At 34.8% G+C, this 922746-nt stretch carries 776 protein-coding genes, 9 tRNA genes, 3 other RNA genes, 1 pseudogene and 2 riboswitches (2 of these 791 cut by a window edge); of the genes and pseudogenes, 370 read left to right on the forward strand and 419 right to left on the reverse strand.

Annotated features, from left to right (window positions below; all coding sequences use genetic code 11):
• Window positions 1–636, forward strand: the 3' portion of a protein-coding gene (locus ACFOWA_RS04575; protein ID WP_378982236.1) for a CoA transferase subunit B. The gene continues 27 nt to the left of window position 1, outside the view; the window shows 636 of its 663 coding nt (coding positions 28–663); its start codon lies off the left edge, out of view; its stop codon occupies window positions 634–636.
• On the opposite strand, the gene ACFOWA_RS04580 is transcribed toward ACFOWA_RS04575, so the two are convergent.
• From ACFOWA_RS04580 to ACFOWA_RS04590, 3 genes are read right to left on the reverse strand one after another with little or no spacing between them, the layout of a single operon-like run.
• A complete protein-coding gene (locus tag ACFOWA_RS04580) occupies window positions 637–1038 on the reverse strand; it encodes a hypothetical protein (RefSeq protein ID WP_378982238.1) in 402 nt (133 codons plus the stop codon).
• A gap of 6 nt (window positions 1039–1044) precedes the next feature.
• Window positions 1045–1689 carry a uridine kinase family protein gene (locus ACFOWA_RS04585; RefSeq protein WP_378984116.1) on the reverse strand — a complete coding sequence of 215 codons (645 nt, stop codon included), beginning with the start codon at window positions 1687–1689 and terminating at the stop codon, window positions 1045–1047.
• Window positions 1682–3220, reverse strand: a complete 1539-nt coding sequence (locus tag ACFOWA_RS04590) for a LysM peptidoglycan-binding domain-containing protein (RefSeq protein ID WP_378982240.1) — start codon at window positions 3218–3220, stop codon at window positions 1682–1684. The genes ACFOWA_RS04585 and ACFOWA_RS04590 overlap by 8 nt, the downstream gene beginning before the upstream one ends.
• A 281-nt stretch (window positions 3221–3501) precedes the next feature.
• Here ACFOWA_RS04590 and ACFOWA_RS04595 point away from each other — a divergent pair, with 281 nt between their 5' ends.
• The 3 genes from ACFOWA_RS04595 (at window position 3502) to ACFOWA_RS04605 (ending at window position 8378) form a co-directional block, all read left to right on the forward strand.
• Window positions 3502–3981 (forward strand): Dps family protein, encoded by a 480-nt coding sequence (locus ACFOWA_RS04595; protein WP_378982242.1) that lies wholly within the window; start codon window positions 3502–3504, stop codon window positions 3979–3981.
• A gap of 98 nt (window positions 3982–4079) precedes the next feature.
• Window positions 4080–5915 (forward strand): UbiD family decarboxylase, encoded by a 1836-nt coding sequence (locus ACFOWA_RS04600; RefSeq protein ID WP_378982244.1) that lies wholly within the window; start codon window positions 4080–4082, stop codon window positions 5913–5915.
• Between the two features lie 249 nt (window positions 5916–6164).
• Window positions 6165–8378 carry a hypothetical protein gene (locus ACFOWA_RS04605; protein WP_378982246.1) on the forward strand — a complete coding sequence of 738 codons (2214 nt, stop codon included), beginning with the start codon at window positions 6165–6167 and terminating at the stop codon, window positions 8376–8378.
• A 48-nt stretch (window positions 8379–8426) separates the two neighbouring features.
• Here the strand turns inward: ACFOWA_RS04605 and ACFOWA_RS04610 are convergent, their stop codons facing one another.
• Window positions 8427–9944, reverse strand: a complete 1518-nt coding sequence (locus ACFOWA_RS04610) for an OmpP1/FadL family transporter (protein ID WP_378982248.1) — start codon at window positions 9942–9944, stop codon at window positions 8427–8429.
• Between the two features lie 27 nt (window positions 9945–9971).
• Window positions 9972–10961: a hypothetical protein gene (locus ACFOWA_RS04615; protein WP_378982250.1), complete on the reverse strand. Its 990-nt coding sequence runs from the start codon at window positions 10959–10961 to the stop codon at window positions 9972–9974.
• A gap of 180 nt (window positions 10962–11141) precedes the next feature.
• Here ACFOWA_RS04615 and proS point away from each other — a divergent pair, with 180 nt between their 5' ends.
• The 5 genes from proS (at window position 11142) to ACFOWA_RS04640 (ending at window position 16477) form a co-directional block, all read left to right on the forward strand.
• Window positions 11142–12614, forward strand: a complete 1473-nt coding sequence (gene proS, locus ACFOWA_RS04620) for a proline--tRNA ligase (protein ID WP_378982252.1) — start codon at window positions 11142–11144, stop codon at window positions 12612–12614.
• A gap of 96 nt (window positions 12615–12710) precedes the next feature.
• On the forward strand, window positions 12711–13850 hold the full coding sequence (locus ACFOWA_RS04625) for a cystathionine gamma-synthase (protein WP_378982254.1): 1140 nt from the start codon (window positions 12711–12713) through the stop codon (window positions 13848–13850).
• A gap of 76 nt (window positions 13851–13926) precedes the next feature.
• The gene (locus ACFOWA_RS04630; RefSeq protein ID WP_378982256.1) at window positions 13927–14763 is read left to right on the forward strand and encodes a TIGR02757 family protein; all 837 of its coding nucleotides are present in this window, start codon (window positions 13927–13929) and stop codon (window positions 14761–14763) included.
• Between the two features lie 114 nt (window positions 14764–14877).
• The gene (locus ACFOWA_RS04635; RefSeq protein ID WP_378982258.1) at window positions 14878–15492 is read left to right on the forward strand and encodes a Crp/Fnr family transcriptional regulator; all 615 of its coding nucleotides are present in this window, start codon (window positions 14878–14880) and stop codon (window positions 15490–15492) included.
• 337 nt (window positions 15493–15829) lie between these two features.
• The gene (locus tag ACFOWA_RS04640) at window positions 15830–16477 is read left to right on the forward strand and encodes a response regulator (protein ID WP_378982260.1); all 648 of its coding nucleotides are present in this window, start codon (window positions 15830–15832) and stop codon (window positions 16475–16477) included.
• Between the two features lie 58 nt (window positions 16478–16535).
• Here ACFOWA_RS04640 and ACFOWA_RS04645 read toward each other — a convergent pair whose 3' ends face one another.
• Complete coding sequence (locus ACFOWA_RS04645) at window positions 16536–16730, reverse strand: hypothetical protein (RefSeq protein WP_378982262.1); 195 nt, start codon at window positions 16728–16730, stop codon at window positions 16536–16538.
• A 48-nt stretch (window positions 16731–16778) separates the two neighbouring features.
• Window positions 16779–17345: a YciE/YciF ferroxidase family protein gene (locus tag ACFOWA_RS04650; protein WP_378982264.1), complete on the reverse strand. Its 567-nt coding sequence runs from the start codon at window positions 17343–17345 to the stop codon at window positions 16779–16781.
• 284 nt (window positions 17346–17629) lie between these two features.
• Here ACFOWA_RS04650 and dinB point away from each other — a divergent pair, with 284 nt between their 5' ends.
• The 3 genes from dinB (at window position 17630) to ACFOWA_RS04665 (ending at window position 22585) form a co-directional block, all read left to right on the forward strand.
• A complete protein-coding gene (gene dinB, locus ACFOWA_RS04655; RefSeq protein ID WP_378982266.1) occupies window positions 17630–18913 on the forward strand; it encodes a DNA polymerase IV in 1284 nt (427 codons plus the stop codon).
• A gap of 4 nt (window positions 18914–18917) precedes the next feature.
• Entirely contained in the window at window positions 18918–21929 is a 3012-nt protein-coding gene (dnaE, locus tag ACFOWA_RS04660) for a DNA polymerase III subunit alpha (protein WP_378982268.1), read from the forward strand.
• A 146-nt stretch (window positions 21930–22075) separates the two neighbouring features.
• A complete protein-coding gene (locus ACFOWA_RS04665) occupies window positions 22076–22585 on the forward strand; it encodes a YdeI/OmpD-associated family protein (RefSeq protein ID WP_378982270.1) in 510 nt (169 codons plus the stop codon).
• 4 nt (window positions 22586–22589) lie between these two features.
• Here ACFOWA_RS04665 and ACFOWA_RS04670 read toward each other — a convergent pair whose 3' ends face one another.
• The 8 genes from ACFOWA_RS04670 to ACFOWA_RS04705 form a co-directional block, all read right to left on the reverse strand.
• The gene (locus tag ACFOWA_RS04670; RefSeq protein ID WP_378982272.1) at window positions 22590–23315 is read right to left on the reverse strand and encodes a polyprenol monophosphomannose synthase; all 726 of its coding nucleotides are present in this window, start codon (window positions 23313–23315) and stop codon (window positions 22590–22592) included.
• A gap of 110 nt (window positions 23316–23425) precedes the next feature.
• The gene (locus tag ACFOWA_RS04675; protein WP_378982274.1) at window positions 23426–24907 is read right to left on the reverse strand and encodes a peptide MFS transporter; all 1482 of its coding nucleotides are present in this window, start codon (window positions 24905–24907) and stop codon (window positions 23426–23428) included.
• Window positions 24908–24972: 65 nt separating this feature from the next.
• Entirely contained in the window at window positions 24973–26556 is a 1584-nt protein-coding gene (locus ACFOWA_RS04680) for a peptide MFS transporter (RefSeq protein ID WP_378982276.1), read from the reverse strand.
• Window positions 26557–26716: 160 nt separating this feature from the next.
• The gene (locus ACFOWA_RS04685; RefSeq protein WP_378982278.1) at window positions 26717–27610 is read right to left on the reverse strand and encodes a hypothetical protein; all 894 of its coding nucleotides are present in this window, start codon (window positions 27608–27610) and stop codon (window positions 26717–26719) included.
• 10 nt (window positions 27611–27620) lie between these two features.
• Window positions 27621–28796: an acetyl-CoA C-acyltransferase gene (locus tag ACFOWA_RS04690; RefSeq protein WP_378982280.1), complete on the reverse strand. Its 1176-nt coding sequence runs from the start codon at window positions 28794–28796 to the stop codon at window positions 27621–27623.
• A gap of 114 nt (window positions 28797–28910) precedes the next feature.
• Window positions 28911–29078: an Arc family DNA binding domain-containing protein gene (locus ACFOWA_RS04695; protein WP_378982282.1), complete on the reverse strand. Its 168-nt coding sequence runs from the start codon at window positions 29076–29078 to the stop codon at window positions 28911–28913.
• Window positions 29079–29081: 3 nt separating this feature from the next.
• Window positions 29082–29603 (reverse strand): hypothetical protein, encoded by a 522-nt coding sequence (locus ACFOWA_RS04700; protein WP_378982284.1) that lies wholly within the window; start codon window positions 29601–29603, stop codon window positions 29082–29084.
• On the reverse strand, window positions 29604–30464 hold the full coding sequence (locus ACFOWA_RS04705) for an SPFH domain-containing protein (RefSeq protein ID WP_378982286.1): 861 nt from the start codon (window positions 30462–30464) through the stop codon (window positions 29604–29606). It abuts the gene before it with no gap.
• A gap of 117 nt (window positions 30465–30581) precedes the next feature.
• On the opposite strand from ACFOWA_RS04705, the gene ACFOWA_RS04710 reads away from it, so the two are divergent.
• The 4 genes from ACFOWA_RS04710 to ACFOWA_RS04725 all read left to right on the forward strand — a co-directional run bounded on the left by ACFOWA_RS04710 (window position 30582) and on the right by ACFOWA_RS04725 (window position 33114).
• Window positions 30582–32660 carry an HD family phosphohydrolase gene (locus ACFOWA_RS04710; protein WP_378982288.1) on the forward strand — a complete coding sequence of 693 codons (2079 nt, stop codon included), beginning with the start codon at window positions 30582–30584 and terminating at the stop codon, window positions 32658–32660.
• A 78-nt stretch (window positions 32661–32738) separates the two neighbouring features.
• A tRNA-Ser gene (locus ACFOWA_RS04715) sits at window positions 32739–32825 on the forward strand.
• 88 nt (window positions 32826–32913) lie between these two features.
• A tRNA-Pro gene (locus ACFOWA_RS04720) sits at window positions 32914–32987 on the forward strand.
• 53 nt (window positions 32988–33040) lie between these two features.
• Window positions 33041–33114, forward strand: a tRNA-Pro gene (locus tag ACFOWA_RS04725).
• A gap of 587 nt (window positions 33115–33701) precedes the next feature.
• On the opposite strand, the gene ACFOWA_RS04730 is transcribed toward ACFOWA_RS04725, so the two are convergent.
• Window positions 33702–33839, reverse strand: coding sequence for a hypothetical protein (locus tag ACFOWA_RS04730; RefSeq protein ID WP_378982290.1), 138 nt, complete (start codon window positions 33837–33839; stop codon window positions 33702–33704).
• Between the two features lie 532 nt (window positions 33840–34371).
• Between ACFOWA_RS04730 and ACFOWA_RS04735 the strand changes: the two genes are divergently transcribed.
• From ACFOWA_RS04735 to ACFOWA_RS04770, 8 genes are all read left to right on the forward strand, one after another.
• Window positions 34372–35052 carry a TolC family protein gene (locus tag ACFOWA_RS04735; RefSeq protein WP_378982292.1) on the forward strand — a complete coding sequence of 227 codons (681 nt, stop codon included), beginning with the start codon at window positions 34372–34374 and terminating at the stop codon, window positions 35050–35052.
• Between the two features lie 20 nt (window positions 35053–35072).
• A complete protein-coding gene (locus tag ACFOWA_RS04740; protein WP_378982294.1) occupies window positions 35073–37211 on the forward strand; it encodes an exopolysaccharide transport family protein in 2139 nt (712 codons plus the stop codon).
• Window positions 37212–37351: 140 nt separating this feature from the next.
• On the forward strand, window positions 37352–38524 hold the full coding sequence (locus ACFOWA_RS04745) for an O-antigen ligase family protein (protein ID WP_378982296.1): 1173 nt from the start codon (window positions 37352–37354) through the stop codon (window positions 38522–38524).
• A gap of 105 nt (window positions 38525–38629) precedes the next feature.
• Window positions 38630–39253 (forward strand): acyltransferase, encoded by a 624-nt coding sequence (locus ACFOWA_RS04750; RefSeq protein ID WP_378982298.1) that lies wholly within the window; start codon window positions 38630–38632, stop codon window positions 39251–39253.
• 9 nt (window positions 39254–39262) lie between these two features.
• The gene (locus ACFOWA_RS04755; RefSeq protein ID WP_378982300.1) at window positions 39263–40048 is read left to right on the forward strand and encodes a glycosyltransferase family 2 protein; all 786 of its coding nucleotides are present in this window, start codon (window positions 39263–39265) and stop codon (window positions 40046–40048) included.
• Between the two features lie 10 nt (window positions 40049–40058).
• Window positions 40059–41258 (forward strand): glycosyltransferase, encoded by a 1200-nt coding sequence (locus tag ACFOWA_RS04760; protein WP_378982302.1) that lies wholly within the window; start codon window positions 40059–40061, stop codon window positions 41256–41258.
• 1 nt (window position 41259) lies between these two features.
• Window positions 41260–42450: a glycosyltransferase gene (locus ACFOWA_RS04765; protein WP_378982304.1), complete on the forward strand. Its 1191-nt coding sequence runs from the start codon at window positions 41260–41262 to the stop codon at window positions 42448–42450.
• Window positions 42451–42458: 8 nt separating this feature from the next.
• Window positions 42459–43574 carry a glycosyltransferase family 4 protein gene (locus tag ACFOWA_RS04770; protein WP_378982306.1) on the forward strand — a complete coding sequence of 372 codons (1116 nt, stop codon included), beginning with the start codon at window positions 42459–42461 and terminating at the stop codon, window positions 43572–43574.
• Between the two features lie 3 nt (window positions 43575–43577).
• On the opposite strand, the gene ACFOWA_RS04775 is transcribed toward ACFOWA_RS04770, so the two are convergent.
• On the reverse strand, window positions 43578–44399 hold the full coding sequence (locus tag ACFOWA_RS04775; RefSeq protein ID WP_378982308.1) for a glycosyltransferase: 822 nt from the start codon (window positions 44397–44399) through the stop codon (window positions 43578–43580).
• A gap of 137 nt (window positions 44400–44536) precedes the next feature.
• Here ACFOWA_RS04775 and ACFOWA_RS04780 point away from each other — a divergent pair, with 137 nt between their 5' ends.
• From ACFOWA_RS04780 to ACFOWA_RS04800, 5 genes are all read left to right on the forward strand, one after another.
• Complete coding sequence (locus tag ACFOWA_RS04780) at window positions 44537–45112, forward strand: gluconate 2-dehydrogenase subunit 3 family protein (protein ID WP_378982310.1); 576 nt, start codon at window positions 44537–44539, stop codon at window positions 45110–45112.
• A gap of 2 nt (window positions 45113–45114) precedes the next feature.
• The gene (locus ACFOWA_RS04785; RefSeq protein ID WP_378984118.1) at window positions 45115–46800 is read left to right on the forward strand and encodes a GMC oxidoreductase; all 1686 of its coding nucleotides are present in this window, start codon (window positions 45115–45117) and stop codon (window positions 46798–46800) included.
• A gap of 66 nt (window positions 46801–46866) precedes the next feature.
• Window positions 46867–48198 (forward strand): lipopolysaccharide biosynthesis protein, encoded by a 1332-nt coding sequence (locus ACFOWA_RS04790; RefSeq protein WP_378982312.1) that lies wholly within the window; start codon window positions 46867–46869, stop codon window positions 48196–48198.
• A complete protein-coding gene (locus ACFOWA_RS04795) occupies window positions 48188–49072 on the forward strand; it encodes a glycosyltransferase family 8 protein (protein WP_378982314.1) in 885 nt (294 codons plus the stop codon). Before ACFOWA_RS04790 ends, ACFOWA_RS04795 begins: the two co-directional genes overlap by 11 nt.
• A 31-nt stretch (window positions 49073–49103) precedes the next feature.
• Window positions 49104–49988 (forward strand): glycosyltransferase family 8 protein, encoded by an 885-nt coding sequence (locus ACFOWA_RS04800; protein WP_378982316.1) that lies wholly within the window; start codon window positions 49104–49106, stop codon window positions 49986–49988.
• Window positions 49989–50004: 16 nt separating this feature from the next.
• Here the strand turns inward: ACFOWA_RS04800 and ACFOWA_RS04805 are convergent, their stop codons facing one another.
• From ACFOWA_RS04805 to ACFOWA_RS04815, 3 genes are all read right to left on the reverse strand, one after another.
• Window positions 50005–50958 carry a glycosyltransferase gene (locus ACFOWA_RS04805; RefSeq protein WP_378982317.1) on the reverse strand — a complete coding sequence of 318 codons (954 nt, stop codon included), beginning with the start codon at window positions 50956–50958 and terminating at the stop codon, window positions 50005–50007.
• On the reverse strand, window positions 50943–52442 hold the full coding sequence (locus ACFOWA_RS04810) for an ArnT family glycosyltransferase (protein WP_378982319.1): 1500 nt from the start codon (window positions 52440–52442) through the stop codon (window positions 50943–50945). Before ACFOWA_RS04810 ends, ACFOWA_RS04805 begins: the two co-directional genes overlap by 16 nt.
• A 417-nt stretch (window positions 52443–52859) precedes the next feature.
• A complete protein-coding gene (locus ACFOWA_RS04815) occupies window positions 52860–54167 on the reverse strand; it encodes a hypothetical protein (protein WP_378982321.1) in 1308 nt (435 codons plus the stop codon).
• 695 nt (window positions 54168–54862) lie between these two features.
• Between ACFOWA_RS04815 and ACFOWA_RS04820 the strand changes: the two genes are divergently transcribed.
• The gene (locus ACFOWA_RS04820) at window positions 54863–55831 is read left to right on the forward strand and encodes a hypothetical protein (RefSeq protein WP_378982323.1); all 969 of its coding nucleotides are present in this window, start codon (window positions 54863–54865) and stop codon (window positions 55829–55831) included.
• Here ACFOWA_RS04820 and ACFOWA_RS04825 read toward each other — a convergent pair.
• The 4 genes from ACFOWA_RS04825 to ACFOWA_RS04840 are packed head-to-tail and all read right to left on the reverse strand — an operon-like array spanning window position 55828 to window position 59449.
• Complete coding sequence (locus ACFOWA_RS04825) at window positions 55828–56256, reverse strand: hypothetical protein (RefSeq protein ID WP_378982325.1); 429 nt, start codon at window positions 56254–56256, stop codon at window positions 55828–55830. The two genes, ACFOWA_RS04820 and ACFOWA_RS04825, sit on opposite strands and share 4 nt — an antisense overlap.
• A gap of 2 nt (window positions 56257–56258) precedes the next feature.
• Entirely contained in the window at window positions 56259–57695 is a 1437-nt protein-coding gene (locus ACFOWA_RS04830; RefSeq protein WP_378982327.1) for a GMC oxidoreductase, read from the reverse strand.
• Window positions 57696–57701: 6 nt separating this feature from the next.
• Window positions 57702–58757, reverse strand: coding sequence for a UbiA prenyltransferase family protein (locus ACFOWA_RS04835; RefSeq protein WP_378982329.1), 1056 nt, complete (start codon window positions 58755–58757; stop codon window positions 57702–57704).
• 5 nt (window positions 58758–58762) lie between these two features.
• Window positions 58763–59449 carry an HAD family hydrolase gene (locus ACFOWA_RS04840; RefSeq protein ID WP_378982331.1) on the reverse strand — a complete coding sequence of 229 codons (687 nt, stop codon included), beginning with the start codon at window positions 59447–59449 and terminating at the stop codon, window positions 58763–58765.
• Between the two features lie 127 nt (window positions 59450–59576).
• Between ACFOWA_RS04840 and ACFOWA_RS04845 the strand changes: the two genes are divergently transcribed.
• Both ACFOWA_RS04845 and ACFOWA_RS04850 read left to right on the forward strand, forming a co-directional pair.
• Window positions 59577–61145: a hypothetical protein gene (locus ACFOWA_RS04845; protein WP_378982333.1), complete on the forward strand. Its 1569-nt coding sequence runs from the start codon at window positions 59577–59579 to the stop codon at window positions 61143–61145.
• 16 nt (window positions 61146–61161) lie between these two features.
• Complete coding sequence (locus ACFOWA_RS04850) at window positions 61162–62007, forward strand: beta-1,6-N-acetylglucosaminyltransferase (RefSeq protein ID WP_378982335.1); 846 nt, start codon at window positions 61162–61164, stop codon at window positions 62005–62007.
• 3 nt (window positions 62008–62010) lie between these two features.
• Here ACFOWA_RS04850 and ACFOWA_RS04855 read toward each other — a convergent pair whose 3' ends face one another.
• Genes ACFOWA_RS04855 through ACFOWA_RS04870 form a run of 4 tightly spaced genes read right to left on the reverse strand, consistent with a single transcriptional unit; the run spans window position 62011 to window position 65134 of the window.
• Window positions 62011–62823: a methyltransferase, TIGR04325 family gene (locus ACFOWA_RS04855; RefSeq protein ID WP_378982337.1), complete on the reverse strand. Its 813-nt coding sequence runs from the start codon at window positions 62821–62823 to the stop codon at window positions 62011–62013.
• Window positions 62824–62830: 7 nt separating this feature from the next.
• Window positions 62831–63928, reverse strand: a complete 1098-nt coding sequence (locus ACFOWA_RS04860) for a DegT/DnrJ/EryC1/StrS family aminotransferase (protein ID WP_378982339.1) — start codon at window positions 63926–63928, stop codon at window positions 62831–62833.
• The gene (locus ACFOWA_RS04865) at window positions 63903–64277 is read right to left on the reverse strand and encodes a sugar 3,4-ketoisomerase (RefSeq protein WP_378982341.1); all 375 of its coding nucleotides are present in this window, start codon (window positions 64275–64277) and stop codon (window positions 63903–63905) included. Before ACFOWA_RS04865 ends, ACFOWA_RS04860 begins: the two co-directional genes overlap by 26 nt.
• Entirely contained in the window at window positions 64265–65134 is an 870-nt protein-coding gene (locus tag ACFOWA_RS04870; protein WP_378982343.1) for a beta-1,6-N-acetylglucosaminyltransferase, read from the reverse strand. Before ACFOWA_RS04870 ends, ACFOWA_RS04865 begins: the two co-directional genes overlap by 13 nt.
• 283 nt (window positions 65135–65417) lie before the next feature.
• Between ACFOWA_RS04870 and ACFOWA_RS04875 the strand changes: the two genes are divergently transcribed.
• Window positions 65418–66329 (forward strand): glycosyltransferase family 2 protein, encoded by a 912-nt coding sequence (locus tag ACFOWA_RS04875; protein ID WP_378982345.1) that lies wholly within the window; start codon window positions 65418–65420, stop codon window positions 66327–66329.
• A gap of 9 nt (window positions 66330–66338) precedes the next feature.
• Window positions 66339–67508 (forward strand): glycosyltransferase family 2 protein, encoded by a 1170-nt coding sequence (locus ACFOWA_RS04880; RefSeq protein ID WP_378982347.1) that lies wholly within the window; start codon window positions 66339–66341, stop codon window positions 67506–67508.
• A gap of 8 nt (window positions 67509–67516) precedes the next feature.
• On the opposite strand, the gene ACFOWA_RS04885 is transcribed toward ACFOWA_RS04880, so the two are convergent.
• The 6 genes from ACFOWA_RS04885 to ACFOWA_RS04910 all read right to left on the reverse strand — a co-directional run bounded on the left by ACFOWA_RS04885 (window position 67517) and on the right by ACFOWA_RS04910 (window position 82277).
• On the reverse strand, window positions 67517–68302 hold the full coding sequence (locus ACFOWA_RS04885) for an FkbM family methyltransferase (protein ID WP_378982349.1): 786 nt from the start codon (window positions 68300–68302) through the stop codon (window positions 67517–67519).
• A 67-nt stretch (window positions 68303–68369) separates the two neighbouring features.
• Window positions 68370–69203 (reverse strand): cupin-like domain-containing protein, encoded by an 834-nt coding sequence (locus ACFOWA_RS04890; RefSeq protein ID WP_378982351.1) that lies wholly within the window; start codon window positions 69201–69203, stop codon window positions 68370–68372.
• A 119-nt stretch (window positions 69204–69322) separates the two neighbouring features.
• Window positions 69323–70006, reverse strand: a complete 684-nt coding sequence (locus ACFOWA_RS04895) for a 4'-phosphopantetheinyl transferase family protein (protein ID WP_378982353.1) — start codon at window positions 70004–70006, stop codon at window positions 69323–69325.
• Window positions 70007–70016: 10 nt separating this feature from the next.
• On the reverse strand, window positions 70017–74039 hold the full coding sequence (locus ACFOWA_RS04900; protein WP_378982355.1) for an amino acid adenylation domain-containing protein: 4023 nt from the start codon (window positions 74037–74039) through the stop codon (window positions 70017–70019).
• Window positions 74039–80662 carry an amino acid adenylation domain-containing protein gene (locus tag ACFOWA_RS04905; RefSeq protein WP_378982357.1) on the reverse strand — a complete coding sequence of 2208 codons (6624 nt, stop codon included), beginning with the start codon at window positions 80660–80662 and terminating at the stop codon, window positions 74039–74041. Before ACFOWA_RS04905 ends, ACFOWA_RS04900 begins: the two co-directional genes overlap by 1 nt.
• Window positions 80663–81428: 766 nt before the next feature.
• Complete coding sequence (locus ACFOWA_RS04910) at window positions 81429–82277, reverse strand: MBL fold metallo-hydrolase (RefSeq protein WP_378982359.1); 849 nt, start codon at window positions 82275–82277, stop codon at window positions 81429–81431.
• Between the two features lie 280 nt (window positions 82278–82557).
• On the opposite strand from ACFOWA_RS04910, the gene ACFOWA_RS04915 reads away from it, so the two are divergent.
• From ACFOWA_RS04915 to ACFOWA_RS04940, 6 genes are all read left to right on the forward strand, one after another.
• Complete coding sequence (locus ACFOWA_RS04915) at window positions 82558–84387, forward strand: glycoside hydrolase family 2 protein (RefSeq protein ID WP_378982361.1); 1830 nt, start codon at window positions 82558–82560, stop codon at window positions 84385–84387.
• A gap of 241 nt (window positions 84388–84628) precedes the next feature.
• Complete coding sequence (locus tag ACFOWA_RS04920) at window positions 84629–84862, forward strand: hypothetical protein (protein ID WP_378982363.1); 234 nt, start codon at window positions 84629–84631, stop codon at window positions 84860–84862.
• A 187-nt stretch (window positions 84863–85049) separates the two neighbouring features.
• A tRNA-Arg gene (locus ACFOWA_RS04925) sits at window positions 85050–85123 on the forward strand.
• 340 nt (window positions 85124–85463) lie between these two features.
• Window positions 85464–87929, forward strand: coding sequence for a TonB-dependent receptor (locus ACFOWA_RS04930; protein ID WP_378982365.1), 2466 nt, complete (start codon window positions 85464–85466; stop codon window positions 87927–87929).
• A gap of 240 nt (window positions 87930–88169) precedes the next feature.
• Entirely contained in the window at window positions 88170–88607 is a 438-nt protein-coding gene (locus ACFOWA_RS04935) for a PaaI family thioesterase (protein WP_378982367.1), read from the forward strand.
• A gap of 163 nt (window positions 88608–88770) precedes the next feature.
• Window positions 88771–88941 (forward strand): hypothetical protein, encoded by a 171-nt coding sequence (locus ACFOWA_RS04940; RefSeq protein WP_378982369.1) that lies wholly within the window; start codon window positions 88771–88773, stop codon window positions 88939–88941.
• Between the two features lie 83 nt (window positions 88942–89024).
• Here the strand turns inward: ACFOWA_RS04940 and ACFOWA_RS04945 are convergent, their stop codons facing one another.
• From ACFOWA_RS04945 to trpS, 10 genes are all read right to left on the reverse strand, one after another.
• A complete protein-coding gene (locus ACFOWA_RS04945; RefSeq protein ID WP_378982371.1) occupies window positions 89025–90296 on the reverse strand; it encodes a nucleoside recognition domain-containing protein in 1272 nt (423 codons plus the stop codon).
• Between the two features lie 118 nt (window positions 90297–90414).
• Window positions 90415–93273, reverse strand: a complete 2859-nt coding sequence (locus ACFOWA_RS04950) for a S9 family peptidase (protein ID WP_378982373.1) — start codon at window positions 93271–93273, stop codon at window positions 90415–90417.
• A gap of 184 nt (window positions 93274–93457) precedes the next feature.
• Window positions 93458–95266, reverse strand: coding sequence for a membrane protein insertase YidC (gene yidC / locus ACFOWA_RS04955; RefSeq protein WP_378982375.1), 1809 nt, complete (start codon window positions 95264–95266; stop codon window positions 93458–93460).
• A gap of 9 nt (window positions 95267–95275) precedes the next feature.
• Window positions 95276–96901 carry a CTP synthase gene (locus ACFOWA_RS04960; RefSeq protein WP_378982377.1) on the reverse strand — a complete coding sequence of 542 codons (1626 nt, stop codon included), beginning with the start codon at window positions 96899–96901 and terminating at the stop codon, window positions 95276–95278.
• 337 nt (window positions 96902–97238) lie between these two features.
• The gene (locus ACFOWA_RS04965) at window positions 97239–97646 is read right to left on the reverse strand and encodes a glycosyl-4,4'-diaponeurosporenoate acyltransferase CrtO family protein (RefSeq protein ID WP_378984120.1); all 408 of its coding nucleotides are present in this window, start codon (window positions 97644–97646) and stop codon (window positions 97239–97241) included.
• Between the two features lie 94 nt (window positions 97647–97740).
• A complete protein-coding gene (locus tag ACFOWA_RS04970) occupies window positions 97741–98283 on the reverse strand; it encodes a hypothetical protein (RefSeq protein WP_378982379.1) in 543 nt (180 codons plus the stop codon).
• 160 nt (window positions 98284–98443) lie between these two features.
• Window positions 98444–99196, reverse strand: a complete 753-nt coding sequence (gene kdsB, locus ACFOWA_RS04975) for a 3-deoxy-manno-octulosonate cytidylyltransferase (protein ID WP_378984122.1) — start codon at window positions 99194–99196, stop codon at window positions 98444–98446.
• A gap of 31 nt (window positions 99197–99227) precedes the next feature.
• Window positions 99228–99422 (reverse strand): DUF5808 domain-containing protein, encoded by a 195-nt coding sequence (locus ACFOWA_RS04980; RefSeq protein WP_378982381.1) that lies wholly within the window; start codon window positions 99420–99422, stop codon window positions 99228–99230.
• A 6-nt stretch (window positions 99423–99428) separates the two neighbouring features.
• A complete protein-coding gene (locus ACFOWA_RS04985) occupies window positions 99429–100043 on the reverse strand; it encodes a deoxynucleoside kinase (RefSeq protein WP_123206351.1) in 615 nt (204 codons plus the stop codon).
• A 57-nt stretch (window positions 100044–100100) separates the two neighbouring features.
• Window positions 100101–101099 carry a tryptophan--tRNA ligase gene (gene trpS, locus ACFOWA_RS04990; RefSeq protein ID WP_378982383.1) on the reverse strand — a complete coding sequence of 333 codons (999 nt, stop codon included), beginning with the start codon at window positions 101097–101099 and terminating at the stop codon, window positions 100101–100103.
• Between the two features lie 148 nt (window positions 101100–101247).
• On the opposite strand from trpS, the gene ACFOWA_RS04995 reads away from it, so the two are divergent.
• From ACFOWA_RS04995 to ACFOWA_RS05020, 6 genes are all read left to right on the forward strand, one after another.
• Window positions 101248–101976, forward strand: a complete 729-nt coding sequence (locus ACFOWA_RS04995; protein WP_378982385.1) for a lysophospholipid acyltransferase family protein — start codon at window positions 101248–101250, stop codon at window positions 101974–101976.
• Complete coding sequence (gene gatC, locus ACFOWA_RS05000; protein WP_378982387.1) at window positions 101973–102263, forward strand: Asp-tRNA(Asn)/Glu-tRNA(Gln) amidotransferase subunit GatC; 291 nt, start codon at window positions 101973–101975, stop codon at window positions 102261–102263. The genes ACFOWA_RS04995 and gatC overlap by 4 nt, the downstream gene beginning before the upstream one ends.
• A 102-nt stretch (window positions 102264–102365) precedes the next feature.
• A complete protein-coding gene (locus ACFOWA_RS05005) occupies window positions 102366–103124 on the forward strand; it encodes an ABC transporter ATP-binding protein (RefSeq protein WP_378982389.1) in 759 nt (252 codons plus the stop codon).
• Between the two features lie 55 nt (window positions 103125–103179).
• Complete coding sequence (locus tag ACFOWA_RS05010; RefSeq protein ID WP_378982391.1) at window positions 103180–103728, forward strand: cob(I)yrinic acid a,c-diamide adenosyltransferase; 549 nt, start codon at window positions 103180–103182, stop codon at window positions 103726–103728.
• 85 nt (window positions 103729–103813) lie between these two features.
• Complete coding sequence (locus tag ACFOWA_RS05015) at window positions 103814–104035, forward strand: DUF2795 domain-containing protein (RefSeq protein ID WP_010603503.1); 222 nt, start codon at window positions 103814–103816, stop codon at window positions 104033–104035.
• A 193-nt stretch (window positions 104036–104228) separates the two neighbouring features.
• A complete protein-coding gene (locus ACFOWA_RS05020) occupies window positions 104229–104387 on the forward strand; it encodes a lmo0937 family membrane protein (RefSeq protein ID WP_010603502.1) in 159 nt (52 codons plus the stop codon).
• An 89-nt stretch (window positions 104388–104476) separates the two neighbouring features.
• On the opposite strand, the gene ACFOWA_RS05025 is transcribed toward ACFOWA_RS05020, so the two are convergent.
• Together ACFOWA_RS05025 and queA are read right to left on the reverse strand one after the other, a co-directional pair.
• Complete coding sequence (locus ACFOWA_RS05025; protein ID WP_378982394.1) at window positions 104477–105142, reverse strand: 2-C-methyl-D-erythritol 4-phosphate cytidylyltransferase; 666 nt, start codon at window positions 105140–105142, stop codon at window positions 104477–104479.
• 69 nt (window positions 105143–105211) lie between these two features.
• The gene (queA, locus tag ACFOWA_RS05030) at window positions 105212–106261 is read right to left on the reverse strand and encodes a tRNA preQ1(34) S-adenosylmethionine ribosyltransferase-isomerase QueA (RefSeq protein WP_378982396.1); all 1050 of its coding nucleotides are present in this window, start codon (window positions 106259–106261) and stop codon (window positions 105212–105214) included.
• A gap of 210 nt (window positions 106262–106471) precedes the next feature.
• On the opposite strand from queA, the gene ACFOWA_RS05035 reads away from it, so the two are divergent.
• Complete coding sequence (locus ACFOWA_RS05035) at window positions 106472–107716, forward strand: ABC transporter permease (protein ID WP_378982398.1); 1245 nt, start codon at window positions 106472–106474, stop codon at window positions 107714–107716.
• A gap of 76 nt (window positions 107717–107792) precedes the next feature.
• Here ACFOWA_RS05035 and ACFOWA_RS05040 read toward each other — a convergent pair whose 3' ends face one another.
• Window positions 107793–108989 (reverse strand): pyridoxal phosphate-dependent aminotransferase, encoded by a 1197-nt coding sequence (locus tag ACFOWA_RS05040; RefSeq protein ID WP_378982400.1) that lies wholly within the window; start codon window positions 108987–108989, stop codon window positions 107793–107795.
• Between the two features lie 112 nt (window positions 108990–109101).
• Here ACFOWA_RS05040 and ACFOWA_RS05045 point away from each other — a divergent pair, with 112 nt between their 5' ends.
• The 4 genes from ACFOWA_RS05045 to bioA are packed head-to-tail and all read left to right on the forward strand — an operon-like array spanning window position 109102 to window position 112627.
• Window positions 109102–110088, forward strand: coding sequence for a cation diffusion facilitator family transporter (locus tag ACFOWA_RS05045; RefSeq protein ID WP_378982402.1), 987 nt, complete (start codon window positions 109102–109104; stop codon window positions 110086–110088).
• Window positions 110075–110530 carry an NUDIX domain-containing protein gene (locus ACFOWA_RS05050; protein ID WP_378982404.1) on the forward strand — a complete coding sequence of 152 codons (456 nt, stop codon included), beginning with the start codon at window positions 110075–110077 and terminating at the stop codon, window positions 110528–110530. The genes ACFOWA_RS05045 and ACFOWA_RS05050 overlap by 14 nt, the downstream gene beginning before the upstream one ends.
• Entirely contained in the window at window positions 110520–111365 is an 846-nt protein-coding gene (locus ACFOWA_RS05055) for a CPBP family intramembrane glutamic endopeptidase (RefSeq protein ID WP_378982406.1), read from the forward strand. Before ACFOWA_RS05050 ends, ACFOWA_RS05055 begins: the two co-directional genes overlap by 11 nt.
• Window positions 111362–112627: an adenosylmethionine--8-amino-7-oxononanoate transaminase gene (gene bioA / locus ACFOWA_RS05060; RefSeq protein WP_378982408.1), complete on the forward strand. Its 1266-nt coding sequence runs from the start codon at window positions 111362–111364 to the stop codon at window positions 112625–112627. The genes ACFOWA_RS05055 and bioA overlap by 4 nt, the downstream gene beginning before the upstream one ends.
• Window positions 112628–112757: 130 nt before the next feature.
• Here the strand turns inward: bioA and ACFOWA_RS05065 are convergent, their stop codons facing one another.
• From ACFOWA_RS05065 to ACFOWA_RS05080, 4 genes are all read right to left on the reverse strand, one after another.
• Entirely contained in the window at window positions 112758–113174 is a 417-nt protein-coding gene (locus tag ACFOWA_RS05065) for a VOC family protein (RefSeq protein WP_378982410.1), read from the reverse strand.
• 270 nt (window positions 113175–113444) lie between these two features.
• Complete coding sequence (locus tag ACFOWA_RS05070; RefSeq protein ID WP_378982412.1) at window positions 113445–114818, reverse strand: exonuclease domain-containing protein; 1374 nt, start codon at window positions 114816–114818, stop codon at window positions 113445–113447.
• A gap of 224 nt (window positions 114819–115042) precedes the next feature.
• Window positions 115043–115672, reverse strand: coding sequence for a hypothetical protein (locus ACFOWA_RS05075; RefSeq protein ID WP_378982414.1), 630 nt, complete (start codon window positions 115670–115672; stop codon window positions 115043–115045).
• 10 nt (window positions 115673–115682) lie between these two features.
• Window positions 115683–116045, reverse strand: a complete 363-nt coding sequence (locus ACFOWA_RS05080; protein WP_378982416.1) for a response regulator — start codon at window positions 116043–116045, stop codon at window positions 115683–115685.
• Window positions 116046–116169: 124 nt separating this feature from the next.
• Between ACFOWA_RS05080 and ACFOWA_RS05085 the strand changes: the two genes are divergently transcribed.
• Window positions 116170–117387, forward strand: a complete 1218-nt coding sequence (locus ACFOWA_RS05085; protein ID WP_378982418.1) for a sterol desaturase family protein — start codon at window positions 116170–116172, stop codon at window positions 117385–117387.
• Window positions 117377–118069: a lysoplasmalogenase gene (locus ACFOWA_RS05090; protein WP_378982420.1), complete on the forward strand. Its 693-nt coding sequence runs from the start codon at window positions 117377–117379 to the stop codon at window positions 118067–118069. Before ACFOWA_RS05085 ends, ACFOWA_RS05090 begins: the two co-directional genes overlap by 11 nt.
• Before the next feature lie 293 nt (window positions 118070–118362).
• Here the strand turns inward: ACFOWA_RS05090 and pbpC are convergent, their stop codons facing one another.
• Window positions 118363–120741 (reverse strand): penicillin-binding protein 1C, encoded by a 2379-nt coding sequence (gene pbpC, locus ACFOWA_RS05095; protein WP_378982422.1) that lies wholly within the window; start codon window positions 120739–120741, stop codon window positions 118363–118365.
• 117 nt (window positions 120742–120858) lie between these two features.
• The gene (locus ACFOWA_RS05100) at window positions 120859–126453 is read right to left on the reverse strand and encodes an alpha-2-macroglobulin family protein (protein WP_378982424.1); all 5595 of its coding nucleotides are present in this window, start codon (window positions 126451–126453) and stop codon (window positions 120859–120861) included.
• Between the two features lie 227 nt (window positions 126454–126680).
• Here ACFOWA_RS05100 and ACFOWA_RS05105 point away from each other — a divergent pair, with 227 nt between their 5' ends.
• On the forward strand, window positions 126681–127103 hold the full coding sequence (locus ACFOWA_RS05105; RefSeq protein WP_378982426.1) for a nuclear transport factor 2 family protein: 423 nt from the start codon (window positions 126681–126683) through the stop codon (window positions 127101–127103).
• Window positions 127104–127251: 148 nt separating this feature from the next.
• Here ACFOWA_RS05105 and ACFOWA_RS05110 read toward each other — a convergent pair whose 3' ends face one another.
• Together ACFOWA_RS05110 and topA are read right to left on the reverse strand one after the other, a co-directional pair.
• Window positions 127252–127656, reverse strand: a complete 405-nt coding sequence (locus tag ACFOWA_RS05110; RefSeq protein WP_123206322.1) for a hypothetical protein — start codon at window positions 127654–127656, stop codon at window positions 127252–127254.
• A 142-nt stretch (window positions 127657–127798) separates the two neighbouring features.
• Window positions 127799–130363 carry a type I DNA topoisomerase gene (topA, locus tag ACFOWA_RS05115; protein WP_378982428.1) on the reverse strand — a complete coding sequence of 855 codons (2565 nt, stop codon included), beginning with the start codon at window positions 130361–130363 and terminating at the stop codon, window positions 127799–127801.
• A gap of 1296 nt (window positions 130364–131659) precedes the next feature.
• On the opposite strand from topA, the gene ACFOWA_RS05120 reads away from it, so the two are divergent.
• On the forward strand, window positions 131660–132175 hold the full coding sequence (locus ACFOWA_RS05120) for a glutathione peroxidase (protein ID WP_378982430.1): 516 nt from the start codon (window positions 131660–131662) through the stop codon (window positions 132173–132175).
• A gap of 291 nt (window positions 132176–132466) precedes the next feature.
• Here ACFOWA_RS05120 and aqpZ read toward each other — a convergent pair whose 3' ends face one another.
• Window positions 132467–133174, reverse strand: a complete 708-nt coding sequence (gene aqpZ / locus ACFOWA_RS05125; RefSeq protein WP_378982432.1) for an aquaporin Z — start codon at window positions 133172–133174, stop codon at window positions 132467–132469.
• Between the two features lie 263 nt (window positions 133175–133437).
• Window positions 133438–134529: a tRNA 2-thiouridine(34) synthase MnmA gene (mnmA, locus tag ACFOWA_RS05130; protein ID WP_378982434.1), complete on the reverse strand. Its 1092-nt coding sequence runs from the start codon at window positions 134527–134529 to the stop codon at window positions 133438–133440.
• A 364-nt stretch (window positions 134530–134893) separates the two neighbouring features.
• Here mnmA and ACFOWA_RS05135 point away from each other — a divergent pair, with 364 nt between their 5' ends.
• A complete protein-coding gene (locus ACFOWA_RS05135; protein ID WP_378984124.1) occupies window positions 134894–137176 on the forward strand; it encodes a GH92 family glycosyl hydrolase in 2283 nt (760 codons plus the stop codon).
• A gap of 175 nt (window positions 137177–137351) precedes the next feature.
• Window positions 137352–138776 (forward strand): glycoside hydrolase family 125 protein, encoded by a 1425-nt coding sequence (locus ACFOWA_RS05140; RefSeq protein WP_378982436.1) that lies wholly within the window; start codon window positions 137352–137354, stop codon window positions 138774–138776.
• A gap of 105 nt (window positions 138777–138881) precedes the next feature.
• Here the strand turns inward: ACFOWA_RS05140 and ACFOWA_RS05145 are convergent, their stop codons facing one another.
• Both ACFOWA_RS05145 and ACFOWA_RS05150 read right to left on the reverse strand, forming a co-directional pair.
• Window positions 138882–139595: an SDR family oxidoreductase gene (locus ACFOWA_RS05145; protein ID WP_378982438.1), complete on the reverse strand. Its 714-nt coding sequence runs from the start codon at window positions 139593–139595 to the stop codon at window positions 138882–138884.
• 69 nt (window positions 139596–139664) lie between these two features.
• Window positions 139665–140234 (reverse strand): Crp/Fnr family transcriptional regulator, encoded by a 570-nt coding sequence (locus tag ACFOWA_RS05150; protein ID WP_378982440.1) that lies wholly within the window; start codon window positions 140232–140234, stop codon window positions 139665–139667.
• 177 nt (window positions 140235–140411) lie between these two features.
• Between ACFOWA_RS05150 and ACFOWA_RS05155 the strand changes: the two genes are divergently transcribed.
• The 3 genes from ACFOWA_RS05155 to ACFOWA_RS05165 all read left to right on the forward strand — a co-directional run bounded on the left by ACFOWA_RS05155 (window position 140412) and on the right by ACFOWA_RS05165 (window position 144201).
• Complete coding sequence (locus tag ACFOWA_RS05155; RefSeq protein WP_378982442.1) at window positions 140412–142565, forward strand: GH92 family glycosyl hydrolase; 2154 nt, start codon at window positions 140412–140414, stop codon at window positions 142563–142565.
• Window positions 142566–142711: 146 nt separating this feature from the next.
• Complete coding sequence (locus ACFOWA_RS05160) at window positions 142712–143308, forward strand: Crp/Fnr family transcriptional regulator (RefSeq protein ID WP_378982443.1); 597 nt, start codon at window positions 142712–142714, stop codon at window positions 143306–143308.
• Window positions 143309–143394: 86 nt separating this feature from the next.
• Window positions 143395–144201 (forward strand): sterol desaturase family protein, encoded by an 807-nt coding sequence (locus tag ACFOWA_RS05165; RefSeq protein WP_378982445.1) that lies wholly within the window; start codon window positions 143395–143397, stop codon window positions 144199–144201.
• A gap of 25 nt (window positions 144202–144226) precedes the next feature.
• Here ACFOWA_RS05165 and ACFOWA_RS05170 read toward each other — a convergent pair whose 3' ends face one another.
• From ACFOWA_RS05170 to ACFOWA_RS05180, 3 genes are all read right to left on the reverse strand, one after another.
• A complete protein-coding gene (locus ACFOWA_RS05170; RefSeq protein WP_378982447.1) occupies window positions 144227–145342 on the reverse strand; it encodes an FAD-binding domain-containing protein in 1116 nt (371 codons plus the stop codon).
• Window positions 145343–145347: 5 nt separating this feature from the next.
• Window positions 145348–145629, reverse strand: coding sequence for a TIGR03643 family protein (locus ACFOWA_RS05175; protein ID WP_378982449.1), 282 nt, complete (start codon window positions 145627–145629; stop codon window positions 145348–145350).
• Window positions 145630–146653: 1024 nt separating this feature from the next.
• Complete coding sequence (locus ACFOWA_RS05180; protein ID WP_378982451.1) at window positions 146654–147469, reverse strand: helix-turn-helix domain-containing protein; 816 nt, start codon at window positions 147467–147469, stop codon at window positions 146654–146656.
• A 118-nt stretch (window positions 147470–147587) separates the two neighbouring features.
• Between ACFOWA_RS05180 and ACFOWA_RS05185 the strand changes: the two genes are divergently transcribed.
• The 6 genes from ACFOWA_RS05185 to ACFOWA_RS05210 all read left to right on the forward strand — a co-directional run bounded on the left by ACFOWA_RS05185 (window position 147588) and on the right by ACFOWA_RS05210 (window position 151618).
• Window positions 147588–148148, forward strand: a complete 561-nt coding sequence (locus ACFOWA_RS05185) for a DapH/DapD/GlmU-related protein (protein ID WP_378982453.1) — start codon at window positions 147588–147590, stop codon at window positions 148146–148148.
• Between the two features lie 2 nt (window positions 148149–148150).
• Window positions 148151–149236 (forward strand): alpha/beta hydrolase, encoded by a 1086-nt coding sequence (locus ACFOWA_RS05190; protein ID WP_378982455.1) that lies wholly within the window; start codon window positions 148151–148153, stop codon window positions 149234–149236.
• A 6-nt stretch (window positions 149237–149242) separates the two neighbouring features.
• Window positions 149243–149728, forward strand: a complete 486-nt coding sequence (locus ACFOWA_RS05195) for a cupin domain-containing protein (protein ID WP_378982457.1) — start codon at window positions 149243–149245, stop codon at window positions 149726–149728.
• Window positions 149729–149730: 2 nt separating this feature from the next.
• The gene (locus tag ACFOWA_RS05200) at window positions 149731–150213 is read left to right on the forward strand and encodes a cyclophilin-like fold protein (RefSeq protein ID WP_378982459.1); all 483 of its coding nucleotides are present in this window, start codon (window positions 149731–149733) and stop codon (window positions 150211–150213) included.
• A 175-nt stretch (window positions 150214–150388) separates the two neighbouring features.
• Window positions 150389–151189, forward strand: coding sequence for a carboxymuconolactone decarboxylase family protein (locus ACFOWA_RS05205; RefSeq protein ID WP_378982461.1), 801 nt, complete (start codon window positions 150389–150391; stop codon window positions 151187–151189).
• 21 nt (window positions 151190–151210) lie between these two features.
• A complete protein-coding gene (locus ACFOWA_RS05210; RefSeq protein WP_378982463.1) occupies window positions 151211–151618 on the forward strand; it encodes a cupin domain-containing protein in 408 nt (135 codons plus the stop codon).
• Window positions 151619–152059: 441 nt separating this feature from the next.
• Here the strand turns inward: ACFOWA_RS05210 and ACFOWA_RS05215 are convergent.
• Window positions 152060–152132 (reverse strand) — tRNA-Lys (locus tag ACFOWA_RS05215).
• A 355-nt stretch (window positions 152133–152487) separates the two neighbouring features.
• Between ACFOWA_RS05215 and ACFOWA_RS05220 the strand changes: the two genes are divergently transcribed.
• On the forward strand, window positions 152488–153774 hold the full coding sequence (locus tag ACFOWA_RS05220; RefSeq protein ID WP_378982465.1) for a sugar MFS transporter: 1287 nt from the start codon (window positions 152488–152490) through the stop codon (window positions 153772–153774).
• Between the two features lie 93 nt (window positions 153775–153867).
• Complete coding sequence (locus ACFOWA_RS05225; RefSeq protein ID WP_378982467.1) at window positions 153868–154362, forward strand: D-glycero-alpha-D-manno-heptose-1,7-bisphosphate 7-phosphatase; 495 nt, start codon at window positions 153868–153870, stop codon at window positions 154360–154362.
• 82 nt (window positions 154363–154444) lie between these two features.
• Here the strand turns inward: ACFOWA_RS05225 and fsa are convergent, their stop codons facing one another.
• Together fsa and ffs are read right to left on the reverse strand one after the other, a co-directional pair.
• Entirely contained in the window at window positions 154445–155104 is a 660-nt protein-coding gene (fsa, locus tag ACFOWA_RS05230; protein WP_378982469.1) for a fructose-6-phosphate aldolase, read from the reverse strand.
• 89 nt (window positions 155105–155193) lie between these two features.
• Window positions 155194–155293: signal recognition particle sRNA small type (gene ffs, locus ACFOWA_RS05235), an RNA gene on the reverse strand.
• A 421-nt stretch (window positions 155294–155714) separates the two neighbouring features.
• Here ffs and gltB point away from each other — a divergent pair.
• The 4 genes from gltB (at window position 155715) to ACFOWA_RS05255 (ending at window position 164565) form a co-directional block, all read left to right on the forward strand.
• Window positions 155715–160214 carry a glutamate synthase large subunit gene (gene gltB, locus ACFOWA_RS05240; RefSeq protein ID WP_378982471.1) on the forward strand — a complete coding sequence of 1500 codons (4500 nt, stop codon included), beginning with the start codon at window positions 155715–155717 and terminating at the stop codon, window positions 160212–160214.
• Window positions 160215–160217: 3 nt separating this feature from the next.
• Window positions 160218–161684, forward strand: a complete 1467-nt coding sequence (locus ACFOWA_RS05245) for a glutamate synthase subunit beta (RefSeq protein WP_378982473.1) — start codon at window positions 160218–160220, stop codon at window positions 161682–161684.
• A gap of 151 nt (window positions 161685–161835) precedes the next feature.
• Complete coding sequence (locus tag ACFOWA_RS05250; RefSeq protein WP_378982475.1) at window positions 161836–162942, forward strand: metallophosphoesterase; 1107 nt, start codon at window positions 161836–161838, stop codon at window positions 162940–162942.
• A gap of 150 nt (window positions 162943–163092) precedes the next feature.
• Window positions 163093–164565: a glycoside hydrolase family 130 protein gene (locus tag ACFOWA_RS05255; protein WP_378982477.1), complete on the forward strand. Its 1473-nt coding sequence runs from the start codon at window positions 163093–163095 to the stop codon at window positions 164563–164565.
• A 72-nt stretch (window positions 164566–164637) separates the two neighbouring features.
• Here ACFOWA_RS05255 and ACFOWA_RS05260 read toward each other — a convergent pair whose 3' ends face one another.
• Window positions 164638–166908: a glycosyltransferase gene (locus ACFOWA_RS05260; RefSeq protein WP_378982479.1), complete on the reverse strand. Its 2271-nt coding sequence runs from the start codon at window positions 166906–166908 to the stop codon at window positions 164638–164640.
• Between the two features lie 136 nt (window positions 166909–167044).
• Between ACFOWA_RS05260 and ku the strand changes: the two genes are divergently transcribed.
• Complete coding sequence (gene ku / locus ACFOWA_RS05265) at window positions 167045–167815, forward strand: non-homologous end joining protein Ku (protein WP_378982481.1); 771 nt, start codon at window positions 167045–167047, stop codon at window positions 167813–167815.
• A 66-nt stretch (window positions 167816–167881) separates the two neighbouring features.
• Here the strand turns inward: ku and ACFOWA_RS05270 are convergent, their stop codons facing one another.
• Entirely contained in the window at window positions 167882–168997 is a 1116-nt protein-coding gene (locus ACFOWA_RS05270) for an alpha/beta hydrolase (protein WP_378982483.1), read from the reverse strand.
• Window positions 168998–169191: 194 nt separating this feature from the next.
• Here ACFOWA_RS05270 and ACFOWA_RS05275 point away from each other — a divergent pair, with 194 nt between their 5' ends.
• Genes ACFOWA_RS05275 through ACFOWA_RS05285 form a run of 3 tightly spaced genes read left to right on the forward strand, consistent with a single transcriptional unit; the run spans window position 169192 to window position 170542 of the window.
• Window positions 169192–169563 carry a SpoIIAA family protein gene (locus ACFOWA_RS05275; RefSeq protein WP_378982485.1) on the forward strand — a complete coding sequence of 124 codons (372 nt, stop codon included), beginning with the start codon at window positions 169192–169194 and terminating at the stop codon, window positions 169561–169563.
• A 5-nt stretch (window positions 169564–169568) separates the two neighbouring features.
• Entirely contained in the window at window positions 169569–169721 is a 153-nt protein-coding gene (locus ACFOWA_RS05280) for a hypothetical protein (protein ID WP_378982487.1), read from the forward strand.
• A gap of 14 nt (window positions 169722–169735) precedes the next feature.
• Window positions 169736–170542, forward strand: a complete 807-nt coding sequence (locus ACFOWA_RS05285; RefSeq protein ID WP_378982489.1) for a mechanosensitive ion channel family protein — start codon at window positions 169736–169738, stop codon at window positions 170540–170542.
• 3 nt (window positions 170543–170545) lie between these two features.
• Here ACFOWA_RS05285 and ACFOWA_RS05290 read toward each other — a convergent pair whose 3' ends face one another.
• Window positions 170546–170920: a response regulator transcription factor gene (locus tag ACFOWA_RS05290; RefSeq protein ID WP_378982491.1), complete on the reverse strand. Its 375-nt coding sequence runs from the start codon at window positions 170918–170920 to the stop codon at window positions 170546–170548.
• A 136-nt stretch (window positions 170921–171056) separates the two neighbouring features.
• Here ACFOWA_RS05290 and ACFOWA_RS05295 point away from each other — a divergent pair, with 136 nt between their 5' ends.
• The 4 genes from ACFOWA_RS05295 to ACFOWA_RS05310 all read left to right on the forward strand — a co-directional run bounded on the left by ACFOWA_RS05295 (window position 171057) and on the right by ACFOWA_RS05310 (window position 174713).
• A complete protein-coding gene (locus ACFOWA_RS05295) occupies window positions 171057–173267 on the forward strand; it encodes an ATP-binding protein (protein ID WP_378982493.1) in 2211 nt (736 codons plus the stop codon).
• 1 nt (window position 173268) lies between these two features.
• The gene (locus ACFOWA_RS05300) at window positions 173269–173688 is read left to right on the forward strand and encodes a response regulator (protein WP_378982495.1); all 420 of its coding nucleotides are present in this window, start codon (window positions 173269–173271) and stop codon (window positions 173686–173688) included.
• Window positions 173689–173766: 78 nt separating this feature from the next.
• Window positions 173767–174351 (forward strand): biliverdin-producing heme oxygenase, encoded by a 585-nt coding sequence (locus ACFOWA_RS05305; protein WP_378982497.1) that lies wholly within the window; start codon window positions 173767–173769, stop codon window positions 174349–174351.
• A 182-nt stretch (window positions 174352–174533) separates the two neighbouring features.
• Window positions 174534–174713, forward strand: a complete 180-nt coding sequence (locus ACFOWA_RS05310; protein WP_010602585.1) for a hypothetical protein — start codon at window positions 174534–174536, stop codon at window positions 174711–174713.
• A gap of 139 nt (window positions 174714–174852) precedes the next feature.
• On the opposite strand, the gene ACFOWA_RS05315 is transcribed toward ACFOWA_RS05310, so the two are convergent.
• Window positions 174853–176028, reverse strand: a complete 1176-nt coding sequence (locus ACFOWA_RS05315; RefSeq protein ID WP_378982499.1) for a multidrug effflux MFS transporter — start codon at window positions 176026–176028, stop codon at window positions 174853–174855.
• Between the two features lie 152 nt (window positions 176029–176180).
• Here ACFOWA_RS05315 and ACFOWA_RS05320 point away from each other — a divergent pair, with 152 nt between their 5' ends.
• Window positions 176181–176951 carry a queuosine precursor transporter gene (locus ACFOWA_RS05320; protein WP_378982501.1) on the forward strand — a complete coding sequence of 257 codons (771 nt, stop codon included), beginning with the start codon at window positions 176181–176183 and terminating at the stop codon, window positions 176949–176951.
• 88 nt (window positions 176952–177039) lie between these two features.
• Here the strand turns inward: ACFOWA_RS05320 and ACFOWA_RS05325 are convergent, their stop codons facing one another.
• The 3 genes from ACFOWA_RS05325 to ACFOWA_RS05335 form a co-directional block, all read right to left on the reverse strand.
• On the reverse strand, window positions 177040–178284 hold the full coding sequence (locus ACFOWA_RS05325) for a homoserine dehydrogenase (protein WP_378982503.1): 1245 nt from the start codon (window positions 178282–178284) through the stop codon (window positions 177040–177042).
• A 222-nt stretch (window positions 178285–178506) separates the two neighbouring features.
• Window positions 178507–179604, reverse strand: a complete 1098-nt coding sequence (locus ACFOWA_RS05330) for a homoserine O-acetyltransferase family protein (protein WP_378982505.1) — start codon at window positions 179602–179604, stop codon at window positions 178507–178509.
• Between the two features lie 79 nt (window positions 179605–179683).
• Complete coding sequence (locus ACFOWA_RS05335) at window positions 179684–180982, reverse strand: O-acetylhomoserine aminocarboxypropyltransferase/cysteine synthase family protein (protein WP_378982506.1); 1299 nt, start codon at window positions 180980–180982, stop codon at window positions 179684–179686.
• A gap of 267 nt (window positions 180983–181249) precedes the next feature.
• Window positions 181250–181360: riboswitch (SAM riboswitch) on the reverse strand.
• A 210-nt stretch (window positions 181361–181570) separates the two neighbouring features.
• On the opposite strand from ACFOWA_RS05335, the gene ACFOWA_RS05340 reads away from it, so the two are divergent.
• Entirely contained in the window at window positions 181571–182575 is a 1005-nt protein-coding gene (locus ACFOWA_RS05340) for a hypothetical protein (protein ID WP_378982508.1), read from the forward strand.
• Window positions 182576–183324: 749 nt separating this feature from the next.
• Here the strand turns inward: ACFOWA_RS05340 and ACFOWA_RS05345 are convergent.
• The 8 genes from ACFOWA_RS05345 to ACFOWA_RS05380 form a co-directional block, all read right to left on the reverse strand.
• Window positions 183325–185508 carry a S9 family peptidase gene (locus ACFOWA_RS05345; protein WP_378982509.1) on the reverse strand — a complete coding sequence of 728 codons (2184 nt, stop codon included), beginning with the start codon at window positions 185506–185508 and terminating at the stop codon, window positions 183325–183327.
• A gap of 80 nt (window positions 185509–185588) precedes the next feature.
• Window positions 185589–186245, reverse strand: a complete 657-nt coding sequence (locus ACFOWA_RS05350) for a DUF4412 domain-containing protein (RefSeq protein WP_378982511.1) — start codon at window positions 186243–186245, stop codon at window positions 185589–185591.
• A gap of 22 nt (window positions 186246–186267) precedes the next feature.
• Window positions 186268–187044 (reverse strand): enoyl-CoA hydratase/isomerase family protein, encoded by a 777-nt coding sequence (locus ACFOWA_RS05355; protein WP_378982513.1) that lies wholly within the window; start codon window positions 187042–187044, stop codon window positions 186268–186270.
• 1 nt (window position 187045) lies between these two features.
• Entirely contained in the window at window positions 187046–188476 is a 1431-nt protein-coding gene (locus tag ACFOWA_RS05360) for a ComEC/Rec2 family competence protein (RefSeq protein ID WP_378984126.1), read from the reverse strand.
• Between the two features lie 3 nt (window positions 188477–188479).
• The gene (locus ACFOWA_RS05365; protein WP_378982515.1) at window positions 188480–189133 is read right to left on the reverse strand and encodes a ComEC/Rec2 family competence protein; all 654 of its coding nucleotides are present in this window, start codon (window positions 189131–189133) and stop codon (window positions 188480–188482) included.
• Window positions 189134–189136: 3 nt separating this feature from the next.
• Window positions 189137–191167, reverse strand: coding sequence for a helix-hairpin-helix domain-containing protein (locus tag ACFOWA_RS05370; RefSeq protein ID WP_378982517.1), 2031 nt, complete (start codon window positions 191165–191167; stop codon window positions 189137–189139).
• Complete coding sequence (gene traF / locus ACFOWA_RS05375) at window positions 191157–191957, reverse strand: conjugal transfer protein TraF (protein ID WP_378982519.1); 801 nt, start codon at window positions 191955–191957, stop codon at window positions 191157–191159. Before traF ends, ACFOWA_RS05370 begins: the two co-directional genes overlap by 11 nt.
• 212 nt (window positions 191958–192169) lie before the next feature.
• Window positions 192170–192505, reverse strand: a complete 336-nt coding sequence (locus ACFOWA_RS05380; protein ID WP_378982520.1) for a MerR family transcriptional regulator — start codon at window positions 192503–192505, stop codon at window positions 192170–192172.
• 114 nt (window positions 192506–192619) lie between these two features.
• Between ACFOWA_RS05380 and alaS the strand changes: the two genes are divergently transcribed.
• Window positions 192620–195235 carry an alanine--tRNA ligase gene (alaS, locus tag ACFOWA_RS05385; protein ID WP_378982522.1) on the forward strand — a complete coding sequence of 872 codons (2616 nt, stop codon included), beginning with the start codon at window positions 192620–192622 and terminating at the stop codon, window positions 195233–195235.
• An 89-nt stretch (window positions 195236–195324) separates the two neighbouring features.
• Here alaS and ACFOWA_RS05390 read toward each other — a convergent pair whose 3' ends face one another.
• Both ACFOWA_RS05390 and ACFOWA_RS05395 read right to left on the reverse strand, forming a co-directional pair.
• Window positions 195325–195828 carry a hypothetical protein gene (locus ACFOWA_RS05390; protein ID WP_378982524.1) on the reverse strand — a complete coding sequence of 168 codons (504 nt, stop codon included), beginning with the start codon at window positions 195826–195828 and terminating at the stop codon, window positions 195325–195327.
• 121 nt (window positions 195829–195949) lie between these two features.
• Complete coding sequence (locus tag ACFOWA_RS05395) at window positions 195950–196462, reverse strand: hypothetical protein (RefSeq protein ID WP_378982526.1); 513 nt, start codon at window positions 196460–196462, stop codon at window positions 195950–195952.
• 221 nt (window positions 196463–196683) lie between these two features.
• Here ACFOWA_RS05395 and gatB point away from each other — a divergent pair, with 221 nt between their 5' ends.
• The 3 genes from gatB (at window position 196684) to ACFOWA_RS05410 (ending at window position 200052) form a co-directional block, all read left to right on the forward strand.
• Window positions 196684–198147, forward strand: coding sequence for an Asp-tRNA(Asn)/Glu-tRNA(Gln) amidotransferase subunit GatB (gatB, locus tag ACFOWA_RS05400; protein WP_378982528.1), 1464 nt, complete (start codon window positions 196684–196686; stop codon window positions 198145–198147).
• On the forward strand, window positions 198147–199259 hold the full coding sequence (locus ACFOWA_RS05405) for a redoxin domain-containing protein (protein ID WP_378982530.1): 1113 nt from the start codon (window positions 198147–198149) through the stop codon (window positions 199257–199259). The genes gatB and ACFOWA_RS05405 overlap by 1 nt, the downstream gene beginning before the upstream one ends.
• A 103-nt stretch (window positions 199260–199362) precedes the next feature.
• Complete coding sequence (locus ACFOWA_RS05410; RefSeq protein ID WP_123206110.1) at window positions 199363–200052, forward strand: response regulator transcription factor; 690 nt, start codon at window positions 199363–199365, stop codon at window positions 200050–200052.
• Between the two features lie 119 nt (window positions 200053–200171).
• Here ACFOWA_RS05410 and ACFOWA_RS05415 read toward each other — a convergent pair whose 3' ends face one another.
• On the reverse strand, window positions 200172–200888 hold the full coding sequence (locus ACFOWA_RS05415) for a hypothetical protein (protein WP_378982532.1): 717 nt from the start codon (window positions 200886–200888) through the stop codon (window positions 200172–200174).
• A gap of 136 nt (window positions 200889–201024) precedes the next feature.
• On the opposite strand from ACFOWA_RS05415, the gene ACFOWA_RS05420 reads away from it, so the two are divergent.
• Entirely contained in the window at window positions 201025–203220 is a 2196-nt protein-coding gene (locus ACFOWA_RS05420; RefSeq protein WP_378982534.1) for a B12-binding domain-containing radical SAM protein, read from the forward strand.
• Window positions 203221–203357: 137 nt separating this feature from the next.
• On the opposite strand, the gene ACFOWA_RS05425 is transcribed toward ACFOWA_RS05420, so the two are convergent.
• Window positions 203358–206585 carry an amidohydrolase family protein gene (locus tag ACFOWA_RS05425; protein ID WP_378982536.1) on the reverse strand — a complete coding sequence of 1076 codons (3228 nt, stop codon included), beginning with the start codon at window positions 206583–206585 and terminating at the stop codon, window positions 203358–203360.
• Window positions 206586–206657: 72 nt separating this feature from the next.
• On the opposite strand from ACFOWA_RS05425, the gene ACFOWA_RS05430 reads away from it, so the two are divergent.
• The 10 genes from ACFOWA_RS05430 (at window position 206658) to ACFOWA_RS05475 (ending at window position 217165) form a co-directional block, all read left to right on the forward strand.
• On the forward strand, window positions 206658–208550 hold the full coding sequence (locus ACFOWA_RS05430; protein WP_378982538.1) for a RecQ family ATP-dependent DNA helicase: 1893 nt from the start codon (window positions 206658–206660) through the stop codon (window positions 208548–208550).
• 87 nt (window positions 208551–208637) lie between these two features.
• Window positions 208638–209945 carry an MFS transporter gene (locus ACFOWA_RS05435; protein ID WP_378982540.1) on the forward strand — a complete coding sequence of 436 codons (1308 nt, stop codon included), beginning with the start codon at window positions 208638–208640 and terminating at the stop codon, window positions 209943–209945.
• Window positions 209946–209966: 21 nt separating this feature from the next.
• The gene (locus ACFOWA_RS05440) at window positions 209967–210704 is read left to right on the forward strand and encodes a (Fe-S)-binding protein (protein WP_378982542.1); all 738 of its coding nucleotides are present in this window, start codon (window positions 209967–209969) and stop codon (window positions 210702–210704) included.
• Window positions 210705–210925: 221 nt separating this feature from the next.
• The gene (locus ACFOWA_RS05445) at window positions 210926–211825 is read left to right on the forward strand and encodes a hypothetical protein (protein WP_378982544.1); all 900 of its coding nucleotides are present in this window, start codon (window positions 210926–210928) and stop codon (window positions 211823–211825) included.
• Window positions 211826–211971: 146 nt separating this feature from the next.
• The gene (locus ACFOWA_RS05450; RefSeq protein WP_378982546.1) at window positions 211972–213066 is read left to right on the forward strand and encodes an acyltransferase family protein; all 1095 of its coding nucleotides are present in this window, start codon (window positions 211972–211974) and stop codon (window positions 213064–213066) included.
• 172 nt (window positions 213067–213238) lie between these two features.
• Entirely contained in the window at window positions 213239–215164 is a 1926-nt protein-coding gene (thrS, locus tag ACFOWA_RS05455; protein WP_378982548.1) for a threonine--tRNA ligase, read from the forward strand.
• 15 nt (window positions 215165–215179) lie between these two features.
• Window positions 215180–215749: a translation initiation factor IF-3 gene (gene infC, locus ACFOWA_RS05460; protein WP_123206119.1), complete on the forward strand. Its 570-nt coding sequence runs from the start codon at window positions 215180–215182 to the stop codon at window positions 215747–215749.
• A 29-nt stretch (window positions 215750–215778) separates the two neighbouring features.
• Window positions 215779–215979 carry a 50S ribosomal protein L35 gene (rpmI, locus tag ACFOWA_RS05465; protein ID WP_123206120.1) on the forward strand — a complete coding sequence of 67 codons (201 nt, stop codon included), beginning with the start codon at window positions 215779–215781 and terminating at the stop codon, window positions 215977–215979.
• 77 nt (window positions 215980–216056) lie between these two features.
• Complete coding sequence (gene rplT / locus ACFOWA_RS05470; protein ID WP_123206121.1) at window positions 216057–216401, forward strand: 50S ribosomal protein L20; 345 nt, start codon at window positions 216057–216059, stop codon at window positions 216399–216401.
• Between the two features lie 185 nt (window positions 216402–216586).
• Complete coding sequence (locus ACFOWA_RS05475; RefSeq protein ID WP_378982550.1) at window positions 216587–217165, forward strand: GrpB family protein; 579 nt, start codon at window positions 216587–216589, stop codon at window positions 217163–217165.
• Window positions 217166–217264: 99 nt separating this feature from the next.
• Here ACFOWA_RS05475 and ACFOWA_RS05480 read toward each other — a convergent pair whose 3' ends face one another.
• Window positions 217265–218518, reverse strand: coding sequence for a serine hydrolase (locus tag ACFOWA_RS05480; RefSeq protein ID WP_378982552.1), 1254 nt, complete (start codon window positions 218516–218518; stop codon window positions 217265–217267).
• An 84-nt stretch (window positions 218519–218602) separates the two neighbouring features.
• A riboswitch (cobalamin riboswitch) is annotated at window positions 218603–218793 on the forward strand.
• A 97-nt stretch (window positions 218794–218890) separates the two neighbouring features.
• Between ACFOWA_RS05480 and ACFOWA_RS05485 the strand changes: the two genes are divergently transcribed.
• The 7 genes from ACFOWA_RS05485 to ACFOWA_RS05515 all read left to right on the forward strand — a co-directional run bounded on the left by ACFOWA_RS05485 (window position 218891) and on the right by ACFOWA_RS05515 (window position 224934).
• The gene (locus tag ACFOWA_RS05485; RefSeq protein ID WP_378982554.1) at window positions 218891–220753 is read left to right on the forward strand and encodes a TonB-dependent receptor plug domain-containing protein; all 1863 of its coding nucleotides are present in this window, start codon (window positions 218891–218893) and stop codon (window positions 220751–220753) included.
• A gap of 37 nt (window positions 220754–220790) precedes the next feature.
• Window positions 220791–221381 carry a DUF6580 family putative transport protein gene (locus tag ACFOWA_RS05490; RefSeq protein ID WP_378982556.1) on the forward strand — a complete coding sequence of 197 codons (591 nt, stop codon included), beginning with the start codon at window positions 220791–220793 and terminating at the stop codon, window positions 221379–221381.
• A 148-nt stretch (window positions 221382–221529) separates the two neighbouring features.
• On the forward strand, window positions 221530–222462 hold the full coding sequence (locus ACFOWA_RS05495) for an ABC transporter substrate-binding protein (RefSeq protein WP_378982557.1): 933 nt from the start codon (window positions 221530–221532) through the stop codon (window positions 222460–222462).
• Window positions 222462–223151 (forward strand): SIR2 family NAD-dependent protein deacylase, encoded by a 690-nt coding sequence (locus tag ACFOWA_RS05500; protein ID WP_378982559.1) that lies wholly within the window; start codon window positions 222462–222464, stop codon window positions 223149–223151. Before ACFOWA_RS05495 ends, ACFOWA_RS05500 begins: the two co-directional genes overlap by 1 nt.
• A complete protein-coding gene (locus ACFOWA_RS05505) occupies window positions 223141–223860 on the forward strand; it encodes a Dph6-related ATP pyrophosphatase (protein WP_378982560.1) in 720 nt (239 codons plus the stop codon). The genes ACFOWA_RS05500 and ACFOWA_RS05505 overlap by 11 nt, the downstream gene beginning before the upstream one ends.
• Window positions 223861–223991: 131 nt before the next feature.
• Window positions 223992–224492: a YMGG-like glycine zipper-containing protein gene (locus tag ACFOWA_RS05510; RefSeq protein WP_378982562.1), complete on the forward strand. Its 501-nt coding sequence runs from the start codon at window positions 223992–223994 to the stop codon at window positions 224490–224492.
• Window positions 224493–224586: 94 nt separating this feature from the next.
• Window positions 224587–224934 carry a Dabb family protein gene (locus tag ACFOWA_RS05515; protein ID WP_378982564.1) on the forward strand — a complete coding sequence of 116 codons (348 nt, stop codon included), beginning with the start codon at window positions 224587–224589 and terminating at the stop codon, window positions 224932–224934.
• Between the two features lie 299 nt (window positions 224935–225233).
• On the opposite strand, the gene ACFOWA_RS05520 is transcribed toward ACFOWA_RS05515, so the two are convergent.
• Both ACFOWA_RS05520 and ACFOWA_RS05525 read right to left on the reverse strand, forming a co-directional pair.
• A complete protein-coding gene (locus ACFOWA_RS05520; protein ID WP_378982566.1) occupies window positions 225234–225485 on the reverse strand; it encodes a hypothetical protein in 252 nt (83 codons plus the stop codon).
• 23 nt (window positions 225486–225508) lie between these two features.
• Window positions 225509–226219, reverse strand: a complete 711-nt coding sequence (locus ACFOWA_RS05525; protein WP_378982568.1) for a DUF3291 domain-containing protein — start codon at window positions 226217–226219, stop codon at window positions 225509–225511.
• Window positions 226220–226440: 221 nt separating this feature from the next.
• Here ACFOWA_RS05525 and ACFOWA_RS05530 point away from each other — a divergent pair, with 221 nt between their 5' ends.
• The 8 genes from ACFOWA_RS05530 to ACFOWA_RS05565 all read left to right on the forward strand — a co-directional run bounded on the left by ACFOWA_RS05530 (window position 226441) and on the right by ACFOWA_RS05565 (window position 232704).
• Complete coding sequence (locus tag ACFOWA_RS05530) at window positions 226441–226920, forward strand: GAF domain-containing protein (protein WP_378982570.1); 480 nt, start codon at window positions 226441–226443, stop codon at window positions 226918–226920.
• A 13-nt stretch (window positions 226921–226933) separates the two neighbouring features.
• The gene (locus ACFOWA_RS05535) at window positions 226934–227539 is read left to right on the forward strand and encodes a DNA-3-methyladenine glycosylase (RefSeq protein ID WP_378982572.1); all 606 of its coding nucleotides are present in this window, start codon (window positions 226934–226936) and stop codon (window positions 227537–227539) included.
• 53 nt (window positions 227540–227592) lie between these two features.
• Window positions 227593–228081, forward strand: coding sequence for a pyridoxamine 5'-phosphate oxidase family protein (locus ACFOWA_RS05540; protein WP_378982574.1), 489 nt, complete (start codon window positions 227593–227595; stop codon window positions 228079–228081).
• Window positions 228082–228146: 65 nt separating this feature from the next.
• Window positions 228147–229436 (forward strand): kynureninase, encoded by a 1290-nt coding sequence (gene kynU, locus ACFOWA_RS05545; RefSeq protein ID WP_378982576.1) that lies wholly within the window; start codon window positions 228147–228149, stop codon window positions 229434–229436.
• A 13-nt stretch (window positions 229437–229449) separates the two neighbouring features.
• Window positions 229450–230310, forward strand: a complete 861-nt coding sequence (locus ACFOWA_RS05550; protein WP_378982578.1) for a bestrophin family protein — start codon at window positions 229450–229452, stop codon at window positions 230308–230310.
• The gene (locus ACFOWA_RS05555; protein WP_378982580.1) at window positions 230310–231212 is read left to right on the forward strand and encodes a histone deacetylase family protein; all 903 of its coding nucleotides are present in this window, start codon (window positions 230310–230312) and stop codon (window positions 231210–231212) included. Before ACFOWA_RS05550 ends, ACFOWA_RS05555 begins: the two co-directional genes overlap by 1 nt.
• A 35-nt stretch (window positions 231213–231247) precedes the next feature.
• Entirely contained in the window at window positions 231248–231931 is a 684-nt protein-coding gene (locus ACFOWA_RS05560) for a pseudouridine synthase (protein WP_378982582.1), read from the forward strand.
• A 38-nt stretch (window positions 231932–231969) separates the two neighbouring features.
• Entirely contained in the window at window positions 231970–232704 is a 735-nt protein-coding gene (locus ACFOWA_RS05565) for a hypothetical protein (protein ID WP_378982584.1), read from the forward strand.
• Window positions 232705–232721: 17 nt separating this feature from the next.
• Here ACFOWA_RS05565 and ACFOWA_RS05570 read toward each other — a convergent pair whose 3' ends face one another.
• The 3 genes from ACFOWA_RS05570 to ACFOWA_RS05580 form a co-directional block, all read right to left on the reverse strand.
• Window positions 232722–234095 (reverse strand): MATE family efflux transporter, encoded by a 1374-nt coding sequence (locus ACFOWA_RS05570; RefSeq protein ID WP_378982586.1) that lies wholly within the window; start codon window positions 234093–234095, stop codon window positions 232722–232724.
• A gap of 62 nt (window positions 234096–234157) precedes the next feature.
• Window positions 234158–234787 (reverse strand): AlbA family DNA-binding domain-containing protein, encoded by a 630-nt coding sequence (locus tag ACFOWA_RS05575; protein WP_378982588.1) that lies wholly within the window; start codon window positions 234785–234787, stop codon window positions 234158–234160.
• An 8-nt stretch (window positions 234788–234795) separates the two neighbouring features.
• Window positions 234796–235281, reverse strand: coding sequence for a PaaI family thioesterase (locus tag ACFOWA_RS05580; protein ID WP_378982590.1), 486 nt, complete (start codon window positions 235279–235281; stop codon window positions 234796–234798).
• 314 nt (window positions 235282–235595) lie between these two features.
• On the opposite strand from ACFOWA_RS05580, the gene ACFOWA_RS05585 reads away from it, so the two are divergent.
• The 3 genes from ACFOWA_RS05585 to hemF all read left to right on the forward strand — a co-directional run bounded on the left by ACFOWA_RS05585 (window position 235596) and on the right by hemF (window position 238165).
• Window positions 235596–235820 (forward strand): coproporphyrinogen III oxidase, encoded by a 225-nt coding sequence (locus tag ACFOWA_RS05585; protein ID WP_378982592.1) that lies wholly within the window; start codon window positions 235596–235598, stop codon window positions 235818–235820.
• 102 nt (window positions 235821–235922) lie between these two features.
• Window positions 235923–237155: an MFS transporter gene (locus ACFOWA_RS05590; RefSeq protein WP_378982594.1), complete on the forward strand. Its 1233-nt coding sequence runs from the start codon at window positions 235923–235925 to the stop codon at window positions 237153–237155.
• Window positions 237156–237271: 116 nt separating this feature from the next.
• Window positions 237272–238165 (forward strand): oxygen-dependent coproporphyrinogen oxidase, encoded by an 894-nt coding sequence (gene hemF / locus ACFOWA_RS05595; RefSeq protein WP_378982596.1) that lies wholly within the window; start codon window positions 237272–237274, stop codon window positions 238163–238165.
• Here hemF and ACFOWA_RS05600 read toward each other — a convergent pair.
• The 4 genes from ACFOWA_RS05600 to gyrA all read right to left on the reverse strand — a co-directional run bounded on the left by ACFOWA_RS05600 (window position 238162) and on the right by gyrA (window position 243942).
• A complete protein-coding gene (locus ACFOWA_RS05600) occupies window positions 238162–238860 on the reverse strand; it encodes an endonuclease V (protein WP_378982598.1) in 699 nt (232 codons plus the stop codon). The two genes, hemF and ACFOWA_RS05600, sit on opposite strands and share 4 nt — an antisense overlap.
• A gap of 136 nt (window positions 238861–238996) precedes the next feature.
• Window positions 238997–240067, reverse strand: a complete 1071-nt coding sequence (locus ACFOWA_RS05605) for a tetratricopeptide repeat protein (protein ID WP_378982600.1) — start codon at window positions 240065–240067, stop codon at window positions 238997–238999.
• A 161-nt stretch (window positions 240068–240228) separates the two neighbouring features.
• Complete coding sequence (locus ACFOWA_RS05610) at window positions 240229–241317, reverse strand: tetratricopeptide repeat protein (RefSeq protein ID WP_378982602.1); 1089 nt, start codon at window positions 241315–241317, stop codon at window positions 240229–240231.
• Window positions 241318–241347: 30 nt separating this feature from the next.
• Window positions 241348–243942: a DNA gyrase subunit A gene (gyrA, locus tag ACFOWA_RS05615; protein ID WP_378982604.1), complete on the reverse strand. Its 2595-nt coding sequence runs from the start codon at window positions 243940–243942 to the stop codon at window positions 241348–241350.
• 280 nt (window positions 243943–244222) lie between these two features.
• Here gyrA and ACFOWA_RS05620 point away from each other — a divergent pair, with 280 nt between their 5' ends.
• Complete coding sequence (locus ACFOWA_RS05620; RefSeq protein WP_378982606.1) at window positions 244223–245434, forward strand: TCR/Tet family MFS transporter; 1212 nt, start codon at window positions 244223–244225, stop codon at window positions 245432–245434.
• Between the two features lie 54 nt (window positions 245435–245488).
• Here the strand turns inward: ACFOWA_RS05620 and ACFOWA_RS05625 are convergent, their stop codons facing one another.
• The gene (locus tag ACFOWA_RS05625; protein ID WP_378982608.1) at window positions 245489–246841 is read right to left on the reverse strand and encodes a PhoH family protein; all 1353 of its coding nucleotides are present in this window, start codon (window positions 246839–246841) and stop codon (window positions 245489–245491) included.
• 500 nt (window positions 246842–247341) lie between these two features.
• On the reverse strand, window positions 247342–247476 hold the full coding sequence (locus ACFOWA_RS05630) for a hypothetical protein (RefSeq protein WP_378982610.1): 135 nt from the start codon (window positions 247474–247476) through the stop codon (window positions 247342–247344).
• 431 nt (window positions 247477–247907) lie between these two features.
• Between ACFOWA_RS05630 and ACFOWA_RS05635 the strand changes: the two genes are divergently transcribed.
• On the forward strand, window positions 247908–250067 hold the full coding sequence (locus ACFOWA_RS05635; RefSeq protein WP_378982612.1) for an FUSC family protein: 2160 nt from the start codon (window positions 247908–247910) through the stop codon (window positions 250065–250067).
• Between the two features lie 107 nt (window positions 250068–250174).
• The gene (locus ACFOWA_RS05640) at window positions 250175–250585 is read left to right on the forward strand and encodes an organic hydroperoxide resistance protein (RefSeq protein ID WP_378982614.1); all 411 of its coding nucleotides are present in this window, start codon (window positions 250175–250177) and stop codon (window positions 250583–250585) included.
• Between the two features lie 93 nt (window positions 250586–250678).
• Here ACFOWA_RS05640 and bioB read toward each other — a convergent pair whose 3' ends face one another.
• From bioB to ACFOWA_RS05660, 4 genes are all read right to left on the reverse strand, one after another.
• The gene (gene bioB / locus ACFOWA_RS05645; protein ID WP_378982616.1) at window positions 250679–251683 is read right to left on the reverse strand and encodes a biotin synthase BioB; all 1005 of its coding nucleotides are present in this window, start codon (window positions 251681–251683) and stop codon (window positions 250679–250681) included.
• Between the two features lie 131 nt (window positions 251684–251814).
• Entirely contained in the window at window positions 251815–253164 is a 1350-nt protein-coding gene (gene mgtE, locus ACFOWA_RS05650; RefSeq protein ID WP_378982618.1) for a magnesium transporter, read from the reverse strand.
• Window positions 253165–253249: 85 nt separating this feature from the next.
• Entirely contained in the window at window positions 253250–254371 is a 1122-nt protein-coding gene (gene corA / locus ACFOWA_RS05655; RefSeq protein WP_378982620.1) for a magnesium/cobalt transporter CorA, read from the reverse strand.
• Between the two features lie 3 nt (window positions 254372–254374).
• Complete coding sequence (locus ACFOWA_RS05660; RefSeq protein WP_378982621.1) at window positions 254375–254986, reverse strand: WbqC family protein; 612 nt, start codon at window positions 254984–254986, stop codon at window positions 254375–254377.
• 39 nt (window positions 254987–255025) lie between these two features.
• Here ACFOWA_RS05660 and ACFOWA_RS05665 point away from each other — a divergent pair, with 39 nt between their 5' ends.
• Window positions 255026–255910 (forward strand): lysophospholipid acyltransferase family protein, encoded by an 885-nt coding sequence (locus tag ACFOWA_RS05665; protein WP_378982624.1) that lies wholly within the window; start codon window positions 255026–255028, stop codon window positions 255908–255910.
• Window positions 255907–256917 carry a glycosyltransferase family 2 protein gene (locus tag ACFOWA_RS05670; protein WP_378982626.1) on the forward strand — a complete coding sequence of 337 codons (1011 nt, stop codon included), beginning with the start codon at window positions 255907–255909 and terminating at the stop codon, window positions 256915–256917. The genes ACFOWA_RS05665 and ACFOWA_RS05670 overlap by 4 nt, the downstream gene beginning before the upstream one ends.
• Here the strand turns inward: ACFOWA_RS05670 and ACFOWA_RS05675 are convergent.
• On the reverse strand, window positions 256914–257639 hold the full coding sequence (locus ACFOWA_RS05675) for a TlpA family protein disulfide reductase (protein WP_378982629.1): 726 nt from the start codon (window positions 257637–257639) through the stop codon (window positions 256914–256916). The genes ACFOWA_RS05670 and ACFOWA_RS05675 overlap by 4 nt on opposite strands.
• Before the next feature lie 77 nt (window positions 257640–257716).
• Window positions 257717–258142, reverse strand: coding sequence for a type II 3-dehydroquinate dehydratase (gene aroQ, locus ACFOWA_RS05680; RefSeq protein ID WP_378982632.1), 426 nt, complete (start codon window positions 258140–258142; stop codon window positions 257717–257719).
• A 131-nt stretch (window positions 258143–258273) separates the two neighbouring features.
• Here aroQ and xerD point away from each other — a divergent pair, with 131 nt between their 5' ends.
• Window positions 258274–259173 carry a site-specific tyrosine recombinase XerD gene (gene xerD / locus ACFOWA_RS05685; RefSeq protein ID WP_378982635.1) on the forward strand — a complete coding sequence of 300 codons (900 nt, stop codon included), beginning with the start codon at window positions 258274–258276 and terminating at the stop codon, window positions 259171–259173.
• Here xerD and prmC read toward each other — a convergent pair.
• A complete protein-coding gene (gene prmC, locus ACFOWA_RS05690; RefSeq protein ID WP_378982637.1) occupies window positions 259170–260015 on the reverse strand; it encodes a peptide chain release factor N(5)-glutamine methyltransferase in 846 nt (281 codons plus the stop codon). The two genes, xerD and prmC, sit on opposite strands and share 4 nt — an antisense overlap.
• Window positions 260016–260076: 61 nt before the next feature.
• Here prmC and ribD point away from each other — a divergent pair, with 61 nt between their 5' ends.
• From ribD to ACFOWA_RS05710, 4 genes are read left to right on the forward strand one after another with little or no spacing between them, the layout of a single operon-like run.
• Complete coding sequence (ribD, locus tag ACFOWA_RS05695) at window positions 260077–261129, forward strand: bifunctional diaminohydroxyphosphoribosylaminopyrimidine deaminase/5-amino-6-(5-phosphoribosylamino)uracil reductase RibD (RefSeq protein WP_378982640.1); 1053 nt, start codon at window positions 260077–260079, stop codon at window positions 261127–261129.
• Window positions 261126–261992, forward strand: coding sequence for an EamA family transporter (locus tag ACFOWA_RS05700; RefSeq protein WP_378982643.1), 867 nt, complete (start codon window positions 261126–261128; stop codon window positions 261990–261992). The genes ribD and ACFOWA_RS05700 overlap by 4 nt, the downstream gene beginning before the upstream one ends.
• Window positions 261982–262596, forward strand: coding sequence for an IMPACT family protein (locus ACFOWA_RS05705; protein WP_378982645.1), 615 nt, complete (start codon window positions 261982–261984; stop codon window positions 262594–262596). The genes ACFOWA_RS05700 and ACFOWA_RS05705 overlap by 11 nt, the downstream gene beginning before the upstream one ends.
• An 11-nt stretch (window positions 262597–262607) precedes the next feature.
• Window positions 262608–263468 (forward strand): nucleoside phosphorylase, encoded by an 861-nt coding sequence (locus ACFOWA_RS05710; protein ID WP_378982647.1) that lies wholly within the window; start codon window positions 262608–262610, stop codon window positions 263466–263468.
• Here ACFOWA_RS05710 and ACFOWA_RS05715 read toward each other — a convergent pair.
• Window positions 263465–263860, reverse strand: a complete 396-nt coding sequence (locus ACFOWA_RS05715) for a DUF1398 domain-containing protein (RefSeq protein WP_378982650.1) — start codon at window positions 263858–263860, stop codon at window positions 263465–263467. The genes ACFOWA_RS05710 and ACFOWA_RS05715 overlap by 4 nt on opposite strands.
• Before the next feature lie 2 nt (window positions 263861–263862).
• Complete coding sequence (locus ACFOWA_RS05720) at window positions 263863–264903, reverse strand: aldose epimerase family protein (protein ID WP_378982653.1); 1041 nt, start codon at window positions 264901–264903, stop codon at window positions 263863–263865.
• Window positions 264904–264967: 64 nt separating this feature from the next.
• Here ACFOWA_RS05720 and ACFOWA_RS05725 point away from each other — a divergent pair, with 64 nt between their 5' ends.
• From ACFOWA_RS05725 to ACFOWA_RS05735, 3 genes are all read left to right on the forward strand, one after another.
• Complete coding sequence (locus tag ACFOWA_RS05725) at window positions 264968–266119, forward strand: galactokinase (RefSeq protein ID WP_378982656.1); 1152 nt, start codon at window positions 264968–264970, stop codon at window positions 266117–266119.
• A 93-nt stretch (window positions 266120–266212) separates the two neighbouring features.
• Window positions 266213–266743, forward strand: coding sequence for an RNA methyltransferase (locus ACFOWA_RS05730; protein WP_378982658.1), 531 nt, complete (start codon window positions 266213–266215; stop codon window positions 266741–266743).
• Window positions 266744–266984: 241 nt separating this feature from the next.
• On the forward strand, window positions 266985–268268 hold the full coding sequence (locus tag ACFOWA_RS05735) for an OmpA family protein (RefSeq protein WP_378982661.1): 1284 nt from the start codon (window positions 266985–266987) through the stop codon (window positions 268266–268268).
• 156 nt (window positions 268269–268424) lie between these two features.
• On the opposite strand, the gene ACFOWA_RS05740 is transcribed toward ACFOWA_RS05735, so the two are convergent.
• Complete coding sequence (locus tag ACFOWA_RS05740) at window positions 268425–269723, reverse strand: DEAD/DEAH box helicase (RefSeq protein WP_378982663.1); 1299 nt, start codon at window positions 269721–269723, stop codon at window positions 268425–268427.
• Window positions 269724–270098: 375 nt separating this feature from the next.
• Here ACFOWA_RS05740 and ACFOWA_RS05745 point away from each other — a divergent pair, with 375 nt between their 5' ends.
• Window positions 270099–271121, forward strand: coding sequence for a S66 peptidase family protein (locus ACFOWA_RS05745; protein ID WP_378982666.1), 1023 nt, complete (start codon window positions 270099–270101; stop codon window positions 271119–271121).
• Between the two features lie 37 nt (window positions 271122–271158).
• Here ACFOWA_RS05745 and ACFOWA_RS05750 read toward each other — a convergent pair whose 3' ends face one another.
• Together ACFOWA_RS05750 and ACFOWA_RS05755 are read right to left on the reverse strand one after the other, a co-directional pair.
• Window positions 271159–272475: a nicotinamide mononucleotide adenylyltransferase gene (locus ACFOWA_RS05750; protein WP_378982668.1), complete on the reverse strand. Its 1317-nt coding sequence runs from the start codon at window positions 272473–272475 to the stop codon at window positions 271159–271161.
• A gap of 170 nt (window positions 272476–272645) precedes the next feature.
• Complete coding sequence (locus tag ACFOWA_RS05755) at window positions 272646–273080, reverse strand: Hsp20/alpha crystallin family protein (RefSeq protein WP_378982671.1); 435 nt, start codon at window positions 273078–273080, stop codon at window positions 272646–272648.
• Window positions 273081–273148: 68 nt separating this feature from the next.
• Here ACFOWA_RS05755 and ACFOWA_RS05760 point away from each other — a divergent pair, with 68 nt between their 5' ends.
• Window positions 273149–273637, forward strand: a complete 489-nt coding sequence (locus ACFOWA_RS05760) for an acyl-CoA thioesterase (protein WP_378982674.1) — start codon at window positions 273149–273151, stop codon at window positions 273635–273637.
• A gap of 80 nt (window positions 273638–273717) precedes the next feature.
• Here the strand turns inward: ACFOWA_RS05760 and ACFOWA_RS05765 are convergent, their stop codons facing one another.
• Complete coding sequence (locus tag ACFOWA_RS05765) at window positions 273718–275133, reverse strand: FAD-binding oxidoreductase (RefSeq protein ID WP_378982677.1); 1416 nt, start codon at window positions 275131–275133, stop codon at window positions 273718–273720.
• A gap of 5 nt (window positions 275134–275138) precedes the next feature.
• Window positions 275139–275504, reverse strand: coding sequence for a dihydroneopterin aldolase (locus ACFOWA_RS05770; RefSeq protein ID WP_378982680.1), 366 nt, complete (start codon window positions 275502–275504; stop codon window positions 275139–275141).
• A 113-nt stretch (window positions 275505–275617) separates the two neighbouring features.
• Between ACFOWA_RS05770 and ACFOWA_RS05775 the strand changes: the two genes are divergently transcribed.
• From ACFOWA_RS05775 to ACFOWA_RS05785, 3 genes are read left to right on the forward strand one after another with little or no spacing between them, the layout of a single operon-like run.
• Window positions 275618–276808, forward strand: coding sequence for an acyl-CoA dehydrogenase family protein (locus tag ACFOWA_RS05775; RefSeq protein WP_378982683.1), 1191 nt, complete (start codon window positions 275618–275620; stop codon window positions 276806–276808).
• Window positions 276809–276852: 44 nt separating this feature from the next.
• Window positions 276853–277233, forward strand: a complete 381-nt coding sequence (locus ACFOWA_RS05780) for an SRPBCC domain-containing protein (protein ID WP_378982686.1) — start codon at window positions 276853–276855, stop codon at window positions 277231–277233.
• A gap of 48 nt (window positions 277234–277281) precedes the next feature.
• On the forward strand, window positions 277282–277494 hold the full coding sequence (locus ACFOWA_RS05785) for a hypothetical protein (RefSeq protein WP_378982689.1): 213 nt from the start codon (window positions 277282–277284) through the stop codon (window positions 277492–277494).
• A gap of 84 nt (window positions 277495–277578) precedes the next feature.
• Here the strand turns inward: ACFOWA_RS05785 and lysA are convergent, their stop codons facing one another.
• Both lysA and ACFOWA_RS05795 read right to left on the reverse strand, forming a co-directional pair.
• Window positions 277579–278745: a diaminopimelate decarboxylase gene (gene lysA, locus ACFOWA_RS05790; RefSeq protein ID WP_378982692.1), complete on the reverse strand. Its 1167-nt coding sequence runs from the start codon at window positions 278743–278745 to the stop codon at window positions 277579–277581.
• A gap of 318 nt (window positions 278746–279063) precedes the next feature.
• Window positions 279064–280377 carry an aspartate kinase gene (locus ACFOWA_RS05795; protein WP_378982695.1) on the reverse strand — a complete coding sequence of 438 codons (1314 nt, stop codon included), beginning with the start codon at window positions 280375–280377 and terminating at the stop codon, window positions 279064–279066.
• 310 nt (window positions 280378–280687) lie between these two features.
• On the opposite strand from ACFOWA_RS05795, the gene ACFOWA_RS05800 reads away from it, so the two are divergent.
• The 10 genes from ACFOWA_RS05800 (at window position 280688) to ACFOWA_RS05845 (ending at window position 289799) form a co-directional block, all read left to right on the forward strand.
• A complete protein-coding gene (locus ACFOWA_RS05800) occupies window positions 280688–282424 on the forward strand; it encodes a phospho-sugar mutase (protein ID WP_378982698.1) in 1737 nt (578 codons plus the stop codon).
• A gap of 285 nt (window positions 282425–282709) precedes the next feature.
• Entirely contained in the window at window positions 282710–283024 is a 315-nt protein-coding gene (locus ACFOWA_RS05805) for a hypothetical protein (protein ID WP_378982700.1), read from the forward strand.
• Window positions 283025–283164: 140 nt separating this feature from the next.
• Window positions 283165–283935, forward strand: a complete 771-nt coding sequence (locus ACFOWA_RS05810; RefSeq protein ID WP_378982703.1) for an MbnP family protein — start codon at window positions 283165–283167, stop codon at window positions 283933–283935.
• Window positions 283936–284973 carry a cytochrome-c peroxidase gene (locus tag ACFOWA_RS05815; RefSeq protein WP_378982706.1) on the forward strand — a complete coding sequence of 346 codons (1038 nt, stop codon included), beginning with the start codon at window positions 283936–283938 and terminating at the stop codon, window positions 284971–284973.
• Window positions 284963–285913 (forward strand): hypothetical protein, encoded by a 951-nt coding sequence (locus ACFOWA_RS05820; RefSeq protein WP_378982709.1) that lies wholly within the window; start codon window positions 284963–284965, stop codon window positions 285911–285913. The genes ACFOWA_RS05815 and ACFOWA_RS05820 overlap by 11 nt, the downstream gene beginning before the upstream one ends.
• 2 nt (window positions 285914–285915) lie before the next feature.
• Entirely contained in the window at window positions 285916–286365 is a 450-nt protein-coding gene (locus ACFOWA_RS05825) for a hypothetical protein (protein ID WP_378982711.1), read from the forward strand.
• A 229-nt stretch (window positions 286366–286594) separates the two neighbouring features.
• Window positions 286595–287245, forward strand: coding sequence for an SCO family protein (locus ACFOWA_RS05830; RefSeq protein WP_378982714.1), 651 nt, complete (start codon window positions 286595–286597; stop codon window positions 287243–287245).
• Between the two features lie 73 nt (window positions 287246–287318).
• Window positions 287319–287741: a c-type cytochrome gene (locus ACFOWA_RS05835; protein WP_378982716.1), complete on the forward strand. Its 423-nt coding sequence runs from the start codon at window positions 287319–287321 to the stop codon at window positions 287739–287741.
• A gap of 47 nt (window positions 287742–287788) precedes the next feature.
• Window positions 287789–288171: RNase P RNA component class A (gene rnpB, locus ACFOWA_RS05840), an RNA gene on the forward strand.
• A 224-nt stretch (window positions 288172–288395) separates the two neighbouring features.
• Window positions 288396–289799, forward strand: a complete 1404-nt coding sequence (locus ACFOWA_RS05845; protein ID WP_378982719.1) for a sigma-54-dependent transcriptional regulator — start codon at window positions 288396–288398, stop codon at window positions 289797–289799.
• A gap of 170 nt (window positions 289800–289969) precedes the next feature.
• Here ACFOWA_RS05845 and ACFOWA_RS05850 read toward each other — a convergent pair whose 3' ends face one another.
• The 3 genes from ACFOWA_RS05850 to ACFOWA_RS05860 all read right to left on the reverse strand — a co-directional run bounded on the left by ACFOWA_RS05850 (window position 289970) and on the right by ACFOWA_RS05860 (window position 293864).
• The gene (locus ACFOWA_RS05850; RefSeq protein ID WP_378982722.1) at window positions 289970–291760 is read right to left on the reverse strand and encodes a chloride channel protein; all 1791 of its coding nucleotides are present in this window, start codon (window positions 291758–291760) and stop codon (window positions 289970–289972) included.
• Window positions 291761–291837: 77 nt separating this feature from the next.
• A complete protein-coding gene (locus ACFOWA_RS05855; RefSeq protein ID WP_378982724.1) occupies window positions 291838–292560 on the reverse strand; it encodes an RluA family pseudouridine synthase in 723 nt (240 codons plus the stop codon).
• A 113-nt stretch (window positions 292561–292673) separates the two neighbouring features.
• Entirely contained in the window at window positions 292674–293864 is a 1191-nt protein-coding gene (locus ACFOWA_RS05860; RefSeq protein ID WP_378982726.1) for a BaiN/RdsA family NAD(P)/FAD-dependent oxidoreductase, read from the reverse strand.
• Between the two features lie 54 nt (window positions 293865–293918).
• Here ACFOWA_RS05860 and ACFOWA_RS05865 point away from each other — a divergent pair, with 54 nt between their 5' ends.
• Complete coding sequence (locus ACFOWA_RS05865) at window positions 293919–295058, forward strand: 5-(carboxyamino)imidazole ribonucleotide synthase (protein ID WP_378982729.1); 1140 nt, start codon at window positions 293919–293921, stop codon at window positions 295056–295058.
• Window positions 295059–295107: 49 nt separating this feature from the next.
• A complete protein-coding gene (purE, locus tag ACFOWA_RS05870) occupies window positions 295108–295623 on the forward strand; it encodes a 5-(carboxyamino)imidazole ribonucleotide mutase (RefSeq protein ID WP_378982732.1) in 516 nt (171 codons plus the stop codon).
• A gap of 64 nt (window positions 295624–295687) precedes the next feature.
• On the opposite strand, the gene ACFOWA_RS05875 is transcribed toward purE, so the two are convergent.
• Window positions 295688–296251 carry a YqgE/AlgH family protein gene (locus ACFOWA_RS05875; protein ID WP_378982735.1) on the reverse strand — a complete coding sequence of 188 codons (564 nt, stop codon included), beginning with the start codon at window positions 296249–296251 and terminating at the stop codon, window positions 295688–295690.
• 45 nt (window positions 296252–296296) lie between these two features.
• On the opposite strand from ACFOWA_RS05875, the gene pdxH reads away from it, so the two are divergent.
• The 4 genes from pdxH to ACFOWA_RS05895 all read left to right on the forward strand — a co-directional run bounded on the left by pdxH (window position 296297) and on the right by ACFOWA_RS05895 (window position 301046).
• Window positions 296297–296947 (forward strand): pyridoxamine 5'-phosphate oxidase, encoded by a 651-nt coding sequence (pdxH, locus tag ACFOWA_RS05880; RefSeq protein ID WP_378982737.1) that lies wholly within the window; start codon window positions 296297–296299, stop codon window positions 296945–296947.
• A 393-nt stretch (window positions 296948–297340) separates the two neighbouring features.
• A complete protein-coding gene (locus ACFOWA_RS05885) occupies window positions 297341–298237 on the forward strand; it encodes a 3-hydroxyacyl-CoA dehydrogenase family protein (protein WP_378982739.1) in 897 nt (298 codons plus the stop codon).
• Window positions 298238–298268: 31 nt separating this feature from the next.
• Window positions 298269–299291, forward strand: a complete 1023-nt coding sequence (gene ruvB / locus ACFOWA_RS05890; RefSeq protein ID WP_123206201.1) for a Holliday junction branch migration DNA helicase RuvB — start codon at window positions 298269–298271, stop codon at window positions 299289–299291.
• Window positions 299292–299537: 246 nt separating this feature from the next.
• Window positions 299538–301046 carry a carbon-nitrogen hydrolase family protein gene (locus ACFOWA_RS05895; RefSeq protein ID WP_188414127.1) on the forward strand — a complete coding sequence of 503 codons (1509 nt, stop codon included), beginning with the start codon at window positions 299538–299540 and terminating at the stop codon, window positions 301044–301046.
• A gap of 63 nt (window positions 301047–301109) precedes the next feature.
• Here the strand turns inward: ACFOWA_RS05895 and ACFOWA_RS05900 are convergent, their stop codons facing one another.
• A complete protein-coding gene (locus ACFOWA_RS05900; protein ID WP_378982742.1) occupies window positions 301110–301316 on the reverse strand; it encodes a hypothetical protein in 207 nt (68 codons plus the stop codon).
• A 144-nt stretch (window positions 301317–301460) separates the two neighbouring features.
• Between ACFOWA_RS05900 and queG the strand changes: the two genes are divergently transcribed.
• Complete coding sequence (queG, locus tag ACFOWA_RS05905; protein ID WP_378982745.1) at window positions 301461–302390, forward strand: tRNA epoxyqueuosine(34) reductase QueG; 930 nt, start codon at window positions 301461–301463, stop codon at window positions 302388–302390.
• A gap of 83 nt (window positions 302391–302473) precedes the next feature.
• On the opposite strand, the gene ACFOWA_RS05910 is transcribed toward queG, so the two are convergent.
• Both ACFOWA_RS05910 and ACFOWA_RS05915 read right to left on the reverse strand, forming a co-directional pair.
• Complete coding sequence (locus ACFOWA_RS05910; protein ID WP_378982748.1) at window positions 302474–304333, reverse strand: M1 family metallopeptidase; 1860 nt, start codon at window positions 304331–304333, stop codon at window positions 302474–302476.
• A 32-nt stretch (window positions 304334–304365) separates the two neighbouring features.
• A complete protein-coding gene (locus ACFOWA_RS05915) occupies window positions 304366–305313 on the reverse strand; it encodes an exonuclease domain-containing protein (protein ID WP_378982751.1) in 948 nt (315 codons plus the stop codon).
• Between the two features lie 174 nt (window positions 305314–305487).
• Between ACFOWA_RS05915 and ACFOWA_RS05920 the strand changes: the two genes are divergently transcribed.
• Both ACFOWA_RS05920 and ACFOWA_RS05925 read left to right on the forward strand, forming a co-directional pair.
• A complete protein-coding gene (locus ACFOWA_RS05920; RefSeq protein ID WP_378982753.1) occupies window positions 305488–307461 on the forward strand; it encodes a DUF3857 domain-containing protein in 1974 nt (657 codons plus the stop codon).
• The gene (locus tag ACFOWA_RS05925) at window positions 307461–309368 is read left to right on the forward strand and encodes a DUF3857 domain-containing protein (protein ID WP_378982756.1); all 1908 of its coding nucleotides are present in this window, start codon (window positions 307461–307463) and stop codon (window positions 309366–309368) included. The genes ACFOWA_RS05920 and ACFOWA_RS05925 overlap by 1 nt, the downstream gene beginning before the upstream one ends.
• Before the next feature lie 146 nt (window positions 309369–309514).
• Here ACFOWA_RS05925 and ACFOWA_RS05930 read toward each other — a convergent pair whose 3' ends face one another.
• A complete protein-coding gene (locus ACFOWA_RS05930; RefSeq protein ID WP_378982758.1) occupies window positions 309515–310963 on the reverse strand; it encodes an SDR family oxidoreductase in 1449 nt (482 codons plus the stop codon).
• A 212-nt stretch (window positions 310964–311175) separates the two neighbouring features.
• Here ACFOWA_RS05930 and ACFOWA_RS05935 point away from each other — a divergent pair, with 212 nt between their 5' ends.
• Window positions 311176–311967, forward strand: a complete 792-nt coding sequence (locus tag ACFOWA_RS05935; RefSeq protein ID WP_378982762.1) for a murein L,D-transpeptidase catalytic domain family protein — start codon at window positions 311176–311178, stop codon at window positions 311965–311967.
• A 213-nt stretch (window positions 311968–312180) separates the two neighbouring features.
• Here ACFOWA_RS05935 and ACFOWA_RS05940 read toward each other — a convergent pair whose 3' ends face one another.
• The gene (locus ACFOWA_RS05940) at window positions 312181–312621 is read right to left on the reverse strand and encodes a hypothetical protein (RefSeq protein WP_378982764.1); all 441 of its coding nucleotides are present in this window, start codon (window positions 312619–312621) and stop codon (window positions 312181–312183) included.
• A gap of 194 nt (window positions 312622–312815) precedes the next feature.
• Between ACFOWA_RS05940 and ACFOWA_RS05945 the strand changes: the two genes are divergently transcribed.
• Window positions 312816–314669, forward strand: a complete 1854-nt coding sequence (locus tag ACFOWA_RS05945) for a DNA topoisomerase 3 (RefSeq protein ID WP_378982767.1) — start codon at window positions 312816–312818, stop codon at window positions 314667–314669.
• Here ACFOWA_RS05945 and ACFOWA_RS05950 read toward each other — a convergent pair.
• From ACFOWA_RS05950 to ACFOWA_RS05970, 5 genes are all read right to left on the reverse strand, one after another.
• Window positions 314666–315040 carry a response regulator gene (locus ACFOWA_RS05950; protein WP_378982769.1) on the reverse strand — a complete coding sequence of 125 codons (375 nt, stop codon included), beginning with the start codon at window positions 315038–315040 and terminating at the stop codon, window positions 314666–314668. The genes ACFOWA_RS05945 and ACFOWA_RS05950 overlap by 4 nt on opposite strands.
• A 186-nt stretch (window positions 315041–315226) precedes the next feature.
• Window positions 315227–317140, reverse strand: coding sequence for an AAA domain-containing protein (locus ACFOWA_RS05955; protein WP_378982772.1), 1914 nt, complete (start codon window positions 317138–317140; stop codon window positions 315227–315229).
• Window positions 317141–317180: 40 nt separating this feature from the next.
• Complete coding sequence (locus tag ACFOWA_RS05960; protein ID WP_378982775.1) at window positions 317181–317564, reverse strand: DUF3037 domain-containing protein; 384 nt, start codon at window positions 317562–317564, stop codon at window positions 317181–317183.
• Complete coding sequence (locus ACFOWA_RS05965) at window positions 317542–318333, reverse strand: HipA family kinase (RefSeq protein ID WP_378982777.1); 792 nt, start codon at window positions 318331–318333, stop codon at window positions 317542–317544. The genes ACFOWA_RS05960 and ACFOWA_RS05965 overlap by 23 nt, the downstream gene beginning before the upstream one ends.
• Before the next feature lie 76 nt (window positions 318334–318409).
• Window positions 318410–318607 carry a hypothetical protein gene (locus ACFOWA_RS05970; protein ID WP_378982779.1) on the reverse strand — a complete coding sequence of 66 codons (198 nt, stop codon included), beginning with the start codon at window positions 318605–318607 and terminating at the stop codon, window positions 318410–318412.
• A gap of 129 nt (window positions 318608–318736) precedes the next feature.
• Here ACFOWA_RS05970 and ACFOWA_RS05975 point away from each other — a divergent pair, with 129 nt between their 5' ends.
• Window positions 318737–319114 carry a hypothetical protein gene (locus ACFOWA_RS05975; protein ID WP_378982781.1) on the forward strand — a complete coding sequence of 126 codons (378 nt, stop codon included), beginning with the start codon at window positions 318737–318739 and terminating at the stop codon, window positions 319112–319114.
• A gap of 154 nt (window positions 319115–319268) precedes the next feature.
• Here ACFOWA_RS05975 and idi read toward each other — a convergent pair whose 3' ends face one another.
• From idi to ACFOWA_RS05990, 3 genes are all read right to left on the reverse strand, one after another.
• Window positions 319269–319787 carry an isopentenyl-diphosphate Delta-isomerase gene (idi, locus tag ACFOWA_RS05980; protein ID WP_378982784.1) on the reverse strand — a complete coding sequence of 173 codons (519 nt, stop codon included), beginning with the start codon at window positions 319785–319787 and terminating at the stop codon, window positions 319269–319271.
• A 71-nt stretch (window positions 319788–319858) separates the two neighbouring features.
• Entirely contained in the window at window positions 319859–320695 is an 837-nt protein-coding gene (locus tag ACFOWA_RS05985; RefSeq protein ID WP_378982787.1) for a phytoene/squalene synthase family protein, read from the reverse strand.
• On the reverse strand, window positions 320692–321585 hold the full coding sequence (locus ACFOWA_RS05990; RefSeq protein ID WP_378982790.1) for a MerR family transcriptional regulator: 894 nt from the start codon (window positions 321583–321585) through the stop codon (window positions 320692–320694). Before ACFOWA_RS05990 ends, ACFOWA_RS05985 begins: the two co-directional genes overlap by 4 nt.
• A gap of 297 nt (window positions 321586–321882) precedes the next feature.
• On the opposite strand from ACFOWA_RS05990, the gene ACFOWA_RS05995 reads away from it, so the two are divergent.
• From ACFOWA_RS05995 to ACFOWA_RS06005, 3 genes are all read left to right on the forward strand, one after another.
• The gene (locus ACFOWA_RS05995) at window positions 321883–322623 is read left to right on the forward strand and encodes a LytR/AlgR family response regulator transcription factor (protein ID WP_378982792.1); all 741 of its coding nucleotides are present in this window, start codon (window positions 321883–321885) and stop codon (window positions 322621–322623) included.
• Between the two features lie 69 nt (window positions 322624–322692).
• Window positions 322693–323727 (forward strand): sensor histidine kinase, encoded by a 1035-nt coding sequence (locus tag ACFOWA_RS06000; RefSeq protein WP_378982795.1) that lies wholly within the window; start codon window positions 322693–322695, stop codon window positions 323725–323727.
• 147 nt (window positions 323728–323874) lie between these two features.
• Complete coding sequence (locus tag ACFOWA_RS06005) at window positions 323875–324618, forward strand: LytR/AlgR family response regulator transcription factor (protein ID WP_378982797.1); 744 nt, start codon at window positions 323875–323877, stop codon at window positions 324616–324618.
• 46 nt (window positions 324619–324664) lie between these two features.
• Here ACFOWA_RS06005 and ACFOWA_RS06010 read toward each other — a convergent pair whose 3' ends face one another.
• On the reverse strand, window positions 324665–327364 hold the full coding sequence (locus tag ACFOWA_RS06010) for a PQQ-dependent sugar dehydrogenase (RefSeq protein ID WP_378982799.1): 2700 nt from the start codon (window positions 327362–327364) through the stop codon (window positions 324665–324667).
• Window positions 327365–327539: 175 nt separating this feature from the next.
• Between ACFOWA_RS06010 and ACFOWA_RS06015 the strand changes: the two genes are divergently transcribed.
• From ACFOWA_RS06015 to ACFOWA_RS06040, 6 genes are all read left to right on the forward strand, one after another.
• Window positions 327540–327890 carry a hypothetical protein gene (locus tag ACFOWA_RS06015; protein WP_378982801.1) on the forward strand — a complete coding sequence of 117 codons (351 nt, stop codon included), beginning with the start codon at window positions 327540–327542 and terminating at the stop codon, window positions 327888–327890.
• A 354-nt stretch (window positions 327891–328244) separates the two neighbouring features.
• On the forward strand, window positions 328245–329363 hold the full coding sequence (locus tag ACFOWA_RS06020) for a Gfo/Idh/MocA family protein (protein ID WP_378982803.1): 1119 nt from the start codon (window positions 328245–328247) through the stop codon (window positions 329361–329363).
• Between the two features lie 75 nt (window positions 329364–329438).
• Window positions 329439–330098: a phosphatase PAP2 family protein gene (locus ACFOWA_RS06025; protein ID WP_378982805.1), complete on the forward strand. Its 660-nt coding sequence runs from the start codon at window positions 329439–329441 to the stop codon at window positions 330096–330098.
• 301 nt (window positions 330099–330399) lie between these two features.
• Window positions 330400–330945: an RNA polymerase sigma factor gene (locus tag ACFOWA_RS06030; RefSeq protein ID WP_378982807.1), complete on the forward strand. Its 546-nt coding sequence runs from the start codon at window positions 330400–330402 to the stop codon at window positions 330943–330945.
• 170 nt (window positions 330946–331115) lie between these two features.
• Window positions 331116–331793 (forward strand): HAD family hydrolase, encoded by a 678-nt coding sequence (locus tag ACFOWA_RS06035; protein WP_378982809.1) that lies wholly within the window; start codon window positions 331116–331118, stop codon window positions 331791–331793.
• Between the two features lie 66 nt (window positions 331794–331859).
• Window positions 331860–332663, forward strand: coding sequence for a S1/P1 nuclease (locus tag ACFOWA_RS06040; RefSeq protein WP_378982810.1), 804 nt, complete (start codon window positions 331860–331862; stop codon window positions 332661–332663).
• Between the two features lie 196 nt (window positions 332664–332859).
• Here the strand turns inward: ACFOWA_RS06040 and ACFOWA_RS06045 are convergent, their stop codons facing one another.
• The 4 genes from ACFOWA_RS06045 to ACFOWA_RS06060 form a co-directional block, all read right to left on the reverse strand.
• A complete protein-coding gene (locus ACFOWA_RS06045; RefSeq protein WP_378982812.1) occupies window positions 332860–333054 on the reverse strand; it encodes a hypothetical protein in 195 nt (64 codons plus the stop codon).
• A 395-nt stretch (window positions 333055–333449) separates the two neighbouring features.
• The gene (locus tag ACFOWA_RS06050; RefSeq protein ID WP_378982815.1) at window positions 333450–334532 is read right to left on the reverse strand and encodes a PAS domain-containing sensor histidine kinase; all 1083 of its coding nucleotides are present in this window, start codon (window positions 334530–334532) and stop codon (window positions 333450–333452) included.
• A gap of 95 nt (window positions 334533–334627) precedes the next feature.
• A complete protein-coding gene (locus tag ACFOWA_RS06055; protein ID WP_378982818.1) occupies window positions 334628–335089 on the reverse strand; it encodes a VOC family protein in 462 nt (153 codons plus the stop codon).
• Window positions 335090–335143: 54 nt separating this feature from the next.
• Entirely contained in the window at window positions 335144–336022 is an 879-nt protein-coding gene (locus ACFOWA_RS06060; protein ID WP_378982820.1) for a polyphosphate kinase 2 family protein, read from the reverse strand.
• Window positions 336023–336150: 128 nt separating this feature from the next.
• On the opposite strand from ACFOWA_RS06060, the gene ACFOWA_RS06065 reads away from it, so the two are divergent.
• Together ACFOWA_RS06065 and ACFOWA_RS06070 are read left to right on the forward strand one after the other, a co-directional pair.
• On the forward strand, window positions 336151–338592 hold the full coding sequence (locus ACFOWA_RS06065; protein ID WP_378982823.1) for a transglycosylase domain-containing protein: 2442 nt from the start codon (window positions 336151–336153) through the stop codon (window positions 338590–338592).
• A 115-nt stretch (window positions 338593–338707) separates the two neighbouring features.
• Window positions 338708–341857, forward strand: a complete 3150-nt coding sequence (locus tag ACFOWA_RS06070) for a peptidase MA family metallohydrolase (protein ID WP_378982825.1) — start codon at window positions 338708–338710, stop codon at window positions 341855–341857.
• 187 nt (window positions 341858–342044) lie between these two features.
• Here ACFOWA_RS06070 and ACFOWA_RS06075 read toward each other — a convergent pair whose 3' ends face one another.
• Window positions 342045–342395 (reverse strand): GIY-YIG nuclease family protein, encoded by a 351-nt coding sequence (locus tag ACFOWA_RS06075; protein WP_123206429.1) that lies wholly within the window; start codon window positions 342393–342395, stop codon window positions 342045–342047.
• Between the two features lie 133 nt (window positions 342396–342528).
• Here ACFOWA_RS06075 and ACFOWA_RS06080 point away from each other — a divergent pair, with 133 nt between their 5' ends.
• The 4 genes from ACFOWA_RS06080 to bioD all read left to right on the forward strand — a co-directional run bounded on the left by ACFOWA_RS06080 (window position 342529) and on the right by bioD (window position 345623).
• Window positions 342529–343305, forward strand: coding sequence for an XRE family transcriptional regulator (locus ACFOWA_RS06080; RefSeq protein ID WP_378982829.1), 777 nt, complete (start codon window positions 342529–342531; stop codon window positions 343303–343305).
• Window positions 343306–343375: 70 nt separating this feature from the next.
• Complete coding sequence (locus ACFOWA_RS06085) at window positions 343376–343825, forward strand: hypothetical protein (protein WP_378982831.1); 450 nt, start codon at window positions 343376–343378, stop codon at window positions 343823–343825.
• Window positions 343826–343891: 66 nt separating this feature from the next.
• Window positions 343892–345022 (forward strand): aminotransferase class I/II-fold pyridoxal phosphate-dependent enzyme, encoded by a 1131-nt coding sequence (locus ACFOWA_RS06090; RefSeq protein WP_378982833.1) that lies wholly within the window; start codon window positions 343892–343894, stop codon window positions 345020–345022.
• Complete coding sequence (bioD, locus tag ACFOWA_RS06095; protein WP_378982836.1) at window positions 345015–345623, forward strand: dethiobiotin synthase; 609 nt, start codon at window positions 345015–345017, stop codon at window positions 345621–345623. The genes ACFOWA_RS06090 and bioD overlap by 8 nt, the downstream gene beginning before the upstream one ends.
• Here the strand turns inward: bioD and ACFOWA_RS06100 are convergent.
• The 7 genes from ACFOWA_RS06100 to ACFOWA_RS06130 all read right to left on the reverse strand — a co-directional run bounded on the left by ACFOWA_RS06100 (window position 345612) and on the right by ACFOWA_RS06130 (window position 356851).
• Window positions 345612–346307 carry a GDSL-type esterase/lipase family protein gene (locus ACFOWA_RS06100; protein ID WP_378982839.1) on the reverse strand — a complete coding sequence of 232 codons (696 nt, stop codon included), beginning with the start codon at window positions 346305–346307 and terminating at the stop codon, window positions 345612–345614. The two genes, bioD and ACFOWA_RS06100, sit on opposite strands and share 12 nt — an antisense overlap.
• Before the next feature lie 23 nt (window positions 346308–346330).
• Window positions 346331–347230, reverse strand: coding sequence for a glycerophosphodiester phosphodiesterase family protein (locus ACFOWA_RS06105; RefSeq protein ID WP_378982841.1), 900 nt, complete (start codon window positions 347228–347230; stop codon window positions 346331–346333).
• Window positions 347231–347248: 18 nt separating this feature from the next.
• The gene (locus tag ACFOWA_RS06110) at window positions 347249–348658 is read right to left on the reverse strand and encodes a calcineurin-like phosphoesterase C-terminal domain-containing protein (protein ID WP_378982844.1); all 1410 of its coding nucleotides are present in this window, start codon (window positions 348656–348658) and stop codon (window positions 347249–347251) included.
• Window positions 348659–348755: 97 nt separating this feature from the next.
• Complete coding sequence (locus tag ACFOWA_RS06115) at window positions 348756–350264, reverse strand: DUF5689 domain-containing protein (protein ID WP_378982845.1); 1509 nt, start codon at window positions 350262–350264, stop codon at window positions 348756–348758.
• A 16-nt stretch (window positions 350265–350280) separates the two neighbouring features.
• A complete protein-coding gene (locus ACFOWA_RS06120; RefSeq protein ID WP_378982848.1) occupies window positions 350281–351849 on the reverse strand; it encodes a SusD/RagB family nutrient-binding outer membrane lipoprotein in 1569 nt (522 codons plus the stop codon).
• 11 nt (window positions 351850–351860) lie between these two features.
• Entirely contained in the window at window positions 351861–355172 is a 3312-nt protein-coding gene (locus ACFOWA_RS06125) for a SusC/RagA family TonB-linked outer membrane protein (protein ID WP_378982850.1), read from the reverse strand.
• A gap of 455 nt (window positions 355173–355627) precedes the next feature.
• Window positions 355628–356851, reverse strand: a complete 1224-nt coding sequence (locus tag ACFOWA_RS06130; protein ID WP_378982852.1) for a sterol desaturase family protein — start codon at window positions 356849–356851, stop codon at window positions 355628–355630.
• Window positions 356852–357009: 158 nt separating this feature from the next.
• Here ACFOWA_RS06130 and ACFOWA_RS06135 point away from each other — a divergent pair, with 158 nt between their 5' ends.
• From ACFOWA_RS06135 to pgl, 4 genes are all read left to right on the forward strand, one after another.
• Window positions 357010–357768 (forward strand): ROK family protein, encoded by a 759-nt coding sequence (locus ACFOWA_RS06135; RefSeq protein ID WP_378982855.1) that lies wholly within the window; start codon window positions 357010–357012, stop codon window positions 357766–357768.
• A gap of 96 nt (window positions 357769–357864) precedes the next feature.
• The gene (gndA, locus tag ACFOWA_RS06140) at window positions 357865–359277 is read left to right on the forward strand and encodes an NADP-dependent phosphogluconate dehydrogenase (protein WP_378982858.1); all 1413 of its coding nucleotides are present in this window, start codon (window positions 357865–357867) and stop codon (window positions 359275–359277) included.
• 27 nt (window positions 359278–359304) lie between these two features.
• Window positions 359305–360819, forward strand: coding sequence for a glucose-6-phosphate dehydrogenase (zwf, locus tag ACFOWA_RS06145; RefSeq protein ID WP_378982860.1), 1515 nt, complete (start codon window positions 359305–359307; stop codon window positions 360817–360819).
• A gap of 122 nt (window positions 360820–360941) precedes the next feature.
• Entirely contained in the window at window positions 360942–361667 is a 726-nt protein-coding gene (gene pgl / locus ACFOWA_RS06150; protein ID WP_378982863.1) for a 6-phosphogluconolactonase, read from the forward strand.
• Between the two features lie 61 nt (window positions 361668–361728).
• Here pgl and ACFOWA_RS06155 read toward each other — a convergent pair whose 3' ends face one another.
• From ACFOWA_RS06155 to ACFOWA_RS06165, 3 genes are all read right to left on the reverse strand, one after another.
• Window positions 361729–362610, reverse strand: a complete 882-nt coding sequence (locus ACFOWA_RS06155) for a Ppx/GppA phosphatase family protein (protein ID WP_378982865.1) — start codon at window positions 362608–362610, stop codon at window positions 361729–361731.
• Between the two features lies 1 nt (window position 362611).
• The gene (gene ppk1, locus ACFOWA_RS06160; RefSeq protein WP_378982867.1) at window positions 362612–364669 is read right to left on the reverse strand and encodes a polyphosphate kinase 1; all 2058 of its coding nucleotides are present in this window, start codon (window positions 364667–364669) and stop codon (window positions 362612–362614) included.
• Window positions 364670–364766: 97 nt separating this feature from the next.
• The gene (locus ACFOWA_RS06165) at window positions 364767–365393 is read right to left on the reverse strand and encodes a hypothetical protein (protein ID WP_378982870.1); all 627 of its coding nucleotides are present in this window, start codon (window positions 365391–365393) and stop codon (window positions 364767–364769) included.
• A gap of 75 nt (window positions 365394–365468) precedes the next feature.
• On the opposite strand from ACFOWA_RS06165, the gene ACFOWA_RS06170 reads away from it, so the two are divergent.
• The 3 genes from ACFOWA_RS06170 to ACFOWA_RS06180 all read left to right on the forward strand — a co-directional run bounded on the left by ACFOWA_RS06170 (window position 365469) and on the right by ACFOWA_RS06180 (window position 368433).
• Complete coding sequence (locus tag ACFOWA_RS06170) at window positions 365469–365960, forward strand: YajQ family cyclic di-GMP-binding protein (RefSeq protein WP_378982873.1); 492 nt, start codon at window positions 365469–365471, stop codon at window positions 365958–365960.
• 105 nt (window positions 365961–366065) lie between these two features.
• Window positions 366066–366659 carry a DUF4142 domain-containing protein gene (locus ACFOWA_RS06175; protein ID WP_378982875.1) on the forward strand — a complete coding sequence of 198 codons (594 nt, stop codon included), beginning with the start codon at window positions 366066–366068 and terminating at the stop codon, window positions 366657–366659.
• A 160-nt stretch (window positions 366660–366819) separates the two neighbouring features.
• Window positions 366820–368433 (forward strand): S8 family peptidase, encoded by a 1614-nt coding sequence (locus ACFOWA_RS06180; protein WP_378982878.1) that lies wholly within the window; start codon window positions 366820–366822, stop codon window positions 368431–368433.
• Between the two features lie 84 nt (window positions 368434–368517).
• On the opposite strand, the gene ACFOWA_RS06185 is transcribed toward ACFOWA_RS06180, so the two are convergent.
• From ACFOWA_RS06185 to ACFOWA_RS06195, 3 genes are read right to left on the reverse strand one after another with little or no spacing between them, the layout of a single operon-like run.
• Window positions 368518–370644, reverse strand: a complete 2127-nt coding sequence (locus ACFOWA_RS06185; RefSeq protein WP_378982881.1) for a xanthine dehydrogenase family protein molybdopterin-binding subunit — start codon at window positions 370642–370644, stop codon at window positions 368518–368520.
• Window positions 370645–370646: 2 nt separating this feature from the next.
• The gene (locus ACFOWA_RS06190; protein ID WP_378982883.1) at window positions 370647–371630 is read right to left on the reverse strand and encodes an FAD binding domain-containing protein; all 984 of its coding nucleotides are present in this window, start codon (window positions 371628–371630) and stop codon (window positions 370647–370649) included.
• Window positions 371627–372250: a (2Fe-2S)-binding protein gene (locus tag ACFOWA_RS06195; RefSeq protein ID WP_378982885.1), complete on the reverse strand. Its 624-nt coding sequence runs from the start codon at window positions 372248–372250 to the stop codon at window positions 371627–371629. The genes ACFOWA_RS06190 and ACFOWA_RS06195 overlap by 4 nt, the downstream gene beginning before the upstream one ends.
• 158 nt (window positions 372251–372408) lie before the next feature.
• Between ACFOWA_RS06195 and ACFOWA_RS06200 the strand changes: the two genes are divergently transcribed.
• Complete coding sequence (locus ACFOWA_RS06200) at window positions 372409–373059, forward strand: YceH family protein (protein WP_378982887.1); 651 nt, start codon at window positions 372409–372411, stop codon at window positions 373057–373059.
• On the opposite strand, the gene fabF is transcribed toward ACFOWA_RS06200, so the two are convergent.
• The 4 genes from fabF to ACFOWA_RS06220 are packed head-to-tail and all read right to left on the reverse strand — an operon-like array spanning window position 373060 to window position 375964.
• Window positions 373060–374310, reverse strand: a complete 1251-nt coding sequence (gene fabF, locus ACFOWA_RS06205) for a beta-ketoacyl-ACP synthase II (protein ID WP_378982890.1) — start codon at window positions 374308–374310, stop codon at window positions 373060–373062.
• Window positions 374311–374314: 4 nt separating this feature from the next.
• Window positions 374315–374539: a DUF2798 domain-containing protein gene (locus tag ACFOWA_RS06210; RefSeq protein WP_378982893.1), complete on the reverse strand. Its 225-nt coding sequence runs from the start codon at window positions 374537–374539 to the stop codon at window positions 374315–374317.
• Between the two features lie 37 nt (window positions 374540–374576).
• Complete coding sequence (locus ACFOWA_RS06215) at window positions 374577–375326, reverse strand: SDR family oxidoreductase (RefSeq protein ID WP_378982896.1); 750 nt, start codon at window positions 375324–375326, stop codon at window positions 374577–374579.
• A gap of 50 nt (window positions 375327–375376) precedes the next feature.
• On the reverse strand, window positions 375377–375964 hold the full coding sequence (locus ACFOWA_RS06220) for a TetR/AcrR family transcriptional regulator (protein WP_378982898.1): 588 nt from the start codon (window positions 375962–375964) through the stop codon (window positions 375377–375379).
• A gap of 313 nt (window positions 375965–376277) precedes the next feature.
• Here ACFOWA_RS06220 and ACFOWA_RS06225 point away from each other — a divergent pair, with 313 nt between their 5' ends.
• Window positions 376278–377189 carry a helix-turn-helix domain-containing protein gene (locus ACFOWA_RS06225; protein ID WP_378982901.1) on the forward strand — a complete coding sequence of 304 codons (912 nt, stop codon included), beginning with the start codon at window positions 376278–376280 and terminating at the stop codon, window positions 377187–377189.
• A gap of 38 nt (window positions 377190–377227) precedes the next feature.
• Here the strand turns inward: ACFOWA_RS06225 and ACFOWA_RS06230 are convergent, their stop codons facing one another.
• Together ACFOWA_RS06230 and mutS are read right to left on the reverse strand one after the other, a co-directional pair.
• Complete coding sequence (locus ACFOWA_RS06230) at window positions 377228–377725, reverse strand: C40 family peptidase (RefSeq protein ID WP_378982904.1); 498 nt, start codon at window positions 377723–377725, stop codon at window positions 377228–377230.
• 75 nt (window positions 377726–377800) lie between these two features.
• Complete coding sequence (gene mutS / locus ACFOWA_RS06235; RefSeq protein ID WP_378982906.1) at window positions 377801–380380, reverse strand: DNA mismatch repair protein MutS; 2580 nt, start codon at window positions 380378–380380, stop codon at window positions 377801–377803.
• A gap of 402 nt (window positions 380381–380782) precedes the next feature.
• Here mutS and ACFOWA_RS06240 point away from each other — a divergent pair, with 402 nt between their 5' ends.
• Complete coding sequence (locus tag ACFOWA_RS06240; RefSeq protein ID WP_378982909.1) at window positions 380783–381097, forward strand: HPF/RaiA family ribosome-associated protein; 315 nt, start codon at window positions 380783–380785, stop codon at window positions 381095–381097.
• A 39-nt stretch (window positions 381098–381136) separates the two neighbouring features.
• On the opposite strand, the gene ACFOWA_RS06245 is transcribed toward ACFOWA_RS06240, so the two are convergent.
• From ACFOWA_RS06245 to ACFOWA_RS06265, 5 genes are all read right to left on the reverse strand, one after another.
• Entirely contained in the window at window positions 381137–381913 is a 777-nt protein-coding gene (locus ACFOWA_RS06245; RefSeq protein WP_378982911.1) for a Fic family protein, read from the reverse strand.
• A gap of 56 nt (window positions 381914–381969) precedes the next feature.
• On the reverse strand, window positions 381970–382695 hold the full coding sequence (locus tag ACFOWA_RS06250) for a menaquinone biosynthetic enzyme MqnA/MqnD family protein (protein WP_378982914.1): 726 nt from the start codon (window positions 382693–382695) through the stop codon (window positions 381970–381972).
• 97 nt (window positions 382696–382792) lie between these two features.
• Window positions 382793–383416, reverse strand: coding sequence for a histidine phosphatase family protein (locus tag ACFOWA_RS06255; protein WP_378982917.1), 624 nt, complete (start codon window positions 383414–383416; stop codon window positions 382793–382795).
• Between the two features lie 81 nt (window positions 383417–383497).
• Window positions 383498–384691 carry an aminofutalosine synthase MqnE gene (gene mqnE / locus ACFOWA_RS06260; RefSeq protein ID WP_378982920.1) on the reverse strand — a complete coding sequence of 398 codons (1194 nt, stop codon included), beginning with the start codon at window positions 384689–384691 and terminating at the stop codon, window positions 383498–383500.
• A gap of 251 nt (window positions 384692–384942) precedes the next feature.
• Window positions 384943–385437: a hypothetical protein gene (locus tag ACFOWA_RS06265; protein WP_378982922.1), complete on the reverse strand. Its 495-nt coding sequence runs from the start codon at window positions 385435–385437 to the stop codon at window positions 384943–384945.
• A gap of 121 nt (window positions 385438–385558) precedes the next feature.
• On the opposite strand from ACFOWA_RS06265, the gene ACFOWA_RS06270 reads away from it, so the two are divergent.
• On the forward strand, window positions 385559–386674 hold the full coding sequence (locus ACFOWA_RS06270) for a trans-sulfuration enzyme family protein (protein WP_378982924.1): 1116 nt from the start codon (window positions 385559–385561) through the stop codon (window positions 386672–386674).
• Between the two features lie 1107 nt (window positions 386675–387781).
• Here ACFOWA_RS06270 and ACFOWA_RS06275 read toward each other — a convergent pair.
• Both ACFOWA_RS06275 and ACFOWA_RS06280 read right to left on the reverse strand, forming a co-directional pair.
• On the reverse strand, window positions 387782–388492 hold the full coding sequence (locus tag ACFOWA_RS06275; protein ID WP_378982927.1) for a DUF3307 domain-containing protein: 711 nt from the start codon (window positions 388490–388492) through the stop codon (window positions 387782–387784).
• Window positions 388492–389103 (reverse strand): SatD family protein, encoded by a 612-nt coding sequence (locus tag ACFOWA_RS06280; RefSeq protein ID WP_378982930.1) that lies wholly within the window; start codon window positions 389101–389103, stop codon window positions 388492–388494. The genes ACFOWA_RS06275 and ACFOWA_RS06280 overlap by 1 nt, the downstream gene beginning before the upstream one ends.
• Before the next feature lie 153 nt (window positions 389104–389256).
• Between ACFOWA_RS06280 and ACFOWA_RS06285 the strand changes: the two genes are divergently transcribed.
• The 4 genes from ACFOWA_RS06285 (at window position 389257) to pdeM (ending at window position 395549) form a co-directional block, all read left to right on the forward strand.
• Window positions 389257–390312, forward strand: a complete 1056-nt coding sequence (locus ACFOWA_RS06285) for a ligase-associated DNA damage response exonuclease (protein WP_378982932.1) — start codon at window positions 389257–389259, stop codon at window positions 390310–390312.
• Window positions 390309–391907: an ATP-dependent DNA ligase gene (locus ACFOWA_RS06290; RefSeq protein WP_378982935.1), complete on the forward strand. Its 1599-nt coding sequence runs from the start codon at window positions 390309–390311 to the stop codon at window positions 391905–391907. The genes ACFOWA_RS06285 and ACFOWA_RS06290 overlap by 4 nt, the downstream gene beginning before the upstream one ends.
• A 322-nt stretch (window positions 391908–392229) precedes the next feature.
• Complete coding sequence (locus tag ACFOWA_RS06295; protein ID WP_378982937.1) at window positions 392230–394707, forward strand: ligase-associated DNA damage response DEXH box helicase; 2478 nt, start codon at window positions 392230–392232, stop codon at window positions 394705–394707.
• 203 nt (window positions 394708–394910) lie between these two features.
• On the forward strand, window positions 394911–395549 hold the full coding sequence (gene pdeM, locus ACFOWA_RS06300) for a ligase-associated DNA damage response endonuclease PdeM (protein WP_378982940.1): 639 nt from the start codon (window positions 394911–394913) through the stop codon (window positions 395547–395549).
• On the opposite strand, the gene trxA is transcribed toward pdeM, so the two are convergent.
• The 5 genes from trxA to ACFOWA_RS06325 form a co-directional block, all read right to left on the reverse strand.
• Window positions 395546–395842: a thioredoxin gene (gene trxA / locus ACFOWA_RS06305; RefSeq protein WP_378984128.1), complete on the reverse strand. Its 297-nt coding sequence runs from the start codon at window positions 395840–395842 to the stop codon at window positions 395546–395548. The two genes, pdeM and trxA, sit on opposite strands and share 4 nt — an antisense overlap.
• A 132-nt stretch (window positions 395843–395974) precedes the next feature.
• Window positions 395975–396589, reverse strand: coding sequence for a hypothetical protein (locus ACFOWA_RS06310; RefSeq protein WP_378982941.1), 615 nt, complete (start codon window positions 396587–396589; stop codon window positions 395975–395977).
• A gap of 46 nt (window positions 396590–396635) precedes the next feature.
• On the reverse strand, window positions 396636–397979 hold the full coding sequence (locus ACFOWA_RS06315; RefSeq protein WP_378982943.1) for a dihydrolipoamide acetyltransferase family protein: 1344 nt from the start codon (window positions 397977–397979) through the stop codon (window positions 396636–396638).
• Window positions 397980–398026: 47 nt separating this feature from the next.
• Complete coding sequence (locus tag ACFOWA_RS06320; RefSeq protein WP_378982944.1) at window positions 398027–399280, reverse strand: competence/damage-inducible protein A; 1254 nt, start codon at window positions 399278–399280, stop codon at window positions 398027–398029.
• 3 nt (window positions 399281–399283) lie between these two features.
• Entirely contained in the window at window positions 399284–401941 is a 2658-nt protein-coding gene (locus ACFOWA_RS06325) for a putative LPS assembly protein LptD (protein WP_378982946.1), read from the reverse strand.
• Between the two features lie 74 nt (window positions 401942–402015).
• Here ACFOWA_RS06325 and ACFOWA_RS06330 point away from each other — a divergent pair, with 74 nt between their 5' ends.
• The 3 genes from ACFOWA_RS06330 to ACFOWA_RS06340 all read left to right on the forward strand — a co-directional run bounded on the left by ACFOWA_RS06330 (window position 402016) and on the right by ACFOWA_RS06340 (window position 404806).
• A complete protein-coding gene (locus ACFOWA_RS06330; protein ID WP_378984130.1) occupies window positions 402016–402879 on the forward strand; it encodes an N-acetylmuramoyl-L-alanine amidase family protein in 864 nt (287 codons plus the stop codon).
• A gap of 9 nt (window positions 402880–402888) precedes the next feature.
• Window positions 402889–403671 (forward strand): N-acetylmuramoyl-L-alanine amidase family protein, encoded by a 783-nt coding sequence (locus ACFOWA_RS06335; protein WP_378982948.1) that lies wholly within the window; start codon window positions 402889–402891, stop codon window positions 403669–403671.
• A gap of 181 nt (window positions 403672–403852) precedes the next feature.
• Window positions 403853–404806 (forward strand): MlaD family protein, encoded by a 954-nt coding sequence (locus ACFOWA_RS06340; protein ID WP_378982950.1) that lies wholly within the window; start codon window positions 403853–403855, stop codon window positions 404804–404806.
• 177 nt (window positions 404807–404983) lie between these two features.
• On the opposite strand, the gene ACFOWA_RS06345 is transcribed toward ACFOWA_RS06340, so the two are convergent.
• The 4 genes from ACFOWA_RS06345 to ACFOWA_RS06360 all read right to left on the reverse strand — a co-directional run bounded on the left by ACFOWA_RS06345 (window position 404984) and on the right by ACFOWA_RS06360 (window position 408520).
• The gene (locus ACFOWA_RS06345; protein WP_378982952.1) at window positions 404984–405889 is read right to left on the reverse strand and encodes a ribonuclease Z; all 906 of its coding nucleotides are present in this window, start codon (window positions 405887–405889) and stop codon (window positions 404984–404986) included.
• Window positions 405890–405959: 70 nt separating this feature from the next.
• Window positions 405960–406340 (reverse strand): STAS domain-containing protein, encoded by a 381-nt coding sequence (locus ACFOWA_RS06350; RefSeq protein WP_378982954.1) that lies wholly within the window; start codon window positions 406338–406340, stop codon window positions 405960–405962.
• Between the two features lie 35 nt (window positions 406341–406375).
• Window positions 406376–407320, reverse strand: coding sequence for a phosphoribosylaminoimidazolesuccinocarboxamide synthase (locus ACFOWA_RS06355; protein WP_378982956.1), 945 nt, complete (start codon window positions 407318–407320; stop codon window positions 406376–406378).
• Window positions 407321–407560: 240 nt separating this feature from the next.
• Window positions 407561–408520: a PhoH family protein gene (locus tag ACFOWA_RS06360; RefSeq protein ID WP_378982958.1), complete on the reverse strand. Its 960-nt coding sequence runs from the start codon at window positions 408518–408520 to the stop codon at window positions 407561–407563.
• 104 nt (window positions 408521–408624) lie between these two features.
• On the opposite strand from ACFOWA_RS06360, the gene ACFOWA_RS06365 reads away from it, so the two are divergent.
• Both ACFOWA_RS06365 and ACFOWA_RS06370 read left to right on the forward strand, forming a co-directional pair.
• A complete protein-coding gene (locus tag ACFOWA_RS06365; RefSeq protein WP_378982960.1) occupies window positions 408625–409404 on the forward strand; it encodes an SAM hydrolase/SAM-dependent halogenase family protein in 780 nt (259 codons plus the stop codon).
• Between the two features lie 216 nt (window positions 409405–409620).
• On the forward strand, window positions 409621–410103 hold the full coding sequence (locus tag ACFOWA_RS06370) for a hypothetical protein (RefSeq protein ID WP_378982962.1): 483 nt from the start codon (window positions 409621–409623) through the stop codon (window positions 410101–410103).
• 196 nt (window positions 410104–410299) lie between these two features.
• Here the strand turns inward: ACFOWA_RS06370 and ACFOWA_RS06375 are convergent, their stop codons facing one another.
• The 5 genes from ACFOWA_RS06375 to ACFOWA_RS06395 all read right to left on the reverse strand — a co-directional run bounded on the left by ACFOWA_RS06375 (window position 410300) and on the right by ACFOWA_RS06395 (window position 416949).
• Window positions 410300–411250 (reverse strand): D-2-hydroxyacid dehydrogenase, encoded by a 951-nt coding sequence (locus ACFOWA_RS06375; protein ID WP_378982965.1) that lies wholly within the window; start codon window positions 411248–411250, stop codon window positions 410300–410302.
• An 85-nt stretch (window positions 411251–411335) separates the two neighbouring features.
• The gene (gene serC / locus ACFOWA_RS06380; protein ID WP_378982968.1) at window positions 411336–412409 is read right to left on the reverse strand and encodes a 3-phosphoserine/phosphohydroxythreonine transaminase; all 1074 of its coding nucleotides are present in this window, start codon (window positions 412407–412409) and stop codon (window positions 411336–411338) included.
• A gap of 509 nt (window positions 412410–412918) precedes the next feature.
• Window positions 412919–415339 (reverse strand): TonB-dependent receptor, encoded by a 2421-nt coding sequence (locus ACFOWA_RS06385; RefSeq protein ID WP_378982970.1) that lies wholly within the window; start codon window positions 415337–415339, stop codon window positions 412919–412921.
• Window positions 415340–415418: 79 nt separating this feature from the next.
• Entirely contained in the window at window positions 415419–416090 is a 672-nt protein-coding gene (gene rpe / locus ACFOWA_RS06390) for a ribulose-phosphate 3-epimerase (RefSeq protein ID WP_378982973.1), read from the reverse strand.
• Between the two features lie 274 nt (window positions 416091–416364).
• Window positions 416365–416949: a hypothetical protein gene (locus ACFOWA_RS06395; RefSeq protein WP_378982976.1), complete on the reverse strand. Its 585-nt coding sequence runs from the start codon at window positions 416947–416949 to the stop codon at window positions 416365–416367.
• A 72-nt stretch (window positions 416950–417021) separates the two neighbouring features.
• On the opposite strand from ACFOWA_RS06395, the gene ACFOWA_RS06400 reads away from it, so the two are divergent.
• On the forward strand, window positions 417022–417642 hold the full coding sequence (locus tag ACFOWA_RS06400) for a toxin-antitoxin system YwqK family antitoxin (RefSeq protein WP_378982979.1): 621 nt from the start codon (window positions 417022–417024) through the stop codon (window positions 417640–417642).
• Window positions 417643–417724: 82 nt separating this feature from the next.
• On the opposite strand, the gene pnp is transcribed toward ACFOWA_RS06400, so the two are convergent.
• From pnp to rpsO, 3 genes are read right to left on the reverse strand one after another with little or no spacing between them, the layout of a single operon-like run.
• Window positions 417725–419860, reverse strand: a complete 2136-nt coding sequence (gene pnp, locus ACFOWA_RS06405) for a polyribonucleotide nucleotidyltransferase (protein ID WP_378982981.1) — start codon at window positions 419858–419860, stop codon at window positions 417725–417727.
• 4 nt (window positions 419861–419864) lie between these two features.
• A complete protein-coding gene (locus ACFOWA_RS06410) occupies window positions 419865–419999 on the reverse strand; it encodes a hypothetical protein (RefSeq protein ID WP_378982984.1) in 135 nt (44 codons plus the stop codon).
• Window positions 420000–420034: 35 nt separating this feature from the next.
• Complete coding sequence (gene rpsO / locus ACFOWA_RS06415) at window positions 420035–420319, reverse strand: 30S ribosomal protein S15 (protein ID WP_025146265.1); 285 nt, start codon at window positions 420317–420319, stop codon at window positions 420035–420037.
• Window positions 420320–420873: 554 nt separating this feature from the next.
• On the opposite strand from rpsO, the gene ACFOWA_RS06420 reads away from it, so the two are divergent.
• The 4 genes from ACFOWA_RS06420 (at window position 420874) to ACFOWA_RS06435 (ending at window position 425917) form a co-directional block, all read left to right on the forward strand.
• The gene (locus tag ACFOWA_RS06420) at window positions 420874–421293 is read left to right on the forward strand and encodes an acyl-CoA thioesterase (RefSeq protein WP_378982986.1); all 420 of its coding nucleotides are present in this window, start codon (window positions 420874–420876) and stop codon (window positions 421291–421293) included.
• 169 nt (window positions 421294–421462) lie between these two features.
• Entirely contained in the window at window positions 421463–422887 is a 1425-nt protein-coding gene (locus ACFOWA_RS06425) for an MATE family efflux transporter (RefSeq protein WP_378982989.1), read from the forward strand.
• A 275-nt stretch (window positions 422888–423162) separates the two neighbouring features.
• On the forward strand, window positions 423163–424950 hold the full coding sequence (lepA, locus tag ACFOWA_RS06430) for a translation elongation factor 4 (protein WP_123206071.1): 1788 nt from the start codon (window positions 423163–423165) through the stop codon (window positions 424948–424950).
• Window positions 424951–425035: 85 nt separating this feature from the next.
• Entirely contained in the window at window positions 425036–425917 is an 882-nt protein-coding gene (locus ACFOWA_RS06435) for a bifunctional 5,10-methylenetetrahydrofolate dehydrogenase/5,10-methenyltetrahydrofolate cyclohydrolase (RefSeq protein ID WP_378982993.1), read from the forward strand.
• Window positions 425918–426367: 450 nt separating this feature from the next.
• Here the strand turns inward: ACFOWA_RS06435 and ACFOWA_RS06440 are convergent, their stop codons facing one another.
• Window positions 426368–426703 (reverse strand): Rieske (2Fe-2S) protein, encoded by a 336-nt coding sequence (locus ACFOWA_RS06440; protein WP_378982996.1) that lies wholly within the window; start codon window positions 426701–426703, stop codon window positions 426368–426370.
• Window positions 426704–426809: 106 nt separating this feature from the next.
• Here ACFOWA_RS06440 and ACFOWA_RS06445 point away from each other — a divergent pair, with 106 nt between their 5' ends.
• Genes ACFOWA_RS06445 through ACFOWA_RS06455 form a run of 3 tightly spaced genes read left to right on the forward strand, consistent with a single transcriptional unit; the run spans window position 426810 to window position 429772 of the window.
• The gene (locus ACFOWA_RS06445) at window positions 426810–427433 is read left to right on the forward strand and encodes a 7-carboxy-7-deazaguanine synthase QueE (RefSeq protein WP_378982998.1); all 624 of its coding nucleotides are present in this window, start codon (window positions 426810–426812) and stop codon (window positions 427431–427433) included.
• A gap of 33 nt (window positions 427434–427466) precedes the next feature.
• Window positions 427467–429353: an OmpA family protein gene (locus ACFOWA_RS06450; protein ID WP_378983001.1), complete on the forward strand. Its 1887-nt coding sequence runs from the start codon at window positions 427467–427469 to the stop codon at window positions 429351–429353.
• A gap of 35 nt (window positions 429354–429388) precedes the next feature.
• Window positions 429389–429772 carry a DUF6526 family protein gene (locus ACFOWA_RS06455; protein WP_378984132.1) on the forward strand — a complete coding sequence of 128 codons (384 nt, stop codon included), beginning with the start codon at window positions 429389–429391 and terminating at the stop codon, window positions 429770–429772.
• Window positions 429773–429782: 10 nt separating this feature from the next.
• Here ACFOWA_RS06455 and ACFOWA_RS06460 read toward each other — a convergent pair whose 3' ends face one another.
• The 3 genes from ACFOWA_RS06460 to recQ all read right to left on the reverse strand — a co-directional run bounded on the left by ACFOWA_RS06460 (window position 429783) and on the right by recQ (window position 433588).
• On the reverse strand, window positions 429783–430499 hold the full coding sequence (locus tag ACFOWA_RS06460; protein WP_378983004.1) for a YqjF family protein: 717 nt from the start codon (window positions 430497–430499) through the stop codon (window positions 429783–429785).
• Between the two features lie 2 nt (window positions 430500–430501).
• Window positions 430502–431314, reverse strand: a complete 813-nt coding sequence (kdsA, locus tag ACFOWA_RS06465; protein WP_378983007.1) for a 3-deoxy-8-phosphooctulonate synthase — start codon at window positions 431312–431314, stop codon at window positions 430502–430504.
• An 81-nt stretch (window positions 431315–431395) separates the two neighbouring features.
• On the reverse strand, window positions 431396–433588 hold the full coding sequence (gene recQ / locus ACFOWA_RS06470; RefSeq protein ID WP_378984134.1) for a DNA helicase RecQ: 2193 nt from the start codon (window positions 433586–433588) through the stop codon (window positions 431396–431398).
• 91 nt (window positions 433589–433679) lie between these two features.
• Here recQ and ACFOWA_RS06475 point away from each other — a divergent pair, with 91 nt between their 5' ends.
• Window positions 433680–434648: a KpsF/GutQ family sugar-phosphate isomerase gene (locus ACFOWA_RS06475; RefSeq protein WP_378983009.1), complete on the forward strand. Its 969-nt coding sequence runs from the start codon at window positions 433680–433682 to the stop codon at window positions 434646–434648.
• A 14-nt stretch (window positions 434649–434662) separates the two neighbouring features.
• The gene (locus tag ACFOWA_RS06480; protein WP_378983012.1) at window positions 434663–435754 is read left to right on the forward strand and encodes a mannose-1-phosphate guanylyltransferase; all 1092 of its coding nucleotides are present in this window, start codon (window positions 434663–434665) and stop codon (window positions 435752–435754) included.
• A 97-nt stretch (window positions 435755–435851) separates the two neighbouring features.
• Here the strand turns inward: ACFOWA_RS06480 and rlmB are convergent, their stop codons facing one another.
• Window positions 435852–436619 carry a 23S rRNA (guanosine(2251)-2'-O)-methyltransferase RlmB gene (gene rlmB, locus ACFOWA_RS06485; protein ID WP_378983014.1) on the reverse strand — a complete coding sequence of 256 codons (768 nt, stop codon included), beginning with the start codon at window positions 436617–436619 and terminating at the stop codon, window positions 435852–435854.
• A gap of 257 nt (window positions 436620–436876) precedes the next feature.
• Here rlmB and dnaB point away from each other — a divergent pair, with 257 nt between their 5' ends.
• Window positions 436877–438460 carry a replicative DNA helicase gene (gene dnaB, locus ACFOWA_RS06490; RefSeq protein ID WP_378983017.1) on the forward strand — a complete coding sequence of 528 codons (1584 nt, stop codon included), beginning with the start codon at window positions 436877–436879 and terminating at the stop codon, window positions 438458–438460.
• Between the two features lie 89 nt (window positions 438461–438549).
• On the opposite strand, the gene chrA is transcribed toward dnaB, so the two are convergent.
• Entirely contained in the window at window positions 438550–439767 is a 1218-nt protein-coding gene (gene chrA / locus ACFOWA_RS06495; protein ID WP_378983019.1) for a chromate efflux transporter, read from the reverse strand.
• Window positions 439768–439833: 66 nt separating this feature from the next.
• A complete protein-coding gene (locus tag ACFOWA_RS06500; RefSeq protein ID WP_378983021.1) occupies window positions 439834–440169 on the reverse strand; it encodes a tetratricopeptide repeat protein in 336 nt (111 codons plus the stop codon).
• Window positions 440170–440311: 142 nt separating this feature from the next.
• Here ACFOWA_RS06500 and ACFOWA_RS06505 point away from each other — a divergent pair, with 142 nt between their 5' ends.
• From ACFOWA_RS06505 to ACFOWA_RS06525, 5 genes are all read left to right on the forward strand, one after another.
• Window positions 440312–441049 carry an electron transfer flavoprotein subunit beta/FixA family protein gene (locus ACFOWA_RS06505; protein ID WP_378983023.1) on the forward strand — a complete coding sequence of 246 codons (738 nt, stop codon included), beginning with the start codon at window positions 440312–440314 and terminating at the stop codon, window positions 441047–441049.
• Between the two features lie 69 nt (window positions 441050–441118).
• The gene (locus ACFOWA_RS06510) at window positions 441119–442090 is read left to right on the forward strand and encodes an electron transfer flavoprotein subunit alpha/FixB family protein (protein ID WP_378983026.1); all 972 of its coding nucleotides are present in this window, start codon (window positions 441119–441121) and stop codon (window positions 442088–442090) included.
• Between the two features lie 70 nt (window positions 442091–442160).
• Window positions 442161–442778: a bifunctional nuclease family protein gene (locus ACFOWA_RS06515; protein ID WP_378983028.1), complete on the forward strand. Its 618-nt coding sequence runs from the start codon at window positions 442161–442163 to the stop codon at window positions 442776–442778.
• 230 nt (window positions 442779–443008) lie between these two features.
• Window positions 443009–444388: a nucleoside permease gene (locus ACFOWA_RS06520; RefSeq protein ID WP_378983031.1), complete on the forward strand. Its 1380-nt coding sequence runs from the start codon at window positions 443009–443011 to the stop codon at window positions 444386–444388.
• Window positions 444389–444402: 14 nt separating this feature from the next.
• On the forward strand, window positions 444403–445533 hold the full coding sequence (locus ACFOWA_RS06525; protein ID WP_378983034.1) for a DUF3667 domain-containing protein: 1131 nt from the start codon (window positions 444403–444405) through the stop codon (window positions 445531–445533).
• Window positions 445534–445607: 74 nt separating this feature from the next.
• Here ACFOWA_RS06525 and ACFOWA_RS06530 read toward each other — a convergent pair whose 3' ends face one another.
• The 8 genes from ACFOWA_RS06530 to ACFOWA_RS06565 all read right to left on the reverse strand — a co-directional run bounded on the left by ACFOWA_RS06530 (window position 445608) and on the right by ACFOWA_RS06565 (window position 452277).
• A complete protein-coding gene (locus ACFOWA_RS06530) occupies window positions 445608–446897 on the reverse strand; it encodes a citrate synthase (RefSeq protein WP_378983037.1) in 1290 nt (429 codons plus the stop codon).
• A gap of 132 nt (window positions 446898–447029) precedes the next feature.
• Entirely contained in the window at window positions 447030–447560 is a 531-nt protein-coding gene (locus ACFOWA_RS06535) for a DUF3347 domain-containing protein (protein WP_378983040.1), read from the reverse strand.
• Between the two features lie 96 nt (window positions 447561–447656).
• Window positions 447657–448199, reverse strand: a complete 543-nt coding sequence (locus ACFOWA_RS06540) for a hypothetical protein (RefSeq protein WP_378983043.1) — start codon at window positions 448197–448199, stop codon at window positions 447657–447659.
• Window positions 448200–448354: 155 nt separating this feature from the next.
• A complete protein-coding gene (locus tag ACFOWA_RS06545; RefSeq protein WP_378983046.1) occupies window positions 448355–448864 on the reverse strand; it encodes a hypothetical protein in 510 nt (169 codons plus the stop codon).
• Between the two features lie 95 nt (window positions 448865–448959).
• Window positions 448960–449904 carry a tRNA (adenosine(37)-N6)-dimethylallyltransferase MiaA gene (gene miaA, locus ACFOWA_RS06550; protein WP_378983049.1) on the reverse strand — a complete coding sequence of 315 codons (945 nt, stop codon included), beginning with the start codon at window positions 449902–449904 and terminating at the stop codon, window positions 448960–448962.
• Window positions 449905–449920: 16 nt separating this feature from the next.
• Window positions 449921–450715 carry a hypothetical protein gene (locus ACFOWA_RS06555; RefSeq protein WP_378983052.1) on the reverse strand — a complete coding sequence of 265 codons (795 nt, stop codon included), beginning with the start codon at window positions 450713–450715 and terminating at the stop codon, window positions 449921–449923.
• A gap of 63 nt (window positions 450716–450778) precedes the next feature.
• Entirely contained in the window at window positions 450779–451138 is a 360-nt protein-coding gene (locus tag ACFOWA_RS06560; protein WP_378983055.1) for a hypothetical protein, read from the reverse strand.
• Window positions 451139–451188: 50 nt separating this feature from the next.
• Entirely contained in the window at window positions 451189–452277 is a 1089-nt protein-coding gene (locus ACFOWA_RS06565) for an MBL fold metallo-hydrolase (RefSeq protein WP_378983057.1), read from the reverse strand.
• 208 nt (window positions 452278–452485) lie between these two features.
• Between ACFOWA_RS06565 and ACFOWA_RS06570 the strand changes: the two genes are divergently transcribed.
• The 6 genes from ACFOWA_RS06570 to ACFOWA_RS06595 all read left to right on the forward strand — a co-directional run bounded on the left by ACFOWA_RS06570 (window position 452486) and on the right by ACFOWA_RS06595 (window position 458318).
• The gene (locus ACFOWA_RS06570) at window positions 452486–453505 is read left to right on the forward strand and encodes a LacI family DNA-binding transcriptional regulator (protein ID WP_378983059.1); all 1020 of its coding nucleotides are present in this window, start codon (window positions 452486–452488) and stop codon (window positions 453503–453505) included.
• A 176-nt stretch (window positions 453506–453681) separates the two neighbouring features.
• Entirely contained in the window at window positions 453682–454827 is a 1146-nt protein-coding gene (locus ACFOWA_RS06575) for a methionine aminotransferase (protein WP_378983062.1), read from the forward strand.
• A 20-nt stretch (window positions 454828–454847) separates the two neighbouring features.
• Window positions 454848–455651 carry a nitrilase family protein gene (locus ACFOWA_RS06580; protein ID WP_378983065.1) on the forward strand — a complete coding sequence of 268 codons (804 nt, stop codon included), beginning with the start codon at window positions 454848–454850 and terminating at the stop codon, window positions 455649–455651.
• A 63-nt stretch (window positions 455652–455714) separates the two neighbouring features.
• Window positions 455715–456749 (forward strand): N(4)-(beta-N-acetylglucosaminyl)-L-asparaginase, encoded by a 1035-nt coding sequence (locus ACFOWA_RS06585; RefSeq protein WP_378983066.1) that lies wholly within the window; start codon window positions 455715–455717, stop codon window positions 456747–456749.
• A 164-nt stretch (window positions 456750–456913) separates the two neighbouring features.
• Complete coding sequence (locus tag ACFOWA_RS06590) at window positions 456914–457687, forward strand: copper homeostasis protein CutC (protein WP_378983069.1); 774 nt, start codon at window positions 456914–456916, stop codon at window positions 457685–457687.
• Between the two features lie 106 nt (window positions 457688–457793).
• A complete protein-coding gene (locus ACFOWA_RS06595) occupies window positions 457794–458318 on the forward strand; it encodes a hypothetical protein (RefSeq protein WP_378983071.1) in 525 nt (174 codons plus the stop codon).
• 136 nt (window positions 458319–458454) lie between these two features.
• On the opposite strand, the gene ACFOWA_RS06600 is transcribed toward ACFOWA_RS06595, so the two are convergent.
• The 3 genes from ACFOWA_RS06600 to ACFOWA_RS06610 all read right to left on the reverse strand — a co-directional run bounded on the left by ACFOWA_RS06600 (window position 458455) and on the right by ACFOWA_RS06610 (window position 460556).
• Entirely contained in the window at window positions 458455–458853 is a 399-nt protein-coding gene (locus tag ACFOWA_RS06600) for a DUF983 domain-containing protein (RefSeq protein WP_378983074.1), read from the reverse strand.
• A gap of 114 nt (window positions 458854–458967) precedes the next feature.
• Window positions 458968–459549: a Crp/Fnr family transcriptional regulator gene (locus ACFOWA_RS06605; RefSeq protein ID WP_378983077.1), complete on the reverse strand. Its 582-nt coding sequence runs from the start codon at window positions 459547–459549 to the stop codon at window positions 458968–458970.
• A gap of 20 nt (window positions 459550–459569) precedes the next feature.
• Window positions 459570–460556, reverse strand: a complete 987-nt coding sequence (locus ACFOWA_RS06610) for a D-alanine--D-alanine ligase (protein ID WP_378983080.1) — start codon at window positions 460554–460556, stop codon at window positions 459570–459572.
• Between the two features lie 215 nt (window positions 460557–460771).
• Between ACFOWA_RS06610 and ACFOWA_RS06615 the strand changes: the two genes are divergently transcribed.
• The 5 genes from ACFOWA_RS06615 to ACFOWA_RS06635 all read left to right on the forward strand — a co-directional run bounded on the left by ACFOWA_RS06615 (window position 460772) and on the right by ACFOWA_RS06635 (window position 464201).
• Window positions 460772–461542 (forward strand): PASTA domain-containing protein, encoded by a 771-nt coding sequence (locus ACFOWA_RS06615; protein WP_378983083.1) that lies wholly within the window; start codon window positions 460772–460774, stop codon window positions 461540–461542.
• A gap of 17 nt (window positions 461543–461559) precedes the next feature.
• Window positions 461560–462615 carry an endolytic transglycosylase MltG gene (mltG, locus tag ACFOWA_RS06620; RefSeq protein ID WP_378983086.1) on the forward strand — a complete coding sequence of 352 codons (1056 nt, stop codon included), beginning with the start codon at window positions 461560–461562 and terminating at the stop codon, window positions 462613–462615.
• Window positions 462615–463022, forward strand: a complete 408-nt coding sequence (locus ACFOWA_RS06625) for an acyl-CoA thioesterase (protein WP_378983089.1) — start codon at window positions 462615–462617, stop codon at window positions 463020–463022. Before mltG ends, ACFOWA_RS06625 begins: the two co-directional genes overlap by 1 nt.
• 8 nt (window positions 463023–463030) lie before the next feature.
• Window positions 463031–464020: a YihY/virulence factor BrkB family protein gene (locus ACFOWA_RS06630; RefSeq protein WP_378983092.1), complete on the forward strand. Its 990-nt coding sequence runs from the start codon at window positions 463031–463033 to the stop codon at window positions 464018–464020.
• 94 nt (window positions 464021–464114) lie between these two features.
• Window positions 464115–464201, forward strand: a tRNA-Ser gene (locus ACFOWA_RS06635).
• Between the two features lie 314 nt (window positions 464202–464515).
• Here the strand turns inward: ACFOWA_RS06635 and ACFOWA_RS06640 are convergent.
• From ACFOWA_RS06640 to ACFOWA_RS06650, 3 genes are all read right to left on the reverse strand, one after another.
• Entirely contained in the window at window positions 464516–466405 is a 1890-nt protein-coding gene (locus ACFOWA_RS06640) for an SIR2 family protein (RefSeq protein WP_378983095.1), read from the reverse strand.
• 15 nt (window positions 466406–466420) lie between these two features.
• Complete coding sequence (locus ACFOWA_RS06645) at window positions 466421–468181, reverse strand: DUF262 domain-containing protein (RefSeq protein ID WP_378983097.1); 1761 nt, start codon at window positions 468179–468181, stop codon at window positions 466421–466423.
• 124 nt (window positions 468182–468305) lie between these two features.
• Window positions 468306–471422 (reverse strand): Eco57I restriction-modification methylase domain-containing protein, encoded by a 3117-nt coding sequence (locus ACFOWA_RS06650; RefSeq protein ID WP_378983100.1) that lies wholly within the window; start codon window positions 471420–471422, stop codon window positions 468306–468308.
• Between the two features lie 494 nt (window positions 471423–471916).
• Here ACFOWA_RS06650 and ACFOWA_RS06655 point away from each other — a divergent pair, with 494 nt between their 5' ends.
• Complete coding sequence (locus ACFOWA_RS06655; protein ID WP_378958959.1) at window positions 471917–473152, forward strand: ImmA/IrrE family metallo-endopeptidase; 1236 nt, start codon at window positions 471917–471919, stop codon at window positions 473150–473152.
• 6 nt (window positions 473153–473158) lie between these two features.
• Window positions 473159–473755, forward strand: a complete 597-nt coding sequence (locus tag ACFOWA_RS06660; protein WP_378983102.1) for a P63C domain-containing protein — start codon at window positions 473159–473161, stop codon at window positions 473753–473755.
• A gap of 239 nt (window positions 473756–473994) precedes the next feature.
• Here ACFOWA_RS06660 and ACFOWA_RS06665 read toward each other — a convergent pair whose 3' ends face one another.
• A complete protein-coding gene (locus ACFOWA_RS06665) occupies window positions 473995–474210 on the reverse strand; it encodes a hypothetical protein (protein ID WP_378983105.1) in 216 nt (71 codons plus the stop codon).
• A gap of 56 nt (window positions 474211–474266) precedes the next feature.
• A complete protein-coding gene (locus ACFOWA_RS06670) occupies window positions 474267–474485 on the reverse strand; it encodes a hypothetical protein (RefSeq protein WP_378983108.1) in 219 nt (72 codons plus the stop codon).
• A gap of 104 nt (window positions 474486–474589) precedes the next feature.
• On the opposite strand from ACFOWA_RS06670, the gene ACFOWA_RS06675 reads away from it, so the two are divergent.
• The gene (locus tag ACFOWA_RS06675) at window positions 474590–474832 is read left to right on the forward strand and encodes a helix-turn-helix domain-containing protein (RefSeq protein ID WP_378983111.1); all 243 of its coding nucleotides are present in this window, start codon (window positions 474590–474592) and stop codon (window positions 474830–474832) included.
• A 635-nt stretch (window positions 474833–475467) separates the two neighbouring features.
• On the opposite strand, the gene ACFOWA_RS06680 is transcribed toward ACFOWA_RS06675, so the two are convergent.
• The 5 genes from ACFOWA_RS06680 to ACFOWA_RS06700 all read right to left on the reverse strand — a co-directional run bounded on the left by ACFOWA_RS06680 (window position 475468) and on the right by ACFOWA_RS06700 (window position 480497).
• A complete protein-coding gene (locus ACFOWA_RS06680; protein WP_378983114.1) occupies window positions 475468–476769 on the reverse strand; it encodes a DUF3987 domain-containing protein in 1302 nt (433 codons plus the stop codon).
• Window positions 476766–477053, reverse strand: coding sequence for a helix-turn-helix domain-containing protein (locus ACFOWA_RS06685; protein WP_378959312.1), 288 nt, complete (start codon window positions 477051–477053; stop codon window positions 476766–476768). The genes ACFOWA_RS06680 and ACFOWA_RS06685 overlap by 4 nt, the downstream gene beginning before the upstream one ends.
• 93 nt (window positions 477054–477146) lie before the next feature.
• Window positions 477147–478016 carry a hypothetical protein gene (locus tag ACFOWA_RS06690; protein ID WP_378983116.1) on the reverse strand — a complete coding sequence of 290 codons (870 nt, stop codon included), beginning with the start codon at window positions 478014–478016 and terminating at the stop codon, window positions 477147–477149.
• An 8-nt stretch (window positions 478017–478024) separates the two neighbouring features.
• On the reverse strand, window positions 478025–479332 hold the full coding sequence (locus ACFOWA_RS06695) for a site-specific integrase (protein ID WP_378983118.1): 1308 nt from the start codon (window positions 479330–479332) through the stop codon (window positions 478025–478027).
• Window positions 479333–479672: 340 nt separating this feature from the next.
• Complete coding sequence (locus ACFOWA_RS06700; RefSeq protein WP_378983121.1) at window positions 479673–480497, reverse strand: SDR family oxidoreductase; 825 nt, start codon at window positions 480495–480497, stop codon at window positions 479673–479675.
• Window positions 480498–480874: 377 nt separating this feature from the next.
• Between ACFOWA_RS06700 and ACFOWA_RS06705 the strand changes: the two genes are divergently transcribed.
• Window positions 480875–481402, forward strand: coding sequence for a hypothetical protein (locus tag ACFOWA_RS06705; RefSeq protein ID WP_378983123.1), 528 nt, complete (start codon window positions 480875–480877; stop codon window positions 481400–481402).
• 174 nt (window positions 481403–481576) lie between these two features.
• Complete coding sequence (locus ACFOWA_RS06710; RefSeq protein ID WP_378983124.1) at window positions 481577–482020, forward strand: SRPBCC domain-containing protein; 444 nt, start codon at window positions 481577–481579, stop codon at window positions 482018–482020.
• 208 nt (window positions 482021–482228) lie between these two features.
• On the opposite strand, the gene ACFOWA_RS06715 is transcribed toward ACFOWA_RS06710, so the two are convergent.
• From ACFOWA_RS06715 to ACFOWA_RS06730, 4 genes are all read right to left on the reverse strand, one after another.
• A complete protein-coding gene (locus ACFOWA_RS06715; RefSeq protein ID WP_378983126.1) occupies window positions 482229–483002 on the reverse strand; it encodes an SDR family NAD(P)-dependent oxidoreductase in 774 nt (257 codons plus the stop codon).
• Between the two features lie 259 nt (window positions 483003–483261).
• Complete coding sequence (locus ACFOWA_RS06720) at window positions 483262–483558, reverse strand: hypothetical protein (RefSeq protein ID WP_378983128.1); 297 nt, start codon at window positions 483556–483558, stop codon at window positions 483262–483264.
• A gap of 94 nt (window positions 483559–483652) precedes the next feature.
• Window positions 483653–484234, reverse strand: coding sequence for a peroxiredoxin family protein (locus ACFOWA_RS06725; RefSeq protein ID WP_378983130.1), 582 nt, complete (start codon window positions 484232–484234; stop codon window positions 483653–483655).
• Between the two features lie 167 nt (window positions 484235–484401).
• Window positions 484402–487059, reverse strand: coding sequence for an alpha-L-rhamnosidase (locus ACFOWA_RS06730; RefSeq protein ID WP_378983132.1), 2658 nt, complete (start codon window positions 487057–487059; stop codon window positions 484402–484404).
• A gap of 206 nt (window positions 487060–487265) precedes the next feature.
• Here ACFOWA_RS06730 and ACFOWA_RS06735 point away from each other — a divergent pair, with 206 nt between their 5' ends.
• Window positions 487266–487598: a hypothetical protein gene (locus ACFOWA_RS06735; protein WP_378983133.1), complete on the forward strand. Its 333-nt coding sequence runs from the start codon at window positions 487266–487268 to the stop codon at window positions 487596–487598.
• A gap of 61 nt (window positions 487599–487659) precedes the next feature.
• On the opposite strand, the gene ACFOWA_RS06740 is transcribed toward ACFOWA_RS06735, so the two are convergent.
• Together ACFOWA_RS06740 and ACFOWA_RS06745 are read right to left on the reverse strand one after the other, a co-directional pair.
• Complete coding sequence (locus tag ACFOWA_RS06740; protein WP_123205977.1) at window positions 487660–488052, reverse strand: response regulator transcription factor; 393 nt, start codon at window positions 488050–488052, stop codon at window positions 487660–487662.
• Window positions 488053–488093: 41 nt separating this feature from the next.
• Window positions 488094–488858, reverse strand: a complete 765-nt coding sequence (locus tag ACFOWA_RS06745) for a DeoR/GlpR family DNA-binding transcription regulator (protein ID WP_378983136.1) — start codon at window positions 488856–488858, stop codon at window positions 488094–488096.
• 153 nt (window positions 488859–489011) lie between these two features.
• Here ACFOWA_RS06745 and ACFOWA_RS06750 point away from each other — a divergent pair, with 153 nt between their 5' ends.
• From ACFOWA_RS06750 to ACFOWA_RS06760, 3 genes are read left to right on the forward strand one after another with little or no spacing between them, the layout of a single operon-like run.
• Window positions 489012–490604: a glycerol-3-phosphate dehydrogenase/oxidase gene (locus ACFOWA_RS06750; protein WP_378983138.1), complete on the forward strand. Its 1593-nt coding sequence runs from the start codon at window positions 489012–489014 to the stop codon at window positions 490602–490604.
• A 19-nt stretch (window positions 490605–490623) separates the two neighbouring features.
• A complete protein-coding gene (gene glpK, locus ACFOWA_RS06755) occupies window positions 490624–492114 on the forward strand; it encodes a glycerol kinase GlpK (protein ID WP_378983141.1) in 1491 nt (496 codons plus the stop codon).
• A gap of 32 nt (window positions 492115–492146) precedes the next feature.
• Window positions 492147–492884 (forward strand): MIP/aquaporin family protein, encoded by a 738-nt coding sequence (locus tag ACFOWA_RS06760; protein WP_378983144.1) that lies wholly within the window; start codon window positions 492147–492149, stop codon window positions 492882–492884.
• A 195-nt stretch (window positions 492885–493079) separates the two neighbouring features.
• Here the strand turns inward: ACFOWA_RS06760 and ligD are convergent, their stop codons facing one another.
• Window positions 493080–495785 carry a DNA ligase D gene (gene ligD, locus ACFOWA_RS06765; protein WP_378983147.1) on the reverse strand — a complete coding sequence of 902 codons (2706 nt, stop codon included), beginning with the start codon at window positions 495783–495785 and terminating at the stop codon, window positions 493080–493082.
• A 304-nt stretch (window positions 495786–496089) separates the two neighbouring features.
• Here ligD and ACFOWA_RS06770 point away from each other — a divergent pair, with 304 nt between their 5' ends.
• Window positions 496090–496293, forward strand: coding sequence for a hypothetical protein (locus ACFOWA_RS06770; RefSeq protein ID WP_378983150.1), 204 nt, complete (start codon window positions 496090–496092; stop codon window positions 496291–496293).
• Between the two features lie 7 nt (window positions 496294–496300).
• On the opposite strand, the gene ACFOWA_RS06775 is transcribed toward ACFOWA_RS06770, so the two are convergent.
• From ACFOWA_RS06775 to ACFOWA_RS06785, 3 genes are all read right to left on the reverse strand, one after another.
• Complete coding sequence (locus ACFOWA_RS06775; protein ID WP_378983153.1) at window positions 496301–496666, reverse strand: hypothetical protein; 366 nt, start codon at window positions 496664–496666, stop codon at window positions 496301–496303.
• Window positions 496667–496771: 105 nt separating this feature from the next.
• Window positions 496772–498322: a SulP family inorganic anion transporter gene (locus tag ACFOWA_RS06780; protein WP_378983155.1), complete on the reverse strand. Its 1551-nt coding sequence runs from the start codon at window positions 498320–498322 to the stop codon at window positions 496772–496774.
• Window positions 498323–498559: 237 nt separating this feature from the next.
• The gene (locus ACFOWA_RS06785) at window positions 498560–499564 is read right to left on the reverse strand and encodes an LLM class flavin-dependent oxidoreductase (RefSeq protein WP_378983158.1); all 1005 of its coding nucleotides are present in this window, start codon (window positions 499562–499564) and stop codon (window positions 498560–498562) included.
• 147 nt (window positions 499565–499711) lie between these two features.
• Between ACFOWA_RS06785 and ACFOWA_RS06790 the strand changes: the two genes are divergently transcribed.
• A complete protein-coding gene (locus tag ACFOWA_RS06790; RefSeq protein WP_378983161.1) occupies window positions 499712–500431 on the forward strand; it encodes a DUF481 domain-containing protein in 720 nt (239 codons plus the stop codon).
• 10 nt (window positions 500432–500441) lie between these two features.
• On the opposite strand, the gene ACFOWA_RS06795 is transcribed toward ACFOWA_RS06790, so the two are convergent.
• Window positions 500442–501086: a competence protein CoiA family protein gene (locus ACFOWA_RS06795; protein WP_378983164.1), complete on the reverse strand. Its 645-nt coding sequence runs from the start codon at window positions 501084–501086 to the stop codon at window positions 500442–500444.
• A 34-nt stretch (window positions 501087–501120) separates the two neighbouring features.
• Window positions 501121–501435 (reverse strand): hypothetical protein, encoded by a 315-nt coding sequence (locus ACFOWA_RS06800; protein WP_378983166.1) that lies wholly within the window; start codon window positions 501433–501435, stop codon window positions 501121–501123.
• Between the two features lie 378 nt (window positions 501436–501813).
• On the opposite strand from ACFOWA_RS06800, the gene ACFOWA_RS06805 reads away from it, so the two are divergent.
• From ACFOWA_RS06805 to ACFOWA_RS06820, 4 genes are all read left to right on the forward strand, one after another.
• Window positions 501814–502014 (forward strand): hypothetical protein, encoded by a 201-nt coding sequence (locus ACFOWA_RS06805; protein ID WP_378983168.1) that lies wholly within the window; start codon window positions 501814–501816, stop codon window positions 502012–502014.
• Between the two features lie 130 nt (window positions 502015–502144).
• Window positions 502145–502732 (forward strand): cupin domain-containing protein, encoded by a 588-nt coding sequence (locus tag ACFOWA_RS06810; RefSeq protein WP_378983171.1) that lies wholly within the window; start codon window positions 502145–502147, stop codon window positions 502730–502732.
• Window positions 502733–502815: 83 nt separating this feature from the next.
• Window positions 502816–504648, forward strand: coding sequence for an ABC transporter ATP-binding protein (locus ACFOWA_RS06815; protein ID WP_378983174.1), 1833 nt, complete (start codon window positions 502816–502818; stop codon window positions 504646–504648).
• Window positions 504649–504903: 255 nt separating this feature from the next.
• A complete protein-coding gene (locus ACFOWA_RS06820) occupies window positions 504904–505431 on the forward strand; it encodes a hypothetical protein (protein ID WP_378983176.1) in 528 nt (175 codons plus the stop codon).
• 62 nt (window positions 505432–505493) lie between these two features.
• On the opposite strand, the gene ACFOWA_RS06825 is transcribed toward ACFOWA_RS06820, so the two are convergent.
• The 3 genes from ACFOWA_RS06825 to ACFOWA_RS06835 all read right to left on the reverse strand — a co-directional run bounded on the left by ACFOWA_RS06825 (window position 505494) and on the right by ACFOWA_RS06835 (window position 507243).
• The gene (locus tag ACFOWA_RS06825; RefSeq protein ID WP_378983179.1) at window positions 505494–505724 is read right to left on the reverse strand and encodes a hypothetical protein; all 231 of its coding nucleotides are present in this window, start codon (window positions 505722–505724) and stop codon (window positions 505494–505496) included.
• A 154-nt stretch (window positions 505725–505878) separates the two neighbouring features.
• Window positions 505879–506865 (reverse strand): 2-hydroxyacid dehydrogenase, encoded by a 987-nt coding sequence (locus tag ACFOWA_RS06830; protein WP_378983182.1) that lies wholly within the window; start codon window positions 506863–506865, stop codon window positions 505879–505881.
• 111 nt (window positions 506866–506976) lie between these two features.
• Window positions 506977–507243, reverse strand: coding sequence for a hypothetical protein (locus ACFOWA_RS06835; protein ID WP_378983184.1), 267 nt, complete (start codon window positions 507241–507243; stop codon window positions 506977–506979).
• Between the two features lie 451 nt (window positions 507244–507694).
• Here ACFOWA_RS06835 and ACFOWA_RS06840 point away from each other — a divergent pair, with 451 nt between their 5' ends.
• The 7 genes from ACFOWA_RS06840 to ACFOWA_RS06870 all read left to right on the forward strand — a co-directional run bounded on the left by ACFOWA_RS06840 (window position 507695) and on the right by ACFOWA_RS06870 (window position 514400).
• Window positions 507695–508792 (forward strand): AI-2E family transporter, encoded by a 1098-nt coding sequence (locus tag ACFOWA_RS06840; RefSeq protein WP_378983187.1) that lies wholly within the window; start codon window positions 507695–507697, stop codon window positions 508790–508792.
• Between the two features lie 157 nt (window positions 508793–508949).
• On the forward strand, window positions 508950–509864 hold the full coding sequence (locus ACFOWA_RS06845) for an endonuclease/exonuclease/phosphatase family protein (protein WP_378983190.1): 915 nt from the start codon (window positions 508950–508952) through the stop codon (window positions 509862–509864).
• A gap of 111 nt (window positions 509865–509975) precedes the next feature.
• Window positions 509976–512630, forward strand: a complete 2655-nt coding sequence (locus ACFOWA_RS06850; RefSeq protein WP_378983192.1) for a family 78 glycoside hydrolase catalytic domain — start codon at window positions 509976–509978, stop codon at window positions 512628–512630.
• A gap of 80 nt (window positions 512631–512710) precedes the next feature.
• The gene (locus tag ACFOWA_RS06855; RefSeq protein ID WP_378983194.1) at window positions 512711–512929 is read left to right on the forward strand and encodes a DUF6965 family protein; all 219 of its coding nucleotides are present in this window, start codon (window positions 512711–512713) and stop codon (window positions 512927–512929) included.
• A gap of 82 nt (window positions 512930–513011) precedes the next feature.
• Window positions 513012–513260, forward strand: coding sequence for a hypothetical protein (locus ACFOWA_RS06860; RefSeq protein WP_378983196.1), 249 nt, complete (start codon window positions 513012–513014; stop codon window positions 513258–513260).
• A 148-nt stretch (window positions 513261–513408) separates the two neighbouring features.
• The gene (locus ACFOWA_RS06865) at window positions 513409–513939 is read left to right on the forward strand and encodes a DinB family protein (protein ID WP_378983198.1); all 531 of its coding nucleotides are present in this window, start codon (window positions 513409–513411) and stop codon (window positions 513937–513939) included.
• Between the two features lie 266 nt (window positions 513940–514205).
• Window positions 514206–514400 (forward strand): hypothetical protein, encoded by a 195-nt coding sequence (locus ACFOWA_RS06870; RefSeq protein WP_378983201.1) that lies wholly within the window; start codon window positions 514206–514208, stop codon window positions 514398–514400.
• A 16-nt stretch (window positions 514401–514416) separates the two neighbouring features.
• On the opposite strand, the gene ACFOWA_RS06875 is transcribed toward ACFOWA_RS06870, so the two are convergent.
• From ACFOWA_RS06875 to ACFOWA_RS06890, 4 genes are all read right to left on the reverse strand, one after another.
• Window positions 514417–514677 (reverse strand): hypothetical protein, encoded by a 261-nt coding sequence (locus ACFOWA_RS06875; protein ID WP_378983203.1) that lies wholly within the window; start codon window positions 514675–514677, stop codon window positions 514417–514419.
• Window positions 514678–514838: 161 nt separating this feature from the next.
• A complete protein-coding gene (locus tag ACFOWA_RS06880; protein WP_378983205.1) occupies window positions 514839–516326 on the reverse strand; it encodes a TolC family protein in 1488 nt (495 codons plus the stop codon).
• A gap of 16 nt (window positions 516327–516342) precedes the next feature.
• Window positions 516343–517701 carry an HlyD family secretion protein gene (locus ACFOWA_RS06885; RefSeq protein WP_378983207.1) on the reverse strand — a complete coding sequence of 453 codons (1359 nt, stop codon included), beginning with the start codon at window positions 517699–517701 and terminating at the stop codon, window positions 516343–516345.
• Complete coding sequence (locus ACFOWA_RS06890; RefSeq protein WP_378983210.1) at window positions 517694–518698, reverse strand: ABC transporter transmembrane domain-containing protein; 1005 nt, start codon at window positions 518696–518698, stop codon at window positions 517694–517696. Before ACFOWA_RS06890 ends, ACFOWA_RS06885 begins: the two co-directional genes overlap by 8 nt.
• Before the next feature lie 178 nt (window positions 518699–518876).
• Between ACFOWA_RS06890 and ACFOWA_RS06895 the strand changes: the two genes are divergently transcribed.
• Both ACFOWA_RS06895 and ACFOWA_RS06900 read left to right on the forward strand, forming a co-directional pair.
• Window positions 518877–519017, forward strand: a complete 141-nt coding sequence (locus ACFOWA_RS06895) for a DUF2256 domain-containing protein (RefSeq protein WP_378983214.1) — start codon at window positions 518877–518879, stop codon at window positions 519015–519017.
• 112 nt (window positions 519018–519129) lie between these two features.
• Window positions 519130–519399 (forward strand): hypothetical protein, encoded by a 270-nt coding sequence (locus ACFOWA_RS06900; RefSeq protein WP_378983216.1) that lies wholly within the window; start codon window positions 519130–519132, stop codon window positions 519397–519399.
• 4 nt (window positions 519400–519403) lie between these two features.
• Here the strand turns inward: ACFOWA_RS06900 and ACFOWA_RS06905 are convergent, their stop codons facing one another.
• A complete protein-coding gene (locus ACFOWA_RS06905) occupies window positions 519404–520489 on the reverse strand; it encodes a sensor histidine kinase (RefSeq protein WP_378983219.1) in 1086 nt (361 codons plus the stop codon).
• 266 nt (window positions 520490–520755) lie between these two features.
• Between ACFOWA_RS06905 and ACFOWA_RS06910 the strand changes: the two genes are divergently transcribed.
• A complete protein-coding gene (locus ACFOWA_RS06910; RefSeq protein WP_378983223.1) occupies window positions 520756–520971 on the forward strand; it encodes a cold-shock protein in 216 nt (71 codons plus the stop codon).
• Here ACFOWA_RS06910 and ACFOWA_RS06915 read toward each other — a convergent pair.
• The 13 genes from ACFOWA_RS06915 to ACFOWA_RS06975 form a co-directional block, all read right to left on the reverse strand.
• Entirely contained in the window at window positions 520968–521312 is a 345-nt protein-coding gene (locus ACFOWA_RS06915; protein WP_378983225.1) for a hypothetical protein, read from the reverse strand. The genes ACFOWA_RS06910 and ACFOWA_RS06915 overlap by 4 nt on opposite strands.
• A gap of 65 nt (window positions 521313–521377) precedes the next feature.
• Entirely contained in the window at window positions 521378–524143 is a 2766-nt protein-coding gene (locus ACFOWA_RS06920; RefSeq protein WP_378983227.1) for a DUF5695 domain-containing protein, read from the reverse strand.
• Between the two features lie 189 nt (window positions 524144–524332).
• The gene (locus tag ACFOWA_RS06925) at window positions 524333–525658 is read right to left on the reverse strand and encodes a paraquat-inducible protein A (protein ID WP_378983228.1); all 1326 of its coding nucleotides are present in this window, start codon (window positions 525656–525658) and stop codon (window positions 524333–524335) included.
• Window positions 525659–525705: 47 nt separating this feature from the next.
• A complete protein-coding gene (locus ACFOWA_RS06930; protein WP_378983231.1) occupies window positions 525706–527031 on the reverse strand; it encodes a paraquat-inducible protein A in 1326 nt (441 codons plus the stop codon).
• 274 nt (window positions 527032–527305) lie between these two features.
• Entirely contained in the window at window positions 527306–529471 is a 2166-nt protein-coding gene (locus tag ACFOWA_RS06935; protein WP_378983234.1) for an outer membrane beta-barrel protein, read from the reverse strand.
• 100 nt (window positions 529472–529571) lie between these two features.
• Entirely contained in the window at window positions 529572–530705 is a 1134-nt protein-coding gene (locus ACFOWA_RS06940) for a helix-turn-helix domain-containing protein (RefSeq protein WP_378983237.1), read from the reverse strand.
• A gap of 229 nt (window positions 530706–530934) precedes the next feature.
• Window positions 530935–533211, reverse strand: a complete 2277-nt coding sequence (katG, locus tag ACFOWA_RS06945) for a catalase/peroxidase HPI (RefSeq protein WP_378983240.1) — start codon at window positions 533209–533211, stop codon at window positions 530935–530937.
• A 207-nt stretch (window positions 533212–533418) separates the two neighbouring features.
• Window positions 533419–535455, reverse strand: coding sequence for a glycoside hydrolase family 65 protein (locus ACFOWA_RS06950; RefSeq protein ID WP_378983243.1), 2037 nt, complete (start codon window positions 535453–535455; stop codon window positions 533419–533421).
• A 138-nt stretch (window positions 535456–535593) separates the two neighbouring features.
• Window positions 535594–537102: a RagB/SusD family nutrient uptake outer membrane protein gene (locus tag ACFOWA_RS06955; protein WP_378983245.1), complete on the reverse strand. Its 1509-nt coding sequence runs from the start codon at window positions 537100–537102 to the stop codon at window positions 535594–535596.
• Between the two features lie 18 nt (window positions 537103–537120).
• Window positions 537121–540144: a SusC/RagA family TonB-linked outer membrane protein gene (locus tag ACFOWA_RS06960; RefSeq protein WP_378983248.1), complete on the reverse strand. Its 3024-nt coding sequence runs from the start codon at window positions 540142–540144 to the stop codon at window positions 537121–537123.
• 107 nt (window positions 540145–540251) lie between these two features.
• The gene (locus ACFOWA_RS06965) at window positions 540252–541172 is read right to left on the reverse strand and encodes a carbohydrate kinase family protein (RefSeq protein ID WP_378983250.1); all 921 of its coding nucleotides are present in this window, start codon (window positions 541170–541172) and stop codon (window positions 540252–540254) included.
• A gap of 6 nt (window positions 541173–541178) precedes the next feature.
• On the reverse strand, window positions 541179–542360 hold the full coding sequence (locus ACFOWA_RS06970; protein WP_378983253.1) for a glycoside hydrolase 100 family protein: 1182 nt from the start codon (window positions 542358–542360) through the stop codon (window positions 541179–541181).
• A complete protein-coding gene (locus ACFOWA_RS06975; RefSeq protein WP_378983256.1) occupies window positions 542360–543709 on the reverse strand; it encodes an MFS transporter in 1350 nt (449 codons plus the stop codon). The genes ACFOWA_RS06970 and ACFOWA_RS06975 overlap by 1 nt, the downstream gene beginning before the upstream one ends.
• A gap of 405 nt (window positions 543710–544114) precedes the next feature.
• Here ACFOWA_RS06975 and ACFOWA_RS06980 point away from each other — a divergent pair, with 405 nt between their 5' ends.
• The 4 genes from ACFOWA_RS06980 to ACFOWA_RS06995 all read left to right on the forward strand — a co-directional run bounded on the left by ACFOWA_RS06980 (window position 544115) and on the right by ACFOWA_RS06995 (window position 547287).
• Window positions 544115–545110 (forward strand): LacI family DNA-binding transcriptional regulator, encoded by a 996-nt coding sequence (locus ACFOWA_RS06980; RefSeq protein ID WP_378983259.1) that lies wholly within the window; start codon window positions 544115–544117, stop codon window positions 545108–545110.
• Between the two features lie 181 nt (window positions 545111–545291).
• Entirely contained in the window at window positions 545292–545939 is a 648-nt protein-coding gene (gene folE, locus ACFOWA_RS06985; RefSeq protein WP_378983262.1) for a GTP cyclohydrolase I FolE, read from the forward strand.
• Window positions 545939–546658, forward strand: a complete 720-nt coding sequence (locus ACFOWA_RS06990) for an SDR family NAD(P)-dependent oxidoreductase (protein WP_378983264.1) — start codon at window positions 545939–545941, stop codon at window positions 546656–546658. The genes folE and ACFOWA_RS06990 overlap by 1 nt, the downstream gene beginning before the upstream one ends.
• Before the next feature lie 11 nt (window positions 546659–546669).
• Window positions 546670–547287 (forward strand): MarR family winged helix-turn-helix transcriptional regulator, encoded by a 618-nt coding sequence (locus tag ACFOWA_RS06995; protein WP_378983267.1) that lies wholly within the window; start codon window positions 546670–546672, stop codon window positions 547285–547287.
• A 30-nt stretch (window positions 547288–547317) separates the two neighbouring features.
• Here the strand turns inward: ACFOWA_RS06995 and ACFOWA_RS07000 are convergent, their stop codons facing one another.
• From ACFOWA_RS07000 to ACFOWA_RS07015, 4 genes are all read right to left on the reverse strand, one after another.
• Entirely contained in the window at window positions 547318–547689 is a 372-nt protein-coding gene (locus ACFOWA_RS07000; RefSeq protein ID WP_378983270.1) for a hypothetical protein, read from the reverse strand.
• A 166-nt stretch (window positions 547690–547855) separates the two neighbouring features.
• The gene (locus ACFOWA_RS07005; RefSeq protein ID WP_378983273.1) at window positions 547856–548695 is read right to left on the reverse strand and encodes an endonuclease/exonuclease/phosphatase family protein; all 840 of its coding nucleotides are present in this window, start codon (window positions 548693–548695) and stop codon (window positions 547856–547858) included.
• Between the two features lie 119 nt (window positions 548696–548814).
• A complete protein-coding gene (locus ACFOWA_RS07010) occupies window positions 548815–550590 on the reverse strand; it encodes a RagB/SusD family nutrient uptake outer membrane protein (protein WP_378983276.1) in 1776 nt (591 codons plus the stop codon).
• A 27-nt stretch (window positions 550591–550617) separates the two neighbouring features.
• Window positions 550618–553926, reverse strand: coding sequence for a SusC/RagA family TonB-linked outer membrane protein (locus ACFOWA_RS07015; protein ID WP_378983278.1), 3309 nt, complete (start codon window positions 553924–553926; stop codon window positions 550618–550620).
• A gap of 360 nt (window positions 553927–554286) precedes the next feature.
• On the opposite strand from ACFOWA_RS07015, the gene ACFOWA_RS07020 reads away from it, so the two are divergent.
• Window positions 554287–555357, forward strand: a complete 1071-nt coding sequence (locus tag ACFOWA_RS07020; RefSeq protein WP_378983281.1) for an aminotransferase class V-fold PLP-dependent enzyme — start codon at window positions 554287–554289, stop codon at window positions 555355–555357.
• Here the strand turns inward: ACFOWA_RS07020 and ACFOWA_RS07025 are convergent, their stop codons facing one another.
• From ACFOWA_RS07025 to ACFOWA_RS07045, 5 genes are read right to left on the reverse strand one after another with little or no spacing between them, the layout of a single operon-like run.
• Window positions 555358–556326: an L-histidine N(alpha)-methyltransferase gene (locus ACFOWA_RS07025; RefSeq protein WP_378983284.1), complete on the reverse strand. Its 969-nt coding sequence runs from the start codon at window positions 556324–556326 to the stop codon at window positions 555358–555360.
• A gap of 9 nt (window positions 556327–556335) precedes the next feature.
• Window positions 556336–557484 (reverse strand): ergothioneine biosynthesis protein EgtB, encoded by a 1149-nt coding sequence (egtB, locus tag ACFOWA_RS07030; protein ID WP_378983287.1) that lies wholly within the window; start codon window positions 557482–557484, stop codon window positions 556336–556338.
• Window positions 557484–559052, reverse strand: coding sequence for an ABC transporter permease/substrate-binding protein (locus ACFOWA_RS07035; RefSeq protein WP_378983290.1), 1569 nt, complete (start codon window positions 559050–559052; stop codon window positions 557484–557486). The genes egtB and ACFOWA_RS07035 overlap by 1 nt, the downstream gene beginning before the upstream one ends.
• Window positions 559045–560001 (reverse strand): ABC transporter ATP-binding protein, encoded by a 957-nt coding sequence (locus ACFOWA_RS07040; RefSeq protein WP_378983292.1) that lies wholly within the window; start codon window positions 559999–560001, stop codon window positions 559045–559047. Before ACFOWA_RS07040 ends, ACFOWA_RS07035 begins: the two co-directional genes overlap by 8 nt.
• 1 nt (window position 560002) lies before the next feature.
• Window positions 560003–561388, reverse strand: coding sequence for a mercuric reductase (locus tag ACFOWA_RS07045; RefSeq protein WP_378983295.1), 1386 nt, complete (start codon window positions 561386–561388; stop codon window positions 560003–560005).
• Between the two features lie 191 nt (window positions 561389–561579).
• Here ACFOWA_RS07045 and ACFOWA_RS07050 point away from each other — a divergent pair, with 191 nt between their 5' ends.
• Window positions 561580–562062 (forward strand): ankyrin repeat domain-containing protein, encoded by a 483-nt coding sequence (locus ACFOWA_RS07050; RefSeq protein ID WP_378983297.1) that lies wholly within the window; start codon window positions 561580–561582, stop codon window positions 562060–562062.
• On the opposite strand, the gene ACFOWA_RS07055 is transcribed toward ACFOWA_RS07050, so the two are convergent.
• The 3 genes from ACFOWA_RS07055 to ACFOWA_RS07065 form a co-directional block, all read right to left on the reverse strand.
• Window positions 562059–562664 (reverse strand): hypothetical protein, encoded by a 606-nt coding sequence (locus ACFOWA_RS07055; RefSeq protein WP_378983299.1) that lies wholly within the window; start codon window positions 562662–562664, stop codon window positions 562059–562061. The two genes, ACFOWA_RS07050 and ACFOWA_RS07055, sit on opposite strands and share 4 nt — an antisense overlap.
• A 93-nt stretch (window positions 562665–562757) precedes the next feature.
• Window positions 562758–564950, reverse strand: coding sequence for a catalase (locus ACFOWA_RS07060; RefSeq protein WP_378983302.1), 2193 nt, complete (start codon window positions 564948–564950; stop codon window positions 562758–562760).
• A gap of 7 nt (window positions 564951–564957) precedes the next feature.
• Complete coding sequence (locus ACFOWA_RS07065) at window positions 564958–565512, reverse strand: YciE/YciF ferroxidase family protein (RefSeq protein WP_378983304.1); 555 nt, start codon at window positions 565510–565512, stop codon at window positions 564958–564960.
• 289 nt (window positions 565513–565801) lie between these two features.
• Here ACFOWA_RS07065 and ACFOWA_RS07070 point away from each other — a divergent pair, with 289 nt between their 5' ends.
• Together ACFOWA_RS07070 and ACFOWA_RS07075 are read left to right on the forward strand one after the other, a co-directional pair.
• Window positions 565802–567331, forward strand: a complete 1530-nt coding sequence (locus tag ACFOWA_RS07070; RefSeq protein WP_378983307.1) for a PAS domain-containing sensor histidine kinase — start codon at window positions 565802–565804, stop codon at window positions 567329–567331.
• Window position 567332: 1 nt separating this feature from the next.
• Window positions 567333–567695: a response regulator gene (locus ACFOWA_RS07075; protein ID WP_378983310.1), complete on the forward strand. Its 363-nt coding sequence runs from the start codon at window positions 567333–567335 to the stop codon at window positions 567693–567695.
• A gap of 204 nt (window positions 567696–567899) precedes the next feature.
• Here the strand turns inward: ACFOWA_RS07075 and ACFOWA_RS07080 are convergent, their stop codons facing one another.
• The gene (locus tag ACFOWA_RS07080; protein WP_378983313.1) at window positions 567900–568361 is read right to left on the reverse strand and encodes a PA2169 family four-helix-bundle protein; all 462 of its coding nucleotides are present in this window, start codon (window positions 568359–568361) and stop codon (window positions 567900–567902) included.
• Window positions 568362–568630: 269 nt separating this feature from the next.
• Here ACFOWA_RS07080 and ACFOWA_RS07085 point away from each other — a divergent pair, with 269 nt between their 5' ends.
• Window positions 568631–569896, forward strand: a complete 1266-nt coding sequence (locus ACFOWA_RS07085; RefSeq protein ID WP_378983314.1) for a sensor histidine kinase — start codon at window positions 568631–568633, stop codon at window positions 569894–569896.
• Between the two features lie 4 nt (window positions 569897–569900).
• On the opposite strand, the gene ACFOWA_RS07090 is transcribed toward ACFOWA_RS07085, so the two are convergent.
• From ACFOWA_RS07090 to ACFOWA_RS07140, 11 genes are all read right to left on the reverse strand, one after another.
• Window positions 569901–571073, reverse strand: coding sequence for a CehA/McbA family metallohydrolase (locus tag ACFOWA_RS07090; protein ID WP_378983317.1), 1173 nt, complete (start codon window positions 571071–571073; stop codon window positions 569901–569903).
• 117 nt (window positions 571074–571190) lie between these two features.
• Complete coding sequence (locus tag ACFOWA_RS07095) at window positions 571191–572594, reverse strand: alkaline phosphatase (protein ID WP_378983319.1); 1404 nt, start codon at window positions 572592–572594, stop codon at window positions 571191–571193.
• Between the two features lie 9 nt (window positions 572595–572603).
• The gene (locus ACFOWA_RS07100; RefSeq protein ID WP_378983322.1) at window positions 572604–573668 is read right to left on the reverse strand and encodes a phosphatidylinositol-specific phospholipase C1-like protein; all 1065 of its coding nucleotides are present in this window, start codon (window positions 573666–573668) and stop codon (window positions 572604–572606) included.
• 23 nt (window positions 573669–573691) lie between these two features.
• Window positions 573692–575281 (reverse strand): RagB/SusD family nutrient uptake outer membrane protein, encoded by a 1590-nt coding sequence (locus ACFOWA_RS07105; RefSeq protein WP_378983324.1) that lies wholly within the window; start codon window positions 575279–575281, stop codon window positions 573692–573694.
• A gap of 11 nt (window positions 575282–575292) precedes the next feature.
• Window positions 575293–578280 (reverse strand): SusC/RagA family TonB-linked outer membrane protein, encoded by a 2988-nt coding sequence (locus tag ACFOWA_RS07110; protein ID WP_378983326.1) that lies wholly within the window; start codon window positions 578278–578280, stop codon window positions 575293–575295.
• Between the two features lie 256 nt (window positions 578281–578536).
• A complete protein-coding gene (locus ACFOWA_RS07115) occupies window positions 578537–580972 on the reverse strand; it encodes an alkaline phosphatase family protein (protein WP_378983328.1) in 2436 nt (811 codons plus the stop codon).
• A 254-nt stretch (window positions 580973–581226) separates the two neighbouring features.
• Window positions 581227–582468: an alkaline phosphatase family protein gene (locus tag ACFOWA_RS07120; RefSeq protein ID WP_378983331.1), complete on the reverse strand. Its 1242-nt coding sequence runs from the start codon at window positions 582466–582468 to the stop codon at window positions 581227–581229.
• Window positions 582469–582598: 130 nt separating this feature from the next.
• Window positions 582599–584056 (reverse strand): SusD/RagB family nutrient-binding outer membrane lipoprotein, encoded by a 1458-nt coding sequence (locus ACFOWA_RS07125; protein ID WP_378983333.1) that lies wholly within the window; start codon window positions 584054–584056, stop codon window positions 582599–582601.
• A gap of 16 nt (window positions 584057–584072) precedes the next feature.
• A complete protein-coding gene (locus tag ACFOWA_RS07130; protein WP_378983335.1) occupies window positions 584073–587495 on the reverse strand; it encodes a SusC/RagA family TonB-linked outer membrane protein in 3423 nt (1140 codons plus the stop codon).
• Between the two features lie 130 nt (window positions 587496–587625).
• Window positions 587626–588621, reverse strand: a complete 996-nt coding sequence (locus tag ACFOWA_RS07135; protein ID WP_378983338.1) for a FecR family protein — start codon at window positions 588619–588621, stop codon at window positions 587626–587628.
• Window positions 588622–588722: 101 nt separating this feature from the next.
• Window positions 588723–589292 (reverse strand): RNA polymerase sigma factor, encoded by a 570-nt coding sequence (locus tag ACFOWA_RS07140; RefSeq protein ID WP_378983341.1) that lies wholly within the window; start codon window positions 589290–589292, stop codon window positions 588723–588725.
• A 248-nt stretch (window positions 589293–589540) separates the two neighbouring features.
• On the opposite strand from ACFOWA_RS07140, the gene ACFOWA_RS07145 reads away from it, so the two are divergent.
• Together ACFOWA_RS07145 and ACFOWA_RS07150 are read left to right on the forward strand one after the other, a co-directional pair.
• On the forward strand, window positions 589541–589951 hold the full coding sequence (locus ACFOWA_RS07145) for a DUF2141 domain-containing protein (RefSeq protein ID WP_378983343.1): 411 nt from the start codon (window positions 589541–589543) through the stop codon (window positions 589949–589951).
• 34 nt (window positions 589952–589985) lie between these two features.
• Window positions 589986–590897 carry an oxidoreductase gene (locus ACFOWA_RS07150; RefSeq protein ID WP_378983346.1) on the forward strand — a complete coding sequence of 304 codons (912 nt, stop codon included), beginning with the start codon at window positions 589986–589988 and terminating at the stop codon, window positions 590895–590897.
• Between the two features lie 135 nt (window positions 590898–591032).
• Here ACFOWA_RS07150 and ACFOWA_RS07155 read toward each other — a convergent pair whose 3' ends face one another.
• Complete coding sequence (locus ACFOWA_RS07155; protein ID WP_378983349.1) at window positions 591033–591680, reverse strand: hypothetical protein; 648 nt, start codon at window positions 591678–591680, stop codon at window positions 591033–591035.
• A gap of 332 nt (window positions 591681–592012) precedes the next feature.
• Between ACFOWA_RS07155 and ACFOWA_RS07160 the strand changes: the two genes are divergently transcribed.
• From ACFOWA_RS07160 to ACFOWA_RS07205, 10 genes are all read left to right on the forward strand, one after another.
• Window positions 592013–593212: a PQQ-dependent sugar dehydrogenase gene (locus ACFOWA_RS07160; RefSeq protein ID WP_378983352.1), complete on the forward strand. Its 1200-nt coding sequence runs from the start codon at window positions 592013–592015 to the stop codon at window positions 593210–593212.
• Between the two features lies 1 nt (window position 593213).
• The gene (locus ACFOWA_RS07165) at window positions 593214–593648 is read left to right on the forward strand and encodes a hypothetical protein (protein WP_378983355.1); all 435 of its coding nucleotides are present in this window, start codon (window positions 593214–593216) and stop codon (window positions 593646–593648) included.
• Window positions 593645–594181, forward strand: coding sequence for a hypothetical protein (locus tag ACFOWA_RS07170; RefSeq protein ID WP_378983357.1), 537 nt, complete (start codon window positions 593645–593647; stop codon window positions 594179–594181). Before ACFOWA_RS07165 ends, ACFOWA_RS07170 begins: the two co-directional genes overlap by 4 nt.
• A 158-nt stretch (window positions 594182–594339) precedes the next feature.
• Complete coding sequence (locus ACFOWA_RS07175; RefSeq protein WP_378983360.1) at window positions 594340–595029, forward strand: DUF2490 domain-containing protein; 690 nt, start codon at window positions 594340–594342, stop codon at window positions 595027–595029.
• A 761-nt stretch (window positions 595030–595790) separates the two neighbouring features.
• A complete protein-coding gene (locus ACFOWA_RS07180; RefSeq protein WP_378983362.1) occupies window positions 595791–596801 on the forward strand; it encodes an aldo/keto reductase in 1011 nt (336 codons plus the stop codon).
• A gap of 225 nt (window positions 596802–597026) precedes the next feature.
• Complete coding sequence (locus tag ACFOWA_RS07185; protein WP_378983364.1) at window positions 597027–597773, forward strand: helix-turn-helix domain-containing protein; 747 nt, start codon at window positions 597027–597029, stop codon at window positions 597771–597773.
• A gap of 103 nt (window positions 597774–597876) precedes the next feature.
• The gene (locus ACFOWA_RS07190) at window positions 597877–598791 is read left to right on the forward strand and encodes an AraC family transcriptional regulator (protein WP_378983367.1); all 915 of its coding nucleotides are present in this window, start codon (window positions 597877–597879) and stop codon (window positions 598789–598791) included.
• Between the two features lie 115 nt (window positions 598792–598906).
• Complete coding sequence (locus ACFOWA_RS07195; protein WP_378983370.1) at window positions 598907–599638, forward strand: SDR family oxidoreductase; 732 nt, start codon at window positions 598907–598909, stop codon at window positions 599636–599638.
• A 23-nt stretch (window positions 599639–599661) separates the two neighbouring features.
• Window positions 599662–600387, forward strand: coding sequence for an N-acyl homoserine lactonase family protein (locus tag ACFOWA_RS07200; RefSeq protein ID WP_378983372.1), 726 nt, complete (start codon window positions 599662–599664; stop codon window positions 600385–600387).
• Between the two features lie 110 nt (window positions 600388–600497).
• A complete protein-coding gene (locus tag ACFOWA_RS07205; RefSeq protein WP_378983375.1) occupies window positions 600498–600824 on the forward strand; it encodes a DUF6616 family protein in 327 nt (108 codons plus the stop codon).
• Between the two features lie 88 nt (window positions 600825–600912).
• Here ACFOWA_RS07205 and ACFOWA_RS07210 read toward each other — a convergent pair whose 3' ends face one another.
• From ACFOWA_RS07210 to ACFOWA_RS07225, 4 genes are read right to left on the reverse strand one after another with little or no spacing between them, the layout of a single operon-like run.
• Window positions 600913–601347, reverse strand: a complete 435-nt coding sequence (locus ACFOWA_RS07210) for a DUF5131 family protein (protein ID WP_378983378.1) — start codon at window positions 601345–601347, stop codon at window positions 600913–600915.
• Entirely contained in the window at window positions 601329–602039 is a 711-nt protein-coding gene (locus tag ACFOWA_RS07215; RefSeq protein WP_378983380.1) for a YWFCY domain-containing protein, read from the reverse strand. The genes ACFOWA_RS07210 and ACFOWA_RS07215 overlap by 19 nt, the downstream gene beginning before the upstream one ends.
• 12 nt (window positions 602040–602051) lie before the next feature.
• Window positions 602052–602990, reverse strand: a complete 939-nt coding sequence (locus tag ACFOWA_RS07220) for a DUF5712 family protein (RefSeq protein ID WP_378983382.1) — start codon at window positions 602988–602990, stop codon at window positions 602052–602054.
• Window positions 602991–602992: 2 nt separating this feature from the next.
• Entirely contained in the window at window positions 602993–603532 is a 540-nt protein-coding gene (locus ACFOWA_RS07225) for a BfmA/BtgA family mobilization protein (RefSeq protein ID WP_378983384.1), read from the reverse strand.
• A 494-nt stretch (window positions 603533–604026) separates the two neighbouring features.
• Between ACFOWA_RS07225 and ACFOWA_RS07230 the strand changes: the two genes are divergently transcribed.
• From ACFOWA_RS07230 to ACFOWA_RS07240, 3 genes are read left to right on the forward strand one after another with little or no spacing between them, the layout of a single operon-like run.
• The gene (locus tag ACFOWA_RS07230; RefSeq protein ID WP_378983386.1) at window positions 604027–604398 is read left to right on the forward strand and encodes a hypothetical protein; all 372 of its coding nucleotides are present in this window, start codon (window positions 604027–604029) and stop codon (window positions 604396–604398) included.
• A gap of 44 nt (window positions 604399–604442) precedes the next feature.
• Window positions 604443–604979 carry a Shedu anti-phage system protein SduA domain-containing protein gene (locus tag ACFOWA_RS07235; protein ID WP_378983388.1) on the forward strand — a complete coding sequence of 179 codons (537 nt, stop codon included), beginning with the start codon at window positions 604443–604445 and terminating at the stop codon, window positions 604977–604979.
• Window positions 604976–605146, forward strand: coding sequence for a hypothetical protein (locus ACFOWA_RS07240; protein WP_378983391.1), 171 nt, complete (start codon window positions 604976–604978; stop codon window positions 605144–605146). Before ACFOWA_RS07235 ends, ACFOWA_RS07240 begins: the two co-directional genes overlap by 4 nt.
• 3 nt (window positions 605147–605149) lie before the next feature.
• Here ACFOWA_RS07240 and ACFOWA_RS07245 read toward each other — a convergent pair whose 3' ends face one another.
• A complete protein-coding gene (locus ACFOWA_RS07245; RefSeq protein ID WP_378983394.1) occupies window positions 605150–605764 on the reverse strand; it encodes a hypothetical protein in 615 nt (204 codons plus the stop codon).
• A 122-nt stretch (window positions 605765–605886) separates the two neighbouring features.
• On the opposite strand from ACFOWA_RS07245, the gene ACFOWA_RS07250 reads away from it, so the two are divergent.
• Window positions 605887–606048 carry a hypothetical protein gene (locus ACFOWA_RS07250; protein ID WP_378983398.1) on the forward strand — a complete coding sequence of 54 codons (162 nt, stop codon included), beginning with the start codon at window positions 605887–605889 and terminating at the stop codon, window positions 606046–606048.
• Window positions 606045–606824: pseudogene (locus ACFOWA_RS07255) on the forward strand (recombinase family protein); the annotation flags it as partial. The gene ACFOWA_RS07250 and the pseudogene ACFOWA_RS07255, both read left to right, overlap by 4 nt.
• Before the next feature lie 742 nt (window positions 606825–607566).
• Here ACFOWA_RS07255 and ACFOWA_RS07260 read toward each other — a convergent pair.
• A tRNA-His gene (locus tag ACFOWA_RS07260) sits at window positions 607567–607640 on the reverse strand.
• A 176-nt stretch (window positions 607641–607816) separates the two neighbouring features.
• Here ACFOWA_RS07260 and rnhA point away from each other — a divergent pair.
• Complete coding sequence (rnhA, locus tag ACFOWA_RS07265) at window positions 607817–608290, forward strand: ribonuclease HI (protein WP_378983400.1); 474 nt, start codon at window positions 607817–607819, stop codon at window positions 608288–608290.
• Between the two features lies 1 nt (window position 608291).
• Here rnhA and fbp read toward each other — a convergent pair whose 3' ends face one another.
• The 4 genes from fbp to gloA2 all read right to left on the reverse strand — a co-directional run bounded on the left by fbp (window position 608292) and on the right by gloA2 (window position 611336).
• Window positions 608292–609371, reverse strand: coding sequence for a class 1 fructose-bisphosphatase (fbp, locus tag ACFOWA_RS07270; protein ID WP_378983403.1), 1080 nt, complete (start codon window positions 609369–609371; stop codon window positions 608292–608294).
• A gap of 19 nt (window positions 609372–609390) precedes the next feature.
• Window positions 609391–609882, reverse strand: a complete 492-nt coding sequence (locus ACFOWA_RS07275) for a metallophosphoesterase family protein (protein ID WP_378983404.1) — start codon at window positions 609880–609882, stop codon at window positions 609391–609393.
• Between the two features lie 72 nt (window positions 609883–609954).
• On the reverse strand, window positions 609955–610605 hold the full coding sequence (locus ACFOWA_RS07280; RefSeq protein WP_378983406.1) for a tRNA1(Val) (adenine(37)-N6)-methyltransferase: 651 nt from the start codon (window positions 610603–610605) through the stop codon (window positions 609955–609957).
• A gap of 347 nt (window positions 610606–610952) precedes the next feature.
• Window positions 610953–611336 carry an SMU1112c/YaeR family gloxylase I-like metalloprotein gene (gene gloA2 / locus ACFOWA_RS07285; protein ID WP_378983408.1) on the reverse strand — a complete coding sequence of 128 codons (384 nt, stop codon included), beginning with the start codon at window positions 611334–611336 and terminating at the stop codon, window positions 610953–610955.
• 217 nt (window positions 611337–611553) lie between these two features.
• Here gloA2 and purL point away from each other — a divergent pair, with 217 nt between their 5' ends.
• On the forward strand, window positions 611554–615231 hold the full coding sequence (gene purL / locus ACFOWA_RS07290) for a phosphoribosylformylglycinamidine synthase (protein WP_378983411.1): 3678 nt from the start codon (window positions 611554–611556) through the stop codon (window positions 615229–615231).
• Between the two features lie 125 nt (window positions 615232–615356).
• Here purL and ACFOWA_RS07295 read toward each other — a convergent pair whose 3' ends face one another.
• On the reverse strand, window positions 615357–616196 hold the full coding sequence (locus ACFOWA_RS07295; protein WP_378983413.1) for an energy transducer TonB: 840 nt from the start codon (window positions 616194–616196) through the stop codon (window positions 615357–615359).
• A 203-nt stretch (window positions 616197–616399) separates the two neighbouring features.
• On the opposite strand from ACFOWA_RS07295, the gene ACFOWA_RS07300 reads away from it, so the two are divergent.
• Both ACFOWA_RS07300 and ACFOWA_RS07305 read left to right on the forward strand, forming a co-directional pair.
• Window positions 616400–618574 carry a glutamine synthetase III family protein gene (locus ACFOWA_RS07300; RefSeq protein ID WP_123205685.1) on the forward strand — a complete coding sequence of 725 codons (2175 nt, stop codon included), beginning with the start codon at window positions 616400–616402 and terminating at the stop codon, window positions 618572–618574.
• 541 nt (window positions 618575–619115) lie between these two features.
• Entirely contained in the window at window positions 619116–620297 is a 1182-nt protein-coding gene (locus ACFOWA_RS07305; RefSeq protein WP_378983415.1) for an AIR synthase related protein, read from the forward strand.
• 183 nt (window positions 620298–620480) lie between these two features.
• Here ACFOWA_RS07305 and ACFOWA_RS07310 read toward each other — a convergent pair whose 3' ends face one another.
• Entirely contained in the window at window positions 620481–623864 is a 3384-nt protein-coding gene (locus ACFOWA_RS07310; RefSeq protein ID WP_378983417.1) for a TonB-dependent receptor, read from the reverse strand.
• A gap of 589 nt (window positions 623865–624453) precedes the next feature.
• Here ACFOWA_RS07310 and lpdA point away from each other — a divergent pair.
• The 9 genes from lpdA to asnS all read left to right on the forward strand — a co-directional run bounded on the left by lpdA (window position 624454) and on the right by asnS (window position 634303).
• Window positions 624454–625842 carry a dihydrolipoyl dehydrogenase gene (lpdA, locus tag ACFOWA_RS07315; RefSeq protein ID WP_378983419.1) on the forward strand — a complete coding sequence of 463 codons (1389 nt, stop codon included), beginning with the start codon at window positions 624454–624456 and terminating at the stop codon, window positions 625840–625842.
• Between the two features lie 201 nt (window positions 625843–626043).
• A complete protein-coding gene (locus ACFOWA_RS07320; protein ID WP_378983421.1) occupies window positions 626044–626889 on the forward strand; it encodes an MBL fold metallo-hydrolase in 846 nt (281 codons plus the stop codon).
• A complete protein-coding gene (locus ACFOWA_RS07325) occupies window positions 626886–627452 on the forward strand; it encodes a GNAT family N-acetyltransferase (RefSeq protein WP_378983423.1) in 567 nt (188 codons plus the stop codon). The genes ACFOWA_RS07320 and ACFOWA_RS07325 overlap by 4 nt, the downstream gene beginning before the upstream one ends.
• A gap of 78 nt (window positions 627453–627530) precedes the next feature.
• Window positions 627531–627890, forward strand: a complete 360-nt coding sequence (locus tag ACFOWA_RS07330; protein WP_378983426.1) for a hypothetical protein — start codon at window positions 627531–627533, stop codon at window positions 627888–627890.
• A gap of 231 nt (window positions 627891–628121) precedes the next feature.
• Window positions 628122–628649 (forward strand): ferritin, encoded by a 528-nt coding sequence (locus ACFOWA_RS07335; RefSeq protein WP_123205692.1) that lies wholly within the window; start codon window positions 628122–628124, stop codon window positions 628647–628649.
• A 572-nt stretch (window positions 628650–629221) separates the two neighbouring features.
• On the forward strand, window positions 629222–630670 hold the full coding sequence (locus ACFOWA_RS07340; RefSeq protein ID WP_378983429.1) for a circularly permuted type 2 ATP-grasp protein: 1449 nt from the start codon (window positions 629222–629224) through the stop codon (window positions 630668–630670).
• A 9-nt stretch (window positions 630671–630679) separates the two neighbouring features.
• Entirely contained in the window at window positions 630680–631615 is a 936-nt protein-coding gene (locus ACFOWA_RS07345; RefSeq protein ID WP_378983432.1) for an alpha-E domain-containing protein, read from the forward strand.
• A gap of 44 nt (window positions 631616–631659) precedes the next feature.
• Complete coding sequence (locus tag ACFOWA_RS07350) at window positions 631660–632643, forward strand: transglutaminase family protein (RefSeq protein WP_378983434.1); 984 nt, start codon at window positions 631660–631662, stop codon at window positions 632641–632643.
• A 211-nt stretch (window positions 632644–632854) separates the two neighbouring features.
• Complete coding sequence (asnS, locus tag ACFOWA_RS07355; protein ID WP_378983437.1) at window positions 632855–634303, forward strand: asparagine--tRNA ligase; 1449 nt, start codon at window positions 632855–632857, stop codon at window positions 634301–634303.
• A gap of 68 nt (window positions 634304–634371) precedes the next feature.
• Here the strand turns inward: asnS and ACFOWA_RS07360 are convergent, their stop codons facing one another.
• The 5 genes from ACFOWA_RS07360 to rhaT form a co-directional block, all read right to left on the reverse strand.
• Entirely contained in the window at window positions 634372–635517 is a 1146-nt protein-coding gene (locus ACFOWA_RS07360) for an alpha-hydroxy acid oxidase (protein WP_378983439.1), read from the reverse strand.
• A gap of 12 nt (window positions 635518–635529) precedes the next feature.
• Window positions 635530–636915, reverse strand: coding sequence for an FGGY-family carbohydrate kinase (locus ACFOWA_RS07365; RefSeq protein WP_378983441.1), 1386 nt, complete (start codon window positions 636913–636915; stop codon window positions 635530–635532).
• Window positions 636916–636929: 14 nt separating this feature from the next.
• Entirely contained in the window at window positions 636930–638213 is a 1284-nt protein-coding gene (locus tag ACFOWA_RS07370) for a sugar isomerase (RefSeq protein WP_378983443.1), read from the reverse strand.
• A gap of 140 nt (window positions 638214–638353) precedes the next feature.
• Window positions 638354–640474 (reverse strand): bifunctional aldolase/short-chain dehydrogenase, encoded by a 2121-nt coding sequence (locus ACFOWA_RS07375; protein ID WP_378983445.1) that lies wholly within the window; start codon window positions 640472–640474, stop codon window positions 638354–638356.
• A 28-nt stretch (window positions 640475–640502) separates the two neighbouring features.
• Complete coding sequence (gene rhaT, locus ACFOWA_RS07380) at window positions 640503–641594, reverse strand: L-rhamnose/proton symporter RhaT (protein WP_378983448.1); 1092 nt, start codon at window positions 641592–641594, stop codon at window positions 640503–640505.
• 118 nt (window positions 641595–641712) lie between these two features.
• Here rhaT and ACFOWA_RS07385 point away from each other — a divergent pair, with 118 nt between their 5' ends.
• The 5 genes from ACFOWA_RS07385 (at window position 641713) to ACFOWA_RS07405 (ending at window position 648925) form a co-directional block, all read left to right on the forward strand.
• Window positions 641713–642744 carry a GntR family transcriptional regulator gene (locus ACFOWA_RS07385; protein ID WP_378983451.1) on the forward strand — a complete coding sequence of 344 codons (1032 nt, stop codon included), beginning with the start codon at window positions 641713–641715 and terminating at the stop codon, window positions 642742–642744.
• 252 nt (window positions 642745–642996) lie between these two features.
• Window positions 642997–644697: a ribulokinase gene (locus tag ACFOWA_RS07390; protein WP_378983454.1), complete on the forward strand. Its 1701-nt coding sequence runs from the start codon at window positions 642997–642999 to the stop codon at window positions 644695–644697.
• Window positions 644694–645392, forward strand: coding sequence for an L-ribulose-5-phosphate 4-epimerase (locus ACFOWA_RS07395; protein ID WP_378983456.1), 699 nt, complete (start codon window positions 644694–644696; stop codon window positions 645390–645392). The genes ACFOWA_RS07390 and ACFOWA_RS07395 overlap by 4 nt, the downstream gene beginning before the upstream one ends.
• 320 nt (window positions 645393–645712) lie before the next feature.
• The gene (gene araA, locus ACFOWA_RS07400; RefSeq protein ID WP_378983458.1) at window positions 645713–647203 is read left to right on the forward strand and encodes an L-arabinose isomerase; all 1491 of its coding nucleotides are present in this window, start codon (window positions 645713–645715) and stop codon (window positions 647201–647203) included.
• Between the two features lie 21 nt (window positions 647204–647224).
• Window positions 647225–648925, forward strand: a complete 1701-nt coding sequence (locus ACFOWA_RS07405; protein WP_378983460.1) for a sodium:solute symporter family transporter — start codon at window positions 647225–647227, stop codon at window positions 648923–648925.
• A 378-nt stretch (window positions 648926–649303) separates the two neighbouring features.
• Here the strand turns inward: ACFOWA_RS07405 and ACFOWA_RS07410 are convergent, their stop codons facing one another.
• From ACFOWA_RS07410 to ACFOWA_RS07475, 14 genes are all read right to left on the reverse strand, one after another.
• Window positions 649304–650323 (reverse strand): zinc-binding alcohol dehydrogenase family protein, encoded by a 1020-nt coding sequence (locus ACFOWA_RS07410; RefSeq protein WP_378983463.1) that lies wholly within the window; start codon window positions 650321–650323, stop codon window positions 649304–649306.
• A 116-nt stretch (window positions 650324–650439) separates the two neighbouring features.
• Entirely contained in the window at window positions 650440–651228 is a 789-nt protein-coding gene (locus ACFOWA_RS07415; protein ID WP_378983465.1) for an SDR family oxidoreductase, read from the reverse strand.
• A 142-nt stretch (window positions 651229–651370) separates the two neighbouring features.
• Window positions 651371–653671 (reverse strand): DUF5703 domain-containing protein, encoded by a 2301-nt coding sequence (locus ACFOWA_RS07420; RefSeq protein WP_378983468.1) that lies wholly within the window; start codon window positions 653669–653671, stop codon window positions 651371–651373.
• A gap of 243 nt (window positions 653672–653914) precedes the next feature.
• The gene (locus ACFOWA_RS07425; protein WP_378983471.1) at window positions 653915–657319 is read right to left on the reverse strand and encodes a glycosyl hydrolase; all 3405 of its coding nucleotides are present in this window, start codon (window positions 657317–657319) and stop codon (window positions 653915–653917) included.
• Window positions 657320–657321: 2 nt separating this feature from the next.
• A complete protein-coding gene (gene fucP / locus ACFOWA_RS07430; protein ID WP_378983473.1) occupies window positions 657322–658614 on the reverse strand; it encodes an L-fucose:H+ symporter permease in 1293 nt (430 codons plus the stop codon).
• Window positions 658615–658675: 61 nt separating this feature from the next.
• Complete coding sequence (locus ACFOWA_RS07435) at window positions 658676–659119, reverse strand: MaoC/PaaZ C-terminal domain-containing protein (protein WP_378983476.1); 444 nt, start codon at window positions 659117–659119, stop codon at window positions 658676–658678.
• Window positions 659120–659485: 366 nt separating this feature from the next.
• Entirely contained in the window at window positions 659486–660553 is a 1068-nt protein-coding gene (locus ACFOWA_RS07440) for a Gfo/Idh/MocA family protein (RefSeq protein WP_378983479.1), read from the reverse strand.
• Complete coding sequence (locus tag ACFOWA_RS07445) at window positions 660554–661789, reverse strand: extracellular solute-binding protein (RefSeq protein WP_378983480.1); 1236 nt, start codon at window positions 661787–661789, stop codon at window positions 660554–660556.
• Window positions 661782–662945 carry a CaiB/BaiF CoA transferase family protein gene (locus tag ACFOWA_RS07450; RefSeq protein ID WP_378983481.1) on the reverse strand — a complete coding sequence of 388 codons (1164 nt, stop codon included), beginning with the start codon at window positions 662943–662945 and terminating at the stop codon, window positions 661782–661784. Before ACFOWA_RS07450 ends, ACFOWA_RS07445 begins: the two co-directional genes overlap by 8 nt.
• 130 nt (window positions 662946–663075) lie before the next feature.
• On the reverse strand, window positions 663076–664227 hold the full coding sequence (locus ACFOWA_RS07455; RefSeq protein ID WP_378983483.1) for a CaiB/BaiF CoA transferase family protein: 1152 nt from the start codon (window positions 664225–664227) through the stop codon (window positions 663076–663078).
• Window positions 664224–665384, reverse strand: a complete 1161-nt coding sequence (locus ACFOWA_RS07460; RefSeq protein ID WP_378983486.1) for an ABC transporter substrate-binding protein — start codon at window positions 665382–665384, stop codon at window positions 664224–664226. The genes ACFOWA_RS07455 and ACFOWA_RS07460 overlap by 4 nt, the downstream gene beginning before the upstream one ends.
• Window positions 665385–665501: 117 nt before the next feature.
• Window positions 665502–667982, reverse strand: a complete 2481-nt coding sequence (gene galB / locus ACFOWA_RS07465; protein WP_378983489.1) for a beta-galactosidase GalB — start codon at window positions 667980–667982, stop codon at window positions 665502–665504.
• Between the two features lie 3 nt (window positions 667983–667985).
• The gene (locus tag ACFOWA_RS07470) at window positions 667986–669089 is read right to left on the reverse strand and encodes a glycosylase (RefSeq protein ID WP_378983492.1); all 1104 of its coding nucleotides are present in this window, start codon (window positions 669087–669089) and stop codon (window positions 667986–667988) included.
• A 1-nt stretch (window position 669090) separates the two neighbouring features.
• Window positions 669091–671844, reverse strand: coding sequence for a family 78 glycoside hydrolase catalytic domain (locus ACFOWA_RS07475; RefSeq protein WP_378983494.1), 2754 nt, complete (start codon window positions 671842–671844; stop codon window positions 669091–669093).
• A 273-nt stretch (window positions 671845–672117) separates the two neighbouring features.
• Here ACFOWA_RS07475 and ACFOWA_RS07480 point away from each other — a divergent pair, with 273 nt between their 5' ends.
• Window positions 672118–672891 (forward strand): IclR family transcriptional regulator, encoded by a 774-nt coding sequence (locus ACFOWA_RS07480; RefSeq protein WP_378983497.1) that lies wholly within the window; start codon window positions 672118–672120, stop codon window positions 672889–672891.
• Window positions 672892–672922: 31 nt separating this feature from the next.
• Here ACFOWA_RS07480 and ACFOWA_RS07485 read toward each other — a convergent pair whose 3' ends face one another.
• The 7 genes from ACFOWA_RS07485 to ACFOWA_RS07515 form a co-directional block, all read right to left on the reverse strand.
• Window positions 672923–673225, reverse strand: coding sequence for an alpha-L-rhamnosidase C-terminal domain-containing protein (locus tag ACFOWA_RS07485; RefSeq protein ID WP_378983499.1), 303 nt, complete (start codon window positions 673223–673225; stop codon window positions 672923–672925).
• Window positions 673226–673268: 43 nt separating this feature from the next.
• A complete protein-coding gene (locus tag ACFOWA_RS07490) occupies window positions 673269–674840 on the reverse strand; it encodes a sodium:solute symporter (RefSeq protein WP_378983502.1) in 1572 nt (523 codons plus the stop codon).
• A gap of 95 nt (window positions 674841–674935) precedes the next feature.
• Window positions 674936–678556, reverse strand: a complete 3621-nt coding sequence (locus tag ACFOWA_RS07495) for a malectin domain-containing carbohydrate-binding protein (protein ID WP_378983505.1) — start codon at window positions 678554–678556, stop codon at window positions 674936–674938.
• On the reverse strand, window positions 678553–681381 hold the full coding sequence (locus tag ACFOWA_RS07500) for a glycoside hydrolase family 95 protein (protein WP_378983508.1): 2829 nt from the start codon (window positions 681379–681381) through the stop codon (window positions 678553–678555). Before ACFOWA_RS07500 ends, ACFOWA_RS07495 begins: the two co-directional genes overlap by 4 nt.
• Window positions 681382–681390: 9 nt before the next feature.
• Window positions 681391–682971, reverse strand: a complete 1581-nt coding sequence (locus ACFOWA_RS07505; protein ID WP_378983511.1) for a glycoside hydrolase family 28 protein — start codon at window positions 682969–682971, stop codon at window positions 681391–681393.
• Window positions 682972–683035: 64 nt separating this feature from the next.
• Window positions 683036–684583 carry an MGH1-like glycoside hydrolase domain-containing protein gene (locus ACFOWA_RS07510; protein WP_378983514.1) on the reverse strand — a complete coding sequence of 516 codons (1548 nt, stop codon included), beginning with the start codon at window positions 684581–684583 and terminating at the stop codon, window positions 683036–683038.
• Window positions 684583–687336 carry an alpha-d-galacturonidase gene (locus ACFOWA_RS07515; protein ID WP_378983517.1) on the reverse strand — a complete coding sequence of 918 codons (2754 nt, stop codon included), beginning with the start codon at window positions 687334–687336 and terminating at the stop codon, window positions 684583–684585. Before ACFOWA_RS07515 ends, ACFOWA_RS07510 begins: the two co-directional genes overlap by 1 nt.
• Window positions 687337–687641: 305 nt before the next feature.
• On the opposite strand from ACFOWA_RS07515, the gene ACFOWA_RS07520 reads away from it, so the two are divergent.
• The 4 genes from ACFOWA_RS07520 to ACFOWA_RS07535 are packed head-to-tail and all read left to right on the forward strand — an operon-like array spanning window position 687642 to window position 690468.
• Window positions 687642–688406 carry an SDR family NAD(P)-dependent oxidoreductase gene (locus ACFOWA_RS07520; protein WP_378983519.1) on the forward strand — a complete coding sequence of 255 codons (765 nt, stop codon included), beginning with the start codon at window positions 687642–687644 and terminating at the stop codon, window positions 688404–688406.
• A 24-nt stretch (window positions 688407–688430) separates the two neighbouring features.
• Window positions 688431–689288 carry a fumarylacetoacetate hydrolase family protein gene (locus ACFOWA_RS07525; protein ID WP_378983521.1) on the forward strand — a complete coding sequence of 286 codons (858 nt, stop codon included), beginning with the start codon at window positions 688431–688433 and terminating at the stop codon, window positions 689286–689288.
• Window positions 689288–689617 carry an L-rhamnose mutarotase gene (locus ACFOWA_RS07530; protein WP_378983522.1) on the forward strand — a complete coding sequence of 110 codons (330 nt, stop codon included), beginning with the start codon at window positions 689288–689290 and terminating at the stop codon, window positions 689615–689617. Before ACFOWA_RS07525 ends, ACFOWA_RS07530 begins: the two co-directional genes overlap by 1 nt.
• A gap of 11 nt (window positions 689618–689628) precedes the next feature.
• On the forward strand, window positions 689629–690468 hold the full coding sequence (locus ACFOWA_RS07535; RefSeq protein ID WP_378983524.1) for an amidohydrolase family protein: 840 nt from the start codon (window positions 689629–689631) through the stop codon (window positions 690466–690468).
• Here ACFOWA_RS07535 and ACFOWA_RS07540 read toward each other — a convergent pair.
• Window positions 690460–691611, reverse strand: coding sequence for an aldose epimerase family protein (locus ACFOWA_RS07540; protein ID WP_378983527.1), 1152 nt, complete (start codon window positions 691609–691611; stop codon window positions 690460–690462). The two genes, ACFOWA_RS07535 and ACFOWA_RS07540, sit on opposite strands and share 9 nt — an antisense overlap.
• Window positions 691612–691743: 132 nt before the next feature.
• Here ACFOWA_RS07540 and ACFOWA_RS07545 point away from each other — a divergent pair, with 132 nt between their 5' ends.
• On the forward strand, window positions 691744–692415 hold the full coding sequence (locus ACFOWA_RS07545) for an HAD family hydrolase (RefSeq protein ID WP_378983530.1): 672 nt from the start codon (window positions 691744–691746) through the stop codon (window positions 692413–692415).
• A 1-nt stretch (window position 692416) separates the two neighbouring features.
• Window positions 692417–693115 (forward strand): NUDIX hydrolase, encoded by a 699-nt coding sequence (locus ACFOWA_RS07550; RefSeq protein WP_378983533.1) that lies wholly within the window; start codon window positions 692417–692419, stop codon window positions 693113–693115.
• Here ACFOWA_RS07550 and ACFOWA_RS07555 read toward each other — a convergent pair.
• Complete coding sequence (locus tag ACFOWA_RS07555) at window positions 693112–693888, reverse strand: helix-turn-helix domain-containing protein (RefSeq protein ID WP_378983536.1); 777 nt, start codon at window positions 693886–693888, stop codon at window positions 693112–693114. The genes ACFOWA_RS07550 and ACFOWA_RS07555 overlap by 4 nt on opposite strands.
• Window positions 693889–694203: 315 nt before the next feature.
• Between ACFOWA_RS07555 and ACFOWA_RS07560 the strand changes: the two genes are divergently transcribed.
• The gene (locus tag ACFOWA_RS07560; protein WP_378983538.1) at window positions 694204–694569 is read left to right on the forward strand and encodes a hypothetical protein; all 366 of its coding nucleotides are present in this window, start codon (window positions 694204–694206) and stop codon (window positions 694567–694569) included.
• A gap of 73 nt (window positions 694570–694642) precedes the next feature.
• A complete protein-coding gene (locus ACFOWA_RS07565; protein ID WP_378983541.1) occupies window positions 694643–695914 on the forward strand; it encodes an Hsp70 family protein in 1272 nt (423 codons plus the stop codon).
• Here ACFOWA_RS07565 and ACFOWA_RS07570 read toward each other — a convergent pair whose 3' ends face one another.
• Window positions 695915–697552 (reverse strand): carboxylesterase/lipase family protein, encoded by a 1638-nt coding sequence (locus ACFOWA_RS07570; RefSeq protein ID WP_378983544.1) that lies wholly within the window; start codon window positions 697550–697552, stop codon window positions 695915–695917.
• A gap of 555 nt (window positions 697553–698107) precedes the next feature.
• Complete coding sequence (gene treF / locus ACFOWA_RS07575; protein WP_378983547.1) at window positions 698108–699655, reverse strand: alpha,alpha-trehalase TreF; 1548 nt, start codon at window positions 699653–699655, stop codon at window positions 698108–698110.
• 75 nt (window positions 699656–699730) lie between these two features.
• Here treF and ACFOWA_RS07580 point away from each other — a divergent pair, with 75 nt between their 5' ends.
• The gene (locus tag ACFOWA_RS07580; protein ID WP_378983549.1) at window positions 699731–700192 is read left to right on the forward strand and encodes a hypothetical protein; all 462 of its coding nucleotides are present in this window, start codon (window positions 699731–699733) and stop codon (window positions 700190–700192) included.
• Here ACFOWA_RS07580 and ACFOWA_RS07585 read toward each other — a convergent pair whose 3' ends face one another.
• A complete protein-coding gene (locus ACFOWA_RS07585) occupies window positions 700193–701377 on the reverse strand; it encodes a GAF domain-containing sensor histidine kinase (protein WP_378983552.1) in 1185 nt (394 codons plus the stop codon).
• Between the two features lie 171 nt (window positions 701378–701548).
• On the opposite strand from ACFOWA_RS07585, the gene ACFOWA_RS07590 reads away from it, so the two are divergent.
• From ACFOWA_RS07590 to ACFOWA_RS07600, 3 genes are all read left to right on the forward strand, one after another.
• Entirely contained in the window at window positions 701549–701731 is a 183-nt protein-coding gene (locus ACFOWA_RS07590; RefSeq protein WP_378983555.1) for a hypothetical protein, read from the forward strand.
• 513 nt (window positions 701732–702244) lie between these two features.
• Entirely contained in the window at window positions 702245–702880 is a 636-nt protein-coding gene (locus ACFOWA_RS07595; RefSeq protein ID WP_378983558.1) for an HAD family hydrolase, read from the forward strand.
• A 1-nt stretch (window position 702881) separates the two neighbouring features.
• Window positions 702882–703211 carry an Mpo1-like protein gene (locus tag ACFOWA_RS07600; protein WP_378983561.1) on the forward strand — a complete coding sequence of 110 codons (330 nt, stop codon included), beginning with the start codon at window positions 702882–702884 and terminating at the stop codon, window positions 703209–703211.
• Window positions 703212–703487: 276 nt separating this feature from the next.
• Here the strand turns inward: ACFOWA_RS07600 and ACFOWA_RS07605 are convergent, their stop codons facing one another.
• Window positions 703488–704672: a proline dehydrogenase family protein gene (locus tag ACFOWA_RS07605; protein WP_378983563.1), complete on the reverse strand. Its 1185-nt coding sequence runs from the start codon at window positions 704670–704672 to the stop codon at window positions 703488–703490.
• A 95-nt stretch (window positions 704673–704767) separates the two neighbouring features.
• On the opposite strand from ACFOWA_RS07605, the gene ACFOWA_RS07610 reads away from it, so the two are divergent.
• From ACFOWA_RS07610 to ACFOWA_RS07645, 8 genes are all read left to right on the forward strand, one after another.
• Window positions 704768–704974, forward strand: a complete 207-nt coding sequence (locus ACFOWA_RS07610) for an RNA-binding S4 domain-containing protein (protein WP_123205727.1) — start codon at window positions 704768–704770, stop codon at window positions 704972–704974.
• Window positions 704974–706032 carry a 3-dehydroquinate synthase gene (aroB, locus tag ACFOWA_RS07615; RefSeq protein WP_378983566.1) on the forward strand — a complete coding sequence of 353 codons (1059 nt, stop codon included), beginning with the start codon at window positions 704974–704976 and terminating at the stop codon, window positions 706030–706032. The genes ACFOWA_RS07610 and aroB overlap by 1 nt, the downstream gene beginning before the upstream one ends.
• Window position 706033: 1 nt before the next feature.
• Window positions 706034–706999: a sterol desaturase family protein gene (locus tag ACFOWA_RS07620; protein WP_378983569.1), complete on the forward strand. Its 966-nt coding sequence runs from the start codon at window positions 706034–706036 to the stop codon at window positions 706997–706999.
• 472 nt (window positions 707000–707471) lie between these two features.
• A complete protein-coding gene (locus ACFOWA_RS07625; RefSeq protein WP_378983571.1) occupies window positions 707472–708305 on the forward strand; it encodes a prephenate dehydratase in 834 nt (277 codons plus the stop codon).
• A 115-nt stretch (window positions 708306–708420) separates the two neighbouring features.
• Window positions 708421–709560 carry a chorismate mutase gene (locus ACFOWA_RS07630; RefSeq protein ID WP_378983573.1) on the forward strand — a complete coding sequence of 380 codons (1140 nt, stop codon included), beginning with the start codon at window positions 708421–708423 and terminating at the stop codon, window positions 709558–709560.
• Window positions 709561–709720: 160 nt separating this feature from the next.
• On the forward strand, window positions 709721–710989 hold the full coding sequence (aroA, locus tag ACFOWA_RS07635; RefSeq protein WP_378983576.1) for a 3-phosphoshikimate 1-carboxyvinyltransferase: 1269 nt from the start codon (window positions 709721–709723) through the stop codon (window positions 710987–710989).
• A gap of 116 nt (window positions 710990–711105) precedes the next feature.
• Window positions 711106–712203 carry a chorismate synthase gene (gene aroC / locus ACFOWA_RS07640; protein ID WP_378983578.1) on the forward strand — a complete coding sequence of 366 codons (1098 nt, stop codon included), beginning with the start codon at window positions 711106–711108 and terminating at the stop codon, window positions 712201–712203.
• A gap of 189 nt (window positions 712204–712392) precedes the next feature.
• Complete coding sequence (locus tag ACFOWA_RS07645; RefSeq protein ID WP_378983580.1) at window positions 712393–713133, forward strand: LytR/AlgR family response regulator transcription factor; 741 nt, start codon at window positions 712393–712395, stop codon at window positions 713131–713133.
• Window positions 713134–713137: 4 nt separating this feature from the next.
• Here ACFOWA_RS07645 and ACFOWA_RS07650 read toward each other — a convergent pair whose 3' ends face one another.
• Both ACFOWA_RS07650 and ACFOWA_RS07655 read right to left on the reverse strand, forming a co-directional pair.
• Window positions 713138–715159: a tetratricopeptide repeat-containing sensor histidine kinase gene (locus ACFOWA_RS07650; protein WP_378983583.1), complete on the reverse strand. Its 2022-nt coding sequence runs from the start codon at window positions 715157–715159 to the stop codon at window positions 713138–713140.
• A 563-nt stretch (window positions 715160–715722) separates the two neighbouring features.
• Window positions 715723–718143, reverse strand: coding sequence for an alpha-ketoacid dehydrogenase subunit alpha/beta (locus ACFOWA_RS07655; RefSeq protein ID WP_378983585.1), 2421 nt, complete (start codon window positions 718141–718143; stop codon window positions 715723–715725).
• Between the two features lie 172 nt (window positions 718144–718315).
• Here ACFOWA_RS07655 and ACFOWA_RS07660 point away from each other — a divergent pair, with 172 nt between their 5' ends.
• Both ACFOWA_RS07660 and ACFOWA_RS07665 read left to right on the forward strand, forming a co-directional pair.
• Complete coding sequence (locus ACFOWA_RS07660) at window positions 718316–718714, forward strand: DUF1573 domain-containing protein (RefSeq protein WP_123205742.1); 399 nt, start codon at window positions 718316–718318, stop codon at window positions 718712–718714.
• A gap of 61 nt (window positions 718715–718775) precedes the next feature.
• A complete protein-coding gene (locus tag ACFOWA_RS07665) occupies window positions 718776–719975 on the forward strand; it encodes a pyridoxal phosphate-dependent aminotransferase (RefSeq protein WP_378983588.1) in 1200 nt (399 codons plus the stop codon).
• Window positions 719976–720152: 177 nt separating this feature from the next.
• Here ACFOWA_RS07665 and ACFOWA_RS07670 read toward each other — a convergent pair whose 3' ends face one another.
• The 7 genes from ACFOWA_RS07670 to ACFOWA_RS07700 form a co-directional block, all read right to left on the reverse strand.
• Window positions 720153–721232: a phosphotransferase enzyme family protein gene (locus ACFOWA_RS07670; protein WP_378983590.1), complete on the reverse strand. Its 1080-nt coding sequence runs from the start codon at window positions 721230–721232 to the stop codon at window positions 720153–720155.
• A 62-nt stretch (window positions 721233–721294) separates the two neighbouring features.
• On the reverse strand, window positions 721295–722647 hold the full coding sequence (locus tag ACFOWA_RS07675) for a Gfo/Idh/MocA family protein (protein ID WP_378983593.1): 1353 nt from the start codon (window positions 722645–722647) through the stop codon (window positions 721295–721297).
• Window positions 722648–722699: 52 nt separating this feature from the next.
• Window positions 722700–723248 carry a discoidin domain-containing protein gene (locus ACFOWA_RS07680; protein WP_378983596.1) on the reverse strand — a complete coding sequence of 183 codons (549 nt, stop codon included), beginning with the start codon at window positions 723246–723248 and terminating at the stop codon, window positions 722700–722702.
• Between the two features lie 7 nt (window positions 723249–723255).
• Complete coding sequence (locus tag ACFOWA_RS07685) at window positions 723256–724575, reverse strand: DUF3472 domain-containing protein (RefSeq protein ID WP_378983599.1); 1320 nt, start codon at window positions 724573–724575, stop codon at window positions 723256–723258.
• 10 nt (window positions 724576–724585) lie between these two features.
• Window positions 724586–726076 (reverse strand): RagB/SusD family nutrient uptake outer membrane protein, encoded by a 1491-nt coding sequence (locus ACFOWA_RS07690; protein WP_378983601.1) that lies wholly within the window; start codon window positions 726074–726076, stop codon window positions 724586–724588.
• Window positions 726077–726095: 19 nt separating this feature from the next.
• A complete protein-coding gene (locus tag ACFOWA_RS07695; RefSeq protein ID WP_378983604.1) occupies window positions 726096–727991 on the reverse strand; it encodes a SusC/RagA family TonB-linked outer membrane protein in 1896 nt (631 codons plus the stop codon).
• A gap of 35 nt (window positions 727992–728026) precedes the next feature.
• Window positions 728027–728764, reverse strand: a complete 738-nt coding sequence (locus ACFOWA_RS07700; RefSeq protein WP_378983606.1) for a TonB-dependent receptor plug domain-containing protein — start codon at window positions 728762–728764, stop codon at window positions 728027–728029.
• Between the two features lie 527 nt (window positions 728765–729291).
• Here ACFOWA_RS07700 and ACFOWA_RS07705 point away from each other — a divergent pair.
• On the forward strand, window positions 729292–730287 hold the full coding sequence (locus ACFOWA_RS07705) for a hypothetical protein (protein WP_378983609.1): 996 nt from the start codon (window positions 729292–729294) through the stop codon (window positions 730285–730287).
• Between the two features lie 97 nt (window positions 730288–730384).
• Window positions 730385–732079: a GH39 family glycosyl hydrolase gene (locus ACFOWA_RS07710; protein ID WP_378983612.1), complete on the forward strand. Its 1695-nt coding sequence runs from the start codon at window positions 730385–730387 to the stop codon at window positions 732077–732079.
• A gap of 27 nt (window positions 732080–732106) precedes the next feature.
• Here ACFOWA_RS07710 and ACFOWA_RS07715 read toward each other — a convergent pair whose 3' ends face one another.
• From ACFOWA_RS07715 to ACFOWA_RS07730, 4 genes are all read right to left on the reverse strand, one after another.
• Complete coding sequence (locus ACFOWA_RS07715) at window positions 732107–733294, reverse strand: DUF1624 domain-containing protein (protein WP_378983615.1); 1188 nt, start codon at window positions 733292–733294, stop codon at window positions 732107–732109.
• An 85-nt stretch (window positions 733295–733379) separates the two neighbouring features.
• Window positions 733380–734465, reverse strand: a complete 1086-nt coding sequence (locus ACFOWA_RS07720) for a sensor histidine kinase (RefSeq protein WP_378983617.1) — start codon at window positions 734463–734465, stop codon at window positions 733380–733382.
• 230 nt (window positions 734466–734695) lie between these two features.
• Window positions 734696–735091 (reverse strand): response regulator, encoded by a 396-nt coding sequence (locus ACFOWA_RS07725; RefSeq protein ID WP_378983619.1) that lies wholly within the window; start codon window positions 735089–735091, stop codon window positions 734696–734698.
• Window positions 735092–735095: 4 nt separating this feature from the next.
• Window positions 735096–738557: a PAS domain S-box protein gene (locus ACFOWA_RS07730; RefSeq protein WP_378983621.1), complete on the reverse strand. Its 3462-nt coding sequence runs from the start codon at window positions 738555–738557 to the stop codon at window positions 735096–735098.
• Between the two features lie 226 nt (window positions 738558–738783).
• Here ACFOWA_RS07730 and ACFOWA_RS07735 point away from each other — a divergent pair, with 226 nt between their 5' ends.
• Entirely contained in the window at window positions 738784–739974 is a 1191-nt protein-coding gene (locus tag ACFOWA_RS07735; RefSeq protein ID WP_378983623.1) for a GAF domain-containing sensor histidine kinase, read from the forward strand.
• Window positions 739975–740030: 56 nt separating this feature from the next.
• On the opposite strand, the gene ACFOWA_RS07740 is transcribed toward ACFOWA_RS07735, so the two are convergent.
• Window positions 740031–740417: a response regulator gene (locus tag ACFOWA_RS07740; protein ID WP_378983625.1), complete on the reverse strand. Its 387-nt coding sequence runs from the start codon at window positions 740415–740417 to the stop codon at window positions 740031–740033.
• Between the two features lie 573 nt (window positions 740418–740990).
• Between ACFOWA_RS07740 and ACFOWA_RS07745 the strand changes: the two genes are divergently transcribed.
• The gene (locus ACFOWA_RS07745; RefSeq protein WP_378983627.1) at window positions 740991–742085 is read left to right on the forward strand and encodes a sensor histidine kinase; all 1095 of its coding nucleotides are present in this window, start codon (window positions 740991–740993) and stop codon (window positions 742083–742085) included.
• A gap of 94 nt (window positions 742086–742179) precedes the next feature.
• On the opposite strand, the gene ACFOWA_RS07750 is transcribed toward ACFOWA_RS07745, so the two are convergent.
• The gene (locus ACFOWA_RS07750) at window positions 742180–743124 is read right to left on the reverse strand and encodes a manganese catalase family protein (protein ID WP_378983630.1); all 945 of its coding nucleotides are present in this window, start codon (window positions 743122–743124) and stop codon (window positions 742180–742182) included.
• 267 nt (window positions 743125–743391) lie between these two features.
• Here ACFOWA_RS07750 and ACFOWA_RS07755 point away from each other — a divergent pair, with 267 nt between their 5' ends.
• A complete protein-coding gene (locus ACFOWA_RS07755) occupies window positions 743392–743541 on the forward strand; it encodes a hypothetical protein (protein ID WP_378983633.1) in 150 nt (49 codons plus the stop codon).
• Window positions 743542–743718: 177 nt separating this feature from the next.
• A complete protein-coding gene (locus tag ACFOWA_RS07760) occupies window positions 743719–743940 on the forward strand; it encodes a hypothetical protein (RefSeq protein ID WP_378983636.1) in 222 nt (73 codons plus the stop codon).
• Window positions 743941–743994: 54 nt separating this feature from the next.
• On the opposite strand, the gene ACFOWA_RS07765 is transcribed toward ACFOWA_RS07760, so the two are convergent.
• Both ACFOWA_RS07765 and ACFOWA_RS07770 read right to left on the reverse strand, forming a co-directional pair.
• Window positions 743995–744438 carry a hypothetical protein gene (locus tag ACFOWA_RS07765; protein ID WP_378983639.1) on the reverse strand — a complete coding sequence of 148 codons (444 nt, stop codon included), beginning with the start codon at window positions 744436–744438 and terminating at the stop codon, window positions 743995–743997.
• A 41-nt stretch (window positions 744439–744479) separates the two neighbouring features.
• Complete coding sequence (locus tag ACFOWA_RS07770) at window positions 744480–744659, reverse strand: hypothetical protein (protein WP_378983642.1); 180 nt, start codon at window positions 744657–744659, stop codon at window positions 744480–744482.
• A gap of 476 nt (window positions 744660–745135) precedes the next feature.
• Here ACFOWA_RS07770 and ACFOWA_RS07775 point away from each other — a divergent pair, with 476 nt between their 5' ends.
• Window positions 745136–745330, forward strand: coding sequence for a hypothetical protein (locus ACFOWA_RS07775; RefSeq protein WP_378983644.1), 195 nt, complete (start codon window positions 745136–745138; stop codon window positions 745328–745330).
• A 206-nt stretch (window positions 745331–745536) separates the two neighbouring features.
• Entirely contained in the window at window positions 745537–745950 is a 414-nt protein-coding gene (locus ACFOWA_RS07780) for a hypothetical protein (protein WP_378983647.1), read from the forward strand.
• Window positions 745951–746261: 311 nt separating this feature from the next.
• On the opposite strand, the gene ACFOWA_RS07785 is transcribed toward ACFOWA_RS07780, so the two are convergent.
• The 11 genes from ACFOWA_RS07785 to ACFOWA_RS07835 all read right to left on the reverse strand — a co-directional run bounded on the left by ACFOWA_RS07785 (window position 746262) and on the right by ACFOWA_RS07835 (window position 763485).
• Window positions 746262–747221, reverse strand: coding sequence for a Na/Pi cotransporter family protein (locus ACFOWA_RS07785; RefSeq protein ID WP_378983650.1), 960 nt, complete (start codon window positions 747219–747221; stop codon window positions 746262–746264).
• A gap of 177 nt (window positions 747222–747398) precedes the next feature.
• Window positions 747399–748307 (reverse strand): metallophosphoesterase family protein, encoded by a 909-nt coding sequence (locus ACFOWA_RS07790; protein ID WP_378983653.1) that lies wholly within the window; start codon window positions 748305–748307, stop codon window positions 747399–747401.
• A 249-nt stretch (window positions 748308–748556) separates the two neighbouring features.
• On the reverse strand, window positions 748557–749414 hold the full coding sequence (locus ACFOWA_RS07795; protein WP_378983656.1) for an ROK family protein: 858 nt from the start codon (window positions 749412–749414) through the stop codon (window positions 748557–748559).
• Between the two features lie 7 nt (window positions 749415–749421).
• Window positions 749422–750600, reverse strand: a complete 1179-nt coding sequence (locus ACFOWA_RS07800) for a glycoside hydrolase family 76 protein (RefSeq protein WP_378983658.1) — start codon at window positions 750598–750600, stop codon at window positions 749422–749424.
• A gap of 32 nt (window positions 750601–750632) precedes the next feature.
• On the reverse strand, window positions 750633–752987 hold the full coding sequence (locus ACFOWA_RS07805; RefSeq protein ID WP_378983660.1) for a GH92 family glycosyl hydrolase: 2355 nt from the start codon (window positions 752985–752987) through the stop codon (window positions 750633–750635).
• Between the two features lie 24 nt (window positions 752988–753011).
• Complete coding sequence (locus tag ACFOWA_RS07810) at window positions 753012–754217, reverse strand: glycoside hydrolase family 76 protein (RefSeq protein WP_378983662.1); 1206 nt, start codon at window positions 754215–754217, stop codon at window positions 753012–753014.
• Between the two features lie 49 nt (window positions 754218–754266).
• Window positions 754267–755394, reverse strand: a complete 1128-nt coding sequence (locus ACFOWA_RS07815) for a SusE domain-containing protein (RefSeq protein ID WP_378983663.1) — start codon at window positions 755392–755394, stop codon at window positions 754267–754269.
• A gap of 13 nt (window positions 755395–755407) precedes the next feature.
• A complete protein-coding gene (locus tag ACFOWA_RS07820) occupies window positions 755408–757030 on the reverse strand; it encodes a RagB/SusD family nutrient uptake outer membrane protein (protein ID WP_378983665.1) in 1623 nt (540 codons plus the stop codon).
• 23 nt (window positions 757031–757053) lie between these two features.
• Window positions 757054–760206: a SusC/RagA family TonB-linked outer membrane protein gene (locus ACFOWA_RS07825; protein ID WP_378983666.1), complete on the reverse strand. Its 3153-nt coding sequence runs from the start codon at window positions 760204–760206 to the stop codon at window positions 757054–757056.
• Window positions 760207–760282: 76 nt separating this feature from the next.
• The gene (locus ACFOWA_RS07830; protein WP_378983669.1) at window positions 760283–761704 is read right to left on the reverse strand and encodes a sugar porter family MFS transporter; all 1422 of its coding nucleotides are present in this window, start codon (window positions 761702–761704) and stop codon (window positions 760283–760285) included.
• 5 nt (window positions 761705–761709) lie between these two features.
• The gene (locus tag ACFOWA_RS07835; RefSeq protein WP_378983671.1) at window positions 761710–763485 is read right to left on the reverse strand and encodes a class I mannose-6-phosphate isomerase; all 1776 of its coding nucleotides are present in this window, start codon (window positions 763483–763485) and stop codon (window positions 761710–761712) included.
• Between the two features lie 427 nt (window positions 763486–763912).
• On the opposite strand from ACFOWA_RS07835, the gene ACFOWA_RS07840 reads away from it, so the two are divergent.
• On the forward strand, window positions 763913–764647 hold the full coding sequence (locus ACFOWA_RS07840) for a GntR family transcriptional regulator (RefSeq protein ID WP_378983674.1): 735 nt from the start codon (window positions 763913–763915) through the stop codon (window positions 764645–764647).
• Window positions 764648–764764: 117 nt separating this feature from the next.
• Here ACFOWA_RS07840 and ACFOWA_RS07845 read toward each other — a convergent pair whose 3' ends face one another.
• Complete coding sequence (locus ACFOWA_RS07845) at window positions 764765–765508, reverse strand: SDR family oxidoreductase (protein WP_378983677.1); 744 nt, start codon at window positions 765506–765508, stop codon at window positions 764765–764767.
• Window positions 765509–765611: 103 nt separating this feature from the next.
• Here ACFOWA_RS07845 and ACFOWA_RS07850 point away from each other — a divergent pair, with 103 nt between their 5' ends.
• A complete protein-coding gene (locus tag ACFOWA_RS07850; RefSeq protein ID WP_378983679.1) occupies window positions 765612–765962 on the forward strand; it encodes a winged helix-turn-helix transcriptional regulator in 351 nt (116 codons plus the stop codon).
• 125 nt (window positions 765963–766087) lie between these two features.
• On the opposite strand, the gene ACFOWA_RS07855 is transcribed toward ACFOWA_RS07850, so the two are convergent.
• From ACFOWA_RS07855 to ACFOWA_RS07885, 7 genes are all read right to left on the reverse strand, one after another.
• Window positions 766088–766930: a metallophosphoesterase family protein gene (locus ACFOWA_RS07855; RefSeq protein ID WP_378983682.1), complete on the reverse strand. Its 843-nt coding sequence runs from the start codon at window positions 766928–766930 to the stop codon at window positions 766088–766090.
• Between the two features lie 92 nt (window positions 766931–767022).
• On the reverse strand, window positions 767023–767430 hold the full coding sequence (locus ACFOWA_RS07860; protein ID WP_378983684.1) for a hypothetical protein: 408 nt from the start codon (window positions 767428–767430) through the stop codon (window positions 767023–767025).
• Between the two features lie 223 nt (window positions 767431–767653).
• Window positions 767654–768271 carry a KUP/HAK/KT family potassium transporter gene (locus tag ACFOWA_RS07865; protein WP_378983686.1) on the reverse strand — a complete coding sequence of 206 codons (618 nt, stop codon included), beginning with the start codon at window positions 768269–768271 and terminating at the stop codon, window positions 767654–767656.
• Window positions 768272–768298: 27 nt separating this feature from the next.
• Window positions 768299–769603 carry a KUP/HAK/KT family potassium transporter gene (locus ACFOWA_RS07870; protein WP_378983688.1) on the reverse strand — a complete coding sequence of 435 codons (1305 nt, stop codon included), beginning with the start codon at window positions 769601–769603 and terminating at the stop codon, window positions 768299–768301.
• Between the two features lie 450 nt (window positions 769604–770053).
• Window positions 770054–770950 carry an NmrA family NAD(P)-binding protein gene (locus ACFOWA_RS07875; RefSeq protein ID WP_378983691.1) on the reverse strand — a complete coding sequence of 299 codons (897 nt, stop codon included), beginning with the start codon at window positions 770948–770950 and terminating at the stop codon, window positions 770054–770056.
• A gap of 41 nt (window positions 770951–770991) precedes the next feature.
• Window positions 770992–771930, reverse strand: a complete 939-nt coding sequence (locus ACFOWA_RS07880; protein ID WP_378983693.1) for an alpha/beta fold hydrolase — start codon at window positions 771928–771930, stop codon at window positions 770992–770994.
• Between the two features lie 74 nt (window positions 771931–772004).
• A complete protein-coding gene (locus tag ACFOWA_RS07885) occupies window positions 772005–772568 on the reverse strand; it encodes a Crp/Fnr family transcriptional regulator (RefSeq protein ID WP_378983695.1) in 564 nt (187 codons plus the stop codon).
• A 299-nt stretch (window positions 772569–772867) separates the two neighbouring features.
• On the opposite strand from ACFOWA_RS07885, the gene ACFOWA_RS07890 reads away from it, so the two are divergent.
• On the forward strand, window positions 772868–773362 hold the full coding sequence (locus tag ACFOWA_RS07890; protein ID WP_378983697.1) for a protease: 495 nt from the start codon (window positions 772868–772870) through the stop codon (window positions 773360–773362).
• A 174-nt stretch (window positions 773363–773536) separates the two neighbouring features.
• On the opposite strand, the gene ssrA is transcribed toward ACFOWA_RS07890, so the two are convergent.
• The 4 genes from ssrA to ACFOWA_RS07910 form a co-directional block, all read right to left on the reverse strand.
• Window positions 773537–773902, reverse strand: a transfer-messenger RNA (tmRNA) gene (gene ssrA / locus ACFOWA_RS07895).
• Window positions 773903–773985: 83 nt separating this feature from the next.
• Entirely contained in the window at window positions 773986–774939 is a 954-nt protein-coding gene (locus ACFOWA_RS07900) for a hypothetical protein (protein ID WP_378983699.1), read from the reverse strand.
• A 23-nt stretch (window positions 774940–774962) separates the two neighbouring features.
• Window positions 774963–775736 (reverse strand): NIPSNAP family protein, encoded by a 774-nt coding sequence (locus ACFOWA_RS07905; protein WP_378983701.1) that lies wholly within the window; start codon window positions 775734–775736, stop codon window positions 774963–774965.
• 21 nt (window positions 775737–775757) lie between these two features.
• Window positions 775758–776387: a DUF4159 domain-containing protein gene (locus ACFOWA_RS07910; protein ID WP_123205814.1), complete on the reverse strand. Its 630-nt coding sequence runs from the start codon at window positions 776385–776387 to the stop codon at window positions 775758–775760.
• Window positions 776388–776568: 181 nt separating this feature from the next.
• Here ACFOWA_RS07910 and ACFOWA_RS07915 point away from each other — a divergent pair, with 181 nt between their 5' ends.
• The 8 genes from ACFOWA_RS07915 to ACFOWA_RS07950 all read left to right on the forward strand — a co-directional run bounded on the left by ACFOWA_RS07915 (window position 776569) and on the right by ACFOWA_RS07950 (window position 788447).
• Window positions 776569–777537 (forward strand): AAA family ATPase, encoded by a 969-nt coding sequence (locus ACFOWA_RS07915; RefSeq protein WP_378983705.1) that lies wholly within the window; start codon window positions 776569–776571, stop codon window positions 777535–777537.
• A complete protein-coding gene (locus ACFOWA_RS07920; protein WP_378983707.1) occupies window positions 777537–778424 on the forward strand; it encodes a DUF58 domain-containing protein in 888 nt (295 codons plus the stop codon). Before ACFOWA_RS07915 ends, ACFOWA_RS07920 begins: the two co-directional genes overlap by 1 nt.
• Window positions 778425–778426: 2 nt before the next feature.
• Window positions 778427–779794, forward strand: a complete 1368-nt coding sequence (locus ACFOWA_RS07925) for a BatA domain-containing protein (protein ID WP_378983708.1) — start codon at window positions 778427–778429, stop codon at window positions 779792–779794.
• Window positions 779781–781913, forward strand: coding sequence for a hypothetical protein (locus ACFOWA_RS07930; RefSeq protein ID WP_378983710.1), 2133 nt, complete (start codon window positions 779781–779783; stop codon window positions 781911–781913). Before ACFOWA_RS07925 ends, ACFOWA_RS07930 begins: the two co-directional genes overlap by 14 nt.
• A gap of 2 nt (window positions 781914–781915) precedes the next feature.
• A complete protein-coding gene (locus tag ACFOWA_RS07935; RefSeq protein WP_378983713.1) occupies window positions 781916–783703 on the forward strand; it encodes a hypothetical protein in 1788 nt (595 codons plus the stop codon).
• 88 nt (window positions 783704–783791) lie between these two features.
• Window positions 783792–785426, forward strand: coding sequence for a TldD/PmbA family protein (locus tag ACFOWA_RS07940; protein ID WP_378983716.1), 1635 nt, complete (start codon window positions 783792–783794; stop codon window positions 785424–785426).
• Between the two features lie 2 nt (window positions 785427–785428).
• The gene (locus tag ACFOWA_RS07945; protein ID WP_378983718.1) at window positions 785429–786745 is read left to right on the forward strand and encodes a TldD/PmbA family protein; all 1317 of its coding nucleotides are present in this window, start codon (window positions 785429–785431) and stop codon (window positions 786743–786745) included.
• Between the two features lie 61 nt (window positions 786746–786806).
• Window positions 786807–788447: a TldD/PmbA family protein gene (locus ACFOWA_RS07950; RefSeq protein ID WP_378983721.1), complete on the forward strand. Its 1641-nt coding sequence runs from the start codon at window positions 786807–786809 to the stop codon at window positions 788445–788447.
• A 37-nt stretch (window positions 788448–788484) separates the two neighbouring features.
• Here ACFOWA_RS07950 and ACFOWA_RS07955 read toward each other — a convergent pair whose 3' ends face one another.
• From ACFOWA_RS07955 to ACFOWA_RS07975, 5 genes are all read right to left on the reverse strand, one after another.
• Window positions 788485–789372, reverse strand: coding sequence for an SMP-30/gluconolactonase/LRE family protein (locus ACFOWA_RS07955; RefSeq protein WP_378983723.1), 888 nt, complete (start codon window positions 789370–789372; stop codon window positions 788485–788487).
• 255 nt (window positions 789373–789627) lie between these two features.
• Entirely contained in the window at window positions 789628–790134 is a 507-nt protein-coding gene (locus ACFOWA_RS07960) for an FKBP-type peptidyl-prolyl cis-trans isomerase (protein ID WP_378983726.1), read from the reverse strand.
• A gap of 385 nt (window positions 790135–790519) precedes the next feature.
• Window positions 790520–790858, reverse strand: coding sequence for a TfoX/Sxy family protein (locus ACFOWA_RS07965; RefSeq protein WP_378983728.1), 339 nt, complete (start codon window positions 790856–790858; stop codon window positions 790520–790522).
• Between the two features lie 130 nt (window positions 790859–790988).
• A complete protein-coding gene (locus ACFOWA_RS07970) occupies window positions 790989–792074 on the reverse strand; it encodes a ligand-binding sensor domain-containing protein (protein WP_378983730.1) in 1086 nt (361 codons plus the stop codon).
• Between the two features lie 246 nt (window positions 792075–792320).
• Entirely contained in the window at window positions 792321–794333 is a 2013-nt protein-coding gene (locus ACFOWA_RS07975) for a thioredoxin domain-containing protein (protein ID WP_378983732.1), read from the reverse strand.
• 118 nt (window positions 794334–794451) lie between these two features.
• Between ACFOWA_RS07975 and ACFOWA_RS07980 the strand changes: the two genes are divergently transcribed.
• Entirely contained in the window at window positions 794452–795549 is a 1098-nt protein-coding gene (locus ACFOWA_RS07980) for a mandelate racemase/muconate lactonizing enzyme family protein (protein ID WP_378983735.1), read from the forward strand.
• Window positions 795550–795661: 112 nt separating this feature from the next.
• On the opposite strand, the gene ACFOWA_RS07985 is transcribed toward ACFOWA_RS07980, so the two are convergent.
• Window positions 795662–796513 carry a glycoside hydrolase family 25 protein gene (locus ACFOWA_RS07985; RefSeq protein ID WP_378983737.1) on the reverse strand — a complete coding sequence of 284 codons (852 nt, stop codon included), beginning with the start codon at window positions 796511–796513 and terminating at the stop codon, window positions 795662–795664.
• Window positions 796514–796643: 130 nt separating this feature from the next.
• On the opposite strand from ACFOWA_RS07985, the gene ACFOWA_RS07990 reads away from it, so the two are divergent.
• On the forward strand, window positions 796644–797870 hold the full coding sequence (locus tag ACFOWA_RS07990) for an MFS transporter (RefSeq protein WP_378983739.1): 1227 nt from the start codon (window positions 796644–796646) through the stop codon (window positions 797868–797870).
• 8 nt (window positions 797871–797878) lie between these two features.
• Here the strand turns inward: ACFOWA_RS07990 and ACFOWA_RS07995 are convergent, their stop codons facing one another.
• Together ACFOWA_RS07995 and ACFOWA_RS08000 are read right to left on the reverse strand one after the other, a co-directional pair.
• The gene (locus ACFOWA_RS07995; RefSeq protein ID WP_378983741.1) at window positions 797879–798859 is read right to left on the reverse strand and encodes a glycoside hydrolase family 43 protein; all 981 of its coding nucleotides are present in this window, start codon (window positions 798857–798859) and stop codon (window positions 797879–797881) included.
• Between the two features lie 335 nt (window positions 798860–799194).
• On the reverse strand, window positions 799195–800565 hold the full coding sequence (locus ACFOWA_RS08000) for a dipeptidase (RefSeq protein ID WP_378983743.1): 1371 nt from the start codon (window positions 800563–800565) through the stop codon (window positions 799195–799197).
• Window positions 800566–800822: 257 nt separating this feature from the next.
• Between ACFOWA_RS08000 and ACFOWA_RS08005 the strand changes: the two genes are divergently transcribed.
• The 9 genes from ACFOWA_RS08005 (at window position 800823) to ACFOWA_RS08045 (ending at window position 812961) form a co-directional block, all read left to right on the forward strand.
• Window positions 800823–801794 carry a GDSL-type esterase/lipase family protein gene (locus ACFOWA_RS08005; RefSeq protein WP_378983745.1) on the forward strand — a complete coding sequence of 324 codons (972 nt, stop codon included), beginning with the start codon at window positions 800823–800825 and terminating at the stop codon, window positions 801792–801794.
• Window positions 801795–801940: 146 nt separating this feature from the next.
• Entirely contained in the window at window positions 801941–804238 is a 2298-nt protein-coding gene (locus ACFOWA_RS08010) for an ATP-dependent helicase (RefSeq protein WP_378983747.1), read from the forward strand.
• Window positions 804239–804491: 253 nt separating this feature from the next.
• Window positions 804492–808031: a chromosome segregation protein SMC gene (gene smc / locus ACFOWA_RS08015; protein WP_378983750.1), complete on the forward strand. Its 3540-nt coding sequence runs from the start codon at window positions 804492–804494 to the stop codon at window positions 808029–808031.
• A 173-nt stretch (window positions 808032–808204) separates the two neighbouring features.
• Window positions 808205–808417 carry a DUF2281 domain-containing protein gene (locus tag ACFOWA_RS08020; RefSeq protein WP_378983753.1) on the forward strand — a complete coding sequence of 71 codons (213 nt, stop codon included), beginning with the start codon at window positions 808205–808207 and terminating at the stop codon, window positions 808415–808417.
• Window positions 808417–808824 (forward strand): type II toxin-antitoxin system VapC family toxin, encoded by a 408-nt coding sequence (locus ACFOWA_RS08025; RefSeq protein WP_378983756.1) that lies wholly within the window; start codon window positions 808417–808419, stop codon window positions 808822–808824. Before ACFOWA_RS08020 ends, ACFOWA_RS08025 begins: the two co-directional genes overlap by 1 nt.
• A gap of 16 nt (window positions 808825–808840) precedes the next feature.
• Entirely contained in the window at window positions 808841–809791 is a 951-nt protein-coding gene (locus ACFOWA_RS08030; protein ID WP_378983758.1) for a M28 family peptidase, read from the forward strand.
• A 183-nt stretch (window positions 809792–809974) separates the two neighbouring features.
• The gene (locus tag ACFOWA_RS08035; RefSeq protein WP_378983760.1) at window positions 809975–810346 is read left to right on the forward strand and encodes a BlaI/MecI/CopY family transcriptional regulator; all 372 of its coding nucleotides are present in this window, start codon (window positions 809975–809977) and stop codon (window positions 810344–810346) included.
• Entirely contained in the window at window positions 810343–811641 is a 1299-nt protein-coding gene (locus ACFOWA_RS08040) for a M56 family metallopeptidase (RefSeq protein WP_378983762.1), read from the forward strand. The genes ACFOWA_RS08035 and ACFOWA_RS08040 overlap by 4 nt, the downstream gene beginning before the upstream one ends.
• A gap of 537 nt (window positions 811642–812178) precedes the next feature.
• Window positions 812179–812961, forward strand: coding sequence for a hypothetical protein (locus tag ACFOWA_RS08045; protein ID WP_378983765.1), 783 nt, complete (start codon window positions 812179–812181; stop codon window positions 812959–812961).
• An 89-nt stretch (window positions 812962–813050) separates the two neighbouring features.
• On the opposite strand, the gene ACFOWA_RS08050 is transcribed toward ACFOWA_RS08045, so the two are convergent.
• The 5 genes from ACFOWA_RS08050 to ACFOWA_RS08070 form a co-directional block, all read right to left on the reverse strand.
• Window positions 813051–813134 (reverse strand) — tRNA-Leu (locus tag ACFOWA_RS08050).
• Window positions 813135–813179: 45 nt separating this feature from the next.
• The gene (locus ACFOWA_RS08055; RefSeq protein WP_378983767.1) at window positions 813180–813944 is read right to left on the reverse strand and encodes an MBL fold metallo-hydrolase; all 765 of its coding nucleotides are present in this window, start codon (window positions 813942–813944) and stop codon (window positions 813180–813182) included.
• A gap of 49 nt (window positions 813945–813993) precedes the next feature.
• Complete coding sequence (locus ACFOWA_RS08060) at window positions 813994–814266, reverse strand: hypothetical protein (protein WP_378983770.1); 273 nt, start codon at window positions 814264–814266, stop codon at window positions 813994–813996.
• Window positions 814267–814453: 187 nt separating this feature from the next.
• Window positions 814454–815104 carry a LolA family protein gene (locus ACFOWA_RS08065; RefSeq protein ID WP_123204113.1) on the reverse strand — a complete coding sequence of 217 codons (651 nt, stop codon included), beginning with the start codon at window positions 815102–815104 and terminating at the stop codon, window positions 814454–814456.
• A gap of 52 nt (window positions 815105–815156) precedes the next feature.
• Window positions 815157–817760 (reverse strand): FtsK/SpoIIIE family DNA translocase, encoded by a 2604-nt coding sequence (locus tag ACFOWA_RS08070; protein ID WP_378983773.1) that lies wholly within the window; start codon window positions 817758–817760, stop codon window positions 815157–815159.
• A gap of 370 nt (window positions 817761–818130) precedes the next feature.
• Here ACFOWA_RS08070 and ACFOWA_RS08075 point away from each other — a divergent pair, with 370 nt between their 5' ends.
• A complete protein-coding gene (locus ACFOWA_RS08075; RefSeq protein ID WP_378983776.1) occupies window positions 818131–818784 on the forward strand; it encodes an ankyrin repeat domain-containing protein in 654 nt (217 codons plus the stop codon).
• Between the two features lie 58 nt (window positions 818785–818842).
• Here ACFOWA_RS08075 and ACFOWA_RS08080 read toward each other — a convergent pair whose 3' ends face one another.
• From ACFOWA_RS08080 to pyrF, 6 genes are all read right to left on the reverse strand, one after another.
• A complete protein-coding gene (locus tag ACFOWA_RS08080; RefSeq protein ID WP_378983778.1) occupies window positions 818843–819061 on the reverse strand; it encodes a PspC family transcriptional regulator in 219 nt (72 codons plus the stop codon).
• A gap of 102 nt (window positions 819062–819163) precedes the next feature.
• Entirely contained in the window at window positions 819164–819379 is a 216-nt protein-coding gene (locus ACFOWA_RS08085) for a hypothetical protein (RefSeq protein ID WP_378983780.1), read from the reverse strand.
• Between the two features lie 49 nt (window positions 819380–819428).
• Window positions 819429–820712 (reverse strand): DUF2851 family protein, encoded by a 1284-nt coding sequence (locus ACFOWA_RS08090; RefSeq protein ID WP_378983782.1) that lies wholly within the window; start codon window positions 820710–820712, stop codon window positions 819429–819431.
• Between the two features lie 64 nt (window positions 820713–820776).
• The gene (locus ACFOWA_RS08095; protein ID WP_378983785.1) at window positions 820777–821691 is read right to left on the reverse strand and encodes a DMT family transporter; all 915 of its coding nucleotides are present in this window, start codon (window positions 821689–821691) and stop codon (window positions 820777–820779) included.
• 211 nt (window positions 821692–821902) lie between these two features.
• Window positions 821903–822274 (reverse strand): GxxExxY protein, encoded by a 372-nt coding sequence (locus tag ACFOWA_RS08100; RefSeq protein ID WP_378983787.1) that lies wholly within the window; start codon window positions 822272–822274, stop codon window positions 821903–821905.
• Between the two features lie 29 nt (window positions 822275–822303).
• A complete protein-coding gene (gene pyrF, locus ACFOWA_RS08105; protein WP_378983790.1) occupies window positions 822304–823155 on the reverse strand; it encodes an orotidine-5'-phosphate decarboxylase in 852 nt (283 codons plus the stop codon).
• A 413-nt stretch (window positions 823156–823568) separates the two neighbouring features.
• Here pyrF and rho point away from each other — a divergent pair, with 413 nt between their 5' ends.
• Both rho and pssA read left to right on the forward strand, forming a co-directional pair.
• Window positions 823569–825287 carry a transcription termination factor Rho gene (gene rho / locus ACFOWA_RS08110; protein WP_378983792.1) on the forward strand — a complete coding sequence of 573 codons (1719 nt, stop codon included), beginning with the start codon at window positions 823569–823571 and terminating at the stop codon, window positions 825285–825287.
• A 123-nt stretch (window positions 825288–825410) separates the two neighbouring features.
• Entirely contained in the window at window positions 825411–826106 is a 696-nt protein-coding gene (pssA, locus tag ACFOWA_RS08115) for a CDP-diacylglycerol--serine O-phosphatidyltransferase (protein ID WP_378983795.1), read from the forward strand.
• Here the strand turns inward: pssA and ACFOWA_RS08120 are convergent.
• Together ACFOWA_RS08120 and folK are read right to left on the reverse strand one after the other, a co-directional pair.
• Window positions 826103–826486, reverse strand: coding sequence for an Hpt domain-containing protein (locus ACFOWA_RS08120; protein ID WP_378983797.1), 384 nt, complete (start codon window positions 826484–826486; stop codon window positions 826103–826105). The two genes, pssA and ACFOWA_RS08120, sit on opposite strands and share 4 nt — an antisense overlap.
• Before the next feature lie 17 nt (window positions 826487–826503).
• Window positions 826504–826998, reverse strand: a complete 495-nt coding sequence (gene folK, locus ACFOWA_RS08125; RefSeq protein WP_378983800.1) for a 2-amino-4-hydroxy-6-hydroxymethyldihydropteridine diphosphokinase — start codon at window positions 826996–826998, stop codon at window positions 826504–826506.
• Window positions 826999–827049: 51 nt separating this feature from the next.
• Between folK and sppA the strand changes: the two genes are divergently transcribed.
• The 9 genes from sppA (at window position 827050) to murA (ending at window position 836666) form a co-directional block, all read left to right on the forward strand.
• The gene (sppA, locus tag ACFOWA_RS08130) at window positions 827050–828816 is read left to right on the forward strand and encodes a signal peptide peptidase SppA (RefSeq protein WP_378983802.1); all 1767 of its coding nucleotides are present in this window, start codon (window positions 827050–827052) and stop codon (window positions 828814–828816) included.
• A 110-nt stretch (window positions 828817–828926) separates the two neighbouring features.
• Window positions 828927–830609, forward strand: a complete 1683-nt coding sequence (locus tag ACFOWA_RS08135; RefSeq protein ID WP_378983805.1) for a helix-hairpin-helix domain-containing protein — start codon at window positions 828927–828929, stop codon at window positions 830607–830609.
• Between the two features lie 39 nt (window positions 830610–830648).
• Window positions 830649–831626, forward strand: coding sequence for a D-glycero-beta-D-manno-heptose-7-phosphate kinase (gene rfaE1 / locus ACFOWA_RS08140; RefSeq protein ID WP_378983808.1), 978 nt, complete (start codon window positions 830649–830651; stop codon window positions 831624–831626).
• On the forward strand, window positions 831623–832177 hold the full coding sequence (locus ACFOWA_RS08145) for a D-sedoheptulose 7-phosphate isomerase (RefSeq protein ID WP_378983810.1): 555 nt from the start codon (window positions 831623–831625) through the stop codon (window positions 832175–832177). The genes rfaE1 and ACFOWA_RS08145 overlap by 4 nt, the downstream gene beginning before the upstream one ends.
• A gap of 10 nt (window positions 832178–832187) precedes the next feature.
• Entirely contained in the window at window positions 832188–832679 is a 492-nt protein-coding gene (gene rfaE2, locus ACFOWA_RS08150; protein WP_378983812.1) for a D-glycero-beta-D-manno-heptose 1-phosphate adenylyltransferase, read from the forward strand.
• On the forward strand, window positions 832676–833656 hold the full coding sequence (locus ACFOWA_RS08155) for a glycosyltransferase family 9 protein (protein ID WP_378983814.1): 981 nt from the start codon (window positions 832676–832678) through the stop codon (window positions 833654–833656). Before rfaE2 ends, ACFOWA_RS08155 begins: the two co-directional genes overlap by 4 nt.
• A 5-nt stretch (window positions 833657–833661) precedes the next feature.
• On the forward strand, window positions 833662–834156 hold the full coding sequence (locus tag ACFOWA_RS08160) for a SixA phosphatase family protein (protein ID WP_378983816.1): 495 nt from the start codon (window positions 833662–833664) through the stop codon (window positions 834154–834156).
• Window positions 834157–834502: 346 nt separating this feature from the next.
• Window positions 834503–835189, forward strand: coding sequence for a DUF4290 domain-containing protein (locus tag ACFOWA_RS08165; protein ID WP_378983819.1), 687 nt, complete (start codon window positions 834503–834505; stop codon window positions 835187–835189).
• 151 nt (window positions 835190–835340) lie between these two features.
• Complete coding sequence (gene murA / locus ACFOWA_RS08170) at window positions 835341–836666, forward strand: UDP-N-acetylglucosamine 1-carboxyvinyltransferase (RefSeq protein WP_378983821.1); 1326 nt, start codon at window positions 835341–835343, stop codon at window positions 836664–836666.
• Window positions 836667–836813: 147 nt separating this feature from the next.
• Here murA and ACFOWA_RS08175 read toward each other — a convergent pair whose 3' ends face one another.
• Window positions 836814–838574, reverse strand: coding sequence for an ABC transporter ATP-binding protein (locus ACFOWA_RS08175; protein ID WP_378983824.1), 1761 nt, complete (start codon window positions 838572–838574; stop codon window positions 836814–836816).
• Window positions 838558–840294, reverse strand: coding sequence for an ABC transporter ATP-binding protein (locus tag ACFOWA_RS08180; RefSeq protein WP_378983826.1), 1737 nt, complete (start codon window positions 840292–840294; stop codon window positions 838558–838560). Before ACFOWA_RS08180 ends, ACFOWA_RS08175 begins: the two co-directional genes overlap by 17 nt.
• Window positions 840295–840923: 629 nt before the next feature.
• On the opposite strand from ACFOWA_RS08180, the gene ACFOWA_RS08185 reads away from it, so the two are divergent.
• Window positions 840924–841769, forward strand: a complete 846-nt coding sequence (locus ACFOWA_RS08185; protein WP_378983829.1) for a CvfB family protein — start codon at window positions 840924–840926, stop codon at window positions 841767–841769.
• Window positions 841770–842032: 263 nt separating this feature from the next.
• Here the strand turns inward: ACFOWA_RS08185 and ACFOWA_RS08190 are convergent, their stop codons facing one another.
• Together ACFOWA_RS08190 and ACFOWA_RS08195 are read right to left on the reverse strand one after the other, a co-directional pair.
• Entirely contained in the window at window positions 842033–843466 is a 1434-nt protein-coding gene (locus tag ACFOWA_RS08190; protein WP_378983832.1) for an ATP-dependent DNA helicase, read from the reverse strand.
• A gap of 566 nt (window positions 843467–844032) precedes the next feature.
• Window positions 844033–845172: a putative sensor domain DACNV-containing protein gene (locus ACFOWA_RS08195; protein WP_378983834.1), complete on the reverse strand. Its 1140-nt coding sequence runs from the start codon at window positions 845170–845172 to the stop codon at window positions 844033–844035.
• A 234-nt stretch (window positions 845173–845406) separates the two neighbouring features.
• Between ACFOWA_RS08195 and ACFOWA_RS08200 the strand changes: the two genes are divergently transcribed.
• Window positions 845407–846213 carry a DUF3822 family protein gene (locus ACFOWA_RS08200; protein WP_378983836.1) on the forward strand — a complete coding sequence of 269 codons (807 nt, stop codon included), beginning with the start codon at window positions 845407–845409 and terminating at the stop codon, window positions 846211–846213.
• Window positions 846204–846740 carry a 16S rRNA (guanine(966)-N(2))-methyltransferase RsmD gene (gene rsmD / locus ACFOWA_RS08205; RefSeq protein ID WP_378983839.1) on the forward strand — a complete coding sequence of 179 codons (537 nt, stop codon included), beginning with the start codon at window positions 846204–846206 and terminating at the stop codon, window positions 846738–846740. The genes ACFOWA_RS08200 and rsmD overlap by 10 nt, the downstream gene beginning before the upstream one ends.
• Window positions 846741–846931: 191 nt before the next feature.
• Here rsmD and ACFOWA_RS08210 read toward each other — a convergent pair whose 3' ends face one another.
• The 7 genes from ACFOWA_RS08210 to ACFOWA_RS08240 form a co-directional block, all read right to left on the reverse strand.
• Window positions 846932–848293, reverse strand: coding sequence for a pyridoxal-phosphate dependent enzyme (locus ACFOWA_RS08210; RefSeq protein WP_378983841.1), 1362 nt, complete (start codon window positions 848291–848293; stop codon window positions 846932–846934).
• Window positions 848294–848473: 180 nt separating this feature from the next.
• Window positions 848474–849568, reverse strand: coding sequence for a DNA-processing protein DprA (dprA, locus tag ACFOWA_RS08215; RefSeq protein WP_378983843.1), 1095 nt, complete (start codon window positions 849566–849568; stop codon window positions 848474–848476).
• 56 nt (window positions 849569–849624) lie between these two features.
• On the reverse strand, window positions 849625–849891 hold the full coding sequence (locus ACFOWA_RS08220; protein ID WP_378983845.1) for a hypothetical protein: 267 nt from the start codon (window positions 849889–849891) through the stop codon (window positions 849625–849627).
• A gap of 140 nt (window positions 849892–850031) precedes the next feature.
• A complete protein-coding gene (locus ACFOWA_RS08225; protein ID WP_378983847.1) occupies window positions 850032–851528 on the reverse strand; it encodes a S41 family peptidase in 1497 nt (498 codons plus the stop codon).
• A gap of 2 nt (window positions 851529–851530) precedes the next feature.
• Window positions 851531–852139, reverse strand: coding sequence for an HAD hydrolase-like protein (locus ACFOWA_RS08230; protein WP_378983850.1), 609 nt, complete (start codon window positions 852137–852139; stop codon window positions 851531–851533).
• A gap of 2 nt (window positions 852140–852141) precedes the next feature.
• A complete protein-coding gene (locus ACFOWA_RS08235) occupies window positions 852142–852618 on the reverse strand; it encodes a hypothetical protein (RefSeq protein WP_378983852.1) in 477 nt (158 codons plus the stop codon).
• Between the two features lie 97 nt (window positions 852619–852715).
• Complete coding sequence (locus tag ACFOWA_RS08240; RefSeq protein ID WP_378983853.1) at window positions 852716–853366, reverse strand: ABC transporter ATP-binding protein; 651 nt, start codon at window positions 853364–853366, stop codon at window positions 852716–852718.
• Between the two features lie 295 nt (window positions 853367–853661).
• Between ACFOWA_RS08240 and ACFOWA_RS08245 the strand changes: the two genes are divergently transcribed.
• The 5 genes from ACFOWA_RS08245 (at window position 853662) to sucC (ending at window position 857977) form a co-directional block, all read left to right on the forward strand.
• A complete protein-coding gene (locus ACFOWA_RS08245; RefSeq protein WP_378983855.1) occupies window positions 853662–854297 on the forward strand; it encodes a hypothetical protein in 636 nt (211 codons plus the stop codon).
• Between the two features lies 1 nt (window position 854298).
• On the forward strand, window positions 854299–854595 hold the full coding sequence (locus ACFOWA_RS08250) for a winged helix-turn-helix domain-containing protein (RefSeq protein WP_378983857.1): 297 nt from the start codon (window positions 854299–854301) through the stop codon (window positions 854593–854595).
• Window positions 854596–854649: 54 nt separating this feature from the next.
• On the forward strand, window positions 854650–856221 hold the full coding sequence (locus tag ACFOWA_RS08255) for a DUF4153 domain-containing protein (RefSeq protein ID WP_378983859.1): 1572 nt from the start codon (window positions 854650–854652) through the stop codon (window positions 856219–856221).
• 36 nt (window positions 856222–856257) lie between these two features.
• A complete protein-coding gene (locus ACFOWA_RS08260) occupies window positions 856258–856566 on the forward strand; it encodes a hypothetical protein (RefSeq protein WP_378983861.1) in 309 nt (102 codons plus the stop codon).
• A 217-nt stretch (window positions 856567–856783) separates the two neighbouring features.
• Window positions 856784–857977: an ADP-forming succinate--CoA ligase subunit beta gene (sucC, locus tag ACFOWA_RS08265; RefSeq protein ID WP_378983863.1), complete on the forward strand. Its 1194-nt coding sequence runs from the start codon at window positions 856784–856786 to the stop codon at window positions 857975–857977.
• Between the two features lie 342 nt (window positions 857978–858319).
• On the opposite strand, the gene ACFOWA_RS08270 is transcribed toward sucC, so the two are convergent.
• From ACFOWA_RS08270 to ACFOWA_RS08280, 3 genes are read right to left on the reverse strand one after another with little or no spacing between them, the layout of a single operon-like run.
• Window positions 858320–858526: a helix-turn-helix domain-containing protein gene (locus ACFOWA_RS08270; RefSeq protein WP_123204349.1), complete on the reverse strand. Its 207-nt coding sequence runs from the start codon at window positions 858524–858526 to the stop codon at window positions 858320–858322.
• A gap of 20 nt (window positions 858527–858546) precedes the next feature.
• A complete protein-coding gene (locus ACFOWA_RS08275) occupies window positions 858547–859188 on the reverse strand; it encodes a hypothetical protein (RefSeq protein ID WP_378983865.1) in 642 nt (213 codons plus the stop codon).
• Window positions 859189–859191: 3 nt separating this feature from the next.
• Window positions 859192–859698 (reverse strand): hypothetical protein, encoded by a 507-nt coding sequence (locus ACFOWA_RS08280; RefSeq protein WP_378983867.1) that lies wholly within the window; start codon window positions 859696–859698, stop codon window positions 859192–859194.
• A gap of 368 nt (window positions 859699–860066) precedes the next feature.
• Here ACFOWA_RS08280 and ACFOWA_RS08285 point away from each other — a divergent pair, with 368 nt between their 5' ends.
• Window positions 860067–860927, forward strand: a complete 861-nt coding sequence (locus ACFOWA_RS08285; protein ID WP_010601359.1) for a sigma-70 family RNA polymerase sigma factor — start codon at window positions 860067–860069, stop codon at window positions 860925–860927.
• Between the two features lie 398 nt (window positions 860928–861325).
• Window positions 861326–861985, forward strand: a complete 660-nt coding sequence (locus tag ACFOWA_RS08290) for an ATP-binding cassette domain-containing protein (protein WP_378983869.1) — start codon at window positions 861326–861328, stop codon at window positions 861983–861985.
• A gap of 99 nt (window positions 861986–862084) precedes the next feature.
• On the opposite strand, the gene ACFOWA_RS08295 is transcribed toward ACFOWA_RS08290, so the two are convergent.
• The 17 genes from ACFOWA_RS08295 to ACFOWA_RS08375 all read right to left on the reverse strand — a co-directional run bounded on the left by ACFOWA_RS08295 (window position 862085) and on the right by ACFOWA_RS08375 (window position 883887).
• Complete coding sequence (locus ACFOWA_RS08295; RefSeq protein WP_378983872.1) at window positions 862085–862948, reverse strand: AMP nucleosidase; 864 nt, start codon at window positions 862946–862948, stop codon at window positions 862085–862087.
• 80 nt (window positions 862949–863028) lie between these two features.
• On the reverse strand, window positions 863029–864267 hold the full coding sequence (gene clpX / locus ACFOWA_RS08300) for an ATP-dependent Clp protease ATP-binding subunit ClpX (RefSeq protein ID WP_449302164.1): 1239 nt from the start codon (window positions 864265–864267) through the stop codon (window positions 863029–863031).
• The gene (gene clpP / locus ACFOWA_RS08305) at window positions 864251–864958 is read right to left on the reverse strand and encodes an ATP-dependent Clp endopeptidase proteolytic subunit ClpP (protein WP_378983877.1); all 708 of its coding nucleotides are present in this window, start codon (window positions 864956–864958) and stop codon (window positions 864251–864253) included. Before clpP ends, clpX begins: the two co-directional genes overlap by 17 nt.
• 349 nt (window positions 864959–865307) lie before the next feature.
• Window positions 865308–866657 carry a trigger factor gene (gene tig, locus ACFOWA_RS08310; protein WP_378983880.1) on the reverse strand — a complete coding sequence of 450 codons (1350 nt, stop codon included), beginning with the start codon at window positions 866655–866657 and terminating at the stop codon, window positions 865308–865310.
• Window positions 866658–866790: 133 nt separating this feature from the next.
• Window positions 866791–866872 (reverse strand) — tRNA-Leu (locus tag ACFOWA_RS08315).
• A 199-nt stretch (window positions 866873–867071) separates the two neighbouring features.
• The gene (locus ACFOWA_RS08320) at window positions 867072–867374 is read right to left on the reverse strand and encodes a hypothetical protein (RefSeq protein WP_378983883.1); all 303 of its coding nucleotides are present in this window, start codon (window positions 867372–867374) and stop codon (window positions 867072–867074) included.
• A gap of 55 nt (window positions 867375–867429) precedes the next feature.
• Window positions 867430–868227 (reverse strand): helical backbone metal receptor, encoded by a 798-nt coding sequence (locus tag ACFOWA_RS08325; protein WP_378983886.1) that lies wholly within the window; start codon window positions 868225–868227, stop codon window positions 867430–867432.
• An 84-nt stretch (window positions 868228–868311) separates the two neighbouring features.
• Window positions 868312–868992, reverse strand: coding sequence for an ABC transporter ATP-binding protein (locus tag ACFOWA_RS08330; protein ID WP_378983889.1), 681 nt, complete (start codon window positions 868990–868992; stop codon window positions 868312–868314).
• Window positions 868993–869075: 83 nt separating this feature from the next.
• A complete protein-coding gene (locus ACFOWA_RS08335; protein ID WP_378983892.1) occupies window positions 869076–871496 on the reverse strand; it encodes an ABC transporter permease in 2421 nt (806 codons plus the stop codon).
• A 77-nt stretch (window positions 871497–871573) separates the two neighbouring features.
• Window positions 871574–873973: an ABC transporter permease gene (locus ACFOWA_RS08340; RefSeq protein ID WP_378983895.1), complete on the reverse strand. Its 2400-nt coding sequence runs from the start codon at window positions 873971–873973 to the stop codon at window positions 871574–871576.
• 77 nt (window positions 873974–874050) lie between these two features.
• A complete protein-coding gene (locus ACFOWA_RS08345; protein ID WP_378983897.1) occupies window positions 874051–876429 on the reverse strand; it encodes an ABC transporter permease in 2379 nt (792 codons plus the stop codon).
• 79 nt (window positions 876430–876508) lie between these two features.
• Window positions 876509–877039, reverse strand: a complete 531-nt coding sequence (locus ACFOWA_RS08350) for an ABC transporter permease (RefSeq protein WP_378983900.1) — start codon at window positions 877037–877039, stop codon at window positions 876509–876511.
• Window positions 877033–878880, reverse strand: coding sequence for an ABC transporter permease (locus tag ACFOWA_RS08355; protein ID WP_378983903.1), 1848 nt, complete (start codon window positions 878878–878880; stop codon window positions 877033–877035). The genes ACFOWA_RS08350 and ACFOWA_RS08355 overlap by 7 nt, the downstream gene beginning before the upstream one ends.
• Window positions 878881–878956: 76 nt before the next feature.
• Entirely contained in the window at window positions 878957–881326 is a 2370-nt protein-coding gene (locus ACFOWA_RS08360) for an ABC transporter permease (RefSeq protein WP_378983906.1), read from the reverse strand.
• 211 nt (window positions 881327–881537) lie between these two features.
• Window positions 881538–882236 (reverse strand): ABC transporter ATP-binding protein, encoded by a 699-nt coding sequence (locus tag ACFOWA_RS08365; protein WP_378983909.1) that lies wholly within the window; start codon window positions 882234–882236, stop codon window positions 881538–881540.
• Between the two features lie 8 nt (window positions 882237–882244).
• On the reverse strand, window positions 882245–882637 hold the full coding sequence (locus ACFOWA_RS08370) for a hypothetical protein (protein ID WP_378983912.1): 393 nt from the start codon (window positions 882635–882637) through the stop codon (window positions 882245–882247).
• 5 nt (window positions 882638–882642) lie between these two features.
• The gene (locus tag ACFOWA_RS08375; protein ID WP_378983914.1) at window positions 882643–883887 is read right to left on the reverse strand and encodes an efflux RND transporter periplasmic adaptor subunit; all 1245 of its coding nucleotides are present in this window, start codon (window positions 883885–883887) and stop codon (window positions 882643–882645) included.
• A 322-nt stretch (window positions 883888–884209) separates the two neighbouring features.
• On the opposite strand from ACFOWA_RS08375, the gene ACFOWA_RS08380 reads away from it, so the two are divergent.
• The 3 genes from ACFOWA_RS08380 (at window position 884210) to ACFOWA_RS08390 (ending at window position 889335) form a co-directional block, all read left to right on the forward strand.
• Window positions 884210–885580: a sigma-54-dependent transcriptional regulator gene (locus ACFOWA_RS08380; RefSeq protein ID WP_378983916.1), complete on the forward strand. Its 1371-nt coding sequence runs from the start codon at window positions 884210–884212 to the stop codon at window positions 885578–885580.
• A gap of 66 nt (window positions 885581–885646) precedes the next feature.
• Window positions 885647–887005, forward strand: coding sequence for a sensor histidine kinase (locus tag ACFOWA_RS08385; RefSeq protein WP_378983918.1), 1359 nt, complete (start codon window positions 885647–885649; stop codon window positions 887003–887005).
• Window positions 887006–887154: 149 nt separating this feature from the next.
• Window positions 887155–889335, forward strand: a complete 2181-nt coding sequence (locus ACFOWA_RS08390; protein ID WP_378983920.1) for a bifunctional alpha,alpha-trehalose-phosphate synthase (UDP-forming)/trehalose-phosphatase — start codon at window positions 887155–887157, stop codon at window positions 889333–889335.
• Between the two features lie 203 nt (window positions 889336–889538).
• On the opposite strand, the gene ACFOWA_RS08395 is transcribed toward ACFOWA_RS08390, so the two are convergent.
• The 13 genes from ACFOWA_RS08395 to ACFOWA_RS08455 all read right to left on the reverse strand — a co-directional run bounded on the left by ACFOWA_RS08395 (window position 889539) and on the right by ACFOWA_RS08455 (window position 906730).
• Window positions 889539–891323, reverse strand: coding sequence for a glycoside hydrolase family 15 protein (locus tag ACFOWA_RS08395; RefSeq protein ID WP_378983922.1), 1785 nt, complete (start codon window positions 891321–891323; stop codon window positions 889539–889541).
• A gap of 552 nt (window positions 891324–891875) precedes the next feature.
• Window positions 891876–893144, reverse strand: coding sequence for a glucose-1-phosphate adenylyltransferase (locus ACFOWA_RS08400; protein ID WP_378983925.1), 1269 nt, complete (start codon window positions 893142–893144; stop codon window positions 891876–891878).
• An 8-nt stretch (window positions 893145–893152) separates the two neighbouring features.
• Window positions 893153–894565 carry a glycogen synthase gene (locus ACFOWA_RS08405; RefSeq protein WP_378983928.1) on the reverse strand — a complete coding sequence of 471 codons (1413 nt, stop codon included), beginning with the start codon at window positions 894563–894565 and terminating at the stop codon, window positions 893153–893155.
• A gap of 917 nt (window positions 894566–895482) precedes the next feature.
• On the reverse strand, window positions 895483–896274 hold the full coding sequence (gene cobA, locus ACFOWA_RS08410; protein ID WP_378983931.1) for a uroporphyrinogen-III C-methyltransferase: 792 nt from the start codon (window positions 896272–896274) through the stop codon (window positions 895483–895485).
• 140 nt (window positions 896275–896414) lie between these two features.
• The gene (locus ACFOWA_RS08415; protein ID WP_378983933.1) at window positions 896415–896879 is read right to left on the reverse strand and encodes a hypothetical protein; all 465 of its coding nucleotides are present in this window, start codon (window positions 896877–896879) and stop codon (window positions 896415–896417) included.
• 80 nt (window positions 896880–896959) lie between these two features.
• Complete coding sequence (locus ACFOWA_RS08420) at window positions 896960–897970, reverse strand: bestrophin family protein (RefSeq protein WP_378983936.1); 1011 nt, start codon at window positions 897968–897970, stop codon at window positions 896960–896962.
• A gap of 260 nt (window positions 897971–898230) precedes the next feature.
• On the reverse strand, window positions 898231–899481 hold the full coding sequence (locus ACFOWA_RS08425) for a sulfate adenylyltransferase subunit 1 (protein WP_378983938.1): 1251 nt from the start codon (window positions 899479–899481) through the stop codon (window positions 898231–898233).
• Window positions 899482–899634: 153 nt separating this feature from the next.
• Window positions 899635–900540: a sulfate adenylyltransferase subunit CysD gene (gene cysD, locus ACFOWA_RS08430; RefSeq protein ID WP_378983941.1), complete on the reverse strand. Its 906-nt coding sequence runs from the start codon at window positions 900538–900540 to the stop codon at window positions 899635–899637.
• A 320-nt stretch (window positions 900541–900860) separates the two neighbouring features.
• Window positions 900861–901595: a phosphoadenylyl-sulfate reductase gene (locus ACFOWA_RS08435; protein ID WP_378983943.1), complete on the reverse strand. Its 735-nt coding sequence runs from the start codon at window positions 901593–901595 to the stop codon at window positions 900861–900863.
• Window positions 901596–903107, reverse strand: coding sequence for a TSUP family transporter (locus ACFOWA_RS08440; protein WP_378983946.1), 1512 nt, complete (start codon window positions 903105–903107; stop codon window positions 901596–901598). It lies immediately after the preceding gene.
• Window positions 903091–903861, reverse strand: a complete 771-nt coding sequence (gene cobA / locus ACFOWA_RS08445) for a uroporphyrinogen-III C-methyltransferase (RefSeq protein ID WP_378983948.1) — start codon at window positions 903859–903861, stop codon at window positions 903091–903093. The genes ACFOWA_RS08440 and cobA (ACFOWA_RS08445) overlap by 17 nt, the downstream gene beginning before the upstream one ends.
• Window positions 903862–903972: 111 nt before the next feature.
• Window positions 903973–906051, reverse strand: a complete 2079-nt coding sequence (locus tag ACFOWA_RS08450) for a HEPN domain-containing protein (RefSeq protein ID WP_378983950.1) — start codon at window positions 906049–906051, stop codon at window positions 903973–903975.
• Window positions 906052–906283: 232 nt separating this feature from the next.
• Window positions 906284–906730, reverse strand: a complete 447-nt coding sequence (locus ACFOWA_RS08455; protein WP_378983952.1) for an RrF2 family transcriptional regulator — start codon at window positions 906728–906730, stop codon at window positions 906284–906286.
• 386 nt (window positions 906731–907116) lie between these two features.
• Here ACFOWA_RS08455 and ACFOWA_RS08460 point away from each other — a divergent pair, with 386 nt between their 5' ends.
• The 3 genes from ACFOWA_RS08460 (at window position 907117) to mgrA (ending at window position 911051) form a co-directional block, all read left to right on the forward strand.
• Entirely contained in the window at window positions 907117–908613 is a 1497-nt protein-coding gene (locus tag ACFOWA_RS08460) for an ATP-binding protein (protein WP_378983955.1), read from the forward strand.
• 102 nt (window positions 908614–908715) lie between these two features.
• Window positions 908716–909942 carry a metallophosphoesterase gene (locus ACFOWA_RS08465; RefSeq protein ID WP_378983957.1) on the forward strand — a complete coding sequence of 409 codons (1227 nt, stop codon included), beginning with the start codon at window positions 908716–908718 and terminating at the stop codon, window positions 909940–909942.
• 110 nt (window positions 909943–910052) lie between these two features.
• Entirely contained in the window at window positions 910053–911051 is a 999-nt protein-coding gene (gene mgrA / locus ACFOWA_RS08470; RefSeq protein WP_378983959.1) for an L-glyceraldehyde 3-phosphate reductase, read from the forward strand.
• Window positions 911052–911130: 79 nt separating this feature from the next.
• On the opposite strand, the gene ACFOWA_RS08475 is transcribed toward mgrA, so the two are convergent.
• A complete protein-coding gene (locus tag ACFOWA_RS08475) occupies window positions 911131–914577 on the reverse strand; it encodes a PAS domain S-box protein (RefSeq protein WP_378983961.1) in 3447 nt (1148 codons plus the stop codon).
• Between the two features lie 724 nt (window positions 914578–915301).
• Here ACFOWA_RS08475 and ACFOWA_RS08480 point away from each other — a divergent pair.
• From ACFOWA_RS08480 to ACFOWA_RS08490, 3 genes are all read left to right on the forward strand, one after another.
• Window positions 915302–915706: a response regulator transcription factor gene (locus ACFOWA_RS08480; RefSeq protein WP_378983963.1), complete on the forward strand. Its 405-nt coding sequence runs from the start codon at window positions 915302–915304 to the stop codon at window positions 915704–915706.
• Between the two features lie 3 nt (window positions 915707–915709).
• On the forward strand, window positions 915710–916909 hold the full coding sequence (locus ACFOWA_RS08485; RefSeq protein WP_378983966.1) for a sugar transferase: 1200 nt from the start codon (window positions 915710–915712) through the stop codon (window positions 916907–916909).
• Window positions 916910–917126: 217 nt separating this feature from the next.
• Complete coding sequence (locus tag ACFOWA_RS08490) at window positions 917127–917846, forward strand: 3-keto-disaccharide hydrolase (RefSeq protein ID WP_378983969.1); 720 nt, start codon at window positions 917127–917129, stop codon at window positions 917844–917846.
• A gap of 90 nt (window positions 917847–917936) precedes the next feature.
• Here ACFOWA_RS08490 and ACFOWA_RS08495 read toward each other — a convergent pair whose 3' ends face one another.
• The 5 genes from ACFOWA_RS08495 to ACFOWA_RS08515 all read right to left on the reverse strand — a co-directional run.
• On the reverse strand, window positions 917937–918140 hold the full coding sequence (locus tag ACFOWA_RS08495; RefSeq protein WP_378983971.1) for a Sec-independent protein translocase subunit TatA/TatB: 204 nt from the start codon (window positions 918138–918140) through the stop codon (window positions 917937–917939).
• A gap of 99 nt (window positions 918141–918239) precedes the next feature.
• Window positions 918240–919283 (reverse strand): NAD(P)-dependent alcohol dehydrogenase, encoded by a 1044-nt coding sequence (locus ACFOWA_RS08500; RefSeq protein ID WP_378983973.1) that lies wholly within the window; start codon window positions 919281–919283, stop codon window positions 918240–918242.
• Between the two features lie 132 nt (window positions 919284–919415).
• Window positions 919416–921383, reverse strand: a complete 1968-nt coding sequence (locus ACFOWA_RS08505; protein ID WP_378983976.1) for a glycoside hydrolase family 127 protein — start codon at window positions 921381–921383, stop codon at window positions 919416–919418.
• A gap of 24 nt (window positions 921384–921407) precedes the next feature.
• The gene (gene rhaM, locus ACFOWA_RS08510) at window positions 921408–921722 is read right to left on the reverse strand and encodes an L-rhamnose mutarotase (RefSeq protein ID WP_378983978.1); all 315 of its coding nucleotides are present in this window, start codon (window positions 921720–921722) and stop codon (window positions 921408–921410) included.
• Window positions 921723–921725: 3 nt separating this feature from the next.
• Window positions 921726–922746 carry the 3' portion of a glycoside hydrolase family 35 protein gene (locus tag ACFOWA_RS08515; protein ID WP_378983981.1) on the reverse strand. The gene runs 818 nt beyond the window's last position, so the window shows 1021 of its 1839 coding nt (coding positions 819–1839); its start codon lies beyond the right edge, outside the window — the gene reads right to left on this strand; it ends in the stop codon at window positions 921726–921728.

The following is a 922746-nucleotide window of genomic DNA, read 5'->3' on the forward strand; positions in this document are numbered from 1 at the left end:
CAACGTATTGCTAAAGAAATAAAAGATGGTTACTATGTTAATCTGGGTATTGGAATACCGACATTGGTTGCCAATTATATTCCAAAAGGAATAAATATCGTATTACAATCTGAAAATGGATTGTTAGGTATGGGGCCTTTCCCGTTTGAGGGTGAAGAAGATGCTGATTTAATTAATGCCGGAAAACAAACCATTACCACTTTGCCAGGTTCATCCATATTCGATTCGGCAATGAGTTTTGGGATGATAAGAGCACAGAAAGTTGATTTAACAATTTTAGGTGCTATGGAAGTTTCAGAAAACGGAGATATTGCTAACTGGAAAATTCCAGGAAAAATGGTTAAAGGGATGGGCGGAGCGATGGATTTAGTTGCCTCGGCAAAGAATATAATTGTTGCTATGCAACATGTAAATAAGGCTGGAGAAAGTAAATTATTGCCAAATTGTACTTTGCCATTAACAGGTGTAAAATGCATCAGAAAAGTCGTAACCGAACTTGCTGTATTGGATATTTTACCCGGAGGTGGTTTTAAACTTTTAGAACGTGCGCCAGGTGTTAGTGTTGATTTTATTAAGCAATCTACTCTAGGAAGATTGATTGTTGAAGGTGAAATTCCTGAAATGCAATTAAACTAATTACAAATTAAAGGCTACAAAGATTCCAAAATTTATTAAAAATGGGATTACAATAACAACTATGCTGGCAAGTATATCGAATCTTGCATTATGAAGTTTTTCGCCACGTAATATGAGATAAAAATCTCTCGAATTTGTCTTTTTAGAGATGCTGTTTACAATAAATACTAAGGTGATAAACAATAACGGGACAAATGAAAACAAATCTCGTTCCGCATTTATAATTCTTATTATTGCAATTGTGGCTATGGCTAGAGAGATAACAAGGTGAATACGAAGCGTTTTTTTATTGTTTAGCAATGCTTTGTACAATCTAAAAGGAGGCTTTCTTTTGAAAGGATCGAGCAAGTAACACCAATAAGCAATGGCAATAAAGCTTATTACCATTGAATATGTATCCATTTGCATTTAGTTTATATCAACCAAAATACTGTTCCTTAAGTTGTTAGAAATGTCTTCTGTTATCGCAATAATTTCATCGGGCTCGTTGGTATTGTTGGTTACAATTTTATGGCAAATATCTTTGTAAGGTAACAAATACTCTTTGTAAGCTGGTAAAACGTGATTATGCCATTTATAAAGCACATCTTCTTCTGGGTATCCACGCTCTAATCCATCTCTTTTTACCCTGCGATCAAGCGCAACCTGTTCATCTGCATCTACGAAAATCATATGATCTAATAATGCAGCAATTTCTTTAAAATGGAGGATAAACAAGCCTTCAACTATAATTATGGGTGCTGATTTAATCTCTAAAATTTTAACAACAGCGAGTGGATTGTTAAAATTATATTCTTTTTTATACACTACTTCACCATCAAGCAATTGTTTTATGTCTTTTAAAAACTGCTGACTATCAATTGTAGAAGGTAAATCGAAATTAAAAAGTTTGTTTTCTTCCTGGGTCATGTCACCTGCCGGGATATAATAATCATCCTGAGAAACGAGCGTAACTTCATCTTGCTTAAAGTGATGAAGAAAACAGTTTAAGAAAAAAGTTTTGCCAGAGCCACTTCCTCCGGCAATCCCAATTATAAATGGTTTTTTATTCAAGTTCATGCACACCGTACGTTAAATTGCAAAAAAATCTTTTGTCTAATGCGCCAAGCGAGTCTGCTACGGCTTTAGTCATTACAATTATAACATCTTTTGTGGATTCGTTCTCAGTAAATTTACCAACAACCTTTGCCAATGCTGTACGATTAGTCATAGGGTTGGTTAATTTAATTATGGTACCAATAGGGGCGGTGCGGTGTAAAACCAACATTTTCGATGCATCTAAATCTGCATCACTAATAGAAACAGCTGTTCCTTTCTCTTCAATCTGGTTCAAACCATATTTGCTTGGTGCGCCTCGAAGTTTTGGGTCTTTAAATGCCGTACTATCAGGATTTACTTCCTGATCTTGCTTAGATAAATCGTTAACCGATTTTGGTTCCGGTGGTTTTGGAATAATTAATTTCTGACCAACTGTTATCGAATTATCATTTAGTTTATTTGCAGTTCTAATCTGATAAGCTGTTAAATTAAACTTCTTAGCAATATTAAAAATAGTTTCGCCGGTTCCTACTGTATAAAGAAAGCTTTCACTTGAAGCAGTATCTTTTACAATAACTTCTACCGTTTTCTCTTTAACTACAGGGATTTCTGTTGTAATCCCGGTAGGTATTTTCAAAACCTGACCATTGCTAAGTGTGTTATCACTTAAATTATTTAAGCGCCTGATTTGATATGCTGTAATGCCATATTGTTGGGCAATTTTAAAGATACTTTCGCCGTTTTTTACCGTATGTGTACCTGTAGCATCTTTAACTTCTGTTGCAATTTGAACAGTTTCTATTGTAGTTACAACCTTATCACCTTCAATATTTTTAGTTGCAGGAATTTTTAATTTCTGACCAATTCGTAAATTATTTCCAGATAAATTATTTAGTTTTTTAATGTCTTCAACTGTTGTTCCATACTTTTCAGCAATTTTGCCTAAAAACTCTTTTGGCTGTACAGTGTGTTCAATTTCAGTTTGATTTGTTACTACTGCAGGTTGTTGAGTTGTAGCAACTTGTTCAACAGATTTTATTGGCTCCGTTTTAGCAATAGGAACTGCCGTTGTTTGAGCTTGCGTAACTTCTCCACTTTTTACAGGAATTTTTAATACTTGACCAATACTTAAATTAATACTCTTAAGATTGTTGAGGGTTTTTAATTCATTAACTGTGGTGCCATACTTTTCAGCAAGCATATTTAGATTATCTTTTGGTTTAACGGTATGCTCAGTAACATTTGTAAGTGTATTAGCTGGCTGTTGAGTATTGCTCGCCGAAGCTGAAAAAGGTACATTGGTTGGAACTTTTACAATAACACCAATTTGTAGGTATTTATTCTCGTTAAAAGTCATTATATCTTTTGGAGCAACATTATATCTTCTACCAATAGAGTAATAAGTGTCTTTCGCAGCTGTTTGATGAACAATTAATTTTTTGCCGTTGTTATTTTCTACTCCAATAGAGTCGATTAATGCGTTTGCCTTAGCAGTAGCTACATTTAGCGCTAATAATACTATAGCAGATAAGCCTATCTTATACATTTATTTTCTTTAAATTTTTTAATCAGGGGAAGCAATTATACGAATAATATTATAAAACAAATATGTTTATGGCACTGGTTAAATGTCCATTTTACATTGATTATTAAGTAATAAAATTCATATATTATTAATTTTCAAATACTTATAATTTTGATATTATTGTAATTATGTCTATTAAACGATAGGATAAATAAGGTATTGTTTAAATAGATATTTATGCGAAACTTTTCTTTTGTTTAGTTGTTACGTTGGCATATAATCAATTCAAAAAATAAATTAAAATGGACGCTAAAGAAATCAGCTTAAACGAGAAAGAGGTTAAACCTGTTGTAGATCTTTTAAACGACTACCTGGCCAATTACCATATACATTATCAAAAATTAAGAGGTTGTCATTGGAATATTAAAGGGCAGAACTTTTTTACCTTACACGTAAAGTTTGAAGAGCTTTATACCAATGCTCAATTAACCATTGATGAAATTGCAGAACGTGTTTTAACTTTAGGCAAACCACCTCATAGCCGTTTTGCAGATTACATAAAAGAATCTAAAATTAAAGAAATTGATACCATTGGTATGAAAGATCTTGATATGGTTGATGCGATTTTAGATGATATGACAAACTTAATAGAACTTGAAAGAGAACTATTAGAAGCTACTGATAAAGCAGGAGATGACGGTTCGAATGATATGGTGAACCGTTTCATGCAGTTTAAAGAAAAAAATACTTGGATGCTCCGTTCATTCGCTGGTAAGAAATAATAATCTTTTTATTGTAAAAAGCCGTATATATATAGCGTAATTGCTGTATATGTACGGCTTTTTTGGTTTACAGAAATACTAAATATCTATCTTTGAATATGGCATATACCAGTTTAGCAGAGTGCGTTAAAGATTTAGAAAAACACGGACATTTAATAAGAATAAAGGATGAAGTAGATCCATATTTGGAAATGGCCGCCATTCATTTGCGCATTTATGAACAAAACGGACCAGCAATTCTTTTTGAGAAAGTAAAGGGAAGTTCGTTTCCGGCCTTGTCAAATTTGTTCGGCACATTAGAGCGGTCTAAATTCATTTTTAGAGATACGCTACCGAAAGTGCAGCAATTGGTTTCTTTAAGAAACGACCCGATGAAGGCGTTGAAAAATCCTTTTACGTATGCTGGTTCTGCTATGTCTGCTTTATCGGCTTTGCCTTTAAAAACCCCTTCAGCTAAAAATAAATTTTTAAAAACTTCAATTAGCAAGCTGCCACAAATCGTAAATTGGCCAATGGATGGTGGTCCGTTTGTAACCATGCCACAGGTTTATACAGAAGATGTAGAAAAACCTGGAATTTTGAATGCGAATTTAGGTATGTACAGAATTCAGCTTGGCGGAAATGACTATATTCAGGATAAAGAAATCGGCTTACATTATCAAATTCATCGCGGTATTGGGGTTCATCAATCAAAAGCTAATGCTTTAGGCAAGCCTTTAAAAGTAAGTGTTTTTGTTGGCGGCCCACCGTCGCATCCATTAGCTGCTGTTATGCCTTTGCCAGAAGGTTTATCAGAAATGACTTTTGCAGGGGCGCTTGGCGATAGAAGATTTAGATACTTTTATGATGATGAAGGCTTTTGTATTTCTGCTGATGCTGATTTCGTGATTACCGGATTGGTTTATCCAAACGAAAATAAATCTGAAGGTCCTTTTGGCGATCATCTTGGATATTATAGTTTAGCGCATCCTTTTCCATTGATGAAAGTCCATAATGTTTACCACAAGAAAGATGCAATTTGGTCGTTTACAGTGGTAGGGCGCCCACCGCAGGAGGATACAAGTTTTGGTGCTTTAATTCATGAAATAACAGGTTCAGCAATTCCACAAGAAATTCATGGACTAAAAGAAGTTCATGCGGTTGATGCTGCAGGTGTTCATCCACTGCTTTTTGCCATAGGCAGCGAACGTTATACACCTTATTTAAAGCAACGTAAACCTCAAGAAATTTTAACCATTGCTAATCATATCTTGGGCAAAAATCAACTCAGTTTAGCTAAATATTTATTTATTGCAGCCCGTGAGGATGATGAAGGTTTAAGCACTCATCATATTTCTGAATTCTTACAACATATATTAGAGCGAATAGATTTTAAAACAGATTTACATTTCTACACAAACACAACTATTGATACGCTAGATTACAGTGGTGATGGATTGAATAGCGGTTCTAAAGTGGTTTTTGCCTCCGCAGGCGATAAAAAGAGAACGCTTTGGGATACAATACCAAATGATATCCAATTTTCCGATTCTTTTATAGATGCTCACATTGCAATTCCGGGCGTATTTACTTTAAAGGCTCATCCATATCAAAATGCGGAAAAAACAGCTGCAGAAATTGCATTACTAAATATTTCATTAAGAGATGTTGATTTATCGGGATTACCTTTGATTGTATTGTGTGATGACTCAAACTTTACTGCAAAAAGCATTAACAATATGGTTTGGGTTACGTTTACTCGAAGCAATCCTGCAGCAGATATTTATGGAATTAATGATTTTACCATCAACAAACATTGGGGCTGCAAGGGTTCGTTAATAATAGATGCCAGGAAAAAACCTCATCATGCACCTGAGCTTATAAAAAGTGTTGAAGTAGAAGCTAAAATAAATGAAATGGCTAAAGTAGGAGGTGCGTTGTCAGGAATTATTTAGTTTGAATATTGAAAAATTATGTAGATTTTTAGGTACATCACTCCGGGTATGCCTCAAAAAAAAATATTAGTTTTCAGTTTCTTTTGCTGCTTATTTTCTTATCTTAATTTGAATGCCCAAATAATTAAGTTGGATAGCTTGGCTAAAAATCTCTCTAACTATTCAATTTCAAATAAGTCATCTACGTTTTTCATCCATTTCGATAAAAATATTTATACCAATAATGATAAGGTTTGGTTTACAGGTTACTTGTTAAAAACGGCTACAGATTTATCAAAATATAATAGTTTATACCTTTCTTTAGTTAACAATCAAGATAGTTCTGTGGTTGTTCATGAAAAATTCTTGATAGAGAATGGCTATGTCTTTGGAAGTATGACTTTACCAGATTCTATTCAAAGTGGAAATTACAGGTTTATCGCAAATACAAATATTAAATTTAATGGACTGCCAGATGTGGAATTTGTTCAGCCCATCACAATTAAATCTACTACAATTAATCCCTTAGTGGCGAGCATTTCTACGTTTAAATCTAATGATAATGGAGATGGTACCGTATTAGTAAAGGCCATATCGAGCGATAATCGTTTTGTTGCAAATGCGGATGTAAATTATACAGTTGGTAAAGCGGGTAAAATAATTAAATCAGGTAAGGCCAAAACGAGTATTATTGGTGAATTGATGATTGTTTATCCTACAGATAAAATTAATTCAGATAATAATCAGATATCAATTGTTGTAAAAAAAAATAATCATATCAGCTATGCTAAATTAGATTTACTGGTAAACAGAAATCAATTTGTTGTTAACTTTTTTCCTGAAAGCGGCAATCTTATATTAGATGTTGAAAACAAAGTAGGATTTGAGATTAAAGATTTGTACGGAACTGTTATAAGTGCCAAAGCTGTTCTATACGCTAATGAAAAAGTGTTGGATACAATTAGTACAAATTCTTCAGGACTGGGAACTTTCATGCTTAAACCGAAATCAAATTTTAGGTATTCTGTTAAATTACTGAACCATGGTAAGACATCAGGTGATTTTGAATTACCAATATCCATGAAAAGAGGAGCTGCAATAAGATTAAACTCCGCTTTGAGTAACAGTGAACTTCGAACATTAATTTATAGTAATTTTAGTGGTATTGCTCATGTTGTAGTACACAATTATGAAGAAATTTTTTTATCTAGCGATTTAAAATTAAATTCTAAAAAAGCCTTAAAAGTACGATTGAAATTAGATTCTCTACCGATAGGGTTAAACACGATCACACTTTTAGATAGTGCATATAGACCCATCGCTGAAAGGATATTTTTTGCCCATCTTGATCAGATTAATCACCTACAGATTAAAAGTAATAAAGCAGTTTATAACACAAGAGACAGTGTTAAATTGGATCTAAAGATTTTAAACAATGATAATAAATTGGCAAAAGGAATGGTCTCTGTTGCTGTGGTACAGAACAATAGAATGGCGTTATTAAATAAAACAAATATCGTTGATTACGCTCTTTTGGAAAGTGCAATGGAATCGCTTCCTAAAAATTTATCAGGGATTAAATACAATGACTTAGATTATCTTGAAAATATTCTTTTGATAAAGGGTTGGCGGAAATACAAATGGCCAGAAGATGAAATAATCAAACCGAATGTAACTAAACTGTTTTCTGATTACGAATACACAGGCTTTATTACCAAAAATAAAAAAGCTTTAACTAAGCCTGTTTTAATAAATACTATTGCTGCAAGTAATGTTAATTCATTTAATACGGATAATGATGGACGATTTTTATTGCCATATAAGGCACTTTTAACTAATGGAACATCTAAAATCTGGCTAAATATCGGAGTAAAAAATAGCGCACTATACGAAGTTAAATTGATTGACCCATCTGAAGTCATTAAATTATATCAGAGCAAATTGAATTATACTGAAAATAAAACTACAGTGAGTTCTTTAACCCCCAACTTTGAAAATATAACATCTTTATCGGGAATAAAACTAAATGAAGTAACAATAAAAAAGAAAGCTGATGATATAAGCTTTGCTTCAAATAGATATGGAAGAAATGCATGCGGTGATTATGTTTGCGAATATGGAATACTTAATTGTAACAACCATTATTATGGTAAACCTCCTGTAAAAGGAAAAACTTATCCTTCAACTGGTGGAAGCATTGTTTATCAAGGTTGTTTAGAACAGCCTGTTAATCCAAATTTTTTGGTTTTAAAAGGCATTTCTTTGCCTAAAGAATTCTACGTGTCGGATATTACCAATATGAATGAGCCAATAAATTTTTCGACGATATATTGGAATTACCAATTATTTATGGATGGAAAAAATGATACAAAATTAAATTTTACAACAGGTGATTTAACCGGGCCGTTTAAAATAATTATTCAAGGTGTAAGTGAAAATGGTGTCGTTTTTGGAGAGCAGACAATTGAGATTAAAAAGCCATAAAAAAAGTCCCGATTTTAATCGGGACTTTTTTTGTTAAATACATGCTATTTAAAACTTAACACCGAACGTCAAGAAAACGTTATCAGATGTGTTTTTTAAATTAGCTGTTGGACCAGCGCCTGTAAAACTAAAATCAGGATAATCTGATGAAATTGTGTAAGGTGAATTTGTTGATTCCCATTTCGTATGTCTGTAAGTTACATCAAGATAATAATTATCAAATCTGTAACCTAAACCACCGCTGTATGCCTGAGTAGTAAAATCCAAGTTTTTGTATGGAGAACCTGAATAAGAATATCCACCTCTAATCATAAATTGATCAATCAGTTTAAATTCTACACCTGCTCTATAGTTAACATTAGCTTTATATAAAGATGCAATATCTCGATTTGTATTCGTTTCTTCCGCTGCAAAGTTTGAACTAAAGCGAATGCTACTGTAGTCAACATATTCGGCATCTGCAGTAATTAAACCACTATTGCCAAAAATATAAGCTACTCCACCACTAACTTTATATGGTGTTCTTAAACTGTATTCCGAATTATAGTTAGATAATGGATTAGTATATTCAGGAATACTGGCTCCATCTGCTCTTTTATACTTAGTGTTTAAATTTTCAGAAAAATCATCTGTTAAGCTATACCAAGTTGGTGTAACAAAGCTTAAACCCAATCTCAACTCATTAACAGGCTTGTATATTAACCCTAATTTTGCGTTAATACCATTTCCTCTGGTTTGTTGAATAGAATTATAACCAAAGCTATATGTTCCATTTAAGAATTCAGGATCTTGACCAGCATAAGTTAAATTATTGCCACTTTCAGAAAATGCCAAATCAGAAGTGTAATCGAGGTTAGTTAATCCTAAAGATAAACCTAAGTACAACTTGTTGCCATAATTACCAGCCATACCGATGTTTACTTCAGATTGTGAACCGGAACGACGGATTATATTTTGTTGATTATTATTTAAAGCAGTGGTAGGAAAATATCCAGCAGGGTCATATTCAATTAAAAAGTTATTATAAGCCATTTGTTCCAAAGAACCCGAGCCCAAACTTCCAGTAGGGGTATTTCCTGCTAAATCTGCAAAATAATCGGCCATTGAACTTTTAGCATTCTTACCTGAGTAAGTGATATTCGAATTGAAATTATTGGTTTTATTGTATCCAATACCAAAATTTAAACTTACCCATCCACTATTTAAATCAGAACCCTTTGCCTTATTAACTGGCGAATAAAATACAACACCTAGCTGATTAATCCCTGCTTTGCTACGTTTATCAGATACATTGTTGCCAAGATATTCTGAACCAACTTTAAAGTTGTTAAACTCTGGTGTAAAACTGAAATCAGACTTTGTAAAAAAACCTAACCCTGCAGGATTAGCAGATAGTGAACTGATATCTCCTCCGAGTGCAGTCTGTGCACCGCCTAAACCTTTAAAGCGTGCTGTAGTTCCTGGTTCAGATTGTGAAAATCTTAACACATCACTGGTGTATTGTGCATATAAAGAATTGCTGGCAAAAACTATTCCCGCCACAATGAATATTGATCTTAGTTTCATGTTATAAAATGTGTGTTTGTGCTAAAATTATCTACCGCCGCCTCTTGTTGGTCTACCGCCGCCACCGCCACCGCCGCCGCTTGAACTTCCGCCGCCGCTACTACCTGAAGACTGAGCTGGAGGACTATAACTACCTCTATCTGGTCTTGAAGCTGGTTGTGACTGTTGTATTTGCGGTTGTGGTCTGTAACTGTCATCGCGTGATGGTCTTGAACTTACACGTCCTTGACCATTATTAATCGAACCGTTGCTACCATTTGAATATCTTTCTGGCCTGCCAGTATTGTTAGTAGAAACCGATGGTCTGCCATAATTTCCACTAACAGGAGAAATACCTGAACCACCATTTCCATAAGAACCACGGTTATCACCATCCCTATTAGGACGTGGTCTGTTATTACGATTTGCATAACCATTACCAAAGCCTCCACCATAGTAGCCGCCGCCCCAACCAAATCCACCTCCGTAGAAGCCACCGCCCCAACCAAATCTATCGTAGTATGAGTAAGGTCCCCAACCGCCAAAACCATAAGGACTATAACCATAATTAAATGGACTATTCCAAATGTTTCCAAAGCCGCCACCAAAACCGAAGCCACCGCCCCAGCCAAAGCCACCACCCCAGCCACCTAAGCCGAAACCGTTATTCCAACCCAAACCATAACCTAAAAAATTTGTATTGCCGTAGCTGTTTCCATAATAATAATTATCATAATATGGGTCGTAATAGCCCCTAAAGGTAGAACCGTTATAAAAACGATTTATTCTTGATGAATAATCCATGTCGTAATATGGGTTACTGGTTCCATAATACTCATCATATTCTTGGTCATTTTGACTGTATTGCTGCTGTTGCTGTTGAGGGACAGGTGCAACATATTCTACCTCCCTGGCTTTTGCCACAGTATTATAAACATCATCGGTGGCATTGGTAGAAGCCATTTTTGATGTAGAGCATGATGCAACCAACCCAGCGGCTGCTATCATAACAATGGGTAAAAATTTAATTGGTTTCATTGTGTTTATATTTAGTTGTGTGTGTAGATTGTATAAAAGCAATTATAGCCGAAAACTTCAGCCAATTATCATTTAAAATTTAATGCTTTGGTTTCGTAATCGTTTTGTAGGCATAAATTTATAAATTTGTGGCTTAATTTCACATTATTTAACATACAATTTACGTTCCAAATACATAACATGAGCAAAGAAATTACAAGCAGGGAAGCAGATTATTCACAGTGGTATAACGATATCGTAATAAAAGCTGATTTGGCAGAACATTCGGCCGTACGCGGATGTATGGTTATTAAGCCAAATGGCTATGCTATATGGGAAAAAATGCAGGCGGTTTTAGATAAAATGTTCAAAGATACTGGCCATCAAAACGCATATTTTCCATTGTTCATTCCTAAGTCATTTTTTTCAAAGGAAGCATCTCACGTTGAAGGCTTTGCAACAGAATGTGCAGTTGTAACACACTATCGTTTAAAAAATGATGGCAACGGAAATATTGTAGTTGATGAAACCGCTAAATTAGAAGAAGAATTAATCGTTCGCCCAACATCTGAAACCATAATTTGGAACACCTATAAAGGTTGGATACAATCTTACCGCGACTTGCCAATTCTTATCAATCAATGGGCGAATGTTGTGCGTTGGGAAATGCGTACCAGGTTATTTTTACGTACTGCAGAATTTTTATGGCAAGAAGGGCATACGGCACATGCAACAGCTCAGGAAGCTATTGAAGAAACCGAACGCATGTTACACATTTACGCAGATTTTGCCGAAAATTGGCTAGCGGTACCTGTAATTCGTGGAAGAAAATCCCCAAATGAACGTTTCGCTGGAGCGCTTGATACGTATTGCATAGAAGCATTAATGCAAGATGGTAAAGCCCTGCAAGCAGGAACTTCACACTTTTTAGGTCAGAATTTTGCAAAAGCCTTTGATGTAAAATTTACGGGTAGAGATGGAAAATTAGACCACGTTTGGGCATCATCATGGGGTGTATCTACACGTTTGATGGGTGCATTAATTATGGCACATAGTGACGATTCTGGTTTAATTATACCGCCAAAATTAGCACCGATACAAGTTGTAATTGTTCCAATTTATAAAGGGGATGAAGATTTAGCAAAAATTACTGCTTATGTAAATGAACTAACCATGCGTTTAAAAGGTTTAGGCGTATCTGTTAAATATGATGATAGAGATACCCAACGTCCTGGTTTTAAATTTGCTGATTACGAGCTAAAGGGAGTTCCAATTCGCGTTGCAATAGGAGGTAGAGATTTAGAAAATAAAACAGTTGAAGTAGCCCGCAGAGATACTAAAATTAAACAGACTGTACCGCAAGAAGGATTGGATATTTACATTGTTAAGTTGCTTGAAGACATACAAACCGCTATGTTTAATAAGGCTTTAGCTTACCGTGATGAACATATTACGGAGGCAAATAGCTATGATGAATTTAAGACTTTGTTAGATGATAAAGCTGGTTTCATTTCTGCCCACTGGGATGGAACTCCAGAAACCGAACAAAAAATTAAGGAAGAAACAAAAGCAACAATTCGCTGTATTCCTTTAGACAACAAATTGGAAGATGGTGTTTGTATTTATTCTGGCAAACCATCAACGCAACGCGTATTATTTGCCAGAGCATATTAAATTAATTTACGATTTGAGATTTACAATTTTAGATTTAATAAACAAATTTTGGAATTAATTCTTAATAATTGAAACTCACATCCTGATACTAATAACATGAAATTCGCAACAAAAGCTATACACGCAGGTCAAGAACCTGATCCAACAACTGGTGCTGTAATGACACCTATTTATCAAACCTCAACATACTGGCAAAAATCGCCTGGCGATAATAAAGGTTATGAATATTCGAGAGGCACAAATCCTACGCGTAAAGCATTAGAAGATTGTTTAGCCGCTTTAGAAAACGCAAAATATGGTTTAGCCTTTTCGAGTGGTATGGGCGCTACAGATGCAGTTTTAAAATTATTGCAACCTGGCGATGAAGTAATTACAGGCAATGATTTGTACGGTGGTTCTTATCGTATCTTCACCAAGATTTATTCAAAATATGGAATTAAATTTCATTTTTTGGATTTATCGAAGCCCGAAAATATGTTACCATACATCAATGATAAAACCAAGTTGGTATGGATTGAAACGCCAACGAATCCAACAATGCAAATTATTGATATTGAAGGTGTTGCAAAGATAACAAAAGAGAAAAATTTAATATTAACAGTTGATAATACTTTTGCATCACCATATTTACAAAACCCGATTGATTTAGGTGCTGATATCGTTATGCATTCGGTTACAAAATATATTGGTGGGCACTCTGATGTAGTTATGGGCGCTTTGGTAACTAGCGACGAACAATTGTACAAAGATTTATGGTTTATCTATAATGCTTGTGGTGCTACACCTGGTCCGCAGGATGCGTTTTTGGTTTTAAGAGGAATTAAAACTTTGCATTTGCGCATGAAAGCACATTGCGAAAACGGTGAAAAAATTGCTCATTATTTAAAAAATCACCCAAAAGTTGATAAAATTTACTGGCCTGGTTTTGAAGATCATCCTAATCATGACGTAGCAAAAAAACAAATGCGTGGTTTTGGCGGCATGATTTCGATAACGCTTAAAGGTGCTGATTTACAAGAAACTTTTAGAATCTCATCTAATTTTAAGGTTTTTACTTTGGCAGAATCTTTAGGGGGTGTAGAATCTTTAATTAATCACCCAGCAACTATGACTCATGGTTCGATACCAAAAGAAGAACGCGAAAAAGTGGGTGTTACCGATAATTTATTACGTTTAAGCATTGGTGTAGAGGATATTGATGACTTATTAGCAGATTTAGAAAACGCATTAAAATAAATTTCTCCCAATATTGAGGCTGTTTTACCAATCAAATTTTTGTTTTGGTGACACAGCCTCATTGTTTACCCTGCAGATGGATTTCTTAGATCTCAAAAATTTTCTTGATGTAAAAGTCGAAGCATATAACCGACCAAAATTTATAGAAAATGATCCCATTTGCATACCTCATCTGTTTGATAAAAAACAAGATATAGAAATTGCAGGATTTTTTGCCGCAGTTTTAGCTTGGGGACAAAGGAAAACGATCATTAATAAGTGTACAGAACTCCTTAATAGAATGGATAATGCTCCTTTTGATTTCGTTCTGAATCATCAGGATAATGATTTGAAAAGCCTGTTAAATTTTAAACACCGGACTTTTAACGATACCGATTTATTATACTTTATCTCATTTTTTAAGCATCATTACACGTTTCACACAAGTTTGGAAATGGCTTTTATTCCAAATGCTGATGTATTGGTATCAGAAACGAGTTTAGCAGAAGAAGATTCTAGAAACATTGATTTTTCTCAAACCGAAAAAAGCATTGATGTAGAACAAGCTTTGAATCATTTTAGGTCGTACTTCTTTTCAATAGATGATTTTCCGCATAGAACTAAAAAACATATCTCATCTCCAAAACAAAAATCTACTTGTAAACGGTTAAATATGTTTTTACGGTGGATGGTTCGCAAAGATAGCAAAGGGGTAGATTTTGGGATATGGAATATTATTAAACCTTCTGATTTAATTTGCCCTTGCGATGTACATGTTGATAGAGTTGGTAGATTACTCGGTTTAATAACCAGAAAGCAAACGGATTGGCAAACTGCAGTAGAATTGACGCAAAATCTTAAAGCATTTGATGCTTTAGACCCTACTAAATATGATTTTGCCCTTTTCGGTTTGGGTGTGGAAAAGGAATTGTGATTAAATCTTTTAAAAAAAAATCCTTAAAACTGCTGGTTTTATAATCATATTCACTAACTTACATCGTAATATTTCTGATAAGAAGCAATATTATACCATCCCTACTCTAAATATATGCTTGCAGTTGATTTATCTGATGAAGACAGATGGAAAAAATATAATAATTTTTCGCCGTTAATCTCCGTATTTAGGCAATTTCATCCGCTTACGGAAGAGATAGAAGAACGTATAAATCAACATACCTTTCCGGTAACCTTTAAAAAAAATAAATTTGTTGTTTCTCCGGTTGATAGGAATAAATTTCTTTATTTAATTGTTAAAGGCGTTGTAAGGGGATATATAAAGGATGGTAAAACCGAAATTACGACCTGGATTGCTAAAGAAAACGAAATTGTAGGAACGATTCGCAACTTATGGCTCGAAGGAGATTCTGAAGAATATTTACAAGCTTTAGAAGACGTAGAGTTGATTGCCATTCCACACGTTTTATCAGATTATTTGTACGAAAATTATGCTGAAGCAAACATTGTTGGTCGGAAAATGATGGAACTTTACTACCGTTCGGCAGAAGAAAGAGCTTATCTATGCCGTATTTCATCGGCAGAAAAAAGATATAAACGGTTTTTAGTTTCCTTTCCCGAATTAATTAATCGCGTTTCGTTAAAGCATATTGCTTCTTTTTTGGCCATCAGGTTAGAAACACTTAGCCGCATCAGAGCTAAAATTTAATATTTTAACCTTCATTTAGTCGTCAATATTAAAAATATTCTGCTCAAATTTTTTTTGGCTTGTTGCTTATACAATCTATCTTTTCTTGTTACCAGGGTTTTTGTCATTAAAATAGGTCGACGAAATTTTAATAAAATGCTTTTGATGACAAATGTCAAAACAATTACAAATATTTGCCTATGAATTAAATGTAAATACGGATTTCTGTTAAATCAAGATTAATAAAATATGTACTTTTACAAATACAAAATAAATAAAGTAAAAAGTCTAATTAGCAAATTTAAGTCTACCTACGGATTAATAAATTGATAATTACCAACTAACAATATTTTGAACAATGAAAACTAAAAATACTGTAAGTACTTTTTCAGTACTTATTGCTGATGATCACGAGATTATCCGCCGTGGCTTAAGTAATCTTATTTCTGATTACTGGACAGGGGTGCAGATTTGGCAATCTGCTACAATGGAACAAACTTTAGTTGAAGTTGCAAAATCGCCAGGACTTATTATTATAGATGTAAACTTACCTGGAGGTAATAATTTAAAGGTAATAGATCAGATAAAAATTATACAACCTAACGCTAAAATTTTAGTCTTTTCATCACTTAATGAAAATATCTATGCCGTACCTTATTTAAAGGCGGGTGCATCAGGTTATTTAACAAAAAATGCTGATGAGTCTGAAATTGTTACAGCCATCACAACCATTTTAGCAGGCAGTAGATACTCCAGCCGAAATGTTAAAGAAAACATGTTTAATAGTATTTTGGGAAATGACGGTGATAACCCTTTTACAAAACTATCTGGTCGTGAGCTGGAAGTTGCAGAGTTACTAACTAAAGGAGTAGGGGTATTGGAAATTTCTAATCAACTAAACCTACAAATGGGTACAGTGAGCACTTATAAATTGAGGCTTTTTCAAAAACTGAAGATTAAAAGTATTATAGAACTTGCCGAAAAAATGAGTATTTACGAAAAGTAATTCGTTCTATCTTATAAAAAAAAAAGTTTGCTAATAAAGCAAACTTTTTTTTTGAGGTTTATTTTTTTGTTTTCTTGGCAGTTCCAGTACCATTTTCATCTCCAGATTCGTTAGGTGTTGAACCACTTTCGCCAAATTTTTCGGAAGCACCTTTGCCATTTTGGTCAAACGATGCTTTTCCTTTAGAACTACCAGCAGTTTTGCCTGCTTTTGAATTCTCCTCTTTAGGTTCTTTTTGATTGTCTTTTTTCATAAATTTAAATTTTATAATTGGAGCATTTCAAAAAATTAATTATTGTACTTATTCAGCAACTGCTTCTTTGTTAACAAAACTTTCTGCTGCTTCTGTTAGTGCAACGTCAGTTTCTTTTTCGTTATCTAAAGTTAATTGTAATAATTCTTGAACTTCTGTGTGACCCATATTTTCTGCAAAGGTTCTTAATGTTCCATAAGTTGCAATTTCATAATGCTCAACTTTTTGTGCGGCAAGAATTAGGCCTGCATCTCTAACCATTGTGCCTTTATCGGTATCTTCAATAATTCCAGTTGCTTCTTCTAACAAACCTGCCATTGCATCACATTTTTTTGCTGCAGCTTTCTCACCTAGTAATTCAAAAACTTGCTCTAGTCTTTCAATATGTTGTTGTGTTTCTGCTGTATGTTTTTCAAATGCTGCTGCAAGTCCTTCGCTTGTGGCTGCTTTTTTCATTTTTGGCAATGCTTTAACCAAATGCTTTTCTGCCCAATAGATATCTTTAAGTTCATCAACAAAAAATTTGTGAAATTCAGAATTTTCCATTTTACCGGTTTTTCCTGTTGGTTTTGAAGATTTTGATGTTGCCGTTGTTGTTGTTTTTACTGTTTTCATGATGTTAATATTTAGTTTAATAGAATATGATTTCAACATCATCTATGCATTAAAGTTTTCAATATCGCCGAGGTTGAATACCTGATTTATGGTTTAAATACTGTTAGAGATGTAAGCTTAATACCTATGCCATCTTTAATATTTCCTGCATGAAAAATAGTTTTGTATAGCCTTTACAGATTATAAAAAAACTAAATATGTTAGTAAAATGTTAATAATGTAAATATGTATCGGTATACAATACTAAAAATATTAGTCTATTTTTGTTTTATAATTAGTTTGACATGGATAAGGACAGGCATATAATTCACATGGATCAGGATGCATTTTTTGTATCAGTCGAAGTAAAGAAAAATTCGAAGCTTATTGGTAAGCCCGTAATAATAGGTGGAAGCTCTGATAGAGGTGTTGTGGCATCTTGTAGTTACGAAGCCCGAAAATTTGGTATTCACTCTGCAATGCCTGCCCGTACTGCAAAAATGCTTTGCCCCGATGCTATTTTTTTAAAAGGCAATATGGATGAATATTCAAAAGCATCACAAGAAATTACCGAAATTATAGCCCAACGTGTTCCACTATTTGAGAAGGCCAGTATTGATGAGCATTATATCGATATGACTGGTATGGATCGTTTTTTTGGATGTATGAAGTTTGCTTCCGAATTACGCCAAACTGTTATTAAAGAAATGGGTTTGCCAATTTCTTTCGGCTTATCGGCAAACAAAACTGTAGCAAAAGTTTGTACAAATGAGTGTAAACCAAACGGCGAACTGGAAATTCCCTTCCCCGAAGTTCGTTCTTTTTTAAATCCACTGCCTGTAAATAAAATTCCTGGAATAGGTAATGCTACGTATCGAAAACTGAGTGAAATGGGCGTTCGAAAAATTGAAACGCTGGCCGAAATCCCACAAGAGTTAATGTTTAAAATTCTGGGCGACCATGGCTTAAACCTTTGGCAAAAGGCAAATGGAATAGATATTTCCCCTGTTATTCCTTATCGCGAGAGAAAATCAATTGGTACCCAAACTACATTTGAAAGTGATAGCATGGATATTAATAAAATGAAGGCCATACTTACTGGCATGGTTACCAACTTAACTTTCGATTTGCGCAGCCAGCAAAAACTAACTGCCTGTATAACAGTAACGATACGATATTCGAATTTTGAAACCGTAACCCAACAAGCACGAATCCCTTATACTGCTTTAGATTCTTTTTTAATCGGAAAAGCCCATGATTTGTTTAAAAAATTATACAGCAAACGCATGCTTTTAAGATTGATAGGCGTGAAATTATCTCATTTGGTTAGTGGTTTTGAGCAAATTGGATTGTACCATACATCAGAAGAAGATTATGATTTATACCAGGCAATGGATAAAGTACGGCAGCATTATGGTGTAGAATCGGTAGTAAAAGCTTGTATTGTTGCACCACCTGTCAAAGATGAAAGGAACAAAATAATAAAATACAATCCACGTAAAAAATCCGAAGAGGAAAGAAAAAAATCTCGCATTAGAACCTTTATTAATTCAGGTACATCATCTGTAAATAAACCTACTGATAGTTAGCAATATGTTTCTCAATGTAAATTCTTCATACAGTTTAAAATATGGCACAATGGATATTCCAACCCTTATTGCTAAGGCTAGGGCATTGGAAATCCACCAGATGGTTTTAACCGATATAAATAATTCTACAGGTGCGGTAGAATTTATTAGAGAATGTTTTAAACAAGGAATTGCAGTAGAACCTGATGAAGTACAAAAAGGAAATACTCCATATCACATCAAACCGGTTGCAGGTATAGAATTTAGAAAAGACAATCAACTTTTGTATTTTGGGATTGCAAAAAGCAAAGAAGGTATGCGAACTTTAAATGAATTTTTAAGTTACCATAACATTCAAAATATACCTTTGCCTGATGATGCACCAGATTTTGAAGATGTATTTATCGTTTATCCTTTTACTAAGATTTTTAACAGAGCTTTAAAATCAAATGAATTTGTTGGCCTTCGAAGCAGTCAGTTAAATTACCTCTACAAACACCCATTACTTTATCAAAAAGAAAAATTGGTAGTTTGGCATCCGGTAACGGTTAGCGATAAAATTAGTTATCGTTTACACAAATACTTAAGAGCCATTGAATTGAATACGCTATTAACAATGGTGCCGGAAGACGCAAAGTGTGCAGAAGATGAATTTTTAATTGCAGAAGATGAATTAAAAAAAAGGTTTGAAGCATTTCCTTTTATTATTGAAAACACACAGCGATTAATTGATGCATGCGATTTAAGTGCTTATTTTGAATTCAAAACACAATCAAAAAATAAAATCTGCTACTGTAAAGAAGGCGTAGAACATGATAAAGCATTGCTTAGAAGAATTGCTTATAAGGGATTGGAATATCGTTATGGTAAAAACAATGCAGTTGCTATTGAACGGATTGAAAAGGAATTGCGCATTATTGAATTAAAAAAATACTGTGGTTATTTTCTCATCACTTTCGATATTATTCGCTTTGCAATGGGAAAATGCAAGTTTTATCATGTTGGTAGAGGCTCTGGAGCGAATAGTATAGTAGCTTATTGCCTTCGCATTACTGATGTAGATCCAATTGAGCTTGACTTATACTTTGAACGATTTTTGCACGAAAAACGAACCAGTCCTCCGGATTTTGATATCGATTTTGCCTGGGATGAACGAAAAACCATTCAAGAATACATAATTAAAAAATACCCCACGTGGCATGTTGCCTTTTTGGGTACAATTAGCACTTTTAAAGATAGAGCAATTATACGCGAAATTGGAAAAGTGCTTGGTTTGCCAAAAGAGGAGATAGATGGTTTTACTGACCCAACCAGAGCACGTGAAAATCAACAAAATGCTACGTACAGAAAATTAGTTGCAGTGCATCGCCACATGAATAACATGCCTAACCAACGCTCTATTCATGCGGGCGGAATTCTTATTTCTGAAGAACCAATTACCTACTATTCAGCTTTAGATTTGCCTCCAGTTGGGTTTGTAACTGTACAATGGGATATGTACGAAGCTGAAGCTATTGGCTACGAAAAATTCGATATATTAAGTCAGCGTGGTATTGGACACATTCTCGAAGCGGTACATATTATAAAAAAAAACCGACATGTTGATATTGACATTCATGACTTTAAAACCTTTAAAAACGATCCTAAACTGAATGGAATTTTACGCGAAGGCCAGCCTATTGGTTGTTTTTATATAGAATCGCCAGCAATGCGGCAATTGTTAAAGAAGTTGAAATGTGAAGATTATCTAACCTTAGTTGCCGCAAGTTCAATTATTCGACCAGGCGTTGCAAGTTCTGGTATGATGAAATCGTACATTGAGCGGTACCACGCACCAGATAAGGTTGTTTACCTCTGCAAAGAAATGGAAGAGCGGCTGAAAGATACTTATGGGGTAATGGTTTACCAGGAAGATGTGATTAAGGTTTGCCATTATTTTGCTGGTTTGGATTTATCAGATGCTGATGTATTGCGAAAGGCCATGAGCGGAAAGTATCGTTCTAAACTTGCTTTTGAAGAATTGGTAAGTAAGTTTTTTATCTCGGCCCGCAAACAAGGTCATGGGGAAGAATTAATTACAGAAGTTTGGCGGCAAATTTCATCGTTTGCAGGTTACAGTTTTTCCAAAGCACATTCTGCATCATTTGCTGTAGAAAGTTACCAAAGTTTATATCTCAAAACCTATTACCCGAAAGAGTTTATGGTTGCTGTATTAAATAATTACGGCGGTTTTTACAGTCGCTGGGTTTATGTACATGAGTTGAAAAAAACAGGTGCAAATGTTCACCTACCATGTGTAAATAATAGTGATGAAGCTGTAAATATTCATGGTAACGATGCTTATTTAGGTTTTATTGGTATTCAGGGTTTAGAAAATAAATTTATAGAATTGATACCTAAAGAAAGGCGCTTAAATGGTTTATATACAGATTTGGAGCAATTTGTGAAGCGAACACAAATCACTTTAGAACAGGCGATTTTGTTGATTAGATTGGGTGCTTTGCGTTTTACAGGAAAAGATAAAAAGACTTTACTTTGGGATATTTATTCTTATTTAGGACATAAAAATAAGAAGTTTAATGATGCAGAATTATTTAAAACGGTGCATAAAACTTTCAATTTGCCTAATTTAGAAAATTCTGAAATTGAAGATGCATACGCTGAATTGGAATTGTTAGATTTTCCATTAAACTTCAGCATGTTCAATTTCTTAAAAACGAATTATCGAGGTAATGTTATGGCCGCCGATTTGCATAAACATATTGGTAAAACCGTAAAAATGGTTGGCAATTATGTTTGCGAAAAAACTGTCCATACGGTTAAAAATACGAAAATGTGGTTTGGAACTTTTTTAGATATTAACGGCGATTTTTTCGATACAACACACTTTCCAAATACAACGCCAATGTATCCTTTTAAAGGCAAAGGATGTTATTTAATTTTGGGTAAAGTTGTACAAGATTTTGATTTTCCAAGTATTGAAGTTTTAAAATTTGCCAAGCTTGATATACACATGAATCCGGTTGCCGTTGATTAATTATGAGTCGAATTGCATTGCTAATTACCTCATAATTTAACCGTTTTATGAGACGAATAAATCGTATATTCGGCTCATGCTATACAATTGGGAGTTGCAAGATTGGCCTAATTTTAGGTTCAGTTTAAAAAATATCTGGTGAAACCATGATTCACTTTAAAGCCGAAATAGAACGTTTCGAATCTATGGGAGAAAAAACCGGATGGAGTTATGTTTTTCTTCCAAATGCTTTGGCTACTAAGATAAAAGCCGGTTGTAAAAAAAGTTTTCGTGTTAAAGGTAAAATTGATGCTTTAGAAATTAGTGGTTTGGCAACTGTTCCTATGGGAGAGGGTGATTTTATTATCGCACTAAAAAATGAGTTACGTAAAAAACTTAAAAAAGAAGAAGGCCATTCCGTAGAACTTTTTTTAGAAGAAGATAAGGATTTTAAAATAGAAATGCCCGAAGATTTGGAAATCTGCTTATCAGAAGAAGTGCATTTGATGGATAATTTTTTGAATCAACCAAAATCACATCAAAACTATTATATCAATTGGATTAATCAGGCTAAAACAGAAGTTACAAGAACAAAGCGCCTGGTTATGACGGTTACTGCTTTGGATAAGCAACAAGACTTTGGCACAATGATTAGAGAAAGTAAAACTAAGAAATAGCTTACTATTTATAATTTCTAAACCAGCTATTTACCTTCATTTGTATCACGCCAAGAAAAGCTTCTCTAAATATTTTAGTGCTCATTTTTGATGTTCCTTCGGTTCTATCAGTAAATATGATTGGCACCTCAACTACTTTGAAACCATATTTAATTGCAGTAAATTTCATTTCAATTTGAAAGGCGTAACCAACAAATTTAATTTTATTTAAAGGAATGGTTTGTAGTACTATTTTGCGATAACATTTAAAACCAGCTGTTGCATCCTGAATATTTATTCTGGTAATAAAGCGAACATACATAGAAGCAAAGTACGACATTAAAACCCTTCCCATAGGCCAATTAACCACATTTACGCCCTTAACATATCTAGAACCCACAGCTACATCGGCACCATTTAAACAAGCTTCTCTTAAATGAATTAAATCGTTAGGATTGTGTGAAAAATCGGCATCCATTTCATAAATGTATTCGTAGGCACGTTCTAGCGCCCACTTAAAACCAAAAATGTATGCAGTTCCCAATCCTTGTTTACCTGAACGTTCCTGAATAAATAAGTGCCCTGTATATTCTTCTTGTAAAGATTTTACAATATCTGCAGTACCATCGGGAGAGCCATCATCAACAATTAAAATATGAAATGGCTGGGTTAAAGAAAAAACTTTTCGAATTATTTTTTCAATATTTTCCTTTTCATTGTATGTTGGTATAATGACTAAACTATCGGACACGCTGCTTGGTTTAAATTTGTTTGCCTTAAGAAGGCACGAAAGTAAATATTAATTGTTAAAATCCCGAATCAATAGTTTTCAATCGGGGTTAAACTCTGTTAAAGTGATAATTATCTTACCTCTGCCATTAACTTTTTAATCAATGGCGAAATAACAATTAATGCCAACCCTGCCACTAACGAATAAATAGCCAACTGTTGGTAACCCTCTGTGTAAGACATCAGTTTAGTCATTAATGATGCGTTTTCAATACTCGACATTTCTGCGCCAAGTTTGCCAGCTGCCAATTGTCCAAATGCGCTCGATAGAAACCAAAGTCCCATCATCATTCCAAACATTTTCTTTGGAGAAAGTTTAGTGATGATAGACATGCCAATTGGTCCTAAACATAATTCGCCAAGTGTTAGTAATAGATATGCCAAGGTGAAAACATTTAAAGAGCTAATGCCTTGTACATTAGCAAAAAACCTTGTTGCGTAAAAAACATAAAAGCTTAATGCAAGCAGAAGAAAGCCAATTCCGAATTTTACAACTGTATTGGGTTCTATCTTACGTTTGTACATCAATAACCAAAGTATGCCAACAATAGGGCTAAATACAATCACAAATAATGAGTTTACACTATTGTTTACAACATTTGGGTCGATAGATAAAAACAATAGATTATGGTCTAAGTTATCTTTAGCAAACAGAGAAAGCGAACCACCACTTTGCTCGGAAATTGCCATGAAAATAAAATAACAAAAGATGAATACAAATGCAGCCCCAAGTTTGTATTGGGCGTTTCTATCTTTAATCATAACTATTTCATATAAGAAATAAATTAAAGCAACCACACCAATTGTGTACATAAAATAATCGGTAAAGGCTGTGTTTTTAACCATTACGAAAATTAAAGGAATGCATAAAAGCGAACCTGCATAAACCAGAATCTCATATATGGTTCTTTTAGATTCATCGAGATGAAGCAAAGGCGAATTTCCAATCGGCCCTAAATGTTTCTTTGTAAAAATAAATGTGCTTAAGCCAAAGGCCATTACCAGAGCGGCTGATAAAAAGCATAAATGCCAAGAATAATATTTGCCTAAGTAAATACACATGGCACCACCTAAAAGGCCACCCACATTAATTCCGGCATAAAATAGTCCGTAGCCAGCATCTCTGCGGTTATCTTTTTCGTGATATAATTCTCCTACCATTGATGAAATATTTGGTTTAAAAAAACCAGTTCCAATTATGGATAAGGTAATTCCAGCATAAAATAATCCTTGAGGATTAAAAGCAAGAATAAGATTTCCAATTATCATTAAAGAGCCGCCCCAAAATAATGATTTTCTAAAACCTAAAATTTTATCTGCGAAAATTCCGCCTATAAATGTAAAAGCATACACAAATGCTTGAATTGCGCCATATTGTAGATTAGATTTCTGATCGGATAGATGTAATTGATCTACCATAAAAAATGCGAGAACACCACGCATCCCATAAAAACAAAACCGCTCCCACATTTCAACTAATGATAAGTGCCATAGTTGCTTAGGATACTTACCATCAAAATTTTGAATTTCTGCTATAGATTGTATTTCACTCATGAAAATTTGTTAAAAGCAAAAGCCCAAAATAAATCGGGCTTTTGGGTTATTATCGTTAATGAATTTTAATGTACACCGTTCATCCATTTCCGTAAAATCGGGTTAATGGCAAACATAATTAAACCAGCAACTATTGGTATAAATGTAAAAATTAAAAAGAAAGTAGAAATTGAATATTCTGAACTGATTTTATCAATAAGACTACCAGATTTGCCCGCAAGCCAGTTTCCAATAGCTGTACAAGTAAACCAAAAACCAAACATTAAACCAACTAATTTAGCCGGAGCCAGTTTACTTACGTAAGATAAACCTACCGGAGAAACGCAAAGTTCGCCAACGGTATGAAAAAAGTAAGCAAAAATCAGCCAAAACATACTTACTTGGGCGGTTGTTGCACCTCGGGCAATATCCATACCACCGTAAGCTAAACCAGCGAAACCAATTCCAACAAATACTAGTCCCATTCCGAATTTTACCGGTCCACTAGGATTGAATTTTGTTTCCCATAATTTAGAAAAGAAAGGAGCGAGGGTTACGATAAAGAAAGAGTTTAATATTCCAAACCAAGATGCCGGAACTTCTGTATTTAATGAAGAAAATTCTTTTTGTACTTTCCAGATGGCTAATCCCCAGATAATTATAAAACTTAATGCCGTGAAGAAAATTGTTGCCGGATATTTTTTTGCAATCTTAAATGCTAGGCTTAAAAGAACTAATGTTACAGCTACAAGAGGAAAAATAGTTAATGCAGCATCTACCCATTTAAAAGTTGTACCTGCAGTTCCTGTTAAGTTTCTGAGTGTATAATCTTTTGCGAAAATTGTCATAGAACCACCAGCTTGCTCGAAAACCATCCAGAAGAAAATGGTGAAAATTGATAGTATAGCAACAACCCATAGCCTTTGGCTTACCACTTTTTTAGGTAAAACTTCTTCGGTGGGGTCGATTACTTTTTCTGTTTTATTTACTGCTGCCCCTAAAACTCCAAATATTTTTTGTCCAAAATAGAATTGCAGCATGCCAAAAAACATAAAAATTCCTGCTAAACCGAAGCCATAATGCCATCCAACTTTTTCGCCAACATATCCACACATCAACATTCCTAAAAATGCACCGCTATTAATACCCATGTAAAAAATGGTATAAGCCGCGTCTTTTTTATCGCTTGTAGGTGGGTAAAGTTTACCTACAATCGATGAAATATTTGGTTTAAATAATCCGTTACCGGCAATTAAAAAGAATAAACCTAAGTAAAACAAATTCGTACTAACGCCTTCCAAAGCCATGGTTGCATGTCCTAAAGTCATTGTTAACGCCCCTAAAATTACAGCTTTACGGTATCCGGTTATTCTATCGGCAATTAAACCACCAATTATTGGTGTAAAATAGGCCAAACCAGTGTACCAAGCATATAATTGTAAAGCCTCAGGTCTGGTCCAGTTCCATCCATCTTTACTTGCCTCGCTAACTAAAAATAAAACCAAAAGCGATCTCATTCCATAGTAACTAAATCTCTCCCACATTTCAGTAAAAAACAGCACGAATAAACCTACCGGGTGGTTTATCAATTTTTGCGTTTCTACACCGTTACTTTCCAGGTGTGCGTCAAGGGCTTGATCTTCGTTTAGGGCAACAGTATTTAATGCCATATTTAAAATTTAGTGAATAATTAGATTCAGTTATCAAAATTTACAATCGAAATCTATAGTTGATAACTAATAAAGTTGGGCGCAATATAGTCAGCAGGGCGCATTCTTACAAATTTTAAAATTTCATGCAATTGAATCAATACTTTAACAAAGTTCAGTTTTAAAATTTCCTAATTGGTTTAACATTTTTTGCTGGGTCTGAATATAAGGCATCGCTTTCCTTTGCACCATTATTTAATACTACATTTTCTTGCAGTTTTAATCTTCCACCAATAATTTTGAATGCATCCATACTTCCATCCGAACCATAGAATTGAAATTTGCCAACCATGTCAGGCTCAAAAGGGGCGAGGTGATCGAATACAATCATCCCAGCATTTTTGTCGGTATTTAAGACCATCGCATTCTGCTTTTGATATTCAAAAATTACTCTGTTTTTAGCTTTTAAGTCCTTTCCATCAAAAACAGGCATACCGAAATTAACTTGGTCTTTATCAAACGATAAAATCTCTATCACTTTTTTTGTAGTTTCCATCGTGTTGCCTTTCCAACCGAGCAAGACATAATAAGGCAAACGGCCCGAAGTTGTTACAGGAATAATTTCGTAATATCGTGCGCCAAGCCATTTTTCATTGTTTAAAATTTGATTTGGATCTACAATATTTTCCGTTTGGTCTATCAAGGGGTATAATTTCAATGCACCTTTTGTATTCATCTGAATGGTTCCATAATAGCGATAAGTACCATTCTCTAACTGAACATACCAGGATAAAATCTTAAAAACATGGTCTGATGATTTAATTACTGAAACGGTTTTTAAAGAATCGAAATTATAAGCAAAAGAGTTGGGTTGCTTTAAAGCTTCAACAAGTTTTTTTACAAACTTTCCGTTTTCGGCAAGCTTTATTGAATCACTTTGTGCTGAATAAATTTTTTGCGCTATTTTGTTTAAACTATCCTGAAAAACATCAAGTTTATTTATGTTTTGCTGGGCATATGAGGTAAAATTCCAACAAACGATAAACATTAATAAATAAAATTTGATGTTTTTCATCGAATAGATTTTAAAGTTTTTCTATAACCAACGCACTTGCGCCACCACCTCCGTTGCAGATACCTGCAACACCGATTTTACCACCATTTTGTTCTAAAACAGATAATAAGGTAACTACAATTCTAGCTCCTGATGCACCAAGCGGATGACCTAACGAAACTGCTCCACCATTTACATTTACTTTATTATCGCTTAAATTTAAGAGTTGATTGTTAGCAATTGATACAACTGAAAAGGCCTCATTAATTTCAAAGAAATCTACATCACTAATATTCACATTTGCTTTTTGTAAAGCTAATGGAATTGCCTTTGAAGGGGCTGTGGTGAACCACTCTGGTGCTTGCTGAGCATCGGCATAACCTAAAATTTTAGCTAAAGGTTTAATGCCCAATTCAGCTGCTTTTTCAGCACTCATTAAAACCAATGCTGCAGCACCATCATTTAATGTTGAAGCATTTGCAGCGGTAATTGTACCATCTTTTTTAAATACAGGCTTTAAGCTTGGAATTTTTTCAAATTTCACAGCAGTAGGTTCGTCATCCGTATCAACTAATGTTACATCACCTTTACGATCTTTAACCTCAATAGCAATTATTTCAGATGCAAATTTGCCAGATGTTTGAGCCGATTGAGCTCTTTTGTAAGATTCTACGGCAAAATTATCTTGCGCTTCTCGACTAATGTTGCAATCTGTGGCGCAAAGTTCTGCTGCAGAGCCCATGTGATAATCATTGTAAACATCCCAAAGACCATCTTTTACCAATCCATCGGTAATTTGGCCATTACCTAATCTGTAACCATTTCTTGCTTTATCCAAGTAGTACGGCACATTGCTCATGCTTTCCATTCCACCGGCAACAATTATATCATTATCGCCATTTGCAATACTTTGTGCAGCAAGCATAATGGCTTTTGTGCCAGAAGCACAAACCTTATTAATAGTTGTAGCAGGCAAATCGGGTAAACCCGCAAATTTAGCAGCTTGCGTTGCCGGTGCTTGTCCTATATTAGCTGAAAGCACATTACCCATATAAACTTCTTGAATTTGGTTGGGATTTAAACCTGCTTTTTCTACTGCAGCCTTAATAGCGAATCCACCTAGTTGCGTAGCAGAAAACTGTGCCAATGAACCGCCAAAACTACCAATAGCCGTTCTTACAGCCGAAACAATTACAACTTCTCTCATGTAAAATAATTTTATGAATTTTTGGTTAGGCTGCTAAGATATGCATTTTTTAATACGAGATAAATGTATAAACGCATATAACATCAAACAAAATGTTTTAACGAATTATTAAACTCAATCTTGTTTAGGCTTATTTTTTTTTCGTGATTTAATGGCCTGATTTAATAGAAACTCAATTTGACCATTAATGCTTCTAAAATCATCGGCAGCCCAAATCTCAATCTCTTTTAAGAGCGCCGGACTCATTCTCAACACAAAAGCTTTTTTATCTTTTTCAATCATCCCTTACTGTATTGCTTTAATATGATTTGCTGTTTTTAAATTGAATAAAAATAATTCCAATTCTTCCAATTTATTCGAACTGAAGAGCAGGCGTTTGCCATTTTTAAATTCAATTTGCAAACCTTTATTCTTATCGTTTAAAATGTAAGCTTTATCATCAAATTTAAACCAGAGCCTATAGCGAACACCCCAGCCACCGTAATCGCCCAATGCATCGTATTTATTCATGTAAACACTTTCTATTTCATCCCATCTAAACAATTTAATTTTTCTTTGAAATGGAAAATAACGGAAGGATATGCCCTCAACACTCAGTTTAGTTGTTAGTATATTTTTGTGAATAAGATATAGTATTATAAAAGGAATAAGTACAGCCCATATTGGAGCAAAGAAAGAATTTTGCAAATCTTCAAAGCTCATTCCACCTCTATCGAATAATACAATGCATAAAACAATTACTGCATTTACTGCTAATATAACATAGAGCCACCACAAATTCAGGTATTGTTTCTCTTCAAACTCCATTTATCCATTGTATAATGTGCCAGTATTTACCACAGGTTGTACATGTCTGTCGCCACATAATACAACCAATAAATTACTTACCATGGCAGCTTTGCGTTCTTCATCAAGCTCTACAATTCCTTTTTGCGATAATTTTTCTAAAGCCATTTCTACCATTCCAACCGCACCTTCAACTATTAATTTACGGGCGGCTATAACTGCGGTGGCTTGTTGGCGTTGCAGCATTGCGCTTGCAATCTCTGGCGCATAAGCCAAATGTGAAATTCTGGCCTCTAACACTTCAATTCCCGCTCTTGATAGGCGATCATTAAGTTCTTTTTCCAATAATTCACTTACATGTTCGGCACCATCTTTTAAGGTAATGCTTGTTTCTTCGCCTTCTGCATGGTCGTACGGAAAAATATTTGCCAAATGCCTAACAGCCGCTTCACTTTGAATATTTACGTATTGAAGATAGTTTTCTACTGAAAACATTGCTTTTGCCGTTTCATTAACTTTCCAAACCACAACGGCCGCAATTTCTATCGGGTTACCAAGCTTATCATTCACCTTTAATTGTTGTCCGTTTAGATTATTGGCTCTTAATGATACTTTCTTTTTAGTTGTTAACGGATTTACCCAAAAAAATCCATCGGTTTTTACTGTACCCACGTATTTGCCAAATAGAGTTAATACTTTCGATTCATTTGGGTTATTGATAATTAATCCGGGCAAAACCAGAAAGAAATCAAAGGCTAAAATGCTGCTTCCCCAAATAAAACTTTTAGTTACGAAGCAAAATACTGAAATACCCAAAAGCACTAAAAATAATGCGAAAGTTAAATACCCAGATGGAGGGCTAATGATTTTTTCTTGATACATAGTGATATTAATTTGATATCATAAAATAAAATATAAAATGTTGAATTAGCAAAGAAAATGAGTAAAATGTATATTGCATAAAAATGTTAATTTTGACGGCATCATATTTTTATCGTTTTGGCTAAGATCAAGAAAAATTCACATAAAATCCTTTACCGTAAATATTCATCAAACATAAAGTATGTGATGATGATTTTTACAGTTTTCATCATTACACTATTTTTACCCAAGCAGCCACGCTTTCGGTATGAATTTGAAAAAAATAAGGTATGGATGAACAAAGATTTGATTTCGCCATTTCCATTTGCAATTTTAAAAACGAATCCACAGGTAAGTACCGATAAAAAAGACGCGTTACGCGATGTTCTGCCTGTTTATCAATACGATAAAGAAATAACAAGTGATGCTTTAGAAGGCTTTTTAAACGAATTTGATATTAAATGGCGAACAGGTCAGTTAGATGAAAAGGATAAATTAATAAATAGAAACCTATCGTATAAGCTTTTGCAAGAAATTTATCAGAAAGGTATTATCGGTTTAAATGTTAAACACCAAACAGGAGGTAAAAACTACGATTTTGCTTTAGTTGATAATAATATTTCCAAACAAAAAAATACGCTAGATATATTCACCGTTGAAACTGCGCTTCAATATTTCAAATTAAATTTTAAAGCACCGAATCAGGTTATGCAAGATTTGGTTAATAATCTTGCTGAAGATCATCTTACGCCAAATATTGTATTTAATGAAAGGTTAACGGAAGTTATTCGCAACAGTACGGTAAGCAATGTATCTACCACAAAAGGTATGGTGCAAAAAGGAGAATTAATTGTTGCTAAAAACGATGTAATTGATGATGAAATATTTCAAAAATTAGAATCTTACAAAGCCACTTACGAGGCACAAACCAAAACAATTGGTAGCAGAACTTTGGTATATCTTGGTCAGGTTGTACTTGTTTCGTTTGTTATTAGTATTTTAATGTCGTTCCTTTTCTTATTCAGAAGAGATATATTTTCTGATAACCGACAGCTTTCTTTAATCTTAATAGTAACTACAGGTATGTTACTTGCCTTAACATGGACATTAAAAATGAACATTGGCAGTTTATATTACATTCCTTTTTGTGTTGTTCCCATCATTATCCGGATTCTTTTTGATACTCGTTTAGCACTTTACCTGCATATGTTGGTTATTTTAATAGCAGGATTTTTCGTTGCAAATAGTTTTGAGTTTGTGTTTTATCAGGTAACTGCTGGGATGGTTGCCATCTTCAGTATTAAAAATTTTGTAAAAAGAGAGCGGTTTTTAGTTTCAGCATTATTTATTTTATCTGCATATTTTGTTTCTTTTGTTGGCATTGCCATGCTCCGTGAAGGCACTTTTAGAGAAATACAGTGGATAAATTTTGTTCCATTTATTTTTAGCGTTTTACTTTCATTATTAGCATATCCTTTAATATATATTTTTGAACGAGTTTTTGGTATTACTTCAGATGTTGCATTAATAGAGCTAACCAACACGAACAATAAATTACTTCGCGAACTTGCATTTAAGGCCCCAGGTACATTTCAACATTCGCTTCAAGTTGCAAATCTTGCAGAAGCAGCAATTTTTAAAATAGGAGGGAACTCTGTTTTGGTTAGAGCTGGTGCACTTTACCATGACATTGGTAAGGTTGATAATCCTCAATATTTCATTGAGAATCAAAATACTGCTGTTAGTCCCCACGATAAATTGCCTTATGAGCAAAGCGCTCAAATTATTATACAGCATGTACATAAAGGCATCGAAATTTTAAGAAAAAATCAGATGCCCGAAGCCATTATCGATTTTATTAGGACACACCATGGAAATACCAGGGTTGATTATTTCTACCAGTCGTTTTTAAAAAATTCGCCCGAAAAATTTGTCGATGAAAATATTTTTCGCTATCCCGGACCAATACCTTTTAGCAAAGAAACTGGGGTATTAATGTTAGCCGATTCTGTCGAAGCTGCATCAAGAAGTTTAAAAAATCCCGATGCGCAAAACATAAATGACCTGGTTGAACGGATAATTAACTACAAATTGGAGCAAAATCAATTAGATAATTGCGATTTAACATTAAAAGATATTGAGACTATCAAATTGATATTCAAGACGATGCTAATGAGTATCTATCATGTACGTATAGATTATCAACAAGTTTCATAATTTTTTTTTGTGGAATAGGTTGTTTTACTATATTTGCAGACCTCAAAACAAGGTTGGTAGAACAAATTTTGAGATAACGGAGAGGTGCCTGAGTGGCCGAAAGGAACAGTTTGCTAAACTGTCGTACTGGTAACGGTACCGCGGGTTCGAATCCCGCCCTCTCCGCAAAATAAATTGGCAAATTTAAATGGAATTATCATTTTAAAACCGTTACTTTGCCAACCCTTGCGAAAAGGGAAATAGATACTAAGTTCGGGGTGTAGCGTAGCCCGGTATCGCGCCTGCTTTGGGAGCAGGAGGTCGTAGGTTCGAATCCTGCCACCCCGACAAAAATTTGCGGATGCAAGTGTAATAATTAAATAAAAGATCGATGCCATTTTCGGGGTGTAGCGTAGCCCGGTATCGCGCCTGCTTTGGGAGCAGGAGGTCGTAGGTTCGAATCCTGCCACCCCGACAAACACAGATACAGTTTGTATAAAGAACCCTCTAAATGTTACATTTAGAGGGTTTTGTTTTTCAATATGGCATAGCGTTGGTCAATATCAAGCAATTTGTCTCCAGTTCGACTACCAAATTTTCGTTGTATTTCTGAAGTCTCTACAAAGCTGAAATTTTCTTGTAATTAATGTAAACTAAATCCAACCAGATTTATGGCATTTTTTTGCTATTCCTAATAGTCGCTATTGAAATCTCTTTTAGTGTGTCTAAGAAAACTGTGGCCAGCAGTATTAAGGACAATGATGCAGGAATCAAAGATGAAGACCAAAAGGAACTCTTCGACCAGGGGTGCTCGTGCTAGAATATTTATCCAGTACAAGTATCTCGTTTTTATTTGTAATTTATTTTACGCTTCATTTAATGTTCCTGGTTCAAATCATTAATTAAAAATACCTCATCAAGGTATTAAATGATTTAGAATAATAACAAAGCACGGGGACGTGGGGAGAGTTTTGTTTCTTAACTGATGGCGATAGTGCAAATCAAAGACAGCATCAAACAAATTTCCTGAATTAATTCTACATCAATGCCAGAAACATTGGTTTATTCATCAAATGTGATGTATTGATCTTTACGCTTATTGAGTGCAAATCTTAAATTTCTTAGCACTCTTTGTGCTTGTGCCAAGCTTTTTACTGTTATGATGCTAACATCTTGCGGATAAATACATACTCTTTTCATGTGTTGTTTGGTTAAACCGCAACAAGTTGGGAGGTGCCATAGCTTTACAATTTGGATTTACCGAGTTTAGCCCTTAACAGCGGATCATCTGCGCTTCATCTAGCCTTCATCTACGCTTCATCTACTGATAGAGATTAAGGGAAAGCAAATTGAAAAACTATCCTACCCGAGCAGTGATTCAATGATTGATATTTAATAAATCTAATATCTGAAAAAATAGCTTTTTTGATAAGAGACAAAAAGAGAGATATGTTAAGCTTTAAGGGCTAGCGATAATTTTAATCAATTGACACTTTTTCTATGCCTGTTATCTATTTTAACATTCATCTAACTAATTAAATAACAAATTAATATTGCAATACATAAATTTTATAAAATTTGGTAAAGGTTATAACACAGGAAAAAGACTTTAATATTTTTTTTTCTTACACTTATTTAAAAGGAACAAGTTTAATTGTATCTTTATCCGTTTTTGTAGCATCCTATATTTAAAATCAAAAATAAAACCAATAATTAATCAACCCTACTATTAATGAAAACTTTACTAAAAATTACGCTCGCATGCTTAATCTTTTTAAGCGTTAATGCTTATTCGCAAGAAACAATTATTCCTGAAATAAAATATGCTGATTTAGAAAAGTATATTGAATTGGCAAAGCAAAATTTTCCACGTGCAAAATCTTATCAGCTTCGTTCTGATGGTGTTAAAATTGGAATCACGACAGCAAGCTTATCTTACTTAGATATTTTTAATGCTTCTTATTTTTACAGACCTGGAGACAGAGCGGTATTAGATCCTGTTAACCCGTACAATGTTAATGGTGTTCAATTTGGTGTTGGTATCAATTTAGGTAATTTGCTTACAAAGCCTTTCTTGGTTAAAAAAGCTAAAATAGATTATGAAATTGCAAAACTTGAACAAAAAGATTTTGAGCTATTATTAGTTAACGATGTTAAAGTTAGATACTACGATTATATTCAACAGTTAAGCTTATTAAAAATTAGTTCTCAAATGGCGCAAGATAATAAAGGTGTGGCCGAAAGTTTAAGACTAAGATTTGAAAAAGGAGAAATTACATTAGACGCCTATAATCAATCTCGCATAAATCAATTTGCTTCTTTCCAACAGAAAATTCAAGCAGAATCTTTGTATTTAAAATCAAGAGATTTGTTGGAACAGATTATTGGTATGAAGTTAAGCGAAGTTAAATAAGAGAAATTAAAATTCTTTAAATGGATATAAAATCACTTTTAAAACTGATTAATAAATATAAATGGGTGCTAATTCTAGTACCCATTATTGCTGTAATAATCACGTACTTTTTGGTTCAAAATTTACCTAAACAGTATAGTTCAGAAGTCCAAATTTCTACAGGACTTTTAGATCCTTCAAAAAAAGTTATTTCGAACGAGACTACTGATTTTTTTCAAGTAAGTCAGCAGTTTAATCAAATTATGGAGAAATTCAAGATGAAAAAAATCATGAATATACTTGCCTATAATTTGATGATTCATGATTTAGAGAATCCAAAAAAGTCATTTAGAAAATATAGTGAAAAGCTAGATTCATTAAATGTTCAAAATAGAGCTGAATTAATTCAGATTTTTAAAGAAAAGCTAGCAACTAAATCAATATTGACGCTATCTGATAATAACGGTAAATACAAACTTTACAATTTAGTTGGCTCGATGGGATATGGTGAAGAAACATTAAGAAAGCAGATTGAAGTTAATCATGCAGATAATAGTGATCTGATATCCATTGAGTATGTTTCTGAAAACCCTGAACTTTCTGCTTATGTTGTAAATACCCTTGCAACCGATTTTATTAATAATTATAGTAGTGAAATAAGTGTTAACCAGAATAATTCAATCGTTCTTCTAGATTCTTTGCTTAAACAAAAGGAAGCTGTAATGAACGAGAAAAATAATTCTCTTTCTGCTTTCAAAAAAAATAAAGGTTTTTTAAATCTTGATGAACAATCTGGGTCTGTTTACGGGCAGATTACGCAATATGAAACTCAACGTGCTGAAGCATTAAGAGTTATACAATCTAATCAGGGAGCGCTTTCTGTAATAAGAAGTAAACTAAACGGGAATGATTCATTTACCGCAGGAAGTACTCAGGTTGATAATAGAGAGCTAATTCGTTTAAAAGAACAATTAAAAATTGCATCTGACAGGTATGTTGATAATGGATTTAAGGCTTCAGACCAATTAAAAATTGATTCTATAAATAGGATTATAATTAGGAAAAGTAATCAAAATGCTGATGAAAATGTGGTTGATCCACGTGCTTCCAAGCAAGCGTTGATTGCCCAGAAAACAAATTTAGAGATTTCATTAGAGGAACAAAAAAGAAGCCTTACCATAATTAATCAGCAATTGGGTATTTTAAGGGCTAAGTATAGTAGCATGGTTCCATATGATGCAGATATTCAGAACTATCAAAGAGAAGCTGATTTGGCAATAAAGGAATATACAACTGCTTTAGATCAGGTAAATCAAAATAGGGCCGGACAAAGTTTAGGATTGAGGCTACAAATTGAACAGCCAGGACTCCCAGGTAACCCAGAACCATCGAAAAAGATATTTTATTTATTAGGCGCTGGCGCAGGAAGTTTTATAGCAAGCTTTGGATTTGTAATGTTGATATTCTTTCTTGATAATAAAATTGTTAGTGCTCAACAATTAGCAAATGCAACCAAATCGAAAACATTAGGAGTATTAAATAAAATTGATAGTAACGAAAGAAATATCAGAGATATTTGGAATGATAAAGATGGTAATCAAAATTTTGAACTTTATCGTGATATGCTTAGGTCGCTACGATTTGAAATCAATAACCAAATGGATGCCGATGGTAGTAAAATTTTAGGTGTTACAAGTTTGGTAGCTGGCGAGGGAAAAACGTTTTTATGTTATAGTTTGGCTTACGCGTTTGCGATGACAGGTAAAAAGGTTTTATTAATTGCCGATGAACTTCCCGTGGTTAAATCTGATAGTAAGGCACTTGCCACGAGCCAAAATTTCCAAACTTTTCTAATCAAAAAGGAAATCCACACCGAAGATTTGATTACGATAATGAATAAGAGTAAAGCTCGAGAATCGCTTTTAGAAATTCAAAGTATTAAAAGTCTGCAAGCAGGTTTCGATGTATTAAAAGACGAGTTCGATACCATAATTGTAGATGTTAATGCATTACATGATATTAATATTGCTAAAGAGTGGCTTCTTTTTACAGAGAAAAATTTAGCAGTATTTGAGGCAGGAAATACTATTAAAGATTCGAATAAAGAGTTTGTAGATTATATTAAAAAACTACCTGGATTTTTAGGTTGGGTTTTAAATAAAACTCAAATACAGAGTTAATTAACAAAATATAACTGTCTTTCGTATTTATGGTTGCAAAAGTTGTTGTTTACATATTATTAATATATTGCTTTGTTTACTGGCTTATTTCAAGAGAATTAGGGATAATGTTTCCTATTGGTATTCTCATCGAGGTAATAATGTTAATAGCGTTTATATGTGCAATTTTTTCAGTTCCTAAAGAAAATTGGAAGAACTTAAATAATGACTTGTTTTATCTTTTTCTGTTTTGGTTTTTTTTAAGTGTACTTGAAGTCGCTAATCCTGCCGGTGCAAGCACAATTGGATGGTTAAAGGAAATAAGGTCTGCTGCAGAATATCCCTTACTAATAGTTACACTATATGCTCTAGTTTTTAAAACTAATAAAGATTTAGATTATTTTTTACTTATAGTAATTGCATTATCAACAGTTGCAGCTTTAGATGGTATTAAGCAATTACATTTTGGTTTATCAAAGGGCGATAGAATATTTTTAGATAATGGAGGTGCGGTAACGCATGTATTGTGGGGACGATTAAGAGTATTCTCTTTTTACTCTGAAGCAGCACAATTTGGTGCATCGCAAGCTCATATTGGTCTGCTTGCATTAATATTGGCCTTAGGTCCGGTTAAGAAAAAGGTAAGAATTATATTGTTAGTATGTTCGGCTTTAATGTTATATGGGATGTTAATATCTGGAACAAGAGGAGCAATGTTTGCGCTAGTTCCTGGTGCTTTCGTAGCGATTTTACTTAGTAAAAAATTCAAAGTATTATTTTTAGGTGGTGCTTTAGCTATATTATTTTTATGTTTCTTAAAGTTTACCAATATTGGTAATGGAAATTATAATATATATCGGTTTAGAAGTTCTCTAAATCCCGATGATCCATCATTAAATGTAAGGTTAGCATCGCAAAGAGTATTAAAAGAATATATGAGCGGCCTTCCATTTGGTGGTGGTTTAGGTGTTGTTGGTTCAAATGGAATGGCTTACAATGCAGATAAATTTTTATCAAAGGTACAGCCCGATAGCTATTGGGTAAAGGTTTGGGCAATGTATGGTATAGTTGGCTTCACCATATGGATTTGTATGATGGTTTACATTCTTGGGCGATGTTGTGGTATTGTATGGGATATAGAAGACGAGGGTTTGAAGATAAAAGCTATTGCATTAACATCAGGCTTTGCAGGTATTCTTTTTTGTAGTTATGGTAATGAGGTAATAAATACTATGCCCACAACAATTATCGTATATGCATCTATTGTTTTTGTGTACATGATGCCCAAACTAGATAAAGAAATAAAAGAAAAAAACTTAATTAAAATAGCCTAACATGCCTTGGGAAATATTTAGTGTACCTGCTATAATTTTCTTTATAATTGGTTTTTTTAGAGGAAGAAGGAAATCGGATTCAGAAGATTTTAACGAATAAAAATAATGACCTCAATCATCTCTAAAATAAAATCAAATCCTAAGTTAAAAAGCTTAGCATTAACTATGCTAATGCCTGCTAATGATAATAAACCACGTTTGTGGGTTAGATGGTTTTTAAATCCTTTTAAACATAAACGAGGTAAAGGAGCCATTGTACGTTACAATACTAGGCTTGATGTTTTTCCATTTAATGATTTTAGACTAGGCATTAATTCGGTAATTGAAGATTTCGCAACTATAAATAATGGTGTTGGAGATGTTATCATAGGCGACAAAACAATTGTTGGGATGGGCAATGTCATTATTGGTCCAGTCACCATTGGCAATCATGTTATGTTGGCGCAAAATATTGTTATATCTGGACTTAACCATGGTTATGAAGATGTTAACATACCACCCTCGTTGCAAAAAGTTTCTTGCAAACCGATTGTTATTGCTGATGATGTTTGGATTGGTGCAAATAGCGTAATTACTGCCGGTGTAGTACTTGGTAAACATTGCATAATTGGGGCCGGAAGCGTGGTTACAAAAAATATACCCGAATTTTCTGTTGCAGTTGGCAATCCAGCAAAAGTTATTAAGCAATACAATAAACAAACTTCCTCATGGGAGAAAATATCCCTTTAATTAAAGCAAATGGAAACTACAACGAAAGTTGAATATTTTGATGATATAACTTTAATGATTACTCATTACAATCGTAGTAAATCTTTAGAGCGTTTGCTTTTTGAATTAAAGAAGGCTAATTGTGCCTTTAAAGAAATTATTATATCTGATGATAGCAGTTCGGTAGAACATATAAACTATATTGATAGCATAAGCAACCAATACGATTTTAAATTGATTTCCACCTCTATTAATAAGGGTTTGGGAAATAATTTAAACAAAGGGTTAGATGCTGTAAAAACACCCTTTACTTTATACATTCAAGAGGATTTTATACCGTTAGAAGGCTTTGCACAAAATTTAAAGAATGGCCATTCTCTGTTAATTGAACGACATGATTTTGATGTAGTTCGCTTTTATGCCTACGAGAAATACCCTTACCTAAAACCTTATAAATACGGGTTTTCTGAAATGCTTTTTAAATGGTGGTACCCCGGATTAAATAAATTTGCATTATATAGCGACCATCCTCATTTAAAAAGAAGTACTTATTTTCAAAAGTTTGGGCGATACATCGAAGGTACATCTGGCGATAAAACTGAATTTGGAATGATGATGTCTTTTATTAAAAATGGGGGTAAAGCATTTTTTTTCGATGAACATAAATCTGTGCTAGAGCAGGTAAATTCATCATCAGAGCCGAGTACAATGCATAGAAATATGTGGCGAAATAGTGATAATTTCTTTGTTAGGCATTTAAGAACAGCTTATAGATATGTTAATTGTTATTCTGGATTGTATTTAAGAAAATTTTAATTAACAAAAATTGGAAGGAATAGATTTTGTAATTGTTGGGCAACAACCCTGGGATACTGAAATTGGAAGCAATTGTAAAAACATTGCAATAGAAATCAGTAAAACAAATAGAGTTTTATACATCAATTCTCCTTTAGATAGAATCACACTCTATCGCGATAAAAACAATCCTAAAACCAAATTGCGATTAGACATTATCGAAGGAAAAGCTAATGGCTTAATTCAGGTTCAAAATAACTTATGGAATTTGTACCCCGATTGTATGGTAGAATCTATAAATTGGATTCCAAGCACAGCAATTTTTAATTTGATTAACTACTTTAACAATAAAAAGCTATCTAAATCTATATTAAAAGCTACAAAGAAATTAGGTTTTAATAATTTTATTCTATTTAATGATAATGAGATTTTTAAAGGTTATTTCTTAAATAATTTTTTGAAGCCAAAAGCAAGTGTTTATTATTCAAGAGATTATATGATTGCTGTAGATTATTGGAAAAAACATGGTGAGCAATTAGAGCCTAAATTAATCGCCAAAAATACCTTGTGTGTTGCTAATTCTACTTTCCTCGCAGATTACTGCCGCAAATACAATTCAAATTCTTATTACATAGGGCAAGGTTGTGATTTAGATATCTTTTTCAGGAAAGATAGCCAGCTAGAAATTTTAGGCCTGACAAATATTAAAAAACCTATAATTGGGTATGTTGGTGCGCTTCAAAGCATCCGTTTGGATATAAATATAATTGCTCACATTGCTTTAACAAAACCAGAATGGACAATTGTTTTAGTAGGTCATGAAGATGATATTTTTAAAGGAAGTGACCTTCATAAATATAAGAATATAATATTTACTGGTAACAAGCCAATTAATTTGCTTCCTGATTTTATAAATGCATTTGATGTTTGTATAAACCCTCAGCTTATAAATATGGTAACCATTGGTAATTATCCTCGAAAAATTGATGAGTATTTAGCAGTTGGAAAACCTGTAGTTGCAACGGCAACTAAAGCAATGGAAACTTTTTCTGATTTTGTTTATTTAGCTGAAAACAAAGAGCAATACATTTCACTAATTGAGCAAGCACTTAGTGAAGATAAAGAAGAATTTCAAATAAACAGACGAAATTTTGCTCTAAAGCACACATGGGAAAATAGTGTAAAGGATTTATATACAGCTATTGAACATACATTATCAGATAAAAATTAATATGGAAGTTTTAATTACGATTTTTATCATTTTTCAGGTATTGGTTGGCTTTAATTTATTGCTTCCAGTATTTTTATATATTTTTCACTTTTTTAAAAGTAAAAGTAAAATTTCAACAGTTTTAACAAGCGAGTATGATTATGGAATAATTGTTACTGCTTATCAACAAACTACCTTATTACCCGATGTTGTTCAATCAATTTTAAATTTAAATTACCAAAATTTTGTGGTTTATGTGGTTGCTGATGATTGCGATATTACCAATCTTAACTTTAATAGCGATAAGGTTATACTGCTTCGTCCGGAGGAGAAACTAGCTAGTAACACTAAATCTCATTTTTATGCTGTTAATAGATTTATTAGACCTCATAAGCTTTTAACCATAATAGATAGCGACAATTTAGTTGAACCAGAATATTTAAATGAGCTAAACAAATTTTTTGATTTAGAATATTTGGCTATACAAGGTGTACGTAAAGCTAAAAATTTAAACACAGCTTATGCTTGTCTTGATGAGGCTGGAGATATTTATTATCGCTTTATTGATAGAAAACTTTTGTTTGATAACGGTTCATCTGCATCATTAGCAGGTTCTGGAATGGCTTTTACAACTTCTTTTTACAGAGAGTGTTTAGAAAAATTATCAATCGAAGGTGCCGGTTTTGATAAGGTTTTACAAATGGAGATTTTGAATCGCGGTAAACGAATAGCTTTTGCCGAGAAGGCAATTGTTTATGACGAGAAAACTTCTAAATCTCAGCAATTGGTTAATCAAAGAGCTAGGTGGATAAATACATGGTTTAAATATGCAGGTAAAGGTGTGAAATTAGTTTTTAAGGGATTGTTCCAATTTAATAGAAATCAATTTTTGTGTGGACTTATATTTTCAAGACCGCCTTTGTTTATTATTGCTGGTTTATCTATGTTATCCATCCTGATTGATGTATTTTTTTTAAGAAGTATGTTAATTTTCTGGCTTATTGCTATTTCGAGTTTCTTTGCGATTTTCTTTATCGCCTTAAACTTTTTTAAAGCACCGAAAGCTGTTTACAGCGCTCTTGTAAAAGTTCCTGTTTTTATGTTTTTGCAAGTTCTCTCATTATTCAAAGCAAGGAAAGCGAATGAAATATCAACTGCCACGATTCATTACAATGAAGGAATTGTAGATGAATTGGGAAGTAAAAAAAATTAACATCAATTATGACGACTGCAAAAAAAACAATCTTACATGCTATTAGGCAGGGCCAGGTTGGTGGTGGTGAAACACATGTATTGGATTTGGTGAATAGCTTAGATAAAGCAAAATACGAATCTGTAATTTTATCGTTTACGGAAGGACCAATGGTTGAAAAGTTGAAACAAGATGGCTTTAAGACTTATGTTGTAAGCACTGAAAAACCATTTAATTTTCGCGTTTGGAAACAAGTGAGACAGATTATTTCGGCCGAAAATATTGACTTAATTCATGCGCATGGCACAAGAGCCAATTCTAACACTTTTTACAGTGCAAAATTGCTTAAAATTCCATTAGTTTACACGGTTCATGGTTGGTCTTTCCATCCAGACCAAAGTAAAATGGTAAAATTTATAAGGAGCATGAGCGAACGCTTTCTGGTTTCTGTAGCTAATAAAACGATTTGTGTTTCAAAGAGTAATCTTATCGAAGGAAAAACCAAATTCCCTATGACAAATGCAACCGTAATTGCGAATGGAATAAATCGTTTTAAATTTAATCCAGATAAAGAATTTAAAAATATTCGATTGGAATTTGGTATAGATGAGAGTTTTATTTTAGTTGGATACATTGCCCGAATTACTAATCAGAAATCTCCTTTAACGTTTCTTAGAGCGATAGCGATGCTTCCAGAGAAGGAAAATATTCGTTTTTTAATTGTTGGTGATGGTGATTTAAAGACTCAAATGCTTTCTTTGTCGAAAGATTTAAATCTCGACAAATACATCACTTTTGTAGATTTTAGAAATGATATCCCGGATATCTTAAATGCAATAGATGTGTTTTGTTTACCATCATTGTGGGAGGGATTGCCCATTGCTTTGCTAGAAGCCATGTCTATGCGGAAAGCAATTATTGCCTCAAAAATCGATGGAATTACCGACCTGATTGATGATGGCTTGAATGGTTTACTTGTTAAAGCTGCTGATATAGATAGTTTATCAAAAACGCTGCAAAGGTTAATTCTTGATAGAAAGTTAATCGCTGATTTGGGCCTTGAGGCTGAAAAAACCGTTCAAGAAAAATTTAATATTTCTACAATGACTAAAAATATCGAAGCCGTTTATCAGGAATTTATTTAAATATTAACTTTGTTTAACATGCTTAAAGTTGAAATATTTTATAAATCTATCGTAGGTAGATTTATAAATTCCACCATCAACAATTATTCTTCTATCGCCTGTCCATACTATACTTTCGCTTTTGGTTACCCAATGTAATTTACCAAATCCGGCTTTACGTAATTTCATGGCCAACCACCCGTCTTCGTTGGTTCCTGGAGGATGAACAAATCCATCAACGCTTAAGCATTGTTCTCTACGACATGCTGAGTTAAAGCCGTAAACATTTAATGCCTCTTCTTTAAAAAGCCTGTTTATATGTCTGTTAAAATCAGATAAATATTCATAAAAAAAATATAAAATCCGCGGTGTTTCTTCTGGAATAAAAGAGAACCTGCCATACGTTAATGCAATTTTATTACTGTTATTTAGCGGGTCTATCATATTATCTATCCACGATTCTGGATATATCGTATCCGCATCCGCATTGATAATGTATTTTCCTTTTGCAACAGTAAGGCCTGCATTTCGAGCATTTGTGATGCCTTGCTTCAATTCATTAACACAAATAACTCCACAAGCATTTATTAAATCTTCAGTTTTGTCTTTAGAATTATTATTTACAACTATAACCTCTATCGAGTATTTCGATTTCGTATTTGATAATGAGAATAGTGTTTTTAGAATGTTTTCTTCCTCGTTGTACGCAGGTATAACAATCGAAATATCAGGTTTATCACTATAAAGTTTTTTAAATTTTTCGTTTATTGACTTTATTTCAGACTTTAAAAAACTCGAACTCTTGTTGTACTTTTGAACACTAACCGGGATGAAAACAGGTCTCATTAAAATATAGATTGGGGATAATTGATAAATATAAATCAAAAACTTCAATTGTTGAATAAAAAAAAATAATACCGCTAAAAAACCAAAAATTGTTCGATTAATATTTATCTTTACTTTTTGTAATTATCCCCCTCATTTTGAATAGACGAACATCCATAAGAAGTATTCTAGCTTTAAGTGCTCTAGGTATCTCTTCTTTTTCTGCCTACAAATGGTTCGATCTACATCAAAAGATTAGTTTAAGCCAGTTAACTGATTTTAAACTGCTTATTACTGAACTAGCTGAAACCATTATTCCAGAAACCGATACACCAGGGGCAAAAAGTGCTGGTGTTCATAATTACATAATAAATGTTTTGCATAATTGCACTTCTAAAGTAGAGCAAAACAAATTTTTAAATGGTTTAGAAAGCGTTACAAGCTTTACACAAAATAAATTTAATAAACCGTTTGAGCGTTGCAATTCTGTTCAACGTACTGAAATATTGAAACATTTTGAAGAAAATGATACCTATCGTTATCAAATTTTAAATAAAATAAATAATAAACTAGTTGGTCGTCCTTTCTTTACACTGCTAAAGCAACTAACAATCGAAGGATATTGTAGCTCCGAACTTGGTGCTTCTCAAGGTTTATCGTATGATTATATTCCTGGAAGCTATATTGCGTGCATGCCATTAAAATCAAATCAAAAATCGTGGGCAACGAAATAATTATGGATAATACAGCTAAAACAGAAAATATTTATGATGCCATTGTTATTGGTTCAGGTATTAGTGGTGGTTGGGCGGCAATGGAGTTATGTAAAAACGGTTTGAAAACATTATTGCTAGAGCGTGGAAGAGATGTAAAACATATTATTGATTATCCTACGGCAAACTTAAAACCTTGGGAATTTAAAAATGGTTTACACAACACACTTCAGGATGTAGAAAATGATCCAATTCATAGTAATGTGTATAGCCCTGCAGATAAACATTTTTTTGTAAGTGATAAAATCCATCCGTATATACAAGAAAAGCCTTTTAATTGGTTGAGAGGATATCAGGTAGGCGGAAAATCATTAACATGGGGAAGGCAATGTTATCGTTTTAGCGATTTAGATTTTGAAGCAAATAAGAAAGATGGTGTTGGTGTAGATTGGCCTATAAGGTATAAAGATTTGGAAAAGTGGTATGACTATGTAGAACAATTTATTGGTGTAAGTGGGCAAACCGAGAATTTACCTCAACTACCTGATGGACAATTTCTACCACCTATGGAACTGAACTGTGTAGAAAGTCATTTAAAAACATCAATAAAAAATAAAGAAAACAGAGTACTAACAATAGCAAGGGTTGCAAATTTATCTCGTGGGTGGGATAACAGAGGACCGTGTCAAAATCGAAATCTCTGCAATAGAGGATGCCCATTTGGAGGATATTTTAGTAGCAATAGTTCAACCATTCCAGCCGCCGAAAAAACAGGCAATTTAACACTTCGTCCGTATTCCATAGTTGCAGAAATTTTATACAATGAAGAAACGCAGAAAGCTTCGGGTGTTAAAGTAATAGATGCGAATACGAATGAAATTATAATCTATAAGTCTAAAATTATTTTTATTAATGCCTCCACAATTGCTACAACATCTATATTACTAAATTCTAAATCAAAAAGATTTCCATCAGGATTTGGTAACGATAGCGGACAGCTCGGACATAATTTAATGGATCATCACTCATCTGCTGGTGCATATGGTGTATTTGAAGGTTTTCAAGATAAATATTATAAGGGTAGAAGACCATGTGGTTTTCTAATACCAAGGTATCGTAATGTAAAAGACAATGAAGGATTAGACTTTAAACGGGGATATAATATTCAGGGTGATGGCGAACGAAAGGAGTGGGAAGACAGACAAGGTGAATCAGGTTTTGGAGTTGATTTTAAGTCTAAAGTAACATCACCTGGTCCATGGACAATCTGGATGGCTGGTTGGGGCGAATGTTTACCTTATTTTGAAAATCAAATTTCTTTAGATGATACAAGAAAAGATAAATGGGGTTTGCCTTTAGTTAAAATAAATTTTTCATTTAATGAGAATGAAAAGAATATGATGAAAGATATTCAGGAAACCTGTGCTACTATGCTTAAAGACGCCGGTTTTTCTGATGTGAGTATGTTCAATTACAATAAACCTGGAGGTTCTACCATTCATGAAATGGGAACAGCTCGCATGGGAACCGATCCTGCTACATCTGTTCTTAATGCTAACAATCAAATTCATGCAGCTAAAAATGTATTTGTAACTGATGGAAGTTGCATGACTTCCTCAGCATGTCAAAATCCATCATTAACATATATGGCACTTACAGCTAGAGCGGTTGATTTTGCAGTTAAAGAATTAAATAGTGGTAATTTATAATAACAATGCGATAACGCTAAATAGAAGATGAATATTATAAAAAAGGCGTTTGCAATTTTTAAAAACATGCATTTCCAATCACTGCTTGCTAATGGGATGATGGCAGTTTTTGGAATGATTACCTTATCCATTTTATATAGAAACCTAACTGTAGTTGATATTGGTATTTATATATTCTTTTTAGCTATTGTTGGCTTGATAGATAATTTACGAGCAGGGTTTTTAACCATAACAATTGTTAAATTTTTCTCAGGTACAACCGAAGAAAGAGGAAATGAAGTAGCAGGCTCTGCTTGGCTACTAGCATTGGTAATTTCGGTTATATTTTTGATAATTAATATACCAACGTATTTTATATCCAGGTACGTTACAGACCAAGGATTAGCATTATTTTTAAAATATTTTTCTATTATATCGCTTATTACGTTACCATGTTTTATGGCCGATTGTATAGTTCAAGCAAGCAAGAGATTTGATAGATTGTTATGGTTAAGAATATTCAATCAAGGTTCTTACACATTAATAATATTTTCGCTTGCATTTTTAGGAAAACTGAATTTAATGACAGTTATGTACACTTTTATAGGTTCAAACCTGTTGGCAAGTTGTGTAGTTTTAGTATTACGGTGGACTATGATTTCATCAGTATTTAAAGCAAAACTTGATACCGCTTGGGAACTATTCCATTTTGGTAAATACAGTATGGGAACCAATATAAGCTCAAATTTATTTGGGGTAACAAACACATTTGTAATTAATTTTTTAATAGGCCCAGCTGCATTAGCCATGTACAATTTGGGTGGTAAATTATTGCAAATAGTTGAAATCCCTTTATTAAGCTTTGTTACCAGCGGTATGCCATTACTATCTGCACATTACAATAAGGGCGAAAAAGTTGAAATGGTTTATACGCTAAAAAAACTTATAGGGATGTTAACCATTGTATTAATACCTGTGGTAATTGTAGCTCTAATTTTTGCAGAACCAATTATTCATTTGCTTGGTGGCAAAGGATATATTGCTAATGAAGCACCAAACCTTTTCAGAATATTTATGGTTGTAGCATTATTATATCCTGCAGATAGATTTTTTGCTATAGGTGTAGATATTATTCATCAACCAAAAATAAACTTCTACAAAATAATTATAATGTCTTTAGTAAATCTTGCAGCAGTTTTTGCATTTGTAAGTATTTATCACTCGGTTTATTCAATCGCTTTTGCATCAATAACCCCTATACTTGTTGCAATTTATATGACCTATAAACCATTAAATAAATATTCAAAATTCAGCTTTTTAAGTATTTATCAAGTTGGGTTTAAAGAAATTATTATTCTAATTAAACAGCTAAATAATACCTTTTTTAAAAGTTCACAAAAATTAATCAATGAAAAATAATAATATTTCTGTTGTGTTGGCTTGCGATAACAACTATGTTGTTTTATTGGCAGCGTTGTTAAAATCAATAGAGATGAATCACGTTGATAATTCAATTGTAGATATATATATCGTTGATGATAAGATTTCTAAGGCAAATAAGTCTAAGTTAGAACAATCTTTAAGTTTAGATAAGATGAACTTAATTTGGTTAAAAATGACTGATATTATTCCTAAAGATATTAATCTTCCTATTGTAAATAATGCATATCCTATAAACACCTACATAAGGTTGCTTATACCTTACATTGTACCTAAAGATGTTGAGAAAGCAATTTTTATGGATGTTGATATGATAATGTTAGATGATATTACAAACCTATGGGCTATTGATATAGGAAAATTTGTAATTGGGGCGGCAAGTGACACAATTGGCCCTATAACTAAAACAATTGGAAACGGAATTGAAAATTATAAAGAGTTGGGATTAAATCCTGATGAAAAATACTTTAATGCTGGTTTGCAAATTATTGATATTAAGAAATGGCTTGAACAAGATATTACCAGAAAAACAATTAATGCTATAAACGAAAATAAAAAATATGCTTCTCTAGGCGATCAGTACGGCTTAAATATTGCATTAATTGGCAACTGGTTTGAGATTGATAGATTATGGAATTGCTTTTCTGTAAATGAAGATCCCAAGCCAAAACTCATTCATTATTTTCATAGAAAGCCTATTTATAAAACTTATGCTTATAATTATCGCGATGAGTTTTATAATTATCTAAATCAAACGAAGTGGGTAAATTTTAAACCAATTGGTGCCTCAAGCAGATATTTAAAAAAGGTAAATAACATTATTCAAAAATTGAAGTTTAAATTTTTGAAATAATAATCAGATAATTTTATATAACTCTTATAGCGTGAAAGTAAATAATAATATATCGATAATATGTGCTAGTGATAACCACTACGCAATATTAATTGTTGCATTGCTTAAATCAATTGATTTAAATCACAAGACTAATGAACATATTGATTTTCATATCATTGATGATGGAATTGCAAAGTCATTTAGAAAAAAATTAGAATCAATTGTAGATCCCTCAAGGATAACCATTAAATGGTTTAAAAGCAAAGAAATCGTTCCATCGCATATCACGATTCCTGTTGATAGCTCGGCCTTTCCATTAACAGCGTATATGAGGGTTTTTTCTCCTTATGTAGTTGATGAAGACGTAGAAAAATTAATTTATTTAGATGTTGATACAATAGTTCAGGATGATATTTCAAAATTATGGAATCTATCCTTAGGAGAATACACAGTTGCTGCAGCGCAGGATGTTGGTAAAACTGTTGACTGTAAATGGGGTGGAATTGCAAATTATGCAGAATTAGGGCTTACAGCTGATACAAAATATTTTAACTCGGGTGTTTTAGTCGTTAATCCAAAAAAATGGAAGGCAGAAGGGATTTCTGAAAAAGTAATTGATGCATTAAGAATTCATAAAAAATATGTTCAGCTGGCAGACCAATATGGCTTAAATGTTGTTTTAGCTAATAAATGGTTACAGCTAGACCCAAAATGGAACTGGTTTGCCTTTAATGAAAATGATAATCCTTCACTAGTGCATTTTCTTGATATTAAACCAATATTTAAAACCTATAATTCGAAAGAAGTTTACAAAGATGAGTTTTATAGATATTTATCTCTAACTCCGTGGAAAAACTTCAAACCAATTAGTGGAAATCAAAGGCATATCAGAAAGATTTTTAATAAGATAAAAAAGGCTTTCATAAAATTATAGAAGAAGAATTCTTCTTCTATAATTTTAAACTATCAGACGGTAAAATTTCATTATCTGATAGTTTATTAAAAATTTCCTTCTTGCTTTGGCTCTTTTGCGATATCATATTTAATAATAAAATTCCCATTACAAAGAAGCCGATACAGATTAAAGCCGTTGTAAATAAACTTACAGTCATGGTGCTAGCCCAGCCTAAAATAGCCTCATCTGTAAAAAATTTCTTATATAATACTATGCCGATAAAGCCAAGGAAAGAAACGATTATCAGCATAAAAATTCTTAAAAAAACCATTAATAATTCTTCTGCATATTCTACAAAAGATTTAAATGCATGATGAACCAAGCTGGTCAAGTTCATTTTAGATTTTCCATCTATTCTTTTTAACCTGTTATAAACAATACTGGTTGATGAAACTTTTTGTTTAGAAAGATGAGCTGCAAAATGTATAAATCCGGTATAGCATGAGGTTTGTAAAACCTTCTTTTTTATCATGCAAAAATTCCCAAAATTTAGGATTTTGCCGGTTATAATTTTAAATATAAATCTATAAATGTAATATGAAGCTTGAAATGAAAAACTTTCTTTTCTTCTGCCTCTGGCCACATTTACAATATCGAAATCTTTAAATTTTACCAAATCAGCAATAGCTTCTGGGTCATCTTCACCATCAGAATCCATAATTATAAATTTATTAGATTCTAAACTGTTTGAATATAATAAGCCCTGATAAATGGCTGCTTGATGACCTACATTAAATTTTAATTCTAATATTGTAAGTGTTGCATTTATTGCCGAGAAATTAAATTGCTTTAACAAGGAAAGCGTATGGTCTGAGGAACAGTCATCTACAACAACCACCTCAAAGTTGTAAGGAAGCTTTTCTATTACGCTTTCAACATTCTGCAGAAATGAAATTACGGTAGTATTTTCATTAAAGCAAGGGGTAATGATTGTTACTTTTTCTTCCATGTACTTTTATTATTCTTATAAACTAAATACCCATCGATATTTAATACTATCGTGTAATCTGATTTTTTGATGTTATTAAAATCTTTAACAATTTCATATTTAGAATTCGGGGTGGAATCGATTATGTATTCTATATTTCCATCGTTTAACAATTTTGCAAATTCATTATATCCAACTACTTCGAGTTTGCTGGTAGAATATTCGAGTATATCTCGTTGCGGAACAAGGCAATTTTTAAAATAAATATTATTTAAAAATTGTCTGGATGGTGCGTAAGTATCCGTTCCTAAATTTGAATAAATGTATTTGGCACTATTATTTTTCAAATTTGAGTCTATGAATTTAACAATCTTGGCAGTAGTATTTTTTTGTGATATTAATTTTGGGTCTTCTTTAAAATTTGCGATTGATTGAAAAGTATTAAAACCAAATATTAAGATTATGAACAAGCCGAAAATCGGTATTAATGCGTATTTATGGATTAAAAATTTTAGCCCTGATGCATTAATAGCAAAGCTATGATTTAGTGCTACAATTAAAGCTAGATTCATAAAAACTACATAATATTGAGTTGTTGCACCCATTTTTAGTGCAGTTACCGTGGCAAATATTAGCGTTCCTAATCCGCTTACAGCTATAAGCTTACTAATATTTAGTCCTTTAAAAAGTAAGTTTTTACTGATTAAAAGATATAAAAAGTAAAAAATTAAAGGCCAGCCTGTTAAGATAAATATGTTTCTGGTGAGTATATATTTTATAAAGTTTGAAACATCAATTCCATTTTTTACACCTCCAATAATGTTCTCAAAAAACGACGGATATACTAAAAAGGTGCTATAAAAGAGGATTCCGTAAAATAAAGTGGTGGAGATAATCAATTTTATCATTGTTGACCAGTCTTTAATAAGGAAGGCAAAGCCCACAAAAATTATGATAAACTGAATTCCACTTTGCTTTGAAAATACCGCTATAGCTGTTAGTACAACAATAAGCAGAATACTAATAATCTTTTTTGTTCCAGATTTATAATATACAACCATTGCGTAAATGGAAGAAATGCCTGCTAAATCATGCAAAGAATCTGGTCTTACAGCAAAATTATGTGCAAAATTTAAAGCGAATGAAGTAACAAGAAGCACTAATGCTTTATTGCCAGATATCTTAAAATAATCTTTGCCAATCCTATAAATAAGGTATGAACTTGCTAAGTTAAATAGCAGGTTCCAAAATCGACCAATGTGATATAAAGAATAAATATCATCCTCTGTAAAACCTAAAATTTTTGCGGTAAAGGCATTTATAAGATAATATAATGGTGTATATTGTGTAATCGAGAATGGAGCATTTAGTGGTGATGTGTATAAATTGCCATTATATAGAAGGTGTTGAATGCTGTATATTACATTCTGTTCCATACCTGCTATATCTGCTACGTTCAAGAAAATTACCATTATTCTCAGGGTAATAAGTATTAAGAGTAACATTATCAAGAAGTATGGCAAGAAGAGCCTCCACTTATATAAGATTGTCATTATTGTTGGGATGATTTGATCAATCAAGTCTTACTACTTGATATTTTCTGTTATAGGATTGAATCGGGCTGTTATGTGCGTTTAAAAGTTGAGATTGGTATATATAATTTAATAAATCAATTTATTTCACCATTAATTTAAAACAAATTAGTTTGTACAGACTTTTATAGTCTAAATAGATAAAATTCATCTGAAGAGTGTTGTCTTATTGGGATTTATCTAGCTAAGATATAAAACATTTCACTTGGTTTTGAATTTTATTGAAAATCACTTTGATATCCTTAAAATTTACCTACCCCGTTACTTAATTCATAAAAAAGGTTCGTAAGTTTTTATTTTACGAACCTTCAAAATTTTTAGCAAACTCTATTAAATTCCTGATGAACCAATTCCCGCAAATAGCGAAATAAACTTATTAATGTCTGCCACTGCACTTGATTGCTGAGCGAAATACTTATTGTTAGATATGTTTGTTTTAGCAGCGTTGCCATTGTAATTTATCATATCAGTAATAGTACCTTGAGCTTTATATAATTCAAATCCTAAATTATTATAGTAATCTAACGTTCCACCAAAATTATATAAATCTAAAATTTGACCCTCCCAATCTTTTGATGTGTTCATTTTACCTACAGTATTGTTATAAACTTTAGCATTAACAAAAGTTGTTTTTCCAGCAATGATATTTCTATCAAACTGTTGAATCTCAAAACCTCCGTATTTCCTGGTATTATAGCAAATATTATTATATATCTCAACAGTAGCTGGAGAACTTCCTCTTGAGTATATCCACATTCTTATTGCATTACCTTGATAGTTTGTTAATTTATTATCATGAAAAATGCCGTTACCCTGCATGTAGAAAACGCCGTTGTGGTTATTTGTAGATTGATTGATGTTATTTACGATATTGTGATGGATGTTATAATCTTGTACGTTTGTAAACGCACAAACGCTTCCAGCATTTGTATTTTGGAATATATTATTAGCAATTTCAACATCTTTAAAAAGCCCAGTATCTTCATTCTCGTTTAAATTGCCTCCAAAAGAAATTTGACCAGCATTATCGAAAAGACAATTTAAAATTTTAAACTTTTCAACTCTAGTATTTGAACTCCCATTGTATGCCAAGTTACTACCATTTGTTTTTTCTCCTGCAATACAATAATCATTTACATTTTTGAAACTCATATTCTTCAACGTAACACCGTTCATAAGTCCGTTCAGTTTTATTGCTCTTAAAGCAATATTTTCAAATGCAAAGCCATAAGATATAGTACTTGTGGCATCTCCAGAAATTGTTACATAACTAACATTATCAGTTTCCATCCCTTCGGATATATTTACCTGTCCGTTATTAACAATTTTTACTGGGCTTGAAGATGAAGCTATGATATTTTTAATATAGAGGCCTTTGTATGTGCCTCCTTTTACTTTTATAAGTTTAATTGAAGATAAATCTAAAGATTTGCCATCTATTGTTAAGTATCCAGAACCAGAACCAACCTCGTACGATGGAATGATAGCTACTGGTGTTGTTGGAGTAGCTGGGCTAGTTATGGGAAGCACTACAGATGTTTCAGATTTAAGTTCCTCTGGGGTAGTATTTTTTTTGCAAGCAGCAAATAAAATAACGAATAGAGCGATGAAAAGAGGCATTGTAGGAGTGATTCTCATTAAAATTTGTTAAAGATAAATTAATAATTGTTTGTTGCTTCTAAAACGGGGGATAATTTGATTATTGTGTATTAATTTGCTCGTTAAATTTTTTTAAAGATTGAAAGTTTAATCATAAGGGTTGTTAAAACATATTCAAGCAAGTTTATCATTAAAATTAAGTATGAAATAAAATTGTAACTCGTCGATGTTTATGACATTAAAATTACAATTTAAATATACGCAATTTTAATTCATAATGCGCTGATAATGTGTTGTTTAATTATTATTGTTTGGTTTGTGTTTAATCTTGTATTAAAAAAAATACAAAACATTTTATTTTTGTTCTGTTTTGTATTATGCTTTTTTCTTATCGCAATATAGGATAATTTTTAAAAAATCATCATGCTAAGAAAATTAAGTTTTTATTATGTTCTTGCTAAATAATTCTTCGTTATTTTCATTAAATATTGCATGCTATTAATATTATTAAGGAGTGTTCCTGTACACCAATTTGATGATTTTAATAATTCCAAATCGCTACAAAAATGATTTCGTTTGCTATAAATTATCTTATTCGTTTATATCTGCCTTTATCATTTCTTGAATTCTTCTTAACAAAAGATGCGTTAATTTTAATAGTTATATATTTGCACTTCAAAAATTAAGGTTTTTATCCTAAAATAAAAACCTTAATTCATTGCCAAAAATCATCTATGTTCAAAAATTTTGTGCTATTATCTTATGGAAGTACTGTTGAGTATAGGAGAGCAATCTTTTGTATTTACAGTTTTCTTAGTTGGAAGCCAGATCTAAAAAACACAAGGTTTATCATTTATACTGATAATCCTGAAGCATTCAAAACTTATTTTTCATCATTAAATATAGAATATGTATTGCTAACTGCAGATTTGGAAAGGCAATTTTTAAAAGGCACAACATTTCATCATTTAAAAAAAGTTGGTGTAATTGATTCGACTTTTAAAAAATATCCTAATGAGCATTTGTTTTTTGTTGATACAGACACTTTTTTTATCGGAAATCCATCACGTATATTAAACTCTTTTATTTCAGGAAAAAGCTTTTTACATAAACGGGAATATCGACTGGGCGACGCAATATCGGAATTTGCCGTATTCAATCAAGCACATTTTCCACTATCCTTCATGAAATTTATTTCGGGAAGAGTGTTGAAAATAAATAATGAAACCGTAAAATTTAATGAAAACGACTACAGCTGGAATACAGGGGTGTTGGCTTTAAATAGTGATTTTTCATCATTTATGGCAGATGTTACCGATTTGACCTTTGAATTCTATCAAAATTCGAAATGGTTTGTTAGCGAGCAACTTGCATTTTCCTTAGTTCTTCAAAAAGTTACAGAAATAAAACCAGCTGATGGTGTAGTTTTTCACTATTGGGGGCAAAGGCAAAAACAATTCATGGATAATTATTTAAAAGAATTGGTTAGTAGTAATTCGCTCAATAATCAATTTTTAGGCATTACGATATCGGATTTAAAACAGCTAGAGAAAATGCTATCAAACGATATTATTCTTGAACAAATTAATATTGCAATACGTAAAAAGGATTACCCTTATTTATTAAAACAAAGTTTAAAGATAATTTTAAAAAACCCTCTCAATACCAATATTTATAAACAAATTTATAAAGAATTGAATTAACCAATTTTCTCATTTTCAGGTAGTAGTATATAAGAAAAAGGATTGGCTATAGGGCTTTTATAAGGATCGAAAATTCCTAAATATTTAACCGTTTTTTCTACATTCATTTGGTTTAGAAAGAAATCGGTTGATAAAAGATAATATCGCAAAAGGTCGTTAACGTTATTAGAATTATTAGAATTACTTCTTCCATAATATAAAACTTTCCATTTTACATTAGCCATTATGTTATTGGCTCCGCTTGTAAAATAATCGTTTATGTAGTTATTAAGTCCTTCTTTATCCAATTTAAGATAGGATAACTCCTTTTCGATTAACCTGGCTGCATATTTTTTAATGCTGGGCGAAACAAAGTATAGTGAGGGTGGAATTGCAACCATACCAACCAATACACCCGATAATAATAAAAAGCTTCTTCTTTCCATAATTAAAACATTTTATCAGCTGCAAATAAAGATAGGGCAGAGAGCGTTAAGCTGGGGTTAGCTGCGCTATAAGTAGTGAAAGCCCCTGCTCCTAAAACAAATACATTTCTATATTTATGATGGACTAAATATTTATCAACCACACCAGTATTTGCATTTTCCGACATTCTCGTTCCTCCAATAATATGACCTTCATTTGGAAATGGATCCAGGTATTTTAAGCGTTCAACCGGCAAGCAGGATAAAATTTTAGGTAGTTCTATTTTGGCGTTTTTGAAGGCTTTCTCCGCATAATCAGAACGGCCATCGTAATGCACTTCTGGTTTCAATTTATTTGAAGATGTTGTAATATAGTTTTTATCATCTGGCAAATCTTCAAAAACCAATCTAAAGCTTGCAATGTTAAGCCACTTATTTTCTTCAAACCTAATAAATGGAGCATTATTTACTTCAATTAAGCAGGCTGCATAATCTTTTCGGTGTTGGCCATCGTAAAGCATGTATCCGTTTGCGTTTACCCACGTGCTACCACCTGCATTACTTAAATTATCTAAATATATAAGTACTTGAATACCTAATTGTTCACCGAAACCTTTACCTGTAAATTGATTCTTATCCCCAGAGTTTAGTAAAATATTAGTATTAAAAAATGGATTTGCCCCAAGCGCTATAACTTCTCCATCAGCTGTATATTCTTTATCATCTTTAACGTAGCAAACTTTTTTAGCAACATCGTTTATTATTTCTAGTTTATAAACCTGGGCTCCATAAATTATTTGCACTTGCGGGTTTTGGTAAACGGACATACCAGAGTTTTCGATGCTAAATTTGGCATCAACAGGGCAGGTGCCACACGTGCTCGATGCCATACATGCATTTCTGTTTGCGGTTGCCCGGCTAGCTCTAGCCGTAGGTTGGCTTATGTATTGATTGCCATACTTTTTATTTAAAATTTCATCTACTTTGCTAAATCTATGTGGTGGTAATGGATACTTTCCTTTTTTTGGAAATGGTGTATCATCTGGTCCGGAAATTTGCATAATTTCTTCAGCTTCCTCATAGTAAGGCTCGATGTCATCATAAGAAATTGGCCAATCTTGTGCAACTCCAAAAAGCGATTTCATTTTAAAGTCAGAAGGCATAAAACGCGGTGTGCAACCCCACCAGCAATTTGAACTGCCACCATATCCGGTTGTAAAATGCCAATCTTTTTTCGGATTAAAATTTTCCACAAGCGAATCCCATTTTTGTTCGTATTTAATATCAGTCAAACTTTCTCCTCTTCTAAGTTTCAGTTTATCTGCATGGCTGTAAAAATAGCCTCGCTCCAAAACCAAAACTTTTTTATCTCCTTTATTTTTGGCTAAATATTTTTGTAAAAAGAATGACGAAGCAAAACCAGTCCCCACAACAATTAAATCGTATTTATCGTTTTTCATCTATTTTTAAGAATCGTAATTGTAATTATTTGCATTATTTAAAAACCAGTGCAACCAAGGGATGTCAACAAACATTAATATACAAAGTAGAGCTGTAAAAAGAGCCAAATAAAGCATAAACCATTTTCTAGTATATAATTTTTCCGAACCTTGTACTGGTGAATCGTCTAATAAGCCTATTTTAAGATACCAGGAGAATAACAGTGCGAAAAATGGGAAGCTAACTAAAAGCTCAATTCTATCTTTAATTAAGAATATTCCCATAAAAAAGGCACAGGTTATTGCGTAAAAGAACATCGAAACTAATAAGCTATTTTCATTGTAAATTTTAAATGATTTGCGGTATAAGCCAGCTAGTTTTGGGTTATCAATTAACCGATATTCGGCAAATCTTTTTGTAGCCATTAAAAATGCACCACCCATCCAATAAGCAATTATGATACTAACTGGTGGAAAGGTGTTAATCCAATTTAAATCCCATTTACTACTAGGAATTCCTAAAGCAGGACTGAATATAAACCATCCGGCAGCAAAGCGAATTGGATTATTTACCGATTCACTTAAAACATCAAGAAAAACACGGTCTTTACTTCGGAAAGGTTTTACATTATAAATAATACCCATAATTAATAAAAACGTAGCAACCGACAAAAACTTAATCGATACAAAGGATGAAAGTGCGATACCTATAAATGCCAAAACTGCATATTCTGTATATACAATTCTTGGGTTTATCATGGTTACAACTGACGATCTTTTTCGCTTTAATGGGTGAAATTTATCAAAACCTGCATCTAAATATTCGTTTATAACATAATTTGCCGATGCGATTAAACACATACTAATTGCGCCTAAAACAATTTTTATAATTAAGGCTGAATTTAAGGGAGTATGAAATATTGATAATGCAAAAAGCATCCCAGGTACCATAAATAGGTTTTTTACCCAATTATCTGGGCGTGCGATGGAAACATATTCTTTTAAGCTAGCCCGTTTGAGCTCGGTTTCTTTTGGTTCTTCTGCCGATGTTGGGTCTTGAGGGAATGTAATTTTATCAATCATAATATTTATTGCTTAATAACATTAAGCACTTGTTTTGAGAGGTTTTCAAATAGGGGATTTTTTTCATTTACTTCATCAACCATTAAAAAAGAAATTCCTGCTGCTTTTGCGCATTCGCCATCCAGTTCCAACCGGTCGCCTATAAATAGGCATTGATTTTTATCAGTTACGCCAAATTCATTACATATAAATTCTAACCCATCAGGATTAGGTTTGAATGCATTGATTTGAGCATCTGTTGAACTAACGTATAGATCGGCTTTTAGTTCCATAGCTTTCATCTTTTCTATCGAATCGTAATCAGAATAAATCGCAATACGAATTTTTTTTTCGGCTAGTGATTTAAATAAAAGATGAATACCTGGGTAGGTACAAGACTTTAAAAATTGATTGGGATAATTGAATATCCATTTAGCTACAACTTCTCTAATTTTATCAATAGGTTGATTTATTTTTTGCTTGCACCATATATACTGTTGTTCATTAAGATTTGGACCTTTAAATCCTTTATTTTTCTCTCTTTCTTTACGGAAATGGTATAGAATAAATAATTCGTTAATCTTCCAGGGATGAAAAACAAAGTATTTCATTAAGGAGAATAGCATTTTTTTTCTGAGAAGGCTTTGATTATATAAGGTACCATCAACATCAAAAACTACTACCTCTAAATTATTCAGAGATATATTATGCACAGGGGGTGATTTATTTATGTAAAATTATTAAAAATTCCGATATTGCATAAAATCCAGACTGTCTATTTGCATGCCATTTCCTTTAAAAAACACTCTAAAAGATAAATTCAGCTTTTATTTATTTTTATTGATTATAGTTTTAGGCGTATTTTTAAGGTTATACCATTACTTCATTAATAGGTCGTTGTGGTTGGATGAGGGATATTTAACATCTAGTTTGCTAAATTTTAACTTTCAGCAGCTTGTAACAAAACCATTAGATTATCAACAGAAGGCACCCATTGGATTTTTGCTAATTGTAAAATTATTTTTAAATATTGTTGGTAACAATCTGTATGGTTTAAGAATAGTACCGCTTCTATCAGGATTATTATCAATCTTAATATTTATTCCTGTTACAAAGTATTTTTTAAAAAGCACGGGCATTTTAGTTGCAATGGCGATTTTATGTGTTTCGCCAGCTTTCGTTTATCATTCAGTAGAGATTAAGCAATATTCTACCGAATTGCTTTGCTCGATTTTATCATTTTACCTGTTTATTAAATATAGAACACTAAACGGTGTTAAAGAAATAATTATTTGGAGTTTAGGCGGAGCTGTTATACTTTGGTTTTCATTTTCTGCAATTTTTATATTAGGTGGTATTGGTTTTGGTTTATCAGTTTATTATGTAATAAATAAACAATGGAATATCCTGTTTAGAAGTTTTATACCTTTTATTACCTGGATGGTAAGCTTTATTTTACTGTTCGTTTTTTTTATTAGTAAAACTCCAGATGCAGAATGGGTAGTTAGTTGGTTCAGATTTTATGGAGATTTTATGCCATTACCACCTAAATCTGTTTCAGATTTAAGTTGGTTTTTTACAAGCTTTTACAGGATGTTGGATTATCCTATGGGTTTGCTTTGGAATTTTGTTGAAGCGGGAACACAGACACATTCTTACACTCCATTGATTAAAATGCCATTTTTACCATTCATTTTATTGGCCGCAGGAATTTATTTTTGTTTTAAAAATTCGCTCCAAAATTTTAATGTATTTGTGTTTCCATTGCTATTGGTATTGCTTGCTTCCGGATTAGAACTTTATCCGCTAACAGAAAGGTTTTGGCTGTTTTTAACACCAATCTTTATAATATTAATAGGTATCGGTTTGGACGGTTTAATTAAGGCTAAGCCATTAAAAATAATTATGGTTAGCCTATTATTAATCTCACCAATTATTCAATCTTTTCAGTCGATAACAAGCAGTGCAACATTTTACAAACATAAAAAATCATATCAAAAAGAATTATTCGATATGATTAATAAAGAATATAGAGATGGAGATGCTGTTTATGTTTATTGGAATGAATTGCCTGGCTTTAAAGTTTACTCAAATTTAAAAAAGTATAAATTTAAAGTTACTGAAGGTCAGGATTTTAGATGGAATTCTACAAATCTTGCTGATTATAACACGAAATTGAGCTCAGATTTTAAAAAAATTAAGAATAATAAAAGAGTTTGGGTTATCTTTAACAACAAATTTCTATCAAATGTTGGTGATCCTATTAGCATGCCAAAATGGTATTACGAAAATAAGAATCTTCCAGCAGCAAACTTGAAAACAGAATTATCAAAAATAGGAAAGTTTATCAAGACATCAAACACGGCTGATGTTAGTGTTTATCTCTATCAAATTACAAATCAACCCTAAAAATTAATCCCTAATAATGCGTGTTGCTCATATTATAATGGTTCATAAAAATCCGACGCAGTTGTTGCGTTTGGTAAATCGTTTAAAACACCCAGGATTTGATATTTATATACATCTAGATGAAAAGGTTGATGCTTTAGAATATAAGTTTTTGGAGCATTTTCCGCAAATATATTTCATCAAAAAAAGAGTAAATTGTAACTGGGCTGGCTGGAGTTTTACCAGGGCAATAGTTCAATCGCTTAAAGAAGTTATCGCTACTAAACAGCAATATGAGTTTATCAATTTAATTAGTGGTCAGGATTATCCGATACATTCAGCAGATGAAACCTACAATTTCTTTATTGATAAAATCGGTCAAAACTTTATGCATATAGATAGAAAAGATTCTGTTTGGTATAGGGAAGGACGCGATAGATTTCAGAAATTCCACTTTACAGATTCAGGTTTAAAAGGTAAATATCTTTTACAAACCGTAGTTAATTCTATGGCTCAAAAAAGGAAGTTACCGGATGATATGGAGTTTTATGGTGGTAGCAACTCTTCTTGGTGGACAATCACCTACGATACTGCAACTTATGTAGTAAGTAAGCTATATAGGAATGCGAAATATCATGATTTTTTCAAATACACGTGGGGTTCGGATGAATTCGTTATAGCAACTGTAATTATGAATTCTGAATACAGCAAACATACCAATCACGATAACCTACGTTATATAGATTGGTCTGAAGGTAAGCCCAATCCGAAGTTTTTAGGCATTGCAGATTTATCCAAAATCGTTAATTCTAAAATGATTTTTGCCAGAAAATTTGATATCGATTTAGATTCGGCGATATTAGATGAATTAGATAAATATTAATATCTATTTCAATTTCCAAAAAGAACCCTGATATCGAAATGGCTTAAAGTTTATGTAATACTTTTGAGATTCGGAAATAAAATCAAACTCCAAGTCATAATTTTTTTTGATTTGATTTTCTAATTTATTTTTCCCGAAAAAAATGCAAGGGTATGACGCCTCTATACCATAAAAAACAGGAGGGACCTTTTGAATTGTTATTCTATCCTCCTCAGTGTCATTATATCCAACCAAATCGAGCATTAGGTAAGGTATATTGAATGTTTGCAGGTGATTTAAAAGATTATAAGGTTCTTTAATGTACTGTAAAGTGCTAGAAATCAATAGAATATCAGGATTTTTACCATCAGCAATACACTCTTCAATTGAGTAGTAAAATTTTACATTAGCATTTTCAAAGGATTTTTTACCAACCTCTACATAGTTTGCTTGCTCTATTATACACCAATTTAATTCTACTAAATGTGATAAATATTTAATGCACTGGTAATAAGATGTCCCTAATGATCCTCCAAAATCAACTAAGGTTAATTTATTTCCATTTCTACCAGCAACAAACAACAATATGCTTAATAAAGTATGATTTATTTGTACTTCGTCATAGATAATACCATCTCTTTCATAAACTGCTTTACCATCTCTCACTTTGCCAGTTGTTTCTACAATTCTATTTAATATATGACTTTCATCGTAACCGGTGCACTGCGCTTTTGCTTCATCAAAAGATTTGAAATTACCTTTCCACCCGTATTTGAAACTAAACCAACGTAAAGTGTTTAATACAGGTGGAGCAAGTTCTTTTACTAAATAGTGCATTAATGATTTAATTAAATTGATTTAAAACTTCAACAACTCTGTATATATCATCTGCCTTGTGGGCAAATGAGCATGGCAAACTTAATGTGGTAGCATGTATTTCTTCTGATATTGGATAAATCATATCATTAAACTGATAAAGTGCTTTTTGCTTGTGTGGAGCAACTGGATAATGAATTTCTGTATCAATATTATTCTTTGATAGATAAGCTTTTAGCCTATCTCTTTCATTGTGTCTGATATTGTAAATGTGGTAAACATTATCAAAATCATTATCACTTATCGGTTTAATGAAATTATCATTCAAATTGCTTTGGTAGATAGAGGCTAAAGTTTTTTTATGATTATTAATGTCGTTTAGATAAGGTAATTTAACACGTAAAAAAGATGCTTGTAATTCATCCAAACGAGAGTTGTAACCAATAATGCCATTATGGTATTTTTTTTCCGATCCATAATTTCGCAATTGTCTAAGCTTAACATAATCCTCTTCAGTTTTACAAACTATCGCTCCGGCATCGCCTAATGCACCAAGATTTTTTGTAGGGTAGAAACTAAAACAACCATATTCACCAAAAGTACCGGCTAGTTTTCCTTTATATTTTGCACCATGAGCCTGCGCACAATCTTCAACGATTTTTAAATTATTTTGATTAGCGGTATCAATTATGGGTTCCATATCACAGCATTGACCATATAAATGAACTACCATAATAGCAACGGTTTTCGGCGTAATGGCTTCCTCAATTTTTTTAGGATCTATATTGTATGTTTCTAAATTTGGTTCGACAAATACAGGCACTAAATCACATTGCAAAATGGCTAAAATACTTGCTATGTAAGTATTCGAAGGCACAATAACTTCATCACCTTTGTTAAAATTGCAGCACTTTAACGAAAGAATTAGGGCATCTAAACCGTTCGCAACACCAATCACATAATTTTCATCATGATAATTGGCAAATTCCTTTTCAAATTGGGCAACTTCATTACCAAGTATGTACCATCCACTATTTAAAAAGTCGTTAAATTTTAATTTAAATGCTTCTTCAAATGGTTTATTTAGAGCCTTTAAATTCTCATAAGGTATTCTCGTATGGCTCATAAATATAATCTTTGGGGTCAAACGCTGTTGAAGCAAGAACTAATAAAATTGCATCTTCCGTAAAGCTATGCATCACATGCCAATCGTTCGGCTCTAAAATAAGGCACTTTTCAGGTGTATCTAAATCAAATATTTCAGTTTTATGGCCGTCGTTATTGGTTATTTTACAAGAACCTTTAATGCAAATAGCTGCCTGGTAAGTATTATGATGTCTGTGTCCACCACGGTCAGAATCATCAACTGCATAGATGTAAAAGAGACGCTTAATTTCGAAATCGACAACTCTATCTAATACTGTTAAAATTCCTCGACTGTCTTTATATGTTGTAAGGTTTATTATATGACCCATGTGAATACGCTTAATAAGGTTAAAAGTTGACTATCAATTAAATCCAATAATTTTTTGCTTTTAGTTTCATTTACTTTTCTGGCGAAAAGCATGTTTGAATTTTTTAAAGCATCAAAATCATTTTCATCTAGCACCTTCGGATTTGCACCACCTAAAGACCAGTCTATGTATCTGTAATTATCGTTTTTGATTTTATCTTTAAATGGAGAATTTAATAACATGGTTTGAAATACAAACTCATCACTTCCCCAACATAGTGAAAAGAAATTAATTAGCTTTTTATCGCTTTCAACTTTATCAACTACATACATTGCAGCTGTGGGACTTAGCATCCAAAACATTGATTTACCATAAGGATGAAGGTTATAAGGCAATTTCCTTTTCGGCATAACGTAGTTAATTAAATTTTCTAAAGAAGTTTTACCTTTAAAATTGTAATTGGTTAAAAAGTACTTCTCCATTCTTATCAAACCCTCTTTCCAATCGTTTTTGATGTCTTTATAGCTTAAAAACTCTTTATCACTTTTTTCGAAGAACTCAGCCAAAAAAGCTGCAGGTTTTAAAGGATAATCTTGGCCACTTAAAAAATTTATGTATTTGTAATCAACACCTCTGTTAACAATCTCTTTTATGCATTCAAATGTTGCTTTTACAGTGTTAAATCCTGCCCATTTAACATCAATTCTATTATTTATAAAATAAACATTTGGTATTTTTTTTAAAAAAAGGTGAGGATTGATGTCGAATTTTTTGTCAACATGAATATAAAAATCGAAATTTTCATGCATCATGTTATTAATCATTCTCTCTGTTTGGTGGGGATCGGTGTATGTTAAAATAAGGTGGGCTATGCGCATTTTTTTAATTAGGATGATGTAATTATTTAATATTATTTAGCGATTCTTACTAATCAGAATAGCTTGTGTAAACATTAGATTTTTTAATTACCAAAGGGACAATGTCCAAATTTAGGAATATATATTAAAATAGGGTCCTGATTGTTGGATTATATTGTTGTTTCCTGTATAATTTTAGATACTTTATCTTAGATGTTTGATTAATCAAAATATAACAAACTACTACAGATTTAGTTTTATTTATATTAATTAGTTCTGGTTATTTCGTTATTTTTACCCAATAATGAAATCAGTATCAATCATCACCGTTAATTTCAATCAGCACCAGGTTAATCTAGATTTTTTAAATTCATTGAAACAAAACCCATCCACTTATGATGTAGAAGTTGTTTTTGTGGATAATGGGAGTAGAGAAGAGTTTGAGCAGGAGTATAAATCCGTATATCCTGAATTGATCTATGTGCGCTCAAACATCAACCTGGGTTTTGCCGGTGGCAATAACTTGGGGATAAAAAAAGCAACCGGCAATTACTTATTACTTTTAAATAATGATACAGAAATAACTTCTACCACAATTGATGTATTGGTTAACGAAATGGAAAGTAATGCTGAAATTGGTTTACTATCTCCATTGATTTTGTATTACGACCAACCCGATATCATTCAATATGCGGGTTTTACCGAAATGAATTATCTAACAGGTAGAAATAGTGGTGTTGGCAGCATGCAGCAGAACAAAGGTCAGTTTGATAATGATAGCAGAATTACTGGATATTGCCACGGTGCCGCAATGATGTGCAGAAGAACTGATTTGGATCATGTTGGGCTAATGGCTGATGAATTTTTTCTGTATTATGAGGAATTAGATTGGTGCGAAAGATTTAGGAGAGCAGGTAAGAAAATATGGTTTACAGGTGAAACGAAAATTTACCACAAGGAATCGATGAGCGTAGGGAAGGAGAGTGCAATAAAAACTTACTTCATGACGCGTAATCGGATGCTGTTTATAAGGAAAAACACAGGCCTCCTTAACACGATATTATTTAGCTTATACTACATTTTTGTAGCTTGTAGCAAACAAATTATAACGTACCTTTTAAAAAATAGATTGGATTTAGTTAAATGGACATTTAAGGGTGTCTTTTGGAATCTAACACACTCTAAAAACAGTAAAAATTTAGGTTTTAAAATTTAAACATCCCAAATGATTATAGCTTTCTGGATTTCCCTATTCCTTATAATTTACACTTTTGTAGGTTATGGTTTTTTATTGTATCTGTTGGTTAAATTAAAAAGACTTTTTACAAAACCCTTTTCTTTTAATGTTAATGCAGAATTACCGACTGTTACCATTCTGGTTGCTGCATGGAATGAGCAAGATATTATTGATGAAAAAGTTTTAAATACACTCGATTTAGACTATCCAAAAAATAAAATGCAGGTTATTTTTATCACTGACGGCTCTACGGATGAAACCGCAGAAAGGATAAATAAATATAGCGAAATTGAGCTTTTGCATGAAGATATTAGAACGGGTAAAATGGCCGCTATTAAAAGAGCTATGCCTTTTGTTAAAAACGAAATTTTAATATTTACCGATGCAAATACTTTTTTAAATAAAGCGGCGATAAATGAGCTTGTAAAGCACTATCAAAATCCTAAAGTAGGTGCGGTTGCCGGCGAAAAGAGAATAATGGTAGAAGAACTTGCTGATGCTAGTTCTGCAGGTGAAGGTTTTTATTGGAAATATGAATCGAAGTTAAAAAAGTGGGATTACGAATTGTATTCAAATGTAGGTGCAGCTGGGGAACTTTTTAGTATTAGAACAGCCCTTTATCAGCCGGTAGAATCGGATACGATTATTGATGACCACATGATTGCCATGCGTATTGCTGAGAAAGGATATATAATTGCTTATGAACCAAATTCTTATGCATCAGAAACATCATCAGCAAATGTGAAAGAAGAATTAAAAAGAAAAATAAGAATGGCGGCCGGAGGGATTCAATCCATTTTAAGATTAAAGAAAGCCGCTAATCCGTTTCATTATCCAGTGCTTACATTTCAGTATATATCTCACCGGGTTTTAAGGTGGACAATTACACCGTTTTTATTAATCTTCTTGGTTGTTCTTAACGTAATGATTGTGCTTAAAACCGACCTAATTTTGTACCAGGCTATTTTATTTGCTCAAGTTTTATTTTATTTGCTAAGCGCATTGGGTTGGTTTTTCGAACAAAAAAACATCAAAATAAAGGCATTTTTTATTCCCTACTATTTTTGCATTATGAATTATGCTGTGTTAGCAGGAATGATTCGATATTATAAAAAGAACCAGAGTGCAGCTTGGGAGCGTTCTTTGCGAAAAACTTAGAAAGGAAATTATTCCTTAGATTTTAATAAATCATAAATATCTTTACGCACAAAAGTTCTTTTCATCATATAGGTAGAATGCACCATAACATAGCCTGCTTTCATAAGTTGATTTGATGATTTTCTTATTCTAAGCTTATGTGCTAAATCTTTTTTATGGTACACTTCATCAAACTCAATACAAATAATTTTGATATCGAGTTTATCTTTTACAATGCTATCAATGACTGTGTATTCAGCGCCTTCAATCTCGATTTTAACCAAATCTATTGATATGTGACCAAACTCCTGCATAAAGTTCTTTAACTTATCTACAGGTGCTTCTATATAATCGTCAGAATCTTGAAAGAGATAAACAGAATGAGATATATAATTATCTAATTGAGGTGCGTAAAATTTTAAGGTTGTTTTTTCATTCCACACACCTTTGTTTACATAGGTTATTTCATCGATCTGTTTGCTATTTAAACGATAAACGAAATTTTTATCGTCAAACACCCCAAATGTTTCGCCCTTAGCTAATGTGTCTTTTAATTTTTTGAAATAGTTTATACCTTCAGGCATTGGGTCAAAAATAAAGACATTCGAATCAAATAAAACTTTTAGTTCTGTATCAAATGATATATCTTCTCCAGCACCTATGCAATAGCAGATAGAATTTTTATCTAAATAATTATTTGGAATGGTATAACCGTGATGCTCAGAACCAACATGAATCAAGTTCTGAAGTGGCTTAACATGCGAGTACGGGTGAAATTTGATTATTTTCTTTAAAGTTTCTTTAAGAGCAGCCATGATTTTGGTTTGTTTAATTGAATTAAAATTTAAGCGAAGTCAAGATTGAATATCAAAGAATTTAGAATTATCTTAAGTTGTTTCCAATTTTACAACCAAGCCAGGCATAACTACCCATCGTTAGCGCTTTAACTAGTCCTTCACGTCTTTTAAAATCCCATACATCTTTTAAAAATGGCTTATAATTTTTTTCATTGAGCTGGTCGAAAGCTACAGAAATAGTTGTAGTAAGCGAATATGCCGAATGCCATGTGCCGAAAGGTATAAACAATGTTTCACCCGGGCCAACTGTAAAGTTTACAGGTGTGGCATTTTTGTACTTAGGGAATTTTTCGTAATCAGGTTCAAAAATGTTTACTTCCGAACGCCATGGATCATCCGCTTTCGGATACAGTAAATCTTCCTGTCCACGTGGGAAAACTGTAAACTGCTTTTCACCATATAATTGTGTAATCCACGCATTTAAGTGGTAATAATCTAAATGTAAGTATGGAAATTTACCACCAGGCCCGCCAATAAAAAGTTCTGTTGCACTACCCCAATAGCCTTTCTTGAACCATTGACTCTCCAACCAATTTGGTAAAGCATAATTTAAATTTAATGGCTGAATGAGTGGTAAAAGTTCAGGTAAGTCAGTAGTAATATTATATTTTAATGGATATGGTGCCGGATTTTCTACCGTGCTGTTTTCTACCAAATCAAAAACCTCACTCATGGTATAAGTTTTACCTTCTTTTGTTAAAACCCTTTCGCCATAGTTACTTTTAAACCACTCTGGCGTAAGTAATCCTTTAGCTTTCCAAACGCTGGAAGCATCTTTAAAAACAACAGGAATACCTGGTTCATAGAAATTTTTTATAAATTCCTGATGTGTAATGTTATCAACTCTTTGAATTTCCATGGGATGAAATGAAATTTGGAATACAATTATAATTATAATTTTTTAGGTTAATCGAGGCGCTTAATGAGATATTTAGACGGCTTAAATATTTTTTTTAGGAAATTTAGGGATTGAATTTATTATGTTAAATGCCAATATTTATACATGCTTTGATGCTTTGATGATGCTATACTTAAAAAGTATCCATCATTCAATTTAAAACTTTTTAGTTCGTAAAAAACTCCAAATCGCTCTGCATTCTTTACGGTACAATCAATAGCCGGAAGATTATCTGTTAAGCCTTCTCCGGTTGCTTTTAATAATGCTTCCTTTCTTGTCCAAAAAAGGTAAAAGCTATATAAATCAGTTATCATTTTAATTTCCTTTCCGTTAAAGCACTGATATATAAGATTTTGGTAATCTAAATTTGTATTAATGTATTCAATATCTACACCTATAGCATTTGTACTTAATCCTATCACTACATAATCTCCACTGTGACTAATATTAAAATGTATATTATTTATATATGGCTTTTTATATTTATTAAATTCAAAATGTATATCTGTCGGCTTTTTGTCCATCATTTTTGCCAATAGCATTTTGCTGTAAAATTTCCCAACAATATATCTTTTTTTATCATCCTCTTGGGCAAATCTATTTGCTTTATTTAGTTCATCAGAGGTTAAAATAAGCTTGCAACTATCTTTAATTGTTTGATAAATATCAACTGAAATTTTAAAAACATTAATGTAATTATCATCTATGATGATACTTTTATCATAGACTTGCCAATGCAGAACATGATTTATTAGGTTATTCAATTTATATTTATCAGTAATTGATATTATTTAAAACTGCATTTAATTTGTCTGACAAAATTTTAACATGATTAGGTTTAAAAAATTGAAGGTGCTCAAGCGGAACATCGACCAAAGTTAACTTCCCATTGATGTATGGTTCCCAACCATTTGTATTTGCATTGGGGATATAACTTAATAAAATATCATTAGATTTAAATAGATGCACATCTGCATCGTATTTCTTAATTTTATATTTTCTAAAAGCTTTTGCATGTACAGCTTGAATATTACCTAAAACATATTTTGGATTTGATAAATTTTTTTTGGTTGGCTTTATCTTTTTATAAATATTGTACATGGTACCCAAGCTATAACTCACTTTATGGTTAAGGAATTTTTTTGGATGCTTAAATAGATATACAAATCCAAAGCCTATAAATTTAAATGTCCAATTTATAATTTCTTTGTGGTCGTTTTTGCTGGCTAGTTGAGCATAGCTTTCACCATCAAAATAGGTGTCTAAAAGGCCTAAAAATGAAACTTTTTTACCCATTTTTGCCATTTGGTAAGACATTTCTAACGCAATTGTTCCGCCAGATGAGTACCCCATAACTAAATATGGTCCGTTAGGATTGTTAGTTATAATTTCATTAACATAATCTGAAGCAATTTTTTCGATAGTATTATATGGTTCAATTTCAGGATTCAAACCCTTTGGTTGCAGGCCGTATATTGGTCGGTCGGGATCTATTTCTTTTGCTAACGGTTTAAAAACAATTATATTCATTCCCTGCCCATGAATGATGTACAGAGGTGCTTTTTTGCCTGATGATTTAATAGGAATTAGAGAATCCCAATTAATATCAACTTTTGATTTATTTAGTTGAAGGGCGAACTTTTCTACAGTAGAATTATCAAATAAAATTGAAAGTGGCAATCGCAAATTTGTTTGCTTTTCTATTTCCACCATCACCTTAATGGCAATCATAGAGTGGCCACCAAGTTCGAAAAAATCGTCTTTTATACTAATTTTTTCAAGATTTAGGTTTTTTGCCCAAATATTCGCAACAAGTGTTTGCATTTCATTGTGTGGCGCAACAAATCCTTCTATGTCTAGCTGATTTCCTATATTAAACTCCGGTAATGCTTTTCTATTAACTTTACCATTTGACGTTAAAGGAAGTTTATCTAGTTCGATAAAGATTTTAGGAACCATATATTCAGGCAGTTGCTTTCTTAGAAACTGAACTATTTCATCTTTATCAAAATTGCTGTTCAGCACTAAATATGCAACTAACTCCTTTTCTCTTTGCTCAACTTCTACAGCAAAAACCGCGGATTGCTTTACATTCTCGTGCTTTTGTAAGGCATTCTGGATTTCACCTAATTCAATCCTATTGCCTCTAATTTTAATCTGGTCGTCAATTCTTCCTAAGTATTCTATATCACCGCTGGCTAGCCATTTAACCAAGTCGCCGGTTTTGTAAATCTTTTCTTTATTCCTGTTATTCGGTTTTTTTATAAACACGCTATTGGTGAGTTCCTCATTGTTAAGATATCCTTTTGCCAAACCTAAACCACCAATATAAAGTTCACCAGGAACACCGATTGGACAATTTTTTAAATTTTTATTTAATACATATATAGAAGCATTTGAAAATGGCTTACCAATTGGAATAATTACAGGATAATCATAATCTTTATCAACCAAATGAATCAATTTACCTATCGTAGTTTCTGTTGGACCATAATGGTTCACAATTTGACAAGATGCGTTTGACGCTTTTATTAGCTTGATGTACTCTGCAGGCAACGCTTCGCCACCAAACATTAAAATCTTATGGGGTGCTAATAATCGCTTTTGAGACATTAAAAACTTCCATTGAGAGGGAACAATTTTCAAAAAATCAATTGGATTATCATTAAAATACTGATGAATATAATCGGCATTGTTGAACCGGTCTTTTGCGAAAATATGAAGTTGAGCACCTAATGTTAGCGCACTAAATAGGGTAGTATTGCCCAAATCGGTAGAAATTGCAGAACCAAGTGCAAAACTTCTACAACTTTCTAAACCAGGGATTTTATTTCTTAAACCAAACAGGTAATCAGTTAATGCAATGTGCTGGATCATAACGCCTTTCGGGTTTCCTGTTGAACCAGATGTGTAGATGATATAAGCTAAAGAATTGGGATCGGAAACTAGTGATGGTTTTGATGAGTTTGCCTTCCAGGCAGGAAATGTCTGCTCATCTATAGCAATTACTTCTAGAGCTGATAATTCATGGAGTTTTTTAGCAGTTACGCCATCGCTAATAATGAGTTTAGATTTTATTTCATCAGCAATAATTTTAATTCGGCAAATAGGATATTCCGGATCTATTGGAACATATGCACAACCTGCTTTCAAAATTCCGATTATTCCTATAACTGTTTCCAAAGATGGGTGAATGCAAATTGGAATTAGTGCATTATCTGGTAAACCTTTATTAATTATATGATGAGCAAGTTGATTAGCTTTTGTGTTTAATTCCTTATAGGATAGTGATTTGCCTTCGCATACAACAGCAATGTTGTTAGATTTGGTTGTTGCTGCATTTTCAAATAAATCTAGAATGGTAAGGTTTTGAGGGACATTTAGGCTGGCTGGTGTTATGTTTGGAAAAGGATTTACATTAGATACCGTATCAGCTATTAGCGTATCAGGATTATCGGAAACAACTGTAAGTAATGAAACGAAATCATTCATCATTCTATTGATCGTTTCAGATGTAAACAGCTGTGTATTGTAAGCCCATTCAAAAATCATCGAATCTTTTGAGCCATTAACATTTAATGAAATTTCGAAGGTTTGTGATACTCTTGGATTTGATATTATTTGATGCGTTAAGCCTGAAAAATTAACAGCATCATCCATTCCTCTATCAACATTAAAAACTACAGGAACTAAGGGTATGTTGGCTTTGTTCCTTTTAATATTTAATTTTTTTAATAGTTCGCTAAAAGTTAACCGCTGATGATCATAAGCATCTAATATTTCATTTTTTCTTTTTAATAGATAATTTATAAATGAAACATTTGGGTCTATTTTACTTCGTAATGGTAATAAATTTACACAATGGCCTATTAAGTTTAAATTTTCAGATGCCAATTGCCCGGCTGCCGGTAAACCCAAAACAATATCTTCCTGTCCGGTTTGATTATACAAAAAAACTTCAAAGACAGCAATTAAAGTAGATACAACACTACTTTTTGATTTTACTGAAAAGTTTTTAACTGAATCATAAAGTTGAGCATCTACTACATAATCATTTCGTTTACCTTGGTAAGTTCTGGTTGTTGGACGGCTAAAATCCAAAGGCATATCCAATACAGGAACATCATCTTTAAATAGATTAAGCCAAAATTCTTGCGTTTGAATATATTCTTTTGTTTTACTGAAAGCTACTTGCTCAAGTGCATATTTACTTATTTGATCTGGAACTTTAAGTGTAGATTTAATTCCGCTTAAGCAAGCATTGTAGCAATTGCTTAAATCTTCCAGAATAATTCCTAGCGACCAACCATCTCCGATAATATGATGAATGATGATGGTAAAGTAATGCGTTTGATTATCTAGCTTATGAACAAAGAATTTAAACAACGGACCATCGTAAAGTTGAAATGGAATACTAATCTCTTTTTGTACAAAAGCTTTTAGTTCTTCTTTTATCAGAGAGGAATTAATATGTGAGAAATCATTAAAGACAACTTCATCATCTACCTGATTGTAAACAATTAAGTTCTCGCCATCTTTAGAAATGGTTGACCTCAAAGCTTCATGACGAGCAGTAACCATATGTACAGCCTCTTGAAAAGCCGCGAAGTTAAATCGACCGCTTAAATTTAAAGAAACAGATTCGTTATAAGCTAAACTTGCAGCATCGCCGCCAATGATACACGATAACCAAATCTCCTTTTGAGATTCATTTAAGATAATAACTTTTTCAATTTCCTTTCCCTCTTCAAAAGGGTTAAAATCTACTACGATTAAGTTAGCCTCTGCCATATTCATTAGCTAAGTTTAACCTGAAGGTATTTTCCTTCTTGATTTGAATCCTGAACGAACCAGGCAGGGTTTCCATCTCTATCTTTACCAAGTTTAGCCCCTCTAACCGGCGGATTGTTTTTATCAACAACCACTTCATCAATCTTAAAATTGTTATTTATCTTATTTGCCGATGGGAAAAATCCTGCTTCAATCATTTCATCCATACTTTCTATAAAGCAGCTAATTATGCTGTCGATACTTTGGTAAGTTAATGTTTCTGTAATGAAACAAGGAAAACCATCTAACACATGAATTCCTTTCTCACGCATCAAAACAAACATTAATTCGCTATACGGAATTTCTTCATGGTATTTTATTTTCCATAGCGAACCATAATTCGCAACATAAATTGGTAATTGTCTTTTATCAAATTCTGCATTAACTGTTTTTGCTAAGTAAGCACCTTTATCGTTTAAATCTTGTTGCAAAGAAGGACCTTTTTCTTTCATGTAATTTAAAGATGCCTTTGCAGATGCAAGCGCTAATGGATGCCTTACAAATGTTCCTGCGAAATAGGTTACACCAATTTCTGGATATGAACCATCACCATATTCCCAGTTACCGCCATCTAATGCATCCATCATATTGCTATTGCCCGCAATTGCACCAATTGGTACACCGCCTCCGATCACTTTACCATACGATGCTAAGTCGGCCTTTATGCCAAACAATGCTTGAGCACCACCTGGATGCATTCTGAAGCCAGTAATTACCTCATCAAAAATTAATGGAATACCAGCATCAGTTGTAATTTGTCTTACCTTTTTTAAAAATTCTATTGGCACAAATTCTGGCCTTCTGCTTTGTACTGGCTCTACCAGTACACCTGCAATTTCGCTGGCTCGCTCTTTAATAATTGCCAAAGATTCATCGGTTCCGTAATCTAAAACCAGAATGTTTTGAACAGCCTCGGGCATAATACCTGCAGCTGCCGGAAAAGACTTTAATTTTTTCGTTCCTCTAACCAATACTTCGTCATTGATGCCATGATATGAACCTGTAAAAGAAACAATTAACGAACGGGCTGTTACTGTTCTGGCAATACGAATACAGCCTAAAACCGCTTCAGAACCTGTGCTACAGAGTGCAGCTCTATCAAATCCGGTAAATTCGCAGATTAATTTACTAACTTCAGCTGCCAATTCGTGCTGGGGACCAACTTCATAGCCTTTTTCAATTTGCTCATGCATCGCATTTTTAATCACCTCAGGCTGATAACCCAACATGCTCGAACCAAATCCATTTAAAGCATCGATATATTCATTTCCATCAATATCCCATAATTTATTTCCGCTCGATTTATTTACTACAATAGGGTAAATAAGCTCTTTAGTTGCTGGTCTGAAACCAGATACAACCCTTGGATCGGCCATGTACGACCTGCTATTTTTTGTGTATTCTTTGCTTTTTGCGGTCTTCTTATTGTATCGCTCTGTTAAATTTGAGATAAAATTTAATTGTTTTTCATTTAAATCATTCGATTGACGTTCAATTCTCGGCGTGGCTCCAAAGGGTTTTTGAATTTCTGCCTTTTCCTCAGCCGATAAATCAGCATCTACAGCTTTTGCTAAGCTATGACTATTATTGTTGTTTAAGATGGTTTGTTGAACAGGTATATTAGTTACAGGCGTTTGTCCTTGCATTAAAAGTACTTGCTTGGAAAGTATTTCGAGTTGCTGAGCGATCAAACTTAAGGCACTATCATTACCTACAAAATTAATGTTGTTCTGTTGAAGATAGTTAAATGAAGGTGTACTGTTAGCAGCAACTTGATGATTATTTTGATTAGAAACAGGTAATAGAGCGTCCTGTGGAGTATTCTCATTTACATATTGAACTAATGATTCTACCGATGGATATTCTTCATTTAATTTTCTGAAGGTAATTGGTAAGTTAAATTCACGCTTCAAAGAAATTGCAACTTGGGTTAATAGTAAAGAGTCTAAACCCAATTCTAAGAAATTTCTTCCCGAATCAAGTTCACTAATTTCAATACCTGAAGCATCTTCTAATATTCGTTTTACTTTAGTTGTCAGGTTGGTAATTCTCATCTCATTCGTATTTAGAGGGATAATTTCAGGCGATTCATCTTTTAGAATAGTTTGTTCTTTTGAAAAGGTTTTAGCAGCTAACGGTTCTACCCAATATCTTGTTTTATCAAATTGATACGTTGGAATATCAATGATTTTTCTTGATTGTTCAGCATAAAAGCTTTGCCAATCTGGAGTTATGCCATTAAGCCACAATTGGCCTAAAGCATGCAGGAGGGAAGCATATTCGTTTTCTTTATTGCTTAAGCTAGATAGTACAATAATTTTGGCAGATTTAGCAGCAGCGATTTGTTTAGTTAAAGCACTAGTTACCGTTCCTGGACCAATTTCTATAAAAATAGCATTTTCACCATCAAGTATAGTTTCTATTGCTTTCGAAAACTGGACTGTTTGCCTTAAATGATTTGTCCAATAATCAATACTTAATGCTTCGTTTTCAGTTAACATATGACCTGTTACCGTTGATATAACTTCTTTATCTGGAATGGATAAGTTTACTTGAGATACAACTTCTCTGAAATCGCTCAATATTGGGTCCATCATTGATGAATGAAAAGCATGGCTGGTAAGCAAAGGCTTATTAGCAATTTCTGCTCTATCTAATATCTGGCTCAATTCAGCAATTTGCTCAAAAGAACCTGCCACAACACATACTTTTTGGCTATTTATGGCAGCAATAGATAGTTCGCCAAATAACAAACCTTTAACTACATCACTATTTTCTCTAACCGAAAGCATGGCACCTGCTGGCAATTTACTTATTAGGAGTCCGCGGTTTGCAATCAATTTTAAACCATCCTCTAAAGAAAATATTCCTGCCAAATGTGCGGCAACGTATTCACCAACGCTATGTCCGCATAATTTGGATGGATTAATTCCCCAACTTATCCAAAGTTTTGCTAAAGCATATTCGGTAACGAAAAGTGCGGGCTGCGTATATTTTGTATCCTTTAAATTTGAATTCGAAAGTTCATTTATTTCTTCAGGATAAATTACAGTTCGAATGTCTCTATCAATATAGCGTTTCAGAATTCCGGCACATTCATCAATTGCAGCTTTGTAAACAGGTTCTTCTATGTAAATTGATAAACCCATATTTAAATACTGTGCACCTTGGCCTGGAAAAGTAAATACAATTTCCTCCGGTATTTCGCTTAAGGTATTACTATTATATATATTATTCTGTGTTAATAATTCTTTTGATTGGTTTACTGAATCTGAAACTATAAAACTGCGGTAATTGAAATCTGTTCTGGTTTTTTGTAGCGTGTATGAAACATCAGCAAGGATTTGGTCTGGTTTATCAATTAGCCAAGTATTTAATTTTTTCGCATAGTTTTCTCTGCTAGTTAAAGAATTTGCAGACCAAGTAACTAACTTAGCTGGCTTGGTTTTAGAAGCTTCCTGTTCAATATTTTTATATTCCTCAACAATTACATGAACATTGGTACCACCAACGCCAAAAGAACTCACACCTGCAATCCGATTTTTATTTTGCCAATCAGTAAGTTGTGTATTTACATAAAAAGGACTGCTAGAAAAATCAATGTTATGGTTTGGCGTTTTATATCCAAGTGATGCAGGGATTTTTTTGTGCGTAAGCGCTAAAGATGTTTTAATCAATCCTGCAACGCCTGCAGCATGGGTTAGGTGACCAAAATTGCTTTTAACAGAACCTATAGCACAATATTGCTTTTCCATTTGCAAGCCAAAAGCATCAACTAAACCTTCAAATTCAATAGGGTCGCCAATTGGCGTAGCAGTTCCATGAGCTTCCACGTAACTAATTTCAGATGCACTAATACCTGCATCTGCAATCGCAGCACTTATTGCTCCAGATTGACCTTCACTACTCGGCGCTGTAAAACTACTTTTAGCAAAACCGTCATTGTTTACACCAACACCTTTAATTACGGCGTAGATTTTATCACCATCTTTTATGGCCGAATCTAACTTCTTTAATAATACAGCACCAACACCATCACTAAAAACTGTCCCAGTAGAATTGTTATCAAAAGGTGTGCAATGTCCATCTGCACTTAACATGCTGCCTTCCTGATAAATATGGCCGCTATTTATTGGCGCAGTAATGCTAGAACCGCCTGCAATAGCAATTTCGCACTGATTGGCTCTTAAACTATTAACCGCTGTTGCAATGGCTAATAATGAAGTTGAACAAGCAGAGTTTACACTAACTGCCGGGCCTTTCAAGTCTAAATGATAGGCCGTTCGAGATGCTAAATAATCTTTATCATTTACGGATAAAACCTGGGTTTTACCTTGGTTTTCAATTAAATCAGGATGGCTTAAAACATTATTCTCATAATATGTATTGTTACCGTTTCCAGCGAAAACGCCAATGACCGAATCTTTCTTTGTTGGTAAATAGCCTGTTGTTTCCAATACTTCATTCGCTACTTCAAGGAATACCCTTTGCTGAGGATCCATCAACTCTGCTAGCTTTGGGTTTATTCCGAAAAAGGACGCGTCGAATTTATCAGCGTCGGTAATTATACCTCTGGCTTTAACGTAAGAAGAATCACTTCGTAAATAATCCGGTATGCTTTTATCTAGTTCTGCTTCAGAAAAGAAAGTTGTTGATTCTCTACCTTCTGCTAATAAATTCCAAAATTCTTCGATCGTATTTGCACCAGGAAATTTAGCAGCCATGCCTATAATTGCGATGTCTCTTGAACTACCTGATATGCTATTTTCTTGCTTTAATTTACTTTCGTTTGGGTTTTTGTCTAAAAATTTAGCTATTTCTGTAACCGTCGGGAATTGATAAAGTTTGGTTACAGGTAAAATATAATTAAACTTTGATTTTAACTCGGCAACTGTTTTTTGAGCCAGCAAAGAGTTTCCGCCGAGTTCGAAAAAGTTATCATTTACACCAATTTTGTCATAACCAAAAAGCTGCTTAAAAACCTCTTCAAGTTGTATCTCCTTTTGCGAAGACGGTTTTTTAAATATTACGCTTGAATCTGGTCTTTGGTTAGTCGGTATCGGAAGCAGTTTTCTATCAACTTTTCCACTTGTAGTTTTAGGAAATTCTGATAGCCATACATATGCCGATGGAATCATGTAATCGGGTAATTGCTGTGCAAGCCATTCTTTTAATTTATTTCCTTGATAATTTGTTTGCTTACCTATTAAATACGCCACTAAAACCTGTCTTCCAGGTAAATCTTCTCTTAAAAGAACTGCAACCTGACTGATGTCTTTTTGTTGTGCTATGGCTACTTCGATTTCTCCAAGTTCTACCCGATAACCTCGTATTTTAATTTGCGAATCTCTTCTGCCCAAAAATTCGATGTTTCCATCAGCAAGTTTTAGAGCTAAATCCCCAGTTCTGTAAATTCGGTTATTAGTGGAGGGTTGTGTAACGAATTTTTCATTTGTTAATTCTGGTAAATTTAAATAACCCTCGGCAAGGCAAATACCTTCAATGCATAATTCTCCGGTCTCACCTTCAGGCAATTCCTTTAAATTTTCATCAAGAATTAAAATGTTTGTATTGTAAATAGGTTTGCCAATATTGGGTAGAGCAGGCCATTCGTTAGGATTTCCTGATAATCTTAATTCAGTAACAACGTGAGCTTCTGTTGGTCCGTATTGATTGTATAAAATCGAACCTGGAAGATTTACAAAGAAATTCACCACCTGTGGAGTAACTTTAAGCTGTTCACCAGCTGTCATAACTTCTTTTAATGATTGTGGATACAGGCTATTTACTAATGCGCTTTCTGTGATGGATTGTAGCGCAACAAAAGGTAAAAATATTCGGTTAATTTCTTGCTCAGAAATCAGGTTAAGCAACATAAATGCATCCAATCTCACGTCTTCAGAAATTAAGATTAAATTTCCACCTGAAATTAATGTTGCAAAAATTTCCTGAAATGAAACGTCAAAACTTAAAGGAGAAAACTGTAAAGTTTTAGTTTTTGCTTCTGCTAATGATTTTTCCTTTTGCCATAAGAGTAAATTAACCAAGGCATTTTGCCCCATGCAAACACCTTTGGGGTTGCCTGTTGTGCCTGATGTATGTAGGATGTAAACCAGCCTGTTTTTATCTGCAGCGATTGGCAAATTATCATCTGGTAGGTTTATGCTCTTTTCTAAACAATCTTCTATAAAAAGAATATTTGTATTTAGTTTTGAGTACTTTGATTTATGCTTTTTGGAGATGAGGAAAAATTCTGCTTCTGAATTAGCCAAAACAAAGCCTGCTCTATCTTTAGGATAGCTGATATCAACAGGAACATAAGCACTACCTGATTTGATTATGGCTAGCAAGCATATTATTACATCGATAGAGCGTTCTGTAGAGATTGCAATTCTCGAATCGGGTTTAATATTGTTTGAAATTAGAAAATGAGCAATCTGGTTCGATTTCCTATTCAAATCATTATAGGATAGATTTATATCTTCAAAACTTAATGCAATTTCATCCTGATGAATTTTTACAGCATCGTAAATCAGCTCATTTAATGTAAGTAAATTATTGTTAGAAGATTTGATTAGAGATGAAAACATAATTCTAAATTATACTTAAAAAAATTAAATAACTGGGTTCAGATTACAAACTTTTCCCCAAAAATTTAAATTTTAATAATAATAATGTATCAGATACAACCATAAATAAGGCTGATTCCTGAAAACTTCGGGTAAGTTGCATTAAAAAAACAGGAATAATTAAACGTGTTTTTGAAGCAAAAGAGCGGTAAAGATGATTAAAAAAACCTTTGGGAAGTTTTAATCTGATTGTTTGGTATTCAGTCATGATTGAGAGTTATCGACTTAAATTCACATTGCGAAGTGGTTTTATAAAAACTACTTCAAATTTTAATAGGGTGATTGCACAATTATTATTTTAAATAATTCTGCATTTCAAATATAGCAAAATCGTATATATTTTTAGTACAAAATATTAAACGATTTTATAATAGTGTTTCTCTAATTTCGTTCTAATATTGTTTGCGCTAATTGTTTATTTATTTCATGTAACTTTTATAAATATTTAAGTCGCCAAATTTTTATTATCTAAAACAATAAAATTTTAATAAGATATTATCTGGCTTTAAAAAAATAGAAAGGGGCTTAAATCCATAAGCCCCCAATAAACCAAACAAACTATTTATGAAGTTTTTATACAACCATCATCAAATTAATTTGTTTTAAAAAAGAGATTAAAGTGAATTAATCTCTTTTTGCGTTAATTTAAATCGTCCCGTTGATTTATATCTAACTAAACAAACATCTAGAAAGATTAGAATTTAAACAATACCAAAAATTCGGTATTTTATAGGTAGTTAGAAAAAAGATTTAATTGATCTGGCTGATGAAGCGAAGGGTTAAAGCTGTAATTGTAACTTTCATTTAATTTATTATCAACATAATACAAAAATCCCTCTTCGTTTCTTGATGCAACACTTATGAATGTGTTTCCGGCTGATGCTTTAAATAAATTCTCTACCAAAGTTGGGTCGTTATTATCTTTCGATAAATGACTGAGCAGAAGATGGCTCATGTATTCTGGCTTATGGTTTTGAAATAATGCTAAAGCCTGGTGATTGGATAAATGGCCTCTGCCACTGGTAATTCTACGCTTTAAATGGTACGGATAATTGCCGCTTTCAAGCATTTGAGCATCATAATTGGCTTCTAAAAACGCGGCGTTGCAAGTTTTAAATTGAGAAATTAATCTGTCACAAACTGCTCCAATATCTGTAAAAACACCAACACGTACATCACTGCATTCAATAGTAAAGCTAAAGGGATCTGCAGCATCATGTAGTTTAGAAAATGCTGAAACCTTTAAATTTCCAATACAAATGGTATCTAAATGGTTAAAAGTAAAAACATTATTCTCGTTTAATATCAATCGGCTGTTGCGCAATGTATTATCCGTAATGTAAACCGGAAGATCATATTTCTTGGATAAAACCGAAAGTCCTTTTATATGATCGCCATGTTCGTGAGAAATAAAAATAGCTTTGATGTTCGACATCGACAAACCAAGTCTTGCCATCCTCTTTTCAACTTCTTTGCAAGAAATGCCAACATCAACAAGTACGGCTTCATTTTTATTGCCAACGTAATAGCAATTGCCGTTACTTCCAGAATTTATTGATGTAAAATATAATGCCATTTGAACATGCAAGGTAAACTTATTTAAGCTCGAAGGCAAAAATAGATTTTAACAATTCATTTAATTATTTAGTAAAGATGTGAGCGTATAAAACTCGTTACCATCGGTTACCAATGCTTCTGGTGAGAAATTTATGTGAATAAAATCAATATATTTGGTACTCGCTTTAATAAACTGTTGCAATATTTAGGATTGTTTATGGTTCGTGCTAACCAATATTTGTTTAATCCCTTGAACTGAAACATATAAAATTTTCAAGTTCTAAAAAGAAATTTATACAATGTTAAAATTAAAAGTAAGCCTTTCTTTAGTTTGTTTCTCTATCTTTTCTTCCATTTGTTTTGCTCAGGTTAGCTCCATACAAAATATTCAAGCCCGTAAAATTCAAAGCCTTAATGGCAAATGGAATTATATTATAGATCCTTACGAAAATGGCTATTACGATTACAGGCACCAACCTTACGACCAATCAAAAACCGGCACTGGTGGTTTCTTTGATGATAAAGAACAAAAAGATAAATCAGAATTGATTGAGTATAATTTTGACGGCTCTCCACAAATGAACGTTCCTGGCGATTGGAATTCTCAATCGGAAAAGTTAGAGCTTTACGAAGGAACCATATGGCTGCGTAGAAAATTTGATGCGCAACCACAAAAAGGAAAACGATATTTTATTTATTTCGGTGCGGTAAATTATGAAGCACATGTTTACCTGAATGGAAAAAAAATTGGTACTCATAAGGGTGGATTTACACCTTTTCAATTTGAAGTTACTGGGAAGTTAAAAGCAGGCAGCAATTCACTAGTTGTAAAAGCCGATAACACAAGAAAGCCAGATGAAATCCCGACCGTAAATACCGATTGGTGGAATTATGGTGGCATTACCCGCGATGTTTATTTAGCTGAATTGCCTGAACATTTTATTAGTGATTATAAATTACAGCTCGAAAAAGGCAGTAACAATTCGCTTAGCTTTTCATTAAAGTTAGCTGATGCTTTTGCAGGTCAGGAAGTTTCGCTAACCATACCCGAACTCAACTTAAAGAAGGATTATAAAACGGATAGCGAAGGTAAAATTAGTGAAGCTTTTATATGGAACAATTTATCGCTTTGGTCGCCAGAAAGTCCTAAACTTTATACTGTAAACATTAAATCTGCTAATGAAAATATTAATGATAAAATTGGCTTTAGAACTATAGAAGTAAAGGGCGATAGTATTTTGCTAAATGGAAAATCAGTTTTCTTTAGAGGAATTTCCATGCATGATGAAAATCCACTTCTTCAAGGTAGATTACGTTCGGAAGGCGACATGAGGATGATGTTGCAGTGGGCAAAGGATTTAAATTGCAACTACGTTCGTTTGGCTCACTACCCACATAATGAAGAAATGATGCGTTTGGCCGATGAAATGGGCTTGCTCGTTTGGGCTGAAGTTCCTGTTTACTGGACTATTAGCTGGGAAAATCCAGTTACTTACGCAAATGCTAAACAACAGTTGACCGATTTAATATCACGTGATAAAAACCGTGCTAGCGTTGTGGTTTGGTCTATAGGAAATGAAACGCCCTTAAGTGCACCTCGATTAAGCTTTATGAGTAACCTTGCCGAAACAGCTCGTTCTTTAGATGATACAAGGTTAGTTGCTGCGGCTTTAGAAGTTCATCGTGAAGGCAATACAATGATTTTGAACGACCCGTTAGGAGAAAAAATAGACTTGGTGAGTTTTAATGAATACGCTGGCTGGTATTTTGGTGGATCGCCAAGTGAAATTTTAAAATATGATTTCAACATTAAATACTATAAGCCCGTAGTAATTACTGAGTTTGGTGGCGATGCTTTAGGAGGTTTTCATGCGGATGAAAATACGCGTTGGAGTGAAGAATATCAGGAAGCTCTATACAAAAATCAATTAACCATGCTTAGCAAAATCCCAGCATTGAGAGGAATTATTCCATGGATTTTAACTGATTTCCGCTCACCAAGAAGGCAACATCCTGTTTATCAAAATTTCTGGAATCGAAAAGGTTTAATGAGTGAAACTGGCAAAAAGAAAAAAGCTTATTTTGTGCTTAAAAACTTTTATGATCAAATGCAGGAAAAATACAAATAAGAAATCTACATGCCGATTAATATTAATTTGTAGCTTTATTAAGAAGCAAATAATATCGATCATTTAATCGATTACAAATTAAATTGCTGATGAATATGATATTAGTTGAAAAAAAAAGCACTAATCGTCTATTTCACTCGTTGATCAACAAAAGTTAATCAGCTATTTTGTTATGAAATAATTTGTCCTACTACCGATATTTTAGTCCACTTTTGTAATCTTCAATATTGATTAATTGATTATGGAACAGAATACAAACCCCGGAAAGAAAATTTTAACACCTTCAGTAATTCATGATGATTTGCCAGAGGTTAAAAAACCAGAACATCTAAGGAAGGTTCCTACAAATAGTAATAATGAGTTGCCTGAAAACCCGGAGCGCAATTATCACCATGAAGAATTTCGTTCAATTAGTGGTACTCATGATGAAATTAAGCAAGCTGATGATGATGTTTGGAACGGAGAAGACGCTTAAGCAGAATTTATTTTAAAGGAATAGATAAAATTATATAAGAGAGTTTAAGTTACTACGGAGGTAATAAGTTAATATTTAAACACTTATAAAATCAATGAGATTCGGTTATATTAAATTGGGAAAATATTTATAATTTATTTCTGCTTATTGGTTAGAACTTCTATATTTGCACACGTTAAAAAAATGAGCCTCGGTAGCTCAGCTGGATAGAGCGTCGGTTTTCTAAACCGAGGGTCAGGGGTTCGAGTCCCTTCCGGGGTACAATTGCACATTTTAACGTGCATCTTCACATTAACACCGCCTGCATAATCTGCAAGCGGTTTTTTTTTGATAGAAATTTTCTATTAATTCAAATTAAAAGAACATTTAGGCAACATTTATTTCAATCCCAGATCAAATCTTTTTTATTAAAACGTTTGTCATTGTGTGGTACGAAGCAATCTGTAGGTACTATCTCCTTATTGGTTTAAATAACTTATTTAAAGAATTCGGTTAATGCTTTTTTGGTAATTAAAAAGGTACTATAAATATTAACCAAAAATAATTATTTGATTTATTTAAAATTAAATTTAGATTTGTCTAAAAATAAATTTAGATAAATATGAATCATTTGCGGTTTTCAATTTTTACAATTCTATTTGCTATCATTTCTAGTATCGCATTCGCACAATCAGGTGTGTTGAAAGGGAAAGTTACTTCAAGTATGGTTCCGAAGGAAAATGTAAGTGTTAGGCTTTTAAAATTAAATAAATCTGTAAAAAGTGATTTTGAAGGTCTTTATTTATTTGAAAACCTACCTTTTGGTACTTATGAAATTGTATTTTCTGCGGTAGGATATCAATCAAAAAAACAAAAAATAGTTATAGAAGGTGCTGAACAGATTTTGAATATAGATTTAGAGCAATCAGCTTCGAACTTGAACGAAGTTGTAATTACAGGTGTAAACCGAGCTACTGAATTGAGGAAAAGTCCGGTACCAATTGCTGTAATTTCTAAAAAGACTATGGACCAGAATGCGAATACGAATTTGATTGACGCTATTGTTAAAGGCATTCCTGGAGTATCCGCTGTAACAACCGGACCAAATGTTTCAAAACCATTTATCCGTGGTTTGGGCTACAATCGTGTTTTAACTTTATATGATGGTTTACGACAGGAGGGGCAACAATGGGGCGATGAGCATGGAATTGAAGTTGATGAGTACGGAGTAACCAGGGCGGAAGTTGTTAAAGGTCCGGCTAGTTTAACTTATGGATCAGATGCGTTAGCAGGCGTTATCAATATGATACCTTACCATCCAAACTTTGAAAATGGTAGATTAAAAGGAGATTTTACCATGAATTACCAAAGTAATAATGGCATGGCAGGTTCATCAATAGGTTTAGCATACATTAAAAACGATTGGAAATATATCTTCAGAGCTTCAGGTAAGACGGCTCATAATTATCGAAATAGCGTTGACGGATATGTTTATGGTACCGGTTTTAGAGAATATAATTTATCTGCAAGTGCAAGGATTGATAAAAAGTGGGGTTTTTCAAAAACATCGATTACTTATTACAACAATCTAATGGAAATACCTGATGGTAGTAGAGATTCATTAAGCAGGAGGTTTACCAGGCAAGTTTTAGACTTTGGTGATGATATTAAAAATAGGCCAATTGTACCAGAAACTGATTTGACCAGATATTCTATTAATCCGCTTCATCAACATATACAGCATTATCGGTTTTACAATACAAGCCAAATAAAGTTTAGTAATAGTGATTTAAACTTGTTAATCGGAGCACAGCAAAGTGTTCGAAGAGAATACAATCATCCAACAATGCCTGCGCAAGCTGGGTTATATGTGGTTTTAAATACGTTGAACTACGATTTGAAATACAATTTACCCGAGTTTTTGGGTGTTGAAAGTGCGATTGGTATAAATGGAATGTTTCAGGGAAATAGGAGTAAGGCTGCTACAGATTTTCCAATCCCTGATTATGATTTGTTTGATGTTGGTGCGTTTTATTTTGCAAAAAAATCTTTAGGCAAAGTTGATATATCGGGTGGTATCCGTTTAGATAGAAGGAATATTAAATGGAATGATTTTTATGTAGGTACGAATCCACAAACTGGTTTTGGGCAACAAGCTAATTCAACTAATCCAACTGCCGATTTACAATTTCCATCCTTTAATAAAAGTTATTACGGCTTATCTGGCAGTTTAGGTTTTACATACAACATTTCAGATAAATTACTTTTAAAGGCCAATTTAGCAAGAGGTTACAGAGCACCAAATATTACAGAAATAGGTTCTAATGGTTTAGATCCGGGTGCGCACATTGTTTATTTGGGGAACAGAACTTTCAAACCGGAATTTAATCTACAACAAGATATTGGATTAATTGCTTACTTAAAAGATGCTGATATTAGCTTCGAAGTTTTTAATAATAACATTCAAAACTATATATATCAATCTCGCTTAACCGATGCCGATGGAAATCCAGTAGTTATCGTTCCAGGAAATTTAACCTATCAATATCAGCAATCTAAAGCCAGATTATATGGTGCAGAATTTAGCCTGAATCTTCATCCTAGCCATTTAAAATGGTTGAGTTTTAATAATAGTTTATCTTATGTTGTGGGTTTAAATAAAAATGAAGAGCTATTAAATCAATTTGGTGAGGTGGCGAAATATTTACCCTTCATTCCTCCGTTACAACTTCGCTCAGAGTTAAAATTTACTTCGCAAGCATCAAAAGGTAGCTTTGATAAACCATATTTAAAGGTAGATGCTGCTTTTTCTGCAGAACAAAATCGTTTTTATGGCTTAGATAATACGGAGAGTTTTACGGCTGGTTATGCGCTATTCAATATGGGTTTGGGTTCTGGTATTAAATCCAAATCAGGTAAAACAGTATGTGATATTTTTATCCAATGTAATAATATTTTTGATAAAGCTTACCAATCAAACCTTAACAGATTAAAATATTTTGAATACTATTCAGCTTCTCCAAACGGACGGTCGGGTATTTACAATATGGGTAGAAACTTTAGTTTTAAAGTGATTGTGCCGATTTAATCAATGCCTTGGATTGTTATTGTAAAATTAAGTTTCTTGCATCTATTTTGAACCTGGGTTTTATTAGCAATTTATTTAGACCATTAAGACATTAGGCTAAGTGGGATATATGCTGCGCAAATGTATTTAAGGTTCATCTTCACATTAAATGGCATGTTAAGGTTATTAAATGCGAAGCTTAGAAATATTTTTTACGATGTAAAATAAATCCACATTTTATAAATTTTTATATCTTTAAATATGGATTCTGTAAGCGAGCAACGATTAAATATTTTAAGGCAATCTATTGGTAAGGTGATTGATTCTTCGCCTTCAAATTTTATGAATTGGCTGGCTCCAATATTGGTTCAAGCGGAAAACGGCAAATTAATTTGCCAATATAGCATCCGGAAGGAAATGACAAATCCTTATCAAATACTGCATGGTGGAGTAACTGCTGCCATTATTGACGACCTTATTGGTGCAACAATATTTACAATGGGTTTAGAAAGCCGTTTTACTACGGTAAGCAATTATATAGATTATTTTGCGCCTGCAAACGAAGGGGATGAAGTAGTTGCCGAGACAACCGTAATTAAAAAGGGAAGGACGATAATAAATTTGCAATGTGAAGTATATTTACCTTCAAAAAATCGTTTAATAGCAAAGGGTTATTCAAATATGTTAAGTATAGGTTAAGGCTTGGTGTTTAATGGTATAAAAATTTGATAATTCCTTTAACTTAACAAAACATTCTGTTTTCTAAGTTGTTATACCTTTACCAAAAATAATATGAGCCATGTTAACAGATTACTCACCCCTGCAATTTATTGTTCGAGGCAAAATCTTTAAAGGATTTTGTATGCGTATCAACGACGATTTTCATGAAACTTATGCCGTAGTTTTGGATGGTTATCATTCCTTTTGTATTTGGATGGATAATAAATCTGAAAAATGGTGTGCATCTAAAAATGTCGCGATTGAACCAGATGCTATTGATGAAATTATCAATAGAATCTCCTTGCCCGCTTAAATGCGCTCCCATTAAATTTAATGCTCATAACAAAAAATCCTTTATTGATATATCCGTAAAGGATTTTTTATTTTAAACGATTTTTACCCAAAAAATAAGTAACATACACCAATTGCTGTACACACGCCAACCAAATCTGCTAATAGCATAGCGCCAATAGCATATCTCGTATTTTTTATTTGAACTGAACCAAAATAAACAGCTACTACATAAAAAGTGGTATCAGATGCACCCTGGAAAACCCCAGATAACCTACTTGCAAAAGAATCTGCTCCGTAAGTTTCCATTGTACTAACCATCATCCCTCTTGCCGCACCACCGCTTAACGGCCTTATTAAGGCTGTTGGCAGTCCTTCAACAAATCTTGTATCTGTTCCTAAATAAACGAAAACACTTTTTATTCCGTTAATAACAACATCAAATGTGCCGCTGGTGCGTAGTAAACTTATGGCTACTAACATCCCTACCAGATACGGAATGATGTTTATTGCAGTTTTGAAACCATCTTTGGCACCATCAATAAAGGCATCAAAAACATCAATTTTTTTATAAAGCGCTCCAAGTATGATGATAAAAAAGATGAATAAAATTAAGCCATTGCTCAATAAACCAGAAAAGGATTGAATACCTGCGGCATTTAAAGATCTAATGTAAAGCACCAGACTGGCTATGATAAGTGATAAACCTAATATCCAGCCAATTACAACGGGTTGAAATAAATTAATTTGTTGTTTAAATGATACGATTAACATCGCTGCCATAGTACCTACAAAGGTTACAATAAGGCAAGGAATAAAGACATCTGTCGGGTTTGATGCATTTTGTGAAGCACGTATTGCAATTACACTTACCGGAATTAAACTTAAACCTGCAGCGTGAAGGCATAAAAACATGATTTGCGCATTCGAAGCTGTATCTTTTGCAGGGTTAAGTTCTTGCAAGCTTTCCATCGCTTTTAAACCAAAAGGAGTTGCAGCATTATCAAGTCCTAATAAATTTGCTGAGAAATTCATTATCATGTGACCCATCGATGGGTGACCTTTTGGAATATCTGGAAATAATTTTGAAAAAAACGGGCCAACAATTCTAGATAGTAAACGAATTCCACCAGCTTTTTCAGCGATGCTCATTAAGCCCATAAACAAAGCCAAAATTCCAATTAATTTTAAGCAAAGTTCTACTGAAACCCAGCAAGTTTGAATAATACCATCTAATTTTAAAGGGTTGGCAGCATCATCGGCTTTCCCAATTACCATCCAGTTAAATATGTCGGTTTGCCCGAAAAAGAAACATTTAATGCTTGCTACAACAATTGCTACTATTATAAATGCCGACCAGATTCTACTTAATGCCATTCAGGTTGTTTAGTTTAGAATTGTAAAATAGCTTTTTTTTCCGGAGACCGAAAAGTAGGAGGTCAGAATTTAGAAAGTCTATGCACTATAAACCTCCGAAATTCTGACCCCTGACTATCTAGGGTTTATCATCTGTTAATTCAAAACCCCAGGTTTTTCCTTTTTCAGTTGCTGGTACTCCAGTTGTCATCCAAGCCGGGGCTTTAGCACCTTTTAAGTAATGGTCAAAAAACTGTTGTTCGCGAATTTGAATGTCTTTACGATTTTGGCGTTGAACTAAATTATGTGCTTCACCATTGTAATTCAGCATCCAAACAGGCTTGCCTAAACGGCGTAAACCTGTAAACATTTCAATTCCTTGGTACCAAGGCACAGCTCCATCGGCATCGTTAGCCATTACCACAACTGGTGTATTTACTTTTGGAAACATAAAAAGGGGTGAGTTTTCTATGTACAATTCTGGTTTTTCCCACAAGGTAGCGCCAATACGGCTTTGTGTTTTTTCGTATTGAAATTGTCTGTTCATACCACTTTCCCAACGAATACCACCATAGGCGGATGTCATATTAACAACCGGTGCACCAGCCCAAGCTGCTGCATACATGTTATTTTGAGTAATTAAATAAGCAACTTGGTAACCGCCCCAACTTTGGCCTTGAATACCAATTTTGCTTCCATCAACCCAACTGTTTTTCTTCAAATTTTCTACACCCGAATTAATAAATTCTACAGCAGATTGACCTGGATAACCTTTTGTGTACGTGATGTCTGGTGCGAAAACCAAATAGCCATTGCTTACAAAAAATGAAATATTTAACCGTGATGGTGTAGGTGCAGGTGCCTGATAGGTGTATAATCCATCTGATAATTTTTCATAGAAATAAACAATCATTGGGTATTTTTTCGATGGATCAAAATTTTCAGGTTTGTATAAAATTCCTTCTGATGAATAACCTTTTGGAGTTGTCCATTTTACCAATTCTGCAGTTCCCCAGTTATAACTTGCTTGCTGAGGATTTGTGCTCGTTAATTTTGTTTCGGTTTTAAAATCGGTAGTTACATAAACATCATTCGAGGCTACATAATTTCCCTTATCAAAAATGTAAACATCAGCATCTTTAGCTTTCAAAAGATTAGAATATTTCACTTTGCCCATTATAACCAATTCAGGATTTTTAACCGTTCCAACATTTTTACGATAAAAACCATTTTCTTTGGTTACCGTGTTGAAACCATCTAACCAAACCAATTCATTTGCTTTCACAAATTTTGTATCGGCACCACGTTCAAAACGGTTATCTTGTTGGGTTCTTTCATATCTTAAAGTGATTTTGTTATCGCGACCAAAGTTATTTGTAATGTTTTTGGCTGCCGATTTACCATCTGGCGAAAACGACCAAATATCGTATCTGTCGTAAATTAAAACTGCTTTATCATCTTCGGTCCAAGTGGCAATTCCGTATGATTTTGGTGTATCAGGAACATCGTTTTCTTCATCGGCAAATTTAACATTCATGCCTTCGTTTAGCTGTGTAATTTTACCCGAAGCAACATTGTAGGTGAACCAATTGGAAGTGTTTTCATCAAAATAAATTACGTAATTTCCAGCAGGAGAAGCCATGGCATTGCCATTTAACTTTTCGATTATTTTTTTGCGTTGACCAGTTTTAGTATCAACCAAGAAATAATCCTTTAGCGTTGTACCACTCCATTGCGATTCTATTCTACGACCAAAATCTGTTGAAGCTAATACAAAGTTCGCATTTCCGTCGCTCACCATGTTGGCATCAGGCAAGTTTAAATCCGTTAAAGGAACAACTTTAGGGTCGCTGCTAAAAACATCAATAGCTGCTAAATAACTTCTTTTGCTTTCTCTATCGGCATTTTTAAGTTGCATTGGTTGCAAATAATCATCTTTATAATTCCAAACATCAACCTTGGCAACTTCAAAATCTACAATTGTAGTATCTTTTGGTTTCTTAATTGGTGCAATGCCAAAAAATAATTTTTTGCCGTCTTTACTAAATGAAACCCTGCCTTCACCGCTAACCGACCACTTTGCTGGCAAGCCCGGCATGTCATAATCTACAATGGTTTGGGCTGTATCTAACGTTAAAGAGTTGTAGTAAACATTAAAGTTTTTAATTTCTTTTTTCTCGGGATCTTGTTCACCAACAAATGCCAAATGTTCACTATCTTCATCAAAAGTAAAACCTTTAAAACTTCCCTTTCCTTTAACTAATGTTTTTACTGTTCCTTTTTCAGTATTTAAAAGAAAAACACCTTGGGCAGCTGCTTTATCTTTTTTCGAACCACTACTTGCAAAAACCAGTTGTTTTCCATCTTTGCTAAAAGCGTAATCTGTAACGTATTTATAAATTTTATCTTCTCCGGTTAGCAAATTTTTAACTATCAAATCAGTGCCTTCATCTTTTTTTGGTCCGCCAGCTGGTTCATCATCGGCGAAGTCAACATCATCATCTTTTTTAGGCGACGGAGCTGTTGCTTTTTTAGCCGTATCCAATTTATCTAGCTGATATGCTAAATAAACAAAACCAGTTTCTGGCATTTTAAATGATTTTACCCTTGCAACTTTAGTTACTGTGTTGCTGGTTAAATTAGCAATACCTAAAGTATCTTTTGGCATAGCATCTGGCTTGGTTTTTTTAATCTTTGCCTGACGTAAATCTTTATAATATGGTTTAATTAAGAATGCGGCATATTTTGAATCGTTACTAAACTGACCGATAGATGCTCTTGGGATGGTTAGTTTAGCGTTTGTTTTTAAATTGCTAATGTATAATGTTGCATCTCCTTCTTGCTGCACAACACTGTATAAAGCCGTTTGGCCATTATTTGATAGTTGCTTGGTACCTACCGATTCCCAGGAATCATAAACCTTATGATCCAATGGTTTTTTTTGTGCGTAGGTAAAGCTGACAACGAAAAGCAGAATGATGGTTAATCTTTTTTGCATTTTAAGAATTGATTAATTTGTTTGTTGAGATTCAGTTTATAAAAATTGTAATTTTTTAGCTGATTAGAAAGGATGTATGCCAAATATTACAAAATATCGGATTTTAAATAAGTAATAAATAAAAAACCCGAATGCAATTTAAGCATTCGGGTTTTTTAATAATCAATAATTCTTTTTTAGAATGTTATTTTTTTCCTTTTGCAGGTAATTGCTGCTGTTGTTGACGCATGTAATCATCTAAACGTTGTTGAAATTTAGATTTCTTCTTTTTCTCATCAGCTGGTCTGGCTTTATTTTGCTGAATTAAAGCATGAATTTTATCATCATCAACCATTTTACGGATTAAAAACTGCTGACCGAAAGTCATTAAGTTGGCTAAGAAATAATAATAGTTTAATCCTGATGGATAGCTATTTAATACACCCAAGAAAATTACCGGCATAATGTAACCAATGTATTTCATTTGCCCTGTAGCACCTGAAACCTGATTGTTAAAATACGTCATGATAAGTGTAGAGATGGTCATCAATACACACATTAAACTTAAGTGGTCGCCAATAAATGGAATTTTAACGCCAAAACGGATAAATTCATCATAAGTAGATAAGTCTTTCATCCAAAGGAAACTTTCTTGTCTAAGCTCGAATAAATTCGGGAAGAAGAAGAAAAATGCCATAACCAATGGAAGTTGTAGAACCATAGGTAAACAACCGCCGAGTGGATTTACCCCGGCCTTCTTGTATAATTTTAAATATTCTTGTTGAACTAACGTAGGGTTATCTTCACCAACTTTAGCTTTAATTTCATCCATTTCAGGCTTTAAAACCCTCATTTTAGCCATCGATAGATATGACTTATAAGTTAATGGTGAAAGTGCAAGTTTTAATAAAATTGTAAGTGCGAAAATAATTAAACCATAGTTCCAGCCGAAACCATTTAAAAAGTTGAATACCGGTAATACTATAAAACGGTTAACGTATTTTAATGGCCAGTAACCCATATCTACTTGTTGCTCCAAATCGTAACCCTGAGCTTTTAAAGCTGAGAATTTGTTTGTGCCAAAATAGAATTCCATTTGGTAGGCTTGGTTAGTTAAATGTGTATAGGGCAATTGCATATTTGCACCATAAAATTTAATCTGACCAGGTGTGGTTGGTATTTTAACTTCTAAACTTCCTTTTTCAAATGCTTGCTTAGAAATTAAGGTTGCCGAGAAAAAGTGTTGTTTAAAGGAAACCCACTGAATTTTACCTTTAGTTAATTCTTCTTTCTCATCTTTAGAAACACTTAGATGATCGACATCACCATCGGCGTATTTATAATATGGAGCAGAGTAACGGTGTTCACTTTCAATTGATTTTTCTTGTTGAAGCAAAGTTGCCTCCCAATTTAAACCGATGGTGTTGCCAGATATAACTTGTTGTAAACCAACCAAATTAACGTTAAATGCAACTTTATTACTTAAAGCCTTTAAATCGTAAGTAAATTCTACATAAGCATTAGCGCCATAATTTGCACGCATGGCTACTGTACTTCCTGCTTTAGTTGGCGTAAAGTATAAATCATTTGTATTGATAACTTTTCCAGCAGCGTTTAAATTTAAGCCGAATTTATTTGCTCCACCATCAAAAAGAATTAATGGTTTGCCATCAAAAGTTTTCTGACCTTTAATTTGTACCGATAATATTTTACCGCCTTTATTGGTTAGCGTAATTAGCAGGTTTTCATTTTCTAAAACAGTTTTAGCTTCTGTGCCTGCAATAGCTGTTCCGAATGGACCTTTTAATGCAAGTGAATCAACTACAGGACTTGTAGGCGTTGCTTTAATTACAGTATCTTTTGGCGCTACAACAACACCTGCTTTTTTTAGAGAATCTATTTTTTCAGTTTCTTTGGCTTTTTTTAGTTCTGCTTCACTTGGTCTGAAGAAGTAGAATGATCCGCCCAAGATGATCATAATCAGGAATAATCCTGTAAAGGTATTTCTATCCATTATTAAATTTTATGCTGCCGTTAATTTGTTTTTTTTAGCATACTCCATTGCAGCGGCCACAAATTTAACAAAAAGTGGGTGAGGATTTGCTACTGTTGATTTTAATTCGGGGTGGAACTGTCCGCCTACGAAAAAAGGGTGGTTTTTTAATTCAATAATTTCTACTAGGCCAGATTCCGGATTCATACCCGAGGCAATCATTCCAGCATCTTCATATTGCTTTAAATAGTCGTTATTAAATTCGTAACGATGGCGGTGACGCTCGTTAATGTGCTGTTTGCCATAAATTGCAAATGCTTTTGTGCCTTTTTTGATATCGCATGGATACGAGCCCAAACGCATAGTACCACCTTTATTTGTTATCTTTTTTTGCTCTTCCATCATGTTAATAACAGGATTTTTAGCATTTTCTTCAATTTCAACGGTATGGGCATCTTTTAAACCCAATACATTACGCCCGTATTCAATAACGGCACATTGCATGCCTAAGCAAATACCGAAGAAAGGAATATTATTTTCGCGAACGAATTTAATGGCATCAATTTTACCTTCGATACCTCGGCTACCAAAACCTGGCGCAACTAAAACACCTTGCAAATGCCCAAGCTTTTCTTTCACATTATCTGGAAAAATTCCTTCAGAGTGGATGTACTCAACTCTAACCTTGCATTCGTTTTTCGAACCTGCATGCACGAAGGATTCAATGATAGATTTATAGGCATCAGGTAACTCTACATATTTACCAATCAAGCCAATTTTAACATCGGCAGTTGGGTTTTTTAACCTGCCAAGAAAGTCTTTCCAACTTTCCATATCAGGTTCGTTTTTAGTCGGAAGTTTTAATTTAGCTAAAACTGTTTTATCTAATTGTTCTTTTAACATCAGCAAAGGCACATCGTAAATTGTAGATGCATCCATAGATTCGATTACTGCATTAACGTTAACGTTACAAAAAAGTGCAATTTTTTTTCTGATGTCTTGAGAAATATGATGTTCGGTACGGCAAACCAGAATATCCGGCTGAATTCCATATTCTAACAATGCTTTAACAGAGTGCTGAGTAGGTTTAGTTTTTAATTCACCAGCCGCTGCTAAATACGGAACAAGCGTTAAGTGAATTACAATAGCATTGCTACTGCCTTGTTCCCATTTAAACTGACGAACAGCTTCGATAAAAGGTAAAGATTCGATATCGCCGACAGTACCACCAAGTTCAGTAATTACGATGTCGTAATCTCCACTTTCACCTAAAATGCGCATATTACGCTTAATTTCATCGGTAATGTGTGGTACAACCTGCACTGTTTTGCCCAAATATTCGCCTTTACGCTCTTTATTAATAACGTTTTGATAAATGCGACCTGTAGTAATGTTGTTTGCCTGAGAAGTTGGTACGTTAAGAAAACGTTCGTAATGGCCTAAATCTAAATCTGTTTCAGCGCCATCTTCGGTAACAAAGCATTCGCCATGTTCATAAGGATTTAAAGTTCCTGGGTCGATATTAATGTACGGATCGAATTTTTGAATGGTTACACGATAACCTCGTGCCTGTAAAAGTTTAGCTAAAGAAGCGGAAATGATGCCCTTACCCAAAGAGGAAGTAACACCGCCCGTAACAAAAATATACTTAGTCATGTTTCTGAATTTATGCAACAAAGGCAAATAAATGTTGCTTTTTGTACGGGGTACAAAGGTAGTAAAAATACCCGTTTGCACAGAAATAAAACTAGGTAATTTTAAATATGATAATGTTGTGTGATTGAGGAAATTAGTTGAAAATCTATCCTAAGTTATTTCTTTTGTAAAGCAACTGCAGTAAATTTTATTAATGTTTATCCCGATTTTCGCTAAATCTTTTTGCTGAGTGTTTTTGCTGAAATGGAAGTTAGGAGCGCCAAAAAGGATATCGCTTCAACCGGATTTAATTAACTCAATTCATTGCAATTTACTGCGGCTGCATTGTGCCAAATCACTAGCTTATAAATAATTTCTTTAATTTATCTATTCGTCTTTTATTTTCTTGCTGCAGCAACGATGGATATAAATTCATTAAAGTGTTAACAAACATCAACAATAATGCTAATAAAAAATAACCATGAAGAACTTTAAAAATTGCAAATATGGTTAAGCATATAAAAGCAATTAAATGATTTATTTCAGCAAAAGTCATTTCCTTTCTTAGATTCTCCAACTCGTTGAGTTCCATTTTTCTTTTCATTTTTAAGTTGGGATTAAAAAATTTGAAGAAAGTATTTTTTACAATCCATTTAATTAAATAGACTCCAATTAGTTTGTTCAGTCTGGTGCTTTTGATAAAATTAAGATTGATTAGATGTTTGTTGTAAAAGGTTGTTTTATTTAAAAAAGCGTTTATAATCATCCCAACAATCCAAGAAAGAAATGTTAGGGAGATGCTTAATGTTAGATATCGTATCACTTAAAATAAAGCTTGATGTCAATTATGGCCAATAATTTTAACAACATTTATAATAAATTTTCACCTTTTGTTCTTTCTCACTCCAAGCGATATAAAGATTGTCTTCTTTACCTAGGCGGTATTTAAAACCATTTAAACCCGATTTCTTTAATTCTTCATAGAGTGCCTTATCTGGGGCGTTATTATCAGCCTTATCATCAGGCATTACAGCGGGCTCTAAGAAATTATCGTCGCTAAAGAAATTGCTGGTTATGGTTTTAAGAAAAATAATCTGGTCTTTTTCTTTTGATAAATCAATATTTGGGTCTGTATTTCCTACTAAATCTGTTCCTTTTAATTCTGTATTGTATATCTCTTTACCCTCGGCATTTGTAATGGTAAAATGGAGCATCATGTCTTCAGGCTTTCTGCCAATAAGTTCTATTTTAAACGTGTCTACAGTTTTAAAACTCGAAAAGGATTTGGTTATGCTAGAATTAACATTTTTAAACTCGATGGAATCGCCCTCTGTTTTGCTATTATTTGTACAGGCAGAAATCATCAAAATAGAAATGAGAAGCAGAAAGCATAATTTTTTCATGATAAACTAGAATATTCCCCAAAATAGTAAAATTTTGACGAACAAATTTGTCCTAATTATAATTATTGACTAGAAATTTTGAGTAATTGATTAAAACGGAACTGTTTAACATATTTTATAAATACCATAACGAGCATAACAATTATAGAAATTTTCTCTATTACTCTAATTTTAAGGCTTTTAACAGCTTGTTTAGTTTTTTGAGGTCTTCTGGTGTATCTATTGCAACGGTTTCTAAATCGGTAACTTTAGTTTGAATGTAAAATCCATTTTCTATCCAACGCAATTGCTCAAGGCTTTCGGCTATTTCTAATGATGATGGAGGAAGTTTAGTAATGGCTTTAAGTGATTCTGTTCTGTAACCGTAAATGCCTATGTGTTTGTAAAATTTATGCTTTTCTGCCCAAACGCCGGGCTCGCCATTTCTTATAAAGGGAATAGGGCTGCGACTAAAATACATTGCTCTGCCATTTACATCAATCACCACTTTCGGACTATTAGGATTATAAATGCTTTCTTGGCTTTCAATAGGTTTAATTAGCGTAGCCAATTGTACTTTTGCTTCTGTAAAACAGCTTACTAATAAATCAATTTGGGCAGGTTCTATAAATGGTTCATCTCCTTGAATGTTAATTACAACTTCAAAATCAGGCAAATTTTCAATAACCTCAGCGCATCTATCTGTTCCACTTTGATGTTGTGATGCCGTAAAAATATACTCGCCACCAAATTTTTTAACCTCATCAGCAATGCGTTCATCATCTGTAGCAATGACCACTTTAGATAAACTTTGCGATTTACAAGCCTGTTCATACACACGCTGAATCATGCTTTTTCCAGCAATATCAACCAACGGTTTGCCAGGAAATCGGGTAGAAGCAAAACGGGCTGGAATGATTCCAATAACCTTTATATTTTTTGATGTAGCGTTATCAAGACTCATACTATTGAAATATTTTATAACCTATAAATGCAATGATTAACCCAAAAATTAGATAAGAAATTGGATGCGCAAAATTTAGCGTCCATCCTAATGCCTCAATATGTTTTGGAACAATAAATCTTGAATCTTGTCTATTGAAATAAAAAATACCCCATTTCCAATTTTCAGGATTATCGTGTCGAAAATCTTTTTTCATTTTGCCTTAAAATAAGCCATTAATTTCTGCTTCGATGGATTGAATTACCGTACCTAAATCTTCAGGATTGTTAGTGAAATCAAGCTTGTCTTTATCTAAAATTAATAATTTCCCTAAGTTATAGCCCTTAATCCACGATTCGTATTTTTCATTTAGTTTAGATAAATAATCTATACGAATACCTGCCTCATATTCTCTTCCACGGCGCTGAATGTTATTCACTAAAGTTGGCACTGATGCCCGCAGGTAAACCAACAAATCAGGCGGTTTGATAAATGATGTAATGTTATCAAAAATAGCACGATAATTATCATGGTCGCGAGTGGTCATTAACGCCATATCATGCAAATTATCAGCAAAAATGTATGCATCTTCGTAAATGGTTCTATCCTGAATTACATTTCTTTTATTAGTTTCAATTTCTGTAATTTGTTGAAATCTACTGTTCAGAAAATAAATTTGAAGGTTAAAACTCCAACGTTTCATATCGCTATAAAAATCTTCCAGGTAAGGGTTGTTATCAACAGCTTCGTATAAAGCTTCCCATCCATAATTTTTTGCCAATAAACCAGTTAGAGTGGTTTTGCCAGCGCCTATATTGCCTACAATTGCTATATGCATTTTTTCTTATTTTAGATTAAGGCTAGCTTCTTGCTCTAAACCTTAAAGTTGCTAATATTAAAAACTTTTAAATCCGATTAAACTGCGTACTTCTCGCAAGGTTTTTTGTGCGCTTTCACGTGCTTTTAAAGCCCCGTGTTTAGCAACTTGCCTCAAGTAAGAATCATCTTTAGCAATATCTTGAATTCGTTCTCGCATTGGTGCGGTTGCAATAATCATATCTTCTGCAAGTTGTTTCTTAAAATCACCATACCGTATTTGCATTTTGCTATACAAATCTTCAAAATGTTCGTGTGTATCTTCGCTTGAAACCACTTTCATTAAATCAAATAGATTTTGTATTGGTTCTGGTTTAGCTTGATTTTCTTCAGTCGGACCGCCATCACTTACAGCTCTCATTACTTTTTTACGAATGGTTTCCGGATCATCGGATAAATAAACTGCATTAGCTTCACCTTCCGATTTTCCCATCTTTCCTTTGCCATCTAAGCCAGGAACTTTTACAAGCTTTTCTGTAAAGCTAAATGCATAAGGCTCAGGAAAAAATTCGGTATTGTATAATCTATTAAATCGGTTACCAAAAGTACGAGCCATTTCTAAATGTTGCTCTTGATCTTTACCAACAGGTACTTTTGTAGCCTTGTGTATCAATATATCTGCAGCCATTAAAACAGGATAAGTAAGTAAGCCTGCATTAACATTATCGGGGTTAGCACGCACTTTATCTTTAAATGATGTACTACGTTCAAGCTCGCCCATGTAAGCATTCATGTTCAAGTACAAATATAGTTCAGCTATTTCCGGAACATCACTTTGTATGTAAATGGTACTATTTTCAGGGTCGATTCCGCTGGCAAGGTATTCAACTAAAACATGTTTAATATTTCCATGTAAATCGGCAGGAGTGGGGTGTGTGGTTAAAGAGTGCAAATCTGCAATAAAAAAATAGCAGTTGTAATCGTTTTGCATTTGCACAAAATTTTTTACTGCACCATAATAATTACCTAAATGTAATTTGCCTGTAGAGCGAATGCCGCTCACCACTGTTTCTTTCATAATGGCACGAAATTAAAAATAAAATACTTGTAAAGCGTATCAAAGGTTCATATTTATCAGATGGATATGTAATTTAAAGAAAACAGCTAATGCACTAAAATACACAGAAACTAAAAATTATCCATCTATTTTATACATTTGAAAATCTATGATTAAGTTTTTTAGGCAAATACATCGGGTATGGTTTCTCTTTTGGATATTCTTTACCTTTTTTCTTTTCTATCCGATATATTTAATTACCTCGCGTAATCCAAAATATTATGGTATTTTAAATTTCTGCAGAGCAACAAATAGTTTTATTTGTAGTGCATTAGCTGGTGTATTTTACAATTTTAAATTTGAAGAAAAACTAAATCCAAATCAAACCTATATCTATTGCGCCAACCATAGTTCTAACCTTGACATTATGATTTTATGCATTCTGGCGAGGGGAAGATATCATTTTATGGGAAAAGATGAGTTATTAAATAGCCCCGTACTGGGTATTTTCTTTAAAACGATTGATATTTCAGTTAACCGAGATAGCAAAATTTCAGCATTTAGGGCTTTTAAAAAGGCTGGCGAAAACTTAGAAAAGGGTATGAGCTTAATTATTTTTCCTGAGGGTAAGATTGATGATCATTATCCACCCAAGCTGGGGGAGTTTAAAAACGGACCATTTCGTTTAGCCATCGATAAAAACATCCAACTAATACCCGTTAGCATTACCAACGTGTGGAAAATTAATTGGGATGATGGTGCGAAATATGGAAGTAAGCCGGGAATTTGCGATATTTACGTCCACAAACCCATTAACACTGCAGGATTAACTGATGCTGATGCAGAAAATCTGAAGAACAAAGTTTTTAATTTAATTGATAGTAAACTTATAATATGAACTTAGACGCTAAAACAATCCATAAAATTGCCGATTTGGCACGAATTCATATTGACGAGAAAGAGGTTGAAACACTCATTCCTGAAATGAATAAAATCTTATCGTTTATGGAAAAACTAAACGAATTGGATACTGAGCATGTTAAACCATTGGTTTACATGAATGAATCTACAAATGTTTGGCGTGAAGATTTAGTTAATCAAGAAATATCAACTTTAGACGGATTAAAAAATGCAGCCAAGCATAATGAACAATTTTTTATGGTTCCTAAAATAATCGAAAAATAGTTTACATTGCTTTAATCACATGATTAAGCTTCACAGGTTTATCATAAATTTTAATGTTTATGTAACATCTACACCTTTAAGCTTGTCTAAAAAATAAAAACTATGTCGCAACCGCTTATTACAATTAAGGAAATTGGTCGTAAATATGTTATCGGTACAGAAGTAATCCATGCATTAAAATCAGTAAGTTTAGATATAAACAAAGGCGAGTTTGTTGCGTTAATGGGTCCATCAGGTTCAGGAAAATCTACCTTAATGAATATTTTAGGTTGCCTGGATACACCATCAAGCGGCACCTATGTTTTAAATGGGACCGATGTAAGCCATATGACGGATGATGCGCTTGCAGAAGTTCGTAATCAGGAAATCGGCTTTGTGTTTCAAACATTTAATCTTTTGCCACGCTCAACATCTTTAGATAATGTGGCTTTACCTTTAATTTACGCCGGAAATAGTAAAAAGGATAGAGATGCTAGAGCAAAGAAAGCACTTGAAAACGTCGGTTTAGGTAATCGTATGGACCATAAACCTAATGAATTATCAGGTGGACAACGCCAACGTGTTGCGGTTGCCAGAGCATTAATTAACGATCCTTCGATTATTCTGGCAGATGAGCCAACAGGTAATTTGGATACCAAAACATCAGTAGAAATTATGGGATTGTTAGAAGAAATTCATAGTAAAGGCAACACCATAATTCTGGTTACTCATGAGGAAGATATCGCTTTGCATGCTCACCGTATTGTTAGGATGAGGGATGGTTTAATAGAAAGCGACCATGCAAACATCAATATTAAATCCGTTTCTCCACGTTTAGCTGCTTTAAATGAAAGCGGTAGCGATTGGGAAAAAATGGATTAATCTTTTCGTAAAATCCAAACCCACAATAAATCCTTAATTTGAGGATTGACATACTATGAAAATCTATACCAAAACAGGTGATAAAGGACAAACTTCATTAATAGGAGGAACCCGTGTGGCCAAAAGTCATGTGAGGATAGAAACCTATGGAACCGTTGACGAATTAAATTCGTATATCGGTTTGATTATGTGCCAGGAAATTAACCCACAATATCAAAACTTATTAAAAGAAATTCAAGATAGGTTGTTTACAATTGGCTCGTCTCTAGCCGCCGATCCGGAAAAATCTAGTATGAAAATTCCTGATTTGCATGATGAAGATATAATCTTATTGGAAAAGGAGATGGATGAAATGAACGAAGCATTGCCTGCCTTAAAGCATTTTGTTTTACCTGGTGGCAATACTGTAGTTTCTTATTGTCATGTTGCCCGTTGTGTATGCAGGAGAGCAGAAAGATTAAGTGTGGAACTGGCTGCGAGTAGTTTTGTTGAAGATAAAGTAACCATTTACCTAAACCGATTGAGTGATTATTTATTTGTTTTAGCAAGAAAACTTAACTTAGATTTTGGAACCGAAGAAAACATTTGGATTCCGCGAATTTAATAGTGGAAAAATAAGTTTGTTTTGCTCAAAAATTTTAATATACTTTGCGCATTATTAAGAATAAGAATTTAATTGAATTGAAGATATGTATTGGACACTAGAATTAGCTTCCCACCTGGAAGACGCACCATGGCCTGCAACAAAAGATGAATTAATTGATTACGGTATTCGTTCTGGCGCACCTGTAGAAGTTATTGAAAATTTACAAGCATTAGAAGATGACGGCGAGCCTTACGAAACTATTGAAGAAATTTGGCCTGATTATCCTACTAAAGAAGATTTTTTCTTCAACGAGGATGAATATTAATTAAAGCCTAGAAGCTCTTGATAAAATCAGGAGCTTTTTTTTTACAGCTTGAATTATAATGTGAATTAGACTATATGTACAAGTAATTATTTGATATACAATTGATTGTAAATTAATTTTACATTTTTTAAACAAAACAAGAATTACGTGTGTTAATAGTGCAACATTTTAACTCACTAAAAAAATTATCACAATGGGAAATTTATTGTATTTAGTCGCAGTAGTATTAGTTATACTATGGGTGATTGGTTTTTTATTCCACGGCTTCGGTGATGTAGGTAACATCATTCACGTTTTATTAGTAATTGCAGTTATTGCAATTTTGCTAAAAGTTATTGGTAGAGCAACGTAAGATATAAGGATCAATTATTGATCTTCTTAATATTATTGCCTTAAACAAAACGAAATAAAAATGGAGTCTCTTAATTGAGGCTCCATTTTTTATTTTTTCATTAATAATTCTGCGAGTTCAAGATCTATAGGGTGTGTAATTTTGATATTGTTTCTTTCACCTTCTATTATATTTATTTCATAACCAGCCAATTCAACCACACTTGCGTCATCGGTAAAATGAGGTGAGAAATCTTGTTTGTAAGCCTCTTTTAATATATCCAAAGTAAAAGCTTGTGGAGTTTGTACTAAATAAATTTCATTCCTATTTAATGCGCTAGTTTTATCATCCCTCAACTTTCTAACACTATCTGTAGATTGTACGGCAGCAATAACGTTACCTTTTTCTAAGGCATATTTAAAGCAATTATCAATAAGTTTTGTAGAAATTATCGGTCTAACAGCATCGTGAACAGCAACAACCCCATCATCATCAAGATGGTTTATAGCATTTTTTACAGACTGGAAACGTTCTGAACCGCCATCTATCACCGTATGCGGTATTCGAAAATTAAACTCTTCACATAGCCTTAACCAATAGGGTTGCTGGTTTTTGTTTAACACTAGAAGTATTAAAGGTTGGTATTCACTTTGAGCAAATGCTTTTAAAGTGTGCATTAAAACCGGGAGGTTTTTAAGCAATAGAAATTGTTTTGGAGTTTCGGTTTGCATCCGATTGCCCGAACCGCCTGCTACAATTACAGCATAGTATTTCATAATTCAGTATCTAAAAATAAATATCAAGTATCGAGAAAATTCTTGATACTTGATATTAGCTACTTGAATCTATATTATTAGCATGGCATCACCATAGCTATAGAATTTATATTTTTCTTTAACTGCTACTTCGTAAGCATTCATTACATTTTCGTAACCACCAAAAGCACTTACCATCATTAATAAAGTAGATTCTGGTGTGTGAAAATTGGTAATCATTGAATTTGCAATGTTGAATTCGTAAGGAGGAAATATAAACTTACTCGTCCAATCATTAGCCGCCTTAAGTGTTCTGTTAGCAGAAACTGCAGATTCGATAGAACGCATAGAAGTTGTACCTACTGCACAAATTCTTCTTTTTTCTTCTAAGGCTCTGTTTACAATATTCGCATCTTTTTGTTCGATGATGAATTGCTCAGAATCCATTTTGTGTTTGGTTAAATCTTCAACCTCAACAGTTCTAAAAGTACCCAAACCTACATGCAGTGTAACTTCAGCAAATTCTACACCTTTAAGTTCAAGGCGTTTCATTAACTCACGACTAAAATGTAAGCCAGCTGTTGGTGCAGCTACAGCGCCTTCATGTTTAGCAAATATTGTTTGGTAACGTTCTTTATCTTCGGCAGTAGCTTTACGTTTGATGTATTTAGGAAGTGGTGTTTCGCCTAAAATTTCGACATTACGTCTAAATTCTTCATCTGTTCCTTCAAATAGAAAACGAATTGTACGCCCACGAGATGTTGTGTTATCAACAACTTCAGCAACAAGTAAATCATCGTCGCCAAAATATAATTTATTTCCAACACGGATTTTACGGGCAGGATCTACTAAAACATCCCACAAACGTAATTCTTTATTCAATTCACGAAGCAAAAAAACCTCGATTGTTGCACCTGTTTTTTCTTTATTTCCGTATAAGCGAGCAGGAAAAACTTTAGTGTTGTTTAATATCATTACGTCTTTGTCATCGAAATAACCTAAAACGTCTTTAAAAATTTTATGTTCAATTTTGCCGCTGTCTTTATGCAAAACCATTAAACGTGCTTCATCGCGTTGTTCAGCAGGATTGTTGGCAATTAATGACTCTGGTAAATTAAATTTGAATTGTGATAATTTCATTCTTGATGAATTTTTTGAGGTGCAAAAATACGAATTAAATTTTTCTTTTTGTTATTTTAACCAACGCATTTATACGAAAATATGTTTTAATTAATTATTTAGCAGTAAAAAAGGCTATTTATAAAGAATTAATTATTTGTTGATGTAAAATTATTTAGTTTTGAATATGAGCTGTAACCTTTTCTACATCTTGGTGTCTAAATCACAATTATGATAATTTTCAGGCTAATCGGCGAGAGTTTTCGTTTTGCATTTGATGCATTGCGCCAAAACAAATTACGTACAATGTTATCTCTATTAGCGATAACCATTGGTATTTTTGTAATCATTTTTGTTTTTTCAGGCGTTGATACTTTTCGAGGTAAACTGCAAGCAAGCGTAGATAAATTAGGTTCAAACACCATTTATATTCAAAAATGGCCGTGGAGTTTCGGTGATAATTATCCATGGTGGAAATATGCAAACCGTCCGGAACCATCCATACGAGATTTTGAAATGTTAAAAGAACGGATGGGAAATGCAGATGGTATAACCTTCGAAATTTCTACCGGTAATAGAACAATTAAATACAGAAGCGGTTCTGTAGAAGGAATTTCTGTTTCGGCAGCATCACAGGATTTTAATAAAACCTGGAATTTTGAATTGCAATCTGGTAGGTATTTTACTGAAAATGAAAGTAGTAATGGTACGCCAGTATGCTTAATCGGAGCAGAAATAGCTGAAGGTTTATTTGGCTCGGATGAACCGGTTGGAAAACAAGTTCAGATTTTAGGAAGAAGGGTTACCGTTATCGGTGTGTTTGTAAAAGAGGGAGAAGATATGCTTGGAACATCATTAGATAAAAGCGTTAACATTCCTATTAATTTCGCTAAAGGAATTTTAGATATTCAAAATGAACGTTATAATCCACAAATAACGGTTCGCGGTTCTGAAAATGTAAGTTTAGAAGAAGTAGAAAGTGAGCTTAAAGGTGTAATGCGATCTATACATCGCTTAAGACCAAACCAAGAAGATGATTTTGCCTTGAATAAAACTACAATTTTATCTAACCAACTGAATAAAATGTTCGATGTTGTAAATATTGCAGGTTGGGTTATAGGTGGTTTTTCTATCCTCGTTGGTGGTTTTAGTATTGCAAATATCATGTTTGTATCCGTAAAAGAGCGTACAAATATAATCGGCATACAAAAATCATTAGGCGCCAAACGATATTTTATATTACTTCAATTTATTTTCGAAGCCATTTCACTGTGTATTTTAGGTGGTTTGCTTGGTTTGTTGCTCGTCTTTTTACTAGCGATGGCTATTGGTGCCATAACAGATTTTCACATTATTTTGGGAGTTGATAATATTGTGTTGGGTATTGGTATTTCAGTTGTTATCGGAACAATATCAGGCTTTTGGCCGGCATATTCAGCCTCGAGGCTAGATCCGGTTGAGGCGATTAGAAGTTAGTAGAATATTTAAGTTCAAAACAAAAAATCCTTCGTTAAACTCACTAACGAAGGATTTTTTTTCATATTAAAATCTATTAACTTAATTTGCCTAATGCATCTTTTATTCTTTTTAACGCTTCAATTAAACTTTCATCTGATGCTGCGTAAGATAAACGGATGTAATTGTTATTGCCAAAAGAATCGCCACCAACGGTTGCTACATGACCAACATTTAAAAGGTATAGTGCTAAATCAGATGAATCTTTAATCACATTTCCATCAGCATCTTGCTTTCCAAAAAACGAACTAATTTCAGGGAAGAAATAAAAAGCACCATCAGGAAGATTAGTTTTTACACCCGGAATCTCATTTAATAGATTAAATACAAGTTCTCTGCGGCGTAAAAAAGCTTCTTTCATTTCTAATACGCTTTCTAATCCTTGCTCATAAGCAACTATTCCTGCCCTTTGCGCAATAGAACACGTCCCTGAGGTTGTTTGGCCTTGTAATTTATCATTAGCTGCGGCAATTTCTTTGTTAGCGGCAATGTAACCTAATCTCCAACCTGTCATAGCAAATGCTTTCGAAAAGCCATTTACCACGATTACCCTGTCTTTAATGCTTTCAAATTGAGCTATAGACTCATGTTTATCCACGAAATTAATATGTTCGTAAATCTCATCAGATAGGATATAAATATTTGGGTATTTCTCAAAAACCTTTACCAATGCAGCCAATTCATCCTTACTATAAACCGAACCTGTTGGGTTACATGGCGATGAAAACATAAACAATTTCGATTTCGGCGTTATTGCAGCCTCTAATTGTTCTGGTGTAATTTTAAAATTGCTTTCGATGTCTGTATCAATAAAAACAGATTTACCTTCTGCTAAAACTACCATTTCCGAGTATGAAACCCAATATGGTGTTGGAATAATTACTTCATCATCAGGATCGATAAGGGTTAATATTACATTTGATAATGATTGTTTCGCACCGGTAGAAACTACAATTTGAGAAATGTCATAGTCGAGATTATTCTCTGTTTTAAGTTTATTAACAATGGCTTGGCGTAAATCTGGATATCCTGGAACAGGAGAGTAGCGTGTAAAATTATCATCTAATGCTTTTTTTGCAGCAGTTTTTACATGTTCTGGAGTGTTAAAATCAGGCTCACCTACGCTTAAACTTATAATATTTATACCCTTTGATGCTAATTCACGACCAAGTTTGGTCATTTTAAGGGTTGCAGATTCTGATAGATTGTTGATTCTTTTAGATAAGGTGCTCATGGTTAATTACTTTGAGCGCAAATATATAAACCAAATATTATTCTGCACTAAAAAAGGCAGAGTTTTTATCATTTATTTTATTCTATAACCGTATTTTTGAAAAAAAATCCTTGTGACGGTAAAAAAGCGAGCAATTGTAATTTCTTTAGTAGTTAGTGTTGTATTAATGCTTGCCAAATTTGTAGCATATTTTATAACCGGCTCAAACGCAATTTTAACTGATGCAGCAGAAAGTATTGTTAACGTAATTGCAGGAAGCTTTGCCTTCTATAGCATTTATCTAAGTACACAACCAAGAGACGAAAATCATCCTTACGGGCATGGGAAAGTAGAATTCTTTTCTGCTTTTGTAGAGGGTATTCTTATTCTGATAGCAGGTGTTATCATAATTTTTAAATCGTCTTATAATTTAATTTATCCTCATGCGGTTGGTCAATTGTTAGAAGGTACTTTAATTATTGGTATAACCGGACTAATCAATATGATTGTTGGTCTGTACCTGATTAATGTGGGTAGGGCCGAGCATTCTGTAACGCTTCAGGCAGATGGAAAACATCTTTTAACTGATACTTATACCAGTGCAGCAATAGTTATTGGTTTGATATTAATACAGCTAACAAATATTATTTGGTTTGATAGTTTATTATCGGTCTTGGTGGGGTTTTATATTGTATATTCTGGCTATAAATTAACAAGAGGTTCTGTTGGTGGTTTAATGGATGAAAGCGATTTCACCTTGGTTGAAGAAGTTGTGGATGTTTTACAAAAGAACCGCCATAAACCATGGATTGATGTTCATAACTTGCGTACACAGCAATATGGTCCAGAATTCCATATCGATTGCCACGTAACTTTGCCTTATTATTTTGATTTAACTAAAGTACACAAAGAGATTTCTCAAATTGATGAGTTGATAAATAAGAACGGATTTAGAAAGGCTGAACTATTTATTCATGCCGACCCTTGTTTACCAGAATGTTGTAATTATTGCCACATGAGCGATTGCCCGGTAAGGGCAGAGGCATTTAAAAAAGAAATAATGTGGACACCAGAAATCGTAATTAAAAACAAAAAACATTTCGAAAATGAGTTACTTTAATGTTAGGATTTATGGTTTGCTAATCAATCAGCATAATGAAGTTTTGGTAAGCGACGAACAAGAATATGGCTTTCGTTTTAGTAAATTTCCTGGAGGTGGGTTAGAATTTGGAGAAGGTTTAATTGATGGTTTAAAACGTGAATTTGTTGAAGAATGCAATGCTGAAGTTGATGTGATTTCTCACTTTTACACAACAGATTTCTTCGAAAAATCATCATTTAACGATAGCCAAGTTATCAGTGTCTATTACTTAGTTAAAGAAAAATCTCCACTCAAACTCGCTTTTAAAACAAAAATTTTTGATTTTGATGGTGAAGGTGAAATTTTACAATCTTTTAGATGGGTAAAAATAAATGATTTATCAATCGACAGCATAACCTTTAAAACAGATAAAACTGTAGTTACTCTTTTAAAAGAAAAATTTGCGGTTAATGGAAAATAAATTTCTTTATTACCTTAAACCTATTCTTCGGGTTCTCATTTTTCTTTTCTTTATTTTTCTTTGGTCAGTTCCGTTTAGCGTACTATTTCAATTTGAAATTTTCAAATTTTCTGATGATTTATTTAGTCAGCTTTTTTTTGAGTTTGCAGCAATATTGATTGTTGTTGGTGCTTTGCTTATGATTTTCCAAATTTATCCAGCTAGAAATTTCGAAACTATATTTATTAAAAGAAACGCATTAATTCCATTTTTTAGAGGAAGTTCTATTGGTTTTTTGCTAATTGGTATTTGTGCAACAATTATGTATTTTCTTAATTCTGTAGAATTTACTTCAACAAAAATACTTCCATTAAATATTGCAGGCTATTTACTGTTTTTTATTTTGGTGGGTGTTTTTGAGGAATTTACGTTCAGAAGTTTTCCATTAGTTGTTTTCGCCGAAAGATATCTTGTTCCGGTTACGGTTTTATGTAATGGTATTTTATTTGGTTTAATTCATTATACCAATCCTGGTTTTTCTGCTTTGGCAATGGCCAATATTACTTTATGTGGTATTTTATTTTCAATTATAACTTTGCAAAAAGGAAATATTTGGTGGGCAGTAGGAATTCATTTTGCTTGGAATTTTACACAAGGCAATTTATTAGGTTTTAAAGTTAGTGGTTTAGCTCAATCGGGTTTAATTGCAGCTAAGCCAGTTGGCAATCCAATACTTTCAGGCGGAATATTTGGTATCGAAGGCTCAGCAGTTTGCACCATAATTTTAATTATTTATATTTTTTGGCTCTTATTTAATCAAAGAATAATACCAGTAAAAGAAATAGAAGCTTTATGAGTTTAGTAGAAAGAGATAAAAAATTAATCTGGCACCCTTATACGCAAATGAAAAATGCTTTGCCGCATATACCAATTGTTAGAGGTGAAGGTGTTTATGTTTTTGATGAAGATGGAAATAAATATATCGATGCTGTTTCATCTTGGTGGGTAAATATTCATGGTCACGCTCACCCACATATTGCACAAAAGGTTTCAGAACAATTAAGTGTTTTAGAACACGTTATTTTTGCTGGTTTTACGCATGAGCCCGCTGTTTTACTGGCGGAGAGACTGTTGCCATTATTGCCAGGGAAACAAGAAAAGGTATTTTATACCGATAATGGCTCTACAGCTGTTGAAGTAGCTTTGAAAATGTGTTTGCAATTTTGGGATAATAAGCAAAAGCCTAAAACCAAAATCTTAGCTTTCAAAAACGCCTATCATGGCGATACATTTGGTGCCATGTCAGTTAGCGGTCGTAGTATTTTTACCGATGCTTTTAATAGTTTATTATTTGATGTGGAGTTTATTGATTTACCCAATGCAGGTAATATTGAAGGTATCAAAAAGCAAATATCAGATCTGACATTGGAAGCCGCATGTTTTATATTTGAACCATTAATACTTGGCTCTGCAGGGATGCTGATGTACGAGGCTAAGTATCTTGATGAGCTAATTTCTACCTGCAAATCATCGCATATTTTAACCATTGCAGATGAAGTGATGACAGGGTTTGGTAGAACAGGAACTTATTTTGCTTGCGAAAAATTAAAAAACAAACCAGATATCTTTTGCTTAAGTAAGGGCTTAACCGGTGGAACAATGCCTTTAGGTGTAACCACTTGTACCAATGAAATTTTCGAAGCTTTTTTAAGTGATGATAAGCTAAAAACGCTTTACCACGGTCATTCGTTTACGGCAAATCCAATTGCATGTGTCGCATCTTTGGCCAGTTTAGATATCCTTTTAAAAGATGAAACGCTGCAAAATATAAGGCGAATTGAAGCGAAGCATACCGTGTTTTTAGAAGAGATTAAATCGCATCATAAAGTAAAAGCAATTCGGCAAACCGGAACAATTATAGCCATAGAATGGGAAACCGGAAATGAAACATCTTACTTGAGCAATCTTCGAAACCTACTTTATAATTACTTTTTAAACAAAGGAATTATTTTACGACCGCTTGGAAACATCATTTACATACTTCCACCTTATGTTATCAGTAATGAAGATTTAGATTACGTTTATGTCGCAATAAAAAGCGCATTGGATGAAATCTAAGATGTTTACTACTCTAAATTAATTTAAAGTATTTATAACCAGATACGGGAAGTAATTTTCTTTACGACCTGTATCTGTCAGCATAAATTCGATGTAAGGAAACTCAAGACTAGGTTTAAATCTGAATGGATTAGCCTAAAGGCATTTTGCTTAAATCCATATATAAAATGCTCCATCTTTGCCCATCTAAATCAATAAAACCACAACCATACATCCAACCGTCCTTATAACCAGGTTCACCATAAATTGAACCTCCAGCTTCTACAACTTTCTTTGCTAAATCGTCAACATCTTCTGCGCTTTCGGCATCTATAGAAAATAAAACTTCAGCACCTGATGATTTATCAGAAACTGTTGTGCCTGCGAATGACTCGTACACTGTTTTCTTGAAAAGCATGATGATTAATCCATTTTCGCCAACGATGAAAGATGCAGAATCTTCATTCGCACCATATTGTGTGTTAGCAGTGAAGCCGATTTTAGTAAAAAATTCTTTTGATTTATTTACATCTGCTACCGGTAGATTTATCCAAAGTGTTTTTGTCATGATATTTATTTTATAAACGTAAATATAGCCATCAAATTAAAATAAACAGGTTATTAATTTACTTAGGATATTATTAAGGCTAAGTTTTTTGAACTGACGTTAAAATATGACATGTATATCCAACTTCTTCAAGTTCCTTTTTAATAGCTAATGATTTTATTAGCACAAAATCTATTTTTTTACCCTGAATGATATTTTTTAAAATACGAAGCTTTTTAGATTCTTCAAACGAAACTGCAACTATTCGAAAGTCTTCAATGCATAAAATTGCTACAATTTATATAATTTTTGAGGATGTTGTTCGGCGTGACTTAGGATTAAATTTAAGATGTAGCTATTTGATTGATAAGTTGAGAGGTTTTCTTTCACGGGTTCAAATCCTTCGTCTAAATAAATTTTATCGGTAAAGTAACCCATTCCATAAAATTTTCCTTTTTCTACCAATAGGCAACTTAGTTCTTCGTCTTTTCTGCCTTCATCAACCAATGCAAAACTAGGTTGCATATTTTGTATATCTTCAAGTGCGGCGTTTAAACGTTTGTTGTAAATGGCGACAGTTTCAATGCCACTGCAGGTACCAAAACATTGTCCATTTTCGTGTGCCGTACATTTGGTAGCCGCCTTTTGTAAATAACATAATTTTGCGCAGAGTTGATATGTATTAATTAAATGGTTTAAAAAATTATAACCTTCAAGCAAGTTATTAAAGCTTTGTAGAGGCTTGCTATTTGTTTTATGTTTATCAATCGCCAAGCGTAAATAACCATTCTGACCTTCAAAAACGCATAAATCGTATTTGTGTTCGTAGCGCTTCATAGCACGGTTGTTTTCTGGCCACAGTCGTTTTATTTCATTGGCTTCTAAAATTAATGCCATCAATTCCGTTCCACAAACTACGTAATCTATATTATAGATGTTTTTTAAAAAGTCTTGACGCTGTCTATTTGGCTTATTCCCGGTAAAATGACTTATAACCCGTTTTTTTAAATCCTTAGCTTTTCCAACATAAATAATTTTGCCCTTATTATCTTTGAAATAATAAACCCCCGGTTGATTTGGCAATCTTGTAACTGCTGTTTTATCCAAATGAGGCGGCAAAACTTGTTCTTTTGATGTTTTTTTTAGCATTTCAAAAATTACTCCATCTACATCATGTAGCTGTAGCAAATTAAAAAGTAAGCTTGTTGCATCCGCATCACCTGCCGCCCGGTGCCTACTTTGAAGAGGAATTTGTAACGAGCTACATAATTTTCCTAAACTGTAAGAAACCTTACCCGGGAAAATCTTTCTGCTCATTCTAACAGTACATAGTTTTTTACATTGTAAATTGTAACCAGCAGCTGCCAAATGATGTTTTAAAAAAGAATAATCGAAGTTAACGTTGTGTGCTACAAATACTTTATCATTTAATAATTGATAAATTTGCAAAGCAACATCTGCAAAAGTTGGTGCAGATTTTACCATTTCGTTATCAATTCCCGTTAAAGCGGTTATATAAATTGGGATATGAATTTGTGGATTAATTAATGTAGAATATCGCTCCACAACTTCGTTACCATCATGAATATTTATGGCGACTTCGGTTATGCCGTTTGCCGAAGCATGGCCACCGGTGGTTTCTATATCTACAACTGCGTACAACATTCAATTAATTTGAATACAAATCTATGCTAAAATAATTAGTAATAAAAATGTTCTTAGCAAATTATTTATTGTGTAGATTTATTTTTTGTAAGCTCTTACCGGTTGATATAAAGCTTTTTTAATTAAAGTATTTTTTGGAGTTTTTGATTTATAAATCTAAAGCGCTATAAAACAAAAAAGGCGACTACGTATTAACGCAATCGCCTTTTATTATAGATATAATGCTAAAGCTTACTTAATAATTTACTCAAATTTGGTTTAATCCCAATTGAAATTGGAACAGTGTTAAACACTCTGTTTTGAATTTTCGTGAAACCATACATATAACTTGCTTCAACAAATAAATTTGCACCGCCAATATTATACTCAATACCGCCACCACCTTCTACAATACCCATTCCATTGTTTTTATTATCCATCGTAACTTGAAGCGTTTGTGCATTAACTCCAGCTTGTGGAGTTAAAACGAAACCGCCGCCACCACCAGCAAAACCATAAAAAGCCCATTTATTAACAATTTTACGATATCCTAAAGCAACATTTAACAGGTAAGTTGTAGCACGACCTTTTTGCAGTGTGTATGTATATCCAGCATCAGGCGTTATTTGATTAAATTCAAATGCATGTAAACTCACTTTTGGATATAGGAATAAACCACCATCGCCTAAGCCTAAATTAACTCCTAAGGATGTTGAAAATTTTGGTTTTAGGTAATCTGCAGTTTCACCCATCGGGAATGCAAAACCTATTCCACTCATTGAATAAAGCTTATCAGGACGACCAGTTTGAGCTTTTGTTTGTATTGCTAATCCAATTATTAGCATAGCAATCGGTGTAAGTAATTTTAGTTTCATTTTTTTATCTTTAATTTAAGGTTAATCTGTTTACTTTTTGCAACATTAATGCAATGTTAAAAGGCTTCTCTAAATAATCATCAGGATGATATTTTTGAGCATTTATATACGTTTCATCGTATCTGGCAGATGCCATAATTACTGGAATTTGCTCAGTATCGGGATTGGAACGCAGTTGTTTAAAAACGGCTCTGCCATCCATTCCGTTTAACATGATATCTAAAATTATTAAATCGGGGTTAAATTCTTTAATGGTTTTAAAAATGAATCTAGGCGATAATAATGGGTAAACGGTGTAATGTTCGCCTTCTAAAGCGAGCTGAAAAACCTCTAAAATATCTGGGTCATCATCAACAATAAGTACTCTTTTCAAATTTATCTTCGCTTATTTGATTATATAATACTGCTAATACAAAATCAGACAGATAATGTTTCAGCTTAACAGTTTTTTTTCTAAATTGTAAACTGATATTTCTAACCAAATACTTCTTTTTAAAATGAAGGTAGATTACATTGCGTTATCTGTACCCGTATTTTTTATTCTTATCGGGATAGAACTTGCCTACAACTTTTATAAAAAACTTGGATATTATCGGCTAAATGATAGCATCGCAAATCTAAGTCAAGGGATAGGGCAGCAGCTCACCGGAATTTTTATGAAAACGGCTTTGTTTTTCGGTTACAAATATATCTTCGAACATTGGCGACTTTTCGAGATGCCGAAATCCATTTGGGTTTGGATTATCTTATTTATCAGTGTAGATTTTTTTTATTATTGGTTTCACCGAATGAGCCATCAGGTTAATGCGCTTTGGGCGGCACACATTGTTCACCACCAATCAGAAGAATACAATTTAACTGTTGCCCTGCGCCAAAGTTGGTTTCAAGGATGGTTTAGCTGGGTTTTTTATCTGCCTTTGGCATTAATTGGTTTCGACCCGATTATGTTTTTAACTTTGAGTTCATTTAATACATTATATCAATTTTGGATTCATACCCGAGCAATTAAATCGATGGGTTTGTTAGAATATATTTTAAATACGCCATCACATCATCGGGTTCATCATGGTTCAAATCCAAAATATATCGATAAAAATCATGCTGGTACTTTAATCATTTGGGACAGATTTTTCGGTACTTTTCAAAAGGAAGAAGAAGAAGTTTATTACGGCATCACGAAACCTTTAGCCAGCTGGAATCCGGTTTGGGCAAACCTTCATTATTGGGATGATTTGGTAAAAACCGCCAGGCAATCACCTAAATTTAGTGATAAATTAAAAGTGTTTTTAAAACCACCGGGTTGGTTTCCCGAACATTTGGGAGGCTTTCAACAGGCGCCAGAAATAAATTCTGCTGTTTATGAAAAGTATAATCCTAGCTATCAAAACAAATTAACTGGTTACGTTTTGGTTCAGTTTGCTATCGCTTTGGGTGCGGGTTCGCTCATTTTATTTTCTTATACCAAAATGGAAACCATGACTTTACTGTCAGGATCATCATTTATCATGCTTACTTTAATAAGCTGTGGCGCACTATTAGAGCAAAAAAAATGGCTGGTAAAATTTGAATACGGAAGATTAATACTAGGCCTTTTATTGATTTTGATTCTAAAATTTCCAATTGGTTATCAAGTAATATTTGCAGGCATACAGTTAATATCCGTAATTTGGTTCTTCAGTTTGCAAAAAGCAAATTCCGTTACCAATGAAAACTAAACAATTTGCCTCAATTTTTGCGCTTGTCTATATCATTCAATTATTTGCAGAAATATCAGATAATATTCCACTTCGTAACTTTTCAAAACCTTTTATTGTTATTACCTTGTTAATTTGGCTTTACAGCAGCACAAATCTTAAAGGAAGGTTTCACAAGCGCATATTTACAGGTTTAATTTTTGCTTTAATCGGCGATGTTTTTTTGATGCTGCAATCTGGTAAACCTAGCTTTTTTATATACGGTTTAATTGCATTTCTGCTTTGTCATATTTTTTACATCAGGGCATTTATTCTCGACCATAAATCTAATCCCGATTATAAAAATCCTTTCATTTTGTGGGCTATTGCGGCTTTTGCTATCTTCTGTTCTGGTCTGTTTTTTTACTTGCAGCCAAATTTAGGAGCCATGCAATTTCCCGTTTTAATGTATGCCATCATCATTTCATTTATGGCAATAATGGCGGTAAATCGTTTCGGAAAAGTAAATATATTTAGCTTCAAATTGATACTGTTTGGGTCTTTATTCTTTCTCTTTTCTGATAGTATTTTGGCGGTTAATAAGTTCGCACAACCAATTCCTCAGGCAGCCGTATTAATTATGGCTACTTACATGCTCGCTCAATATCTTATCGTTTATGGCTCTGTTGTTAGAGAACTTGTGGTAAAACGAACTGAGGTGTAACGACAATTTTAAATTATTATTTTTTGGAAATCAATGTTCTGTGTTAATCGTTTAGGGCAGTCCTGCTAACGTTGCAATCTTTTTGTTTTTGAATGGTAGTAAGAAATGAGTGGGAGGTAGAACAAAAAGGATTTTCACTTATATCAGGTTTATAAAACTTAAGATATTGCAAGTAAATTCAAGCCACGAAGGATAATTTCATTGTATTAATCTCTTTTATCCGTTGACTAAAGTCAACGGCAATAAAATGCAAACTTGCCTAGCAATTACTTTGATACACTTAATCTTTTACCTTAAATCCCCTTCTTCTCTTTATCCAATACGGTAAAAGTTTGCACCAATCTTTCTCCATTTTCATCAACGAGCGTTAAAGTATGCTTTCCTGGCGGCGGACTAATTGCCAATTGATGATAATTTGTAGTCGTTGCAACGTATTCATTATCAATGTGCCAATAAATTTTTGAGCTTTGATTTCTGTGTGCCGCGTTTAAAACAATTTTGCCTCGTGTGCCATCTAGTTCTAAAGGAATGTAAACCGTCGCTGCATTTTTTGGATAAATCAATTCCATAACACTGTTGCCACCAGAAACATTGCAGCCACTCATAAATGGGGGTAAGCTTTTATAATCACTATTTTTAATTTTATAATAATATTCCATCGCCGGTGGCAAGATGAACCAACTTTTATGTTGCATATTGTTTACGCTTTCGCATTGGTCGGTAACGCGGTACGCACCTGTTCTATCTAAATGAATGGTTTTATGAAACGGGCAAATCACTGTTTTTTCGCCCGCTGTAGGCACTAGTTCATCACTTACATCAGGGCACGATTCGCCTGCTTTGTAGCCACTTTGCCTACAAACTTTAACTTTCTTTAGCTTAGTTTTAGGTGTTTCAAACCACTTGCCATTGGGTAGCAATCTAAAAATATCAAATAGAACTGGGGCTGCTGCCTCTATGCCTACTAAACCAGGTCTGCCTTCTCCATCGGCATTGCCAATCCAAACACAAACCACATAATTTGGCGTTAAACCAATCGCCCAAGCGTCTCTGAATCCAAAACTAGTCCCGGTTTTCCATGCCACTCTTTGCGATGACGAGAACTGTTCCCACAGACCTTCATCACCAGGACGCATTACCTCTTCCATAGCATTAAAAGTTGCCCAAATAGCGCCATGGTCTAAAAACGAATTGCGTTGATAATCTTTGTCATCTGTCTTATTTGTTTTATAATAAGTTGCTTGGTTGTAATCTGCAGGGTTATATAAACCTTTGTAGGTATTAAAATGGTTTAAAGTACGCACCATACCCATGTACGTGTTAGCCAAATCCCACATCGTAACTTCACTTCCACCTAAAATTAACGATAAACCATAATGGTCGGCTGGTTGGTTTAAGGTGCCAATACCTAGTTTCTTCAACTTATCGTAAAATCGCTCGTATTTATATTGTTGCAACATTTTAACGGCAGGGATATTTAACGAGCGACTTAAAGCTTTATCAGCAGCAATTGCGCCATCATAGCCCAAGTCATAATTTTGTGGCGAATACCCTGCAATTTGTGTCGGTACATCAGGTATCAATGTATGTGGTAAAATAAAACCATCGTTAAGCATACTGGCGTAAAGCAAGGGTTTCAACGTACTTCCGGGACTTCGAGGTGCCTTTATCATATCAACATGGCTTTGCAAATCTGCATTTTCTGGTTGATAAATATTCCCTACATAACTAACTACATCTCCGGTTTTGGCATTTAAAACCAAAGCCGATATGTTATTAATATCGTTAGCTCGATAGCGGTTATTGTACCGTTTTAAAATTGAATTTATTTTGAGTTGAATATCTTCGTTCAATGTCGAAGTTATTCTCGTCGATTTGATTGCTAAACTAGCTCTTTCTTGCTTAAAGCGATTTAATAAATGTGGTGCATTTTGAGGTAAGGGTAGCGGTTTGCCCGGAACCGGTTCTAATTTAGCAAGGTTGGCCGTGCTTTGGTCGATGTATTTTAGCTTTGCTAGTTTGTCTAATAAATCGTTTCGTTTTCTAATTAATCTCGTTGAATTTTTTCCGGGATGAACCAGCGATGGGCTGTTTGGTAGAACGGCTAAAGTTGCCATTTCTCCCCACGAAAGTGTTTTTGCATCTCTGCCATAATAGCGCCAACTTGCTGCTTCTAAACCTACAACATTACTTCCGAAAGGTGCGTTTGCTGCGTACAGACCAATAATTTTTTCTTTCGAATATTTTAGTTCTAACCTGAAAGCGAGAATGATTTCGTATAATTTTTGCCAAACTGTTCTATCTTTCTTTCTGGATAAACGAATCACTTGCATGGTTAAGGTGCTGCCGCCACTCACCACACTTTTAGCTTTAAAGTTTTGACGCATCGCCCTGCTCATGGCTAAAAAATCTACCCCAAAATGGCTGTAAAATCGCTTATCTTCAAAAGCAATAATGCAATCTTTAAATTTTACCGGAACAGAATCGGCGATAGGAAAGCGCCATTGTCCATCGCTAGCAATTGCTGCACTTAACAAATTCCCGTTACTTGCTTCGATTACAAATGAAGTTGGCGATTTGAAAAGTTTAGCAGGAAGTAAAGATAAAAACACCAAAAGCAATAAGATACAGATGATATCGGTAAAAATAATTGCCTTTGGTGTTTTACTCATTTATTTTATAAAAATTATAATCGTAGCCTCCAACTACAATATATATGTGTTGTTTTCTTTATAATTTGAATGAAACTAACTATTTTTTCCATTCTCAATCTTAACCTCCGCCTCAACCTACTTCACCACCTGCACCCATTTTCCATCCTGCGTAGCAGAGATATCATTATTATACATCGCCTCGCACTGAACCGCCGATAAATAATATTTCCCTAAATATGAGGCATTTAGCAACACTTTATAAACTAAGCTTTCATTTTCACGAATATTAAAATAGGTGAAAACCCTGTCATCACGAATATCCTGATAAGTAAAAGGCGATGATGCCAAAATACTTTGATTATCATTTACTCTCGTATTGATAATTTCCCATCCCGAAGGGAAAATTTGGGTTAGTGCCATCTGTTCGTAATAGCCCATTCTACCAGGGTTTTTAACTGTAACCTCAGCATAAAAATCAGTGCCTTGTTTTATTGTTGTTGGGTCTAAAGCTTTTCCATTTAAACGTTTGTAAACCACGTTCATATCCAAAACATCAGGTCGGTTTGGTAAGAAATTATTCTGACCAGCAACAGGTTGACCTTCCAAAACCAAACGAACAAACAACACATTATTGCCTTTATTGGTTATTGATGCTGTGTTTCCTTTAAAGCTGACAGCCGTACTGTTTATGTACTGACCAGAATTTACAGGTGCAGATTTCCCATCTAACACATATTGATACTGCAACTTATTTGACGATTGATTGGTGCCACAGAACTTCGCAATAGCCAATAAACTGTAAGCCGTAGTTTGGGTACTATACCAAGTATTTTCACCCAATTTCGCAGCCAAAGGCTGCAATGAACTTGCTGCCTTAGCTTTTTGTCCCAGCAGCGTTAACGTTTCTAAAATCATAGCTTCATCACGAACATCAGAACCATAAGTTCCGCCGAGTTGTTTGTAAGGTTGTATTGAAGTGTCCAATCCGCGAATCATGTTTTGCGCCACATCGTTTTGACCGGCTAACTTATATGCAGCGGCCAAACGCCATTTTGCAGAAACCGACAAATACTCAAAAGCTTTCAATCTGTTCATCGCGGCCATTTCTGGTTTTTTAGCCAGGGCAAGCATGTATAAACGATAAGCTTGGGATAAATCGCCACCATAAAAGTTATTACTATTTGGTGCCCAATTTGCAGCTTTGGTTTTTTGGAAACGCAATAATTCATCTAGTAATCCAACTGGTAAGGTATAACCTGCGTTTTGTGCTTCCACTAAAAAATGACCGCCATAGTTACTTCCCCATTCATCAGCATTTGCATCGCCTGGCCAATAGGCCAATCCACCATCTGTGGTTTGGAAACCTTTCATCCGCGTAATTCCTGCTTTAATATTTTTCTCCGTCATGGCTTTTTGTTGCTCACTTAGCGGACTTAATCTATCCAAATACAATTGAGGAAAAATGCCTGAGGTAGTTTGCTCAATACATCCATGTGGGTATTGAATCAGGTAGCTCAAACGTTTTTTAAGGTTAATCGATGGGATAGATGAAACCTCTAACGTTCCTGAATTTGTGCCATTCATCCCGATAGGAGCATAATTTACCGCCCATTTTTGTCCGGGTTGAACCGTTGCAGAAACCACATTTGTAATGTAAGGATTTGGATTTCGAATGTCCATTTCCACATCATAATCTGTTCTTTCTCGACCACTTTCGGCAATTACTTTCACTTTGGCAATACCAACCGTATTTGGCGCTTTCACCTCGAAATACGCCATCTGCTCGCCGGTTTGTTTATAGTAAAGTTGTTGTTTATTTGTGCCCTGAACAATCAAATTATTGGCCTGAAGTTGTACAGAAACATTCTTTAAATTTTTCTCTGTAGCAAAAACTGTAACTGGCAAAGTAAAGGTTTCACCCGGACCAATTACTCGAGGTAATGTTGCCAAAACCATCAAAGGTTTTTTCACCTGAACGGATTTTTCTGCAAATCCATAAGCAGCATCCTGACCAGCAACAACCATTGCCCGAACAGCACCAATGTATTGTGGCAATTTAAATTTGTGGGTTTTACTTTCGCCCTTACCAATGGTATATGGCCCCATAAATTTTACCACCGCTTTAAATCGGTTTGCTTTAGCTGGATTAAGATTTTTGTTGATGCTACCATCACCACCGATGCTTAAAATGCGTTCTAAATTTCCGCCCCAAGCGCCTAAAACGTAATCAAATAAATCCCAGGTTTTAACACCCAGTCCCTCTCGGGCATAAAATGCACCATGTGGGTCTGGCGTTTTAAAACGGGTTAAATCCAACAATCCCTCATCAACCAAAGCAATGGTATAAGTCATTGCCTTGCCGTTTTGCTCGCCCACGGTAATGGTATTTTCGGTTTCAGGTTTAATTTTATCCAACATTTTTATGGTTGGTTTTAAAATTGTTTGTGGGTCCTCAACAGAAATTGGAATTGCACCATACATTCTGATTGGTAAATCGTTAACCGTTTGTGCGTGAGGTTGTAACAGCGTGATGTTCGCGAAAACATTTGGCGCCATTTCTTTCTCGGCTTTAAATTTATATTGCGTTTGTCCGGCTTCGGTATCAATCCAGAAGGTTTTTAAAACGCGACTGCCATTTTCAATCGAAACCAAAGCTCTACCATTTTTAGCCGTAGGGATGGTTAAAGTAATGTCTTCACCAACGGTAAATTTCTCTTTGTTGGCGGTAAAAGATAACATTGATGCCTCTGTTGGATTTGCGCCTTGCTCACGCTGTGCCCATCCTGGCCAATCTACATAAACCGATTTTCCGGTAACATGCCCACCATTTAAATCACGAACTAGAATTAAATAACGTCCCCATTCTGGTTCATTAACACGTAAATTCCAACTTCCTTTACCGTTTGATAAACTTACCTGATGCGTTTCTACTAGTTTATTGTACTGGTTTTGAGTGAAGTTTGCATAAGTATATTGGTTATCCTGTTCCCACCACCAACGCCATTGCGTTTTGTATAATTCTACCTGAACGGTTTTACTGCCTGATAGCAATTTTCCATCGGTATTTACATTTACAATCTCAATTTTGTGGTCTTTTCCGGTAACCAGCATGCCACTTAATTTATCGCCTTTTTCTGGGCGAACACCTAAATAACTATTGTAAACATGGTACGGAATGCTAAAGTTATCAATACTAAAATTACCACCTGGCTCAAAAACTTTGGTGGTAAAATTCGCTCTTAAAACTCCTGGAGCCGTATTATTTTCATTAAGGTTTGTATTTACTAGTGCGCTACCTGAAGCATTTAATGTGCCCTCGAAGATTGTTTTAACTTGCGATTCGAAGTTAACCGTTGGGTTATCAAAACTATAACCTTCTAAGCCTTTAAACTTTGTTTCAGTGGTGTTGAGGTTGACATCAACTTTAGCTTTTAAATTTTGAGCAGGTGAACCAAAAAGCCATTTTGCCGATAGGGTAGCGGCCGAAGTTCCGACAGTTAAGTAAGGCTTGTTCCCAACATTAAAATCAATTTTTAATCTATTGGGCATTACCGTTTCAATCTTCAAAGTTTTGGTGAAAGTGGCTCCACCAGCTTTTACTTTGGCCATCCAGTTTCCGGTAGGAGCGGTACTTTCTGTAGCGGTTTTAAAAGTATAGAAACCGTTTAATGGTTTGCCATTGATTAAGCGTTTGTATAATTGTCCTTTCGGATTATAGAACTCCATTGTAACCGGATAATTTGCTGGAAGTTTCTTTAATTTATCTTCTAAAACGAAAGAAACAAATAAGCTATCTCCTGGTCGCCATACGCCACGTTCGCCATAAATAAATCCTTTTAACCCACTTTGAACTACATCTCCACCAACATCAAAACGACTTAAAGGCAGCGAACTTCCATCATCTAACTTTAGGTAACCACGTTCAGAACCATTTTTGGCAATCAATAAAAATGGCTGGCGTTTTAAATCAAATCTGGCAAAACCGTCGCCATCTGTTTTGGTAGTGAAAATAGTTTGGCGCTGAAAATCTAACAATTCTAAATTAACTCCGCTTAAAGGTTTTGCAGTTAACAAATCGGTTGCTACAATGAGCATACTGTTATCATTGCCGCGTTTGGCTACCAAGCCAATATTCGATGCAATTAGGTTTCTGCTTGCCCAACGCTGGTTGGTGTAAAACGATGGTGTGCAAGGATTGTCTTTATCATCCCAACGGTAATTATTTGGATAATAATTGTTGTAACGTTGCCAGAAATCGTCATCTTCATCAATTTTTTCGCCATAACTTTCATCTTCACCGTAATAGCTGCTTTCCTCATTATCTTCGCCAGGCTTTTCATCATTTGCTTTACAGTTATAGGCGTTGTATTCTTGTCTGAAAGCGATGGTAACCCGATACATCGCACCAGGTTCGGTGCGAATCATTTTATCTAAATCAAGTGTAAAACGATTCTTTTTATGCAGATTTAACGATTTGTCTTCATCTAATCGGACAGTTTTTTGCAATATAGGCTTTGCCACACGGCGCAACTCATTTCCATCTTTGTAGCTATTGGTTTGAAAAAACTGCGGAATGTTATTTTCGTAAATTTTGATAACCGTAACATCAACAGCTTTTAGGTTGATGGCCTCAAACGGCAATACAAGTTTACCCGAATTTGGCAGAATTGTTCCGGCACCGGCTATGGTTACGGATGGTAATTTATCTTCAAAAACCAAATTGGCCGTTTTGCCGCCTGATAAAGTTTTTCCATTAATGTTTTCTACACCATTATTTACGTTTAAAGTGTAATCGCCTTTTAACTCCTCAGCGGCATAAACTTTTACCTGACTGGCATCTATCGTAAACCTTAAGTCGCTCAAGCTACCTAAAGTAAGTAAGCCGGTTAAATCCTGACCAACACCAATAGGCTCAGAAAACTGTACTAAAGCATAATCTTCTTCACCTTGAATGGCTTTCATATCTAAAATTTCGAACTTATTTAAGGCTGGAATTCTAATTTCTTCTTCGCCTTTTTGTTCAGCATCTATCGCATCTCCATCCCAATTTATTTTTAAAGTTTGGTCAGCTGATTTTTTCTTGATGCTATCGATTGTAAATTTTGAAGTGTTTTTAGCAGGGTTATGTTGCCATTTCACATTTAGTTTTTGGTCGAAATCTAACTCTATAATTTTTTCAATTTTAGCAGTTTCTTCCGCATCAGAGGTTGCAACTTCTCCAGTTAACTTCATATAATCGAGTGAAGTATTGTTCTGCGAAACCAAGCCATTTTGCGATAACATTACACCTGGTGTAATTACTTTAAACTCAAAATCGAAGTCCTCCAAACCTTTTTCTGTTGCAGAAACCTCTGATAATTTAAAAGTGGCCTCGTATTCTTTTCCTGGTTTTAATGTTTCATCCGGACGAAATTCTACAGTTTGTGGGTCAATCCAATAGGTTTTACCAGAAATAGATGGTGAAAAGTCAAATAGTTCACACGAATCTGCCTTGCCTAAATCTTGCATTCCGGTTGCGGCATTAGCCAAATGAACGCGAATAAAACTCTTTTTGGAGATGGTTCCGGAAGTATACGCCTCGATGTATTTTGCATAGGCTTGGTTATCCTCATTCGATTTCTTTTTATGTCGGAAATAAATGAAAAGAATAGCCGCAATTGAAACGACAAGCAAGCCAATAAAAATAAATTTCTTTTTGGATGATGAGTGATAAGTAGATGGTTGTTCCATTTATTGAGATTCTAATTAGATGTCATTTATAATTTATCTGTTGTGAATTTCTACCAGCGGATTTAGAGCTTGAATGATTTCCATCACATTAAATTAAGTCAATATTAAATTGATGAAAATTAACTAAAATTCTTATCAAAATAATTTATGTTGAAAAATAACGGTTTTGGTTTGTTCCTTTAATTCGATTTAGATAAGTTTACGCTATTAACCCAAATCTGCCCGATATGATTAAGAAACTTTTAATTTTTGTAAGCCTTTTAACCATCGCTAATTTCACTTTCGCACAAAAACCAGCGGTAGAAAATGCGGTAAACCAACTTGTCAAATTGATGGTTTCTCCCGATAGTTTAGCCTTAGATAAATTGATTTTAAACGACTTAAGTTATGGTCATTCGAGTGGGAAGGTACAATCCAAGCAAGAATTTATGCATTCGCTGTTGTCTTCAGAATCTGATTTTGTAGATATAAACCTAAGCGACCAAACGGTAGTTGTTCAAAACAAAACAGCTTTGGTTCGCCACATTTTAAATGCAAAAACCAATGATAAAAATGTACCTGGAAATGTGAAGTTGTATATTTTACTTATTTGGAGCAAAGAAAAGGGAGGATGGAAGTTGCTTGGCAGACAAGCGGTTAAGGCGATTTAGATTGGTTCATTTGTATCATTAGTTCATTAGTCATTTGTATATTATGCCTAATCTTGTCTCTAATGTATTAAGCAGAGATGATGAGTTTAGTTCTTAACTTTTTGAGCTTGAAAAAATCATCCTAATGAACAAATGACTAATTAACATTTTATTTTATCATAACGCCTGGTCTGTTAACTAGCGGAATTTTAATTAGATTGGTATCAATAATACTTTCTGGTAGGAAGATGAATTTCTTATCGTAAATCGTGGTACCGATATAATAACTTAGCCAGTATTCGTTTGTTAAACCAAAAACTTCAGGGTCAATTGCCTCAACACCTTTAAAATCCTGAGCATTCATATCACCAATGAAATGCCTTAACACAGAGGTTTTAACTTGCTTGCCATCTTTTTCACCATAACCTTTCGAGCTGATTAAAACATTTGTTATCGGCTCGTTTTTAAGGTTCACGAGATAAACAGTCCAGTTTTTTACTTCTGGTGTTTCGCTCATGAGTACAACGGCCATCGCGATATCTTCAACTGTATTTTCTGGTAAATCCGCTTTCAAGTTTTAAATAATTGAATTAGTGAATAATAGATTGAGAAAATTAGCTCTGGATGAAGCTTTGATATCTAAATTACTAGATGATCAATGACATCTTGGTAATCCTAAAATCCTTAAATCCTGGTCAGAATCGCTTTATCCTGGACTATTTTTTCTTCGCCGCTACTGCTTTCTTCGCCACAGCCTTCTTTTTCGCTGGTGCTTTTTTCTTTGTTTCGAATGCCTTTGGAACCTGCTCTACAATCATTTTTTTAATCACTTCCAAATCCACATCGGCTAATTCTTCAGGTGTATATTTTTGTTTGGTTTTTTCGTTATACCTCAATTTTAGCATCAATTTACCGAAACGAATGAACGGTCCCCAGCGACCATTTTCGATAGAGATTTTCTCTTCATCCCAGGTTTTAATAAATCTATTGGCCTCTTTTTCAACTTTTTTACCAATTAAAGTATCAATATCTTCCTGAGATAAATTATCGAAATCGTAGCCTTTAGCCGGAATATTGATAAATAAATCATTCCATTTAATAAACGGACCGAATCTACCTTTACCTTTCGTAACACCTAAGCCTTGATAATGAGCAATAGGAGCGTCATCATCCATTTTTTGTTTAATAATTTCTACTGCTCTTTCATAAGTAACCGCTAAAGGCTCTTCATTTTTAGGCAGAGAAATAAAACTTTCGCCCCACTTTACATAAGGACCAAAGCGACCAACGCCAACCATCACTTCCTTGCCTTCATAATCTGGTAAAGAAAAAGGAAGTTTAAACAACTCGAGAGCATCTTCCAGTTGAATGGTAGCAACAGATTGATTACGCATTAAACTGGCATAACGAGGTTTCTCTTCCTCATCAAGCTCGCCAATTTGTACCAGCGGACCGAATTTACCAACTTTGGTGTAAACGTTTTTTCCCGTTGCCGGGTCTAAACCCAGCAAACGTTCTCCTGTAGCACGTTCGGCAGTTTCTAAAGTCGTTTCTACTTCTGCATGAAATGGGTTATAAAATGAGTGCAACATTTTGGTCCACTCTTGCAAACCTTGCGCAATCTCATCAAATTCTTTCTCCACCTTAGCGGTGAAATTAAAATCAACAATTCCTTTAAAATGCTCAACTAAAAAATCATTCACCACTTCACCAATATCTGTAGGGAAAAGTTTTTGCTTTTCGGCGCCAGAAATTTCCGTTTTTATATCTTTTTTAACTGTTCCGTTAGCTAAAACAATGGCAGTAAATTTACGTGGTTTACCGTCTCTATCTTCTTTAACCACATATCCACGATTTTGAACCGTAGAGATGGTTGGAGCATAAGTAGAAGGGCGGCCAATGCCCAATTCTTCTAACTTTTTAACTAAACTGGCCTCTGTATATCTTGCCGGCGGACGAGAATAACGTTCCGTTGCCTGCATTTCATTTAAAAATAATTCTTGTCCTTTTGCTAAGGGCGGTAGGATAGAACCGCCTTCTTTTTCTTCGCCTTCTTCTTCATCTGTTGATTCTAAATAAACTTTCAAAAAACCATCAAATTTCAAAACTTCGCCCTCCGCAACTAAATGTTCTTTACGGGCTGACGCAGTGATTTGAGCAGTTGTTTTTTCAAATAAAGCCTCGCTCATTTGCGATGCAATAGAACGTTTCCAGATTAAGTCGTACAGTCGTTTTTCCGAAATATCGCCATCAACTGTATGCCTGTCGAAATAAGTAGGGCGAATGGCTTCGTGAGCTTCCTGCGCACCAGCAGATTTAGTTCTGTAAACCCTTTGATGATGGTATTTATCGCCATAAGCTGATTTAATTTCTGCAGCTGCAGCGTTTAAAGCGGTTTCCGATAAATTTACCGAATCCGTTCTCATATAGGTAATCTTTCCAGCTTCATATAACCTTTGAGCAACCTGCATGGTTCTCGCAACCGGGAAACCCAATTTGCGTGAAGCTTCTTGCTGTAAAGTTGAAGTTGTAAATGGTGCAGCCGGATTACGTTTTGCTGGTTTAGTTTCTAAACTTGTAATATCAAACTTTGCATTTGCACAATCCTGAAGAAATTTTTCTGCATCAATTTCGCTATCGAAACGTTGCGGTAATTCTGCTTTTACAATTTCTCTTCCTTTTCCGGTAGAAAATTGTGCCGTTATTTTATAAGCAGCTGCAGCATTAAATTGCTGTACTTCTCTTTCTCTATCAACAATTAAACGAACCGCAACAGATTGTACTCGACCTGCAGAAAGCGATGGTTTTACTTTTTTCCATAAAACTGGAGAGAGCTCAAAACCCACTAATCTATCTAAAACACGGCGAGCTTGTTGTGCATTAACTAAATTATAATCTATATCTCTCGGACTATCAATCGCTTTTAGAATTGCTGGTTTTGTAATTTCATGGAAAACAATACGTTTTGTTTTTTCTGCTTTAAGTCCTAAAGTTTCGAATAAATGCCAAGAAATGGCTTCTCCTTCGCGGTCTTCATCGGAGGCTAGCCATACCATTTCGGCTTCCTTCGCTAGTTTTTTCAATTCGGCAACCATGCTTTTTTTATCAGCTGGCACCTCATAGGTTTGGGCGAAATTGTTCTTAATATCGATGGCCATATCGCCTTTTGCCAAATCCCGAATGTGGCCATAGCTAGATTTCACAAGGAAATCTTTTCCTAAATAGCCCTCTATGGTTTTTGCTTTTGCGGGTGACTCGACGATTAATAAGTTTTTAGCCATGAAATACGATTTTGTGCAAATAAAGCTATAATTAAAGTATAAATCCAAACATGATTAAAATTTAATACATATTTTTTATTTCAATTTTGAATAATCGAGGTAGTTTTTTGAATAGTAGGATATATTTTCGCCCTCGCTTTTAGATGTATTGTTATAGATTAAAGATTGAAATAAATAATTAAACGGAAAGCATTTGAAGTTTTCTTTTGTATGTCAGTCCCGCTTTTCGTTACAATCTTTTTCTAACTTCTTTCGGTAAATGTAAAAATGTTTTATTTCATCGCTTGGATTGATGCACAAGGCTTGGGCTGCTAAATTAAAATCGCTTGATATATTTAAATCAGTTTGATTTTTTTTGGAAATGAAAGGTCAGTATCTTTTGGCGGTCTTCAGTCCCGCTTTGCATTACAAGCCCAATGAAAAATTGGGGCTTTTCATTTTAATCGGGTTTATGAACAATGGTTTGTGCATTTCGCAACCCCATAAAATGAAACACTACATGGCAAAATAGCCCTGGTTGAAGCGAACACGAAGCAACATCCATTTCGGCTGTTAGCGATTAAAGCGTAAAACGGGAACCAATTTAGTTTCTTGCACAAGCCCTGCGCTGCTAAATTATAGAACGCCTGGAATATTTTAAACCATTTGACAATGAATTGGAAATGAAAAGGCACTACCTTTTGACGGTCTTTAGTCCCGCTTTGCATTACGAGTCCGATGAAGAATTTGGGCTTTTCATTGCAATCGAGTTTAATAGCATGATGGCAAATTAACCAGTCCGTTGGTTGAAACTAACGACAATCAAATGAATGGTGGAAATATCTAGGTGTTGTTGTTTCTATAGAAAGAATGTATATAAAAGTAATATCTCCATATATCTTAGATGTGAGCATAGCAATTTGACTTCAGAAATAATTCTACTTTGCTATTCATTGTCGTTGGCTTTAGCCAACGCATGAATAAAAGAAACTTATAATAAAACCTGCGGTTTGAAATACTAAACTCAATTTTTAAACCCGATTGTACGGATGCCATTTTTCATGGCAGGAGGGAAAGCGGGGCTACTGAAAGCGAAAAGCTACTAACTTTCATTTCCAAATTTTTTTTAAAAAATATCAAATATCAATTCTCTATTAAGCGGCCCTCTGCAAGTTATTTTTAATGAATCTTCGATAAACTCAGACTTACAAATAGAAAAAAACAAGTCTTATTTCTATCTCTCATTTTATATTTTACATCAACCTTACGTTTGCGAAAACTATTTGTGCCTATATTCGTATATAAAAATAAAAAGCAATGATAAACACTATCCTTATTCTATTAAACTTTTTGGTTCCAAACCCACCAAAAAACGTTTACGATTTTAGCTTTAAAACCATCGATGGCAAAGAAGTAAAGCTATCTAAATTTAAAGGCAAAAAAATTATGATTGTTAATACCGCTTCTAAATGTGGCTTTACGCCACAATATGAAGATTTAGAGAAACTTCAAAAGCAATACGGTAAAAAAGTGGTTTTAATCGGATTCCCAGCAGGTAATTTTGGTGGACAAGAGTTTTCTACCAATGCAGAAATTAAAGAATTTTGCACAGGAAAATATAACGTTTCTTTCTTAATGGCAGAAAAAACAAGTGTTAAAGGCGATGATATTAGTCCGCTTTTTAAATACTTAACTACGCAGCCAGGTACAGAAGAACAAGGCGATATTAAATGGAACTTTGAAAAATTCTTAATTAACGAAAAAGGAGAGTTGGTACACCGTTTCCGTTCTAAAACAAAGCCTATGGATGAGGCAATTGTAAAAAACCTTTAAATAGATGGAAGATGGGGAAGGTGGAATGGAAAATGTGAGATGTAAAATGGAATGACTTTGTACATCTAAAATTAGAATTGAAGATAAAATATATGATGGGAAATGGAAAATGGAAAATGTGAGATGGAAAATGGAATGACTTTGTACATCTAAAATTGGAATTGAAGGTAAAATGGGAAATTAAATTTCCCATTTTACCTTTTTTTATAGTTCAACAGCTTAACGTATTAAGGCTTTAAGGAATTGCCAAGCTCCATCTTCCATCTTACATCATCCCTTTTCCATCCTAAACTAGCTTTTCTCTAATACACTTCTCCAAACTGCAGCGCTTAAAGTTGCGCCAACTATTGGTGCTGCTATAAACATCCAAACTTGTTTTAATGCTTCGCCACCTGCTAATATTGCAGGGCCAATACTACGTGCTGGATTAACGGAAACACCTGTAATTTTAATACCTACAATATGAATTAAAACGAGTGAAAGCCCGATGGCTAAACCTGCAAAACCGCCATTGATGTTTTTGGTAGATGTAGAGCCGAAAATTACCAATAAGAATATAAAAGTAAAAATAGCTTCGGCAATAAATGCCGCTGTACCGTTGTATTCGCCTAAATAGCCTTTTCCCCATCCGTTAGAACCTAATGCCCATTCTTTCATTTCGAAAATAGCTTGGTTACTTACAATTAAATAAAGTAATCCGGCACCTGCAATTGCACCTAAAGTTTGTGCTATAATATAATAGGCTGCTTCTGCTGCTTTCATTCTGCCAGCTACAACCATACCTACAGAAATTGCTGGATTAATGTGGCAACCTGAAATGTGCCCGATTGCATAAGCCATTGCAACAACCGATAAGCCGAAGGCAAAGGATATCCCGAGCAAACCTACGCCTGTTGTGCCATCGGCACCCGCAATTACTGCACTACCGCAACCCATTAAAACCAATACCAATGTGCCAAGGAACTCGGCTGTGAATTTTGCGAACTTTGTTGTTTCCATATAATTAATTGTTAAATTTTTTAAACTCAAAAATTATAGGGACGATGATTGTTCAAAGTAAAGCAAAAATAATTACATGGTATAGCTTGTTGGAATATTGGTTACAATAAAGATTTATTTTGCAAATTTTAACGGGAAGGTTTATTGTATAAAATACAGTGCAAATCGTTTTAGGCAAATGTGTTTTATTATAGCATTTACAATTCGATCAAATCGGAAGGAGATAAAAGATTGAAAGTAATAAGGAAATGAAAATTGAGATTTTAAACTAAAAATCCTCCACCAAGTAAATCATTGCCTTCATAAAAAACAGCTGATTGCCCTGGTGCAATCGCAGAAACGTTATGATCAAATACCACCCGCATTCTATCTTTTTCCTGAACAATGGTACTCAACATACCGGCATCTTTATAACGAATTTTGGTAATAACATCATTCATTGGTTCTTCAATACTAGCGTATTTAACCAAATTAATATTACGAACCATTGCTTCACGGCGTTCCAATTCATCGGCTTTGCCTAAAACAACGGTATTGCTTTCTGGTAAAATTTGCGTAACAAACATTGGTTCGCCAAAGGCAATGCCCAAACCTTTACGCTGCCCGATGGTGTAAAATGGGTAACCTTTGTGTTGGCCAACAATCATTCCATTACTTAATATGAAGTTTCCTCCAGCAACACGGTCTTCTAAATCTTCAACTTTATGTTTTAAAAATGCCCGGTAATCGTTATCCGGCACAAAGCAAATTTCATAACTTTCAGATTTTTTAGCAAGCTCTTCTTGACCCATATCCAAAGCCATTTGTCTGATTTCGGACTTCGCAAAACTACCTAGAGGAAATTTTGTACGGGAAAGGTTTTCTTGCGAAACGCCCCAAAGTACGTAGGATTGGTCTTTATTCTCATCTTTACCTTTTGAAATAACGTAACGACCGCTGTCTTGCTGGCGAATATTAGCATAATGACCCGTTGCAATAAATTCGCAATCTAGTTTATTGGCACGTTTTAATAATGCTTCCCACTTAATGTGTGTGTTACATAAAACACAAGGATTTGGTGTTCTGCCAGCCAGGTATTCATCAACAAAGTTATCTATAACATAGTCGCCGAATTCGTCACGAATATCTAATATGTAATGTGGAAAGCCATAATTTACGGCAAGAGTACGGGCATCATTAATGCTATCTAAGGAGCAACATCCTGTTTCTTTGCTACTTCCGCCTGCTGATGCATAATCCCAGGTCTTCATGGTTAAACCGATAACCTCATATCCTTGTTCGTGCAACATCACTGCCGCTACAGAACTATCAACCCCGCCACTCATGGCTACCAGAATTCTACCGTGTTTACTCATTTTTAAACTATTGGCTGCAAAAATAAGGTTTATTTACATTAAATTTTTTTAAGCAGGTCAATTGCTTGTAAAAAGCAGTTCAGTAACTTTATTAAATGCAGGTTGTTGAGTAGAATAAGCGGTAATTAGAAATTGAAAAAATCTTATTTGAGATAGATTTAACAGATATTAAAAGTTTCTTAACTATAAAATACCTTTAGAAATGCAAGCATGACTATGTAGATTTTGCTTTATTTTCAAAGGGAATTGCCAATGTATTTTTTATGTTGGTTAAACGATTTAGTTAAAGTTAGTATGCAGATTTACATTTTAATTAATACCTTAGAATTTTTAAAAAATACCAAACTCAATTTCATATAAAATGATGAAAAATGTCATCCTGTCTTGTTTTTTGTTATCTGCATTTGCGGCATCAGCACAGCAGAATTTGGTTCAGTATGTTAAACCAATTATTGGCACATCCAAAATGGGGCATACCTATCCTGGAGCAACAGTTCCATTTGGTGCGGTACAACTAAGCCCTGAAACCGATACGCTATCATACGAAGTAAATGGAAAATATAATGGCGACGTTTACAAATATTGCGCAGGTTATAAATATGAAGATAAAACCATTACAGGATTTAGCCATACACATTTTAGTGGTACTGGTCATTCTGATTTGGGTGATTTTCTAATCATGCCAACCCAAGGTAACTTGCAATTAAATCCTGGAACTGCTTCCAATCCTAAATCTGGTTATCGCTCTGCTTTTTCTCATGATAATGAAGTTGCTGAAGCAGGTTATTACAAAGTTAAACTTGATGACGATAATATAACGGCAGAAATGACTGCGACCACCAGGGTTGGGATGCATCAGTACACTTTTCCAAAGTCCGATCAATCGCATATCATTTTAGATTTGATGGCAGGTATTTATAATTATGAAGAAAAAACCGTTTGGACTTATGTGCGTGTAGTAAATGATACATTAGTTACCGGTTATCGCCAAACTAACGGATGGGCAAGAACCAGAACGGTTTATTTTGCAATGAGTTTTTCAAAGCCATTTAAAAGTTATGGTCGTAAAAGTTATGATGCCAAACAAGCTTACCGAGGTTTTTGGGGTAAATTTAATCAGGATAAAAACTTCCCCGAAATTGCTGGTAAGAAACTCAAAATGTATTTCGATTTTGATACTAAAGAAGGCGAGCAAGTTAAAATAAAATTTGCCCTATCACCAGTTAGTCAAGAAAATGCTTTGCAGAACATGCGGACGGAAATTACAGGTTGGGACTTTGATAAGGTTAAAAAACTGGCTCAGTCTGCATGGAATAAAGAATTAAATAAAATTCAGGTAACAACTTCTACAAATAATAAGACTAATTTTTACACTGCGCTTTATCACGCTTTTATCAACCCAACTACTTATACCGATGTTAATGGAGAATACAAAGGTTTAGACCAAGGCATACATAAAGCCGATGGATTTACCAATTACACTACATTTTCACTATGGGATACTTACCGGGCATTACACCCTTTCTTCAACATTATGCAACCAGGGAGAAGTAATGATATGGTAAAATCGATGATGGCACATTACGACCAGAGCAGTTTACAAATGCTTCCAATATGGTCGCACTATGCAAACGATAACTGGTGCATGAGCGGTTACCATAGCGTTTCGGTTATTGCTGATGCGATTATTAAAGGAACTTATAATGGTGATGCAAATAAGGCTTTGGATGCTTGCATTACAACATCAAAGCATCGTGATTATGAAGGCATTGGCTATTATATGGATTTAGGCTACATTCCAGCCGAAAAAAGCGGCGTTTCAGTTTCGAACAATCTAGAATATTCTTATGATGATTGGGCAATTGCTCAGCTCGCAAAGAAACTAAATCGTACTGATGTTTATAATGAATTTATAAAACGATCTAATAACTGGAGAAATAATTGGGATAAAGCATCAGGATTTATGCGACCAAAAATGGCTGATGGAACTTTTAAGAAAGCATTCGACCCAAAAGATACAGAAGGCCAGGGTTTTATAGAAGGTAATAGCTGGAATTATAGTTTCTTCGTTCCTCACGACCCGGCTGCATTGATTGAGGTGATGGGTGGAAAAGCAAAATTTACTGCTCGCTTGGATACGCTTTTTACCATGCATTTACCTGATGAGTTTTTTGCCCACACAGAAGATATCACAAGGGAAGGTATTATTGGCGGCTACGTTCATGGTAATGAACCGGCACATCATATTGCCTATTTCTATAACTGGACAGATCAACCATGGAAAACTCAGGCACAAGTACGCCACATTTTAAATATGCAATATAAACCTACAGCCGATGGATTGGGTGGAAATGATGACTGTGGACAAATGAGCGCCTGGTATATGTTCTCATCATTAGGCTTTTATCCGGTTTCACCAGGTTCTGACGTTTACTCACTCGGCAGTCCGTTGGTAAATAACGCAGTTTTAAATTTAGAGAACGGAAAAACGTTCACCGTTGAAGCGATTAAGCAAAGCGATAAAAATGTTTATGTAGAAAAGGTATTGCTAAATGGAAAAGAAATCAGCAATCATCAAATAAAACATGCTGATATTACCAACGGTGGAAAATTAACTTTTTACATGTCTGCAAAACCGAAAAAATAAAATTTAAATTAACAATTTGCATTTGATAATGGATTTTAAGCTTCAATTTTAATTACCGAATCTTTAAATTCATTACCACATGTATTTACTAAAACTAACCAAATTCACATGATCTATATAATATCAAGTTGCGGATATTACTTCTTAGATTATAATAACATTATCAAAATTAATTATGAAAAGGAGAACATTTATTCAAAATACAAGTATGCTGGGTGCGGGTGTTGTAGCTTCAAAATTTTCTTTCGCTGCAGATTTAGTTCCTGAATTTCCTGTAGTCAGAGTTGCCGAAAGTAAAAGACATTTTAAAAGCAAAGCAGTAGATAATGCGATTAAAACATTTCAAAATAATGTTAAAAACCCTGAATTAAACTGGCTTTTTGAAAACTGTTTCCCAAACACTTTAGATACAACTGTTTACCACACCGACAAAAATGGTCGCCCAGATACGTATGTTATTACAGGTGATATTGATGCCATGTGGCTTCGTGATAGTTCTGCGCAGGTTTGGCCTTATTTACAGTTTGTAAATGAAGATGAGCCTTTAAAAAAACTGATTGCTGGTGTTATTATTCATCAAACGCAATGTGTAATAAAAGATCCGTTTGCAAATGCTTTTTATGGAGATGCGAATAAAGTAGGAGAGTGGAAAACGGATAAAACAGCAATGCAACCTGGTGTGCATGAGCGTAAATGGGAAATTGATTCTCTGTGCTATCCGATTAGATTAGCTTACCATTACTGGAAAAAAACCGGTGATAAAATGCCTTTCGATGCAGATTGGAAAAAGGGTATTGAAAGTACGCTAAATACCTTTAAAGATCAGCAAAGAAAAACATCAAAAGGTGCTTACCATTTTCAAAGAGAAACCACACAACCTACAGATAGTTTGCCTATGGCGGGTTATGGTTTTCCGGTAAATCCTGTTGGGTTAATTTGCTCGGCATTTCGCCCAAGTGATGATGCTACTATATTTCCATTTTTAATTCCATCAAATTTTTTCGCTGTAACCAGTTTAAGGCAAGCGGCAGAAATGGTAAAGGCTTTGCAGCCTGATGCAGCTTTACAAAGTAATTTGTTAAACCTTGCTGATGAAGTTAACGCAGCAATTCAAAAGCATGCCATCGTAAATCATCCGAAATATGGTAAAATTTATGCTTTTGAAGTTGATGGTTTCGGAAGCTCGTATTTAATGGACGATTCAAATGTACCAAGTTTGCTGGCATTACCGTATTTGGGCGCAGTAAAGCTATCAGATCCAATATATCAAAACACCCGCAAATTTGCGCTTTCGTTAGATAATCCGTATTTCTTTAAAGGTAGTGCAGCTGAGGGAATTGGCGGACCGCATGCTGGTCAGGATATGATTTGGCCAATGAGTATTACCATGAGGGCTTTAACTTCTACCGATGATAAAGAGATAAAAAGTTGTATAGAAACTTTGCAAAAAACACATGCTGGTAAAGGCTTTATGCATGAATCATTTAATAAAAACGACCCGGCAAAATTTACCAGGGCTTGGTTTGCATGGTCGAACACTTTATTTGGGGAGTTGCTGTGGCGAACCTATCACGAAAAACCCGCTTTATTAAAAGCTTAATTGTTAGGCTCGCTTCGATAATTCGGAACGGGTCTTTTTCAAATAACAAAGCTGTATCACAATCTAAAAAATTTAGAAATTATCATACAGCTTTGTTTTACCTTTTTACCAAGGCGATTCGCCATTATCGCTGAAGAATTTTCCGGTAGGACCGTTTTCATCCAATACAGCGTATTGCACAATAAGTTCTGCAGCATCCTCAACCGATTTTGGACCTTGATTGTTATTGAAATCAGTTTTGGTATAACCTGGATTTACACTGTTGATTTTGAAGTTGGTATCTTTAAATTCATATGCAAGCATCACAGTAAAAGCGTTCAGTGCTGTTTTTGATGCACAATAAGCTATTGGTTTAACTTGGTAGTGTTCCCATTCTGGGTTGGTATGGTTTCCTAATGAGCCTAAATCACTTGATACATTCACAATTATTGGAGCTAATGATTTTTTAAGCGTAGGAATTAATACCTGCGTAAGTTGAATTAAACCAAAGAAATTTGTATCAAACACCTTTCTAATATTTTCTGGTGAAGTTTCAGATGCATTTTGTGGGAAATCTCCCGGAATGCCTGCATTATTAATCAATACATCTAGTTCAGTGATTTTATTAGCTGCCATCATTATAGCATTTTCATCAGTAACATCTAAATCTATCGCTTCTACATCTGTAAAACCAAGCTTGTTTAACTCCTCAATTGCGTCGACAGCTTTTGCCGCATCGCGACAGCCAATGTACACATGGTAATTTTTAGCTAATAATTGTTTTGCCGTTTCAAAACCAATGCCTTTATTACCACCGGTTATTAATACTTTCTTTTTCATGTCGTTTTTTTTATACAACAAAAATGAGCCTATAAAAGCATAAAAGATTTGCCAATTGGCAAAAACAAATTAGCTAATGTTTTTTCTTATTCTGCTTAATGAGGATTGTGTAATGCCTAGATAGGAGGCTAGCATAGAAAGAGGAACCTGATTGGCCACATTTGGGAATAGTTCTAAAAATTTTGTATATCTAGTTGTAGCATCTTGATTTAGTAAAGTATTGCTTGCCTGCACTTTTTTCATCAACGCATCCGTTAAAATTCTGGTAAAAATATCACTCCAGTTTTTTACTATGTTTGATAATTCAGTAAACGCAGATTTGCTAAATACCAACAATGTACAATCAGTTACCGCTTCTACATATTCTGATGATGGGGTATCATTAAAAAAACTTGATGAATCTACAACAAACCTATTTTCTAATACAAAACACCTGGTATATTCTTCCCCTTTATTGCCATAATAGCAAACTCTGATTATTCCCTCGGTTATAAAACCAACTTGTTTTGCTAGCTTATTGGCTTCAGAAAAGTAAGTCCCTTTTTTTAAGTGGATTACTTCTGCTTTAGATTTAATTAAGTCTATCTGTTGTGGTGTGATAGAACCGAATTTCAAAATGTAATCAATCATTTCTTCCATTGTTAAATATAGCTTAGAATGTTGGTAAATTATTTGTCATTTGGCAAAAAACAAAACTCATAATTAAATTTTAAATCGCTATCATAAAAACGATTTAGCGTAACGTTAATGCTACTTTTTACGCTCAGTGCTTGAAATTTATATATTTGATATACCAACCAAAATATATCAATAAATATGAAAACAGAAGCTAGAAATCTATTAAGTTTTGTGTTAATTTTTCTGTTAACATCTACTGTTGCTAAAGCTCAATCAACAGATAAATATGTTAAGTACGTAAACACATTTATTGGTACGGCTCCACTTACAGACCCAAAAATTTTAGGTTATGAGTTGCCCAAAGGTTGGCGGTCGTGGGCTGGTTTAACTTTTCCGGGTACTTCAATGCCTAACGCAATGGTTCAGCTTAGTCCGATGACTGAATATGGTTCTGGAGCCGGTTATGAATATGAAGATTCTGTAATTTATGGCTTTACGCACACCAATAAAGGCCATTGGAATTTATGCAATATTCCAATTTTACCACTGTCAAATCCCGGTGCTACATTCGGTTCAAAATTCTCTCATAAAAATGAAAGCTCTGCGCCAGGATTTTATCAGGTTTACCTTGATGATTACCAAGTAAATGTGAGTTTAACGTCAACATCAAGAGCAGGTTATCATCGTTACGAATTTAAAGATAATACAAACAGGCAGATACTTTTCGATATGGGAAAAGCCAATAGTCGGGTATCAACATGGAATATTAAACAGGATGGGAGCAATGCAATAGAAGGTTTTCAAGGTGGCGAAAATGTCTATTTCTATGCGATAATAAATACTAAAATAACCAAGCTTGATAAAACTGAAGAAGGTAAACGCACAGGTTATGCCATTGTTCATCTTGCTGATGGAAATACTGCACCTGTAGAACTTAAAATAGGTTTATCATTTGTAAGTACTGCAAATGCTAAAGAAAATTTATTGAAAGAGATTGGTGATAAAACATTTAAAGAAATTCGTGCTGAAGCAACAACAAAATGGGAATCAATATTATCATCTATTCAGGTTAAGGGCGGTACAGAAAAGCAAAAAGTTATGCTTTATTCTTGCTTATATCGTTCGTTTTTATGGCCTGCATTGCGAAGTGATGTAAATGGAGAATATACAGATGCAAATCGAAAAGTCGTCAAATCCGATTTCAGGTATTACACAGAACCATCATTGTGGGATACGTATCGCAATAAAGACGTGCTGTTAGGATTAGTATCTCCCGATGTAACGCTCGATGTGATAAAATCGATGAAAGATGTTGGTGATAAAAAGGGATTTATTCCTACATTTTTTCATGGCGACCATGGTTCATCCTCCATTGCAGGAGCTTATTTAAGAGGCATAGATAATTTCGATATTAAAGGGACTTATCAAATTTTATTAAAAAATGCCAATACTCCCGGAGGTGCAAGGCCACATATTGAAGAATATATTTCAAAAGGTTTTATTTCCGATCCGGATGTTAAAAACCCTAATGTAGAAACCAAAGCCAATGCAGGCGTTTCGAAAACCTTAGAATATGCTTATGATGATTATTCTGTTGCTCAAATTGCTAAGAAATTAGGCGATACTGCAAATTATAGAATATTGATGGCCAGATCAAAAAATTATAAAAACATGTTTGATCCATCAACAAGGTTTATGCGGGGCAAACTAGCCGATGGAAGCTGGATTACGCCGTTCAATCCTCAATTCCCATATTATGAATATATGTATAGGGAAGCAAATGCTTGGCAGGTTTCATTTTTTGCGCCGCATGATATGCAAGGTTTGATAGCATTGTATGGAGGTGAAAAGGGTTTTGAATCTAAACTTGATTCACTTTTTACCGTACCATGGAACCCAACTTACATTGCTAGGAATGTTGAAACCATGATTGGACAATATTGTCACGGAAATCAGCCCGATCATGAAGCACCTTTTGCGTATCATTTTATTGGCAAGCCCGAAAAATCGCAAAAGATTTTGGATAATATTTTAAATAATTTATACGGAATTGGTGATGATGGATTGGCGCTTTCTGGTATGGACGATGCCGGAGAAATGTCTTCCTGGTATGTTTTTAGTGCTTTAGGCTTATACCCATTTTCGGCAACTGATGCGGAATATATCGTAAGCGTACCACTATTCGACGAGGTGAAATGGAGAACAAGCAACGGTAAGTTAATTACCATATCTAAACCAAATAAAGGTAGGGATTTGACTAATATTAAAGTAAATGGAAAAGATTTGAAAGGATATTTTGTGTCACACGATTTGTTTAAAAATGGAGGGAAAGTTGAGGTTGTTACAAAATAAAAGATTTTAGTGTTTGGTGGGTGAAATTTTGAAAATATTATGTACATCTATTTTTAGATTCTGCATTTAACAGTTTCAATTTATTTATAAACGCTTCAAGCTAATTTCTATCTTAGTGCCATTCGAGAAGATTAGGCTTTAATGTAATGGAAACTTCAATAGATATTTTACAAAAACTATTATTCGAGCTTGCTGGAGTTTTACCAGCCGATACAATGCCATTATTTGCCATTACAAATGGTGTAACAATTGAACCTGGTGAAATTTATATCGGATTAGGAGTAACCAAAAGAAAAATTGCCTTCATAGAAAAAGGTATCATGCGAGCCTACACCATTAAACAAAATGGAGATGAAGCAACGCTTTTTATGCGCTGGGAAGGACAATTTTTGGCTTCGCATGACACAATAATTCATCGTCAGCCTTCAAGATTCATCTATCAAGCATTAGAACCCGTAACACTTCTACAAATAGATTACGATGACTTGGAAAATGTTTTGAAAATTCATCCAGAATTTGAACCGTTGCGTAATTTTTTTCTGATGAGAATGTTATCCGAAACTTTAAAGATGATGGAATCTTTTGTTACGCTATCTCCAGAAGAACGATATCGTGATTTATTAAACGAGAGTTTTGACTTGGTAAATCGAGTGCCTGATAAATACATTGCCTCTATGCTGGGTATCACACCGGTATCATTAAGCCGAATTCGTAAAAGAATGCACACTAAAGCACGAGTTTAAATATTTTTACGTGCTGCTACGAAATTATCTTTTGTTAAGTAGTTTAACAGCTTTAACACCATAATTTTACAACGTTAAATAACATTATGGAAAAGATAATAGAAGAAACCGTTCGAATTTTTAGCATGTCTGCCATCAGATATTTTATCTTGGCTGGTATTCCATTCGCTCTATTTTATTTGCTGATGCCAGATAAGCTAAGCAAATTTAAAATTCAAAAAAAGCTAGCTTCTAAAAATGATTTCATTCGTGAAGTATGGCATTCGATGCAAAGCACACTCGTTTTCGCAGTTGTGGGCGTTGCTGTATTGTTTACGCTCCTTAAACAATTTACTTTAATTTATGATAACGTAAACGATTTTCCGGTGTGGTATATTGCTGCTTCTTTACTAGTTGCCCTAATATTGCAGGATACTTATTTTTATTGGATGCATAGATTACTGCACCACAAAATGCTATTTAAACATGCCCATTTACTCCACCATAAAAGTACAAATCCATCACCTTGGACAGCCTACAGCTTTCATATCATCGAAGCGATAGTAGAAGGACTTGTTTTAGTTCCTATTGTGTTTATATTACCTATACATGAAATTACCATTTTATTATTTACAGTTGCTGGTTTCATCATTAATGTTTATGGGCATTTAGGTTATGAAATTATGCCAAAATGGTTCCGAAATTCCTGGTTGTTTGAGGTTTTTAACACATCTGTTCACCATAACTTGCATCATAGCAAGTTTAAAGGGAATTATGGTTTATACTTTCGAATTTGGGATAGGCTTATGAATACAGAACACCCTGATTACTTGGCTGAATATGATAAACTACAAGCGCAACGGTTTGGAGAACCTTTACATAAAAAATTAAATTCAACAAAGCAGGTTGCTTAATACTTCAGCGTTTGCCAGATTAAATCTATAAGTAAGATTTACAGCGTTTCCAATATTTAAAAAATGATGAATAAGCTCCCGTAACTTCAGGAAACATCCATTCATAATCATCTTTTATCCCTGGATAGTGTTTAAATGCTGGATGATCTTTTGAAATAATGGTATTATCGATGGTCAACTCACATCCATTATAAGTTGTTGTTAAATCAGAAATTTCACCTACAAAAACTTGAATACCTGAAATGTTTTCAGATAAATCTAATACAAATTGTATCACGTTTTCACTAACAGGATATTTTGCAAAATGGGATGGTTCCAAAAGCAAAATTCGGTTTACATCATCATCTTTCCTCCATAATGGATCCAAATTATAACTATTGTAAATTATTGTGGGTTTGCTGGTATCAATGCTAGGTTTTTCTGTTTCAGGAAGGATGGTTTCTAATTTTAAATTAATCTTCTCTAATAATACATCAGGAATTTCCATATTGGCAACATCCTCGTATGATTTATCTAGAAAAGTATTTTGTTGGTTGCTTCCGGTATATTTATTAATATTCTCCTGGTTACAATAATATTTCTTATCAGCAAAAGCACCAGCTACCCATTGCCAGCTTGCATTATTGCTTGCCATATCTCCGTCCAATAAATTATAATATAACCATTTAGACGGTTCCAGCCAGTATGCTTTGCCTACGTTACAAACAATCGCTGCCACATACATTCGCAAGTGATTATGCATATAGCCCGATTCGTAAAGCTTGCTGATATGCGAATCAATAGCTGTTATATTCGTTTCGGCTTCAAAAACCGCTTTAATCATTTTATTATGATGCACATCAGGCTGCGGCTGTCTTAGGTCATCCCAAATAGCATCGCCCTTTTCCTGCCAAATACGCTGATAATATTCTCGCCAGGCTAATTCCTGTAAAAATTTTTCTGTTTGATAGGGCTCCAAACCCTTATCTAAAGCTTCTTGTTTAACTTGCTTTAAGCTAATTACACCTCTAGAAATGTATGGAGATAAATAGCTCACAGCACCATTTATAAAGTTGCGTGTCTTGGCATATTCTACCGGATTTATTTCGGCTACTTTTTGTAATATCAGCTTATAATCTGTTTCAAATTTAGGCTCAGACATAAATGCTACCTTTTGGTTATTTTATTATTGCTTATCGCTCTTTGTCGGTCGCATTTGAAACGTGTACTAGTTATATCTCTCAAAGCCGCATGTTTTGTCGTTCTATTGGTCATTCTTTTGCGCCACATTTTAAAACTGCTTGCTTTCATTTCTTTACGCATTAATTCTATAACCTCTTGATGGTTTAAGCCAAATTGTAATTTTATAGCATCAAAAGTGGTACGGTCTTCCCAAGTCATCTCAATTATTCTATCAATTTCAATTGAAGTAAATGTATTTTCTTGCATATTAACTTATTATGTTTCGTTTGTGTATTGCGAACCATATATACGCAATTATGATTAATTAGGTTGCGTTTTATTTAAATAATTATTAAAAGTTCACTTAACTTTTGATATCAACAAATGCTTAGATTTAAAGTTTTTCTCTTAACACATATTGATTTTTAAACCAGCTTACCTAACCTCAAATATTTAGTATTAGAAGGATTTTTTGAAAGTTGAAGTTCAGTATTTCATTGCGATTGTAGCCCTGCTTTCCGCTGTAGCGCCAATGAAAAATCGGCGGCTGCCGCTTCAATCAGGCTTGGTTAAAAATGGGTAGCTTTATTAAAAGCTTAGCCAAAAAAACAGAAATAACTCTAATATGTTATAAACAAAAAAGGCTTTACATTTCTGTAAGGCTTTCGTGAACCTCACCGACATTTTCTCGAACCACTTTGTGTCATATTTAAAATGTATAATTAATTTGGCTGATGAATTAGATGACAAAGAATGAAAGTTCTCTTGTAGAATTTCTGGTAATTTCACTACTAGAGTATATTATTAAAGGGTACAAACCAATTTGGTTGCCCCCCGTTCCACCAATTTTGTGACTTTAGTGCTAGTGTTGTATTAAAATATTTTTGACGAGATGGAGACAGCGCACCTTGGTTTATCTACATTGCAAAAAAAAGTTTAGGTTTAACTAAATATGGTTTTTTGCAGACAAGTGAACAAGTGGGGGTTTCGTCAAAAAGTCTATTTTAAATAGCTAATTGCATTTTTTACAAAACTTGTAAAAATTTACAAAACAAGATCTTGAGTTTATCTAAAAAATTTATCAATTTTTCAGATATTATAAAACTTAAAAAAAGCAGGTGTTCTGATAACGTTAAGGTTTTCTTACTTAACGAAAGTTACTTTAAGCTGGTTGGTGTAACGCCAACCAGTGGTTAGCGACTTGATTTTTCATTATGGTGAATTTTGGTGAACAATACGATAATTTATTTTGTAATCGTTTTTTTAAGAAATCCTATAAATTACTAATTATTCAAATTCGCTCCCGGTATTCCTTTGGCGTTACGCTAAGCAATTTTTTAACATATCGGGTAAAGAACGAACGGCTCGAAAAATCCATTTCATCGGCTATTTCGGAGATATTAAGGTTCTTATTTTGCAATAGTATGATGATCCGCTGTTTTGCATTACGCTGTATCCATTCAGATGCGGTTATTGCGGTATTTACCTTGCAGATGTAATTAAGGTATTTGGGTGTAATATTCAGCTTTTTACTGTAAAACCTAACCTCTCGCTGTTTCATGCAATTTTCCTGTACCAATTGTATAAATTGTTCATACAAGGTTCCACTTTGCAAACTTCGTTTTCTTCTGTCGAGCTCGTCTTCGAAAATGTGCCACATTTCTAACAAGAAAATTTGCATTTGTAGTTTAAGTGCTTCATCATAAAACCGATGGTTTGTTTCCTGCGACATATCGTACAGCAACTTGAAATTTTTCAGGATTTTCTCCTTGTCTTTTTTATCCGGATGCAAAATCGGATATTCCTTGGAATGTATAATGCTGTCGATGCTCGCCGTGGCACTCGGCAAACTTGCTGTAAGCAAATCGCTGTCGACAAACAAAATCGTCGCCTTAAAACTTTTTGAAAAAGACAGGTCCGAAACATTAATGCCAGCCAACCAAAAGATAAACTCGCCTTTTTTACTTTGATATTGCTTGCCATTAAAGACAAATTTCAGGCTCCCACTTCGACAATAGACATGAGTATGAAACCTGATATTAAAATTATCTGGGAATTCACTTCCCGATATCGCCTTGCAGAGCATAACTTTTTGATTTGCTGCCATATTAGGTAAAAATATAAGAATAAATTAATTATAAGTAATATTTGACATTACTTGCGAAATAAATGTAACATAACACCTGATGATTGGTTTTATCTTTGTTCTTATAAAAATTACTGCAATGAATACAGAAGATATTTTTGAGAGGTTACGCAATGGAGAAATTATTTTACCAAACGATCCGGATGCTTATCAAATGATGGAAGTTTCTTTTGCAACAAAAAAGCTTTTGTTCCAAATGAATAATGCAACTGAACCGGAAGAAATCAGAAGCTTTTTAGGCCAAATCATAGGTTCAGAAATTGACGGGACTGTTAATGTATTTACGCCTTTGCACATCAATTACGGAAAGCATACAAAAATTGGTAAAAATGTCTTCATCAATTTCGATTGTGTGTTTTTGGATCTGGGCGGAATTACCATTGAGGACAATGTATTTATTGCTCCGAAAGTAAGTTTATTATCCGAAGGACATCCAACTTCCATCGAAGACCGACATTCTTTAATTCCAAAGGCTATCCACATCAAAAAAAATGCTTGGATTGGTGCTAATGCAACAATTCTTCCAGGTGTAACCATAGGAGAAAATGCAGTTGTGGCAGCGGGAGCGGTCGTTTCTAAAGACGTTGCTCCAAATACTATTGTTGGAGGGGTTCCGGCAAAATTTATTAGAAACATTTAGATATGAAAAAATCAATTCTTATTGCGCTAACTGCAGTCCTTTTTTATCGTACTGTAAGTGCACAATCAACATCAAATTCAGTACAGATGAAAGAAATATCGGAGAAAAAATATTCCACATTTAAGGTAAGTGACCGAGTAACCCTATATAAGGTCACGTTCAAGAACCAATATCAAATGGAAGTTGCGGGGCATCTTTTTATCCCCAATAACCTAGATAAAAAATCAAAAAATCCTGCAATTATTGTCGGTCACCCGATGGGGGCGGTAAAGGAACAAAGTGCCGATGTATATGCCTCAAACATGGCAGACAGAGGGTTTATCACTTTGGCAATCGACCTTTCTTTTTGGGGCGAAAGTGAGGGCGAACCCCGCAATGCAGTTTTGCCGGATATGTATGCAGAAGATTTTAGTGCGGCCGTCGACTTTTTAGGCACAAGACCATTTGTAGACAGGAATAATATAGGGATTATAGGCGTTTGCGGAAGTGGAAGTTTTGTGATAAGTGCGGCCAAGATTGATCCAAGGATGAAAGCAATAGCAACACTAAGTATGTACGATATGGGTTCTACCAGTCGCAATGCCTTGAACCATTCGCAGAGTCTTGAACAGCGTAAAAAAAATCAGGCAGAAGCCGCTGAGCAGCGATATCTTGAATTTTCTGGTGGTGAAACCAAATATACAGGTGGAACTACCCACAAAATAGATGAGAACACTGATCCGACACAGCGTGAATTCTATGAATTTTATCGTACACCTAGGGGAGAATATACCCCTAAAGGTGGTTCATCAAAAACGACCACACATTCAACCCTCAGCAGTAATACGAAGTTCAACAACTTTTACCCGTTCATTGATATGGCAACCATTTCCCCCCGTCCGATGTTGTTCATTACTGGAGATAAGGCTCACTCCAGGGAATTTAGTGAAGATGCCTACAAAAGTGCGGGTCAGCCAAAAGAACTGGTCATCGTTCCAAATGCGGGCCATGTAGACCTATATGATAAAACTGACCTAATCCCATTTGATAAGCTGGAAAATTTCTTTACCAAATACCTGAAACAAAAAGGTAATTATAATCTACATTAAAAACTTATGAAAATATTATCTATAACTTCAATTGCTACTTTACTGATCTTAAGTATCAGCTGTAGTGCCCAGACTACTGACAAGACAGATCAGAACAAACTAAATTTTATCTTTTCAAAAGGTAAGTTAGGCCCAGCTGAAAATTTTACAGGTAAGGCCTGGAACATCGGTTTGGTAGAAAATGACACGGTCTATAATACCGTCGTGGGAAACGTCTATTTTGAGCCCGGTGCGAGAAGCAACTGGCACACACATCCCTCGGGACAGATCCTCATCATCACCGATGGTGAAGGTTACCACCAGATAAAAGGGCATCCAAGACAAACCCTCAAAAAAGGCGACATAGTGAAGTGCCCGCCAAATGTAGAACATTGGCATGGTGCAAGCCCCCAGACCGGAATGCTACAAATGTACATCTTGCCAAAGACAGAAAATGGCATGGTAACCTGGTTGCAGAAAGTAACCGTTGAAGAATACAGTAATCATAAATAAATATGAAATATCTTTTAACAACCATTATGATGCTCGTTTCTTTATCTTTAAGCATGTCGAGCTGTGGCAAGGACAATAATCTTGAGCCAATGTCGGAAATTGAGAATAATACTAATGGAACTACGAATGCAACAGGAAGTAAGATGAAGATAATTGTAGGAGCCGCTGTTTTTACAGCAACACTTAACGACAACCAATCTGCTAATGCATTCAAGGCAATGTTGCCCCTTAGTATCAAAATGGAGGATCTCAACGCGAACGAGAAATTTTATAATTTCACTGGCACCTTGCCAACCAATGCTTCTGTGGGAGGCAATATTCAAGTTGGAGATATAATGTTGTATGGCAACAACTGTTTAGTAATTTTTTACAAAGGCTTCAATACTTCATTTAGTTACACCAGGCTTGGTAAGATTGATAATGTAACCGGGCTTGTTGCTGCGTTGGGTTCTGGAGATGTGAATGTCAGGTTTGAACTACAGTAAGCATTATCAGATATGTTGAAGAAAACAGTTAACCAAACAATTGAAAACAGAAAAATAATGATAAAAACTTCTTTAATTACAATGTTAACTTTAGTTACATTCATAAGCACAGCTTCTTCACAGGAAACCAAAAATCCGGCCCAATTGAAAGTAGGAAATTTTTCCTAACAGCAAGTTGGAAAGCAAAGTTAATAACCAAAAACTAAAAGAGATAACAATCTTGACACGTATGGAGCAGAGTGAAGAAAAATTTAAACCGTTGTTTGGCGAAGGGATAAATGGCATAGAAACAACTGATCCTGATTTTCAGGAAATAATGAACAGTTTCATTTTTGGAGAGGTTTATAAACATGGCAAACTAGATAACAGGATGCGTGAACTCACAACAATAGTTGTGCTTACAGTAAATCAAAACTTGCTTCAACTCAAATCTCAGGTTGCTGCGGCACTAAGTATTGGAGTAACGCCCATCGAAATAAAAGAAGCGGTTTACCAATGCGCACCATATATCGGTTTTCCAAAAACATTGAATGCTATCCATGAAATAAATGAGGTATTTAAAGCAAATAAAATTGTGCTACCACTTCAAAGTCAAAAGACGGTAACAGAAGAAACCCGTTTAAATAAGGGAATTGCAGTGCAAACAGTAATATTTGGTGATGTAATACCAAAGATGAGAACAAATGCGCCTGAAAACCAAAAGCGTATACAAGATTATTTATCTGCATTTTGCTTTGGGGATTTCTACACCCGTGGTGGGCTTGATATAAAAACGAGAGAATTGTTAACACTCAGCATGGTATCCAGTCTTGGTGGCGCCGATAGTCAGGTGAAAGCACATGTACAGGCCAATAAGAATGTTGGAAATGATAAAGCAACATTAATTGGCGTAATCACCCAGTGTCTACCATACATGGGATTTCCAAGAACACTTAATGCGCTGGCTTATGTAAATGAAATTTTTATCGAAAATTAATATATAATAGAATTTATTGTAATGGCAAAACACGAAGAAGTACAAAATGGGGTTATTTTCCCAATAGGTGAAAAAAATGATGCATACGCTCAATACTTTATTGGACAGAGTTATTATAATGCTTTAGTCGCAGACCCTAACATAAGCGTGGGCGTAGGTAATGTTTCCTTTGAACCAGGCTGCAGAAATAACTGGCATCGGCATAATGGTGGATTTCAGATTTTGATGGTAACCGGCGGTGAGGGATGGTACCAGGAATTTGGAAAGTCTGCGCAAGCCCTGAAAGTTGGAGATGTGATCTTAATTAATGATGGTGTTAAACACTGGCATGGTGCAGCAAAAGATAGCTGGTTTGAGCACATTGTAATCACGGCGGGGACGCCAGAGTGGTTGGAACCTGTAGATGATGTTCATTACAACCAGATTTAAATTCCTTGTGCCTGTCATTATTTCATCGTTATCTACAGCCCAGCGTTACGTTGCTAGTATATCGAAACCATCTGCATTTACAGTTTGAAATGGAATAAGCCGACCAGTTTCGATGAATACATTTAAATAATTACATTAATTATATTTTTGCATTATTCTAAAGGATCTAAAGCAATATTTGAAATTCTAGTCAAGTCGTCAAGCAAGTTTCTTAAAATGTACACAGTATCAAGAGCTAATTTGAGAACAAGACTAACCCTGTCCACTGAGGTTTTTATGTTTTTAGAGATTTTTCTTATTTTTCTTATATAAAGGGATCAAGCGTAATCTTGGGCTTCTCCACGCTTCAAACATTCTGATAGTATTTAATCAGTATCCCTAGAATCAAAAAATCGGAAAATTTATCTCTAGTAGAGATATACTTTCCGATCATTTTTTATGTGATCCCGCTGGGATTCGAACCCAGGACCACTACATTAAAAGTGTAATGCTCTACCAGCTGAGCTACGGAATCAACTTTTAAGGTAAACGTTGTTGTTTTCTTTAAAGTGGTGCAAATATAGGGTTCTAATGCCTTTGCTGCAAATAAATATTAATTATTTGTGTTATTTTATTGATTTATAGTGTGATAATCGTTCTTTCAAAATTTTCACATTATGGAAATATATACAATCGTGATTTATTTCAATCAAGTTTATTTAACATCATAAATGAGCCTAATAAGTAGATAATATAAAATATACTATAAAATTTAAATAAATTGAGGACAAATATTTGTCTTTTTCAAAATTACGCAAACGTTTGATGTGTAAATTCATAAATATTTTTATTAGTTTGGTATTATCAATTAAAAACCACTCAAATTTTTTATGTCCATTCCCGTAAATCAAGCTATATCTAGAGGACCAAAGCCTTTAATTATTATTTGTGTGCTATTTTTTATCTTCGGATTTGTAACATGGGCAAATGGAACACTAATTCCATTCTTTAAATTGTCTTTTGGTTTATCAGATATTCAAGCATTTTTGGTCACATTTGCTTCATACATGGCATATTTTTTCTTGGCTTTACCATCTTCATGGATATTAAAACAGATTGGCTTTAAAAATGGAATTATATCAGGTTTAATCTTATTAGGTATTGGTTCTTTAGTATTTATCCCTGCGGCGCAAACTAGAACTTTCGGTTTATTTTTAACTGGTATTTTTGTACAAGGTGCAGCCTTAGCTTTACTTCAAACTGCTTCAAATCCATATTTAACCATCATTGGGCCAATTGAAAGCGCAGCTAAACGCATTAGTATTGCAGGTATTTGCAATAAATTTGCTGGTATTATTGTTCCATTTATTATGGGAACACTTTTTCTAAAAAACGCTTCAGTTATAGAAAAGAAAATAGAATTAGCAACCGGAATCGCCAAAGAACAATTATTAAATGATGTTTTAAGTCGTGTTAATATGCCATACATTGTACTTGCAATTGTCTTTTGCCTTTTTGCTTTGGTAATTAAATTTACGGATTTGCCTGAGGTAAATGTTGAAGAAGATGTTATAGATGATACCAAAGGTGAAGTAATTAAACATCAAAGCATATTTCAGTTTCCACATTTGTTTTTAGGTGCTCTATGCATTTTTGTTTATGTAGCTGCAGAAGTAATGGCAGGCGATATAATTGGCGTTTACGGTAAGGCTCTAGGTATTAACGCAGATATTAGTAAATACTTTACATCGTTAACTTTAGGCAGTATGTTGGTTGGTTATATCATTGGCATTATTGCAATACCAAAATACATTTCCCAGCAATTTGCCTTAAGAATTTGTGCTATATTAGGATTGATTTTTACTATAGTAGCTTATTTAACAACTGGATATACTTCAGTTATCTTTATTGCTTTGCTTGGTTTGGCCAATTCTTTAATGTGGCCTGCAATTTTTCCATTAGGGATTAGTCATTTAGGTAAATTTACAAAAACAGGTTCGGCAATTATGATTATGGGTATTTCTGGTGGTGCGCTTTGGCCGTTGCTTTATGCTTTCATAAAAGATCATTTGCACCTTGATTTTCAACTGGCTTATTTTGTTACCGTAATGCCATGCTATCTTTTTATCTTATATTTTGCCATAAAAGGACATAAGGTAGGCTTACACTTAAAGTAGTAGAACCTTTTACTATCCCGTAAATTTTTCTTTATTTTGATGCCATCTTGAGCAACACAACATTGCTCCTATATAACTCTGAATTTTAAACTTATGAATAAAGCTATTTTCTTGGATCGTGATGGCGTGTTAAACCACGAAATGAATGATTACATCTGTCGCGTTGAAGACTTCAAAATTCTTGACTACCAAATTCCTGTATTAAAAAAGTTTTATGATGAAGGGTACTTGCTTATTGTAATTACCAATCAAGGTGGCATTGCATTAAAAAGATATACCGAACAAGAATTGGCAATTATGCATCAAATGTTAAGAAATGCTTTTGTTGCAAAAGGTGCCGATATTGCAGGTTTTTATTATTGTCCTCACCATCCAACTGTTGGTGGAGAATGTAAATGTCGTAAACCTAAATCGGGTATGTTATTAGATGCAATTGATATGTATGAAATCGATCCGGCCTTATCTATAATGATTGGTGACAAACCCAGAGATGTTGAAGCTGCAAATGGGGCAGGGGTGAAAGGTGTGTTAATTGAGCCTGATGAACAAATCAACTACGAGAAAATTAAAGAAGCACTAGGAATGTAGGATGGAAGATGTGAAAGGCAGATGGTAGATGAAAAGATTTGAGCAATTTACCCATTTTCCATCTCCCATCTGCTATAAAACTCTATTTTCCTGCTGCTTTTGCGTGGTCAGCTAAGAAAGTTGCTAAACCACTATCAGTTAAAGGATGTTTCAATAAACCAGCAATTGCTGCAAGTGGAGCTGTAATTACATCAGCACCTAATTTAGCGCAATTGACAATATGTAATGGTCCGCGGATAGAAGCGGCTAAAATTTGAGTTTCGTAACCGTAATTATCAAAAATAGTTCTGATATCTTCAATCAATACCAAACCATCACTAGAAATATCATCTAAACGGCCTAAAAATGGAGAAACATAAGTTGCTCCAGCTTTTGCAGCCAATAAAGCTTGTCCGGCAGAGAAAATAAGTGTACAGTTCGTTTTGATTCCTTTTGATGAAAAATATTTTATAGCTTTTACACCATCTTTTATCATCGGAACTTTTACAACAATTTTAGGGTTTAATGCAGCTAATGCTTCACCTTCTTTAATGATTTCATCGTAAGTTGTAGAAATAACCTCAGCACTAACATTATCATCAACGATATCGCAAATTGCTTTGTAGTGGTTAATAACATTTTGTTCGCCGGTTATACCTTCTTTAGCCATAAGGCTTGGGTTGGTGGTTACGCCATCTAAAATGCCTAAATCTTGTGCTTCCTTGATTTGCTCAAGGTTTGCTGTGTCAATAAAAAATTTCATGTTTATAAATTCTTAAATGAGTAATCGAGTTTTATAGTTTAAACCCTGAAGAATTTAATTCCCCCTCCAGGGGATTAAAGAAAATAAAAAAAGGGCAAGCACCTTCTATCGCACCGCTACAACCTTCTACCCTTGCTTCGTTCCCGCCCTGGGGGAGTTCAAAGGGAGCTGGTCGTAAAAGACTTGCCCGGCACAAAGGTAGGAAAAGATGTTGCTTTGCAAAATGCATTTAATTAATTTTTTAAGTATTAAAGCTATATGGTTGATTAGTAATTTAATAAATTGTGTATTTATTATTAATACTGCGTCCAGAATCTTTTTTTATTTAAATAAGTAAGGTATAAAATTTGTATATGAATGATGTATTTATAAGTAAGAAAAGTAATAAATCGTTTTATTACTTAAATCAATGTGAAAATAAATATTTTTACACATCTTATCCATTACAAAATTTGTAATTATTTAAGCAGTATTTTATGATTATTTCATTCTATATTTTATTTTTTGCTTAAAAACTAAAATTCTTTCAAAAATTATAGCAAGTCTGTAATCTAAACTTCGTTTTTTGTATCTTAGTGTTTCCTATACACTAACAACTAACGAGCAAAGAATGGAACCAAACAGTGGATTGTACGATGCGCAATTTGAACACGATGCCTGCGGCATTGGGTTTGTTGCGCATGTGAAAGGGCGAAAATCGCATCAAATCATCTCTGATGCACTAACTATTTTAGAAAATTTAGATCATAGAGGCGCTTGTGGAGCTGAACCAAACACAGGAGATGGCGCTGGAATTATGATTCAAATTCCCCACGAATTTTTTTATGATGAATGTTTAAAAGCAGGCTTTAGTTTGCCTGCAACCAATAATTATGGCGTTGGTATGCTTTTCTTACCTAAAGATATTAGATCTAGAGAAGAATGCCGAGAACTTATTTATCGTGCTGCAGAAAAACTTGGTTTAGAGATTTTAGGTTTTAGAAAGGTTGACACCGATACAACAGATGTTGGTAATATGGCACTTTCTGTTGAACCGGAAATTGAACAGGTATTCATCGCCCGGCCTTATGCAGTGGCGCCAGGAGCCGATTTTGAACGAAAGCTCTACATTTTTAAAAATTACCTAATTAAGCTTATTGTTAATACAGTACATGGAGGGAAAGATTTTTATATCGTTTCGCTATCTGCCCAAACTATAATATATAAAGGTCAGTTAACATCGCTACAGGTTCGTACCTATTTTAAAGATTTAAGTGATAAACGAATGGTATCAGCTTTAGGCTTGGTGCATTCGCGTTTTGCTACAAATACCTTTCCATCATGGCGATTGGCTCAGCCTTTCCGTTTCATTGCGCACAATGGGGAAATTAATACTTTACAAGGTAATTTAAACTGGTTTAGAGCCGGTGTTAAATCGTTTGCATCAGCATATTTTACACCAGGGGAGTTGGATATGTTGCTTCCTGTAATAGATGAAACCAACTCTGATTCAGGCTGTCTAGATAACGTTATTGAATTATTACTGCATGCTGGTAGAACTTTACCTCATGTTTTAATGATGCTTGTTCCTGAAGCTTGGGATGGTAACGAAGACATGGATCCGGTTAAAAAGGCATTTTACGAATTCCATGCAACCTTAATGGAACCTTGGGATGGACCAGCAGCAATTGCTTTTACAGATGGAAAATTAATTGGTGCTACTTTAGATAGGAATGGTCTTCGTCCTTCGCGTTATGCAATTACATCTGATGACAGGGTTATTATGGCGTCAGAAGCAGGAGCCTTGGCAATTGATCAAAGTACTATTATAGAAAAAGGTCGTTTAACGCCTGGTAAAATGTTCGTTGTGGATATGGAGCAGGGTAGAATTATCAGCGATGAAGAAATTAAACAGCAGGTTTGTGGCAAAAGTCCTTATGCAGATTGGATAAATCAATATCAAATCAGATTAGAGGAATTGCCTGAACCTCGGGTAATGTTTACCGGACTTTCTGCAGAATCTATTTTTAAATATCAACAAGTATTCGGTTATAGCAGAGAAGACATTGATTTATTGCTAAAACCTATGGCTATTGAAGCTAAAGAGCCAATTGGTTCTATGGGTACAGATACGCCTTTGGCAATTTTATCAAAACGTCCTCAGCATTTATCGAATTATTTTAAGCAATTATTTGCTCAGGTTACCAATCCACCGATTGATCCAATCCGTGAGAAAGTGGTGATGAGTTTAGCAAGTTTTATGGGTAGCAACGGGAATCTTTTAGAAGAAAATCCTTTACAATCTCATTGTGTTGCTATCAAACATCCAATTTTAACCAATCAAGAATTAGAGAAATTAAGAAGTATTGATACAGGTGTTTTTCAGGCAAAAACATTACAAACCTATTTTAGAGCCGACGGAAAACCTGGTGCAATGGCAAAAGCTTTAGATCGTCTTTGCCGTTATGCAGTTGATGCTGTTGAAGATGGATTTCAGGTTATTGTATTAACAGATAGAGCAATTGATTCTGAACATGCCGCAATGCCTTCATTGTTAGCGGTTTCTGCAGTTCATCATCATTTAATTCGCAAAGGTTACCGTGGTGCGGTTGGTATAGTTGTGGAAGCTGGAGATGTTTGGGAAGTACACCACTTCGCTACTTTATTAGGCTTTGGAGTAACTGCAATAAATCCTTATCTGGCTTTAGAAACTATAAATGGTTTTGAGGAAGAATCTGGTTTATCGGCAGAGCAGTTAACTAAAAATTACATCTATGCGGTAAATAGCGGTTTGTTAAAAATCTTCTCTAAGATGGGGATTTCTACCTTACAATCTTATCAGGGCGCACAAATTTTTGAAATTTTAGGATTAAATAAACAAGTTGTAAATACATATTTTACGGGAGCGGTTTCCCGTATTGGTGGATTAGGATTGGATGAAATCGCTTATGAAACTTTGATCAAACATCGTCGTAGTTTCGGACCAATTACTCAAATAGAAAATCTTCTGCCAGCCGGTGGAACATATAAATTCCGTCGCCGTGGCGAAGCACATTTGTTTAATCCACAAACCATCCACTTGCTACAAAATGCTACACGTAAGAACGATTACAGCATTTTCAAGCAATATTCGAAACTGGTAAATGAGCAAACACAGCAGGCTTATACCATCCGTGGATTATTTGAATTTAATTATATCCGTCCTTCGGTACCATTAAGTGAAGTAGAATCTACAGAAGCAATCTTGAAAAGATTTGCAACAGGAGCAATGTCTTTCGGGTCAATCTCTCACGAAGCACACTCAACTTTAGCCATTGCCATGAATCGTATTGGTGGTAAAAGTAATACTGGTGAAGGTGGTGAGGATGAAATGAGATACACCAAATTGGCAAATGGCGATAGCATGCGGTCTGCAATTAAACAAGTTGCTTCGGCTCGTTTTGGTGTAACAAGTTATTATTTAACAAATGCCGATGAGTTGCAGATAAAAATGGCTCAGGGTGCAAAACCGGGCGAAGGGGGACAACTTCCAGGACATAAAGTTGATGACTGGATTGCAAAAGTTCGTCATTCCACTCCAGGTGTTGGTTTAATTTCTCCTCCACCGCATCACGATATTTATTCCATTGAAGATTTAGCACAGCTGATTTTCGATTTGAAAAATGCCAACCGTGCTGCTAGGATTAATGTAAAATTGGTTTCAAAAGCAGGTGTAGGAACCATCGCGGCAGGTGTAGCAAAAGCACATGCAGATGTAATTTTAGTTTCAGGCTTTGATGGTGGAACAGGTGCATCACCTCTAACATCTATCCAACACGCAGGTTTACCATGGGAATTAGGGTTGGCTGAGGCGCATCAAACTTTAGTTAAAAATAAACTTCGTAACCGTATCGTTTTACAAACAGATGGTCAGTTAAAAACAGGTAGAGACATTGCAATTGCAGCTTTACTTGGTGCTGAAGAATTTGGTGTTGCAACTGCAGCACTAGTAACAGCAGGCTGCATTATGATGCGCAAATGCCATTTAAATACTTGTCCGGTTGGTGTTGCCACACAAGACCCAGAATTAAGAAAACTATTTACTGGTGATGCAGATCATGTTGTAAATCTTTTCCATTTCTTAGCAGAAGAATTGCGTGAAATTATGGCTGAATTAGGTTTCAGAACCATACATGAAATGGTTGGGCAAGCTGATATTTTGAAAGTAAAAGATATATCTGATGAGGATTGGAAATTAAAACACGTTGATTTATCTGCAATTCTGTTTAAAGCTGAAGATAATGGTTTGCCATATTTTAATACAGAAAGTCAGGATCATGGTTTAGAACATGTTTTGGATCATAAACTTATAGAAGCTGCACAGCCTGCAATTTTAAATAACGAACCAGTATTTGCAAGCTTCGATGTTAAAAATACCGATAGAGCTTTGGGTACAATGTTATCTAATGAAATTTCTAAGGTGCATTTGGGAGCAGGTTTGCCGCCAGATACCATAAACTTTAAATTTGTCGGCTCTGCCGGACAAAGTTTTGGTGCATTTAACACTCGCGGTGTTACGTTATCTTTAGAGGGAGAAGCAAATGATTATGTAGGTAAAGGTTTATCAGGTGCCCGCTTGGCAATTTATCCTTTTGCTAACGCGACGTTTGTACCTGAGCAAAATATAATTATTGGCAATGTGGCACTTTATGGTGCAACTTCCGGAGAACTTTATGCTCGTGGAAAAGCAGGTGAGCGTTTTGCTGTTCGAAATTCTGGCGCAACCGCAGTGGTTGAAGGAGTAGGCGACCATGGCTGCGAATATATGACAGGTGGAGAGGTGTTAATTTTAGGAGATACGGGAAGTAATTTTGCAGCAGGTATGAGCGGAGGTATTGCTTGGATTTATGATGCAAACAGAACTTTTGCTAGAAAATGCAATAAAGAAATGGTTGATTTAGATCCGCTTCAAGTCGAAGATGAGGAAAGAATTTTAGCTTTACTTAAAACGCATATCCGATTGACGGATAGTAAAGTAGCTGAATTTATCTTAAGTGATTGGAAAACTCAATCCAATCATTTTGTTAAAGTATTCCCTAAAGAATACAAAGCGGTTTTAAGCAGAAAAGCATCACAAGTTAACACACACTAGGCCATGGGAAAAGTAACAGGATTTCAAGAATACGATAGAGTTGCGCCTACCAGAGAAGCGGCCGCAACACGAGTAAAGCATTATGGAGAATTTTTAAACGAACTTCCTCCGCAAGAATTAAACAGGCAAGCGGCAAGATGTATGGATTGCGGTGTGCCTTTTTGTCAATCTGGTTGCCCATTGGGTAATGTGATACCAGAATTTAATGAAGCAGTTTACCAGGCTAAATGGGAAATGGCTGCTAACATTTTACTTAGCACTAATAATTTTCCAGAATTTACTGGTAGAATTTGTCCGGCACCATGCGAATCTTCTTGTGTTTTAGGTATAAACCGACCACCGGTTTCCATAGAGGAAATTGAAAAGCACATTATAGAAATTGCTTTTGATAAAGGTTATATTAAAGCCAAAGCGCCACTAATTAGAACAGGTAAAAAAGTAGCGGTAATTGGTTCAGGTCCGGCAGGCTTAGCTGCTGCTGCTCAGCTAAATAAAGTAGGTCATGAGGTAACTGTTTTCGAACGTGATGATTCTCCAGGCGGTTTATTAAGGTATGGTATTCCAGATTTTAAACTGCAAAAAAATGTAATCGATCGTCGCATTGATTTAATGAAAGAAGAAGGAATTATCTTTAAATGCAACGCCAACGTTGGTGAAAATGTAGAGATAAGCACATTATTAAGGGATTTTAATGCAATCGTTTTAGCTGGCGGATCTACTATTCCAAGAGATTTACCAATCCCTGGTCGCGAGGCGAAAGGTGTGCATTACGCAATGGATTTTCTGAAACAGCAAAATAAAAGGGTTGCTGAAAGACAATTTGATGTTGAAGATATTTTTGCTACAGATAAAAATGTGATTGTGATTGGCGGTGGAGATACAGGTTCAGATTGTATCGGAACTTCAAATCGTCATGGTGCAAAATCAATAACTCAATTTGAGATTATGCCGATGCCGCCACAAAAGCGCAATGAACACATGCCTTGGCCAAATTATCCGATGTTGTTAAAACATACTTCATCGCATGAAGAAGGCGCACAAAGAGCATGGTCTGTAAACACTAAAAACTTCATTGCAGATGAATCTGGAAATCTAAAAGCACTTAAGGTTGTAGATGTAGAATGGGAAATTGATGCGAATGGCCGACCAGTTAGTTTTAAAGAAGTTGCAGGAACGGAGCGAGATTTGCCATGTGAATTGGTATTGTTAGCAATGGGTTTTTTACATCCCCAAAAAGAAGGATTAATAGAGAAATTAGGCGTAGAGTTGGATAATAGAGGAAATGTAAAAGCATCTGAGCATAATTATCAAACCAATATTGCTAAAATTTTTGCAGCTGGTGATGTTCGTCGCGGTCAATCTCTCGTAGTTTGGGCAATTTCTGAAGGAAGGGAAGCTGCACGAAAAGTTGATGAATATTTAATGGGAACAACTAAATTGGCATCAAGAGATGCTGTTGCTTATGCATAATTAAATATCACTAAATAATTCAAAAAAGGTCGCATCTTAAAAAAGTTGCGACCTTTTTTATTTAAACTTGTTGTATCATTTCTTAAAGCCTGTATAGAAATAAACCAACAGTATAAAAATTTGTTAAGGTAGAACTGATTTAGTTTAAACGATGCAAAAATTCTTACAGAAGTTATTAGGCAATTGGGTTATTAAAATGTCAAATCGGTTTGGCTCCAGACCCGATAGCAAACGCATTCACGAATCGCTGACAAAACTTTATGAAAACATTATTTCTAATCCGGGTAAAAGAGGCGAAATTTTTGAAATCAAATCAACCGATAAGTTTATTGTATTTTCTGATCAACATAAAGGTGCAAGAGATTTTGCTGATGACTTTGCTTTGGCCGAAAAGAACTATTTGGCCGCTCTCGAACATTACAACAATGAAGAATTTAACTACATTAATTTAGGTGATAGTGAAGAACTTTGGGAAAATCTATTAGAATCTGTTATCAAGAACAACAAGAAAACTTTCGAAGCTGAGCAATTATTTATTAGCAGAGGTGCATTTACGAAGATTTTTGGTAATCATGATTTGTATTGGGATAATGACCCGCTCTCCCAATTTAATTTGAAAAGAATTTACGGTAAGGTAATTCGTATATACGAGGGCGCTATTCTTCGTTTTATTAGCGAAGGCAAGTCTTTTGATGTATTTCTTACGCATGGCCACCAAGGCGATTTACAAAGTGATGGAAATTGGTTTAGCAAATGGTTTGTAAGTACAATTTGGGCACCGATGCAATCCTATTTAAAAATAAATCCAAATACGCCCGCTTATAGTAACCAGCTTAAAACTGTGCATAATGCATTGATGTACAGTTGGGTATCGGAGCAAAAGGATATGGCTTTAATCACGGGCCATACTCATCAGCCTGTATTTGCTTCGCTAACACATTTAGAGAGGCTGTATATCCGCCATAACAAGGCTCAAAAAGAAAATGATGAATCTGCTTTAAACAAAATAAATATAGAATTAAGCAAATTAGGTGCAAAAGGCGAACAGATGCCTCCTTTTAAGAATTATAAATCGGCATATTTTAACAGTGGTTGTTGCTGTTTTAGCGATGGCGATATCACTGGAATTGAAATAGAAAGTGGATTAATTAGATTAATAAAATGGTCGTATCAAAAAAAAGCAATTCCCGAACGATTTATTCTTGAAGAAATGAAGCTGGCTGAACTAATTGCACAGCAACCTTATGATATAATTTAAAGTTAAATTCACCTTTGTTTGAAAATAAAAATTGCATTTTCATTGCGGCTTAAATCGATAATATTGAGATGATAAACAATTAAATTTTATTAATATTACCGCTGAATATTGTTAACATTAATCAGTTAAAAATCATAACCTATTTAAATAATGAGATTATATATTGAACGTAAACCTGTAAAGGTTTACCCTGATACTAAGCGTGTTATAGCTCGTTTCTTTTTTAATGGAGATGAAAGAGCATTAGAGGTAATTAAGAAAGTGCTGCAATTTTCTGATGATAGAGTTTTTGCTTTAATCTCACCCATTTTACAGGAATATTCTAAACGACATAGAAATATTACAAAGATTTTAAACAGGCACTGCAAAAAATTAAAAAAACAGTTTGCCGCTTTAGGTACTGATTTTGAAGAATTAGATCCCTACATGCGGTTGCTGATTGGAGCTTATTTTACGCATGAGTACTCCATTGAATCTGCCGCATTCTTCAATCCAAGCATTATTGAAGATCCGGATCAAAAGGATTTGGTTGAGGGCGAAAAGCGTGTGATTATAAGTTTTAGAGCAGTTGGAGAAGGTCATATTTCTTCCATCGTATTTAGAAGAGCCTTAATTGATTCTAAGAATAATATCCAGGTTTTACCCGTTGGGAATTATGTTGATGAAGCAGAAGTGGTTAAAAATGCTATTTATGTTAAGAAAATGTTCTTAAAAAAGGCAGCTTACGCTCAAATAGACGCCTCTGTTTTAGATGAAATGGAAGATAAACTTGACGACAAATTTGAGTACACAAATTTGAGTAACATTATTAAAGATTCTAAAACACTACATAAAGACAATCCACAAAGGCAAGTAGAGTACGATAAAGTTCTTTGGTTATCAGATACTTATCACACCATAACTTTCTCTAAAGATACAGATATTTCAGACCGAGTAATTTTTCCCATTTCAGAATTTGAACGAAAAGGTATTGAAGATGCCCGCTTCGTTAAATTTAAAAAAGATGATGGTAAAATTGTTTATTATGCAACTTATACCGCATTTGATGGTTCTTTAATCATACCAAAGTTGGTACAAACCGAAGATTTTTATGAATTTAAAGTTATTCCACTTTATGGCGATGGCGCTCAGAATAAAAACTTAGCATTATTCCCTCGTAAAATTAATGGTAAATATGTTATGATGAGCCGCATAGACGGCTGGAACAATTACCTCATGTTTTCTGATAAAATTAACGTTTGGGAAAATCCTATTCTATTAAAACAACCTCGTTTTGATTGGGATTTGGTACAAATAGGAAATTGTGGCTCTCCAATTGAAACCGATAAAGGTTGGTTGGTAATGACACACGGCGTTGGACCAATGCGTAGATATTGCATTGGAGTAAGTTTGTTGGATTTGGAAGACCCTAGTAAAGAAATTGGACATTTAAAAGAACCGCTAATTATCCCGAATAATGATGAGCGTGAAGGTTATGTACCAAACGTAGTTTATTCTTGCGGCTCAATTATTAGCAATGGAGAACTTATCATTCCATATGGCTTATCTGATTATAGCTCATCATTTGCTACAGTAAATTTAGAATTGTTATTAAATCGCTTATTAGCAAACAACGAAGCATAGTTCATGAAAAAGGGTTGATTCGATAAAGATTCAACCCTTTTTAAAGCGTTTAAAGTTTAAGTAAATACTATGTTAAACTACTTTATCTGTTTCAACCAAAGGAGAAGATAAAGTTTCATATTCCATTTCTGCTGTTTTTAATACAGTTAAGTGCGATATAAAATATGCTAATGTACTTTCTGCACCTTGATTTCGGTTTACACTATTAAACTGCAAACCATCAGCACAACCATGTGTTTCAAAATCATATAATGGTATGTGCAAACTATTTTTTCCTAAAAACCATTCATAACTTATCTGCATTAAATTAAGATATTTATCATCTCTGGTTATTTCAAAGGTTTTGGAATATAACAACACCATTGCCATAGTTTCTAACGCCTGTTGATCATATATTGGGTTTTTATCATGTTTTTTCATCCAGCCTTCGTTTCCAACGGGATTTAAATAACCATTTTCGAAAGAGAAACTATTTAAAAATTCAACACTTTCTATTGCGATATTATACGATTCTTTATTACCCGTCACCTCATAATGGCTTAAGAGCGCTAACGGTAAAATCGCATTATCGTAAGTTAATATATCTTCAAACCAATGCCAATTACCATCTTTATTGTTTTGATAAGAATTAACAAGAGATTTTGATAATTGATTGATTTCTTTTACTAAAAGTTCATCCCCAGGATGTGCTTGTAAATAATAAGAAATTCCAATAATGGTATCTGCAATTGCTCTTAAATAGGTTAAGTTTTTAAAATGTTTAACCGAATTAGAGAACAGTTCCCTGCCAAATTCACGATAGGAGTTGTTAGGTGCGATGGCTATTAAATAACCCAGAGACCATATCGTACGACCGAAGGAATCCTCCGAACCAACCTCATCTAAATAATTTCTATTAAAACTTAAAAAATTCCTAAAATTACCATCGTCAGTTTGCATGTATTGAATAAAACTTAAATAGACCGGCATTAATTTTAATGCCTTTTGATTTTTGTTTTGGTCGTAGGCCAACAATGAAAGTATTAATGCTCTAGCATTATCATCAATACAATAACCTTCTTTTAGGTTTGGGATACCAAATTTTGCATGCTGTATAATACCGGTATCATCAGTTAATAACTCGATATGACTTAAATTTAACGCAGGCATGCTATCTAAATCAATGATAGGAGGTATCTTTCTTTGAGGTTTATCGCTATCCACTAAGGCTTCATTAAGTACTTTTAAATAAACATTGCCAATAGCAGGCCATCTCAATTTTAGCCCATAGTTATATGCATTTTGTCTTAATTTGTTGTATTTCTCATCATCACCCAATAGCTCATTTACAATATTTGCTAATTGATCATAATTTTTAAAATCAAAAAGTTTACCACGTCCATCGGCAAGCAATTCTTGTGCATGCCAGTAAGGTGTAGATACTACGGCCGCACCTGCTCCAATTGCGTATGATAATGTACCACTTGTAATTTGAGCCTCATTTAAATATGGAGTAATGTATAAATGGCATGCAGTTAAATACTGATGTAATTCTTCTTCTGAAACGAATTTATTAGCAAAAACAACATTGTTTTCGACACCTAATTCTTTTGCTAAGGCCTTTAAACTATCGCGATACTCTTCTCCATTATGCTTTACAACACCAGGATGAGTGTTTCCTAATATTACATATAATACTTCTGGATGATTTTCTACCACAGAAGGTAAAGCTTTAATAACAGTTTCTAAACCTTTATTCCTACTTATTAAACCAAAAGTAAATAACACTTTTCTGCCTTTAAACAGATCACTTTGTGCTACGTTATTATTTGTTATTGGCTCCAAATCTGGTACACCGTGCTCAATTAATTTAACTTTTGATGTAGGAATTTGGTAAATGCTATTTAAAAATAACACAGCTTTTTTGCTCATTACAACAATTCTAGAAGATTTTAAAGCTATCTCCTTAATAATGGTTTGTTGCATAAAATTCGGGTCTTTCAAAACCGTATGCAATATGGTTACAAAAGGTTTTTTCAATCGATTTAATAACGAAAGTAAAAACACTCCACTATTACCACCAAAAATTCCAAATTCATGTTCTATAATACAGGTATCGATATCGCTGTTGTTTATAAAATTAGCCGCTTCTACATAATCCTGTTGGCTTTGCTGACGAATCACAAACTTAACTTCATCTGGATAATTGTGCTCATTTAAATCATCAGATTCGTTCATGGCAACAACGAAACTATTTTTAGAATCGTAGGAAGCATTCATTCCTAAAGCATTAACTAAGTTGAAATTAAATGTTGCCAAACCGCATTCGCGTGGAGGATAGGTGGAAATATAGGCGATTTTCATAGGACTTATAGGGATTAGATATTTAAATAACATTTAATAGCCTAAATAGTTTGATATGGCGTTTGTTAAAGCATTATTATAGTCAAAACAATATTATTTAATGCCTTGTTTATAAGGAAGTTTTAAAAAAATACATATGAGATCGATTTGGAAAGGATCAATTGGCTTTGGTTTAGTAAATATTCCTGTAAAATTATTTTCTGGAGTTCAGAATAGTAATCTGGATTTAGACATGCTCGATGAGCGAGACCATGCCAAAATCAAATTTTTAAGAGTGAATGAAAATAGCCACAAAGAAGTTCCTTTTGATAAAATCGTAAAAGGTTTTTTTCTAAAAGATAAATATGTAATTCTAGATAAGCACGATTTTGAGGAGGCATCTCCAGAGAAAACTAAAATTATCGAACTAGAAAATTTTGTTGATATCAAAGATATTAACCCTGTATATTATGAAACATCATATTATACCGAACCAGAAAAACAAGGAAAAAAAGCATATGCTTTATTATTAAAAGCCTTAGAGAAATCGGCTAAGGCTGGTGTGGCAAGATTTGTACTGAGAAACACAGAAAATCTTTGTGTAATTCATCCTATGGAAGGCGTTATTGTGGTAACAAAAATTCGCTTTCAACAAGAGATTAGAAGTCTATCGGAAATTACAAAGGTAGATGATGTAACCATCTCGAAAAAAGAAATGGATGTTGGCTTAGCACTTATAAAACAGTACAGTTCAAAATTTGATTTAAGCGCTTTTAAGGATGAATACAGTAATGAACTCTTGAAAATTATTAAAGCAAAATCTAAAGGTAAGCGTGCTACTGTTAAGAAAATGAAACCTCAAAAAGCAACAAGCGATGATTTATACGATCAATTAATGCAAAGCTTAGGGTCAAAGAAAGGAGCCTAGTATTTTTATTCAAAATAAAAAGGGGAAGTGTATCACACTTCCCCTTTTTGCATTAAAAATATTTCTTTATTTGAATGCTGCTTTTAATTGGTCGGCGGCATAAGCTTGTGCGGCCTTAGCTTCGGGAACTAAAATTGCCATACCAAAAAACTCATGGGTTACGCCTTCATAATTTCTGCTATTAACTTTCACACCTGCATCAGATAGTTTATTAGCTAGCATAACACCATCATCATGCAAAGGATCTATTTCTGCGGTTATAATTGTTGTAGCTGGCAAACCTTTTAAATTGGAATTAACCAATGATATTTTCGGGTTCTGTGCTTCAATCATTGTAGTTAAATATTGTGCAGTAAACCATTTCATCATCGCCTTATTTAATGGTTTAGCATCTGCATACATTTTGTACGATTCGGTATCCATATTAGCTTGTGCAATTGGATAAACCAAAACTTGATGAACAGGTATCATAATATGTTTATCTCTAGCCATAATAGAAACATTTGCAGCTAAATTGCCACCAGCGCTTTCTCCAACAACGGCTATTTTTGCAGGGTCTGCTTTTAAACTAACAGCATTTTTAACAGCCCATTCATAAGCTGCAAATGCATCGTTGTGCGCAGTTGGAAATTTATTTTCGGGAGATAATCTATATGCAACGGATATTACAACTGCACCAACTTGCTCTGCTAAACCTTGAGCAGAAGCATTGTAAACATCTAAATTTGCAATCACGAATCCACCTCCGTGATAATAAACAATTAATGGAAAAGGACCTTTTCCCGATTTTGGTGTATAAATTCTTAAGTGTATTTTTCCTCCTTCAACATCAATATCTTTACCAGTTGTATCAACGGCAGGGGCTGGAATTGTAATATTATTAGCATTCACTAAATCCATTACTGCATTTGTTGGTGTATGATTTTTACGAGCATCAACAGCACTTAGCGTTTCTAATGGTTTATCACCATAACTAATCAATTTTTCGATAATAGTTTGCATTTCTGGCTTTATGGTTTTACCCCAATCTGGTGCAGGTCCTGCAGGCTTTAATACGGTAGCTGTTGAATCTACTGACGTGGAATCGCCAATTGTAGAGGATTTTGTTCCACTATTGCAGGCAGAAATGCTTATCGCTATAGCACATAATGCAGTAGAGATTTTTAGTAATTTGTTTTTCATGATGTCTGTTTTTTACTATAAAGTACAGACTTACAACACCCTTGTGCTCAATGTGTTTTTGTCTATTTACAACTTCATAGAATTGATAATGATTGTTTTACTGAATAAGTATAGCGCAATTGGTAATTGATAAAGATTTATTATCTCGAAACATCTTCTGCGTTTATAATGTTCTAAAATTAAAATCACTTAGTATGCTAACAGAAATAACTGGCTTGCCTGATAACATTTTTGGCGTTAGAGCCACCGGAATAGTAGATGCAAATGATATTAAAAATGTCTTATTACCCGGTTTACAACGTACAGCTGATAGGTTTGGCGAAATTAGATATTTACTTGTTTTGGATACAGAAGTAAAGAACTTTACCGCTGGTGCATGGATTCAGGACGCAAAGGCTGGTTTAGAAAACTTTACAAAATGGGAAAAAATTGCTGTAGTTAGTAATGAAAAAAGTGTAGAATGGTTTACAGATATTTTTACATTTGCAACGACAGGTAGTTCTAAGGGTTTTAAGCCAGAGCAGCTAGAAGATGCAAAGGCTTGGTTAAGCAATAATTTAAACTAAACAATATGAAAAATTCTAAAACATCGGCAGAAAGTACAAAAGCTACAGCACCTAAAAGCGCTAAAGCTAAAGGTACTAACGAAAAATCAACTTCAGCAAATGATGCTAAGCAGGTAAAAGTAAAAAAGGATGAATCAGTTAAACATAATAAACCCTAATATATTTAAAATTCATGAAGCTTAATGCTGACCTAATCGACCAATTATATTTTAAAATGTATAATTGGATTATTGCCAAAACACCATCTATCATAGCTGGTATTTTAATTTTGTTTATTGGCTTATGGTTAATTAGGTTGTTAAGCCGTTGGTTTAAAAACGGGATGCATCGAAAAGATGTAAATCCATCGCTTCGTCCATTTTTAACCAGTTTAATTCTTATCGCTTTAAGAACATTACTGATTGTTACCGTAATGCAAATCCTAGGCATACAATTAACCTTTTTAACGGTACTAATTGGTGGTATTGGTGTTGCAGCAGGATTGGCTTTATCTGGAACGTTACAGAATTTTGCTAGTGGTGTACTTATTTTATTGCTAAAACCTTTTGTAGTAGGCGATAATATTATTGCACAAGGACAAGAAGGCATTGTAAGTTCAATACAAATATTTTATACAATAGTTACAACATTTGATAATCGAACGGTTGTTATCCCGAATGGAAAATTATCTAATGAAATTATTATTAACGTAAGTAGGCAGGGTAGTCGTAGGCTTGATATTGAGATTAAGTTTAGTTACGGAATAGATTATGATAAAGTGGCTGAGGTTTTTAATAAAACGGTTGACGATTTTAAAGCTAGCTTAAAATCGCCTGAAAGGCAAATTGGCGTATCGGTGTTAGATGATAGCGGATTTAAAGTTTTGTTAAATGTATGGGTTAGAGCCAAAGGTTTCATGGATACGAAACTTAACTTCCAAAAGGAATTAATGAAAAATTTAAAAGAGAGTGGAATTAAGCTTCCAGGAATGCCTGAATAATTATTATGCAGATTTTCTTAGAAGTGCATAAATTTTATCCATCAATTCATCAATATTAAATGGTTTTGCCATAAAATCATCAGCGGCAACATCATCAAGCTTATAGTTTGAAGAGTTATATCTAGCCGAAATCATCAATACCGGAATATGTTGGGTAAGTGGGTTTAATTTTAATTCTTTTAGTAAAACACGGCCATCAATATCAGGAAGCATAATATCCATTATAATAACTGCCGGTTCAAATTCCTTAACACGTTCTATAAAACCAGCACCTTTATTTAATCCGGCCACGTTAAAGGCTTCGCTTTCTAAAATGAGGGTTATAACATCTAAAATTGCATGGTTATCTTCAATAACCAAAATGTTCTTTTTCGCCAAAGGGATAGTATTAAATTTTAAACAAATATATAATAAAAAATAAATCTGAAAACGGAATATAGTTAATTAGAATTTTTCTAAAAAGCTTTTAGGTTAATATTCGAAAAATCTGATAGTTTTGTAATAAGATTTCCATATGAATAAATTTTCTGTTGATTTAACCAACTGCGATAAAGAGCCTATACATATTCCCGGTAAAATACAATCTCACGGATTTTTAATTGCTGTAGATAAAAACAATCTTAATATTACATATGTCAGCGAAAACGTTTCTTCGTTTTTAAATGTAGTTGTTAATCAATTACTTGATAAACCATTATCTTCACTAAACCAATATATACAGCAACAAAACATAGAATTTAAAATAGAGGATTTGTTAAGGTTAGGTATCATTAAAGAAAATTTTGATGCCATTACTCCTTATCCACTGCAGATAAATTCAAAGCCCTTTTACTTAATCATATCGTCATCTAATCAAAATTGGCTGCTCGAGTTCGAACCTGTAACCTTACAATTTGATATTCAAAGCTCAATCGGTCGCTCTGCATCATCAATGCTTCAAGGCAAAAGTGTTTTAGATTTACTAAAAGGTGCAGCAATTGAAGTAAAAAAACTTATCGGCTACGATAGGATAATGATTTATAAGTTTTTGGATGATGGACATGGCGAAGTTGTAGCAGAAGAAAAGGAAGATGAATTGGAATCTTTTTTCGGTTTGCATTATCCGGCTTCTGACATTCCAAAACAAGCCCGAGAACTTTATAAGCTAAATTTAACCAGGTTAATTGCAGATGTTAATACAGATGATTCGCCAATCGCGACCTATTTAGAAAATACTCCGCTAGATTTGACGAATGGCTGCTTAAGAGCAGTATCGCCAATTCACATTCAATATCTAAAAAATATGGGTGTTCATTCGAGCTTTAGTATTTCTTTAATTGTTGGAAATGAATTGTGGGGACTTATTGCTTGCCATAATTATAGCCCGAAATTTATTGACTTTAAAGCCCGTGAAGGTTCTAAATTAATTGGACAAATTTTATCTTCAGCATTAGAATATCGCCAGGCAGAAGAAGATTCGATAGTTGTAGAACAGTTTATAGATACCGCGGCAATAATTAGCGGACATTTAAATCGAGATAAATATCTTGTAGATGCCTTAACCAACCATGAACGTACAATTTTAGATATTACCAAAGCTACAGGTGTTGCCATAATATTCGAAAACAATTTAAAAACAATTGGTATTGTACCAAATGAGGAGGATATTTGGGCACTTACATCATGGTTAAAAACAAATAGCGATGAATCGATATATTACACGCATCGACTTTCCGAGATATTTCACCCCGCAAAAAAATATAAAGAAATAGCTGCAGGCATATTATCTTGCACCATCAGTAGAGACCTCAATGAATTTATTATCTGGTTTAAACCTGAGCAGCTTGCTACGGTAAATTGGGCCGGTAATCCTGAGAAACCTGTAACAATTGAGGATGGTTTAATGAGTCTTTCTCCACGAAAATCTTTCGAAACTTGGTCGGAAGTTGTAAAAAATACTTCCGAAAGATGGTTTTCTGAAGAAATTACATCAGTACTTCGCATTCGGGAAATTGTTATAGCTGAGATTAATAAAAAAGCAAATGAGATTCGACTATTAAATGAGAAATTGCAAGCTGCCTACGAAGAGCTTGATACCTTTAGTTATACGATTTCGCATGATTTAAGAACACCATTAACTTCCATTAAAACCTACGCTGAGTTATTGCTTAAAAATAAAAGCGTTGATGGCAACGGTGTAAAGATGATAGAAAGAATTGTTTTAGGTGCTGATAAAATGAATTTACTTATCAGAGAAATATTGCATTTGGCCAGGGTGGGTCGCTCTGAAATAGTCTTTGAATCTATTGATATGCCCGAAATTATCAAAGAAATTACCACGGAGGTTTGGTCGGCTTTTAAAGCAGACAATGCCGAACTGATTTTAGGGCAATTGTATGACTTAAAGAGTGATAGAACTATGATTGCGCAAGTATTTACTAATTTAATCGGCAATGCAGTAAAATATTCATCGATGGTGGATAATCCGAGGATTGAAATTACTTCGCATATTGAAGATGATGAAATAATTTATGCTGTAAGTGATAATGGTATAGGAATTGATAACCGTTATTATGATAGGGTATTTGAGCTTTTTAAGCGCATGGATAATGTTAAAAACATTGATGGAACGGGAGTAGGGCTTGCAATTGTTAAAAGAATTGTAGAAAGGCACGACGGAAGAGTTTGGTTTGAAAGCAAATTAAATTCTGGTTCAAAATTTTATATCGCTCTTAAAAACAGATAAAATGAAAACACCGGATATATTTTATGTTGAAGATGATACAGATTATGCATTTTTTATGCAAACTGCGGTAAGCGAGGTTAAAGAATCTTTAAATTTAACCATTGTTGAAGACGGCACAGAAGCATTACGCAGGTTGCAAAGTTTCGAAGAAAGTAAAATTAAACCTAAACTAATTTTGCTGGATTTAAACTTACCAGGCTTATCAGGTATCGATTTGCTTAAAATCATCAGAGATATCCCATTCTTAAGGTCAATACCAGTAATATTATTTTCTACCTCAGATAATCCTGATGACATTAAAGCATCAATGGAGTTTGGAGCAAATGCATATTTAACAAAACCAGATGGATATGATAACTTAGTAAAGTGTGTCCATTCTGTACACGATTTTTGGTTTAACCAGCATTTAAGATTAAACTAAATCTATTATAATAAAAAAGATTCGGGCCAGCTCCCGGATTTTTTTATTTTACACCTTTTTACATTTTAAATTTAATTAATGATTGCTAATATTTTAAGAACAGAAACTGCTCAAAACCACAAAGAACTTGAATCGTTAATGTTTGTTAATGAAATTATGAACAATAGTTTAAGCATTAATGACTACAAAAAATTACTTACTATAAATTATCTCATTCATCAGGCGCTAGAGAATAAATTAATAAGTATGTTAGATGAAAACATAGCTTCTAAATTAGATTTAAACGTTCCGATTAAATTAAATGCCCTAATACGAGATATTGATTTTTGGAATATTGATAAGGAAACTTTGCCAAAGCCAAATTTTGATTTTTATGTGCCAGAGAAAGATAATACTGAAGTTTTAGGTGCACTTTATGTATTAGAAGGGGCTACATTGGGTGGAAACGTAATAAAAAAGTATATTTTGGCAAATCCTAACTTTAAAAATTTTGATGGTGGTTTAAATTATTATGGCGTTTATGGTAATGAACTTGGTTCTAAATGGAAAAATTTTGTTCAAATATTAAATGAAGAGGTTAAGGAAATTGATTTTGATAAGTGTGTTAGGAGCGCAAATGAAACCTTTGGCAATTTGATTAAATTATCAAAACAGCTTAATTAATGGAAAGTAAATTCAATCATAAATACTAAAAAATACTTCTATAATACCTTAAAGGCATGTTGATGCGACAAAAATGTGCAAAACTTCTTTCAAATTAATAATTGCTTTATCTTGTTAATTCACAGTAAATATGTATTATTGAAAAAAATAAATTTTTTAAACCTTAAAAACATCAATTAGCGATGGAAAAATTCTCAAAAGTTAAAGCTGCTGTTGCTGCGATTGAAGCAGATGTAGAAAAATTTTATAATGCTGGCAATGCAGCTGCTGGTACTCGTGTGCGTAAAGCAATGCAAGATCTTAAAGTTTTAGCACAAGAAATCCGTGCAGAAGTAACTGACAAGAAAAACTCTGGAAAATAATATTTCGCGAGTATGAACGAAAAGGTCCTGATATAATCGGGACCTTTTTGCGTTTAATTGGTTTTGAATTTATTTCTGTCTGTGAGGTGACAGATCAAAAAGAAGAATTTAAACTGTCTAATGGCTCAAATCGCTTTGATTATTTCTTGCTAATTAATAAACAAAATAAAGCGATAAATGCAGCAGCAGTCATTACCAACGGCATTGGCACTACCGAATGCTCGTTAAACAAACTAACCATTACAGATGCTAGAGCGCCTAATCCCATCTGTAAAGCACCCATTAAAGCTGATGCACTTCCTGCATTTTTATTAAATGGAGCCAAAGCCAGTGCTGCAGCATTTGGATTAATAAAACCTAAACAGCATAAAAATAAAGCAATAAAGCCAATTGTTGAGTATAGGTTAAGCCAATCATTCAAGGCGAAAACCAGGAAAATTAAACTAAAAGCACATTGTGCCAATAATGCCCATTTAACAATTTGCTTACTAGTAAACCATTTCAATATTAGGCTATTTAGTTGACTTGAGCCAATAAAGGCGACCGATAAAAGTGCAAAAATCCATCCGTAACCTGTTTTACTAACTTCATAAATTTTCATAAAAACAGTTGGCGAAGAAGAAACATAAGCAAACAATCCTGAGAAAGTTATCGAACTGATTAATGCGTAAGTTGAGAATTGAGATTCTTTTAAAACTGAGAGAAAGCTTTTCAATATTGGCTTTGGTTTTAAAGAATAATTGGGATCGGGTTTATAACTTTCTGGCAGTTTAAATATAGATGCAAGCAACATCAAAATTGCCATAAAACCTAAAAATACAAACACATACTTCCATCCCAGGGCGGAAATTAAATAGCCACCTGCAGTTGGAGCCAACATAGGTGAAACTGCAATAACTAACATTAATGATGCAAAAACTTTCGGACTTTCTTCTACAGAGAATAAATCTCTAACCATTGCTACTGAAGCTACGGCAGTTGCGCAACTACCAATAGCTTGCACAAAACGCAAAACAATTAATTGGTTTACATTAGCTACGGCTAAACATAACAATGATGCAACAATGTAAAGCACTAAACCAAAATATAACGGCTTTTTACGCCCATATTTATCTAAAAGCGGTCCGTAAAGTAATTGCCCTGCCGAAATACCAATAAAGAAACTAGATAGTGAAAGTGCAACCGTTGATTCTGTACTCTTAAGATCTTTAGCAATATCTAGAAAACCAGGCAAATACATGTCAATGGAAAATGGTCCAAGAGCAGCCAAAGAGCCTAAAATAAGTATAAGGTAAAAGTGCTGTTTCTTAGCCATAGGTATTTCTGATTTTTTGAAGCCGCAAAGATTGGTAGATTTATTTTCTAAAACTATTTTAAAGGTCGAGAGATTGTAAAAAGGATGCTATTTTATAATTTTAAAATAAAAACAGGTAAAACTAGTTTGTTTTATATTTAGATTTATGCTCTATGACTTTTAAGACTAAAGAAAGCCGTTTACTACTCATCCTTGGTAGCTTTTTTGTGGCAAATGCAATATTATCAGAATTTATTGGTGTTAAATTATTTAGTGTTGAAGAAACACTAGGCTTTAAAAAATTTGATATTAATTTGTTTGGTGTTCCAAACTTATCGTTTGTGATGTCGGCTGGTGTATTAACCTGGCCTATTATTTTCATCATGACGGATATCATCAATGAATATTTTGGTGTTAAACAAGTTCGGTTTTTATCCATAATGACTTCTATTTTAATTGCTTTCGCTTTTTTAGTTGTTTGGGGTTCTATGCATTTAAGTGCAGCAGATTTTTGGGTACATCAAAAAATAAACGGCGAAGATTTGAATATGAATAATGCTTTTGCCGGTATTTTTGGCCAGGGAATGTGGATAATTGCAGGGTCTATTATTGCATTTATTGTAGGTCAGCTAGCAGATGTTATCATCTTCCATCGCATAAAAAAATTCACCGGAGAAAAATCTTTGTGGTTAAGAGCAACAGGTTCAACTTTAGTATCTCAATTGATTGATAGTTTTGTAGTAATTTTTATCGCATTTTATTTAAATCCTCAATACCATTACAGCTGGCAAATGGTTGCCGCAATTGGTTTGGTAAACTATATTTATAAATTTTTTGTCGCCGTTTTAATGACCCCAATTTTATACGTAGTGCATGCAATTATTGATGGTTATTTAGGTAAAGATTTAGCAAGAAAGTTAATTGAAATGGCAGGAAGGGGATAAGTTGATTTAAGATATAAAACAAAAGGTCGGAATCGCTCCGACCTTTATGCTTAACAACAAAACAAATAAAAAAATTAATCTTATAAAATTAGTTTGCAGCTAATTCTTCTGCATATACGTTTTCTGCAACTTGTTCTTGCTTGTAAATTTGTCGGCCGGTGTAAGCCACAAATACATTAGCATCTAAAAGTAAGTCGCGGTTTTTAATTAAGTTTTCCAATTTAACCGTTCCAATGACATATTTATACTCGCTAGCGGAATAGCGCTCGCTAATGTTATCAAACTCCAATAAACTAATTAAATCATCATCTGTAAAACGTAGATACACTTCGAGCAATATATCTTCGGTATGTTTTACGCCATTTTCTGAATGGTACTTTTTGTATTCATAACGATAATCATATCTTAAGGCTGCAATATCAGATAACACTGCTGCTCCAGTCGGATGACCGCCTGCACCTTTACCAAAAAAGAATTGTTTATCGGCAAATGCCGCTTGAACGGTAACTGCATTATACTCATTTTCAACATTATACAAGAAATCATCTTTTGCCACCAATTTGGGTAAAACATAAGTAACGATATCTTTTTTATTTACCTTTCGGGCAGTTGGAACCAATTTTATTTTAAAATTTTTCTCTCGAGCATATTTAATATCATGGTGAGAAAGGTTTTGAATACCAATATTTAGAATCGCATCGGGATTTACAAATAAACCATAAGCGTGGGCTGTAGCTATTGCCAATTTATATTTTGGGTCATAACCACCTACATCTAAAATAGGGTCTGTTTCTGCGAAACCTAAATCTTGCGCTTCTTTTAAAGCAGCATCATAACTCTGATTTTCGTTAAATACCTTAGATAAAATATAATTTGAAGAGCCATTGAAAATACCACTTAAGGCGTGAAACAATTCATTGTCGTAATATTCTTCTAAATTTCTGATGATTGGAATACTACCACACACTGCACCTTCGTATAATAAAGATGTGCCATGTTTTTGCTGTAAATCTACCAACTCTTTTAAATGCGTAGCAATCATTTTTTTATTGGCTGATACTACATTTTTACCATTTTTTAATGCCGTGGTTACAATTTGATAAGCGGCATCTGCATCATTAATCAATTCTACAATCGTGTTGATTTCAGCGTTATTTAAAATTTCATTTTTATCTGTTGTAAATAAATCTTTATCCAGACTACGCTTCTTCTTAGGATTCTTAATGGCTATTTTAATAATCTCGAGGTTTAGGTTTTGACTTTGGATAATATCCAATAATCCCTGGCCAACAACCCCGAAACCAAACAATCCTATTTTTAAATTTTTACTCATGTTTTATAGTATTGTATTTAGCAGCAAGTATCAAGACCAATTTGTTGAACTCACGCCGCTAAATTTTATTTTAATTTTTTTAAATAAGAACCTTGTATTGGCACTTTTTTACCAAAGAAACACAGATTAACGCTGAATAAATTTTTATACTGAACTTAAAGATTTAATCTTAACTCCTTGTTCTTTAATCTTTATTCCTTATTCTTTGTTTCTTTATCTTTCTCAGGCCGTATGCTGCAACTTAAATATCTTTTTATCTCTACTCTCTTTAATAAAAGTTCCGATGATGTTTGTTAAAGCATTTGTTTCAATCAAAAAACCATCATGACCATATTCAGAATGAATGGCCGCAAACTCAGCGTTCGGAATATGAGCTGCAAGGTATTTCTGTTCCGACACCGGAAACAAAAAATCATTTTCAATTCCAATAACCAAAGTGTTTGCTTTAATAAGTTTCAAAGCCTCGGCAATGCTTTTTCTTCCTCTGCCAACATTATGACTATCCATTGCTTTAGTTAAATAATAGTAACTATAAGCATTAAAGCGATTTATCAATTTTTCGCCTTGATAATTTTGATAAGATGAAGCCCTGAAATTATCTGTTTTATCGTTCACACTTTCTACCTGGGTGCTGCCATAAGCATTGTAGGTTCTATAACTCAGAAGTGCAATACTTCTTGCTGTTTTTAAACCTTTGCTTCCTCCGTCTGGTTGATTGGCAAAGAAAGTTCTATCTGTGGTAATGGCTAAACGCTGACTTTCGTTAAAGGCAATACCCCATGGAGAGTGAACCGCGTTGGTAGCAACCAATATCAAATTCTCAATTTTATTTGCTTCAATTATACTCCATTCTACTGCTTGCTGACCGCCCAAAGAACCACCAATTAATAATTTAATTTTATCAATACCCAAATGATTGGCCAGAAGCTGGTGCGCAGATACAAAATCGCGAATTGTAAATTGTGGAAACGATAAGTAGTATGGCAAACCAGTTACAAGATTTATACTTAGCGGACTTGTGGTGCCATAATTAGAACCTAAAACATTAGCACAAACAATAAAATGCTCGCTGGGATTAAACAATGCATTTTGACCAAACAAACCTTCCCACCATTCAAATACGTCAGCATTAGCGGTTAAAGCATGACAAACCCATATTACATTGTCTTTATTGGCATTTAATTTTCCATACGTTTGATAAGCAATTTGTAGGTTTCGCATTTTTTTTCCGTTCTCTAATTTAAATTGCTTAGGATAATAATATAAATGTTCTAAATTGTTTAATTGGGATGAATTGCTATTGATTTTGCTCTTCTGCATTGTCTAACTTGCTATATGTTCTTAATTTCTTTTCAGGTTTTTTGGTGAATAAGCTTCTAAATTTCTGAGTTCTTCAAGTTTAGATGGAGGCAAAAGCTTGCTCAAAATCTGCTTTTATATCATCAATATGCTCAATACCAACAGAAACCCTTAATGCATTTGGTTTTACTCCAGCTGCTAATTGCTCTACATCACTAAGTTGTTGGTGCGTTGTTGCAGATGGTTGTATGATTAATGTTTTTGCATCTCCAACATTTGCTAGATGAGAAACCAGTTTTAAACTATCTATTACTTGTGTTGCATTTTCTTTAGTTCCGTTTAATTCGAATGATAAAACCCCACCAAAGCCGTTGCTTAAATACTTTTTAGCTAGGTTGTTATATTTACTGCTTGCTAAACCAGGGTAATGTACTTCTTTAACAAGTGGATGATTCTCCAACCAGGTTGCTAATTCTAAAGCGTTATCTACATGCCGCTGAACTCGAAGTGATAAAGTTTCTAAACCTTGAAGTAAAAGAAATGAATTAAAAGGCGAAAGGGCAGGACCTAAATCTCTTAAACCTTCTACACGTGCCCGAATAATGAATTGAATATTACCAAACGGTCCATTAAAACCAAATACGTCATTAAAAACCAAACCGTGGTAACCTTCTGATGGTTCGGTAAATTGAGGGAATTTTCCATTGCCCCAATTGTAATTTCCACCATCTACAATTACACCACCAATACTAGTTCCATGTCCGCCAATCCATTTAGTTGCAGATTCTACAACGATATTAGCGCCATGTTCTAAAGGTTTAAATAAATATCCACCGGCACCAAATGTATTATCAACAATAAATGGAATATCATGCTTTTTTGCAATAGCAGCAATTTTCTCAAAATCCGGAACGCTGAACGCTGGGTTTCCAATCGTTTCTAAATAAATAGCTTTTGTTTTTTCTGTGATTTTTTGCTCAAATTCTTCCGGAACATCTGGATTTGCAAAATCAACATGAATACCCAAACGTTTAAAAGCAACTTTAAATTGATTGTATGTACCGCCATAAATATGTGTCGAGGAAATGATGCTATCTCCAGCTTCTAATATATTATGTAGCGCAATAAATTGTGCAGCCTGACCAGATGCAACGGCCAAAGCTGCTACTCCGCCTTCTAATGCAGCAATTCGTTTTTCAAAAACATCAGTCGTTGGATTCATTAAACGCGTATAGATGTTTCCGAATTCTTTTAATGCAAAAAGATTTGCGCCATGCTCGGCATTTTTAAAGACGTAAGATGTGGTTTGATAGATTGGAACAGCTCTTGAACCAGTTATTGGATCTATTTCCTGACCAGCGTGAAGTTGTAATGTTTCAAATTTATATGATGTTGACATTTTTTTTAATGATTTAATAAGTATTTAATTAATTGAATTAATCTCGATAGATTATAAAATTTTATAATCATGGAACCTGGCGTATCCCGATTTATCAGGACCTTCCAATTTGAAAAGAAACAAAAAAGGAAGATTTTAAATTAGCATATGCAACAGCACATACATACACTAGACTGCATACCATAACAAATTGAAGGCGTACTTTTTCGATTTGAGGTGCCTGTTGTTTCGCTTTGCGATTGTAGATTTAATTTTTTCATCAGTTTTAATTTATAGTACCAAATAACACCATGTTATTTAGTCAGGAATTGGCACCTTCTCTTTCTGAGGGTTGCCAGTGGGTCATAGAGCCAGTCTCTCGTCACTTCTTTATAAATCAATCCGATTAAGATTGACTTTTATTTAGTTATCTACCAAATAATATTTCAAATGTGATAATTTAAATTGAAACAACAAAATAAAATTTTGAATATTTATTAAATATCTGTAAATCAGGTTAGTATTTTTATATCACAAAACATAAGCTAATTGCTAACATAAATTTAACGTCAAAATTTTATGTTTGTATATCTTAATTAATAAACGGTCATGAAAAAAATCAAATGTATTTCACTCTTAGTAATAATTGTATTATCAGGTTCAGCATCCAAAGCTCAATTTAGTGGGTTAAAGGATAAATTGCTTAAAGTTGGAACCGCCCAAGGTGCTAAGGCTTTGGGTGTTGATAAATTTCTTAAGCAACCTGCAGCCATTACCACCTCCTTCGAAGATGTTGATAGAACAGGAGAAAAGATGCCTGATTTCAATGCAAATGCAAAATTTCAGCCGCTATATTTATTACCAAAAAACCCTGATGGTGGTTTTGTATTATGCGAAGGTTTTTACGAAATGACCAATAAAAGTTATTGTTTAAAAGCCGGAACATTTGCTCCTTCAAAAGGAGATGGATATATGTTTGCGCCGGTTTTAGGTGCTAAAGAAGAGGTAGTGGTTTCCGTTTTAAAAAGTGCAGAAAAACACCCTGATGTAGAACAGCACGATATACAAGCATTATTATGGGCAATCATTGCCCGAACAAAGTTTTCTGACTTTAATGGAACCATTAAATTAACAGCAGTTAAGCTTTTAACACCAAAACAGTTAACCCAATTGGAGGGTGGTGCGTTGGGTGTTTTACCATTTGATGTTATGGAAAAAGCAAAAGACCAGCTTCCATCGGGTATAAAGGCGGTTTTTGAGGCTGAGAATAACATTCGCCAGCTTGTAGCTTCAGGCAATTATACTTATGCCGATATGGAAAAGTACGCCATTATTGCCGGAATGGCCACTCCAAGAGCCGATGTACCAAGCGGAATATGGACCAAACATCCTGATGGTTATTATGTACGTTATTTCCCATCAGGTTATGCAATTACTAAAGTTCAGGTTTATGTACCAAAAGAGTTGGTAGCCGATGGCACTAAGTTAATTTACGATGCAGCGGGTGATATTGCTTGTCCGGCAAATACAGGTTCACAACGTTTGGCTCAAACAAATGAGCCGCTAAATGCAAATTATTCTGCTAAGTTGGTAACGGTTTGTAATCCAAAATAGATTTTGAAACTGGTTTAAATATATCAAGCGGTTTGTAATTAGCAGCGCAAGGCTTGTGCAAGAAACTAAATTTGTTCCCGTTTTACGCTTTACTGCGCTAACAGCCGAAATGGCTGTTGCTTCGTGTTCGCTTCAACCGGGGCTATTTTGCAAATGTAGTGTTCCATTTTAAGGGTTTGCGAAATGCGCAAACCGTTGTTGCTAAACCCGATTGCAATGAAAAGCCCCAATTTTTCATTGGGCTTGTAATGTAAAGCGGGACTGAAATATCAAAAGGATTACTGAACGTAAGTTTCCCAAAATTATGCTATTAAAATTGCCACAGAAACACAGAATTCACGGAAATTGAGTTTTCAAAATTACTTTATTATTCCCCAAATGTTAGGGAATGATTATGGGCATAATACGTTTTATAAACTTCCCCAAAAGCACCTCAACTTTGTTAAATAAACCCGATTGCAATGAAAAGCCTCAATTTTCATTGGGCTTGTAATGCAAAGCGGGACTGAAATATCAAAAGGATTACTGAACATTCATTTCCAAAAAATCATGGTGATAAAATTGCCACAGAAACACAGAATTCACGGAAACTGAGTTTTCAAAATTACTTTATTATTCCCCAAAAGCACCTCAACTTTGTTACATAAACCCGATTGCAATGAAAAGCCTTAGTTTTTCATTGGGCTTGTAATGTAAAGCGGGGCTATCGAAACCGATAGCCCCGCTGAAATTGCTTTACAAAGTCTATTTTATTTTGCTCCAGGTGGGCAATTATCTTTTAAAAATTTGGTGTATGTAAGCGATAAATGCTCACTTGTTCCTTCGCCTTCGGATATACCGTGTGTACGATTTGGATAAATCATTAGCTGAAAAACCTTCTTGTTTTTGATTAACTCGTTAATCAGCATTTCGGCGTTTTGGTAATGCACATTGTCATCACCAGTACCATGAATATACAGTAAATTGCCTTTTAGGTTTTTGGCATAAGTAATTGGCGAACCTTTTACGTAAGCCTCTTTGCTTGGAAATGGAGTGCCCATGTAACGCTCTTGATAAATGTTATCGTAGGTTAATTGGTTACCAACTGCTGCAATGGCAATGCCTGTTTTATAGATTTCTGGATATTGAAACATCAAATTTAAGGTTGATGAACCGCCGCCGCTCCAACCCCAAACGGCTACACGATCTTTATCCATAAATGCATTTGTAGCTAACAATTTTTTAGCAGCCATGGCTTGATCGCGGATGTTAATTACACCAATGTTTTTGTAAATACTTTTACGCCAGGTTGCGCCTTTTGGAACAGGAGCACCTCGATTATCCATCGAAATATAGATGTAACCATCTTTAGCCATATCGCCAGCGTATAAAAAGTTACGGCCAGCACCGTAAGTATCTGAGGCGGCTGGTGAAGCCGGTTCGCCATAAACATAAAATACAACGGGATACTTTTTATCAGGATTAAAGTTATCTGGTTTTTTCATCCAGCCATCCATTTCAACGCCATCGTCGGTAGTTACTTTAAAAAATTCTACCTTATTTTTTGGTGCTTCTTGTTTAGATAATTGTGTGGTTAAGCTGCCATCCATAGTAAAAGGATTGCCGGTGGTGAAATTCATCCACTCAGTAATTGGTCTGATTACAGCGCTATTGAATGTATGACGTGCAAACGTTGCGTTTGGAGAAATGTCGTAATTGTGTGTACCTGGTAGGATAGATGGCGTAACCTGTTCTAGTTTGCCTTTTCCATCTAATTTGGTTTTAAATAAATATTTTTGTGTTGCGTTGGTTGGTGATGCAATGAAATAAACATAGTTATTTTTCTCATCAATTAGTTTTACATCAATTACATCGTAATTTCCTTTGGTAACCAAGGTAGTTTTTTTACCATCGCGACTGATTCTGTACAAATGATTCCAGCCATCTTTATCAGAAAGAATGGTAAATTCTTTATTATCGGCTAACCATTTCCATTCATCTTGAGCATCAATCCAGGCTTTTGCACTTTCGGTATAAATTGATTTAGCAGTACCAGTTGCAGCATCGCAAAGGAAAACTTTACTTTCATTTTGCTCGCGACTAAGTTGTTGTAAAATAATTTCATTGGTGTTTGGTACCCATTGCATGCGGGGAATATAATGTTGGATGTTATCACCCGGAATATTTAACCAGTTTGTTTTTGCCGATGCAACATCAACTACACCAACTTTACAAGCTGATGGATTTTCACCAACTTTAGGATACTCTACCGGAATGGTATAAGGATAAATAGAATCGGTGTTATTTATCATTAAAAAATTTTTGATTTTGGTAGCATCAATTTGCCAGTAGGCAATGGTTTTGCTATCCGGGCTCCACCTGAAACCATCACGACAATCGAATTCTTCTTCGTAAACCCAATCAAATGTGCCGTTAATCATTCTATCGGTTCCATCCGTTGTTAAAGCTTTTGAGCCCGTTCCATCAACGTTTTCTACATATAAATTGTGTTTGCTAACGTAAGCTACTTTAGTGCCATCGGGAGATATTTTGGCAAACATTAAAGATGATGCCGGTTTATCTTTACCAATTTGAGTAATTTTATTGGCTATTAAATCGACCAGCCAGTAATCTCCACGGGTATCGTAACGCCAAACTTTTTTACTGTTGGTGTAGATTAGTGCTTTCTTTCCATCATCCGAAAGCTGAAAACTTCTAACTGCTATAGCATTATCTTTTCCGGTAGGAGTTAATAATGCTTTAGAAATAACTGTTTTTTTATCACTTTTTGGAAGGGTGACAGAAATAATTTCGCCGCCAGCAATTTGGTAATAAGAATTCCCATCTTTTGCCCAGTTTATACTTTGAGCTTGTACATCAGATATTGCAAATATGGCTATGCAAATGAGTGATAATGTAAATAGTAAGTTTTTTATCATAAAAAAATAAGGCATAAAAAAGCTTTTTAACTTTTGGGCTAATTTAAATAAAAAGCCGGCAGTTAAAAAGCCTTATATTAATTGAAAGTGGTTAATTATTCACCACCACCTTGTTGTTGCATTGCTTTTAATTCAGCATATGTAATTTCATCGTAACCAGCAGGTGCTTTAGTTACAGAAAGTTCACCAACTTTACCTTCAGTTAAAGATTTTAATGTAATTGTTGCTTGTGGAGTATCAACTAAAACAATTGTTCCTTTAATATCTTTGAAATCAGCAGTTGCAATATTTGCTGGAACTTCAACATCTAAAGTAGCCCATAATTCTCCTGTTCCACCTTTATCATCTTTAAATGTGTATTTTTCTGCATTGTAACCTGATACTGTTTTTTTCTCTCCAGTTGCTTTAAAATCAGAATATTTTGGTTTTGCAGCGTTAGATTCTTCCATATCTGCTTTAGTCATTTTTGCTGCATATTGTTTTTGAGCTACAGGAATATCAACCAAAACCATCCCGGTTTGAGATTTGTTATCCATTAAAACACCAATTGCAGCAGGACCAAATTCCATTTCTAATTTAGAAATATCTCCATTGAATTTTACCTTTTGTTCTTCTGGAGCACCAGGAGCTTCAATTTTATATTTGATACCATACACAATAGTACCTTCAGACATTTTCTTTTGAGCATGTGCAATAATTGCCGTGCTTACTAAAATTAAAGCGACAACGCTTGTTTTGATTGATTTTAACATGTTTTTATTTCAATTTAGTTTTTTACCAATTAATTTTTTCTTTGTTTAAGAATGATGCTATTCCTTTTTTAAAATCGTCACTTTCTCTAACACGGGCATTAATTTGAACCGCCGTTTCCAATATTTTTTCTAATAAAGGATTTGTAGTTTGACTAATCAACTGCTTTGTAATCATCAGTGAATTACCAGAACTTCCTGTACACAAACTTAATGCAAATTCTTTAACAGTTTGATTAATTTCTGATGAATTCGTTACAAAATTTATTAAATTATATTTTAATGCTTGCGCCGCAGGGAATGTATTGCCAGTCAATAAAATTTCTTTAGCAACAGTTTCGTTAACTTTTTGCCTTAAAAAGCATGAAACAATGGCTGGTACAAAACCAATTTTTACTTCCGTGTAGCCAAAATTGCTTTCGGGTGTTGCAAAAACAATATCGCAAATGGTTGCTAAACCACAGCCACCTGCAATTGCATGACCCTCAACCTGGGCTATTACTATTTTTGGCGAATAATAAATGGTAGTGAAAAGTCTTTTTAGATTGTTAGAATCAGCTACGTTTTCTTCGAAAGTGTTGTGCTGAAGTTGCTGGAGATATGCTAAATCAGCACCGGCACTAAAGGTACCACCATTAGCTTTTAAGACTATTATTTTAACTAAATTATCTTCTTCGGCTTGGATAAATGTGCTTGTTAGTTCAGCTATTACAGTGGGATTTAATGCATTTCGCTTTTCAGGGCGATTAATGGTAATGGTAGCAATTCTATCGGCTACGTTATATAAAACCAGAGGTTCCATGTTATTGGGTTAGGTGCACCAAATATGCAGGATTTTTCTTTAAAACATGTTGCTCAGCTCTATTATTTTCTGCAAAAGTTTTGAATATTTTGATTTTGTAATCTTTATTCGTTGCATCAATAAGCACATTTTTATACATGAGACTCTTTGGAAAATTTGACAATTTAAATTTAGTGTTGCCTGTTAACCAAAGACTTGTAAAATTTCCATCAACTTGCAAGGTTTTATAATTTAAAGATTCGCCTGCAATAAAGATGTTGTATTTGTCAAAAATAATTTGATTCTCTCTTCTAATGAAATGCTGTGAAATGGTATCTTTTAATAAGTCAATAAAATCGATTTTACTAATTTGAGATTGCTCTAATGCAGGTTTAATAAAGTATTGGTAATTTTTATCATCAACAGATAAATCGGTAACTAAAGTAGTTGCTCTGCCATTAATAAAAGCCGCAGCGTAATTTTTTCTTAATGAGAAAAAGATAATTTTCTTTTGATGAATGGCCGTCCAATCGCTATAGAAAATTAATGAAGAATACAATAAATAGATTAGGGATGATGCTAAAAGCATTTTTGCATTATATTTTGTAAGCGAATAAATTAACAATCCCAAAGCTAGACTCAATAAAGCGAACTCATACAAGTTTATCCAAAGAGATGAAAAGGTGGAATATGGCAAATCGGCAATCCACTTTAAAACAGAATTTGTAACCACAATTATCCATTCAAAAATGGGTGATAGTTTGTCTAGAAATGGAATCAAGACAGCGATTCCTAAAATCATAATGGCAATTAACGGAAGAAAAATAAACAAGTTCCCTATCAAAAAATATACGGGAAACTGATGGAAATAATAAATGCAAAGTGGAAAAGTAACAATTTGAGCAGAAAATGAAAGCGCAATTAATTCCCAGACTTTATTTAACCATTTGTTTTTAGCATAAACCCATTTATAAATTTTAGGTTGAATGTGTATTAGGCCAAAAACCGAAATATAGGATAACTGAAAACCTACATCCCAGATTAAAAATGGATTGTAAACGAGTTGGCAAAATGCAGCAAAAGCTAAAGTGTTGTATCCATTTTTGTTTTTAGCAAATGTTTTGGCAAAGATGAAAATTGTAATCATAATCGCTGCCCGAACTACAGATGGAGATAAACCTGTGATTAATGCGTAAATCCAGATTAAACTGCAAATCAATACAAATTTGAATATTCTGAGCAACCGCTTTTTATTCAGGAATGCTAAGCAAAAGTCGAGAATGAAGAAAATTATCGCTACGTGGCTGCCAGAAACAGATAGCGCATGGATGGTTCCCGTTTTAGAATATGCAGCTAAAGTTTCCTTGCTTAAATCTGCCCTGTAGCCTAAAATCAGTGTTGATGCAACCGCAAAAGCTTCATCATTCTTTATTAGTTTTCTATACTTTGCAATTTGCTATTCCCTTAAATTTAAAGCAAACCTGATAATCGGATTGCCAATGTTTCGGTTCGTTTTTAGTAAATGACTTTGATTGATGAAAGTTTGTTGGTAAACATTTTGACTGGCAAGCCAACTTTTAAAGTCAAATTCAGCAGGATTGTAAGGCGGCTCTACTTCTAAATATTTGGCAGATACGAAAAGTTCATCTCCATATTTTAAAGCAACAGGATTTAGACTATCTATTTTTAAAGCCAGTAATAACTGTCCGCTAAGTTTAATTTGCTTTGAATTTTCATAACCCGAAACAACCCTCGCTTTAAACCTTAAAATATCGTTTGTTTGCTCCGGCTCATTATTTACCCAAATCTTTAAATAGGTAAAATTTTCCTTGGCGAAATAATCAGCTTTTAGTTTTTCATTATTCAGTAAGCAAAGCAACCCTGCAAAAGCGAAAAAGAACAGGAAGATTAAAACACCCGTGAAACCTTTAAACCTGTAAGCATTTAGCTTTTTATAAAAAATATTGATGAAAAATATTGTGATGAAAATTATTGCACAAACACCAGCTAAAATCCAAATCATTTTTTCGGTTGGAAAGAAATAAAATATCCCAATACCAATTATGAATGGGAAAAGAATCCTAGCAAAAATGTATTCAGCTTTAAACATTTCTTAAAATTGATACCTTAATTGAATTTTTATTTCAGACTTCTTATTTCCTTGGATTTCATCAAGATATGAACCAACAGTTTCTACATCTTTGTACACAAACATGGCGTATCTAAACCATACATTTAATTTCTTTGCCAGGTTATATTTTAAATTCAAATATGTTCTAAAACCTTTGCCACTATACATGCCGAAGGCAAAACTGTATAAAACATCATCTTCATAAGCATAAATTCTACTGTTGTAACTTGGCGTATTGAAGTAAGCAATTCTTACATTTCCAGTAATTTTTGAAAACATTGGTGAGTAATCTACATCCTGGTAAATCAAATAGCCAAATTCTCGATTAGCATCACCTTTTTTATATTGAGAAACTTCTGCACGGTTTTGAAAACTCCATTTCTTGTTCAATTGCCAACTTACTTCAACACGGTAAGTTTCTCTCTTAACATCATCTAAAAAATTAATCGGAACTTCTAAATCTGTATTTTGCTGCTTATTTTCGGTTTTAAATCTGCCTAAAATTTTAAAAGTTTTACTTGGTGTATATACCGCCTGACTTAAAATTTCGTAACCTTTTGATGGCGCATCTACGCGAAATTTTAACCATGGAAACTTAAAATAATCGCCATAAACTGAAAATGCCCAGCGCTTGTTTGGTATTATATTTAAGCCAGCGTACAATCCGTTTTCATTTACCGCTTCGCTTGCCTCAGCTAAACCTTGATTGAAAAAGTTATGGTAATTTTTATCGTAACTTCTATAAGTTACTGCTGCAGAAACGGCAGGCGATAAACTTATCAAAGCACCGTTCACATACGCTAAACCACTATTTAAGCTTTTGCCAATTTCACAAAAGAAATAAATATTTTGATAAGTGTAATTGTAATATGCGCCCATATTTGTTAACGAATTACCTGTAAAACTAAACCTATCGTAAGTAGCCGTTTGTGTGATAAAATTGTTGCTGTAATTTGTGTGGTATGCAATTGCCCCAATTCCTAGTTCGTTTTTGGTGTATTGTAATGCAGCGCCATAAATCTGCTGACTTAAAGAATTTTTATTATCAATCTCTGTTGGTGTTTTATGATAGCCACTTTGATTTATGGTTGCCTGAACCAAATTTCCATCTGAATCTACATCCTGACTGGCATCCAAATTTCTAAAGGACACAAAAGGAGTGAGGTCGATATTTTTGTATAGATTAACTGTTGCCGATGCACCTCTCAAAAAGGAATATTCATTGGCAGAAGTGTAAGGTCGCAATCCCAAATCTTTCTTGGCTACGCTGGTTACATCTGGTCCTTTACCAAACGCAAAACCCGACCACATGGTAATGCCTTGTCCGAATTGCAACGTATAGTCGCCTACTACTAATTTTTTTACTTTACCTAGCTTGGCTAAAGCAATATTTCCCGAATAAAAATCGAATGGTTTACCAATAAATTTTTCTCCGGCATCTTTATCTATAGTTACCGCTGCCGATAAAATGTTGCCATAATGAAAACGATAGCGTGTTTGAAACCTTTCTGGCGAACCTAAGTATCGGTTTCCGGGCAAATCGGTAAAACCTTTTTGCTTTTGTAAAGTTTGAGCAAATCGCATCAGCAAATCATTCTCACCAAAATTAAAGACGTTTTTTAAAGTTAGTTTTTCATATTCGGTGGCTGCATTTATAGTAACAAATGGCAATAAGCTTTGAACTGTTTTTACATCAAAACCATCAATGGTTTGTAGTTCCAAAACATCAACAAAACTGCCGTTCTCCTTAACGTAAGTAAAAAAATTACTGATTTGTAATGAAGATAAGAATACTAAGTTCTTCAATTCCTCTGGCGATGCTTTATTTAGGTTTATCGGGTGTTTACGATATCGGGTTAACACATCTATCAACTCTGTTATGTCGTAATCTTCAGGAAGATTTTCTGCAACACTTTCTAATATATCCCTTACATCTACTTCCTGCTCGGCAATTTGTGCATTTGCAACAAAACTTATCATTACAAAAACTAAGGTTATTAACTTAAAACGCATACCCAACAGCAATTTGAGGTGCATAACCCAAGTTGGCATCATACGTTGTAGCCATATCTAACAAAAGCTTTTTGTAGTTTAAACCAAAGCCGGCATATTGCTTAAAAGGTTTTGCACTTAAACCACCTCTTAAACTCAATAAATTAAAAATTTTATAATCTATACCCAAACTAACGTCTATAGATTGGTTTAAGATTTTATTTATAGATGTAGCAATCAAAACTTTATCAGATGCTAAATAGCTTGCGCCAACATTGAAAGATGTATGTATTTCAATAGAAATTTCATTGGTGCTAAACTTTTGCTTTGATGGATTGCTTACAAATGCGCCAAAACTAAAGTGACTATCTAATTGATACAAAGCACCAACATCTACTGAAAACCCTGTGGAAGTGCCGTAATTGTTAATTTTTAGCTGATGGTAATTTCCATTTAGCGCAAGCGATAATTTTTCACCAAACTTTTTAGCATAAGCAAAACCGATTTTACTTTCATTGTACTCTGAAAAACCATAGCGCTGAAAACTGGCACCAACAAAGTTGTTTTTGAACGGTAAAACTGCAACTAAAGCTTGTGTACTTACTTCGTTGCTAAAAAGATGTTTGATGTAGTTTATTGAAGCAGTAGGTTTCTCAATCGAGGTAATTCCAGATGGATTTGCCTGCAAAGCCCAAATATCGTTAACAGCTGCGCCATTGTTGCCCATAGCCGTAAGCCTCGGGCCCAAATTGTTTTGAGCTAATAAATAAAATGGAGTTAGGGAGATTAACAATACATACCATATCTTCATAAAAGGGCGTTAAACCAGTTAAAAAAATAGGGGTGATTGTTGTTTGGTTATCCTAATGTAGATAAATTTTAATCTAAAACAAAAAGATTGTATGATTAATTATTATGTTGAAATTCATTCAACATCTCCATTGCAGTTTAAGACCTTGAAATAATTCAGGGTGACAACCGCTTAATTTTCAGGAAATCAAAATAGGATTTTAAACAGATTAACTACAGCTCCTGCGATAAATTCACTAAAAAGCCTTTGAGCTTTTCTAACGAATCAATAATTTTTTGATTTTCTTTAACACCCGATTTATTATTTTTCAAATGCTCTTTCGCACCTTTTAAAGTAAAGCCTTTCTCATCAACCAAATTGAAAATTATCTTTAAATTTTCTATGTCTTCTGGAGTAAATAATCGGTTACCTTTCTTATTTTTTTTAGGTTGTAAAATGTCAAATTCCTTTTCGTAAAATCGAATTTGAGATGCGTTAACATTAAACATTTCAGTCACTTCGCCCATGGTATAATACATTTTATTGATGTCTCTTTCTTTATACGGCATTATTTGTGCTTGATTATGAGTGCTTTATATCGTTTAATTAATTATTCAAATGTAGCTCGATTTTTCCTTATTAACGCAATAAAATTTTAATTTTGTTTCTCCAATAATTTAATAATGACAGCACAAGAGATAAGACAAGCATTCCTAGATTTTTTTAAAGAAAAACAACATCATATTGTTTCATCTGCGCCAATCGTGGTAAAAAACGACCCAACTTTAATGTTTACCAACGCCGGTATGAATCAATTTAAAGAATTGTTTTTAGGAGAAGCACCAATTAAATATCCTCGTGTTGCCGATACTCAGCGTTGTTTACGGGTGTCTGGAAAACATAACGATTTAGAAGAGGTAGGAATAGACACCTATCACCATACTATGTTCGAAATGCTTGGAAACTGGAGTTTTGGTGATTACTTTAAAAAAGATGCTATAGATTGGAGTTGGGAATTGTTAACTGAAGTGTACAAAATTCCGAAAGATAAATTATACGTTACTTATTTTGAAGGTGATGAAAAGGAAGGTTTAGAGAAAGACCAGGAAGCATACGACTTTTGGAAACAATATGTTGATGAAAGCCATATTTTACCAGGAAATAAAAAGGATAATTTTTGGGAAATGGGCGACACTGGACCATGCGGACCTTGTTCTGAAATTCATGTAGATTGCCGCACCGATGAAGAAAAGGCATTGGTTGATGGTGTTACTTTGGTAAATGCCGATCATCCGCAGGTTATCGAAATTTGGAACAACGTATTTATGCAATTTAACCGTTTAAAGGATGGTTCGTTACAAAGCTTACCCGCTAAGCATGTGGATACAGGCATGGGTTTCGAACGTTTAGTACGAGTTTTACAAGAAAAAACTTCTAATTATGATACCGATGTTTTCCAACCGATGATTCAGTTTATTGCTGAAAAATCTGGGATTAAATATGGTGCTGACGAAAAAACAGATGTAGCTATGCGTGTTATGGCCGACCATATACGTGCCATTTCTTTTGTAATTGCCGATGGACAATTGCCTTCAAATAATAAAGCAGGCTATGTTATTCGAAGAATCTTGCGCCGTGCTGTTCGTTATGCTTACACTTTCTTAAATTTCAAAGAGCCGTTTTTAAATCAGCTAGTTCCGTTATTGGCCGAACAATTTAAAGGTGTATTTGATGAATTGATTTCGCAACAGGATTTTGTTCAGAAAGTAGTTTTAGAAGAAGAGGTTTCTTTTCTAAGAACTTTATCAACAGGAATTCAACGTTTTGAAAAATATCAAGCTTCAAATAATGTAGTTGAGGGAAATTTTGCTTTTGAACTATCCGATACCTTTGGTTTCCCTATTGATTTGACAGAACTAATGGCTCGTGAAAAGGGTTGGAGTGTAGATATTTCAGGATATGAGCAAGCACTCCAAAAACAAAAAGATGATAGCCGTGCTGCAACCGCAATTGATACTGGCGACTGGATTATTGTAAACACCGACGAACAAAGCGAATTTGTTGGTTATGATGATTTTGAAATAGAAACTGAAATTTTAAAATACCGCAAGGTTAAAGCTAAAGGAAAGGAACAATATCAAATTGTTTTACGCCAAACGCCATTTTATGCAGAAAGTGGTGGTCAGGTAGGTGATACCGGTCGTTTAGAAGACCATAGTAGACAATTCTGGGTTGACATTACGGATACAAAAAAGGAAAATGGATTAACAGTTCATTTTGCAGATATTTTACCTGATAGCTTGGAAGGAAAATTTTGGGCGGTTGTTGATGAAGATAAGCGAGTGCTAACAGAAGATAATCATTCTGCAACACACCTTTTGCACGCAGCATTAAAGCAGGTTTTAGGCAAACATGTAAATCAAAAAGGTTCATTGGTTAATGCCGATTATTTGCGTTTTGATTTTTCTCATTTTGCTAAGGTAACTGGCGAAGAACTGGCTCAAATCGAAGTCATTGTAAATCAGAAAATACGCCAAAACATTAAGCTAAAAGAACAAAGAAACGTACCATATCAAGATGCTATTGAAAGTGGTGTAACCGCTTTATTCGGAGAAAAGTATGGCGATTTTGTTCGCATGATAACTTTTGATGATCATTTTTCGAAAGAACTTTGCGGGGGAACGCATGTAAAGGCTACGGGTCAAATTGGTTCTTTCAAAATTATTTCTGAAAGTGCTGTTGCAGCTGGTGTTCGTAGAATTGAAGCGATAACGGCTGATAAAGCGGAGCAATATTTCTTAGATCAACGCAAAGAACTTGGTCATTTAAAAGCATTGCTTAATGGTTCTAAAGATTTGTCAGCATCAGTTCAAGCACTTTTGGATGAAAATGCAAAACTGAAAAAAGAGATTGAAAAATCTACTTTAGAGCGTGTTGATATTTTAAAGCATGAAATTGTACATCACGTTCGTGGCATAAATGGTGTAAATCTCATTGCTAAACATATTGATTTACAAAGCGCTGATGCAATTAAAAACTTAGCGTTTTCACTAAAAGATATGGTTGATAATTTGTTTTTGGTTTTTACTACGGAAATAGATTCAAAGCCGGGCATTACAGTAATGCTATCTGATGATTTGGTTAAAAAGGGAATGAATGCTTCGAATATCGTTCGGGAGTTAGGTAAAGAAATTCAAGGTGGTGGTGGCGGACAACCATTCTACGCAACTGCAGGTGGTAAAAATCCAGAGGGTTTAAAAACAGTATTAACAAAGGCTGAGCACTTTATAGCTTTATAAGTTAATATTAAATTATTCGGTAGTTATAATTGATAAATCTTTGATAAGAAATCAAAAAAAAAAGAGGCTTTTAAAGCCTCTTTTTCTATTTAATGTCTTCCATGCTTTTCTCTATGTCCTCTTGAGAATAAACTTGAATTTACTCTTCTATCATGATGTCTGTAATCAACACGTTGTGGTTTGTAATAATTTCTCGGCGAATTATATCTAACCGGACCGCGACCACCATATGATGAGCGAATAACATTTACATGATTCGAATATCTGGTTCGATGCGTGTTATAGCTTCGGTAAGGACTATTTCCGTAAACTACAACTTTTCTTCCATGATTTAAATTATAACCACGATATCGAGCTGGTAAATACCTTGACCTTGTCCATCGGTTTCCATTTAAATAAACGAATTGCCTTGTCGGCACCGAATAGTAGGATTGAACTTCTGGAAGATAATAATAATTAACGTTTTGATACCCAGCCGGAACCCATCTCGGTTGGGCACCAATGTTAACGTTTACATTTACTTGAGCATTAGTTTGATTAGATGTTAAAGCCACGATACCTACAATCGCGGAGATGATTAATAACTTTTTCATAATCGTTTTTATTTTGTGTGTACAAATATAAATTCAAACGCTATGCCAAAATTTGTATTGTAACAGAGATATAAAAAAAAGGATTCTCTTTAGAAAATCCCTTGATTAATTTTAACATTTTTTAATGTTTGCCTTTACCATTTCCATGGCCTTTACCATTGTTGCCTTTACCGTTGTTGGCTTTACCGTATATTTTTTTTGCTTGTCCGGGAGGCATACCATGAGGATGACCTTTAACAACATAATATTTACTATCTCGGCTATCTCTTATAACCAATTGACCTTTGTTACCTTTGTACTTTGCATATTTAACTTTATCGTTCTTAAAATTTAAATATGGTTTCGGGGAATTAATTACGACCTTATATCCATTGTATAAGTTATAATTACCATATCTACTAGGTAAATTATTAGCAAAAACCCAATCATTACCATTTAAATAAATAAATTGTTTCTGCGGTACATAATAATAACTTTCAACTTCGGGTAAGTAGTAATAATCAACGTGGTCGTAGCCGGTTGGTCCCCAAAGTGGTTGTTGACCAATGTTTACATTCACATTTAATTGAGCCTTAGCCGGCATACTGAGAAATGAAACCATCATTACTGCAGCCATTAAAAATAATCTTTTCATAATCGATTTAATTTGTGTGTTCATTATTTAATTCAAACCCTGTGCCAATTATAATCTTTACTACTACCGATTGAATCTGTTTGATGGAATTGATAAATAATTATCTTTAAAATCATCCCTTTATTCTAGCAAATAAACTTTAGTTAAATAACTATATTTGCCTATTAAATTTAAGATAGATAGACCTTAAACTGTGTTCTTCTGTTGTTAATAATAAATAAATGCCTTTACAAGAAACAAGCCCACAAAGCACTTACGAACTCGTTTCAGGACTGGAAATACATGTTCAGTTAAATACCAATACCAAAATATTTTCTTCCGATAGTGCATCGTTTGGAGCATTACCAAATCAAAATATATCTACAGTTTCTCTTGCGTTGCCAGGTGCTTTACCGAAATTGAACAAAGAGGTTGTAGCAAAAGCGATTCGAATTGGGTTGGCTTTAAACTGCACCATAAATCAAATTAATCACTTCGATAGAAAAAATTATTTTTACGCAGATTTGCCAAAAGGATACCAAATTACGCAAGATAATCAACCAATTTGCATTAATGGATTTTTAGAAGTTGAGCTTTCTGATGGTTCTACGAAGAAAATTGGAATCAATCGAATTCATTTAGAAGAAGATGCCGGCAAAAGCATTCACGACCAAGATGATAGTTTTTCTTTAGTTGATTTAAACCGTGCTGGGGTTCCCTTAATAGAAATTGTTACTGAACCTGATATTCGGAGTGCAGAAGAGGCATCGGCTTTGCTAAGCGAAATAAGAAAACTTGTGCGCCACTTAAATGTGAGTGATGGTAACATGGAAGAAGGTAGTTTGCGTTGCGATGCAAACATCTCCATCAGAGAAAACGGGACGACAGAATTCGGAACGCGTTGCGAAGTGAAAAATTTAAATTCGATGCGTAATGTACGTAGAGCGATGGATTTTGAATTCGGCAGACAAGTAGAAGTAGTTAGTAATGGTGGCACAATTATTCAAAGTACATTAAATTTTGATGCTGATAAGGGTACCACATCTCCAATGCGAACCAAAGAAGAAGCGAATGATTACCGCTATTTTTCTGACCCAGATTTGCAACCTATACACATATCTAATGAATGGTTAGCTGAAATCAAATCGGCTATGCCAGCTTTACCAAACGAAATTTCGAAACAAATGATTGAAGATTTTAGTATTAGCAAATCAGATGCAGCATTATTTGCCGAGGATTTGGACTTGCTGAACTACTTTAATCAGGCTTTACCAATCGTAAACAACCAGAAAACATTAATAAATTGGTTAATCGGACCAATCAGAGCAGTTCTAAGTGAAAAAGGTATAGCCATTAACAGCTACAAAGTTTTACCAAAGCAACTGGCTGTAACCATTAATTTAGTTGATGATAAAAAAATAACACAGCAAATAGCAATACAACAACTCCTACCTGCTGTTGAAGAACAAGAAGGTAGTAATGTAGCGGTTTTGGCGCAATCTATGAATTTACTTATTTCTGAAAATAGTGATGAGCTTGGTGGCTTTATTGATGAGGTTTTAAATAAATTCCCACAGCAAGTTGAGGCATATAAAAAAGGCAAAAAAGGCGTTTTAGGCTTATTTGTTGGCGAGGTAATGAAGTTAGCAAAAGGCAAAGCCGATGCTAAAAAATTAAATGAATTAATATTAGAAAAATTAAAATAATGAGATTGAAAAACTTTAGTCTTATCGTGTTAATCGCGATAGCATTTACAGCATGTAAACAAAAAGATGACTTTACTATTGATGGTACATTCAAAAATCCGGGTGCCGAAAAGAAAGTATTTTTATACGGAATGCAAAGCAGCGAAATGATCGCGATTGATTCTACCAACTTATCAGAAAAAGGTGAATTTAAATTTATCCGTAAGACACCATCTGTCGATTTTTTCCGTGTTTCTATTGGTAATCATGAGTTTATGCTTATTGCAAAAAATGGTGATGAAATTAAATTGGAGGCCGATTTAGCCGACAAAACAATGGCTTATAAAATTTCAGGTGCTAACGAAGTAGAAAAGTTATCGGAATTAAATGCGATCAGAAATAATTTCGCGAAACAAGTAGAGAAATTGCAGGCAGATTTCGAGACAAAAGTTGCTTCTCAACCTCAAAACCGAGCAGCAATTTTGGAGCAAATGAAACCTCAGTACGAATCTTATATCAATCAATTAAATGATCAGATTATAAAATTCGCGAAAGATAACAAAGGTACGCTAGCAAGTTTTTACGCAATGAATACCTTAAGTTCGCAAGAATTTGAAGCTGAGTTGGTGAAATTTGCTGATGAAGTTAAAGAAGAAATTAAAGGAAATGCAACTGTAGATACCTTTGTGAAGCAAATGGCTTTGCTCAAAACGGTACAGGTAGGTCAGGTTGCTCCAGCATTTACAGTAAATACAGCAGATGGAAAACCGGTTAGCTTATCAAATTATAAAGGAAAATATGTTCTGGTAGATTTTTGGGCATCATGGTGTCAGCCTTGTCGCCAGGAAAACCCAAATGTGGTTAAAGTTTACAATAAATATAAAGCCAAAAACTTCGATATTTTAGGTATTTCGTTAGATACAGACAAAGCTGCCTGGTTAGGTGCTGTAAAAGCTGATGGGTTGATGTGGACACAGGTTTCAGAATTGAAAGATTTTAACGGAGAAACAGTTAAGAAATATCAGGTTCAGGCAATTCCAACTTCCTACCTTATTGACCCAGCTGGTAAAATCGCAGCAAAAAACCTTCGTGGGGATGAATTAGAAGCATTTTTAGCAAAAACGTTACGATAAAAGAAACTCAATGTTAAACTAATTTAAGTTATTAACAATTTCTTAACTTAGTGTTAACTGAAAATTACATCAGAGACACTACTTTCGTAACAAATATTTAACTATGAACAACGCAGGTCAGAAAATATTAATTGTTGATGATGAACCAGATATTCTGGAATTGATAGAATATAACCTTAAAAAGGAAGGCTATCAAGTTTTCACTGCATCAAACGGTCAGGAGGGAATTACGGTTGCCAAAAAGGTTCATCCCGATTTAATAATTCTGGATATTATGATGCCAAAAATGGACGGGATAGAGGCTTGCCGCTTAATGAGGGCAATTCCTGAATTCAAAAATACATTTATGGTTTTCTTAACTGCCAGGAGCGAGGAGTATTCTGAAATTGCTGGTTTTAACGTTGGTGCTGATGATTATATCGCAAAACCTATCAAACCTAGAGCTTTAATCAGCCGAATAAATGCTATATTAAGAAGAAACACCAGCTCTGAGGAAGTATCTGAAAACAAACTTGAAATTGGCGATTTAGTCATCGACCGTGAAGCATATTTGGTTTTTCAAGGTGGCAACAAAGTCGTTTTGGCTAAAAAAGAATTCGAATTGTTATATCTTTTGGCTTCTAAACCTGGCAAAGTTTACACTCGCGAATCAATCCTTAAAAATATCTGGGAGGATTCAGTTGTTGTAACAAACCGTACAATTGATGTTCACATTCGTAAATTACGTGAGAAATTAGGCGAAACTTATGTTTCCACTGTAAAAGGTGTTGGTTATAAATTTGAGCTTTCATAGATAAATTAAACACCGAGTAGTAAAATTTCCTTTATAAAAGAATTAACACAGATTTTTCATAGAATTAATCTGTGTTTTTTTTTGCTTATGCTTATGATAGTTTACATGGAAGACGCTAATTATAAATACACATTTGGCATAATTTCCCACGCCCAAGGCTTTTTAAACGTTTTGAACGTTCTCAATTGAGAGAAATATAATACTTCACTACTTCTCTGATTGGAAATATCTCTTTTGTGCAAATTGCCTACAGTTGTAAATAATTCTCTAGTTTTAAAATCGTAAACCCTTTCAGTCATATCGCCGGTGTTTTGATTAAAATATAGATTTATTGCGCTTGTTAAAAACCAATCTTTATTTTCAAATTTAAAAGTATATCCAAGTTCCCAACGCCATTCTGCACCGCCTTGAAATCTTAAATACAATTGCTGGTCTTTAATTGAAATGCGTTGTAATGGGTCGCCAAGCTTACCGCCCTCTTCAGAACGTAAAATGAAATCATTATTTTGAGCCGATAAATGATAATCTCCTGTTGAGTTATCTTTAAAATAAATGGCTAAAATTCGTGGCTTTTGTGTCTCCTTTATAATATCTGTGTTATTATCGCCGTAAGTTCGGGTTTCATCAGTAATTTTATTCGATTCGAAAACCATCGCCAAATCGTCGATGTTATCACCATTCAAATCGCCATTTGCCGTTTCAATAACCGTCCAATTGTTAGGAGTAAGTTGTGCTTGCGATGAACCTTGCGCTTTAACCTTAGGGAATATGAATGATTTTTGCGCAAAAGATGACTCTACAAAAATTGTCAATAAAAAGAATAAGAAAAACTTCATTCAGTAAATGGCGTTGATGTAGCTATACAACGCGATTTCTGCAAATTTAGTTTAGCAAGATAATATCATAATTCAAAATTCATTTCCAATCCATAAGTCTTAAAAATGCCGTACTTTTGCATTTTAAATATACCTTTTGAAAACAGATATTTTTATCATTATACCGCCTTTTACCCAACTGAATACAGCATATCCAGCGTCAGCATATATAAAAGGCTTTTTAAATACCAAAAACATAAGTTCTTTCCAGGCTGATTTAGGTATTGAAGTAATTTTAAAGATGTTTTCTAAGCAAGGTTTGGAAAATTTATTTTCTGTTGACAACCAAAAACCAAATAGCGATAATTCAAAACGGATTTTAGCGCTTAGCGATGAATATTTAAAAACGATTGATGCTGTAATTGCTTTTCTTCAAGGTAAAAACCCAACATTGGCGCTACAAATTTGTGGTGATGATTTTCTGCCTCAAGCCTCAAGATTTGCACAACTCGAAGAACTGGATTGGGCTTTCGGAGCAATGGGAACTCAAGATAAAGCCAAGCATTTGGCAACACTTTACCTAGAAGATATTTCTGATTTCATTGTAGATTGTGTTGATGAAAACTTTGGTTTTAGTCGATACGCCGAACGTTTGGGGAGAAGTGCAAACTCATTTGATGAACTTTATAATGCTTTACAACAGGAAACAAGTTATATAGATAGCATCCTGATTTCGGTTTTAAAAGATTACATAGAAACTGTTCAACCTAAATTATTTTTAATCTCTGTTCCCTTCCCTGGAAATTTATACAGCGCTTTCCGCTGTGCACAGTGGGTTAAAACACATTTTCCTGAGATAAAGATTTCAATGGGAGGTGGTTTTCCTAATACAGAACTCCGTTCACTTTCTGATAAAAGAGTTTTTGAATTTTTCGATTTTATTACACTAGATGATGGTGAATTGCCTATCGAATTACTCCTTCAAAATATTAGTTGTGTTGTGCCTGTGGAAATGCAAGTGTATAAACGTACGTTCTTGCTCGAAAATGATGAAGTAGTTTACAAAAACGATTCTTTTAGAAAAGATTACAAACAGGCTGATGTAGGTACGCCCGATTATTCGGGTTTAATTTTGGATAAGTACATTTCGGTAATTGAAATTGTTAACCCAATGCACCGCATGTGGAGCGATGGTAGATGGAATAAACTTACCATGGCGCATGGCTGTTACTGGGGAAAATGTACTTTTTGCGATATTTCTTTGGATTATATCAAGGTTTTCGAACCCGTTCAGGCGAAACAAATTGTAGATAGGATCGAAGAATTATCTGCGAAAACCGGTCAAAATGGATTTCATTTTGTGGATGAGGCTGCTCCACCAGCTTTGATGCGTGAAGTGGCTTTGGAAATTCTTCGCAGAAAACTCGCAGTAACCTGGTGGACCAACATTCGATTTGAAAAAAGTTTTACAGCCGATTTATGTTTGTTGCTAAAAGCATCAGGCTGTATTGCGGTTTCTGGCGGGTTAGAAGTAGCATCTGATAGGCTACTAAAACTGATTGAAAAAGGTGTTACTGTTGAGCAAGTGGCTAGAGTTACTCGCAATTTTACCGAGGCTGGTATAATGGTGCATGCTTATTTAATGTACGGTTATCCAACTCAAACCATTCAAGAAACGGTGGATAGTTTAGAAATGGTTCGACAATTATTTGAAGTAGGTGTTTTGCAATCAGGTTTCTGGCATCAATTTGCCATGACAGCTCATAGTCCGGTAGGGATGTACCCAGAAAAATTCGGCGTAGTAAAGGAAACTGAAAGCATTGGTAGTTTTGCCAATAACGACATTAATTATATTGATAAAACCGGCATCGACCATAATAAGTTTAGCTTTGGATTAAAGAAATCGCTATTCAATTTTATGCATGGAATTTGTTTTGATTATGAACTGCAAGACTGGTTTGATTTTAAAATCCCAAAAACAAGAATTCCACATGATTTTATTGAAAAGGCTTTAAAAGAGGATAATCACTTTCAAACTAAACCAACAGCAAAAGTGGTTTGGATAGGAGGAAAACCATTAACTGAATACTTTACAAAATCAAAAAAAGGCAACACCTGGGAAATAGCATCTTTAACTTTTCATGATAAAAGAGAAAGTTTTACCATTCAAACGAATAAAATTGAAGGCGAATGGCTTTCTCTAATGTTACAGAAAGTGCATGTTTCAAATGAAAGTGTTTATACATTTTCCGATGTTAAGGCAGATTTTGAAACCCAAATGGAAAATTTCGAATTATTCTGGTTTTCTAAACCAATAAATACGTTGAGGGAATTTGGGTTGTTGGTTCTGTAATTATCTCCACTCAAAGTCATGCTTATTTCATTTCAGCATCTTAGTGTTTAGAAATAAATTAACCAAATAAGAAACATAAGATTCACATAAGCTCTAAGCCGAATATTTTCTTACATTCCTTATGGTATATGCATTAGTTAATCGCAATGCGGTACCGTATAGGTCCACGTTTCTGATTCTCCGTTTGGTACAACAAAACCATTACCTTTTGCATTTTCAAACCACAATTTGCCACGAAGTTTTTCTCTGGTTCCAACTTCATTCATGGTTGCGCTATCATACAATCGACCATTAATCATTACGTATTTTATCTTTTCAGAGTTTCGAATATCATCCAAAGGATTGGCGTCCATAATAACCAGATCAGCTAATTTTCCGACTTCCAACGATCCAATTTCCTTATCCATACCTAAATAATGTGCTCCATTAAGGGTTGCATTTCTAATCGCCTGTAATGGAGAAAAACCACCCTGAACAAACATCCATAATTCCCAGTGTGCACCTAATCCTTGGATTTGACCGTGAGCACCAAGATTGACTTTCGTTCCGCCATCTGCGATTTTCTTCGCTGCTTTTGCAATATCAATATGGTTGTAATCACTATATTCTGATGTAGTTCTGCGTCTTGCTCTTGCATCAATAATCGAACGTGGTGTGTAAGTCATTAACTTTTCGTTTTCCCAAACATTCGTTCTATCATACCAATAATTTTCTCCCCACTGCCCGCCGTAAGCCACGATTAGGGTAGGTGTGTAGCCAACTTCTGTGTTGTTCCAAAGCGTGGTCACATCTTTGTAAACGGGTAAAACCGGAATGCTGTGTTCTATTCCTGTATGTCCATCGGCAATCATATTCATGTTATGAAAAAACGTAGAGCCACCTTCTGGCACAACCTCCATTTTTAACTGGCGGGCAGCCTCTAAAATTTGCTGACGTTGCTCTCTGCGGGGTTGATTATAAGATTTTACCGAAAAAGCACCAACAGCTTGCAATCGTTTAAGATTTGCCAAGGCATCATCTAAACTGTTAATTACTACTTTAAAATCGCCATCGGCACCGTATAAAATAGAACCCGTAGAATAAACCCTCGGACCAATCATCCTACCAGCTTTCAATATTTCACTTTGGCTAAAAACCATTTCCGTATTGCTCGATGGGTCGTGTGCTGTAGTTACACCAAAAGCCAAATTTGCCATGTAACTCCAATCCGTTTGCGGTGTAATTCCATCAGGACTTGTGCGTAAGTGAGCATGCACATCAATAATACCTGGCATAATGGTTTTGCCATTTACATCTATCACTTTAGCGTTTGCTGGGATGGTTACTGCATCAGTTTTACCTATAGCTGTAATTTTATTTCCATCCGTTACAATAGTTCCGTTTTCGATAACTTCATCTCCTTTCATGGAGATAATTCTGGCACCTTTTAGTACAACAATTCCTTTAGGCAAATCAGACTTTATAACCAAATTTATATCATTTGAAGTTGCCTGAGTTTTAGGAGTACTACCATCAAAATTAAATGCGCTATTTACATTTATGCTATAATATTTTGGGCCTAATGTCCAATGTAAGTTTTTACTGTCGGCACTCCACTGCATGTAGGTTCCGCCATCGGTAGTAACTTTTGCAACTGGGATAGCTTTATTTCCTGCTGAGACATCTTGAGCAACGCCAACACTTATCATTGGTGTGATGTAAACATTAAAAAGCTCGTTAAACGCAAGCCATTTATTATCCGGACTGATTACAAACTGATTTGCATATTGCGATGTAAAGTGTGTTCTTTCATTAGCGCCATTTAAATCGATACTTTTTAAGGCCTTTTTACCATCCGCATAGCTTTGAAAATAAATTCTTGTATCGGTGTTATTAAACTGAGGACGAATACCATTTTCCGAAATCAAGGTTTTTACACCACCATTTGCGGGCATAGTGAATATTCCAGTTCCACGGCCATAACTATAACCTAAAACATCATTACCGCTTCCCTTTCTAAAAACAATTTTATCTCCTTTGGTAGAATATTGTGGCGAATAATAAAAGCCTTTTTCATCGCTTAGTGTTATTGTTTTCCCTGATTTTAAATCTGTTCTTTTTATCGCTCCGCGAAGCTCATCACTCCAAGTCGTATAAATAACAAACTTTCCATCCGGGCTAAAACTTGGTTCAAATTCAAAATCCAAACTGTTCGTTAATCGCTCTGGCGTACCATTTGGTAATTCTTGTTTGTAAAGATATCCTGCCGCATTAAAAACTAATGTCTTTTCATCTGGCGAGGTTTTTAATTGCCTCAACATTTTAGCAGAAAACTCATTTTTAAACACTTGTTGCTCAAAATGTAAAGCCTGTTGAACGGTTTGAACACTATTCGCTTGAAAGGGAATGGTTGTATTAATTAAAGTAGCAATTTCGGTTTTTCTGATTTTTCCTTTCGCATAATAAACTAAACTTTTGCTATCGCGCATCCAGGCGAAGTTTGGATAAACACCAAAAATTGCCCAGGTTTCTTGTTGGTCGTGAGATAAATCTTCATTAATTGGCCATTCTTCGCCAGTTTTAATATTTTGTACAAAAAGAGTAGATTTTAAACGTACCCTTTTTACAAATGCAATCAAATTTCCATCAGGCGATACCTGCGGTCTGCATGCGCCACCTTGCTCATCAATCAAATTTGTTAATTTTCCAGTGGTTAAATCCAGTTGGCGGATGGCGTAAATGGTTCCATTTGGGTCTTTACTGTATTCAAAATTCGGTGCCGGAGTAACATCTTCGCTGAAATAAACATATCTTCCATCTGGCGAAACATTTGGTTCTCCAGCATCCTGCTGGTCGTTTTTGCGTTTAGTTAACTGAACGCCATCGCCACCATTAATGTTGTACATCCACATTTCGCCGGCACCTAAAGAACGGCCAGCAGTAAAATGTTTACGGGCAATAAGATATTCGCTATTCGGCATCCATGTAGCATTGTTAAGCAATCTGAAAGATTCTTTAGTAACTTGCTTTTTATTGCTTCCATCGCGACTCATTATCCAAATATTATCACCGCCATTTTTATCGCTGGTGTAAGAAATGTATTTTCCATTCGGGCTGAACCTCGGTTGGACATCAAAAGCTATGCCTCCACTAATTAATTTTGCCTGACCACCAGAAATTGGCATGGTATAAATGTCGCCAAGTAAGTCGAACACAATTTCCTGCCCATCCGGACTAACATCCAAGTTCATCCAAGTTCCTTCATCGGTATTTAAGGTGAAATTTTTAGTTGTACCCATGTATTTTTCTATATCCCACTTTTTTTCTTGGGCGTTGGTAGTGAAAAAGAATAAGCATAAGGCAGATAGGACGTAGAGATGTTTCATCTAAATTTTGATTAATTGTGGTGCAATTTAGTAATATCAACAGCTTTTTTATAGTTTTGATACGCCTGATTTATGACCGCAGTAGAGATTTTACAAAAATATTGGGGATACCCAGCTTTCCGACCGCTACAAGAAGATATCATCAACTCTGTTTTAGAGGGAAATGATAGTTTGGCACTTTTACCAACTGGCGGAGGTAAATCTGTTTGTTTTCAGGTACCTGCGCTTGTAAAGGATGGAATTTGCATTGTGGTTTCTCCTTTAATAGCCTTGATGAAAGACCAGATAGAAAATCTAAAATCAAGAGGAATTGAGGCTATTGCTATTTATGCCGGAATGGGTAAACGCGAAATCGATATTTTATTGGACAATTGCATTTATGGTAAAATAAAATTTCTGTATCTATCGCCAGAAAGGCTTTTATCTGATTTGGTTCGGGTTAGGATATCTTACATGAATGTTAATTTGATTGCAGTAGATGAGGCGCATTGCATCTCTCAATGGGGTTACGATTTCCGCCCTCCTTATCAACAGATTGCAAAATTACGGGAAATTCATCCGGATGTTCCCGTCTTAGCCTTAACTGCTACGGCAACTAATTTTGTTCGAAAAGATATTGTTGATAAACTGGAGATGAAAAATCCTCAGATTTTTGTGAAAAGTTTTGCTAGAGATAATTTAAGTTATGTTGTTTTTAATAAAGAAGATAAGTACAAAAAACTTACAGAAATTTGTAAAAATGTAAAAGGTACAGGATTGGTGTATGTTCGCAACCGTCGAGAAACTGCAGAGGTCGCTAACTTTTTAAATCGAAACCAAATTAAAGCCGATTTTTACCATGCTGGTTTAGAACGAGATGTTCGTTTCCAAAAACAAGAAGATTGGAAGTTGAACAAAACCCGCATTATGGTTGCTACAAATGCCTTTGGGATGGGGATTGATAAAGCCGACGTAAGAACTGTGGTACATTTAGATTTACCTGAAAGTTTAGAGGCTTATTATCAAGAGGCAGGCAGGGCCGGAAGAGATGAAAAGCGAAGTTATGCGGTGCTGCTGGCCAACAATTCTGATATTTTTAGTCTGGAATCCCGCTACATAGATAGTTTTCCAAATCCTGATGAAATCAGAAAAGTATATCATTACTTAGGCAACTATTTTCAATTGGCCTTTGGTGCAGGAGAAGGATTAACCTTTAATTTTGATATAGCTGACTTTTGCAAACGATTTAATATTAGTGTTTTAAAAACAATATCGGCTTTAAAATTTTTAGAGCATGATGGTTACATCACATTATCAGAAAGTGTTTTCCTGCCATCTAGAATGATATTTATAGCCAGTCATGAAGATATTTACCGGTTTCAGATTGAAAATAAGGCTTATGATGGGATTATTAAAACTATTTTACGGTCTCACGGTGGAGCTTTTGATGGATTCGTTAAAATTAATGAGGCCGATTTGGCTAAGAAAACAGGTTTATCGTACAAAGAAATTATCGCTTTGCTCAACAAATTGCAGTCTACAGAATTGCTTACCTACATCCAGCAAACCGACCAGCCGCAATTGCAATACATAAGGCCAAGGGTTGATATGGAACATTTTGATTTAGATGTAAAGTACCTAGAACTACGCAAAGAAATTTTATTAAAACAAGTTAATGCAGTAATTGCTTATGCATCTACAAATATTTGCAGAAGTATTCAATTGTTAAATTATTTTGATGAACACAATGCCTCAAAATGTGGTGTTTGTGATGTTTGCTTAGCCGAGAAACGAGCCGAAAATAAAACCCAAACAAACGATGAGATTGACTTCGAAATCATTTCTTTACTTCAACAGCAACCTTTAAGTTTGGATGATTTGGTAAGCAGTATTAAAAACGGTACTGAACATGAACGCATTGATGCCATTAGAGAATTATTAGATGCCAGCAAAATTAAAACTGATGGGAAGAAGTATTACATTTGATTTTAGATTTACGAATTACGATTTTAGATTATAATACAAAATATTAAAACTAAAGATATTTTAAGCCTCCGTATTCAACGTTAATCCATGATAGAAAAAAACAATAAGAAAACCATCCGCTCTTGGGCTTTCTTCGATTGGGCAAACTCGGCCTACAATTTGGTAATTACATCAACTATTTTCCCGGCTTATTACACCATTATTACCACTACAAAAGAACATGGCGATAAGGTTGAGTTTTTCGGAAGAACCTTTGTAAACACTTCGTTATCTAATTATGCCTTGTCTTTTGCTTATTTAATCATGGCTTTTGCATTGCCAATTTTATCATCAATTGCAGATAGAAGAGGCAATAAAAAATCATTCATGAAATTTTTTACCTACATGGGTGGTTTGGCATGTATGGCACTTTATTTCTTTAAGTTGGATACACTAGAAATGAGCATCATCTTTTTTGCATTGGCAGCAATGGGTTATATCGGGGGTGTGTTATTTAGTAATTCTTATCTACCAGAAATCGCTACTGAAGAACATCAAGATAGGGTAAGTGCACAAGGTTTTTCTTATGGCTATATCGGCTCGGTGGTATTGCAGTTAGTATGTTTCTTATTTGTATTAAAGCCAGAATGGTTCGGTATTGTTGATGCTTCATTCCCACCTAGATTATCATTTCTTTTAGTTGGTGTGTGGTGGATAGCTTTTTCGCAAATACCATTTTCAGTATTGCCTAATGGGAAACCTCAAATCGGCAAAGTAACAACCAATATTATAAAAGACGGATTTAGCGAATTGGCTAAAGTTTGGGAACAGTTAAAGCAAATTAAAAAACTAAAAGGATTTTTGCTGTCCTTCTTTTTCTATTCTATGGGTGTACAAACGATTATGTTGGCAGCGGCCGGCTTTGCAGAGAAAACATTAAAACTTGGTACAGCAAAGCTCATTGCTGTGATTTTAATCATCCAGTTGGTAGCAATTCCAGGTGCATTGTTGATGTCTTTCTTAGCGAAAAAATGGGGTAACGTTAATGTTCTAATGATGGTTGTAGTCATCTGGATTGGTTGCTGCGTTTACGGTTATAATATCACAAACGAATATCAATTTTATGCTTTGGCAGCAATTGTAGGTTTAATCATGGGTGGAATTCAATCTTTATCGCGTTCTACATACTCAAAATATTTACCGCAAAACACACCTGATTCTACTTCATTTTTCAGTTTTTATGATGTTACCGAAAAACTAGCTATTGTAATCGGGCTTTTCAGTTTTGCATACATTGAAGATTTAACAGGAAATATTCGTTTCTCTATTATCGCATTGGCATCATTTTTTATTGTTGGTTTAGTGTTTTTAGCACTATTGAAAAAAACAGAACGCAAAGAATTAGTAAAATTGTAAGTTTGTGCTCTGAAAAAAATTATGAAAGTAGAATTGTTTGTTCCCTGTTTTGTTGACCAGTTATATCCCGAAACCGCATTTAATACGTTAAGATTATTAGAAAAGTCAGGCTGTAAAGTAACCTACAATTCAAAACAAACCTGTTGCGGTCAGCCGGCTTACAACGCTGGTTATTGGGATGAAGCTAAAGAGGTTGGGACGAAATTCTTAAACGATTTTACAGAAAACACATACGTTGTTGCGCCATCAGCATCTTGTGTCGGGATGGTTAAAGGTGGTTTTAATGATTTGTTTACCAATACTATTGTTCATAATAAGTGCAGGAGTTTGCAATCAAATATCTGGGAGCTATCTGATTTTCTAATTAATGTAGCCAAGAAAGATTATTTCGGAGCTGAATTGGAAGGAAAAGCTGTTTACCACGATTCTTGCAGTGCTTTACGCGAATGCAAAATCAAAGATGAACCTCGTCAACTTCTATCAAAAGTACACGGTTTAGAAATGCTTGAAATGGAGGGTACCGATATGTGTTGTGGTTTCGGTGGAACATTCGCGGTAAAATTTGATGCCATTTCATCGGCCATGGCCGAACAAAAAGTTAATCATGCTTTGGCTCAAAAAGCTGATTATATCATATCGACAGATTTATCATGTCTGTTGCATCTTCAAGGTTATATCGATAAAAATAACTTGCCTATTAAAACAATGCACATAGCTGACGTTTTATGTAATGGTTGGTTGGAAAGTACAGAATATTAAAAATCAAACTCATTATGAATGTAAAAGAAGCATTACAATTGCTTTTTTTTATTACTTAAATCATTATTAATAGCTGTTTCTCATCAGGTTTAACATTTTTTAACAGGTTAAGCAATTTATGTGCGATACATTTGTTAAACCTTTATCCTAATTAAACATCTAAAATTAAATTCTGATGGTTTTAGACCATTAAGAAATAGCAAAAACTTAACAACAACATAATGAAAAAAATAATTTTCGCTTTATTAGGAGTAATGTCCATTGCATCAATGGCTAATGCGCAGAAAAAAACTTCCGGAGCAATTCAGTTTGAAACCACTATCGATCCTGCGGCTATGATGGCTGCAAGTGGAGTTAAAATTCCGGAGCAAATGGCTGCAAGAATGCCGTCAAGCAGCAAATCTAATTTCGAATTATTATTTAATGCAACTAACGCAAGTTACATGCCGGTTGAAGAAACAGAAGATAGCAACGGCGGAGGTGGCGGTGGCGGCATGGGTCGTATGATGAGAGGATTTGGTGGCGCTGGCGGTAATAGAGAATATTACTACACATTTGCAGATAAAAAATTAGTAGAAGTATTCGATTTAAGCGATACAACGTATGTAATGCAAAGTGGTTTAAAACTTAATGCAACCGCAGGCTTGGGCTTTGGTGGCGGAATGGGAAGAAATCAAAATGATACTACAAAGGCTAAAGCTGTTGCTCCGCCAGTAATAGAAGTGGTTAAAACAGATGCTACAAAGCAAATTTGTGGTCTTACTTGCAATGAAGCTATTGTAAAATCTACTAAAACGATGAAAATTTTAGATATGGATAGAAATGTTACTGAAGAAACTCATATTTGGTATACAAAAGAATTAGGTTTTGATTTTTCTCCAAATCCAAATATGTGGACTGAAGGTACCGTATTAGCTATCGAAGGTCGCGGTACAAGTACAATTGCTAAAAGTATCGAATATAGAAACGTTAGCACTAAAGATGTAACCGTACCAAAAAAAGCTACTCCAATTACTGAAGCTGAATATAAAATCAAAATGGAAAATATGATGAAACGCTTTAGAGGAAACGGCAATGGCAGACCAGGTGGTGCTGTTGTAGTGCGTGGTTTTGGCGGATAATTTTTTTTCAAAATAGTTATTAGGCCTGCTCATTAATTTGAGCAGGCTTTTTTTGGTTACTAAATCTTACTATGCAACATAAAAGTGATGATTTTTGTTGCCTTGCATAAAATGGTTATCATTGAAAATAATTTAATTTCTGCAGAGTGATTGAACAATCTACAAGCCACACACTTTTAAACACAAAAAAACACTTTGAAATTCTTGATGGTTTGAGAGGTGTGGCTGCAATAGCGGTGGTTATATATCATTTCATGGAAATTGCGATTCTAGATTATTCAAAAAATTTTATCGCTCACGGTTATCTCGCTGTAGATTTCTTTTTCTGCCTTTCTGGTTTTGTAATTGCTTATGCCTATGATTCAAGAGCTAAAGACATTGGCTTAAAACAATTCTTTAAGCTTCGGCTTATTCGTTTGCATCCATTAGTTATAATTGGTTCTATATTGGGTTTGCTAACTTTCCTATTCGATCCTTTCAGTAACTTGTACGCTGTTTATGGTTTTGGTAAAACTGCGCTGATATTTTTATCTTCAGTTTTTCTTATTCCATATCCTGTTGTAGAGGAGCGATTTTTTAACTTTTTTAATTTAAATGCGCCTAGCTGGTCGTTATTTTGGGAATATATTGCCAACATACTTTATATAGTTGTACTATATAAAATTGGGAAAAAGTATTTATGGATTTTGGTTTCAATCGCAGCTGCAATAATTATTTATGTTGCAATAAACTCGACTAATTTATCCGGTGGATGGGGTGGAGCTTCCTTTTGGGATGGTGGTGCACGGGTTTTTTACTCCTTTTTAGCAGGAATGTTGGTTTATCGTTCCAATTGGATTATCAAAAATAAATTGGGATTTTTAGGCATATCAATCTTATTGCTTATTGCATTTTTAATTCCTTATTCTAATGAGTCTAACTGGATAACTGAGCCAATAATAGTCTTAATTTATTTTCCATTATTGGTTGCGCTAGGTGCTGGTGCTAGTTTATCACCTTCGATTAAAAAATTATGCCAATTATCGGGAGAAATCTCATACCCATTGTATATGACGCATTATCCGTTCGTGTGGATTTTTCTCACCTATGTTATGACGATAAAGCCAGATATGAACATCTTAGTATGGATTATCCCTATTTCTGTTGTAGTACTTATCGCTATTGCATATTTAGTAATGGTAATGTTGGATATTCCGATACGGAAATACTTAAAAGAAAAGTGGCTTAAAACAAATCCATAACCTTCCAGGCCAATCTGCAGTAATCTATATCAGAGCTAAACTTGCATTTTAAGCTTAAAAACAGCATCTTTGCACAAAATAAAATCACTTTGTATGTGATTTAGAATTAACAAATTTTATAAACTACTCTAAAGTCCTTTTTAAGGCATTAGGAGTAAAATCATAGTTGTAGATGATTAATATTACTTTACCTGACGGCTCGGTTCGTCAGTATGAAAAGGGCACTTCTGCCCATCAAATTGCATTGTCAATTTCCGAAGGTTTAGCAAGAAACGTTTTAGCTGCCGAAGTTAATGGTCAGGTTTGGGATTCAACACGTCCGATAGAATCTGATTCGACGGTTAAATTGTTAACCTGGAATGATGCTGAAGGGAAATCAACTTTTTGGCATTCATCAGCCCATTTAATGGCCGAGGCTTTAGAAGCACTTTATCCGGGTACTAAATTTGGTATTGGTCCGGCGATTGAAACTGGTTTTTATTACGATGTTGATTTTGGCGATAGAGAATTTTCTTCGGATGATTTTAAAGCTATTGAAACCAAAATGGTTGAATTGGCCAAGCAAAAACAAACTTTTACACGTGAAAGTGTAAGCAAAGCTGATGCGATAAAATATTTTACAGAAAAAGGCGATGAGTACAAACTTGATTTAATAGATGGTTTGGAAGATGGAAAAATTACTTTCTACACGCAGGGAGCATTTACCGATTTATGCCGCGGACCACATATTCCGAATACAGGTTTTGTAAAAGCAGTAAAACTGATGAATGTTGCCGGCGCTTATTGGCGTGGCGATGAAACTAAAAAACAGTTGACTCGTATTTACGGCGTAACTTTTCCAAAAGCTAGTGAGTTGACAGAATATCTGTTAATGATAGAGGAAGCTAAAAAACGCGATCATAGAAAGTTAGGAAAAGAATTGGAACTGTTTATGTTCTCAGAAAAAGTTGGTGCAGGTTTACCAATGTGGTTGCCTAAAGGAACCGCTTTAAGAGAACGTTTGGTTAATTTTTTAACCAAAGCACAATCTAAATCAGGTTACGAACAGGTGGTAACACCTCACATTGGAAATAAAAATTTATATGTTACTTCAGGGCATTGGGATAAATATGGTAAAGATTCATTTCAGCCAATAAAAACCCCGCAAGAAGGAGAGGAGTTCTTTTTGAAACCGATGAACTGCCCGCACCACTGCGAAATGTATAAGTTTAAACCGCGCTCATATAAAGATCTTCCAGTACGTTTTGCAGAATTTGGTACCGTTTATCGTTACGAACAAAGTGGCGAATTGCATGGTTTAACTCGTGTACGTGGCTTTACGCAAGATGATGCACATTTGTTTTGCATGCCTGAGCAAGTTAAAGATGAGTTTAAAAAAGTTATAGACTTAGTGCTTTACGTATTTAAATCTTTAGGTTTTGATAATTATACTGCTCAAATTTCTCTAAGAGATCCGGATAATAAATCGAAATACATTGGTTCTGATGAAAACTGGAAATTGGCCGAAAGTGCAATCGTTGAAGCTGCAGCCGAAAAGGGTTTAAATACCGTTATAGAATATGGCGAAGCAGCTTTCTATGGACCTAAATTGGATTTTATGGTTAAAGATGCTTTAGGTAGAAAATGGCAGTTGGGTACCATTCAGGTTGATTATAACTTACCTGAACGCTTCGAATTGGAATATACCGGAAGTGATAATTTAAAACATCGCCCTGTAATGATTCACCGAGCTCCATTTGGTTCTTTGGAAAGATTTGTGGCAGTTTTAATCGAACATTGTGCAGGTAATTTCCCTTTATGGTTAAGTCCCGAACAATTTACAATTCTTCCTATTTCAGAAAAATATGAAGAATATGCAAAAAAAGTTTTAGATGAACTAAATAATTCCGATATTCGCGGGCTGATTGACTTTCGTGATGAGAAGATCGGACGAAAAATCCGTGATGCGGAAGTTAAAAAAATCCCTTACATGCTCATTATCGGTGATAAAGAGATGGCCGAAGGAAAAGTTTCGGTTCGTAAGCATGGTGAGGGAGATTTAGGTGAAATGACGTTGGAAGAATTCAACAATTTATTAATAAAAGAAATAACAGTTTAATTAAATAGTACACATTTGGCATTAGGAAGACCAGGATTTAACAGGGGACCACGTCCACCTTTTAAGAAAAAAGAAGCAGAGCATAACATTAATCAGTACATTAAATCGCCCGAGGTGCGTTTGGCTGGCGATAATGTTGAACCAGGGATTTATCCTTTGGCAAAAGCTTTGGCACTTGCTGATGAACTGGAATTAGATTTGGTAGAAATTTCTCCAAATGCTGTTCCTCCGGTTTGTAGAATTATTGATTATAGCAAGTTTGTTTACGAGCAGAAGAAAAAGCAGAAAGAGATTAAATCAAATGCTAAACAAACTGTAATAAAGGAGATTCGTTTTGGTCCTAATACCAACGACCACGATTTCCAATTTAAATTAAAACATGCAGTAAGCTTTTTAGAGAGCGGTGAGAAGGTTAGAGCTTATGTGCATTTTAAAGGTAGAGCAATTGTATACAAAGAGCAAGGTGAAATTTTGTTATTAAAATTCGCTCAAGCTTTGGAAGATGTAGGAAAAGTAGAGTTGCTACCTAAATTAGAAGGTAAACGCATGTTTCTTACAGTTGCGCCTAAAGTTGCAAAAAAATAAAAATAGGTTTATAAATTAAAAAACAGGTTATGCCAAAAATGAAAACCAATTCCAGTGCTAAAAAGCGTTTTTCGCTTACTGGAACAGGTAAAATCAAAAGAAACAACGCATACAAAAGTCACATCTTAACAAAGATGAGTACTAAACGTAAACGTGCGCTTGGAAACACTAGCATTGTAAGTGATGCAGATTCAGGTAACGTTAAACGTATGCTTTGCATCGGAAAGTAATTTATTAATTTCACCAGGTATCAGGCTTTAAGTTTCCGAATTAAACGGAACGCCGCTTGCCAAAAAACAACAACAACATGCCACGTTCGGTAAACGCAGTAGCTTCGAGAAGAAGAAGAAAGAAAATCCTTAATATGGCCAAAGGCTATTGGGGAGCTAGAAGTAAAGTTTATACTGTTGCTAAAAACACAGTAGAAAAAGGTTTGCAATATGCATACCGTGACCGTAAGGTTAAGAAAAGAGAATTCCGCGGATTATGGATCCAACGTATTAATGCAGGTGCTCGTCAGCATGGTATTTCTTACTCTCAATTAATCGGTAAATTAGCTTCAAAAGAAATCGGTTTAAACCGTAAAGTTTTAGCAGATTTAGCAATGAATCATCCTGAAGCTTTCAAAGCTGTAATTGATGCAGTAAAATAGAAATTTTCGCAAAAGCGATTAAACATATTTAAAAAAGTCCTGAAATTTTCAGGACTTTTTTATTTTCAGCAATTATTCATTTCTATGTCTATTTTGAAATTCGCTTTACTGTCATTACAGAGAAAGCATATAATTAATATTTGCTCTTTTTACATATCATACCTAGAGTTTAATTTTGTTACAACATGAAGGAAAAGACATTACTGGACTTAACCAAAGAGGAAATAGGTCAACTATTTCCGATTGAAATTAGGCCATATTGCACAAACTGGCCTACGTTATTTGAAGAGGAAAAAACCCTAATTATTAATAATATTGAATCAAATCTGTTTTCGCGAATAGAGCATTTTGGAAGCACATCTATACCCGGACTTTCAGCTAAAAATACGATAGATATTTTAATGGAAGTGGATTTTGACGATGTAAAGAATCAAAAACTTATCGATCAGATGATGGCTTTGGGTTACGAGTTTTATTGGCAACATGAGGGTGATTATCCACACATGGTATTTATTAAAGGCTATAATATCATAAATCCTAAAGAACAAACTTATCATATACATGCCGGACCTAAAAATCATTCCTTATGGGATAGGCTTCTTTTTAGAGATTATCTTATTAAGAATCCACAAACTGCAAAAGAATATGAGCAACTGAAGCTCCAATTATCCCAAAGTTTGAAAAATGATAGAATTGCATATCGCATTGCAAAAACGGAGTTTGTTAAAGAGGTAACAGATAACGCTAAACAGGAATTGCTTTAATTTTTATGCAATAGAAAGCCTAATAATTTTTAGAAGAAATATTATAGTTTTAGGGATATCGATTTCTTTATTAATTGCTTTATAAATATTAATCTTAAATTATTTTTTCAGATAATCCATTTTAAACTTGTTTAAATCTGGCTTGTGTTTCTTGGTTCTTTGCATTTCATATTCATAAATTGTTCTGCCCAAATTTTTCATAAAAGGATAACAAACCGTTTCGTATTCATATTTATTATCATTAAAAATCCCATCTTCATTACTTTGTATTACTGCAGTTAAAAAGTATTCAACTCCATTTTCGAAATCAACGAAATAAGAATTATCGATGATGAAACCATAACTGTCGCCATACTTATTAAAAATTCTGATACTCTTGTCAGGCTCTACATTTTTTTCTCTACCATAGTAAAGCATTTTTGCATAAGTTGGCCAGAAATCTTTTGGATCATATTTAGGATAATCACTTTCTGTTGGCAGCTTACTCATGTAAGTGTAAATCAATTTGTAATCTTCGGGAGTTAAATTGTATCGTTCACTAATTGGAAAAGCTTCATGGAAAATCAATTTTTTCATTAATTTTTGTTGGTCGTTAATGGCAAATGCATTTTTATTCTCCAAACTAAAGGGCTTGGCAACCAATTTATCTGCGCTATCTAAATATCCTTTGCCCATAACGGTGTTGGTTAGTACCAGGTTATATTCTTTTGGATCATATTGTGCGGGTTGCTGATATACCAATTTGTCACCATTGTAAAATTTAATTGGGTTTGTATGTTTTGCACTTTCACCTGCATCGCCAATCGCTAAACGATTTAAAATTCTGCTGTCGTTTAATCCATTCTTTTTCAATTTTGAATTTATTTCAGCACGACCAATAAATTCGTATAGTCTGTTAAATGCATCATTATCACTTGTAAGCAAAATCTTTTTGATGTAATGCTCGATTGATGGCAATCCATTTTTTGATGTAGAATCTTTAAAAACTTTTGTTTGACCTGTAAAAGAACTATCGGTAATCATTAAACTTTTTGAACTCAATCTAAAGTTTTTCAATCGGTTAACTTTCTCTAAAGCAAAAATTACCGCTGCAAGTTTAACCGTGCTAGCAGGGTAGAAATAGTTCTTCGGATTTAAATTATAACGATAGCTTTTAAAATGTGGTTTGTTTGCAGCATCCCGATTTACCTGCGTATATAAAATTTGTATTTCATTTTTCTGAGGATGATTCAACACAGTGTTAAACAATTCAGGCTTAGCTTCCATTAATTTTTTAAGAAAAACGGTATCAGGTTTTTGTGCCATTGCTGTTAAACTCATTGCAAAACAGATTGATGTAATAACTAATTTCATAACGAAGATTTGATTCTTAAAGTTAGCTTTTTGTATTACAAAAGCCATTTTTAAACAGCCATTTTACATCTTACTTTATTTTACTACTTTTGCAGCGCTTTTGGTTTCCGGCTTTACATCCGGAATTAAAAGGGAATGCAGTGTAATTCTGCAACTGTCCCGCAGCTGTAAGCTCCATAACGGTATTTCAATCTAAAGCCACTGTTTTTAATTAAACGGGAAGGCCGAAATCACTGGGAGTAAGTCAGAAGACCTGCCTTAGCGTATAATTTCATAGCTTTCGGGGATTGAAGCTAGGATTGAGGTACTTAACGATTTTCGTATTTTCATTTCCTTTCTAATCTGTTGGCTGTGGGCAAAACTCACAATCAAATGAACAAAAAAAGAATTTTAATTGCTGCAAGCCTGGGGTTTGTACAATTAACACTTAGCTATTCGGCTAAGGCGCAAGACAGTTTAAGGCTTAAAGATGTTGTAATTACAGCAACAAAAAACGACCAAAAACAATCTCAAACAGGTAAAGTTGTTACCATTATTGGCAGCGAAATTTTAGAAAGAAGTCACGGTAAATCTTTGCCTGATTTAATTAGCGAACAAGCAGGAATAATTGTTGCCGGTTCGAGTAGTAATCCTGGTTTAAATAAATCTGTATTTTTTCGTGGGGCAGGAAGCGCTTATGCTGTTGTTTTAATTGATGGCATTGTTCAAAACGATCCATCAGGAAATGGTGGGGCTTTTGATTTGCGTTTATTATCAATCGACCAAATAGACCGAATTGAGATTTTAAGAGGTGGGCAATCTACCATTTATGGTTCGGATGCCGTTGCTGGTGTAATTAACATCATTACAAAAAAGGGCGGACCAAAAGGTAATACTATTTACGGTGTTGCAAGTGCGGGGAGTTATGAAAGTTATAAAGGAACTATCGGCTTGAATGGTGGCGTTGAAGGTTTTAATTATAACATCAATTACACTCAAAATAAAACTGATGGTATTTCAGAAGCTGCTAATCCTGTTGGAAACAATGCAGAATTTGATAAAGATGGATTTAGAACCGGTGCTTTAAACGCAAATTTTGGGGTTAAGTTAGATGAGCATTTTTCTATTAATCCTTTTGTTCGATATTATTATGGTAATTACAGTTTTGATGGTGGTGCTTTTACCGATGCAGGAAATTATTCGATTTTGAAAAATGTAGCTGCAGGTACAAACGCAAAGTATGAATTTGAAACCGGTAAAATTACTTTGAATTACAGTTATGAAAGTACATCGAACGATGCGCATAGCTCGTTTCCTAGTTTTACTGAGGGTAAAGTGAACATCATCGATTTATTTTATAACCAAAAGTTAGGCAGCAAGTTGGATTTATTAGCCGGTATTGATAACCGAGTAATGAAACTCTCTGCCGCAGGTTCAACCCCGAAATCCAATATTTTTGCAGCTTATAGCTCTTTGTTTTTACACGATTTAAGTATTTTTAATTTAGAGGTTGGTGGTCGTTATAATAAGCATGAACAATATGGAGAAAATTATACCTATTCAATTACGCCAACAATAAACATCCTAAAAGAAATAAAATTGTTTGGTACCGTTTCCACTGCATTTAAAGTTCCAACTTTGAATATGCTTTTTGGACAATTCGGAGCAAATTTAGCTTTGAAACCAGAAAAATCTCAGAACTATGAAGCAGGAGTGAACTTCAGTTTTGTTGAAGATAGATTTTCATTACGTGTAGCTGGGTTCAAAAGAGATTTGAAAGATGCAATCATTTACGCTTTTCCGGCAGGTTATGTAAACCAGGTTAGTCAGAAGACCAAAGGATTTGAAGTTGAGCCTGCTGTAAAATTGGGTAAATTTAACATCAATGGATATTATGCTTATGTAGAGGGTAATGAATTTAACTTCGTTGATAATGCCATTGCAGATTATCTTTTCCGCAGACCAAAGCATACTTTTGGCGTAAATGCTGGTTTGCAAGCAACAGATAATTTATTTGTAAGTGCAAATTACCGTTATTTCGGTAATAGAACAGATGGTAATTTTGTAACCTATACTGTTGATACTTTACCTGCGTATAAATTATTGAGTGCCTATGTAGAATATGCTTTAGCCAAAAAACGTTTTAAAATATTTTTTGATGCTAAAAACGTGTTAAACGAAAAATACAATGAAATTATTGGCTACAACAGTTTAGGTTTCAACTTTAATACAGGTGTAACTTTTAATATCCGATAAGAAAATACTAAATTTGTAAATAAATAACCAAAATAAAATGTCTCATTTAAAATTCAACCCACGTACGTTAATATTGTTATTAATGATATTGGTTTTAACGGGTTTCCGCTTGCTGGTAACATTTAATTCTGATGAGTTACAATTTGCTAATTTTTCTTCTATCGGAGCTGTTGCTTTATTTGGTGGTGCTTATTTTAAAGATAACTTAAAAGCATTTTCATTTCCGTTGTTAAGCTTGTTTTTAAGTGATTTTGTGCTTTCTACAACCATTTTCAGTAAGTATAGCAGTGGTTTTTTGTACGAAGGTTGGTATTGGGTTTATGGTGCTTTTGCCCTAATGGTTTTAGTTGGACGATTAATGCTTAAAAACGTAAACGTTGTTAACCTATTGGCTTCAACGCTAACAATTGTTTTAATCCACTGGATAGTTACCGATTTCCCTATATGGTACGGCAATCCGGCATACGCTCAAAATTTAGCAGGCTTTTGGTTGGTGTTAGAAAAAGCAATTCCATTCGAAATTAGATTTTTAGAAGGAACAATTGTTTATGGAGCAATACTTTTCGGCGCTTTCGAAATTCTTAAAGCGAAATATCCGGTGCTTAAATTACAAACACAAAAAATTTAAGGTTAATATAAAACATATAAATCCTCTTTTGACTCAGATTCAAAAGGGGATTTTTTTTAAATTTATAATTTGCTGCTAATATAATTCATCAGCACTTTCTGAAATTGACGCTGGTTTTAAATCAGAATAATACACTAAAATCCATATTATGAGAATAGTTTCCTTTTTACCAGCTGCAACCAAGATGATTTATGATATGGGTTTGCAAGAATATCTTTACGGAGTAACTTTCGAATGCCCGAAAGAAGCAGCTGATATGCCGAAAGTGGTAAGGTGTATTTTGGAAGGAAAAAATTATTCGAGTATTGAAATTGATAAAATTTTTTCAGCTTCAAAAGCGCAAGGAAAGAGTTTATACTGGGTTGATGATGAATTATTGGAGAGCATATCACCAGACATTGTTTTTACACAAGATATTTGTGAGGTTTGTAACATAGATACGGTTTGTACAGAAACAGCCGTAATGAAACTGACAAAGCAACCAAAATTGGTTCCCTTATCTCCAAATAATTTACAAGATGTTTTTGAATGCGCCATAACAATAGCCAGGGCAATTGGAAAAGAAGAAGTAGCCTTAAATTATTTGGCTTCACTTCAAAAGCAAACAGATGATATTTTAGATAAGCTTCGGGCGAACAAAGCACCATTAAAACGCGTGATGTTAATGGAATGGATTGAACCGATTTACAATTGCGGACATTGGATACCTTTTCAAATTGCAGCTGCCGGAGGCGTAGATATGCTTTCAAACCCCGCTGGTGATTCAATTGTTACGCAATGGGATAAGGTGTTAAAGTACAATCCACAGGTCTTAGTAATTGCTCCATGTGGCTTTGATATAACCAGAAGTATGGAGGAAATGAGCTTGCTAACAAGCAAAAGCGGTTGGAACGATTTAGAAGCCGTTAAGAAAAATCAAGTTTATCTAGCTGATTTTGATATGTTTACACAGCCAAGCATTGGTACATTGGTTGATGGAATAACATCTTTATCTTGTATGTTTCATCCTGAAATCTTTGAAGCTGACGAAAGAATTAGTGCTAAGTTTTTAAATTATTCTAAAATTGAGGTTTTTAAGTGATGATGAAGTTGGTAGTTTTGACTGGTGCAGGCATAAGCGCAGAGAGTGGTTTAAAAACTTTTAGAGATTCTGACGGATTGTGGGAAGGCTACAATGTTTATGACGTTGCAACACCCGAAGCATGGGAAAGAAATCCAGAATTGGTGCAAGAATTTTACAATGAGCGGCGTAGGCAGGTTTTGGCTGCAAAACCAAATCGCGGCCATGAAATACTTGCTGAATTGGAAGCATACTTTGATGTTGAAATTATTACCCAAAACATAGATGATTTGCATGAAAGAGCAGGGTCTACCAAGGTTACGCACCTACATGGTGTTATTACAAGATCACAATCAGATATCAGAGTAGATGTAACCTATCCAATTGAGGGTACAGAAATAAAAATGGGTGAATTATGCGAATATGGTTCGCAATTAAGACCGCATGTAGTTTGGTTTGGCGAAGCAGTACCAATGATTGAAGTTGCTGCAAGAATTTGTAGCTCAGCCGATATTTTTGTGCTTATTGGTACTTCTTTGGCTGTTTATCCAGCCGCCGGACTTATCGATTTTATACCGGTTTCAACCCCAAAATATATTATCGATCCAGTTACACCAAATGTTAAACGTTACCAAAATATTATCTCAATAGAAAAACAGGCCGTATCTGGCGTGGCAGAACTAAAAGACATTTTATTGAATGGAAGATAAAAAACTTTGTATTTTCAATTGGAGTGGCGGTAAAGATAGTACGCTTGCACTTCATTATATGATGCAAGATAGCTCAATAGAAATTAAATACTTAGTTACAACTGTTACAGAAAAGTTTAATAGGGTTTCTATGCATGGCGTTCGAGAGGCGCTCCTCATAACACAGGCAGCAAGTATCGGCATACCTTTGTATCAAATCAGGCTTCCTGAAATGCCTGATATGGAAACCTATGACGACGTTATGAAGCAGCATTTGATACATTTCAAGCAAGAAGGCATAACACACTCTGTTTTCGGTGATATATTTTTGGAAGATTTGAGAACCTATAGAGAACAACAACTAAATGAGGTTGGTTTAAAAGCAATATTTCCGCTGTGGGGACAGGATACGACTAAACTTATCACAGAATTCTTAAAGTTGAACTATAAAACCATCATTGTTTGTGCCCAACAGAATCTTCAATCAATATGTGGAGAAATTATTAATCCTAAATTAATCAGCGAGTTACCTTCGGATATTGACCCCTGTGGGGAAAATGGAGAGTTTCATACATTTGCCTACGAAGGACCAATTTTTGCCAAAAAGATAGATTTTGAACTCGGAGAGAAGGTATTTAGAACCTATAACAATCCATTAGCAAATAATTCTGAAGATACAGAAAAGATGGGTGAAGAGCAGTTAGGATTCTGGTTTGCAGACTTAATCTAAATTTTTTTATACGCTAAAACATTTTGGCATCATTTTTTCTTATGTGTTGGTAATTAACTAAATTATACATCACAAATGAAACATCTTAGTTAGTTAGGTAATTAAGATAGAGTAATCAAAAATTAAACATTATGAAAAAGATATTAGTTGTATTAGCATTAAGCTCGGTTATGTTTGCTTGTAACAATAAAGCAAAAGAAGAAGCAGCACTTAAACAAAAAGAAGCTGAAAAGCAATTGGCTGTTAAAGCTGTTAAAGATAGCTTACGTTTAGATAGCTTTAAAAAAGTAGAAGTTGCTAAAAAAGAACAAGCTGAAGAAGCTCAGCGTCAAGCTGAATTAGCAGCAGCACGTAAAGCTGGAGCAAGATCATCGAGATCTTACGCTGCAAGTTCTGGGGGTAGCAGTTCAAGTTCTTATGGAGGTACACAACCAACAGCTAAAAAAACTGGTTGGAGTGATGCAGCTAAGGGTACAGTAATTGGTGGTGCAGCTGGTGCAGTTGGTGGTGCTTTAATCGACAAGAAAAAAGGTAGAGGAGCAGTTATCGGTGGATTAGTTGGTGCTGGTGGTGGTTATTTAATCGGTAGAGGCGAAGACAGAAAATCTGGTCGCGTGCAACCAAAAAATTAATACCTTACATATTTATTAAAAAAGCGTCCCGATATAAAATCGGGACGCTTTTTTTGTGTCTCATAAATTCCTTTTATATTAGTTAAAAAAAATCATGACCGAAAGCAGTATAATAGAACCAGGCCAAGTACAACATTTTGTAATGTTCTGGTTAAAGCCCCAATTAACCAAAGCTGAGATAGCAGACTTTACAGGTTTCTTTGAAGCACTGAAACCAATAAAATTTATTAAGACACTTAATTATGGTTTAGCTGCAGCAACACCAATTCGCCCGGTAACTGATAACTCTTTTACCTATGCGCTCACAATTACCTTTGCTAACATAGAAGATCATAATGCTTATCAAGAAGATAAAACGCACTTAGATGCTGTAGAAAAATATTCCAAAAACTGGTATAGAGTTGTTGTTCATGATATTGTTGTATCCAGTACGAAAGGTTAAAAATTACCACTTTTCGTTTCTTTAAATAAAACCCTTTAGCAAAAAAAGCTAAAGGGTTTTATTTTTGTTGAAAAGGTTTATATACTTAAACCCCCCATTTATTTGGCGTTTAAAACCCACAAAATTATATACTGTTTTTATTAATATTAATTTGTTATTCAGTTAGTTATAAATCAATACATAATATTTTAGATTAGGTGAGTTACTCATAATACATATTTAAAGAGGTAAAAATCAAAATAAAATTTTGTTTTGAATATTAAGCAACTATATATCAATTCTTTAAGATGTTTATTTATTTAAAATTGATGTCTTTTATATGCGGTATTGAAATCGATTCTCATTGCTTTAAATCGTTCAATTACCGTTGATATAAATTCTTCGTCCAAGATTTCGAACACATCATTAACGCCTCCTCCACTCAAATCAAGTTCTGCTAATTTATAGCTTTGTTCAAACGTGCCTTGTTCAAATTTTACAATGTATTTTTGATTCAACGAAAAGATAGATATTTTACATTCAGGATGTGGTAGTTCGGCAATAACTCTCATATTATAAAAATTGTGTGGTTTAATTAATCGATTGACTGACCGTTTAAGCTTCCTCGGCTTTCTATAATTTCAAAGCGAGAAAACAGCTCTTCTGAATACCATTTGCGCTCTCTGGTAAGCTTAATAACATCAGAGTGGTCAAATGATTTGTAGGCATAGTTTTTCATGCTCTCCGTATTTTCCCAAACAGAGAAAGTAGCCTGGTCGAGATAAGGATTTTCTCCAACACCAGCCGATAAGATATAACCCGGAGCTTCACGCATTGATTTTGCGGCTCTTTTTATATTACTTCTAAAATCTTTTACTTTACCAAAGTGGATTGCCGCCCGGGTTATTACAGCAACTTTACCTGTGTGAATCAGATTTGATTTTTCAAATATAAAAGGTTGTTTACCAGACCATAAACCATGTGATGATAAAGGCTTAAGTAATATAGTTAACTCTTCTAATCCAAATATCCGAAACCATTTAATTGTGAAAGATGTGTTATAAAATTCATCACAATCAGCTTTGTCGTTCCAGGTTGTTAAAATAGACCAATGTTTAAAATCTGGTGGTAAATCAACCTGAGCATCTTTACCGCTACCCATTAATTTCCAAAATTTACATTGCTTATTTAGCATCAATGGGATTCTTAGAATTGCCATTCCAATAAAGCCAAATATAATGTTACGTGTACGGAATTTTGTTATGGTTAAAGCTACAATCATGTTCGATGTGGATAATGGTTTCAAAACTAATGATTTTACTGATACCTTATTTTAAAAATTGTGTCATTAATGAAACGGAATCTTCATAATGAAAGACTCATAAGCCATCTTAAATTTAAATTTAGATTTTACTTTCAGTCCAATAATTCATATCAAATCGATACAGCCATAAATTTTCACCACATTTTCGTCATTATCATCTCGTGCATCCTTAAATCAATTTAATCATACTAACTTTGTTAACTATGGCAGAAGACTTATCAATTAACAGAAGTATTAGTAAAGCAGAGCAATATCAATCCTTAATACCCCAAATTGAGGGTTTATTACTTGGTGAAACTGATTTCGTGGCAAATATGGCGAATGTAGCCGCTGCACTTAAAGAACAATTCAATTGGCTTTGGGTTGGTTTTTATCTGGTTAAAAATGATGAATTAGTGCTTGGTCCATTTCAAGGTCCGGTTGCATGCACGAGAATAAAAAAGGGAAAAGGTGTTTGCGGTTCATCTTGGGAAAAAATGGAAACTTTAATCGTACCTAATGTGGATGAGTTTCCTGGGCATATCGCTTGTGCATCTGCATCGAAATCTGAAATTGTTTTGCCCTTAGTTGTCGATCAAAAAGTAATAGGTGTTTTAGATATTGATAGTGAATTTTTAAATCACTTTGATTCAACAGATAAAACTTATTTAGAGGAAGTTATATCTATATTGCTAAATAAATAATAGATATATAATTTTGAAATTAGATGCCGCATATTACCCTAACGATAACGTTGTTTGGCTAGCTAAAGATCTTTTAGGTAAAGTGCTTTATACAAATGTAAATAATAGTATTACAGCAGGCATTATCGTAGAAACTGAAGCATATTTTGGAATAGAAGATAAAGCATCACATGCTTATGGCGGGAGAAGAACCAATCGTACCGAAACCATGTACTGCATGGGTGGTATAGCTTATGTTTATCTTTGTTACGGTATGCACAATCTTTTTAATGTTGTAAGTTCTGTAGATGGAGATCCTCATGCAATTTTAATCAGAGCCATTGAACCTTTAGTTGGGATAGATATTATTGAGGAACGTAGAAAAATGGTTTCTACTAAAGCGTCAATTTCTTCGGGACCAGGTTCTGCAGCAAAAGCTTTAGGTATCGACCGGTCTTTTAATGCAAAAATTCTAACTGGTGATGAAATTTGGATAGAAGATCAAAACATAAAATACACAGAACAAGATATAGTAGCAACACCTCGAGTAGGTATAGCTTATGCGCAAGAGCATGCATTATTGCCTCTGCGTTTTTTTGTAAAAGGAAATAAATACGTTAGTAAACCAAATAAGATTTAATGCAATAAAACATTTTGCCTACCAACCTGTTTTTTGTGTAAATACATAACATCATGAAAAACGAAAAAAACATATCAATTTTAAAAGAAATGGCAGAAAGTGTGCGGACGTGTATGTTCACCACTTTTACATCGAAAGACGAATTTGGTAGTCGCCCGATGGGTACAGCAAAAATAGAAGATGACGGAACTATCTGGTTTTTTACAAACGAATATTCTCCAAAGTCAAAGGAAATATCTAAAGATGATAATGTGTTGCTAGCATACAGCGATCCATCAAAAAACACTTATTTAACGGTTAAGGGTAAAGCAGAGTTGGTTGATGATAAAGTTAGAAAAGAAGCTTACTTTTCTCCGTTTGTTAAAGCATGGTTTCCTGATGGAGTTGAAGATCCTAGCTTAATATTAATAAAAGTTACACCAGATGAAGCAGAATATTGGGATTCATCATCATCAAAAATCGTTGTTCTTTTTAGCATTCTAAAAGCTGTAGTTACTGGTGATACGCCAGACATGGGGAAACACGATACCATGAAATTCTAAAATATTAAATTTCTTTTAAAAGCAGGATTGGAAACAATACCTGCTTTTTTTGTAATATTGGACCAATGAAGTTTGAAAACAATTTAGCTTTCGCCGAGGCCTTAGATCAAGCCGATGATATAAAAGATTTAAGGCAACAATTTATATTTCCAAAACATAACCATAAAGAGTTTATTTATTTATGTGGCAATTCTTTAGGGCTGCAACCTAAAGCTGCTAAAGAGGTTTTAAATCGTCAATTAGATAATTGGGCAAACCACGCTGTAGAAGGTTGGTTTGATGGAGATGAACCCTGGATGTATTATCATAAAGAACTAAAAAAGTTGATGGCGCCTATTGTTGGTGCATTGCCTTCTGAGGTTTGCCCGATGAATACTCTAACCGTCAATCTCCATTTGTTAATGGTTAGTTTTTATCAACCAAAAGGAGAACGCTTTAAAATTATTATGGAAGGTGGGGCTTTTCCTTCAGACCAATATGCAATAGAAAGCCAGGTAAGGTTTCATGGATTTGACCCTAAAGAAGCGATTATAGAGGTTTTTCCTCGTGATGGTGAAGACATACTTAGAACAGAAGACATTGTTGCTAAAATCGAAGAAAACAGAAATGAGATAGCGTTAGTCTTATTTGGTGGTATTAATTATTATACCGGTCAGTGGTATGATATGGAAACTATAACAAAAGCTGGACATTCCATAGGTGCCATTGTAGGTTGGGATTTAGCGCATGCTGCAGGCAATGTTCCCGTTAAACTACATGATTGGGATGTTGATTTTGCTTGTTGGTGTTCTTACAAATACCAAAACTCTGGTCCGGGTGGCATAAGTGGCATATTTGTTCATGAAAAACATTTTGGCAATACAGATTTAAATCGCTTTGCTGGTTGGTGGGGATATCAGGAAAATAAGCGCTTTAAAATGGAAAAAGGTTTTGTTCCGGAAGCTGGCGCAGATGGTTGGCAGATAAGCTGTACCCAGGTTATGCCAATGGCTTTATATCATGCATCACTACAGATTTTTGAAAAAGCTGGATTTATTGAAGCACTCAGAGTGAAAAGTATTACTTTAACAAAATATTTAGAATTTGTTATAAATCAAGTAAATATAGAGTTAGGTTATCAGCAATATAGAATTATTACGCCTGAGGATTTTAATAGTAGAGGTGCACAATTATCTATAATAGCTAAGGAGCAAGGTAAGCCGATTTTCGATGGTTTAGTTGCAAATCATATACTTGGCGATTGGCGTGAACCAAATGTAATTCGATTAAGTCCGGTTCCGCTTTATAATTCATTTGAGGATGTATTTTTAACAGGGCAGGCACTGATGAAAATAACCAAATCCATTTTAAAATAAGATATTAGACTTAATGATAAATTATAACCCGAAAGATTGGTTCACCTTTATATTTCACGTTCATAAAGGCGATACCATACGAAAGCTCTGGCCATTAATGCTTAGCGTTTCCATCTTTTCAGCCTTTGTCGCTTTTTTAGAATTGAATATATTCAAATTATCCAAGAGCGATTATGTGAGTAATATCGGCATGATGCATAGTTTGCTTGGTTTCGTAATATCGATGTTGCTGGTGTTTAGAACCAATACTTCATACGATAGATGGTGGGACGGAAGAAAGCTTTTAGGCTCGTTAACTAACGTAAGCCGAAATTTTGCAATGAAAGTTAAAGCATTGAAGCTAAATGAGGAGGATATTCGATTTTTTGAATATGGCATTCCTAAATATGGTTTTGCATTAAAAGAACATTTAAGAGAAAAGCTTTACTTCGGTAAAAACAGTTTTTTAATAGAGGTTGAGGCTAGCAAACACATACCAAACCAAATTGCTAGTAGCATGATTTCGAAGTTATATGATTTAACTTCTAAAGGCTTTATCTCTCAAGAGCAATTAATTGTTTTAACCAATGATGTAAATCAGTTCACAGATATTTGCGGAGGATGCGAACGTATAAAAAATACGCCAATTCCATTTTCCTATAGTGCTTTTATAAAGAAATTTATTTTTATTTATGTACTAACCATTCCAATTGGATGGGTATTTAGTTTAGGCTATTATTTGGTTTTAATTGTTCCTTTTATCCTCTATGTATTAGCTAGTTTGGAGCTTATAGCTGAAGAAATAGAAAACCCATTTGGTGAGGATGCAAATGACTTACCTGTTGACCAAATTTGCAATAATATTGAAAAACATGTTGAGGAAATTTTAGGCTAATGATTAAGATTGCATGGAATCCATTATATGCTCACCCATTGCCTGAAGGTCATCGTTTTCCTATGTTAAAATACGAACTGATACCTGGGCAACTATTACATGAAGGTACCATATCGCAAGAGAATTTATTTAGTCCGGAAGTTGTTGAGGAAGATATAATTCTAGCTACTCATTCAAATGATTACTGGCAAAGTGTGAGAGATTTAAAATTATCGCCTAAAGACCAAAGAAGAATAGGGTTTCCATTAAATGCTGAGCTTGTTGAGCGGGAAAGGAGAATAACTCAAGGTACAATTGATGGGGCGAGATTTGCATTAGATAACGGGGTTGCTTTTAATGTAGCTGGCGGCACCCATCACTCGGGTAGCAATTGGGGTGAAGGTTTCTGCATATTAAATGACCAGGCAATAGCTGCTAATTGCTTGTTAAATAATAAATTATCATCTAGCATCTTAATTATTGATTTAGATGTTCATCAAGGAAATGGTACTGCTGAAATCTTCAAAAATGAGAGTCGAGTTTTTACATTTTCAATGCATGGAGATAAAAATTTTCCTTTTAGAAAAGAAGTATCCGATTTAGATGTTCCTTTAAATGATGGTATTGGTGATGAAGAATATTTATACTTGCTAGAACAGAATTTACAAATCGCTTTTAGAAAATCACAACCCGACTTTGTATTTTATTTGGCTGGTGTTGATGTACTTTCCACTGATAAGCTGGGTAAGTTATCATTAACTAAAGCTGGATGTAAAGAACGGGATAGAATTGTGTTTCAACATTGTAAAACAAAAAATTTACCGTTACAGGTAAGCATGGGCGGAGGTTATTCAACAGATATTAAGGATATTGTTGATGCGCATTGCAATACTTATAGACTGGCATTTGATTTATTTGAGTAAAACCGAAGGCTAAAATTTTGTTTATCTTCGCCAATATGTTGGAGATTATTTACGAGGATGAACATCTAATTGCTATAAACAAGCCTCATGGTTTATTGGTACATCAATCTTCAATAGCTAGAGACGCTATAGAATTTGCCTTACAAATGCTGCGTGACCAGGTTGGTAAAAAAGTAAGTCCAGTTCATAGGTTAGATAGAAAGACTAGCGGTATCCTATTGTTTGCTTTCGATAAGGAATCTGAAATATCTATGCAACAGCAGTTTATGAATGCAGAAACCGATAAAAAGTATTTAGCTATTTTGCGAGGTTTTACACCAGAATCAATGGATATTGATTATCCATTAGCAAAAGAAAATGGAACACTACAAGATGCTTTCACATCATTTAGAACATTACAAACCGCCGAAATTGATTTACCGTTTGGTAAACACAGCACTTCAAGATATTCTCTGGTAGAGGCAGCACCGAAAACTGGAAGAATGCATCAATTAAGAAAACATTTCAGCCATATACTTCATCCTATTATTGGCGATAGAACTCATGGATGTAACAAGCAAAATAAGTTTTTTTTAGAACAGTGGAATATGAGCACGATGTTATTACATGCTTCTGAATTAAGTTTCACACATCCAAAAACTTCTGTAAGAATAAACTTAAAGGCAGACTTGCACGACGAATTTAAAAGGGTTATGGAAATTATGAAATTTACCCTTTAGCACAATTTTTACCTCATAAATCTGTTTATAAATCATCCATGAAAAAATACTTACGATTAATCCTTCCCGCTTTAGTGCTTTTTGCCAGCAGTTGTTCTTCAGTTTACATGCCAAATGTACCTAATACGCCAATGCTAAGTAAGCAAGGTGAATTTAGTGGAGGCGGACATATCTCACTAAAAGGAAATACAAGTATTAATGGTGCTTATGCAGTATCTAATCACGTTGGTGTGCTATTTAGTGGTTCTAAAATGAGTAATGATAGAAAGGGAAAAGATTTTGATCACAAACTGATTGAAATTGGGGGAGGCTATTTTGATACTTTCGGACCAGACAACAATCGTATTATCGAGATTTATGCTGGTGTAGGAAAGGGTTGGAGTGATATCACTTATAGAGATTATAAAAATGATATTTTAATTAGCAACGAAGTACAAGAGGTAGATTACAGAAAGGCATTTTTACAAGTAAATTATAGCTCAAAAAGAAAAAATAATTTTCGAATTTTTGGTACCGATTTTCCGATAAACTATGGAACTGCCTTAAGAATTAGTCATTTAACAATGGATAGATTTTTCATCAATGGCATTGTACAACCAAAAGAAGATAATATATTTTTCGAGCCAATCTTTTTTACGCGTATGGGCTTGAGTAAAAATATACAACTTCAATATACTACAAGTAGCAATATTGGATTAAAAAGCAGAAAATACATGTCTGCCGGCAACTCTATATTTACTATTGGCGTAGTTGTTAATGTTGGCGGAAAATAAAGTATCTGGTCTTAAATTTATTTATTTGCTGCAGCTTTTAAATTTAAAGACTTTGTTTTGTTTTGAAACCTCAAAAACAGTAGGATAGAGGCTGTTAACAAACCAAATGTTAAGCCATACCAGATTCCATTAACACCCAAGCCAAATTTAAAGCCCAGCAAGTAGCCAACAGGAATACCAACTACCCAATAAGCTAAAAAAGTGATGAAGGTAGGAATGTTTACATCACCCAAACCCCTTAAAACACCTAATCCTACAACTTGTGTTCCATCAAATAATTGAAAAAAACCTGCTATAATTAGGAGTTGTGAAGCGATTTGAATAACTTTTAAATCTTCCGTGTAAATAAACGGCATTATATTATGTGCAACAACGAATAGTATTGCTGTGCAACTCATAAACAACAAAATCACATGGTAGCTGGCAATAGCCGATTTACGTAAATCATTAAAATTATTTCTTCCCAAATTGTTGCCTGTTTTAATTGTTGCTGCAGATGCTACACCGCTTGCAATCATATAAGTCATCGCTGCCAAACTAATTGCAATTTGGTGTGCGGCTTGTTCAGTTTCTCCGATTGTACCAATAAGAATGGCTGCACCACTAAAAGCACTAATCTCAAAAGAATATTGTAAAGCTACTGGTGCTCCAATCTTGATAATTTTGACTGACCTAACTTTATCAATAAATGTAGCTTTGAAAGAGATTAAATATTTTTTGAAATGCTTCGATTTGAGCACATAAATTGCCATCACGGTTGCCATTAAAACCCTATCGATAAGTGTACTCCAACCAACACCACTTACACCCATTGATTGAATCCCAAACATCCCTTTTACAAAAATAATTCCTAAAACGATATTGATGGCATTACCCCATATTGAAATATACATGGCTTGTTTTGTAAAGCCCAATCCCTCGGCAAACTGCTTGAAGGTTTGAAATATTAATAATGGAATAATTGAAACTGAAAGCAAACCTAGATAAGGTTTAGCGTATTTTACTACAGCCGGAGTTTGATTAATATTATCAATGACCAACAAAACACCGAAGTGAACTATTGCATAAAGGAATATTCCGTCAATAATATTTATAATTAAACTACTGGATAAAAGCTTGCCACATTCTTCATAGTTTTTACGACCATTTTCTTGTGCAATTAAAGGTGTTAAGCCATACGAAATACCTAAACCTATAACCAATATAAGTATAAAAATACTATTGACTAAAGAAACTGCAGCAAGTTGAGTAGTATCAGTATAATGGCCTACGATTACACTATCAGCCATTTGCACCAAAGTGTGTCCAATTTGTGAACCAACAATTGGTAAGGCTAGATGAAGATTTTCTTTGTAATATGGTTTATATTTTGCGTAAATGGTAGCCAGCATAGGAATGTAAAGGTCGGATTTTTAATGCTAACATTTAAATACCATTTTATCAGATTAGAAATCTATCTTACTGCAGTAAAATATTCCTCCTTTTCTGTTGTGTTGGTTCTTATTACGTTAGTCAAAATTAAATTGACAAGTATTTTTTGTGCCTTTCTGTAAGAACAACGTAATAGTTTAGATAACTCTTTGAGCGTTACCTTTTCATGTTCATCTAAATATTGTAATAGCTTTTTCTCATTTTCAGAATAGGAGATAAGTACACCAGAATTTTTATGGTCTTGTTTCAAAACCTCTAATATTATTCTGCTTGCCAGCACACTTTTATCATCAATTCTGATATATGCCCACCATTTTTTATTATCATCTAATGCGTAATGAGGTTTAGTGTCACTTTCAGGAATATTAACAACTAAAACCAGTTTATCATCAACATATATTTCTTCGAAAAAAGGTTCTATGGCTGGCTTGCAGTATTGGTGTGCTGAAGTTAAAATCATGTATTTTTCTTCTTCTTCTGATTTTACACCTTTGATTGTACCGTCATCAGCTACACCAACTAAAAGTTTACCACCTTTATTATTAGCAAAGGCAACAAGGCTTTTTGCAATTTTTTCGGTGTTGGTAATGGTTTTCTTAAAATCGAGCCTAACGCCTTCACCTTGCAATATCAAACTTTTTATACTGGGCATAAAACATATTAATAAGCAACCGTTGGCGTTTCGCCCTGGTGCAGGTTACGTATATAAACTTCATTCATAACGGTTGCACAAAGCTCGCCGCTTTTATTCGTAATTTCCATGGGGTAGGCTTTTACAAACTTACCAACTGTTTTTAATGCTCTTTCAGCTTCTGAAATCATTGCATCAGTAACTGTTATGGTAAAATATAAATGCTCGCGACCCGGTTTTAAATACTGTATAGATGCACTTTTTAACCAAACCCTAACTTTAAAACCTCTCCGCTGCATCAACTGGTCGAACATTAATGCGTAAAACGGATCTGTGGCAGCGTATATAGTTCCACCGAAGATAGATCCATTGTAGTTTTTATTTAAAAAGCTTTTACTAATTTTTACTGTTGCACTTTTAAATTCATCCTCAAACTTTTGTACCCAAATACGCTGAAAAAATAATGGTGGATATAAGCGCATGACCCATTTTAAGGTATTTTGAGAAATAATCATATATCACTAATATCAGAAAGATTTACCACCTTTTAAAGTTTTAGATAATATGATTTAGTAATATTTAAGTAATTAACTTAGTAGTAAGTTATACATCAATTTAACATATAATAGTGATTTACAATTCTCAATTTATTCAATATTAACCTTCAAACCTTTAGAGCCTGTACCTAAGTTGTGTTAATAGATAAATTTTAAAATTTATAATTAACTGTTAATCTGATGATTGATTATATATTTTATCATTTTTTATCAAATAATTAAAACCAAATCTTACTAGGGTTGTTGCTTACTGTAAATAACAATTAAAAACTATGAAAAAAGTAATCTTAAGTCTTGCGTTCGCTGGCTCTCTGATGATAGCCACTTCAGCATGCAATTCGTCTAAAAATATGGCTGGTTCTACAGACAGTACAATGACGGATTCTACCACAACTACAACAACGCCGATGGATACAGCTAAAACAACTACAACGCCACCGGATACTACAAAAACAACAATGCCACCTGATACTACAAAAAAAATGCCTCCAATGTAGGTAACTGAAAGCCACTCTTAACCAAGAGTGGCTTTTATTTTTATAATCTATTTTATTTATTTGTGCTTATTTGTACTTTCAGGCAATTAAACCAAATATTAAATGGATGCCCAAACCAAAGCAAACAATCGTAATGTCGTATTCTTAGTTATAGTAGCCGCCTTAGGCTACTTTGTAGATATTTACGATCTCGTTTTATTCTCAGTAGTTCGCGTACAAAGTTTAACCGAAATCGGTGTACCTGCAGATAGAATGCAGGCTGACGGATTTACCATCATCAATTCTCAAATGTTTGGCCTTTTACTAGGCGGATTGCTTTGGGGTGTTTTGGGAGATAAACTTGGTCGAATTAAGGTTCTCTTCGGATCAATTCTTTTATATTCTTTAGCCAATATTGCAAATGGTTTTGTTACCTCTGTAAATAGCTATGCTATAATTCGATTTATAGCTGGCATTGGTTTAGCAGGTGAACTTGGCGCCGGAATTACACTCGTAGCCGAAACAATGGATAAGGAAAAACGTGGCTACGGTACCATGATTGTTGGTGCCATTGGTTTATTAGGTGCCGCAGTAGCTGCAACAGTAGCATCAAAATACACTTGGCAAACTTCTTATTTTGTAGGTGGTGGAATGGGTTTAGCTCTCTTATTATTGAGAGTTGGCACTTTCGAATCGGGCATGTTTAAAAATGCAGCTAACCAATCAAATGTTGCAAAAGGGAATATTTTTATGCTTTTTAACAATAGAAAGCGTTTTCTAAAATATTTGTATTGTATTTTAATTGGCATTCCGCTGTGGTTTGTTGTTGGTATTTTAGTAACCTTGGCTCCAGAATTTGGAAAAGCATTAGGTGCAACCGAACCCCTAAAAGCAGGAACAGGTATAATGTTTACTTATTTCGGCATTGCAATCGGTGATGTAGTTACAGGCCTCTTATCACAAATTTTAAAATCAAGGCGAAAAACTGTTTTTCTTTTCCACTTACTTTCGGTTGTTAGTGTTATCGTTTATTTAACCAGTTTTGGATTAAATAGTTCCTCGTTCATTTGGATTTGCCTTTTTATGGGTTTCTCTGTTGGTTATTGGGCAACATTTGTAACTATCGCATCAGAACAGTTTGGAACAAATATTCGGGCAACAGTAACTACAACTGCTCCAAATTTTGTAAGAGGTGCACTTATTCCAATTACTTTTCTTTTCGAATATTTATCAAAAAAATATAGTTTAATAACAGCGGGATACCTTGTAATGGCGACATTAACCATCCTCGCTATTTTTGGACTAAGTCAGCTAAAAGAAAGTTTTAATAAAGATTTAGATTATTTGGAAGAATAAATTTTGTTGTATTCAAGTGAAGTAAATCCTTAATGTCAATAAAATGTACTATAAAAACTTAAATAAAATAAGCTATGTTATAAGCTTTAAATTTGTGCTGAATTAAGGATTTGACCATGTTTAAGGAAGAAGTAGCAGAGCGATATAAGCAAATACAAGATGAAATTTGCAGAGGATTAGAAATTGCAGACGGCAAAGGAAGATTTGAAGAAGAGGTTTGGGAAAGAAGTGGTGGGGGAGGCGGACGAACCAGAATTATGCAAAACGGTGCAATAATAGAAAAAGGCGGTGTAAACTTTTCTGCTGTTCATGGAAAATTGCCTGAAGCTATAAAAAAAGCCTTTAAGGTTACCGAAGATGATTTTTTTGCAACTGGTGTTTCTATTGTAATTCATCCAAATCATCCATTGGTTCCGATAATTCACATGAATATTCGATATTTTGAACTGAATGATGAAACAAGATGGTTTGGTGGAGGAATTGATTTAACACCACATTATGTTTTTGAAAATGACGCTCGTTTTTTTCATCATAAATTAAAGCAAGCTTGTGATGATTTCAATCCAGAATTTTATCCAAAGTTTAAAAACCAAGCTGATGAATATTTTTTTATTAAGCACCGTGAAGAAACCCGTGGTATTGGTGGTATTTTTTACGATAGGCTAAAGCCAGATAACACCAATTTATCCTGGGAAGAAATTTTAGATTTTTCAATCAATATCGGCGAAACGTTTTTACCAATTTACACTGAACTGATTGATAGAAACCGGGATAAGGATTTTACTGAAATACAAAAAGAATGGCAATATCAACGTCGTAGCCGATATGTAGAGTTTAATTTGGTTTACGATTCTGGAACAAAATTCGGTTTGGAAACTAACGGAAGAATTGAATCTATTTTGATGAGTTTACCGCCACAGGCAAATTGGGGTTATAATGTTCAGCCAGAAGTAAACTCAGAAGAATTTATAACACAACAATGGCTTAAAAAGGGCGTCAACTGGATTTAAAATAGAGTTAAAGGCTGGTTTATGGTATGAAATCCCGCCTTTAATTTTCCAATCCTAAAATCATTTACAATTTCATGAGCTAATCTTGTTGGTTCAGGAATTCGATAGTTTCCTATACATTTTTTTATTATATCAAGTGATTGCTGTTGTGTAATTAACTGGCCAGCTGAAATGTAAACTGGTAAGCAATTATCCTTTGTTCTTAATGAAAAACCAAGAATTTCCCCATGACTATTAATTTCTAGACTGCTGTACTTTGAATTTTCAGGAATATGATTATTGCCATATAAATTACTCTTAGCGCAACCAATTGTAGCTTGATTTGCTAAAACGCCAAAGTGTGATGCCACACCCATACGCCTTGGATGTAAAATTCCGTTTCCATCCAAAACCACAATACTTGGTTTATTATGTATTAAATCCCAAACCTTTAATAACGCAGGAACCTCTCTAAATCCTAAAAATCCTGGCTCATGTGGAAATGAAGTTTCAAAAGTTTCTAATGCGTAATTTATAAGTTTAAGTTCTGGATAGCTTAAAATAACAATTCCCGCAAACATGGTTGTACTGTTTTTGTCGAATGAGATATCAGCGCCAGCAATTGTGGTAATATTTTTTACTGGTACAAGGCTTAAATATTTAGCAAGATTGTTTTGTAATTGAATAGCATCATCAAAGGAATAGTTATCATACATATGGAAATAAACCAATGATATAATTAAAAGGTTTCATACAGAAGTACATAAAAATAATGATTTCTAAATTTGTCTTATAATTAATATTATGTTAAGTTGTATTTTATAAAACCCCTATCTTATACTAATTGTTCTCTTAAAGTTCTTGTAATTTGCGATTCAATTCTTGCACTTTATCTTGCGCATTTTTTCTCGTGTATATTTCGACAAGCAATTGTACGGTATGCTTATCATTTGGATTAATTTCGTTGGCACGAAGTAATGCAAACTGTGCTCTGTTGATTAATGAGCTGTAAAGAACTTGCTTATCAGCATCAGATTTTTTTAACGCATCGTTCGCGGTGTTAACATAAGCTAATCCTAATTGATACAAGGCATCAAAATAATTTTGGTCGGTTGCCAGGGCTTTGTTATAAGCTAAAATAGCTGTTGAATTGTTTCCACCAACTTGTTGCAGATAACCGTATACAAAGAATAAAAGTTTGTTTCCTTTTTCAACTTTTAAATTAGTTTCAATTAAACTTTGAGCTTTAGTAAAGTTTTCAGTATCCAACAATAAATTTATATAATCATTTGTTAAATAATGGTTGTACGGATTTAAGTTTAAACCATCTTCCAAAGCTTTTATAGCATTTTCGTTATCATACTTTGAAATATAAAGTTGCGCCATTTTCTGGAATACGGCCGGGTTTTTAATGCTGTCTTCTTTGGCTCTTTTGAAGTATTTTAAAGATTCATCGTATAATTGAACATTTTGAGCACAAATTGCAGTATTTAGCGCTAAGGTAGAATCGCCAGGAAAATTATCGCTTACTTCCCTTAAGTCTTCTAAAGCTTCTTTAAAATCATTGTTGAAGTAAGAAAGGTTGCCTCGCTCCTGCTTTTTAATTAAAATATTATGCTCTGATGCTTTTATTAAACCCGATGGATCTTCGTATTTATCTAAACTATTGGCCTTCTTAATGGCTACGACAGCTGTATCAAAATATTTGAAGGATGCTGTTGCATCTGTTTCTATCAGTGCAGCATAAGATGTCAAATATGATTTTATTGCCCAGGTTTCTGTCCAGTTTTTTGTCTTACTATCTTTATCTGCAGATTCTATTGCCTTTAATCCCTCGGTTATTATACTCAATTGCTTTTTAGGTTCATCTTTACCGGCAAAAGACGCCTGTAATTTTCCAACCGCATTTCTTGCTATCAGCATCTGACTTTTTTGCGAAAATCCTTTAGATGTTAATAATACAAGAGATATAATTAGAATTCGGGAACAGTATTGCATAATATATTAAATAGTACGATGGTAAAAATAAACATAAAAAAAAGAGCCCCGAAATTTCAGAGCTCTTTTTTTGATTGGAAAATCGATTATTGCTTAGGTAAAGCATCTAAACGTTTCTTTATTTCATCGTAATTTTTGGTATCATTTCTAAATGCATAAATGGTTTTAAGCGTTTCTAAAGCACCTGCATTTTTTGGGTCAGCATCTAAAGCTTTTTTGTAATATGGCACAGATTTATCTAGTAAGCCATTCATTTTTGCAGTTATCTCGTTAAACTCTTTAACCTTTTTAGCATCGATTTTATTACGGTCTGCCTGCATCTTCAATGCCTGACTAAAATAAATATTACCTAATAACACTTGGTATGCTGGATTATTTGGTTCTTTAGCTGCCAATGTGTTAAGCATTTGTTCTGATTTTGCAGCATCTCCTTTATCAATGTAGATTTGAGTTTCTGTTTTGATGAAGTTTGCATCTTCTGGATACTTAGCAGCAGCTTCTTTAATTAAAGCCAAAGCCGCAGTAGTATCTTTTTGCTTACTAAGTACGATGCCAATAATCTCACCATACAAATCTTTAGATTGTGGCGAGTTAAGCGAAATTACTTTTTTAAATTGAGTAATTGTGTTTGGATAATCATCTAAGTTTCTAGCTGCAATACCTGCATTTAGATACATTGCTGTATCTGCCGGGTTTATAACCGTAGCTTGAACAAACTTACCGTAAGCTGTTTTGTAATCTTTTTTATTGTAAGCTAAAACACCAGCATTTCTTACTGCATTTGCAATATTGTTTTCAGCTAATGTGATGTTTTCTTTCTCAGTACCTTTTGTATCGATGGTTTTTGCCTGAGCAACAGCATCCATAGCAATTTTTAAATTTGCATCTGCATTTTGCGCATTTACAGTATCAATTAGTGCTGCAGATGATGCAAATAAGGCACGATACGACCATGCTTCAGGCATGATTTTAGATTTTTCATCGGCAATTGCTTTATCAGTATGTGCTAAACCTGCTGAAATGGTTTCCAATTTTTTAGCAACCGGTACAGTAGCACTTTGACCAGTAATCTGGAATATTCCCCAGGCTTTTTTAGCCTCGGTAACTTCACCTTTTTGAGCAAATACAGTACTAACCACACCTGCTAAAACTATACTTAAAACTACTCTTTTCATAAAATTATTATTCTATTCTTAACTATTAAATTAATTTTCGTCTTCCTCGTTATTATCTTCTGATTCAGCTTCTTCATCGGTATCTTCAACTTCCGGGGTCGTATCTGCTTCTACTTCTTCGCCATCTTTCACCAATACATCTTCTAAATCTATTGTTTCTTCCTCATCCTCTTCATGGTCTATTTTTGTAACCGAAGCAATTTCATCATCACCTTTTAAAGATATCAAACGAACGCCTTGTGTTGCCCTGCCCATAACCCTCAAAGCTGATACCGGAATACGGATAACAATACCAGAACGGTTAATAATCATTAAATCTTCACTATCCGTAACGTCTTTAATGGAAACTAATTGTCCTGTTTTTTCCGTAACATTTATGGTTTTAACACCTTTACCTCCACGGTTTGTAACGCGATAATCTTCAATATCGGTACGTTTACCATATCCTTTTTCTGATACTACTAACACCGTAACCTCAGGATTGTTTATGGCAATCATTCCAACTACCTCATCTTTATCGTGAGCAAGCCTAACGCCACGTACACCAGTTGCGGTTCTACCCATTGGGCGTACTGTGCTTTCGTTAAAGCGAATTGCTCTTCCAGAGCGTAAAGCCATCACAATTTCACTAGAGCCATTGGTTAAACAAGCTTCCAAAAGTACATCACCTTCGTTAATGTTTATTGCATTTATTCCGTTAACACGAGGACGAGAATATGCTTCTAAAGAAGTTTTCTTGATGGTACCTTTTTTGGTACACATAATGATGAAATTATTCTCCAGATATTCTTGGTCTTTAAGGTTTTTAACTTTTATGTATGCTTTAATTTTTTCTTCTTTCGGTATGTTGATGATATTTTGTATCGCCCTGCCCTTACTCGTTCTGGAGCCTTCCGGAATTTCGTAAACCCTTAACCAGAAACATCTTCCGGCTTCGGTAAAGAATAACATGTAATTGTGGTTGGTGGCAATTAGCATGTGCTCGATAAAATCTTCATTTCTTGAGTTACTACCTTTTGAACCTTTACCACCTCTACCCTGCGCTCTAAATTCGGTTGCTGGTGTACGTTTTACATAACCTTCGTGAGAAATGGTGATTACAACTTCTTCATCATCGATGAAATCTTCCATACTCATATCTTCAGCCGAGTGAACGATTGTTGTTCTACGTTCATCTCCAAACCGTTGACGGATATCTGCTAATTCATCTTTTATGATTTGCATACGCAAACCTTCATCAGCCAAAATAGATTTCAAATGCTCAATAGTTTTCATTAATTCAGCATATTCATCTTTAATTTTATCTCTTTCTAGTCCTGTTAAACGACGTAAAGTCATATCAAGGATGGCACGAGCTTGAATATCGCTCAAACCAAACTTCTCCATTAAGCCAACACGTGCTTCTTCTGGTGTTTCAGAAGCACGAATTAATTTAATAACCTCATCTAAATGGTCTAAAGCAATTAAATAACCTTCTAAAATATGTGCTCTTTTTTCTGCTTCTGCTAATTCATACTTGGTACGGCGAACAATTACATCATGACGGTGATCCACAAAATGCACAATTAAATCTTTTAGATTTAGCATCTGCGGGCGACCTTTTACCAATGCAATATTATTTACACTGAACGATGTTTGTAGGGCCGTATATTTATATAAATTATTTAAAACGATTGACGCATTTGCATCACGCTTAATTTCGTAAACAATGCGAATACCATCTTTATTAGATTCATCACGAATATTCGAAATTCCTTCTAGTTTTTTCTCGTTAACCAGTTCAGCAGTACGCTCAACCATATTCGCTTTATTTACCTGATATGGAATTTCGGTAACGATAATTACTTCGCGATCTTTAACATTTTCAATTTCGGCTTTAGCTCGCATAACAATACGACCGCGACCTGTTTCAAATGCTTCTTTAACACCATTGTAGCCGTAAATAATACCGCCAGTTGGGAAATCAGGAGCTTTTACAAACTTCATTAATTCTTCAATAGTTATATCCCTGTTATCAATATAACTTACAACCCCATCAATAATTTCAGTTAAATTGTGTGGAGCCATATTGGTAGCCATACCAACCGCAATACCCGATGAACCATTAACTAAGAGGTTAGGTATTTTTGCAGGTAAAACCGTAGGCTCCTGTAAAGTATCATCAAAGTTTAACTGAAAATCTACCGTATCTTTATTAATATCGGCAAGCATTTCTTCTGCAATTTTAGCGAAACGTGCTTCCGTATAACGCATTGCAGCTGGCGAATCACCATCGATGTGTCCAAAGTTTCCTTGTCCATCTACCATTGGGTAACGTAAACTCCAATCTTGAGCCATACGCACCATGGTGAAATATACCGATGCATCACCATGTGGGTGATATTTACCCAAAACCTCACCCACAATACGGGCAGATTTTTTATGTGGCTTATTACTTGTTACACCTAAATCGAGCATACCATATAAAACACGGCGGTGTACCGGTTTTAATCCATCGCGTACATCGGGCAAAGCCCTAGATACAATTACCGACATTGAATAGTCAATGTAGGCCGATTTCATTTGCTCTTCAATATTTATTTGAATGATTTTGTCGTTTTGCTGATTTTCTAAATCTTCTGCCATAAATTATTATTCTCGTTGTTAAAAACGATATTTAAAAAAGGTATTATTATAACCTTGCAAATTTAGCAAAATTATGCCGAATTAAGGCATTGTGGAAAAGTTTTGACTAATCAGGTAGGTTTTGAGATGCTTGCTATTTTATACGTTCTTAAAGTGATGTTTAAATCATTTTAACCAATTTGTAGTTTTGATTATTAACAAATACTTATTATTAGCAATTTAAATAAAATCTTGATTTAATATTGTTTCTAATACTTTTGTGAATCAAACCAATTTAGCAATGGCCGAACGAAAAAAATCAGCAATGATATTTATCATGATAACGCTCCTGATAGATTTTACAGGTTTTGGAATTATAATACCTGTTTTACCCAAGCTAATACAAGAATTTACAGGCGGTAGCGTAAGTGTTGCTGCAGATTATGGAGGCTATTTAATGGTAGCTTTTGCATTGGCACAATTTATTTTCTCACCAATTATGGGTGGTTTAAGTGACCAATATGGGCGAAGACCGATTTTATTGTTTTCTTTATTTGGCTTAGGTGTAGATTATATTTTCTTATCACTTGCACCATCTATATTTTGGCTGTTTATAGGAAGGATAATTGCTGGCGTTACTGGTGCCAGTTTTACAACCGCCATGGCTTACATAGCAGATATATCTGAGCCCGAAAAAAAGGCGCAGAATTTTGGTTTGGTTGGAGCAGCTTTTGGTGTTGGTTTTATTTTAGGTCCGGTAATAGGTGGTATATTTAGCACTTTTGGTTTGCGTGTTCCTTTTATGATATCAGCTGGTTTAGCATTAATTAACTGGCTATATGGGTATTTTATTTTACCCGAATCTTTGGCAATTGCCAACCGTAGAAAATTTTCATGGAAACGAGCAAATCCGATTGGTTCTTTTATTAATGCTTCGAAATACCCGGCAATTTTAGGTTTGTTGGCAACACTCCTATTATTATATATAGCAAGCCATTCAGTACAATCAAACTGGTCTTACTATGTAATCGAAAAATTTAAGTGGGATTCGACCATGATTGGATATTCTTTAGGTGTAGTTGGTTTGATGGTTGCAATTGTACAGGGCGGCTTAATAAGGGTAATAATTCCAAAAATTGGCAACAGGAAAGCCATTTACTTTGGCTTAATACTTTATGTTATAGGCTTCGTATGCTTCGCATTTGCAGCAAACGGGTTAATGATGATGTTATTCATTATTCCTTATTGCCTTGCAGGAATCGGCGGACCGGCAATGCAAAGTATAATTTCCAATCAAGTACCCGAAAATGCCCAAGGAGAAATACAAGGAATTACCACAAGTTTGCAAAGTTTGGCCGCTATAATTGGTCCTTTTCTGGCAAGCCATATATTTGTTTATTTTATTCAGGATGGAACACCTTTATATTTTCCGGGTGCGCCATTTATTCTTAGTGCATTTTTAACGTTGATTGGATTGTTTATTGCGATTAGAGCGTTAAGAAAATACCATTAAAAGTGTTAGTTAGTCATTGATTTAGAAAGAATACAATTATAAAAGGTTAAAAAACTAAAGCAACTCATTTGCCAAATTAGCCAGCTCACTCCTTTCGCCTTTATGCAAAGTGATGTGTGCATAAAGCGGATGATTTTTGGCATTTTCTATCAGGTAAGATAAACCATTACTTTCTGAATCGAGGTATGGCGTATCAATTTGGTAAATATCTCCTGTGAAGACAATTTTCGTATGCTTACCTGCTCTCGAAATTATTGTTTTAACCTCATGCGGCGTTAAATTTTGGGCTTCATCGATTATAAAGAAAATCTTTGTTAGTGTTCTTCCCCTAATAAATGCCAGCGGAGCTATCGCTATTTTCTCCGTTGCAACCAGTTCATCAATTTTGGCAACCATCTTTTCATCTCCATTAAATTGCTCTTTAATAAAACGTAGGTTATCCCATATTGGCGACATGAAAGGGTCGGTTTTAGATTTTGCATCACCAGGTAAAAAACCAATATCTTTATTACTCAAAGAAACTATTGGTCGGGTAATATAAATTTGCCTGAAATCTTTTCTTTGTTCAAGCGCACTAGCTAAAGCTAAAAGCGTTTTCCCGGTTCCTGCATTGCCTTGTATGCTAACCAATTTAATCTCATCATTCAACAACGCATGAATTGCAAAAGCTTGTTCGGGGTTTTTTGGTTTAATTTTAAAAATCGCTTCAGAGGAAACTTCAGTAAGCGTTTTTTTAGCATGGTTGTAAAAAGCATTAACAGCTTTCCTTTTATTTTTAAGAATATAAAAATGATTTGCTTTTTTTGACGGTAAATCTGCCTCATCAATTTCAATTAAATGATTAAGCTTCAGTTTATTAATTAGTGCTTCTGAAAATCTACTAACTTCTGTTTTGCCAGCATATAATTCATCAACATTCTTTATTTTTCCAGTTTCGTAATCCTCAGCATTTAAATTAAGGGCTTTTGCCTTTAAGCGCAGGCATATATCTTTTGAAACTAAAATAACTTTTTTATCTGGATTTTCTTCTTTTAGGCTTAAAGCCGCATTTAGAATTTTATGGTCGGTTTTGCCTTTGCCGAAAATATCTTCAGCATTGGTTTTCAAAGGCTTTTCGTTTAATACAACTTTAAATTTGCCTAGGTTTGGCGATTGTAAATCTACCCAATCGCTTATTAATTGTTGTTTTGATGCTATATCAATTAGTCTGATAAAACTTCTTGCTTCAAAATTTCTGGTATCGTTGCCACTTTTGAAGTTATCCAACTCTTCTAAAACCTGAATGGGAATGGCTACATCATGCTCATGGAAGTTATTTATGGCATCATGGTCGTACAAAATCACAGAAGTATCTAGTACAAATATTTTTTTCGATAAGTTGACGCTTGATTTACCTTTTTTAGCCATTTTGTAAATTTAGGATATCTTTGGTAAATCACCAGCTAAAAAATTTTCCCGCTAAATTCACAGATTTATGAAAAAATTCAGCTTAGATTTTTTTTGCGTAATCTGCGGGATGTTATGTACTGAATTCTCTACCAATAAATTTATTCTATAGCCAGTATCAAAACTAATCTCTATAAATTACTAGTTAGAAGACTTCTGATTGAACCTCTAAACCTTCCTTCTAAGTAGATGCAGTTAAAAAACGTGATATGCTTACTATAAAAGACCTGGGTCAAGTGCTTTTAATTAACGCAAAAAACACATCCTCTTACGAGATAAGAAATTTGATTTTCATCCATATAGTTATTGAATAATTAATTGGGGATGAAAAGAATGGTGATAATCTATAAAACAAAAGCGGGGTTCTTCTTCTTTCGATTCAGTTCCCCGCTTTAACCTTAATAACAACCATAGCTGTTAAAAAAGCATCTAATACATCTGTAATTTGAATTTCTTCGTTTTTACTTGGTTTTACAACTTTTATAAATCGTTAAGAAATTATTTTCAATAGCAACATTCCGTAAAACAATGCTATTTTCAATAATGCCTGCTAAGCCTTTTGATTTTCTGATAATTCCATCTTTCGACTTCTTCATTCATATTCTATCGGTTTAACCCGCTAAAAACAATCTATGCTTATTAAGATAATTCGAAAAACTTTCCCTTTCGGTTCTATTTCTCTTTTGAATTTTCTTATCAGACTTTCAAAATACTCCGTATTTGATATAATCTAATATAGCATGTATATGTGCATTTGTCAATATAAAAGTTGTAGATTCTATAAACAAAGTTATTAACCTGAAAATCAGTGTTATTAACAAATTAAAGAACTAAAAATTCATTTTTAATTGTATTTAATTGGTATTGATGGATGTTATTAACATTTACATGTAATTAACTTATTAACAATAACTTAATAATCAATTAGGAAGTTGACGTTTGATTCAAGCATAAAAACTAAAATATAATGAAAAAGTTAAAGTAAATCCTACAACAAAAGCTTCTGTAATATGTTATTTTTGCAATTATGCAGATAAGGCAACCCATAAGAAATGTACAAGACTTTTTGCTTAGCACGTACTTTGCCGATGGATTGCGTATAACTGTTGGAGTTTTATTGCCATCATTAATTTTAGCACAGTTTGGTATGCTAAAATATGGGATGACATTATCACTTGGGGCCTTATGTGTAAGTGTTGTTGATACACCCGGACCAATGGTGCACCGACGAAATGCAATGTTGGTTACAACAGGCTTAATTTTCGTTTTCTCAATCCTTACTGGATTAACAAATAAGAGCCATTATTTTATTGGCTTTTTACTAGCCATATCAAGCTTTGTATTCTCCATGTTTTACATTTATGGGGTTAGGGCAGCCGCAATAGGTACCGCTACCCTATTAATAATGGTGTTAAGTATCGACGATGTGCGGCCTTGGCAGGAAGTCATCATCCACTCCTTAATGGTTTTAGCAGGTAGCTTGTGGTACACCGCATTAAGTTATTTCGTATATCGGCTTCGCCCCTTTCGTTTAGTGCAACAAGCTTTAAGTGAATCTATTTTTGAAGTAGCAGAATTTTTAAGAGAAAAGGCTAAATTCTATCATCGTAATAATAATTATGATAAAACATATGCAGATTTGCTGCAGCTACAAGTTTCTGTGCATGAAAAGCAAGATGCAGTAAGAGAATTATTGTTCAAAACACGCGAAATCATAAGAGATTCTACGCCAGAAGGAAGGTTTTTAATGCTGGTTTTTGTAGATATGGTTGATTTATTTGAACAAGTAATGTCAACCTATTACAACTATAAACAACTTCATGAGCAATTTGATGCTGCAGGGATTTTGCCAGATTATGAAATGGCGATAAAACGAATTTCTTATGCGTTAGACGATATCGCGTTCGCCTTAAAAAGTGGCGGAACTCCAGTTGTTACTAAAAGATTATTGATAGAAATTGAAAGGTTAAAAATAAAGATAAACGATTTTGAGAAGAACAATGATAAACAGCAATTTAGCACTTCTGGTATTATAGCGTTAAAAAATATTGAAGTTAATATCGAAAATATATTAGGTAGAGTTAAAACGATAAATAGTTATTTTAAGCTTAGAAACAGCAAGGATATCCGTAAAGCTGAAGTAGATACGGAGAAATTTATCACTCGTCAAAAATTCGATTTCAATCTCTTCACCGAAAATTTAACCTACAGTTCATCAACTTTCAGACATTCGTTAAGGGTTACTGTAGTTATGGTTCTAGGATTTGTGATTTCCCAAATCTTAAATTTTTCTCACAGTTATTGGATATTATTAACTATTCTGGTTATATCAAAGCCAGGTTTTAGTTTAACCAAGCAACGTAATTATCAAAGATTAATTGGTACAACCGTTGGTGCTTTTGTTGGGATGGGTGTTCTAACATACATTCATGATAGAAACACATTGTTTGCCATTTTACTTATTTGTATGATTGGTTGTTATAGTTTTCAAAGGAAAAACTATGTAGTTAGCGTGTTGTTTATGACTCCATATATTCTCATCCTTTTCGATTTTCTTGGTATGGGTTCGCTAGCTTTAGCAAGAGAAAGAATTTATGACACTTTTATTGGTTCTGGAATTGCACTTCTGGCCAGTTATTCTTTATTTCCAACTTGGGAACACGAAAAATTAAAAGAAGCTATGGTTAGCATTTTAAAAGCCAACAAAGCTTATTTTGAGCAGGTTGTAAAGTTGTATTTCGATAAAAGCTATAATCGTACTGACTATAAATTGGCTAGGAAAGAAGTATATGTAAGTACTGCAAACCTGGCTTCTTTATTTCAAAGAATGTTTTCAGAACCAAAAAGTAAGCAGCTATTTATTAAAGAAGTTCATCAATTTACTGCCCTATGCCATTTAAGCTCATCGTATATGGCAACATTGTCTCTTTATAACAACGAGCATGATTTCCATTTCGAAAATTTTGATGCTTTAAAACCAATCGCAAATAACACAATTTATTTGTTAGATACGTGTATTGATAATTTAGAGAAAGGGCAAAATACAGTTGAAAATGTTCCTCTCATTAGGCTAAATGATAATACATTAAATATTAAATCAGGAGAAGACTTGGTTCCTGAACAGTTTGACTTGATTCAGAAGGTTGCTTATGATTTGTACAAACTTTCAGTTAAAATAAAGATTTAGTTTATTGTTGATAATCAATGTTCTACAACAATTTAATCTGCTATAAAACTGTAAATTAAAACAAAGACCTTTGCTGGTTGTTTAAATAGCTTACAATATATAAAATTATGGAAAAGCTATATACGGCTGAAGTTACAGCCACAGGTGGAAGAGACGGACATATTAAATCGAGTGATGGTCAGTTAAATTTCGAATTAAGAAAACCTAAAGAAATGGGTGGCCAAGGTGGAGCAACAAACCCAGAACAGTTGTTCGCTGCTGCATGGGGACCATGTTATTTAGGTGCTTTAGGTTCAATTGCTGAAAGAGCTGGTGTAGATGTTAGCGAAGCAAATGTGAATGTGTTAGTTTCTTTTAATCAAGATGGAAACGCATTTGTACTTTCTGCCGATTTAGATGTACACATTCCAGGTATATCTCAAGAAGAAGCCCAAGAATTAGCCGAAAAAGCACATAAAGCTTGTCCTTACTCAAAAGCTACAAAAGGAAATATCGAGGTTAGAATAACAGCAATTTAGTTTTAAAATTGTTATAAATCAGGTAGGCTGTATTATCAACTCCAAAAACGTAAACGATTGGATTAATAATACAGCCTTTATTTTACTGCAAATTTATATAGATTCCTCTTGCATTAATTTAGTATTCTCTGGTCGCCCGTTTTTAAAGGCATCTCTGGTTTTTAAACCCAACAATTCAAACATTGCCATATCATCTACGAACGCTGGGTTTGGTGTTGTTAACAATTTATCACCTGCAAAAATAGAACTGGCTCCAGCCATAAAACAAAAAGCTTGTTCTAGTGTAGTCATTTCATTTCTTCCTGCTGATAATCGCACAACAGAGTTAGGCATTACAATACGAGCTGTAGCAATCATCCTAACCATATCCCATATTGGTACTCTTGGCTGATTCTCTAATGGCGTTCCTTTAACAGGCACTAAAGCATTTACTGGTACAGATTCAGGATGTTTTTCCATATTAGATAGCGTTTGTAACATTGAAACTCTATCTTCTACCGTTTCACCTAAGCCAATTATTCCACCGCTGCAGACTGTTAATTTTGCTTTCCTAACATTTTTGATGGTATTTAAACGATCATCATAGGTACGTGTAGAAATTATTCTTTTGTAGTCATCTTCAGAGGTATCGATATTATGATTGTAGGCATATAAACCTGCATCTGCTAGGCGCTGTGCTTGATTTTCAGTAAGCATACCTAATGTACAGCAAACTTCCATATCCATATCATTTACGGCTTTTACCATCTCAATAACACGGTCGAAATCGCGATTATCACGTACTTCTCTCCATGCGGCACCCATACAAAGGCGAGATGCTCCACCCTCTTTTGCTTTAACTGCGGCACTGACTACTTGGCTAACCTGCATTAAAGGCTGTACTTCTAATTCTGTGTGGTAACGAGCTGCCTGCGGACAATAAGAACAATCTTCGGCGCAACCACCTGTTTTAATAGAGATTAATGAACTTACTTGTACTTCGTTATAATCTTTATTTGCTCTATGGATACTAGCGGCTTCATAAACCAAATCTAAAAATGGTCTGTTATAAATTTCTGATATTTCTTCTTTGCTCCAATCGTGTCGGGTAGTTTGCATTGTGGGATCAGTATTTTTTGAATTTTAAGATTAACATGATAATATTTTAATTTTACTGGTAATTGATTTAAGTTTCCGGAGATGATAATTAGTGTTAATTTGAAAACTTGAATAAATTAAATACCTGGTAATTATAATAATAGTTTACTGGCTAAGCCTAAAATGAGCATAAAGCCGAAAACATCGGTAAAAGTAGTAATAATTATAGATGATGCAATGGCAGGATCGATACCAACCCGCTTCAAGATTAACGGAATTCCGGCACCGGTTATACCTGCAATTACCAAGTTACCCGTCATTGCCAAGAAGATAACCAATCCAAGCATTGGGTTTCCATCAAAAAAATATGCAAAAAGAAATACGATTAATCCATTCGATGCACCATTGATTAAACCAACTGTAAATTCTTTTAAAACCGCTCTGTAAGATTGTTTATCCGATAAATCGTAAAGTGAAATACGACGAACAGTTACCGCTAAAGCCTGGGTTGCAGCATTCCCTCCCATCCCTGCAATTATTGTCATGTATGCGGCAAGTGACGGAATCAGCTTTATAGTTGGATCAAAATAACGAACAACTGACGAAGCTAAAAATGCGGTTCCTAAATTGATAACTAGCCAAGGCAAACGAGATTTTACAGCTTCAACCCAGTTACCACTCAATTCTTCATCTTCAGATACACCCGATATTTTTAAAATATCTTCTGTACTCTCTGCTTCCATTACATCAATAACATCATCGAAAGTTACACGTCCTAATAATTTTTGATGTTCATCGATAACTGGAATACTGGTTAAATTATACTGAGAAATCAAATTAGCAACTTCTTCCTGGTCGGTATCTGGATGAACATAAACCGCATCTGTTTTAACCAATTCGGTTAATTGTGCGTTATGTTTTGCTTTAATAATATCTTTTAATGATACGATTCCTTTAAAAATATCATTTTCATCAACAACGTAAATGGTATAAAACTCTTCCATTTCTTCGCTTTGGCGGATGATTTCATCAATTGCATCTTTCTTAGTGAGGTTAATGTTCACACAGATTAAATCTGTATTCATCAATCCACCGGCGGTTTTCTCGTCGTAAGTTAAAAGATTTCGAATGTTAGATGCATCTTCTTCATTCAGGTCTTCTAAAATTTCTTTCTGCTCATGATCTTCGAGTTGCGAAATAATGTCGGTTGCATCATCATAATCCAGTTCTTCAACAATTTCGGTACGCTTATCAGGGTGCATCTGAAATAGCAAATCCTCAGGGTGAGATTCCTCATCCATTTCAGAAATAATTTCTGAAGCTATTTCGGCAGGCAATAAATTAATAATGTACTGCTGTTCAGATTTAGCTAAACGTTCAAAAAGAATTGCAATTTCTGAAGCATGATAGTCCTCCAAAACCGTTTTTAAGGTTTCATCGCCAGCCAAAATTGCATTTTTAACCTTAAGTACGTCGCTTTTATCTATTTCGAATGATTGCATATTCTTTATGTTCCTAAAATAGGAATTCTAAAAGGATTATGCATTTAAAATTCTATTTAGTATCAATGTTTGTAGATTTTACTTTTTATTTGAACCAACCTCGTCTCCAGAAGTATATCACCTGAATAATGGCAATGACCAACATTACCAACCAAGTGTATAAATAACCATGTTCAGCATATAATTCGGGCATGTTGTCTTTTAAAATTTTTCCGGTTACCGGATCTTCACGACTAAAATTCATTCCATAAATACCGGCAATAAAAGTCAGCGGAATAAATATTGATGAAATTATAGTTAATACTTTCATAATTTCATTCATCCGGTTGCTGATGATAGAAAGATTCATATCAATATTTGCCGATGCAATTTCCTTTAATGATTCAATAAAATCGATTATTTGAATGCAATGGTCGTAAGCATCTTTAATGTATGTTTTGGTTAAATCAGTAATTAAACTGCTATCAGTTCTTAAAATGTCATTCAATTTATCACGCTCTGGCCAGGTAACTTTTCGAATGGTAATTAGTGAGCGCTTAATTCCTTGTGTATCAAACATAATGCGTTTATCAGGATTATCAAACAACCTATCTTCTATAGCATCTAATTCTTCGCCCCAATGGTTTAAGAGCGTAAAATAATTATCTACAATAACATCCATTATGGCATACATCAAATAACTGGCGCCTCCAATTCGTATGTTCCCCTTCCCTACTTCAAGTCGCTTTCTAACTGGATTAAAGCAATCTTCATAATTTTCTTGAAAAGTGATTAAACATTTTGAAGTAAGTATAAATGAAACCTGATCATTACACAATTGATTTTCATCACTAAGGTAAAGATGCCTGCTTACTGCAAACACGTAGTTATCAGTATCATATTCATCTAGTTTCGGGCGTTGGTATGAACTTGTAATATCTTCAAGAACAAGCCTGCTGATGTTTAATTTTTCGTATAAAGTTTCAAAAATATTTGGATCAGCTAAACCTTTAATGTCAAACCAATAGTAAAAATCTGTATTTTCTGTAAGCTTATCAATGTTATCGATATTTTCTAACTCTTCTTTTTTATACGATTTTACATTATAGGTGTGTATTGTAATTTTTGGCTTTAAAGCATTCTCATCAATGGTGTATAAACCCGGACTTGTGCCAGGCTCGGGCACTTTATAATGCTTATGTCGGTTTTTAGGTTTGTTCTTTGCCATATTTTAAAGGTACAATCGGGCCTGCGGACCTTGATTAAACAACAAATCAACAATGCTTAAATTTGGCATAAATTGATGTCTATCCTCAAAAACCTGATAATAGGGCTTATTGTTTATGTATTCATCATTTTTCTTCGGACTCATCATTTCCCGATAATTTAAACCGGGTTCTAAATCATCAATGTATTCTGTTGTAAACTTATAATCGATACCGAGTTTAAGTTTTTTTGTTAGCCACTCTAAAATTTCAAAATTATAATCAAATAAGAAATCGAATTTTTTATTGTAGAAAACAGATAAATCATCTTCATAAAATTCAAAGTATGCAGAACTTCTGTAACAGCTTTCTAAACTTAACCAATGCAGGCGCTGCCAGTTAAAATCGTAACTAATTTTAACATCTTTTAAAGGCGTTCGCATTTTCGAACCACGTACCACAGGAACTGTTATATCTAATTTTCCATTAGGTGAAAATATAGTTGCCCTATTGCGATAGGTTTGTTTGGGAAAATTCTCAAATTTCTCTAATAAAAAATCGGGACTAAGTTCTTGTATTTTAGAGAAATAGCTAACTGGCGGCAGATAAAATAATGGAAGTATAGCGGTATTTTGCATTTGAAGATATATGTTTGTAATTCAAACGTTTTAAAATTAATGATAAAAAGAGGTTTTGCGCATGTTGGCGTATTTTTTTTATACCTAATATCTTTGCTTCCTCTTTGGGTATTATTCTTTTTTGCAAGATTACTATATTATCTGCTTTATTACGTAATTGGTTATAGAAAAAAAGTTGTAAGATCAAATCTAACCAATTCGTTTCCTGAGAAATCTGTAGCAGAAATTTTAGAAATTGAAAAAAACTATTTTAAATTTTTAGCGCAACTGATTTTTGAGATTATAGAATTATCTACCATCTCTAAAGCTGAAACCGTAAAAAGAGTACATTTTACTGGTTTAGAACAAATTGAAAAGCATTTTGAAAAAGGTGAAAGTGTTTTAGCGTGTACAGGGCATTATGGAAATTGGGAATTGGGCACATTAGCTTTAGGTTTAAACCTAACAGGAAAAACAATTGTAATATTTAAACCCATAAATAATAAAATTTTTGAAGCCTGGTTTAATAAATTTCGTACAAAATATGGAAATATCTTTGTGGCAATGAAACAAACTTTAAGATCAATTGCTACTTATAAAAACGAGCCGAGTTTGTTATGTTTTGCTAGCGACCAATCGCCAGTTGTTTCAGAATATAAACATTTTGTAAACTTTTTAAATCAACCAACTGCTGCTTTGCTAGGAGTTGAAAAAATTGCCAAAGCCACCAACCGGCCAATCTATTATTTTAAGGTAACGCCAGTAAAAATGGGTTATTACAAAGTAGAGGTTTTGCCAATGTGCTCAAATCCTTCACTTACTGCTGATGGAGAAATTACCAGTTTACATTTTGAGTATTTAGAAAAGATAATTAAAGATAAACCCGAATTTTGGCTTTGGAGCCACAAACGTTGGAAATTTAAACCTGAACTAATTAATACATGAGTCCATCAGTAGCGGTTGTAATTTTAAACTGGAACGGAAAATCATTTCTTAAACAATTCTTACCTGGCGTAATACTTTCAGAATACGATAATCTGCAAGTTATTGTTGGCGATAATGGTTCCACCGATGACTCCATTGATTTTGTTGAAGCAAATTTTCCTTCTGTTAAAATTATAAAGAATGATGTAAACTATGGCTTTGCAGGTGGTTACAACAAAATTTTAGAACGAGTTGAAGCTGAATATTTTATTCTTTTAAATTCGGATGTTGAGGTTACACCAAACTGGATAAAGCCAGTTATAGATTTAATGCAAAGCGATGATAAAATTGCTGCTGCACAACCAAAAATAAAATGGCAGTTAAACAAAAATCAATTTGAGTATGCAGGTGCTGCTGGTGGTTTTTTAGATATTTATGCCTACCCTTTTTGCCGCGGACGATTGTTTAATGTTTACGAAATTGATAAAAATCAATACAACGAAACTGCAGAAATATTTTGGGCAAGTGGTGCGGCATTCTTTATCAAAAGTAAATACTGGAAAGAAACAGGTGGTTTAGATGCCGACCTTTTTGCACACATGGAAGAAATTGATTTGTGCTGGAGATTAAAAAACTTAGATTATAAAATTGTTTATTGCCCTGATGCTGAAGTTTACCATGTCGGTGGCGGTACTTTACAAACAGAAAACCCCTTTAAAACTTATTTAAACTTTAGAAATAACCTTATCATCATGCAAAAAAATCTTCCAGCTGGCGATGCATTTTTTCGCATTACTTTAAGGATGTTTATTGATTTTATAGCTTGGTGGCATTTTTTATTATCTGGAAAGCCAAAATTTACAATTGCTGTTAGCAAAGGCCACTTGCATTTTATAAAAGATTTGGCCAAAACAGCTGCTAAAAGAAAGCAAAACCAGAAACCATATTCAGAACATAAAGGAGTTTATAAAAACAGCGTAGTTTGGGCATTTTTCATTAAAAAAATCAAATATTTTTCTAACCTCTAATTTGGGTTTAAAGATTCATCAATAGATTTTTTAATCCATGCTATTGTATTTGGTGCTAAGCCCAAAGTACTAAATTTTATTGTTCCGGTTTTATCTACAACAACATGGGTTGGGTAAGATTTTACACCAAATCTTTCTGCTATATATCTACCACTATTTACAATGTTATAATTATAGGGCGTTTGTTTTAAAAAATCTTGCAACTCGTATTTGTCATCCAAAGCAATTGCTAAAAAAATAATATCTGAATTGCTTTTATAATTATCTACAAGGTTGTTTAATTCAGGAATTTCTGCTTTACAAGGCGGACAATTGATAAACCAGAAATTTAATACAATCACTTTTCCAGCCGCGTTTTTTAAATCGTATCTGTTGCCATTCATATCAGATGTTTTAAAACCATTGAATTTAGATCCTTCTACAAATGAATCACTAGCTCTTGGTTTCGGCATTTTATCCATTAAAATTTGATGCTCTTTATCCGTCAGCTCATAAATAAGCCATTCTGGCTCGCCATTTTCAGCAGTTGTATTTCTACTTTTTATAGAATACTTTCCCGTTCGCAAAAGTTTTTTCCAAATCTCGGTGGTGTAAACCATGCCATCTTCACCCCTAACGATCGATTTGTCGTTAAACATTGATGTCTTTGTACCAGCATTTTTTTGAGCGTTACAAAGCAAAGCGAAGAAAATTAGAAAAATAGATAATGTAGATTTTATCATTTTGAGGAGCTGTTAGAATTCATTTTTAATATCTGGCGACAATGAACTTCAGTTGTCTTAAAACAGGAATATCATAATTATTTAGCATTAATTAATAAACTTTCTAAGGCTAATCGATATCCAGTCATTCCAAAACCAGTTAAAACACCTTTGCAGTTTTTACCCGTTAAAGAAACATGGCGGTATTCTTCCCTGGCATAAATGTTCGATATGTGAACCTCAATTACCGGAGTTTTGATAGCCGAAATTGCATCCGCCAAAGCTACCGAAGTGTGGGTATAACCTCCGGCATTTAAAATAATACCATCGAAGCTAAAGCCAACTTCATGAAGTTTATTAATCAACTCACCTTCTACATTGCTTTGAAAATAGTCTATTTCTACAATAGTGTAGATGTCTTTCAGATCTTTGATGTAATCTTCAATGCTTGTGTTTCCATAAATAGATGGCTCACGCACGCCTAAAAGATTTAAATTTGGTCCATTTATAATTTGTATTTTCATTTTATGTTAAGGTAAATTTTATTTCAATATAATAATGTTTTTCTTTCTTTAAATCGCTTTCAATTTTCTTGTACGATTCGACGTTAAATTTGTAACGTTGCAATGTTATTAAAAAAAACTTAAATAGAAACATGCTGTGGCAATCATATACCAAAGGTTTTAAAGCTTATTTAAAATTAGAGCGTTCACTTTCCGGTAATTCTGTTGATGCCTATTTAAGCGATGTTGATAAGCTAAGCCAGTATTTTAAGTCAATTAACGCAACGCCAAACCCAAATGATATCACCATAAATGACATCAAATCTTTTATCAGTTGGCTTCACAACCTTGGGATGTTGGCTACCACACAAGCTAGAGTAATTTCTGGTTTAAAAGCCTTCTTTTCATTTTTGATGATTGAAGAAGTTATTGAAAACAATCCAACGGCTTTAATCGAAGCGCCGAAGTTGGTAAGAAAATTACCAGATACTTTAAATATTTATGAGATTAATGCTTTAATTGATGCGATTGATGCCTCAAAACCAGAGGGAATGCGTAATAAGGCTATTATAGAGGTACTTTATGGTTGCGGCTTGAGGGTTAGTGAATTAACAGAATTAAAAATTTCTAACCTTTCTCCACAAATAGAATTTATAAAAGTAATTGGCAAAGGAAATAATGAGAGATTGATACCAATTGGCGGCACCGCTTTAAAACTCGTAGACATTTACATTACTCAAGTTAGGGTTCATGTTAAAATTAAGAAAGGCAATGAAGATTTTATTTTCCTGAATCGGTCAGGAACGAAGCTTTCCAGAATTTCGATTTTTAATCTCATAAAAACTTTAGCCGCCTCAACTGGACTTAAGAAAACAATTAGTCCGCATACTTTACGCCACTCTTTTGCAACGCATTTGATAGAAGGTGGTGCAGATTTACGAGCTGTACAAGAAATGCTTGGACACTCGAGCATTACTACCACCGAAATTTACACGCATATTGATAGGGATTATTTACGCGAAGTGATTACACAATTTCACCCAAGGGCTTAAGGATTAGTTCTGGCCAAAACCATGCGATCTTTTCCCTGCATATCTTTTTTTAATTCGATGTTTTTAAACCGTTTATCCATCAATATTTGAAGCGTTTCTGCCCATAAATACTCATTAATTTCAAAGAACAAATAACCGTTAGGATTTAGGTTTTTTAAGGCAAAATCAGAAATGGCATCATAAAATATTAATGGATTTTCATCGCTCACAAAAAGGGCTAAATGTGGTTCATGAGCCAATACATTTTCATGCATATCAGCCTTTTCCACTTCGCGGATGTAAGGTGGATTGCTTACGATAACATCATATTTAATATCGCTGCTGTAATTAAGAATATCAGCCTCGATAAAATTTACCTCAACTTTATTTAATGATGCATTTTCTTTTGCAATACTAAGTGCATTTGCAGATACATCTATTGCTGAAACATCCAGTTGAGGCAAGTTTTTCTTCAATGTGATAGGAATACAGCCAGAACCTGTACCAATATCCAAAAGGGATTTATTTTTATCCTTAAGTTCAGTTATCATCCAATCTACCAGCTCTTCGGTTTCTGGTCTTGGAATAAGAACATCAGCAGTTATTTTAAATGGCAATTTGTAAAAAATCGTTTCTCCTAAAATTTGCTGTATTGGCATTCCTGTACTAAGTTCTTTTAAAACTTTGTTGAGCTTATCCAAGTCTTTGGTGTCCAATTCCTTATCTGTTGGCAGGAGCAATTCGCTTTGATTAATGCCTAAAATGCTGATTACAGATAGATTAAATATTGCTTTAGCTTCATCAGCATCGTAAAAACGACTTAAACTTTGTATATATTCTTTTTGTAACGCCTTAATATTCATCGATTGCAAAAGTAATAAACCGAACCGCTATCCTTGTCATAATTTAACTACTTTTGTGTTAATGAGCGATGAATTTTACGTTAAACGTTGTTTAGAATTAGCCGGTATAGCTATTGGGAATGTAAATCCTAATCCGATGGTTGGTTGTGTAATTGTTGTAGATGACAAAATAATTGGCGAAGGATATCATAAAAAATTTGGTGAGGCACATGCAGAACCTAATGCAGTAAAGGCTGTGATTGATAAATATGGGAATGATGCTGAAAGTTTATTAAAACAAGCAACGGCCTATGTAAATTTAGAACCCTGCGCTCATTTCGGCAAAACTCCACCTTGTGCAGATTTATTTATAAAACATCAAATAAGAAAGGTAGTTATTGGCAATCGGGATCCGTTTTCTGGAGTTGATGGAAAAGGTATTGAGAAGTTAAAAAATGCTGGAATTGAAGTAATTAGTGGTGTTTTAGATGATGAGTGCAGGTATTTTAACCGCCGTTTTTTTACCAGAATAGAAAAGCAGCGACCTTTTATAATTTTAAAATGGGCAGAAACTGCAAATGGTTATTTTGCTACATTGGATGGTCACCAAAAATGGATTAGTGGAGGCTTAGCCAAACGTTTAGCCCACCAATGGCGCACAGAAGAAGATGCAATTTTAATTGGGAAGCACACCGCCATTATGGATAATCCAAAACTTACCAGCAGAGAATGGCCAGGTAAAAATCCAGTTCGATTGATTATTGATAAAAGTTTACAAATTCCATCAAGCAACCATATATTTAATAAGGAAGCCAAAACGATTATTTTTAATGAGATCAAAACTGATGTTGTTGAAAACGTTCACTACATCCAAATGGAAGATATGCACTTCTATCTTGCCCAAAAAATTGCTTTTCAACTTTATCTAATGGATATTCAATCAGTAATTATAGAAGGTGGAGCAAACATTTTGAACCAATTTTTACAAGCCAAGCTTTGGGATGAAGCCCGAATTTTTACCTCCCCAAATAGTTGGAATGAAGGTGTACCATCTCCCATAATAAATGGCAATGTGATAGACCGAATTAATATTGGTGAGGATAAACTAACCATCTATAATAACATAACTAAATGATTTACATAATTTTAAGCATTTTCTGTAGTGTTACAGTAGCAATACTTTTAAAGCTTGCTAGGAGATATCAAATTAGCATTATACAAGCTGTTGCTGTAAATTATTTAACAGCACTTATTTTATGCTATTTATTTTTTAAGCCTGATTTAAAACTTATCAATTCATCCGCCCCGTGGACAATTTATATTGCTTTAGCCATTTTATTACCCACCATATTTTTATTCCTTGCTGCATCGGTAAAAAATTTAGGAATTGTAAAAACTGATATCGCACAAAGGCTATCACTATTTATACCCATTTTAGCCGCTTATTTTATATTTAAAGAAGATTTTAATCAGCTAAAATTTGCAGGTTTAGGTATCGGTTTCATTGCCATTATTTTAACCTTTATAAGAAAATCACAAGCACAATCAATACCAACCAAATGGATTTATCCCATATTGGTTTTTATTGGTTTTGGCGTTATTGATGTGCTTTTTAAACAAATTGCTTTATATAAAGAACTTCCTTACACTTCATCACTTTTTGTTGTATTTTGTCTGTCGTTCTTTGTCGCGTTAATCATTGTTAGCGTCATGGTTTATAAAAGAGAAACAAAAATTCAATTTGTAAATTTGGGTTGTGGGCTAATATTGGGTTTATTTAATTTTGGAAACATCCTATTTTACCTGAAAGCTCATAAAGCTTTATCATCAAACCCATCAACTGTTTTTGCCGCAATGAATTTAGGTGTTATTGTTTTAGGAACATTGGTAGGCCTTATTGCTTTTAAAGAAACACTAAGCAAAGTAAATTATATAGGTATTCTACTTGCCATATGTGCAGTAATTTTAATTACGTTATCTCAATTAAATGCTATTTGATGATGCATACAGAACAATTGCTGGCAATGCAGAGGGTATTTTTCGAGATAAGGGAAGTAAGTTTATAGCTTATGCATATCCTATCCGGAATGAAGACGAAGTAAAGCCGTTAATAGCCATTTTAAAAGCAGAACATGGAAAAGCAAGGCATTTCTGCTATGCATACAGACTTACACCAGATAGATCTATTTTCAGAATAAATGATGATGGAGAACCATCTGGTACAGCTGGTCGGCCAATTTTAAATTGTTTACTATCAGAAGATTTAACCAATGTTTTAATAGTTGTTGTCCGATATTTCGGAGGAACTTTGCTAGGTGTTCCAGGTTTAATTAATGCATATAAATGTGCTAGTATTGAGGCCATTAAATCTACTTCAATAATAACTAAAACTGTAAACGATGTTTACGAAGTTATTTTTGAATTCCTTCAGATGAATGATGTTATGAAGCTGATAAAAGAAGAGAATTTAGCAGCATTATCACAAAATTTTGATGTTGAATGCTTTATTAAATTTGAGGTGAGAAAGGCACAACTTAACCATGTTTTAAGTAGGTTTGAAAAAATTGAAGGTTTAAAGCTAAAATATCTTTATACCATTTAACCATCCCGTTTATGAAAATAGCAGAAAGTGATTTAATTATCAATCCAGATGGAAGCATTTATCATCTTAATTTATTGCCAGGCGATGTGGCAGATACCATAATTACGGTTGGCGACCCTGACCGTGTTATCGAAGTAAGTAAACATTTTGATAGTATAGAATTAAAAAAAGGTAAGCGGGAATTTATTACGCATACAGGTTTTGTAGGCAACAAAAGGGTTACGGTACTATCCACAGGCATTGGTACCGATAATATAGATATTGTTTTTAATGAATTGGATGCTTTGGTTAATATCGATTTTGAATCGAGGACGATAAAAGAGCAGTTAACATCTTTAAATATTATTCGCATTGGCACGTCTGGAGCAGTTCAAGAAGATATTCCGATGGGAACAATTTTAGCATCTTCTTATGGATTAGGACTGGATGCTTTGATGAATTATTATGTTCAGGATTTATCTGGTGATGAACGTAATTTATTAGACGCTGTAAAGACGCATTTTGGGCATGTGCAACACATTAACCCGTACTTAACTGCAGCTAATGATGAACTTCTTGACACAATTGGAAAAGATTTAATGCACGGAATAACTGTTACAGCACCAGGATTTTACGCACCACAAGGTAGAAAAGTTCGTGCTAAAAATGCAGTTGCAGATTTTGTAAACTTGCTTAACGGTTTCAAAAATAATCAAAACAGAATTACAAATTTAGAGATGGAAACTGCAGGCATTTACGCATTAGCCAAAGTGTTAGGCCATAAGGCACTGTCTATAAATGCCATTTTAGCCAGCAGAGTCAAATTTGAATTCAGCAATGAGCCAAATAAAATTGTTGACCAAGCAATTAAATTGGTTTTAGAGAGAATTTAAACTGTTGGAATTTTTTCTTGCACCAATTCTTTTTGTTCGTTGTTTAAATAAGTACAAGTCATATCTTTTAAATCGATAACCCACTTCTCTACACCAGCATCAGCTGCTTGCTTGCAAAAGGTAAAGTAATCTGTTTCGCCCTTTTGATGAACTTCCAAAGCATGTTTTAATTTATCTTCTGATGATTCATCATTAATAACCAAAGCCGGATATTCAGCTGGACTAGCCTGAACGGTTTGGTCATCATCACCATAGTAAATAGATAATCCATTTGCCACATAAACATCATTCCGCACAACTCCTAATGCTTTAATATCCTTTATAAATCGAGGAAAATCAGCTCCGGTATTTATTTTAGATTCTGCTTTTTTAATCTCTTCTATTTGAAACATAATTATTTATTTAAGGAAACTTTAAAAATTGTAGTTTGTGAGTATAGTTCATCTGGTCGCAAAATTGTTGATGGAAATTCAGGAATATTTATCGCGTTTGGATGATGCTGTGTTTCAATGCAAAAAGCTTCAAAAGCACCATAATCTCTCCCACCCTTGCCATTTTTAACTTTTAAATATTTCGAAGTGTATAAATGCGCTGCAGGTTCTGTTGTGTAAACGCTTAATACTAAACCGCTTTCATTTTCGATTGTTTTGCTCGCTAATGATAAATCTCCGTAAATTTTATCTAAAACAAAAGTTTGGTCATAGCCTTCTTCCGGGTTCCAATCTTGCGAAATTTCTTTCAATTCTGTAAAATCCAACGGACTGTCTTTCACACTTAATAATTTTCCTGTAACGCAATAGTTTTCATCCTGCTCTAAATATCTTAAAGCAAAAATTTGTTGCTCGTGTTTACCAACATTACCACCCTTTGGTGCTAAATTAAAGTAACTGTGATGGGTTAAATTAATAGCAGTTGCTTTATCCGTTTCACCTTCATAGCTTAAAATAAGTTCATCATTCTCAGTTAATTCAAAGGTTAAATCAATAATTAAATTTCCCGGAAAACCTTCTTCGCCATCAACACTTTCATATTCGAGAGTTACAAAACTATCTCCCTCTTCCACAATATCCCAAACCTTCTTATCAAAACCGATAATACCGCCGTGTAAACAATCTGTACCAGTATTTTTTACCAACTGATAATTTATTCCATCAATGCTAAATGCCCCATTCTTAATCCGGTTTGCATATCTGCCAATCACAGCACCAATGTGCGGGTTGTTTTCTAGATATTCCTCATCCAAGTATTGCTCAACATCATCAAAGCCTAAAACAATATCTTGTAAATCTCCATTGATATTTTTAACTATAAATTTATTGATGATAGCACCATAAGTAAATATCTCTACAAATGTGCCTTTAGTATTAGTTAAATGGATAGCGATAACTTCTTCGCCGTTAATAATTTTTCCTGTAGGTATTTGCTGAACGCTCATAAATTGTAACTTAGGACCTTTGTTTCCAAAACAAACATAACATTATTTAAATATTTTCTACCAGATGAAGATTAAACTTGAAGAAAAATTTGCCGAGCAATACCATAAAAATGCTGATGCAGTGTACTTTACCCCAGGTCGTGTTAATTTAATTGGCGAGCATATCGATTACAATGGCGGCTTAGTTATGCCATGCGCAATTACATTAGGTACCTGGGTAGCAATAGCAACAAATGCAGATAATAAGTTTAGGTTTAAAAGTTTAAATTTCGAAGTACAAACTGAGGTAGAAAGTAACCAAAAGCATACAAAAAATAGCAGTTTATGGGCTAATTATCCTATTGGTGTTATTAATGAGTTTATTAATGATGGCAAGGAAATACCAGGAATTGATTTTCTTTACTTCGGCAATATTCCGATTGGCTCAGGACTTTCTTCTTCAGCATCTATAGAAATTGCAACTGCTTTTGCACTAAACAATTACCTTAATTTAGGTTACGATAATTTAGAACTGGTAAAAATTGCCAAGCGAGTAGAAAACGATTTTATTGGATTAAATTCCGGTATAATGGATCAATTTGCTGTTGCTTTTGGAGAAAAGGATAAAGCTATTGTTTTGGATTGCGAATCTTTAAAATATAAAATGGTTGATGTTAATTTAGGAAATTATGTGCTTGCAATAATCAATACGAAAAAACCAAGAGAACTTGCAGATTCTAAATATAACGAACGTGTTCAGGAATGTGAAACGGCTTTAAATTTATTAAATGAAGAAATTAAATTAAATAACCTGTGCGAATTAACTGCTGAGAAGTTTGCATTGCACAACCATTTAATAAAAGATGAAACTATTCTTAATCGTGCTACACATGTTGTTAAAGAAAATGGTCGTGTACATTTAGCTGCGAAGGCTTTAAATGCTGGTGAGTTAGATGAATTCGGGCGATTAATGTATGCTTCGCATCAATCATTAAGAGAATTGTACGAAGTTAGTGGTAAAGAGCTAGATGCTGTTGTTGATTTTTGTACCGAATACGAGCATGTTATAGGGGCTAGAATGACTGGTGCTGGTTTTGGTGGATGTGCCATTGCGCTATTAGAAAAAGGCTTTGAAGAAGATTTTGCAAAGCACTTAACAGATTATTATGTTGATAAAGTTGGCTACCCTGCAGAAATTTACATCAGCGAAATTGGTAACGGACCAGTTAAACTTTAAATTCAATATAAATATTTTTAAAAAACGGAATGTGGAAGTTTTCTAAATGTTCCGTGTTTTTGTTTTTAGTTAAATAGCACTTTCGTTAATCAAATGAGAAAATTAACATTGGATGATTTAAATCGTCCGGATATTGCAGCATTTAAAGCACAGGAAAAATTACAGGTTGTAGCAGTTTTAGATAATGTTAGAAGCATGCATAATGTAGGTTCGATCTTTAGAACTGCTGATGGATTTGCTTTAGAGAAGGTTGTTTTATGTGGCATTACTGCTCAACCACCCCATCGCGAAATTGAGAAGACTGCTTTAGGTGCAACACAATCGGTAGATTGGATTCATTATCAAAATACTACAGACGCCATCGATAATTTAAAAGCTTTAGGATATGAAATAGTTGCTATAGAACAGGCTGAAAATAGCACCATGCTAAACACTTTTACACCAGATGCTTCAAAAAAGTATGCTTTAATATTCGGCAACGAGGTTGATGGTGTTAGTGATGAAGTTATGGCAAAAATCGATGAATGCATTGAAATACCACAATTTGGAACTAAACATTCTTTTAATATCGTAATCTCCGCCGGAATAGTTTTCTGGGATTTCTTTGCAAAGTTAAAACTCTAATTTGCTTTTTAAATTAACAATAATTTAACGGAGATAGTGTTATTTGTACACTAAACTATACACAAATTTCCTTCTTTATATCCGTTTCGTAACATTTTTGAAATATTAATTTTCATTACTAAACTTCTGATTTAATGGCAATTGCAGCGTAAAGCTATATTTTGGCAAGATATTTTCTTATGGGAGGCAAAACAGATCTGAAATAAAGCTGTTATGCATATAATTACAAATTAATAAGAAAATGAATTCGAAATTTACAAAATCAACGATGTTGGTTGCCTTATTAGGCTTATCTTCACAATTGTTTGCACAGGAAACTCCAACTACTTCTGGTAGATTTGGCAAACAACCATTAAGAACTTGGAGCATTGGTGCTCAAGGTGGTATCTTCAGCCAAAACACTATTTTAGGTGGTGGAAGCGTAAAAGCTGATGAATTTAAAAGTATTGGTTACGGTGCTTTCATTAAAAAACAAATTTTACCAGCATTAGGCTTACAAGCTGATTTCTTACGTGGTGAAATCAAAACTTTAAACAGTAACAGTACAATTTTACAAACTAACAGCATCAACTGGGCTGGGTCGTTAACAGCGGTTTTAAACATCGCTAATTTCAGCTTAAACACTGAAAACGCAGTTTTAATCCCATACATTAAAGCAGGTGCTGGTTATATGTCTTCTGATTCTCAAGTTGGAAATGTTCAAGCTTTCCAAGATAGAGAAGGTTGGTATATTCCTACAGGAGTTGGATTTAAATTTGGTGTATCTAAAGGAATCAACATTGATTTAGGTTACGATATCAACTTTATCAAATCTTCTCCAACAGTTAAAAGTGCTTATCTAGAGAACAGATATTCTTATTCTCACGTAGGTTTAGAGTTTGCATTGGGTAACAAAGAAAACTCTCAATTACAAAACTATAGCGCTGTTGCAGATTTACGCAAACAAAGTGCTGAAGAAAGTGCTGAATTAAGAAGAGCATTATCAACTGCTGAGCAAAATGCCGCTAGAGATAGAGAACAATATGCTAAAGATTTAGCTGATGATGATAATGACGGTGTTGCAAATAAATTTGATAAATGCCCAGGAACTCCATCTGGAACAGTCGTAGATGGTGCTGGTTGTCCTTTAGCTGCTCCAACAACTAAAGTTATTAAAGAAACTACTGTAATTACAGAAGCAGACCGTAAAGTGGTTAAAGATGCGATTTCTAACTTAGAATTCGATTTAGGTAAATCAACTTTACGTGCTAAATCTTATGCTACTTTAAACAGAGTTGCTGGTTTATTAGTAGAGAAAAACTTTAGCTTAAAATTAGCTGGTCACACAGACAACACTGGTGGTAGAGAATTAAACTTAAGTTTATCGAAAGATAGAGCAGAAGCTGTAAAAGCTTATTTAGTTTCTCAAGGTGCAAATGCATCAAGAATTGAAGCTACAGGTTACGGACCTGACCAACCAATTGCTACAAATAAAACTGCAGCTGGTCGTCAAGAAAACCGTCGTGTAGAATTTACATTATACTAGTCAATAGTTAATTGAAATAGAAAAGCCCCGATGAAAATCGGGGCTTTTTTGGTTTAGATATTTTTACAATAAATATGTCATGCTGAGCTTGTCGCAGCTACAAGCATGAAATCATAAGACAAACTAAGACTGCCGAATTACAAGAGATTTCATGGATTAAGATAAGCCCTTCTTATTCTTATATGTCATCTTAGCCTTTGTACCAGCGCTGTAATTATAGTTTTTTAAGTTGCTTGCTTTTTTTTCATGAAAGGCTGCACCCCGCTCCGATGTGTCCTCCTCTTCCTCAGTTTTCTTTTTCTTTGGTTTAGATGCTGCATCAATAATTTTCAAATCATCGGGCAAATCCATCACATCCATTCGCTGCCCAATTGCCTGTTCAATTTTTTTCACTTCAATTAATTCAATATCGGTAGAAAACGTAATGGCTACAACTTCTTCATCACCTTGTTTAACAATACGCTGAATTAAAGTTTCTTTTTGCTCTGGCAATTCTAAATGAATAATGTATGGAATTCCTTGAATGTCTAAATCTTCTAAATTCTCGTTGGCTACAATTAAAACTCTCGATTTGGGATTCGCTTTAAATTCTTCGATATCGTCATAGCCTTTATCATCAAAAAACAAAGAGCGGTAAATGGTAAACTCATCTTCATTTGTGTGATTAAAGTTTTTATACACCGTTTGAGCCGTTAATCGTGTATTTACGAAAACCACAACCTTATCAAAAAACTCCACATCGTTCATTAATAAGGTTAGCAAGTTAAGTTTAGTTCTAAAATTTGGAACTTGGTAAAGCATCTGCTGATAAACTTCTGCTTGCTTTTCACCGATTTCATCAACCTCAATTGTTGTTGTAGAATCTTTCATAAATGGCGAAATCATTAGGTTTAATTTCTCATGAATCAACTCTGTAAATACTATATGCTGCGCTTTATATGCACTATTAGCCAATTCAACGACAGGAAGTTGCAAACCTTTTTTAACAATTAATTCGGCATTATCTACAATAAATAATTGAATTTTGTTAGTGTTGAGCGCCAATTTTAAATATAAAGCACGAGCCCTATCTGGCACAGCCACAATAATATCGCAACCATCGGTAATCTCATTCATTTGCGTATCAACTGCACCTCTACTATCAATTCCTAAAATCCTGAAGGTGTTGTTACGGTTTAACAGTTTGAATTGTTCCAAAACATGGTCAACATGCTCTGCATCAGGCACTAATATTAAAGCTCTTGGCGCCTCTTCAAAAGCATATTTTAACTTCATTAATGTGGCTAAAACATAAGTTGTTGTTTTCCCCGAACCCTCTGGACCTACCGCTATAACATCCTGACCACCCAAAATACGCGACATTGTTTTGATTTGGATTTCTTTTGGTGTTAAAAATCCTGCTTCAGTCATTGCTGCAACAAGTGGTTTGCTTAGTTTTAATTTATCTAAAGACACTGCTTAAATTTTAATGTATGAAAATGCAAATATCCTCAAAATAATTAGCTTTTAAGATATCCAATTTAAAGGTTTGAAAATGAATGCCATTAAACTTAACTGATTTGGGATATAGGGCTTGTTAAAGACAATGATGACATATTTAAAAAATAAATAACCAGATAGTACTATGTTTTCGACTAATAAAAAATTTTTTGAAAAATCTTAAAACATTTTATTTGCTTGATGGTTACTTATATAATTCACATTATACTAATCTTTTACAGATTAATTTGTTTGGTTTAAAAAAGGGATTTATGGATATAAATCCCTTTTCTTTTGAGCCACATTTTTTAATCATATATTCGCTCAAGTCAATATTACATTTAAGTTTAGATGAACAGAAAATATTTCCTTTCTTCATTTATTGCAGCAGCAACACTTTTACCAGCTTTTAAAAGTTTAGCATATTCATTTGAGGATGAGCAATCTTCATTTAAAATTCCACCATATTTAAAACCAGGCGATACAATTGGTATTACTAGTCCTGCAGGGTACATTACATTAGAGCAGGTACAACCATCGATTTTACAGATGCAGAATTGGGAGTTCAGTATTAAGATTGGTTCAACAATTGGCAAACGAGATTTTACTTACGGCGGTACAGATGATGAAAGATTAGTAGATTTTCAGCAAATGCTCGATGATCCTAATATTAAAGCAATAATGTGTGCTCGTGGCGGCTATGGCTTCGTAAGAATTATTGATCGACTTGACTTTACCGCTTTCAAACGTAATCCAAAATGGATAATTGGTTTTAGTGATATTACCGTTTTGCATTGTCACCTTGCAAAGAATTTTGGCATTGCATCCATCCATTCTAAAATGTGTAATAGCTTTCCTGATGATTGGAGCAAAGCTGAACCCATTCAAATTGAAACTATTTTATCAATAAAAAAGGCCTTAATGGGCGAACAAATGGTTTATTCCACTCCCATTAATAGCAACAACCGAATAGGAAATACCGCTGGAATACTAGTTGGAGGCAATTTGAGCATTATTGAAACTTTAGCAGGAAGTGAATCTAATTTAGATACCAGAAATAAAATTCTGTTTATAGAAGATACTGGCGAATACTTATACAGCATCGATCGGATGATGTGGAATTTAAAACGAACCGGGAAATTAAAAAATTTAAAAGGCTTAATTGTTGGTGGGTTTAAAGTTAAGCCCGATGATGCCGGTGAAGAGTTTGGGAAAAATATTTATGAAATTATTTTAGAAAAAGTTTCAGCTTACAACTACCCTGTTGCATTCGATTTTCCTGTGGGCCATCAAAGAAATAATTTTGCTTTAAAATGCGGCGCCAAACATAATTTCGATGTAGGTTTAAATGGTGTTACTTTAAGGACAATTTAAGACTATTATAGCTTTAGGTCATTATGCGATAAAAAATTTAAACCGTTTTTACTTCACTATCTGCATAATCTTCAATATCAGTTATATAACCATTTATTAATAGGAAATCAAAAAGTGGTTTCGCCTCAGGAGTTACTGGCATATTTGAAGTATTAATCACCTCATTGGTTTTCTTATCTAAAAACGGATATGCAAACAATCGAACATTGGTATTAAACATATCGTTCACATAACTCAACAATTGCCCTGAATAATTTTCGCCTTTAAAGTTGGAAGAATTGAATACAAACTTTAAATTATTAATGTTAGTTGCCAAGCCAACGCTTTTCGGTTTACAACGGGCTAAATATTTCGCCAAACGATTGTGACGTGTAAAGTTAGATACGATTACGATATTTCCCGTGTCGCACATTTCTTGTGCTCTTTTAGCTACCGTCTCTAAATCAATATCATCAGGAGTTTCTTGCTCGCCGGTTAAAACATTGGTTAATAAAACCTCAATCATCACAGCTAAATTCCCATCCTCTACTTTATTGGTACGCTTAAACTGGTCAGTTGCTTTATTAAAAAGGCTAAAGTTAGGCAATGATTTCTGACCGTATTTGGTTCTCAAAATCATAATGTCTTTTTTATACAACAAATCTTTAGCCTGGCGAGGATGTGCATCAGAATCGAAAATTGCAGCTGCCGAGAAATCTTTCATAATCATGTACAGATTAAGCAAGATGTTATCTACTTCAGGAAAAGCCGGACCTTTAACCGAAATTAAATCAATCTCTACAGAACCAATGGTTAAGTTATCGGCTAAAGATTCTACCATTAACTTTGGGTCTTGATAATGATAAAAAGCTGCATAAAGCAGATTTACACCGATAATTCCTAATACACGTTGCTGCATATTAACATCAGTATCAAGCAAACGGACATGAAAAAATATTTCATTCGGGAAACCCGCTGGTTCACTTTGAAACCGAAGTCCAACCCAACCGTGTGGTTCGTTGGTACGTTTATAATTTAAGGTAGTAACTGTATCTGCAAATGCAAAAAATGTTCGCTTTTCGTATTTTTCACCAGATAAACGTTCGTTTAGCAAACCAAATTCGTGGTCGAGCATTTGTAAAAGCCTATTCTGACTAACATATCTTCCGTTGGTTTCTGCTCCGTAAATGGCATCACTAAAAGTCATATCGTAGGCCGACATGGTTTTAGCAACGGTTCCAGATGCTGCACCAGCATTAAAAAAGTTTCTAGAAACTTCTTGCCCCGCTCCAATCTCAGCAAAAGTGCCGTAAATGCGTGGGTCGAGATTAATTTTTAATGCTTTGCGTTTAGTATCTAGAATTTCTCTTTCCATGGCGCAAAAATAACAAAAATCATTAGTTCATTACTATCATTAGCTTATTGTTTAATCGCCCATACTTATGAACCATCTTAAAACAAAATAAGGTCAACGTTATCCAACATTGACCTTATAAAACCTAAACTTAAAACTATTATGAAATCCCGCTCTCGAGAAAATCTTTATTACGATACTACAATTTCTTTATGTTGTAATTTCGAATCATCTTTTTTACTAATGTTGATGTGTAAAATACCATCTTTATATTCAGCAGTAATTTTATCGGCATCAGCTGTATCTGGTAAGTTGAACGACCTGGCAAATGAGCTGTAGTCAAATTCTTTACGTGTAAAATCTTTAGCTTTCTGGTTTTCGTCTTTCTTAACTTCTGCCCATACAGAAAGCATATCTTTTTTTAAGTTGATTTGAAAATCTTCTTTCTTTAAACCTGGAGCAGCTAATTCTATAACATAAGCGTCTTCATTTTCGTAAATATTTACATTTGGCGATTTATCTACCATTTTATTTTTACTTACTGCGTCGCTAAACAATGAATCGAAAACGTTGTTGTAGTAAGGAGCTGTGTTACGGGTTCTGTTGTTAAAATTTACAAGTGTCATATCTCTAATTTTTTATTATTTTAATTGATATTAACTACTATTCAACTTATATACCAAACCAAATATTTATGATTTTTAAGACATTATGGCAAAATATCTCTAAACCTAAAGACAAATTGTCCGAAATAAGAGATTTTTCGGATAAATTCAACTATAAAACCAATATCCATTTGCGCTTTATTGATTTCGATTTAATGGGACACGTAAATAACTCTGTTTACTTTACTTACTTAGAAATTGCCAGAACGAAGTATTGGGAAGAAATAATAAAATGGGATTGGAAGAAGACGGGTATTGTAATTGCTCATGCTGAACTAGATTATATTCAACCTATCGTGATGAATGATAAAATCGCGATTCACGTTAAAACTTCCAGAATTGGAAATACCAGTTTTGATTTGGATTATCAAATTGTAAAAATAAAAGGAACTGAAGAAGTGATTTGTAGCAAAGGAAAAACGGTTTGTATTGCAGTTGATTACAACACAAGCAGACCTACCACTATTCCAGAGGCAGAAAAACAAAGAATGTTAGGTTTTGAGCAGTTAACCTCCTAGCCACCTAAAGGGGAAACTAAAGGCGAACTTTAAAGCAAATATTCAATACCTAGCATTGGCAAAAAAAGGGAACGTCCTCTTTAGCATGTTGGGGTATTCGGCATTATTTTACCAGGGTTTAAAATTCCTTTTGGGTCGAAAACTTTTTTGATGCCACGCATTAAATCTAAATGAATTTCAGAATATTTAATAGGCATAAACTCCTTTTGAACCAAACCGATACCATGTTCGCCAGATAAAGTCCCACCCAATGCAGTTGTTAGTTCGAAAATTTCAGCAATACCAAATTTGAGTTTATTCTCCCAATCTTCATCGCTCATACCCGCTTTAATAATGTTTACGTGTAAGTTTCCATCACCTGCATGACCATAACAAACACTTTCGAAACCGTATTTTGAACCGATTTCTTTAATGCCATTTATTAATTTTGGTAAAGCAGCCCGTGGAACCACTGTGTCTTCTTCTTTGTAAACCGAATTGGCTTTTACAGATTCGGCCATTGTTCTACGCATTCTCCAAAGTTCTTCCTTTTGAGATGCAGTATCTGCAAACAAAACTTCGGTGCAATTATGCTGCTCTAGAACGAGATTAGTTTTCTCACAATTTTTAAGAATATCGTCTAAATCATCACCATCAAATTCAATCATTAATAATGCGGCTACGTCATCCTTTAAATCGAATTTTATATCATCAAAATTAATTACCCATTCTACTCCTTTTCGTTCCATAAATTCCAAAGCAGATGGCGTTACACCTGCCCTAAAAATTGCAGAAACTGCTGCGCAAGCATCTTCATTGGTACTAAAAGAACCCATCATTAAAACCGACTGACTTGGTTTAGGCAAAAGCTTAGTTACAATTTTAGTAACTACTGCTAAAGTTCCCTCTGAACCAATCATCAACTGTGTTAAATTATAACCTGATGCATATTTCAATGTATTTGCACCTGTCCAAATGATATCACCGTTAGGTAAAACAACTTCAAGATTTAAGATGTATTCTCGTATGGTTCCGTATTTCACAACTCTTGGCCCACCAGAACCATGTGCAACATTACCACCAATAAAGCAAGAACCTTTGCTGCTTGGGTCGACCGGATAAAGCAATCCTTTTTCTCCAACCGCATTGATAAATTCTTCAGTAATTACACCAGGTTCAACAGTTGCTTGCAGGTTTTCTGTATCAATATCGAGTATCGATTTAAATTTTTCCATCGATAAAGAAACCCCACCGTAGATTGGTAAAGCTGCCCCGCTTAATCCCGTTCCGCCTCCACGAGGCGTTACTGGCACATGGTGGGCACTACATATTTTCAGCAAAGCAGAAACATCCTCTGTCGAAGTTGGTTTTACTACAACTTCGGGTTGGTAACGCAAATCTTCTGTTTCATCATGACTGTAATTATCCAAACTTTCAGCGTCGGTAAAAACCTTTTCATCGCCAATGGCCGATTTAATCTCTGTTAAAATTGCTGCATTTATTTTGGTAAAATTCATTTCTATTAGGCTGATGTGTAAGATAATTGAACAAACGAATAACCGATTTGTCCTGGCATTGGTGGATTTAACTTTTTTATACTGACGTTGACAGTTTCTATAAATGGATATAGCTCAATAATTTTAGCAATGATATTATTCAAAACCGTTTCCAAAAGCTTTTGAGTTTTTTTCATCTCTTCTATAATAATCTTATTCAAATCTTCGTAATTTACCGTTTGAGCAAGTTCATCATCAAAACCGAGAGGTGAAAATTCAGTTGTTAAATCGATAATAAAATGATTTCCAATAAGTTGCTCTTCAGGATAATAACCATGCATGGCAATGCATTTTACATCTTTTAAAGCTACTGTTTGTTTAAATTGACCCATGTAAAATTTGTGTGGTGTAAAATTATATTTTTATTCATGAATATCATGCCCCTTGCCGTAAATTGTTACCTTTGAAATTGAACGGATTTCTTAACTAGATAATACGAAATTACATGAGCAAATCAGTAAAAAAAGACCTGTACGAGGCACCAGACTATTATTTATTGGATGAATTGCTAACAGATGAACATAAACTTATACGTTCTACAGCTCGCGAATGGGTAAAAAAAGAAGTTAGTCCAATAATTGAAGATTACGCTCAAAAGGCAGAATTTCCTAAACATTTAATTAAAGGATTGGCAGAAATTGGTGCTTTCGGACCAACAATTCCGGCCGAATATGGTGGCGCAGGTTTGGATTATACTGCTTATGGTATTTTAATGCAGGAAATTGAACGTGGCGATTCGGGCATTCGTTCTACCGCATCGGTTCAGGGTTCTTTAGTCATGTATCCGATTTACGCTTACGGAAGTGAAGAACAGCGTAACAAATATTTACCAAAATTAGCAAATGGCGAGATGATGGGCTGTTTCGGATTGACTGAACCAGACCATGGTTCTAACCCAGGCGGAATGGTTACCAATATAAAAGATGCTGGCTCGCATTATATTTTAAACGGTGCTAAAATGTGGATTAGCAATGCTCCTTTTGCAGATATAGCAGTTGTTTGGGCTAAAGATGAAGCTGGTAAAATAAGAGGAATGGTGGTTGAACGTGGAATGAGAGGTTTTTCTACCCCAGAAACACATAATAAATGGAGCTTAAGAGCATCGGCGACCGGAGAGCTTGTTTTTGATAATGTTGAGATTCCGAAAGAAAATGTTTTCCCGAATGTTAGTGGATTGAAAGGTCCGCTAGGTTGTTTAAACCAGGCACGTTATGGAATTGCTTGGGGTGCACTCGGTGCTGCAATGGATTGTTATGATACGGCATTGCGTTATTCGAAAGAGCGAATTCAGTTCGGTAAACCAATTGGTGGCTTTCAATTGCAACAAAAAAAGCTAGCAGAAATGGTTACAGAAATCACCAAAGGTCAATTATTGGCATGGCGTTTAGGTGTGCTGAAAAGTGAGAACCGAGCAACAGCAGAACAAATTTCGATGGCAAAAAGAAACAGCGTCGAAATTGCACTGGATATTGCCAGAAACGCCCGCCAAATGCTTGGTGGAATGGGGATAACAGGAGAATATTCCATTATGCGACACATGATGAATTTAGAATCTGTGGTAACGTACGAAGGAACTCACGATATCCACTTGTTAATTACAGGAATGGATGTGACTGGACTAAATGCATTTAAATAAGAGCAGGATTTTTAAGATAATAGGATTTTCAAGATAAATAGTTGATGAGAGACTACAAAAAATACACATACATACCATCTACACCCGAAGAGGTTTATTTAGCGCTTACTAAAGACATCAGTATTAAGCTGTGGACAGGTGCCGAAGTGGAATTCGAAGAAAAACCTGATACCGAATTTTCTTTTTGGGATGGCGATATTGTTGGAAAAAACATAGAATTTGAAACCAATAAAAAAATTGTTCAGCAGTGGTATTTTGGTGAAGATGGAGAACCATCTATAGTAACCATTAAACTTCACGCTGATAAAACTGGAACTTCGTTAGAGTTTAAGCAAACCAATATTCCGGAGGAAGATTATAAAGAATTTACCGAAGGAATTGAAGAATATTTTATTGGCGGATTGGTAGATTTTTTTGATGAATAAAACATTAGGTTATTATCGCTGTTTAGATTTTAAAAAATAACTAGAATCATGAATAAAACGGTAGGACTAATATTAATTCTTGTGGGAATTGCAATGCTGGTTTGGACTGGCTTTTCTTATACCAAAAAAGAAAAAATTGTAGATGCTGGTCCGATACAGATTTCGGCAGACAGAGAAAAATCAGTTAACTGGCCACCTTACGTTGGCGGGATTATCTTAGTAGCTGGTGTTTTTGTATTTGTAGCATCGAAGAGGAAATAATTAAAACGTCGTTGCAAAGCACGAAACAATCTATTCTTCTATTAAGATCGATTCGTGCTTCGCAATGATTACTTATTGTTATTATTAAATCTCATTACTATAAACCGACCTTATTGCATCTCGCAAATTATATTTGGATGCCATTACTTCTCCATAAGCACCTGCGCTACGAATAGCAAAAATATCTCCCCTAAATGATTCTGGTTGCTCAACTTCCTTACCGAAACAATCTGTACTTTCACAAATTGGACCTACAATATCATATTTGATTTCGGTTTTTAGACGCACGATTTTAGATTGAGTTAAATTTTCTATTTTATGGTAAGCCTGATATAAAGCCGGGCGCATTAATTCTGTCATTCCTGCATCTAATACTACAAAGTTCTTTTTCTTACCATTTTTAATATACAATGCTCTGGTAATTAGCGATGCAGATTGACCAACCAAAGCCCTTCCCAACTCGAAGTGAACTTCTTGATTGGGTTTAACATCTAAAAATTCATTGAAAATTTGGAAATAAGCGGCGAAGTCAGGGATTTGATTATCGGGATTATAGTAATCGATACCTAAACCACCACCAACATTTAAAACTTCTAATTTAAAACCTTTATCTTCAAACCATTTGGCAAATTCATTAACTCGAACACACAGGTTTTTATACACATCGAGGTTTGTAATTTGCGAACCGATATGAAAATGAATCCCAATGAATTTAAGATTAGGAGATGCTTTTAAAGTTTCGGCGCATTCTGGCAAATCCCAAGAATTAATACCGAATTTATTTTCATCTAAACCTGTTGTAATGTTGTGGTGCGTGTGTGCATCTACATTTGGGTTAATGCGAATGGCTACCTGAGCAATTTTACCTTTTGCTACAGCAAGTTCATTTAAAACTTCCAGTTCCTGAATCGATTCTACATTAAAGCAGAAAATATCCAAATCTAAAGCCTCATTTATTTCTTTGTCAGATTTACCAACACCAGCAAAAACGATTTTTTTATGGTCGAAACCCACTTCAACTGCTCTTCTCACCTCTCCAGCACTAACACAATCGGCACCAAAACCAATGCCTTTTATTTGTTCAAGCAAAACCGAATTAAAATTGGCTTTTAACGCATAATGAATGTGGAACTTAAACGGAGCAGCAGCATCAGCACATGTACGCAAAGTTTTCTGCAACAATTCGGTATCGTAATAATAAAATGGTGTTTCTATATTGTTAAACTTTGATATATCTTTATCGGCGAACATGTTCAAATTCCTTATAATATTTTTAATTTTATTTTTTGGGCTAATTTATTGGGGCAATTACCTCGATTTAAAGCACGGAAGAATTACCCAAAAACAATATAACGGCAAAATCCGCTTTTCTATCGTATTACTCCTGATTCTATTGTTCCTTATATTTATCAAAAAATGAAGATTGCTGCAGCCATATTTATCGTTCTAATTATTTGTTTGGGCTTATTTAATTCCTACAAAAAATATAAAAGCGAACTGTTACCATCAAAATTTTTGGCTTTTCACTTCTTTATTGGTTTGCTGGTAATTATGGGTGCTTTTTATCTTCTATTCGAATAATCTGTTGTGTAAACTCCTCAAAGCTTCCGTTTTGTATTCGCTTAAAATCAATAGAGAAACGTTGTAGTTGCTTCCTCCGTAAGAAATCATGCGAATTGGAATGTGTTTCAAACCTTCTAAAACCCGGCTTGCAAAACCATGTTTTTCTGATCCAAAATCGCCAACTACGCAAACAATGCTGTGGTTGGTATCTACTTCTACAGTCCCAAAATTTTCTAATTCTTCGATAATTTTTGGAAGATTCCCCGTTTCATCGATTGTTAAAGAAACAGCAACTTCCGAAGTAGTAATCATATCGATAGGCGTTTTGTAGCGCTCAAAAACTTCGAAAACACGACGTAAAAAACCATAAGCCAATAACATTCTGCTCGATTGAATGCGAATAGCCGTAATGCCATCTTTCGCAGCAATTGATTTTATTTTACCTTTTTCGCTATCATGTGTAATTAAAGTTCCGGCAGCGCTCGGCTCCATCGTATTTAGTAATCGAACCGGAATTTTATATTTCTGTGCCGGAAAAACCGATTGCGGATGCAAAATTTTTGCACCGAAATATGCTAATTCTGCAGCCTCATCAAAAGATAATTGTGCGATTGGTTTCGTTCCTTTCACAATTCGAGGGTCGTTATTGTGCATGCCATCAATGTCCGTCCAGATTTGAACTTCTTCAGCCATAATCGCAGCGCCCAATAAAGATGCAGTGTAATCACTACCTCCGCGACGTAAATTATCAACTTCACCAAAACTATTTCTGCAAATAAATCCTTGTGTAATGAATAATTTATTGCCTTTATTCGCCTCTAAAAGAGGTGTTAAATGTTTGGTTGTAAATGGAATATCAGGCTCGTTATCCTCATCTGTTTTCATAAAATCTAAAGCCGGTAGTAATACAGATTCAACCCCGATAGATTTTAAATAAATGTGATATAATGTAGTTGATAATAATTCGCCTTGTGCTAAAACCACTTTTTCTTCAATAGGTGTAAAGATATAGTTGGTTAAAACTGCTAAAAAACTAAAATGATAATCAATAACTTCATTCCCCATCTCCTGAAAATCAGCATCAGGTAAAAGTTCGATCACAAAATCCTTATATTTTTGATATAAATTTTCAACGCACTCGCTGCCCTTTTTCTTATCGCCAGCTAAAAAATAATTTGAAATTTCTACCAAACTATTTGTAGTACCAGAAACGGCTGATAATACTACAATCTGTTCTTCATTTGGATTAATGATATCCAACAACTTCGTCATGCGCTCGGGACTACCTACTGAAGTACCCCCAAATTTTAATATTTTCATTTAGTGTTTATTGAAATTTAATGGTTAAACAAATCATGATGCTATCCCATACTAAATTTGTTCTACCCAATTTAAAAACGACCGCAACTTTACATTAACTATATATGATAGTGAAAAAGTTAGGTTGGTACCATCTTTAATACCGGATTTTCTTTATTATTGTATCGGGGCGTGAAAATAAGCAAAACAAGCTTAAAAGCAACACCCTCAACAAAATAAAATTTGGGAAAGTTAATTTATTTTGATTACAACCAAACTTCCACCTAGTAATGTTTGTTCAACACCAGATATTAAATTAAAATAAAGCTCAATGCAAGCAATTGATCAATCAACACAAGCTACCATTAACCAATGGTTAAGCGGCAATTACGACGAAAAAACTAAGGCAGAAATTCAAGCCCTTGTCGACCAAAATGCAACCACCGAACTTACCGATTCATTTTATAAAAGTTTAGAATTTGGAACCGGCGGTTTGCGTGGAATTATGGGTGCAGGTTCAAACCGCATCAATAAATACACTATTGGAACGGCTACACAAGGTTTAGCAAATTACTTAAATAACAAATACCCTGGAGAGAAGATCAGCGTAGCCATAGCTCATGATAGCAGAAACAATTCTGATTATTTTGCAAAAATCACGGCTGATGTTTTTTCTGCCAATGGAATACATGTTTATTTCTTCGAGGCGTTAAGACCAACGCCAGAATTATCATTTGCTGTTCGTCACTTCGGTTGTAAAAGTGGTGTAATGTTAACAGCATCGCACAATCCGAAAGAATATAACGGTTACAAGGCATACGGTGCAGATGGCGGTCAATTTACTTCGCCAGATGATAAATTGGTGATTGATGAAGTGAATAAAATTCAAAGCATTGATGAAGTAAATTTTAACCGAGTTGATGAAAATGTGGAGTTGATTGGTGAGGCTGTTGATAAACTGTATTTAGATGGAATTACAGCACTTTCAATTTCACCTGATGCCATTAAAAGACAGCACGATTTGAAAATTGTGTTCTCTCCTATCCACGGAACTGGTATTACTTTAGTGCCAAAAGCGCTTGAGCAATTTGGCTTTACTAACGTAACTTTAGTTGAAGAACAAAGCACACCCGACGGAAATTTCCCAACGGTGGTTTACCCTAATCCAGAGGAAAAAGATGCGCTGACTTTAGCTATGAATAAAGCAAAAGAAATTGATGCGGATTTGGTTCTAGCAACTGACCCTGATGCAGACCGCGTGGGTATTGCAGTTAAAGATAACGATGGCGAGTGGGTTTTACTTAACGGCAACCAAACCGGAAGTTTATTAATCAACTATATAGTGTCGGCTTGGGAAGAAAAAGGTAAACTGACTGGTAAAGAGTATGTGGTTTCTACGATTGTGACTACAAGCTTAATTAAAGCAATTTGCGATGCTAAAAATGTTGAATATTTTAACACTTTAACGGGTTTTAAATGGATTGGACAAGTTATTACCAATTTACAAGGCGAGAAAACTTTTATTGCAGGTGGTGAAGAGAGTTATGGTTACTTAATTGGCGATTTAGTTCGCGATAAGGATGCTGTGGTTTCTGCTGCTTTCATTTCTGAAATGACGGCTTATTATAAAGATAAAGGTGCGAGTTTGTACAATGCCATGTTAGATATGTATGTAGAATACGGTTTGTACAAAGAAGATTTAGTTTCATTAACTAAGAAAGGTAAATCTGGTGCTGAAGAAATTAAAGCCATGATGGAGAAATTTAGAAACAATCCGCCAGTATCTTTAGGTGGTTCTAAAGTTTCGATACTGAAGGATTACGAATTGAGCCAGGAAACTGATTTAGCAAGTGGAAAAGTAACTAAATTGGATTATCCGGCATCTGATGTTTTGCAATTTATTACTGAAGATGGAAGTATAGTTTCTGCCCGTCCGAGTGGTACAGAGCCAAAAATTAAATTCTATTGCAGTGTTAATGCTCCATTAGCAGATAGAGCAGACTTTGCTAAAGTTAATGGAGAACTTGGTAATAAAATTAAAGCGGTAATGACCGATTTGCAAGCCTAAGTTTTCAAATTGCATACTTACTGATAGCACAGATGAAAAATTTCATCTGTGCTTTTTTATAGTAAATTAAAAATAAAGGCAATTAAATTATAAACGGATAGCATTTATATAACAGATATTAATTCCATTCGACAAATACCATTGCCATTTATTTCAATCGAACGCTAACATATTTATACATATTGTTTGCCAACCTCAATTTCGTTTGTACATTTGCAGCGAGATAGAATGTTAAAAAGAGCCTTTATATTTTTCCTTGTAATCTGTACAATATCAAATTGCTACATGCAATTGATCGTTTTTTCGGGTTATCAAATGAATAAAGAATACATTACCTCTGTTTTTTGTATTAACAAGGCACACCCGGAATTGCATTGCGATGGACAATGTTTCTTAGCTAAAAAGCTGAAAGATTTAGATGGCAAAAATAAACGGGCTCAAGACAATTTAAAGAGAATTACTGAGGCCGAACCCGAATTTAAGGTTGTAGCCATCAATCATAATATCCCTTACTTTATTTTAAAATCGGAAAGTGGTTATCTACAACAACCAATTAAAAACCTTTCGATTTCTATTTTTCATCCACCGAAAGCGGTTTAAGTAAATTTCCATCTTATTGTTCGTCACCTTGAATTTATTTTTAGGGTTTTGATGGCCATTTGGCTCATATCAATCATGCTCAAATAAATTCAGCATGACGACCATATTCCTTTAATTTTCACTTATCCAATTTTCAAGAAATGAAAATATCACAATACTTATTGGCATTGCTATGCCCTATTATCCTTTTGTCATCATGTAAAAAAAGTAATGATGAAGTCGCAACAGATACAAAATCTAGTTTCACTTTAGAATTCGAGCATCAGGTAAACGGTACTCCGTTGATTTTAAATACAACAACTTACAAAAATGCCAGAGGCGAAGATTTTAAAATAAATGTGTTTAAATATTACATAAGCAATGTTAAGCTCAGCAAAGCTGATGGAACAACTTATTTAGTGCCGGAAAGCTACTTTTTAATCGATGAATCAAAATCAGCATCGAAATTAATTACGGTAAACGATGTACCAACTGGCGATTACACAAAAATTGAATATACAATTGGTGTGGATTATGCCCGAAATTTTGCTGGTGCACAAACAGGGGCTTTAGACCCAATAAATGGCATGTTCTGGACCTGGAACAGCGGTTATATTTTTGTAAAATTAGAAGGAACTTCCCCACAATCTCCCGCGGCAAATAATCTTTTAACTTTCCATATTGGTGGCGTTGTCGACCCAAATAACACCATCAGAACCTATTCTACTGAAATTAATGCAGCTAATCCATTGAGAATCAGAATAGATTCTAAACCGGATATGCACTTTGTTGTAAATGCAGCATCGTTATTTACAGGTACAACAGATGTGAGTTTTGCAACATTGAATTTCACGATGGGTGGAGCGAATTCAGTAGTCGTGGCTAATAATTATGCGAAAGGTTTATACCGTTTAGACCATATTCACAATTAAATGTTGAGGAAATTAACTGTTTTCGCAGTGCTTTTTATAAGCATTGCGTTAATGTATGCCTGTAGCAAAAATGAAGATGAAATTGTACCAGAAGAAAAAGCAATAACTTTCTCAGTTCCATCAAACTTCCCTGCTCCGGTTTACAATTTCGAACACAATAAACTTAGTAATGCAGGGTTTTCCTTGGGCAAAAAGCTTTTTTATGATGCCCGGTTATCAGCTGATAAAAGTGTATCGTGCGGCAGTTGTCATCAGCAGTTTGCAGCCTTTGCAAATCTCGACCATAAGGTTAGTCACGGTGTAAATAATTGCCAGGGAAAGAGAAATGCTCCATCCCTTTTCAATTTGGCTTGGCAAAAGGCTTTCTTTTGGGATGGTGGTGTAAAAAACATCGAAACATCGCCACTTAATGCAATTACCGATGCTTGCGAAATGGGAACTGACATTGTAACCATTATCACCACGCTGAAAAATACTGAACCTTATCCTGAAATGTTTAAAAAAGCTTTTGGCTCTACAGAAATCAATTCGCAACTCATTTTAAAATCAATTACACAATTTATGGGCGTGTTGGTTTCTGGCAATTCAAAATATGATAAAGTAATGCGTAAAGAAGATGGGATTTTATTCACTTCAGATGAACAAGCTGGCTATACACTGTTTAAGCAAAAGTGCAGTTCTTGCCATGCTGAACCTTTATTTACCGATTTTTCATACCGCAGTAATGGTTTGGATTTGATAAGTACCGATGAAGGACGTTCGCATATCACAGGCGTTCAAACAGATTTTGGAAAATTTCGTGTACCAAGCTTAAGAAACATTGAATATACTAGTCCATACATGCATGATGGGCGTTTTTACAGTTTAGATGAAGTTTTGGAACACTACAATTCTGGCGTAAAAGCAGCTGAGAATTTAGATGCTGAATTAAAAAGCGGCATCCAATTAAACAGCTTAGAAAAATCACAAATCAAAGCATTTTTAAAAACTTTAACAGACAATGAATTTATCAAAAATACATTATATAGTGAATCGTAAATTATTGGTTTTAGCCTTGCTTTTAGTAAGTAGCAATGTTTTTGCCTGCGATATTTGCGGTTGTTTTATGGGGATTACGCCATACTACAACCGTAACAGCATCAGCTTATTATATCGTTACCGCTCATTTAATGGTTACAATGGCCAATCACATTCCTTATTTCCAAACGGAGGTAATTTTTTCATTCCAGCCAGAAGTCAGGATTCGCCAATAACCGGTCACAATGGGAATCCTGATGATTACGAACTGTATCGATCGTTAGAAGTCAGGGGTAAATATTTCATTAATAGTAAATTGGAAATTAATGCCATTTTGCCTTATGTTTCAAACAGCGAACGCTACAATGGCTACACCTCAACAGTTGGTGGCATCGGTGATGTGAACTTGTACGCAGGTTATCATCTGGTACAAAAATTCGAAGATAATTTTAAGCAACAGCTCATAGCAGGCGCAGGAATTAAACTTCCAACAGGTAAAAATGATTTCAAAAATACGGCTGGCATTCGCTATTCATCTTTACAACAGGCAGGAACAGGAAGTACGGATGGCTTTGTTTACCTAAACTATTTAGTTGGATTGGGCAAATTTGGTGCAAGTTTAAATACATCTTACAAAGTAAATGGAACCAATAATCGAGATGAAGGAATTGCCAACAGCACAACCAGTTTTTTAAATATTTTTTATACGCAGTTAGTTGGTAAATATGTTCAAGTGATGCCATCTGCACAGTTTTTTTATGAATATTCTGGCGGAGAAAAATATAATTGGGTAAATACTGGAGAACATGTTATGAATAACCTGATGGGTGGTGTTGGTGCAGATATTTTTTATAAAAACGTAGCACTAAATATGGGCATTCAAAAAAACATTTGGGAAGCCGAGACTGACCACCCAATGAGTGCTGGTAAAGTTTATGTTGGTATTACTTATAATTTTTAAATATGAAACAAAGAATAATAATGGCAATTGGCGTAATAACATGTTTATTTAATGCCTGCAAAACCGAACCCGATGCACAAGCGGTTAGAAAAGAAGTACTTAACATACATGATAAATTGATGATGGATGGCGAAAAAGTAATTAAAAATAAAATGAAGTTAGATTCGGTTCTAAAATCTGATAAAATTCATTCATCGTCTGATTCTGTGAAAGTTGCAGACTTAATCGTGCGACTAAACAAGGCAGATGAAAATATGATGGATTGGATGCATTTCTTCAAAGATGATTTTAAAGGCAGAACCAAGCAAGAAGAGTTGGATTATTATAAGTCAGAAATGATAAAAATCAGAGCAGTAGAAGATGAATATATCAAAGTCACGAAAGTATCTGATTCGGTTCTGAAAATTTATAAAGTTTCATTCGGCAAAAGTATGGAACATAATAAGCACTAGTCACCTCAATTTATCAAAACTGGTGGATTGATAAACTAAAGAACAACTCAATGTGTCCTTCTCTTCAAGGAGAGGGATTGCATTTATTATAATAAAAAGATGCGGCTGATATGGTGAGATTTTTCAGCCGCTGATTTTAAAGTTAAACACTAATTAGCAGTGTAATAAAACAACAATTAATTCCCTCCTCCCAAACAGAGGTTGTATATTTACATTTTAATAAAATACCATGAATAAAATAATTTTTTCGATAGCAGCTTTTATGCTCACAATAAGCATATTATCTTCTTGCAAACAAGATAAAAAACTTCCCTTTTATGGCGAGCGACATGCAGAAACTAGCACAGATGCTGATGGTGTAGAAAAGGTTGATACTGTTTATCAAACCATTCCGAGTTGGTCTTTTTTAAATCAGGATAGTGTTATAACAACTAATAAAGTAACGGATGGGAAAGTTTATGTAGCTGATTTTTTCTTCACTTCTTGTACAACCATCTGCCCTACTATGCACCGTAATTTAATGACAGTTTATAACGATTTTAAAACCAATCCTGATGTGATGTTTGTTTCACATACTATTGATTTTAAATATGATAAACCATCGGTTTTGAAAAAATATGCCCAGAAATTAGGTGTTGATGGTGCTAAATGGCAATTCCTTTATGGAAGTAAAGACAGTGTTTACACCTTAGCAGAGAAAAACTATTTAGTTGCCGTAGGCGAAGATAGTACCGCTAAAGATGGCTACATTCACCAAGGATATTTGGTTTTAATAGATAAAGACCGAAGAATCCGTGGTGCTTATGATGGAACAAAAACTGACCAGGTAGAGCAATTAAAAAAAGATATTCCGGTTTTGTTAGCGGAATATAAAAAATAGAATTATAATTTTTGTCGTCATTTCGACCGAAGTTTTATTCCGCTCGAAATAACGACTTAATTTAACAAAACACATGCGCAAATACTTCATCAATTCTATTTTCCTGTTTTCAATTATTGCTGTAATTTTTTCTTGCCAAAACCAGCAAACAATTGATTTACAAAATTATATGTCGAATGGCAAAAGTGTTTATGTAGCAAAATGCCAAAATTGTCATGGCGAAAATGGCGAAGGCTTGGGCCAGCTAGCGCCACCTTTAACCGACACTCTATTTTTAAAAACCAATAAAAATAAATTGGCTTGTATTATTAAAAATGGTGCAAATGAGACATTTGTAATTAATGGCAAAGAATATAAAGAGAAAATGCCCGCATTCCCCGAATTGGCTGATATCGATGTAGCACAAGTCATGGTTTATGTAACCAACTCTTTTGGGAATAAACAAGGTTTTATCGATTACAAACAGGTTTCTAAGCAATTACAAAATTGTAAATAATTAAATTTCTTGTGGTAGTTTGGCTAAAATAATTCATCTTTGCGCAAAATGCAGGTTGTTCTATCGCTGTTTCGAATAAAATCGAAAGAGAGGAAAGTCCGGGCAACATAGGGCATCTCGCTTTCTAACGGAAAGGGATTTAGGAATGAAAACCTGAATTACGGATTAGTGCAACAGAAAATATACCACCCAAACATTTATGTTGGGAAAGGGTGAAAACGTGCGGTAAGAGCGCCCGAGCATTGCAGGCGACTGCAGTGGTTTGTAAACCCCGAGAGTTGAAAGACCAAATAGGCTAACGCATGTAGGGCTGCCCGTCCGATGTTAGTGGGTAGGTCGTTAGAGATAAACGGTAACGTTTATAGTGGATTAATGATAGAAATTTTGAGCAATCAGAAAACAGAACCCGGCTTACAGACCTGCATTTTTTACATCTAAAACATTCTTTATATATAAACCTGATGGGAATGACAGCCCTGGTTTTACTATAGGGCTACAATAAAAAGCAAGACTGAATTATCCGATGAAAAACTTTGTATTGTTTTCCAAAAGAAATAATTTTTCATACTTCCCTCTAAAAAGTATTGTATAAAAAACTATACATTAATTTAAAAATAATATATTCGCAATTCAAATAAATAAAACCAGTCACAAATGGCCAAATTATTAATTATTGATGATGAGCGGGCGATAAGAAGTACTTTACGCGAAATCTTAGAATACGAAAATTACGACGTTGAAGATATCGATAACGGTATCGACGGACTCGAAATGATTAAGAAAACCAATTTCGACCTTGTACTTTGCGATATTAAGATGAATAAAATGGATGGTATGGAAGTGCTTGAACAGGCACAACTTATCAAACCAGATTTACCTTTCATCATGATTTCGGGCCATGGCACGGTTGAAACCGCAATTGAGGCCAGTAAAAAAGGGGCTTTTGATTTTATTTCTAAACCACCAGATTTAAACCGTTTATTAATTACCGTTCGTAATGGTTTAGACCGTGGAAATTTAGTTACAGAAACCAAAGTTTTAAAACGTAAGGTTAGTAAAACCCGCGAAATTTTAGGCGAATCAGAAAGCATTTCAAAAATAAAAGAAACTATTGAGCGGGTTGCTCCTACTGAAGCACGTGTATTAATAACTGGTGCAAATGGTAGTGGTAAAGAGTTAGTTGCACGTTGGTTACACGAAAAATCTAATCGAGCTGATAGTCCGCTTATTGAAGTAAACTGTGCAGCAATTCCATCAGAATTAATTGAAAGTGAATTGTTTGGGCACGAGAAAGGCTCATTTACTTCCGCGGTTAAACAACGTATTGGTAAGTTCGAATTGGCAAACGGAGGTACTTTATTTTTGGATGAGATTGGAGATATGAGCCTTTCGGCACAAGCAAAGGTTTTACGTGCTTTGCAAGAGCATAAAATTTCTCGCGTTGGTGGCGAAAAAGAAATTGAAGTTAATGTTCGCGTTTTAGCAGCAACCAATAAAGATTTATTAAAAGAAATTGAAGATGGTAATTTCCGTATGGATTTGTACCACCGATTAAACGTTATTAACATTCACGTTCCGCATTTAACAGAGCGTACTGATGATATTCCTGTTATTGCACAAAACTTTTTAGAGCGTATTTGCGATGATTACGGAATGCCAGTTAAGCGAATTAATGAAGGCGGAATGGCTGCGCTACAAGCACTCCCATGGACCGGAAACGTACGTGAGTTGCATAATATGATTGAGCGTTTAATTATTTTAAGCGATAAAGTTATTACTGAAAACGATGTACGGGCTTTCGCTAACCCAGGTGGCGGTACAAATATTGGCGCAGCAACTAGTGCTCAGATAGCTAGCGCTAGCTCGGCTTTATCTTCATCCTTTGATAGTTTTAATAATTTTCAGGATTATAAAGACCATGCTGAAAAGGAATTTATTAAGTTTAAGCTAGAGAAAAACAACTGGAATGTTTCTAAAACAGCTGATGAAATTGACATCCAGAGAAGTCACTTATACAGTAAAATTGAGAAGTTTGGATTGAAGAGGGACGCCGTTTAGCCTTCCTACCAGCAAGTTGAAGAGTCAATTCTCGAAAAAGAGTTGAGGATATTAAAATCTCCTCAACTTTTTTTTGGTGATAATCTATATAACTAAGAACTATTGAAATATTCGCTTGAGCCGAAAGGCCGGTTAAAGGTTAGCGTTTTTTTTTGGGGAATATGAAATGTTTATCCCATATAATCATTTTGCCTCATAAGCAAGGCTCTATATTTATTAAAAATTGCAGTTTTAGAAACGAAACCTTTATATCTATTGGACTCATCAACAACAGGTAAAAGCCATACATTATCCTGCTCCATTTTTTGTAAAACCACTTTTAAATCATCGTATTCTAATATTGTGTTTGGTGCAGACTGAACTAAATTTGTAGCCGTCAGGTTTTCCTTATCAGGATTATTAACCATCTCACTAAAAATATCTTCTATATAAATGATGCCTTTAAAATCATCTAGGTCATCAGTAACCGCACAAATATTTTTGTGAGATTGAACAATTTCATTCATTTTTACAGAAATTAAATCATCCATAAGTAGCTGAGGATAAGTTTTTTCTATCAAATATTTTAATTTCATTTGATTTAAAACCGTTGTATCCTTATCCTCGTGAGATAATAATTCGCCTTTATCAGCCAAAACCTTAGTGTAAATAGAATGTTTTTGAGCGCTACGATTAATCGCATAAGATATTGCCGTTGTAATCATCAAGGGAACCATTAAGATGTAGCCACCGGTAATTTCGGCAATTAAAAAGATACCCGTAAGCGGGGCATGCATTATCGAACCTAATGCAGCAGCCATACCTGCAACAATGAAATTAGAAACGTTCAAATGCGCAATACCTAAAGTATTCAAAGTGTAAGCGAAAATGAAACCAATCAATCCACCCATAATTAAGCTTGGTGCAAATGTACCGCCATTACCACCGGCACCTAAAGTAATTAAGGTAGCCAGCGATTTCATAAAAATAGTAACCACCGTAAACAAAATAACCAGGGCTGGAATGGTGTTGTAATCTTCGAAAATACTATTGTTGATTACAGCTAGATAATCGCCTCTCAATAAGTTTTTCATGGTGATGTAACCCTCTCCATAAAGTGTTGGGAACAAAAAAACCAATAAACCAAGCATTAAACCGCCAACAATAACTTTAGTGTATGGATGTTTTATTTTATAAAATAAACCTTTAACTGCATAGTTAGCTTTGGTAAAATAGATAGAAAACAAACCGATTAAGCCTGCCAAAAGCACATAGTAAAATAATGCATTTACCTGCCAACCTTCTGTTACTAAAAAGAATAATTGCTGTGTATAAAACAGTCTTGCAACTACAGCGGCAGTTGCCGCAGATAATAATAGGGGAATAAAGGCCGGAATGGTAAACTCTGGCAGCAAGATTTCGATAGCGAAAACAATACCGGCAACCGGACTATTGAATGCTCCCGCTATACCTGCAGCGGCTCCACAAGCAACAAGCATTGTAATTTCTCGATAGGATAAACCTAAAAAACGACCGAGATTTGAACCAATTGCTGAACCACTTGTAACGATAGGCGCCTCCAAACCCGTAGACCCCCCAAAACCAACTGTAACGGCAGCAGTAATTATTTGTGAATAAATATTGTGTGCCTCAACCTTACTTGAGTTTTTAGAAATAGCATACAACAACGGCGTTAAGCCTGTTTCGAATTTACTTTTCCTGATGAAATACTTAATGTATAAAACTGTAAGGAAAATACCAATCATCGGAAAAATAAAATACAGGTAGTATTTATATTTCCAATGCCAGTCTGATTGAAGAAACTCTTCTATGTGGTGAGTTAAACTTTTTAACGCAGCAGCTGCCAATCCAGCTAAAATACCTACAATAATTGCCAATATAACTAAGAAATTACGATTTGATATTTTTGATTTTCTATATTGGTTAATCTTATCAAGGTAATTTACAAAGCGGAGATACATGCTATCGGGTTTTAATTGAGAGCGAATGTTCCAAATGTAGCTAAATGTGAGCGTTGAGCCAATATTTAAAGCATTTATTAAGCATCAAATTTATCTAAAAGCTTAATTAGTGTAGCGTAATCTTTAGGGTAAGGTGCATCAATTACAATGTCTTTATCATCCATTCCTTTAAAAACCAAATGCCTCGCATGCAATGCAAAACGTTTCATAATTGGCTGTTCTTCTTCACCTTTAGTTAATTTATATCCACGTTTAATTGATGATAAAAATACTGATTTACCTTTATACATCTCATCGCCTACAATCGCGGCTCTTTGCGTAGCCAGGTGAATACGAATTTGGTGCATTCTTCCGGTAATTGGTTTACACTCTACCAAAGTATAGTGCTTGTAATATTTTAACGAATCGAAAATGGTTTCTGCTCTTTTACCTTCTGCTCTATCGATGGTTACATTCTTATTTCCATCATTTAAAATTGGTAAATCGACCACTAATTTATCAAAGATTACGTGACCATCAACCACTGCGTGATAAGTTTTATCAACCTTTCTCCGCTCAAACTGCATAGAGGCATGACGATAGCCTTCCGGATTTTTAGCAATAATTAAAGCGCCAGAAGTTTCCTTATCCAAACGGTGACAGACCTGTGCATCATCGCTATATTGTTTGGCCAAACGTAATACATTGGTTTCGCCTGAACCACCTCTTTCATCAAGCGAAGCCAGAAATGGAGGTTTATTGATGACAATAAAATCGTTGTCTTCGAAAAGAATAAGATCTTTAAAATTAGGGTATTTCAAATTGAAGTATTATTGATAAGTCGCAAAAATACGGATTTTATTTTAGTGCTAATAGATTTCAGAATGGTTGATTTGAATTAATGGCGCATTCAAATAAGTAGGAAAGTTAATACCTATAAATTTTGTGCAATTACATAACCACTGGACCACGCCCACTGAAAGTTATAACCGCCCAACCAGCCAGTTACGTCTAAACATTCTCCGCCAAAAAATAAGTTAGGAATTTTTTTACACTCTAAAGTTTTAGAAGAAATTTCATTGGTGTCGATTCCGCCACGCATAACTTCGGCCTTATCATATCCTTTATCGCCAGCTGGCTTTACTTTAAATTGATGTATGGTTTGAGTTATTGTTTCAATTTCAATTTTAGTTAATGATGCAACAGGCTTATTTAAAGGCAAAAATTTTCCTAATGCATCAGTAAACTTTTTGGTATAAAAACGGTTTAACAAAGTTGATAATAATGTTTTTCCATTCAATTTGCGTTCCTCATCCAACAATTGGGCAATATTATAATGTGGCAATAAATTGATGTTTACCACCTCGCCCCTTCTCCAGAAAGACGAAATTTGCAATATTGCAGGACCACTTAAGCCCCAATGGGTAAATAAAATGTTTTCTTCAAAAGAAATATCATCATTGCTTACTTCACAGAAAACCGAATTTCCTGATAATTGAGCAAACCATTCTTCATCTTTCCCAGTAATGGTAAGAGGCACTAAAGCTGGCGCTGTTTCGATAATTTTTAAATTATTTTTGCGAGCAAAACGCAAGGCAAAATCTGTAGCACCCATTTTTGGAATTGGTAACCCTCCCGTTGCAATAACTAATTTATCTGCAGTGATGGCTATACTTTTGCCATTCTTCTCATAACTAACTTTAAAACCATCCGCCAAAATTTCAATGTCTTTAACATCTGCATTGCATCTAATCTCCTGACCTAGACCTGCACAAATTGAAGTGAAAACTTCAACTACATCTTTTGCATTTTTTTCATCAGGAAACAGTTGTCCTAAAGTTTTTTCTTTTCCGCTGATGCCATATGTTTCAAAAAAATTAATCGTATCATCAATAGTAAATTGGGTAAAAGAAGATTTAATGAAATGTGGATTTGATGAGATAAATTGTTCTGCAGATGCAAATTGGTTGGTGTAATTACATCGTCCACCTCCTGAAATTAAAATCTTTGCACCGGGTTTTTCATTCCTTTCCAGCAAGATTACTTTCTTTCCTAAATAGCCTGCCTGCACCGCACACATCAATCCGCAAGCACCTGCACCAATAATTATTGCATCAGCATTCATCAATAAAATTTATTATGGTTACTTTTGTGCAAAAGTAGCATTATTTTCAAGCGCATGGCAAAACAGATTAGCGAATTAAAATTAGGTATTTTAGGTGGTGGTCAATTAGGCAGAATGCTCATTCAACAAGCAATTAATTATAATGTTAATTCTTTAGTTTTAGACCCCGACCCTGATGCACCTTGCAAGCATATTGCAAACTATTTCGAAAATGGTTCAATTACCGATTTTGATACCGTTTACAATTTTGGCAAAAGAGCAGATATTATCACCATAGAAATTGAAAAAGTAAATATTGAAGCGTTAGAACAACTTGAAAAGGAAGGCAAACAAGTATTTCCACAATCAAGAGTAATACGATTAATTCAGGATAAAGGCGTTCAAAAACAGTTTTTTAAAGAAAATGATATTCCAACTGCTCCATTTCAAATCGTAAACACGAAAGAAGATATGGAGAATAGCCATATTCCTTTTCCATACATTTTAAAATTAAGGAAAGATGGCTATGATGGTAAAGGTGTTATGAAAATTAACAATGCTAACGATTTGGATAAAGCATTTGATGCGCCTTGTATTATCGAAAAGTTAGTAGATTTTGAAAAGGAAGTAGCCGTAATTGTTGCAAGAAACTCAAACGGTGATATGAAAACCTTTCCAATGGTGGAAATGGAATTTAATCCGGAGGCAAACCTGGTTGAATTTTTAATTTCGCCATCTACATACGCAGAAAGTTTGCAACAGAAAGCGGAAAACATCGCTAAAAATATTGCTTCAGGAATGAACATCACAGGCATTTTAGCCGTAGAAATGTTTGTATGTAGAGATGGTGAGATTTTGGTGAATGAAGTTGCACCTCGTCCGCATAACAGCGGTCACCACACCATAGAAGGTAATTATGTATCACAATTTGAGCAGCATTTACGTTCAATCTACAATTTACCCTTAGGTGATACAAGTAGCATAACAAACGCAATTATGATAAACTTGCTTGGAGAAAAAGGCTCTGAAGGCGTTGCTCAGTATGAAAATTTAGAGAAAATTTTAGCTATAGATGGCGTATTCGTTCATTTATATGGTAAAAAATATACAAAACCGTTTCGTAAAATGGGCCACGTAACTGTAGTAGATATTGATAGAGAAAAAGCTATTGAAAAGGCCAGGTACGTACAGAAAACATTGAAGGTAATTGCTTAAAGAGCAAGGAATAAAGAACAACGATTTTAAAACTATAAGAGAAAAATATATGAGTGTTGAAAATTCTAATTCCTTTAAACAAACAACTGCCTTAGTGGGCATAATTATGGGTAGCAAATCAGATTTACCTGTAATGCAAGATGCTGCCGATGTTTTGGAAGAATTTGGAATAGATTATGAAATTACTGTCGTTTCTGCCCACAGAACACCAGAGAGAATGTTTAACTATGCAAAAGAGGCTTTTAAAAGAGGCTTAAAAGTTATTATTGCTGGTGCCGGTGGTGCTGCTCATTTGCCAGGAATGGTTGCATCAATCACAACATTACCGGTTATTGGCGTTCCTGTAAAATCTTCAAACTCTATTGATGGTTGGGATAGTATTTTATCCATATTGCAAATGCCAAATGGAATTCCAGTTGCAACTGTAGCACTAAATGCCGCTAAAAATGCAGGTTTACTAGCTGTACAGATTTTAGCAACTTCAGATGATTCTATAACCGTTAAAATGCAGGCCTATAAAGATGATTTGAGGAAAAAAGTTGAAGAGAGTGCGGAAAATTTATAATGATAAAAGAGAGGTCCAAAGTCAGTCTCAATATCGTCTGACTTCGGACCTCCGACTTAACAGCTTAATTCAAACTCGGGTCTGCAGGGAAATTGCTTACGTGGGCATATTTCGGTCCTAAATTTACAATTACATCCCTCCATAATTGTTCATCATCGCCGCCAAAAATAATATCAGGATGAGAAACATCACTCACCATCCAGGCATTTTCTTCAATTTCCTTTTCTAACTGACCTTCGTCCCAGCCAGAATATCCTATAAAAAATTTAACTTCATCCTCTTCAATCGCATTAGAATTAATAAGGATTTTCAAAGTTTCGAAATTTCCACCCCAATAAATACCATTTCCAATTTCCTCTCCACTTTGCATTTTATCAAAACATCTGTGGATAAAGTGAATGGTATCTACACCAACAGGACCACCAAAATAAATTTGATTATCAGCTTCCCATAAGTCTTTTACTACATCTTTCAAAAGCAAATTGCCAAATTGGTTAAGTATATAACCTACCGAAGCTTCATCGCTGTGTTCCGTTAGCAAAATCACCGACCTTTTAAAATTTGGGTCAGCCATAAAGGGTTCAGAAATAAGTAATCGGCCGGTTTTTGGTTTTATATTATTAAGCATTACGATTATCGTTTGAAGCACCACAAAAGATGCCTATTTTTGTTTATGCAAGTTACAAATGAATTTCTACAAAACCTGCGCCAAGATTATAAAAGCGCAACGTTAGATGAAGCTGACGTAGATAACAACCCAATACATCAATTTAAAAAATGGTTTGATAATGCTGTTGAAGCTCAAGTTTATGAACCAAATGCAATGACTTTGGCCACAGCCGATAAAGCAGGAAAGCCTGATGCTCGAATCGTATTATTAAAAGGTGTAGATGAAGAAGGATTTAGATTTTTTACCAATTATTTAAGTGCCAAAGGCAAAGAGCTCAAAAGAAATCCTTATGCAGCATTGGTTTTCTTTTGGTCTGATTTAGAAAGACAAGTTAGGATTGAAGGAACAGTAGAAAAGTTAGACAAAGAAACTTCTGAAGAATACTTTATCACTCGACCAGTTGCCAGTCAGATTGGAGCAGTAGCTTCGCCACAAAGCCAAATCATCCCAAACAGGAAATTTTTAGAAGAAAAGTTTGAAGATTTAAAGTTAAAAAGTAATAATAAAACCATCGCGAAACCTGCACATTGGGGTGGCTATATTGTTAAACCTACCCGAATAGAATTTTGGCAAGGTAGAAGAAGCAGACTTCATGATAGAATAAATTTTGAATTGGTTAAGGGCATTTGGGTTAAAACAAGACTGGCACCATAACAATATCGTATAAAAACAAAATAGAGATTCGCCATCCGGCCAAATCTCTATTTTTAACTAATCATTAACTAACCTAAAATCTCCTAGGAAGTACCTATATAAACCAATAAAAATGCGCCTAAATGTAACGGCTATTTCTATTTTCAATGCGCAAATAAATTGTTATTGTTACTTGATGATTCAAATATCCAAAGAAGAAATCGAATTCTAAATCATGTATCGGTGAATAATAGCAATGTATCGATTAACAAAAATTAATGTAATTTTTATATGATGATTAACATTTATTAACTATAAATAGTTGTAAATCAAATATTTATATCATATCAAATTAGTCTTTCTAATTGTAGTTTTTACATTTACTTTTAAATTTTCAAATTCAAATTAAATCAAATGATAAATAATATTGCAGTTATAGGTTCTGGCACAATGGGCAATGGTATTGCACACACATTTGCTCAATTTGGTTACTCGGTAAATTTGATTGACATCAACCAAAATGCCTTAGACAAAGCCTTACAAACCATAACCAAAAATCTTGATAGGCAGATTGCTAAAGGAACACTTTCAGAAGACCAAAAATCTGCGACTTTGGCAAATATTCAAACGCATACAGTTATTGAATCTGGTGTAAAAAATGCCGATTTGGTTGTTGAAGCAGCTACAGAAAATGTTGATTTAAAACTTAAAATATTTAAAGATTTAGACGCCTTCGCTCCTGCCGAAGCAATTTTAGCCTCAAATACTTCATCAATTTCTATTACCCAAATTGCTGCCGTAACCAATCGTGGCGATAAAGTAATTGGTATGCATTTTATGAATCCTGTTCCGGTTATGAAGTTAGTTGAAGTGATTCGTGGTTACCAAACCAGCGAAGAAACTACTAAAACCATTATGACGCTTGCAGAAAGTTTACAAAAAACACCTGTTGAAGTAAATGATTATCCTGGTTTTGTAGCTAATAGGATTTTAATGCCGATGATTAATGAAGCAATTTATACACTTTATGAAGGTGTTGCAGGTGTTTATGAAATTGATACCGTAATGAAGCTTGGTATGGCACACCCAATGGGTCCACTTCAATTGGCCGATTTTATTGGTTTAGATGTTTGTTTGGCTATTTTGAAAGTGCTGCACGATGGATTTGGTAATCCTAAATATGCACCTTGCCCACTTTTGGTAAATATGGTTGCCGCAGGAAAAAAAGGAGCTAAAACTGGAGAAGGTTTTTACACTTACACAGCTGGTTCGAAAGATTTGATAGTTGCCAACAAATTTAAAAAATCCTAATTTTTTTAGCATTAAATTTTATATTTGCTGTATGAACGAAAATCTTGACCCTGAAGCGAGCAACCTAACCCCTACTGATAGAGATATTGAAAGGGTTTTGCGACCACAAGCTTTTGAAGATTTTACCGGACAAGAAAAAGTAATGGAAAACCTCCGGATTTTTGTTCAGGCAGCAAAACTTCGAGGTGAAGCATTAGATCACGTTTTGCTTCATGGTCCGCCAGGATTAGGAAAAACAACCTTATCGTATATAATCGCTAACGAAATGGGAGCCGGAATAAAAGTTACTTCTGGTCCGGTTTTAGATAAACCTGGCGATTTAGCAGGTTTACTAACAGGTTTAGATACCGGAGATATTCTTTTCATTGATGAAATTCACCGCTTATCTCCATTGGTAGAAGAATATTTATACTCGGCAATGGAAGATTTCAAAATCGACATTATGCTAGAAACCGGACCAAATGCTCGTTCTGTACAAATATCTTTAAATCCTTTTACGCTTGTTGGTGCCACCACCCGTTCGGGTTTACTTACTGCACCATTACGTGCTCGTTTTGGTATAAATGCCAGGTTGGCTTATTACGATGCGAAACTGTTGACCACGATTGTTCTGCGTTCATCAGATATTTTAAAAACACCAATTAATGATGAAGGTGCTTATGAAATTGCCAGGAGAAGCCGTGGAACACCTCGTATTGCCAATGCACTGCTTCGTAGAACCAGAGATTTTGCGCAAATAAAAGGAAATGGAAATATCGATACCGAAATAGCCCGTTACGCTTTAAACGCACTTAACGTTGATGAACATGGTTTAGATGAAATGGATAATAAGATTTTAGTGACCATTATTGATAAGTTTAAAGGCGGACCAGTTGGTTTAAAAACCATCGCAACTGCTGTTGGAGAAGATGAAGGCACAATTGAAGAAGTTTATGAACCGTTCTTAATTCAGGAAGGTTACATTATGCGAACCTCTCGCGGAAGAGAAGTAACCGAAGCTGCTTACAAACACTTAAAGAAAATTTACCCGGGGCAAACCGGAAAGCTGTTTTAAGGTAGGATTTGAACTTTTTTTTTGCAGAAACTTTGTTCTTAAACGGGATGGTAGCGATATCCTTTTTTGATATTCCTTCGACAAACTGAGGATGCCAATGTCAAAAAAGATATAGCGAACAGCCCGGCTGTATTAACAAAAGAATTTGTTGCTTTCATTTCCAAAAACCTCTCATCAAATTTTAGACTTTATTTTTACAAACATTAGATGCATTTATCCGTTGGGTAAGTGTAAAACCAACAAATTATGAATATTGAATTACGTAAGTTAACGCTCGAAGATTACGCCGATTTAAAAGATTCTATGACCCAGGCTTACGATAGTATGGGTGGGTCTATTTGGCCAAAATCAAGCATCGCTAAACTTTTAAATATTTTTCCGGAAGGTCAGCTTTGCATCGCAGTAGATGAAAAGGTTGTAGCCTGTTCTTTGGCTATAATTGTGCAATACGACGAGTATGGCGACAGGCATACTTACAAATTAATTACTGGCGATTACTCCTTTACCACACACGACTCAAATGGAGATACCTTATATGGGATTGAAATTTTTGTTCACCCTGATTTTCGTGGTTTACGTTTAGGCAGAAGATTGTACGAAGCCCGCAAGGAGCTTTGTGAGAGTTTAAATTTAAAAAGTATTATTGCAGGTGGCAGAATTCCGGGTTACCACACGTACTCAGAAACTTTAACACCAAGACAATACATTGATAAAGTTAAGGCTAAGGAAATTTACGATCCTACGTTGACTTTCCAGATTTCTAATGATTTTCACGTTAGAAAAGTGTTAAAAAATTATCTCCCAGGTGATAAAGAATCAAAAGAATACGCAACCCTGATAGAATGGAATAATATTTACTATCAAGGTATTGATGCTTCTGCCCGCTCGGCCATGACCATTAGGTTAGGTTTAGTACAATGGGAAATGCGTTTGTTTCCGGATATGGATGCATTTTATGAGCAAGTAGAATTTTTTGTTGACGCTTTAAGTGGATATAAATCAGATTTCATTCTATTTCCCGAGTTGTTTAATACACCATTGCTTCAGCCATACAATCATTTGCCCGAGATTGAGGCGATGCGTAAACTCGCTGAAAAAACTAAGGAAATTGTAGATAGAATGCATGAATATGCATTGAGCTACAATGTGAATATCATTACTGGTAGCATGCCTTTACTAGAAGGAAACAAACTTTACAATGTTACTTATTTATGCCATAGAACGGGTAAAATTGATGAGTATCGTAAAATCCACATCACACCTAATGAGCAGAAATATTATGGAATGATTGGTGGAGATAAGGTTAAAGTTTTTGATACCGATTGTGGTAAAGTTGGTATTTTAATTTGCTATGATGTTGAATTCCCTGAGCTGAGCAGAATTTATGCAGACCAAGGTATGCAGATTCTTTTTGTTCCGTTTTTAACAGATACACAAAATGGATATACAAGAGTAAGACACTGCGCACAAGCAAGAGCCATTGAAAATGAATGCTATGTTGCGATTGCAGGTTGTGTGGGCAATTTGCCGAAAGTAAATAATATGGATATTCAGTTTGCACAATCAGCAGTATTTACACCTTCTGATTTTGCTTTTCCAACCAATGCAGTAAAAGCCGAGGCTACACCGAATACAGAGATGGTTTTGGTGGTAGATGTTGATTTACATTTACTAGATGAATTGCATCATTACGGTACCGTAAAGATATTGAAAGATAGAAGAACAGATTTATATCAAACTAAACTGTTAAAGTAAAATCTATAGACAAAAAAAATGCCGGTCACATCACTAACCGGCATTTTAAATTTACTAAAGCTATTATTTTCTAATTACAAACCACACGATTAAGCCAATAATTACTGCTACTGGCAAAATCCATTTTAATACAGAACCTGCTCCATTTTCATCCTTCTCTGTAACTGCAGGTTTCGCAGGACCAGGATTCTCTTTATGACTTTCGTAGTCTTTTTCTATCGGTTTTGGAGCTTCTCCACTTTCCGTATGTTTAGGATCTATGTTTTCCATTATCTAAAATTTTATCGCGTTAAATAAACTTTGTTATTCTACCAAGTGTGAGAATTTAAAGTTTGGGTTAATTAATTTAGTTTCAAGATAACAACAAGCAATAAAGCAAAAGGTTTTAAATCTAAGCCCTATCTTTGTACATTGATGTATAACAAATCTGCAAAATATAGTCAGTTGATTAAAGATGAAGCCATTAGATTGGGCTTTATGGGATGTGGTATTGCAAAGGCAGAATTTTTAGAAACCGAAGCGCCGAGATTAGAGCAATGGTTAAATATGAACCATCATGGCGAAATGAAGTACATGGAAAACTACTTCGATAAAAGGTTAGATCCACGTTTACTTGTAGATGGTGCTAAATCGGTTATTTCACTTTCTTTAAATTATTATACTGAGGATAAACAGTCTGACTCTGAAGCCCCAAAAATCTCCAAATATGCATACGGACAAGATTATCATTCTGTAATAAAAGAGAAACTTAAGGCGCTTTTAATATTTATCGAAGAAAATATAGGAGAAGTTGGTGGAAGAGCTTTTGTTGATTCTGCTCCTGTTTTAGACAGAGCCTGGGCGCAACGCTCGGGAATTGGCTGGATCGGAAAAAATTCTAATCTGATAAGCAAGCAAAATGGTTCATTTTTTTTCTTAGCCGAATTGATTGTCGATTTAGAGTTAGATTATGATAGTCCTTTTCATACAGATCATTGCGGCACATGCACACGATGTTTAGATGCCTGCCCAACTGACGCCATCATTTCACCGCAAGTTGTTGATGGTTCCAAATGTATTTCTTATTTAACCATCGAACTTAAAAACGAAATACCGGTTGAGTTCAAAGATAAAATGGACAATTGGATGTTCGGATGCGATATTTGTCAGGATGTTTGTCCGTGGAATAGATTTTCGAAAGCACATAATGAATCTGCTTTTAAACCAGAAAACGGATTGTTAGAACTCAGCGCAAAAGACCTTACTGAAATAACAGACGAAGTGTTTAAGAAGGTGTTTAAAGGCTCGGCTGTAAAACGAACAAAGTTTGCAGGTTTAAAAAGAAATATTGATTTTTTGAAATAATAGAAATAAGCGGACGATATTTCGAGTTACGAAGTAAGCTTTTCTTATTAAAAGTGCTTCGTAACTCGTAGTTGCTATTAAAATTAATTCACTACAAAACTATTATCAGATTTAACTTTATCAGGAGTATGAGGATTTCCCATCACAACCTTATTTAATTTTTTAGTTGTTTTAATTTCAATGGTTGTTTGATTGTTTCCTTTTTCCCAAACGCCAATTGTGCTATGGTTTTTTTCTGCAGAGCCATCCTCATAACTTAAAAGCAAATCGATAGGTAAGGCTTTATTACCTTTATTTTCAATTACTATGTCGTAACCCGAAGTAGTTTTTGTTGCAGATTTAATAGCCATATCAAGCACTCCCCCGTCAAAAAACCAGGGTTTCCAAAACCAGTTCAAGTCTTTGCCGCTACCTTCATTCATACTATAAAAGAAATCGTAAGGCATTGGGTGTTTGCCGTTCCAGTTTTTAATGTAGTTGTGCAAAGCTTTGGTAAATAATTCATCTCCCAAATAATCTTTAACAAAAAGATAAGCTAAACCAGGCTTAGGATAGGAATTTGTAAATGATCCTGAACCCTTCAAATCAGGTGTTAAAGTCATTATTGGCGAATCATCTTTTCCACCAGAACTTGAGGCCGTGGGCTGAATTCCATATTCATCAACTATGGTCGAATCAATCATTGGCGAAATCAACCACTCACCTATCGTTGCCCAACCTTCATCCATCCAACCATATTTTGTTTCATTAATACCCATGTAAAATGGAAACATGGTATGAAATATTTCGTGATCGGTTAGTGTGATGGCATCTTCTCGATTGTCAACCGGATTATCATTCACCATCATTGGATATTCCATCTGGTCTAATCCATCAAAAACCGTTTCATGGTTATAAGGATATGGCCATTTTGGAAATTTAAAACTCATTGCCTCAACGGTTTTACGAGCAAAGTTAATTACTTCGTAGTAATCTGTGTGTTTCGGATTGAAAACTGCATCCACTCGCGTCCGTCTTTTGGTTAATGAATCAACCATAAAACTTGAAGATTTCCACAAATAATGGTCGCTTAATGCAAATACGAAATCGGTTACGTTTTTAGCTTCAAATTTAAAAGTATTGAATGCTTTAGATTGAGTTACCTTTTTAGCGGCTAAATCATTTTCTGTAATAACATCTACAACACCATCGTTCTTTTCGGCCAGGGTAATTTTAGAAACAATATCTTTCTGAAAAACATCAGATGAATTTTTTAAATCGCCTGTAGCCCAAACGGCATAACCACCCGGCACAGTAATATCGGCATTGAAATTATCAAAGTCGTTATAAAATTCTTCAGCACCAGTGTAAGGATATTTATTCCAGCCATCTACATCATCATATACTGCAATTCTTGGGAAAAAGTAGGCAACAAAATGAGAACCATCATCTACCTGACCGGTACGCATGTGCGAACCCTTATTTAAAGTGTAGTTATAAGTTATATTAAATTTGATGGTTTTGCCGGGCAACAGTGCAGGAACCTTCACCGTCATGTTTGTTCCATCAACATTATAATCGCTTATAGCTTTGCCATTCGCATTTAAGTTTTCGATTGTAACACCTTCGCCTAAATCTGCTTCGGCGATTTTTGATTTTCTTGGTGTGCCCTTTTTATATAAATTCGGATAAAGTTTAAACCAAATTTCCTTTAATGTATCAGGACTATTATTGGTGTAAACTACATCAACAGTTCCTTTCAATAATCGGCTACCTGGATTAAAATCAACCTTCAACTTATAATCAGAACGGTTTTGCCAATAATTTTTGCCGGGTTTACCATCTAAACTTCTCGTAGCTTTTTGATAAGTTTTTTCAAAAACCGGCTCTTCAGGTAGTCTTACCTGAGCGTTTAAATAAAATGCTGATAACAGTAAAAAACTTAAAAATTGTATTGATTTCATTAATGGTAACGTGGGATAAATTTAAATGCAAATTATTTTCCAAACTTCATTTTTAACTGCTCCAACATATCTGTATTGATTGGTTCTGCTGGTTTTTCTACTGGCTTTGGTTTGTTGTATTGCGGTTTATTTGCCGGAGGAGGATTTTGTGTTTTTGGTGCTTTATTTTCATTCTTCTTAGCATTAAATTTCGCCCATTCTTCATCCAGTTTTTTCTTTGTGTACAGCGGGAAATCACCTTGCTTCATCCATGCATAGTAACTAGGTTCTACACTAAAAACTTGTTCTGTGGTTTTGCCTTTATGCTTTCCAAAATTAAAACAAACTTTATCGTTATCGTTGTAAACCAACCTTCCGGCAAAATCTACCGGTTTATTAATATTGGTAAAAACATGCAATGCATCAACATCATTAACAACCGGGATACTTTTTACGCCTTGTTTGCTTTCAAACTCGGTTTCTTTATACATATCCAGCTGACCAAGCAATACTTTATACGTTGCAATAACATCGGCCTCGGCAGCATGTGCATTTACCAAATCATCATTGCAATAAAATTTGTAAGCAGCTTTTAAAGTACGCTGTTCCATTTGGTGAAATATATTCTGAACATCAACAAACTTTCTTCCAGTCATATCAAAATTAACATCGGCACGTAGAAACTCTTCAAGCAGCATCGGGATATCAAATTTGTTAGAATTGTAACCAGCTAAATCGCTTTCTCCCAAAAACTCAGCAATTTCAGCCGCAAGCTCTTTAAAGGTCGGCTCGTTAACAATATCTTCATCATAAATGCCATGAATTAATGAAGTTTGCAATGGAATAGACATTTCTGGATTAACACGCCAAGTTTTTATTGTTTCAGTGCCGTCGGGCATTGCTTTTAATATGGCTATTTCTACAATTCTATCGGCACCAACATTAATTCCTGTTGCCTCTAAATCGAAAAAAGCTAAAGGGCGTTTTAAATTTAATTTCATTCTTTATGGATGTAATTGTTGATATCAGATATCTTTAAATATTTCTATAATCAAAAGTGCTAAAAAGGTTTGGTTACTTCTATAAAACAAACTCACAATTTTGAAATATAATTACCAATTTATTTTCGAATACAGTGCCGTAAATTTAAATTGCGTTAAATTAACCATCTATAAATGAAGAAAATCTTCTCGCTCTTGCTACTCTTATTTACCGTACTAATCGCCAATGCTCAAAATTTTCCTTTTGGTGCAATTACGTTTGATGACCAAAACTATGATAGAAATAAATTAGACAGTAATGCAAATGCCATTGTACTAAAAGAATTTGGTACAACCAGCATTCAAATAAGCGATAAAACAAATGGAACAGAGTTAATTTTTGAATATCATGTTAAAATTAAAATTTATAATAAAGAAGGTTACAATCAGGCCAATATTATAATTCCAACTTATAAAAATGGCACAAGAGAAGAATATATAAATTCCATTAAAGCTTCTACATTCAATTTTGAAGATGGGCATTTTGTAGAATCCATCATGGATAAGAAATCGATATTTACCGAAAATCGAGGTAGATATACGGCTTTAACAAAATTTACTTTACCAAATATAAAAGATGGTTCGATTATAGAATATAGCTATCGATTAGAGTCGCCACTATTATTTAACTACAAAACTTGGGCGTTTCAGAGCGACATTCCTAAAGTTTATAGTGAATATTTAGCTTTTATTCCAGCCATTTATAATTACAATGTATCCCTACGTGGATTTATAAAACTTAGCGATACAAAAAGTGAACTTTCGAGAGAATGTATGCGCATAAATGGTGTACCGATTGACTGTTCGAAAATTTGGTATGTAATGAAGAATATACCAGCATTTGTGGAGGAAGATTACATGACTGCTGCAAGCAATTACAAATCGGCAATTTACTTCGAACTATCTGATTGGGAAATGCCTGATGGACGAAAACAAAGCTATACCAAATCCTGGAGAGATGTTGATTATGAACTAACATCTGATAAGTCTATCGGCGGACAAATGAAGCGAAAAGACATTTTTAAGGATATTATTCCAACAGTTATTAAAGATTCGAAAGATAATTTAGATAAAGCTAAAGCAATTTTTAATTACATTAAAAAACAAGTTAAATGGAATAACGGATACGGAATAAGTAGTGATGATAACATTAAAAAATCTTTAGACATGCACTCTGGTACGGTAGCCGATATCAATTTAAGTTTAATTGCAGCACTTACAGCCGCAAACTTGGATGCGGAGGCCGTTATAATATCGACCCGAGAGAACGGAAATGTAAATAAGTTGTATCCCGTTATTAGCGATTTTAATTATTTAATTGCAAAAGTAAACATTGATGGGAAAAGCTATCTTTTAGATGCTACAGAACCCTTACTTCCTTTTGGATTGTTGCCGCTTAGGTGTATAAATGATCAGGGCAGAGTTTTAAATCTTAAAAAACCATCCTACTGGTTAGATTTAACTGCTTTTCAAAAAGCATCTACAAGTTATATTGTTGATGCAACAATGGACTTGGATGGTAAAGTTAAGGGCACCATAACTACGCATAGTTTTGGTTATGATGCTTTTAACAAACGAAAAGATATTAAAAAATACAATTCGATTGATGAATATGTAGAAAAATTAGATGAACGCTTACCAAAGCTCCAAATTTTAAAGCATGAGATAAAAAATATTGATAGTGTAGAAAATATATTAACCGAAATATATGAAGTTGAGTTCTCTAAAATGGCCGATGCGAGCAAAGATGAGTTTTATTTCAATACCTTTTTTATTAATCCTGTTGTAAAAAATCCTTTTAATTTAAACGAAAGAACCTATCCGGTTGATTTAGGCTCGGCTTCCGAAGAAAGAATTAGTGTTCGAATTGCTTTACCCGGAAAATATGATTTAGTAGAAAAATCTCAAGACTTGGCTATTGGTTTGCCTAATACAGGTGGAAAATACTTGGTAAAAACATCTATTGAAGATAATGTGCTAACATTCAATCAAATTCTTCAATTTAATAAAGCCATATACCAACCAGAGGAATATCCGTATTTGAAAGAATTTTACAGTAAAATAATTCAAAACCAAAAGATTGATGTTTTATTAAAGAAGATGAAATAATGCTGAAATTAATCTGTTTTATTTTCCTAATTATCAATTCATTATTTGTTTTTTCTCAAGACAATTACGATGTAGATTTGATATCATCAAATCTAAAAAACCGTGCGAACGCCATTGTTCGAAACGAAGAAACCATTGTAGATATGCGTTCGACAGATAACGTTATGCGGTTGGTTAAAAAAGCTATAACGGTAATAAACAAAAATGGAGAAGACGAGGCCAGGATAGTGTTGTTTTATGATAAAAACACATCAATACAAAGTATAAAAGGCGAAGTTTATAATGCTGCAGGTAAGCTAACTAAGAAATTTACACAAAATAATTTTAGCGATGAAAGTGCTGCAGATGGCTTTTCATTATTTGTAGATAGTAGAGTAAAGCATTTTCTACCCAACGAAAATATTTATCCATTTACCATTGTTTACAGCTACGAAATTAGATACAAACAAAACCTGCTCATCCCTGATTGGGTACCAAAAGCTGCTGATGATGTTGCGGTTGAAAAAAGCAGCTACACTTTTATTTGCAAACCTGCTGATGAACTTAGAATTAAAGCGCAAAACTATGTTGGCAAGCCTGAAGAGGTAATTAACGACAAACAAAAATCGCTTATTTGGAAGGTTAACAATTTGTTTGCTGTCAAATCTGAGCCTTATAGCCCCAATGCCGAGAACTACCAAACCAGCGTTAAAATTGCACCAATACAATTTGATTATTACAACCATAGAGGAAGTTATAAAGATTGGAACCAATTGGGTAAATGGGTTTATGCTGATTTGTTGAAAGGACGTTCTACGCTTTTACCATCCACAGTAGCAACAATAAAAGAATTAGTTAAAAATGAAACTACCGATAAAGGAAAAGCACGAAAAATTTACGAGTTTATGCAAAATAAAACCCGGTACATTAGTGTGCAAATTGGTATTGGGGGTTTCCAACCTGTAGCTGCTGCTGATGTTGATAGACTTGGTTATGGCGATTGCAAAGCATTGGTTAATTACATGCAAAGCCTTTTAAATGTGGTTGGTATAGAATCTTACTATTGCGTTGTTGAGGCAGGTATCGAAAAAGTTAGCCTCGACCCTACTTTTGCCAGCATGGTTCAAGGCAATCATGTTATTTTATGTATGCCACTAAAAGGTGATACCACATGGCTTGAATGTACTAGTCAGAAAATACCATTTGGCTTTTTAGGCGATTTTACAGATGATAGAACCGTGCTAGCTTGTACACCTGAAGGCGGTAAGCTATTAAAAACTCCAAAATTGCAAGCAGAGAATAATCGTCAAATCAGGCATGCAGATTTAACGGTATTTTCAAATGGCGATGTAAAAGGAACTATAAAAACAGTTTATTTTGGTTCGCAATATAACAATATGGAAAATGTTGTAGGGAAACCTTTTGTAGAACAGCAAAAACTATTAAGTGGTATTTACGATATTGATAACATAACTTTTAATGCTATAAATTATAGTCAGAAAAAAGATGCAGTGCCAGAAACTAATGAAAATGTAGTTCTCTTTTTAAGGAATTATGGAGCTGTAAACAACAATAAAATGCTGTTACAACTTAATGCATTTAATGTAAAAAGTAGTGTTTCGGAATCAAGAAATAGAATTAGGCCTGTTTACATTAATAGAGGTTATACTGATGAAGACACTATAGTTTATACTTTACCAGCGGAAGTATTAACAGATAAGCTTGGTGAAAACGATAAAGAATTTAAAAATCAATTTGGAGAATATATATCTAAATCAACTTTAAACGGAAATAAATTAACTTACTATAGAAAACTAATAGTAAATGACGGTACATTCCCGGCTGAGGAATATGCTGCTTTTTCTAAATTTATAAATGATGTAAACTCTGCAGACCAGTACAAAGTGATACTTAGCTTAAAAAAATAATTCCTAGGGTTATCCCAATAATCATAATTAAATACATCAATATTTCTGTTGATGCAAAACGTTTGTACTTAGTCCAAAACGAATAATCTTTATCCTGATTAGGCATATTATAAAAATGAACTGCAAAAGTAACCTTTTAAACCGACTTATTTTTGAGGCTTGTAGGTTGTAATTTGCTTTGCCATACCTCTAAAAAGAACAATATGGAAAGGCCACATTGCATACCAATACATCCTTCCCCATAATCCTTTTGGCCTAAATGTGGCTATTTGCGATAAAAATGCTTTGCCATGCGATTCAACAAGTTTTAATTCCAACCAAGCTTCTCCCGGAACTTTCATTTCTGCAAACAAAAGCAACCGTTTATTTTTTTTATCGGCTAAAAGTACCCTCCAAAAATCCAATACATCTCCAGCCTGAATATCCACATTGCTTGTTCTGCCCCTTCTGGTTCCAACCCCACCAAACATTTTATCCAACAAACCTCTAAACTGCCAAAGCCAATCCATATAATACCAGCCTCTGATGCCGCCAATACTCCAAATGTTTTCAAAAACCTCTTCGGCTTTACGTTCAAAAGGCATTTTTACCTTGTATTCTAAAGTACCATTTTGAGGTACTTTTATCTGATCCATAAAGTTTGTATCTAAATAGCCACGATTTAAAGCATCTTTCCAACTTGATACAATAGAATTTTGGTCGATTTTTTCAAAAGCCAAATGCAATGATTCTGCATATGTTAAACACTCGCGTGGAACTACATCATGAATTCTATCATCTTTACAAACCACCTCGTTTTTCATGCTATCAACCAGACTTCTTGCTAACGAATAAGGAACAGGCGTAATCATATTAAGCCATAAAGAAGATAGCCTTGGCGTTAACACCGGAACTGTGAAAATCCACCGCTTTAAACCGCGTTCTTTAGCATAACCCATCATCATTTCGCGGTAGGTTAAAACATCAGGACCGCCAATATCAAATGTTTGATTGTAAGCCTTTTCATTTTGCAAAACGCCTTGTAAGTACGCTAGTACATCACGAATCCCAATAGGTTGACATTTGGTTTTAACCCATTTTGGTGTTACCATTACAGGTATTTTTTCAGTCAAATCTCTTATAATTTCGAAAGATGCACTACCTGAACCAATTATTATAGCTGCCCTTAAAATAGTGCAGGGAATTTTTGAAGCTTTTAACTGATCCTCCACTGCCAAACGAGAGCCTAAATGTTTTGATAGATGCTCATCATTTGCGATACCTGTTAAATAAATAATTTGTTTACAATTGGTGTTTTTTAGTGCCGTTGAGAAGTTTTCAGCAGATTTTTTTTCCATATCATCAAATTCAGACCCATGTGATGACATTGAATGGACGAGGTAATAGGCAGCGTCTATATCCGAAGGGATTTCTTTTAGGCTTTCTGCATTTAATAAATCTCCAGTAATAATCGTAACCTGCTCACTTAAATCAGATTGATTAATAAATCTCCTTTTATCGCGAACCATGCAAACAACTTCATGGTTTTCTTCTAAAAGTAATGGCAACAATCGCGTGCCGATGTAACCATTTGCTCCAGTTAATAATACCTTCATTTTAACAATATTGATAGTAACAGAAATGTGTAGTGCTTTGTTGTAAATTAAGCGTAAATGATTTATTATCAATACTTCGGGAAGCTATAATTAATGGATTAATGTCATAATACTGTAAATGCAGGTTAAAAAATCAAGCATGTAACTGCTACGTTACAATAATAACCTGTTTTAAGCGTATTGATTTTTAATATTCATACAAACATCCCTGAATGACGAGAAATATTATGGGCTTTGTTATGACCTTTTTATTAGGGATTAGCATTATTGGAACGGGCTTTAAAGCGGTGGAGCATCCACAAAACAATCCAACATCTTTTATCAAAAATAAAATTGCTACGGATAGTTTGTACAATCAGTATATATCAGAAATTTATCACAGCATTCATTTAGATTCAGTTGGATTAACTTTTAGCGTTTTTGAGAAAGCGTTAACAGGATATTACAATATTAAATCGCAAGGCTTGTTAAACACAAAATCTATTTTAACCATTGCCGATTTTGATCAGGAAAGCAGCAAAAAACGGCTTTACATTATCGATTTAAATAGAAAGGAGTTGGTTTTAAATACATGGGTTGCACATGGGCAAAACAGTGGCGGCGATAAACCCGATTATTTTTCTAATGCTGTTAATTCGAATACGAGCAGTTTAGGATTCTATTTAACTGGCGAAGTTTATTTCGGTAAACATGGTCGCTCTTTAAAATTGGATGGAATGGATTTTGGATTTAACAATAATGCCCGGGAACGTGCTATTGTAGTACATGGAGCAGATTATGTATGCCAAAACAGTATAAACCAATTGGGTAGATTAGGTCGAAGTCAGGGTTGCCCGGCAGTTGCAACTAAATTAGCCAACACCGTTATTAATTCAATTGCAGATAAAACTATTTTATTTATTAGTAGCACTGCTCAGCCATACACCTCTCAGTATTTAAACGAAACCCTAGCAGCTGGTATTGCGCTAAATCAAAATCAGGTTTTTGCCTCAAATTTCAATTAGCTAATTTGAATAAGGTGTTTTGTTTTTATTGATTTGAAAATGAGCGGTTTGGTAATTCTTTTGAAATTGAAGCCCTGCTGTACCTCCAAGCCCGATGAAGAATCGGGGCTTTCCGTCCCATCAGGTTTAGAAATTAAATTAGATGCTTTTGGGATTTTTAATGCAAAATTAAATGAAAAAATAGAATCTTTGAATTAATTTATCAAAAGCAACTTAGTTTTTCAATTTCTTCTGTCCTATATTTTTAGGGAACAACCATAATGTAAAATTTACGAATCGCCCAACACTATCCCAAAGCCAACGATTGCTATCAAGATGTTTTTCGCCACAATCGATTAACTCTGCTCGTTCAATTCCCTTTTGAACAAGCTTTTTTATCCATAGTATATCAATATGCTTTTTGATTAATAAGCCAAGGTAATCGCTAAAAATGTGAGCCCAAATTTCTACAACGAAAGATTTGCTTTCAATATTTAATCCTTTACCAAAAACTATCTGATAGTCAGATTTTATGGCGTCAACAAGTAAAAATGTTCTTCGCTTTACATCTTCATTCAAATAATCCCAAAGATTTTTGTCGCTGTGTAAACGCACTATACCTTCGTTAAGACTAACTTTAATTTCGAAGTTTTCTAAATCGTAAATCTTATCCATTTGCTAATTAACTCTTGTTAGACAGATAAGTTGTCAAATTGTTATTCTTTCCTAGCAAATTTTCGAAGTTTAACGGCAAAGTTAAAAAGACTTTAATATTGTTTCTATGCCACTAATACCGATTGTGAGTAATTTTTTAGGTGCTGCACAAATAATTTTAATCATCTTTGAGGTTTAAAAAGCTGAACCTATTAATGAAAATTGTAATTGCAGAAAAGCCATCTGTTGGTAGAGAACTTGCCAAAGTTTTTGGGGCAACCACCAGAAAAGACGGATACATCGAAGGAAAAGGATATTCTTTTACCTGGGCATTCGGGCATTTGCTGCAGCTTGCACCTCCACAAGATTATGGTTTTATTGGATGGCGAAAACAACATTTACCCATGTTGCCTGCCAAATTTAAACTAGCTGTTAGAAAGATAAAAACCAAAGATGGTTTTGTTGAAGACCCTGCAGTTAGAAAACAGCTTGATACTATTAAAAGACTTTTTGATGAAGCTTCCGAAATCATCGTAGCTACCGATGCCGGGCGAGAAGGTGAGTTAATTTTCAGGTATATTTATTACTATTTAAAATGTAAGAAGCCTTTTAAGCGCCTTTGGATATCATCACAAACAGATGAAGCCATTAAAGATGGTTTTAGAAATTTAAAACCAGGAACCGATTACGACACATTATTCAATTCTGCCCATTGCCGTTCAGAATCTGATTGGTTAGTGGGTATGAATGCTACACAAGCGCTCAGTATATCAGCAGGAAATAGAACTGTGCTCTCTCTTGGTCGAGTGCAAACGCCTACCCTAGCCATGATATGTGCCCGTTTTTTGGAGATAAAGAATTTTTTACCACAAACGTATTTTCAAATTAGCATACAACTTACCAAAGATGAACAAACTTTTAAAGCTGTTTCAGTAAGTAATTATAAAGATAAAAGCGAAGTTGAAAGCATTTTCAAATTGGTAGAAGATGTTGCTTCTGGTTTTCCAACGGGAGGAAATATTACTGCTGTAGAGGCCAAGCCAAGAAAAGAACCACCACCACTTTTGCATGATTTGAGCTCGTTGCAACAGGAAGCGAATAAGAAAAAAGGCTTTACCGCCGACCAAACCCTTAATCTGCTTCAAAATTTGTATGAAAGTAAATTGGTTTCCTATCCGCGTACTGGTAGCCGCTATATTGGCGATGATGTATTCGCCGGTGTACCTTCATTAATTGATAAATTTACAAACCACTCTGAATTTGGGAAGCAAGCTAAATTTTTGCAAACTACCACATTAAACAAACGAAGTGTTAATGCTAAAAAAGTAACCGATCACCACGCTATTTTACCAACTGGAGAAGAAGCTTACGGACTAAGTGCTGATAAACAGGCGATTTATGATATGGTTGTAGGTAGAATGCTTGAAGCCTTTCATCAGGAATGTATAAAAGAAATCACTAAAATTACCATCAATTCTGCAACAACTTTTATGGCCAATGGAACTGTTATTAGGTCTGCCGGATGGCGCTCTGTATTTAATGAAACGGAGGATGATAAAAAGGATGAAGACAATGTTTCTTTACCCAAAGTTACAGTTGGAGAACAACTAGCTATCGTAGAAAAAACGCTTCTAGAGAAACAAACTAAGCCAAAACCAATGTTTAATGAAGCTTCCTTACTTAAGGCTTTAGAAACTTCTGGTAAAGAAATTGAAGATGAGGAGCTGCGTTATGCCATGAAAGACAGTGGTTTAGGTACACCTGCAACCAGGGCATCGATAATTGAAACGCTAATTACAAGAGAATATATTACGCGTGAGAAAAGGAATCTTTTGCCAACTAATAAAGGTTTAGCGGTTTATGAAGTAGTTAAAGATAAGCAAATTGCCCAAGCAGAATTAACCGGGCAATGGGAAAAACGTTTAGAAGAAATACGTTCTGGTGCTTCTGTAAAAGATTTTAAGGCAGAAATAATCGAATATACAAAAACAATTACGAGCGAATTATTAATTGCCGGTACCGGAATACTAGGGAAATTGGAAAATAGAAAACCCGAAAAAGTAAGCTAAAGAATAGTTTCAATAACCTCTTTAGTGCAAGTGTTCATGTGTTCATTTTTTTGGATAAATCCAACAGCACCAGCAGCAAGGTATTCTGGCTCCAATGTCTCTTTATCATTGCCACTAAACATTACAATTTTCAAATCTGGGTATTTAGCTTTAAGGTTTACAACCGTTTGAGGATTACTGTCGCCATTTGGCATGTTAATATCCAATAAGAGTAAATCAAATTTTTCTTCCAGCAGTAAGCTGTAAGTTTCTTCTAAATTGGTAGTTTGTTTAATAATTGGATTAACCAAATATTTTATAAAGAAGCCTCGCATAACCAGCCGCATCATTTCATTATCATCGGCAATTAAAATTTTAAGATTTTCTTTCATTTAGGGATTTGATTGATGATTTTATTTATTGATGCTTACACATTAATTTTCATCAATCACACATTTGATTTATGATTGCAAAAAAATCACAATTATAATTATCAATTAAGATGTACTGATGGGATGATGTATCAAAAATAATAAATAAATTCTTTTAAGAGTAAAATATTGGCTTTTGTTTGCCCTTTAAACATCCATAAACTCCCAAGCACTGTGGTAAGAATTCAATTCTTCGGCATATTTCATAAAATTGTTGTAAAAAACCGACCTCGATAAAGTACTTCCATCGCCAATAACAATCAGTTTCTTTTTTGCTCTTGTCATTGCCACATTCATTCTTCGTACATCCTGCAAAAAACCAATAACACCTTCTGTATTGCTTCTCGTTAAACTAATATATACTACATCTCGCTCCTGCCCTTGAAAACTATCAATTGTATTTACAGAAATATAATTGGCGTGATCAATTAAGTGAGGATTAGATTGCACTAATTCTTTTAATAAATGAACCTGCTGTTTGTAAGGAGATATTACTGCAATGCTTGGAAATTTTATTTGAGGTATTTGCTGGTGAATCTCATCAGTAAGACTAGCTAAATGTTTTAATAAAAAAACGCCTTCTTCAGGATTGGTTGTACTTGTTCCATCTGCCTTTTCATCAAAGCCGCAGCCAGAGGTATCAATAAACATTAATGGCTTATCATTTTTGAAAAGTATGCGGTTGGCAACAGCAGAATTTGCCATTAATTTATCATCATAAAACACCTTCGACGAGTAACCCATTATCTGAGTATTCATGCGATATTGTTCATTTAGTAAAACTACCGAATCGGGATGTAAATAAACCAATTTTTCTAACAGGGTTTCATTTAAACCCGATTTTGCCGCTTCATTTGATTTTATGGTTGGCGACAATTGAAGATGATCGCCAGCAAAAATTACTTTCTCTGCTTTCAAAATCGGTATCCAGCAGGCAGGCTCTAGCGCTTGTCCGGCTTCATCTATAACAACGGTATTATATTTTAGATTTTTAACCGTGTAATGATTAGAACCTACCAGAGTTGCGGCTATAATTTGAGCGCTATTAAATAGATTATCGATGATGTATTGCTCTGAATTTTCTATTTCGCGACCAATTTTATGTGCCTCATCAAATAATGCTTTTCTTTGGTCGCGTTCTGCTTTACCAAAACTTCGCTTGTATTTATGAGCCATGTTTTTGTAGTCGTTCGCCTGCTTTTTTAATGCCTTAATCGATTTCATTTCTGGATGCTCGGCCATCTTAAAATCAAGCGTTGCATGCATTAATCTTTCTGAAACTCGAGCAGGATTACCAACACGAATTACATTTAAACCTTCTTCTGATAATTTTTCAGTTAGTAAATCAACTGCAGTGTTGCTTGGTGCAACAACCAATATTTTTTGATTTTCTTGCGTTGAAAGTTCTTTTATCGCCTGAACCAGTGTGGTGGTTTTCCCTGTACCGGGCGGACCATGAATAATTGCCAATTGATTGGCAGACAGAATTTTATTTACAGCATTTTGCTGAGAATCATTTAACCTGTTCGAAGTATATTGATGAACATTTTTGTTGATTTCTGGATGCTCATTTGTAGTTAGTATTTTTATTAATTTATTTTTTGAATCATCTGCAGATAGTGCTATAGCTTGTTTTAAAGCATTATGCATTTCATCGTAACTATTGTTATCAAAGAGCAAATCGACTCCCAATTTTCCATCTTTCGCCCAATCTGGTAATTCATCTAAACGCAAACTAATTTTCATTTTATTGCGGTTTAAATGTGTAATTACTCCATCTATCCTATCGTTTTTAGCATCGTGATTGGAAAATAAAACCACAGAAGAACCAAAACGAAATTGTTGAGATAAATCTTGATGGGTTGTTCGTTCTACTTCGATGTTCAGGTAATCTCCCCTGCCCATTTCAGTATTTCGGATAGCAATAGGATACCAGGTTAAACCTAAAGTTCGTCTATCAGCGGCCGATGTATTTTCTGTTAACTTTAGATAAGCCTGATGATCGGCTTTACGTTCAATATTAAGTAAATCTTGAAGTTTATTAAAGTAATCTTTTATCAATGAATGGAATATTAAAATCGAGGTATTGAATAGAATTAATTTACAGCACTAATTTTTGATGTAAATTTAAAAGTGTCTCTTCGGCATTTAAACAGAAACCAGGATGAACTTTTGAGCATTGTACAACTGTACTTCTGGTAGCGGTAAGCCAACGGAAGCGAGAGGCCATATCATATTGCCCAATGGAACCTGAACCTGCAGAACCTGCGCTAATTCTTTCGAAGGCTGATAAATTATCTAGAATTTCATCTAAATCTAAATCGGAGGCGAAAGCCATTATTCGATTTTGATCTAAAGAAAATACACTTTTTAAAAACTTTTGTTTTGCGCAGAATAGAATGATGCCCACATTAATAAATTCTTCGCGTTCTACCCTTGGCATAACCCGAATCACTGCATACTCAAATAAGAATCTCTCTTGCATGCTGTGCTTCTTTTAAAAATATATCAGAGTTTGCCAATCTTATTTCTAAAAATTTGGCGTAAGCCTGGCGGTGTTCATCTTTTGTTTCGAAAACATTTTCACCTTCTAACCACGCATCTGGTATCAACGAAACGATGGCTTGAAAATGTTCTGGTTTTAATATTCTACGAAAATCTTCATTTACTTTATCTAGTTCAGCTGCTTCGGGTAACAAAACATGATCTTTAACCAATGCAAATGGACGCTTGGCTTGCTCTTCCCAATTTTGCCATGAGTGGTGGAAATATAATGCAGCGCCATGGTCAATAAGCCATAATTCTTTATGCCACAACAACATATTTGTATTACGACAAGTACGATCCATATTAGTAAGTAAACAATCTAACCAAACAATTTGCGATGCAAGTTTAGAATCTACTTTTGTTACGGTTGGGTCGAATGTAATAGCACCAGAGAGATAGTGCAATGCTAGATTTAAGCCAACACTAGCCTTTAATAAATCCTGAATTTCTTCATCTGGTTCGGTGCGGCCAAAGGCTTCATCTAAATTAGCAAATACCAATTCTGGAACCCTCAAACCTAAAATCCTTGCAATTTCACCACCAATTAGTTCGGCAATTAAAGCTCTAGAACCCTGTCCGGCACCGCGGAATTTTAGAACATATAAAAAATCATCATCGGCCTCAGCTATTGCAGGCATTGAGCCACCTTCTCGAAGTGGTGTAACATACCGCGTAACATTAACTGTTCTTAGTTGAATATCAATCATATTTATCTTTGCAAATTTAGCAGAATTATGCTAGATATTATGATACTTAATTATTAGCAACTACATTATAGATTTGCTATACATTATAATAGCTATTAAGAAAATCCATACCTAAAGAGGTAATTGAAGATGACCATTGTACTGCTTCGCGATTGATGGTGATGTAGCCGAGCGATTCAAGCTCTTCGTATTTATCGTCCATTCCGCCTAGTATGGCTGAACTAACTTGTTGATCAATAACCTCTAATAGAGATCTTATTTCTTCTCTTTCCATGGTATTTCTTTAGCAGTAAACATTTACGCATATGAAATGTTTCAAAACCGTATTCTGACAAGTGAGGTTTAAGCAGTAAAACCTTTAAATGATTTTGCGGTTGTAATAATATTCTTAAATCATTGAACTATGTCATCACCTATTTACTATTTATTTATTTTGGCTTTACCTGTTGCCTGCATTGCGTGGACAGTAACAAAAGAAGAAATTTTTAAAGAAGCGAGAGAATATTGTTTAAACAAATCGAAAATTTGCAAGCAATTATTTAAAAGAAAGTTTTATTATGTTTTTACTTGCGAATATTGCTTTAGCCACTACGTTACCATTTTATTATTGATTGTAACCAAGTTTACATTGCTGTATGCCGACTGGCGTGGTTACATTATTGCTGGCTTCTCTATAGTTTGGATAGCTAATATTTACATGAGCTTATATAGTTTGATAAGAATAGATTTAAAAAAGGAAAGATTGAGAGCAGAAATTGAAGAATTGAATTTGAAAAAATAAAGCGTTTTGAAGATGCCTAAAACTCCTAAGAATCAAAAAAAAGTAAAGATTTTTAAAAAAATTTTTCAATTACCATAAGTAAGTATATATTTGCCCTTGAGAGCGTTAATTTAGATGCGGGTATACGACGAAAGTTGTATGCCCGTTTTTTGTTTTACGACAATAATCTGGCTTCTACTACCTTTTCAAGGCATATTTTTAACCAGGGTGTAAATATTTCTGGCTCTTTTACAATCTGAATTTTCAAATCTTTCAAGCTTATATATTTATAATTCTCAACCTCTTCTTTATTTATTTTAGGAATTTCATCAGAGTTTCCAAAAAAAACATGGTCTAATTCATGTTCAATCAATCCATCTGCAAATGTTGCTTTATAAGTAAAACTAAAGGCATAAGTTAAACTGCATTTCATACCCATTTCTTCATCTAGCCGCCTGTTGGCCGCATCAAAATTATGTTCACCAAAGCGAGGGTGGCTGCAGCAAGTGTTAGTCCACAAACCACCAGAATGGTATTTACTATAAGCTCTTTGTTGCAATAGCAATTCGTTATTGGAATTGAATATAAAAACAGAAAAGGCTCTGTGAAGTAAGCCTTTTTTATGGGCTTCCAGTTTTTCCATCTGCCCTATTGGTAAGTCATTATTATCTACAAGTATTACTTGCTCGGTCATATTACGTTTTGCTACTGAATTTCTCAATAAGACAGAGATATAAAAATCGTATTTAAGAGCTTCTTCTTTTATTATATTGCATTAAGCTTATAACGAATCATTGAATCAAACATCAACCCAATTTTTCTTCTATTGGAGATTCTTATCCGCTCATTCATAATACGTTCTGCAGTTAATCCTTTAATTTTCTTAAATAGCTTTTTATAATAAATGTAAGATAAATATACACCACTTCTTGATGATGCAGGCAACATCTTAATACCAACCAAAGCTTCATCAAACTCTTGTTCTATCTCAGCCTCAATGGCTTGCTTTTGCTTATCGCAAAACTCTGCCAGGTTTACATTAGGAAAATAGCTACGATTTAAAGATTGATGATCAGCTTTTAAATCCCTTAAAAAATTTATTTTTTGAAAAGCCGAACCTAGTTTCATTGCAAATGGTTTTAAACGTTGGTATTCAGCTTCGTCACCATTCGTAAAAACCTTTAAGCACATTAAACCAACAACTTCAGCCGAACCTAAAATGTAGGTATCGTAAAGCTCTGGTGTATATTCTTGCTCATCTAAATCCATTTCCATGCTATTTAAAAACAGATGAATTAAATCATGACTTATCTGATATTCATTTACAATTTTTTGAAAAGAATTAAGTACAGGATTTAAACTGATGCCCAAGTCTATTGCTTCAAATGTATCGGTACGAAACTTATTTAAAAGATATTTTTTATCAAATTCATGGAAGCTATCTACAATTTCATCAGCAAGCCTTACAAAACCATAAATAGAATAAATTGGCATGCGAAGGCTTTTATTCAAAAAATAAATTCCAAAAGAAAAACTTGTGCTATACATTTTTGTGGTAACCTTACTGCAATCTGCCGATAGTTTATCAAATATTTCTTTCATTTTGAGGTGTCTTTAATATTATTTTCAAACTCTTCTAGAGAGTTAAATTTTCTAATGTTTGAGGAAGAGGTAATTTGATTGATGGTTTGGCCATTGCCTGCTAAATGTATGTTAATCTTTTTGCAAATCATCTGCAAGTTATCAATATAAATTTGAGCGGTTTTTAAAGGTCTTAGCTTTACCATAAAAAATAAAACATTGTGAATGTTCACATCTTCAATTACTCTTTTTACAGAACCTAAAGGTACTTTGGCTCCTAAATAGATTACTTTATGCCCGCTTGCTTTTAAAATATACTGCGCAAAAAGTAAACCTACATCGTGTTCTTCATCTTCAGGCAAAAAAAGCAGCCAGGTTTTATTTGGTACTTTCTGATTTAACTCTAAGCCATCTATAGCTGAGTATATTTTCCTTCTGATGATATTGGATAAAAAATGCTCTTGTGCCGGACAGATATCATCTTTGCGCCACATTAAACCTAATCTAACCAAGATTGGATAAATTATATTTTTGTACGTTTCCAAAATACCAAATTTACCAATGCACGAAGAAAGCAATGCTTCAAACGATGTTTCATCATAACATAAACCAAACTTAATAAGCTGGGTTACGTAATAATCAAATTTAGTTTGAGGGGAAACTGTTTGTAATTCTTTGTCTAGGAGTAGTTCAACATCTTGCTCGGAAAGACTACAAATTTTCGAAATCTTTAACCCTGATTGATTAAGACTAACAATATTTAACAACTTAACCAGTTGTGTATCATCATACAAACGGGTATTTCCATCAGTCCTCATTGGCTTTAAAGCGCTGTATCGCTGCTCCCAAATTCTTATGGTGTGAGATTGAATACCTGATAGCTGTTCGAGGTCTGAAATGGAGTAATTCATTTTGTTTAAATATATTAATAAAAATTTAAACAAGAAGATATTTAAATAGTTTTTTTAAGTTTATAAACTCAGCCAGTATCTTATAATAGAAATGAATGTTTAAAACACTAAAATGTACAAGCTTAATTACAGGTTTTAGCACTTTTAGTTGTAAATAAATAAACATAAAAATCTAAATTTTTCACACGAACGCGTAACAAACCTACATCAACATGGTCAAAACCTGTACGTAAACGTTATTTTTTTTAGTTTGAATTTGTTGACCTAATTTTGCAGTCGTTTTAGCCGCTACCAAATATGAAATTGAAGTGTATAGTAATTGATGATGAAATCCATGCGATTAACGGTATAAAATCATATATAACTTCACTAAGCAGTTTGCAATTGGTAGAAATTTACACCGACCCATTGCAGGCACTAACAGAAATCGGTTCGGGCGCAAACGTTGATATTATTTTTATGGATGTTGATATGCCAATGATATCTGGTATTGAACTTTCTAAAGCACTTCGGCACAAAACCGATAAATTAATATTTACAACATCGCATAGTAAATATGCCTATGAGGCTTTCGAAATATATGCCAATGCTTTTTTATTAAAGCCTTACACATTAGCACGCTTTGTAGAAACCATTAATCGTTTATATCCACAGGTAAAAAATATTTCTAATAATACCATAAAAATAGAAGAAGATTATTTTTTTATCAGAAATAAAAACGATAATAATAATCTTATCAAAGTACGTAATGAGAACATTATCGCTATAGAGAGTTTACAAAATTATGTACGTATTTACACAGTTGATGAAATTATTGTTTCATACATCGGTTTATCAGAGATTAAAGAAATTTTAAAGGAAAATTCAAATTTTGCCCAAGCACACCGTTCTTTTATTATATCTAAAAATCATATAGAAAAAGTTGAAGGTAATGCTTTAAAAATGACGAATAATTTGATTGTGAACCTTGGCAATAACTATCGAGATGAGGTACAAAGCTTTATAAAAGAAAAAACAATTAAAACTGGTCGCTCTTAAAATATTACAACTTCTACGCTCTAAATGAAATCTTTTACAAATAGTAATGCTCTCCATAAAAATAAAATTTTGCAGTGGTTTATCGCTAATAAATACCATTTTATAGGTTGGGCCGCTTTTCTATTTTATGAAATTGTTATTGTAGGTTTTTATACAGGAAAGTTTGGGGCTTTAGGCACCTACATTTTCCATTATTTTATAAACATTTCTATTTTTTATATCCACTCGGTTTACGTGTTAAGGTATGGATTTAAAAATCCGAGACAAATAATTTGGAGGATACCATTATTTCTAATCCTGGAAGTTAGTGCTTACCTGCTTATCATCTACGCTGCTTATGTTTATGTAAATCAATATACGCACATCATTACCAGTAATCAGCCTGTTATTAACTTACAATTTTTTTTAGGTGGATTATTTAGATCGGTATATTTTATAATATTTGGTACAGGATATTATTTTTTAGTAACCTTTATTAAAGAACGAAAAAAAACAGAAAGTTTAGAAAAACAACGTTTAAACAATATTATTCAACTTGCTAAATCAGAAAATGCATATTTAAGGGCGCAAATTCAGCCGCATTTACTTTTTAATACTTTAGATTTTATTTATCAAAACGCTAGAGATAATTCGCCAGTTGCTGCAGAAACTATAATTGCACTTTCTGGCATGATGCGTTACGCGGTTGACAGTAAACATAAAGAAGAATTTATTGAATTGGGCGATGAAATTGACCAGGTAGAAAATTTAATAAACCTGCATCAATTAATGGCAAACCATACTTTGCAGCTTAGATTTTGGTATGATGATGAAATAAGACAAGAACGAATTATACCTATGGTTTTAATAACCCTGGTAGAAAACATTTTTAAACATGGCGATTTGACAAAACCCGCAGAAATTACATTGTTGATTAATGAAATTAATATTGTTTTTGAAACAAAAAATGCAATAAGGAAATTAAACTCCTCAATAAAAAGAAATGGTACCGGGATAGATAATATTCATAAAAGATTGAAATATACTTATGGTAGCAAGGCAACCTTAAAATACTATTTTGATGATAATGAGCACTTTAATATTAAAATTACGATTGAAAAGTAGATTTTTAAGCAAGATATTAACTAAATTAGATCCAATTCACCACTTCGTACGTAAATTTTAGAAAGTTTTAACTTTAAGAAAAACTTCATTTCCGTTTTAATAACTTAATTACTAATAAATTTAAATACATCACTAACCCTATAATACATGCCAATTAATTGTATAGCAATAGATGACGATCTGAATTCATTGGAGAATTTAAAGTTTTACTTAAAAGGCCTTCCTGATCTGCAATTGGTTAAGAGTTTTACGAACCCAGTTAAAGCACTAAACGAAATTACTGATATAGAAAGTGTTGATATTATTTTTATGGATATCGAAATGCCGGCGCTGTCTGGTATTGAATTGGCAGCAATGGTTAGGCAAAAAACAAAGCATTTAATATTTACCACCGCACATACAAAATATGCTATTGATGCATTTGGCGTTAATGCCGATGCCTATTTGCTGAAACCATATTCTATGGTTCATTTTACAGAAACCATTAGCAAGCTTTACCCGAATGACAGCCTAAACGCACATGAAATTGAGGACGAATTCTTCTTGATTCCTATTAAAGATACGCCAGATGATTTTGTGAAAATAGAATTTATTGATTTGGTAGCGTTCGAGGAAATAAATGATATCGTTTACTTCAGAACAATTAAAAAGAATTACGTAAGTTTTAAACTAAATTTTGTTAAAGTTTTAAGCATGCTTAAAAGACATCCGGCTTTTATTCAAGTAAATTCATCAGCCATTATTTCAAAATTACATATCAAAAGTTTTCTTGGCAACCAAATTGTGTTAACAGGTGGCTTATCTATTCCTTTAACTAATAAATATAACGAGGCATTTATTTTATACTTAAAGGAAAATCTTTTCCAAGATAATTTAATTAACGATAATTAATACAATAAAGGCTTTAGTGAACATTCACCAAAGCCTTTAAATCTTGCTATTTAGCTTCAACTGTTATATCACTTACAACCAGTTTGTTTTTAGATTCTCCGTTTGCCTTAAAAACAATAAAAACGTCGTGAAACTTCTTATCTATTACAAATTCTTTTATTGCAATAGATTTGGTTCCATTTGAATTGCCTAACAATTTGCCATCTATTTTATCCAACCTTAATTCTACCATGTAGTCGTTGTTTGAGTATGGGATTAGATTCATCGATTTAACATCTGTTAAATCAATAGATGCTAGCTTTAACCAACTTGAACTTTTAGTTAATTCAAACGCATTATTTGATTTACGGATAAATCCTGAAAATTCTTTTATATCTATTGAGCTAATGGTATTCCCTATCAAATTATAGGTATTTGTAGTGGTTAAAGGCTTCAAACCTTTTGCTCCCAAATCAGTATAACTGGCTTTTAAAGTAAATACTGGTTTATCCTTATTGATATTTTGTGGTGGTGTTATCGTACCCGTGGTTGGTAAAGACGCAGCGGCGGTTCCTTTTGCAGATAGACTTAAAACCCATTCTACGATTTGCTTCACTTCCGATTCTTTCATGGATGGATGTGCCGGCATTGGAACCTCTCCCCAAACACCACTGCTACCCTTAATTATTTTAGATGCTAAGTAATCAATTGCTTTTGAGTCTTGTTGATATTTACTAGAAATCTTATCAAATGCTGGTCCGATGGAAGCTGATGAAACTTTATGGCAGGTACTACAATCTGATTTTGCCATTAATGATTTCCCTACCATAGTTTGTGCTGCTTGCTGATGCCCGAGTTGAGCTCCAGCCAAATCACTTCCTTCTGTGTAGGCACTAGAAATATAAATCCGTTCTTTATTTACAACCGCTCCCTTATCTGTTACCAAAACCTTATAAGTAATTTCCTTGCCAGGGAAATAAAATGATTTGTTGCCATTTAGAACAACATCTACTTTCGGATGCTCATTGCCTGCAAAAACGGATATAACCTGGCTTTTTGATGATGCCTTTTCGCTATCTATAACCTGAACGCTAATAGGAAACTCTCCTATTTTTGTAAAAGTGTGCTGTATTTCTGGCACTGTAGTTGTTTTCTTTAAACCACCACCTAAATTCCAAATGTAAGTTAGTTTTCCTCCGTCGGCATCAGTTGCTTTAACTTTGGCAATCATTTTATATGGAAGTAATCCGCTGGGCTTATCTATTTGTAAATTTGAAACTACTGGTGGTCTGTTGCCTTTTAAATAATCGATTCTTACAATTCCGGCATCAGGATTTTTGGAGAACCAACCTTTTCCATATTCTAAAATGTAAATTTTACCATCCGAACCAAGTTCCATATCAATTGGAGCAGCTAGTGGAATATTTGCCATGAACGGCTCCATACTTAAATAATCTCCATTCGCGGCCATGGTAACAGCTTTTACCCAACCTCGAACCCACTCATAAATAATTAACTTACCATTGTAGTATGCTGGATAAGGTGATGCATTTGCTGAAGTGTATAAAACAGGACCAGCCATCGCGGTTCTTCCACCCGAGCCAACCTGAGGAAATTCTTTCGAATCGCCATAAGGGTACCAAATAAAAGCAGGTTGTGCAGCCGGAACGATTCCTAAACCGGTATTATTAGGCGAATTGTTGACAGCACCAGCAGCATCAAAAGCTGGTCCGTTGGTTCCATTTGTAAAATCATAAGCTTTGTATGGGTAGTTATTGCCTATAAAATACGGCCATCCAAAATTACCTGCTGCTCTGGCTTGGTTTACCTCATCATAACCTCTCGGTCCTCGCAGTTCATCATCATTTGATGCATCTGGTCCAACCTCACCCCAATACAAAAACCCGGTTTTCTTATCAACTGATATTCGGTATGGATTTCTATTACCCATAACGTATATTTCAGGCTTGGTTTTATCAGTTCCTTTTGGAAACAAATTGCTATTTGGAATGGTATAAGTTCCGTCTTCCTGTACTTTAATACGAAGCACTTTGCCCCTTAAATCATTAGTATTACCAGCTGATCTTCTCGAGTCGTACTGTTCTAAACCAGCACGATTATCTAACGGAGCATATCCTTTATTTACAAATTGTTGTTTCGGTACATCAAATGGTGTAGAATTATCACCGGTTGAAATGTATAAAAGTCTATCCGGACCAAAAGCAAGCGAACCACCAGTATGGCAGCATATTTCGCGTTGTGAGTAAAATTCTAGAATAATTTTTTCGGATGACATGCTTAGCATATCATTTACCATTTTAAATCTCGACAATCGATTTACAGATTTTCCAGTTGGGCTATAAAATAGATACACGTATTGATTGGAAGCATATTGAGGGTCGATTGTTAAACCCAATAAACCTTCTTCTGCGTTAACATCGGCAAGGCTGGTTTTAGAGTAAACATCTAGCTTAGCAACCTGAACCAGTTTTTTGGTTTGGTTTTTATAAAGCATCAACTCTCCTCTCCTTTGCGCAACCAAAATATCAAGATTTGGCAATACAGACATTTCGGTAGGCTCTGTAAATTCTCCCTGAACTAAATTTACTTTCACAAACCGATCTTGGTCTGGTGTATCTATTTTTAAAATCTTATCGCTATTTAAACTTAATTTATTCGGGTAAATTAAATTCTTATTAAATAATATTGAAGATAAAAATAATGTGAATGCAATGCCTGAAAGCAATATTGTAAAAACAGTTTTCATTGGTTTTGGTTAGGGCTATTTAATTTATAAATATAACCGATTGTTTTATAAAGCATAAACAACAACCAATTATTTAAGGTAATATTATTGTTGATGTTAAACACTCATTTTTTAACAGGAGATTAACAGTATTTCAATTGCTGCTTGCTTATATTTGACACTAAATCATTCCATAATGAAAAAAATATTCTTAATTATCTGCCTTGCCAGCATGAGCTATCTTGCTAAAAGTCAAACTTTAGTTTTGGCTAAAGATGTATCTCAATATGTTGGTAAAAATGTTACCGTGTGCGATTCTGTATATAGCACTAAAGCTCTGGAAAAATTAACCTTAATAAACTTGGGCGGAACTTATCCAAAAGAACTTCTAACAGTTGTTGTAAATAAAGCTGATGTAATTAAATTTTCCTCTGAGCCTGCAAGTATGTTTTTAGGCAATAAGTTGTGCGTTACAGGTACCGTAACAGAATACAAAGGTAAATTTCAAATTGTGGTTACAGAGCCGAAACAAATAGTTTTAAAATAACTTTGTTGCAATTTCATTAGAATCATTTTAACCCTTCCTTCTAGAGGAAGGGCGAAATGATGAGCGTGATAGATGTAAGGGTCTTGCTATTTTATTAGTTATTGGGTAATGTATTATTAATTTGTTTGCTTAAGCAGCCGACAAGGAGGTAGCCTTGCCGACTGTTTGAGCGTTGATTTCCTATAATCTGATTCGAAGATTGCAAATGAATTGAAAAACTCCTAATTGCTTATACATAAGGTTTAAAATCCGTGATGGAAAGGTTTATTTCCGTGATAAAGGATTATCCCATTAGATAATTTAATTTATTATATATCTTGGCAGTCTTTAACCAAACCAACACGCCGCCACATTATGAGCAATTCTTATCAAGTTAATTTGAAATTAATTTTTACAGTAATACTATTTCTTTTAATAGTTTCAGGCTTTTCAAAGCATAATGCACAAACAAAACTAAATGTGGCAGTGGCTGGTTTAAGTCACGATCATGTTTTTTCTATAATGAACAGTTATGAAAAGAACGAAGTAAATATCATTGGCATTGCAGAGAGTAATCCTGAATTAATTGAGCGATTTAAAAAGAGATATCAACTTGTAGATAGTTTATTTTTCCCAGATATTGTTTCGCTACTCAAAAAGCGCAAGCCAGATGCAGTTTTAGCATACAATCCGATAAGCGAACACCTTTCAATTGTTGAAGCAGCTGCACCGCTTGGAATTTCTGTAATGGTAGAAAAACCTTTAGCTGTAACAGTTAAACAAGCCGAAAGAATGGCACAACTAGCCCGTAAATATAAAATTCATCTATTAACAAATTATGAAACAACTTGGTATCGTAGCAATCAAGAGGCGTATTTAAATATAAAAAATCAGAATCTTATTGGTGATGTACGAAAAATGATTGTACACGACGGGCACGAAGGACCAAAGGAAATTGGTGTTAGTAAAGAATTCTTGGAATGGTTAACCGATCCGGAAAAAAATGGTGCAGGTGCTTTAGCAGATTTTGGTTGTTATGGCGCTAATTTAATGACTTGGATTATGGATGGTAAAGCACCAATTTCTGTTTCTGCAATTACCCATCAAATAAAACCTAATGTTTATCCTAAGGTAGATGACGACGCAACAATTTTACTTGAATATCCTGACGCAACCGGAATAATCGAAGCTTCCTGGAACTGGCCTTTCAGTATTAAAGACATGGAAGTATTTGGTAAAACTGGTTATATTCAGGCAATTAACGACCAGAATTTGCGCCTTAAAGAAAATGGAAAATCAGATTATAAAACTTATAAAGCTAAAACACTCGCTGCTCCGTACGCTAATAGCTTAAGTTATTTAGCTGCTGTTTTAAGAAATGAAATACAACCAGTAAACGACTTATCTTCATTAGAGAACAATTTAATAGTGGTTAAAATTTTGGAAGCGGCAAAAATTTCTTCTAAAACAGGCAAAAAAGTCTTAATAAAGTAATGTTTTATAAGGTAGATTTATTGCTTTAAGCAGGTTTTTTATAGTTTTGGTATTTCTTATTCATTGCATACCAGAATGACCAAAAATTACCGATTATTATCCATAATCCTATTTATACTTTTAGCCAGTTTTATAACACTTAGTATTTTTATTGCAAAGCATCCTATTCTTGCATTAGATGTTGATGTTTCATTATTTGTACAAAAATTTCATTCAGAATGGTTGGATAAGCTTATGTTGGGGGTAAGTTTTTTTGGAGAGTTAACATGGTCATTGATATCAGTTGTAATGGTTGCTACCATTTTCTATCTGAACAAATTCAAACGCGAAGCCTACTTTATTACATTAATACTGCTTTCTGGGTTAATAATATTGGGCATAAAAAACCTAATTAACCGCCCAAGGCCAACAGCCTTTTATGTCCGACTGGTAGAAGTGAATAGATTTCAAAGTTACCCAAGCGGTCATGTTTTATCTTATGTATTGTTTTTTGGTTTTTTAATTATTCTAATGAGAAATTTGAAAACTGTATCTCCGGTTTGGAGAAGGGTAATAACCTGCACATCTTTTTTTCTCTTGATAATGATTGCCCCATCAAGAATTTATCTTGGTGCACATTGGTTTACAGATACCGTTGGAGGATTTTTATTAGGAATTATTTGCCTTTTCCCGCTGTGCTATTTTTATTTTAAGAAAAGTGTTGTTTCGGATTTGCCTGCAGCAGAACCAAAATAGTTTGTTTAGTTTATCACTTTATTAAGCAAAACATACCATCGTATTTATTTTAGAACAACGATTGTTTATTAGCCTAAAAATAGTGTACACGTATAAATTACCAGTCGGGTTCAACTACTGATTCTACCAGGTATTTATACCCCTTTTATATCCTACCAAATTAATAGAATTTTTTAAAATAATTGCTTTGGTTCCAGTGGGGGCTATTTTCAGACTCCAAGTAGTTTTTGTCTATGCCAATTTTTGGCCGATGATGGTACATGTTTTGATGAAAATCATTTAACATCCTAATCCTAAAACTATGACAACATTTGAATTTAATCACCTGGTAAATGCACACTCAGTATCGTTGAAATCTCATGCATTAAAATTTACAAATGATATAGAAGATGCGAATGATTTAGTACAAGATACGCTAGTTAAAGCAATTAGATTTTATGAAAACTTTCAAGAAGGCACTAATATTAAAGGTTGGCTTTTTGTTATAATGAGAAATACTTTCATAAATAACTACCGCAAACTTGCAAAAACAAGAACTTTAATAACGCAAACCGACGAGATTTCATCAGTTAATTTGGTTCACAGCTCGACCAGAAATCATGCTGAAGGTAAATTTGTAATTGGAGATATTAGTAAAGCCTTAGCCAGTTTACCAGAAGCTTATCACACACCATTCATCCGCTATTTTGAAGGCTATAAGTACCATGAAATTGCAGATATGCTACAAATTCCATTAGGTACAGTAAAAACAAGAATTTTCGTTGCTAGAGAAATGCTTAAAAAATATCTTAAAACCTACGCTAAAGATACTCATGGAGAACAAATCTTAGGTTTAAAAAAACAATAAGATAAATATCTTTTTAATTAATTTTTTTGGGGTTTGAACAATGTGTTAATACAATAATACATTGTTTAGACCCTTTTTTTTATTCTGTACGTTTATTAACTAGAGTAACATTAGATTTTAAATTTAATTAATAAGAAGAGTTTAATAGATTTGGACAATTATAGAGCATTATGAAATTTTCTCCAAAAGCCCTAATTTTTGATTTAAACGGAACCGTGATAGACGACATGGAATTCCATAATAAGGCATGGCAATCAATACTTAAAGAATTGGGTGCTGATTTAAGTTATGCTGAAGTTAAAAAACAGATGTATGGCAAAAATGACGAATTGCTTAACAGAGTTTTTGGTGAAGGTTACTTCACTCAACAGAGATTAGATGAAATCTCCATCGAAAAGGAAAAAATATATCAAGTAGCTTTCCTCCCTTATTTAAAACTTATTAATGGGCTGGACAAAATATTGGAAACAGCCAATGAAGCAAATATTCCCATGGCTATTGGCTCTGCAGCTATTCCATTCAATATTAATTATGTTTTAGATGGATTGCACATTCAAGAATACTTTAATGCCATTGTTAGCGCCGATGAAGTTAAAATAAGTAAACCTAACCCAGAAACATTTATTAAATGTGCTGAAAAGATGGGCGTTAACCCGAAAGATTGCCTGGTATTTGAAGATGCTCCAAAAGGCGTAGAAGCAGCCAAAAATGCAGATATGCCATGTATAGTTTTAAATACCACGCATAATGAAAATGATTTTAAGAATTACGACAATGTGCTAAAAGTTGTTAAAGATTACAACGACCCTATTTTCGAACTGCTATTAAAAAATTTCGATTTATCTTAGTAACGGTCTAACTACATCTGTTAAATCCCATTCATAGCATTACTTTTGATTAAATATTTGATACTAATGAACTATCGTTATCCCTTTGCGGCTTTACTTGTATCAATTTCTCTCTTTTTAATTTCTTGGGGATATACTGGACACAAAACAATTGGCTCGTTAACCGAAAATTACCTTACTCCTACTGCTAAAACTGCCGTAAAAGATTTATTAGGTGATAGCAGTATTGCTGATGCCTGCACTTGGGCAGATGATGCCCGGAAATATCCAGAACTTAAAGAAACTGCCAACTGGCATTTTCTAAATTTACCATTAGGCTTAAGTTTTCGTGAATTTAAGAATACAGTTGATACTTTAAAACAAGCTAATGTTTATAGCGCCTTAATTAACGCAGAAGAAACACTTAAGCAAAAGGACGCAACGAGGAAGCAAAAAATTGAGGCTTTAAAATTTGTATTACATTTTGTTGGCGATATACATCAACCCATGCACGTAAGCAGAGCTGAAGATAAAGGTGGAAACACAATTCAATTGAACTATGAAGGTAAAGGAACTAATCTACATAGTGTTATCGATACTAGATTATTGGAACATGGAGGTTTAAAGTATGACAGCCTAGCCGTAAAATTCAATCAAATACCAAAACGCAAGATTAGAAAATGGCAACGCGACCCACCAATTAAATGGGCTTGGGAGAGTTATCAAATAAGTTCAGAATTATACGCTGAGGTTGATGAGATGAAAACCAGAAATATTGGTGAAGAATATTATAAAAAGCATATCCCGATGATTGAGCGAAGAATACAACAATCATCAATTCGCCTAGCTGGTGTATTAAACGAAATATTTAAAGGCGTTGAATCGAAATAGAAGTTATTAACAGTTTTCAACAGGTGTTTATAATTATTTTAGGTTAAAAACCTTTCAATGCATAACTTGTTATCATTAAATAAAATCATCCTAAAATAAGTCCTGTGAGTGGGATATCCGCGAAGGGCAGGCACACCATAAAAGCAAAATATTAAACCAAAAAGTTAAAGCTTGCTATATGCAGGCTTTTCTTTTTTTACGCCATCTGCGACTTAGCGATAAAAAGTGTACCCTCATTTTTTAGCTTATAAAAATATTGCTTTTGCCCTTTTGCACATACGATTTGTATTTTTACCACAATGGCTGTTTTTCCATTCCGGTGTACAATGATATCACCCTCACGAATGTTATCTAAATCATTTACCGATGAATACTGATTCACTACTTTCATTACAATTGAGATGCTGATAATTATTTAACTGATTATAGGTTGGTTAAAAAATTGCAGGTTACTACATAACCTGCAATCCTCTAAATTAATCATTGCTTCCAATCCTGATAAGCGTTGTATGATTAGTACCAAATTAGGTATAATGTTAATTTATTAGCCGGTATGAATAAAGTGAATGAAGGCAGGTTTATACTATTAATAAATAAACCTGTAATAATGAACAAGATAAGATACCTTAGATATTTTCCAGGCAAGCTACAAGACTTTATTAAAGCTCGTAAAGGCAATTTTGTAATTTAAATTATACGAAAATGGCAGGTAGTTGCATTGAAAATGTGTAGAATACACCAGATTCTCTATTATCTTACAGTAAGAAAATGAATGAATAAATAGTGTTATTTGGGTATTTCGATAAAGAATGTACTTCCTTCATGCTCCTCACTTTGGAACCAAATTTTACCTTTATGCAATTCTACAATCGTTTTAATGATAGACATGCCCAAGCCCCATGAATCTTCACCGTGTAAACCCTCTCTCATGGCAATGCTAAAACGTTCAAACAAATAAGGTTGCAAATGCTTCGGGATACCGATGCCGTTATCGCTAACACAAATAAGAACCGACTTGCCCCTATCCTGTACTTCTATTTTTATTGTTCCATTTACAGGGGTAAATTTTATAGAGTTTGATATTAAATTATTTATTACCTGCATAAATTTCATGCTATCAACCATAGCATAGAGTTTTTCTTCGGTACTAACAAATTCAAATCGTCTGTATAAATTTAGCTCTGCATATTGATAAAAGCCTATAACATCTTTAATCTCACTAATTAAATCTGCTCTTTCTTTTCTAATATCAACTTCTGCAGAAGTTAAAAACTCGTGATTAATCAAATTTCTAATAAGCAATACGTTTCGTTCGCACATGTCTTTAATAAATGTGAGCGATTTCAAAACACGATCCTGCCCTTCAAAAAGGCTATTTTTCAGTAAATCAGATACTGCAAGGCTAATCATAGCCATTGGCTCTTTTAAATCGTGAGAAACAATTTCTAGCGTGGTATTTTTTTGCGCATTTATTTTTTCAATGTGAAAATTGTTTGTTTTAGCTACGCTAACGTCTTCTACAATGCCGCTTAATTGGATTAAATTATTTTCTGATAAAATTGGGTAAACACTAATTCTGATGTATTTGATAAAATTATCCTTGCAGGAAATTCTAAACTCGTATTTACGCCCAACCTTTTGCTCTGTACATTCATTGAAACAATCTATTGCTAAGCCTTTATCTTCAGCATGCACACAATCGAAAATTATCTGGGGATTATTTTTTGCCGATTCTAAAGAAATTTCGAAAATTGATTGGAATGCGGGACTTAAATAAGAAAATTTGTTTTCATTAATGTTATAAACGAAATATACGTCTCTGGATTGGTCGCCAATTTGATAAAAAATATCAGAGTTCAAGTCTTGCATAGGAATGATTAATTATCTACAAAATTAAAAATAACATCTAATTTTTTTAATTAAAATTTAGTGAGGTTATTATTAAGTATTAATACTAGATTACATTATTTAGCATCATTGACCTCAAGCCAATGTCCATCGGTATCTTTAAAATAAACCTGTTTAACACCATCAACCCTTAAAGTTACAGCACCTTCTTTACCAGGCCAATCTTCAAACTTAATATTTTTCGCTTTTAAAGTATTGACAAATGCATCTACAGATGGCACACTAAAACATAAATGCTCATTTTTATCATGCACTTCCGAAGTTTTTGCACCTTGAATCAAATGAAGTTGCCCTGCATTTCCTAAGCTAAACCAGGTATGTTTTCCATCATGAAATGGTTCAGGTATTTGAGGTAAATTAAAAACACTTTTGTAAAAGTCGGTAGCAACATTTAAATCGGTAACATAAACCGCAATGTGGTTTAAAACTGACGGACTTTCCTTATCGGTTTGTGCCATACATTTTTGAATAGGATTAAAAGCAATTAAGCTTACAATTAATAATGTAATTATTTTCATATAGATAATGATTTATCGGTGAAATTGAGAAAAGATTCTGGATCAAGTATTTTGCTACTCACCTAACAAAGCAGTTTTGGTTTCTATTAGTTTTCCCTGTTCATCCTCGCCCAAAACAGGAAATTTAAGATTTAAGCTTTTTAATTTATCCTCAATAATTTCGCTAATGGCCAAACGGGCAAACCATTTTTTATCAGCAGGTATAATATGCCATGGCGAATCTTTTGTAGCTGTTTCATTGATTGCGTCTTCGTAAGCCTTCATATATTCATCCCATAAAGCTCTTTCCTTAATATCACCAGATGAAAATTTCCAGTTTTTGGTTGGGTCATCTATTCTTTCTAAAAAACGCAGTTTCTGTTCATCTTTACTCACATTTAAAAAGAATTTTAATATCACGGTTCCGTTTGCAGTTAAATGTTCTTCAAAATTACGGATACTTTGATAGCGCTGCTTCCAAAAGTCTTTGCTAATTTTCTCAACCTTGTCATACCCAGGCAGACTTTCACTTAGGATATATTCTGGATGAACTTTGCAAACCAAAACATTTTCATAGTGAGAACGATTGTGGATTCCTATCCGCCCACGCTCTGGCAATGCTTTATAATGTCGCCATAAAAAGTCGTGTTCATACTCTTCAGATGTTGGTGTTTTAAAGCTAAAAACCTGGCAGCCCTGTGGATTTAAACCGCTCATAACATGCTCAATTGCACTATCTTTCCCTGCAGCATCCATTGCTTGAAAAATGATTAATAGAGAGTGTGTATTCGAAGCATAAAGCTTTTCTTGTAAATGATTAACTTCTATTTTAGAATGCACCAAAGCATCCTTTGCTTTCTCTTTATTGTAGCCACCTGTATAATCAGTCTTTGTATTTTTTATTGAAAATTTTTTATCTCCCTGTATTATCAGGCCTTTAAATTCGTTTTTCATATTTATAATTCTGTAATCAATTATTTAAATATAGACTAAAAAATAAGTAAATTAAATACGTTAATTTGCATTTGGAGTTTTTTATATTTAGTTCCAAAGCATTTACCCGATACATCATCTTAACCAATATGTTTAAAGAGATAAAAAACAAGTACTTACGTTATTCTGCTATAGGCATTTTCTTAATAATCATTTTCTTCTCTGCGCTTCAACTTAACTTTTTATGGCTGTTTGGTTATTCTCCAAGCTATCGGGATATAAAAATCCCTACGCTAAGGGTCGGTTCTGAGCTATATACATCAGATGGTAAATTAATTGGCAGATATTTTAAAGAAAACAGAACACCTGTAAATTATAATGAAATTGCTCCAGGTGTTATAAAGGCCTTGGTAGCAACAGAAGATGTACGATTTTATAAACATTGGGGTATTGATGTTCAGGCAGTTGGTCGTGCGGTGGTGGGCTTTGGTAAAGATGGTGGTGCAAGTACAATTACACAACAATTAGCTAAAAACTTATATAGAACCCGTTACAATAAATCGCAAGGTTTACTGGTAAAAATTCCACTAGTAAGAACCATAATTGTAAAGCTTAAAGAATGGATGACCGCCGTTAAATTAGAATCTAATTATTCTAAAAACGATATCATAACCATGTACTTAAACACGGTTTCATTTGGAAATAATGCTTACGGGATAAAAACGGCAAGCAGGATTTATTTTGATAAGGAGGCAAAGGATTTATCTACAACAGATGGCGCCATGCTGGTTGGTATGCTTAAAGGCACAACGCTTTACAACCCAACAAAAAACCCTGAAAAAGCTTTGGTGCGTAGAAACATAGTACTAAGCCAAATGAATAAATACAAATATTTAAGTAATGATAGCCTTGTAGCTTTATCTAAAGAACCAATAAAACTTAAGGAAGGAAAATTGGAAGATGGCAGCGATGGAGATTCTTACTTAAGGGCAGCCGTTGCAAAATATCTAGAAAAATGGTGTAAAGATAACGGGTACGATTTGTACGAAGATGGTTTAAAAATTTACACAACCATTGATTCAAAGCTCCAAAAATATGCTGAAGAAGCTGTACAAGAGCAGATGAAAACCATACAACGTAGATTTTATGGCGTTTGGGGAAATGAAGACCCATGGTACGATTCGGAGAAAAATAAGGTTGATTATCCTGATAGGGCAATGAAAAACCTACCCATTTATAGCCTGCTTCAAAAGAAATTTGCAAATAACCCTGATTCGGTTACTGCCTACTTTAATAAAAAGAAAAAGATGCAAATCTTTACTTATAAGGGCGATAGAGATACTTTATTCTCAACCTTAGATTCTATCCGTTATTATGGAAAAATCATGAATACAGGCATGATGACCATGGAGCCAGCAAGCGGAAAAATTAAAGTTTGGGTTGGTGGTATCGACCATAAGTTTTTTAAATACGATCATGTTAATCAGGCAAAAAGACAAGCTGGTTCTACTTTTAAACCTTTTGCATACTTAACGGCATTGGAGCAAGGGATGAATCCATGCGATAAATTTACTGATAAGCCAGTAAAAATTGCCTACCAAAATAAAGGTAAAACAGAATACTGGGAACCTAAAAATGCAGATTATAGCGTTACGTACAGAGAAATGAGTTTACGTTGGGCAATGGCAAAATCTGTTAATACCATAACTGCCCAAGTAACTGAAAAAGTTGGATGGGATAATGTTGTAAAATGGGCTCACGAATGCGGTATCGACAGTCATTTAGAGTCTGTGCCATCAGTCAGCCTAGGTTCTAACGATGTTTCTGTGTTTGAAATGGTTAAAGCATATAGTACATTCTTAAATAAAGGCGTTAAAACAGACCCAATTCTGGTAGAGAAAATTGCTGATCAGGATGATAATGTTATTGAAGATTTTAAACCAAAAACAAAGCGGGTTTTAACCGAAGAAATTGCCTGGTTAATGTTATACATGTTCCGTGGTGGTATGGAAGAACCTGGAGGTACATCTCAGGCTTTATGGGAATGGGATTTATGGGAAAAGAATAATCAAATTGGTGGTAAAACCGGCACTTCCTCTGATTATGTTGACGCCTGGTACATGGGCATTACAAAAGATTTAGTTACAGGAGTTTGGGTAGGTTGCGATGAAAGAACTGCTCATTTTAAAAATGGTGAACAAGGTGAAGGTTCTAGAACTGCATTGCCAATTTTTGCTAAATTTATGGAAAAGGTTTATCACGACCCTAATTCTGGCTATACTTATGGCCAATTTCCAAAAGCTACGGTAGAAATTACAAGAACAATAAACTGTCCAAGCCCGAGAATTGTTGAGGATACAACTTCTACAGATACTGTTTTGGTAGATTCGACAGATATTGTAGATCCACTAGCTCCTGAAACTACAACACCTACGCCAACTACAGAAACCGAAGTAAAAAAAGAAGAGAAAAAACCTGAACCTGTGCCTGTTCAGCCTGCAACTGTAATTCCATTATCTAAAAAAGAAGAACGAGAATTAAAGAGAAAACAAAGGCAAGAAGAGCGAGAAAAAAAGAAAGTCGATAATTAAAAATCTCCAATTATTCTTGGCAAAAGTGTTAAAATAAAAATAGTAATCTAAACAATTGCTATTTTTATTATTCAAATCTACATCAATAAAATTCTGCATATTTTAAATTTAACGTATGAAAATAAGCTCTACTATTTTTAAGCAGTTCTTATCAGTTTTACTTTTAGCTCTACTATCATTATCGGCTCAGGCACAATACTTTGGGCAAAATAAGGTTCGGTATAAAAATCTCGATTTTAAGGTTTTACAGACACCACACTTTGAAATTTATTACTACTTAAAAAATGAGAATTTATTAAAGAAATTTACTCAAGATGCTGAAACCTGGTATAAAATGCATCAGGAAGTTTTTAGGGATACTTTTTTAAAGAAAAACCCAATCATTCTTTACAACAATCATCCAGATTTTCAACAAACGACAGCGCTTAATGGCGAAATAGGTGTAGGAACTGGTGGTGTTACCGAAGCATTAAAAAATAGGGTAATTATGCCTGTGATGGAATTAAATAGTCAAACCCGTCACGTTTTAGGACATGAATTGGTGCATGCATTTCAATACCATTTGTTACTCGAAAAAGATTCTATTAGTTTGGAAAACGTAGGACAAACGCCCTTATGGATGGTTGAAGGTATGGCCGAATATTTATCTATCGGTAAACGCGATGCTTTTACATCTATGTGGATGCGGGATGCCATGTTAAATCGAGATATTCCATCATTAAAAGATTTAACGAACTCCAATAAGTATTTCCCCTACCGTTACGGACAAGCATTTTGGACTTACATTGGTTCGCAATACGGAGATACTACGATTGTACCATTATTTAAAAATACCGCCAAATATGGTTACGAAAACGCAATAAGATACACCTTTGGATATGATGATAAAACGCTATCTGGATTGTGGAAAAATGCAATCGATGCACATTATAAACCAATGCTAAAAGCCGATAGTGCTCAAGTTAAAATCACTGGAACTAAAATTATTGATAATAAGAACGCAGGTAACATGAACGTTGCTCCTGCCCTTAGTCCCGATGGAAAGTATCTTGCATTCCTATCTGAAAAGGATTTATTTGGCATCGATTTATTTCTTGCTGATGCCAAGACAGGAAGAATTATTAGAAAGCTGACCAGCCAAATATCAAACGGACATATTGATGATTTTAATTTTATAGAATCTGCTGGGGCTTGGTCGCCAGATAGTAAACAGTTTGCTTTTAGTATATTTTCTCAAGGCAAAAATCAAATGATGATTATCGATGTTGCAAATGGTTCTACCATTGTGCAAACAGCAATGGGAGATGTTTCTCAATTTGGAAATTTAACATGGTCGCCAAATGGTAAAGACATTGCCTTTTCAGGGATGGTTGAAGGCCAAAGCGATATTTTCTCTTATAATTTAGATACCAAACAAGTAACTCAAATCACAAACGATGTTTATTCTGATTATGCACCGAGTTACGCTCCTGATGGCAATAAATTGGTTTTTTCATCAGATAGGGCAGCAATAGAAAATAAAAACATAACTGCAGTACACCCGATAAACCTGGCAATTTTTGATATCACAACGAAAACAGTAAGTAATCTTGGTGTTTTTCCTGGTGGAAATAACTTGAATGCACAATTCTCACCAGATAGCAAGAACGTTTACTTTTTATCTAATAGAGATGGTTTTAGAAATTTGTACAAATACAATTTTGCAGATAATACTGTTGATCAGCTAACTGATTATTTCACAGGCATAAGTGGAATTACCGAATTCTCTCCAGCCATTTCGGTTTCGCAAACCAATGATATTGTTTATAGTTACTATCGTTACCAGCGCTACACTTTATACAATGCCAATCTTAGTAGCTTTAAGCCAAAAAGAATCAACAATCAGGAAGAAAATTTTGATGCCGCTATTCTTCCTCCTATGGAAAATATTGGTGTAAACATTATAAATTCTAACCTGAACAATTTTGACCGTTTTGAAAAAATTGTAGCCGATTCGATGAAAACGGTTCCATATAAGCCAAAATTTAGGTTAGATTATTTAGCAAATAGTGGCGTTGGCGTATCTACAAGCAGATTTGGAACAGGTGTACAAGGCGGTATTATTGGTATGTTTAGCGATATTTTAGGAACCAATCAAATCATCGCAAATTTATCAGTTAATGGAGAAATTTACGATTTCGGCGGATTGGTCGGTTACATCAATCAAAAAAGTAGAATAAACTGGGGTGTAGCGGTTTCCCATATTCCCTATGTATCAGGTTTTAGTTCGTATGGATTTGAAAAGGTTCCAAGTGGTAATACAACTGTCGACGCGATAAATTACCGTACAGATATCATCAGGACCTTTGAAGATCAGGTTCAGCTTTTTGCCTCCTACCCTTTTAGCAAAATTCATCGTTTTGAACTTGGCGGTGCTTTTTCAAATTACAGTTATCGCATTGATAGATACAGCAATTACTACAGTACAGATGGATTTTATTTAGGATCTGATAGAAGTAAGGTTTCTGCTGAACAAGCATCCTTAGATTACGGTGTACCATTCAATCCTTTTACATTATTCCAAGTTAATGCTGGTTTTATAGGCGATAATTCTATTTTTGGCTTAACAGCTCCACTTGACGGTTTCAGATACAGAGTGAGTGGAGAACTTTATTTTGGAACGTATAGATTTTCTGGGGTTACAGCCGATTTACGCAAATACTGGAGGATAAAACCAATAACTCTTGCTGCGAGGTCGTACAACGTGTTAAGAATTGGTAAAGATGCGGACAGGTTGTATCCTATGTATCTTGGTTACCCCTACTTAATTAGAGGTTACGAGGCAAATTCGATTTACAAAAATAATTCTGCAACGCTCGCAAATAATTACGACATCAATCAGTTAAGTGGAAGTAAACTGGTTGTATTTAATTTCGAGGCCCGCTTACCATTTACAGGACCAAAAAAACTCAGTGCAATTCCATCTAAATTTTTAGTCACCGATTTAAACTTATTTTTTGATGCTGGTGTTGCTTGGACGAACGACAGTAAAGTTGTATTTAAGAAAGAAGCAGCTTTTACAACAATACCAATTGTTGATAATAATGGGCAAGTTGTTGGTGAGAACCAAGTATCAACTGAAAGAATTCCTGTTATGAGTGTTGGTATTTCACTACGTGTAAACGTATTCAACTATTTCGTTTTGGAGCCATACTACGCTATACCTTTTCAACGTAAAGATGTGAAAACCGGCGTATTCGGTTTAACCTTTGCTCCAGGATGGTAACCCCCAGAAATCATTAAATTTTGGTCTGTGAAAATATAATCCATGGTTAGTGCTTACAGTAAGCTTCCATGGCATGTGTCTTCACAGACCATTTCTTATTTCAGAATAAAAACGAATATTTTATTTCGGTCTGTGAGGACACAGACCGAGGGCTAAAATAATGACTGATGAATAATCTTAATTCAACCTAAGACAAACTCGTAAATGACAATTTTACTTGATTTGTTATATTTCTATGTAGTAATATATTTTCAAAATCTAAACCAACTGTTAAGTCTATCCAATCAGGGTTGCAAGATCTTACCAAACGTTCTTTTTGCATGCGGGTAAATCTGCTAACCAATTTAAATCTGGCTAGTGCTTGCGCCTCTGTTTTAAATTCTTCGAAATAAACCAAGCGTGTTAATTGTTGTCCGTTATCAAAAAACAAGTTTGGCATCTGCTTGTAAAAATCTAATGTTTTAATCAAATCAGAACTCATGCCAACATGCATGCTTGTGCGATTTCTGTCGGTAACGATGTAAACAAACTTTTTCATAATAACGTGTTTATAAATTAAAACTAAACTAATTAGCATACTCTCTTGCAAATCAAAATAATATTACTAACTTTATGAGCATAAAATTACTAACTATTTTAGTAATTCCAAATTTATTTTAAAATTTATTTTTATGTCAAATATTTCAAATAATTTAAAGTACCTAAGGAAGAAAAAAGGCCATACACAGCAAGCATTCGCCGATTTGATGGAAATTAAAAGATCGTTGATTGGAGCTTATGAAGAAGATAGAGCTGAGCCGAAATATGATTTGCTAAAAAAAATAGCCGAATATTTTGATTTAACCATCGATGAATTCATCAATGAGAAAATATCTGACAGCTGGAAACCTAAGCCAAAAAGTTCTGGTTCTAACCTAAGAGTACTTAGCATTTCGGTTGATGCAAACGACAGAGAAAATATTGAGTTGGTTCCTGTTAAAGCAAGTGCGGGTTATTTAAATGGTTTTTCAGACCCTCAATACATTAGCGATTTGCCTAAATTTCAATTACCAATTCCGGCTTTGCGCCAAGGAACCTTTCGTGCTTTTGAAATTATGGGCGATAGTATGTTACCCGTTCAACCTGGAAGTGTAATTATAGGTGAATATTTAGATAATTGGAGTGAAGTTAAAACTGGCGAAACCTACATTATAATTAGTAAAAACGAAGGTGTTGTATATAAAAGAGCAGGCAATCGTTTTAAAGAAAATAAAGATTTAAAATTGATTTCGGATAATAAAGTATATGATGCTTATACAATTGCAGCCGATGATATTTTAGAAATCTGGAAAGCAAAAGCTTATATATCAACCTCATTGCCCGAACCAGCACCAGATCCAACTATGGAAACTTTGACCCAAATGATGGCGCAAATGCAAAAATCTATTTCTCAATTGAATAAGAATTAACATTTTTTAACAATGATAGATTAAACCCATAAGCCGTTTTGCCCTCTATTAGTTTAAACACATACAAAAAATGAAAAAACTAATTTTAACGATGGCAATTGCAGTAATGGGTTTTACTGCCGCATTTGCACAAGACTCTACAAAAAGAGCACGAAGACCAATGGCTAACCTAACTGCAGAACAAAGAGCAGAAAAGGCAACCGGGATGATGGATAAAAAGTTAAGCTTAACTGCAGACCAAAAACAAAAAGTTTATGCAATTGAGTTAAACAGAGCAAAAAAAATGGATGCTTTTCGCACTGAAGACCGAGCTGCAATGAAAGGAAAGATGAAGGATAGAAAAGCAGAAATGGAAAAAAGTAAAGCAGACCTTGATAATATATTAACTGCAGAACAGAAAACAAAGTTAGATGCTTTTAGAGCAGAAGCTAAAGAAAAAGGTGGACAAATGAGAAAAGGCATGGGAAGAGGGAAAAGAGATAAAGCCCCTGTAGTTTCTAATCCACCAGCACAAGGTTAAATTTAAATTATTTGAAATATTACAAAGCGTTTCGGTTAATCGGAACGCTTTCTTTATTTTTGAGCAATGGATAAAGTAGAACAATTTATTGCAGGAAAGTTAGAAGTAAGAAGGAATGATCTTTCCCTAAGAAAATTAAATACAATCTTCCCTCCTGTTGATTTTTGTTCTAACGATTATTTAGGTTTCGCTCGTTCTGAAGAGCTTAAAGCATTAATTGAAGAAGAGATTAAGCAAGTTTATAATTATAAAAATGGTTCTGGTGGCTCAAGATTATTAAGTGGAAATACGGAATACATTGAAAATACAGAACAATTTATTGCAGATTATCATCAGGCAGAAAGTGGCTTGATTTTTAATTCGGGTTACGATGCAAACGTGGGTCTATTATCCTCCATTCCACAACGTGGTGATACCATAATCACCGATGAATTAATACATGCCAGTATAATTGATGGTTGCAGACTTAGTTATGCAAATCGATATAAATTTAACCACAACAACCTTACAGATTTAGAAAGTAAGCTGAATATAGCTACAGGTAATGTATTTTTAGTTGTAGAAAGTGTATATTCTATGGATGGTGATTTTGCACCATTAGCAGAAATTGTATCGCTTTGCGAAAAATACAACGCTGCTCTGATTGTAGATGAGGCGCATGCAAGCGGAATTTTCGGAAATAAGGGCGATGGTTTGGTTAACCAATTGGGTTTGCAAAACAAGGTTTTTGCAAGAATCGTAACTTTTGGTAAAGCTTTAGGCACACATGGTGCTATTATTTTAGGAAGCCATAACCTACGGAATTACCTGGTTAATTTTGCCCGTTCGTTTATTTACACAACGGCGGCGCCTTTACACAACATTGCATCTATAAAATGTGCTTATAAATTGTTGGCTAAATCCAATGCATCAATTCTATTAAATAAAATTAAACTATTTAGAAGTTTAACTAACGAACTCGAAATAGAGGTTTTGGATAGTGAAAGTCCGATTCAAGGTGTATTATTTTCATCAAATGCAGAAACAAAATATGCTGCATCATTACTGCAATCTAAAGGCTTTGATGTTAGGGCAATCTTAAGTCCGACAGTTGCTATTGGTAAGGAACGCTTAAGAATTTGCCTTCATAGTTATAACACCGATGAAGAAATTACATCGTTAATTACAAATTTAAAGGAAATACAAAAAAATGGCTAAATATTTTGTTACCGGTATTGGTACAGGAATTGGTAAAACTTTGGTGAGTGCCGTACTTACAGAAAAACTTAAGGCAGATTATTGGAAGCCAATTCAATCTGGAGATTTAGAAAATAGCGATAGTTTAACAGTAAAAGATTTAATAAGCAATGAAATTACATACATCCACAAGGAAAGATACCGACTTACGCAGCCACTATCACCACATTTATCAGCAAAGTTAGATGGCATAGAAATCGAATTAAACCACATTAAAATACCTGAAACAAACAATAATTTAATTATTGAAGGTGCTGGTGGTTTAATGGTGCCTTTAACTGAAAAGCAACTTTTGATAGATTTGATAAAAGATTTTAATGTTGAAGTAATTTTGGTTTCTCAAAACTATCTAGGAAGCATAAACCACACCATACTATCAATAAATATGCTTCAGCAATATCAAGTTAAAATTAAAGGAATAATTTTTAATGGTGATGAAAACCTGGAAACACAACGATATATTTTGCAATATTCAAAAGTAAAATACCTCGGGAATATTCCTCAGATGCAAATTATAAATAAGGAGAGTGTTAAACGAGCTGGCGAAATGTTATTGCTTTAAGTAGTTATTTGCCTGAAGGTAATCGGCCCAAACTTTATAACCTTCTGCAAGTAAGTGCAAGCCATCTTTAGTAAGTTCGGCTTTTAAACGTTTGTTATCGTCAACAAAAACCGGATATAAATCTACAACAGTTACCTTTTTCGATTCGAATTTTCTGATTTCATCATTTAACCAAAGGATGTGATTATCCTTACCATAATGATTTTTGAACTTTTCAAAGCTGCTGTTAACAGGCAAAAGCGTAGTAAAATATATCTTCGTTTTCTTCGAGCCTTGATTTATCCTGTTAATCATTAATTTATAATTACGCAGAATTATGCTATCGGGGATATTTCTTGAGATATCATTTATACCAATTAAAATAAAAACTTTAGCCGGTTTCCTATCAATAACCTCCTGTAAACGTTCTAAAACACCAAACGTTATATCACCAGAAATACCTCTGTTCTTAGCTTGAGGTAAATTCAAAAGTTTAGCCCAATCGGTTCCGGCAGTAATGCTGTTGCCTAAAAATATGAAATCTTTCTTCGATTTTGGGTCGGCCTTAAATTTTGCAACTTGCTCTACATATTTGCCTGGGCGGTAAGTACTATCCCATTTAACAATTTGAGCATTTGCATCAATCATGTTAAATGCAAATGTTGCCAGTATAATAAAGGTAACTTTGGTTAGGAAAGATTTCATATCGAAGATTTTAATAAAGGTAATTATTTAGATTTTACCAATATATCTGGATAGTCAGAAATAATGCCATCAACACCTAATCCTCTTAGCATATTCATATCTTCTAACTTATTTGCTGTCCACGGAATAACCTTTACACCATCTGCATGTGCTTTACTAATTAAATCAGCATTAACCATTTGCCAAACCGGACTTAAAATAAAGGGTTTAAAACCTAAATCTGCAATGTTTTCTTCGTAAGTTTTTTTATTCGCAACTAAAAATGAAGTTTTAACATTTGGATATTTTTCATGAATAATTTGAATGGTTCTTTTATCAAAAGATTGAATAACGACATAAGGCGTAATTTTTTTTGATTGGATAACATCCATCAATAACTTCACGAAAACGGCAGGTTCAGGATTTGTAACACCATCGCCTTGCGCATCACATTTGGTTTCTATATTGTAAAAAAATTGCTTTGTATTATTGTTTTTGATGTCTTTTTGAACAGCATCAATTAGATCTGCAAGCAATGGGATATGCGTTTTAATTTTCTGTTGATGTGGGAAACCAGCCAAAGGTTTGGTACCTAAATCAAAAGCCATCAAATCTTTATAATCCATTTGAAAAATTGGATACTTTTTCGCGTCGGTAGCAGGGATTTCTTTTCCATCGGGAGTAAGCATAAACCCAGGACTTAAATAATCATCATGAGTTACCACAACTTTACCGTCTTTGGTAATGTGTGTATCCATTTCGAGAGTAGTAATTCCATCAATTTTCATGGCGTTTTGCATAGCTAAGATGGTGTTTTCTGGCCATAAGCCTCTACCTCCACGATGAGCTTCTGCACTAAAAGCCGGGAATTTCGCAACTTGTGCATTTGCCTGAAAAGTAACGGCACTCATAAAAATTAAAATCAACGATTTAGAAATTTTCATCTGTTTTATCTTTTTAAATTAAGCTGTATAACTGGCCTCAAACTTCTCTCCAAATCTATCTGTAGCAACAACTCTTACATTTTTTATAGCAGGTTCAAAATGCGCTATAAATAAATGGTCGGTTTTACTTGGTTCGGGGAATGTTCTGCCAGCCGGCAATGTATCACCTTTATATAAACTTACTGATAAGGGATCGTAACCTTTTTGCTGCTCTAAAATTCCCATAGCTTTCCCATCCAGAAAATATTCTACCTTCCACATTGGGTCCCAGTTCCAAACATTTGCGATAAGCCTTTTTTGGTTGGTCAATTCATCAACATAAATGTGAACTTGTTCTTTTTTGGATAATCCAGTTGGCTGATAAAACCACTTCAACTCTGTTCCATTTACTTCATAAACGCCATATCCGCGTGGAGTGCCGTCTTCGCAAATTAGGCCTGTCCACCAGGCACCGCAAACTGCGCCATGGTTGTGTTCAAAAATATTATCTGTAATTACATTTCGGTTGTAATGCGTATGTCCAGACATGATGTGAACATTCGTAAATCCATTTAAAACAGCATAAAAATCTGTATTGTTCTTTACAGCATTATGTACCGGAATGTGAAGATTAATAATCAGAAGAGCATCTTTGGCTACAAATTTTAAATCTTTTGCTAACCAATCCAATTGCGTTTGAGAAATAAATCCATCGTAGTTCCTTTCTGTGCCTAAATATCTAACATCATCTAAAACTACATAATGTGCTTTACCGCGATTGAATGAATAATATGTTGGTCCATAATGTTCTTGAAAGGTTTTATCTGATGTTTCATCACCTCCCATTCTATAATCCATATCGTGATTACCCAAAGCCTGGAAAAACGGAATAGCCATTTTTGCAACTGCTGCGTTATAATCTGCAAATAGTTCATGGTTATCCCAAACAATATCACCAACCGTAATTCCATGAACAGGAATTTTTGGATCCATTGATTTTATAATTTTAATGGTATCAGGAACTGAGGTTTCCATCATTTGGGCCACGTCTTTTTTATTTTTTACTTGAGGATCTGCCCAGATGATAAAGTTGTGGCGGTTATCATTTTGCTTCAAGGCCATTAGCTCGAAATTCAAATTGGTTCTGCCAAGTGCACTTTCGTAGTATTTTGCTATGTGACTTTCTGTTTTAAACTCGAAACCCGAAGGTGTGCTAATCCACACGAATTTGGCGAGCGGATTTATATCAATGATATAATTTCCTGATTTATCGGTTTTAACAACATTATAACCATCAGAAACTACAACATTAACAACTCCTTTTCCTTTATTGGTGATTTTACCAGAAACTTTATTATCCAATAAATTTGTAAAGGAAAAGGATTTAAGGCTTACGAAAAGTGTTGTTCCTAATAAAGTTGATTTCTGAATAAATGATCTTCTATTCATTTTTAGTGTTTGAAGGATGAAGTGGATTATTAAAATACTAAGCTTGTCGATTGAACCTTTAGATAAATCGACAAGCTTAAGACTGTATTTCTGATAATTAATTAACTACGGTAGTAAAACCAGGTACGGTTTCTATAACAGATAAAGGAGAAGTTGATGTAAGCGTAATAAATTGAGCTGCTCTACCGGTACTCCATAAACCTGTTTTAGCATCGTAAACACCTCCAAGATGAGTGAAATTACCTGTTGTTGTTGGAAATGCAAATTTGCTCGTGTTTGTACCTGCCCCATAAAATGCTACCGTTTTTCTGCTTTGTATGGTACTATATTTATCTGTATTGGTAATTCTATAACCCGCTTCTGGCGGACCGGCAGAATAAACAGCACCATTACCACCATACATAATTACATCTAATGGAATGGTATTTCCATCAACTCTAATACCATCAAAAACAGCTATACCGGCAACGTTACCACTATTGGCTAATAAGTTTGTTGTAGCAGTTCCAAAATCTACACTATTTACAGTAGAATATTGTGTGCTACTTAACCAAACAGCAGAGCTAATATCGGTTGAATTAGCACCCCAGATGTTTTTATTACCGCCAACATAACAAAATTGCCCTTTTCTAACGGTACCAGAAGTGATGTTAATTTTATAAGTTCTAACACCACCTAAAGCCCAACCAGTTGCTGGTGCAGCTAAAATACCTGCGTTATTACAAGTTACAATTGAATAAGGCGTTGTAGCAAAATTAATATCCCTTGTTGCCTTAAATTGAATGTATTCATAATTGTTGTCAGCTCCCGTTGGATCGGTCAGATAGCCTGTAATTACTAAAGCAGAAGGTTTAATAACTGCTAGTGGAAAAATATCATCAAAAGTACGTGGCCAAACCTGCGGACCTGTTGATGTAGTGAAAACAATTCCTGTAAAGTCTGCAAATTGGGTTAAATCTTGATTGGCAAATGCAGCACTTGCTTCTGTATGAACAACAGCAGAGCCAAAACCATCATTTATAGTTTTATTGCCAACAACTTTTTCACCTGTCGCCGGAACTGGATCTACGTTACCTTTGCTAATTGTAATCAATGTGCTTTCGTAATATTGCGGTCTGCTGGTTAATGATGCAGTATTTACGGCTCTAATTATTATGTTTCTTCCAGAGGCTTTCTTCTCTATATTAGTCGGAGAAACGCCTGTTATTTGCAGAATCCCGCTGATTCTTGTTAGCGTAGAACCTGTTACTTTTACATGCACAGAATCACCAGGAATGTATTTTGAAGCTTCGGAACCGATATTAATTGCAATGCCTCGTAACGAATCAATTCCGCTACCAGCAATACGACTATTCTGAATAACCAGTAAACCTGCAGGTGTATTGCTACCTGTATAATTGGAAATTACTACACCTTTTATAAAATCTGCTCCGCCTAAATTTTCGGTGTTTAGTGATAAGTCAGCATTTTTAAAAAGCTTACGCAAATCGAAATTGGAAATGTAAGGGCTTACTGATACTTTAACATAATCAGATTCGCGTTTACATCCTAACCAAATGCTGCAGAATAAAATCAGCGCACTGGTATAAATAAGTATCTTTTTCATATTATTTTTGATATGATTAAGGTTTTTGCCACCAAACTAATGTGTTAATATCATCTGCTCCTTGTGAGGCAACAGCGTTTCTATAACTAGTTGGGTTGGTTGATTGTGTAACTAAAGGATAATTTAAACGAGCTGGCATTCTGCCACCATTTGCCAAACCTGTACCTTTTGGTAAAAATGGATGGCCCGTTCTGCGATATTCAATCCACTGCTGTAAATCGACTAAAAACATGGCGTAATATTTTTGCAAATGGATTAATTGCATTTTACTTCCCGCATTGGTTGTAGTATTTTCTAAAGGAAGACTATTATTCCAATTGATATCTGCAGCAACAACATAACTTGTTAAAGCAGGATCTGCTGAGGATGTAAATCTTGTTGGTAACCAATAATTAATTGCATCGGCAATACCTTTTAAATAATAACTTTCGCCAGTACCTGTAATCCAGCCTTTAGCTGCTGCTTCTGCTAAAATAAAATCAACCTCAGCACAATTCATTATTATGCCTGTATTTGGGTCGGTTTGTAAAGTAACACCAGCGTTTTGTGCATCAGAATAGAAATAAGATTGTTTGATTATAGATGTTCCTGCATCATAACCACTTGGAACACCAATTAAACCAGCCGGACCGGGTGCAATTCCAAATCTACTTACGCCATTAACACCGAAAGTTGTATTTACACGAGGATCGGCCCAATTTGCAAGATTACCAATAAAGAAATTTGTTATTGCAGGTGTTCTAAAATCAACTGCTCTAACGTTTATCATAAATGGCGAAGAATACACAGCTGTACTGCTATTTGTACCGTTCCACAATATTTTAGCAGTGTGAGTATTATTTTCCATTATAGGATAAGTTGCTTTATTGGTATCAGCTATTTCCTTAATTTTTGCAATAACCTGGGCACTAACATCGGCTTTGCCAGATACACGTAACAACAATCTTAAATATAATGAATTACAAAATCTACGCCATTTGCTAATATCACCTTGATAAACCGGGTCGCTGCTTACAATGATAGATTTTCCTTCGGCTAGCAACTTATTTGCTTCTTCAAGCTTTGCAAACAAATCCAGGTAAATATCCTTTTGCTTATCAAATGCCGGTTCGTAAACTCCATCTTTTCCTTGATTGGCCTGCGAATAAGGTACATCACCATAAACATCGGTAAGCAATTGAAATACCCAAGCCTGGGCAACTAAAGATATGCCTTTGTAAGAAGCATTTAACGATTCTGGTTTATTTGCAATTGTATAAATATCACGAAAATTAGTTAATTCCGGATACCAGGCATTCCAGGTATAATCTGCTAAATTTCGTCTTAAATCATATCTAAAAACTTTTCCTTCCGCATCGCTAATGTCAACAGTAACCTGCATCAATTCGTTATTGAAATTTCGGTTTCGAACTAAGTTTGCACTTAAAACATTTACCAAAGCCGGTGCTAAAAGCTGACTTGCGTTAACAGATGATTTACCTATCGGGTCGGTATTTACTTCGTTAAAATCTTTTTTGCAGGAGAATGCCGAAACGCTCACAACTGCTAATAATATATAGTTGGTTATTTTCTTTATCGTTTTCATATTTTGCTCTTTTATAACCCCACAACTAAACGTACACCATAAGTTCTGGTAGATGGTAACTGTCCGGTTTCAAAACCCTGCACAATATCAGTTCCTGATAAGGTACCAAACTCTGGGTCGAATGCTGGCCAAGGCGACCAGATAAATAAATTACGACCGTAAGCACCGATGGTTACTTTTGTAAAACCAATTCGCTTTAAAAAATTTTGTCCGAATGCAAAGGTTACGTTAGCTTCTCTAAACTTTAAATAATCTGTACGAAAAACGCTTCCTTCGGCTTGGTCTGAACCATAAAGCGAGGTGTAAAAGCTTTCTAGGTTTGTTGCTACCACATCGTTTGGTCGGTAAGTTCCGTTAGTGTTTTGCACAACACCATCGCCTACTACACCATTGTATCGGCCTGGTAGTGTTAAATCAAGCTTACCTAAGGATGCCATTCTAGAAAACGTTAGTGAGTGTGCTACAGCGCCAAGTTGAGCATCAAACAATCCATTTATGCTAATTTGTCCGTAAGTTAAAGTCGTACCAAAACTAAATCTAAATTTAGGCATGGTATTACCTAAGTAAACCAAACTTGTAGAGGTTTTAGCATTACCTGTTACAGCATCATAAACAATCTGGCCATCTGGCGAACGCAAATATCCGTTACCATATAAATCGCCCATACTGCCGCCAACATTTGCAACAATTTGTCCACCACCCAAAGCACCTGTTCTTAATACTACAGAACTATCGGCAAGTTCAACAATTTTGTTTCGGTTAGCAGAAAATGTACCTGTTAGTTCCCATCTAAATTTTCCAGCTTGTATGGGTGTTCCATTTACTGCTAGTTCTATACCTTTGTTTTCTACTTTACCAACGTTAAATACAGCAACGTTGTAACCTGTTGCTCTATCAACAATACGACTCAAAATTTGATTTTTCGTATTACCCAAATAAGCAGCGAAATCAAAATTCAAGCGGTTTTTAAACAATCGCAATTCCGTACCAACTTCTATAGTTGTAGTTTTTAGTGGTTTTAAATTAGGATTTGGTAATACTGTTGGATTAGACATTGCACTATCGGGGTAAATGCCATTCGAAGCCAAGTTATAATTATAAGCCGTTCGATAAGGTGTTGTACCACCGCTACCAACTTGCGAAACCGAAGCCCTTAATTTTAAGAAACTGATTTGAGATGGCAATTTCCAAAAATCTGAAAGAATAAAGGAAGCACTTGCCGATGGATAGAAAAAGCCAACATTATCGGTTCTAAAAGGTGTAGCCAATGTACTGCTCCAATCCTGGCGACCAGTTAAATCTAGGTATAAATAATTTTTATAACTGAATGAGATTGCAGCGTAGAAACTGTTAATTCTGTAGCGAGCGGTATCTGGTACAGAAACCAAGGGACTTGCATTGTTGGTTAAGCTATAAACGGCAGGCACAACCAATCCATCAGCACGTAGTTCTGATTTACTGTATTGATTGCGCATTTGGCTACCACCAACATTTGCTATCATTCTAAAAGATTCAGTTATTTTTTTATCGTAGCGCAATAAGAAATCAGCATTTACTTCGTAAGAATTTATATCCTGAATACGATAAGAACCTTGCGCAAATTTATTGCCGGCAGCATCCCATGGACGTTCCGTTTCACGTATATCGTGATTGTAATCTATCGAACCACGAACCAATAAGCTAAGCTCATCAGTAAATTTATAATTGGCTTGTAAACTACTTAGAACCCCGTTTCTACGTTGTTTATTAATATATTGTTCCGAAATAGCATACGGACTTTCAGGGTTCGTTGTAGTGATGTTTACAAACTGCCTGTTTACTAATCCTGGTGCCCAATAATCTCTATACCAATCGGTATTTACATTGGGTTGTGCAAACATGAACCAATACATTAAGGATTGATTCCCGTAACCTGTAGCAGGTAAATTATCGCTAAACCTATTATTATAAGCGGCTTTAAAAGCTATATTCAGTTTTTTGGTAACATCTGCATTAGCAGAGTATGATACAGAAGTTCGTTCTAATCCAGTGTTTGGAACAATCCAATCGTTATTGCCATGGCTAGCAGAAAAGCGCATTGCAACCTTTTTGTAAGCACCATCTAAACTTATAGAGTTTGAAGATTCAAAACCAGTTTTGAAAAATGCATCAACAGGATTTTCATAGGCCATCCATGGTGTTCTGGTTAAACCTCTTGTTTTGGTAGCAGGGTCATATTGGTAAAACATACCCCCATTACTAAATGGTGCGCCCCAACTTGCACTGGTTCCGTTTGTACTTGGTCCATCCTCCGTTGTTCCGTAAGAGAAATATGAAACACCAAACTGACCTTGACCGAATTGATTTTGCACAGCTGGTCCTCTGCTTACTTCTTCCCAGGTACTATTTGAGGTGAATGTAATATTTAGTTTTTTGCTGGTTTTACTTCCTGATTTGGTAGTGATAATTACTGCACCATTTGCACCACGCTGGCCATAAAGTGCTGATGCACCCGGACCTTTAAGTACAGTAACGCTTTCGATATCATCAGGACTTAAATCATTTAAAGCTGAACCAAAATCTGTTGGCATTATATCTCCTGAAGTACCATAAACCCCACCAGAAGCACCAGCTGTACGACGGGCAGAGCTACTTGCAACTACTCCATCAATTACTATCAAAGCTTCATTATCACCAGTTAGGTTATTCTCACCACGTAGAATAATTTTATTTGATGCAGCCGGACCGCTATTACGAACTAAATTTAAACCGGCTACTTTGCCAGATAGTGCATCAGTCCAGTTGCTTGATACTGCATTTGTAAAAGCACTGCTATCTACTTTAGTAGTGGCATAACCTAAAGATTTTTCTTCTCGTTTAATGCCTAAAGCAGTTACCACAACATCATTTAGCTGACTAGATGAAGATTTTAAACGGATGGTAATGTTGCTTTCATTGTTGTTAAAAACTCTGCTAACCGCCGTAAATCCCAGCATATTAAAAACTATCGTTGTTCCGGCTGGAACCGTGATAGAATAATTACCATCATTATTGGTAACGCCAATTACTTTCTTACTTGCATCGGTAATGGTTGTTCCTATCAAAGGCTGGTTGTCATCTTCATCTAAAACCGTTCCTTTAATAGTAATGTTTTTAACGGTTTGCTGAGCATTTGCCAGGTTATAATTAAACGGCAGTGCAAGAAGTAGCAATAAAATTAATTTGAGCCAATTTGCGCAAGGATTAAAATTTTGATGCTTGTTACCAGGTTTTTCAGGTATGTTTTCATTTACTGGCCACATGCACTTAAACCTGGATTTCTGTAGGGTAGAAATTTTGTTCATAGTTGTTTTATATCCGGTTAGTATTATAGGAAATTATTAATTTATTTATCTACCCGGATTACCGGCAAAATAAGTCTGCCCACGTTAAATCTATATTAACTAATCGTTAAAATTATGAAAGGAAAGTCTCGTAACTTACGATTTGTTAGTTTTATATTTTTAAATGTTTCGATAAATAAAATTAGCAAAACAAATCGAAACAAAAAATAATTAGCTATTGAGTTACTCCTAATTTGTAAGATTGATAGATTTGCTTGTAGATAGTTATAGAAATTTTTATAAATTAAGGCTTATTATTACCGAAATGAATGATTTTCTATAAATATTTATGTAAACCTTGCGAGACTATATTGCAGTAATAATATTGTTACTACATCTTAAGGAAGCTGAATTGGAGTAGATATGCTGTTATGTAACAATAATGCATTCACATCAAACCGAAACATAAAGAAACATCAATTATGAATATTGTGGCTACTTAACACGTATTTTGAGTATAAATTACGTAGAGAAAACGCTCTTTCTAACACTATTAACACCACCACAGGAATTATTAAAAATTCTAAAATATTTAATTTGTAAAAAACATAACCAAAAACTAAAATTAATCTAAAGCATTCTAGGTAGTAAATCCATTTACGTTGCTCTAATAAAGCACCAATATTTATTAAAGTGATTAATAAGAATGTAGCTATAGCAATGCTATCTAAATTAGAAAGCGCACTAAAAAACATAGTTGTAAACGTTAATAACACAACGACCACAACAAACTGAAAATTCAAATAACCTTTAAATTTGATTTTGCTTGCAGATTGTTTTTGTTGCATATATTTCTTTTCAAGTTCAGGCCGAATATCTTGGTTCATCAATGCAGGGCTACCGAATAAGGCATCCCATTTTTCTTTAACAGTATTTGCTCTTTTATATGCCTCAGCTATTTCAAGATAATAATGAAAATGCTGCCATAAAAAACTATAACTTTTAATTGGATGCGTTAAACCATATTTCGGAGCTTCTTCTTCAATTTGAAAGGTACCAAAAATTTTATCCCAGAAAACAAACACATCTCCATAGTTTTTATCCAGATACTTCTCATCTGAAGCATGATGAACACCATGAAGCGATGGAGTAATAAAAACATGCTCGAGCCAGCCTACTTTACCAATTAATTGTGTGTGGGTAAAGAAAGAATACATTCCATGAACAAGTAGAATAGTTATAATCATACTTGGGTGAAAGCCTATAAGTGGTAAAGCACACCAAAAAACATTTCTAAATATGGCCTGTATTGTTGTAATTCTGGCGGCGGCAGAGAGATTAAATTCTTCACTTTGATGATGTACGATGTGAGCAGCCCAAAGAAAATTAATTTCATGGCCTAACCTATGGTACCAATACCAAACAAAATCTGTGGTAAGCAATAATAGTAGCCAAACATACCACTCGTTAGAAATATTAAACAACGCATAATTTTGATAAACCCAATTATAAACCTGATAAAAACTTGCTGCTATAAACAAATTGAGCAATCTTTCAGCTATGCCTACACTAAAATTAGCAATAGAACTTTCATACTTAAATACGTTAATTTTATGTTTATGTTGCGCAACAACATATTCTATAAATACAAAAAGGAAAAATGCAGGAATAGCGAATGCTAGGTAATTGATATTTATCATTATGCATTAAATAGGTAAAACATAGCAAACATATAAAATATTCTACTTAATCTACAGATTTTATATATTAAATTATTACACATTTATTACTTCCATATTCTTTTTCTATTTGTTGTTTTGATTTATTTGTAGAACTTCGATCCTTTAAAAACATAACTATGGCAATTAAGCAACAAGCTGATAATACCAATATTCTATCAATAGATATTGGTGGTACGAGTATTAAAACGGTATTACTAGATGAAGATGGCAACATGTTATCAGAATATATTAAGTTAAAAACTCCTGAAGGTGCCACGCCAAAAGATATTGTTTCAGGCATTATTGAATTAATTAAGCCTTTTCCGCTTACTTATGATAAAGTTTCAATTGGCTTTCCTGGCTATGTTAAAAACGGAATAGTAAAAACCGCACCAAACCTTGCCAAAAATAAATGGGAAGATATTGATTTAGGTCAACGCATTGCAGATGCTTTAGATAAATCTGTACGCCTGGTAAACGATGCCGACCAACAAGGTTTGGGAGTTGTTGCGGGTAAAGGCTTTGAAATCGTATTTACTGTTGGCACTGGTTTCGGTACAGCACTTTTATTCGATGGCGTTTTGCTACCACATTTAGAATTAGCACACTTCCCGATTAGTAAGGAAGAAGATTACGATGATTATATTGGCAATAAAACCTATGAAAAAATTGGCTCTGAACGCTGGAACAAGCGATTAAAAAAAGTTATCGAAATATATAAAACAGTATTTAACTACGATACCTTATATATAGGTGGTGGAAATTCTAAACAAATTGATTTTAAGTTAGATAGCAACATTAAAGTTGTATCAAACAGAGATGGAATTAAAGGTGGTGCCAAACTTTGGAAATTACCTGATGGCAACAACATAACTACATTAAAACCTAAAAAATAGACATAAACAAAGGTGTTTTATTACAATGATTTAACACCCTGCAGTGATAAATTAATTTCTAAACCCTAATTTTGGGTATATATTAAAAAACATAAAATGGCAAATAACAATTCGAATCAATATAGATTGGGGATGATTGGTTTAGGTACAATGGGTCGTAACCTTTTATTAAACATGGCCGATAAAGGGTTTTCGGTCACGGGTTACGATAAAGATCATAAAATGATTGCAAAACTTGAAGAAGAAGGCAAGAGCCATAACCTCGAAGGATTTGACAACATTAATGATTTTGTAAATAGCATATCAACTCCTCGAACTTTAGTAATGTTGGTTCCTGCTGGACCAATTGTAGATAGCGTTATTGCCGAATTAAAGCCGCTTTTAAGCAAAGGGGACATAATTATTGATAGTGGAAACTCACACTTTACAGATACTAACCGCAGGGTTGATGAACTTGAAAAAGAAGGTTTACATTTCTTCGGTATGGGAATTTCTGGTGGAGAAGAAGGCGCACGTTTTGGCCCCAGTATGATGCCGGGTGGCGATAAACAAGCTTATAATGTAGTTAAAGATATTTTTGATGCCATTGCAGCTAAAGTTAATAACGATCCTTGTGTAACTTATATTGGTCCGGGTGCTTCAGGTCACTTTGTAAAAATGGTACATAACGGTATAGAATATGCCATTATGGAACTAATTGCTGAAGTTTATGGTATTCTTAAAAATGGACTTGATTACAGCAATGCAGATATTTATGGCATATTTAAGAAATGGAACGAAGGCAGACTTCAATCTTTTCTCTTAGAGATTACAACTGAAATCTTTGCATTTAAAGATGGTGATACAGATGTTGAATTACTAGATAAAATTAAAGATGAGGCCCGTTCAAAAGGTACAGGTAAATGGACCTCAGAGGTTTCTATGGAATTGCAACTGCCTATTCCAACAATTAATGAAGCAGTTTCAAACCGTGATTTGTCTAAATTCAAACAACTTCGTGTTTCTTTAGAAGATGCATTTGGCAAAAAAGACATTAAAATTAATGTAACTATTGATGATTTGGAAGATGCATTCTATTTTTCAATGATTAGTGCTTATGCTCAAGGAATGCACCTGTTAGTTCAAGCTTCTAAAGAATATCAATACGATTTAAAATTACAGGAAATTGCAAAAATTTGGCGTGGTGGATGTATTATCAGAGCTAAATTTTTAGAAGATATTTATCAAGCTTACGAAAAAAACAATAATCTCGAACATCTTTTTGGTGATACGGATATCCAAAAAATCATTACAGGTACATTAAAAGGCACAAGAAATACAGTTTCTGCATGTGTAAATGCTGGCTTAGGCATTCCTGCATTTGCTTCTACCCTTACCTATTTCGACACGATCACAACTGGTCGCATGCCGTCAAATTTAATTCAGGCACAAAGAGATTTCTTTGGAGCTCACACTTTTGAGCGTATTGATGAGGAAGGTGTTTTCCATGCCGATTGGAACAAATTATAATTAAAACTCGATTTTAAAACCACATAAATGAAATCAAATACCGCATTAAACCCAACAATATTTGTAATATTTGGTGGTACAGGCGATTTAAATAAACGCAAACTTGCCCCTGCGTTGTACAACTTATTTATTGAAGGTTACATGCCAGATAAGTTTGCTGTTATTGGTACCGGCAGAACAGAATTTACGGATGATAGTTATAAAAAGGCTCTAGAAGATGCAGTAAATGAGTTTTCGCGTTCGGGTAAAGTTAAAAAAGATAAGTGGGAGGAATTTGGAAATACCATTCATTATTGCCCTACAGATTTTGCTCAGCCGAAAACTTTCGAACATTTAAAGTCGGCTGTTGATAAATATCAAAAAGAATATGGTCCTAATACTCAGGTTATTTATTACTTGGCTGTTGCGCCTAATTTCTTCCCGATTATTGCAGAGTGTTTGCAAAAGTATAAGCTTACACAAAACGAAGATAATAGCCGGATTGTAATTGAAAAACCTTTCGGGCATGATTTAGAATCGGCTAAAGAATTAAATAAACTTTTAAGCACTATTTTTACTGAAAAACAGATTTACCGTATCGACCATTATTTAGGTAAAGAAACGGTACAAAATATGATGGCATTCCGCTTTGCAAATGCTTTATTTGAGCCGTTGTGGAATAGATCATATATCGATCATGTTCAAATTTCGGTAACTGAGCAATTGGGAGTTCAAGATCGTGGTGGATATTACGAAGGTGCTGGAGCTTTAAGAGATATGATTCAAAATCATTTATTGCAACTCCTTTGCCTTATTGGTATGGAAGCGCCAATAACTTTTGATGCAGACGAAATTAGAAATAGAAAAGTAGAAGTTTTAAAGGCAATGCGACCTTTTTCTTCAGATGATATTCGCTTTGGAACCGTTCGTGGTCAATATAGTAAAGGTTGGGTAGAAGGTAAAGAAGTGCCTGGTTATCGCCAGGAAAAAGGCGTTGATGCGCATTCTAACACTGAAACTTTTGCTGCGGTTAAATTCCATATTGATAATTGGAGGTGGCAAGGCATACCATTCTACCTAAGAACTGGGAAACGTTTAAATCAAACGTCTTCCTTAATTACTATACAGTTTAGAGATGTTCCTCATCAGATTTTTTCTTCTGATGTAACCGAAAATTGGGTGCAAAACAGGTTGGTTATTAGCATTCAACCAGAAATGAGCATTCGTTTACAAGTTCAGGCTAAAAGACCAGGCTTAGATATGGTGCTAAATCCGGTGGATATGGTATTCGATTATAAAGGTACTTATGAAGGCGATACACCTGAAGCTTATGAAACATTATTGCTAGATTGTATGATGGGCGACCAAACATTATTTATGAGAGGTGACCAGGTAGAAACTGCATGGGAATTGGTAATGCCAATTTTAAATACCTGGGAAAGTAAAAAATCAATCAATTTTCCTAATTACCAAGCCGATAGTTGGGGACCTGAAGAGGCTGAAGCGCTTATTGCCAGAGATGGATTCCATTGGTTTAATTTGCCAATGAAAAATAAAGAATAATAAGCTGTCTTAAGTAATGAAATTGAGAAATCTTTAGAACTAAAACATTTAAAGATTTCTCCTTTCATATCTAGTCGGACATTCTACACATAATAATATTATTAAGCGTCAATAAAGAAAACATGAACTTACTCATTTACAAAACATTAGAAGAATTAAACCAGGATTTGGCTGACTATGTTATTAAAATTGCAGAAATGGCAATTGAAGATAATGATCGCTTTAATTTCGTATTAACTGGAGGCAATTCACCTAAAGAATTGTATAGAATACTTTCTACAGAATGTAAAGATAGAATCGATTGGGAAAAGGTATATTTTTTCTTTGGAGATGAGCGAAATGTTCCGGCAAATGATGATAATTACAACGGCTTAATGGCTAAGAAAAATTTCTTCGATAACTTAAATACTCCAGCCGATCACATCTTTTATGTTGATACAACGCTTGCACCAGAAAAAGCAGCAATTGAATATAAAAAAGCAATAGACAAGCATTTTGGTGATGGCGACATTGTATTTGATTTGATTTTATTAGGTATGGGTGATGATGCTCACACTGCCTCAATTTTCCCTCACACAGATTTGGTAAAGGATGAAGAGGTTGGCATTGCATCAGTTTTTGTTGAAAAGTTAAATACTTATCGAATTAGTTTTACTGCACCATTAATTAATAAAGCCGAAAATGTAGCTTTCTTGGCTTTTGGAGAGAACAAGGCTGAAGCATTAAGTCATGTTATTGGAGATGAGCAAAAAGATTTCAATACATATCCAGCTCAGTTAATAGAATCTATTGACGGCAAATTAACTTGGTTTGTGGATGAAGCTGCAACCAAATTGCTTAAAGATTAACGAAAACTATCTTCTTTTTTCTGAATTAAAGTCAAGCATTTAGCGTAATACAAGAAAATTCTTAATCCAATTTTTCTTCCATCAATAATTTTATTATTCCATCAGCCATACCAACTTTAGGCACATAAATTTGCTTAATTCCAGTCCATTTCATTAAGGTTAAATAAATCTCGCAGGCAGGAATAATAACGTCTGCCCTATCCGAATTTAAACCCAAAACATGGATACGTTCTTTTAAAGAATAGCTTGTTAATCGATTATACAAAGAATTTAATTTCTGTAAAGACATTGGTGCGCCATCCTTCTCCTCAGCCATACGGAAAAGTTTATTAATATTTCCTCCTGTACCTATCCCAGCCAAGTTTTTATAAGCCTTTGTGTTATCCTTAACCCAGGTTTTCATTTCTTCCCAAGTTTCTTCTTTATCCTGATTATCAAGCATCCTAATGGTACCGATATTGAAAGATTTTGAAGCTTCAGGTACACCTTTTACAAATACAGAAAGTTCAGTACTACCTCCACCAACATCTATATATAAATAAGTTTTATTCTGATCTAAATCTTGCTCGATATGATTTGCATAAATAATATTAGCTTCTCTTTGCCCTTCAATTATTTCCAAAGTTAAGTTAGTTTCGTCTTTTATAAGCTTTACAATTTCAGCTCCGTTACTGGCTTCACGCATGGCAGATGTAGCACAAGCCAAATATTCTGTTACGTGATAAACATCCATCAAGTTTTTAAATGCAGTCATTGTCTTCACCAAATCGGCAGCTTTTTTAGGGCTAATCTTTTGATCTAAAAATGCATCATCTCCTAATCGTAATGGCACTCTAATTAGCGTATTTTTTTTCGATTTGTAGATTCCATCTTGTTTACTAATATCTGCAATGAGTAACCTAACTGCATTCGAGCCGATATCTATAGCTGCGTATCTTAACATATTATTGATGCTTGGTTTTCAAATAGTTATAAATATCTACTTGTGCCCTTGTTTTCTTACTAAGTCTGTTTTTATGGTATTTATTGTTGTTCAATGCATTAATCTGTCTGGATTTGGTATTATCCTGCAGTTGCAAATCAATCATATCCTGTATTTCTTGCTTCACATCCGGATCCAAAACTGGAAAACCTACTTCAACACGATGTTCAAAATTCCTGCTCATTAAATCTGCCGATGATAAATACATATCATTTTTTCCATTGTTACTAAAAATGTAAACCCGGGCATGCTCTAAAAATTTATCGATGATACTTATAGCGGTTATATTCTCGCTAAAGCCTTTAACACCAGGTACTAAGCAGCAAATTCCCCGAATAATTAGTTGGATTTTTACACCCGCATTACTGGCCTCATACAGTTTAGTAATGATTCCTTCATCCGCCAGACTATTTACCTTTAATAAAATATAAGCCAATTTTCCCGCTTTTGCATTTCTTATTTCACGATTAATGAAATTTGTGAGTTTTGAGCGGCTCTCCAAAGGCGATACAATTAAATGCTTAAATCCTTTGGTAACAGTTCTTTTAGATAACGCATCAAAAAGTTTAACCAAATCGTTGGTAATTTCTTTTTTTGATGTGAAAATACTGTGGTCGCAATATAAGCCTGCGGTTTTCTCATTAAAATTACCTGTTGCTAAATTGGCATAATAAACGGGTTTTTCTTTTTCAATTCGTTTTACTAAGCAAATTTTCGAATGCACCTTATAATCCGTTAAACCATAATTAACTTTTACACCTTCCTCCATCAATCTGCTGGTCCAAAAAATGTTGGCTTGCTCATCAAACCTGGCTTTTAGCTCCAATAAAACAGAAACATTTTTACCATTTTTAGCTGCATTAATTAAAGCGTTAATTACTTTGGAATTTTCTGCTAAGCGGTATAAAGTAATTTGAATATCGCTAACTTTTGGGTCGATAGCTGCTTCTCTCAAAAACAAAATAATATAATCGTACGATTGATAAGGTAAATTTACCAGATAATCTCTATGCGCAATTTTTGCAAAAACACTTTCTGTGCGATGTAAGCCATGTACTTTTAAAGGCACATTTGGTGCATATTCCAGTTCCTTTTTACCCACGTTAGGGAAAGCAATAAAATCTCCAAATTTGTGGTAACGATTACCTGGTATTAAACTTTCTGCTTCGAGTTTTAATTTATTAACCAGAACAGTTAGCATATTTAATGGCATTGCAGAATCGTAAAGCAAGCGCATTGGTTTTCCTTTTTTCCGTTTCTCTAAGCTGCTTTTTAAGTCCTCAATAAATTTATCGTTAATGTTTTTATCAATATCCAATTCGGCATCACGAGTAAGCTGAATAGAGTACGCTTCTAAATTATCATAAGTAAAAACATAAAAAATATCATCAAGGCAATACCTGATAATATCTTCTGCAAGGATGATAAATTTTAAATCGTTCGTTTCTGGAAGAACAAGAAAGCGAGGTAGATTTGGCGGTATTTCGATTAATGCATACTTTTCTCTAATCTTGGTGTCTTTTTTAGATAACTTAACAAAGAAGTATAAAAATCTGTCTTTCAACTCTGGAAATGGCTTATCCATATCCAGCATAATCGGCACTACATTCGATAAAATTTTATCTCTAAAATGATTTTTTACAAACTCTCCCCTGCTAACATTTAGTTGCGTATCGTTTAAAATAAAAATTCTGTTTTGAGCAAGTTCATTTATAAGCGTAGCTTGAAAAAGCTGATCGAATTTCCTTTCCTGCCGTACTACAATATTTTTTATTTCGTTAAGAATTTTTTTTGGATTGAAGCCTAAAAGTGCCTTTGCTTTTTCATTTAGATTGGTTAACCTAGTCATTGTAGCTACCCTAACCCGATAAAATTCTTCGAGGTTAGACGAAAATATTGATAAAAACTTTATGCGTTCAATCAAGGGAACAGATTCATCTGCAGCTTCTTGTAGTACACGTTCATTAAAATATAACCAGCTTATTTCTCGATTAAAAAAAGGTATCTTCTTATTGCTCATTTAAAAAAGTAAAAATCCCTGCAAAACAGGGATGTTCAAAACTGCAAATTAATTTGTTAATTGGATGTTAATTCGCGACTATATTAATGTTAACAAATTATTTGATAGGCGGGGTTTTGGTTGCTTTTTTAGCTTTAGCAACAGTTTCTGACGCTGTGCTTTTTACAACTTTCGCTGCTTTTGTCGCCGCCGCCTTTACCGGAGCTGTTTTACTTTTTACAGCAGTTGGTACAGCAGCTACCGCCTTTTTAACAGTTGCTTTTTTCGGTGCTGCAGCTACAATAGCTGTTTTTACTGCGTTAGTTGCTTTGTTAACTTCGGCAACTGGTTTGGCAATAGCCTTTTCAGCTTTTTCTTCTGTTGCTATTGCCCCAACTTTTACACTCTGAATAACAGGTTTTGCCTTAGCTACAGCTTTTTTAACTACCCTTTCTGCTTTTGCAGTGGCTTTAGTTATGGGTTTTTTAACTTCTTTTTTTAGTTTATTCGTTTTAACCAACTCATCAATTTTTTGCCCAACATCTGATTTAATCAACGTGAATTTTTTGGTTAATTTTTTTGCCACCCGCTTACTTGCCTTTCCAACCTCAGTACTAATCTCAGAAACATCATGACCCAAACTTTTAATTACTTCGAGAAATTTATCGGTTATAGAATCTTCTAATTGTTTTTTAACCTCTTTTTTAGTTGCTTTTTTTAAAGATTTCGCCTTAGTGGTTTTCATATTATTTTTCGTTTTTTTGTACAGTTGAAGAATTTCAAATAAATCTACTTAAATTTTTACTTTAAAGCTAAAAACATGCCTTCTTTTGATATAGTAAGTAAAGTTGATGCGCAAACATTAGACAATGCCATCAATAATGCCAAAAAAGAAATATTAAATCGTTTCGATTTTAATGGTTCTAAAAGCACAATCGATTTAGATAAAAAAACCAATGTAGTAACCATTGTAACTGAAGATGATATGCGTTTAAAAGCTATCGAAGGTTCTATTATATCTAGAATGATGAAGCAAAATTTAGACCCAAAAAGTTTAGATTTTGGCGATGAAAACCAAGCGTCTGGAAATATGATCCGTAAAGAAATCACCATTAAAGAAGGTTTGGATAAAGATGCTGCAAAAAAAGTTGTGGCCAAAATTAAAGCCAGTGGTTTAAAAGTACAAGCTTCCATTATGGATGATCAAGTTAGGGTTACAGCAAAAAAAATTGATGACTTACAAGCCGTGATTAGTTTTTGCAGAGGAGAAGATTTTGGCCAGCCATTACAATACATTAACATGCGCAATTAAAACCTGTATAAGCTTACAATTACTACTTAATGCTGCTTGTAAAATTTTTAAAAAACCTTTTGCCTCAACAGGTGTTTTCTGATGGTATAAATAATCGAGAATAAGATGAAAAAGATTTTTTTGGGTTTAGCCCTTTCAGCAATAGTAATGTTTCAAGCATGTCAAAGTGCCGATAAGAAATCATCAACCATGAAAGATAGTGTGGCAGGTGATACATCAATGGTAAATGGTAATCATGTTGTTGGTGCAGAAAGTACAGAAACATCTTTGGATGATGATGGAAATAATTTCTTAAAAAAAGCCGCAGTTGGTGGAATTATGGAAGTTGAAGCTGCAAAAATCGCTCTTAAGAATGCCAGCAATGCTGATGTTAAAGCCTTTGCTCAACAAATGTTGACCGACCACACTAAGGCGAATACAGAACTTAAAGAATTAGCAATAGCTAAGAAAGTTATAACACCAGATGCTTTACCAGCTGAAGATCAAATTCATTTAGATGAAATGAAAAAAATGACTGGAAGTAATTTTGATAAACATTATGTAGATATGATGATTACCGACCACGAAAAAACTGTTAAACTTTTTGAACTTGGTAAACAAAATAAAGATAGCGATTTAAAAAAATGGGCTTCTAGTACATTAACTGTAATTGAAGGTCATACCGTTAAAGCCAAAGAATTAGCTTCAACTGTAAAATAATAATACAATAAAATGTTAAAAGGCAGATTTCATTTCATAATGATTTCTGCCTTTTTTTGTTTTTGATAGTCGCCAAGTGTTTTGTTATTTTGATTTCAGTTTTTTCGATAAAGGAAATTAAATTTATAATTTGCCGTTTATAAAATAAATTACATCATAAATGAATACAAATAGAATTTTTAAAAACCTGCGGAACATTGCAGTAATAAGTACAATACCTTTCTTTGCCAATGCACAAAAAGCAAACTGGCAAAATCTAGATTTAAAAACAGATTCTATTTTTGGAATCGGTACCGAAAAGGCATATAAAGAACTTTTAAAAGGTAAAAAATCCACCAAAGTAATTGTTGCCGTAAATGATGGTGGTGTGGATGCTCAACATGAAGATTTAAAAAGAATTATGTGGGTAAATGCTAAAGAAGTTGCTGGCAATGGTAAAGATGATGACAAGAATGGGTACGCTGACGACATCAACGGATGGAATTTTATTGGTGGCCCAAAGGGTTCGGTTGACCATGAAACCTTAGAGTTGACCAGATTGGTGCGTAGAGATATGGTTAGGTTTGCAAACACTACCGACGCAAATGTTGCTGAGAAAGATAAAAAAGATTCTGAAGCATTTAAAGTCCAGCGCTCTGATTTAGAGAAGCAATTGGGGGAAGCAAATGCTAACCTTGCTGGCTTAACTGGTTTTAAAAATGCCTTAGATGATGTAATTAAAAAGATTGGTAAACCAAACCCATCGCTTGAAGATATTACTGCTTTTAAACCAGTAACTAATGCTGATGCTCGTATTCAAGAGGTATTAAGTGATGAATTAAAAAAGGGAAGTTTTAAGGATTTTTATGAAAACCAAATTGTAGAGGGTGTAAAATATTATTCAGAACAGGCAAACTACAACTTAAACTTAGATTACAACCCAAGAGATGTTGTAGGCGATGACCCAAACAATTCTAAAGAAAAATTCTACGGAAATAATGATGTTGCAGGTCCCGACGCTATGCATGGTTCTCACGTTGCGGGAATTATCGCTGCCGACAGAACAAACAAACTAGGTATAATGGGTGTAGCTGATAACGTGGTAATTATGGGTGTTCGTTGTACACCAAATGGTGATGAGCGTGATAAGGATGTTGCAAATGCTGTACGTTACGCAGTTGATAATGGTGCGAAAGTAATTAATATGAGTTTTGGTAAAGCTTACAGCTGGGATAAAGCCATTGTTAATGAAGCGATGAAATATGCCGTATCAAAAGATGTATTGATTGTTCAGGCAGCTGGAAATGAGAACAAAGATATTGATACCGAAAATAATTATCCAAACCACAAAGATTTGGATGATAAAACGATAGCATCCTGGATTACGGTTGGTGCATCAGGTCCAAAAGATGATGAAACCTTAAAAGCAAGTTTCTCCAATTTTGGAAAAACTCAGGTTGATGTTTTTGCACCTGGTGTTCAAATCTATTCAACAGTTCCTGGTTCTAAATACAAAAATTTAGATGGTACAAGTATGGCTTCGCCGGTGGTGGCAGGTTTAGCAGGTTTGATTCGTTCATACTATCCAAAATTAACGGCAGCACAGGTTAAAGAAATTATCGTAAAATCTGTAGTAAAAGTAAATCACAACGTTTCTTACAAAAAGGGAGATGCTGATGATGCACCAAAAGTATCTGTACCATTTTCTGAGTTATCTATTAGTGGTGGAATTGTTAATGCTTACAATGCATTAAAATTAGCTGCAACTTATGAAGGCAAATCGGCAGCAAAATAACTACCTAAAAATTTTAAACTAAATAAAAAATGTTCCTTAGTGTATATCACATAAGGAACATTTTTGTTTATAGCCAAATCTGATTTAAGAGGCTAAAATTTTATCTGGAGTAATCGGTAAAGTTCTAATTCGTTTACCTGTTGCATTAAAAACAGCATTTGCAACTGCTGCAGAAAATCCAATCAATGCAATTTCACCCATTCCTTTTGCCCCCATTGGATTAATGTGTGGGTCAGGTTTATTTATAAAATGAACTTCAATTTCAGGAATATCGGCATTAACCGGAACATGGTAATCTGCAAAATTATTGTTTATGTATCTGCCGTAACGATGGTCAATAATAGATTCTTCTGTTAAAGCCATTCCTACTCCACCAACTGCACCTCCAACCATCTGGCTTCTGGCGGTTTTCGGACTTACAATAGTACCAGAATCTCCAACAGAAACAATTTTATCAACTTTAACAACGCCAGTTAAACTATGCACTTTTACCTTAACAAAGTGTATAGAAAAGGAATACATAGAAAATTCTTCTCGTTCTTTTCCTGCCTGACTTTGTTTTGTTACTTCAATTGATGGAAGATTGTTTTTCTTCAACACATCTACAAAATTTGAGGTAGCATCCATATTTGCATTTGCTGCCAATTCTGCAATAGTAGATTTTAATGATACACACACATCATTAACGGCTGAACCAACTGTAGATAATGTAGCAGAACCACCTTGGCTTGGTGCCGGAGGAAGTGAAGAATCGCCAAGTTCAAATTTAATTCTATCGGTTGGTATACCCAATAACTTACTGGCTATTAATGTCATACCTGTTCCTGTTCCTGGTCCGATATCGCTTGTTGCACTTTGCAAAACCAAACTTCCATCAGCTTTTAAAATACCTTTTACACTGGCTCTACCCCTGTTTGCATTAAAAACACCAATACTTACACCATATCCCATTTTCCATTGGCCATCAACCAAACTTCCTGGTTTGTTTTTTCTCTCGCTCCAACCAATTTTTTGAGCGCCAACTCGATAAGCTTCCTTAATGTTTTTATCGGAAAAAGGCTTATTTCTTTGCTGATCCTTTTCCGGGTCATTTTTGGTTCTGAATTCTAGAGGATCCATATCCAAAGCATGTGCAATTTCATCTATCGCACTTTCCAAAGCAAACGCTCCGGTAGCTTCTCCTGGTCCGCGCATCCAAATAGGAACACCTAAATCCACGGGTACTACGGTATATTGGGTGTTCACATTATCACATTGATACATGAACTTAGCCATATTTACTACGCCTTCTGTAAAGTTTTCGTACACCGAAGTTTCGCCAAAAGCTCTATGCGTTATGCCTGTTAAAGTACCATCTTTTTTGGCTCCTAAACCAATTGTTTGTACTGCAGCAGGTCGATTGCCAACCATAGTAAACATTTGCATTCTGGTAATAACAACTTTCACCGGCTTCGATATGTGTTTTGATGCCATAACTGTAGCAATTTCTAAAGGCCACGTTCTTAATGCCATACCAAAACCACCACCAACAAATTCAGAATTAACCTGAATATTTTCTATCGGAATTTTAAATACATTGGCTATAGTACCCTGGGTTGCCTTAACACCTTGCGTTTTTGCATAAACGGTAACCTGGTTGTTCGTACGCCAATCGGCAATAATACCATGCAACTCCATGGGATTGTGTGTTTCTATCGGTAAATGATATTGTTCTTCAATAGAAACCTCAGCGGTTTTGTATGCATTTTCTACACCACGTTTATAATCTGGCTGACCTTGTAATTTTTTTGAACTCGCATCACTTACTGCTTTTTCAAAGTCTGTATTAAATGCTTCTTTAGCGTAAGTTGCTTTTACTAAAGAAGCTGCATAGGTTGCTCTTTCGAAAGTGTTTGCAACTACAATTGCTATAGGTTGACCATTAAAAAATATTTTATCTGTGTAAAAAATCTTTAAAGCTGGTCCGCCTTCTTGCTCGTAGGCAGGTGCAGAAGGTTTATTTAAGTGCGATAGCACAGAAATTACTCCCGGAGCTTTTTCTGCTGCTTTTGTATCTAATGATGTGATTTTACCTTTGGTAATTGTACTCGTTACTAAAACGCCATATGTTAAGCCAGGCAATTCATATTCTGCAAAATACTTTGCTTTTCCGGTAACCTTGTAAATGCCATCTACGCGGTCATTTTCATCTTTTAAAATTTGATTTTTCATGATTACGCTTTAGATTTTGCAACAGTTAATGCTTCGATAATTGAGTTTGGAGCCATTTGAAGTTTAAAATCATTTTCTCCGTAGCCTTTCGCACCTTCCATTGCTAATTTAGCTGCCTGTTCAAAGTTTTCGTTTGTAGCTTCTTTACCTGTTAAAAAATTTTCAGATGCGGTTAGTCTCCATGGCTTATGTGCCACACCACCCATTGCCAAACGCACATCAGTTATTTTATTGTTTGTAATCTCTAATCCAGCTGCTACAGAAATCAATGCAAAAGCATAAGATGCTCTATCTCTAACTTTTACGTAGTGAGATTTTTTTGAAATATTGTTAACTGGGATTTCCAGACGGATAATCATTTCATCTGGCTTTAGGTTATTATCTAACTGTGGAGTATCACCTGCCAAACGATGAAAATCTTTAAATGAAATTTTTCTTTCCCCTTTAGAATTGGCTAGAACAACCGTGGTATCTAATGCAATTAAGGCAATGCACATGTCGCTAGGATGAACAGCGATACATTTCTCTGAAGTTCCTAAAATTGCATGCATACGGTTAAAACCACCAATAGCGCCACAACCCGAACCAGGAACACGTTTATTGCATGGCATTTCTGTATCGTAAAAATAACCGCAACGGGTGCGTTGCATCATATTTCCGCCAATGGTTGCAACATTTCTGAGTTGAGCAGATGCCCCGGCATTTAAGGCCATTGCCAATAAAGGAAGTTTCTCTTTTATCAATGCATTTTCTGCCACAGCAGTATTTGAGGCTAATGCGCCGATGATTATATTGTTGCCAATTTGTTCTATTTGTTTAAGTGGAACATGATTAATATCAATTAATTTATCCGGAGCGGTTACTCCCCGTTTCATCAAGTCAATCAGATTGGTTCCACCCGCAATAAATTTTGAGTTTTTATCTTTTAGAAGTAGAGCAATGGCTGATTTTGCTGTTGTAGTACGAAGATATTGGAAATTTATCATGCTTTCATTCCTCCTTTCGATACTTCAACAATTGCATCTACAATGTTAGGATAAGCACCACACCTGCAGATATTTCCACTCATGTATTCACTAATTTCAGCTCTGGAACCTGTATGCCCTTCGTTAACACAAGCAACTGCAGACATAATTTGACCAGGTGTACAGTATCCACATTGAAAACCATCATGTTTGATAAAGGCAGCTTGCATTGGATGTAATTCTTCGCCATTTGCTAAACCTTCGATAGTAGTTACTTTCTTACCTTCATTCATAACTGCCAAACTTAGGCAAGAATTAACCCGCTCTCCATCAATATGCACCGTACAAGCACCACATTGTCCGTGGTCACAACCTTTTTTAGTTCCGGTTAAATGAAGTTCTTCACGCAAATAATCCAATAGCGTTACCCTCGGCTCAACTGAAGTTTTGTATGCCTTATTATTTACGGTAAGATTTAAAGGAATTTTTTCGAAAAGCTCAGCGAAACGTTCATCAGCCTGACTTTCTGCTGCTTTAACCGCAACAGATGGTGTTAAGGCGATGGCTGTGATAAGCGAACTTTTCTTTAAAAAGTCCCTCCGACTGTCGCCCTGATTTTGTTTCTTATCAGAAGATTGCATAATTATGTTTTAGGGTTTTCTTGATTTTAAAGTTCGTTAATCTAAACCTTAAAATACCGTGATTTAGAAATTTAGAATAATTCTAATGAAGCTTAGTATCTTACCAAGTAAAACAAAAATAATTTCGCAGTTGTCCACTCAATTTTTATTTTTATCAAATGGAAGATATTAAACCTTTACCTAATTTATCAACTGAAGAACAACGCGTTTTAGGTTCGCTAATAGAAAAAAGCAGAACCACACCCGATTATTACCCAATGACATTAAATGGATTAACGGCTGCCTGTAATCAAAAAAGCTCGAGAAATCCTGTTGTAAATTATGATGATGAAACAGTTAATTTGACATTAAACTCTTTAAAAGTTAAAGGCTTAATCTCTACTGCTACAGGTGGTTCGAGCAGGGTAATCAAATACAAACATAATCTGGGTATCATATATCCATTAGTGCCCTCAGAACTTTCTATTTTGTGTTTATTACTTTTACGTGGAGCCCTTACACCAGGCGAAATCAATAGCAATTCAGGAAGATTATTTGAATTTGAGAGCATTGAAGAAATTTTACAACAGTTGCAAAAGCTTTCAGAAACAGAGCCGCCTTTTGTGATGCAATTGCCTAAAAAAGCTGGACAAAAGGAGGCTAGATTTGTTCATTTGTTGGGTGAGCAAAGTGATGTTCAGGAATCAGAACCGCAAGTGGCGCAAACAACAATTTTCCAACCCAATGAAGAGTTGGAAAATCGAATATCTAAACTTGAACAGGAACTTGAAGAATTAAAAGAGCTAGTCAATCTTTTGATGGATAAATAATTAATCCTCGTACTTCTTAAAAATTGTACTGGCAACATGTCCGCCAAAACCAAATGTATTATTTAGAACATAGTTGACTTCCTTTTTAATCGATTGACCAAGCACAATATTTAATCCCTGAGGGATTTTATCATCAAGCGTTTCAGTGTTTATAGTAGGAGGAATTATACCATCTCTTATTGCTAGTATACTGATTAAACTTTCTACTGCTCCTGCAGCACCCAACAAATGGCCAGTCATCGATTTTGATGCACCAATTATAACTGGCAAACCATCAAATACATTTTTGATAGCGTTTAATTCACTTAAATCGCCTAAACCAGTTGAGGTGGCGTGGGCGTTTATATAATCGATTTTATCTGCAGAAATATTGGCATCACTCAAAGCTTTTCTCATGCCTAAAGTTGCACCAATTCCATCAGGAGGTGTACCTGTTAAATGATAAGCATCAGCAGCCATTCCACCGCCAACAATCTCAGCATAAATGTGGGCGCCACGTTGAAGCGCATACTCTAATTCCTCTAAAATTAAAGCGCCTGCACCCTCACCCATTACAAAACCATCACGGGTTTTATCAAAAGGTCTTGAAGCAGTTTCAGGACTATCATTTCGTTTTGATAAAGCTTGAGCGGCACTAAAACCTCCAACAGATGCTTCGGTAATCGCAGCTTCAGAACCACCTGCAATCATAACATTTGCTTTCCCTAAACGAATTGTATCGAATGCATTTATAATAGCCGTGTTTGAAGAAGCACAAGCAGAAACTGTACAATAATTTGGTCCACGAAGTTTGTGACGTATGGAAATTGCACCTGCGGCAATGTCAACAATCATCTTCGGAATAAAAAATGGACTAAACCTCGGTGTTCCGTCTCCTTGATGAAATTCTGCCAATTGCTGCTCAAAGGTGGTAATTCCACCATTTCCCGTAGCCCAAATTACGCCAACCTCAGCCAATTCTTCATCACTCATTGCAGTAAAATCCAATCCAGCATCAGTAATGGCTTGGTCGCTCGATGCGATTGCATATTGCGTAAACGTATCAAATTTTCTAGCTTCTTTTTTATCAAGGAAAGATTCGGGATTAAAATCTTTTACCTCTGCCGCAAAATGTGTTTTAAACTTACTGGTATCGAATTTGGTAATTGGGCCAACACCGCTTTTACCATCCAAAATATTTTTCCAAAAGCTTTCTACAGTGTTCCCAAGAGGCGTTATTGCGCCTAATCCAGTTACAACTACTCGTTTCATTTTATTAGTTTTTATTTTCTCTTTCGAACAGATAATCAACGAAAGCCTGAACTTTCGGAGCAATAATTAATATAGCAGGAATGGCCACTACATAAGAAATTCCCCACGATTTAAGCCACACTTTAAGAAAGTTCTCGCTAAAACCCAGGTTTACGCTAATCGCCGCAAAGGTTACAATTCCTGTCGTAAAAATTGCCATTATAAAGGCAAAAGTTAATTTCTTTTTCATTCCTGCCAATGTTGATTGATTATTTTTCCGATTCTATTCAAGCTTTCCTATTCGCATTCATGACATTCAAGGCATCTACAGGCGATTGACGGAACAACTCGTAAATTTTGGCGGTATCGCCAACCCTGATTTCGAATTCATCTTTTGCCAAGGCAGCAATAAACTCATCGGCAACAACAGCCGGCTTGATACCATTATGACCACCAATTTCTTTTGAAAATTCAGTATCAACCAAAGGCGGCATCAACTCAAAAACCTTAACCGATGTATCTTTAAGACTTAATCTTAACGAAGTTGTGTAAGAATGCAAGGCTGCTTTACTGGCTGCATAAGTTGGCAAAGTAATACCCGGAACATAAGCCACAACCGAGGAGACATTTACAATTGCCGATTCTGCTTGCTCTTTTAAAATAGGTAATAATTTTTGATTGATTCTGATGATGGATAAATAGTTGGTTAACATTTCATCTTCAGCATTGGCAAAAGCATCCTGATTATTATCGGCCAAATCGAAAAGAATTGCCCTGCCTGCGTTATTAATAACTATGTTTAATTTAGGGAAATTCTTTTCGATTCGCTCGATAAGATTAGATACTTCATTTGCCTTGCTTACGTCAAAAGGAATTGCGGTAACATTTTTTATTCCTGCTAAAGCGCTATCCAACCTGGCTACATTTCTGCCGGTAACGATTACATGATTGTCTAAAGCCGTCAACTGTTTAACGATTTCTAAACCAATTCCAGCTGTTCCGCCGATAATTAATACTGTGTTTTTTGAAATTTTCATATCTGTAATTTTTATATTATACCAATCGGTATATTTTAATTTAAAATTTTTTAGCCGAGGCTGTTGATATATTTTTTTAATGAATCCATTATTAAGTTCCAATTTTCGATTTTATTGGTCAAGCGTGAAATCATGATCCCGCCCTCAATCATTGCAATAACTGTTAAAGCGATTTGCTCGGGATTGCTATCAACCTTGATTTCTTCATTTGAAATTCCATCGTCTACCAGTTTTATAATACTTTTCTTCCAGGATAAAACGGCTTTTAATACTTTTTCTCTGAGTGCCGGATGAGTATCATCAGCATCGATAGCGGTATTTAAAATCGGGCAACCACCTTGAGAGATGCCTCCAACTAAAAAGCTTTGATAGATATTTATGTAAGCCAGAAGTTTTTCTTTCGTCGTATCCTTTTTGCTAATCTCAGCTTCAATTTTCGAAACGTTACTGTTAAAATTATAGTCAAAGGCTGCAAGCGCAACTTCATCTTTATTAGCGAAGTTCCCGTAAATACTTCCTTTCGTTAACCCTGTTGCAGCAGTAATATCATTTAAAGAAGTACCCGCATATCCTTTCATATTAAATATAGGTGCGGTTTTTTCAACAATGAAATTTCTTGTTTTTTCAGCTTTGGTCATAGTTATTTTTAACTGGCAATGCGAATATATACCGATTGGTATATTAAATGCAAATTTATTTATCAGTAGAATGTATTTTTATCTTTATGAAATTTATTCATTGGTAGTTTCTTCATCATACAAAAGCGGCATTTACCCTAACCTACAACTAAGATGAGCGCTACGAAGTAAATTAATTTTATGGTCTTAATAAGCGAAAAAGATGATTAAATAAACTTATCATATCGATAAGATGAGTATCGTAAAAAAAGATTTCTCCACTACGGAAGAAATGACGATTTCTATATTGGTTTGAATTTTGTAACTTTGAAAAATGAATACTACTGAAAGTTTGGAAGATTTTTACAAAAACAAACTAAAACCACTACCAGAAAATTTAAAGAATGATGTTGGGCATTTTAACGTTTTCAATCTTCAAGATTGCCTGAAGGATGATAACAAACCATTGACATATAACCGTAGGGATTTTTATAAAATATCACTTATTCGCGGCCATAATGTTTACCACTATGCCGATAAAAGTATAGAAATTAACGGTATTGCACTTATCTTTTTCAATCCAATGGTACCATATACCTGGGAACTTGCTAGCGGAAATAAAGATGATGTTACTGGTTTCTTCTGCATATTTACAGAGGCATTTTTTAACGAAAAAATTCGTGGTAATATTGCCGATTTACCGATGTTCATTCCTGGTGGTAATCCTGCTTATGTTTTGAATGATGCTCAAGGTATTCATGTTGAATCGATTTTCAACAAAATGTTTGATGAGATTAATGGCGACTACATTTTTAAGTACGATTTACTAAGAAATTACATAACAGAAATTACACACTTTGCTTTAAAAACTCAACCTTCTGAAGCCTTAGTAAAACACACAAATGCCAATAGTAGAATCACTTCTGTTTTTACAGAATTGTTAGAAAGACAATTCCCTATAGAAACGCCTTCGCAAAGATTTACGATGCGTTCGGCGAGAGATTATGCCTCCCAACTCTCTGTTCATGTAAACCACCTTAACAGGGCAATTAAAGTTACTACTGGCAAAACTACAAGACATTACATAACCGAAAGACTATTAAGAGAAGCCAAAGCATTATTAAAACATACAGATTGGAACATTTCTGAAATTGGATATTGCCTTGGTTTTGAAGAGCCAACACATTTTAATAACTTTTTTAAGAAGCTAACCAACCATACGCCAACATCTTATCGGGTTGTTTGATTATTGTAATAGAATGTTCTTTTCTATTTGATCAAGGCTTAATTAACAGAACCCGATTTTACTAGAACCCTTTGATATGCAGGTTGTGATAAATCATCTACAATTACGCCCCTATTGGTACTTGCATGTACAAAAAAGCCATTATTAAGATAAACACCCACATGGTCAACATCTTTTCCACCAAAAGAAAAGAAAACTAAATCTCCTTCTTTCAAATTATCAATGCTTTTTCGCTTAACTACGTTTGCTTGTTCTCGTGATATTCTTGGTAAAGTGACACCATAAATTTCCTTTTCTAACATGAGTGCAAAGCCCGAACAATCAATACCTCTTTTATCCATACCTCCGAAACGATATTTTACGCCTGTCCATTCGGTTATGAATTTATAAAGTTGCTTACTCTTTAAATTCGACATAGCATCGGCGGCTTTAGCAGCTTTTGTGTTGCTTTTTATGGTATATTTTTTAGAGCCACAAGCAGTTAAAACAAGTGAAAACAACAAAACCAGCCAAAAAGAATATTTAATTCTTATCATATTATTTCTTTCGCTTTGCCACGGAGAGATAGGACACACAGAAAAATTCCGTAGCAGATTTTAACTGTTACTAATCTAATTTTTTATCAACCTTTGTATTTCATCTAATTTAAGCAAAGCCTCAACAGGTGTTAATGCGTTCACATCTAAATTATTTAAATTATCTCTAATTTTTACCAAAACAGGATCATCAATAGCGAACATTTGTAATTGGTATGCCTGGTTTTGCACTTTTTTGATACTATCCTTTATACTCTGCCCTTCTGTTCTGTCTATTTCTAACTTCTTTAAAATTTCGTTCGCTCTCCCAATTAATTTTGGGGGCATACCGGCCATTTTTGCTACATGAATACCAAAACTATGCTCACTTCCGCCAGGTACTAACTTTCTCAAGAATATAACTTTATTCGTCATTTCCTTTACCGAAACATTAAAGTTCTTAATCCTTGGCATTGTATTCGCCAATTCATTAAGCTCGTGGTAATGCGTTGCAAACAACGTTTTCGGACGAGATGTTGGGTGTTGATGTAAAAATTCTGCAATCGCCCAGGCAATCGAAATACCATCGTAGGTACTTGTTCCACGGCCAATCTCATCCAACAAAATCAAACTATCATCAGAAATATTATTTAAAATACTAGCCGTTTCGTTCATTTCTACCATAAACGTACTTTCTCCCGATGAAATGTTATCAGAAGCACCAACACGTGTAAAGATTTTATCAACCAAACCAACCTCTGCAGCTTTAGCCGGAACGAAACAACCCATTTGCGCCATTAAAACAATTAACGCTGTTTGCCTTAAAATGGCAGATTTACCCGCCATATTTGGGCCTGTTATCATTATAATTTGCTGAGAATCAGTATCAAGATAAACATCATTTGTAATATATTCTTGTCCAACCGGCAATTGTTTTTCTATCACAGGGTGGCGACCGCCTTTAATGTCTAAAACCTTTGTTATTGAGATTTCAGGTTTTACATAATGGTTCTTTTCTGCCAATTGAGCGAAACACAACAAACAATCAAGTTGAGCAATCAAAAAAGAATCGAGCTGAATAGGCTTTATGTAACTTGCTGTTTCGTACATCAATTCGTTGTATAACCGAATCTCAATCGCTTGAATTTTTTCTTCTGCACCTAAAATTTGTTCCTCGTATTCTTTAAGTTCGGGCGTGATGTATCGCTCTGCATTAACCAAAGTTTGCTTGCGTATCCATCCTTCAGGAACCTTATCTTTATGAGTATGTGTTACCTCTAAATAATATCCAAAAACATTATTAAACGAAATTTTTAACGAAGGAATTCCCGTTGCTTCGGCCTCTCGTTTTTGAATTTGCACCAAATAATCTTTCCCACCGAAAGCAATTTTACGTAGTCTATCTAAATCTTCATCAATACCATCGTTAATTACATTGCCTTTAATTAAAAGTGCTGGTGGTTCTGGCTGAAGTTCTTTTTCAATTCTTTCTCTTATGGCGAGACATGGATTTAGCTGGTCGGCAATTTTAATTAAAAATTGATTTTTAGATTTTGCCGCCAGGTTTTTAACTGCTTCAATATGCGTTAAGGCTCGTTTTAAAGCTACTAATTCCCTCGGACCAACACGTTGCAAACCCACTTTCGAAATCAATCTTTCAATATCGCCGATTTGTTTTATATGTACTAAAAACTCTTGAGTTATTTCAATATTCTTTACGAAAAAATCAACCATCCCCAAGCGTTCTTCTATGGGCTTTAACTCTTTCAGTGGCATAATGATCCACTTTTGAAGTAATCGAGCACCCATTGGAGTACAAGTGTGATCTAGAATATCGAAAAGGGTTACGGCATTATCGTTGGCAGAACTAACAAGCTCCAGGTTTCTAATCGTAAACCTATCCAACCACATATAGCGGTCTTCTTCAATTCGGCTTATTGAAGTGATGTGTTGTAAGTTACGGTGTTCTGTTTCGCCTAAATAGTGTAAAATAACTCCTCCGGCAACAATTCCACTTTGTAAGCCCTCTACACCAAAACCTTTTAATGATGCAACTTCGAAATGTTTGGTTAACGTTTCTTGAGCATAATCAGTTGTGTAAGGCCACTCATCTAATCCAAAAGTATAGAATCTATCTCCAAAACTTTCGGTAAATATTTGCCTTTTGGATTTTTGGAAGATAACTTCGGTTGGTTTAAAACCTTGCAAAAGCTTATCAATATAATCGCTATTGCCTTGAGCAATCATAAACTCGCCGGTAGAAATATCTAAAAATGAAACACCAATTTGTGTTTTATCAAAAAATACAGAAGCAAGGTAATTGTTTGATTTTTGATTTAAGATATTATCGCCATAAGCAACGCCTGGGGTAACCAATTCAGTAACACCACGTTTAACGATACTTTTGGTAAGTTTTGGGTCTTCCAATTGGTCGCAAATTGCCACTCGTTGCCCTGCCCTTACCAATTTCGATAAATAATTATCTAAAGAATGATGCGGAAAACCAGCCAATTCTAATGCTCCACCATTTGGTCCTGTGCCTCTTCGGGTTAACACAATGCCTAAAATCTGAGCCGTTTTTATAGCGTCTTCACCAAAAGTTTCGTAAAAATCTCCAACCCTAAAAAGTAAAAGTGCACCCGGATACTTCGCTTTAATTGCGTTGTATTGCTGCATTAACGGGGTTTCTTTGTTCGTATCTTTAGCCAAAACTGAAATTAATTTGCAAAAGCTATAAAGATAGCATCATTCATCGTTCTATGGTTGTTTTGTTGAAAATTTGAAAGATTGTTATTTATTAATTGGTTAATTATAGATTGGAATATTTAATTACTACTAGAAAATCAGCGGTTTGTACTTGTCGGATGCTGCAGTCCTGCTATCCAGTTTACTTCGTTACACTTCGTGCTTGTTCCTATCAGGTTTATAAACAACGTCTGTTTAGCAAGAGTCATAAGTAATCTGTATGTCCCTCTCCCAAAGGTGTATCCGCAGAAAGTGATGTTTATTTATAGTATTTTTAAAACGTTTCTCGCCTGTATCTGTTATTCTCATACAGTTTAACTTAATATTATAATTATGACGATTCACTTAAATACCGACAAAAATTTAACGATACATCAAGAATACGAGGATAAAATTCAAACTCAAATTACAGAGGCTTTAAGTAGGTTTAGTGATTTAATAACCCGTGTAGATGTTCATTTATCTGATGAAAATGGTAGTAAAGATGGTTTGGAAGACAAACGTTGTTTAATTGAAGCAAAAATTACAGGTAAAGAACCAATTGCAGTTTCAAATTTCGGAAACAATTATGATTTGGCAATTGCAGGTTCATTATCTAAAATGAAAAGTGCACTAGAAAAAATTGCTGGAAAGATGAAAAGTCATTAAATAGATGTGCAATCCTGAGAAATCGGGATTGCATTTTTTTTAAAAAGATTTGGGCAACATCAATAAAAATGGCAGAGCTTTCTTATAATCAAGTTCTTCATATTCCAAACCCAACGCTCTTAAATTTTTATAATATTTCAAATGGTTATCGTAGTACATCTTTTCTGACTGTAAGAACCAAGACTTTTCTCCCAATTTCTGACCTAAAAACCATTTTTCAATTAGTCTTCCCATCCTACCATTACCATCATTAAAAGGATGTATTTTAATAAAAACCAAATGAATCATTGATGCAAAAAAGAAAACTTCTTTAATATTTAATTTTAAGGAAAGTATAATGGCTAAATCATTATAAAACTTATCCATTTCTTCATGAAGTTTATAAGGAGAAATTGCAAAATATTCTATACGTCCATCAGGTGTTGAAACATACATGTTGCTATTTCTAAACTTACCCTGATAATTTTTGGCAACAATATGCTTGCTTAATAATTTATGAACAGTTGAAAGATTTTCTTGGTCTAAAAAATTATCCCTAACGAAATCATAGGCAGCGTACAAATCATCGATTTTCTTTGTGTAGTCAGGTAAAAACTCAATTCCAAACTTTTTATGTTTGATATAAGAATCCAGTTCAATATCTTCTCCCTCTATCTTGCTTGAATACACCGAAGAAACTGAGGTGTAAAAACTAAATTCCCTTGTAGAAATTTCCGCATCCTGCAAATTGTCGAACTTCGTTTGCAAATCATCATCAACTTGCGAGCAATATTCTTTTAGTAATTCTACTGGTATAATTTGCAGTTCATCAAACATTATTGAAACAGATTTAAGGCTAATTTAACATTAGATTTTGTAAAAAACCCAATTTTTTAGAGTTCCTGAATGTAACCCAAAAACAATTGCAGCGCTTTTTTTCTATCCTCTGTAACTTCAAATTGAAGTTTGTTATATAAATAATCTTCTAAATCAAAATTTGGAATTTGGGGCAAATTGTTCAAAACTTCCTTTCTGTGAACCAAACCAAATTTCAGAGCTGCATTAAATTCATCTTTAAATTCTTGCGAAATTTCTTTATTGGCAACCCAGGCAGCATACATAAAAGGTAAGCCTGTAAAATTTTTCCACTCCTCGCCCATGTCGTAAACAAAAGCATAATTATCTTTTCTACCAAAAGTTCTATCGCCAATTAATACGATTGCATCTGTTTTGGCGGAAGGTTCAGTTGTAACTTCAACCTCATGTTTCCAATGAAATTTTAGTAAAACCTTGGCCAAGTTATTTGAAGTCCGGGAGTGCGCATCGAGTTTAAGGGTTTTAATTTCTTCAACCGGAACATCGCTAAAAATAAATACAGAGTTTACTGCGCCATCGCTACCTATACAATAATCAGCAATAATATTAGCGTTTGGCACCAGCGGAATTGCGGCAACGGGCATTAAACCTAAATCAACCTCGCCATTAATTACTTTAGCAGCACAATCAGATGGTATATCTAAGCTTAAATCTATCTTATTGATGATGTCTGAATGTTCTAATCCGTAAATAAATGCTTTAGTATTACTGTAGGCAACAGCCGATATTTTAATCTTATTCAAGGTGCTATAATGTTATATTATTAGTCTCGTCATGCTGAACTTGTTTCAGCATATTATTGGTAAGATTCCAAAATGAATTCACAATGACGACTGGTTTTTAACCAATTATTAAACCATTTAGATGAATGGCATTATTGAACTCAAGAACGCAAAACTTTCCATCCTCAAATCCGATTTTATATAAAACCGTGTTTTGATGAGGAAATTCAGTCATTTCACTTAATGGTTTTCCTAGTAGCAGGCAAAGAAAAACTCGCATTGCTCTACCATGCATACAAAGTAAAACGATTTTTTCCTCAGGTCTAGTCGATAAAACCTCCATAGGTTGTTTCAAACGTTCATATACATCCTGTACGCTTTCACCGCCTTCAAAATGAGCAGAATAATCTCCATCCTGCCAACATTGGAGCATATTTCGAAAAGCCTCACGAGCCTCCTCTGAATTTGGCTTTCCTTCCCAAATTCCCCAAGCCAACTCGTCTAAACCAGATAATTTTTCCCAAGGCAAGCCAGCATCAGTAAATTTTTGAACCGTTTGCCAGGTACGTTTTAAATCAGATGTATAAATTTTATCGAAAGAAATATATTTGTAAGTTTGATAAAAAGCCTCTGCTTGAGCTCTTCCTGTGTCATTTAAATCAGAGTTAATTCCCCTGCCTTGTACTATGCCTTGTTTATTTAATTCTGTTTCGCCATGGCGGATGATATAAATACTCTTCATTTAATGATTGAATTTTGAATTAGAGAATGATTGAATTTTAAATCGTGAAATGTTCACTCATTAAAACTCCTTCATTCAAAATTAATTTAAGACGGGCAACTTATAATATGCAGGTTTTTTTTCTTCTTCAAAAACTACGTTTTCGAAATTGGTAACTACATTGTATAAAGTATCGCGTTCTATTGCTTTTCGCCCAACTTGCTTTATTAGATTTACCAATTCTCTGGTACTCATTGCAGGATTTTGCTCTTCAGCACCAGCCATGGAATAAATCTTAGTTGTATCATCAAGAGTGCCATCAATATCATCAACTCCATAATTTAAAGATAACTGAGCTGTTTCCCTACTAATCATTGCCCAATAAGCTTTAATGTGGTCAAAATTATCTAGATAAATTCTGGAAATGGCATAATTTCTTAAATCTTCTATCACAGAAGACTCAGCAACGTTGCTCATTTGATTATGCTGATTTCTAAATTTTAATGGAATGAAAGTTTGGAAACCGCCTGTTTTATCTTGCAACTGACGAAGTTTTTCCATGTGGTCAACACGATGCTCGAATTTTTCGATATGTCCGTAAAGCATTGTAGCATTACTTCTCATACCTAATTTGTGCCATTCTTCATGTATGGCTAACCATTGCTCGCCAGTACATTTATCTTTGGCAATTTGTTCTCTAATCTCAGGATGAAAAATTTCTGCACCACCACCCGGCATCGATTGTAAACCAGCATCTTTCATCAGCTTCATTCCTGTAGCATAATCAATTTTAGCTTTTTTAAAGATATAATGATATTCTACCGGCGTTAATGCCTTAACATGCAAATCAGGTCTGTGGGTTCTTATTGCTGTAAACAAAGCAGAGTAAAAATACACGTCGTATTGCGGCAAAACACCCCCAACAATATGAACTTCGGTAACGGGTTCACCGTCGTATTTTTTAACAATATCAAGCATTTGCTCCATCGTTAAAGCCCAACCCTCTTCTTTCTGTTTTATTAAACGAGAATACGAACAAAATTTGCAGTCGTAAACACAAAGATTTGTAGGTTCTAAATGGAAATTGCGATTGAAATAGGTTTTATCACCATGCTTTTCCTCACGAATAAAATTTGCTAACACACCTAAGTAACCTAACTCGGCGTGTTCGTATAAATAAACGCCTTCATCAAAAGTAATGCGTTGTTTTTGAAGTACTTTATGTGCGATATTTTGAAGTTCAGTTGATAATGAAGTATCAGCTAATATTTTTTCAACTTGCTCAGTTGTGTTCATTTCTGAATTATTTTACACAAAAATACAATATTGAGGCGATTTGAAAATCATTTTCTTGTAACAAACGAACAGTTTAATAGCTTTTTGATGCATTAGTTGTTAATTGATTAATCATTTGTTCATTTGTCATTGGGGTCAAGCGCAATAACAAATGATACGAATGAAATACTGAACGAATGATACAAATGAACTGAAATAAAAAAAGCACCTCTTTGCAGAAGTGCTTTTATATATTAATAAAGTGATTTTAATTATTTCGCAGCAGGTACAAAAGTTAAAATGATGTTTGCTGTTTTACCACCAAATTCAATTGGCGATTTCATTACCATTTGAGTGCTTGAAAGTTCTGTTAAAACTAAACGGTAACCTTCTGTTACATTTTTAGCCTTATCGCCTTCAAATATTTTTTTGAATTGGAAAGTTTCTTCTTTAGGAGCAGCTGACCAGAAAATAGTTTGCATTACCGAACCGCAAGTGCTTGATGCTGGTAAAGTATATGAACCGTTTCCGCTGTTTGTTAAATTCCAGGTACTTCCTTCAAAGCATTTGTAAGATTTTTCTCCGAATAAACCTTGTACAGCGCCATCTGGTAAACCATCTAAAGCCACATTACTAACTACCCATTCGCGAACAACAGTACCTCTGCTACCTGTTACACCGGCAGTAACCCTTTTTGCAGTATTACAGCTTTGTAACATTACTAAAGTAGAACATGCTATCGCGATAGCTATAAATAATCTTTTCATTTTGTTTAATTTAATTTTTGCAAATCTGATTACATAAATCTTGCCAAAACAAATATGAACCTTAAATTAGCGCCAAATTATTAAATTGCGTTGCAATAAATTTGCACTAACTCCAATCATCATGAAACCCGAAACCCTTGCTATTCACGCCTCTAATCTTGTAAAAAATACTACTGGTGATGTAACCCCACCGATAAATTTATCAACAACTTTTTTTCGTGATGAAAATGGCGGTTACCCGGGTGGACACATGTATAGCCGCGTGAGTAACCCAAACCGGTCTGCTTTAGAAAACACTGTAGCTAAATTGGAGTATGGCGAAGATGCTGCAGCTTTTGCATCGGGTAATAATTGTGGCATGAGTTTGTTTCAGGCGTTAAAACCTGGTAGCCATATTATTGCGCCTGATGATATGTATTGGGGCATTAAAAAGCAATTGCTAACCATATTTAATGAGATTTTAGAATTCGATTTTATCGACCAAACCGATTTAAGCCTGATAGCAAGTAGCATTAAAACCAATACCCAGTTAATATGGATTGAAACCCCATCAAACCCACTATTAAAAATCACAGATATAGAAGAAATAGCCAAAATTGCAAAAGCGCATCACATTACTTTAGCATGCGATAGCACATTTGCATCTCCTATTCTGCAAAACCCGATTTTATTGGGCGCTGATATCGTTATGCATAGTAGTACAAAATATCTTGGTGGCCACAGCGATGTTTTGGGTGGAATTTTAGTAACCGCTAAAAAGGATGAACTTTGGGAGAAAATCAAAAACATACAACAAACAGGCGGTGCCGTTCCATCACCTTTTGATTGCTTTTTATTGTGCAGAAGTATCAAAACATTGGCTTACCGAATGAAAGGGCATTGCGATAACGGGAAAAAAGTTGCTCAGTTTTTGGCTAACCATCCAAAAGTTGAGGCAGTTTTCTTCCCTGGGTTGGCAACGCACCCTCAACATGAAATTGCCAAAAAGCAAATGAAAGATTTTGGCGGAATGATGTCATTTTTAGTTAAAGGAGATGTACATGCAACAAGTAAGGTGGTAAACAGCGTTAAGTTATTTGCACAAGCCACAAGTTTAGGCGGTGTAGAAAGCTTAATAGAACACAGATATTCTGTTGAAGGACCAGATAGCAAAACACCAAAAAATTTACTAAGAATTTCTGTTGGTTTAGAGCATGTAGATGATATTATAGCCGATTTAGAACAAGCATTAGGATAAATGGATATCATTCATCGCCACGTATTAAGGTATTTAAAGTTTTAGTCAAAAATAGTTTTCCTTGAATTCATATTCTGTGGGTATTTATTATCATTATTTTTTGGAAACGTACGTTCAGTAATCCTTTTGATTTTGCAGTCCCGCTTTGCATTACAAGCCCAATGAAAATCGGGGCTTTTCATTGCAATCGGGTTTATTTAACAAAGTTGAGGTGCTTTTGGGGAAGTTTATAAAAAGTATTATGCCCACAATCATTCCCGAACATTTGGGGAATAATAGGAGCAATTTTGAAAACTCAATTTCCGTGAACTTTGAGTTTTTGTAGCAATTTTATCACCATGATTTTTTGGAAACGTACGTTCAGTAATCCTTTTGATATTTCAGCCCCGATTTGCATTACAATCCCAATGAAAAACTGGGGCTTTTCATTGCAATCGGGTTTACGAACAAAGGTTTGCGAATTTCGCAAACCCTTAAAATGGAACACTACATTTGCAAAATAGCCCCGGTTGAAGCGAACACGAAGCAACAGCCATTTCGGCTGTTAGCACAGTAAAGCGTAAAACGGGAACAAATTTAGTTTCTTGAACAAGCCTTGCGCTTCTAAAAAGTATTAACCACTTAAAATATTTCAAATCAGTTTGATTTTTTTTGGAAACGTACGTTCAGTAATCCTTTTGATATTGCAGTCCCGCTTTACATTACAAGCCCAATGATAAATTGGGGCTTTTCATTGCAATCGGGTTTACGAACAACGGTTTGCGCATTTCGCAAACCCTTAAAATGGAATACTACATTTGCAAAATAGCCCCGGTTGAAGCGAACACGAAGCAATATCCATTTCGGCAGTTAGCGGAGTACAGCGTAAAACGGGAACAAATTTAGTTTATTGCACAAACCTTGCGCTGCTAAAAAACATGAAATTAAATGTTTTTATTTTGTAGAATACAGGCGATAGACAAGCAGCTAGAGATTGTGCTTCGTACCTAGCAAAGACAACTACTAATACAGCAGAGATATTAACACTCAACTTCGTTGTCTCTGTGATTCTTCTTTTTACGTGCTTGGCTGTAAAAATTAATTTGATATTATTAGACCGTTTTTTAACTATCTCAGTAATCCTAAAATTCCAAACGATACAACTATTGCAATTCCAAAACTCAGGAGTGTTCCAATCAAAACATATTCGGTTAATTTTAAATCGTGTGCTTCTTTTAAATCTCCAAAGCGGAAGATAGATTTTGCTGCAAGCAAAAATCCAACAGCCTCAAAATGATTGGTTAAAATAAAAACGAAAATTAAAACACGTTCTAAAATCCCAATATACTTACCTGCATTTTGTAACGATTTCGGACTTTCATCATCACTTTCTGGCAACCATTTCGCAATAATTACTTTCATAATGATGGAAGTAGGCATGGTTAAAAATAACACTCCTAAAATTAAAAACCATGTTTTAGTTTCATATAAAAAACTAATATCTAAATAACCCTTGTAAAATATATGCCAAACCAATACAATCGAACTGATATGTAAAATCTGGTCGGCAAAAAACAATATTCTAGCATTTTTCTTGGTTTGAAATATTGATTTTAAAGCATCAATAACAAAATGCAACACACCAATTGATAAAGCTACTTTCCAAACATTAAAACTTAAAAAAACAACAAATATCAAAACCACATGCACTAGCACGTGTAAATATAATTTGCCCGATTTAAGTTTATTTTTTTCTTTATCCTTCACCCAGGCATTTGGCTGCAAAAAGAAATCGCCAATTAAATGAGCAATAATAATTTTGATTAAATAGATTTCCATTATTTAGAGCTCGTTAGGTTTAATTTTTTGCGGTACAATTTATCCATTTCCATTAGCTCAGAATAATTTGCACGTTTTAAAGCTCCACTTACAAGCGGCTGTGTTCTTCCCGAAAGCACAGCCAGTTCATTTTGCGATACATGCTCATGCTCTAAAGCCAGTTTTACCATTTCGGCAGCCACCACTCCCCAACCGTTCATTGCAATTAAAGCCAATTTAATTAAAATATTAATTTCTTCATCAAATTCTGGGTAATCCGTTTTAATTGCAAGATTAACTTTACCCTGTTTTAAGCCATCAAAGGCAATCCCCGAGTTTACAAAAGCATCGCCATTCGATTCAGAAAGCTTTTTACGTTTATTTTTAGCTTCGCCAATGCCAATTCCCATCCTTACATCTGCTGGTTTATTTATTCTAATACAAGCCTTTAAATATGCAGCTGTGCGGATGGCATTTTCTGGTTCAACTTCTACCTGAAAGCTATCACCACGAAATATTTCCCACTTATCATTGTGTATTGAAATAGTTTTTAAAGCTTTTTTTAAACTGATTAACCAGCTATCTTTAATCTTTCTTGAGCCTACAATATCACCTGTTATAATGCAAATCATAATACAATATCGAAATATTTTATCAAATCACAAAAAATATCTGCTAATTACCAGATATTTCAATTTATCTGCTATTTACCAGATATTTTAATTTATCTGCTAATTAGCAGATATTAATAAAAAACTTATGTTATAATCTGTTGTTATATAAACATGTCTTTAATCGAATTTACTAAAAGAGGTATTTATTGTAAGCAGGGCGATTTTTACGTAGATCCTTGGTGGCCTGTAGATTATGCAGTTACTACGCATGGCCATAGCGACCATGTTCGTTTTGGCAATAAACATTACCTCTGCCATACACTTACCAAACCTATTATTAAACAACGTATTAGTGAAGATTTAGACGTAGAAACGCTAAATTATGGCGAAAGTATTGTTCGAAACGGAGTAAATATTTCATTTTTTCCAGCAGGGCATATTATTGGTTCAGCACAAGTTCGATTAGAATATAAAGGGGAAATCTGTGTAATCTCTGGCGATTATAAAACAGAAGATGATGGAATTAGTGATGTATATGAACCTGTAAAATGCCATTCATTTGTATCTGAAAGCACTTTTGGCCTGCCTGTTTACAAATGGCAAAAACAAAATATTGTATTTGATGGGATTAAAAGTTGGATTAGCGATAACATTCAAAATCAAAAAACCAGTGTATTAATTGCTTACAGCTTGGGTAAAGCACAACGCTTAATTAAAAACCTGGCGGGTAACGTACCCATTTACGTTCACAATAGTATTGCAAACCTAAACGAGGTAATTATTAATGCTGGTGTAAACTTACCCGAAACCATCCGAATTACACCAGAAACCACAAAAGATGAATTGCAGAAAGGCATCGTAATTGTTCCACCAGCAATGAGAGATAGCCGCTGGATTAAGAATTTATCGCATCCGGTTACTGGTATCTGTTCTGGCTGGATGCAGGTTCGGGCGCATCGCCGCTGGCAAAGTGCAGATGCAGGTTTTGCTTTAAGTGATCATGCAGATTGGACAGGCTTGATGGATGCAATAACTGCAACTGGAGCCGAAAAAGTGTATGTTACGCATGGTTTTACGGCAGCATTTAGTAGGTTTTTAAATGATAGCGGCATCGAATCGGAAGAAGTAATTACAAAATTCGGTCAGGAAGATGATGAAGAAAATAAGGTTGATTTAGCTGATGCTGAAAATCAAAATTCTGAAACCAATAATCAAAAATCAGAATGAAACGTTTTGCAAAACTTATCCAACAGCTAGAGCTGAGCAATAAAACGAACGATAAAATTGCGGCGCTGGTAGATTATTTCAATTATGCCGATGATAAAGATAAAATTTGGGTGGTGGCTTTGTTTACGGGTAAAAAACCCAGGCGACCAATTAAATCGGCCTTACTTAAATATTGGGCAATTGAGATTACACAAACCCCCGAATGGCTATTTTCTGAGAGCCACTCGAACGTTGGCGATTTAAGTGAAACTATTGCTCTGCTCCTTCCACCAGCAGAAAACACATCTGATTTTCAACTCCATAAATGGATTGAAGACTTGCATGATTTAGAGGGAAAAGATGATGAAACAAAAAAGAATTTCATTTTAAATGCCTGGAACACACTCGAAACACAAGAACGTTTCATCTTTAACAAACTGATTTCTGGTAATTTCCGAATTGGTGTTTCTAACAAAATGCTGGTAAACGCCTTGGCTAAACAAAGCAGTTTGGATAGCGCACAAATTATGCACAGCATAATGGGTAAATGGAATCCATACGAGATTACTTTTACCGAGTTGATTAATGGCGTACACGTAAATACAGATAATTCGTGGCCGTACCCATTTTGCCTAGCGTACGCGTTAGAGCAAGAAACAGAGAAGTTGGGTGAAATTTCTCAGTGGCAAGCTGAATGGAAATGGGATGGTATTCGCGGGCAAATTGTAAAGCGAAACGGCGAACTTTTTATCTGGAGCCGTGGTGAAGAACTGGTAACCGAACAATTCCCCGAACTACACTTTTTAATTGATGTTTTACCGGATGGTGTGGTTTTAGATGGAGAAATTCTGGCAGTTCAAAATAAACAAGTCTTATCATTTAGTACTTTACAACAACGTTTAAACCGCAAAACGATAAATAAAAAACAGCTTGAAGATGCACCAATTGGATTTTTTGTTTATGATATTTTAGAATTTGAGGCTACTGATTTCCGTGAGCAACCGCTTAGCGAAAGAAGAAAAATATTATCACAATTAATTGGCGGCTTGGAAGAAAGTGCTGTTATCCTCTCTCCTGTGATCGAATGTAAAAATTGGGAAGAACTTGCGGAGTTAAGGCAAACCTCACGCTCCATAAATAGCGAAGGAATTATGCTTAAAAAACTTAGTTCTCATTATCATAGCGGTCGCAAGCGCGGCGATTGGTGGAAATGGAAAATTAATCCCTACACGGTTGATGCGGTGATGATTTACGCACAAAAAGGTAGCGGACGCAGGGCTAATTTTTTTACCGATTATACTTTTGCCGTCCGCGATGGTGAAAATTTGGTAACCATTGCAAAGGCATATTCTGGTTTAACAGATAAGGAGATAAAGGAAGTAAATTCTTTTGTAACCAGAAATGCAATTGAAAAATTTGGCCCAGTAAGAACTGTAAAACCCGAATTGGTTTTCGAAATTGCATTTGAGGGAATTGCCGAAAGTAAGCGACATAAAGCAGGTCTGGCCCTTCGTTTCCCACGAATTTTACGTTGGCGGAAAGATAAAAAAGCCGCAGAAATTAATACATTGGAAGATTTAAGACAATTGCTGGCATCAACATTTATAAATGAATAGAAAAGCAAGTTTCTGTATTTATAGGAACCGACAGTCCTGCCATACGCTTTACTCACCCGATAAAGAATCGGGTTTCATGCTCGCTACTGTCAGGTTTAAATTACTTAGGTTTACCCTACTATCTTAAACCCGACAGACGCGGAAATACTTTTTGCTGCATTTAACTGAATGAGATTGTATCATCTTTCATAATCGCAAAAGCAATAAAGAAAGTAGAACAGACAAAAAGATTGTAGCAAATGGCGGGACTGATGCGACCGAAGAATTACTACAAATGCTTTTAAAAAATTAAATTAAAAAAAAATCAGTGCAATATTTAAGCATGGACCAAACCAAAACCAAAGGTTATAAAAAGATAAAATCATGGCTTAAAGCCAATAAGCGCAAGCCTTTTCAGTTCCAGGAAGATGCTTGGCAATACTACCTTAACGGTTATAGTGGTTTGGTTAATGCTCCAACTGGTTTTGGCAAAACCTTTTCCTTATTTTTAGCGGTTGCAATTGAGGCTTTAAATGCATCGGAGGCGAGCAATAAAAAAGCAAAAGACCGCCTGCAATTGATTTGGATTACGCCATTGCGTTCTTTAGCTAAAGATTTGGCCAGAGCCATGCGAGAAACTTTGCTGGAGCTGGAATTAGATTGGCATGTGGGTGTTCGAAATGGCGATACCTCGCAAGCAGAAAAGGTCCAGCAGAAGAAATCGATGCCCGAAATTTTATTGATTACGCCCGAAAGTTTGCACTTGCTTTTGGCTCAGAAAGGCTCTTCGTTATTATTTAAAAACCTTAAATGTATTGTGGCTGATGAGTGGCACGAACTTTTGGGCAGCAAGCGTGGCGTGTTGGTAGAACTTGCCGTTTCGAGAATAAAAGGATTACAAAAACTAGAAAAAAACCAATTTTTAAGGGTTTGGGGAATTTCTGCCACCATTGGAAATATTGATGAGGCTTTGGATGTTTTAGAACCTGACGAAACCGCCAAAAGAATTATTATTAAGGCCAATTTAGAGAAGAAAATTATTATCAAATCGATTTTACCAGATGATATTGAAACTTTACCATGGGCGGGGCATTTGGGTTTAAAATTAGCCTACAAGCTGTTGCCAATCATCGAGAAAAGTAAAACCACATTAATTTTCATAAACACCCGCGGGCAATCGGAAATGTGGTACCAGCATTTGCTTAATATAGAACCCGAATTGGCCGGTAGAATTGCCATACACCATGGTTCTATAGATTTTGAACTTCGAAATTGGATTGAAGATGCCCTGCATACTGGTCAGCTAAAGGCTGTTATAGCAACCTCATCGTTAGATTTAGGAGTTGATTTTAAGCCTGTAGATACGGTTGTGCAAGTGGGCTCGCCGAAGGGTGTTGCCCGGTTTTTGCAAAGGGCTGGTCGCTCGGGGCATTCGCCTCACGAGGTGTCAAAAATTTATTTTCTACCTACTCACGCTTTAGAATTGGTAGAGGCAGCTGCGATTAAAGAGGCGGCAAAAACCAACAATATAGAAAGTCGCGAGCCTTTTATTATGGTTTTTGATACCTTAATTCAGTACCTGGTAACCCTTGCCATAGGCGATGGCTTTGATGACAAAATTATTTACGAGGAAATTAAAAATACCCACGCTTTCAAAATGATTTTGCCCGAAGAATGGACTTGGGTAATGCAGTTTATTACTTCGGGTGGCGATAGTTTGAGTGCCTATACCGAATTTAAAAAGGTTACCAAAGATGAAGATGGATTGTGGAAAGTAAAAAGCAGGCAGCTTGCCATGCGCCATCGTTTACATATTGGTACGATTGTAAGCGATGCAATGTTGAAAGTAAAATTCCTTTCTGGTGGTTACATTGGAATGGTTGAGGAGTATTTTGTTACCCGTTTAAAGGCAGGCGATAATTTCCGTTTAGCAGGTAGGGTTTTAGAATTTGTGCATGTAAAAGATATGACGGTAATTGTTCGCGTGAGCAAACAACATAATGCCATTTCGCCTAGCTGGAATGGTGGTAGATTACCTCTCTCATCTAACTTAGGGTCGGTATTGCGCAAAAAATATAACGAGGCTTTAGATAAAACCCATCAGGATGAAGAACTGGATGTGGTTTGTCCTTTATTTTTACTTCAGCAAGAACGTTCTCATGTACCAAGAAATGATGAGTTATTAATCGAACTTATTAACAATAAAGAGGGCTTTCATCTATTTGCTTATCCTTTTGAGGGAAGATTGGTACACGAGGTTTTAGCGGCTTTAGTAGCTTACCGATTAAGTAAGTTGCTGCCAATCAGTTTTTCTATTGCGATGAATGATTACGGTTTTGAACTTTTAAGTGATATTGAAATCCCAATGGATGAATCAATCGCTTATGACGTATTTTCGCCTAAAAACTTAACAGAGGATATTACTTTGAGCATAAATTCAACAGAAATGGCACGACGGAAATTCAGGGATATCGCCTGTATCTCAGGTTTGGTTTTTCAAGGTTACCCGGGCAAATATGTTGCAAATAAACATTTACAGTCATCTGCAGGTTTATTTTTTAATGTTTTTAGTGATTACGATAAACATAATCTACTTTTGCGCCAAGCGTACGATGAAGTTTTCTACCAGCAATTAGAAGAACCCAGATTGGCTGCAGCTTTAGAAAGGATTCAGAACAGTGAGGTGATTATTACCAACCCTAAAAGTTTTACACCGCTATCTTTCCCGATTAAAGTAGATAGTTTGAGGGAAAATATGAGTTCGGAAGAGTTGGAACAAAGAATTGCAAGAATGAAAGCAGAATCGGAGAAAATAAAATAAGTATTTGGTCCTGGCCGGACAGGTTTGTTTCTTTTGACAACAAAAGAAACAAAATTGCCGGCTGAAGATTTTTGTATTAAAGTAAGTGAGTAGGCCTTGCATCTACTCTCCCAAAAATTTGTTAGGTCGGTTTAAAGTAGAACGAAGATTTTCTTCTCAGGCTTAGCTGGATGAAATGCATCACTTAGAAAAACGAATTATTAATGACCATAACAAGCCACGGTGAAGAACTGATTTTAGATAAAGAAAGGGCTTTATACTTACCACAACATCAACTTCTAGCCATCAGCGATTTGCATTTAGGCAAGTCTGCACATTTCCGCTCAGCTGGTGTTCAGGTGCCATCTACGATTGCACAAAATGATTTGCAAAGATTAGGTTTGCTTATCGAAAAATACCAACCAAAAACTTTATTAATTAACGGTGATATGTTTCATCATGGTTTAAACACTGATATTGACGAATTTTCTGAATGGAGAAAGCGATATCTGGAATTAAATTTCTTACTAGTAAAAGGAAATCACGATAGATTGGCTAATGCCGACTATGCATCGATGCAAATCGATATTCACGAGCCTAGTTTCTGTTTAGGTCCTTTCTGTTTTATTCATGATGCGCCAAAATGTACGGAAGAAGAATTATATCCTATTAGTGGACATATTCATCCGGGAGTAAGTATTGTGGGCAAAGCAAAGCAACGATTAAAATTTCCTTGTTTTTATTTTGGTAAGGAATATGCCGTGTTGCCAGCTTTCAGCACGTTTACAGGTTTGTATAATATTTATCCTAAAGCTAGTGAAGAAATATTTGCGGTAACGCCGAATAGTGTGGTAAAGGTTTAAGAATGTATCTCGATTATTTGTTTTAATTGTGAGGCTTGTAAAACACCACTTTGCCTCCAAATCTGTTTACCATTTTTGAATAGCATAAGCGTTGGTACACTTTGCACATTGTAAGATGCAGCAGCAGCTTGGTTTTTATCAATATCAATCTTAATAATTGAAACTGAATCGCCAAGCTGCGATTTTAATTGCTCTAAAATGGGTTTCATCATTTTGCAAGGACCACACCATTCAGCAAAAAAATCAACCAAGACAGGCTTATCGCCATTAATTAATTCTGAAAATTTTGACATCATTTTGGTTTAATAAATGAACAATCGCAGTGAGATATGGTTTTTGATAATCCTATTTGAGCATAGATATTGTATTATTGAAGATCGACTAGTCCGCCTAATAATTTTTCTCTAAATAGAAGAAAGTAAGAGTTAAGCCACAACGCCTAAATCTTCTTGTATTGCTTCAACCCAATTATCAAATAAACTTTGCTCAATCTTAATTACTTCAGCTGCATATTTTTCCCAATCGTTAGAAAAGCCAGCCAATTGATTAATCATTTCCTCTAAATGCCCTTCTTCTTCTAAAATGATTGATTTAACATTTACCTTACTTTTTGCATTATCCAAAACAGATTGGTAAATTGGATAAAGTTCATCAGCACGAACTTCAATGGCATAGGTAACAAAAAGATATGCCGCAAATTTTAATTCGTAACCAGATAGATTAAATTCTGCTTTTAAATACCTGCAAACGGCAATATCCAAAGCATGTAAGTAATATTTGGTTTGATTTGGTGATAGCAACTCTGCATTGGTATATGTTTTACAAAGTGATTCATCAAGTTTGGAAAGCTGTTTCTTTAAATAATATGCATGGCGATGTTCTTCAGCGGCATGCTTTAAAATTATCAGATTTACGTTTTCTTTATGTTCGGATGCTGAAATCTTTTTAGCACCTGCATTTTCCATATAAGATAACGTATTTAACCATTTGGAATGCAATACGTTATCAGCAACTATCGATTTTAATATTGAATCTAGCATTTTAATTTTTAAACTTCTTGGGCCTACCTAAAAATTATTAATATAATTAAATTTCTCTGTTGAAATCCCAATTTTCTAAATAATCAGCTACTCTACGCACAAACATTCCACCTAAAGAGCCATCTACAACTCTATGATCGTAAGATAACGACAAAAACATCATGTGGCGAATTGCGATAACATCACCATGTTCGGTTTCTAACACAGCTGGTTTCTTTTTAATGGCACCTACCGCTAAAATGGCAACTTGTGGCTGATTAATGATTGGTGTTCCCATCACATTACCAAAAGTACCAACATTTGTTAATGTAAAAGTTCCACCTTGGGTTTCATCTGGTTTTAGTTTAGAAATCCTCGCCCTACCTGCCAAATCGTTTACGGCCTTTGTTAATCCTACAAGATTAAGCTGGTCTGCATTTCGAATTACCGGAACTATTAGGTTTCCACTTGGTAAGGCAGCCGCCATACCTATATTAATATCGCGTTTTTTGATGATTTGCGTTCCATTTACAGAAACATTAACCATCGGAAAATCTTTTATTGCTTTAGCTACGGCTTCGACGAAAATTGGCGTGAAGGTTATTTTTTCATTCTCACGTTTTTCAAAGCTATTTTTTACTTTGTTGCGCCATAAAACCATATTTGTAACATCGGCTTCAACAAATGAAGTTACGTGTGGCGAAGTTTGTACACTCATCACCATGTGGTCGGCAATAAGTTTACGCATTCTATCCATCTCAATAATTTCATCACCACCAGAAACAGATGTAACTGATGTTTTATTTGGTATTGATGGCTGGCTTGGAGCAGGCTTTTCTACAGCAGTTTGAGCTGGTTTAGCTGCTTCAATTGTTTTAGTTGATGCTGCTTGTCCACCGTTTTTACTTGCTACATAACTTAATAAATCATCTTTATTTAATCTACCATCAGCACCTGAACCTTTGATGGAATCAAGCTCTTGGATAGAAATATTTTCTTGTGCAGCGATACTTTTTACCAATGGAGAATAAAAACGATCAGACGAGTTGGAATCATTTTGGACAACAGCATTTTCTACTGGCAATTGTTCAATACCTGGAATGATTTCTGGCTTTTCCTCAACTGCTGGCGCAGTGGCAACAGGCTCTTCAGTCTTTACATCATCTCCACCTTCAGTTTCTATAATTGCAATTACATCACCTACTTGCGCAACTTCATCTTCTTTAAATAGCTGTTTTACCAATTTACCTGCAACTGGTGATGGCACTTCAGAATCTACCTTATCAGTTGCTATTTCTAAAATGGTATCATCCAAATCAATAGAATCACCAGGTTGTTTTACCCATTTAATTACTGTTGCTTCAGCAACACTTTCACCCATTTTTGGTAATAACAGTTCGTATTGAGCCATATTTTATTACAGTATTATATATTGGTATTGCGACAAAAATACAGTTTTTATTCGTTGTGTTGGTCTTCTCTAAGTAGATTTAATAACATCATTAATGCAGATGCAGCAGACCGTTCGATATTTTGAATGCGTTTATTGCTGAAATTAAACACTTTAGCAACCGTTTTATTTTTATTAGAAATTGCAATCCAAACGGTACCTACAGGTTTATCTTCTGTTCCTCCATCCGGACCAGCAATTCCACTAACTGCTATGGAATAATCTGTTTTGAATTGTTTTATTGCACCCTCGGCCATTTCCGTTACAGTTTCTTCGCTTACAGCACCAAATTTAGTTAATGTACTTTCTTTAACACCTAAAATTGATTCTTTCAACTCGTAAGCGTACGCGACAGCACCACCGTAATAAACTGAAGAGCAGCCTGGATGCTGCGTTATTAAATGTGCGATATAACCACCGGTACAACTTTCTGCAGTAGATAAGGTTAAGCCTTGCTTTTTCATGATGTCGATAATTGCCTTCTCCAAAGGAATATCGTCATCTATAACAACAAATTTTTTAACCTTTGCTATGATTTGATTTGCATATTCATCAACTTCTACTTTTAAGTTAGCTTCATTTTCTCCTTTAGCAGATAAACGCAAACGTACCTGACCAAGTTTAGGTAAATAAGCTAATTTGATGTGAGCAGGTAAATTATCTTCAATTTCCTCAAGCTCTTTAGCTAAAAACGATTCGCCAATATTTGCTGTAAGAATGGTTTTATGAACAATAAATGGAAGTTTAAAACGACTGGTAATTCTAGGTAAAATTTCATCATCCACTAAATACATCATCTCATACGGAACGCCCGGCATAGATACAAAAATCTTATCATTTTGCTCAAACCACATACATGGCGCAGTTCCATTTCTGTTAACAATCACTTCGCAACCCTCAGGAACATCAGCTTGCTGCATATTGATATCAAGTAACGGACGATTGTATTTTTTGAAGATTGAAGTCACCATTTCAAGTGCGCCTTCATCTCTCCTAAAACCCATTCCGAAATACTTTGCTAATGTTTTTTTGGTGATATCATCCTTCGTTGGACCTAAGCCACCAGTGATTAAAATAATTTCTGCCCGTTTTTCTGCATCAGCTAATGCCTGCAAAATATGATTTTCATCATCAGATACTGAAGTGATTTGCTTTACAGACACACCAATAGCATTAAGTTGTTTTGCCATCCAGGCAGAATTGGTATCTACGATTTGGCCAATGAGGATTTCATCGCCAATAGTTATAATTTCGGCTAACATAATTTATTGGTAGGTGTTATAAAAACCTTGTCTTTTACTCAGTTTTAAATCTTGCAATATCGATGACTTAACTTTAATGGTTACAGAATAACTTTTATAAGCACCGTATGGAATCCAGTTTACACTCATATCCCAGCAATGCAAATCTCGATAAATGGCAATGTTCATTGGAGTTAAACCTCTGTTTTTAAAATCGTAACCAGAGTTAAAGGTAAACTTCCATTTTGGCGTTAAGTTAAAATCGCCATTAAAATTTAAGGTATTCGTAATTGTGCTAACGCCTAAATTGTTCGTATAATCAAACCTGTATTGAAAGGCAAAGTTCCATGGAATATTAAAATCTACGAAAGCATTTGGATCGCGGTTAAGGGCATTTAGCTGTTCTGATTGTAAAGGCGTCATACCTTGTTTTTCAACCTGACCCTTTAATGCATCATAATTTTCATTTTTCTTTTTAACAGCAGCAGCATTAAATCCATAATCGAAAGAAAAACCAAAATTGGTTAATCTAGGGAAGTATTTTCCATCTTGCCAAAAGTATCTATCAATTTCTACGTTTTGAACAAAGACGCCATTATTTGTTGAATCGCGAAGCACATAAGGATTCAGCGTTCCATTATAATTTATGCCTAATTTATCAGTAAACTGCGAGCGACCGCTAAAACTAATCGGGGTTAGCTTTTTTGATGGCGCCAATAAGTTATATGAACCGCTAAAACTCAAACCCTGTATTATGGGGATTTTTCTAAAACCAGTTCCGGTGGTATCTTTTGGTGAGCGAACTTTTAATTCTGTTGTATTATCCAAAATGAACCCAATGGAGGCTTGTTCGGTAGAAAAAGAGCCTGGAAATGCCATACCCTCCAATGTAGAATAAGTAACTGGTCTGCCGGTACTTGGATTTATTAAAAACCTTCCATTTTGGTCGATTGCTTCTTTAAAGATGCCTTTACTTGGGTCAGTAAAATCAGGAGAATAACTAAAGCTTACAGAAGGTGTCATTATATGACGCAATTGCTGAATGTTACCTAGGTTTTTAAATTCCCTTGTTTTACCATACACCTTTGTTGACATACTGGTTGATAAATTGTAACTTCCTCCACGTTTAAAGCCACTTAAAGTATCGATTCTTGATGTATAGGTTCCATCTGTAAACGAAGTAAATCTTTTATTAATCGACTGAAAATTCCAAACTTCATTATAAGTACCACCCATACTAAAGGTTAAATACTTTAAAAGTGTAAAGTTCATACCGATAGGAATGCTATGACTAAAACCGGTCTGCAATTTTCTCAATCCCTCAGGTTTAAATAAAACGCTATCGGCGGTACTGATGGTGTTGTTACCTTGAAGACTATAGCCGACTGTAATTTTCTGATACCACTTCTGTTCACCGCTTCTGTTTTTTGAATCAAACGGACTTATTGTGGACATGTTTAAATTAAACTGTGGCAATTGCAAAAATATTTGCCTGCTGCTAAAAGTTTGTTGCGCACTTAGTGCAGTACTAAAATTAAATAAACCACCAGCCAAAACCTTTGAATACGCAATACTACTTGTTGATGTATTAGTGGCAATAGCGCTTTGATCGTAAGACGTATTAGCAGCTGTTGCCCTATAATATGTACTAGAACTTAAGTTTACGCTTGCTGTAAAAGTAGAACCAGGGCTTGCATTTGGATTTTGACTATGCGACCACCCTATTCTGAAGTTTTTACCGATGTTCTCTTGTCCTTGAATACCATTTTTAGTATTTGCATAATTGAGGTTAATGTTTCCATTAAATTTATACCTTTTAATATAGTTACTACTCAAAGTTGCCTCGTAAGAACCATTTGTATAAATTGTTCCCATTAGCTTGGCATCCCAAAAATCGTTTAAACCCAAATAATAACCAGCATTTTGCAAGAAAAATCCACGAGATGCATCCTCTCCCGGTGTTGGCAGAATTATACCAGAAGTTCTTTTATTTGTTTTAGGAAAAAATGCAAACGGTAAAGCAAATGGTGTTGGTACATCTTCAATTTGCATGTAAACCGGTCCAGTAATAATCTGTTTTTCAGTTGCAATGCCTTTACTAATCATTAAACCAAAATGTGGATGTGGCAAATTACATGTGCTATACATCATATTTTTGATGTGTAATTCATTATCTACCTGCTTTTTACTTTGACCTCCAGAAAAGAAACCACCTTCCTGTTCAGAATATACGCCGTAAACCTTTGCCCTAGTTGTTGCAGAATTATAATACAATGAATCTGCTACTGCCGAGCCCTCAGTACCCGATTTAAAAATTGGACGTCCAATATATCGCTTCGTTTTTGGGTCGGTTTTTCCGCTTGCGTAAATAATATTGTTTTTCTGATCGTAACGAATGTAATCGGCATCTAATTCAAAATCGCCATAAATTACTCGAGCATTTCCATACATATAAATTATGCTCTTGTCTTTGCTAAACCTTACAGAATCAGTGGCTTTATATTCGATTTTCTTATCAAGATCGCTATTATTTTTTACTTTGATTTTAGTCGTATCCTTCTTAGAAGTATCTTGTTGAACAAGTTGCTGCAATGAAAAACCAGAATATGCGTTAGCTTTATTAACATTGAATGTTAATAAAATGACAGAAATTAGTAAAATAGAGTTGCTAAGAAGTTTCAAATTCGTATTTGAATGTTATTTTTGCACAAATGTTTAATCAAAAACGTTCAAAATTAGTGAAAAATATACCATTGATGTATCTTAAAAACCTTTTAACACTTATTATTTGTTTAACACTCTTCAATACAATTGATAATCAAGCTATTGCGCAAGAATATAAAATTAAAACAATTGTTATTGATGCCGGCCACGGCGGTAAAGATGGCGCTACACATGGCGTTTATTCTAAAGAAAAAGATGTTGCTTTAAAAACAGCTTTAAATCTTGGAAAGGCAATTCAAGATAGTATTAAAGACATTCGAATTATATATACAAGAGAAACAGATGTGTTTATTCCCTTGTATGAAAGAATAAATATTGCAAATAATGCAAAAGCAGATTTATTTATCTCCATCCACCTTAATGATATGCCGGTGCGGGTTTCTAGAGTGGTAGATTACTACAAAAAAGTTAAAGGCAGAAAAGTTCCCGTTTACAGAACAATAACATCAAAAAGCACATCTACAAGAGGAACAGAAACCTTCGTATCAGGTACAGGAAGATTAGGCGAGCAGGATGAAGTTATCAAAAGGGAAAATGCAGCGATGTTTTTAGAAGATAACTATCAAAAGAATTACGAAGGCTTTATTGCGAATACACCCGAAAACGATATTATGCTATCGATTATGAAGCAAACCAATCGAGAAAGAAGTTTAAAATTTGCTTCGATGTTGCAGCAAGAATACATTAGCGCAGGTAGAATAAACCGTGGTGTACAAGAAAAAAGCCTTGCTGTTTTAGCCAGGGCATCAATGCCGGCAGTTTTAACGGAGATTGGTTTTGTTAGTAATCCTGAAGAAGAAGATTACATGAACTCTCCCGAAGGACAAAATGAAATTGTAAACGGAATTATTGAAGCGATAAAAAACTACAAACGACTAGCTGAAACATCGTTTTAATCTACCCTGATGAATTTTAAATATCCCGCCATATTAGCGTTATTAATTACCTTTTTTACTTATGCACCAAATACATTTGCACAAGGATATATAATAAAAACCATTGTAGTTGATGCCGGGCATGGCGGTAAAAAGCCTGGTGCATCAGGTAGTTTCTCCAAAGAGAAAGATGTATCATTAAAAGTGGCTTTAAAATTAGGAGCAAAATTAAAACAAGCTATGCCTGATGTTAAAATTATTTATACAAGAACAAAAGATGTAGATGTAGATTTGTATCGAAGAGCAGAAATTGCTAATCAAGCCAATGCCGATTTGTTTGTTTCTATTCACTGCAATTCTATGCCGCCAGGAAATAAACATATAAAAGGTGTTGAAACTTTGGTAGCCGGTTCTCACAGATTGAAGGAGCAAGATGCCGCAATTCGTGAAAATGCAGATATAAAACTAGAAAAAAATTACAAAAGTAAATATGATGGTTACGACCCAAATGACCCTGGAACGTTCATTCTATTATCACTTTTAAAAAATGCCTTTAGAGATAAAAGTATTAAATTTGCAAAATTAATTCAGAATAGCTACGTAGGGAGAGATGAAAGATTAAGTCGAGGTGTGAAAGAACAAGGTGTTTTGGTTTTACAACGATGCGGTATGCCGGCTGTTTTAACTGAAGTAGGTTTTATCTCCAATAAAGAGGAAGAGAAATACATCAACTCCGAATCTGGTCAAAATGAAATTGCAGCTTCAATTTTGGCAGCAATTAAAACCTACAAAAAAAATGTAGAAGTTCAATAAACTGGCATCATAAATGATGATTTGTTTATTTTTAAATAAAAATTATAAACCAAACAAAACTGCAGATACAAGCATTATGTAATTACAATTACATTTTTAAGTATCTAATATCAACAAATGTACTAAGGCAAGGATAAATTATTAATTTTGTTGCTTGTAGCCATTAAATAAAAAAACACTCATGAAGATTAGGAACGAAACCAAAGTAGGTATATTAGCTGCATTTGCCATTGCTTTATTAATTATAGGATATAATTTTTTAAAAGGAAATTCAATCTTTTCTAGCGAAACAACGCTTTACGCAAGATATGCAAGGGTTGATGGTTTAACAGTTTCTAAACCAATATTAATTAACGGTTACCAGATTGGTAGAGTTGCTGCATTGCAATTAGAGCCAGGAGGAACGATTTTGGCTACATTAAGCATTAATAGCAAATACGAAATTCCTGAAAATAGTATTGCAAAATTAGAAGGTACTGACCTTTTGGGTAGTAAAGCAATTGTAATGTCTTTAGGAACATCTAAAAAAATGGCTGAGGATGGTTTTACTTTAAACGCAAATGTTGAAAAGGGACTGATGGAGCAAGTTGAGCCAGTACAGAAAAAAGCTGAATTAATTATTGGCAAAATGGATTCTATTTTAAGCAGTGTTAATTCAATCTTGAATCCTAATTTCCAGAAAAATGTTGATAAGAGTTTTAGCAGTATTGCAGGAACTTTAGCTTCTTTAGAAACTACATCTAAAAAAGTTGATGGTTTAGTTGGATCTGAAAGCGCTCGTATTGAAGCTATTTTTAAAAATGTTGAAGGTATTACCGCCAACCTGAACAATAACAACAAAAAAATTAGTGATATTTTAACTAACATAAATACTGTTACAGATAAATTTGCTGCAGCTAATTTTAAAGAAACCTTAGATAAAGCAAACAGTGCAATTGCTGATTTGCAAACAGTAATATCGGGAATTAAAGATGGTAAAGGAAGTTTAGGCTTATTGTTGAATGATGATAAAATGTACAATAACTTAAACAGCGCATCAAAAAATCTTGATGAATTGATGATAGATTTAAAAGCCAATCCAAAACGTTATGTTCACTTCTCCGTATTTGGTGGAGGAAACAAAAAGGATAAGTAGATTAATTAAAATAGTTAAAGCCATGCAGTTTTAAATTGCATGGCTTTTTTTATTGTAAATATTTAGAAAATTACTGGTGATACAGTGATTAAAAATTACTATTTCTTTGCGCTAAAATCTTTTACCATAAAAAGTTAAATGGATATCTCTGCAATAAGGTTAGCAATTTCTATCGGTTTACAATTGGAAAGTCTTGCCTTCAATAGCCAACTCTGTATTTTCGAAAACCGATTGGGTTTCTTCTAATAACATTTGTAAAGTTTTATAACGTGAAGAAAAATGACCAATTAATAATTTTTTGGCACCAACAATATTGGCTATTTCTCCCGCCTGGAGTGCGGTTGTATGATGAGTTTCGTTTGCTCTATCTAAAAGTTCATGCAAAAATGTAGCTTCATGGTACAATGTATCGCAATTTTTTATCGCTGAGAAATATCGTTCATCATACATCGTATCAGAACAGTATGCATAACTTTTAGGTGGATCTGCAGGTGTTGTATAATCTTCGCTTTTTAAAATCTCTCCATCTGGTAATTCTACATCAATACCTTTTTTTAAAGCTGTGTAGTACGCCATTGGTATTTCATCAGCCTTTTCTTTTATCAGTTTTCTTTGCCTTGGTTTTTGCTCAAATAAAAATCCTGTTGTTGGAATTCTATGATTGAGCATGATGGTTTTAACCGTTAACTCGCTATTTTCAAATATCTTAATTGATTCATTAGCTTCAATCGGGAAGAATTCCAACGGGTATCTCAAAACCGTATCAGAATATTTAAATTGAATTTCCAGAATTTCAAGCAAGGGTTTCGGACCATAAATTTGCATTGACTTGGTCCTACCGTTTAAATGCAAACTAGATAGTAAACCGATTAATCCAAAGTAGTGGTCGCCATGTAAATGACTAATAAAAATATAATCTATTCGGGTTGCTTTTAAATTGTATTTGGTAAGTTGTTGCTGCGTACCCTCGCCACAATCTATCAAATAATATTTTTCGTTACAATTTAAAAGCTGTGCTGATGGATTCCTGTTAAATACAGGTGTTGCCGAACTGCTTCCTAAAATTGTAACTTCAAATTTCATAATAATGGTAAGATATAAAAAGCCTCGTAGATTATAAAAATCTACGAGGCTTAAATTATTTTAGTGAGAATTATTTTGTGCCGCCTCTAAACTCTTTTTCCAATTCATCCATAAAGATAAAATCGGTTGCTTCTTCTAATGTATTAACAAACGTTACAGATTGAAATATGTTTGATAATTCGATTATCGGAGCAATTTCATTATTAATTCCTGTTACTATAAACAAACCATTTGCCGACTTACAAAGCCTATCTCCTACTAATAAGCAACTTAAATCCTGCGCATCATTACACTCTTTAACATAACTTAAATCAACAATAATGTTTTTAAAACCCTCTGCGTTAAGTAAATACAATTCAGATTTTAATCCTGGTGCATTATCATTTGTAAACTTAGGCTCTTTCAATTCTAAGGTTACATATTTTTCGTGTTTATCTACTGAAAACTTCATCTCTTCTAATCTTTAATATACGAATGTATAAAAATTTATAAGGTTTCTAAAGCCTTTAAAACATTGCTTTCTATTCTATTCGAAATAGCATCTGCATCAGCTTTAATAAATGTTTCTCCTACAATTTTCTCGTAAAGTTCAATATACCTTTCTGAAATGGAATTTACAATTTCTACTGTCATTTCAGGAACGACCTGACCATCTTTACCTTGAAAACCATTTTCTATCAACCACTTTCTTACAAACTCTTTTGAAAGTTGTTTTTGAGGTTCATCAGCATTTTGACGCTCTTCGTATCCTTCTGCATAAAAATAACGTGAAGAATCTGGCGTGTGAATTTCATCGATTAAATAGATTATGCCATCAGCTTTACCGAATTCATATTTGGTATCAACTAAAATTAAACCGCTTTTCGCAGCGATTTCTGTTCCACGTTGATATAAAGCATGAGTATATTTTTCTAATTCTTCATAATCGGTAATTGAAACTATTCCTTTTGATAAAATATCTTCTTTAGAAATATCTTCATCGTGGCCAACTGATGCTTTTGTAGTAGGTGTAATAATCGGTTGTGGTAATTTGTCGTTTTCCTTTAAACCATCTGGTAATGAGACCCCACAAACTGAACGTTTTCCAGCACTGTATTCTCTCCATGCATGTCCTGCTAAATAACCTCTAATTACCATTTCAACTTTAAAAGGCTCACAAATTCTTCCGATGGTAACCATTGGATCTGGAACATCAATAACCCAATTTGGAACAATATCTTTTGTAGCTGATAAAAACTTTGCCGCAATTTGGTTTAATACCTGTCCTTTAAATGGAATAGCTTCTGGTAACACTACATCAAATGCAGAGATACGGTCAGATACAACCATAACCATAACTTTATCGGCTATTGTATAAACATCGCGTACTTTACCTTTATAAAAATTACTTTGGTTAGGAAAATTAAAATGGGTTTCTTTAAGTGCTTTCATAAGGGGATAAAAATAAATAAAAAAGTCGGAAAGTCCGAGGTCGGAAGACAGAAGTCAGTAGATAAAATGTAGAATAAAAACCCTCGTAGTATTAGCAACTACAAGGGTTAAGTTATATTATATAGTTAAGTCCTGCTGAATTTATTTCAGCATCTTTCCTGCTATTAAGACCCTGAAATGAATTCAGGGTGACGGTCTGTCTTAGCATGACTTCCGACACCTGACTTTCTAACTTCCAACTTACTGAATATCTCCGTAAGCTTTTAAGATATCTTTAACCAATTTATGGCGAACAACGTCTTCTCCGCTTAAATAAATAATATCAATTCCTTTAATGTCTTCTAAAATTCTTAAGCCGTTAAATAAGCCAGACATTTGCTTTTTAGGCAAATCAATTTGGGTTACATCACCAGTTACGATGAACTTAGCTGTAGGGCCCATACGAGTTAAAAACATTTTAAGCTGCATATCTGTCGCATTTTGTGCTTCATCAAGTATAACAAAACAATTATCTAAAGTACGGCCACGCATAAAAGCCAATGGTGCAATTTCTATTGTTCGGTTTTCAATATAGAATTTAAGTTTCTCTGCCGGAATCATATCATCTAAAGCATCGTAAAGTGGACGCAAATATGGGTCGATTTTCTCCTTTAAGTCTCCAGGTAAAAAACCGAGATTTTCTCCAGCCTCAACCGCCGGTCGAGTAAGTATAATTCGTTTAATTTCTTTGTTTTTTAAAGCTCGAACAGCTAAAGCCACAGCAGTATATGTTTTACCGGTACCCGCCGGACCAATGGCGAACAAAATATCATTCTTAGTAATGCTGCTAACCATTTTGCGTTGGTTGGCGGTTCTGGCTTTTACCAGCAAACCATTTGTACCAAATACAATTACCTCGCCTCCACCGCCTGATGGATCTACCGCAGATTTTTTTTCTATCCCAATTGCTTTAGCACCTAAAATAGATTCAACATCGTTACTAGTCATAGAACTATATTTTTCCATGTGCGCAACCAGTTGATTAAATTTATCTTCAAAAGCTTTAAGTTCCTGTTCATCACCCAGAACGGTAACTCCACTACCCCTCGCTACAATCTTTAATTTAGCGAAAGCGCCTTTAATCATTTCGTAATTTTCATTGTTCGCTCCCCAAAAGTGAGCAGGATTTACGGTATCCAGAGATAATTTTAATTCGTTCAAACTGTAGTATTTTAAAAAGTTATCGGGGTATATTAATTAAAATTTTGAATATTTGCACACGTTTATGCTTGTACACAAGAATAAGCAATAATAATGAATTTTTAATGGGGATAATTACTTTAACAACAGATTTAGGTTCGAAAGATTTTTACCAAAGTGCCCTTAAAGGTAGTTTGCTAAGTCTTATGCCTAATGTTAATTTAGTTGATATTACGCATGAAGTTCCGTCGTTTAATATTTCCTATGCGGCATTTGTTTTAAAGAATGCTTATCCATACTTTCCTAAAAATACAGTGCACTTAATCGGCATCGATTCTGTGTATAGTGAGAATACTAAATACATCGCCGTTAAACATCGCGACCATTTTTTTGTTGGTGCTGACAATGGTATTTTTTCATTGCTGTTTGATGATATTCCTGAAGATGTTGTAGAGCTAAATATTATGCAAGATTTAAAATATCTTCACTTTCCTTTAGTTGATATTTTTGTTAAAGCAGCAACTCATTTAGCAAAAGGCGGGCGATTAAAAGATATCGGTATACCTGTAGCAGAGATTGAACAAAAGATGCTTTTACATCCTGTAATAGAGCGGGATATAATTCGAGGAAGTGTTGTTTATATTGATACTTTCTGCAATGTTATTACCAATATCACTAAAGATCTTTTTACAAAAATTCAGAAGAATAGAGACTTTACGCTATACTTTAGAAAGAGCGAAACCATCACTCAATTAAGCTGGCATTACAACGAAGTTCAAGAAGGTGAAAAACTTTGCCTATTTGGAATAAGCAATCATCTTGAAATTGCAATTAACAAAGGTAAAGCAAGTGGGTTATTAGGTTTGCATTTGGGCGATATCGTTCGGGTTGAGTTTCATCCTTAAAAGCTGAAAGACTAAAGCTAAAAGATTAATTTCCCAAACCAGATAAGAGCGGTCGTCATTGCTAGGCACGAAGCAATCTTAATGCGGCCGCTGTAAACCCATTATTGTAAGATTGCTTCGTGCCTCGCAATGACGTATTTCAAATCCAAACAACTTCTACTCTTTTTACGTTTATATCGCATGATGAAATATTGTTATTTATTCTCCATCCTATTCATGAGCTTTCAAGCCTTTGCTCAAGAAGATACTGCATCGTATGCCGCTCAACGGGTTAAAGTAAATTCTTTATTACAAGAACGTAGCCAACGCTTTGGTCAGTACGACGAAAGCCTAAATCAAAGAACGGGCATATTTGGCTGGCAAACAAAGAAGGACATCAAAAACTCCAATGAAATTCTTCGTCAGGTTGTATTAACTGATAATAATATTTTTAAGGAATTGAAAGTGTTGATGGACTATAAAGATTTGCAAAATCAACAAAAAGTGGCAGTTGCCGATAATTCTCAGGAAAGAATTGAAAATTACATGCGAAGCATTAAAAAGCTGCAAGATCAAAACGAAGAACTGAAAAGCGATTTAGCTAAAAAAAACAATCAAAGTTTATCGAGCTACATTATTGTATTTTTACTTTTGATAATGGCTGGAGGATTTTACTTCTTCAATAAGAAACTAAAGAAATATGAGAAAAGCACTATTTAAAACTTTGGTTAAAATTAACAAAGTAGTGTTGCCAAGTCTTTACAAAAAGGATCCTAGTAAGCTTACAACATTACAAAAAGCATTGTTGGGTTATCGCTATTGGGTTCTAACGAAAGCTTTGGATTAATAAAGATGTCGTCTTGAGCCTGTCGAAATACTATTATTTATCGACAAGCTCAAAATGACATGTATTTTATTACTTCTTAAAATGCTCAATAATCAGCGTAGCCAATTCCGTACCGATACGCTCTTGTGCCTCGTTAGTTGAAGCACCAATATGCGGCGTTAAAGATATTTTAGGATGAGTTAAAATTTCAGCCAATGGTGTTGGCTCGTTATCAAAAACATCTAAACCAGCAAAAGCAACTTTACCAGAGTTTAAAGCCTCTATTAAAGCAGGCTCATCAATTGTACCACCACGAGAGCAGTTTACAATACCTACCCCATTTTTCATTTTAGCAAATTCTTCTGAACCCAAAATTGGCTTCTCCGCAAATGGTGTATGTAAACTTAAAAAATCACTTCCTGAAATAACTTCATCTAAAGAAACCGTTTTAATCGGAATACTTACCGATTGTCCGCCTTGAAAATCCAGAATTATTTCAGTTTCTGATGGATGTAAATCATAAGCTAAAACATTCATCCCTAACCCTAAAGCCACTTTAGCTGTTGCTCTACCAATTCGACCAAAGCCAATAATACCAATGGTTTTACCGCTTAATTCAGTTCCTTTTGCATAAGCTTTTTTAAGGTTATTAAATTGAGTTGCACCTTCCACGGGCATTTTACGATTTGCATCTTGCAAAAATCTAATTCCCGTAAATAAGTGAGAAAATACCAACTCAGCGACTGATAACGACGATGCAGCTGGTGTATTCACAACCGCAACACCTTGACTGCGAGCGTATTCTACATCGATATTATCCATTCCAACACCACCCCTTCCAATCAACTTAATATTCGGAACGGCATCAATTAATTCCTTTCTTACTTTAGTTGCACTACGTACAGTAATTGCATCGTAGTTTTTCAAAGCATCTGCCAATTGTTCTTGTGAAATCGTTTCTGTATCTACCTGGAAACCTGCTTTTTCTAATAATTCTTTTCCGATAGGGTCTATTCCATCGTTTGCTAATATCTTAATCATTGTTATTTTAATTTCACCGATTATTTTGTATACACAAATTATTAAAATTCATCTGTGTTTATCTCTCTTAATCTGTGGTTAAATATTAATTTGCTTTTGCTTGTTTTTCTTCGAATAGTTGCATTGCATCAATTAATGCATGTACGCTGGTAATTGGTAAAGCATTGTACATCGATGCACGGAAACCACCTACGCTTCTATGTCCTTTAATACCTACAATACCTTCTTCTTCGGCATATTTCAAAAATGGTTTTTCCAATTCAGGATTTTCCATCACGAAACAAACATTCATCCTCGAGCGGTCTTCAACAGCACAAGTACCTTTAAATAATGGATTGCGGTCTATTTCTCTATAAAGTGCCTCAGCTTTTTGCTTGTTTTCCTTTTCGATTTCGGCAACACCACCTTTCGATTTTAACCAACGAAGATTAAGCAATGCTACGTAAATTGAGAAAACCGGAGGCGTATTATACATCGAACCATTATCAATATGCGATTGATAATTTAACATTGAAGGAATTTTACGGTCAATTTTACCTAAAACCTCGTCTTTTACAATTACTATTGTTAAACCAGCCGGACCAATATTTTTCTGTGCACCAGCATAAATTAAATCAAATTTCGAAACATCAATTACGCGGCTCATAATGTCTGATGACATATCGCAAACTACAGGAACATTCGTTTCTGGTACTTCAAAAAGTTCAGTTCCGTAAATCGTATTGTTTGATGTGTAATGAAAATAAGCGCTATCAGCAGGAATTTCGAAATCTTTTGGAATAAATGTATAATTAGAATCTTTAGATGATGCAATTACATTTACATTGCCCACAAACTTAGCCTCTTTTAAAGCCTTAGTCGCCCAAACACCCGAATCTAAATAGCTTGCGGTTTGTCCATCACCCAATAAATTCATTGGAACCATGGCAAATTGTAAACTTGCTCCACCTTGTAAAAATAAAACGGAATAACCCGATGGCAAATCTAATAACTCTTTTACCAACTTTTCTGCCTCAGCAACAACAGCCTCAAATTCGGTTGTTCTGTGCGAAATTTCTAAAATCGATAATCCATCGTTAAAATCTAAAACTGCCTGTGCAGCTTGTTTAAACACTTCTTGAGGTAAAATACAAGGGCCTGCGCCAAAATTATGCTTCATCTTATTATGTAAATGATTATGGGTGTAAATGTAAAATTTTTAAAACAGTTATGCTTACAAAATCGTATCATAAAAAATTAAATTTTGTTAAAAATATAGCCAAAATCAATAGATTTATTACAGTTTTTGCAAATAAAACAATTAACCTAAAATTAGAAGTTTATATTATTTGAAAAGCAAAAACAGTAGCATTTGGGTTAAAGTAGTCCCGCCATACGCTGCAATCTTTTTGTTAAAGACATACAGAACATGTTGAAGTTTTGCAACAAAAAGTATTTCCGCTTTTGTCGGGTTTAAATGGTCAAGGTTCTGTAATTCTTAGGATGGTTTTCCGTACAAGTTGTATAATTTAGCTCAAGCCTCAATCGCCATTAAAGAAACAGTCAGCTAAAGCAGCCTGCAATGAATAACATAATTTATAAGCCAAATGAATATTAGTTGCCGTTGTTTTCAACCAACGGATAAAATAATTTATGATACAAAATCCTTTAATCTTGATTAAATCATGGCTAATTTTTCAACTTCACAATCAATTTCAAATTAAACTGTCTGCCTGTTAAATAATTTGGAATCGCATATTGCACATTATCTACATCCTTGAGCCATAGGTAAGACACTGTATTATTAATGTTCAACATATTAAAAACTTCAAAAAAGAGAATTACCGAATTAAAATTTTTATCCAAAAACTTTGGTCTATGTAATGCAGCATCATCTAGAAAATCTTTTGAAAAACCAATATCAACACGCTTATAAGAAGGTACAAAAAATTTATCTAAATACTTCGGTGTTTGCGACGGACCTATTGGCAGTCGGGAACCATAAAGTGCGTTCAAGTGTACTTTATATGTTGGGCTATTCAACAACCTATCTTGGAAAAAAATAGAAAAATTCACCCGTTGGTCCGTAGGGCGTTTTAAATAACCAGGATAAATAGTTTGTCCGTTTTGTAAATAGCTATCGCCAACAATATCCTCGTTTGCATGCATCACCGACATCCGAAAATAAGAAACCAAATCCTTTACAAATTCGCCTCCAATACTAAAATCTGCTCCATAGGCATAACCCTTAGAAACCTCATTGGCTAAATATTTAATCCTAAGGTTATCTATTTTATAAGGAATTAATCTATCGGAATATTTAAAATAAGCTTCAGAAGTGAACTTTAAACGTGTTCCAAATGCATCAAAAGCATAATCGTAACCAACAGAAGTGTTGTAAGAACTTTGAGCTTTTTGGTTGGTATTTAAAACACCAGAAAAATCTCTGATGGTTCGGTAAGAAGGTGGTTGTTTATATACACCTGCTGTAAACCTTAAAATTTTATTATTAGAATTTGGTCGGTAAGCAATCAACATCCTCGGACTAATAAGTAATTGTTCACTTAAAGAATTGTAAGTCGCCCGAGCACCCAACTGCAATTCTGCATAATCAGAAAGCGAGTAACTATCTTGGATATAAGCACTGTAGTTTATAATATCAATGTTGTTTTCTACGTTGATTACATTCTGAAGCACAATATCTTTTCCATTATTTGGCAGAATATAACCTGCCGAATCGGTGTAGTTGTATTCGTTTAATCTATCATCATATTTAGATTTATCAAACTTTAATCCCCACGAAAAAACGTGATTATTGAAGTTTTGGTCAACTTTTAATTCAGATGCAAAAACCTGAGTATTTAAACTGTTCCTTCCATAGTTATAGTAAGTCCCAATTCCTCTGTTTTTAGTTACCGGACCAAAACTATCGGGCGAAAAAGTATTATCAACTTCATCAAAAATATAACTCCCATTAATATCAAAACGTTCTCTTTCGGTAGTGTTAAAGTAACCGTTTATAAATTTAATAACCTGATTGGGCTTTGGTGAATAGGTTGCCGTAACTGCAGTTCCCAAGGTTTGGTAATCATCAATCTCCTGGCCGGTGTAATTTACATCTAAACGTAATGTGGTGCTTAAAGTACCGAATTGTGTTTCACGATTGGCTGGTTCTAACTTAAACTGACCCAAATTGAAGTTTCCTAAAACACTGATATTAAATTTTGGAGAAAAATCATATTGATAAAGAATTTGTGCATCTCCAAAATTCGGACTGTAACTTCCCTTTTCATCCTGCTTGATTAATACGCTTGAATTGTTTTTATAGCGTAAACCAGCAAGCAAAAAGCTACGTTTAAAAATCCGCTTTGCAGTTAAAGAGGTATTTAAAAAACTAGTGCTTAAAATGGTTTGATTGCTATCAGGTTTATCATATCGAATATCCAAAACAGAAGAAAGTTTATCGCCGTATTTTGCCTCAAAACCTCCTGCAGAAAATTTGGCCTTTGTAACTAATTCTGAATTTATAAAACTCAATCCCTCCTGCTGCCCGTTACGGATTAAAACTGGCCGGTTGATTTCTACATCATTAATGTAAATCAAATTTTCATCGAAATTACCGCCACGAACGCTGTATTGCGCACTTAATTCATTGTTCGTAGAAACACCCGGTAATGTTTTAAGCATGGTTTCAAAATTGCCAGAAACCAATGGCATGGATGCAATATCTGCAATATTTATGGTGGTTGTATTGCTTAGCTGATTTTGCTTATTGGTAATATTTACCTGTTCAAGCTCATTAATATTGGCTATTAAACTTACCAATTGCGTAATCCTGGCGCCAGAACGCTCATTAAATTTTAAGGTTTGTGGTTGATAACCCAGTAAAGAATACTTAATGCTAAAGGTTTTCGACTTGGAATAAATGGTATAAACGCCAAATTCATCAGTTACGGTAGATTGCGCCTGACCTAAAACGATAACCGTAACCTGAGCTAAAGGTAATTTCTCATCATTATAAACTATTCCCGAAACCCTAACTAATGGCTGTGCTACAGCTAAACTGCAACCCGCTACTAAAAGAAAAAGGATTAGCCGAAATTTGAGCATTTTTTATTTTCAAGATAAAAGTATCAGGTATCGAGACTTCCGGGCTATTGAATGCCCTCACAATTAACCAATTCTACAATTAAATACTTAAGCTATTTACTGTTAAGCTTTTCATTTTGGCAATAGTATCTGTAGGATTATCAGTTGCAAAAACTGCATTGCCGGCTACAAATGAATTAACGCCAGCAGAAACAAGCGCACTAATGTTCTGCAAACCTACTCCACCATCAACCTGAATAATCAATTCTTCATTTCTCCCTTGAATCAATCGCTTTAAATCCTTAACCTTTTTATACGTGTTGTGAATAAATTGTTGTCCGCCGAAACCAGGATTAACAGACATAATTAATACTAAATCCAAATCTTCAATTACATCTTGTACCAAAGTAACAGGCGTATGTGGATTTAAAGCCACACCTGCCTTACAACCCGATGCTTTTATCAATTGAATGGTTCTATGTAAATGTGTACAAGCCTCATAATGCACAGTAATTCTATCTGCACCAGCTTTTGCAAATTCGCCAATAAAATTATCTGGTTGAACAATCATTAAATGAACATCCAAAGGTTTGGTTGCATGTTTTTTAACGGCAGCCATTATCGGGAAACCAAAAGAAATATTTGGCACAAAAACACCGTCCATTACATCTACATGAAACCAATCGGCCTCACTTTGATTAATCATTTCAATATCGCGTTGCAGATTGCCAAAATCGGCAGAAAGTATAGATGGGGCGATGATGTATTTCATTTAATTTATTTTGTCGTCATTGCGAGGAAAGAATCAATCTTGATGCACTTGCTTCGTTCCTCGAAATGACGAATTGGTCTTACAATTTTAGCTATAGTTGCAAGTTACAAAATCATTGTTAAACAAAATAGCCAGCAATAAAAAACCTTTCCAGTAATGCTGAAAAGGTTGATAATGGTATTGTCAGACTAAATTTTTTACAATCTTAATAGGATATACTTTTTTGGAAAAAATAGATGATTCTACCGATTCGAGCTTTTAATTCAAATTAAACCTATTTTTTTAATTTAATTTCAAGTGCTTGCCCATCTCTAGTAATTTCTACGAATTCTTCTATTCTATCCGTAAAATTGTTGGTGTAATTTTGGTAGTCGTAGTAATCTGTTCTGCCACCATAATTATTATACCCGCTACCCCTGTAAACTGGCGTAGAACCACTTTTAGTGTAACTGGCAAACGATTGCAAGAAATATTTACCAGGTTTCATTTTATCAAATTTAAACCTACCATACCCATCTGTTTGCACAGTTATTCGGTATTTAAAAGCTTGTTCAGACATATATACACTATTTTTTTTATTTTCTAATTTACCTCTCAATCTATACCATTCATCAAAATCGTGTGTTACAGGATATAATGTTACCACAACATTTGCAGCAAACATTTTTTTTGCTCCCCATTCACCCGGTACTTTAGTGTATGCAAGCCCCTCAATACTCGAAGTCCCTATTCCTAACATATTCTTTGCCTGTAGCGAATCAAAAGGGACCTGTGGATAATAGGCTGCCTTCTGGGCATTAGCTTTATAGAAAATTGATGGGATGATAAGGGAGAGAAGAATTATTCTAATAGTTTTCATAAGTAATTAAGCTTTTATATTGTATATTTACCACTACATAAGTACAACAATAAAGAATAAAATCAAAATATCATGAAAAATATTATACCAACTATAATCCTAATTTTCACTACGAGCTTTGCCCACTCTCAAAATGAAAAACCTTGTGGCTTTAAAGATGGGCTACAAGAAGGGACCTGTAAGCAATTTTTTGATAATGGCAAATTAAGCTCAATTGCTAATTGGAAAAAAGGCAAAAGAGAAGGAATTGCCAACTACTATTACGAAAATGGCCAATTAAAAATTACAGGTAATTTTACAAAAGATAAAAGAAATGGAGAATGGAAATATTTTTATGATAACGGAATATTGGAGGCCGATGAATTTTACGTGTATAGAGATTTTGTTGAATTAAAAGAAGGACCTTTTAAAAAGTTTTTTAAGGATGGTAAGCCACAGGAAAACTGCGTTTATGTAAATGATAAATTAGAAGGTTCATACACTACTTATTTTCAAAATGGTTTAATTGCAGAGCAAGGTACTTACCGTAATGGTAAACCGGATGGGAGTTGGAAAAGCTATTTTGAGAGTGGAAAACTTAAATGCGAATCTACTTATATAAACGGCAACAGAGAAGGTATCCGAACTTGTAAGAATGAAACAGGGAAAATTGTTAGTGAAGAAATTTACAAAAATGGTGTTAAAATAAAATGATAATTAAAAAACCCTTTCAGTTTTATGCTGAAAGGGTTTCTCAATATCTTCCGACTCCGATCTTCCCGAATTCGGACTTTACTTACGCTTGTGGCGCAGCTGGTTTTTCTGGTCTTGGCAATAATACTTTACGAGAAAGTTTCATTTTACCTTGTTTATCGATGTCTAATAATTTAACCTCGATTTTATCACCTTCTTTCAAAACACCATCCATAGTTTCTAAACGCTCCCATGAAATTTCAGAGATGTGTAATAAACCATCTTTACCAGGCATAACCTCAACAAATGCACCAAATGGCATAATTGATTTTACTTTTCCTTGGTAAACTTCACCAATTTCTGGTTTAGCTACAATGTTACGAATGCGAGTTACAGCAGCATCAATAGCCGCCTTATTATCAGCAAAAATTTCTACGATACCTTTACCATCAACTTCTTCGATAGAGATTGATGCGCCAGTTTCGCGTTGCATTTCTTGAATAATTTTACCTCCAGGGCCGATAATAGCACCAATAAATTCTTTCTCAATAGTTAAAGAAACAATACGAGGTGCGTGTGGCTTGTAATCTTCATTAGGACTGCTGATGGTTTTCTTCATCTCATTTAAGATGTGTAAACGACCTTCTTTAGCTTGTAATAAAGCTTTAGTTAAAACTTCGTAAGATAAACCATTGATTTTTAAGTCCATTTGACAAGCAACGATACCATTTTCAGTACCAGTTACTTTAAAATCCATATCACCTAAATGGTCTTCATCACCTAAAATATCTGAAAGAATAGCATATTTTCCAGTTTTCTCATCGGTAATTAAACCCATTGCGATACCAGAAACAGGTGATTTGATTTTAATACCTGCATCCATTAATGCCAATGTACCAGCACAAACCGTAGCCATTGATGATGAGCCATTTGATTCTAAAATATCAGAAACAATACGGATGGTATATGGATTAGCATCTCCTTGTGGCAATACTTTTTTCAATGAACGTTGAGCTAAAGCACCGTGACCAATTTCGCGGCGACCAGCACCTCTGTTTGGTCTAACCTCACCAGTTGAGAAACCAGGGAAATTATAGTGTAATAAGAATTTGTTGTAACCGTTAAAGAAAGCGCCATCAATCATTTGCTCATCATCTTTGCTACCTAAAGTAACTGATGTTAACGATTGTGTTTCGCCACGTGTAAATACCGCCGAACCGTGTGCAGCAGGTAAATAACCAACTTCACTCCAAATTGGGCGAATTTCTGTAGTCTTACGACCATCTAAACGAATACCTTCATCTAACAACAAATTTCTAATCGCATCGTACTGAACATCATGGTAATAATGTTTAGCCATTGCTTTTGTTAAATCTGCAGTATCTTCTGGCATCGCATCAAAAAATTCGTTAATAATGGCTGTGAAACCATCTTTACGCACATCTTTATTGCCACCAGCTTTTGCTACCGCATAAACCTTATCATATGTATCAGCATAAACCTTAGCTTTTAAATCAGCATCGTGGTCTTCGTGGTTATATTCTCGTTTTACAGTTTTGCCTGTAGCTTCTGTTAATTCTACCTGAATTGCGCATTGAACTTTAATTGCATCGTGTGCAAATTTCAAAGCCTCAACCATTTCATCTTCCTGAATTTCATCACACTCACCTTCAACCATGCCAATATCGTTAGCCGAACCAGCAACCATAAATTCTAAAGTTGCACGCTCTAATTGGCTAGCCAATGGATTGATTACCAATTTGCCATCAATTTTCGCAACACGTACTTCAGAAATTGGACCGTTGAAAGGAATATCAGAAACTGATAAGGCTGCCGATGCTGCTAAACCAGCTAAACAATCTGGCATAACATCTTTATCTGCAGAGATTAATGAAATCATTACTTGTGTATCAGAGTGATAATCTGACGGGAACATTGGGCGTAAAGCTCTATCAACTAAACGAGAAATTAATACCTCATAATCTGATAATCTAGCCTCACGACGTAAAAATCCACCTGGAATACGACCAGTAGCCGCATATTTTTCTTGATAATCAACCGATAATGGTAAAAAATCAGTTCCAGGTTTAGCACCTACAGTAGATACTACAGTTGCTAACAACATCGTATCGCCCATTTTTACTACAACCGAACCATCAGCTTGTTTAGCCAATTTACCAGTTTCAATTTCTACAATTCTGCCATCGCCCAAATCGAACGATTTTTTTATTACATTCATCTAATTAAAATTGTGGTGTGTTTTCCTCTTTGCTCACACCTTGTTTATATATGTTTTTGTTTTTGCAAACTGCAGCAAGCCTTAAACCCGCCTCATTTCCATTAACTTGTTGTAAAGCTACTGAAAAATAAAAAGCCATTCTATAAAGAATGGCTCTTGTTGATAAAATTACGCTTATTTTTGTTTAATGATATCACGAAGCGATAAAGCTTTGATGATAGCACGATAGCGCTCAATATCTTTTTTGTATAAGTAAGCCAAAATACCGCGGCGTTTACCTACCAATTTTTGAAGTGACAACTGAGTAGAGAAATCTTTACGATTTTTCTTTAAGTGTTCTGTTAAGTGCGCAATACGGTATGTAAATAACGCTACCTGACCTTCAGCAGAACCAGTATTGGTTTCTACTTCGCCGTGTTGTTTAAAGATTTCGGCTTTCTTTTCTGGACTTAAATACATTCTTGAATAATATTAAAGTGTTTAATAATTAATTAATTGTGGTGCAAAGATAAAGGTATTTTTGAAGATTAACAAGTGCAATTAATAGATAGTTAAAAGTCCCTTTAGAGGCGATTTAGGGATTTGGAAAGCAAGGTTCTCTTTTAGTCGGTAGCTACAGCCCCGCCCTCGCTGCAATCTTTTTGTCAATGTCAGTCTGAACTTGTCGAAGACCAACAAGAAAAAGGATTTCCGCTAAGTCGGGTTTAGGGAAACTCAAGATTGTATAAGTAACCTAGTTTCACCTCATATCTTTCTAATCACAATCCCTTTTCCCTGAGATACTTTAAGAGGTTAACCACCATTTATTAAGACAGCTAATCAATTAAGCCTTATTAATTCAAAAAATCTATCTCAAGCCGAAAGAGATAAGAATTAGACTTCTCGAATTATTTCGATTAATTCCCTATCAACATCCGAATTGTATATTTTCAACTGACCCATAATTTAAAATTAAACAAAACTTAAAATACAACCAATATTAAAAACCCTACTTTTGCACAAATATTTAACCTTTGGAAAAGAATCAATTTAGCATTTTCGAAACCGAATTACGTGTCCGTCCGGATGATATAGACATGTTTAACCATGTACATAACAGTAAATATTTAGATTATGTATTAGCCGCCCGTTACGAACAAATGGAAAAATTCTATGGCATGCCGTGGGAGCATTTTACAAAGCAAGGTTTAGGTTGGGTGGTTAGCCATGTTGATATTAATTTTAAGCGACCATTATTAATGAATGATTTGATGCTCATCCGAACAGGAATTTTAACCATGAACGATAAAGGCTGCGCTGTTCAGTTTGAAATCATCAATCAGAAGACCGGAAAAGTAGTGTCTGATGGAATTTTTGATTATGTACTTATCGATTTAAATACTAGTCGTGGAACTAAAGTTACCGACGAAATGATTAAGGCCTATAGTATTTAACATTTCGATAATTTATTTATCTTTGCCGCATCAAAAGAACAGCACGATGATAGTATCTGCAATCCGTTTGAGGTTTTAAATAACCGAGGATTCCCTCCTATTTTATTTCAAATATGTGCGCATAAATGCGTATCAATTGGTTTATACTTTACATTTTACTATTCAAATTATGTCACAGTCAACAAAGACACAGGGCAAATTATCTTCTTTTTTTGATGTTTTAGTACAATCTTTAAAAGGCAACGAGGTAGATTTAACTTCAATAAGCATTAAAAGGGCAATTATATTATTAGCCATTCCTATGATGCTAGAAATGGCAATGGAATCTGTCTTTGCCTTAGTCGATTTATATTTTGTTGGTCATTTAGAAAACAGCAGCCATGCTATTCAAACTGTAGGTTTAACAGAATCCGTTTTAACCATTATATACTCTTTAGCAATTGGATTAAGTATGGCGGCAACTGCGGTTGTATCCAGAAGGATTGGCGAAAAAAATCCAGAGGCAGCCGCAAAAGCTGGCATGCAAACTATTGTAATTGCAGTAGCTATAAATATTTTAATCAGCATTGCTGGATTAATTTATGCCAGAGATATACTTTTATTAATGGGTGCATCCACAGAAATGGCGAATCAGGGAATAACTTTTATTCGCATAATGATGGGTGGAAGTATTATTATAGTGCTTCTATTTTTAATCAATGGAATTTTTAGAGGTGCGGGTAATGCTGCAATCGCAATGCGAAGTTTGTGGATAGCCAACATTGCTAATATCATCCTATGCCCTATTTTCATCAATGGTTTCGGACCAGTTCCTGCATTTGGTTTAACAGGTGCCGCAATTGCAACAACTATTGGAAGAGGTTTGGGGGTAACTCACCAGATTTATAATTTGTTTAATGGAAAAAATGCTCTAAAAATTCGAATCAGTCAGTTCATTCCTGATTTTGAGCAAATTAAAGCTATAGTAAAAATTGCAGCACCAGCCATTTTTCAATTTGTAATTGCCAGTTGCAGTTGGGTATTCCTAGCAGAATTGGTTGCAACAACTGGTGGTGATGAAGGCTCTGCAGGTTACCAAACAGCATTAAGATTAATGATGTTTTTTTTATTGCCTGCCTGGGGATTAAGTAATGCAGCTGCAACGCTGGTTGGTCAGAATTTAGGTGCGGGCCATGTTGATAGAGCTGAACAATCCGTTTTTCAAACCATGAAATACATATTTGTTTTTATGGCTGTAGTAAGCATACTTTTTCTAACCTGTGGACATTTATTTGCTGCATTTTTTACATCAGATGAAAAAGTAATTGAAATAGCAAGCCGAGCATTAAAAATTTTAAGTTTTGGTTTTATCATTTATGGAATGGGCATGGTACTAACCAGTGCTTTTAATGGCGCCGGAGATACATGGACACCAACAAAAATCAACATTTTCGCTTTTTGGTTGTTTCAAATTCCATTAGCGTATTTTCTTGCTAAATATCTGGAAATGGGTCCGACTGGTGTTTTTATTGCCATCCCAACTGCAGAAGTTGGCATTGCAATAGCAGCATTTATCTTATTTAAGAAAGGCAAATGGAAGAAAACAATGGTTTAATTTTAAACCTTTAGTAATTTTTAGCACACTTAAACGGAAGAGCTCTAAAAGAACCACAGCCTTATGTTAAATAAACTTGATTGAAACGATATCCTTTTTTTGTTGCAATAATATTCATTAGCGAATGAGCGTTCACAAAAAAGATAAAGTGGAAAGCAAGACTGTTGTAACCGAAGAAACAGTGATTTCACTTTCCGAATTAAGCTAAATAACTTGTTTTACTACTCCATTTTCCATCCTAAATTTTCCATTAAAAACTATATCTTTGCGCAAAGATGAAGCATATACGTAATTTTTGCATTATTGCACATATTGACCACGGAAAGAGTACGCTAGCCGATAGGTTATTAGAATATACAGAGACAATTTCGAAGCGTGAAGCGCAGGCGCAATTGCTCGATAACATGGATTTGGAGCGTGAGAGAGGCATTACGATTAAAAGTCATGCCATACAAATGAACTACAAAGTTGGAGATATTGAGTATAATTTTAACTTAATTGATACCCCCGGACACGTAGATTTTTCTTATGAAGTTTCGCGTTCTATTGCCGCCTGCGAAGGTGCTTTGCTTATTGTTGATGCATCACAAGGAATTCAGGCACAGACGATTTCGAACTTATATTTGGCTTTAGAGCACGACTTAGAAATTATTCCAATTTTAAATAAAATGGATTTGCCTGGGGCAATGCCCGAGGAAGTGAAAGACCAGATTATTGATTTAATTGGTTGTAAAAGAGAAGATATTATTCCAGCATCGGGAAAAACCGGCATGGGCATTCCTGATATTATTCAGGCCATCGTCGACCGTGTCCCGGCACCAGTCGGCGACCCTACAGCGCCTTTACAAGCGTTGATTTTCGATTCTGTTTTTAATTCGTTTAGAGGAATTATTGCTTATTATAAAGTGGTAAACGGGGAAATTAAAAAAGGTGATAAAGTTAAATTTATTAATACTGGTAAGCAATATCTAGCGGATGAAGTTGGAATTTTGAAACTGGATATGTCGCCACGTAGCGTAGTTAAAACCGGTGATGTAGGTTACATTATTTCTGGAATTAAAGAGGCACGTGAAGTAAAAGTGGGTGACACGATTACAACAGTTGAAAGACCATCTTTAGATTCCATTCAGGGATTTGAAGAAGTAAAACCAATGGTTTTTGCTGGTATTTACCCGGTTGACACCGACGAATACGAAGAATTGCGTGAGGCAATGCACAAACTGCAATTGAACGATGCATCCATCGTTTTCGAACCCGAAAGTTCGGCAGCTTTGGGCTTTGGTTTCCGTTGCGGATTTTTAGGCATGTTGCATATGGAAATTGTGCAAGAGCGTTTGGAACGTGAATTTGACATGACGGTAATAACAACCGTACCCAACGTTTCGTACATTGCACATACCACAAAAGGTGATGAATTTATAGTAAACAACCCATCAGATTTACCCGATCCAAGTAAATTGGATTCGGTTGAAGAACCTTTTATTAAAGCAAATATTATTACCAAAGCCGAGTTTGTTGGTCCGGTAATGTCGCTTTGTATTCAAAAAAGAGGAACAATTATTAACCAATCGTATTTAACATCTGATAGAGTTGAATTGGTTTTTGAAATGCCAATGGCCGAAATTGTGTTCGATTTTTATGATAAATTGAAAACAATTTCTAAAGGTTACGCATCTTTCGATTACCATCAAATTGGTTACCGTAAATCTGATTTAGTGCGTTTAGATTTGCTTCTAAATGAAGAACCTGTTGATGCTTTATCATCACTAATCCACCGCAGTAATGCATACGATTTTGGCAAGAAGATTTGTGAGAAATTGAGAGAATTAATTCCTCGCCAGCAATTTGAAATTAAGATACAAGCATCAATCGGTGCAAAGGTTATTGCCCGCGAAACGCTTAGCGCTTTACGCAAAGATGTAACAGCGAAGTGTTATGGTGGTGATATTTCTCGTAAACGTAAGTTATTAGAGAAACAGAAAAAGGGTAAAAAACGTATGCGTCAGGTTGGAAACGTAGAAATTCCGCAAAGTGCATTTATGGCAGTTTTGAAATTGGATTAAATAGATTTGAGATATTAGATTTGAGATTTTAGATGCTAGCCGTCCAATCTCAAATCTAATATCTAGTGTCTCACATCTTATAAAAATGAAATTATTAGACGGTAAATACGTATCAGAAAAAGTTAAAATTCAGATTGCTGAAGAGGCTGCAGAATTTTTAAATAAAAGCGGTAGAAAGCCACATTTGGTTGCCATATTGGTAGGTAATGATGGTGGTAGCGAAACTTATGTTGCCAGCAAAATGAAAAATTGCGAAAAGGTAGGTTTCAAATCTTCACTTTTTAGATATGATAATTCGGTTACAGAGGCAGAATTATTGGCTAAGATTGAAGAGATTAATCAAGATGCGGATGTTGATGGATTAATTGTTCAATTGCCGTTACCAAAACACATCGACCCTGAAAAAGTAACCGAAACTATTGATTATAAGAAAGATGTGGATGGTTTTCATCCAGTAAATTTGGGCAGAATGATGCGTAATTTACCTTGTTTTATTCCTGCTACGCCTTATGGCATCTTATTGATGCTGCAAGAATACAACATTGATACAGCTGGCATGCATTGCGTGGTTGTAGGTAGAAGTAATATTGTGGGAAGCCCAATGAGCATTTTAATGGCTCGAAATTCGAATCCAGGTAACTGTACGGTAACGCTTACACATTCTCGCACAAAAGATTTAAAAGAACAAGTTTTACAAGCTGATATAATCATTGCAGCTATTGGTAAAAAGAACTTTATTACCGCCGATATGGTAAAACCAGGTGCAATTGTTATAGACGTAGGTATTAACCGAGAAACCTCTACAGAAACAAAATCTGGCTTTAAGCTTTTTGGTGATGTTGATTTTGATAATGTTGCTCCCAAATCCTCATATATTACACCTGTACCAGGCGGTGTTGGCTTAATGACGATTGTTGGCTTATTGAAAAATACGTTGGCATCGGCGAGGAAAGAAATCTATAATTAAGGTAGAAGGAGGAAAGGTTTAGGGTTTAATAAAAAAACCTATCCCCATAAAATATTCAAAAGCAATTCAAAAATTTGAGTTGCTTTTTTTACGTGTAAATATTTTTAACTATACGTAAATAATTAAGTTCGTTTATAAAATTTGATTTTACGGATTCAAAATTTAACCACAGAGTTTCACAGATATAAATATTTGCAAATTGTACAATTATTGAGTTAGATATTGCGTGGTTTGAATAAAAGCAAAGTGTCTCAACTGACTTAAAAACGTTTGTTAATCATTGGGATGATTTTTTTATCCATCATCAGAAGATTTTATAGTAAGTGAGGATTGGAGTTAGTTAATTTAATCACACATTTTGAGTGCTTACAATTTGGCAAACGGATTAAAGAATAAACAGGCAATTAGATAAGGTATCTGTGTTCATCCTTATTTATTTATGGTTAAAAATTACCCCCAAAGCTTACTCCACCAACTTTCTTCAAATCCAATATACAAACCATCGTCCCTAACTTCAGTAGGATAAATATCAATGTAATCGCCTTGTCCCTCTGCTCCTCTTCCGGTTTTCAAATTGTATTCGTAGCGATGAACCGGACAGACTAAATGTCCATTTTTGCACCATCCACCAGAAAAATGACCACCAGCATGAGGACAAAAAGATTGGGCAGCAAAAATTTCATCCTCATTATTGATAATACAAAGCTGCTTTCCACCTACATCTAAAGTTTTAATATCACCTTTTGCAGGAATCTGTATTTTGTTTAGTGCTTTTAACCACTTCATAAGGCTAAAATAACAATTTAAATATCAGGGTTATTTCATCTTTCGATTAAATTTAGTAACATAAACACCTAGCCCATATTTTTTTTAGATATTTGCATCCTCAAAAATGAAACAACTTATACCAGAAGACGGCACATTACTTCCTTTAATGGAAGAATTCTACACAATACAAGGCGAAGGATTTAATACCGGCAAAGCAGCTTATTTTATTCGCTTGGGCGGTTGTGATGTAGGTTGCCATTGGTGCGATGTAAAAGAGAGCTGGGATGCCGAAATGCACCCACTTACACCAGCAGATGTAATTGTAGAAAATGCAGATAAATTTCCGGGTAAAGCCGTTGTAATAACAGGTGGTGAACCCTTAATTTACAACCTCGATTACTTAACCAATAAGCTTAAAGCACGCGGTATTTTAACTTTCATTGAAACTTCCGGTGCTTATCCACTATCAGGAAATTGGGATTGGATTTGTTTATCACCTAAAAAATTCAAAGCACCTCGTCCGGATATTACACCATTTGCACATGAATTAAAGGTTATCGTTTTTAATAGAAGCGATTTTAAATGGGCCGAAGAATATGCGGCAATGGTATCTCCAACTTGTAAATTATATCTTCAACCAGAATGGTCAAAATCGAAAGAAATTACACCAATGATTATTGAATATGTAATGGCAAACCCAAAATGGGAAATCTCGTTGCAAACACACAAATTTTTAAATATTCCTTAAAAACAATACATTAGCTTAATAACCAATGTATTTATGAGGTTTTGTTTTTTCCTTTTATTAATATTTTGGAGTTTTAGTGTTTTCTCACAAAGCTCTAACAACAAGAAAGCTCAAAATTTCTTTGAAAGAGCCAGTCCTTTTATAGAGAAACAGGATTATGCTTCAGCAGAACAGGTTTTAAAAAGCGCTGTTGAAGCCGACCCATCGTTCCAGAGCGCACATATTTTACTGGCTAGCATTTACAGTTTTGAAAAGAAATACAACGAAGCAAAGTCTGCTTATCAAAAAGCCATTCTGATAAATAAAAACGTGGCACCAAATGTAATTTACGGTTTGGCAGAAACTGAATTTGCAACTCAAGAATACGATAAGGCTAAACAGCATTTTGAAGAATTTATAACTATAGATTCATCTTCAGGTAGAGCAAGGAAAGCGAAAAAATATCTTTTAGATTGTGATTTTGCATCTATTGCCATAAAAAATCAAGTTAGCTTTAGTCCAGTTAATCTTGGTAGTGGGGTTAATACAACCGATGCAGAATATTTTCCGGCACTTACCGCAGATGGAGAAACCTTAATTTTTACCAGGCAGGTTAATGGAAATGAAGATTTCTGGACGGCTCAGTTTAAGAACAATTCCTGGAATTTAGCCACTCCATTATCTACAAAAATAAATACGGTTAAATATAATGAGGGGGCTCAAACCATTTCTCCAGATGGAAAATATTTGTTTTTTACAGGCTGTAATCGTCCCGATGGTTTGGGTAGATGCGATATTTACGTTTCGCATCGGGAGGGCAAAGATTGGGGCGAACCTTATAATGTGGGTAAACCGGTTAACTCCGAATATTGGGAATCGCAGCCTGCAATTAGTCCTGATGGTAGAACGTTATATTTTATTAGCAATCGCCCTGGAGGTTCTGGTGGCTATGATATTTGGAAAAGTACCATTACTGACGATGCAAAATGGGGAGCAGCCGTTAACTTGGGTTCAGAAATCAACACTGTAAATGATGAAAATACGCCTTTTCTGCATGTAGATGGAAAAACATTATACTTTTCATCAGATGGCTGGCCAGGCTTTGGAAATAAAGATATTTATTTCAGTAGAATGGATGATGCGGGCAAATTCCAAAAGCCGGTTAATTTAGGTTTTCCTATCAATTCATTTGAAAATGAAAGCGGATTAGTTGTAAGTGCTGATGGAAAATTCGGCATGTTTTCTTCCAACTTAAAAGATGGTTTCGGCGGCCAAGATATTTATAGCTTTGGTATACCAGAGGCAGCTAAACCAATGAAAGTGAGTTATGTTAAAGGAATTGTAAAAGATAAAGACAGCAAAAAAACAATTGAAAGTAACGTTCAGGTAATTGATTTAAAAACCAACAAAACAGCTTTTGATGATTATACAGACCCAGAAACAGGACAATTTTTAGCAGTTATGCCAATTGGTAGCAATTACTTATTCAATGTAAATGCCGAAGGTTATCTATTTTACTCGGAAAATTTTGAGCTCAAAGCTGGAGACATTAACAAACCTTACCAAATCGAAGTTTACATCGAAAAGATTAAACAAGGTGGCAACGTTACTTTAAAAAATATATTCTTCGATACCAATAAATACAATTTATTACCGGCATCCATCAGAGAGCTGGATTTATTGATAAACTTCTTGCAACAAAATGAAACTGTGAATATCGAAATTCAAGGTCATACCGACAATGTTGGTGATGATAAATTAAATGAAAAACTTTCTTTTAACCGAGCAAATGCAGTTTATGATTATCTGTTAAAAAATGAAATAGATGCAAAAAGGCTTAATTTTAAAGGCTTTGGTGCAAGCAAACCAATTGCTGATAATAAAACAGAAACTGGCAGAAAAAACAACCGAAGAACGTCATTCCTGATCACTAAAATTTAATATGTCGCAAAATTACCAAAACCACGAAAGGTTTTATCCACTTTTTCATTTTTTTTACCATTCCGGTAAACGTTGTAGGTTTGGGTTTAGCCATTTATGCATATGTTAACGTCCCAACAGTTATCACAGGCCTAATTGCATTGGCATTCTTCTTAATTACGATTGTTGCAGTAATGGCAAGAATGTTTGCCCTAAAAGCGCAAGATAGAGCTGCAAGAGCAGAAGAAAAGTTGCGGTATTTTATATTGTCAGGAAAGTCTTTACCTGCTGATTTAAGATTAAGCCAAATTCTGGCTTTGCGTTTTGCAAGTGATGAAGAGTTTTTGGCTTTAGCTGATAAAGCTATTGAAGAAAAACTATCTGCTGATGATATTAAAAAATCTATTAAGAACTGGCGAGGAGATTATCACAGGATATAGTTAACAGTACCTAAAACTTCTTTCCTTTTAAAACCCTTATTTCCGAACCTTCGGCAAGAATTACAGAATCTGGTTGAGCATCACTTAGAAAGGCAAAATCGTTTCCATAATTAACTGCAAAATCCACATCGATGTTAAAACTTTTAATAGGATAAACTTCCCATCGTGGGTGTTCAACTCCGTATTCAGAAGTTCTGTTCGGTCCGATTTTGGTGTAGCCCCAATAATGTTCGGTTATAAATTCTTCCTCACTCCCAATAGCAATTTCTTCTGCTTTTGATGCAGTAGTAACCGAAAATTTATTCCAGATTTTATTTTTCCAAAGATAATCTACCTGGATTTGATGCTCCTCCTCTATCCAAGTATGTTTCATGGGCAAAGTTTGGTAATGCTCTTTATAAATGGTATTTGCTACAAAACTAATCGCAGGCAGTGGTACAATTTCGCTTATAAAAACAGCACCACGTTTCCAACTACCATTCTCTTTATATTTTACGTAAAACCTTAAATTAACTTCTTCAAAATTAGTATGATAAGGAATATTAAAACCTTTCAATTTCACATCCAAAAACATAAATCCTACCAAACTCACATAATATTTTCCATGCCAATCATCTAATTCGGTATGTGGAGGTAAATATTTTTTAAGAATCTCAGCGTCAACAGCATATTGTGCTAATGCTAATTTTCGCCATTCGGCAGTTAGAAATACTTTTGGATTTGCCAAGATTATAAAATTGCTTGTCTAATACGAATTAATTTGGTTAACGTTTCTTCCAACACATCTAAATGCAACATATTGGCTCCATCTGATTTTGCATTGGCCGGATCTGGATGTGTTTCGATGAATAAACCATCTGCGCCCACAGCAATTGCGGCTTTAGCAATTGTTAAAATCAATTCTGGTTTTCCACCCGTAACGCCACTACTTTGATTAGGTTGTTGTAAAGAATGCGTGCAGTCCATCACTACAGGAACGCCAAAACTTTGCATTTCAGGTAAACCACGGTAATCAACAATTAAGTCTTGGTAACCGAAAGTATTTCCTCTATCTGTTAAAATCACTTTATCGTTACCAGCCTCTTTAACTTTTTCTACTGCAAATTTCATCGAACCTGCTGATAGAAACTGTCCTTTTTTAACGTTAACTACTTTCCCGGTTTGTGCAGCAGCAATAAGCAAATCTGTTTGTCGGCATAAAAAAGCAGGAATTTGCAATACATCCACATAAGCAGCAGCCATTGCAGCCTCGCCACTTTCGTGTATGTCGGTAACAGTTGGCACACCAAACTCACGACCAATTCTTTCCAAAATCCTTAAAGCTTTTTCATCGCCAATTCCTGTAAAAGAACTGCCTTTGCTCCTATTTGCTTTGCGATATGAACCCTTAAAAATATATGGAATTTGTAGTTTATCGGTGATGGTAATTATTTTTTCAGCAATTCTCATGGCAATATCTTCGCCTTCAATTGCACACGGACCAGCCATCAAAAAGAAATTACCCGATTCTGTATTTTTTATTTTATCTAAATAGTTAAGCATAGTAGAGATTTGTGACTTGAGATGTGAGATTTCAAAACGTCTACCGTCTCAAATTTAATATCTATTATCTCAAATCTAATTTTAGTTTCCTAGTTCTGACATAAATTTGATTCGCATCAATTGAATTTCTTCGCGGGTATAATCCGTTTCGCCGAGCTCATTAAGCGCCTCATCAATAGAATCACTTTCGGCAGCTCTGAAATAATCAAACACTTCATCTTGCCTGTCATCATCAATCACCTCATCAATAAAATAATTAAGATTAAGCTTGGTTCCTGAGTTCACAATCGATTCAACTTCTTTCAAAATTTCCTCATAGGTGATGCCTTTAGAATCTGCAATATCTTCCAAACCAATTTGTCTATCAATATTTTGAATGATAGAAACCTTCATTTGAGATTTATTGGCTTGTGTTTTAATGATTAAATCTATTGGTCTTTCGATGTCGTTATCCTCCACATACTTTTTTATCAATTCGATAAATGGAGTACCAAACTTCATCGCTTTACCCGAACCTACACCAGAAATTTGCTTTAATTCTTCTGAAGTGATTGGATAATGGGTGCACATTTCTTCTAAAGATGGGTCTTGAAAGACTACAAATGGAGGCACACTCTTTTGCTTGGCAATTTTTTTACGTAAATCTTTAAGCAGTTGCAACAAATGCGCATCCAATGCTCCAGAACCATGTTTTACATCGTCATCATCATCATCAGTTCCGGTTTCAATTATTGGTTCGTTTAAAATAAACTTTAAGCTGTAAGGATTGATGATAAAATCTTTACCCTGCTTTGTTAATTTCAATAAACCGTAATTATCAATATCCTTATAAAGAAAATTATTCAATACAGCCTGGCGGATAATGGATTTCCACATCAAAGCTCCATCTTGCTTACCAATGCCAAATTCTGGAACTTTACTATGCTCGTAAGCGATGGTTTGCGCAGTTTCTAAGCCAAGAAAAACATTTAACAAATGGGAATCATCAAACTTTTCTCCAGTTTTCTCTATAAATTTTAATACCGTTGATAAATGTTCTTCAGCTTCAAATTGTTTTTTAGGCTTTTTGCAATTATCGCACATGCAATTACAGCCTGTTTCATTAAAGTTTTCTCCAAAATAATGTAAAATCTGCTTCCGTCTACAAACACCAGATTCTGCATAATCAATAACTTCTTTTAGTATTTGAGTGCCAATTTCTCTTTCCGAAACTGGTTTATCTTTCATAAATTTTGCAAGCTTATCTACATCTTTTTGTGCGTAAAAAGCTATACAAACGCCCTCACCGCCATCTCGCCCAGCTCTACCTGTTTCTTGGTAATAACCTTCCATGCTTTTTGGCACATCATGATGAATCACAAAGCGAACATCAGGTTTATCGATACCCATACCAAAAGCAATTGTAGCTACAATCACTTCCGCATCTTCCATCAAAAACCTATCTTGCGTTTCTGCCCTGATTTTTGGTTCTAAACCTGCATGGTAAGGTAATGCACTAATTCCATTTAAATTTAGCGCCTCGGCAACCTCTTCAACCTTTTTACGGCTTAAGCAATAAATAATACCAGATTTGCCAGGATTGGATTTGATGTATTTTATAATCTCCTTGGTTATATCCCTTTTCGGGCGAATTTCATAAAATAAATTTGGCCTGTTAAAGGATGATTTAAACAAAGTAGCCTCCGTCATTCCAAGATTTTTCATAATATCTTGCTGAACTTTTGGCGTGGCTGTAGCAGTTAAAGCGATAATTGGAATGTTATCACCCAAGCCTGCAATTACTTGTTTTATTTTTCGATATTCTGGTCTAAAATCGTGTCCCCATTCAGAAATACAATGCGCCTCATCAACAGCTACAAAAGAAATTTTTATCAAATTTAAAAATTCGATGTTTTCTTGTTTGGCTAATGACTCTGGTGCTACGTATAATAATTTGGTATGACCGCTTAAAAGGTCGGATTTCACCTGAGTAATTTCTGATTTATTTAGGGATGAATTAAGAAAATGTGCAATACTATCATTACCACCAAAAGCCCTTAGTTGATCTACCTGGTTTTTCATTAAGGCGATTAATGGAGAAATAACAATAGCTGTTCCTTCACTCATTAATGCTGGTAATTGATAGCAAATAGACTTCCCACCGCCCGTTGGCATAATAACAAAAGTATTGTTGCCCTCTAATATATTTGTGATGATCGACTCTTGATCACCTTTGAAATTATCAAACCCGAAGAAATTTTGCAGGTTATCAAATAACGACTTTTTCACGTCCATTTTGTGTAATAAAATATGCGATGCTATTTTTCTATCCAAAATAACATAATTTTACAAGAAATTCAAGTATCAACCAACAATTTTTTTCTCTTTGGAAAGTAAAAAATCAATTATACAATCGGCTGTAAGCACATTAGAGTTAGAAGCAGCGGCAATTTTAAACGTTGCCAAAAATATTAATGATGATTTCGAAAAAGTGGTATCAACCATTTTACAATCTGAAGGACGTGTAATTGTTACCGGAATAGGTAAAAGCGCAATTATTGCTCAAAAAATAGTAGCCACATTTAATTCTACGGGCACACCAGCAATTTTTATGCATGCAGCAGATGCAATTCATGGCGATTTAGGTATGATTCAGCTAAATGATACCATCATTTGTTTATCCAAAAGTGGAAACACGCCAGAAATTAAAGTTCTTGCTCCATTACTTAAGAGTGCAGGGAATAAGTTAATTGGTATGGTTGGTGATTTAAATTCATTTTTGGCACAACAAGCCGATTTAGTTTTAAATGCAAGCGTAGAGAAAGAGGCTTGTCCACATAATTTAGCACCAACCACCAGCACCACTGCACAGTTGGCTTTAGGCGATGCTTTGGCGATTTGCCTATTGGAGTGCCGTAAGTTTAATGAAAGCGATTTTGCTAAATACCATCCAGGTGGTTCATTGGGGAAGAAATTATATTTAAAAGCACGTGACTTAGCGCTCACTAACGAAAAACCATCGATAAAGCCTTCTGCATCAGTAAAAGAAGTGCTTATCGAAATTAGCAAAAACCGTTTGGGGGCTGTAGCTGTTATTGATGATGAAAATAGTATTTTGGGCGTAATTACTGATGGGGATATTAGGAGGATGTTGGAAAATAATGGTAACATTGCAACTCTAAAAGCCGAAGATATTATGGGTAGAAACCCTAAAAGTATCCAACATGATGCACTTGCTGTTGAAGCCCTTGAGTTAATAAAAATTAACAATATAACGCAATTACTCGTTTTGGATCAAAATACATACTTTGGCATTATTCACTTACATGATTTGCTAAACGAAGGAATCGTGTAATTTTAAATAAAAAAATGAACAAAAATTTCTATGCATTAATTATGGCAGGCGGTGTTGGTAGCCGTTTTTGGCCAGTTAGCCGTACAGAACATCCCAAACAATTTATTGATTTTTTCGGTGTTGGTAAAACGCTTATTCAAAGTACATACGAACGATTTTTATCTATCTGTCCACCTGAAAACATTTTTATTGTAACCAATGAAATTTATTCTGATTTAATTAAAAGTCAAATTCCTAAAATTACTGATAATCAAATATTAGCTGAGCCGCTTTTAAGAAATACAGCACCTTGTATTGCTTATGGTTGTTTAAAAATCGCTGAACTAAATCCAAACGCTACGATTGTTGTTGCGCCATCTGACCATACAATTGCAGATTTGGAAGGTTTTAACAAATCAATTGAGCAAGCTTTAAAAGCAGCTTCAGAAAATGATTGTTTAGTAACACTTGGTATAAAACCGAATCGACCAGATACAGGCTACGGGTACATTCAGCATACCGACCATGTACTTAATACAGATAAAGATTTACACAAAGTAAAAACCTTTACTGAGAAGCCAAACTTGGAATTGGCAAAATCTTTTCTGCAAAGCGGTGACTTTTTATGGAATGCTGGAATTTTTATCTGGTCGGCTAAGGCGATTTTAAAATCTTTTGAAAAACACTTGCCAGATATGTATGATATCTTTAATTCTGGCAGAAACGACTTAAATACAAAGCGAGAAAAAGCATTTATAAACAACGCCTATTTCCAATGCACCAATATTTCTATCGATTTTGGCATTATGGAGAAAGCAGATAATGTTTATGTTTTGCCAGCAGATTTTGGATGGTCTGATTTAGGAACCTGGGCTTCAATATACGAAATGACGGATAAGGATTATGTAGGAAACGCAGTAATTCCATCAGAACAGGTAATTATGTACGATTCATCTAACTGTATGGTTAATGTACCTAAAGATAAATTAGTGATATTAAATGGGCTACATGATTTTATTGTTGTTGAGAACAATAATATGTTGCTAATCTGCCCAAGGGATGAAGAGCAAAGAGTTAAAGAATTTGTTGCAGAAGTAAAATCGAGATTTGGCACCAAGTATATCTAAATTTTAGAAACTCAAAACCACATTAAAATAGCCCTAATTTATTTGAAAATAACTTAGGGCTATTTTATTTACCAGCTATATTTGTTGAATATAATTTCTAAGAAGTTCTTTGTCTAACCGCTTCGTATAAAATTACGCCTGCTGCTACCGAAACGTTTAAAGATTCTATTTTACCAGCCATTGGTATTTTGGCCAAATGGTCTGCAATTCGCAAAAGTTCATTTGATATACCTTCATCTTCCGAACCCATTACAATTGCTGTAGGCATGGTATAATCAGGTGCATAGATAAAATCATTGGTTTTTTCAGTACAAGCAACGATTTGCAACCCACTTTCTTGAAGAAACAAACAAGTTTTATGAAGATTTGAATGGCGACAAATTGGAATACTAAATAATGCACCGGCTGATGTTTTAATAGCATCGGCGTTAATTTGTGCAGCATTTTTAAGTGGAACAACTATAGCATGGACACCTACACATGCAGCTGTACGGGTAATTGCACCCATATTTCTAACATCAGTAACACTATCTAAAACTAAAATTAAGGGTACTTCTCCTTGTTCAAAAACTGCAGGAATTATGTCTTCTATATTTTGGTAAGTAATGGGTGAAATTACAGCAATAACACCCTGATGGTTTTTTTGCGACATCCTGTTTAGCTTTTCAACCGGAACAGAATTTAATGGAATTAATGTACAAGATAATAAAGCTTTTAATTCTAAAAATAGTTCACCACCTAAACCGCGTTGAACATAAATCGTTTCGATATCTCTTCCTGCTTTTACCGCTTCTATTACCGCCCTAATACCAAAAACAAATTCATTATTCTCTTTTACGCGTTGTGGTTTTCTAAAATTATCCATGTTTAAAATTTCTGTTGCAAAAGTAATTGTTTTTATGGCAAAGGCTAGTAAATTTATTTACCTTAAGTAAATTGGTTGCCGATTCATATAATTTATCACAGCTAATATTCCCCTCTGCTTTATTAACATTTTGATGTGCATAAATATTTTATTTTCTAAAAATCATTAAAAATATAAATCAATTATAATTCAATCTGTTAAGAAACAACTAAGAACTTATTAAAACAAACAGCATAACTTTTAATTACTTTTGTTGTATGAGTATCGAAAACGAACAGAGCGGAAAAGGCAATATAATATCCCGAAAAGCAAGATTAACGAGTACAGTAAGCTCAATGGGCAAACTTCCTCCACAGGCGTTAGACCTAGAAGAAGCTGTTTTAGGTGCTTTGATGCTTGAAAAAGACGCTCTATCTGCCGTTATCGATATCTTGAAACCAGAAGTTTTTTATCAGGAATCTCATCAGAAGATTTTCGCTGCAATACACATGCTATTCGAAAAATCTAAACCGGTTGATATTTTAACCGTAACTGCAGAGTTGCGCCAAATGGGAACTTTAGAGATGGTTGGTGGTGCGTACTACATCACAAATTTAACCAATCGTGTTGCCTCTGCAGCAAATATAGAATACCATGCCCGCATCATTTCTCAGAAATACATACAAAGAGAATTGATTAGAATTTCTACAGATATTATTACGAGCGCATATGAAGACACAACTGATATCTTTGATTTATTAGATCATGCTGAAAAAGGTTTATTTGATATTGCCCAAAACAATCTGCGTAGAGATACTCAGAAAATGGATGACATTATTAAACAATCTTTAGCAACCCTTGAAGAACTAAGAACCAAAACTGATGGCTTAACGGGCGTTCCTACAGGATTTACTGGCTTAGACAGAATTACAGGTGGCTGGCAAAAGCAAGATTTGGTAATTATTGCTGCCCGACCAGCGATGGGAAAAACAGCTTTTGTATTAACCTGCGCTAGAAATGCCACAGTTGATTTTCAAAAGCCCACGGTTGTGTTTTCTTTGGAGATGTCGAGTGTCCAATTGGTGAATCGTTTAATATCAGGCGAGGCCGAAATTGAGCAAGAAAAAATAAGAAAAGGAAATTTACAAGAATGGGAATGGCAACAATTGCACAGCAAAATTGGTCGCCTAACAGAAGCACCACTACTAATTGATGATACTCCTGCATTAAATATTTTCGAGTTTCGTGCAAAATGCAGGAGGTTAAAATCTCAATATGATATTCAATTGGTTATTGTTGATTACCTTCAATTAATGCATGGAAAAGGCGAAAACGGTAAAGGTGGAGGTAACCGTGAACAGGAAATTGGTAGTATTTCAAGAGCATTAAAATCTGTAGCAAAAGAACTCGATGTACCTGTTTTAGCACTTTCGCAACTAAGTCGAGCTGTAGAGAGCAGACCAGGTTTACAAGGAAAAAGACCAATGCTATCAGATTTACGTGAGTCGGGTTCGATTGAACAGGATGCTGATATGGTTCTGTTTCTTTATCGCCCAGAATATTATGGCATTACCGAAGATGAACAAGGAAGATCTCAAGCCGGAATTGGCGAGGTAATTATTGCTAAGCACCGTAATGGAGAAACCGGTATAGTGCCTTTGAGGTTTATTGGAAAGTTTGTAAAGTTTACAGATTTAGAAGAAGATTTTTCTGCACCAACATCATTCGCAGCAGATACTTCAGCAGGCATGATGCCTTCAGGTTCTTTCGATAATTATCACAATCCAAGTCCGAGGGGAAATACGATTATTATGCCTTCTAAAGGTAATGATATGGAAGATGATGATGTGCCACCATTTTAGGTTTGAGATGGAAAATGGATAATTTCTTCGTAATTTATACTTTTTAAATTCCATCACACATCTGCCATGTTTCATTTCCCATCGTAGCCTTAAAACAGATAGCCTATTAAAATCCCTGCCAAAACAATTATCGGCGGACTAATTTTCGTGTAATTCAGCAGCAGAAAGGTTATAACCATAATCCCAAGAAATAACCAATTAAAGCCCATCGGGATTAGCAATAATATAAAAGCTGCTATTATAAAACCAACACTTACGGCATTAATTCCTGATAAACTGTGGCGAATTCTAGATATTTTTTTCAAGTCGTCCCAAAAAGGAACTATAAATAAAACTAAAATCAATCCAGGTAAATTGACACCAATTACGCCAATTAATCCTCCTAGTATTTGTCCCCAAACCCCATAACCAAAGTTTCGCATACTTAAAGCGCCCAAATAACTTGTAAAAGAGAATGTTGGCCCGGGTAATGCTTGTTGTAAAGCAAAACCTGATAAAAAGCCCGATGCATTTAAATATTGCTTCATCTCAACAAACTCTGTAAACATCAATGGCACCAAGACCTGCCCGCCACCAAAAACTAAAATCCCGTTACGATAAAAATTTTCTAGCAAACGAATTGGCAAACTGAAAGGCGAAGTTCTATTAATAATTGCTCCTATTAATGCAAACAGTAATAATGCACCGAGAAAGTAAATCAGCTTTTTTGGATTTATATTGGAAAAAAGCTTAACCCGTAAATTTGTCTCCTCATCAGGAGTTTCGATTGCTGATGATATCATTCCACCAACTAGAATAGCAATTGGAAACACGTAAGCATTCCTTAAAACAAAAGTAGCAACAACAGATGCTACGGCCAGGAATATAGAAACTTGCGATTTTAAGACTTTCGTACCTAATTTAAAGGCCCCAAAAGCAACTATTCCTAAAGCAATTGGTTTAATGTATTCTAAAATGTCAATAAATTTCTGCTTCTGATCTAACATTGCATAACTTATTGCAGCAAAAGTCATGATAGCAGCTGTAGGTAAAATCCAAATCAAAAATGTTATAATCGCCAGTTTTAATCTACCCACTTTCCAGGCAATACCTACTAAAGTTTGTGTAGAAGCTGGTCCGGGTAAAACCTGTGCCAATGCATTTAATTCTAATAATTCCTCTTCTGAAATGAACTTAGTATTATGAACAAAATATTTTAAAAGCAAAGCTAAGTGGGCCTGAGCGCCTCCAAATGAAGTGAATGTAAAAAATATAACGTTGCGGATAAAAAGCCACTGCTTTCTTACAACTAGAGTTTTTGGCTGCATTTAAAGGGGTTAATCTTTGTATTCTGGTACTTCAATAAATATGAGCAATTAATTAATACTTTAACACTAATCGTCTTCGTAATCTAAACCTGCAGCAGAATTGTAAGCGCCCTGCAGTTCAGAAAAAGCATGCATATCCCTTTTATTTTTGGCAATAATCATTCCCGTTTGATAAATTTCTATCGCTTTATCTTTCTGGTTATCCTTTTCATATAGTTTACCCAAGTGGTAATATGTTCCAACATAATCTGGGTGTTTATCAGTTAACTGAAGGTAAAAAGAATAGGCGTTTTCTTTATCATTTAAGTTGTTATACTCTGTGGCTAAGGCATATACTATAAATGGATCGGTTGGATCGTTTTCAAAAAATTCTAATAACTTACTTAAACGGGTAGTTGACATTTTATTTCCTTGCTTTTTTAATTAAATTTGCAGAAAGACCTTTTATATTGACAGCGTAAATATGAAATCATTATGAGAAATAATCAAGTATTAAAACCATTAATGACAATTCATACCAAATAGAAACCAATTATATACATATATGAAAATATTAGTTTGTATCAGTAACGTGCCCGACACGACCACAAAAATAACCTTTACCAACGATAATACAGAATTCAATACTGCGGGTGTACAATATATTGTTAACCCTTACGATGAAATTGCACTATCAAAAGCAATAGAATTAACTGAAGGCGGCAAAGGAACTGTTACCGTTATTAATGTTGGCGAAGCGAGCAACGACCCAACCATTAGAAAAGCTTTGGCAATTGGTGCTGATGATGCCGTTAGAGTTAATGCTGCCCCAAGAGATGCGTATTTTGTTGCCAAACAAATAGCTGAATATGCTAGAGATAAGGATTTTGATATCATATTAACCGGACGCGAATCTATTGATTATAACGGCAATCAGGTTGCAGCAATGGTTGGAGAATTTTTAGATATTCCATCGATTTCAATTATAAAAAAATTAGATACTGATGGTTCTTCTTACAGAGTAGAAAGAGAAATTGAAGGTGGAAAAGAAGTTGTAACCGTAACAGGAAAGTTTATTGCAAGTTGCGCAGAAGGAGTTGCTGAACCAAAAATCCCGAATATGCGTGGAATTATGTCTGCCAGAACAAAACCTTTAACCGTTGTAGATGCTGTTGCTATTGAGGAAGTAACTAAAGTTGTAAAATATGATACACCTGCCCCTCGTGGTGCTGTAAATTTAATTCCTGCCGAACAAACCGAGCAATTAATTAATTTATTGCATAGCGAAGCAAAAGTAATTTAACAATATAACTTTAATCAATTAAATAATCTTAACACAAATCCATTTTTTAAAGGATAAAGAAATAAATATATGTCAGTATTAGTATATGTAGAGCAAGCTGAAGGCAAATTTAAAAAATCGGTTTTTGAAGCCGTTTCTTATGCAAAAGCTATCGCCGACCAACAATCAACAAACCTAACTGCAATTTCTATCGGTAATGTAGCTGATGATGAATTAAAAGAATTAGGAAAATATGGTGCTGCTAAAGTTTTAAACGTAAGTGCGGAGCAATTAAAAACGTTCGTTAACCAGGCTTATGCAAGTGTAATTGCTGCTGCTGCTGAGAAAGAATCGGCTGATATTGTTGTTTTATCAAACTCATTTTCGGGTAAAGGACTAGCGCCACGTATTGCAGTAAAACTTAAAGCAGGTTTAGCAGATGGAGCGGTAGAATTACCTAAAACTGATGGTGGTAAATTTGCAGTTAAGAAAACAGCTTTTTCTGGTAAAGCCTTCGCTATTACCGAATTAACATCAGCCAATAAAATAATCGCTTTAAATCCTAATGCTTTTGGTGTAAAAGAAAATGGAACAGAAGCAGTAATCGAAAATTTCTCTGCAGATATTAAACAATCAGATTTAGGTACGGTGATTAAAGAAATCGTTCGTGCTACAGATAAAATTTCATTACCTGATGCAGAGTTGGTTGTATCGGCTGGTCGTGGATTAAAAGGACCTGAAAATTGGGGTATGATTGAGGAATTAGCAAACTTACTTGGTGCAGCAACAGCATGTTCTAAGCCTGTAAGTGATGCAGATTGGAGACCACATTCTGAACATGTTGGTCAAACAGGTATCGCAATTAGTCCTAATTTATACATTGCAATTGGTATTTCGGGTGCAATACAGCATTTAGCTGGGGTAAGTTCTTCGAAAGTAATTGTTGTTATCAACAAAGATCCAGAAGCTCCATTTTTTAAAGTAGCAGATTATGGAATTGTTGGTGATGCTTTTGAAGTAGTTCCAAAGTTAATCGAGGCATTAAAAGCGCATAAAGCTTAAATTTGTCATCCTGAGCTTGCTGAAAGGTTAATTTGAATGTTTCAGCAAGTTCAACATGACATCCACAATTATGAAGAAAGTAAAATTAGATATTGTTGGCTTGTCATACAGCCAAACTCAATCGGGTGCTTATGCATTGGTTTTGGGCGAAGTAAACGGACGCCGTAGATTACCAATCATAATTGGCGCATTTGAAGCTCAAGCAATTGCTATTGAGATTGAAAAAATGACCCCGAGCAGGCCGCTTACTCATGATTTATTTAAATCTATGTCCGAAACTTTCCATATTAATATTCAGGAAATTATTATTTACAACCTTGTAGATGGTGTTTTTTATGCAAAATTAATTTGTAATGACGGTAAGAACACACATGAGATTGATGCGAGAACATCTGATGCTATTGCTTTAGCGGTAAGGTTTAACGCAATGATATATACTTATGAATTTATTTTAGCTTCTGCAGGTATTGTGATTGAAGGAAATGATTTTCTATTTCTCGAAAACATGGACAGCATAGCTAAAGAACCTGATGCAGAAACTGTTCCATCTACTACCAGCCAACAAGGTTTTGGCGAATTAACCGTAGATGAATTGCAACAAAAACTCCAAGAAGCAATTGCTGATGAAGCATACGAAAAGGCAGCTCGATTAAGAGATGAATTGCATAAAAGAAGTTCAAGTCAATAAAAATTTTTATCTGGAACAGATAGAATTTAATAAAATATTTTGATTGAGGAATGAGTGATAAATTTATGATAATTGAACCCTAATACTATCCAATCTATCAACCCAATTTTATCAATTAATTAATAACTCACATCAACTCATAAAAACATTAGTATTTTTAGTATCAATGTAGATATTGTTTTAAAATAGTTCTATATTCAGCTTTTACTTTCAAATCAAACAAACTATTTATGAATGTTAAGTTTCGCTTAACTATAATGAGTTTCATGCAATTTTTTGTGTGGGCGGCGTGGTTAATTACAATTGCAAATTATTGGTTCGGAACAAAACAATGGGACGGTGCTGATTTCGGAATTATTTTTTCTACAATGGGCATTGCATCACTTTTTATGCCTACCATTACGGGCATACTTGCCGATAAATGGATTAATGCAGAAAAGCTTTATGCGATTTTGCACATCCTCTATGCAGCAACCATGTTTTATTTGCCACAAGTAGAAGATCCTCACAGTTTTTTTTGGGTAATGTTGGTAGCAATGTGTTTTTACATGCCAACAATTGCTTTAAGTAACTCCATAAGTTACACTACTTTAAAAAATGGAAATTTTGATGTTGTTAAAAATTTTCCTCCAATACGTGTTTGGGGTACTGTAGGCTTTATTGTTGCCATGTGGATTACCAATTTAACTGGTAATAAAGCTAGCGCAAATCAATTTTATATTGCTGGTATAAGTGCTTTATTATTGGGCGTTTACTCATTCACTTTGCCAGCATGTAAACCTTTAAATTTAATTAGCGAGAAAAAAACATTTATACAAAAACTTGGATTAGAATCATTTAAGCTATTTGCTGATTATAAAATGGCACTATTCTTTATTTTTTCAATGTTTTTAGGTGCAGCGCTTCAACTAACTAATGCTTATGGCGATGTTTTTTTAGATGAATTTAAATTATTCCCGGTTTTTGCAGATTCATTTGTTATTAGATATTCTACCATAATTCTTTCTATCTCACAAATATCAGAAACCTTATTTATCCTTGCTATACCATTCTTTTTAAAACGATTTGGTATTAAATGGGTGATAGCAATCGCCATGTTTGCTTGGGTACTTCGGTTTGCTTTATTTTCATTTGGCGATCCATCGGCAAATTTATGGATGATTATAACCTCTTGCATTGTGTATGGTATGGCATTCGATTTCTTTAACATCTCAGGTTCATTATTTGTAGAAACTTCTACAACTCCAAAAACGCGTTCATCAGCTCAAGGTTTATTTATGATGATGACAAATGGTTTTGGAGCTGTTTTTGGAAGTCTTGTTTCTGGCTGGATGATTAATAAATACTTTACTACTTACTATAGCAGCATCGATTCGCTTTCTAAATACGTTAAAAGTGAAGCTGACAACAAACATTTGCTTAAATTTTTAAAAGACAAAGGTATTAGCGTGTTGCAGAACGGTGATTTAAGTAGAGCATTGGATGTAAAAGACTGGCATAACATATGGCTATCTTTCACAATTTACGTTCTTGTTATTGCGATAGTTTTCGTTGTGATTTTTAAACATAAACATACCCGAGCAGAAGTAGAAGCCATTAATCATTTATAACCTCTTAATCCCTTATGTCAGCTGGTAAATACAGAAAAGAACACGATTGCTTAAATTGTGGTTCGCATGTAGAAACGCATTATTGCAGCAAATGTGGGCAACCTAATCTAGAATTAAAAGAAAGTTTCTGGGGATTTATTAGCCACAGCATTGCGCATTATTTTCATTTTGATAATAAATTTTTCCAAACACTAACTCCCTTATTACTTAAACCCGGGCAAGTAACCTTAGATTATTTGGCAGGAAAAAGAGCCAGGTACATCAACCCGGTGAGTATGTACATCTTTGTGTCGATTGTGTATTTTTTGGTTGCATACTCTCCAGAACATTCAAAAAAAAACAAAGAATATAAATCGAGTAAAACTGCAACAGAAAAGGTTATAGCAATTGATAGTGTTAAAAAAGAATTAACAGATGCCGGTATTGTAAATGATAAAAGTGCCAAAGTTTTAGATAATGTTAAGGCCGGATTTGAGGAAGAACTTGACGTAGAAAACTTTAAAGAACTTGGCTTTAAAGAACAAGCCATTGTCCTTTCTAAATTGAAAACTCAGGTAACTGCAAATAAGTCTGATTCGTTGAAAAAGGTAGTATCTAAATTATCAAACATTCATAATGATAGAAACGATAGTACCTATAGCGCATACCTATCTCGACAGAAAAAATTACCCCTACTAAAGCAAGATAATTGGTTTGAACGAATGGTAACCAAACGTTCGATAGCAATTGGTGAAAAATCGGAAGTTATAAAAGAAACATTAGAGCATAACAGGCCTAAACAATACTTTTTAATGATGCCACTTTTGGCTTTATTTATTATGTGGAATTTTCGTAGAAATCACATTTACTATTTAAACCATCTAATTTTTACGATACATGGTATGACTGCCTATTTTATTGTATCAATTATAACAAAGCCTTTAAACAAATACATTTTCGGTGAACATTCTTTACTTGCAAACATTATCGAACTTGGCGTGGTTATCTGGATTGTTTGGTATTTTTACAACGCTTTAAAGGTATTTTATCAAAGGAAACGAGGAGCTACAATTTGGAAGATGGTATTTATTTTTATACTCTACGGTATTGCTCTTGCAATGACTGAGACGGTAATGTTAAACATTATATACTACGTAGCAACCTAAAGCAATCATATTATAGGCATAAAAAAATCCCAGGCTTCTTAAAAACCTGGGATTTCTTATTTATTATCTGTTTATTACTTTCTATCTTTTATTGCAACAAAGTCTCTATCGGTTTCACCAACGTAAATTTGACGAGGACGACCAATTGGTTCTTTGTTCTCATGCATTTCTTTCCACTGTGCAATCCATCCTGGCAAACGACCTAGTGCAAATAGAACTGTGAACATTTCTGAAGGGAAGCCTAAAGCACGATAAATAATACCAGAATAGAAATCAACGTTTGGATATAATTTTCTATCGATAAAATATTGGTCAGTTAATGCTGCTTCTTCCAGTTTTTTAGCAATTTCTAAAATCGGGTCATCTATACCTAAGTTTTCTAAAATATCATCACAAGCTTTTTTAATGATTTTAGCACGTGGATCAAAGTTTTTGTAAACCCTGTGTCCAAATCCCATCATACGGAAAGAGTCATTTTTATCTTTGGCTTTGTTAATCCATTTTTCTGTATCACCACCATCAGCTTTAATTAACTCAAGCATATCAATTACAGCTTGATTGGCTCCACCATGAAGCGGACCCCAAAGTGCTGCAATACCTGCTGCGATTGATGCGTATAAATTACAATCGCTTGAACCTACAATACGAACTGTAGAAGCCGAACAATTTTGCTCGTGGTCTGCATGTAAAATAAGCAATTTATTCATTGCACTAACCACAATCGGGTTCACATCATAATCTTCAGTACGCTGACCAAAAGTCATCCAAAGAAAATTAGTAACATAATCGTACTTGTTTTTTGGATAAATAAGCGGATGACCCAACGATTTTTTATAAATAAATGAAACAATAGTTGGAAGCTTAGCCAATAATTTAATAATGGTTAAATCTTGTTCTTCTGCTGTTTGATTTGGTTTTAAACACTCAGGATAAAATGTAGATAATGAAAATATTAACGAACCCAGTTGCCCCATTGGATGTGACCTTGATGGATAACCATCAAAGAATTTTTTCATATCCTCATGAATTAACGTGTGTTTGCTAATTTCACCTTGAAAACCGTCTAGTTGCTCTTGAGTTGGAAGATTTCCATAAACAATAAGATATGAAACTTCTAAAAAGCTTGATTTTTCGGCAAGTTCTTCGATTGAATAACCTCTGTATTTTAAAATACCTTTTTCGCCATCCAAAAATGTGATTTTACTTTTGGTAGAACCTGTATTTTTGAAACCTGTATCTAAAGTAACAAAACCGGTTAAATCTCTCAATTTTGAAATATCAATCGCCTTTTCGTCTTCTGTTCCTGTAATTACCGGTAATTCAATTGTATTACCATCAACTTTAATTTCTGCAATATCTGACATATTATTGTGTTGTGTTTATAGCTTTCTAAATTATATAAAATTAATATACATGCATAGCAAATCTGTTAATTTAATATGAAATATTAGTCAGTAAGACGTAACAATCATGATTAACAAAAATACCACTCCTTGTTATTTTGCTTTAATTTCTTCCGTAACTCTTCCGCATTCTAGCATCTCTTTACCGTAATAAGGATTTTTAATTTCCTTTTCTGTAGATAGCCAATCTCCCCCATCCCCGTTGTTGGCCATTGGGCAACGCTGCACATAAATTGTGCCCTGTTCAATTTCGTCGGCTTTTACAAAAGCAATCAAATCCATACTTAAAGCTGTAAAATCCTTTCTTTGGGCTACCAAATCGTTGGTATCAGCTATGTTTTTAGCAATACTTGCAGTGGTTTCGCAGCCTTCAAAATTAGCAAGGCTATTTTGTAATTCTTTAGCAGCTTTCTGAGCATCAGATGAATCAGATTGTACTAACGCATTTTTAAGATTTTCATATTGAAGAAAAATTTGCTCCTTTTTAGCATCTTTTATTACAACTTTATTTGTTTTTGTAGCAACAGAAACTGTGTTTGAATCCTTTAAATCTGTTGATTTTTTTTCGGACTGATTACAGGCCATTAAAGAAGCTAATATCGTTACGCCTAATATCCTTTTCATAGTATTTGGTTTTCGGCTCAAATTAGCAATTTAAATATTAATTAAATAAAAAAAGCCCCCGAAAATTTCGGAGGCTCCTATTAAATGATGTTTTAATTATAATTTGAAATTATATCCTAATCTCAAAGCAAATTGCCCTGTTTTCATAAAGTACAAATCAGAAGCACTGTTATTTACATAACCTTCATATTTTGCACCAATTTCTAAACCGTTTGTCCATTCGTAGCCTACACCACCTGTGTAGATAAAGTTCATTTCAGCACCTTCTTTCACTGCTAAACCAGTACCAGCTCCACCTGTTAAATACATTCTATCAATAACGAATGCTTTAACACCGCCCATTACTGGAATAAATTCGAAATTTAAAGGGCTGCCTTTCCATTTCAATTTAGTGTAACCACCTGAAGCATAAACAGCAACATCTTTACTCAAATCGTATTGTAACTTTAAATCTGCGCCGTAACCATAGTCCATTTCAGATTTATCAGGAAAAAGCCCACCTTGAACACCAACACCAACTTTAAATGCCATACCGTTGGTAGTCATCATTGGAGTAGAAGTAGTTTGAGCCTGTAAGTTTGATGTTGCAAAAATCGCGACTGCTGAAGCGACTGCAAAAATTTTAGTAATTGTTCTCATTTTTGGATGTATTTAAGTAATTAATTAAGGTTTAGGTGTACATACGATTTATAAGTGAAAACAGATTTTTTTAAGATTATTTTTTTTGAAATTTCTGAAATAAAAAAAGGCTCCCAAAATTGGGAGCCTTTTTTTAAATGATATTTTGCTCTTTATTATAAGCTGAAACCGTAAGCTAAACGTAAACCTACATATCCTGTGCTACCACCATCTTGAGATAAGCCTTCATATTTTAAGCCTAAATCTAAACCATTACTCCATGAGTAACCAACTGCTGGCGAATAAACGAATGATGTACCGCTTCCTGATTTAGTACCAAAACCAGCACCAAGTTCTGCTAAACCATAAACACCAGAACCAGTTGTGTTAAAGAAATATTTAACACCTGCTTTAACTGGAATGTAACCATAGCTTGGAAAATCTACACCAGTATTACCGATTTCTTTACCAACTAAATGAGTATAACCTGTAGTGATTGGAATAGATAATTGTTTATCGATATCGAATTGGTAACGTAAATCTGCACCTAAAGCTACACTGTAAGCATCACTTGTAGGAATACCACCAATAACTCCTACACCAAGTTTTTGAGCTTGAACATTAGTAGAGAAAAAAAGCGCCACTACAGCTGCTGAAGTAGCAATAATTTTAGTAATTGTTTTCATTTTAAATATAATTTTTTGAGTTAAACGAATATAACTGCACCTTTACAAACCTTGTGCCAAAAGCATCATTATTGATGTGTTAAGCCGTAAATGCGTTATATTTTGACATTTAAAATTCTATTTTCGGCAAGAAGTTCTAAAACCTGTCGTTTTAAAGTGTCTATTGGTAACGACGCATCAAGCCAATTAATTTTTACGCCATCTTTTTCCATCTTTCTAAAAAAAGTATTTTGTCTTTTAGCAAACTGACAAATTGCATTGCCTAGCTTTACTTTTAAGTCTTCATAATTGATATCGCCTGATAAATAACTGGCGATAAACTTATATTCTAATCCATAAAAAACTAGCATTTCTTTACTTACCCCCATCGCCAATAAGTTTTTTACTTCTTCCACCATACCGTTTTGCAATCTTTGTTCTAAGCGAATTAAAATATTAGATCGAGTTCGTTCTACTTCATTTTTTAATCCAAATACTATAGGTTCAATTTCTGGTCTTTCGATAGATGGAATTTCATGATGATTTAAATATTCAGCGATTTCTATTGCCCGTATTAATCTTTTGTTTGATGAACGATCTGCATGTTTTATGTTTTGAACTGGATAATCGGATAATTTCTGAATTAAATCATATCTTGATAAAACCTCTAATTTAGTTCGCAACACTATATTTACGGGAACTGCTGTGTAAAGCTGATTTTGTAAAATGCTGTGGATATACATTCCTGTTCCACCACAAAGTATTGGTATTTTTTTATTTTCGATGATGCTTTGATAAGAACTATAAAAATCATTTTTAAAGGCATCAACATTATAACGTTCTCCAGGTTCTAAAATATTTATAAGGTGATATGGAATTCGTGTATTTCCAACTTGATACTCTGCCAAATCTTTACCAGTACCAATATCCATACTTTTAAAAACCTGTCTGCTATCGGAGCTGATAATTTCACCATTTAATTCTTTAGCAATTTGTACTGCAAGTTTTGTTTTACCCGAAGCTGTTGCACCTAAAATTATAACTAATGGGTTCTGATTCATGATGATGAAGGAATTATTAAAACTTTAAAATGAATTTGATGCTTCCTGTATTAAACGCATTTAAACCATTTGCGACCAGTTCATTTTTCTGCAATTGCCTATTTCTATTTTCATCCAAGTTAAAATATTGCGGTTCTAAAATCCCAACTTGCTTAAATCCAATTTTTAAATAACTATCCCCAGCCGACCAATCTCTATCGGCATAAGTCATTATATCATTTGATTCAAGTATAATTTTTACATATTTTAATAGTTTGCTCAAACCACCTGAAATAGAAAAACCACCTCTAGTCGCAAAGCGAATTAATTCGATGGATTTATAATTATCGGTATGGTTCATTTTTCGAAGGGCAGAAAACGTTGCAACGGCAAAAAGTTCATTGGTATAGTAAAGTCCGAATTTATATCTCGAACTTACCGCACCTTGAAGATGAAAATCGTTTAGAAATCTATCTGCTTGTGGTTTATCTAACTTTTTTATTTCTGTTTTTCTGCCGTGAATACGAACATTTAAACCCATCAAAGACTTTATTCTGTAGATGACTTGTTCGGGTTTTGTCAACCAAACATCTTCCCAAAGATGAATCAGCTTAATATTATGCTTATGATGTTGGTTTTGAATATCGATTAAATCTTCAGGTAGAAAATCATTTTTGATATTTATCAGATGGATGATAAAGTTATTCTGATTAAATGACAGGAAATTATTTTCTACTGAACTGGTAAGGATGTTATTCGAATGCAAAGCGAGCAGAAAGTCGCTTTGCCATTCATTGCTTGTTAGTATAAAATCCGACTTAGAATTGTTCAAAAAGTTTGCTTTAAAAAATTTAATTTTTATATCGCAAATTTAACTTTTTAAGGTTGATAAAATCTATACCCAGACTTTTTCTTTAAAATGTATATGGATAATCTCTATAAAAGTTTCAACTTCCTTCAATGTGTCTTCATCAAGCATGGAAAGGGAAAAACCTTTCTTTTCGTCACCAAACTCGGTTAAATGATGCGATGGTTCAAATTCACTTGTATTTAATTGAACATCAACATTATCAGCATTTATAAAAATCCCGACGAAAAAGCGTTCAGTAGTTTTACCATCATTTTCGATTACATTTTTTTCACTTACCAGAACATAATTTGTTTCCGAATTTTCTTTAACAGAGTAACCTCTGGCAGCATAAGGTTGTAAACTTGCTCTAATGGTTTGGAAGATTTCTACAAGGTCAGTTTTCATATATAAGGTTTAGTGAGATTAACATTTGTACTTTACTTTTGTTTATTATATTAATCTAACCACCATTTTTGTACCGGAAGATTTTCATTCAAACTAACGGTTTCACCCAATTTTGGAGTAGTAATTCGCAGATTTTTCTTTTCGGCTTCAGCTGTTGCTCGCTCTATTGGCTCATTCCATGGATGCATAGATAATGAAAATTTACCCCAATGAACAGGCATTAAAACTTTAGTATTTAAATCAATTGCAGCCTGAACTGTCTGCTCCGGATACATGTGTATGTATGGCCAAAGTTCATTGTATTGCCCGCATTCTAGAAGAGCAATGTCAAAAGGCCCGTATTTCTCGCCGATTTGTTTAAAATGCGTATCGTAGCCAGAATCTCCTCCTAAAAACAACCGATAGTTTGGCAAATCCAACACAAATGCCGACCATAACGTTTGGTTTCTTTTAAACTTACGTCCAGTAAAATGACGAGCTGAAACTGCAGTTAGTTTTAAATCATTATACAACGATACAGATTGCTCCCAGCAAAGCTCATGAATTTTATTTGCTTCAATACCCCATTTTTCTAAATGAGCACCAACACCTAAAGAGGTAACTACACTTTTAACTTGGGGTGCAATTTTCAGAATCGTTTGGTAATCAAGATGGTCGTAATGATCATGAGTAATAACCAAAACATCAATATTTAAAAATTCTTCGGCTTTAACAAAGTTTGTACCCGGAAACGCTTTACTTCCAATAAATGAAAATGGTGAAGGTGTGGTGCTAAAAATTAGATCGACTAAAATTCGTTTTTCATTTATTTTTATAAGATAAGATGAATGTCCAAACCATATAATTTCTGGTTCACTATTTTTTGGCTTTGAATTTAAATCAGGTTTAGTAAATGTTAATTCTTTATTAGGAATTTTATTAGGATGTTTTCCAAAGAAATATTTATTAATAATTGTAAGAAGGCTCACACCTTCTGGCTGCATAGGTGTAAAAGAATTATTTTGCAAAGCGCCATCTCTATAAATTGATAGCTGATAGAGTTTTTTTAACCGCTCTCCTTTCGGTAAGCTTCCGAAAACAGGCATATTCATTACAAATACAGTAAATACTAACAGGAATATTATAATGTACAAAGCCATTTTTTAGATTATTTTTTTGGCTAAAGTAAGTCGAATTTTTGCTTTAAAAAACGGTGAAAAGTTTGGAATAAGTAAAATATTTTCAGAGGAATTTTCGAACTATGGGTTATTAAGAACTGAAAATGCGTAAATGCATTAAAAATTCATGACTAAAGTTGATAAATTTCGTATAATTACAATAACGAACCTTTACCGTATAAACCAATAAATGCAATCGAAGCCGACAACCATAAAGGAAATAGCCAAAATTTTGAATTTATCGCCATCTAGCGTATCAAGAGGTTTGCATGATCATCCAAGTATTGGTGCGGTAACGCGTGAGAAGATTAAACAGTTGGCCAAGTCTTTGAATTATGAGCCAAATAATGCTGCCATTCTATTTCAAAAAGGTAAAACTTATACCATTGGCGTAATACTTCCGGAATTAACCGAAAACTTTTTCTCAACTGCAATTTCTGCTATTGAAGATGAGGTTTTGAAAAAAAACTACACCGTTATTTTCGCTCAATCTCACGATGATTTTGATAAAGAAGTTCGCCTGGTTGATAAAATGAAAAACCAAAGAGTTGATGGTTTACTGGTATCGATAAGTAAAGACACTTCTAATTTCGACCATTTCGAAAAATTAAAGGCATTTAATATTCCGGTCGTTTTCTTTGATAGAATACCACCGTTTAAAAATGTTCATTACGTTGCCTGTTCTTTGGAAAATGCTACCATTAAAGCTGTTAATTTTCTTTTGAAAAAAGGACATCGTACCATTGGAATGATTAACGGACCAACAACTTTATTTGCAAGCGGAGAACGAAAAGATGGTTATATGCAAGCCATAAACTTTAATCGGTTAAAGTTTGACCCAACTCTAGTTATCAATTGCGATTTAAGTGAAGAAGCTACCATTGATGCAGCAAATCAGTTAATTAACCACCGCAGAAAGCCTTCGGCAATTGTTGCATTTAATGATTATATCGCTTTATTCTTGATAAAATATTTAAAGAAATTAAAAATAGCTGATGAAATTGATGTGGTGAGTTATGCTAATCTTCCCATTATGGATTATTTGGATTATTCACCTATAGCTTCAGTAGAGCAATATCCTTATATACAAGGACAAAAAGCCGCAAATATTTTAATGGATTTAATTAACAGTCCTCAATCAGAAAATCAGGCATTTTATAATACCCTTGTAGAATCTGATTTGATAATTAACGAGGGCAAAACAGACTGATAGCTTTAACCAAAACCTTTTATTTCAACGCTACTGTTAAATATAAAAGAGTGCTATTAGTGAAGCTCATTGAATAATTTACACTAAACATTCTATAATCCGATAAAGCTCAGCAATAGGCACTTAAATCTTTGAATAAAATCTTTCGAGCTTTTTTTGCTATTTTCGCTTATAACATGTTAAATATACAATCGAAACTTCCAGGTGTAAGCACTACTATATTCTCAGTAATGTCTAAGCTTGCAGCTGAATACAATGCCATTAATTTATCGCAAGGTTTTCCAGATTATCCAAGCGACCCAAAACTTACAGAATTGGTAAATAAAGCCATGAAAGATGGCTTTAATCAATATGCACCAATGCCCGGCAACACTCTTTTGAAAGAAACAATTGCCGAAAAAGTAGAAAAATGTTATAACATAAAATACAATCCTGATACAGAAATTACCGTAACCACCGGTGGAACCCAGGCAATTTTTACCGCTTTGGCTGCTATAATTAATCCTGGTGATGAGGTTATAATTTTTGAGCCTGCTTATGATTGTTATGCACCAACTATAAAACTCTTTGGCGGTTTGGTTAAAACCTACCAGCTTGCACCACCTAATTATAGCATTGATTGGGACATGGTTAAAAAGCTATTCACTTCTAGTACTAGGATGATAATCTTGAATTCTCCTCAAAATCCAACTGGAAGCATTCTGTCAGACGATGACATGAAATCGCTGATTAAATTAATTAATGGAACAGACATTTTAATTTTAAGTGATGAGGTTTACGAACATTTAATTTACGATGAGCAACAGCATAGAAGTGTTATGCTTTATCCAGAATTAAAAGAAAGAAGCTTTATCGTAGCATCTTTTGGAAAGCTTTTGCACGCTACTGGTTGGAAGTTGGGTTATTGCCTTGCTCCAGAGCAACTCACAAAAGAGTTTAGAAAAGTACACCAATTTAACGTTTTTAGCGTTAATAGTCCGATGCAACAAGCAATTGCCGAATACATTAAAAATACTGATAATTATATAGGTATAACTAATTTCTTTGAAACGAAGCGCAATTACTTTAGAGGGCTTTTAGCTGATACAAGATTTGAGTTGCTACCATGTAATGGTTCCTATTTTCAATGTGCTAGCTACAGTAAAATAAGTGATGAAAAGGATGTAGATTTCAGCATCAGGCTGATAAAAGAATTTGGCGTTGCCACTATTCCTGTTTCGGCATTCTACCAAAAGGCAAACGACCATAAAATTATTAGACTTTGTTTCGCCAAAGAAAATTCAACACTTGCATTGGCAGCAGAAAAATTAAGAAATGTTTAATCATCCCCAAACCTAAACATATGGAAACACCTATTTACACACAAATAGAAAACCTGAAAGTAACGATTTTTCAGGCGTATCTTTTTTGGGAAAACATTGAAAAAAATCTTCTGAATTTAGCCCTGAGACTATCTATGGGTGTTAGAGAAAAAACGGATATTATAGTTTTGCCTGAGATGTTTAATAGCGGCTTTAGTATGAATTCGGAAACATTGGCCGAAGAAATGGGTGGCAAAACCATGCAGTGGATGCAAAAAATGGCTCATCAATATAATTGCATTGTAACTGGTAGTTTAATAATAAAAGAAAACGGGAATTATTATAATCGTTTGGTGTGGATGGAACAAAACGGCGACCATAAATATTACGATAAACGCCATTTATTTGGTTTAGGTGATGAAGACAAAAATTTTACCTCGGGGAGTGATAAACTTATTGTAGAATTGAAGGGTTGGAAAATTAGACTTGCAGTTTGTTATGATTTGCGCTTTCCGGTTTGGTTGCGTAATGTTAACGAAGAATATGATATTTTATTAATTGTAGCAAGTTGGCCTGATAAACGTTCAGCACACTGGAGAGCCTTAATTCCTGCCAGAGCAATAGAAAACCAAAGCTATGTAATTGCGGTAAATCGCGTTGGGCATGATGGAAATCAGGTTTATCATGGTGGTCATTCTATGGTTATAGACCCTTATGGAAGTACAGTTTATTACAAACCCGAAGATGAGGATATGTACACCGTTACAATAAATTACGAAGAACTGGTGAAGATAAGACGCCAATTTCCGTTTTTAAAAGATGCAGATAAATTCCAAATAGAATAATCAAGAGATAAATAACAATTAGCAGTTCTTAAAATATTAACCTAAAAAATCATTACCAAACAGATGTTTAACCGTCGTAAATTTATAAAAGTCTCTACCCTTTCTGCTGGCTTATTAGCACTTGATAAAACCAGCATGGCTGATGCCTTGCCATCCCAATCAAACAAACCAGCCAATTTGCCCATCGTAATTTCCACCTGGGATTTTGGTATTGCCGCAAATGCTGATGCTTGGAAAGTGCTTTCAAAAGGAGGAAAAGCTTTAGATGCAGTTGAACAAGGTGTTTGGGTACCAGAAGCCGATGAAAAAAATCAATCGGTAGGTTATGGAGGTTTACCAGATAGAGATGGAAAAGTTACTTTAGATGCCTGTATTATGGATGAACTTGGCAACTGTGGAGCCGTTTTAGCATTAGAGCATATAAAACATCCTATTTCTGTTGCACGTAAGGTAATGGAGAAAACACCACACGTAATGCTTGCTGGAGATGGTGCACTACAATTCGCTTTAGAACAAGGCTTTAAAAAAGAAAATCTACTTACACCATCGAGCGAAAAGGCTTGGAAAGAATGGCTTAAGATTGCAAAATACGAACCTGTAATGAATATTGAGAATAAGCTTTATGATAAAGCTGCACCTCAAAAACTACCTGGAAATCAATACAACCACGATACGATTGGCATGTTAGCTATTGATGCGAAAGGGAATATTTCTGGAGCGTGTACAACAAGCGGAATGGCCTATAAATTACATGGTAGAATTGGTGATAGTCCGATAATTGGTGCTGGTTTATTTGTTGATAATGAGGTTGGTGGAGCTACTTCCACAGGTGTTGGCGAAGAAGTTGTTCGCAATGTTGGCTCATTTTTGGTAGTTGAACTAATGCGACAAGGTTATACACCAGAAGCTGCTTGTAAAGAAGCTGTTATGCGTATCATTAAGAAGAAACCCGAAACAGCCAAGAATATTCAGGTTGGTTTCTTAGCTATCAATAAAAAAGGTGAATATGGTGCTTATGCCATTCAGCAAGGATTTAGTTATGCAGTTTGTAATGCTGAGAAACAAGATTTGCTAATCAAAGGGAAGAGTTATTATTAATCCTCCTATAACCAAAGAAGAGGCAAACAGAATAATTGATATTAAAAATATTTTATACGAAGGGCAAAGGTTTCTGTTAAATAGGTGACTAAATATTTGTTTAAGTCATTGTATTTAATCTCTAACTGCACCAAAAGTAAATTACTGTAATTTTAAAAAATAGCATGAACATAGCAAATTCAAAGCCTTCTTTGAGGGTTGAGGGATTATTAGAAGTATGTGCAAATGGCTACGAATCTGCTTTGGCAGCACAAATTGGTGGTGCTAAAAGAGTAGAATTTTGTGATAATTTAGCCGAAGGCGGAACCACGCCCAGTTACGGACAAATTGCTTTGGCTAAGAAGAACCTCAGTATAGAAATTTGGCCCATTATTCGTCCGAGAGGCGGCGATTTTTTATATTCCGACCTTGAATTTAACTTGATGATAGAGGATATAAAAATCTGTAAATCATTAAATTGTGATGGAATTGTTATTGGAATACTTACAGCAGATGGAAGTATAGATAAGACTAGATGTAAAGCATTGTTTGAACTAGCTAAGCCATTACCGGTGGCTTTTCATAGGGCCTTTGACATGAGTAATAACATGGATAAAGCTTTAGAAGATTTAATCGATTTAGGAATTGTACGCATACTTTCATCAGGTGGTGCAAACTCTGCAATTGAGGGAGCAGATACTCTGGCAAAATTAATTGAAAAAGCAAAAGGAAGAATATCTATTATGCCAGGTGCAGGAATAAATAAAGATAATATTAAAGAACTGATGCATAAAACTGAGGCAACTGAATTTCATGCATCAGCTAAAAGCTTTGTAAGTAGCAAAATGATATACAGAAATACACAAACCAAAATGGGAAGTATTGAAGATGAATATCAATATGAAGTAACTTCTGTAGATAAGGTAAAAGATTTAGTTAAGCTAATAAATGAAAATTAAAAAACTGTATATTCAGATCGAACTTAAATAAAAAAATAATTCAATCGTTTAGTTTTCAGATAATTAAGTATATTTAATTAACTAAATCACCTAAAAACTAAATGTTATGAAAAAACTCTCGTTCCTATTATCTATTGCCTTATTTTTTGCAGCTTGCCAAAGTAAGGAGGCTAAAACAACTGATGCTGCAACTTCAGATACAACAAAATACCCTTATCAGCTCAAAAAGGCTCAAAATTGGGCAATGAATACCGATCCCAATAATATGGTTACGGCCATGACTTTAATTAAAACTTTAGAAAATTTAGATACAGCCGGCATGGGAAAAGTTTTGGCAGATAGCGTAATGTTTGATCTGGATGGCTATCAATTTAAGGGAACAAAACCGGAATTTTTAAAACAAATACAAGGCGAATTTGCAAAAATGAGCGGTTTTAAAGTTACTATGGAAGATGCCGAATCTGTAATCAATAAAGATAAAACAGAAGAATGGGTAAGTTTGTGGTACAGTCAAATTTCTACAACTAAAGATGGAAAATCTGACACCGTGAAACTATTCAATGATATCAAATTAAAAGATGGAAAAGTTTTACGTTTATCTGAATATGTACAACATCCAATGAAGAAATAATATTTAAGGCTGTATCATAAAAACGAAGTGTCATCCTGATCCTGTATAAGGACATGCATAAACTGCCTGTTGAGGCGTTTAGATAAGTTCATCATGTAGTGTTTCGGAGATAAATTCATTTACGATACAGCCTCTTTCATTTTTTATCTCCACTACCAATAACGTAACCTAAACCTGGTGTTAACCAGTGCAGAAGAATTACTCTAGAATATCGATAATTTATAGGTGATAGCAGCAACACACCAAAAAGAATTAAACCAACATAATACCACAAATTTTCATATACAAGCTCTAAACCTAAAATGTATGAAGCCACGCCAATGGTTATAATTTCAGCAACATTCATAGCGTAACTCACAAACATCGAAACATAAAAAAATCCAGGCTCCCTTTCAAATTTTAAGTTACACACCGGACAATTTATATTCGTTTTTTGCAGTTTAAAAGCATAAGCATTTCCTGAAAATATATCTCCTTTGCGGCAACGTGGGCATTTACATTGAATAACCGCTTGAAATTTTGATAACTCTGCCATAATCTATCTTTTTTTTATTGATGCAAAGCTAATCCTTATGAAGTTGAATAATTATGATCTGTATCATATTTATGAACAGTAGATAATGCCAAAAGTTATAACATTTATTTAAGATTATTTTTTTATGATTTTACCCTTACTAAGCAAAATTAAACCTTTATCAGCCAATAATTTAACGCCTCTTATAACGGTTTCAACACGTAAGCCGGTCATATCAGCTAAATCTTGTCGCGTAACTTTTAAGCTTTCGCCACTTGCTAAATCGGCAAATAAATAATTAATTATAGTTTCCAGCCTGTGTTCTGCCTTTTCGTTTGCCAATTCTTCCAGCATCATCGATTTATAAAAAAGCCTATTGCTTAAAACCTTAATTAAATCCATGCTAAAATCAGCATCACGTTTTAAAAGTTCAAAAAAATCATCTTTGCCTAAAGCTATTAATTCAGAATTTTTGGTGGCAATTGTAAATGCCAAATAAGGTCTGTTTACCAATAATGCAGGCTCACCAAAATACTGCCCGCTTTTAAAAACTCCTTGAATAAATTCTTTTCCTTCTTCGCTAACTGTAACCATCCTTATTTCACCACTTTTAATGAAGTATACAAAGCGTGGTTGCATGCCTGGTTCGTAAATAATCGAATCTTTAAGAATCCTTTTTATTGGATATCCTTTATCAATTAATTGCTCGATATACATTTGGTTATAAAAAAATAAATTTAACCCAAAGTTTCCTTCATTAAGCCTGTATAAAATTCCTTTAAAGATAAGCCCATTGCAGCCACTTGCTGTGGTATAAAGCTTGTAGCGGTTTGACCAGGGATAGTATTAATTTCAATAAAATAAAACTTACCTGTTTCATGCTCTAAGAAATAATCTATCCGCACTACTCCCCTACAATTTAATTTATTGTAAACATCTTTTATAATTTGATGAACTCGATTAAATTCTTCCTCAGTCATATCACCAGGCGTAATTTCCTGTGTTGCACCCGGGGTGTATTTTGCTTCGTAATCAAAAAATTCGTTTGCGGGAATAACCTCAGTAGTTGGTAAAACTGTAATTTCTCCTTTCGCTTTAAATACGCCAATAGAAAATTCTCTTCCACTAACAAACTCTTCAATCAATACTTGTGTATCTTCCTTAAATGCCTTTTCTAAAGCGCTGTCCAAATCATCAGCGTGTTTTACTTTACTCATGCCAATGCTGCTTCCGCCACTATTGGGTTTTACAAAATATGGCAACCGTAAATCTTGTTTAATTTGCTTTAAATCGTAATTTCCATTTTTAAAAATTTGAATGGATATAGCGGTGTATAAATTATCAATTCCTTCTACAATGGCTTTTGTATAACCCTTATTCATTGTTATTGATGATGTTAAGGCATCACAAGTGGTGTACGGAATGTGAAGCATATCAAAATATCCTTGCAATTTCCCGTCTTCACCTGGCGAACCATGAATAGCAATGAATACACCGTCAAATTTAATTTTTCGGCCTTCAAAATTTAAGGAAAAATCGTTTTTGTCTATTTCTATTTTAAAAGAATCGGCTGGTTCGTAAAACCAACCATTATCATTTAGCATAATTTTATAAACATCATATAAGTTGGTATCAATATTTTGAGCAATAGTAGCTGCGCTTTTTACCGAAACAACCCATTCGCCTGTGGTACCGCCTGTTAGCAATGCTATCGTTTTTTTCATGTTAAAAAATCCTTATTTATAAATAGAAATTGATGTAAATATATCTTCAAAAATATAAATATCTTTGAGCAATAATTAATTTTGAATTGGAGAAATAACATTTGATGGTATTGTATTTGCTAAATGCTGTGCATTCAATAATTCAACAATCGCTTATTCGATAATGAAAATAACTACATTTGAGTTTATAGCATTAACCCCAGAATTTAAGTTTCATGTCTAAATTTATAGATTATTTAAAAACCAGTTCTTTTAGAAAGACCATAATAGCAGCCGTTTTAACCGTTTTTGTACTACTACTTATTGCCTTTTTTAGTTTAAGATTTTACACCAAACATGGCCAAGGGTTAAACGTACCAATGGTAAAAGGACTTTCTTTTACAGATGCAGTTGTAAAATTAGAAGAAGCCGGGCTTAAATACGAGGTAGATTCTGTGTTTATTTTGGACCAACCTGCGGGGATAGTTATCGATCAAGACCCTGACCCAAATACATTTGTTAAAGATAACAGAACAATTTACTTAACAATAAACGCCGGAAACATTCCAAATACCAAGTTCCCTGATATTGCATTTAAAACTTTAAGAGAAGCACAAGCAATTATAGAAAGTTCGAGGTTAAAGCTTGGAGATACCACTTACAAAGCAGATGTTAGTCGTGATGTTGTTCTAGAAGCAACCTTTGGTGGTCAGCAGATACAGGCTGGTGAAACCATTCCTGTTGGCTCAAGAATTAATTTAGTTTTAGGTGATGGTCGTGGTAACCAGGATGTTGATATTCCTCAACTACTTGGCTTAACCATTGATGAAGCTAAATTTAGTTTAAAAGGTTCTGCACTTACTTTAGGCGATATTTTGTACGAAGGAACCATTACAGATAGTGCAAATGCATTAATCACCAAGCAAGACCCAATGCCAGCCGATTCAATAACTAAAGTTACCATCGGCACAAAAATAAATATCACGCTATCTAACAAGCAATTATAAATTCGCATCAAACCATAATGACTGAAGTAGAAAAAAATAAAATGAGTGGCGGCAAGAAAGCAGCATTAATTATAGCCGCTGTAGTTATTCTAATTGGGGGATACTTTGCAGGAAATTTGTACAAAGTATATTTCGCACCAAACGTTACGGATAATCAAAAATACTTATACATAAAAACCAATTCTGATTACAATGCATTGGTAGAAAATTTGAAAACGAAAGATATTGTTAAAAGTGTCTCATCGTTCGCAACTGCTGCAGAAAAAATGAAACTGACGGGCAATGTAAAACCTGGTCGTTATCGTTTAAGAAAAGGAATGACAAACCGAACGCTGATTAATTTGATAAAGGCAGGTAACCAAGAACCTGTAAAACTGAAATTTCAAAACATCCGCAAAAAGGAAAACTTTGCAGCTTATTTGGCTAGCAACTTAGAAGCAGATTCTTTAAGTTTCATAAACGTATTGGATTCTACGCCACTGATATCAAAATATGGTTTCAATCAGGATAATGTTTATGCTATGTTTATTCCAAATACTTATGAAATGTACTGGAATGTTTCGCCGATAGAATTTTTTGAGCGCATGCATAAAGAATATGATAAGTTTTGGACTGCTGAACGTAAACAAAAAGCTGCAAGTTTAAATCTAACACCTGCACAGGTTTACACCTTAGCTTCTATAGTAGATGCCGAAGCATTATATGATAAAGAAATGCCTATTATAGCTGGTTTATATTTAAACAGATTGAATAAAGGTGTTTTATTACAGGCAGACCCAACTGTTATATTTGCTAACAATGATTTTACGGTAAAACGTGTAACCAATAAACTTTTGCAGGTACAATCATTATACAATACATATAAATACGCTGGATTGCCTCCTGGCCCTATTATGATGCCGAGCATAAACGCAATCGATGCGGTGTTAAATCGTGATCAAAACGATTATATCTATATGTGTGCAAAAGAAGATTTTTCTGGTTACCACAATTTTGCGGTAACAAAAGCACAGCATGAAATTAATGCGAAAAAATATCGTGAGGCTTTAAATAAAAGAAACATTTTTAAATAATGTACAGCCACACAACTAAAATTAGGGTTAGATATGGTGAAACCGACCAAATGGGTTACATGTATTATGGTAATTATGCACAGTATTATGAGGTTGGTCGTGTAGAGATGTTGCGTAGTTTAGGTATGAGTTATAGTTCTATGGAAGCAGAAGGCATTATGATGCCGGTTTTAGAACTAAAATGTAAATACATAAAACCAGCGCATTACGACCAGGAAATTACCGTTAAAACTATTGTTAATGTATTGCCAGGGGTTCGTATTTATTTTGAATATGAATTGTACAACGAAAAAGACGAACTTATTAACCTTGGCGCAACAACACTTGTGTTTGTTGATATGAAGAAAGGTAAACCAACAAATCCTCCCGAAAATTTTATGAAAAAAATATCGGCATTTTTTAATTAACACTTATAATGGAATGGTTACACAGGCAATTATTACATCTTAAATTCTATTCTAATTTTATCGAATGGTCTAAGGGTTGCGTATTGCCTGGATTTAGTCCGCTGCCACTTTACACTGTCGCAACATTCTTCTTTAAAGAAATTGGTAAAGAATCGTTAGTTAACAAATCCTCTTCCCTGGCGTATAGCTTTATGCTTGCCATATTCCCAAGCATAATTTTCTTATTCACACTAATACCATTTATACCGATATCAGGCTTTCAGGATAAGCTATTAAGTCTAATCGAACTAATACTACCCCATAATGCTTTCGACGCGTTTGAAGTGACTTTAAAAGACATCGTTAAAAATCAAAATAAGGGATTACTTTCCTTTGGTTTTTTATCGGCAATATTTTTTGCCACAAATGGCGTAAAAAATTTAATGAAGGCTTTCAATAAAGCTTCACTAATCATCGAAACCAGAAGCTGGTTAAAGCAACGTTTAATTGCGTTGGTATTAACGATGACGATATTCTTCTCGGTTATATTATGCATTAGCGCTATGGCTATTGGAGAATTACTTTTAAACTATATTAAAACAGAATTACACATAAAAGATAGCCTTGCAGTTTATGCTATACAGCTTACCAGATGGACGCTCTTAACGGTATTGTATTTTATCACGATTTCGATTTTATATCGTTACGGTCCATCGCATGCAAAAAAGTGGAAACTTTTTAGTGCGGGTTCATGGCTTGCCACTATTTTGGCATTTTTAACCATTTGGGGTTTCTCATTTTACATAAATAACTTCGGTTCTTACAATAAAGTTTACGGCTCAATCGGGACATTGATCGTGGTAATGATATGGCTCTATCTAAATTCTTTAATCTTATTAATCGGTTTTGAGCTAAATGCAAGCGTTGATGTAAGCAAAAGGAGCGTAAAAATCCTTCGCCCGACCTTCAATTTGTTCAAAAAAACAGCTCCAATTGAAGATAATATTACTAAGAAGTAAATTTTTCTCTCTCTGTGTTAAGCAATTATCAACTTTTTAGAAAAAAAACGCAATCACTATTTGCAGATTTAAATGGGATTTGTACTTTTGTCGCGGAGAGTTGGCAGAGTGGTCGATTGCGGCAGTCTTGAAAACTGTTGACTTGTTAAAGGGTCCGCGGGTTCGAATCCCCCACTCTCCGCTGATTATAGCCCTAATTAATTGTTAATCAATTAGTTAGGGCTTTTTCTTTGCCCTGTGGGGCTAATTGTGGGGCTAAAAATTAATCTTGAAGTAGAAAATTAATATAGCATACAAGTTTTCATCTGCTGTCGAAATGAGCGGATAATAGATTTTATTCGGAGTTTAAACACAATTACTCATATTATTATTAATAATTGATTAGAGTGCTTAAAAGATGGGTTGTGTGGAAAGATTTAAATCCAATGATGACACGATAGTATAATATACGAATGATTATTAATTTTAAATTAAAGAACACATTCGGAAAATTAATTACCAAATTGCTATCAGATTGCCATCATCTTGAAAACCAAACTTCTCATACATCATTGTAATAGTATTACTTTTACTTTTTACCAATATTGATGTATCAGTTTCTTCAGAAGAGTATGGCTCGAAAATCAAAATTTGAGTATCTCCTAAATCAAAATCTAAACCTAAAAGATGAATGATTTCTCTGCCTTTATGGAATACTACAACCCCTACTTTATTTTTCAATGTTTTTTTTAATGCTCTTACAACTTCAATGTTGTTGTTTTGAGCGTCAATAATTACTCCATCCTTATTATCTACAACTACACGCTTTTGATTAATTAATTTTAACAAATGATTAACTGGCAAAGCAGACTTCTGTAAATCAGCAATTTTAACATCCTTGAATTTCACATTAAAATGTTTTTCTATCTGCTTAAGAGCTTCAAAAAACCTTAATTTTTCAAGATAACTCGGTGTAAAGTTATTTTTGGCATCTAATGATTTGTTAAGTAAGCTTTTATTGTTTTGGAAATGCAAATTAAAGGACTTACCACTAAAAATAAAATGAGCCAGCAAATAGACTTTAATAGCTGAATTAATTGAAATCAATTTGTTAGGTTCGAAAATTTTAACCTTAAAAGTAAACTTTGGTTGTTTGCTTATATCAATATTTATCTCTATTCGGAAAGTATCAATAGTTGTCTTAACAAGTAACCTATTGCTTTTTAAGTTGTAAACATCATATCTAATGTTCTCTACTTCAAAATCACTATGCAAGAATTGAATTGAACAAGTTTGAGAAAATACTGCGGGTGTTTGCACGGTTAACTTTGCTAAAGTATCAAGCTTAAGAAAACTGAAACCCTCAATAGAATATTTGAAACTCGCTAAATCTTTTCCTGTAAAAGTAAGGTTTAGCCCTCCTTTACCATTCGTAAATCTTTTATATTTTTCGATTACCCGCCTATCTGAAATTTGAAATTGAATTTCCTGCTGTGTTACTCCAGTAGCATTTTCAATAGATGTTATCCAATTTTTTTCAGGTGATAAATTCAGCCCTATTTTTAAATTATGGGCATCAAATACTTCCTGTCCTGTACTGATGGAAATAGATTTATCTTCAATATCCTTTTTTAAATTATCCTTGATATTTTCATGTAAGCCATTTAAGAATTCTTCTGCGGTAATTTTATAGCTATGAATGTCATTTTGTTTCAAGAAAGCCTCTTTCAATTCAGGGATAAATGGAGAAACATAGAACATTTTTTTTCCCTCTCCGTTTGTATGTTCAAGGATTTTCTCAAAAAGAGACCATACATTTAAATCTTCATATCCATATCCTAAAAAAACTATATGCTTCGAAGCCAATTCACTAATTATCGAAGCCCAAAAAGGATTTCTGTAATCTGTACCGTATAAATTTGAATAATCTTTGTCGGTGATAACTATACTTTTATCATCATGAATATCGCCATGTAATTTGTAAATTTTAACTTTATTGTGCTGAGGAATAGTAACATCTATTGGCTTTGATATTACAACAGCTCGACTTGTATAACTGTCCTCAATTAAAGTATCATAATTAGTCGTTATGATAGTTCTAAAAAAAGACACTCTACTCAACAAATCGTGGTTGTGAGTATTTGTTGGTTTTTTAATAAATTCTTTTCTCAGGATAGCAATTAATTCATTTCTACTTCCATTTTTAAGCGTTATAAAATCCTGGGCTAATTTACTTAAGCCACTATTTTCATAAACTTTATTCTTTTCCTCTTCCGTTAATGAGTTAAAAATGATTTTTGCCAATGTTCCTCCAGAAGGATATCCTGCATATAATGAAAATCCCGCACCAATAAAAAGACAAACATTATCTTTTCTTATCAATTCATAAAGGTCTTCTATATCCATAGAATTTTCTTGATTTTAATGCTTTATTTCAGTTAGGTCTATTTCCAAAATAGTTTCTATTTGACCACAGAACCAATTCCAACGGTCTTGTAACGCTTCTAAATTCCACTCTTTATTGTATTTATTTTTGGTGTAATCGTCCACAATCTTTTGAGTAATCCTAAAAGCTGTTATGCCTTCATTTTCTTCTGAGTAAAATCCTTTTCCAGTATAAGCGCCTAATTTTCTCTCAAATCCATAATTACTGGCTTGCAAATTTTTTGTTCCGCTCAAAAGAGTAAGATTAGCACCAGAATTTACCCAGTCTTCTATTTCGTCATTCAATTCAAATTTATTTCTCCATTCTAAATTGTTGCTATAAGCACGTGGAAGAATATGTTCTACTTGAATGTCTCGGTCCCACATTGCTAAAAAATTAAGGTTACTATCGTCTGTCTGCTGATATTCAATTAAAAAAAGTAAAGGCTTACACCATTTTTCATTATATATATCTCCTTGCAAATTTTCAATTGCTCTTCGTGTAGTTTCAGCAGAATTTTGTTCAAGTTCATTTTTTATAAACTCAAGAGACTTCTTCTCTTTAAGCCATTTAATGAGATTAAATGAAGTTTGCTTAATCTTTGTTAGAGTATTGCCTGCTATCCAATTCAAGTAATAATAGCGCCTGAAAATTTTAGAAAATTCTAAATAATCTGGATATTTTTCTTTTAATGCTGTGAGTAAAATGGAACGCCAATACATTCCCCAGGTTATATAGAAAAATGAATAAGTTAGTTTATCATCTTTATCATAAATTTCTGTTTTATAATTACCTATAAAATCTCTTATTTCCTTGATAACTTGATTAGGGTCTTTCCCTCTAAGTTCTTCTACAAGTTCATCATATAAAGACTTCTTTGGATTTTGTGCTAGCAAATAATACTCATACATTACAAATAAATCATTTAATGTAGTTTCAGTATCATTAGAATAATTTTCACAAACTTTCCAATCGTCCATAAATTGGTCTTCTTTCTGTTTCTTTAATTCTAAGTCATTTTCATACTTTTTTTGTATCTGCCCTATCAAAAAGCTTTTAATTAAATCCGAATTTGACAAGTCAAGTCCTCTATCATTTAAAACCTGAAAAAGTTTTATAGCAAATGCTACTGACTGGCAATCAATTCGTATAATTTTAACACTATTGAATAAATAGTTTATTAAAACTCCAGCCTCCTCTTCTCCGATTTCATTTAATTTATTCGTAAAAAAATTTGAAGTATTTTGAAACTTAAACTTTGGTTCTTCTTTTCTTAAATCTTTTTTTGTCGGTTTCTTTGTAGTAGTAGTATCGTTATTTAAAATAATAGTTTCGAAATCACTCTGATGATTAGAATGTGTTCTAAGCCTCAATCTCTCAAAGCGGTCATTAAATTTTATCGAACTATCTATAACTTTATTATCAACTGCGAAAGGGTCTTGGTCAAGTATATTTTGGTTTATGTTAGGGAATAAATCTCTATATACACAAAGTAAAATAGTTAATGTTGTAAGTCTTTGCTGTCCATCAACAATATCCAAATAGCTTGAGCTATCTTCAGGCTTAGCGGTGATAACAGAACCTAAAAAATAATTAGGGTCATTCTCTTTTGCCTCAATTAAATCATCCCAAAGCTTTTCCAATTGGTCATCGCCCCAAGAATATGGTCTTTGATATCTTGGAATTTGATATAGACTATCTGTATTTCCAAATAGTTGTTTAATTGTTAAGCTACTAGGTTTAAAAATATCTTCCATTCGATTTAAATTATCTTTTATTTAATATGAATATTATTGTTAATTGATTACTGTTGTGGTTTTAACCAGAATATGTGACAATGATATATCCCTGGGAACTCAACATTATAGCTCTAAATAAACCTCAACTCTGCTCCACAATTTTAATCTCATCTGCAGTTAAATCATAAAGCTTATAAACCATTGCATCTATTTCTTTATCGGTAGCATCTATTTCAGATTTTAAGGCTAAAACTTTCTTTGCTTCGGTATTAAAATAATCTTCCCAGTCCGCTTCTTGACTTATCGAAAGTTTAACTTTTTGCTTGGTTAATTCTTTAATAAAATCAGCATAACTTAACAAATACCAATATTGTAATTTCTTAGATAGAACTTCAAAAGCAAATTTTCTTTGTAACGTTCTTTGGAATTTTTGAGATTGCTCCTGTAGTTGGTTACTGAATAAAGTTATTTCTTCAGCTTTCTTGGTAAATTTTGACTTGATTTCTTCTGAAATTATCTTGATAGGCAGTTTAACCATTTTATTAGCATCTAATCTAACCCTACCCCCATTTTCGCTATCACCAAAAGCTGGAAATAAATATTTTTTAACGCAATTAAATAGTTTTGAATTTAAAACACACTGCAAGTATCTATCAGCATTGGCTATAAAGTAACAGTTCGCACTTATATAATATTTTTCTGTATCATAATAAAAGTTATGGTTAACTGCTGTGTGATAATAAATTAATTTAGGTTTTTCCAACTCATTATAATAGTCACAACTTCTCAAATTCCAATAATTTAATCCTTTATCCTGACGTTTTATTAATTTCTCCTCAAACGACTTTAAATAGTCAAAAACTGCAGGATATTCATTTGGAACATCTAAACTGTATTCCGTTGCAACTAAATACCTACCTGAATATAATAAACTCCATTTTCTTAGGTCGTCCCCTTCGACCATCTTTTTTAAAATTGAAATGGATTTATTATCATTACTAACTATTTTATTTCTTGTATTTTCATCAATAATAAATGCCTCATTTAGTCCCGTTAATATACCTCTATAGTTTCCTCCATTTGTATACTCGTTTAAAGTATAATTTGAACTGTTAAATTTTCTAAGGATATTATTAACCTCATTATCAGTAAACCTCCAAATTGCATCTTCCAAATTTTCCTTTTTATATGATTGTAACTTATAATCATAATTTTGAGCATCAATTAATGATTTAATAATAGAATATTTTATATCTTGATTATTGATAGTGTTTTCGATAATTGTGATTTCAGGTTCAGTAGAAGCATCTTCGAAGATTTTTAGTTCACCATAATTAATAATTTGAAGAATATAAAATGACTTCAAATAATTCCTTAATTCAAAACCATATTTTCTTTCCATCCATTTATTTGGAGTTATAAATCCTAATATTCCCTTTGGCTTTAATATTGTTAATGATAGACTATAAAAATAAACGTATAAGTCAGCAGTACCATTGAATACATTTGGATAATTTTCAGAAAAATACTTCTTCTGAATATTCCCTAATAGCTCTTGCCTAACATAAGGCGGATTTCCAATAATCACATCAAAACCATCATTTTCAAATATTTTAGGAAATGCCGTCTGCCAATTAAATGCTTTATCGCCGGCAATGGCCACATCATCTATCAATGAGTTTCCACACTTAATATTGTTGTTTAGGTCGTTTAGTTTTCGATTGGGTTGTGCAGTGCGTAACCATAAAGACAGCTTTGCAATCTCTACGCTTTCTTCGTTTAAATCAACCCCGAATAGATTATTTTCTAAAATGCTTTTTTCAATATCGCTCAAAACCAATGCATCGCCAAATAGTTTGGCTTGCAATTCATCAATGTATTTATGCTCGGTAATTAAAAAGTCTAAAGCTTGGTTTAAAAAAGCTCCACTTCCACAGGCTGGGTCGCAGATAGTAATTTGCAGTAACCAATTTCGGTAGTTATTTAGTTTTTCTAAAAGTGGTTGTTTGGTTGCTTTAGTACGTTTTTTATCGTTTGTGTAATCTTCCTCAATCAGGTTAAATTCTGTTTTTTTATCGGTGCACAGTTTACCAATGGTATTATCTACAATATATTTGGTTATGTATTTTGGGGTGTAAAAAACGCCATCTTTTTTACGTTTAGTGGTGGATTTATCAATAACTCCACCCTCTAGCTGTGCTTTTATTTCCTCTAGTTCATTTAATGAATTTTCAAAAATATGCCCTAAAATGTTTACATCAACTTCACTCGCAAAATCATATTCAGAAAGTTTTAGGGTGTGTTTATATAATAATTCATCATCAATTGTAATGGTATCTAAAACTTCATCAGGTTTAAACAAGCCACCATTGTAGGCAAATACATCATATCGCTTACCCTTAAAGCCAGTATTGAGATACTCAAAATACTTTTTAAATCTTTTATATAGAGGAACGTTCTCATCACGCTCTTGCAAATCTCGCCAGTCATTTAAAATTAACCGTACCGAATTGGGAGGCAACAATTGGCGGTCTTCTGCAAAGAACAGAAATAAAAACCTGTCTAATAATTTTTGTGATTTTTTAAATAGTTCTAAAGCATCAAAAGCAGGGTTTTGTTTAACTAAATCGTGGTGAAGTTCCCTTTTAAACAATGAGTAATCACTATATAATGCTTTGGTAATGTCTTTTTCTATACTTAAAGATTGTTCTTTAATTTTTTTAGGAACATCATTTGAAATACTATCATAAGCCAAACACAGATAGAGTAACTCAAATTCCTTTTCGGTAAGTTGAAATAGATTAAACTCTAAAAATTCTGTTGCGTTATCTATGTAAAATCGTAGCTTTTCAAAATTAGAAGTTACTACATATACACAATCGGGCTGGTTGTTCTTGTAGCCAAAGGCTTGTACTTCTATTTTACCTAAATCTGTTGTGTTAGTTCCTTTTAACTCAATAACAGCTTTTACCTTACCATCAACTAATATTGCACCATCGGCTTTCTTACTGTCCTTTACATTTTTGTATTCTGTTGTTAAGGTAAAATTTGGTGTAGGGTTTTTAACATAGCCTAAAACATTAACAAACAAATCAATTAGAAACTCGCCTTGGTATTGTTCTTCTTTACTGCTACGAATATTCTCTTGAATAAATAGATTGTGAAAATGATTTTTAAATATGCTCCACTGTAAAAGCAATTTAGATTTATCTTGACTTTGTAAATGTTTGGTAATTACAGATTTTTGAAATAATGGCATAAAGGGCAATGAGACATTTTTAATTTAAATATTTCCTAAAATAGAAAGATTAAATGAATACAAGTTGATAATTTATCTAAAAGTGTAATAGTATACCGACCGAATGTTTTTAAGAGAATGATGTTTAATGGTAAATTAAAGCTCATTTATAAAAACCATTATAACATGCCGACCGATACAGGCATAAGTAACGGTTCTATTCTCCTATAAATGTAAATTTCATAAAACCATTATAACATACCGACCGACAGATTAAATATTCATCTTTTTATAAATTGAGTTATTTAATTTTAGAACTAAGATAGATAGTAATCACATATTTAAATTACGGGAAACCATATAATATAGCAAAACCGTATTTTTTTGGAAATTAAAAAATCAACTTCTTGCTAAGGTTTAATTAAAAAAAAATGTACTAATACATTTTTTCAACCCAAATGACATTTAAATATATATTATTGCTATATTAGCATCTGTAATAATACATTTTATAAATGACAGAAAACAACGAAAGTTTTAGCTTAGACCAATTACTTAACGACTTGTATAAACCACAAGAAGTTAACGAAAAAGCGACGCTAACCACACTGTTTGAAAAAAGGCTTCACGAACTGGATATTACCAGAACAGATGCTCAAAAAATTATAGATATTGAATATAGAACATTAAATGGAATTTTGAGTGGTTCTCAAAAAAGGGTTGATTTTTTTATCCTTTTAAAACTTGCTGGTTTTCTTAAAATTTCAAAACAAAAAGTTGCCGAATTATATTTAGAGGCATTAGAGCAATCTTTTCCTGATACGAACAGATTAGCAAGTGACAAAATTGAATTCATAAAATCTAACTTCGATTTAGCAACGCTCAAAAAAGTTGGCTTTATAAAAAGCATTAGTGATTTTGAAGAAATTGAACGAAATATTTGCGAGCTTTTTGAGCTAAAGGATATCTTTCAATATCAAAGCCCAAGTGTAGATGTAGCTTTTAGCTCCGGTGCAGTTCAGCCTAAAAATTTACAAAATAGGTCAATATGGTTAATGCAAGCTGAGAAAACTATCAAGGCATTAAATAATTCGTATGAATATAACAGAAACTCTCTTATTAAATATTTCTCGCAGATTAGATGGCATTCAACTGATGTACATTTTGGATTAATTAATGTAATAAAGGATTTGTTTAAATTAGGCATTACAGTTGTTTGGCAAGCTTCTCTTCCATCAATACATTTACGAGGTGCTACAATACCCGTTAATGGAAAACCTTGCATTATATTAACGGATTATAGGGGTTTTTATCCAACAATTTGGTTTGCCCTACTCCACGAATTGTATCACGTAATTTTTGACTGGGATGAAATTAAAGTTGGACAATATCATTTTTCTGAAGATGAAAGCGAAAGACAACTTTCAGTAAGAGAAAAAGAGCAGGAAGCGGATAATTTTGCTAGAGAATATCTTTTTTCAAACGAAAAACTGAAACACATTCAAGCTTACATCAATGATGACAGCTACGTGGATTCGTTCGCAAAAGCGAATCACGTGCATAAAAGCTTCATATATGTATTTCACGCTTATAACATTGGGAAAAATAATAAAGATAAATATGCTTGGCCAAGAGCAAAAAAGTATAATCCAGACATCACTAACATACTAACTCTACTGGAAAATTCTTGGGGAAATTATAAACCCATTTCCCAATTTGTAAAGCCTCTTAAATTAAAAATTTATAATTAATAAAATATGAAAAAACACAAACCCAAACCAGAGGATGCCGTCAAGGACGAACATCAGATTGAAAACATTCCAGTTGCAGGAGCAGAACTATTCCAGTTTCTATTAGATGGACCAGAATTAAGAATTAAGCAAAGTCCATCGAAAGAAAACAAGGAAAAAGAATTTGAAAGATTAGCTATACTTGGAGCAAGCCAAATCTCATTAGACGCGATAAAAAACTTTGTTTTGCATACAGCTAAGGCTCATCAAGTTACATTCCCTCAAGTGTATTACAAAGAGATGTTTCGATTAAAGGGCTGGAAAGTTCAAGGTGCAAATGTTTACAGGAAACCTTGGTTGGTTGCAAAATATACTGTTGAAGTAATTTACGGGCGTTTCACAAAAGATATATTAATGGCAATAAAATTGCAAAACCCTTATATAGTTGCTGGCGTTAGAAGATTTAAACATTTTCAATATTTAAATGAAGCGGGACAAAGTAAACTTGAACAGTTTATTGATGAAGCAGTTGAAGTGATGAAAAACTCAACTACTTGGTATGAATTTAGAGTTAAAATGTTTGAACAACACGGTGTTCCATATCAAATGGATTTATTTAATTAACAAATTATTCAATATGCAAAACGAAATTACTTGAGCCGATTATATAAAATTAATCCGCTCAAGTTTTTTTTAAAAAAACAAATTACGGTTATCTAATTCTCAATATAGATATTAAGTAATCAAAATCCTTAAAAGACATTGAACGATATATTTTTATAGCAAAATTGATAGAAAATATAGCAAAACCGTATTTTAAAGAAAAAAAAGACGTCTAGTTACAGCAAAAGAAAAAAAATAATCTACAGCAAATGAGTAGCATTTGGATTTGATTTCCAAAGCTCATAATCCCACGGATAGGCGCAATCAAATTTAATCGGCTCTTCTTCTATTACTGGTTGTGTTTGCCCCTCTTTCAAAAGCCAATTTTTAAAAGGCTCTTGTTCATTCAAAGGCAATTCGCTTATGCAGATATAAACTATTGAGCCATTATTCTTAATATTTAGCGTTTCAGACATATTCAAAATTAAGAAATTATTTATTGTAGCGAATATCAAATAACGTTATGCATTAATCACTTAACGTATTTCCTTTTATTCATAATTTTATCAAGCCTATCATCAGCTTTCTGTTCAAATGATTTTTGTTTTACTGGAAGTTTTTTCAAAGTGTCTACCTCCTGGGCATTAATCTTCTTGAATTTAGATGTGGTATCAGTCGATACATTCTCTTGGTTATCTTTTGCACTGCAGGCAGAAAGTCCAATAATAATTATAAATAATGCCTTTTTCATAGTCGATTTAAAATTTACAGATTGCTTTAATAAGTAAAACTACAAAATTTTACTTATACCTGTATCGGTGTTTAGAAAAGTTGCTTTTCCGTTCTTGCATTGCAATGAGTAAAGCCCTTTTAAAATCAGAAATAGATATTTATGTAATTAATAAAGTACGTGAATTAAGAACTGTTGCTGGAATTTCACAAGCTGATTTAGCACTTGCATTAGATTTATCTGTGGGCTTTATTGGTCATATCGAAAGCACAAAATATAGAGCAAAATACAACCTAAGCCACTTAAATAAATTGGCAAAGATATTAGGTTGTTCCATCAAGGATTTTCTACCTGATTTACCCATTTAATTACACCAAAAAAAATGAGTTGCGAATTTTTTAATCAAAATTTTCTTTAAAAAATTTTGCAAGACGTTATTGTGTAAATCATAAAACCATAGGTTTATGATACACAAAAACACACCTTGCAGTATACATTACAACCGAGAGAAATTAGAACAAAATCTAACAGCCATAATATATACAGATATACATATATACCAATATCTGTATATACGGATATATGGTTAATTACTTCGGCAACTTTCTTTACAAAAACAACAGATTTTGGGCACACAAAAAGACATCTCGCACTATAAAACCATCCATTATTTTACCTACATTTTCAATTCAACTTTGTATATCTGTATATACGTATAATTAGATAGCCATATATCTAGATATTCATATAACTGTATATGCAATCTTTATCATTCTTAAAAAGTCTGCGCTTATTGAGATATAATTTAGAGTTGATATTTATGATATTTTGATATTAAAAGAATATAAGTAACTATATAACAATTATTTATGTATAAAAAATAAATTTTAAAGCTGATATATTTAATGATACTTTGATATTTTCAATGAACTTTATAAATCAAATAAAAACCTAAAAGACAGACAGTTGAAATTACAAATATCAAAATATCGAAAATATCATTTTATAAAACACTATAAATTCCGTGACTAATTTTAACGAATAAAAGTGGCTCATTTTTATCACTGTTTTTTCTTAACCATCGCTTTGCTGTGGCAATAGGAATTTCCATAGAATTAGTTATCGAAATAAAATGAGAAGTGGTAAATGTTTCTCCTAAATTCGGTAACACATCATAAACACTTTTCCAATAGCCTTGTAATAATTCAGATGGCTCTTTCACCCTCACTTTTTCGACCATACTATAAAAATAATTTGCCATTTGTACAGCTCCTTTTGCAGATTTTATTCCTACAGCTTCAGAATTATTTTTATGATCACTACAGCTAATTTCAATGATGTGAAGTATTAAAGCGAACCTATGAACATAAATTTCAAATTTTGACAGTATAGCTCTTTCCACATCATTTTCTGTATTATTTTGCCTGTCAATGGCTTGTTTCTGCCAATGATTAATAATGTCAAATGCTTCCTGACTATAACTTAATTCTGTAGTAACCAAACCATCAGCATTTAAACAACAAAGTGTTTCTATTATACTTTTATATTGGTTTTCTATTGCTTTATCAATTCTTTCATCAGATGGATATTTCTTCTTGATATGTTCAGGATAACAAAGCAACCACCTATCAAAAAAACCACTTTCTGCTTTCGAGGAAAAATATTTATTTAGAATTGATGGCTGGGTAGTACCTACAATAGTTAAAAATGTATTTATGGTTATGGTATCTTCTGCATTTAATCTATTTCTGATTATTGAACTACCGTTGAATAATGATAAATACATTTGTTCATCTGCGCCACTATGATAACGATTAAATGAAGCGACAAAACCCGCTATTTCATCCATAAAAATAGTAACACCTCTTGGATTGTTTGCCAGCGATACCATAACTGCCTCTGGAGTGGTATCAGATAAAATGCTACTATGAATTGTTTTGGTTTCCTTATCAGGATTTATTTTGCGGTGTTTTTTATTTTCTTCTAATACTGTTCGCTGTTTTTCAATTAAATACTCATAGGCGTGATTTAGTGGGGCAGTTTTATTTAATCCTGGTTGTCCAACTATAACTAACCATAAAGATGCATTTACCGTGTAATTTCCAGTTTTTAGAATATAGCTTCTACCTATTGCCGATGAACACGCAGAAATTACAGCAGAAAAAAAATAATCAATTGGATATTTACTAATCGAAGAATAATGCTTGATAATGTTTTGTAGCTTCTCGGGTAAAATTTCTACTGGAACTTTACTTTTATACTCTTCTTGAATTAAACTTTCAGCTTTGGTAAAAGACTTTTTCATCTTTTACCTCCCTTATTTGTTAAACCTAATGATTGTATAACTTCATTGAAATCATATCTAATTACCTGACCAACTTGTGTAAATGGTATCAGCTTCTTTTTCCTCCAGCAAGCTAAAGTTTGCCTTGTAATGTTTAATTTATTACACAGATAATCTCCATCTACTATTTCAGAAACATTTTTGTTCTGATTTTCTTGAATTCTTACTAGTGCATCCTCTACACTTTTAGTAACTAGTTTTTCAAAATCGCCTACTGATAGTGGCGAAAAAATGATGTTTTCCATATGCTGTTGTTTTTAAGTACAGCACAAAAGAATAACTTAAATTAACCTAAAAAGACACAGGGACAGCGCATTACTCGGAATGCTCACTATACTCTATTTGTTATTTTGATAAATTGGTATGTTTAATGAAATACCGTCATTTCCTCCAGTATTTCCACCAGTCGGAATTTGAGTAAAGTATGTATATGTGATATCTAATCCAAAAGTATTTTTTGCAATTATTATTAACTCCCTAACATTCACTTTTCGGTAAAAGTATTTTTTCAGTTTAATTTCTTTGAAAATACCAATCAAATTACTTTTACTATCAAGAAAAATATGAGTTTCTGGCTCAATTAATATGTTGTTTTCTAAAAGCTTTATAAGTTCTTTGTATGCACCCTCATAACAAACATCTTTTAGGGTTAATTGTGGATTGGAAATGTTTTTTTCTTTTTGCTGTTCTGAAACTATATTATTTGAACTTAATTGTAGCTCGATAAGTTTATCTGATAAATAATCAAAATATTTCTTAACCGTCATATTGGTATTCTCGTTTAAAAGAGGAGTATCAATATCATCAGGGTCTAATTTTGTAAAAAGTGTCTTGATGTCATAAAATGGTTGAAAAATTTTATGATACTTAATATTTTTACTGGTTTGCTCAACCTTTTTATTTGGGGATAAGGTAATGGGGATTTGCAAAATAAAATTACATTTATCAATTTCCTGATTTACAAAATCGGTTTCGTTGAAAAGAAATTTTCTGTACTCGTCCTTTAGCAATAAATCATCATCTAAATATTTTACCAAAACTTCAATTCCAAATTTTTCAAATTCATCAAATGGATTAAATCCCTGTATAAAATCATTTTTCAGCAAAAAGAAAATATACTGCTCGTGATAAAACTCTTCAATATCTCCCGATAAATAAAGAGATTGAAAAATATATTTTATTTCAGGTATTGTACTAAAATTCTCCATTACCTTAGCTATTTAATACTTTCTTTAGGTGTTCCCCAAGCTTTATTCATTTCATTTCTTTTACGCTCTTCGGTTACTTTTACATACCGTTGAAAACTCTTATAATCTGAATGGCCAGTAATTCCCATTACGGTTTCAGCAGGAATACCTTTTTCGAGTGAAAGTGTTGCAAATGTTTTTCTACCCGTATGAGCGCTTATTAAATCAAATTTTGGATGTACAGTAGCCTCTTTAATTGCCCCCTTAAAACGGATGATTTCAATTTTTTCATTAATTTCTGCCAGTTCACATAGTTCTTTAATGTAATCGTTAAACTTCTGATTTGATATTACTGGGATTGGCAAAAGGTGCTCATTATACTTTTCTAAAATACTTTCAGCGTAAACATTAATTGGTATTATTAACTGCTCCTTTGTCTTTTTTATAGTTAAGCATATTTCGGTTGCTTTAATATGCTCTCGACGCAATTGAGCCAAATCTGAATACCTTAAACCCGTTACACAACTAAAACAGAAAACATCCCTTACTTTAGCTAACCTTTCATTTTTGCTCAAATCTAGATTGTATAATGTTTCAAATTCATCGCCAGTTAATGCTATAACTTCCAGTTTTTGCTTACGAATTTTAAAGTCCCTGTAACTATCAGTAATTTTAATGCCATTCATTTTAGCATAACCCAAAAACGTTTTTAGTGTACTTAATTGCTTGGCAATAGTGATATTATTAATTCCACGGTGCTTAATCAAGAAATTTTGAAATGATTGAAAAAAGGAATAATTGATATCTTCAAACCTAATTCTTGATCTGTTATGCTTTTCGAAAGCACCTAAATGAGATTTTAATGCTTTGTAAACACTTAAGCTACCCTTTGCCCTACTTGGTTCATTCTCTGTAACGTAATTATCAATAAAATCGAATACGATATTGTTTTTTTCTTCCTTTTTAGTCTTTACATTATTCTTATTCTTTAGTTTTTCGACTAACATATCTGCGCTGTATGGCACATTGTCAAGCTCATACCGATGGGCAATGTCTTCAAGACTTTTCTTTAAGTCTTGCAAATCATCATTTATTCTTTTGATATCATTAAGTAGCGGACTTAGGCTCAAATCAAAATCCTTATTTACCTCTTTCAAAGATTTTTTATTTAGGTAAATCGCCTTTTGATTTTCGTTATCCCAATATTCGGGAAGTAAGGTTATTCCAGTAGGTATCTTTTTTCTTTGAGCCTCTACTCTCAAAATTAAGATAATTGGGTGTTCACCCTTTTTATTTACTACATCTTTTCGATGTTCATACCTAAGTGATAATGCCATTTTTTTGCCCTTTTAATATTGACATCAAACATAGCAAAAATTACTTTTGTGGGGCTAATTGTGGGGCTAATTTTACTAACATTGGTTAACTTAGCTTAACACGTGTTAACACAAAAATAGCTTTAAACATATCTTAAAGGCATTTTATGTAAAAATGAGCACATCAAAAATACATAGGTTAAAATCCCCCACTCTCCGCCAATGTATAATCAAAATACATCAAAACGCTTTAAACTATATGTTTAAAGCGTTTTTTGTTTATTCAGTCTCAATCACCTATAATAAAGGCTAAAACTCGATTTAAAAGGCTATTCCTAAAAAATATATTTTCTGCTACCCGTTACACTCCCGAAAAAGCACAAAAACCACCATCTACAGTTAAATTTTGCCCATTAACAAATTTAGACGCATCACTCAACAAATAAATTAATGCTCCAATTAATTCATCTGGCTCTCCAAATCTCTTAAAAGGCGTGTTAGCTATTATTGCTTCTCCCCTGGCGGTTAATGACTTATCCTCATTAGTTAGTAGAGACCTATTTTGGTTGGTAATAAAAAATCCAGGAACAATTGCATTCATCCTAACCTTATCTCCATACCTGTTGGCAAGTTCTACAGCCATCCATTTGGTATAACTATCTACCGCAGCTTTTGCTAATGAATACCCTAAAACTCTAGTTACAGCTTGCGTTGCCGAAACTGAGGAGATGTTAACAATGCTACCTCCATTTTTTGCTATTTCCTTACCGAAAATTTGTGTAGGTATCAAAGTTCCAAATAAGTTTAAGTCAAACGCTTGTTTTAACGCTGCAATATCTAAGTTAAAAATGTCACTACCTGGTTGAATTACAGCTTGAGGAATATTTCCGCCAGCTCCGTTTACCAATCCATCAATACGACCGAATTTGGATATTATATTTGCATTTGCATCAAACAGGTTTTGCTCATTTAAAACATCAGCAACAATGTAAATTGCTTTGCCACCAGCATTTGTTACGGTTTCTACTCTATATTTCGCTACATCCTCATTCCTTCCGATTACTATTATGGTTGCCTCTGCAGCATTTAAACCATTAATAAATGCTTGGCCTAATACGCCGGTTGCACCGGTAACAACAATAACTTTATCTTTAAGTGTAAACATGTTTTCGGTATTTCTTATCATTTGTTAAATTTTTAGACTATAATACATTAGGGAAATAGATTACAAAGATTTTAAGCTTCCACAAAACCAAAATAAATCACAATTGTTAAGCATAAAATCTAAAGCCCTTGTAACTCAAATCACTATCAAAAACCTATCTTAATTTAAACCCAATTGCCAGATGATTTATCGAAGCTAGTTCTATTTGGTTTAGCTATGAATTTCGAAGTAAGATACATTGTTTATTTATTTTATCTATAAAATACAAAGCCACATTATTATGCTCTTAATTAACATTTACATGATGGAAAAAATAGAATTACTGAATCAATAATATAATTAATCATTCCATACATAAATCTCAAACCTTAAAAACAACTTCTTAATTTATTAATCTTATGAAAAATCTAATTAGCACAATTTTATCTTTATTTTTAGTAATCGTCTTTTTACAGAAAAGTCATGCGCAGGAAGAAACACGCGTTAAAATAAATTTGTCAGTCACCGCCAATGGAAAGCAAATTAATGTTCCGCTTAACAGTGTTTCAACTTCAGTTTCTAGATATTACGATGAAGTTAATACTACGCCTGTAGCAGCAAAAGGTAAAGATTCTACCTCAACAAAAGCCGACATACCTACATCAGGATTTAAAGCAGGGATATTCTATTTAAACCTTGATGTTAAAAATTTGCCTGATGATGTTTTGAGATTAATAGCAGTAAAAAAGAGCAGCTTTGACGGCATTATTACAATAACTGATAGCTTCGGAAAACTACCTACTAGAACGATAAAATTTTTTAAAGCAACTTTATATAGCTTTGCCGACCAATACTCATCATCTTACTATGGAGATTCGATAGGTAATGTTTCTATATCTCTTAGCTGTAATTCCATCTCTATAAACGGGATATCAATAGAGCAGTAATCGGTTTAAAATATTTGGCCATTAATGACATACATTGTAAAATTTAGTTAGATAAAATGACGTATCATAATAAGTTAGAACTACTAAAGTAACGCCTATCATTTACTTGCTCAAATTTTAAAATAATTTGATGATATTTAGATATACAACCTAATAAAAACTAAATATAACGGTATGAAAAAGCTAACTTTTGAAATTTTGATTAATGCACCCAAAGAAATCGTTTGGAACATAATCATAGGTGATGATACTTACCCGGAATGGGCATCTGTATTTTGCGAAGGTTCTAAAGCTGTAACCAACTGGGCAACAGGAAGTAAAGCACTGTTTGTTGATGATAGCAACTCGGGTATGGTTTCTATCATAGAGGAAAATATTCCCTATTCATTTCTTTCAATTAAACATGTTGGAGAAGTAAAGGATGGCATAGAAGATACTGATAGTGAAAACGTTAAGGCTTGGGCAGGATTATTAGAAAATTACACCTTAAAAGAAAACGGGGAGCGTACATTTTGGATTGTGGAGATGGATGCTACACCTGAGTTCGCTACATTTATGGAGGATTTATGGCCTAAGGCACAGCAAAAGGTTAAGGAAATGGCTGAAGCAATTGGTTAAAATTGCCTGCCAACTTATTATATTTATTAATCAAAATCTTTATGTCAGAAAATGATTATAACACATGATGATCATTGCATAATTAATATGTGGCAAATTTCGATTAAAATTTGAACAGCATTTCTTCCTGATTTATAAATAACAATTAGGCTATGTTTGCTTTAGCATGGGTTTCCAAAGTGCTAATAAATTCAGGAATGGTAAATTACTATTGTTCTTGATAATCATAACTCAATCCACCATCAACAAAATAAGTAGATCCCGTTACATAAGCTGCATCATCTGAAGCTAAAAAAGCTACAACTGCGGCAACTTCCTCAACTTTACCCATTCTTTTCAAAGGAATATTTTGAAGCACCATTTTAAGTTGTTTTTTATTCGCCAATAGTTCTTTGTTTATTGGTGTTGAAATTGCACCTGGCGCTACATTATTAATTCTAACACCAATCGGTGCCAATTCTGATGCAAGGTTTCGGGTTAACATTTTAAGTCCTCCTTTACTTACGCAGTATGCTGCGAAGTGTGGAAAAGCAATTTCTTCGTGTACAGAACTCATGTTAACAACCACACCATTTCTTTTATTATCCTTACAGTATTTTGCAAAAGCCTGAGTGGCAAAGAAGACTCCCTTCAGGTTCGTATTCATCACCAAATCATAATCTTCTTCGGTAACATCCAAAAAATCTGCCTTTGTTTCGAGCCCTGCATTATTTACGAGAATATCTAATGTTCCATAAATTTTAACTGCGCTTTTCATCAGCTTTAAAACTGATTTAACCTTACTCATATCAGCCTCAATAAATTCTGCTTTTCTACCTAAATTTTTAATTTGCTTAATAAGCTTTTCTCCACGTTCATCAAATTTATGTCCGTTAAGGATAATGTCTGCGCCTTCTTCAGCTAAGCGTAAAGCACATGCCGAACCAATCCCTTGACTACTTCCAGTAATAAGGGCAGTTTTATTTTTAAATCTTTTAGCCATATGTATCAATAATATCTAAATAACAATAAATGTTTTAGCTATAAATAAATATCTTTTGAATTAAGAATTTTCGGACTTATAAGGTTTTTGGTTCTATTGTGGGGATAGCAATTAACAATTTGGTTTTTCATTTATCATAACCACATACTTAACATAAATTGGCAAATAGAAAAGCTAAAACGGAAAACTAGCTCATAATAAGCTTATTAGGCTCTACTAATTAAAAATGAATCAAATATGAATAAGCCTATGAAAGTCTTTATGACTCACAACGTTCATCCGGATTAGGTTCTGGTAATCCGGCGAGTACTAATTCTATTTCCCTACCCAGCTCATCAACAACTGCTTGCGTTAATGATTCTCCCAAAGATGGATCAATATGGAGATCTTCAATGTCAACTTCACTGAGTTGTCTTTTTACCCATGTTCCTTCCTCCTGTTCAATCACTGCCACCACATTATCGGAAACCATAATTGCATATGCAGGATGTTTAGGAATAATAGTATATAATTGGCATTCTTGCCCTTGTCCAATATTGATGTTAAATGGCTGCATAATTGAAACGATTTATGTTCTATAAGAACATCAGAATCATTGTAGGGTTTTGTATTTACCTTTTTTTACTAACAATATTAATCGTGAGTGATAACTAAAGCTCGCTTAATAATGTTTTTACTGATGCTCTTTTTTGATAATTTGGATCAAAATGGACGAATTTTATCTTACCTGAACGATCAATAATGTAGGTAGCAGGAACTGGCAATGTTCGTCGGGCATTACCATTATTCGCATCTAAATCAATCCCATAGCCTTTATATTTAGTAAACGTGGCATTATCCATCGTAAAATTTACACCGTAAGCTTTCATAATAACATCTTGCTTATCTTGAATAATGGAGAAACCGGCGCTTGTCTTATTTATTGTTTTTGAAATGTTGTCGCTCGTTTCTGGTGTAACCCCAATTACATAAGCATCTTTAGCAGTAAGTTGTTCTAAAGATTCTTGAAGTTCTTTAATGTGTTTGTTACAGTACGGGCACCACTGACCGCGGTAAAAAAAAAGCACTACAGATTTATGTTCTTTTAATAAAGCCTGCAGACTAATTTTTTTTCCATTCTGATCTACCCCACTAAATGATGGAGCTTTTGCACCAACAGATAATCCTTTTTGTGCATTTGCATCAGAATTTAATACAATAACCAAGGCAATAAATAATATAATTTTCTTCATTTATATTAAATTTTAGCACTAGTAAATATACTTTTCTGTTTATTTTTTTTTACATTTTTATTTTAAATAATTGATGTTAGTTGTCTATGTTTCTTTCATCATACCAACCTTCATTTTTTCTATGTTATTATATTCCTTTTACATTTAATTATTTGCTTTAGAAACATTTATTTCACCTCAAATTGATATTTGCCTGCACCGAGTTGTATTTTATTGCTTGATTTCTTTCTATCAAGAAATAAACTTTGTCCTGGCATTACTGGTATCTCCAAACTTGCTGAAGAATTTGCTGGGATGGTAACATTATACGCTACACCTTTGACGGTTCTTTTCCAAGATGAAATGATTCTGCCGAAAGGTCCATCATGTGAAGCTTCAAAATGATTTAAGCCATCTACAAAATGTGGCTTTAATAAAATGTTTTTAAAGCCGGGATTGTCTTCATCTACTTTTATACCACCTATACCTTTAAAAAACCAGCCACCAATTTCGCCAAACATCATATGGTTATCAGAAATATCTCTCGTGGCTTGCATGTCCCAGTTTTCATGTAAGGTTGTTGCGCCATTAACAATCCACCAACCCCAACCCGGATAAGTATCTTGGGCCGCCAATTTGTATGCAACATCACTATGACCATTATCGCTTAAAGCATTTAACACTGCTTTTGCACCAAGAACACCTACATCAATATGCATTCCATCGGCTATAACCCTTTTTGCTAAATTATCTGCAACCAATTGCCTCGAAGCTTCGGGCACAATGTTCCATTGCAAGGCAACACTTAATTCGGTTTGTACACCTTTACCATAAATCCCAGTTTTGGGATTGAAATACTTTGCATTAATAGCGTTTTTAATCTTCTTGGCCAGTGCACTATAAATTAAATAATCATTTTGGTTATTAAATAATTTAGCGGCCTTTGCTAAAATATCTGCATCTACGTAAAAATAAACAGAAGATGTATATTCCAAATCGGAGGTAGATTTTACAGGTACCCAATCTCCTCTTCCGAAGGTCGTTAATCCATCTTTACTAATCCCATCAACATAATTTACATATTGCTTTATGTTTTGGTAATTGTCTGCAAGTAATTTGCTATCACCATAAAAGGTATAAATATTCCATGGAATGATGGCAATTGTACTTGTCCAATCAGTACCATTAGCAGTTCCATAACCCCAGCCTCCGGTAGGAATAATATCTGGCAGTACGCCATTTGGCTGCTGTTCATCGCGATGATCAGCCATCCATTTTTCATAAATCGTAATGCCATCAAAATTATAAAGTCCGGTTTCTATAGCAAAATGCCCATCGCCTGTCCAACCATTTTTTTCCCTTTGCGGACAATCGGTTGGAAAACCGTACAAATTTGATAAGTACGAATTATTGGTTGCCCACCAAAGTTTATTGATTAATGGGTTTGAAGAAGATAACTGACCAACAGCAGGCACATCACTATGCATAAAGTAAGCCGTTAAACTCTTTTCGGTTAAATTTATAGGCTTTGAGCTGCTTACCTCGATATATTGAAAACCCTTATAATTAAATAGCGGCATAAATTGTTCTTCTCCTTCGCCATTCAAAATAAATATATCGGTTTGAAAGGGATCGGATTTGTCTTTCGGACGGTGGTACACATCAATGTTAGATAAATCAGCATGCCCTAAACTGTCCAATCGCTCTGCATGTTTTAACCTGATTTCAGTGCCTCTTTCTCCCTCAACTTTAATTTTTGTTACCCCTGCTATATTTCTACCTAAATCAAAAAGATATGTGGTATCGTTAAATTTACGCATGGATTTTACTGGAATTTCATCAACATTTCTTATGGGGTGCATGGCTTGAGCAACTATATTCTTGGATGGTGCAGCCCTTAATGTAATACCACGCCATTTTGTATCATCAAAATTTACGGTGTTCCATCCTTTTTGTTCTAAACGGGCATCATAATGCTCGGCAGTATAAATGCTGTTTGATATAATCGGACTTAAACTTGTTTTCCAATCGCTTCCAGAAGTTATCGTTACTATTGATCCATCGGTGTAAGTTATTCTTAAATCCAGGCAAAAAGTCGGACGGGCACGCCATGGTGCTTTATCGAAATTCCAAACTGCAAGCGATTGATGATTGTACCAGCCATTGCCCAATAAAACACCGATTGCATTTTTTCCATCATTAAGATTTGATGTGACATCGTAACTAACGTAAAGGTTTCTTCTATCGAAACGAGTGTACATTGGGTCTAAACGGTGGTCGCCAACTTTTTTACCATTAAGGTATAATTCGTATAACCCAGCCGCAGCTACATAAACCCTAGCCGATTTAATTTTTTTTGCAGGTTCAAATACCTTTCTAAAATAGGGTGCTGGTAAAGTATTGATATCGTTTCTATCACTTATCCAGGTTCCTTTCCAATTCTCCATACCCATCATCCCCATTTCAAACGATGATGTTGCTGATGAAATTTTATTAGCTTTATCCCAAATTTCTACCCGCCAATAATATTTAGTAAATGGAGATAATGCTCTTCCATTATAAGTTACCAAACTAGATGAAGATGGGATTTTGCCTGAATCCCATTGAATGCCTTGCTTATGTACGAGTTGTAAAGAATCTGTACCCATGATAATTCTATAGGCATTTTGAATGGCACCTTTAGTTTCATCAACCATCATCCAGGTCAATCGTGGCTTTGGATTATCTAAACCTATCGGCCTTACCAAATATTCACATTTAAGTTGTACAGGTTTAGCGGCAAAAGCAATTTGATGAAGAAGTAATAAGACAAGAATTATATTAAATTTTCGTAGGGATAGTATCATGAGAATAGATAAATAGTTAATCGATTTACTAATGGTGCAGATTAATGTTGATTTGGATATGCATTACAATAATATACATTTTAGACTGCTTTTCAACTGCTTAAAATGCATGAAGTAAAAAGAAGCATCTCATATTTAATTACACCGTAATTTTTTCACCAAAAATTATTAATTTTACAAGCTATTTGTCATCCCTCTAATTACTTATGAAAAATTTCATTGTTCTTTTTGCACTTGCAATTACGTTAGTTGCATGTAAAAAATCAATTCCCGAACCCGATGTAATTAGATTAAAAGTATATATAACTGAGATTGAACATACAAACGAAAATGAGCCAAGCTTTTTATATTGGTATGTTAGGAAAGCTAAATCTGGTGGTTTGTATTACTTATCGCTAACAAAAAACACTGTAGATTTTACAGATTATAATTTTAATCATAGCCCAAATTTACCTGCAGATTTAGAAAATGCTTTTCAGCTCGATGATATTGTAGTACCCATAAAAAACCTAAGCGGTAAAATTAAAACCGATTATTAACAGGCAAAAAAAAGAGAGATAATGTGAAAATTATCTCTCTTTTTAATATCAATCGAATTGGTTATGCCTGGGCCGGCTTACCTTCATGGCTCTTTTTTATTTGAGCATTTATTCTTTCTAAAACATCGTAGATATCAAATGGCTTGCTAATATAATCGTCGGCGAAAGCATCAATAGCTTTTTGCTCGCTGTTATTTTGCGCAGACATTACGATGATAGGAATGTGTTTGGTAAAAATATCGGTTTTTAAATCTTCGCAAATCTCTGCACCATTTCCATCAGGCAACATTACATCCAGCAAAAATAAATCTGGCATTGCATCTTTGATGTTTTTCTTTAACTCAGAAAAAGATGATGATAGTTGTAGCTCAAACCCTTCTTCTTTTAAAAGAATCTCAATCACGTTTCTGATTTCCTGGTCATCTTCTAAAATGTGTATTCTCTTTTTTGACATAATTCAAATTATTGTTTGGTTACTGTATTGGGTGATTTTTACTATACGATAGTTACAGTAACACCTAAACCTTCTAAATGTTTTACAATTTGTTCAGAAATTCCTTTATCGGTTATAATGTGATCAATTTCATCTAATCCACATATTTTTCCAAAACCTCTTTTACCAAATTTAGATGAATCTGCCAGAACAATTGTTTTTTGTGAAACGCTAATCATTTTCCTATTCAACTGCGCTTCCATTGCGTTTGTTGTGGTTAACCCAAAATCTAAATCAATTCCATCAACACCTAAAAACAGTTTATTAAAATAAAAATCGCTTAAAATTTGCTCTGCATAATTTCCTAAAACCGATGAAGAACTTTTTCTTAAAATCCCACCCAATTGTATTACTTCTATGCTTGGTTCTCTCATAAGTTCTAACGCCACATTTAAGGCCGACGTTACAACGGTTAAATTGGTTGCGGGCTGTAGATTTTTAGCAAAATACAATACAGTAGTACCCGAAGCTATAACTATAGAGTCATTATCATTTATTAGTGTAGCAGCTGCTGCACCTATTTTATTTTTTTCTGAAGATTGAATCTTTTCCTTTTCATTTACCGGTCTATCAACCGTGTAGGGATTGTTCATCGTTGCGCCACCATGTGTTCTAAAAAGCAAGCTTTTATCTTCAAGTAGTTTTAAATCCTTTCTTATGGTAACAGATGAAACCTTCAGTTCCTTACATAAATCTACAACATTGATATATTGATCGCGTTGTAAACGACTTAAAATTAATTGGTGCCTTTCGGCTAAATTCATCATAAATATTACTTGGTTTTTTGCAATGCGACAAATTAATCATTTGCTAAATCATTTATGTAAATAATATAATAATTTTTTAACGATGATATTATATTATTTCGATTTAGATTACTTATAATTGCGTATTGTTTCGTTTTATTACCTTTTGTTTTGATGAATAGAATTCATAAACCCATCCTTTCTGGAAATATCCATTGGGATATCATCATAATTGGTGGTGGCGCAACCGGTTTAGGTATTGCTTTAGATGCTGCAAGCAGAGGGTATAAAACCTTATTGGTAGAGCAATCAGATTTTGCAAAGGGAACATCGAGCAGAAGTACAAAATTGGTTCATGGCGGTGTACGTTATTTGGCTCAAGGCGATATTGGTTTGGTAAAACATGCTTTGCAAGAACGTGGTTTATTACAAAAAAATGCTGCCCATTTAGTAAATAAAGAGGAATTTATTATTCCATGCTACAGTTGGTTTTCGATATTAAAATACCTTTCAGGTTTAACCATTTACGATTGGCTTGCAGGAAAGTATAGCTTTGGTAAATCTAAATTCCTCAACAAAAAACAAACGCTCGAAGCTATCCCGGAAATCAAAGCAAAGGGTTTAAAAGGAGCCATAAGATATTTTGATGGCAAATTTGATGATGCCCGATTGGCAATAAACATAGCGCAAACAGCAATAGAGCATGGCGCCACTTTGCTAACCTACACAAAGGTAGTAGCGTTGCAAAAAAATAATGATAGCATTGTTGGTATAGAAACCGAAGATACTTTAACAGGAAAAAAAGTAAAATTTAGGGGAAAAATTATTATTAATGCTACAGGGGTTTTTGTTGATGATATTTTGAAAATGAACAATCCCAATTCTAAAAATATGGTTCGTCCAAGTCAGGGCGTTCATTTGGTTTTGGATAAAAAATTTCTCAATAGCGATTCTGCATTAATGATTCCAAAAACATCTGACGGAAGGGTACTTTTTGCAGTGCCATGGCACAAGCATTTGCTGGTTGGCACAACTGATACACCTTTAGATGAACATAGTTTGGAACCACGAGCTTTAAAAGAAGAAGTAGATTTTATTTTGAATACCGCTGGTGAATATTTTAATCAGAAACCGTATGAGAAAGATATCTTAAGTGTTTTTTCTGGTTTGAGGCCACTTGCCGCACCATCAAAAAGTGGCGGAAACAGTACAAAGGAAATTAGTCGCGATCATAAATTAATTGTATCTGCTAAAGGATTAATAACCATAACGGGTGGTAAATGGACAACCTATCGCCGTATGGCAGAAGAAACCGTTGATTTGGCTATTGCCCATGCAAACATGGTTTCTAAACCTTGCATAACAAAAGGTTTAAAAATACATGGCTGTGCAAACTTTAATGATAGCAGTTATTTGGATATTTATGGTAGTGACAAACCTAAAATTGAAGCTTTGATGGCGGAAAACCCTGATTTGAGGGAGCAACTTCACCCCCATTTCCCCTATAATAAAGCTGAAGTTGTTTGGGCTATACGAAATGAAATGGCCGAAACAATAGAAGATATTTTGAGCAGGAGATTGCGAATTTTATTTATTGATGCGCATGCAGCAATGGAAATGAGTGCAAAGGTTGCATCAATCTTAGCAAAAGAGTTACATGCAGATAAACATTGGGAAGATAACCAAGTCGAAATTTTTAATAATTTGGCATCTGGTTATATTTATCAACCCGATTTAAAAATACCAAGTGTGGCTTTAGCCAAATAGTACCTAACCAAATTTAGTTATGAGCAAGTTTATCTTGTCTCTCGATCAAGGAACCACGAGCTCGAGAGCAATTGTATTTAATCACGATGGTGAAATCGTAGCCATTGCACAAAGAGAATTTACCCAAATTTATCCAAAGGCTGGCTGGGTTGAGCATGACCCAATGGAAATTTGGTCGTCGCAAATTGCTGTTGCCGCCGAAGTAATCGTAAAAGCCGGCTTATCTGCGAGAGATATTGATTCTATCGGAATTACCAACCAAAGAGAAACCACCGTTGTTTGGGATAAAGAAACGGGAATACCAGTTTACAATGCCATTGTGTGGCAAGACAGAAGAACATCAGCCTATTGCGATGAAATAAAAGCGAAAGGATTGGCTAAAAAAATTCAGGAAAAAACGGGTTTAATAATCGATTCTTATTTTTCGGCAACAAAAGCAAAGTGGATTTTAGAAAATGTAGATGGTGCGAAAGAAAAAGCCGAAGCAGGAAAACTGGCATTCGGTACGATGGACAGCTGGTTAATATGGAAACTAACCGCAGGAAAAACTCATGTAACAGATGTAACAAACGCATCAAGAACAATGGTTTTTAACATCCATAATTTATCTTGGGATGATGAGCTTTTAGAACTCTTTGGTATTCCGAAGCAAATGTTACCACAAGTAAAATCATCAAGCGAAGTTTATGGAGAAACTGCTGGTAATATATTGGCCGCAAAAATCCCCATCGCTGGTATAGCAGGCGATCAGCAATCGGCTCTGTTTGGGCAAATGTGTACAGAAGTTGGTATGGTTAAAAACACCTACGGTACAGGCTGTTTTATGCTGATGAATATCGGTAAAGAACCAAAACTTTCTGCAAATAACTTACTTACAACAATTGCATGGAAAATTAAAGATGATGTTCAATATGCTTTAGAAGGCAGTATTTTTATTGGCGGCGCAGTAGTGCAATGGCTTCGGGATGAAATGGGTTTGATATCAAAATCTGCCGATGTAGAAACGCTCGCTAAAAAAGTTGAGGATACACAAGGCGTTTATGTTGTGCCTGCTTTTGCTGGTTTAGGTGCACCACATTGGGATCAACATGCCAGAGGAACCATAACCGGTTTAACCAGAGGCACCAATAAATCGCATATTGCCAGAGCCGCATTAGAAAGTATTGCTTACCAAACCATGGATGTTTTAAAAGCAATGGAAGCCGATGCCGGTGTAAGTATCTCTGAATTACGTGTGGATGGTGGGGCAACCGCAAATGATTTGTTAATGCAATTTCAGGCTGATTTATTAAGCAGTAAAGTCATCAGACCAGAAGTTACCGAGGTTACCGCAATTGGTGCCGCATATCTTGCAGGCTTGGCTACAGGATTTTGGGATAGCATCGACCAAATACGATCCCAATGGAAAATAGATAAAACTTTTGCAGCCAAAGAAGGCATTGACAATACTGAACGGATTAAAGGTTGGAATAGAGCAGTTAAAGCTGCACGAGTTTGTGCAGAAGAGTAAATCGATAAATTAAGATTTTAACAAAATATAAAATGACAGAGTTTGTTGCAGAACTTATAGGTACAGCACTTATAATTCTACTCGGAAATGGCGTTGTTGCTAACGTTGTATTAAAAGGAACCAAAGGAAATGATAGTGGGTGGATGGTTATAACCACAGCTTGGGCACTTGCAGTTTTTGTAGGTGTAGTTATTGCTGCGCCATATAGTGGTGCCCATTTAAATCCTGCAGTTACAATTGCGCTTGCCATAACGCAAAAGTTTGCCTGGATAAAAGTTCCTTACTATATTCTTGCCCAACTTTGCGGAGCCATGATAGGATCGTTTTTAGTATGGATAATTTATAAAGATCATTTTGATGCAACTGAAGATAAAGGATTAAAAGCTGCTCCATTTGCAACTTCACCAGCAATTCGAAACTTAAAATCTAATCTAACTTCGGAAATTATAGGGACTTTCGTTCTTATTTTTGTGATATTTTTCTTTACAAATGCTGAAATGGGAACTGATAAAACCCCCATCGGATTGGGTTCTATTGGTGCTATTCCGGTTGCTTTTTTGGTTTGGGTTATTGGTTTAGGATTGGGTGGAACAACTGGTTATGCTATAAACCCGGTTAGGGATTTAGGACCAAGAATTATACACAGCATAATACCGATGAAAGGTAAAGGTACAAGTGATTGGGCTTATGCATGGGTACCAATTGTTGGTCCGGTTATAGGTGCAACGTTAGCCGCTCTATTTTATTTAGCGCTAAATTTTAAGTATTAATCAAACCCTGAAAAGAATTTTGCCACATCATATGTACTTATAATTCGATTAATTAATACAATATTACCCTTATCAGGATATTTTTGAAACCAATATTTAATACATTTGTTAACTAAATAATTCATTCATGTTTGAGCGCATGTTTGGGTTTAGATATGGGGTAGGCTTTTTAGCTTACCCCTTTTTTATTTCCATTTATCCGAAGGTATTTTTTGCAGCGCTGATTGCTTTTTTCAAATCAATTCCCTTTCCTAATACGCCTTTAAATAAATCTCCCTCTTTCTTCAAGCGTTCAATCGCATTAAAAATGTTAAAGTCTTTCATTTTTAAACCAGGCTTAACTTCATCCCAATGTAAAGGCATAGAAACGGTTGCGCCAATTTTTGGTCGCAAGGAGTATGGACCTGCAATTGTAGCCCCTGGCCTATTTTGTAAAAAATCTAAATACATTTTACCCTTTCTTGCAGAAACCATTCGCTCTAATGAGGTAAATTCAGGAATTTGTTTATGAACTAAGCTTACAATAATTTTTGCAAACATCTGGCTTTGATCATAACTGTATTTCGCATTTAAAGGTATATAAATATGCATCCCGGTAGAACCAGAAGTTTTGGGGTAGCATGGTACATCTATTGCATCTAAAACTTTTTTCACTTCCAAAGCTGCTTCTACAACCTGGTCATAAGTATGTTTATCGGGGTCTAAATCAATCACACAATAATCTGGGTTATCGGGACTTTGAACTCTACTAAACCATGGGTTCATTTCTATACAACCTAAAGATGCCATCCATAATAAACTATCAACATCAGTTCCAACCAAGTACTCCTTTTTCTCACCTTCGCCATTTTCGTAAGGAAAAGTTTTAACCCAATTTGGGGCTTTACCTTTAACATCTTTTTGATAAAAACTTGGTCCATGAATGCCACCCGGAAAACGATTAAGTGATTGAGGTCTATCTTTTAAATAAGGCAATATGTATTCAGCAACCTGGTAGTAATAGTTAAACATATCACGTTTAGTAACCTTATCTTCAGGCCAATAAACCTTACTTAAATTGGTAAATTTTAAATCATGACCTTTAATTTTCCTAACTTGCGTTTCATCTTTTGGGTTAAGTAAAGTTTTAGGTTCTTTACGCTTAGGTGGTTTTATAGCATCAGCGTGGTCATTACTTTTCGAAGATTTTTTTTCCTCAACTCCTATTATTTCATTTGTTGGCTTTTCATTTTCCCTTACAATATCTTTAGCGTTTTTATCTTCACGCATGCCTTGAAAAGAAGGGTGACGAAAAACACCATCATCGGTAACTTCTGTAAAAGCAACTTCGCATACCAATTCAGGCTTTAACCAGGTGGCTTGTGCTTTTGGTGGGTTCGGGCGAAATCTAGAGGGTTTGTTCACGTCGGGTATTGATTCGAAAGGACTAGCATCAATAATTAAGGGCTTAAAATGCTCCATCATTGTTTTCTGCAGTTTATCAGAAAAACCAGTACCAACTTTACCTACGTACTGCAATTTTCCTTTTTCGTAAACACCTAATAACAAAGAGCTGAAAGACTTAGAAGTATCGGCATTTTTTGTAAAACCAGCTACAACAACTTCCTGCCGCCTGTGAACCTTTATTTTTAGCCATTCTTTTGAACGCCTATCAGGACTATACAAACTGTCAGATTTTTTAGCAATTATACCCTCTAAACCCATTCTTCCGGCAGCATCAAAAAAATCAATTCCACTAGCTTTAAATACTTTACTTAATCTAACCCTATCATCATCTGTAGGCAAAATATCTTGCAAAATTGCTTGCCGTTGATGTAAAGGCAAATCCATTAAATTTTTCCCATCGTACCAAAGAATGTCGAAAACATAGAATACCAACTCTCCATCAGCTTCACTTCTCCAATTTTGTAAAGAACCGAAATTTGAGATTCCTTTTTCGTTTAGTACTAAAATTTCTCCGTCTAAAACAGCATTTATTTTCCAGCTTTGCAATAAATCATAAATGGGATAAAATTTCTCATTAAACGATTTATTGTTTCTAGAAAATAAATCAACTTTACCTTTATTTATGAAAGCTAAAGCACGATAGCCATCCCATTTAACTTCATATTGCCAATCCGGGTCGTCAAAAGGTTCATCAACCAGTGTTGCTAACATAGGTTTAATACCCTCTGGCAGAGCAGATTTTTTTATTTTTTTTAAAGCGTTATCTGTGTTTATCTCTTCTGGTTCGGAAGGTTTTATTTTTTTCTCTAGCTTTTCTTCCGGTGTTTTTTTTGATGGTTTTATCTTTTGCTCCTGCCCTTCTTTCCAAACTTTATCCGAAGTTTTCGCCATGGTTTCTATGGTTTTATCCGATAAAACAGATTTGTCTTGCTTGGTTATATCTTTAATTGATGCAAAATCATCTTTATGCTTAATAAGAAGCCATCCATTTTCACCCATACCGTGGGTTTTAACTAAGGCAAATTCACCTTTTAGTTTTTCGCCATCTAATTTTATTTTGAGAGAACCATCATTTAACTGCTGAAGGAGATGTTTTTCTTGTGCCTTTTTTCCTTTGATATTTTCAATTGGCTCGTAAGTACCTCTATCCCAAACGATGACTGTTCCGCCACCATATTCTCCTTTAGGGATAATGCCTTCAAAATCTTTATAATCATATGGATGGTCTTCAACCATCATGGCTAAACGTTTGGTTTTAGGATCGGTAGATGGACCTTTAGGTACAGCCCAACTTTTCAAAACACCATTCATTTCCAGTCTGAAATCGTAATGTAACCGGGATGCATCGTGTTTTTGAATTACAAAATGTAGTTTATTACTATCTGTACTTTTACCAGATTTTGGTTCAGTTGTTTTTGAAAAATCTCGCTTTTCAGCATATTTATCCAGACTCATAGTGATGAAATATTAATTAGAACATCGCTGTGATACAAAAGGTTTGATCGAGTTTGAGGCTTGATATTGAGGTTGAGGCTGAGACCAAGACTAAGGCTAAGATTGAGCTTGATACCGAAATCGAGTTTAAGATTGAAACCTTATTAAATTAAGTCTTGATCTCAGTCGTTGCCTTAGCCTTAGCCTTAGCCTTGATCTCAACCTCAACCCTAAAAATATTTATTAACAATGGTTTAAAACTTTTGGATAGAGGATAATGTTGTATTTATCAGTGTTGATTACTCTATTTAATCTTATTTACATCATGGAAATCATTTTTACTGAAACTCAGTACAAACAAGTTGTTAACCGAATTGCTGCATTATCTGCTTTGCAAAACTATAATAATTCGGAAAGTGAAGAACTTAAGCATTTAAGTAAACTTGCTATGGCATACGAATACCAGAAATATGATTTTAGTTTAAAAATTAATGGTTCCTTTCAAAACCCTTCTGCTCAACAATTATAGGTGAGTTTTATACTTTACTAGTGCTATCTAAAGTATCTTTTTCTTTTGAACCTAGTACTGTAACTGCTAACGAAACGGTTAGGAATGCTCCCTGAAGAAGTAAATAATTTCTTTTTCGCCTTATTCCTCTATAGATGTTATACAGAGCAATCAATCCTAAACCGCCCAATTCTATATTTTTTTGTAAGCTGTTCGACGAACCTTTTCTATTTAGAGCAAACCGTAATACTTGATTAACAATACCAACATTATTAGCTACTTTTCTGCCAATAGTTCTTTTAGATTGATGCCTTCCAATTGCATTACCAGCCAATTGTAATCCACCAAGCAAAACTTTGTTTATTTCAATATTTCTTGAGTCCTTTTTTATCATATCATCCCAAATTAGATATGAACTCAACACTTTAAAAACTATTATGGTTTTAAAAAAGACAGCGCTTAAAAGTTTATCAGCACATTTTTTTTAATAGGGTTATTTCTAATGCAAAGATTTTGCCTTATCCGGTAGGACATTGTAATTTGGGTCTTCTAGAATATTTACTTCAACCACTGCCTCAGCATTTTTTAATAATGTTCTGCAATCTTCACTTAAATGTTTAAGGTGGAGTTTCTTATTTAATTTTGCGTAACGTTCTGTAAGTTTATTTAATGCTTCAATTCCACTCATATCTGCAATTCTGCTTTCCCTAAAGTCAATTACAACTTCAGCTGGGTCGGTATTTACATCAAACTTTTCGTTAAATGCTGTTACCGATGCAAAAAACAACGGACCATAGATTTCATAATATTTTATACCATGAGCATCAATGTATTTTTTAGCTCTAATCCGTTTAGCACTCTCCCAGGCAAAAACCAACGCAGAAATAATTACTCCAATTAGAACCGCCAATGCCAGGTTATGAAAAAATATAGTTACGGCTGCAACCAACATTCCAATAAAAATATCATGCTTTGGCATTTTATTAACAATTCTAAAACTTACCCATTCAAATGTTCCAACTGCAACCATAATCATAACACCCGTTAAAGCTGCCATTGGTACACGTTCGATAATTGGCGAACCAAAAAGAATAATGATTAAAATGGTTAATGAAGCCACGATACCTGATAATCTTGCCCTTGCTCCTGCTGAAAGATTTACAAGTGTTTGTGCAATCATTGGGCAGCCACCCATCCCAAAAAAGAAACCATTAGCAATATTGGCAGTACCTTGAGCAATGCATTCCCTGTTTCCATTTCCTTTAGTTCCGGTAATTTCATCTACCAGATTTAGTGTTAGCAAACCTTCTGTTAAACCTACACCAGCCATTATTACGGCATAAGGAAATATTATTTTAAATATTTCAAATTCAAAAGGAATTTTTGGAATATGAAATGGAGGAAAACCACCACTTACAGAGGCAATATCTTTTACCGTTTTAGTATCAATATTAAATACTAATACGATAATAAACACCACAATTATAGCTACTAACGAAGGTGGTATTGCCTTGGTTATTTTTGGAAGAAATGCTACAATAAGAATTGTTAATAAAACCAAAGCCGACATTATCAGCAAGGCATTACCCGAAAGCCAGGTAGCCTGACCATTAACAACTGTTTTAAATTGCTCTAGCTGAGCCATAAAAATGATAACGGCTAAACCATTTACAAAGCCATACATTACAGGTTGTGGTACAAGCCTAATAAATTTACCCAATTTAAATAAGCCGACTACGATTTGTATCAAGCCTACTAATGCAACCGCTGCAAATACATATTCCAACCCATTAGATTTCATTAACGCGATAAGTACAATTACAGTTGCACCAGCGCCACCAGAAATTAAACCTGGTCTGCCACCAAAAATTGAGGTTATCAAGCCCATTATAAACGCGGCGTATAAACCCATTAAAGGTGGAAAACCAGCAAGAATTGCAAATGACAATGATTCTGGCATCATGGTCATTGCAACGGTTAAACCTGCCAGAATTTCGTTTTTATAATCGATTTTTTGCTTGAAATCAAACAAGTTAAAGTAAGCCTTCATGGATTTGAAAGTAAGGAAGTAAGAAAATAAGAAACAGAAATATTATCCCAGTGTTTTTACCATAATATAATATTTAGGTATGTGGCTAACAACTATGGTTGTGTTACCGTAGGGGAAGGAATTTTTCTATTCATTTTTACAGATGCGAAACTACCAAAAATTAATGATGATGGTAATATCGCTTATGAAGGCATAAGTGAGTCCTTACTACAAATACTTCTTTAAATATTCAACGAACTAATTAAAAATTCCTGCAAAAAGTAGATTAGAGTGAAGCTTAGCTTTTTGATTGTAAATATGCGATGTTGCCATAACTTCATTAACACCATATTTTAATATAAAACCTTCCATATTGTTTTTAATTGTTAATTCACTTCCAATAAAGGAATAATATAACATTTGCTCAACAGCTTCCTTCTCCATTTGCCCCCAATGTACATTCATATTTTCCACAGGAGGTTTTAAAAGTTCTCTTTTACCTGTAATTACACCCAGAAACATTCTTTTTACAGAACTTGATAAAACTTCAGCTTCATCATCAGTATTGGCTGCAACAACATTTACACAAGCCATAACGTAGGGCTCGCTTAAATGAATAGATGGTTTAAAATTATTGCGATAAATTGTTATTGCTTGTTCGAAATAAGTAGGTGCGAAATGACTTGCAAAGGCATAAGGCAAACCTTTTTCGGCTGCTAACCTTGCGCTATCCGTACTCGAACCTAAAATCCAAATTGGAATATCAAGTCCTTCACCCGGCATGGCTCTAACATTTGAATTTCGGTTGTCTGCAGAAAATAACTGTTGTAATTTTTCTACATCTCTTGGAAAATTATGTGCTGCGTTAAAATTTTCGCCTCTTATAGCCATTGCGGTTACCTGATCTGTACCTGGTGCCCTTCCTAAACCTAAGTCAATACGGTTTGGATATAGCGAAGCCAATGTCCCGAACTGTTCTGCAACAATTAATGGCGAATGATTTGGCAACATAATTCCGCCCGAGCCTACTCTGATGGATTTCGTTCCACCGGCAATGTAACCGATTAAAACAGAGGGTGCAGAACTCGCAACACCGCCCATATTATGGTGTTCGGCAAACCAATATCTGTTATAACCTAATGCTTCAGATTGTTGTGCAATTTCTAAACTGTTCTTAAAAGTATCGGCTGCGTTGTATCCATCTAAAACAGTTGCTAAATCAAGAATTGAATATGGTATATTTTTTAAAGTATTTACTGACATAATTAAGGGTAACAAATTAATAATGCAAAACTATCCTTTAAAAAACCAATTGAGGTTTTATTGATAACAAATGACGGTAAAGAAACAGTTGGATTATGAGATGACATTTTTCTTAAACATCACGGAAGATTAGTTTGTTAATCTTCTATGAAGATATTACCACTGCTATTATTTTTATTGGCATTTTCCATTGAAACCAGAGCTCAATACACCGATACCACCAACTATCATCTTAATTTAATATCGGCTGGGTCAATAAATAAAACAAATAATGAGCAAGCTTATTTGTTGAATAACAGCCTTAATGTTGGGATTAAAAAGAAAAGCATTGTACTAAACAGCAACACCTCATGGCTTTATGGTAAACAAAATAGCAATTTAAGCAACAACGATTTTTCAAGCACAATGAATTTTAATCTGTACAAAACATTTCCGCATTTCTATTACTGGGGCTTGGTAAATTATAATACGAGTTATTCACTTAAAATAAAAAATCAATTGCTAGCTGGAGGTGGTATTGCATATAATTTTATAGATAAACCAAATGCCTATTTAAATATCAGTAACGGTATTTTATTTGATAAAAGCAGTTTGGTTGAAATGGCGAGCTATACTACTTTAAGAAACTCTTTAAGATTACAATTTCATTTTGGATTTAAAGATTTAGTAACTTTTGATGGAAGCAACTTTTTGCAAAATTCCTATTCCAGAGAAGGCGATTACATTATCAGATCGGTTACAACGCTAGGTTTAAAAATTAGAAAGTGGATAAGTTTAACAACCGCATTAAACTATAACAAGTTTAATATTACAACACGCGAAAACCTTAACCTTACTTATGGTTTAAGCATCGACAAATATTTTTAGTTCGAGATAATTAGAAGATTGAATAGCTTTCTATAAAGGGCTTTCTGCTTATCATTTCGAGATAGGGAAAATTTCCCGATAGTTGCCTTCTAATTAGCATTTTATAAAGAAAATGACCTCCTAAATCAACATAAATCGGTGCTTTCGCCGCATACCAGACTGCGTGAGGCTGTTTCCAGCAGAAATGGTAAAAATTAGATGTAATGGCTACACCTTTTATTTCTTTATGATAGAAGTTTAAAACCTTTGGCTTAATGATTCCGTCTATAACTTCAGCTTTTCTAACCATTGATAAATGATCAGTATTACAAAATTCATAATCAACCAACTTGGAATCATTTGGGTTTGGCAAGTTTTTCAAAATTCTAAATCCTTTGAACTTTTTTCCGTTTAGTATCCAAATCAGGTTTGGATAGAAAGCTTCCCGACTTTGCATTTCTGCTAAACTAATGGGCGAGTTTTGAAATTCTATAGCTGTTAAGCAAGGAGTAAAAACGTCGGCTCTATGCAATTCGCCAGTTTTGTTGCAATAAAAACTTTTTTCCCTGTAACTTTCTGGGAAAGCCTTTTTCCAGTTTCTATGCCATAAACTTTCTTTATGGTATTTTTCGGGTTGGCATAATGATGGTTCTTTCAGCAATGTTGGTAAAACCATTGCATTTTTGATACTGCTTTGAATTATCTCATCACTAATCATTTCCCTTAAAAACGTTCACAACATTGGTTTTCCATTTTAAGTATCCAAGGTTGCCACAAACATTCGCCACAAAATTTTCTACATCTTGTGGTACATCGTTAACAACACGAAACCTAATGGTATATTTAGGATTGTAACTAATGTAAACTACCAAATCATCTTTACGTTGACCTACAGAAAGCATCGGTTCTAAATGTATATCCTGCAATTCTGCCGCCGCTTGTTTTAAGCGCTCGTTCATAATTCGGGCAAGCGAAACATCTGGAACAAAATCAGTTTCTGTAATGGCTAGTACCGTAACTGTCATAAAATATATTCAAATTAATTTAGCACATCTAAATGAAAGATTGCTATCCTCTAACAACGGCAAAATTATACTAATATTTTTAGCATGCAAATATTTGAAAAGGAAATTCAACAATTTGTTGATAACAGACTGCTATTTAGCAAAATAAAATTGCCATAAATTATTCATCTATCTTAAAGTAGAATCTATTTTGATTCACAATACAACCTTAACTAAAACTACCATTAAAGTTATGTGATTTTAATTTCGAGTTTATTTCCCCATAGCCACATCCTCATAATATTCTTTAATAAATGTTTTTCGCCTGATATCTAATGACTTACATTTTAACCAACAGAAATTTTTACAAATAAACACCGAAGCCCTTACTTTTGTATCATGGCAAATCAAAACATCAGCAAATTACTGCAGAACAAGATAGAATTCTTAAAAGCAGAAGTAGAAAATGCAAAAATCGAGCTTCAACAATGGCAAACTATTGAAGAAGAATACAATCAAAACCCTGAGAAATTTGAACTATTAGCAGGATTATTAACCGGCGAAGCCTCAGACCAAAAAAAATCAAGGAAGAAAATTTAATTTCACTTTCAAATTTACAATTGCGAACAAATAAATGAATATATTCGCACAAGAGGTAATTGTTTAAAATCTAATTTTTAATACAATCACTTCTATAAAAAGATTTAACATAAAAATATTGAAAGCTGTTGTGGATATTCTTGAGAGTGGATTGTTAGAACTTTATGTACTAAATCTTTTGGAAGGTGATGAACTTTCGCAAGTAGAAAATCTACGCTTAACTTCATCGGCGGTTAGAGATGAGATAAATAAAATTGAGTTGTTTTTCGAACAAGATGCCTTGCAACATTCTGTTTCAGTAAGCACCGAAATTGATGCGCAAATGTTAAAGCTGTTTAATCAATTAAATTCTAAAACCGATTTAGATATCAGCAATCTTCCTTTAATTGATGAAGACACCAATTATCAAAATTGGTTAAGCCTTATAGAAAATCTTATTCCCAGAAATGGAGTTGATGGTACATTTACACACCTGTTAACGGCTAATGATAAAGTTATGCAGATGCTTGTGGTTTCGGAAATTGACATTAAGGAAGAAATCCATGAAAACGAATTAGAAAGCTTTTTAATTCTTGAAGGAACCTGCATCTGTACCATTGATAATTCAGATTTTAATATGGCAGCTGGAGATTACATGTCAATTCCGCTACATAAATCTCATACCGTTAAAATAACATCGCCCAGCGTAACTGCCATTTTGCAGCATATCGCATTATAAAATCTTGCATCAAAATAAGCTTTATTTAAACTCCATTGTAAACCTATATCAGGATTGCATTAAATTGAGCATCACGAACATTAATGGCTAAAAATAGAAATACCATACCACTCGAAAACATAACCTTCCGACAACGATTCTCATCACTTAAAAACTTACCTGTATTTTTTAAATTGGTTTGGAAAAGTAGTCCAAAAAAAACGCTTATTAGCTTTGGCTTACGTATTTTACGTTCTGCAATGCCAGTTGCATTACTTTATACCGGTAAATTAATTATTGATAATGTAATTGCGTTAAATGCCAACCCCACTGCAGATACAAGTAAACTTTGGGAGTTGGTTGCAATAGAATTTGGCTTGGCCATATTAACAGATGGACTAAATAGAATGATAAACCTAACTGATAGTTTGTTGGGTGATCAGTTTTCTAACTATACTTCTATGCGAATTATGCGTCATGCGGCTACATTAGATCTCGATCAATTTGAAGATTCGGTTTTTTACGATAAGTTAGAAAGAGCAAGGCAGCAAACCGTGGGGCGAACTGTGTTGCTATCGCAGGTGATGAGCCAAATTCAGGATTTTATTTCGATGGCATTTCTCTTAACCGGATTAATTGCTTTTAATCCTTGGCTTATTCTATTACTTTTAATCGCGATAATTCCTTCATTTTTGGGCGAGTCTTACTTTAATAGTAGAAACTATGCCCTCTCCAGAAGCCAAACCCCAGAAAGAAGAGAACTTGATTACATTCGCTATTTAGGTGCTAGCGATGAAACGGCTAAAGAAGTAAAAATATTTGGTTTGGCAGATTTTATCATCAAAAGATTCAAAACCTTATCAGATAAATTTTATGCCGATAACAGTAAACTTGCCGTAAATCGTTCTGGCTGGGGAACTTTTTTTTCCATTCTTGGTACAATCGGTTACTATGCTGCTTACGGTTTTATTATTTATCAAACTATAAATGGAAAGGCATCCGTTGGAAGTCTTACTTTTTTAGCAGGTTCTTTCAGGCAATTAAGCAGTTTGATGGAAACCACATTATCCAGATTTACACTAGTTTCACAAGGCGCAATTTACCTAAACGATTTTATTGAATTTTTTGATATACAACCTAAAATAACCAAACCTAAAAACCCACTACCCTTTCCAAATCCTATTATAACTGGTTTTATATTTGAGGCCGTTGGATTTAAATACCACAATAGCGAAAATTACGCATGCCGAGAATTAAATTTTACCCTTAAGCCAGGCGAAAAATTAGCGCTTGTTGGAGAAAACGGAGCAGGCAAAACTACCCTTGTTAAATTACTTGCCAGATTGTACGACCCAACTGAAGGAAGGATTTTATTGGATGGACAAGATTTAAAAAATTATGATTTGGATGAGTTAAGGAAAAACCTCGGTATCATTTTTCAAGATTATATCCGCTATCAAATGACATTCTCTCAAAATATTGCCATCGGGAACATCGAAGAAATTGATAATAAAAACTTAATTAAGAAGGCTGCAACCGAAAGTTTAGCAGATTTATTAGCCCAAAAACTTCCTTTAGGCTACGACCAATGGTTAGGTAGAAAGTTTAATGATGGAATTGAACTTTCTGGCGGTGAATGGCAAAAAGTTGCTTTGGCCAGAGCATATATGAAAGATGCACAAGTGCTTATTTTAGATGAACCTACGTCGGCATTAGATGCCAGAGCAGAGTATGAAGTTTTTCAACGCTTTGCCGAACTTACCCATGGTAAATCTGCAGTTTTAATATCACACCGCTTTTCTACAGCAAGGCTGGCCGACAGAATATTGGTTTTAGATAAAGGAACTGTTCTAGAATCTGGTAGTCATGAAGAATTGCTTAATAAAAATGGAAGATATGCAGAATTATTTAACCTGCAAGCCATGGGTTATCAATAGAGAATTAAATATTGATGTTGTTTAAATGTAAACCACAAATTTGCCCTACAAGCTTGTATTTGCTAATGTATTTTCTCACCTGAATTCAAAATACGCTTACAACCAAAAATAAAATCTATTCTGTGTATAGGTGGCCATGCAACGAAACTGACAAATCATACTCAATACTTTACGAAATGTCATAATGATTCTGCAACGAGGTAAAACGATGTTGTGTGCCTTATCTTGCAGTATAATTTTGAATCTCTAACCAAAATGAACATTCCTATTTTATCTTTAAGCCTAACGTTATTGTTATTGATAAATCCTAAAACAATTGTATTAGATAATAAAGATTTATTCAGTAACCCAAATAATATTACGGCATCATGGCTTGGATTTTTACATTCTAAAAATGATGAAAAATTGATAAGTAATGTGCCCATGTTTATCTATTCTGATGCGCAAGCAGGAACAGCAAAAATAATCTGTGTACCAAAATCACCTGAACTTTGGAGTTCAAAATTTAGAGGCAAAACAAAAGAACAAAAAGCATCGATAACAAAAACATTGCTTACCGGTATTATGAACCATACCATTGGCGATAAATACTTTAAAATATATGCTTTGTTCCAATCACCAAACGTTAAAAGCAAAACAAATAACGCTGTTCAAACCTATCCATCAACAGTAGAAATCTATAAAAATGATGGAACACTATGGAATAAGATAGAAAAAACCACTATTTCGAATGTGGCACAATTTAGAGAATTGCAGTACGATTTAGCTAAAAATTTAAAGTAAAATCAGAATCTAAATCGATAGGATAAACGCTTAAATCCTGTTAAAAGGAGATAAATATAATTTTATAAATCTCTAAGCTTACGCTCAACTTTTCTTATTAATTTATCTTTACCTTCTTTATAAGTTTGGGGGTTCGAAAAGTCTTCGATAATAACATTTAACTTCTCATCTGGTTCATCTTCTGCCAAATGCTTATAATCTTTTACAACTTGATATGAATTCATATCTCCAAAGCCACGTAAGTCTTTCACCTTCTTTAAAAAATCTTTTAGATCAGATTTGCGTTTTTCCATGGACACAAATCTAAAAAACATACTTACTAATCATACAATATTGCGCTCGTTTTTGTAAACAAAATAGAAGTTGCTAACAAAAACTTGCGCTCAGTTAAAGTACGGCTATATGGTATTCCCAAAAGCTATTGCTTTTAACATTTAAAAATTCGAATTAACTTAATAATTCATTATCTAATGGCTTACCGTTTGCAAATGAATCTGCATTTAAAAATGTAATTTCTGCAATCTGCGTCATGGCTTCTTTCGTAAAAAAACCTTGATGTGATGTAACCAATACATTAGGAAATGATATTAATCGTGAAATAACATCATCTTGAATAATATTGGCTGATAAATCCTTGAAAAACAGTTTCCTTTCCTGCTCGTAAACATCTAAACCTAAATAACCCAATTGCCCAGTTTTTAAGGCCTCAATAACATCGCTTGTTGCTACCAAACCGCCTCTGCTGGTATTTATCAACATTGCACCCTTTTTAAATAATTTCAGGGTATTTGCATTAATCATGTGTAAGGTATCCTCACTTAATGGGCAATGTAAAGAAACAATTTGTGCATCTTTTAATGCGTTTTCCAGGTTTTCGTATTTTAATCCTTCTTTAATAAGTTCGGCATCAGGAAAAGGATCGAAGGCAGAAATATGGCAACCAAAACCTTTTAATATTTTGTAAAATGCCTTACCAATGTGTCCTGTACCAATTAGGGCAACTTTACAACCATGTAAATTAAATCCTATTAAGTTTTCTAGTGAAAAATTTCCCTCTCTAACACGGTTATATGCTTTATGTGTTTTGCGGTTTAGGGTTAAAACCATCGCCATGGCATGTTCAGCAACAGCTTCTGGAGAATAAGATGGAACACGAAGCACTTTAATACCAACTTCTTCAGCCATAACTAAATCAACATTATTAAAACCTGCACATCGAAGAAGAATTAATTTTATACCATTATCAGCGAGTAGAGGCATCATTTCTGCATCTGCTTTATCATTTACGAAAATGCACACCGCATCAAAGCCTTTGGTAAGCAATGCATTTTGTACATTAAGTGATTCGGTGTAAAATGTAAGCTCGTGACCGGTATTTAAAAGTTCTAGATATTCTTTATCGTAAGAACAGGTACTGAATACAGCAATTTTCATAAGAAATGGGATTTCTTACAAAGTAGTCATATTAATCCACAGCTAAACCAACAAAAACAATGCTGAAAGTTTTTTGAGTCAATCTTAAGATAGATAGTTTGGAAAGAAGATTTATGCTACCCAGTTAAATACCATGCTGCTACTACCCTCGCCATCATCATTCAAAAAGCAAATTTTTAATGGTGCAGAAAAATCTACAAATACATTTACTTTAGGCACTAAACTTTCTGCAAATTCTACTGGAGGAGTATCGTCCTGCAAATGAACAAACACCAAATCTTCAGATTTGAAGCTTACACGCTCGATTTTTCCAGGCCACTCCAGATCCATTTTTCTTAAAAACGATCTTATTTTCTGTTTTTCGATTATTGTATTCATACTTGAGAACTTTAGATACGATAAAAATAGTAACAAAGTTTTTTTTAGAAGATGGCTGGCGTCCGAATGTTAGAAAATACACATTGACAAAAGTCATAAGTATTAATAAACAAAAAAGCCTATCGTTAAACACGATAGGCTAAATGGCGTGGAGTTAAGGTACATAGCAATTATCTGCATTAAAGCCAATAAAATTGCTACGATTCCGGTAATCCACAATTTTAAATAAGATTAACGAATAAAGAGATGTATTAGTTACGCTTATAATTCTCCCTAACACATTATAAAAAAAGGTTAAAGAAAAAGTCGCTTAATACGATAGCAAGCTATCCTCTATTACGTTTTTCTGAATGATAAAAGTATCTTATTGATTTGTAAATTGCAAATCTATTTAATTTGATATCATAAACATTTACCGATATTTATTGTTAAGCCTACTTATTGAAAAACCATGGTAAAAAACTTTCCATTCTACATTAAAGCACCAATAATACTTTTAGGTTTAGTTATAACTGTATTTATTTTAAATATTCTGCGAGATGTTTTGGTACCGCTTGCATTTGCAACGCTAATTGCAATATTGCTAAATCCGTTATCTAATCGTTTGGAGCGAAAGATGCCAAAGGTATTAAGCATTCTTATTACCATGATTGTTGCAGTATTAATTTTGTTCGGGTTGATGTATTTCCTTTCTTCTCAAATTGCACACTTTTTTGATAACCTTGACGCAATGAAGCAAAAATTTGCCGAAATTTTAAATATTGCGCAACAATGGCTTCAGCAAACTTTTGGCATCTCATCACAAAAGCAAGTAGAAATGCTTAATGATGCAGCAAAAGGCAGTAAGGCGGTAATTGGGCAGACTTTAAGCGGCGTTCTCGGTATTTTAAGCGTTATATTTTTAATTCCGGTTTACACGTTCTTAATTATGTTTTATAAAACCTTGATATTAAATTTTCTATATGAGGTTTTTTCTGAGGAGAACAAAACAAAAGTTGGTGAAATTCTTTCAGAAACCAAGGCTGCAATACAAAGCTATATAATTGGTTTATTGATAGAAACTTCAATCGTAGCTGTAATGAATTCTTGTGCTTTGTTAATTTTAGGCGTACAGAATGCCATATTAATTGGTGTTATCGGAGCAATACTAAACTTATTACCTTACATCGGCGGTATCATTGCTATTCTGCTTCCGGTACTTATGGCAACACTAACAACCGATGGTTTTACCACCCAACTACTCATTATCGGAGCATACGCACTGATACAATTTATAGATAATAATTTTCTTGTACCAAAAATTGTATCATCTAAAGTGCAGATAAATGCATTAATTTCTATTATAATTGTACTATTAGGTGCAGCACTTTGGGGTGTTCCGGGTATGTTTTTATCAATTCCTTTTATTGCCGTGTTAAAAATAATTTTTGATAGAATTGATGGATTAAAACCTTGGGGTAAATTATTAGGTGATACCATCCCGACGGAGCACATGGGGCAAATTAAACGCCTCCGCCGGAGAAAGCCTGTACTTAGCGACAAAACTTAACAATTATTTTAAACCATTGGAACTAACGCACAATATTTTAACTTATCTGAGTGTATTTTTGATATGCACTACCATAATACCTTTCATCAGACACGATTTCTGGATTTTTAGAGTTTTTGAATACCCTAGAATCCAAAAATTAGTACTGAATTTAATATTGATTATTTGTTTATCAATATTTTCAGATTTCACCAAACCTGCTGATGTTGTAATATTAATAGCACTTTCTATTAATGTGATTTATCTCTTTTATTTAATTTTTCCATTTACAATATTTGGTAAAAAACAAATTGTTAGTAGTAAACTTTCAAACAACGAAAACAATCTAAGGCTTTTAATCGCCAACGTTTATCAAGAAAATAAAAAATCTTCGGCATATTATGGCTTGATAGAAAAGTGCCAACCTGATATTATTCTATTGGTAGAAACCAATAAATGGTGGCAAAATCAAATGGATACATTAGAGAAAGAATATCCTTACCAAATAAAAGTTCCGTTAGAAAATACATACGGAATGTTATTGTATTCTAAACTTGAGTTATCGGGTGAGGTAAAATATTTAGTTGAGGAAGATATTCCATCAATAGAAACAGATGTGAAATTAGCTTCTGGACAAACGGTTAAATTGTTTTGCCTGCACCCTCAACCGCCTGTTCCACAAGAAAACCCACGTTCTACCGAGCGAGATAAAGAAATACTATTGGTTGCCGAAAAGGCTAAGCAATGTAATTTACCTGTTGTTGTTATGGGCGATTTAAATGATGTGGCGTGGAGCTACACCACCGAACTTTTCGGAAAAATAAGCGGCTTGCTCGACCCGCGAAGAGGAAGAGGATTTTTTAACAGCTTTAATGCAAAATATTTCTTCTTACGCTTTCCACTCGATCATATTTTCTGCTCTCCTGATTTCTCATTAAGTTCGATAAAAAGATTAAAGAGCTGTGGTTCCGATCATTTTCCAATGTGGGTAAATTTACAATTCAATCCACAGGCTAAAGATTTAAATCATATCCCTGAAGCTACAGAAGAAGATAAAGCTTTGGCAGAAGAGAAAATCAATACCCCTACGTAAGTTAAATATATCAATTAGCAAGTAACGTTTTTAATAATTTGGATTGAAGATTTTGGAAAATCGTTTTAGTGTAGTAATTTAAACGAACCTTATAAATCATCCAACTAAATTATGAGCGTACTAACCCAAATCGGCAATAAATTATTACTGTTAATTTTCTCTGTCATTTTTACGCAAAACACTTTTGCACAACAACTTTCGGTAAATAACTTAACGGTAGAGCATCAAACAAATCCACTAAGTGTTGATAATCCTGTGCCTAGATTCAGTTGGAAAATAAATTCGAGCGTACAAAACACACTGCAAACCAGCTACGAAATTAGAATTGGTACAACGCCATCAATCAATGATAATAATGCCATTAAAATCGGTAAAAATTCACCACAGTCAGTATTGATAGCATATAACGATAAGCCACTTATCTCTAAAACAAAGTATTACTGGCAGGTTAAAATTAAAGACAATCATGGAAATACCTCTCCGTGGTCTGCCGTACAATATTTTCAAACTGGTTTATTACCAGCAGATTGGACAGCAAAATGGATTAGCATGGTAAATCCAGATACTTCTTTGAAAAGTCCACTAATGAGGAAGGAATTCAATTTGGATAAAAAGATTAAATCAGCAATGATTTATGTCACTGCAAAAGGTCTATATGAAGCCAATATTAATGGCAAACGAATAGGCAACGAATATTTATCTCCAGGATGGACGAGCTACAAAAACCATCTTCAATATCAGGTTTATGATGTTACAGCATCACTTAAAAATGGCCAAAACGCTATTGGTGTTGTGCTTGGCGATGGATGGTACAAAGGCAGAATTGGATTTGAAAATCAAAAAAACTTTTATGGAGATACTAGAGCCTTATTATTACAGCTAGAAATTGAATATATCAACGGAGAAAGAAAAGTTATAATTAGTGATGAAAGTTGGAAAAGTAGTACTGGTGCTATTTTAGCATCGAGCATTTACGATGGTGAAACTTATGATGCAAGACGTGAAAAACCCGGGTGGACAAATGCTGGCTTTAAAGAGAATAATACCTGGAAACCTGTAAGAATTTTAGAAAAAGGGACTGAAAAGCTAATTGGAATGAGCGGGCCTGCTGTTGTAAAACATGAGGAATTTAAAGCGCTAAAAATTATCAAAACGCCTAAAGGAGAAACCGTTATAGATTTCGGACAAAATTTAGTTGGTTGGGTAATTTTAAAAGCTAAAGGACCCGCAGGTACAAAAATAACTTTAAGCCATGCCGAAGTTTTAGATAAAGAAGGAAATTTTTATACCACAAATTTGCGTAGTGCCAAGCAACAAAATCATTATATTTTAAAAGGTGCTAATGAGCAAACTTTCGAACCTCATTTTTCGTTTCAGGGATTTAGGTATGTTAAAGTAGATGGTTATCCTGGCTTATTAAACTTGGCAAACTTCACTGCAGTAGCAATTTACTCTGACATAAAATCTACCGGAAAATTTACAACCTCTAATCCATTAATAAATCAATTACAGCATAATATAGAATGGGGCCAAAAAGGAAATTTTGTTGATGTACCTACAGATTGCCCGCAAAGAGATGAGCGATTAGGTTGGACTGGCGATGCACAGGCATTTGCAAAAACAGCAGCTTTTAACATGGATGTTTCTGGCTTTTTTAGCAAGTGGCTTAAAGATGTTAAAGCAGACCAATTACCTAATGGTAGTGTACCTTTTGTTGTGCCAAATGTATTAAATGCAGGTTCTAATGGCTCTGCCGGATGGGCAGATGCAGCAACCATTATACCTTGGGATATGTATGTGTTGTATGGCGACAGAGGAATTTTAGAAACCCAATATGAAAGCATGAAAAATTGGGTCACCTACATTTCATCAGTATCAAAAAATGATTTATGGAATAGTGGCTTTCATTTTGGCGATTGGTTGTTTTACCGCCCTGAAGATGATAATGATGGTCGTGCTGCAGTTACAGATAAATATATGATAGCACAAACCTTTTATGCCCATTCTGTACAATTGCTTTTAAATGTAGCAACGGTGCTGGATAAAAAAGATGATGTTAGATTGTATAAAGCATTATTAGAACGGATAAAAACAGCTTATTTAAAAGAGTATATGACACCAAATGGCAAGCTGGTGTCTAACACACAAACTGCTTATGTACTTGCTTTACAGTTTGATATGCTGCCCGAAAATTTAAGACAACAAGCGGCAGAACGATTGGTGCAAAATGTAAAAAGTTATGGAAACCACCTTACAACCGGCTTTTTAGGAACGCCATATTTATGCCACGTATTAAGTCGCTTTGGATTTGAAAACGTAGCTTACGATTTATTGATGCAGGAAAAATACCCTTCATGGCTTTATCCGGTTAAAATGGGTGCAACTACAATTTGGGAACGCTGGGATGGTATAAAACCTGATGGAAGTTTTCAAACCCCTAATATGAATTCGTACAACCACTATGCTTACGGTGCCATAGGCGATTGGATGTATATAAACATTGCTGGTATAAATGTAGTTACCGAACAGCCTGGCTATAAGGCAACCATTATTGCACCCAAACCTGGTGGCGGTTTAACCAGCGCTACTGCAACATTAGAAACCAGTTATGGGTTACTAAAATCATCATGGATAATTGAAAATGGTATTTTTAAGCTAGATGTTGTAATACCTGCAAATACAACAGCTACAATTTTACTACCTAAAAATGATAAAAAAGAAAAGGTTGGTTCGGGTAATTACCATTTCGAATATAAATACTTATAAAAGGTAAAAGACTATTATGTTCCTAATATTTTCATAATAAAAATACACCTGCAAAAACTTAATTTTCCTAATTTTGATGGATGACAATAGAAGAAGTTAATAAGCTAGAAGAATTTTTTGCTAGTGCAGAAAAACAGGCTACGCCCATATATCTAAATCAGGCTACGGTAATAAATAATTATGAGCATTTTTTAGAGAGTCATTTTATTCCTTTAAAAATAGATCCTGCAAGTCGTGTAAATCAACCTTTGATTTGGCGGTTAAAAGCACTAAAATTAATAGTTGAGGCAAATGCATAATTAAAAAATAATTTTTCATAAATATTAAAGTAAAATTCTAAATCATCCGTTTACATCGGTAAACCCTACACAAATTTAATTTTTGAGGAAAACCGAACGTATGATATCCATATTTAAAACAAATGTGCACACAGAAGTAGAACTGCAAGAACTTGTACCAAACTTAAATGTTGCCGTGCCAAATCTCAACTGGCATATTGATCTTACTGATTGTGATAAAATTTTAAGAATAGATTCTCAGGTAAATATTAATGAATTGGTAATATCCATGTTCACTAGACTTGGCTTTAGCTGTATAGTATTAGAAGTGTTTCATGCTCCACCAAGATAATTATCGCTGATATTTTTGATTTCTTAAAAAAGTATTCACAATAAATCATCAATTAACTCAATACAAACGCAATTAGATTTTTTAAAGGATAAATGATTATTGATTATCCAATCTATCATATCTTTGATTTAAATAAACAAATCAAATTATGAAAAAATTAAAATCTTTATTGCTTATCATTTGCTTAATGGGAATGGTTTGCATTGTTAATGCTCAAGAGCAATTAACTGCAAAAATTGCGGAATGGGAAAGAGCTAAAGCCTACACAAAAGAATATTTAGATGTAATGCCCGAAACAGGTTACGCCTTAAAACCGACTCCGGAAATGAGATCTTTTGCTGAGCAAATGCTTCACCTTACAGATGCAAATTATGGCTTTACAGCTACTGCAACCGGAGAGAAAAGTCCTTACGGTTTTGGTGATGTAGAAAAAATTACAGATAAATCAAAAGCCAATGTTACTAAGGTAGTTTTAGCGGGTTACGATTATGTAATTGCAGGATTAAAAAAAATCTCTGCTTCGCAGTTGCAAGAAAAAGTAAAATTCATGAATCGTTTTGAGCTAACGAAAGAAATGGTTTTTACCAAAGATTTTGAACATCAAACCCATCACCGTGGTCAGGCGACAGTTTATTTACGCTTGGCAGGTGTAAAACCACCACAAGAAAAATTATTTTAGTTGTTTATTACTCTGCTGCCTTTCGGTAGCAGAGTTTTGATCATAACTTTTTAATAAATCATTCCTAATGATTTATTGTATAAGTGTTATTTGTACACCATTCAACGAGCAATAATGGATTATTTAAATGTTAAATAACTAATAATCAATAAAATATTAATTATAATTACACGTTATTTGTAATAATTCTAGATTAATTAATTTATATTGCAGCACTTATTAGAATATTTTCTTTTGAATGCTATACTAATTAGTCCCAAATCATCATGCGCAGGAGAGGTTGTATTGTATCTATCAATGAAGACATAGCGCTTGGAACTATTGTAGATACTAATGACCAAGAAATAAATTTTCTGCTGAACAACCTCAAATTCAAACCAATAATTAATCAGGAAATAACATTTATTATTGAGATGACAGAAAGTGGGTTAATTGCAGCTAACATCGAATTGTTAACTTAACATCTCTTACAATTTATTAATATTTTAAAATGATTTGCTCAATATCATTGTATAACGCGTCAAGTTCTTCGGATACATAATCAGCTATAAGCTTCTTATACTCCACACCTTCTAACCAAAATCGAATAGATAAAATGGCCGTATTAGCATTATCATAAACATAAAGTGTAATTTCTTTATAATCCAGAACACTCCTAAAACCAGCGTCACCAAGAAACTCCTCTATTTCATGGATAATCGTTACTACGGGAATCTCATTTTTGAAATAGGTGGCCATATCAATAATTTAGAATATCTAATTTATAGATAAAGATAATTTCTATCAAGTAACCAGACTATATAGAGTAGAAATACGCCGCTTTAAACATTACAGCTATAAGAAAGTTCACAAAGATTGGTAGTAATTTATTGAATCCAGCTCGATTTTGTAAAAAATACTTAATTGTTAGTATAAATAAAATCAATTCTTTTACCTGCTCTAAAATAGAGTTCGGCTAGTGCTTTTTGGTAATATGAAACAATTTCGGCTTGTTTTATTCGCATATCAATTAACTTAGTCTCTCTACTATTAATGAGAAAAAGATTACTCTCCCCTAGTTCAAATTTTTGCAATTCACCAGTTACCAACACACGTTGACTAGCCACATTTTTAGTTTGCAATGCAAATTGAGCTTGCAAAGCTTTAACTTCGTTTACCGCTGATAATACACCAGTCTGAATTTCTCTTCCAGTTTGTTGAAGTCCGAATTCGACTTCTGCCTGTTGAATTTTAACTTCTCTAAGCTTACCTCGTTCTTCACGTAAAAATAAAGGAAAGGCAAAATCAATTCCTACTTTATAATTTGCCAATCTAAAATCATAGTAATCGGGTACATATGAAAAATCTCTCCTACCTGCTAAAAATGAGCCCTTTATATTTAATTTAGGTTTAAGCATTTCTTGCCTGTACAAGCGCTCCACATCTAATTTCGATTTTTGATATCTGATTTTAAGTATCTCCGGATGATTTTCTGAAGCTTGCTGTAGAAGAGAATCTAAAACCAACTGATTAATTGCCTTATTTGTATCATTAGTATCTTGGGGCAATGCATTTGCAGGAAGTTCTGTTGGTACGCCTTGCGAATTCCAAAGATGGTTGGATAGGATTAGTCGAGAATTTGTGAGTTTTACATTCGCATCCTGAAGCTGAACTTTCCTATCTTCTAATGTAATTGAAGCTTCCACAGAATCAATTGGCGGTTTATCGCCTATAATAACCTGTTGGCGGATTGCAGCAAATCTTCGTGAAGCCAGTTCTACTCCCTCATTTATTAAAGCATATTGTTGATGGGCCAAATACCAGCTCCAATAATCCTTTACGGCTCCGAACCAAACCTTATTAATTTGATTAATTTTATCAGCTTCAGCATAATCGACCATTATCTTAGCCTGACGTAAAGTATTACGGCGTGAATCAATGATAAAACCTTGCCCCAGCGGAATTGTAAGTCCGATGCCTGATAAACCAGTTGTGCTGGTGCGGGTTTCCGGATTGTTATAAATGCCAACATTCCTATCATAGCCTACATTTAAATCAGCACCTGCAAGCCACAACGGAACTTTTAATTCGCTATCCCAGTGGTTATAATATTCTGTACCACCAAAAATCTTTCTCCCGAATGATGCATTAATTGCAGGATCGAATTTACCTAAAGATTGTAATACTTTGGCACTTGCTTCCTTACTTAATAATGCAGCCTGTTTAACAATTGGGTGATTTTGCAGCACAATTTCTTGCATATCAGTAAGCGTAAAAACTGCAGCCGAACCTGAAACAGGTTGCACTTGCTGTGCAAATGAAGCGTTACAAATAACAGCAAAAAAAATAAAAAATATCCAGGTACACGTTTTAAGTTTATGTTTTGCCCGCATATTAATAATGTACATTTCTGTTGTTTAAAATCTATTTATTGTTAATGTTTTCTTTAGAAGGTGCTTTATCCAAACTAGGCGGGAAACCATTTAGTTGGCGCCATATTTCGTACCAAACCGGAACTGTTCTAAGTATAACCCTTCCATAAACACCCGAACCTTGCCTTAATTGAATGGGCCATGGCTCTTCCTTTTTAGGTAAATGCGTTAATTGCCTAACCAAAATCCGATATTTACCATCGGTACTAACCCTATCTATTACAGATATTTTACCTCCAAAAGTTCCTATTGCAACCGAAGGCCAACCCGAAAACTGAACTGATGGCCATCCTTCAAACTGTAACCTTACATCGCTACTATCTAAAATTAACGGCACATCCATCGCATCAACATAAATTTCTGCAGCAACCATTGGCGTGAGTGGTTGCAACGTTGCGATAGATTCACCTTCTTTTATATTCTCACCTAAACCAGCTTTTAATGTTTTTACAATATAACCATCTTGGGGAGCTCTAACTATGTATAAACTCCTTCTGATTTTGATGTTAGACATTTCATTTTTTAATTTTGAAATCTCTTCTCTTACAGATGCCTTACCAGAAAGCGCAGAGCTTTTATCGGATTGAGCAGAAGCAAGAGATTGACTGTATTTAGCTCTAATGTTATCCAATTCAATAATTGCACTCGAAAGTGCCTGTCTTGCACTACTTAATTTATTTTCCTGACTAACCTCTTTCGCTTTATCTTCCTGAAGTTTCAATCTTCTTGTTTCGATATCCGTTAAAGAAAACAAACCATTTTTATATCCGGCTTCATAACGCTCTAACCTCGAGCGGCTGGTTTGATATAAATTTCTAATGGCTACCAAATCAGCACTATCTATTCTTACCGTGTTTTTAGCTTTTCTTACATCATTCTCTGCCGCTTGTAGCTGAATTCTAAGTCCATTAGTAAGTGCACTAATTCTAGCATCGGTTGCTGCAATTTTTTGCTCAGCCGCCATTTCGCTACCGCGTTTGGCATTTAGCTGTTCATCTAATCTTTCAGGTAAATCAGGGTTAAAATACGATTGATTGGTTTCAGAAATAACTAAAATAGTATCCCCTTTTTTTACCTCTTCACCTTCTCTAACCGCCCAATATTCAATTCTTCCACCAATTTGATTTTGTACTGTTTGTGGTCTATCCTCGGGTCCTAAAGCGGTAATTACACCTCGACCAGAAATGGTTTGGCGCCATGGCAACAATAAAATAATAATAAATATTACCAGTACACCTATCATTATCCTGCCAAGTAACCTAGCTCCGTTTGATGATATTAATTGTGCTTTTGATAATGTAGAATATTCATCAACCTTTTGTACAACAAGTTTTTTGGTTTCGTTAATCATGGCGAACATCTCCTTCCTCAATCTCCAAATCGGTTACAACGGCAAGCTTTTCACTTCCTGTTACCATATCAAAAACTGTATTTAAGCTGGTCATCAGTTTTTCTACTGCATAAGATATTTGAACAATAATTACCTCAGCAGCAACGAATTGTCCAAATGTCATCTGGCGTTCTACCACAAAGTATGAACCTAGCAATAACAGTCCGCCCATTAAAATGGTGCGCAATGCTACAGCACTTGCAAATAGCCTTCTTAAAATACTAAAATGGTCATTTCTTGCAGCAATATATTTAGATGTAATCTCATCTGTAATAGAAGTTACTTTGGCCATTTTACTTTCCTGACCGCGGTATTCATCTAAATTTGAGGCAACCTGTTCTAAATATCCCACAACTTCATATTTATATTCAGATTCTTCAATACTTGTTTCTACGCCCCTTCTGTAATATATCAGAATGATTAAAGAAATACAAAGAATAGTAAAAATGCCAAAACCAATAAATATTGGATGGTAGAAAGATAGTAATATAGCACTAAACACGATAAGAACTGCCGCGGCAACTATATCTATCAACAATTTAGTTAAGCCTTTTTGTATCGTTAATACATCAAAAAATCTGTTAACCAATTCCTGTGGATTTTCACCTTCAAGTTCCTTTTTCTTTATTCTAGGTAAACGATACGCAAATTCAATAGCAGCTTTAATAAAAATTTTCTGCTCTAAAAACTCAACCAATGCAAGTTGCCCCATCAGTAAAATTCCCCCGATAACAATACCTAATAATATTGCCGCAATGAGGATATAGGTGGAGCTATACATAGATCCGTTTGATAATAGATTAAAAACTGCGGCTGTACCTAATGGAAGCGATAAACCTATTATACCTATAAAACCGGCATATAAAAAAATATAGTTAATTGTCGATCTCTCTACATGAAGCATTTCGACAAGTCGCTGCCAGGGTGTAAGACTATTTACTCGATGGTGTTTTTTCATAAATCGTTCACGTAACAGGTTTCGTCAAATGTATGTTTTGTAACATGTAAGATACGCGTATATATTAGCTGTTTTTTGCCAATTTTTGCTGCAAATATGCTTTCCAAACAATAAAAAATCAATTTTATTTATGTTCTTTACCAATAAATTACATTATGCACACATAACATGATTGGAAATGAATAACGTTAAAAAACAAAATTTGCCAACTAAAATATGTCCGGTTTGCCATCGACCGTTTACTTGGCGAAAGAAGTGGGAAAAAAACTGGGATAATGTGATATACTGTAGTAAAAAATGCAGTTCTAATAAAGCATAAGATTTAAACTCTAAAAGTATTATTAAAGAAGGCGTTACCACATGACATTTTAAATCATAAAAAGATATTTAACCAGTCCAAAACTATTTTTATCAATAGATGTTGATGTATTATGCTAACTAAAGAATATATATACATCCCTTTCAATAAAACTGCAGATAATTATCTTAATACAATAGAAACGCTTTCTGCTAATATGTTTAATGTTAATACTCAAATGAGTTCTGACCACAAATCATTAAGTATAGAAGCAAATAGCTTAAATTTGGTTTCTATAATGGTAAATCCAGTTTATGCTATAATAACTAAATTAACGGAAAACGATTTGGCTAAAGAAATTTACGATGCAATAACGGTTAAAACCAAAAGTTTGTGTGGGTAAAGAGTTAAGCTGAAACTTGATTTTTGAGATATACTTTAAAAGTCGTTCCTACGTTTACTTCGCTTTCAACAGAAATGTGTCCACCTGCCATATTAACAATTTCTTTGACCAAATAAAGTCCAATACCAGTTCCTTCAACTTCTTTCGATATACGTTCATATTTGGTAAATATTTTGGTTAAATCTTTCTCAGCAATTCCGCGACCGTTATCAGATACTGTAATTATTGTAAATCCATCTTCATTTAAAGTATGTAAAACAACCTTTGGTGTTCTGCCTGGCTGAGCATATTTTATTGCATTGCTTACTAAATTGAAGATTACACTACGCAACTTTCGCCTAACAAAAACTATTTCTGAGTGGCATACATTACATTCGATTATTGCTCCGGTTTCTAGTATCTGTGGCGCTAATGTAAGCCTTACATCTTCCATGATGTGTTCGAAATTAAGCAATTCTTCAACCGCATTATAACGGTGTTCTGATTGCCTGGATTCGGTTAAATCATGAATAATATCCTTCATCTTTATCAGGCTACTTTCAACTTTCTCCAATAACATTGGAAATTTCTCCATGCCTTTTTCTGGAATTTTTCTAAGCATTTCAATTGTTAAGCCTAGACTTGTTAAAGGTGTTTTGATGTCGTGAGAAATCGTATCAAGTAATATTTCATGTTCTGCTATAAGCTTTTCCTGCTCTCTAAGATCACGAATACGCATTGTAATTTCTACAAATGTGATGATAACACCATCCGTCTTTTTCTCTTTAGCAACCAGATAAGGCAAAATATTCATCTGGTACCAACGCATATCTGTAGTTTGTATTTCTTTCTCCAATAACTCACCAGACTCTATAACATGCTGTATGTTTTCTATTATACTTAGAAACCTGAAATTATCTTTTATATCAGCCATTGGCCTTCCCACATCCTCCATTTTTAAGCTAAATTGCTTCATAGCCGGTGGTGTAAATTTTCGTAGTATAAGATTAGCATCTACAAATAACTGCGGAATAATGGTATTGCGAAAATAGTTTTCCAACTCATCGTTCAAGCCGATAAGAGTCTTAATCTGCTCGCTTTTGGTATCCATCTTACTTGTTGGCGGGATAAATCCAACGGGGGAAGTTAGCAAAAAAGTACCAAATACAATAATTATATGCACCAAATGCCGTATTATGCACTATAATTGTTATAAATACGTAGAAAAAGCAAAATTGCTATATCTACTTTATACTTAGTTTCATCTACTATTCTATTGTTATAAACTACAGGTGCTTGGATTAAGCAATTAAAGCTATACTTTGGGCATAATAATAGCCTGAATATTCGTAATAGTAGAACTACAAAACTAAGGAAATGCGTAACGGAATAATTCTCTCATTTAATAAATCTGCAGGTGTTGGTATCATAAAAGACAGCAACAATCAGCATATCAGGTTTTATGCCGACGATTCAAAAAAAATCCCATCTGTTGGTGAAACCGTTTCTTTTGAGATAGTATTCCGAAACAAAAATTTAGTAGCTTCTAACCTAAAGGTTTTTAAGTCAGAAGAGAGTAATAGAAATCTTTAAATTTTTCTGTAATGAATATTTGAGTTATCATCAATATACATTTCTATCTGCATTTCTGAAAAGTTAAAAATATATGGTGATGTCTTTATTGCAGCATCGTTTTGCAAATACAAAAATAGCTGTTCAAATACAGGTTTAACTTCTAAAAGGGTATCCTTAAATTCGTCTTCTGCAAGCTCAATTTCCTTTTCGTATTGCGCTAAATGCTCTTTGCCAGTATGGGTTTTATCTTCTTTTAATAGCTTTAAATGGTCGGCCATTGTGTAGTCTATATATTCACGTTGTACCAGTGCTTTTTCTTTTTGCTGAAAGTATTGAATTGCAAGTTGCTGTTTTTCCATGTTTAATTAACCTGAAAACGGCTTTATGGTTTCAACAAATTTAAAATTGATTGTAAATGGATAATTTATTTCGTACTCATTATAACTTCAGTCTCTTGTTCTTTTTTCAGTTGAAATTCGTAGGCACCGCGATTGCCGATTTCTGTATTTTTCACTTTGTAAACTCCAATACCTTCAATTTTTGCAGGCTGACTTATTCTTAAAATTGCATTAGCCGTGTGATCATCAGCTTTGCTCAATTTTAATTTGATTTCCCCGTTTTTCGGGTTGTAGATAAGTTCGTCAACCGTACCTGTATCTAAAGTTATCCATAGCCCAGCAGCTGCAATATAGATGGAAGACTTTGCTGCTGTTGTTGGCTTTAAATTTATAGTGTTAGCCTGCTCAGTAAGATTACCACCAAAGGCCAGCCAACCAAAATCCTTGTGTTTAATAATATATGATGATGTATTAACAGCATATCCAAAAAATCCAGAACCGTAATCTCCTGTAATACCATCATTTTTAAGTGTTGATGGATAAGCATGAAAAGCCGCTGGTGCAAAACCATCTTTGGTGATGTTAGATATAGACCCCATCAATCCGCCATAACCTGTACGCAATAGGTAAAAATCGTTGGGATGCTTGCGGTAGTCCATCAAAATTGGAATTGCGTTTAATGCCGAACCATAATGATGAATCATACGTTCTATACGCATTAATTTGCCGCCATATAAAAAATCCCAATACCTACGGGCATTACCATTGTAAGCCCAATGCGGAACTACCGGCATATATGCAAGTATTGCATCGAGCGTTACTTGTGCTTTATCCTTGTAACCAAAATAATTCGACCAAACATACACTTCCTCCTGCCCTGTCGAATCCCAAGGCATTTCGCTGCCAAATGGATAATCGAGCGAGCGCCAATGATTTGCTCGTTTCTTCATTTCAATTTCTAACTTATTAGCTTCGTCGGTTAAACCTTCGTTTTTTAAATCCGTTAAAATCAAGAAAAAAATGGTGCCTTCCATCTGTCCGAATTGTGCATAATATGGAGCAATGTTTACCATTGCCAAGCCAGTTTCAGCAGCGTTAATAAGGTGTTGTTTCCAAGTTTTTTCATCAACCAAACCCTGATAATTTCGAGCCAAACGATACATTACCCAATGTGCTGCCGCAACGTGAGGATAATTGTATGAGCGACCAAGGTTATCAGACTCTTTTTTTGGCCAGGCAGACCATGTTTTAAAATTTATATCTTGTGCATAAGTACCTTTCGGTAATGAATCTGGTGCATAATAGAATAAGCTTTTTCTAACACCATATTTTTCGGGTCCTTCTTTAATCTGGATTCTTCCGAACATTACAGTATCTACAAATTGCTTTAGCTTATCTATCTCTGCCTTTTCGGGATGAACCAATTGTTTCATCATTGCGCCAAGCCAAGAACCGGCGCCTCCTTCATCACTTAAACCAGCAATCCACGCTCGGTTATCTTGTGTAATCTGCTGTTGTTTTTCATAATCATAGGAGATTACAGATGGACTTCTTTTAAAGATAGTATCCGATTTATCAAACCATTGCTTGGTTGTTAAAAAATTTCCATAGCTCGCTATCACTTCACTTTCCGGTTCAATAACTTTATAGTTTATGGTTTGAATTAAACCATCACCATAATTAATGGTTAACCTTGCTCTTCCAGAAATTATACCTTTTACCTTAAATCTTTTCCACCCACTTTTGGTTACACCGTTTGATGAAACCGTTAAAGCATTTGCCGGAAATACATCAACAGATTTAATTTTTTTATAATAGTTGATGAATAATTTCGCGTCAACATCTTTTGGAATCACATAGCCTGGTACCGACATGGCGACTGGCTTGCGGTTTTCTATAAGTTTATTTTCAATATCCTTTGCAGTTCCTGATAAAATGAATTGAAGTCCGTAGGATTTAGTTTCACCAGGTTTTAAAATAATAGATGTTGGGTTGTTCCATTGCTCGGCGCCTTTCCATTCATTTTTGGCATAAGCTTTACTGCAAACCATCCACTCGTAAAAACCTTCAAAAGCAATTCCACGTGGGGTTTTATCATCATTTAAAGGATTGTAAGCTTCAAAGGGAGTTTTGCCGTAAGGTGCAACAATTAAGGAAGGCGCATGTCCACTTAATCTTGTAACTTGTAGATAACCAGCATCCATACCGATATAAGGATCGTAAAATACATTTTTTACATGGGTTTGTTCAAGTGTTCTGCCCTCCAAAATATTATCAAATATCATTGGGATACCTAAAGCACCTATTTCTATATTTTGATCTGTTTTATTGGATAATTCGAAGCGCAAAACCAATTTTCCGGCAATCGTTTCCCAAATTCTTGTAACCGATAATGGAAAATCTGCAGGTAAAGTCTGACTTAAATCTGCGGCTGAATGCACATTAGATATGGAAAAACTTTTGACTGGATTGCGTTTAGCAGCCGTGCTGTAACTTTTCCAAGGTTGATAATTTCCAATTCTTAGTTTTAGATTGATATCACCAAGGTGGTACAGTCCATCAGAACTTCTTACTTTCAAACTATCGCTTGGCACAAAATCAAAATCTTTAACCGTTTTTGGCGTTAATCCTGCAACAGTTTGTGAAGATTTAACAAGTTTTAGATTTAGCTCACCTGCGTCAAAATTTAAGAAACCTTGCTCTAGTGCTAAAGTAGAAGGCTTCTTACCAAGCGCAATCCATGGCGATTGAGAGAAACTGATTAATGCGTTGGTCATTAACAAACCACAACAAAAAATACCTTTTAGGATAGTTTTTATGGGTAAGTTTAATTTATTTAGTTTTATAAGCATAGTTTAATGTTTCCACTAAGAAGCTGATATATCAAAAATATGCTTTAAAAATTAAAGGCAATGATATTAGCAAAAACAGGGCAGAATTTGCAAATATTTGAGTTATGTATGTGAAATAGCTGCTTTAGCATAAATCTCGAAGGAGTATTCATTCAAACTTATGAACATTAATATTTACAGCCTTTTGAATTAAATAATGGTATCGTTTGGCGTAATTCTTTTCATAATTAGCGATAGTATGATAGCGTATGCAACATATCCAACAAATACATAATAACCAGGCTGCAACGATGTGTTGTTCACAGTCATTGTAGTTAGAAAATCATTATGAATATTTAAATTGGATAATTGGCTTTTAAGGATACCATTTAATCCAATATATGTCATTAAAATTCCAACCACCATTACATCAGCCATATCCCATTTACCTGAGTCTAAAGCCAAATACCTCACAACCTTATTTTCACCGAACTCGTGATTTCCTAGAATGTGTATTCCTTTGCCAATTAACCTTAAAACAGGAAATATGATTACGAAAATAAATATAAGCACACCAATAACCACAGAATCTGGCTTGGGCTGCTTAATTAAAACCCAAATGATATCTAAAATGCTTTTACTTTGGAAAAATAATACTTGATTTTCAAATACAATTTTCTCACCCATTAACATAAAATTTAATGATTGTATTCTGGCATCAACTTCAATAATTGGTGTTGTTATACCTACCGCTAATATTACTACTGCAAATAATAGCGAAACAATAAAATGAGTTGTATGGAGCTTTGTTTGATTTCTCATCAATAGCCAAATGCCTAATGCAACCACCAAACAAGCGATCATTGCCCAGGCTGCATTTTGCGTTGCTTTATTTATCCCCTCTAAACGTATGTTAATTTTTTTATTGAATTGATCAGGATCGGATACATTGTATTTTTTAGCAATGTACTTTGTTACTGCTGCCCCAGCAAATTCTGTACTATCGTAAGTTTGTTTTTCTAACTGATCAATTTTGCTAGTCGCGATACCTTTTAACCTTTTAATACTTGCCGGACTGTTAATTTTCGCAATGATTGTTCTGGCGAATGATGGAACTAGTGCCTGTATTTTCTTCGGATCTACAAATTGTTTAAATGCAAATTTCTTTAACTTACCACCTATTGATTTTTGTGGTTTGTTAAATTCTGCTACAGTTTTTTTAACCAAACCACTAAGTTGTGCCTCAACTTGCGCTTGTAATTCCGCTTTTTGCTTCGCAGTCATTTTAAAATCGCCAACTTGGCCTTCTACAACCGAAACGATTTTATTTCTCCATTGATCTACAGAAAAAAGCCCAAACGTGATGTTATTAACCATGCTGTAATCTTCCTTTATCTGCTCCCGCTCAATTGAGGTTTGGCGCAAACGATATCCAAAGTAGGCCATGCCGGCAAGTAAAATACTTAATGCTATAATAAGTATAATATTTGCGAAGATACTTTTCTTAGCTGAAGGTTCTTGTATATGAGTTGTCAAAGTTATAGTAGATTTAAAAAGATGAACTTAAAAGATTAGCAAACGTATTAATGAGAATCATTTGGGGTGATAAACTTTAAAATGGTTGATAATGTTAAACCATACAACACATAACTGATGAAGATGATGTAACCAGGTTGTAATGCTGTATTGTTTGTCGTGATTACGGTTAAGGCATCGCTTTTAATGTTAAGCATTGCCAATTGAGTTTCTAACAAACCATTTAACCCGATGTAAACCATCAAAATTGCTATTACAATTACATCGGCCATGCTCCATTTACCAGATTGAAAAGCAAAATATTTGATAAACCTATTTTCTGCCAACTTCTTTTTCCCTAATAAATGAACACCTGTAGAACTCAATTTCATTACCGGGAAAAGAATACTAAATACCAAAATTAAAACACCTACAAGTATCGAATCTATTGCAGGTTGTTTAATCAAAACCTCAACAACATCTAATATGCTTTTACTTTGAAAAAACAAAACCTGATTTTTGAAAACAACATGTTCACCTAAAAGCACAAAATCGAACGATTTAATTCGGGCATCAACTTCAATCATCGAAGCCATTAAACCCACAGCCAGCAGTATGAAGGCAAAGAGTAATGACATGATAAAAAGTGTAGCATGAAGTTCAACCCTTCTTCTAAGCATCCACCATAGTGATAAAACTACAACGATACAAATTAGCATGATAAATGAATACGTATAAGTTTTGCTATTAATGTTTTCTAATGAATTGGTTAGCTTATTATTAAACTGATCTATCGTTGTAACCTGATATTTTTTATACGTTTTAGAAATTAAGGCTTCTTTTTCTGATAAAAGACTATCTACAACTCCTGTATTTTCCATTTGCGTAAACTTACCCATAGCCATTGTACTCAATTGCTTTTTATTTTTTGGGTTATCTACCTGAGCTATAATCGTTTTTGCAAAGCCGGGAATCTGAGCTTTTATATCATCGGTATTTACAAAATTTCTAACCGCAAATTTGGTTATCTTTCCACTTACCGATTTTTGAGGTTTATTAATTAATCCTTCTGCTTTATTAATAAGAGCCAGAATAATTTGTTCTACCTCAACCTGAAGCGCTCGTTTTTGCTTAGGTGTCATCTTAAAATTTCGAACCTGATTTTTTAAAATAGCGGCAACCTCATCATGCCATTGGTCGACAGAAAATAAACCTAACGTAATGTTATTTACATTCGAATAATCTTCTTTTATCTCCTTCTGTTGACCCGAAAGTGTATGCAATCGAAAACCATAGTAGCCTTCAACACATAACAATAACCCCAAGCCAAGTATTAGCAGGATTTTAGATAAAATTGGTTTACGTTCTTTTTGAGGTGTATCTGTTGCTGTCAAGTTGTATGATTTTATGCCGAAGATAATTTACTTATTTATTGATTATTGAAAAATAAATTAATACAAACAATCGAATTTACTCATCCGGTAATTAACTTATTGTAATATAATTTTATCTTGATTAATGGCTTAAATATTTGGCTTTATGTATAATTCTTGAAGGCAAACACTCTAAATCCTAAGATTGTTTTAGTTGGTACAGAAAAATCCTTATTTTGAAACAAATAAAGTATCAACAACAAATAAAAATCCGATAACTAATTATAGAAAAAATCTATCCTCTTGATTTTATTCGCTCTTGTTCTTCAGTTTTACTCTTATCTGTACCTATGCTTTTAATTTTTTTATTCCCGAAATTATAACTCAAACCTAAATACAAACCGCGGCTTTCCCATTTTCTTGAGTTGGTTTGATTTATTTGTCCGATGATAGCCGTCTGCTCCCACCTTTGTGTATTAAAAACATCTCTCATGGCGATATTCAAGTTTAATCTATCATTTATAAACGATTTTTTTAGTGATAAATCTACACTGTAAATGGCTTTGGTACTGTAGATAGATGACCTACTTGCATAATTAAACCAGCTGCTTAAACCAGCCTTCCAATTTTTTCCTAGATTAAAAGTATTGCTTATATAACCATTAAAACCAGCTCCACCTCTATTTATACTAGCTAGGCCATTGTATTTGGTTAAATCGGCTTTGTAAAACTGGTAATAAGGTTCGGCAGAAAAATAACCAGACCATATTTTAAAAAATGTAAATGGTGTACTCAAACTGATGTTTAAAAAGCTACGAATGCCAGCATTTACTGGTAATTCTAAGGTTTGGTCGCCTTGTTGAGTTCGTACAAATTCTATTAAATCTCGGGTGGAGTTGAAATTTAATTTTAACTGGCGTTGACCATCGAAAGAGTAATTAAATTCAAAATTATGGGTAAATTGAGGCAATAATAAAGGATTCCCCTGCGATGCATAGTAAAAATCAGTACGATAAATATAAGGATTCTGGTCTTGAAATGATGGTCGGTTTAGCCTTCTGCTATATGCAAAGCCAATGCTATTTTTCTCGTTAAACTGATACCGAAGAAACAATGTTGGAAACACATTAAGGTAAGATGTATCTGGCAAAGCAGTTTCGAAACCCGTTTCATTTACAGAAAGGCCTTTCATTTTGGTGTATTCTGCACGTAAGCCCGCTTTTATGTTAAATTTACCATAGCTCCGCTCGTAACTTCCATAAACAGCTGCAATTTTTTCGCTGTAGCTAAAATTATTGAATTGATTTACAATTGTTCCACTTCCATTTTGAAATCCTCTCAATGCATTTTCGGTTTTACTCGATGAAAATTTTAATCCGGATTCAAAGTTACCTTTATCAATTTTACGACTGTAATCGACTTTGCCCGACAATAAATTTATGGTGCTTTTGGTATCAATATTAAATAAAGATGTTAAACCAGTATTGGCGAAAAGATTATCAACTTTATTACTCAAATGAGATTTATAATACATTTGGTCTATTTCAGCTTGCAATTTACTTTCGTTTTTACCTTGAAATTGATAATTTATGTTATTTGAAAAACGGTTTTCTGTTAAATTTACTAAGGTATTGGTTAGAAGTAAATCAGCCATACTCCCTATTATTTGAGTATTTGCCTGTGAAGGAAAATCATCCCAAGTACGTTGAAAATTAGTAATTAAACCGATTTTATGTTTTTCTGTTATAATATATTCTAAACCTGCCCGAGCCATAGAATTGCTGTAACCTTGTTTCTCTAATCCATTTTGCGCCAAAATCTTATCAGCTAAAATGCGGTTACTGTTCACTTTAGTAAACTGTAAACTATTATCTAAATTTCCGTTTATAAAAAATGTAAACGTCTTGCCTTTATTATTTAAATTAAAAGCACCATTTTGCCTGTAATTATCCATTTTTTGATAACCAGCAGTTAGGCTACCACTTGTACCGTAAGCGCCTGATTTTTTAAAAACAAGATTAATTATTCCGGCATTTCCAGCGGCATCATATTTAGCGGATGGATTAGAAATTACTTCAATTGTTTTTAGGTTTGATGCAGATGTTGCTTTCAATAATGCGCTTAATTGTTGTGCATTCAAGGTTTGGATTCGTCCATCCAATAATACCTGAACACCGTTTTTACCACTAATTTTAACATTATCTTGCCCATCAACAGTAACCCCAGGCATTTGTCTTAAAAGTTCTAATGCATTTAGGCCAACTGCATTTGGCATTGCATCAACATTCAGTTGTGTTCTATCTAACTTTACCTGTAGTATAGGTGTTAGGCTTTTTATATTAACATCCTTTAGGGTATAAGATTTCAATGTATCCGTTTTGACCGCATTGCTATCAGGTTTTTGTGCAATGGCCGACAAATAAATAAAACATGAAAAGAGAATAGTTAGGATTAGTTTCATATCGAGCTTTTTTCATCAAAACTCAACATAAACATACAGGCTATCGCTTCAAATCATAATTTGAGGCAATATAAAAAGGACTCAGATTATAATTTGAAACCTATTGCTGTAGATTTAGAAAATCTTTTGGGTTTTTGCCTGTAAACTTTTTAAAGCTCCGGTTAAAAGTTGCTTTAGAATTAAAACCTGCATCGAACGCAATGGCAAGTAAAGTCTGATTTTTAAACTCCGATAAAGATAATCGCTCAATTACCGCCTTTACCCTATATTGATTGATGTAGTCATTAAAGTTAAGTCCAAATTGCTGATTTACAGCCCTACTTAAAATAACAGCATTTGTGTGAAGTTTTTTTGCCACTTCGCTTAAAGTTAAATCCGAACGTTCGAATAGAAACTCTTTCTCCATTAATTGATTAAGTGCAAGTTTAAGTGCAATCATCTTTTCATCAACTACTAAAGATTCATTTATTGCAATTGTAGAGTCCTTACTTTCTGTTATGGTAATTACTTGCTCCTCATCAAATCCAGATAATAAAATTGGATTAAATTGGATTTTGTATAGCGGCAAATAAACAGCATGATAGGCATTTATAGCGATATAATATACAACAATTGCAAAACCTACATAATAGTACCAAGGTCCAAAATAACGCATGCGCTCAAAAAAGGTAAAGTTAGACAGTATTGCCCTGATAATTGGCATTACACTTAACAATGCAAATGCATATAGAAAGTTCCTTAGCCATTTTAAGCTGGCTTGGTCTGCAAAAGATGTAGCAATGGCCGTGTATTTTTTATATTGATTGTAATAACGTATAGATAAGAATAGATAGATAAGCACACTTACCAAAGAAAGAAGTGTGTACCAAGTGGCAAAGTCAGGATCTTCGTATTCGTTGGTTAGATGGTAATTTTTATAGATAAGCACATCAATTAAGCTTAATGCCACATTAATTGCCAAATAAAGTACACCCGGTAATAAATGTAGAAGTGCTTTTCCTTTTATTCTAAAATTATAATTAAAGATAGACTGGGTGTAGAAATACAGTATTGGCCCGATAAACAAACTGTGTACAAAAGGAACAAAAAATAGAATATCGCGATAAGGTTGATTATCATACCAGCCGGCAAAGCCCACCATAAAAGGAATAATCAAAAGCGCAGCAATGAGCAAAAACCAACCCATTAATTTATCTGCATAGTTTTCTAGTTTTATAGCTCTTTTAAAAAACAAAAAACTATATACTGATATATGAAAGAAAAAGATGAGAAGAAGACAGCTGTAAAGGCTAAACTCAAAAAGCATAAGGCCAAATTATGAATAAATAATTAGGTTTTCAATTTAGCATTTCGTTAGATAGAAACAAAAAAGAGGCTGTTATCATAAATTTTAAATGAAAACAGCCTCTAATTAATTGCAAATATTTACTTCTCGATAAAACTACACTTAAGTGCTAAATCTATTAGTTCGTGGTTACATCAAACCTATCAAGATTCATTACTTTAGTCCACGCTTTGGCAAAATCATGCACAAATTTATCACCCGCATCAGCACTTCCATAAACTTCTGCAAGAGCTCTAAGTTCTGAGTTCGAGCCGAATACTAAATCTGCCCGTGTTGCCATCCATCTCGGTTGGCCAGTCGAACGGTCGCTACCTAAATATATTTCATTTTCGTTTGATGTAGCTTTCCAGGCCGTGTTCATATCCAATAAATTCACAAAAAAATCATTGGTTAATTGACCAGGATTTTGAGTGAACACACCATTTTTTGAACCATCATAATTGGTATCAAGTACACGCAAACCACCAACTAAAACAGTTAATTCTGGAGATGTTAGCGTAAGTAAATGTGCTTTATCAACCAATAACTCTTCAGTAGAAACTGATATCTTTGCTTTGCGATAATTACGGAAACCATCTGCTACGGGCTCTAAATAATTGAAAGATTCTACATCTGTCTGTTCTTGAGAAGCATCCATTCTTCCAGCAAGAAAAGGAATATTTATATTTCTCCCACCATTTGCTGCAGCTTTTTCTACAGCAGCTGAACCAGCAAGTACGATTAAATCGGCTAAAGATATTTTTCTACCTTCTATATTAGAACTGTTAAATTCTTGTTGAATTGCTTCTAAAACAGAAAGCACTTTTTGCAATTGTGCAGGATTATTTACTTTCCAATCTTTTTGTGGAGATAGACGAACACGAGCTCCATTTGCACCACCGCGTTTATCAGAACCACGGAAAGTAGATGCCGATGCCCATGCGGTTGATACAAGTTCGGAAATACTTAAACCGGATGATAATACTTTACTCTTTAACGATTCAACATCAATATCATTTACTAATGGATGATTTACCGCAGGAATTGGATCTTGCCACAATAATTCTTCTTGAGGAGCATCTGCACCTAAATAACGGCTAACAGGACCCATATCACGGTGTGTTAATTTAAACCAGGCACGAGCAAAAGAGTCAGCAAAATCTTCAGGATTTTCTAGAAAATGTCGTGATATTTTTTCGTAAGCTGGGTCAAACCTCAACGATAAATCAGTAGTAAGCATAGTTGGTAAATGCTTTTTCGTTGAATCAAATGCATCAGGAATAATTGCATCTGCGTTTTTAGCAACCCATTGCTGTGCACCAGCCGGACTTTTAGATAATTCCCATTCAAATCCAAAAAGATTTTCGAAGTAGTTGTTGCTCCATTGTGTTGGTGTAGTTGTCCAGGTTACCTCTAAACCACTTGTAATGGTATCTGCACCTTTACCTGAAGCATAACTATTATGCCATCCAAATCCTTGGTGCTCCAAATCAGTACCTTCAGGCTCCGAACCCACATGGTCTGAAGAGGCTGCACCATGAGTTTTACCGAAAGTATGTCCACCAGCAATTAAAGCCACTGTTTCTTCATCATTCATGGCCATACGACCGAATGTATCGCGTATGTCTTTTGCTGCCAAAATTGGGTCAGGGTTTCCATCCGGACCTTCAGGATTAACATAAATCAAACCCATTTGAACTGCTGCAAGCGGTTTTTCTAAATTTCGGGTATGGATATCGCCATCAGCATCATCATCACTTACCAATACACCATCGCCACTTACTCCAGATGAGCCATGTGCATAACGAATATCGCCACCTAACCAAGTTCTTTCCGAACCCCAATAAACAGATTCATCTGCTTCCCAAACATCAGCACGACCGCCGGCAAAACCAAATGTTTTAAAACCCATTGATTCTAAAGCGATATTACCAGCAAGAATCATTAAATCTGCCCAGGAAATTTTTTGCCCGTATTTTTGTTTAATTGGCCATAACAATCTGCGAGCCTTATCTAAACTCACATTATCAGGCCAGCTATTTAAAGGAGCAAATCGTTGCAAGCCTGCACCTGCACCACCGCGACCATCGCCTACGCGATACGTTCCGGCACTGTGCCATGCCATTCTGATAAACAAACCACCGTAATGACCAAAATCTGCAGGCCACCAATCTTGTGAGTCAGTCATTAGCGCATGTAAATCACTTTTAACCGCTTCTAAATCCAAACTTTTAAAAGCCTCAGCATAATCAAAATCTTTATCAGGATTTGATAAAGGAGAATTTTGACGTAAAATATTTAGTTTCAATTGGTTTGGCCACCAATCATTATTTCTTGTTCCACCGCCACCAACGTTGTGTTTCATACTTCCGTTATGAAACGGGCATTTGCTGATATCATTTGAATCCATATCCATTTTATGTTTATTATATTTAGTTTCTATGCTTTTGAATTAACTACTTATAAATGTAAGGTTATTAGCTATAGAAAAACAATCATAAAAGTTTATAACGTTATAGTTAAAATCTATTGCTAAGTTACGTTCAAAACATGGAGATGCGTTAGTCAATTAAAGCTATAGTGCCTCTTACATTCACCATAGTAATTTTTTATTGCTGCAATTTTAATTTTTATTTGTAACCATAAAGGTTTTTCCTTCTACACCAACACCGGTAATTTTAATTGATTTCCAATTGCGAGGCAACACACTTGGGATTTGAACAATTCCTTTGTTTGTAATATCTAGTCCGCCAAAACCCATTAAAACACTTTGCAAAACACCACCTGCACCAGTAGCAAAATAAGGATTTGTGCCGCCCTTAGTTTCTGCAATAACCCTAAATGGTGGATTTAAATTTGGCTGATAAGATTCTTTGAAAAAGTTGTACGCCTTTTCTGCATTACCCTTTCTTGCATATAAAAGTGCGAAGATTGCATGTGTCATCGCCGGAGTTCCTTCATCAGGAATCCTGGTTTCATAATAAGCCAAATCTTTTTCTATCTGATTTTTATCTGTTATGGTTTTTAATGGATACGATAGCAAATTGACATCGGCCTGCTTTATGCCCTCACCTTTGTAAGTTGCATGCTCTTTTGTAACGCCATTTTCAAGCTTTAAAATCGGGATGTTTTTCGCTACTAAATCCCAATCTTTATTTTGAGGCAAACCTAAAATTGCCGCTGCAGCATTTGCATTAGTGAGGTTTAACCTTGCTGCAGCATTTGTAAATGCATTATTATCAACATTTTCTGCCCATTCATCGGCAGCTACTACATTTTTAATATCATACTGATTTGATCCGTTACGTTCTACCCTACTCGCCCAAAAATCAGCAGTTTCAGTTAATATTGGCCAGCCCTTTTCTCTCAGCCATGCTTTATCTTGCGTTACACAATAATAATTCCAGGCAGCTAAGGCAACATCTGCGCTAATGTGGTGTTCAAATGGACCACTTAAAGCCCAAACCGGAGTTTCTTCTACACCAGAATCGGCACTTTCCCATGGATACATTGCACCTTTATAGCCGTGTGCAAATGCGTTTCTCTTTGCTGGTTCCAATCGCTCAAATCTATATTCAATTAATGATTTTGCTATATCTGGATGAAGAACCAATAGTGCCGGAAACATCCATATATCTGTGTCCCAGAAAATATGACCATTATATCCTAAACCAGATAAACCCATTGGCGAAAGGGAATAAGAAGTTCCTGCACGAGAAAAGGAAGTTAAATGATAGAGCATGCTGTGTACATCTTGTTGCGCTTGTGGGTCTCCATCAATTATGATATCCGATTTCCAAAGCTCATCCCAAGCCGAATTATGAAATTTAATCAGTCTGTCATGCCCTTCAAGCTTTGCGAAAATTGTCATCCTTTCGGCTTCATTCAATGGATCGGCATGTTGAGCAGAACTGATAGTACTTCCTACAACAGAATATGTATAGGTTTCACCAGCTTTTAAAGTTTTACTAAACTTCATTAAATGACTATTATTATCCCACATTTCGTGGATAATTTGGGGTTCACTTCCATGCTGCTCTGTAAATAAAAAACTATTCGAAGCACATAGCTGCAATTTACCAGTCGGACTTTTAGCCGCTGAAGTAAGCAAACTTAAGGTAACATGCGGTCTGTCAATTTCATTATAATAATTTTCTACATCTCGTAACGCATCAGGAGTTTCCATTACACTTGCAGCAGTCAATTTTAAATCTTCATTTGCCGTAATGGTTACATCCACTAAAACGGTAAAGGGCAAATGCCGAAGCGCATAATATGTATATTTTACATTTGCCTTTTTGCCAAATTGAAGCTGAGTTGTAAAAGCCGCATGTTTCATATCTAACTGCTGTTGCATGTTTGATGTATTCTGTTCATCCAAACGTTTACCATCAATTTCAATATACATATTTAGCAAATTGAAACCATTTAAAAAGTTGCTTACTCGTCCACGGCCGTAGGTATCATAAGCTCCTGCTAAAATCACATTTTTAACCTTAAATGGTTGTGGAGATGAAACGATGCCTAAAATTCCATTAGCAGCAGTAATGCCAAAATATTTGTTTGGATCAATTTTATCAGCAGTAATTTTCCATGCATCCTGCGCTTTAGAACTAAAACTGAGAATTAGGAAAGAGAAAAATAAAAATCTGTTTTTCATGATTTGTTAGTTGATGATTTGTAAAGCTTAAACCTATATTTTAGAGAGGTTTAAAAAAGCAAGAGGTTGAACCGAAATCAAATTATTAAATAATCTGTTAACGATGCAACCTCTGGCATTTAAGATATTAAAGCGTGCTTAATACCCTGGATTTTGAATAAGATTAGGGTTACCAAGCTGATTATCAGGAATTGGGAACACTAAATATTTAGCTTCACTTGCTGGTTTTTCTTGCCAAGCTGCAAGGAATTTTCCAAAACGAATTAGATCTTGTCTTCTAAAGCTTTCCCAATAAAGTTCGCGACCGCGTTCATCTATCAAAACATCCAGCGTTAAAGATGTTAATGCAGAAGCACCCCTAGCCGTTCTTAATGTGTTTACCAATGCAAGTGCCTGAGCTGTTTGAGAAGTTCTCATTTGAGCTTCGGCTTTCATTAGCAAAACATCAGAATAACGGAAGTAAACCCAATCGTTATCTGGTTTGTTGGAACCCGAATTTGCAAAATCGATAGGGTATTTTATAACACGGATACCGGCAATCTCTAAGTGATTTGGATCACGTTCGATGATGCTAACTTGAGGATCAAAAGATAGTGGATTGCCCTTTCTATCTTTTAAAGCAACACCATTTTGGTTTACCTGCTGACCTACAAGGAAGCCAATTCTGATACCAGAAACATTTGTTTGACCAGTATAAGAACCACCTCTTCTGGTATCATTTGCTTCAAATTTTGCGTAAAAATTTGATAGCGTAGAAAAACCATTGTAGCCACTAGGATTTTGGTTATAGTGTGTTGTACATTTCCACTGACCATCTAAATCGCTACCAGCAGTACCACCAAGATTTTGTGCCGTAAAAATGTTTTCTTTTGACAGAATATCATTTGTTGGTGCAAAATTATCAAAATAGTTAGCAGTTAAAGTATATCCACCAGCGGCAATTTCATCTGCCAAAGTAATTACTCTAGCCATATCTGCAGCATCAAATGTTGGTGTAGTACGGTTTAAGAAAGCACCTTTGTTTAAGTAAACTTTCATTAAAAGCATTTTAGCTGCATTTTTATTAGCAACATTTGCCGGTCCGTTTGGCAGATCAGGAATAATTGCGTTCAACTCGCTAATTAAATAAGTAATCTCATCAGCTGCATTTCTAACGCGTGATGGTTTGGTTACATCTTCTCCTGCATCTCTGTAGGGCACTTGTCCCCATCCATCTAAAATAGAGAACTGAGCAAAAGCACGTAAAAAACGAGCCTGTGCAGCCTGAGATGGCGTAGGACTAGCGCCTAAAACGCTGGTTGCTACGTAAGAAATACTATTTAAATCTCTGAAAACATCAGAAATCCTGGTATGATCCGGAGCCCATTTATGTAAATGTAACGAACGCCAAGCGCCATTATCATCCCAGTCACCCGCTCTGGTCGGCACAATTATTTCATCAGATGTAACTTCCTGCAAAGCAGCCCAGTTCCACGGAGCCTGGTATGGTCCAATCATAGCGGCATAAGTTGCACCCAATAAACTGGCAACATTACCACCCGAAACACCTGCACTACCTACCTGTCCGTTCAGGTTTTCATCAAGCTTGGTACAACCCGAAAAACTTAGGGCAACCACAGCAAAACCGAAAATATATTTATTTTTCATGTCTTTATTTATTAAAAATTATAGAGAAAAATTAACACCAAAATTGAATGTTCTTGCGGTTGGGTATGCTGTATAATCAATACCCGCCGATGGAACACCACTCACACCTTTATTAACATTAACCTCTGGATCAAAGCCTGTGTAATTTGTAATTACGAAAAGATTTTGACCGTTAACGTAAACATTTAATGATTTTATTGCCTTACCAATATTTCCGAAATTATAGTTTAGCGTTGCATTAGCCAATTTTACATAATCACCTTTTTCAATGTATCTTGATGATGCAGCGATTGGATTTGCTAATGATTCTGGAACTGGTAAAGTTGCTAAAGCAGAAGAAATATTTCTTGTACCTAAGTTAGATATTGCCAACACAGAATTTGCGGTGTTGTTGTAAATGTCCTGTCCAAATGCTCCATTAAAGTTAGCTGTGAAAGACAATTTTTTATATCTGAAATTGGTACTTAAACCCATAATAACCTTCGGATTTGGATTACCTACATAATAGTTGGTAAAACCATCATCCGTGTAAAGTGAAAATCCGTTGGCATCCAAACCATTGTATTGTCTGGTTACCATTGCAAATAGTGGCAAACCATTTTGAATCACTTCTGTAGTTACACCACTTAACCCCTGACCATTTAATGAACCTGTTTTTATGATACCGTTGATGTTTTGAACTTCATTTTTGATGAAAGTTGCATTACCACCTAAAGACCAGGAAATATTATCCTGCTCGATGATGTTTCCATTTAAAGTTAGCTCCAAACCTTTATTGATGATTTGACCAGGTAGATTTACCCAGGTTGGTACGTTACCACCCACTGCCGGTACGAATGAAATCTGAGGAAATAACAAATCGTTGGTTTTTTTATTGAAATAATCAACAGAACCTGTTAGTCTGTTTTTTAACACAGCGAAATCTATACCTACGTTTGTTTGAACATCCGACTGCCATTTAAGACTTGGATTGGCATTGTTAATGGCAATTAAGGTTGGGGCTCCATTTGAGTTACCGTAATCATAACGCTGTTGAGCAGAACCCGATGGGAAATCCTGATTACCAGTTTTACCATAACCAACTCTTAATTTTAACTGATTAATCCACACTGTGTTAGCCAAGAAGTCTTCCTTTTTGATATCCCATGCCGCAGCGAACGAAGGAAAGTATCCATAACGGTTAGATTTACCAAACTTGGTAGAACCATCTGCTCTGAAAGTAGCTGTTAAAATGTACTTGCTATCGTAGTTAAAGATTGCCCTTGCAAAGTATGATTGCAATTCTGTAGTTGGACTGTTGTAAGCAGAAAACGTACGGTTTGCCGGTGCCGTTGTTTGGAAGGCATCAGTATAATCACCATCAATTTCTCCAAAACCGGTAGCGGTATTGGTTGTCCCTTTATTTATGAAATTAGAATACTCATAACCGATAATTGCGTTTAAATTTAATTTACTTACAATTTCCTTATTGAAATTTAAAGTATTTGTAAATTGCTGCGTAATCAATTCGCTGTTAGAATAACTTGCATAACCTCCAAGAAATGCACCTGAGGGCTGAATATTCTGAAGATTTAAGAAACTTCTGGTTGATGCTCTTCTTATACCTGTGCTATAATTAACACTTGCAAGCATGCGATATTCTAACCAAGGGGTAATTTTGTAATATGGAGAAACACTCCCCAAAATGGTTGATACTTTTGATTTATCGTTATTTGCAGCTAATGCAACCATTGGATTAATCGTTGTAGAACCGTAATCAATGAATAAACTTCCATCAGGATTGTAAAAAGATTGGGTAGGATTCCAAGCTAGTGCCTGACTAATTAAACTTCCTGTAAAACCGGCATCGGTGGTAATTGGCGCAATACTTTCTAAGTACTGGTTGCTGATCATGTTTACATCAAGACCTAATTTTTTGCTTTCTAAAAACTTAAAATTTCCATTAAAACCAGCACTGTATTTTTTAAAATCTGTTGATCTGATTATACCTTGCTGATCCTGATAACCTAGTGAAGCACGGTATGTATTGCCATTTGCACCACCGCTAATACCAACAGAATAGTTTTGATTGTAAGCTGTTCTGGTAATTGCGTCAAGTGCATCAACACTCGAACCAAAATTACCGGTGGTAAGGTTATACCTTGATAATGCAGCACGGTATTCATCGCCAGATAAAACATCAACTCTCCTTGCAATGTTACCTACACCTGCAGATGCGCTGATATCAATTTTTGTATCACCAGATTTACCTCTTTTAGTAGTAATTAATACCACACCATAAGCAGCACGTGAACCGTAAATTGCCGTTGCAGAAGCATCTTTTAAAATCTCCATCGATTCGATATCAGCTGGATTGATAAAGTTTAATGGATTACCATCTGGTGCGGTACCAATACCTGCACTGCTGGATGGTCTTGCTGATCTTCCATCTAAAGCAACTCCATCAACTACATACAAAGGCTGCCCTGTACCAGTAATTGCCGAGTTACCCCTGATACGAACAGTAGATGCACCACCTGGCTGACCACTGTTGTTAATCATTTGTACACCAGCAACTTTACCTTGAATCAACTGATCTGGAGCGTTAAGCGGACCTTTGTTAAAATCCTTTGCCGAAACCGTTGTTGCAGCTCCAGTTAAATCGCTCTTTCTCACCGATGCATAGCCAACAACTACAACTGCATCTAAATTATTTAATGATGTTAGCGTAATGTTAACTACGGTCTGATTGCCTACAGTTACCGTTTGGCTTTCGAAACCAACAAAACTTACCAAAAGTTTAGAAGTAGCCGATGGTACAGTGATTTGGTATTTTCCTTCTGCATCACTTTGAGTTTTTGTGCTTGTACCTACAACCTGCACGGTTGCGCCAACTAGTGGCAGTTTATCACTATCGAGAATAACCCCTTTTACAACGGTTTGCGCAAAAGCGGCCGTGCTTAAAAAGAGCATAAAGAAACTCAAAACAATAAGTTTCTCTAGTGAATACAATTTCTGTTTTATAGGTAAAACAGACCAATTGCTTGGTAGAGTCATGTTCATAATTGATTTATTAATTGGTTAGTAAAATTTAATTTGTTTGTTTTTGTGCTTGTCTAATGTCTGATATGGTTATTTCTACATAGATTATTTTGTTTAATTTAAATAAATTATTTGTTATTCTTATATAAAGGAAAGGGTTTTTCTATTTTTAATTTAGCAGTTGTAAGTGCATGGTTTACACATGCTTCTATAGGTTGAGATTTAACAAACTGAGCTAAAAAGCCCGACCAAAAAGCATCACCGGCACCGGTAACGCCCACTACCGATTTAACCTCGAGAGCAGGTTTATATTTCCAATCTTCATTTTGGGTTTTAAACCAAACGCCATCTTTGCCACAGGTAAGGCAAATTACATTTGCATTTAATTTACCTAACCATTCTTTAGCTTCTTCTATATTTAATTTTTCTCCAGTAAAGCGGTCCAAATCATCTAAACTTATTTTAATTAATGGGTTGAGTTTACAAACTTTTTTAAAAACATCTCTCCCATCGTCTTCCTGCCAAATGGATGGCGCAAAATTCCAATCAATTGATATAAATTTACCCATTTCATTTGCTGTTGAAAAAGCATTTAAAATATTGCTACGGGCAGGTTCTTTACTTAAAGCAAAAGCGGTTGTGTGTATTAAAGTACATGAGGCTATCACTTCATCTTCAACTCTTTTAATTGCCAAATCGGCACTTCGATACGGTATAAAATCTGGTGTATGCTCGTTTTTAGCAACCAAAACAATACTGGTTTGCCTGTTTTTAGAGCGTGATATATATGTATCTGTTAATCCAACCGATTTTAATTCATTTGTTAGAAAAGTTCCAAGGTTATCATCTCCTACTGTTGCGTGTAATTGTGCATCTACCCCAAGCCATTTTAAGTTTGCACACAAATTGGCCGAACTACCACCTTGATTGGTTGTATATTGTGATGATATAGCAAGTGAATCGATATTATCATTCGAAATAATATCTACTAGCAGCTCACCAACCACCAAAATTTTTTCTCCAAGCAGTTTATCCTTTGCGTTCGTCATCAGTTATTAAAATTGAAAGAGTTTCTTAAAATCAATATTTATCCAAGCTTGTTCAGCAATTATAGCACCCGCTGCGCTCCATGTACAATTTGGCACACCACAAGGCTTTTCTGTTTCGCCATGCAAACATTCATTAAATAAATCTTGGTTACCGTTTGATTGGTGAATGGCTTTTAACATGCCTTCAGCTAATTTATTTTTACCCTGGATTTTTAAAGCGCCAACAGCCCATCCATTCCAAACAGGCCATAAGCCTCCATTATGAAAATAATTTGGTTCGTTGCGGAAATTATATGCGTAATTGTTTTTTAGGTCGTTCATATCTGCATCACTATCTTCAATAGTTGGATAAAATGATGGCAATAACGATTCCTTTTTATTATGAAGCGTTAACATATAATCTGCCACACTTTCATTTTGAGATGTGTTTCCAATACCCAGCAAAATTGCAAATGTATTAGCCTGTAAATCAAAGTATTTATAAATTCTTGCTGGATTAAAACCCATCAACCAGAAATTTGATGATGCATCTTTAAGTTGATGAACCAAGTTAGGAGCGTAAGCATTAGGTTGACCATCAACTTTCCAATAATTTCTTTGGATAGATGAAGTGATTTGATTGGCTTTATTTTCCCAGCTTTTATTAAGTGCTAATTTTGATGCTAATCTTAAAGCCCATAACCTCAACAATTGGTCGAACAATATATACCCATGTTGAATATATTCATCTGCCCAATCTCCACTTTGTGGAACATAAATTAAATGTTTGCCATTAAATTCCCAAGCTTCTAACACAGCAAAACAATTTTCTACTTGTGGCTGATATTTTTCCCAAAGGCTTTTATCATGAGTTAATAATGTATATGCACATAAACCTATTACTGCCCATGATGGATTATCGGCTCTACCGCAAGTTCCTCCATAACTCACTGCACCATCTTCTGCAACATTTGATGGCATGTAACCATTCTTATGTTGATTGTTCAGCAAGGTTTGAATTGTTGTTTTAGCGGTTTCAATTAGTATATCATCGCCACTTAACATAGCTGCTATGCTTGTAATTACACCATCTCTAGTCCAAACACGTTTGTAATTATCATGTTCTTGTACTGCAGCAACAAAACCGAATGGCGTTGATGCTTTATGCAAAAGATTTAATGCTTGCTGATATGCCTTTGAATCGAACATTATACGGTTGCTATGTTATCTCTTTTCTTAATTAATAAAACCATAATTCCAGCAATGGTGATTAAAGCACCAGCAAAAATTATTGCATTTTCGGGGTTATGACCAAGCAAATATTTATAAACATATTTAAATGTTAGGGTTTCTAAAAGCATAGGCAAAACGATAAACATATTCAAAATACCCATAAAAATACCTGTTTTAGCCTTCGGAATACTGCCCGCGAGCATGGCATAAGGCGTACCCATCATACTTGCCCAGGCAACACCCAAACCAATAATTGGAATAAAAAGAAGTGAGGAGTTATGAATCATTGGTAGACAGATTAAACATAATCCTCCAAATAATAAACTTACTAAATGCACCTTTTGAGCTGTGATTTTCCTGGCAAAAAATGCAAGTGGAAAGGCCACCAAAAAGGTTACAATGTTATAGCCTCCGTTTACTGTTCCGGTAAGTAATTGAGCCGATGCAAAACCATCTGAAGCGGCATCGGTGGTGTTGTATATGGTTTTGGCTAGGCAAAGTGTAATAAACTGCCAATAAACAAACATGGCATACCAATTGAACAAATAAACCACGCCCAACTTTTTCATTGTTGTTGGCATCACTTTAAATGCTTCGATGATATCTTTAAAAATTCTGGTTACCCCACCTTGTTCTGCTTTAACTTTCTTTATTTCCTCATCAGATAAAGGCACTTCTTTGCTTGTTAAGCAGCTATACATAATTGACCCGATAGACACAACACCACCAATAAAAAATGCGGCATAAGTGGTATAAGGAATGTTATTTTCACTTCTTGAATTGATGCTGATTAAACCTGCAGCGATTAAAATTCCAGGCGTTAGATTAGCCAAGGTAATGCCTAAACCTGTAAAAAAGCTTTGCGTTAAAAAGCCAAGGGCATGTTGATTAGCCGGAAGTTTATCGCTCACAAAGGCACGATACGGTTCCATTGTAATGTTATTACCAGCATCTAAAATCCATAAAATTCCGGCTGCCATCCATATCGAACTGCTGTAAGGCATTGCAAAAAGGCATATACTGCAAATTATGGCTCCGATTAAAAAATATGGTCTTCTCCTACCAAATCTACTTGTTGTTTTATCGCTCATTGCGCCAATAATTGGCTGAATGATTAAACCTGTCATTGGTCCGGCTAAATTTAATAATGGAAGTTGGTCTGCATCTGCACCGAGGTAAGAGTAAATTGGTGTCATGTTGGTTTGCTGTAAACCAAAACTATACTGAATACCAAAAAAACCCAGGTTCATAGCAATGATAGAACCGAAATTTAACTTAACTGCGGATGTAATATTGTCAACCTTTTCTGCTTGAGAAACTATCATATTAAGGTTGGTTTAGTTCCTGAATATTTCAATTCACATTTATCGTTAAAAGCAACATTTTTTGATTTATGCAATTCAATAGCAATATTATCATGTTGCACATAGTTTATTGCGCATGCATAAATCAGTAAAAAGATAAATAATCGATTGAGAATGCTCATAAGTATTGAAACAATAATTCAGCAAGCCATTATAAAGACTAGGCTGTATTTTTATATTTGGTTATGTTAAGTTAAATACTAAAGTTCGTTTTATTGCTTTTGGTAAATAACTGTAATATGAAGGTAGGTTTATATTTAATTCAAAAAATAGTAAATAAGCCAAAATCTATCGCAAACGTTTGCGGAAACATTTGCGAGAATGTTTGTTGTGGATAACTTATATTTGAAAACTAAATAAACGAGAATGAGAGAAAATACCACGCTAAAAAAGATTGCTGAAAAACTAAATCTAAGTATATCAACGGTATCGAGGGCTTTAAAAAACCATCCAGATATTTCTCCTGAAACTAAAAAGAAAGTAAACGAGTTGGCAGAATTATTAGAATACGACCCCAATCCCTACGCCGTTAACTTAAGAACACACAGCAGTAAAGAATTTGCAATAGTTGTTCCAAGCCTGTCGAATTTCTTTTACCACTCTTTTATAACCGCTATAGAAGAAGATGCAAGAGATTATAGCTATTCGGTAATCATTTATCGTTCTTCTAATGATGCCAAAATAGAACACGAAATTTTAAAGAGCTGCAGACATAAAAGAGTTTCGGGGATATTTATTGCCATAACCGCAGAAACAACCGAAATTGAACCTTTTTTAAAATTAGATGTACATGGAATTCCGGTTATTTTTTTTGATAAAGTACCTGAATATGAATCGTGTAATAAAATTTGTGTTGGTGATGAACATGCAGCATCAATTGTTGCAGAAGAAATTCTGAATAAAGGCATTGATAATGTTTTAGGGATTTTTGGAGATAAAAACATGTCGATAACCCAAGCTCGAATGAAAAAATTTAACGAAATCTTATCGAATAATTCACAGATAAATATTAAAACTGTTCACGCTAAAAGTTCAGATGAGGCGGAAGCACGCTCATTATCATTAATTCCTGATTTTTTAGGTAATAAATTTGCGGTTTTTTGTATGAGTGATGAGATACTTGCAGGAACCATGAAAGCGATACAAAGGATGAATTTAAAAATGCCCGATGATATAAGTGTGATTAGCATCAGCGATGGAATGATACCCAAGCTCTTTTACCCCGAAATAACTTATGCCGAAACAAGTGGTTACAACCTGGGAAAACTTGCTTTCAGCAGAATGATGCGTTGCATTGCAGGCAGTTCTTTTGCACAAACAATTATCGATGAATCGAGACTTGTGCAAGGTGGATCGATATAAGAAAGCGTCTTTAATAGGAGCTATTATCTAACTGAAATTTTTTTCATTGTTGTTTTCTTGACTTAAAAATTTGATCAGTTTCAGTCATACAATTTTCACTTTAATATGTGATTTGTAATAATGATATATTTATATACTTTAATGATATATATTAGCATATAAATATACCAAATAGATAAATATGCCAGAACAAGATATAGCTGAATATCAAATTGAAGCGGATGAGTATTTTAGAACTCCTTTAAAACCAGATGCTTTCGAAATGAATGATGAAACAAAAATAGATTTGATTTCAGAACATTTTACCAGCATTCTTAACATTTTAGGTCTAGATTTAACGGATGATAGTTTAAAAGGTACGCCTAAGAGAATTGCTAAAATGTATGTTAAAGAAATTTTTAGCGGGCTAAACCCTGTTAACAAACCTGTAGCAACACTTTTTGAAAACAATTATCGATACAACGAAATGTTAGTAGAGAAAAACATCTCGGTTTTTAGTAATTGCGAACATCATTTTGTACCAATAACGGGTAAGGCACATGTTGCCTACATTAGCAAAGGTAAAGTTATTGGTTTATCGAAGTTAAATAGAATTGTACAGTATTATAGCAGCCGCCCGCAAGTTCAGGAACGCTTAACCATCCAAATTGCAGAAGAAATTAAGCGTGTAATGGGAACTGATGATGTTGCCGTAATGATTGATGCCAACCACCATTGTGTTTCTTCAAGAGGGATTAGAGATATTGGAAGTTCTACAATTAGCACTTCATTCAATGGAAAATTTAAAGAAACAGATATCAAAAATGAGTTTTTAAAATATATAGCATAATGAGATTCGAAAATAAAAACATACTTGTGGTAGGTGGCAGTTCGGGCATCGGATTAGACCTTGTAAAGCTATTAACAGAACAGGGTGCAACCGTTTATGCTGCCTCTCGAACAAAAAATGATGCCTGGCCATCATCCGTAAAATATTTGGAACTTGATGTTATGCAAAATTTGGATGCTTTATCAGAATTTTTACCAGAGCAACTTCATGGCTTGGTTTACAGTGTGGGTAGCATTAATTTAAAACCATTTGCCCGCGTAAGTGCGAATGATTTTATAGATGATTATAAACTAAATGTTGTTGGTGCCGCTCTTACCATTCAACACGCATTAAAATCGTTAAAAAATGCAGGTTCATCATCTATTGTGCTTTTTAGCTCGGTGGCCGCAAAAACAGGAATGGGTTTTCATGCCAGTATAGCGGCATCAAAAGCTGCAATAGAAGGACTTTCGGTTTCGCTTGCAGCAGAACTTGCGGGACAGAACATAAGAGTGAATGTTGTTGCTCCTTCTTTAACAGATACACCACTTGCATCAAAATTCTTAAACACGCCCGAAAAAATGGAGGCTTCTGCAAAAAGACATCCTTTAGGAAAATACGGCTCGCCAAAAGATATTAGTGCTGCAGCTGCCTTTTTGTTATCAGAAGAAAGCAGCTGGATCACTGGGCAGGTAATTCCGGTTGATGGTGGAATGGGAAGTTTAAGAACAAACCTTTAATACCTAGAAGTATGCTTTACGGTCTCGTTAATCAACTTATTGATTTAGTAAAAAAGTATGAAACCGATGTAGAAGGGCCAAGCGATAATATCATCGAATTTCAAGATTGGTTAAACAAACACTTAAAAAGCGAGGTAGAAATTTCATCTCCAGAACCTCAATGGATAGGAAAAGCCAATGGACGATCGGCAGATAGTGTAATTAATACATCATTGGTACACTTATACAGATATGCAAAAATGCATGCTAAAACTGCAATTGCCGATACTTCATTTTCTACGCCCGATGAATTTATTTATCTGATTGGTTTAGCATCAGGTGGAAGTATGAGCAAAACTGCATTGATTAAACAAAATATCCACGAAAAACCTGTTGGTACATTAATTATCAACAGGTTATTAAATAAAGGCTTTATAGAAGAACGCTTGGGTGATGGTGACAAACGAAGCAAAATTATAAGTATTACATCTTTAGGAAACCAACATTTAAAGGAAAGCATGGATAAAATAAAAACTGCTTCAGCAAATGTTACAGAGCCACTTTCGTTAACAGAAAAAATGAATTTGATAGATTTGTTGCTTAAACTAGAAGATTTTCATTGGCTACAAGCGGAAAAGAAGATTGGATAAAACAGAGTTTTTTTATCCAATCATTAAAAATTATTGTCTTATAAATTTTAATCCGCAACCTTCTATGCAAGGTGGATTAATTGTTAAACTATTTCCATTAACTTTATAACGATACGTTATTGGCATAACGTAATTATTTGAAATTAATTCAATTTTAACACTATCTAAAAGTCTGAACCGTTTAATATCAGGCATTACATCACCTTCTACTGTACCAGATTTATCAAATATTAGAAATTTATCCGGACCAGTAACCTTTGTATATTTACCTTTTCCATTGCCTATATCAAACAAAGTTTCCGTCAGCTTCCATTTACCATAAATTTCATTTGAACTTTCAGTATTCTTTTTACAAGATAAAATGATTGTTGCTATTAAAAAGGCAAATAAGAGCTTTCTCATAATTTAGATTTTTTAATAGGTACGGAAGCTAAACAGAAAACGCTACAATAGAGTTGTTTTTTCTTTAAAATTTTATGCCTCTTGTAAATTTAACTACAAAAGGCATAAAATAAAATTAGTATAATAATTTGAACTACAATATCTTTCAGCAATGCTCGCTAAGTAATTATTTAAGTTCTACTTCTGCAAGTACCGGAAAATGATCAGAAGGAAATTTACCGAAATAAGTATCTGTTAGAATACCCCATCGGCTTGCCACAAACTGTTTGCTCATGAATACATGATCGATAACGGATTGACCTCTTGGTGTTCTAAAACCATTTGAAGATGAATTATTTGCATAAGGAAATTTAACTTTTGTGCTTACATCCATCAAAACATCCGAATTTGCAATGGTTTTATACCACTCGCTATCTCTACCACCATTTAAATCTCCAGTAAGCAAAACAGGTTTATTGCCAGCAATTTCATTAATCTTTTTTAACATTAATTTACCGCTTTCTTTCCGAGCTATAACGCCTTGATGATCGAAATGAACATTGAAAGCGTAAAATTGCTTTTTAGTTGTTAAATCTTCTAGATAAACCCACGAACAAATACGGTTGCAGCATGTAGCATCCCAACCTTTTCCAGGAACATCGGGCGTTTCAGAAAGCCAGAAATCACCACTTTTAATCAGTTTAAAACGGTCTTTTTTATAATAGATTGCAGAATGTTCTCCGGCATCTTTACCATCATCTCTGCCTTTACCATACCTTGCATATTCTGGCAAAGCAGTACTGATATCGTCAAGTTGATTTTTAAGCCCTTCTTGCACACCAAGAACATCAAATTGATGAAAGCGAATAAGGTTTGCAACAATTGGCGCACGGTTTACCCACAAATTACCACTATCTCGCGGATTATCAAATCTAATGTTAAAAGTACCGATGGTTAAATTTTGAGCTTTAATAGCAGTAAAAGTCATACAGAGCAATACTGCTACAGACCATATTTTTAGTTTCATTGATATTATTTATTTAAATTTAGAAGGCTGTTAAATTTTGGAATTCCATTAATCGAGCGGAAAGCAGTGGTGAAATTATTTTTAGTATTTCAAATTTCACCACTAAGTTTCTTTGAAATTTACCAGCCGTTATTTTGTTTCAAATTTGGATTACGCTGTAAATCATTTAATGGAATTGGATAATAGTAGTTTCTTTCCAACCATTTTCTAGGTATTTCTTTCATCCATGTTAATTCGCCCGATGTACCATTTTTTAAAAGCTGCGAATTTATTGCTGTACCTATGGTAGCTGAAACATCAACATAAGTAACGCCTGCAACCGCTGGTGTTGGTCGGGTTCCTTGGTAAAAAGCAACATCTAAAATACCATCTTCGTTTAAATCAAGAGGTGTATTTAAAGCCGGAACATAAAAACCATTCCACTCCTGCTCCATTAATGGTCCGCGTTTCCATCTTAATAAATCAGCAAAACGAAATCCTTCTAAACTTAATTCTATGCCACGCTCTCTTCTAATTTCTAACAAAGCTGCATTTGTAATTCCGGGGAAATAATTCGTTGTTAAATATGGGTCTGCAACGGTTGGTCTGGCAGTTAAGCCGCCTGTTATACCAGCTCTTGCTCTTAAAGCTCCAACAGTTAAGGCCCAATCGGCATCGGTTAACGTACCCAATTCTGCTTTAGCTTCTGCATAATTTAATAACACTTCTGCATATCGAAACAATGAAACCGCATTCGTGTTTAGTGCACCTGCATCAAAATAAGTATCATCAAGCGTTAATTTTATTGGCTGATAACCTGTAAACGTATAAGAAAACACAGGTGGAGCCGCAACCTGCTGACCGCTGGTAATACGTTTATAATCGCCTAAACGGATGGTTTGTTTTAACCTTAAATCGCGATTTTTTACTTCATCTTTAAATAATTGCGTTCGGTACGATGGGTCATTTGTGTATGGTGTTCCATCAAGTTTTAAATAAGTGTTTATGAAGGTACGTGTAAAACTTGCCTTTGCTCCATAAGTTCCGCTGGTCCACCACCAATTGGCGTCGCTAAGTACACCAAGATTTAAATCAGCAACTGCCGATTGTAAAACCTCATTGGCTACGGGCGTATTGCTGGTAAAAACCTGGCGATAAGAAACACCTGGTCCGCCGGCTGTGTTTAATGAAAAACCACCATTTTTTATAATTTGATCTGCAGCTGAAGCAGATTCTTCTAACCACTTATTTGCCGTAGAACTTAAATTTAATTCAGTTTGATATTTTCTAAATGTTCCTTCAAACAAACACAGCCTTGATTTATAAGCATAAGCAACCCATTTAGTAATGGTTGTACGGCTTGCCTCGTTCGTAGCTGTAATGTTGGCACAAGCAAAGTTTATATCTGCTAAAACAGAATCCATAACCAATTCTCGCTTATCTCTACCTGCAAAAAGCGATGGGTCATCAACATCAAGCGGTTTACCTATCCAAGGCACATCACCAAAGCGTTTAACTTTTTCCATGTAAAAGTACGCCCTGAAATAACGAGCTAAACCTATGTAGTTGTTACGAACACTAGCAGGTACGGCTGGGTCTTTACAGTTTTCGATAAAGTAATTTATGTTTCTTAAATCCCTCCATGTCCAGCCTGAGCTGTTGTTTGCAGCAAAACCACCTTCTCGAACAAAATCTGGTACAGATCTAACTGCCAAATAATCAGACATTCCATCCAAACTGGTAGAATTTTTTGGTAAAAAATCCATGTTGTAAAAGGAATTCGTGTAGAGTTTTAGTCCGTTCTCCGTGCCAAATACAGCTTCCTTTGATGCCGTAGATTCTGGTTTCTGGTCGAGTTTTTTGCAAGCTGCCAAACTCAGGCAACCTAGCAATATCCATATATATTGTTTTTTCATCTTAATCATTTTAAATATTCTATAACCTTAAAATCCAATATTTACACCAAATGCATAGCTTTTTAGCATCGGATAATTATAACCATCTCCATTTGTGCTATTCGGGTTTAAGTCCTGATCGGAAGGCACTGCATTTTCAACATCAATAGTGTTTTTTACGATTTTGTACATTGGCGAATAAGTAAACAAGTTTTCGCCAGAGAAAAATACTTTTGCTGTACGTACACCAACTTTATTAACCCATCTTGCCGGAAGTGTATAACCAACCTGGATATTCTTCATTCGGATATAGGCTACGTTTTGAAGGTAGCGGGTTTGCGCTACACCAAGTGTACGATTGGTATTGCTAGATGCGGCTCTAGACATTGTACGAGGGAAATAAGCATCTGTGTTTTGTGGTGTCCACATATTGCCCAAATGGAAAGTTGGTATATTATTATATGGTCTGTTGTACTGGCCCCAAAACATTTCGGTTTCTGTACTTGGATACCATTGTTGCTTGCCTACGCCTTGAAAGAAAACAGAGAAAGAGAAATCGTGCCAATCTGCCCCTAAATTAATGCCATAAAGATACCTTGGTGCTGAATTACCAATGATTCTTCTATCGCCAGATTTACCAACTTTGTTTTCGCCAACATTGATAAAACCATCGCCATTTAAATCTTTTAACTTAATATCACCAGGAAACCATTTACCGGTTGGAGAAGCACGCATTTGAGGATCTTGTTTGGCATGAGTAGCAATATCTGCATCATCAATAAAAAATCCTTCTGTTTCATAACCCCAAATATCACCTAAGGTTTGTCCTTCGTAATAATCGCTAAGCAATTTATCCGGATTGTTGTATTTATCAATTTTGGTTTTATTATCGGCAAGCGTTAACCTTACATTATAGCTGAAAGGTTTTTCAGACTGACCAATTTTATCGTTCCAGCTTAGTGAAACTTCCCATCCACGTGTGGTTAAATCGGCATAATTACCTTTAGGTACATCGGCACCGAAAACAGCTGGAGGTGTTAATCCGAATGTAAACATATCCGTAGTTTTACGAATGTAAGCATCACCAGTAAAGCTTAAACGACCAGAAAGCATGGTTAAATCTAAACCAAGGTTGGTTGTTGTAGAAGTTTCCCAGGTTAAACCATCAGGCAATACTGCTGGGATACGCGTAGTTTGTGGCCGAACACCATTTAAAATTACACCCGACTGGCTGATGTTAAAAATCTCTTGGAAAGCATAAGACGCAATGTTACCATTTCCAAGTGAACCATAAGAAGCCCTGATTTTTAAATCAGAAATAATCTTATCAGATACATTCCAGAAAGCTTCTTTGTTTACTCTCCAGCCTGCTGATACAGATGGGAAAAATCCATAACGCTGATTAGAAGGGAATTTAGACGAACCATCGTATCTGGCATTAACCTCTAATAAATAACGATCTTTAAATGAATAATTCAATCTAGAGAAACCACCCAAAATAGCCCATTGTTCGTAACCACCAGCAGTATTTATAGATTGCCCTAGCGCAAGATTTAAATCGGTAGCATCTTCAAAAATAATTCCGTTACGCTGTACAGCAACTCTGTTATAGGTAGATTGTTCGTAATTGTAACCAACCATCGCTTTTACGTAATGGTTTGTGCCAAAACGATTTTCGTATTCGGCAAAAACGTTGGTTGCTATGTACTGTGTTTCTCGTTTATCAAATAATAAATCGTTGGTTGTTGTACCTACGAAAGCAGTTACACCTCGTGTGCTGCTGTATGGCACCTGAACACGCTTTTGTTCGATATCATTATTGGTATTACGGAAAGTAAAATCGGCATTTACACGAAACTTGTTGTCAAAAAATTTAGTTCTTATACCGCTAATGTTCCTAAAAATTTGCTTGCGGGTATAAATACCATTTTTGCCATAAATAAAATCTCCCACGGTATAAGCTGAAGCAAAAGTTAAAGAACCATCAGGATTATAAATTGGCATGGTTGGTTTACCTTCATCGGCAATGTTTCTCCAAATACCGCCACCTTCACCAACATTTATAGGATTGTGGTAGTTTGAAACCGAATAATCGGCATTGTTTTCAATACTTAACCATGGAAAAACCTGAACTGAGCCTCTTGCCCTGATGTTTTTCATATCATAATCATCACTATTATACTTAAACAATCCATCTTGATTTAAGTATCTACCTGATATTAAAAACGATACCTTCTCACTACCACCACTTACGGAAAGATTATTTTCTGTTGCAGCAGTATTCTTTTTATATAACTCTGCGTAATAATCAGTATTGCCATAATAAGTATATTCTCCGGTAGTTGGGTTTACTTCTACCTCGTTATAAGGCTGACCAGATTCTGCTCTTCGCTTAAATTCATCTAAATAAGCTTGAGAAAATTTCTGCGTTTTATTGGCATTTTGAGGGAAGGCTCCATCTCCATTTACAAACGCTTCTGCAAACATTTTTGCCCATGTGTAACCATCGGTTACAAAATCAGGAACCTGTAAAGGACTCTTGATGGCATAATTGCTTGAATAAAATATACTCGTGCGACCTTTCTCTGGTTTTTTTGTTGTAATTAAAACAACTCCAAACACACCTCGTGCACCATAAATTGCTGCAGAAGCCGCATCTTTTAGAATAGTTACACTTTCTACATCGTTTGGATTTAATAAGCTTGGGTCGCCTTCAAAACCATCAATTAAAACTAACGCACTTCCACCCTGACCGATAGAAGTTGTACCACGAATATTATAATTTGGAGATTGATTTGGCTTACCATCTAACATTTTAAGATTAAGATTGGGCAATAAACCTTGCAAGCCTTGAGTTAGGTTGGTAATCGGTCTGTTCTCTAAATTCTTAGATGTAATCTGATCTACAGCACCTGTTGCATTTTCTCTTTTTTGCGTACCGTAACCAACAATAAGTACTTCGTTTAAACTACCAGTTTCGCCTTTTAGTGTAACATTTAAGGGCGTAGTTTCTTTAGCTTTAACTACAATTTTACCCAACGTAACAGTAGTGTAAGACACAAAACTAACCTGGATGTTGTAAGTACCCGCCGGAGCAGTGATGCTAAAACTACCATCAGGATTACTCTGAACAACTTTGTTCAATTCCTTAATCAAAATGCTTGCGCCTGGAAGCGTTTCGCCTTTCTCATCAACAATTTTTCCGCTGATGGTTCCTGTTTCTTGATTTTTAGTTTCGAAATCAAGAAAATTGTGTTCTGCCGCAACAATTGGGGCGGCTAAAACATTGTTTTGTAGAAGGCATGCAATAGAAGTACAAAGCAAAAGCTTCCGCATTAGCAGTAAAGGTTTTTTCATTTGTTAAAAATTAGTTTTCGGACTAAACCGTTTTAGTGTATTTCCTTGGTTCCTTAGAATGTGGCAAAGCTATCGCCCTTGTGTGATCCTAGTATTAACTTACTTTAACCTCTGAAGTGGAAATGAGCTACGATTTACGTAACTTCTTATTCTTAAATTAACCTTATAATATTTATAAATGATAATAAAATTTTAAAAGAAAAGGGTGAATTATAAGCTTAAAGCGATTGCTTCGTTTCTCCCAATAACGATAAACGCACCATCGTTTCGAGGAACCAAGAAAGCTTAAAGATGTAAAACGGATTTAGACAAAATATAATTTCAAATTCTTATGCTAGAGATATTTATTTATTTTTGAGGATGACGTTTAGTGATAACTTCCCGATTCTTAAAAATTGTACTTACTTAAATACAGCAAACTCAGGGTTGCTATCTGTTGAAATTGCAAATTGGCGCAAACAACACGATGCAGAATTTATTGAAGGCGGAAGTACCTTTAGAGCCAACAATTTAAAAGTGATGGAAGATTTAAGATTAAATCTTGCAGAGCGCTTTTCATCCAAAAAAGACAATACCTATTTGAGTCAAAATTTTTCTAGTGGATTTAATTCTATTTTAGATGGTTTGACTAACAATCATCGTTTTCTGTTATTGGAAGAGGATTATCCATCAGTAAGTTATCCGGTTACAAGCAGAGGATTTGAGTTTTTAGAAGTGGCAATTGATGCTAATCTCGAAGAAAATATATTAAACGCCATTGAAAAATTTAAACCAACCATATTTGCATTTAGCATGGTGCAATACATCAGCGGATTAAAAATGCAAAGTGATTTTATTAGAAATTTAAAAACAAATTACCCTGATTTGATTTTGATTGCTGATGGAACGCAATTTTTAGGTACCGCAGAATTTAATTTCGAGAAGTCGGGCTTAGATGTTTTGATTGGTAGCGGTTATAAATGGCTTTTAGGTGGTTATGGAAATGGGTACATTTTCTTATCAGATAAAACTAAAGACTTGCTTTACGAAAATAGGAGGCATTCTACATTACCAACTGTACCATTTTTAAGTGGCAGAGATTATTTATCTCTGAGTTTAGAACCCGGACATTTAGATAGCTTAAGCTTTGGAACATTAAACCAGGGTTTAAAATATTTAAACGAAATTGGATTAAATACAATTGAAAAAACTATAGCAAGCCTGGCAAGCCAGGCGAGAAAGGCTTTGTATGATAAAGGTTTACTTACAGATTGGATGATGGAGCGAAAAGAACAATCTTCTATTATGAGTTTACCGCTTAATAAACAAACAGTTGAAAAGCTTATTGCTGAGAAAATATTGTGTTCGCCCAGAGGGACAGGAACCAGAATATCTTTTAATTTTTACAATACAGAGGCAGAATTAATGCATTTACTTAGCGTATTGGACTAATTAACCTACCCTCCATACTGCATCAACAAAGTATTTTTGCTGGTCGGTAAAATAAATTACTAACTGGAAACCCGATGATTGAGCGAGTTCATCAATTTCATTTAATGAATATTTTTGCGAGATTTCCATCAATATAAATTCATTTTCTGAAAAATGAATTGCAGCGCTGCCAATATTCACAACTTGATTTTTTAAACTGATTAAATAGCTTTTGCAAGCGCCAGTTTCAGGATCGTAACTTGCATAATGTTCAAACGCATTTAAGTCAAAGTTTCCATCAAGTTCGCGATTAATTCGGCTCAGCAAATTCAAATTGAACGAGCGTGTAATTCCTGCTCTATCATTATATGCTGCTAATATTTGATGAGGATTTTTTTTCAAATCAAAACCAATGATTAGAATATCATTTGGAGATAACAATTGTTTAAGGCTTAGGCAGAATTCTTTTGCCTCGTTAACGTTCATGTTGCCAATATTTGCACCCATAAACAATACAACTTTTTTTCTCTCTGATATTTCTGCAGCCTTTTTAAGCATATCAAAATAATCGCCATTTAAGCCTTCAAATTCTAATTCAGGGAGTTTTATTGGCAAATTTAATTCTAAATCGTCTATCACATGCTCCGAAAAATCAATAGGATAATATTTAAAATTAAGATTTTTAGCTAAAAGCATTTTGAGTAAATGAATAGATTTTGTGGCATCACCAGCACCTAACTCAATTAAATCAAAAGCTTCATTTTCAGTAGAAATTGCATCAGCAAGTCCACTTGCCTGATATTGCATAATTTCCATTTCTGCATTGGTGAGGTAATACTCCTCCATATCCATAATCTGCTGAAAGATATGATCGCCAACTTCATCATAAAAATATTTGGAGAACATTCGCTTTGGCTCAGCACTTAATCCGGCTAAAGTTTCTTGCAAAAACTGGGTGTTATTTATTGTGGTTTTCTCTGTTGATAGCATCGTCAATTTTTATTTAGCAAGGCGAATACCGGTGTATTGCCATCTTAAATGTGAGTGAAAAAAGTTTCTATAAGTAATGCGACTATGTTCTGTTGGCGTTGCGATTGATGAACCACGTAGAACTTTTTGGTTAACCATAAACTTTCCATTGTATTCGCCTATTGCGCCTGCAGCTTTGCTAAATCCGGGATATGGCAGATAAGCACTTTCGGTCCACTCCCACCTTTCGCCCCAGTTAAAATTTTGTGCTGCAATTTCCCATTCAAATTCTGTTGGTAAGCGCATCCCTTTCCAACTGGCAAAGGCATAAGCCTCGTAATAACTAACATGAGTTACGGGTTCATTTAAATTGATTTCCTTTAAACCTTGCAAGGTGTAATTCATCCATTTACCTTCAATTAAATGCCAGTACATTGGTGCCTTTATTTTATTGGTATTTACCCAATCCCAACCTTCAGCATGCCAAAAATTAAAATTTTGGTAACCACCATCACTTACAAAATCCAAATATTCTTGATTTGAAACCAAAGTAGAACTGATTTCGAATTCGTTTAAATAAACTTTATGTCGATTTAACTCATTGTCAAAACAAAAATCATTTCCATCATAGCCAATTTCATAAACACCTTCGGAAATGGTTAGCATATTTGAATTGATAATCGGAGACAAACTTTCCTTTTTGTTTACATCATAAATCGGAAAAAGTGGATTATTGCCAAGAATAAATTTGATATCGGTTAGAAGCAATTCTTGATGTTGCTGCTCGTGATTGAAACCTAAAATTACCAAATCTAGCACTTCTGAAGATATTTCTGAGGAAAGAAAAAATACCATTGCATCATCTACATAATGGCGGTATTGATAAACTTCATTTACGCTTGGCCTACTTAAATTTCCTCTATCGGTACGAATAACTCGATTACCCACAGTTTCATAATAACTATTAAAAACGTAATTGTAATCTTCGTTAAAAACTTGGTAAGAAGTTGAATATGGGATTAAAATAAAGGTTTCGAAAAACCAAGTGGTGTGCCCTAAATGCCATTTCGGCGGACTAACATCTATAACAGGTTGAACCACGTAATCCTCTATTTGTAAAGGCTCACAAAGTTGCTCAGCATGTTTTCGAATGCTTAGGTATTTTTCAGCAAGATTCATTAATTTTTATCGAGATAGTTCTTGAGATCTGTTATGGTATTAACACCTATTTCTGAGGATTGTTTTTGTCGCATCATCAATGCATAAGAATTATTAAACCCAATTGGTTTTAACCATTTAATCTTAAATTTCTTGTTAAATTCATCGCTTACATATTTATAGGTTTCATCTTTATTATGTGATATTTGCGAAACAATTTTATTGTCGGGTTTTAAAATAGCTAACAATCCCGTGCCTGTGTATTCAGGATAAAAATCGATTTGATTATTAACCAAAGCATCAAAACAAATTTTTGTACCGCCTAAACCGGTTTTAGTTTCTACCTGATAATCGGTATTTCCTTTTAAAAGCATACTATAAATTTCTGCCAGAATGTATTGCTCACCAAAAATTTTTGAGCCAATTTTAACGATTTCACCACTTCCTCCTTTTGGCGATTTATATAAACCAATCTTCATTAAAAAATCTTTTGCAACCTTGCCTGGTGTTTGGTGAAGGTAATCGGTTCGATAATTTAAATCAGTCATAGTCGAATCGGTAATTTTACCGGCCAATAAATTTAAAACATCTTCTAATTCGGGGAATTTGCTTAAAGAAGATTGATTAACAATAGGTGCGGCATAATAAGGTGGGAAAATTCCTTTATCATCTTTTAAAATTTTAAGTCCGAAAGCTTTTAGCCGTCCATCGGTAGAGTAACCACTAATCACATCCAATTCCTTTGAAAACGCAGCTTTATACATTACTGCATCGCTTATTACAACAGTTTTAATTTTTAATCCATAAGCCGACTTTAAACCTAAATCGCCATCTTGCCTGCCCATGAATTCGGGTGTAAAGCCAGCTTTTAAACCTGAGCCATAGGCAGATGGTAAGACATAAAAAGCGCTTAAAACAATTAGAAAGACGGAAGAAAAAATCAAAACTTTTTTGAGCTTCTTAAAATCCAATTTTTGGGTTAGCGCAAGTAATCCATCTAACAAAATAGCCAACAAAGCTGCAGGAATGGCGCCTGCCAAAATCATATTGGTGTTGTTTAGAGATATTCCTCCGAAAATGAATTCGCCCAAACCACCGGCAGCAATATATGACGCTAAAGTTGCCACACCAACATTGATAACTGTAGCTGTTCGGATGCCGGCAAGAATAACAGGCATTGCCAAGGGCGTTTCTACCTTAAACAAAATCTGAGATTTGCTCATCCCCATTGCTTTGGCAGCTTCGATAATATCTTTATCAATACCTATAATGCCGGTATAAGTATTTCTAATAATTGGTAGCAATGCGTATATAAGAAGCGCTACAATTGCAGGTTTAGCCCCAATACCTAAAACGGGAATCATAAAACCCAATAATGCAATGCTTGGTACGGTTTGCAAAACGCCTGCAATACCTAAAATTGCACCAGCGAGTTTGCGCTTACGGGCGATTAAAATTCCTAAAGGTAAACCAATTGCGATTGCAAAAAGAAGTGATATAAAGGTTAAACCAATATGTTGTACGGTTTGACTAAGCAATTTATCCGATTCCATCGACATGAATTGCCACAAGGTTTGTTGCTCATTCATGTTTGCCAAGATTTTTGTACTGGTTGAAGGCTTTGATTAAATCGTCAAAGGTTACGTTTTTACAGTCTTTATTATTGTTAATGAATGCCAAATCTGCAAAATGTGTGCTGCGTAATTTTTCCATGGCATCCCAAACGCTCATATCAGCACTAAATTCTTTGGTTTTGTTCGTTGCATTTGGAAGATTTTCCCAAATATCATTAATTGTTAATACTTTAAACTCTAAAGCCAATCGTTGCCCATCTAAAAACTTTCTGGCAAAATCGTTAACCGGATAAAAAAGTAACTCTTTTGGGGTACCAATTTGCATTATCTCACCTTTATCCATCAAACAAATTCTATCGCCAAGCTCAAATGCTTCTTCAACATCATGCGTAACCATCACGATAGTTTTTCTTTTAAGTTCTTCTAAATCATTAAACTCTTTTCTGATGCTGGTTCGGGTTACATTATCTAAGGCACCAAAAGGCTCATCCATTAATAATACAGCCGGGTCTGCAACCAGAGCACGGGCAAGGCCAACCCTTTGCTGCTGACCACCACTTAATTCGTTAGGAAAAAGTTTGAGGCTACTAGCCGGAAGATGAAGTTTCTTGATAAGTTCATGAACTCGATCTTGAATTTTCTTTTTGTCCCATTTTAATAATTTTGGAACGACCGCTATATTTTCTTCTATTGTATAGTGTGGAAAAAGCCCTATGTTTTGCATTACATAACCAATACCTTTTCTTAGCGTTTCTGTATTTTGACTAATAATGCTTTGTCCATTAATTATGATTTCACCTTCATCAGGATTAATAAGTCGGTTGATCATTTTAAGGGTTGTTGTTTTACCACAACCACTTGTGCCTAGCAACACTAAATTTTCTTTTTCTTTAACATCAAAAGAAACCTGGTTTACAGCTATTGTTTCGCCATACTCTTTACTAACACCTTTAACTTCAATCATTTTAATCATCAAGCTTCATAAAAAGATTATTCAAAGATTCTGAATAGGTTGGATGTGCAAAAACCCCATATCTAATTTTATCATAGGTTATACCACCTTCCATTGCCATTTGTAAAACCGACATAATTTCCCCTCCTTCTGAAGCTAAAATCGCCGCACCTAATATCTTTTTGCTCTTTGCATCTACAATCGCCTTCATCAATCCCTTGGTTTCATTGGTTTCGATTCCACGGGCAACATAAGCCATTGGTAACAATGCAACTTTATAATCAAGTTTTTTCTCTTTGGCTTCTTTTTCAGACATCCCGATTCTGCCCAGTTGCGGGTCGGTGAACATACAGTAAGGTAAAGGTCTGTTTCTAATGCTAAACTTAGTTTGTTCAATTAAATTTCGATAAACTATAGTGTAATCGTTGTATGCAATATGCGTAAATGCTGGTCCGCCTTTAACATCTCCCAAAGCAAAAATACCTTCGATATTGGTCTCTAATTTATTGTTAACTATGATGTGACCTTTCTCATCCGTTTTTACACCACAAAATTCTAAACCTAAATTTTTGGTTTGTGGAACTCTTCCTGTAGCAATTAAAACATGAGTAGCATTTATCTTTTTGGTGGTTTTATCAACTTTAACTTCTATTTCTATCTGCTTTTTTTTATGCGATGTAAATTTTTTCACTACAGCATTCGTGATTACTTTTATCTTTTCATCTTTTAAAATATCAGTTAGTGATGCCGAAACATCTTCATCTTCTCTTGCTAAAATTGTTGCAGATTGTTCGATAATCGTTACTTTACTACCAAATCGACTAAACATTTGCCCAAATTCTAAACCAATATAATTGCCACCAATTACAACCAATTCTTCGGGGATTTTCTTTAATTCCAGTATGGTAGTAGAGGTTAAAAAATTAATTTCTTCAAGTCCTTCTATCCTTGGTATTGCAGATTTTGCACCTGTATTTATGAAAATCCAATCAGCTGTAATGGTTTCTTCTTTTCCATTGGCTAGTAAAATGGTGATTTGCTTTTCGCCGCTAAACCGGGCTTCACCCATTATTATTGTTAGTCCTTTGGTTTCTTCCAAACCCTTTTGTGCCGATTTTTGGAACTGTGATACAATATCATCTTTACGCTGTTTTACCTTTTTAAAATCGATTTTTATTGAACCAATGTTTACACCCAATTCATTAGCCTTGCGAGCTTGATAAGCCATTTTTGCAGAAGCAATCATTGCTTTCGTTGGTGTACAACCATCATTTATACAGGTGCCACCAATTATTCTTTTTTCTATAACAGCAGTTTTTTTACCAGCCTGAGCAAGTTTTTTAGCTAAAGGAACACCAGCTTGGCCGGCACCGATAACTATAGCATCAAAGTGTTTCATTGTTTCGGGGTGATTTTAAAGATAAGCAAAATTAAAGCTTAAAATAGAACCAGTAAACTGTTTCAATGTTTTAATTATAACATGATTTAAATATTTCTTAACTGTAAAAATCATAGGAAGATAATTTTTCATTTATAATCCTAAATCTTGTTAATGGTAAAACTTTTATAACCGGCAGAGGTTATTATGCCATGAACATTAACGAACTTATTATTCCTGCTGCCAGAAAAGGCGAAATTGAAGTATTAAAAGAACTTATTCTGCAACAAGCAAATGTTAACCTTAAAGATGAAAAAGGATTTACGCCACTAATAATTGCTTGCTATAACAATCAATACGAAGCTACAAAATTATTAATATCAGCAGGTGCAGATTTAAATGACGCAGATAATGGTGGTAACACCGCTTTAATGGGCGTTGCTTTTAAAGGTTACACAGAAATAGCGAAACTGCTGATTGAAAGTGGAGCAGATTTAAATCTGCAACATGGCAATGGCGGAACTGCCTTAATGTTTGCTGCTATGTTTGGTAGAAATGATGTATTAAAAATGCTTTTGGAGAACAATGCCGATACTAAGATATTAGATAAAACTGGTCAATCGGCGTTGGAATTTGCAGCACTGCAAGGTAATGAAGTGGGCATGCAAATGATACAGGAATACCAGACAACTTAATCAGCTAGCAAACCCTTAACAAGGCTGCTCCATTGTGGATAAGATAATCCCATTTTAGCGGCCATACCTACAAAAAAGTTTCTACCTTTATCATAAAAACTGCCTGCACTGGTATTTGGTAACTCGTTGCGACCATGCTCTTCGGCATAAACCACGTTTCCTTTTTGCCTTACAATAAATGTCGATGTAGCGCTGTCTTTTAAAAAATGTGCTGATTCTTTTTTATCAGAAAGTGGATGAGGACACGGTCTAACCGTAATTAAAACATAACGTTCCTTAACATCATCAATGCGAACAATTTCTTCAATTCTTACCCAATCATAGCCCATCCCGGCTTGAGTACCTGGCCCTGGAATATCAATACGAATATAATCTTTTTGTTCAGCTAGTCTTTGAGCACGAACTCCATGACTATCAATCAATTGAAAAGCAGAAATTCCAGCATATAAACCCCAGTTATTTACATTTAAAAGTCGTTCAGAGGAAATTAAATACCTTTTCAATGCTTCTTCCTCACTATCAAACGTACGTTCATCCACAACATCCATCTCACTTCCGCAAATTTGCTCAGGAACTTTAGAAAGATTATTAGTACTTGCCATAGGTGGGATTTTGGGTTAATAGGAATAGTTGAGTTTAAAAGTTTATCGAATGCCCGAAGATGAGCACTCGATAAACTGAAATGCTATTTTGGTTTAAGCAGGGATTTTTCTGGGATTTTCTCTTTCCCAGAAGCGGTGCATTCCAATCATCTCAATAAAAATGCTTGTCAAGCTATTCACATCAGCCGAAACCAATACGCCTTCGCGTAGCACTGTTTCTTTAGAATATTCTGCAGGTAGTTTTTTAAAGAAATAGGTTGATTCTAATACTTGTAAAGCTTGTTCATCAGCTGCAATGGCCTTACAATGTTTAAAAGCTTCATTTAAAAAATGAACTGCATTAGCTTCTGCTTCTAAAGTGGCTACTGAATTTCCACCGCCGGGAACGTAAACTGCATCATATAAAACTGATGCCGCAGTTAAAAAGCTTTCATCAACAGTAATTTCCACATCACCTTCAGAAATGATTTTACCTAATTTTGGTGCAATGATGTGAACCACTGCTCCTTCCGCAATTAATGAATCCTTAACTTTACTTAATGATTTTTCATCAACGCCATCAGCAGCTAAAATTGCAATCTTTCTGGTTTGAATAGTATCTTTAATTGTTCCAGCCATACTTAAAGCTTCCGATTTTGCTAAACTACCTTCAGGATTGGTTGAAGCATACTCACTTCTATCACCGTCTGCCGGAATGCTGTTATTCAATTCCTCTAAAGCAATTTTCGGAATATGTAAACCCAATGCATAAGCAACTTCTGTAGCCAAGTTCTTATCAATTTGGGCAAGTACTGCAAGCATACGCTCACGAATCTCTACTGCTTTAACTTTTCCCAATTCAAAACTAAGCGCATCGGTTATATGATTTTTCTCTGGATCGCTTTGCGAATTGAAGAAAAGACGAGCTTGAGAAAAATGGTCGAAGAAGCTTCTGCTTCTTGCCCTTATCTTTTTAGCATCAATTCTTTCATTGTAGCTTACAAAACCACCCTCTTGGGCTTTGGCTTGTTGTGGGTCGTTGGCTGCAATAGCATTTGGCCCATAACTGGTTTTACCACGATTAATGGTTTGACGCATATATCCATCTCTTTGATTGTTATGAACAGAAATAACTGGTCGGTTAATTGGAATTTCATGGAAATTTGGTCCCCCAAGACGTATCAATTGCGTATCGGTATAAGAAAACAATCTACCCTGTAATAACGGGTCGTTTGTAAAATCAATACCTGGTACAACATGCCCAACATGAAAAGCAACTTGCTCCGTTTCTGAAAAGAAATTATCGGGGTTACGGTTTAAAGTCATTTTGCCAATACGTTGTACTGGAACAAGTTCTTCAGGAATCAGTTTTGTAGGGTCGAGTAAATCAAATTCAAATTTAAATTCATCCTCTTCAGGAACGATTTGAACACCCAACTCCCACTCCGGAAACGCACCTGCCTCAATCGCATCCCACAAATCTCTTCTATGAAAATCAGGGTCTTTGCCCGAAATATTTTGCGCTTCGTCCCACGCTACAGAATGTACACCTAATAGCGGTTTCCAATGAAATTTAACAAAATTTGAAACACCTTCAGCGTTTACAAAACGAAATGTATGCACTCCGAAACCTTCCATCATGCGGTAACTTCTTGGTAAAGCACGATCGCTCATCGCCCACATAATCATATGTGCTGATTCTGGAAGTTGTGAAATAAAATCCCAAAAAGTATCATGAGCAGAAGCCGCCTGTGGCATTTCATTATCTGGCTCTGGCTTTACAGCATGTATTAAATCAGGAAACTTAATCGCATCCTGAATGAAGAATACAGGCATATTATTGCCTACTAAATCGAAATTACCTTCTTGTGTGTAGAACTTAACGGCAAAACCACGTACATCTCTAGCTAAATCGCTAGAACCACGAGAACCTGCTACAGTAGAAAAACGTACGAAAACTGGCGTTTCTACACTGGTATCACATAAAAATGCTGCTTTTGTTAAGTCTGATAAATCATCATAAACTTTAAAAACACCGTGTGCAGCCGAACCTCTTGCATGAACAACACGTTCAGGAATACGTTCGTGGTCGAAATGCGTTATTTTTTCTCTTAATATAAAATCTTCCAGTAAGGTTGCACCTCTATCACCAGCTTTAAGCGAGTTTTGATCATCATTTATTTTAACACCATGATTGGTTGTCATAAATTGACCAGTTGAATCTGCAACAAAGGATTCTAATTTTTTTGTTTTGTCGTTCTCTTGCTGTGCAGGCGAACTATTTTTATCGGATGTTTTCTTAGCCATATTTTATTTATGCTTCTTCAGCTGCTTTGTAATTAATCTCGTTTTCGGCGATATCGCCTAATTTGTTATCGGCAAGCTTTTCTTCCGCTAAAGTTTGCTCTAAAATCTCTGCAACATCTTTCAAACCAAGTGTTATTGCCAATTGGTATAAACCATTATAACTAGCAATTTCATAATGCTCTACTTTTTGCGATGCCAAAATAATTCCTACATCTCTCGTTGCAGTACCAGGTTCTGTAGATTCTACAATGCCTTCGGCTTCTTTCGTCAAACCTTCCATTGCGTCGCATTTCTTTGCAATTGCTTTTTCACCAAGAAGTTCAAATATTTGCTCTAACCTTACTACGTGATTTTTGGTTTCTTCAAGATGAGATTCGATAGCATTAATAAGTTCGGGAGCTGTTGCGGCAGATATCATTTTTGGTAAAGACTTAACCAAATGATTCTCTGCCCAATATAAATCAGCAATTGAATCTTTAAAAAGTTCGTTAAGTGCCGGAGAATCTTGTTGTGTTGTTTTGGAAGCAAATTTTGGGTCGCTACCGGTTTCTTTTGTTTTCATAATGATAGGTGATGATGGTTTTGTTTGTATATATAACCCTAAAAACTAAAGTTAAGTTTTGATTAATTCTTCAGATTATTCTATAAAATATATTAAAAACAATTCCCTACGAATTGCTTTTTTTTAGTAGCGATATTCATCATGAACACAACCTTTAAGAATATTAATGCTGTCATTTTGATAATTTTCACATTTTACTAAACAAAACCCTATGGCTTCAAGTTATCTACCCGTAATGGTTTAACATAACCACTTCAAATTCTTTAACCCAAGAAAATGTTTTTATAGAATGGAAGACTTTTTAGTGAATTTGCCAGATTTTGGAAATGCTGATTTAAGGCTATTTGCAGCCGCATTACATGCATCGAGCAATGGTGTAGTTATTACTGATCATAATCAACCAGATGAGCCCATCATTTATTGCAATAAGGCATTTGAAAATCAAACAGGATACACTAAAAAAGAAATTATAGGTCATAATTGCCGCTTTTTACAAGGCGAAGACCGCCATCAAAAATCGAGAGGTTTAATAAAGACTGCCATTAAAAATGGTGAACATTGCAAAGTTTTGCTAAGAAATTATAAAAAAGATGGCAGAATGATTTGGAATGAACTCATGATTTCGCCCATCAAAAATCACGAAGGTGCCGTTACACATTTTATAGGTATTCAAAATGATGTTACTAAAAGGGTAAATGCCGAAAATGAATTGGTGGGGGAAAGAGAGCTGTTAGATGAACAAGTTAGAGAACGTACGCATAACTTAGAAGAAAGTGAAAGCTATTTATCTGCCATTGTAGAAACCATCAGAGAAAGCCTGATTGTATTGGATAGCGAATTAAGAATATTAAGTGCGAATGAAAATTTTTGTAGTTTTTTTAGAGAACGGTATCAAGACATCATTGGTGAACATTTATTTAAAATAGGAAACGGACAATGGGATATTCCAGAATTACGCCAGCTTTTGTTAAATATCCTTCCGCATAACAATCCTTTCGAAGGTTTTGAAATGGAAAATGAGTTTGCTTCTATCGGGCGCAAAATGCTAATCTTAAATGCGAGACAAATGACACTTAAAGGTAAATATCAAGATAGGATACTTTTAGCGATTGAAGATATTACCGAAAGAAAAGCCATTGAACACCGAAAAGAAGATTTTATAAATATTGCCAGTCATGAAATGAAAACGCCTTTAACAAGTATTAAAGGGAATTTTCAACTGTTAGAGAAAATAGCTAAAAGAAATAATGATACTACATATTTAAAAGGTTTTGCCACCGCTGGTAAATCAATCGGTAGGTTAGAAAGATTAATACACGACCTATTGGATGTGGCTAGAATGCAATCAGGAAAAATTGAATTTAAGTTTGAGCCTTTTAGCTTAAAGAAACTTATAAAAGATTCGGTAAATATTTTAGAACAAAGTGCACCTGAACATAAAATTTCGATAACAGGCTTACCTGATATTACTGTAGAGGGCGATTTTGGAAGATTAGAACAGGTGATGATAAATATATTATCAAACGCAGTTAAATATAGTCCGATAGAAAAAGGAATTAACATTCACATAAGTATGTTGTCTGGGTATTGCAAAGTATCTGTTACAGATTCGGGTGTGGGTATACATAAAAGAGACCATAAAAGAATTTTTGAACGCTTTTACCGAGCAGATGAAATTTCAGAAAGATTCCCTGGAGTTGGCGTTGGTTTATATGTTTGTAGTCAGATAATTAAAGAACACCATGGTACACTTTGGGTTGAAAGTGAAGAAGATAAGGGATCGGTATTTAGTTTCACCATCCCACTAAAGCAAAATTAATATGGCAATAAAAATAATGATATGTGATGATGAGATGGATATATTGGATGTTACCGGTATGATATTAGAAGATGCCGGTTACGAGGTTATCGCAGTATCAGATAGCTTAAAAGCTGAAGAAGTTTTTAAAAATGAAATGCCGGATTTGTTACTGATAGATTTGTGGATGCCTGGTATTTCTGGTGATAAAATTATTGCATCATTAAAAACAAACAACGACTTTGAAAATGTACCTATGATTGTACTTTCTGCTAGCGATACAGCGAGGCAAATAGCCATGGGATGTGGTGCTGTAGACTTTATTGCCAAACCTTATGATATTGATAATTTACTTGGTGTATTAAATAATCATTTGCATAACTAATTTTATTTGATTCAAATTGATTTTTTTTATCTCTAGCAAAGCTTGCTCTTGGTTTATATCATTATTTTTAAACTATTAAGTCATTAATCAAAGCAGATTTCATAAAGGCATTACAATAGTTCTTAACAGGAATTAAAAATAAAGTCATAAAAAAGCCGCTAATGAAAATTTCATTAGCGGCTTTTTTGGTTTAAATATCTATTATTAAATAGCTTTGTGAATATCTCTCAAGCCTTTAATTAAATCGTGACCAGCAATAATTCCTTCTTGTTGTTTTAACAATGTTGAACGTATTGGTTCGCTTAATTCGTTTTCCAATAATGCATCTTTGTAAGCTTTTTTAATTGCATCTTCTCCACGCTCACATTCTGCTAAAATACTGTGACGATCATCACCACCGAAACTAGCTTTAATGTCAATCCATGCTCTGTGTAAAGTACCTAAAATTGTATTACCAGTATCTGGAGTATCACCATTTCTACCTACTAATCCTGCTAATTCTAACGAGTTTGCACGGCTATCTGAAGATAATTTTTCAAAAGTAGCTTTCAAATCGATATTTACATCATCTAAATCAGCTGATGCTTTATCAAATCCATCTGCTCTATCGTTGTTGATTTCAATTAAATCATTTAAAATTTCCACTGTTTTTTCTGTATTTTCCATGTTGTTAAATTTTGATGTTTCTTTTTAAGTTTTGTTATTATACTACAATCGGATTTAACTTATGGTTTTGCTTTTTTTATATTTTGACACTTAAAATGACAGAATTATCATTATCACATAAAATAAATAAGTTGATTAAACACCTATGTTGTAAGGCTTAGAGAAAACTGAACATTTTATTGTTGTAAATTGACAGTGAGCTATAATGCTGTCATTTTTAGCATTCCCGAAAGCTATAAAATAGTTATCTAGAATAAAATTAAATACCTTTGAAGATTAGCTTATTATCAGAAAACCAAATTGGCAATCTGCATACACCTTCCATTAGTTTGAATAAAGAATTGCCCTTACCAAATAATGAGTCAGAACGTTTAGCCTCATTAAAAGCTTACAAAATCATGGATACATCTGAAGAGGATGATTTCGATGATTTAACTAAAATGGCTTCCGAAATTTGTGGTACACCAATCGCATTAATTACATTAGTTGATGAAACACGCCAATGGTTTAAAAGCCGAATTGGTTTAGGTGTAAGCCAAACACCAAGAGAACATGCTTTTTGTGCTCATACTATTATCGACCCAACGGGAACGATGCAAATTACCGATGCAAGGAGAGATTTAAGGTTCGCTGAAAATCCCCTGGTAACTTCTGATCCAAATATTGTTTTCTACGCAGGCGTTTCTTTGCAAAGCCCTGACGGTTATCCACTTGGAACACTTTGTGTAATTGATAGGGTACCAAAATCTTTAACGCCTCAACAATTGGATGCGTTGAAAATTTTAGCCAAACAGGTTATTACTCAAATGGAGCTTAGAAAGAAAATTATCGACCTTTATAAAGTAAATAGACAGCTTAGCGAAACGAATGAGTTTATGCAACGTTTTGCTACAACTGCGGCTCATGATTTAAAGAATCCTTTAAGCAGTATATCAGTAAGTGCCGAACTTTTAACTAGGCATTTAGAGCAGATTGGTGATGCAAAGGCATTAAAACTTGCCTCTACTAATTTATCATCAACAAAAAAGTTGGCTAAACTGGTTAATGATATGCTTGAATATTCGCTCAGACCAGAAACTTTAACTCAAAATCATACCTCCATTTCACTTAGTAATTTCTTAGACAAAACCGTTTCGATGATTACCATGCCCGATAATGTGGTGATTACTTATCCAACCGAAAACCCAATAATTACAACCTCAGAAATTGCACTGCAGCAAATATTTATCAATTTGCTAACAAATGCCGTTCGTTACAATGATAAACCAATTTGCAATATTGAAATTAGCTACTATAAAAAAGACGGCAAAGATGTTTTTGTGATTGAGGATAATGGAATAGGCATACCTAATGAAGAACTGGAACGCATATTCGACAGGCATGTAACTTTAAATCATGCCGACCGGTTTCAGCAAAATGGAACGGGCATAGGGCTTTTTACCGTAAGGTTTTTGGTAGAAAAATTGAATGGGAAAATTTCTGTCGAATCAGAACCTACAAAAGGAAGTCGTTTTACGTTTAGTATCGGAAATTAAAATTTTAAAATTTCGGATCGAAGTTGAAGTATATCGGATTAGAAAGGGCTACCATTTTTTCGCTTAACCCTACTGATTTTGGCACTTGCGGATAAGGTGTATTCTTACCCTCTACCACTACACGGTAATATGTACGCGTTTTTAAATCAGGTGTATCGGTAAATTCTACAGCTGGTATTTTTCCTTTTACTTCGTAAGCATTCAATTTTCTACCATTTTTTATAACGGTAATTGTGTAGGTTTCATCTACCAAAGTATTGCCCATAAGTTGTACCTGGAATTTTACCGGCTTACCTGTTGAAATGGCATTATCACCCATCATCATTTCGAACTTTCCGTTTCCTTTTTCATCAGCATAAAACTCTACTCTTGGCGAAAATGGATTTGCACTTACCGAAACTTTTCCGTTATCTAAAGCATAAACAATGGCATCTAAGCTTCGCTTTTTTGCAAAAACCCAAGTTGTGGGTGTGCCAACATAATTAAATTCGGCTTGATAAGTATTTGCGGTTGGTTTTTCGGCAGCGGTAGGTACACCATGGTGAGCGTCACTTCCTCCCCTTCCTGCCATCATTCTACCCGATGATAGCATGTCATCCCAAATCATAATTGCGTTGGCATTTTTAGGCCAAATTGCCGAATTCCAAACCTCTATCGATTTTACCAAATCATAAGAAAAGCCAAAATTATCTTTTCCGCTTGGGTGGTTTGCAGATAAATGAACACCCAATGAATTTTTCACTTTGCCAATGTTTACATCTCGTTGGTCTCTAACATCAAATAACTTTTGATGATCGTAAGGTTTAGCAGAAAAAACATTCCCGTGTCCTCTTGTAGTGGTCCATTCTGCACCATACAATAAAAGTAGCGAATCTGATTTAAATTCTGGGTCGGTCCAGGTGTTGTGAGCTACATCGCCATTTACATGATTATCATGATCGGTTATGCATAAATAATCCATCTTTACTGATTTAGAAAAATTTATAATCTTCGCAATCGGATTGTTGGATGATTCTGTACTATGTCTGGAATGCACATGTAAATCGCCTTTTAACCACATTCCTGATAGATTATTGATAACATTAGGAGTTGAACTTTCTTGAGCAAAAACAGAAGCAGTGTTTAAACAAAAAACGAAAAATAATATTGCAAAAAAGAATTTAGAGGAATGATGCATGTTCAAAATTAAGGATTTGATTTAAACGAAATCTATATTTTACAAACTGATTGAATTATAGAAATCAAAATAAATGGATTGTAAAAAATAGACTTCAATTGTTTATTAGGATTCGCATTAAGCCTTTACCATGAGCGATTCTGGCATCTCGGCGGCTTTTAACATGAAATTATGCAGTTCGTAATTTTTTACAAAAGGCTTTAAGTTTTCAGAACCAGGTCCGAACATGGTTAGTTCTACATAATCTCCTGTATGATTCATCCCGGCCCATTGCACATCTGTATATTTACCTAAAATTTTTCCGTACTCGTAAAACGGAAGGTTAGATTCATTGTAAAGTTGCCCCGGAACAATATCCTTGAAGTGTACAAGCAGCGATTTAACATCATCAGATTTGATTACAAAACCTTGATTTTCTTTAATTAAATCTATAATTTTTTGTTCGCTAAAAGATTGATTTAATTGACCTAAAAGCCAGGTGTTGCTATGTTTAAAATTTTGAAGGCTGTCGAATTTCTTGTTGGCTTCATCTGCATAAAACAAACCAGGATTCGAATTTCCATGATCTGTTGTTATTATAACCAAAGTTTCACCATCTTTTTCGGCAAATTCAATAACTTTCCCAACAGCTTCATCAAAAGCCAGCTGGTCGAAAATTAATCCACTTAAATCATTAGAATGTGCTGCCCAATCTATCTTTCCACCTTCAACTTGTAAAGCAAAACCATCTTTGTTATCTTTCATCAATTCGATGGCTTTCATCGTCATTTCGGCTAAAGATGGCGTACTTTTCATTAAAGCTTCATCATGTTGGCGGTCGACTTCATAAGGCATTCCGTCTTCAGCAAACAAACCTAAAACTGGTTTAGATTTATCCAAAGACATCATTTCTGCCCTGTTTTCAGCAACTTTGTAACCTTGGGTTAAATACTTAGGAATCAGATTACCACCAGTTCTTTTCTCACCAAAATATTTATGTCCGCCGCCCATCATAACATCAAACTTTAATCCCATATACATTTCGGCAATAATATCCTGTCCGCCGCGATTATCTATATTTATACAAAAACCCGCAGGCGTTGCATGTGTAATGGGTACGGTAGTAACGCAGCCTACTTTTTTGCCTTTTTCTTTAAACTTTTGAAGAATTGGTTGAGGCTTTTCCCCGTTCATACCAACGTTAAGTGAGCCATTTCTTACCCGCATACCTCCACCCCATGATGAACTAGCTGCAGCCGAATCGGTTACCATAGAACTTGCTGATGCGGTATCCATTAAAGCTCTTACTGCCTTATTATCTCGATATAAACTAAGCCATTTACTGCTTTTACCAAACGTTCGGGTAGCATATAAATCAGCCATATTTAGCGTACCTATACTCATTCCGTCGCTCACCATCATAATAATGTTTTTAGCTCTTTTGGCGCCTATAAGTGGTGAGGCTACAACATCTTTTAAGCCAACAAAGGGTAAGCCTAAACCGGCAAGGAAACCTCCTTTTAATAACGATCTTCTATTCATGTGTGTTGCTTATTTTTTAAATAATGGGTTCTCTCTCAAATATTTTCCATCAGCAAAGCTTACAGAATAATCAGATTTAAAGTGAGTGCTCTTATTGTAATAATCTGTAGTAATAATTTGTGCTCCTGATTTGCAAGCCGCTTCAAAATCTGTAAAATCGTTTTTTCTAGCCTGTTTGGTATCGGCATCTGCCCGGGTTCTTATGATGTAACCCTTTTTTACTAGGTCAGGAATTTGTGCATCTTTTGGATTGTTCCTAATCATTACCGCAGCTTCTGGTGTACCAGCATCGGCATTAGCAAACATCACTCGACCTGTCAACGATGGATGACCATTAATGTAAGTCGAGCGTTTTCTGCCTGTAGCATCTAAAACGAATAAGAATTTACCTTTTGCTTTGCTAAGTTTTGGCCAATTTTGCCCTAAAACCGCAGCTTCTAAAGTTTTATATTTTCCTTTAACGTCAGTTGGAGTAATTACATGTTCTTTACCTAAATTTTCGATAATTACTTTATCCAGCTCATCAAATGTTGAACTGGTAAAAACTTCGGGTTGTGTAAAACCTTTACGTTTAATCGAATCGTCTTTTGCTTCAAGCGTAATAAAAACAGGTGAATGCTGAGGATTAGCTTCCGACCATTTTTTAACTTGCAGTAAAGCCAATTTAAATGTTAGTGCCGATGAACGGAAATCTAAATCAGGAACATGCAAAACTTTAAAACCTGGTTTATTAAGTTCGCCATCTGCATCAAATTCTGGCTGACCTTTAATCATATCGAAGCCTCTTGGATGCGCATATTTGCCGCCTTTTTCATCTGCATAAACATCTATTTCTAGGTTGCGAAGCCCCATATCCAATTGCTCTGGCATAGATATGTGCTCGTAATCTAAACTATTTGCAGCGTTAGAATCTGTTAATTTAATTGCTTTAAACAATGCCGGGTTAATGGCTTGCTTATAGCTGTTATGCGAACCGATAACCTGAATTTGATTTATCGGTAAATCATCTTTTGAAGTTACTAGGGCGATGGCTGGAAGAACCAGCAATAAACCAACACAGGTTATCAGTCTCATATTTTATTTTTTTTGCAGGAAAATTAGTAACCAGGATTTTGCCTTAAGTTGGTGTTTAACTTTAACTCATTTGCCGGGATTGGATAAATCCTTCTGGTTAAATCTTTATTCATGAAAAGCACATCATTTGGTAGCGGGTATTCGGTTTCAAATTGCCCGAAACGGATTAAATCATTTCTTCTCCATGCTTCCCAGCTAAACTCACGAGCTCTTTCATCAAGCAAAGTACTTAAGGTAACAGTTGCTACTGTTGGTGCGCCTGCACGGTTTCTAATTTTATTTAAAAGTACCGTAGGCGTTTGCAATTCGCCATTTACAGTTGTTGCCGCTGCTCCTCTTAAAATTGCTTCTGCTTTCATTAACATTACATCAGCCAAACGCAAAAGTGGCATATCATTACCATTTAACCTTGTTGCCTGAATCGCGTTTATATCTGGCCAGTATTTTACCGAACGAACACCTTTTGCCTGGTCGGCTACGGTATTGCCTAAATCCATTGGTTTACCAGGTTTTAAAATTAAATCTGGCGTAATTTCAATTTGAGTAGTTGTACCAGCAACAAATACAGGCTTGGTTAAATCTGGTCTTCTGTTAGCATCTGGCGCATATTGCTTACCAATTAACCAAAAACTGTTTCTAATATCATTTGCTAAGTTAAAGCGGTTATAGTATTCTGGTGTTGTGCTCATTGCGATACTAAAACCAACATTAATACCATAAGCAGGTGCCAAGGCTGGATAAAATCCAAATCTTGTCATTTGGTTACCCGGAATTTGTTGGTCGTAAGGTACTGCAAAAATAGTTTCATTAATTTGAGGACCATTGTTTACATCAAAAATGTCAGAGTATTTATTATCTAAAGCATAATTGGTGTTTTTTAAGATATTATCGGCCATAATTACTGCATCAGCGTAACGAGGTTTACCTGTATAAACTTCTGCGTTTAAATACATTTTTTCTAACAATGCATAAACCATAGCCTGTGTAGGGCGACCATAAACCGCAATACGGTTGTTATTATCTTTAACCGGCAATTGTGCAACAACGGCCAAAAGTTCTTTTTCAATAAATTCGAAAACTTTATCGCGGGTTTGGTTTCCCGGTAATGAACTAACCGGAAAGGTATCAATGATGGGAACATTTCCGTATAAATCCATCATAAAAAAGTAATACAAGGCACGCATAGCTTTTACTTCTGCCAAACTGCTTGCTTTAGTTGCTGCTGCAACATTCGATTCGTTGGTAAGATTTATTAAACGGTTACAATTGTTTATGCCTCCAAAACCCCATTGCCAAATATCTCTAACATTTGGATGATCGATAGTCCAGGTGTGGTAATGCAACTGGCGATACTGACCACCATCATCAAAATTACCATCACGAGCCGGGATAATTGCTGCATCGCCAGAAAGTTCTTGCATTCTCCAATAAGGAACACCATATTGAGATGAAAGATTGGAATACATGGTACCAAAAAGCGCAGCGTAATCAGAATTGGTAACCGGAAAATTCTCTTTTACGTATTGCGATTCTACATCTACATCGAGCTTGCTGCAAGATTCTAAAACCATTAAACAGGCAAGAATATTAAATAAAATTATAAGTTTTTTCATTTTCGTATTTTTTAGAATGATGCACTAACACCAAAACTGAAGGTTCTTGTTTTGGGATAATAATTGTTGTTATCGATACCCGGAGTTAAACCACCGATGTTAATTTCAGGGTCTATACCGGTATAATTTGTAATTACAAAAAGATTATTTGCAGTTACGTATAACCTAATTGCTTTTATAGATGGTGTTTTTGGTTTAATGGTATAGCCTACTGTTGCGTTATCTAAACGCAGGTAAGAACCACTTTCAAGAAAACGATCTGAAATTAGGTATGCATTAATATCATTAAAAGATTCGCCTAAAGTAAACCTCGGTATGTTTTGAAGTTTAGCATCAGCAGGGTTATTTAATGATGCAGCTGTTGCATTTAAAATTTTGTTACCCAACACACCACGAACAAGGAAGTTTAAATCCCAGTTTTTGTAGCTGAAACTGTTTGCCCATCCATAAATTAATTTTGGTTGTGCATCGCCAGCAATTTTAGCATCGGTTGTTAATGGTTGTGTAGCAATGGTTTGTCCGGCTGCGTTGATGTATGTACTTACACCCGCAGCATTTTTACCTGCATAATTCCATAAGTTAAATGTACCTAAAGCATAACCTGGTTGTATTAACTGACTGAAATTTCCTGATTGACCTTTACCACCCAATTGTGCGGTTTGTATTGCTGCAATTTTATAAAAATCATCAGATAGCGTTTCTACAACGTTTTTGTTATGCGCAATATTTGGTGAAGTAGTCCATCTGAAATTATCAGTTTTAACGGCTACAGCATTTAATGAAAACTCGATACCTGTATTTTTGATTTTACCAACGTTTGCGGTAATGGTTGGCAAAAAGAATTGTGTTGTTGATACTTCGTAACGGTCGTAAATTAAATCAGAAGTTTGTTTTACATAAAAATCTACCGAACCGGTTATTCTATCTTTAAACAAACCAAAATCTAAACCGATGTTTGTTGTAGCGGTACTCTCCCATTTTAAATCGGGATTTTCATTTCTAACCGGACCAATTGCATTGCTAACATTACCGTTGTTTAAAAATTTGTTACTACCAGAAAGCGTACCGTAAATTAGTAACGAAGAAAAAGCATCGAAACCTAAGCTATTACCAGATACACCGTAACCAGCACGAAGTTTTAAATCACTAAAAACCGGAACTGATTGCATAAAATCTTCGCCGATGATTCTCCAACCTGCCGAAACAGCCGGAAACAATCCCCAACGGTTGTTTCTACCAAAAGCAGAAGAACCATCATTTCTTAAAGAAGCCTGGAATAAATATTTTTCGTTATAGTTATATTGAACCCTTCCGTAGTATGAAATTAATCTTAACGTGGAAATTGGAGCATTGTTGAAAGCAATTTGCGAAAGTAAAGTTGGATTAGAAAGGAAAAGGTTATTGTAAGCTAAATTATCATTAGAAAAATTCTGTGTGGTAACACCAAAACCGTCATTGGTTCTATCTTCCTGCCACGAATAACCACCTAATAATTTCAAGCTGTGCTTTCCAAAGGTTCTATCGTAATTAAAATAACCTTCTAAAACCTGACTTTTGTTTAAAACATCAATTTTTTGTGCTTGTCCGTTAACACCTCTGGCTAAACCCGATTGACTGTTTAAATATGTACTGTAATTGTTTTGATCTCTTTGAGATGAAACGCTAGCCGTAAATTTCAAACCATCAATAATGTTAACCTGAGCCATTCCATTAATCAACGTTTTGTTATTTAGGTTATCAATATTGTTGTTATCTACAATTGATAGTGGGTTACGTGTTCCGCTTCCTGTACGATTGTAATTTTCTTTATAAGTACCATCCGCATTAAAAGGACTTACTGTTGGTAAGTAGAAAAGCATATTTGGTAAAGCCTGAGATTGGTAAATATCTGAGCTTTTTGAATTGCTATTCGTAATTGTTAAACCAAGTTTTAACCTATCGTTAAAAAACTTCTGGTTTAAATAACCTCGAACAATGGTTCTCTTTAAAGATGTGTTTTTTAAAATTCCTTTGTTATCTAAGTAGTTTACACTTGCACCATAATCTGATGACTGTCCAGAACCACCATAAGAAATGTTATGGTTTTGCGAATAACCAGTTCTTTCCAATAACGATTGCCAGTTGGTGTCAGAACCATCATCATCAATCGCATTTAAAGTTTGTTTATTATCAGCAAGATATTGTCTTAATTCAGGTGCAGAAAGCATATCATATTTTTTTGATACCTTTTCTACCGCTGCATAGCCATTGTAAGATAAACGAGCCTGACCATTTTTAGAACGTTTAGTGGTTACGATAATTACACCGTTTGCAGCTCTCGAACCATAAATTGCGGTTGATGAGGCATCTTTCAAAATATCTATATTTTCGATATCGGATGGTGCAAGTAAATCGATAGATGCACCAGGAACGCCATCAATAACATAAAATGGTTCTTGAGCAGCTCCTTCTCTTAATGTAGATGGACCACGTAAAATTGTAGATGGCCTTGAATTTGGGTCGCCACTTTTGGTAACGTTTAAACCCGCAACTTTACCTTGTAAAAGCTGTGCCGGGTTAACTAAAACACCTTGGTTAAATTCTTCTGCTTTTACAGAAGTTACAGCTCCCGTTAAATCCTTTTTGTTGGCTGTACCATATCCAATTACAACAACATCTTTTAAGGTTTGATTATCGGGCATCATAGTTACATTAATATTGGTTTGTGTGCCAATAATAATTTCTTTAGATACGCTACCCAACATAGAATAAACGAGTACATCGCCGTTTTTAGCTTGTATGCTGTAAACACCATCGGTATTTGTTGATGTTCCGCTTGTGGTACCTTTAATTCTGATGGTAACACCAGGAACAGGTTGATTGGTTTCGTCTATAACCTTACCTGTTATAGTTTTGCCACCCTGGGCGAAAACATTTAAGGAAAATAAAAGTAAGAACAGAGCAAAACATTGCCATTTTCTTACCAGACAAAAATCATTGAATTTGTAATTTTGTTTCATGAATAATCAGTTAAAATTTGTTTGGAAAACACATGCATAGCAACCAATTTGGGCGCTTTAAACGTGCCACAAAGATGGTTTAACAGCATTAGGGATTTGCTGATGTAGCGTTATGATATTGTTAATATAACACCTGGTGTTTTAACAGAATATTAAGGATTATTTGATAATTGAGTTTTAAAAAAACAATTATTTAACAAAAGCAGATATGACGAAGCGTTTGGCTTTTTTTTCCAGATTTTATTTTAAAAGAAACTTAATCATCATCCTTCTTTTTCCTTTCGAGAATTACAAATGCACTTCTTTTAGGTGCAGGCATTATAGAATTTTCTCCTTTTACCGATTTCCAAACAACTTCATTTAAATCCAAATCGGGTGCAGCATCTTCTTTCGCAAAGTTAAAAAGTTCTGAACGCCTGCTGCTTTCGTTTACAGCAACATTTCGGTTATCTAGATTAATTGCAGGTACGATTGTGGTATAAGGTGTAAAATCGGGCTTGCTGGTAAAGCATTCAAATAGTGGAACTGCTGCAGCATCATACTGGCTCATTGGTGGTAAGCCTAATATCAATTCCATTGTTCGTAAAAAGCCAGAGGTAGAATACATGGTATGTATAACCGCATTTCTTTTTACATAAGGACCAACCACAAAGGCTGGTGAACGGTGTGCATCTACATGGTCGGGACCATTTTGAGCATCATCCTCTAAAATAAAAACAACAGATTCTTTCCAAACCGGGCTATGAGAAAGTTTATCTATAATTCGTCCAACTGCTAAATCATTATCAGCTACGGCAGATTGAGGTGATACTTTACCTTTCTTTTGTCCGCTGGTATGGTCGTTAGAAATTCTTAAAGTACTAAACTGCGGAACCTTTCCTGCAACCATCAACGAATCGAAATCATGAATCCAGGCATCAGCTCTTACCTGGTCTGTTATATCCATATCAAAACCGGGAGAATTTGGACACATATTACCCTGTAAAGATTTGATATTGGCTTTTCCATAATCTCCAAACTCACCATAGCTGCGATAAGTAACACCAGCTCGCTGGCAATAATCCCAGATGAAACCATCTTTAGGATAGGTTACCGGGCGACCACCTTCGTAATTGGTAGTTCCGCCACGTGCGCCATAACTGGTAGGCCAGGTTTTTTCTACAACATCAGTTGCGTAGGCTGCCATACTCCAATTGTGTCCATCGGCACTAACTTCAGCATCAACGTAAAAATTATCTAAAAGCACATAATTATCGGCTAAAGCATGCTGATTTGGCGTAATTTTTTTTCCAAAAAGTGTTAAGCTCGAATCGCCATTGCCTTTTGGCATATCGCCTAATACTTGGTCGTAAGTTCTGTTTTCTTTTATGATGTAAAACACATGTTTTATCGGAGATTTTTCACCTTGTTTTCTAGGTATTGGATTTCCTTTTTCACCTTCAGCTGTAATGGTTTTTTTATCATTAAATGGCGTGTTGGCATAAACCTGAGTGGTATAAAGTTTTAATTGTTCGGGCTTTGGAGCATCAATAAAAGATAAAGACCCTTTAAATAAACCAGCAATGTATTGAAGTTTGTTGTTTGCAGTGCTACCCATTTGGTAGCCACTATTATCGGCTTTAGAGATGGGTTGAGGACCTTGAGGATTTGCTAAAGATGTATTGCCTTTACCATTGGTTACCAATATTTTATTGCCAGTTACTTTTACACTTGTTGGATACCAACCAACAGGAATAAATCCCCGGCTTTGGCTATTTCCTGGCTGGCTTACATCAAATACAGCAAGGCAATTATTATCTGCATTAGCAATATACAAGGTTTTTTCGTTTGTGGTTAAAGCAAGTCCGTTTGTGGTAGAACCCGTTAATTGTGTAGCATAAAGTGTTGTTGCAATGGTTTCTATAACTTTATTTGTGGCAGTATTAATTACCGAAACAGTATTATCATTTGCATTGGCTACGAAAAGATAATTTCCTTTTTTGTTCAGCAATAATTCATTTGGATGGTCTCCAACGGGAATAAGAGAAGTAATTTTTTCTTCATTGATGTTTACAACCGCAACAGCTCGCCCACCCCATAAAGAAACATATAACTTTGTTTCATCAGGCGATAAGGTACAGCTATAGGCTATAGCAGGCAATTGAATTTTCTTTAGAACCTTCTTTTCTATCGGATTAATGATGTACAAACTGCTATCCTCTTTTGTTACCGTAAAGAGTTTGGTATTAAGCTTATTAATTGCAATTCCTGCCGGACTGATTTTGTTTTTTGGCCAACTTGCGCCAAGCTTTATGGTATCACTTTCGGCAAATTTGTTATTCTTGATACTGTAATTTATGATGATATTATCGTTTCCTCCAGATGCATATAAATGCTTTTCATCTTTACTAAAAGCTAAACCATACCAAGATTTTTTTATTATTCTCTCATCAAGCAAATTTTCGGTTTTAGCATCAATAAGTTGAACAGATTGAGTGCTTTGCCCGTTATTGGTTACAGCAATAAATTTCCCTGAAGAACTTACCTGCATATTTAGCGGCAAGTCTCCTAAGGTAATCGATCGGCCGGCTGGGCTTAATTTCCAACCATTTGGCAGTAAAACTTGTTTCGTATTTTCGATTTTACCGGGTAATTGACTGTAAGCGATTTGGCAAACCAGGGCAAAAACAGATATGATTAAATATTTTTTCATAAGGAGATTGAATACAAAGCTACGATTGCGCAAAGAAAAATTTGATGAGCATTTTTGATTTTTGCAATAGTATTAGCGAATCAAAAATATGGGCAATTAATCAATGTTGTGTTAAGCCAATATTAAGAAGTTTCAATCAATCGCAAATATTACAGGATGGAAAATTAATTGAGCTTGTCGAAAAGATATCCTTAATTCTTTAGACAAGCTCAATAATTCATTTTGTGTATTACACATTCTCTTTTGCACTTATCTTACTTCGATTTAGTATTTACTACAATCCATTTGTTAACCGTATTTTCTGGAGTTTCTAAGACTATTTTATAAAAATCAGATGGGTATTTTTCTATATTGATGAATGCATGTTTTTGAGCGACATCAACTTCTCCCAAAAGATGATATTCATCCTTTCCTCCTGTTTTAAAATTATTGGTAGTGCTGAGGTATATTTTTACTTTACCACCATTTTTTAAAGCTTTCCAATTTAAATCGATATTGCCGTGTACATAATTTGCCTCTACCTGGGCGATAGCAACATCACCAATAAATGGAGTCCCGTCAACTTCATCTTTAACTTCTTTCGGTAAATTGATGTTCATGAACCTAGCGATAGACGGCATAATATCAACAATTGCGGGGCGATAGTAAGTGGCATAGGTATTTAAAGGCTTATAATTCGAAACCATCCAGGTAGAACGCTGCCTTGCACTTTGACCGCCATGGTTTTTTCCAGTCTTTTCATCCCTACCGTGGTCGGTGGTAACAATCATCAGCCAATCTTCATTATGCTGTTTCTTCCTTAATTGTATCGCATCATTAATTTTTCCCAACTGAATATCTAATTTTTTTATTGCGCTTTCAAACTGCGGACTATCGCCATACATGTGCCCCATATCATCGGTATATTCTAAGTATATCCACGAAAGGTCTGGCGCATCTTTAGCAATTGTTGTAGAAGCATCATCAATTACCTGTTCATCTATTTTATGCATAAAATCTCTGGCTTTGTCTTGCCTAAATCGAACCGTATCTAGCTCATAACCATCAAAATAAGTATCAACTTTTAAGTTCCCTGCCTCACTTAAATTATGCCCAAGTAGCTTTGTTCGGTTATCAGTCCAGCTAGAAAATATTGCTGTTTTTTTATTGGGATATTGATTTTTAAGCAGCCTAAAAATGTTCTGATAATTGTAATTGGGTGCTTTTATGTTATTATCGGGCACATTATGCTTGTTAACCCAAGTGCCTGTAATCAAGCTATTATAGCATACCGCAGATATGGTTGGCGTTTGTGTATAACCATCCTTTTCACCACCAACCGACATTCGCGTATAACTTCCATCGGCAATAATTTTTTTAATATGTGGTAAATCTAAACGTTCAATTAAATCGGCGGGAATACCATCGGCTATTACAAATACTGTTTTTTTCGCCTTTTGAGCATTAGCCTGTACAGCAGAAAATAGCAAAAAAGCAACTAAAAATTTCTTACACATATTGAAAATATAAATACATCAAGTTTGATTAAATTAATAAAAGACAGTATCATAAACTACAAATTTTCGCGTCCTCTCGAATGCTTCGACAAGGCTTTTGATAAAATTTTTATGATACAGCCTTATTTTATTATGGCCTAATAGACCACATTATGCCACTAATATCATCGCCACCCGTATATTGTGAAGCTATAGCTCCGCTTACATTGGCTTGATTTAAGCGCAATTCTGATTCAGGATACATCCAACGTTTAGGAATGCGCTTGTTATTTAAAACACCCGCTCCACTAACATCAAATGTTGGAATCCCTGTTCTTCTCTGCTCATAAAATGGTTGCCAATCGCTATTCATAAAAGAGGCAATGTATTTTTGAGTAAGAATATTTGCTAAGGCACCCGAACCAGCAGTTAATTGTACAGAACTTTGAGCTAAATAGCTGTTAATTGCCGTTTGACTGATATTGTAAAATAACATTGATGCCTGAATTCCTTTTTGATAATAATCATTTGCGTTTCCAGCTATCCAACCTCTGGTAACACCTTCAGCCAATATAAATTGAACTTCTGCATAACCAAGTGCTATGCTTGGCTCGTTTACAGGATTATTATAATATCTTGGATTTATTTTAGATAGTTCTCCAGCCACACTTCTGGCATTATTTTCATTTACAGGAGCACTACCTTTTGCACCACCATAGGCATTAAAATCAGTTGCAGCAAGGCTCGAAAATTTAGGCGCTTTATCTGCAAATGAGAATAAACGATTATCCTTTAACGATTTTAATAAGTCAACAAAGGTTTCTTCCATGTAATAAGCTGTTTGCATATCGTTACTATTGAAATACGGATAGCGGTTATTCAGCAAGTCATAATACTTTAACTGTGCATTATCGGTATTTGATGCCATAATTGAATATGTAGCTGGTGTATTTACAATTTCGGCAAAACGCTTTTTAACTTCCAGTTTGTTATCATTTTCTTTTATCGATAAACTTAAAAGCACTCGTAAAGAAAGAGAATTAATTGCCTTTTTCCACTGTTGCATATTTCCATTGTAAACAATGTCGCCGGCAACATTTGGCGTGGTAGAAGTTATAAGTCCGCTGGCAGTTTTTAAATCATTTAAAATGCCCAAATAAATATCTTCCTGTTTATCATAAATAGGTGTTGTAATGCTTTCATCACCTTTTAAAGCTTGTGTGTAAGGTATATCGCCAAACATTTGCGTAAGCTGAAGAAAATACCATGCCTTGTAAAACTTAGCAATTGGTATATATTCAGGCTTATTTTGGCTTGTTGCAGCTTGCTCCATTTTAATCACTTGCCTTAAATTATTGTAGGCGTTGTAACTTCCACGTTGCCAGCCATAATATTGCTCTAGAGAAACCGCATCGGTATAAACCATTTGACGTGATGCAAAAGCAACAGTAACATTTGATGCCCGGAAAGCCGTTTGTTCAACAGAATTCAACAACAAATCTGGTGTAGCAATTGTAGATTTATTTGGGTCGGTTTGAAACTCACTAAACTTTTTACATCCTGTTTGTAGGATGATGATGAGTACAAGTAGTGATAATAAATTTTTCATATCTATTTGTGATGAATTAAAATTTCAGATTTACGTTAAAACCAAATGAGCGTGTAGATGGTGTTTGCAAATTATCGGTAGCTGGGTCTGGATCAACGTTTGGCATTTTAGAGAATAACAATAAATTTCGTCCAACTAGCGATACGTTTATTCTTTTGATTACTGATTTTTCCAACAACTTAGCTGGCACTTGGTAACTCAATGTAGTTTCGCGAAGTTTTAAAAATGTTTGCGAGAAATAATTGTAGTTGTTATAAGCACCATTGCTGGTATTTGTCATGTAATCGATATAATTTACCGCTTTTGTATTGGGTGCATAAACTCGTGTATCGGTAATTATATTTCCGGTTGCATCGTAAGTTGCCTGTCCGCTGGTTACTACTACCCCATCTCCAATAAATGTTGATAATCCATTGTTTGCATCAACCCTGTATTGGTTTAAAGTACCTTTGTTCGTTCCGCCCCACCACATTTTTTGGTTGGTGGTAGAATACATCATGCCACCAATACGTCCATCAACTAAAAATTTTAAACTAAAATTTTTGTAGGTAAATGTATTTTCAATTCCGTAAGTCCAATCTGGATCCTGATCACCAATGTATCTCGAAAAAGTATCATTAAGCGGGAAGCCATTGCTACCATAAATAATCTGACCTTGATTGTTGGTTTGAAAAACGGTAGTAAAAATCCTATCCATTCTATCGCCAACTTTTAAAAAGTTAAGCGTTTGTGCACCTCCATAAATTTCTTTTAAGTAACGGCGGTACTGGCTAAAGTTTAAGGAAACATTCCATTCGAAATCGGTCGATTTTAAAGGTGTTCCAGAAACCACAAACTCTAAACCTTTACGCTGATAGACGTTTCCATTAGCCAATTGACTGTTGTAGGCTGTAGTTATGGATACAGGAATGGATACGATATTGTTAAAATCGCGGGTTTGGTAATAAGTCGCCTCCAAACTTAATCTGTTTTTAAGAAATTTAGCATCTACACCAATCTCCCAGCTATCTGATGTTTGTGGTGATAAATTGCTGTTTAACAATGCATCACCAAAAGTTAACGATGGTAAATTATTCCAAATTACACCCTTGTTAAAGGATGGCAGGTAACTATATGTGTAAGCATTATCGTTTAATGTAGCACTCGATACCCTCGACCATGAACCACGAGCTTTTAAATATGAAATCCATTTTGGCAGTTGAGCGAGTTGAGATATCACCACTGATGAACTTATCGATGGATAAAAAAAGCTATTATTTGCCGTTGGAAGTGTTGAAATCACATCATTTCTACCCGTTGCAGATAAATAAATACCGTTTAAAAATTCTAAATCTAATACGGCATAAACGCTACTCGTACGTCTTTCTTCAATAAAGTTTGTGCCTTGTATTGGGTTAGCCGAGTTGCTTAAATTATAAAAGCCAGGTATAGTTAAACCATCGGTATTGGTAGAGCCGTACTTGTTATTGCGATAGTAATTTGAACCACCTACTTGTGCATGTAACTTAAACTTTTCGGTAAAGGTGTGGTTGTAATCTGCAATAAGGTCGGTAGCTAAGTCGATATAGTTACCTGTAGCTACTGTAAACTGTCCTCTTGATTTATTTCCATAACCAATATAACTCATTGGTTCTTTATAAGTTCTGTTTAAACCATATCCGTTGATACCATTTCTAAACTGGATATTTAATGCCGGACTGATTTTGTAATTTAAGTTTAATGAACCAAATGTGTTATCCTTATCGTAACCTCTCAAATATTCATAAGCCTGAAAATAAGGATTGTTGTAGTATGAAGTATTGTAATTGCGCTGCTGAATACCCTCTTTTCCAGGCACCCAGTAATCTCTTAAATCTGCAACACTAACATCTGCACCAGTCCACAAAACTAAATTGTACAAATAGTTTGTTGGCCCGTAACCCGTTTCAGGGAAGTTTTTGGTAAACTGGCGGTTGTAGTTTAAGCGGGCATCTATGGTAAAAGCATCTGATAGTTTATAATTACCCGAAATGCTAAACGAAGAGTTGTTTAAATCGGTATTTGGCACAATACCACGTTGGTAAATGTGTGATGCCGATGCCCTAAATGAGCCTTTATCTGAACTTTGCGTAATGCTGATGTTATTGCTCGAAATTAATCCAGTTTGGAAGAAATCCTTTACATTATTTTTTCCTCTTGAGATGAATGGCAATGGAACAAGTTTGCCGGTAAGTGGGTCTATCGGACTATTAAATTGCGGGGTCTCAAAAAAGCCACTTGGGGTTGCAGCGGGTTGATCTAATCTTGGTCCCCAAATCCAGCCAGAACCTTCCGGGCCACCACCAGAACCATCAACATAAGTGTATTTTCCTTTAAAACCTGCACCATATTCGGTTTGTACTTCTGGTATTCTGATAAAACTTGGTTGGATTTGTGTTGATGAATTTACATCAATGCTTAAATCTTTTCCTTTTCCACGTTTTGTGGTAATCATTATTGCACCGTTCTGACCAATTGAACCGTATAATGCTGATGCACTTGCACCTTTAAGTACGGTTAAACTTTCAATATCATCGGCGTTAACTTTATATAAATCTGCCGACTGGTCAGGAATTCCATCTATTACGATAAGCGGCTTTCTACCACGAAGTGAAATAACCGGGTCTTGAAACAAATCAGTAGAGTTACGAACATTTAAGCCTGCTACCCTACCTGTTAATGAATTGATAATATTCGGTTCGCGAGCTTTTACCAAGCTTTCACCCTGTACTTCTTGAACTGCGTAACCTAGTTTAGCTTTTTCCTTTTTAATACCCAAAGCGGTTACAACCACTTCAGAAAGAGAACGTTCATCATCTGCTAATTCAATGCTATAAGTATCCGTTTCGGTTATTACAATTTCTTTTGTGGTAAAGCCAAGGCTGGTTAATACCAAAACATCACCTGCGTTAACTTTGATAGAGAAATCACCTTCCTGATTGGTAACGGTTCCTGTATTCGAACCTTTTATCAATACAGAAACTCCTGGAATACCTTGCTTTTTATTGTCGGTTACGTGTCCGCGGATAATTCTTGCATCGGCAGATTTAACAACTAAAACAGGTTTAACAATGATTTTATTATTTACCTCATTGTAAGTAAAAGGTACGGTTGATGAAATTTTCTGCAACACATTACCCAAATTGCTGTTTACTGCATTAATACTTATTTTTTTCTGAAGAAAACCATCACGGTCAATACAAACGATGCTATAATTCGTTTGCTTCTGAATCATATTAAAAATTTGTGTAAGCGATTGATTATTAGCTTTAATGGAGCATTTTATATTGTTTAAGTTTTCTGTTGCTGCCCTTTTATTTAATGCAGAAACTTGATAGCAGATACTGGAGAAAAGCAGTGTTAGGATTAATAACCTGCATCTCAAAGAAATTAAAGACGATTTGTAAATCTTTTTTTTCATAAATTAGGAATTCGTTAAATAAGTTTTGAATAGTTTGTATGGCGAATTTTTAACCGGCATCTCGTAAATGCCGGTTATTTTTTTGAGTTCTGCCTTGCATTGCTCAATTGTTTTGTAACCGAGGTTTAATTCATTTTTTGTTCATTATGTATATTTTGTTTCCATCATTGCGATAGCTTAAATTTCCGGTTGAACAGATAATTTCTAGCACATCATTTAAAGTATCGTTTTCAAAGCGGGCAAAAACACGTGTTTCGGCTGTAGATTCATCCTCAAACACCAATTTTACACCATACATTTTGCCGATTTTTTTTGCCGCATCGCTAAGCTTTTCATTGTTAAAAACCAAAGTATTAGTCATCCAACCCATTACATTAGCACTATCTAAAACATGTTGGTAAACCTGATGATTGGAACGATTTAAAACCAATTCCTGCCCCGGTTTTAATTTATATTCTTCATCATGGTCATCAATTACATTTACATTTACTTTACCTTTAAATAGCGATACGGTTGTTAAACTTTCATTTTTGGTAGCATTAACATTAAAATGAGTACCCAAAACATTAATGTTCAAATCATCGGTACGTACCGTAAAGGGTTTATGTGGGTTTTTAGTCACCTCGAAATAAGCCTCGCCGATTAATTCAACTTGACGATGATGCTGTTCAAATGCGGCAGGATATTTCAACATACTTTTCGGACCAAGAATAATCTTCGTTCCATCAACCAGATAGAAAGTTTTTATCTCTCCGGCTCTGCTAACCCTTTGCAAATAAACTGGTGATGTTGGCGCCAAATCTTTAGATGAAAGTACGAGCAAGGCAACCACGCCAACTATTGCAATAGTAGCTGCAAGCATAGTCCATTTTAAAACAAACTGTTTGTTAGTGCGCTTTGATTTTACCTCTTGCTCATCAATAATATGGTTAAGCTTGTGCAATGCATTTAAACTGTCTTCCTTATCAACCGATTTCACATCAAACCAACTCACCTTTATTTCTTCAAAAGTTTGTTCATTTTCTGGCGATGCCGTTATCCAATCAGCTAAAAATTCATTTTCTTCTGTGCTGGTTTGCTTAAGCAGGTATTGGGTAATTAATAAATAGATGTCTCTTTCTTCCAAAATAATATGATGATTAATGGAAAGACGAAGTAGAAGTGGGATATCCTTACAAGATATATTCGATTTAATGTAATGGTAATATGCGTAACATTAAATTAACCTTAATGCTGAGATTTGTAGTGTCCATAATGTTCTTTTAAAAATTTTATAGCCCTGAACATGTGAGTTTTAACGGAATTTCGGGTTAGATTTAATAGTGATGCAATTTCATCATAAGTAAGATTATCTTCCCTATTCATTCTAAAAATAAGCTGAGTTTTTGTAGGGAGCAGATTTATCATTTCTTCAATGGTGTAATTAAGCTCCTTAAAAATCAAAATATTATCTGGCGATTGAGAAACATTTGTTTCTTCGTTAAACTGCATTTCTGTTGGGTCGTAAAGCGGAAGGTGTTTTTCACGATAAATGTCTTTTACCTTATTTTTTAAAGCCGTAAATAAAAATGCTGATAATGAACTGTGGATGATTAAGCTGTTTCTCTGGTTCCAAAGTTTTAAAAACACTTCTTGTACCACATCATCAGTCTGATGGCTTGTATTGGAGAGTAAGGATTTACCATACCTCAACAAACCAGCATGATACTTCAAAAAAATGGTATTAAAAGCCTGCCGATTACCTAGGCGTAATTTATCCAGCAGTTCAAAATCCTCCGATTGATTTGTGGTTATCATGTTCCCAAAAGTATGGTTAGCTTATTAACTCTCGGTTAAGGAATTATTTGGATTATAATATTTGTGAGTTAAGAAATTTAGCTTACATAAAATTAGCTCAACAAAAACCATCGACATGATGAAAGTTGAAGCCAATAGGTTGAATTAATTATTTAAGATTTATATTAATAAAACGTTCTTACAATCGTTAAATTTGTAAGGATACTTAAGAACTCATTATGATGTTAGAGCAGAAAAAATTTTCAAAATTGATACTTACAATTGTAGTGCTATCTTTAGCTACCGCCAAGTCTTATGGTCAAGAAACCCTAGCCATTAAAATATCAAATATTAAAAAGAATACCGGAAATGTAGTTGTGGAGCTATACAACAACAAAAACAGCTGGCTAAAAAACCCATATAAAAAATTAGTTTTAGCATCCAATCAGGAAGTTCAAACAGCATCATTTAATGTTCCATTTGGCAATTATGGTTTAACTATATATCAGGATGTGAACGAAAACGGTAAATCGGATATGAATTTTATAGGCATACCAAAAGAGCCAATAGGATTAGGCAATAATTATAAACCCTTCGGCAAGCCCAAATTTGAGTCTGCCATGTTTGAATTTAAAAGAAACGCTAAGTCTCAGGAAATAAAACTGTATGAAGTATTATAAATTAACTGTACCAAAAAACATTACTATTTAACTTATGAACGAGTGTAATAGCAATGAAACACCATCGGAAACGGGTAAAGTTGCAATTGTTACCGGCGCCAATAGCGGTATTGGTTACGAAGTTGTAATTGGCTTAGTTAAGCAAAATTTTGAGATAGTTATGGCATGCCGAAATTTGCATAAAGCAGAGAAAGCGAAGGCCAAAATACTCAAACTTTATCCCCATGCGAAACTTAATTTGATGAGCATTGATACAAGTAGCATCAATCAAGTTAAAGCATTCGTAACTCAATTTCTACAACAATATAAAACGTTAAATCTTTTGATTAACAATGCAGGCATAATGATGTCTCCGTACAAAATTACAGAAGATGGTTTCGAAAATCAGTTTGCGACTAATTATTTGGGGCATTTTGCTCTTTCTGGCATGTTATTGCCAATTCTTAAAAGCACTTACGGGGCAAGAATAGTTACTTTAAGTAGCTTATCTTACAAATGGGCTGAAATACAATTTGATGATTTTCATGCTCAAAGAAAATACAGCAAAACCAAAGCTTATGGACAAAGCAAACGTGCTTGCTTAATGTTTGCATTTGAATTGCAAAGGAGATTGTTAGCAGCTGGGTATGATATTGCCTCACTAGCTGCACACCCAGGCTTATGTAAAACAAACCTAGACCAATATTTCCCTGCGCTAATTAAACCTTTAGGAAATCTTTTTCTTCAACCGGCAGCTAAAGGCGCATTACCGGTTTTATACGCTGCACTACATAACAGCTTAAAAGGCGGCGAATTTATTGGACCAGATGGATTTCAACAAATGAGAGGCAAACCAATAATTATCGATGCTGATGAATATTCAAATAATAAAGATGTTGCCAAACGCTTATGGAACGAAAGTGAGAAAATGACTGGTGTTTATTACCTTACAGATAGTTATGACTAGTGATTTTACGAGCATAGTTGATTAGTTCATTTGTTAGTAAAAAGCACCAAACAACCTTACCGATTCTTAAAATTATCTTGCTTAGAAATAAGCTTCGATATAAACTTCATAAGTTTGAAACTATTCCCAGTAACATTATCCAGCAAACAAAATTTTATCAAATTTTAAGTATTTATCATCTTTAATTTTAAAGAAATAGATAATTGCACTCTCTGTTTCACTAATTCCATTGCCTTCTTCATCTAACTCTCCAGAAAACATAATCGAAACTTGCAACATCGACTTAGTTTTATCAAAACTCGCAAACACATAATAATTGGAAGTTCCAATCTTAATGTTTTGGGTTGTAAATTCGTTCTGTTTATACAATTGCTCTAGCTTTACCTTATTAAGGCTTTTTATAAAAATCTCATTAAAAAGCAAAGTATGATATTCTTTTAAATCCTCTTTTGTAAAAAACTTTTTATATTCCTTCGGTCTTTTGTTTTCTTCTATTCCTTCATATACCGCCGTCCAAATTTGGGTTGTATCATTTACAATCGGAAAGTCAAAATACGTACTCATTTTCTCGAGGTCGCTTGCAGAAACAGCGGTTCGAAAATTTTGAAGATCATCAATCCATGAATTAACCAAACTATAATTTGAGATTGTTTTTTTAATTGCTGCAGTTTTTGAAGTGCTGATAGATTCATCAACTTTTTTAGGTTTTTCAATACATGAAGGCAACAAAATTATTGTTGCAACAAAAAGCAATAATGCAGTTTTGCTATTTATCTTGGTCATAATATAAATGGGAAGATTTAAATAAATCTGGTCTAAAATAATGAAATTTCATTCAAAATTTTGTGGATTTGTAGGAATTAAAATTCTGAACTTTTTCAAACAATTATATCAACCATATCTCTAAAAAGTAACCTATATTTCAATTCAATATACCGCGGTGTATAGCTATTTCTAATTGATGTGTAAAAATTTCAAATCAGGTATTTCATACCACAACGTTGAACTTTTACTTAAAAATAAATGAATTGGGTTCAAATACCTGTTTTGTTTGACTTGTGTTCTTTTAAAAAACTTAAGTTCTAAGGCTATGTTGAAGAATAAATACCTATATAATGAAATACAAAAAATTCTACTCCGGCGTTTTGGCGCTTTCAACCTGTTTTGCCTTTACGTCTAATGCCCAGCGAGGTCTGCCACCCAAAGAAGTTACCCGATCTGTTTCTGTAACTAAATATGCTCAGGTATTGGAATTCAAACCCGAGATGCTGAAATTACTGAAAACGCCACCTGGTTGGCAGGTAGAACTTGCCGCTACAGGTTTGGGAAAACCTAGAATGTTATATACCTCATTAACTGGTAAAGTTTATGTTACACGGAGAGATGGAGGCGATGTTTTATTGTTGGAAGATAAAGATAAGAACGGAAAATTTGAAAATTTAATTACCGTTGTTTCTGAATTTAAGGGTGTCCATGGCATCACAATGAAAGATAATTGGATGTATTTATGCAATAATAACGAGTTGCGTAGATACCCGGTAAAGCCCGATGGAACACTTAACATTTATGGTAAAGAAACCTTAATTAAGGATTTACCTGATGGTGGTCAACATCCAAATCGTACAATGGATTTTGGTCCGGATGGAATGCTGTATATAAGCATTGGATCTTTATGCAATGATTGTAAAGAAAGTGACAAGGAAACCGCTGTTATGCTACAAGTTGACCCTAAAAACTGGAGTAGGAAATTGTATGCAAGTGGCTTACGAAATACTATCGGTTTTGATTGGCATCCACAAACAAAGGAACTTTGGGGAATTGACAATGGAGGCGATGCCAAAGGAAGTGATTGGCCGCCAGAAGAGGTTAATCAAATAAAACAAGGTGCTGATTATGGTTTTCCTTATGCTTATGGAAAACGTGAGGTTGATAAAAGTCGTGAGGATCCTGCAGGTAATACCAAAGAGGCAGTGGTAAAAAATACTGAACCATCTGTATTAGAACTTACTGCACATATGGCTCCAATTGCATTCACATTTTTTAGGGGTGCTGCAAATATTCCTGCGGATTGGTCTGGTGACGGACTTGTTGCATGGCATGGCTCATGGAATGCAGATAAACCAGTTGGTTTTAAAGTTCAACGTATCCATTTTGAGAATGGAAAAGCAATAAAGGCTGAAGATTTTTTAACTGGATTTTTACAAGGGGAATCACGCTTTGGGCGTCCTGCCGGAATTACCGTAACTAGAGAAGGAATTATTTACATTTCTGATGATGCATCAGGAAATATTTATGCAGTACGTAAATCAAACTAAAATGAAAAAACTTACATATTTACTTGGCGGGCTTGCGAGCCTCGCCGCAATCGCTGCTTTTAGTCCGGAGCCAGGGCCGAGGATAGAATTCGATGCCTTGGAAAGCTATCCTGAAGGTGTTGCATATAACAAAGTTGATGGCAATTATTATGTTTCATCTGCCAGGCTTGGAAACATTGGTAAGGTTACACCGCAAGGAGCCTACACAATTTTGCTTCAGGATTCAATGCTAAAATCTACTTATGGAATGAAAATTCACACTGATGGCAAAAAGCTTTTTGCTTGCGTAAGTGATGCAAATTATAGCAAGTACACCAACCCTGCCACAAGAACAAAGATGGCAAGGCTTATAGGTTTGGAATTGAGTACAGGAAAGAAATTTCTGATATTGATTTATCCGGATTGCTTCCAGGAAAGCATTTTGCCAACGATATGACTTTTGATCAGCAACAAAATATATATGTAACCGATAGTTTTGCAGGAGCAATTTATAAAGTTACGCCAGATGGTAAGGCCTCAGTTTTTGCCAAAGATGAACTTTTTAAAACAGAAGGTGTAGGCGTAAACGGAATTGTTTACCACCCCGATGGGTTTTTAATTGTTGATAATACTGCTAAAGGTGAACTGTACAAAATTGATATTAAAAATCCTAAAAACATTGCAAAAGTTGTAATCAATCAATTCTTTTTGGGTGCAGATGGACTTTTGCTTAACGATAAAAATTTACTTACGGTTGTTGTAAATGGCGGAAACGATAAAATATTCCAATTGGCTACAACTGATAACTGGAAAACTGCAAATGTAAAGGCATCGACGTTAACGACAGATAGGTTTACGTATCCTTCTACAGCAACGCAAAACGGTAACGAGATTTGGGTGATGAATGCTCAGTTCAATCAATTACTAGATAGCAACCAAGTTCCAGTTAAAAAATTTGCAATTCAAAAGGTAAACTATAAACCTTTGTAAACTCAATATCGATAAAAAGAGCAATCAAATACTGGTTGCTCTTTTTTAAGGTGGAATAGGAGATAAAATATACTTCAGTATAAGCACAAATCTCAAATAAGTAAAACTATAAGCTTTAAACATACTATAAAGCAGAATTTTTCAAGAATAAACCAGCTATGAAGCAATTAGGGGTTATAATTTTAATTTTATGTTGCACTAATCATCTTTTCGCTCAATTCGAGAATGCTGGCTGGATTTTCATCAGCCATAAGCAATCATTAAGTGAAAAGCTAGATATACGGGCAGACTTTCAGTTGCGTTCTGCAGATAAATTGAGTTATTTATCAGGAATTTTATTGCGTGGTGCATTGAGTTATAATCTAAACAAGCAAAATTCTATTGCTCTTGGCTATGCCTATCTAGGAAGTTGGGAATATGAGCAGGATTTTAAAACCAGTTCAGGAGAGCAAAGAATATTTGAGCAATACCTGAACCAACATTCATTTGGTGAAATAGAAGGGAGTTTAAGGCTGCGCCTGGAACAGCGTTTTATGCAAGAAGGAGGTGAAACAAATTTTTCTCAAAGAGGAAGAATTTTCTTAAGTGCTCAAATACCAATATTAGCGAACGAGGATTTCAGTAAAGGTATTTACACAGGTTTACAAGATGAATTTTTTATGAATTTGCAAAAGAAAGAAAACGTAAACGGAAGCTTTTTTGACCAAAACAGGCTATTTGCTTCATTAGGATACCGTTGGAATAAAAAGATAGATACCGAATTTGGTTATATGTATTGGAGACAAAAGGAAGAAGCAGGCATTATTAATAGAAATATCTGGCAGTTAATGATTACAACAAGTTTCTAAATAAGAAGACTTTAACTTTGCAGATGTTATTATGCTATATAATTATGGTAGCGTATAACCACTTAAATTTAAGAGAAATTTAAATAGATTTAAGTGGAACGATTTACAAAAAATGATTAAATAAAAAAAGGCTTCGAAATTCGAAGCCTTTTAAACTTAAGGGTCAATGGCGGTGCGTAATTCGAACCATTTTGTGGACGAATTGATTGAAATAGGCGGTTTTTCGAAAATTTTGGAAAAAACGGAAGAAATTTCAAAAATGAGTAACTAAATACTTCTCTCACTTTCTACCGATCAGCAGGAATACTTTGAACATTTGAATTGCTTTTTATTACTTATTGAGCATATAATTGAGGATTTGGATAGAAAAAAATTCATTTAATCAGATACCAAAAACAGAGGTGATTCTAGATTAGGATACCTTGACCAGATTATAATAGAACAAAAAAATTGGCAAATGTGAAAATTAGTCGTTAGGGCTAAGATCGGATTCAGTATTGATGTTAACTTTAACTGTTTTGTGACTGAGTTAATTGAATCAGAAGTTTTCGAATGAATAAATTACTGATATAATTATTAATATTACGCGGTATTTCTACCGCACACAGATTAACAGAAAGGCAGAACAAACATACTTAAACCTCTTCATCAAATGTTACTAAAAAACATTAACCTCTCATTTGGATACAACTTCCTCATATACGAACACTTTTCTTTAAATCAATAAGTTGAACTTTGCTTAAATAATTAAACATAAAATTATGAGCAATATTAAAGAAGTAAAATTAGGAAGTCAGGGATTGGTTGTTCCTGCAATCGGTTTAGGTTGTATGGGCATGACAACCGGGTTCGGCGGAGACATTTATGGTAAAGCCGATGAAAAAGAAGCCATTGCAACCATTCAACGCTCATTAGAATTGGGCGGTAATTTCTTAGATACGGCAGATATTTATGGCCCTTTTTTAAACGAAAAATTGATTGCAAAAGCCACTCAAGGAAATAGAGAGAAATACATCATTGCTACAAAATTTGGTTTTGAAATTGATGATAACGGACAAGCAACTGGAGCATTCAATGGCAGCAAAAATTATGTAAAAAAAGCCGTAGAACGTTCCTTAAAAATTCTGGGCACCGATTATATTGATATGTATTATTTACATCGATTGGACACCAATACACCGATTGAAGAAACCGTAGAAGCAATGGGCGAACTGGTAAAAGAAGGAAAAGTAAAATATATTGGCCTTTCGGAAGTAGGTTCTGAAACCATCAGAAAAGCACACAAAATTTACCCACTTACGGCAGTACAATCTGAGTATTCGATATTCGAAAGAAATATTGAAGAATTGGGCATTTTGGATACGCTAGAAGAATTAGGCATCGGTTTAATTGCTTATTCGCCAGTTGGAAGAGGATTTTTAAATGGCACAATACAAAAGCCTGAAGATTTTAACGAAAATGATTTTCGAAAATTTATACCCAAATACCAAGGTGAGCAATTTTACAAGAACGTAGAGTTGGTAAATGAAATTAAAAAAGTGGCAGACGAAAAAAACATCACTTCTGCACAATTGGCAATTGCCTGGGTTATTGCCAAAGGACACACACCTATTCCAGGTACAAAACGCGTGAAATATGTGGAAGAGAATATAGCAGCTGCAGGCATATCGCTAACGCAAGAAGATTTGAACCGATTGGAAAAAATCATTCCACTGGGCACAGATAATGGTGCTAGATATGACGCAGCATCAATGAAAGGTGTTAATTTATAACAAGTAAAACAGCGGATAACTCAATTATTTATCCGCTATTTATTTTAAATTTATGGTATGAAAAATAACAAGACTTATTTTCTTAACTCGGTTTCAGAACTGCATCATTTTCTAAACATCAAAAAACCCACACACCCTTTGGTAAGTGTTGTAAATCTTGATGATCTTGGTTGCATCGATACAGAAGAAATGAGCACGCTTGTCTTTAATTACTACTCCATCTATTTGAAAAAGAATTTTGACGGAAAAATAAAATATGGGCAACAATATTATGATTTTGACGATGGGACAATGACATTTTTTGCACCCAAACAAATGTTTTCGATAGAAGAAAACAGTACAGCAAAAGTGGAAGGTTGGATGCTTGTTTTTCATCCTGATTTTCTTCAAAGCTACTCTTTGGCAAAACCTATTAAAGAATATGGATTTTTCTCTTATGCCAACAATGAAGCATTACATCTTTCCGACAAAGAAGAAACAATCATTGCAGGATTAATGCAAAATTTGAAGCAGGAAATTGAAGCAATGATAGACAATTACACGCAAGATGTTGTTGTTTCTCATATTGATTTGTTGCTGAATTATTGCAACCGTTTTTACAATCGTCAATTCATCACACGAAAAAAAGCGTCAAACGATTTGTTTTTAAAATTTGATGATTTACTAAATGCTTGTTATCAAAATGATGACTTGAGCATAGCAGGGTTACCGACCGTTCAATACTTTGCCGAAAAGTTATCAGTATCCACTCATTATCTAAATGATATGCTGAAAAATCTAACAGGACAAACCACACAACAACATATTCAAAACCAGCTTTTGGAAAAAGCCAAAGAACTTTTATCAACAACAAAATTATCTGTAAGTGAAATTGCCTATCGATTAGGTTTTGAATATCCGCAATCATTCAGCAAGGTTTTTAAAAACAAAACTAACCAGACACCATTGGAATTTAGGACTTCGTTTAATTGACCTTAGAAAGGCCTACAATACAAAAATAACAGTCACCAACATCGCATCGACGATAGTGGATAAACAGATTCTTTTAATTAAATTAGCATTAACAAATTAAATTATGGAACTTAAATCAGGCAACACTTTAGCAGATAAAACTACGGGAAATCACACATCAGGAAACCCGATGAATTTTGTTGATAATTTTGAAATTCTCGATTTAAGTAAAGTAGATAACAATCATTTCTTTTCCTTCAATTATTCCCGAAAGACATTCTACACAGCCACCTTATTACAAGGAAAATATAGTATTGAATTTGAAGATAAAAATATGGAGTTAACCGGCAATACGTTACTATTTACAACTTCCAAAATTCCCTTTGGTATTCATACATTAAATGGAATTTATAAAGGTATAAGCTGTATTTTTAAAGAAGATTTTATCACTAAAAATAATTGTGGTTACCGTTTGTTAGAGTTTCCAATATACAAACCAGGCACACAAAATATTTACTCACTAACCGATAACCAAGCTGAAAATTTTACAGCCATTTATGCTAAAATTTTCGATGAAAAGCTCAATAACGGTAATTATAAAGAAAGTTTACAACGCAACTACCTTCTTGAACTTATTTTTAATGCCCAAAAGCTTGATCCTGTATTGTCCTACATCAAGAAAAACAACACTACTGAAGAGATCGCTTGCTCATTTATAAGGTTATTGGAAGCACAGTTTCCCATAGACAACCCGCAAGATGTTATTAAATTAAAAACTGCTGGCGAATTCGCAGATCATTTATCGCTGCATCCTAATTATTTGAACCGCCAGGTGAAGCTGTCAAAAGGAAGAACCGTTAGCGAGATCATTAATGCAAGGATTGAGCAGGAAGCAAAAATTCTACTGAAATTGACCAATTGGAATATTGCACAGATTGCAAATTCATTAGGCTTTGAAGAACCATCCCACTTTAATACATTTTTCAAAAAACATACAAAAATAGCGCCTACAGATTATAGAAAATTAAAAAAAGAGTAAGCTAAGTACAATTCTAAACTCAAAAGTTTGATTTTGGTAAGGATTGGTTTTAATTGCGCTACATTCCGAAATGCCATTTTGCGACCTTTGTCTTATAATTTTAAAATAATTAAAAATGACAAAAATAGCATTAGTAACAGGTGGTAATAAGGGAATTGGTTTTGAAACAGTAAGACAACTTGCCGAACAAAAAATCAAGGTTCTTATGGGGGCAAGAAATGAAACTGAAGGAAAAAAGGCGGAGGAAGTTCTTCGTGCTCAATCTCTTGACGTAACATTCGTAAAATTGGACATCAGTGATTCGCAGGATATTGAAAATGCCAAAACTTATATTGAAAGTGAATATGGAAAGTTGGATATTCTGATTAATAATGCCGCAGTATTTCTTGACAGTGCGTGGTTCGGCAATAATGTAGAAACGGCACCGATGAAAACTCTTCGTGATACCTTTGACATCAATTACTTTGGAACAGTAGAACTTACCCAAGCATTGTTGCCATTAATTAAAAAAAGTGATGCGGGTCGTATTGTAAATATCAGCAGTGTTTCTGGTTCATTTGGCGTTCATCTTGATGAAAATCACTGGCTGTACCAATTAAAACCTTATGCTTACAGTGCTTCTAAAACGGCATTGAACCAATTTACCGTTTTCCTTGCTAATGCACTTAAGGAAACCAAGGTCAAAGTAAACGCTGCAAATCCCGGATGGGTACAAACCTCAATCGGTTCGGATCAAGCACCATTAACACCTGCACAAGGTGCCGAGACAGGCGTTGCATTAGCTTTGATTGACGAAAATGGCCCGACAGGCACTTTCTCTCAGGCAGGCGAAAGTTTACCTTGGTAATCTACTAACATTAAACGTAACGTATGAAATTGTTTCTATTTGAGCTAGGGCGTTTTATTTATCCTGATGCTCCCAAACCGATACCGGTTCCCGGATATTTGATACAGACAAAAAACGGAAAAAATATTTTAGTGGATACAGGATTTCCTGAGCAATATATCACTAATCCACCGCTATCAGAGGGCGTTACAGTAGCTGTAAATCAGGAGGATTTTATTGTAAATCGTCTTGCTGAAATTGGGTTGAAACCGACAGATATTGATTTGGTAGTTTTGAGTCATTTAGATTACGATCACGCGGGCAACTTGTTGCCATTTGGACATGCCGAAGTTATTATTCAAAGATTACAATATGAAACAGCAAAAGTGGGGCATCCCCGCTTTTTATCTACTAAAGACCAATGGAATGACGACTCAATTAAGTTCAGATTAATTGACGGAGATCAGGAAATCGGGGCTGGCATAAAGCTAATCGAAAGTAGTGGCCACGTGCCAGGCCATCAGTCTATAGTATTAAAATTGCCCGAAACTGGTCCAGTACTTTTAACTGTCGATGCGGTATTAAACTCATCAATGACTGACGGTGATAATCGGCCATTGGATGTTTCTGCAGTAGATGATGCCCAAGCCCGAATAAGCACTAAGAAACTTATGAAAATAGCCAAGGAAGAAAACGTGCAACTAATTATTATTGGGCACGACAGTGAACAATGGGAGAAATTGGAAAAAGCGCCCAGCTACTCCAGATAGCCAACTAAATTGATATTTTCTGCCCCATTAGTGGCATAATCGAGGGTGATCTTAAGTATACATTTATGGTAACGTTAGGAAGATTTATTAAAAACTAAAATTAAAAGAATATGAAATATTACATTGAGACGTTCACTCCGAAACCAGCCTGGTTAGAACTAAGCAAAGAAGAAAGAGCAGCATACATGAACAAAATTGCACTTTCATCTCACCCTCTTGTTGATCAGGGCGGCGAAGTGGTCGTAATGAGCGAAAATGACAGCGATACTGTTCAGAGGCTAACGCACCAGTTCTTTGTCATTTGGAAATTTCCAACTGATGAATTGGCAAAAGCTTTTGAAAACTTGGGATTGGAAGAAGGATGGTATAATTACTTTGATCAATTTAATCTTAAGGGAGGTGATGTTGATATAACTGAGAAATTGGTTAATTTGTAAATTAACGTCGATTGCGGAAAAGTCTTGTAATAAATTAATCGCTACAAGACTTTACTGTTATCATTTAAAGAAAATACAGAAAGATAGTTTATGGCTCGAAGTTGATTCCAGCTTTTCGAGCTTGCCAAGCCTGGAGTTTTCGCTCGATTTTATATTCTTTGCCATCTTTTACAAGCAGTGTACCCGTCTGCTTAAATAGGAAAGTAACATTGTTCTGAACACAAGCATTTCTAATCTGCATCACCCAATCGTAATTGCAAGGCCGGGCATTATCGCCGGATTCTCCGCCAACGATTACTTTATCAATCCATTCACTTTTTAAAATTTGCGTGAGATCTATAGGTCCAATAAGCGGTTCACAGATGATCGACTTTTGCTTAAAAGGAAGTTGTTTAAAGACAGGAAGCCGGAGCTCTGCCTGTTTCTGGTTCTCGACTGAGCATAAAATATTGACATTATCATAACCTGAACCCCAATCATCTGGCAGGCATTGCACTACACGGTCTATCCGTTTTGTGGCCATATCGAAAAACCCTTTTTGATATGTTGGTCAATGATATGACGAATCACAAAATAGGTCTTACCTGCACCAGGTGTTCCGGCAACCAATATTCCCCTGAAGGGATTGATGATATTGATCCAGCTATTTCTGCTTTTATCTTTCAATCTGTATTTAGCGGGAAGGTTGATGGAATATTCGTTTTCTAACAGGCGTTCTTCCTGCGGAAAGGTTTCGTTCTCTGAATTGAAAACATCCTTGCTAAGACCGTTTTTTATTAGTCTGCTCAATAAACCCCCACCTGTTAAGATCAGCATATAGCCTGTAACCGTAATAGTCATATATAGAATGGTGATCAGCTTTGGCGGTACATATAGGTAAAAGCATAGTGTGCTGATGAAGTACAGAATTAGTCCCGTTAAAAGATAGGCAACAATTGGGTTCTTCTTTATCTTTTCATCTTTCTTTCCTTTTACCGCCATCAATGAAATGACCAGGAATAACAACGCTGATAATTTTGGGATGAGCAGGCCTTTAAAAAGCCCTGTCCTCGAAATATTTCCGATCAATCGGTCTGTAATTTCTGCTGTCCATCCCCATTGCTGGAAAGCAAAATAACAGCTTAGATAAAAATGAATGGCCAAAATAAAAATACTGATCAACCTTGTGAAGTCGATGATTTTCCTTAGTCCTTGAATGTCTTCCCCTGTATTCATATAATTTTTAGTTTACATACTTAATCCTTGTTCATTTTCTTGAGATCTGCTTTTCCTTCGTTTCTTTCTTTTTTTTAATCCAGCTCCCAAATAATCAAAATCTTGCTTCTCTAGCAATAGCCCTAGGTAATCGGTCGGTTCTGGCAACTTTAGGTAATTATGTGATACCTCCCGTTTTGCCTCTACATATTTTTCCTGCTGGATAATTTTATTTTGGTTGATTTCTGAGTGCATGGCCAATTTTTCTTTTAGGCTTCCCTTAGCTTGGGTATTGGCATATTTGAAGGTTTCCGATATTGGCCTTTGGAAATTAAATTGCTCATCGAACAGCCTTTCCCCAGAATTTTTAAACGCTACCCGATCAAACTGGCCCAGTTTTTTGGAATGTTCCTGATTTTTCCCTCTTGATTTGTTCATCGGGCTTAACCTAATTTTATTGTTAATATCTTTTCTGCTCACAATTACTTGAATATGCATGTGATCTCCAGGCTTAACCGTTCCCCGTTTGACCTGACCGCTTTTAACTTCCTTGTCCTTATGAGAATAAAAGCGGTGGTTTTCCAGCTTGCCAAACCAAAGTAGGTCGTTACCCGAATTGATGTTTTCCTTTTTGAAGTTCTTGGCATATTCATCCATCACTTTTATAGCATATTCCTTAAGCTTCTGCTTCTCAACATCTTCTCCATACAACTCTTTCAAATGGTTGATTTCCTTTTGGCTTGGGCTGATGTTGAGCAGAAAGAATTTTGCATCATCCCTGCATAGCTTGGCAATGTTATTATCCAATTTGGCTTTTACATCGTAGGACTGGATGGAACTGGTCGAGCCGTTAAACCAAAAGGATGATTCTTCGGATTTATATAACCTGTTCTCTTTGTCCAAATAATGCACCAATTGACCGCTACTCCCCTTATTGTTCCCTTTTTCGCTATCGGTAATATTTAGGTACATGGCTATAGTTTTTTGATCTGTATGCGTGTATTTTCTGCCAGTTCCTCTTTTTCCCTTGTTTTGAAACTGCCCAGTTCCTCTCTGGTACTGATGTAATGGTTCAGGATTTGTAAAAAGATCGCTTTCAATTTTTCTTTACCTTCGAAATTTCTTTGGATCAGTTTTTCCGTTTCTAGTAATTTGATCAACTGCTCCTGTTGGTTTTTAAGGATTGCCTTATTGTGTCCAGCTACCTGTTCATTGAAATATTTTACGATATCCTTTTGATTGGAGATCATTTTATCCATACTCTCTTTCATTGGGATCAGCAGCAATTGTTCCTGTGTCTTGATGAAACTGGTGTAAGCCTTGTGGCTTTTGACCATTGTGTTTTTCAGGAGTTCATCGTTGGTATCGGCTGGATCTTTTTTGGTACGGTAGAAATACTCGACCATTTTAATGAACAGGGTACGCTTGGTTAGGCCCAATGTGGTTGCAACCTTAGCGAATTTTAAGTCGACTGCTGCTGGATATTTTACGGTATTGACGTTTTCATTTTCCATAGTTTTTTGCTTAATGTAGGCTGTTGGAATTCTGAAAGGAATTCTGTTATCACACTTTTATTGCCTTCTAATACCCTAAAGCATTCCCGGAGAATGCTTCACCCCCCCGTAGCAGTAGCGTAGGGGTCAAAGTAAGGCTCTGCCTAACTTCCGCTTGCTCCTTTTTTTCTAAGGAAAAAGGACATTGCGAGGTGCCCGAAGCAATGCAGATAAACAATAGAATTGTGAGTAACTGTGCTGTACTTTTCATTACCAATTTTTAAGTACAGCAAATTTGCAAATGACATTAAAATACCAGTGGGTCGTTATGGTATATTCCAAACTTAAAGCTTTATTGAGGAATGATTTATATTCAAGATATTATGGATATTTACATAATAATTAACAAAAGCCTCAACCAATGGAAAGAGAGATTATTCATAATAATAAGTCCGTAGAGAAAACCTACATCAGCAAGCCATTTCCACAACTGTCAATAAGGCCGGATTATAAAGGTGGTTCCATACAAGGAATACAATAACATTAGAATTCTTTCGAAGGTTATTGACTCTCAGGAGCAATACAGCCACGCAAAATTAAAAGATGAGATCGTTCTAAGGAAAACAGAAAAGGGCCGTCAGGAGATCATTGCAAAAGTGTACGAAGATACACGAGGGGTTGCCGTTTTAAGCTTTCAACGTTATACCTTACCTTCTGGAAAGCCTCATGAATCTTCTTTTTCATTTGTGGGCAATGAGATCCAGACTGTAGATGATTTTATCTATAATATTCAACATGTACCACTAGACAGTCCAATAAACTCCAGCATTACAGATGAAGCACTACAAAACACGCTTTCCTCAAAGAAAGCATCAGGCAATTTGTAATCGATAACCAAGAGTTGCTCTCAGAGATGCTATCCTTCGAACTGTTGACTAAAGAGGATATCGTTGCACTAGGTTACAGGAAAAAACAACTAGAAATATTTTCAAAATTACTCACTGACAAAGCCTATTTTGAGAGCCTTAAGTCCAAATATAAAGCCAGTGGCGACGAACACCTATGGCAGCTCTATTTCGAAAAAAATACGTGGATTTTTGGTTATGGCTTAAGTTATATATTCAATACGCCATTGGAAAACAGCAAACTTGAACAATACGTTTCCGGCTTTGATTTTAACAATTCTGGGAAGAGAATTGATGCATTATTAAAAACAAAAGGAATCGTAGAGAGCTTTTGTTTTGCAGAAATCAAGACCCATAATGCAACATTACTGAAACAAGTAAAAACACCTTATCGACCAGAAAGCTGGCAGGTATCCGATGAACTTACAGGCGCTATTGCTCAGGTGCAACGAACTGTTCAAAAGTCAGTGGCCAATATTCGCACCAAAACAGACATTAAGGATAAAGATGGAAATCTGACAGGAGAAAAAGTTTTTTATATAATCCAAAAGCGTTTATTGTGATTGGCAGCTTAGAGGAATTTAACACAGAAAGTAGAATCAATGAAGATAAATTTTCATCATTTGAAATGTTCAGGCAAGGAATTCATAAAATTGAAATCATCACTTTTGATGAACTTTTTCAAAGAGCATCATTTATTGTAAGGAGTAATGAAAATATTCTTAAATAATCTTTAAATTTCTTTTGTGTCTACAATTTTGACGCTATTGCCCGTCCCTTTGATTTTCATCATATACTTGTTGTGTAGCCTATCTTCGTAGACCACATCGATTTCATATTGAGCATCTTTGATGTGCTTTTCACCAACCCTGCGTCCATATATATTTCTACGTTCTCCTTTGTCCAAGTCCCATGGTAAAGATAAACTATGAAGAACGATATCATCAGAGGTCAAATTAAATTCTAAAAGCTTTGCATCTTCTCCTTTATTGTTAAGATCAATCGAAAGTTCACCATCATACCCTTTATAACCAGCACCATTCAGCCAAAGGTTTGGCTGCACGCTCAGTTTCAATTTCTTTTCTTCAATAGCAATGATTGCTTGCTGATCACCAGCCTTTAGGTTGACTGATTCTTTGAAAATATCAATTTCCTGTTGCACAAGTTCATTTTGCTTCTTTATACTTTCGTTTTGCGCTTTCAGAATCGTTGCTATGTTAGCAAGTTTTTCAATCTGAGCCTGTTTGTCCTTGTCCCTGCGGAAAACCGCTATAAAAGCCCCAATGGTAGCAAGGGCTCCTAAGGCACCAATAATTTGAAATAATATGCTTAATAAATGATCACTCATGGACAAGAAGTTAATTGAACAAATTTAATATTCTTTTTATATTAATATCAAAAGGGTTATACCAACCTAACCCATAAACAAACTACCCAAAACCTCATCATTGTTCTCTTAACAAGGAACTCATGAGAAATACATTGATTCGGAAACAGAACATCACCCCAGAAAAAGCTATCAAAATCTTATCAGAGAGCGGCATAAATATAGATAAAAAAGATGCCCAGGAAGTATTGGATATCATGTATTTTTTGGCTAAATTGATAGTTCGCCAAAACTTCAAAAAATGAAAATAGCTGATTTATATATACGGGTAAGTACTGATGAACAGGCCGATAAGGGATACTCACAGCGTGACCAAGCAGAACGTTTACAACGCCATTGCGACACCAATAACATCACAGTAAGAAAGATAATTTTCGAAGATCACTCTGCCAAATCTTTCATTCGCCCAGCATGGAGCAAGTTTATCATTCTACTAAAGAAACAACGAAACAAATCTGATTTGGTGCTATTCACAAAGTGGGACAGATTTAGCAGAAATGCGCCAGATGCTTATAATATGATAAGTACCTTGAAATCATTGGGTGTTGAACCGCAAGCGATTGAACAGCCATTGGATATGGACGTACCTGAAAACAAAATGATGCTAGCAATCTACCTGACCGCACCAGAAATCGAAAACGACAGACGGGGCCTGAATACCTTTTATGGGATGCGAAGGGCAAGAAAGGAAGGCCGATGGCCAGGGCTTGCACCAGTTGGCTACATCAACAAATGCAATGATCAGGGAAGAAAATACATTGCCCAAAATGGCAAGCAGGCTGAAATCATGCAATGGGCATTTAATGAAATCTCCAAGGCAAAATATTCAACACAGCAAATCTTCGACCGTTCAGTAGAAATGGGGCTTTTATGTAGCAAGAACAACTTTTTAAGGTTGGTTAGAAACCCAATCTATTGCGGGAATATCCTCATTCCCAAGTATAAGGATGAGGAGGCCTATTTTGTCAAGGGCCAACATGAGCCGATCATTTCAGAAAGTTTATTTTATGAAGTTCAGGATGTGCTTAGCGGCAAGAAGAAAAGTTTCCGCACAAAGATTATGGCGGACGATAAGGTGCCTTTAAAGGGTTTTATCTATTGCTCCAATTGTACAAGGACTTTATGTGGCAGTGCTTCCAAGGGCAGAAACGCCTATTACTATTATTACCACTGCTCATCTAAATGCGGTTGTAGGCTAAAGGCACACGAAGTAAACAAAGAGTTTGTTGCTTATTTGGATAAGCTTAGTTTGAATATCAAAGCCGCTACACTTTTTAAGCGGGTTATTTTGGATGAATATGCAATGGACAGTTTGGAGAACAGAGAGTATAAGGCACATTTGGTAAAAAAACTGACGGAAGCCAATAATAAGGTAACTAGGGCAAGGGAATTATTGTTGCTGGGTGACATTAGTGGAATAGAATATCGAGATGTAAAGACTGAGGGTGATGAAATAGCGTGTAGGATTGAGGCAAAACTGGATGATATCAAACACAACAAATACACGGTTACACAGCTGGAACCAATCATTGACAAGGCAATTATAACTTTCACAAATCTAAATGCAATCTTTTGTAAATCAGACATTAGCGAAAAAAGAAGGCTGATTGGTTCGATGTTCTCTGAAAAATTCGATTTTTTTAATCTAAAACATCGAACCGCTAAACTCACACAGAACTTCAACCGTATCTATTTGATTAACAAAGAATTAGAAGGCAAAAAAAAGGGGCAAAAGACTGTTAAAAATCTTTTGCCCCGTACGGGGTGGCTGATGGGGCTCGAACCCACGACCCTCGGCACCACAAACCAATACTCTAACCAACTGAGCTACAACCACCGTGTTTTTTCAGAGCAACAAAAGTACGACTTTTAATATTTCCTGCAAATATTTTTTCATAAACTATTTACAACTTATTTTAAATGGCTATTATTCAATTATTTGAATTTGAAATATTTTTTATTAAATCGCTACAAGCCGCAATTTTAAACCTAAAAACATAACTTTACAACCATATGATCGAGATTTATACAGACGGTGCAGCAAGTGGAAACCCAGGTCCGGGAGGTTATGGAACAATTTTAAGATCGGGTAAACATGAAAAGGAACTTAGTGGCGGATTTAGAATGACCACCAACAACCGCATGGAACTACTCGCCGTAATTAAAGGTTTGGAAGCGCTAAAAAGTTTAAACCAGCAGGTTACAATTTATTCAGATTCGAAATATGTGGTTGATGCAGTTGAAAAAAAATGGGTTTTCGGCTGGGTAACAAAAAATTTTAAAGACAAGAAAAATAAAGACTTATGGATAAGGTTTCTTGAAGTATATAAATTGCATCAGGTAAAATTTATTTGGATTAAAGGCCACAACGACCATCCCGAAAACGAACGTTGTGACAGATTAGCGGTTGCTGCATCGCAAAACAAACAAAATTTAGCAATTGATACCTTTTTTGAAGCAGAACGTAACAAAGCAACTTTGCTGTAGATTAATCAATTCCACCTACTATGCCTAAATTTTCTAACTTCTCTTCAACTTTTCCGTTTAAAACTTTCGGTGCTCCGGTGTAAATCAACATCATTTCTTCAGCTTTTTCTACCATTGTTTTAGAACCAATAAAAATTGGAACACGTTGATGGAGCTCTGTTGGTTCAATGTCTAAAATACGTTCGAAACCTGTCGAAGCCTCCCCTCCTGCTTGTTCGATAATAAAAGCCATCGGATTGCATTCATACAACAACCTTAATTTACCGCTTGGCGACCTAGATGTTGTTGGATAGATATATATCCCACCCTTGATTAAATTTCTGTGAATATCGCCCACCATAGAACCAATGTAACGAGATGTGTATGGCCTTTTCGTTGCATCATCTTCAACCTGGCAATACTTTAAATATTGTTTTACACCATCAGGAAAATGCACATAATTTCCTTCGTTTATTGAATATAAATAACCTACTTCAGGCATTTTCATTTCAGCATGAGAAAGACAAAATTCGCCGATAGATGGATCTAAGGTAAATCCATTTACACCTTTCCCGGTTGTGTAAACCAACATGGTTGATGAACCATAAATTATGTAGCCGGCAGCAACTTGCTGAGTACCTTTTTGCAATACATCAGTTAAACTTGCTTTCCCATCAATAGATTTGCGGCGATAAATAGAAAAGATTGTGCCTACAGCAACATTTACATCTGTATTTGATGAACCATCTAATGGATCTATACATACGATATATTTAGCATTTTGCGATACGGGCGATTCAATGTGAATGATTTCATCTTCCTCTTCAGTAGCAACAATACAGCATTCACCACCACTGGTTAAAGCAGCAATAAACTGCTCATTTGCATAAACATCTAATTTTTTCTGTTCTTCTCCCTGGATATTTGTGGTACCCATATCACCAAGAATATCCACCAAGCCGGCTTTGTTAACCTCTCGGTTTACAATTTTGGCCGCAATGGCAATGTCTCTTAAAAGCCTGGATAATTCACCTTTAGCATAAGGGAAATCTGCTTGCTTTTCAATGATAAATTGTCCTAGTGTTTTAACTCCACATACCATACTTAGTGTACTTTTTACATTATCTACCCGATAATTCTATAACCTCTAAGGTATGAATATTTTCGTCAGTTATGCAAAAGCGAAGTAAAGTTCTTACTTTATGCCAGCCCTGTTTTCCTGCCGCACCGGGGTTCATGTGCAAAAACTTAAGCTTTTCATCCATCATAACTTTTAAAATATGCGAATGCCCACTTATAAAAAGATTTGGTGGGTTAGTGTATATTTCTGATTTAATAGAAGCGGAGTATTTACCCGGATATCCACCTATATGCGTCATCAAGACGTTTATTCCCTCGCAGCTAAATCGATTTTGTTCAGAGTACTCAGAGCGAATAGCTATATCATCTATATTACCATAAACACCTCTTAGTGGTTTAAAGGCTGCAAGTGGTGCAGCAACATCTTCGCCAAAATCACCCGCATGCCAAATTTCATCACAATTATCAAAGTGTTTAAAAACAGCATCATCTAAAAAACCATGTGTATCAGATATCAATCCTATTCGCTTCATATTATTTTTTTAATCACACTTTAAATGCAATATATATTAATCGGGCTAGTTTAATATAGCAATTTTGCAAAGTTAAAAGGCTAAAAAGAAATCCTTTAATAAATGCCGATATTGTTCTGTATGAACTTTTAATGATTCGTAAATATAAAAATCATACTCCTTCAAATCATCAATTTGCTGCGCAAGACAAATAATTTGCCTGATTTCTGGTTTGCCTTTATCTGAATAAATGTGAACGATTTCTACCAAATGCAATCCTTCTAACGCAGCTATATCAACAATTTTCTTTGCTTGTTTCAGCGGTAGAATTAACCAAATCTTTCCAAAATCGCTTAACATAGCAACTGATTTGAGTATTAATGTAGAAAAAAACCAATCATCTGCATGCCTCGCAATTCCTTTGCGTTGCTCTTCATTCTTTAAATCATTTACAAAGAAAGGCGGATTCGAAACAATCAAATCGTACTTTTTATCTGTTAAGAAATCTTCGATAGAAGAGTTGTAAATATTTACAAAGCCTGCAAAAGGCGAGTTAGCTGCGTTTTGCTTTGCAGTTTCAGCAGCTAAAGCGTCTATTTCTACAGCATCAATTACAGCATTTTTAAATCTTTGAGCCAACATCAGTGCAATAACTCCTGTTCCGGTTCCAATATCTAAAATATTTTCGGGTTGTTCTTTATGTGCAATTGCACCAATTAATACGCCATCTGTATTAATTTTCATTGCACACCCAGTTTGATCTATTTCAAAGTGCTTAAACCTAAATATTGAATTTTTTCTTGCCACTTATTCTTTTTAAAACATCATTTTAATAAAATGTTATTAACAACGTTATTTTTACACAAATAATTGATTTAAAGTAATTTACAAATCAACCATTGGATTCTGAAGGTAGAATCGCTACGCTGTTAATAATTCTAACAAACGTTTGCTATGCATCCTGCATGCATTAAGGTATGTTTGTTAAGCAATTTGAATGTACCGTGTCTTTACCGGTCTTTGAGTTGTGAAAATAAGTAAATACTCGATCGGTATCTAAGTAGCCAACAACCAAATTGTTGGCTACTTTTTTATTTTTCATACAATTCCAGTGGCAAACCATCAGGATCTGTAAAAAAAGTAAATCGCTTTCCTGTTATTTCATCTACTCTAATTGGTTCTGTATCAATATCAAAACCATTTAATCGCTCTATTTCTTTTTCTATATCATCAACTTCAAATGCCAAATGACGCAAACCTTGAGCTTCTGGTCTCGATGGTCGCTCAGGTGGGTTTTCGAAAGAAAACAATTCTATTTGATACAGCCCATTTACTGCTAAATCTAATTTATAAGATTTTCTTTCTGCTCTATAAAATTCGTTAACCACTGTAAATCCCAACTTATCAACATAAAAGCTTTTAGATTTTTGATAATCGGAACAAATAATAGCAATGTGATGAATTCGGTTAAACATTTACTAATTGATTTTAATGAAATGAATTATTGAATGATGGCAAAGTTGCATAAAATATGGATGAATTTCATATTGTTGAATTTAGAACTAAGCAATATAATAACTTAATGATATTGAAGAATTTTACATTTTGTTATTCAAAATTCTATCATTCACTCCATCATTCCTTCACGCATTAAATATAAAAAACCTAAATTTGCAACTTCAAAAAAAAAGCATGATTCATTTCTTCTTAAATCAATCCGACACAGTTTTTGTATTGCAAACAAACCAATCCATCTCAGCAACTGATGTTACAAAATTAGAATGGTTATTCGGCGGTGCCAAGTTACAAAATGAAACTGCGCTAAGCGGTTTTTTTGTTGGTCCGAGAGCTGCGATGATAACACCTTGGAGTACCAACGCGGTAGAAATAACGCAAAACATGGATATTCATGGCATCATCAGAATTGAAGAATTTAAGAAGATGGTTGAAGATTTTTCGGATTACGACCCAATGCTTTCGCAGAAATACGACACGCTTACGCAAACCATTTTTACTATTGATATTAAGCCTGAGCCAATTTTAGAGATTGAGGATATAGCAGCATACAATAAACAAGAAGGTCTTTCTTTAAGTGATGATGAGGTAGAATATTTAGTTTCTTTAGCAAACAAACTAGGAAGACCATTAACGGATTCAGAAGTTTTTGGTTTCTCTCAGGTAAATTCAGAACATTGCCGTCATAAAATTTTTAATGGAAAATTTGTAATAGATGGCCTAGAGCAACCATCATCATTATTTAAATTAATTCGCAAAACATCAGAAGAAAACCCGAACGATATTGTATCAGCTTATAAAGATAATGTAGCCTTTATTAAAGGTCCGATGGTACAGCAATTTGCACCAAAACGTGCTGATGAACCTGATTATTATACAACAAGTAATTTTGAATCGGTAATTTCAATAAAAGCCGAAACACATAATTTCCCTACTACGGTTGAACCTTTTAATGGTGCAGCAACAGGTTCTGGAGGTGAAATTAGAGATAGATTAGCCGGCGGACAAGGTTCTTTGCCTTTAGCAGGAACAGCCGTTTACATGACAGCATTATCGCGTTTGGAAGAAAATCGACCATGGGAAAAAGGTGTTGAAGAGCGTAAGTGGTTGTATCAAACCCCAATGGATATTTTAATCAAAGCATCAAACGGTGCTACTGATTTTGGAAATAAATTTGGCCAGCCATTAATTACTGGTTCTGTTTTAACTTTCGAACACGAGCATTTCGACGAGCATAGCAATACATCCCGTACGTTAGGTTTCGATAAAGTAATCATGCTTGCTGGTGGTGTTGGATATGGCAAAGCGAATCAGGCGCAAAAACACAAACCCAAAGAAGGCGATAACATTGTAATTCTTGGTGGCGAAAATTATAGAATCGGAATGGGTGGTGCGGCAGTTTCATCTGCCGATACGGGTCAGCATGGCTCTGGTATTGAATTGAATGCGATACAACGTTCTAACCCCGAAATGCAAAAAAGAGCTGCAAATGCTGTTCGTGGCATGGTAGAAAGTGAAGAGAATTTTATTGTTTCGATACATGATCATGGCGCTGGTGGGCATTTAAACTGCCTTTCAGAACTTGTTGAAGAAACTGGTGGTTTAATTAATTTAGATAAACTACCTGTTGGCGACCCTACCCTTTCTGCAAAAGAAATAATTGGCAACGAATCTCAAGAACGTATGGGATTGGTTATTGGCAACGATCACATCGAAACCTTACAAAAAATAGCAGACCGTGAACGCTCGCCAATGTATACTGTGGGCAAAGTTACTGATAATCATCGTTTCACTTTCAAATCAGAAACCACAGGATTGAAGCCAATGGATTTCGAATTGAAAGACATGTTCGGCAGTTCGCCAAAAGTTATAATGGAAGATAAAAAGCTGAGTAGAACATACGAAGCTTTAACCTATCAAACAGAAAAAATTAACGAATATTTAGAGCAAGTGCTTCAGTTAGAAGCTGTAGCATCAAAAGATTGGCTTACAAATAAAGTAGATCGTTGCGTTGGTGGTCGCGTTGCAAAGCAACAAACCGCCGGACCATTACAGTTACCTTTAAATAACTGCGGCGTAATGGCTTTAGATTTTCTAGGCAGAGAAGGAATAGCAACTTCAGTTGGTCATGCACCGGTTTCAGCTTTAATAGATGCTGCTGCAGGTAGCCGAATTGCTATAGCAGAATCGCTTTCAAATATTGTTTGGGCACCTTTAAAAGATGGATTAAAAAGTGTATCGCTTTCTGCCAATTGGATGTGGGCTTGTAAAAATGAAGGTGAAGATGCAAGATTGTACGAAGCCGTTAAAGCTTGTTCTGATTTTGCTATTGAACTCGGCATAAATATCCCAACCGGGAAAGATTCCCTATCGATGAAACAGAAATATCCTGATGGCGATGTAATTGCACCAGGAACAGTTATTATTTCTGCAGGTGGAAATTGCGACGACATAACTAAAGTGGTTGAGCCTGTGCTTCAGAAAGATGGCGGCTCGATTTACTATATCAATCTTTCTAATGATACTTATAAACTAGGAGGCTCTTCTTTCGCACAAATATTAAATAAAGTTGGCACAGAAACACCAGATGTTAAAAATGCTGCAGAATTTAAAAATGCGTTTAATGTAATTCAACAATTAATTAAAGATGAGCAGATACAAGCCGGACATGATGTTGGTAGCGGTGGATTAATTACCACGTTACTAGAAATGTGCTTTGCAGATATCGATTTAGGTGCATCTTTAAATCTATCTGCATTGGGAGAAGAAGACATTATAAAGCTTCTGTTTGCAGAGAATGTTGCAATAGTTTTTCAGGCTGACGCATCGGTTGAAGAAATTCTTTCGAAAAACCATGTTTCATACCATAAAATTGGTGAGGTGATTACATCATCCAGATTAGAAATTAAAAATGTCGATAATAAATACGAATTTGATATAAATCAGCTTCGCGATACATGGTTTAAAACTTCTTATCTTTTAGATAAAAAGCAAAGTGGAGCAGTTAAAGCTAAAGAGCGCTTTGATAATTACAAAAATCAGCCACTCAAATACAATTTCCCTCAGCAGTTCGATGGAAAAAAACCAATTATCGATAATAGTAAATCAAAACCAAAAGCTGCAATAATTCGCGAAAAAGGAAGTAATTCTGAACGAGAATTGGCAAACGCAATGTTTCTTGCAGGTTTCGATGTTAAAGATGTACACATGACAGATTTAATTTCGGGTAGAGAAACACTCGAAGACATTCAATTTATTGGTGCCGTTGGCGGTTTCTCTAATTCTGATGTTTTAGGTTCGGCAAAAGGATGGGCTGGAGCATTTATGTATAATGAAAAAGCCAGAGTTGCTTTAGAAAAATTCTTTGCCCGCCCGGATACATTATCGGTTGGTGTTTGTAATGGTTGCCAGTTATTTGTTGAGCTCGGTTTGATTAATAAAGACCATGAAGAAAAACCTAAAATGCTTCATAACGAAAGTCATAAACACGAAAGTATTTTTACATCATTAACGGTCGCAGAGAACAATTCGGTTATGCTTTCTACCTTAGCAGGAAGTACTTTAGGTGTTTGGGTATCGCATGGCGAAGGAAGATTCAGTTTACCTTATTCTGAAGATAAATATAGCATTGTGGCTAAATATGCTTACGAAAGTTACCCTGCCAGCCCAAATGGTTCTGATTACAATACAGCAATGATGTGCGATACAACTGGTCGGCATTTGGTGATGATGCCGCATATAGAACGTTCATTATTTCAATGGCATTGGGCAAATTATCCAAAAGGACGTAAAGATGAAGTTTCGCCATGGATGGAAGCTTTTGTGAATGCTAGAAAATGGATTGAAAAAATGTAAGTATACAAGATGGAAAATGGATGATGGGAAATGGAAAAAACCCATCATTCATTTTAACCTCCACCATCTTCCATCTCACATTCCCCATCCTCCATCTTCCCTCCTCCATCTTACATCATCCATCACTAATTGCCTAGCGTAAAATTTATCGGCAAATTGTACCGAACTCTTACTGGCGTACCTTTATTTTTACCTGGTTTCCAAGCAGGCGATTTTTTTATTACTTTCATCGCCTCTTCATCACATCCAGAGCCAATTCCTCTTACTAAAGTTACGTTACTTATCGAGCCGTCTTTCTCAACTACAAAGCTTAAAAATACCTTACCGGTAGTTCCATTTTCTTGTGCTTGAAATGGATATCTTAAATTACGCTGAATGTATTTTGCCCAGGCTTTCATTCCACCTTCAAATTCTGGATATTCATCTACACCTGGTAAATCAACCACTTCATTACCTGTTGCTGCGCCACTATCACTTCCCTTAACTTCTCCATCGCCTTTTCCTGCATTTGTAGTGATAACTAAATTAGGTTTAATCTCGCCATCCTGAGTTTTATCACTAATAACTGCATTTTGAATATCTTTTATAGTTGGAGGTTCAGGAATATCAATTTCATCAACAACAACAATTTTAGATGGCATTGCAACGGTTTTAACTTTTACCGGTTCTGATTTTTCAGGCTCTACCTTTTTCTCCGGTTCAGGTTTCTTCATCGAATGGATCACATCTGTTAATTCGACTGTTTTCGTAATCGTTGTTGCTTCAATTTTTTCTGGAAATAGTTTACCATAAATAAATGGAGTGATAAAAAAAAGCAAGAAGACACCACTCGCTATAAAGAGCGATTTTGTTAAAATTGATGACGATTGCGTTCTAAGTACATAAGCACCGTAATTTTTGTTTCTGCCTGCGAATACAATATCGAGCCACTCGGTTTTGTACACATTGAATGAAGAGTTGAACATAGCTTTAGTTTTTTATTAGGATGATGTAGGAAAACTCATAATTCCATAAAGCGCTGAAACATCAATTTTATTTATCAAAAATGAAATAATCAACATCAAAAACATTTTTTTATTTCATTTTCAATAATTTTTAGAATTTTAATACAATTGTTTCATAAAAATTGAGAAAATATACTATTTTTGACAAAAAACATAACAAATTAATGAAAAGCTTAAGAACCATCGCATTAAAAGAGGCTCAAAACAGAATTTCACCAGAAGTTAAATCACCATCAGCAAAAATTTCTGACTTTTTTGGCGCTAATGTATTTGATAAGAGAAAAATGAGAGATTTCTTATCTAAAGACGTGTATGAGAAGTTAATATCATCCATCAACCAGGGTGAATTAATTAACACTGATGACGCAAATCAAATTGCTACAGCTATGAAAGCTTGGGCAATGAGTGCTGGCGCAACACATTATACACACTGGTTCCAACCATTAACAGGAACAACTGCAGAAAAGCATGATTCATTTTTTGAGCCAAGCGGCGATGGTGCTATCGAGAAATTTGCAGGAAGCGCACTAGTTCAACAAGAACCAGATGCATCAAGTTTCCCAAATGGTGGTATTCGTAATACCTTCGAAGCTCGTGGTTATACTGCATGGGATCCTTCATCTCCTGCGTTCATCATGGAAAGTAAAGCTGGTAAAACACTTTGTATCCCTACAGTTTTTGTATCATATACCGGTGAAGCCTTGGATTATAAAGCACCTTTGTTAAAAGCATTAGCTGCGCTTGATAAAGCTGCTGTTGATGTTTGCCAATATTTCGATAAAAGTATCACTAAAGTAAATGCTTCTTTAGGTATCGAACAAGAATATTTCTTAGTTGATGAGTCATTGTTTAATGCTCGTCCGGATTTATTATTAACTGGTCGTGCTTTATTCGGACACATGTCTGCTAAAGGACAACAATTAGAAGATCATTACTTCGGTTCAATTCCTGAGCGTGTATTTAGTTACATGGTTGATTTTGAAAATGAGGCTTTAAAATTAGGTATTCCTTTAAAAACCCGCCATAACGAAGTTGCCCCTTCTCAATTTGAGTGTGCACCTATCTACGAAGAAATCAATTTAGCTATCGATCACAATCAATTATTGATGGATTTGATGGAAAAAGTTGCTCGTCGTCATCATTTCCGTGTTTTATTACACGAAAAACCTTATGCAGGCATCAATGGTTCGGGTAAACACAACAACTGGTCGTTAATTACAGATACTGGTAAAAATTTATTAGCACCAGGTAAAACGCCTAAAAACAACTTAATGTTCCTTGCTTTCTTTGTTAATACAATTAAAGCCGTTAGCGAACATGCAGATTTATTACGTGCAAGTATTGCATCGGTAAGTAATGACCACCGTTTAGGTGCAAATGAGGCTCCACCAGCAATTATATCTATCTTCCTTGGTTCTCAATTGAACGATGTTTTAGATGAGATTGAACACTCACGCATCAGCAAAAAAATTAAAGAAGATAATGCACTTTGGTTGGGTATCCCTAAAATTCCACAAATTTTGTTGGATAATACAGATCGTAACCGTACATCGCCTTTTGCTTTTACAGGTAATAAATTTGAGTTAAGAGCTGTTGGTTCATCGGCTAACTCTTCTGCGCCTATGACTATCTTAAATGCAATCATGGCAGAGCAATTGGTTAAATTTAAAACTGAGGTTGATAAATTAATCAAGAAAGGTGATAAAAAAGACATCGCTTTATTAACTGTAATCAAAAAATACATTAAAGAATCGAAATCAATTCGTTTTGAAGGTAATGGTTATAGCCAAGAGTGGGAAGATGAAGCTGCAACACGCGGTTTATCAAACATCAAAACTACACCTAAAGCTTTAGATGCTTATTTAACTGAAAAATCTGCTGATTTATTTAATTCAACAGGAATTTACAGCAAACGTGAAATTCATGCTCGTCATGAAATCATGTTGGAAAACTTCTATAAAAAATTACAAATTGAAGCTCGTGTAATGGGCGAAGTTGCAAATACTGCAATTATCCCAGCTGCAATTGCATATCAAAACTCATTAATAGCCAACGTTAAAGGTTTAAAAGAAATCGGTGTTGATAGCAAAGTTTCATTAGATATTGTTAAAAAATTAACGGAACATTTAGAAATTGTTAAAACCAATATCGATGCGATGTTAGAAGAACGTAAATTAACCAACAAAATCGAGGATACTCGTGAAAAAGCAATTGCTTACGATGAGAAAGTTAAAACATACTTCGAAGTTATCCGCTACCATGCAGATAAATTAGAACAAATTGTTGATGATAGCGTTTGGCCTTTACCAAAATTCAGAGAATTATTATTCATGAAATAAATTTTGAGCCGTAAGGTTTAAAGTATAGGGCGTAAGGTTAAACTTTACGCCCTTTTTTATTAAGATTTTTAGAATGATAGGATTTTAAGATTCAAGTATTCAAAATTTAAGTGTTTTAAAGAATAGGATTTATAGGATAATAGAATGTTAAGATTATAGCATTCAAACTTAAATACAATTACAAGCTTAATTGTTCTTAGGTGTCTGAGGTGGTAAAAAGAATAGGATTTATTGGATAATAGGATGTTAAGATTATAGCATTCAAACTTGAATACATATTAGAAACTTAATTGTTTTTAGGTGTCTGAGGTGGTAAAACAGAATAGGATATATTGGATAATAGGATGTTAAGATTATAGCTTTCAAACTTGAATGCCCTTACATTTCATAGTTTCGGATTTCAATGTCCATCACCCATTTTACATCTTACATATCCCATCTCCCATTTTCCATTTCTATTATTTTTTAATATACAGTTGAAATTAAAACATCTGACTTCAGCCTTCGAACTCCGGACTTTTTCATTTATCTTTGCGGCAACATGAGTGATAACAGGTACAATCAACGTGGCGTTTCGGCCTCAAAAGAAGATGTGCACAATGCCATCAAAAATATCGACAAAGGAATTTTCCCGAAAGCATTTTGTAAAATCATCCCTGATATTTTAGGTGGAGATGATGATTATTGCAACATTATGCATGCTGATGGTGCAGGTACAAAATCATCCTTAGCTTATGTATATTGGAAAGAAACCAATGATATCTCTGTTTGGAAGGGAATTGCCCAGGACGCAATCATCATGAACCTCGACGATTTAATCTGCGTGGGTGCGACTGATAATATATTACTTTCTTCAACAATTGGTAGAAATAAAAATTTGATTCCAGGCGAAGTAATAGCTGCAGTGATTAATGGAACCGAAGAAATTCTTGCTGATTTACGAGAACAAGGCATTTCTATTTACTCAACAGGAGGCGAAACTGCAGATGTTGGCGATTTAGTTAGAACCATTATTGTTGACTCTACGGTAACCTGTCGCATGAAACGTGATGACGTCATTAGCAACGACAATATCAAACCAGGGAATGTGGTTGTAGGTTTAGCTTCATACGGTCAGGCTACTTACGAAATTGAATATAATGGTGGAATGGGATCTAACGGATTAACCTCTGCCCGTCATGATATTTTTAACAAAACTGTAGCAAACAATTACCCAGAAACTTTCGATGCTGCTGTGCCGCATGATTTGGTTTTTTCTGGAAATAAAAAATTAACGGATGAGATTGAAATCGATGGTTTTGGAAAAATTACGGTTGGCAAACTTGTTCTATCTCCTACCCGCACTTACGCACCAGTAATTAAAAAAATCTTAAACAAATACCGCAAACAAATTGATGGTATTGTACATTGCAGCGGCGGTGCACAAACTAAAGTGCTGCATTTTGTAAACGATGATATTCATGTAATAAAAGATAATCTATTTCCAGTGCCACCATTATTTAAATTGATTCAGGAAGAATCTGGTACCGATTGGAAAGAAATGTACAAAGTGTTTAATATGGGCCACCGAATGGAACTCTATGTATCTGAAGAAATAGCAGCTGATATTATTGAAATCTCCAAAAGCTTTAATATTGATGCCCAAACTATAGGACGCGTAGAAAAAAGCGATAAAAAGCAAGTTACTATAAGCAGCGAAAAAGGGACGTTTGTTTATAATTAAGGAAACTATAAAAAGTAAAAAGCCTTAAAGATTTAAAAATCTTTAAGGCTTTTTTTGTTAAGAAGAAATAGTAACAAATAAAACTACTCAGATTATAAACTCATAATTATTAAAAGTCAGATTAAGTCATAAAAAAAGCTCCCGATGAAAACCGGGAGCTTTTAGTATATACTAATTTAAGTCTTAGTTAAAATTATAACGAACACCAAACTGCATGTAATAAGTAGAAGCTGTTGTTTGAGATGTACCAAAAGTTTCTCTAACGATATCACCAGATGCTGTAGCAACTCTGAATGTAGGCCTTGTACTTGCATTGATTGCATTAACATTTTGAGGTACCAATACTTGAGTACTATTAACAAAATTAACATTACCCCAATTACGGTTTAGCAAATTACCTACGTTAAAGATATCTACAGTGAATTGAAAAGAATTTTTGGTTTTACCAAAATCTTTGAAAACTTCCTGAGTTAATCTTAAATCAAATTGATTTCTCCATGGAGATACACCTCCGTTACGCTCAGCAACTGAACCTCTATTCTTGCTTAAATACTTATCTTGACTGATATATGCTTCGAAAATATCTGCTTGCTCTTGAGCACTATAAGCTCTTGTATAGTTGGTAGTTCCTGCTGGGATAGCAACGAAAGAAGCTGCAGTTAATTCACCTGCTCTAGGGATATAAATTAAGTCATTTCCCGAAACACCATCACGGTTAAAATCACCATTATAAGTGTATGAGAATCTACCTTGTTGAGCACCTTCGTAGAATAAAGAGAATGAAGTAGCCAAGTTGCCAAAATACGCTTTTCTATATGAAACATTAGCAACAATTCTATCTGGATTTAAGTTACTTGAATAACTTAAGGTAGGAATATTCGCATTGTTTTGAGTTTGTGGTGCATTCCATAACCCAGCCAATTGGTCGCCACCTTGATCTCCGTAATTACGTTGGTCTGAACGTGTATAAGCAATCATCGCTGAAACGCCGTTGCTGAATTGTTTAGTCAATTGAGCAGTTGCCATCCAGTTATAACCGCCTTTAACGTTTTCCATTCGGATTGCATTGAAACCAGTCACAGTTCCATTTGCACCACCACTTGGCGTACCATTAGCAACTGGTAAACCAGAACCATTGATTGGATTGATGTATTTATCAGAATTACTTGATGGATAGAACAATCTTCCATCAGGATAACCTGAAATTTGAATAGTTGGATTTACAAGGTTTAAGTTTTTAGCAACCGCAACGTTTAAATCACGACCATAAATCCCCTCTAAGGTACCAACGATACCGCCTGGTAACTTAACATCGAAAGCTAAACTTGATTTCCATGTTTGTGGGAATTTAAGGTTTGGAGCCATTACGCTAATACCCGAAGAAGGGATAGAACTTCCTGCAGCCGGAGCAGCTGTTGATAATTGTGGAGCAATCGAAGGATTGAAAAACGGTACTGCAGTACCAGTGTAACTTTGAGTATATTGGATTAAACCAGCATCACCAGATTGAGAAACAATCCATACAAAAGGAATACGACCTGTAAAAATTCCAGAACCACCACGAACTTGGAATGAACGATCTCCCATCACATCCCAGTTAAAACCAAAACGTGGTGAGAAAGAAATTTTATTTTCAGGTAAAACACCTGTATCAACTCTCTGACCTCCGAAATTTAAGCCAGCAACCAATGGATGGGTTCTAACTTCAGTCACATCTGGATAAGTAGCTTGTTCAACACGTAAACCCGCTGTTAATTTTAAACGATCAGTAACTGTAAACTCATCCTGTAAATAGGCTGAATACTGATTAAATTCGAAGCTTGGGTATGCTTGTGAACCATCTGCTGTTAAAGGATAAGTAACTGTGTACTGAAGTGGTCTCTGATTCGTGATGAAATCATTCCATGTTCTAAAAGTATAGAAACCTGTTCCAAAGCGTTGGAAGCCATTCTTAGTTTTACTAAACTCTGCCTGAACACCTAGAGTTAAATTGTGTTTACCTAACGCTAAACTTAAATCATCACTATAGGTGTATGTTGTTACATCTCTAAGGTTTCCATAAGAAAATGGCTCGTAACCAAACGTTGTCAAAACACTACCCAAGTTATTACCAGTTGGCACACCATCCAATATATCGACTAAAGGAAATAAAGCACTATCTGACGTCCGAGGATCATTTTGATGAGAATAAGTTGCTCTTAAAACATTTGTTACCTTACTACCAAAATTTGAGTTTAACTCTGCAACTCCAGAATATAAATTAGCTGCTTGGTAATAATTTGAGTTAAAAAAAGGTAGGCCCGAATTTCTAGCACTACCAGAACGAGCACCTGCATACGCAAAACCTGTTATAGAGCCAATTGGCGAACCAGTTGTTGATGCACTAGCTGACGCTGGGCTCTTGCTCTCAACTTGATTATAACGAACACTAAAACGATGATTTTTATTAATATTCCAATCCAAGCGGGCAAACATTTTTTCATTATCACTTACGTTAGAATATCCTTGGTAAGGACCAGTTGCATAACCGTAAGTATTAGCTAAATATGAACTAACACCATTTAAAAATGTTTCTGATGCTTGTGCAACATTTGTATTTGCTGGTATGTATGGACTTAGTGCACTTGAAGCGATTCTTTGAGTTCCCGGTGATGTTGTAAGTTTTTTCTCATAGTTTACGAAGAAAAATAATTTATCCTTAATTATTGGACCACCTAAACTAAAACCATAATTTTTCTCGTCTAATTTTTGAAGTGTACCTAGTCTAAAGCTTTCACCAATTCTTTTCCCTTGATTATCTTCACCACGCATGGTGTAAAAAGCGTTACCAGAAAAAGAATTCGTACCAGAACGAGTTACAGCACTAACAGAGCCACCTGTGAAACCAGTTTGACGAGCATCATAAGGAGTTACGTTTATCGAAATTTGCTCCAATGCATCAATCGAAATTGGTGAACCACCTGCAGGAATATTACCACCAATACCAAATTGATTGTTAAAGTTAGCACCATCTACAGTAAAGTTGTTGGAGCGGTAATTACCACCTCCAATTGAAGTACCGTTTGACTGTGGTGTTAAACGGGTTAAATCATTTACACTACGTGTAATTGTTGGTAAACTCTGAATTTGTGCTTTATTAATTACTGTTGAAGTTCCGTTTTTATTAGAATTTAAAATCGCATTGGAACCTTGACCAACAACTTTAACCTCAGCCAAAGTTGAGCTATTATCAACTAAAGTAGTATTGATAACATAAGGCTCACCTAATTTTAAATAAACATCTGATAATTTAGAGGCCTTGTAACCTACAAAACTAACTTCAACTGTGTACGGTCCGCCAACACGCATACCACCAATTGTAAAACGACCATCATTGTTGGTTGATACCGTATAAACAGTACCTGTGGGCGTGTGCGTAGCTTTAATGCTTGCGCCAGGCAAAGTGCCTTTGTCATCCTTAATGGTTCCTGTCATAGATGATGTAGTTACCTGTGCATTAACACTAAAGGTAATCGCTACAAAAGCCACAATAACAAGCATTAATCTTAAAAGTAAAGATTTCTTCATACTTTGATTTTTAAATTTGTTTTTTTTGAATAATAAATCGGGGAAGATTTTATGCCGCAAATTTACTTATTAATTTTTAACACATTTTAACATCCAATGTTAAATAATTATTAATTCTACCAATACTTTTCAACAATTAACATCGATAATTTATGCGTTCACTATGAGCATATTAACAATCAACCTAATTAGTTATAAATCAAATGTAAATAAGCATCTCAAAAACTGATAAATGACATAAATAAATGGTTTTCGATAAAATATTTGCGTTTTATATGCTTCAATTGTCAATTCTGGATAATTTATTTCTGTATCTAAATAATCACCCAATCAATTAACATTTTTTTTTTAGTTTTGACGATTGGTGCGCAGGATTAAATTCACCAATAATGTAATGCAGATATTTTTATAGATGCGGGATTAATTTGCATTCAGCGAAGACCTCTTTAACCAAAGATTACTTGAAATACAAAACATTTAAAATACAAATCTCTTTAGTGTAGAGAAAACCTTCTATAGTTAACTACTTAAATTGTTAATAAGTTGCAGAAGTTTATGTCTACAAGTAAAAAATAAACTATAAAAACAGATGAATTACGACGTTATTGTTTTAGGCAGCGGCCCAGGTGGTTATGTAGCTGCAATCAGAGCTTCTCAATTAGGACTAAAAGTTGCTATTGTTGAGCGTGAATCATTAGGTGGAATTTGTTTAAACTGGGGATGTATCCCAACTAAAGCACTTCTAAAAAGTGCACAGGTTTTTGAATATATTAATCACGCTGCTGATTATGGAATTACAACATCTGGTGCCACAGCAGATTTTGCAGCAGTAGTAAAACGCAGCCGCGGTGTAGCCGATGGTATGAGCAAAGGCGTTCAATTTTTAATGAAAAAAAATAAAATTGATGTAATTATGGGTACTGGTAAGGTTAAGCCAGGAAACAAATTAGAGGTTAAAGGTGCTGATGGTTCTCAACAAGAATTAACAGCTAAAAATATTATTATAGCAACTGGAGCACGTTCGAGAGAATTGCCAAACCTGAAGCAAGACGGTAAGAAAATTATTGGTTATCGCCAGGCAATGGTTTTACCTGAGCAACCTAAAAGCATGGTTGTTGTTGGTTCTGGTGCGATTGGTGTTGAGTTTGCCTATTTTTATGCTACAATGGGTACGAAAGTTACTATCGTAGAATTTATGGAAAATGTAGTACCTGTTGAAGATGAAGATGTTTCGAAACAATTATTACGTAGCCTTAAAAAAGTTGGTATCGATGTAATGACTTCTGCTTCTGTTGAAGCCGTTGATACAAGTGGTGCTGGCTGTAAAGTTTCTATAAAAACAGCTTCCGGCATGCAAACTATCGAAGCGGATATCGTTCTATCTGCTGCAGGTATTGTTGCCAACATCGAAAACATTGGTCTAGAAGAAACAGGCATCAAAACAGAAAAAGGAAAAATCGTTACGGATGAATTCTATAATACATCGGTAAAAGGCTATTATGCTATTGGTGATGCGGTTGGCGGACAAGCTTTAGCCCATGTTGCATCAGCAGAAGGAATTATTTGTGTAGAAAAAATTGCTAGTCAGCATGTTGAGCCATTAGATTATAACAACATCCCTGGATGTACGTATTGCACACCAGAAATAGCATCAGTTGGTTATACAGAAAAAGCAGCAAAAGCAGCTGGTTACGAGTTGAAAATTGGTAAGTTTCCATTTTCTGCATCGGGTAAAGCAAGTGCGGCTGGAGCAAAAGATGGTTTCGTTAAACTTATTTTTGATGCTAAATATGGAGAATTATTAGGCGCACACATGATTGGTACAAACGTTACTGAAATGATCGCCGAAATCGTTGTAGCTCGTAAATTAGAAACAACAGGACATGAGATGATAAAATCTGTTCACCCGCACCCAACCATGAGCGAAGCCATTATGGAAGCTGCCGCTGATGCGTATGGAGAAGTGATACATTTGTAAGGAAGGTTTATAGGTTGAAGGCTTAAGGTTTAAGGCCGAAGAATGCAGAAATACTGCAAATCTATAATTTCAATCAATTTAATCGTTAAATTTATCTTCCATAAATAAAATTATAATAAATCAAAACCCTTTAGTTTGTTCTAAAGGGTTTTGTATTTTTATAGCCTATTTTTTTAATAAACCCTAAACCCTAAACCCTAAATGAAACTCCACACCATAAACACAGGCTTATTTAAACTTGATGGCGGCGCTATGTTTGGCGTTGTGCCAAAAGCAATATGGCAAAGAACAAACCCTGCTGATGCGAATAACCTTTGTACCTGGGCGATGCGATGCCTTTTAATTGAAGATGGTAATAACCTTACATTAATAGATGCAGGAATTGGAAATAAGCAAGATGAAAAGTTTTTTAGTCACTATTATTTGCATGGCGATGATTCGATGGATAAATCTTTGTCAAATTTAGGATTTAGTAAAGCAGACATTACCGATGTATTTTTAACCCATCTGCATTTCGACCATGTTGGCGGCGCTGTAATTCGTGATGGAGAAAAACTAATTCCAGCATTTAAAAACGCGACTTATTGGAGCAATGAAAAACATTGGCAATGGGCTGTTGAACCGAATGCCAGAGAAAAAGCATCATTTTTAAAGGAGAATATTTTGCCCATTCAGGAAAGCGGACAATTAAAATTCATTTCCGAGCAAGAAAATATCGAATGGAGAAAAGGAATTAATATCAGCTTTGCTTACGGACATACCGATGCCATGATGCTTCCAAAAATAAATTACAAAGGTAAAACCATCGTTTACATGGCTGATTTATTACCTTCTGTTGGGCACTTGCCTCTACCCTATGTGATGGCTTATGATATGTTTCCTTTGAAAACACTTACCGAAAAACAAGCTTTTTTAGAGGAAGCAGTAAACGAAAATTACATTCTGTATCTGGAGCACGACCCAATTCACGAGTGTTGTACTTTGCAAAGAACTGAAAAAGGAATTCGTGTGGCAGAAACTTTTAACTTAAGCGATATCTTATCATGATTCGCAAAGCAAAAATTAGCGATGCAAAAGCTGTTGCCCCGCTAATTATTCAGGCGATGGGCGAACTAGCTTACAAATTAAGCAATACTAGTAATCATGATGCTACATTAGAATTATTTGACTATTTCTTTAAAGAAGCCAATAACCAGTATAGTTTTGAAAATACATTAGTTTATGCTAATGAAAACGATGAAGTACTAGGTTCAATAAACGCTTATGATGGTGCAAAGTTATTAGAATTGAGAACTAACTTTTTAAATTACCTCTCCCTCCATTGTGGATTAAAAAACTTTAATCCTGAACCCGAAACGCAAGCTGGTGAATTTTATCTAGATACGATTAGTGTAAGCCCAGCCGTACAAGGTAAAGGTATTGGCAAGCAATTAATTGACGCAGCAATTAAATGGGCAGCTGAGTTAAATCATACTAGAGCAGGTTTACTAGTCGAAACTAATAACCATAAGGCTTTAAAACTTTATCAAAACAAAGGTTTCAAAATAATTGATGAAAAACAATTTATTGGTGGAAGTTATCATCACATGGTTTATCAAATCTCGATGTAAATCGTTACAATCTAAAACCAAAAATTTATTTCTATTTTTATTTGTATTTAATCTAAATAATGCCAATTTTTGCATCAGATGGAAAAAGCTTGTATCAATATCAACGAACTGATTAACGTATTCTCAACTAAAGAAGGTTCTATTTATCAATCGGATAAGTTAAACTGCTTTTTTGTTGATTTCGGTGGTAAGTTTGCTCGCTACAATTGCCTATCACTTCGCAAATTAAAAAAGGTTGTAGAAGATATTGATATTGATTCACTTCTATTAAATACTCTTAGAGCTGATTTTGAATTAGTAACTTTTAACGGCTGCGAACATATCTATCTGTTAAACGCTTGCGAAATTGTTGCCTTAAAAGAATTACTTCAAGGTACTTTTACCATGTTTAAATTAAATCATTTAATTAGCGATTGCTTACATAGATTAGTTGTTTAGCGATATTGGCTAATAGAATAGAAAAAAAATTAACAATCAAATAAGTAATTACTCTTTCCATTTTCCATCACCCATTCTCCATCCACCCTACGTCATCTTCCATCATCCCACACACATCCTCCATCTTACATCTTCTCTACAACAATTTAGACTAATTTCATATAGTAAATATTGCACACAATTTGCCTAGTAAGATGTTACATTTGTGTTATTAGTTAAGCAAATTAAATTATGAAAGACTTAATGCGTATTAAATGTTTAATATCTCAGGATATTGAAACACTTTTAAATCAGCAAATTAAAAAAGAAGCACACTCTTCATCACTATATTTATCAATGTCGTCTTGGTGCGACCAAAATGGATTTGATTTTTCGGCAGATTACTTTGCAAAACAATCTGAAGAAGAAAGAATGCACCAGTTAAAACTATTCAAATACGTTTTAGATATGGGTGGCAACGCTATATCGCCAGAAGTTAATGGAATCAAGACAGATTTTGCAGGCTTCAGAGAAGTTTTTGAAGATGCTTTGGAAGCAGAAATCGCTATCACACAAAGCTTTAAAAATATTTATGCTAAATGCCAAAACGAACAAGATTTTGTTACGATGGAATTTTTAAATTGGTTCTTGAAAGAACAACGTGAAGAAGAATATAAAGCTCGTCGTGCTTTAGAATTGTTTGAAGTTATTGGCGAAGAAGGTACTGGAAGATGGGAGATTGACAAACACGTTAACAAAATCACTTATTCAGAACAATAAGCAACAAAACAAATATTATCAAAAGGCTATCTTAATTAAATTTAAGGTAGCTTTTTTTGTTTATAAACTTTTTTTAGCCAAAAAAAAATCTAGATTGATTATTGTTTAGCAAAAATTCGGCACGAAACTCATTAACATTAATAAGGAAATTTTATTATTTATGAGATTTAAACAATTATGAACTATGCTAACTTCATTGTATCTCAACCTCCAAAAATAAAAAAAGCTTCTTTTTACAAAGAAGCTTTAATTTAGTTTAGGTTGTTTGGTTTATGTTGATTATGAATATCCTATTTTGAACGTTTTTATAAAAAAAGCGCCGTTACCAGCGCTTTTTTTAAACCAAATATATAATAATAATTAACGAGCATTACAAATATACGAACATACTTTAGATTTGCAATATTTATATTTAATTTTTTAATAATAATTTTCAATAAAAATATAATAACCTAAAAATCAGTATAAAAATCAATAAAATTGAACTAAAAAACATACTTATTTTAATTTTTATACAAAAAACTTGGTAATTATACTTTCAAGGTCATACTTTAAGCAAATATTTAAGTTATATGATAGAAGATTTTATAAAAAATTACTTAAATCACCCTAACACTTACGATGAAATGTTTTTTAATAGTGATAACTATCGGCATCATTATTCAAATTTCATTAACAATTTCTCTAAAGAATCTCTCGACAACCTAAACAAAAAGGAAGAATTGGCTAAAAAATTATTTATGAGCCAGGGAATTACTTTTACAGTTTATGATAGTGGAGAAGGAATAGAGAAAATTTTCCCTTTTGATATTATTCCACGCATTATTACCTCGAGTGAGTGGGCATTTATTGAAAAGGGAATTAAGCAACGATTAAAAGCGCTTAATCTTTTCTTGAAGGATGTTTACAGCAATCAATTTATTTTGAAGGATAAAATTGTTCCAACGAATGTAATTTATTCTTGTCCGCATTTTTTGCGTGAGATGCACAATGTAAACGTGCTGCATGATATTTACATACACATTGCTGGTATCGATCTAATCCGCGACCATGATGGAACTTTTTATGTTCTGGAAGATAACCTTCGGACTCCTTCTGGCGTAAGTTACATGCTCGAAAACAGGGAAATTACCAAAAGGCTTTTTCCTGATCTTATTCCGCAATGTGGCGTAAGAAGTGTAACAGAATACCCAGCCATTTTATACAAAAACCTAATGGCGCTTTCACCAAGAGCAGTTTCTAATCCAACAATTGTGATGTTAAGTCCGGGAATGTACAATTCTGCATATTATGAACATACCACACTTGCCAGATTGATGGGCGTTGAATTGGTAGAAGGCCGTGATTTGGTTGTAAAAAATCAGAAGGTATTTATGAAAACAACCATTGGTTTACAGCAAATCGATGTGATTTATCGCCGTGTAGATGATGATTATCTAGACCCGTTGGTTTTTAATCCAAATAGTGTTTTAGGCGTTGCCGGTTTAATGGGCGCATACAGAAAAGGTAATGTCGCTATTGTAAATGCCGTTGGAAATGGTGTTGCAGATGATAAAGCCGTTTATACCTACGTTCCAGATATGATTAAGTATTACCTGAATGAAGAACCGATTTTAAAAAATGTACCAACCTATCAACTAAGCAACCGCGACGAATTGGAGTATGTTTTCGAAAACATCAATAAAATGGTTATTAAAAAAACTAATGGAAGTGGTGGTTATGGGATGTTAATGGGACATGCAGCGAGCGAACAAGAAACAGAAGAATATAAACTCGAGATTTTAAAAGATCCGAGAAACTTTATTGCTCAGCCAACAATTAGTTTATCTTCTGCCCCATGCTTTATTAATGGAAAACTATCTCCAAGAAGAATAGATTTGAGGCCTTTCGCACTTAACGGACCTGATGGAATTTCGATTGTACCAGGCGGACTAACTAGAGTTGCTTTAAAAGAAGGCTCGTTAGTCGTAAATAGTTCGCAAGGCGGTGGCAGTAAAGATACATGGGTTTTAACTTCTTAGAATACAAATATGTTAAGTAGAGTAGCTTCAAGCTTATATTGGTTAAGCAGATACGTGGAGCGCAGCGACGGTATGTTGCGCATGTTAAAAATAAATTATGCTTCATCTCAAGATACCATACAGGAATTCACCTGGAAACCTGTAATTAGAATTTTTTCGTCTGATGATGAAAATGAATTGTTAAACATTCAGCATGATAGCCGTGCTGTTATAGAGTACCTTTTATTAAACAGAGAAAATCCGAATTCGATTTTAAATATCATTACCCTTGCCCGAGAAAATGCCAGAAGTGTGCAAGAGCATATTCCAAAAGATTTATGGCAATGCTTAAATGAATATTATCACACCGTAAAAGATGAAAAACTGTTGTGGTATGTACAAAAAGACGACCCAATAACTGCTTTGGATATTTTGATTAAACAAGTAATGTTATATCATGGCACAGCCGATAGCGCTATGGAACGTGGTGAAAGCAGAAGTTTTATGAAAATTGGTAAACACCTCGAGCGGAGCATTCAATCGATTGATATTTTGGATATAAAATTTAGTTCGATAACTACCAACCCAGATTTGTTAACCGATATTGCTTATTGGAAACACCTGCTCCTATCTTTAGGTGGCTACGAATTGTATTTAAAAACCTATCGACAAGGATTTGACGCTAAAAACATTATCGAATTGGTAATGCTGAACAATGATTTCCCACGTTCGGCATTATATTCTATGCACAATATCGAACGTTATTTTGGCCGTTTAAAAAGCGAAAATAATATCGAGCATTACAATAATTTATCTTTTAAGATTGGAAGGTTAAAAAGCATGATAACTTACAGTTCGGTAAATACTATGGGCGAAGAGCAATTGCATGATTATTTAACACAAATCAGATCTGAAGTTTTTGGTATCGGAAATTCTTTAAACGAATATTATTTCGCAAATTCATAAGTCATCCCGATAGGTTCAAATAAAATAATTTAACGAAAGCATTTATGCCATTATTTAAAATTAAACACATTACCAATTACAAATACGAATTGCCTGTTCGGGATAGCGCAAATCAGATTATTTTATTCCCGATTAAAGATGATTTTCAAAAAGTTGTTCAGCATGATTTGAATATTTCTGGAAGTCCTGAAATTGAAATTTTTATTGATTATTATGGAAATGAAGTTGGAACTTTTACACAGAATGAACCGCACAATCAATTAAAGATATTTTCGAAAGTTTGTGTTGAGACTTTTCCGAAGCCATTGCCGCAAGATGATATGTTTAGTAGCGAACAATGGAACAGCTTGGATATGCTTAAATATGAAGTTCCATATATAGATTATTTACGTCAAGAATCTTTCGATGGAATTATAGCTTTGAAAGACACCTCATTATCCATTAAAAATGATGATGATACACCTTATCAAACGGCAATAAAGTACTGCGAACATGTGTTTCGTAATTTCGAATATATTAAAGGCATAACTGCAGTAGATACCACCCTTGAAGAAATTATGAAGTTAAAAGCAGGTGTGTGTCAGGATTTTGCACATGTTTTAACCGCAATGCTCCGATTGACTGGAATCCCTGCCCGCTATGTGAGTGGTTACATATGCCCGAATAGAGATGGCATGAGAGGCGAAGGTGCCACACACGCCTGGGCAGAAGCATACTTGCCAGAATATGGTTGGCTAGGGCTTGATCCAACTAATAATTGCATCGCAAATGAAAACCATGTTCGCTTGGCTGTAGGTAGAAATTTTACAGATTGCTCTCCAGTTAAAGGTGTTTACAAAGGTGGCTTTGAACACATTATGGAAGTAAATGTTTCTGTAGGATATAATGACGAGGATTTTAATGAAAATGAAAATTACTTCCAACCAAAGGAAGTGAATTATTCTAAACCATCTGCAACAGTAACCTCTGCAAGGAAGCAAAATAGCTATCAGCAGTATATGGAGGCCATGCAGCAGCAACAACAATAGACTAGGATTTATTAGGATTTTGGGATTATAGGATAAGGGAGAATAAGACCATGAATTTATTGAGATTTTAGGATTCTAGGATAATTCAGGATAAGAGCGAAGAGATATGCAGTTTTTTAATGGCTGGTGATTAGAAATTATAAATTGAAATCTAGGAACTGCCAACTGGTAAAGTTTTTTTTCTAAATTTGCGGCTTTTACAAATAAGAATATGATTAAGAGACAGCAAATTAAAGATTTATTAAAATCGACTGCATTTGGCACAGAAGTAACGGTTATGGGATGGGTTAGAACTTTCCGTAATAACCAGTTTATCGCTTTAAATGATGGAAGTTGCATGAGCAATATCCAGGTAGTTATAGACTTTAATAATCTACCCGATGAACTGTTGAAAAGGATTACAACCGGTGCTTCGATTGCTGCAACGGGAATGTTAATCGAATCATTAGGAAAAGGACAAACTGTAGAAATTAAAGCAAGTAAAGTGGAGATTTTAGGTGATAGCGACCCTGAAAAATTTCCTTTACAGCCTAAAAAACATAGTTTGGAGTTTTTACGCGAGATTGCTCACCTACGTTTCCGTACCAATACGTTTAATGCCGTTTTTAAAGTTCGCCATGCTTTGGCATTTGCTATACATCAGTTTTACAATGAGCGTGGTTTCGTATATATGCATACTCCGGTAATTACGGCTAGTGATGCAGAAGGTGCCGGAGAAATGTTTAAGGTTACTACTTTAGATTTTGACAACACACCCCGAACTGAAAATGGAAAGGTAGATTTTTCTCAGGATTTCTTCGCTCGTGCAACCAACTTAACGGTATCTGGTCAGCTGGAGGGCGAATTGGCAGCTATGGCTTTTGGTCAAATTTATACTTTCGGACCAACATTTAGAGCTGAAAATTCGAACACTACACGCCACTTAGCTGAGTTTTGGATGATTGAACCAGAGGTTGCTTTCGCCGATTTGGAAGATAACATGCAGCTTGCTGAAGATATGATGAAGTATGTTATTAAATATGCTTTAGATAATTGCAAAGATGAATTGGAGTTTTTAAATACTCGTTTAGCTGAAGAAGATAAACAAAAACCACAAAACGAACGCAGCGAATTTAGTCTTTTAGAAAAACTTGATTTCTGCTTGGCAAATGATTTTGAGCGGTTAACTTATACAGAAGCCATCAGAATTTTAAGATCATCGAAACCAAATCAAAAAAAGCAATTTAAATACTTAATTGATGAATGGGGAGCTGATTTACAAAGCGAACACGAACGTTATTTAGTAGAAAAACACTTTAAAAAACCGGTAATTTTAACCGATTATCCAGCCGATATAAAATCTTTCTACATGCGTCAGAACGAACCAGATGCTGAAGGCAGACAAACAGTTGCTGCAATGGATATTTTATTTCCAGGAATTGGTGAAATGATTGGCGGTTCGCAACGTGAAGAACGCTTAGATAGATTAACCAAAAGAATGGAAGATATGAATATTCCACAAGATGAGCTTTGGTGGTATTTAGATACCCGCCGTTTCGGTTCAGCTCCTCATGCTGGCTTTGGTTTAGGTTTTGAGCGTTTGGTATTGTTTGTTACCGGTATGACCAATATTCGTGATGTAATAGCGTTTCCACGTTTTCCTAAAAACGCAGAGTTTTAGCCGCCTTCAAGACTTACGAAGTTTCCTTGGCTCATTGCCTTTCAAAACTTCGTAAGTCTATAGCCGATTTAAGATAAATGCTTTGGCAAGTCCTCTACCCGCTCGCAACCAAGCTGATCCATAACTTGTTTAAGTTGGGTTTTAAGCATACCAATAGTGTGGTTACCGCCTTCATTTCCCAGCGCACCAACGCCGTACATAAAAGTTCTACCCAAGAAAGTAAAATCGGCACCAGCGGCAATCGTTCTCGCTACATCTGGTCCTGAGCGAATACCACTATCCATCATCACAGTAATCTTGTCTTTATATTTTTCAGCGATGGGAACTAATGGTTTGATGGAAGATTGTCCGGCATCTAATTGTCTGCCGCCATGATTAGAAACTATAATTCCATCTAAACCCAAACTTATTGCCATTTGCGCATCTTCTTCGGTTGCAACACCCTTTAATACCAATTTACCTTTCCACTTACTGCGAATAGAAGAAATTCTTTCAGCATTTAATCTGCCAGAAAAAGTTTTGTTCATATACAAACCAAGCTGCTTCATGTTCAATCCTTTGGGCATGTATGGTTTCATGGTTTCAAACGCTGGCTGACCGTGAAACAAAGTTTTTAAAGCCCATTCTGGTCGCCCTACAATTTGGAGCATATTTCTAAGCGACATTTTTGGTGGCATCGCAAGTCCATTTCGAATATCTCTTGGTCGGAAACCGAAACTTGGCACATCACATAGAATTACTAAAACCTTACATCCAGCGGCTTCAGCACGATTTATAATGTCATCAGTAATTTTACTTTCTGCAGGATGATACAACTGATACCAGGCATTGCCTTCCGTAATTTCCATTATTCTTTCGATTGAAGATGTACTTACTGTACTTAACACGAATGGAATATTATGTTCAAAAGCAGCTTTAGCCAAAATTTCGGGGGCGTTTGGCCAGATTAATCCTTGCAAACCAACAGGTGCAATACCGAACGGAGCATCGTAAGTATGCCCGAAGAGTGTTGTTTTGAGTGATGCCTCTGTAAAGTTTTTTAAATAATAAGGTAGCAATTCTAGATTCCTGATATCTTCCGTATTTCGAAATAGATTTACATCTTCATTACATCCACCATCTAAATATTCAAAAGCAAAACGTGGCATTTTCGATTTTGCCTTATTTCGTAAATCATCGATAGAAGGATAATCTGCGTTATATTTCCAGCTCATTTTATGTTGTGTTTATAATTGTACGCTGCGTTGAATAGCAGAATAATATTTTAATTGAATCATGTCGGTAGGTGCAGGATTTGAATTCCATGCATCATTAATAGAAAGTGCAGTTCCAATAGCTGTAGCCTGAGAAACTGATGATGCGTAAACCTCAATATCAGGAACTGCAGTAGCTAATAAGTGCATATAAATTGCATTTTTACCAAAACCACCATCAACAAAAATTCTCTTAACCCCTTGATTTAAAATTAGTTTTAATGAATAAACTTGTTGCTTCACCAAATCAAAAATCAATTGGTGGTAAGCTTCTTCAGCAGTTTTAAACTGATTTAAATCTCTATCGGGAAATGCCGAATTAGCAAAAAATTCTGTTTGAAGTATTGCGTTTTCGGGAATTTTATTTGCCAGGTTTAAAATCATTGCAGGATTAAACTTTAGGTGCTTGAAAATGTAAGCGGCTCTATCAAAATGTTCTGCAATTCTTTTTAACTGAAGCTCATGCTCATAGCCGGCAAAAATTCTCGATGCTTTTACAGCCTTTCCTTTGTAATGCATATAACAAAGACAATCTTGCTTTAATTCATCAGCCTTTAAAATTTCCTGATTAAAGGGATTTAAACTGATGCACCACGTTCCGGTTGAGAGTAATATAAAGGGTGTAGAAAAATTAGCCAAATATGGTATTAATGCTGCTGAACTATCGTGTAAGCCTACGCCTACCTTTACTTCCAAACCTTCGAAAAGCGTTTTTAAGCTCGAATCTGCAGGGGTAAATTCGCCAAATTTTTGTTCAAGCTGTTCTGCCAAAACCCAATCGTGATATGTATTCTTATTAAAATCCCAAAGTTGTGTGTGGCAGCCAATGCTTGTTATATCGGCAACAGCTTTACCTGTAATTAGATAGCTTAAATATTGAGGTAAATGTAACGCAAATTTGATTTTAGCAAACACTTCGGGTTTTTCCTTTTTAAGGCGATACAATTGCATGCCCGAATTTAAACTACCCAAAATAGGCGAAGCTGTTTCTAATGAAATCTTCTCTTCACCCCCATAAGTTTCATAGAATTGATTCTTTAAACCTGCCGGATATTCTTTTAAGTAATTATATAGTGGTGTTAGTGGCTCACCGTTTTCATCGAGATAAACAAAACTTGCACCATAGGTAGAAAAATTGATTGCCCTTATTTCAAATTCTTTAAGCTGCATTACCTGGTTTAGTGAGTCATAAACCGAAGAACATAAACTATCGAGGTTCTCACAAGGCTCTCCGTCTTCATCCTTTGTTTCTACAAAGCGGGCAGAACGTTCGTAAACGATATTATAATTTTCATCGATTAAAAACAATTTTTTGTTCGTTTTTCCTACATCAAATATGGCTGCAACGGCTTTCGGCATGTTTTCTTATTTAATTATAAACCTGTTGCAACTGTTCCTAAACCCCTAGTTTTAACCAATTGTGTACGAACACTTAAATCGCGATACAAACCAATTGGCGATAGTGCGGCATTTGCTCTTAACCTCGCTTCGGCTACTAATGCTCTTAAATCGCTTCGAAAAGTATGCTGTAAAATCTCTTGTGCTTTAGCAACATCATTATTTTCTTGAGCGGCAATTAATGATTTTCTATCAACCAATAAAGCTTGTGCATAGGCAATCATGATGGCCTCAACCGATTGTAATAAATCTTCTAATGGATCTTTCACATTGTGAGAAGCATCAATCATCCAACCTAAATCCTTTGCATGGTTCATACCTTTGGCATCCATACCTTCAACCAATTCATTAAAAATTAGAAACAGTTGGTAAGGTTTAATGCTGCCCGCTGTTAAATCATCATCGCCATATTTAGAATCATTGAAGTGAAAACCACCCAATTTGCCTTCCATTAAAAGCAAAGCAACAATTTGTTCGATGTTTGCATTTGGCAAATGGTGACCTAAATCTACCAGGGTAAATGCTTTTTTACCAAGTTTAGATGCATAAAGAAGTGATTGCCCCCAATCGCCCACTGTAGTTGAGTAAAAATTTGGTTCGAAGGCTTTGTATTCAACAAACATTTTCCAATCATCAGGCAAAGCCGAATAAATTTCTTGCAAACTTTCTAATGTATTTTCAAAGGATTTGCGGAAATTTAACTGACTAGGAAAACATGAACCATCTGCAAGCCAAACCGTTAGTGCATCAGAACCTAATGCAATTCCATGTTTTATAACTTCAATATTGTGGTCTATTGCTTGTTTACGAATATCTTTATTTACATTTTGTAAAGAACCAAACTTATAACTATGTGCACTTCCAGCCTGATCTTGAAACGTGTTCGAATTCATGGCATCGAACTTTAATCCGTAACTGGATGCTAAATTTTTTAAAGCTTCTGCATTTTGGGGAATATCCCAGGGAATGTGTAATGAGATTGCACCGCTTGCTCCGTTTAGCGCATGAAGCAAACCAACATCTTCAATTTTTTCTTCAATAGTTCGGGGTTCGCCACCTGTTATGGCAAATCTTCCAAAACGTGTTCCGCCAGTGCCTAGCGCCCAACTTGGTATTGCGATTTGAAAATCAACAAGTTTTTGAATGACACTTTCTAAATCAACGTGCGACCATTCTTCTTTTAAAAAATTTAGCTTACGCTGATGAGATGTTAAAAGGGAATCATTGTGCTTTTCTATTTGGTTATATTCGATATTCATTAGTTCAATAGGTTAACAGCTCTTAAAACAAACTGCGGTTAATTAATATTTCATTCTATGTATCGGTCTGTGGGGACACAGACCGAGGAGAATCTTAAAAGCTTTAAAACAAGCTTTGGTTTAGTGGTAAATATTTTCAATTATCTTACAAATGCCATGGCAACACCGCCATCAACATTTAAAACATTTCCTGTTGATTTCTGTAATAATCCACCCACAAAAGCGAAACATGCATTTGCAATATCATCAGGCAAAATAATTTGATTTAGCAAAGTACGTTTTGCATAATATGCAGGCAATTCGGCTACGGTAACACCATAGGCTTTTGCTCTTCCTTCGGCCCAACCACCCGCCCAAATATTGCTATCGCTGATAACTGCATCGGGATTTACCACATTTACCCGAATATTATCTGCTCCCAATTCGGCGGCATTTAATCTGCTTAAATGTAGCTGTGCAGCTTTTGCACTTCCATAACCTGCGTTATTTGGTCCGCTTACTAATGCATTCTTACTTACAATATTAATGATATCGCCACCAATATTTTGCTTTTGCATCGTATTTGTTGCAGCCTGAGTAATAAAAAATTGTCCTTTAACTAAAACATCGTATAATAAATCCCAATCCTGTTCGGTATGGTCGCCAATGGTTTTAGATATTGATAATCCTGCGTTATTTACAACAATATCAATTCCGCCAAATGCAAGTGCGGCCGAATTAAAAGCAGCATTAATATCTGCCTGGCTGGTAACATTTAGAATAGCAGTTGCGTAAGAATCTTTTCCAAACTGAGATTTAAATTCTTCACCGGCAGCTTCCAAACGTTCGGCATTCATATCATTTAATATTACAACGCCACCTTCGGCAACAAATTTCTTGGCAATTGCTTTTCCAATACCACCTGCACTACCAGTAATTAAGGCAATTTTTCCAGTAAGTGGTTTTGGTTTTGGCATGCGTTGCAATTTTGCTTCCTCTAACAACCAATATTCAATGTTAAAAGCTTCTTGACGAGGTAATGAAGTATATTCAGAAATGGCCTCCGCTCCTTTCATCACATTAATGGCATTGATATAAAATTCTGCAGCAACTCTTGCGGTTTGCTTATCTTTGGAGAAAGTAAACATTCCGATACCAGGGTACAAAATTACAACCGGATTTGTATCACGAATTGCAGGACTATTTGGATGTTTACAAGTTTCATAATAATCAGTGTACATCGCCCGATAAGATTCGAAAGCAGGTTCTAAAGTTTCTTTTAAAGCTTTCGTATCTGATAAATCAGCATCTGCCGCAAGCGTTAAAACTAACGGACTAATCTTTGTTCTCAAAAAATGATCCGGACAACTTGTTCCCATCGGTGCCAAGCGTTCTAAATCATTTGAATTGATGAACTCTAAAACACGGGCATCATCGGTAAAATGACCAATCATATGTTGTTTTGAAGAACATAAACCACGTAACACTGGTGCCAAAGTAGCAGCCTGATTTTTACGTTTATCCGCTTCGGCACTTTCTATTTTTTGTCCGCCGAACACCAAACCTCTTTTGCCGTAATTCTGGGCTAGATAATCAGAGCAAATTTCGATAACTTCTAAAGTGTTGATGTAACTTTCGTAAGCTGTATCGCCCCATGTAAATAAACCGTGAGAACCCAACATGATACCGCGAATACCTGGATTTTCATCCAAGCATTTTTTTAAGGTTAAACCCAATTCAAAGCCAGGTTTTTTCCATTCTACCCAACCAATTGTACCACCAAACAATTCTTCGGTAATTTTCTTGCCATCTTTAGCTGCTGCAATGGCGATAGCGGCATCAGGATGTAAATGATCGATGTGTGCAAAGGGTAAAAATCCGTGTAACGGAGTATCAATTGAAGGTGCCTTAGAGCTAAGATCGAAAATACAATGGTTAAATAATTCAACCATCTCGTCTTCATGTTCTACTCCGCGATAGATGTTTTTCAAACTTCTTAATCTATCTACATAAAGTGCAGCCAAGCCACTTTTCTTCAATGTACCTAAATCGCCACCAGAACCTTTAACCCACATAACTTCAGTTTCTGTACCTGTAAGCGGGTCTTTTTCTAATAATTTACATGAAGTATTACCACCACCGTAATTGGTTAACCGTAAATCGGCACCTAATAAATTTGAGCGGTAAATTAACAATGCAACTTCATCTCCAGCTAATTTAGCAGCTTCTTCTTCATCCCATAAGTAGCTTACGTACTTATAATTTGTTTCTTTAACAGACATCTATATTGATATTTTATTTTTCTAAAATTTATTTAATTGAATTTCCATAACCCACAATAAGTACAGAAATGATGATGGATAATATCCCCACGATAACAGTGGTGAATGTTTTTTTGGAAACACCTTTCCATTCTTTTAATATTAAGCCCCAAACGTTAGCAATTAAAATGATAAATGCCATGTGTAAAATCCATGAACTTGCACCATTGCCCATTTTACTTTCGCCCATGCCGTAGAAAAAAAACTGCAAAAACCAAGTTGTACCAGCGAGAGCTGAGAAAATATAATTTTTTAATAACGGAGTGCTTGCCTTGGTATAATCGCCAAAAGTCTTATTTCTAGCATTTAAGGCCATACACCAGATAAAATTTGTGGTTAAACCACCCCAAAGTACAATGATGTAGGTTACATTATTTTGAAAAAGAAAGTTGCCTGTTTCGGCAGGATTTGTAGCTTTCCAAACTGCATTTGCTGCATCAGCCATAGGCTTGCCAGCTTCTATACCGAAGTTAAAGCAAGCACTTAAAACCCCAGATACAATACCTACAAATAAGCCCAAACCAAATTTGAATTCGGTTTTAACTTCCATTCCGTGAGGGTCGGTAACATCAGTTTTAATCTCTTTTTCCTTCATCATCCCCGCTTTGCCGCAAATTATAATACCCAAAACGCAGACTAATAATCCAAGTAAAACCATTCTTCCCCAATCTGTTGTAATGAACATGGTAAAAGTATCTTTACCAGCTTGAGGGAAAAAATCGAAATAGATGGATGGCAAAATAGAACCAAGCACCATACAAAGACCCAGAATAATACTGCTACCCAATGAAACACCTAAATAACGAACACCTAGGCCATAAGTTAAACCTCCAATTCCCCATAAAATACCAAAGAAATAGGTTAGCCATAAAATACTTCCGCTACTACCGGCAATAATTGCTGTGAAATTTGGAACGGTTAAATAGGCAGCTAATGGTGGAACGATTAACCAAGAAAATATGCCACCAACAATCCAATAGCTTTCCCAGGCCCAGCCTTTAACCTTTTTATACGGAATGTAAAAACTTCCGGAAGCAAAACCTCCGATAAAATGAAAAATTACGCCTAAAATTGCCTGCATACTATTGGTTTTATATTTGGTGTGTCGAATGTATAAATTGAAATAAACTTAACTGTTATGTACTGTCATGCTGTTAAGAATTACGTTTTATTATATTTGAAGAAAATAATTACCCGTTTTGAAATCAGAAGATTTAGTTAGCCACATTGTTATTGATCAGTATTCTGCTACGCCGAAATATAAGCAGCTGGTTAATACAATTTTATATGCTATCGAAACCGGAAAAATACAGCAAGGAAATATGCTGCCATCCATCAATGAACTCAGTTTTTTTTTAGAGATATCTAGAGATACGGCAGAAAAAGGTTACAGAAGATTAAGAAAACTTGGTGTTATAGAATCTATTCCAGGCAAAGGCTATTTCGTAATTAATACTGATTTTTCAAGGAAGCTTAAAATATGCTTATTGTTTAATAAACTGAGTACGCATAAAAAAATTATTTACGATTCTTTTACCAAAGCCATTGGTGAGCAAGCAGCAATAGATTTATACATTTACAACAACGATTTCTCGCTTTTTAAGAGCCTAATAAATAATAAAAAAGAAGGCTACACACATTACGTAATTATTCCTCATTTTAACGAAGGGGATGAAAGAGCTCAGGATATTATTAATGCAATACCTAGAGAAAAGCTTGTAATTTTAGATAAATTATTGCCCGGCATTACCGATGATTATGCAGCAGTTTACGAAAATTTTGCGCAGGATATTTATAATGCTTTGGAACAGGCGCTTGTACCATTATCAAAATACAACACTTTAAAAATCATCTTCCCTAAAAACACATATTTTCCAAAAGAGATTTTAGATGGTTTTTATAAATTTTGCCAGCAATATGCTTTCAATCATAAGGTTGTAGATAATATTTTAGTCGAGGAAATTGATAAGGGCGAAGTTTATATTAGTTTAATGGAAGATGATTTGGTTACGCTTATAGAACGTTTACTTGCGCAAGAAATGGAAGTTGGTAAGGATGTTGGCGTAATATCTTACAATGAAACACCTTTGAAGCGAATAATATTAAACGGCATAACCACAATATCTACCGACTTTGCCATGCTTGGTACAGAAGCTGCAAATTGCATTTTAAATAATATTAGAGAAAAAATTCATGTTCCCTTCTACTTAAATTTGAGAAAATCGTTGTAAAACTTTGGTATACAGGTAAAACGTGATTATTTTGTCGCTTTATCAACACCACATCCTCGGAAATCTGCAAGATGTCTGGGCAGTAAAATAAATTATCTCCCTCAGAACTCGCTGAACTACGCACATTCAATATTTTTCTCAATCTCATTTTTGCGGGAAACAAAACCTCATTCAATTATAATATTGATACAAAGACAACAAAAATTTTTTAATTCAAATAAATAAACGTTAATTAGACATTTATTTATTGTTATGAGCACAGCAAATTATGTAATCGGAGTAGATTACGGGACAGATTCTGTCCGTTCCGTTCTGGTTGATACCGCGGATGGAAAGGAAATTTCCTCTTCAGTTTTTCTTTATCCACGATGGCAAAAAGGTTTATATTGTAAGCCCTCTCAAAATCAATTCAGGCAACATCCTTTAGATTACGTTGAAGGTTTAACACATACTATTAAAGAATGTATAGAAAAAGCCGGAGGTGAGAAAATCGCTGACTTAGTAAAAGCAATTTCAGTAGATACAACTGGTTCTAGTCCGGTTGCTGTTGATGACACAGGAACTCCATTAGCTTTAAAACCTGAATTTTCTGAGAACCCAAATGCAATGTTTGTGCTTTGGAAAGACCATACAGCTGTAAAAGAAGCAGCAGAAATAAACAAACACGCTACAAAATTCCCAATTAACTACTTAAAATATGTTGGCGGCATATATTCTTCAGAGTGGTTTTGGTCTAAGTTATTGCGCATATTAAGAGTTGACGCTCAGGTAAGACAAAATACCGTTTCATGGGTTGAACATTGCGATTGGATTCCATTTTTATTAAGCGGACAAACCGATGTTAAAGAAATGAAACGCAGTAGATGCGCAGCCGGACATAAAGCGCTTTGGGCAGAAGAATTTGATGGCTTACCGCCCGAAGAGTTTTTTGCAACTTTAGATCCGTTGCTGAAAGGTTTCAGAGCATTGCTTTTTAAAGATACCTATACATCAGATGTTTCAGCGGGAAATTTAAGTTCAGAATGGGCAGAAAAATTAGGCTTAAATACAGATGTTATTATTGGTGTTGGTGCCTTCGATGCACACATGGGTGCCGTTGGCGGACAAATTGAACCTTATTATTTAAGTAAAGTAATGGGAACCAGCACTTGCGATATTCTGGTTGCACCAAATAAGGATATTGAAGGCAAACTGGTTAACGGAATTTGCGGTCAGGTAAACGGTTCGGTTATTCCGGGCATGGCTGGGTTAGAAGCTGGTCAATCTGCCTTTGGCGATGTTTATGCCTGGTTCAAAAACTTAATAAGCTGGCCAATAAATAATTTACTATCCGAATCTGCACTAATTGATGAGCATACTGCTCTAGCCTTGAAAGAAGAGTTAGAACAGAAAATAATTTCAAATTTAAGTAAACAAGCAGCCGAATTACCCATTGATGATTATCCTGAATTGGCATTAGATTGGTTAAATGGAAGAAGAACTCCAGATGCCAATCAAGAGTTAAAAGGTGCAATAACAGGTTTGAGTTTAGGAACCGATGCACCAAGATTTTTCAGGGCATTGGCTGCCGCAACCTGTTTTGGCGCCAAAAGTATTGTTGATAGATTTGAAGATCAAGGTGTACCTGTAAAAGGAATAATTGGAATTGGCGGTGTAGCTAAGAAATCGGCCTATATTATGCAAATGATGGCCGATGTTTTGGAAATGCCAATTCGCATTCACCGTTTTGAACATACCTGCGCTTTGGGTGCTGCAATGTTTGCAGCAGTTGCAGCAGGTATTTACCCTGATATAGAAACTGCAATGGCAGCAATGGGAACTGGCTTTGAAAAAGAATATCATCCTCAAGTTCAAAACGCAAAAATTTATCGCCAGCATTACCAACAGTATTTAGGCTTAGGTAGATACATTGAGAAATATAATAAAAAGGATGTAAAACCATATATATCATGAGCAATTATCAAGATATAAAAGAACAGGCTTACATTGCAAATATGCAATTGCCCAAACTGGGTTTGGTGCTTTTCACATTTGGCAATGTTAGTGCTGCTGATAGAAATAAAGGTGTTTTTGCCATAAAACCTAGCGGTGTTCCTTACGAGGATTTATCTGTCGAAAAAATGGTAATTGTTGATTTTGATGGAAATACTGTTGAAGGAAATTTACGCTCATCATCTGATACCAAAACCCATGCTGTACTTTATAAACATTGGGAAGATATTGGTGGCATTGTACACACACACTCTACTTATGGTACTGCCTGGGCACAATCACAGAGGGCAATTCCAATTTTTGGTACCACCCATGCCGACCATTTAACGGTTGACATTCCCTGCGCACCACCAATGGATGATGAAATGATTAAAGGAAATTACGAATACGAAACGGGTTTCCAAATTATGAATCATTTTGATGGTTTGGGTTTGAGCTATAAAGAAGTCGAAATGATTTTGGTTGGGAACCATGCTCCTTTTACATGGGGTAAAACCGCTGAAAAAGCAGTTTATAATAGTGCTGTATTAGAAGCTGTTGCTCAAATGGCCATACTTACTGAGCAGATAAACGCAAATGCAGCAAGATTAAAAGACTCACTTATTAAAAAACATTATGAACGTAAACATGGCGAAGGAGCTTATTATGGGCAATAGGTTAAGAGCAAGGATGAAGGAGCAAGGAAAAAAGAGCATATTCAAAAATTACAAAAAAAATTGTAAAGCAATTGCAGTAATGCTTCGGTAACCATAGTCCCGCCATTCGCTATAGCTCCGATAGAAAAAATCGGAGGCTGTCGCTATTGTCGGGTTTAAGTTATATAAGTTAACCGAAGTAAAATAAACCTGATTGGAGTGAGCATCCCGATTTTTCATCGGGATAAAACGGAAAGCAGAACTATCGTAACCGATAAAAGCCGAAGCCTGCTTTTCAAATAAAGAAAAAGAAAAAATAATTAATTTCTAACCACAATAAAATGATTGATTTAAAAAAATTACAGGTTTGGTTTATTACAGGTACCCAAGATTTGTACGGAGAAGAAACCTTAAAACAAGTTGCAATACACGCAGAAGAAGTTGCTAAATCATTAAACTACAATGAAAAAATCTCTGTTTCTGTTGTATTCAAGCCTATTGTAAAAAATACAGATGAAATTTTTGAGACCTTACAAAGCGCAAATACAGATGAAAATTGTATTGGTGTGGTAACGTGGATGCACACCTTCTCTCCTGCTAAAATGTGGATAAGGGGTTTAAATGTGTTACAAAAACCTTTGCTTCATTTACATACACAGTTCAATCGCGATATCCCATGGAATACCATTGATATGGATTTTATGAACCTAAACCAAAGTGCGCATGGCGATAGAGAATTTGGCTTTATGGTTACACGCATGCGTAAAGATAGAAAGGTAGTTGTGGGCCATTGGGAAGATGATGAAGTTGCCTCTCAAATTGATACCTGGTGCCGTGCTGCAGCTGGATGGCATGATTGGCAAGGAGCTAAATTTGTACGCTTTGGCGATAACATGCGCTATGTTGCCGTTACCGATGGAGATAAAGTAGAAGCAGAAATGAAGTTTGGTTTTTCGGTAAATACTTATGGCATTGGCGATTTAGTTGCCGTAATTAATCAAATAGATGAAGTAGCTATTCAAGATTTATTAAAAGAATACGAAGCTACTTATGAAATTGCTGATGATTTAAAAACCGGTGGCGACAGACATGCTTCTGTTTACGAGGCCGCCAAAATAGAATTGGGTTTAAGGAAGTTTTTAGAAGATGGTAATTTTAAAGGTTTCTCTGATACTTTTGAGGATTTACATGGAATGATTCAATTGCCAGGTATTGCTGCACAACGTTTAATGGCCGATGGTTATGGTTTTGCTGGTGAAGGCGATTGGAAAACAGCTGCGTTAGTACGTGCTTGTAAAGTTATGGGTGCAGGTTTACCCGGAGGCAATGCATTTATGGAGGACTATACCTACCATTTCGACCCGGCAAATTCGATGGTTTTAGGTTCGCACATGCTAGAAGTTGATGCATCTTTAGCAAAAGGTAAAGCAAGCTTGGAAGTTCATCCTTTAGGAATTGGCGGCAAAGCAGACCCGGCTCGTTTGGTTTTTAATGTAGCTGGTGGTGATGCATTGAATGCATCTTTAATTGATATGGGTAATCGTTTCCGTTTGTTGGTTAACGAAGTAAAAGCGGTAGAAGTAAAAAACGATTTACCTAACCTACCGGTTGCAAGAGTACTTTGGAAACCACTTCCTGATATGAAAACAGGTTGTGCTGCATGGATTTATGCCGGTGGTGCACATCATACCGCTTACAGTCAGAATTTAACTACCGAGCATTTATCTGATTTTGCTAACATTGCTGGCATCGAATACATCAACATAGGTGAAGACACTAAAATTAATCAATTTAGAAACGAACTTCAGTGGAACGATAACTTCTATAAATAACTAACCAAATAAAACCGAATTATGAATACTTTTTCTACGGTAGATTATACCGTTTTTATCTTTTACTTTATTCTAATCTCCGCTTACGGATTTTGGATTTATAGTAGAAAGAAAAATAAAGGCACATCAGGTAGTCACGACTTCTTTTTGGCCGAAGGCTCTTTAACCTGGTGGGCTATTGGTGCATCACTTATTGCCTCTAACATTTCTGCCGAGCAATTTATTGGTATGAGTGGCCAGGGCTTTCAAGTAGGTATGGCCGTTGCAGCTTACGAATGGGTTGCCGCTATCGCTTTAATCATTGTAGCTGTGTGGTTTATTCCGGTTTACCTAAAAAATAAAATCTTTACCATGCCGCAGTTTTTGCAAACGCGGTACAATGAAACGGTAAGTTTAATTATGGCTATATTTTGGTTATTCCTTTACATTTTTGTAAACCTTACATCCATTTTATACCTCGGTTCTATTGCAATTAGTAGCATGGTAGATCCCGCATATTTTAAATATATTGTAATAGGTTTGGCTGCATTTTCGCTAATCATCACCCTTGGTGGAATGAAAGTAATTGGCTTTACAGATGTAATTCAGGTTATCGTTTTAATTGCTGGTGGTTTAGTTACAACCTACATTGCATTAACAATGGTGAGCGATCATTTCGGATTAGGTAAAGATGCTATTGCAGGTTTTAAAATGCTGATGAAGGATTCTCCAGACCACTTTAAAATGATTTTGGCTAAGCCAGATGCAAATTCATCGCAAGAATACGTGAATAAATATTTGGCTCTGCCTGGTATCGCCATGTATTTTGCTGGTCAGTGGATTGTGAATTTAAATTATTGGGGTTGTAACCAATACATAACTCAAAGAGCGCTTGGTGCAGATTTAAAAACAGCAAGAACAGGAATTCTATTCGCAGGATTTTTAAAATTGGGTATGCCGATTATTGTTATGTTACCTGGTATTGCAGCTTATGTTTTGCACAGAAATGGTGCATTGCAACATGAAATGGCACCCGACGGAAAGGTTATTGCAGATAATGCGTATTCTGCAGTGTTAACTTTCTTACCTAACGGATTAAAAGGATTATCATTAGCCGCATTAACTGCAGCTATTGTCGCCTCATTAGCAGGTAAAGCAAATAGCATTTCAACCATTTGGACTTTAGATATTTACAAAAAATATATTAATAAAAATGCCGATGATAGAAAATTAGTTATCGTTGGTCGGGTAAGTATTTTCGTAGCGATTGCCATGTCGGTTGTTTTAACCTGGGATGATTTATTAGGAATAGGTGGCGAGGGAGGTTTTACCTTTATTCAAAAATATACGGGTTTTATTAGTCCGGGTGTGTTTGCAATGTTCCTTTTAGGGATGTTTTGGAAACGCACAACAGGTACTGCAGCCATTGCTGGTTTAGTAACTGGCTTTTTGCTTTCGGTAGTGTTTAACAACTACGCACCAACCTGGTTTGGACATGAAAACTTCTTATATACAGCATACTTAAACAAAGATGGTATTTATGAAATTCCATTCTTAATTTGTATGGGTTTATCATTCCTGTTTACTATGATTGTGATGGTTGGATTGAGTTTATTAGGTCCGAAGGTGAATCCAAAAGCATTCGAATTAGATAAATCGATGTTTAAAGTTGCGCCATCTACATTGGTTTTAATTGTAGTTACCTTACTTTTAATCACGCTGATTTATGTTAAATTCTGGTAGTTAATCTAGAATATTTAAAAAAGGGCACTTTTCTATTGAAGAAAATTGCCCTTTTTTATTAGAGAACATTGTAATAATTATTTTGGCATTTTAACACGCTGTCCGCTGTATCTTTTTGGAGAAAAACCAAAAAGGATGCCGCTTCCATCGTTAACGCACACATAGTTTAAACACTTGATGCTCAAGGAAAATTTTAAAATCCAATGTTAAATGATGGCTATTTTTAGCCTGAAGGAAGCTAATAGTACTAATAAAATAAAGTGATGTCTATTAGTGGGCTTCATCAATAAAACCTTGGAACACCATAGTAGATTGATTTGAATGAAAAAGCTTCAGTAATCACAACTTGGTTATCAAAGCAATTATAAAACAAGATTGTTAATCTTCCATACTTACCATTGCTTTTATCACTCCATTTTTCGGGTCTAACCAGCTTTCAAATTCATCTTTTACCACCTTAAATTTTACCTGATGGGTGATGTAATTGGTAGGATTTACCAAACCTGCTTTCATTGATTTAATCACATGTTCAAAATCTTCGATAGTTGCATTCCTGCTGCTCATTAAAGTAGATTCTCTTTTATGAAATTCCGGATGGTTAAAAACTAAATCGCCTTTTTGCAAACCTACTAATACAAATCTGGCTCCATGCGCCATATAATTTATGGCATTATTTATTGCTTTTTGATTCCCGGTTGCATCAATTACCACTGTTGGCATATCGCCATTTGTTATTGAGCTTAATTGCTCCGCAACATCAGCCGATAAAGCATTAATTACATGCGAAACGCCTAATTTCTCTTTACAGAACGCCAATCTAGAATCGTTAATATCCAATGCAATAACATTTGCCCCGGCAATTCTGGTGAATTCCATAGTACCCAAACCAATTGGGCCGGCTCCAATAACCAGTACAAATTCGCCAGGCTGCACATCCGCCCTGCGAACACCGTGGGCGCCGATGGCTAAAGGCTCTACTAATGCCAATTCATCATAACTTAAACCCTCGCCATGCAAAAGCGTATGCGATGGAATTTGAAGATATTCTCTCATACCACCATCAACATGCACTCCGCAAACCTGCATTTTCGCACAGCAATTAGGCTTCTTCATTCGGCAAGCAATGCATTCACCACAGTTAAAATATGGGATAAACGTAACGGCCTCTCCTATTTTAAAATCAGTTTCGCCATCAACTTCAACCAGTTCGCCAGAAAGTTCGTGACCTAAAACTCTGGGATAATTAAAAAATGGTTGTGTACCCTCAAAGGCATGCAAATCGGTTCCACATATTCCAATACGTTTAATTTTAATAATGGCGTGGTCTTTTTTAAGTTTTGGTACTTCTGTTTCCGAATATTGAAAAGTTCCGGGAGTTATGCAGGTAAGGGTTTTCATTTAATTTGTTTTAATGAGTGGATTTTGAATAATAGAATGAATGAATGTGAACTACCAGTAGCAAATGATTCTATCAGTCACTCAACTATCATTCAATCAATCATTCTACTAATTCATTATGCATTAGCTAAAGCTCTGTCTAAGTGTACATAACCACCATCTACATGAATAATTTGTCCAGTTGTATGACTAGATTTATCCGAGATTAAAAAGGCAGTCATGTTAGCGATTTCTTCAGCGGTTGTCATTCTGTTTTCTAGCGGAATTTTGGAAGTAATTTCGTCCAATTTAGCTTGTGCATCAGGCAAAGTTTCAATCCATGTTTCATAGGCCGGTGTCCAACATTCCGCTACTACAACAGCATTTACACGAATGCTGTATTTCAATAATTCTACCGCCCATTCTCTAGTTAAAGCATTTCTGCCACCATTGGCAGCAGCATAAGCTGAAGTATTTCCTTGTCCGGTTTCTGCTGTTTTCGAAGTGATGTTAACAATGGAACCTTTGCTTTTAATTAACTCGGGTAAGGCGTGGTGCGCCATCAAATAATAATGCACTACGTTTTTATGCAATGACGCCATAAAATCTTCGTAATTACCACTTTCTAAACCTACACCATCGTTAACGCCAGCGTTGTTTACTAAACCATCAATTCTTCCAAATTTAGCTACGATTTCTGATACAACTTTTTCACAATCCTGCGGATTAGATAGTTCTGCAACAAATTGAGCTGCTTGTCCACCGTTGTCTTCAATCGCATCTACCACCTTTTGGTTGTCTTCAGCTTTTCTACCTACAATAACAGCAATTGCACCTTCTTTGGCAAAAACCTCTGCGATACTACGCCCAATGCCCTTTGCAGCACCAGTAACGATAATAACTTTTTCTTTTAAATTTAAATCCATATCTTTTTTTAATTAGTGAATGATTGAATTTTGAATGAGTGAATGTGAGCTACCAATCGCAAGTTATTCTATCAATCAATTATTCTCTCATTCGTTCATTCCATCAATCTTTCATTTCACATTCCATCAATCAATCATACTCTCATTCAATCATTTTATTAATTACATCTGCCTTCCTTGATTCTGGCATAACCTTTAAACTTTGTACTTTTCCATTTTTTAGCTCAACTTCTACTGTAGTTTGGTATGGTGCATAAAACTTGAAATGAACATCCCAATCTTTAGGCCATGCCGGAAACAAATATATTTTCTTTCCATCTACCTGCATCAGCATCTCTTGCAATCCAATCATCCCAGATCCACCCCAATTGTGGTCTGGTGTCCAATCAAATCCAGGCCCCCAAAAAGCTGGAAACCTTCTTCCCGAATTTTTCAATTTTGCAGTGGTTAATTTTACGGCATCATCCGTTAAACCCAATCTCGCTGCAAAAATATTATCTTGTTTCCAACCAATATGACTTCTAAATTTGAGTAAATCGGTATCATATTTAAAAGTATTAATTGCTACATCTAAGCCAGGTTTTCCAACTCCATAAATACCCCAGGGATAAACCGGATACAACTGCGGACTTTCAGTATTATTTATGCGCTCCCATAGTTTTGCGGGCGAAATTGTGGTGAGCTCCTTAAATTGCCTAAAGTTAATTGGCGGGATGGTTTTTAGCATTTCTTCCCATTTTACTTTTTGCGCATTTGATAATTTTGGATAGGCAATAAACCTTTCTAAAACAGTTCTTAAAGCCGCAATAGTTGATGTAGAATTATAAGCCATTTTATACGTTTCGGCTCCAGAACCGGGGTATAAAATTAAGTGATCATCGCTGTCTAATGCTTTTGCACCTCGTTGTTTGGCAAGGTAAGTATAATGCTCTTTGAAAAATGTTAAAGAACTTTCAATCAATGGGATATATTTTTCAATGTTTGCTCCATTGTATCGCTCAGTTTCAAGAATCATCATACAAAATTCCAAAACCGTATCCCATTCATATTCGAGCCAGGCATTATATTCCATGCCCTTGTTAAAATCAGCAGGGCGTTTCCAGCCATATTCGGCTGGATTGGGTAAACCAAAATTTTCCAGTTGCTCGGTAAAACTTGCTCCCTGATGGCTCCAGGCAGATTCCGTTCTTATTTCAGCATTTTTTAATAGGTTAAGATAGAAATCGAATTGAGGTTTCATCATTTCGAAATCGCCGGTTTTGAGCATTGGCCAATAAACCAAGCGTTGGTTTTGCGCCGTATGCGTTCCACCGCCCCAATTTCTGAAATCGGGTGTGTATTTTAAAGTGGTATCTGTAAGTTGCGGGTCGAAAGTAAATAAGCCACCATTAAACTTAGTTGGATAGCTCCCAAATGCATTGCAACCCAGCATATAACGGAAAAGCTGATAGTTTTTTGATGACTGGTCTGCTGCATCATCTTTAGAGCTTATGTAGATGAAACTTTTTTTCCAAAACTCATTCCACCAATTTATGCTGGCCTTTTGGGTTTGATTTTGCCTTTTAGAATGTAATTCCGTTTTCCAAACATCGATAGCATCTGCTTTCTGCGAATTTAAAATTATCGTGATATCTTGTTTTGACGTAGGTACTTTGCTTTTTAACTTCCACCCTTTAAAAGGCGTACTTAAATATGTACCAGTATAATTTCCTGATGAAACCATATTTGTTCCTTGCATAGAACCACCAAAAATTAAATTTTTAAGCGGATTGAACAATTCATATTTTCTATGCGATAAACCTTGTTGTTTTACAGCAACATCAAAAACAGTTTCGGCTTTATTTTGATGATAAAACTCAACACTATTGCTTACGAATGCAATTTCATCTTTATAGGTTTTAACAACGCCTTGAGGAGCCCATTTGTAGGAATTCTGATTATTCTCTTTGCCTTTTGTAATCCGGTCTTCAAAACGCCAGCTTTCATAACTTACCTCTGTTGTAACTTCTTGATTGGCTTTGATATCGAGATGTATTACAGGATTAAAAACATCAACCCAAACCTTAATCTGTGCACTCAAATTTTTATTTGTGCCAGAAATTAGAGCATATCCATCATTTAAAATGAGTTCTTGCTTAAACGTTTCACCCTCAAAAGGATTCGGGGTTAATTTCAACTTTATCCTACCTAACTTCAGAAGGGTATTGTTTTCATCAAAGGTTCCACTTTTGGATAAGTAAAGATAAACTTCGCCCTGTTCTACCCATAGATTTAAGCCAACATCGCCGCCACCAACAGGCATAGATTCTGCCGAATTTTTACTTTGGGAAGTCCAAAGAATATTTTCTTGAGCAATTGCTGCGATTGACGAAAAAGAGATTATAAGATAGCTAATTAGTTTTAAAGCGTAGTTTTTGGATTTAAAGATATTTGATAAAGGCACAAAAAATCTTGAGCGTGTAAGAAATATGAGAACAGTTAAGTTTGTAAATTGGATATTCTGGGTTAGAAGCGAATATGATTTCAAACATATAAAAACATTTAAGCTTTTGAAGTAAATGTTTTTTATACACCAACTGTTTAACATGGAAATTTTTGACCATATAAGACATGCAAGAGCAATTAAGCTGTAAGCAGATTTTTCTCGTCTTATATTTCGCATCAAAATCATTACTCTTTCTAACTATTACTTTTCTTCAGTTTGTATTAAAATTGGACCAAACAACCCTGCATTATTTAATGGTTTTCCAGCCAATCTAAAGGGCGCTGTGGTATTTGTAATCTTTTTATTTTCAGGCAATTTACTATCGCCAATTAAACGGTTAGCCCAAGTATTTACAACTTCTATACTGATTTGATTTTGCCCGGATTTTAATGCCTTGCTTATGTCCAGTTTGAAAGGTGGAGTCCACAAAATGCCGCAATTAATACCATTAATTTTTACTTCTACCAAGTTTGCAAAAGCACCTAAATCTAGCCAGGTATTTTTAACATCGCCAGTATAGGTAAAGGTTTTTGTATAAATTGCAGTACCTGAATAATACTTTATCGAGCTATCAGCATGCTTAGTCCAATCTGTAAGTTCATTAAATTGTACCGGTTTTGCCGGACCACCATATTCAGCATCAAACTTTACTTCCCAATTTTTTGAAATATCTTGAATGGTTTTATAGGTAAACCAATTGTTTCCGTCATTAAAAAGGGAATCTGTTGTTGGCTTTTCAAAAATCACAAAGACAGATTCATTTGGTTTTAAAGAGAGTTTTAATGATGTTCTTCCATTTGCGATTTGCCATTGTTGTGCAGCTATCATTTTATTATTAACCGCATCATATAATTCAGGAAATTTCCCTTTAACTCGAAAAGAGGCTGAAATTATTCTTTCCTCGTTCTTTTGATTAGAGATAAAATAGATGTCACTTTTATCGGTTTTTCTATGTATAAATGCCAACTGATCAGCCTGTTTAGGTTCACTTTCAACCGCATAAAAATCAGGTTCGACATTTAATTTTTCGAAACTATCACCGTAATAGGGTGCTTTGTAGATTGTACCTTTCCCTAAATCTTTAGTGTAAATTGGATGAGCATCATTATATATTTCACTAAACTGACCACCCCAAATCTCATCTACAGCCATATCAAATTTAGCTTTAGGTATTTGCTTTAATCCATTTTGATACAATGGTTTATCGCTTACAATTACCTTTGCTCCAGCTTTAATCAGCTGAGCTAATTTATTAATAGTTTCAAAACTGATGTATTGAAAATTAGGGTTCATTTTCATGTTCCCCGGAATTACTAAAACTTTGTATTTAGCACCACTTTTAAATACAACTTCTCCATTTTTTACAATCGCTGAGTAAAGTACATCCGGATTAAAACTATCATAAGCATACCCAAGTAGCGGATTAACCCAATTTTCTGGATCGGCCATATTTGCAGAATGCGTAACCCCTGACGGAATTTGCCTAAGTGGCTCACCAATATTTGCCAAGCGTTTCTTTTCAGATTCTACTACATCAGCACCAAAAATACCTGGTAAAGTTTGTACCAATCTATCTGGCAATACCGAGCGACGAGGCAATTCTTCACCAGTAAAAACAGCTATATCTATTACAGGATTTCCCTGTTGCAGTAAGTTTTGAGTTCGCTCTGCATAATCAATCCAGGCTTTTCCTTGTTTCCACCAGGTTTGGTCGCGTTGAAAATACAAACCAACCCCATCTAAAGTCATTCCCGGCTTTCTATTTATCCATGGATTATGCGTAAAAACGTGATAAACCAGTTTGTTTATTCCTAGAGCATAGTTTCTATCCTGCAAAGTTTTCATATTACCGGGATTTTCATTCCAGTCCATTCTAACGGTTGTAAAAGCCTCGGCCTGAATAATATTCTTGCCATAGATATGAGCTCCTGAAATGGCATCTAACATATCATTGGGCTTATCATGCGTTGGGCTGTTTAACCAAAATTCGCCCATCGGTACATCAATAGTTTTGTAATGTAACAAACCATCGCTCATCATCGTTGGGGCAATACTTTCGGCAGTAAAAGTAACACCCTGTTCGTTTGCCAGTTTGGCTAGAGTACTATAAAACTGGTCGACAACTAATTCTGAAATGGTTTTTCGTATATCGTACAAAAAGTTTTCAGAAACGGCTGCGCTTTCAACAGGCAAACCTGTCATAATGGGCAAATAAGGCGTTAAATCATAACCTCTGCGTTTTAAAAACTCCGCTTTAAATAATGGCGACCAATTCTGGCTCCCACATTCCCAACTATCAACATGAAAAACATTTAAAACCTTTTTTGCAATTTCTTGTCCGCCATGTTTTAAGGCTTGTCCATACCAATTATCAAACTGCAATTTTACCGCTTCGGGATTAAATTTATCACATTCTAAGCCCATTCCGCCACCGCCGGTTGCATTGGTGTGCCCTGTAGAAGTATGTCCGACGCGTAAAATGGTCCAGTTGCCTGTTGGCGCTTTCCAATTTAATGTACCATCGGGATTTAATTTATCCGTAAGATTAATGATTTTACTAAGCGGGACACACAATTTATCAGCAATTTCATTTGCTGTGCTTCTTTTACTGATGCGCCAAACGGACCCATTTTTACCCTCAAACTGGTTAATTTTTGCCTCAGAAGATAATTCTAGATTAAGCAATTTCAAAGAAGGTTTCCATTTTGCTGCATCCAAATCTTCTGCACCCGGTTCAGTACCAGTTTTGTCGTATATAAACCTAAAAAACTTTGCAGTGGTTGGTACTATGGCATGCGTAACATCTTCATCCGTATCTTGCCAGCCGTGGCGTGGCGGTTCTAACCGACCAATAGAACGAAAAGTTTTACCATCATCACTCACCTCGATAGCCAATCTTTGCGCCTGATAATTGTTCCCATTAATTTTAATGCTTACCGAGCGGCAGGTGAAAGGTTTTTCGAACGCATACTGAATGTAACATGGCTCATTTGAACCAAAGTTCTTTTGATTTCCCGGCTGAATCAATCCCGCTGCATCTGCCCCAGTGCTCGACGTAATTTTTGGTATCACTGTACGCGTAGAAATGCCTTCTCCATCAGGTGAAGGATAGGCAAAAACGGCAATATCTTTATAATAATTTTCTTTGCTTAAAGGTTTAGGTAAAGTTATTTTAGCATTTGAACTACTGATATTTATCTTCGACCAAACGACTTTTTGCATAGATAATTCTGGTGTTATCCACGGGCCACCAGCAAGTGCAAAACCATCGCTAACATGCATGCCTAATTTCAAATCTAAGCGTTTTGCCTCATCCATTGCAAACGCTATCAACTTCCACCATTCTGATGTAAGCTGAATTGCTGGCGGAGAATAAACTGGCACCCTATCTGGAGCCTGAATGCTCATTAAATATGCACCACCTATTCCATTGGTTTTCATCGCTTCCAAATCGGCTGTTATGCCTGCTTTTGAAACCGCACCTTTTACCCAATACCAAAATACCCAAGGTTTCGCATTATCGTTTTGCTGCCCGAAAACACTTGCTGAAAAGATACAACTTAGCAGCATTGCAAAACATAAAACCTTGATATACTTTAAATACATTTCTATTTATAGGCTATTTTATAACCCTTTAAAGCGAAGTACAGCACAAATAGAAAACACACTAATGGAATGCTATACCCAATTTGAATGTCATCACCGTAAGCATCAATTAGAGAACCCATACCAAATGGTAAAATGGCACCACCTACAATAGACATAATTAACCATGATGAACCTGGTTTGGTATCATCACCAATGCCATCAATACCTAAAGCAAAAATGGTTGGAAACATGATAGACATGAAAAAACCGATAGCTCCCAGAGCGTAAACAACATAAGAACCCTGACCTAAAATAGCAGTTAAACACAGCAGGATGGATATAACAGCATAAATAGCTAGTAATTTATTAGATGAGATAAACTGCAATAATGCCGTTCCTGCAAAACGACCAGCAGTAAATAAAAAGCCATAAATAACTAAGTAAGTTGCAGCTGTTTTTTCATCAAATCCGCCACCTTGTTGTGCCATTCTGATAAAAAAACTGGTTACGCAAACCTGAGCACCTACATAAAAGAACTGCGCTATAACTGCCCAACGCAAATGTTTGTGACGCAGTGAACCAAAGAAACTTCCCTTAGCCTCGCCATCAATGCTTTTTGTTTTAATTTCAGGAAGGTGAATGAAGTAAAAGATTGCTGCAATAATTAGCAAAACAATGCCCAATGTGATGTATGGTGTTTTAACAGATGCTGCCTCTTCCAAAAAATAATTATTTCTGGTAACCTCTGTCATTGCAGCCAGTTCTGCCTGGGTGTGCGATTTACCCGAGAGAATAAATAAACCACCAATTAATGGCGCAACCATTGCTGCTAAACCATTAAAAGATGCTGCTAAGTTTAATCTGCTTGTAGCTTTAGCAGGGTCACCAAGTATAGCGGCATAAGGATTTGCAGATGTTTCGAGCATGGTTAAACCACAACCAATAATAAATAACGCTATTAAAAATGTGATATATGATAAGTTGTTTGCGGCAGGCACAAATAGAAATGCACCGAATGCAAAAGCCAGCAATCCTGCAATCATGGTAGCCTTATAACCCCATTTTTTTAATATCATTCCGGCAGGAATAGCCATTAAAAAATAAGCGAAAAACACAGATGTATCAATTAAAGTAGATTGTCGGTTATTTAAATTACATGCCTTTTTTAGGTGAGGTATTAATATCGAATCGAGATTGTGTGCCATTCCCCAAAGAAAAAACAAACTTACAACGAGGATGAAAGGTAATAAATACCGCTTTCCTGATGATGAATCGCCTTCGGCTATAATTTCTGATTGTGTGCTGTGGTTCATTTTTTGGTTAGATTAAATTTTATCTAATATCGCATTTCCATTTTAAATGTTAGTGTAACGCTTATCTTTTTTTCTTCACAACAAGAAGATGGTCGCAAACCAGTACTACTTCTCCATGTTGATTGATAATTTCTACATGTTCGGTAACAGTTCCATATTCTGGCCTTTTACTATCTCCTTTTTCGGAAATGGTAACTTCAGAATGGATGGTATCGCCGATGAAAACTGGTTTTACAAAACGTAATTTATCATAACCTTTACTCATAGCTTCTGGATTGATTTCGGAGGCAGTTAAGCCGATGCCAATACTAAAAATCATCGTTCCATGGGCGATTCTGTGTTTAAATGGTTGTGTGGCACACCACTCGGCATCCATGTGATGCGGAAAAAAATCGCCGGTATGGCCGGCATGAACCACAAAATCGGTTTCAGTAATCGTGCGACCCAATGTTACGCGTTTGTCTTGAAGTTGGTAATCTTCAAAAAATATTGATTTGAAATACATAATTCTCTACTTTTTAATCTTGTGGTTAAACGTTTTGTCTGAATTTCTCCAGAGGAGATAATTAGAAATATTTCTCTTTTAAACCTAAATGTTACTAAAACTTATATCTTTTTTGTCCACATGATTGAAATCATCGGCTATGTTTTTACTTTGTCCTTTCCATCCAACTAAGCCTGAGTAATGAATCTTCGTTCTACTCAAATCCGGCCTAACCAATTTTTCGGAATACACTTCCAAGCCTAAGCAGAAACCTCAAAAGAAAAATTTTAAGCCGGGAGTTTTGTTTCTTTTGCCGTCAAAAGAAAAAAGCCCGTCTGGTCAAGACAAAAAAATATTTTGCCATATCTACTCTTCATGATACTGTGCTTATCCAATTATTTCTCCTCCTTTATCGCTCGATTTATAAGCACTTTCTACAACAGCCATAGTTTGAATCACATCTTCTACACTAGTATTTAAAATAGAGGTTGAACCCTCGTTAAAACGCATTAAGTTTGCCATGGTGCCAATAAAAGCTTCTGGAAACCAGGAACCTTCCAGCTTTACCTTTTTCCATTCGGGCGATTCCCCTGCTTCCAAAACACAATATTCAAAAACATCTGGTACACCATGAGGATAATCCATAAGCAAACCTATTTTGGCTACAATTGCGCCTTTGGTTCCCTCCCATTTAATATAACTTTCCTGGTGTTTTGCACCAAAATCATGGTCGTGGTTGGTGTTTATAACAGCATGCATGGTATCGCCATAATCTAGCAATATTGTTGAACGTGAGGAGGATAATTTCTTCGCCGGGTGCTTTAACGTTTTCGCCATTACGCTTCGCGGATTACCTAAAAACGAACGAATTAAATCGACATAATGAATGCTATGGTATTGAATTTCCAACCTTGGATGAATGATTACATGCGGAAAAATTTCCCACGGGGTTTTTATTGTCACCCTAACGTCCATATCATACAAATCACCAATAAACCCCTTATCAATCAGGTATTTTGCAGCACTTACAAATGGCGCAAAACGCAATTGAAAATTAACAGCTGCTTTTAAATTTTTTGCTCTGCATAGCTCTAGAATTTCATTCGCCTGTGCAAAATCATCGCCCATTGGTTTTTGGATAAGCACTGCACTTCCATCAGGCAATTGTTTTAAAGTTTCAATGTATTGCTCGGGCATGATGGTCAAATCGTACACCACATTTTCTGGAGCTGACGAAACCGCCTCGGAAACCGTGTTAAAAACATTTGCAATACCGAAGGCATCAGCAAGTTTTTGAGCTCTCTCTTTGGTTCTGTTAACAATTCCAAAAACCTGAAAACCAGCAATTTTATATGCTGGCAGATGTGCATCGGCAACGATTCCGCCTGCACCAATAATAATGATGGGCTGTTTGGTTTGAGGTAGGTCTGGTTTATATTTTATATCGATTTCCATTTAATTCAGATCATTAATTTGGTTTTGAGCATATTCAATTAAATTGGATGTTTGTTCGTTGGTTTTTAAAGCTTTCAAAACCATTTCATCAATTATTTTGGCAATTAATGTCCAGCTCTTATGTTGCGGAAGCATATTTGCCACATCATGTAATTGCTCCAGTTTATGGTAATAAGGAATAATTTCATTTACTTCAACATCTATCCAGGTAGAAATTCTGCAACCAATTCCACCTTCAAGAGTTAATGCTTTATCTTGCTCAATATCAGTTACAAATCTTAAAAAATCGTAAGCCAAATCTTTATTTTTACTGCCTTTAGCAATCGTGTAAAGCCAATATACATTTAACGATGCTGATTTTTCTCCCGCTGCAGATGGTAATAAATCTACATCTATTTTGCCTTTTACTTTTGAATTTGAATCGACTTCGCATAAAGCGGCAAATCCAAACCAGTTTATCATCATCGCGGCCTCACCTTGAGCAAAGGCTAAACCAGCAGCCACGGAATCGAACGTTACAGATTTTGGATGTACGGCCGTTTCATCTTTCGCCATCTTTCTATAAAAGTCTAATCCATTTATCGCTGCTTGCGAATAAATGTTGATGTTTCCGTTTTTATCTACTAAAACACCGCCTCTGGTCCACAATTGTAGACAAAAATCAAAAACCGTGTTGTGCCCATCTGGGTATCCGGCAAAAATACTTCCATATAAATTATCTGCAGGGCGATTAAAAAATTTAGCAATTTGATGGAAATCTTCCCATGTTTTTGGAATTTCAAGTGCTTTTCCAAACTGCATTAAGTAGTTGCCTTTCTCGGTTTCGCTTTCGAATAAATCTTTACGATAGATGAAGCATTCAGGCCCGTCATGGAATGGCAAGCCCACAACTTCCCATCCGAAACGCTGTAAACTTAATAATGATTTGCTCCATCCATTGGGAAAATCGAAAGGCTTAATTTGATTGATGTATGGATTTAAAACCTCAAAAGCATGATTTAAATATCCTTCATAAACCCAATCTGTATTAATGTGAGCAACATCAAAATCGCCATTTGCTAAACCTTTGTTTGCGATTGTAGTTTCGTAAAGTTCATGCAAATCCATCACCACCATTTCCAGTTTTAAAATACAGCCAGATGATTCACAAAATTTTTCCCAAAATTTCTGCATGGCAGATTCGAATGGAGCAAATTTACGAACGGCTATTCTAAAAGTTTCGGGTTGATTATGCATTTGCAATGGTATGCTGTAGGATGAATTCTTTAATGATTTTTTGGTTGTCTTGCCCCAATTTCGGTGAACCTTTTGGTGAAGTTAATAATTCTCCATCGATTCGAATCGGGCATCTTGTTGTTTCATATCGGTAGCCATCAATCATTTCTACTTGCTGTATCATATTCAAAACTTTAAAACCTTCGTGCTCCATTAAAGCGTTCCAGTTTAAAACATCAGCACACCAAATATCGGCAGGTTCTAATATCGATAACCATTTTTCAGTCGTCTCTGTAAGCAGATGGTTGGCTAAAATTGTTTTAATTTCATCCCGTTTATCAAATGCCTCTTCAATTGCAGTAAAATCTAATAGTCTATCGCAAGCCAACAAACTACCGAGTTGAGGAATAGAACCCATTGCCAAAGCTAAATATCCGTTTTCAGTTTGATAAATGCCATATGGTGCACCTAAATAAGCATTTGCGTTGTTCTTTTTGGAACGTTCTGGCAGTTGGCCACCGTCATTCATAAAGGTTGTAATGGTTTCAAACTGGAAATCATACGCTGATTCCATCATACTTACCTGAACAAAACCACCTTCGCCTTTTATTGCTTTGCGATATAAACAAGCTAATAATCCCTGAGCCAAATGTGCTCCCGCTAACATATCGATAATGGATAAACCCATAGCCACAGGCCCGCTATCGGCATTGCCTGTAAGTGATGTTAAGCCCGTAACGGATTGCAAAAGTAAATCCTGACCAGGTTTATTTTTCCACTCACCTTCGTTGCCATAGCCTGAAATTTCGCCATAAACAATTGATGGATTTAAAGCGATAACAGATTGATAATCAAAACCCAATCGCTTCATTACGCCCGGCCGGAAATTGTGAATCATTACATCAGCTTTCTTTAACAGTTCGCGAACCATTTCACAATCTTCATCATTTTTTAAATCAACTTCAAAACTTTCTTTATTTCTGTTTATGGCATGAAAAACCGATGATTCGCCATTCATAATCAGGTTTGATGTGTAAAGCGTTCGGCAAATATCGCCCACACCCAAACGTTCGATTTTGATTACACGTGCGCCCATATCTGCTAAACGCAAGCTCGCAGACGGTCCGGAAAGGAACTGACTAAAATCGATAATTAAATAATCTTCAAGCGGACGCATATTTTTTATTGATTTGTTGGTTTATTGGTTCATTATTCAGTGGTTGATTGGTCATTAGATTTCGCAATGACAGAAAAACAGAAATTTTATGGTAGCTCTCATAAATATCAAAAATCTAAACATATTCAACCTAACCAATTTCAAACTCCTTATTAATTTCAACCGTATCAATCCCCAATTTTGGTGCAGGTTTTACCGCAAATAATTTCTCAGCATCAATTCGAATTGGGCTAACAGTTGTCTTTATTTTCTTGCCATTGCTTAAACCCAATTCTTGTTCTATCTGTAAATTTTTATAGGTACTAAGTGTGGTTGCAGTTTGATAATTCAAAACTTCGGCACACCATATTCCATGCCCTTCCAATAAATTAACCCAGGTTTTCGTATCTTTTTTCATAAATGTTTCTGCCAAACGAGTGATTAATTTATCTCTGTTTTCAAAAGCAGAACCAGCTTCTACATATAAATCAGAAATATCGCAATTAATTATAGCACAGATGCTTGGAAGGTTACCCATTGCCATTGCCAAATAGCCATCCTGGGTTTGATACATACCGTATGGAGCGCTTAGATAGGCATGTGCACTACCTTTTGCTCCGCTTCTATCTGGTAGTTTCCCGCCATCATTTAAATAAGTGGTAAGCACTTCAAATTGAACATCTAAAATAGATTCGAGCAAACTTACTTCAACCAAAACACTTTTACCGGTTTTGGCTCTTTTAATTAATGCAGCTAAAATGCCTTGAACCAAATGGTTGCCACACATAATATCAGAAACCGATAAACCGAATGGCACAGGACCATCTACATCAACTCCTGATAGAAATGTTAAACCCGATACAGCCTGAACCAATAAATCTTGCCCTGGTTTATTGCGCCAAGGACCGTCATTTCCGTAGCCTGTAACTGCACCGTAAATAATTTTAGGATTGATTTTTTGAACATTGTCATAATCTAAACCAATTTTTTCCATCACCCCTGGGCGGAAATTATGTGTCATTACATCTGCCTTACCAATTAATTTTTTAAGCTTTTCTAAATCCTCTAGGTTTTTTAAATCTGCGGCATAGCTTTCTTTATTGCGGTTGATGGTATGAAACAATAGGCTATCTTCATCAACGAAAAAATTTTTAATGGATAACTGGCGGCAAGCATCGCCAGTATTTGGTCGTTCGATTTTGATTACACGAGCGCCTAAATCAGCCAATTTTAAACCCGCTGATGGTCCTGCCAAAAATTGGCAAAACTCTAATACTAAAAGTCCTTCTAAAGGCTTGTTCATGATAGCACTAAACTTTTAGATTTTTGATATAGTTGATTCATTATGGATAAAACCAGCATTTCATTTCCACCATTTATTAAATAATCTCGTACAATATCTCCGGCATGATCTTGAAAATACATTGAACCATGGTAACGCGGACGGAGAAAAGCTCGTTGCAAAGCCGGTAGAGTGTTTAAAAAGTAGTTGTGGCTTTGGCGATTTACTTCATCGTGTTGCCAGGCAGCCAAATGGCCAGGCTGACCGCCACTTTCATAAAAAAAAGTAGATTGGCACTCTGGAGCACCAACAAATTCTACATATTTAGCTGCAACGTCTAAAGCTTTACATTTTGATGAAATGGCCAATCCGGTTCCGCCTAATGTGCTACGTAAATTGGTTTTTCCATCCAAAGAAATCATATCGTGGAAATGCAAAACTTTGGCTGCATAACCTTTTCTCGAATAGTTGGAATAACCGTAAGCAAAAGGGCAATATGCAATGGCGTTTGTTGATGTCATTGCTTCATAAACTTGAATAGGATTTCTGTTAAAATTTGCCTTATCAATTTTGGATGCCAATTCTCGATACATTTGCAGTGCGTTTATACCTGTTTCTTTCGAAATCACTTCATCATCCGTTTGGCAAGGATCTTCGCCTAGCGAGCAGCAAAGGGTGTAGAAATTCATTAAAACATCAATCGGTATGCCTGCAAATGCTACCAAACCCTTATCAGCCAGCGCCAATAAATCATTAAATGATTTTGGCATCTGCAAATCTTTGTCGGCAAATAAATCTGGCCGCAATGCGGCTACAGGAGTTGCCGCATCAATTGGCAAAGCCCATAAATGCTCATCATACGTGTAGCTCTCGTAAGATTGACCAACAGAATTTTCTTGCTGGTTTTGTAGATATGCTTTTGATAGATAAGCATCAAGAGGTACAATAGACTGTGTTTTTGCCGCAAAACCAGCCCATGGATGATCGATAACCAGTAAATCAAATCGCTCTGCTAATTCCTGAATAGAAAAATCGGCAAATTGTTGTAAACTTCTTTTCTCCCAAGTGATGTTAACATTCGGGTGGAGTTCTGAAAATCGTTGCGCCGTTGCCACCATTGGCAAAAGCCCACGACTGTGGTTCCAGGTAATTCCTTTTAAATTGATAGTATTCTCCACTGTATTTTTTTATTGCTGTTATTTTTTGTGCAGCACTGTATTTTCATTTTTTTTCTAAATCAGCGAAGCTTTATGCCTTATTGATCCATTCGCAAAATCTGCTGATTTAAGCAGACATCACTTACCAGAATTAATCAGGATAGATGTACTAATTAATCCATCCGAAGTTGCCGTAAGTTTAATCTCTCCAGTTTTTTCTGTCGATTGAATAATAGCCAAACATAAACCATGGAAAGCTTTTCGATAATTTGCTTTAAAGGGTTCTAAACTTGCCTGAAATCCATTATCAACACCGGCAATAAGACCATTACCTTCAATTTTAAAATTCACTAAATTGTCTGCGTTTGGTACGATATTCCCGGCTGCATCTAAAATTCGAACGGTTACAAACGACAAATCTTTCCCATCGGCTTTAATGCTTTTTCTATCGGCAATTAATTCGATTTTGGCTGCTGCACCTGCAGTTTTCACTTCACGGGTTAAAACGTCTTTTCCGTTCTTTCGTGAAACGGCTTTCAAGGTTCCCGGCTCAAAATTTACATTCCACTGGATGTGTAAATCATCACCTTGCTTTGATTTCTTACCTAAAGATTTTCCGTTCAAGTACAATTCAACCTCATCGGCCTCGTTATAATAAGCCCATACTTCAACCGATTTTCCTTGTTGCCAGTTCCAATGCGGTAAAATGTGAAGAACCGGTTTGTCTGTCCACTCACTTTGATACATGTAATAAGAATCTTTTGGAAAACCAGCCAAATCAACAATACCGAAGTACGAACTTCTTGCAGGCCATGGATACGGCAAAGGTTCGCCAAGGTAATCAAAGCCTGTCCACACAAATAAACCTGAAACATAATCGTATTTTTTAGCCTCTTTCCAGGTTTCTTCATGTGTAGAACCCCAATAAGCGGAAACATTATCGTAAGCAGATGCCGACCACTCTTTGTTACCTTCTGTAAATTTTGTTTTACCATTTTTAGGCCAACGGCGGATGGTATCAGCTGTATCGTAAAAGCCACGGGTTTCTAATGCTGATGTTGTTTCTGTAGCTAAAAACTTTACACCAGGGTAGTTTTTCGGGAAATCTTTATATAGTTTATGGTTGTAATTTAAGCCATAAACATCAAGTGCGTTTGCCTGGTAAATAAAATTCTTTTCTGCATTGGTTTCTGTTAATGCAGAAATAACTGGTCGTGTTTCATCTAAATTTTTAACAATAGAAACCAATTCTTTTGTGATGGCGATTCCCGTACTATCAAATTGCTCACGAATCTCATTTCCAATGCTCCAAAGAATAATGGATGGGTGATTTCTATCACGGCGAACCATATCTTCCAAATCTCGTTTATGCCATTCGGCAAAATTCAAGTGGTAATCGTTTTTGTTTTTCTTTTTAGCCCACATATCAAAGGCTTCATCCATAACCAAAAAACCCATTTTATCGCATAAATCTAAAAACTCTGGCGCTGGTGGGTTATGAGCCGTACGAATGGCATTTACCCCCATTGCTTTCATAATTTCTAACTGCCGCTCAATGGCTCGGGTATTTACTGCGGCACCTAAAGCACCTAAATCATGATGTAAACAAACACCTAAAATTTTCATTGGTTTTCCGTTTAGCGAAAATCCTTTCTCTGCATTAAAGTTGAAAGAACGAATACCAAACATGGTTTCATAAGTATCGATTACTTTATTATTTTGAAGAATTTGAGTGACTAATTTATATTGATTAGGATTTTCTACAGACCATAAAATTGGATTTTTTACAGTCAGGTTTCCATTTATTACTTTTCCCGAAGTATCGATTGTAACTTCTCTTGATTTACTTTTAACGATAAGTTTTCCCTCACCATCGTAAATCATGTTCACAACATTTACATTTTGTGTTTTTAAAGACTTATTCTGCAACTGAACATCAACTTTAATCTGACCATTATTATTTGTGCTTACATAAGTCCCTGAATTGGCTATTGAAATTTTGGCTGTAGAAATCAACCAAACATTTCTGTAAATACCTGAACCAGAATACCATCGAGAATCTGGTTGTGCAGAATTATCTACTTTAACAGCAATGATATTTTTACCAGCTTTTAAAAACCGACTTATCTCATAAGAAAAAGAACTGTAACCGTAAGGCCGTTTTCCTAAATAGTTACCGTTTATCCAAACTTCGGAGTTTTTATAAACCCCATCGAAGGTTATTGTTATTATGCGATTTGCAAAATTTGCAGGTGCTGTGAATTCCTTTCGATACCAACCAATCCCGGTTGGCAAACCACCTCCTTCTGGCTTTGCCGGATTTTTCTCATCGAATTTTCCTTCAATACTCCAATCGTGTGGCAGAGTTAATTTTCTCCACTTTACATCGTTAAAGGCTGGAGATTTAGCGACTGGCTTATCACCTAAAAAGAATTTCCAATCTTTATTAAAGCTAATTTTTGTGCGAGATGTTGAAAGGTTAGTATTTGGTTTTTTCGCTAAAGAGATTGTTTCCTGCTTCGCAATTAAGGGCGAAGTTAGTTTAGCGTCACAATGAAATGACGATAAAAACCCCAAAACTGAAATAATCAAAACCTTTATATAACTTTTTATCCTCATTTTTTATTGAACAAAATTTATAATACTTTTTCCTAAATCTTTTGACGTTGCAACGGCAATTCCGCGTTGATCTTGCTTGTTAACCGCACAATAAAAATGATAAACCACGCCTTTGTATTTTAACACGAAAGATTTATGTGCATACAATTCATCGTACTTTTCTGATGATTCAATTAAATTTTCACCGTTCCAATCGGTCCAGTTTACTAAATCTTTAGATGCAGCAAAACGATTGAACGACCCTTTTCTATCTTGCCAAAATGCGCCAAAATAAAACATTACGTAGTTCTTGTCTATTTTCTGAATCACAGCATCGCCAGTTATACCAACAGGATGATGAACGACCGGATTTTTATTAAATCGTTTCCAATGAAACATATCATCTGATACCGCCATACCGATTCTTTCATACCATCGCGTTTTTTTATTATTCGCTAAAGAATCGCCAACAGCATTGTAATACATCACAAAGCGATGACCAGTTAGCAGTTTTTTATCTTCAATTACGGTACTTTTAAATAGTTTATTTCTATTTTCCCACCAACGAACATCAGCATCTGCAGCACTCAAAACAGGTTTTTCCAATCGGTTCCATTCTTGTACTATTGATGGATGTTTAGTAACATAGGCCATCCCGATTGATAAAGGTTCTACTTCATATCCTCTCTCTTTCCCACCAAAATACGACATCCAATATCTTCCATTAAACTTAGCTGCCTGATAATTTCCACCCCATTTGGTATTCAAAAGTGCGTTGTAACCTGCTTTTTGATTATCATCCCATTTACCAGAATCTTCAAAAGACATTAGTTTTCCAAGATTTTGCCAATGCAATAAATCCTTACTTTTTGCCATCCAAGTTTCATAACCACGACCACTAAAAATAAGGTAAGTCATGTACCAATATTTGCCTTTTCTAAAAATCGTTGGGCAATCCATCTTATGTTCTTTATCAACAGGAACCATCACCAATCCATATTTAAAAGGTGTTTTTACTTCTTGATAAATCTGCTCCATTTCAAGTTTAGAAACTAAATTTCTAGCTACCTGAGCCGTAGCGGAACAGATTAATAATATGCAAAAAATGAATGTCCAAATCGTTCTCATGCTATTTCACGTTAAATTTATAATAGCCAGAACCCACAGCAATTTTCGACCTTCCATTTTCAAAACCAAGTGATTTGAACGTAGAATTATGCACTTCAGATACCTTTTGATTTGATGAAACCGGTAGATAAACCACTGCCGTTGTATTTACCGGAATGTTAACCTCCATTTCAAAGTTGTTGGCTGTTTTATTCCAGTTTGTAGATATTTTACCATAAGCAGAATTGTATTCCGTTTGTGCCGATGTTAAATCGCCAACTACTTCAGGGTAAATTTTAATTTTGTTGAAGGCTGTAGCATTTTCTTCCTGTCGGATACCTCCCACACCGCTGTAAAACCATTCCATTAAATGCCCTAGCATAAAATGATTGTTTGAAACCGTTGGCAAAGCTGCCCAGCTTTCTGTTAAAGCTGTAGCCCCTTTTGCAATTTGCATTCCATATCCAGGTACATCAGAGCGGCTGTTCATATCGAAAATCACATCCGATTTTCCTGCATCTTCCAAAACACGCAACACGTAACGATAGCCAATATCGCCAGCTGTTAAACCATTTTTATTATTTCTAATATCCTTTACCAAATTATCAATTACTGCTTGTTTATCTTTTTCATCAACCAGTTGCATATAAACCGCCATGGCATTTGCGGCCTGACTACCAGTACCATATTGTTTGGTTTTGGCATCAAAAAACTTTTGGTTAAAGGCTCTTCTAACCGCTACAGCCAGTTTCAAATAAGCTGTGGCATCTTCCTGTTTGTTTAATAAGGAAGCTATTTTCTCTAAAATTTTTAAATCATAATAGTAAATTGCTGTAGCGGTAATGCCCATTGGTGTTAATTGCGAAACCCCGGGTGGTTTTACTCCTAAATCGTACCAATCGCCCAACCCTTGCGATAAAATGTTATTATCAGCTTTTGTAGCTAGATATTTGATGTATTGCTGCATCATTGGGTAATAATCAACCATTGCCTGCTTATCGCCATACCATTGATACAAATACCATGGCAACAAAATGCCGCTACTTCCCCACTCCGGCGAATCGCGAAACATATCTCCACCCCATTCAAACTTAACATATTCGGGTGCAATTGCAGGGATTAAACCATTGGCCAATTGCGAATTTTTCATGTCTTGCAATGCCTTCTTAAATAACGGAGCAGCATTGAAATTGTATCCTACAGCGTTGCCCATCAAATGTAATTGCTCTAACCAACCCAGTTTTTCGCGGTGCGGACAATCCGTAAATACACTAAACATATTACTTTTTACGGACCAGTTGATTAGGCTGAACGTTTGATTAAGCAACTGGTTTGATGATGTAAATTTACCAACCTGTTCGGCTGCATTTCTAACATGTAGAGATTTCAAACTTTCTATAATGGTGTTATTATCTTCCTTTTGCTTGCCCGATGGAATAGCACCTTTTACTTGCAGGTATCGAAAACCCGTGTAAAAGAATTTCGGCCGCCAGGTTTCTAAGCCATTTCCTTTTAAAATATAAGTGAAATACGATGGTCCGCCGATGTTTTTTTGTGTAACAGAACCATCTGCTTTTAACAATTCTGCAGGTGTTATGCGAATGGTATCGCCTTTTTTACCCCTAACTTTTAATTCGATAATGGCTGAAGAGTTCTGTCCCATATCATAAACCCACTCTCTGTTTGATAAAGGATTGATGCTTTGAGCAGAGAAATTTTCGAAAACTTTTACCGCCTCTTCTTTCTGAGCACTGAGTTTTGGACCATTAACCAATAGCGCTGATTGCCAATTGCTATCATTAAAACCAGATAAATTCCAACCTGGTTGCTCTAGGTTTGCATTATAATCTTCACCACCATAAATGCTAGAGAAAGTTATGGGCGATGGTGTGGTTTTCCAGCTTTCGTTACTCACAATATTTGCAGAAGTTCCATCGGTATATTCAATTTGCAGGCGACAAATCATCTTAGGATAACCAAAAGCAACCTTTAGTTTTCTATATCTATCTTTTATTGGCGGGATGTAGTAAAAACCATTTCCCAGCATTACGCCAACCACATTTTCTCCTTTTTTGATTTGCTTGGTCACATCATAAGTTACATACAATGCCTGCTTATCATATTTTGTCCAGCCGGGAGCTAAAAAATCATCACCAACTTTTTTGCCATTTAAACTCATTTCGAAATGCCCTAAACCAGAAATGTAAGCCGTTGCCTTTTTTACAATTTTTTCAACTGAAAAATCTTTGCGAAACATTGGCAATACATTGTTGGTATTGTACTTATCTTTCTTGCCATCAGAAGGCAAAATATTTACATTCGAATCAGCTATTTTTTCATGAGCAATCCATTTTGCATTGCTCCAATCTGCAAACTGTAACAAACCCATTTGAAAAGATGCAGTATTGCTCCAGTTGGATTCATTTTTTTGGTTATCCCAAACTTTAACTTTCCAATAATAGGTTTTAGTTGCCAACAGTTTAGAACCATTGTATTTTATTTGAATAGATTGACTAGAATTTGCCTTTTTTGAATCCCAAACATCACCTATATTTTTATTTAAAGCCGCTAAACTTCCCGAAACCAAAACATGATAAGCCGATTGCAACACATTGTGTTTTGATGATTGTAGCTTCCAACTTAAATAAGGGTTTACAATATCGATACCTATCGGATTATTTCTGTATTCGCAACTTACATGTGCAACCTTAATCTCCTGAGCAAAAAGCGGAAAACTGAGCAGATAAAGCCAGGAAAAGATTACGAGTTTGTTCATCAACTATTGCACATCTTTAGGGATGTTTGCTTAGGTTTATAATTTGGTTATCGTGTTAAATTTTGGTAGAAATTAAATTCTTAATATTTTAAATTAAGATTTATAAATTACTTAACTTTAGATTTAACGGGTAATTCAAATATAAATCTTTTTTTTAAATATGAAAAGATATAATCGTGTTTTAATTATATAATTTTTCTGAAAACAAGAATTATCAAAGCATTTTGTATGTTTGAAACTCTAAAAGTAACGCTACTACCAAATTAAGCCTTTATGAAAGAAAACGAATCGAAATATCAGGCACCTGCATTAGACAAAGGACTGGATATTTTAGAATATCTCTCTTCACAATCTATACCTTTATCTCAAACCGAAATTGCAATCGGCATTGAGAAAACGCCGAATGAAATTTACAGAATGTTAATGAGTTTGGAAGGCCGTGGTTATATTTTACGTGATGAAGTTTCGGGAAAATATCGATTATCACTTAAGCTTTTTTACTTGTCGCATCGCCATTCTCCTATGGATGAATTGCGAAAAGCAGCTCAATTTCCACTCGAAGAACTTGCTAATACCATTCGCCAATCTTGCCATGTAAGTATTTTATATATGAACCAGGTTATGGTTATTATCCATGCTAAAAGTCCGGGGCCAATTGCGCTTTCTATAGAAGAAGGAAATTTATTTCCACTTCCTTTAACCGCATCAGGCAAGGTTTTATTGGCCTTTATGCCCGAGGCAGAACGTAGCACAACTTTAAAAAATAATGCTATTTTTAAGAAATATCATAAAACGCAACAAGAAGAATTTTTAACATCTCTGGAAGATATTCAGCAAACTGGTTCGTACCTTAAAAATAGTGATTCGGTTTCAGGCGTTACCGATATTTCTGTTCCAATTGGTGTTTCGAGTAATAATGGAACAATTGCTTGTTTAACTATTTCTATGTTAAACGCATTGAATACAGATAAAACTATTGAAAACGATGTAATTTTAGAAGAGGCTTACAAATGCGTTAAGAAGATTGAACAAAGAATTGGTGTTTAAATTATTTTAGAGTGGGCTTAATTTTAATATACTAACTGCTGTATTTCACTAAATAATTAACTCCTTTTTCGATCGTAACCTCATAAATTCCTTTTGAAATTTCTTTAATCTCAGCACCTTTTAGTTGAGGTTTAGTTTTACTTTTAAACCGCAATTTTCCGGAACCTGTTGCCGCAGAAACTTTAATCTCTTTCTTGTTCATGTAAACTAAAATATCGCCGTTTGGAGTTGGAACTTTTCCTTCCATCCATTCCAAACCGCCCAAATTTGGTTGGATGGTATAGGTTTCATAGCCAGCAGAAAGCGGACTAACGCCTAAATAATATTTCCCCAATAAATAAATCGGACTGGGGTTATAATTTATAGGTTTGATTAGCTTAATTCGTAGCCGTTATTTTTCTATTCTTAAATTTGGTGAGAATAATGCCTGTTAGAAAGATGGTTAAAGTACCCACTACAATTATCATATTTTTGTGCAGAGGATAGCTGAAAGCTTCATACTTGGTTGGTAGCAAGTAAGAAAAAGTCATCCAAATGATTACTGCAATACCAATCATGGTAGCAATAATTGCCTCATGATTTTTGGTTTGCCTGCTTACAATTCCAAGCAAAAATAACCCGAGCATTCCGGCAGCAAAAATCCCTGAAAGTTCCCACCAAACATCCAGAATACTTTTAACACCAATCATTGCGATGCCGGCGAGCATACCTAATAGTCCAAATCCTATGGTTGCAATATGAAGCAGCGATAAATTTTGCCGCTCTGTAACATCAGGCTTAATGTATCGTTTGTAAATATCAACCGAAAATACCGTTGCCGATGCATTCATCCCCGAACTGATGGTACTCATTGCGGCCGATAAAATCGCTGAAACAATTAAGCCCACCAAACCAACAGGAATTTTTGTAACCATAAAATGAGGCATAATTTTATCGCCATAATCAGCGGATGTAAGGGAATTTTCTAATTTTAAAATTTCAGCTGATGAAGAATTTATCGGCAATCTCTCTACTGCAACCTGATGTTTAATGGATTGTATTAAATCGGGATTAACTTCGTAATAGGCGTATAAGCAAGATCCTATAATAAAAAACAATAGTGATGCAGGAATATAAAGCCATACACATAACCAAATAGATTTTGATGCTGCTTTGCTTGATGAAGCCGTGTGATAACGTTGAATGTAGTTTTGATCCATCCCAAAGTTGTTTAGGTTGATAAAAAATCCATACAACAGAACCACCCAAAAAGATGAGCCAATAAAATCGGGTTTTAAGCTGCCTAAACTAAATTTATTTGCCGATTGGCCTATAGTTACAATTTTTGAAACACCACCAGGCATATTTGAAATAATGAGATACAGAATGAGTAATGCACCAAAGGTTTTAACAACCGCCTGCACAACTTCTGTCCATATTACAGCCTTAATACCACCCAAAACTGTGTATAGTATAATGCAAACTCCCATTACCACCATAATCATTTGCATAGAATAGCCGGTTAATGCCTGTAAGCTTAAAGCAATACCAAAGAAGATAGAACCCATCCTTGCCAACTGTGTAAGTAAAAAACAAATTACGGCATATACCCTAGCCCATGCACCAAAGCGATTTTCTAAATGCGTATAGGCCGAGATCTCTCCACTATTCCTATAAAATGGAACAAAATATTTCGATGCTATCCAAGCTGCAAGGGGCATAGATATGCTGAAAACAAATGCATTCCAGTTGCCTCCAAAAGCTTTACCGGGCACACCCAAAAAAGTATTGCTGCTTAAAAAGGTTGCATAAATAGATAAACCTATTGCCCAACCTGGGATAAGACCAGATGCCTTTGTAAACTGTTCGGTGTTTTTATTTTTTCTAGAGAAATAAAACCCAACCAATATCATTCCAACGAGATAAATGAAGATTATAGCAAGATCGAATACAGGTAATCCCTTCATCATCAGTTGGCTCGTTTATTAATTTGGTTAAAACAAATATGCATTACCATATTTTGTTATTTGTATAAGATTTTGGCTATAAACTATATCATATTATCTTATTGAACATCAAGGGCATCGATATATAATCCTTTGCTTTCTTTTGCTATTATCTTAAGCTTATAACTACCAGCGTTAATCATGCTGCCGGTATTGGTATTAAAATAATTCCATTTTCCGTCTTTAGTTGGCAGAAATTCGGCGTTTTCCGTTTTCATTACGGTGCCATCAGCAGATGAAAATTCAAGGATGGCTTTTAAAGGTTTATCGCCAGGATTATGATATTTAATGGTCAGCGAATAAGTATCAGCTACACCAACTCCAATTTTAAACTCTAAAACATTTCCATTTGTGCCTTTAAAAAGAACCCGCTGTTTATTTAAAAAGTCTTCTTTTACTAAACCATCACCACTTAAGGTTGCATCTGTAGCTTTATAACTTGTTACGGTTTTTAAATCGTATGCAGGCTCTAAATTGCTTGGTGGTATTATGGCTACGATTGAAATGTTCTGATCCAAATCAACATTTTCGCCCTTTGCATATCTCTTTCTATAAACTTTGAAACTTTGCTCCGCACTATTTTTAACAAAGGTTTTCGTGTCTTCAAAGCCAATATGTTTATCTGGATTATCCTTCTCAATACCTATAAATACATCAACTTCTTTATTAACGCGAAAGCTAATTTTTTGATGGTTTAACTTTGATTGAATCCACTCTGCACCGTAAAAATTAGGTGGTAAATCAGTAAATTCAATATTCTTATCGAGATATTGTTTGTCGCCGATATCCATCCAGCTTGTAGATTTAAAATTTTTATCGGATAAAATAAGCGCATTACTTTTAGGAACAACCTTTAATGATTTATCTAAACTTGCAATTGAAATTGCCGAAATTAAGGCTTGGCCAACTTTTACGTTGGGAAATGATATTGTCAAATTGCCCGACTTAGCAAAAACCTTAACAGTTTTTTTAAGAAGTGAATTTGTTCCAACTTCTTTCCAAATATCTAAATCCTGTATTACTATTTTATCGTCCACGGCAACATCAAACAAACGCATTCCTTGAGCATTTATACCACCACCTACACCCAACCATGGCTCGATAAAATACATATCGACCAAATATTCTCCGTCTTTTGGAACTTTAAATTCAAATTTCAACTGTTCTCTGCCGTACCGAAATGTTTGGAAAAGTTTCCAATCGGTAGTGCCGTTTATTGGAGAAAAGGTTCTACGTTGGCTAGCAAAAAAATCAGGAATACCGGAAAATGCAGCCGTCCATGAGGTTGAACCATAATTTCCATCATTTTCCATTTGCTGGTCTTTATACCATAGTTTTCCGTATTTGTCTTTATAATCTGGTCCACCGCAATTTATTCTATACAGATAATTATAAGCTGGATTTGGCTTGAAGATATTTTTATCAGTTGTTAGTTTATTAGAATTGGGCGCCTCAGGTAAATTATTTAATATGATATAATCTTTAGCAATTGCTTTACCATCTACATAACCAATTGCATATAGCAAATTATAAGTTACATTAGGTTTATCCCATTGAAAATGTGTTCCAATTTCAGCACGAGTTTTTCTTCCTAACGATTTGTTATTTATATCATTAAACAATTCCACTTCATCGCAATTGGAATAAACAACAATGCTATCTTTTATCCCAGATTTTGTCCATCTATTCGGCCAAGTGTGCGATACTATATAAACCATTGGTTCGGTTTTCTTTGGAGCGTAATTTGCCCTGAACATGTAATAAATATCCGTGGGTTCTTCCCAAGGTGTGAACATGCCTTTGTAATTAACTGGCCCGATTCTATCCAAATCTCGCAAACCTTCGCCGCCTTGTACCCTTCCAGGATTATCATGAGAGCTATACAGCCAAAAAAAATGGCCGGCTGTTTTATCTCTTACTGATTCTGCCAAACGAACTTTAGTTTCCATTAAATTGGTCATGTTGTTCTCTGTGTAACCTTTTTCGGCAGGATTTAAATGATGTAAATCGATGGTTCTCCATGCACCATACTCCCCAACCAAAACCTGTTTCTGCAAATCATCACCATAGGTTAAAGGATTACCACCGTAGGTTCCCGTCCAATTTTGCGGCACATCCCAGTCGGTTCCTTTACCTCCATTACACGTTGTAACTTTGCGTTGAGATGAAGCGGTTGGATCTAACTTTCTAATCAATTCTGTACATTCTTTAGCAAAATCTTCGGGCAAGGTACTCTCATTTTCTAATCCCCATAAAACCACAGCAGGGCTATTTCTTCGTTCTTTTACCCAATCTGTTAAAAGCGATTTAAAGTTCTTTCTAAATTCTGGTGTATCGTACCAGATGTGTGCTGCCATTTGCGTCCAACATAAAATACCTAGCTTATCCCAATAATCTGAATACAGCAAATTATGAGGTTGATGTGCGTCGCGAAATGCATTAAATCCGGCAGACTTAATTTGCATCACTCTTGACTTTATTTGCTCAGGCGGAAATGCATGGCTTTGACCAATCAAATGTTCATATTCTGCAATACCATTTATAAAAACTGGTTTTCCGTTTAAAAAGAATTGCTTTTGATCGGTTTTATCTCCTATTGGCCAGCTTATCCACCGGATACCGTAAGGTGTTTTAATTTCATCGACAAGCTTGCCATTTTCTATAACTTTTGTTTTTAAAGTATAGAGATATGGATTTTCTAGCGACCAAAGTTTTGGATTAATCAGGTCATCGATTTTTTGCGAAATGATGATTTCTTTGCCTGCGGGGATGTACTTTGAAGCCTTTAATTCTTTTACAATATTCCCAGTTTTATCTATCAATTTAGATATTAAAACTAGTGATTTTGGTTTAATACCATAATTTTTTAAAGTAGTTTCGATGTTTAAGATTGCCCGTTTTGAGGATATTTTATCATCATTCCAGATGTGAACACCGAAAGGTTGAATCCTTGCCTCGCTGGTTACCACTAAGTGTACAGCTCTGAAAATTCCCATGGGTTGCGAACCTTCAGAAAAACCGCGTTCGGTAGAACAGCCACCATCAACCCAAGGTAAATCCTGAATATTTGCAGGATGGTCTGCCCTTACTGATAAAACATTATTTTGATTATTTAATTTGATATTAGTAGTTACATCCAAGGTGAAAGTTGTTCGTCCGCCTGCATGGAAACCAACTTTTTTACCATTAAGCCAAATTGTTGCGTAAGAACCTACGCCTTCAAAATATAGAAAAAATCTTTTTCCTTGCCTAATTTCATTGCTTTTGAATGTTTTACGATACCAGGCGTAGCCATGTTTGTTGCCATGCAGTTTTCTTTGGTAGCCTTCATATTGATCCCAATTGTGCGGAACGCTAATTTTTTTCCATTGGGCTGTATTGTAGGTTTCATTTTCAAAACCAACAAATGCATTAATATTTTTTTCATCTGCGATGCTAACCCAATCTGTATTTAATGAAATGTCTTTTCTTTTTTGTGCTGAAATTGTTGGAATGGATAGCAATAGGAATATAAGATTTACTAGGCTTATTCGCCATGCTAGACTTACGAAGTTTACCAGGCCTGAGCGAGCTGAAACTTCGTAAGTCTTCAACTGCCCAGTTAGACTTACGAAGTTTAACAAGCCTGAGCGAGCGGAAACTTCGTAAGTCTTCAAAGCAATTTTTTTCAAATCCTTCATAGCACCTTTAAATCTCCGTTAAAACTGTATGTTTCGCCAGCTTTTGTGTTTACACTAATTAGCTTACTGTTATATTTGATTCTACACGCCCCACCCACTTTTGATTTAATGTTCAAGCCAATTAACTTTCCTTTATCCCAACTTAAATCGACAATAAAACCACCCCTTGCGCATAAACCTTTTATATCTCCAAAAGGTAATTCTGTGGGTAATGCAGGCAAAACCTCGATGTAACCTTGATGGCTTTGCATTATCATTTCGGCAATGCCGGCGGCACCACCAAAGTTTCCGTCAATTTGAAATGGTGGATGCGCATCAAATAAATTTACATAAGAACCCGCACCATTTTGAGCTGGCTTGAGCAATAGTTTAATTAGTTTCACGGCATGATCGCCATCTTTAAATCTTGCCCAGAAATTAATTTTCCATGCCAAACTCCATCCTGTTGCGTCATCGCCACGGTATAATAACGATTGCCGGGCTGCTTCCATCATTTTTTTGTCCTTCTCCCACGTAATATCATCTCCAGGAAAAACACCCCATAAATGCGAAACATGACGGTGTTTGTTTGTGGTATCATCTTTATCTTCTAACCATTCTTGCAACTGCCCAAATTTACCGATTTGATTAGGTGCAATTTGGGCAAGCTTTTGCGCAAGTATTTTGCTAAATTCTTCATCCTCCCCTAACACATTCGATGCTTCAATACAGTTTTTAAAAAGTGTTCTGATGATTTGATGATCCATTGTTGGCCCGGCGACTAAACCTCCGTTTTCTGGGGAATTTGATGGTGTGCTTATAAGCCATCCGGTTTTTTCATCCTTAACCAAAAATTCATTAAAGAATAATGCTGCACCTTTCATTAAAGGATAGGCCTCCGCTTTTAAAAAATTTTTATCCTGCGTAAATAAATAATGTTCCCATAAATGCTGACTTAACCAACCGCCACCTGTTACCCAAATGCCATGATTGGAGGCATTAATAGGCGCTGTACCGTTCCATATATCTGTATTATGATGTAAAACCCAACCTTTGGCGTTGTAATATTCGTTGGCTGTTTCTTTTCCCGATAAGGATAAACCTTCAGTTTTTTTAAATAGTGGTTCATTCAACCGAGATAAATTTAGAATTTCTGATGGCCAATAATTCATCTCCATATTAATGTTTGTGGTATATTTACTGCCCCAAGGTGGTGTAAGCAGATCATTCCAAATGCCTTGCAAATTGGCTGGCTGTGTACCTGGTCGAGAGCTCGAAATCAACAAATATCTTCCATACTGCATGTACAAACCCGCAAATGATGGATCCATGGATGTAGAAAATTGTTCCAGACGTAAATCAGTCCGCAGTTTATCGTTAGCAGAAGTACCGAAATTTACACTGAATGTGTGGAAATAAGATTGATATTCTCGAATGTGTTTTTGCTTAACGGTTTCATAACTGTTGCTTTTGATACCCAGTTGGCGGCTATTATTTATTAAATTAGGATTACCAGAAACATTATTAGCGTTTACAAAAGTTGTTGCTGCAGTTAAGTAAAATGTTACTTCATCGGCACCGTTAATGCTTACTTTATTATTAATTATTTTTATAGAACCATTTTTCGTTTCTACTTTTAACCAACTTTCACCCTTCAAAGCACCATTTTTTACCATAACCTGTAATGAAATAGAATTGTTGCTTAAGGTTTTTACGGATGATTTTTGGTGAATGCTTGATAATGCTGCTTCAACATTTATAGATTTATTTTTACTTGCCGTTAAATGAACAACCATTGCCTGATTAGGCTCACTAGCAAAATATGATCTGTAATAAGTAATTCCATCGGTTGTATAAGTAGTTTTTGCAATCGCAGTTTTTAAATCTAAGGAACGTTTATAATTGGTGAATTGATTTTTGCCATGCTTAAACGTTAGATTTAAATCACCGAATGGTTGATAACTTGCTTGATATTGAGGAACTTCGGGAGGATTTTCATCCTGAATTTTATATTTCCATTCTTTAACTAATGATACACCATTTTCGACGTTTGAACCTTCAGGAAAAATTCCAATATGCCTCTTGGTATCTTTGTAACCTGCAATTCCACCTTTATCATAATAGTTTAAAACCAGAATGGCGAGAGAATTTTTGCCGGCTTTGATGTGCTTAGCAGGAATAATATATTTTCTGGGTTCTAAGTTATCTGTATTACCAACCAAAGCACCATTAATATAGGTGAAATCCTGATCGCGAATACGATTTAAATCTAAAACCAAATTTTTACCCAACCAATTTGCAGGAACATTAAATGTTGTTCTAAACCATACTGCACCATCTAAGTTAGCCAAGCCTACCAACTCCCAGCCTTCATAAGATGGAACTTTCATGCTCTTCCAATTGCTATCATCAAAAGTTTCGAGCGACGGATTTCCTTTAATCCCTTTTTCAGATTGCATTTCACTGATCCAATTTGCTCTATCTCCGGTTTCACTTTGCAGTCCCATAAATTCTTTCTGGGCTAAATCTTCTGCTTCCTTTTGTTTACCTGCTGATAGTAATTTTCTTATTTGTGGTAAATAAGCAGATGCTCCTTTTTTATTATAGTTTCTCGGTTTTCCGGTCCAAAGGGTTTCCTCGTTAAATTGAATATGGTCATTTTCTACACCACCAAAAATCATTGCACCTAAACGTCCATTCCCAATTGGTAAAGCATCTGTCCATTTTTCTGCAGGTTTTGTGTACCAAAGTGATGTATTTTCTTGTGCATAGACATTAAAATTTAGCAGCATTAAAACAATGCTAATTAGCAGCCGCCAAGAAAGTGTAAAATTTACTACTGCCATTTGAAATAATTATTGTCCCTTATCACCAGAAATTACCCTAACATTTTCTGCAACTTCTTGCTCTTTAACAATACCATTTTTAGCGTTATTGAAATTATTATTCCCAATAGAAATGTTCTTGGTTTTATCACCGCTTAACCTTAAATAAGTGTTAGTGCCTGCAGTTGGAAACGCATTATATAGAAAAACGTCGCTTACATTTTTTAAGTCGATAACTGCAGATTTTGCTATTGGCGTGTAGGTTTTAACATTATCTATGGTTAAATTATGTACGTTAGCTGCTGAAAGCGCAGCACCAATTTCGGTGTTAACTTCAACATTATGAAATTCGATTCTATTTGCATAACCAATACTAAAACCAGTTTTTGCATCCATATTAATATCACTAAACGTAATATTTTCTATTGGCATTTCTTCCAAACCATTTAAGTAACCCGCTTGATTAACTTGCCCTGTAATGTTACTAAAATGAAGGTTTCTAAACCTTGGTGTTCGCTCGGAAACGGGTTCAGGATTGGTTTTTGCATATTGCATATCTAATACAATAGCCTGCTGACCGATGTTTTTCATGATGATATTATTAACTCTAATATCCTCCACAACTCCGCCTCGTCCTCTTGCAGTTTTAATTCTTATACCTCGGTCTGTTCCATCAAATACACAATTCGAAATCGCAATTTTTCTTACATCACCAGACATTTCACTTCCAATAACAACGCCACCATGACCAGATAACATTGTACAATTTGTTATGGTATAGTTTTCTGCCGGAATTGCCATTTTTCTACCTGGTGCATCCTTGCCCGATTTTATGGTAATGCAATCATCGCCTACGCTGATGTGACAATCGGATATATGAACATTTTTACATGATTCGGGGTTAATCCCATCTGTATTTGGTGAGTGTGGATTATTAATGGTTACATCATGGATTTTGATATTCTCACAAAATTCGGGGTTGATGGTCCAGAAAGGTGAATTTCTTATGGTGATGCCATCAATGATGATATTCTTGCAAAACATAGGTTGTATAAACGGCGGACGAAGAAATCCACGCTTCATTTGCTTTGCATCATCAGGCAGCAAAATATCTTTATTTAGTGCATCAAAAGTGGTTTGCCATTTCGAGCGAGGTTGACCTTCTTTATATCCTTCAACAAAATCCCACCATTTTTTTCCGTGGCCATCTATTAAGCCCCTACCAATTATCGAAATGTTTTCAACCTTATAGGCGTAAAAAGGAGGCGAAAATGAAGTTACATCAACACCTTCATACCTGCTTTTAACCATTGGCAAATAATCATCAAAATTATCGCTAAAGTGTATTTCTGCTCCGGCATCGATAAATATGGTGATGTTACTTTTAAGATGAATCGAACCTGTTAAATATTTCCCAGCTGGAAAATAAACGGTACCGCCACCAGCCTTTGAAGCAGCATCAATAGCATTTTTAATTGCTGTTGTGGCTAATTTACTGCTATCGTTTTTCGCTCCATACTTTATAACATTGTAAAAAGACTGGGCATGAGCAGCACATCCAAAGCAAATTGCAGTAACAAAAACTAACGACTTAATTATATAGCACTTCATTTAGGTTGATTTTAATCTTCTTAGGTAATTCAAATTAACTATTAATTCGCTCTGCATGAACACGTTAAATTAAATTAACTTTTACAGGTTTAAAGTTTTTGCCTTTGTAAATTTCTTTACCATCAGCGTAAATAAAAAAGCCTTTGCCTTTGTTGTATTTGGTTCCAGTTTTATCCCACAACAATGTTATAATTTTGCCATGATAGGAAACATTATCGAGCATAAACCAATCCCATTTTCCTTTTGGCACCAATGGATAAATTTCTAAAACATTATCCATTCGCGGTTTTAAACCAATTAAATCGCTTATTACCAAATCGCAAAAAGTAGAGTGGTTGTAAAAACTACTTCGGGGATTATCTCCTTTTAACCATTCGCCATTTTTTTCATTCTGATATTCTCCAATATATGGTTTGCCATTTTTTTGATGTGACAATGCGTATTGATGAAGTTCATCGTAAAAAACGCTTGCCGTCATTTTACCATGGTTTTTATAATTATTTAATAGGTTTGATAGACCTTTAAGCGTTTGTGAACTTGCAAAAGGCCATAAAGCACCATCCCATTCGCAACCATGGCCAGAACCGCGAGTTCTAAATGTTGGGTTTCTCCTTTCGGCGGTGGTTAAACCCCAAGGTGCCTTAAAACCAGCAGTATCTAATAACTGATTCCAGGCTTTGGCATATGTGCTTTTATCGTCCGGTAAATTGAAATCCCAAGGTGTAAATCCAATGGCTTCCCTAACATTTGCCAATCCTTTTTTAGGTAGTTTAGTTTCAAAAAACAAAGATGACGCATTCCATAAACTATCCTGAACAAGTTTTTTAAGGGTAACTGCTTTCTGATGATATTTAAGCTTAAGAGTTTGTTCGTTCAATAAATCAGATATACTTGCCAAAGCTTTGGCATTGCCATACATGTAGCTATTAATGGTTGGCCTACGATTTTCATCTCTGCGAGAACCACTAATTGATTCTTCCATCCCATCTTTAACATCGTGCTGCCAAAACAAGCCACTTTTAAGCTGCCGTTCCTTTTCCCATTTCTCATAATCCATATCCAGAGCAGGTAAAATTCCTTTTAAAAAATCAGAATCGGGTTTTACCATATAATTTGCCAGAACAGCATCATCTATCCAACTGCTAAATTGATGGAAACGTGGTTTGGTTTGATTAACATCTGACTTGTAAAGCCAAAAATTAATGTAATCTTTTAAATAATCAGTTTGCTTTAACCAGCGACCTTCGTAAATATGATGCCCTAAAGCACAGCTAATGGAATTGTATTTACCTGCATGTTTTACAGGCTCGATAAATTCGGTAAAGATAAATCCATCGGGCGTTTTAACCAGGTGCTTACGAAACGACCACCATCTAAAATAGTAATTCTTTTCAATCACATCATCTGGGCAATCCAGCAATGGAACGTTGTAGTTTAGCCATTCTAAAGATTCATCATTCGGTACAAAGTTTTTTACAGCCTCGGTATCAATCGAGTTGAAATATGCTACGTAGCTTTGCAATTTAGCCTTTAACGGAGTTGTTTGTTGTCCAAAAGCTGAAAATGAAACCAGCAGCCAAATTGCAATTAAAAAGTTTTTCTTATTTACCATTATTCAAATAACCAATCAATATCCTTACCTCTACCATCTAAACCTGCATTAAAAATCCGCAGTTCTAGTTTATCATCTATAAAACCTAAAATCAAACAGGCACCTTCACCTAATGTTAACGTATGTGTTCCTGCAGGGAAAGAATAGGCATGAACATTTACTGGAGCAAAACCATTAACCACCAAGGCATTAGAAATCTTAATTTCTGATTGCCCGTAATTATTTGCACTTGCATCTATTTCTAATTGAGGCGGCAAAAGTGTTTTATTATCTTTTTGATTGAAATATCCTACCAGTATTTTAACCGCGTTTTTCGTGCTAAAGTTTATCGTTGTTCCGTTTTGTATTTGATTCTCTCTAGATAAATTTAAACCCTTTAAACCAACCAATTGCTCAGTAATTTCCTTTATTTGGTTAGTGGAATCAGTAAATACGGCAGCATTCTTTTCTAGTAGATAACTTTTTACATCATTTGATAAAATCTTTACATCAGCATTTTTGTAAGGAATTATTTTAGCGATGGTAGCTGTTTTGGCCGATTTTAAAGAATCTATACTTTGTTTAAAATGATTTAATTCCTTAGTAAAAACAGGCATCATCTCTTTCCAATGGATAAAAGTTTTATCAACGCCACGCATCGGAATTTTCCGTTGTTTGGTTTGCATACTGTTTGCATACAGATATTCATTTTCTGTTAGCTTTGTTAAAACCGTATAATAATCTAAGCTTTTTTGTAAAAATGGAAGTGCCTTTTCTAAATCTGTAACATCATTAGAATATTTAAACCTTAAAACCCAAAGTGCCGCCTTTACCTTTTCGGCGTAAAAATTTGCCATGGCATCATAGCAATACATATCATTTTTTAGCCTTCTAAATTCTGCCGTATCTTTTTTAACAGAAGAAGATGCCTTATCGATAGCAGTAACAGCATTCTTTCCATGCTCCACTACTTCTTTAGCGATTTGCACCGGAGTTTCACCAATATGACCTTGCTTCTTCCACTCCTTTTCCGCGTAGTCGATTATAATTTCTCCTTCAGGCGCTTCTGATTCATACATCAACGTAAATAAACCATAACGAAAAGGATTGATAAGCTGAGTCATAAGCATTCCAAGTGTAAGGGTTTGGCGGTTTCCATCGGTAATTCCATATCGCCTTAAAAGTTTAGGTGCTATCTCTCCCGATTCTTCATAAGCATTTAAAATTGCTTTCCCGTTTGATAAATCAGTTCCATATTTAGTAGCAAGTTCTTTACCCCAATAATTAATTTCTCCTGTTCTATCCCTTTCGCTATTCCATGCATACCGAGCCCATTCTTTATACCAAATCCAATCTCTATCAATTTGCAGTTCGCGGGTTTTAGTTTTATCTGCGGTATATGGCCAATCCCAATAACTTGCTTGCGGGTATAAATGCAAACCTTTTGCGCCATAGATTTTATTCATTGCTTGTACAGATTTTTGAATAAAATCTGCCGAACCATATCTAAACGGTTCCAAATTAGCTAAAATATGAACGTTGGAAATATTAAACGTTCCAATAGATGCCAATTTCCGATTAAGTTCTGCCCATGCCCCACGCGGTGCGTAAGTTGTTAAAGCTTCGCCGTTAAATTTGTTTTCAGTATATAGATTTTTATAAAATGGCAAAGCAGCTTTCATTACTGCAGGTGCATCTGTATCATGTGCTCGTAAAACAATTGGCGGCTCTATTTTAAGCCCGGCTGCTTTTAAACCATCTTTTACTCCAGGAATAATGGTTTTTGTAAACCAGTCGATATCATCTTGCCCTACACCTTCCATTGCTTCGCCGAGGGCAACCATTAAACCAACATTTGGATATTTTTCTACAAAGGCCGCTATAGATTTTCGTGTATAATCAGCAATTAGCGGCACAATTGGGCGATTTCTGTCTTGCGTTTTTAAGCCATGTTTATCTGCAAATGGTTTAGGAATTATAATGTTATAAAACATTTGAATAACCCAAATCCCTCTTTTATCTGCTTCGGTGGTTAAAAATTTAAATATTTCCTCGTTCTTTTTAAAGGTAGCATCGTCAACCTCAACAGCATAAGGATAATCTTTTAACTTTATGAGTGATGAAAATGGATGTCCGTTCCAAAGATAAAGTGAATTATAACGGTTATCTACCATCATATCTAAATACTTTATCCACAACTGTTTATCGTATAACCAAGGGAAAGTTTCGGGTGTGTAGGGGTATTCATAAACATCATGACCAGGCAGGTAATCGGTTTTCTGTAAACCGATACATGTTCCTCTCATTACCATTTCCGGGTGGTCTGTTATAGAAAGTTGGGTTGGAATTTTTCCTTCAGCGGTAATTTTTTCACTTAAATCAATACAACCATATAAAGTTCCCGAATGGTCTGCACCAACAATGTATAATGTCCCATCCTTATCGTAGGAGATGGAAAAACCTTCCTTTCCGGCATTTAAAGCAAGATTTTTAATAGATACTGGAAGTAAACTGGTTAAAACTTTATCTGCAATAGTGCTGATTACAATGGCATTTTTCCCTTTTGGCAGTTTCCCTTTATAATCAACCACCTTAAAATTAATTGCATAACCAACTTTATTTAAAGTTTCGAGCAAACGTTTGGTTCCAAAATTAACTCTTTGTCCACCTTGACTAGATATATAGATTGTTTTAGATTCCTTTTGCAGTTTAGCTGCTACAGTAATTTTTGGCGCTATAAATAAAAGGGAAATAAAAATTAGGAAATTTCTCATTCAATTCTGGTGCAAGTATCAAAACCGTTTAATAAGTTTTGAAGTATATTTGGTTAATTATTATTTAAATATAAAAATAATATTCAAATATAAGTAATTACGCTAAAGGCTTATGTAAAATTCTTGCAAGGTCAATGCTGATTTTGACATTTAAAAGGCCTATGACAATATCAGCCAATATTTAGATAAAAAGTTAAAATGTAATTCCAAATAAATCCGTTTTATTTGTAGGAAGATAGTATATACTTTTAATTTAAAATAACTATCGCTATTTTAACCGTACAATCAAATATAACCCTAAATAGATGTTTTCATTACAAAATAAACGAGCAGTAGTAACAGGTGGAGGAAGCGGTATTGGTAAGGCAATTGCAACTATCTTAGCAAAGCAAGGCGCAGAAGTTCACATCATTGAGCTTGGTTTAGAACAAGCAGAAACTGCTTTGACAGAAATATCTGCAGCTGGCGGAAGTGCTTTTAGTTATGCCTGTGATGTTGCCGACCACAAAGCCGTTAAAGAAGTGTTTGCGAAAATTGGCAAAATTAATATTCTGGTAAACAATGCTGGAATTGCGCATATTGGCAAGGCAGATACAACTGAAGAAGCCGATTTTGACCGAGTTATGAAGGTAAACGTTAAAGGCGTTTACAATTGTTTGTATGCTGCTATTCCACAAATAAGGTTAACCGGTGGTGGTGTAATCATCAATATGGCCTCCATTGCTTCATTAATTGGCTTGCCAGATCGTTTCGTTTATAGCGCTGCAAAAGGTGCCGTAAAAGCAATGACCATGAGTGTTGCAAAAGATTATATCGGCGAAAATATCAGATGTAATTCCATTTCTCCGGCTCGTGTACACACCCCATTTGTTGATGGCTTTTTACAAAAAAACTATCCCGATAATATTCCTGAAATGTTCGAAAAGCTTTCTAAAACACAACCCATTGGCCGAATGGCAAAGCCTGAAGAAGTAGGTGCTTTAGCCTTATATTTATGCAGTGATGAAGCGGCATTTATAACCGGCTGCGATTACCCGATTGATGGTGGCTTTACTACATTAAACAACTAATACTGCAACGAAAAATAGATTACAATGAAATTAATACGATTTGGCGAAATAGGATTTGAAAAACCTGGAGTAATTATAGATGATAAATACTACGATGTTTCTTCGCTTGTAAAAGATTATAATGAAGAATTTTTTGCCGGTGATGCGATTAAAAAATTAGCTACTGATATAGAAACAGCTAAACTTCCAGAAGTTGATAAAAATGTGCGTTTGGGAGCAGCTCTTGCTCGTCCTTCAAAAATAATTTGTGTTGGCTTAAATTATAAAGATCATGCTGCAGAAACCAATGCCCAAATACCAACAGAACCTATTTTGTTCTTCAAAGCTACCTCTGCAATTGTGGGTCCGAATGATAATTTAGTGATACCGAAAAACAGTAAAAAAACGGATTGGGAAGTTGAACTTGCCATCGTAATTGGTAAAAAAGCAAGCTATGTTTCTGAAGAAAATGCCTTAGAACACATTGCAGGTTATGTTTTACATAACGATTATAGCGAACGCGAATTTCAAATAGAAAGAAACGGGCAATGGGTAAAAGGAAAAAGTTGTGACTCTTTCGCTCCTATCGGACCATTTATTGCCACACTAGATGAAATTAGTGACATTCATAGCTTGCGTTTATGGCTTACCGTTAATGGCAAAACGCTACAAGATGGCAATACATCAAACCTGATTTTTAATGTACCATTTATGGTATCGTACATTAGCCAATTTATGACGCTTTTACCCGGCGATGTGATTACAACAGGAACGCCAGCCGGAGTTGGTTTAGGTCAGAAACCAGAACCTTGGTACTTAAAACCTGGCGATGTTGTAGAGCTGGGCATTGATGGTTTGGGAAGCAGTAAACAAACTGCCGTGGCGTATAAAGAAAATTTATAATGAAAAGACACTGTTTTGCACTCGATTTAATTGATGATGATAAGCTTATTGCTGAATACAAAGAATATCATACTGCCGTGTGGCCAGAAATTGTAGACAGTATCAAATCAGCAGGTGTAGAAGAACTAGAGATCTACCTGTTCGGTAACCGATTATTTATGATAATGGAGGTAAATGAAGCATTTTCATTCGAAGCCAAAACGAAATCAGATTTAGAAAATGGAAAAGTACAAGAATGGGAAAAATTGATGTGGAATTACCAAAAAGCAATGCCTGGTGCCAAACCTGGTGAAAAATGGATGCGAATGGAACACATTTTTAAACTTTAATACAATAACTGATGATTGATGCTCACGTACATTTTTGGAACTTTGACCCAGTAAGAGATTCTTGGATTAACAAAGAAATGAATGCCATCCGCAAAGATTTTTCACCAAAAAACTTAATTCGAACCTTTAATGATTTACAAATAACAGGTTGTATTGCGGTTCAGGCCAATCAATCAGAAAGTGAAAATAATTTTTTAATCACCCTTGCCGAGCAAAACGAAATGATTAAAGGCATTGTTGGTTGGGTTGATTTAAAGGATGAAAAATTAGAAGAGAGATTGAGATACTGGTCGGCATTTAAAAAGATTAAAGGTTGGCGACACGTACTTCAGGCAGAAAATTCTGATTTCATTTTAGCTGATGATTTTGCGAATGGAATTAAGTTGCTTCAAAAATTTGGATACACTTACGATCTTTTATGTTATCATAATCAATTGCCAGATATTATTAAACTGGTTGATAAAATACCAAACCAACCTTTTGTTTTAGATCATTGTGGTAAGCCCGATGTTAAAAGCCAAGATTTAAAAAACTGGAGCAGAAATATTAAAACCCTTGCTCAAAACCCAAACGTATATTGCAAACTATCTGCTTTACTGGTTGAAGCTGATTGGAAAAATTGGAAAGACATAGAAATTTTCAATTGCTTTGATGTGGTATTTGAACATTTTGGAACAGAAAGGATTATGTATGGCAGCGACTGGCCTGTTGTTTTGCTTAGCCGGCCTTACAACGATTGGTTCAATTTGGTAACGAAATATACTTCAAAATTCAGTATTCAGGAAAAGCAAAACCTTTTACTGAATACTGCATCTTCTTTTTATAACTTAGAAAAAGTAGATTTATTTTAAGAATTTATAAGTGGTGGTTGTGGTGTAAACATCACCAACTTTTAACACTGTCGATGCAAAATTAGGATGGTTCGGTGCATCAGGAAAATGTTGTGTTTCTAAACAGAATGCCGAGCGGTACGGGTAAGATTTACCACCTTTACCATCTGTATCCTTACCTGTTAAAAAGTTACCACTGTAAAATTGTAAACCTGGTTCGCTTGTGTAAACCTCCATTTTAATGCCGGTAACTGTGCTTTTAACAACGGCAATCGCCTTTTTATTATCATGTTTATTTAAAGCGAAATTATGATCGTAACCTTTGCCGAAAGTTAATTGCTGGTCTTTATCTTCAATGTTTTTTCCTATTGTTTTAGCCTTATTAAAATCAAAAGCGGTACCTGCTACTGGCTGTAATTTACCAGTTGGAATTAAGGTAGAATCAACTGGTGTATAAGCATTTGCATCGATAAACAATTCGTGATCTAAAATTGTAGCATTTCCTTCACCATTTAAATTAAAGTAAGCATGGTTGGTTAAATTAACAATCGTATTCTTGTCTGATTTTGCTGTATAATCTATTTTCAAAGCATTATCATCTGTTAATGAATAGGTTACAGTTACATCCAGTTTACCTGGATATCCGGCTTCACCATCCTTTGATGAATAGGTTAATTCTAATTTCTGAGCATCAACTAATTTAGCATCCCATACTTTAGAGAAAAATCCATCGGTGCCACCGTGTAAGGTATTAACACCATCATTTAGTTGCAACTGATATTCTTTGCCATCCAAACTAAATTTTCCTTTAGCAATTCTATTTCCATAGCGCCCAATTAATGCACCAAAAAATGGTTCTCCTTTTTTACGATATGCACCAATACTATCGTAACCTAAAACAACATCTGTTAATTTATCATTTTTATCGGGCACTAAAAGCGAAACTACTCGCCCACCATAATTTGTAATAGAAACCGAAGCACCTTGTTTGTTTTTTAAAGTATAAATTGAAACCGTTTTACCATCAATTGTAGCATTATAAGTAGCTGAATCGGTTTTAGCGTTTTCTGTTGTTGTTTTTTCGGTCGGAGAATTACAGGAAAATAATGTGGTAGATAAACATAATGTTGCAATTGATATTGCTGAAAGGATATTTATTTTCATAAGGATTTAATTTGGTTAAGGCTAAAGTAATAAATAAATTAACGTTATTACAACGATTATAAGTATAAATTGCTTTATAATTAAGGTAACATTTATCACATCAAAAAAAATCACATAATTTAGCCGAACAATATGCAAGTTTTAGATTTTAAGCCCAAAGCAATAATTTTTGATTTAAATGGAACCATGATTAATGACATGGAATACCACACAAAAGCCTGGCATTCTATAATTACCGAAGATTTGGGAGAAAGTAACTCCTATGAATCAGTTAAGAAAGAAATGTATGGGAAAAATCCAGAAGTTTTGGAGCGCATTTTCGGTAGAAACAGATTTACACCTGAAGAAATAATCAGCCTTTCTGATGAGAAAGAAAAGCGTTATCAGGAAAATTATTTCCCACATCTTGCTTTAATTGAAGGACTTGATGAATTTTTAAAACGAGCAAAAAATAATGGAGTTAGCATGGCTATTGGTTCTGCAGCAATATTATTTAACATAGATTTTGTGTTGGATGGTTTAAAAATAAGAAGCTATTTTGAAAGCATTGTTAGCGCAGATGATGTTGAAATTAGTAAACCTCACCCTGAAAGTTTTTTGAAAGCAGCAGATGCACTTGGAGTAAATCCTGCAGATTGCCTGGTATTTGAGGATGCACCAAAAGGAGTAGAATCTGCACATAATGCTGGCATGAAATGTATCGTACTCACAACCACGCATGATTTGGAAGAATTTGCTGAATATTCAAATATTTTAGGATTTATTGATAACTTCAAAAATCCGATTTTAACAACGCTTTTATAAAATGGCCAAATATATAAACCAAAACCCTGTTCTTGTTGCCGTAGATTGCATAATTTTCGGTTACGATGGCGAACATCTTAAACTTTTAGTGATAAAAAGAGCTATAGAACCTGTAAAGGATCAATGGAGTTTAATGGGAGGTTTTATTGGCCCGAATGAAGATTTAGATGGAGCAGCAAAACGCATCTTGTTAGAGCTTACGGGTTTACATGATGTTTATTTGGAACAATTGCAAGCTTATGGTCAACCAGACCGCGACCCGATTGAGCGTACAATATCTGTAGTTTACTTTGCCCTCATTGATATTAATAAATACAGCAAACAAATTAATGATCAATACCATGCAGAATGGTTTGAACTAAAAGAAGTGCCCGAATTGATTTTTGACCACAGCATAATGGTAAAAGCAGCTATGGATAAAATTCGATATCAGGCAGCTTTGCACCCAATATTATTTGAATTGTTGCCCAAAAAATTTACCATCCCCCAGCTGCAAAACCTGTACGAACAGGTATATGATTCGCCAATTGACAATAGAAATTTTATTCGAAAAATAACTGCAAGTGGATTGTTAATTAAACAAACAGAGAAGGATAAATCAAGTTCGAGAAGAGGAGCATTTTATTTCAAACTCGATAAGCTTAAACATAAAGCCCAGTTTCAGTCGTTTTTAAGTTTTATCGCTAAACCAAAAGGCTAATTCAATCGCCGAAATTCTAAAACCGAAATACCTTTTGAGCGTTTGAAATTGCTTACAAAAGAATTGGTCTGTTCGAAACCCAATATCTCGGCAATCATTGATATAGAATAATCTGTATGGATTAAAAGCTCTTCTGCTTCACGAATTAATCTGGCAAAAAGCAACTCAGGAAGGTTTTTGGTAAAGGCTTTTTTCAAAAAAGTGTTTAGTTTTCTTGATGACATTCCCATTCCTGATGCATAAAATTCTGTGTTACGTTCGGTTTTAAAATATTGCTCTAGTATTGCTCTGAACCTTAAAACCTGCTGTAATTCATCAATACTTAAATCCATTAACTCGGCATTTAATACAGCAGAAAACCCAAGCAACAATGATAAATATTGCGCTAAATACGAAACATCTCTATCGGCTAATATTTCCCTTTTTAATTGTTCTAATAAACTGTAAGCTTTTTGAGCTTGAGAATCGTTCAAATCTTTAAACGATAAAGTCATAAATAGATTACGCGATTGCGAATCTCTATGCTGAAGTAAAAATTCTGAGTATAAAAGTGTGCTAAAACTTAACCAATATGCAGATGTAAGCTCACCTTCTAATCGAATTATTCCCTCTTCAGGAATAAAAAAAACTCGCCCTGGGCAAAGTACATAATCACCAGAATTCATGCACAATAACCCCGTGGCTTCTTTTATAATCAGCACTCTGATAGGATAATTGGCGTTTAATGCTTTATCTCTTTTATACCTACCCTTGATGTCTTCAAGTTGTATCATTTTATATCAAAGTATCTTGTTTCTATAAAGACAGTATAATATACTTATTTACTACAATAGAAACTTTAAATTTTTGCATTAAATAATAATGTTCATTGCCAAAAAGCTAATATTTATCTTTTATGGTTAAGTTTTCAATAACAAACGTATAAAAAGGCAAATTGTTTATTACGCCTCAAAGCTATAAAAAATAATGTAGAGCTCGACAAGCTACTATCAAAACTACATGATTATAAGTAATATTAATAATACAAAAAATTAATATAATGATAAAATATAAAACCATATTACTTCCAATATGTTCTTATCCTTACCATGAAAAACTTTTTAATTACAATACTTTGTATTTTTTGTATCGCATGCAAAAAAGACATCCCCGATCCAGATGTTGTTCGATTGCAAGTTTATTCTACAAAAATTAAACATACTAATTATAACGAGCCTGATACGTTATATTGGTACATGCGTAGTGCAAGCCGAGGTGGATATTATTACATGACATCTACCAGAGACATCTCAAATTTTAGTGAATATGATTTTACATATACGCTAAATATGCCAAACGATTTAAATGGCAAAACGCCCATAAAAGATATTGTGGTTTTCATCAATCAGCTAAATGGAGAAATGTTTACTGATATTACCGGTAGAAGTTCATCATCATCATCAAATACGAAGTAAAATAATTTTAATGCCAATTTTTTTATACTTTCGTTACCCGATTTAGCACAATACAATAATTTTATTTTAAGCGATGAGTAAATTTCTATATGGAATTGATTTTGGAACAACTAACTCTGCCCTATCAATTTATGATGAAGAAAAAAAAGAAATCATATCAACAATTTCGATACCATCACTTATTTATTTTAAGCATGCTACATCTGCAACTGATGATGCAAATTATGTTGTCGGTGAAGAAGCTATTGAGGAGTACCTTAATGATGGAATGAAAGGTCGTTTTATAAAATCTATTAAGCAAATCCTTTCCAGAAGTACATTTACCGAAACAAGAATCCACAATAAGCGATACAATGCATCTGATTTAGTAACCTTAATTTTAAAAGATTTAAAAGCCAAAGCAGACGAAATTATCGGATACAATTGCACCAAAGCCATAATTGGCCGACCAGTTTTTTTTGATGATGACAATACACAGAAAGATACTTTAGCGCAAACGCGTTTAAATAAAGCAGCAGAAAACGCAGGTTTTACAGATGTTCGGTTTCAATTCGAACCTATTGGAGCTGCGTTTGCTTATGAAAAAACCATATCTAAAAAAGAAAAAGTATTGGTAGCAGATTTAGGTGGTGGTACAACAGATTTTACGTATTTAATTCTCGACCCAGATAAAGTTGGTAGTGCAGATAGAAAAAAAGATATGATAGCCTCTGGTGGAATTTATATTGGAGGCGATAGTTTGGATTCGGCTTTCATGTGGGAAAAAGGAACACCATATTTCGGCAAAAACACACAGTACGAAGCAACCCGCGGCCAAATTTTAAACGTACCAAAATCATTGTTTGCAAACATTTGCTCGTGGGATAAAATGAATTTCTTTAACGGCCAACGTATCCAGAAAGATATAGAAGATTACTACTATTTTTCGGGCAACGACAGGAAGTTCAAAAACCTCATCACCCTGATAGAAAATAACTTAGGATACTCAGTTTTTCAATCTATAGAAAAAACCAAAATAGAATTATCTGATAGGTTATCTTCTAATTTCTTTTACTCAAATATGGGAATAGAGATAAACGAAACCATCTCTTTACCTGATTATGAAAACGTTATCGAAAAAGATGTTCAACGGATTAGCGATTACCTTGATAAATTTCTGGCAACATATAATATAGACCCTAAGGATATAGATTGCCTCTTTCTTACCGGAGGCACATCTATGGTTGCTTCCATTCAGAACTTATTTAAAAACAAATTCCTACACATCCCTATGAATTCTGGAGATAACTTTAAAAGTGTTGCTAAAGGGTTAGCATATAGCGGTTATCTTTTCGATGCTGAATAGTTATTTCAAGAAAGATTTATCCAAAAATAAATATCTGGCTCTTTCCTTTGTTTGCTCTGAAGATTCTGCCGTGTTTACTCCAATATTCATGTATGAAGCAGCATCCTTTTTAACCGGCGACCATTTTGGCAGTTTGCTATCATTCGGATTTCCTGTTTTTATAAAATTAGCGAAATACTGAAGCATTGTATCCGAAACCTTATGGTCTTCTGCTGTCCATGCATAAACAGGATTAGAATTTAAATTGCCCATTGCGTACTCAATTTCAAATGCATGAGGTGCACCTTCGGATGATAAAGGTTTTGGGGCCGGTTTGGTGTTGCTCGAATCCATTTTAATTCCACCAGCCAAACCAGGTGTAGCTTGTGCAAATTTTGGTGTCATTGGTGGTTTTGATTTTGAGAAAAGATATCTATAAACTGCTTTATCCGTATTTTTAGCTTGCAAACCAATCCACTTCCAAGTGCTGTAAGCTATAAATCTATCACTTGCCAATGCTGTTGCTGATACAATAACTTCATCAGGATTTGTTGCAGGGTATAATTTTAAGACTTCGTCTGCATTGTTGGGATAAAGCTGTTTCAATTTCTTGGTATAATTTTCAACAGTTGGTGCATCGCCACCCATTAATGCCTGATAAGGAACTTCGGCAGAATTCCATCCTGCAAGCAAAGGAACTTTAGCCTGTTCTCCTACCGAGAATGATTCCACTAAATTCTTTGTAAGAAAATAGCCATCGATATTTGCAGCTGTTTTAAATGCACCTGGCTTGGAAGATTCATCAAGCAATTGCTCTGCTGGCATTGCTCTTAATTCGGTAAGCGATTTTGCATTAATCTTTTCTGCAAATGTTAATCCGTTTTTTTCTGCAGCATCGAGCGATGTTGGCGCTAATGTTGGATGAATCATTGCTCCGCTCTCTCCTATTGCACCAGCAAAAAGATTTTTGGATATTGGTGAAGCCATTTGCGCTGAAACCGAAATGGACCCAGCAGATTCGCCTGCAATGGTAACCTTCTTAGGGTCCCCACCAAAGTTTTTGATATTTTCTTGGACCCAAAGCAAAGCCATTCGCTGGTCGAGCAAACCGTAATTTCCTGAAGATTTATTTGCAGATTCCTTTGTAAGTTCTGGATGCGCCATAAATCCAAATACACCTAATCTATAGTTTATGGTTAGTACAACAATTCCTTTTTTAGCCATCGCTTCACCATCGTAACGTGGTTCAGAACCATCGCCAGCAACATAACCACCACCATAAAAATAAACCAAAACTGGTAGTTTATCTTTAAAGGTTTTTGAGGGCGTCCACACATTTAAGTATAAACAGTCTTCACTCATTCCCGATGAACGGAAACCCATATCGCCAAAAGGTTTTTTTTGCATGGCGTTGTTTCCAAATTTATCAGCTTTTAAAATGTTTGTCCAATTATTTACAGGCTCTGGAGCTTTCCAACGTAAATTTCCAATTGGTGCCTTTGCGAAAGGAATACCTTTAAAAGTAGTTATCCCTGCATTTTCTGATGTGCCTTCTACAATTCCGTTTGAAATTCTTACTTGAAGTGTCTTTGTATTTTGTGCCGACAGATTAAGGTGCAAAATAATTGCAGCAGCGAACAAGAAGCTAAAGCGTTTCATAATATATGGTTAGGATGTATTTATTATGCCATTAAGTTAATGGTAATAAATTAGATTGTGTAATTAACGCTGCGTAAAAGAGAAAAATTAACTAACCAATGATTATGGAAGCTAATTGTTGTACTATTTGAAAAAAGATTTGCTTAAATATTAACTCTTTTTACCGCCAAAAATCACGCAAAAAACGCTAATACCTCCAACAATGAAAACTACGCCAAGTATAAAATTAAGTGTATCGCCCATTTCGGTAAGGTATGCGTTATAAATGACAATAAACAGACTTAATTATTAATTAAGCATTCCAGTTTGGAATAAAAGTTTAAACTTTATATGAACCACAAAAAAGGAATAATCTATCAATCTAATTCAGTCGAAAATTTTGCCTATGTGGCAGGGGAAAGATTGCTAAGTTTTGCCATAGAATTGCAGAAACCTCAGAACACACTTGATAAGTTTTGCTACAGAAACACGTAAACCTCAGAATATGATGCGTTTAATTCTGTGAAAACCTTTGATTCTGCGGCAATAATAAAACCTACAATTCTGTGGCTAACCTTATTTAAGCAGTTTAAGTAATACTCCGTTTGTCCACCCAAAGCCATCTTGAAGCGGGTATTCTCCTCCACCGCCAATACTATTTGGATTAACTACATCATATTTTTCCATCAGCTTGCCCGTTTGCTTAAAAACTGCCACGTTTTGATTTACCCATCTATCCGTAACTGTTTGAGCTAATTTATTATAACCATAATTGTTTAAGCCTTGAATACTTACCCATTGTAGAGGCGCCCAAGCATTTGGTGAATCCCATTGCTCGCCCGTAGTTTTTAAAGTAGTCGCTAGTCCGCCGGATTTTAAAAAGTTAGTTTGAAGTTTTGAAACAACCAATTTTGCTTGAAGAGGAGTTGCTATTTTAAAGTACAAAGGAAACATTGCAGCAAGTGTTTCCTCTTTAGAAAAACTTTGGTTCTTCCAATTGTAATCGGTAAAGAAATTTAAATCCTTATTCCAGAAATATTTAAGAATAGCAGCTTTACGGGTTTTGGCCTTTGTAAGGAACAAGTTTGCCTTCTTTACATCTCCAGATTGCTGATTAGCCATTGCTATTACCTCCTCTAGATTAAACATCAACGTATTTAAATCCACCGGCAATAAATCGGTTGTTATTATCTCACTATAACTTTTGCCATCTGCAAACCACCTGCTACTAAAATCCCATCCAGATTCTGCAGCAGAACGAACATTGCGCATAAAGGCATCAGGTGCTTGTTTGGTCTTTTTAGAAGCTTCAAAATCTTCTTTATAAGATTCTTCCCTTGGCCAATCCCCTGTATCATAGTACCTATTTAAAATTGTTCCATCTTTTAATTTAACAACATGCCCAATTGCTTTATTTTTCTGTAGGTTTTCAGCACCCTTCATCCAAAAATTATATTCCAATTCGAGTACATCTTTGTAATCGCTAACTTTCACTTTGGTATCACTTTTTGCTAATAATTGAACCATCAAAGAAAAAAATGGAGGTTGCGAACGCGTTAAATAATAGCTTCTGTTACCATTGGGAATAAAACCATATTTACGGATAAGAAAGGCGAAATTATCAACCATATCTTTTATTACCTCCGTTTTACCAGCCTTTTGTAAACCAAGCATAGTGAAATAAGAATCCCAATAATAAATCTCTCTAAATCTTCCTCCCGGTACGATATAAGGTTTTGGCAGAGGCAATAAGGAAGTAGTGTATGCGGAAACGGTATCAGGATGTCGTTTTAGCACTTGCCAAAGTGTATCCAAATGTTTTTTAATGCCTGCATTAATATCCGATTGATACAATGCAGTATGGCTTTCGGGTAAACTAAAGTGTTCATTTACAAATGCTTTTAAAGCAAAATTATTTCTATCCTTTTGAGCCAAATAGGCATCCATAATAGCTGTAGGTGTTTGCTTTGGTATAGCATCAGCAAAAGATTTACTATCGGGATAAATTCCTGATAACTGCACTTTTTCAAACAAACCTGGGTAGGTTAATCTCGGACTAAGCTCGTGTTGAGCAAAAAGTTGGCAAGAAATAAATAACAAGCCAATTAAAAATATTTTCCTCATAATAATAACAATGTTATGAAAGATATGCAATTCTATTCAAATTTTATTCTAGCTTTAAATAAACCAAATATCCCTATGAAAATTTTCGCATCTCTAATTATCGCAACCGTATTCTTATCAGCCTGCAATCCATCTCCAAAAGTTGCAGATAAAGTTGAATCTAAAATTAATGGTACCTGGAAATTAATTTCAAGCCTTGCCATTACAAAAGGTGATACGGTAAATACATCGCCACCAAAAAATGTAGAAATGATTAAAATTTTAAATGATACACATTTCGCATTTTTTAAACATGATTTAAATAAAGGAAAAGGTGCTGATGCAACCTTTGATTCGGGAAGCGGTACGTATTTACTAATGGGCGAAAACTATACCGAAAACTTAGAATATTGCAGTGCCAGAGAATGGGAAAACCACGATTTTAATTTTAAGGTTAAACTAAATATTGACACCTTAACGCAAAGCGGAATTGAAAAAATTGAAAAATTAAATATCAACCGAGAAATAGTAGAGGTTTATGTAAGAGTTAAAAAATAACTACTTCACAGGTATTATTAAGGTAAAGCATGTTTGCTCATCATTAGAGGTTACAAAAATTTTACCATTGTGCGCTTTAGCAATTTCTGAAACGATAAATAATCCTAACCCTAACCCTTTTTGATTTGGTTCTACATCACCACGAGAAAATGGCTGAAATAATCTTTCTATAGCCGAGGTAGAAATTTGCTTACCCGAATTGGTAACGGATAATTCAAATTCGGTGCTGTTGCTTATACCGTTAACATAAATTGGCGTTGCAACATTACCATAACTTAATGCATTGCCCAGTAGATTTGAAAACAGTTGTGCAATTCTTTTACCATCACAATTAACTGGATGTTTTAAATCAAAATTAACGTTAATAGTATGTTGTGGGTAATTTGCTTCTAGCTCAGTTATAACTTCAGTTAAAATACTTTCTAAAGAGTCATTTTCTTCTCTATTTAATAAAATTCCTTCGCCAAATCTTCCACTAGCAAAATCAAGCATATTTTCGATTAAGCCGTTCATCCGTTGAGATGACCGTTGAATAATGCTAATAATCTTTTGAATTCGCTCTTCTTTTGATAAATGATTTAAAAGTTGAGCGCTATTAGATATTGCGTTAAGAGGATTACGTAAATCGTGACCCAAAATACCGATGAAATTTTCACGTAATTCGGCAACATGTCTTTCTTCAATAAGTTTTTTCTCTGATGATTTTACTTGTTCTATTGCATCGAGGTGAAAAGCAATAAGCTCAGCAAATAGATTGAACATTCCTAAAACTTCAGGAGTATTTATTACATGAGGTTTTGGATCAATAGCGCAAAGTGTTCCAAAATAAAAACCCGACTTAAGTTTTATTGGAACAGAAATATAACTCTGAAAACCATATAATAATGGGGTGTGATGGTTTGCAAAACATTCATCTTCTGAAACGTTTGCTATAATAACGGGATTATGATGTTGACGGATTTCATTACAAATAGTGGTTTCGAGCGCCAATTCTCCACCAGGTGCTAAACCAAAATTTATTTTATCTAGCAAAGCACATGCTACCCACTTATCATCCGTTACGCGGGCAACCGCTGCAAAGCCCATGCCCGTAGTGCTGCAAATAACTTTTAAAATATTAACAACTGCCGGGATGTTATTAATCGAGTCAATATCAGCCTGAATATTTTGAATATTATTTTCCAATTGTTTGGTTATCAAGATTTAAAATAGATAAATATTAGTATTTGTTATATTTACAAGCAATAAAGGTATTATAATATCACCAATAAATTACCAATAAAATTAGTATTGTTACAAAAACCTGTTTTGAAACAAAATCATAAATTTCTTTAAGCTTTAAATTATCTTTACGAAATGAAGCGATTGAACAGTGAAACTAGCAGCGAAGATTTGCAAGAAGTTAAAAAAGGTGATTTGGTTACAGATACTTTTAGTAAAACAGGACTAGTGGAGCAAATTGAGATAACCGATGATGGATTATATAGAATTTATGAATTTATCTTAGTAACAGAACGAAAAATAACTGTAAAAAAATAAAAAGAGGGGCGGTAAAACCCCTCTCATTAGTTGCCTTGAAATCTATTTTTAACCAATAAATTTCTAGCAAAAAAAATGCAATTTCACAGTTTAGTCTACGCCTGGTTTTCAGATTTCTCTACAATTGCAGGCGCCTTATGAATTACATTGAGCACTAATTGTCAATTACTATTCCAGTTTTAAGTGTGATTGATTTAATATTCTTATAAGCGATAAGGTTTTCAATACGCTTTTTTCAATATCCTCAAACCCTACACCATAAAATTTAAATCTATGCTAAAATATAACACCTACATCTACTTTACTAGAAATAAAAGTAAATGATTTCATATCAGATAAATTTGGAAAAGAAGGCGTTGTAAATAAAATTTCTATTAGTGATAATGATGAATTTTGGCTATTCATTTTTGCATTAAGCAACAATAAACATATTGAAATCACAAAAATTAAAAATGTTTGTTAAACCATAAAATAAGCTTTTAATTAGAGATATTTGAAGCAAAAAGTAAACCGATGCAAAACATTAAAAATATCATTTTTGATTACGGTAACGTAATTTTCGATATAGACTTCAGAATTGCACAAGCATCTTTTCAAAAGTTAGGAATAACTGATATTGAAAATTTCTTTGCTCACAAAGCACACAACGCATTGTTTGACAATTTGGAAACAGGAGCAATATCGCCGGCAGAATTTAGAGCAGGCATTAGAAAAGCAGCGAATAAACCTGAACTAACTGATGCCCAAATTGATGAGGCTTGGAACAGTTTATTAATTGGCACCACGCAAGAAAACCACGATTTGCTTTTAAAAGTGAAGGATAAATACCGAACCTTTTTATTGAGTAATAACAACGAGATTCATTACGATTGGATTATCAATTACTTGAAAACAACTTTCGAAATAAATGACTACGACAATTATTTCGAGAAAGCCTATTTCTCCCAGCACATGAAATTGCGTAAACCAAATACCAATATTTTTGAGCAGGTATTAAAGGAAAACAACCTAAATCCGGGTGAAACTTTATTTATTGATGATAGTCCGCAACATATAGAAGGTGCCAAAAAAGTTGGTTTACAAACTTTATTAATGACAGAAAAACCTGCTCAACTAGAGACCTTTTTAAAAGCTAACGGAATAATTTAAAATGAGCGATAAAAAATTCAAATCCATAAAAGAATTTTATCCATTCTACCTTTCACAACACACGAACACAACATCTCGTGTGCTGCATTTTATTGGAACGGGTTTAATTGCGCTTTTATTTTTCACAGGCTTTTTATTCCACCAATGGCGATTCTTTTTGCTGATGCCTGTTGTGGGTTATGGATTTGCTTGGGTTGGGCATTACTTTTTCGAGAAAAATAAACCCGCAACTTTTCAATACCCTTTATATAGTTTAGCCAGCGATTTTATTTTGTTTTACGATTTATTAACTGGTAAACAAAGTTTCGAAGTGAACAATACCCGTAGTTAAAATTTTCGTTTAAGTATTAATGCCCACGATTGAAATCGTGGGTTATGTTATCAGTCGTATAGTTTTATTCGTTACATTTCAACACCTAAATTTAACCCATGATTTCAATCGTGGGAAAATTGTATTATTACATAAACAATCCATTATTTCTAAACCCGATTGGAGCGGTATCAGCCAGTTTTTCACTGGCGATTTAGCGTAAAGCGGGACTGCTTAAACCCAAGAATTACTGAACGCTCATTTCCAAAAAAATCAGCAAGTACTTTGAAACCCTATTTAAAGTTTTCTTCGCTGCAATTCTCTTTCTATCAATCCCAATTCCCTACCAGTTTGCCCAGCAACTGAAGTATTTTCTTGTGCTCGTCTAAATAAATAGGGCATTACCGCCTTAATTGGCCCGTAAGGAACGTATTTAGCAACATTATAATTTGCATCGGCTAGGTTAAAACTTAAATTATCGCTCATACCAAGCAATTGCGCAAAATATACATGAGGATGATTGTGAACGATTTTTTTCTCATCCAATAGGTAAGTCAACAGGCGACTGCTATCTTCATTATGCGTTCCACAAACAATGGCAATTTCTTCAATATGGTCAACACAGTAGCGTAGCGATTCATTATAATCTCTATCAGAAGATGCTTTATCGGACTGTATTGGCGATGGATAACCCATTTCTTCAGCACGTTTACGCTCCTTTTCCATATATGCGCCTCGAACCATTTTCACACCTAAAATAAAACCAGCTGCTTTAGCAATCAAGTGGTCGGCTTTCATATCAGCCAGCTTATCGTGGCGATACATTTGGTAGGTATTGTAGACAATAATGCTTTCTTGGTTAAATTTACGCATCATATCTAAAGCCAATTCGTCAATCGTGTTTTGAATCCAGGTTTCTTCTGCATCAATCATAACAGGTACAGATTTTTCAAAAGCAGTACGGCAAATCATCTCGCACCGCGATTTCACTTTGGCAAACTCAGCTTGTTCATCAGGGGTTAAAGTTTGTTTTGCATCTAACTTTTCTAACAAAGCAAAACGCCCAATTCCAGTGATTTTGAAAACCGTAATCGGAATGTTTTTATCGCCATCGGCACGAAGAATGGTGCGGATTATTTCCTGGCAGGTTTCATCGAAAACTTGCTCTTCATCTTCACCCTCAACCGAATAATCTAAAATGGTTCCAACGCCACCCTTCGCAAGTTGAGCAATTGCCATATCACATTCCGCTATGGTTTCGCCACCACAAAACTGCTGGAAAATAGTTGTTTTTATGGCGCCTTGAATCGGTAAGCCAATATTTAAAAAGAAATTAGTTATCGGCGGACCAACTTTTGTTAAGAAATTACTCCCAATCATTTTAAAAAGCCAAAAAGCTTTTTTGAGTTCTCCGTTAGTTTTTTGGCGGAAAGCTACCTCGGTATTGTCGAAATTTGGCTGTTTATTCGGGGATAAATCCATTTAAATGATATTAATAAGTCAGATGGATGCAAAATTATAAAAAGCATCCATTCTACGAACGTAAAACCTCGAAATAATCGTATTTTTGCAACAAAATGATACAATTTAAATTAGAGGGCGAATTTATTCCATTAATCCAATTGCTAAAGGCAACAGGATTGGTTGGCACCGGCGGCGATGCTCAGGCTGCAGTAATGGATGGCTTGGTAAAATGCAATGGCGAGGTAGAATTCCGCAAGCGATACAAAGTCAGAGTTGGAGATATCATTACGTTTGGACAAGATAAAATCGAAGTAATTTAATGGAAACTCTAAACAGCGCTGGCCATTCGCTTTATTTCGAAAGTGGATTAGCCGAACTCAAAATCCTTTTAGAAAGCAATAAGTACAGCAAAGTTTTTATCCTTGCTGATGAACATACGAGCGAAATCTGCTTACCTGTTTTTCAATCGCTTATGGATGATTTTTCTGATTTCGATTTAATTGAAACATCAGCAGGCGAAGAAAATAAAAACATTGATTTTTGTATTGGCATCTGGAAAACCTTATTGGATTTTGAGGCCGACCGTAAAAGTTTGATGATTAATTTAGGTGGTGGTGTGATTACCGATATGGGTGGTTTTATTGCCTCAACTTATAAACGTGGTATCGATTTTATTAACGTTCCGACAACCCTACTTTCTCAGGTTGATGCATCTGTGGGCGGCAAAACAGGTATCGATATCGATAACGTGAAAAATATGGTGGGTACTTTCACCCTGCCACAAATGGTTTTTATCGAAACTGAATTTTTAAAAACTCTGCCACAACGGGAGCTTTTATCAGGCTTTGCCGAAATGATTAAACATGGTTTAATTTTTGATAAAGCTTATTACGAAAAGTTAAAAACGACTAATTATTTAAAGCCATCGGCTGAAGATATTTACCGTTCGGTAGAGATTAAAAATGAAGTAGTTACAATCGACCCGCATGAAAAAAATTTACGTAAGATTTTAAATTTTGGTCATACGATTGGTCACGCGATAGAGAGTTATTCGCTAGCGAATGATGAAAACCCACTTACCCACGGCGAGGCAATTGCCATCGGTTTTATTTGCGAGGCAGCTTTATCAGTTAAAAACAGTGGCTTAAGCAAAGAAGAATTAAAAGATATTGGCGATTATATTTTATCGTTATATCCAAAATACAATATTGATAGACAAAGTTTCGATACGCTTTTGGATTTGATGAAAAGCGATAAGAAGAATGAAGATGGTAACATTTTATTTTCTTTATTAGAAACCATTGGAAAATGCATGTTTAACTGCCGTGTAACCAAAACCGATATCTTAAGCAGTTTAGATTATTATAACAGTTTATAAAATGAAATTTACCGGAAGTGATATTTCTGTAGGCGGCTTATTTGGCTTTGTAATCGTTTTAACCTTAGTTGAAATGTATTTTAGCTACGCCCACGACAGAAAATTATATACAAAACGCGACACCTGGACCAATATTTATTTAATGACTGCTGCCGTAGTGATTAATCTAGGTATGAAAACCGCCACTTTTTTTTTGTTAGAATACTGCTACCAATTTAGGTTATTCCAAATTTCCAACATCTGGATTTATTGGTTGGTTTTAATTCTTGCACAAGATTTTCTATACTGGTTTTTGCATACCGTTGGCCATTATGTTCGCTTTTTTTGGGCAATGCATGTTACGCACCACTCATCAGAACATTTCAATTTAACAACTGGTTTCCGTTCTACAGTTTTCGAACCTTTGTACCGGGTATTTTTCTATCTGCCTTTAGCATTTATAGGTTTTACCGCTATGGACATCTTTTTTGCTTACCTTATTACACAGATTTATGGCAATTTGGTTCACACGCAATACAAAATTAATTTCCCTAAATGGTACGAGTATGTTTTTGTTACGCCTTCACACCATAGGGTTCATCATGCCAGTAATGTGCGTTATTTGGATAAAAATATGGGCATGGTTCTAATCCTTTGGGATAGATGGTTTGGCACTTTCCAAGCTGAACTGGAAGAAGACAAAATTAAATATGGCTTAACTACTCAACCTAAAGATACTGGTCCTGTAAATATTATTTTCCATGAAATTATCGCCTTATCTGCTGATGTTAAAAAAGCACCAACTTTTATGGATAAGGTGCGGTATATTATAAACCCACCGGGCTGGAGCCATGATGGCAGCACAAAAATCGCGAAGGTTATGCAGCGAGAGTTACGCAAGGCGGAAGAGTTACAAAAACTAAATCAAGAAAATAATAAGGTTAAAGATTTTAACGAAGAGCAAAGAACTTTAAGCTCTACTGGATAGGAATTTCGTTGTATTGCCCACGAATTAAATCGTAGATTGTGTAGCAGGATGTTATAATAATCACTCCAGAAATCTACAGTCTACGTACTTATTTAAGACTTTGAAACGACTGGTTGTGCGTCCTTGGCTAACACAGCCTTTCTATCCATTACAATCATTTCCAAATTTAGAAAATAATTGATAGCCTCTTCTAAGAACCCAATCAATCCTTTCATACCCAATCCAAAACTAGGCTAATTCAAACAAAATTAAATTTTATTAAAATTATTTTCAATTTCCTATTGACAAATTAAATTTTGTTATTACATTTGGCTCATTCAAAAACAAAAAATGAAATTATTCAACACATATTACTTTGGTTACTTTTACTATTTTAGTAAGAGCCGGGGCTAATATGCAAAAAGATAGATAACAATATTAAAATGTATAAGAAAGTCCCGGCAAACAGCCGGGACTTTTTGTTTTACGCAAAATGGAAACGATTAAACGAATAGCAATTCAAGGTATTAAAGCATCTTTTCATGAAGAGGCAGCCTACAAATTCTTTGGTAAAAACATAGAAACTGTAGAATGCAATTCATTTAAAGAAACTTGCGACAAGCTAGAAAAAAACGATGCTGACTTCGTTGTCATGGCCATCGAAAATTCTATCGCTGGTAGTTTATTACCAAATTACACACTAATCCGCGATTATGGTTTCTCGGTAGTTGGCGAAGTTTATTTGCCCATTCAATTGCATTTAATGGCATTGCCCGGTGTTAAGTTTGAAGATATAAAAATCGTAACCTCACACCCCATTGCTATCCGTCAATGCATCGATTTCTTTTATGATTATCCACACATAAAAATTGTAGAAAGCAATGATACCGCCGCTTGTGCAAAACGCATTCAGGAAGAAAAACTAACCGATACTATGGCTATTGCAAACAATTTAGCTGCAGAACTTTACGGCTTAAATATTTTAGAGCGTCGTGTAGAATCAAATAAAAAAAACTATACCCGCTTCCTTATCCTTAAAAAAGATAAAACAGACGAGGGAAAGAAAATAAATAAAGCATCAATATGTTTTCAGGTTGGCCATAAAGCAGGCTCTTTAGCCACCGTATTAAACATCTTTGCAGAACAAGAGGTAAGCTTAACAAAAATACAATCTATGCCGGTGCTGGGTAAAAGAAATGAATATTATTTTTACGTCGATTTAGAATGGCCAAGTACCGAAAAGTATGATAAGGCTGTTAGAAAAGCACTTAAATACACTTCGAATTTTAATATCCTCGGAGAATATTTAAAGAATGATAAAGTCTGAGGGAGTTACGATTTTAGATTTACGAATTAACATTAAAGCAATACAACAATTAATATATAAAAATATCTCCGGGCATCCGACAGCGGACTTCGGAATAAAAAACAAGCCATAAATCATGAAACTTAATTTAAACATCCAACCATTAAACACTTGGTTAAACGTTAACAACGAACCTTTAATTATCTCAGGTCCTTGCAGTGCAGAAACTGAAGAGCAATTATTAACTACCGCACATTTATTGGCAGCAACTGGTAAAGTATCGGTTTTAAGAGCTGGTATTTGGAAACCACGTACGCGTCCGGGAGAATTTGAAGGTATTGGAAGTATTGGTTTAGAGTGGTTAAAACGTGCTAAAACAGAAACAGGATTGCCAACTGCTGTTGAGGTAGCAAATGCAAAACATGTTGAAGAGGCTTTGGCTGCAGGTGTTGATATCCTTTGGATTGGTGCACGTTCTACCGTAAATCCATTCACGGTCCAAGAAATTGCTGATGCATTAAGAGGTCATGATGTTCCTGTATTAATCAAAAACCCGGTTAACCCTGATTTACAATTGTGGATTGGCGCAATCGAGCGAATAAATGGAGCAGGGATTACTAAAATTGGTGCAATTCACCGTGGTTTTTCTTCATTCGAGAAAAGTTCTTTCCGTAACGAACCAATGTGGGAATTGGCAATCCAGTTGAAAACTTTATGCCCTGAGTTGCCAATCATTAACGACCCAAGTCACATTTGTGGTAACCGTGAGCTAATCCCTTACATCTCACAAAAAGCTTTGGATTTAGACATGCAAGGTCTAATGATTGAATCACACGTTGACCCATCAGTTGCATGGACGGATGCGAAACAACAAGTTACACCAGCTGCTTTATCAGAATTGGTAGACCGTTTAACAGTTCGCGAACCAGAATCTACTAACGAAGCTTTCGTTGATAAATTGGCAGATTTACGTAAATCAATTGATAAAATTGATGATATTTTATTGCAGAAATTAGCTGAACGTATGGCTATTGTAGAGAAAATCGGTGAATTTAAACGTGATAACCAGGTAACGATTTTACAAGTTAATCGTTGGGATGCCATCATTAAAAAAGGTCACGCTTTTGCTAAAGCTTTAAAATTAGATTTGAACTTTACAGAGAAATTTTTAGAGTTGATGCACGGCGAATCTATCCGCAAACAAACTGAAATTATGAATGCAGGCAAAGCTGAAAAAGGAATTGCTGCAGAGCAACATAGCGAAGTTGTTAAATAAGGTTAAAGGTTAAAGAACTAAGGCTTAAAGACTAAGCTTAAAGACCAAATCGAAAAGCAAAAGCCGTTTGCCAAAAACACTCGTCATGCTAAATTTATTATATACAATTGTCAGGTGGCAACATCTGGCAATTGTATTTTGAGAATAAAACCAATATAAAATGTCAAAAAATGCCTTAGTTTCTTTTAAGGGAGCCAAGAATATACATACGGAAATCCAATTGACAGGCTCAAAAAGCGAATGCAACAGAGCCTTAATTATCAGTGCTTTAAGTAAACAATTAGTTAAAGTAGAGAATTTATCAAATGCAGCCGATACGGTAACATTAAATGGCATACTTAGTACTCTTGAAGAAGAATTGGAAGTAGAAATTGAGGAATCGAAAACCGTAGATGTTGGTCCGGCGGGAACGGCTATGCGCTTTCTTTCTGCTTATCTTTCAGCTAAAAATGGCAATTTCTTGCTAACAGGAACTGAAAGAATGAAGCAACGTCCTATTGGCATTTTAGCTGAGGCTTTAAAAACCATTGGTGCAGATATTTCTTATGCAGAAAACGATGGTTTTCCACCGTTAAACATTACAGGACCTCTGAATCAAAAAACTGCAGAAGTAAAAATTAAAGGCGATATCAGCAGTCAGTATATTTCAGCATTGCTGATGATTGCTCCGACTTTACCACAAGGTTTAACATTAGAAATTGAGGGAGAATTAACCTCAAAGCCTTATGTAGATATGACTTTGGATATGCTGGCGGAAGTTGGTATTGAACATACCTGGAATGAAAATTCGATTTCCATAAAGCCACAGGCATTTAAACCCGGAACTTTGGTTGTTGAGCCAGATTGGAGCGCTGCATCTTATTGGTACAGCATTGCAGCCTTGGCCGATGAAGCTGAAATCAGTCTTCCTGCTTTAAAAGATAAAAGCTTACAAGGTGATAGCCAAATCCAAAGAATCATGAAAATTTTTGGTATCGCGACAAGCAAGACAGCAACCGGAATTTCAATCAGCAACTTAGGTTTATCATTGGAAACTGACCAGGTTTTAGATTTAAAAACTTGCCCTGATTTGGCACAAACGATTATCGTTATTGCAGCTGCATTAGGTAAAAACATGTCGTTTACGGGACTTGAAACTTTAAAAATAAAGGAAACGAACCGCATTGCAGCTTTACAAAATGAGCTGGCAAAAATTGGCGTGACCTTAACTGAAAATAATTTAGTTTACACCTTAAATACAGATGAACTTCATTTCCCTGAAAAAATTACCATTGCGACTTACGAAGACCACCGCATGGCAATGGCTTTCGCTCCGCTTGCTTTATTAATTAAAGAAGTAGAAATTGAAGAAATGCAAGTCGTAGAAAAATCTTACCCGTATTTTTGGGAAGATTTGAAAAAGGCAGGATTTGAAGTGAGAGAGATATGAGAATTGAGACACTAGATGTGAGACTCAAAAACAATAAAAAGAAATATAACAAGATTTAGATATTTTTTGATGGAAAATCTCAAATATAATATCTCAAATCTAACATCTAAAATAAAATGGCAGGCAATTCATTCGGGCAACTTTTTCGCATCACTACTTTTGGAGAATCTCATGGCGTGGCCATTGGAGTAATTATTGATGGCTGTCCGGCCCAATTGGACATCGATATAGATTTTGTGCAATCAGAATTGGATAAGCGAAAACCTGGTCAATCCAAAATTACTACACAAAGAAAGGAAAGTGATACTGTTCAAATTCTCTCTGGTATCTTTGAGGGAAAAAGTACGGGAACGCCAATTGCTCTGTTGATTCCAAACGAAGACCAACGCTCTAAAGATTATGGTCATAATGTTGATGTGTACCGCCCAAGCCATGCCGATTATGTTTACGATGCGAAATATGGTATCCGCGACCATCGTGGCGGCGGACGTTCTTCCGCTCGCGAAACTGCTGCACGTGTAGCTGCTGGTGCAATTGCCAAACTTTTTTTAAAACAACAAGGCATTGAGATTTTTGCGCATGTAACTTCCGTTGGAAAGGTTGATGCTCCAAATTTGGAAAGTAATGACTTATCAGCTTTGCTGAATATTAGAGAAGAAAACATTGTTCGCTGTGCCGACCCAGCTACAGCACACGAAATGATAGAATTTATAGATGCCGTTCGGAAAGATGGCGATACTGTTGGTGGTAAGATTGCATGTGTAATAAAAGGTTGTCCGGCTGGTTTAGGCGAACCAGTTTTTGATAAATTACACGCTGACTTAGGTAAAGCCATGCTTAGCATTAATGCGGTTCACGGGTTTGAATACGGTTCAGGTTTTGCAGGAAGTGAATTATTAGGTTCGCAGCACAATGACATTCCTCAACCAAAAGCATCTGATTCTAAAGTATTCAAAACCACAACAAACTTTGCCGGCGGCATTTTAGGAGGCATTTCGAATGGTATGGAAATTACTTTTAAAGTTGCGTTTAAACCTGTTGCAACCATTATGCACAACCAGCAAACCATTAATGCTGCAGGAGAAGCATCAGAAATTAAAGGTAAAGGTCGCCACGACCCTTGCGTAGTACCTAGAGCTGTAGTAATTGTAGAGGCCATGGCAGCTTTAGTACTTGCAGACCAGTTTTTAAGAAACAAGGTGAGTATTATTTAAAGCTTTGTGGCACAGTAATTTATCGAAGTATATAGAAATTTATTCCTTGACAGAAATAGCTCTATCATTTAGACAAAAATGGTGCAATAAAATATTTCATTTTTCTTGCTTAAGTCTTTAGAAAAAGTCTATATTTAGGTAAAACAATCGTTACAAACACATGTTTTAACTTGTTTAACCATCCCTATAATGAAATACGACTGCGTAATTGTTGATGATAATGAAATAGAACGCGATGCAATTGAAATGCATTTAAAGAAAATTGCATCATTAAATATTTCTGCTATTTGTGATAATGGAATTGAAGCTGCCACATTTTTAACAACCAATAATGTAGATATCGTATTCTCTGATATTGATATGCCTGATTTATCAGGAATGGCGCTTTTAAAAACTTTAAAGCACAAACCTCTTTTTATCTTTATAACATCCTTCAGTGAATATGCCGCAGAGAGTTTCGAATTGGATGCGCTGGATTATATCGTTAAACCCGCAACTTTTGAACGCTTACTAAAAGCCACCAATAAAGCTATTGAGTATATAGAACTTCGAAAAATTGTAGATAACTCTGCTGTAGCCGTACCAAATCCATCAGATGATTATTTCTTTTTCAAAGAAACGAAGGGTATCACAAAATTAAATTACAGCAATGTGGTTTACATAGAAAGCATGGGAGATTTTTCGAAAATTTATACACAAAATGACAAGCACATCATTTTGGTTGGATTAAAAAATTTAGAAAAGCAACTTCCAAATTATTTCTCTAGAGTGCATAAGCAATACATTATTAATGTAAATCACATTTCTACCATTACCGCTCATGAAGTGCATTTAACATCAAACTTTGTTGTACCAATCAGCTCTATAAATCGCCAAGAATTATTAGACACGGTTATTGACAAAAAAACACTATATCGATTTAAAAAATAAGGTTTTAGCATTTTTTTAGCCACAGGGTAAAAGTGCTACCCATATTTTTTTCGGAAGAAACCGTAAGCTTGCTATCCATCAATGCCAAAAAAGTTCTGCATAATAACAAACCCAAACCCGTTCCTTTTTCCTTGTTTGTTCCTGGTGTACTAAGTCCAGCACCTTGATATTCAGATTTATTGATATGGTTCATTTGCTCTATGGTCATACCAATACCTTTATCAATTACCTTAACTTGTAAGCAATCGTTACTAATTTCGGCAGTTAAGGTAACAAGGCCATTTTCTGGAGTAAACTTTATAGCATTGCTTATTAAATTTCTCAGCACTAAAGAGAACATGTTTATATCAGCTTTACAATCAAAGCTTTTACTAATATTATTATTGATGGTAATACGCTTAAAGTCAGCTGTACCTTTTAGTGAACCAATAACTTCCTCAATTACATTATATATATTTAAGCGCTCTAAATACGGATTAAAACCTTGCATTTGACTGGCAGCCCAGTTCAAAAGATTTTCCATCATAGATGATGTATAGGTCAAGCTATTTTTTAGCAAGCCAGCGTATCGATTAAACTTTGCCTGGTCTAAATTTCCATTTTCTAAAAGTTCTATAAAGGCAATTAAAGAGTTTACAGGTGTACGCATATCATGGCTTACTACACTAAAAATCCGATCCTTTACCCTACTCAGCTGTTCAAGTTCTAGCTTTTGCTTGTTTATAATTTTATTAAGTCTGGTGGTTTTGCGTTGATTATAATAAATAAATCCTGATGTACATAAAACTAGTCCGATGGCTGCAAATAGAAATATTTTTAATTTTTCATCATACTTTATTTGTTGCTCTTGTTTAGATATTTGCTTTTCTCTTTTTACAGCTTCAAATTGCGATATTAGCTTTGAACGCTCGAAATCATTACTTTGAATCTTCCTTTCATTTTCCGAATTCTTTTGATTTTGAAGAAACTTTAATCGTTGCAACATTTTCTCCTTGTCGCTCAAATCAAGCTGCTGTTGCCTTAATATTAGTTTTTGATGCTGCTGCCTGGCAAACAAAACCTGGCGTTGTAATACAGCATCAGTAATTTGTTGTTTTAGTTGGTAATCCTTTTCCCTCACTGCAAAATCCAATTCCATTTGTCTTCTGGTTATCTCCCGCTCTTTTTCAGCATTAAATATTTTGTCTTTTACAACCACATATTGTTTGTAATAAGTTAGCGATTCATCATAGTTTTTTAAACCGCTATGCGCCTGGCTAAGTTGTAAATTTGCATCCCTCTCAATATCTAAAAAACTATTTGTATTTGAAATATTTAATGCTTCAGTAAGTAACTTAATTGCATCTTTATATTTTTTTTGATTGTTGTAGAAGTTGCCTAAAGCCTGCAAACTCTCTGCATAAATACGCTTATCAACCGAATTTTTATTAATAGAAATGGAGGTTAAAAAGGATTTTAATGCTAAGTCTTTGGCTCCCAGTCGCTCATAAACCGACCCCAAATTCATCTTAATTATTGCAATTAAATCTTGCTCTACTCTTGCTGCTTCGGCAATTTTTAGCGCTTTGTTTAAATTTTCCAATGCAACTTTTAAATTTTGGTCGGGCAAAATATCCATGCTCATTAATTCTGTAGGGCTAGCATGAAAATAAGCAAGACCAATTCCCATATAAACAACGGCGGCACCTCTGGAAACCTCACCTTTCAGGTTAAAAAGGTTAAGCGCCATTCTTAGGTATTCTAACGCTTTTTTGTGTTGTTCTAAATCTTGATAAATTTCAGAAATGTTAACGTAACAACTACCTAACTCCTCTTTACTGTTGCTTTTAAGGTAAATGCCAACTGCCTTTTGGTTTACAGCCAGCGATTTAGCATAATCTGGAATCATATTATACAACGCACCTAAATCTAGGTACGCACCGGCGGCAAGAATTTGTTCATCGGTTGTAAGAAACTCATTTATGGCCTTCAGGTAATTAATTTCAGCTTTTTGGATATTTGTGTGGCCATGATATAATCGAGCCATTTTTCTGTAAGCCACGCCTGCAAATTTCCTTAAATCAAGTTTATATGAAATTGAAACTACTGTGGCTAAAGTTTCTTCAGCTTTTTCAAAATCCCTTTTCCAAATGTATTGTTGCAGTATCTTTATTGATAAATCAATTTTACCTGAATCTATATTGCGATAAGTTTGATTAAGTTTTTAAAGGCTATCTAAACTTTTTTGTTTATATGTAACCTGTGCCTGAGTTTTACAAGCAAAAACAACAAATACAATGGCAAGAAATATCCTGGAAACTATTATTTTAAGAATTTTATAGCGCCAAGACTCCATTAATTAAACCACAATTTAGATGATATAGTAAGTTGCTGATTTAAGAAATTAGACGCAAGCAAACTTTACGCTTTGATTAGAAATACAGAATAAATTATTTACAGGGACTGATTTGGTTTCTTAAATCAAGGTGTAATATAATTTTTTTCTTTGATATTACTTAAACTAATCTTTTACGGGTGTGTTAGAAACAAAAAATTCTCACCTTCGATTGAGCAAAGGTAAGAATCAATTTAAATGAGTTTTTTATTCAATTAATAAATTGGTGGAAACTTTGATGGGTTTGCCTCATGCATCATTTGGTATATGGTTTCAACCACATCATCAACTGATGGTTTGCTGAAATAATCTCCATCTGAACCAAACGGTGGTCTGTGAGCTTTAGCAGTTAAAGTTTTTGGCTGACCATCTAAATGGAAATATCCATTTTGTTTTTCTAAAATTTGTTGAAGAATATATGCTGAAGCACCTCCAGGAACATCTTCATCAACCACTAAAAGCTTATTGGTTTTTTTTAAAGATGATGAGCAAACGTTGTTTATATCAAATGGCAACAAAGTTTGAGGATCAACAATATCCAACGATATTCCGAAAACCGCCAATTCTTCTGCTGCTTCCTGTACAATTCTCAAGCTAGAACCGTAAGATACAACTGTAATGTCGGTACCTTCTTCAATAACTTCGGCATGCCCCAAAGGAATAGTAAATTCGCCTATATTATTTGGCAATTTTTCTTTTAAGCGATAACCATTTAAACATTCGATTACTACGGCTGGTTCATCTGCCCTAAAAAGTGTATTGTACATACCTGCAGCTTGAGTCATATTTCTCGGAACGCATAAATGTAAACCACGTAAAGAGCCTAAAAGCATACTAATTGGAGAACCTGAATGCCAAACACCTTCTAAACGATGACCTCTGGTTCTAACTATAACTGGCGCTTTTTGAATACCCTTGGTTCTGTAAGATAAAGATGCCAAATCATCGCTCAATACGTTTAAAGCAAATATTAAATAATCTAAATATTGTATTTCTGCAATTGGTTTTAAACCACGCATAGCAAGTCCAATTCCCTGACCCATAATGGTCATTTCTCTGATACCTGTATCGGTTACCCTTAAATCGCCATATTTGGTTTGTAATCCTGCAAAACCTTGGTTAACATCACCAATATTACCTAAATCTTCACCAAAAGCTACCAAACGTTGGTCGCGGGCAAAGTTTTCATCAAAACAAGCATTTAAAATTTCACGCCCATCTACCATTTTAGAAAATTCATCATAAACAGCATGTACAACAGAAATTTTTTCAGGGCTATCTTTGCCACCTGTATGTAGTTTAGAATTGTATCTGTTATAATTTAATTCATCCTGGTTTTGATACCATTTTAACAAATCTTCGCGTTCTGTCGAATTTTGTTTTGATGATAAACGTATTGCTTTTCGGGCCGCCACAAATATTTCTCTACGTTGCGCATCGGCGGTTGAAGCCAGTTGAGATGAAATTTTAGCAAGCTCTGGCTGGTTTTTTGCCATCGCCGAAATAAAATCAACTACCTGTTTTTGTTCGGGTTTCATGCTATCTAAAAACTCATTCCAAGCTTCCTTTTGTGCATTTCTAACAAAAACTTTCGCAGCCTTTTCTAGTTCTATAAGTTCTTCTTCTGATACGATAGCAGATTCAAGCATCCACTCACGCATTTTTAAAATACAATCGTGCTCGCTTTCCCAAGATAATCTGTCTTTTGATTTGTATCTTTCGTGAGAACCAGATGTACTATGTCCTTGTGGTTGAGTAAGTTCTGTAACGTGAATTAGAACTGGAACATGTTCATCCCGGCAAACATTTATTGCTTTTTCGTAAACCTCGCATAACGCCGGGTAATCCCAACCTTTAACTTTATAAATTTCGTAACCAGCATTATTTTCATCACGCTGAAAACCCTTTAAAACTTCAGAAATATCCTCTTTAGTGGTTTGGTATTTAGCGGGAACGGAAATTCCATAAGCATCATCCCAAATTGAAATTGCCATTGGCACCTGTAAAACGCCCGCAGCATTAATGGCTTCGAAAAATACACCTTCTGATGTTGATGCATTACCGATTGTGCCAAATGCTACTTCATTTCCATTAGCCGAAAAATTCTTTAAATAATCGAGTTCTTTATTGTTTCTATATAATTTTGATGCATAAGCTAAACCAACCAAACGAGCCATTTGACCTCCAGTTGGGGATATATCTGATGAAACATTTTTGATTTTTGTCAAATCATTCCAGCTTCCATCTTCATTAATTGATTTTGTAGCAAAATGACAGTTCATTTGCCTTCCGCCAGAAAATGGATCAGCACCATCAGTTGGATTGGCATATAATTGAGCAAAAAATTCTTTGATTGTTGAAATACCGGCCGCAAAAGCAAATGTTTGATCGCGGTAATAACCTGAACGCCAGTCGCCATTTTTGAATGCTTTAGCCATTGCAACCTGCGGCACTTCTTTACCATCGCCGAAAATGCCAAACTTTGCCTTCCCTGTTAATACTTCCCTGCGACCTAAAACACTGGCCTGCCTACTTTCGTACGCAATTTTATAATCGTTAATAACAATTGATTTAAAATCGTTAAAACTCAGTTCAGCAGCATCAATAGAGTTGGTTGTCAGTTTTTCATTCTGCATCGTAATCAAATATTGGTTGTGGCAAATATATACAAAATTAAAAGTTTGCCTTTACCAAGAACTGTAAAATTATATATGGGTAAAGAAATATATTTGGAATAGTTTTTGTTTTAGTATATAAATATTAAATTTGTTATAACGAAAAGTACAAATAATATAGCAACACATAAACATGAAAAAGATATTAGTATTATTAACATTTGCAATGGGTTTTGGTTTGATGGCTAATGCACAAACTGCTGCTAAACCTGCTGAATTTAAATTTGAAGCAGAAACTCATGATTTTGGTAAAATTACGGTTAACAAACCAGTAACTTACGATTTCAAATACACCAACGTTGGAGAAGAGCCTTTAATTATTACAAAAGCAGAAGCAAGTTGCGGTTGTACTGTACCAAAATATACTACGGTACCATTAAAAAAAGGTGAAACTGGTACAATTTCAGTTACATTCAGCGCTGCTGGTGCACCACAACCTTTTACTAAAACAGTTACTGTAACATCAAATGCTAAAACTCCTGTAAAAGTGCTTTACATTAAAGGCGAAACTGTAGCAGCTGCATCAAAATAATATTTACCCAATAATATTTTAAAAGTCTCGATTTTAATCGGGACTTTTTTATTTTTACGCCATGCCAAAAATTTCACAAAAGGGTGTGCAGATGCCTGCATCGCCAATCAGAAAGTTAACGCCATTTGCAGATAAAGCAAAAAAAGATGGCAAAAAGGTTTTTCATTTAAATATTGGTCAACCAGATATTGAAACACCTGAAGGAATGTTAAACGCCATTAAAAATATAGATTTTGATGTTTGGGCTTATACACCATCAGAGGGTACATTAGCTTACCGTGAAAAACTGACCGAATACTACAACAAACTAGGTTATAACATTAAGTCCGAAAATATATTGGTTACGGTTGGTGGTTCTGAAGCAATTACCATTGCAATGCAAACCTGCGTAAATGAAGGTGACGAGATTATCATTCCAGAGCCGTTTTATGCAAATTATAATGGTTTCGCTTGCATGAGTAATGTTGTAGTTAAACCTATTTTATCGTACATAGAAAATGGATTTGCATTGCCTCCAATTGCAGAGTTTGAAAAGTTAATTACCGAAAAAACTAAGGCTATAATTATATGTAATCCAAATAACCCAACTGGTTATTTATACTCGAAAGATGAATTAGAAGCTTTGAAAACGCTCTGTTTGAAATATGATTTATTCTTATTTTCTGATGAAGCCTATCGTGAATTTTGTTATGATGGACGGGAGTTTATCTCACCTATGCATTTAGCTGGCTTGGATGAAAATGTTGTAATTATGGATACAGTTTCGAAACGTTACAGTGCTTGTGGTGCTCGTTTAGGCTGTTTAATTACGAAAAACAAAGAAGTGATTGCCTCGGGTTTAAAGTTTGCGCAGGCAAGATTAAGTCCGGGAATGGTAGAGCAAATTGCTGGCGCAGCAGCTGTTGACACACCAGATAGTTATTTTGAAAAGGTAAATACCGAATATACATTACGTAGAGATACCTTGGTTAATCGGTTGAATAGTATCGATGGTGTGTTTTGTCCAAATCCGGGTGGGGCTTTTTATGTGGTTGCTAAATTCCCTATTGATGATTCGGATAAGTTTTGCCAATGGATTTTAGAAGATTTTAACCATGAAAACCAAACTGTGATGATGGCACCAGCTACAGGTTTCTACTCTACTCCAGGTTCGGGTAAAAATGAGGTCCGCATGGCTTATGTTTTAAATACAACGGATTTAAATAAAGCAATGGACTGTTTAGAGATTGCATTGAAACAATACCCGGGACGAGTTGGGTAAAATTTAAATTAAAGATTTTATTTTTTTCAGATTTTAAGTGAGGTCATATTGAAACATTATGGCATTAATAACAAGTTGACTCGTTATTAATGCCTTAATGTTTTATAAAATTTCTAAAAGTTTTAGTGGAATTAAAGTTATTTGCAGAGTGTATCATGAAAAATGAGTTTTTTTTATCTAAATACTTTGCAATTTTAGTTCATGCTCATAATCACTAATAACTTGCTCGAAATTGGCTACAGATTTGGTGTATTTTGTTAATAATACCAATTGATTTTTAGCTCGCATTAAATTGTGTTCTGGATGAAAAACCGGATAATAAATATCGTTGTTTAAATAGTCAGTTAAAAATCGAAGGGCTTGCATATAAATCATAAACTGACCGCTGTATATAAACAATTGCATTTCTGTATGGGTTAAGCTGCGCCGCATTTCTTCCATATACCCCTTGTAAATCGCTAAAAATACATCGGCCCGAACAATAATTTTATCAAACAACGTTTCTTCCTCATTTGCAGGCGACAAATATGTTCTCATCATATCACCAACATCGCTAATAAAATAGCCAGGCATTACCGTATCCAAATCGATAACTCCAATTCCTAAACCAGTATTTATATTTAAAAGCACATTATTTATTTTGGTGTCATGATGAATTACCCTGGTTTTTAGTTTTTGTTCGGCTATAAGTTCTTCATATTGTTTTGCAATCCATAAAAAGTTATTTGCACTTTCAATCTCTGCCTTTGCGGTGCTTAACTTTTGTGGATTTGCGTTTTTTAAAGCATCAAAAAATTGCCGCTCCCTAAGGCTAAGGTTATGAAAATCAGGTATGGTAACGTTTAAATTTTCAGTGTGATAAGCTTCTAAAACTCTTGTGAATTTACCAAATTGTTTGGCAGCATGATATGCCTGCTGCGATTCAGTAACCGTATCGATAGTAAAAGAATTTGGAACAAAAGGAAAGAGCCTGTAAACAGCTCCATCCTTTTCAAAAAGTGTTGCTTCGGTAATCGTTTTTAATGGAGCAATAAATAAATACTGTGGTGCAATTCTATCCAGATAATCCTTTAACATTAATGTATTTTCTGCAATAAGCTGAGGAAACTGAAATACATTTGTATTCACTTTTTGTAATATGTATCGTTTGCCATTAGTAGAAACTTTCCAGGTTTTGTTTATCAAACCATTACCAAAAGCTGCAACCTCACATTTTTCAGCGTTTAGTCCGTAAGCTGTTAAAACTTCTTCAATCATTAACTTATTATTTGTATTGCAGGTATTTATTTATTTGCCGTTCTGTAGATTTACAAACCGAATTAAAAGCCGCTATCATCAATTGCGAAAGTATTTTTTCTTTCTTTCCATTTACCTTTTGTAAAATCAGGAAACTTCTGTGGCATGTTTCCTTCTTTAAGTGATTTTGTAGAAAGCGGAACAATAACACTCATCGTCACAGAATCATAAACATCAATTGGGGTTTGTTTTTTCTGTTTAACCGCTTGAATAAATCCATTAAACACAAACCAATCCATACCACCATGACCAGCACCAGATGCTTCTTTTTCATATTTTTTCCAAAGTGGATGATCGTATTTATCAAACCATTCTTTTACAGGTTGCCACCTATCATCCCCTTTAGAATTTTTTTCGATGTAGATTGATTTGTTTACATCCATCCAGATACCATCGGTACCTTGCACTCTAAAACCAATAGAATATGGCCTTGGTAAATGCGTATCGTGACTTAACAGCACGGTTTCTCCATTTGCACAGTTTAATAAAGTGGTGGTAACATCGCCATTTTTATAGTTTATTTTTGAGTTTGGATGGCCAGGAGCTAAATCATCCACGTAGGCTGCCAAGCCACGTGCTTTCGAACTAAATGAAACTAAATTGGTAAATCGGTTCCCTCTGTTGATGTTGGCATACTGCATGATTGGTCCTGCCCCATGGGTTGGGTATAAATCACCGTCCTGATCGATATTAAATTGAGTTCGCCATTGTGCCTCACTTAAAGCATTTGGTCCGAATTCAACTCCGCCACCATAATAATCTTTACCGTTGTTAAATAATACATTTCTTAAATTATGCTGGTAACCGCCTTCTAGATGGATAAGTTCTCCAAATACACCTTGTCTAACCATATTTAGTGCAGCCATTACATCTCTACGATAGCAAACATTTTCCAATGTCATGTAAGGCATACCTGTTTTTTCAGATGTATTTACTATATCCCAATGGTCTTGAATGCTTAATCCGGCAATAACCTCACAACCTACATATTTGCCAGCTTTCATGGCATCAATTGCCTGCTCTTTATGAAATTGCCAAGGCGTGGCGATAATAACTGCATCGATATCTTTCCTATCGAGCATTTTTTTATAGGCATCTACACCGCCGGTGTATTCAACAGCTGCTGGTCTGCCTTTTTTTGCAATAAATGATCTGCAAATTTTTAATGAGCGTTCTTGTGTATCGCAGATTGCAACAATTTCTACATCATCACGAAGTGTTCCTTCGGAAATGTGACTCATACCACGGGCACCAACACCAATATATCCAAGCCTAACTTTTGAAGAATCACTTGATGCAAATAAACTCCCGGTAGGTAAAATGGTTACACCAGCAGCAGCAATTGTACTGTTTTTAATAAATTCTCTACGCTCCATTATTTTTTAATTTTTTAGGTAAATTTTAGATTTATCAATTATTTAATATTAATTATTTTACGGTAAACACATCAATTTCTGCTAAAAAAGTATGCCTTGTTGTACCTGTCTGACTTTCGAGAGCGGTTAATTTTAAATATCGATAAGCGTTAGCAGCCGAAACCTTAAAACTTTGCGGGTCGTTAGTAATGGCGAAATTAAATGTACCAAGACTTGTAAATGTAGTTCCGTTTGTGCTACCCTCTAGCGAAAACTTTTTCATACCACTTCTATTCGGCGTGGCAGCTTGCCTGTTCGTAACTACAACGGTAACCAACTTATAATCTTTTTTCATATCGATTAACACCCAATGCGGGTAATTAGGATTGGTTACAGAATAGTCGGTATGCCAGTAAGTGGCAATGTTATTATCGAGCAAAGCTGATGCTTTGCCTGTGTTTTCAAACCCATCGGGAGTTTCGCTATCTGCGGTTGCCGTCCAGCTGGTTTTATCTGCTTTAATTGCTGTAGATTGATCTTCAAATAAAACACCATCAGCTTTATCACAAGAAGTAATTAGTAAGGTAATACCTGCAAGCAGGCTTAATACAACTTTTTTCATATTGATATTATTTTTTAGGAAGGTTGTTAAAATTAATTTCGGGTTTTACGCCAGTTGTAGTCCGGGTAAAATTTTGGTTGATAGGAACATAATCATCAAAAAAACCACCATTTTTTAAATAGAAATTTCCATTGTCGATTCCACCTGCATAATCCATTCTTTGCTTATTCTTTGCAGTTGCATCGCCAGTTAATGTAGCGGCTTTAATTTCGGTCCAGGTGCCATCGCTGCTGCAAATCCATTGGTTATTGGTTTGCATTTTTCTACCCATATATCCGTTGTAGTCATAAAAATTCTCCAGAAACGAATGCAAACCTATTAAATAAGTATTAGTAAGCGGCCTTTTCCAAGTACACATGTAGCGCCAATTATTGGTTTCTGGGTCAAAGAACCAAGCCGAGTAAAGGGTATTTCCTGTACCATCAGGCTTCGCCTGAGTTAAAAATTTATAAGTTACACCAGCTTTCCAGTTAAATGTAATATAACTTTGACCCCCAGTTCCTTCATTACCAAACCGTTGTATGGTTACGCCTTCACCTTTTGATATGGCTTCGGTTATACCATTACTTGGGTCCCATACAGAAAACAAAATCCATCTATCATTTTCTCTGCTTAGAATTCCGAAATAGCCTTGCCCGAAACCATTTGCCATAAAATAAGAACCCGGCTTATCTTCTCCAACAGGAACCGTAAGTTCATTGTAAAACCATTCTATATTAGTTGAGCTCGGCAATGTGTAGGATAAGTGAACAGACGGGCCTCTTCTAGACCAATAATAATTTTCAGGATCGTTAGCAAAAATTAAATTAGCAGCCGATGAGCCTGAAACAATTAAATCAGAAATTTCTCCAAAACTATTTCCTGTTTTTGAAATGCCTTGAATTTCTACTTTTACGTAGCCTTCTTTGGCAATGTTTACCTTGCCAACATAAACATTTTTAACATCAGTATTTGTGGCAGTTACTTTATTTGTAGTTCCATTAACGGTTACCTTAAATTCGCTTTTTCCATCAGGAACTTTTAACTTAAGCCCTAGTTTAAGCGCTCCACTTTGTTGCGCTCTAAAATATACTACACAGATGGTTTTATCACTATTCCAGTTGATTAAGCCGGTTTTGGTAATCTCTTCCTTTCCACCCGCAGCTTTTGTTTGGATAAAAGCATTTCCGCCAAAAGGTACCACCACACCATCAATAGTTTCAACAGGCTCAATCTTAGGTGTTTCAATAATGGCATTCTTTTTACAAGCAAACGTTATCGTAACTAGTAAAAAAAGTATTGATGTTAAATAATATTTAAACCCAGCAGTTGTTATTAGCTTTTGCATATTTTTTGGATTATGGGTTTTGTATTAAAGCCGGGTTTTTATTGATTTCTGTAAGAGGGATGAAAGAAACTACGCGATTATCAAAGGCTGTTACTGTTTGGTTAACATTACCGCTTACTGCATGCGTGCCAGGGTAATTCCTTATCATCGATTTTCCGTTTCTAAATAAATCATAAGCTCTTTGTCCTTCAAATGCAAGTTCCATCCATCTTTCTTCTAAAACCACATCGAGTACAGTTTTACCAGATGCAGCAACAGAAGCAATGGTTAGGGAAGGAATTCCTGCACGTGTGCGTATCACATTTACATCATCTAATGCCAATTGGTTATTATTTAACTTTGCATTTGCCTCTGCCCTATTTAAGTACATTTCTGCTAAGCGCAGGTAAACAGGTGAGCTTAAATTAACAATTCCTTCTTGCAAATTATATTTATTGATGTAATGCATCGGTGTATTTGGTGTAAGCTTTGTGTTATTTTGAACGACACCATTTACACTATAAGTAGAAATAAAATTTAAACGCTTATCTGTAGGGTTTGAGGAAAGGAAATCGTAATATTTTTTAGATGCATAAATTTCTCCCCAACCACTAAAAGCCTGGTTTTGCGCAACACCATTTCCATCGCCACTAAAATACATCGAACCAATTGCAGAGTAACCTCTATCTTCTGTTTTGATGTGTCTGGTGCAAAAAATAGTTTCTTTGTTGCCTTCAGGCGCCGAACGGAAATAAGTTTGATACTCAGAACCTTGCAAAAGTGCATACCTACCCGATGAAATAACTTTATTAGCATATTCAATTGCCTTTTGATTATTTTCCTGATAAAGATAAACCCTTGATAATAAAGCAAAAGCAACTTCTTTTGATGCAAAAGGATTCGTTTTTGAAACAGTCATTAAATCTGCTGCCTTAATTAAATCGGCGATGATAAAATCATACACATCTTTAACTTTGCTACGCGGAAGTGTAAGCTTTTGCTCATCTGTTAAGCCTTCTTTTAAAATTGGAATACCAGCGTTATCTCCTGAGTTTTGATAATAAGGGCGACCAAAAATCCGTACCAGATTGAAATGCATCATGGCTCTGATATAAAGGTTTTCGCCCTTTAATTGCTTTAAATCGCTAGTTGAATTATCATCTATTACCTGAATAATTTTATTTGCGGCACCGGCAGCTTTGTAAGATTGGCTCCAGAAGAGTGATGCGTGAGACGAATTTATTAAGTGTGTGTATTTGTAAAGGTTTGTTAAATCATCAGAAGAGTTTTGACCTTGAGCAATTTCATCAGATGGAAATTCGGTAAGGAAATGCCCACTTCTAACATAATTAAGATCCTTAAATAAGGCATATGTACCTATAGTTGCGGTTTCAATATCACCGGCATTTGTTAATGCAGAGGTTTCATCAATTTGAGTTGAAGGAAAATATTCTTTTCTACAAGATGAAGTGCCTAAAACCGTAGTTAAAATAGCTGCTAGAATTATATTATTCTTTTTCATAACATGAACAGGATTAGAATTAAAAAGAAACATTGATGCCGAACATAAATTTGCGGCTGGTTGGATATTTGATGCTTGAATCGCCGCTTGCTAAATCTACCTCCGGGTCGGTTCCCGAGAATTTGGTTAGTGTGTATAAGTTATCGCCGCTAATAAAAATTCTTGCATTTTGCAGGTAAAGTTTTTTAGCAAAAGTGCTTGGAATGTTGTAGCCTAGGGTAACATTACGCAACCTTAAATAACTTCCATCTTCTAAATAACGTGTTGAAGACTGGTTTGATGCATCAGAACGACCAAACACAGGTTTCGGATGTGTAACGATATCGCCTGGTTTCTCCCAACGCGACCAACCCTTAGCCAATTGCATTTGATTATAGCTTTCGTATAAACCATCGTTATCAAAGTAAAAACGACTTGTATTATACACATAATTACCATACACAAAATTTAAAAATGTGCTTAGCGTAAAGGATTTATAAGTGAAAGTATTGCTTAAACCACCAGTAAATTTCGGTGCCGCAGATTTTCCTGTATATACCCTCGAAGCCAAATTGTAGGTATTGGTATAAAGTACATAGCTATTTCCATCGGCATCACTTATTGCATTTTGCCACAAAGGCTTGCCATCAGCCGGATCTACACCTGCCCAAACCGGCATAAACCATTCATCCATATTATGCCCAACCCCAATTGGCTGTGTTGCACCTGCATAAACCTCACTTCTACCCTGATTTACTTCTAAAACTTTATTTCTATTTAATGCAATATTGAAATTGGTTTCCCATGTAAAATCTTTCTTTACAATGTTTTTCAAGGTAATGTTAAGTTCCAAGCCTCTGTTTCTAATTACACCAACATTCTCGTAAACGCCACTGTAACCTGTGGTTGCTGGTAATTCTCTGAAGAAAAGTAATGACGAATTCTTTTTCTCGTAAGCATCTAAGCTGATATCAATTCTTTTAAAAATCGTTATATCTAAACCTAAGTTAACTGATTTTGATTTTTCCCAGGTTAAATTTGGGTTGGCCATTTGGCTTGGTGCTGCTCCTGGCAAACCAGCGTAACTTGCAGATGAGTTAATGTTATATAAACCCATTGAAGCGTAATAACCAATTCCATCGGCATTACCTGTTGTACCATAACTTGCACGAAGCTTTAAGAACGTTATGGCTTTTAAGGGCTCCATAAATTTTTCTTTGGTGATTATCCATGATGCTCCAAGTTGATAAAAAGTAGCATCAGGATTGTTGCTACCGAACCTCGATGAGTATTCATTTACTACAGAAGCTACGGCAAAATATTTATCTGCGAAGCTGTAATCTGCCTGTGCCAAGTATTTTATAAATTGATAATTATCATAGCCACCAGTCGGATTATTTATGATATCAGTAGCCGTACTAAAGGCATCTCTACCTGCAGGCAAACCTTTAGCGCTTGAACTGTTGGCATCAGAATAGCCCTTTTCTATTTCTCCTACAGCTAAAACACTTAAATTATGCTGGCCAAAATTTACATTATACTTTAATCTGTTTGATGATAATAGCGTTGATGAAAACGAGTTTCCTAAATATGCGCTACCATTATTTACTGCACCATCTTTTGTTCTTTTATCATAATAAGAACTGCTACGGTAGTTATAAATGTCGGCACGATTGTAAGTTGATAAGGTTAAATTATCTAAAATATTGTAATCTAAATTTAAATCGGCTGTTGTTCTGTAACTCCTGGCTTTAGAGTAGTTGTACTGCAGTGAGTGCAGAAAGTTAGACCTATCGCGACCATACCATGTACCGAATCGGGCATCAACAGGTGTTCCATCTGCATTGTACGCAGGGTCGTAAGGTAAGTTCAAATAAGCCTGGTAAACTGTTCCAGCAGAGTTGTAATTATCGTTAACGTACAAACCATTTAGCAAAGCCGTAAGCTTTAGTTTTTTAGTAAGTTGCGAAGTTAAATTGGCTCGGTAGTTGCCTTGGCAATTCCAACAACAGAATTTAAACTGAAACGGGTTTCGCCAGCTTTACCTTTCTTTGTTGTAATAATCACCACACCGTTTGCTGCTCTAGATCCATATAAACCAGTGGCTGCTGCATCTCTTAAAACGGTTACCGATTCTACATCCGACGGGTTATAAGAACCACCAATGTTTCCATCAACAACATAAAGCGGACCCGTACTGGCGTTAATTGTACCTGCACCTCGTATTACAATGTTCGAACCTGAAGTTGGGTCGCCTGAAGCGGTCGAAGCTACAACACCCGGTACTTTACCTTGTAAAAGTGTACCCAAACTTACAGAAGTAACATCGTTTAGCTTTTCGCCCGAAACAACTGAAACCGCACTACTTAATTCAGAACGTTTTTTGGTAGAGTAACCAACCACCATTACATCACTCAAATCGGTGGTGCTTTCGGCAAGGGTAATATTTATAACAGATGTATTTGCCTTAACGGTTTGACTTGTAAAGCCAATGCCCCTAAAAACTAATGTTGATGTTTTTGATGTTTTGATAGTAAAATAACCATCGCCATTGGTTTGGGTTGTGCTGTTTCTGCCAGATTCGGTAATTATGATACCTGGTAATGGTTGGCCTTTTGCATCCTTTACTGTTCCTGAAACAGCAAAGTCTTGAGCAGATAGGTTGTACATTGTTGACAGAAGTACTAAAAAAAGTAATAGTCTTTTCATTTTGTTGTGGTTAGTTAGGTTAGTTTATTTACTGCTTTACAGTATAAAATAATTTGCGAAATGGTGGTGAATACCTAGCCATCAAGGGATTTAAAATTCATAATTATAAAGGTTTGATTAGTTATCGGTTAGACCAATATAGGAGGATGTAAACCAAGGTTTATAAACTAATGAAGCGCAAACGTTTGATAAGCTAACTTTTGATTGAGCTGAAATTTTTCTGGAAATGAATGATAATAAGCCACATAAATTGGATTTAACACCAAGAAAAGTATGTTTTCTAGCCTTTGAGCTATAATTGTTTTAGGAAATGAAAAAGAAGTAAAAACAAATGATGCGCAAACGTTTGATGAAAACACAAGGCATAGTCTTTCTGGTAAAAAAACCTGTGAGATTTTGAATTTTTGATAATAAAAAGCTCATATTATTATGATTTCTTTTGCATCTTAGCTACTGAGTAAAAAATCAAATTCTTTGATGAAACCAAAATTAATTGTAAGTGTTTATTAAAAAAAAATCTAAAGCCCTTGTCACTGAAATCCCTTTCCAAAACCCGCTGGAGAATTGAGCCAGATCGGATTATCGTTTTTCCTTATGGTCTTTCTTACATTTTAGCCGCTGTACTCGCTGTAATATTTGCAGCAGGATATATTGTGTACACCAATTATTTACATAATTCTTTAGAGTCATCGTTCCTATTGCTTTCGGTATTACTGATTATAATTGTGTTGTTTATTGGTTGGGCTGGTACATCTATAGAATTTGATATCAATGGTGGCGTAATGCGTAAAAAACTTTTTGGCTTCCTACCTGTAAGTTCCATTCCGTTTTCAAATATTTATGCAATTAATCCGGTTACAGAATTGGGTTCTTACAAATACAAAGTTTTTAAAAAAGAAAATAGATATGGAAAGGGCATTCTGGTTTCTAGCGCATATGGAAAAAATGACGATCCTAATGCCTTAGCATTTGTAGAAGAAGTAATTACACCAATTCATCGCTACTTGGAGTTATATGACGGACCCAATGACTTTAAGCCTGTGAATATAGAAAGTTATCAGTTTTTTAATGTACAAGGCGGTGCTTACACTATAAAAAAGAATAAAATTGGTGGCGTTATCTTAGGACTGGTATTATTAGCAGTTGGTATTCATGAACTTACACCAAATGCATGGCTGGGGCACGGTTACGATATTGGTAGAATTTGCTTTTTAATTTTTACAATAATCGGAGGTCCTATAATTATCCTAGCCGGATTCACTGAGGTTACCTTGGATAAAAATACGCGTTTACTCACAAGGACAAATCCTATCGGTTTAGGAAATAAAACATACACTTTTGATAACTTTAATGGAGTACAAACGGTAAGAAAATCTACCAATTTTATTTACTCAGGAACTGATGTACAAGTTTATTTTTTAAAACCTGATAAACAAAAAGAGGAAGCTATAGTGCTTCAAAGCTTTTTTAGCACACGGAAAGTTGAGCGTTTTATTGCCGAGGTAAATAGTATTATGCATTAGTTAATACTTAAATTAATAATTGGATCGAAATCTCTTGCCTTACTAAAAACCTGGCTTGTTTTAAGTATAAATCATCAATTAAAAAGCTCAAAATTATATGAATATAGAGTTTAAAAACTTAATGATAAAACTCTTATTGCTATCATTAATTTTCCATTTACCATTTAATCTCTTCGCACAAAAGCCTGTTATCAATGTAGATTTTAATAAAGAAATAGCACCTATGAAACCTGTATGGTCGTGGTTTGGTTATGATGAACCGAATTACACCTATATGAAGGACGGAAAAAAACTTTTATCTCAACTTGCTGCAATTGGAGAAAATCCGGTTTATGTTCGAACGCACAGCCTTCTTGTTACCGGAGATGGAATTCCTGATCTGAAGTGGGGATCTACAAATGCATATACGGAAGACGTTAATGGTAATCCTATTTACAATTTTAAAATTATAGATAAGATTTTTGATAGTTATGTTAGTCGCGGAATGAAACCATTAGTGCAAATCGGTTTTATGCCCGAAGCACTTTCCACCCATCCCCAGCCATACAAGCACCATTGGAAACCTGGCGACCCATATAAAGATATTATTACAGGATGGGCTTATCCACCAAAAGATTATAACAAATGGCGCTCTTTAATTTATGAATGGGCCAAACACTCTATTGAACGTTATGGCAAAAAGGAAGTGGAAAGTTGGTATTGGGAGGTTTGGAATGAACCCAATGGCGATTACTGGAAAGGTACACAAGAAGAATTTTTTAAATTATATGATTATGCTGCAGACGGTTTAAAGCAGGCTTTGCCAACTGCTAAAATAGGCGGACCAAATATTGCCGGCACTAGAGGGAAAATAGCTATGGAATGGCTAAATAACTTTATAGAACATTGCACCAATGGTACTAACTATGCCACCGGGGAAAAGGGTGCTCCACTAGAAGCCATTCTTTTCCACGCTAAAGGTTCGCCAAAACTTGTTGATGGATTTGTAAAAATGAATATGGCGCCTCAGCTTAACGATATTTATACTGGATTTAAGATTGCTGCTTCATACCCAAATACTAAAAACTTACCGGTTATAATTGGCGAATCAGACCCCGAAGGTTGTGCCGCCTGTGGAATGGCAACCAATCCAGAAAATGCTTACCGTAACGGAACAGCTTATTCGAGTTATACCGCAGCAGTATTTGCAAGGAAATATATGCTTGCTGATTTAACCAAAGTCAATTTCCTCGGCGCTGTATCATGGTCGTTCGAGTTCGAAAACCAGCCCTGGTTTTTCGGATTTCGAGATTTAGCAACCAACGGAGTTGAAAAACCAGTATTAAACGTTTTTAGAATGTTTGGTTTAATGAATGGTATGCGTGTAGCCGTGCAAGCGAACCGAATGTATGATCTTAGTGAAATGCTAAAATCAAGTGTTAGCGGAGAACAATCAGACATTGGTGCAATAGCAACTAAAAGTGAGAAATCGGCTGCAATCATGACCTGGAACTATCACGACAATGATAAGAAAAGCGACACTGAAACACTTACGTTAACACTAAACAATCTTCCTTCGAAGAAAGCCGTAATGAGCATATTTTTAATCGATAGTAAGAATAGTAATTCTTATGAAGTTTGGAAGGCGATGGGTTCGCCTAATAAGCCTACCAAAACACAAATTGCTACTTTAAAAAAATCTGGCAAATTGAAATGTGTTCAGAAATCAACAGTTGAAATAATTGATGGCAAAGTATCTTTACCTGTAGATTTAGAGCGTCAGGCGGTAGCTTTAGTAAAACTGGATTGGTAGATTTATCACCCTGCTTGATATCAATATCTACACATATTTTAACCACCACTGGCTGTGTGTTTCCTTGTAGTTTTTAAACCATTTACAGGGCAAATAAAGCACGGTTACCACTAAAATCCATATCAAATAAACAATTGGCAGGTTAAATCCGAAATTATTAGGACGGAACCAAAAAGGTATCTGCACAATCTGCTCAGTTGTAAAACCTGAGGCAAAAAATGCGATTACTAAAATCGAATGTAGCAGATAAAAATGAATGATGTAATAGAAAAACGGTACGGCTCCATAGATAGATACAATACGGCTAAACCAGTTATTAATCCGCTCTGTAAATGCTAAAAATAACATAGCCAGCCCTACTGTCATAGAAGTATATAGCAATGATGGAGGATATTTACTTACATTAAAAAACGACAGGATGTTTTTAAACAAGTCATTATATTCCTTTCTAGGAACAGGATCGCCATAAAGGTTTATAAATCTTAAAATAAAAAATAAAAAAATACTGCATAGCCCAGCAATTATAAGATTACGTTTTCGCTTTTCTGCTGCGTAGCTTTTACTATACCAGCTACCTATAGCATAGCCAATAAACATAATACCCGTCCACGGTAAAATAGCATAAAAGAACCCAATCAAATGATTGTTTGGTAATGGTAAAACGGTGCCAAAGGATGTAAATAGCACTTTCAACATAAAATTAAACCCTTCTGAATCAGGAGGAGGAAACAAATTAAAAACGTTATGGCAAGAAACAATTATTAAGCCTATAATAAAAACTGCTTTCTTTGATATTTTTATTACCAATGCCAAAAGAATCATACTCCAGCCGATGGCCCAAATTACCTGCAAAATAATAAAATTGTAAAACGGATTGAAAGTTAATCCGAGTGAAACGATTACTATTTCTACGAAGATTAACCACGCACCACGCTTTAATAAAAACATGCTAACTTCACTCGGTGTTTTCGTTTGTGCTGATAAATAAGCAGACAAACCAGATAGAAATACAAATGTTGGAGCACAAAAATGAGTTATCCATCGGGTAAAAAATAGCATTCCTGTGGTTGTTGTTGGGTCAAGCGGATCGCCAGTCATAGCTTCCAGATGAAAAAAATCTCGAGTATGATCCAATGCCATAATTATCATTACCAACCCTCGAAGAATATCTATGGAAAGTATGCGCTTGGATGATAAAATTGAACTTGAATCCATTTATCTTATTTTCTATTTAAAGATATAAAATCTCCACAAAATCAACCTATTTTAGTGCTCGCAGCATTCGGTAAAATCTAAAAACCTATTCCGCGGTGTCATCAATCAACGTAATTTTAAAAGATGAACCTTCGCCAATTTTACTTTTTACTGAAATCTTACCTCCTACTGATGTGATGATGCTTTTTACCAAATACAAACCTATTCCCATTCCTTCCACCTCATCTTTAATGCGGCCAAATTTTTCAAAAATTGATTTGTAATCTGATTTATTTATCCCAATACCATTATCGCTCACTTCAAGTACAAATGTACCCTTCTTTGCTCTTGAAGTAATTGTAATTTCAGGGTTTCTATCTTCAGGAGTATATTTTATTGCATTATTAATTAGGTTGTACAGCACACTTCTAAATTTTCTTCTATTGAATGATATTTGTGTGTGTTTCAAATCTAATTTAAGAACTGCATTTCTTTCAAAAATTTGCGAAGCAAGTGTTAAGCGAACATCTTCTATAAGGTTTTCAATGCTCAATAATTCTGCCGGCGCCTGGTATTTGTGGTTCTGAAATCGGGTTTCAGTAAGTTCATCTACTACCTTTTGCATGGTAAGTAAACTTAATTCTAAATTACCAACCAATGTTTTTAGCATATCTTTTTGCACTGCAGATAGCTTTTTAAACAGTTTAATAGATAAACCAAACGCTGTAATTGGATTTTTTATATCGTGTGCGATGGTATCAAGCAACAATTCATGCTCAATAATTAGTTTTTCCTGATCTTTTAAATCTAGAATGCGTGGGGTAATATCTACAAAAGTAATAATTACACCATTGGTAGTATTTTTACTTTTTATGATGTAAGGAATGATGTTCATTTGATACCAGCACATGTCTGTAGTCTGGATTTCTTTGGCTAAGATTTCGCCCGTTTTTATTACAGTTTTTATGTTTTCAATAATGGTAGGATAACGCAGGTTTTCGGTTACATCTGCTATCGGCTTACCAATATGTGCCTCACTTAAGTTAAACTGCTTCATTGCCGGAGGCGTGTATTTTCTAAGCAATAACGCAGAATCGACAAAAAGCTGAGGGATAATTGTGTTGTAGAAATAATTTTCCAACTCTTCATTGAGTTCTAGCAGTTCGGTAATCTGCTCTTGTTTGCTTTGCATAAATCTTATAGGACGATTTATGGAAGGTAGCAAAAATTGTGTTAACTCTTCTTTAAACCTTTTTGGAATTAAAATAAGAGAAAGAATAACAAATGAAATATGAACATAAGGAAGGGGAAGACGTTAACCTAAATAATATTACGTTTTATCCAATAATACAGCACTGCTCAACTTATATTTCTACTATATAAATCAAATTTTTAATTTCAATTAACACGGCTGATGATTTTTTATTTAAAGAATATACTTAAATTTTCACTCTTTCGTAGCTGTTCTATATCTGTATCCGTAATTGGTTTACTGATAAAATTAGCAACATTATACCTTAGTTGCGCTTTCTTTTTATCTTGAACATCTACCGAGGAAGTTACCATAACGGTAGAAATAAGATGAGCATACGAACGAGATTCTATTTCGGCTAAAAGCTGCCATCCATTCATTTCAGGCATATTTATATCAAGCAGTAGTAATGTTTTACCTAAATTAGTTGAATGTTCATCAAGAAAATGTAAGGCTTCTACCGCACTTGAAAAATAGCTTACCGGTATGTTAATACCTTCATTTTCAAGCAGGGTTCTATGAATAAAAAGTATTATTTCATCATCATCAATTACCAATATGTTCATAATATTAAATATAAGGTACGGTATTATCTACTATTTCTCTAATTTTTAAGTCTAATTCTTGTGCAGAGGCCTCGATAGCTGCAATAATCTGTTCATCGCTCATTTCCTTTTGAATGAGCTTGTTTTTTAATATGTAAACTAGCCCCATTAGCCTCGAAAGCGGAGCCCTAACAACGTGAGATTGAATGTGGGCAATGTCTCTTAACTTTGCATTTTGTTCTGCAATTGCATTATAATAGTTAAGGCGTTCGGTAATACCGTTAACTATAATCACCTTCGACATTTTTTCTTTTAATACAATTGAACTGCTTTTGATTTCAACATTTATTAAAGAGCCATCTTTCTTTTTGTGAATAAATATGCCTTGGTTATGGTTGTTAAGCGCATTAAATTTTCTTTTTAATACCTTATCTAAAATAGGGATACCGCTTACCGGGCGGATATCGCGAATGGTTAGATTCATAAATTCTTCCGGATTGTATCCATAATGCTCTGTAGCGGCTTGATTAACTTCCAAAAATTTTAATGTTGCTACATCGTAAACCCACATTGGCAAGGGACTAAGTTGGAAGAGCCCGCTGTAACGTTTTTCTGATTGCTCGAGTGCAATTAAGGCTTTACCAGCTTCAATTTCTGCTTTTTTCCTATCGTTTATATCTTGAAAACTTCCATAAATACGAATAAGTTTTCCATTTAATAGCTCTGCCTGACCGATAGAACGAATCCATTTAGATTTATTTTGGAAAGTTGTTATTTCCAGTTCTTCATCCCACGATAGTCCATCTTTTATACATCCATCTAATCGTTTTTTAAACGTATTCCTATTTTTGCCTCCTTTGTAATGCTTAATTTCTGTATCTAAATCTGGCACAAAACCATCTGGTGTTTCTCTTATTTTCTTTGTTATTTCAGACCAGTAAACGGATTTATTGGGCAGGTTAATTTCCCAACTCCCAATATTTGCTAATGAGTTTGATTTATTTAACAAGTCTTCAAGATTTTTTTTCTCCGTGATATCTCTACCGACTGAATACACAAGTCCTTCTTCAGGAACCACATTGGCCGTCCAAGCCAGCCATCTAATTTTTCCTGATTTGGTGATGCATCTGTTCTCAAAAGAAAATGTTTCGCTGCTCTTTCCAATTTTTGGCAATCTGTTTAAAACTGCTTGTTTATCTTCGGGATGCAGGAAATACGTAATAGGTTCACGCTGAATTTCGGCTGATGAATATCCCAATAAACGGCAACCAGCAGGATTGATTTTTTTGAAATACCCATCGAATGTGGTAATGGAAAGAATATCTGGAGCAAAACTAAAAATTTGGTCAAGCTCCTTTTCTAATTGCCGCCTTTTTATTTCAGAACCCAAATACCTACCAAGATTTTCATAATACTTGGTAACAAAACTCGAATTTTCTAAACCAGAAAACCCTAAAACCATTACACCTGTTATTTCATTATTATGGCTCAGTGGTATTCCAAGGAGTTCTATTATACCTGCACATTTGGCAGATTCTTCGCGAATAAGTGGCTTTCCGCAATTCGATGTCCAAATTTCCGAACTGCCTGTTTCCCAAACTCGACCCGGCAAGCCCGAGCCCAATTTAACACTTTTTACATTCCACCTTGGATGGTAAAATTTACGAGCATCAGGATGATTTACACTTTTGGCAATTAATCTCAGGTTTTTTTCTTCACTATCTAATAACCATAATTCACCAATATATAGGTTTCCTACTTCGGTTATTCTATTTAGTGCGAGTTTTAAAACATTTGAAAGTTTACTACCCCGATTGAAGATTTGACTGATTTCGCTTATTAATAATTTTTGTGCTTCTGCAATTTTGCTTTCGGTTACATCCCTTTGTATGGCTATCCAGTTGGTAAATTTGCCTTTCTCATCTGCAATTGGTGTTGCCGAAAAGTTCATCCAAAATTCCTCTCCATTTTTACGATAGTTTAAAACGGTTACCTCTACCGGCTGCCAGTTTTTAATTGCCTCATTTAAAATTTGCAATTCTTGCTGACTTGTTTTCGGTCCGTGTAAAAAACCCGGAGATTTCCCTATAACTTCTTCAAAAGTGTAGCCGGTCATTTTGGTAAAAGCCTGGTTCACATAAGTTATTTTTGGGCCGCCGTAATCAATGCTTTCAAACTCGGTTATGGTTACGGCATCAGTTGTTTGCGTAACTAAAGATTCTAACAGCTTTAGCCTTTGCTCTTCTTTTTTTCTTTCTGTGATGTCTTTAATGGCTCCAACCATTCTTACCGCTTTACCTGATTCGTTTCTTATAACAAAACGCATATCAATTATGTAAGCATAATGTCCATTAGATTTTAGCCAGCGGTATTCACTCTCCCATTTTGTTTCCTCACCATTTAAAAAATTACTAACTCCTGCAGTAAACGATGCAATATCTTCTGGATGAATTTTCTGATTCCAATTACTCATTGTAAATGGCTTAACAGATTTGGTATAACCAAACATCAAACGAAAAGCTTCAGCCCAAAACACATGTCCGGTTTGCAAATCACAATCCCAAATTGCATCAGAAGTTGCCTTTAAAACATATTCGTACCGTTCATTGCTCTTTTCGAGTGCAAGCTGCGATAAAATTTTTTCTGTAACATCTCTAGAATTTGCTACAATTCCCATTATCGATGGATCGTTTCGAAGGTCGGTAATGATGGTTTCTACCCAACGCCAACTTCCATTTTTATGGCGAAAACGAAAAGGCTGAAGTTCGATTTTTTTTTCTATCCCCAACTTCAAAAATCCATTGTGTGTAGTTTCTATATCTTCAGGATGTATAAAATCGAAAGCATTCAATCCTATAAATTCATTAGGCTCCATATCTAAAATAAATTTCGAAGTTGGACTTACATAGGAGTAATTGCCCTGAGCATCAAGAATAGCAATAAGGTCAGAACCATCTTGAACTAAACTACGAAATCGCCGTTCGCTTTTTGATAGTTTAGCCTTAACAGTTTTTATATCTTGAATAAATTTCTCTGTAGTAGCTGTAGTATTTGTTTCGTTGAGCTTTTTGCCGTTTATTTTTTGCTGCTTTTCGTTAATTGTTTGCAGGATAAGCATCTCACCAGATTCTACATCAATAATTGGTGTATTTGTAATTTCTAGTAAAGAATCAGAAAATATATGATTGGCTGTATGTTCAAAAATATTATCAATTGTAAACGCAGAACTCTTTTTGCTGATAAAAGCCTTTTGTATATTTTTAATTATTTGGGCTACTTCTTCATTTCTATTTACTACTAAATTAGTAATTACGGTACTATAAACTTTACAAGAAATAGAATGCTCTTTAATTTTAAAGATTCTGTTAAAACTCTCATTATAAGCACAAATTTCGATGGAATGCCCTTCCTTTCTTACAACGCATGCAGGCTTTGATAAGTGTTGTAATAACACTTTGGTTGTTTGGCCTATTCTAATATCCCCCATCAGATTTTCTTTAAAAATTATTATTGAATACCCAAATGTTGACTTCTTGGTTAGTAAACAAATAAATTAACTTTTTAAACCAAATCAAAATGTAATGTTGCCTGCAGAATATAGCACGCAGTGTTAAACATACATATCTTGCATAATTAATTATTCACAACATCAATAATATGCTTAAGAAACAATAGTATTAATTTAGTAGATTAGCGATCAAATAAATCTGTTAATGTCGTCCCTACTAAATGAGAATGACAGAATTAAAAGTCTGTCGAGTTATAATTTGGATTACTCTGAACTCAGAGAGAATTTTTCAAACTTATCGAAATTAGCTGCACTAAGTACAGGTGTCCCGGTTTGCATAGTTAGTTTAATTGATGCAGACACACAGTGGGTAATTGGCGTTTATGGAATCGATTTAGATCAGCATCCTAGAGATAGGACTATTTGTCAGTATACGATTGCACAAGAAAAACCGCTGGAAATTAACACTACAAGCTCGAATAAATATTTTTCTGAAGATTTTACCTGTTCAGGTTATCAATATTATTATGGCATATCGATAAAAAGTGAAGAAGGCTTTAATATCGGCACTTTATGCGTTCTTGATGTTAAAACAAAGAAAATTAAAGCAAAGGAAAAAGAAATTCTAAATATTATTGCAAGTGAAATTAGCCGTGAACTAGCAAATTATCGTGCTATAGAAACCTTAGGAAACGCTGTTATTAAGGCAGAAACCATCAAAAAGAAGGTTGTTCACGATGTTAGAAGTCCGTTATTGGGCATTGTTGGTGTTGCTAAAATCTTTAAACATCCAACAAATCAAAAGACGTTAAAGGAGACTTCGAAGGCAATGGATATGATTTACAGAAGTAGCATTGGATTATTGGATTTAACCAATGATATTCTTGAAACTGAAGTAGCATCTGTTCCGCACAAATTAATTATACGTCCGGGTGCAATTACCCTAAAAGACCTGGCAGAAAGCCTAAAAAAGCTGTATTTACCTCAGGCTGTTAGTAAAGATATTGAGCTTGAAATAAGTTTTAACGAGAGATATTCCCTCGAATACTTTACAAAAAGTAAACTCCTTCAAATTATTGGTAATTTGATATCTAATGCTTTAAAATTTACACCCGAAAATGGAGAGGTAAGTGTTTATTTAGATTTGAAAGTGGTTAAAGATGAGAAGGAACTCATTATAAAAATTGTAGATACAGGTGTAGGTATTCCCCCTCAACTTATTGGCGATATTCTCAACGGACTTGCAGAAACCAGCGAAGGAACAAGCGGTGAGAAAGGATATGGCTTTGGACTTTCATCAGTTAACGAACTAATAAATGAGATGAATGGAAAAATGGAAATAAAAACCCGGCATCCGCTTAAAGGCACCGAATTTTTAGTTTGTTTAATAGTTTAGTAATAAGCAAGTTAACAATAATTGAAATCGTAGCTTTTAGCAGGCTTAATAAGCATCTATAATTTTTTTATTCGTTTTAGCATTTTAAAATCAGTTAATTTTAAAGGTTTAGATAGAAAACCATGAACCTGCTTGTAACTAGAAGCACGTTTTTTATCAGCCTCATCTGTAGATGACGTTACCAAAACCACATAAATATTGTGTTCATTAGCAATGGTTTTAAGTTCGTCTAACAACTGCCAACCATCCATATTTTTCATGTTAATATCCAGCAGTAATAAAAATGCAGTATTAAGAGAAATATTTTTAGTGATGTATTTAAGTGCTGATTCGGCACTGAGGTAATATTTAGCTCCTAAAGAATATTCGCTGTTTTGGATTAGCGTTTTATGTAAGAATAAGGTAAGTTCATCGTCATCGATGATTAAAATTTTAGTCTTCATTTATTTAATAGGGATTACAGGCACACTTTAATTACTTTAACTCTTATCGTTAAAGTCGGCTTCTAAAGTAGCATTGTTATCTTAAAATAAGGATACCAAAAGCAGATATATACACTCAAATTGTTAAAAAGGGTATTTCCCGCATCATAAAAAGTAAACCGACTTATAAATTTCACCCATCAAAAATCCATGATAAAAAATTATTTAATGTAATTATAATCATGAATTTACTCTAATCTGAAATGGAATTATCAAGACTCATTTGCTCAAATTATCCATTAACACGCTAATATTATCTCACCTACATCATCATACAGATTCTCTTTATTTTCCTACAATCAATTATGTAGGTTTAATAATACATTAGACAATAGCCTCTAACGCTTGGCTTTAAAACCAGTAATTATCCGTAAATATTGGTTTATTAATCTAACTACGCGTTCTCTAGTTAATAGAAACTTATAGAAAAAGCAGGTGTTCTTTGTACATAACCAATATTTAAAACCAGCAGCATATAAATGTTTCTTTATTTATAATAACTTCGACACTAATCATCAATCAAACCTTATACTTATGCTGAGCACTAATGAAAAGATCTCCGAACTTATAGAACTAAATGAGGAATTAGAAAACTATTTCTCTAATACTATTATTCCGCAATTATTTGTAGATGCAAACTTGCGACTACGAAAATTTACGCCGCCGGCAATGAAGCAGTTTACATTAAAAGAAGAGTTTATAGGAAAACCCTTTGAAGAATTTATTGATAATTTTCGGTACCCAACTATTATTGAAAATATAAGTGCTGTTATCGAGAGTGGTGAAATTTTAGAAAAGGAAATTCAAACTACAGATATGAAATGGTATCAGATGAATATTCTTCCATATCACATCAAAAGTAAAAATATAACAAATGGGGTGATTGTTACCTTCGTTGATATCACACTAAGGATAAGAGATTTAAAAGAGCAGGAAAAAATGATAGCTGAGCATGAGTTGCTATTGGATACCATAGCTCACGACATTCAAAACCCTATTAATTGTTTGGGTTTATCTATCGAATTGATAAAAAGGCTAAGTAATGAGCAGATGGAAAAATTTCCGAGACTACTAAATAATCTTGAAGGTAGTTTGGAAAACATGAAAGATGTAGTTAATGGATTGAGTGAAACAAGGTTCAGTAGAAATACGTATAATGCTACTGATGAGTTAATCGACCTGGAAAATATTATTGAAGATGTACGCCTCACCCTTAGCTTCCAGATTTTGGAAAGGAATGCTAAAATAACATTAGAACTACACGATACTCAATTATACTTTGCCAGAAGGAAACTACGGAGTGCGCTTTTTAACCTGATAAATAATGCTATAAAATATACTCCTTTGGATAAAACACCAGAGATTATCATTACTTCAAAAGTTGAGCATGAAGATTTTATAATTTGCGTTAAGGATAATGGAATTGGTATAAGTGAGGAACATCAAGAAACCATCTTTAAGAAATTCGAGCGTTTAAACCCCGATATTGAAGGTACAGGGGTTGGACTTTATTTAATAAATAGCATTGTAACATCAGCAGGCGGCAGCGTTACTGTAAGTAGTGAGGTTGGTAAAGGATCTTCATTTGAAATCAAATTAAAAGATGCACTAAAGCAGCCTCAAAGTTAATTGGATAATTTTAAACCAATGACATTCAATTTTTGATAAATCTATAAAAAAAAACCGGAAGGGTTGCTTCCGGTTATTCAAATTATAACATCACTTATTCACTAATCTTACCGTAATCGCTCCAAATGGCTATACCATCTGGTTCTGCAGATTTTACTTCTTCACTTTTTTCTTCATTCATTATCAGGTTTTTTTGTTGAACCTGATTCAGTTCTTCTTCCTTATCATCATCCAAATCAGTTAATCCGCTTGTTTCTTTAACAAAGGATAAAGGATTATCGATAAATTCCCAATCCTTACCCATACCAGGCATTTCACCTTGATTCCATGGACCAGTAAATGATTTTTCGGGAGATAAATTGAAATATTGTTGCGTAAATCTTGGGTCAGCTTGCAATACGCCGGGAGGGAAATTCGGTTCTATAGTATCTAAGACGGCTTCGAACATTTTAAAGTGGGCTACCTCGCGTGTCATTAAAAATGAAAGCGTTTCTTTAACATACGGATCCTCCGTAAACTTCATAAGATGTTCATATACCAACTTTGCTCTAGATTCTGAAGCAAGGTTGCTTCTCAAATCTATTGTCAAATCTCCATTGGAATGAATATATGAAGCGCACCAAGGGATACCTTGACTATTTGCTAATCTTGGACCGCCACTGCTTAAAACTGCAAAATGTGGATTGGCAGAAAGGGCAGAGTGAATTATATTCTCTTTTGTTGCCTTTCCATCTAAAACTTGCATAATTTCTGAAGATTCTGCAGCGTACTTCAACTCTCCATTTACGCCTTTTAGCAACATTTGTATTGTTGCGCCAACGATTTCTAAGTGGCTAAATTCTTCAGTAGCGATATCCATTAGCATATCGTATTTATCTGGATGAGGTTGTTTGGCGCCGAATGCTTGTGTAAAATACTGCATTGCTGCTGCCAGCTCTCCATTTTCTCCGCCAAACTGTTCTAATAAGATGTTTGCAAAGGCGGGGTCGGGTTTAGAGACTCTTGCGTTAAATTGAAGGTCTTTTGAATGGTGAAACATAAGCTTTTTATTTAAGGTTAGATTTTATTTATCGCTTGTTAGCGGTTACATATACTACCACATATTTTCCTTTAAATTTTGCAAATGCACAAAAGCAGTATAGATCCCATTTAAAAGTAAAATACCTGTTTTTCAATTAATTAAACCCATTTAAGCTAGCGTTTGTAGTATTTTAAAATAACTAATGTGCTTTACTATTTTAGAATTCATTAATGCGCTATGGTTAAGTGAATTGAATAAATAATAAAGCATTTAAATACAAATACTATGAATACAATACCAAAAATTTTTGCATGTTTTTCGATTATACTACTTGCCGCTTGTGTTACCGACCCCGAAAAAACTAAGCAATCGGAAGTTGACCCTGAAATGAAAGATACCACTCTTAAATATGAAAAAATAGGCGCAAGAGATTGAGCAGATGGAGATACTACATCGACAGATAGAAAGAAGCAAAAATATAAAGAGCAAAAAAATAAGTTGGATAATAAGAACAATTAAACCTAAAATCAATTCGACTATCCCCTATTTTAAAATTAATCAAACAATCTCATAAAAAATTTATTATAGTATAATCTACAACATCCCAATTATATGAAAAAGACAATAATATTATTAAGCCTTGGCACATTACTTTTTGCAGCATGTTCAGGAAATAAAGCCGACGAAGAAAACGCAGATAGCATGTATCGGTATTCTGATACGAATAAAGCTACTGTAGATACAACAACTATTGATAGTGCAAGAACCAAAGGTTATCCAGATAGCACAACCAACGCACCAAGAATGTCAGGGGGAAATAGAAATATAGAATAATAATGAGTTAGAAACGAATTATAATATGCCTCAATATCAAATTAATGTGGCATATTATAATTTAACAGTTGGTTTTATAAGTTTTAAAGCCGTAGCGGTAACTAATGCTCCGGCAAGGTAGTACGCAATTGTAAGCATCTTTACCTGATTAGTTTTTGCAACAGGCTTTTCATCAAGCCCCATTGGCACTGGCAAAGTTACCGCACCAATCCCAGCTGTAAGTCCTGATAAAATTGCCCTGTGCCAAATAAATGTGGAAGAACCATTACCAATTAAACTGTAATATAATGAGTTGGAGATAATATCTCCTGCAAGTGTAGCTTGATAACGTTTACTTTTGCCATCTATACTTACATCGAAAACATTAAGAATTTTGGTTAATGCTTCTTCACCTAACAAATCAATTCTGGGTGTGCCTTTTTTATGTTTCAGACCCTCATGAAGCAGATTTAATGCAACTGCACCAATAAGGCCAGAGATTAGATTTTCAAATACCATAATTTATTTGTTAAACTTTAAAGATGTTGTGCATTAATTTTTTAATCTGTATTTCCGCCAGCATTACCAGCCAGATCTCCCGCAACATCCTCTTCATCATCGCTTTCACCAGTCAATCCGTCTTGCAAATCATTATCTTCATGCTTTTGATTGTCTAGACCATCATCATTTTGTTCATTTTCTTTCTTTTCTTCCTTTGGATCGGTTGTGTAGTTTTCCATATTATTAGCTTTATTATGCATTTTGACAACATAAGCCAATTGACATAGTTTTAAAAAACTGGTAAATATTTGATTTGTTTGTTTGGAAAATTTAAAACTGTAAGAAACCCCGATATTTAATATTAAAAGATAAAATTGTATTTATACCCTTTAAGAAAACATTAAATACCCGTTTTAGCTTAACTGAAAACTTATGTTTAAAGTGGATGTAGTATATATACTTTTCACACAAAGTAAGGTATAGATGTATCGGATAAATGTTAGATTTAGATAAAATGCAAGGATTCCACGCCTTGCATTTTTTTTTGCAAAAAACATTGAATTCGGTTGGGTGAAGCAGATTCGATTTGCGATACTGAAATGTATTAAAGTAAAAAAAAACTTTAGATATAGTATATGATGCGATATACAACTTATACTTTATTCTAAAAAACTTAATTATAATTCTATACGTTAACCTTAAAAATTTGATAACTATGAAGAAAATACCCGAACCTACGGAGCCGATTAAAGATCTCAGACAGGAAGAGCAAAGCAATCCTACTGATGAATTAAATAAAGTTAAAATAGCCGAAACCACTCCACCGGAAGAAGTGCAGGAATTTTTAAAAGATTTTAGAGATAGAGCTGAAAAGGATGATAGCAGTTATGATCAGAATAGGTCTTTTTAATAATAGATAAAAAAATTTCTATTTATTGCCGAAGATTGTAATAATGAGCTCTTACTTCTGTATTCCTTTGAATGATTTACGCTTCTATTAACGGTTATTGTATTGTCAAAGTTTAATTATTCTAAGCTTATGCTGCAACAAATTATATATTAAACAGTTGTAGCGTTTTTTTGTCCTTAACCGTTTCTGTAAGAAAACCTCAAAAAATGAAACGCTTATATTATTTATTTATCGCATTATTGATTATGACTTCAGGCTGTAAGAAAAAATCTTTTGAAGCCATAACAGAAACTCGAGATTTCAGCATTAATACGCCTCAAAACATTGGTTCATCTGTATTTACCGTTACGTCAATTGAAGATAATCGTTGTCCGATTAATGCATTCTGCGTAGTAGCTGGAAAAGCAGTGGTTTCAATGACGGTTAAATCTGGCTTGCAAACCAAATATATAAGCCTTTGCATTGGCTTCGACTGCAAAACCGCAGGCATTAGTGATAATGCAAAATTTAAATTAGGCGACGTAAATCACACTATAAAATTTATAGATGTGATTCCAAATAATAATTTAACTAATGCCAATGCACCTAAAACAGTAAAATTGGAAATTATTCGCAATTAACCTCTCATTCCTAACCAGATAAACCGGAAACTTTTTTTCGCCAGCATTTATTAAATAGTAATCGGCCAAAGGCTTGATTAAATCAAATGCTTACTTTAATTAATTTCATAGAAAGATAGCCGGAGCCATAACTTACCTAGAATTAATACTCAGTTTACAATTGGCTTGTAATTTTGGTGTTAGTTATGAATGCCTCCTCTGACAGCAAATTACTGGTACTTTTAGCAGATGGAAACCATCTTGCATATGCTGCACTGATAGATAAATATTGGGAGCCATTATACAAACATATATGCTTTAAAATCAAAAATTCAGACGAGGCTAAATGCACTCGTTTTTTCTTTTGTGGGCAGCAATCGATTTAATATCTTTTCGAATAATGGCACTAATGGGATGAAGATTAATACCCCCGCGGTATTAAAAATCATATGGGCATTGGCTATTTTTTGTTCAATACTAGCATTGCCAGAGATTTGCTGAATAAATCCAATAAACAATGGAAAGATTAGAAGTCCGACGGTAATCGAAATAATATTAAAAAGCAAATGAAAAATACCTGTCTTTAAAGCCTGTCTATCCGAGCGAATGGTTGCCAATAGTGTATCTGAACACGTACCAAGTTCGGCACCAATCATAATAGCAATACCTCCGCCCAAGTTTATAAGTCCTTTTTTAGCGAGGGTGATTACCATTCCGACCGTAGCAGACGAAGATTGAATGACTAAAGTTACTAACGCTCCAATAGCGGTTCCCCTTAGCGGATTGTCTAATTTTTCCATCCAGGTTAAAAAAGCAGGATCATCTTTTAAAGGTTCAACTGCACGTTCCATTGTATAAAGACCGAAGAATAGGATGCCAAAATAAAGTAAAACCTTCCCGGTTTTAGAAACTTTTTCACTTTTGGAGAATAAACTAAATACCAAACCCAGAAAAATAGGTATAGGGGAATATTGACCAATATCTAAGGCAATCAGCTGGCTGGAAAAGGTTGTTCCAATGTTGGCACCCATTACTATCCCCATTGATTGCCTGAATGTCAAAGCACCTGCATTAACAAGCACAATGGTCATAATAATTACCGCAGATGAAGAATCGAGAATTGTGGTAATTACAGTTCCGGTTAATATAGCAGTAAAAATATTTTTTGTAAAGTAGCCAAGCCACGTTTTAGCCTTATCACCAAGCAGTTCTTTTAGCGTGTCGGACAGATTGTTTATAGCAAATAGGAACAGGCCAAGCCCACCCAGCACCATTAGTATAATTTCCCACATAATTAATAATTACCCCTGAGGTGTTTCTCCAAAAACACTAACAGTTTATATCTTAAGATGTTGTTCAGGATATATTATGCTTGTGTTAAGCTATTGGTTAGTGTCTAAAATTAGGTCCATTATTGTAGAAAGCCACAAATAAATATCTGGGGCTTTCTATTTTCATTGCTTTTAGTTTTAAGATTCATAAGTACGATAGCTTTCCTCAAAGCTGCCATCCGAATACAGATCAATAAGACCATATCCTGGAGGTGTTTCCCTCCTCTGCCCTTCCCACCAGGCGCCAGAAACTGCACCATTACATAGATAAGTAACGGTGTTGTAAACCACTTTGTCTCTCATATGTAAATGACCGCTCAAACAGAGTTTTACATTAGGATATTTATAAAAAAGGTTTATAATTTTAGCGGTATCAGTATGCATATCACCGCCAAGCATTGTCCATTTGTTTACAATATTATCTTCAATCATTAATAAAGCGGTAAGGATTGGAATGTGCGACATGACCAATACAGGCATATCTTTTGGTGTAGCTTTAAGTTCTTGCTCAAGCCATTCAAACTGTGCCTCGCCAAGCTTTCCGATATACCAACTCTTATCAATATCCAAATGAACGCTATCCAGGATTAGAAACTTCCAGCCTGCCTGCACAAAACTATAGTATGGCTTAGCCAAGCCCAACTGATCCATTGAATACTTCTTGCCATAAAAAACGTCATTCTGACTATTTTCACCCCACCATATATCGTGGTTTCCAAGGCAATAGCGAATCGGAATGTCAGACTCATTCTTCATGGTATCTCTAACCAAACGCCATTGGTTGTTAATGGTGCTGATGTTCTCCTTATTCATATCAAATACCACATCTCCCCCGTTAAGAATGAGATCTACCTTTGGCGACTGCGCTTGAATATGGTGAAGACATTTAATAAATTTGCCGGGTGCTCCAAACTCATTTTTAAGGTGTACGTCGGTAATGTGCGCAACCCTAAGCACTGGCTTTTTTATAGGTGAAGTAGCCCCAATACCAAGGGATGGTAGTAGTAAAAATCCGCCTAAATTTTTTAAAGCTAATCGTCTTTCCATTCTGTTTTATTGTTGGGGCAAAGCTAAGCCGCTAATATTTTGTTAATATTAATTCTTAACTAAAAAAGCTCCCTATTTATCGCAGCAGGCTTAAAAATAAATGTACTTCGAGGTTCAGTAAATAGAATGGTTTGAGGTAAAATATTCACCTTCGAGACATGATATATCCGCTAGGATAGATAGCCGTATAACCTAACAGATATGAAATAGGATTAGTTATTTATTAATTAGCCTGATTTAAAATCCAAATTACCTTGAATAAGCCGCACCAATCAATGCTGCATTTTCTCCTTTTTCCGAAATAAATATTGGAAGTGATATAGATCTTGCACTCATGTAGTTCTGCAATTGAGGCAAAAAAAGAGAAGATGCTTTAGCTATATTTCCACCCAACACCACACAATCAAGAGGGGTATTTTTATACAGCTTTGATAGGAAAATACCCAGGTTTATACCAAACTCATCAAACACCTGAAATAAAGGATCTGCTCTTTGAACGGTATCAATCAGTTCTTTTACATTGTTTACCTGATTACCTGAGTAAATATTATACTTTGAAACCAGCCATTTCGAAGAAAAAAAATCTTCACAAATGCCTCCCATAAACGGAAACTGCCAATATGAGGCATCGGTAGCTAAGCCTTCAGTTCCTATTGCCGAGCCAAATCCTGTTCCGAGGGTAAAACCCATCACATTTTTGTAAGCTGAGGCTGGTCCACAAGCCAACTCTCCCTGTAAAAAACAACCCGCATCATTATAAAAATAAATTTCATGGATTGAATTACCAATAGCATGTAATATTAATGTGCGTATATCCTGTTCATAAAGGGCATCAAACTTACCCATCCCTTTCATGTAAGATATTCCATTGATATAGTCAAAGGGTCCGGGCATTGCTATGGCGACTTTTCCTGAATGAGTATCAGACTGAAGGCTTTTTAGCATAACACCACACCAGGCATTTATAATATCTTCAACACTTCCTTGAGAATCTACTTTAGCCCTATAATGTGAGCCTTCTACAAGCGTCCCATTGTTTACATTTACCAATGCCGATGTAATGTGCGATCCACCAATATCTACGCCTAAAACTATTTTATCACTCACGCTGCAATTATTTATTTTTGATGTTTAACAAACTCATTCTGGCATATAACTCCGCAATGCAAGCCTGGTCTAACAACCATTTCGGTTTCTTTTTTGCTGCTTCATCCCTAGCCCATTTCGCCGATAAAAAACCAGCCCCATCAGCAGATTGGTTCCATGCACTATCTAAATTCCGGGCTACCGCATTAATGTAAGTTGGATTTTGATTTACATGATACAGCGCTTCATAACCACGAAATAATACGGTAACAAACCAGGGCAAATCGATATTAAAGTGCATTCCACTAGCATTATCTTTATTAGAAAAAAATTGGTATGAGCTTTCAGCTACAAGTTCTGCCTCTTGTAAATATTTAGGTTCCTTTGTAAAGCCATAAAGTAATACGGCAGATTCCAGCATTGATCCGGTATTGTAGGTATAATAAACCTTCTTGGGCTTACCATCCATCTTTACATCATTATAATATATGCCTTCAGGATTTCTAAGGGTGTCATGCATCCAATTATAAAATTTTTTACCCCAATTAAGGTAACGTACATCATTTGTACACTGGTAGAGTTTTAACGCAGCCAGCGTAGACATTCCATTACTGCAAGCTGGTTTTTGATCCTTATGACCTTCTAACCAATATACCCCGCCACCGAGGCGTTCATCCCACCCACTTAATATAAATTCAAAAACTTCTTTTGCCTGTGAGATATATTTTTTATCGTTTGTGTTTAAATAAGCTTCCAAATAATCAATACAAACAAGGGCATTATCATCATAATACCGATCTGATTTTTCCATTGTAGCCGGATAGGCTTGATAACCCACTGGCGATCTGGTGGTATCACGATAATCAGAAACCCCAATTGTTAAACTATCCAGGTATTTACTGTATTTCGGCTTTAAATCCGGATATCGAATCAAAACATTTGCTGCAGAAAACATTCCTGAGAATGGCCAAAGAAAACTCACCGCTTTTTCATCTACATTTGCACCCTGAAAGTAATCGAGTGAAACTGTTTTTCCTGATGGATAATATTCACTAAACAGACCAGGATATTGTTGTACCCGATAATGATGCCATATCTTTTCAAACATAGCATCAGCCCTGCTTTTATATAGCGTATTGTTTTTCCCTTCCTGACTAAAGCCATGGAGGCAGAAAAGTAAGCATGTTATAAGAAAGCAATATTTCATAAAGCAGGTTTAAGTAGAAAGCCGTTCGACAATTATTGCTGAGATGGCGGTGGTAATTTTACGCCCCAATTTTTATTGGGTTTATTACCCATATTGAAAGTTAATTTTCCACCTTTCATTAACTCATCACGATAGAGCCAGGAATTGTTCAACACTTTGCCATTCCATAGCGCAGATTGCACATAAACATTCTGTTTTGAGTTATTAACGGTCTTGATAGACAGTTGTTTCCCGTTTCCTAATCGGATTTCAGCCTGATCAAAAACAGGACTTCCTAGTTGAATTGTCGGTCGGGCATCCGTCAATCCTTTCACATCAAACAATCCCATTGAAGCCATTACGTACCAAGAACCCAGCTGACCTTGATCTTCATCTTGTCCATAGCCGTAGCCATGGATACTTTCCGTTCCGTAAAATTCATCACAGATGGCCCTGGTCCATTTTTGTGTTAACCATGGCGATGAAGAATAGTTAAAGAGCCAGCTGATATGAAGATTAGGCTGATTACCATGGTTATAAAGAGACTGAATCCCTGCAAAAGCATCAATTGTTTTTCCTCCGCCAAAAGCATTTTTCTGCGAAGTTTCGAATATATTATTTAGCCTATCATTAAAGGTTTTGGTTCCAATTTCTGCAATTAAACCTTTAGGATTTTGAGGAACATAGAATGTATATTGTGTGGCATTTCCTTCCTGAAAACCTCTCCAAGCCTCCAAAGGATTGAATTTATCAATAAAATTTCCTTGAATAGTTTTTGGTCTGATAAGTTTTAGTTCTTTATCAAACAATAACCGCCAACCATTTGATAACTTAATAAGCTTATTATAGTCACCTGTTTTACCCATATTTTTGGCTAGTTGAGCCGCAGCAAACGCACTATAGCTATATTCCATGGTATGAGATCCTGAAAAATGAGCACCCGTTGAATCGGTTTTATCTGCTTCTAAATAAGGTACATAACCATTTTGAATAAAGCTTTTGGTATCTGTTTTACCCGAACCTACCAATCTGTCTTGATAATTTAGTTCATTGCCCAACACCGCTTTGTAGGCTAAATTTAAATCGTAATCACGAATTCCAGCCTGGTAAGCACCAGCTACTGCAAGTCCGACAAAATTAGTACCCACGCCTGATACAAAATTACTGTTGGCTATACCATCTCCAAACCATCCCCGTTCTTTATAAATTTCCAATTGGGTGTGCACAAAATCACTGTAGTGAGATGGATAAGATAAAGCCCACAACTGGGTAATATTCCAAAAACCGCCCCAAATGGCATCAGTATTCATAAAATTATAACCAGACTTGCCTTGCTTATCTTTCGGCAATTGCCCAATGGTTCCATCATGACGGGGGAAATTACCGTTTACGTCGCTGGCAATTCCACGGCCAAGCAATGCATGATACAATCCGGTATAAAATTTTTCCTTATCAGCATTATTTTTTGATGATACTTTAATTTTACCGAGTTCCGATTGCCATTCAGACTGGGCAGCTTTCTTAGCTTCATCAAAATTCAAAGCAGCTGCTTCCGTTTGCAAATTAATTTTGGCATTACTAACCGAAGTGTAAGATAAACCAACTTTAATCTCAATACTTTCATTGTCTTGGGTTTGATAACCTAAAAACAATCCTGCTCCAACACCTGAGGAGCTTCTTGTATTAGCACTTGTTTTTTCCTGATTAAATGCACCAACACTTTTTGGAGTTTTATTTAGTTCGCCATAGAAATACATGGCCACTTTACCACCTTCATCATATGTTTTAACGTATTTAGGATAAGTTATAACAAAGCCTTCGAAATGACTATCATCTAGCATTTTTATCGATGCATCAGTTACCGGACCACTTTCTCCCTGAATGTTTCCAATAGATAGAATGATTCGGGAATTGTCATTTTTTGGGAACGTATATCGATGGAAGCCCACTCTCTTAGTTGCCGTGAGTTCAGCTTTTATTTTAAAATCATCAAGCATTACGGAATAATAACCTGGCTGAGCAATTTCATTTTCGCGATTAAAACCCGAGCGATAACCGCTACCAGGTTTATCGAGTAAGCCCGGAACAGTTTTAAGCTCGCCCGCGGTGGGCATAAAACTTATTCCACCCACCTGCCACTCATGAAAATGCACAAAACCTTCTATTGAAGTATGACGTGTATCATATCCAACAGCCTCCCAACCTTGTAAATTTCCATAACTACCATTGGTTGAGGGAGCGAGTTTGGCCATTCCGTAAGGTACTGCTGCGGGTGTGTAAAAAAACCACCTACTATGTGCTGTACCAATATTTGGGTTTACAAATTTTAAAAGGTCTTGCGCAAAAGCACACGGCAAAACGAAAAGCGAAAGCATTAATATTAGCAGTAATTTATAGGCCGATTTCATAAACGAAAATTATAATGGAATGTATTAGTATTTGGATAGCAAGGCTTGAATACGCTGCATCCAGGCTTGATCTACAGTTTCTATTTCGGGTGAGCGATTTTGACCGTCAAAGCCTGCAAAAAAATAATATGCATATGTGGTTTGATTTCTGTTCGCAATATTTAATCGGTTAATATTTTCTTTTGCATATACGAGCCAGCTTTCATTTTTATCTGCCTCATATAGTCGTATCATAGCTTGAGATCCCCATGCACACCATGCCGGGTTAATCCGCGTTTCATTGGTATTGAAAATATATCCTTTCCAAGCCGAATTCCATAGCGTAGTATTCATGGCTTTCCCAAGGTTTTGTGCTCTGGTTAGATAAGATGGGTCATTCATAATCTTACTATACAAAATAAATGCTTCTACCATAATCGCATTATCATAAGTGAACTTGTCAGTACGCCTTATACCTTCTCCCGGTCCATCGATTTTCCAAATAAAAAGACCACTAATCGGATCGTACATTTTAGCATTTAGCCAATTATTCACCTGTATAGCCCAATCACGGTAAACGCTTTCGCCAGTTAAACTATAAAGCTTTAAAAACAATTGTAGTGTCAGACCATTGGTTTGGGTTGGTTTTTCCGGCTTTAAGGTATTCCAATAAAACCCTCCGCCATATACATTATCCCACAAACCACTATTAATCAGCCAATCTCCACAAGCCTTAGCTTTGGCCAGGTAAGCCTGTTTATCTGTTCCTGTGGTTACATCATAAGCTTCGAGATAAACCATCCCGCTTAAGGCATTATCATCTACATATTTATCACCACCTGCTCCAGTACCATCCAGGTTGACAGAAGCAAAATAGCCACCCCTGAGATCCTTTTTATCCCACATGTTCTCCATGAATTTGAAAGTATTGTTCATGTAGGCTAAGTGTTTGCTTTGGCCAACCCCGACCATCGCGGCATCGGCGTAAATTTGGCTCACATTATACCATTCATAACTATTGTTAGCATGCGTAGTGGTATTCGCCCGGTAACCATAACTGGCTGTTAAAAGGTTATTTGTGGTAAAAGCATGTGTTTCCTGAGCTAATTTTAAGTAATCAACCGAAGTTCCGGGACCTGTAGGAGGCACAACTGGTGGCGGCGTTACCGGTTCAACCGATGGACTTTTCTTGCAAGCTACCATAGAAAAGATGGAAACAACAAGCAAGGTATGGAGAAATAACTTTTTCATGGTTAGAATTTTTAACCATCGGTATAAACCGATGGTGTTATCATATAAACTATTGTGTGGTCACTGTATGAGTATAGGGTCCTGAGGAATTAAGATTTGCCAGCACTTTAACATTTTTGTTATCAGCTGATGGATTGAATTTATAAGTATTATTCCATTGATCGTTGGTAACTGGATTTAAGTAAAAGTAAGAAGCACCCTGCCCAACCGGACTTACATTATTTACATTACTGCTTCCTAAATAACGGATACCTGATGAAGTGTGCATGGCGAATTTATAACGCTCATCTCTACCCCATGAAAATTGAAAAAACACAACCGGAATGTTTCCAGATTGCCATGTTCCGTTTGAGGTGTAATTTAATTGACCTATTTCGTTACCATAAGCCGACATGTACAAACCCAAACTTTGTACTTCAACAGCGTCGACTACCGTAGCCACATTAAAATCGTACTTTAAATAATATACTTTGCTACTACCTGCAACCGTAACAGCCGAAGTTCCTTCCTTTACCAATGAACCTTCGGTAAAGAATTTTCTGCCGCCTGATGTAGTTTTATCAACGAGTTGATAAGAACCGGGTTTCAGTGTTGTGTAAACCTCGAATATACCTTCTTCTAATTTTTTCATTTTGATGGCCTTAGATAGGTCATCACCTGTTTCTGTGGCAGATCCGGTAATGTACAGCTCGGTCGGTACTTCAGCAAAACCTGCTGGTCTTTCCAGTTGTAAAATTCTACTTTCCTGCCCTGCTTTTCTGTTGCTTGCTTTAGAGGCAATCACCGTCCATTTAATATTACCGGTACTTGATGAATTAATACCGCACAATGCAGCAATTTTAGTTAAGTCTTTATGCGAAATGGTTACTTGCGGTTGTACTCCTGCTCCATCAGATACTACCCTGTACATGGGTTTAGAAAAATCACCACTTTCTTTATCAAAGGCAACCTCATATAGTATAAGTCCACCATCTTCAGCGCTTGCTGCCGTCCATTTAAATTGTTGCGTAGCCAACAAATTAGCAGGTGTAAGTTTAATGCTTTGCGAATTTTGAGGAATGCTTAAGCTACCTGTTGAATTTATACTTTCGTTTAAATCTCTGTCATCCTTTTTGCAAGATGCAAGCGCAATAACGAATAATGTCATTAAAACAAATGTTGTTTTTAGATTTTTCATATCGATTAATATTTTAGTAACCTGGATTTTGAGTCAAGTTTTTATTCAGACTAGTTTCACTAGAAGGTATGGCCCACAAATAATCTCTCTGCGGATTGAATTTGCGTTGTTGCGTACGGATGTATCCATTGTCGATGTTTTGGTCGGCAGCAAATTTCGCTCCGTGGGCAAAACCATTCATGGTAACTTCGGCAAGTTTCCATCTTCTTAAATCATCTACCCTTAAACCTTCCATAGCCATTTCAGCCCGACGTTCCCTACGGATAATGTTGGTTAAATCTCCACCTGGAAAATTTAAAGCAGCAGCATCTGTAAAACCTGCTCTTGAGCGAAGCGCTCCTATAGTTTTAGCCCAGATTGCCGCGTCCATTTGCCCTAAGCTGTTTTTAGCTTCTGCGTAGGTAAGCAATACTTCGGCATATCTAAATAAATGTAAGTTGTTACCTGATACAAAACTTGATAATGCACTTGGATCAAAATATTTCCTCCAGTAATACCCTGTGGCAGATGCGCTTTGTGAGCCCGGAGAATACTCATCAAGTCCTGGCTGAACAGGATCTGTTCCTGGTTTAATGTAAATTGTTTTTGTGGTATTGTTTGCATTAACCCACAAATACCGATCATATACTACCGTTGCAGTTAATCTTGGATCGCGGTTGATGTAAGGATTACTTTCCACATAGCCAGAACCTACTTCCTTGATGCCTCTTCCATTAAGCATAACGTAATCATCAACCAATTCCTGCGTTGGGGCCATATTGCTAACTCTTCCACCTACCGTTCTTGGTGCAAAGTCCCAAAAGTTTTGCCACGTTCTAATGGTGGGTACATATTGTAGCGATAAAATGCTTTCGTTATTTGTTTTGTTGGTTGCCGGATCGCTAAATAATGCACTATAACTAGGCGCAAGTGAATAGCTTCCATAGGTTTGCTGATTATTTATCAGCTTTTCACAAACTGCGATTACCTCTGCAGTTTTATTTCCTTCATACAATAACGTTCTCATTTGTAAGGCAAGTGCAGCTCCTTTGGTAATCCTGCCATTTTCACTGGCCGGAAGTTGATCTTTACTAGGAAGATCTGGTATAGCACTTTCTAATTGACTTACAATAAAAGCGTTAACTGCAGCTTTTGAGCTTCGAGGTATAACTTGCGCTTCTTCAGGTGTCAAGTCATGATCTGGAAGTGGCACATCTCCATACCATTTGGTTAGATTAAACAATGCAAACGCCCTCATAAATTGATTTTCAGCTTTCATTCTTGCGATGGTAGCTGCAGGAAGGGTTTTATTTTGATCTACATTCTGAAGAAAAATGTTTACAGATTTAATGGTCCGGTAATAACTCGCCCAATCGCCCTGGAATTTACCTGTAAGCGATGTAGCGTTACCACTGGCAATCAGATTTAGATCTCCTGATGGAGAATAGGCATTATCTGATAAAGCCTCCGGTTCAAAGTAAAGCGAACTATTATAAAGCAAGCTGTAATTATTGTTTAAGGCATTATTAACATTTACATCAACTGTCCAGAATGTTAAATCTGAGAACCGGTCTGTCGGTGCTATATCAAGTTTTTTACAGCCTCCAAGTGCTAAGACTGCAATGGCTGTTAAAAAGATTTTATGTAGGTATTTCATGTTGTTAATTCTAACTGTTATCATTAAAAAGTTATGTCTAATCCGGCCCCATAGAAAATGGGTAGCGGATATGCACGGGCACTATTCGAACCAGAACCCAGGCTCACATTATTTCCAAACTCAGAGGTTTCAGGGTCTATAAATTTCAATTTGCTTAATGTGAATAAATTTTGACCTATCAACGAAATTCTAAAACGTTCCATTCCAAATTTCTTTGAAACGCCTTGAGGTAATGTGTAGCCAATGTTTACATTTTTTAAGCGGGCGTAAGCTGCATCATACTTATACAAATCTGAACCGGTACGCCAGTTATTGGTATTTGAAGGTGAACCGATGTTAGCAAATATCGGATAGCGAGCATCCGGGTTACTTGGAGTCCAATAGTCAGTCATGTGTTCATAAACCGTTGCACCATAACCGTAGTGAAAAGGCTCTACCAATTCGCCACGCAGGAATGTTTCGCGTTTACCTACCCCCTGAATAAATAGCTGCAAATCGAATCCTTTAACAGCAAGCCTGTAAGTAAAGCCGAAAGTATATCTTGGAAATGGATTACCTAACGTAGTTTTATCATTGGCATCAATAATTCCATCATTGTTTAAATCTTTGAATTTAACATCACCTGGCACTACTGGGTTTCCGGCTATTTTCGGCGAAGCATTTATATCTGCCTGATTTTGAAAAAAACCATTTGTTTCGTAGCCATAATATTGAGTGATTGGTTCACCAATTCTTCTTAGCAATTGAAATACATCCTGATTGATGATTTGCTCAGTGGCACCTCCTGATAATTGCAGTAATTTATTTTGATTATCAGCAACATTTACGCTAAAACTCTGCGTTACATTTTCTCCTCGCAAATTATAAGTTAAAGAAGCCTCCCAGCCTTTGCTTCTTACTTTTGCCACGTTAAAATCTGGTGTAGCTGCGCCAAAAATCGCTGGAATATCTTGTCTAGGTTGTAAAATGTCTCTGGTTACTTTATTAAAATAATCGAAAGATGCCGTTAAACGATTCTCAAAGAAGCTTGCATCTATCCCAATATTCAATGCGGATGCTTTTTCCCAGGTTAAATCTCTATTTGAAAGCAGTGTACCTGCACCACCAACGGGTACATTGTTAAATCCGTAGGCACTGGCATAGTTAAAGTAAGTGGTTTGATACTGGAAGTTCCCAACATTTTGGTTTCCTAAAACACCATAAGTTGCACGAAGTTTCAAATTGCTTACGATGTTTTTAATGGGTTGCATAAACGATTCTTGCGAAATTATCCAACCTGCACTAACCGACGGAAAGAAGCTACCGCGGTTTCCTTTGGCAAATTTAGAGGAAGCATCATACCTTGCTGTTGCTTCAAACAAATATTTATCTTTAAAAGTATAATTTAAGCGTCCGAATAAAGAAAGCAAACTATTAGAATTAATAGCCAAGCTATTGCTAGAATTTATAGGATCTACTAAAGTTCCGGTTGTAGGTGTACCAAGCAGCTGGTCGGTTAATGTTTTTTGCAATTGAAAACCACGTTGAGAGAAGTTTTCACTAGAAGCTCCAACCTGGATTTTAAAATCATGTGCATCTATTTTTTTGCCATATTCTGCATATATCTTTGTATTAAATAGTTGCGATTTACTGTTGCCGTCTAAAACTGAGCGGTCATCTCCATATACACCAGATGGCAGGTAATTTACCTGAGTACGGCGGAAAAATGTTCCATTATTCTGCAATGTTCCTCCAAATTCACCAGTAATTTTTAAATCGTTGGTTATGTTAAACTGACCATTGAAGGCTCCAAAAATTTCATCGTTGTCGGCTTGATTAAAACCACCCTTTTCTAAAACGCCATATTCATTGTATTGTGAGGCAATGGGATTGGTTAAATAATTTCCATTTTCATCTTGCCAGCTGTAATTTAAAGGAACTCGGTTGGCATCAGCAAAAATATTATTATCGCCAACACTATTGGTTTTATTGCGTGTTTTGGTGTAAAGGAGAATGAAATTGGTTTTAAACTTTCCAATCACATTGCTTTGGTTTAAACGAAAATTGTATTTCTGGTAGCCAAAATCTGGTCCCTCGCCACCGTTTCCAATAAAATTACTTTCCTGATCCTGGTAACCCGCTGAAACATAAAATGAGCTTTTTTCACCTCCACCAACAATACTGAAGTTATGAGATTGTTGTGGTGCTTTACGTAAAAGATGTTCAATGTCCCAGGTACCATTTCCCTGATCTTTAAGTTGTTGAATTTGGTCTGGCGTAAAAGCAGGACTAAGACCAGAATTTACTAAAGATTCATTTTTGTAGTAAGCATTTTCCCATGCCGGAACCTTTTTTACCAGTACGTTAGCATCCTGAATACCATAACTGCCATTGTAGGAAACCGCTGTTTTCTGATTTAACTTGCCCCCTTTTGTAGTAACTAAAATAACGCCATTTGCTGCCCTTGAACCATAAATGGCTGCTGAACCGGCATCTTTTAGAACCGTTACACTTGCAATGTCATTAGGATTCAGGGTATTTAAGTTTCCACCAACTATTCCATCTATAACTACAAGAGGCGTATTATCACCTAATGTACCAACACCACGAATATTCACCGTAACATTGCTTCCAGGATTTAATGAACTTTGCTGAATGATTAAATTTGGTGATTCACCCTGTAACGCCTGATAAACATTTAAAACAGGTTTGTTTTCTATATTTTTAGCATCAATTGTATTAATTGCACCAGTTACCGAAACCTTTTTTTGCACTCCATAACCAACTACAACTACATCCTCTAAAGAGTTGTTTGCATCGGTTCTAAGTTGAACGTTTATTGTGGTACGACCGCCAATTGAAATTTCCTGACTCACATAACCTAAATAAGAATAAGTTAAAGTGCTTGTAGCCATATTATCAGGTACCGAAATGGTATAAAGACCATTATTATCTGTTACTGCACCAATATTAGTGCCCTTTATTTGCACACTTACGCCAGGCATCCCAATTCCCTTTTCATCGGAAACCTTTCCTTTTATGGTAACATTGATTGATTTAAAGTTGTTTATTGTTGCCGATTTGGTGAAGGCCAATAGAGGATTGGGTAAAAATGGAATCAAAAGGATTGCCATTAATACAAATTGCCAATGGGGCAATCGTTTTGTTTTTTCAAGTAGGTAAAGTTTAAGTCTCATAACGTTAGGGTTGAATTAAGATGCGTTTTTGTGCATCAGGAATATTGGGTTAGATATTTTTGGGGTGATGTATATATTATTTCATTTCTTTGGTATACGTGCTTTGCCAGTGTGCATCAATTTCTTCGAGTGATCGACCCTTGGTTTCGGGTATAAGTTTCCATGTAAGGTATAATGCGGGAGAGCAACAAATGGCAAAAGTCCAGAAAGTCCATGCTGAGCCAAGCCCTTCCAACATTAAAGGAGTGAGTTGGCCGACGAAAAAATTCCCTATCCAAAGCGTAAGTGTTGCTAATGACATTGCTTTACCTCTAATGCCATTGGGAAATATTTCTCCAATTACCACCCAACACACCGGACCAAAGGAGAATGCAAAACAAGCAATGAAGGCCAGGATGAAAATCAAAATCCAGGGACCGGATATTACACCAAGCTGAAAAAGAACACCAATAATTACCAGCGAAAGCACAGCACCTCCAATACCAATATAAAGCAGCGGTTTCCTACCCCATCTATCAACTGTAAAAATGGCTACAAATGTGAATATTACATTAATAAGTCCTATGGTAACCTGTCCACCCAAGGCATTGTTAAGCGTAAAACCTGCTTGCTCTAAAATTCTGGGGCCGTAATAAATAACTGCATTTATACCACAAACCTGCGAGAGAAAAGGCAGCAACAAGCCTATCCAAAGGGCCTTACGGTAAACTGGTTTAAAAAGTGTTTTAAGTGAGCCGTCTGCTTCGCTTTCATTTTGTGATAGGAAAGCTTCTACTTCTTTTTTTGCAGCCTGTTCTCCATCGATTTTAATCAATATTCTGGTGGCCAAATCTGTTCTTCCTTTTGATAAAAGCCATCTCGGTGATTCTGGAACCAAAAACAAGCACAATAAAAAAATTAATGCCGGAACGCCGCCCAAACCGAGCATTGCCCGCCAAACTTCTTGAGAAAAAATACGATCCGATTGGATGCCTGAAAAGTTATCTCCTGCATGGTTTGCAAGGTATGCATTGCTAAAATATGCAGTTACAATTCCTATCGTTAATGCAAGCTGGTAAAGCGAAACCATGGTACCACGAAGCCTCGATGGTGAAAATTCTGATATATAAAGCGGAGAAACCATTGAAGCAACACCAATTCCTATACCACCGATTAACCTGAAAACAATTAAAACCGTAAAAGAATTTGCATACATACAACCTAGGGCAGAAATTAGAAAAAGAAATGCAGAGAGAATCAGTACTATTTTTCGGCCGTAAGCATCACTCAATTTACCTGAAACGCTTACACCAATAATGCAACCCAACAGCGCACAGCTTACAAACCAACCTTCACTCACTGCATCCAGACCAAAATCTCCTTTTACCAAACTAATTGTCCCTGAAATAACTGCGGTATCAAAGCCAAACAGAAAACCACCCAAAGCTGCTACCAGGCAAACCAGATATAAGTACATTTTGCTACTATTCATAGTGATATTTTTTTCTATGCTACTCATACCTATTATTTTAAGAATGCTTTGATAACTTTTGCTCGCTCAACACCTTGATTAATTATCTTATAACTTGATGCTGCCGCAGGAATAACGAATGTCTCTGCGAAAGGAAAAGTCATTGTTGTTCCATCAGCCGACTCTACCGTTATAGCTGTTCCTTCAACAAGCATCAATACATGACAAACATTATTTGTTTCAACCATAACCTCTTTGTCAAACTCTAACCGATGTACATCGTAGAAGTGTTCTTGATGTGTAGGCAAATGATAGCAAATAATGTCTTTGTCTTCAAAAAACACCGCTGCTTTTGATATCAATTCTTCTTGAACTCTGTCGCCTTTTCTACTAAAATCCAGATTTTTGAAAGCATGTTCGATATTTATCGGACGGGGTTTTCCATTTAAGTCCAACCTCACCCAATCATACATTTTAAAGGTAAAGATGTAAGGCGTGGCACTAATTTCAAGCACCAGGTTTTCTGCTCCGGCACTGTGAACGGTACCGTTTGGAATTAAAAATAAATCGTGTTTCTTAGCGTGGTGTACCTGAACAAATTTTTCAATATCAATTTCCTCATTATTGTTATTGCTGTTTTCCAAAGATTCTCTGAATTCAGCAGCATTGATATTTTCTTGAAAACCAAGATATACTGTGGCATCCTCTTTACAATCTAAAATGTAGTAGGTTTCATCTTGGGTGATGGTTTCACCAAATTCATTTTGAATGTATGCTAAGTTTGGATGGCATTGGATGGAAAGATTTCCACCATCGAAGGTATCCAAAAAATCGAATCGTATCGGAAATTCATCTTGGAACTGCGCTGCATGTTTTCCCAGAACCTTTTTATTGTTAGTAAACATCAGCGCATCAAAAGAAACTTCCAGCAGCAAGCCATCGCTTTCGAATACTATCCCATTTTCTGGTACAATAAGTTCAAAAGACCATGCATAGTTTACTTCGTTTCTATCAAGCTGAGGCATATGTTCTTTCATCCATTGCCCACCCCAAGCGCCTGGAGCAAACCACGGACGAGCCCTAAAAATGGATGTAGATATTTTGCCTAAACCTCCACGAATATCATTTCCATATGCCCAATTGATATCTTCATCCCATTGTGCATCTAGGAAAACATCAATTTTATTTAAAAGCGCCTTTTTATGCTTATTAAGCACTACCCAATCTGCAAAATAAAAACGTTTGTACATTTCCATTTGCCCTTCAGGCTGATTTTTTCCTAGATTGCTTATCGAACCAGCACTCATTCTGTGCTGAAGTTCATTTTTTGGAAGATCTACATAAATAAGAGATGCATTCCAGTTCGATAACGATGCACCGCAACCAATAATTATATTAACATCAGCAGATGGATTTTCTTCAATCTCGGCAAAAGCAGAAGCGTCAAAATAATCAGCAAGCGTTAATGTCGTTTTCTTACCCCAAACCGAATCTTCTGACCCAAGAAAAGGCATTATTAATTCATCTAGTTGCTTTTCACTTTTAAAAAAGGATGCAGAATCAATAATATTAATATGCAGATCACGGGCAGTTAGTTCTTCACGAAGTGCATTGATTAACTGAGCCCAATAAACCCCCACATAGCCATCTATAACCACATTTTTTTGTTCAGCGATGTAATCACATAGTGATGAATAGCCACTAAACACTTTATTATCACCTAGCGGGTGGTAAGGATAAATGTCGTAACCCGCTGGTTTATGTATGTTGCTAATGCGAGCAGGCATAATCTCCTGTTCGGTTTTTCTCATTGGTTCTTCTATCGACATAAAAACTAAGAATGGATGTTTATTATTTTAGTAATTAAATTATCTATTTGTATATACATATTATGTGATTCATTCTGCATTTCAATTTTTATAATAAATATCTATGTAATGCTAAACTTTGACAAAGGTTATTTCCAACTAAAAAAACCATTATAATTGATACTATAAATGCTTGTATAATAACTTATAGGAATAATTTGGCAGTTGCTCATAATAAAAACGGAATGACAATATTTTGGTTAGAACATACATTTGTTAGTATGTATATACAAATGTATTATTTATAAATTAATCTCAAAATTATTTTATGATTTTTTCGGTAATATTTTTAAAAAACCCGTATAAATATCATGGCAGCACTAGGTATTTAAGTATTCTATAAAGACATTCCTGTATCCACTATTTTTTTTTTATAATTGCGGTGATTATGAAACTTAAAATCGATCATAAAAGTCAAGTTCCTTTACACATACAGGCAGAAGAATTGCTCAGAAGGCTCATAGAATCTCCTGAATATACTGAAGGTAAACTCTTGCCGAATGAAATTGAGCTTTCAAAAATCCTAAGTATATCTAGAACTACGCTCAGACAGTCTATAAATAAGTTGGTTTATGATGGTTTGCTAACCCGTAAAAAAGGCGTAGGTACCAGAGTGGTGGAATCAAAATCTTTAAGTTCAAAATCAAAAAACTGGATGAGTTTCTCGCAAGAAATGAGTGCAAGAGGAATTCCTATCAAAAATTTTGAACTTCACGTTAGTTGGATACTTCCTGATAAAAAGATAGCCAGCTTTTTTGGAATTAAAGAAGGTAAAAAAGTATTAAAGCTAGTTCGATTGAGAGGCCGACCAGAAGGGCCGTTTGTATATTTTGAATCTTACTTTCACCCATTGGTTGGACTTACAGGAGAAGAAGATTATAAGGCTCCATTGTACGAAATGCTGGAGAAAGCACATGGAATTATTGCAATGGTGTCTAAAGAAGAAATCAGTGCGCTTTCGGCAGATGAATTTATCGCAGAAAAACTTGAAACGCCAGTTGGCGCCCCGATACTTTTCCGTAAGCGATTTGTATTTGATATAAATGAAAAGCCGATAGAATATAATCTGGGATATTACAAAGCTGATAGTTTTGTATATACGGTAGAAAGTCGTAGAGAATAATTTTTTATGATAATGATAAATTCTTTGCACAGTCGGTTGGTACAAAGTGTAATTGATGATAGAAGAAGTACAATTGAGATTTCTTCTATCATCAGATGATTTGAAAAATGGAATTATCTATTTTAATGCATAGTTAAGGTAACCACCATCCGCAACAAGTTCTGTTCCTGTAATAAAACTCGCAGCATCGGATGAAAGAAACAATACTGCTTTTGCAATTTCATCTGGATTGCCCAGTCTTTGTAGCGCTGTTGCCGCTGCTAAAAACGCCTTCGCATCTGCAGGAACTGCATTTTCCAAACCTGGTGTTTGTACTGGTCCTGGACTTATAATGTTTACCCGAATTTTTCTACCCGCCAACTCATTTGCAGCAATTTGTGCAATTTTATTTAATGCTCCTTTTGTAGCAGAATAAATACTAGAGCCTAGGTTTGCAGCTGTTGCTACTGTAGAGGAAGTAAATGTTATCGCTGCACCTTCTGCTAAATGAGGTAGCAACTTTTGCATGGTAAAAAAATGTCCTTTTACATTTGTATTAAATTGCGCATCGAAATTTGCCTCGCTAACTTTTTCAATAGGCTCGAAATTTGCAATTCCAGCATTCAAGAAAAGTACATCAATTTTATTCCCACTCAAAGCAATCGTTTTCTCGAGTATTGCAATTTCCTCAATTTTTGAAGTATCACATACCAGTGTCATCAATTTTTGGCTGTTTATTTCTTCAGCTGCTTTTTGTAGATTATTTTCACTTCTACCCGTTATCCAAACCGTGGCACCACTATTTATAAATGCTTTTGCTGTCGCCAGTCCAATTCCGGTAGTTCCACCGGTAATAACGACGTTTTTATTTGTAAAATCCATGATTAAATATTAATTGTTTAAGCTGCAAAGCTATTAGAAATCAATTTATTTTGGTTACTTTGTAACTAAAAGTAACAGTAACCTTTGAGTAACCAAGTAACTTATGGATGAAAATCATTGCCGGTTAGGGCACAAAAAAGAGATTATGGCCGTGCATGACGCTATGGATGTGCTGAGCGGGAAATGGAAAATATCTATAATTTCATCCATTTGCTACTATAATAAAAGAAGGTTTTCTGATATCCTGAATGATGTTGATGGGATATCGAATAAAATGCTAAGTAAGGAATTAAAGGAGCTTGAGGTTAATAAATTAATAAACCGTACGGTTCTAAATACGCAGCCAATATCTGTTCAATATCAATTATCAGAATATGGTATGTCACTAAAAACCATCATCACAAACCTAACCGATTGGGGATTAGCACATAGAAAAGTAATTACCGGAAAATAATTTATAAGATTCTTGTATGTAAGAACAAAGTAAATATCAATATGCTGATGGAGATAGTTATAACTTTATTTTTGAATCTTCAATTTTCCAAAGCTATAAAAGCACCAAGCTTCTAAACGATACTTTTACAATTGCGTAGCGTTTAATTCTGGTGTTCTACTGGCGTTAACTTGTCTTGTATAAATTTTTTCTTCGTTATCTACCTCTACAATTCGAAATCCTTTGTATGTAGTACCCCAATTTCCACCAATATGCGAATCGAAAAAATGTGGTAACTTCCCAGTATAAAAAACAGCGTCCAAACTATGATCATGACCATGAAAAACAGCTTTCACATTGGTATAACTGTGAAGTAAAGAAAGGGTATCGGGAGATTCTACAAACGGATTCTGTGGTACCCAGATATGCGGTGGAATATGAAGAATTACAAATACCGTTTTAAGATTTGCAAACTTATCGAGTTCTTTTTTCAAGAAATTATTATCCGGACTTAAGTATTTGCCTTCTGCATTAGAAGTATTTGCTAAAACAAATCCTACTCCATTTTTCTCAAAAGCAAAATTATCTTCGTACCCAAAAACAGACATCCAATGTGCAGTATCAGCATGATCATGATTTCCGGGTATTGCATAAAAGGGAACCTTAAGCTTGTCATAATATTTATCTTTTACCTCTTTTAATAATTCTGGCCTATCATGAACCAAATCCCCATTAATGATAACAAAATCAAAAGCCGTTTTATCATGAGCCTCGTTGATCCATTTTATCATATTTTCATGATCCTTTTCATAATCTGTTCCTGCCTGTCCATAGTGCCCATCAGAAGCTATAGCAAATCTGAGTTTGAATTTTGCACTTAATTGCAGCTCATCATTTAAAATTATTTGCTCAGCAGCATTTGCTGATATTCCGGCCATTAATAAACTTGATAGGCTACCCTTTATGAAATTTCTTCTTGATGATGACATGTTGATTTTAATTATAGTTATTGTGCTGCAGTTATGTACATACTATCCAATTATTTAAATAAAATTAAGCATTTCTATATATGTAAATAATCTCAATTAGGCTGATTTTGAATCTGATAGGTGTAAATTTTAGGTACCTCATTGTTTACTGATCTCAATATAAGTCTTTCTTTAGATATCCCATTTGTTCTTTTGATGATGAAATTTATAAGAAAAACTTTAGAAAGCATGGCACCATTACTGGTGGCTTTAGTCTGGCAATTGCTTACGGAGATACCGCTTATTGTACCCAGGCTTTTCTCGTTTTGCTTGTAATACTTAAAAAGAATAGGTACTCCGATTTTTTTTATAAAATTCTTTGCGAAATAAGGAACAGTAGCACGATAATCTTTTTTCTGAAGACTATCATAAAACCTGGCCGAAATGGTTTGCCCTAGTATTTTATCTTGGTTATCATTAAGTTTAGTTGTACTAACCTGACACCCAAACAGGAAAACCATAACTACAACAAAGCATTTTAAACAAAAAACATTCTTATAAACCATCATTCTTATCTGAAAAACCAAACTTTATAATTATTGGATTTGCAATAAATCTACTAACTACACTATTTAAAACACAGTAAAAGAGGAAAGCTTAACTTAAAAATAACCTAATTGAAATCCACGGATGGGATTATAGTAAATGTAATTTAGTTTGGCAGCATTTAAATCCATGTTATAATTATATCCTTTCTAATTTGAGCGGTTTTCGATCTTTAAACACGAGCGGATATTTTTCGATGATAACATTACTTTGATCAAGACCATAGTTAACGTCATCACTTACTCCAATGCCTTTCAAGTTATAGTAACTGCGAATCAACAATGCCTTCCAGAAAGGCAGTTCATTATCAAATGACAGGTATGAATTAATAATTATAAACTTATAATCACCAATATGATTTGCCGCGTATTTCATAATCATAGTACGTTCTAGTTCAAGTTCGCCGCTTTTTAGTAATTCAGCTGCAATCAACCTAAAAAATAAGTCAACCCTTGGATAAACCCGGAAACCAAGCCTAAGGTTTACATGATATACATTGTTAACCGACAAAGTTGTAACGCTATACTGTAATAAATGAGGCTCATCGGCAATTTCCACATGGTAAAACCAGTACACATCAGCCTTTTTAATCGGGTTGGAGAATATCGAAAGGAGCGTTTTTTCTTCGATTTCGGTAGCATTTTTTGATGCCGTGAGGTAAATCAGATGAGTTGCAAAATTGCTCACTTCTACTTGATGGCTCAATTCGACCAGCCGTTGCAAGTGGCGGGGCTTAAAATCGAGGTACTTTATCATTAAACTTTGTTGCAACCTGCCGCTGCGCTATATTAACATGATTCCAGATATCAAGCCCCCAACGACTAGCATTATCCAGCCACCTTCTTTTATTTTTTGCAAATTGGCTATGAGGAAAGAAAACTCTACAGAAAGAAAGACTATCGTTACAGATGCCACTATAATTAATGGCTTTCGCCTGGTTCGAAGCCATAGTGCCACCAGCCCGGTGGTTGTTAACATGGTTAGCGTTACGGATAGCCCAAATGCTGCTTCCATGTTCTTGGATTCTTTAAAATACAGTACCATACCAATACAAGCCGCCATTAATGCCCAGTTGAAGAAAGGAATATAAATCTGGCCCCTAACTGTACCCGGAAAAATAATTCGGTGTCTTGGCCAAAAGCCTAAATGAATGGCTTCGTTAGCAAGCGTAAAGCAGCCACTGATTAATGCCTGGCTGGCAATGATGGTTGCTAGAGTAGCCAAGATTACCGAGGGAAGATAAATTGCCTGCGGTACGATGTTATAAAAAGGGCTAAGATCGTTGGCTTTACCTGAGTTTATTAGCCAAGCTGTTTGACCTGCGTAACAGAGAATGAGTGATATTTTGATATAGATCCAACTAACACGAATATTATTTCTCCCAACATGACCCATATCACTGTACATTGCTTCGGCGCCGGTGGTACACAAAAAAACACCACCTAATAGCCAAAAGCCTTTCGGATAGTGAACCAGCAAATCAAATGCATATATCGGGTTAATGGCCCGTAAAACGCCGGGTTCTTTGCTTACTGCCAACAAACCTATAACCCCTATAAAAGTGAACCAAACCAACATTACCGGTCCGAAGAACCTGCCAATCTGCTGCGTTCCGAATTGTTGAATGAGGAAAAGCGCTATAATAATTGCAATAACAATAGGCACCGTTGGTAAATTTGGATAAATGGCCAACATGCCTTCTACAGCAGAAGCCACTGAAATTGGCGGTGTAATTATCCCATCTGCCACCAGAAAAGAGCCTCCAATAATAGCCATTACGATTAGCCACTTTCCATAATACCGCTTGATGAGTGCAAAGAGTGAAAAGATGCCTCCTTCGCCTTTGTTATCTGCCTGCAAAGTGATGAGTACATATTTGATGGTAGTTTGTAGGGTAAGCGTCCAAATTACGCAACTTAGTACACCTAGCGCTTTTTCTGGAACAATAACTTCACCAGAATGAAAAATTGCATTATAGGTATAAAGCGGAGATGTACCAATATCACCGAATACAATACCGGCAGCAATTAAAACGCCTGCGGCCTTTACTCTTTGATGAAACGATTGCTGATCATTTATTGCATCCATATGCAAGTTTAATAAAAAAATCGCAGGCAATAATGGTCTTCATTTTGATAATCATTAGCTAAATTAACTAGCAAATGATTTAACGATGGCACCAAAAATTATCATAACCATAAACGTAAAAATTAATAGGTGAATGGGTGTAAGTTTCATCCGGTAACAAGAAATTTTTTTCAGATGATTCACATTTTGCAGCTTTTTTCCAGCGGTCTGGATATTAATCTCGTTGAACATATACAATTAGTTTATAAGCTGTAAGCAATGAACATACCATCATCGACAAAAACATACAAAAATCTGATTATCAAATAAATAGATTGCAAATGATTATATTTTAACAAAAATAACCATACCGAAATGATAGGTTATTTTTTCATTTTGAAAGGCTAAGATTGTCTGTAACAAAGCACAAGCTTACATGATGAATTGTTATAAATTAGTTTCTAGTTGTTATCATTTTACAAATGATTTTATGTATTCCAAGCTGGTCGTCCAATCAAGGTCTTTATAACGTAAATTATCTAATCGGGCGTGTTGCGTTGAAAACATAGAATACATGTACTGTGCTTGCTGCCATTTGGCATATAGTTCATTCTCACCCGCTGGATGGTCAGCTCGTTGCTTTTTTATAAACTGTGCAAAATCTTCAAGGTTGGAAAGTTGCTGCATTCTAAATTCCTGCCCGGTTGCTGTATTCACATCAGTCCATATCATATTAGGGCTAATCTGGAAACTTGCAATCTGTAGATCCCTTGGTGCATTTTGATCTAATGCTACGTCAGCTGTAAAAGCAGCCGTATCCTCCATAGTTGTGAAATCGAGCTTCCAGTCTGCTTTTTCACCCCAATATCCAATACTTTTATCCTTTAAATTTAAAATCGGTGTATTGTACTTCAATATATCTGCAAATGCCCCATTAAAGATAGAAGATGCTTTTATAGCCGTTCCATCTAGGTAAGTTTTAAATTGCCTGCGCAAATCAAAATTTCTGTTTTCGCCAGGAACCAGGGCATTGTAATTTGTACAAAAATCTGATGGAATGAATCTCGGGACTCCAGCTTTCAAAGCCCCATCCAGCACACTTTTCTGTAAATCTAAAACAACATCTCCTAGACCGGCAAGTGCAGAAATCACACAATCCACGCCCAAACAAGCAGCCTCTACTTCATCGATATTGCTTAGATTTATTTCGATAACCTCTACTCCCATTTTTGTTAAGGTTTCTTTCTTCTCAAGACTAGTGGTAGCTCTAACTATTGCCTTCACGTCAGCATCTCTTTTTATTAATTCTTTACAAATTTTATTTCCTAAGTTGCCTGTTGCCCCGGCTACCAAAATTATTCTTTTCATTTTATGTCTTTTTTTAAATGATTTACGTTAGTTTTTTTTCTTTATGCTCCTAAAAATTTAAGCACAGCTGCCAGCACTTCCCTGGGCTTTTCCTCAAACATGTAATGTCCACTATCAAGGATGCCTATTACCTCAACATTTTTAGCGACATAAGGTAAACCCATTTTCATGTAATTGTAGCTCACATAACTCGCCAAACCCAGTACAGGCATATTTAGCTGCTGATAGATTTTCGCATCTTCAATATCTTGAGCAAAACTTTGATACCAGGCGTTAGACGCCCTAATGCTTTCTGCGTTATTGTAAGCCCAAGCGTAAACTGCTCTATCGAACGAACTCATTTTCTCTGCATCTATCATCACATACTCAAAAAGCCAGTCAATTAAATATTGAAAACGACCTTCTAATATTTTTTCAGGCAATCCCTTTACCTGATTAAATCCCATCCACCAGGCATAAGGCATATTTGCGTCCATCTTTTTTGAAAAAGTACCCGCGGCTGGCATTAAAGGCATCTGCATCATGCCTTCGCTTGGATGGGAGCCATCTGCAACAATGAGATTCTGCGTAAATTCTGGATGGTTAAAAGCGAAACTCATGGCTACCATTCCACCAATATCATGACCCATGATATTTACTTTGCTAAGGTTAAGTTGCTTTATCAATTCCAAAACATCTGATGCCATTGTTTTTTTATCAAAGCCAGTAATGGGTTTTTCCGAACTTCCCATTCCTCTGATATCTACAATAATTACCCGGTATGATTTGGCCAGCTCAACCGCAACAGGGTGATAAGAATACCAAGTTTGCGGCCAGCCTGGCAAGCATATAAGCGGCATGCCAATTCCACCATCTACATAATGAAGCTTTATTCCATTTACGCTGGCGTAGTGATTGGTAAAACCGGGGAAATTTTTAATTAATTCTTCATCGGAATACGGATTGATAAGCGAATTATTTACATCATTTATTTGAGTCATGTTCTGTATATTTTATAACACAAAGGTAGCGGGCTAATGATTGCACAAAACTACCATGTGGTAGAAAATACGGTCTAACGAACATTCTTCCTAATCCTACTTAGTGCATTTGGTGTTATACCAAGAACGGCAGCTAACTGCTTGATAGGGATTTTTTGCACAAACTCAGGATTATTCATTAATTCAAGGTAGTGCTGCTCTGCAGAAAGTGTTTGAAAGTTTAAAATCTGATCAATCATCCTCACCGACATTGCTTCCCAAATTTTCCTTCCAAACTCTTCCCAACTGGCGATGTGCCCATATAAAAAATCCATGTCTCGCTTCTCAATAACCACTAATTCGGTATCTTCAATGGCTTCTATATTAAATCTGGTTGGTTTTTGGGGGTTGAGACTAGAAATTTCTGTAAAAAATTCGTTTTTGAATGTTACCCATGTTGTATTTTCCTGACCATTAAGCTCATAAAAAAAACGTACACCACCAGATGTAATAAAAAAATATTGATTAGCAATTTGCCCCTTCCTTAAAATTAGCTTTCCTTTAGCTATTTTCTTTATTGTACACCTTGAGAGTATCATCTGCAAATCAGAGTCATCTATTAATACAATAGATTTTATGAATATTATAAATTTCTCCATTTTTAAAAATTTGCTTTTGATATAAACCTTGATCCTTGCAAATCTAGCCATCAAAGATTGATATCACTAGTAAAAATAAACTTCTACATTAAATTCGATTTTTTAAATTTAATAGTATTTTTCGCCTAACCACTAATGAAGTACATACCTTTCATAAAATTATCTTCAGTCCGTTCTTTTGCGCAAAAGCTGATATCTGTTTATAATCAAAAAAAATAAACATCTGAAAATCTAGCAGTTAAAATTTAGTTGTAGCATATTGATATCCTATATCGTTTTCTTGCTAAAACAATTGATGCATGTTTAAATTAAAAATTATTATCCCGGTCCTGCTAATCGCTATTGTAGGTTGTAGCCAAAAAGTCCATAATTCAGGAATTGGAAATATATCTAAAAAACCTGGGGATTCCCTTTTTGTAACCCTTGCTATGAAGAATCTTATACAAGCTGGCGAGAAGATTAATTTAAGGTTTGTAGTTCATAATAACAACTCAATGGGGAAATCTTTCTGCAAATGGCACACGCCATTTGAACCGCTGATGAGCAATTATCTGGATATAAAAGATGAAAATGGAAAAGAAGCTGTTTATAAAGGTCCGGTGGCAAAACGCATCATGCCACCCATTTCTGATAATTATTTGTTTGTAAATCCGAAGGACACATTGGTTAGTATCATAGATCTTTCAAAAGGTTATCAGTTCGAGGCTGGCAAGAAATACACAATTTCTTACAACTCCAGTATAATAAGTGGAATAAAGTCTTCTAATACAGCATCGTTTATAATGCAACAATAAATCAAAATTAAAATATCCATTGAAAATTCTAAAAACCTTGGATAACGAAGCGTTAGGAATAGATACGTACTTTTTACTTTTTGCCCCAAATGACACTAAATCACAAAACAAAAACCCTGCAAATCGATGATTTGCAGGGTTTTTGTTTTTTTTGGTGAATTTTGCTATTGATTCTAGTGGAGCCGAAGGGAGTCGAACCCTTGTCCAGTTGTGAGATAAATTATACCTTCTACATGCTTATTTTTCAATTGATTTTCGGGAAATAAACGGGCTGAAAACCGACCTTATTTAAATCCTTAGATACTTTATCTCACCTTAAGTCGCATCTCCTCAAGGCCAGCTTTGTTGTTTCGATGCCCCGGTTTCTAACCCAACAATGCAGCAGTTAGAGGGACAAAAGCTAGCTAGTTCTAAACTAGGCAGCTAAGGCGTAAGTATTTTCGCCAACTAAAATGTGAACGTTCACTTTAAGTGCTCTCCGTACAACGCACTGCATGCTAACATAACCTTCGCCACCCTGTCAAATCCAAGAACGGCCCCAATTATATCCTGTAAAATTATTTTTCGTTAAACAGGATTGCAAATGTACAAAAAATACAAGCATGTTTGCTAATTAAATACAATTAAGCATTGATGGATTGTATAATGAAAAAGGCGTTTAGTAAAATATAAATGCCCAGCAAAATCATAGCAAAGCGCTTATCAAATTTGCTTGCCTCATCCACCTTACCTTTCTTTATCATCCTTAAAGAAATTGCTGTAGAAATTATCACGATTAAAATGAATACCAAGGTAATACCGTGTAAAGTATCTACAAGCGTAAACGTTATCGTATCGGGTAAAGAACCATCGATAATATACTTATTACCAATTACTGCAAATAAAGAGCCTACACTTAATCCAAATCTCGAGTCGATGCTATCAGCATGTATGTAAAAGCACATAAACGAAATCAGGAATGCAACATACATCCCTAAAAACATTTTACAAAACAGGCCAAAAGCATCTCTGCTAATGCCAATTCTTATTTTATAATTGCTGTATTCTGTATGTGGCACTGTAATACTTTCATCGCCAAAAGCAGTTTCATATTTCTTTATACCTGCCGATGTTATCAAGCTATCGATATTCCAGCCACGTAGTGTAAATCTGGGGTCGTATTGTTTGCCCAAAGTATCAGGAATAAATATTAACGATTTTGAATCGTATTGCGAATTTTCTATAGAAAGCCTTAAAATTTGATGATCGAAAGGAAAATTATCTATGGCCCACGAATCTTTCATAACACACTGCAACTTCATCAGCATATAAATCTGGTTGCCTGTAGTATCAATAGTAGAAAAAGATTTTGTTACTTCCTTAGCCTGAGGAATTTCAAGGTTGTTCAAAAAATCGAAATCTTTATTTTTATATTTTAACCACAGCCAGAAATTTACACTATACTCTTTATCCTTAAAATTAATATCGTGTATGCTGGTTACATAAATGCCGGTTTTAACCGTATCGGGTATATCCTTTCGGCAAAAAGCCGAAAGCCAGAAACAGTTCAATAATATAAATATGGGGATGAATTTCATGGCTTTTTGTTAAACAAATCTAACTACAAGTCAGAATAATCTGTAGGATAAATAAAAAGCGTTACATTTTTTGAAACATTATTTTGGTACTGCGGTAAGCCACTTATCTTTTTGTATTCAGGACCAAAATCTACCCAATGTTTATCTCTATCAACCTTATTATTAAATGTAGTTAAATACATTAAATTCGGCATTTTGCTGCCAGATATTACTTGACCATAAAAAACAGCATTAAAATTCAGCTTGGTAAAAATGGCAATTTCAGAATCGTTGAACATTTCCATTTTATTAATTGCCAAATTTTCTGTAGCCGATTCGTAGCTTCTTAATTCGTAAACCCTTTCACTTTTTGGCGTGGTTAATTTTGGAACTGCAAATTCAGGCATTGCAGAAAAAGCTTTCATTAAAATAGATTCTACCCTATTAAACGGAGCGGCATTAAATGCTGCATTTAAGTATTTGGCTCCTTCTGCCAAGTATTGTTTATCTTTTGCCAACGTTTCATTCAATTTTAAAAATCCATCTATCTTTTTAAATGGAATAAATACGTAAACCAATTGCTCTAGCGTATCTTTTGCAATCGGTTTAAAAACGCCAACACTATTTATTCCGGCTCGGTGAAGTGCAGGGATAAATGCATCTTTTAAATAAGCATCAACCATTGCCTCTTGGGCTGGGGTTTTTAGATGATAAATTTTTAGTTGATAGTAATATTGATTTTTAGCTGCAAATACAGATGTGCTTGCTGTAATAAGAACTACTGTAAAAACAAGTAGTCGGGTTAGGGTAGATTTCAAAATATTTGGTTTTATAATGATTTAACTGTTAACGCCCATGGCGTATAAAATGATGTTGACGCCGAATTTAGTATTGTCTTCGGCTAGAAAACGTTTGTTTCTGAAATCGTAATCCCATTCGCAACCATAATCTTTATTGCTGTACAAAACGCCAATTCTGTTATTAATGGTAATTGCTTTAAGGTAATCGTGAACTAAATCATCACCCCAACCATTTAATTCAAATGATGTTGTTGGGGGACCTTTTTCAAATTTAAAGAATGAATTGTAAATACCGTGGTTATTTGGTATTTTCTTTAAAGCCGTTGGTCCGAACAAATTGCTCATCTGTGTTTCGAAAGAACGGGCAAACAAACCATCAATATCATGATTGCAATCATCAACAAAAACAAAACCACCATTATGTACGTAGGTTTTAAAATTTACTGCTTCTTGCTGACTAAATTGCACCAACTTATGTCCGCTTAAGTAACAAAACGGGTATTTAAATAAGTCTGGACTACTCAATTCTACGATTTTTTCTTCTTCATCAAGCGGAATGGTGGTATATTCTAATAGCGAATTTAATATGTTTGATGGCATGCGCTGATCGGTTTCCCAATCTCCTGAATTGTATTTTATTCTCGCAAATGTAAATTTAGATCTTTGCATCGTCCTAAATTACCGCCAATTTTTATTAATTGAGATTTTTCTTTCGATTATCGTGTAAATTTTTTGATATTCTTTGCTTCTGGTTAAAAATATCTGCCTTTAAGCCCTATATTGAGGCACAATATCTCACTTAATCAAAAAACCAATCATTTTGGAGCGTTCAGAAAACAACCTAAAAATATTGATCGACAAGATCTCATCGTTAAAAAGCGAAATACAGAAAGTAATTGTTGGGCAAGATGTAATAATCGAAGAAATGCTTATTGCTTTAATGGCCGGCGGTCATTGTTTGCTCGAAGGTGTACCTGGTTTAGCGAAAACTTTGATGGTAAAAACCATGTCGCAAGCTTTAGATCTTTCTTTTAGAAGGATTCAGTTTACACCCGATTTAATGCCAACCGATATTGTGGGTACAGAAATTCTGGAAGAAGACCATGTAACCGGGAAACGCTTTTTTAAGTTTAACAAAGGCCCGTTGTTTGCGAATATTGTTTTGGCTGATGAGGTTAACAGAACACCACCAAAAACACAATCGGCACTTTTAGAAGCCATGCAAGAATTTGAAGTAACTTACGGAGGGCAAACTTATCCTTTAGATAGACCATTTTTTATCCTTGCAACACAAAACCCCATTGAGCAAGCTGGTACATATCCCCTACCCGAAGCACAATTAGATAGATTTCTATTATACATAAAAATTGGTTACCCAACTGCTGTAGAAGAAGCACAAATTTTAAGCAGCACAACAGGAAGCAAAAAAGCCGTTATAAATCCCATTATTGGTGCCGAAGAAATTAAAGAATTACAAGCCATAACGAGAGAAATTAGTATTAGCGATGATTTAATTACTTACGTGAGTGAACTCATTCGAGCAACCCGCCCCGATACAACTTCGGTTCCTTTTGTAAAAGAATGGGTACGTTGGGGTGCTGGACCACGAGCCGGACAAGCATTAATTTTAACGGCTAAAGCCAGAGCTTTGTTTAAAGGCAGGTATGCTGTAATTATGGAAGATTTACAAACCATGGCTTATCCGGTGCTTCGCCATAGGGTTTTGATGAATTTCAAAGCCGAAGCAGAAAATGTATCTGCAGATAAAGTTACGGATGAATTGATAAAGGCAATTTCAAAACCCAAAGCAAATATTTAATGAGTAAATTACTCAATCCAAAGGTTTTAATGGCGATTAAAGAACTGAGTTTGTCGGCTAAAATGACAATCGATGGTTTCATGAGCGGCATTAATAAGAGCACAATTAAAGGCGGCGGATTGGAGTTTAGTCAATACCGCAGCTACCAACCCGGAGATGATTTGCGATCGTTAGACTGGAAAATGTTTGCCCGTTCGGATAGGTATTACATTCGCGAATCGGAAGTTGAAACCAATATTGGTGTACGCATTTTAATTGATGCAAGTGCCTCGATGAACCACAGCGATGGCGATTTCACGAAGATTGATTATGCAAAATACCTTGGCGCATCTCTAGCCTACCTGGCGAATTTGCAAGGTGATGCCATAGGTTTATATGTATTCAAAAATTCGGGCATTTTTTCGATGACGCCGAAACAAGATTTTCAGCATTTGGCAAGATTGTTTTATCAGTTGGAAAGCATCAATCCTGACGGAGAATTTACCAAACCCATACATTATAAAGAGCTTTTTGCCGGTACCCAAAAAAGAGAATTACTAATTTTTGTTACTGATTTGTATCAAACCAATGATGAAATAACGCAACTGCTAGATACGTTAAACACGCTAAGACATGAGGTAGTCGTTTTTCATGTGGTATCGCGAAACGAATTGGATTTGGATTTTAAAGGCTACACCACTTTCGAAGATTTAGAAACCGGCGAAACCATACAAATTGATCAGGTGAAAGCCAGAACGGAATACAAAGCAAAGTTTGCAACCTATTTAGAAGAAACGAGGATTAAAATGCTTGACCGCAGGATTTTTTACCGAACCATTTCTACCGACGAACCCTTGGAACAAGCTTTAAGAGATTTTTTAAAACAAAGAAGTAAATTAAGAATTTAACTGTGCAATTTTTATATCCCATAGGTTTACTGGCAATTGCGGGTTTAATTATCCCGGTGGTAATCCACTTGTGGAATGTGAAACAGGGCAAAACTTTAAAAATTGGAAGCATTGCACTTTTAGGCGAAAGCGCTCATGCAAGTTCTAAAAGTTTTAAAATTAACGAATGGCTTTTACTGATTTTACGTTGTTTGCTGATAATTTTAATTGCCTGCATAATTGCACAACCTTTTATAAAAAAACCTTTAACAGGCAAACAAAATGGATGGATTTTAGTAGATAAATATAAATTCCCTACTGTTTTTAAAAACTACAAAAGCACCATCGATTCTCTATTAAAATTAAATTATGAAATACATGATTTTAACATGGGTTTTTCTGCTTTAACATTAAAAGATACAGCAAACCTAGATAGCGTTAAAAAGAAACCTATAAGCTACTCCACACTTTTAAATCAATTAAATGCCATTATTCCTACCGCGAATTCGGTTTATTTATTTGAAAACCATCGATTAAATAGCATTGGAAATGAGCTACCCAAAGTTTCTTATAAATTATTGCGAAAACATTTCAACGAAGCAGATACGCTTGGCAGCTGGATAATTGATTATGCTGGCAAAAAATATGAGGCTAAATCAAATCCATCAAGTACGGTTTACACGCCAATTGCATCCAATGATGTTCCATCAATTCGGGTGAAAATTTACGAATCTTCAGGAAACACTGATAAAAAATACCTTGTTTCAGCACTAAAAGCCATTGCAAGTTTTAGTGGGAGGCAAATTGAAATAAATCCTTCAGGAAAAGTAGATGTTGGTTTTTGGCTTTCAGATCAGGTAGTTTCATCAGATTTTAAATCATCAATTGATTCTGGCGGAACTTTATTTCAATATGAAAAAGGTAAGATAATTCCCGAAGCTTCATTTATCGTTATTGATGGAAAAAACATTGCATCAAGTAAAAGAATTGAAGCCCCAAAATCTTCAGAAACAATTTGGACTGATGGCTTTGGCAATTCAATTTTATCCGCAGAAAAACAAAATAAATTAAACATTCTACATTTCTATAGTCGTTTAAACCCACAATGGAGCCAATTGGTATGGAACGAAACATTTGTTAAAGCTTTAATGCCAATCGTTATTCATGATAATAAAGCTACCAATTTTGGTTTCGAAGATAACGACGCTGACCAAAGGCAATTGGCTAAAAATCAGAAAGAAACCATTCAAGTTTCAACAATAGAAAAAGCAACAAATAGTACCCAAAATAAACCCCTTGGCAATATATTTTGGACAATTGCATTTTTGATTTTCCTTGCCGAACGCATATTAACTTTCAGTAAAAAAACCACAAATTATGTTAAAAACTGAAGGACAAAATTGGATTCATAACCTACGTAAAAGGTGGACAATGCTTTATGTGCTACGCATACTTGCGATTGGTTTAGCCATTGCTTTGGTTTTATCAGCCTTATTAATTTACATATTACAACTACCAATTTGGATATTCGCTGTAGTTTTGCCACTGGTATTAGCCGTTGCACTATTTATTAAACCAATTTGGAAAACCACTGATAAAGACTTTTCCAGATTTGTTAATAACCGCTATCCAGAACTAGAAGAAAGTGCAGATTTGCTACTTAAAAACCCAACAGAACTCTCGATGTTGCAACAATTGCAGCGAAATAAAATAGAAAAAATTATTCCACTAATCCAACAACCAACAGAGCCTGTAAAGAAATTATACATCGGCCTGGTTATTCTTTTAGCAGGTATTTTAATGAGTTTCGGCATTACAAAAATTCCGCAAATACAAAAGAAATATCAATCTATAGGTGAGAATCCAAAATCTGTTACGGTTACAAAAGAAAATGTTTTGCCAGAGATTTCTAGTTTGCAAGCTACCATTATACCACCTGCTTACACCCGAAAACCAGAACGAAAACAAAAAGAATTTACCATAAAGGCCGAAACAGGATCAAAAATCAATTGGAAAATAGAAACCAACATCAGCATTAAAACCGTTAAAATAATTTTTAATGATAAGGAAATTGTATCGCTTAAAGCCCAAAATGCAGATAAAAAGGATTGGTTATACTCAAGAACAGTTTTAAAAGCTGGTTTTTATCAATTGGTTTTAGATGGTAAAAAATCAGATTTATATCAAATTGACATCATTCCAGATTTGCCGGCAACTATTAAAATCACGCATCCCAAACAACATACAACAATTGATGTTGGCCAACCGCAAAAAATAAATTTGAAAGTTAATTTAAGTGATGATTATGGCATAAACGATGCCTTTATATCAGCTACGATGGCAAGTGGTAAAGGCGAAGGTGTAAGTTTTACCGAGAAAAAATTAACTTTTAATACCAATTTTAATAACCAGAAAAACATCGCATTAAGCAAACAAATTGATTTGAAAAGCTTAGGCATGAAGCCTGGAGATGAGCTTTATTTTTTTATTAAAGCAATGGATAATCATGGTCAATCGAGCCGCTCTGATGTTTATTTTGTTTCTATTGTAGATACCACAGAATTGATGAGCATGGCCGGGATGACGAATGGTGTAAACTTGGTTCCAGAATATTTTCGTAGTCAAAGGCAAATTATTATCGATACAGAAAAGTTATTAAAAGAACAATCAACTCTATCTGGCGAAGCATTTAAAACCAGAAGCAACGAATTGGGGATAGACCAAAAACTCTTGAGGTTGCGTTACGGACAGTTTTTAGGTGAAGAAAGTGAAACGGAAATTGGCGGCAACCATGAAGATCATGATGAACATGCTGAGCACAAAGGTGAGGAAGAAAAATTTGGAGATGTAACTTCAATTATGGACAAATATGCCCATAAGCATGATATAGCCGAAGATGCAACGTTTTTTGAACCTGAAATGAAAGCGCAGTTAAAAGCGGTGTTGACTGAAATGTGGAATTCCGAATTGCGTTTAAGAACATACAAGCCTCAAGAAGCCTTGCCTTTTGAATATAAAGCTTTGCGGTTATTGAAAGATTTACAGCAAAAATCGAGGGCATATGTAGCTAAAACAACTGTTAAAACTGCTTCCTTAAAACCCGAAAAACGTTTAAGTGGAGAGCTGGACAAGATTACGCAACCTGTTCAAAAAATGTCTTTCGAGCAGAAAGAAAAAAGGACATCGAATTTAAAAACAACATTATCGCTGTTAGAGAGCAGAAGAAGTGGTAAAAAATTTATCGAAGGCGATATTTATTTATTGAACGAAACGGAGAAATATATGATTGGCGCTGCAGCCGATAATCCTGCAACTTATTTAAATGCTTTAACCAGTTTAAGAAAATTAACTTTAAATAATACAGCAAAGCAAATTGATATCGATTTGGTGCAAAAAGCAATACAAAAAATGATAAAAGGCGATGCCGCCAAGCCTCAAATGCAAAGTGCACAACCTGTTTCTTCCTTGTATCAAAATTATTTTAACAACCTTAACAAAGCAGGGCGATAAATATGGATTTTAAATACATCGTACTTATTTTATGCTTGCTATTGTTGCTTTTTTTATTGTATAAGGAAATTGCTCGGGTAAATAAAGCAAGATTAATTTGGAGAATTATAGCAAGCACAATAGCAGTAATTTGCTTCGCTTGCTTTATTATTCCGATAAAATATAAAACTCAATTAAAGCAAAATACGGATGAAATTATTTTAATATCTGCTGGCACAAATGCAGATTCTATTTCAAAATTAAAAGGCAACAAATACGCATTAGCATCTGCAAATTTTACCAATTACAAAGCCATTCAAATTCCAGAACTCTCCTATTTTCTGGCTACAAACAAAAACATCAATAGATTAAATGTTTATGGCTTCGGTTTTACTAATGAAGAACTTAAGTTTTTAAATGGTTACGACTTAAAATTTCACCCATCTCAATTGCCTGGCGGAATTATTTCTGCAAACTGGCAGCCTAAAATAAAAACTTCCGAACAATTAATTGTTCAGGGAATTTATCAAAATAGTAATAGCCAGAAGGTAAAATTATTTCTGAAAGGTTTAGGAAATGCTATAGACTCTGTAATTGTTGAATCGAAATCAAACAAAAAATTTTCTTTTAAGAATCAGCCTAAACAAATTGGAAAAGCGGTTTATCAATTAATTTCGCTGCAAGGTAACGATACTTTAGCTGTCGAACCTGTCCCCTTTCTGGTTACTGAACAAGCGCCGATGAAGGTTTTAATTTTGGCTTCTTATCCAGATTTTGAGTACAAATTTTTAAAGAAATGGTTATTTGAAAATGAGTATCCGTTAGCTTTTAGAAGTCAGATAAGCAAAAATAAATACAGTTCGGATTTTTTAAATATGGATGGCTTTAATATGAGTCAAATTAATTCTTCATCGTTAAAAAAGTTTGATGTATTAATTATTGATGAGGAAGAACTCGTTGCAATTGGTGCAAACGAAAGAACAGCAATTGACAATGCCGTGAATAGCGGAATGGGCATTGTTATCAGAGTTTCCAATCCAAAACCTGCAACAACATTAAGTGGAAGATTTGGCCGATTTGAATTGCCTGCCACAAAAGATAAAATACTGAGCTTAAGGCTTAAAAGCAGTAATTTTAAGTTTGCCAAATTACCTGCAGAACAATCATTATTTATAAAACCTAGCTTAAACGATCAACCAATTCTTGTTGATGCAAACGGTAAAACATTGGTTAACAGCAGCATTAAAGGCTCTGGAAAAATTGTTGTTTCTTCCATTGCAGCAACCTTTAACTGGATTCTTTCTGGTAAAACGAATGATTACACAAGGTATTGGTCGGAGGTTTTATCCAGTGCAGCGAGAAAAAAACCAGATAATCAATCGCTTAAAATTTCACCACAATTTCCTGCAGTAAATCAGAAAACCAATATTATCGTAGATTTAGGTTCATCGCAAAAAATTCCGACATTAAAAATCGATAGTATTAATTTATCCCCGCGACAAAACATCGAAATTCCTTTTCAGTACGATGCAGCTTTTTGGGCAGAAAAAGATGGTTGGCATAATTTAAGGGTAAATGAAAGTACCGAACCCATCTACATTTATAAAAAAGAAGACTGGCAAGCGTTAAAAAATCAGCAGAAAATAAACTCAACTGCAGTGTTTGTTAATAATCAGGGCAAATCAAACAATGAAAACATTACTAATAATGTTATAAATGAAGAAGAAGTATCAATCTGGTGGTTTTTCATAGCATTTCTATTTGTATCATCATACTTATGGTACGAATCCCGAATTTTAAATACCAAATAACAATTGAAACTAAAATGTTATAAAGCAAATTGACTTTTTAACGGCATTAATAGCTATCTTGGAATCGTAAACCCCTAAACTAAACCAATTGAAAAGAAAAGATTTCCTCTATTTATCCGGAATGGGTATGGGTGCTTTAATGCTGCCCAATCTTTCCGCATTCGGAACTCCTATAGATCCACTGCAAGCGCTGGACGGAGTTGATGTAAGAATTAAAAAAGAATTAGCCGATATTGCACTAAATGCTGCAAAATCTAAAGGCGCAACCTATGCAGATATTCGCATCGGCCGTTACTTAAACCAGTTTGTTGCTACACGAGAAAAACGTGTTCAAGGTGTTGCAAATACCGAATCGTATGGTGTTGGAATACGTGTTTTAGCTAACGGATGCTGGGGTTTTGCCGCCACCAATAACGTAACTAAAGATGCTATTGCCAAAGCTGCAGAACAAGCTGTGGCCGTTGCAAAAGCAAACTCAAAAATTCAGGGAGAGCCAGTACAACTTGCGCCACAAAAAGGTTATGGTGAAGTAAGCTGGAAAACCCCAATCGAGATTAATGCATTCGAAGTTCCTGTTAAGGAGAAAGTAGATTTACTTTTAAACGTTAATGATATTGCCATGCAAAATGGTGCTAACTTTGTTAATTCGGTAATTTTTGCTGTAAACGAACAAAAGTATTTTGCTTCTACTGATGGTTCATACATCGATCAGGATGTGCACCGCATTTATCCAAATTTCAACGTTACCAGAATCGATAGAGCATCCGGTCAATTTAAAACCCGTAACTCTTTAAGTTCGCCAATGGGTAAAGGTTACGAATACATGAATGCTCGTCCGGAAGATAAAGTTAGCGGAATTGTAACCCGTTACAAAGGTCGCTACGATATGCTTGAAGATGTTAAGGAAGCGGCTCGTGTTGCCTCTGAGAAAATCAAAGCAAAATCGGTTGAGCCGGGTAAATATGATTTGGTTTTAGACCCATCACACCTTTGGTTAACCATTCACGAATCTGTTGGTCACCCAACTGAATTAGACCGTGTTTTAGGATATGAAGCAAATTATGCGGGTACAAGTTTCTTAACATTAGATAAATGGGAATCGAAAAAATTCAAATTTGGAAGTGATAAAGTAAATATTGTTGCAGATAAAACTCAGGTTGGCTCTTTAGGTGCAGTTGGTTACGATGATGAAGGTGTAAAATGTAAGAAATGGGATTTAATTAAAGATGGCGTTTTGGTAAATTATCAAGCCATTCGCGATCAGGCACACATTATCGGCCTAAACGAATCTCAAGGTTGCTGCTACTCTCAAGGTTGGGATGATGTTCAATTCCAACGCATGGCCAATGTTTCACTTCAGCCCGGAAAAGAAAAATTAAGCGTTGATGATATGATTAAGAATGTTGAAAAAGGTATTTATATCATTGGCGACGGTAGTTTCTCCATCGACCAGCAACGTTACAATTTCCAATTCGGCGGACAAATTTTTTATGAAATAAAAGACGGGAAAATTGTTGGCATGCTTAACGATGTTTCTTATCAAGCCAATACGCAAGAATTCTGGAATTCTTGTAATGCAGTTTGCGATGAAAGTGATTATCGTTTAGGTGGTTCATTTAACGATGGAAAAGGTCAGCCTTCTCAAAGTAGTGCAGTTTCTCATGGTAGTTCTACCGCGAGATTTAATGGAGTTAATGTTATAAATACAGCAAGAAAAATATAATTATGGCCATATTAAGTAAAGAAGAAGCCCAGGCGATATTAAAAAAAGTGGTCGGCTTTTCTAAAGCAGATTTCTGCGAAGTAAGTTTAAGAGGTTCTGATGGCGGTAATATTCGTTATGCCCGAAATGCAGTTTCTACAGCAGGACAAATCAGTACAATGAGTTTAGGTGTTAGCTCAACTTATGGTAAAAAAACAGGTTCGGCAACGATTAACGAATTTGATGATGCATCATTAGAAAAAGTGGTTAGAAGAGCAGAAGAATTAGCCATGCTTGCTCCGGAAAATCCTGAATTTATGCCACTTTTAGGCCCTCAGACATTTCCAGAATCTAAAACTTTTAATGCAACTACCGCAGCAATGACGCCCGATACCAGAGCAGAGATGGTTGGCAAAAGTTTAAGCGTATCAAAAGCAGCAGGTTTAGATGCAGCAGGTTTCTTAGAAAACTCTACAAGCTTCAATTCGGTAATGAACTCAAAAGGTTTATTTGCCTATAATAAAGGTACTAATGTTTCTTTTTCGGTTACGGTTAGAAACAAGCAAGGAACAGGATCTGGTTATGTAGAACAAGATTTTAACGACTTGGCTAAAATGGATACGCTTGCTTTGAGTAAAATTGCTGCAAGTAAAGCCAATGGTTCTGCAGGTGCAAAAGCAATCGAGCCAGGAAAATATACTGTTATTTTAGAACCGCTTGCTGCAAGTGATATTTTAGGTAATATGTTTAGGGGTTTCGATGCCCGAAGTGCCGATGAGGGAAGAAGCTTTATGAGCAAAAAAGGTGGCGGCACACGTTTAGGTGAACAATTGTTCTCAGAAAATGTAAATATCTATTCAGACCCAATGAATCCCGAAATTCCTTCTGCAACTTGGAGTGGCGATGGTTTACCTGTTAAAAGAACGCAATGGGTAGAAAAAGGTGTGGTTAAAAATCTGGCCTATTCAAGATATTGGGCTTCGCAAAAAGGTGTAGAACCACTTCCGTTTAGCCGTGGTGTAATTATCGAGGGTGGTAATCAATCCCTAGAAGAATTGATAAAAAGCACAGAAAAAGGAATTTTAGTAACCCGTTTTTGGTATATCCGTTCGGTTGACCCACAAACATTATTGCTTACAGGATTAACCCGTGACGGTACTTTTTACATCGAAAATGGCGAAATAAAATTCCCGATTAAAAATTTTAGGTTTAATGAAAGTCCGGTTATTATGTTAAACAACGTTGAAGCATTGGGTAAACCGGTAAGAACAGGTAGTGGTTTAATTCCACCAATGAAAATCCGAGATTTTACTTTCACATCTTTATCAGATGCTATTTAAATAATTTAAACAGCGGTGATTATGTCTCCGCTGTTTTTTTACCCTCTAAAATTTTCAAAAATTGAGAAGAAGAGATTTTTTACATATGACAGGTGTTGGACTTGGTGCAACCATGATACCCAACATTCCTGCTTTTGGCAAAATTATTTCCGTTGAAGAATCTTTAACACCTGTTGATGTTGCTTTAAAGAAAAAAATGGCTGATGTCGCACTTAACGCAGCAAAAAGCAAAGGCGCAACCTATGCTGATGTTCGCATTGGAAGGTATTTAAACCAGGTTGTTGCTACCAGAGAAACCAGGGTTGAAAACATTTCAAATTCAGAATCTTATGGTTTGGGTGTTCGGGTTATTGCCAATGGAAGTTGGGGTTTTGCTGCAACCAACAATATGGATAATGCCAGCATTGCAAAGGCTGCCGAAGCTGCCGTTGCCATCGCAAAGGGCAATTCAAAGTTGATGGAAGAACCTGTACAATTGGCGCCACAAAAAGGATTTGGTGAAGTAAGCTGGAAAACACCAATCGAAATTAATGCATTTGAAGTTCCAATTAAAGATAAGGTAGATTTATTATTAAAAGTAAACAGCGAAGCAATGAAAGGCGGTGCCAAATTCATCAATTCGAACCTGTTTATGATTAACGAACAAAAGTATTTCGCTTCTACTGATGGTTCTTATATCGATCAGGATATTCATAGAATTTGGCCAAATTTCACATTAACCAAAACAGATTCTGCCAGCGGCAAATTTGAAACAAGAAGTGCCTTAAGTGCGCCAATGGGAATGGGATTTGAATATTTGAACCCAAAAGATTCAGAAAAAATTAAAGGCGGACCAGTAACACTATACAAGAAGCGTTACGATATTTTAGAAGATGTTCGCGAAGCGGCAGTTCATGTTGATGAAAAATTAAAAGCCAAACCTGTTCCACCAGGAAAGTACGATTTAATTCTAGACCCATCTCACCTGTTTTTAACCATACACGAATCTGTTGGTCACCCGACTGAATTAGACCGTGTGTTAGGTTACGAAGCAAATTATGCAGGTACAAGTTTCCTAACACTAGATAAATGGGAATCAAAAAAATTCAATTTTGGAAGTAAAGAAGTAAACATTCTTGCCGATAAAACTGAGGTTGGTTCTTTGGGTGCCGTTGGTTATGATGATGAAGGTGTAAAATGTGGCAACTGGGATATTATAAAAGATGGGATTTTGGTTAATTACCAAACCATTAGAGACCAGGCTCACATTTTAGGATTGAAAGAATCGCAAGGTTGTTGCTATGCCGATAGTTGGGATAGTATTCAATTTCAGCGAATGCCAAATGTTTCATTAGCACCAGGAAATGCGGCTTTAAGTGCAGCAGAAATGGTTAAAAATGTAGAGAAAGGCATTTACATGTTTGGCAGAAATTCGTATTCTATTGATCAGCAGCGTTATAATTTCCAGTTTAGCGCACAACTTGCCTACGAAGTTAAAGAAGGCAAAATTGTAGGCATGTTTAAAGATGCGGCTTACCAGGCAAATACACAAGAATTTTGGAATTCATGTGTTCAGCGCTGCGATAAAAATGATTACCGCTTAGGTGGAACTTTTTCGGATGGCAAAGGTCAACCCGGGCAAGTAAGTGCGGTTTCGCATGGTAGTGCCACCACCCGCTTTAATGGCGTTAATGTTATTAATACCGGTAGAAAATTAGGATAAAATAAATTGCCAGTTGATACAACTGGCAATTTATTTTCTATTCAACTCCTTTTGCAGTTGTTACAATTTTATAAAGCGATTTCGATGCAGTAATAAATAAAATATTTCTGTCTTTTCCGCCAAAACAAATGTTTCCGCACCAATTTTCAGGCACATCTATATGCCCTATCTTATCGCCAATTGGGTTGTAAATATCAACTCCCTTTCCTGTTATGTAAATATTCCCATTGCTATCCAAAGTCGTACCGTCCGAACCTTGCTTTAATAATAACTGGCGATTGCTTAGGGTAGCATCTTTATTAATTACATATTTATAAGTTACATCAGCAACTCTATCTGCTACGTATAAATACTTTCCATCGGGTGTACCCACAATCCCATTTGGTCTTGTTAAACCTTCGGCAACAACAATAGCAGTCTTTTTTCCTTTCGGGAGATAATAGACCTTTTCGCCAACAATTTCTGGCGATTTTCTCGTCCAGTAATCGCGTTGGTAATATGGGTCGGTAAAATATATTCCACCTTTTTTATCCAACCAAATATCATTCGGACCATTCACTTTCTGCCCCTCAAAATCTGAGAATAAAATAGTTACCTTTTTATTTTTATCGATACACCAGATTTCATTATTTTCATCAGCACAAACAATTAGGTTTCCCTTTTTATCAAAATAGGTTCCGTTTGCCCTACCCGATTTATCCATGTACAAACTTAAATTACCATCAATACCATATTTCCAAATTTTATCATTGGGTTGGTCTGTAAAGAAAATATTTCCTTCTTTATCAACCGAGGCGCCTTCTGTAAATTTAAATTGCGAAGAAATAAGCTTTAAACTATCCTGAACAAAAATTGGATTGGTAGATTGAGCAAAAGAAAACGAGTAAAGCGACATAAAAATCGAAATAAATAAATATTTTTTCATTGGATGATATTTGGTATCACAAGGTGACTAATTAACATCTCTATTGCAAGTAAAAAGTAATTTGAACATGTTTATGGCTTTTATAAAGAACCATGGAAAGAATTGCTTCCAAAATTAATGACCTCAGTGATTCTTAAATAAATTGCTTTTATGGTAGAAAATGGGAATGACTGGTTTGAAGGTAAAGCAAAACAAGCCTTTCCGAAAATCGAAAAGGCTTGTTTTATTAGTTAGAAAACTAATGATATTAACTTATTAGTGACCAGAATGACCATCAGCTCCATGAGCATGACCGTGAGCCAATTCATCTTGTGTAGCCTCGCGAACGTTCAAAATTACTCCGGCAAACATTAGGTTTTTACCAGCCATCGGGTGGTTTAAATCAACTGCAACCGTTTCATCATGAACTGCAGTTACACCAGCTCTAAACTGATTTCCTTGATTATCTTGCAACGGAATAACATCTCCAACAGCCGGTACTTCACCACCCGCTTCGGTAAACATGCTTTTTGGTAAATCAGCAAATGCACCTGGATCTAATTCTCCATAACCATCAGCAGCAGATAATTCGAAGCTATATTCATCGCCAGTTTTTAAACCAGTTAAATGCTCTTCAAATTTTGGCAACATCATGCCAACACCATATAAAAATACTAAAGGATTTTGCTCATCAGCTTTTTCAACAAAAACTTGTTGTCCTTCTTCGTTAGTAGTATGCAATTCGTAAGTTAACGAAACTACTGAGTTTGATGAAATATTCATTTAAATTAATTTATTGTAAATACCCTAATGCTTCCTCAACAGTTTTAACCGGCAAATGGCATGTTTTTATTTCGGCAAATATATCTTAATTGTTTTTACGCTCGAGACGCAAAGATAGCCTAATTATTAGTTTAACAAAAAAAGTGTTTAATTGTTGGGTAGTAAAAATAAAAATTAAAACTACTGCGAATTTGGATGAAATGATTGGTTACTAAACCTGGCTATTGAATGGGAACTTGGCTTTCAAATAGGTAATCTTATTACAAAAGCCGAATTTATTTCTAGAGTAATTAGAAAAATATTTTTATATATACATTTCAGCCCTACGTTTTCAAACCCTTTTTAGGGGTTCATTGCTCTTTATCACTTATTTTTTAAATAAAATTTACTTTTTGTCTTTGGCTTTATTTTTTTTAAGCTTCGGTTCTGGCAATTCATCCACAGTAACTTTTATTAAATTTCTCAGCCATTCCCTATCGTCTATTTTTTCTTCAATTAAAAAACTTGGTTTTGCTCCTGGATATGGTGATGCTTCAACAACTTCATTTATATATGTTCTTCCCGATTGAGTAGGCTTAATAAATAATTTATTGTCACAAATAAGAGCAAATAATTTATTGTCAAAATACAGTCCGAACTCACCAAACATTTTTTTGCTTGTAAGCTGTTCTGAGAAACCAATTTGATCTATAATAAAATCTACAAATTTCTGCTCTGATGCCATGGATAATTTACTTTAATTTGAAATTGATTAATGTTGATGCGGAGAACTATTGTTTGAGTAACCACTAATGTATTTTCTTAGAACTGAATCAGCACTTTGTCCAAATCGATGTTATGCATTTGCGATCTATTTAATATTTCCTTTCGAAAGAGCTTCCGTTGAACCAATATACACCACTTGGATTTGCTCCTCCAAACCACAATTCGCCTTGTTTGCTTTTGTATATCGTCCAAATGTGTTGACTTTTAAGTCCGTCGTCTTTAGTAAAATTTTTCATGGAATTACCATCATATTTCCATACACCAGAAGCTACAGTCCCAAACCAAATATTTCCTGCAGTATCTTCTCCAATTGAAAAAGCCTTTTCAAGAGAATTGCCTTTCGTAAACTCCTTTTTCAATTTAAGTTGTGCGGTGAAATTGATCACTTTTTTTCCATCATATTTCAAAACGCCCATTCCATTATTACCAATCCAAAGATTTCCTTTCCTATCTTCAATTATACTTCGAACATGCAAAGAACCAGTTTCTGCGTCTAGCCCAAGATATGCATTGTCTAGTATTTTAAAACTTGAGCCATTGTATCCGATTACAGCGCCGTAAGTTCCAAACCACACCATTCCATTTTTACCTTTAACAAATGGTGTTGAAATGTAATATTTAAAGCCATCTTCAGGTTTAGTTGTAACAGGAAATAAACGATAGGAAAGTTTTTGTCCGTTATATTGATACACGCCCGGGGAAGCTTCCAGTTTATTGTAGCCTTCAATTCTATCGCCTTTGAACCACAGATCATTTGCATTTAACGTCCATTCAAGCTTTGAACTGTAATCCCGATCTTTGTAAATAGCCATTTCCTTACCATTAAAAGTACTCAATCCTCTTCCACATTCAAACCAAATAATGCCATTTTTATCTTCATAAATATTCCTTACCTGGTTGTCACTTAATCCGTTTTTTGTTGTGAAATATTGGAGTTTACCATTATTTAGCAAACATACCCCTTCATTATAACTACCAAACCAGATATTTCCTTTACTATCTTCTAAAATTGAACGAACGCCAGTTGTGAATTTTAATAATTTACCATCGGTTTTAGTTTGTCCTATCAGATTTTCCTTATTTGATTCACTTTGATTGCAGGAAGAGTTAGTTACAATAATCAAAAATGTGCAGCAAAGGATAAAGATGATTTGGCTGTCTAATTTTACTTTCATTGAAAGGGTGTTTTTAATATAATGCACAACTCTCGAATACACGCAACAAACTCTGCTTATACAGCTTTGAATGGTATTTCTAATTACGTATTTTAAGTACAATTTATAAAGCAGAATAAAAAAACATAGCAGAACTATTATCGAAATTAGAGCGTATGGGGTATAATTTAGTTCACACTAAACTATAAACTTAAATGCGCATTTAAAAGTGGCTATTTAATAATTAAAAGATAGAATTTTATCTTTCTATTCCAAATAACCTAACGCTTCCTCAACAGTTTTAACCGGCAACTGGCATACTTTATTTCGGCAGATATAAATTTTAGTTTCGTTGCTTTGCTTACCTTTTAGCAGCGGCAATGTACTTTCTGTTCCCCCCAATGTAATTTTATTTGGAATATAATGATTGCTTAATTCCAATTTAACCACATCGTTTTCTAAACCTGTTATGGCTATTTCATTTATTCCATAAACTTCATTTAACAATTGAATAGCCCAATTTGAATAAGCAGAACCATAAGTTTTTATTTTAGGGTGAACCGCAGCAAGCATTTCAGCAGATTTCTCTGCGTAATGCTCCAAATCATAAAGTAAGCCTATCTTTTTTAAATTTTGTGCCATAACAGAATTTGCTGCCGGTATAACATTATCCATAACCTCGTGCTTACGGGCGATTAAACGCTCACTTTTTACTGATGTATAAAAAAACATTGGCGATTCTGCATCTGTAAAGTTTTCAAGCACATAATCGCTAAATGCTTTTGCTTCATTAATCCATCTTTCATCAAAATCATATTCGTATAAGGCAATTAATGCTTCGATTAGAAAGGCATAATCATCTAAAAAACCTATGATAGTTGCTTTTCCATTTTTATAATTTCGATACAGACCTCCATCATCGGCTTTCAAATTATTTAAAATAAAATTGGCTGAGATTGATGCCTTTTCGTAATATAAATTGTGGTTTAAAACAGTTGCTGCATCGGCTAAAGCTTTTATCATCATTGCATTCCAGGCCGTTAAACATTTGTCGTCTAAACCTGGTTTAATGCGTTTATTTCTAAGTGCAAGCAATTTTTCTTTAGCCAGAATTACTTTATCATAAAGCGTTCCCGCTTCGATTTGGTGTTTAGCAATTAAATCATCATCCGTTATGGTTTTCCGCAAAATGTTGGTATGTTCTTCTTCCCAATTTCCAGCTTCGGTTATATTGTAATAATCACCGATTAAAGAAGCATCCTCACCTAAAATTTCGTCAAATTCTGTTTTATCCCAAACATAAAACTTCCCTTCAATGCCTTCACTATCGGCATCCAATGCCGAGTAAAACATTCCATCATTGGATGTCATTTCTCTAAAAACCCAATCAATGGTTTCTGCAACAGTTTGCTTGAAAGAATCAAATTTTGTGCATTGATAAGCTTCAGCATACAGGCTAATTAGTTGTGCATTATCATAAAGCATTTTTTCGAAATGTGGTACATGCCATTTATCATCAACAGAATATCGGGCGAAACCACCACCAATCTGGTCATAAATTCCACCCCGACTCATTTCTTCTAAAGTGTGGCAAACCGCTGTAAAAACAGACTCATCATCCTGTAAAAAACCATACCTCAGTAAGAAAACCCAGTTATTTGGCAAAGGAAATTTTGGAGCACGATTATATCCTCCGTAAGTAATATCAAAATGGCGCTTCCAGGGTTCAATAATTTCTATTAATTGTTCTTTAGTATATTCTTCTTGAACATTTATCGCAACTATTTTTTCACTATCGTTTATTCCTGATGTTAATCGTTCTGCATATTGAATTGCTTTTTCTGGTTCATTTTTCCATAAATCTGCTACGTTTTCGAGTATGTTTATCCAATCATTCTTCCTGAAATAAGTTCCTCCATAAATTGGTCGCTGGTCGGGTAAACAAATGCAATTTAATGGCCAGCCACCGCTACCAGTCATAAGTTGAATGGCATACATGTAAATTTGGTCGATATCTGGACGCTCTTCCCTATCAACTTTTATACAAATAAAATGCTGATTCATTACTTCGGCAACTTCATGGTTTTCGAAACATTCGCGTTCCATTACATGGCACCAATGGCAAGCAGAATAACCAATGCTTACCAAAATTAGCTTGTTTTCAGCTTTAGCTTTTTGTAATGCTTCGGCTCCCCACTCATACCAATGCACCGGATTATAAGCGTGTTGCAATAAATAAGGAGAAGAAGCATTGATTAAACTATTGGGTTGATTTTCCATAAGCATAAAGGTAAAAGGTTTATGGCGTAAGGCATAGGTTTTTGCAAAAGTTCATTGAAATTTATATTTTTCAGTCCAAACCTTATACCTTTAACCTTCGGCCTTCAACCTCAAAACTATGAAAATTACCCATACAGAAATTTACCGCTTTAGTATCCCGATGGAGCCATTTGTAATTGCAACAGGCACGATGCATTTCGCCCAAAACGTACTGATTAGAATTTATACTGATTCGGGTATTCATGGTATTGGCGAATGTTCTGCTTTCCCAATGATTGTTGGCGAAACCCAGGAAACATGCATTGCAATGGCTAAAGATTTTGCTGCCATTTTGAAAGGTAAAAATCCTTTAGAAATTCCTGAACGGATGAACGATTTATTGGGTTATGCCGACCACAACAATACTATAAAAAGTGCTTTTGATATGGCTCTGTTTGATATTGCTGCGAAAGATGCCGGTTTGCCACTATACAAATTTCTTGGTGGAACGAAGCGAATTATAGAAACTGACATGACGATTGGTATTGATTCGCCCGATGGAATGGCGGCTACTGCCATAAAATACAAAAGCAATGGATGCCGGATTTTAAAGATTAAGTTGGGTAAAGATGTTCATGATGATATTGAAAGGGTAAAAAAGATTCGCGAAGCGGTTGGAAATGAAATGATTTTACGCCTGGATGCAAACCAAGGATGGAGTTTTGATGATGCCCTATTTGCCCTGGGCGATTTGGAAAAGTATAATATTGAATTTTGCGAACAACCAATGCGTACCTGGTATGATGATAAATTACCTGAGCTGAATGTTAATTCGCCAATTAAGTTGATGGCTGACGAAAGCTGTTATAACCATCATGATGCCCGAAAATTAATTAATAGCCAGGCAACAACTTATTTAAATATCAAGTTTTCGAAATCGGGAGGAATTTTAGAAGCGCAGAAAATTCATGAAGAAGCTTTACAAAGTGGTGTTAAGTGCATGATTGGAAGTATGCTCGAAAGTCGGATTGCCTTAAGTGCAAACCTTCATTTTGCATTGTCAAGTCCTAACGTAATATTTTTCGATTTAGATACAGCCTTACTTGGCCATTTGGTAGATCCGGTAGTTGATGGATTGACTTACGATGGTTATTTTCTAGATGTTCCGGAAACGCCAGGCATTGGTGCCGAAGCGGATGAGTTTTTCTTAGAACAATGCGAAAGTTGGACGGTATAGTTCATTAGTCATTGGTTCATTAGGAATTAGTTTAGGCGCAACAACTACATGGTCCAAAAGCCAGATTTTCAACTAAATGAATAATGACAAGTGAACCAATGAACTAATGACCTTACCGAACGAGCATTCTTGCGAGCGCTGTACTATCTCCATTAAAGGCATTAAAATCTACTACATGACCAATACCATTGATTTTGGCTTTATCAGAATGTTGCCAAAATTTCCATTTGCTTTTATCTAAACGCAGCTTAGGTTGATAATAATGCGCAATCCAAAGCGGATAATCATCAAAATCACCTTCTAAATAATCTTCGTAAAACTTTAAACCCGTGTAAACAATTGGTTTAACCTTTGTTTTCATCTCTATATAATTCAAGAAGTCAGAAAGTTCGGCTCTCATTTTTAAAGGTGAAATACCATCCAAACTTTCAACATCAACAACAGGTGGTAAATCTCCTTTTTCAATATTTACAACTTGCAAAAAGAACTTTGCCTGAGCTTTGCCATTACGCTTTGGTCTGAAGAAATGGTAAGCGCCACAAATAATACCTGCTTTCGGTGCTTCACGCCAGTTTCTTTGGAAGTAAGGGTCGACTTGTAAAATACCTTCTGTTGCTTTAATAAAGGCAAATCGAATGCTAACATCGTCATCTTTCATCGATTTTACTTTCTGCCAGTTAATCTTGCCCTGATAATAAGACACATCAATTCCGTGGATTGAATAGTTCTTTGGGATTTTAATATTAAAGCTTTCATAGGTTCTGTAATTAGGGTCTTGCCCCCAATCCTTTATCCATCTCCAAGTACCTACAAATCCCTTAACGATATAACCGTAATAAAATGGAGATAATAAAATTAAAAGTAAACCCGCAAAAGCAACCTTCCATTGGGTAGAAAATGGTTTAGACTTCTTTTTTTTCGTTGCTGTTTTACGTACTGCAGGTTTTCTTTTTATTGGAGGCATTCGCTAAAATTCGATTACAAATTTGATAAAAATATTGAATCTTTAATCGCTCAAAATAATTAGCTTTTATATATGCGAATTCTAATTATTTATTTGAGTTTTTGGTAATTTCGCGAACCAAATAAATATAATGTTCAAACTGGTTTACAATACCTACAAAACTTCTTTTAGTGGCTTAAGCAGAGAAACCTGGCTTTTAAGTATTGTAATGATGTTTAACCGTTGCGGAAGCATGGCCGTTCCATTTATGGGTTTGTACGTTACGCAAAGCTTACACCGTTCTGAAATGGACGCTGGTTTAATCATCACATTATTTGGCGTAGGTTCTATTTTGGGTTCTGCAACTGGTGGTAAACTTACCGATATAATTGGCTTCCGACCGGTTCAAATATTTTCTTCTATAATCGGGGGAATACTTTTTATTCTATTTTCTGCCATAACCAATTTTTCTACATTATGCCTTTTATCCGTTGTTATTAGCTTTTTTTCGGAAGCATTTCGCCCTGCTAACTTTACCGCAGTGGCCCATTATGCAGGTGCAGAAACCATTACGCGTTCTTACTCTTTAAATAGATTGGCGGTAAATATTGGCTGGTCGGTTGGTATTAGTTTGGCTGGAATAATTGCTTCTATCAACTATAAACTGCTGTTTATTGTAGAAGGTGGTGTAAGCATTATTGTAGGTTTATTAATTCTATCCTTTTTGCCAAAAGTTAAAGATTTTATAAAACAGGCGAAGGAAAATGCGAATAAGCTCATCATTACAAAGCCTTGGCAAGACCCTTTTTATGTCAAATTCATTTTACTAACAACGATATTTATTACCTGCGCTTTTTTAATGTTTAGGGTTGTGCCGGTGTTTTTTAAAGAGCAATGGCAGATTGATGAATTTGCAATTGGTATTATCATAGGCCTAAACGGAGGCATTATTGCACTTTTCGAAATGATAATGATAAATAAAATCGAGCATAAACGATCACCACTCTATTTCATCATTATTGGTTCTATTCTATTTGCTGTTTCTTACTTAATTTTAAGTGCTCCAGTTAGTTTCCATTTGGCTGCAGCAATACTAACCATAGTTATTTTTACCGGCGGCGAAATGTTTGCTTTACCATTTATCAATACGATAGTTATTAGCCGAAGCAACGAACATAACCGAGGATTGTACGCAGCAGGCTATACTTTAAGCTGGTCGTTTGCACAGGTAATTGGTCCGCTAGCAGGATTTTTCATAGCCAAACACTTTGGCTATAACTGGCTGTGGTTTGGGTTAGCATGCATGCTTGTTTTATGTGCCTACGGTTTTAGTATCATGAATGACAAAAAACAAGCTTCAGCTTTGCAAACTACTTAAACCAACAATTATTTAACTTTTTGAGCTTTAACACCTTCTTTAGTAATTTTTACAGGAAGAATATTTCCCTGAGCATCAAAATTCATTTCTTCAATACAGGTTTCGCGGTGGTTACCATTGGTATCACCCAATGGGCGGCGATGGTAAACAATATAATATTTATCCTTTTTCTGATTGATTATTACTGAATGATGCCCCGCTCCTGTCGCCATAGTTGGATCTTGTTTCAAGATTTTGTCAATTCTTTTAAACGGACCAAATGGAGTATCGCCAACGGCGTAAGCTACAGAATAATCAGGACCAGTCCAGCCGCCTTCGCTCCACATGAAGTAATATTTTCCGTTTCTTATAAACATGTACGGTCCTTCCACATATTTATCAGGCGTTATTTCTTTAAATATTGTACCATCGTCAAATGGATCGAAACCCGTAAAATCTTTATTTAATTTTGCAATATTGCAATGACGCCATCCGCCATAAATTAAATAATACTGCCCGTCCTTATCCTTAAACACAAACTGATCAATAGGTTGTGCACCATTATAAAATTTATCTACCAGCGGCTTTCCTAAATGATCTTTAAAAGGACCTTCTGGTTTATCTGAAACTGCTACACCAATTCCACCTACTTCATTATCGCTTTGAATATCATTTGCACCAAAAAATAAATAATATTTTTTATCTTTTTCTACAATTGCCGGAGCCCACATGGCTTTATTTGCCCATTTAATTGCTGAAGTATCCAATATATGTTCATGCTTTTTCCAATTGGTTAAATCATCAGAAGAGAATGCATCAAGAAAAACCTGCTCTTTATACTTTGCTGAATACGTTGGATAAATCCAATATTTATTATTGAAAACCGCAGCTTCGGGGTCTGCATACCAACCCGGAAATATTGGATTTCCAGACTGATTAATCGTTTTAGTACTTTGAGCAAAAGAGGTGATGCCAGCAAAAAGTAAAAGTGAAGAGATGATGTATTTCATGGGTACAATCTAAGAAAAATAGCTTAAAATTTAGTTATTGTTTTGAAAAGCAATTGCAGTGCTAATATTCTAAACCAGCCCCGCCCCCGTTTCAAATCTTTTCTGATAGAAAAAATCAGAAAAGGATTTAACACTTCGGTCGGGTTTAGAGGGCAAAAGCTGTAAAACTATTATAGTAAACAAAGTGCCTAAGCTTATTGCATATAATATTTACTCCAAATTTCGTAACGATGGATTTATTCCAGAGACTTAATAGTAATGCTTATCAGCATTCATTTCTAAAAAAAAATCCCTGTTTAGAAAACCAAACAGGGATTATATAATTTATTAAGCACCTATTTACTTAACTCTGCGTAATATTTATGAAATAGCGGCAAAGTTTCTATGCCTTTATAATAGTTATAAATATCATATTTCTCATTTGGTGAATGCAATGCATCGCTATCCAATCCAAAACCAAAAAGTACAGATTTAATCCCCAAAACATCTTCAAATAAAGCAACAATAGGAATACTACCACCGCCCCGAGTTGGGATTGCTTTTTTACCGAAACTATCTTCAATCGCCTTCTCGGCCGCTCTATAAGCAACGCTATCAGTCGGAGTCACCACTGGCTCGCCTCCATGATGCGGCGTAACTTTAACTTTTACATTTTTAGGTGCAATGCTTTCGAAATGCTTTGTAAAAATTTCAGCAATTTCCTCCGAACTTTGATTTGGAACCAATCGCATCGAAATTTTTGCATTGGCTTTGCTTGGTAAAACTGTTTTGGCACCTTCACCAATGTAACCACTCCAAATGCCATTCACTTCTAAAGTTGGGCGTGTGCCAGTACGCTCTAATGTAGAATAACCTTTTTCGCCCCAAACTTCTTCAATATCTAAATCCGTTTTGTATTCATTTTCATCGTAAGGTGCCGAATTTAATGCTGTTTTTTCTTCGTCCGTTAATTCAACAACCTTATCGTAAAAAGCAGGAATCGTAATGTGGTTATTTTCATCGTGTAACGAGGCAATCATTTTGCAAAGAATGGTAGCCGGATTTGCTACTGCACCACCATAAACACCAGAGTGTAAATCGCGGTTAGGACCAACAACTTCTACTTCCATGTAAGCCAAACCACGTAAACCGGTTTCTATTGATGGGTTTTCCATGCTAATCATCGATGTATCAGAAATTAATACCACATCGGCTTTTAAACGTTCGGCATTTGCCTTTACAAAAATACCAAGGTTTGCAGAACCAACTTCCTCCTCACCTTCTATCATAAACTTAACATTACAGGCCAAAGTATTTGTTTGCATCATTAATTCAAATGCTTTGACATGCATATAAAACTGCCCTTTATCATCGCATGCGCCACGAGCATATATTTTACCATCTCGAACAGTTGGTTCAAAAGGTGGCGTATGCCATAGTTCTAATGGGTCTGCAGGCTGAACATCGTAATGACCATAAACTAAAACAGTCGGCAAAGAGGCATCGATAATTTTTTCGCCATAAACAATTGGATATCCGGCTGTTTCACAGATTTCAACCTTATCAGCGCCAGCATCTTTTAATTTTTGAGCTACATAATCGGCTGTTTTTAGTACATCAGCTTTATATTTTGGGTCGGCACTTACGGATGGAAAACGTAATAACTCAAACAACTCATCTAAAAAACGTTGCTTGTGTGTTTCTACATAATTTTTAATTTCTTGCATAACAAAATGAATTTGGGCAAATATATGATTTTAGTGTAAAAGCCTTCAAAAATTAGATTTAGAAATAAAAATTTGAACAATAGCAAAATATTTAAAATTTGGTATTATTAACCCTACAGGTTGTACATTTTGTGTTTATATAATGATGTTGTAAATTATTTATAGTTATTTACTTTTGAAATCATTTTGTTTCGATTTTTTATTAAATTGCGGCTTTTAAAAATCACACTACAAACCTCAATACAAGAAAGTTATCAATGAAATTAAGCGCAATTGTTTCGCATATTATGCTGCTATTTTCATTTTTAACTCCAATAATAGTTTCGGCTCAAACTAACGTAAAAATTAGTTGTCCGGAGGCGGCGCAATATTACGCTAAAGATAGCATCAACATTGTAACTTTTGGGGCGAGTACGGTAGAAGGCGTTAATGGCCTTGGTTTTCAAACCATGCTCGAAAATAATTTTACAAATTGCTATTCAGGTAAGGTTATAAACATTACAAATCAAGGTATTGGTGGGCAAACCACAATGCAAGGTTTGCTTAGAATTGATAAAGCAATTAGAGACCGCACAGGTTTTATTGTAATATCTATGGGGATTAATGATGCCCTTGCAATTGCTAACGGACGTGGAAGTATCGCCGAAACTACGGCAAACATGCGTTTATTAATTACCACAAGCTTGAAGCAAAATCTTGTGCCAATTTTATGTACACTTCAGAATGTAGATGACAGAAATAATAGCGCATTGACACAAGTAAACACAAATATTAGGAATATAAATGCTGCATATCGCCGACTAGCAAGTGAATTTAAAATTTATTTGGCCGATGTTAATGCTGCAATGCGACGAGATTTTTCTTTATATCAAGATGCTTTTCACCCAAACGCAAGAGGTTACAGATTAATAAGTTATGTAATTTTTGATGCGATTAACAAAGCTATATTTGACAAGTTTTTGCTTTTTGTAGTAACTCAAAACTATCCAAACCCAGCATCAAGCCAAACATTTATCGATATAATACTTCCAGAACCTGATAAAATCAATGTACAAATTTTTGATATGATGGGAAGATTAACAAAAACTGTAGTGAATGAATATTTTAATACAGGTAAGCACACATTAGAGATTAATACAACTGCGTTTGCCGCCGGGATTTACTTTTTTAAAATATCATCTGATTCTGGCCAATATAGTTCTGTTAAAAAGTTTATTGTAGCAAGGTAATTTCCGCTAAAACTTTCTTAGTTTTATGTTCTCATTTACTAGGATAAAATAATCTGCTATACAATCAAATCCATGTCTATTTATCCACAAATTCATTAAAAAGCTTTGAATTTCCTATTTTTGAACCTCAAAAAACAGGAGCCGATTTGGATTATTTAGAAGGATTAAACCCACAGCAAAGAGCAGCAGTAGAAAACACTAAAGGACCGGTAATGATTGTTGCGGGTGCAGGTTCGGGTAAAACGAGGGTAATTACGTATCGTGTTGCACACCTCATTCAAACTGGTACCGATCCATTTAACATTCTGGTTTTGACCTTTACCAACAAAGCCAGTAAGGATATGCGTGAACGTATTGGCAAAGTGGTTGGTGCTGAAGCAAAAAACATTTGGATGGGAACATTTCACTCGGTTTTTGCAAAAATTCTGCGTGTTGAGGCTGAGAAAATCGGGTATCCGAGCAATTTTACCATTTACGATACTGATGATAGTAAAAGTGTAATTCGTGCTATTTTAAAAGAAATGCAGCTGGATGATAAATTGTATGCAGCCAATTTCGTTTTTGGTAGAATTTCATCGGCAAAGAATAATTTAATTTCTTGGGGAGAATACCAGGCTAACGACCAAATTCAGGCAGAAGATAATCAAAATAAACGTCCGCTTATTGGACAGATTTACGAACAGTACGCCAAACGTTGCTTTAGAGCAGGTGCTATGGATTTTGATGATTTACTTTTCAAAACCAACATATTATTAAAAGAGCATACCGATGTTTTGAATAAATACCAGCAAAAGTTTAGGTATTTAATGGTGGATGAGTATCAGGATACCAACTTTTCACAATACACAATTGTAAAGAAATTAGCAGCAGCTTATCAAAACATTTGTGTTGTTGGTGATGATGCTCAAAGTATTTATGCCTTCCGTGGCGCCAACATTCAGAACATTTTAAATTTTGAACGCGATTATCCTGATTTAAAAGTTTACAAATTAGAGCAGAACTACCGCTCTACTCAAAATATTGTTGATGCTGCTAGTAGCATCATCGCCAACAATAAAAATCAGTTAGAAAAAAATGTTTTTTCTGAAAATGCCGAAGGCGATAGAATTAAAGTTTCCCGAGCTTTTACAGATAATGAAGAGGGTAAATTGGTTGCCGAAGCCATTATTCAGGAACGCAGCACAAAAGGTTACGACCATAAAGACTTTGCGATTTTATATCGTACCAATGCCCAAAGCAGGGCCATGGAGGAAGGTTTACGTAAACTCAATATTCCCTACAGGATTTATGGTGGTCAGTCTTTTTATCAACGTAAAGAGGTAAAGGATTTGATTGCATATTTCCGTTTAACGTTTAACCCGAAAGATGAAGAGGCTATAAAACGTGTTATAAATTACCCAAAACGTGGAATTGGAGATACATCTATCGATAAAATTATTGTAGCCGCAGATCAAAACGACAAAACGATGTGGGATGTGATTTCTAATGCGCATCAATACGTTGAGGGGCGTTTAGCCAATCAATTGAATGATTTTGCGGTAATGATTCAAAGTTTTCAGGCAGAAGCTAAAAAACTTGATGCGTATGAAACTGCTTTGTTTATTGCTCAACACGCAGGTATTTTGAAAGAACTTTACACCGATGATAGTGTAGAAGGTAGAAGCAGGTACGAAAACATCCAGGAGTTGTTAAATGGTATAAAAGAATTTGCCGAGCGAGAAGATATTGAAGAAAAAGGCTTGGACATTTTTATGCAGGATGTGGCGCTTTTGACCAATGACGATAAAGATGGCGATAAAAATAAGGATACAGTTTCTTTAATGACAATACACTCGGCCAAAGGTTTGGAATTTAAAAATGTATTTATTGTTGGCTTAGAAGAGAATCTTTTTCCTTCACAAATGTCGGTCAATTCCAGGGCTGATTTAGAGGAAGAACGCCGTTTGTTTTATGTTGCAATAACCCGTGCTGAGGTAAAACTTACCATAACATACGCCACATCTCGTTATCGATGGGGAACCTTAACCAATTGCGAACCAAGCCGTTTTATTAATGAAATTAATCCAAGGTTTTTGGAATTGGATGTAAAACCATCTAAAAGCAACGTGCTTGAAGGTAATTTTGATGATGAACGCAAAACCTGGACTTCACAACCACGCGATTTCTTTAGCAAACCAAAACCTGCCAGTACAGCAAGCACTCCACCAGTAAGACCAAAAACTACTTCATTATTAGCAAAAGCACATGTTCCAACTCCTGGCTTTACCCCATCGCTACCTCACGAATTTCAAGGCGGCATGGAAGTAGAACATGAAAAATTTGGATTCGGGAAAATTATAAGCTTAGAAGGAACCTTACCTGATGTAAAAGCAACGGTATTTTTTCAAGGATTAGGCAACAAGCAGTTGTTATTAAAGTTTGCGAAGTTGATGATTGTAAAATAGGAAGAGAATTGTTTGCAACGGAAACATGGTAGATGCAGAATTAAATTAGAAAATTTTCATGATTTTGTGCTTCCGTGGCAATACATTTAAAAATTTTCCTTTCCTCTGTGAAAAACTCTGAGCTCTCTGTGGCTAAAACTCCTTTCTTTTCCCTTCGAAAAGCTTTGCCACCTTTGCGGTTAAACTCGAAACTTGGGTTTGAAAAACCCCAAAATTATCCTTATTATTGGTTTCGGTTCGCCCGTTAAAAACCATGCAACTTACTCGATTAGAAATTAAAGGATTTAAAAGCTTTGGCGACAAAGTGACCATCAATTTTAATGAAGGAGTTACCGCTATTGTTGGTCCGAATGGTTGTGGGAAGTCTAATGTAATCGATGCGATGCGTTGGGTTTTAGGTGAACAAAGCACTAAAGCTTTACGTTCAGAAAAGATGGAGAACATCATCTTCAACGGAACAAAAAATCGTAAACAGGCTCAGTTAGCAGAGGTTTCTTTGAGTTTTGATAACACCAAAAATATTCTTCCAACGGCTTATTCTCAAGTAACGGTTACCCGGAAATTATATAGAAATGGAGACAGCGAATACCGGTTAAATGATGTTCAATGCCGGTTAAAAGACATCACTGATTTGTTTTTGGATACCGGAATCGGCTCGGATAGCTACTCTATTATCGAGCTAAAAATGGTTGATGAAATCATTACCAATAAAGAACATAGTCGACGTTCTTTGTTTGAGGAGGCGTCAGGAATTTCTAAATATAAGCTACGTAAAAAGCAAACATTCAATAAGTTAAAAGATACGGAGGCCGATTTAGAACGTGTGGAAGATTTACTTTTCGAAATTGAAAAGAATCTAAAAAAACTTGAAAATCAGGCCCGAAAAGCCGAACGTTATTATAAATTAAAAGAGCAGTATCGCGAATTGAGCGTTCAGTTGGCAACACACAGAATTGCCTTTTTTCGTACCGATTTACAGGCTCTTGAAAATCAGGAACAGAATCAGCAAAATAGAAGAACCGAATTAAGCAATAAAATTGATACGCAAGAAGCTGAATTACAAAAGCTCAAATTAGAAAGCATCAATCAAGAAAAAAACCTTTCTTTACAGCAAAAAGCAACGAACGAACTCGTTTCAAAAATTCGAGCTTACGAAAGCGAGAAAAAAGTTAAGAATGAGCAGATGCGTTTTCTACAGGAAAAAGAAACGCGTTTATCTGGAGAACTCGAAAAAGATAAAAATCAGGTTAACCATATTAAATACAATATTAAGCGATTAAATGAAGAGGTATTAACTGAAACCGAGGTTTTTAATAAGCTGGAATTTGATTTAAAAAACCTGAAATCAACCCTTGATACGCTAAGAGAACAACAGCAAACCGAAAAAAACAGAACGGATAATTTGCTTAAATCCGTTAACGATTTGCAAAATCAAGTTTATCAATCTCAAAAAGAAATCGACATTTTGAACATCCAAAAAGATGCTTTGGTACAGGAAACCAATAGAAATGTTGATGATACTGAAACTAAAACATTGGAATTAAAGGCTTTCGAACATGCTTTGGCCGAACTTGATATCCAGATTTCTGAAAAACAAATTAACATTAAGCAACTTAAGGATGCTGAAGAAGTTATAAAGGAAAAGCTTGCAGAAGCTGAGTTAAATTTAAGTTCGAACAAAGAAAAACTTACTGCAGAAAATCGAAAAAAAGATGCCAGGCAAAACGAATATAATCTTACAAAATCGCTTGTTGATAGTTTAGAGGGTTTCCCAGAATCTATCCGTTTCCTTAAAAAAAACAATGCCTTTGCTAGAAATACCCTACTCCTATCGGATATTTTATTTTGTGATGAAGATTATCGCATTGCAATTGAAAATTACCTGGAGCCTGTAATGAACCATTATGTGGTTGATAAATATGCCGATGCCGTTCAAGCCATTAACCTTTTAACAGATGCTAGTCGCGGGCGGGCAAATTTCTTTATTTTAGAAAATGTTCCTGATAAAAATGTTGCAATTGGGAATCACGAAGGCTTAGTTTCAGCATTATCAGTTACTGAGGTTGATAAAAAATACCAGCATCTGTGTAATCTACTTTTGCAAAACGTTTACATCGCCATTGCTGAACAGGAAAATATTTTCAAAGAAACACCAACAGAAAGTTTAACCATCCTGGCTAAAAATGGGAAATATGCCCAAACAAAATTTACTTTATCAGGCGGTTCAGTAGGTTTATTTGAAGGCAAAAGAATTGGTCGTGCTAAAAATTTAGAAAATTTAGCTAAAGAAATTAAACAATCAGAATCGCTGATAAATCAATATAACGCAACCATAAACGCTGAAACGAATAATATTTTAAACCTGAAAGAATCATCAAAGCTTAATCAAATAAATACCTTTCAGCAGGAATTAAATCGGTTAAGCAATGAGCAAATTTCCGTTCAAACACGTCGCGACCAATACCAGGAATTTATTACGACAAGTGAAAATCGTAAAACCGATATTGCACAAAAAATTGTTTCTATAGAAAAATCGCTTTCAGAAAAGTTGCCGGCATTGGTAGAGTTGCAGAAAAAGCAACAGCAAGACCATTTAAATTTACAAGAACAACAATTAAATTACCAGGAACTTGCAGACCAAGTTAATGATAAAGCAGGTAAGTACAATCAAGATAATATTCGTTTCCACCAGCAACAAAATAAATTGGCTGGTTTAGAAAAAGATTTAGATTATCGCTTTGTGCAAGAGGAGGCACTTAATAAGCGAATTACTCAGAATGATAAAGAATTGCAGGAAACCTTAACTCAAATTACGGCCACATTACAACATACCGATTTGAGTGATGATACGCTTTTAGAAATGTATCAACAGCGAGAGGAAATGGAAAAAGGACTTGCAGAGGCGGAAAAGGCATATTTCGACAGTAAAGGCAACATCAATGAGCTAGAAACAAACCTAACTCAAATCCGCAAAAACCGTGAAGAATCTGATTTTTTACTAAACGAAATAAAAGACAAAAAGAACACCTTAAAAATAGATTTAAATTCTTTAAAAGAGCGTTTAGCTGTAGAATTTAATATTGATATCAACGACTTGTTAGAAACAGAAACTGAAGTTGAAGCGAAGGAAAGTGAATTCGAAATTCGCCAGAAAGTTGAAAAAATGAAACGCCAGCTTGATGAATTTGGCGCCATTAATTCAATGGCTATGGAGGCTTTTAAGGAAATGGAAGAGCGTTATGTTTTTATTCAAAACCAGAAAAAAGATTTAAACGCAGCCAAAACCGACCTTTTACAAACCATAAAAGAAATTGATGATACCGCGAAAGAAAAATTTATGCAGGCCTTTACCCAAGCTCGCAAACATTTTATCGTGGTTTTCCGCTCCCTTTTTAATGAGGAAGATAGTTGTGATTTGATTTTGTCCGATATTCAAAATCCGCTGGAGGCCGATATTGATATCATCGCTCGTCCAAAAGGCAAAAGACCTTTGTCCATCAATCAATTATCAGGTGGTGAGAAGACACTAACCGCAACCGCACTCCTATTTTCACTATACCTATTAAAACCGGCTCCTTTCTGTATTTTCGATGAGGTTGATGCACCTTTAGATGATACCAACATTGACAAATTCAACAACATCATTCGCAAATTTTCCGACCAATCGCAATTCATCATTGTATCTCACAATAAACGAACCATCGCTAGTACAGATATTATTTATGGCGTAACCATGGTAGAACAAGGCGTTTCGAGAGTTGTAGCGGTAGATTTAAGAGAGGTAGCGGCTTAAGCAAAATGATAAAACCTTAATGAACAAAGCTAAATTCGCATTATTGAAAGTAGTTTTGCTGATTGAAACAATCACAACATATAGCCGTTATCTAAAATGACGTAATATTGCACCATAACCCAGGTTTGAATAACATATTGAAAGTAGTATATTTGTTTTAAGCAGTCAGGATTATGTTAGCCACCGTTAAAGGATATTACGAAAAAGGAAAAATTATTTTAAATGAAAAGGCTCCAGTCCTGTCTAAAACGGATGTTATCGTAACGTTTTTAACTGAGGATAAACCTGATAACATCTTAAAAAGAACTCCTGGTGCATTTAAAGGTAAAATTTCAATATCTGATGATTTCGACGAACCTTTAGATGATTTTAAGGAATATATGTAATGACATCAAATCATTATCTCTTAGATACACATTGCCTCATTTGGTTTCAGGAAAATAATCCAAAAATACCAAGATTGGTGATGGAAACCATACAAAATATCGAAAACACAATTTATTTTAGCCAGATAAGTCTCTTTGAAATTGCAATTAAACAAGCACTAGGTAAGCTAACACATTTTGACATTACAGTTGAAGATATTTTTACCCAGGCTCTAAAAGATGGATTTACATTTATCCCTTTGGAAAATCCTGCGATATTTAACTATGGAAACATTCCCTTGTTAAATGATCATCGAGACCCATTCGACAGACTACTTATTGCTACAGCAATTCATAATGATGCTACACTATTGTCTGCAGATGAAAAATTTAAACTTTACCCAGACCTATTAAAATTGCTTTGGTAATCAATTAAACATAAACATGAAAATCCTTTATATTCTTCCCTTAGCTATGATGCTAAGCTGCTGTTCATCAGTAAAAAACCAAAGCACATCCAATTCAGGAAAACTCGATACCCAACTTTTAAAAGATGTAGAAACGCTTTCTTCTGATGCTTACCAAGGCCGAAAAACAGGTACCAAAGGTGCAGAAATGGCTCGGGCATACATCATTGATAGGTTTCAAAAATTAGGCTTAAAATCTTACCCGCAAAACGTTAATTACGCACAAGAATTTACATTTAATGCAAGAGGAGGCACTAAAGTTGATGGAACAAATGTTATTGGTTACATACCAGGTAAAGGCACGAATGTAATTGTAGTTTCTGCCCATTACGACCATTTGGGTGTGGTTAAAGACGAAGTTTTTAATGGTGCAGATGATAATGCATCTGGCACGGCTGGTTTATTAAAAATTGCAGCCTACTTCGCTAAAAATAAACCAAACAACACCATTATTTTTGCCTCTTTTGATGCTGAGGAAATGGGTTTACAAGGCGCAAAGGCATTTGTAGCCAATCCGCCAGTGCCTATTAATACCATTGCAGTTAATTTAAATATGGATATGATTAGCCATAGTGATAAAGGCGAATTGTACGTTTGTGGCACATTTAAATACCCAGCTTTAAAGAAATATGTAGATACCAATAGAAAAGACATCAAAGTTATTTTAGGTCACGACGACCCTAAACTTGGCCACGATGATTGGACAAACCAAAGCGACCAAGGCGCCTTTAACGCCAAAAATATTCCTTTTTTATACTTTGGTGTAGAAGACCATAAAGATTACCATAAGGCAACTGATGAATATCAAACCATTACCCAACAATTTTACAGCAACGCCGCGGATGCTGTTTTACAAGTTGTAAAAAATGTCGACAAGCAAACAGGCTTACAACAATCATTAAAAGATAAAATGATTATGAAAAACTAATCGACGAACTATTCATTTTTTAAAAGCCTATCCTTTCAGATAGGTTTTTTTTTGCTTATTATTTTTCATTGTCAAAATCAATATAACTCATTATCAGCATTTTAAGAATTAAACTACATAAATAGTTTGCAAACTATAAATATAGTAGTACATTCGTATAACGAAACTATAAAAATAGTTACAATGATGAAAGAACTTACAAAAGCAGAAGAGCAAATCATGCTTATTTTATGGGAAATGCAAGAAGCATTGGTAAAAGATGTGATAGAAAAAATGAATGAACCAAAACCAGCATATAATACGGTATCTACGGTAATAAGAGTGCTAGAAGGTAAAGGTTTTGTTGACCATAAAGCAATTGGAAATACATACATCTACTTCCCTATTGTAAAAGAAGCTGATTATAAACGATTTGCATTAGATAAGGTAATGAATAATTACTTTGAAAATTCGTATGAAAGCCTGGTTTCTTTTCTAGTAGAAGAAAAAAGCATGAGCAATGAAGAATTGAATGAAATTATTCGATTGGCAGAAAAACTTAAAAATAATAAATGATGACCTGGCTATATTATTTACTCGAAGCCAATCTGTACCTCGTATTTTTTTATGGGTTTTACAGGTTATTCTTACAAAAAGAAACTTTTTACACGCTTAACAGAAGCTATCTAGTATTAAGTACTGTAATGGCATTTTCTATTCCATTACTTCAACTGGGGTTTTTATCAAAAGAAGTTTTGCCCCAAGAAACAACCATCTATAATGAAGTTATGGTTGATAGGTCAATTTTTAGCATAGCAAATTTTTTAATGTTGGCATATCTTTTTATTGCAATGATATTTTTCGCAAAGATGCTGTGGGGATTTAGACATATTATTCGATTAATAAAAAAACCAAGTACAAAAACTGAGCAGGGAATTACCATTATACCATTAGAAAATACCAGTACAGCATTTTCTTTTTTCAATCTACTCTTTATAGACCCAGGACTACCACAAACAAATACTATTATACACCATGAAATGGCTCATATTAGGCAAAGACATAGTTTTGATGTAGTGTTTTTTGAAATCGATAAATGCGTTTGTTGGTTCAACCCAATTGCTCATTTATTAAAAAGTGACATTAAGCTTGTGCATGAATACCTAGCTGATGAGGAAACAACAAACCACGGAATAGAGAAATATGAGTATGCAGTTTTCCTGATACAAAACTCATGTGGCAATCGAGGAACACAATTAACGAATCAAATATTTAATTCATCCATATTAAAAAACAGAATAAATATGTTAAATCAAAAAAAATCAGCAAAATGGGCAAGGCTCAAATTGTTATTGGCTCTACCTATCGTTGGCGGGATGCTATGCGCCTCAACCATGGCTTTTACAAAAGATTACGGAACCATCGACTTGTATCCTAAAAAGAATACATCAAAAATTGTTTCCATTCAAGATACTGCTAAAAGACAAAAAGCTGTAGAAGTTATCATTATTCAAGAACCGACGGTTAGTTCAAAAAGAGTTAAAGGTGTAAAATTGGCGCCACCTCCACCACCACCTGCGCCACCAACTACTAAAAAAGTAAAAGGGGTAAAACTTGCCCCACCGCCGCCTGCAACTGAAATACCATTAACAAAAAAAGTAAAAGGCATTCATATTGCTCCACCACCACCGCCTGTTGAACCAAAAGGAACTAAACAAGTGGTGGATATTAAAAGTAATTATACTAAAGAAGGTAAACAAGTGTTAGACATTCAAATCGCACCTCCGCCGCCACCTGTTGATCCTAAATCAAAGAAACAACCAGATAAAAATGATGTGATTTATGGCGATCCGATAAAAGGAACAAAATAAAATTTATCCTTAGCGGCAAGCTTCATAATAAATATCAATAAAGAGTTTAAATAGATTAATAAAAAAACTTCGGTAGTTTTCACACTACTGAAGTTTTTTGTTGTACCCTCTCAGAGGATTACTTTGAACGCTTAAGTGCCTTTTTAAAGATACTGGGGACAATTGTTGATGACTTAAAGAGCAAGGGATTAATATAAAAATCTAGTATTTCGGAAAAGGAGGTAAACGTTATGTTAAGAATTTAGAACACAAAAACTTGGCAAATATGAATGAGAGTAGTTTTGCCTCTTTTCAATAACATGGAAAAAACATTTCATTTGACCCTTCTTGGACAAACCTTATCCCATTAATCCTATCTTACCAAATATTACCAAACTTTTAACTTATTAATTGTTAAACAATTAACATAATTACTAAAATTGGCGAGATGGGTTTAAACATTTTGTTCTATCCACTTACATGACAGTAAGGGGTTTTTATTTAAAACTTTTGTACATTCAATATTTTACGACAGTTAAGGAAAAAGGGAATTGATAAATGAATGAATTCAAGAGTGAAATGCAAATAGTAGATGATCCAAAATTTGATTTTCAAAGAGAAACTAACTTTGCTTATTATCCTTATGTTAGATTAAACCCTAAGGAGCTTCCAGGCATAATCGCAACCTATACTAAAAGGGTTCCTATACATCTGAGGGACAATGTAACCGGGATAATACTCCCCCAACACATTAATCTTTATTCATCTCAAACGTTGACTGAGGATGAATATGAAAATAAGAAACACATGCTAAGCTTGGAAGGTTACAATCCTTCATTAAGCACAGAAATGATTCAAAAATTTGTTAATTATTCTAGCTTAAAATTTCAATGCGTAGCATGCGCAGAAAATTTAAATCAATCTTTAAGAGAAGTACTAGGTAATTACTACAGATTTATTGGAGAGAATAATAGAGGTGAGATATTAAGGACAGATTTCAGTGGCTTAAGGGATATGTTAAGTCCTGTAATTAAAAAAGATAAGCGTCTGCATTCTATACCTTATTTCGATGACTATGACAAGAGAAAACTTTACACAAGTACATTTTTTAATTTTATAGCGGACAGAAACATTCTCACTCACGGAATTCTCTATTTAAACACTGATGATAATCAGATGTATCTAAACTACATCGTCAAAGAAAAAAAAATTGACGAATGGGCAGTACTAACTAATGAGTTTCTCCAATCGTTCTTTTGGGTCTCTGAACAATTAAGAAATCCTCCATCTGCAATAAGCGATCACATAAACCAATTACGGAAGGTACAGAAACAAAGCTAATCTGTAGCTAATCTGTATGTAAATAAGTATGTAAGTAAAAGAAAACCCCTTTAAGCATTTGATTTACAAGGGTTTTTATATAATAAAAGTACTCAAGAGGAGATTCGAACTCCCACACCCATACAGGCGCCAGCCCCTCAAGCTGGTGCGTCTACCAATTTCGCCACCTGAGTATATATTGCAAATATAATTTAATTTTAGGTTTTAGAAATAGCGTTCTATAAATCTATTTTCAAACCATCGTAAGCAAGCCTTATACTTGAAGGCAGAGATTGCTCAACTTCGTTGTGCAAGCCCAAATTGTGACTAATATGCGTTAGGTAAGTGGTTTGTGCGCCTACCTTTTCTGAAAATTCAATCGCTTCATTTAAAGTGAAGTGCGAAATGTGCGGCTCTATTTGCAAAGCATTAATAACCAATATTTTTGTCCCTTTTATTTTCTCGAAGCTACTCTCAGAAATGGTTTTTGCGTCGGTTATGTATGTAAAATCACCTATTCGATATCCGGTTATTGGAAGTAAGTGGTGCATCACTTCAAAGGGGATAATGGTGCTGTTACCTATTTTAAAGTCCACACCATTAATTACCTCATGCAAGTTTATTTGTGGCAAACCATGGTATTTCGTATCAGCAAAAATATAATAAAATTCGCGTTTTAAAGCGGTTTGGACGCGTTCTGTAGCATAAACATCGATAACCTTGTGTAGCAAATAATTAAATGGACGGATATCATCCAGGCCAGCAATATGATCTTTATGTTCATGTGTAAATAGAACTGCATCTAAATCTTTAACTTTTGCTCTTAAAAGTTGGTATCTAAAATCTGGTCCGCTATCTACTACAATTGTTTTATCATCGGTTTCAATTAAAATTGATGTTCTTAATCTATTGTTCCTAAAATCTGTAGATAGGCAAACTTCACAATTACAAGAAATTACAGGAACGCCTTGAGATGTGCCTGTACCTAAAAAAGTAACCTTCATCCTAAAAATTTTTCCTTTCTAAACCTATAATTTACGATTCGTAACTGCATTAAAATAATTCTGTTTGCTGTAAAGATTGAAAAAATTGCCTTTGTTTATCATCCAGTAAATTTTCATCGGTAGATGTTTGCTTTACCAAATTTACCAAAGCAGTTATTTTGCCTTCCAAATTAGAAAATTTATTTACTACGATAACTTTACTATGCTCTAATAAGCAAGAGCCTGTTTTGAAATTCCCCTTCTCGTAACGAACCTTGAAACCCATTGCAAAAAGCAATTGCTCAAGTTTCTCTAAAGTGTGATTGGTGAGTGGCAACGACATTAGAACAAACTTAGAGAAATATGAGGAGCATTCATAAATAGAATTGATTTATTTACCAATTTATAAAAACAGAAATTGCATCTTCTACCTATTTTAAATATTCTACGAAAATTAATGATTAAAACAAAAAGGTTCAACTGTTACCAGCTGAACCTTTTAAATATTATCTATTAAAATGGATGGAAAATTATCTTAAATCAACAACTTCAACACCTGGATATTTTTTAGCATCAAAGGCAAATGTAGTTTCAGGAACTTTAACATTCGGTACAAAAGTTTTTACGTTATATGTGTATTTGTTTCCATTTTTATCAAATAAAACCACGTTTGCAATTTGTTTTGCAGCTTTATCGATACTTAAGCGAACTTTAAAAATTGATTTCTTTGCGTCCGTTGGCGTCAAGTCAATCATTTGGTAAGTTTTTGAACCAACTTTTTCTTCACCTGTGTAAATGTATTTAAAACCTTTTTCGTACACGGTAAAAATTTTAGCTGGGTTTATAGCGTCGCCACTGTTATCTACATTACTTACCTGTACTTCTTTATCTTTTTTAAGATAAGTCCACTGGCTTTTACCATCACTAAACAACTCTTGGTTCGTCATTGCAACTTTGTATTTATTAGAGTTGGCTTTAACGTACAATGTACCTTGTTGAGTTTCTTTTACCTTAGCTTTAGGGTTATCTAAAGTGAAAGTAAAGTCAGTTTTTACAATATTATACGTTTTGTATTTCTTACTTACATCAGCTAAAATTGCTTTAGCTTTCGCATCAGTTTGAGCATAAGTTGAAGTTGCAAATGCTGCTACAACCATTAATGCTGAAATTAATTTCTTCATCTTGTATCTTTTAAATTTTCTTTTGAAACATTTGATTAGCAAATTGATAGTTCTAATCTTTGCTGTTCATACTATTCAAGAACTGTTCCAAAGAATATTCATCAGGATATAAAACCTCGCGGGCCTTGCTTCCTTCAAACGGACCCACAATGCCGGCTGCCTCTAATTGATCTATAATTCGCCCTGCCCTATTATATCCAAGTTTTAGTTTACGCTGTATCAACGACGTAGATCCTTGCTGGTGCAGAACTATCAGTCTTGCAGCATCTTCAAAAAACTTATCCCGTTCATTTGGGTCGAAATCTGCTTTGCTTCCTTCACCTGCTTCATCAACATATTCAGGGAGTTGATAAGCATCAGAATAACCGCGTTGATTACCAATATACTCAGAAATTCTATCCACTTCAGGTGTATCAACAAAAGCACACTGTAGCCTGATTAAGTCGCTTCCTGTTGATAAAAGCATATCTCCTCTACCAATTAGCTGGTCTGCACCACCGCTATCTAAAATCGTTCTTGAGTCTATTTTAGATAAAACCCTAAAAGCTAACCTAGCTGGGAAATTGGCTTTAATAGTACCTGTAATAATATTTACCGAAGGACGCTGAGTTGCTAAAACCAAATGAATACCGATTGCACGGGCCAACTGTGCCAAACGGGCTATTGGCGCTTCAACCTCTTTACCTGCAGTCATCATTAAGTCGGCAAACTCATCTACCACTAAAACGATGAAGGGCAAAAATCTATGTCCATTATTCGGATTAAGCTTGCGTTTAATAAATTTATCGTTGTACTCTTTTAAGTTTCTTACTTGAGCATCTTTTAATAGATCGTAACGCTGATCCATTTCGATACAAAGTGAGTTTAATGTGTTTACTACCTTTTTTGTATCGGTAATAATTGCATCAGCTTCACCAGGTAATTTGGCTAAAAAGTGGCGTTCAATTCTATTAAATAGGGTTAATTCTACTTTTTTCGGGTCGACCAATACAAATTTTAATTGTGCCGGATGTTTCTTAAATAACAATGAAACTAGAATTGCATTAATACCTACAGATTTACCCTGACCTGTAGCCCCAGCCACCAATAAGTGTGGCATTTTAGCTAAATCTGCTATAAATACCTCATTACTAATGGTTTTACCTAAAGCGATTGGCAAATCCATGGTGTTTTGAGTCCACTTTTCGGTATTTAAAATGCTACGCATCGGCACCATTTCCGGATGTTGGTTTGGTACTTCAATACCAATTGTTCCTTTGCCTGGCATTGGTGCTATAATACGAATCCCTAAAGCAGCTAATGAAAGTGCAATATCATCTTCCAGGTTTTTAATTTTTGAAATTCTAACTCCGGGGGCAGGAATAATTTCGTAAAGCGTAACTGTCGGACCAATCGTTGCCTTAATCTTATCAATTTCGATGTTGTAATGGTTAAGCGTTTCTACGATTTTATTTTTATTGGCTTCCAATTCCTCTGCATTAACCGAAATTTTATTGGTGCCATAATTTTCTAATAAATCTATTGTCGGGTATTTATAGCCAGCTAAATCTAATTTTTCATCATAATTACCAAACTGTTCAACCAAATCTTCCGATTTTTTATCTTCCTCCGTTTTTTGAATGGTAAAACTAGGTTCTCTAACCTCTTCCTCATCTTGAATGGTTGGCTCTACAACCAATGGCAAACTCGAAGCAGCTGCAGTTGCCAATGGTAAATTTGTTGCTAAAGGCGATAAAACTACAGGCGGTACGGTTGTTTCTACTTCTTGTTCTTCATAACGATTAGGCTGTAAAACAACATTTTGTTGCCTCCGTTCATTATTTATAGGTGCCTTATCTCTTATCGGAAATTCAATAGGTTCATTATCTACCTCACTAGCTTTGCTTTGTGCAAATTTCTCTCTTACTTCGTTAACAAAATCTGGCGTTTCATTATCTAAATAAACTTCTTTCTCTTTACGTTCCGGAAACTTAAAATCGATATTATAGGCGATGATTAAAATGGTTAAGCCAGCAAAGGCAATTAATCCTGCTACACCCGCAGCACCAATTTGAGCGCTCAACAACTTATTGCTCCAATAACCAAATTCGCCTTCTAAGTAATGTGGCGATTCTGCCCAAAAACTATGTGCAAAACCAAGTGTTAAGGATATAAATAGTAAAAAGAAAAAGCTATAACCAAGAGTTTTAGAAATTGATAAAATTCTAACTTTAAACAGTAAACGATATCCAATAATAAAAAACGCTAATACAAAAAGAAATGATGCGATACCGAACCATTCGTATATAAATTGATGCGATAATAAAGCACCAAATTTACCCAACCAGTTTTGCACAACTGGAATATTTACACCCGAATCTTTTAACTCTTCGGCTGTTTTAAATAAATTCCCCCAACCACCGTTTGCATCTATAACATAACTTTGATCATCCTGCCAAGTAAACAAGTACGATGTAAAAGCAATTAAAAAATATAGTGAAAGTATAACAAAAAATAAACCCAGTATTTTTATAGCTCTTCCATCCTGCAAATCAAAATTTGGTAGATATTCTCTCTTCTCCTTTGGTTGGCGAATAGACGAAGACCTCCCAGATGTGTTTTCTGCACCTCTTTCTCTGAATGTATTGGATTTGAATTGGTTTCCCTTTACCGCCATTTTCTAGTAATAATATAAAAAGCAAACTTAGACAAAATTGTTACGATTGTAAACAATTTTATTGATTCTCCCCTGCCGAGAAAAATAATAATAAATAATTTTTCTTACAACCTGTTAAACCTTAATCAGTAAATCTGGTCTATTAAATTAACAACACACAAGTTGTCGCGTTTTGTCAAATGAAACGGATTTTGTTTTAGGTTTATCCCGTTTTACCTGGAGAGGTGAAACGGGATTTTTATTTTTAATATTAATTATTTAAAAATCTGGGTGCTAAATTAAACTTCACAATACAAAATTTCAATCACTTATTTCTTCACGCTATTTATTTTTATTAATTTGAAAAGATTATTTGTAATAGATTAAAACAATGGATATTATAAACCTTGAAAAAGAAATAGAAGCTGGAAATTTAAATGCTGTAAAGGAGATTTTAATTCAAAATCCGAGCCTCGCCAATACTGATACCTCGCACCGGATATCTCCATTGTTATTGGCCTGCTATTACAAAAAACCTGAAATTGCAAATTTAATAGCGGAGTTTATAGACCAGCTAACCATATTTGAAGCTTGTGCTGCAGGTAAATTCGATGCTGCAACAATGCTTATCTTCCAAAATCCCAAACTAATAAATGAGTTTTCGGATGATGGATTTACACCTTTAGGTTTGGCATGCTATTTCAACCATGAAGATATTGCAAGGTTTCTGATTGTGAAAGGTGCTGATGTGAACCTCGCTTCAAAAAATGGATTTAATGTTTTTCCTATACACTCAGCTGTTGCGGCAAATAATATAAGCATTACAAAAATGTTGCTCGATAATGGCGCATATCCAAATGTTTGTCAGAAAGCTGGTTTAGCACCCTTACATACATCAGCACAACTTGGCAACATAGAACTTATAATTTTGCTTTTAGAACGTGGTGCTGAAGTAGGTTTAAGAATGGAAGGTGGAAAACTGCCTGCAGATTTAGCCGCGGAGAAAGGTTTTAATGAAATTGCAGAAATTTTAAGAGAAGATTAATCAGTTAAAAATTTTCAGTTTTTGGTTTGCACCTGTAAATTACATAATTGCAATTGTATTACTCCCAAATTCTCAAACGCATTTTCTTCATATATGTTCTAATATCTAACACAACGGCTGCTAAGAAATAAAAAAGTATAGGAAAACCTACTGCTAAGAAAGAAGAATAAATAAAAAATAGACGAACTTTTGATGTACTCATATTTAGTTTATTGGCTAAATACGTAGAAACACCAAAACTCTGTTGCTCGAAATAAGTTATAATTTTTTGAAACATATTTAAGCTTATTTATGCTGATGAAATTAATTAAATACCTAATTCTAAACTAATTTATAAATAAAATTTGATTTAAATAATCTTAATTTCTCTTGAAATTTATTATTCAAGAATTAATTTTTCAAAATCCTGTTTATTCTCATGCTTAATAAAAAGTATTTGCGGGTCTTCTAATCCTGAATATTTCTTTTTCAAGTCTTTCTTAAACAATTCTACATCAACACCATCAATCAAAATCACAGTTAAGGCATCAGCGTTACCTCTAACTTCAATAATTTTATCTGGGTAAAGCTCTTTAAGTTCGTGTGGGAATTCCATATTGGTAAAACTTATTTAATTATAGAAAGTTTGATAAAAGTTTAAGCAATTACACTTGCCTTAAAATTTTAATTCCTATACCGCAAGATAAACATTTTTTAACATCACAATAATGATTTTTAAGTTGCAAAATGGCTTGCGATGCAAATGCATTATCCATTTTTACGCCAGCTTGCGTAAACTTCGATGTAATTCCATTTTCTTCTGCTGGCAAACTTTCTAATAATTTTATTGCCCTGTTAATATAATATTGGGTTCCGGTATGTTTTCCATAAGCAAACAAAAACAACGCTATCGTATTCAATAAAATATTATCAACCGAGGTTTTACCGATTTGGATACCTACATCTGCAGTTTTCTTTTTAAAATGATAATGTGTTTTCCAATAAGGATTTACAGGTAAATCATCAAATAACTTGCGCAATTCGGTAATATCTTTTACCTCTAGAATACTAGAAAACAAATGATTTGATTTTACAATTAAAGCTGCAAACTGAGCCAAACGTATGGTTGGGAAGTTTTGTGGACGCATACGCATAAACTTCCATATAGAAACCTCCAATGGTTTTATGCTATATTTCTTTTGTAGAAATTGAAATTCCTTTTGCAACATTACTGGATATTCGTCTTCAAAGCTGTCTTTTAAAAACCCTGCCGAGCCGAAAACGAGGGCTTCAATTTGTAGTGGATTATCTTTGTGCTTGCCATAAATTTGCTGTGGAATGGCCTTCGCAAAAAGCTCAAAAGGTAAAGCATTAACCTTAAAACCAAAATTTCGAGCCAAAAACCAATAGAATGTTTCATCCCAATTACCTTTCAATTCGTTCAGGCAATCCAATACAATAGCTGTTTTTTGTTCAAATCTTTCAATTAATGTTCTTGATAAAAAAGAATCAATGATGATTTTATCAACATATTGTATTTGCGCAACACAAGGAAAATCAGTAAGTGTTAAAAATAAGTGCTCGTATTTTTGAATTAAATCTTTTGCAATACGATTTTTAAGCTCTAAAACAGGCAAAATAGAACCGTCAATTCTATTAATAACAGCATCATTTTCGTAAACGATATGCAAAATTACATTTTCATAGCCTGCATCATTTTGATGATTGTGCTTTAACCAATCTGATGATTTTAAGTGAATTTCTACATTACCCGCCCAAACCGTTTCACCAATTTGAATTTTTGCATTATTAAAATCGGGACCAGCATTCTTATTTAAAAATCCCTGATGAATAATTTTCAATTCCTCTCCATCAGCGGTTTTTAACTTATTGCTATCAAACGACTTGAACTGCCAAACATAGTGCAAAAAATCTTCTGGAAAATCCATCCATGAAGATAATAAATTATTCCCAAAAGTTTTGAATCAAAATTTAGAGTTAAATTAGCCTGACCTACGATATTTTGCCAACTGCATCAGCTTTCTTTTTGTAATTAGTGATAAATACACCTGCAATAATTAAAACCGTTGCAACTATTAAATCTATCCCAACTTTTTCATTCAAAATTAACCAACCTAAAAATATAGCAATAATAGTATTGAAGTAAGTCAAAATGGAAACTTCAGATGCGGAAACTTTTTTAAGCGCATAATGATAGCAGAAATATCCTAATACCGAACCAAAAACAGCCAAGTATACCGCAGCAAAAATACTTTCTGTTTTCCAAGAACTTACATCGGCTTTGCCAGAGAAAATAATAGCTAAGCCAAATTGAACTAATGCTGAGAAAACAAATTGATAGAAAAGATTTAGATATATATATTGAGGCTTCCCGCTGTGTTTTTTAGAGTAAATGGTTCCGATTGTCCACCCGGAAACAGCAATTACCAATGATAATATTCCATTTCGATAATCCGGCTCCAGTAAATCATTAATACCATCTCTAAAAATAAATACAATACCTAAAAAACCAATAAATACACCAATAAAACCTTTCAAACTTGCTTTCTGAATACCGAGAAATACACAGCCTAAAAACACCAATAATGGCGATGTAGCATTAATCAACGATGTTAAACCACTCGGAATTGTTTTTTCTGCCACGGTTGTCATTCCATTTGCTATTATCACCATTAAAATAGAGAGCAAAATTTGTCTCTTAAAGTTCGACCAGCCAATCCATTTTAATTCTTTTTGTTTTATTAAAATTATTAAAATAATTAATGACGCAATGCTTTGTCTGATAGCAGTTACGTACCAGGCAGGAATACTATCTACCGCGATACGAATGCCTAAATAGGTTGTTCCCCAAATTAAGGCGACGCCGGTTAGGGCAAGGATAAGTTTTAAATCTATTTTGGGTTTCATAATTGGAGTAGGTATTTAACCACAGATGGACACAGATAAACACTGATATTTAGATACTGTAAACGATCAGGAGAACTTTAAGATTAGAATAATAATGATACATTAATTTCAATCTATTTTGGTTTTGATAAATCGTGAATTTATTTAAACAAAATGAGAATAGATCAATACTGATTAATAGTAGTTGTGATACTTTGGATAATTTTTTATTTTAATATCCATTAATCATTCTTTTAATTTCAATTCTGGGCTTACCAAAATTTAATATCAAACCACATCTCTTATTACAAGCAATGAGATAGTTCATTAGTTGAGCCTGATGAATTTCAGTAAGCATAGAAACTGTTTTTAATTCAACAATAATTTCATTTTGCACATATAAATCGACAAAATAATCTCCTACAACTTCGTCATCATAAAAGACTTGAAGTGCATGTTGTTTAGTTACTGATAATCCAGTTTTTTTTATTTCTATATAGAGAGCATTTTCGTAAACCTTCTCTAAAAAGCCACAACCAAGAGTATTTGACACTTTATATGCTGCACCAATTATTTTCTCAGTAATCTCATCTTGATAAATCATAACTTATATGTGCTACTAAATTCTTAAAATCAGTGTTTATCCTGTCTATCTGTGGTTAACTTATAAGATACCAGTATCTGCTCCATTTCACGTTGCAGTTTCAAAGCCTCTTCTCTTGCCTTTTCTGCGAAATCTTCGCCATTGCCTGCGTAAATAATACCACGGGATGAATTTATTAATAAACCACATTGAGCATTCAAGCCATATTTACAAACTTCATGCAAATCGCCTCCTTGGGCACCAACACCAGGTACTAAAAGAAAATGATTGGGTGCTAACTTACGTACATCGGCAAAAGCAGCACCACGAGTAGCACCAACAACATACATCATTTGTTCATCAGTTGCCCATTGTTGTGAGGTTTTTAATACCTTTTCGAATAGCTTTTCGCCTCCTATTTCTTGCAGTTGGAAATCGGCATGACCAGCATTGGAAGTTAAAGCCAGTAGAATCACCCATTTATTTGCAAAACGTAAAAACGGCGTAACAGAGTCGCTACCCATATAAGGTGCAACCGTAACCGAATCAAAACTCATTTCTGATGATTGCTGATTAAAAAAAGTTTCAGCATACATCGATGAGGTATTCCCAATGTCACCACGTTTAGCATCAGCAATACTAAAAATATCTTCAGGAATATATTTCCAGGTTTCAATTAAAGTTTCCCAACCCTTTTTTCCATAACATTCGTAAAAAGCAGTATTTGGTTTATAAGCCACACATAAATCTTTCGTTGCATCAATAATTTGTTTATTAAATTCTAAAATTGGATTTTCGTACTTTAGAAGGTGTTTTGGGATTTTATCCAATGTAGAATCTAACCCAACACATAAAAAAGAACGCTTTTTTTGTATCTGCTCGAAAAGTTGTTGCTTAGTCATATAATGCCTTATTTGCTGCAAATATGAGGTTTTTTAAGTTTTATGAGTGATAAAATTGAGAACTGATTAAATATTTTTATAAACATTTTAAACTTTTGTTTGCAGTTTACGTTTCAAATACATACAATTGCATCATAATTTCTCAACCGTTTATCTGAATATCCCAGAAAAATCTATCAAGACTTGTTTTTTGTTACCATTTTTTTGAAAGCGATTAATCGTTTTTATTCAGCATTTAAACATTTATAATACATTTTGAGTATTAAAAATCAAACTCAGTTTAGTTTTATAACCGTTAGAATTTATGTACAAAAAGCTAGGCTTTCACTTAAGATATATAGCCTTTGCAAATTTATAACAGGAAACATCTGTTATAAAAAATTTAAAAATTTCTTGAAACATATATATTTAGAATGTTCAGTAAAACAGAATTAAATGATAAGCTCACATCAGAATTACGTGAGCTTGCAAAAACTTATGGCATTGAAGCTGCCGATTCTCTAAGAAAAATTGATCTTGTTGAAGTGCTATTACATCAGCAAGAAATTATAAATGCTGCTAAATCTGGCGCCGATCCTTACAATGAAGCAGAAGCAACTGAAGTTAAAGTAGTACCAACACCAAAAGCGAAAGCATTGAAAGCAGAAAAAGCGCCTAAAGTTAATGCTCAAGCGACTGAAACTGTTACTGCTGAAAAGCCTGCAAAGAAAAGAGCTCGTTTATCAAAAGATGAATTAGCCGCTCCAATAGAGAGAAGAAAAGAATCTGTAACACTTTTTGATGAACCGCAACACCAACAGCAAACTGAAACGCAACCAGATATGATTGTAGAATCGGAAGAAGGCAGCAGCAAACCAATATCTGCTTTGCTTGAAGAAAGTGCTGAACCAATAGTTGCCGCACCAAAGCAACGACAAGAGCAAAAAGACAAACCACAACGTGATGATAATCGCCAGCCAAAGCAACCCGGCGGTGGCAATCATCATAAAAATGAAAACAGTTATTCTAATTTAGATTTTGATAACGTAATTACAAACGAAGGTGTTTTAGAAATTATGCCCGATGGCTATGGTTTCCTTCGCTCGGCCGATTACAATTATTTAACCTCTCCTGATGATATTTACGTATCACAATCACAAATAAAACTTTTCGGTTTAAAAACCGGCGATACCGTAAAAGGTAGCATTCGTCCACCAAAAGAAGGTGAAAAATATTTTCCGCTTGTTCGCGTAGAAACGATTAATGGCAGAGTACCAGCTGAAGTTCGCGATCGTGTTCCATTTGACTACCTAACACCACTTTTCCCAACTGAAAAACTAAATTTATTTACGGATAACAACAATTACTCTACCCGTATTATGGATTTGTTTACGCCAATTGGTAAAGGTCAGCGTGGTTTAATTGTTGCACAACCAAAAACAGGTAAAACCAATTTGCTTAAAGAAGTTGCTAACGCTATTGCTAAAAATCACCCAGAAGTTTATTTAATTATCCTTTTAATTGATGAACGACCTGAAGAGGTTACGGATATGGCAAGAAGTGTAAGAGCTGAGGTTATTGCATCAACTTTTGATGAACCGGCAGAACGCCATGTAAAAATTGCCAATATTGTTTTAGAAAAATCTAAACGTTTGGTAGAAAGCGGACATGATGTAGTTATTCTTTTAGATTCGATTACACGTTTAGCAAGGGCGTACAATACAACTGCTCCAGCATCAGGTAAAATATTATCGGGTGGTGTTGATGCTAATGCATTACACAAACCAAAGCGTTTCTTTGGAGCTGCTCGTAACATAGAAAATGGAGGTTCTTTAACCATATTGGCTACAGCTTTAACCGATACAGGTTCTAAAATGGATGAAGTTATCTTTGAAGAATTTAAAGGTACTGGTAACATGGAGTTACAATTAGATCGTAAATTATCTAACAAACGTATTTTCCCTGCTATTGATATTACGGCCTCGAGTACACGTCGCGATGATTTACTTTTAGATAGAGATACACTACAACGTGTTTGGATTTTACGTAACCACCTTGCAGATATGAACAGCCAGGAAGCTATGGAATTTGTACAAGCACAAATCAAAGGCACTAAAAGCAATGAAGAGTTTTTAATTTCGATGAACAGCTAGTAAAAGGCTGAAAGGTAAAAGTTGTAAGGCTTAAGTTTTCCAGAATGGATGCTTAAGTCTTACACATTTGTAAGTTAGATTTTTGTCTAAACCTTATACCTTTAACCTTATATCATAATCCTCATGAAAAGGCATATACCCAATGCGATTACCTGTGCAAATCTGTTTTCTGGTTGTATCGGAATCGTTTTTGCATTTAAAGGCGATTTACAAATTGCTGCATATTTCGTAATCCTTTCAGGTGTTTTTGATTTTTTTGATGGAATGGTTGCCCGATTATTAAATGTAAAATCGGCTATTGGGAAAGATTTAGATTCGTTGGCCGATATGGTAAGCTTTGGTTTTCTACCGGGTGTAATTATGTTTCAGCTTTTAAAAGTAAGTGACTATTCATCAGAACAACTGCCCTATTTAGGGTTTTTTATCACTGTTTTCTCGGCTTTGCGCTTAGCTAAATTTAATAACGATGAAAGGCAAACTGAAGATTTTATTGGCTTAAACACTCCAATGAACACACTTTTCATCTGTTCCTTGCCTTTCATCGCTGTAGATTACCCACAAATAGTTGGCTCTACAATTTTATTACTAGCCATAACAGCCTTAACATCTTTTTTATTGATAAGCGAAATAAAAATATTTTCTCTAAAATTTAGCAATTTAAGCTGGGCAAAAAATAAAATTAAATTTATTTTTTTAATCTTATCTGCCATTTTAATTGGCTTTTTACAATTCGCCGCAATACCGTTTGTGTTGGTAATTTATATCGCTTTATCAATTTTGCATTTTAGAGGTGAGCGAGAATCGTTAAAACAAGTTTAGCCGATATTATACACAGCCTTAACATTCATTATTGCATCTTGTATTTGAATGCAAATTATATCTAAAACTGAATGCAATTCTTCAACTTTCGTTGTTAGCGAATCTATATTGCCTTCATTTTTTGCATCATTTTCTATCAATTGAACAAAATCTTTAACATCATCTCTACCTACATAAGTAAAAGTTGGTTTTATTTTATGGGCACAATTGGCTACCTTTTTCCAATCTTTATTTAGTAAAGCATCATTTAATTCTACCAAATAAACTGGTGTTTGCTCCAGGAAGGTTTCTAAAACTTCGATCATAAATTCAGGATCATGACCAACCATTTCTTTAAGATAGGATAAATCTAAGGGATGATTATCTCTGTTATCTTGCATAAAATAAATATAACCATTTACAGTTTAACTACGTCCAAATCATCTAAAATATTTTCTGCAATTTCTAAAATAGTTTTTCCCAAAATTGGATGTTTCACATTTGGAGCAATTTCTGCTAAAGGTTTCATAACAAAGCCCCTATTTTGCATCTGCGGATGTGGTATTTGAAGTTTTCCTTCAATATTAATAACCTCATTACCGAACAAAATTAAATCGATATCTATTAACCTTTCACCCCATTTTTCTTTTCTTATTCTACCCAATTTAAGCTCAATTTCTAAAGCAATATTTAGCAACTGTAAAGCATTAAACTTTGTACTTATTTCTACAGCTTGATTTAAAAAATCGGGTTGATCTTCTTTTCCCCAAGCCGCTGTTTCATAGATTGATGATACCGACAGCACCTCTCCTGCTTCCTTCTCTAGTAGTTCAATTGCTAGTTGTAAATTCTTCTGTCTGTCACCTAGGTTTCCTCCTAGTAACAAATAAGCAATTGTGTGCTCTAATGCCATATTTAGCCTTTGTATTTTTATATCTTTACTGCACAAAATTAAAACATTTAAATGAGAGAATTTTTCAAGTATCTATTTGCCTCTATGTTAGGGTTTTTCCTATCAATCATCGTTGTATTTTTCATCTGCTTTGTTATTATTGCCGCAGCCATTTCATCGATTGATGATGATAAAACGGTAACCGTTGGCAATAATTCGGTACTGTTTTTAAACCTCGACCAAGCCATAACCGAGCGTACCCCTAAAAACCCATTCGGTAATTTACCTATTGTTGGTGGGGAAGAAAAGGACGGAATTGGTTTAAACGACCTATTAAAATCTATCAAAAGAGCAAAAAATGATGATAACATTAAGTGTATTTATTTAAATGTGGGCAGTCCGAATGCAGGTTTTGCAACCATGAGAGAGGTAAGAAACGCATTAATTGATTTTAAAAAATCGCATAAGAAAATTTTAGCTTATAGCGAAGTTTATACGCAGGGCGCTTATTACCTGGCTTCAGTTGCCGATAAATTATATTTAAATCCCGAAGGTGCATTGGAATTTAAAGGCTTTAGTTCTGAATTAACCTTTTTTAAAGGAACACTTGAAAAGGTTGGTGTAGAAATGCAGGTAATTCGAGTTGGGAATTATAAAAGTGCTGTAGAACCATATATTCTTGATAAAATGAGCGATTATAATCGCAAACAAGTTACTGCTTACGTTGGCGGATTATACAACACCTTCCTTACAGATATTGCGCAAAGCAGAGACATTCAGAAGGATAGCCTTTACAGCATAGCTGATAATTATAAAATCAGAGAACCAAAAGATGCTGTAGGTTTTAAAATGATAGATGGTTTGAAATACAAAGACGAAGTTCTTGAAGAATTAAAGGCGATTTCGGGTAAAACTAAAAAACAAAGCATTAGTTCTGTATCAATAAATGATTATGCAAAAAATAATGGTTCAACAGGTTCGGAAAAAGATAAGATTGCAGTTATATACGCAAATGGAGAAATAACTGGTGGAGAAGGTTCTGATAACCAAATCGGTTCTGAAAGAATTTCTAGAGCAATTCGCAAAGCCAGGCTAGATGATGATATTAAGGCAATTGTGCTCCGGGTTAACTCACCAGGTGGTAGTGCCTTGGCGTCGGATGTAATTTGGAGAGAAATCGTTTTAACCAAAAAAGAAAAACCTGTTATTGCCTCCTTTGGAGATGTTGCCGCATCTGGCGGTTATTATATTGGTTGCGCTGCCGATAGTATTTTTGTTCAGCCTAATACAATTACGGGTTCTATTGGTGTATTTGGTATCATTCCAAATTTCCAAAACTTAATGACAAATAAGCTCGGAATAACTTTTGATGGAGTTAAAACAGGTAAATACGCAGATATTATGGCAACAAACCGCCCTATGACTGCAGGAGAAAGATTTATCATCCAAAACGAATTAAACAGAATTTACAACGGCTTTATTACACGTGTGGCCGATGGCAGAAAAAAGACTAAAGCTTATATTGATAGCATTGGCGGTGGACATGTATGGATTGGAACCGATGCCGTACAAATTGGTTTAGCTGACAGAATTGGAAGTTTTAATGATGCTATAAACGCTGCTGCTAAAAAAGCTAATGTAAAAGAATATAAAGTTGTAGAATATCCGGATGTTATCGACCCACTAAAATCTCTTTTGGAAGAAAGTACCGATAAGATTAAAACTTACTACACAAAACAAGAACTAGGCGACAACTACCTGCTGTATCAGCAAATGAAAAAGGTAATTGCAAGTTCTGGTATCCAGGCAAGAATGCCTTTTGAAGCGGTTATAAAATAGGTTTTTATTGAATATGTAAGATGGAAAATGGAATCGAACCATCATCCATCTTACATTTTCTATTTTACCTTATCCTTCAAATTACATCTTGTTTCCTAATTTTACAGCTTATGGAGAATAAAACCATCGCCCGTACTTTACGCCTATTATCGCAGTTAATGGAACTGCATGAAGAAAATCCTTTCAAAATTAAATCAATAGCTAATGCTTATTTCAAAGTAGATAAATTACCATTTGCTTTAAAGGATAAACCTATTGAAGATATTGATAAAATTGATGGCATTGGCAAAGGTTTGGCTGCCAAAATAATAGAATTATTACAAACTGGTTCACTCAAAGAGCTAAATGATATTGTACAGCAAACGCCAGCCGGGATTATCGAGATGCTTGGTATTAAAGGCATCGGACCAAAAAAAATTCTGATTATTTGGAGAGATTTAAACATCGAAAGTATCGGCGAATTGTATTACGCTTGTAACGAAAATCGTTTAATTGAGGCTAAAGGTTTTGGTTTAAAAACTCAAGAAGAAATTAAAAAAGCGATTGAGTTTAAATTGGCTGCAAATGGACGCTTCTTGTATGCACAGGTGGAAGGTTTTGCGAATAGCTTATTTGATGAAATTTCGAAATGGATAATTAAAATTGACAATCAGTCGTGTTTAGGCTTTGCCGGTCAATATCGTCGCTATTGCGAAATTATTGATGAATTGGAGTTTGTAATAGGCACTGAACATCCCGAAAAAGTGATTTTGCAATTGCCAGAATTCGAATTGCTTTCTTTAATTGAAGGCGAAGATGCTTTTATTGCAACAACTGATACGGGTTTAAGAATCAAAATTTTAGTTGTAGAAAAAGCTAATTTCTACCTAGAACAATTTAAGCTTACAGGAAATACCGAACATGTAGAAAAAGTATTAAAACTTGCAGGAAACGGACCTTTTGCTGATGAAAACGATATTTACAGCAAAGCCGGATTAGCATTTATTGAACCTGAACTTAGAGAGGATTTTGATGAAATTGAACTGGCAAAAAACAACAACCTTCCAAAGTTAATTACCTACGAAGATTTAAAAGGCAGCTTACACAACCATTCTACCTGGAGCGATGGTGTACACCCCCTTGAACAAATGGCTGTTTATTGCAAAGAAATTTTGAACATGCAATATTTGGGCATTTGCGACCACTCTAAAACAGCTGTTTATGCTAAAGGCTTGAATGAACAAAGGGTTTATGGACAGCATCAGGAAATTGACGAACTCAATAAAAAACTTGCTCCGTTCAAAATTTTTAAAGGTATTGAAAGCGATATTTTAAGCGATGGTTCTTTAGATTATTCGGATGATATTTTAAAAACTTTTGATTTCGTGGTGGCATCTGTCCACAGTAATTTGCGCATGGATGAAGCAAAAGCCACTACTCGATTATTAAAAGCTATAGAAAATCCATACACTACTATTTTGGGGCATCCAACTGGTCGTTTATTATTGAGTAGAGCTGGTTATCCGATAGATTACAAAAAAATTATTGATGCCTGTGCTGCAAATAAAGTAGTTATTGAAATTAATGCAAATCCCTTACGATTAGATTTAGATTGGCGTTGGCACCGTTATGCACTTGAAAAAGGCGTTTTACTATCTGTAAATCCTGATGCGCACCGAACAGAGGGTTTCCATGATATGAAATATGGAGTTTTGGTAGCTCGAAAAGGTGGCTTAAGCGCTAATAAATGTTTGAATGCATTTTCATTAGCCGAGATAACTGCATATTTTGATAATCGCTTAAAGGCTATTTAATTCCCAATATTCCTATATTTGGGAAATATAATTATTTACATGCTAGCAGAAAAACTTATTACCGCATACAATACGAAACCCAAACCAAACGTACTTGTCATTGGTGATTTAATGTTAGATCATTACGTTTTTGGCTCGGCAAATCGTTTATCACCAGAGGCTCCCGTCCCTATTATCAACATAAATAAGGAAACTAAAATTGTTGGTGGAGCGGCAAATGTTGCCAGTAATTTAAAAGATTTAGGAGCTAATGTTTCCTTAGCCGGAATAGTTGGTAATGACCTAGCTGGTGAGGAAATTAAAAACATTTTAAAGGTCAATCAAATTGACACGAGTTTAATAATTAATGATAATAACAGAATTACAACGGTAAAAACTCGGATAATTGCCGGAAATCATCATATCGTTCGGGTAGATAAAGAAGATACTCATTCAATTTCTGAATTACTTGAAAATAGCTTTTTAGATAAATTAAATGCTAATTTTTCAAATGCAGATATTGTTGTACTATCTGATTATAACAAGGGTTTGCTTAGTCACAACCTTACATTAAAAATCATTGAAAAATGTAATCAGCTTAATATTAGGGTAATAGTAGATCCGAAAGGATTAGATTACAGCAAATATCTTGGTGCGTATATTATCAAACCAAACCGAAAAGAATTAGCCGAAGCTGCTAAGAAAGAGAAACTTACAAATAGCAATGATTTAGTTGAGGCGGCAAACTATATTTTTAAAATTACACAAGCTAATTATCTTGTAGTTACGTTATCAGAAGCTGGTATTGCAGTAATTAGTAACTCGGATAGTAAAATTATACCCGTTGTTGCTACAGAAGTTTATGATGTTACCGGCGCAGGAGATACCGTTATTGCAACACTTTCTTACTGTTTAACCATGGGCTTTAGCGTAGAAGAAGCAGCAACTGTAGCCAATTACGCCGCAGCAATTGTTATAAAGCACATTGGTAGTGCCACAACCAGTATTCCAGAAATAGTACAATCCATTAATCAATGATTTTAAGAGAATTAAATCACCATAAACAAACCATCGATAAAGTTATTGACGAAAACATTCCTCAAATTGAAGAGGCTTGTAAAATGCTTATTGAAACAATTAATGATGGCGGAAAAATATTATTAGCAGGTAACGGTGGAAGTGCAGCAGATGCCCAGCATATTGCAGCAGAGTTAACAGGTAGATTTGTTAAGGAGAGAATTGCATTACCTGCACTCGCTTTAACCGTAGATACCTCGGTTTTAACAGCAATAAGTAATGATTATGGCTTCGAGCGGGTTTTTGCCCGACAAATTGAGGCATTTGCGAAACCTAATGATTTATTTATCGCTATATCAACCAGTGGAAATAGCATTAACATTTTGGCTGCTCTAGAAACAGCAAAAAGTATTGGTTGTAAAACGCTCGGATTATCGGGAAAAGGAGGCGGCGAAATGAATAATCTTTGTGATATTAATATCGTTATTCCTGAGCAAAACACTGCACGAATTCAGGAAATGCATATATTAATTGGGCATATTTTATGTACAGCAATAGATGATTTGTACTAATATGAACAAAATGAAAGCGCTGGAAGAAAAGTTACTTTCGCCAAATAATTTGGAAGAAAAAATTTTAAAGTGGAAAGAAAACGATGATAAAATTGTTTTCACCAATGGCTGCTTTGATTTGCTTCATCCTGGTCATGTAGCCTATTTATATGAGGCTGCAAGTTTAGGAAATAAGTTGATAATTGGCTTAAATACAGATAAATCAGCAAAAAAAATAAAAGGCGAAAGCCGACCAGTAAATAATGAATATAGTAGAGCGATTTTACTTGCTACTATGTTTTTTATTGATGCTATTATACTTTTTGATGAAGAAACACCGCTTCAATTAATAAATAAAATTAAGCCAGATGTATTGGTAAAAGGTGGTGATTACACGCTTGAAAACATTGTAGGTGCAAAAGAAACATTAGAATTGGGTGGAAAAGTAGAGGTGCTTTCTTTTTTAGAAGGATACTCTTCATCGGCGATTATTGAGAAGATAAAAAAGGAAAATCGGGCTTGAAAGATCCAAAGAAAATTTTAGTTATCAGGTTCAGTTCTATGGGAGATATTATTTATACTACTCCTGTAGTGCGCTGTTTAAAAGAACAAATTCCAGGTGCTGAGATACATTTCCTTACCAAAAAAGAATTTTCATATATTTATCAGAATAATCCCGATTTAACGAAGCTTCATATTTTAAAAGATACGCTTAATGAAACGATTAGCGATATCAGAAGAGAAAATTTCGATTTAATAGTAGACTTACACAACAACCTTCGCACTTCTATAATAAAATTAATTACCCAAATACCGGCTTTAACGTATAAAAAGGACAGAATTACTAAATTTCTAATTTTAAAATTGAGGTTAAAGCATCTTATCGATCCTCGGCATCTGGTAGAACGATACTTAGACGCTGTTAAAACTTTAGGAATAAAGAACGATAATAAGCCTATAGATTATTACATCGCCAAAGATTATAGTTTGAATGATTTTTTGCCTGAGAGCCACCAAAAAAAGTTTGTTGCTTTTGTTATTGGAGCCACTCATTTTACCAAGCGGCTTCCAAATGATAAGATTATCGAAATTTGCAAGCAACTTAATCTTCCTGTTGTTTTACTAGGCGGTGCAGATGTTAAAGATAATGCAGAGATTATAAAAAGCGCATGTGGTAATAATATTTTCAGCACTTGCGGTTATACCAATTTAGATCAATCTGTTTTCCTCGTATCAAAAGCAGACAAGGTTATTGGCTTTGATACAGGTTTAACTCATATTTCTGAGGCATTTAATAAACCACTTGCTTCTATTTGGGGCGGTACCACACCAGATTTATTAGGTGTGCAACCTTATAAAATTTCGGATTCGTTTATTGTAGGAGTAGATTTAGATTGCCGGCCATGCTCTAAATTCGGTTTGGAAAAATGCCCTTTAAACCATTTCAATTGCATGAAAAACATTCCAACCGAAACAATTGTTAGTTTTATAAACGGATAGAAAATATGAAACAATTACTTTTAGTTCGTCATGGAAAATCGGATTGGGGTAACCTCGATTTGAAAGATTTTGATAGACCACTAAATAAACGCGGAAAAGAAAATGCGCCTGAAATGGCTGAACGTTTAATAAATAAGGGTTTCAAATTCGATTTGATAGTGAGCAGTCCGGCAAAACGAGCCAAATCAACTGCTAAATTCTTCGCTGAAGCATACAAAATAGAAAAAATTCAATACGAAGAATTTATTTATGAGGCCAACTCATCTACGCTCTTGACAGTGGTTAATGCTTTGAATGATAAGGCAGATACAGTTATTATGTTTGGCCACAATCCTGGTTTTACAGATTTTGCTAATGAGTTAAGCGATGCTGACATTTATAATATTCCAACTGCAGGAATGGTTTTGATATCTTTTCCTTTTAATTCTTGGAAAATGGTAAGCAAAGGAACCGGAGAATTGGTATTCTTTGATTACCCGAAGAATAGCGATGAAGTTTAGATTTTTGCCACGGAAACAGAGAATTCATAGAAAAATCTACTTATGCTCACTTTCCTAAAGGCTCCTTACCTTTGTTAAATAAACCTGATAGAACGGAAAGCCCGGAGTGAGGAACGAGCGAGGACTTGAAGTGATAGCAGGACTGAAAAATCAAAAGAACTACCGAACGCACATTTCCAAAATAAACTCGAAAATCATAACCTTGAAAATAGTAATTTTAACTATCTTTGAAACTATAAATAACGAAAGTCCGGCAATAGACATTTCGGTGAATTCATAACCTCATCTCCTTTGGTTATTTCATAATTCGTATCGCCGGAAGATTTATCCATTAAATTATCTGTACATGAATTTTGATTATAATACTACTCGAAGCCATTTGATTTTATCAGAATATGGCCGAAACGTTCAAAATATGGTGAAGTATATTTGCGAATTGCCAACCATTGAAGAGCGAAATAAATATGCCCAGGCGGTGATTGACTTGATGGGATTTTTGCAACCACATTTGCGTGACGTTGCCGATTTTAAGCATAAACTTTGGGACCATTTACACATTATTTCTGGATATCAGATTGATGTTGAAAGTCCATACCCTAAGCCTTTGCCAGAAAATGCTTTTAAAAAACCAGAACCCTTGCCTTATCCACAACAAAGAATTACCTACAAACATTATGGTAAAACTGTTGAAAATTTGATTGAAAAAGCAATGGGTGAGCAAAACCCTGAAATTAAAAAATCTATGGTTCAAGGGATTGCGAATTTTATGAAAATGGCTTATGTAACCTGGAATAAGGATAATGTTAGCGATGATACCATCATTAAAGATTTGAAATATTTATCAGGTGGACTGTTATCTCTTGATGAAGGTGTAAACTTGGCTAAAGTTGAGTTTAGGGCACAAAACCCTCGCCAGAATAACAATAATAACAATAACCGCGGAAGAACGAATAACAACAATAATAACGGCAAAAACCGTCAGAATAATAACAACAACCGCAGACCAAATAGCAACAACAAACCTAAATACTAAAGAAAGGTGGAAGGTTTAAGGTATAAGATTGAAAGTGACAATTAGAAGGCGAAAGGTAATAAGGAGCTAAACCCTAAATAAATACCCACCCCATCTTGATACTTCATACTAATGATACTAAACACTTGATACTACAAACTACAAAAAATATATGAACGCATTTGAAATAACAGGCGGAATTAAATTAAAGGGCGAGATTACACCTCAGGGCGCCAAAAATGAGGCTTTACAGATTTTATCGGCGGTATTGCTTACCAAAGAGAAAATAACCATCAGCAATATTCCTGATATTAAAGATGTAAATAAGCTGATTGAATTATTGGGTGATTTAGGTGTAATTGTAGAGCGTATAGACAAAGACACTTACACTTTTGAGGCGAAAAATATTGATTTGAACTTTTTCGAGTCTGATACTTTTAAAGCTAAAGGTGGAGGTTTACGTGGTTCGATTATGATTGTTGGTCCGCTTTTGGCCCGCTTTGGTAAAGCTGCGATTCCGAAACCAGGAGGTGATAAAATTGGTAGAAGAAGATTGGATACGCACTTTATTGGTTTCGAAAAGCTGGGTGCGAAATTTGTTTACGATAGCAAAAAAGCTTTTTTTAATGTTGACGCAACCGATTTAAAAGGTGCTTACATTTTATTGGATGAGGCATCGGTTACGGGCACTGCAAATATTGTAATGGCTGCTGTTTTGGCTAAAGGAACCACCACCATTTACAATGCAGCCTGCGAACCTTATTTGCAACAGCTTTGCAAAATGTTGAACCGCATGGGAGCGAAAATTTCTGGAATTGGCTCTAATTTGTTAAACATTGAAGGCGTAAAAGTTTTAGGTGGTACGGAACATAGAATGTTACCTGATATGATTGAAATTGGCTCTTTTATTGGCTTAGCAGCCATGACGGAATCAGAAATCACGATAAAAAATGTTTGCTATGATGAGCTTGGCGTAATACCAGAAGTTTTCAAAAAACTAGGAATTAAATTAGAACGCAGAGGCGATGATATTTATGTTCCATCGCAAAAGCATTATGAAATTGATACTTTTATTGATGGCTCCATCTTAACAATTGCCGATTCACCATGGCCAGGTTTTACGCCAGATTTGTTGAGTATCGTATTGGTTGTGGCTACACAAGCGAAAGGAAATGTGTTAATCCACCAGAAAATGTTCGAAAGTCGTTTATTCTTTGTGGATAAACTGATAGATATGGGCGCTCAAATTATTCTCTGCGACCCACATCGTGCTACAGTTAATGGTATTGATAAAAAATATAAATTACGCGGCATCAGCATGACATCTCCTGATATCAGAGCTGGCGTTTCATTGCTTATTGCTGCTTTATCTGCAGAAGGAAAGTCAACCATTTACAATATCGAACAAATTGAGCGAGGTTACCAGGATATTGATACACGTTTGCGTGCTTTAGGCGCACAAATTAAGCGTGTAAATGCCGATGCACCAAGCCATTAGAAAGGTGGAGGGTTTAATGGTGTAAGGTTTAAGGTGAAAACTAAAAATTTTTAACGCTAAAAGATTGAAGTTAAAATAGCATCATACAAAAATACCCGAGTAATATCTTTTACTCGGGTATTTTTGTATAACAAATTTACTTGATTATTAACTCACTCTTTTTCCTTTTAATAACATATTCAAAGCATCATTTAAGGTTCCGGCCTTTTGAACTTCGCCTTCATTTACAAAATAAATTTCATCGGCATTTTCGATGGTATTTAAACGATGGGCAATGATAACCAGCGTAGTTTCTTTAGATAATTTATTCAGAATACTGCTTAACAACTGCTCTGTTATTGTATCAATATTAGCAGTTGCCTCATCCAAAATCAGTAACTCGGGGTTGCGCAAAACAGCTCGCATAAAAGCAATTAACTGCTTTTGGCCTAAACTGATGCTATCAGAACCTGATGTAATTTGAGTGTTTAAACCCTCATCAAAAATTGCTAAAAGCGCATCAAGATTAGCATCCTGAATAATTTTTTTCAATTCATCATCACTTACATTTTTATACTGACTGTTGCCATATAAAATGTTATCCTTAACACTTCCAGTAAATAAAAATGGTTCTTGCAGGATAAAACCAATTTTTTGTGTGCGTTCTTCTGCACTAAAAGAACGAATATCTTTTCCATTAAGTAAAACCGTACCTTTTGTGGCATCATACAACCTCGAAATTAATGAGGCGGTTGTGGTTTTTCCTCCACCAGTTGGCCCAATTAAAGCGTAAGTTTTACCTTTTTCGAACCTTAAATTTATATTATGAAGAATTTCTTTTGAATCATCATAAGCGAAATGAACATTTTTAAACTCAAGCAAAGCATCTGAAGTAATCGCTTTATCGCCTTCTACCTGTTGCAGATTCGTATCCAATAAAAGGATTTGTGAGATTCTATCCCAACTTGCCATTGCAACTTGAAAGCTTGTCCAAAGGGCGGCCAATTGCCTAAGCGGATTATAAAAGTTAGTACAATAGGAAATATAACTAACCAGTAAGCCTAATGAAAACTGCCCAATAGAAATCAAATAAATACCAAAAAGCAATACAATTAACTGAGCGGCACTAGATAATAATCCATAAACCGGAACAAAAATATTATTCGCCAAACCGGCACCAATAGCCATTTTGTAATTCTCTTTATTGGCCTCATCAAAGCGTTTCCTAAAATAATTCCTGCGGTTAAAGGCAATAATCACTTTAAAATTGTTTAAACTTTCTTGAATTTCGGCGCTTAAACCACCAGTACTTTTTAAACTTTTAGCATTTTTTGCTTTTACCCAAGGCGATAATGCAACGGTAAACAATACGATGATAACCGCTGGTGAAAGTGCAGCTGCACCAAGTTCTAAATTGATAGACAATAAAAAAATCCCTGCACCAATCATCGTTACAATACTGCTAACAAACTGCATCAGCGATTGCGAAAAAAACTGATTAATTTTATCGGTATCGCTATTTACCCTCGAAATTAAATCGCCGGCCTTATTCTGATTGAAAAATGAAACGGGCAATTCTTGTAATTTATTAAAAATGGCATTTCGAAGAGTAAAAAGCATTCTCTGCCCGATACCACCCATTAATTTGGTTTGCGTGTAGCCCGTAACCATCGCAATCATATACATCACAAGCAAAATTCCTCCGAAGACCAAAACGCCATGAAATTGCTTGGTTCTTATGTAAGTATCGATAGTGTGCCCAACTAAGAGCGGTCCAAGTAGAAGCAAACCAGAGTTTACCAAAATTGCAATTAAGGCCAGCCACAGGTTTCTCTGTTCATCAGAAATGAATTTCAGCAATCTTTTAAGCGCATTGTAAGTTGATTGCTTTTCCTTACTATCGCTAAGTTGGTTAAGATTGTATTTCATAATTGCTGGTACTCTGTTGTGAATTATAAATTTGAACGTAATCCGGACTTGTCTTTAACAGTTCCAAATGTGTTCCTTCGGCAATGATTTCGCCTTGCATCAACAAAATTACTTTTTCGTAATTTTCTACTGATGCTATTTTTTGGGTTACTGATAATAACGTTAAACCCGGATAATTTTGCTGAATATTTTCCAAAATCCGCTTTTCTGTATTGGTATCTACTCGGGCAGTGAAATCATCGAGCAATAAAATTTTCGGATTAACGGCCAATGCTCTCGCCAACATAATTCGTTGTTTTTGACCACCAGAAAGGCTATTACCGCGTTCAGAAACAATGGTGTTTAATTTATCTGGCAAGTTATCTACAAAATCTTTAAGCTCTGCCGTTTGTATAGCTTTCGCTAAAGATTCATCAGTAACGGTGTCACTAAAAGCAATGTTTTCACGGATGCTCATATTAAACATAATGCTATCCTGAAATACAAAACCAACCTGTTTATGGAAATTTTCTTGATTGTAGCTGCTGATTTCTTTGTTATCAAAAAGTATTTTACCCCCATTTGGGTCGATTAATCCTGTTAATATGTACAGCAATTGGGTTTTCCCTGCAGCGGTTGGGCCGATGATTGCTGTTTTTGAACCAGGCTTAGCAGAGAAAGAAATGTTTTTTAAAATTGGTTTTTGCCCAATGTTTAGTGAGATGTTTTTTGCTTCTACATTGCCAATTATGGTTTCGTTTGAAGTTCCTGGATGTTTAATTTCTGGAGCATTCAATACACTTTCTATTCTTTGATAAGATGCAGTTGCCTGAGCAATTACGTTACTCATAAAACCAATAACCAAAATTGGAAAAATAATTAAGGCCAGATAACTGTTGAATGCGGCAAATTCGCCTAAAGTCATACTGTTGGTGATTACAAAATGACCACCCAATACTAAAATTGTTAAGCCCGATAAGTTGGCTACGAAAACAATTATTGGAATTAAGCCTGCAAATAAACGCAGAATGGATAAACCTAAATCTCTTGCTTTAGCATTTGCATCAATAAATTTATTGTATTCGAGCTGTTGCGAATTGATGACTCGAATTAATGCAGCACCTAATATGCTCTCGCTGATAACTTTATTTAGCCAATCGATTACTTCTCTACTTTTGATGAAAAGCACCCTCACTTTTTTTAACACAAAGAAGAATGCACCGCCGATAATTGGCACAATTGCAATGATGCATAATGCCAATTTCCAGTTTATCATCAGCAGAAAAATACTTGCACCAACAATTAAAAAGATAGATGAGGCCAATGAAACGATTGCCTGAGAAACAAACATTTTTATCGAATCGGCATCGGACGTAAGGTTTGTAAGCAACTTTGATGGATTCGCCTGGAGAATGTAAGCATGGCTTTGTCGCGAAATTTGGTCGGATAGTTTGGTTCTCAAATCTCTTGCAACACGTTCTGATGCATAAGTTTGTACGATACTTTGGAGATAAGTAAATATAAAAACCAGCACAATTGCTAATGCAAACTGAAATAAAATCGAGTTTAAATCGAATGTTTTGTTGGTATATGAATCGATACCGTTTGCAATAATTTTGGGAAGTAATAAATTGATTCCGTTACTTAGTAAAGCAAAAAAAATCAACAGAAAAATTGAGCCTTTGTATGATGCAAGCAAACTAAAAACACTTGGTTTTTTAGCCTCTTTGGGTTTTGCCATGTTGTATAATGAACTTTTGTAAAAATCAAATTTAAGCCATTAATCTGAATAGACTGTATGTTTATTTGAATTTTTAAGTTTAGGTTAATAACCTCACCATATCAACGTTTTTGCATTAACTTCTTTTGTATGTTACCTCTCCTTAATGAGAGGGATTTGAGGACTGTAAACCTCACCCTATCACGTTTTTGCATTGGCAAGTGTTGTACACTCCCTCTCCTTAAAGAGCGAGATTTGTTGGACTGTAGGTTGATGCGAGAGATTCATAGCACAGCTTTTTATTTATTTTTAAATATGAAGTATATAACAAACACAATTCAGTAAGAGTACACAGTTTCATTAAGCACCTTCCATTTCATTGCCGCTAGTTTTAACCAACAGAAATATATATATTCTTCCCAAAATGAAACAATCCTTCGTTTTTAAACGGGATGGCAGCGATATACTTTTTTGGTGCAGCTCTCTTTAAGATTCAGTACAAACATTCATTAAAAAGATATAGCGAACAGCCCGACTGCTTTCTCCGATGAAACACTTCAGTACCTTTACATATCATTTAAAAACAAATTTGAGCCTAAACATTGCTACCTTTGCTACAAAACCATTGAAGAAAATGGTTAACCCACATTATGATTGAAATAGGAAAATACAACGAGCTAAGAGTTTTAAGTAAAACTGAGGCTGGTTTAAATTTAACAGATGGCGATAAATTGGTGCTTTTACCATATCAATACGTGCCAAAAGGTTTAGAAATTGGCGAAAACGTTAGCGTTTTTGTTTACATCCAAAAAGATGGCCGATTAACTGGAACTACCCAAAAAGCTTACGCGGAAGTTGGCGATTTTGCTTTTTTAAAAGTTCTTTCTGATGGCGACGATGGTATTTTTATGGATTTGGGAATCGACAAAGATGTTTACGTACCAAGCAAAGAGCAAAAAAGACCAATGCAAAAAGGCTACAAATATGTGGTTTATTTGTACCTCGATGAAAATAACGACCGCTTATTGGCATCATCTAAATTGCAAGATTTTGTAGAAGAAGAGGATTTTGATTTCGAAGAGGGTGATGAAGTGAGTTTATTAATTACAGAAGAAACGGATTTAGGTTTTAATGCAATTATTAACAATACATATATAGGTTTGCTATACCACAACGAAGTTTTTGATAACATTCAGATTGGTGAGCAACGCAAAGGGTGGATTAAAAAAATCCGTGTGGAAGGAAAAATTGATTTAACCTTACAACCAAGCGGTTATGGTCATATTTTAGATTCGAAAGAAATGATGCTGGCCGAACTTAAAAAAAGTGGCGGTGTAATTGAATTGGGCGATAAAAGTTCTCCCGAAGAAATTTACCATCGTTTTCAAATTAGCAAAAGCGCTTTCAAGAAAACCATTGGTTCACTTTACAAAGAACGTTTAATTGTCCTTTCTGATGATTCGATTAGGTTAATTACCGACGAAGACGCGGAATAAAATGATTAATTTTTCAACCATATAAGAACATTCGAGCTTGAATGTTCTTATATGTCTTACATGGTAAATATCTTCACATGCGCTTTCTAGAAAATATTTATTTATTTTATAAAGAACCTTCAATAACTCTGATGAATCAGTAGTTTATTTTTGAACCATATAAGACATATAAGAAACACATATGCTGGGTGTAGAATCTGGTATTCTTAATTTAAATTTGCCTAGAAAAATCTATATAATCTCTAAATAAGTGTAATCACCTTCTAAAAATAATCCTCTTGTGCGGTCTTAGCGAACAGTTGTGGTGCAAAATTTACCAAATACAATTCTTTTTTAGCCCGGGTTACGGCGGTGTACAGCCATCTTAAAAAATCCAAATCTATCATCTCTTCCGTTAAATAACCTTGGTCGGCGAAAACGGCATCCCATTGTCCGCCTTGTGCTTTATGGCAAGTAACGGCATACGCAAACTTAATTTGCAAAGCATTGTAAAATGGGTCTTGTTTAATGGCGAGCATACGTTGCCGCTTGTTGGCAATATGACTGTAATCTTCATTTAAACCATCAAAAAGCTTCTTATTCTGTTCATAAGGCAGATTTGCAGATTCTAAATTCAGGGTATCTAACATTACCTTGCAGCTAATTTGCCCAGCTGATTGGAAATCCATAAACTCTAAAGTAGCATCAGCAAAACGGAAACCATAACGTTCTTCGTCTCCCCTTACCCGAATCACCTTCGCCATATCACCATTAGCAATGAAAGAGGTTTCTTCATTTTCGGGCAGCCAGAAATAATTGTTGCGCACCACCATAATTTGGTCGCCACCCGTTAATTCTTCTTCGCGATAGAGCAACCTCGCCCTGATTTGTTGATTATAAATATTAGCCGATTTATTAGAACGACAAACCACTAAAGTGTTTTCCATGCCAAATTTCCGGTAGGCATATTCTAAACCCTCAACCAAGCGAGCGCCAGCCATGTTGTAAATATCCTTGTAATTTTTTGTTAAAAATTTTGGTAAAGGTTTATCAGGATTATTAGAAATCTGGTTCCTCAACATTGTTGCATTAGCTAATATTCCTGATTTTTTTTCCTGCCTAACCACTTCTTTCAACTCAATAGCAGTAATGGTTAATGCAAATTTATCTTTCAAATATTGCTCGTTCAAAGCAGGGCTTTCCAAACTCCCAACTGGAGGTAATTGTGCCGTATCGCCCACAAAAAGTAAGAAACAATTTTTACTATTGTAGACAAATTCCAGCAAATCCCTCAAAATAGAAGAACCTGTTTCGTTAAATTCATCGGCAATCATAGATGCCTCATCAATAATAAAAAGTGTGTTTTCTGATAAATTTGGTGCCAGCTGAAACTGCATTTCTGGAGATGCAGCAGAACGTTTCCTATAAATTCTTTTGTGAATGGTTAGTGCTTTTCGGTAAGAATACTGGCTCATCACTTTCGCCGCCCGCCCGGTTGGCGCCAACAATTCGCTCCTTAAATTAAACTTTGCCAAAACTTTTACCAAAGCCGCAACCGAAGTTGTTTTACCCGTACCGGCATAACCTTTCAAAACAAAACAACGATATTCATCCTCTTCCTGCAAAAACTTCGACATCCGCTCGCAAAAAAGCAATTGCTCTTTGGTTGGCGTGTGTTCGTAAGCTTGGGCAATGAGTTGACTTTTATCGATGTACATGTATATTGAATGGTATTATTTGTGAATGGTTTGACTTAAGTTTTTGGAAAGCAGTTGCAGTACTCTTCGGCCGCAGCAGTCCGTCTTTCCGCTATATCTTTTTTGTGAATGGTTGTGCTGTTTCAATTGAAGTATGCAACAAAAAAGGATGCCGCTGCAACACGGTTTAAGTGGCAAAGATAGAGGCTTTTTTTAAAGTTGGTTGCTGCAAAATGTATAAAGTATTTATTTAGTTGGATACTGTATTGTATAGAAATTTCCTAAGATTAAAACTGCGATAACAATAAAGACCTCCCCCTGCCCCCTCCAAAGGGGAATAGCATGATGGAAATCAATATTTTCTAGAAAAACTAGAGATATCATCTAGCCTTTCCACCTAACTAAGCCTTACCACATCATCTCCGTTTTACTCTAATCCGGCCTAACAAATTTTTCGGCATAGCTTATCCAGGCCAAACCACTAACTTTAATAGAAAAATTTTCAGCCGGCAATTTTTGTTTCTTTTTGTTGTCAAAAAGAAAAAAGCCCGTCCGGCCAGGACAAAATATAATGTCAAATAAGCCAATTACAACAACAACGTCTCAATCCTATGCGCCATCACCATACTCTGCTGTTTGCTCCAACTAAAAATCGTAAAATGACCATCTTGCGATGCAACCAGACCAATAGCTTGCGGCTGGTCGTTAACAAACTGTGCAACTGAAAAATGCCTCGTTCCACCCAACTGACCAGGATATAAAATCTTATCCTCTCCACCAACAATTGGTTCTGAAAAAGCAATCTGTTCAACCGTTGGTTTCCCTTTTGCACGACCTATTTTAGCACCAAAAGCAAGTAAATCAAATTGGTCGTTAATAATTGTAGCACCATCAACAGCCGTTAAACCTGCTAAATGCTCAACCTCGCGACGCAAAGCACCCTGAGAAAAAATTTCAGTTTGGTTACCACTTTGTTTAGCCAGATTAGATAAACCACAAAAAGGTGGCTCAACTAAATACTGAATTGGGTGAATGATAGATTCTTCCCACTTTTGGTCGTTTTTCGGTACAATAAGCAATGCACCACCGCGACCATGACCACGCATCGAAACCGAAAACTGAATCAGAATATTTATTGGGTCGTTCCAGCTTGCGAGCACCGTTAAATCTAACAAAGCTTTTAAAATCGGCGGACAATCGCGGTTTAAACAACTCGTATCATCCACAATTCTAATTTGCTCTCCTTTTAAAACTGCCACATTAGTAAATTTTCCAATGCCATAAATCCTGCGGTGTTTAATTACAATTAAGCCAGGCTCCGAAACATCTACAACAAAACAAAAGTTGGGAATATTTAATGTTGTACCCCAAATGTAAAGTTCGCCATCTTCTTCCCAAACGCCTAGGTGAATACCCGAACGCTCAATCCCAGGTGCTATTTTGGTAAGCGTATTGGCATTTAAGGGTAAAGGTTTTGCAAATTTTAATGGTTTTGAAGTTTGCGAGGGCGGTAAAAAAGCAATAGAAATTCGTGGAGAGTGCCCCTCTTCTTTCCGTAAGCTACTCCAAAAAGCAACATCAATTAAGGCCTCAATAATTTTCTTATCGGGCTGAGTTGCCAAATCTTCTTCGCCTTGTGCCACCGCATTTTCATGCATTTTAATAAAATGTTGCTCAATTTTAGCGGCAACGGTGTTCGCTGCTTTATAAGTAGGCGTGTAACTCATGTTTCGAATTTAAGCCGAATATTTTGAATTTTGAATAAGCGAAAAGTTTGATTTTGGTAAAAAGATTGAGTTTGATTTAACCGCAAAGAACGCAGAGAAATGTTAAGCATCAAGACGCAAAGGACACTAAGCTATTTTATGTATAAAAAAATTGAAGCGCCTAACTTTGCGTCCTTTGCGAAAAAACTTTGTACCCTTTGCGGTTAATCCTTAAAAAACTCTATTTTTGTTTCAATGAGTAAAAACAGTCTTTTATTAGTCAACCCGAATTTTAAAGCTGATGCATCTGCAAACTGCCATTTATTGTTAAAAATAACGAATGATAGTTTTTCTTATGCAGTGGTAGATAAAGGTTCGGAGCAGATTAATGTAATCTTCGATAAACAAGGCTGCGAGGATTTGGAACACGATTTGAAGGTTGCTTTTGAAAATGATAATCTTTTATCTCAAAAATATGAAGCAGTAAAAGCTGCAGTCCACACATCTAAATTCACATTCATTCCTGATGAGTTGTTCGATGCTGATAACCTTACAGTTTACTCAAAATTCTTAGGTTCAAATGGTGAAATTCATACCAAACATAATGAAGAATTAGGTTTTAACACGCTTTTTTCAATAGATAAAAATATTGAGGATAAACTTCCTTTAAATACCATTTTCTATCCGCAATCATCTCCACTTCTCGCTTTGTTTAGTCACTTATCAGGCGAAGCATTATTAATTGATTTTACCGCCGCATCATTTAATGTATTGTTTGTAAAAGATAAAAAAGTCAATTTTCAAAACCACTACCAAGCCGAAAACGCTGAAGAATTTAACTATTTTTTGTTATTGATTATCGAGCAATTGGGATTGAATGAGTCTACAGCGGTTTATTTGCAAGGTATTATAAATGAAGATGATGACTATTACAATACTTTGCTAAAATACTTCAATAACTTATACTTCTTTCTTCCCGCAGGCAAACAGGATAATGAATTATTGGCCGATATGCCTAAACACTATTTCAGCGGATTACTTGCTTTAAATTTATGCGAATAATTGGAGGAAAATTAAAAGGCATACGATTGCAACCTCCTGCAAATTTGCCCGTTCGCCCAACAACAGATATGGCCAAAGAGGCTTTATTTAACATCTTAAATAACAAATTCGACTTTGAGGCCTGTGAAGTTTTAGATTTGTTTTGCGGAACAGGAAACTTAACTTTTGAATTCGCCTCTCGTGGTGCGCAAAAAATTTTAGCTGTAGATAAGGACTACGGTTGTATAAATTGGGTAAAAACTACTGCTACCAAGCATGAATTTAACCAAGTTGAAGTACGTAAGGGAGATGTTTTTAAATTGCTGAAACAAATGACGGGTTCTTACGATTTAATATTCGCAGACCCGCCCTATAATATGCCAAACATTCCCCAAATTCCCGTTTTGGTAAAAGAGCAGCAATTGCTTAAAACCGATGGACTATTGATTGTTGAGCATCAAAGCAATATGAAACTAAACAGCCAACCTGGTTACACTGAAACTAGGAAATACGGCAATTCTTCATTCAGTTTTTTTGAGTTTGTTTAATCACAAAGTATTCAAAGCTTAAAGCAAGAAAATCCAGAACTTATTAAAGGTTTATAAATTACCATCATATCGATGGATGCAAAGAAATATTTAAAATTTCGGTCTGTGGAGACACAGACCGAGGAAAAAAAACTTAAAGCTATTTCTAAGTCTAAAAATCAATTGCCTTAATAAATAAAAATCAGAGCTAACTACCCCGAGATTGCATTTATAATATCATATTGCGTGATAATCTCAATTTTACCTGATTCATCTTCTACCAAAACAGCAGAATTCTCCTTATTTATTAATGATGATATTTTATCAATTGATGTATTTAAATCAACGAAAGGAAATGTTGCTGTCATGATTTCTGAAATAGCAGCAGATTTTAATCCCGGATTTTCTAACAATGCTGATAGAATATCACTTTCTGCAATTTTACCAACAATCATACCTTGCTGAGTTACTGGAATTTGCGAGATATTCATTGATTTTATGGTGTTAATTGCTTCTAAAACAGATTTAGTAGAATCTAAAGTAACGATTTCGGTAGCATCTTTTTTAGCCAAAATTGATTTTGCCGTTAATTTCTCATCTTCCAAAAATCCGCGTTCGCGTAACCAATCTTCGTTATACATTTTACCCATGTATCTACTACCATGGTCATGAAAAATTACCACAACAACATCTTCCGGTTTTAATTTATCTTTCAACTGAATTAAACCACCAATAGCAGCGCCAGCGGAGTTACCTACAAAAATCCCCTCTTTACGGGCAATATCACGAGTCATTAATGCAGCATCTTTATCAGTTACTTTTTCGAATAAATCAATAACGTCAAAGTTCACATTTGCAGGCAGAAAATCCTCTCCAATTCCTTCTGTGATGTAAGGATAAATTTCATCTTTATCGAAAATTCCGGTTTCTTTATACTTTTTAAATACCGAACCATATGTATCAATTCCCCAAATTTGAATGTTTGGATTTTTCTCTTTCAAGTATTTTCCAGCTCCAGATATTGTTCCACCAGTACCAACACCAACAACTAAGTGCGTAATTTTACCTTCAGTTTGTTCCCAAATTTCTGGTCCGGTTTGTTCGTAGTGCGCTTGCGAATTGGCTAAATTATCGTATTGATTTGGTTTCCATGAATTTGGAACTTCACGCTCTAAGCGAGAAGAAACCGAATAATAAGAGCGTGGGTCTTCGGGCTCAACATTGGTTGGACAAACAATAACTTCAGCACCAAAGGCACGTAAAGCATCAACTTTCTCTTTCGATTGTTTATCAGTTGTAGTGAATATGCATTTGTAACCTTTAATAATAGCTGCCATTGCAAGCCCCATTCCGGTATTTCCTGATGTTCCTTCGATTATCGTTCCGCCTGGTTTTAGTTTACCACTTTTTTCAGCATCATCAATCATTTTAACCGCCATACGGTCTTTAATCGAATTACCAGGATTTGTAGTTTCTATTTTGGCCAGAATTGTACCTGGAACATTTTTCGTAATTGTATTTAATTTTACCAATGGCGTATTGCCTATGGTTTCTAAAATATTGTTATACCACATGTTGCAAAATTAAGCAAAGGCATTAAGTATTTTACAAACTATATTTTATTTGAAACAAAATTTTGTAAATTTTATAATAATAGAATTATATATCATAATCTATTACTATGATAGGGATTATAGATTGATTATTGGGGAAAATGCAGTATTGCCTTTAGAGTTTATCCAAAATCAAATTTATTAAGCCAGTTTATAAACCTTACCAGGGAGTGAAATTATTATACCTTGCATTTCTAAGGTAAGCAATACAATGGCTAATTTGCTCTGCTGAATGTTCAACTTAATACAAAGTTCATCAATAGCTAACTGACCATGCTGTAGAACTTCAACAACTTTTTGCTCATTCGCAGTCAGGTTAAGTTGCAATGTGGTTTGAGCTTGTTTCTTTTTCTCCTTCACTTCATCATCCCAACCTAAATAATAAATCAAGTCATGTGCATTGTTAATTAATCCTGCCCTATTAGTTTTGATGAGAAAATTACAACCTTCAGAAAAAACATCATTTGTTCTACCCGGGAAAGCATATACATCTTTATAATACGAATTGGCAATTTCAGCGGTAATTAATGCACCGCCTTTTATAGATGCCTCCACAACTATAGTAGCATCTGCAATGCCTGCAATAATTCGGTTTCGTTGTGGAAAATTTTGCCTGTCAGGATTCGTTAAAGTAGGATATTCTGAAAGTAAACCACCATTCAATACCATTTTTTGTGAAACTGCTTTGTGAATCTGTGGATACAGTCTGTCCAAGCCATGCCCTAAAACTCCAACTGTTGCAATATCATTTGTTATGCACTCTTTATGTGTAGTCACATCAATTCCGTAAGCCAAACCACTTACAATTAAAACATTGTAAGGAGCCAGAACTTCGCAAAGTTGCCTGCATAATGTTCTTCCGTATTCAGTTGCATTTCGTGTACCAACAATGCTGATAATTCTTGGATGATTTAAATCTGCTTTGCCTTTAAAATAAAGTAAAATCGGTGGATCAAAGCAGTTTTTTAAGCGTTTTGGATAATTTTCATCTGAGAAAAAGAGAACTTCTATACCATGCTTCACAATAAATTTTAATTCTTCAGTAGCTCTATTTAATGCATCGGTACTTAATATGGCTTCAACGGTTTTCTCCCCTATTCCTGGTATTTGGAGCAGTTGCTTTTTATTAGCAGAAAACACGGCTTCGGCACTGCCGCAATATGCCAGTAAGTTTTTGGCATTTACCGGACCAATTGATTTAATAAAAGTTAATGCAATTTTATGGAGCGTACTCATTGATGTTTAGGCTAAGGTTAATAAATGCGGGATGATTTATTTCCTTAATTAATAGCCTAAAAATCGATATCAATTAAGCTTTTAAGCGGTATATGTATATTATTTTTGAGTTGAATGTATTTTTCTGTAACCGCCCAAACTGTTGTATCAACCCGTTTCGGACCAATGGTTGTATTAAATGTAATTACTGCTTTTGATTTGAACTCATTTCCAAGCCTTTGAGCTTCATCTAGTTTAACTTTTAACTCATCAGAATGATCTTCCTTAGAATTAACAATATTTAAATAGCTTATATGTTCTTTTTCTACGATTTCTATCGGCATAATATGTCTTTGACTGTTTTTATTAAACAAGCTTATTAAAATTTTAGAAAAAAAGCAATCTTTGAACTGTAATTTTAATTTTTTAAATAAAAAAAAGCCGGTATGAGTTAAATACCGGCTTCAAAATTTATTTGTTTGGTTTATTTGTTCAATTTTAACTTTCGGGTTTCTACCATTCCTTTAAATTCATGATTTAATTTTTCGTTAGCATTATCAATTTGGGCACGAGAAATACCTGATGTGCTGCTTAAAGTATTGTCTTTAGCGAAAGCAGAAAAATTACCATTCACAGAATAGTATAAAGCTTGCGACAAAAGTTTCTCTGATGTATCACCAAAATCTTTTGTCAAATCATCTGAAACATCCTTATCTACGACCATTCCAGCAAAATAATCGCCTTGATTTAGTTGATTTTTAGTTTGAAATTGGGGAATATACAAATCGCTTTTATCAATTCTTAATGAAAAGAAACCAACAGGTTTGCCAAATGTGGTTTTACCTATTAACTTAACATCCATAACTGGTTTTAAATTGTTAATCAATAACTCACTAGCAGATGCAGTACCACCTGTTACAAGGAAATAAACTCTCGATAAAGTATTAAGCGAGCCTCTTTTAGCAAAAACTTCTTGGTTTCCTGCTGCTGGTGTAGGTTTGTAAGAGTAATCGAAATATGAATACAAACGTGTTACACCATCGGTTCCTTTAGCATAAAATTTTTGATTTTGAAGAATTGTCGCCTGTTCATCTTGCATAGTTTGTGTCCAATAGGTAGTGTACATTACCTTGCCATTCTGAGCAACTGGTGCAATTAAGTTTGTAAAAGCTTCTGATGTAGCAACAGAACCACCACCATTATATCTCAAATCTACTACCAATTCTGTAACACCATCAGCAGCAAATTTTGCAAATGCAGCATCTAATAATGTGATAGAATTTGTTGTAAAACTATTAAAAACAATATAGCCTACTTTTTTTGCACCAATAGTATAGGTATTGGTATAAAGAATTGGGTTGATGTTATAAGTTGCACGTGTTATTGTAATATCTGCTGATGTTCCATCAGGTTTAAGTACCGTCATGGTAATAGATGGATTGCTTCCAAATATTGCATTGTTCAAGTTATCTATATCACTTTGGCTAGATCTACTTACACCACTACCGTTTACTTTTGTAATTTGAAACCCTCTTTTTAAACCTTGTGTAGAGGCAGGAGAACTGGGATAAACAAATTTAACTCTAAGCAGATTAGTGGCATCAAAATTTGCTGAGAAGCCATAATCTCCACTTACACCACCAAGCTGTGTTGCTACTGCACCATCATCCATAAAAGAATATTTATCCTTTCCACCTGTGCTTGGCAAACCCCTAAGTGCTGCGATAACCGCATCATTAGTGTTATATTGTCTTGGGTTAAAAGCAGCATAAGTAGGCATACCAACATTCCAAAGGTAGGTTTGCTGTGCGTATAAATAAATAGAATCCTTTGTAAGTTCAGCCCTTGTTGCTGGCGTGGGTGGCGTTGTTGTTAAACCACCATCTGGCGAAACTGAAGATTTCTTACATGATGTTGCTAACCCTACAACAACAATTAAAGCACACATTATCAGGTTATGCGCAGAAAACTTTCTTATCATATTTATTTGTAAATTTTTAGTGACTCAATATACGGCAAATTAATTGATTTAGATTGCTGCTCATCAACTTTATTTGCACCAACAACTAACGCATCAATATTACTTAAATTGTTGCTGTTTAATATGTTCTGAAAAATTTCTGCTTTGGTTTGATTTAATTCCGTTGTAAAAAAAACTGTTAAATATTTTTCAAGCCCGTTCCACTCGGTTTGCCGTATTTTATTTAATTGTTGTTCTGCATTGCCAGATGTTACAATAAATATTTTTTTTCTATCTAAAACTAAATCTTGTAGAAACTCGAGCATGTTTTTGTAGAGTAGTAATTTTAATGGCAACCTTGCATTTTGATGCAGTAAATCAAAATTATGCTGATAACTCTCTGCAATTTTGAACTGAGAAACTGTTTTAGCAAACAAACCTTCCTGTCCGTAATTTTCATATTCAGTTCGCATAAAATCTAAAATAGATTGTGCATTCTTTTGCTCACTATATTCGATAAATTGCGCAAAAAGATAATACACCTGTAATAGATAATCCTTTGCAGGAAACAATACATCATCAAGCTCGAAAATAACTATCTGTTTATCTTTTGCTAATCGATATGCACCCATAATTAAATGGTAAAAAGTTTATAATTTGATGATTTATCTAATGTAAAAGCTCCGTTCAATTCTTCTAAAAAATTTTGAGGAATATTATTACTGGTCGAAAAAACACAAACTCCTTTAACAAAAATATTCAGTTCGGGATTTGCACTTTGCTCTGTAGCAACATATTGGTCTATCAAATCCAAGTTTGGGAGTAATACTTCAATCCCATATTCGCTAAACAAAACAGCCGATTTCGCTAAAGGTTCAATTTCGAAGCTATGTAGAGGAATAATGGTATCAATTGATTCTGTAATGCAAAAATTCAACAGTATATGCGCAATACTATCAGCATTTAGCGTTCCTAATGATGTAAAGGCATAATTTTCTGTGGTAATGCCTGGAACATCACCATAATCAGCTAATAAAACAAAATGATTTGGAAATGCTTTTAAAAGCTTAATTGTTTTGGCGTTATTTCCGCCGGTAATTAAAATCTTCAATTGAAAAATATGTTATATGTTGTATTGTTAAACTGAAAGATTGCTTGGTAAAAGAATCAAACAAACAGTTAAAAATCAAAACTCTTAAACCTTGCCCCTATACGATTAAGCCATCTTTCATGGTTACAATTCTATCGCTAGTTTTTGCTAAATGTTCATTATGAGTTACAATTACAAACGTTTGCTGAAAATTATCACGTAAGCTTACAAAAAGCTGGTGCAGTGCTGCTGCATTTTCTGAATCTAAATTTCCTGAAGGTTCATCGGCAAGGATTATGGATGGATTATTTATTAACGACCTTGCAATGGCTACACGTTGTTGCTCTCCACCTGATAATTGATTCGGTTTATGGTTTGCTCTGCCCTTCAATCCAAACAGATCCAACAATTCCAATGCCCTGGTTTCAGCTTGTTTTTTATTAGTTTTTGCGATAAAAGCTGGAATACATATGTTTTCAATTGCACTAAATTCAGGCAACAAATGATGAAATTGAAAAACAAAACCAATATTCTGATTTCTAAAAGAACTTAGCGACTCTCCACTCAATTCATTTATAACCGTTCCTTTTAGTTCTACAGAACCTTCATCGGGTTTATCTAATGTTCCCAAAATATGTAAAAGCGTACTCTTACCGGCACCCGAAGGACCAATAATACTAACAATCTCTCCCTTTTGTACTTCAAAATTTACGCCTTTTAAAATTTGTAAATTTCCGTACGATTTTCTAATACCCGTGGCTTTTAGCATAAATCAAAATTAAGAATAAAGATAAAAGAACAAAGAATAAAGATTTAAAGAATAAAGACCAAAGTTGAAATCGCAAATAACCAATATCCTGGCATGATATAAGTAATCTGTGAAATTCCTAACCTGTGTAATCAATCCGAAGTAACATTAAAGAATACCCTCGAATAAAACAAATAATCTTTGCAATCCCTAATCTGTGGAAATCAATCCGAAGGAACATAAAAGAATAAAGTCTTAAAAAAATTTGCAAATACAATTATCTTATTTAACTTTGAAAAACAAAGCACTTTTAAAAATGAGTAATTCTGAGGAACAATTAAATGCATTAAAAGATATCAGGCAAATGATGGATAGATCATCCAGATTCATTTCTTTGAGTGGTTTATCGGGTGTTTTCGCTGGTTTCATAGCCTTAATTGGTGCTTACTTCGCTAATGAAGAAATTTTAAAGTTTGTTAATGGCAGAGGATATTCTTTTGGTGTAGAAGGCGAAATGGATTTAGAATACAATCTTGTAAAGCTTGCAATTATTACCCTTATAGTTTCAATAGCTGGTGGCGTTCTTTTTACCTATAGAAAAAGTCAGCGCAATAACCTCCCGATTTGGGATAAAACATCAAAATCGCTTCTATTAAATTTATTCACTCCATTAGCAGCAGGTGGTTTATTCATCATTGCATTGTTATTTAATCACCCAAATACGTATAGCATTATTGCTCCAACGTGTTTAATATTTTACGGATTAGCATTGATAAACGCCAGCAAATTTACATTTAGCGACATTCGATACTTAGGCTACTGCGAAGTAATTCTTGGATTGATTTGCATGTTTTATGTTGGTTATGGTTTAATTTTTTGGGCTTTTGGCTTTGGCATTCTGCATATTCTTTACGGACTTTTAATGTATTTTAAATACGAAAGAGGCAAGTAATATGAAAAACCCAATAGCAGATTTAAATAAAATATTTGATAGTAGAATTAGGTTAGGCGTAATGTCGATACTAATTGTAAACGACAATATAAGCTTTAATGATTTGAAACAAATGTTAGAATTAACTGATGGAAACTTGGCTTCGCACCTAAATACTTTGGAACAGGCAGAGTTTATACAGGTGCATAAAGGTTTTATTGGAAGGAAAACCAGCACCACTTACGCAATTACGGCTTTAGGAAAGCAAGCTTTTAAAGCTCATTTAGATGCGCTTGAAAAAATGATCAAAAAACTATAAAATTTTTTTTTAAATATTCACTTTGAAAATCAAAGCACTTTTAAACTAATTAAAATGAAAAATAAATCTAATCTTCTGCTACTTTCTGCCCTACTAGGTGGTTTGTTGTTTAGCTTTCTTTTCTGGAAAGAAAGACTTGCACTCAACTTATTGATTTACAGTGTTTATATTTTGATAATCACTTACGTCAATCCTGATATAATAAAAAGCCAAAAATTCAAAATTTATGGCGCCACTCATTTGTTGGCTGCTTTTCTTGTTTTGATTAATAATTCGGATTTATCGCTTGTGAGTTATTATATCAGCCTTTTACTTTTTATAGGCTATAGCCATAACCAAAAAATAAGAACGGTTTTTACATCTTTTGGTGCTGCTATTTTACAAATGGTAACTGTTCCGCTAAATGCAATTAAAACACTTGCTGAAGTAAAAATTGGAAATTTCAACTTCAAGCCGGTTTTTAAATTGGTTAAATATGTATTTATCCCACTGGTAATTGTAACCATATTTACGTGTCTTTATTCTGCCGCAAATAGTGTTTTTGCTCATTATGCAGAAACTATCTTAACCAGCATTTCCGAATTAATAGAAAACACAATCGGCTTACTTTTTAAAGATTTAAGTGCGCTCCGATTCATTCATTTCTGCCTTGGCTTACTTGTAACAAGCGGATTAGTAATTGCCTTTTTTGATAAAAGCCTTCAAAATGCTGAATCAAACTGTAAAGAGCAACTATTAAGAGTTAGAAAAAACGCCAAATATAAAAGTATATGGCGTGAATTGTTAAGTACTTTTAGCTTTAGCTTATTAGATAAGAAACTTGCGCTTAAAACGGAGTATATAACGGCATTAATTTCATTTATTGCTTTAAATATCTTGTTGCTTTTGTTAAATAGCATTGATATTGTAACAATATGGTTTGGCTACAAGCCGTCAGGAAATTTCTCGGCTGATTTACACGATGGCACAAACGCTTTAATTTTCAGCATTGCTATGGCAATGGGCATTATTATTTATTTTTTCCGTGGAAATTTAAACTTTTACAGTAAAAGCAAAACATTAAGGTTTTTAGCCTTCGTATGGATGCTTCAAAATTTAATACTTATCGTTTCTGTATTTATTCGCGATGGTTATTACATAGAATTTTATGGCTTAACGTATAAACGAATAGGGGTTATTATTTTTGCCATTCTCTGTATTATAGGTTTAACAACCGTATATCTTAAAGTTAGCAAACAGAAAACTTTATTCTATCTGTTAAAAGTAAATGGGAATATCTGGTTTGCTTTATTACTTGCATTTAGTGTAGTAAATTGGGATGTATTTATTGCAAAATACAATTTATCGCAACAAACTAAAATCTCTTTAGATGCTGGTTATTTATTAACGCTATCGGATAAAACATTGCCAATTTTAGAGAAAAACAGAGAAAAATTGCACTTTACAGAAGGCACCGATATAAATGACAGAACCTATGCCAAACCAGAAACAGCAGAATTTTATCAGCATCAGCTCGACATGCGCATTAGTTTTTTTAAAGAACGATATAAAAAAGTAAGCTGGTTATCATGGAATCTACAAGACTGGAAAACAGCTGAATATTTCAACATCCCGAATAAAAATTAATCTATTTCATCATTCAAAAACATAATTTAAAACGTCATGAAAACTCAAGAAACACTTAACCCATCAAAATTGCGCATTACCATAATGCTTATCATTACAGCCGTTATTCTAAGCATTCCTTTGGTTGCAATGCAATTTACAACTGAAGTAAATTGGACATTGCTTGATTTTGTTGCCGCAGGCGTATTACTTCTCAGTACTTGCTTAGCAATAGAAATTGTTATCAGGAATGTTCAAAATAGCAACTTTAGAGCGGTATTATTTTTTATCATTTTGATGGCTTTGTTTTTAATTTGGGCAGAATTAGCCGTTGGCATTTTCGGAACTCCATTTGCAGGAAGTTAGCTGCAACAATTTGCAAGGAACCAATTTGCCAAGAAATACAATCTTCGTAAACTAAACCCGATATACGTGGAAAGCCACTGATTCTTCATCGGTGCTTGGAACATTAGCGGGACTGAAATTCCCGATAAGCATAAAACGTATATTTTCTGTAAATAATCGGCATTTGCTATTTGTTTAAAGGGTTTGAAATTGTAGCTTTGGGCAAATTTTGTAGCAAATGAATATTCACGAATACCAGGGTAAACAAATATTAAAAAGTTTCGGTGTTAACGTTCAAGAAGGAATTGTTGCCGATACTCCAGAGCAAGCTGTTGAAGCGGCTAAGCAACTTAAAATTGATTACAATTCTGATTGGGTTGTGATTAAAGCGCAAATCCACGCAGGTGGTCGCGGTAAAGGTGGCGGTGTAAAATTGGCTAAAAACTTAGAGGAAGTTAAACAACGTGCTACCGATATTATTGGTATGCAATTGGTTACGCCACAAACCGGACCAGAAGGTAAATTGGTTGGCAAGATTTTAGTTGCTCAGGATGTTTATTATCCAGGTGCTTCAGAAACGAAAGAATATTATATTTCGGTTTTATTAGATCGTGCAAAAGGTCGCAATATTATTATGTACAGTACCGAAGGTGGTATGGATATAGAAGAAGTTGCAGAACACACTCCACACTTAATTTTTAAAGAAGAAATTGACCCAAAAGTTGGTTTACAAGGTTTCCAAGCTCGTAAAATTGCTTTCAATTTAGGTGTTAGCGGTGCTGCACATAAAGAGATGGTGAAATTTGTAACCGCTTTATATAAAGCTTACGAAGCTACAGATTCTTCGATGTTCGAAATCAATCCTGTGTTAAAAACGTCTGATGATAAGGTTATTGCAGTTGATGCAAAAGTAAATTTAGATGAAAATGCTTTGTTCCGCCACGCAGATTACGCTGCAATGCGTGATGTGACGGAAGAAGACCCAATGGAAGTTGAAGCTAGTGCAAGTAACCTAAACTTTGTTAACCTTGATGGTAACGTAGGTTGTATGGTTAATGGTGCAGGTTTAGCAATGGCTACTATGGATATTATAAAACTTGCCGGTGGCGAGCCTGCTAACTTTTTAGATGTTGGCGGAACTGCAAATGCACAAACCGTTAAAGCTGCTTTTAACATTATCTTAAAAGACCCAAATGTTAAAGCCATTTTAATTAATATTTTCGGTGGTATTGTTCGTTGCGACCGTGTTGCGCAAGGTGTTATCGATGCTTACCAAGAAATTGGAAACATTCCGGTGCCGATTATTTGCCGCTTACAAGGTACAAATGCCGAAGAAGCTAAAAAATTAATCGACGAATCTGGACTTAAAGTTTACTCGGCAATTGCCTTAAAAGAAGCTGCTGATTTAGTAACTAAAGTTTTAGCGAATTAAGATTAAAGATTATATAAATATTTAAAACCTTTCAGTAAAACTGGAAGGTTTTTTTTGTTAGCCGTTATTTCGAAGCCGATTTTTATTCGACTTGATAATCTAATCGTTCAGTTATCTTAATTATTTGGAAAGCAAGGTTCTGTGTTCTTCGGTCAAGGTAGCCCCGCTATCACTTCAATCTTTTTGTTAGTGTTATGCTGGGCATTTCGAGATACTGCAACAAAAAGTATTTCCATTTTATCGGGTTTATTTAAGTCAATGCAGTAATTATAGGACAAACCAATCAAACGCCTAAAATATGCAAAAAGCTGCTTTTTGCATTAATCTAAAACTTTAAGCCATTTATTCAGAACGAAATTCCAAAATATCTCCAGGCTGACATTCTAAAACATTACAGATTAACTCCAAAGTTTCCAGGCGTATGGCTTTCGCCTTTCCAGTTTTCAGAATCGATAAATTAGACATCGTAATACCTACACGCTCACTTAATTCGGTAAGCGACATTTTGCGACGGGCAAGCATTACATCTAAATTTATTATTATGGGCATGAGATGATTTAAAGATAAAGTTAAATGGTTAAATCGTTTTCTTGTTTGAGTTTACAACCAAAAGCAAACACACCAGCAAACATAAAATATTCTAGCACTCTTGGTATTGGTTCGTAAAACTCTTTAAAGTCTGTAATATATTTGAGCTCTGAATTCAACACCTGATGATCTTTAAATATCCATGCCATTAGTATATAGTATAAAATTGACAACGGGATTGTGAGTGACTCGATAATTGCAATATTTTTAAGTTTAGTCACATTTTCAGAGACAAAAATTCTTTTATCAAGGATATTCTTTAGAAAACTTCGCAGTAATTTTAACTGAAAAATAGTAAACAAACTAACAATCAATAAGGATAAAATGTAAACCAGGCAAAATGGCTTACCTAACTGATTTATCTTAAAGCTACTAATCTCTAATTGGAATATTGCTGGTTTCGAAATAGAAAAATTGAATGAATCGCTAATATGTGGTAAAATATTTTGAGGAGATTTAGCTTGAACTTCAAATTTTAAAAAATCGCCTGTTTTGACTACACCCTCAGTCGCAATTGTGAAAATATTTGTTATTATCAACAATGATGCAAGAAAGATAAAGCTATACCACGATAGATCTAATAGTAACTTGTAAAGTTTAATTGATTGAGATTGAGTCTTCATATTTTAGATAGTTAAATCGTTTTCCTTTTTTAAATTCAGGGAATAATTCAAGACGGATAAGAGTGTCCATACAATTATATTGGCAATGAAAAGGTCTGTATAAGGTCTTATTCCTGTTCTTACCCCATAACCTAAAACCTCAGCCTTTAAGGTATTATCCAAACGAGATAGAACAAACCAATTAACTGTATTTATGAAGAAGAATTTAAAAAGTAAATAAGAGAATATTGCAAGCCAAATACTTCGAATGCTTTTAATTCCATCTTCAGATATTATTTTGCTAATAAGATTTTGCCTATTACTGTACAACAACTTGAAAAGAAGCAATCCAATATAAAAATAAAAGCAAATCGATATTGTTTGTTTTATTCCATCAACAAATAAAATAGAATTTGATGGCTGACTAAAATCTTTGATGATTTCGAATATTGATGAGATAAAAAAAATTAGCCATACCACTATCCACATCCCTACGGAAATTTTTTGAAGTTGTAAAAGAGTATTTTTCATATTGCTATTATTTAGGTTAAGAGATTTATTAAAGTCCAATAATTTCGTTTTTCTGAATTATGCCTTCAAAAGCAGATATTTTATAAAAGTCATATTTATTTAATTATTTGCAACACAAACATAAATTATTTTTTATTACAAATCAAAATGTATTTATTGATTTACAATAAATATTATCTGATAAACAGCTATATAGTTCCTATCTATACATTTAGTGACATATATTTTATTGGAATGGTTTTTGCTATAAGTAAAGCTGTAAAAAACTTGTGCAAACACCTACATTTTCAGCATTTTATCCTTTCGGATTGCTATACAATTTCGTAACTTTGCACACTCAATAATTTAAGAGCACACAATACGTATAAATGAGACAACTCAAGATAACGCAATCCATTACCAACCGTGAAAGTCAATCATTAGATAAATACTTGCATGAAATTGGTAAAGTAGATTTAATAACAGCAGAAGAGGAAGTAATTTTAGCAAGAAAGATTCGTGAGGGTGACCAAGCTGCATTAGAGCGACTTACCAAAACCAATTTACGTTTCGTTGTTTCAGTTGCTAAGCAATACCAAAACCAAGGCTTAACCCTAGGCGATTTAATTAATGAAGGAAATTTAGGTTTAATTAAAGCTGCAAAACGTTTTGATGAAACAAAAGGTTTCAAATTCATTTCTTATGCAGTATGGTGGATTCGTCAATCTATTTTGCAAGCTATAGCAGAGCAAAGTCGTATCGTTCGTTTACCATTAAACCAAGTTGGTTCATTAAGTAAAATCAGTAAAGCTTTCTCTAAATTAGAGCAAGAATACGAACGTGAGCCTTCTCCTGAAGAATTGGCAGACATTTTAGAAACAACAGTTGATAAAATCTCAGACACGTTAAGTAATTCTGGTCGCCATGTATCAATGGATGCTCCTTTTGTGCAAGGTGAAGAAAATACATTACTAGATGTATTGGAAAATCACGAGCCAAATACTGATAGCTCATTGATTAACGAATCGCTTTCTGAAGAAATTAAACGTTCTTTATCTACTTTAACTGAAAGAGAAAGAGAAATCATTGTATTATTCTTCGGTTTAGGTTCAAATCATCCATTATCATTGGAAGAAATTGGAGAAAAATTTAACTTGACACGCGAGCGTGTAAGACAAATCAAAGATAAAGCGTTACAACGTTTACGTCATACTTCAAGAAGCAAGATTTTAAAATCATATTTAGGATAATTTCAATTAAAATTATAATATTTAAAGACCGACAAATTTGTCGGTCTTTTTTTTATTAAGGATTTTCTTGTAGATTGTTATATATCTTTCAGCATGTCTATTAAATTGCTCAAAAAATCTACGCTGGTTTATAAACCAATCATAATATGGAATATTTTGCTAAGTATAATGATTGGCTTATTTTTCGTAATCGATGGATTTGAAAAGCCTGCCCCTTATGCAATGGCTATATTTATGAAACCAATTGGATGGACTTCTTCAATTGTTATCGAGCATTTTTTTTTGAGTAAACATCGCTATTTCTACAATAATATGGGACTAGATTTTCGTAAATTATTATTAAATATAATTTATTACGATATTGCTTTTCTTATAATAACATTAATCATTTGCTTGTTATGCCGGGACTTTTTATTGACAGTGTTACCAAGCAATTTAATCAACAAGCAATATTAAATGGTGTATTCATCAATTGTAAAATTGGTGAGGTTGTAGGTTTATTGGGTAGAAATGGAAGTGGAAAATCCACATTATTAAAAATCATTTTCGGAACTGTAAACCCTGATTTTAAACATCTAAAACTTGATGATAAACTAATTTCAAAAGGTTATTTATCCAAAAATATTTCCTACCTGCCTCAAGATAATTTTATTCCTATGAATTTATCTGTATTACAGGCAATTGAAATGCTTTGCAACACCCACCGAAAAGACTTACTGAACACCTCATTCGTTTCCAATAATTTAAATAAGAAATTAAGAGACTTTTCAGGAGGCGAATGTAGGTTATTAGAGGTTTTGATTACTATATATTGTGATGCAGAATATGTTTTATTAGATGAACCATTTTCGCAATTAGCACCTCTATTGGTTGATGAAATAAAAATTCATATTGAAAAAATGAAATCGCTTAAAGGATTTATCATAACAGATCATTATTTTCAATCTATTCTGGATATTTCGGACAGAATTATACTCCTTCACAACGGTTGTAATTATCAAATACAGAATAGAGATGATTTGATTTTGCATGGCTACTTGCCTGATTTTAAAGAATAAAATTAACGCATAAAAAAAGACCAGCTTTTGCTGATCTGTGTAGGCGAAATTTTTCTGTCGCTTTAAGATTGCTTCGTTACTAGCAATGACGGTAAAAGGTTAAAATAATAAGTGTTTAACCGTTAATCCGTTGTTTATCAATTGTTTTAAAGAATCAATACCTATTCTTAAATGTGTTTCAACATATTTCTCTGTCACACTACTATCGCTTTCAGCTGTTTTAACGCCTTCAGGAATCATCGGCTGATCTGAAACTAAAAGCAATGCCCCTGCCGGAATTTTATTGGCAAATGCTGTAGTAAAAATGGTGGCAGTTTCCATATCAACGGCCATTGCCCTTAAGGTTTTTAAGTACCTTTTAAATTCTTTATCATGCTCCCATACCCTTCTGTTTGTGGTGTAACAAGTTCCTGTCCAATAATCTCTACCATGATCGCGGATGGTTGTAGAAATTGCCTTTTGCAATGCGAAAGACGGTAATGCTGGTACTTCTGCAGGAAGATAATCGTTTGATGTTCCTTCGCCACGAATTGCAGCAATTGGTAAAATTAAATCGCCTAATTGATTTTTCTTTTTTAGACCTCCACATTTACCTAAAAACAATACTGCTTTTGGCATTATGGCAGTTAACAAATCCATCATAGTAGCGGCAAGTGGGCTACCCATACCAAAATTAATTAATGTAATACCATTTGCTGTAACACTTTGCATTGGCTTATCAAGACCCATAATTGGTGCATTATCATTCCATTCAGAAAACATGGTTAGATATTTACTGAAATTGGTTAGTAAAATATAATCACCAAATTGGTCTAATGACCTTCCGGTGTAACGAGGCAACCAGTTTTTAACAATTTCCTCTTTCGATTTTAATCCCGATTTAACAGGACTTTCTACTTCTTTTATTTTTTTCGATTTTTCTACAATCTTTTCGTCTTTTTTTACGTCTTTTTCTTCATTCATAACAATTGGATTTAGAGCCAAACTTTGCAGCAAGGCTTATTTACAAAAAATCCCTCCCGATTTCGGGAAGGATTTAATTTTTATGCGGCTTGCAACTTTTTAAAGTCAGCCTTTTCAAATTTTTCTATCGCGTAATCGAGATTTATGTGCAACTCTTTCACATCATTCTGCGTTGGCGTATCAAACATGGCATCCAACATAATGGCTTCACAAATAGATCGTAAACCACGAGCACCAAGTTTATATTCCATTGCTTTATCAACAATAAAATCTAACACATCTTCGTCGAAAATCAGTTTAACATCTTCATAATCGAAAAGCTTTTCATATTGTTTAGTTAACGCATTTTTTGGTGCAGTTAAAATATTTCTAAGCGTTTCTTTATCTAAAGGATTTAAGTGTGAAAGCACTGGAATACGACCAATCAATTCAGGAATTAACCCGAAAGATTTTAAATCCTGCGGTGTAATATATTTGTATAGATTTTTCAAATCTAAAACAGCTTCATCCTTTTTAACCCTATAGCCAACTACCTGGGTACGTAAACGATTTGCTATTTTACGTTCAATACCATCAAACGCTCCACCGCAGATAAATAAGATATTATTGGTGTTTACCGGAATCATTTTTTGGTCTGGGTGTTTTCTACCACCCTGCGGCGGTACATTTACTACCGTTCCTTCTAAAATTTTAAGTAAAGCTTGTTGTACACCTTCTCCGGATACATCACGTGTTATAGAAGGATTGTCACTTTTACGAGCAACCTTATCAACCTCATCTATATATACAATACCACGTTCTGCAGAAGCCACATCATAATCAGCAGCTTGCAGTAGGCGTGTTAAAATACTTTCAACATCTTCTCCTACGTATCCCGCTTCCGTTAAAACTGTTGCATCGCAAATACAAAATGGTACGTGTAATATTTTAGCAATGGTTTTAGCTAAAAGCGTTTTACCTGTACCGGTTTCACCAACCAACATAATGTTCGATTTTTCAATCTCAATTTCGTCTTTATCAATTTTTTGATTTAAACGTTTATAGTGATTGTAAACCGCAACCGATAAAACCTTTTTAGCATCATCCTGACCAATAACATATTGATCCAAATGCTGCTTAATTTCAAGGGGTTTTAATAGGGTAAGTGACGATTGAATGCCTTTACTATTTTTTGTACCCAATTCCTGAGCAAGCAATTGATTGGCTTGGGTTACGCATTTATCGCAGATAAATGCATCCATACCTTCAATTAACATTAAAGTTTCGTGCTTGCCGGAATGACAGAATGAGCAACGGGATTCTTTATTTTGTTTCGCCATCTTTTTTTGCGTTTCTCGATAACACTTCATCAATCATACCAAAACCTTTTGCTTCTTCTGAGCTCATCCAGTAATCACGATCTGAAGCTTTCTCTACCCAATCATATGCTTGACCAGAGTGCTCTGAAATGATATCGTATAATTCTTTTTTCAATTTTAACATTTCTCTTAAGTTGATTTCCATATCAGATGCTACACCTTGTGCACCTCCTGATGGCTGGTGAATCATAACTCTTGAGTGTGGTAAAGCAGAGCGTTTACCTTTTGCACCGGCAACTAATAAAACCGCACCCATTGATGCTGCCATACCTGTACAAATCGTAGCAACATCAGGCTGAATGTATTGCATGGTATCATAAATACCTAAACCTGCATAAACCGAGCCACCTGGCGAGTTAATATAAATCTGAATGTCTCTATCTACATCGGTTGATTGTAAAAACAATAACTGTGCTTGAATAATATTCGCATTCTGATCATAAATCGCATCACCTAAAAAGATAATACGATCCATCATTAATCTTGAGAAAACATCCATTTGAGCAACATTCAATTGGCGTTCTTCAATAATATATGGCGTCATCGATTGTGGCGATAAGTTAGCCTGTGCAATAAATTTATCTACATGTAAACCGCCAATACCTTGATGTTTAACGGCAAATTTTCTGAATTCTTGTGAATCTATGTTCATTTGTCTTGCGTTTTTATTGTTTGGCGTTACGCTTTTACTAGCGAATCGTCAAACCGGACTATAATTTTAACTATTATTTTCTATAGATGGTTAATTTCCATGCCAATTTATTTAAATAAATCTTAATGTTAAGCAAATCTGTAGAAGAAATAAAAATCTTGCTTTCTAAAGATAAATCATTATGAGAATATCGCTGATGATAATGAAGGTTAGCATTCAATAAATCAGCAAATTGACAGAAATAATAGTTTAAAATTTAATAGATTTTTTATATAAAATAAGAGCAACTCAGTGAGTTGCTCTTATTTTATAATATTCAAAAGACTGACATTTGGTCAGCTAATTTTTCTTACTTCTTATCTAAAGCAATAAACTTATCGTAATCTATTTCCTTTTCTTCTAAAGTAACAATCGTTTTAATTTGTTCGAAAGTTTTTAAAGCTTTCACTTCTTCAAAAGTACGATTAGCATTTTCCTTCTCTTGTAAAAACTGAACTGCGTATTGAGCCAATTGATCTTCAGGTAGCGGACTTGGGCTGTACATTCTAAACTGAGCATCTAATTTCGCTTTAGCAGCCTGCACTACATCTTCGTATTTAATTTCGATTTGATTGTCTTTAATGATTTTGTTTTCGATTAAAGTCCACTTAAGGTTTTTAGCAAAATCATCATAACCTTCTGCCAATTCTTCATCCGTTAATTTTTCGTTCGTAGCTTTTAACCAACGACGTAAAAATTCATCAGGCAAATCGAAATTATGTTTTTGTAAAAGTTGTTCGTATATGTCGTTTGATAGTTGGCGTTCAGCATCTTGCTTAAACATTCCTTCTACCTCTTCAGTAATTTTCGCTCTGAAACCTGCTTCATCTGTTACTGTCCCTACACCAAATAATTTATCAAAAAACTCTTGGTTTAAATCAGATTCTTCTAAACGATTAACGTTTTTAACAACCAATTTAAAGTTCGATTTTAATTCAGCAGCATCTTCTTCGGGAATATTCAAAGCTTTTGCAATTAATGCAGCATCTTCCAAAGCTTTTTGAATATCGATGGTTATTTCATCATCTTTCTTTAAACCGATTAACGATTTTAAAATTTCCTGATCTTTAACTTGGTCTAAACGAATGGTTGCAGTGCTTGTAATTCCACCTTCAAATACAGAACCATCCGGTGATAGTTGAGTTAAATCTGCATACAAAACATCATCAGCAGCAGAAACTTCAGGATTAGTCATTTTACCATAACTACGGCGAATATTTTTAATGCGGCTTTCTAAAGTTTCTTTATCAGCTTTAATCACGTATTGTGTGAATTTATCTTTCGAAGAAATGTTAACGTCAAAAGCTGGCGCTAAACCTAATTCATAATCGAATTCAAAATCATCCGTATTATCCCATTTAAAATTTCTAGAATCATCCATTTGTGGCAAAGGCTGACCTAAAATTTCTAATTTCTGTTCGGCAATGTAATTTGTTAACGTATCGTTTAATAAATTATTTACTTCTTCTACCAAAATACTTTTACCATACATTCTTTTAATGTGCGATGGTGGTACCATTCCCTTACGGAAACCAGGTAATTGAGCTTTTTTAGCTTGTTCTTTAATGGCCCTATCTACTTTTTCAGTATAATCTGCTGGTGCGATTTTGATTTTTACAACAGCATTTAAGTTGCCGGTTTTTTCCTGTGTAATATTCATTTTAGATATGAGTATTTAGATATGATAATTGAGACAGATTTCGGCTCAAACTCACATCGATTTATAATTTTTAATCAAATCAATAAAAAAATAAAACCGTTCCGATTTAACATCGAAACGGCTTCATTTATAGTGCGGATGAAGGGACTCGAACCCCCACGCCGTGAAGCGCCAGATCCTAAGTCTGGTGCGGCTACCAATTACGCCACATCCGCAATTAGGATTTATTTTGGATTGCAAAGATAGAAATTAGAATGAATTATCAAAAAGTAAATAATATATTTTCTTAATTATTTTTCACTCAAAAAGCTAAGTAACTCTTACTAAGCACTTATAATTTTATGTAGAATATTAAAAGTCAGATGATTTAATCTTTTATCTGCCTTTCGTATTTTCTGGTGGATTGTACTTTTACTAAAACTTAATTAATGTAACATCAACAAAATCTGGTCCGCCGTTTATTGGGTAACCAATAACCTTTCTTCCTTTTATGGTAACTGTTTTATCTAAATATTGGTCGAGGTTAATAGAGCCGCCTTTTAATGCGTAAGTTTTATTTTCGGCTTTTAAAATATGAGTACCATATTGATAAGTAGTCATTCCAATTTTTTCGATTTTTCCAGTTGCTGTAACACGAGTTGCTGTATCGGCAGTTTTCATTGAAGTGCAACTTGAAATTACAGCCACGAATAAAGATAGTGTTAATATTTTTTTCATAATAAATAATATTTAGATGATTTGGATTGCAAATTAAGAGAAATTATATCAACAGTTAATACAACATTTTTTGAAACTCAAAGAAATATTGAACAGCTTTAACTAATCTACTTCCGTACCAACTAAACATTTCACCATCAACCAGAATAATTTTTGAGTTAGGCATTGCAGTTTGAATTTCAGAAATGTGTTTTTCATTAAAAGGATAAGGTTCTGAAGAAAGTAAAACCATATCGCAATTTAAAGTTTGTAGTGTTTCTAAAGTAATTTCGGGGTACCGTTCTACATTAACAATGTTGGTCATTCCGTTACATAACAAGATATCATCAATAAATGTATTTTTACCCGCAGCCATGTAAGGTTTGCGCCAAATAAGGTAGGCCACTTTTTTATCAATATGATGTTGTGCCGCCAACGTTTTTAAATCGTTAAATCCTGCCGAAATAAGATGATTAAGATAGCCTGCCTCGGGTTGCCTATCAACTAGCTCTCCTATTTGGGTAATAGTTTTCATAGCATCATTCAAAGTATAAATATCACTCATCCAAACAGGGAAATATTGGGCAAGTTCTTCAATATCACTTTGTGAATTTTCTTCTTTATTGCCAATAATTAAATCGGGCTTTAAATCTTCTATTAAATCGATATTAAGCTTTTTAGTGCCACCTACTTTGGTTCTACTGGCAAATTTCTCTATCGGGTGAATGCAAAACTTGGTTAAGCCGATGATTTCTTTATCCAAGCCCAAATCAAAAAGTAGTTCGGTTTGAGAGGGCACAACAGATATAATCCGCTTTGGCGGAAAATTTATGGTTACTTCCCGGGCCATTTGGTCGGTAAAAGATTTTTGCATAAAGCAAAGGTAAGGTTTAAGGTTGAGGGATGGAAGGTTGAAGGTTTGGATGCCCAATCCCTCATACCATCATCCATTTAACATCTACCTTATTGAAACATCATCTTTCACAACGCCATCTGCAATGTGCAGAATTCGACTACCAAATTGTGCGTTTTTTTCTGAATGTGTTACCTGAATAATAGTTATGCCTTCTTCTTTATTTAATTTTTGAAAAAGTTGCATAATTTCTTCGGCTTGTGCAGATTGTAAGTTTCCGGTTGGTTCATCAGCAAGAATAATAGATGGTTGCGCTGCTAAGGCTCTAGCAATACCAACCAATTGCTGTTGCCCTCCTGATAATTGATTCGGAAACAAATCTTTTTTCGCTACGATATTAAATCTGTCGAGCAAATCGGCTATTCGGCTTTTACGTTCTGAACCGCCTATCTTTTTATATAATAATGGTGCTTCAATGTTTTCGTAAACCGTCATTTCATCAATTAAATGATATGCCTGAAACACAAAACCAATGTGGTTGCGATACAGCTCAATTCGTTTGCGCTCATTCAGGCTGGTTACATCTTCACCTAAAAATTCATAGGTACCGTAAGTGGGTTCTTCTAACATGCCTAAAATATTGAGCAATGTAGATTTTCCTGCACCGGACGGACCCATTATCGAAACAAATTCTCCTTGTTTTATGGATGTGGTTACATGGCGCAAAACGTAATTTTTTACACCTTTATTGGCGTAATATTTTTCTATGTTTTTAAGTTCTATCATTTTATTAGGGTATAAGGTTTAGGGTGAAAGGTTTAGGGTTTTGACGTATTAACCTTACGCCTTTTACCTTAAACTTCAAACCATTATTCATATTTTAGTGCATTTACTGGATTGTTTACCGCAGCCTTTCTTGCTTGGATACTAACGGTTAGAATGGCGATAACTATTGATGTTATTGTCGCAACAATAAAAGGAACTATAGGCATATCAATTCTGTAAGCGAAACCTTCGAGCCATTTTTTTATCAAAATATAAGCAATTGGCCAACTAATGATGTTTGCTGTAAGTACCAATATTAGAAATGATTTATTGAGCAAATTGACAATCTGTATGTTTGATGCGCCCAAAACTTTCCGCACTGCAATTTCTTTTGTTCTTCGTTTTGCCACAAATGTAGAAAGTGCAAATAAACCTAATAAAGATAATGAAACAGAAATTATGCTGAAAAGCATTACCATATTTATAAATCGGTTGTCGTTATCCATTACATTGGAAAATGCATCATCCATTGTTTCATACTCTAAAGGATAGTTTGGATATAACTTTTTCCACTCTACATTAATTTTATCAATAGTGGCAGCGATATTATCGGTATTAAACCTAACGAGCAGATTATTAGTGTTAGATGTGCCACCTAGATTAGTTACTTTGTAAATTGTAGGCAATACCACTTTATCAAATCCCTCATTGTGGTAATCCTTAATTACCCCAACGATTTGAAAAACCAGATTTTTATCATCCCGTTTGAGGTAATAATTTTCACCAATAACTTGTTTACCAAAACTTTTAGCTGCAGTCTCATTAATTACAATACTATTAATGGTATCTTGTTTATATGCTCTGGAAAAGATTCTACCCTTTAGAACCTGTACACCTAAAGCTTGTAAAGCATCCATTGAAACGGTAACTGAATTAAAATTCAGTTTTGTATTTTTATAATAACCCGATTCAGATACATTAAAAACGTTACCCATCACTTGTGTGCTGGTGCCCACGTATTGTACACCAGGAATGGTTCTTAACCTTTCGGCTAGCACAGCATCATAATTGGACTTAATGTTAATGAGTTGCCCACGTTGAAATCCTAAATCTTTGTTACTTATGAATTTAGTTTGAAGATGCATTACACCAATGGCTATGATAAATGTAACAGAAATTACGAATTGAAAAACAACCAGTACGTTTCGCAATGCTATTCCTCTTAAACCATTTTCATAATTTCCTTTTAAAACCGAAACCGGATTATAATTGGATAAGATCCACGCGGGATAAAAACCGGCCAAAAGCGTAACGATAATGAATAATCCCACCAACTCGCTAAGTGTGGTTAGCAACTGTTCACTGTGCCAGAAACTGAGTTGAACATTAAAATGAGCATTAAATAAAGACAAAACTACTTCGACTAAAACGATAGACAGAAATAATGCTGAAACACTTTGTAATGCAGATTCTATTAAAAATTGACTAATTAGTTGTGCCTTATATGATCCTAAAACTTTTTTCACGCCAACTTCCTTTGCCCTTTGAACAGATTGCGCAGTGGCCAAATTAACAAAGTTGATAATTGAAATGACCAATAAAAAAACCGAGATGCCTACAATTGGCTTAAGTTTCTCTACCCAACTGGTTTGAAAAGGAGGATTTGCATGCACATTGGCAATTGATACAGCTTTTAATCCAGGTCGTTTTCCATCTTTATAATATTCTTTAAAATTAATTTTTCTTTGAGAGAATGATAGTTTTTTATGCTCGAGATACACCTTTTGCAAATTACTGTTCAGCTGTGCAGTATCCGTTGTATTAAATTTTGCATACACCTGGCAATAATGAAAATTAGTTGCGTTGTTAGGTAAAGCATCTTCTTCACCAGTCCTCATTAGGGCATTAAATTTTACAGTTTGCGGGGTTTTGGGTTCTGCTACTACACCGGTAATGGTCAAATCTTGTCCAACATCATCTCGCCACATTACAACTTTAATTACCTTGCCAAGCACTTTCTCTGTACCAAAAAGTTTTTTCGCAAGGCTTTCTTTCAAAACTACCGACCTTACATTTTTAAGTGCAGTTTGCTCATCGCCTTGAATAAAATCATAATGAAACACCTGAAAAAAACTGCTGTCAGCATCTTTCATTTTACTTACTACAATTGGATTGGCATTTGCTATTTTAACAGAAAACCCTTTAATAAAATCCCAATCGGGCTGCACTCTTGTTGCAGCTATGGTGTTTGGTATTTTATTTCGTAATAAATTGGCAATACGACTGTCTTGCGTATCTTGCCAATGCTCTTTATTATCGGGAGTAAAGAAATCATGTCGTTCTCTGATTTGATAGACATTATCTAAATCCGGAGTCCACTTATCGTAACTTTCTTCATAATTGATATATAAAAGCATCAACACAAAAGCAGTTAAACCAAGGGCCAAGCCACCGATATTAATAGCAGCATAAACTTTGTTTTTCCAAAGGTTTCGCCAGGCGATTTTTAAGTTTAGTTTGAACATAGTTGGGTTGTGGGTTATCGGTTACCTGTTATGAGTTCAGACTTATAACTGGCAACCCGTAACTGGTAACTTATTGATTATTCATATTTAAGCGCATCAATAGTATTGGCATTTGCAGCTTTAAACGAACGTATGCTGACCGTGATTAAAGTGATAGCCATTGAAATAATCATAGCCAATGCAAAAGGCCAAATACTAATCTCTATTCGATAAGTAAATGTCGAAAGCCACTTAGATATAAATAGATATGCTAAAGGCCAAGCAGCCAGATTGGCGATAAACACCATTATTAAAAATGAACCATTTAACATTCTTACTAGTTCGATGGTAGAGGCACCCAAAACTTTCCTAATGGCAACCTCTTTGGTTCTTTGTGTGGCGACGAATGATATTAAACCGAATAAGCCGATAAAGGAAATAAAGATGATTACGCCTGCAAAAACTTTAAATAGAACGCCCATCACCCTTTCAGTTTCATAATACTGACTGATATCGTCATCTACAAAAGATGCCGAATAGAAGTTTTCAGGGAAGGTTTCGTTCCAGATTTTTTCTATTTCAGGCATAACAGCAAGAATCTGTTTGCTATTCATTTTTACCGCTAGGTTTCTATAATTCTCTTTTACAGTTGTAATGAGAACGGGTGAAATCGGCTCGTGCAAACTCAAGTTGTTAAAATCTTTTACAACACCAACTAAAGTACCTTCTTTGCCCCATATTTTTATTTTCTTACCTAAAGCATCGTTAAAATTAACAACGTTTAATTTTTTCAATGCAGTTTCATTCACCACAATTTCTCTAAGTGTATCGCTTTTCGAAAAGCCTCTTCCTGCTGCAAATTTTAAACCGAAAGTTTTAAAATAATTTTCATCTGCTACTTTTGTATTCACTTGAAAATTGGCCTTTTCTGTACCATTGTACCTAAAGTTACTCTCGTTGTTATTGCTTGAAGACGGAGGATTTCTGCAAAAGCTAGTCGACAAGACACCTGGAATTTTCGATACCCTTTCTTGCAAAATTTGATATTTTAATAAACTTAAACTATCATTTCTAACGCTTACCATTGCAATTGCAGATGGGTTGAAACCTAGTGGTTTCTCTCTCATATAATTCATTTGCTTAAGCACCACTAGCGTTCCAATAATTAAAATTACTGTTATGGAAAATTGAACTACAACCAATACTTTACGCAGACCTAAACCACCTGCATTTGCCGAAATTTTATTTTTTATCGCCAAAGCCGGACTAAATCCCGACATAACCATAGCTGGATAGAACCCTGCAAGAAAACTTACAACAATAACCAATACAACCATAAATACAAGGATAATTGGATGGCTGATGATGCTGAAAGAAATATTATCGTGGAATAAACTTCTCATTCCTGGTAATGCAATCTCAGTTAAAACGCAAGCAATAAGTAGGGCAAGTACGCTTATCGTTAAAGTTTCCGTAAGAAATTGAAAAACCAATTGCTTTCGTAAACTGCCCATTACTTTGCGAACACCAACTTCTTTACTTCTGCTTACGGCTTGTGCAGTAGCCAGATTAATAAAATTGATACATGCCGTCAACAATAAAAATGCACCAATAACCGCTAAACCATAAAGCTCCTTTTTAGGCATGGTTCTGTTGGCGAAATTTCCTAAATTTTCATTGTAATGAACATCGCTCAACGCCTGAGCACCAATTTCTTCTTTTATTGTAATATCTTTTTCAAAATATTTCTCCGAGAATTTCGGTAAAACAGAACGTATCTCATCAATTGAAACTCCTGGTTTTAAGAGAAAATAACATTCATCGTTTGAAGATGTATTGCCCCAACTACTAAAATCTTCATCTTTATAGTTCTTAAACGTTTGATAAGAAACAACAATATTCAAGGGGAAAGATGAATTATCAGGTATATCTTTCAAAATACCAGAAACGGTGAAATTCTCTCTATTTTGGTAATTTATAGTTTTGCCAACTGCCTTGTTCCAATCACCAAATAGTTTAGTGGCCATCTCCTTGGATAAAACTACTGTATTTGGTTGGGTAAGCGATTGACTCGGATTTCCTTGCAACCACTCGAAATTCATAATTTGAAAAAATTCTGGTTCAGCATAAAACACATCTTCTTGAACCTTTATTCTTTCCTTTCCGGCATCATCTTTGACTTTTATAATTCCACCATCCTGACGGATAGCACCAACTTTTTCAACTTGATTTTTGAAATCATTTCTAAAAGCAGCAGGCGTTGGTTTCGGCACACCTTGCGATTCTGCAAGCCCATCACCTGATGTCCAATTTGTAGTTAAACGATAAATTCTATTTTCATTGTTAAAACCCTCATCAAAACTCATTTGATAGCGGATAAAAATGAAAATCAGAATACAACTGGCCATTCCTATAGAAAGCCCTAGAATGTTAATGAATGTGTAACCCTTGTTTTTCCAAAGGTTTCGCCAGGCGATTTTTAGGTTGAGTTTGAACATATTTAGGTTGTGGGTTATGATTTACCTGTTACGAGTCCAGACTTTCAACTGGTAACCCATAACAGATAAATTATTGTTTATTCGTATTTAAGCGCATCAACAGGGTTTGCTTTAGCAGTTTTGTATGCCTGAAAACTCACCGTAATCAAAGCCATTAATAATGTACCAATTGCAGCCAGTGGCATAATCCACCAAGTTATCTCAGTATGGAATTCAAAATTATTTAACCATTTTCCCATAGCATAATAACTTATTGGGATAGCAATTACAATGGCAACGCCAATCATTTTAATGAATGATAAGGACAGTAATTGCATTAAATTTGCTACCGATGCACCGAGTACTTTACGTACACCAAATTCTTTTGTACGCTGCTCGGCACTGTAAGCTACTAGCCCAAAAAGACCCAAGCAGGATACGAAAATTGCTAGTCCACCAAAAAGATTAGATAAAATACCCAAGGTTTTTTCTGACTTATATTTTTCTTGGTACAACGAATTTATGAACGTTACTTCAGTAGGATAAGACGGGTTAAATGATTTCGTAATTCGGTTGATGGTTTCGATGTTGCTTTGTAAATTGTTTGCGTTGTTGAGGCGCATAGTAATGGTTCCGGTTTGCCCGGTAGTTAAATAAACAACTTGTGGATTGTTCGATTTATAAGGCGAATCCCAAACGTAATCATCAAAAACGCCTATTATAGTAGCATTTGTACCAAAAATGGTTATCTTTTTACCAATTGGATTTTTGTAGCCAAAAACTTTAACGGCGGAGGCGCTAACCATAACCCCACTGGTATCGGAGGCAAATTTCTTAGAGAAATCTCTGCCCTGTATTAATTTTATGCCATTTGTTTTAATAAAATCGTAAGAGGTAGCCACCTGATTGAACATCACCGTATTTACCGGTTTGGTCATACCATCCCACTTCATATCCATAAAATTGCGGCCATGATGAGAAAGACTAACTGACGATTGGTACATAGAAGTAACAGCGCCAGATTTTAGCATTTCCGTTTTGAATAAATCGAATTTGGTTTTTAATTCGCCATCCTGAGGAATTTCTACCAATGCATTTACATCAAAACCAACAGGTTTATTTTTGATGTATTGAATCTGCCGATAAATTACCAAAGTGGAAATGATTAGAATAATGGCGAAACAAAACTGCCCGACCACAAGAACTTGCCTTAAACTAACTGATAAAATAGCCTTCGATTTAATTTTTCTCTTTAAAGTTTGAATCGGGTTAAACGCAGATAGATAGAATGCAGGATAACTTCCGGCGATTAATCCGGTTGCTAAAACGATTCCTAAAATGCCAAACCAGCTAGCAGCATTGAAGTAAGAAATGCCCAAATTGATGTTTAGCAGTTGGTTGAACGCAGGCAGTGAAACTTCTAATAATGCGATGGCAAGCACAACTGCAACCAAGGTGAGCACCATTGATTCGGTTAAAAACTGAAAAATTAAAGAAGTACGATTTGCACCTATGGTTTTCTTTATGCCAACCTCTTTTGCCCGCTTTTCGGATTTGGCTGTAGCCATATTCATAAAATTGATGCAGGCAATTAAAAGAATCCCGAATGCCAAAGCCATAAACAGCCAGATTTGCTCAATGTCGCCACCAACGTTTTTACCATTTTCGAACTTGCCAAACAGATGCAGTTTGCTTGCCTGATATAAAAAATGTGGTTGCGACTGAGGATTTTGTGGTGTATTTGCCTTTACCAATGCCTCAACCTTACGGTTCACTAAGTCAATATTTGCATCCGGGTTTAATACAGCCATTGTTACGAAACTATAATTGTTCCAATTCAAATCCTTTGCATTGGCATCAACAATTTCATAAAACGACCATGGCATTAAAAAATCAAATTTGTTGGAACTATTTTCTGGCAAATCTTCAATCACGCCGGTTATGGTTAAATTTTGCTTATCCTGATAACGAACTGTTTTATTTAAAACATCGGTTGAGCCAAATAATGTTTTTGCGGTGCTCTTTGTTAAAATAACCGAAAGCGGGTTTTGTAAAGCTGTTTTTGGATCGCCTGAAATAAACTGATAATCGTACATTTTTAGAATATCAGGCTCGGCAAATTTTGAATCCTTTTTAAAACTGTTTTGCCCATTTGCAATTAAACTTTTTTCACCATAATTCATTCGGACTACATATTTTGCTTCTGGTAAGCCTTGTTTTAAAAGTGGACCTAATGCCGTTGTAGAGCCGTAAAAGGTTCCAGAAATTTTATTTCCCTCGCCTGGTACATTGGTCATCGCCATATAAACATTAGCTGAATTTTTAGCTTGTTTATCGAAATTCCACTCGTACGATACGTAGAGCAACAACATTAAACAAGCCGCAAGGCCAATAGCCAAACCAATTACATTTATGAAAGATGAAGTTTTGTTCTTCCAAAGGTTTCGCAATGCGATTTTAAGATTGAGTTCGAACATGTTTTTAGTATCAAGTATTTAGTATCAAGTATCAAGACTTTGCAAACCGCTTTAGTCTTTGGTCTTTAAGCTTTCAGCTTTATTCATATTTAAGCGCATCAACAGGGTTTGCTTTAACAGCTTTTTTTGCCTGAATGCTAACGGTAAACAAGGTTAATAAAATGGTAATTGCAGCACTTGCGATGAATGGCAAAACCGATAAATCGATTCGATATGCAAATGTTTCAAGCCACATTTTGGTTATTATGTAAGCGATGGGCCACGAAATAACGTTGGCCAATAAAACCATCCTAAAAAATGAACTGTTAATCAATTTGAAAATCTGGATATCGGTGGCTCCTAAAATTTTTCGTACCGCGATTTCTTTAATTCTACCGTTGGTAATGTATTTAGCAAATGCAAATAAGCCTAAAATTGCTATGAAAATGGTAAGTAAAGCCGCCGCAAAAAAGACAGATTGTAACTGCTCTTGTTTCTTAAAAAGCTTACCATAAAGCTCATCCAAAAATTCATAACGAAAATCTTCACCATCTTTAGGATTTATTTGAGACCATTGATTTTTTAATGTTGCTAATACTTCTGCCATTTTATTTTCCTCGATTTTTACCATGATTTGCGTTTTATATCTCCATAGGGATCATTAATAGTGTAAATGGTTGGTTGAATGGCACTTTCGAAGCCCTGCGATTTAAAGTCTTTGATTACACCAACAATTTTATAATCGATACCGCTGCCTTTAATTGTTTTTCCGATAGGATTTTTAATGCCGTATTTGGCTACCGCACTTTCATTTACAACCGCACCATTTAAGGTATCGGTTTTAAATTTCTGTGAGAAAAAACGACCTTCCTTTAATTTAATATCAAGGGTTTCGAAATAATCAAATTCTACGTTAACAAAATCAATATTAGCTTTTATACCGTTTACCGAATAACTATTTATTCCATTAGTGCCACCGGGAATATAAGTTGCCACAGTGGCAGACTTTACACCAGGAATTTTCATCATTTTTTCCCGAACTGGCTCAAAACTACCAGAGCCCAATTTCGCAGGCTGATTAAAAAGTGTTAAATTTTTAATGTAGACTACCTGATTTGGTTTAAATCCTAAATCTTGGTTTCGCATATATTTTAACTGCGATTTGATGGTTATTAAACCTATAATAAAAATTACAGCAACACTAAACTGAACAATTAATAAGCTGTTGCGCAACCAATAACTCTGTTTGCTTGTGGAAAAATTACCTTTTAAAACTAATGAAGGTTTAAAATTTGATAAAACCAACGCCGGATAAATACCAGTTAAGAAAGTTATCATTGTTAAAATCAACGGCAATTGCCAAAGCAAACCATTATCTAAATGCCAAATAGATAATTGTACCTGAAACAGATTATTAAAACTCGGCAATACTAACTCGGACAGCATTAAAGCCAGAATAATAGCCACAAAACATTGCATAAAAATCTCTAACAAAAACTGGGTAGTTAACTGCAATCTGAAAGCACCCATTACCTTTTTTACGCCAATTTCCTTTGCTCTTTTAGCAGCCTGAGCAATGCTTAGATTGGTAAAATTGATACAGGCGATAACCAAAATTAATATCCCTAAAGTTGAAAGCGCAATTAATATTTTGTACGCAGCATCATTACCGGCTTTTGGCCTTAAATGTAGATTAGCTAAAGAATCTAGAAATATTGAGGTACTTTTTACGTCTGTAACTTTTTTGCTTTTTAACAATTCTGCTTGGTATAACTTACTTATTTTTTGCCCCAAAAGTTTAACATTGGTTTCAGGCTTTAACTGTAGATAAACGGAGTAATCGTTCATTACATAATTGTCATTTTTGCCTAATTCTGCAGCAATAGAAATACCGTCAAATTTAAAGTTAGAATGTAGGTTACTTTCTATCGAACCAGCTATTGTTCCTGTTATACCAGAATTGCTCGCTCCAAATCCAACTATTTCTGGCCTATTATCAGTCTTATTTGGAAATAGGGTTTTCATACTTTCAGTACTTAAATAAGTAAGCCTTTCATCACCTTGAGGTTTCACTAAACCGCCATTTGGTTTGATATTGAGTATTTTTGCCGCATTGTAGTCAACACCAAGAATTCTTTTTGTAAAAAGAGTATTGTTTTCTTTCTTAATTGTGAGCTCAAAAGAACTTTCTTTTACCAAACCAGCCAATTCAACTTCTGGAAAGTTCTGTTTAATCGCTTCGGCAAGTGGGGCAGCAACATAGTTGGTTTTAAACTCCGGATAACTTACACCAATAACATAAATACGATCATAATTTTTATTGTCTTTATCAAAACTAGTTTCATAAGTAGCATACATCGCAATCAAAATAAAAGCGGCTAAGGCAATAGCCAAACCACCAATATTAATGGATGTAATTCCTCTGCTTTTCCAAAGGTTTCGCAAAGCGATTTTGAGGTTGAGTCTAAACATATCTGGGTTGTGGGTTATCGGTTACCTGTTACGAGTCCAGACTTTTAACTGGCAACCCATAACTGGCAACTTTTGTCTATTCATATTTAAGCGCATCAACAGGATTTGCTTTTGCTACTTTTACTGATTGAATGCTAACTGTTAAGACTGCTATAATTACCGAAATACTTACTGCAGCGATAAACGGTAACGCTGAAATGGAAACGCGGTATTCGAAAGCGGATAGCCATTTATTAATGATGATATAAGCCAACGGAAATGCGATGAGATTGGCAATAGCCACCAGTTTTATAAAATCTTTATTTAAAAGCGTAAGAATATTGGCTGTGCTTGCACCTAAAACTTTACGGATGCTGATTTCTTTTTTGCGTTGCTCCGCCATGAAAAGTGCTAAACCCAATAAACCAAGGCATGAAATAAAAATGGCAAAACCACCAAACCAGTTAGACAGTGTACCCAGAAGTTTTTCATCTTGGAATTTGACTTCAAAAGACTCATCAACAAATTTGCGGTTAACCGGGTAATCAGGTTCTATTTGTTTGATTAAATTATCAATACTTTCGAGTGAAGAACTAATATTTTGATTGGGATTTAAACGGACAATGATCACCTGAACATCATCCATGTAACTTGGATAAAATATCATTGGAGCAACTTTTTGATAAGCACTTTCCACAACAAAATCTTTAACCACACCAACATTTGTCTTTTCTACATCCCAATACCGAATTTTAGCACCAATGGGATTCTTGAGATTCATCATCTTCACGGCGGCCTCATTTAGCATAACGCTATTGCTATCTTTTTTTGATACTGTTTCAAGTGTCCTTCCAGCTGTTAATTCTGTCCCGATAGTTTCTATAAAATCATTGCCTATTCCTCTATTGTTGAATAAAATAGATTCGCCTTTCGTTTTGCCTTGCCAATGCACATCTGTAGTGTTATTTCCAGTTTCGGTAATGTCTTTGCTAAAAAATGTTACTCCTGTTGCTGCACCTGATTTTAACATTTGAGTTTTTAGTAATTCTAACTTACTTCTGTTACCAATTTTACCCTGAACCGCAATTTGAACTAGGTTTGATTTATTGTAACCTATTGGCTTATTTTTGACATAAAAAAGCTGCTGATAAATTACCGCTGTACAAATAATTAAACAAGCCGCAAAAACAAATTGAACTACTACCAAAACCTTTCTAATGGATACTGAAGAATCTGATTTAATTTTTAATCCTTTTAGTACTTTAATTGGTTCGAACGACGACAGGTATAATGCAGGATAACTTCCGGCCATTAATCCAGTAAAAATTATTAAGCCTAAAAATGTTCCCCAGAAAGTGATGCTGCTGTAATCAATTTGCAGTTTTATATTCAATAAATTATTGAAATACGGCAAGCTTACTTCAACTAAAATAAAAGCAAAAACACCTGAAAGCAGAGTAATAAAAACTGATTCTAGAAAGAACTGCCCAATTAAAGATTTTCTTGTTGAGCCTATCGCTTTGCGTATACCAACTTCTTTTGCTCTACGCTCGGAGCGGGCAGTAGATAAATTCATAAAATTTACACAGGCAATTAAAAGGATACAAAAGGCTAGCAATAAGAATATTTTAAGCTGTTCTATTTTGCCACCAACCGATTTTCCGTTTTGAAAATCATCGTACAAATGCCATTTGGTTAATGGAAACAAAAGTGCCTCGGCATTATTACCTTGTTGATTCCGTTTGTAAATACCTTTCATATCGGCATTTGCACCATCCAAAAACTTATTATCTTTAAGTTGAACAACGGTTAAGCACATATTATTTCCCCAATTTGGATCTTTTGCCCAAGCTTCTTGTTTAATAAAAAGCGCCCAGGGTGCTAGGCATTCAAAAGTGATGCTGTTATTTGCAGGCACATCTTCAATTACAGCTTCAACTTTGAGCACGTCTTGGTTCTCAAGCTTAATGGTTTTGTTTATTGGGTCTTCGTTTCCAAAAAGTTTTTTCGCCAAAGACTCTGTGAGGATTATGGTATTTATATCTCTCAACGCTCGTTCTGGGTTTCCTTTGATAAATTTGTAATCGAATATTTTCAAAAATTTTGGATCCGCAAAATTTAGACTAGCACTTATTTTATTCTCGCCAACTGAAATTAATTTCCGACTTGGATAACTGGCATGTGCTGCATATTTCACACCTGGAATTTTAGCTGCAACTTCATCAGCCATAACATTTGGGGTCCAGGCAAAACTAAAAATCTTACCATTTGCAGCAGAATTTTGATATACTACATAGGTCTTATCACTGTTCTTAAATTGCTTATCATATCTCCACTCATAAGCTACGTACAAGAGCAAAACCATGCAACTGGCTAAGCCAATGGCTAAACCACCAATATTTATCAGTGAAAACCCCTTGTTTTTCCAAAGGTTTCGCAAAGCGATTTTTAGGTTGAGTTTGAACATATTTTAGTATCAAGTATATCGTATCAAGTATTTAGTATCAAGTATCAAGACTTAGCAATAGCTTTAGTCTTTTCGCGTTATGAGCGCCTTTTCCGAATCTTCCCATCCAGAAAGATTCGGTTGGCTTATCATTAACTAAAACTATTTTTCTAAGGGTTATAGGATTTTGGCGCTTACCTTACGCCTCAAACCTTTTACCTTAAACCTCTTTTTATATCAGTTCCTCGTTTCTACTTTTGTTTATCTTTTCTGAAACCACATGACCATCTTTTAGGTTGATAATTCTGTTAGAAAAACTTGCATCGTGGCTGGAGTGCGTTACCATTACAATCGTGGTTCCCGTTTCATTTAATTCGCAAAGGAGTTCCATTACTTCGTTACCATGAGAACTATCCAGGTTACCAGTAGGCTCATCGGCTAATACCAATTTCGGTTTGGTAACTAAGGCCCTTGCAACGGCAACCCGTTGCTGCTGACCACCAGAAAGTTGCTGTGGAAAATGTCCGCTACGGTTTACGATATTCATTCTTTCTATGATTTCGTTTACCAGCGTTTTGCGCTCCGATGCTGGAATTTTATTGTAAATCAATGGCAATTCGATGTTTTCAAAAACAGTTAGTTCATCAATTAAATTGAAATTCTGGAAAACGAATCCCATGTTTCTTTTACGGAAATTTGAACGTTCTCTGTCATTCAAAGTCAAAAGTTCGGTATCTATAAATTTATAACTACCACCTTCGGGTTTATCTAATAAGCCCATAACATTTAACAAAGTAGATTTTCCGCAGCCTGATGGCCCCATGATGGAAACGAATTCGCCTTCTTTTACATGAAGATTGATGCCATTTAGCGCTGTAGTTTCTACTTCTTCAGTTTTGTAAACTTTTTCCAGATTTTCTATTTTTATCATGAAGAGATTTATTTGATGGTAAGTTTAATCTTATTTAATTGAGCCTTTTTTAATTCAACTTCAAAATCCTTTTCACCAAGCTTTTTGTGGAACATTCTGAATGTATAATTTCCTGGTTTTAGTTGAATTTCACATGTTTCTGACTTTAATGGTAAATTGAATTTTAGATTTCCATCTTGTAACAACTCAATTTTTTGGAGTAGAGATACATCTCCAACGATGGTAAAATTGGCTTTAGCCAAATTTTTGTTGTCATATTTTGCCGATTTGCTAAAAATGTTCATTTCATAGCTTATACCATTCTTAGTATCCATCCAATTGGCCTCTTTCTTAAAAATGCTTTGCGCATTCGTTACCAATGAGCAAGCAGCTAATGCAATAGTTATTAGTATTTTATTCATAGTATTTATTTGTTTATTTCAATAAGATCGTACTGATTAAATTGGTCGTACGATGATGTAATAACTTCATCGCCTTTTACCAACCCATCCAATATTTCATAATACAGATAATTCTTCCTACCGATTTTCACATTTTTCTTTGTCGCTTTACCATTGTTTACCACAAATACCCACGAACCGCCTGTACTTTGAAAAAACTGACCTTGCGCCAGAAGCAATGATTTGCTGTTATCAGATAAAGTTAATTTTGTTTGTAAAGATAAGCCTCGGCGTAAACCTTCGGGTGCAGGACCTTTAAAAACCATTTCTACTTGAAACTGACCTGCAGTAACCTCTGGAATTACCTTGCTAACCGTTAAATTGTAAGTTTTGCCATTAAATTCGCAGCTAGCCGTTTGCCCTTCCTTAACACGATTAATGTAATATTCATCAACACCAGCCTGCAATTTGTAACCTTGTAAAACATCGATTTTACCAATCATTTCGTTCGAATTATAAGATTTTCCAATAACTGGGTCATATGAAGAAAGCTTGCCCGATACCGGTGCTTTGATGGTCATGTTTTCGATATTTTTACGAATCATCTCTAAACTTTCGTTCATTTGCCCCATCGATTGGTCAATTTGTGCCAATTGCATTTTACGGCTTTGGTTTTCTTGCTTAATCGCCTGGCGTACAATTTTAAGTTTACCTTGATAATACTCGTAATCCTGACTAGATTTATTAAATTCTTGAAGTGTGATTACTTTTTTACTAAAAAGATTGCTATCCAATCTATATTGACGGGTTGCAGTGCGCAAGTTATTTTCTACATCCAACACATCCTGATTCAGAACCCTTTGATTTTGCTCTAAATCCAACCTTGATTTTCGTAACTGATTAATTTGTTCAGTAGCCGCGGTTTGACTGGACGTATAACTTAGCATGGCGTTTGAGTTTGCAATGCGTAATAAAGGTGTACCCTTTTGCACCGACGCACCATTTTCGGTATAAATTTCGGCAACGGTACCACCTTCCGACGAACTTACAATAACCGAAGTTAGCGGAACAACACTTGCATTTAATAGAACTACATCTTCAAAATCGCCATATTCTACTTTACTTATGGTTAATTTATCGGCATCGGCAGTATATGTTTTTTTAAGTGATAAGGTATAGCCATAAATTACGACTGCTACAAAAGCAATCGCTCCACCTATCATAATTAAGGTTTTAGTGCTAAATCTTTTCTTCTCTATTTTCTTATCCATTGTTTGGTTGTAGTGTTCGGTTGCTTAATAACCAAGCATGTGCCAAAAGAATAAATAACATATAATTATCTGATAATCAATTATATAAATGTATTGAAAATATTATTATGTTCATTATCGAACAGTTTATGTGCGAGAGCGGACAGTTTGATTATTTTTGGAGGGGGAAGAACCTTACCCCTTCATTCCCTCTCTTCAAGGAGAGGGATAGCACAAAAAAACAAAAACTGCTACCTTTAATAGGGTGAGGTTAGAACACTTAAATAGCACAAAAATAAATGCCACTTCCTGTAATAGGCAGAGGTAACTATAAAATAAAAATATGTTAGATGCCACAGTTTTAATCATCGATGATGATGACGATATTCTTTTAAGTGCCAGATTGTTTTTGAAACAGCAGGTTAAACAGGTGATTACATGCAAATCGCCTAAAGAAATTAACGTATTGTTAAGCAAAAATGAAGTTGACATTATCCTTTTGGATATGAATTACCAAAAAGGTGCAAGCGACGGCAGAGAAGGAATTTATTGGCTGGAACACATTTTATCAATTGATAAAGATTATGTGGTAATATTAATGACAGCCTTCGGCAATGTTGAGCTTGCCGTAAAAGCGATAAAAAAAGGTGCTACCGATTTCATCCTTAAGCCTTGGGAAAACGAAAAACTTTTTGCTACCATTTCTGCCGCTTCTAAACTTCGCGAATCGAATAGAAAGGTAAAAAAACTGGAGAAAATCCATTCATCTCTACAAAAAGATATGATTCGAGGCTTCGAAAACATTGTTGGTAAAGCCGAAGGAATTAAACAACTGCAAAATACATTGTTAAAGGTTGCACCAACCGATGCAAACGTTTTAATATTAGGCGAAAATGGAACTGGTAAACAGGTTTTTGCCTACGAAATTCATGGAAATTCGCAGCGTAAAAATCAGGTTTTTATGCATGTTGATTTAGGTTCTTTAAACGAAAATCTTTTTGAAAGTGAACTTTTTGGTTATGCAAAGGGTGCATTTACCGATGCTAAAGAAGATAAACCTGGTCGTTTTGAATTGGCTGATGGTGGAACAATTTTCTTAGATGAAATTGGGAATTTAACCTTGCCCCTACAAGCCAAGTTATTAAGTGTTTTACAAAACCGAACGGTTACGCGATTAGGCGAAAGCCGCGAAAGAAAAGTTAATGTTCGCTTAATTACAGCTACAAATATGCCATTAAATGAAATGGTGACTAAAAATACATTCAGACAGGATTTACTTTTCCGCATAAATACCGTTGAACTTTTATTGCCACCTTTACGTAAACGCGGAACAGATATTTTACTTTTAGCCAATCATTTTATGCTGGTTTTTAGCTCAAAATATCATAAAGAAAACCGAAGTTTAAGCGCTAAAGCCGAAGACATGCTTTTGAATTATAAATGGCCGGGCAATGTTCGAGAGTTGCAACATGTGTTAGAACGGGCTGTAATTATGAGCGATGGAAACGAAATTACAGAAGAAGATTTGCAGCTGAGTCCGCAGCGGTTTGCACAAAATGCAGCAATGCCCGATGAAATGGCACTTGGCGACATGGAAAAAATGATGGTGCAAAAAGCTATCGGCAAACACAAAGGAAAATTATCAAAAGCTGCTGCAGAATTAGGTTTAACCCGGGCAGCTTTATACAGAAGAATAGAAAAATTTGGAATTTAAGCTCAAAGCAGAAAAACTAAAGCAGAACGCTTTAGACTGTTCGCTTTAAGCTTTTAGCTTATAAACATGTTCTACAAACGCTTTACTTTTCGTTTAATATTTAGGTTAACAGTTATCAATTTACTGGCCTATCTCCTATTTTACTTGGTTAAAAATACCCAGCTTTGGTTTACCATTATTGGCGTGAGTTTGATTTTGCTGGGTACAATTATTTCGCTTTATTATTACATTAATGAGATTCGATCGGATATTAAGCGCTTTATTTTGGCCGTAAAAACTCGCGACCATACACTAAATTTCAAGAACAAGGCTACAAAAGGCAGTTTTCCTGAGCTATATGAATCCTTTGGTGATATTCTTCAAGTTCATAAACAAATCAGGTTGGAGCAAGAAGCAATGTTTCAATTGATAAAAACCATTTTAGAGCAGGTTCCGGTGGGTGTAATTGTGGTTAACAATACAAAAACTACAGATGGAAACGAAGAAATAGCATTTTTTAATCAGGCAGCTTCTAATCTTTTAGGCGTACCAGCATATAAATATTGGCATCGTTTAAAACAACATATACCAACCTTTTCGAACGAAATTGAGCAAATTGCTGCTGGCGGAAAAAGGTTTTTAGAACTTAAAATTCAGGATAAACTTATTCAACTTTCTACAGAAGTTATCCCACTAAATCTTTACTCAAAAAACTATACCATTATTAGTTTCCAGAACATTAAAGATGAGATTGAGCAAAAAGAAACCGAGGCCTGGAATCGTTTAATTGGTGTTATTTCTCATGAGATATTAAATTCTATCACTCCAATTAGTTCATTGTCTGATACGATTAATAGCATGGTTAGTGATAAACAAAATTTAAATGCTGATGAGATGGAAGATTTAAAAACAGCACTTCAAACCATTAAACGGCGTTCATCAGGATTGTTAGATTTCGTAAAAGATTACCGCTTAATTGCCGAATTGCCGACACCAAACCTCGAATCGCACACCATAGGCGAAATTTTGAAGCACATAAAAGTATTAATGCAGCCCTTCGCTAAGGTTAAAAATGTGGTTTTAGATGTAGAACAGACTTCCTCCAAAATCACGGTTCAGCTTGATTTAAAATTGATTGAACAGGTTTTAATTAACCTCATTACCAATAGTATTTATGCTGTTGAAGAACAAGAAATCCCACATATTTCGGTGAATTATCGGTTGGAGCACAATAAACTTTATATCTATGTAACGGATAACGGAAAGGGAATTGAATCTTCCGATTTGGAGAAAATTTTTGTTCCATTTTACACCACCCGTAAAAACGGTTCGGGAATTGGCTTAACCATCAGCAGAAATATTATGAAAATGCATCGTGGCAGTATTGAGGTTATTTCGGTTCCAAATGAGCAAACAACTTTCTCTTTACTGTTTAATTATGTATAGTTATCTACTCAAAATAAATATGAACTTATACTTTTAAATTCACTAAATTTTTAGCTTATACTAACATCATTTTGATGTGCTATTGAAACAAAATTCAAACAATTACTGTTTAAACCGCTTTTATTTATGTGGATACATCAAATACAAGCATGAAAACAGTTATAATTTCAAATCGGCTGCCCGTTAAAATCATCGAAGACAATAACGAGTACACCTTTATTCCGAGTGAGGGCGGTCTTGCAACTGGTCTCGGTGATGTGTATAAAAACGGCAACTCCATCTGGATAGGCTGGCCTGGAATTGAAGTACCAGAAGAACGCCAACAAGAAGTTATTGAAAAACTTGCCAAACTTAATCTATACCCGGTTTTTTTAACACAGGATGAAATAAATCTTTATTACGAGGGCTTTTCGAACGAAGTTTTATGGCCGGTTTTTCATTATCTGGTTACCTACGCACATTACGAGCAAAGTTATTGGGATTGCTACAAATCGGTAAACGATAAGTTTGCCAAAGCAGCATTGCAAGTACTTTCAGAGACAGATAAAATATGGATTCAAGATTACCAATTGCTCCTCCTCTCTGGTATTTTACGTAAAAAAATACCACATTCAACAATAGGTTTTTTCCAACACATCCCTTTTCCATCGTATGAAATTTTTAGGTTAATTCCTTGGCGTGATGAATTATTAAATGGAATGTTAGGTGCAGATTTAATCGGATTTCACACCTACGATGATGTTCGTCATTTTTTAAGTACCACAACCCGACTATTGCCTGTAAATTCATCGGCAAATGTTTTAAGTAGTAGTGATAGGCAAGTTGTGGTGGAGGCTTTCCCGATGGGGATAGATTTTGATAAATTTTCTAACCTTACTGGGCAAGATGAAGTTCAGAAGGAGATAGAAGATTTCCGAACGGGCAAAGAAAATATGAAGGTAATTTTATCTATCGATAGATTGGATTATAGCAAGGGTATTTTAGAACGACTGAAAGCGATTGAACTATTGCTACAAATTCATCCGGAATACATAGGCAAATTCGAATTATACATGATTGTAGTTCCATCAAGAGATACGGTTCCACAGTATCGAGATTTAAGGGAACAAATAGACCAATTTGTAGGCAATTTAAACGCCCGATATCGCTCCGTAAATTGGATTCCGATAAATTATTTCTATCGTTCGTACCCAATCGAAGTTTTATCAGCACTCTATGCAACTGCAGATATTTGCCTGGTTACACCAATGCGTGATGGTATGAATTTGGTGAGTAAAGAATATGTGGCAAGCAGAAACAATAACGATGGTGTACTGATTTTAAGTGAAATGGCTGGTGCATCTAAAGAATTAACGGATGCATTAATTGTAAACCCAAACAATCTTGGGGATATAATGGAGGCTATTGTTGTTGCCCTGAAAATGCCTCTAGAAGAACAACAAACTCGTATGAAAGCCATGCGAGATATTGCAGAAAAATTCAATGTGAAGCACTGGGTTAATAATTTTATTTTAAGACTAAACGAAGTGAAAGATTCTCAAAACTCATTATTAACCAAACATGCGGTTAATTTAATAAACAAAAACATTATACAACAGTACAATGAAACATCTAGTCGGGTTTTATTTCTTGATTATGATGGAACACTTGTTGACTTCGCCGGTAATATTGATGATGCATCGCCAGATGAAGAACTTTATAGTTTGCTTGGTAAATTAACAGCTGATGAATCAAATAAAGTGGTTATCATTAGCGGAAGAAGAAATGAAACGCTGGAAAATTGGTTCGGGCATTTGAAAGTTGATTTAATTGCTGAACATGGTGCATGGCAAAAAGCCTATGGCGACAAATGGAATTGCTTGCCATTACTTACCGACCAATGGAAACATGAAATGAAAACCATTTTGGAAACCTATACCGATAGAACTCCAGGTTCCTTTATCGAAGAAAAAAGTTACTCATTAGTTTGGCATTACCGAAAAGCAGATGAAGGATTAGGCGAATTAAGGGCAAATGAAATTGTAAGTCATTTAAAAATTTTAGCTGCTGATAAAGGTTTGCAACTTATGCCGGGAAATAAGGTTATTGAGTTTAAAAACATGGAAGTAAATAAAGGAAAGGCAGCACTAAACTGGCTCTACGATAAAAATCCTGATTTTATTTTAGCCTTGGGCGATGACCATACTGATGAAGATATTTTTAAAGCTTTACCAAACGATGCATTCACCATTAAAGTTGGAAACAACATTTCGGAAGCAAAATATTACCTGAATGATTTTAAAGAAGTAAGGAAATTATTATGGAGCTTGGTAGATTCAGTTGTGAAATAATGACACAAATCCAGTTTTGACAATTTTAATCTGCAATAGGTTATTAATTTGTAAAAGCTTGTGAAGAATACGAACGATTTATTCTGCTTAAATCTTCGTAAATCTGCGGGAGATATCTAAAAAACGCAAAGCTTTGACAACTTAACAAGCAAAATGTATGTAAAGTTGTCAAAGCAATTAAGCCAAAAAAGCTCTTTGTAAATCTATAAAAATATCGGTCTATCCAATTTTATCGCTATTCTGTATGCCGCATTCATCAAACCAACATGGCTATACGCTTGTGGGAAATTTCCCCATTGACTGCCAGTTTTCGCATCAACATCTTCACTAAAAAGTAGCAAGTGATTACAATATTTAATAATATTTTCAAATTCTTTAATTGCCTCATCTATTCTACCAACACAAGCTAATGCTTCCACATACCAAAAAGCACAAATCAAGAATGTAGTTTTCGGTTTCCCAAAATCATCAGCATGAATGTATCGATAAAACAAGCCATCTTCAGTTTTCAGTTCCTTTTCAAGCGCAATTAAATGGTCTTTTGCCCTATCCGATTCTGGGTCAAGGTAATTCATCATAATCAATTGCAAAGTACTTGCATCTAAATGTGGACTACCAACTGCATTTGTATAAACCTTTCTTTCTGGGTCGTAACAAGCTTCGATATGTACTGAAGCTTTCTCAATTAATATCTGCGCTCTATTTTCAAAATCTTGTTTACCAATAGTTTTAGCCATTTTTAGCGCCGCCTGAGCACCTGCCCATTGAAACAAATTACTGTAACAGTGTACATTAGCCATATTTCTAAATTCCCAAATCCCTGCATCTTTTTCATCTATGGTTCTTTCAATTTTAGATAAAACGCTTTCAATCCATTTTACCGAATCTTTACGCTCAGAAAATACAAATCGGTGGTCGGTGTAAAGTGGTAACATAGAAATTAAAACCTGCCCATAAATGTCATTTTGGATATGCTCATAGGCTTGGTTACCAATTCTTACGGGTTGTTCTCCCATGTAACCCTCCAAATGGTCTAAAGTTTTTTCTGTGATTTCACGCTCGCCGGCAATGCCATAAAGTGGTTGATAACGTGTATCTCCATAATGAGAAATATCGGATAAGTAGTTGAAATACTTTTCCATTTCTTCAAAATGCCCAATATGGTTTAAAGATGTAAGCACATAATGTGAATCACGCAGCCAGCAATACCGATAATCCCAGTTTCTAGTACTTCCTGGAGATTCGGGCAAACTCGTTGTGCTTGCTGCAATGAATGCGCCTGTATCTTCATATTGATGAATTTTTAAAACTAGAGCCGAGCGGATAACAAATGGTTGGTAAAAACCTGCAATGGATGAATGTTTAATCCATAAACGCCAGTAACCTATAGTTTCGCGAAGAAAGTTTTCAGCTGTGCTAACTACAGGAGCCTCTAAATTATGGCCATAAGTCATGATAAGATATTTTGCCTCATTTAAAACAAAATCCTTTTCATCCAAAATATAATTAGTAGATACATTTGTACTCAATCTGATATTTTCTTCATAACCAGAATAATCGATATGATTGCTGCCTATAGTGGCTCGCATTTCTCCTTTTCCATAATCACAAACAGGCTTACACTTTATTGTAATTCTTGGATTTCCGTCAATAGGTTCAATTTTTCTGATGAACATTAAAGGTTTAAAATATCTTTCGTAAAGACGAAAACGAGGTGCAAAATCGGTAATGCGATATTTACCATCTGCAGCAGTAATTTCGGTTCTTAATACATTTGTATTTTCGATGTAGTATTGATTTGATGAAAACTCGCCTTGTGGCAATATTGAAAATTCACCACCTTTTCTTTTATCTAACAGACTTCCGAAAATGAAAGAACTATCAAAACGTGGCCAGCAAAGCCAAGATATATCAGTATTTTTATTTACATGCGCTATAAAAGCACAGTTTCCTATTATTCCTGTTTGATACAGATGCGGTTCAGCCATAAGCTATTTTTAATTTATTTAATACACTAACAAGCCTGTACCAAAAATGTTAGCAAATATTAAAATTTTTAACCAATTTTAAGGATTTAAGCATGAAGCTAAACTTTGTTAAATAAGCCTGATTGCAGTGAAAAGCCCGTAGCGCAGCGGAGGCTTGCAACGAAAAGCAGGGCTACAATCGGCAATGGAATACTGAACGTTCACTTTCAAAAAAAGCCTTACCCTATTAAAGCTAGAAGTTTGGGTTAATTCTTAAGCCATCTCCTTGAAGAGAGGGAAACAAAAGTTGGTGGTTTTAGCCCAAATAAAATCTAGCCTTTAATATAATAACAGTAGTATAAGTTACCCTTTGTTAAATAAGCCTGATTGAAGTGAAAAGCCCGTAGCGCAGCGAAGGCTTGGAACGAAAAGCAGGGCTGCAATCGGCAATGAAATGCTGAACGTAACCTTCCAAAAAAAACATAACCTTTACCAATGTTGAACACATAGATTTTTTACAAAAAAAGCCAGTTCCGAAAACGAAACTGGCTTAGTTAATTATAAATATTTATTTTAAATTACTGTTCCACTTGGTAAAACAGCGCCTTTTTTAATTACTACAATACCGTCTTTGACGGCATATAGTTCAAAATCTCCATCTTCCAAATGCGTACCGCCGTTTATTTTTACATCATTACCAATTCGGCAATTTTTATCGATGATAGCATTGTTAATGTAGCAACGGTCTCCAATTCCAATTAAGGAATTTCCTTTACTAGTTTCCGATTGAATCTCTTCGAGTGTTTGATAACGGTCGCTACCCATAACATAAGTATTCGTTACTACAGTATGTTTGCCAATACGGGCACGAATACCTAACACAGCATGTTCAATCCTACTAGCCTGAATAATACAACCCTCTGCAATAATTGCTTTTTCTAACGTTGTACCCGAAATTTTTGATGGCGGCAACATCCTAGCCCTAGTAAAAATGGTATGATTACTATCAAACATGTTAAACTTAGGAATTTCATCAGTTAGGCCCAAATTGGCTTCGAAGAACGATGAAATATTACCAATATCTGTCCAATAGCCTTCGTATTGATAACTCAAAACCCTACTTTGTTCAATGGCTCTTGGCAAAATTTCTTTACCAAAATCTTTTTCATCTTCATTTTCATTAAGAATATTAATTAAATATTCGCGATTGAAAACATAGATACCCATTGATGCAAGGAAGTTACGACCTTCACCTTGCATTTCTGCACCGGTATCAGAAACCCATTCTTCTAAGCCAGTTTTAGGTTTTTCGATGAAAGAAGTAATCATGTTTTCTTCATCTGCTTTTAAAATACCGAAATCTGTAGCATCTTTAGCAGTTACCGGGATGGTTGCAATGGTAATTTCTGCATTAGCTTCGATGTGTTTCTCAATCATTACTTTAAAATCCATCTGGTAAAGTTGGTCGCCAGAAAGAATTAAAATGTAATCGAATTCATGCGAAACAATGTGGTGCATACATTGGCGCACCGCATCTGCAGTTCCTTGGAACCAACCGGCGTTTTGTACCGTTTGTTCTGCCGCAAGAATATCAACAAAAGCCGTACTAAAATGGCTAAAGTGATACGTATTTTTAATGTGTTTGTTTAGGGATGCCGAGTTAAATTGGGTTAACACAAACATACGGTGGATGCCAGAATTTAGGCAATTAGAAATTGGGATGTCTACCAACCGATACTTTCCTGCAATTGGTACTGCAGGTTTTGAACGTGTTTGTGTTAATGGCGATAATCTAGAGCCTTGGCCACCGCCAAGGATAACGCCTAAAACTTTGTCAGTCATGTTTAAGCTTATTTTAATATTTGGTATAATTCTATGTAATTCGTTGCTGCCTTATCCCATGAATGGTCAATTTTCATCATGGTTTTACGTACTGCTTTAAAAGCTTTTTTATCATTATATAAATCTACAGCCCTGTTTATGGAGTGGGTAACATCCCAAACGCTGGTTTGATCGTGGCAAATGCCAAAACCTCCATCGCCAATATCAATAACTGTATCTTTCAATCCACCAACTCTTCGTACAATTGGAACAGTTCCATATCGCAAAGCGTAAAGTTGGTTCAAGCCACAAGGCTCTACCCTCGATGGCATTAAAAGAAAATCTGCACCTGCATACATCTCATGCGAAACTTGCTCATTGTAACCAATGTATGCGTTATATTTTCCTCCGTAAATATCTTTTAGTTGATTTAACCTGCCTTCAACCCAATTATCTCCCGAACCTAAAACCAGCACATTAATATTGTCACCATGCTGATGCAGAGCCGAATAGAAAATATCAGGAAGCAAATCTGCACCTTTTTCATCAACCAATCTACCTATAAAAGTAAAGAGAGGTTTAGAAGAATCTAATTGAAAAACATCGCAAAGGGCCTTTTTGTTTGCTTTTTTACCAGCCTCTACTGTTTTTAAATTGTAACTTTTACCTAGCATTGGGTCGGTTTCCGGGTTCCAGACTTCCGTATCTATACCATTCAAAATTCCAACCGACTTCCATCTTTCTTGCCTCAGCAAGCTTTCCAATCCACGGGCATTATCCATCATTTCATCCAAATAACTTGGCGAAACCGTAGTAACTTTCCATGCACATTTAATTGCAGCGGCTAGTGGATTTATTGCATCTTTCCAACCTAATAAACCGCCCTTCCATAAATCAAAAGCTGGCAAATAGTATAATTTTTCCCAACCAAACTGACCTTGATATTGTGCATTGTGGATGGTTAAAACCGTAGGAACTTTGCTTATTGACTGATATTTCAAGCAGTTTGCAACCATAAAAGGAATCAATCCGGTATGGTGATCGTGACAATGAATTACATCCGGGCGGTGCTCCCATTGTGCAATCCAATCTAGTGTTGCAATTTGAAAAGCCACGAAACGTTCGGTATCATCTCCATAGCCATAAACATTTGGTCTATCGGTTAACCCTTGAATATGAATAAGATACAAATCAAAACCCAGTTTATTAGATTTTTCTTTTAAAACCCGATAAGAAAAGTGATTATTTCCGTAGTTCGACCAGGCATCGTAAGTAACCTCAAAATCGCTTTCGCGTATAAATTTTGTGTCGTATGCAGGTATAACCACCTTGGCAATGTGACCTATTTTATTTTGGTATTTTGGTAAAGCCCCAACCACATCAGCTAATCCGCCAACTTTTGCAGCAGGGTAACACTCGGCGCTTATATGTATAATTTCCATCAAATATTTGGTGTAGATAACTTTAGTAAGTTACTAATTGTTTTGTTGTTTGCAAATAATGAAAAATAATTTTTTGATGGGAATTTTTAGTAATAATCTGAGATTTAAATCTAAATTTTTCCGAATCGGAGATCTTCATATTGTCTTCTTTATTTTAAGGATAATGATTGAGATTTATTTAATAAGGATTTTTTGGAAGTGAAAGCTCAGTATTTCATTGCCGATTGCAGCCCTGCTTTTCGTTGCAAGCCTTCGCTACGCTTCGGGCTTTTCACTGCAATCAGGCTTATTAACAAAGGATAGTTCCTATCTATGGGAGTTATTTTTAAGTTATGTTTTAGTTAGGTTAGAACCACAAACCTTTGTTTCCCTCTCTTTAAGGAGAGGGCTTACTCAACTAACCTAAACTTTGAACTTTCATCGGGTGAGGTTTTTTTGGAATTGAACGTTCAGCATTTCATTACCGATTGCAGCCCTGCTTTTCGTTGCAAGCCTTCGCTGCGCTACGGGCTTTTCACTGCAATCAGGCTTATTAACAAAGGATAGTTCCTATCTATGGGAGTTATTTTTAAGTTATGTTTTAGTTAGGTTAGAACCACAGACCTTTGTTTCCCTCTCTTTAAGGAGAGGACTTACTCAACTAACCTGAACTTCGAACTTTCATAGGGGAAGTTCTTTTTGGAAGTGAACGTTCAGCATTTCATTGCCGATTGCAGCCCTGCTTTTCATTGCAAGCCTTCGCTACGCTTCGGACTTTTCACTGCAATCACGCTTATTAACAAAGGATAGGTCCCTATCAAAAGGAGTTATTTTTATTGTTTGAAAGTTATAAGGTTGGAACTAAATAACAACGTTTGCCCTCTCTTTCGAAAAGAGCAACCTGAACCAGACCAACAAATCATTAATAGGTTGAGGCTTTATTCTCCTGCCATTATTTCATAGAAATCTCTAATTGGTTGAAACTGTGGATGCAGCGAAACTACATCACCGAATACCAACAAAGCTGGTGCAGTAATATTCTTGTCTTCCACAACTTCAGCTATGGTGTCAACAATGCCAACAGCTATTTTCTCATCGTGGTTGGAACCATTTTGAATCACCGCGACTGGCAGTAAACCTTTGCTTTCGGCTTGAAAAATAGCAGCAATTTCTTTTACCTTTTCAATTCCATTAAGCACTACGATAGTTGCTTTTGTTTTAGCAGCAATATATAAATCTTCAGAAATTTCACCTCTAGAATTTGTTCCGGTTACCGCCCAAAAACTTTCACTTAGATCTTTATAAATCATCGGTATTTTCTGCAAGCTGGGTGCACCAGTTGCACTCGAAATACCAGGAATAATTTCAGTAGGAATACTGTAAGATTCTGCAGCGTCAATTTCTTCGTAACCTTTAGCAAAGAAAAACGGATCGCCGCTTTTTAAACGTACTACGTGACCGTAATTTAAAGCATAATCTACTATCAATTTGTTAACGGCATCTTGCGAAAAATCTTCGTCGTCACTACGTTTACCTACATAAACTTTCGGAATTCCATCGGGTGCATGACAAAGTAAAGCCTCATTCACATTTGCATCATATAAAACAACATCAGCTGTTTTTAATGCTTTAACACCTTTTAAACTAAACAAATCCGGGTCGCCAGGACCAGCACCTATTAATGTAATTTTGGGTTCAATGTTCGCTTTTTCTACTTTACTTAAAATCATAACAAAAAAATTAGCTCGTGATAATTCCTATTAATTAAAATCAAATATACAAAGTCTATAGAATTTGTAGTAATTTATTTTAAAATAATTTTATTGTGCTTAAAATTTATCCTGACGGAATAATAATAATCTAATATATTTTACTTACAAGGCACTTCATCAAAAGTAAATTTTCCTGCCTCGTAATTGATTGGTTTGCCCTTAACAAAATAAGACCTTCCTAATGTTGTTTCAATTTGAGCAACACCCATAATTAATTTACCATCTTTTTTTAGAAATGCTAAGGGGTTTGTAAATGCTTTAGTTGTATCAATACCAGTATTAAATCGGTAATCAACCAAGAGTGTATCGCCGTTGAACTTGCCATCAATTTTTCCGTTATTTTGTGGCTTATCGCCATATTTAATTAGTAATGAACCTGTTACTTTGCCCGATGCCATTGTTTTTACAATCATGGCCGCACTATCCTTTTCAAAAGATGCAGCATAGCATTTTTCATTAACTACCGAATCAATTTTGGCTGCATCTGCCTTTTTATCAGATGAATTACAAGCATACATAAACGGAAATACAGTAAAAGCAAGGCAAATAATCTTATTTTTCATGATTTAAATTTTAGGGTTTTTTAAATATTAAATATAGAAATACGATGAAATGTTTTAAGCAATTCCATAAGTAAAAGTTCTTACATCAAAATATTATTTTCAGGCGTAATGGCAGGTGGCAAGTCCGTTTCATCAAGCATATCACGCATATCAATTTCAATTGTTCGAGAAATATTCGTTATTGGAACATCATTTGCACTTCCTTCAAATGGATTGGTTGAACTCTCTCCTACTACATCCAACGAGTTAAAAACCCAGGTTAACAATATAGCAAAAGGGATATTTAACCAAATAGAATAGCCCTCTATTAGCGTTCCTGTACCTAATTTGTTAAAATCGTTTAGTAAACCATAAGGAACTAAAAACACAAAGAGATTTAACATAATGGTTGCTATCGAAGAAAAATGCCTTGGATAGGGAAAATTTTTAATTCGCTCGGCTTTACCTTGGTTATCGTAAAACCCGGTAATTGCATTTTGTAAAGATTGAAGTTGCAGTTCAGATAACACTCCAGCGGCAACCAATTGATTTATATGTTTTGATTGTAACGCCATTAATTGTGTGGCCTTGTTTTTCTTTGTTACAATATAAGTCAAGTCATCTGCAGAAAGGTATTTCGCTAACACGTCCTCTAATTTATCGATTTTCTCTGCTGTGTGATAATTCCTGGCATATTCGATGTTCCTTAAATCATCCATATTTTCCCACGCACGTGTTTCTCTTAACTGATAACGCAAGGCTGTTAACCATGCAAGATGGCGATAGAAAATAACTTGAACATCGTATTTTTTATCTTTCGAGGAAAGAAAATCCCTTATCATTACACCAAAAGCACGACTTCCATTGATAATTCCGCCATAAATTTGCCTAGCCTCCCAAAGCCTCGCATAGCTTGCATTGTTCTTGAAACTAATAATAAAAGAAACGGCAGTACCTAAAAGCGCCACAGGAACCCATGATATTGAGAGGAATGTAAAGTTACAAAAGTGATAAAGCACCGTAGGAATAATAGCCAAAATGGCTAAACGGTAAAGGTCTCTACGAGTCCACAATATAAATTCGAAAAAAGTGTATTTTTTCCCAGCGTGCATAGTTTTGCTAATTAATTGTTCGGGATGTTTACTTGGGGATAAACGAAGATAAGGAAATTGTTTGAACCACCTTAGACAGGACATCTAAGAAATTATAAACAGCATTTTTAAAATCACCCAAATAAAAACGGGGCTATCATTACCGATGCCCCGTTGAAATTGCTTTCCCTCTAAATTTAGAGTTTTCATTATGATATTTGGTTATGGTTCTTTTGAATTTTGCCAAAAACATCATCCATCGCATCTCTACCGTTTTTAAATTACTCAACTGCCGCCCTAAACATCAGCGCTCCAACTGTTAAATTGGTACGACTATCAATCAAAATCGCCGAACCATTAGCCCGGTTATCATCGTATAAATCAAAAGCAAGCGCATCGGCTGTTTTTAATATCACTCTGCCAATATCATTCAGTTTAAACTCTTCTGCAGCGTGTTTTTCTAAAGTATTGATATCTATCTTGTGCAGAATTTCGCTGATTTTACATTTGTTGGTTTTGCTGTTATGTTGAATCAAATACATTATTGATGTATCCAAAGCACGGGCATCCATCCAACACAAATCGGCCTCAATTAATTTTGATTCTTGTGGTAAGGCTGCAGCATTTACAATGGTATCACCGCGACTAATATCCACATCATCCTTTAGATGAATTGTAACCGATTGCCCTGCGTGTGCAACATCAGGATTTTGGTCGAAAAACTCAATTTTTTCTATCGTTGAATTTGCACCCGATGGTAGAATGGTAACCTTATCATTTAAGCTAAATGTACCACTTAAAACACGTCCGGCATAACCACGGTAATCATGCAATTCTTCCGTTTGAGGGCGGATAACCCATTGCACTGGCATACGAGCCAGTTGAGATTTATCTAAATTATCGGTATCAACTTTTTCTAAGAAATGCAATAAACTTTCGCCTTTGTACCAATCCATACGCTCCGAATTCTGAACAATGTTGTCGCCTTTTAAAGCACTAACCGGAATGTAATTTACATCCACCAGCTTTAATTGTTGCGCCAGAATTTGGTATTTATCGATGATTGAATTGTAAACATTCTCGCTATAATCAACCATATCCATTTTGTTGATACAAACTACAATGTGCTTAATCCCCAATAAAGAAACTAAATAAGAATGGCGAATGGTTTGCTCGACCACGCCATTACGGGCATCTATCAAGATAATAGCCAAATTAGCTGTAGAGGCACCAGTAACCATGTTTCTGGTATATTGAATATGCCCTGGCGTATCGGCAATGATGAATTTTCGCTTTTCCGTTTGGAAGTATTTGTAAGCTACATCAATCGTAATTCCTTGCTCACGCTCGGCTCTTAAACCATCGGTTAAAATGGCTAAATCAATGGTTCCATCATCGTTTTTGCGGTTAGAACTTTGTAAGGCCTCCAACTGGTCGGCTAAAATGGAATCTGTATCGTACAACAAACGGCCAATTAAAGTACTCTTACCATCATCTACGCTGCCTGCTGTGAAAAATTTTAATATGTTCATGTTTTTCAGATTTGAGATAATAGATCTGAGATGTTAGACTGGTGTAAGTCACAAATCTCATATCACAACACTCGAATTTCTTTTGGTTTTTTATATATGAGATATCACAAAGATGCAAGGTTCTCAAATCTCACATCTCAATACTCAAATCTCTTAAAAATATCCCCCTTTTTTCCTATCCTCCATTGCGGCTTCAGAAACTTTATCATCCAATCGAGCGCCACGTTCGGAGATTTTAGATTCGCTGATTTCGGAAATAATATCATCGATTAAAATGGCCTCAGATTCTACCGCTGCAGTGCAAGACATATCGCCAACGGTACGAAAACGTACTTGCTTTTTGAAAACCACGTCTTCATCATCCATATTTAAAAACGGAGATGCGGCCATTAGCTGACCATTTCTGGTAATCACGTCACGCTCATGAGAAAAATAAATGCTTGGTAATTCGATTTTTTCTCTTCGGATGTAATTCCAAACGTCTAATTCTGTCCAATTGCTAATTGGAAATACCCGAACGTTTTCGCCTTTATGGATTTTTCCGTTGTAAATATTCCAAAGTTCAGGGCGTTGACGTTTTGGGTCCCACTGCCCAAATTCATCACGAACAGAGAAAATACGTTCTTTTGCTCTGGCTTTTTCCTCATCTCTTCGGGCACCACCAATACAAGCATCGAATTGATGTTTGGCTATGGTATCCAGTAAAGTAATCGTTTGTAAAGCATTTCTGCTGGCATTTTTACCCGTTTGCTCAATCACTTTTCCCTGGTCGATAGATTCTTGAACGGACCCAATTATTAATCGCTCACCAATTCTTTCAATCATTTTATCACGATAAGAAATGGTTTCTTCAAAATTATGTCCGGTATCAATGTGAACCAATGGAAAAGGAAATTTGCCAGGGCGAAAGGCTTTCTCAGCCAAACGAACCAAAGTAATTGAATCCTTTCCACCCGAAAATAGCAAAGCAGGCTTTTCAAACTGCCCAGCCACTTCACGCAAAATGTGAATGGCTTCGGCCTCTAGTTCATCTAAATAATCAAAATTATATGTACTCATTTATTAAGTTTTGATTGATTGAATTTTGAATGAGCAAATTGACTTTCGATAGTCTGTTCATTCAAATATCCAATTGTTATATCATTTGTTGTTGTTGTTGTTGTTTACCTCACTAAATCAAAGTTTAAGCTTTGGTTTATGTGTTGCATTTTCTTTCCTTCAAAGGGTGAGGTTTTATTTTCTAAAAACACCCCGCCCTGCGGGCACCCCTCTAAAAGAGGGGAATTACAAAGTGCCTATGCACCCCGCCTTAAATTTTGGTCTTTCAGCTTTAATCTTTCAGCTTTGGTCTTTCAGCTTTAGCCTTTTACCTTAAACCTTCAACCTTTCTCGCCCTCAACCTTTCCTTCCTCAACCTCAGTAGCATGCAAACCACATTCTTTTTTACCCTGGTCTTCCCACCACCATCTTCCTGCTCTAAAATCTTCTTCTGGCGCAACAGCCCTTGTACATGGTGCGCAACCAATGCTTGGGAAACCTTTATCATGTAAAGTGTTGTAAACGATGTTATTATCTCTAATATAAGTTTTCACATCTTCTAAAGTCCAGTTAAAAATCGGGTGAAATTTAACCAACTTATTTCCTTCATCCCATTCCAAATCATGCATATCTTCACGGTTTGCACTCTGTTCAGCCCTGATTCCTGTAACCCAGATTTTGTTCCCATTCAACGCCCGTTTTAAAGGCTCAATTTTACGGATGTAACAGCATTCTTTTCTATTCTCCACCGATTCGTAAAAGCTATTTGGTCCTTTGGTATTCACCATATCCTGCAACAATTCATTTTTAGGATAATAAGCATAAATAGGCTGATTATACATTTCTAAAGTTCGGTTCCAAACATAATAAGTTTCAGGAAAAAGCCGACCAGTTTCTAATGTAAATACTTTAATTGGAATATTGTTGGAGAAAATTATATGTGTAATGGCCTGGTCTTCCCAACCAAAACTAGTCGAGAAAATTATTCCATCAGCATATTTCTCAGCTAAATATTTAAGTTTACCAACCACATTTAACTCAGATAATTGTGTCTGTATTTCTGATAAATTCACCATCTAAACTAATTTTAAAATAAACATAACTACACTCCGCAAACTCACAATCATTACGATAATTCCAACGGCCACCATAATCGTTTTTGCAGAGATTTTGTTCGAAACCTTTGCAGCAATCGGCGATGCTACCGCACTACCAATAATTAAGCCTAAAACAGCTTCCCAATGTTTGCCGCCCAACATTGTAAAAAAGGTTAGTGAACTTAATGTTGCGATAAAAAACCTACTGATTTTTACTGTACCCAAAGAAAATAATGGGTGACGACCCCCAGCAATCAAACTTGATAATACGATTGAACCCCAACCGCCACCGAAAGCGGCATCAATAAAACCACCTACAAATCCAAGTAAGCCAATTCTTTTTATCTTTTCGTTTGCCTTTTTTCGTTTGATGTTAAATGCTTTCATCAAAATTACACCACCTAAAAACAGCGTGTATACCGCCACTATCGGCTTTACGTACGAACTGTAATGCTCTAATGATGATAAAATAAAAGCACCTAAAACCGCTCCAACAATTGCAGGAATAATCAGGATTTTAAACAATTTCCAATTCACATTTCCCATTCGGTAATGCATCCAGCCGGCAATTCCATTGCTCATTACTTCAGAAATATGAATGGCCATACTTGCAGATGCAGGCGGCAAACCCATTGCTAATGAAAACGATGCAGTTGTTACACCGTACGACATGCCGATGGCACCATCTATTAATGCAAATACAAATCCTGCGCCTAAAAACCAGTAAAATAATGGGTCGATATTGATTAAGAAAGTTTGAAATTCGGGTTCGGTATTCCACAAAGAAAAACCAATTGCACCAATTAATAAAATCGATGCGACCCAAATAAGCCACTTAATGTTCCGTTCTGCAAAGCCTTTACGGGGATTAATTAAACTCTGCGTAACCTTATTCAGCTTTTTAACTTTTGCCGAGAAATCGCCATTTAAAGTTTGGCGCAAAGCGCTCATATTCTGCAGCGTTTCGTCCAGTTCTGCCGGCAAACCTTCATTCAAAATCTGTTTTAAACGCTTGGCGATGGTTGGGGATTTTCCATTCGTAGAAATAGCAATTTTTAAATCACCTTTCTGCACAATTGAACCCAAGTAGAAATCGCATAAATCGGGCTTATCTGCAACATTTATTAGCAAACCTTTTTCATGGGTTACGGCTCTAATTTCTTCGTTTAAAATATTGTTGTTAGTAGCCGCAAAAACAATATCGATGTTTTCCAAATCAGTAACATCAAAACTTTTTTGCCTTATTTTTATTTGCGGGTAGTTTGCTATTAAGGTGTAAATCTCGGGAGAAACATTTTCTGCAACTATGGTAACTTTAGCATGCTGACTATTATTTACAATCGCCGATAATTTCTCTAAACCAATGTTTCCTGCTCCAATTAATAATGTACGCAACTTATTCAGTTTTATAAAAACCGGAAAAAGCTGATTCCCTTTCTCATTTTCTAAGTAAGGTGTCGCATCATTTGGTTGGTTAGGCAATACTTGCATATTGTTTTACTAATTTTTTAAATGATGGATGTAAGGAAACAACTTCGCCAAAAATTAAAAGTGCAGGCGCTTTGATGTGGTTTTGCTGAACCAAACTTTCGATGGTTTCTACCATGCCAACCACTAATTTTTCATCGGCGGAAGAACCATTTTGAATAACCGCCGCCGGCAAATGATGCCTTCCTGCGGCTTTAAAAATCTCTACGATTTTAGCCAATTTCTTTAAGCCCATTAATACTAAAACGGTAGCGTTCGATTCTGCTGCCTGATAAATATCGTTAGAAACCTCGCCAGATGTGGTTGTACCTGTAATTACCCAAAAGCTTTCACTCAATCCGCGGTGTGTAACCGGAATTTGTTGCAAACCAGGAACACCGATTGAACTCGAAATACCCGGAATCACATCGACCGGAATGCTGTATGATGCTGCAAAATCCAATTCCTCATATCCCCTGCCAAAAACAAATGGGTCGCCACCTTTTAGGCGTACCACATGCCCATAATTTAAGGCATAATCAATCATTAGTTTATTAATTGTTTCTTGTGGATAAGAATGTTCTCCAGAACGCTTGCCAACATAAACTTTTATAGCATCAGCTGGGGCATGCTCTAATAAGGCCTCATTTGTTAAAGCATCGTACAACACCACATCTGCGGCTTGCAAAGCTTTAACACCTTTTAAAGTCAGCAAATCAGGGTCGCCCGGACCAGCACCTAAAAGCGTAATTTTTGATTCTTTATTTTGATTGACCATAGTTTTAAATTTTGAATGAAAGAGTTTTGAATGAGAGAATAAAATAGTTTGGCGTTTCACATAAGCGTTTGTAAAGTTTCAAATCTCACATCTATCCTCTCACATCTCACATTACTTCCTTTTTTCCTTAATCTGATTTAAAAATGCCTCAGCTTCATTAAAATATTTTTGTGCAAATTCTGCTGTTGGTTCGTTTTTGTTAATTTGTAAAACCAAATCTGAAAAGTTAGTTGATAAATTAAAGTCGCCTGTTTCCACATAGTGATTATCAAATTCTCTGATTACGCCAACCTGAGTGCTGCTGTTTACACCTTTATCTAAAAGCAAAGATTTTGCTGCGCTAACGAAAGTGCTGTAAATATGATAAATTGCATCAGCGTAAGCACCTTTTTCTAAATTTTGCTTTGCCCAACCGAATTTTTCATCCGCCTCTAATAATAAAGTGGCAACCAAATCAATAACTACACCGGCACATTCACCAACACCAATTGCAGTAACAAATTGCTCTACGTGTCCCCAATCTACAAATTCCTCTTGTTGAAGGTTGGTTAAATCGGCCAAGGGTTTTAATAACTGATAAAAATGATCTTTACCTTTTCTATCATAATATTGATGAAAGTTTTCATTCTCTTCATTATTTGCTTTGAAATCATTTAAAATGAAATGCAAAACGCTGGTTGCTCTTTTTGACGGCACTTTAATGACGCGTTCGGCGACTCTTCCTACTCCATTTCCTACTGTTCCGCCTCCAAGCATAACCTGAACTGCCGGTACAACTTTACCTTCTGCCTTTACCGAACTTCCGTGAAAACCAATTTCTGCCAAACCATGCTGACCGCAAGAATTCATGCAACCACTAATTTTGATTTTGATGTTTTTCTCATAAATAAATTCAGGGAAATCTGTGTAAATCACATCTTCTAAAACTTCAGCTAAAGTCATAGAGTTGGAGATACCCAAATTACAAGTATCTGTTCCCGGGCAAGTTGTAATATCTGCCAAACTATCAAAACCTGCAGTAGTAAAGCCAATTTTATTTAAGGCAACATATAAAGATGGCAAAGCATCTCTTCGCACATATTTTAATAGTAAACCCTGGTTTTGTGTAATTCTAATTTCATCTGCCACATAAGGTTTAATGGCTTTAACAAAATCCCTAGCTTTATCTGTTTTGATATCTCCAACCTGAACTTTTACATAAACGGCATAAAAACCTTCTTGCTTTTGCGCGACTACATTTGTTGCCGACCAATGTTTATAATGTGTTTCGTTTAAGATTTCTACATCACCAAAATTTTCTACCGAAGGCAACTCTGGTTGAGGAACAGTTTCTGTATCTATTTTAAAAGTTTTTACTTTATTGGCAATACGCTCTTCGGCAACTAAGCGTAAGACCTCTTCTAAACCCAGTTTTTGTACTAAATATTTTAAACGAGCTTTATTTCTATTGGTACGTTCGCCGTAACGGTCGAAAACGCGTAATACTGATTCTGTAAATGGAATTAACTGGTCTTCAGGCAGAAAATCATGTATGGCACTTGCTAAAAAGGGTTGCGCACCTAAGCCGCCGGCAAACAAAACTTTAAAACCACGTTCGCCTTTTTCATTAATTTTTGGGATAAAACCTAAATCATGAATGTAACTGAAAGCGGTGTCTTTATCACTTGAAGAAAAGGAAATTTTAATCTTTCTACCCATTTCCTGGCAAATTGGGTTGCGCAAAAAGTATTTAAAAACGGCATGTGCGTAGGGAGAAACATCAAAAGGTTCATCTTTATCAATACCCGAATTTGGCGAAGCCGTTACATTTCGAACTGTATTACCACAAGCCTCACGAAGTGTAATATCGTCTTGCTCAAGTTTCGCCCAAAGTTCCGGCGTTCTATCTAAACTCACATAATGCAGTTGAATATCCTGACGAGTAGTTAGATGCAAATTACCACTGCCATATTCATCAGCAATATCGGCGATGCGCAATAATTGCTTAAAAGTTACTTTTCCAAATGGCAATTTAATGCGAATCATTTGTACCCCAGGCTGTCTTTGTCCGTAAACGCCGCGGGCTAATCGTAAACTTCTAAATTTCTCATCGTGGATGGTTCCATCGCGAAAAGCCTTTATTTTATTCTCTAAATCAATAATGTCTTGTTCAACAATATTGTTCTCGAGTTCTGTTCTGAAACTTTGCATATGTGTTGTTAGCCTTATTCAAAAAATGCCTCTCTTTAACCGAGAAGCATCTAATATTTATATCTATAATTTTTTAGCACCCTCTATTCCATTGTTTAACAACAACAGCAAATCATTTGGGCAACCATATTTTTAGCTATAAATCTGAAGTTCATCTGCCAAATATATAAAGTATATAGGAATAGTAGTAATTTTTATAAAAAGAATTTAAATGATTCCTGAGAATGAATTTTTACAAAATATTTATTTCTGATTTTAAAGTGTCTTCTCTACCGATAACATCAGCAATGCTGGTTTCGCTTAGCACTTTAAGTGTTGCATCTCTAACGTCGATAAATGCACTTCGAATACCACAGGTTTTTTCGTCTACACATTCATCACATTTGTGGTAAAAATTTAAGCTTGCACATGGAACCATGGCAATTGGTCCGTCGGTAACACGCATTACCTGTACCAATAAGATTTCTTCAGGCTTTTTATTTAAACTGTAACCGCCACCAGCACCTTTTTTACTATAAAGAAAGCCAGCATTACGTAAATCTAATAAAATTTGCTCTAAGAATTTTTTGGGAATATGCTCCTCTTCTGCGATTTTTGAAATTTGCATTGGAGGTTTTTCTACATTTTTACCAAGTGCAACAAGTGCTTTTATGGCGTATTTAGTCTTTTTGGATAGCATATATCATACAAAGCTAATAAAAGAATGTAATAATTAAAACAACGATATGTTATTAAACGTTGCAATAGATAAATGTTAGAACATGAGCTTAAGTGACTTATCTATAATAAGAAACTACAAAAATAATGCTGAAAAATATTGAATTACTAAACATTGGCAATCGAAAAATTAGCATCGAATCCAAATTGTTTGCAGTATTATGTTTATGCTTGATTATCATTTCCATTATTAGTTTAGTTTGCAACATATTTCTAGGCTTAAGTTGGACTAATAATATATTAATCATCTGCTATGTCATTGTCCATTCATTATTTTATTTGTATGCATTAAAAGATAAAATTTCAGAAAAGGGACGTTTTTCTTATTTCATTTTTAACTGCTTAACCATGTTACCATCATGGTTTTTAAATGAAGGTTCGCGAGGCTCTACTCCAATATTTCTAATCTTTTACCTGAGCGTAGCTGTATTATCGCTATCAAAAAATTCGAGATTATTATTTATACTTTTTTTTACTGCAACCGCAGGGTTATGTATTGCCTTAGAGTATTTATTTCCGGCATTAGTAGTGCCATATCCAGATGAATTTGCAAGAAATTTTGATTTGATCCTTTCCTTTTTCATTATTTCGTTTATGATGATTTTTATGCTGATTGTTTACCGAAAGGTTGCAGATTACGAAAGATTTTTACTGATAAAAAGTACGGAACGGTTAGAAAATTCTCAGCGAAAATTAATTATAGCCAAAGAAGCTGCCGAAGCTGCTACACGAGCCAAATCTACGTTTTTGACGAATATGAGTCATGAAATTAGAACGCCACTTAATGGAATTATTGGTGCTGCAGAATTGCTGAAATTGACCAAACTTGATGATGAACAAACGCAATTGTTAAATACGCTGCAAGCTAGTAATAGCATTATGATTGATGTGGTGAATGATATATTGGACATTTCAAAAATTGAGGCCAATAAGATGGAGATTCATAAACATCCATTTAATTTAAAGAAAACCCTCCAGGATATTGGCGATGTTGTTATGCCAATGCTTAAGAACAAAAATCTAACATACAACATCATAGTCGATGAAAATTTGCCTCAAACCATTGTTACAGATGAGATTAAATACAAGCAAATTATTATAAACCTGCTTAGTAATGCTATTAAATTTACAGAAAAGGGTGAGATTAATTTGATTGTAAAGCATGAGCGATCATCAGGAGAAGATAAACTTATTTTTAGCGTAAAAGATACTGGTATAGGGATTGGCGCTGAAGATATGATGAAATTGTTCTTACCATTTTCTCAAGTAAATCAATCTATAACCAGAAAGTTTGGGGGCGCTGGCTTAGGACTTGTAATTTGCAGTAAACTTGCAGAAATGATGGGTGGGAATATTACTGCAACCAGTCAAGTTGGAATAGGCAGTGAGTTTAACCTAACCTTGCCAATTGAAAGTATAGAAACTCTTCCACAAAATTTGATGGAAGATGTGAACACCAAAACAACACCTGCATCAGGAATTAAAATTCTTATTGCAGATGATAATGTATTTAACCAGATAATTACATCAAAAATGCTTAAAAAATCGGGCTATGATTTTGATATTGCCAACAACGGATTGGAAGCATTGGAAAAATCGGAGCACAGTTTTTACAATGTTATTTTAATGGATATGCAAATGCCAGAAATGGATGGTGTTTCGGCGGCAATAAAGATATTAGGACAATCCAAAAATAATGGATTGGCTGCACCAATAATAATTGGTTGCAGTGCGAATGTGATGGAAAGTGATAGAATTGCCTGTTTGGATGCCGGTATGAAAGATTTTTTAGCCAAACCATTCACCCTTGCCGATTTGCGATCAACATTAATCCGTTGGACATAGAAATGTTTTAATAATCAATTGACAGTCAAAAAACTACATAGCAGCGCTGCAAATCTCTAAATCTCTTAATAAAATATATTTTTACACCATATTTTACATCAAATGAAGAGAAGATTCAACATTATACCCATAATAATAATTGCTGCACTATTTATTTTATTAAACGCATACATTTTATCAGGATTATCAACCATAATTAGTTCTAAACTATTAACACCAGTTTTTTGGGGTTTTATTTCACTTGTTATAGCATCACTAATGTTAACTATACAAAGAGTTAGAGGAAGTGGTGGCATGGATAAGTATTTTCAAATTGCCAGTCACCTGTTTTTAACTGTTTTTGTTGCCGAATTAATTTTCGCTGCATTTCTACTTGTTGGAGATATTTACAGATTGGTTTTAGGCCTAACATCAAACTTTCAACCTGAAGGTTTACATTGGCTAGCCAGAAGCACCTATTGGGTAGATTTTGCGTTAGTGATGTTTTGTTTGACCATTGTACTTTTTATTTATGGCATAACCCGTGGCAAATACGCCTATCGTGTTATTAAACACACTTTATACTTTGATGATTTACCTGTAAGTTTTGATGGTTTTACACTTACGCAAATATCGGATGTACACGCTGGAAGTTTTACGAACCCAAAAGCTGTGCAAAAAGGAATAGATTTAATAAATGCACAGAAAAGTGATTTGTTTGTATTTACTGGCGATTTGGTGAATAACTCCGCTTCAGAAATTGTTCCGTATATAAATCACTTCTCTCAAATTAAAGCACCTTACGGACAGTTTTCTGTTCTCGGTAACCACGATTATGGCGATTATGTTAAATGGCCAACCGAAGCTGATAAAAGTAAAAATCTGGACCAATTAAAAGCCTATCATGCTGTACTGGGATTTAAATTATTACTGGATGAACACGTAGAACTCCACAAAAATGGAGAAAAGATTATACTAGCAGGTGTAGAAAACTGGGGAATTGGTTTTGGCGAACGAGGTGATTTAAAGCAAGCTCTGCAGAATACGCAAACGAACGATTTTAAAATACTTTTATCTCACGACCCATCCCATTGGGATGCCCAGGTAAAGCAATTTCCTTCAAAAATTCAACTTACACTTGCAGGCCATACCCATGGTATGCAATTCGGTATCGAAGCTTTCGGTATAAAATGGAGCCCGGTTAAATATCGTTATAAGCATTGGGCAGGATTAAAATCAGAAAATAATCGCGTTTTAAATATCAACAGAGGATTTGGTTTCCTAGGTTTCTCAGGCCGCATTGGTATTTGGCCAGAAATTACAGTTATAGAATTGAAAAGGAAAGTATAAATATTGAAGAATAGATATATCTAAAGCCTAGCTTTTTTATTAACTCATAAAATTTAGCTGGTTTCCAGACATAATTGTTTTAAATTTCGTGCAAATATCAAGTCAATAATATGAACAATATAGATTTAAAAAATCGCTATGAATCGATGATATATCGCCGTTGTGGCAATAGCGGATTAAAATTACCAGCTTTATCTCTTGGTTTATGGCATAATTTCGGGCATGTAAATGTTTATGAGAATAGTAAAAATCTAATTGCAACTGCATTTAGCAAAGGAATTACACATTTTGATTTAGCAAATAATTATGGTCCGCCGCCAGGCTCGGCAGAAGAAACTTTCGGAAAGATTTTAAAAGAAAATTTTAAAAGCTATCGCGATGAAATAATCATATCATCCAAAGCGGGTTATAAAATGTGGGATGGACCTTATGGCGAATGGGGTTCGAAAAAGTATCTGGTATCTAGCTTAGATCAAAGCCTAAAACGTATGAAACTTGATTATGTAGATATTTTCTATCACCATCGCCCCGATCCAGATACGCCTTTAGAAGAAACTATGGCAACTTTAAGTTTGATGGTTCAACAAGGCAAAGCATTATACGTTGGCATTTCAAATTATGAAGCACATGATGCCAAAAAAGCATTCGAATTATTAAAAGAAATGGGAACACCATGTCTCATTCACCAGCCCAAATATTCGATGTTTGAACGCTGGGTTGAAAATGGATTAATGGATGTACTAAAAGAAAATGGAGTTGGTTGCATCCCCTTCTCTCCTCTTGCTCAGGGTTTACTTACGGATAAGTATTTGCATGGTATTCCTTCGGATTCTAGAGTGGCAACAAGTGGTGTTTTTTTGAATGAAAAAAATTTAACGCCCGAAAAACTCGGCATTATTTCAAAACTAAATGACGTTGCTAAGTCCAGAAATCAAAAATTAGCTCAAATGGCAATTTCCTGGCTACTAAAAGATGAACGTGTAACTTCTGTACTGATAGGTGCAAGTAAACCCGAACAAATTATTGATTCGCTTGAGGGTTTAAATAACATTAGTTTTAGCAACGAAGAGTTGAACGAAATTGATTCAATTTTGGCTGGAAGAGGTTAAAAGGGAACACATTCAAACTAAAATGCCATACTAAGCTTTCCTAATTAAAGCTTGATATGGCATTTTAAAACCCTCACATCTAATTCGATTCTTCATCAGGAAATTCCTTTTTAAGTTCCTCTACAACTTTAGAAATTATGGTTTCGGTATCTTTCAATGCAGTTGGTAAGGAAGGATCTTCTAATCGCTCACGACCTGTACTTTCAATATCTCTTATAATTTTTTGGAGGGAAACTATATTTAAATTATCAATATTCGATTTAAGTTTATGTGCTATTGCTCCCATCTGCCCTAAATCGTTATCATGGTAAGCATCAATCATTTCTTTAACTGTAATTGGCGTTTGCTCGCAAAACATATCTACCATTTTTTTAACGAATGCCTCTCTGCCTTTACTTATTGCCCTTAATCCAGACAAATCATAAAGATCTTCTTCTTGTAGTGATAATTCCATATCAGTTTCTTCTTGAATTTCTTCTTCATTTACAATCCATTTATCAATTGTTTTAAGAAATTCTTCTTCGTTAATTGGTTTTGTAATGTAATCGTTCATTCCGCAGGCAATACATTTTTCGCGTTCGCCTTTTATTGCCGATGCCGTTAATGCAATAATGGGAATGTTACTACCTGTTTTACGAATCTTCCTGGTGGTTTCATATCCATTCATAATCGGCATTTGAATATCCATCAAAATAACATCAAAATTCTCCTTAGAAATCATATCAATAGCAATTTCTCCATTCTCGGCAACCATAACTGTAGCGCCATAATCAAGCAAAAGAATTGATGCAACCAAACGATTTAAGTCATTATCATCCGTAACAAGCACTTTTCTACCCACAAGAAAATCTTCGCTAAATTCGGTTTCAGCCTTTTCAGGCATATCTTCTGTTGCTCCTTTTTGAAATTCGATAATAAACGAAATGGTAGAACCAACACCTTTTTTGCTTTCAACAAAAATCTCGCCACCCATCTGCTCTACCAATTCTTTACAAATGCTCATTCCTAAGCCAGTACCGCCATACTTGCGACTAACAGACTCATATTCCTGGCTAAATTTTTCAAACAAATGCTTAACGAAGGATTCCTCCATCCCGATACCGGTATCTACAACCGAAAAATGGATAACCTGCGAGTTCGGTTTATCGGCAATGACTTTACAAATTAAATCGACAGAACCCTTCTCTGTAAACTTTACAGCATTGGTCATTAGATTTAGTAAAATTTGATTTAAACGGTAAGGATCACCAATTAGAACCTTATTGATATTCCCATCAAAATGGAAGTTATTAAGATCCAAACCTTTCTCTTCGCCTTTGTGGGTTATTACCTGCATTGCATTTTGCAACACATCTATCAAGTTGAAGCCAATATTTTCTAAACTTAATTTACCGGCATCAATCTTAGATAAATCAAGTACATCGTTTATAATAACAAGTAAATTTTTTGATGCTGTATGAATGGTTTCTAAATAAAATTCTTGCTGAGGCTCTAAATTGGTTTTAGCCAATTGGCTGGCCATGCTCATAATCGCGTTCATTGGCGTTCTGATTTCATGACTCATATTGGCCAGAAAAATTTCTTTAGAATGAGCAGATTGTTCGGCCTCTATTCTAGCTTCTACTAAATCTGTTTCCTGTATTTTCTGATCAGTAATATCTAAATGAATTCCAATTGAACCAACCAGTTCGGCTTTATCGTTATAACGAGGTGCACCACTTATTAGCCACCACTTTTTATTGCCCTTCTTATCTTTCGTTTCAACTTCATAAGCATCGCCGAGTCCCTTTTCTCTGTTTCTCCATTTTTCACGCTCCGCTTCCGAACTATCTTCTGATAGGAATAATTTATCTGTAAATTTCCCAATTAGCTCTGGCATGGTATAACCACTCATGTAACAGAAACTATTATTTGCATAGGTTATCTTGCCTTCGTTATCTACTTCGAGCAAGCCGAGCTTCATATTGGCTAAAATACTACGATATTTTTCTTCATTTATCCTTAAAGATTCTTCAATGGCTTTACGCTCTGTAATATCAGACATAAATCCAGTAAATACCTTTGAATTATTCTGATCGGTGTAAGAATAAGACGAATGCATGGCGTACCACCTGGTATTTAAACCGGGAATGGTTATTTCAGTTTCATCATAGAATGGCTCCAAAGTAGTCATACTATGTTCTTGTTTTTGATTTATTCTTTCCTGATCATCAGGTGTGATGTATTTTTGAAACCAAAATTCGTCAGGTGTTATTCCGAAAACACGTTTTATAGCCGGACTTATATACCTTAAACCATCCGTTCCGTCTTCTCTATATTCATACTCGTAAATTACGCCGGGTATGTTTTCTGAAAGAGATTTAAATTGACGAACTCTTTGCTCTAATTCTTGCTCCGTATGCTTAATCGGGGTAATATCGGTATGTGTACCAACTACTCTTAAAGGCCTGCCATGCTCGTCTTTTTCGATTACTACTCCGCGATCTAAAATCCACTTTACATCGCCGTTTTTATGTATAATACGGTACTCTTCGTTATGTGAATCAATTAAACCTTTTCGGTATGCTTTAAAGTTTTTAAGCAATAAGTGAAAATCGTCTTTATGCACATTGTCCCACCAATTTAATTCCATTCTCTCCAACTCATCTTCTTCGTAACCCCAAAATTCGTTGTTCGTTTTAGAAAAGAAAGTTCTTCCGGTAGTAAAATCGTGCTCCCAAACATTGCCTATTTTCTCTAAAGCAATTCTAAATCTGTTTTCAGAATCTTGGAGCCTTTCCTGATCTTCTTTTTCGCTGGTTATATCTTCAATCAAAGCAAAAAATCCGGTTACATCTCCATTGCTGTTATGTATAGGCTGGCCTTTAATACGACCCCAATATGGTACACCAGATTTCGAATAATTGTAAATATCGGCAGTAAAAGACTGACCGCTTTGTACCTGTTTGTTTAAATAATCTAAAGTACTCTGACTGGTCTTAGTACCATGAAGTAATTCTTCAGGTTTTCTTCCTATAGCTTCATCAAATGAATAACCTGTCATTGTGGTGAAACTTTGATTTACCCAGGTTATAATGTCTTTACTATCTGTAATGATAACTGTGTTTGTATTAACCTCAGCAATTTGTGATAAAATTAATAATTGTTCTTGCTGAGCTCTGCTTGTGATTTGCTTAATTGGCGTTTCAATCACCATAGCATCAACTATTTCTTTACCGGTAAATAGAATCAGATTTTCATCATCAAAAAATTCAAAATATCCATCGATATACTTTGTCAAATCTGATTTTAAGGAAATTTTAGCACGTCCGGTATCAATAAACTTTAATAAATCGGGATTTATAACTTCTGCTTCAAAATTTTCAATAACGAAGTTTTCGCTGAAATGCTTAGCATTTACATCTAAATTTAACTTTTCGAAACCAGAGCCACTTGCCTCTATCGTTAAATCGCTATTAATTAGAATATAAAATGGTAGTAAACGGTTTAATTGATTTTTGTTAAATAAAAACAAAGATTTGCCCATATTTTTCAATAATATTTAGTTTTTGAAGTTTTTACGCCTCAAAGAGAGGTTAATAGTTAGTGGATGATCATTGCCTAAATAAAATCTCTGTTATTTAAGCTATTTGGTTCTATCAGAAAACAATTGTTAACGATGAACTAAAAATTAAAGATATGTGTTTAATTTTTAATAATATAAATAGCTGATTTTATTTGTACTTAACACCCAAAACCAATTTAATGTTTTTGGCATTTCGTCAAAAATAAATTTGATATAGCATTAAAATTACGCTTGTTTTGAGTTTAAATATTGATTTCGTCAAATTAAAAAAAAATTAGCATTATATTAATTCAAATGAGTTTGTAATTAGGCTGCTTTTCTCTATAATTGCAGAAATGTAATCACCCTATTTATTTCATTACAAGTATTCTGCAAAGCTTTTAAATTTTTATTTGGCACTTTGGCATACTTTGTGAATGATATGGTTTTTATTAAAGCCCAACAAATAAAATGAAACCTATTTTCGTCCCGAATATTAGCTTAAAGTTTAAAAAATCTCGGCAGCTTTCAGGCAATACACCTAAGCAATTGCTTGCAGGGCTTAAGTTGTACTTTGAAGTTTAGTTATAAATTATTGATTTATAAATTGCTATCCCTTAAACTCTAATCAATATTTTTGACCAAAAAACCCTAAGTTGCGTTTTTACGTTTAGTAGAACGCATAGTTTAAACCACATCCCAAAAAATGAATTTATCAGGTACAAGAACAATAAAAATCTTAATCGTTGAGGATGACGTTTTTATGCAGGCTATACTCGAAGAAATTTTATGCTCGACATATACCATAGAAATGCGATCTAACGGATTGGATGCTTTAAGCTACCTTCAAAATGGAAACATTCCTGATGTAGTTATTGCAGATTTAAATACACCAAAACTTAGCGGCTTGGAATTAATAGAACAAGTAAAAGTTAGCGATTTCTTCAATTCCATTCCTATTATTATTTTATCTGGTGAAGAAAGTTCTGATAAACGAATAAAATGCTTGGATGCTGGTGCTGATGATTTTATTGTAAAGCCTTTTAACCCAGCCGAATTGGAAGCTAGGATTAGAGTAGTATTAAGAAGAATGGGTAAATTGAATACTTAAAATATGAGTGAAAATATTTACGCTACTCAGGGTGCACCAACAATTGCGTTGGTTGGTTTCGAAAATGCTTTCTCAGAAATATTGACAGATTGCAACTTCAATGATAAAGAGGTAGTACATTTCGAAAACGGAATGAAAATGGTTTCTGCCTGGTCAGAGCATAATATAAACATCGTTGCCATAATATCTTATAGCGAGATTATGGCTCCCGCTGGTTTAGCACTAATCGAAACGCTCAAAAAGAGAGAGCTCCCTGTGGTACCCTTTTTTCTGGTAGTAAATTATTTTAATCCAAATTTAAGAAAGCTGGCTTTGACGGCAGGAATATCTGATGTTTTTAGAATTCCATTAAAAGCAAAACGAATTGAAAAACGAGTAAACTTTTTAATTGATAACTGGAATCAATTAAAAGATAATATTATACCAAAAGTACCACCAATTAAAAATATTGGTTTTGCAAAAAGAACTTTTGATGTATTTTTTGCAGGTTTAGCACTCTTCTTCTTATCGCCGCTGTTTTTAATCATTTACATCATGATTAAAATGGAGTCGAAAGGACCTGTTTTTTATTATTCACTGAGAGCTGGAACGGGTTTTAAGGTTTTTAAGTTTTATAAATTTAGGTCGATGTTTGTTAATGCCGACCAACGCATAAAAGATTTAAAACACTTAAACCAATACGATATTGATGCTGGCAGTAAGGATACTACTGAAAAAATAAGAGAAACGCATTGCAGCCAATGTGCCGCAGAAGGTAAATGCCAATATCCACTTTACGCAGATAATATTCAATGGTGCGAAAAAGATTTTAAAGATGCTAAAATGGCAAGTTCTGGTTCTGCCTTTTTCAAAATTAAAAACGACCCAAGAATTACTAAGGTGGGTAATTTTATAAGAAACACAAGTATTGATGAATTGCCACAATTATGGAATGTTATAATTGGCGATATGAGCATTGTCGGTAATCGTCCGCTTCCGCTTTACGAAGCTGAGAAGTTAACCACTGATAAATACGTACTTCGCTTTGCTGCACCAGCTGGTATAACCGGTTTATGGCAGGTTGAAAAACGTGGTAAAGGCGATATGAGCGAAGATGAGCGCTTGATGCTCGATAATACTTACGCTAAAAACCAAAGCTTTGTTAATGATATTAAATTAATCTTGAAAACAATTCCAGCTTTGCTGCAAAAGGAAAATGTTTAGGATATCAATTTCCTCTTTTCCAATTTCTATAATAAAAAGTAAGTCTCTTTATTTAATCTTTCATTCAATATCGATTATGATATGGTGAAATGCAAGTCTTGACTTACCCAATCATTATCTCTTACTAAAACGATTTGTAACAGTCTTAACGCAATTTATTTTATATAAATAAAAGTTAAAACTATTTATTACATTCGAAATAAAAAACAAAAAACCAATGAAAAGAGCATTAATTGTTATCGCAATATTTGCAATGTTTTGTAGCGCAAGCATGGCACAAACGCCAAACACATTAACTAAGAAAGAAATAAAAAAAGGTTGGAAATTACTATTTGATGGAAAGACAACTAAGGGCTGGCATACCTACCTAAGAGATACTGTTGGCTCTAAATGGACAGTTCAGGATGGTGCTATTGTTTTTGACCCTTCTAAACCCAGAAATGGTGGCGGCGATATCGTTACCAACGAATCCTACGAAAATTATGAATTAAACCTAGAGTGGAAAATATCTAAAGGCGGTAATAGTGGTATTATTTTCGATATTCAGGAAGATCCAAAATATCGTGCAACTTATTTAACAGGACCAGAAATGCAGGTTTTAGATAATATTAATGCAGATGATAATAAAAAACAGAATCATCTTGCTGGTTGCTTGTATGACATGTCTGGCGATGCAACCGTTTCTAAACCAAAACCAGTTGGCGAATGGAACATGGTTAGGTTGATACAAAATAAAGGTCACTTAACTTTTTACCTAAACGGAACCAAAACCTTTGATGGCCAAATTGGTAATGAAGAATGGAATAAATTGGTACAAAACAGTAAGTTTAAAGACAAAGCCTTTGCAGATTTTGCTAAAGTTGCAAAAGGAAAAATTGCATTGCAAGAGCATCCTGGTTCGAGCCAGTGGAGAAATATTAAAATCAGAATGCTTTAATTGAATAGCTAAAATTTAAGACATAAAAAAACTGGTTTGCTATGCAAACCAGTTTTTTTATTTTATAGTAATACGCTATTGAAGTAGATATTATATTGTAGAAACAGGTTTTGCCTCTTTCTTAACCTCTTGTTCATCAACACCATCCTGGCCATTTTTAAATTCTTTTATACCTTTTCCTAAACCTCTCATTAATTCAGGAATTTTCTTACCACCGAAAAGTAAAAGTACACCTACGGCTATCAAAATCATTTCAGGGCCTCCAAGTAGGGCGGCGATTGTAGTATTTAACATATCTAAGTATTTATATATTTAAACATACGGATAAAATTGATGATTGGTTCTTAATAGCAAAAATTTAAATTACTAGAACTGATGTTTAGCGAAAAAGCACTACAACGTTGCCATGTCGATTACAAATCTGTAACGAACATCACCTTTTTGCATACGCTCGTAAGCGGTTTGGATATCTTTCATATCAATCATTTCGATATCTGATACAATGTTGTTTTCTGCACAAAAATCAAGCATTTCCTGAGTTTCCTTTATCCCACCAATACCAGAACCTGCAAGGCTTTTTCTACCACCTAATAAACTGAATGCAGCAATTTCTGCAGGTTTTGGTGGTACACCTACACAAATGTGTGTTCCGTTAGTTCTTAAAAGAGAAAGATACATATTGAAATCGTGTTCAGCAGAAACTGTATCTAAAATGAAATCAAAAGTTCCTACTGCCGCTTTGATCTGAGCTGGATCTGAGGTTACTACAAAATGATGTGCACCTAATTTTTTAGCATCTTCTTCTTTTTTTGGTGATGTACTTAGAACGGTAACTTCAGCGCCAAAAGCAACACCAAATTTTACCGCCATGTGCCCTAATCCACCAAGACCTAATACAGCCAATTTATGACCTTTTCCAACTTTCCAGTGGCGTAGTGGCGAATATGTTGTAATACCAGCACATAAAAGCGGTGCAACAGCAGCCAAATCCAATTTATCAGAAATGTTTAATACAAACTCCTCTCTAACTACAATGTTATCTGAATAACCACCGTAGGTAGGTGTTTTGCCATCTCTTTCTAGACCATTATATGTTTGTGTATTTCCTTCTAAACAGTATTGTTCTAAATCTTGCTTACAGTTTTCGCAAACCTGACAAGAATCAACCATACAGCCTGTTCCAGCTAAATCGCCAACTTTAAACTTTTTAACATGATCACCTACCTCAATTACACGGCCAACAATTTCGTGACCAGGAACCATTGGAAAAATACCTGGAAACCAATCGTTTTTTATCTGGTGAAGATCTGAGTGACAAACGCCACAGAAAAGTATTTCGAACTGTACATCATGTGGACCAACTTCTCTACGCTCGAAAGTCCATGGTGCAAGATCTGTTTCGGCTGTTTGAGCCGCATATCCTTTTGTTGTTATCATAATAATTTTAATTTACTATATCACAACAAAAATAACGTGCAATTGTTAAATAAATATTACGGAAATCAAAGAATACATTACGATATTCAAACAATGAATTTAAAATGAAATTGGCAATTTTTGAGATTAGACTTATTTCGCTTCCGAAAACCAAACAGTCATTTCCCCTTTTTCGCGATTTGCCCATGCATAATATGGTATCATTGTAAGTTCAATATTTTTTCGAGCGCCACTTAATGATGAATTTATTGCTGGAGTTTTAAGTTTAACTATCCCATTCAAAATTTCTGGAGAAAAGTTGGCAATAAATTTGGCTTTTGATGGGATTTTTATTGAAGCGATAACACCGTCGTTATCAATTGATTCGCCACAAAACATTAGCGGACCACGTTGCAAGCTAATTTTTCCTTTATCATCAACCAATTGCTCATTCGCGATAATTTTTTTAACCTGCATAGGCAAAATAAATTCAACTTTATCACCTTTTTTCCATTCTCGGTCAATCACCACATATCCTTTGTCCATATTATAATTAACCTTTTTGCCATTTACCATAACTTGAAATGCTTGCCTTTTTTCGGTTTTAAATTTATACAAATCTGAAGGAATTGCTTGATCCCTCACCCAACCTGGCAAACGTAAATTGAGGCTAAATTTTGTTGCATTAGTAGGTTCAACCGTAACATTTAGGTTTCCGTCCCAAGGGTAATTATTGCTCTGAGTAATTTTTACTTTTTCATTATTAATCTGTAACTCTGTAGAACTTGCCACAAAAAGGTTGATGTAGATTTGGCTGTTCAATTGCGCATAAATGTATCCTGGCAGCGAAGGTAAAAACCTCGACATATTGGTTGGGCAGCAAGAACATTCAAACCATCCAGACCTAGCCGGTTCTGCATCTTTATGTGTTACTCCATTGATGATTTGCATTGCATTGGTATAAAAAAAAGATTTTCCATCTAAACCAACTCCAGAAAGTAAGGCATTATACAATACCTTTTCCATAACATCTATGTATTTAGAATCGCCGTGAAGTAAAAACATACGCTGATTCCAGTATACATTGCCAATGGCTGCACAAGTTTCGTTGTAGGCAGTAGCATTTGGTAAATCGTAGTTGTTTCCAAATCGCTCTCCATCAGGTACTGCACCTATCCCACCCTGCACATACATTTTTTTGCTGGTCATGTTTTCCCAAATTCTATCAATAGCCTTAATATATTCCGGGTCGCCAGTTAATGCAGCAACATCAGCCATCCCTGCATATAAATACATTGCCCTAACTGCATGTCCTACAGCTTCATCTTGCTCTACAACAGGCTCATTATCTTGCCAATATTTTCCATTTTTCCATGGATTTCTATCCTTAAAATCGTACTTTTTTTTGCCTCTTTGGTCGATAAAAAACTTAGCCAGTTTTAAATAACTTTCATTTGAAGTTGCACGATATAGCCTTACCAAAGCCATTTCTACAATTTCATGCCCTGGAGCCACACTTAACTTATTATCGCCAAAAGTTGCAACCAAAAGGTTAGCATTTTTTATGGCAATATTTAAGAGGTTTTTCTTCCCTGTAGATTGGTAATGTGCTACCGCAGCCTCGATTAAATGACCAGAGTTGTATAATTCATGGCTCATATTTGATTCATTAACCCACCTATCTTTTCCCGACCAAGAAGGGGGATTTGCAGGATCTATTGTTCGGGCAGTGTATAAATAACCATCGGGTTCTTGAGCTTTAGAAACTACAGTTACTAAAGAATCAAGATAGGCATCTAACTTTGCGTCAGGATAAACCGCCAAAGAATATGATGCACCTTCTATGGTTTTATAAATATCCGTATCATCAAACACATAAGCTGTACAAAATTTGCCTTTTTTTGCTGCAGCCATTTCAAAATTTTTAACTCTTCCCGTGGTTTCGCAGCGAGCAAATGAAGTTGGAATGGTTACATTTTTATTCGTTTCAATGCGTGGAAGCCAAAATTTATCATTCAGCTTTACTTTATTAAATTGAATTGGGTTAATTTTATAATCTTGAAAATTTTGGGCAAAAGTAAATTTAGCAAGTAGTAGAAAAATGAAAAAGATGTATTTCATGGCAATTTTTTTTAGGCGAAATGATTAAGGCAAATAAAAGACTTCTTTTAACGGAATAGAAACAGGAGAATTATCATCATTACTTTCCATAATATCGCCCATGTATGCCCACCACTTTTGCATGATGGGTTGTGCTGGCAAATTATTCATCAGTTCAGGATTTTCGACTTTTAAAACTCCAAATAAATCATTTGTGGTTTCATCAAAGAAAATTGAATAATCACTTATTCCGGTTTCAGTTAAAAGACTTATCAGTTCAGGCCAAATTTCGGTATGCCTTCTTTTGTATTCCTCTTCGTAACCGGTAAACAATTTCATTTTAAAAGCTATTCTAACCATATCTTATTTTATCAATGAGAGATTCACCTTATCTAAAATAGGTTTATTTCTGGCTTTTAATACATTTTGTTGAGGTTTTAACAATTCTAAAACAACAACCTCATTTTTACCAACCTTTAACCACTCTTTTGGCACATATAAAGTTTGTTGTGGCCCGATAGACCAGTATTTACCTAAATTATGTCCGTTAAGCCAAACTACACCTTTACCCCAATCCGTCATGTCTAAATAGGTATCACCAACTTTTGTAATATTGAATGTGCCTTTTTGAATTGATGGACCTTCGCTTAATTTATTTGTTTGAGCATTTTTTGCAGAAAGTGCAGTTAGATTGTTAAATGGCATGCTAAACATTTCCCAATTGTTTATTTCTTTGCCAGCAAAAAGTACTTTTTCGGTAATACCTTTTTTATTTTCTAAAAGGTATTTACCAAAATTTATCCTGCCCATGTTTTCAACAAAAATATCCAATTGTACTTCACCATCAGGTAATTCAAGCTCAACACTATCTAAAAGTGTTCTTCTATCTAAAACCCCTACGCTCTTTTGATTAATAAAAACCAAAGCATAATCTCTTAATTGTTTAACCTGAAGCAAACCTTTTCTGCCACCCGCAATTTTGGTGCGATAAAGCATGTATCCATAATCTTGCTTTAAATCTTCGAATGTTAAAGGCTTTTCGTTTTTTACTGAAGTTGGTAATGCATTAAGTAAACTTAAGCTACTGGTTAATTTAAATGGTGCGATTGTAATTGTTGTTTTAGCTATAGGAATAGCAGGTAACTTTTTGCCTTTTGGCAGGTGCTTTTCTATAACCGCCCTAAACTGCCTAAATTTCTCTGTTGCATTTCCAGCCTCATCAAGGGGTGCATCATAATCATAACTACTTATTTGCGGCTCGTAAGGCGAAATATCTTTATAGTTTGCCCCATTCATAAATGCTCGTGTGGTACCACCATGAAACATATACATATTGATGGAAATTCCGGCTGCTAAAACCGAATCTAACTTACCAGTATATTTT

This window comes from Pedobacter lithocola, assembly GCF_042650845.1.
GTDB classification, from domain to species: domain Bacteria; phylum Bacteroidota; class Bacteroidia; order Sphingobacteriales; family Sphingobacteriaceae; genus Pedobacter; species Pedobacter lithocola.

Coding starts and splice junctions, on each gene's coding strand:
- ACFOWA_RS04580 (WP_378982238.1), bottom strand. CDS start 1,038: ATGGATACATATTCAATGGTAATAAGCTTTATTGCCATTGCTTATTGG.
- ACFOWA_RS04590 (WP_378982240.1), bottom strand. CDS start 3,220: ATGTATAAGATAGGCTTATCTGCTATAGTATTATTAGCGCTAAATGTA.
- ACFOWA_RS04595 (WP_378982242.1), top strand. CDS start 3,502: ATGGACGCTAAAGAAATCAGCTTAAACGAGAAAGAGGTTAAACCTGTT.
- ACFOWA_RS04600 (WP_378982244.1), top strand. CDS start 4,080: ATGGCATATACCAGTTTAGCAGAGTGCGTTAAAGATTTAGAAAAACAC.
- ACFOWA_RS04610 (WP_378982248.1), bottom strand. CDS start 9,944: ATGAAACTAAGATCAATATTCATTGTGGCGGGAATAGTTTTTGCCAGC.
- ACFOWA_RS04615 (WP_378982250.1), bottom strand. CDS start 10,961: ATGAAACCAATTAAATTTTTACCCATTGTTATGATAGCAGCCGCTGGG.
- proS (WP_378982252.1), top strand. CDS start 11,142: ATGAGCAAAGAAATTACAAGCAGGGAAGCAGATTATTCACAGTGGTAT.
- ACFOWA_RS04625 (WP_378982254.1), top strand. CDS start 12,711: ATGAAATTCGCAACAAAAGCTATACACGCAGGTCAAGAACCTGATCCA.
- ACFOWA_RS04630 (WP_378982256.1), top strand. CDS start 13,927: ATGGATTTCTTAGATCTCAAAAATTTTCTTGATGTAAAAGTCGAAGCA.
- ACFOWA_RS04635 (WP_378982258.1), top strand. CDS start 14,878: ATGCTTGCAGTTGATTTATCTGATGAAGACAGATGGAAAAAATATAAT.
- ACFOWA_RS04640 (WP_378982260.1), top strand. CDS start 15,830: ATGAAAACTAAAAATACTGTAAGTACTTTTTCAGTACTTATTGCTGAT.
- ACFOWA_RS04645 (WP_378982262.1), bottom strand. CDS start 16,730: ATGAAAAAAGACAATCAAAAAGAACCTAAAGAGGAGAATTCAAAAGCA.
- ACFOWA_RS04650 (WP_378982264.1), bottom strand. CDS start 17,345: ATGAAAACAGTAAAAACAACAACAACGGCAACATCAAAATCTTCAAAA.
- dinB (WP_378982266.1), top strand. CDS start 17,630: ATGGATAAGGACAGGCATATAATTCACATGGATCAGGATGCATTTTTT.
- dnaE (WP_378982268.1), top strand. CDS start 18,918: ATGTTTCTCAATGTAAATTCTTCATACAGTTTAAAATATGGCACAATG.
- ACFOWA_RS04665 (WP_378982270.1), top strand. CDS start 22,076: ATGATTCACTTTAAAGCCGAAATAGAACGTTTCGAATCTATGGGAGAA.
- ACFOWA_RS04675 (WP_378982274.1), bottom strand. CDS start 24,907: ATGAGTGAAATACAATCTATAGCAGAAATTCAAAATTTTGATGGTAAG.
- ACFOWA_RS04680 (WP_378982276.1), bottom strand. CDS start 26,556: ATGGCATTAAATACTGTTGCCCTAAACGAAGATCAAGCCCTTGACGCA.
- ACFOWA_RS04685 (WP_378982278.1), bottom strand. CDS start 27,610: ATGAAAAACATCAAATTTTATTTATTAATGTTTATCGTTTGTTGGAAT.
- ACFOWA_RS04690 (WP_378982280.1), bottom strand. CDS start 28,796: ATGAGAGAAGTTGTAATTGTTTCGGCTGTAAGAACGGCTATTGGTAGT.
- ACFOWA_RS04695 (WP_378982282.1), bottom strand. CDS start 29,078: ATGATTGAAAAAGATAAAAAAGCTTTTGTGTTGAGAATGAGTCCGGCG.
- ACFOWA_RS04700 (WP_378982284.1), bottom strand. CDS start 29,603: ATGGAGTTTGAAGAGAAACAATACCTGAATTTGTGGTGGCTCTATGTT.
- ACFOWA_RS04705 (WP_378982286.1), bottom strand. CDS start 30,464: ATGTATCAAGAAAAAATCATTAGCCCTCCATCTGGGTATTTAACTTTC.
- ACFOWA_RS04730 (WP_378982290.1), bottom strand. CDS start 33,839: ATGAAAAGAGTATGTATTTATCCGCAAGATGTTAGCATCATAACAGTA.
- ACFOWA_RS04735 (WP_378982292.1), top strand. CDS start 34,372: ATGAAAACTTTACTAAAAATTACGCTCGCATGCTTAATCTTTTTAAGC.
- ACFOWA_RS04740 (WP_378982294.1), top strand. CDS start 35,073: ATGGATATAAAATCACTTTTAAAACTGATTAATAAATATAAATGGGTG.
- ACFOWA_RS04745 (WP_378982296.1), top strand. CDS start 37,352: ATGTTAATAGCGTTTATATGTGCAATTTTTTCAGTTCCTAAAGAAAAT.
- ACFOWA_RS04750 (WP_378982298.1), top strand. CDS start 38,630: ATGACCTCAATCATCTCTAAAATAAAATCAAATCCTAAGTTAAAAAGC.
- ACFOWA_RS04755 (WP_378982300.1), top strand. CDS start 39,263: ATGGAAACTACAACGAAAGTTGAATATTTTGATGATATAACTTTAATG.
- ACFOWA_RS04765 (WP_378982304.1), top strand. CDS start 41,260: ATGGAAGTTTTAATTACGATTTTTATCATTTTTCAGGTATTGGTTGGC.
- ACFOWA_RS04770 (WP_378982306.1), top strand. CDS start 42,459: ATGACGACTGCAAAAAAAACAATCTTACATGCTATTAGGCAGGGCCAG.
- ACFOWA_RS04775 (WP_378982308.1), bottom strand. CDS start 44,399: ATGAGACCTGTTTTCATCCCGGTTAGTGTTCAAAAGTACAACAAGAGT.
- ACFOWA_RS04785 (WP_378984118.1), top strand. CDS start 45,115: ATGGATAATACAGCTAAAACAGAAAATATTTATGATGCCATTGTTATT.
- ACFOWA_RS04790 (WP_378982312.1), top strand. CDS start 46,867: ATGCATTTCCAATCACTGCTTGCTAATGGGATGATGGCAGTTTTTGGA.
- ACFOWA_RS04795 (WP_378982314.1), top strand. CDS start 48,188: ATGAAAAATAATAATATTTCTGTTGTGTTGGCTTGCGATAACAACTAT.
- ACFOWA_RS04805 (WP_378982317.1), bottom strand. CDS start 50,958: ATGGAAGAAAAAGTAACAATCATTACCCCTTGCTTTAATGAAAATACT.
- ACFOWA_RS04810 (WP_378982319.1), bottom strand. CDS start 52,442: ATGTTACTCTTAATACTTATTACCCTGAGAATAATGGTAATTTTCTTG.
- ACFOWA_RS04815 (WP_378982321.1), bottom strand. CDS start 54,167: ATGAGAATCACTCCTACAATGCCTCTTTTCATCGCTCTATTCGTTATT.
- ACFOWA_RS04820 (WP_378982323.1), top strand. CDS start 54,863: ATGTTCAAAAATTTTGTGCTATTATCTTATGGAAGTACTGTTGAGTAT.
- ACFOWA_RS04825 (WP_378982325.1), bottom strand. CDS start 56,256: ATGGAAAGAAGAAGCTTTTTATTATTATCGGGTGTATTGGTTGGTATG.
- ACFOWA_RS04830 (WP_378982327.1), bottom strand. CDS start 57,695: ATGAAAAACGATAAATACGATTTAATTGTTGTGGGGACTGGTTTTGCT.
- ACFOWA_RS04835 (WP_378982329.1), bottom strand. CDS start 58,757: ATGATTGATAAAATTACATTCCCTCAAGACCCAACATCGGCAGAAGAA.
- ACFOWA_RS04850 (WP_378982335.1), top strand. CDS start 61,162: ATGCGTGTTGCTCATATTATAATGGTTCATAAAAATCCGACGCAGTTG.
- ACFOWA_RS04855 (WP_378982337.1), bottom strand. CDS start 62,823: ATGCACTATTTAGTAAAAGAACTTGCTCCACCTGTATTAAACACTTTA.
- ACFOWA_RS04860 (WP_378982339.1), bottom strand. CDS start 63,928: ATGAGCCATACGAGAATACCTTATGAGAATTTAAAGGCTCTAAATAAA.
- ACFOWA_RS04865 (WP_378982341.1), bottom strand. CDS start 64,277: ATGGGTCATATAATAAACCTTACAACATATAAAGACAGTCGAGGAATT.
- ACFOWA_RS04870 (WP_378982343.1), bottom strand. CDS start 65,134: ATGCGCATAGCCCACCTTATTTTAACATACACCGATCCCCACCAAACA.
- ACFOWA_RS04875 (WP_378982345.1), top strand. CDS start 65,418: ATGAAATCAGTATCAATCATCACCGTTAATTTCAATCAGCACCAGGTT.
- ACFOWA_RS04880 (WP_378982347.1), top strand. CDS start 66,339: ATGATTATAGCTTTCTGGATTTCCCTATTCCTTATAATTTACACTTTT.
- ACFOWA_RS04885 (WP_378982349.1), bottom strand. CDS start 68,302: ATGGCTGCTCTTAAAGAAACTTTAAAGAAAATAATCAAATTTCACCCG.
- ACFOWA_RS04890 (WP_378982351.1), bottom strand. CDS start 69,203: ATGGAAATTCAAAGAGTTGATAACATTACACATCAGGAATTTATAAAA.
- ACFOWA_RS04900 (WP_378982355.1), bottom strand. CDS start 74,039: ATGAATATGGCAGAGGCTAACTTAATCGTAGTAGATTTTAACCCTTTT.
- ACFOWA_RS04905 (WP_378982357.1), bottom strand. CDS start 80,662: ATGTTTTCATCTCTAATCAAATCTTCTAACAATAATTTACTTACATTA.
- ACFOWA_RS04910 (WP_378982359.1), bottom strand. CDS start 82,277: ATGGCATTATATTTTACATCAATAAATTCTGGAAGTAACGGCAATTGC.
- ACFOWA_RS04915 (WP_378982361.1), top strand. CDS start 82,558: ATGTTAAAATTAAAAGTAAGCCTTTCTTTAGTTTGTTTCTCTATCTTT.
- ACFOWA_RS04920 (WP_378982363.1), top strand. CDS start 84,629: ATGGAACAGAATACAAACCCCGGAAAGAAAATTTTAACACCTTCAGTA.
- ACFOWA_RS04930 (WP_378982365.1), top strand. CDS start 85,464: ATGAATCATTTGCGGTTTTCAATTTTTACAATTCTATTTGCTATCATT.
- ACFOWA_RS04935 (WP_378982367.1), top strand. CDS start 88,170: ATGGATTCTGTAAGCGAGCAACGATTAAATATTTTAAGGCAATCTATT.
- ACFOWA_RS04940 (WP_378982369.1), top strand. CDS start 88,771: ATGCGTATCAACGACGATTTTCATGAAACTTATGCCGTAGTTTTGGAT.
- ACFOWA_RS04945 (WP_378982371.1), bottom strand. CDS start 90,296: ATGGCATTAAGTAGAATCTGGTCGGCATTTATAATAGTAGCAATTGTT.
- ACFOWA_RS04950 (WP_378982373.1), bottom strand. CDS start 93,273: ATGCAAAAAAGATTAACCATCATTCTGCTTTTCGTTGTCAGCTTTACC.
- yidC (WP_378982375.1), bottom strand. CDS start 95,266: ATGGATAGAAATACCTTTACAGGATTATTCCTGATTATGATCATCTTG.
- ACFOWA_RS04960 (WP_378982377.1), bottom strand. CDS start 96,901: ATGACTAAGTATATTTTTGTTACGGGCGGTGTTACTTCCTCTTTGGGT.
- ACFOWA_RS04965 (WP_378984120.1), bottom strand. CDS start 97,646: ATGATTATAAACGCTTTTTTAAATAAAACAACCTTTTACAACAAACAT.
- ACFOWA_RS04970 (WP_378982379.1), bottom strand. CDS start 98,283: ATGAAAAAATTATGCTTTCTGCTTCTCATTTCTATTTTGATGATTTCT.
- ACFOWA_RS04980 (WP_378982381.1), bottom strand. CDS start 99,422: ATGAAAAAAGATTTTCGACACGATAATCCTGAAAATTGGAAATGGGGT.
- ACFOWA_RS04985 (WP_123206351.1), bottom strand. CDS start 100,043: ATGCATATAGCAATTGTAGGCAATATAGGCGCTGGCAAAACCACTCTA.
- trpS (WP_378982383.1), bottom strand. CDS start 101,099: ATGAAAGAAACAGTGGTGAGCGGCATTCGCTCTACAGGCAAATTACAT.
- ACFOWA_RS04995 (WP_378982385.1), top strand. CDS start 101,248: ATGATTAAGTTTTTTAGGCAAATACATCGGGTATGGTTTCTCTTTTGG.
- gatC (WP_378982387.1), top strand. CDS start 101,973: ATGAACTTAGACGCTAAAACAATCCATAAAATTGCCGATTTGGCACGA.
- ACFOWA_RS05005 (WP_378982389.1), top strand. CDS start 102,366: ATGTCGCAACCGCTTATTACAATTAAGGAAATTGGTCGTAAATATGTT.
- ACFOWA_RS05010 (WP_378982391.1), top strand. CDS start 103,180: ATGAAAATCTATACCAAAACAGGTGATAAAGGACAAACTTCATTAATA.
- ACFOWA_RS05015 (WP_010603503.1), top strand. CDS start 103,814: ATGTATTGGACACTAGAATTAGCTTCCCACCTGGAAGACGCACCATGG.
- ACFOWA_RS05020 (WP_010603502.1), top strand. CDS start 104,229: ATGGGAAATTTATTGTATTTAGTCGCAGTAGTATTAGTTATACTATGG.
- ACFOWA_RS05025 (WP_378982394.1), bottom strand. CDS start 105,142: ATGAAATACTATGCTGTAATTGTAGCAGGCGGTTCGGGCAATCGGATG.
- queA (WP_378982396.1), bottom strand. CDS start 106,261: ATGAAATTATCACAATTCAAATTTAATTTACCAGAGTCATTAATTGCC.
- ACFOWA_RS05035 (WP_378982398.1), top strand. CDS start 106,472: ATGATAATTTTCAGGCTAATCGGCGAGAGTTTTCGTTTTGCATTTGAT.
- ACFOWA_RS05040 (WP_378982400.1), bottom strand. CDS start 108,989: ATGAGCACCTTATCTAAAAGAATCAACAATCTATCAGAATCTGCAACC.
- ACFOWA_RS05050 (WP_378982404.1), top strand. CDS start 110,075: ATGAGTTACTTTAATGTTAGGATTTATGGTTTGCTAATCAATCAGCAT.
- ACFOWA_RS05055 (WP_378982406.1), top strand. CDS start 110,520: ATGGAAAATAAATTTCTTTATTACCTTAAACCTATTCTTCGGGTTCTC.
- bioA (WP_378982408.1), top strand. CDS start 111,362: ATGAGTTTAGTAGAAAGAGATAAAAAATTAATCTGGCACCCTTATACG.
- ACFOWA_RS05065 (WP_378982410.1), bottom strand. CDS start 113,174: ATGACAAAAACACTTTGGATAAATCTACCGGTAGCAGATGTAAATAAA.
- ACFOWA_RS05070 (WP_378982412.1), bottom strand. CDS start 114,818: ATGTTGTACGCAGTTGTAGATATAGAAACCACCGGTGGCCATGCTTCG.
- ACFOWA_RS05075 (WP_378982414.1), bottom strand. CDS start 115,672: ATGAAACTAAAATTACTTACACCGATTGCTATGCTAATAATTGGATTA.
- ACFOWA_RS05085 (WP_378982418.1), top strand. CDS start 116,170: ATGAAGGTAGATTACATTGCGTTATCTGTACCCGTATTTTTTATTCTT.
- ACFOWA_RS05090 (WP_378982420.1), top strand. CDS start 117,377: ATGAAAACTAAACAATTTGCCTCAATTTTTGCGCTTGTCTATATCATT.
- pbpC (WP_378982422.1), bottom strand. CDS start 120,741: ATGAGTAAAACACCAAAGGCAATTATTTTTACCGATATCATCTGTATC.
- ACFOWA_RS05100 (WP_378982424.1), bottom strand. CDS start 126,453: ATGGAACAACCATCTACTTATCACTCATCATCCAAAAAGAAATTTATT.
- ACFOWA_RS05105 (WP_378982426.1), top strand. CDS start 126,681: ATGATTAAGAAACTTTTAATTTTTGTAAGCCTTTTAACCATCGCTAAT.
- topA (WP_378982428.1), bottom strand. CDS start 130,363: ATGGCTAAAAACTTATTAATCGTCGAGTCACCCGCAAAAGCAAAAACC.
- ACFOWA_RS05120 (WP_378982430.1), top strand. CDS start 131,660: ATGATAAACACTATCCTTATTCTATTAAACTTTTTGGTTCCAAACCCA.
- aqpZ (WP_378982432.1), bottom strand. CDS start 133,174: ATGGAAACAACAAAGTTCGCAAAATTCACAGCCGAGTTCCTTGGCACA.
- mnmA (WP_378982434.1), bottom strand. CDS start 134,529: ATGAGTAAACACGGTAGAATTCTGGTAGCCATGAGTGGCGGGGTTGAT.
- ACFOWA_RS05135 (WP_378984124.1), top strand. CDS start 134,894: ATGAAAAATGTCATCCTGTCTTGTTTTTTGTTATCTGCATTTGCGGCA.
- ACFOWA_RS05140 (WP_378982436.1), top strand. CDS start 137,352: ATGAAAAGGAGAACATTTATTCAAAATACAAGTATGCTGGGTGCGGGT.
- ACFOWA_RS05145 (WP_378982438.1), bottom strand. CDS start 139,595: ATGAAAAAGAAAGTATTAATAACCGGTGGTAATAAAGGCATTGGTTTT.
- ACFOWA_RS05150 (WP_378982440.1), bottom strand. CDS start 140,234: ATGGAAGAAATGATTGATTACATTTTGAAATTCGGTTCTATCACACCA.
- ACFOWA_RS05155 (WP_378982442.1), top strand. CDS start 140,412: ATGAAAACAGAAGCTAGAAATCTATTAAGTTTTGTGTTAATTTTTCTG.
- ACFOWA_RS05160 (WP_378982443.1), top strand. CDS start 142,712: ATGGAAACTTCAATAGATATTTTACAAAAACTATTATTCGAGCTTGCT.
- ACFOWA_RS05165 (WP_378982445.1), top strand. CDS start 143,395: ATGGAAAAGATAATAGAAGAAACCGTTCGAATTTTTAGCATGTCTGCC.
- ACFOWA_RS05170 (WP_378982447.1), bottom strand. CDS start 145,342: ATGTCTGAGCCTAAATTTGAAACAGATTATAAGCTGATATTACAAAAA.
- ACFOWA_RS05175 (WP_378982449.1), bottom strand. CDS start 145,629: ATGCAAGAAAATACATTTACTTCAATTGAAATTGATAGAATAATTGAG.
- ACFOWA_RS05180 (WP_378982451.1), bottom strand. CDS start 147,469: ATGGCAGCAAATCAAAAAGTTATGCTCTGCAAGGCGATATCGGGAAGT.
- ACFOWA_RS05185 (WP_378982453.1), top strand. CDS start 147,588: ATGAATACAGAAGATATTTTTGAGAGGTTACGCAATGGAGAAATTATT.
- ACFOWA_RS05190 (WP_378982455.1), top strand. CDS start 148,151: ATGAAAAAATCAATTCTTATTGCGCTAACTGCAGTCCTTTTTTATCGT.
- ACFOWA_RS05195 (WP_378982457.1), top strand. CDS start 149,243: ATGAAAATATTATCTATAACTTCAATTGCTACTTTACTGATCTTAAGT.
- ACFOWA_RS05200 (WP_378982459.1), top strand. CDS start 149,731: ATGAAATATCTTTTAACAACCATTATGATGCTCGTTTCTTTATCTTTA.
- ACFOWA_RS05210 (WP_378982463.1), top strand. CDS start 151,211: ATGGCAAAACACGAAGAAGTACAAAATGGGGTTATTTTCCCAATAGGT.
- ACFOWA_RS05220 (WP_378982465.1), top strand. CDS start 152,488: ATGTCCATTCCCGTAAATCAAGCTATATCTAGAGGACCAAAGCCTTTA.
- ACFOWA_RS05225 (WP_378982467.1), top strand. CDS start 153,868: ATGAATAAAGCTATTTTCTTGGATCGTGATGGCGTGTTAAACCACGAA.
- fsa (WP_378982469.1), bottom strand. CDS start 155,104: ATGAAATTTTTTATTGACACAGCAAACCTTGAGCAAATCAAGGAAGCA.
- gltB (WP_378982471.1), top strand. CDS start 155,715: ATGGAACCAAACAGTGGATTGTACGATGCGCAATTTGAACACGATGCC.
- ACFOWA_RS05245 (WP_378982473.1), top strand. CDS start 160,218: ATGGGAAAAGTAACAGGATTTCAAGAATACGATAGAGTTGCGCCTACC.
- ACFOWA_RS05250 (WP_378982475.1), top strand. CDS start 161,836: ATGCAAAAATTCTTACAGAAGTTATTAGGCAATTGGGTTATTAAAATG.
- ACFOWA_RS05255 (WP_378982477.1), top strand. CDS start 163,093: ATGAGATTATATATTGAACGTAAACCTGTAAAGGTTTACCCTGATACT.
- ACFOWA_RS05260 (WP_378982479.1), bottom strand. CDS start 166,908: ATGAAAATCGCCTATATTTCCACCTATCCTCCACGCGAATGCGGTTTG.
- ku (WP_378982481.1), top strand. CDS start 167,045: ATGAGATCGATTTGGAAAGGATCAATTGGCTTTGGTTTAGTAAATATT.
- ACFOWA_RS05270 (WP_378982483.1), bottom strand. CDS start 168,997: ATGAAAAACAAATTACTAAAAATCTCTACTGCATTATGTGCTATAGCG.
- ACFOWA_RS05275 (WP_378982485.1), top strand. CDS start 169,192: ATGCTAACAGAAATAACTGGCTTGCCTGATAACATTTTTGGCGTTAGA.
- ACFOWA_RS05280 (WP_378982487.1), top strand. CDS start 169,569: ATGAAAAATTCTAAAACATCGGCAGAAAGTACAAAAGCTACAGCACCT.
- ACFOWA_RS05285 (WP_378982489.1), top strand. CDS start 169,736: ATGAAGCTTAATGCTGACCTAATCGACCAATTATATTTTAAAATGTAT.
- ACFOWA_RS05295 (WP_378982493.1), top strand. CDS start 171,057: ATGAATAAATTTTCTGTTGATTTAACCAACTGCGATAAAGAGCCTATA.
- ACFOWA_RS05300 (WP_378982495.1), top strand. CDS start 173,269: ATGAAAACACCGGATATATTTTATGTTGAAGATGATACAGATTATGCA.
- ACFOWA_RS05305 (WP_378982497.1), top strand. CDS start 173,767: ATGATTGCTAATATTTTAAGAACAGAAACTGCTCAAAACCACAAAGAA.
- ACFOWA_RS05310 (WP_010602585.1), top strand. CDS start 174,534: ATGGAAAAATTCTCAAAAGTTAAAGCTGCTGTTGCTGCGATTGAAGCA.
- ACFOWA_RS05315 (WP_378982499.1), bottom strand. CDS start 176,028: ATGGCTAAGAAACAGCACTTTTACCTTATACTTATTTTAGGCTCTTTG.
- ACFOWA_RS05320 (WP_378982501.1), top strand. CDS start 176,181: ATGACTTTTAAGACTAAAGAAAGCCGTTTACTACTCATCCTTGGTAGC.
- ACFOWA_RS05325 (WP_378982503.1), bottom strand. CDS start 178,284: ATGAGTAAAAATTTAAAAATAGGATTGTTTGGTTTCGGGGTTGTTGGC.
- ACFOWA_RS05330 (WP_378982505.1), bottom strand. CDS start 179,604: ATGCAGAAGAGCAAAATCAATAGCAATTCATCCCAATTAAACAATTTA.
- ACFOWA_RS05335 (WP_378982506.1), bottom strand. CDS start 180,982: ATGTCAACATCATATAAATTTGAAACATTACAACTTCACGCTGGTCAG.
- ACFOWA_RS05340 (WP_378982508.1), top strand. CDS start 181,571: ATGAAAAAAATCAAATGTATTTCACTCTTAGTAATAATTGTATTATCA.
- ACFOWA_RS05345 (WP_378982509.1), bottom strand. CDS start 185,508: ATGCCTTATTTTTTTATGATAAAAAACTTACTATTTACATTATCACTC.
- ACFOWA_RS05350 (WP_378982511.1), bottom strand. CDS start 186,245: ATGTTAAAATCAATCAAAACAAGCGTTGTCGCTTTAATTTTAGTAAGC.
- ACFOWA_RS05355 (WP_378982513.1), bottom strand. CDS start 187,044: ATGGAACCTCTGGTTTTATATAACGTAGCCGATAGAATTGCTACCATT.
- ACFOWA_RS05365 (WP_378982515.1), bottom strand. CDS start 189,133: ATGTTTAAAGCTGAATACATTTTTGCTAGGATTCTTTTCCCATTCATA.
- ACFOWA_RS05370 (WP_378982517.1), bottom strand. CDS start 191,167: ATGCGTTTTAAGTTAATAACCTTAGTTTTTGTAATGATAAGTTTTGTT.
- traF (WP_378982519.1), bottom strand. CDS start 191,957: ATGAAGATATGGTATGTATTGTTAATCTCCCTAACTCCATTTTATTTA.
- ACFOWA_RS05380 (WP_378982520.1), bottom strand. CDS start 192,505: ATGCCGTATAAAGAAAGAGACATCAATAAAATGTATTATACCATGGGC.
- alaS (WP_378982522.1), top strand. CDS start 192,620: ATGACAGCACAAGAGATAAGACAAGCATTCCTAGATTTTTTTAAAGAA.
- ACFOWA_RS05390 (WP_378982524.1), bottom strand. CDS start 195,828: ATGAAAAAGTTATTAATCATCTCCGCGATTGTAGGTATCGTGGCTTTA.
- ACFOWA_RS05395 (WP_378982526.1), bottom strand. CDS start 196,462: ATGAAAAGATTATTTTTAATGGCTGCAGTAATGATGGTTTCATTTCTC.
- gatB (WP_378982528.1), top strand. CDS start 196,684: ATGCCTTTACAAGAAACAAGCCCACAAAGCACTTACGAACTCGTTTCA.
- ACFOWA_RS05405 (WP_378982530.1), top strand. CDS start 198,147: ATGAGATTGAAAAACTTTAGTCTTATCGTGTTAATCGCGATAGCATTT.
- ACFOWA_RS05410 (WP_123206110.1), top strand. CDS start 199,363: ATGAACAACGCAGGTCAGAAAATATTAATTGTTGATGATGAACCAGAT.
- ACFOWA_RS05415 (WP_378982532.1), bottom strand. CDS start 200,888: ATGAAGTTTTTCTTATTCTTTTTATTGACAATTTTTGTAGAGTCATCT.
- ACFOWA_RS05425 (WP_378982536.1), bottom strand. CDS start 206,585: ATGAAACATCTCTACGTCCTATCTGCCTTATGCTTATTCTTTTTCACT.
- ACFOWA_RS05430 (WP_378982538.1), top strand. CDS start 206,658: ATGACCGCAGTAGAGATTTTACAAAAATATTGGGGATACCCAGCTTTC.
- ACFOWA_RS05435 (WP_378982540.1), top strand. CDS start 208,638: ATGATAGAAAAAAACAATAAGAAAACCATCCGCTCTTGGGCTTTCTTC.
- ACFOWA_RS05440 (WP_378982542.1), top strand. CDS start 209,967: ATGAAAGTAGAATTGTTTGTTCCCTGTTTTGTTGACCAGTTATATCCC.
- ACFOWA_RS05445 (WP_378982544.1), top strand. CDS start 210,926: ATGAAAAAAATAATTTTCGCTTTATTAGGAGTAATGTCCATTGCATCA.
- thrS (WP_378982548.1), top strand. CDS start 213,239: ATGATTAATATTACTTTACCTGACGGCTCGGTTCGTCAGTATGAAAAG.
- rpmI (WP_123206120.1), top strand. CDS start 215,779: ATGCCAAAAATGAAAACCAATTCCAGTGCTAAAAAGCGTTTTTCGCTT.
- rplT (WP_123206121.1), top strand. CDS start 216,057: ATGCCACGTTCGGTAAACGCAGTAGCTTCGAGAAGAAGAAGAAAGAAA.
- ACFOWA_RS05475 (WP_378982550.1), top strand. CDS start 216,587: ATGAAGGAAAAGACATTACTGGACTTAACCAAAGAGGAAATAGGTCAA.
- ACFOWA_RS05480 (WP_378982552.1), bottom strand. CDS start 218,518: ATGAAATTAGTTATTACATCAATCTGTTTTGCAATGAGTTTAACAGCA.
- ACFOWA_RS05485 (WP_378982554.1), top strand. CDS start 218,891: ATGAACAAAAAAAGAATTTTAATTGCTGCAAGCCTGGGGTTTGTACAA.
- ACFOWA_RS05490 (WP_378982556.1), top strand. CDS start 220,791: ATGTCTCATTTAAAATTCAACCCACGTACGTTAATATTGTTATTAATG.
- ACFOWA_RS05495 (WP_378982557.1), top strand. CDS start 221,530: ATGAGAATAGTTTCCTTTTTACCAGCTGCAACCAAGATGATTTATGAT.
- ACFOWA_RS05500 (WP_378982559.1), top strand. CDS start 222,462: ATGATGAAGTTGGTAGTTTTGACTGGTGCAGGCATAAGCGCAGAGAGT.
- ACFOWA_RS05505 (WP_378982560.1), top strand. CDS start 223,141: ATGGAAGATAAAAAACTTTGTATTTTCAATTGGAGTGGCGGTAAAGAT.
- ACFOWA_RS05510 (WP_378982562.1), top strand. CDS start 223,992: ATGAAAAAGATATTAGTTGTATTAGCATTAAGCTCGGTTATGTTTGCT.
- ACFOWA_RS05515 (WP_378982564.1), top strand. CDS start 224,587: ATGACCGAAAGCAGTATAATAGAACCAGGCCAAGTACAACATTTTGTA.
- ACFOWA_RS05520 (WP_378982566.1), bottom strand. CDS start 225,485: ATGAGAGTTATTGCCGAACTACCACATCCTGAATGTAAAATATCTATC.
- ACFOWA_RS05530 (WP_378982570.1), top strand. CDS start 226,441: ATGGCAGAAGACTTATCAATTAACAGAAGTATTAGTAAAGCAGAGCAA.
- ACFOWA_RS05540 (WP_378982574.1), top strand. CDS start 227,593: ATGAAAAACGAAAAAAACATATCAATTTTAAAAGAAATGGCAGAAAGT.
- kynU (WP_378982576.1), top strand. CDS start 228,147: ATGAAGTTTGAAAACAATTTAGCTTTCGCCGAGGCCTTAGATCAAGCC.
- ACFOWA_RS05550 (WP_378982578.1), top strand. CDS start 229,450: ATGATAAATTATAACCCGAAAGATTGGTTCACCTTTATATTTCACGTT.
- ACFOWA_RS05555 (WP_378982580.1), top strand. CDS start 230,310: ATGATTAAGATTGCATGGAATCCATTATATGCTCACCCATTGCCTGAA.
- ACFOWA_RS05560 (WP_378982582.1), top strand. CDS start 231,248: ATGTTGGAGATTATTTACGAGGATGAACATCTAATTGCTATAAACAAG.
- ACFOWA_RS05565 (WP_378982584.1), top strand. CDS start 231,970: ATGAAAAAATACTTACGATTAATCCTTCCCGCTTTAGTGCTTTTTGCC.
- ACFOWA_RS05570 (WP_378982586.1), bottom strand. CDS start 234,095: ATGCTGGCTACCATTTACGCAAAATATAAACCATATTACAAAGAAAAT.
- ACFOWA_RS05575 (WP_378982588.1), bottom strand. CDS start 234,787: ATGCCCAGTATAAAAAGTTTGATATTGCAAGGTGAAGGCGTTAGGCTC.
- ACFOWA_RS05580 (WP_378982590.1), bottom strand. CDS start 235,281: ATGATTATTTCTCAAAATACCTTAAAATGGGTCATGCGCTTATATCCA.
- ACFOWA_RS05585 (WP_378982592.1), top strand. CDS start 235,596: ATGAAAAAAGTAATCTTAAGTCTTGCGTTCGCTGGCTCTCTGATGATA.
- ACFOWA_RS05590 (WP_378982594.1), top strand. CDS start 235,923: ATGGATGCCCAAACCAAAGCAAACAATCGTAATGTCGTATTCTTAGTT.
- hemF (WP_378982596.1), top strand. CDS start 237,272: ATGTTTAAGGAAGAAGTAGCAGAGCGATATAAGCAAATACAAGATGAA.
- ACFOWA_RS05600 (WP_378982598.1), bottom strand. CDS start 238,860: ATGTATGATAACTATTCCTTTGATGATGCTATTCAATTACAAAACAAT.
- ACFOWA_RS05605 (WP_378982600.1), bottom strand. CDS start 240,067: ATGCTGATAGCAAGAAATGCGGTTGGAAAATTACAGGCGTCTTTTGCC.
- ACFOWA_RS05610 (WP_378982602.1), bottom strand. CDS start 241,317: ATGAAAAGAGTAGTTTTAAGTATAGTTTTAGCAGGTGTGGTTAGTACT.
- gyrA (WP_378982604.1), bottom strand. CDS start 243,942: ATGGCAGAAGATTTAGAAAATCAGCAAAACGACAAAATCATTCAAATA.
- ACFOWA_RS05620 (WP_378982606.1), top strand. CDS start 244,223: ATGGCCGAACGAAAAAAATCAGCAATGATATTTATCATGATAACGCTC.
- ACFOWA_RS05625 (WP_378982608.1), bottom strand. CDS start 246,841: ATGGCTAAAAAAGGTAAATCAAGCGTCAACTTATCGAAAAAAATATTT.
- ACFOWA_RS05630 (WP_378982610.1), bottom strand. CDS start 247,476: ATGAAGAAGTCGAAAGATGGAATTATCAGAAAATCAAAAGGCTTAGCA.
- ACFOWA_RS05635 (WP_378982612.1), top strand. CDS start 247,908: ATGCAGATAAGGCAACCCATAAGAAATGTACAAGACTTTTTGCTTAGC.
- ACFOWA_RS05640 (WP_378982614.1), top strand. CDS start 250,175: ATGGAAAAGCTATATACGGCTGAAGTTACAGCCACAGGTGGAAGAGAC.
- bioB (WP_378982616.1), bottom strand. CDS start 251,683: ATGCAAACTACCCGACACGATTGGAGCAAAGAAGAAATATCAGAAATT.
- mgtE (WP_378982618.1), bottom strand. CDS start 253,164: ATGCAATCATTCGAAATAGATAAAAGCGACGTACTTAAGGTTAAAAAT.
- corA (WP_378982620.1), bottom strand. CDS start 254,371: ATGGCAAAGAACAAACCTAAAAACCGACATAAGCATTATAAAGTGCCC.
- ACFOWA_RS05660 (WP_378982621.1), bottom strand. CDS start 254,986: ATGCAAAATACCGCTATACTTCCATTATTTTATCTGCCGCCAGTTAGC.
- ACFOWA_RS05665 (WP_378982624.1), top strand. CDS start 255,026: ATGATAAAAAGAGGTTTTGCGCATGTTGGCGTATTTTTTTTATACCTA.
- ACFOWA_RS05670 (WP_378982626.1), top strand. CDS start 255,907: ATGAGTCCATCAGTAGCGGTTGTAATTTTAAACTGGAACGGAAAATCA.
- ACFOWA_RS05675 (WP_378982629.1), bottom strand. CDS start 257,639: ATGATAAAATCTACATTATCTATTTTTCTAATTTTCTTCGCTTTGCTT.
- aroQ (WP_378982632.1), bottom strand. CDS start 258,142: ATGAAAATACAAATTATAAATGGACCAAATTTAAATCTTTTAGGCGTG.
- xerD (WP_378982635.1), top strand. CDS start 258,274: ATGCTGTGGCAATCATATACCAAAGGTTTTAAAGCTTATTTAAAATTA.
- prmC (WP_378982637.1), bottom strand. CDS start 260,015: ATGAATATTAAGGCGTTACAAAAAGAATATATACAAAGTTTAAGTCGT.
- ribD (WP_378982640.1), top strand. CDS start 260,077: ATGAGCGATGAATTTTACGTTAAACGTTGTTTAGAATTAGCCGGTATA.
- ACFOWA_RS05700 (WP_378982643.1), top strand. CDS start 261,126: ATGATTTACATAATTTTAAGCATTTTCTGTAGTGTTACAGTAGCAATA.
- ACFOWA_RS05705 (WP_378982645.1), top strand. CDS start 261,982: ATGCTATTTGATGATGCATACAGAACAATTGCTGGCAATGCAGAGGGT.
- ACFOWA_RS05710 (WP_378982647.1), top strand. CDS start 262,608: ATGAAAATAGCAGAAAGTGATTTAATTATCAATCCAGATGGAAGCATT.
- ACFOWA_RS05715 (WP_378982650.1), bottom strand. CDS start 263,860: ATGTTTCAAATAGAAGAGATTAAAAAAGCAGAATCTAAAATAAATACC.
- ACFOWA_RS05720 (WP_378982653.1), bottom strand. CDS start 264,903: ATGAGCGTTCAGCAAATACCTACAGGAAAAATTATTAACGGCGAAGAA.
- ACFOWA_RS05725 (WP_378982656.1), top strand. CDS start 264,968: ATGAAGATTAAACTTGAAGAAAAATTTGCCGAGCAATACCATAAAAAT.
- ACFOWA_RS05730 (WP_378982658.1), top strand. CDS start 266,213: ATGAGAAAATTAACATTGGATGATTTAAATCGTCCGGATATTGCAGCA.
- ACFOWA_RS05735 (WP_378982661.1), top strand. CDS start 266,985: ATGAATTCGAAATTTACAAAATCAACGATGTTGGTTGCCTTATTAGGC.
- ACFOWA_RS05745 (WP_378982666.1), top strand. CDS start 270,099: ATGAACAGAAAATATTTCCTTTCTTCATTTATTGCAGCAGCAACACTT.
- ACFOWA_RS05750 (WP_378982668.1), bottom strand. CDS start 272,475: ATGGAAAGAGAAATTCTAGATACTAAACGCAAAGCATTAAAAATTAAT.
- ACFOWA_RS05755 (WP_378982671.1), bottom strand. CDS start 273,080: ATGACACTTGTAAATTTTAACAACAGAACCCGTAACACAGCTCCTTAC.
- ACFOWA_RS05760 (WP_378982674.1), top strand. CDS start 273,149: ATGATTTTTAAGACATTATGGCAAAATATCTCTAAACCTAAAGACAAA.
- ACFOWA_RS05765 (WP_378982677.1), bottom strand. CDS start 275,133: ATGAATTTTACCAAAATAAATGCAGCAATTTTAACAGAGATTAAATCG.
- ACFOWA_RS05770 (WP_378982680.1), bottom strand. CDS start 275,504: ATGGGTCAATTTAAACAAACAGTAGCTTTAAAAGATGTAAAATGCATT.
- ACFOWA_RS05775 (WP_378982683.1), top strand. CDS start 275,618: ATGAGCAAATCAGTAAAAAAAGACCTGTACGAGGCACCAGACTATTAT.
- ACFOWA_RS05780 (WP_378982686.1), top strand. CDS start 276,853: ATGAGAGACTACAAAAAATACACATACATACCATCTACACCCGAAGAG.
- ACFOWA_RS05785 (WP_378982689.1), top strand. CDS start 277,282: ATGAATAAAACGGTAGGACTAATATTAATTCTTGTGGGAATTGCAATG.
- lysA (WP_378982692.1), bottom strand. CDS start 278,745: ATGTTCGCCGATAAAGATATATCAAAGTTTAACAATATAGAAACACCA.
- ACFOWA_RS05795 (WP_378982695.1), bottom strand. CDS start 280,377: ATGAAAATATTAAAATTTGGGGGTACTTCAGTAGGTAGTCCCGAGCGC.
- ACFOWA_RS05800 (WP_378982698.1), top strand. CDS start 280,688: ATGCAAGCAATTGATCAATCAACACAAGCTACCATTAACCAATGGTTA.
- ACFOWA_RS05805 (WP_378982700.1), top strand. CDS start 282,710: ATGCAATTGATCGTTTTTTCGGGTTATCAAATGAATAAAGAATACATT.
- ACFOWA_RS05810 (WP_378982703.1), top strand. CDS start 283,165: ATGAAAATATCACAATACTTATTGGCATTGCTATGCCCTATTATCCTT.
- ACFOWA_RS05815 (WP_378982706.1), top strand. CDS start 283,936: ATGTTGAGGAAATTAACTGTTTTCGCAGTGCTTTTTATAAGCATTGCG.
- ACFOWA_RS05825 (WP_378982711.1), top strand. CDS start 285,916: ATGAAACAAAGAATAATAATGGCAATTGGCGTAATAACATGTTTATTT.
- ACFOWA_RS05830 (WP_378982714.1), top strand. CDS start 286,595: ATGAATAAAATAATTTTTTCGATAGCAGCTTTTATGCTCACAATAAGC.
- ACFOWA_RS05835 (WP_378982716.1), top strand. CDS start 287,319: ATGCGCAAATACTTCATCAATTCTATTTTCCTGTTTTCAATTATTGCT.
- ACFOWA_RS05845 (WP_378982719.1), top strand. CDS start 288,396: ATGGCCAAATTATTAATTATTGATGATGAGCGGGCGATAAGAAGTACT.
- ACFOWA_RS05850 (WP_378982722.1), bottom strand. CDS start 291,760: ATGTATCTCCGCTTTGTAAATTACCTTGATAAGATTAACCAATATAGA.
- ACFOWA_RS05860 (WP_378982726.1), bottom strand. CDS start 293,864: ATGAATGCTGATGCAATAATTATTGGTGCAGGTGCTTGCGGATTGATG.
- ACFOWA_RS05865 (WP_378982729.1), top strand. CDS start 293,919: ATGGCAAAACAGATTAGCGAATTAAAATTAGGTATTTTAGGTGGTGGT.
- purE (WP_378982732.1), top strand. CDS start 295,108: ATGAGTGTTGAAAATTCTAATTCCTTTAAACAAACAACTGCCTTAGTG.
- ACFOWA_RS05875 (WP_378982735.1), bottom strand. CDS start 296,251: ATGCTTAATAATATAAAACCAAAAACCGGCCGATTACTTATTTCTGAA.
- pdxH (WP_378982737.1), top strand. CDS start 296,297: ATGCAAGTTACAAATGAATTTCTACAAAACCTGCGCCAAGATTATAAA.
- ACFOWA_RS05885 (WP_378982739.1), top strand. CDS start 297,341: ATGATAAATAATATTGCAGTTATAGGTTCTGGCACAATGGGCAATGGT.
- ruvB (WP_123206201.1), top strand. CDS start 298,269: ATGAACGAAAATCTTGACCCTGAAGCGAGCAACCTAACCCCTACTGAT.
- ACFOWA_RS05895 (WP_188414127.1), top strand. CDS start 299,538: ATGAATATTGAATTACGTAAGTTAACGCTCGAAGATTACGCCGATTTA.
- ACFOWA_RS05900 (WP_378982742.1), bottom strand. CDS start 301,316: ATGGAAAACATAGATCCTAAACATACGGAAAGTGGAGAAGCTCCAAAA.
- queG (WP_378982745.1), top strand. CDS start 301,461: ATGTATAACAAATCTGCAAAATATAGTCAGTTGATTAAAGATGAAGCC.
- ACFOWA_RS05910 (WP_378982748.1), bottom strand. CDS start 304,333: ATGAAATCAATACAATTTTTAAGTTTTTTACTGTTATCAGCATTTTAT.
- ACFOWA_RS05915 (WP_378982751.1), bottom strand. CDS start 305,313: ATGAAATTAAATTTAAAACGCCCTTTAGCTTTTTTCGATTTAGAGGCA.
- ACFOWA_RS05920 (WP_378982753.1), top strand. CDS start 305,488: ATGAAGAAAATCTTCTCGCTCTTGCTACTCTTATTTACCGTACTAATC.
- ACFOWA_RS05925 (WP_378982756.1), top strand. CDS start 307,461: ATGCTGAAATTAATCTGTTTTATTTTCCTAATTATCAATTCATTATTT.
- ACFOWA_RS05930 (WP_378982758.1), bottom strand. CDS start 310,963: ATGAAGGTATTATTAACTGGAGCAAATGGTTACATCGGCACGCGATTG.
- ACFOWA_RS05935 (WP_378982762.1), top strand. CDS start 311,176: ATGACGAGAAATATTATGGGCTTTGTTATGACCTTTTTATTAGGGATT.
- ACFOWA_RS05940 (WP_378982764.1), bottom strand. CDS start 312,621: ATGGATAAGATTTACGATTTAGAAAACTTCGAAATTAAAGTTAGTCTT.
- ACFOWA_RS05945 (WP_378982767.1), top strand. CDS start 312,816: ATGAAAATTGTAATTGCAGAAAAGCCATCTGTTGGTAGAGAACTTGCC.
- ACFOWA_RS05950 (WP_378982769.1), bottom strand. CDS start 315,040: ATGAAAGAAAATCTTAAAATTTTAATTGCCGATGATAATGAAATGATG.
- ACFOWA_RS05960 (WP_378982775.1), bottom strand. CDS start 317,564: ATGCAAGAGAGATTCTTATTTGAGTATGCAGTGATTCGGGTTATGCCA.
- ACFOWA_RS05965 (WP_378982777.1), bottom strand. CDS start 318,333: ATGATTGATATTCAACTAAGAACAGTTAATGTTACGCGGTATGTTACA.
- ACFOWA_RS05970 (WP_378982779.1), bottom strand. CDS start 318,607: ATGGAAAGAGAAGAAATAAGATCTCTATTAGAGGTTATTGATCAACAA.
- ACFOWA_RS05975 (WP_378982781.1), top strand. CDS start 318,737: ATGTCATCACCTATTTACTATTTATTTATTTTGGCTTTACCTGTTGCC.
- idi (WP_378982784.1), bottom strand. CDS start 319,787: ATGACCGAGCAAGTAATACTTGTAGATAATAATGACTTACCAATAGGG.
- ACFOWA_RS05985 (WP_378982787.1), bottom strand. CDS start 320,695: ATGAAAGAAATATTTGATAAACTATCGGCAGATTGCAGTAAGGTTACC.
- ACFOWA_RS05990 (WP_378982790.1), bottom strand. CDS start 321,585: ATGAATTACTCCATTTCAGACCTCGAACAGCTATCAGGTATTCAATCT.
- ACFOWA_RS05995 (WP_378982792.1), top strand. CDS start 321,883: ATGAAATTGAAGTGTATAGTAATTGATGATGAAATCCATGCGATTAAC.
- ACFOWA_RS06005 (WP_378982797.1), top strand. CDS start 323,875: ATGCCAATTAATTGTATAGCAATAGATGACGATCTGAATTCATTGGAG.
- ACFOWA_RS06010 (WP_378982799.1), bottom strand. CDS start 327,364: ATGAAAACTGTTTTTACAATATTGCTTTCAGGCATTGCATTCACATTA.
- ACFOWA_RS06015 (WP_378982801.1), top strand. CDS start 327,540: ATGAAAAAAATATTCTTAATTATCTGCCTTGCCAGCATGAGCTATCTT.
- ACFOWA_RS06020 (WP_378982803.1), top strand. CDS start 328,245: ATGAGCAATTCTTATCAAGTTAATTTGAAATTAATTTTTACAGTAATA.
- ACFOWA_RS06025 (WP_378982805.1), top strand. CDS start 329,439: ATGACCAAAAATTACCGATTATTATCCATAATCCTATTTATACTTTTA.
- ACFOWA_RS06030 (WP_378982807.1), top strand. CDS start 330,400: ATGACAACATTTGAATTTAATCACCTGGTAAATGCACACTCAGTATCG.
- ACFOWA_RS06035 (WP_378982809.1), top strand. CDS start 331,116: ATGAAATTTTCTCCAAAAGCCCTAATTTTTGATTTAAACGGAACCGTG.
- ACFOWA_RS06040 (WP_378982810.1), top strand. CDS start 331,860: ATGAACTATCGTTATCCCTTTGCGGCTTTACTTGTATCAATTTCTCTC.
- ACFOWA_RS06045 (WP_378982812.1), bottom strand. CDS start 333,054: ATGAAAGTAGTGAATCAGTATTCATCGGTAAATGATTTAGATAACATT.
- ACFOWA_RS06050 (WP_378982815.1), bottom strand. CDS start 334,532: ATGCAAGACTTGAACTCTGATATTTTTTATCAAATTGGCGACCAATCC.
- ACFOWA_RS06055 (WP_378982818.1), bottom strand. CDS start 335,089: ATGAAAATAATTACATTATTAATTGTAAGCTTAATTGCTTTTAATCCT.
- ACFOWA_RS06060 (WP_378982820.1), bottom strand. CDS start 336,022: ATGAAAAACGAATTTAAAGGCCTGATAATACAGGGAGATAAAAAATTT.
- ACFOWA_RS06065 (WP_378982823.1), top strand. CDS start 336,151: ATGTTTAAAGAGATAAAAAACAAGTACTTACGTTATTCTGCTATAGGC.
- ACFOWA_RS06070 (WP_378982825.1), top strand. CDS start 338,708: ATGAAAATAAGCTCTACTATTTTTAAGCAGTTCTTATCAGTTTTACTT.
- ACFOWA_RS06075 (WP_123206429.1), bottom strand. CDS start 342,395: ATGAAAAAGTTTGTTTACATCGTTACCGACAGAAATCGCACAAGCATG.
- ACFOWA_RS06080 (WP_378982829.1), top strand. CDS start 342,529: ATGTCAAATATTTCAAATAATTTAAAGTACCTAAGGAAGAAAAAAGGC.
- ACFOWA_RS06085 (WP_378982831.1), top strand. CDS start 343,376: ATGAAAAAACTAATTTTAACGATGGCAATTGCAGTAATGGGTTTTACT.
- ACFOWA_RS06090 (WP_378982833.1), top strand. CDS start 343,892: ATGGATAAAGTAGAACAATTTATTGCAGGAAAGTTAGAAGTAAGAAGG.
- bioD (WP_378982836.1), top strand. CDS start 345,015: ATGGCTAAATATTTTGTTACCGGTATTGGTACAGGAATTGGTAAAACT.
- ACFOWA_RS06100 (WP_378982839.1), bottom strand. CDS start 346,307: ATGAAATCTTTCCTAACCAAAGTTACCTTTATTATACTGGCAACATTT.
- ACFOWA_RS06105 (WP_378982841.1), bottom strand. CDS start 347,230: ATGAAAATTTCTAAATCGTTGATTTTAATTTTTATGAGTGCCGTTACT.
- ACFOWA_RS06110 (WP_378982844.1), bottom strand. CDS start 348,658: ATGAATAGAAGATCATTTATTCAGAAATCAACTTTATTAGGAACAACA.
- ACFOWA_RS06115 (WP_378982845.1), bottom strand. CDS start 350,264: ATGAAAAAGATACTTATTTATACCAGTGCGCTGATTTTATTCTGCAGC.
- ACFOWA_RS06120 (WP_378982848.1), bottom strand. CDS start 351,849: ATGAAAACGATAAAGAAAATAACCAACTATATATTATTAGCAGTTGTG.
- ACFOWA_RS06125 (WP_378982850.1), bottom strand. CDS start 355,172: ATGAACAAAATTTCTACCCTACAGAAATCCAGGTTTAAGTGCATGTGG.
- ACFOWA_RS06130 (WP_378982852.1), bottom strand. CDS start 356,851: ATGATAAATATCAATTACCTAGCATTCGCTATTCCTGCATTTTTCCTT.
- ACFOWA_RS06135 (WP_378982855.1), top strand. CDS start 357,010: ATGGCAATTAAGCAACAAGCTGATAATACCAATATTCTATCAATAGAT.
- gndA (WP_378982858.1), top strand. CDS start 357,865: ATGGCAAATAACAATTCGAATCAATATAGATTGGGGATGATTGGTTTA.
- zwf (WP_378982860.1), top strand. CDS start 359,305: ATGAAATCAAATACCGCATTAAACCCAACAATATTTGTAATATTTGGT.
- pgl (WP_378982863.1), top strand. CDS start 360,942: ATGAACTTACTCATTTACAAAACATTAGAAGAATTAAACCAGGATTTG.
- ACFOWA_RS06155 (WP_378982865.1), bottom strand. CDS start 362,610: ATGTTAAGATACGCAGCTATAGATATCGGCTCGAATGCAGTTAGGTTA.
- ppk1 (WP_378982867.1), bottom strand. CDS start 364,669: ATGAGCAATAAGAAGATACCTTTTTTTAATCGAGAAATAAGCTGGTTA.
- ACFOWA_RS06165 (WP_378982870.1), bottom strand. CDS start 365,393: ATGAAAACCACTAAGGCGAAATCTTTAAAAAAAGCAACTAAAAAAGAG.
- ACFOWA_RS06170 (WP_378982873.1), top strand. CDS start 365,469: ATGCCTTCTTTTGATATAGTAAGTAAAGTTGATGCGCAAACATTAGAC.
- ACFOWA_RS06175 (WP_378982875.1), top strand. CDS start 366,066: ATGAAAAAGATTTTTTTGGGTTTAGCCCTTTCAGCAATAGTAATGTTT.
- ACFOWA_RS06180 (WP_378982878.1), top strand. CDS start 366,820: ATGAATACAAATAGAATTTTTAAAAACCTGCGGAACATTGCAGTAATA.
- ACFOWA_RS06185 (WP_378982881.1), bottom strand. CDS start 370,644: ATGAAAAATCAAATTTTAAAAGATGAAAATGACCGCGTAGATGGCATT.
- ACFOWA_RS06190 (WP_378982883.1), bottom strand. CDS start 371,630: ATGATAAATTTCCAATATCTTCGTACTACAACAGCAAAATCAGCCATT.
- ACFOWA_RS06195 (WP_378982885.1), bottom strand. CDS start 372,250: ATGCAATCTTCTGATAAGAAACAAAATCAGGGCGACAGTCGGAGGGAC.
- ACFOWA_RS06200 (WP_378982887.1), top strand. CDS start 372,409: ATGGAAGATATTAAACCTTTACCTAATTTATCAACTGAAGAACAACGC.
- fabF (WP_378982890.1), bottom strand. CDS start 374,310: ATGAAACGAGTAGTTGTAACTGGATTAGGCGCAATAACGCCTCTTGGG.
- ACFOWA_RS06210 (WP_378982893.1), bottom strand. CDS start 374,539: ATGAAAAAGAAATTAACTTTTGCCTTTATAATGGCAATTTTTACGACA.
- ACFOWA_RS06215 (WP_378982896.1), bottom strand. CDS start 375,326: ATGAAAATTTCAAAAAACACAGTATTAATTATCGGCGGAACAGCTGGA.
- ACFOWA_RS06220 (WP_378982898.1), bottom strand. CDS start 375,964: ATGACCAAAGCTGAAAAAACAAGAAATTTCATTGTTGAAAAAACCGCA.
- ACFOWA_RS06225 (WP_378982901.1), top strand. CDS start 376,278: ATGAATACTACTGAAAGTTTGGAAGATTTTTACAAAAACAAACTAAAA.
- ACFOWA_RS06230 (WP_378982904.1), bottom strand. CDS start 377,725: ATGATAAGAATTAAATATTCTTTTTGGCTGGTTTTGTTGTTTTCACTT.
- mutS (WP_378982906.1), bottom strand. CDS start 380,380: ATGCAGCAATACAACGCAATTAAAGCGAAGTATCCGGGTGCACTTTTA.
- ACFOWA_RS06240 (WP_378982909.1), top strand. CDS start 380,783: ATGACGATTCACTTAAATACCGACAAAAATTTAACGATACATCAAGAA.
- ACFOWA_RS06245 (WP_378982911.1), bottom strand. CDS start 381,913: ATGTTTGATGAACTGCAAATTATACCAGTAGAATTACTAAAAGAATAT.
- ACFOWA_RS06255 (WP_378982917.1), bottom strand. CDS start 383,416: ATGAAGAGTATTTATATCATCCGCCATGGCGAAACAGAATTAAATAAA.
- mqnE (WP_378982920.1), bottom strand. CDS start 384,691: ATGAACACAACTGAGCAAGTTGAAAAAATATTAGCTGATACTTCATTA.
- ACFOWA_RS06265 (WP_378982922.1), bottom strand. CDS start 385,437: ATGAAAAGATTATTTATAGCTATCGCGATAGCATGTTCTACTTTAGTA.
- ACFOWA_RS06270 (WP_378982924.1), top strand. CDS start 385,559: ATGAAACCCGAAACCCTTGCTATTCACGCCTCTAATCTTGTAAAAAAT.
- ACFOWA_RS06275 (WP_378982927.1), bottom strand. CDS start 388,492: ATGGAAATCTATTTAATCAAAATTATTATTGCTCATTTAATTGGCGAT.
- ACFOWA_RS06280 (WP_378982930.1), bottom strand. CDS start 389,103: ATGATTTGCATTATAACAGGTGATATTGTAGGCTCAAGAAAGATTAAA.
- ACFOWA_RS06285 (WP_378982932.1), top strand. CDS start 389,257: ATGTCTTTAATCGAATTTACTAAAAGAGGTATTTATTGTAAGCAGGGC.
- ACFOWA_RS06290 (WP_378982935.1), top strand. CDS start 390,309: ATGAAACGTTTTGCAAAACTTATCCAACAGCTAGAGCTGAGCAATAAA.
- ACFOWA_RS06295 (WP_378982937.1), top strand. CDS start 392,230: ATGGACCAAACCAAAACCAAAGGTTATAAAAAGATAAAATCATGGCTT.
- pdeM (WP_378982940.1), top strand. CDS start 394,911: ATGACCATAACAAGCCACGGTGAAGAACTGATTTTAGATAAAGAAAGG.
- trxA (WP_378984128.1), bottom strand. CDS start 395,842: ATGTCAAAATTTTCAGAATTAATTAATGGCGATAAGCCTGTCTTGGTT.
- ACFOWA_RS06310 (WP_378982941.1), bottom strand. CDS start 396,589: ATGCTAGATTCAATATTAAAATCGATAGTTGCTGATAACGTATTGCAT.
- ACFOWA_RS06315 (WP_378982943.1), bottom strand. CDS start 397,979: ATGGCTCAATACGAACTGTTATTACCAAAAATGGGTGAAAGTGTTGCT.
- ACFOWA_RS06320 (WP_378982944.1), bottom strand. CDS start 399,280: ATGTTAGCCGAAATTATAACTATTGGCGATGAAATCCTCATTGGCCAA.
- ACFOWA_RS06330 (WP_378984130.1), top strand. CDS start 402,016: ATGTATCTTAAAAACCTTTTAACACTTATTATTTGTTTAACACTCTTC.
- ACFOWA_RS06335 (WP_378982948.1), top strand. CDS start 402,889: ATGAATTTTAAATATCCCGCCATATTAGCGTTATTAATTACCTTTTTT.
- ACFOWA_RS06340 (WP_378982950.1), top strand. CDS start 403,853: ATGAAGATTAGGAACGAAACCAAAGTAGGTATATTAGCTGCATTTGCC.
- ACFOWA_RS06345 (WP_378982952.1), bottom strand. CDS start 405,889: ATGAAATTTGAAGTTACAATTTTAGGAAGCAGTTCGGCAACACCTGTA.
- ACFOWA_RS06350 (WP_378982954.1), bottom strand. CDS start 406,340: ATGAAGTTTTCAGTAGATAAACACGAAAAATATGTAACCTTAGAATTG.
- ACFOWA_RS06355 (WP_378982956.1), bottom strand. CDS start 407,320: ATGAAAGCACTTAAAGAAACCCATTTTAATTTTCCTAACCAAAGTAAT.
- ACFOWA_RS06365 (WP_378982960.1), top strand. CDS start 408,625: ATGGGGATAATTACTTTAACAACAGATTTAGGTTCGAAAGATTTTTAC.
- ACFOWA_RS06370 (WP_378982962.1), top strand. CDS start 409,621: ATGAGCTTTCAAGCCTTTGCTCAAGAAGATACTGCATCGTATGCCGCT.
- ACFOWA_RS06375 (WP_378982965.1), bottom strand. CDS start 411,250: ATGATTAAGATATTAGCAAACGATGGAATAGACCCTATCGGAAAAGAA.
- serC (WP_378982968.1), bottom strand. CDS start 412,409: ATGAAGCATAATTTTGGCGCAGGCCCTTGTATTTTACCTCAAGAAGTG.
- ACFOWA_RS06385 (WP_378982970.1), bottom strand. CDS start 415,339: ATGCTCAAATTTCGGCTAATCCTTTTTCTTTTAGTAGCGGGTTGCAGT.
- rpe (WP_378982973.1), bottom strand. CDS start 416,090: ATGAAATACATCATCGCCCCATCTATACTTTCTGCCGATTTTGGCAAT.
- ACFOWA_RS06395 (WP_378982976.1), bottom strand. CDS start 416,949: ATGAAAACTATTAGAATAATTCTTCTCTCCCTTATCATCCCATCAATT.
- ACFOWA_RS06400 (WP_378982979.1), top strand. CDS start 417,022: ATGAAAAATATTATACCAACTATAATCCTAATTTTCACTACGAGCTTT.
- pnp (WP_378982981.1), bottom strand. CDS start 419,860: ATGAATGTAATAAAAAAATCGTTCGATTTGGGCGATGGCAGAATTGTA.
- ACFOWA_RS06410 (WP_378982984.1), bottom strand. CDS start 419,999: ATGGCTTTTTATTTTTCAGTAGCTTTACAACAAGTTAATGGAAATGAG.
- rpsO (WP_025146265.1), bottom strand. CDS start 420,319: ATGTATTTAAGTCCAGAAAAGAAAGCCGAAATCTTTAAACAACACGGC.
- ACFOWA_RS06425 (WP_378982989.1), top strand. CDS start 421,463: ATGTCACAGTCAACAAAGACACAGGGCAAATTATCTTCTTTTTTTGAT.
- lepA (WP_123206071.1), top strand. CDS start 423,163: ATGAAGCATATACGTAATTTTTGCATTATTGCACATATTGACCACGGA.
- ACFOWA_RS06435 (WP_378982993.1), top strand. CDS start 425,036: ATGAAATTATTAGACGGTAAATACGTATCAGAAAAAGTTAAAATTCAG.
- ACFOWA_RS06440 (WP_378982996.1), bottom strand. CDS start 426,703: ATGAAGTGGTTAAAAGCACTAAACAAAATACAGATTCCTGCAAAAGGT.
- ACFOWA_RS06445 (WP_378982998.1), top strand. CDS start 426,810: ATGAAACAACTTATACCAGAAGACGGCACATTACTTCCTTTAATGGAA.
- ACFOWA_RS06450 (WP_378983001.1), top strand. CDS start 427,467: ATGAGGTTTTGTTTTTTCCTTTTATTAATATTTTGGAGTTTTAGTGTT.
- kdsA (WP_378983007.1), bottom strand. CDS start 431,314: ATGCTTAACTATTTAGATAAAATAAAAAATACAGAATCGGGTAATTTC.
- recQ (WP_378984134.1), bottom strand. CDS start 433,588: ATGGACGTGAAAAAGTCGTTATTTGATAACCTGCAAAATTTCTTCGGG.
- ACFOWA_RS06480 (WP_378983012.1), top strand. CDS start 434,663: ATGAACAAAAATTTCTATGCATTAATTATGGCAGGCGGTGTTGGTAGC.
- rlmB (WP_378983014.1), bottom strand. CDS start 436,619: ATGGATAATTTTAGAAAACCACAACGCGTAAAAGAGAATAATGAATTT.
- dnaB (WP_378983017.1), top strand. CDS start 436,877: ATGAGTATCGAAAACGAACAGAGCGGAAAAGGCAATATAATATCCCGA.
- chrA (WP_378983019.1), bottom strand. CDS start 439,767: ATGCAGCCAAAAACTCTAGTTGTAAGAAAGCAGTGGCTTTTTATCCGC.
- ACFOWA_RS06500 (WP_378983021.1), bottom strand. CDS start 440,169: ATGTCAACTACCCGTTTAAGTAAGTTATTAGAATTTTTTGAAAACGAT.
- ACFOWA_RS06505 (WP_378983023.1), top strand. CDS start 440,312: ATGAAAATATTAGTTTGTATCAGTAACGTGCCCGACACGACCACAAAA.
- ACFOWA_RS06510 (WP_378983026.1), top strand. CDS start 441,119: ATGTCAGTATTAGTATATGTAGAGCAAGCTGAAGGCAAATTTAAAAAA.
- ACFOWA_RS06515 (WP_378983028.1), top strand. CDS start 442,161: ATGAAGAAAGTAAAATTAGATATTGTTGGCTTGTCATACAGCCAAACT.
- ACFOWA_RS06520 (WP_378983031.1), top strand. CDS start 443,009: ATGAATGTTAAGTTTCGCTTAACTATAATGAGTTTCATGCAATTTTTT.
- ACFOWA_RS06525 (WP_378983034.1), top strand. CDS start 444,403: ATGTCAGCTGGTAAATACAGAAAAGAACACGATTGCTTAAATTGTGGT.
- ACFOWA_RS06530 (WP_378983037.1), bottom strand. CDS start 446,897: ATGTCAGATATTGCAGAAATTAAAGTTGATGGTAATACAATTGAATTA.
- ACFOWA_RS06535 (WP_378983040.1), bottom strand. CDS start 447,560: ATGAAAAGGATATTAGGCGTAACGATATTAGCTTCTTTAATGGCCTGT.
- ACFOWA_RS06540 (WP_378983043.1), bottom strand. CDS start 448,199: ATGAGAACAATTACTAAAATTTTTGCAGTCGCTTCAGCAGTCGCGATT.
- ACFOWA_RS06545 (WP_378983046.1), bottom strand. CDS start 448,864: ATGAAAACAATTACTAAAATTATTGCTACTTCAGCAGCTGTAGTGGCG.
- miaA (WP_378983049.1), bottom strand. CDS start 449,904: ATGAATCAGAACCCATTAGTTATAATTTTAGGTGCAACAGCTTCGGGT.
- ACFOWA_RS06560 (WP_378983055.1), bottom strand. CDS start 451,138: ATGAAAACTGACCTTGTAGAAATCTTCCAAACCATTAGAGCAAGTTTA.
- ACFOWA_RS06565 (WP_378983057.1), bottom strand. CDS start 452,277: ATGGCTTTGTACATTATAATATTCCTGTTAGTATTTACTGTATTTGTA.
- ACFOWA_RS06570 (WP_378983059.1), top strand. CDS start 452,486: ATGCAATCGAAGCCGACAACCATAAAGGAAATAGCCAAAATTTTGAAT.
- ACFOWA_RS06575 (WP_378983062.1), top strand. CDS start 453,682: ATGTTAAATATACAATCGAAACTTCCAGGTGTAAGCACTACTATATTC.
- ACFOWA_RS06580 (WP_378983065.1), top strand. CDS start 454,848: ATGGAAACACCTATTTACACACAAATAGAAAACCTGAAAGTAACGATT.
- ACFOWA_RS06585 (WP_378983066.1), top strand. CDS start 455,715: ATGTTTAACCGTCGTAAATTTATAAAAGTCTCTACCCTTTCTGCTGGC.
- ACFOWA_RS06590 (WP_378983069.1), top strand. CDS start 456,914: ATGAACATAGCAAATTCAAAGCCTTCTTTGAGGGTTGAGGGATTATTA.
- ACFOWA_RS06595 (WP_378983071.1), top strand. CDS start 457,794: ATGAAAAAACTCTCGTTCCTATTATCTATTGCCTTATTTTTTGCAGCT.
- ACFOWA_RS06600 (WP_378983074.1), bottom strand. CDS start 458,853: ATGGCAGAGTTATCAAAATTTCAAGCGGTTATTCAATGTAAATGCCCA.
- ACFOWA_RS06605 (WP_378983077.1), bottom strand. CDS start 459,549: ATGTATATCGAGCAATTAATTGATAAAGGATATCCAATAAAAAGGATT.
- ACFOWA_RS06610 (WP_378983080.1), bottom strand. CDS start 460,556: ATGAAAAAAACGATAGCATTGCTAACAGGCGGTACCACAGGCGAATGG.
- ACFOWA_RS06615 (WP_378983083.1), top strand. CDS start 460,772: ATGTCTAAATTTATAGATTATTTAAAAACCAGTTCTTTTAGAAAGACC.
- mltG (WP_378983086.1), top strand. CDS start 461,560: ATGACTGAAGTAGAAAAAAATAAAATGAGTGGCGGCAAGAAAGCAGCA.
- ACFOWA_RS06625 (WP_378983089.1), top strand. CDS start 462,615: ATGTACAGCCACACAACTAAAATTAGGGTTAGATATGGTGAAACCGAC.
- ACFOWA_RS06630 (WP_378983092.1), top strand. CDS start 463,031: ATGGAATGGTTACACAGGCAATTATTACATCTTAAATTCTATTCTAAT.
- ACFOWA_RS06640 (WP_378983095.1), bottom strand. CDS start 466,405: ATGGATATAGAAGACCTTTATGAATTGATAAGAAAAGATAATGTTTGT.
- ACFOWA_RS06645 (WP_378983097.1), bottom strand. CDS start 468,181: ATGGAAGATATTTTTAAACCTAGTAGCTTAACAATTAAACAACTATTT.
- ACFOWA_RS06650 (WP_378983100.1), bottom strand. CDS start 471,422: ATGCCATTATTTCAAAAATCTGTAATTACCAAACATTTACAAAGTCAA.
- ACFOWA_RS06655 (WP_378958959.1), top strand. CDS start 471,917: ATGACAGAAAACAACGAAAGTTTTAGCTTAGACCAATTACTTAACGAC.
- ACFOWA_RS06660 (WP_378983102.1), top strand. CDS start 473,159: ATGAAAAAACACAAACCCAAACCAGAGGATGCCGTCAAGGACGAACAT.
- ACFOWA_RS06665 (WP_378983105.1), bottom strand. CDS start 474,210: ATGTCTGAAACGCTAAATATTAAGAATAATGGCTCAATAGTTTATATC.
- ACFOWA_RS06670 (WP_378983108.1), bottom strand. CDS start 474,485: ATGAAAAAGGCATTATTTATAATTATTATTGGACTTTCTGCCTGCAGT.
- ACFOWA_RS06675 (WP_378983111.1), top strand. CDS start 474,590: ATGAGTAAAGCCCTTTTAAAATCAGAAATAGATATTTATGTAATTAAT.
- ACFOWA_RS06680 (WP_378983114.1), bottom strand. CDS start 476,769: ATGAAAAAGTCTTTTACCAAAGCTGAAAGTTTAATTCAAGAAGAGTAT.
- ACFOWA_RS06685 (WP_378959312.1), bottom strand. CDS start 477,053: ATGGAAAACATCATTTTTTCGCCACTATCAGTAGGCGATTTTGAAAAA.
- ACFOWA_RS06690 (WP_378983116.1), bottom strand. CDS start 478,016: ATGGAGAATTTTAGTACAATACCTGAAATAAAATATATTTTTCAATCT.
- ACFOWA_RS06695 (WP_378983118.1), bottom strand. CDS start 479,332: ATGGCATTATCACTTAGGTATGAACATCGAAAAGATGTAGTAAATAAA.
- ACFOWA_RS06700 (WP_378983121.1), bottom strand. CDS start 480,497: ATGATAAGAAATACCGAAAACATGTTTACACTTAAAGATAAAGTTATT.
- ACFOWA_RS06705 (WP_378983123.1), top strand. CDS start 480,875: ATGAAAAATCTAATTAGCACAATTTTATCTTTATTTTTAGTAATCGTC.
- ACFOWA_RS06710 (WP_378983124.1), top strand. CDS start 481,577: ATGAAAAAGCTAACTTTTGAAATTTTGATTAATGCACCCAAAGAAATC.
- ACFOWA_RS06715 (WP_378983126.1), bottom strand. CDS start 483,002: ATGGCTAAAAGATTTAAAAATAAAACTGCCCTTATTACTGGAAGTAGT.
- ACFOWA_RS06720 (WP_378983128.1), bottom strand. CDS start 483,558: ATGCAGCCATTTAACATCAATATTGGACAAGGGCAAGAATGCCAATTA.
- ACFOWA_RS06725 (WP_378983130.1), bottom strand. CDS start 484,234: ATGAAGAAAATTATATTATTTATTGCCTTGGTTATTGTATTAAATTCT.
- ACFOWA_RS06730 (WP_378983132.1), bottom strand. CDS start 487,059: ATGATACTATCCCTACGAAAATTTAATATAATTCTTGTCTTATTACTT.
- ACFOWA_RS06735 (WP_378983133.1), top strand. CDS start 487,266: ATGAAAAATTTCATTGTTCTTTTTGCACTTGCAATTACGTTAGTTGCA.
- ACFOWA_RS06740 (WP_123205977.1), bottom strand. CDS start 488,052: ATGTCAAAAAAGAGAATACACATTTTAGAAGATGACCAGGAAATCAGA.
- ACFOWA_RS06745 (WP_378983136.1), bottom strand. CDS start 488,858: ATGATGAATTTAGCCGAAAGGCACCAATTAATTTTAAGTCGTTTACAA.
- ACFOWA_RS06750 (WP_378983138.1), top strand. CDS start 489,012: ATGAATAGAATTCATAAACCCATCCTTTCTGGAAATATCCATTGGGAT.
- glpK (WP_378983141.1), top strand. CDS start 490,624: ATGAGCAAGTTTATCTTGTCTCTCGATCAAGGAACCACGAGCTCGAGA.
- ACFOWA_RS06760 (WP_378983144.1), top strand. CDS start 492,147: ATGACAGAGTTTGTTGCAGAACTTATAGGTACAGCACTTATAATTCTA.
- ligD (WP_378983147.1), bottom strand. CDS start 495,785: ATGAGTCTGGATAAATATGCTGAAAAGCGAGATTTTTCAAAAACAACT.
- ACFOWA_RS06770 (WP_378983150.1), top strand. CDS start 496,090: ATGGAAATCATTTTTACTGAAACTCAGTACAAACAAGTTGTTAACCGA.
- ACFOWA_RS06775 (WP_378983153.1), bottom strand. CDS start 496,666: ATGATAAAAAAGGACTCAAGAAATATTGAAATAAACAAAGTTTTGCTT.
- ACFOWA_RS06780 (WP_378983155.1), bottom strand. CDS start 498,322: ATGAAGGCTTACTTTAACTTGTTTGATTTCAAGCAAAAAATCGATTAT.
- ACFOWA_RS06785 (WP_378983158.1), bottom strand. CDS start 499,564: ATGTCAGTAAATACTTTAAAAAATATACCATATTCAATTCTTGATTTA.
- ACFOWA_RS06790 (WP_378983161.1), top strand. CDS start 499,712: ATGAAGATATTACCACTGCTATTATTTTTATTGGCATTTTCCATTGAA.
- ACFOWA_RS06795 (WP_378983164.1), bottom strand. CDS start 501,086: ATGGTTTTACCAACATTGCTGAAAGAACCATCATTATGCCAACCCGAA.
- ACFOWA_RS06800 (WP_378983166.1), bottom strand. CDS start 501,435: ATGACAGTTACGGTACTAGCCATTACAGAAACTGATTTTGTTCCAGAT.
- ACFOWA_RS06805 (WP_378983168.1), top strand. CDS start 501,814: ATGGCAAATCAAAACATCAGCAAATTACTGCAGAACAAGATAGAATTC.
- ACFOWA_RS06815 (WP_378983174.1), top strand. CDS start 502,816: ATGGCTAAAAATAGAAATACCATACCACTCGAAAACATAACCTTCCGA.
- ACFOWA_RS06820 (WP_378983176.1), top strand. CDS start 504,904: ATGAACATTCCTATTTTATCTTTAAGCCTAACGTTATTGTTATTGATA.
- ACFOWA_RS06825 (WP_378983179.1), bottom strand. CDS start 505,724: ATGGAAAAACGCAAATCTGATCTAAAAGATTTTTTAAAGAAGGTGAAA.
- ACFOWA_RS06830 (WP_378983182.1), bottom strand. CDS start 506,865: ATGAAAATTGCTGTATTCAGTACCTGTTCTTACGATAAAGAATATCTA.
- ACFOWA_RS06835 (WP_378983184.1), bottom strand. CDS start 507,243: ATGAATACAATAATCGAAAAACAGAAAATAAGATCGTTTTTAAGAAAA.
- ACFOWA_RS06840 (WP_378983187.1), top strand. CDS start 507,695: ATGGTAAAAAACTTTCCATTCTACATTAAAGCACCAATAATACTTTTA.
- ACFOWA_RS06850 (WP_378983192.1), top strand. CDS start 509,976: ATGAGCGTACTAACCCAAATCGGCAATAAATTATTACTGTTAATTTTC.
- ACFOWA_RS06855 (WP_378983194.1), top strand. CDS start 512,711: ATGACAATAGAAGAAGTTAATAAGCTAGAAGAATTTTTTGCTAGTGCA.
- ACFOWA_RS06865 (WP_378983198.1), top strand. CDS start 513,409: ATGAAAAAATTAAAATCTTTATTGCTTATCATTTGCTTAATGGGAATG.
- ACFOWA_RS06870 (WP_378983201.1), top strand. CDS start 514,206: ATGCGCAGGAGAGGTTGTATTGTATCTATCAATGAAGACATAGCGCTT.
- ACFOWA_RS06875 (WP_378983203.1), bottom strand. CDS start 514,677: ATGGCCACCTATTTCAAAAATGAGATTCCCGTAGTAACGATTATCCAT.
- ACFOWA_RS06880 (WP_378983205.1), bottom strand. CDS start 516,326: ATGTACATTATTAATATGCGGGCAAAACATAAACTTAAAACGTGTACC.
- ACFOWA_RS06885 (WP_378983207.1), bottom strand. CDS start 517,701: ATGATTAACGAAACCAAAAAACTTGTTGTACAAAAGGTTGATGAATAT.
- ACFOWA_RS06890 (WP_378983210.1), bottom strand. CDS start 518,698: ATGAAAAAACACCATCGAGTAAATAGTCTTACACCCTGGCAGCGACTT.
- ACFOWA_RS06895 (WP_378983214.1), top strand. CDS start 518,877: ATGAATAACGTTAAAAAACAAAATTTGCCAACTAAAATATGTCCGGTT.
- ACFOWA_RS06900 (WP_378983216.1), top strand. CDS start 519,130: ATGCTAACTAAAGAATATATATACATCCCTTTCAATAAAACTGCAGAT.
- ACFOWA_RS06905 (WP_378983219.1), bottom strand. CDS start 520,489: ATGGATACCAAAAGCGAGCAGATTAAGACTCTTATCGGCTTGAACGAT.
- ACFOWA_RS06910 (WP_378983223.1), top strand. CDS start 520,756: ATGCGTAACGGAATAATTCTCTCATTTAATAAATCTGCAGGTGTTGGT.
- ACFOWA_RS06915 (WP_378983225.1), bottom strand. CDS start 521,312: ATGGAAAAACAGCAACTTGCAATTCAATACTTTCAGCAAAAAGAAAAA.
- ACFOWA_RS06920 (WP_378983227.1), bottom strand. CDS start 524,143: ATGCTTATAAAACTAAATAAATTAAACTTACCCATAAAAACTATCCTA.
- ACFOWA_RS06935 (WP_378983234.1), bottom strand. CDS start 529,471: ATGAAACTAATCCTAACTATTCTCTTTTCATGTTTTATTTATTTGTCG.
- katG (WP_378983240.1), bottom strand. CDS start 533,211: ATGGATATGGATTCAAATGATATCAGCAAATGCCCGTTTCATAACGGA.
- ACFOWA_RS06950 (WP_378983243.1), bottom strand. CDS start 535,455: ATGAAAAACAGATTTTTATTTTTCTCTTTCCTAATTCTCAGTTTTAGT.
- ACFOWA_RS06955 (WP_378983245.1), bottom strand. CDS start 537,102: ATGAAAAATAAATATATTTTCGGTTTTGCTGTGGTTGCCCTAAGTTTT.
- ACFOWA_RS06960 (WP_378983248.1), bottom strand. CDS start 540,144: ATGAACATGACTCTACCAAGCAATTGGTCTGTTTTACCTATAAAACAG.
- ACFOWA_RS06965 (WP_378983250.1), bottom strand. CDS start 541,172: ATGACGAACGCAAAGGATAAACTGCTTGGAGAAAAAATTTTGGTGGTT.
- ACFOWA_RS06970 (WP_378983253.1), bottom strand. CDS start 542,360: ATGTTCGATTCAAAGGCATATCAGCAAGCATTAAATCTTTTGCATAAA.
- ACFOWA_RS06975 (WP_378983256.1), bottom strand. CDS start 543,709: ATGATAGTTTCTCAAGCAGAAAAGGTTGACAATATTACATCCGCAGTT.
- ACFOWA_RS06980 (WP_378983259.1), top strand. CDS start 544,115: ATGAGAGAAAATACCACGCTAAAAAAGATTGCTGAAAAACTAAATCTA.
- folE (WP_378983262.1), top strand. CDS start 545,292: ATGCCAGAACAAGATATAGCTGAATATCAAATTGAAGCGGATGAGTAT.
- ACFOWA_RS06990 (WP_378983264.1), top strand. CDS start 545,939: ATGAGATTCGAAAATAAAAACATACTTGTGGTAGGTGGCAGTTCGGGC.
- ACFOWA_RS06995 (WP_378983267.1), top strand. CDS start 546,670: ATGCTTTACGGTCTCGTTAATCAACTTATTGATTTAGTAAAAAAGTAT.
- ACFOWA_RS07000 (WP_378983270.1), bottom strand. CDS start 547,689: ATGAGAAAGCTCTTATTTGCCTTTTTAATAGCAACAATCATTTTATCT.
- ACFOWA_RS07005 (WP_378983273.1), bottom strand. CDS start 548,695: ATGAAACTAAAAATATGGTCTGTAGCAGTATTGCTCTGTATGACTTTT.
- ACFOWA_RS07010 (WP_378983276.1), bottom strand. CDS start 550,590: ATGAAAAAACAATATATATGGATATTGCTAGGTTGCCTGAGTTTGGCA.
- ACFOWA_RS07015 (WP_378983278.1), bottom strand. CDS start 553,926: ATGAAAAAACCTTTACTGCTAATGCGGAAGCTTTTGCTTTGTACTTCT.
- ACFOWA_RS07020 (WP_378983281.1), top strand. CDS start 554,287: ATGACGTTTAGTGATAACTTCCCGATTCTTAAAAATTGTACTTACTTA.
- ACFOWA_RS07025 (WP_378983284.1), bottom strand. CDS start 556,326: ATGCTATCAACAGAGAAAACCACAATAAATAACACCCAGTTTTTGCAA.
- egtB (WP_378983287.1), bottom strand. CDS start 557,484: ATGAATCTTGCTGAAAAATACCTAAGCATTCGAAAACATGCTGAGCAA.
- ACFOWA_RS07035 (WP_378983290.1), bottom strand. CDS start 559,052: ATGAATGAGCAACAAACCTTGTGGCAATTCATGTCGATGGAATCGGAT.
- ACFOWA_RS07040 (WP_378983292.1), bottom strand. CDS start 560,001: ATGATTGAAGTTAAAGGTGTTAGTAAAGAGTATGGCGAAACAATAGCT.
- ACFOWA_RS07045 (WP_378983295.1), bottom strand. CDS start 561,388: ATGAAACACTTTGATGCTATAGTTATCGGTGCCGGCCAAGCTGGTGTT.
- ACFOWA_RS07050 (WP_378983297.1), top strand. CDS start 561,580: ATGAACATTAACGAACTTATTATTCCTGCTGCCAGAAAAGGCGAAATT.
- ACFOWA_RS07055 (WP_378983299.1), bottom strand. CDS start 562,664: ATGGCAAGTACTAATAATCTTTCTAAAGTTCCTGAGCAAATTTGCGGA.
- ACFOWA_RS07060 (WP_378983302.1), bottom strand. CDS start 564,950: ATGGCTAAGAAAACATCCGATAAAAATAGTTCGCCTGCACAGCAAGAG.
- ACFOWA_RS07065 (WP_378983304.1), bottom strand. CDS start 565,512: ATGAAAACAAAAGAAACCGGTAGCGACCCAAAATTTGCTTCCAAAACA.
- ACFOWA_RS07070 (WP_378983307.1), top strand. CDS start 565,802: ATGGAAGACTTTTTAGTGAATTTGCCAGATTTTGGAAATGCTGATTTA.
- ACFOWA_RS07075 (WP_378983310.1), top strand. CDS start 567,333: ATGGCAATAAAAATAATGATATGTGATGATGAGATGGATATATTGGAT.
- ACFOWA_RS07080 (WP_378983313.1), bottom strand. CDS start 568,361: ATGGAAAATACAGAAAAAACAGTGGAAATTTTAAATGATTTAATTGAA.
- ACFOWA_RS07090 (WP_378983317.1), bottom strand. CDS start 571,073: ATGCATCATTCCTCTAAATTCTTTTTTGCAATATTATTTTTCGTTTTT.
- ACFOWA_RS07095 (WP_378983319.1), bottom strand. CDS start 572,594: ATGAATAGAAGATCGTTATTAAAAGGAGGTTTCCTTGCCGGTTTAGGC.
- ACFOWA_RS07100 (WP_378983322.1), bottom strand. CDS start 573,668: ATGAGACTGATAACCTGTGTTGGTTTATTGCTGGTTCTTCCAGCCATC.
- ACFOWA_RS07105 (WP_378983324.1), bottom strand. CDS start 575,281: ATGAAAAAACTTATAATTTTATTTAATATTCTTGCCTGTTTAATGGTT.
- ACFOWA_RS07110 (WP_378983326.1), bottom strand. CDS start 578,280: ATGAAACAAAATTACAAATTCAATGATTTTTGTCTGGTAAGAAAATGG.
- ACFOWA_RS07115 (WP_378983328.1), bottom strand. CDS start 580,972: ATGAAAAAATATTTAATCATATCTGTTTTTGCCCTGGTTTGCCAAATC.
- ACFOWA_RS07120 (WP_378983331.1), bottom strand. CDS start 582,468: ATGTGTAAGAAATTTTTAGTTGCTTTTTTGCTATTTTCTGCTGTACAG.
- ACFOWA_RS07125 (WP_378983333.1), bottom strand. CDS start 584,056: ATGAAAAATTTATTATCACTACTTGTACTCATCATCATCCTACAAACA.
- ACFOWA_RS07130 (WP_378983335.1), bottom strand. CDS start 587,495: ATGAAAAAAAAGATTTACAAATCGTCTTTAATTTCTTTGAGATGCAGG.
- ACFOWA_RS07140 (WP_378983341.1), bottom strand. CDS start 589,292: ATGATAACCACAAATCAATCGGAGGATTTTGAACTGCTGGATAAATTA.
- ACFOWA_RS07150 (WP_378983346.1), top strand. CDS start 589,986: ATGAACGAGTGTAATAGCAATGAAACACCATCGGAAACGGGTAAAGTT.
- ACFOWA_RS07155 (WP_378983349.1), bottom strand. CDS start 591,680: ATGACCAAGATAAATAGCAAAACTGCATTATTGCTTTTTGTTGCAACA.
- ACFOWA_RS07160 (WP_378983352.1), top strand. CDS start 592,013: ATGAAATACAAAAAATTCTACTCCGGCGTTTTGGCGCTTTCAACCTGT.
- ACFOWA_RS07165 (WP_378983355.1), top strand. CDS start 593,214: ATGAAAAAACTTACATATTTACTTGGCGGGCTTGCGAGCCTCGCCGCA.
- ACFOWA_RS07170 (WP_378983357.1), top strand. CDS start 593,645: ATGACTTTTGATCAGCAACAAAATATATATGTAACCGATAGTTTTGCA.
- ACFOWA_RS07175 (WP_378983360.1), top strand. CDS start 594,340: ATGAAGCAATTAGGGGTTATAATTTTAATTTTATGTTGCACTAATCAT.
- ACFOWA_RS07180 (WP_378983362.1), top strand. CDS start 595,791: ATGAGCAATATTAAAGAAGTAAAATTAGGAAGTCAGGGATTGGTTGTT.
- ACFOWA_RS07190 (WP_378983367.1), top strand. CDS start 597,877: ATGGAACTTAAATCAGGCAACACTTTAGCAGATAAAACTACGGGAAAT.
- ACFOWA_RS07195 (WP_378983370.1), top strand. CDS start 598,907: ATGACAAAAATAGCATTAGTAACAGGTGGTAATAAGGGAATTGGTTTT.
- ACFOWA_RS07200 (WP_378983372.1), top strand. CDS start 599,662: ATGAAATTGTTTCTATTTGAGCTAGGGCGTTTTATTTATCCTGATGCT.
- ACFOWA_RS07205 (WP_378983375.1), top strand. CDS start 600,498: ATGAAATATTACATTGAGACGTTCACTCCGAAACCAGCCTGGTTAGAA.
- ACFOWA_RS07210 (WP_378983378.1), bottom strand. CDS start 601,347: ATGGCCACAAAACGGATAGACCGTGTAGTGCAATGCCTGCCAGATGAT.
- ACFOWA_RS07215 (WP_378983380.1), bottom strand. CDS start 602,039: ATGAATACAGGGGAAGACATTCAAGGACTAAGGAAAATCATCGACTTC.
- ACFOWA_RS07220 (WP_378983382.1), bottom strand. CDS start 602,990: ATGTACCTAAATATTACCGATAGCGAAAAAGGGAACAATAAGGGGAGT.
- ACFOWA_RS07225 (WP_378983384.1), bottom strand. CDS start 603,532: ATGGAAAATGAAAACGTCAATACCGTAAAATATCCAGCAGCAGTCGAC.
- ACFOWA_RS07245 (WP_378983394.1), bottom strand. CDS start 605,764: ATGAGTGATCATTTATTAAGCATATTATTTCAAATTATTGGTGCCTTA.
- ACFOWA_RS07250 (WP_378983398.1), top strand. CDS start 605,887: ATGAGAAATACATTGATTCGGAAACAGAACATCACCCCAGAAAAAGCT.
- rnhA (WP_378983400.1), top strand. CDS start 607,817: ATGATCGAGATTTATACAGACGGTGCAGCAAGTGGAAACCCAGGTCCG.
- fbp (WP_378983403.1), bottom strand. CDS start 609,371: ATGGTATGTGGAGTTAAAACACTAGGACAATTTATCATTGAAAAGCAA.
- ACFOWA_RS07275 (WP_378983404.1), bottom strand. CDS start 609,882: ATGAAGCGAATAGGATTGATATCTGATACACATGGTTTTTTAGATGAT.
- ACFOWA_RS07280 (WP_378983406.1), bottom strand. CDS start 610,605: ATGAAAATTAATACAGATGGCGTATTAATTGGTGCAATTGCACATAAA.
- gloA2 (WP_378983408.1), bottom strand. CDS start 611,336: ATGTTTAACCGAATTCATCACATTGCTATTATTTGTTCCGATTATCAA.
- purL (WP_378983411.1), top strand. CDS start 611,554: ATGATTCATTTCTTCTTAAATCAATCCGACACAGTTTTTGTATTGCAA.
- ACFOWA_RS07295 (WP_378983413.1), bottom strand. CDS start 616,196: ATGTTCAACTCTTCATTCAATGTGTACAAAACCGAGTGGCTCGATATT.
- ACFOWA_RS07300 (WP_123205685.1), top strand. CDS start 616,400: ATGAAAAGCTTAAGAACCATCGCATTAAAAGAGGCTCAAAACAGAATT.
- ACFOWA_RS07305 (WP_378983415.1), top strand. CDS start 619,116: ATGAGTGATAACAGGTACAATCAACGTGGCGTTTCGGCCTCAAAAGAA.
- ACFOWA_RS07310 (WP_378983417.1), bottom strand. CDS start 623,864: ATGAAGAAATCTTTACTTTTAAGATTAATGCTTGTTATTGTGGCTTTT.
- lpdA (WP_378983419.1), top strand. CDS start 624,454: ATGAATTACGACGTTATTGTTTTAGGCAGCGGCCCAGGTGGTTATGTA.
- ACFOWA_RS07320 (WP_378983421.1), top strand. CDS start 626,044: ATGAAACTCCACACCATAAACACAGGCTTATTTAAACTTGATGGCGGC.
- ACFOWA_RS07325 (WP_378983423.1), top strand. CDS start 626,886: ATGATTCGCAAAGCAAAAATTAGCGATGCAAAAGCTGTTGCCCCGCTA.
- ACFOWA_RS07330 (WP_378983426.1), top strand. CDS start 627,531: ATGGAAAAAGCTTGTATCAATATCAACGAACTGATTAACGTATTCTCA.
- ACFOWA_RS07335 (WP_123205692.1), top strand. CDS start 628,122: ATGAAAGACTTAATGCGTATTAAATGTTTAATATCTCAGGATATTGAA.
- ACFOWA_RS07340 (WP_378983429.1), top strand. CDS start 629,222: ATGATAGAAGATTTTATAAAAAATTACTTAAATCACCCTAACACTTAC.
- ACFOWA_RS07345 (WP_378983432.1), top strand. CDS start 630,680: ATGTTAAGTAGAGTAGCTTCAAGCTTATATTGGTTAAGCAGATACGTG.
- ACFOWA_RS07350 (WP_378983434.1), top strand. CDS start 631,660: ATGCCATTATTTAAAATTAAACACATTACCAATTACAAATACGAATTG.
- asnS (WP_378983437.1), top strand. CDS start 632,855: ATGATTAAGAGACAGCAAATTAAAGATTTATTAAAATCGACTGCATTT.
- ACFOWA_RS07360 (WP_378983439.1), bottom strand. CDS start 635,517: ATGAGCTGGAAATATAACGCAGATTATCCTTCTATCGATGATTTACGA.
- ACFOWA_RS07365 (WP_378983441.1), bottom strand. CDS start 636,915: ATGCCGAAAGCCGTTGCAGCCATATTTGATGTAGGAAAAACGAACAAA.
- ACFOWA_RS07370 (WP_378983443.1), bottom strand. CDS start 638,213: ATGAATATCGAATATAACCAAATAGAAAAGCACAATGATTCCCTTTTA.
- ACFOWA_RS07375 (WP_378983445.1), bottom strand. CDS start 640,474: ATGTCTGTTAAAGAAACAAATTATAAGTACGTAAGCTACTTATGGGAT.
- rhaT (WP_378983448.1), bottom strand. CDS start 641,594: ATGCAGGCAATTTTAGGCGTAATTTTTCATTTTATCGGAGGTTTTGCT.
- ACFOWA_RS07390 (WP_378983454.1), top strand. CDS start 642,997: ATGAGCACAGCAAATTATGTAATCGGAGTAGATTACGGGACAGATTCT.
- ACFOWA_RS07395 (WP_378983456.1), top strand. CDS start 644,694: ATGAGCAATTATCAAGATATAAAAGAACAGGCTTACATTGCAAATATG.
- araA (WP_378983458.1), top strand. CDS start 645,713: ATGATTGATTTAAAAAAATTACAGGTTTGGTTTATTACAGGTACCCAA.
- ACFOWA_RS07405 (WP_378983460.1), top strand. CDS start 647,225: ATGAATACTTTTTCTACGGTAGATTATACCGTTTTTATCTTTTACTTT.
- ACFOWA_RS07410 (WP_378983463.1), bottom strand. CDS start 650,323: ATGAAAACCCTTACCTGCATAACTCCCGGAACTTTTCAATATTCGGAA.
- ACFOWA_RS07415 (WP_378983465.1), bottom strand. CDS start 651,228: ATGGATTTAAATTTAAAAGAAAAAGTTATTATCGTTACTGGTGCTGCA.
- ACFOWA_RS07425 (WP_378983471.1), bottom strand. CDS start 657,319: ATGTATTTAAAGTATATCAAGGTTTTATGTTTTGCAATGCTGCTAAGT.
- fucP (WP_378983473.1), bottom strand. CDS start 658,614: ATGAACCACAGCACACAATCAGAAATTATAGCCGAAGGCGATTCATCA.
- ACFOWA_RS07435 (WP_378983476.1), bottom strand. CDS start 659,119: ATGTATTTCAAATCAATATTTTTTGAAGATTACCAACTTCAAGACAAA.
- ACFOWA_RS07440 (WP_378983479.1), bottom strand. CDS start 660,553: ATGGAAATCGATATAAAATATAAACCAGACCTACCTCAAACCAAACAG.
- ACFOWA_RS07445 (WP_378983480.1), bottom strand. CDS start 661,789: ATGCATAATCAACCCGAAACTTTTAGAATAGCCGTTCGTAAATTTGCT.
- ACFOWA_RS07450 (WP_378983481.1), bottom strand. CDS start 662,945: ATGCGTCCGCTTGAAGATTATTTAATTATCGATTTTAGTCAGTTCCTT.
- ACFOWA_RS07455 (WP_378983483.1), bottom strand. CDS start 664,227: ATGAACAAGCCTTTAGAAGGACTTTTAGTATTAGAGTTTTGCCAATTT.
- galB (WP_378983489.1), bottom strand. CDS start 667,982: ATGAGGATAAAAAGTTATATAAAGGTTTTGATTATTTCAGTTTTGGGG.
- ACFOWA_RS07470 (WP_378983492.1), bottom strand. CDS start 669,089: ATGAGAACGATTTGGACATTCATTTTTTGCATATTATTAATCTGTTCC.
- ACFOWA_RS07475 (WP_378983494.1), bottom strand. CDS start 671,844: ATGAACAAACTCGTAATCTTTTCCTGGCTTTATCTGCTCAGTTTTCCG.
- ACFOWA_RS07480 (WP_378983497.1), top strand. CDS start 672,118: ATGAAAGAAAACGAATCGAAATATCAGGCACCTGCATTAGACAAAGGA.
- ACFOWA_RS07490 (WP_378983502.1), bottom strand. CDS start 674,840: ATGATGAAGGGATTACCTGTATTCGATCTTGCTATAATCTTCATTTAT.
- ACFOWA_RS07495 (WP_378983505.1), bottom strand. CDS start 678,556: ATGAAGGATTTGAAAAAAATTGCTTTGAAGACTTACGAAGTTTCCGCT.
- ACFOWA_RS07500 (WP_378983508.1), bottom strand. CDS start 681,381: ATGGCAGTAGTAAATTTTACACTTTCTTGGCGGCTGCTAATTAGCATT.
- ACFOWA_RS07505 (WP_378983511.1), bottom strand. CDS start 682,971: ATGAAGTGCTATATAATTAAGTCGTTAGTTTTTGTTACTGCAATTTGC.
- ACFOWA_RS07510 (WP_378983514.1), bottom strand. CDS start 684,583: ATGGTAAATAAGAAAAACTTTTTAATTGCAATTTGGCTGCTGGTTTCA.
- ACFOWA_RS07515 (WP_378983517.1), bottom strand. CDS start 687,336: ATGAGAAATTTCCTAATTTTTATTTCCCTTTTATTTATAGCGCCAAAA.
- ACFOWA_RS07520 (WP_378983519.1), top strand. CDS start 687,642: ATGTTTTCATTACAAAATAAACGAGCAGTAGTAACAGGTGGAGGAAGC.
- ACFOWA_RS07525 (WP_378983521.1), top strand. CDS start 688,431: ATGAAATTAATACGATTTGGCGAAATAGGATTTGAAAAACCTGGAGTA.
- ACFOWA_RS07530 (WP_378983522.1), top strand. CDS start 689,288: ATGAAAAGACACTGTTTTGCACTCGATTTAATTGATGATGATAAGCTT.
- ACFOWA_RS07535 (WP_378983524.1), top strand. CDS start 689,629: ATGATTGATGCTCACGTACATTTTTGGAACTTTGACCCAGTAAGAGAT.
- ACFOWA_RS07540 (WP_378983527.1), bottom strand. CDS start 691,611: ATGAAAATAAATATCCTTTCAGCAATATCAATTGCAACATTATGTTTA.
- ACFOWA_RS07545 (WP_378983530.1), top strand. CDS start 691,744: ATGCAAGTTTTAGATTTTAAGCCCAAAGCAATAATTTTTGATTTAAAT.
- ACFOWA_RS07550 (WP_378983533.1), top strand. CDS start 692,417: ATGGCCAAATATATAAACCAAAACCCTGTTCTTGTTGCCGTAGATTGC.
- ACFOWA_RS07555 (WP_378983536.1), bottom strand. CDS start 693,888: ATGATACAACTTGAAGACATCAAGGGTAGGTATAAAAGAGATAAAGCA.
- ACFOWA_RS07560 (WP_378983538.1), top strand. CDS start 694,204: ATGAAAAACTTTTTAATTACAATACTTTGTATTTTTTGTATCGCATGC.
- ACFOWA_RS07565 (WP_378983541.1), top strand. CDS start 694,643: ATGAGTAAATTTCTATATGGAATTGATTTTGGAACAACTAACTCTGCC.
- ACFOWA_RS07570 (WP_378983544.1), bottom strand. CDS start 697,552: ATGAAACGCTTTAGCTTCTTGTTCGCTGCTGCAATTATTTTGCACCTT.
- treF (WP_378983547.1), bottom strand. CDS start 699,655: ATGAGGAAAATATTTTTAATTGGCTTGTTATTTATTTCTTGCCAACTT.
- ACFOWA_RS07580 (WP_378983549.1), top strand. CDS start 699,731: ATGAAAATTTTCGCATCTCTAATTATCGCAACCGTATTCTTATCAGCC.
- ACFOWA_RS07590 (WP_378983555.1), top strand. CDS start 701,549: ATGAAGCGATTGAACAGTGAAACTAGCAGCGAAGATTTGCAAGAAGTT.
- ACFOWA_RS07595 (WP_378983558.1), top strand. CDS start 702,245: ATGCAAAACATTAAAAATATCATTTTTGATTACGGTAACGTAATTTTC.
- ACFOWA_RS07600 (WP_378983561.1), top strand. CDS start 702,882: ATGAGCGATAAAAAATTCAAATCCATAAAAGAATTTTATCCATTCTAC.
- ACFOWA_RS07605 (WP_378983563.1), bottom strand. CDS start 704,672: ATGGATTTATCCCCGAATAAACAGCCAAATTTCGACAATACCGAGGTA.
- ACFOWA_RS07610 (WP_123205727.1), top strand. CDS start 704,768: ATGATACAATTTAAATTAGAGGGCGAATTTATTCCATTAATCCAATTG.
- aroB (WP_378983566.1), top strand. CDS start 704,974: ATGGAAACTCTAAACAGCGCTGGCCATTCGCTTTATTTCGAAAGTGGA.
- ACFOWA_RS07620 (WP_378983569.1), top strand. CDS start 706,034: ATGAAATTTACCGGAAGTGATATTTCTGTAGGCGGCTTATTTGGCTTT.
- ACFOWA_RS07625 (WP_378983571.1), top strand. CDS start 707,472: ATGGAAACGATTAAACGAATAGCAATTCAAGGTATTAAAGCATCTTTT.
- ACFOWA_RS07630 (WP_378983573.1), top strand. CDS start 708,421: ATGAAACTTAATTTAAACATCCAACCATTAAACACTTGGTTAAACGTT.
- aroA (WP_378983576.1), top strand. CDS start 709,721: ATGTCAAAAAATGCCTTAGTTTCTTTTAAGGGAGCCAAGAATATACAT.
- aroC (WP_378983578.1), top strand. CDS start 711,106: ATGGCAGGCAATTCATTCGGGCAACTTTTTCGCATCACTACTTTTGGA.
- ACFOWA_RS07645 (WP_378983580.1), top strand. CDS start 712,393: ATGAAATACGACTGCGTAATTGTTGATGATAATGAAATAGAACGCGAT.
- ACFOWA_RS07650 (WP_378983583.1), bottom strand. CDS start 715,159: ATGGCTCGATTATATCATGGCCACACAAATATCCAAAAAGCTGAAATT.
- ACFOWA_RS07655 (WP_378983585.1), bottom strand. CDS start 718,143: ATGCAGAATGAAAAACTGACAACCAACTCTATTGATGCTGCTGAACTG.
- ACFOWA_RS07660 (WP_123205742.1), top strand. CDS start 718,316: ATGAAAAAGATATTAGTATTATTAACATTTGCAATGGGTTTTGGTTTG.
- ACFOWA_RS07665 (WP_378983588.1), top strand. CDS start 718,776: ATGCCAAAAATTTCACAAAAGGGTGTGCAGATGCCTGCATCGCCAATC.
- ACFOWA_RS07670 (WP_378983590.1), bottom strand. CDS start 721,232: ATGATTGAAGAAGTTTTAACAGCTTACGGACTAAACGCTGAAAAATGT.
- ACFOWA_RS07675 (WP_378983593.1), bottom strand. CDS start 722,647: ATGGAGCGTAGAGAATTTATTAAAAACAGTACAATTGCTGCTGCTGGT.
- ACFOWA_RS07680 (WP_378983596.1), bottom strand. CDS start 723,248: ATGAAAAAAGTTGTATTAAGCCTGCTTGCAGGTATTACCTTACTAATT.
- ACFOWA_RS07685 (WP_378983599.1), bottom strand. CDS start 724,575: ATGCAAAAGCTAATAACAACTGCTGGGTTTAAATATTATTTAACATCA.
- ACFOWA_RS07690 (WP_378983601.1), bottom strand. CDS start 726,076: ATGAAAAAGAATAATATAATTCTAGCAGCTATTTTAACTACGGTTTTA.
- ACFOWA_RS07700 (WP_378983606.1), bottom strand. CDS start 728,764: ATGAAAAGACTATTACTTTTTTTAGTACTTCTGTCAACAATGTACAAC.
- ACFOWA_RS07710 (WP_378983612.1), top strand. CDS start 730,385: ATGAATATAGAGTTTAAAAACTTAATGATAAAACTCTTATTGCTATCA.
- ACFOWA_RS07715 (WP_378983615.1), bottom strand. CDS start 733,294: ATGGATTCAAGTTCAATTTTATCATCCAAGCGCATACTTTCCATAGAT.
- ACFOWA_RS07720 (WP_378983617.1), bottom strand. CDS start 734,465: ATGCAAAGCAAACAAGAGCAGATTACCGAACTGCTAGAACTCAATGAA.
- ACFOWA_RS07725 (WP_378983619.1), bottom strand. CDS start 735,091: ATGAACATATTGGTAATTGATGATGATGAAATAATACTTTTTATTCAT.
- ACFOWA_RS07730 (WP_378983621.1), bottom strand. CDS start 738,557: ATGGGGGATATTAGAATAGGCCAAACAACCAAAGTGTTATTACAACAC.
- ACFOWA_RS07735 (WP_378983623.1), top strand. CDS start 738,784: ATGTCGTCCCTACTAAATGAGAATGACAGAATTAAAAGTCTGTCGAGT.
- ACFOWA_RS07740 (WP_378983625.1), bottom strand. CDS start 740,417: ATGAAGACTAAAATTTTAATCATCGATGACGATGAACTTACCTTATTC.
- ACFOWA_RS07745 (WP_378983627.1), top strand. CDS start 740,991: ATGCTGAGCACTAATGAAAAGATCTCCGAACTTATAGAACTAAATGAG.
- ACFOWA_RS07750 (WP_378983630.1), bottom strand. CDS start 743,124: ATGTTTCACCATTCAAAAGACCTTCAATTTAACGCAAGAGTCTCTAAA.
- ACFOWA_RS07755 (WP_378983633.1), top strand. CDS start 743,392: ATGAATACAATACCAAAAATTTTTGCATGTTTTTCGATTATACTACTT.
- ACFOWA_RS07760 (WP_378983636.1), top strand. CDS start 743,719: ATGAAAAAGACAATAATATTATTAAGCCTTGGCACATTACTTTTTGCA.
- ACFOWA_RS07765 (WP_378983639.1), bottom strand. CDS start 744,438: ATGGTATTTGAAAATCTAATCTCTGGCCTTATTGGTGCAGTTGCATTA.
- ACFOWA_RS07770 (WP_378983642.1), bottom strand. CDS start 744,659: ATGGAAAACTACACAACCGATCCAAAGGAAGAAAAGAAAGAAAATGAA.
- ACFOWA_RS07775 (WP_378983644.1), top strand. CDS start 745,136: ATGAAGAAAATACCCGAACCTACGGAGCCGATTAAAGATCTCAGACAG.
- ACFOWA_RS07780 (WP_378983647.1), top strand. CDS start 745,537: ATGAAACGCTTATATTATTTATTTATCGCATTATTGATTATGACTTCA.
- ACFOWA_RS07785 (WP_378983650.1), bottom strand. CDS start 747,221: ATGTGGGAAATTATACTAATGGTGCTGGGTGGGCTTGGCCTGTTCCTA.
- ACFOWA_RS07790 (WP_378983653.1), bottom strand. CDS start 748,307: ATGGAAAGACGATTAGCTTTAAAAAATTTAGGCGGATTTTTACTACTA.
- ACFOWA_RS07800 (WP_378983658.1), bottom strand. CDS start 750,600: ATGAAATATTGCTTTCTTATAACATGCTTACTTTTCTGCCTCCATGGC.
- ACFOWA_RS07805 (WP_378983660.1), bottom strand. CDS start 752,987: ATGAAATCGGCCTATAAATTACTGCTAATATTAATGCTTTCGCTTTTC.
- ACFOWA_RS07810 (WP_378983662.1), bottom strand. CDS start 754,217: ATGAAAAAGTTATTTCTCCATACCTTGCTTGTTGTTTCCATCTTTTCT.
- ACFOWA_RS07815 (WP_378983663.1), bottom strand. CDS start 755,394: ATGAAAAATCTAAAAACAACATTTGTTTTAATGACATTATTCGTTATT.
- ACFOWA_RS07820 (WP_378983665.1), bottom strand. CDS start 757,030: ATGAAATACCTACATAAAATCTTTTTAACAGCCATTGCAGTCTTAGCA.
- ACFOWA_RS07825 (WP_378983666.1), bottom strand. CDS start 760,206: ATGAGACTTAAACTTTACCTACTTGAAAAAACAAAACGATTGCCCCAT.
- ACFOWA_RS07830 (WP_378983669.1), bottom strand. CDS start 761,704: ATGAGTAGCATAGAAAAAAATATCACTATGAATAGTAGCAAAATGTAC.
- ACFOWA_RS07835 (WP_378983671.1), bottom strand. CDS start 763,485: ATGTCGATAGAAGAACCAATGAGAAAAACCGAACAGGAGATTATGCCT.
- ACFOWA_RS07840 (WP_378983674.1), top strand. CDS start 763,913: ATGAAACTTAAAATCGATCATAAAAGTCAAGTTCCTTTACACATACAG.
- ACFOWA_RS07845 (WP_378983677.1), bottom strand. CDS start 765,508: ATGGATTTTACAAATAAAAACGTCGTTATTACCGGTGGAACTACCGGA.
- ACFOWA_RS07850 (WP_378983679.1), top strand. CDS start 765,612: ATGGATGAAAATCATTGCCGGTTAGGGCACAAAAAAGAGATTATGGCC.
- ACFOWA_RS07855 (WP_378983682.1), bottom strand. CDS start 766,930: ATGTCATCATCAAGAAGAAATTTCATAAAGGGTAGCCTATCAAGTTTA.
- ACFOWA_RS07860 (WP_378983684.1), bottom strand. CDS start 767,430: ATGGTTTTCCTGTTTGGGTGTCAGGTTAGTACAACTAAACTTAATGAT.
- ACFOWA_RS07865 (WP_378983686.1), bottom strand. CDS start 768,271: ATGATAAAGTACCTCGATTTTAAGCCCCGCCACTTGCAACGGCTGGTC.
- ACFOWA_RS07870 (WP_378983688.1), bottom strand. CDS start 769,603: ATGGATGCAATAAATGATCAGCAATCGTTTCATCAAAGAGTAAAGGCC.
- ACFOWA_RS07875 (WP_378983691.1), bottom strand. CDS start 770,950: ATGAAAAGAATAATTTTGGTAGCCGGGGCAACAGGCAACTTAGGAAAT.
- ACFOWA_RS07880 (WP_378983693.1), bottom strand. CDS start 771,930: ATGACTCAAATAAATGATGTAAATAATTCGCTTATCAATCCGTATTCC.
- ACFOWA_RS07885 (WP_378983695.1), bottom strand. CDS start 772,568: ATGGAGAAATTTATAATATTCATAAAATCTATTGTATTAATAGATGAC.
- ACFOWA_RS07890 (WP_378983697.1), top strand. CDS start 772,868: ATGTTTAAATTAAAAATTATTATCCCGGTCCTGCTAATCGCTATTGTA.
- ACFOWA_RS07900 (WP_378983699.1), bottom strand. CDS start 774,939: ATGAAATTCATCCCCATATTTATATTATTGAACTGTTTCTGGCTTTCG.
- ACFOWA_RS07910 (WP_123205814.1), bottom strand. CDS start 776,387: ATGCAAAGATCTAAATTTACATTTGCGAGAATAAAATACAATTCAGGA.
- ACFOWA_RS07920 (WP_378983707.1), top strand. CDS start 777,537: ATGAGTAAATTACTCAATCCAAAGGTTTTAATGGCGATTAAAGAACTG.
- ACFOWA_RS07930 (WP_378983710.1), top strand. CDS start 779,781: ATGTTAAAAACTGAAGGACAAAATTGGATTCATAACCTACGTAAAAGG.
- ACFOWA_RS07935 (WP_378983713.1), top strand. CDS start 781,916: ATGGATTTTAAATACATCGTACTTATTTTATGCTTGCTATTGTTGCTT.
- ACFOWA_RS07945 (WP_378983718.1), top strand. CDS start 785,429: ATGGCCATATTAAGTAAAGAAGAAGCCCAGGCGATATTAAAAAAAGTG.
- ACFOWA_RS07955 (WP_378983723.1), bottom strand. CDS start 789,372: ATGAAAAAATATTTATTTATTTCGATTTTTATGTCGCTTTACTCGTTT.
- ACFOWA_RS07960 (WP_378983726.1), bottom strand. CDS start 790,134: ATGAATATTTCATCAAACTCAGTAGTTTCGTTAACTTACGAATTGCAT.
- ACFOWA_RS07965 (WP_378983728.1), bottom strand. CDS start 790,858: ATGGCATCAGAGCAGAAATTTGTAGATTTTATTATAGATCAAATTGGT.
- ACFOWA_RS07970 (WP_378983730.1), bottom strand. CDS start 792,074: ATGAAAGTAAAATTAGACAGCCAAATCATCTTTATCCTTTGCTGCACA.
- ACFOWA_RS07975 (WP_378983732.1), bottom strand. CDS start 794,333: ATGGAAAATCAACCCAATAGTTTAATCAATGCTTCTTCTCCTTATTTA.
- ACFOWA_RS07980 (WP_378983735.1), top strand. CDS start 794,452: ATGAAAATTACCCATACAGAAATTTACCGCTTTAGTATCCCGATGGAG.
- ACFOWA_RS07985 (WP_378983737.1), bottom strand. CDS start 796,513: ATGCCTCCAATAAAAAGAAAACCTGCAGTACGTAAAACAGCAACGAAA.
- ACFOWA_RS07990 (WP_378983739.1), top strand. CDS start 796,644: ATGTTCAAACTGGTTTACAATACCTACAAAACTTCTTTTAGTGGCTTA.
- ACFOWA_RS07995 (WP_378983741.1), bottom strand. CDS start 798,859: ATGAAATACATCATCTCTTCACTTTTACTTTTTGCTGGCATCACCTCT.
- ACFOWA_RS08000 (WP_378983743.1), bottom strand. CDS start 800,565: ATGCAAGAAATTAAAAATTATGTAGAAACACACAAGCAACGTTTTTTA.
- ACFOWA_RS08005 (WP_378983745.1), top strand. CDS start 800,823: ATGAAATTAAGCGCAATTGTTTCGCATATTATGCTGCTATTTTCATTT.
- smc (WP_378983750.1), top strand. CDS start 804,492: ATGCAACTTACTCGATTAGAAATTAAAGGATTTAAAAGCTTTGGCGAC.
- ACFOWA_RS08020 (WP_378983753.1), top strand. CDS start 808,205: ATGTTAGCCACCGTTAAAGGATATTACGAAAAAGGAAAAATTATTTTA.
- ACFOWA_RS08025 (WP_378983756.1), top strand. CDS start 808,417: ATGACATCAAATCATTATCTCTTAGATACACATTGCCTCATTTGGTTT.
- ACFOWA_RS08030 (WP_378983758.1), top strand. CDS start 808,841: ATGAAAATCCTTTATATTCTTCCCTTAGCTATGATGCTAAGCTGCTGT.
- ACFOWA_RS08035 (WP_378983760.1), top strand. CDS start 809,975: ATGATGAAAGAACTTACAAAAGCAGAAGAGCAAATCATGCTTATTTTA.
- ACFOWA_RS08040 (WP_378983762.1), top strand. CDS start 810,343: ATGATGACCTGGCTATATTATTTACTCGAAGCCAATCTGTACCTCGTA.
- ACFOWA_RS08045 (WP_378983765.1), top strand. CDS start 812,179: ATGAATGAATTCAAGAGTGAAATGCAAATAGTAGATGATCCAAAATTT.
- ACFOWA_RS08055 (WP_378983767.1), bottom strand. CDS start 813,944: ATGAAGGTTACTTTTTTAGGTACAGGCACATCTCAAGGCGTTCCTGTA.
- ACFOWA_RS08060 (WP_378983770.1), bottom strand. CDS start 814,266: ATGTCGTTGCCACTCACCAATCACACTTTAGAGAAACTTGAGCAATTG.
- ACFOWA_RS08065 (WP_123204113.1), bottom strand. CDS start 815,104: ATGAAGAAATTAATTTCAGCATTAATGGTTGTAGCAGCATTTGCAACT.
- ACFOWA_RS08070 (WP_378983773.1), bottom strand. CDS start 817,760: ATGGCGGTAAAGGGAAACCAATTCAAATCCAATACATTCAGAGAAAGA.
- ACFOWA_RS08075 (WP_378983776.1), top strand. CDS start 818,131: ATGGATATTATAAACCTTGAAAAAGAAATAGAAGCTGGAAATTTAAAT.
- ACFOWA_RS08080 (WP_378983778.1), bottom strand. CDS start 819,061: ATGTTTCAAAAAATTATAACTTATTTCGAGCAACAGAGTTTTGGTGTT.
- ACFOWA_RS08085 (WP_378983780.1), bottom strand. CDS start 819,379: ATGGAATTCCCACACGAACTTAAAGAGCTTTACCCAGATAAAATTATT.
- ACFOWA_RS08090 (WP_378983782.1), bottom strand. CDS start 820,712: ATGGATTTTCCAGAAGATTTTTTGCACTATGTTTGGCAGTTCAAGTCG.
- ACFOWA_RS08095 (WP_378983785.1), bottom strand. CDS start 821,691: ATGAAACCCAAAATAGATTTAAAACTTATCCTTGCCCTAACCGGCGTC.
- ACFOWA_RS08100 (WP_378983787.1), bottom strand. CDS start 822,274: ATGATTTATCAAGATGAGATTACTGAGAAAATAATTGGTGCAGCATAT.
- pyrF (WP_378983790.1), bottom strand. CDS start 823,155: ATGACTAAGCAACAACTTTTCGAGCAGATACAAAAAAAGCGTTCTTTT.
- rho (WP_378983792.1), top strand. CDS start 823,569: ATGTTCAGTAAAACAGAATTAAATGATAAGCTCACATCAGAATTACGT.
- pssA (WP_378983795.1), top strand. CDS start 825,411: ATGAAAAGGCATATACCCAATGCGATTACCTGTGCAAATCTGTTTTCT.
- ACFOWA_RS08120 (WP_378983797.1), bottom strand. CDS start 826,486: ATGCAAGATAACAGAGATAATCATCCCTTAGATTTATCCTATCTTAAA.
- folK (WP_378983800.1), bottom strand. CDS start 826,998: ATGGCATTAGAGCACACAATTGCTTATTTGTTACTAGGAGGAAACCTA.
- sppA (WP_378983802.1), top strand. CDS start 827,050: ATGAGAGAATTTTTCAAGTATCTATTTGCCTCTATGTTAGGGTTTTTC.
- ACFOWA_RS08135 (WP_378983805.1), top strand. CDS start 828,927: ATGGAGAATAAAACCATCGCCCGTACTTTACGCCTATTATCGCAGTTA.
- rfaE1 (WP_378983808.1), top strand. CDS start 830,649: ATGCTAGCAGAAAAACTTATTACCGCATACAATACGAAACCCAAACCA.
- ACFOWA_RS08145 (WP_378983810.1), top strand. CDS start 831,623: ATGATTTTAAGAGAATTAAATCACCATAAACAAACCATCGATAAAGTT.
- rfaE2 (WP_378983812.1), top strand. CDS start 832,188: ATGAAAGCGCTGGAAGAAAAGTTACTTTCGCCAAATAATTTGGAAGAA.
- ACFOWA_RS08160 (WP_378983816.1), top strand. CDS start 833,662: ATGAAACAATTACTTTTAGTTCGTCATGGAAAATCGGATTGGGGTAAC.
- ACFOWA_RS08165 (WP_378983819.1), top strand. CDS start 834,503: ATGAATTTTGATTATAATACTACTCGAAGCCATTTGATTTTATCAGAA.
- murA (WP_378983821.1), top strand. CDS start 835,341: ATGAACGCATTTGAAATAACAGGCGGAATTAAATTAAAGGGCGAGATT.
- ACFOWA_RS08175 (WP_378983824.1), bottom strand. CDS start 838,574: ATGAAATACAATCTTAACCAACTTAGCGATAGTAAGGAAAAGCAATCA.
- ACFOWA_RS08180 (WP_378983826.1), bottom strand. CDS start 840,294: ATGGCAAAACCCAAAGAGGCTAAAAAACCAAGTGTTTTTAGTTTGCTT.
- ACFOWA_RS08185 (WP_378983829.1), top strand. CDS start 840,924: ATGATTGAAATAGGAAAATACAACGAGCTAAGAGTTTTAAGTAAAACT.
- ACFOWA_RS08190 (WP_378983832.1), bottom strand. CDS start 843,466: ATGTACATCGATAAAAGTCAACTCATTGCCCAAGCTTACGAACACACG.
- ACFOWA_RS08195 (WP_378983834.1), bottom strand. CDS start 845,172: ATGAGTTACACGCCTACTTATAAAGCAGCGAACACCGTTGCCGCTAAA.
- ACFOWA_RS08200 (WP_378983836.1), top strand. CDS start 845,407: ATGAGTAAAAACAGTCTTTTATTAGTCAACCCGAATTTTAAAGCTGAT.
- rsmD (WP_378983839.1), top strand. CDS start 846,204: ATGCGAATAATTGGAGGAAAATTAAAAGGCATACGATTGCAACCTCCT.
- ACFOWA_RS08210 (WP_378983841.1), bottom strand. CDS start 848,293: ATGTGGTATAACAATATTTTAGAAACCATAGGCAATACGCCATTGGTA.
- dprA (WP_378983843.1), bottom strand. CDS start 849,568: ATGAGTACGCTCCATAAAATTGCATTAACTTTTATTAAATCAATTGGT.
- ACFOWA_RS08220 (WP_378983845.1), bottom strand. CDS start 849,891: ATGCCGATAGAAATCGTAGAAAAAGAACATATAAGCTATTTAAATATT.
- ACFOWA_RS08225 (WP_378983847.1), bottom strand. CDS start 851,528: ATGATAAGAAAGTTTTCTGCGCATAACCTGATAATGTGTGCTTTAATT.
- ACFOWA_RS08230 (WP_378983850.1), bottom strand. CDS start 852,139: ATGGGTGCATATCGATTAGCAAAAGATAAACAGATAGTTATTTTCGAG.
- ACFOWA_RS08240 (WP_378983853.1), bottom strand. CDS start 853,366: ATGCTAAAAGCCACGGGTATTAGAAAATCGTACGGAAATTTACAAATT.
- ACFOWA_RS08245 (WP_378983855.1), top strand. CDS start 853,662: ATGAGTAATTCTGAGGAACAATTAAATGCATTAAAAGATATCAGGCAA.
- ACFOWA_RS08250 (WP_378983857.1), top strand. CDS start 854,299: ATGAAAAACCCAATAGCAGATTTAAATAAAATATTTGATAGTAGAATT.
- ACFOWA_RS08255 (WP_378983859.1), top strand. CDS start 854,650: ATGAAAAATAAATCTAATCTTCTGCTACTTTCTGCCCTACTAGGTGGT.
- ACFOWA_RS08260 (WP_378983861.1), top strand. CDS start 856,258: ATGAAAACTCAAGAAACACTTAACCCATCAAAATTGCGCATTACCATA.
- sucC (WP_378983863.1), top strand. CDS start 856,784: ATGAATATTCACGAATACCAGGGTAAACAAATATTAAAAAGTTTCGGT.
- ACFOWA_RS08270 (WP_123204349.1), bottom strand. CDS start 858,526: ATGCCCATAATAATAAATTTAGATGTAATGCTTGCCCGTCGCAAAATG.
- ACFOWA_RS08275 (WP_378983865.1), bottom strand. CDS start 859,188: ATGAAGACTCAATCTCAATCAATTAAACTTTACAAGTTACTATTAGAT.
- ACFOWA_RS08280 (WP_378983867.1), bottom strand. CDS start 859,698: ATGAAAAATACTCTTTTACAACTTCAAAAAATTTCCGTAGGGATGTGG.
- ACFOWA_RS08285 (WP_010601359.1), top strand. CDS start 860,067: ATGAGACAACTCAAGATAACGCAATCCATTACCAACCGTGAAAGTCAA.
- ACFOWA_RS08290 (WP_378983869.1), top strand. CDS start 861,326: ATGCCGGGACTTTTTATTGACAGTGTTACCAAGCAATTTAATCAACAA.
- ACFOWA_RS08295 (WP_378983872.1), bottom strand. CDS start 862,948: ATGAATGAAGAAAAAGACGTAAAAAAAGACGAAAAGATTGTAGAAAAA.
- clpX (WP_449302164.1), bottom strand. CDS start 864,267: ATGGCGAAACAAAATAAAGAATCCCGTTGCTCATTCTGTCATTCCGGC.
- clpP (WP_378983877.1), bottom strand. CDS start 864,958: ATGAACATAGATTCACAAGAATTCAGAAAATTTGCCGTTAAACATCAA.
- tig (WP_378983880.1), bottom strand. CDS start 866,657: ATGAATATTACACAGGAAAAAACCGGCAACTTAAATGCTGTTGTAAAA.
- ACFOWA_RS08320 (WP_378983883.1), bottom strand. CDS start 867,374: ATGAAAAAAATATTAACACTATCTTTATTCGTGGCTGTAATTTCAAGT.
- ACFOWA_RS08325 (WP_378983886.1), bottom strand. CDS start 868,227: ATGCAAAAATCTTTTACCGACCAAATGGCCCGGGAAGTAACCATAAAT.
- ACFOWA_RS08330 (WP_378983889.1), bottom strand. CDS start 868,992: ATGATAGAACTTAAAAACATAGAAAAATATTACGCCAATAAAGGTGTA.
- ACFOWA_RS08335 (WP_378983892.1), bottom strand. CDS start 871,496: ATGTTCAAACTAAACTTAAAAATCGCCTGGCGAAACCTTTGGAAAAAC.
- ACFOWA_RS08340 (WP_378983895.1), bottom strand. CDS start 873,973: ATGTTCAAACTCAACCTAAAAATCGCCTGGCGAAACCTTTGGAAAAAC.
- ACFOWA_RS08345 (WP_378983897.1), bottom strand. CDS start 876,429: ATGTTCGAACTCAATCTTAAAATCGCATTGCGAAACCTTTGGAAGAAC.
- ACFOWA_RS08350 (WP_378983900.1), bottom strand. CDS start 877,039: ATGGTAAAAATCGAGGAAAATAAAATGGCAGAAGTATTAGCAACATTA.
- ACFOWA_RS08355 (WP_378983903.1), bottom strand. CDS start 878,880: ATGTTTAGACTCAACCTCAAAATCGCTTTGCGAAACCTTTGGAAAAGC.
- ACFOWA_RS08360 (WP_378983906.1), bottom strand. CDS start 881,326: ATGTTCAAACTCAACCTAAAAATCGCTTTGCGAAACCTTTGGAAAAAC.
- ACFOWA_RS08365 (WP_378983909.1), bottom strand. CDS start 882,236: ATGATAAAAATAGAAAATCTGGAAAAAGTTTACAAAACTGAAGAAGTA.
- ACFOWA_RS08370 (WP_378983912.1), bottom strand. CDS start 882,637: ATGAATAAAATACTAATAACTATTGCATTAGCTGCTTGCTCATTGGTA.
- ACFOWA_RS08375 (WP_378983914.1), bottom strand. CDS start 883,887: ATGGATAAGAAAATAGAGAAGAAAAGATTTAGCACTAAAACCTTAATT.
- ACFOWA_RS08380 (WP_378983916.1), top strand. CDS start 884,210: ATGTTAGATGCCACAGTTTTAATCATCGATGATGATGACGATATTCTT.
- ACFOWA_RS08385 (WP_378983918.1), top strand. CDS start 885,647: ATGTTCTACAAACGCTTTACTTTTCGTTTAATATTTAGGTTAACAGTT.
- ACFOWA_RS08390 (WP_378983920.1), top strand. CDS start 887,155: ATGAAAACAGTTATAATTTCAAATCGGCTGCCCGTTAAAATCATCGAA.
- ACFOWA_RS08395 (WP_378983922.1), bottom strand. CDS start 891,323: ATGGCTGAACCGCATCTGTATCAAACAGGAATAATAGGAAACTGTGCT.
- ACFOWA_RS08400 (WP_378983925.1), bottom strand. CDS start 893,144: ATGACTGACAAAGTTTTAGGCGTTATCCTTGGCGGTGGCCAAGGCTCT.
- ACFOWA_RS08405 (WP_378983928.1), bottom strand. CDS start 894,565: ATGGAAATTATACATATAAGCGCCGAGTGTTACCCTGCTGCAAAAGTT.
- cobA (WP_378983931.1), bottom strand. CDS start 896,274: ATGATTTTAAGTAAAGTAGAAAAAGCGAACATTGAACCCAAAATTACA.
- ACFOWA_RS08415 (WP_378983933.1), bottom strand. CDS start 896,879: ATGAAAAATAAGATTATTTGCCTTGCTTTTACTGTATTTCCGTTTATG.
- ACFOWA_RS08420 (WP_378983936.1), bottom strand. CDS start 897,970: ATGCACGCTGGGAAAAAATACACTTTTTTCGAATTTATATTGTGGACT.
- ACFOWA_RS08425 (WP_378983938.1), bottom strand. CDS start 899,481: ATGAACATATTAAAATTTTTCACAGCAGGCAGCGTAGATGATGGTAAG.
- cysD (WP_378983941.1), bottom strand. CDS start 900,540: ATGAGTACATATAATTTTGATTATTTAGATGAACTAGAGGCCGAAGCC.
- ACFOWA_RS08435 (WP_378983943.1), bottom strand. CDS start 901,595: ATGGTGAATTTATCAGAAATACAGACACAATTATCTGAGTTAAATGTG.
- ACFOWA_RS08440 (WP_378983946.1), bottom strand. CDS start 903,107: ATGCAAGTATTGCCTAACCAACCAAATGATGCGACACCTTACTTAGAA.
- cobA (WP_378983948.1), bottom strand. CDS start 903,861: ATGGTCAATCAAAATAAAGAATCAAAAATTACGCTTTTAGGTGCTGGT.
- ACFOWA_RS08450 (WP_378983950.1), bottom strand. CDS start 906,051: ATGCAAAGTTTCAGAACAGAACTCGAGAACAATATTGTTGAACAAGAC.
- ACFOWA_RS08455 (WP_378983952.1), bottom strand. CDS start 906,730: ATGCTATCCAAAAAGACTAAATACGCCATAAAAGCACTTGTTGCACTT.
- ACFOWA_RS08460 (WP_378983955.1), top strand. CDS start 907,117: ATGTTACCATCATGGTTTTTAAATGAAGGTTCGCGAGGCTCTACTCCA.
- ACFOWA_RS08465 (WP_378983957.1), top strand. CDS start 908,716: ATGAAGAGAAGATTCAACATTATACCCATAATAATAATTGCTGCACTA.
- mgrA (WP_378983959.1), top strand. CDS start 910,053: ATGAACAATATAGATTTAAAAAATCGCTATGAATCGATGATATATCGC.
- ACFOWA_RS08475 (WP_378983961.1), bottom strand. CDS start 914,577: ATGGGCAAATCTTTGTTTTTATTTAACAAAAATCAATTAAACCGTTTA.
- ACFOWA_RS08480 (WP_378983963.1), top strand. CDS start 915,302: ATGAATTTATCAGGTACAAGAACAATAAAAATCTTAATCGTTGAGGAT.
- ACFOWA_RS08485 (WP_378983966.1), top strand. CDS start 915,710: ATGAGTGAAAATATTTACGCTACTCAGGGTGCACCAACAATTGCGTTG.
- ACFOWA_RS08490 (WP_378983969.1), top strand. CDS start 917,127: ATGAAAAGAGCATTAATTGTTATCGCAATATTTGCAATGTTTTGTAGC.
- ACFOWA_RS08495 (WP_378983971.1), bottom strand. CDS start 918,140: ATGTTAAATACTACAATCGCCGCCCTACTTGGAGGCCCTGAAATGATT.
- ACFOWA_RS08500 (WP_378983973.1), bottom strand. CDS start 919,283: ATGATAACAACAAAAGGATATGCGGCTCAAACAGCCGAAACAGATCTT.
- ACFOWA_RS08505 (WP_378983976.1), bottom strand. CDS start 921,383: ATGAAATACATCTTTTTCATTTTTCTACTACTTGCTAAATTTACTTTT.
- rhaM (WP_378983978.1), bottom strand. CDS start 921,722: ATGGTTAGAATAGCTTTTAAAATGAAATTGTTTACCGGTTACGAAGAG.